The organism is Micromonospora sp. CA-244673, assembly GCF_050948395.1.
Taxonomy (GTDB): Bacteria; Actinomycetota; Actinomycetes; order Mycobacteriales; family Micromonosporaceae; genus Micromonospora.
The window spans coordinates 723,135-1,635,139 of record NZ_CP192019.1 but is presented as its reverse complement, the minus strand read 5'-3'; the positions used below and the strand labels follow the sequence as shown (position 1 = coordinate 1,635,139).

The 912,005-nt window shown below is 73.5% G+C and carries 820 protein-coding genes, 9 tRNA genes, 1 other RNA gene, 8 pseudogenes and 1 riboswitch (2 of these 839 cut by a window edge); of the genes and pseudogenes, 319 read left to right on the top strand and 519 right to left on the bottom strand.

The window, feature by feature from the left end:
- From ACQP12_RS07855 to ACQP12_RS07840, 4 genes are all read right to left on the bottom strand, one after another.
- Positions 1 to 905 carry the 5' portion of a Na+/H+ antiporter subunit D gene (locus ACQP12_RS07855; RefSeq protein WP_433286219.1) on the bottom strand. 589 nt of this gene lie to the left of the window's left edge, so 905 of the gene's 1,494 nt are visible here — the first part of the coding sequence; the start codon lies at positions 903 to 905; its stop codon lies off the left edge, out of view.
- A 37-nt stretch (positions 906 to 942) separates the two neighbouring features.
- Positions 943 to 1,425 (bottom strand): Na(+)/H(+) antiporter subunit C, encoded by a 483-nt coding sequence (locus ACQP12_RS07850; protein ID WP_357942084.1) that lies wholly within the window; start codon positions 1,423 to 1,425, stop codon positions 943 to 945.
- 55 nt (positions 1,426 to 1,480) lie between these two features.
- Complete coding sequence (locus ACQP12_RS07845) at positions 1,481 to 4,315, bottom strand: Na+/H+ antiporter subunit A (protein ID WP_433286217.1); 2,835 nt, start codon at positions 4,313 to 4,315, stop codon at positions 1,481 to 1,483.
- Between the two features lie 120 nt (positions 4,316 to 4,435).
- Positions 4,436 to 4,804 (bottom strand): hypothetical protein, encoded by a 369-nt coding sequence (locus tag ACQP12_RS07840; RefSeq protein WP_357942080.1) that lies wholly within the window; start codon positions 4,802 to 4,804, stop codon positions 4,436 to 4,438.
- 170 nt (positions 4,805 to 4,974) lie between these two features.
- Here ACQP12_RS07840 and ACQP12_RS07835 point away from each other — a divergent pair, with 170 nt between their 5' ends.
- Positions 4,975 to 9,852: an Lhr family helicase gene (locus ACQP12_RS07835; protein ID WP_433286215.1), complete on the top strand. Its 4,878-nt coding sequence runs from the start codon at positions 4,975 to 4,977 to the stop codon at positions 9,850 to 9,852.
- 6 nt (positions 9,853 to 9,858) lie between these two features.
- On the opposite strand, the gene ACQP12_RS07830 is transcribed toward ACQP12_RS07835, so the two are convergent.
- Positions 9,859 to 10,074 (bottom strand): hypothetical protein, encoded by a 216-nt coding sequence (locus tag ACQP12_RS07830; RefSeq protein ID WP_433286213.1) that lies wholly within the window; start codon positions 10,072 to 10,074, stop codon positions 9,859 to 9,861.
- Between the two features lie 488 nt (positions 10,075 to 10,562).
- On the opposite strand from ACQP12_RS07830, the gene ACQP12_RS07825 reads away from it, so the two are divergent.
- The 4 genes from ACQP12_RS07825 to ACQP12_RS07810 all read left to right on the top strand — a co-directional run bounded on the left by ACQP12_RS07825 (position 10,563) and on the right by ACQP12_RS07810 (position 16,575).
- On the top strand, positions 10,563 to 11,069 hold the full coding sequence (locus ACQP12_RS07825) for a GNAT family N-acetyltransferase (protein ID WP_433286210.1): 507 nt from the start codon (positions 10,563 to 10,565) through the stop codon (positions 11,067 to 11,069).
- Positions 11,070 to 11,086: 17 nt separating this feature from the next.
- Positions 11,087 to 11,872, top strand: a complete 786-nt coding sequence (locus ACQP12_RS07820; RefSeq protein ID WP_433289170.1) for an SAM hydrolase/SAM-dependent halogenase family protein — start codon at positions 11,087 to 11,089, stop codon at positions 11,870 to 11,872.
- A 37-nt stretch (positions 11,873 to 11,909) separates the two neighbouring features.
- Entirely contained in the window at positions 11,910 to 12,782 is an 873-nt protein-coding gene (locus ACQP12_RS07815; protein ID WP_433286208.1) for a zinc finger domain-containing protein, read from the top strand.
- Positions 12,783 to 12,963: 181 nt separating this feature from the next.
- Positions 12,964 to 16,575, top strand: a complete 3,612-nt coding sequence (locus ACQP12_RS07810) for a multicopper oxidase domain-containing protein (protein ID WP_433286206.1) — start codon at positions 12,964 to 12,966, stop codon at positions 16,573 to 16,575.
- A gap of 24 nt (positions 16,576 to 16,599) precedes the next feature.
- Here the strand turns inward: ACQP12_RS07810 and pspM are convergent, their stop codons facing one another.
- The 7 genes from pspM to ACQP12_RS07775 form a co-directional block, all read right to left on the bottom strand.
- Positions 16,600 to 17,379, bottom strand: coding sequence for a phage shock envelope stress response protein PspM (gene pspM / locus ACQP12_RS07805; RefSeq protein ID WP_433286204.1), 780 nt, complete (start codon positions 17,377 to 17,379; stop codon positions 16,600 to 16,602).
- Positions 17,380 to 17,395: 16 nt separating this feature from the next.
- A complete protein-coding gene (locus ACQP12_RS07800) occupies positions 17,396 to 18,247 on the bottom strand; it encodes a PspA/IM30 family protein (protein ID WP_433286202.1) in 852 nt (283 codons plus the stop codon).
- Positions 18,248 to 18,412: 165 nt separating this feature from the next.
- Positions 18,413 to 18,850, bottom strand: a complete 438-nt coding sequence (locus tag ACQP12_RS07795) for a helix-turn-helix domain-containing protein (RefSeq protein WP_357942066.1) — start codon at positions 18,848 to 18,850, stop codon at positions 18,413 to 18,415.
- Positions 18,851 to 19,066: 216 nt separating this feature from the next.
- A complete protein-coding gene (locus tag ACQP12_RS07790; protein WP_433286200.1) occupies positions 19,067 to 19,669 on the bottom strand; it encodes a CinA family protein in 603 nt (200 codons plus the stop codon).
- Positions 19,670 to 19,762: 93 nt separating this feature from the next.
- A complete protein-coding gene (pgsA, locus tag ACQP12_RS07785; protein ID WP_433286198.1) occupies positions 19,763 to 20,344 on the bottom strand; it encodes a CDP-diacylglycerol--glycerol-3-phosphate 3-phosphatidyltransferase in 582 nt (193 codons plus the stop codon).
- Between the two features lie 47 nt (positions 20,345 to 20,391).
- Complete coding sequence (gene rimO, locus ACQP12_RS07780) at positions 20,392 to 21,942, bottom strand: 30S ribosomal protein S12 methylthiotransferase RimO (RefSeq protein ID WP_433286196.1); 1,551 nt, start codon at positions 21,940 to 21,942, stop codon at positions 20,392 to 20,394.
- 77 nt (positions 21,943 to 22,019) lie between these two features.
- Positions 22,020 to 22,943: an ornithine cyclodeaminase family protein gene (locus ACQP12_RS07775; protein WP_433286194.1), complete on the bottom strand. Its 924-nt coding sequence runs from the start codon at positions 22,941 to 22,943 to the stop codon at positions 22,020 to 22,022.
- 95 nt (positions 22,944 to 23,038) lie between these two features.
- Positions 23,039 to 23,104: riboswitch (guanidine-III (ykkC-III) riboswitch) on the top strand.
- A gap of 52 nt (positions 23,105 to 23,156) precedes the next feature.
- On the opposite strand from ACQP12_RS07775, the gene ACQP12_RS07770 reads away from it, so the two are divergent.
- Positions 23,157 to 23,471 (top strand): DMT family transporter, encoded by a 315-nt coding sequence (locus ACQP12_RS07770; RefSeq protein ID WP_357942056.1) that lies wholly within the window; start codon positions 23,157 to 23,159, stop codon positions 23,469 to 23,471.
- 89 nt (positions 23,472 to 23,560) lie between these two features.
- Entirely contained in the window at positions 23,561 to 23,800 is a 240-nt protein-coding gene (locus ACQP12_RS07765) for a hypothetical protein (RefSeq protein ID WP_357942054.1), read from the top strand.
- 66 nt (positions 23,801 to 23,866) lie between these two features.
- On the opposite strand, the gene ACQP12_RS07760 is transcribed toward ACQP12_RS07765, so the two are convergent.
- The gene (locus tag ACQP12_RS07760) at positions 23,867 to 26,311 is read right to left on the bottom strand and encodes a DNA translocase FtsK (RefSeq protein WP_433286191.1); all 2,445 of its coding nucleotides are present in this window, start codon (positions 26,309 to 26,311) and stop codon (positions 23,867 to 23,869) included.
- Positions 26,312 to 26,425: 114 nt separating this feature from the next.
- Between ACQP12_RS07760 and ACQP12_RS07755 the strand changes: the two genes are divergently transcribed.
- Both ACQP12_RS07755 and ACQP12_RS07750 read left to right on the top strand, forming a co-directional pair.
- Positions 26,426 to 26,905, top strand: a complete 480-nt coding sequence (locus ACQP12_RS07755) for a YbjN domain-containing protein (RefSeq protein WP_433286189.1) — start codon at positions 26,426 to 26,428, stop codon at positions 26,903 to 26,905.
- Entirely contained in the window at positions 26,902 to 28,476 is a 1,575-nt protein-coding gene (locus ACQP12_RS07750; RefSeq protein WP_433286187.1) for a YbjN domain-containing protein, read from the top strand. The genes ACQP12_RS07755 and ACQP12_RS07750 overlap by 4 nt, the downstream gene beginning before the upstream one ends.
- Positions 28,477 to 28,576: 100 nt before the next feature.
- Here the strand turns inward: ACQP12_RS07750 and ACQP12_RS07745 are convergent, their stop codons facing one another.
- The 6 genes from ACQP12_RS07745 to ACQP12_RS07720 form a co-directional block, all read right to left on the bottom strand.
- On the bottom strand, positions 28,577 to 30,130 hold the full coding sequence (locus ACQP12_RS07745; RefSeq protein ID WP_433286185.1) for a S1 family peptidase: 1,554 nt from the start codon (positions 30,128 to 30,130) through the stop codon (positions 28,577 to 28,579).
- A 184-nt stretch (positions 30,131 to 30,314) separates the two neighbouring features.
- Positions 30,315 to 32,003, bottom strand: coding sequence for a ribonuclease J (locus ACQP12_RS07740; RefSeq protein WP_433286183.1), 1,689 nt, complete (start codon positions 32,001 to 32,003; stop codon positions 30,315 to 30,317).
- A 51-nt stretch (positions 32,004 to 32,054) separates the two neighbouring features.
- On the bottom strand, positions 32,055 to 32,981 hold the full coding sequence (dapA, locus tag ACQP12_RS07735; protein WP_433286181.1) for a 4-hydroxy-tetrahydrodipicolinate synthase: 927 nt from the start codon (positions 32,979 to 32,981) through the stop codon (positions 32,055 to 32,057).
- 52 nt (positions 32,982 to 33,033) lie between these two features.
- Positions 33,034 to 33,771 (bottom strand): FAD-dependent thymidylate synthase, encoded by a 738-nt coding sequence (gene thyX, locus ACQP12_RS07730; RefSeq protein WP_433289168.1) that lies wholly within the window; start codon positions 33,769 to 33,771, stop codon positions 33,034 to 33,036.
- Between the two features lie 164 nt (positions 33,772 to 33,935).
- Positions 33,936 to 34,499 (bottom strand): DUF2752 domain-containing protein, encoded by a 564-nt coding sequence (locus tag ACQP12_RS07725; RefSeq protein WP_433286179.1) that lies wholly within the window; start codon positions 34,497 to 34,499, stop codon positions 33,936 to 33,938.
- On the bottom strand, positions 34,489 to 35,718 hold the full coding sequence (locus ACQP12_RS07720; protein ID WP_433286177.1) for a winged helix-turn-helix domain-containing protein: 1,230 nt from the start codon (positions 35,716 to 35,718) through the stop codon (positions 34,489 to 34,491). The genes ACQP12_RS07725 and ACQP12_RS07720 overlap by 11 nt, the downstream gene beginning before the upstream one ends.
- A 79-nt stretch (positions 35,719 to 35,797) precedes the next feature.
- Here ACQP12_RS07720 and ACQP12_RS07715 point away from each other — a divergent pair, with 79 nt between their 5' ends.
- Positions 35,798 to 36,349 (top strand): N-acetyltransferase family protein, encoded by a 552-nt coding sequence (locus ACQP12_RS07715; protein ID WP_433286175.1) that lies wholly within the window; start codon positions 35,798 to 35,800, stop codon positions 36,347 to 36,349.
- Here ACQP12_RS07715 and ACQP12_RS07710 read toward each other — a convergent pair.
- Entirely contained in the window at positions 36,248 to 37,558 is a 1,311-nt protein-coding gene (locus ACQP12_RS07710) for a glycosyltransferase 87 family protein (protein WP_433286173.1), read from the bottom strand. The two genes, ACQP12_RS07715 and ACQP12_RS07710, sit on opposite strands and share 102 nt — an antisense overlap.
- A gap of 35 nt (positions 37,559 to 37,593) precedes the next feature.
- Here ACQP12_RS07710 and ACQP12_RS07705 point away from each other — a divergent pair, with 35 nt between their 5' ends.
- The 3 genes from ACQP12_RS07705 to ACQP12_RS07695 all read left to right on the top strand — a co-directional run bounded on the left by ACQP12_RS07705 (position 37,594) and on the right by ACQP12_RS07695 (position 39,632).
- The gene (locus tag ACQP12_RS07705; protein WP_357942032.1) at positions 37,594 to 38,172 is read left to right on the top strand and encodes a GNAT family N-acetyltransferase; all 579 of its coding nucleotides are present in this window, start codon (positions 37,594 to 37,596) and stop codon (positions 38,170 to 38,172) included.
- Between the two features lie 37 nt (positions 38,173 to 38,209).
- Positions 38,210 to 39,166 carry a sigma-70 family RNA polymerase sigma factor gene (locus ACQP12_RS07700; protein ID WP_433286171.1) on the top strand — a complete coding sequence of 319 codons (957 nt, stop codon included), beginning with the start codon at positions 38,210 to 38,212 and terminating at the stop codon, positions 39,164 to 39,166.
- A gap of 85 nt (positions 39,167 to 39,251) precedes the next feature.
- Positions 39,252 to 39,632, top strand: a complete 381-nt coding sequence (locus ACQP12_RS07695) for a VOC family protein (protein ID WP_357942027.1) — start codon at positions 39,252 to 39,254, stop codon at positions 39,630 to 39,632.
- 46 nt (positions 39,633 to 39,678) lie between these two features.
- On the opposite strand, the gene ACQP12_RS07690 is transcribed toward ACQP12_RS07695, so the two are convergent.
- The 4 genes from ACQP12_RS07690 to ACQP12_RS07675 all read right to left on the bottom strand — a co-directional run bounded on the left by ACQP12_RS07690 (position 39,679) and on the right by ACQP12_RS07675 (position 44,005).
- Positions 39,679 to 40,566 carry a carbohydrate ABC transporter permease gene (locus tag ACQP12_RS07690; protein WP_357942025.1) on the bottom strand — a complete coding sequence of 296 codons (888 nt, stop codon included), beginning with the start codon at positions 40,564 to 40,566 and terminating at the stop codon, positions 39,679 to 39,681.
- A gap of 1 nt (position 40,567) precedes the next feature.
- The gene (locus tag ACQP12_RS07685) at positions 40,568 to 41,686 is read right to left on the bottom strand and encodes a carbohydrate ABC transporter permease (RefSeq protein WP_433286168.1); all 1,119 of its coding nucleotides are present in this window, start codon (positions 41,684 to 41,686) and stop codon (positions 40,568 to 40,570) included.
- A gap of 68 nt (positions 41,687 to 41,754) precedes the next feature.
- The gene (locus ACQP12_RS07680) at positions 41,755 to 43,002 is read right to left on the bottom strand and encodes a sugar ABC transporter substrate-binding protein (RefSeq protein ID WP_433286166.1); all 1,248 of its coding nucleotides are present in this window, start codon (positions 43,000 to 43,002) and stop codon (positions 41,755 to 41,757) included.
- 25 nt (positions 43,003 to 43,027) lie between these two features.
- Entirely contained in the window at positions 43,028 to 44,005 is a 978-nt protein-coding gene (locus ACQP12_RS07675) for a LacI family DNA-binding transcriptional regulator (protein ID WP_433286164.1), read from the bottom strand.
- A gap of 157 nt (positions 44,006 to 44,162) precedes the next feature.
- Between ACQP12_RS07675 and ACQP12_RS07670 the strand changes: the two genes are divergently transcribed.
- On the top strand, positions 44,163 to 46,256 hold the full coding sequence (locus ACQP12_RS07670) for an amylo-alpha-1,6-glucosidase (RefSeq protein ID WP_433286162.1): 2,094 nt from the start codon (positions 44,163 to 44,165) through the stop codon (positions 46,254 to 46,256).
- Between the two features lie 130 nt (positions 46,257 to 46,386).
- Here ACQP12_RS07670 and ACQP12_RS07665 read toward each other — a convergent pair whose 3' ends face one another.
- From ACQP12_RS07665 to truB, 8 genes are all read right to left on the bottom strand, one after another.
- The gene (locus ACQP12_RS07665; RefSeq protein WP_433286160.1) at positions 46,387 to 46,854 is read right to left on the bottom strand and encodes a GNAT family N-acetyltransferase; all 468 of its coding nucleotides are present in this window, start codon (positions 46,852 to 46,854) and stop codon (positions 46,387 to 46,389) included.
- A gap of 268 nt (positions 46,855 to 47,122) precedes the next feature.
- Positions 47,123 to 48,058, bottom strand: a complete 936-nt coding sequence (locus ACQP12_RS07660; protein WP_433286158.1) for a helix-turn-helix domain-containing protein — start codon at positions 48,056 to 48,058, stop codon at positions 47,123 to 47,125.
- Between the two features lie 257 nt (positions 48,059 to 48,315).
- Positions 48,316 to 49,074 carry a 4-hydroxy-tetrahydrodipicolinate reductase gene (gene dapB / locus ACQP12_RS07655; RefSeq protein WP_357937197.1) on the bottom strand — a complete coding sequence of 253 codons (759 nt, stop codon included), beginning with the start codon at positions 49,072 to 49,074 and terminating at the stop codon, positions 48,316 to 48,318.
- 59 nt (positions 49,075 to 49,133) lie between these two features.
- Positions 49,134 to 50,519 carry a M16 family metallopeptidase gene (locus ACQP12_RS07650; protein ID WP_433289166.1) on the bottom strand — a complete coding sequence of 462 codons (1,386 nt, stop codon included), beginning with the start codon at positions 50,517 to 50,519 and terminating at the stop codon, positions 49,134 to 49,136.
- A 140-nt stretch (positions 50,520 to 50,659) separates the two neighbouring features.
- A complete protein-coding gene (locus ACQP12_RS07645; protein ID WP_357937199.1) occupies positions 50,660 to 53,044 on the bottom strand; it encodes a polyribonucleotide nucleotidyltransferase in 2,385 nt (794 codons plus the stop codon).
- 223 nt (positions 53,045 to 53,267) lie between these two features.
- Positions 53,268 to 53,537 (bottom strand): 30S ribosomal protein S15, encoded by a 270-nt coding sequence (gene rpsO, locus ACQP12_RS07640; protein ID WP_067302624.1) that lies wholly within the window; start codon positions 53,535 to 53,537, stop codon positions 53,268 to 53,270.
- Positions 53,538 to 53,740: 203 nt separating this feature from the next.
- On the bottom strand, positions 53,741 to 54,667 hold the full coding sequence (locus tag ACQP12_RS07635; RefSeq protein WP_433286154.1) for a bifunctional riboflavin kinase/FAD synthetase: 927 nt from the start codon (positions 54,665 to 54,667) through the stop codon (positions 53,741 to 53,743).
- A gap of 30 nt (positions 54,668 to 54,697) precedes the next feature.
- Complete coding sequence (gene truB, locus ACQP12_RS07630; RefSeq protein ID WP_433286152.1) at positions 54,698 to 55,582, bottom strand: tRNA pseudouridine(55) synthase TruB; 885 nt, start codon at positions 55,580 to 55,582, stop codon at positions 54,698 to 54,700.
- Between the two features lie 111 nt (positions 55,583 to 55,693).
- Here truB and ACQP12_RS07625 point away from each other — a divergent pair, with 111 nt between their 5' ends.
- The 5 genes from ACQP12_RS07625 to ACQP12_RS07605 all read left to right on the top strand — a co-directional run bounded on the left by ACQP12_RS07625 (position 55,694) and on the right by ACQP12_RS07605 (position 60,282).
- Positions 55,694 to 56,698, top strand: coding sequence for a hypothetical protein (locus tag ACQP12_RS07625; RefSeq protein ID WP_433286150.1), 1,005 nt, complete (start codon positions 55,694 to 55,696; stop codon positions 56,696 to 56,698).
- A 54-nt stretch (positions 56,699 to 56,752) separates the two neighbouring features.
- Positions 56,753 to 57,760: a hypothetical protein gene (locus ACQP12_RS07620; protein WP_357937207.1), complete on the top strand. Its 1,008-nt coding sequence runs from the start codon at positions 56,753 to 56,755 to the stop codon at positions 57,758 to 57,760.
- A gap of 86 nt (positions 57,761 to 57,846) precedes the next feature.
- Positions 57,847 to 58,146, top strand: a complete 300-nt coding sequence (locus ACQP12_RS07615) for a hypothetical protein (RefSeq protein WP_433286148.1) — start codon at positions 57,847 to 57,849, stop codon at positions 58,144 to 58,146.
- A gap of 59 nt (positions 58,147 to 58,205) precedes the next feature.
- On the top strand, positions 58,206 to 59,147 hold the full coding sequence (locus ACQP12_RS07610) for a hypothetical protein (protein WP_433286146.1): 942 nt from the start codon (positions 58,206 to 58,208) through the stop codon (positions 59,145 to 59,147).
- A gap of 79 nt (positions 59,148 to 59,226) precedes the next feature.
- A complete protein-coding gene (locus ACQP12_RS07605) occupies positions 59,227 to 60,282 on the top strand; it encodes a hypothetical protein (RefSeq protein ID WP_433286144.1) in 1,056 nt (351 codons plus the stop codon).
- 16 nt (positions 60,283 to 60,298) lie between these two features.
- On the opposite strand, the gene ACQP12_RS07600 is transcribed toward ACQP12_RS07605, so the two are convergent.
- The 11 genes from ACQP12_RS07600 to rimP all read right to left on the bottom strand — a co-directional run bounded on the left by ACQP12_RS07600 (position 60,299) and on the right by rimP (position 71,295).
- Positions 60,299 to 61,624 carry an MATE family efflux transporter gene (locus ACQP12_RS07600; RefSeq protein WP_433286142.1) on the bottom strand — a complete coding sequence of 442 codons (1,326 nt, stop codon included), beginning with the start codon at positions 61,622 to 61,624 and terminating at the stop codon, positions 60,299 to 60,301.
- A 600-nt stretch (positions 61,625 to 62,224) separates the two neighbouring features.
- A complete protein-coding gene (locus tag ACQP12_RS07595; RefSeq protein WP_208602894.1) occupies positions 62,225 to 62,434 on the bottom strand; it encodes a DUF6186 family protein in 210 nt (69 codons plus the stop codon).
- The gene (locus tag ACQP12_RS07590; protein WP_357937217.1) at positions 62,434 to 62,844 is read right to left on the bottom strand and encodes a hypothetical protein; all 411 of its coding nucleotides are present in this window, start codon (positions 62,842 to 62,844) and stop codon (positions 62,434 to 62,436) included. Before ACQP12_RS07590 ends, ACQP12_RS07595 begins: the two co-directional genes overlap by 1 nt.
- Before the next feature lie 82 nt (positions 62,845 to 62,926).
- On the bottom strand, positions 62,927 to 63,961 hold the full coding sequence (locus tag ACQP12_RS07585) for a DHH family phosphoesterase (RefSeq protein ID WP_433286139.1): 1,035 nt from the start codon (positions 63,959 to 63,961) through the stop codon (positions 62,927 to 62,929).
- Positions 63,958 to 64,449 carry a 30S ribosome-binding factor RbfA gene (gene rbfA, locus ACQP12_RS07580; protein ID WP_357937221.1) on the bottom strand — a complete coding sequence of 164 codons (492 nt, stop codon included), beginning with the start codon at positions 64,447 to 64,449 and terminating at the stop codon, positions 63,958 to 63,960. Before rbfA ends, ACQP12_RS07585 begins: the two co-directional genes overlap by 4 nt.
- A 193-nt stretch (positions 64,450 to 64,642) precedes the next feature.
- Positions 64,643 to 64,936, bottom strand: a complete 294-nt coding sequence (locus ACQP12_RS07575; protein WP_357937223.1) for a DUF503 domain-containing protein — start codon at positions 64,934 to 64,936, stop codon at positions 64,643 to 64,645.
- A gap of 34 nt (positions 64,937 to 64,970) precedes the next feature.
- Entirely contained in the window at positions 64,971 to 66,068 is a 1,098-nt protein-coding gene (locus ACQP12_RS07570) for a TRM11 family SAM-dependent methyltransferase (protein ID WP_433286137.1), read from the bottom strand.
- Positions 66,069 to 66,147: 79 nt separating this feature from the next.
- Positions 66,148 to 69,153 (bottom strand): translation initiation factor IF-2, encoded by a 3,006-nt coding sequence (infB, locus tag ACQP12_RS07565; protein WP_433286135.1) that lies wholly within the window; start codon positions 69,151 to 69,153, stop codon positions 66,148 to 66,150.
- Between the two features lie 93 nt (positions 69,154 to 69,246).
- Positions 69,247 to 69,582 carry a YlxR family protein gene (locus tag ACQP12_RS07560; protein ID WP_357937230.1) on the bottom strand — a complete coding sequence of 112 codons (336 nt, stop codon included), beginning with the start codon at positions 69,580 to 69,582 and terminating at the stop codon, positions 69,247 to 69,249.
- Positions 69,583 to 69,598: 16 nt separating this feature from the next.
- On the bottom strand, positions 69,599 to 70,642 hold the full coding sequence (gene nusA / locus ACQP12_RS07555) for a transcription termination factor NusA (protein WP_357937232.1): 1,044 nt from the start codon (positions 70,640 to 70,642) through the stop codon (positions 69,599 to 69,601).
- On the bottom strand, positions 70,639 to 71,295 hold the full coding sequence (gene rimP / locus ACQP12_RS07550; protein WP_433286132.1) for a ribosome maturation factor RimP: 657 nt from the start codon (positions 71,293 to 71,295) through the stop codon (positions 70,639 to 70,641). The genes nusA and rimP overlap by 4 nt, the downstream gene beginning before the upstream one ends.
- A 264-nt stretch (positions 71,296 to 71,559) precedes the next feature.
- On the opposite strand from rimP, the gene ACQP12_RS07545 reads away from it, so the two are divergent.
- The 7 genes from ACQP12_RS07545 (at position 71,560) to ACQP12_RS07515 (ending at position 77,967) form a co-directional block, all read left to right on the top strand.
- Positions 71,560 to 72,009, top strand: a complete 450-nt coding sequence (locus ACQP12_RS07545; RefSeq protein ID WP_357938143.1) for a hypothetical protein — start codon at positions 71,560 to 71,562, stop codon at positions 72,007 to 72,009.
- The gene (locus ACQP12_RS07540; RefSeq protein WP_357937236.1) at positions 72,006 to 72,446 is read left to right on the top strand and encodes a ferritin-like domain-containing protein; all 441 of its coding nucleotides are present in this window, start codon (positions 72,006 to 72,008) and stop codon (positions 72,444 to 72,446) included. The genes ACQP12_RS07545 and ACQP12_RS07540 overlap by 4 nt, the downstream gene beginning before the upstream one ends.
- Before the next feature lie 70 nt (positions 72,447 to 72,516).
- A complete protein-coding gene (locus ACQP12_RS07535) occupies positions 72,517 to 73,098 on the top strand; it encodes a PadR family transcriptional regulator (RefSeq protein ID WP_357937238.1) in 582 nt (193 codons plus the stop codon).
- Positions 73,099 to 73,174: 76 nt separating this feature from the next.
- Positions 73,175 to 73,897: an ABC transporter ATP-binding protein gene (locus ACQP12_RS07530; protein ID WP_357937240.1), complete on the top strand. Its 723-nt coding sequence runs from the start codon at positions 73,175 to 73,177 to the stop codon at positions 73,895 to 73,897.
- Positions 73,894 to 76,581, top strand: a complete 2,688-nt coding sequence (locus ACQP12_RS07525) for an FtsX-like permease family protein (RefSeq protein WP_433286128.1) — start codon at positions 73,894 to 73,896, stop codon at positions 76,579 to 76,581. Before ACQP12_RS07530 ends, ACQP12_RS07525 begins: the two co-directional genes overlap by 4 nt.
- Before the next feature lie 59 nt (positions 76,582 to 76,640).
- A complete protein-coding gene (locus tag ACQP12_RS07520; RefSeq protein ID WP_357937243.1) occupies positions 76,641 to 77,120 on the top strand; it encodes a nitroreductase family deazaflavin-dependent oxidoreductase in 480 nt (159 codons plus the stop codon).
- A 109-nt stretch (positions 77,121 to 77,229) separates the two neighbouring features.
- Entirely contained in the window at positions 77,230 to 77,967 is a 738-nt protein-coding gene (locus ACQP12_RS07515) for a nucleotidyltransferase domain-containing protein (RefSeq protein WP_433286125.1), read from the top strand.
- A gap of 16 nt (positions 77,968 to 77,983) precedes the next feature.
- Here the strand turns inward: ACQP12_RS07515 and ACQP12_RS07510 are convergent, their stop codons facing one another.
- Positions 77,984 to 78,700, bottom strand: coding sequence for a VIT1/CCC1 transporter family protein (locus ACQP12_RS07510; RefSeq protein WP_357937247.1), 717 nt, complete (start codon positions 78,698 to 78,700; stop codon positions 77,984 to 77,986).
- Complete coding sequence (map, locus tag ACQP12_RS07505) at positions 78,697 to 79,554, bottom strand: type I methionyl aminopeptidase (RefSeq protein ID WP_357937249.1); 858 nt, start codon at positions 79,552 to 79,554, stop codon at positions 78,697 to 78,699. Before map ends, ACQP12_RS07510 begins: the two co-directional genes overlap by 4 nt.
- A 95-nt stretch (positions 79,555 to 79,649) precedes the next feature.
- Between map and ACQP12_RS07500 the strand changes: the two genes are divergently transcribed.
- Entirely contained in the window at positions 79,650 to 79,964 is a 315-nt protein-coding gene (locus ACQP12_RS07500; protein WP_433286122.1) for an STAS domain-containing protein, read from the top strand.
- 18 nt (positions 79,965 to 79,982) lie between these two features.
- Here the strand turns inward: ACQP12_RS07500 and ACQP12_RS07495 are convergent, their stop codons facing one another.
- From ACQP12_RS07495 to ACQP12_RS07470, 6 genes are all read right to left on the bottom strand, one after another.
- Positions 79,983 to 83,636 carry a SpoIIE family protein phosphatase gene (locus ACQP12_RS07495; protein WP_433286120.1) on the bottom strand — a complete coding sequence of 1,218 codons (3,654 nt, stop codon included), beginning with the start codon at positions 83,634 to 83,636 and terminating at the stop codon, positions 79,983 to 79,985.
- Between the two features lie 124 nt (positions 83,637 to 83,760).
- Positions 83,761 to 84,531 carry a gamma-glutamyl-gamma-aminobutyrate hydrolase family protein gene (locus ACQP12_RS07490; protein WP_433286118.1) on the bottom strand — a complete coding sequence of 257 codons (771 nt, stop codon included), beginning with the start codon at positions 84,529 to 84,531 and terminating at the stop codon, positions 83,761 to 83,763.
- Positions 84,528 to 85,295 carry a 3-oxoacyl-ACP reductase gene (locus ACQP12_RS07485; RefSeq protein WP_433286116.1) on the bottom strand — a complete coding sequence of 256 codons (768 nt, stop codon included), beginning with the start codon at positions 85,293 to 85,295 and terminating at the stop codon, positions 84,528 to 84,530. Before ACQP12_RS07485 ends, ACQP12_RS07490 begins: the two co-directional genes overlap by 4 nt.
- A 1-nt stretch (position 85,296) precedes the next feature.
- Positions 85,297 to 86,652 (bottom strand): aldehyde dehydrogenase family protein, encoded by a 1,356-nt coding sequence (locus ACQP12_RS07480; RefSeq protein WP_433286114.1) that lies wholly within the window; start codon positions 86,650 to 86,652, stop codon positions 85,297 to 85,299.
- 39 nt (positions 86,653 to 86,691) lie between these two features.
- Positions 86,692 to 88,056 (bottom strand): glutamine synthetase family protein, encoded by a 1,365-nt coding sequence (locus ACQP12_RS07475; RefSeq protein ID WP_433286111.1) that lies wholly within the window; start codon positions 88,054 to 88,056, stop codon positions 86,692 to 86,694.
- 135 nt (positions 88,057 to 88,191) lie between these two features.
- Positions 88,192 to 88,812: a TetR/AcrR family transcriptional regulator gene (locus ACQP12_RS07470; protein ID WP_433286109.1), complete on the bottom strand. Its 621-nt coding sequence runs from the start codon at positions 88,810 to 88,812 to the stop codon at positions 88,192 to 88,194.
- A 122-nt stretch (positions 88,813 to 88,934) separates the two neighbouring features.
- Between ACQP12_RS07470 and ACQP12_RS07465 the strand changes: the two genes are divergently transcribed.
- Entirely contained in the window at positions 88,935 to 89,795 is an 861-nt protein-coding gene (locus ACQP12_RS07465) for an SDR family oxidoreductase (RefSeq protein ID WP_433286107.1), read from the top strand.
- 99 nt (positions 89,796 to 89,894) lie between these two features.
- Positions 89,895 to 90,398 (top strand): hypothetical protein, encoded by a 504-nt coding sequence (locus ACQP12_RS07460; RefSeq protein WP_433286105.1) that lies wholly within the window; start codon positions 89,895 to 89,897, stop codon positions 90,396 to 90,398.
- Positions 90,399 to 90,424: 26 nt separating this feature from the next.
- Here ACQP12_RS07460 and ACQP12_RS07455 read toward each other — a convergent pair whose 3' ends face one another.
- Positions 90,425 to 90,643, bottom strand: coding sequence for a flavin reductase (locus tag ACQP12_RS07455; protein WP_357937269.1), 219 nt, complete (start codon positions 90,641 to 90,643; stop codon positions 90,425 to 90,427).
- 29 nt (positions 90,644 to 90,672) lie between these two features.
- Positions 90,673 to 90,939 (bottom strand): hypothetical protein, encoded by a 267-nt coding sequence (locus tag ACQP12_RS07450; protein ID WP_433289163.1) that lies wholly within the window; start codon positions 90,937 to 90,939, stop codon positions 90,673 to 90,675.
- Between the two features lie 351 nt (positions 90,940 to 91,290).
- On the opposite strand from ACQP12_RS07450, the gene ACQP12_RS07445 reads away from it, so the two are divergent.
- Positions 91,291 to 92,091 (top strand): helix-turn-helix domain-containing protein, encoded by an 801-nt coding sequence (locus ACQP12_RS07445; protein ID WP_433286102.1) that lies wholly within the window; start codon positions 91,291 to 91,293, stop codon positions 92,089 to 92,091.
- Positions 92,079 to 92,279, top strand: coding sequence for a DUF397 domain-containing protein (locus ACQP12_RS07440; protein WP_433286100.1), 201 nt, complete (start codon positions 92,079 to 92,081; stop codon positions 92,277 to 92,279). The genes ACQP12_RS07445 and ACQP12_RS07440 overlap by 13 nt, the downstream gene beginning before the upstream one ends.
- Before the next feature lie 141 nt (positions 92,280 to 92,420).
- Here ACQP12_RS07440 and ACQP12_RS07435 read toward each other — a convergent pair whose 3' ends face one another.
- Positions 92,421 to 93,203, bottom strand: a complete 783-nt coding sequence (locus ACQP12_RS07435; RefSeq protein ID WP_433286098.1) for a methyltransferase domain-containing protein — start codon at positions 93,201 to 93,203, stop codon at positions 92,421 to 92,423.
- A 72-nt stretch (positions 93,204 to 93,275) separates the two neighbouring features.
- Between ACQP12_RS07435 and ACQP12_RS07430 the strand changes: the two genes are divergently transcribed.
- Positions 93,276 to 93,548 (top strand): hypothetical protein, encoded by a 273-nt coding sequence (locus ACQP12_RS07430; protein WP_433286096.1) that lies wholly within the window; start codon positions 93,276 to 93,278, stop codon positions 93,546 to 93,548.
- A 69-nt stretch (positions 93,549 to 93,617) separates the two neighbouring features.
- Here ACQP12_RS07430 and ACQP12_RS07425 read toward each other — a convergent pair whose 3' ends face one another.
- Positions 93,618 to 94,208 (bottom strand): DinB family protein, encoded by a 591-nt coding sequence (locus ACQP12_RS07425; protein WP_433286094.1) that lies wholly within the window; start codon positions 94,206 to 94,208, stop codon positions 93,618 to 93,620.
- 125 nt (positions 94,209 to 94,333) lie between these two features.
- Between ACQP12_RS07425 and ACQP12_RS07420 the strand changes: the two genes are divergently transcribed.
- The 4 genes from ACQP12_RS07420 to ACQP12_RS07405 all read left to right on the top strand — a co-directional run bounded on the left by ACQP12_RS07420 (position 94,334) and on the right by ACQP12_RS07405 (position 97,385).
- The gene (locus ACQP12_RS07420) at positions 94,334 to 95,077 is read left to right on the top strand and encodes an SAM-dependent methyltransferase (protein WP_357937274.1); all 744 of its coding nucleotides are present in this window, start codon (positions 94,334 to 94,336) and stop codon (positions 95,075 to 95,077) included.
- A gap of 42 nt (positions 95,078 to 95,119) precedes the next feature.
- Positions 95,120 to 95,584, top strand: a complete 465-nt coding sequence (locus ACQP12_RS07415; protein ID WP_433289161.1) for a DIP1984 family protein — start codon at positions 95,120 to 95,122, stop codon at positions 95,582 to 95,584.
- A 172-nt stretch (positions 95,585 to 95,756) separates the two neighbouring features.
- Positions 95,757 to 96,695, top strand: coding sequence for a class I SAM-dependent methyltransferase (locus tag ACQP12_RS07410; protein WP_433286092.1), 939 nt, complete (start codon positions 95,757 to 95,759; stop codon positions 96,693 to 96,695).
- A gap of 117 nt (positions 96,696 to 96,812) precedes the next feature.
- Positions 96,813 to 97,385, top strand: a complete 573-nt coding sequence (locus ACQP12_RS07405; protein ID WP_433286090.1) for a dihydrofolate reductase family protein — start codon at positions 96,813 to 96,815, stop codon at positions 97,383 to 97,385.
- 11 nt (positions 97,386 to 97,396) lie between these two features.
- Here the strand turns inward: ACQP12_RS07405 and ACQP12_RS07400 are convergent, their stop codons facing one another.
- The 7 genes from ACQP12_RS07400 to pcaF all read right to left on the bottom strand — a co-directional run bounded on the left by ACQP12_RS07400 (position 97,397) and on the right by pcaF (position 105,754).
- Entirely contained in the window at positions 97,397 to 97,846 is a 450-nt protein-coding gene (locus ACQP12_RS07400) for an iron chaperone (RefSeq protein ID WP_433286088.1), read from the bottom strand.
- 338 nt (positions 97,847 to 98,184) lie between these two features.
- Entirely contained in the window at positions 98,185 to 99,774 is a 1,590-nt protein-coding gene (locus ACQP12_RS07395; RefSeq protein ID WP_433286086.1) for an amino acid permease, read from the bottom strand.
- Positions 99,775 to 100,058: 284 nt separating this feature from the next.
- Positions 100,059 to 100,805, bottom strand: coding sequence for an MBL fold metallo-hydrolase (locus ACQP12_RS07390; protein WP_433286084.1), 747 nt, complete (start codon positions 100,803 to 100,805; stop codon positions 100,059 to 100,061).
- 47 nt (positions 100,806 to 100,852) lie between these two features.
- Positions 100,853 to 101,353, bottom strand: coding sequence for a DUF456 domain-containing protein (locus ACQP12_RS07385; RefSeq protein ID WP_433286082.1), 501 nt, complete (start codon positions 101,351 to 101,353; stop codon positions 100,853 to 100,855).
- Positions 101,350 to 103,587 carry a putative bifunctional diguanylate cyclase/phosphodiesterase gene (locus ACQP12_RS07380; RefSeq protein ID WP_433286080.1) on the bottom strand — a complete coding sequence of 746 codons (2,238 nt, stop codon included), beginning with the start codon at positions 103,585 to 103,587 and terminating at the stop codon, positions 101,350 to 101,352. Before ACQP12_RS07380 ends, ACQP12_RS07385 begins: the two co-directional genes overlap by 4 nt.
- A 6-nt stretch (positions 103,588 to 103,593) precedes the next feature.
- A complete protein-coding gene (locus ACQP12_RS07375; RefSeq protein WP_433286078.1) occupies positions 103,594 to 104,412 on the bottom strand; it encodes an SAM-dependent methyltransferase in 819 nt (272 codons plus the stop codon).
- Between the two features lie 136 nt (positions 104,413 to 104,548).
- Positions 104,549 to 105,754 carry a 3-oxoadipyl-CoA thiolase gene (gene pcaF, locus ACQP12_RS07370; RefSeq protein WP_357937289.1) on the bottom strand — a complete coding sequence of 402 codons (1,206 nt, stop codon included), beginning with the start codon at positions 105,752 to 105,754 and terminating at the stop codon, positions 104,549 to 104,551.
- A 108-nt stretch (positions 105,755 to 105,862) separates the two neighbouring features.
- On the opposite strand from pcaF, the pseudogene ACQP12_RS07365 reads away from it, so the two are divergent.
- From ACQP12_RS07365 to ACQP12_RS07350, 4 genes and pseudogenes are all read left to right on the top strand, one after another.
- A pseudogene (locus ACQP12_RS07365) lies at positions 105,863 to 106,899 on the top strand (glutathione S-transferase family protein).
- Positions 106,878 to 107,483, top strand: a complete 606-nt coding sequence (locus ACQP12_RS07360) for a DUF998 domain-containing protein (RefSeq protein ID WP_433286076.1) — start codon at positions 106,878 to 106,880, stop codon at positions 107,481 to 107,483. The pseudogene ACQP12_RS07365 and the gene ACQP12_RS07360 overlap by 22 nt, the downstream one beginning before the upstream one ends.
- A 205-nt stretch (positions 107,484 to 107,688) precedes the next feature.
- Positions 107,689 to 108,969, top strand: coding sequence for a dicarboxylate/amino acid:cation symporter (locus ACQP12_RS07355; protein ID WP_433289159.1), 1,281 nt, complete (start codon positions 107,689 to 107,691; stop codon positions 108,967 to 108,969).
- 62 nt (positions 108,970 to 109,031) lie between these two features.
- Positions 109,032 to 110,099, top strand: a complete 1,068-nt coding sequence (locus tag ACQP12_RS07350) for an NADH:flavin oxidoreductase/NADH oxidase (protein WP_433286074.1) — start codon at positions 109,032 to 109,034, stop codon at positions 110,097 to 110,099.
- 136 nt (positions 110,100 to 110,235) lie between these two features.
- Here ACQP12_RS07350 and ACQP12_RS07345 read toward each other — a convergent pair whose 3' ends face one another.
- The 6 genes from ACQP12_RS07345 to ACQP12_RS07320 form a co-directional block, all read right to left on the bottom strand.
- Positions 110,236 to 113,730 carry an ATP-binding cassette domain-containing protein gene (locus tag ACQP12_RS07345; RefSeq protein ID WP_433286072.1) on the bottom strand — a complete coding sequence of 1,165 codons (3,495 nt, stop codon included), beginning with the start codon at positions 113,728 to 113,730 and terminating at the stop codon, positions 110,236 to 110,238.
- Positions 113,731 to 113,820: 90 nt separating this feature from the next.
- Positions 113,821 to 114,414, bottom strand: a complete 594-nt coding sequence (locus tag ACQP12_RS07340; protein WP_151464701.1) for a TetR/AcrR family transcriptional regulator — start codon at positions 114,412 to 114,414, stop codon at positions 113,821 to 113,823.
- Between the two features lie 10 nt (positions 114,415 to 114,424).
- Positions 114,425 to 116,575, bottom strand: coding sequence for a YhgE/Pip family protein (locus ACQP12_RS07335; protein ID WP_433286070.1), 2,151 nt, complete (start codon positions 116,573 to 116,575; stop codon positions 114,425 to 114,427).
- On the bottom strand, positions 116,572 to 117,264 hold the full coding sequence (locus ACQP12_RS07330; protein ID WP_433286068.1) for an ATP-binding cassette domain-containing protein: 693 nt from the start codon (positions 117,262 to 117,264) through the stop codon (positions 116,572 to 116,574). Before ACQP12_RS07330 ends, ACQP12_RS07335 begins: the two co-directional genes overlap by 4 nt.
- A 119-nt stretch (positions 117,265 to 117,383) precedes the next feature.
- Positions 117,384 to 118,223, bottom strand: coding sequence for a GNAT family N-acetyltransferase (locus ACQP12_RS07325; protein ID WP_357937324.1), 840 nt, complete (start codon positions 118,221 to 118,223; stop codon positions 117,384 to 117,386).
- A gap of 78 nt (positions 118,224 to 118,301) precedes the next feature.
- Positions 118,302 to 119,528, bottom strand: coding sequence for an MFS transporter (locus ACQP12_RS07320; RefSeq protein ID WP_433286065.1), 1,227 nt, complete (start codon positions 119,526 to 119,528; stop codon positions 118,302 to 118,304).
- Between the two features lie 120 nt (positions 119,529 to 119,648).
- On the opposite strand from ACQP12_RS07320, the gene ACQP12_RS07315 reads away from it, so the two are divergent.
- Positions 119,649 to 120,239, top strand: a complete 591-nt coding sequence (locus ACQP12_RS07315) for a PadR family transcriptional regulator (protein WP_212837529.1) — start codon at positions 119,649 to 119,651, stop codon at positions 120,237 to 120,239.
- A gap of 63 nt (positions 120,240 to 120,302) precedes the next feature.
- Here ACQP12_RS07315 and ACQP12_RS07310 read toward each other — a convergent pair whose 3' ends face one another.
- Entirely contained in the window at positions 120,303 to 121,124 is an 822-nt protein-coding gene (locus ACQP12_RS07310) for a class I SAM-dependent methyltransferase (protein WP_433286063.1), read from the bottom strand.
- Between the two features lie 126 nt (positions 121,125 to 121,250).
- Between ACQP12_RS07310 and ACQP12_RS07305 the strand changes: the two genes are divergently transcribed.
- Entirely contained in the window at positions 121,251 to 121,937 is a 687-nt protein-coding gene (locus tag ACQP12_RS07305; protein ID WP_433286061.1) for a winged helix-turn-helix transcriptional regulator, read from the top strand.
- Between the two features lie 60 nt (positions 121,938 to 121,997).
- On the opposite strand, the gene ispG is transcribed toward ACQP12_RS07305, so the two are convergent.
- The 5 genes from ispG to ACQP12_RS07280 all read right to left on the bottom strand — a co-directional run bounded on the left by ispG (position 121,998) and on the right by ACQP12_RS07280 (position 126,865).
- Complete coding sequence (gene ispG, locus ACQP12_RS07300) at positions 121,998 to 123,173, bottom strand: flavodoxin-dependent (E)-4-hydroxy-3-methylbut-2-enyl-diphosphate synthase (RefSeq protein WP_357937333.1); 1,176 nt, start codon at positions 123,171 to 123,173, stop codon at positions 121,998 to 122,000.
- A gap of 9 nt (positions 123,174 to 123,182) precedes the next feature.
- On the bottom strand, positions 123,183 to 124,430 hold the full coding sequence (locus ACQP12_RS07295) for a M50 family metallopeptidase (RefSeq protein WP_433286059.1): 1,248 nt from the start codon (positions 124,428 to 124,430) through the stop codon (positions 123,183 to 123,185).
- A complete protein-coding gene (dxr, locus tag ACQP12_RS07290; RefSeq protein WP_433286057.1) occupies positions 124,430 to 125,641 on the bottom strand; it encodes a 1-deoxy-D-xylulose-5-phosphate reductoisomerase in 1,212 nt (403 codons plus the stop codon). The genes ACQP12_RS07295 and dxr overlap by 1 nt, the downstream gene beginning before the upstream one ends.
- A gap of 133 nt (positions 125,642 to 125,774) precedes the next feature.
- Positions 125,775 to 126,287: a YcxB family protein gene (locus tag ACQP12_RS07285; RefSeq protein ID WP_357937338.1), complete on the bottom strand. Its 513-nt coding sequence runs from the start codon at positions 126,285 to 126,287 to the stop codon at positions 125,775 to 125,777.
- Between the two features lie 35 nt (positions 126,288 to 126,322).
- On the bottom strand, positions 126,323 to 126,865 hold the full coding sequence (locus ACQP12_RS07280) for a GNAT family N-acetyltransferase (RefSeq protein WP_433286054.1): 543 nt from the start codon (positions 126,863 to 126,865) through the stop codon (positions 126,323 to 126,325).
- A 50-nt stretch (positions 126,866 to 126,915) separates the two neighbouring features.
- Here ACQP12_RS07280 and ACQP12_RS07275 point away from each other — a divergent pair, with 50 nt between their 5' ends.
- Both ACQP12_RS07275 and ACQP12_RS07270 read left to right on the top strand, forming a co-directional pair.
- A complete protein-coding gene (locus tag ACQP12_RS07275; protein WP_357937342.1) occupies positions 126,916 to 127,758 on the top strand; it encodes a YhjD/YihY/BrkB family envelope integrity protein in 843 nt (280 codons plus the stop codon).
- Between the two features lie 182 nt (positions 127,759 to 127,940).
- Positions 127,941 to 129,542 carry a phytoene desaturase family protein gene (locus ACQP12_RS07270; RefSeq protein ID WP_433286052.1) on the top strand — a complete coding sequence of 534 codons (1,602 nt, stop codon included), beginning with the start codon at positions 127,941 to 127,943 and terminating at the stop codon, positions 129,540 to 129,542.
- Here ACQP12_RS07270 and ACQP12_RS07265 read toward each other — a convergent pair.
- The 3 genes from ACQP12_RS07265 to ACQP12_RS07255 form a co-directional block, all read right to left on the bottom strand.
- Positions 129,523 to 130,176 (bottom strand): TMEM175 family protein, encoded by a 654-nt coding sequence (locus tag ACQP12_RS07265; RefSeq protein ID WP_433289157.1) that lies wholly within the window; start codon positions 130,174 to 130,176, stop codon positions 129,523 to 129,525. The two genes, ACQP12_RS07270 and ACQP12_RS07265, sit on opposite strands and share 20 nt — an antisense overlap.
- Positions 130,177 to 130,282: 106 nt before the next feature.
- Positions 130,283 to 131,863: a Rieske 2Fe-2S domain-containing protein gene (locus ACQP12_RS07260; RefSeq protein ID WP_357937346.1), complete on the bottom strand. Its 1,581-nt coding sequence runs from the start codon at positions 131,861 to 131,863 to the stop codon at positions 130,283 to 130,285.
- Between the two features lie 125 nt (positions 131,864 to 131,988).
- Positions 131,989 to 132,846, bottom strand: coding sequence for a hypothetical protein (locus ACQP12_RS07255; RefSeq protein ID WP_433286050.1), 858 nt, complete (start codon positions 132,844 to 132,846; stop codon positions 131,989 to 131,991).
- A 92-nt stretch (positions 132,847 to 132,938) separates the two neighbouring features.
- Here ACQP12_RS07255 and ACQP12_RS07250 point away from each other — a divergent pair, with 92 nt between their 5' ends.
- A complete protein-coding gene (locus ACQP12_RS07250) occupies positions 132,939 to 133,163 on the top strand; it encodes a DUF2631 domain-containing protein (RefSeq protein WP_091268655.1) in 225 nt (74 codons plus the stop codon).
- A 75-nt stretch (positions 133,164 to 133,238) separates the two neighbouring features.
- On the opposite strand, the gene ACQP12_RS07245 is transcribed toward ACQP12_RS07250, so the two are convergent.
- The 8 genes from ACQP12_RS07245 to ACQP12_RS07210 form a co-directional block, all read right to left on the bottom strand.
- Positions 133,239 to 134,339, bottom strand: a complete 1,101-nt coding sequence (locus ACQP12_RS07245; protein WP_433286048.1) for a DivIVA domain-containing protein — start codon at positions 134,337 to 134,339, stop codon at positions 133,239 to 133,241.
- Between the two features lie 29 nt (positions 134,340 to 134,368).
- A complete protein-coding gene (gene rlmN / locus ACQP12_RS07240; RefSeq protein ID WP_433286046.1) occupies positions 134,369 to 135,514 on the bottom strand; it encodes a 23S rRNA (adenine(2503)-C(2))-methyltransferase RlmN in 1,146 nt (381 codons plus the stop codon).
- Between the two features lie 104 nt (positions 135,515 to 135,618).
- Positions 135,619 to 137,028 (bottom strand): phosphatidate cytidylyltransferase, encoded by a 1,410-nt coding sequence (locus ACQP12_RS07235; RefSeq protein ID WP_433286044.1) that lies wholly within the window; start codon positions 137,026 to 137,028, stop codon positions 135,619 to 135,621.
- A gap of 254 nt (positions 137,029 to 137,282) precedes the next feature.
- A complete protein-coding gene (gene frr, locus ACQP12_RS07230; protein WP_357937355.1) occupies positions 137,283 to 137,840 on the bottom strand; it encodes a ribosome recycling factor in 558 nt (185 codons plus the stop codon).
- An 85-nt stretch (positions 137,841 to 137,925) separates the two neighbouring features.
- Positions 137,926 to 138,693 (bottom strand): UMP kinase, encoded by a 768-nt coding sequence (pyrH, locus tag ACQP12_RS07225; protein WP_154225180.1) that lies wholly within the window; start codon positions 138,691 to 138,693, stop codon positions 137,926 to 137,928.
- 165 nt (positions 138,694 to 138,858) lie between these two features.
- Entirely contained in the window at positions 138,859 to 139,686 is an 828-nt protein-coding gene (tsf, locus tag ACQP12_RS07220) for a translation elongation factor Ts (protein WP_357937356.1), read from the bottom strand.
- A gap of 205 nt (positions 139,687 to 139,891) precedes the next feature.
- On the bottom strand, positions 139,892 to 140,770 hold the full coding sequence (gene rpsB, locus ACQP12_RS07215; RefSeq protein WP_433286040.1) for a 30S ribosomal protein S2: 879 nt from the start codon (positions 140,768 to 140,770) through the stop codon (positions 139,892 to 139,894).
- Positions 140,771 to 141,145: 375 nt separating this feature from the next.
- Positions 141,146 to 142,174, bottom strand: coding sequence for a hypothetical protein (locus tag ACQP12_RS07210; protein ID WP_433286038.1), 1,029 nt, complete (start codon positions 142,172 to 142,174; stop codon positions 141,146 to 141,148).
- Between the two features lie 270 nt (positions 142,175 to 142,444).
- Here ACQP12_RS07210 and ACQP12_RS07205 point away from each other — a divergent pair, with 270 nt between their 5' ends.
- The 3 genes from ACQP12_RS07205 to ACQP12_RS07195 are packed head-to-tail and all read left to right on the top strand — an operon-like array spanning position 142,445 to position 145,561.
- Entirely contained in the window at positions 142,445 to 142,804 is a 360-nt protein-coding gene (locus ACQP12_RS07205; protein ID WP_357937362.1) for a YraN family protein, read from the top strand.
- 1 nt (position 142,805) lies between these two features.
- On the top strand, positions 142,806 to 144,326 hold the full coding sequence (locus tag ACQP12_RS07200; protein ID WP_433286036.1) for a YifB family Mg chelatase-like AAA ATPase: 1,521 nt from the start codon (positions 142,806 to 142,808) through the stop codon (positions 144,324 to 144,326).
- The gene (locus ACQP12_RS07195; protein ID WP_433286034.1) at positions 144,323 to 145,561 is read left to right on the top strand and encodes a DNA-processing protein DprA; all 1,239 of its coding nucleotides are present in this window, start codon (positions 144,323 to 144,325) and stop codon (positions 145,559 to 145,561) included. The genes ACQP12_RS07200 and ACQP12_RS07195 overlap by 4 nt, the downstream gene beginning before the upstream one ends.
- A gap of 23 nt (positions 145,562 to 145,584) precedes the next feature.
- On the opposite strand, the gene ACQP12_RS07190 is transcribed toward ACQP12_RS07195, so the two are convergent.
- Positions 145,585 to 145,926, bottom strand: a complete 342-nt coding sequence (locus tag ACQP12_RS07190; RefSeq protein ID WP_357937368.1) for a hypothetical protein — start codon at positions 145,924 to 145,926, stop codon at positions 145,585 to 145,587.
- A gap of 395 nt (positions 145,927 to 146,321) precedes the next feature.
- Between ACQP12_RS07190 and ACQP12_RS07185 the strand changes: the two genes are divergently transcribed.
- Both ACQP12_RS07185 and ACQP12_RS07180 read left to right on the top strand, forming a co-directional pair.
- On the top strand, positions 146,322 to 147,569 hold the full coding sequence (locus ACQP12_RS07185; protein WP_433286032.1) for a tyrosine recombinase XerC: 1,248 nt from the start codon (positions 146,322 to 146,324) through the stop codon (positions 147,567 to 147,569).
- A gap of 62 nt (positions 147,570 to 147,631) precedes the next feature.
- Positions 147,632 to 148,813: an aminotransferase class V-fold PLP-dependent enzyme gene (locus tag ACQP12_RS07180; protein WP_433286030.1), complete on the top strand. Its 1,182-nt coding sequence runs from the start codon at positions 147,632 to 147,634 to the stop codon at positions 148,811 to 148,813.
- On the opposite strand, the gene ACQP12_RS07175 is transcribed toward ACQP12_RS07180, so the two are convergent.
- Positions 148,747 to 149,412, bottom strand: a complete 666-nt coding sequence (locus ACQP12_RS07175) for a murein hydrolase activator EnvC family protein (RefSeq protein WP_433289155.1) — start codon at positions 149,410 to 149,412, stop codon at positions 148,747 to 148,749. The genes ACQP12_RS07180 and ACQP12_RS07175 overlap by 67 nt on opposite strands.
- Positions 149,413 to 149,583: 171 nt before the next feature.
- On the opposite strand from ACQP12_RS07175, the gene ACQP12_RS07170 reads away from it, so the two are divergent.
- Positions 149,584 to 150,234, top strand: coding sequence for a methyltransferase domain-containing protein (locus tag ACQP12_RS07170; protein WP_433286028.1), 651 nt, complete (start codon positions 149,584 to 149,586; stop codon positions 150,232 to 150,234).
- A 20-nt stretch (positions 150,235 to 150,254) separates the two neighbouring features.
- Entirely contained in the window at positions 150,255 to 151,361 is a 1,107-nt protein-coding gene (locus ACQP12_RS07165; RefSeq protein WP_433286026.1) for a sulfite oxidase, read from the top strand.
- A 57-nt stretch (positions 151,362 to 151,418) separates the two neighbouring features.
- Here the strand turns inward: ACQP12_RS07165 and ACQP12_RS07160 are convergent, their stop codons facing one another.
- From ACQP12_RS07160 to proS, 12 genes are all read right to left on the bottom strand, one after another.
- Positions 151,419 to 151,742, bottom strand: a complete 324-nt coding sequence (locus ACQP12_RS07160) for a DUF2469 domain-containing protein (protein ID WP_007075222.1) — start codon at positions 151,740 to 151,742, stop codon at positions 151,419 to 151,421.
- Complete coding sequence (locus tag ACQP12_RS07155; RefSeq protein WP_433286024.1) at positions 151,739 to 152,599, bottom strand: ribonuclease HII; 861 nt, start codon at positions 152,597 to 152,599, stop codon at positions 151,739 to 151,741. Before ACQP12_RS07155 ends, ACQP12_RS07160 begins: the two co-directional genes overlap by 4 nt.
- On the bottom strand, positions 152,593 to 153,060 hold the full coding sequence (locus ACQP12_RS07150; protein ID WP_433286022.1) for an NUDIX hydrolase: 468 nt from the start codon (positions 153,058 to 153,060) through the stop codon (positions 152,593 to 152,595). Before ACQP12_RS07150 ends, ACQP12_RS07155 begins: the two co-directional genes overlap by 7 nt.
- Positions 153,061 to 153,147: 87 nt before the next feature.
- Complete coding sequence (gene lepB / locus ACQP12_RS07145) at positions 153,148 to 153,780, bottom strand: signal peptidase I (RefSeq protein WP_357937380.1); 633 nt, start codon at positions 153,778 to 153,780, stop codon at positions 153,148 to 153,150.
- Positions 153,777 to 154,655: a signal peptidase I gene (lepB, locus tag ACQP12_RS07140; RefSeq protein ID WP_433286020.1), complete on the bottom strand. Its 879-nt coding sequence runs from the start codon at positions 154,653 to 154,655 to the stop codon at positions 153,777 to 153,779. The genes lepB (ACQP12_RS07145) and lepB (ACQP12_RS07140) overlap by 4 nt, the downstream gene beginning before the upstream one ends.
- A 193-nt stretch (positions 154,656 to 154,848) precedes the next feature.
- Positions 154,849 to 155,208, bottom strand: a complete 360-nt coding sequence (rplS, locus tag ACQP12_RS07135; protein ID WP_107077631.1) for a 50S ribosomal protein L19 — start codon at positions 155,206 to 155,208, stop codon at positions 154,849 to 154,851.
- 143 nt (positions 155,209 to 155,351) lie between these two features.
- Positions 155,352 to 156,140, bottom strand: a complete 789-nt coding sequence (gene trmD, locus ACQP12_RS07130) for a tRNA (guanosine(37)-N1)-methyltransferase TrmD (protein WP_433286018.1) — start codon at positions 156,138 to 156,140, stop codon at positions 155,352 to 155,354.
- Between the two features lie 16 nt (positions 156,141 to 156,156).
- Positions 156,157 to 156,699, bottom strand: coding sequence for a ribosome maturation factor RimM (gene rimM, locus ACQP12_RS07125; protein WP_357937386.1), 543 nt, complete (start codon positions 156,697 to 156,699; stop codon positions 156,157 to 156,159).
- A complete protein-coding gene (locus ACQP12_RS07120) occupies positions 156,699 to 156,959 on the bottom strand; it encodes an RNA-binding protein (RefSeq protein WP_030500803.1) in 261 nt (86 codons plus the stop codon). The genes rimM and ACQP12_RS07120 overlap by 1 nt, the downstream gene beginning before the upstream one ends.
- A complete protein-coding gene (gene rpsP / locus ACQP12_RS07115) occupies positions 156,934 to 157,419 on the bottom strand; it encodes a 30S ribosomal protein S16 (RefSeq protein WP_433286015.1) in 486 nt (161 codons plus the stop codon). The genes ACQP12_RS07120 and rpsP overlap by 26 nt, the downstream gene beginning before the upstream one ends.
- Before the next feature lie 243 nt (positions 157,420 to 157,662).
- Complete coding sequence (locus ACQP12_RS07110; RefSeq protein WP_433289153.1) at positions 157,663 to 158,283, bottom strand: DUF402 domain-containing protein; 621 nt, start codon at positions 158,281 to 158,283, stop codon at positions 157,663 to 157,665.
- Positions 158,284 to 158,332: 49 nt separating this feature from the next.
- On the bottom strand, positions 158,333 to 159,739 hold the full coding sequence (gene proS, locus ACQP12_RS07105) for a proline--tRNA ligase (protein WP_357937388.1): 1,407 nt from the start codon (positions 159,737 to 159,739) through the stop codon (positions 158,333 to 158,335).
- Between the two features lie 92 nt (positions 159,740 to 159,831).
- Here proS and ACQP12_RS07100 point away from each other — a divergent pair, with 92 nt between their 5' ends.
- A complete protein-coding gene (locus tag ACQP12_RS07100; RefSeq protein ID WP_433286011.1) occupies positions 159,832 to 160,500 on the top strand; it encodes a TetR family transcriptional regulator in 669 nt (222 codons plus the stop codon).
- Positions 160,501 to 160,550: 50 nt separating this feature from the next.
- On the opposite strand, the gene ACQP12_RS07095 is transcribed toward ACQP12_RS07100, so the two are convergent.
- From ACQP12_RS07095 to ftsY, 11 genes are all read right to left on the bottom strand, one after another.
- Positions 160,551 to 161,639, bottom strand: a complete 1,089-nt coding sequence (locus ACQP12_RS07095; protein ID WP_433286009.1) for an amidohydrolase family protein — start codon at positions 161,637 to 161,639, stop codon at positions 160,551 to 160,553.
- A gap of 102 nt (positions 161,640 to 161,741) precedes the next feature.
- A complete protein-coding gene (gene ffh / locus ACQP12_RS07090; protein ID WP_357937392.1) occupies positions 161,742 to 163,295 on the bottom strand; it encodes a signal recognition particle protein in 1,554 nt (517 codons plus the stop codon).
- 1,105 nt (positions 163,296 to 164,400) lie between these two features.
- The gene (locus ACQP12_RS07085) at positions 164,401 to 165,057 is read right to left on the bottom strand and encodes a response regulator transcription factor (RefSeq protein ID WP_433286007.1); all 657 of its coding nucleotides are present in this window, start codon (positions 165,055 to 165,057) and stop codon (positions 164,401 to 164,403) included.
- Positions 165,054 to 166,178, bottom strand: coding sequence for a sensor histidine kinase (locus tag ACQP12_RS07080; RefSeq protein WP_433286005.1), 1,125 nt, complete (start codon positions 166,176 to 166,178; stop codon positions 165,054 to 165,056). The genes ACQP12_RS07085 and ACQP12_RS07080 overlap by 4 nt, the downstream gene beginning before the upstream one ends.
- Before the next feature lie 20 nt (positions 166,179 to 166,198).
- The gene (locus tag ACQP12_RS07075) at positions 166,199 to 167,020 is read right to left on the bottom strand and encodes an ABC transporter permease (protein ID WP_433286002.1); all 822 of its coding nucleotides are present in this window, start codon (positions 167,018 to 167,020) and stop codon (positions 166,199 to 166,201) included.
- Positions 167,010 to 167,912: an ABC transporter ATP-binding protein gene (locus tag ACQP12_RS07070; RefSeq protein ID WP_433286000.1), complete on the bottom strand. Its 903-nt coding sequence runs from the start codon at positions 167,910 to 167,912 to the stop codon at positions 167,010 to 167,012. The genes ACQP12_RS07075 and ACQP12_RS07070 overlap by 11 nt, the downstream gene beginning before the upstream one ends.
- 123 nt (positions 167,913 to 168,035) lie before the next feature.
- A complete protein-coding gene (locus tag ACQP12_RS07065; RefSeq protein ID WP_433285998.1) occupies positions 168,036 to 170,357 on the bottom strand; it encodes a [protein-PII] uridylyltransferase in 2,322 nt (773 codons plus the stop codon).
- A 10-nt stretch (positions 170,358 to 170,367) separates the two neighbouring features.
- Positions 170,368 to 170,706: a P-II family nitrogen regulator gene (locus tag ACQP12_RS07060; RefSeq protein ID WP_433289151.1), complete on the bottom strand. Its 339-nt coding sequence runs from the start codon at positions 170,704 to 170,706 to the stop codon at positions 170,368 to 170,370.
- A 25-nt stretch (positions 170,707 to 170,731) separates the two neighbouring features.
- Positions 170,732 to 172,144, bottom strand: coding sequence for an ammonium transporter (locus tag ACQP12_RS07055; RefSeq protein WP_357937403.1), 1,413 nt, complete (start codon positions 172,142 to 172,144; stop codon positions 170,732 to 170,734).
- Between the two features lie 208 nt (positions 172,145 to 172,352).
- Positions 172,353 to 173,216 carry an aminoglycoside phosphotransferase family protein gene (locus ACQP12_RS07050; RefSeq protein WP_357937405.1) on the bottom strand — a complete coding sequence of 288 codons (864 nt, stop codon included), beginning with the start codon at positions 173,214 to 173,216 and terminating at the stop codon, positions 172,353 to 172,355.
- Between the two features lie 7 nt (positions 173,217 to 173,223).
- Complete coding sequence (gene ftsY, locus ACQP12_RS07045; RefSeq protein ID WP_433285996.1) at positions 173,224 to 174,417, bottom strand: signal recognition particle-docking protein FtsY; 1,194 nt, start codon at positions 174,415 to 174,417, stop codon at positions 173,224 to 173,226.
- A gap of 146 nt (positions 174,418 to 174,563) precedes the next feature.
- Here ftsY and ACQP12_RS07040 point away from each other — a divergent pair, with 146 nt between their 5' ends.
- The 5 genes from ACQP12_RS07040 (at position 174,564) to ACQP12_RS07020 (ending at position 179,521) form a co-directional block, all read left to right on the top strand.
- Positions 174,564 to 176,276, top strand: coding sequence for an alkaline phosphatase D family protein (locus tag ACQP12_RS07040; protein WP_433285994.1), 1,713 nt, complete (start codon positions 174,564 to 174,566; stop codon positions 176,274 to 176,276).
- Between the two features lie 13 nt (positions 176,277 to 176,289).
- The gene (locus tag ACQP12_RS07035) at positions 176,290 to 176,715 is read left to right on the top strand and encodes a MarR family winged helix-turn-helix transcriptional regulator (protein WP_262281429.1); all 426 of its coding nucleotides are present in this window, start codon (positions 176,290 to 176,292) and stop codon (positions 176,713 to 176,715) included.
- Positions 176,716 to 176,829: 114 nt separating this feature from the next.
- Complete coding sequence (locus ACQP12_RS07030; RefSeq protein ID WP_433285991.1) at positions 176,830 to 178,449, top strand: MDR family MFS transporter; 1,620 nt, start codon at positions 176,830 to 176,832, stop codon at positions 178,447 to 178,449.
- A gap of 4 nt (positions 178,450 to 178,453) precedes the next feature.
- Positions 178,454 to 178,942 carry a universal stress protein gene (locus ACQP12_RS07025; protein WP_357937414.1) on the top strand — a complete coding sequence of 163 codons (489 nt, stop codon included), beginning with the start codon at positions 178,454 to 178,456 and terminating at the stop codon, positions 178,940 to 178,942.
- 42 nt (positions 178,943 to 178,984) lie between these two features.
- Positions 178,985 to 179,521, top strand: coding sequence for a DinB family protein (locus ACQP12_RS07020; RefSeq protein WP_433285989.1), 537 nt, complete (start codon positions 178,985 to 178,987; stop codon positions 179,519 to 179,521).
- Positions 179,522 to 179,590: 69 nt separating this feature from the next.
- On the opposite strand, the gene ACQP12_RS07015 is transcribed toward ACQP12_RS07020, so the two are convergent.
- From ACQP12_RS07015 to ACQP12_RS07005, 3 genes are all read right to left on the bottom strand, one after another.
- Positions 179,591 to 180,211 (bottom strand): HAD family hydrolase, encoded by a 621-nt coding sequence (locus ACQP12_RS07015; protein ID WP_433285987.1) that lies wholly within the window; start codon positions 180,209 to 180,211, stop codon positions 179,591 to 179,593.
- Entirely contained in the window at positions 180,208 to 183,807 is a 3,600-nt protein-coding gene (smc, locus tag ACQP12_RS07010; RefSeq protein ID WP_433285985.1) for a chromosome segregation protein SMC, read from the bottom strand. Before smc ends, ACQP12_RS07015 begins: the two co-directional genes overlap by 4 nt.
- Before the next feature lie 302 nt (positions 183,808 to 184,109).
- Complete coding sequence (locus ACQP12_RS07005; RefSeq protein WP_007456482.1) at positions 184,110 to 184,304, bottom strand: hypothetical protein; 195 nt, start codon at positions 184,302 to 184,304, stop codon at positions 184,110 to 184,112.
- Between the two features lie 373 nt (positions 184,305 to 184,677).
- On the opposite strand from ACQP12_RS07005, the gene ACQP12_RS07000 reads away from it, so the two are divergent.
- Entirely contained in the window at positions 184,678 to 186,030 is a 1,353-nt protein-coding gene (locus ACQP12_RS07000) for a CAP domain-containing protein (protein ID WP_433285983.1), read from the top strand.
- A 122-nt stretch (positions 186,031 to 186,152) separates the two neighbouring features.
- On the top strand, positions 186,153 to 187,046 hold the full coding sequence (locus ACQP12_RS06995) for an endo alpha-1,4 polygalactosaminidase (RefSeq protein ID WP_433285981.1): 894 nt from the start codon (positions 186,153 to 186,155) through the stop codon (positions 187,044 to 187,046).
- 177 nt (positions 187,047 to 187,223) lie between these two features.
- Here ACQP12_RS06995 and ACQP12_RS06990 read toward each other — a convergent pair.
- Positions 187,224 to 187,442 (bottom strand): annotated as a pseudogene (locus ACQP12_RS06990) (hypothetical protein).
- Positions 187,443 to 187,549: 107 nt separating this feature from the next.
- Here ACQP12_RS06990 and ACQP12_RS06985 point away from each other — a divergent pair.
- Positions 187,550 to 187,765 (top strand): helix-turn-helix transcriptional regulator, encoded by a 216-nt coding sequence (locus tag ACQP12_RS06985; RefSeq protein ID WP_433285979.1) that lies wholly within the window; start codon positions 187,550 to 187,552, stop codon positions 187,763 to 187,765.
- An 83-nt stretch (positions 187,766 to 187,848) separates the two neighbouring features.
- Positions 187,849 to 188,430 carry a hypothetical protein gene (locus ACQP12_RS06980; protein ID WP_433285977.1) on the top strand — a complete coding sequence of 194 codons (582 nt, stop codon included), beginning with the start codon at positions 187,849 to 187,851 and terminating at the stop codon, positions 188,428 to 188,430.
- A gap of 173 nt (positions 188,431 to 188,603) precedes the next feature.
- Here ACQP12_RS06980 and ACQP12_RS06975 read toward each other — a convergent pair whose 3' ends face one another.
- From ACQP12_RS06975 to rsmD, 10 genes are all read right to left on the bottom strand, one after another.
- On the bottom strand, positions 188,604 to 190,109 hold the full coding sequence (locus ACQP12_RS06975; RefSeq protein ID WP_433285975.1) for an MFS transporter: 1,506 nt from the start codon (positions 190,107 to 190,109) through the stop codon (positions 188,604 to 188,606).
- Positions 190,110 to 190,283: 174 nt separating this feature from the next.
- Positions 190,284 to 192,503, bottom strand: coding sequence for an MMPL family transporter (locus ACQP12_RS06970; protein WP_433285973.1), 2,220 nt, complete (start codon positions 192,501 to 192,503; stop codon positions 190,284 to 190,286).
- A 236-nt stretch (positions 192,504 to 192,739) separates the two neighbouring features.
- Entirely contained in the window at positions 192,740 to 193,597 is an 858-nt protein-coding gene (gene mutM / locus ACQP12_RS06965) for a bifunctional DNA-formamidopyrimidine glycosylase/DNA-(apurinic or apyrimidinic site) lyase (protein WP_357937427.1), read from the bottom strand.
- Positions 193,590 to 194,384, bottom strand: coding sequence for a ribonuclease III (gene rnc / locus ACQP12_RS06960; RefSeq protein WP_357937429.1), 795 nt, complete (start codon positions 194,382 to 194,384; stop codon positions 193,590 to 193,592). Before rnc ends, mutM begins: the two co-directional genes overlap by 8 nt.
- The gene (locus ACQP12_RS06955) at positions 194,381 to 195,340 is read right to left on the bottom strand and encodes a phosphate acyltransferase PlsX (protein ID WP_433289149.1); all 960 of its coding nucleotides are present in this window, start codon (positions 195,338 to 195,340) and stop codon (positions 194,381 to 194,383) included. Before ACQP12_RS06955 ends, rnc begins: the two co-directional genes overlap by 4 nt.
- Before the next feature lie 127 nt (positions 195,341 to 195,467).
- The gene (rpmF, locus tag ACQP12_RS06950) at positions 195,468 to 195,641 is read right to left on the bottom strand and encodes a 50S ribosomal protein L32 (protein WP_357937431.1); all 174 of its coding nucleotides are present in this window, start codon (positions 195,639 to 195,641) and stop codon (positions 195,468 to 195,470) included.
- 5 nt (positions 195,642 to 195,646) lie between these two features.
- Positions 195,647 to 196,210 carry a YceD family protein gene (locus ACQP12_RS06945; RefSeq protein ID WP_357937433.1) on the bottom strand — a complete coding sequence of 188 codons (564 nt, stop codon included), beginning with the start codon at positions 196,208 to 196,210 and terminating at the stop codon, positions 195,647 to 195,649.
- 126 nt (positions 196,211 to 196,336) lie between these two features.
- Positions 196,337 to 196,834 (bottom strand): hypothetical protein, encoded by a 498-nt coding sequence (locus ACQP12_RS06940; RefSeq protein WP_091269033.1) that lies wholly within the window; start codon positions 196,832 to 196,834, stop codon positions 196,337 to 196,339.
- Between the two features lie 145 nt (positions 196,835 to 196,979).
- Positions 196,980 to 197,456, bottom strand: coding sequence for a pantetheine-phosphate adenylyltransferase (gene coaD / locus ACQP12_RS06935; protein ID WP_357937435.1), 477 nt, complete (start codon positions 197,454 to 197,456; stop codon positions 196,980 to 196,982).
- Entirely contained in the window at positions 197,453 to 198,016 is a 564-nt protein-coding gene (rsmD, locus tag ACQP12_RS06930) for a 16S rRNA (guanine(966)-N(2))-methyltransferase RsmD (RefSeq protein ID WP_433285969.1), read from the bottom strand. Before rsmD ends, coaD begins: the two co-directional genes overlap by 4 nt.
- A 247-nt stretch (positions 198,017 to 198,263) precedes the next feature.
- Between rsmD and ACQP12_RS06925 the strand changes: the two genes are divergently transcribed.
- On the top strand, positions 198,264 to 199,400 hold the full coding sequence (locus tag ACQP12_RS06925; protein WP_433285967.1) for a cell wall anchor protein: 1,137 nt from the start codon (positions 198,264 to 198,266) through the stop codon (positions 199,398 to 199,400).
- 54 nt (positions 199,401 to 199,454) lie between these two features.
- On the opposite strand, the gene ACQP12_RS06920 is transcribed toward ACQP12_RS06925, so the two are convergent.
- The 3 genes from ACQP12_RS06920 to ACQP12_RS06910 all read right to left on the bottom strand — a co-directional run bounded on the left by ACQP12_RS06920 (position 199,455) and on the right by ACQP12_RS06910 (position 204,261).
- Positions 199,455 to 200,375, bottom strand: a complete 921-nt coding sequence (locus ACQP12_RS06920; protein WP_433285965.1) for a serine hydrolase domain-containing protein — start codon at positions 200,373 to 200,375, stop codon at positions 199,455 to 199,457.
- Between the two features lie 77 nt (positions 200,376 to 200,452).
- Positions 200,453 to 202,654, bottom strand: coding sequence for an ATP-dependent DNA helicase RecG (recG, locus tag ACQP12_RS06915; RefSeq protein ID WP_433285963.1), 2,202 nt, complete (start codon positions 202,652 to 202,654; stop codon positions 200,453 to 200,455).
- On the bottom strand, positions 202,651 to 204,261 hold the full coding sequence (locus ACQP12_RS06910) for a DAK2 domain-containing protein (RefSeq protein ID WP_433285961.1): 1,611 nt from the start codon (positions 204,259 to 204,261) through the stop codon (positions 202,651 to 202,653). Before ACQP12_RS06910 ends, recG begins: the two co-directional genes overlap by 4 nt.
- Before the next feature lie 224 nt (positions 204,262 to 204,485).
- On the opposite strand from ACQP12_RS06910, the gene rpmB reads away from it, so the two are divergent.
- A complete protein-coding gene (rpmB, locus tag ACQP12_RS06905; RefSeq protein ID WP_073832489.1) occupies positions 204,486 to 204,677 on the top strand; it encodes a 50S ribosomal protein L28 in 192 nt (63 codons plus the stop codon).
- A gap of 187 nt (positions 204,678 to 204,864) precedes the next feature.
- Entirely contained in the window at positions 204,865 to 206,121 is a 1,257-nt protein-coding gene (locus tag ACQP12_RS06900) for an ATP-grasp domain-containing protein (protein ID WP_433285959.1), read from the top strand.
- A 9-nt stretch (positions 206,122 to 206,130) separates the two neighbouring features.
- Here ACQP12_RS06900 and ACQP12_RS06895 read toward each other — a convergent pair whose 3' ends face one another.
- Together ACQP12_RS06895 and ACQP12_RS06890 are read right to left on the bottom strand one after the other, a co-directional pair.
- The gene (locus ACQP12_RS06895) at positions 206,131 to 206,592 is read right to left on the bottom strand and encodes a GNAT family N-acetyltransferase (protein ID WP_433285957.1); all 462 of its coding nucleotides are present in this window, start codon (positions 206,590 to 206,592) and stop codon (positions 206,131 to 206,133) included.
- A 63-nt stretch (positions 206,593 to 206,655) separates the two neighbouring features.
- Positions 206,656 to 207,603: a thiamine-phosphate kinase gene (locus ACQP12_RS06890; protein WP_433285955.1), complete on the bottom strand. Its 948-nt coding sequence runs from the start codon at positions 207,601 to 207,603 to the stop codon at positions 206,656 to 206,658.
- A 163-nt stretch (positions 207,604 to 207,766) separates the two neighbouring features.
- Here ACQP12_RS06890 and ACQP12_RS06885 point away from each other — a divergent pair, with 163 nt between their 5' ends.
- Positions 207,767 to 208,000 carry an Lrp/AsnC ligand binding domain-containing protein gene (locus ACQP12_RS06885; RefSeq protein WP_018786298.1) on the top strand — a complete coding sequence of 78 codons (234 nt, stop codon included), beginning with the start codon at positions 207,767 to 207,769 and terminating at the stop codon, positions 207,998 to 208,000.
- The gene (locus ACQP12_RS06880) at positions 208,001 to 208,615 is read left to right on the top strand and encodes a DUF3515 family protein (protein ID WP_357937453.1); all 615 of its coding nucleotides are present in this window, start codon (positions 208,001 to 208,003) and stop codon (positions 208,613 to 208,615) included. It abuts the gene before it with no gap.
- Positions 208,616 to 208,645: 30 nt separating this feature from the next.
- Here ACQP12_RS06880 and ACQP12_RS06875 read toward each other — a convergent pair whose 3' ends face one another.
- Together ACQP12_RS06875 and ACQP12_RS06870 are read right to left on the bottom strand one after the other, a co-directional pair.
- Entirely contained in the window at positions 208,646 to 209,740 is a 1,095-nt protein-coding gene (locus ACQP12_RS06875) for a D-alanine--D-alanine ligase family protein (protein WP_357937455.1), read from the bottom strand.
- Between the two features lie 289 nt (positions 209,741 to 210,029).
- Positions 210,030 to 210,260, bottom strand: coding sequence for a hypothetical protein (locus tag ACQP12_RS06870; RefSeq protein WP_357937457.1), 231 nt, complete (start codon positions 210,258 to 210,260; stop codon positions 210,030 to 210,032).
- A 274-nt stretch (positions 210,261 to 210,534) separates the two neighbouring features.
- On the opposite strand from ACQP12_RS06870, the gene ACQP12_RS06865 reads away from it, so the two are divergent.
- Both ACQP12_RS06865 and ACQP12_RS06860 read left to right on the top strand, forming a co-directional pair.
- Entirely contained in the window at positions 210,535 to 211,380 is an 846-nt protein-coding gene (locus ACQP12_RS06865) for a helix-turn-helix domain-containing protein (RefSeq protein ID WP_433285951.1), read from the top strand.
- A gap of 5 nt (positions 211,381 to 211,385) precedes the next feature.
- A complete protein-coding gene (locus ACQP12_RS06860; protein WP_357937461.1) occupies positions 211,386 to 211,586 on the top strand; it encodes a DUF397 domain-containing protein in 201 nt (66 codons plus the stop codon).
- A gap of 78 nt (positions 211,587 to 211,664) precedes the next feature.
- Here the strand turns inward: ACQP12_RS06860 and ACQP12_RS06855 are convergent, their stop codons facing one another.
- The 5 genes from ACQP12_RS06855 to ACQP12_RS06835 form a co-directional block, all read right to left on the bottom strand.
- The gene (locus ACQP12_RS06855) at positions 211,665 to 212,717 is read right to left on the bottom strand and encodes an ROK family protein (protein WP_433285948.1); all 1,053 of its coding nucleotides are present in this window, start codon (positions 212,715 to 212,717) and stop codon (positions 211,665 to 211,667) included.
- 112 nt (positions 212,718 to 212,829) lie between these two features.
- Positions 212,830 to 213,621, bottom strand: a complete 792-nt coding sequence (locus ACQP12_RS06850) for a putative protein N(5)-glutamine methyltransferase (protein ID WP_433285946.1) — start codon at positions 213,619 to 213,621, stop codon at positions 212,830 to 212,832.
- A 170-nt stretch (positions 213,622 to 213,791) separates the two neighbouring features.
- Positions 213,792 to 214,904 carry a cystathionine gamma-lyase gene (locus ACQP12_RS06845; protein ID WP_433285944.1) on the bottom strand — a complete coding sequence of 371 codons (1,113 nt, stop codon included), beginning with the start codon at positions 214,902 to 214,904 and terminating at the stop codon, positions 213,792 to 213,794.
- Between the two features lie 7 nt (positions 214,905 to 214,911).
- The gene (locus tag ACQP12_RS06840) at positions 214,912 to 215,928 is read right to left on the bottom strand and encodes an NAD(P)H-dependent glycerol-3-phosphate dehydrogenase (protein WP_433285942.1); all 1,017 of its coding nucleotides are present in this window, start codon (positions 215,926 to 215,928) and stop codon (positions 214,912 to 214,914) included.
- A complete protein-coding gene (locus tag ACQP12_RS06835) occupies positions 215,925 to 216,650 on the bottom strand; it encodes a lysophospholipid acyltransferase family protein (RefSeq protein WP_357937470.1) in 726 nt (241 codons plus the stop codon). The genes ACQP12_RS06840 and ACQP12_RS06835 overlap by 4 nt, the downstream gene beginning before the upstream one ends.
- 109 nt (positions 216,651 to 216,759) lie before the next feature.
- On the opposite strand from ACQP12_RS06835, the pseudogene cofC reads away from it, so the two are divergent.
- The 3 genes and pseudogenes from cofC to ACQP12_RS06820 form a co-directional block, all read left to right on the top strand.
- Positions 216,760 to 217,401, top strand: a pseudogene (gene cofC / locus ACQP12_RS06830) (2-phospho-L-lactate guanylyltransferase); the annotation flags it as partial.
- A gap of 255 nt (positions 217,402 to 217,656) precedes the next feature.
- Complete coding sequence (locus ACQP12_RS06825; RefSeq protein ID WP_433285940.1) at positions 217,657 to 219,945, top strand: RNA degradosome polyphosphate kinase; 2,289 nt, start codon at positions 217,657 to 217,659, stop codon at positions 219,943 to 219,945.
- A gap of 40 nt (positions 219,946 to 219,985) precedes the next feature.
- Positions 219,986 to 220,867, top strand: coding sequence for an NUDIX hydrolase (locus tag ACQP12_RS06820; protein ID WP_433285938.1), 882 nt, complete (start codon positions 219,986 to 219,988; stop codon positions 220,865 to 220,867).
- Between the two features lie 203 nt (positions 220,868 to 221,070).
- Here the strand turns inward: ACQP12_RS06820 and ACQP12_RS06815 are convergent, their stop codons facing one another.
- The 4 genes from ACQP12_RS06815 to leuC all read right to left on the bottom strand — a co-directional run bounded on the left by ACQP12_RS06815 (position 221,071) and on the right by leuC (position 226,124).
- Positions 221,071 to 223,143, bottom strand: a complete 2,073-nt coding sequence (locus tag ACQP12_RS06815; protein WP_433285936.1) for an endonuclease/exonuclease/phosphatase family protein — start codon at positions 223,141 to 223,143, stop codon at positions 221,071 to 221,073.
- Positions 223,144 to 223,276: 133 nt separating this feature from the next.
- Entirely contained in the window at positions 223,277 to 223,918 is a 642-nt protein-coding gene (locus tag ACQP12_RS06810; protein WP_433285934.1) for an HU family DNA-binding protein, read from the bottom strand.
- A 160-nt stretch (positions 223,919 to 224,078) separates the two neighbouring features.
- Entirely contained in the window at positions 224,079 to 224,666 is a 588-nt protein-coding gene (gene leuD / locus ACQP12_RS06805; RefSeq protein WP_357937478.1) for a 3-isopropylmalate dehydratase small subunit, read from the bottom strand.
- 15 nt (positions 224,667 to 224,681) lie between these two features.
- Positions 224,682 to 226,124 (bottom strand): 3-isopropylmalate dehydratase large subunit, encoded by a 1,443-nt coding sequence (leuC, locus tag ACQP12_RS06800; RefSeq protein WP_433285932.1) that lies wholly within the window; start codon positions 226,122 to 226,124, stop codon positions 224,682 to 224,684.
- A 49-nt stretch (positions 226,125 to 226,173) separates the two neighbouring features.
- On the opposite strand from leuC, the gene ACQP12_RS06795 reads away from it, so the two are divergent.
- Positions 226,174 to 226,860, top strand: a complete 687-nt coding sequence (locus ACQP12_RS06795; protein WP_013284529.1) for an IclR family transcriptional regulator — start codon at positions 226,174 to 226,176, stop codon at positions 226,858 to 226,860.
- Positions 226,861 to 226,948: 88 nt separating this feature from the next.
- On the opposite strand, the gene ACQP12_RS06790 is transcribed toward ACQP12_RS06795, so the two are convergent.
- From ACQP12_RS06790 to ACQP12_RS06775, 4 genes are all read right to left on the bottom strand, one after another.
- A tRNA-Glu gene (locus tag ACQP12_RS06790) sits at positions 226,949 to 227,024 on the bottom strand.
- 151 nt (positions 227,025 to 227,175) lie between these two features.
- Positions 227,176 to 227,248, bottom strand: a tRNA-Glu gene (locus tag ACQP12_RS06785).
- Between the two features lie 137 nt (positions 227,249 to 227,385).
- A tRNA-Gln gene (locus ACQP12_RS06780) sits at positions 227,386 to 227,457 on the bottom strand.
- Positions 227,458 to 227,563: 106 nt separating this feature from the next.
- Positions 227,564 to 228,367: a fumarylacetoacetate hydrolase family protein gene (locus tag ACQP12_RS06775; RefSeq protein WP_433285930.1), complete on the bottom strand. Its 804-nt coding sequence runs from the start codon at positions 228,365 to 228,367 to the stop codon at positions 227,564 to 227,566.
- Between the two features lie 169 nt (positions 228,368 to 228,536).
- Between ACQP12_RS06775 and ACQP12_RS06770 the strand changes: the two genes are divergently transcribed.
- Together ACQP12_RS06770 and ACQP12_RS06765 are read left to right on the top strand one after the other, a co-directional pair.
- Complete coding sequence (locus ACQP12_RS06770) at positions 228,537 to 229,901, top strand: hypothetical protein (protein WP_433285928.1); 1,365 nt, start codon at positions 228,537 to 228,539, stop codon at positions 229,899 to 229,901.
- Positions 229,902 to 229,934: 33 nt separating this feature from the next.
- Complete coding sequence (locus ACQP12_RS06765) at positions 229,935 to 230,819, top strand: 3-methyladenine DNA glycosylase (RefSeq protein ID WP_433285926.1); 885 nt, start codon at positions 229,935 to 229,937, stop codon at positions 230,817 to 230,819.
- A gap of 43 nt (positions 230,820 to 230,862) precedes the next feature.
- Here the strand turns inward: ACQP12_RS06765 and ACQP12_RS06760 are convergent, their stop codons facing one another.
- Both ACQP12_RS06760 and ACQP12_RS06755 read right to left on the bottom strand, forming a co-directional pair.
- Positions 230,863 to 231,999, bottom strand: coding sequence for a cellulose binding domain-containing protein (locus tag ACQP12_RS06760; protein ID WP_433285924.1), 1,137 nt, complete (start codon positions 231,997 to 231,999; stop codon positions 230,863 to 230,865).
- A gap of 108 nt (positions 232,000 to 232,107) precedes the next feature.
- Positions 232,108 to 232,683 (bottom strand): GNAT family N-acetyltransferase, encoded by a 576-nt coding sequence (locus tag ACQP12_RS06755; protein ID WP_433285922.1) that lies wholly within the window; start codon positions 232,681 to 232,683, stop codon positions 232,108 to 232,110.
- A gap of 121 nt (positions 232,684 to 232,804) precedes the next feature.
- Here ACQP12_RS06755 and ACQP12_RS06750 point away from each other — a divergent pair, with 121 nt between their 5' ends.
- The gene (locus ACQP12_RS06750; RefSeq protein WP_433285920.1) at positions 232,805 to 235,234 is read left to right on the top strand and encodes a low temperature requirement protein A; all 2,430 of its coding nucleotides are present in this window, start codon (positions 232,805 to 232,807) and stop codon (positions 235,232 to 235,234) included.
- 66 nt (positions 235,235 to 235,300) lie between these two features.
- Here the strand turns inward: ACQP12_RS06750 and arfB are convergent, their stop codons facing one another.
- From arfB to ACQP12_RS06715, 7 genes are all read right to left on the bottom strand, one after another.
- Positions 235,301 to 235,726, bottom strand: a complete 426-nt coding sequence (gene arfB / locus ACQP12_RS06745) for an alternative ribosome rescue aminoacyl-tRNA hydrolase ArfB (RefSeq protein WP_357937494.1) — start codon at positions 235,724 to 235,726, stop codon at positions 235,301 to 235,303.
- 10 nt (positions 235,727 to 235,736) lie between these two features.
- Complete coding sequence (locus ACQP12_RS06740) at positions 235,737 to 236,045, bottom strand: hypothetical protein (protein WP_357937495.1); 309 nt, start codon at positions 236,043 to 236,045, stop codon at positions 235,737 to 235,739.
- Between the two features lie 124 nt (positions 236,046 to 236,169).
- Positions 236,170 to 237,030 (bottom strand): S1C family serine protease, encoded by an 861-nt coding sequence (locus tag ACQP12_RS06735; protein WP_433285917.1) that lies wholly within the window; start codon positions 237,028 to 237,030, stop codon positions 236,170 to 236,172.
- A 41-nt stretch (positions 237,031 to 237,071) separates the two neighbouring features.
- On the bottom strand, positions 237,072 to 238,031 hold the full coding sequence (locus ACQP12_RS06730; RefSeq protein ID WP_357937499.1) for a VWA domain-containing protein: 960 nt from the start codon (positions 238,029 to 238,031) through the stop codon (positions 237,072 to 237,074).
- Positions 238,028 to 239,014 (bottom strand): DUF58 domain-containing protein, encoded by a 987-nt coding sequence (locus ACQP12_RS06725; protein WP_433285915.1) that lies wholly within the window; start codon positions 239,012 to 239,014, stop codon positions 238,028 to 238,030. The genes ACQP12_RS06730 and ACQP12_RS06725 overlap by 4 nt, the downstream gene beginning before the upstream one ends.
- Positions 239,011 to 240,060 (bottom strand): AAA family ATPase, encoded by a 1,050-nt coding sequence (locus ACQP12_RS06720; RefSeq protein ID WP_433285913.1) that lies wholly within the window; start codon positions 240,058 to 240,060, stop codon positions 239,011 to 239,013. Before ACQP12_RS06720 ends, ACQP12_RS06725 begins: the two co-directional genes overlap by 4 nt.
- Before the next feature lie 195 nt (positions 240,061 to 240,255).
- Positions 240,256 to 240,795 (bottom strand): hypothetical protein, encoded by a 540-nt coding sequence (locus ACQP12_RS06715; RefSeq protein ID WP_357937504.1) that lies wholly within the window; start codon positions 240,793 to 240,795, stop codon positions 240,256 to 240,258.
- A 338-nt stretch (positions 240,796 to 241,133) separates the two neighbouring features.
- Here ACQP12_RS06715 and ACQP12_RS06710 point away from each other — a divergent pair, with 338 nt between their 5' ends.
- Complete coding sequence (locus ACQP12_RS06710; RefSeq protein ID WP_433285911.1) at positions 241,134 to 242,096, top strand: endonuclease/exonuclease/phosphatase family protein; 963 nt, start codon at positions 241,134 to 241,136, stop codon at positions 242,094 to 242,096.
- 3 nt (positions 242,097 to 242,099) lie between these two features.
- Here ACQP12_RS06710 and cimA read toward each other — a convergent pair whose 3' ends face one another.
- Complete coding sequence (gene cimA / locus ACQP12_RS06705) at positions 242,100 to 243,680, bottom strand: citramalate synthase (RefSeq protein WP_433285909.1); 1,581 nt, start codon at positions 243,678 to 243,680, stop codon at positions 242,100 to 242,102.
- A gap of 308 nt (positions 243,681 to 243,988) precedes the next feature.
- On the opposite strand from cimA, the gene ACQP12_RS06700 reads away from it, so the two are divergent.
- From ACQP12_RS06700 to ACQP12_RS06685, 4 genes are all read left to right on the top strand, one after another.
- Entirely contained in the window at positions 243,989 to 244,549 is a 561-nt protein-coding gene (locus tag ACQP12_RS06700) for a peroxiredoxin (protein WP_151463499.1), read from the top strand.
- A 2-nt stretch (positions 244,550 to 244,551) separates the two neighbouring features.
- A complete protein-coding gene (locus ACQP12_RS06695; protein WP_433285907.1) occupies positions 244,552 to 245,082 on the top strand; it encodes a carboxymuconolactone decarboxylase family protein in 531 nt (176 codons plus the stop codon).
- A gap of 88 nt (positions 245,083 to 245,170) precedes the next feature.
- Positions 245,171 to 245,629 (top strand): PRC-barrel domain-containing protein, encoded by a 459-nt coding sequence (locus tag ACQP12_RS06690; protein WP_357937511.1) that lies wholly within the window; start codon positions 245,171 to 245,173, stop codon positions 245,627 to 245,629.
- Positions 245,630 to 245,687: 58 nt separating this feature from the next.
- Positions 245,688 to 246,425 carry a tyrosine-protein phosphatase gene (locus tag ACQP12_RS06685; RefSeq protein ID WP_433285905.1) on the top strand — a complete coding sequence of 246 codons (738 nt, stop codon included), beginning with the start codon at positions 245,688 to 245,690 and terminating at the stop codon, positions 246,423 to 246,425.
- A 71-nt stretch (positions 246,426 to 246,496) separates the two neighbouring features.
- On the opposite strand, the gene ACQP12_RS06680 is transcribed toward ACQP12_RS06685, so the two are convergent.
- Positions 246,497 to 247,594, bottom strand: coding sequence for a branched-chain amino acid aminotransferase (locus ACQP12_RS06680; protein WP_357937515.1), 1,098 nt, complete (start codon positions 247,592 to 247,594; stop codon positions 246,497 to 246,499).
- A 206-nt stretch (positions 247,595 to 247,800) separates the two neighbouring features.
- Positions 247,801 to 248,835, bottom strand: coding sequence for a 3-isopropylmalate dehydrogenase (locus ACQP12_RS06675; RefSeq protein ID WP_433285903.1), 1,035 nt, complete (start codon positions 248,833 to 248,835; stop codon positions 247,801 to 247,803).
- A gap of 224 nt (positions 248,836 to 249,059) precedes the next feature.
- Here ACQP12_RS06675 and ACQP12_RS06670 point away from each other — a divergent pair, with 224 nt between their 5' ends.
- Positions 249,060 to 249,935, top strand: a complete 876-nt coding sequence (locus ACQP12_RS06670; protein WP_433285901.1) for an FAD:protein FMN transferase — start codon at positions 249,060 to 249,062, stop codon at positions 249,933 to 249,935.
- A gap of 335 nt (positions 249,936 to 250,270) precedes the next feature.
- Positions 250,271 to 250,627 carry a hypothetical protein gene (locus ACQP12_RS06665; protein ID WP_357937521.1) on the top strand — a complete coding sequence of 119 codons (357 nt, stop codon included), beginning with the start codon at positions 250,271 to 250,273 and terminating at the stop codon, positions 250,625 to 250,627.
- Positions 250,628 to 250,687: 60 nt separating this feature from the next.
- Here ACQP12_RS06665 and serA read toward each other — a convergent pair whose 3' ends face one another.
- The gene (gene serA / locus ACQP12_RS06660; protein WP_357937523.1) at positions 250,688 to 252,286 is read right to left on the bottom strand and encodes a phosphoglycerate dehydrogenase; all 1,599 of its coding nucleotides are present in this window, start codon (positions 252,284 to 252,286) and stop codon (positions 250,688 to 250,690) included.
- A gap of 270 nt (positions 252,287 to 252,556) precedes the next feature.
- Between serA and ACQP12_RS06655 the strand changes: the two genes are divergently transcribed.
- On the top strand, positions 252,557 to 254,344 hold the full coding sequence (locus ACQP12_RS06655) for a tetratricopeptide repeat protein (protein ID WP_433285899.1): 1,788 nt from the start codon (positions 252,557 to 252,559) through the stop codon (positions 254,342 to 254,344).
- A gap of 76 nt (positions 254,345 to 254,420) precedes the next feature.
- Here the strand turns inward: ACQP12_RS06655 and ilvC are convergent, their stop codons facing one another.
- The 4 genes from ilvC to ACQP12_RS06635 form a co-directional block, all read right to left on the bottom strand.
- Positions 254,421 to 255,434 carry a ketol-acid reductoisomerase gene (gene ilvC, locus ACQP12_RS06650; protein WP_433285897.1) on the bottom strand — a complete coding sequence of 338 codons (1,014 nt, stop codon included), beginning with the start codon at positions 255,432 to 255,434 and terminating at the stop codon, positions 254,421 to 254,423.
- 58 nt (positions 255,435 to 255,492) lie between these two features.
- On the bottom strand, positions 255,493 to 256,008 hold the full coding sequence (gene ilvN / locus ACQP12_RS06645; RefSeq protein ID WP_357937530.1) for an acetolactate synthase small subunit: 516 nt from the start codon (positions 256,006 to 256,008) through the stop codon (positions 255,493 to 255,495).
- Positions 256,008 to 257,936 (bottom strand): acetolactate synthase large subunit, encoded by a 1,929-nt coding sequence (locus ACQP12_RS06640; protein ID WP_433285894.1) that lies wholly within the window; start codon positions 257,934 to 257,936, stop codon positions 256,008 to 256,010. The genes ilvN and ACQP12_RS06640 overlap by 1 nt, the downstream gene beginning before the upstream one ends.
- A 179-nt stretch (positions 257,937 to 258,115) precedes the next feature.
- Positions 258,116 to 260,566, bottom strand: a complete 2,451-nt coding sequence (locus ACQP12_RS06635; protein ID WP_357937534.1) for a putative bifunctional diguanylate cyclase/phosphodiesterase — start codon at positions 260,564 to 260,566, stop codon at positions 258,116 to 258,118.
- A gap of 111 nt (positions 260,567 to 260,677) precedes the next feature.
- Here ACQP12_RS06635 and ilvD point away from each other — a divergent pair, with 111 nt between their 5' ends.
- Entirely contained in the window at positions 260,678 to 262,525 is a 1,848-nt protein-coding gene (gene ilvD, locus ACQP12_RS06630; RefSeq protein WP_433285892.1) for a dihydroxy-acid dehydratase, read from the top strand.
- A 27-nt stretch (positions 262,526 to 262,552) separates the two neighbouring features.
- Here the strand turns inward: ilvD and ACQP12_RS06625 are convergent, their stop codons facing one another.
- The 6 genes from ACQP12_RS06625 to ACQP12_RS06600 all read right to left on the bottom strand — a co-directional run bounded on the left by ACQP12_RS06625 (position 262,553) and on the right by ACQP12_RS06600 (position 270,511).
- Positions 262,553 to 264,283: a SulP family inorganic anion transporter gene (locus tag ACQP12_RS06625; protein ID WP_433285890.1), complete on the bottom strand. Its 1,731-nt coding sequence runs from the start codon at positions 264,281 to 264,283 to the stop codon at positions 262,553 to 262,555.
- Complete coding sequence (locus ACQP12_RS06620; RefSeq protein WP_357937537.1) at positions 264,280 to 264,618, bottom strand: ArsR/SmtB family transcription factor; 339 nt, start codon at positions 264,616 to 264,618, stop codon at positions 264,280 to 264,282. Before ACQP12_RS06620 ends, ACQP12_RS06625 begins: the two co-directional genes overlap by 4 nt.
- Positions 264,619 to 264,751: 133 nt before the next feature.
- Complete coding sequence (locus tag ACQP12_RS06615; RefSeq protein WP_433285888.1) at positions 264,752 to 267,199, bottom strand: glycoside hydrolase family 2 protein; 2,448 nt, start codon at positions 267,197 to 267,199, stop codon at positions 264,752 to 264,754.
- The gene (locus ACQP12_RS06610; RefSeq protein ID WP_433285886.1) at positions 267,196 to 268,077 is read right to left on the bottom strand and encodes a carbohydrate ABC transporter permease; all 882 of its coding nucleotides are present in this window, start codon (positions 268,075 to 268,077) and stop codon (positions 267,196 to 267,198) included. Before ACQP12_RS06610 ends, ACQP12_RS06615 begins: the two co-directional genes overlap by 4 nt.
- Positions 268,078 to 268,132: 55 nt before the next feature.
- Entirely contained in the window at positions 268,133 to 269,146 is a 1,014-nt protein-coding gene (locus tag ACQP12_RS06605; RefSeq protein ID WP_433285884.1) for a carbohydrate ABC transporter permease, read from the bottom strand.
- A gap of 81 nt (positions 269,147 to 269,227) precedes the next feature.
- A complete protein-coding gene (locus tag ACQP12_RS06600) occupies positions 269,228 to 270,511 on the bottom strand; it encodes an ABC transporter substrate-binding protein (RefSeq protein WP_433285882.1) in 1,284 nt (427 codons plus the stop codon).
- Positions 270,512 to 270,854: 343 nt separating this feature from the next.
- On the opposite strand from ACQP12_RS06600, the gene ACQP12_RS06595 reads away from it, so the two are divergent.
- On the top strand, positions 270,855 to 271,874 hold the full coding sequence (locus tag ACQP12_RS06595) for a LacI family DNA-binding transcriptional regulator (RefSeq protein WP_433285880.1): 1,020 nt from the start codon (positions 270,855 to 270,857) through the stop codon (positions 271,872 to 271,874).
- Between the two features lie 31 nt (positions 271,875 to 271,905).
- On the opposite strand, the gene ACQP12_RS06590 is transcribed toward ACQP12_RS06595, so the two are convergent.
- Positions 271,906 to 274,302, bottom strand: a complete 2,397-nt coding sequence (locus tag ACQP12_RS06590) for a putative bifunctional diguanylate cyclase/phosphodiesterase (RefSeq protein ID WP_433285878.1) — start codon at positions 274,300 to 274,302, stop codon at positions 271,906 to 271,908.
- Positions 274,303 to 274,538: 236 nt separating this feature from the next.
- Between ACQP12_RS06590 and ACQP12_RS06585 the strand changes: the two genes are divergently transcribed.
- Entirely contained in the window at positions 274,539 to 274,916 is a 378-nt protein-coding gene (locus ACQP12_RS06585) for a PH domain-containing protein (RefSeq protein WP_357937550.1), read from the top strand.
- A 5-nt stretch (positions 274,917 to 274,921) separates the two neighbouring features.
- On the opposite strand, the gene ACQP12_RS06580 is transcribed toward ACQP12_RS06585, so the two are convergent.
- On the bottom strand, positions 274,922 to 275,848 hold the full coding sequence (locus ACQP12_RS06580) for a 2-hydroxyacid dehydrogenase (protein WP_433285875.1): 927 nt from the start codon (positions 275,846 to 275,848) through the stop codon (positions 274,922 to 274,924).
- Between the two features lie 141 nt (positions 275,849 to 275,989).
- Between ACQP12_RS06580 and ACQP12_RS06575 the strand changes: the two genes are divergently transcribed.
- The 3 genes from ACQP12_RS06575 to ACQP12_RS06565 are packed head-to-tail and all read left to right on the top strand — an operon-like array spanning position 275,990 to position 280,691.
- The gene (locus ACQP12_RS06575) at positions 275,990 to 277,795 is read left to right on the top strand and encodes a SpoIIE family protein phosphatase (protein WP_433285873.1); all 1,806 of its coding nucleotides are present in this window, start codon (positions 275,990 to 275,992) and stop codon (positions 277,793 to 277,795) included.
- 57 nt (positions 277,796 to 277,852) lie between these two features.
- Entirely contained in the window at positions 277,853 to 279,028 is a 1,176-nt protein-coding gene (locus tag ACQP12_RS06570; protein ID WP_433285871.1) for a PQQ-dependent sugar dehydrogenase, read from the top strand.
- 55 nt (positions 279,029 to 279,083) lie between these two features.
- Positions 279,084 to 280,691, top strand: a complete 1,608-nt coding sequence (locus ACQP12_RS06565) for a metallophosphoesterase (protein ID WP_433285869.1) — start codon at positions 279,084 to 279,086, stop codon at positions 280,689 to 280,691.
- Positions 280,692 to 280,694: 3 nt separating this feature from the next.
- Here the strand turns inward: ACQP12_RS06565 and ACQP12_RS06560 are convergent, their stop codons facing one another.
- The 6 genes from ACQP12_RS06560 to ligA all read right to left on the bottom strand — a co-directional run bounded on the left by ACQP12_RS06560 (position 280,695) and on the right by ligA (position 291,714).
- A complete protein-coding gene (locus ACQP12_RS06560) occupies positions 280,695 to 283,052 on the bottom strand; it encodes a transketolase-like TK C-terminal-containing protein (RefSeq protein ID WP_433285867.1) in 2,358 nt (785 codons plus the stop codon).
- 117 nt (positions 283,053 to 283,169) lie between these two features.
- Positions 283,170 to 284,669, bottom strand: a complete 1,500-nt coding sequence (gatB, locus tag ACQP12_RS06555; protein ID WP_433285865.1) for an Asp-tRNA(Asn)/Glu-tRNA(Gln) amidotransferase subunit GatB — start codon at positions 284,667 to 284,669, stop codon at positions 283,170 to 283,172.
- A 13-nt stretch (positions 284,670 to 284,682) separates the two neighbouring features.
- Positions 284,683 to 286,158, bottom strand: coding sequence for an Asp-tRNA(Asn)/Glu-tRNA(Gln) amidotransferase subunit GatA (gatA, locus tag ACQP12_RS06550; protein WP_433285863.1), 1,476 nt, complete (start codon positions 286,156 to 286,158; stop codon positions 284,683 to 284,685).
- Positions 286,155 to 286,460 (bottom strand): Asp-tRNA(Asn)/Glu-tRNA(Gln) amidotransferase subunit GatC, encoded by a 306-nt coding sequence (gatC, locus tag ACQP12_RS06545; RefSeq protein ID WP_357937565.1) that lies wholly within the window; start codon positions 286,458 to 286,460, stop codon positions 286,155 to 286,157. The genes gatA and gatC overlap by 4 nt, the downstream gene beginning before the upstream one ends.
- 250 nt (positions 286,461 to 286,710) lie before the next feature.
- Positions 286,711 to 289,437: an EAL domain-containing protein gene (locus ACQP12_RS06540; protein WP_433285861.1), complete on the bottom strand. Its 2,727-nt coding sequence runs from the start codon at positions 289,435 to 289,437 to the stop codon at positions 286,711 to 286,713.
- A gap of 141 nt (positions 289,438 to 289,578) precedes the next feature.
- Positions 289,579 to 291,714 (bottom strand): NAD-dependent DNA ligase LigA, encoded by a 2,136-nt coding sequence (gene ligA / locus ACQP12_RS06535; protein ID WP_433285859.1) that lies wholly within the window; start codon positions 291,712 to 291,714, stop codon positions 289,579 to 289,581.
- A gap of 676 nt (positions 291,715 to 292,390) precedes the next feature.
- Between ligA and ACQP12_RS06530 the strand changes: the two genes are divergently transcribed.
- Positions 292,391 to 292,675 carry a hypothetical protein gene (locus ACQP12_RS06530; protein ID WP_433285856.1) on the top strand — a complete coding sequence of 95 codons (285 nt, stop codon included), beginning with the start codon at positions 292,391 to 292,393 and terminating at the stop codon, positions 292,673 to 292,675.
- A 150-nt stretch (positions 292,676 to 292,825) separates the two neighbouring features.
- Here the strand turns inward: ACQP12_RS06530 and ACQP12_RS06525 are convergent, their stop codons facing one another.
- The 7 genes from ACQP12_RS06525 to ACQP12_RS06495 all read right to left on the bottom strand — a co-directional run bounded on the left by ACQP12_RS06525 (position 292,826) and on the right by ACQP12_RS06495 (position 299,186).
- Entirely contained in the window at positions 292,826 to 293,839 is a 1,014-nt protein-coding gene (locus ACQP12_RS06525; protein WP_433285854.1) for an ADP-ribosylglycohydrolase family protein, read from the bottom strand.
- 27 nt (positions 293,840 to 293,866) lie between these two features.
- Positions 293,867 to 294,235, bottom strand: a complete 369-nt coding sequence (locus tag ACQP12_RS06520; protein ID WP_357937575.1) for a VOC family protein — start codon at positions 294,233 to 294,235, stop codon at positions 293,867 to 293,869.
- A 35-nt stretch (positions 294,236 to 294,270) separates the two neighbouring features.
- Entirely contained in the window at positions 294,271 to 295,245 is a 975-nt protein-coding gene (locus tag ACQP12_RS06515; protein ID WP_433289147.1) for a methionine synthase, read from the bottom strand.
- A gap of 65 nt (positions 295,246 to 295,310) precedes the next feature.
- Positions 295,311 to 296,384, bottom strand: coding sequence for a tRNA 2-thiouridine(34) synthase MnmA (mnmA, locus tag ACQP12_RS06510; protein ID WP_357937579.1), 1,074 nt, complete (start codon positions 296,382 to 296,384; stop codon positions 295,311 to 295,313).
- 37 nt (positions 296,385 to 296,421) lie between these two features.
- Entirely contained in the window at positions 296,422 to 297,597 is a 1,176-nt protein-coding gene (locus tag ACQP12_RS06505) for a cysteine desulfurase family protein (RefSeq protein ID WP_433285852.1), read from the bottom strand.
- Positions 297,598 to 297,693: 96 nt separating this feature from the next.
- Complete coding sequence (locus ACQP12_RS06500; protein WP_433285850.1) at positions 297,694 to 298,359, bottom strand: class F sortase; 666 nt, start codon at positions 298,357 to 298,359, stop codon at positions 297,694 to 297,696.
- Complete coding sequence (locus ACQP12_RS06495; RefSeq protein ID WP_433285848.1) at positions 298,356 to 299,186, bottom strand: DUF4397 domain-containing protein; 831 nt, start codon at positions 299,184 to 299,186, stop codon at positions 298,356 to 298,358. The genes ACQP12_RS06500 and ACQP12_RS06495 overlap by 4 nt, the downstream gene beginning before the upstream one ends.
- A gap of 239 nt (positions 299,187 to 299,425) precedes the next feature.
- Between ACQP12_RS06495 and ACQP12_RS06490 the strand changes: the two genes are divergently transcribed.
- Entirely contained in the window at positions 299,426 to 300,031 is a 606-nt protein-coding gene (locus ACQP12_RS06490) for an RNA polymerase sigma factor (protein WP_357937587.1), read from the top strand.
- Positions 299,985 to 300,752, top strand: a complete 768-nt coding sequence (locus ACQP12_RS06485) for an anti-sigma factor (RefSeq protein ID WP_433285846.1) — start codon at positions 299,985 to 299,987, stop codon at positions 300,750 to 300,752. The genes ACQP12_RS06490 and ACQP12_RS06485 overlap by 47 nt, the downstream gene beginning before the upstream one ends.
- A gap of 120 nt (positions 300,753 to 300,872) precedes the next feature.
- Here ACQP12_RS06485 and ACQP12_RS06480 read toward each other — a convergent pair whose 3' ends face one another.
- The 4 genes from ACQP12_RS06480 to ACQP12_RS06465 form a co-directional block, all read right to left on the bottom strand.
- Complete coding sequence (locus ACQP12_RS06480) at positions 300,873 to 301,832, bottom strand: electron transfer flavoprotein subunit alpha/FixB family protein (RefSeq protein ID WP_433285844.1); 960 nt, start codon at positions 301,830 to 301,832, stop codon at positions 300,873 to 300,875.
- Between the two features lie 11 nt (positions 301,833 to 301,843).
- Positions 301,844 to 302,623: an electron transfer flavoprotein subunit beta/FixA family protein gene (locus ACQP12_RS06475; RefSeq protein WP_433285842.1), complete on the bottom strand. Its 780-nt coding sequence runs from the start codon at positions 302,621 to 302,623 to the stop codon at positions 301,844 to 301,846.
- 390 nt (positions 302,624 to 303,013) lie between these two features.
- Positions 303,014 to 303,418: a hypothetical protein gene (locus ACQP12_RS06470; RefSeq protein WP_357937595.1), complete on the bottom strand. Its 405-nt coding sequence runs from the start codon at positions 303,416 to 303,418 to the stop codon at positions 303,014 to 303,016.
- Positions 303,419 to 303,420: 2 nt separating this feature from the next.
- Positions 303,421 to 304,218 carry a GNAT family N-acetyltransferase gene (locus tag ACQP12_RS06465; protein ID WP_433285840.1) on the bottom strand — a complete coding sequence of 266 codons (798 nt, stop codon included), beginning with the start codon at positions 304,216 to 304,218 and terminating at the stop codon, positions 303,421 to 303,423.
- 41 nt (positions 304,219 to 304,259) lie between these two features.
- On the opposite strand from ACQP12_RS06465, the gene ACQP12_RS06460 reads away from it, so the two are divergent.
- Genes ACQP12_RS06460 through ACQP12_RS06445 form a run of 4 tightly spaced genes read left to right on the top strand, consistent with a single transcriptional unit; the run spans position 304,260 to position 308,686 of the window.
- A complete protein-coding gene (locus tag ACQP12_RS06460; RefSeq protein ID WP_357937599.1) occupies positions 304,260 to 304,646 on the top strand; it encodes a YidH family protein in 387 nt (128 codons plus the stop codon).
- On the top strand, positions 304,643 to 304,942 hold the full coding sequence (locus ACQP12_RS06455) for a DUF202 domain-containing protein (RefSeq protein WP_433285838.1): 300 nt from the start codon (positions 304,643 to 304,645) through the stop codon (positions 304,940 to 304,942). Before ACQP12_RS06460 ends, ACQP12_RS06455 begins: the two co-directional genes overlap by 4 nt.
- A gap of 28 nt (positions 304,943 to 304,970) precedes the next feature.
- A complete protein-coding gene (locus ACQP12_RS06450; RefSeq protein ID WP_357937603.1) occupies positions 304,971 to 305,378 on the top strand; it encodes a PLD nuclease N-terminal domain-containing protein in 408 nt (135 codons plus the stop codon).
- A gap of 38 nt (positions 305,379 to 305,416) precedes the next feature.
- The gene (locus ACQP12_RS06445) at positions 305,417 to 308,686 is read left to right on the top strand and encodes a BTAD domain-containing putative transcriptional regulator (RefSeq protein ID WP_433285836.1); all 3,270 of its coding nucleotides are present in this window, start codon (positions 305,417 to 305,419) and stop codon (positions 308,684 to 308,686) included.
- Here the strand turns inward: ACQP12_RS06445 and ACQP12_RS06440 are convergent.
- The 4 genes from ACQP12_RS06440 to ACQP12_RS06425 form a co-directional block, all read right to left on the bottom strand.
- Positions 308,670 to 309,479 carry an ABC transporter permease gene (locus tag ACQP12_RS06440; protein ID WP_433285834.1) on the bottom strand — a complete coding sequence of 270 codons (810 nt, stop codon included), beginning with the start codon at positions 309,477 to 309,479 and terminating at the stop codon, positions 308,670 to 308,672. The two genes, ACQP12_RS06445 and ACQP12_RS06440, sit on opposite strands and share 17 nt — an antisense overlap.
- A complete protein-coding gene (locus ACQP12_RS06435) occupies positions 309,476 to 310,450 on the bottom strand; it encodes an ATP-binding cassette domain-containing protein (RefSeq protein WP_433285832.1) in 975 nt (324 codons plus the stop codon). The genes ACQP12_RS06440 and ACQP12_RS06435 overlap by 4 nt, the downstream gene beginning before the upstream one ends.
- Positions 310,451 to 310,603: 153 nt before the next feature.
- Positions 310,604 to 312,226, bottom strand: a complete 1,623-nt coding sequence (locus ACQP12_RS06430; protein WP_433285830.1) for an acetolactate synthase — start codon at positions 312,224 to 312,226, stop codon at positions 310,604 to 310,606.
- 107 nt (positions 312,227 to 312,333) lie between these two features.
- Complete coding sequence (locus ACQP12_RS06425) at positions 312,334 to 313,107, bottom strand: enoyl-CoA hydratase-related protein (protein WP_357937613.1); 774 nt, start codon at positions 313,105 to 313,107, stop codon at positions 312,334 to 312,336.
- A gap of 138 nt (positions 313,108 to 313,245) precedes the next feature.
- On the opposite strand from ACQP12_RS06425, the gene ACQP12_RS06420 reads away from it, so the two are divergent.
- Positions 313,246 to 313,761, top strand: coding sequence for a DUF6232 family protein (locus ACQP12_RS06420; protein WP_433285827.1), 516 nt, complete (start codon positions 313,246 to 313,248; stop codon positions 313,759 to 313,761).
- Here ACQP12_RS06420 and ACQP12_RS06415 read toward each other — a convergent pair.
- A complete protein-coding gene (locus ACQP12_RS06415; protein WP_433285825.1) occupies positions 313,707 to 314,138 on the bottom strand; it encodes a nuclear transport factor 2 family protein in 432 nt (143 codons plus the stop codon). The genes ACQP12_RS06420 and ACQP12_RS06415 overlap by 55 nt on opposite strands.
- A gap of 68 nt (positions 314,139 to 314,206) precedes the next feature.
- Between ACQP12_RS06415 and ACQP12_RS06410 the strand changes: the two genes are divergently transcribed.
- Together ACQP12_RS06410 and ACQP12_RS06405 are read left to right on the top strand one after the other, a co-directional pair.
- The gene (locus tag ACQP12_RS06410) at positions 314,207 to 314,689 is read left to right on the top strand and encodes a DUF6232 family protein (RefSeq protein ID WP_433289145.1); all 483 of its coding nucleotides are present in this window, start codon (positions 314,207 to 314,209) and stop codon (positions 314,687 to 314,689) included.
- Between the two features lie 72 nt (positions 314,690 to 314,761).
- Entirely contained in the window at positions 314,762 to 315,490 is a 729-nt protein-coding gene (locus tag ACQP12_RS06405; protein WP_433285823.1) for a hypothetical protein, read from the top strand.
- Positions 315,491 to 315,492: 2 nt separating this feature from the next.
- Here ACQP12_RS06405 and ACQP12_RS06400 read toward each other — a convergent pair whose 3' ends face one another.
- Positions 315,493 to 315,945, bottom strand: a complete 453-nt coding sequence (locus ACQP12_RS06400) for a rhodanese-like domain-containing protein (protein ID WP_433285821.1) — start codon at positions 315,943 to 315,945, stop codon at positions 315,493 to 315,495.
- Between the two features lie 71 nt (positions 315,946 to 316,016).
- Here ACQP12_RS06400 and ACQP12_RS06395 point away from each other — a divergent pair, with 71 nt between their 5' ends.
- Positions 316,017 to 316,985 carry a helix-turn-helix domain-containing protein gene (locus ACQP12_RS06395; protein ID WP_433285819.1) on the top strand — a complete coding sequence of 323 codons (969 nt, stop codon included), beginning with the start codon at positions 316,017 to 316,019 and terminating at the stop codon, positions 316,983 to 316,985.
- A gap of 2 nt (positions 316,986 to 316,987) precedes the next feature.
- Here the strand turns inward: ACQP12_RS06395 and ACQP12_RS06390 are convergent, their stop codons facing one another.
- Positions 316,988 to 317,887 (bottom strand): ribokinase, encoded by a 900-nt coding sequence (locus tag ACQP12_RS06390; RefSeq protein ID WP_433285817.1) that lies wholly within the window; start codon positions 317,885 to 317,887, stop codon positions 316,988 to 316,990.
- A 20-nt stretch (positions 317,888 to 317,907) separates the two neighbouring features.
- Complete coding sequence (locus ACQP12_RS06385) at positions 317,908 to 318,747, bottom strand: ABC transporter ATP-binding protein (protein ID WP_433285815.1); 840 nt, start codon at positions 318,745 to 318,747, stop codon at positions 317,908 to 317,910.
- Between the two features lie 132 nt (positions 318,748 to 318,879).
- On the opposite strand from ACQP12_RS06385, the gene ACQP12_RS06380 reads away from it, so the two are divergent.
- A complete protein-coding gene (locus ACQP12_RS06380) occupies positions 318,880 to 319,884 on the top strand; it encodes an ATP-binding cassette domain-containing protein (RefSeq protein ID WP_357937629.1) in 1,005 nt (334 codons plus the stop codon).
- Complete coding sequence (locus ACQP12_RS06375; RefSeq protein ID WP_357937631.1) at positions 319,881 to 320,891, top strand: ABC transporter permease subunit; 1,011 nt, start codon at positions 319,881 to 319,883, stop codon at positions 320,889 to 320,891. Before ACQP12_RS06380 ends, ACQP12_RS06375 begins: the two co-directional genes overlap by 4 nt.
- A gap of 111 nt (positions 320,892 to 321,002) precedes the next feature.
- Here the strand turns inward: ACQP12_RS06375 and ACQP12_RS06370 are convergent, their stop codons facing one another.
- The gene (locus ACQP12_RS06370) at positions 321,003 to 322,178 is read right to left on the bottom strand and encodes an ROK family transcriptional regulator (protein ID WP_433285813.1); all 1,176 of its coding nucleotides are present in this window, start codon (positions 322,176 to 322,178) and stop codon (positions 321,003 to 321,005) included.
- A gap of 123 nt (positions 322,179 to 322,301) precedes the next feature.
- Between ACQP12_RS06370 and ACQP12_RS06365 the strand changes: the two genes are divergently transcribed.
- Together ACQP12_RS06365 and ACQP12_RS06360 are read left to right on the top strand one after the other, a co-directional pair.
- Positions 322,302 to 323,753: a glycoside hydrolase family 3 N-terminal domain-containing protein gene (locus tag ACQP12_RS06365; RefSeq protein ID WP_433285811.1), complete on the top strand. Its 1,452-nt coding sequence runs from the start codon at positions 322,302 to 322,304 to the stop codon at positions 323,751 to 323,753.
- Positions 323,754 to 323,789: 36 nt separating this feature from the next.
- Positions 323,790 to 324,983 (top strand): PP2C family protein-serine/threonine phosphatase, encoded by a 1,194-nt coding sequence (locus ACQP12_RS06360; protein WP_433285809.1) that lies wholly within the window; start codon positions 323,790 to 323,792, stop codon positions 324,981 to 324,983.
- A 6-nt stretch (positions 324,984 to 324,989) separates the two neighbouring features.
- On the opposite strand, the gene ACQP12_RS06355 is transcribed toward ACQP12_RS06360, so the two are convergent.
- Positions 324,990 to 325,352, bottom strand: a complete 363-nt coding sequence (locus tag ACQP12_RS06355; RefSeq protein WP_433285807.1) for an STAS domain-containing protein — start codon at positions 325,350 to 325,352, stop codon at positions 324,990 to 324,992.
- Between the two features lie 135 nt (positions 325,353 to 325,487).
- Here ACQP12_RS06355 and ACQP12_RS06350 point away from each other — a divergent pair, with 135 nt between their 5' ends.
- The 3 genes from ACQP12_RS06350 to ACQP12_RS06340 are packed head-to-tail and all read left to right on the top strand — an operon-like array spanning position 325,488 to position 327,095.
- Positions 325,488 to 325,958, top strand: a complete 471-nt coding sequence (locus tag ACQP12_RS06350) for a hypothetical protein (RefSeq protein ID WP_433285805.1) — start codon at positions 325,488 to 325,490, stop codon at positions 325,956 to 325,958.
- Complete coding sequence (locus tag ACQP12_RS06345; protein WP_433285803.1) at positions 325,955 to 326,455, top strand: thiol-disulfide oxidoreductase DCC family protein; 501 nt, start codon at positions 325,955 to 325,957, stop codon at positions 326,453 to 326,455. Before ACQP12_RS06350 ends, ACQP12_RS06345 begins: the two co-directional genes overlap by 4 nt.
- Complete coding sequence (locus ACQP12_RS06340) at positions 326,388 to 327,095, top strand: TetR/AcrR family transcriptional regulator (RefSeq protein WP_433285801.1); 708 nt, start codon at positions 326,388 to 326,390, stop codon at positions 327,093 to 327,095. The genes ACQP12_RS06345 and ACQP12_RS06340 overlap by 68 nt, the downstream gene beginning before the upstream one ends.
- A gap of 180 nt (positions 327,096 to 327,275) precedes the next feature.
- Here the strand turns inward: ACQP12_RS06340 and ACQP12_RS06335 are convergent, their stop codons facing one another.
- Positions 327,276 to 327,941: a GNAT family N-acetyltransferase gene (locus ACQP12_RS06335; protein ID WP_433285799.1), complete on the bottom strand. Its 666-nt coding sequence runs from the start codon at positions 327,939 to 327,941 to the stop codon at positions 327,276 to 327,278.
- Positions 327,942 to 328,107: 166 nt separating this feature from the next.
- Here ACQP12_RS06335 and ACQP12_RS06330 point away from each other — a divergent pair, with 166 nt between their 5' ends.
- Positions 328,108 to 328,293 carry a DNA repair protein gene (locus ACQP12_RS06330; RefSeq protein WP_357937647.1) on the top strand — a complete coding sequence of 62 codons (186 nt, stop codon included), beginning with the start codon at positions 328,108 to 328,110 and terminating at the stop codon, positions 328,291 to 328,293.
- Between the two features lie 100 nt (positions 328,294 to 328,393).
- Positions 328,394 to 328,909: a hypothetical protein gene (locus tag ACQP12_RS06325; protein WP_433285797.1), complete on the top strand. Its 516-nt coding sequence runs from the start codon at positions 328,394 to 328,396 to the stop codon at positions 328,907 to 328,909.
- A 184-nt stretch (positions 328,910 to 329,093) separates the two neighbouring features.
- On the opposite strand, the gene ACQP12_RS06320 is transcribed toward ACQP12_RS06325, so the two are convergent.
- The 5 genes from ACQP12_RS06320 to ACQP12_RS06300 all read right to left on the bottom strand — a co-directional run bounded on the left by ACQP12_RS06320 (position 329,094) and on the right by ACQP12_RS06300 (position 332,423).
- Positions 329,094 to 329,834 (bottom strand): Clp protease N-terminal domain-containing protein, encoded by a 741-nt coding sequence (locus tag ACQP12_RS06320; RefSeq protein ID WP_433285795.1) that lies wholly within the window; start codon positions 329,832 to 329,834, stop codon positions 329,094 to 329,096.
- A 119-nt stretch (positions 329,835 to 329,953) separates the two neighbouring features.
- Positions 329,954 to 330,829, bottom strand: coding sequence for an LPXTG cell wall anchor domain-containing protein (locus tag ACQP12_RS06315; RefSeq protein WP_433285792.1), 876 nt, complete (start codon positions 330,827 to 330,829; stop codon positions 329,954 to 329,956).
- 182 nt (positions 330,830 to 331,011) lie between these two features.
- Entirely contained in the window at positions 331,012 to 331,599 is a 588-nt protein-coding gene (locus tag ACQP12_RS06310) for a hypothetical protein (RefSeq protein WP_433285790.1), read from the bottom strand.
- A gap of 502 nt (positions 331,600 to 332,101) precedes the next feature.
- Positions 332,102 to 332,174: transfer RNA gene (locus ACQP12_RS06305), tRNA-Lys, on the bottom strand.
- 176 nt (positions 332,175 to 332,350) lie between these two features.
- Positions 332,351 to 332,423, bottom strand: a tRNA-Lys gene (locus tag ACQP12_RS06300).
- Between the two features lie 187 nt (positions 332,424 to 332,610).
- On the opposite strand from ACQP12_RS06300, the gene ACQP12_RS06295 reads away from it, so the two are divergent.
- The 4 genes from ACQP12_RS06295 (at position 332,611) to ACQP12_RS06280 (ending at position 337,230) form a co-directional block, all read left to right on the top strand.
- Positions 332,611 to 333,876 (top strand): Ig-like domain-containing protein, encoded by a 1,266-nt coding sequence (locus ACQP12_RS06295; RefSeq protein ID WP_433285789.1) that lies wholly within the window; start codon positions 332,611 to 332,613, stop codon positions 333,874 to 333,876.
- A 210-nt stretch (positions 333,877 to 334,086) separates the two neighbouring features.
- A complete protein-coding gene (locus ACQP12_RS06290) occupies positions 334,087 to 335,388 on the top strand; it encodes an Ig-like domain-containing protein (RefSeq protein WP_433285787.1) in 1,302 nt (433 codons plus the stop codon).
- A gap of 170 nt (positions 335,389 to 335,558) precedes the next feature.
- Positions 335,559 to 335,654, top strand: a complete 96-nt coding sequence (locus ACQP12_RS06285) for a hypothetical protein (RefSeq protein ID WP_433285785.1) — start codon at positions 335,559 to 335,561, stop codon at positions 335,652 to 335,654.
- Positions 335,655 to 335,772: 118 nt separating this feature from the next.
- Positions 335,773 to 337,230, top strand: a complete 1,458-nt coding sequence (locus ACQP12_RS06280; RefSeq protein WP_433285783.1) for a D-glucuronyl C5-epimerase family protein — start codon at positions 335,773 to 335,775, stop codon at positions 337,228 to 337,230.
- A 414-nt stretch (positions 337,231 to 337,644) separates the two neighbouring features.
- On the opposite strand, the gene ACQP12_RS06275 is transcribed toward ACQP12_RS06280, so the two are convergent.
- A tRNA-His gene (locus ACQP12_RS06275) sits at positions 337,645 to 337,717 on the bottom strand.
- Between the two features lie 102 nt (positions 337,718 to 337,819).
- Complete coding sequence (orn, locus tag ACQP12_RS06270) at positions 337,820 to 338,416, bottom strand: oligoribonuclease (protein WP_357937713.1); 597 nt, start codon at positions 338,414 to 338,416, stop codon at positions 337,820 to 337,822.
- 68 nt (positions 338,417 to 338,484) lie between these two features.
- Between orn and ACQP12_RS06265 the strand changes: the two genes are divergently transcribed.
- On the top strand, positions 338,485 to 339,756 hold the full coding sequence (locus ACQP12_RS06265) for a glycosyltransferase 87 family protein (protein ID WP_433285781.1): 1,272 nt from the start codon (positions 338,485 to 338,487) through the stop codon (positions 339,754 to 339,756).
- Positions 339,757 to 339,896: 140 nt separating this feature from the next.
- Here ACQP12_RS06265 and ACQP12_RS06260 read toward each other — a convergent pair whose 3' ends face one another.
- From ACQP12_RS06260 to ACQP12_RS06250, 3 genes are all read right to left on the bottom strand, one after another.
- Positions 339,897 to 340,838: a hypothetical protein gene (locus ACQP12_RS06260; RefSeq protein ID WP_433285779.1), complete on the bottom strand. Its 942-nt coding sequence runs from the start codon at positions 340,836 to 340,838 to the stop codon at positions 339,897 to 339,899.
- A gap of 149 nt (positions 340,839 to 340,987) precedes the next feature.
- Positions 340,988 to 341,722 (bottom strand): YcnI family copper-binding membrane protein, encoded by a 735-nt coding sequence (locus ACQP12_RS06255; protein ID WP_433285777.1) that lies wholly within the window; start codon positions 341,720 to 341,722, stop codon positions 340,988 to 340,990.
- Positions 341,723 to 341,739: 17 nt separating this feature from the next.
- A complete protein-coding gene (locus ACQP12_RS06250) occupies positions 341,740 to 343,431 on the bottom strand; it encodes a copper resistance CopC/CopD family protein (protein WP_433285775.1) in 1,692 nt (563 codons plus the stop codon).
- 206 nt (positions 343,432 to 343,637) lie between these two features.
- Between ACQP12_RS06250 and ACQP12_RS06245 the strand changes: the two genes are divergently transcribed.
- Genes ACQP12_RS06245 through ACQP12_RS06230 form a run of 4 tightly spaced genes read left to right on the top strand, consistent with a single transcriptional unit; the run spans position 343,638 to position 346,579 of the window.
- Entirely contained in the window at positions 343,638 to 344,228 is a 591-nt protein-coding gene (locus ACQP12_RS06245; protein WP_433285773.1) for a sigma-70 family RNA polymerase sigma factor, read from the top strand.
- Positions 344,229 to 344,260: 32 nt separating this feature from the next.
- Entirely contained in the window at positions 344,261 to 344,782 is a 522-nt protein-coding gene (locus tag ACQP12_RS06240) for a MauE/DoxX family redox-associated membrane protein (RefSeq protein WP_357937723.1), read from the top strand.
- On the top strand, positions 344,775 to 345,491 hold the full coding sequence (locus tag ACQP12_RS06235; RefSeq protein WP_357937725.1) for a DsbA family protein: 717 nt from the start codon (positions 344,775 to 344,777) through the stop codon (positions 345,489 to 345,491). Before ACQP12_RS06240 ends, ACQP12_RS06235 begins: the two co-directional genes overlap by 8 nt.
- Positions 345,488 to 346,579, top strand: coding sequence for a hypothetical protein (locus tag ACQP12_RS06230; protein WP_433285770.1), 1,092 nt, complete (start codon positions 345,488 to 345,490; stop codon positions 346,577 to 346,579). The genes ACQP12_RS06235 and ACQP12_RS06230 overlap by 4 nt, the downstream gene beginning before the upstream one ends.
- 1 nt (position 346,580) lies before the next feature.
- On the opposite strand, the gene ACQP12_RS06225 is transcribed toward ACQP12_RS06230, so the two are convergent.
- The 4 genes from ACQP12_RS06225 to ACQP12_RS06210 are packed head-to-tail and all read right to left on the bottom strand — an operon-like array spanning position 346,581 to position 349,243.
- Complete coding sequence (locus tag ACQP12_RS06225; RefSeq protein ID WP_357937726.1) at positions 346,581 to 347,342, bottom strand: energy-coupling factor ABC transporter ATP-binding protein; 762 nt, start codon at positions 347,340 to 347,342, stop codon at positions 346,581 to 346,583.
- Positions 347,339 to 348,109, bottom strand: a complete 771-nt coding sequence (gene cbiQ / locus ACQP12_RS06220; RefSeq protein WP_433285768.1) for a cobalt ECF transporter T component CbiQ — start codon at positions 348,107 to 348,109, stop codon at positions 347,339 to 347,341. Before cbiQ ends, ACQP12_RS06225 begins: the two co-directional genes overlap by 4 nt.
- A 7-nt stretch (positions 348,110 to 348,116) precedes the next feature.
- Positions 348,117 to 348,527, bottom strand: coding sequence for a PDGLE domain-containing protein (locus tag ACQP12_RS06215; protein ID WP_433285766.1), 411 nt, complete (start codon positions 348,525 to 348,527; stop codon positions 348,117 to 348,119).
- Positions 348,524 to 349,243 (bottom strand): energy-coupling factor ABC transporter permease, encoded by a 720-nt coding sequence (locus ACQP12_RS06210; protein WP_433285764.1) that lies wholly within the window; start codon positions 349,241 to 349,243, stop codon positions 348,524 to 348,526. Before ACQP12_RS06210 ends, ACQP12_RS06215 begins: the two co-directional genes overlap by 4 nt.
- A gap of 122 nt (positions 349,244 to 349,365) precedes the next feature.
- Between ACQP12_RS06210 and bcp the strand changes: the two genes are divergently transcribed.
- The 4 genes from bcp (at position 349,366) to ACQP12_RS06190 (ending at position 351,435) form a co-directional block, all read left to right on the top strand.
- Positions 349,366 to 349,836 (top strand): thioredoxin-dependent thiol peroxidase, encoded by a 471-nt coding sequence (gene bcp / locus ACQP12_RS06205; protein ID WP_433285762.1) that lies wholly within the window; start codon positions 349,366 to 349,368, stop codon positions 349,834 to 349,836.
- Between the two features lie 100 nt (positions 349,837 to 349,936).
- Entirely contained in the window at positions 349,937 to 350,767 is an 831-nt protein-coding gene (locus tag ACQP12_RS06200) for an HNH endonuclease (RefSeq protein WP_433285760.1), read from the top strand.
- Positions 350,753 to 350,839 (top strand) — tRNA-Leu (locus tag ACQP12_RS06195). Before ACQP12_RS06200 ends, ACQP12_RS06195 begins: the two co-directional genes overlap by 15 nt.
- A 65-nt stretch (positions 350,840 to 350,904) precedes the next feature.
- Positions 350,905 to 351,435 (top strand): N-acetyltransferase family protein, encoded by a 531-nt coding sequence (locus ACQP12_RS06190; protein ID WP_433285758.1) that lies wholly within the window; start codon positions 350,905 to 350,907, stop codon positions 351,433 to 351,435.
- A 73-nt stretch (positions 351,436 to 351,508) separates the two neighbouring features.
- On the opposite strand, the gene ACQP12_RS06185 is transcribed toward ACQP12_RS06190, so the two are convergent.
- From ACQP12_RS06185 to ACQP12_RS06175, 3 genes are all read right to left on the bottom strand, one after another.
- Complete coding sequence (locus ACQP12_RS06185) at positions 351,509 to 352,516, bottom strand: expansin EXLX1 family cellulose-binding protein (protein WP_433285756.1); 1,008 nt, start codon at positions 352,514 to 352,516, stop codon at positions 351,509 to 351,511.
- Between the two features lie 65 nt (positions 352,517 to 352,581).
- Positions 352,582 to 352,890: a hypothetical protein gene (locus ACQP12_RS06180; protein WP_433285754.1), complete on the bottom strand. Its 309-nt coding sequence runs from the start codon at positions 352,888 to 352,890 to the stop codon at positions 352,582 to 352,584.
- A 68-nt stretch (positions 352,891 to 352,958) separates the two neighbouring features.
- Positions 352,959 to 353,792 (bottom strand): class I SAM-dependent methyltransferase, encoded by an 834-nt coding sequence (locus ACQP12_RS06175; protein WP_433285752.1) that lies wholly within the window; start codon positions 353,790 to 353,792, stop codon positions 352,959 to 352,961.
- A gap of 120 nt (positions 353,793 to 353,912) precedes the next feature.
- Here ACQP12_RS06175 and ACQP12_RS06170 point away from each other — a divergent pair, with 120 nt between their 5' ends.
- Positions 353,913 to 354,989 carry an LCP family protein gene (locus ACQP12_RS06170; protein WP_433285750.1) on the top strand — a complete coding sequence of 359 codons (1,077 nt, stop codon included), beginning with the start codon at positions 353,913 to 353,915 and terminating at the stop codon, positions 354,987 to 354,989.
- A gap of 109 nt (positions 354,990 to 355,098) precedes the next feature.
- Positions 355,099 to 356,646, top strand: coding sequence for a sugar transferase (locus ACQP12_RS06165; protein WP_433285748.1), 1,548 nt, complete (start codon positions 355,099 to 355,101; stop codon positions 356,644 to 356,646).
- Between the two features lie 18 nt (positions 356,647 to 356,664).
- On the opposite strand, the gene ACQP12_RS06160 is transcribed toward ACQP12_RS06165, so the two are convergent.
- From ACQP12_RS06160 to ACQP12_RS06125, 8 genes are read right to left on the bottom strand one after another with little or no spacing between them, the layout of a single operon-like run.
- Entirely contained in the window at positions 356,665 to 357,924 is a 1,260-nt protein-coding gene (locus tag ACQP12_RS06160; RefSeq protein WP_433285746.1) for a DUF1501 domain-containing protein, read from the bottom strand.
- The gene (locus ACQP12_RS06155) at positions 357,921 to 359,189 is read right to left on the bottom strand and encodes a DUF1800 domain-containing protein (protein WP_433285744.1); all 1,269 of its coding nucleotides are present in this window, start codon (positions 359,187 to 359,189) and stop codon (positions 357,921 to 357,923) included. Before ACQP12_RS06155 ends, ACQP12_RS06160 begins: the two co-directional genes overlap by 4 nt.
- A gap of 27 nt (positions 359,190 to 359,216) precedes the next feature.
- Positions 359,217 to 360,470: a hypothetical protein gene (locus ACQP12_RS06150; protein WP_433285742.1), complete on the bottom strand. Its 1,254-nt coding sequence runs from the start codon at positions 360,468 to 360,470 to the stop codon at positions 359,217 to 359,219.
- Positions 360,467 to 361,681, bottom strand: a complete 1,215-nt coding sequence (locus ACQP12_RS06145; protein WP_433285740.1) for a glycosyltransferase — start codon at positions 361,679 to 361,681, stop codon at positions 360,467 to 360,469. Before ACQP12_RS06145 ends, ACQP12_RS06150 begins: the two co-directional genes overlap by 4 nt.
- A complete protein-coding gene (locus ACQP12_RS06140) occupies positions 361,674 to 363,164 on the bottom strand; it encodes a hypothetical protein (RefSeq protein WP_433285738.1) in 1,491 nt (496 codons plus the stop codon). Before ACQP12_RS06140 ends, ACQP12_RS06145 begins: the two co-directional genes overlap by 8 nt.
- Positions 363,151 to 364,299, bottom strand: coding sequence for a glycosyltransferase (locus ACQP12_RS06135; protein ID WP_433285736.1), 1,149 nt, complete (start codon positions 364,297 to 364,299; stop codon positions 363,151 to 363,153). The genes ACQP12_RS06140 and ACQP12_RS06135 overlap by 14 nt, the downstream gene beginning before the upstream one ends.
- A 5-nt stretch (positions 364,300 to 364,304) precedes the next feature.
- Positions 364,305 to 367,877, bottom strand: coding sequence for an SGNH hydrolase domain-containing protein (locus ACQP12_RS06130; protein WP_433285734.1), 3,573 nt, complete (start codon positions 367,875 to 367,877; stop codon positions 364,305 to 364,307).
- A 34-nt stretch (positions 367,878 to 367,911) separates the two neighbouring features.
- Entirely contained in the window at positions 367,912 to 369,177 is a 1,266-nt protein-coding gene (locus ACQP12_RS06125) for a hypothetical protein (protein WP_433285732.1), read from the bottom strand.
- Between the two features lie 129 nt (positions 369,178 to 369,306).
- Between ACQP12_RS06125 and ACQP12_RS06120 the strand changes: the two genes are divergently transcribed.
- Genes ACQP12_RS06120 through hutH form a run of 6 tightly spaced genes read left to right on the top strand, consistent with a single transcriptional unit; the run spans position 369,307 to position 377,171 of the window.
- Complete coding sequence (locus ACQP12_RS06120) at positions 369,307 to 370,155, top strand: MurR/RpiR family transcriptional regulator (protein ID WP_357937762.1); 849 nt, start codon at positions 369,307 to 369,309, stop codon at positions 370,153 to 370,155.
- Positions 370,156 to 370,167: 12 nt separating this feature from the next.
- Positions 370,168 to 371,823: a urocanate hydratase gene (hutU, locus tag ACQP12_RS06115; RefSeq protein WP_433285730.1), complete on the top strand. Its 1,656-nt coding sequence runs from the start codon at positions 370,168 to 370,170 to the stop codon at positions 371,821 to 371,823.
- Positions 371,820 to 373,019, top strand: coding sequence for an allantoate amidohydrolase (locus ACQP12_RS06110; RefSeq protein ID WP_433285728.1), 1,200 nt, complete (start codon positions 371,820 to 371,822; stop codon positions 373,017 to 373,019). Before hutU ends, ACQP12_RS06110 begins: the two co-directional genes overlap by 4 nt.
- Positions 373,016 to 374,368 carry a formimidoylglutamate deiminase gene (locus tag ACQP12_RS06105; RefSeq protein WP_433289143.1) on the top strand — a complete coding sequence of 451 codons (1,353 nt, stop codon included), beginning with the start codon at positions 373,016 to 373,018 and terminating at the stop codon, positions 374,366 to 374,368. Before ACQP12_RS06110 ends, ACQP12_RS06105 begins: the two co-directional genes overlap by 4 nt.
- Complete coding sequence (gene hutI, locus ACQP12_RS06100; protein ID WP_433285726.1) at positions 374,365 to 375,645, top strand: imidazolonepropionase; 1,281 nt, start codon at positions 374,365 to 374,367, stop codon at positions 375,643 to 375,645. Before ACQP12_RS06105 ends, hutI begins: the two co-directional genes overlap by 4 nt.
- On the top strand, positions 375,633 to 377,171 hold the full coding sequence (gene hutH, locus ACQP12_RS06095) for a histidine ammonia-lyase (RefSeq protein WP_357937770.1): 1,539 nt from the start codon (positions 375,633 to 375,635) through the stop codon (positions 377,169 to 377,171). Before hutI ends, hutH begins: the two co-directional genes overlap by 13 nt.
- 48 nt (positions 377,172 to 377,219) lie before the next feature.
- On the opposite strand, the gene rdgB is transcribed toward hutH, so the two are convergent.
- From rdgB to ACQP12_RS06050, 9 genes are all read right to left on the bottom strand, one after another.
- Positions 377,220 to 377,837 carry an RdgB/HAM1 family non-canonical purine NTP pyrophosphatase gene (rdgB, locus tag ACQP12_RS06090; protein WP_433285724.1) on the bottom strand — a complete coding sequence of 206 codons (618 nt, stop codon included), beginning with the start codon at positions 377,835 to 377,837 and terminating at the stop codon, positions 377,220 to 377,222.
- A gap of 34 nt (positions 377,838 to 377,871) precedes the next feature.
- A complete protein-coding gene (gene rph / locus ACQP12_RS06085; RefSeq protein ID WP_357937774.1) occupies positions 377,872 to 378,597 on the bottom strand; it encodes a ribonuclease PH in 726 nt (241 codons plus the stop codon).
- 65 nt (positions 378,598 to 378,662) lie between these two features.
- Entirely contained in the window at positions 378,663 to 379,409 is a 747-nt protein-coding gene (locus tag ACQP12_RS06080; protein WP_433285722.1) for an MBL fold metallo-hydrolase, read from the bottom strand.
- A gap of 225 nt (positions 379,410 to 379,634) precedes the next feature.
- Positions 379,635 to 380,600 (bottom strand): PLP-dependent cysteine synthase family protein, encoded by a 966-nt coding sequence (locus tag ACQP12_RS06075; protein ID WP_433285720.1) that lies wholly within the window; start codon positions 380,598 to 380,600, stop codon positions 379,635 to 379,637.
- 11 nt (positions 380,601 to 380,611) lie between these two features.
- Positions 380,612 to 380,947, bottom strand: coding sequence for a MoaD family protein (locus ACQP12_RS06070; protein WP_433285718.1), 336 nt, complete (start codon positions 380,945 to 380,947; stop codon positions 380,612 to 380,614).
- 70 nt (positions 380,948 to 381,017) lie between these two features.
- Complete coding sequence (locus ACQP12_RS06065; RefSeq protein WP_357937782.1) at positions 381,018 to 381,503, bottom strand: M67 family metallopeptidase; 486 nt, start codon at positions 381,501 to 381,503, stop codon at positions 381,018 to 381,020.
- A gap of 55 nt (positions 381,504 to 381,558) precedes the next feature.
- On the bottom strand, positions 381,559 to 382,062 hold the full coding sequence (locus ACQP12_RS06060) for a DUF2017 domain-containing protein (protein ID WP_357078644.1): 504 nt from the start codon (positions 382,060 to 382,062) through the stop codon (positions 381,559 to 381,561).
- On the bottom strand, positions 382,059 to 382,349 hold the full coding sequence (gene clpS, locus ACQP12_RS06055) for an ATP-dependent Clp protease adapter ClpS (protein ID WP_091269570.1): 291 nt from the start codon (positions 382,347 to 382,349) through the stop codon (positions 382,059 to 382,061). The genes ACQP12_RS06060 and clpS overlap by 4 nt, the downstream gene beginning before the upstream one ends.
- Before the next feature lie 115 nt (positions 382,350 to 382,464).
- Complete coding sequence (locus ACQP12_RS06050) at positions 382,465 to 384,030, bottom strand: hypothetical protein (RefSeq protein ID WP_433285715.1); 1,566 nt, start codon at positions 384,028 to 384,030, stop codon at positions 382,465 to 382,467.
- Positions 384,031 to 384,229: 199 nt separating this feature from the next.
- Here ACQP12_RS06050 and ACQP12_RS06045 point away from each other — a divergent pair, with 199 nt between their 5' ends.
- The 4 genes from ACQP12_RS06045 to ACQP12_RS06030 are packed head-to-tail and all read left to right on the top strand — an operon-like array spanning position 384,230 to position 390,085.
- On the top strand, positions 384,230 to 386,908 hold the full coding sequence (locus tag ACQP12_RS06045; protein WP_357937785.1) for a LuxR C-terminal-related transcriptional regulator: 2,679 nt from the start codon (positions 384,230 to 384,232) through the stop codon (positions 386,906 to 386,908).
- A 16-nt stretch (positions 386,909 to 386,924) separates the two neighbouring features.
- Positions 386,925 to 388,211 (top strand): nicotinate phosphoribosyltransferase, encoded by a 1,287-nt coding sequence (locus ACQP12_RS06040; protein ID WP_433285713.1) that lies wholly within the window; start codon positions 386,925 to 386,927, stop codon positions 388,209 to 388,211.
- A gap of 10 nt (positions 388,212 to 388,221) precedes the next feature.
- Complete coding sequence (locus ACQP12_RS06035) at positions 388,222 to 388,803, top strand: isochorismatase family protein (protein WP_357937789.1); 582 nt, start codon at positions 388,222 to 388,224, stop codon at positions 388,801 to 388,803.
- 40 nt (positions 388,804 to 388,843) lie between these two features.
- Entirely contained in the window at positions 388,844 to 390,085 is a 1,242-nt protein-coding gene (locus ACQP12_RS06030; protein WP_433285711.1) for an MFS transporter, read from the top strand.
- Positions 390,086 to 390,445: 360 nt separating this feature from the next.
- Here ACQP12_RS06030 and ctaD read toward each other — a convergent pair whose 3' ends face one another.
- Complete coding sequence (ctaD, locus tag ACQP12_RS06025) at positions 390,446 to 392,203, bottom strand: aa3-type cytochrome oxidase subunit I (RefSeq protein WP_433285709.1); 1,758 nt, start codon at positions 392,201 to 392,203, stop codon at positions 390,446 to 390,448.
- Positions 392,204 to 392,330: 127 nt separating this feature from the next.
- Positions 392,331 to 393,437 carry an FAD-dependent monooxygenase gene (locus tag ACQP12_RS06020; RefSeq protein ID WP_433285707.1) on the bottom strand — a complete coding sequence of 369 codons (1,107 nt, stop codon included), beginning with the start codon at positions 393,435 to 393,437 and terminating at the stop codon, positions 392,331 to 392,333.
- 319 nt (positions 393,438 to 393,756) lie between these two features.
- On the opposite strand from ACQP12_RS06020, the gene ACQP12_RS06015 reads away from it, so the two are divergent.
- The gene (locus ACQP12_RS06015; protein ID WP_433285704.1) at positions 393,757 to 394,896 is read left to right on the top strand and encodes a GH12 family glycosyl hydrolase domain-containing protein; all 1,140 of its coding nucleotides are present in this window, start codon (positions 393,757 to 393,759) and stop codon (positions 394,894 to 394,896) included.
- Between the two features lie 45 nt (positions 394,897 to 394,941).
- On the opposite strand, the gene ACQP12_RS06010 is transcribed toward ACQP12_RS06015, so the two are convergent.
- Entirely contained in the window at positions 394,942 to 395,724 is a 783-nt protein-coding gene (locus ACQP12_RS06010) for an aldo/keto reductase (protein ID WP_357937799.1), read from the bottom strand.
- A 118-nt stretch (positions 395,725 to 395,842) separates the two neighbouring features.
- On the opposite strand from ACQP12_RS06010, the gene ACQP12_RS06005 reads away from it, so the two are divergent.
- Both ACQP12_RS06005 and ACQP12_RS06000 read left to right on the top strand, forming a co-directional pair.
- A complete protein-coding gene (locus tag ACQP12_RS06005) occupies positions 395,843 to 396,877 on the top strand; it encodes a DNA polymerase ligase N-terminal domain-containing protein (protein ID WP_433285701.1) in 1,035 nt (344 codons plus the stop codon).
- A gap of 8 nt (positions 396,878 to 396,885) precedes the next feature.
- Positions 396,886 to 398,073, top strand: a complete 1,188-nt coding sequence (locus ACQP12_RS06000; protein WP_433285699.1) for a threonine synthase — start codon at positions 396,886 to 396,888, stop codon at positions 398,071 to 398,073.
- 37 nt (positions 398,074 to 398,110) lie between these two features.
- Here the strand turns inward: ACQP12_RS06000 and ACQP12_RS05995 are convergent, their stop codons facing one another.
- The 6 genes from ACQP12_RS05995 to ACQP12_RS05970 form a co-directional block, all read right to left on the bottom strand.
- Positions 398,111 to 399,466 carry a pectate lyase gene (locus tag ACQP12_RS05995; protein WP_433285697.1) on the bottom strand — a complete coding sequence of 452 codons (1,356 nt, stop codon included), beginning with the start codon at positions 399,464 to 399,466 and terminating at the stop codon, positions 398,111 to 398,113.
- 215 nt (positions 399,467 to 399,681) lie between these two features.
- A complete protein-coding gene (locus ACQP12_RS05990; RefSeq protein ID WP_154230262.1) occupies positions 399,682 to 400,074 on the bottom strand; it encodes a cupin domain-containing protein in 393 nt (130 codons plus the stop codon).
- Positions 400,075 to 400,275: 201 nt separating this feature from the next.
- On the bottom strand, positions 400,276 to 401,058 hold the full coding sequence (locus tag ACQP12_RS05985) for a hypothetical protein (protein ID WP_433285695.1): 783 nt from the start codon (positions 401,056 to 401,058) through the stop codon (positions 400,276 to 400,278).
- Positions 401,059 to 401,103: 45 nt separating this feature from the next.
- Positions 401,104 to 402,162 (bottom strand): IS110 family transposase, encoded by a 1,059-nt coding sequence (locus tag ACQP12_RS05980; RefSeq protein WP_433285693.1) that lies wholly within the window; start codon positions 402,160 to 402,162, stop codon positions 401,104 to 401,106.
- Positions 402,163 to 402,414: 252 nt separating this feature from the next.
- Positions 402,415 to 402,816, bottom strand: a complete 402-nt coding sequence (locus ACQP12_RS05975; protein ID WP_433285691.1) for a hypothetical protein — start codon at positions 402,814 to 402,816, stop codon at positions 402,415 to 402,417.
- Positions 402,817 to 402,941: 125 nt separating this feature from the next.
- Positions 402,942 to 403,415 carry a septum formation initiator gene (locus tag ACQP12_RS05970; RefSeq protein WP_433285689.1) on the bottom strand — a complete coding sequence of 158 codons (474 nt, stop codon included), beginning with the start codon at positions 403,413 to 403,415 and terminating at the stop codon, positions 402,942 to 402,944.
- A 103-nt stretch (positions 403,416 to 403,518) separates the two neighbouring features.
- On the opposite strand from ACQP12_RS05970, the gene ACQP12_RS05965 reads away from it, so the two are divergent.
- The 4 genes from ACQP12_RS05965 (at position 403,519) to ACQP12_RS05950 (ending at position 407,338) form a co-directional block, all read left to right on the top strand.
- Complete coding sequence (locus ACQP12_RS05965) at positions 403,519 to 404,211, top strand: response regulator transcription factor (RefSeq protein ID WP_433285687.1); 693 nt, start codon at positions 403,519 to 403,521, stop codon at positions 404,209 to 404,211.
- The gene (locus ACQP12_RS05960; RefSeq protein WP_433285685.1) at positions 404,208 to 405,503 is read left to right on the top strand and encodes a HAMP domain-containing sensor histidine kinase; all 1,296 of its coding nucleotides are present in this window, start codon (positions 404,208 to 404,210) and stop codon (positions 405,501 to 405,503) included. Before ACQP12_RS05965 ends, ACQP12_RS05960 begins: the two co-directional genes overlap by 4 nt.
- Positions 405,504 to 405,560: 57 nt before the next feature.
- A complete protein-coding gene (locus ACQP12_RS05955; protein WP_433285683.1) occupies positions 405,561 to 406,100 on the top strand; it encodes a PepSY domain-containing protein in 540 nt (179 codons plus the stop codon).
- 134 nt (positions 406,101 to 406,234) lie between these two features.
- On the top strand, positions 406,235 to 407,338 hold the full coding sequence (locus tag ACQP12_RS05950) for a beta family protein (RefSeq protein WP_433285681.1): 1,104 nt from the start codon (positions 406,235 to 406,237) through the stop codon (positions 407,336 to 407,338).
- A 1-nt stretch (position 407,339) separates the two neighbouring features.
- On the opposite strand, the gene ACQP12_RS05945 is transcribed toward ACQP12_RS05950, so the two are convergent.
- A complete protein-coding gene (locus ACQP12_RS05945; protein WP_357937827.1) occupies positions 407,340 to 407,621 on the bottom strand; it encodes a HesB/IscA family protein in 282 nt (93 codons plus the stop codon).
- Between the two features lie 306 nt (positions 407,622 to 407,927).
- Here ACQP12_RS05945 and dacB point away from each other — a divergent pair, with 306 nt between their 5' ends.
- Positions 407,928 to 409,511 carry a D-alanyl-D-alanine carboxypeptidase/D-alanyl-D-alanine endopeptidase gene (gene dacB, locus ACQP12_RS05940; RefSeq protein WP_433285679.1) on the top strand — a complete coding sequence of 528 codons (1,584 nt, stop codon included), beginning with the start codon at positions 407,928 to 407,930 and terminating at the stop codon, positions 409,509 to 409,511.
- Between the two features lie 6 nt (positions 409,512 to 409,517).
- On the opposite strand, the gene ACQP12_RS05935 is transcribed toward dacB, so the two are convergent.
- From ACQP12_RS05935 to ACQP12_RS05915, 5 genes are all read right to left on the bottom strand, one after another.
- Entirely contained in the window at positions 409,518 to 409,829 is a 312-nt protein-coding gene (locus ACQP12_RS05935) for a hypothetical protein (RefSeq protein ID WP_433285677.1), read from the bottom strand.
- An 83-nt stretch (positions 409,830 to 409,912) separates the two neighbouring features.
- A complete protein-coding gene (locus tag ACQP12_RS05930) occupies positions 409,913 to 410,791 on the bottom strand; it encodes a hypothetical protein (RefSeq protein WP_433285675.1) in 879 nt (292 codons plus the stop codon).
- Between the two features lie 119 nt (positions 410,792 to 410,910).
- Positions 410,911 to 412,050 carry a hypothetical protein gene (locus ACQP12_RS05925; RefSeq protein ID WP_433285673.1) on the bottom strand — a complete coding sequence of 380 codons (1,140 nt, stop codon included), beginning with the start codon at positions 412,048 to 412,050 and terminating at the stop codon, positions 410,911 to 410,913.
- Positions 412,051 to 412,167: 117 nt separating this feature from the next.
- Positions 412,168 to 412,620, bottom strand: coding sequence for a pyridoxamine 5'-phosphate oxidase family protein (locus tag ACQP12_RS05920; protein WP_433285671.1), 453 nt, complete (start codon positions 412,618 to 412,620; stop codon positions 412,168 to 412,170).
- 52 nt (positions 412,621 to 412,672) lie between these two features.
- Complete coding sequence (locus ACQP12_RS05915; RefSeq protein ID WP_433285668.1) at positions 412,673 to 413,266, bottom strand: pentapeptide repeat-containing protein; 594 nt, start codon at positions 413,264 to 413,266, stop codon at positions 412,673 to 412,675.
- 66 nt (positions 413,267 to 413,332) lie between these two features.
- Here ACQP12_RS05915 and ACQP12_RS05910 point away from each other — a divergent pair, with 66 nt between their 5' ends.
- Together ACQP12_RS05910 and ACQP12_RS05905 are read left to right on the top strand one after the other, a co-directional pair.
- A complete protein-coding gene (locus tag ACQP12_RS05910) occupies positions 413,333 to 414,565 on the top strand; it encodes a serine hydrolase domain-containing protein (RefSeq protein ID WP_433285666.1) in 1,233 nt (410 codons plus the stop codon).
- Positions 414,566 to 414,633: 68 nt separating this feature from the next.
- Complete coding sequence (locus ACQP12_RS05905; protein ID WP_357937848.1) at positions 414,634 to 415,275, top strand: NAD(P)-dependent oxidoreductase; 642 nt, start codon at positions 414,634 to 414,636, stop codon at positions 415,273 to 415,275.
- 2 nt (positions 415,276 to 415,277) lie between these two features.
- Here the strand turns inward: ACQP12_RS05905 and ACQP12_RS05900 are convergent, their stop codons facing one another.
- Together ACQP12_RS05900 and ACQP12_RS05895 are read right to left on the bottom strand one after the other, a co-directional pair.
- Positions 415,278 to 415,742, bottom strand: coding sequence for a PPOX class F420-dependent oxidoreductase (locus ACQP12_RS05900; protein WP_357937851.1), 465 nt, complete (start codon positions 415,740 to 415,742; stop codon positions 415,278 to 415,280).
- 31 nt (positions 415,743 to 415,773) lie between these two features.
- Entirely contained in the window at positions 415,774 to 416,415 is a 642-nt protein-coding gene (locus tag ACQP12_RS05895; RefSeq protein ID WP_433285663.1) for a DUF6642 family protein, read from the bottom strand.
- A gap of 223 nt (positions 416,416 to 416,638) precedes the next feature.
- Between ACQP12_RS05895 and ACQP12_RS05890 the strand changes: the two genes are divergently transcribed.
- Complete coding sequence (locus tag ACQP12_RS05890; protein ID WP_433285661.1) at positions 416,639 to 417,415, top strand: D-Ala-D-Ala carboxypeptidase family metallohydrolase; 777 nt, start codon at positions 416,639 to 416,641, stop codon at positions 417,413 to 417,415.
- Between the two features lie 74 nt (positions 417,416 to 417,489).
- On the opposite strand, the gene ACQP12_RS05885 is transcribed toward ACQP12_RS05890, so the two are convergent.
- The 3 genes from ACQP12_RS05885 to ACQP12_RS05875 form a co-directional block, all read right to left on the bottom strand.
- A complete protein-coding gene (locus ACQP12_RS05885; RefSeq protein WP_357937859.1) occupies positions 417,490 to 417,942 on the bottom strand; it encodes a hypothetical protein in 453 nt (150 codons plus the stop codon).
- Positions 417,943 to 418,046: 104 nt separating this feature from the next.
- The gene (locus ACQP12_RS05880) at positions 418,047 to 418,655 is read right to left on the bottom strand and encodes a response regulator (protein WP_433289141.1); all 609 of its coding nucleotides are present in this window, start codon (positions 418,653 to 418,655) and stop codon (positions 418,047 to 418,049) included.
- Between the two features lie 65 nt (positions 418,656 to 418,720).
- Entirely contained in the window at positions 418,721 to 419,959 is a 1,239-nt protein-coding gene (locus ACQP12_RS05875) for a sensor histidine kinase (RefSeq protein WP_433285659.1), read from the bottom strand.
- A 133-nt stretch (positions 419,960 to 420,092) separates the two neighbouring features.
- Between ACQP12_RS05875 and ACQP12_RS05870 the strand changes: the two genes are divergently transcribed.
- The 6 genes from ACQP12_RS05870 to ACQP12_RS05845 all read left to right on the top strand — a co-directional run bounded on the left by ACQP12_RS05870 (position 420,093) and on the right by ACQP12_RS05845 (position 424,943).
- Positions 420,093 to 420,992, top strand: a complete 900-nt coding sequence (locus ACQP12_RS05870; RefSeq protein WP_357937868.1) for an ABC transporter ATP-binding protein — start codon at positions 420,093 to 420,095, stop codon at positions 420,990 to 420,992.
- Positions 420,989 to 421,771 (top strand): ABC transporter permease, encoded by a 783-nt coding sequence (locus ACQP12_RS05865; protein ID WP_433285657.1) that lies wholly within the window; start codon positions 420,989 to 420,991, stop codon positions 421,769 to 421,771. The genes ACQP12_RS05870 and ACQP12_RS05865 overlap by 4 nt, the downstream gene beginning before the upstream one ends.
- 2 nt (positions 421,772 to 421,773) lie before the next feature.
- Complete coding sequence (locus ACQP12_RS05860; protein WP_433285655.1) at positions 421,774 to 422,493, top strand: YqeB family protein; 720 nt, start codon at positions 421,774 to 421,776, stop codon at positions 422,491 to 422,493.
- A 40-nt stretch (positions 422,494 to 422,533) separates the two neighbouring features.
- Entirely contained in the window at positions 422,534 to 423,097 is a 564-nt protein-coding gene (locus ACQP12_RS05855) for an SOUL family heme-binding protein (protein ID WP_357937877.1), read from the top strand.
- A 71-nt stretch (positions 423,098 to 423,168) separates the two neighbouring features.
- Positions 423,169 to 423,663, top strand: coding sequence for a hypothetical protein (locus ACQP12_RS05850; RefSeq protein ID WP_357937880.1), 495 nt, complete (start codon positions 423,169 to 423,171; stop codon positions 423,661 to 423,663).
- A 140-nt stretch (positions 423,664 to 423,803) separates the two neighbouring features.
- On the top strand, positions 423,804 to 424,943 hold the full coding sequence (locus ACQP12_RS05845) for an oxalate decarboxylase family bicupin (protein ID WP_433285652.1): 1,140 nt from the start codon (positions 423,804 to 423,806) through the stop codon (positions 424,941 to 424,943).
- On the opposite strand, the gene ACQP12_RS05840 is transcribed toward ACQP12_RS05845, so the two are convergent.
- Both ACQP12_RS05840 and ACQP12_RS05835 read right to left on the bottom strand, forming a co-directional pair.
- Positions 424,882 to 426,909 carry a LuxR C-terminal-related transcriptional regulator gene (locus ACQP12_RS05840; protein ID WP_433285650.1) on the bottom strand — a complete coding sequence of 676 codons (2,028 nt, stop codon included), beginning with the start codon at positions 426,907 to 426,909 and terminating at the stop codon, positions 424,882 to 424,884. The genes ACQP12_RS05845 and ACQP12_RS05840 overlap by 62 nt on opposite strands.
- A 176-nt stretch (positions 426,910 to 427,085) precedes the next feature.
- The gene (locus tag ACQP12_RS05835) at positions 427,086 to 429,209 is read right to left on the bottom strand and encodes a hypothetical protein (RefSeq protein ID WP_433285648.1); all 2,124 of its coding nucleotides are present in this window, start codon (positions 429,207 to 429,209) and stop codon (positions 427,086 to 427,088) included.
- 258 nt (positions 429,210 to 429,467) lie between these two features.
- On the opposite strand from ACQP12_RS05835, the gene ACQP12_RS05830 reads away from it, so the two are divergent.
- The gene (locus ACQP12_RS05830; protein ID WP_433285646.1) at positions 429,468 to 430,007 is read left to right on the top strand and encodes a DUF1697 domain-containing protein; all 540 of its coding nucleotides are present in this window, start codon (positions 429,468 to 429,470) and stop codon (positions 430,005 to 430,007) included.
- 43 nt (positions 430,008 to 430,050) lie between these two features.
- On the opposite strand, the gene ACQP12_RS05825 is transcribed toward ACQP12_RS05830, so the two are convergent.
- Together ACQP12_RS05825 and ACQP12_RS05820 are read right to left on the bottom strand one after the other, a co-directional pair.
- Positions 430,051 to 431,037: an MBL fold metallo-hydrolase gene (locus ACQP12_RS05825; protein ID WP_433285644.1), complete on the bottom strand. Its 987-nt coding sequence runs from the start codon at positions 431,035 to 431,037 to the stop codon at positions 430,051 to 430,053.
- A gap of 155 nt (positions 431,038 to 431,192) precedes the next feature.
- Positions 431,193 to 432,074 carry a serine hydrolase gene (locus ACQP12_RS05820; protein ID WP_433285642.1) on the bottom strand — a complete coding sequence of 294 codons (882 nt, stop codon included), beginning with the start codon at positions 432,072 to 432,074 and terminating at the stop codon, positions 431,193 to 431,195.
- A gap of 48 nt (positions 432,075 to 432,122) precedes the next feature.
- On the opposite strand from ACQP12_RS05820, the gene ACQP12_RS05815 reads away from it, so the two are divergent.
- Complete coding sequence (locus ACQP12_RS05815) at positions 432,123 to 433,112, top strand: LysR family transcriptional regulator (protein ID WP_433285640.1); 990 nt, start codon at positions 432,123 to 432,125, stop codon at positions 433,110 to 433,112.
- Positions 433,113 to 433,240: 128 nt separating this feature from the next.
- Positions 433,241 to 434,095 carry an aldo/keto reductase gene (locus ACQP12_RS05810; RefSeq protein ID WP_433285638.1) on the top strand — a complete coding sequence of 285 codons (855 nt, stop codon included), beginning with the start codon at positions 433,241 to 433,243 and terminating at the stop codon, positions 434,093 to 434,095.
- Positions 434,096 to 434,144: 49 nt separating this feature from the next.
- On the opposite strand, the gene ACQP12_RS05805 is transcribed toward ACQP12_RS05810, so the two are convergent.
- A complete protein-coding gene (locus ACQP12_RS05805) occupies positions 434,145 to 434,981 on the bottom strand; it encodes a helix-turn-helix transcriptional regulator (protein WP_433285636.1) in 837 nt (278 codons plus the stop codon).
- 102 nt (positions 434,982 to 435,083) lie between these two features.
- On the opposite strand from ACQP12_RS05805, the gene ACQP12_RS05800 reads away from it, so the two are divergent.
- Both ACQP12_RS05800 and ACQP12_RS05795 read left to right on the top strand, forming a co-directional pair.
- Positions 435,084 to 435,833 (top strand): SDR family oxidoreductase, encoded by a 750-nt coding sequence (locus ACQP12_RS05800; RefSeq protein WP_433285634.1) that lies wholly within the window; start codon positions 435,084 to 435,086, stop codon positions 435,831 to 435,833.
- A 65-nt stretch (positions 435,834 to 435,898) separates the two neighbouring features.
- Entirely contained in the window at positions 435,899 to 436,882 is a 984-nt protein-coding gene (locus ACQP12_RS05795; RefSeq protein WP_433285632.1) for an aldo/keto reductase, read from the top strand.
- A gap of 45 nt (positions 436,883 to 436,927) precedes the next feature.
- Here ACQP12_RS05795 and ACQP12_RS05790 read toward each other — a convergent pair whose 3' ends face one another.
- Complete coding sequence (locus ACQP12_RS05790) at positions 436,928 to 437,428, bottom strand: GNAT family N-acetyltransferase (protein WP_433285630.1); 501 nt, start codon at positions 437,426 to 437,428, stop codon at positions 436,928 to 436,930.
- Between the two features lie 131 nt (positions 437,429 to 437,559).
- Between ACQP12_RS05790 and ACQP12_RS05785 the strand changes: the two genes are divergently transcribed.
- The 3 genes from ACQP12_RS05785 to ACQP12_RS05775 are packed head-to-tail and all read left to right on the top strand — an operon-like array spanning position 437,560 to position 440,002.
- Positions 437,560 to 438,114 carry an NADPH-dependent FMN reductase gene (locus tag ACQP12_RS05785; RefSeq protein ID WP_433285628.1) on the top strand — a complete coding sequence of 185 codons (555 nt, stop codon included), beginning with the start codon at positions 437,560 to 437,562 and terminating at the stop codon, positions 438,112 to 438,114.
- 23 nt (positions 438,115 to 438,137) lie between these two features.
- Positions 438,138 to 439,151, top strand: a complete 1,014-nt coding sequence (locus tag ACQP12_RS05780; RefSeq protein WP_433285626.1) for an ATP-binding cassette domain-containing protein — start codon at positions 438,138 to 438,140, stop codon at positions 439,149 to 439,151.
- Positions 439,148 to 440,002: an ABC transporter permease gene (locus ACQP12_RS05775; RefSeq protein WP_357937927.1), complete on the top strand. Its 855-nt coding sequence runs from the start codon at positions 439,148 to 439,150 to the stop codon at positions 440,000 to 440,002. Before ACQP12_RS05780 ends, ACQP12_RS05775 begins: the two co-directional genes overlap by 4 nt.
- A 104-nt stretch (positions 440,003 to 440,106) precedes the next feature.
- Here ACQP12_RS05775 and ACQP12_RS05770 read toward each other — a convergent pair whose 3' ends face one another.
- Both ACQP12_RS05770 and ACQP12_RS05765 read right to left on the bottom strand, forming a co-directional pair.
- Positions 440,107 to 443,511: an AAA family ATPase gene (locus ACQP12_RS05770; protein WP_433285623.1), complete on the bottom strand. Its 3,405-nt coding sequence runs from the start codon at positions 443,509 to 443,511 to the stop codon at positions 440,107 to 440,109.
- 109 nt (positions 443,512 to 443,620) lie between these two features.
- The gene (locus ACQP12_RS05765; RefSeq protein WP_357937932.1) at positions 443,621 to 443,821 is read right to left on the bottom strand and encodes a hypothetical protein; all 201 of its coding nucleotides are present in this window, start codon (positions 443,819 to 443,821) and stop codon (positions 443,621 to 443,623) included.
- A gap of 96 nt (positions 443,822 to 443,917) precedes the next feature.
- Between ACQP12_RS05765 and ACQP12_RS05760 the strand changes: the two genes are divergently transcribed.
- Together ACQP12_RS05760 and ACQP12_RS05755 are read left to right on the top strand one after the other, a co-directional pair.
- A complete protein-coding gene (locus ACQP12_RS05760; RefSeq protein WP_433285621.1) occupies positions 443,918 to 444,139 on the top strand; it encodes a hypothetical protein in 222 nt (73 codons plus the stop codon).
- Position 444,140: 1 nt separating this feature from the next.
- Positions 444,141 to 444,461: a GYD domain-containing protein gene (locus ACQP12_RS05755; protein WP_357937937.1), complete on the top strand. Its 321-nt coding sequence runs from the start codon at positions 444,141 to 444,143 to the stop codon at positions 444,459 to 444,461.
- A 4-nt stretch (positions 444,462 to 444,465) separates the two neighbouring features.
- On the opposite strand, the gene ACQP12_RS05750 is transcribed toward ACQP12_RS05755, so the two are convergent.
- The 4 genes from ACQP12_RS05750 to ACQP12_RS05735 all read right to left on the bottom strand — a co-directional run bounded on the left by ACQP12_RS05750 (position 444,466) and on the right by ACQP12_RS05735 (position 446,863).
- Entirely contained in the window at positions 444,466 to 444,870 is a 405-nt protein-coding gene (locus ACQP12_RS05750; RefSeq protein WP_433285619.1) for a hypothetical protein, read from the bottom strand.
- Entirely contained in the window at positions 444,867 to 445,127 is a 261-nt protein-coding gene (locus ACQP12_RS05745; protein ID WP_313722807.1) for a hypothetical protein, read from the bottom strand. Before ACQP12_RS05745 ends, ACQP12_RS05750 begins: the two co-directional genes overlap by 4 nt.
- A 13-nt stretch (positions 445,128 to 445,140) precedes the next feature.
- Complete coding sequence (locus ACQP12_RS05740) at positions 445,141 to 445,848, bottom strand: hypothetical protein (protein ID WP_433285617.1); 708 nt, start codon at positions 445,846 to 445,848, stop codon at positions 445,141 to 445,143.
- A gap of 160 nt (positions 445,849 to 446,008) precedes the next feature.
- The gene (locus tag ACQP12_RS05735; protein ID WP_433285615.1) at positions 446,009 to 446,863 is read right to left on the bottom strand and encodes a helix-turn-helix transcriptional regulator; all 855 of its coding nucleotides are present in this window, start codon (positions 446,861 to 446,863) and stop codon (positions 446,009 to 446,011) included.
- Positions 446,864 to 446,962: 99 nt separating this feature from the next.
- Between ACQP12_RS05735 and ACQP12_RS05730 the strand changes: the two genes are divergently transcribed.
- Positions 446,963 to 447,727: an SDR family oxidoreductase gene (locus ACQP12_RS05730; protein ID WP_433285613.1), complete on the top strand. Its 765-nt coding sequence runs from the start codon at positions 446,963 to 446,965 to the stop codon at positions 447,725 to 447,727.
- Positions 447,728 to 447,879: 152 nt separating this feature from the next.
- Here ACQP12_RS05730 and ACQP12_RS05725 read toward each other — a convergent pair whose 3' ends face one another.
- From ACQP12_RS05725 to ACQP12_RS05715, 3 genes are all read right to left on the bottom strand, one after another.
- The gene (locus ACQP12_RS05725; RefSeq protein WP_433285610.1) at positions 447,880 to 448,728 is read right to left on the bottom strand and encodes an alpha/beta fold hydrolase; all 849 of its coding nucleotides are present in this window, start codon (positions 448,726 to 448,728) and stop codon (positions 447,880 to 447,882) included.
- Between the two features lie 102 nt (positions 448,729 to 448,830).
- The gene (locus tag ACQP12_RS05720) at positions 448,831 to 451,221 is read right to left on the bottom strand and encodes a pentapeptide repeat-containing protein (RefSeq protein ID WP_433285608.1); all 2,391 of its coding nucleotides are present in this window, start codon (positions 451,219 to 451,221) and stop codon (positions 448,831 to 448,833) included.
- The gene (locus ACQP12_RS05715; RefSeq protein ID WP_433285606.1) at positions 451,218 to 452,819 is read right to left on the bottom strand and encodes an NERD domain-containing protein; all 1,602 of its coding nucleotides are present in this window, start codon (positions 452,817 to 452,819) and stop codon (positions 451,218 to 451,220) included. The genes ACQP12_RS05720 and ACQP12_RS05715 overlap by 4 nt, the downstream gene beginning before the upstream one ends.
- Before the next feature lie 274 nt (positions 452,820 to 453,093).
- Here ACQP12_RS05715 and ACQP12_RS05710 point away from each other — a divergent pair, with 274 nt between their 5' ends.
- Together ACQP12_RS05710 and ACQP12_RS05705 are read left to right on the top strand one after the other, a co-directional pair.
- Positions 453,094 to 454,551: an NYN domain-containing protein gene (locus ACQP12_RS05710; RefSeq protein ID WP_433285604.1), complete on the top strand. Its 1,458-nt coding sequence runs from the start codon at positions 453,094 to 453,096 to the stop codon at positions 454,549 to 454,551.
- 8 nt (positions 454,552 to 454,559) lie between these two features.
- Complete coding sequence (locus tag ACQP12_RS05705; RefSeq protein ID WP_433285602.1) at positions 454,560 to 455,327, top strand: hypothetical protein; 768 nt, start codon at positions 454,560 to 454,562, stop codon at positions 455,325 to 455,327.
- Between the two features lie 258 nt (positions 455,328 to 455,585).
- Here ACQP12_RS05705 and ACQP12_RS05700 read toward each other — a convergent pair whose 3' ends face one another.
- Together ACQP12_RS05700 and ACQP12_RS05695 are read right to left on the bottom strand one after the other, a co-directional pair.
- Positions 455,586 to 456,908, bottom strand: coding sequence for an AAA family ATPase (locus ACQP12_RS05700; RefSeq protein ID WP_433285600.1), 1,323 nt, complete (start codon positions 456,906 to 456,908; stop codon positions 455,586 to 455,588).
- Positions 456,909 to 457,117: 209 nt separating this feature from the next.
- Positions 457,118 to 457,753, bottom strand: a complete 636-nt coding sequence (locus tag ACQP12_RS05695; RefSeq protein ID WP_433285598.1) for a hypothetical protein — start codon at positions 457,751 to 457,753, stop codon at positions 457,118 to 457,120.
- Between the two features lie 339 nt (positions 457,754 to 458,092).
- On the opposite strand from ACQP12_RS05695, the gene ACQP12_RS05690 reads away from it, so the two are divergent.
- The gene (locus ACQP12_RS05690) at positions 458,093 to 458,584 is read left to right on the top strand and encodes a DUF7677 family protein (RefSeq protein ID WP_433285596.1); all 492 of its coding nucleotides are present in this window, start codon (positions 458,093 to 458,095) and stop codon (positions 458,582 to 458,584) included.
- Positions 458,585 to 458,735: 151 nt separating this feature from the next.
- On the opposite strand, the gene ACQP12_RS05685 is transcribed toward ACQP12_RS05690, so the two are convergent.
- Positions 458,736 to 459,164, bottom strand: a complete 429-nt coding sequence (locus ACQP12_RS05685; RefSeq protein WP_433285594.1) for a hypothetical protein — start codon at positions 459,162 to 459,164, stop codon at positions 458,736 to 458,738.
- Positions 459,165 to 459,420: 256 nt separating this feature from the next.
- Between ACQP12_RS05685 and ACQP12_RS05680 the strand changes: the two genes are divergently transcribed.
- From ACQP12_RS05680 to ACQP12_RS05665, 4 genes are all read left to right on the top strand, one after another.
- Positions 459,421 to 460,347, top strand: a complete 927-nt coding sequence (locus tag ACQP12_RS05680) for an NAD-dependent epimerase/dehydratase family protein (protein WP_433285592.1) — start codon at positions 459,421 to 459,423, stop codon at positions 460,345 to 460,347.
- A 134-nt stretch (positions 460,348 to 460,481) separates the two neighbouring features.
- Positions 460,482 to 461,090 (top strand): PadR family transcriptional regulator, encoded by a 609-nt coding sequence (locus ACQP12_RS05675; protein ID WP_433285590.1) that lies wholly within the window; start codon positions 460,482 to 460,484, stop codon positions 461,088 to 461,090.
- Entirely contained in the window at positions 461,087 to 461,812 is a 726-nt protein-coding gene (locus tag ACQP12_RS05670; RefSeq protein WP_433285588.1) for an ABC transporter ATP-binding protein, read from the top strand. The genes ACQP12_RS05675 and ACQP12_RS05670 overlap by 4 nt, the downstream gene beginning before the upstream one ends.
- On the top strand, positions 461,809 to 464,283 hold the full coding sequence (locus tag ACQP12_RS05665) for an ABC transporter permease (protein WP_433285586.1): 2,475 nt from the start codon (positions 461,809 to 461,811) through the stop codon (positions 464,281 to 464,283). Before ACQP12_RS05670 ends, ACQP12_RS05665 begins: the two co-directional genes overlap by 4 nt.
- Positions 464,284 to 464,310: 27 nt before the next feature.
- On the opposite strand, the gene ACQP12_RS05660 is transcribed toward ACQP12_RS05665, so the two are convergent.
- The gene (locus tag ACQP12_RS05660; protein ID WP_433285584.1) at positions 464,311 to 465,174 is read right to left on the bottom strand and encodes an aldo/keto reductase family oxidoreductase; all 864 of its coding nucleotides are present in this window, start codon (positions 465,172 to 465,174) and stop codon (positions 464,311 to 464,313) included.
- Positions 465,175 to 465,314: 140 nt separating this feature from the next.
- Complete coding sequence (locus ACQP12_RS05655; protein ID WP_433285582.1) at positions 465,315 to 465,875, bottom strand: hypothetical protein; 561 nt, start codon at positions 465,873 to 465,875, stop codon at positions 465,315 to 465,317.
- Between the two features lie 195 nt (positions 465,876 to 466,070).
- Between ACQP12_RS05655 and ACQP12_RS05650 the strand changes: the two genes are divergently transcribed.
- Complete coding sequence (locus ACQP12_RS05650) at positions 466,071 to 466,403, top strand: YciI family protein (protein WP_433285580.1); 333 nt, start codon at positions 466,071 to 466,073, stop codon at positions 466,401 to 466,403.
- A gap of 10 nt (positions 466,404 to 466,413) precedes the next feature.
- Here the strand turns inward: ACQP12_RS05650 and ACQP12_RS05645 are convergent, their stop codons facing one another.
- From ACQP12_RS05645 to ACQP12_RS05615, 7 genes are all read right to left on the bottom strand, one after another.
- On the bottom strand, positions 466,414 to 466,962 hold the full coding sequence (locus ACQP12_RS05645) for a hypothetical protein (RefSeq protein WP_433285577.1): 549 nt from the start codon (positions 466,960 to 466,962) through the stop codon (positions 466,414 to 466,416).
- Positions 466,963 to 467,088: 126 nt separating this feature from the next.
- Positions 467,089 to 467,982, bottom strand: a complete 894-nt coding sequence (locus tag ACQP12_RS05640; protein WP_433285575.1) for a DMT family transporter — start codon at positions 467,980 to 467,982, stop codon at positions 467,089 to 467,091.
- A 396-nt stretch (positions 467,983 to 468,378) separates the two neighbouring features.
- Positions 468,379 to 470,712 (bottom strand): acylase, encoded by a 2,334-nt coding sequence (locus ACQP12_RS05635; RefSeq protein WP_433285573.1) that lies wholly within the window; start codon positions 470,710 to 470,712, stop codon positions 468,379 to 468,381.
- Between the two features lie 159 nt (positions 470,713 to 470,871).
- Positions 470,872 to 471,054: a Clp protease N-terminal domain-containing protein gene (locus tag ACQP12_RS05630; RefSeq protein ID WP_433285571.1), complete on the bottom strand. Its 183-nt coding sequence runs from the start codon at positions 471,052 to 471,054 to the stop codon at positions 470,872 to 470,874.
- A gap of 5 nt (positions 471,055 to 471,059) precedes the next feature.
- Positions 471,060 to 472,037 carry an NAD(P)-dependent alcohol dehydrogenase gene (locus tag ACQP12_RS05625; RefSeq protein WP_433285569.1) on the bottom strand — a complete coding sequence of 326 codons (978 nt, stop codon included), beginning with the start codon at positions 472,035 to 472,037 and terminating at the stop codon, positions 471,060 to 471,062.
- A complete protein-coding gene (locus ACQP12_RS05620; RefSeq protein WP_046567934.1) occupies positions 472,034 to 472,261 on the bottom strand; it encodes a helix-turn-helix transcriptional regulator in 228 nt (75 codons plus the stop codon). Before ACQP12_RS05620 ends, ACQP12_RS05625 begins: the two co-directional genes overlap by 4 nt.
- Positions 472,255 to 472,683, bottom strand: a complete 429-nt coding sequence (locus ACQP12_RS05615; protein ID WP_433285567.1) for a hypothetical protein — start codon at positions 472,681 to 472,683, stop codon at positions 472,255 to 472,257. Before ACQP12_RS05615 ends, ACQP12_RS05620 begins: the two co-directional genes overlap by 7 nt.
- 188 nt (positions 472,684 to 472,871) lie before the next feature.
- On the opposite strand from ACQP12_RS05615, the pseudogene ACQP12_RS05610 reads away from it, so the two are divergent.
- From ACQP12_RS05610 to ACQP12_RS05595, 4 genes and pseudogenes are all read left to right on the top strand, one after another.
- Positions 472,872 to 473,153: pseudogene (locus ACQP12_RS05610) on the top strand (VOC family protein); the annotation flags it as partial.
- 154 nt (positions 473,154 to 473,307) lie between these two features.
- Positions 473,308 to 473,577 (top strand): VOC family protein, encoded by a 270-nt coding sequence (locus tag ACQP12_RS05605; RefSeq protein WP_433289139.1) that lies wholly within the window; start codon positions 473,308 to 473,310, stop codon positions 473,575 to 473,577.
- A gap of 924 nt (positions 473,578 to 474,501) precedes the next feature.
- The gene (locus ACQP12_RS05600) at positions 474,502 to 475,365 is read left to right on the top strand and encodes a DUF2637 domain-containing protein (protein WP_433285565.1); all 864 of its coding nucleotides are present in this window, start codon (positions 474,502 to 474,504) and stop codon (positions 475,363 to 475,365) included.
- 453 nt (positions 475,366 to 475,818) lie between these two features.
- Positions 475,819 to 476,757: a replication-relaxation family protein gene (locus ACQP12_RS05595; protein ID WP_433285563.1), complete on the top strand. Its 939-nt coding sequence runs from the start codon at positions 475,819 to 475,821 to the stop codon at positions 476,755 to 476,757.
- A 125-nt stretch (positions 476,758 to 476,882) separates the two neighbouring features.
- On the opposite strand, the gene ACQP12_RS05590 is transcribed toward ACQP12_RS05595, so the two are convergent.
- From ACQP12_RS05590 to ACQP12_RS05580, 3 genes are read right to left on the bottom strand one after another with little or no spacing between them, the layout of a single operon-like run.
- The gene (locus ACQP12_RS05590; RefSeq protein ID WP_433285561.1) at positions 476,883 to 477,143 is read right to left on the bottom strand and encodes a DivIVA domain-containing protein; all 261 of its coding nucleotides are present in this window, start codon (positions 477,141 to 477,143) and stop codon (positions 476,883 to 476,885) included.
- Positions 477,134 to 478,291 (bottom strand): FAD-binding oxidoreductase, encoded by a 1,158-nt coding sequence (locus tag ACQP12_RS05585; RefSeq protein ID WP_433285559.1) that lies wholly within the window; start codon positions 478,289 to 478,291, stop codon positions 477,134 to 477,136. Before ACQP12_RS05585 ends, ACQP12_RS05590 begins: the two co-directional genes overlap by 10 nt.
- Complete coding sequence (locus tag ACQP12_RS05580; RefSeq protein ID WP_433285557.1) at positions 478,288 to 478,509, bottom strand: hypothetical protein; 222 nt, start codon at positions 478,507 to 478,509, stop codon at positions 478,288 to 478,290. The genes ACQP12_RS05585 and ACQP12_RS05580 overlap by 4 nt, the downstream gene beginning before the upstream one ends.
- 239 nt (positions 478,510 to 478,748) lie before the next feature.
- On the opposite strand from ACQP12_RS05580, the gene ACQP12_RS05575 reads away from it, so the two are divergent.
- From ACQP12_RS05575 to ACQP12_RS05565, 3 genes are all read left to right on the top strand, one after another.
- Positions 478,749 to 479,768 (top strand): DUF5919 domain-containing protein, encoded by a 1,020-nt coding sequence (locus ACQP12_RS05575; RefSeq protein ID WP_433285555.1) that lies wholly within the window; start codon positions 478,749 to 478,751, stop codon positions 479,766 to 479,768.
- Positions 479,765 to 480,571, top strand: coding sequence for an inositol monophosphatase family protein (locus tag ACQP12_RS05570; protein WP_433285553.1), 807 nt, complete (start codon positions 479,765 to 479,767; stop codon positions 480,569 to 480,571). The genes ACQP12_RS05575 and ACQP12_RS05570 overlap by 4 nt, the downstream gene beginning before the upstream one ends.
- 566 nt (positions 480,572 to 481,137) lie before the next feature.
- Positions 481,138 to 481,596, top strand: a complete 459-nt coding sequence (locus ACQP12_RS05565) for a MarR family winged helix-turn-helix transcriptional regulator (RefSeq protein ID WP_433285551.1) — start codon at positions 481,138 to 481,140, stop codon at positions 481,594 to 481,596.
- A gap of 240 nt (positions 481,597 to 481,836) precedes the next feature.
- Here the strand turns inward: ACQP12_RS05565 and ACQP12_RS05560 are convergent, their stop codons facing one another.
- Positions 481,837 to 483,192 carry an HNH endonuclease gene (locus ACQP12_RS05560; RefSeq protein ID WP_433285549.1) on the bottom strand — a complete coding sequence of 452 codons (1,356 nt, stop codon included), beginning with the start codon at positions 483,190 to 483,192 and terminating at the stop codon, positions 481,837 to 481,839.
- Positions 483,193 to 483,421: 229 nt separating this feature from the next.
- On the opposite strand from ACQP12_RS05560, the gene ACQP12_RS05555 reads away from it, so the two are divergent.
- The 5 genes and pseudogenes from ACQP12_RS05555 to ACQP12_RS05535 all read left to right on the top strand — a co-directional run bounded on the left by ACQP12_RS05555 (position 483,422) and on the right by ACQP12_RS05535 (position 488,724).
- Positions 483,422 to 484,390 (top strand): DUF4268 domain-containing protein, encoded by a 969-nt coding sequence (locus ACQP12_RS05555; protein ID WP_433285547.1) that lies wholly within the window; start codon positions 483,422 to 483,424, stop codon positions 484,388 to 484,390.
- Positions 484,391 to 484,401: 11 nt separating this feature from the next.
- On the top strand, positions 484,402 to 485,469 hold the full coding sequence (locus ACQP12_RS05550; RefSeq protein ID WP_433285545.1) for a hypothetical protein: 1,068 nt from the start codon (positions 484,402 to 484,404) through the stop codon (positions 485,467 to 485,469).
- Entirely contained in the window at positions 485,466 to 486,143 is a 678-nt protein-coding gene (locus ACQP12_RS05545; protein WP_433285543.1) for a DUF6308 family protein, read from the top strand. The genes ACQP12_RS05550 and ACQP12_RS05545 overlap by 4 nt, the downstream gene beginning before the upstream one ends.
- Positions 486,144 to 486,173: 30 nt before the next feature.
- A complete protein-coding gene (locus ACQP12_RS05540) occupies positions 486,174 to 487,817 on the top strand; it encodes a DEAD/DEAH box helicase (protein ID WP_433285541.1) in 1,644 nt (547 codons plus the stop codon).
- Positions 487,818 to 487,943: 126 nt separating this feature from the next.
- Positions 487,944 to 488,724: pseudogene (locus ACQP12_RS05535) on the top strand (transposase family protein).
- A gap of 49 nt (positions 488,725 to 488,773) precedes the next feature.
- Here ACQP12_RS05535 and ACQP12_RS05530 read toward each other — a convergent pair.
- The 6 genes from ACQP12_RS05530 to ACQP12_RS05505 all read right to left on the bottom strand — a co-directional run bounded on the left by ACQP12_RS05530 (position 488,774) and on the right by ACQP12_RS05505 (position 507,291).
- Positions 488,774 to 489,853, bottom strand: a complete 1,080-nt coding sequence (locus ACQP12_RS05530) for a DNA cytosine methyltransferase (protein WP_433285538.1) — start codon at positions 489,851 to 489,853, stop codon at positions 488,774 to 488,776.
- 217 nt (positions 489,854 to 490,070) lie between these two features.
- The gene (locus tag ACQP12_RS05525; RefSeq protein WP_433285536.1) at positions 490,071 to 491,057 is read right to left on the bottom strand and encodes an HNH endonuclease; all 987 of its coding nucleotides are present in this window, start codon (positions 491,055 to 491,057) and stop codon (positions 490,071 to 490,073) included.
- 121 nt (positions 491,058 to 491,178) lie between these two features.
- Positions 491,179 to 493,314, bottom strand: a complete 2,136-nt coding sequence (locus ACQP12_RS05520; RefSeq protein WP_433285534.1) for a UvrD-helicase domain-containing protein — start codon at positions 493,312 to 493,314, stop codon at positions 491,179 to 491,181.
- Positions 493,314 to 499,667 carry a DEAD/DEAH box helicase gene (locus tag ACQP12_RS05515; protein ID WP_433285532.1) on the bottom strand — a complete coding sequence of 2,118 codons (6,354 nt, stop codon included), beginning with the start codon at positions 499,665 to 499,667 and terminating at the stop codon, positions 493,314 to 493,316. The genes ACQP12_RS05520 and ACQP12_RS05515 overlap by 1 nt, the downstream gene beginning before the upstream one ends.
- Positions 499,664 to 504,397 (bottom strand): class I SAM-dependent DNA methyltransferase, encoded by a 4,734-nt coding sequence (locus tag ACQP12_RS05510; RefSeq protein ID WP_433285530.1) that lies wholly within the window; start codon positions 504,395 to 504,397, stop codon positions 499,664 to 499,666. Before ACQP12_RS05510 ends, ACQP12_RS05515 begins: the two co-directional genes overlap by 4 nt.
- Positions 504,394 to 507,291 (bottom strand): helicase-related protein, encoded by a 2,898-nt coding sequence (locus ACQP12_RS05505; protein ID WP_433285528.1) that lies wholly within the window; start codon positions 507,289 to 507,291, stop codon positions 504,394 to 504,396. Before ACQP12_RS05505 ends, ACQP12_RS05510 begins: the two co-directional genes overlap by 4 nt.
- Positions 507,292 to 507,396: 105 nt before the next feature.
- Between ACQP12_RS05505 and ACQP12_RS05500 the strand changes: the two genes are divergently transcribed.
- Positions 507,397 to 507,831 carry a very short patch repair endonuclease gene (locus ACQP12_RS05500; RefSeq protein WP_433285526.1) on the top strand — a complete coding sequence of 145 codons (435 nt, stop codon included), beginning with the start codon at positions 507,397 to 507,399 and terminating at the stop codon, positions 507,829 to 507,831.
- On the opposite strand, the gene ACQP12_RS05495 is transcribed toward ACQP12_RS05500, so the two are convergent.
- From ACQP12_RS05495 to ACQP12_RS05460, 8 genes are all read right to left on the bottom strand, one after another.
- Entirely contained in the window at positions 507,821 to 509,563 is a 1,743-nt protein-coding gene (locus ACQP12_RS05495; protein ID WP_433285524.1) for a hypothetical protein, read from the bottom strand. The two genes, ACQP12_RS05500 and ACQP12_RS05495, sit on opposite strands and share 11 nt — an antisense overlap.
- A 12-nt stretch (positions 509,564 to 509,575) precedes the next feature.
- Positions 509,576 to 512,638 carry a helicase-related protein gene (locus ACQP12_RS05490; protein ID WP_433285522.1) on the bottom strand — a complete coding sequence of 1,021 codons (3,063 nt, stop codon included), beginning with the start codon at positions 512,636 to 512,638 and terminating at the stop codon, positions 509,576 to 509,578.
- Entirely contained in the window at positions 512,635 to 519,066 is a 6,432-nt protein-coding gene (locus ACQP12_RS05485) for a sigma-70 family RNA polymerase sigma factor (protein WP_433285520.1), read from the bottom strand. The genes ACQP12_RS05490 and ACQP12_RS05485 overlap by 4 nt, the downstream gene beginning before the upstream one ends.
- A 396-nt stretch (positions 519,067 to 519,462) precedes the next feature.
- The gene (locus ACQP12_RS05480; protein ID WP_433285518.1) at positions 519,463 to 521,904 is read right to left on the bottom strand and encodes a M14 family zinc carboxypeptidase; all 2,442 of its coding nucleotides are present in this window, start codon (positions 521,902 to 521,904) and stop codon (positions 519,463 to 519,465) included.
- Positions 521,905 to 522,139: 235 nt separating this feature from the next.
- On the bottom strand, positions 522,140 to 523,030 hold the full coding sequence (locus ACQP12_RS05475) for a hypothetical protein (RefSeq protein WP_433285516.1): 891 nt from the start codon (positions 523,028 to 523,030) through the stop codon (positions 522,140 to 522,142).
- A 120-nt stretch (positions 523,031 to 523,150) separates the two neighbouring features.
- The gene (locus ACQP12_RS05470; protein ID WP_433285514.1) at positions 523,151 to 525,304 is read right to left on the bottom strand and encodes an MMPL family transporter; all 2,154 of its coding nucleotides are present in this window, start codon (positions 525,302 to 525,304) and stop codon (positions 523,151 to 523,153) included.
- Between the two features lie 153 nt (positions 525,305 to 525,457).
- Positions 525,458 to 526,129 carry a hypothetical protein gene (locus ACQP12_RS05465; RefSeq protein ID WP_433285512.1) on the bottom strand — a complete coding sequence of 224 codons (672 nt, stop codon included), beginning with the start codon at positions 526,127 to 526,129 and terminating at the stop codon, positions 525,458 to 525,460.
- A complete protein-coding gene (locus ACQP12_RS05460) occupies positions 526,126 to 527,217 on the bottom strand; it encodes an L-histidine N(alpha)-methyltransferase (RefSeq protein ID WP_433285510.1) in 1,092 nt (363 codons plus the stop codon). The genes ACQP12_RS05465 and ACQP12_RS05460 overlap by 4 nt, the downstream gene beginning before the upstream one ends.
- A gap of 258 nt (positions 527,218 to 527,475) precedes the next feature.
- Between ACQP12_RS05460 and ACQP12_RS05455 the strand changes: the two genes are divergently transcribed.
- A complete protein-coding gene (locus ACQP12_RS05455; RefSeq protein WP_433285508.1) occupies positions 527,476 to 527,829 on the top strand; it encodes a nitroreductase/quinone reductase family protein in 354 nt (117 codons plus the stop codon).
- Here the strand turns inward: ACQP12_RS05455 and ACQP12_RS05450 are convergent.
- Positions 527,750 to 529,075 (bottom strand): RNA-guided endonuclease InsQ/TnpB family protein, encoded by a 1,326-nt coding sequence (locus ACQP12_RS05450; RefSeq protein WP_433285506.1) that lies wholly within the window; start codon positions 529,073 to 529,075, stop codon positions 527,750 to 527,752. The two genes, ACQP12_RS05455 and ACQP12_RS05450, sit on opposite strands and share 80 nt — an antisense overlap.
- A 25-nt stretch (positions 529,076 to 529,100) precedes the next feature.
- Between ACQP12_RS05450 and tnpA (ACQP12_RS05445) the strand changes: the two genes are divergently transcribed.
- The gene (tnpA, locus tag ACQP12_RS05445) at positions 529,101 to 529,535 is read left to right on the top strand and encodes an IS200/IS605 family transposase (RefSeq protein WP_433285504.1); all 435 of its coding nucleotides are present in this window, start codon (positions 529,101 to 529,103) and stop codon (positions 529,533 to 529,535) included.
- Between the two features lie 128 nt (positions 529,536 to 529,663).
- Here tnpA (ACQP12_RS05445) and ACQP12_RS05440 read toward each other — a convergent pair whose 3' ends face one another.
- The 13 genes from ACQP12_RS05440 to ACQP12_RS05380 form a co-directional block, all read right to left on the bottom strand.
- A complete protein-coding gene (locus tag ACQP12_RS05440; RefSeq protein WP_433285502.1) occupies positions 529,664 to 535,852 on the bottom strand; it encodes a S8 family serine peptidase in 6,189 nt (2,062 codons plus the stop codon).
- Positions 535,853 to 535,867: 15 nt separating this feature from the next.
- Complete coding sequence (locus ACQP12_RS05435) at positions 535,868 to 536,020, bottom strand: hypothetical protein (RefSeq protein WP_433285500.1); 153 nt, start codon at positions 536,018 to 536,020, stop codon at positions 535,868 to 535,870.
- An 80-nt stretch (positions 536,021 to 536,100) separates the two neighbouring features.
- Entirely contained in the window at positions 536,101 to 539,055 is a 2,955-nt protein-coding gene (locus ACQP12_RS05430) for a helix-turn-helix transcriptional regulator (protein ID WP_433285498.1), read from the bottom strand.
- A 122-nt stretch (positions 539,056 to 539,177) separates the two neighbouring features.
- On the bottom strand, positions 539,178 to 541,424 hold the full coding sequence (locus tag ACQP12_RS05425) for an FtsX-like permease family protein (protein WP_433285496.1): 2,247 nt from the start codon (positions 541,422 to 541,424) through the stop codon (positions 539,178 to 539,180).
- Positions 541,421 to 542,092: an ABC transporter ATP-binding protein gene (locus ACQP12_RS05420; RefSeq protein WP_148427250.1), complete on the bottom strand. Its 672-nt coding sequence runs from the start codon at positions 542,090 to 542,092 to the stop codon at positions 541,421 to 541,423. Before ACQP12_RS05420 ends, ACQP12_RS05425 begins: the two co-directional genes overlap by 4 nt.
- Complete coding sequence (locus ACQP12_RS05415) at positions 542,089 to 542,613, bottom strand: PadR family transcriptional regulator (RefSeq protein ID WP_091313259.1); 525 nt, start codon at positions 542,611 to 542,613, stop codon at positions 542,089 to 542,091. Before ACQP12_RS05415 ends, ACQP12_RS05420 begins: the two co-directional genes overlap by 4 nt.
- Positions 542,614 to 542,664: 51 nt before the next feature.
- Positions 542,665 to 543,489 carry a PPOX class F420-dependent oxidoreductase gene (locus ACQP12_RS05410; protein ID WP_433285493.1) on the bottom strand — a complete coding sequence of 275 codons (825 nt, stop codon included), beginning with the start codon at positions 543,487 to 543,489 and terminating at the stop codon, positions 542,665 to 542,667.
- Between the two features lie 213 nt (positions 543,490 to 543,702).
- Positions 543,703 to 544,977 (bottom strand): IS110 family transposase, encoded by a 1,275-nt coding sequence (locus ACQP12_RS05405; protein WP_433285491.1) that lies wholly within the window; start codon positions 544,975 to 544,977, stop codon positions 543,703 to 543,705.
- Positions 544,978 to 545,419: 442 nt separating this feature from the next.
- Positions 545,420 to 546,280, bottom strand: a complete 861-nt coding sequence (locus ACQP12_RS05400; protein ID WP_433285489.1) for a replication-relaxation family protein — start codon at positions 546,278 to 546,280, stop codon at positions 545,420 to 545,422.
- Between the two features lie 758 nt (positions 546,281 to 547,038).
- Positions 547,039 to 548,298, bottom strand: coding sequence for an RNA-guided endonuclease InsQ/TnpB family protein (locus ACQP12_RS05395; RefSeq protein WP_433285487.1), 1,260 nt, complete (start codon positions 548,296 to 548,298; stop codon positions 547,039 to 547,041).
- A 143-nt stretch (positions 548,299 to 548,441) separates the two neighbouring features.
- The gene (locus ACQP12_RS05390; protein ID WP_433285485.1) at positions 548,442 to 548,804 is read right to left on the bottom strand and encodes a YciI family protein; all 363 of its coding nucleotides are present in this window, start codon (positions 548,802 to 548,804) and stop codon (positions 548,442 to 548,444) included.
- A gap of 10 nt (positions 548,805 to 548,814) precedes the next feature.
- On the bottom strand, positions 548,815 to 549,465 hold the full coding sequence (locus ACQP12_RS05385; RefSeq protein WP_433285483.1) for a DUF998 domain-containing protein: 651 nt from the start codon (positions 549,463 to 549,465) through the stop codon (positions 548,815 to 548,817).
- A gap of 77 nt (positions 549,466 to 549,542) precedes the next feature.
- Positions 549,543 to 550,790 (bottom strand): RNA polymerase sigma factor, encoded by a 1,248-nt coding sequence (locus ACQP12_RS05380; RefSeq protein ID WP_433285481.1) that lies wholly within the window; start codon positions 550,788 to 550,790, stop codon positions 549,543 to 549,545.
- 171 nt (positions 550,791 to 550,961) lie between these two features.
- Between ACQP12_RS05380 and ACQP12_RS05375 the strand changes: the two genes are divergently transcribed.
- The 3 genes from ACQP12_RS05375 (at position 550,962) to ACQP12_RS05365 (ending at position 553,096) form a co-directional block, all read left to right on the top strand.
- A complete protein-coding gene (locus tag ACQP12_RS05375) occupies positions 550,962 to 551,309 on the top strand; it encodes a VOC family protein (protein ID WP_433289137.1) in 348 nt (115 codons plus the stop codon).
- 155 nt (positions 551,310 to 551,464) lie between these two features.
- Entirely contained in the window at positions 551,465 to 552,337 is an 873-nt protein-coding gene (locus ACQP12_RS05370; RefSeq protein ID WP_433285479.1) for an alpha/beta fold hydrolase, read from the top strand.
- Between the two features lie 24 nt (positions 552,338 to 552,361).
- Positions 552,362 to 553,096, top strand: coding sequence for a YqjF family protein (locus ACQP12_RS05365; protein WP_433285477.1), 735 nt, complete (start codon positions 552,362 to 552,364; stop codon positions 553,094 to 553,096).
- Positions 553,097 to 553,201: 105 nt separating this feature from the next.
- On the opposite strand, the gene ACQP12_RS05360 is transcribed toward ACQP12_RS05365, so the two are convergent.
- Positions 553,202 to 554,434, bottom strand: a complete 1,233-nt coding sequence (locus tag ACQP12_RS05360) for an RNA-guided endonuclease InsQ/TnpB family protein (RefSeq protein ID WP_433285475.1) — start codon at positions 554,432 to 554,434, stop codon at positions 553,202 to 553,204.
- 23 nt (positions 554,435 to 554,457) lie between these two features.
- Here ACQP12_RS05360 and tnpA (ACQP12_RS05355) point away from each other — a divergent pair, with 23 nt between their 5' ends.
- Entirely contained in the window at positions 554,458 to 554,874 is a 417-nt protein-coding gene (gene tnpA, locus ACQP12_RS05355; RefSeq protein WP_433285473.1) for an IS200/IS605 family transposase, read from the top strand.
- Positions 554,875 to 555,102: 228 nt separating this feature from the next.
- Here the strand turns inward: tnpA (ACQP12_RS05355) and ACQP12_RS05350 are convergent, their stop codons facing one another.
- Positions 555,103 to 555,471 (bottom strand): hypothetical protein, encoded by a 369-nt coding sequence (locus tag ACQP12_RS05350; RefSeq protein ID WP_433285471.1) that lies wholly within the window; start codon positions 555,469 to 555,471, stop codon positions 555,103 to 555,105.
- 101 nt (positions 555,472 to 555,572) lie between these two features.
- Between ACQP12_RS05350 and sigJ the strand changes: the two genes are divergently transcribed.
- Positions 555,573 to 556,490 (top strand): RNA polymerase sigma factor SigJ, encoded by a 918-nt coding sequence (sigJ, locus tag ACQP12_RS05345; RefSeq protein ID WP_433285469.1) that lies wholly within the window; start codon positions 555,573 to 555,575, stop codon positions 556,488 to 556,490.
- Between the two features lie 19 nt (positions 556,491 to 556,509).
- Here sigJ and ACQP12_RS05340 read toward each other — a convergent pair whose 3' ends face one another.
- Positions 556,510 to 557,679, bottom strand: coding sequence for an aminoglycoside phosphotransferase family protein (locus tag ACQP12_RS05340; RefSeq protein WP_433285467.1), 1,170 nt, complete (start codon positions 557,677 to 557,679; stop codon positions 556,510 to 556,512).
- A 110-nt stretch (positions 557,680 to 557,789) separates the two neighbouring features.
- Between ACQP12_RS05340 and ACQP12_RS05335 the strand changes: the two genes are divergently transcribed.
- Positions 557,790 to 558,368 (top strand): hypothetical protein, encoded by a 579-nt coding sequence (locus ACQP12_RS05335; RefSeq protein ID WP_433285465.1) that lies wholly within the window; start codon positions 557,790 to 557,792, stop codon positions 558,366 to 558,368.
- Between the two features lie 15 nt (positions 558,369 to 558,383).
- On the opposite strand, the gene ACQP12_RS05330 is transcribed toward ACQP12_RS05335, so the two are convergent.
- Entirely contained in the window at positions 558,384 to 559,547 is a 1,164-nt protein-coding gene (locus ACQP12_RS05330) for a hypothetical protein (protein WP_433285463.1), read from the bottom strand.
- A 255-nt stretch (positions 559,548 to 559,802) separates the two neighbouring features.
- On the opposite strand from ACQP12_RS05330, the gene ACQP12_RS05325 reads away from it, so the two are divergent.
- Positions 559,803 to 561,344 carry a gluconokinase gene (locus ACQP12_RS05325; RefSeq protein ID WP_433285461.1) on the top strand — a complete coding sequence of 514 codons (1,542 nt, stop codon included), beginning with the start codon at positions 559,803 to 559,805 and terminating at the stop codon, positions 561,342 to 561,344.
- A 46-nt stretch (positions 561,345 to 561,390) separates the two neighbouring features.
- Positions 561,391 to 562,908, top strand: coding sequence for a GntP family permease (locus ACQP12_RS05320; RefSeq protein WP_433285459.1), 1,518 nt, complete (start codon positions 561,391 to 561,393; stop codon positions 562,906 to 562,908).
- Between the two features lie 48 nt (positions 562,909 to 562,956).
- On the opposite strand, the gene ACQP12_RS05315 is transcribed toward ACQP12_RS05320, so the two are convergent.
- The 5 genes from ACQP12_RS05315 to ACQP12_RS05295 all read right to left on the bottom strand — a co-directional run bounded on the left by ACQP12_RS05315 (position 562,957) and on the right by ACQP12_RS05295 (position 567,896).
- Complete coding sequence (locus tag ACQP12_RS05315; RefSeq protein WP_433285457.1) at positions 562,957 to 563,241, bottom strand: putative quinol monooxygenase; 285 nt, start codon at positions 563,239 to 563,241, stop codon at positions 562,957 to 562,959.
- Between the two features lie 50 nt (positions 563,242 to 563,291).
- Positions 563,292 to 564,050 carry a MerR family transcriptional regulator gene (locus ACQP12_RS05310; RefSeq protein ID WP_433285455.1) on the bottom strand — a complete coding sequence of 253 codons (759 nt, stop codon included), beginning with the start codon at positions 564,048 to 564,050 and terminating at the stop codon, positions 563,292 to 563,294.
- Positions 564,051 to 564,201: 151 nt separating this feature from the next.
- Positions 564,202 to 564,834: a hypothetical protein gene (locus ACQP12_RS05305; RefSeq protein ID WP_433285453.1), complete on the bottom strand. Its 633-nt coding sequence runs from the start codon at positions 564,832 to 564,834 to the stop codon at positions 564,202 to 564,204.
- 127 nt (positions 564,835 to 564,961) lie between these two features.
- A complete protein-coding gene (locus ACQP12_RS05300) occupies positions 564,962 to 567,241 on the bottom strand; it encodes a putative bifunctional diguanylate cyclase/phosphodiesterase (RefSeq protein WP_433285451.1) in 2,280 nt (759 codons plus the stop codon).
- 136 nt (positions 567,242 to 567,377) lie between these two features.
- Positions 567,378 to 567,896, bottom strand: a complete 519-nt coding sequence (locus tag ACQP12_RS05295; RefSeq protein WP_357938106.1) for an ArsR/SmtB family transcription factor — start codon at positions 567,894 to 567,896, stop codon at positions 567,378 to 567,380.
- 56 nt (positions 567,897 to 567,952) lie between these two features.
- Here ACQP12_RS05295 and ACQP12_RS05290 point away from each other — a divergent pair, with 56 nt between their 5' ends.
- Positions 567,953 to 568,906, top strand: coding sequence for a S41 family peptidase (locus ACQP12_RS05290; RefSeq protein ID WP_433285448.1), 954 nt, complete (start codon positions 567,953 to 567,955; stop codon positions 568,904 to 568,906).
- Positions 568,907 to 568,934: 28 nt separating this feature from the next.
- On the opposite strand, the gene ACQP12_RS05285 is transcribed toward ACQP12_RS05290, so the two are convergent.
- The 3 genes from ACQP12_RS05285 to ACQP12_RS05275 all read right to left on the bottom strand — a co-directional run bounded on the left by ACQP12_RS05285 (position 568,935) and on the right by ACQP12_RS05275 (position 572,093).
- Positions 568,935 to 570,452 carry a hypothetical protein gene (locus tag ACQP12_RS05285; RefSeq protein WP_433285446.1) on the bottom strand — a complete coding sequence of 506 codons (1,518 nt, stop codon included), beginning with the start codon at positions 570,450 to 570,452 and terminating at the stop codon, positions 568,935 to 568,937.
- 103 nt (positions 570,453 to 570,555) lie between these two features.
- Positions 570,556 to 571,635 (bottom strand): hypothetical protein, encoded by a 1,080-nt coding sequence (locus ACQP12_RS05280; protein WP_433285442.1) that lies wholly within the window; start codon positions 571,633 to 571,635, stop codon positions 570,556 to 570,558.
- Between the two features lie 224 nt (positions 571,636 to 571,859).
- Complete coding sequence (locus ACQP12_RS05275; protein ID WP_151465241.1) at positions 571,860 to 572,093, bottom strand: zinc-ribbon domain-containing protein; 234 nt, start codon at positions 572,091 to 572,093, stop codon at positions 571,860 to 571,862.
- 120 nt (positions 572,094 to 572,213) lie between these two features.
- Between ACQP12_RS05275 and ACQP12_RS05270 the strand changes: the two genes are divergently transcribed.
- Together ACQP12_RS05270 and ACQP12_RS05265 are read left to right on the top strand one after the other, a co-directional pair.
- Positions 572,214 to 572,543 (top strand): YciI family protein, encoded by a 330-nt coding sequence (locus ACQP12_RS05270; protein WP_091269466.1) that lies wholly within the window; start codon positions 572,214 to 572,216, stop codon positions 572,541 to 572,543.
- Positions 572,544 to 572,548: 5 nt separating this feature from the next.
- The gene (locus ACQP12_RS05265) at positions 572,549 to 573,751 is read left to right on the top strand and encodes an RNA polymerase sigma factor (protein ID WP_433285439.1); all 1,203 of its coding nucleotides are present in this window, start codon (positions 572,549 to 572,551) and stop codon (positions 573,749 to 573,751) included.
- 65 nt (positions 573,752 to 573,816) lie between these two features.
- Here ACQP12_RS05265 and ACQP12_RS05260 read toward each other — a convergent pair whose 3' ends face one another.
- From ACQP12_RS05260 to ACQP12_RS05235, 6 genes are all read right to left on the bottom strand, one after another.
- Positions 573,817 to 574,668, bottom strand: a complete 852-nt coding sequence (locus ACQP12_RS05260) for an SRPBCC domain-containing protein (RefSeq protein WP_433285437.1) — start codon at positions 574,666 to 574,668, stop codon at positions 573,817 to 573,819.
- Positions 574,661 to 575,221, bottom strand: a complete 561-nt coding sequence (locus ACQP12_RS05255) for a helix-turn-helix domain-containing protein (protein WP_433285435.1) — start codon at positions 575,219 to 575,221, stop codon at positions 574,661 to 574,663. The genes ACQP12_RS05260 and ACQP12_RS05255 overlap by 8 nt, the downstream gene beginning before the upstream one ends.
- A gap of 86 nt (positions 575,222 to 575,307) precedes the next feature.
- Positions 575,308 to 576,252 (bottom strand): hypothetical protein, encoded by a 945-nt coding sequence (locus ACQP12_RS05250; protein WP_433285433.1) that lies wholly within the window; start codon positions 576,250 to 576,252, stop codon positions 575,308 to 575,310.
- Positions 576,249 to 576,770: a SigE family RNA polymerase sigma factor gene (locus ACQP12_RS05245; RefSeq protein WP_357938122.1), complete on the bottom strand. Its 522-nt coding sequence runs from the start codon at positions 576,768 to 576,770 to the stop codon at positions 576,249 to 576,251. Before ACQP12_RS05245 ends, ACQP12_RS05250 begins: the two co-directional genes overlap by 4 nt.
- Positions 576,771 to 576,891: 121 nt before the next feature.
- Positions 576,892 to 578,235, bottom strand: a complete 1,344-nt coding sequence (locus tag ACQP12_RS05240) for a class I SAM-dependent methyltransferase (protein ID WP_433285431.1) — start codon at positions 578,233 to 578,235, stop codon at positions 576,892 to 576,894.
- Positions 578,232 to 579,617 carry an FAD-binding oxidoreductase gene (locus tag ACQP12_RS05235; RefSeq protein WP_433285429.1) on the bottom strand — a complete coding sequence of 462 codons (1,386 nt, stop codon included), beginning with the start codon at positions 579,615 to 579,617 and terminating at the stop codon, positions 578,232 to 578,234. Before ACQP12_RS05235 ends, ACQP12_RS05240 begins: the two co-directional genes overlap by 4 nt.
- A gap of 93 nt (positions 579,618 to 579,710) precedes the next feature.
- On the opposite strand from ACQP12_RS05235, the gene ACQP12_RS05230 reads away from it, so the two are divergent.
- From ACQP12_RS05230 to ACQP12_RS05220, 3 genes are read left to right on the top strand one after another with little or no spacing between them, the layout of a single operon-like run.
- Positions 579,711 to 580,181, top strand: a complete 471-nt coding sequence (locus ACQP12_RS05230) for an aminoacyl-tRNA deacylase (protein WP_433285427.1) — start codon at positions 579,711 to 579,713, stop codon at positions 580,179 to 580,181.
- Positions 580,182 to 580,221: 40 nt separating this feature from the next.
- Positions 580,222 to 580,506 (top strand): DUF427 domain-containing protein, encoded by a 285-nt coding sequence (locus ACQP12_RS05225; RefSeq protein WP_313722905.1) that lies wholly within the window; start codon positions 580,222 to 580,224, stop codon positions 580,504 to 580,506.
- Between the two features lie 58 nt (positions 580,507 to 580,564).
- On the top strand, positions 580,565 to 581,284 hold the full coding sequence (locus tag ACQP12_RS05220) for an RICIN domain-containing protein (RefSeq protein ID WP_433285425.1): 720 nt from the start codon (positions 580,565 to 580,567) through the stop codon (positions 581,282 to 581,284).
- Positions 581,285 to 581,288: 4 nt separating this feature from the next.
- Here ACQP12_RS05220 and ACQP12_RS05215 read toward each other — a convergent pair whose 3' ends face one another.
- Positions 581,289 to 582,584, bottom strand: a complete 1,296-nt coding sequence (locus ACQP12_RS05215) for an MFS transporter (RefSeq protein WP_433285423.1) — start codon at positions 582,582 to 582,584, stop codon at positions 581,289 to 581,291.
- Positions 582,585 to 582,654: 70 nt separating this feature from the next.
- Here ACQP12_RS05215 and ACQP12_RS05210 point away from each other — a divergent pair, with 70 nt between their 5' ends.
- Positions 582,655 to 583,617: a GlxA family transcriptional regulator gene (locus tag ACQP12_RS05210; protein ID WP_433285421.1), complete on the top strand. Its 963-nt coding sequence runs from the start codon at positions 582,655 to 582,657 to the stop codon at positions 583,615 to 583,617.
- A gap of 91 nt (positions 583,618 to 583,708) precedes the next feature.
- Here the strand turns inward: ACQP12_RS05210 and ACQP12_RS05205 are convergent, their stop codons facing one another.
- From ACQP12_RS05205 to ACQP12_RS05165, 9 genes are all read right to left on the bottom strand, one after another.
- Positions 583,709 to 584,185: a hypothetical protein gene (locus ACQP12_RS05205; protein ID WP_357938182.1), complete on the bottom strand. Its 477-nt coding sequence runs from the start codon at positions 584,183 to 584,185 to the stop codon at positions 583,709 to 583,711.
- A gap of 191 nt (positions 584,186 to 584,376) precedes the next feature.
- A complete protein-coding gene (locus tag ACQP12_RS05200; RefSeq protein ID WP_433285418.1) occupies positions 584,377 to 584,952 on the bottom strand; it encodes a hypothetical protein in 576 nt (191 codons plus the stop codon).
- A gap of 533 nt (positions 584,953 to 585,485) precedes the next feature.
- Positions 585,486 to 587,438, bottom strand: coding sequence for a vWA domain-containing protein (locus tag ACQP12_RS05195; protein ID WP_433285416.1), 1,953 nt, complete (start codon positions 587,436 to 587,438; stop codon positions 585,486 to 585,488).
- 2 nt (positions 587,439 to 587,440) lie between these two features.
- On the bottom strand, positions 587,441 to 588,877 hold the full coding sequence (locus ACQP12_RS05190) for a magnesium chelatase (RefSeq protein WP_357947331.1): 1,437 nt from the start codon (positions 588,875 to 588,877) through the stop codon (positions 587,441 to 587,443).
- Between the two features lie 88 nt (positions 588,878 to 588,965).
- Entirely contained in the window at positions 588,966 to 590,000 is a 1,035-nt protein-coding gene (locus ACQP12_RS05185; protein WP_433285413.1) for a hypothetical protein, read from the bottom strand.
- A 76-nt stretch (positions 590,001 to 590,076) separates the two neighbouring features.
- Positions 590,077 to 590,727, bottom strand: coding sequence for a response regulator transcription factor (locus ACQP12_RS05180; protein WP_357947337.1), 651 nt, complete (start codon positions 590,725 to 590,727; stop codon positions 590,077 to 590,079).
- Positions 590,724 to 591,974: a sensor histidine kinase gene (locus ACQP12_RS05175; protein WP_433285411.1), complete on the bottom strand. Its 1,251-nt coding sequence runs from the start codon at positions 591,972 to 591,974 to the stop codon at positions 590,724 to 590,726. Before ACQP12_RS05175 ends, ACQP12_RS05180 begins: the two co-directional genes overlap by 4 nt.
- A gap of 58 nt (positions 591,975 to 592,032) precedes the next feature.
- Complete coding sequence (locus tag ACQP12_RS05170) at positions 592,033 to 592,530, bottom strand: hemerythrin domain-containing protein (protein WP_151464653.1); 498 nt, start codon at positions 592,528 to 592,530, stop codon at positions 592,033 to 592,035.
- Positions 592,531 to 592,535: 5 nt separating this feature from the next.
- Positions 592,536 to 593,504, bottom strand: coding sequence for an aldo/keto reductase (locus ACQP12_RS05165; protein WP_433285409.1), 969 nt, complete (start codon positions 593,502 to 593,504; stop codon positions 592,536 to 592,538).
- Positions 593,505 to 593,601: 97 nt separating this feature from the next.
- Between ACQP12_RS05165 and mgrA the strand changes: the two genes are divergently transcribed.
- Positions 593,602 to 594,591 (top strand): L-glyceraldehyde 3-phosphate reductase, encoded by a 990-nt coding sequence (gene mgrA, locus ACQP12_RS05160; RefSeq protein WP_433285407.1) that lies wholly within the window; start codon positions 593,602 to 593,604, stop codon positions 594,589 to 594,591.
- A gap of 3 nt (positions 594,592 to 594,594) precedes the next feature.
- On the opposite strand, the gene ACQP12_RS05155 is transcribed toward mgrA, so the two are convergent.
- Complete coding sequence (locus tag ACQP12_RS05155; RefSeq protein WP_433285405.1) at positions 594,595 to 595,512, bottom strand: lytic polysaccharide monooxygenase auxiliary activity family 9 protein; 918 nt, start codon at positions 595,510 to 595,512, stop codon at positions 594,595 to 594,597.
- 173 nt (positions 595,513 to 595,685) lie between these two features.
- Between ACQP12_RS05155 and ACQP12_RS05150 the strand changes: the two genes are divergently transcribed.
- Positions 595,686 to 597,983 carry a DUF4153 domain-containing protein gene (locus tag ACQP12_RS05150; protein WP_433285403.1) on the top strand — a complete coding sequence of 766 codons (2,298 nt, stop codon included), beginning with the start codon at positions 595,686 to 595,688 and terminating at the stop codon, positions 597,981 to 597,983.
- 158 nt (positions 597,984 to 598,141) lie between these two features.
- Complete coding sequence (locus ACQP12_RS05145) at positions 598,142 to 599,209, top strand: glycerophosphodiester phosphodiesterase family protein (protein ID WP_433285401.1); 1,068 nt, start codon at positions 598,142 to 598,144, stop codon at positions 599,207 to 599,209.
- A 59-nt stretch (positions 599,210 to 599,268) separates the two neighbouring features.
- On the opposite strand, the gene ACQP12_RS05140 is transcribed toward ACQP12_RS05145, so the two are convergent.
- Both ACQP12_RS05140 and ACQP12_RS05135 read right to left on the bottom strand, forming a co-directional pair.
- Positions 599,269 to 599,610: a VOC family protein gene (locus ACQP12_RS05140; RefSeq protein ID WP_433285399.1), complete on the bottom strand. Its 342-nt coding sequence runs from the start codon at positions 599,608 to 599,610 to the stop codon at positions 599,269 to 599,271.
- A 79-nt stretch (positions 599,611 to 599,689) separates the two neighbouring features.
- Positions 599,690 to 600,334 (bottom strand): dihydrofolate reductase family protein, encoded by a 645-nt coding sequence (locus ACQP12_RS05135; protein ID WP_433285397.1) that lies wholly within the window; start codon positions 600,332 to 600,334, stop codon positions 599,690 to 599,692.
- A 69-nt stretch (positions 600,335 to 600,403) separates the two neighbouring features.
- On the opposite strand from ACQP12_RS05135, the gene ACQP12_RS05130 reads away from it, so the two are divergent.
- Complete coding sequence (locus ACQP12_RS05130; RefSeq protein WP_433285395.1) at positions 600,404 to 600,730, top strand: hypothetical protein; 327 nt, start codon at positions 600,404 to 600,406, stop codon at positions 600,728 to 600,730.
- 106 nt (positions 600,731 to 600,836) lie between these two features.
- Here the strand turns inward: ACQP12_RS05130 and ACQP12_RS05125 are convergent, their stop codons facing one another.
- Positions 600,837 to 601,058 carry a hypothetical protein gene (locus tag ACQP12_RS05125; protein WP_433285393.1) on the bottom strand — a complete coding sequence of 74 codons (222 nt, stop codon included), beginning with the start codon at positions 601,056 to 601,058 and terminating at the stop codon, positions 600,837 to 600,839.
- Between the two features lie 320 nt (positions 601,059 to 601,378).
- Here ACQP12_RS05125 and ACQP12_RS05120 point away from each other — a divergent pair, with 320 nt between their 5' ends.
- Positions 601,379 to 602,050 carry an HAD family hydrolase gene (locus tag ACQP12_RS05120; protein WP_433285391.1) on the top strand — a complete coding sequence of 224 codons (672 nt, stop codon included), beginning with the start codon at positions 601,379 to 601,381 and terminating at the stop codon, positions 602,048 to 602,050.
- Positions 602,051 to 602,223: 173 nt separating this feature from the next.
- Here the strand turns inward: ACQP12_RS05120 and ACQP12_RS05115 are convergent.
- Both ACQP12_RS05115 and ACQP12_RS05110 read right to left on the bottom strand, forming a co-directional pair.
- Positions 602,224 to 602,296, bottom strand: a tRNA-Ala gene (locus tag ACQP12_RS05115).
- Positions 602,297 to 602,387: 91 nt separating this feature from the next.
- Positions 602,388 to 602,978 (bottom strand): YqgE/AlgH family protein, encoded by a 591-nt coding sequence (locus ACQP12_RS05110; RefSeq protein ID WP_091259972.1) that lies wholly within the window; start codon positions 602,976 to 602,978, stop codon positions 602,388 to 602,390.
- A 132-nt stretch (positions 602,979 to 603,110) separates the two neighbouring features.
- Between ACQP12_RS05110 and ACQP12_RS05105 the strand changes: the two genes are divergently transcribed.
- Together ACQP12_RS05105 and mdlC are read left to right on the top strand one after the other, a co-directional pair.
- A complete protein-coding gene (locus tag ACQP12_RS05105) occupies positions 603,111 to 603,914 on the top strand; it encodes an S-methyl-5'-thioadenosine phosphorylase (protein ID WP_433285389.1) in 804 nt (267 codons plus the stop codon).
- A 105-nt stretch (positions 603,915 to 604,019) separates the two neighbouring features.
- Complete coding sequence (gene mdlC / locus ACQP12_RS05100) at positions 604,020 to 605,615, top strand: benzoylformate decarboxylase (protein ID WP_433285387.1); 1,596 nt, start codon at positions 604,020 to 604,022, stop codon at positions 605,613 to 605,615.
- 3 nt (positions 605,616 to 605,618) lie between these two features.
- Here mdlC and ACQP12_RS05095 read toward each other — a convergent pair whose 3' ends face one another.
- The 10 genes from ACQP12_RS05095 to pruA form a co-directional block, all read right to left on the bottom strand.
- A complete protein-coding gene (locus tag ACQP12_RS05095) occupies positions 605,619 to 606,602 on the bottom strand; it encodes a hypothetical protein (protein WP_433285385.1) in 984 nt (327 codons plus the stop codon).
- Between the two features lie 41 nt (positions 606,603 to 606,643).
- Positions 606,644 to 607,096: a hypothetical protein gene (locus ACQP12_RS05090; RefSeq protein WP_433285383.1), complete on the bottom strand. Its 453-nt coding sequence runs from the start codon at positions 607,094 to 607,096 to the stop codon at positions 606,644 to 606,646.
- 117 nt (positions 607,097 to 607,213) lie between these two features.
- Complete coding sequence (locus tag ACQP12_RS05085; RefSeq protein WP_433285381.1) at positions 607,214 to 607,876, bottom strand: hypothetical protein; 663 nt, start codon at positions 607,874 to 607,876, stop codon at positions 607,214 to 607,216.
- A 97-nt stretch (positions 607,877 to 607,973) separates the two neighbouring features.
- Positions 607,974 to 608,349: a transfer-messenger RNA gene (gene ssrA / locus ACQP12_RS05080) on the bottom strand.
- Between the two features lie 104 nt (positions 608,350 to 608,453).
- Positions 608,454 to 608,933 carry an SsrA-binding protein SmpB gene (gene smpB / locus ACQP12_RS05075; RefSeq protein ID WP_357947394.1) on the bottom strand — a complete coding sequence of 160 codons (480 nt, stop codon included), beginning with the start codon at positions 608,931 to 608,933 and terminating at the stop codon, positions 608,454 to 608,456.
- A gap of 112 nt (positions 608,934 to 609,045) precedes the next feature.
- Positions 609,046 to 609,921, bottom strand: coding sequence for a permease-like cell division protein FtsX (gene ftsX / locus ACQP12_RS05070; RefSeq protein WP_433285378.1), 876 nt, complete (start codon positions 609,919 to 609,921; stop codon positions 609,046 to 609,048).
- A 65-nt stretch (positions 609,922 to 609,986) separates the two neighbouring features.
- Entirely contained in the window at positions 609,987 to 610,667 is a 681-nt protein-coding gene (gene ftsE / locus ACQP12_RS05065) for a cell division ATP-binding protein FtsE (protein ID WP_091259988.1), read from the bottom strand.
- A 118-nt stretch (positions 610,668 to 610,785) separates the two neighbouring features.
- A complete protein-coding gene (gene prfB, locus ACQP12_RS05060; protein WP_433285376.1) occupies positions 610,786 to 611,907 on the bottom strand; it encodes a peptide chain release factor 2 in 1,122 nt (373 codons plus the stop codon).
- A gap of 100 nt (positions 611,908 to 612,007) precedes the next feature.
- Positions 612,008 to 612,523 carry a PadR family transcriptional regulator gene (locus tag ACQP12_RS05055; RefSeq protein WP_357947404.1) on the bottom strand — a complete coding sequence of 172 codons (516 nt, stop codon included), beginning with the start codon at positions 612,521 to 612,523 and terminating at the stop codon, positions 612,008 to 612,010.
- Positions 612,524 to 612,699: 176 nt separating this feature from the next.
- Positions 612,700 to 614,328: an L-glutamate gamma-semialdehyde dehydrogenase gene (pruA, locus tag ACQP12_RS05050; RefSeq protein ID WP_357947407.1), complete on the bottom strand. Its 1,629-nt coding sequence runs from the start codon at positions 614,326 to 614,328 to the stop codon at positions 612,700 to 612,702.
- Positions 614,329 to 614,746: 418 nt separating this feature from the next.
- Between pruA and ACQP12_RS05045 the strand changes: the two genes are divergently transcribed.
- A complete protein-coding gene (locus ACQP12_RS05045; protein WP_433285374.1) occupies positions 614,747 to 615,766 on the top strand; it encodes a hypothetical protein in 1,020 nt (339 codons plus the stop codon).
- A gap of 12 nt (positions 615,767 to 615,778) precedes the next feature.
- Here the strand turns inward: ACQP12_RS05045 and ACQP12_RS05040 are convergent, their stop codons facing one another.
- Positions 615,779 to 616,288 (bottom strand): DUF6912 family protein, encoded by a 510-nt coding sequence (locus tag ACQP12_RS05040; RefSeq protein ID WP_357947413.1) that lies wholly within the window; start codon positions 616,286 to 616,288, stop codon positions 615,779 to 615,781.
- A gap of 209 nt (positions 616,289 to 616,497) precedes the next feature.
- On the opposite strand from ACQP12_RS05040, the gene ACQP12_RS05035 reads away from it, so the two are divergent.
- Both ACQP12_RS05035 and ACQP12_RS05030 read left to right on the top strand, forming a co-directional pair.
- The gene (locus tag ACQP12_RS05035; protein ID WP_355053957.1) at positions 616,498 to 616,725 is read left to right on the top strand and encodes a helix-turn-helix transcriptional regulator; all 228 of its coding nucleotides are present in this window, start codon (positions 616,498 to 616,500) and stop codon (positions 616,723 to 616,725) included.
- A gap of 101 nt (positions 616,726 to 616,826) precedes the next feature.
- Positions 616,827 to 617,426, top strand: coding sequence for an Rv3235 family protein (locus ACQP12_RS05030; protein ID WP_433285371.1), 600 nt, complete (start codon positions 616,827 to 616,829; stop codon positions 617,424 to 617,426).
- 80 nt (positions 617,427 to 617,506) lie between these two features.
- Here the strand turns inward: ACQP12_RS05030 and secA are convergent, their stop codons facing one another.
- Complete coding sequence (gene secA, locus ACQP12_RS05025; RefSeq protein WP_433285369.1) at positions 617,507 to 620,413, bottom strand: preprotein translocase subunit SecA; 2,907 nt, start codon at positions 620,411 to 620,413, stop codon at positions 617,507 to 617,509.
- A gap of 160 nt (positions 620,414 to 620,573) precedes the next feature.
- On the opposite strand from secA, the gene ACQP12_RS05020 reads away from it, so the two are divergent.
- The gene (locus ACQP12_RS05020; RefSeq protein WP_433285367.1) at positions 620,574 to 621,740 is read left to right on the top strand and encodes a GNAT family N-acetyltransferase; all 1,167 of its coding nucleotides are present in this window, start codon (positions 620,574 to 620,576) and stop codon (positions 621,738 to 621,740) included.
- Complete coding sequence (locus ACQP12_RS05015) at positions 621,737 to 622,843, top strand: GNAT family N-acetyltransferase (RefSeq protein ID WP_433285365.1); 1,107 nt, start codon at positions 621,737 to 621,739, stop codon at positions 622,841 to 622,843. Before ACQP12_RS05020 ends, ACQP12_RS05015 begins: the two co-directional genes overlap by 4 nt.
- Positions 622,844 to 622,901: 58 nt before the next feature.
- Here the strand turns inward: ACQP12_RS05015 and hpf are convergent, their stop codons facing one another.
- From hpf to mtrA, 5 genes are all read right to left on the bottom strand, one after another.
- Entirely contained in the window at positions 622,902 to 623,549 is a 648-nt protein-coding gene (hpf, locus tag ACQP12_RS05010; RefSeq protein ID WP_357947429.1) for a ribosome hibernation-promoting factor, HPF/YfiA family, read from the bottom strand.
- A 251-nt stretch (positions 623,550 to 623,800) separates the two neighbouring features.
- Complete coding sequence (locus tag ACQP12_RS05005; RefSeq protein WP_433285362.1) at positions 623,801 to 624,496, bottom strand: ComF family protein; 696 nt, start codon at positions 624,494 to 624,496, stop codon at positions 623,801 to 623,803.
- Positions 624,497 to 624,503: 7 nt separating this feature from the next.
- The gene (locus ACQP12_RS05000) at positions 624,504 to 626,303 is read right to left on the bottom strand and encodes an LpqB family beta-propeller domain-containing protein (protein ID WP_433285360.1); all 1,800 of its coding nucleotides are present in this window, start codon (positions 626,301 to 626,303) and stop codon (positions 624,504 to 624,506) included.
- Positions 626,300 to 628,018 (bottom strand): MtrAB system histidine kinase MtrB, encoded by a 1,719-nt coding sequence (gene mtrB, locus ACQP12_RS04995; RefSeq protein WP_433289134.1) that lies wholly within the window; start codon positions 628,016 to 628,018, stop codon positions 626,300 to 626,302. Before mtrB ends, ACQP12_RS05000 begins: the two co-directional genes overlap by 4 nt.
- 46 nt (positions 628,019 to 628,064) lie before the next feature.
- On the bottom strand, positions 628,065 to 628,754 hold the full coding sequence (mtrA, locus tag ACQP12_RS04990) for an MtrAB system response regulator MtrA (protein ID WP_046564340.1): 690 nt from the start codon (positions 628,752 to 628,754) through the stop codon (positions 628,065 to 628,067).
- A 211-nt stretch (positions 628,755 to 628,965) separates the two neighbouring features.
- On the opposite strand from mtrA, the gene ACQP12_RS04985 reads away from it, so the two are divergent.
- The 5 genes from ACQP12_RS04985 to ACQP12_RS04965 are packed head-to-tail and all read left to right on the top strand — an operon-like array spanning position 628,966 to position 634,013.
- Positions 628,966 to 629,799 carry a hypothetical protein gene (locus ACQP12_RS04985; RefSeq protein ID WP_433285358.1) on the top strand — a complete coding sequence of 278 codons (834 nt, stop codon included), beginning with the start codon at positions 628,966 to 628,968 and terminating at the stop codon, positions 629,797 to 629,799.
- The gene (locus tag ACQP12_RS04980) at positions 629,796 to 630,431 is read left to right on the top strand and encodes a DUF4129 domain-containing protein (protein ID WP_433285356.1); all 636 of its coding nucleotides are present in this window, start codon (positions 629,796 to 629,798) and stop codon (positions 630,429 to 630,431) included. Before ACQP12_RS04985 ends, ACQP12_RS04980 begins: the two co-directional genes overlap by 4 nt.
- Positions 630,428 to 631,720 (top strand): DUF4350 domain-containing protein, encoded by a 1,293-nt coding sequence (locus ACQP12_RS04975; protein ID WP_433285354.1) that lies wholly within the window; start codon positions 630,428 to 630,430, stop codon positions 631,718 to 631,720. Before ACQP12_RS04980 ends, ACQP12_RS04975 begins: the two co-directional genes overlap by 4 nt.
- Positions 631,721 to 631,731: 11 nt before the next feature.
- Entirely contained in the window at positions 631,732 to 632,706 is a 975-nt protein-coding gene (locus ACQP12_RS04970) for an AAA family ATPase (RefSeq protein ID WP_433289131.1), read from the top strand.
- Complete coding sequence (locus tag ACQP12_RS04965; protein ID WP_433285352.1) at positions 632,703 to 634,013, top strand: DUF58 domain-containing protein; 1,311 nt, start codon at positions 632,703 to 632,705, stop codon at positions 634,011 to 634,013. The genes ACQP12_RS04970 and ACQP12_RS04965 overlap by 4 nt, the downstream gene beginning before the upstream one ends.
- Here ACQP12_RS04965 and ACQP12_RS04960 read toward each other — a convergent pair.
- Positions 633,991 to 634,944 carry a stage II sporulation protein M gene (locus ACQP12_RS04960; RefSeq protein ID WP_433285350.1) on the bottom strand — a complete coding sequence of 318 codons (954 nt, stop codon included), beginning with the start codon at positions 634,942 to 634,944 and terminating at the stop codon, positions 633,991 to 633,993. The genes ACQP12_RS04965 and ACQP12_RS04960 overlap by 23 nt on opposite strands.
- Before the next feature lie 41 nt (positions 634,945 to 634,985).
- Here ACQP12_RS04960 and ACQP12_RS04955 point away from each other — a divergent pair, with 41 nt between their 5' ends.
- The gene (locus ACQP12_RS04955; protein ID WP_433285348.1) at positions 634,986 to 635,954 is read left to right on the top strand and encodes an RDD family protein; all 969 of its coding nucleotides are present in this window, start codon (positions 634,986 to 634,988) and stop codon (positions 635,952 to 635,954) included.
- A 4-nt stretch (positions 635,955 to 635,958) separates the two neighbouring features.
- Here the strand turns inward: ACQP12_RS04955 and efeB are convergent, their stop codons facing one another.
- The 16 genes from efeB to ACQP12_RS04875 form a co-directional block, all read right to left on the bottom strand.
- Positions 635,959 to 637,260, bottom strand: a complete 1,302-nt coding sequence (gene efeB, locus ACQP12_RS04950) for an iron uptake transporter deferrochelatase/peroxidase subunit (RefSeq protein WP_357947465.1) — start codon at positions 637,258 to 637,260, stop codon at positions 635,959 to 635,961.
- Positions 637,261 to 637,283: 23 nt separating this feature from the next.
- Positions 637,284 to 638,414, bottom strand: coding sequence for an iron uptake system protein EfeO (gene efeO, locus ACQP12_RS04945; RefSeq protein ID WP_357947468.1), 1,131 nt, complete (start codon positions 638,412 to 638,414; stop codon positions 637,284 to 637,286).
- A 28-nt stretch (positions 638,415 to 638,442) separates the two neighbouring features.
- Positions 638,443 to 639,393, bottom strand: a complete 951-nt coding sequence (efeU, locus tag ACQP12_RS04940; protein WP_433285345.1) for an iron uptake transporter permease EfeU — start codon at positions 639,391 to 639,393, stop codon at positions 638,443 to 638,445.
- Between the two features lie 212 nt (positions 639,394 to 639,605).
- Positions 639,606 to 641,105, bottom strand: a complete 1,500-nt coding sequence (gene ahcY / locus ACQP12_RS04935) for an adenosylhomocysteinase (protein ID WP_433285343.1) — start codon at positions 641,103 to 641,105, stop codon at positions 639,606 to 639,608.
- 300 nt (positions 641,106 to 641,405) lie between these two features.
- Positions 641,406 to 642,557: a mannose-6-phosphate isomerase, class I gene (gene manA / locus ACQP12_RS04930; protein ID WP_433285341.1), complete on the bottom strand. Its 1,152-nt coding sequence runs from the start codon at positions 642,555 to 642,557 to the stop codon at positions 641,406 to 641,408.
- A 2-nt stretch (positions 642,558 to 642,559) separates the two neighbouring features.
- Positions 642,560 to 643,573, bottom strand: a complete 1,014-nt coding sequence (locus ACQP12_RS04925) for a cation diffusion facilitator family transporter (protein WP_357947480.1) — start codon at positions 643,571 to 643,573, stop codon at positions 642,560 to 642,562.
- A 28-nt stretch (positions 643,574 to 643,601) separates the two neighbouring features.
- The gene (locus ACQP12_RS04920) at positions 643,602 to 644,798 is read right to left on the bottom strand and encodes an SIS domain-containing protein (RefSeq protein ID WP_433285339.1); all 1,197 of its coding nucleotides are present in this window, start codon (positions 644,796 to 644,798) and stop codon (positions 643,602 to 643,604) included.
- Positions 644,795 to 645,007, bottom strand: a complete 213-nt coding sequence (locus ACQP12_RS04915; RefSeq protein WP_151465048.1) for a Trm112 family protein — start codon at positions 645,005 to 645,007, stop codon at positions 644,795 to 644,797. The genes ACQP12_RS04920 and ACQP12_RS04915 overlap by 4 nt, the downstream gene beginning before the upstream one ends.
- Before the next feature lie 185 nt (positions 645,008 to 645,192).
- Positions 645,193 to 646,170: a hypothetical protein gene (locus ACQP12_RS04910; RefSeq protein WP_357947486.1), complete on the bottom strand. Its 978-nt coding sequence runs from the start codon at positions 646,168 to 646,170 to the stop codon at positions 645,193 to 645,195.
- Between the two features lie 473 nt (positions 646,171 to 646,643).
- Positions 646,644 to 647,372 (bottom strand): deoxyribonuclease V, encoded by a 729-nt coding sequence (nfi, locus tag ACQP12_RS04905; RefSeq protein WP_433285336.1) that lies wholly within the window; start codon positions 647,370 to 647,372, stop codon positions 646,644 to 646,646.
- Positions 647,369 to 647,575: a hypothetical protein gene (locus ACQP12_RS04900; RefSeq protein WP_433285334.1), complete on the bottom strand. Its 207-nt coding sequence runs from the start codon at positions 647,573 to 647,575 to the stop codon at positions 647,369 to 647,371. The genes nfi and ACQP12_RS04900 overlap by 4 nt, the downstream gene beginning before the upstream one ends.
- Positions 647,576 to 647,603: 28 nt before the next feature.
- Positions 647,604 to 648,188 carry a DinB family protein gene (locus ACQP12_RS04895; protein WP_433285332.1) on the bottom strand — a complete coding sequence of 195 codons (585 nt, stop codon included), beginning with the start codon at positions 648,186 to 648,188 and terminating at the stop codon, positions 647,604 to 647,606.
- A gap of 53 nt (positions 648,189 to 648,241) precedes the next feature.
- Positions 648,242 to 648,688 (bottom strand): hypothetical protein, encoded by a 447-nt coding sequence (locus ACQP12_RS04890; protein ID WP_433285330.1) that lies wholly within the window; start codon positions 648,686 to 648,688, stop codon positions 648,242 to 648,244.
- A complete protein-coding gene (locus ACQP12_RS04885) occupies positions 648,688 to 652,965 on the bottom strand; it encodes a toxin glutamine deamidase domain-containing protein (protein ID WP_433289129.1) in 4,278 nt (1,425 codons plus the stop codon). The genes ACQP12_RS04890 and ACQP12_RS04885 overlap by 1 nt, the downstream gene beginning before the upstream one ends.
- A 24-nt stretch (positions 652,966 to 652,989) precedes the next feature.
- A complete protein-coding gene (locus ACQP12_RS04880; RefSeq protein ID WP_357947498.1) occupies positions 652,990 to 653,346 on the bottom strand; it encodes a hypothetical protein in 357 nt (118 codons plus the stop codon).
- Positions 653,347 to 653,350: 4 nt separating this feature from the next.
- Positions 653,351 to 653,764, bottom strand: coding sequence for a YbaB/EbfC family nucleoid-associated protein (locus tag ACQP12_RS04875; protein ID WP_433285327.1), 414 nt, complete (start codon positions 653,762 to 653,764; stop codon positions 653,351 to 653,353).
- A gap of 81 nt (positions 653,765 to 653,845) precedes the next feature.
- Between ACQP12_RS04875 and ACQP12_RS04870 the strand changes: the two genes are divergently transcribed.
- On the top strand, positions 653,846 to 655,078 hold the full coding sequence (locus tag ACQP12_RS04870) for an SUKH-3 domain-containing protein (RefSeq protein ID WP_433285325.1): 1,233 nt from the start codon (positions 653,846 to 653,848) through the stop codon (positions 655,076 to 655,078).
- A 6-nt stretch (positions 655,079 to 655,084) separates the two neighbouring features.
- On the opposite strand, the gene ACQP12_RS04865 is transcribed toward ACQP12_RS04870, so the two are convergent.
- Positions 655,085 to 656,524, bottom strand: coding sequence for an aldehyde dehydrogenase family protein (locus ACQP12_RS04865; RefSeq protein WP_433285323.1), 1,440 nt, complete (start codon positions 656,522 to 656,524; stop codon positions 655,085 to 655,087).
- Positions 656,525 to 656,665: 141 nt separating this feature from the next.
- On the opposite strand from ACQP12_RS04865, the gene ACQP12_RS04860 reads away from it, so the two are divergent.
- Positions 656,666 to 658,102, top strand: a complete 1,437-nt coding sequence (locus tag ACQP12_RS04860; protein ID WP_357947511.1) for a gamma-aminobutyraldehyde dehydrogenase — start codon at positions 656,666 to 656,668, stop codon at positions 658,100 to 658,102.
- A 3-nt stretch (positions 658,103 to 658,105) separates the two neighbouring features.
- Positions 658,106 to 659,374: a 4-aminobutyrate--2-oxoglutarate transaminase gene (gene gabT / locus ACQP12_RS04855; protein ID WP_433285321.1), complete on the top strand. Its 1,269-nt coding sequence runs from the start codon at positions 658,106 to 658,108 to the stop codon at positions 659,372 to 659,374.
- 81 nt (positions 659,375 to 659,455) lie between these two features.
- Here gabT and ACQP12_RS04850 read toward each other — a convergent pair whose 3' ends face one another.
- The gene (locus tag ACQP12_RS04850) at positions 659,456 to 659,893 is read right to left on the bottom strand and encodes a hypothetical protein (RefSeq protein WP_433285319.1); all 438 of its coding nucleotides are present in this window, start codon (positions 659,891 to 659,893) and stop codon (positions 659,456 to 659,458) included.
- A gap of 106 nt (positions 659,894 to 659,999) precedes the next feature.
- Here ACQP12_RS04850 and ACQP12_RS04845 point away from each other — a divergent pair, with 106 nt between their 5' ends.
- The 3 genes from ACQP12_RS04845 to ACQP12_RS04835 are packed head-to-tail and all read left to right on the top strand — an operon-like array spanning position 660,000 to position 662,304.
- Positions 660,000 to 660,416, top strand: coding sequence for a GntR family transcriptional regulator (locus tag ACQP12_RS04845; RefSeq protein WP_433285317.1), 417 nt, complete (start codon positions 660,000 to 660,002; stop codon positions 660,414 to 660,416).
- Between the two features lie 11 nt (positions 660,417 to 660,427).
- On the top strand, positions 660,428 to 661,318 hold the full coding sequence (locus tag ACQP12_RS04840) for an ABC transporter ATP-binding protein (protein ID WP_433285315.1): 891 nt from the start codon (positions 660,428 to 660,430) through the stop codon (positions 661,316 to 661,318).
- Complete coding sequence (locus tag ACQP12_RS04835; RefSeq protein ID WP_357947526.1) at positions 661,315 to 662,304, top strand: ABC transporter permease; 990 nt, start codon at positions 661,315 to 661,317, stop codon at positions 662,302 to 662,304. The genes ACQP12_RS04840 and ACQP12_RS04835 overlap by 4 nt, the downstream gene beginning before the upstream one ends.
- Before the next feature lie 56 nt (positions 662,305 to 662,360).
- Here the strand turns inward: ACQP12_RS04835 and ACQP12_RS04830 are convergent, their stop codons facing one another.
- The 7 genes from ACQP12_RS04830 to ACQP12_RS04800 form a co-directional block, all read right to left on the bottom strand.
- Positions 662,361 to 663,044, bottom strand: a complete 684-nt coding sequence (locus ACQP12_RS04830; protein ID WP_433285312.1) for a hypothetical protein — start codon at positions 663,042 to 663,044, stop codon at positions 662,361 to 662,363.
- Between the two features lie 82 nt (positions 663,045 to 663,126).
- Positions 663,127 to 663,762, bottom strand: a complete 636-nt coding sequence (locus tag ACQP12_RS04825; protein ID WP_357947533.1) for a M15 family metallopeptidase — start codon at positions 663,760 to 663,762, stop codon at positions 663,127 to 663,129.
- Positions 663,759 to 664,880, bottom strand: coding sequence for a D-alanine--D-alanine ligase family protein (locus tag ACQP12_RS04820; RefSeq protein WP_433285310.1), 1,122 nt, complete (start codon positions 664,878 to 664,880; stop codon positions 663,759 to 663,761). The genes ACQP12_RS04825 and ACQP12_RS04820 overlap by 4 nt, the downstream gene beginning before the upstream one ends.
- Entirely contained in the window at positions 664,877 to 667,081 is a 2,205-nt protein-coding gene (locus tag ACQP12_RS04815) for a pyridoxal-phosphate dependent enzyme (RefSeq protein WP_433285308.1), read from the bottom strand. Before ACQP12_RS04815 ends, ACQP12_RS04820 begins: the two co-directional genes overlap by 4 nt.
- A 100-nt stretch (positions 667,082 to 667,181) precedes the next feature.
- Positions 667,182 to 668,234, bottom strand: coding sequence for a sensor histidine kinase (locus tag ACQP12_RS04810; protein ID WP_357947542.1), 1,053 nt, complete (start codon positions 668,232 to 668,234; stop codon positions 667,182 to 667,184).
- The gene (locus ACQP12_RS04805) at positions 668,231 to 668,896 is read right to left on the bottom strand and encodes a response regulator transcription factor (protein WP_091260083.1); all 666 of its coding nucleotides are present in this window, start codon (positions 668,894 to 668,896) and stop codon (positions 668,231 to 668,233) included. Before ACQP12_RS04805 ends, ACQP12_RS04810 begins: the two co-directional genes overlap by 4 nt.
- Positions 668,897 to 669,077: 181 nt before the next feature.
- Positions 669,078 to 669,938, bottom strand: coding sequence for an SCO6745 family protein (locus ACQP12_RS04800; protein ID WP_433285305.1), 861 nt, complete (start codon positions 669,936 to 669,938; stop codon positions 669,078 to 669,080).
- 132 nt (positions 669,939 to 670,070) lie between these two features.
- On the opposite strand from ACQP12_RS04800, the gene ACQP12_RS04795 reads away from it, so the two are divergent.
- The 4 genes from ACQP12_RS04795 to ACQP12_RS04780 all read left to right on the top strand — a co-directional run bounded on the left by ACQP12_RS04795 (position 670,071) and on the right by ACQP12_RS04780 (position 673,795).
- Positions 670,071 to 671,354 carry a GAF domain-containing protein gene (locus ACQP12_RS04795; RefSeq protein ID WP_433285303.1) on the top strand — a complete coding sequence of 428 codons (1,284 nt, stop codon included), beginning with the start codon at positions 670,071 to 670,073 and terminating at the stop codon, positions 671,352 to 671,354.
- Positions 671,355 to 671,395: 41 nt separating this feature from the next.
- Entirely contained in the window at positions 671,396 to 672,901 is a 1,506-nt protein-coding gene (gene adh, locus ACQP12_RS04790; protein ID WP_433285301.1) for an aldehyde dehydrogenase, read from the top strand.
- Positions 672,901 to 673,248, top strand: coding sequence for a DUF779 domain-containing protein (locus tag ACQP12_RS04785; RefSeq protein ID WP_433285299.1), 348 nt, complete (start codon positions 672,901 to 672,903; stop codon positions 673,246 to 673,248). The genes adh and ACQP12_RS04785 overlap by 1 nt, the downstream gene beginning before the upstream one ends.
- A 100-nt stretch (positions 673,249 to 673,348) precedes the next feature.
- Entirely contained in the window at positions 673,349 to 673,795 is a 447-nt protein-coding gene (locus ACQP12_RS04780; RefSeq protein ID WP_433285297.1) for a hypothetical protein, read from the top strand.
- Between the two features lie 61 nt (positions 673,796 to 673,856).
- Here ACQP12_RS04780 and ACQP12_RS04775 read toward each other — a convergent pair whose 3' ends face one another.
- The 10 genes and pseudogenes from ACQP12_RS04775 to ACQP12_RS04730 form a co-directional block, all read right to left on the bottom strand.
- Entirely contained in the window at positions 673,857 to 674,168 is a 312-nt protein-coding gene (locus ACQP12_RS04775) for a helix-turn-helix domain-containing protein (protein ID WP_433285295.1), read from the bottom strand.
- Positions 674,165 to 674,557, bottom strand: a complete 393-nt coding sequence (locus tag ACQP12_RS04770) for a type II toxin-antitoxin system RelE/ParE family toxin (protein ID WP_433285293.1) — start codon at positions 674,555 to 674,557, stop codon at positions 674,165 to 674,167. The genes ACQP12_RS04775 and ACQP12_RS04770 overlap by 4 nt, the downstream gene beginning before the upstream one ends.
- Before the next feature lie 19 nt (positions 674,558 to 674,576).
- The gene (locus tag ACQP12_RS04765; protein WP_433289127.1) at positions 674,577 to 674,633 is read right to left on the bottom strand and encodes a hypothetical protein; all 57 of its coding nucleotides are present in this window, start codon (positions 674,631 to 674,633) and stop codon (positions 674,577 to 674,579) included.
- A gap of 53 nt (positions 674,634 to 674,686) precedes the next feature.
- A pseudogene (gene speB, locus ACQP12_RS04760) lies at positions 674,687 to 675,592 on the bottom strand (agmatinase); the annotation flags it as partial.
- Positions 675,593 to 675,606: 14 nt separating this feature from the next.
- Entirely contained in the window at positions 675,607 to 676,809 is a 1,203-nt protein-coding gene (locus ACQP12_RS04755; protein ID WP_433285291.1) for a saccharopine dehydrogenase family protein, read from the bottom strand.
- Complete coding sequence (locus ACQP12_RS04750) at positions 676,809 to 678,230, bottom strand: NAD(P)/FAD-dependent oxidoreductase (RefSeq protein ID WP_433285289.1); 1,422 nt, start codon at positions 678,228 to 678,230, stop codon at positions 676,809 to 676,811. Before ACQP12_RS04750 ends, ACQP12_RS04755 begins: the two co-directional genes overlap by 1 nt.
- Positions 678,227 to 679,069, bottom strand: coding sequence for an ABC transporter permease (locus ACQP12_RS04745; RefSeq protein WP_433285287.1), 843 nt, complete (start codon positions 679,067 to 679,069; stop codon positions 678,227 to 678,229). Before ACQP12_RS04745 ends, ACQP12_RS04750 begins: the two co-directional genes overlap by 4 nt.
- Positions 679,066 to 679,977: an ABC transporter permease gene (locus ACQP12_RS04740; RefSeq protein WP_433285285.1), complete on the bottom strand. Its 912-nt coding sequence runs from the start codon at positions 679,975 to 679,977 to the stop codon at positions 679,066 to 679,068. The genes ACQP12_RS04745 and ACQP12_RS04740 overlap by 4 nt, the downstream gene beginning before the upstream one ends.
- Positions 679,974 to 681,143 (bottom strand): ABC transporter ATP-binding protein, encoded by a 1,170-nt coding sequence (locus ACQP12_RS04735; protein WP_433285283.1) that lies wholly within the window; start codon positions 681,141 to 681,143, stop codon positions 679,974 to 679,976. The genes ACQP12_RS04740 and ACQP12_RS04735 overlap by 4 nt, the downstream gene beginning before the upstream one ends.
- A 5-nt stretch (positions 681,144 to 681,148) precedes the next feature.
- Positions 681,149 to 682,333: an ABC transporter substrate-binding protein gene (locus tag ACQP12_RS04730; protein ID WP_357947582.1), complete on the bottom strand. Its 1,185-nt coding sequence runs from the start codon at positions 682,331 to 682,333 to the stop codon at positions 681,149 to 681,151.
- A gap of 208 nt (positions 682,334 to 682,541) precedes the next feature.
- On the opposite strand from ACQP12_RS04730, the gene ACQP12_RS04725 reads away from it, so the two are divergent.
- From ACQP12_RS04725 to ACQP12_RS04710, 4 genes are all read left to right on the top strand, one after another.
- Positions 682,542 to 683,054, top strand: a complete 513-nt coding sequence (locus ACQP12_RS04725) for an Lrp/AsnC family transcriptional regulator (RefSeq protein ID WP_355053906.1) — start codon at positions 682,542 to 682,544, stop codon at positions 683,052 to 683,054.
- Positions 683,055 to 683,202: 148 nt separating this feature from the next.
- Positions 683,203 to 684,549: an aspartate aminotransferase family protein gene (locus tag ACQP12_RS04720; RefSeq protein ID WP_357947585.1), complete on the top strand. Its 1,347-nt coding sequence runs from the start codon at positions 683,203 to 683,205 to the stop codon at positions 684,547 to 684,549.
- A complete protein-coding gene (locus ACQP12_RS04715) occupies positions 684,534 to 685,400 on the top strand; it encodes a pyridoxamine 5'-phosphate oxidase family protein (protein ID WP_433285280.1) in 867 nt (288 codons plus the stop codon). Before ACQP12_RS04720 ends, ACQP12_RS04715 begins: the two co-directional genes overlap by 16 nt.
- On the top strand, positions 685,400 to 686,776 hold the full coding sequence (locus tag ACQP12_RS04710) for an NAD(P)/FAD-dependent oxidoreductase (protein ID WP_433285278.1): 1,377 nt from the start codon (positions 685,400 to 685,402) through the stop codon (positions 686,774 to 686,776). Before ACQP12_RS04715 ends, ACQP12_RS04710 begins: the two co-directional genes overlap by 1 nt.
- A gap of 153 nt (positions 686,777 to 686,929) precedes the next feature.
- On the opposite strand, the gene ACQP12_RS04705 is transcribed toward ACQP12_RS04710, so the two are convergent.
- Positions 686,930 to 687,304, bottom strand: coding sequence for a DUF3499 domain-containing protein (locus ACQP12_RS04705; protein ID WP_357947594.1), 375 nt, complete (start codon positions 687,302 to 687,304; stop codon positions 686,930 to 686,932).
- 154 nt (positions 687,305 to 687,458) lie between these two features.
- Between ACQP12_RS04705 and ACQP12_RS04700 the strand changes: the two genes are divergently transcribed.
- On the top strand, positions 687,459 to 687,908 hold the full coding sequence (locus tag ACQP12_RS04700) for a metallopeptidase family protein (RefSeq protein WP_091260118.1): 450 nt from the start codon (positions 687,459 to 687,461) through the stop codon (positions 687,906 to 687,908).
- Positions 687,909 to 688,009: 101 nt separating this feature from the next.
- On the opposite strand, the gene ACQP12_RS04695 is transcribed toward ACQP12_RS04700, so the two are convergent.
- The 6 genes from ACQP12_RS04695 to ACQP12_RS04670 form a co-directional block, all read right to left on the bottom strand.
- Positions 688,010 to 688,270: a WhiB family transcriptional regulator gene (locus ACQP12_RS04695; RefSeq protein WP_013284161.1), complete on the bottom strand. Its 261-nt coding sequence runs from the start codon at positions 688,268 to 688,270 to the stop codon at positions 688,010 to 688,012.
- Positions 688,271 to 688,762: 492 nt separating this feature from the next.
- Entirely contained in the window at positions 688,763 to 689,110 is a 348-nt protein-coding gene (locus ACQP12_RS04690) for a phospholipase (RefSeq protein ID WP_357947597.1), read from the bottom strand.
- Between the two features lie 14 nt (positions 689,111 to 689,124).
- A complete protein-coding gene (locus ACQP12_RS04685; protein ID WP_433285274.1) occupies positions 689,125 to 690,522 on the bottom strand; it encodes a DUF4331 domain-containing protein in 1,398 nt (465 codons plus the stop codon).
- An 89-nt stretch (positions 690,523 to 690,611) separates the two neighbouring features.
- Positions 690,612 to 690,950 (bottom strand): hypothetical protein, encoded by a 339-nt coding sequence (locus ACQP12_RS04680; protein WP_357947603.1) that lies wholly within the window; start codon positions 690,948 to 690,950, stop codon positions 690,612 to 690,614.
- A 153-nt stretch (positions 690,951 to 691,103) separates the two neighbouring features.
- Positions 691,104 to 693,611 carry a bifunctional FO biosynthesis protein CofGH gene (locus ACQP12_RS04675; protein WP_433285271.1) on the bottom strand — a complete coding sequence of 836 codons (2,508 nt, stop codon included), beginning with the start codon at positions 693,609 to 693,611 and terminating at the stop codon, positions 691,104 to 691,106.
- A gap of 81 nt (positions 693,612 to 693,692) precedes the next feature.
- A complete protein-coding gene (locus tag ACQP12_RS04670) occupies positions 693,693 to 694,616 on the bottom strand; it encodes a hypothetical protein (protein ID WP_433285269.1) in 924 nt (307 codons plus the stop codon).
- 99 nt (positions 694,617 to 694,715) lie between these two features.
- Here ACQP12_RS04670 and cofD point away from each other — a divergent pair, with 99 nt between their 5' ends.
- Both cofD and ACQP12_RS04660 read left to right on the top strand, forming a co-directional pair.
- Positions 694,716 to 695,663, top strand: a complete 948-nt coding sequence (gene cofD, locus ACQP12_RS04665; RefSeq protein ID WP_433285267.1) for a 2-phospho-L-lactate transferase — start codon at positions 694,716 to 694,718, stop codon at positions 695,661 to 695,663.
- Positions 695,660 to 696,745, top strand: coding sequence for a coenzyme F420-0:L-glutamate ligase (locus ACQP12_RS04660; protein WP_357947615.1), 1,086 nt, complete (start codon positions 695,660 to 695,662; stop codon positions 696,743 to 696,745). Before cofD ends, ACQP12_RS04660 begins: the two co-directional genes overlap by 4 nt.
- Before the next feature lie 12 nt (positions 696,746 to 696,757).
- Here the strand turns inward: ACQP12_RS04660 and ACQP12_RS04655 are convergent, their stop codons facing one another.
- Positions 696,758 to 697,750 (bottom strand): ArsR/SmtB family transcription factor, encoded by a 993-nt coding sequence (locus ACQP12_RS04655; RefSeq protein ID WP_433285264.1) that lies wholly within the window; start codon positions 697,748 to 697,750, stop codon positions 696,758 to 696,760.
- A 293-nt stretch (positions 697,751 to 698,043) separates the two neighbouring features.
- Between ACQP12_RS04655 and ACQP12_RS04650 the strand changes: the two genes are divergently transcribed.
- Entirely contained in the window at positions 698,044 to 698,616 is a 573-nt protein-coding gene (locus tag ACQP12_RS04650; RefSeq protein WP_433285261.1) for an NUDIX hydrolase, read from the top strand.
- Between the two features lie 12 nt (positions 698,617 to 698,628).
- Here ACQP12_RS04650 and ACQP12_RS04645 read toward each other — a convergent pair whose 3' ends face one another.
- On the bottom strand, positions 698,629 to 699,720 hold the full coding sequence (locus ACQP12_RS04645; protein ID WP_357947624.1) for a mannose-1-phosphate guanylyltransferase: 1,092 nt from the start codon (positions 699,718 to 699,720) through the stop codon (positions 698,629 to 698,631).
- A gap of 63 nt (positions 699,721 to 699,783) precedes the next feature.
- On the bottom strand, positions 699,784 to 700,929 hold the full coding sequence (locus ACQP12_RS04640; RefSeq protein ID WP_357947627.1) for a glycosyltransferase family 4 protein: 1,146 nt from the start codon (positions 700,927 to 700,929) through the stop codon (positions 699,784 to 699,786).
- A 151-nt stretch (positions 700,930 to 701,080) separates the two neighbouring features.
- On the opposite strand from ACQP12_RS04640, the gene ACQP12_RS04635 reads away from it, so the two are divergent.
- Positions 701,081 to 701,770 (top strand): TIGR03089 family protein, encoded by a 690-nt coding sequence (locus tag ACQP12_RS04635; RefSeq protein ID WP_357947630.1) that lies wholly within the window; start codon positions 701,081 to 701,083, stop codon positions 701,768 to 701,770.
- Positions 701,771 to 702,022: 252 nt separating this feature from the next.
- Positions 702,023 to 703,080 (top strand): annotated as a pseudogene (locus ACQP12_RS04630) (IS110 family transposase).
- Positions 703,081 to 703,092: 12 nt separating this feature from the next.
- On the opposite strand, the gene ACQP12_RS04625 reads toward ACQP12_RS04630, so the two are convergent.
- Together ACQP12_RS04625 and ACQP12_RS04620 are read right to left on the bottom strand one after the other, a co-directional pair.
- Positions 703,093 to 705,081, bottom strand: a complete 1,989-nt coding sequence (locus ACQP12_RS04625; RefSeq protein WP_357947633.1) for an acetoacetate--CoA ligase — start codon at positions 705,079 to 705,081, stop codon at positions 703,093 to 703,095.
- 153 nt (positions 705,082 to 705,234) lie between these two features.
- Positions 705,235 to 705,750, bottom strand: coding sequence for an acyl-CoA thioesterase (locus ACQP12_RS04620; RefSeq protein WP_154230056.1), 516 nt, complete (start codon positions 705,748 to 705,750; stop codon positions 705,235 to 705,237).
- Between the two features lie 23 nt (positions 705,751 to 705,773).
- Here ACQP12_RS04620 and ACQP12_RS04615 point away from each other — a divergent pair, with 23 nt between their 5' ends.
- Positions 705,774 to 706,442, top strand: coding sequence for a hypothetical protein (locus ACQP12_RS04615; RefSeq protein WP_433285256.1), 669 nt, complete (start codon positions 705,774 to 705,776; stop codon positions 706,440 to 706,442).
- Between the two features lie 57 nt (positions 706,443 to 706,499).
- Here the strand turns inward: ACQP12_RS04615 and ACQP12_RS04610 are convergent, their stop codons facing one another.
- The gene (locus ACQP12_RS04610; RefSeq protein ID WP_357947640.1) at positions 706,500 to 707,663 is read right to left on the bottom strand and encodes an acyl-CoA dehydrogenase family protein; all 1,164 of its coding nucleotides are present in this window, start codon (positions 707,661 to 707,663) and stop codon (positions 706,500 to 706,502) included.
- A gap of 251 nt (positions 707,664 to 707,914) precedes the next feature.
- On the opposite strand from ACQP12_RS04610, the gene ACQP12_RS04605 reads away from it, so the two are divergent.
- Positions 707,915 to 709,342, top strand: a complete 1,428-nt coding sequence (locus ACQP12_RS04605; protein WP_357947643.1) for a UDP-glucose dehydrogenase family protein — start codon at positions 707,915 to 707,917, stop codon at positions 709,340 to 709,342.
- Positions 709,343 to 709,503: 161 nt separating this feature from the next.
- Positions 709,504 to 714,411, top strand: a complete 4,908-nt coding sequence (locus ACQP12_RS04600) for an SCO7613 C-terminal domain-containing membrane protein (RefSeq protein WP_433285253.1) — start codon at positions 709,504 to 709,506, stop codon at positions 714,409 to 714,411.
- Positions 714,412 to 714,484: 73 nt separating this feature from the next.
- On the opposite strand, the gene purE is transcribed toward ACQP12_RS04600, so the two are convergent.
- Complete coding sequence (gene purE, locus ACQP12_RS04595) at positions 714,485 to 714,976, bottom strand: 5-(carboxyamino)imidazole ribonucleotide mutase (RefSeq protein WP_357947649.1); 492 nt, start codon at positions 714,974 to 714,976, stop codon at positions 714,485 to 714,487.
- A complete protein-coding gene (locus ACQP12_RS04590; protein WP_433285250.1) occupies positions 714,973 to 716,133 on the bottom strand; it encodes a 5-(carboxyamino)imidazole ribonucleotide synthase in 1,161 nt (386 codons plus the stop codon). Before ACQP12_RS04590 ends, purE begins: the two co-directional genes overlap by 4 nt.
- 88 nt (positions 716,134 to 716,221) lie before the next feature.
- On the opposite strand from ACQP12_RS04590, the gene ACQP12_RS04585 reads away from it, so the two are divergent.
- Positions 716,222 to 716,872: a pyridoxine/pyridoxamine 5'-phosphate oxidase gene (locus tag ACQP12_RS04585; protein WP_433285248.1), complete on the top strand. Its 651-nt coding sequence runs from the start codon at positions 716,222 to 716,224 to the stop codon at positions 716,870 to 716,872.
- Between the two features lie 33 nt (positions 716,873 to 716,905).
- On the opposite strand, the gene ACQP12_RS04580 is transcribed toward ACQP12_RS04585, so the two are convergent.
- Positions 716,906 to 717,382, bottom strand: coding sequence for a hypothetical protein (locus ACQP12_RS04580; protein WP_357947659.1), 477 nt, complete (start codon positions 717,380 to 717,382; stop codon positions 716,906 to 716,908).
- Between the two features lie 102 nt (positions 717,383 to 717,484).
- Here ACQP12_RS04580 and ACQP12_RS04575 point away from each other — a divergent pair, with 102 nt between their 5' ends.
- Complete coding sequence (locus tag ACQP12_RS04575) at positions 717,485 to 718,045, top strand: helix-turn-helix transcriptional regulator (protein ID WP_433285246.1); 561 nt, start codon at positions 717,485 to 717,487, stop codon at positions 718,043 to 718,045.
- Here ACQP12_RS04575 and ACQP12_RS04570 read toward each other — a convergent pair.
- Entirely contained in the window at positions 718,038 to 720,131 is a 2,094-nt protein-coding gene (locus ACQP12_RS04570) for a thioredoxin domain-containing protein (RefSeq protein ID WP_433285244.1), read from the bottom strand. The two genes, ACQP12_RS04575 and ACQP12_RS04570, sit on opposite strands and share 8 nt — an antisense overlap.
- Before the next feature lie 258 nt (positions 720,132 to 720,389).
- On the opposite strand from ACQP12_RS04570, the gene ACQP12_RS04565 reads away from it, so the two are divergent.
- Positions 720,390 to 721,415: a phosphatidylinositol-specific phospholipase C domain-containing protein gene (locus ACQP12_RS04565; protein WP_433285242.1), complete on the top strand. Its 1,026-nt coding sequence runs from the start codon at positions 720,390 to 720,392 to the stop codon at positions 721,413 to 721,415.
- A gap of 57 nt (positions 721,416 to 721,472) precedes the next feature.
- Here the strand turns inward: ACQP12_RS04565 and ACQP12_RS04560 are convergent, their stop codons facing one another.
- The 3 genes from ACQP12_RS04560 to mca form a co-directional block, all read right to left on the bottom strand.
- Positions 721,473 to 723,968 carry a putative bifunctional diguanylate cyclase/phosphodiesterase gene (locus tag ACQP12_RS04560; protein WP_433289125.1) on the bottom strand — a complete coding sequence of 832 codons (2,496 nt, stop codon included), beginning with the start codon at positions 723,966 to 723,968 and terminating at the stop codon, positions 721,473 to 721,475.
- Between the two features lie 216 nt (positions 723,969 to 724,184).
- A complete protein-coding gene (locus ACQP12_RS04555) occupies positions 724,185 to 724,478 on the bottom strand; it encodes a hypothetical protein (RefSeq protein ID WP_357947671.1) in 294 nt (97 codons plus the stop codon).
- Positions 724,479 to 724,526: 48 nt separating this feature from the next.
- Entirely contained in the window at positions 724,527 to 725,408 is an 882-nt protein-coding gene (mca, locus tag ACQP12_RS04550) for a mycothiol conjugate amidase Mca (protein ID WP_433285239.1), read from the bottom strand.
- A 212-nt stretch (positions 725,409 to 725,620) separates the two neighbouring features.
- On the opposite strand from mca, the gene ACQP12_RS04545 reads away from it, so the two are divergent.
- Together ACQP12_RS04545 and greA are read left to right on the top strand one after the other, a co-directional pair.
- Complete coding sequence (locus ACQP12_RS04545; protein ID WP_357947677.1) at positions 725,621 to 726,055, top strand: DUF4307 domain-containing protein; 435 nt, start codon at positions 725,621 to 725,623, stop codon at positions 726,053 to 726,055.
- 148 nt (positions 726,056 to 726,203) lie between these two features.
- Complete coding sequence (gene greA, locus ACQP12_RS04540; RefSeq protein ID WP_357947680.1) at positions 726,204 to 726,704, top strand: transcription elongation factor GreA; 501 nt, start codon at positions 726,204 to 726,206, stop codon at positions 726,702 to 726,704.
- 146 nt (positions 726,705 to 726,850) lie between these two features.
- On the opposite strand, the gene ilvA is transcribed toward greA, so the two are convergent.
- Genes ilvA through ACQP12_RS04520 form a run of 4 tightly spaced genes read right to left on the bottom strand, consistent with a single transcriptional unit; the run spans position 726,851 to position 731,552 of the window.
- Entirely contained in the window at positions 726,851 to 728,071 is a 1,221-nt protein-coding gene (gene ilvA / locus ACQP12_RS04535) for a threonine ammonia-lyase (RefSeq protein WP_357947683.1), read from the bottom strand.
- Positions 728,068 to 728,931, bottom strand: coding sequence for a DUF4328 domain-containing protein (locus ACQP12_RS04530; protein ID WP_433285236.1), 864 nt, complete (start codon positions 728,929 to 728,931; stop codon positions 728,068 to 728,070). Before ACQP12_RS04530 ends, ilvA begins: the two co-directional genes overlap by 4 nt.
- Before the next feature lie 49 nt (positions 728,932 to 728,980).
- Positions 728,981 to 730,393, bottom strand: coding sequence for an amidase (locus tag ACQP12_RS04525; protein ID WP_433285233.1), 1,413 nt, complete (start codon positions 730,391 to 730,393; stop codon positions 728,981 to 728,983).
- 16 nt (positions 730,394 to 730,409) lie between these two features.
- The gene (locus ACQP12_RS04520) at positions 730,410 to 731,552 is read right to left on the bottom strand and encodes a cystathionine gamma-synthase (RefSeq protein WP_357947692.1); all 1,143 of its coding nucleotides are present in this window, start codon (positions 731,550 to 731,552) and stop codon (positions 730,410 to 730,412) included.
- 167 nt (positions 731,553 to 731,719) lie between these two features.
- On the opposite strand from ACQP12_RS04520, the gene ACQP12_RS04515 reads away from it, so the two are divergent.
- The 8 genes from ACQP12_RS04515 (at position 731,720) to ACQP12_RS04480 (ending at position 740,623) form a co-directional block, all read left to right on the top strand.
- The gene (locus ACQP12_RS04515) at positions 731,720 to 732,133 is read left to right on the top strand and encodes an HIT family protein (protein ID WP_433285230.1); all 414 of its coding nucleotides are present in this window, start codon (positions 731,720 to 731,722) and stop codon (positions 732,131 to 732,133) included.
- 76 nt (positions 732,134 to 732,209) lie between these two features.
- Positions 732,210 to 732,872 carry a peptide-methionine (S)-S-oxide reductase MsrA gene (gene msrA / locus ACQP12_RS04510; protein WP_433285229.1) on the top strand — a complete coding sequence of 221 codons (663 nt, stop codon included), beginning with the start codon at positions 732,210 to 732,212 and terminating at the stop codon, positions 732,870 to 732,872.
- Positions 732,873 to 733,073: 201 nt separating this feature from the next.
- Positions 733,074 to 734,858, top strand: coding sequence for an N-acetylglutaminylglutamine amidotransferase (locus tag ACQP12_RS04505; RefSeq protein WP_433285227.1), 1,785 nt, complete (start codon positions 733,074 to 733,076; stop codon positions 734,856 to 734,858).
- A gap of 2 nt (positions 734,859 to 734,860) precedes the next feature.
- Positions 734,861 to 736,687 carry an N-acetylglutaminylglutamine synthetase gene (gene ngg / locus ACQP12_RS04500; protein ID WP_433285225.1) on the top strand — a complete coding sequence of 609 codons (1,827 nt, stop codon included), beginning with the start codon at positions 734,861 to 734,863 and terminating at the stop codon, positions 736,685 to 736,687.
- Positions 736,684 to 737,859 (top strand): osmoprotectant NAGGN system M42 family peptidase, encoded by a 1,176-nt coding sequence (locus ACQP12_RS04495; RefSeq protein WP_433285223.1) that lies wholly within the window; start codon positions 736,684 to 736,686, stop codon positions 737,857 to 737,859. The genes ngg and ACQP12_RS04495 overlap by 4 nt, the downstream gene beginning before the upstream one ends.
- 333 nt (positions 737,860 to 738,192) lie before the next feature.
- The gene (locus ACQP12_RS04490) at positions 738,193 to 739,119 is read left to right on the top strand and encodes a ribonuclease Z (RefSeq protein ID WP_433285221.1); all 927 of its coding nucleotides are present in this window, start codon (positions 738,193 to 738,195) and stop codon (positions 739,117 to 739,119) included.
- The gene (locus ACQP12_RS04485; protein WP_433285219.1) at positions 739,119 to 739,628 is read left to right on the top strand and encodes an N-acetyltransferase family protein; all 510 of its coding nucleotides are present in this window, start codon (positions 739,119 to 739,121) and stop codon (positions 739,626 to 739,628) included. Before ACQP12_RS04490 ends, ACQP12_RS04485 begins: the two co-directional genes overlap by 1 nt.
- A gap of 44 nt (positions 739,629 to 739,672) precedes the next feature.
- Entirely contained in the window at positions 739,673 to 740,623 is a 951-nt protein-coding gene (locus tag ACQP12_RS04480) for a S1C family serine protease (protein WP_433285217.1), read from the top strand.
- 52 nt (positions 740,624 to 740,675) lie between these two features.
- Here ACQP12_RS04480 and ACQP12_RS04475 read toward each other — a convergent pair whose 3' ends face one another.
- Entirely contained in the window at positions 740,676 to 742,046 is a 1,371-nt protein-coding gene (locus ACQP12_RS04475) for a cystathionine beta-synthase (RefSeq protein WP_357947719.1), read from the bottom strand.
- Positions 742,047 to 742,122: 76 nt separating this feature from the next.
- The gene (locus ACQP12_RS04470; RefSeq protein WP_357947722.1) at positions 742,123 to 742,479 is read right to left on the bottom strand and encodes a YkvA family protein; all 357 of its coding nucleotides are present in this window, start codon (positions 742,477 to 742,479) and stop codon (positions 742,123 to 742,125) included.
- Between the two features lie 140 nt (positions 742,480 to 742,619).
- On the opposite strand from ACQP12_RS04470, the gene ACQP12_RS04465 reads away from it, so the two are divergent.
- The 4 genes from ACQP12_RS04465 (at position 742,620) to ACQP12_RS04450 (ending at position 747,418) form a co-directional block, all read left to right on the top strand.
- Positions 742,620 to 743,666 carry an SGNH/GDSL hydrolase family protein gene (locus ACQP12_RS04465; RefSeq protein ID WP_433285214.1) on the top strand — a complete coding sequence of 349 codons (1,047 nt, stop codon included), beginning with the start codon at positions 742,620 to 742,622 and terminating at the stop codon, positions 743,664 to 743,666.
- A gap of 111 nt (positions 743,667 to 743,777) precedes the next feature.
- Positions 743,778 to 744,578 (top strand): SGNH/GDSL hydrolase family protein, encoded by an 801-nt coding sequence (locus ACQP12_RS04460; protein ID WP_357947728.1) that lies wholly within the window; start codon positions 743,778 to 743,780, stop codon positions 744,576 to 744,578.
- A gap of 73 nt (positions 744,579 to 744,651) precedes the next feature.
- On the top strand, positions 744,652 to 745,914 hold the full coding sequence (locus tag ACQP12_RS04455; RefSeq protein WP_357947731.1) for an acetyl-CoA C-acetyltransferase: 1,263 nt from the start codon (positions 744,652 to 744,654) through the stop codon (positions 745,912 to 745,914).
- A gap of 40 nt (positions 745,915 to 745,954) precedes the next feature.
- Entirely contained in the window at positions 745,955 to 747,418 is a 1,464-nt protein-coding gene (locus ACQP12_RS04450) for a CHAD domain-containing protein (RefSeq protein WP_433285211.1), read from the top strand.
- Positions 747,419 to 747,425: 7 nt separating this feature from the next.
- On the opposite strand, the gene ACQP12_RS04445 is transcribed toward ACQP12_RS04450, so the two are convergent.
- The 4 genes from ACQP12_RS04445 to ACQP12_RS04430 form a co-directional block, all read right to left on the bottom strand.
- Positions 747,426 to 747,746: a hypothetical protein gene (locus ACQP12_RS04445; RefSeq protein ID WP_357947736.1), complete on the bottom strand. Its 321-nt coding sequence runs from the start codon at positions 747,744 to 747,746 to the stop codon at positions 747,426 to 747,428.
- 128 nt (positions 747,747 to 747,874) lie between these two features.
- Entirely contained in the window at positions 747,875 to 748,633 is a 759-nt protein-coding gene (locus tag ACQP12_RS04440) for a Bax inhibitor-1/YccA family protein (protein WP_433285209.1), read from the bottom strand.
- 127 nt (positions 748,634 to 748,760) lie between these two features.
- Positions 748,761 to 749,603 carry a Bax inhibitor-1/YccA family protein gene (locus tag ACQP12_RS04435; protein WP_357947742.1) on the bottom strand — a complete coding sequence of 281 codons (843 nt, stop codon included), beginning with the start codon at positions 749,601 to 749,603 and terminating at the stop codon, positions 748,761 to 748,763.
- Positions 749,604 to 749,708: 105 nt separating this feature from the next.
- Positions 749,709 to 749,792, bottom strand: a tRNA-Leu gene (locus tag ACQP12_RS04430).
- Between the two features lie 101 nt (positions 749,793 to 749,893).
- Between ACQP12_RS04430 and ACQP12_RS04425 the strand changes: the two genes are divergently transcribed.
- On the top strand, positions 749,894 to 751,723 hold the full coding sequence (locus ACQP12_RS04425) for a hypothetical protein (RefSeq protein ID WP_433285207.1): 1,830 nt from the start codon (positions 749,894 to 749,896) through the stop codon (positions 751,721 to 751,723).
- Positions 751,724 to 751,808: 85 nt separating this feature from the next.
- Here the strand turns inward: ACQP12_RS04425 and ACQP12_RS04420 are convergent, their stop codons facing one another.
- The 10 genes from ACQP12_RS04420 to ACQP12_RS04375 form a co-directional block, all read right to left on the bottom strand.
- On the bottom strand, positions 751,809 to 753,140 hold the full coding sequence (locus ACQP12_RS04420) for an NAD(P)/FAD-dependent oxidoreductase (protein WP_433285205.1): 1,332 nt from the start codon (positions 753,138 to 753,140) through the stop codon (positions 751,809 to 751,811).
- A 102-nt stretch (positions 753,141 to 753,242) separates the two neighbouring features.
- Positions 753,243 to 753,815, bottom strand: coding sequence for a hypothetical protein (locus tag ACQP12_RS04415; protein ID WP_357947751.1), 573 nt, complete (start codon positions 753,813 to 753,815; stop codon positions 753,243 to 753,245).
- 114 nt (positions 753,816 to 753,929) lie between these two features.
- Positions 753,930 to 755,291: a DUF58 domain-containing protein gene (locus ACQP12_RS04410; RefSeq protein WP_357947753.1), complete on the bottom strand. Its 1,362-nt coding sequence runs from the start codon at positions 755,289 to 755,291 to the stop codon at positions 753,930 to 753,932.
- On the bottom strand, positions 755,291 to 756,298 hold the full coding sequence (locus ACQP12_RS04405; RefSeq protein WP_357947756.1) for an AAA family ATPase: 1,008 nt from the start codon (positions 756,296 to 756,298) through the stop codon (positions 755,291 to 755,293). Before ACQP12_RS04405 ends, ACQP12_RS04410 begins: the two co-directional genes overlap by 1 nt.
- On the bottom strand, positions 756,295 to 756,879 hold the full coding sequence (locus ACQP12_RS04400; RefSeq protein WP_433285202.1) for a hypothetical protein: 585 nt from the start codon (positions 756,877 to 756,879) through the stop codon (positions 756,295 to 756,297). The genes ACQP12_RS04405 and ACQP12_RS04400 overlap by 4 nt, the downstream gene beginning before the upstream one ends.
- On the bottom strand, positions 756,876 to 757,616 hold the full coding sequence (locus tag ACQP12_RS04395; protein ID WP_433285199.1) for a DUF4129 domain-containing protein: 741 nt from the start codon (positions 757,614 to 757,616) through the stop codon (positions 756,876 to 756,878). The genes ACQP12_RS04400 and ACQP12_RS04395 overlap by 4 nt, the downstream gene beginning before the upstream one ends.
- Positions 757,617 to 757,636: 20 nt before the next feature.
- A complete protein-coding gene (locus ACQP12_RS04390; RefSeq protein ID WP_433289123.1) occupies positions 757,637 to 758,350 on the bottom strand; it encodes a uracil-DNA glycosylase in 714 nt (237 codons plus the stop codon).
- A gap of 19 nt (positions 758,351 to 758,369) precedes the next feature.
- Entirely contained in the window at positions 758,370 to 759,083 is a 714-nt protein-coding gene (locus ACQP12_RS04385; RefSeq protein WP_433285197.1) for a dienelactone hydrolase family protein, read from the bottom strand.
- A 247-nt stretch (positions 759,084 to 759,330) separates the two neighbouring features.
- Positions 759,331 to 760,338 carry an HAAS signaling domain-containing protein gene (locus ACQP12_RS04380; RefSeq protein ID WP_433285195.1) on the bottom strand — a complete coding sequence of 336 codons (1,008 nt, stop codon included), beginning with the start codon at positions 760,336 to 760,338 and terminating at the stop codon, positions 759,331 to 759,333.
- A complete protein-coding gene (locus ACQP12_RS04375; protein WP_151461256.1) occupies positions 760,335 to 760,667 on the bottom strand; it encodes a PadR family transcriptional regulator in 333 nt (110 codons plus the stop codon). The genes ACQP12_RS04380 and ACQP12_RS04375 overlap by 4 nt, the downstream gene beginning before the upstream one ends.
- Positions 760,668 to 760,732: 65 nt before the next feature.
- On the opposite strand from ACQP12_RS04375, the gene ACQP12_RS04370 reads away from it, so the two are divergent.
- Together ACQP12_RS04370 and ACQP12_RS04365 are read left to right on the top strand one after the other, a co-directional pair.
- Positions 760,733 to 761,362, top strand: a complete 630-nt coding sequence (locus ACQP12_RS04370) for a LysE family translocator (protein WP_357941023.1) — start codon at positions 760,733 to 760,735, stop codon at positions 761,360 to 761,362.
- Positions 761,363 to 761,459: 97 nt separating this feature from the next.
- Positions 761,460 to 762,167, top strand: coding sequence for a hypothetical protein (locus ACQP12_RS04365; protein WP_433285192.1), 708 nt, complete (start codon positions 761,460 to 761,462; stop codon positions 762,165 to 762,167).
- Positions 762,168 to 762,244: 77 nt separating this feature from the next.
- Here ACQP12_RS04365 and ACQP12_RS04360 read toward each other — a convergent pair whose 3' ends face one another.
- Both ACQP12_RS04360 and ACQP12_RS04355 read right to left on the bottom strand, forming a co-directional pair.
- Positions 762,245 to 763,174, bottom strand: coding sequence for an exopolyphosphatase (locus tag ACQP12_RS04360; protein WP_433289121.1), 930 nt, complete (start codon positions 763,172 to 763,174; stop codon positions 762,245 to 762,247).
- Between the two features lie 49 nt (positions 763,175 to 763,223).
- Positions 763,224 to 764,210, bottom strand: a complete 987-nt coding sequence (locus ACQP12_RS04355) for an ArsR/SmtB family transcription factor (RefSeq protein WP_433285190.1) — start codon at positions 764,208 to 764,210, stop codon at positions 763,224 to 763,226.
- A 99-nt stretch (positions 764,211 to 764,309) separates the two neighbouring features.
- On the opposite strand from ACQP12_RS04355, the gene ACQP12_RS04350 reads away from it, so the two are divergent.
- On the top strand, positions 764,310 to 765,218 hold the full coding sequence (locus ACQP12_RS04350) for an alpha/beta hydrolase family esterase (protein WP_433285187.1): 909 nt from the start codon (positions 764,310 to 764,312) through the stop codon (positions 765,216 to 765,218).
- A gap of 6 nt (positions 765,219 to 765,224) precedes the next feature.
- On the opposite strand, the gene ACQP12_RS04345 is transcribed toward ACQP12_RS04350, so the two are convergent.
- Genes ACQP12_RS04345 through eno form a run of 4 tightly spaced genes read right to left on the bottom strand, consistent with a single transcriptional unit; the run spans position 765,225 to position 768,267 of the window.
- Positions 765,225 to 765,737 (bottom strand): amino-acid N-acetyltransferase, encoded by a 513-nt coding sequence (locus ACQP12_RS04345; RefSeq protein ID WP_357941015.1) that lies wholly within the window; start codon positions 765,735 to 765,737, stop codon positions 765,225 to 765,227.
- Position 765,738: 1 nt separating this feature from the next.
- Entirely contained in the window at positions 765,739 to 766,296 is a 558-nt protein-coding gene (locus ACQP12_RS04340; protein WP_091114352.1) for a DUF501 domain-containing protein, read from the bottom strand.
- Between the two features lie 22 nt (positions 766,297 to 766,318).
- Positions 766,319 to 766,954, bottom strand: coding sequence for an FtsB family cell division protein (locus ACQP12_RS04335; RefSeq protein ID WP_357941013.1), 636 nt, complete (start codon positions 766,952 to 766,954; stop codon positions 766,319 to 766,321).
- A gap of 29 nt (positions 766,955 to 766,983) precedes the next feature.
- The gene (eno, locus tag ACQP12_RS04330) at positions 766,984 to 768,267 is read right to left on the bottom strand and encodes a phosphopyruvate hydratase (RefSeq protein WP_433285184.1); all 1,284 of its coding nucleotides are present in this window, start codon (positions 768,265 to 768,267) and stop codon (positions 766,984 to 766,986) included.
- Positions 768,268 to 768,535: 268 nt separating this feature from the next.
- On the opposite strand from eno, the gene ACQP12_RS04325 reads away from it, so the two are divergent.
- Positions 768,536 to 769,228: a hypothetical protein gene (locus ACQP12_RS04325; protein WP_433285182.1), complete on the top strand. Its 693-nt coding sequence runs from the start codon at positions 768,536 to 768,538 to the stop codon at positions 769,226 to 769,228.
- Positions 769,225 to 770,127, top strand: a complete 903-nt coding sequence (locus ACQP12_RS04320; protein WP_433285180.1) for an NAD(+) diphosphatase — start codon at positions 769,225 to 769,227, stop codon at positions 770,125 to 770,127. The genes ACQP12_RS04325 and ACQP12_RS04320 overlap by 4 nt, the downstream gene beginning before the upstream one ends.
- Positions 770,128 to 770,130: 3 nt before the next feature.
- On the opposite strand, the gene ACQP12_RS04315 is transcribed toward ACQP12_RS04320, so the two are convergent.
- The 4 genes from ACQP12_RS04315 to mfd all read right to left on the bottom strand — a co-directional run bounded on the left by ACQP12_RS04315 (position 770,131) and on the right by mfd (position 777,324).
- Positions 770,131 to 771,750, bottom strand: a complete 1,620-nt coding sequence (locus tag ACQP12_RS04315) for a DUF885 domain-containing protein (RefSeq protein WP_433285178.1) — start codon at positions 771,748 to 771,750, stop codon at positions 770,131 to 770,133.
- A 95-nt stretch (positions 771,751 to 771,845) separates the two neighbouring features.
- Positions 771,846 to 772,829 (bottom strand): nucleoside triphosphate pyrophosphohydrolase, encoded by a 984-nt coding sequence (locus tag ACQP12_RS04310; protein ID WP_433285176.1) that lies wholly within the window; start codon positions 772,827 to 772,829, stop codon positions 771,846 to 771,848.
- Between the two features lie 2 nt (positions 772,830 to 772,831).
- A complete protein-coding gene (locus ACQP12_RS04305; RefSeq protein WP_433285174.1) occupies positions 772,832 to 773,632 on the bottom strand; it encodes a hypothetical protein in 801 nt (266 codons plus the stop codon).
- Between the two features lie 47 nt (positions 773,633 to 773,679).
- The gene (gene mfd, locus ACQP12_RS04300) at positions 773,680 to 777,324 is read right to left on the bottom strand and encodes a transcription-repair coupling factor (protein WP_357940999.1); all 3,645 of its coding nucleotides are present in this window, start codon (positions 777,322 to 777,324) and stop codon (positions 773,680 to 773,682) included.
- A gap of 166 nt (positions 777,325 to 777,490) precedes the next feature.
- Here mfd and ACQP12_RS04295 point away from each other — a divergent pair, with 166 nt between their 5' ends.
- Positions 777,491 to 778,399, top strand: coding sequence for a cyclase family protein (locus ACQP12_RS04295; RefSeq protein WP_433285172.1), 909 nt, complete (start codon positions 777,491 to 777,493; stop codon positions 778,397 to 778,399).
- Positions 778,400 to 778,567: 168 nt separating this feature from the next.
- Here the strand turns inward: ACQP12_RS04295 and ACQP12_RS04290 are convergent, their stop codons facing one another.
- Together ACQP12_RS04290 and ACQP12_RS04285 are read right to left on the bottom strand one after the other, a co-directional pair.
- Positions 778,568 to 779,137 (bottom strand): hypothetical protein, encoded by a 570-nt coding sequence (locus tag ACQP12_RS04290; protein WP_433285170.1) that lies wholly within the window; start codon positions 779,135 to 779,137, stop codon positions 778,568 to 778,570.
- Positions 779,137 to 780,177 carry a S66 family peptidase gene (locus ACQP12_RS04285; protein ID WP_433285168.1) on the bottom strand — a complete coding sequence of 347 codons (1,041 nt, stop codon included), beginning with the start codon at positions 780,175 to 780,177 and terminating at the stop codon, positions 779,137 to 779,139. Before ACQP12_RS04285 ends, ACQP12_RS04290 begins: the two co-directional genes overlap by 1 nt.
- An 84-nt stretch (positions 780,178 to 780,261) precedes the next feature.
- Here ACQP12_RS04285 and ACQP12_RS04280 point away from each other — a divergent pair, with 84 nt between their 5' ends.
- Entirely contained in the window at positions 780,262 to 781,317 is a 1,056-nt protein-coding gene (locus ACQP12_RS04280; protein ID WP_433285166.1) for a hypothetical protein, read from the top strand.
- 123 nt (positions 781,318 to 781,440) lie between these two features.
- Positions 781,441 to 784,227: a phosphoenolpyruvate carboxylase gene (ppc, locus tag ACQP12_RS04275; protein ID WP_433285164.1), complete on the top strand. Its 2,787-nt coding sequence runs from the start codon at positions 781,441 to 781,443 to the stop codon at positions 784,225 to 784,227.
- A 60-nt stretch (positions 784,228 to 784,287) separates the two neighbouring features.
- On the opposite strand, the gene ACQP12_RS04270 is transcribed toward ppc, so the two are convergent.
- Positions 784,288 to 785,142 (bottom strand): hypothetical protein, encoded by an 855-nt coding sequence (locus tag ACQP12_RS04270; protein ID WP_433285162.1) that lies wholly within the window; start codon positions 785,140 to 785,142, stop codon positions 784,288 to 784,290.
- A 55-nt stretch (positions 785,143 to 785,197) separates the two neighbouring features.
- Between ACQP12_RS04270 and ACQP12_RS04265 the strand changes: the two genes are divergently transcribed.
- Complete coding sequence (locus tag ACQP12_RS04265) at positions 785,198 to 786,376, top strand: DNA recombination protein RmuC (RefSeq protein ID WP_357940987.1); 1,179 nt, start codon at positions 785,198 to 785,200, stop codon at positions 786,374 to 786,376.
- A 148-nt stretch (positions 786,377 to 786,524) separates the two neighbouring features.
- A complete protein-coding gene (locus tag ACQP12_RS04260; protein WP_433285160.1) occupies positions 786,525 to 789,827 on the top strand; it encodes a S8 family serine peptidase in 3,303 nt (1,100 codons plus the stop codon).
- 79 nt (positions 789,828 to 789,906) lie between these two features.
- Here the strand turns inward: ACQP12_RS04260 and ACQP12_RS04255 are convergent, their stop codons facing one another.
- Together ACQP12_RS04255 and ACQP12_RS04250 are read right to left on the bottom strand one after the other, a co-directional pair.
- Positions 789,907 to 790,380: a hypothetical protein gene (locus ACQP12_RS04255; protein ID WP_433285158.1), complete on the bottom strand. Its 474-nt coding sequence runs from the start codon at positions 790,378 to 790,380 to the stop codon at positions 789,907 to 789,909.
- A 41-nt stretch (positions 790,381 to 790,421) separates the two neighbouring features.
- A complete protein-coding gene (locus ACQP12_RS04250; protein WP_357940981.1) occupies positions 790,422 to 791,408 on the bottom strand; it encodes a 4-hydroxy-3-methylbut-2-enyl diphosphate reductase in 987 nt (328 codons plus the stop codon).
- A gap of 111 nt (positions 791,409 to 791,519) precedes the next feature.
- On the opposite strand from ACQP12_RS04250, the gene xseA reads away from it, so the two are divergent.
- Together xseA and ACQP12_RS04240 are read left to right on the top strand one after the other, a co-directional pair.
- Entirely contained in the window at positions 791,520 to 792,734 is a 1,215-nt protein-coding gene (xseA, locus tag ACQP12_RS04245) for an exodeoxyribonuclease VII large subunit (RefSeq protein WP_357940979.1), read from the top strand.
- A gap of 14 nt (positions 792,735 to 792,748) precedes the next feature.
- Positions 792,749 to 792,961 carry an exodeoxyribonuclease VII small subunit gene (locus tag ACQP12_RS04240; protein ID WP_262287098.1) on the top strand — a complete coding sequence of 71 codons (213 nt, stop codon included), beginning with the start codon at positions 792,749 to 792,751 and terminating at the stop codon, positions 792,959 to 792,961.
- Between the two features lie 35 nt (positions 792,962 to 792,996).
- Here the strand turns inward: ACQP12_RS04240 and ACQP12_RS04235 are convergent, their stop codons facing one another.
- Positions 792,997 to 793,836, bottom strand: a complete 840-nt coding sequence (locus ACQP12_RS04235) for a hypothetical protein (RefSeq protein ID WP_433285155.1) — start codon at positions 793,834 to 793,836, stop codon at positions 792,997 to 792,999.
- Positions 793,837 to 794,041: 205 nt separating this feature from the next.
- Entirely contained in the window at positions 794,042 to 794,731 is a 690-nt protein-coding gene (locus ACQP12_RS04230) for a DUF4245 family protein (protein ID WP_433285153.1), read from the bottom strand.
- 159 nt (positions 794,732 to 794,890) lie between these two features.
- Between ACQP12_RS04230 and glpX the strand changes: the two genes are divergently transcribed.
- Positions 794,891 to 795,922, top strand: a complete 1,032-nt coding sequence (gene glpX, locus ACQP12_RS04225; protein WP_091313972.1) for a class II fructose-bisphosphatase — start codon at positions 794,891 to 794,893, stop codon at positions 795,920 to 795,922.
- The gene (locus ACQP12_RS04220; RefSeq protein ID WP_433285151.1) at positions 795,919 to 796,920 is read left to right on the top strand and encodes a DMT family transporter; all 1,002 of its coding nucleotides are present in this window, start codon (positions 795,919 to 795,921) and stop codon (positions 796,918 to 796,920) included. Before glpX ends, ACQP12_RS04220 begins: the two co-directional genes overlap by 4 nt.
- Here the strand turns inward: ACQP12_RS04220 and ACQP12_RS04215 are convergent.
- Positions 796,874 to 797,806 (bottom strand): annotated as a pseudogene (locus tag ACQP12_RS04215) (NAD-dependent epimerase/dehydratase family protein); the annotation flags it as partial. The gene ACQP12_RS04220 and the pseudogene ACQP12_RS04215 sit on opposite strands and share 47 nt — an antisense overlap.
- A gap of 136 nt (positions 797,807 to 797,942) precedes the next feature.
- Here ACQP12_RS04215 and ACQP12_RS04210 point away from each other — a divergent pair.
- A complete protein-coding gene (locus ACQP12_RS04210; RefSeq protein ID WP_433285149.1) occupies positions 797,943 to 798,635 on the top strand; it encodes a TetR/AcrR family transcriptional regulator in 693 nt (230 codons plus the stop codon).
- Positions 798,636 to 798,653: 18 nt separating this feature from the next.
- Here ACQP12_RS04210 and ACQP12_RS04205 read toward each other — a convergent pair whose 3' ends face one another.
- From ACQP12_RS04205 to ACQP12_RS04180, 6 genes are all read right to left on the bottom strand, one after another.
- On the bottom strand, positions 798,654 to 799,622 hold the full coding sequence (locus ACQP12_RS04205) for an NAD(P)/FAD-dependent oxidoreductase (RefSeq protein WP_433285147.1): 969 nt from the start codon (positions 799,620 to 799,622) through the stop codon (positions 798,654 to 798,656).
- A gap of 103 nt (positions 799,623 to 799,725) precedes the next feature.
- Positions 799,726 to 800,385: a rhomboid family intramembrane serine protease gene (locus ACQP12_RS04200; RefSeq protein ID WP_357940967.1), complete on the bottom strand. Its 660-nt coding sequence runs from the start codon at positions 800,383 to 800,385 to the stop codon at positions 799,726 to 799,728.
- A 100-nt stretch (positions 800,386 to 800,485) separates the two neighbouring features.
- A complete protein-coding gene (locus ACQP12_RS04195; protein ID WP_357940965.1) occupies positions 800,486 to 801,166 on the bottom strand; it encodes a lytic transglycosylase domain-containing protein in 681 nt (226 codons plus the stop codon).
- Positions 801,167 to 801,434: 268 nt separating this feature from the next.
- Positions 801,435 to 802,847 (bottom strand): PhoH family protein, encoded by a 1,413-nt coding sequence (locus tag ACQP12_RS04190; protein WP_357940963.1) that lies wholly within the window; start codon positions 802,845 to 802,847, stop codon positions 801,435 to 801,437.
- Positions 802,848 to 803,189: 342 nt separating this feature from the next.
- Positions 803,190 to 803,618 (bottom strand): hypothetical protein, encoded by a 429-nt coding sequence (locus ACQP12_RS04185; RefSeq protein WP_433285144.1) that lies wholly within the window; start codon positions 803,616 to 803,618, stop codon positions 803,190 to 803,192.
- On the bottom strand, positions 803,615 to 803,956 hold the full coding sequence (locus tag ACQP12_RS04180) for a hypothetical protein (RefSeq protein WP_091260344.1): 342 nt from the start codon (positions 803,954 to 803,956) through the stop codon (positions 803,615 to 803,617). Before ACQP12_RS04180 ends, ACQP12_RS04185 begins: the two co-directional genes overlap by 4 nt.
- A 264-nt stretch (positions 803,957 to 804,220) precedes the next feature.
- On the opposite strand from ACQP12_RS04180, the gene ACQP12_RS04175 reads away from it, so the two are divergent.
- The 3 genes from ACQP12_RS04175 (at position 804,221) to otsB (ending at position 806,073) form a co-directional block, all read left to right on the top strand.
- The gene (locus ACQP12_RS04175; RefSeq protein WP_357940959.1) at positions 804,221 to 804,661 is read left to right on the top strand and encodes a helix-turn-helix domain-containing protein; all 441 of its coding nucleotides are present in this window, start codon (positions 804,221 to 804,223) and stop codon (positions 804,659 to 804,661) included.
- A 163-nt stretch (positions 804,662 to 804,824) separates the two neighbouring features.
- Positions 804,825 to 805,178 (top strand): hypothetical protein, encoded by a 354-nt coding sequence (locus ACQP12_RS04170; RefSeq protein ID WP_091314007.1) that lies wholly within the window; start codon positions 804,825 to 804,827, stop codon positions 805,176 to 805,178.
- A gap of 70 nt (positions 805,179 to 805,248) precedes the next feature.
- On the top strand, positions 805,249 to 806,073 hold the full coding sequence (gene otsB, locus ACQP12_RS04165; protein ID WP_433285141.1) for a trehalose-phosphatase: 825 nt from the start codon (positions 805,249 to 805,251) through the stop codon (positions 806,071 to 806,073).
- A gap of 55 nt (positions 806,074 to 806,128) precedes the next feature.
- Here the strand turns inward: otsB and ACQP12_RS04160 are convergent, their stop codons facing one another.
- The 4 genes from ACQP12_RS04160 to ACQP12_RS04145 all read right to left on the bottom strand — a co-directional run bounded on the left by ACQP12_RS04160 (position 806,129) and on the right by ACQP12_RS04145 (position 810,971).
- Complete coding sequence (locus tag ACQP12_RS04160) at positions 806,129 to 806,899, bottom strand: isoprenyl transferase (protein WP_433285139.1); 771 nt, start codon at positions 806,897 to 806,899, stop codon at positions 806,129 to 806,131.
- Between the two features lie 31 nt (positions 806,900 to 806,930).
- On the bottom strand, positions 806,931 to 808,109 hold the full coding sequence (locus tag ACQP12_RS04155; protein WP_433285137.1) for a geranylgeranyl reductase family protein: 1,179 nt from the start codon (positions 808,107 to 808,109) through the stop codon (positions 806,931 to 806,933).
- A gap of 114 nt (positions 808,110 to 808,223) precedes the next feature.
- Positions 808,224 to 809,090: a hypothetical protein gene (locus tag ACQP12_RS04150; RefSeq protein WP_433285135.1), complete on the bottom strand. Its 867-nt coding sequence runs from the start codon at positions 809,088 to 809,090 to the stop codon at positions 808,224 to 808,226.
- A gap of 39 nt (positions 809,091 to 809,129) precedes the next feature.
- Positions 809,130 to 810,971, bottom strand: a complete 1,842-nt coding sequence (locus ACQP12_RS04145) for a phosphoenolpyruvate carboxykinase (GTP) (RefSeq protein WP_433285133.1) — start codon at positions 810,969 to 810,971, stop codon at positions 809,130 to 809,132.
- Between the two features lie 504 nt (positions 810,972 to 811,475).
- On the opposite strand from ACQP12_RS04145, the gene ACQP12_RS04140 reads away from it, so the two are divergent.
- Together ACQP12_RS04140 and ACQP12_RS04135 are read left to right on the top strand one after the other, a co-directional pair.
- Positions 811,476 to 812,012 carry a GtrA family protein gene (locus ACQP12_RS04140; RefSeq protein WP_357941080.1) on the top strand — a complete coding sequence of 179 codons (537 nt, stop codon included), beginning with the start codon at positions 811,476 to 811,478 and terminating at the stop codon, positions 812,010 to 812,012.
- Positions 812,013 to 812,075: 63 nt separating this feature from the next.
- On the top strand, positions 812,076 to 812,780 hold the full coding sequence (locus ACQP12_RS04135) for a GtrA family protein (RefSeq protein WP_433285131.1): 705 nt from the start codon (positions 812,076 to 812,078) through the stop codon (positions 812,778 to 812,780).
- Positions 812,781 to 812,880: 100 nt separating this feature from the next.
- Here the strand turns inward: ACQP12_RS04135 and ACQP12_RS04130 are convergent, their stop codons facing one another.
- Together ACQP12_RS04130 and ACQP12_RS04125 are read right to left on the bottom strand one after the other, a co-directional pair.
- On the bottom strand, positions 812,881 to 813,453 hold the full coding sequence (locus tag ACQP12_RS04130; protein ID WP_357940945.1) for a PH domain-containing protein: 573 nt from the start codon (positions 813,451 to 813,453) through the stop codon (positions 812,881 to 812,883).
- A 78-nt stretch (positions 813,454 to 813,531) separates the two neighbouring features.
- Positions 813,532 to 814,407 carry a biotin--[acetyl-CoA-carboxylase] ligase gene (locus tag ACQP12_RS04125; protein WP_433285128.1) on the bottom strand — a complete coding sequence of 292 codons (876 nt, stop codon included), beginning with the start codon at positions 814,405 to 814,407 and terminating at the stop codon, positions 813,532 to 813,534.
- Positions 814,408 to 814,503: 96 nt separating this feature from the next.
- On the opposite strand from ACQP12_RS04125, the gene ACQP12_RS04120 reads away from it, so the two are divergent.
- Positions 814,504 to 816,087, top strand: a complete 1,584-nt coding sequence (locus tag ACQP12_RS04120; RefSeq protein ID WP_433285126.1) for an acyl-CoA carboxylase subunit beta — start codon at positions 814,504 to 814,506, stop codon at positions 816,085 to 816,087.
- A 52-nt stretch (positions 816,088 to 816,139) separates the two neighbouring features.
- On the opposite strand, the gene ACQP12_RS04115 is transcribed toward ACQP12_RS04120, so the two are convergent.
- From ACQP12_RS04115 to ACQP12_RS04100, 4 genes are all read right to left on the bottom strand, one after another.
- Positions 816,140 to 817,030 carry a hypothetical protein gene (locus ACQP12_RS04115; RefSeq protein ID WP_433285124.1) on the bottom strand — a complete coding sequence of 297 codons (891 nt, stop codon included), beginning with the start codon at positions 817,028 to 817,030 and terminating at the stop codon, positions 816,140 to 816,142.
- Entirely contained in the window at positions 817,023 to 817,523 is a 501-nt protein-coding gene (locus tag ACQP12_RS04110; RefSeq protein WP_262287334.1) for a SigE family RNA polymerase sigma factor, read from the bottom strand. The genes ACQP12_RS04115 and ACQP12_RS04110 overlap by 8 nt, the downstream gene beginning before the upstream one ends.
- 63 nt (positions 817,524 to 817,586) lie before the next feature.
- On the bottom strand, positions 817,587 to 818,570 hold the full coding sequence (locus ACQP12_RS04105) for a ketopantoate reductase family protein (RefSeq protein ID WP_433285122.1): 984 nt from the start codon (positions 818,568 to 818,570) through the stop codon (positions 817,587 to 817,589).
- A 98-nt stretch (positions 818,571 to 818,668) separates the two neighbouring features.
- A complete protein-coding gene (locus tag ACQP12_RS04100; RefSeq protein WP_357940935.1) occupies positions 818,669 to 819,412 on the bottom strand; it encodes a M50 family metallopeptidase in 744 nt (247 codons plus the stop codon).
- Positions 819,413 to 819,578: 166 nt separating this feature from the next.
- Between ACQP12_RS04100 and ACQP12_RS04095 the strand changes: the two genes are divergently transcribed.
- Positions 819,579 to 820,331, top strand: coding sequence for a GH25 family lysozyme (locus ACQP12_RS04095; protein ID WP_357940933.1), 753 nt, complete (start codon positions 819,579 to 819,581; stop codon positions 820,329 to 820,331).
- 96 nt (positions 820,332 to 820,427) lie between these two features.
- Here ACQP12_RS04095 and ACQP12_RS04090 read toward each other — a convergent pair whose 3' ends face one another.
- Positions 820,428 to 820,658 carry a hypothetical protein gene (locus ACQP12_RS04090; protein ID WP_433285119.1) on the bottom strand — a complete coding sequence of 77 codons (231 nt, stop codon included), beginning with the start codon at positions 820,656 to 820,658 and terminating at the stop codon, positions 820,428 to 820,430.
- Between the two features lie 88 nt (positions 820,659 to 820,746).
- On the bottom strand, positions 820,747 to 822,726 hold the full coding sequence (locus ACQP12_RS04085) for a serine/threonine-protein kinase (protein ID WP_433285117.1): 1,980 nt from the start codon (positions 822,724 to 822,726) through the stop codon (positions 820,747 to 820,749).
- Positions 822,727 to 822,817: 91 nt separating this feature from the next.
- Between ACQP12_RS04085 and ACQP12_RS04080 the strand changes: the two genes are divergently transcribed.
- Positions 822,818 to 823,030 carry an acyl-CoA carboxylase epsilon subunit gene (locus tag ACQP12_RS04080; protein WP_357940927.1) on the top strand — a complete coding sequence of 71 codons (213 nt, stop codon included), beginning with the start codon at positions 822,818 to 822,820 and terminating at the stop codon, positions 823,028 to 823,030.
- 99 nt (positions 823,031 to 823,129) lie between these two features.
- Positions 823,130 to 823,582 carry a hypothetical protein gene (locus ACQP12_RS04075; protein ID WP_433285115.1) on the top strand — a complete coding sequence of 151 codons (453 nt, stop codon included), beginning with the start codon at positions 823,130 to 823,132 and terminating at the stop codon, positions 823,580 to 823,582.
- Positions 823,583 to 823,743: 161 nt separating this feature from the next.
- On the opposite strand, the gene ACQP12_RS04070 is transcribed toward ACQP12_RS04075, so the two are convergent.
- Complete coding sequence (locus ACQP12_RS04070) at positions 823,744 to 824,124, bottom strand: hypothetical protein (RefSeq protein WP_433285112.1); 381 nt, start codon at positions 824,122 to 824,124, stop codon at positions 823,744 to 823,746.
- 866 nt (positions 824,125 to 824,990) lie between these two features.
- Here ACQP12_RS04070 and ACQP12_RS04065 point away from each other — a divergent pair.
- From ACQP12_RS04065 to ACQP12_RS04055, 3 genes are read left to right on the top strand one after another with little or no spacing between them, the layout of a single operon-like run.
- Complete coding sequence (locus ACQP12_RS04065) at positions 824,991 to 826,097, top strand: S8 family serine peptidase (RefSeq protein WP_433289118.1); 1,107 nt, start codon at positions 824,991 to 824,993, stop codon at positions 826,095 to 826,097.
- Between the two features lie 10 nt (positions 826,098 to 826,107).
- Positions 826,108 to 826,764 (top strand): Maf family protein, encoded by a 657-nt coding sequence (locus ACQP12_RS04060; RefSeq protein ID WP_433285110.1) that lies wholly within the window; start codon positions 826,108 to 826,110, stop codon positions 826,762 to 826,764.
- A 9-nt stretch (positions 826,765 to 826,773) separates the two neighbouring features.
- Entirely contained in the window at positions 826,774 to 827,427 is a 654-nt protein-coding gene (locus tag ACQP12_RS04055; protein WP_357940917.1) for an O-methyltransferase, read from the top strand.
- A gap of 81 nt (positions 827,428 to 827,508) precedes the next feature.
- Here ACQP12_RS04055 and ACQP12_RS04050 read toward each other — a convergent pair whose 3' ends face one another.
- The 4 genes from ACQP12_RS04050 to ACQP12_RS04035 form a co-directional block, all read right to left on the bottom strand.
- Positions 827,509 to 828,849: an MFS transporter gene (locus ACQP12_RS04050; protein ID WP_433285107.1), complete on the bottom strand. Its 1,341-nt coding sequence runs from the start codon at positions 828,847 to 828,849 to the stop codon at positions 827,509 to 827,511.
- Between the two features lie 63 nt (positions 828,850 to 828,912).
- On the bottom strand, positions 828,913 to 829,668 hold the full coding sequence (locus tag ACQP12_RS04045; protein ID WP_355338996.1) for an ABC transporter permease: 756 nt from the start codon (positions 829,666 to 829,668) through the stop codon (positions 828,913 to 828,915).
- 17 nt (positions 829,669 to 829,685) lie between these two features.
- Entirely contained in the window at positions 829,686 to 830,645 is a 960-nt protein-coding gene (locus ACQP12_RS04040; RefSeq protein WP_433285105.1) for an ATP-binding cassette domain-containing protein, read from the bottom strand.
- Positions 830,646 to 830,766: 121 nt separating this feature from the next.
- Positions 830,767 to 831,366, bottom strand: coding sequence for a PadR family transcriptional regulator (locus ACQP12_RS04035; RefSeq protein ID WP_433289116.1), 600 nt, complete (start codon positions 831,364 to 831,366; stop codon positions 830,767 to 830,769).
- A gap of 131 nt (positions 831,367 to 831,497) precedes the next feature.
- On the opposite strand from ACQP12_RS04035, the gene ACQP12_RS04030 reads away from it, so the two are divergent.
- Together ACQP12_RS04030 and ACQP12_RS04025 are read left to right on the top strand one after the other, a co-directional pair.
- Entirely contained in the window at positions 831,498 to 833,249 is a 1,752-nt protein-coding gene (locus ACQP12_RS04030) for an acetyl/propionyl/methylcrotonyl-CoA carboxylase subunit alpha (RefSeq protein WP_433285103.1), read from the top strand.
- A gap of 81 nt (positions 833,250 to 833,330) precedes the next feature.
- Positions 833,331 to 834,770 (top strand): GuaB1 family IMP dehydrogenase-related protein, encoded by a 1,440-nt coding sequence (locus tag ACQP12_RS04025; RefSeq protein ID WP_433285101.1) that lies wholly within the window; start codon positions 833,331 to 833,333, stop codon positions 834,768 to 834,770.
- 45 nt (positions 834,771 to 834,815) lie between these two features.
- Here the strand turns inward: ACQP12_RS04025 and ACQP12_RS04020 are convergent, their stop codons facing one another.
- Positions 834,816 to 835,364 carry a TetR/AcrR family transcriptional regulator gene (locus ACQP12_RS04020; RefSeq protein ID WP_433285098.1) on the bottom strand — a complete coding sequence of 183 codons (549 nt, stop codon included), beginning with the start codon at positions 835,362 to 835,364 and terminating at the stop codon, positions 834,816 to 834,818.
- Between the two features lie 88 nt (positions 835,365 to 835,452).
- Here ACQP12_RS04020 and ACQP12_RS04015 point away from each other — a divergent pair, with 88 nt between their 5' ends.
- Genes ACQP12_RS04015 through ACQP12_RS04000 form a run of 4 tightly spaced genes read left to right on the top strand, consistent with a single transcriptional unit; the run spans position 835,453 to position 840,305 of the window.
- Complete coding sequence (locus ACQP12_RS04015) at positions 835,453 to 835,893, top strand: DoxX family membrane protein (protein WP_433285096.1); 441 nt, start codon at positions 835,453 to 835,455, stop codon at positions 835,891 to 835,893.
- A 55-nt stretch (positions 835,894 to 835,948) separates the two neighbouring features.
- Complete coding sequence (locus ACQP12_RS04010) at positions 835,949 to 836,470, top strand: MarR family winged helix-turn-helix transcriptional regulator (RefSeq protein WP_433289114.1); 522 nt, start codon at positions 835,949 to 835,951, stop codon at positions 836,468 to 836,470.
- Positions 836,464 to 838,197 (top strand): ABC transporter ATP-binding protein, encoded by a 1,734-nt coding sequence (locus tag ACQP12_RS04005; protein WP_433285094.1) that lies wholly within the window; start codon positions 836,464 to 836,466, stop codon positions 838,195 to 838,197. The genes ACQP12_RS04010 and ACQP12_RS04005 overlap by 7 nt, the downstream gene beginning before the upstream one ends.
- On the top strand, positions 838,194 to 840,305 hold the full coding sequence (locus tag ACQP12_RS04000; RefSeq protein WP_433285091.1) for an ABC transporter ATP-binding protein: 2,112 nt from the start codon (positions 838,194 to 838,196) through the stop codon (positions 840,303 to 840,305). Before ACQP12_RS04005 ends, ACQP12_RS04000 begins: the two co-directional genes overlap by 4 nt.
- A gap of 46 nt (positions 840,306 to 840,351) precedes the next feature.
- Here the strand turns inward: ACQP12_RS04000 and thrS are convergent, their stop codons facing one another.
- Entirely contained in the window at positions 840,352 to 841,569 is a 1,218-nt protein-coding gene (thrS, locus tag ACQP12_RS03995) for a threonine--tRNA ligase (RefSeq protein WP_433285089.1), read from the bottom strand.
- 523 nt (positions 841,570 to 842,092) lie between these two features.
- Between thrS and ACQP12_RS03990 the strand changes: the two genes are divergently transcribed.
- Both ACQP12_RS03990 and ACQP12_RS03985 read left to right on the top strand, forming a co-directional pair.
- Entirely contained in the window at positions 842,093 to 842,722 is a 630-nt protein-coding gene (locus ACQP12_RS03990; protein ID WP_357940900.1) for a DedA family protein, read from the top strand.
- Between the two features lie 94 nt (positions 842,723 to 842,816).
- Positions 842,817 to 843,494, top strand: coding sequence for a DUF998 domain-containing protein (locus ACQP12_RS03985; protein ID WP_433285086.1), 678 nt, complete (start codon positions 842,817 to 842,819; stop codon positions 843,492 to 843,494).
- Here the strand turns inward: ACQP12_RS03985 and ACQP12_RS03980 are convergent.
- Positions 843,472 to 844,875, bottom strand: coding sequence for an NAD(P)H-quinone dehydrogenase (locus tag ACQP12_RS03980; RefSeq protein WP_357940896.1), 1,404 nt, complete (start codon positions 844,873 to 844,875; stop codon positions 843,472 to 843,474). The genes ACQP12_RS03985 and ACQP12_RS03980 overlap by 23 nt on opposite strands.
- Before the next feature lie 165 nt (positions 844,876 to 845,040).
- Between ACQP12_RS03980 and ACQP12_RS03975 the strand changes: the two genes are divergently transcribed.
- Positions 845,041 to 845,496 (top strand): gamma-glutamylcyclotransferase, encoded by a 456-nt coding sequence (locus tag ACQP12_RS03975; RefSeq protein WP_091260426.1) that lies wholly within the window; start codon positions 845,041 to 845,043, stop codon positions 845,494 to 845,496.
- A gap of 72 nt (positions 845,497 to 845,568) precedes the next feature.
- On the opposite strand, the gene ACQP12_RS03970 is transcribed toward ACQP12_RS03975, so the two are convergent.
- The 4 genes from ACQP12_RS03970 to ACQP12_RS03955 are packed head-to-tail and all read right to left on the bottom strand — an operon-like array spanning position 845,569 to position 848,932.
- On the bottom strand, positions 845,569 to 846,531 hold the full coding sequence (locus ACQP12_RS03970; protein WP_433285084.1) for a GNAT family N-acetyltransferase: 963 nt from the start codon (positions 846,529 to 846,531) through the stop codon (positions 845,569 to 845,571).
- A gap of 42 nt (positions 846,532 to 846,573) precedes the next feature.
- Positions 846,574 to 847,311, bottom strand: a complete 738-nt coding sequence (locus ACQP12_RS03965; protein WP_357940891.1) for an SCO6745 family protein — start codon at positions 847,309 to 847,311, stop codon at positions 846,574 to 846,576.
- A 43-nt stretch (positions 847,312 to 847,354) separates the two neighbouring features.
- Positions 847,355 to 848,296, bottom strand: coding sequence for a hypothetical protein (locus ACQP12_RS03960; protein WP_433285082.1), 942 nt, complete (start codon positions 848,294 to 848,296; stop codon positions 847,355 to 847,357).
- A gap of 6 nt (positions 848,297 to 848,302) precedes the next feature.
- On the bottom strand, positions 848,303 to 848,932 hold the full coding sequence (locus tag ACQP12_RS03955; protein WP_433285081.1) for an MBL fold metallo-hydrolase: 630 nt from the start codon (positions 848,930 to 848,932) through the stop codon (positions 848,303 to 848,305).
- 122 nt (positions 848,933 to 849,054) lie between these two features.
- Between ACQP12_RS03955 and ACQP12_RS03950 the strand changes: the two genes are divergently transcribed.
- A complete protein-coding gene (locus ACQP12_RS03950; protein WP_433285079.1) occupies positions 849,055 to 850,014 on the top strand; it encodes a DUF4349 domain-containing protein in 960 nt (319 codons plus the stop codon).
- On the opposite strand, the gene ACQP12_RS03945 is transcribed toward ACQP12_RS03950, so the two are convergent.
- Both ACQP12_RS03945 and ACQP12_RS03940 read right to left on the bottom strand, forming a co-directional pair.
- On the bottom strand, positions 849,971 to 851,230 hold the full coding sequence (locus ACQP12_RS03945; RefSeq protein ID WP_091260439.1) for an amidohydrolase: 1,260 nt from the start codon (positions 851,228 to 851,230) through the stop codon (positions 849,971 to 849,973). The two genes, ACQP12_RS03950 and ACQP12_RS03945, sit on opposite strands and share 44 nt — an antisense overlap.
- Positions 851,231 to 851,868: 638 nt before the next feature.
- Entirely contained in the window at positions 851,869 to 853,452 is a 1,584-nt protein-coding gene (locus ACQP12_RS03940; protein ID WP_433285076.1) for an acyl-CoA mutase large subunit family protein, read from the bottom strand.
- Between the two features lie 204 nt (positions 853,453 to 853,656).
- On the opposite strand from ACQP12_RS03940, the gene ACQP12_RS03935 reads away from it, so the two are divergent.
- Together ACQP12_RS03935 and ACQP12_RS03930 are read left to right on the top strand one after the other, a co-directional pair.
- Positions 853,657 to 855,693, top strand: a complete 2,037-nt coding sequence (locus tag ACQP12_RS03935; RefSeq protein WP_433285074.1) for a protein kinase domain-containing protein — start codon at positions 853,657 to 853,659, stop codon at positions 855,691 to 855,693.
- A gap of 49 nt (positions 855,694 to 855,742) precedes the next feature.
- Positions 855,743 to 857,407 (top strand): phospho-sugar mutase, encoded by a 1,665-nt coding sequence (locus tag ACQP12_RS03930; protein WP_433285072.1) that lies wholly within the window; start codon positions 855,743 to 855,745, stop codon positions 857,405 to 857,407.
- A gap of 97 nt (positions 857,408 to 857,504) precedes the next feature.
- On the opposite strand, the gene ACQP12_RS03925 is transcribed toward ACQP12_RS03930, so the two are convergent.
- The 4 genes from ACQP12_RS03925 to upp form a co-directional block, all read right to left on the bottom strand.
- The gene (locus tag ACQP12_RS03925) at positions 857,505 to 858,182 is read right to left on the bottom strand and encodes a GOLPH3/VPS74 family protein (RefSeq protein ID WP_357940877.1); all 678 of its coding nucleotides are present in this window, start codon (positions 858,180 to 858,182) and stop codon (positions 857,505 to 857,507) included.
- Positions 858,183 to 858,300: 118 nt separating this feature from the next.
- Positions 858,301 to 859,350 (bottom strand): CU044_5270 family protein, encoded by a 1,050-nt coding sequence (locus ACQP12_RS03920; RefSeq protein ID WP_433285070.1) that lies wholly within the window; start codon positions 859,348 to 859,350, stop codon positions 858,301 to 858,303.
- Positions 859,351 to 859,360: 10 nt separating this feature from the next.
- Entirely contained in the window at positions 859,361 to 859,900 is a 540-nt protein-coding gene (locus ACQP12_RS03915; RefSeq protein WP_357940873.1) for an RNA polymerase sigma factor, read from the bottom strand.
- A gap of 152 nt (positions 859,901 to 860,052) precedes the next feature.
- Positions 860,053 to 860,685, bottom strand: coding sequence for a uracil phosphoribosyltransferase (gene upp / locus ACQP12_RS03910; protein ID WP_357940871.1), 633 nt, complete (start codon positions 860,683 to 860,685; stop codon positions 860,053 to 860,055).
- Between the two features lie 136 nt (positions 860,686 to 860,821).
- Between upp and deoC the strand changes: the two genes are divergently transcribed.
- The 10 genes from deoC (at position 860,822) to ACQP12_RS03860 (ending at position 871,942) form a co-directional block, all read left to right on the top strand.
- Entirely contained in the window at positions 860,822 to 861,781 is a 960-nt protein-coding gene (gene deoC / locus ACQP12_RS03905) for a deoxyribose-phosphate aldolase (RefSeq protein ID WP_433285067.1), read from the top strand.
- 5 nt (positions 861,782 to 861,786) lie between these two features.
- Positions 861,787 to 863,217, top strand: a complete 1,431-nt coding sequence (locus ACQP12_RS03900) for an aldehyde dehydrogenase family protein (RefSeq protein WP_357940867.1) — start codon at positions 861,787 to 861,789, stop codon at positions 863,215 to 863,217.
- Positions 863,210 to 864,034 carry an aldehyde dehydrogenase family protein gene (locus ACQP12_RS03895; protein WP_433285065.1) on the top strand — a complete coding sequence of 275 codons (825 nt, stop codon included), beginning with the start codon at positions 863,210 to 863,212 and terminating at the stop codon, positions 864,032 to 864,034. The genes ACQP12_RS03900 and ACQP12_RS03895 overlap by 8 nt, the downstream gene beginning before the upstream one ends.
- 33 nt (positions 864,035 to 864,067) lie before the next feature.
- Positions 864,068 to 864,496 carry a BlaI/MecI/CopY family transcriptional regulator gene (locus ACQP12_RS03890; RefSeq protein WP_357940863.1) on the top strand — a complete coding sequence of 143 codons (429 nt, stop codon included), beginning with the start codon at positions 864,068 to 864,070 and terminating at the stop codon, positions 864,494 to 864,496.
- Between the two features lie 10 nt (positions 864,497 to 864,506).
- Positions 864,507 to 865,412 carry a M56 family metallopeptidase gene (locus tag ACQP12_RS03885; protein WP_433285063.1) on the top strand — a complete coding sequence of 302 codons (906 nt, stop codon included), beginning with the start codon at positions 864,507 to 864,509 and terminating at the stop codon, positions 865,410 to 865,412.
- A 104-nt stretch (positions 865,413 to 865,516) separates the two neighbouring features.
- On the top strand, positions 865,517 to 866,764 hold the full coding sequence (locus ACQP12_RS03880) for a cytochrome ubiquinol oxidase subunit I (RefSeq protein WP_357940859.1): 1,248 nt from the start codon (positions 865,517 to 865,519) through the stop codon (positions 866,762 to 866,764).
- Positions 866,765 to 866,776: 12 nt separating this feature from the next.
- Complete coding sequence (locus tag ACQP12_RS03875) at positions 866,777 to 867,784, top strand: cytochrome d ubiquinol oxidase subunit II (protein ID WP_357940857.1); 1,008 nt, start codon at positions 866,777 to 866,779, stop codon at positions 867,782 to 867,784.
- Positions 867,781 to 869,457, top strand: coding sequence for a thiol reductant ABC exporter subunit CydD (gene cydD / locus ACQP12_RS03870; protein ID WP_433285060.1), 1,677 nt, complete (start codon positions 867,781 to 867,783; stop codon positions 869,455 to 869,457). The genes ACQP12_RS03875 and cydD overlap by 4 nt, the downstream gene beginning before the upstream one ends.
- Complete coding sequence (gene cydC, locus ACQP12_RS03865) at positions 869,454 to 871,193, top strand: thiol reductant ABC exporter subunit CydC (RefSeq protein WP_433285058.1); 1,740 nt, start codon at positions 869,454 to 869,456, stop codon at positions 871,191 to 871,193. The genes cydD and cydC overlap by 4 nt, the downstream gene beginning before the upstream one ends.
- A gap of 59 nt (positions 871,194 to 871,252) precedes the next feature.
- Positions 871,253 to 871,942, top strand: coding sequence for a permease prefix domain 1-containing protein (locus ACQP12_RS03860; RefSeq protein ID WP_433285056.1), 690 nt, complete (start codon positions 871,253 to 871,255; stop codon positions 871,940 to 871,942).
- A gap of 83 nt (positions 871,943 to 872,025) precedes the next feature.
- On the opposite strand, the gene ACQP12_RS03855 is transcribed toward ACQP12_RS03860, so the two are convergent.
- Positions 872,026 to 872,367: a PadR family transcriptional regulator gene (locus ACQP12_RS03855; RefSeq protein ID WP_433285054.1), complete on the bottom strand. Its 342-nt coding sequence runs from the start codon at positions 872,365 to 872,367 to the stop codon at positions 872,026 to 872,028.
- A 116-nt stretch (positions 872,368 to 872,483) separates the two neighbouring features.
- Here ACQP12_RS03855 and ACQP12_RS03850 point away from each other — a divergent pair, with 116 nt between their 5' ends.
- The 3 genes from ACQP12_RS03850 to ACQP12_RS03840 all read left to right on the top strand — a co-directional run bounded on the left by ACQP12_RS03850 (position 872,484) and on the right by ACQP12_RS03840 (position 877,260).
- On the top strand, positions 872,484 to 873,491 hold the full coding sequence (locus tag ACQP12_RS03850; RefSeq protein WP_433285052.1) for a DNA primase: 1,008 nt from the start codon (positions 872,484 to 872,486) through the stop codon (positions 873,489 to 873,491).
- Between the two features lie 40 nt (positions 873,492 to 873,531).
- Positions 873,532 to 875,907, top strand: coding sequence for a transposase (locus ACQP12_RS03845; RefSeq protein ID WP_433285050.1), 2,376 nt, complete (start codon positions 873,532 to 873,534; stop codon positions 875,905 to 875,907).
- 129 nt (positions 875,908 to 876,036) lie between these two features.
- Positions 876,037 to 877,260 (top strand): ABC transporter substrate-binding protein, encoded by a 1,224-nt coding sequence (locus ACQP12_RS03840; protein ID WP_433285048.1) that lies wholly within the window; start codon positions 876,037 to 876,039, stop codon positions 877,258 to 877,260.
- Between the two features lie 117 nt (positions 877,261 to 877,377).
- Here ACQP12_RS03840 and ACQP12_RS03835 read toward each other — a convergent pair whose 3' ends face one another.
- The 4 genes from ACQP12_RS03835 to ACQP12_RS03820 form a co-directional block, all read right to left on the bottom strand.
- Positions 877,378 to 877,971, bottom strand: coding sequence for a GTP-binding protein (locus ACQP12_RS03835; RefSeq protein WP_433285046.1), 594 nt, complete (start codon positions 877,969 to 877,971; stop codon positions 877,378 to 877,380).
- Position 877,972: 1 nt separating this feature from the next.
- Positions 877,973 to 878,350 (bottom strand): DUF742 domain-containing protein, encoded by a 378-nt coding sequence (locus tag ACQP12_RS03830; protein WP_091261430.1) that lies wholly within the window; start codon positions 878,348 to 878,350, stop codon positions 877,973 to 877,975.
- A gap of 100 nt (positions 878,351 to 878,450) precedes the next feature.
- A complete protein-coding gene (locus tag ACQP12_RS03825; protein WP_111134940.1) occupies positions 878,451 to 878,855 on the bottom strand; it encodes a roadblock/LC7 domain-containing protein in 405 nt (134 codons plus the stop codon).
- Entirely contained in the window at positions 878,852 to 882,508 is a 3,657-nt protein-coding gene (locus ACQP12_RS03820) for a nitrate- and nitrite sensing domain-containing protein (RefSeq protein WP_433285044.1), read from the bottom strand. Before ACQP12_RS03820 ends, ACQP12_RS03825 begins: the two co-directional genes overlap by 4 nt.
- 384 nt (positions 882,509 to 882,892) lie before the next feature.
- Between ACQP12_RS03820 and ACQP12_RS03815 the strand changes: the two genes are divergently transcribed.
- Positions 882,893 to 883,306: a hypothetical protein gene (locus ACQP12_RS03815; RefSeq protein ID WP_357940841.1), complete on the top strand. Its 414-nt coding sequence runs from the start codon at positions 882,893 to 882,895 to the stop codon at positions 883,304 to 883,306.
- Here the strand turns inward: ACQP12_RS03815 and ACQP12_RS03810 are convergent, their stop codons facing one another.
- The 4 genes from ACQP12_RS03810 to ACQP12_RS03795 are packed head-to-tail and all read right to left on the bottom strand — an operon-like array spanning position 883,307 to position 886,028.
- Positions 883,307 to 884,380, bottom strand: coding sequence for an adenosine deaminase (locus ACQP12_RS03810; RefSeq protein WP_393020048.1), 1,074 nt, complete (start codon positions 884,378 to 884,380; stop codon positions 883,307 to 883,309).
- A 51-nt stretch (positions 884,381 to 884,431) separates the two neighbouring features.
- Entirely contained in the window at positions 884,432 to 884,845 is a 414-nt protein-coding gene (locus ACQP12_RS03805; protein WP_357940837.1) for a PPOX class F420-dependent oxidoreductase, read from the bottom strand.
- Positions 884,842 to 885,411, bottom strand: a complete 570-nt coding sequence (locus ACQP12_RS03800; RefSeq protein ID WP_433285041.1) for an NADPH-dependent FMN reductase — start codon at positions 885,409 to 885,411, stop codon at positions 884,842 to 884,844. Before ACQP12_RS03800 ends, ACQP12_RS03805 begins: the two co-directional genes overlap by 4 nt.
- The gene (locus ACQP12_RS03795) at positions 885,399 to 886,028 is read right to left on the bottom strand and encodes a YczE/YyaS/YitT family protein (RefSeq protein WP_433285039.1); all 630 of its coding nucleotides are present in this window, start codon (positions 886,026 to 886,028) and stop codon (positions 885,399 to 885,401) included. Before ACQP12_RS03795 ends, ACQP12_RS03800 begins: the two co-directional genes overlap by 13 nt.
- Positions 886,029 to 886,085: 57 nt before the next feature.
- On the opposite strand from ACQP12_RS03795, the gene ACQP12_RS03790 reads away from it, so the two are divergent.
- On the top strand, positions 886,086 to 886,562 hold the full coding sequence (locus ACQP12_RS03790; protein WP_357940831.1) for a MarR family winged helix-turn-helix transcriptional regulator: 477 nt from the start codon (positions 886,086 to 886,088) through the stop codon (positions 886,560 to 886,562).
- Between the two features lies 1 nt (position 886,563).
- A complete protein-coding gene (locus ACQP12_RS03785) occupies positions 886,564 to 887,487 on the top strand; it encodes a putative RNA methyltransferase (protein WP_433285036.1) in 924 nt (307 codons plus the stop codon).
- Between the two features lie 3 nt (positions 887,488 to 887,490).
- Here the strand turns inward: ACQP12_RS03785 and ACQP12_RS03780 are convergent, their stop codons facing one another.
- The 9 genes from ACQP12_RS03780 to ACQP12_RS03740 all read right to left on the bottom strand — a co-directional run bounded on the left by ACQP12_RS03780 (position 887,491) and on the right by ACQP12_RS03740 (position 897,563).
- Positions 887,491 to 888,171, bottom strand: a complete 681-nt coding sequence (locus tag ACQP12_RS03780) for a DUF4272 domain-containing protein (protein WP_355053754.1) — start codon at positions 888,169 to 888,171, stop codon at positions 887,491 to 887,493.
- 102 nt (positions 888,172 to 888,273) lie between these two features.
- Positions 888,274 to 889,554: a thymidine phosphorylase gene (locus ACQP12_RS03775; protein WP_357940827.1), complete on the bottom strand. Its 1,281-nt coding sequence runs from the start codon at positions 889,552 to 889,554 to the stop codon at positions 888,274 to 888,276.
- A gap of 41 nt (positions 889,555 to 889,595) precedes the next feature.
- Positions 889,596 to 890,303, bottom strand: coding sequence for a cytidine deaminase (locus ACQP12_RS03770; RefSeq protein ID WP_355054178.1), 708 nt, complete (start codon positions 890,301 to 890,303; stop codon positions 889,596 to 889,598).
- A gap of 105 nt (positions 890,304 to 890,408) precedes the next feature.
- Positions 890,409 to 891,689, bottom strand: a complete 1,281-nt coding sequence (locus tag ACQP12_RS03765) for an ABC transporter permease (protein WP_357940825.1) — start codon at positions 891,687 to 891,689, stop codon at positions 890,409 to 890,411.
- Between the two features lie 2 nt (positions 891,690 to 891,691).
- On the bottom strand, positions 891,692 to 893,050 hold the full coding sequence (locus tag ACQP12_RS03760) for an ABC transporter permease (RefSeq protein ID WP_433285033.1): 1,359 nt from the start codon (positions 893,048 to 893,050) through the stop codon (positions 891,692 to 891,694).
- Positions 893,047 to 894,528 (bottom strand): ABC transporter ATP-binding protein, encoded by a 1,482-nt coding sequence (locus tag ACQP12_RS03755; RefSeq protein WP_433285031.1) that lies wholly within the window; start codon positions 894,526 to 894,528, stop codon positions 893,047 to 893,049. The genes ACQP12_RS03760 and ACQP12_RS03755 overlap by 4 nt, the downstream gene beginning before the upstream one ends.
- A gap of 280 nt (positions 894,529 to 894,808) precedes the next feature.
- The gene (locus tag ACQP12_RS03750) at positions 894,809 to 895,879 is read right to left on the bottom strand and encodes a BMP family lipoprotein (RefSeq protein WP_357941067.1); all 1,071 of its coding nucleotides are present in this window, start codon (positions 895,877 to 895,879) and stop codon (positions 894,809 to 894,811) included.
- A gap of 277 nt (positions 895,880 to 896,156) precedes the next feature.
- The gene (locus ACQP12_RS03745; RefSeq protein WP_357940821.1) at positions 896,157 to 896,498 is read right to left on the bottom strand and encodes a hypothetical protein; all 342 of its coding nucleotides are present in this window, start codon (positions 896,496 to 896,498) and stop codon (positions 896,157 to 896,159) included.
- 57 nt (positions 896,499 to 896,555) lie between these two features.
- A complete protein-coding gene (locus ACQP12_RS03740; protein ID WP_433285029.1) occupies positions 896,556 to 897,563 on the bottom strand; it encodes a hypothetical protein in 1,008 nt (335 codons plus the stop codon).
- Positions 897,564 to 897,661: 98 nt separating this feature from the next.
- Here ACQP12_RS03740 and ACQP12_RS03735 point away from each other — a divergent pair, with 98 nt between their 5' ends.
- Complete coding sequence (locus ACQP12_RS03735) at positions 897,662 to 898,261, top strand: TetR/AcrR family transcriptional regulator (RefSeq protein ID WP_433285027.1); 600 nt, start codon at positions 897,662 to 897,664, stop codon at positions 898,259 to 898,261.
- A gap of 38 nt (positions 898,262 to 898,299) precedes the next feature.
- On the opposite strand, the gene ACQP12_RS03730 is transcribed toward ACQP12_RS03735, so the two are convergent.
- The 4 genes from ACQP12_RS03730 to ACQP12_RS03715 all read right to left on the bottom strand — a co-directional run bounded on the left by ACQP12_RS03730 (position 898,300) and on the right by ACQP12_RS03715 (position 904,041).
- On the bottom strand, positions 898,300 to 900,114 hold the full coding sequence (locus tag ACQP12_RS03730; RefSeq protein ID WP_433285025.1) for a glycoside hydrolase family 13 protein: 1,815 nt from the start codon (positions 900,112 to 900,114) through the stop codon (positions 898,300 to 898,302).
- Between the two features lie 140 nt (positions 900,115 to 900,254).
- Positions 900,255 to 901,154, bottom strand: a complete 900-nt coding sequence (locus ACQP12_RS03725; RefSeq protein WP_433285023.1) for a sugar ABC transporter permease — start codon at positions 901,152 to 901,154, stop codon at positions 900,255 to 900,257.
- On the bottom strand, positions 901,151 to 902,791 hold the full coding sequence (locus tag ACQP12_RS03720; RefSeq protein ID WP_357940811.1) for an ABC transporter permease subunit: 1,641 nt from the start codon (positions 902,789 to 902,791) through the stop codon (positions 901,151 to 901,153). The genes ACQP12_RS03725 and ACQP12_RS03720 overlap by 4 nt, the downstream gene beginning before the upstream one ends.
- The gene (locus tag ACQP12_RS03715; protein ID WP_357940809.1) at positions 902,791 to 904,041 is read right to left on the bottom strand and encodes a sugar ABC transporter substrate-binding protein; all 1,251 of its coding nucleotides are present in this window, start codon (positions 904,039 to 904,041) and stop codon (positions 902,791 to 902,793) included. The genes ACQP12_RS03720 and ACQP12_RS03715 overlap by 1 nt, the downstream gene beginning before the upstream one ends.
- A 198-nt stretch (positions 904,042 to 904,239) precedes the next feature.
- On the opposite strand from ACQP12_RS03715, the gene ACQP12_RS03710 reads away from it, so the two are divergent.
- From ACQP12_RS03710 to ACQP12_RS03700, 3 genes are all read left to right on the top strand, one after another.
- The gene (locus ACQP12_RS03710; protein ID WP_433285020.1) at positions 904,240 to 905,316 is read left to right on the top strand and encodes a LacI family DNA-binding transcriptional regulator; all 1,077 of its coding nucleotides are present in this window, start codon (positions 904,240 to 904,242) and stop codon (positions 905,314 to 905,316) included.
- A 109-nt stretch (positions 905,317 to 905,425) separates the two neighbouring features.
- Positions 905,426 to 907,060: a glycoside hydrolase family 13 protein gene (locus tag ACQP12_RS03705; protein WP_433285018.1), complete on the top strand. Its 1,635-nt coding sequence runs from the start codon at positions 905,426 to 905,428 to the stop codon at positions 907,058 to 907,060.
- 161 nt (positions 907,061 to 907,221) lie between these two features.
- Entirely contained in the window at positions 907,222 to 907,584 is a 363-nt protein-coding gene (locus tag ACQP12_RS03700) for a VOC family protein (RefSeq protein ID WP_357940803.1), read from the top strand.
- A 4-nt stretch (positions 907,585 to 907,588) separates the two neighbouring features.
- Here the strand turns inward: ACQP12_RS03700 and ACQP12_RS03695 are convergent, their stop codons facing one another.
- The 6 genes from ACQP12_RS03695 to ACQP12_RS03670 form a co-directional block, all read right to left on the bottom strand.
- Entirely contained in the window at positions 907,589 to 908,026 is a 438-nt protein-coding gene (locus ACQP12_RS03695) for a hypothetical protein (RefSeq protein WP_433285016.1), read from the bottom strand.
- Between the two features lie 74 nt (positions 908,027 to 908,100).
- Entirely contained in the window at positions 908,101 to 908,475 is a 375-nt protein-coding gene (locus ACQP12_RS03690; protein WP_313723154.1) for a GntR family transcriptional regulator, read from the bottom strand.
- A complete protein-coding gene (locus ACQP12_RS03685; RefSeq protein WP_357940797.1) occupies positions 908,472 to 909,404 on the bottom strand; it encodes a YihY/virulence factor BrkB family protein in 933 nt (310 codons plus the stop codon). Before ACQP12_RS03685 ends, ACQP12_RS03690 begins: the two co-directional genes overlap by 4 nt.
- A 57-nt stretch (positions 909,405 to 909,461) precedes the next feature.
- Positions 909,462 to 910,019: a 2'-5' RNA ligase family protein gene (locus ACQP12_RS03680; protein WP_433285013.1), complete on the bottom strand. Its 558-nt coding sequence runs from the start codon at positions 910,017 to 910,019 to the stop codon at positions 909,462 to 909,464.
- A 41-nt stretch (positions 910,020 to 910,060) separates the two neighbouring features.
- Positions 910,061 to 911,086 (bottom strand): tryptophan--tRNA ligase, encoded by a 1,026-nt coding sequence (gene trpS / locus ACQP12_RS03675; protein ID WP_433285011.1) that lies wholly within the window; start codon positions 911,084 to 911,086, stop codon positions 910,061 to 910,063.
- A gap of 33 nt (positions 911,087 to 911,119) precedes the next feature.
- A protein-coding gene (locus ACQP12_RS03670) for a hemolysin family protein (RefSeq protein WP_357940791.1) crosses the window boundary here: on the bottom strand, positions 911,120 to 912,005 show its 3' portion. The gene runs 140 nt beyond the window's last position; the window shows 886 of its 1,026 coding nt (coding positions 141-1,026); the start codon falls outside the window, past its right edge; it ends in the stop codon at positions 911,120 to 911,122.

Below are 912,005 nucleotides of genomic sequence, written 5' to 3'. Positions count from 1 at the left end.
GAGAAGATCCGCTTCATGTCGGACTGTGCCGCCGCGCCGAGGATGCCGACCACCATGGTCAGCCCGGCCACCACCATGAGCAGGGTGGACACCTGGCCGCCGGGGAAGAGCAACGTCTCGGTGCGGATGATCGCGTACACGCCGACCTTGGTGAGCAGGCCGGCGAAGACCGCGGTGACCGGGGCGGGCGCGGTCGGGTAGCTGTCGGGCAGCCAGGCGGAGACCGGGAACACGGCCGCCTTGATGCCGAAGGCGAGCAGCAGGGTGAGCTGCAACGCCAGGCGTACGCCGGAGGGCAGGGCGTCCAGCCGGCCGGCGAGCTGCGCCATGTTGAGGGTGCCGGTGGCCGCGTACACGAGCCCCACGGCGGCCAGGAAGATCATCGACGACAGGACGCTGACCACCACGTACGTTGAGCCGGTGCGGATCCGGACCTCCGTGCCGCCGAGGGTGATCAGCACGAAGCTCGCGGCCAGCAGGATCTCGAAGCCCACGAACAGGTTGAACAGGTCCCCGGCCAGGAAGGCGTTGGTGACGCCGGCGGTCAGCACCAGGTAGGTGGGGTGGTAGATGCTCACCGGCGCGGTCTCGCCGGACTCGCCCCGCCCCTGGCCGATCGAGTAGAGCAGCACGCAGAGGGTGACCGCCGACGAGACCACCAGCATCAGCGCGGCCAACTGGTCGGCGACCAGCACGATGCCGACCGGCGGCGGCCAGCCGCCCACCTGGACCACCACCGGCCCGTGCCGGTACGCCTCGACCAGCAGCACCACCGCCACCAGCAGGGTCGTGGTCAGCCCGATGACGCTGACCGACCGCTGCAACCGCGGCCGGTTGGTGAGGATCAGGGTGAGCGCCGCGCCGAGCAGCGGCACCACCACCGGCAGCGGCACCAGGGCGGTCACGGGCGGGTCCCCGTTCGCGCCCCGCGGGCCCGCCCGCTCACCGCTCGTCCCTCCGCCGGCGCAGGCGGCGCAGCGCCGGCTCCGGGTCCACCTGCTCCGGATCGTTGCCCGGCCCCTCGCCGCCGAGGTCCGCCGTGGACACCTCGTTGCGCTCGGCGAGCCGGACGACCTGCCGGTCCTCCAGGTCGTCCTGCACCTCGTCGTCGCCGGACAGGTACCAGCTCCGGTAGGCGACGGCGAGCAGGAACGCGGTCAGCCCGAACGTGATCACGATGGCGGTGAGCACCATGGCCTGCGGCAGCGCGTCGCTCATCCCGGCGGTCGGCGCGGTGCCGACCAGCGGCGCGGCCCCGGACCGGCCGCCGAGCAGGATGAGCAGGTTCACCCCGTTGCCGAGCAGGATGACGCCGAGCAGGATCCGGGTGAGGCTCCGCTCCAGCAGCAGGGTGACCCCGGCCGCCACGAGCACGCCGACGGCGATCACCAGCACCAGGGTCGGCCCGGCGGCGCCCCGGGTCACGGCGACGCCCCTGTTCGCGACTGCGGGGCTCGCAGAACCGGCTCACTCCTCGCGCTCACGAGCTCTCCCCCTCGCGCTGCACGGCCAGCCCGCGGGCCGGTTCGCCGGCCGCCTCGACGTGCCGGTCCACCTCGGCGCCGAGGCTGCGCAGGATGTCCAGCATCAGCCCGACCACGATGAGATAGACGCCGATGTCGAAGAAGAGCGACGTGACCAGGTAGAAGTGGCCGACCAGCGGCAGCCAGAGGTTGACCTTCACGCTCTCCAGCACCTGGCCGGCGAGGAGCAGCCCGAGCGCGCCGCCACCGACCGAGACGGCCAGGCCCGCGCCCAGCACGGTGCCGGCGCCGACCGGCGCCGCCTCGGCCAGCTCGTACCGGCCGCCGGCCAGGTAGCGGACGGTCAGCGCGAGGCCGGCCACCAGGCCGCCGGAGAAGCCGCCGCCCGGGGAGTTGTGCCCGGAGAAGAGCAGGAACAGCGAGAACAGCAGCACCGTGTGGAAGATCAGCCGGGTGACCACTTCGAAGACGATCGAGCGGCGGCGCTCGTGCAGGGTCGCGCCGCCGCGCAGCCAGACCGTCCGCCGCTCCCGGAGCGACCGGACCGGGCGGAGGCGACGCGGCCGGGGCCCGGTGCGGGAGCGCTCGAAGATCAGGCTGGCCACCCCGGTCGCGGTCACCACGAGCACCGCGATCTCCCCCATGGTGTCCCAGGCCCGGATGTCCACAAGGGTCACGTTGACCACGTTTCGGCCGTAGCCCTGCGCCACCGCCAGGTCGGGGTAGGCCGCCGAGATCGACGGCTCACGCCGGGCGCCGGCCGCGGCCAGCGCCAGCCCGGCCATGACCAGCCCGGCGGCCGCGCCGATGCCCCGGCGTACCCAGCGGCTGCGGCGCAGCGGGCGGGCCGAGAAGCGTTCCGGCAGCCGGCGCAGCACCAGCACGAACACGGCGATGGTGGCGGTCTCCACGAGGAACTGGGTCAGCGCCACGTCGGGCGCGCCGTAGAGGACGAACATCATGGCGGTGCCGTAGCCGGTGACGCCGACCAGCAGCATGGCGGTGAGCCGGCGCCGGGCGCCGACGGCGAGCAGCGCCGCCACCGCGATCACCACGCAGACCACGAGCTGCGTCGGGTTGTCCCAGACGGCGATCCCGGTGCGCCACGGTCGGGTGGCCAGCATGGCGCCGCCCGGCACCAGCACCAGGACGACAAGCACGGTGCCGAGGTACTGCGGCAGGGCGCCGCGCTGGGTCGCGCCGGTGACCTGGATGGCGAACAGGTCGAACCGGTGGGTGATCCACTCGTACCCCTGGTTGCCGCCGACCGGCGCGCGCAGCCGGGTCAGCGCGGGCGCGAGCGGGCCGCGGACCAGGTGCAGCACCACCCCGCCGGCGAGCACCACGGCGGACAGGCCGAGCGCCGCGGTCGGTCCGTGCCAGAGCGCCAGTTTCTCCTCGACCGGGCCGAACAGCTCCGCGTACGGGCGCAGCAGGCCGCCCAGCCAGCCGGCGGCCGGGCCGGCGGCGAACCCGACCACGGCGAGCAGGGCCGGGGGTACGAGCATCGCGGCGGGCGGGCGCTCCACGTCGGTGACCGGCACGCCCGGCCGTGACGCGAACGCTCCCCAGAGGAACCGGATGCTGTACGCGACGGTCAGCGCGCTGCCGACCACCAGCACGGCGAGCACCACCGGCCGCCCGGTGAACGCCCCGAGCACCGCCTCCTTCGCCACGAAGCCGAACAGCGGCGGCACGCCGGCCATCGAGGCGGCGGCCAGCGTGGCGACCGTGGCGAGCACCGGGGCGCTCCGTCCCACGCCGGACAGGTCGCGCAGGTCCCGGCTGCCGGCGCTGTGGTCGAGGATGCCGACGACGAGGAACAGCGCCGCCTTGAACAGCGCGTGCGCCAGCAGCATGGCGACGCCGGCGAGGGCCGCCTTCGGGGTGCCCACGCCGAGCACCACGGTGAGCAGGCCGAGCTGGCTGACTGTCCCGTACGCCAGCAGCAGCTTCAGGTCGGTCTGCCGCAGCGCGGCCCAGCCCCCGGCGACAAGGGTGACGAGCCCGGCGACCACGGTGACCGGCCGCCACGGCCCGGCCGGCGCGAGCGCCGGGCCGAGCAGCCCGATGAGGAACACCCCGGCCTTCACCATGGCCGCCGCGTGCAGGTAGGCGCTGACCGGGGTGGGCGCCGCCATCGCCACGGGCAGCCACGAGGTGAACGGGAAGACCGCGGATTTCGCGAGGGCGCCGGTGAGGACGAGCAGCACCGCGATCACCAGGTAGCCGCCACCGGGCAGCGGCGCGGCCGTCACCACCGACCAGCGGTAGCTGCCGACGTGGTGGCCGAGCAGCAGGAAGCCGACCAGCATGGCGAGCCCGCCGAGGGTGGTGACGGTCAGCGCCTGGGCGGCGGCCCACCGGCTGGACCGGCGCTCGGTGCTGTGGCCGATCAGCAGGTAGGAGAAGACCGTGGTCAGCTCCCAGAAGACGTAGAGCAGCAACAGGTCGTCCGAGACGACCAGGCCGAGCATCGCCCCGGCGAAGGCGACCATGACGGCCGCGAACCGGGCCAGGCCCGCCGAGCCGGCATGAAAGTAGCGGGCGGAATAGACCAGCACCAGCGCGCCGACGCCGCCGACCAGCAGCAGCATGAGCCAGGACAGCGTGGTGACCCGCAGCGCCACGTCGAGCTGGAGCTCCGGGACCCACGGGTACGTCTCCACGACCGCCTCGCCCGCGCGGACCGCCCCGGTGTGCGCCACCGCCCAGCCGAAGGTGGCGGCCGGGGCGAGCGCGAGCAGCAGGCAGGCGCGGGGGCCCCACCGGCGGACCAGCAGCGGGGCGGACAGGGCCGCCACCAGGTGCAGGATCAGCAGGACGAGCACGCGCACTCCCGGTCGAGGTGACAGCGCGCCGAGGCACGCTGCGGCCACGACCGATCAGACGCCACATTCCCGCCCGACCGGGCGGTTTTCGGGAAACCGGCCCGGCGGCCGGCGCCCCGGTCAGCGCAGGGCAGGGTCGGGGGCGGAGCGGTCCCGGCGGGGCGTCTCCACGAGCAGGTCGGGGCGGCCGAGCTGGCGGACCGCCTTGTTGACCACCCGCTGGGCGGCGGCCAGGGAGCGCACCGGCAGCAGCTTGCCGCGGCTCTCCCGACGCAGGACGAAGTAGTGCACGGCGGCGCGGACGAGCCCCCGGTCGGCGGCGCTGGAGTGGGCGGTGGCGACCACCAGCTCACGCAGGCAGCGGGCCAGGTCTTCGGCCAGCTCCAGCTCGGGGCCGTGCAGGCCGGTGCGCAGGGTGGCGAGGTGACTGTCGACCTTGCGGATGAGCACGTCGGTGCCGGACCCGGACCCTCGCCCCTGCACCGTCATCCAAGCCCTCCACCCCACGCTGCGTTGCGAGTGAAGTTACTTTATGTTGCGCGGTGCAAGCAAGCAGTTAAGTAAGACTTAACGCATCCAACGCCGCATCCGTCGCTTAAGACCCCGTCCCGGACAGATCAGCGTACGGCGAGGACCGGTTGTCACACCGTCGAGGCAGGATGGAGGGCGTGGCGGACGAGGTGACCCGGGGCGCGGCGGTCCTGGCGGAGTTCGGCGCGGCGACCCGGGAGTGGTTCGCCGCGGCCTTCGCGGCGCCCACCCCCGCCCAGGAGGGCGCCTGGCGGTCGGTCGCCGCCGACCGCAACGCGCTGGTCGTCGCCCCGACCGGCTCCGGCAAGACCCTCGCGGCGTTCCTCTGGTCGCTCGACCGGCTGGCCAAGGAGCCACCGCCGGCCGACGCGCGGCAACGCTGCCGGGTGCTCTACGTCAGCCCCCTCAAGGCGCTCGCCGTCGACGTCGAGCGCAACCTGCGTGCCCCGCTCATCGGCATCCGCCAGGCCGCCACCCGGCTCGGCCTCGCCCCGCCCGACATCACCGTGGGCATGCGCACCGGCGACACTCCCGCCGACGAGCGGCGCGCCTTCGCCCGGACCCCACCGGACATCCTCATCACCACGCCCGAGTCGCTGTTCCTGCTGCTCACCTCCGCGGCCCGCGACTCGCTGCGCGGGGTCCGCACGGTGATCGTCGACGAGGTGCACGCGGTCGCCGGGACGAAGCGCGGCGCCCACCTGGCGCTCTCCCTGGAGCGCCTCGACGCGCTGCTGGAGACCCCGGCGCAGCGGATCGGGCTGTCCGCCACCGTCCGGCCGATCGACGTCTGCGCCCGCTTCCTCGGCGGGGCCCGCCCCGTCGACGTGGTGCAGCCGCCCACCAGCAAGACCATCGAGGTCAGCGTCCAGGTCCCGGTGGAGGACATGACCCGCCTCGACGAGCAGGAGCCGCCGGAGGACGCGCTGGGTGGCATCGGTCCCCGCCGGGCGTCGATCTGGCCGGCCGTCGAGGAACGGGTCTTCTCGCTGATCCGGTCGCACCGGTCGACCATCGTCTTCACCAACTCGCGGCGCAGCGCCGAGCGGCTCTGCGCCCGGCTCAACGAGCTGGCCGCCGAGGAGCTGGAGGCGGCCGCCGCGCCGGACGGCGGTCGCCTGGCCCGGGGCGGGGAGCCGGTGAGCGTATCTGAGCTGTTGGCCGGGGGCGCCGGCCCGGCGGCCGGCGACGGCGGTCCTGGGGACGGCGACGGTCCGGGGGCCGGAAACGGTCCGGGGGACGGCGACGATCCGAGGGCGGGCGACGGTCCGGGGGGCGGACACGGTCCGGGGGGCGGACACGGTCCGGGGGACGGACACGGTCTTGGGGCCGGACACGGTCCGGGGGGCGGCGCCGGGCCGGCGCGGCGGCGGGGCGCGGACGCGTTCGGCGGGCCGGTCGGGCCGCTGCGCGCGCCCCGGCAGCCGGCCGAGGTGATGGCGCAGTCCGGGGCGGCGGCCGGCGCGCCACCGGTGATCGCCCGCGCCCACCACGGCAGCGTCTCGCGCGAGGAGCGCAAGCACATCGAGGAGGCGCTCAAGTCCGGGCAGCTCCCCGCCGTGGTGGCCACCTCCAGCCTGGAGCTGGGCATCGACATGGGCGCGGTCGACCTGGTCGTGCAGATCGAGGCCCCGCCGAGCGTCGCCGCCGGCCTGCAGCGCGTCGGCCGGGCCGGGCACCAGGTCGGCGCGGTCTCCCGGGGCGTGGTCTTCCCGAAGCACCGCGGCGACCTGCTCTCCTGCACGGTGGTCGCGGAGCGGATGGGCGCGGGCGCGATCGAGGAACTGCACTACCCGCGCAACCCGCTCGACGTGCTGGCCCAGCAGATCGTGGCCATGGTGGCCCTGGAGCCGTGGCGGCTGGGCGACCTGGCCGTGCTGGTCCGCCGGGCCGCGCCCTTCGCCGAGCTGCCCGACTCGGCGCTGCACGCGGTGCTCGACATGCTCTCCGGGCGCTACCCGTCGACCGCCTTCGCCGAGCTGCGGCCCCGGCTGGTCTGGGACCGGGCCGCCGACGTGCTCACCGGGCGGCCCGGCGCGCAGCGGCTCGCCGTCACCAGCGGCGGCACCATCCCCGACCGGGGGCTGTTCGGGGTCTTCCTGGCCGGCGCCGAGCGGGCCGCCCGCGTGGGCGAGCTGGACGAGGAGATGGTCTACGAGTCCCGGGTCGGCGACGTCTTCCTGCTCGGCTCGTCGTCCTGGCGGATCGAGGAGATCACCCCCGACCGGGTGCTGGTCTCCCCCGCGCCCGGGCAGGCCGCCCGGATGCCGTTCTGGAAGGGCGACCAGCTCGGCCGGCCCGTCGAGCTGGGCCGGGCCATCGGCGCGCGGGTCCGGGCGCTGCTGCGGCAGTCCGACACCGACGCCGTGGCCGCGCTGCGCGCCGGCGGGCTGGACGACTGGGCCGCCGGCAACCTGATGACCTACCTGCGCGAGCAGAAGGAGGCCACCCGGTCGCTGCCCGACGACCGCACGGTGGTCGTCGAGCGGTTCCGCGACGAGCTGGGCGACTGGCGGCTCGCCGTACACTCGGTGCTCGGCGCCCGGGTCAACGGCCCGTGGGCCCTCGCGATCGGCCGCCGGCTGGCCGAGCGCTACGGGGTGGACGCCCAGGTGATGCCCTCCGACGACGGCATCGTGGTCCGGCTGCCCGACACCGCCGAGGAGCCGCCCGGCGCCGACGTGGTGGTCTTCGACCCGGACGAGATCGCCCAGCTGGTCGAGGAGTCCGTCGGCACGTCGGCGCTGTTCGCCTCCCGGTTCCGCGAGTGCGCGGCCCGGTCCCTGCTGCTGCCCCGCCGCGACCCGCGCCGCCGCCAGCCGCTGTGGCAGCAGCGCCAGCGCGCCGCCCAGCTCCTCGACGTGGCCCGCGAGTACGCCGACTTCCCGGTCACCCTGGAGGCCGCCCGGGAATGCCTCCAGGACGTCTTCGACCAGCCCGCGCTGGCCGAGCTGATGCGCGACCTGGGCGCCCGCAAGGTCCGCCTCGTCGAGGTGGAGTCCGAGCGGCCGTCGCCGTTCGCCCGCTCGCTGCTCTTCGGCTACGTGGGCGCGTTCCTCTACGAGGGCGACGCGCCGCTGGCCGAGCGCCGGGCCGCCGCCCTGGCCCTCGACTCGGGGCTGCTCGGCGAGCTGCTCGGCCGGGTCGACCTGCGGGAGCTGCTCGACCCCGCGGTGCTGGCCGAGACCGAGCGGCAACTGCGCTGGCGCACCGAGCAGCGCCGCGCCCGCGATGCGGAGGACGTGGTCGAGCTGCTCCGGGTGGTCGGCGACCTGAGCGAGGCCGAGCTGGCCGAGCGGGGCGTACCGGCCGGGTGGCTGGGCGAGCTGGAGGCCGCCCGGCGGGTGCTGCGCGTGCGGATCGCCGGCGAGGAGCGCTGGGTGATCGTCGAGGACGCCGCCCGGCTACGCGACGCGCTCGGCGTGGCGCTGCCCGTCGGGGTGGCCGAGGCCTACCTGGCGCCGGTTGCCGACCCGCTCGGTGACCTGGTCGCCCGCTACGCCCGCACCCACGGCCCGTTCGCGGCGGCCACCTGTGCCGCCCGGTTCGGGCTCGGGGTGTTCGTCGTCGAGCAGGCGCTGCGCCGGCTCGCCGCCACCGGGCGGGTGGTCTCCGGCGAGTTCGCCCCGGACAGCGTCGGCACCCAGTGGTGCGACGCCGAGGTGCTGCGGCTGCTGCGCCGCCGGTCTCTCGCCGCGCTGCGCCGGGAGATCGAGCCGGTGCCGCCCCGGGCACTCGCCGCGTTCCTGCCCCGCTGGCAGCAGGTCGGCTCCTCGGCCCGCGGCGTCGAGGCGGTCGCCGCCACCGTCGAACAGTTGCAGGGCGTGGCCGTGCCGGCGTCCGCGCTGGAACGTCTCGTGCTGCCCGCCCGCATCGCCGACTACTCCCCCGCCCAGCTCGACGAGCTCTGCGCCAGCGGCGAGGTGGTCTGGGCCGGGTCCGGGGCGATCTCCGGCGGCGACGGCTGGGTCACCCTCGCGTACGCGGACGTCGCGCCGCTGCTGCTCCCCCCGCCGGACGAGGCGCTGGCCGTCACCCCGCTGCACGAGGCCGTGCTCGACGCGCTCGCCGACGGGCAGGCCCTGTTCTTCCGCTCCCTGTCCGACCGGGTCGGCTCCACCGACGACACCGCCCTGACGGCCGCGGTGTGGGACCTGGTCTGGGCCGGTCACCTCACCAACGACACCCTGGCCCCGCTCCGGGCGGCGCTCGGCGGCGGCGGGGCGCACCGGAGCCGGCCGACCGCCCCGCGCACCCGCTACCGCCGCCCCGGCCGGGTGGCGCTGCCCAGCCGCGGCGGCCCGCCCACCGTGGCCGGCCGCTGGTCCCGGCTGCCCGAACGCGACCTCGACCCCACCAAGCGGGCCGCCGCCCTCGCCGACCTGCTGCTCGAACGGCACGGCGTGGTCACCCGGGGGGCGGTCATGGCCGAGCAGGTGACCGGCGGCTTCGCGGCGGTCTACCCGGTGCTCTCCGCACTGGAGGAACGCGGGGCAGCCCGGCGCGGCTACTTCGTCGAAGGGCTGGGCGCCGCCCAGTTCGCCGTGCCCGGGGCGGTCGACCGGATCCGCGCCCTGGCCGACCCCGCCGACGAGAACCGGACCCGCGGCGGCGGACCCACCGTGGTGCTCGCCGCCACCGACCCGGCCAACCCCTACGGCGCGGCCCTGCCCTGGCCCGACCGGGTCGTCGACTCCGGCGACGGGGCGGCCCCGGCCACCGGGCACCGGGCCGGGCGCAAAGCCGGGGCGCTGGTCGTGCTGGTCGGCGGCGACCTGGTGCTCTACGTCGAGCGGGGCGGGCGGACCATCCTCTCCTTCACCGACGACACCGACACGCTGGCCGCGGCCGGCAAGGCGCTCGCCGACGCGGTGCACTCCGGCGCGCTCGGCGCGATCTCGGTGGAACGCGCCGACGGCGAAGCCGTGCACTCCTCGCCGCTGCGCGACGCGCTAACGGCGGCCGGCTTCCGCGCCACCCCCCGCGGCCTCCGCCTCCGCGGCTGACCACCCTCACACCCCAGCGGCCACACCGTCGTCGGCGCCTTGTGTCTGCGTCGGGCGTCGGGCGTCGGCCTCCGCGTCCGCCGTCGACTCCGGTAGCCGGTGCAGCGTCAGCGTCAGCGTCAGCGTCAGCGTCAGCGTCAGCGTCAGCGTCAGCGTCAGCGTCAGCGTCAGCGTCAGCGATCTTGGACGGAAATGGCCCCTATAGGGGCCGTTTGGTACCAAGATCTTTCGGCGTTCCGGGATGCGGACGGAAGTTCCCGATGGGCGGGAGGAGGGGCAGGGCGAGAGCAGGGCCGGTCGGGGCAGGAGCAGCGGCGGGAGCAGGTGCCGGGTCGGGAGGCAGAGTGCAGGAGGCAGACTGGCTCAGGAGGCAGGCCAGCTCAGGCCACAGGCCAGCTCAGGCCACAGGCCAGCCCGCAGATGGGCCACCTCGGACGGCAGGCCGGCTCGGAAGGCAGGCCGGCTCGGCGGGCCGGGGCGGGAGGCGGGCCGGGTCGGGAGGCGGGCCGGGTCGGGAGGCGGGCCGGGTCGGGAGGCGGGCCGGGTCGGGAGGCTGCGCCGCAATCGGCTCGATGGGAGTCGATTCCTCTCGCGACTCCCCCGCGCCATGCGCAGTGCGGTCCCGCGACGCCCAGCCGGCGCGGCGCGGCGCGGGGAGAACCGTGCCGACGTGCTCGCTAGGGTGTGCCGCACACGACGAGGAGGGACGGATGGCCTCGATCCACGTACGACCCGCCGGGCCCGGCGACGACGCCGACCTCGCGGCCCTGCACGAGCGTGACTGGGGCGGCCCGTACGTGGTGGTCCACGACACCCGCTACGACCTGCGGGAACTACCCGCGCTGGTGGCCGTGGACGGGGCGGGCGGTTTCGCCGGGGCGCTGGTGTACCGGCTCGCCGACGGCGGGCTGGAGGTGGTCAGCCTCGCCGCGACGACCCCGGGTAACGGCGCCGGCAGCGCGCTCATGGCCGCCGCCGAGTCGGTCGCCACGGGCGCCGGGGCGGACCGGCTCTGGTTGGTCACCACCAACGACAACCTCCGGGCGCTCGGCTTCTATCAGCGCCGGGGGTTGCGGATCGTGGCGGTGGACGCGGGCGCGGTGGACCGGGCGCGGGCCGTCAAGCCGGGCATCCCGTATCTGGGCGAGGACGGCATCCCGCTCCACGACGAGCTGCGGCTGGAGCGGCGGCTCACCCCACCGGCGGCCGATTCGTGACCGGTCTCGATGGAGGGCTGGCCGGCGGTCCCTGGATCTCGCTGACCACGGACTACGGCCTGACCGACGGGTTCGTGGCGGCCTGCCACGGTGTGCTCGCCCGGCTCGCCCCGGCCGCCCGGGTGATCGACGTGACCCACCTGGTGCCGCCGGCCGACGTACGCCGGGGTGCGGCGGTGCTCGCGCAGACCGTGCCGTACCTGCCGGTGGGGGTGCACGTGGCGGTGGTCGACCCGGGTGTCGGCACGGCACGGCGCGGCATCGCCCTGGCGGCCCCGGGAGGGCTGCTGGTGGGCCCGGACAACGGGCTGCTGCTGGACGCCGCCGAGGCCCTCGGCGGGGTCACCGGGGCGGTTGAGTTGACCAATCCGGCCTGGCTGGCCCCGACGGTCTCCCGCACCTTCCACGGGCGGGACGTGTTCGCGCCGGTCGCCGCGCGGCTGGCGCTCGGCGCGCCGTTGACCGAGGCGGGACCGGCCGTGGACCCGGCGACGCTGGTCCGGCTGCCGGCGCCGGTGGTCCGCGCCGACGACGCGGGCTTCACGGCCGAGGTGCTGACCGTCGACCATTTCGGGAACGTCCAGCTCGCCGCCGCGGGCGTGCTGCTGGCCGGGCTGCCGGGGCGGGTACGGGTGGCCGGCCGGGCGGCGGTGCGCGGGCGCACCTTCGGCGACGCCCCGGCCGGTGGGCTGGTCGTGTACGTGGACTCGGCCGGCCTGGTGGCGCTGGCGGTCAACACCGGCCGCGCGGTCGACCTGCTCGGCGTGCGCCCGGGCGACGTGGTGACGGTGACGCGCGACTGAGCCGTGCGAATCCGCCGCGCCGAGGGAGGATGGAGGGGTGCCCGAAGGCGACACCGTCTGGAACACCGCCCGCGTCCTCCAGCGCGCCCTGGCCGGCGCCCGGCTCACCGGCTCCGACTTCCGCGTGCCGCAGCTGGCCGCGACCGACCTGACCGGCTGGACCGTGCGCGAATCGGCCAGCCGTGGCAAGCACCTGCTGCTCCGGCTCACCGCCCCGCCCGCCACGGCCACACCGGCGGACGCCGCCGGACGGACCGGCGCCGCACAAGGTGACGCCGCGTCGGCGGCCGATGCGCAGCAGGGCGGGCGGGACTGGACCCTGCACTCGCACCTGCGGATGGACGGCGCCTGGCGGGCGTACGCGCCGGGTGAGCGGTGGGCGGCCCGGCCGGCGCACCTCATCCGGGTGGTGCTCCGCTCCCCCGGCGCGGTCGCGGTCGGCTATCACCTGCACGAGCTGGCCCTGATCCCGACCGCCGAGGAGGAGTCGCTGGTGGGCCATCTCGGCCCGGACCTGCTCGGCACCGACTGGGATCCGGACGAGGCGGTGCGCCGGCTGTCCGCCCATCCGGACGAGACGATCGGCGAGGCGCTGCTGGACCAGCGCAACCTGGCCGGGGTGGGCAATCTCTACAAGTGTGAGGTGCTGTTCCTGCGCGGGGTCAACCCGTGGACGCCGGTCGGGGCGGTGCCGGACCTGCCGGGCACGGTCGCCCTCGCGCAGCGGCTGCTGGCCGCCAACCGGGGCCGCTGGGCGCAGAGCACCACCGGGTCGCTGCACCGCGGCCAGACCAGCTACGTCTACGGCCGCCGGGCCCAGCCGTGCCGGCGCTGTGGGACGGCCATCCGCAAGGAGGAGCTGGGCGAGCGGGTCACGTACTGGTGCCCGGCCTGCCAACCGGACCGCTGAGCGGGACGGCGCGTGGAACTTCCACGAACCATCCAAGATCGCCCGAGATAGGGACGATTGGGTAGTTCCCTCCCGCACCTTCGGCGTCGCATGCTGCGGTGGAGTGCTCACCGATCGTCAGCAGCGCGTACGCCCGCCACGTCGGGGTGACGGCAGGCGCGCCCCGACCCCGGGGAGAGCCATGGTGCTGTTCCGCAGACTCCGGCCGGGATGGACGGACCGGTTCGCCCGGACCGCCGAGGACCACGCGCCGACGGTGCCCGCCGCCCGCGCCGCCGAGGAGGAGACCGGGCCCGCCCCGGCCAGCCTCGACCCGGCCGCCGTGCCGCGCTGCTTCGGCCCGGTGCCGAACTTCGCCGCCAGCCCGCTGCCCACGCTCGACGTCGACGGCCGGCCGGCGCCCGGCACCGGCATCCGCAAGTTCGTCGACCCGCTGCCGGTGCCCGGCCCCCTGGCCACCGCCGGGCTCGGCGCCCGCCTGCCCGTGGCGGTCCCCGACACGATCACCTGGCCGGGCTGCGACTACTACGAGATCGGCCTCCAGGAGTACGCGCAGCGCCTGCACCGCGACCTGCCGGCCACCCGGCTGCGCGGCTACCGCCAGCTCAACCTCGGCACCGACGCGGCCGGCCACAACACGGTCGCACCGCCCGACCGGCCGTGGCACCTCGGGCCGATGATCGTCGCCCGGCGCGGCCGGCCGGTGCGGATCAAGTTCATCAACCAGCTGCCCACCGGCCGGGCCGGCGAGCTGTTCCTGCCGGTCGACGAGACGGTCGACGGGGCCGGGACCGGCCCGCTGGAGGGGCCCGCGCCGTACCCGCAGAACCGGGCCGTGCCGCATCTGGCCGGGGCGCAGACGGCGTGGATCAGCGCCGGCAACCCGTGGCAGTGGATCACCCCGGCGGGCGAGATCACCCCGTACCCGACGGGGGTGGGGGTGACTGCGGTGCCGGACATGCCGGCGCCCGGCGCCGGGGCCACCACGCTCTACTTTCCCAACGAGCAGAGCGGCCGGCTCATGTGGCTGCACGACAACACCCTCGGCCTGTCGCGGCTCACCGTCTATTCCGGGCAGCTCGCGCTGTACCTGCTCACCGACCCGGCCGAGGAGCGGCTGGTCGACGACGGGGTGCTTCCCGCCGACCAGCTCCCGCTGGTGATCGAGGACAAGACGTTCGTGCCGGACGACGCCCAGCTCGCCGCCCAGGATCCCACCTGGGACCGGGACCGCTGGGGCGCGAAGGGCAGCCTCTGGCACCCGCACGTCTACCAGCCCCGGCAGAACCCCTACCGGAGCACCGGCGGGAATCCGACCGGCCGCTGGGACTACGGCCCGTGGACGCACGACCCGGACGGCGGGGCCAGCCCCTGGGTCGCCCCGGTGCCGAACCCGCACCACGACCCCGTCGCCGAGCCGGAGGAGCCGCCCCTCGCGCCGGGCGTGCCGCACCCGTCGGCCGTGCCCGAGGCGTACGGGGACACCCCGCTGGTCAACGGGGTGGCCTACCCGTACCTGGCGGTGGCGCCGCGGGCGTACCGGTTCCGGATCCTCAACGCCTGCCCCGACCGGACGCTCAACCTCCAGCTTTACCGGGCCGGCTCGGACCAGCCGATGTGGACCGAGAGCGGCGCGCCGGGCGACCCGCGCGCCGGGGAGGTGCCGATGGTCGACGCGGTACGGGCGGCCGGGCGGCCGGCGCACTGGCCGGTCGACGGGCGCGAGGGCGGGGTGCCCGATCCGGCCGCGGCCGGTCCGGAGCTGATCCAGATCGGCAACGAGGGCGGCCTGCTGCCGGCTCCCGTGGTCCTGCCCCAGCGCCCGATCGGCTACCGGTACGACCGCCAGGACCCCACGGCGCTCAACGTCGACGGGCACACCCTGCTGCTCGCTCCCGGCGAGCGGGCCGACGTGGTGGTCGACTTCGCGACGGTCCCGCCGGGCAGCACGTTGATCCTCTACAACGACTGCCCGGCCCCGCTGCCCCGGTTCGACCCGCGCTATGACCACCACACCGGGGCAGCCGACCGCACCGCCACCGGCGGCCTACCCGCCGCCCGCCCCGGCTACGGCCCGAACACCCGGACCCTGCTCCAGATCCGGGTGACCGGCACCGCGGCCGCGCCGTACGACCGGGACCGGCTCGCCGCCCGGCTGCCCGGCGCGTACGCGGAGAGCCAGCGACCGCCGATCGTGCCGCAGCCGGCCTACGACGCGGCGTTCGGCACCCGCACTCCCGGCGTGACGCTGGTGCCGGCGCGTGCCACCTCGGTGACCTTCACCCCGGCCGGCGCGGCCGCGCCGGTCACGCTGCCACTGGCCGTGAAGTCGGTCGGGCAGGTCTTCGAGCCCCGGCACGGCCGGGCGGTGGGGCGGCTCGGCGTCGCCCACCCGAATGCCCCGCAGCGGACCCCGGCCACCCTGCCGCTCGGCCCGGTCGACCCGGCCACCGAGGTGCTGTACGCGACCGACCCGACGGTGCCGGTGGGCGGGCCGGCCGACGGCACCCAGCTGTGGCGGATCGTCGGCGACGCGCCCCGCACCCATCCGGTGCACGTCGAGGGCTGCGACGTGCAACTGGTCAACCGGGTCGGCTGGGACGGCACGGTCCGCCCGCCGGGCGCCAACGAGCTGGGCTGGAAGGACACCGTCCGGGTGAACCCGCGGGAGGACGTGATCGTGGCCCTGCGCCCGGTCCCGCCCAGCCTCCCGTTCAAGATCGGCGACAGCGTACGGCTGCTCGACCCGACCCGGCCGGCCGGCGCCCGGCTGGACGCGAGCCCGGTCAGCCCGGTCGACGGGCGGCCCGCCGCGGTGGTCAACCAACTGGTCAACCTGGGGTGGGAGTACCGCTGGCAGACCCGTTCGGCGGGGCTGCGCGATCAGGGCATGAGCCGGCCGCTGGTGGTGCGGGTGGCGCCCAAGGCGCCGACCGGGCTGACGGCGACCCCGGCGCCCGGTTCGGCCACGGCGCTGCCCGCCATCGCGCTGACCTGGACCGGCAACGGCAGCCGCCCGCCGGCCACGAGCCACCGGCTGCAACGCGCCACCGACGCGGCCTTCTCGGCGGGGCTCACCGAGATCACGGTGGCCGCGACCGCCACCCGGTACACCGACGCGACCGTCACGCCCGGCGTCACCTACCACTATCGGATCCGGGCCGAGAACGCGGTGAGCTGCTCGGCCTGGTCGAACAGCGTCCCCGCCTCGGTGCAGCTCACCGCGCCGGCCCGGCTGGCCGCCGTGGTGCCGCCGGCCGCGCCGCTGCGGATCGCGCTGCGCTGGGCGAACCGCTCCTTCGCGACCGGGGTGGACGTGCAACGGGCCACCAACCCGACGTTCACGAGCGGGCCGGGGACCACCGCCATCGCCGTGGGCGAGGCCCACCTGGACCCGGCGGTCGCCCCGGACACCACCTACTACTACCGGGTACGCACCACGTATCTGGGGGCGGCGTCAGCCTGGTCGACGGTCGCCACGGTGACCACGCCGCCCCGGCCCGGGGTGCCGACCGGGGTGCTCGTCACCGCCACCGCGCCCTCCCCCGACACGGCCACGGTGATCCTGAGCTGGTCGGCCAGCACGCCCACCGGGGCGGGCGCCGGCTTCGTGGTGCAGCGCGCCACCGACGCCGCCTTCGCCCACGACCTGGCCACGTTCAGCGTGACCGGCCGGGGCTTCACCAACACGGGCCTGGCCCGCGGCGCGACGTACCACTACCGGATCCGCTCGACGAACGTCGTCGGCACCAGCCCCTGGACCACCCCCACCCAGGTAACGACCCCCGACTGACGCGGAGGAGGGGCGCGGGGTCGGTCAGGGGGTGCGGAGGGGGGTGTGTGCGGTGCGGAGTTCGGCCAGGGCGGACGCGACGCCGTGCAGCAGGTCGGTGGCCTCGGTGAGACGGGTGGCCGAGGGGTCCTCGGTGCTCGGGTGGGCGTCCTCGGCCACGTAGCCGGCGGCGGCCACCACCAGCCGCTCGTACGCCGCAACCCCGCTCTCCAGTTGGCCGACCAGGGTGGCGTGCGCCTCGGCGAGCGACCCGCGCGCCTCGGCGGGGGCGAGCTTCAGGGCGCGTTCCACGCCGGCCACCCGGTTGGCCAGGTCGCGCAGGGAGCGGTCGGCCTCGGCCGCCTCGCGGACGGCCGGCTCGGCCAGCCCGGTGAGCCGGCCGGCCAGCCCGGCCAGCGTCAGCGCGGCCCGGTCCAGTCGGGCCCACGCCTCGGCGGCGGTGGTGCCGCGCAGCGCGAGGCGGGAGCGGACGCGGCGTACCTCGGCGAGGACGCCGGGGCCCACGGGCAGCCGCTCGACGGCGGCGACCAGCCGGGCGCGGGAGCGGGCGGCGGCGTCGGCCGGGTCGAGGGCCGGCGGGGCCGGCACGGCGGCGAGGACCCTGAGGTCGGCCCAGCGCCAGGCCGCGAGGGCGATCGCGCTGCCGGCGGCGCCGGCCCAGGCCGCGTCGGGCAGGCCCAGCCCGGCGTACGGGGTCAGCACGGCGGCGGCGCCGCCCAGCCCACCGGCCAGGACGCTCCAGCGCCGCGCGGACCGGCGCAACCTGCGCAGCCGGCGGAAGTGCCGTGCCCGCTCGTCGACCATCGGTCTCCCCCGTCCCCTAGCTCGTGGTGCTCTCCCCGGTGCCGCGCTCCCGGCTCATGTTGGCGCGGATCTCCTCGAGCCGGGCGGCGGCCGCCGGGTCGGCGGGCTGCGCCACCCCGGGGCGTTCCTGCCGGCCGCCGAGCTGCTCGCCGGCCATGCTCGACCGGATCTGCTCCAGTCTCGCCGACCCGGCCGAGTCGAGGGTCGCCTTCTGGATCTCCAGCATCCGGCCCTCGACGGAGTTGCCGGCCAGTTCGGCCCGGCCCATGGCGTCGGCGTAGCGGCGCTCGATCCGGTCGCGGACCTCGTTGAGCGACGGGGTGGTGGCGGGGGCGGTGAGCGCCGACATCGACTCCAGCGAGCGGGCCACGGTCTCCTGCATCTTGGCCTGCTCGAGCTGGCTCAGCAGCTTGGTGCGCTCGGCCAGCTTCTGCTGGAGGATCATCGAGTTGTTCTCGACCGCCTTGCGGGCCTGCGCGGCCGCGCCGAGCGCCTGGTCGTGCAGGGTCTTGAGGTCCTCCATCGCCTGCTCGGCGGAGACCAGTTGGCTGGCGAGCAGCTGCGCGGACTGCTCGTAGCGCCCGGCCTCGGTCTCGTCGCCGCGGCCCCGGGCCTGGTCGGCCAGGACCAGGGCCTGCCGGGCGTTGCCCTGGAGCTGCTCGACCTCGGTCATCTGCCGGGACAGCTTCATCTCCAGCTGGCGCTGGTTGCCGATCACGGCGGCCGCCTGCTGGACCAGCGCCTGGTGCTGCCGCTGGGCCTCCTCGATGGCCTGCTGGATCTGCACCTTCGGATCGGCGTGCTCGTCGATCTTCGCGCCGAAGAGCGCCATCAGGTATTTCCAACCCTTGACGAACGGGTTCGCCATCTCCGCCTTGTCCCCTCAGTAGCGTCGCGTCGCCCGACCGGGGTCGACCGGCGGGCCGCGCGGTGTGCCTCCATGGTCCCAGTCGGACGCCAACCCGGCACCCGTACGACCCTGATCAACACTACGACGCGGTCGCCACCGGTGGCCACGGCGCGGCGGGCGGGATCAGGCGGCGCAGACCACGTCCCGGTCCGCGGGGCGGACCCGGGTGGTGCGGAGCGTCGCCTTGAGCGGCGAGTCCTGGCGGACCTGGACGGCCACCGAGCCGTCGGAGGTGACCTGGCGGACCCCCCGGTTGGTGGCCTTGCGCACGGCCGGCGTCGCCTCGATCGTCTCGTCGGCCACCGGGACCAGCACCCCGGGCATCTGCTCGGCCAGCGCGACCGTGTCGCTGACCTCGCGGAGCAGCTCGGAGAGGCGGGCGCCGAGCGCGTCGCAGATCGCGGCCAGCAGCTCGCTGGAGGGCTCCTTGTGGCCGCGCTCGATCTCGGAGAGGTAACCGAGGCTCACGTTGGCGGCGGAGGAGACCTCGCGGAGGGTGCGGTGCTGCCCCTGCCGGCGCGCCCGCAGTGCGTCACCGATCACCCGGCGTAGCAGAACCATCGCACCTCCCCCTGAACGGGAACCACCATCTCCGGCCGGGCGTGCCGCGCCGGGCGCGGCGGACCGCCCCGGCGCCGGCGTCGTCCGCCGGAGCCTTCCCGCAACCGTACCCGTTGGTCGCCACGACGACATCCCACCCCGCCTCTCCAATCCTGCGAACCGCCCTCGCGGGCCGGTCGGGGTCCCCGGCCGCGGTCGGGCCTGTCGCGAACCGGGTCACGGCCGGCCGGCGCCGGTCCGGTCGGCACCGGTCCGGTCGGCGCCGGTCCGGTCGGCACCGTCCGCCTCGTCGGCGGGCCGCGCCTCGTCGGCCTGGGAGGCGGCGTGGATCTGCTCGGCGAGCAGGCGCAGCGCCTCGATCACCGCGGCCGAGCGGACGTGCTCCCGGCCACCGTCGAGGCGCAGCTCGCGGACCTCGGTGCCGCCGGGCCCGGCCGCGGCGACGTAGACCAGGCCGACCGGCTTGCCGTCCTGCGGCTCCGGCCCGGCCACGCCGGTGGTGGCCAGCCCCCAGTCGGCGCCGCAGCGCCGCCGCCCGCCCTCGGCGAGGGCGGCGGCCACGTCCGGATCGACCGGCCCGCGCTCGACCAGCAGGCCCTCCGGTACGCCGGCCAGCTCCGACTTCAACTCGGTGGCGTAGACCACCAGGCCGCCACGGAAGACCCCGCTGACCCCGGCGATCTCCACGATCGCGGCGGAGAGCAGCCCGCCGGTCAGCGACTCGACGGTGGCCAGGGTCTCCTTGCGCTCGTGCAGACTGTGCACCACCGAGGCCGCCGGACTGCCGGCAGGCCGCTCGTAGTTCGCATCCGTCCCCATGCCGGCCCTCTCTTCCCGCCCCGCGGCGACCTACTCATCCTGCGCACGGATTCGCCGATCATGTGGTTGTCGACGGCGACGCGCCGCGCGGGGTCAGCCGGTGGGACGGCGCAGGCGCAGCGCCTGGGCGACGTAGTCGAAGCCGGTCACCACGGTGACCACCACGGCCGCGCCCATGATCCACGGCCCGACCGGGGCCAGCGCGTCGGGCATCGGCCAGAGGTACCAGGTGATCGCCAGGATCTGCAGCGCCGTCTTGACCTTGCCGCCCCGGCTGGCCGCGATGACCCCGCGCCGGATCACCCAGAACCGCAGCGCGGTGATGCCCAGCTCGCGGGCGAGGATCACCGCGGTCACCCACCACGGCAGCCGGTCGTACCAGGAGAGCAGCACGAGGGCGGCGCCGGTGAGCGCCTTGTCGGCGATCGGGTCGGCCACCTTGCCCAGCGAGGTGACCAGCCCGAACCGGCGGGCGATCCAGCCGTCCACCAGGTCGGTCGCCGAAGCGACCACGAAGATCACGCAGGCGGCCATCCGCCAGCCGGTGTGACTCATGGCGGAGGCGACCACGGTGACCGCGAAGACCGGTACCAGCACCAGCCGCACCGCGGTCAGCACGTTCGCCGCGTTGAGCAGGGGCACCGGGGCCGCCACCGTCGACTCCGCTCCGGTCATGTCCGGCACCGCCCCACGTGGCTTCCCCGTTCTGTCCGGACCCGCCGTCACCGTGCCGCGCCGGGCGCCGCCGAGATCATCTCATCCGGTACGGCGATCAGGTCGACTCCCTCGGTCGCGGTGACCGTGGCCCGGACCAGGTCACCGGGACGCAGCGCGGCCAGGTCCACCCCGCCGCCGTCCGGGGCGACCAGGGTGGTCGAGCCGTCGACCTCGGGCGCCTGGTGGGCGGCCCGCCCCTCGACCACGCCGTCGGCGACCGAGTCGACCAGCACCTCCACCGTCGAGCCGAGCCGCTCCTCGGCCCGCTGCGAGCAGAGCTCGTCGGCGAGCGCGGCCAGCTTGTCGTAGCGGCGCTTGATCGTCGCGGCGGAGACCTTGCCGGGCAGGCCGGCGGCCTCGGTGCCGTCCTCGTCGCTGTAGTCGAACACGCCGATGGCGTCGAGCCGCGCCTCGGTCAGGAACCGGACCAGCTCGGCCACGTCCTGCCGGGTCTCGCCGGGGAAGCCGACGATGAAGTTGCTCCGCGCGCCGGCCGCCGGGGCCAGCGCGCGGGCGGAGGCGAGCAGCTCCAGGAACCGGTCGGTGGAGCCGAACCGGCGCATCCGGCGCAGCACCGGCTCGCTGGAGTGCTGGAACGACAGGTCGAAGTACGCGGCCACGCCCGGCGTGGTGGCGATCACCTCGACCAGGCCGGGCCGGGTCTCGGCGGGCTGGAGGTAGCTGGCCCGCACCCGCACGATGCCGTCGATGGCGGCGAGCTGCGGCAGCAGCTTCTCCAGCGCCCGGGGGTCGCCCAGGTCCTTGCCGTACGAGGTGGAGTTCTCGCTGACCAGCACCAGCTCGCGGACGCCGGTCTTGGCCAGCCACTCCGCCTCGGCGAGCAGCTCGTCCGGGGTGCGCGAGACGAACGCCCCGCGGAACGCCGGGATGGCGCAGAACGCGCAGCGCCGGTCGCAGCCGCTGGCCAGCTTGAGCGAGGCCACCGGCCCGGTGTCGAGCCGGTGCCGCAGCACCTGCCGCAGGTGCGCCGGGGTGTGCTCGTCGGTCTCGGCGGCGACCCGGGTCGGTGTGCCGTGCCCGGGCAGCGACACGGCCGCCTCGCGGCGCTTCACCGGGGTGAGGGGCAGCAGCTCCCGCCGGTCACGCGGGGTGTGCGCGCCGAGCGCCTCGCCGGCCACCACGGCGTCCAGCCGGGCGGCGATGTCCGGGTAGTCGTCGAAGCTGAGCACCGCCTGCGCCTCGGGGAGGCTGTCGGCCAGCTCGCGGCCGTAGCGCTCGGCCATGCAGCCGGCGGCGACGACCTTGGCGCCGGTGTCGGCGGCGGCCAGCAGTGTCTGGATCGAGTCCTGCTTGGCCTTCTCCACGAAACCGCAGGTGTTCACCACCACCACGTCGGCGCCCTCGCCGTCGGTGGTCACCTGCCAGCCGTCGGCGTGCAGCCGGGCGGCCAACTCCTCCGAGTCGACCTCGTTACGGGCGCAACCCAGCGTCAGCAGGGCGACGCGACGGCCGTCAGCCGACGGCTCCAGGTCGCGGCGCGGCGCCAGGGGCGCCGAGCTGGAGTCGTCGGAGGAGGGGGAGGTGGCAGACACCATCCGAGGGTACCGGGCCGCGCCGGGAACCCCACCACGGCCGGCCGGGGGCATCGGCCTGCTCACACTCCCGCCGCGGGTCAGCGGGCCGCCGCGCCGACCCGGGCCAGCCGGTCGAGCAGGAAGACCTCCGTGCCCGCCAGGCCGGTGGAGCAGAAGACCGAGATCTGGTCCGCGCCGGTCCGGCCCGGGACCGCACCGGCCAGCACCGCGCCCAGGTCGCGCAGCCGGTCCGCGTACGGGTCGACGGCGGCCAGCATCGGCGGGGCGTACGCGGCCGCCTGCGCGGGCGAGTCGGTGACCAGCAGGTCGGCGGCGTCCAGCAGGTCCGGCCCGAACTCGTGCCGGTCGACCTGCTTGAAGCCGACCGTGTTGACGTGGGTGCCCGGGGCGAGGTCGGCGGCGGCCAGCACGGGACAGGTGCTGGTGGTGGCGAGCACCACGAGGTCCCGGTCGCGCACCGCCGCGGCGGCCGAGTCGACGGCGCGGGCCGGCACGCCCAGCTCGGCCCGGACCCGGGCGGCGAACGCGTCCCGGCGGGCCGCCGAGCGGCTGTGCACGGTCACCTCGCGCAGCGGGCGGACCGCGGCGGCGGCCCAGACCTGGGTCCACGCCTGGCGGCCGGAGCCGACCACGCCGAGGGTGGCCGCGTCGGGGCGGGCCAGCGTGTCCACGGCCACCCCGCCCAGTCCCCCGGTGCGCCGCGAGCCCAGCTCCTCGCCGACCGCGATGGCGCGTACCGCCCCGGTGGTGGCGTCGTGGAGGACCACGAGCTGCCCGCTCTCCGGGTGCCCGAACGTGTCGTACGAGCGGAAGCCGTACCACTCGCCGGTGAGGTGCCCGGCCGTGAGCACCATCCGGCCGCCGCCGAGCGGGGCGGACGCCCGGGGCGGGGCGATCAGCCGTCCCTCGTACGCGGCCAGCAGCGCGTCCCGCATGGCGGCGACGGTGAGCGGGGCGTCCACGGCGGCGGCGACGTCCTCGTCGGAGAAGAGCACGGTCATGCCGACCATCCTGCAACCTGAAGTTCGCGTGAACTCCAGCCATGGTGGGGTTTGTCACCGTGCCGGACCGCCGGCCCCGGCGGTGCTAGCGTCGGATCCGGCGGCCCCGTGCCGCCCCGGACGAGTGGTGGGCGTACCCGGTCAGGCCAAGACGCCCCGTGTGACCGCCCGTCCCGGCCCCGGTGGCCGGGCCCGTCCCGTCAGAGGTGACCTATGGCCTGGCTCGTGCTGGTGCTCTCCGGACTGCTGGAGACCGCCTGGGCGATCGCCCTCGACCGCAGCGCCGGCTTCACCCGCCCGGTCCCCTCCCTGGTCTTCGCCGTCTCGCTGGTGGCGAGCATGGCCGGCCTGGCGTACGCGCTGCGCGACATCCCGGTGGGCACCGGCTACGCGGTGTGGGTCGGCATCGGGGCGGTCGGCACCGCGCTGGTCGGCATGCTGGCGCTGGGCGAGTCGGCCAGCCTGCCGCGGATCGGCTGCCTGCTGCTCGTGGTGGCCGGCGTGGTCGGCCTCAAGCTCTTCCACTGACCGGCACGCCGGCGTCCCGTTTGGACGTGCTGCCGGCCGGGGTATCCCCTCCTCGCCCCACCCAAGGGAACCCAACGACGGAGGACATCATGGCCGACATGCCCGCCAGCACCCGCCCCCGCAGCAACGCCGCCCGGATCTGCACGATCCTCGGTTTCGTCTTCGCCGTGATCGCCATCTTCGTGCCGTTCCTCGGCCTGGTCGGGCTGATCCTCGGCATCGTCGGCGCGGTGCTCGGCGACAAGCCGCTCGGCTGGTACGCCGCCGTCGCGAGCGTCGCCGGCGCCGTCCTCGGCATGGTGCTCGCCGCCGTGATCCTGAACTCCTGACCGAACCGCCGACACGACGAGGGCCCCGCCGGATCCCGGCGGGGCCCTCGTCGTGTGACCGTCGAGCTACTCCTCGCCGCCGCGCAGGCCGACCAGGACCTCCTCCAGCTCGTCCGGCTTGACCAGCACGTCGCGGGCCTTGGACCCCTCGGACGGGCCGACCACGCCCCGGGTCTCCATGAGATCCATGAGCCGGCCCGCCTTGGCGAAGCCGACCCGCAGCTTGCGCTGCAGCATCGAGGTCGAGCCGAACTGCGAGGTGACCACCAGCTCCACCGCCTGCACCAGCAGGTCCAGGTCGTCGCCGATGTCCTCGTCGATCTTCTTCTTGCTGTCCTGCGCCGGGGCGAGCACGTCCGGACGGAAGTCCGGCTCGCGCTGGTCCTTGCAGAACTTCACCACGTCGTGGATCTCGCGCTCGGTCACCCAGGCGCCCTGGATGCGGACCGGCTTCGACGCACCCATCGGCAGGAACAGCCCGTCGCCGCGGCCGAGCAGCTTCTCCGCGCCGGGCTGGTCGAGGATGACCCGGGAGTCGGCCAGCGAGGAGGTGGCGAAGGCGAGCCGGGACGGCACGTTCGCCTTGATCAGGCCGGTGACCACGTCGACCGAGGGGCGCTGGGTGGCCAGCACCAGGTGGATGCCGGCGGCCCGCGCCAGCTGGGTGATCCGGACGACCGAGTCCTCCACGTCGCGCGGCGCGACCATCATGAGATCGGCCAGCTCGTCCACGATCACCAGCAGGTACGGGTAGGGCCGCATCTCCCGCTCGCTGCCCGGCGGCGCCTTGATCTCGCCGTTGCGCACCTTGCGGTTGAAGTCGTCGATGTGCCGGACCCCGTTGGCGGCGAGGTCGTCGTAGCGCATGTCCATCTCGCGGACGACCCACTCCAGCGAGTCGGCCGCCTTCTTCGGGTTGGTCACGATCGGGGTGACCAGGTGCGGGATGCCCTCGTAGCCGGTCATCTCGACCCGCTTCGGGTCGATGAGCAGCAGCCGCACCTCGTCCGGGGTGGCCCGGGTGAGGACCGAGACCAGCAGCGAGTTCAGGCAGGACGACTTGCCGGCGCCGGTGGCGCCCGCGATGAGGATGTGCGGCATCTTCGCGAGGTTGGCCACCACGTAGCCGCCCTCGATGTCCTTGCCGAGCGCGACCACCATCGGGTGGTGGTCGCTCTTCGCGGCCCGCGAGCGCAGCACGTCGCCGAGCGCCACGTTCTCCGGGTCGGTGTTCGGGATCTCCACGCCGACCGCGCTCTTGCCCGGGATGGGGCTGAGGATCCGCACGTCCGGGGACTTCACGGCGTAGGCGATGTTGCGGGAGAGCTGGGTGATCCGTTCGACCTTGACGCCCGGCCCCAGCTCGACCTCGTAGCGGGTGACCGTCGGCCCGCGGGTGAAGCCGGTGACCGCGGCGTCCACGTCGAACTGCTCGAAGACGCCGGTCAGCGCGGCGATCACCTCGTCGTTGGCCTTGCTCCGGGTCTTCGGCGCGGCCCCGCTGCCCAGCATGTTGGCCGGCGGCAGGGTGTAGTCGCCGGCCAGCCCGGTGAGCGCGAGCTGCTCGGCGCGGGTGGGCAGCGGGGAGTGCTCCGGCGGCTCGACCGGCTTGCGGCTGGCCGGCACCTTCTTGCGCGGCAGCACCAGGGTGTCCTGCAGGTCGACGCCGTCGAGGTCGTCGTCCGGGTCGAGCGGGTCCAGCGGCGGCGGGAGGCGCTTGGCCGCCCGCTTGCGGGCCGGCTTGGCCGCCGCCTCGGGCTCGGCCTCCTCGGCCTCCGGCGGCGGGACGGCGCCGCCGCGCAGCCCGAGCCGCTCCGGGATCTTGTTGATCGGGGTCGCGGTGATGACCAGCAGCCCGAAGACCAGCAGCAGGAGCAGCAGCGGCATGGCCACCCAGGCGGTGACCGCGGACTTGAGCAGATCGCCCACGCCGGCGCCCAGCAGGCCGCCCGCGTAGTCACGCTGGACCTCGTCGACCGGGTCCTGCCCGATGTGCAGCATGGCCGCCGTGGCGAGCAGCATCGAGCCCCAGCCGACCAGGCCGCGCCCCCGGTGCTCGGGATCGGCCGGGGTGCGCATGAGCCGCCAGGCGCCCACCATGAGCAGTACCGGTAGCACGATGGCGATCGCACCGACGAAGAGGCGGGCGGTGTCCGCCACGTGCCGGCCCACCGGCCCCGCGCCGCCGGACCAGATGCCCACGGCGCTGAGGATGGCCAGGCCGAACAGGAGCAGCCCGGCGCCGTCGCGGCGGTGCTCCGGGTCCAGCTCGCGGGTGGTGGCGGCCTGCCGGCCGGCGGCCCGGAACGCCCAGCCCACGCTGTGCGCCAGCCCCATCCACAGAGCACCCAGCGCGCGGCCGGCGAACGCCGCCGGGCTCGGCCCGCGCGCCGGACGCCGCCGGGCGGTCGCCCTGGTGGCCTTCTTGGCCGGCTGGCGGGCACGGCTGTTCGTGGTCTTGCGCGGCGACGCGCCGCGCCGCCGGCTCGCCTGAGAGGTACGGCCCGCCATAGAGTCACCGTAACGGCGGGACCCGGCAGATCGCCGCTTTTCCGGGTCGTGTCCGCGCGTCGCCGCACGGATCCGCCGCCGTTTGTGTTATTCGCCTCAGAAGGGATGCCCCTCATGGCGTCGCCGGAGATCGAGGACGGTCCGGACGGCCCCCTGGCCGGACACCCGCAGACGCTGCGACCGCTGACCCGCGAGCTGATCGCCGCCGTGCTGGCCAACCGGGGGTACGCGGTGGCCGAGGACGCCGACGGCGACCTGGTCGGCCGGTGGGGCGACAGTCTCATCTGGTTCTACCGGCGCGGCACCGCCGGGGAGCTGCTTCAGGTGCGCACCGTCGCGGCGCACCGGTTCGGCATCGAGCGGGTGCCGGACCTGCACGCCTTCTGCAACGCGTGGAACCACGACCGGCTCTGGCCCAAGGCGTTCGTGCACGTCGCCGACGACGGGCTGGCTCAGATCTGCGGCGAGGTGACCACCGACCTGGAACGCGGGGTCACCCCGCACCAGCTCGACCAGCTGATCGACTGCGGCGTCACCACCGGCTGCCAGCTCGCCGCCGCCGTGGCGGACCTGCCCGGCGGGACGCTGCGATGACCACCTCCCGGGACCGGGGGCTGGCCGACGCGCTCGCCGACGGCCGGGACCTGCCCGACGGCGAGGCCCGCTGCGCCGAGCTGGAACGGATCGCCGCGCGGGCGGACGCCACCGGCGACCCGCACACCGGGCTGGCGGCGCGGTTCGCGCTGGTCGAGGCGTACCTGCACCTGGGTGAGCGGTGGCGGACGGTCGAGCCGGTGCGCCGCTGTCTGGCCACGGTGGACCGGGAGCCGGGGCTGCTCGACGCCCCCGGCGCGGCCGAGCGGCTGCGCCGGCACCAGCGGCAGGCCGTCGAGGCGCTCTTCGGCACCCCCCGGGTGGCCCTGGACCAGGCCCGCTCCCTGTTGGACGATCTCGCCGACCGGCTGGGCCCGCACGCCGGGCCGGTGGCCGAGCTGCGCTGCCGGCTCGCCGACCACCTCGGCGACGAGCCCACCGCCCGCCGCGAGTACGACCGCTGGTCCGCCGGCGACGCCGCCGACCCGGTGGCGGGGTGCGCCGGCTGCGCCCCGGCCCGCCGGGCCGAGCTGCTGGCCGGCTGGGGCGAGCCGGTGGCCGCGCTGGCCGTGCTGGAGCCGGTGCTCGACGGCGAGCCGGCCTGCACCGACCAGCCGGAACGGGCCCTCGCCGCGGGGCTGCTGCCCTGGCTGCGCACCGGTGACGCGGCGCGCGCCGCCCGCGCGCACGTGCGGGCGTACCGGCGGCACCGTGCGGAGCGGGCGGCCTTCCCGCAGCTCGCCGCGCACCTGCGGTTCTGCGCGCTGGGCGGGCACCTGGCCCACGGGCTGGACGTGCTGGCCGAGCAGCTGCCCCGGCTGGACCACCCGGCCGACGACCTGTCCGCCATGGAGTTCGCCGCGGCCGGCGCGCTGCTCTGCGGGCTGGCCGCCGAGGCCGGTCTCGGCGGGCGGCGCATCCACCGCCCCGGGCACGGGCCCCGGCCCGCCGCCGACGTGGACGTGGCAACGCTCGCCGGCCAGCTCCAGGCCGTCGCCACCACGCTGGCCGGGAGCTTCGACGCCCGCAACGGCACCGGCCATCAGTCCGGCCGGATCGCCTCCTGGCTGGCCGAACGGCCGCTCGCCGAGCCGGTGCCGCTGCCCGCCGAGGACGACATCCCCGGCGATTACGCGGCCGAGCCCGGGCCGCCCGGTGAGGAGGAGCCGGCCCCGCTGAGCCTGCGGATGCTCACCGCCGCCCTCGACGCCCGCGGCGACGCGTACCTGGTGGAGCCCGACGGCACCGTGGTGGGGCGCTGGGGCGAGGCGGTGGTCCAGTTCCGCCGGCTCGGGCCGCAGGGCGAGGTGCTGCACGCCCGTGCCGTGGCGCTGCGCCGGCTGCCGGCCGCCCGCCGCGCCGAGGCGTACGCGTTCTGCAACGCCTGGAACCACGACCGGCTGCTGCCGGCGGCGTACGTGCACGACCCGGGCGACGGGACGCTGCAGCTGGCCGCCGACGTCACCACCGACCTGGCGTACGGGGTGGCCCGCGCGCAGCTCGTCGTGCTGGTCACGGCGGCGGTCAGCACCGGGGCCGCGTTCGCCGAGGCGGTCGCCGCGCTGCCCTGAGCCGGACCCCGGAGGCCGGACGCGGCGCGACCCCCGGCCACCGGGCGGTGGTGGACGGGGGCCGCGGTCCGGTGCCGCCGGGGGTCGACCCGGCGGCGGCTCAGCGGGCGGAGAACGCCAGGGTGTACTCGCCGGCGCCGGCCAGCCCGACGACCCGGTACCGGTAGGCGCCGGCCGGGGTGTCCGCGGTCAGCCGGGCGAGCCCGTCGGCGCTGCCGGCGCGGGCCACGGTGCGGAACGTGGTGCCGGTGAAGCGTTGCAGCTCCAGCACCACGCGGGCGCCCGCCGGTGCGGACACGCACGCCTCCTGGGCGCCGCCGGACACCCGGAAGAAGCGGCCGTCCGGCTGGACCTGCGCCCGGCCGGCGGCGATCCGGCCGGTCCGGCTCACCTGCCCGGTGCAGTCCGTCGCGTCGCCGGCCGGCGGGGTGGCCGGTGCGGTGCTGGCGGGCGGCGCCGTGGCCCCGCCTCCGGCCGGCGACGCGGAGGGCTGGGCGCCCGCGGTGACCAGGGTCAGGTTGTTGCGCTGGAGGATCTCGTTGACCGGCTGGAAGAAGGTCACGCCGCCCCGCGTGCAGTCGCCGGAACCGCCGGAGGTGACGCCCTGCGCCTGGTCGCCGGAGAGCCAGGCCCCGCCCGAGTCGCCCGGCTCGGCGCAGACGTCGGTCCGGGTCAGCCCCGTGACCGTCCCCTCCGGATAGTTCACGGTGGCGTTCTTGGCCTGGATGACCCCGCAGCGGGTGCCGGTGGTCGAGCCGGAGCGGCACACCGAGGCGCCGACCGGGGCCTCGGTGGAGCCGTTCACCGGCACCGTGCCGCCGTTGAAGTCGTTGACCACGCCCTGCGGCGTCCACTGGCCGTTGACCTCGACGACGCCCCAGTCGTCGCCGGGGAACGAGGAGGCCGCGAACGTGCCCTGGGCGACCCGGTTCGCGCCCGCGGTCCGGTCCCCCGGGCGGCCGCAGTGCCCGGCCGTGACGAAGCCGCCGACCACCGAGAAGCCGACCGAGCAGCGGCCGGCGTTGTTGATGAAGTACGCGTCGCCGCCCCGCACGTCGAACAGCGGGCGGGGCGCCTCGTCGGCGGTCTTCACCCGCACGGCGCCGGCGGGCAGCCCGCTGGCCTCGGCGAACCGGCGGCCGGCCGCCTCCGCGCCGGGCTGGGCGACCACCACGACCGAGTTGGTGGCCACGTCGACGTACCAGCCGGCGACGTCCGGGGTGGCCGCGCGGCCGGCCGCGTCGAGACGTGTCTTCACCGCGTCCAGCTCGGCGACCCCGCGCTCGACCCGCTTCGGCACCGCGCCCGCGGCGGTCACCCGGGCCGCCTGCGCCGGATCGGCCACCGCCACGTTCAACGTCGTCCCGTCGGCGCCGAGCCAGCTGCCGCCGTAGTCGGCGCCCAGCTCACCGCGGAGTTTCGTGACCGTGCCGGACGCCCACCGCTCGGTCTTCAGCCGCCGGGCCGCCTGGTCCCGGGTGAGCGACAGGTCGCGGCTCAGCGCGTCCAGCACCTCGGGCGCGACGCCGTCGGACGCCACCGGGGCGGTCCGCCGGGTCGGGTTCTCGCCGGCGAACGACGGCAGGGTCACCGCCGCCGCCGTGCCCGCCGCCGCCACCAGTACGCCGATGGCTGTCATCCGTCTGCGGTCCATCCGCCACGCTCCTCCCGGCCGGCGCGGGTACGCCTGCCGGCACGGAGTACGGAGACGGGCGCCGATCGGTTGAACGCGACGGGTCAGGATCGGCGGAGCGTGGCGGGACGGCTCCGGGGCGTACCCGGAAACGGCGACGCCGGCCCACCGCGGACGGTGGACCGGCGTGCGGCGCTCGCGGCGGTCAGACCTCGACGACCGTCGGCACGATCATCGGCCGGCGGCGGTACGCGTCGTTGACCCAGCGGCCGACGGTGCGCCGGACGATCTGCTGGAGCTGGTGCGGGTCGGTGATGCCGTCCGCGGCGGCCCGGTTCAGCGCCTCGGTGACCAGCGGGATGACCGGGTTGAACGCCCCCGGGTCCTCGGAGAAGCCCTTCGCCGAGAGGGTCGGCCCGCCGACCACCTTGCCGGTGACCGAGTCGACCACCACGGTGGTGGCGATGAAGCCGCCGTCGCCGAGGATCCGCCGCTCGGTGAGCAGCGACTCGCTGACGTCGCCGACGGCGAGACCGTCGACGTAGACGTACCGGCTCTTCACGTGGCCGACCAGGCTGGCCCGCCCGTCGACCAGGTCGACCACGTCGCCGTCCTCGCAGAGCACCACCCGGTCCGCCTCGACGCCGGACTCGATGCCGAGGCGGGCGTGCGCCCGCAGGTGCCGCCACTCGCCGTGCACCGGCATGAGGTTGCTCGGGCGGGTGACGTTGAGCAGGTAGAGCAGCTCGCCGGCCGGGGCGTGACCGGAGACGTGCACCTTGGCCACGTCCTTGTGGATCACGGTGGCGCCGGCCCGGGCCAACCGGTTGATCACCCGGTAGACCGAGGTCTCGTTGCCCGGCACCAGCGAGGAGGCCAGCACCACGGTGTCGCCGGGGGCGATGGTGATGTGCCGGTGGTCGCCGCTGGCCATCCGGCCCAGCGCGCTCATCGGCTCACCCTGCGAGCCGGTGGACATCAGCACGATCTGCTCGGGCGGCAGCGTGGTGGCCTCCTCCAGCCCGACCACCAGGCCCGGCGGGATGTTGAGCAGGCCCAGGTCGCGGGCGATGCCCATGTTGCGCACCATGGACCGGCCGATCAGGGCCACCTTGCGGCCGTGCTCGACGGCGGAGTCGAAGACCTGCTGCACCCGGTGCACGTGCGAGGCGAACGAGGCCACGATGATCCGGCCGCGCGCCTTGGCGAAGATCGAGTCGAGCACCGGCCCGATCTCCCGCTCCGGGGTGACGAAGCCGGGGATCTCCGCGTTGGTGGAGTCGGAGAGCAGCAGGTCCACGCCCTCAGCGCCGAGCCGGGCGAAACCGGCCAGGTCGGTGATGCGGCCGTCCAGCGGGAGCTGGTCCATCTTGAAGTCGCCGGTGTGCAGCACCAGGCCGGCGGGAGTGCGGATGGCCACGGCGAGCGCGTCGGGGATCGAGTGGTTCACCGCGAAGAACTCGCACTCGAACGGGCCGAGCCGCTCGCGCCGCCCCTCCGCGACGGTCAGCGTGTACGGCTGGATCCGCCGCTCGGCCAGCTTCGCCTCGACCAGCGCCAGGGTGAACTGCGAACCGACCAGCGGGATGTCCGGCTTGTGGGCGAGCAGGTACGGCACCGCGCCGATGTGGTCCTCGTGGCCGTGGGTGAGCACGATCGCCTGCACGTCGCCGAGCCGGTCCAGGATCGGGCCGAAGTCGGGCAGGATCAGGTCCACGCCCGGCTGCTCGACGTCGGGGAAGAGCACCCCGCAGTCGACGATCAGCAGCTTGCCGTCGTACTCGAAGACCGTCATGTTCCGGCCGATGGCGCCGAGTCCGCCGAGCGGGATGATCCGCAGGCCGCCCTCCGGCAGCGGCGGGGGCAGCTCACCCTCGATGTGCGCCTCGGTCACGCGTCACCTCATTCTGCGACGCCGTCGCGCGGCGTCCGTCGTGTCGTTCGGTCATTCGGGAAGGGGCAGGCCCGCCGCGGCGCAGTCGGCGCGCAGCTGGGCCAGTTCGTCGCCGGTGGCGTCCACCAGCGGGGGTCGCACCGGGCCGGCCGGCAGGCCCTTGGCCGCCAGGCCCGCCTTCACCAGGATCACGCCCTGGGTCCGGAAGATGCCGGTGAACAGCGGCAGCAGCCGCCGGTGCAGGGCGAGCGCCGAGGCGGTGTCGCCCGCCTCGTACGCCTCGATCATCTGCTTGGTCGGCACGCCGGTGAAGTGCGTGGAGGTGCCGACCACGCCGACCGCGCCGACCGCGAGGGCGGGCAGGGTCAACGCGTCCTCGCCGCTGTAGAACGCCAGGTCGCTGCGGGCCAGCACCCAGGAGGTGGCGGTGAGATCGCCCTTGGCGTCCTTGACCGCGACGATCCGGCCGTGCTCGGCCAGCTTGACCAGGGTCTCGGTGGCGATCTCGGTGCCGGCCCGGTGCGGGATGTCGTACAGCATGATCGGCAGCCCGGTGGCGTCGGCGACCGCCGTGAAGTGGCGCAGCAGCCCGCTCTGCGGCGGCTTGTTGTAGTACGGCGTGACCACCAGCAGGCCGTGCGCGCCGGCCTTCTCCGCCTGCGCGGCCAGCTCGATGGTGTGCCGGGTGTCGTTGGTGCCCACCCCGGCGACGATCCGGGCCCGGTCGCCCACCGCCTCCGCGACGGCGCGGATCAGGGCCTCCTGCTCCGCGTCGGTGGTGGTCGGCGACTCGCCGGTGGTGCCGTTGAGCACCAGCGCGTCGTTGCCCTGCTCGTCGACGAGGTGGCTGGCCAGCCGGACGGCCCCGTCGAGGTCGAGCGACCCGTCGGCGGTGAACGGGGTCACCATGGCCGTGATCAGTCGCCCGAACGGGCGCGAGGCGCCCCGGTTCGCGGCGGCAGGGAGGTCGTGCGTCATGTTCACAACCTAGCGGACGACCACCGGGGCTCCGGCGGCGAAGGGCGACGACTCACTCGGCGTGCGGAGAGGCTGCCACCTCGGTGCCGTCGGGCAGCGTGGAGATCGCGAAGTCGGCGAAGACGTTCGGCGCGACCCCCTGGAGCTGCCGCAGGCACTCGACGGCCAGCTCACGGATCTCCACGTCGGCGTGCTCGGTGGCGCGCATCTTGACGAAGTGCCGCCAGGCCCGGTAGTTGCCGGTGACCACGATCCGGGTCTCGGTGGCGTTGGGCAGCACCGCCCGGGCCGCCTGCCGGGCCTGCTTGCGGCGCAGCGTCGGGTTGGGCTCGTCGGTGAAGCGGGCCTCCAGGCCCTCCAACAGCTCGTTGTACGCCCGGACGGCCGCCTCGCCCGCCTCGACGAACTTCTTGTGCAGCTCCGGGTCCTCGGCGATCACGGCCGGCTCGACCATGGCCGCGTCCCGCTCCGGGACGTAGCGCTGGGAGAGCTGCGAGTAGGAGAAGTGCCGGTGCCGGATCAGCTCGTGGGTGAAGGACCGGGACACCCCGCTGAAGTAGAAGCTCACCGAGCCGTGCTCCAGCACGGACAGGTGCCCCACGTCCAGGATGTGCGCCAGGTAGCCGGCGTTGGTCGCGGTGGCCGGGTTGGGCTTCTTCCAGCTCTGGTAGCAGGCCCGGCCGGCGAACTCGGCGAGCGCCTGACCGCCCTCCGCGTCGGTCGACCACGGCACGTCGTCCGGGGCCTGGAACTGGGTCCACGCGATCAGCTTGACCTGGGGCTGCACCATCTCCGGCATTCCTGCGACTGTAGTGGCCCCCGGGCCTCGGGCGAAACTTGGGCGCGCGGACGTGAAACGCGGCACCGGCTGCGAATCTTGGACACGTCCCGTTCGCTCCGAACGGCAAGTGTCCAAGATCTCGGCGGAACCCGGCGGCGGAGGCGTCCGGCCGGTCAGACGTAGAGCGAGGTGAACGGGGCCCAGGGCAGGTTGCGGGCCACCGAGAAGGCGAACCAGAGGGCCAGGAAGCCGCCGATCACCCTGGGGCTGATCCGCAGCTCCGGCAGCCGCCAGCCGAACGCCCGGTTTCCCGCCCAGCTCACGAAGAGCCAGGCCAGGAAGGGCAGCGAGAAGACGAAGAGGAAGTGGTGCCGGGCGGCGGCGGGCAGGTCGGCGTGCAGCACGTACCAGAGGGCGCGGGTGCCGCCGCAGCCCGGGCAGTCCAGCCCGGTGGTGAGCTTGAGCAGGCAGGTCGGCCGGGCGTCCGGGTCGCTGTGGGTGGGGTCGCTCAGCAGGGCGTAGGCCATGCCCAGGCCGACGCAGCCGAGCGCCGCGAGGGGCACCGCCCAGCGCGGGGCGCGGGCGTGCAGCCGCAGCACCAGGCGGGTGAACCGGTCCGGCTCGACCGCCGGGTATGCCGCCCCGGCAGGCCAGGCCTCCGCCCCGGCGGGCGGGACCGGGTGCGGGTCGGGCGCGGCGGCCGGCCGGTCAACGCTCGTCACGCGCTCACCGTACACCGGCCACACCCACCAGGGCGGCGGCCAGCGGGGCGGCCAGGTCGCCCGCGGCGGGCGGCGCTACCGCGTCGAGGCCGAGCCAGCCGGCGAGCCGGTAGAGCTCGGCGGCGAGCGCCACCGCGGTCTCCCCCGGGTCGGCGCCCGGCTCGACCCAGGCGGCCGGCACGAGCAGGACCCCGGCCTTCCGGTCGGCCTTGAGGTCGACCCGGGCGGTGAACCGCTCGCCCTGGAGGAAGGGGAGCACGTAGTAGCCGTAGACCCGCTGCGGCGCGGGCACGTAGATCTCGATCCGGTAGGTGAAGTCGAACAGCCGCTCGGCGCGCGCCCGTTCCCAGACCAGCGGGTCGAACGGGCTGACCAGCGTGTTGCCGCGCACCCAGCGGGGCAGCCGCGCCTGGGCGTGCAGGTAGGCCGGCTGCCGCCAGCCGGCGACGGTGACCGGGGTCAGTTCGCCGCCCTCGACCAGCTCGGCGATCGCCTGCCGGGCGCCGGCCACCGGCAGCCGGAAGTAGTCGCGCAGCTCCGGCTCGGCGGCCACGCCCAGCGACCGGGCGGCGATCGCCACCAGCGCGCGGTGGGCGTCGGCGGCGCTCGGGGTGGGCGCGTCCAGCACGGCGGCCGGCAGCACCCGCTCGGGCAGGTCGTAGCGGCGGGCGAACGAGGTGGTGCGGTCGGCGGCGGTGACCTCGCCGGCCCAGAACAGGAACTCCAGCGCCCGCTTGACCGTGGACCAGTTCCAGCCCCAGTTGCCGGTCTCCCGGGGTGCGTCGTGCTCGATCTCGGCGGCGGTCAGCGGACCCCGGGCGGCCACCTCGTCGCGCACCCAGGCGACCAGCTCGGGCTGCTCCTGGGCGATCCGGCGCATCCCGCCCCACGCCTCGTCGTGGGCCTTGGCCATCCGCCAGCGCAGCGCCGCGTGCAGCCCCACGGGGACCAGCGACGCCTCGTGCGCCCAGTATTCGAACAGCTCGCGGGGGCGCCGGTAGGCGGCCGAGTCGAGCAGGGTGGTCGGGTAGGGACCGAGCCGGCTGTAGAGCGGCAGGTAGTGCGCGCGTTGCAGCACGTTGACCGAGTCCATCTGGATGAGCCCGACCCGGTCGAGCACCCGGCGCAGGTGCCGGCGGGTGGGCACGCCGGTGGGCGCCGGGTCGGCGAAGCCCTGGGCGGCCAGGGCGATCCGGCGGGCCTGGGCGAGGGAGAGCGATTCCGGTACGGCCATCGTCGGGGACCTTATTCCACCGGTACGACACCCCGTGCGGTGGCTGGACCGATCGCCCGGCGCGGCATAGAACGGACGGGTGCACACCATCCGCCGGGAGGAACCGGACGACGCCGAGGCCATCGCCCGGGTGCACATCCGCGGCTGGCAGGCCGGGTACGCCGGCATCATGCCGGCCGAGGTGCTCGACCGGCTGAACCCGGCCGCCTGGGCCCAGCGCCGCCGGGACCTCGGCACGGCCGACCCGGAGCACCCGTTCACCACGCTGGTCGCCGAGGCGGACGGCACGATCGAGGGGTTCACCACCTTCGGGCCGTACCGGAACAACCAGGACCGCGGCGACCTCGACCCGGCGTACGGGGAGATCCTGGCGGTCTACCTGGACCCGGCCCGGTGGGGCAGCGGGGCGGCTCAGGCGCTGCTCGCGGCGGCCCGGGCCGGCCTCGCGGAGCGGGGCCTGGCGGAATACCGGCTCTGGGTGCTCGCCGAGAACGCCCGGGCCCGCCGCTTCTACGAGCGGGCCGGGCTGTCACCGGACGGGGAGGAGTCCACCTACGCGGTGCCGCTGCACGGCGGGCGGGACCCGGTCCGGCTCCGGGAGCTGCGCTACACCGCCCGGCTCGACGGCTGACCCGGCCGGCCCGCCCGGCTCGGCGGGACCGCCGCCGGTCGGCGTGGCCCAGCGGCGGATCGGCAGGGCGAGCAGCAGCGCGAGGCTGATCCACACGTAGGTGTTGCTGCCCAGGAACCCGTCCACGCCGGTGAAGTCCTTCTCCCACGCCCAGACGATCCGGCTGATGAGGAGGGCGTACCCGACGAGGGCGCCGGCCAGCAGCAGGCGGCGCCGGAGGCTGCGGGCGGGGGCCGCCATGCCGTTGTCGACCAGCAGGATCAGCCCCGGCAGCAGCCAGACCAGGTGGTGCACCCAGGTCACCGGGCTGACCAGGCACATGGTGGCGCCGGTCAGCGCCAGGCCGGTGGCCTCGTCGCCGGCGGCCACCGCGGCCCGGGAGCGCCAGCCCCAGACGATCAGGGTGGCGAGGACCAGCGCGAGCCAGGCGACGGTGCTCGGGTGTTCCGGGTGGAGCCGGGCCACCACGCCGCGCAGCGACTGGTTGGAGACGAAGGCCAGCTCGCCCACCCGGTCGGTGTTCCACAGCGCCTCGGTCCAGAACTCCCGGGAGGCGTCCGGGAAGAGCGCGGCGGCCACCAGGGTCGCCGCGGCCGCCGCGCCGATGGCGGTGAACGCGGCCCGCCAGCGGCGGGTGACCAGCAGGTAGACGATGAAGATGCCGGGGGTCAGCTTGATCGCGGTGGCCAGTCCGATCCCCACCCCGGCCCACCGGCTGCGCGCCGGCAGCAGCCGGAGCAGGTCCACCGCCACGAGGAACAGCAGCAGCATGTTGACCTGGCCGAAGTTGACCGTCTCGCGCATCGGCTCGTACGCGGCGGCCAGGCAGAGCGCCACCGCCAGGACGAACCAGCGCGTCCAGCCGGCGCGGCGGGCCACCGGGTCGAGCAGCCACCAGATCACCACGGTGCTGACCACCACGGTGGCGGCCACGCTCACGGTGATCGCCGCCGGCCACGGCAGGTAGGCCATCGGCAGCATGACCAGCGCCGCGAAGGGCGGGTAGGTGAAGCCGTACTGGGTGCCGCCCTTGAGGAAGTCGTAGATCTCCCCGCCGTCGTGCACCCAGAAGGTCAGCGCGCCGTAGTAGACCTTGAGGTCGAAGAAGCCGTGCCGCACGGCCGCCACCGACAGGAACGCGGTCACCGCGACGGCGAGCGCCACCACGGCGACGACCTGCGCGATCGTCCGCCTGGCACCCTGCGCCACCGTCGCCCTCCTCGCCCTGCGTAGGCTCACGTGCCATGGCTCTCGGGTACGTCCGCCCCGCGCGTCCGTCCGACGCCGGCGAGATCGCACGCCTCCAGCTCGCCACCTGGCGGGCCGCGTACCGCCGGATCCTGCCCCGGCACGTGCTCGACAACCTGGACGAGGCGTACCTCGCCCGGCGGTGGAGCGCCGCGGTGCAGGAGCCGCCCTCGGGCGCGCACCGCGTGCTGGTCGCCGTCGAACAGGCCGAGCAATCGTATCTGGTGGGGTTCGCCGCCTCCGGTCCGGCCGACGCCGAGGCGCTCGCGCCGGGCGAGCCGGCCGAGGCCCTCGCCGACGGCGTGGCGGCGGTGACCGACCTGCTGGTCGAGCCGCGCTGGGGCCGGCGCGGGCACGGCAGCCGGCTGCTCGCCGCCATGGTGGACCACTGGCGGGAGGACGGCTTCACCCGCGCGGTGGCCTGGGCGTTCGACGCCGACGCGGCGACCCGTGCGTTCCTCACCTCGACCGGCTGGGAGCCGGACGGCGCGGCCCGCGCGCTGGACGTGGACGACATGCTGGTCCCCCAGGTGCGCCTGCACGTCGGCGTCCCCACCGAGCCGGCCGCTTCCTGAGTACGCGCTGTCGGGGGCACCGCCTACCGTTGGCGGCATGACGACCGCAGCGGCGCCCGCGACGAGCGACCTCGAGCCGTTCCGGGTCGAGCTGACCGGCTACGCGTACCGGATGCTCGGCTCGGTGTTCGACGCCGAGGACGCGGTGCAGGAGACCCTGCTGCGGGCCTGGCGCGGCCGGGACGGCTTCGACGGCCGGTCCAGCCTGCGCACCTGGCTCTACCGGATCGCCACCAACGTCTGCCTGGACCTGCTGCGCGGGCGCGGCCGGCGGGCCCTGCCGGTCGACCTGGAGGGCCCGGCCGCGCCGGTGGCCGGGTCGCTCGGCACGCCGGCCGGCGACTGGGTCGAGCCGGTGCCGGACGCGGCGGTGCTCCCGGCCGACCCGGCGGAGCTGGCGGTGGCCCGGGAGTCGGTGCGGCTGGCGTTCGTGGCCGCGCTCCAGCACCTGCCGGCCCGGCAGCGCGCCGTGCTGATCCTGCGGGACGTGCTGCGCTGGCGCGCCGACGAGGTGGCCGACCTGCTCGACGCCACCGTGCCGGCGGTCAACAGCGCGCTCCAGCGGGCCCGGGCGACCCTGGCCGGGGTGCGCGCCGAGGGGCGTGTCGGTCCTGATCTCGACCCGGTCGACCGCGACCTGCTCGACCGCTACGTGGACGCCTTCGCCCGCTACGACGTCGACGCCCTGGTGGCGCTGCTGCGGGCCGACGCCGTGCAGTGCATGCCGCCCTACCGCATGTGGCTGCGCGGCCCGGCGGACATCGGCCGCTGGCTGAGCGGCCCGGGGGCCGGCTGCCGGGGCTCCCGGCTGGTCCGGGTGGCCGCGAACGGCGGCCCGGCCGTCGCCCAGTACCGGGTCGACCCCGCCGGCGGTCACCGGGCCTTCTCGATCACCCTGCTGGAGTGCGCCGGGGGGCGGATCGCCCGGCTCAGCCACTTCCTGGACCCCCGGCTGTTCCCGCTTTTCGGTCTGCCGACCCGGCTCGATCCCTGACCGTCCGATGAGTTTCCGTCCCGCGCGCCGTCCACCCCTGGTAGGCACGACGGAGGCGGCGCACCGGCGGAGTGAGGAGCGGGTCATGTTCAGGGACACGAAGGCGTTCAGCGGATTCTCGGTGGACGACCCGGACCGCGCGGAGCGGTTCTACACCGACGTCCTGGGGCTGCGCGTGTCCCGCGACGACGCGATGGGCGGCCTGCTGACCCTGCACCTGGCCGGGGACCGGCCGGTGCTGGTCTACCCGAAGCCCGACCACCGGCCGGCGACCTACACGGTGCTCAACTTCCCGGTCCCGGACATCGACCGGGCGGTGGACGGGCTGGCCTCGCGCGGGGTGCGGTTCGAGCGCTACGAGGGCATGCCGCAGGACGACAAGGGGGTCATGCGGGGCAACGGCCCGTCGATCGCCTGGTTCACCGACCCGGCCGGCAACGTGTTCTCGGTGCTCCAGGAGGGCTGAGCCGGGGGCGGCGGTCCCGGCACGGGGCGGGACCGCCGGCCGCCGGTCAGCCCTTGTCGGCGCCCTCGTTCGCGCCGCGCACGAAGTAGCGCTGGAAGACCACGAAGAGCACCGCCACCGGGATGGTGGCGAGCAGCGCGGCGCCCAGCTTGAGCGGATACTGGGTGCCCTTGCCGAGCGACCCGCTGACCAGGTCGGCCAGCCCCCGGGGCAGGGTGAACAGGTGCGGGTCCTGCACCGAGACCAGGCTGTGCGGGAACTCGTTCCAGGAGCCCTGGAACGACAGGATGGTCAGCGTGATCAGCGCCGGCCGGGCCATCGGCAGCACCACCGACCAGAAGGTGCGGAACACGCCCGCGCCGTCGATCCGGGCGGCCTCCTCGACGCTGACCGGCACCGACTCGAAGAACTGCTTCATGATGAAGACCCCGGCCGCGTCGGCGAGCAGGGGCACCACCAGGCCCGCGTAGCTGTCGTAGAGGCCGAGCTGCTTGAGCACCAGGAACTTCGGGATGAGCAGCACCACGCCGGGCACCGCCATCACCGCGATGATCGCGGCGAACAGCCCGGCCCGGCCCCGGAAGCGCAGCCGCGCCAGCGCGTAGCCGGCGAGCGAGTCGAAGAAGACCCGGCCGAGGGTGACCAGCACGGTGACCAGCAGCGAGTTGCCGAGCCAGAGCGGGAAGTTGGTGCCCGCGAAGATCCGCTCGAAGCCGGCCAGGGTGAGCGCGTCGGGGAAGGGTGAGAGCGGGTTCGCCGCCGCGTCGGGCTCGGTCTTGAGCGAGTTGCCGAGCTGGATGACGAACGGGTAGAGGAAGACCAGCCCGAAGGCGATCAGGACCGCGTACCCGAGGATGCGGTTGACCCGGGCGCGCGGCCCGCGGTCGGTGCGGCGCGCGACGGGCGCCGCCGGCCGGTCGGTGAGCACGGCCATGTCAGGACCCCTCCGGTACGCGTCGCCGCCACCACCGGGCGCGCCGGGGCTCGTCCCGGTCGGCCATCACCCGGCGCTGGAGCAGGGTCAACAGGATGATGATCAGGAACAGCACGAACGAGATGGCCGCCCCGGAGCCGTAGTCGAAGTCCCGGAAGGCGGTCCGGTACGACAGGTACGCCGGGGTGAGCGTGGTCTTGGCCGGGTCGCCCTGGCTCATCACGTACACCTGGTCGAAGACCTGCCAGGAGCCGATCAGGCCGAGGGTGAGCACCAGGAACATGGTGGGCTTGATCAGCGGCAGGGTGACGTGGCGGAAGCGCTGCCAGCGGGTCGCCCCGTCGAGGGTGCTCGCCTCGTCGAGGGCCACCGGGACGTTCTGCAACGCGGCCAGGAACATCAGCATGAAGGTGCCCGAGGTGGTCCAGATGACCAGGCAGATGATCGACACCATGGCCACGCTCGGCCCGGAGAGCCAGTCCCACCAGGTCAGCCCGAACGGGCCGCCGGAGGTGAGCGCGCCGGGCGGGGTGCCCATCCCGACCGCGCCGAACAGCAGGTGCAGCACGCCCCGGGAGTCGGCGAACCACTCCGGCCCGTTGATGCCGAGGAGGCCGAGGAGCTTGTTGACCGCGCCGGAGTTGGCGAACAGGAACAGGAACACCACGCTGATCGCCACGGAGCTGGTGACCGAGGGGAAGTAGAAGGCGCTGCGGAAGAAGCCCTTCCCCTTGAGCATCCGGTTGTTGACCACGAGGGCGAGGCCGAGGGCGAGCGCGGTCTGCACCGGCACGACGATGCCCACGTAGTACATGTTGTTGCGGATGCTGGTCATGAAGTCCCGGCGGTCGAGCCCGTCCTCGGCGAACAGCCGGGTGTAGTTCTTCCCGCCCACGAACGGCACATCGGCGGTGAACGGGCTGCCCTGGCCGTTCCAGTCGGTGAGGCTCACCCACAGCGCCATGAGGATCGGCAGCAGCAGGAAGAGCCCGAGGATCACGATCACCGGCGCGACGAAGAGCCAGCCGGCGACGTTCTCGTTGCCGCGGATACCGCCGCCGCGACGGCGTGGCGGTTTCACCGGCGTGGTCGCCGGGGCGCGGAGCGCTTCGGTTGCCATCCCGTCCCTCCCTCCTTGTCCGTGGGAGCCGGCGCGGAGGGGCCCGGTGCGGGCCCCTCCGCGACCGCTCAGCCGCCGAGCGCCGCCTTGGCATTCTTGTCGAAGTTGGCCAGGACCGTCTTCGGGTCACCGGTGGCCAGCCCCTGGAGGCCGGCCTCCAGGTCGCGCAGGACGCTGTCCATCTTCGGGGCGTTCACCGGGCCCTGGGCGTACGCGACGCCGTCGATGAACGGCTTGTCCGCCGGGAAGGCGCTGGAGTACTGCTCGCGGACGGACTGCCGGGACGGCATCACACCGAACGCCTTGGCGAAGGTCACCTGCTGGTCGCCCGCGGTCATCGCCTCGACGAACTTGATCGCCTGGTCCTTGAACTTGGACTTGGCGGCGATGCCCCAGCACTGGGTGAAGGACAGGGTGCCCTGCCCCTTGGGGCCGGCCGGCAGCGGCACGACCTTGTACTTCACGTTCGGGAAGTCGTTCTGCAGGGCGCCCTTGATCCAGTTGCCCTCGATGGTCATGACGGCCTTGCCCTTGCCGAACGCCTCACCGGACCAGCCGGAGTCGAGCTGCTTCGGGAACTTCGCGTAGCCGTTGGTGAGCAGGCCCTTCACGTACTGGAGGGCCTGGAGGTTCTCGGGGGTGTCGGCGGTGGGCTGCTTGCCGTCCTTGCTCATCAGCCAGCCGCCGTTCTGCACCATGAAGGCGCCGATCCGGTCGCGGGTGTCGCCGAGGGCGAGCGCCACCATCTTCTTCGCCTTGATCTTCTCGCTGACGGCGGTGAGCTGGTCCCACGTGGTCGGCACGTCGGCATCGGTCAGGCCGGCCTTCGCCCACAGGTCGGTGTTGATCTCCAGCGCGAGGGTGGAGAAGTCCTTCGGCGCGCAGTAGAGCTTGCCGTCGTAGGTGAACGTCGTGCGCAGGCTCTCGTAGAAGTCGTCCGTGTTGCTGACCTTGTCGCCGTACGGCTCCAGCGCGCCGACGCTGGCGTAGTCGGCGAACCGGGTCGCGTCGACGTAGAAGACGTCCGGCGGGGTGCCGCCGGCCAGGGCCTGGCCGAGCTGCTGGGTGAGGTCCTGGGCCGGGGTGACGGTGGCCGTGTTGCCGCTGGACGAGGCCCACTTGGCGGCCGCGTCCTGCACCGCCTTGGTCTCGGCGTCGCCGGAGGAGCCGATCAGGATCTGGAGGCTGGCCGGGCCGCTGGACTGCTTGGTGTCGCTCTTGGAGTCGTCGAAGCCGCTGCCGCACGCGGCGGAGCCGAACAGGGCGACGGCGGCGAAGCCGGCCACCGCCGCCCGGGTGAGGGTGCGAGGTGTCATCTGACTCTCCTGATGGGGGATGTGGTCACGCCGTGTGCCGGAGCACCAGCGTGGGAGTGAGCAGCACACGGTGATCGGTGGGCTGGCCGTCGAGCAGGGTGGTGAGCAGGTCGACGCAGCGGGCGGCGGCCGCGGATAGGGGCTGGCTGACGCTGCTCAGCCCGACCGCGGCGGCCACCGGGGTGTCGTCGAAGCCGACGACGGCGACCGGCGCGGCCGAGTCGCGTGCGGCCTGGAGCGCCCCGAGGGCGAGCGAGTCGCTGGCGCAGACCACCGCGGTCGGCGGCACGTCGTGGGCGAGCAGGTCGCGCAACTCCCGCTCGCCCTCGGCGATGCCGTCCTCGCTCTCCCGGCGCAGGCCGGCGACGTCGTGGCCGGCCGCCGTCATGGTGGTACGCCAACCGGCGCACCGGTCGTCGCCGACGCCGGATCCGGCCGGCCAGCCGAGGAAGGCGATCCGGTGGTGGCCGGCGTCGAGCAGGTGCCGGGTGACCTGGGCGGTGCCGGCAGCCCCGTCCACGTCGACCCAGGGGTGCCCGTCGAGGGCGTCCCACGGCCGGCCGAAGGTCACGAACGGCACCTCACGCTCGGCCAGCCACGCCGTGCGCGGGTCGCCGTGCTTCGTGCCGGTGAGCACGAACGCGTCGAGGTCGTACGCGCCGAGCAGGTCGTCGTAGGTGGCGATCTCCTGGTCGTCGTCGCGGGCCGTGTAGAGCATGACCCGGTAGCCGGCGGCGTCGGCGGTCTCGGTGAGGCCGTGCAGGAAGCGGTCGAGCACCGAGCCGTTGATCCCGTCCCGGGTGGGCTCGATGCGGACGGCGATGAGGCGGGAGCGGCCGGTCCGCATCTGCCGGGCGGCCTGGTTGGCGCGGTAGCCGAGCGCGCTGATCGCCTCCTGCACCCGCCGCCGGGTCTCCTCGCGGACGATGTGCGGCGCGTTGAGCACGTTGGAAACCGTCTGCCGGCTCACCTGGGCATGCCGGGCCACCGTCGCGATGGTCACCTTTTCAGCCACTAAAACCCTCTCGCCGCCTTGAACGATCCAACTCCGATGGGGCAGGATTAGATCGTTCAAAGTTTCTGGAATGTTTCGCACTTTGCACCGGCCGGAGCCGTCTGTCAAGACGTCGCCGGCCACCGATCAGCACCGGGAGTCCCCCTTGTCCGAACGCCACCTGCAACCCCTGCTGCACGACCTGGTCGGCGCGGTGCACGCCCCCACCAGCGCGCTGGGCGACGCGGCGGGCCAGATCCGGCCGCACGGCGTCCAGGGCGTCTTCCACGCCGACGCCCGGGTGCTCTCCCGCGCCGAGCTGCGCCTGGACGGGCGGGAGCCGGAAGCGCTGGCCCGCGGGGCGGCCGGGCCGCACGGCGCCCGCTTCGTCGCCCTGGCCCGCTGGCTCGGCGACCCCACCCCCGACCCGACCGTGCGGGTCGAGCGCACCCGGCAGGCCGGCCCGCACGGCGTCACCGAGGAACTCGTCGTCTCGTCCACCGCCGCCGACCCGGTCCACACCACGGTCAGCGTGGACCTCGCCTGCGACCTCGCCCCGATCGAGCTGGTCAAGTCCGGCGGGAGCGGCGCGCCGCTGGAGGCGAAGGCCGGCGAGCCGGGCCGGATCCAGTGGGCCGCCGAGGGGCTCACCGTGACCGTCACCGGCGAGGCGGCCACCGTGGACGCCGCCGGCGAGCGCGCCACCGCACCCCGGCTGAGCTGGCCGGTCACGCTCGCCCCCGGCGAGTCCGTGACGCTGCGCTGGCGGCTCGCCGTCACCGACCCGAAGGCCGTGGTCACCGCCGCCCCACCCGGGCCCGGCTGGTCCGAGCCGGCCGTACGCGCCGACGACCGCCGCCTGGTCCGACTCCTCGACCGCGCCCTGGGCGACCTGCGCGGCTTGCGACTGGCCGAGCCGGCCCACCCGGAGGACGTCTTCCTCGGCGCCGGCGTGCCCTGGTTCCTCACCCTCTTCGGCCGGGACAGCCTCTGGGCTGCCCGGATGATGCTGCCGCTCGGCACCGACCTGGCCGCCGGCACGCTGCGCGTGCTGGCCCGCCGGCAGGGCACCCGGATCGACCCGGCCACCGGCGAGGCGCCCGGCAAGATCATGCACGAGCTGCGCCGGCACGAGTTCACCCTCGACGAGGGGCTCCGGCTGCCGCCCGCCTACTACGGCACCGTCGACGCGACCATGCTCTGGGTCGGGCTGCTGCACGACGCCTGGCGGTGGGGGCTCCCCGCCGGCCAGGTCGAGCCGCTGCTCCCCCACCTGGAGGCGGCGCTCGGCTGGCTCGGCGAGCACGCCGACGCCGACGGCGACGGCTTCATCGAGTACATCGACACCACCGGCCACGGCCTCGCCAACCAGGGCTGGAAGGACTCCGGCGACGCCGTGCGCTTCCGGGACGGCAGCCTCGCCCGGTCGCCCATCGTGCTGGCCGAGGTGCAGGGGTACGCGTACCAGGCCGCGGTGAACGGGGCCGACCTGCTCGACGCCTTCGGCCGCCCCGGCGCCGACCGCTGGCGCTCCTACGCCGACCGGCTCGCCGCCCGCTTCCGCGCCGCGTTCTGGGTCGACGGCCCGTACGGCCCGCAGCCCGCCCTGGCGCTCGACCGGGACAAGCGCCCCGTCGACTCGCTGACCAGCAACATCGGCCACCTGCTCGGCACCGGGCTGCTCACGGACGCCGAATCCGCGCAGGTCGCCGCCCTGCTCTCGACCGAGGCGCTGGCGGGCGGTTTCGGGCTGCGCACCATGTCCACCGACGACGCCGGGTTCAGCCCGCTGTCCTACCACTGCGGGTCGATCTGGGCGCACGACACGGCCATCGTGCTCGGCGGGCTGGCCCGGGCCGGCCACCGCGCGGCGGCGCTCCGGCTCGCCGACGGCCTGCTGGCGGCCGCCGAGGCGTTCGACTACCGCCTCCCCGAGCTGTACGGCGGGGACGACCGGGCGGCGTTCGGCCGGCCGGTGCCGTACCCGGCGGCGTGCCACCCGCAGGCCTGGTCGGCGGCGGCGGCGGTGCTGCTCCTCCAGGCCGGCCTCGGCGTCTACCCCGACGTGCCCGCGGGCCGCGTCGACCTCCGCCCCCTGGCCGGACCCGAACTCGGAGCCCTCACGGCCACCGGCCTCCAGATCGCCGGCACCCCGGTCACGGTGACCGTCGACCACACCGGCCACCCGACGCTGACCGGCCTCCCCGCGCCCCTGAAGATCCCCACCCCCCGCCAGGCCCCCACCCACACCCCCACCTGACCCCCCGGCCGCCCCACGCGGTTGATCATGAAGTTGTTGTCACGACACGCCGCGGCCGGTGACAACAACTTCATGATCGACGGGGTGGGGTGGGCAGGGGTGGGGTGGACAGGGATGGGGTGGTGGTGGGTCAGGTTGGGGGGTGTTCGGCGATCAGTTCGTCGTCCTCCATGGCACCCGTGGGGTGGAAGCCCAGGGAGGTGTAGAGGGTGGCCGCCGGGGTGTTGTCGGGGTGGTAGCTGAGGCGGACCGGGTGGCCGGCCTCGGCCAGCCAGTCGGTGAGGGTCCGCACGGCGGCGCGGCCGACGCCGCGGTCCTGTTCGGCGGCGTCGATCACCATGCCGCCGATCCAGCGTGAGCCGTCGTCGTCCACACCCCACATGACGTGCCCGACCACCGTCTCGTCCGCGCACACGGCGAGCGAGGTCCAGACGTCCGAGCGCATGGTCAGCACCAGGTAGCGGGCCGCCAGCGCCGGCACGAACGAACGCTGGTCGTCGCGGGGAGCGACGTCGGCCACCGCCCGCCAGTTGTCGTCGTCCACCGGCCGCAGGGTCACCCGGCGGCCGGCGCGGTCACGCTGCCCGGAATCGATCATGGCGGTCAGCCTAGGGCCGGCCCGCCCACCGGGCCATCGGTTTCGCCGCAGCCGAACCCGCCTCACCGGCCACCCACACCCCGGACGCCGCCTAACCAGGCGCCGCACGGCCAGCCACCCACTCCCCGACCGCCGCCTCACCGGCCGCCGCCTCACCGGCACGGCGCTCCAGGTCGCCGAGGTGGCGGTGTCGACGGGCGTCGGACACCGCCACCTCGGCGACCTGGAGCCGGCCGACGCGGGGCAGCCCCCGCCAGCGGGCAGCCCGTCAGCCGGCCGGCGTTGTCGCGGCGGCGTCGAGGAACGGGCGCGGGTCGCCGGCGCCGAGGTCGGTGATCCCGGCGGTGTGCAGGGCGCCGATGGCCAGGGTGCGGCGCACGGCGGCGAAGGTGATCACGTGGCCGATGGTGCCGCCCAGGGTGTGGCTGGTCGGCGGCGTGCAGGTGGTGTCGACGAAGGTGTCCGCCAGGGTGCCGGCGGCGAGCGTCCGGGCCACGAAGGCCCGCCAGTCACGCCCGGCGACCGCGTGCCGGGCGGCCAGCCCGGACACGGACCGGTCGCTCTCGTCGGGCCACTCGCCGCCGCGCAGCGCTGAGAGCCAGTGCTCCTCCTGGGTGACCATGGCGTTGATCAGCGAGCGGAGCGTGGGCTGCTCGTCGATGGTCTCCACGGACACGGTGACGGGCCGGTCGAGGACGTCCTCGTCGAGGGCGCCGGCGCGCTCGATGATCGCGGTGAGGGTCTGGACGTGGTGGTCGACCAGGTGCTGGAGAACGTTCATGGGAGTCTCCTGACGTGCCGCCGGCAGCCGCAGGCCACCGGGCGGTTGGAAGTGGACGCCGCTGGGGCAGGGCAGCTCCAGCTCGCGGAAGGTCAGAGGCGGGCGGCGCCGGAGCCCGGTGGGGGCGATGCCGTACAACCGCTGGAAGGCGCGCGTGAACGCCTCGTGCGAGCCGTACCCGGCCTCGACGGCGATGTCGAGGACGGTCCGGTCGCTGGTGGTGAGCCGGTGCGCGGCGCGCTCCAGGAGCAGGCGGCGGCGCATCGCGCCCGGCGGTTCCCCGGTGGCCGCGGCGACCAGCCGGTCGAAATGGAACCGGGACAGGTGGGCCCGGGCGGCCAGGTTCGCCGGCCCGGCCTCCGGGTCGTCCAGTGCTTCCTGGAGCCAGTCGAGGAGGCCGGTGAGTCCGTCCGTCTGGGTCATGTGCACAGCGTGCACCCGCCCGGGGGCACGCCGCTTGATCGCCGTTGCGCCCCTGCGCGCCACCGGCCGCCGTCAGGTACGGCCGCCTGCGGCGGCGCCCGGTCACCGCCGGGTACGGCCGCCCACGGTGGAACCGAACGGGCACGGCCGCCTGCGGCGGCGCCCGGTCACCGCCGGGCACGGCCGCCCACGGTGGAACCGAACGGGCACGGCCGCCCGCGGCGGAACCGAACGGGCACGGGAGCCCGCGGCAGGGATCAGTCGAGCAGGGCGTCCAGGCCCACGGTGAGGCCCGGGCGGCGGCGCACCTCGCGCACCGCCAGCAGCACGCCGGGCATGAACGAGGCCCGGTCGTACGAGTCGTGCCGGATGGTCAGCGTCTCGCCGGTGGTGCCGAAGAGCACCTCCTGGTGGGCGACCAGACCGGTGGCGCGGACGGCGTGGACGCGTACCCCGTCGATGTCGGCGCCGCGGGCGCCGGGGACCTCGTCCCTGGTGGCGTCGGGTGTGGGGCCGAGCCCGGCCTCGGCGCGGGCCTGCGCGACGAGCCGGGCCGTGTGGGTGGCGGTGCCGCTGGGCGCGTCGAGCTTGCGGGGGTGGTGCTGCTCGATGATCTCGACCGACTCGAAGTGCCGGGCGGCGCGGGCGGCGAACTGCATCATCAGCACCGCCCCGATGCCGAAGTTGGGGGCGATCACCACGCCGACGCCGGGCTTGCCGGCCAGCCAGCCGCGCACCTGCTCCAGCCGCTGCTCGGTGAAGCCGGTGGTGCCGACGACCGCGTGAACGCCCTGGTCGATGCACCAGCGCAGGTTGTCCATGACGACGTCGGGGGTGGTGAAGTCGACGACCACGTCGGCGCCGGAGGCGGCGGAGAGGGCGTCGCCCTGGTCGATCGTCGCCACCAGGTCGAGGTCGGCGGCCGCGTCGACGGCCTTGCAGACCTCCATGCCCATGCGGCCGCGGCCGCCCAGCACGCCGACCCGCACCGGGGTCTTCTCCTGCTCGTCAGTCACGGGGCACAACCTATCCCAATCGGGACGCGGCCACCCCCGTGGACCGCGGAGCGGGACGGTCAGCGTGCGGCGAAGGCGGACCTGTCGAACGGGCCCACCACGGCGAGGGACATCGGCCGGGCGAGCAGTTCGGCGGCGAGGCCGTTGACGTCGTCCAGGGTCACCGCGTCGACCCGGGCCAGCAGCTCGTCGACCGGCATGAGGTTGCCGTAGAGCAGCTCGCCCTTGGCCAGCCGGCTCATCCGGGAGCCGGTGTCCTCCAGGCCGAGGACGAAGGAGCCCTTGCTCATCCCCTTGCCCCGGGCCAGCTCGGCCTCGGTGATCCCCGTGGCGGCCACCCGGGACAGCTCGGCCCGGGTCAGGTCCAGCACCTCGTCCACCTTGCCCGGGGCGCAGCCGGCGTAGACGGCGAAGAGGCCGCTGTCGGCGTACTGGCTCGCGTAGGAGTAGACCGAGTAGGCCAGGCCGCGCTGCTCGCGGATCTCCTGGAACAGCCGGCTGGACATGCCGCCGCCGAGCACGTTGTTGAGCACCCCGAGGGCGAAGCGCCGCTCGTCGGTGCGGTCGATGCCGGGGCAGCCGAGGATGACGTGCGCCTGCTCGGTCTCCTTCGGCTCGACCAGGGTGGCGGCCGGCTTGGTGCGTACCGCCGGGGTGGCCGCCCGGTGCGGGGCCGGCGCGGCCGGGTCGGTGTCCAGCGGGGTGCCGCGCAGCGCCTGCCGGACCAGCTTGACCACGGCGGCGTGGTCGAGGTTGCCGGCGGCGGCGATGACGATGTCCGGGGCGGTGTAGCGGCGGCGGTAGAAGCTCTGGATCTGCCGCCGGGTCATCGGGGTGACCGTCTCCTCGGTGCCGGAGATGAGCCGGCCGAGGGGGTGGTCGCCGTAGACGGCGCGGGCGAACAGGTCATGCACCTCGTCGCCGGGCTCGTCGTCGTGCATGGCGATCTCTTCGAGGATGACCCCGCGTTCGGTCTCCACGTCGGGTGCGGCGAGCACCGAGTCGGCGACCAGGTCGCACATGACGTCGATGGCCAGCGGCAGGTCCTCGTCCAGCACCCGGGCGTAGTAGCAGGTGTATTCCTTGGTGGTGAAGGCGTTGGTCTCACCGCCCACCGCCTCGATCTCGGAGGAGATCTCCAGGGCGCTGCGCTTGTTGGTGCCCTTGAAGAGCAGGTGCTCCAGGAAGTGCGCGGCGCCGGCCTGCGGCCCGGTCTCGTCGCGGGAGCCGACCGCCACCCAGATGCCGAACGAGACGCTGCGCATCGCCGGGATCGCCTCGGTGAGCACGCGCAGGCCGCTGGGGAGCACGGTGCGGCGGACGGTGCCGCCCAGCGGGTCGTCGCTGAGGGTGCGGGTGATCGCCCGGGCCGCTCCGCCCGCGGGGCGCGCGACCCCGGACGACGTGACCCCCCGTCGAGCCGCCGGGGAGGACGAACGCCGGATCCGACTCACGAGGAACCTGCTCTCAGTTCGACGAGGGGTGGGTGGTGCGGTGATGACTCCGGCCCAGCGGCTGACGCGCGACGGGCGGGAGCAGTCACCGGCCGGGTGACGCCATGGGCGTCACCCGGCCGGTGGATGGATCAGCTGTGCCGGGTACGGCGCCGCGGACGGCCGTCGCCGCCGCCCTCGCCGCCGCCCTCGCCGCGCTCCGGGCCCCGGCCGCCGCGCTCGCGGTCGCCGCCGCGCTCACGGTCGCCGCGGTCGCGCGGGCCACGGTCGCCGCCGCGGTCCCGGCCGGCCGGACGCTCGCCGCCCTCGGCGGCCTCACCGGCGGCCGGCGCCTCGGCGCCCTCCGGACGGATCTTGTCCAGGTAGATCTTCCCGCGGGCGTCGATGTCCGCGATCTCCACCTCGACCCGGTCGCCGACGTTGAGGAAGTCCTCGACCTTCTCGACCCGCTTGCCGTCGCCCACCTTGGAGATGTGCAGCAGGCCGTCGCGGCCCGGGAGCAGCGAGATGAAGGCGCCGAACGCTGCGGTCTTCACCACCGTGCCGAGGAACCGCTCCCCCACCTTCGGCAGAGTCGGGTTGGCGATGCCGTTGATCCGGTCCACCGCCGCCTGGGCGGACGGGCCGTTGGTGGCGCCGACGTAGATGGTGCCGTCGTCCTCGATGGAGATCTCGGCGCCGGTCTCGTCCTGGATGGCGTTGATGGTCTGGCCCTTCGGGCCGATCACCATGCCGATCTTGTCGACCGGGATCTTCACGGTGGTGACCCGCGGGGCGTACTCCGACATCTCGGCCGGCGCCTCGATGGCCCGCTTCATCACCTCGAGGATGGTCTGCCGGGCCTCGTTCGCCTGCTGGAGCGCGGCGGCCAGCACGTCCGACGGGATGCCGTCGAGCTTGGTGTCGAGCTGGAGCGCGGTGACGAATTCCGGCGTGCCCGCGACCTTGAAGTCCATGTCGCCGAACGCGTCCTCGGCGCCGAGGATGTCGGTCAGCGTCACGTACTGGGTCTTGCCGTCCACCTCGTCGGAGATGAGGCCCATGGCGATGCCGGCGACCGGCGCCTTCAGCGGCACACCGGCCGAGAGCAGGCCCAGCGTCGAGGCACAGACCGAGCCCATCGAGGTGGAGCCGTTGGAGCCGAGCGCCTCGGAGACCTGCCGGATGGCGTACGGGAACTCCTCGCGCGACGGCAGCACCGGGATCAGCGCCCGCTCGGCGAGAGCGCCGTGGCCGATCTCGCGCCGCTTCGGCGAGCCGACCCGGCCGGTCTCACCGGTCGAGTACGGCGGGAAGTTGTAGTTGTGCATGTAGCGCTTGCGGTTCTCCGGGGACAGGGTGTCCACCATCTGCTCCATGCGCAGCATGTTCAGCGTGGTGACGCCCAGGATCTGGGTCTCGCCCCGCTCGAACAGCGCCGAGCCGTGCACCCGCGGCAGCACGCCGACCTCGGCGGTCAGCGGGCGGATGTCGCGCGGGCCGCGGCCGTCGATGCGGACCTGCTCGCGCAGCACCCGGTTGCGGACCTCGGACTTGGTCAGCGACCGGAAGGCGGCGGAGAGCTCCTTCTCGCGGCCCTCGAACCGACCGCCGAGCTCCTCGGCGACCTTGGCCTTGACCCGGTCCAGGGCCTCCTCGCGGTCCGCCTTGCCGGCGATCTTGAGGGCCTCGGCGACCTCGGCGCGGACCAGGTCGGCCACCGCCTGGTAGACGTCGTCCTGGTAGTCCAGGAAGACCGGGAACTCGGCGACCGGCTTGGCGGCCACCTCGGCCAGCTCGCTCTGCGCGCGGCACAGCTCGCGGATCGCCGGCTTGGCGGCCTCCAGGCCACTGGCCACGATCTCCTCGGTCGGGGCGGTGGCGCCGCCCGCGATCAGGGCCACGGCGTTCGGCGTCGCCTCGGCCTCGACCATCATGATCGCGACGTCGCCGTCGGCCAGCGCCCGGCCGGCCACGACCATGTCGAAGGTGGCCCGGGCCAGCTCCTCGAGGGTCGGGAAGGCGACCCACTGGCCGTCGACGTGCGCGACCCGGGTCGCGCCGATCGGGCCGGAGAACGGCAGGCCGGAGAGCTTGGTGGACATCGAGGCGGCGTTGATCGCCACCACGTCGTACGGGTGCTGCGGGTCGAGGGCCAGCACGGTCTCGACGACCTGGACCTCGTTGCGCAGGCCCTTGACGAACGACGGGCGCAGCGGCCGGTCGATCAGCCGGCAGGTGAGGATGGCGTCCTCGCTGGGCCGGCCCTCGCGGCGGAAGAACGAGCCGGGGATCCGGCCCGCGGCGTACATCCGCTCCTCGACGTCGACGGTCAGCGGGAAGAAGTCGAACTGCTCCCGGGGCTGCTTGCCGGCGGTGGTGGCGGAGAGGACGACCGTCTCGCCGAGCTGGGCGATGACGGAGCCGGCGGCCTGACGGGCCAGTCGGCCGGTGGAGAAGGTGATCTCGCGGGTGCCGAAGGACCCGTTGTCGATCACGGCGGTGCGGGATTCGGTGCCGAGGTTGGTCTCGGTCATGTGCTGTGGTGCTCCTTCGCGTCGTCGGCCCACGACACGGGGAACTGCTCAGGCGGCCGGTCTTCGATCGAAGCGCCCGGGTGGCCGGCATGATGCCGGCGTTCCCGGGGGCCACTACCGGAGACCGGTGCGCTGACCGGCTCCCTCTCGGTCGGTCGTGTGGCCGGGTTCTTCTGGTGGTACCGGAACGGGGGAGCGGCCGACCGGCCACTCCCCCGTCACGTCATCGGCGCAGGCCGAGCCGCTCGATGAGCGACCGGTAGCGGTTGATGTCCTTCTTCTGGACATAGTTGAGCAGCCGGCGGCGACGGCCGACCAGCAGCAGCAGCCCGCGGCGGCTGTGGTGGTCGTGCTTGTGCACCTTCAGGTGCTCGGTGAGCTCGGCGATCCGCTTCGTGAGGACCGCGACCTGCACCTCCGGCGAACCGGTGTCGCCCTCGGCGGTCGCGTACTCCGAGCGGATCTTGGCCTTGGCTTCCTGGTCGAGCGCCATGTTCTCCCTGTTTCGTGGAACGTTAGATGAGGTCCGGATCGGTCGGAGTGACCGGGAAACGGACCGGTTCCTCGCACCCGCGGCGTCGTGCAGGCACGCGAGGCCCCACGTCGGTCAGCCGACGTCCCTGCCAGACTACCAGCCCGGCGGGGAACCGCCCGGTGAAGGGCCGCCAAGAGAGCGGCCGACCGGCTCCGGCGCGCTCAGCCGACCGCCCGGCGGGTCCGCTCCACGTCCTCGGCGATCTGGGCCACCAGCGGCTCGATTGCGTCGTACGTCCGTTGTTCCCGCAGGTGCGCCACGAAGTCCAGGGCCAGCCGCTCGCCGTAGAGATCGCCCGTGAAGTCCAGCGCGTACGCCTCCACCCGGCGCTCCCGCCCGGAGAACGTCGGGTTCGTGCCGATGGAGACCGCCGCCGCGAGGGGCTCACCGCCCCGGCGCACCAGCCGGGCCGCGTACACCCCGTCCGCGGGGATCGCCGCGTACCGGTGGGTCAGCAGGTTCGCGGTCGGGTAGCCCAGCTCACGCCCGCGCTGGTCACCGCGCACCACCACGCCCTCGACCCGGTGCGGGCGGCCCAGCGCGGCGGCCGCCGCGGCCACGTCGCCCGCGTCGACGCAGGAGCGGATGTACGTGGAGGAGAAGACCGTGCCGGACTCGGCGACCAGCGGGCCGCCCTCCACCGCGAAGCCGAAGGTGCGGCCCAGCCGCTCCAGCAGCGCCACGTCGCCGGCCGCCCGGTGCCCGAACCGGAAGTTGTCGCCGACCACCACGAGCGCGGCGTGCAGGTGCTCGACCAGGATGTCGTGCACGAACGCCTCGGCCGGCAGCCGGGAGAACTCCGGGGTGAACGGCACGACGCAGAGCACGTCGACGCCGAGCGCCTCGATCAGCTCGGCCTTGCGGGCCGGCTCGGTGAGCACGGCCGGGTGCGAGCCGGGACGCACCACCTCGGCGGGGTGCGGGTCGAAGGTCACCACCACCGACTTGACGCCGAGCTCACGGGCCCGCGCCACGGCGTGGCCGATGGTGGCCTGGTGGCCCTTGTGCACGCCGTCGAAGACGCCGATGGTGACCACCGAACGCCCCCAGCCGCCGGGCGCCGCCTCGTACCCCCGCCACCGCTGCATGCCGCTCCTCCCCTGTCCGCCCACGCGCCGTCAGGCGGGGGCCAGCACGATCTCCGCGCGGGCCCGCCCGTCCCGCTCGCTGACGATAGCGATCAGCCCGCCGTCCGGGCCGAAGACCGCGTACGGCCCGGCGACGCCGGCCGGGTCCAGCGGCCCGCCGTGGGAGAGCACCCTGGCCTCCTCGGGTGTGGCGTCCCGGCGCGGGAAGAACCGGCCGGCGGCCGCGTCCAGCGGCAGGTTCACCACGTCCGGCGCGCGCTGCTCCAGCGCGTCTAGGGTGGCCGCCTCGGCCAGGGTGAACCCGCCCACCGCGGTGCGGCGCAGCGCGGTGAGATGGCCGCCGACCCCGAGCGCCAGGCCCGCGTCCCGGGCGATGGCCCGGATGTACGTCCCGGACGAGCAGGTGACGTCCACGTCCACGTCCACCAGGTCCGGGGTGTCCCGGCGGATCGCCAGCACGTCCAGCCGCGAGATGGTCACCCGGCGGGCCGGCAGCTCGACGCTCTCCCCCTCGCGCACCCGCTTGTACGCCCGCTGCCCGTCGATCTTGATGGCGCTGACCGCGCTGGGCACCTGGTCGACCTCGCCGGTGAGCGCGGCGAGCGCGGCGCGGACCGCGTCGTCGGTGACCGCGCCGGCCGGGGTGCTGGCGATCACGTCGCCCTCGGCGTCGTCGGTGACCGTCGCCTGGCCCAGCCGGATCGTCGCCGTGTAGCTCTTGCCGGCGCCGATGACGTAGGTGAGCAGCCGGGTGGCCCGGCCCACGCCGATCACCAGCACGCCGGTGGCCATCGGGTCCAGCGTGCCGCCGTGCCCCACCCGCCGGGTGCGGGCCAGCCGCCGGATCCGGGCCACCACGTCGTGCGACGTCATGCCGCCGGGCTTGTCGACCACGATCAGACCGTCTGCGCTCACGACGGCCAAGCCTGCCAGACGGCGGTGATCGGCCCTGCGGGGGATACCGCCCTGATCGACCCGGGTGTCAAGATCATGCGCCCCTCGCCCCACTCCTGCCCGGGAAGCACGATGAGCAGCGACGACTTCACCCCCGAGCCACCGCGGCTCGACCGCCCCTCTACGGGCGGCCCGGAGGAGATCCCGGACTGGGTACGCCAGCTGGAGCGGGAGATCCGGGTCGGCCCGGCCACCCGGCTGCGCATCTGGTTCGGCCGGCACGCCCGCGGCCTGCGCCTCGGCGTCGGCGCGGTGCTGGCGCTCGCGTTGCTGGCGTACCTCGGCGCGGCCGGATACCGGCACGTCCGGCGCCCGGCCGACCCGCCCCGGGCGTACCCGACGGTGAGCCCGCCCGCCGGCATCCAGGCGACCACCGCGGCGTCGCCGCCTCCGGCCGCCGGGCCGTTCGACGGCACCCCGGCGGGGGCCTTCCCGGAGGGCGCGGCCGGGATCACGCTGCCCCCGGCGAAGGCGACCGGCGGTTTCACCGCGAAGCAGGTGTCCGCCACGCTCACGAAGGTCCGGACCGCGCTGGTGACCGCCCGGCTCGACCGCGCCTTCATGACGGCGAAGGACCGGGAGCGGTTGGTGCGGCAGTTCGCGCCGGACGCCCGCCGCCACCTCCGCGAGGAGGTCAGCGACGCGAGCTTCATCAGCGTGGCGACCCGGCTCGCGCCCGGCGCCCGGCTGCTGCCGGACCAGCCCCGGGTGAAGGGCCGGGTCACCTACCGGGCGACCCGGGACGAGCAGGGGATCCGGATGCTCCGGGTGACCACCAACTTCGTCTGGGCGTACGCCTTCCTGAGCCCGGGGGCCGCGCCCGGTGACGCGGTGGTGGTCGTGCACGACACCCTGGTCTGGGAGGTGCCCCACCCGGACGACGTCCGCTCCCGGGACAACGGTCTCTGGCTCACGGACATGGGCTCGTACGCCTCGAACGTCGACTGCGCGGCCTTCCACAAGGGACTGCTCGACCTCGGCAAGGGGGGCGACGGGAAGCCGGTCGCCACCCCCACCCCGGACCGCGACTCCCTGTACGACCCGGACCGCTCGCTGGACATTCCCGACACCTGCTGACCCGGCACGTCCGGCCCGACCACCCCCGCCCCCCGTGAACCGCTGGGAACCGAGATGACCGAGCACGCACCCGCCCCCGAACCCGGCCGTCCCGACCAGCCGTACCCGCCCGCCGACGGGCTGGGGACGGTCCCCGACTGGCTGCGCCGGCCGGCCGTGACGGCCGAGCCGGACCGCTCCGACCGGTTCCGCATCTGGCTGGGCGACCACTCGGGCAAGCTGCTCGGCGGCGTCGCCGCCCTGCTGGTGCTCGCCTTCTTCGGGCTGGTCGCCACGGGCGGCTACCTGGGCATCCAGCGCTGGGCGCAGACGCCCACGGCGTACCCGACGATCAGCCAGCCGGTCGGCGAGCAGGCCGTGACGTCGGCGTCGCCGCCCCCGGCGGCCGGCGCCTTCGACGGCACGCCGGCCGCGGGCTTCCCCGAGGGGGCGGCGGGGATCGCCCTGCCCGCCGCGAAGCGGACCGGACCGTTCACGGAGAAGCAGGTGGCCGCCGCGCTGGCGAAGGTCCGCAAGGCACTGGTGACCAGCCGGCTGGACCGGTCGTTCATGACCGCCGGCAGCCCGGAACGGCTCGTCCGGCAGTTCGCGCCGGACACCCGCGCGAGCATCCGCAAGGACTTCGCCGGTGGCACCTTCGGCACCTACGCCACGCGGCTCGGGCCCGCGACCCACCTGACGAAGCACCAGCCCCGGGTGAAGGGACGGGTGACCTACCGGGCGACCCGCACCGACGACGGGATCCGGATGCTCGAGGTCACCACCAACTTCGTCTGGGTGTACGCCCTCCAGCGCGAGGGCGTCGCTCCGGCGGACAGCGTCGTCGTGGTGCACGACACCGTGGTCTGGCAGGTGCCGCACTCGGACGACGTGGCCGACAGCTCCGCCGGCCTGTGGCTGCGCGACGGGGACGCTTACGTCACGAACGTGGAGTGCGCCGGCCTGGACAAGGGCCTGCTGGAGGTGGAGGTCACGCCCACCTACGGCGGTCCGGGCGGCTGGGAGGACCCGGACGCCGCGTTCGACCCGGACCGCTCCCTCGAGGTCCAGGACCCCTGCTGACCCGCGCCGGACTGGGGTCGCGCGGTCGGCCCCGGTCCGGCACACTGCCGCCACCCCCCGTCGCACCAACCCCCTGGAGCCCCCGCATGAGCGCCACCCCGCCGTCGCACGAGCACCGTCCCCGGGTCGACCTGCCCGAGTGGATGCGGAACCCGGAGCCGCCGCGCCGCACCCTCGGCCGCCGCCTCTCCGACCTCGTCGACGGCGTGCCGGTGCTGGCGGCGACGCGGCGGCGGCTCTGGGCGTGGCGGGACCGCACCCGGTTCAGCGAGCGGCACCCGGCGCTCTCCGCGATCGTGTCCTTCGTGGTGGTGGCCGTGGTGGCCACCGTCCTGGTGGTCGGCACGCTCTACCTGCTCTACAAGATCACGCACCACGAGATCTGACCCCCGGTGCGGGTACGAAGATCAGCCGCCAAGCCGCTCCGAACACCTCGGGATGCCACATGACCACCGAAGACGAGACCACCCCACCGGTGGCCCCGGGCCGATACGACGTCGCCACCCGCGGTGAGGCCGTCCGGCTGCCGGACTGGATGACCGGCGAGGACGCGGCGACCCCGTTGACCCGCGGGGAGCGCATCCGGCTCGTGTGGTCCCGGGGGCGCGGCAAGCGCCACGTCGCCGGTGTCGTGCTGCTGGCGCTGGCACTCCTCGGCGCCACGGCCACGCTCGGTCACGTCGCGGTCGACCGGATCCGGGCCGGCACCGCCCAGCCGACGGCCTCGCCCACGCCGTCTCCGGTGCCGCTGAGCCAGGTCGGCGAGCGGCGGGACCTCTTCGCCGGGAGCGCCGCGGCGGACTTCGCGGTCGGCCAGGAGGCGCTCACGCTGCCCCGGGCCACCGCTACCGGACCGTTCACCGCCGCGGAGGTGGCCGCGGCCCTGACCCGGGTCCGCACGGCGCTCACGGCGGCCCGCCTCGATCTGGCCATGCTCCTCGGCGACCCGGAGCCGTTCCTGGCCCTCCTCGCGCCGGACGCCCGCCGGGAGCTGGCGCACGACTTCGACGGCAACACCTTCCTGAACTACGCCACCCGGATCGGCTCCCGTGACGAGGCCGGGGAGGTCAGGGCCCGGGGGACGATCCGCTACCGGGCCACCAGGAACGAGAACGGCGTCCCGGTGCTGGAGATCACCACCGCATACGTCTGGGTGTACGCGTTCGACGTGCCGCGCACCACCCCGGGCCAGGCGGGTCTGGCGGCGATCCGCGACGAGGTCGTCTGGCACGTCCCCCGGTCGGACGGGCTGCCCGCCGCGCAGCGCGGGCTCTGGCTCGTGTCGGCGCGGGCGAGCACCAGCAACGTCGAGTGCTCCCGCCTGGCGGAGGGCTTCCTCACGGTCTACCCGTGGATGGGCGGGCCGGGGTCGTTCAAGCCCTGTTGACGGCCGCCGGGGGCTACCGCGTCGGGCGACAAGGTGGGACACTCGGTGACATCTCGCCCACTCCTGACCGGGGGCCGCGATGACCGACGATCGGCCGGACTCCGCACCACCACGCCAGCCCGCCGGGCCACCGGGCCACCGGCCCGGACCGCCCGGCCACCCGCCCGGACCGCCCGGACCGCCGGCGGGCCCGGAGTGGCAGCGCCGGCCGCCGCCCGGCGCGGGTGATCCGGGCCGCGACGGCGGGCTGCGGGGCTGGCGGAGCCGCCACCCCGGCTCCCTGCTGACCGGCGTGACGGCGCTGCTGCTGCTCGCCTTCGTCGGGGTGGTCGGCGGGGCCATCCTGGTGTCGATGCCGTCCTCGGGCGGGACGCCGGTGGTGTTCCCGACGTTCGGCCCGCCGCCCGGCGCACCGGCGGCCACGTCCGCGGCACCGGCCGCCACGTCCGCCGCGCCACGGACGTCCGGCCCCTTCGACGGCACCCCGGCCGCCGGGTTCCCGCAGGGGCAGGCGGGGATCGTCCTGCCGGCCGCCAAGCGGACCGGCCCGTTCACCGAGAAGCAGGTGGCGGCCACCCTGGCGAAGGTCCGGACGGTCCTGGTGACCGCGCGGCTGGACCGCCGGTTCATGACCGCGGACGACCCGGAGCCGCTCATCCGGCAGTTCGCCCGGGACGCCCGCGCCGACATGCGCAAGAGCTTCGCGTCGGACACCTTCGCCGCGTACGCCACCCGGCTGGCGCCCGGCGCCCGGCTCACCGACGACCAGCCCAGGGTGAAGGGGCGGATCAGCTACCGGGCCACCAAGGACGCCGACGGCGTGCGGATCCTGGCGGTGACCACCAACTTCGTCTGGTCGTACGCCTTCGAGACCGGCAGCACCGCGCCGGGCGACGGGCTGGTCGTCGTGCACGACACGGTGGTCTGGAGCATGCCGCATCCCGACGACGTCGACCGCGGCTCGAACGGGCTGTGGATCGAGGACGCGAACTCGTACGCCGCCAACATCGACTGCGCGGCCTTCGACAAGGGCCTGCTCGACCTGGGCACCAGCAACGCCGGCGGCCCGGACGGCCCGGACCAGGACGCGGTCTTCGACCCGGCCGCGACGCTGGACCTCCCGGACACCTGCTGACGGCCGGCGGCCGTGGTCAGCGGACCGCGCCGACGACCGCCCAGCCGCCGGACCGCAGGCGCAGCAGCAGGGCGACCAGCCGGAGCACCACGAACAGGGTCAGCCCGGCCCAGATCCCGCCCAGCCCGAGGTCGAGCCCGTAGGCCAGCCAGATGGCCGGCAGGAAACCGCCCAGCGCCGCCACGATGGTCAGGTTGCGCAGGTAGCGGACGTCCCCCGCACCGATCAGCACGCCGTCCAGGGCGAACACCACGCCGCCGATCGGCTGGAGCGCCACGAACCAGGGCCAGGCGACCATGGCCTGCTCGCGTACCTGCGGATCGGAGCTGAACCACGCCGGCACCAGGCCGGCGCCGGCGGCGATGAGCACCGCGAACGCCACACCGCAGAGCCCGCCGAGCAGGGCGATCCGCCGGGCGAGGGCGCGCGCCGCGGCGGCGTCGCCGGCGCCGAGCGCCGCGCCGATCAGGGACTGCGCGGCGATCGCCAGGGCGTCCAGCACCAGGGCGGTGAAGAACCAGAGCTGTACGGCGATCTGGTGCGCGCCGACCGCGGCGGCCCCGAACCGGGCGGCCACGGCGGTCGCGGACAGGAAGCTGGCCTGGAAGGCGACACCCCGGATGAGCAGGTCCCGGCTGAGCGTCAACTGCTGGCCGATCAGCCGGGGCCGGGGGCGCAGCGGGATCCGCTCGCGGAACAGGGCCGCCGCGAAGAGGCCACCGGAGATGGTCTGCGCCACCACGTTCGCCACGGCCGAGCCGGCCAGGCCGAGCCCGGCCGGGTAGACCAGCAGTGGGCAGAGCAGCGCGGAGAGCAGGTTGGGACCGAGCACGAAGAGCAGCGGCCGCCGGGTGTCCTGGATGCCGCGCAGCCAGCCGTTGCCGGCCGCCGCCAGCAGCAGCCCGGGCGCGCCGAGCGCCGCGATCCGCAGCCAGGTCGCAGCCGCGTCGGCCACGTCGCCGGGGCCGCCGGCGAGGGTACGCGCCAGCCACCCGCCGCCGACCTGCATGGCGAGCGCCACCAGCACCCCGACGCTCAGGGCCAGCCAGGACGCCTGCACGCCCTCGGCCACCGCCGAGGCCCGGTCGCCCGCGCCGAACCGCCGGGCCGACCGCCCCGTGGTCCCGTACGCCACGACGGTGCCGAGCCAGGCGGTCAGCGTCAGCACGGTGCCGCCGATGGCGAGCGCGGCGAGCGGGACCCGCCCGAGGTGCCCGACGACCGCCGTGTCGACCAGGACGTAGAGCGGCTCGGCCGCGAGGACCACGAGGGCCGGCAGGGCGAGCGCGGCGATCCGCCGGGCCGTCGCGGACTGGACGGCGGGCGCGACTGTCTGACTCATCGCCGCCGATCCTGGCACGCCCCGCGTAAGGGACGCAACCCTGCCCACTACTTACCGGCCGATGCCACCCCCGGGTCGATCACCCAACGGTCGCCGCGGAGCGGGCGGAGATCGAGGCGACCGGAGCGGCGGTGACGTCGCGGAACGGCGTCACCGCCGGGCGGCCACCGTCACTGGCGGGTGTCCATCGAGGTCTGCAGTGCGCGGCGCATCTGCTCGCGCGCCTCGTCGGTGGTGTTCTCGGTCTGCGGCTTGCGCTTGGTCGCCATGGGAGTTCCCTTCCAGGGTGCGGACCACCGACGCACGGCGGCCCTACGGGGCGATCCGACGTTCCAGCCCGGCGCGCCTTCCGCCGCGCCGCGACCTGGAGCCGTCGGCCTGCTGAGCGCCGGCAGTGCGGTCCGGGATCACCGGAGCGGCTCGTCGGCAGCGTGTGCCCGGGTCGGTCTGACCCTGGAGGGAGGCGGCACCGGGTGAGGCACCACCGCCCCGTGACCAGCGCCGAAGCGCCGGCCCTCACCCAAATTAACGTTCACTTTCCACATGCTGCCCACTGTTCCCGCAATGCGGACAGCAGGAAACGACGCCCGGCGGCGCGCCTCAGCGGGCCAGGAAGTGCCAGCCCAGCCACCACCAGAAGCCGAACAGGCCGATCCGCCCGACCGGCACGGGTCCGACCTCGTAGCGCATCACGAAGGCGCAGACGTCGGCCAGGGACGGGATGCGCGAGCCCTCCCGCCGGGCGGCCCACTCGACCGCCGCGAAGAGCAGCAGCGCGGCCAGGAAGCCGCCGATCGCCAGGGTGCGCATCATCGCCGGACCAGCCCCCAGAACGCCGTCAGCCAGGCGAACCAGCCCGCCGAGCGGACCAGCTGATCCTCCAGCAGGGGGTCGGCCAGCCGGGAGAACGTGGGGAACTCGTCCCCCACCGACAGCACGAAGGTCGCGCCCTCCAGGACGCCGAAGACGGTGACCGGCAGCAGCCACCAGAGCGCGCCGGACGGCAGCCGCCGCGGCGCCGGCCGCCGGGGCGGCACCCGGTTGCTCAGGCCGACCCAGATCAACGCCCCGCCGGTGCCCAGGGTGTAGAGGTTGGCCGCGGCGGAGAAGGATGGCATCTGCCCGCCGACCAGGGAGAGGCAGATCAGCACCGGCACGGAGACGACCGGGCGGTCCCAGGCCCGGGGCGCCTCGACGGTGAGCTCACGGGGGTGATCCATCACCCGATTGTCCCCAGCGTCACGAAACGCGGGAAGACCGGCGCGCCCCGGAGTCACCCCCGGTTCCCGCCCTCGGGGTGGCTCAGGCGGGCAGCAGGGCGCCCGGCAGCTCGGCGCGGATGCGCTCCACCACCTCGTCGACCGTGCCCCGCCCGGTGAACCCGGCGGCGAAGCGGTGCCCGCCGCCGCCGAGCGCCATGGCGACCCGGCTCACGTCCACCGCGCCCTTGCTGCGCAGCGAGACCGCCCACTCGGCGTCGCCGGACTGCTTGACCACGCAGCTCACGTCCGCCTCGGCCGTGCAGCGCACCGAGTCGATCAGGGCCTCCAGCACGTACGCCGGCTGGTCGTGCCGGGCCAGGTCGTCCCGGGTGGCGTACGTCCAGACGAACCCGTGCCCGCCGGCGGCCGCCGGCTCCAGCCGCGCCCGGCCCACCACCTCGCCGAAGAGGCGGACCGCGCCGAACGGGCGCGTGTCGAAGATCCTCCGGGAGATCTCCCCCGGCCGGATCCCGGTGGCCAGCAGCCGGGCCGCCATCTCGTGCACGGCCGGCGTGGTGGCCTCGAAGCGGAACGAGCCGGTGTCGGTGCTGAGCGCCACGTAGAGGCCGGCCGCGATCTCCGCGTCCAGCGGCACCCCGAGCCGGTCCAGCAGCCCCAGCGCGACCACCGAGGTGGCGGCCGCCTGCGGGTCGACCAGGTGGATGCCGCCGAACCCGGTGTTCGAGGCGTGGTGGTCCAGCACCAGCGCGGTGCCCGCCTTGTCCAGCCGGTCGACCAGGTCGCCCAGGCGCGACTCGCTCGCCGCGTCGAAGCAGATCACCAGGTCCGGATCCGGGTAGGCGTCGTCCTGCGCCACGAGCAGATCGGAACCGGGCAACCAGCGGAACGGCTCGGGCACCTCCGGCGGCCCGGGGAAGGTCGCCTGGAGCTGCCGTACGCCGAGCCGGCGCAGGCCCAGCCCGAAGCCGAGCATGCTGCCCAGCGCGTCGCCGTCCGGGTTGACGTGGCAGATGAGCAGCACCCGCGCGGTAGCGGTGAGCCCGCGTACCGCCGCCACGGCGGCCGCCCAGTCGCTGTCGGTCGGGCCGGCGCCGCCCGCGGCGGGACCGGTCACGGGCGGTCGCCGCCGCGCGGCTCCTCGTCCCCGGTCGCCTCGACCTCGGCGTCCTCGGTGTCCTCGTCCTCGTCCTCGACCCGGTACGGCTGGGCCTCGCCCGCGTACTCGGCCTTGGCCGCCAGGCGCTGCACCTCGGCGTCGGCGTTGCGCGCCGCCGCGAGCAGGTCGTCGATGTGCTTGACCTGGTCCTGCACGTCGTCGAGGACGAAGGTCAGCGTCGGCGAGTGGCGCAGCCCGAGCGCCTTGCCCACCGTGCTGCGCAGCATGCCCTTGGCGCTCTCCAGCGCGGCGGCGGTGCTGGCCTGGGCCGTCGCGTCGCCGAGCACCGTGTAGAAGACGGTGGCGTCGCGCAGGTCGGCGGTGATCCGGGCGTCGGTGATCGTGATCATGCCGAGCCGGGGGTCCTTGATCTGGCTCCGCACCACCGACGCGACAAGTTCACGGATGCGCTCCGCGTGCCGGCGTACCTTGGCCGGATCCGTCATGTCCCCCACCTCCAGGGCTTCCTGCTTCCTACGACGGCTCCCGCTCGGCGCGCCTGACGGCACTGCCGGGACCTGGAGCCGTCGGCCGGGGACGACGGCGCGGCGCCGCCGGTCCGACCGCTCAACATCCCGAACATTACCCGCGCGATCGCCGCCCCCGCGCGGGGCCGCCGCCAGCCGGCGACTGGCCCGGTCAGTCCTCCTCGCCGTGCAGGCGGCGGTGGACCGACAGCAGCTCGACCTCCGGCCGGGCGGCCACCAGCCGCTCGCAGGCGTCGAGCACCTCGCGGACGTGCGCCGGCTCGGCGGCCACCACGGCCACCCCGATCTGCGTACGGCCGTGCAGGTCGAGGGCACCCACCTCGGCGGCGGACACCTCGAACCGGCGCAGCGCCGCGACGATCGGCCGGACGTACGACCGCTTGGCCTTCAGGGACCGGGAGTCCCCCGGGAGCAACAGGTCGAATTGCGCGGTTCCGGTGTACACGGCGAGCAACGGTACGGCAGGAGCACTCCTGCGGTCACCCGGTTTCCGCCGACGGCTCCGGGTCGCCGGGCCGCGCCGAGCCGGAGTCGTCGTGCGCCACCGCCACCAGCACGTCCCGCTCGATCGCCTGGTCGACCCGGTGCGCCAGGTCCCGCCAGCCGGGCCCGTCGACCACCCGCAGGCCGGCGTCGGCCAGCACCGCCTCGGCGGCGGCGCGCGGGGCCACGCGGGTGTTCCAGGACAGGCCCAGCGCCCCGCCCGGACGCAGCAGTTCCCGCCACACCGGTACGGCGGCGGTGAGCAGGTCCAGCGGGCTGCGGGACAGGCCCGTGTCGGTGCGGCTGCCGTGCGCCACCCCGTACGGGGCGTCGGTCACGATCACGTCGGCGCAGCGGGGGCGGAGCACCTCGCGGGCCCGGGTGGTGTCGGCGTGCAGCACGGTGACCCGCTGGGTCTCCCCGGTCCGGTGCGCGTCCCGGGACGGCGCGAGGACCGCCTCGAAGCGCCGGGCCACGAGCCTGCGGTCCCGCCGCACCGGCACCGTCTCGGCGGTGTGCTTGAGCCGCTTGCGGCGCAGCCAGGTACGCAGGAACGCCGCGTAGGTGTCCACGTCCTTGCCGTCGTGTTCCACGCCGATGCCGTCGTAGCCGTACATGAGCGCCTGGTTGAGGGTGGTGCCCCGCCCGCAGAGCGGGTCGAGCACCACGACCGGCCCGGCCAGCATCCGGGGCGCCGAGGCCGATGCCAGCACGGTGACGTTGAGCAGCAGCCGGGTGAACTGCTCGTTGGTCTTGCCGGCGTACTTGGGGATGGTGACGAGGTCGGAGTCGTACCGGGCCAGGGGGTGCAGCGGCACCGGCCGGAGCAGGTCGTCGCCTACCCGCTCGAAGAGCGCGTACGCCGCCGACAGGTTGGCGAGGTGCGCCAGGTCGCGGGCGCCGAGGCCGGGCGCCGGGACCGAGAAGGTCAGGTACTCCACCCCGCCGATCCGCTCCACCGCGGCGTCGACCGGCGCCGAGTCGAGGACCCCGGACCCGGCGAACACGGTCAGCTCGGCGCGGGCCAGCCGACCGGCGGCGTCGGCGTAGACGCGGTTGGCGGAGAGAGCGAGGAGCAGCGCGTACCTGAGCACGCCGGAGATTGTCGCAGCCTGCGGGAACGGCGACGGCCGGGACCCGCAGGGCCCCGGCCGTCTCCGTCGTTCACACCGCTCAGGCGCGCGGCTTCTCCCGCATCTCGAAGGTCTCGATGATGTCGCCGACCTGGACGTTGTTGAAACCGCCCAGCGTCAGACCACACTCGAAGCCTTCGCGGACCTCGGTCGCGTCGTCCTTGAACCGCTTGAGGGAGCTGATCGTGAGGTTGTCCGCCACGACCGCCCCGTCCCGCAGCAGCCGCGCCTTGGCGTTGCGGCGGATGAGGCCGGACCGGACGATACAGCCGGAGATGTTGCCGATCTTGGACGAGCGGAAGACGTCGCGGATCTCCGCGGTGCCCAGCTCGACCTCCTCGTACTCCGGCTTGAGCAGACCCTTGAGCGCGGCGTCGATCTCCTCGATGGCCTGGTAGATGACCGTGTAGTAACGGATCTCCACGCCCTCGCGGTCGGCGATCTCGCGGACCTTGTTGGCGGCCCGCACGTTGAAGCCGATGATCGTGACCGCCTCGGACGAGGCGCTCGCGAGCATGACGTCGCTCTCGGTGATCGCACCCACGCCCCGGTGGATGATCCGAAGCTGGACCTCCTCCGGGATGTCGAGGTTGAACAGCGCGTCCTCGAGGGCCTCCACGGAACCGGAGACGTCGCCCTTGAGCACCAGGTTGAGCGAGGTCTTCTCGCCCTCCTTGAGCTGCTCCATGAGCGTCTCGAGAGTCGCCCGGCCACGGGAGTTGGCGAAGGACGCCGCCCGCCGCCGTGCCTGCCGCTGCTCGGCGATCTGCCGCACGGTCCGGTCGTCCTCGGCAGCCAGGAAGGTGTCACCCGCACCCGGCACCGTGGTCAGACCGAGCACCATGACCGGACGCGCCGGCCCGGCCTCGTCGACCGGCTTGCCGTTCTCGTCCAGCATGGCCCGGACCCGGCCGTGCGCCCCACCGGCGACGATCGAGTCGCCGGCCCGGAGGGTGCCCTTCTGCACCAGCACGGTCGCCACCGCGCCACGGCCCTTGTCCAGGTGCGCCTCGATGGCGACACCCTGCGCCGGCCCGTCGATCGGAGCGGTCAGCTCCAGCGACGCGTCGGCGGTCAGCAGCACGGCCTCGAGAAGCTCCTCGATGCCGATGCCGGGCTTGGCCGCCACGTTGACGAACATGGTGTCGCCGCCGTACTCCTCGGCGACCAGGCCGTACTCGGTCAGCTGCTGGCGGACCTTGTCCGGGTTCGCCTCGGGCTTGTCGACCTTGTTGACCGCGACCACGATCGGCACGTCCGCAGCCTTGGCGTGGTTGAGCGCCTCGATGGTCTGCGGCATGACGCCGTCGTCGGCCGCCACCACCAGGATCACGATGTCCGTCACCTGGGCACCGCGGGCACGCATGGCGGTGAACGCCTCGTGACCCGGGGTGTCGATGAAGGTCACCGCGCGGTCCTCGCCCTCGTGCGGGACGTGGACCTGGTAGGCGCCGATGTGCTGGGTGATGCCACCCGCCTCGCCGGCCACGACGTTCGCCTTGCGGATCGCGTCGAGCAGCTTGGTCTTACCGTGGTCGACGTGACCCATGACGGTCACGACCGGCGCACGGCTGACCAGGCGCTCCGCCGCGACCTCGGCGTCGAGGTCGATGTTGAACTGCGCGAGCAGCTCACGGTCCTCGTCCTCCGGGCTGACGATCTGCACGTCGAAGCCGAGGTGCTCACCCAGCAGCAGCAGCGTCTCGTCGGAGCAGGACTGGGTCGCCGTCACCATCTCGCCCAGGTTGAACATCTCCTGGACCAGCGAACCCGGGTTGGCGTTGATCTTGTCGGCGAAGTCCGACAGCGAGGCGCCACGGGACAACCGGACGACCTGACCCTGGCCACGGGGGGCACCCGAGGACATGGTCGGGGCCGACAGGTTGTCGAACTCCTGTCTGCGCTGCTTCTTCGACTTGCGACCGCGGGTCGGCCGGCCACCGGGACGCCCGAAGGCACCCGCGGCGCCACCGCCACGGCCACGACCGCCACCACCCGGACGGCCACCGCCGCCGGCCGGGGCACCCGGGCGGAAACCGCCACCGGGAGCACCACCGCCGCCACCGGGACCGCCGCGGTAACCACCGCCGCCACCGGCACCGCCGCCGGGACCGCCGCGGTAGCCACCGCCGCCGCCACCGCCACCGGGACCGCCGCGGAAGCCGCCGCCGCCACCACCGGGACGGCCCGCGCCGCCGCCGGGTCCGCCACGACCGCCACCGGGGCCGCCGGGGCGACCCGTGGTCGGCCGCTGGCTCGGCATGGAGGCCGGGCTGGGCCGGGGCGGCATGGAGGCCGGGCTGGGCCGCGGCGGCATGCCCGCCGGGCTCGGCCGCGGACCGCCGCCACCGGCGGCCGGAGGCCGCTGCTGGCCACCCTGGATGCCGAACGGGTTGTTGCCGGCGCCGCGCGCCGGCGGACGACCGCCCGGCCGGGCACCCGGGCCCGGGGTGGGGCCACCGGGACGGCCGGCGGCCGGGGCACCCGGACGCGGCGGCGCCGCGTTCGGACCCGGACGCGGCCCCGGACGGGGACCACCCTCGGTCGGGGGCTCGCGGCGGACGTTCTCCCGCTGCTGCTGGCGGGCGGCCTGCGCGGCCTTGACCGCGGCCTCCTGCTCAGCCTTGAGGGCGGCGGCGCGCGCCTCGGCGGCCGCCACCTCGATGTCGTGCGCGCTCGCCGGCTTGGCGACCGGAGTCGCCGGCTGCGGCGGGCCGGGGACCGGGCCCTTGGGCTTCGGTCCAGGGGTCGGCGCGGCCGGCCGCCGCGGCGGCATCGGCTTGGCCGAGACCCGGGGGGCGCCCGGGGTCGGGGACGGCGTCGGGGTCGTTGCCGGGCTCGGTGCGGCCGCCGGCGGGGCGGCCGGCGCCGAGGAACCACCGGCGGACGCGACGAATGCGCCACGCAGCCGTCGGGCGACGGGCGCCTCGACGGTGCTGGACGCGGACTTGACGAACTCGCCCATCTCCTTGAGCTTGGCGAGAACGGTCTTACTCTCGACCCCGAGCTCCTTGGCGAGCTCGTGTACGCGGGCCTTTCCTGCCACTGCACTCCTCACTCCGAGGTCGTGCGGGCAGCACCCGCAGCGACCTCACTCGTGCACTTGAAGCCTGGTCATTTCAGGGACTTCATCGTGTGCTCATGTCGGTCGTCCTACCTTGCTAGCGACCCTCGACCGGTCGGGCTGACCGGTCGTCGGGGTTTGCGCGTCAACGTGCTCCGCGAGCGCACCGTGGTCGGGGACCCCGGTGACGCGCAGTGCCCGCCCGAAGGCGCGGCGCCGCACCGCCTGCGCGAAGCAGGCCGGATCCGGGTGCATGTTCGCTCCCCGACCCGGCAGTCTGCGAGCCGGATCGGGCCGGAGGCTGTAATGACCAGCCTCGTCACCGATCGCGACGATCCGCAGCAACTCGCTGGCCGGCGCTCGTTTCCGGCAGCCCACACAGGTGCGCTCCGGCAGCGCGCGTCGTGCCACTGGAGGAAGTCTACCCCTAGCTGCTCGAGATCGCGCCGCCCGCCTCGGGAACGTGATCAGCTCCGCCCCGGCCGGCCGCCCCGCTCTGCTCCGCGTCGGAGCGGATGTCGATCCGCCAACCGGTCAACCGGGCCGCGAGCCGGGCGTTCTGCCCTTCCCGCCCGATGGCCAGCGAGAGCTGGAAGTCCGGGACGGTCACCCGGGCGGTCCGGCTGGCCAGGTCGACGACCTCCACCCGCAGCGCCTTGGCCGGGGAGAGCGCGTTGCCGACGAAGGTGGCGGGGTCGTCCGACCAGTCGATGATGTCGATCTTCTCGCCGTGCAGCTCGCTCATCACCGCGCGGACCCGCTGGCCCATCGGGCCGATGCAGGCGCCCTTGGCGTTGACCCCCTGGGCCGTCGAGCGCACCGCGATCTTCGTGCGGTGACCTGCCTCACGCGCGATGGCGCCGATCTCCACGGTGCCGTCGGCGATCTCCGGCACCTCCAGGGCGAAGAGCTTCTTCACCAGGGCCGGGTGCGACCGGGAGAGGGTGATCTGCGGGCCGCGCATGCCCTTTGCGACGTGCACCACGACGCAGCGGATCCGCTCGCCGTGCGCGTAGCGCTCGCCGGGGACCTGCTCGGACTGGGGCAGGACGCCCTCCAGCTTGCCCAGGTCGACGCTGACGATGCCCTTCTCGGCCCGCGCCTCGTGCGCCTGCACCACGCCGGTGACCAGGTCGCCGTCGCGGCCGACGTACTCGCCGAAGTGCACCTCGTCGGTGGCCTCCCGCAGCCGCTGGAGGATCACCTGCTTGGCGGTCATGGCCGCGATCCGGCCGAAGTCGTGCGGGGTGTCGTCCCACTCCCGGACCACGCTGCCGTCGGCGTCCACCTCCTGGGCGTACACCGAGGCGGCCCCGGTCTTGCGGTCGATCTCCACCCGGGCATGCGGCTCGGCGCCGTCGGTGTGCCGGTAGGCGGTCAGCAGCGCGGTCTCGATCGCCGCGAGGATCGTGTCGAACGGGATTTCCCGCTCGCGCTCCAGTGCGCGCAGCGCCGCGAGGTCGATGTTCACCTCTCCTCGTCCTCCAGATCTTCGTCGTCGTCGATGTCGGTGTCGTCACCGAAGTCCTCGTCGGCCACCTCGTCCAGGCGGGTGAACTCCACCTGGACCCGGCCGGGGCCGAGCTCGGCGTACGGGTGCTCCGCACGGCCGGCGTCGGTCTCCAGCGCCACGCGCTCGTCGTCGGCGGTGGCGATCCGGCCGGTGACCTGCCGGTCCCCCTCGGGGCCGTGGACGGTCACCCTGACCAGCCGGCCGGCGTTGCGCCGCCAGTGCCGGGGCAGGGTGAGCGGGCGGTCCACGCCGGGCGAGCTGACCTCGAGCTGGTACTCGCCGGCCACGATGTCCCCGCCGGCTTCCTCGGCGGCGTCCAGCGCCGCCGAGACCGCCCGCGAGACGTCCGCGACGGCGTCCAGGTTGATCCCGCCGTCGGCGTCCACGATCACCCGGACCACGTGCCGGCGGCCGGCGCGGGACACGGAGAGGTCCTCCAGGTCGTAGCCGGCGGCGGTGACCACCGGCTCGATCACCTCGCGCAGCCGGGCCCGGCGCGCGTTCAGGTCGCCGCGGGGTGCGCCGCCCCGGTCCGCGCCACGGGGGCCGTCGGACCGACGGGGGCGCCCGGAGGGCCCCGTCGGCCGGGTGGCACGGCCACGCTGCGTCATTCGGCGCACCTCTCTGCTGTTGCCACGGGCCCGAGGGTCCGTCGTGTCACTGCTCGGGCGGGCCGGTCGGCCCGCCATGCCGGCACGCCACCGGGGCGTCCGCGCCCGGTGGCTGCGCAGAGCGTAACGCGCGGGCCGGGCGGCGGGCCCGGCGGCGCACCGACGCCACTGGCCCACAGGGCGGCGGAGATGGTGTTGACTTGTCCGGTGGCGACGGTCAGAACGACATCGGATCAGGGCGCACCGGGGCATTCCCGGCGGGCGCTGCTGCGCGCCGGCGCGCTGGTGGCGCTCGGCGGCGCGGCCGTGCCGTTGACGGGCTGTGATCTTTTCGACCGCGACGACAAGTCCCGGCCGCCCGATCCGCTGGAGCCGCTCGCGGCCGAGGCCACCGCGCTGGAGGCCCGCTACCGGGCCGCCGCCACCGCCGTCCCGGCGCTGGCCGAGCGGTGCACCGCGATCGCCGACGCGCACCGGGCGCACGCCGAGGAGTTGCGGAAGGTCATCGGCCGGCCGGCACCGTCCGGCAGCCCCGCCGCCAGCCCGACGGGGGCCGCGGCCGACCCGGACACGGTCCGGACCGAGCTGCGGCAGGCCGAGCAGGAGGGGCGGGACAACGCCGCGAAGGCGTGCGCCGCCGCGCCCGCCGAGCGCGCCGCGCTGCTCGGGTCGATCGCGGCGGCCCGGGCGACCCACCTGGAGGCGTTGAAGTGACCCCGACCAGCGGCCCGACCCAGGCCCTCGGCGACGCGCTCGCCGCCGAGTACGCGGCCATCTGGGCGTACGGCGTGATCGGCGTGCACCTGACCGGGGCGGCCCGCTCCGCCGCCCGCTCCGCCGAGGCGGCCCACCGGTCCCGCCGGGACGCCCTCGTCCTCCAGCTCAGCTCGGGCGGCGGTCAGGTCCCCGCCGACCGGGCCGGCTACGCGCTGCCCTACCCGGTGACCGACCGGGCGAGCGCCCTGAAGCTGGCCGTCGAGATCGAGGAGCGCAGCGCCGGCCACTGGCGGGCGGCGCTGCCGCACACCACCGGAGCGGACCGGAACCGGGCGCTCGCGGCGCTCACCGACTGCGCGCTGCGGGCCACCCGCTGGCGGCGCACCGCCGGGGTGACCCCGGTCACCGTGCCGTTCCCCGGCCGGCCGGCCTGAGCGGAGGCCCCGGTCACCCGGCGGAACCCTGCGGTTGCGGACCGCATACCAGGTATGCATACTCCTGGCCATGTCCATCCGCCACGGCCTGCTCGCCCTCCTGGAGCGCGGCCAGATGTACGGCTACCAGCTCCGCTCCGCGTTCGAGGAGTCGACCGGGTCGACCTGGCCGCTGAACATCGGGCAGGTGTACACCACCCTGGCCCGGCTGGAGCGCGACGGCCTGGTCCGCTCGTTGCCGGAGAGCGAGGCCGGGCAGCGGCCGTACGAGATCACCGACGCCGGGCGGGCGGACCTCACGCTCTGGTTCGCGACCCCGATCAGCCGGGCCGACCGGCCCCGCGACGAGCTGTCGATCAAGCTGGCCCTGGCCCTCACCACCCCCGGCGTGGACGTCCGCGCGGTCGTGCAGACCCAGCGCAGCGCCACCATGCGGGCCCTGCAGGAGTTCACCCGGTTGAAGTACGGCAGTGACAAGCCGGAGGATCTGCCCTGGCGCCTGGTGCTGGACGCGATGATCTTCCAGGCCGAGGCCGAGGTCCGCTGGCTCGACCACTGCGAGACCAGCCTGGTCCGCCACCGTCCGGCGCCGAGCCGGCCGGTCACCCACCCGGAGGCGGTGGACCGGGCCGACGAGGAGGCCCGCCGGTGACGGCAGCAGGTGAGCTCGTGAGCGCGAGGAGTGAGCCGGTCTTGCGTGCCCCGAGGTCGCGAGCGAAGGTGACGCGGTGAACGGGGTGCTGGAACTGCGGACCGTGCACCGGACCCACGGCGCCGGCGAGGCGGCCGTGCACGCGCTGCGCGGGGTGAGCCTCACCGTGGCCGCCGGCGAGCTGGTGGCCGTCATGGGGCCGTCCGGCTCCGGCAAGTCCACCCTGCTGGCGCTGGCCGGCGGCCTGGACCGGCCGACCGGCGGGGAGGTGCTGGTCGAGGGCGAGTCCCTCGGCGGCCTGTCGGCCCGCGACCTGGCCCGGCTGCGCCGCCGCCGGATCGGCTACGTCTTCCAGGATCTGAACCTGCTCGGCAGCCTCACCGCCGTGGAGAACGTGGCGCTCCCCCTCGAACTGGACGGCGCCGGCGTCCGGGCGGCCCGCCGGCAGGCCCTGGCCGCGCTCGCCGAGGTGGACGTGGCCGGGCTGGCGGACCGCTTCCCCGACCAGATGTCCGGCGGCCAGCAGCAGCGGGTGGCGATCGCCCGGGCCCTGGTCGGCGAGCGCCGCCTGGTGCTCGCCGACGAGCCCACCGGCGCGCTCGACTCGCAGGCCGGCGAGGCGGTGTTGCACCTGCTGCGCCGCCGGGTGGACGCCGGCGCGGCCGGGGTGCTCGTCACGCACGAGGCGCGGCACGCCGGCTGGGCGGATCGGGTGGTGTTCCTCCGCGACGGGGTGCTGGTGGACTCGACGGCCCCGCTCGTCGGCGTGGAGCATCTGCTCAGCGGCAGCGGTCGGTGAACCGGGGCCGGCTCGCCGCCACGCTCGGGTCGTGGCGGACCGCGCTGCGGATCGCCCGGCGGGAGGCGCTCCGGGCCCGCCGGCGTACCGCCCTGGTGCTGGTGATGATCGCGCTGCCGGTGCTCGGGCTCAGCTTCGCCGCGGTGAGCTACGACATGGCCGAGCTGAGCCGGGCCGAGCGGATGGACCGGCAGCTCGGCGCCGCCGACGCGGAGCTGCGCTGGGCCGACGTGAACCCGATCACCCAGGACGCCTGGGGGGAGGGTTCCTGGCCGATCCAGGGTGACGCGGTGCCCCGGACCCGTCCGGTGACGGCGGACGAGCTGCGGGCGCTGCTGCCCGCCGGCACCCGGCTCACCCCGCTGCGCCGGTGGGTGCCGTTCGACGTACGGGTGGACCGGAAGACCGTGTCGTTCGACGCCCGCGCCGTCGACCTGACCGACCCGCTCGCCCGCCCGCTGGCCACCCTGCGGGATGGCCGGCGGCCCACCCGCTCCGACGAGATCGCGGTGAGCCCGGCGGCGCTGCGCCGGCTGGGCGCCCGGCTCGGCGAGCCGGTGCGGACCGTCGACGGCACCACCTACCGGGTGGTCGGGGTGGTGGAGTTCCCGGACAACCTCCGGGAGGTGGTCGCGCTCCGGCCGGAGCTGCCGCCCGGGCCGCCCGCCGCGGCGGACGAGAGCTGGCTCGTGGACCTGCCCGGGCCGGTGGACGGGACGCTGGTCGACCGGCTGAACGCCCGGGGAATCCTGGTAACCGCCCGGAACCCGCTGCCCGGACGGGACGAGATGGCCACCGGACCGGACCTGCCCGACGCCGAGGAGGCCGGCAACACGGTGCTGGTCGGCGGGCTCGGCCTGCTGGAGGTCGTGCTGCTGGTCGGCCCGGCCTTCGCGGTCGGCGTACGCCGGCGGCGCCGGGACCTGGCCCTGGTCGCGGTGGCCGGCGGGGACGCCGCGCACCTGCGCCGGATCGTGCTCGCCGACGGGGTGGTGCTCGGCGCGGGCGGGGCGGCCGTCGGGCTGCTGCTCGGCATCGGCGCCGCGTTCGCCGGCCGCCCGCTGGTCGAGCAGTACGTGATCCAGGCGCGCTTCGGGGCGTACCGGGTCTTCCCGGCGGCGCTCGTGGCGATCATCGCGGTGGCGGTGCTGGCGGGTGTGCTGGCCGCGCTCGCCCCGGCCTGGACGGCGGCCCGGCAGGACGTGGTGGCCGGGCTTGCCGGCCGGCGGGAGGCGCCGCGACCGGGGCGCCGCTGGCTGGCCCTCGGGCTGCTGCTCACCGTGGCCGGCGCCGCCGTGGCCGCGGTCGGCGCCACCCGGACCACGCCGACGGGGGTGCTGGCCGGGGTGGTCCTGGGCGAGCTGGGGCTGGTCTTCTGCACCCCGACGCTGATCGGGCTGCTGGCCCGGACCGGCCGGCTGCTGCCGCTGACGCCCCGGCTGGCGCTGCGCGACGCGAGCCGCAACCGCTCGTCGGCCGCGCCCGCCATCTCCGCGGTGATGGCGGCGGTGGCCGGCAGCGTGGCGCTCGGCGTCTACGTGGCCAGCGACGACGCCCGGCAGCGGGCCGCCTGGCAGCCCGGCCTGCCCCCGGGGCACGTGCTGCTCCAGCGCACCGACGGGCCGGCCGACAGCGCGCTGCCCCCGGCCGGCCAGGTGGCGGAGCGGGTCCGGGCGGTGCTGCCGGGAGCCACCGTGGTCCCGCTCGCCACTCCCGATTGCGCCCGGCCGGCGGACAAGGAGGACTACTGCGTCGCCACCGCGGTGCGCCCGCCCGAGCAGCGCTGCCCGTACGACCCGATGGGCTCCGGACCGCCCTCGGCGCGGACCGATCCGCGCTGCGCCCGGCCGTTCCGCGAACCGAGCGACTTCTACCTGCCGGCCATCGTGGACGACGGAACGGCGCTGCCCGCGCTGACCGGCGGCCCGGCCGAGGAGGTGGCGGCGGCCCGCCGCACGCTGGGGGCGGGTGGCGTGGTGGTCACCGATCCCGGGCAGGTGGTGGACGGCCGCGTGCGGGTGGAGGTCAGCCACGGCTCCGACGCCCCGACGGCCGTGGGCACGCTGCCCGGCTACGCGCTGCGCGGCGGCCTGCCGGTGGACCGGGTGGTGCTCTCTCCGGCGGCGGCCACCACGCTCGGCCTCGTGGCCGCGCCGCTGGGCTACCTGGTCGACACCGCCGACGCGCCGACCGCCCGCGATCGGGACCGGCTGGCCGCCGAGCTGACCGAGGTCGCCCCGCTGGCGGTCCAGGTCGCGACGGCCGGGCCGCCGTTCGACCAGCGACCGCTGCTGCTCCTGCTGGCCGGGGCGTCCGGCTTGATCACCCTGGGCGCGGCCGCGGTGGCCACCGGCCTCGCCGCCGCGGAGGGCCGCCGGGACCTGTCGACCCTCGCCGCGGTCGGCGCCGATCCCCGGGTACGCCGGGTGCTGTCGCTCTGCCAGGCCGGGGTGATCGCGGTGCTCGGATCGGTGCTCGGCATCGTCGCCGGCCTCGGCTCGGCGGCCATCATCCTGGTCTCGCTCAACCGCCGCTACGCCCAGTCCTGGCCGGTGGAGCCGCCGTACCCGCTGGTGGTGCCCGGGTCGACGCTGACCGTGCTGGTGGTGGTGCCGCTGGTGGCCATGGTCGGGGCGGCCCTGCTCACCCGGTCCCGCCTGCCGGTCGAGCGCCGGCTGGACTGACACCGCTCGATCCGGTCGGGGGGGTGTCGCCGGCGGGGTGCGGGCGGCACACTGGGCGGGTGTCCGCCCTGGGATCCCTCACCCGTCGTCTCGGTCACCAGAAGTGGTTCGCCGCCACCATGCGCCTGCTCGTCCCCGCCGACCGGCTGGTCGGCCGGCTCACGAAGGGGCGGGTGGTCGCCTTCGGGCTGGTGCCCTCGCTGGTCCTCACCACCACCGGCCGCCGCTCCGGCAAGCCGCGCAGCAACCCCCTGCTCTACGTGCCGGACGGCGACGCCTTCGTGGTGATCGGCTCGAACTGGGGGCAGCAGCACCAGCCCGCCTGGTCGCTGAACCTGCTCGCCCAGCCGGCCGCCGAGGTCGACGTCAAGGGGCGCCGGGTCCCGGTGCGCGCCGAGCCGATCAGCGGCGCGGAGCGGGAGCGGCTGTTCACCCGGCTGGTCGACGAGTGGCCGGCCTACCGCACCTATGTGGAGCGGGCCGGCGGCCGGGAGATCCGGGTGTTCCGGCTGGTCCCGGTGGGCGAGCCGGCCGCCTGACCCTCGGGCGCGGCGAGCCGGCGGGCCCGGTCCGGCTGGCTAGGGTGGTGGTCGGTCGACGCGCGCCGGGCCGCCGCCGGGCGGGCCGCGCGCGGAACGGAGGTGGACCGTGGGAGCCGGCGGCGCCGAGCTGGACACCGACCGCTACCTGGACGATCCCCGCTGGCGGGTCGCCGAGCGGGTGAGCGACGCGGCGCTGCGCCGGTTCCGGGCGGACGTACTCGCCGTGGCGGTGCACGGCCCGCTCGCGCACGGCGACGACGACGGCGGCGGCAACGGCGAGGTCGGGCTGCTGGTGGCCACCTACCGGCCGGGCGGCGGGCCGTCGCCGTCCACCCGCCGGGTGGACGGGGTGCTGGTCGACCTCACGGTGGCCGGGGCCGACGACTACCTGCGGCAGGCCACGGCGATCACGGCGCTCTGGCCGCTCACCGCCGACCGCTACGTCACCACCCGCGCCCTGCACGATCCGACCGGCTGGCTGCGCTCCCTCCGCGACGGGCACCTCGCCCGGCTGGCCCGGGCCCGGCCGGCCGAGTTCACCGCCGCGGCCCGCCAGGCCTGGTACCGGGGCAGCGCGGCACACGCCCGGGCGCTGCGGCTGGCCGAGTGGTACGAGACGGACCCGGCGCTGCTCATGCTCGGCGAGGCCCGGCTGGCCGCGGCCACCGTGCAGGGGCTGCTGAGCCGCACCTACTTCCGGGACCCGGGCGACGCGGTGCGGCGCACCGGCCTGGCCGGCGCGGACATGACCGAGGTGGGCACGGTGCTGGCCCGCCAGGCCGAGGAGCTGGCCGCCCGGGGCCGCCCGGTCGACGGCACGGTGGACGACCTGCTCGGCGGCTAGGGCGTGCCCGGGCCGGTCAACCGATCCCGCCCTGGATGCCGATCAGGGCGCCGACCAGGTAGGTGGCGCCGGCCGCCAGGGCGCCGAGCAGCAACTGCCGCAGCCCGCTCGTCCACCAGGTGCGGTTGGTGAACCGGGCCACGATCGCGCCGGCCACGAAGAGCCCGACCCCGCCGACGGCGAGCGCCAGCGCGAGGCTGGTGAAGCCGAGCAGGTAGGTGATCAGCGGCACCAGCGCGCCGACCGAGAAGCAGAGGAACGAGGAGATCGCCGCCGCCCACGGGCTGGGCTGCTCGTCGGGGTCGACGCCCAACTCCTCCCGGACGTGCACCCGCAGCGCCTCCTCCGGGTTGCGTCGGACCGCCTCGGCGACCTGGGTGGCCAGGTCCCGCGGCAGCCCCCGGGCCACCCACGCGTCGGCCAGCTCGCGGGCCTCCGCCTCCGGGTGCCGCTCCAGCTCGCGCCGCTCCTTGGCCACCTCGGCGGCCACCTGCTCGTTGGCCGAGCGGACGCTGGTGTATTCACCCAGCCCCATCGAGATGGCGCCGGCCACCAGGCCGGCCGCGCCGGTGAGGACGACGCTGCGCGGGGAGACCCCGCCGCCGCCGACCCCGGCGATCAGGGCGATGTTGGTGACCAGCCCGTCCATCGCCCCGAACACGGCCGGCCGGAGCCAGCCGCCGGACACGTCCGCGTGGTGCGCCTCGCGCAGCGCCGCCGGGGTGTCGGTCACGGCAGCGTGAGGATCTCGTGGCCGTCGTCGGTCACGACGATGGTGTGCTCGAACTGCGCCGTCCACCGGCGGTCCTTGGTGACCACGGTCCAGCCGTCGTCCCACATGTCGTACTGGTAGGTGCCGAGGGTGATCATCGGCTCGATGGTGAACGTCATCCCGGGCTCCATCACGTCGGTGGGGCGCGGGCTGTCGTAGTGCGGCACGTAGAGGCCGCTGTGGAAGGACTCGCCGATGCCGTGGCCGGTGAAGTCGCGCACCACGCCGTAGCCGAACCGCTTGGCGTACGACTCGATGACCCGGCCGATCACGTTGATCTGCCGGCCCGGTGCGACCGCCTTGATGCCGCGCATCATCGCCTGGTGGGTCCGCTCGACCAGCAGGCGGGCCTCCTCGCTCACCTCGCCCACGCAGAAGGTGGCGTCGGTGTCGCCGTGCACCCCACCGATGTACGCGGTCACGTCGACGTTGATGATGTCGCCGTCCTCGAGCACCGTCGAATCGGGGATGCCGTGGCAGATGACCTCGTTGATGCTGGTGCAGCAGGACTTCGGGAAGCCCTTGTAGCCCAGCGTCGACGGGTAGGCGCCGTGGTCGCAGAGGAACTCGTGGACGACCTTGTCGATCTCGTCGGTGGTCACGCCCGGCTTGCAGTGCTCCCCGGCGAGCTGGGTGGCCTGGGCGGCGAGCCGGCAGGCCACGCGCATCTTCTCGATGGTCTCCGGCGTCTGCACGTGCGAGCCGCGCCACTCCTGGGGACGCTTCTTGCCCACGTATTCGGGACGCGGGATGTCAGCGGGAACCGCTCGCCACGGGGAGAGCGTGCCTGGGGTCAGCGGCGCACGGACGGTCATGCTGACAAGCCTATCGCCGCACTCCTGGTGACCCCCGCCACGGCCCGCTCGCCCGGGTTGTTGCCGCACCGCAAGGGCTGTGCCATTGTTGCTCCGTGGATCAAGGGGGCGCGCCGCCCGTCTTCTCCGCGACGGCGGAGATCGACGGTGATCAACTGCGCGTCCGGGTGGCCGGCGAGGTCGACATGGCGACCGCCGACACCATGTACCAGACGGTCCTGCGGGAGTCCGCCCGCCACGTCACGCTCGACCTGCGGGCGGTGACCTTCTTCGACTCGGCCGCGATCCACGCCGTGGTCCGGCTGGCCCAGCAGCTCCCCGGCGCGCTCACCGTGCTGCCGTCCCGGCAGGTGCGGCGGGTGCTGGAGATCTCCGGCCTGGGCGAGCAGCGCTGGCTGGAGCAGGCCTAGCCGCCGCCCGCCGCGGCCTCAGCCCGCCAGCCGGCGGCGCAGGACCAACTCGGTGCCGTCGTCCGTGCGGGTCACGGTCATCTCGCCGAGCGCCTGGATCAGCGACAGTCCCCGGCCCCGGAAACTGGACCCGGTGGATTCCTTCCACCGGCCGCTGTCCCGGATCGTGGCGGTCACCGTCCGGTCCTCGATGGTCACCTCGACGCCGATCGTCGGCTCGGCCGGGTCGACCGGGTGCTCGATGGCGTTGGCGGCGGCCTCGGAGATCGCCACCGTGAGGTCGAACAGGTCGGTCTCGCCGACGTGGTGGGCGACGAGGAAGTCCTCCAACCGCTTGCGCAGCACGCTGAGCCGGGTCGGGTCGGCCGGCAGCCGCAGCGCGAAGCGGTTCAGCTCGGTCGCCTCCAGGGCGAGCACCGCCACGTCGTCGTGCCGGGTCCGCCCGGCGACCCGCTCCACCACCGCGTCGACCAGGTCGGCCACGTGCTCGCCCGGGGCGGTCGCGTCCGCCCGGAGCTGGCCGAGCCCGGCGTCGATGCCGGCCTGCCGGTCCTCGATGAGCCCGTCGGTGTAGAGCAGCAGCCGGCCGCCGGGCGCCAGCTCGGCGTCGACGGTCCGGTACGCCGTGCCGGGGATCGCCCCGACCGGCGGCCCGAGCGCCCGGTCGTGAAGGAACACGGCGGCGCCTCCCCGGATCAGCAACGGCGAGGGGTGGCCCGCGCTGGCGTAGCGGAGCCGGCCGGTGCGCGGGGAGAAGCGCAGGCAGACGACGGTGGCGAACGACCCGCCCTCGGTGGAGCCGACCAACCGGTTGAGCCGGGTCAGCGCCTCGCCCGGGTCGTAGCCCTCCAGCACGTACGCCCGCAGCGCGTTGCGGAGCTGCCCCATCGCGGCGGCGGCCCGCACCCCCTTGCCGACCACGTCGCCGATGACCAGCACCAGCTCGTCGTCGGGGGTGCCGATCACGTCGTACCAGTCGCCGCCGATCTCGACGTCGGCGCTGCCCGGCAGGTAGCGGCTGGCCACCACGGCGCCGGGGAGCTGCGGCAGCGTACGCGGCAGCAGGCTGTGCTGGAGGGTGGTGGCGATCCGGTGCTCGGCCTCGTAGAGCCGGGCGTTCTCCAGCCGTACGCCGATCAGCCGGGCCAGCTCGGTGAGTGCCGCCTGCTCGGTGCCGCCGCCCTCCCGGCGCCAGACCCGCAGCTCGCCGAGCTGCTCCTCGGTGGTGCCGGTCAGCGGGAGCACCACCGACGGCTCGGCGGACGCGTCCCCGCCGCCGTCCGCCTCGTACCGCGCGCCGGTGGCCGTGACCACCACCCGGGCGGCCTCGGCCAGACGGAGCGCGTGCCGCGCGGCGACCTGCACCACCTCGGCGGTGGAGCGGGCGGTGTTGATCGCCACGGCGGCGTCGGCGAGCGCCCGCAGCCGGCGGATGATCTGGCCGCGGAGCTGGCCCAGCTCGACGTTGGCCCGGACCCGGGCGATCAGCTCCTGGCTGGAGAAGGGCTTGGTGAGGTAGTCGTCGGCGCCGACCGAGAGCCCGGCGACCTCCTCCGCCGCGCCGGCCCGGGCGGAGAGCAGCACGATCGGCACGTGCCGGGTGACCGGGTTGCCGCGCAGTGCGGTGACCAGCCCGAACCCGTCCAGCCGGGGCATCATCACGTCGGTGAGCACCAGGTCGAACGGGGAGTCGACGGCCAGCCGCAGCGCCTCCACGCCGTCCGGCACGGTGACCACCTCGTACGCCGGGGAGAGCAACCGGCTGACGTGCTCGCGCAGGTCGGCGTTGTCGTCGGCGACCAGGATCCGGCCCGCTCCGCCCGACAGCCCGACCGATTCGGGCAGCCCCCCGGGCCGGGCCACCTCGTCGGTCCAGAGCGCGGTCTCGGCGACGTAGAGCCGGGCCTGCTCCGGCTCGGCCGGCGGCAGCGCGGCGAGGGCCGAGACCCGGTCGGCGGGCAGGTGCGCGTAACCGAACGGCACGGTGACCGTGAAGGTGGTGCCCTGGTCGACGACACTGTGCGCCTCGACCGTGCCGCCGTGCATCTCGACCAGCTCGCGGACCAGGGCGAGGCCGATGCCGGTGCCCTCGTGGGTGCGGGCGCGGGCCCCGGACACCCGGTGGAACCGCTCGAACACCTGCGGCAGCTCCTCCGGCGCGATGCCGACCCCGGTGTCGGTGACCTCCAGCACCGCCGCGTCGGCTCGGGCGGCCACCCGGACCCGGATCTCGCCGTCGAAGGTGAACTTGACGGCGTTCGACACCAGGTTGAGGACGATCTTCTCCCACATGTCCCGGTCGACGTAGACCGGCGAGGGCAGCGGCGGGCAGTCCACCACGAGGCGCAGGCCGGCCCGCTCGGTGGCCGAGCGGAAGGTGCTGGCCAGCCGGGCGGTGTAGTCGGCCAGGTCGGTGGGCTGGTAGCGGGCGGTCAGCCGGCCGGACTCCAGCCGGGAGAAATCCAGCACCGTGTTGACCAGCTTGAGCAACCGCAGCGCGTTGCGGTGCATCACGGTCAGCCGGTCGAGGTACGCGTCGGGCACGTCGCGGTCGGCGAGCAGGTCCTCCAGCGGCCCGAGCACCAGGGTGAGCGGGGTGCGGAACTCGTGACTCACGTTGGCGAAGAAGTTGGTCTTGGCGCGGTCCAGCGCGGCGAGGGCGGCGGCGCGGGCCCGCTCCTGCTCGTACGCCCGCTGCTTGCCGACGGCCCGGGAGATCTGGGCGGCCACCAGGTCGGCGAAGTGGCGGTACTCGTCGGTGAAGGGCAGCCGGCGGGCCACCCCGAGCAGCAGCACGCCGGCCGGCTCGTTCGTCGCCGTGAGCGGCACCAGCAGGGCCCGGTCGGCGGCGTCCGGCGGCACCGCGCCGAGCAGTTCGGCGGTGGAGACCCAGCGGGGCGTCTCCGGGGAGTCACCGGGGCGTGGTGGCCCGCCGGCGATCGTGGCGGGGGCCACCCCGGAGCAGCCGGCCAGCGCCGGGACCCCGTCCTCGTCGTGCAGCCAGACGGCGCTGAACGGCACGTCGGCCCGATGCGTGTCGAGCACCCGGGCGGCGGCCCGGCCCAGCTCCACGGTGCTGCGCACGTCGGCCAGCTCGGTGCCCAGCTCGGCCAGGGCCCGCAGCCGGCGCTCGCCGACCACCCGCCCGGTGGTCTCGTTGACGAAGCAGAACACCCCGCTGACGCTGCCGTCGGCGTCCCGGATCGGGTCGTAGGAGATGTCGAAGTAGACGTCCTCCAGGAAGCCGTGCCGGTTGAGCACGAAGGGGTGATTCTCGCCACGGTAGGGCGCGCCGGTGCCGTGCACGCCGTCGAGCAGCGGCCCGAGCACGTCCCAGGTCTCCGCCCAGTGCTGCCGGGCGGACTGACCGAGGACCGCCGGGTGCTTGTCGCCGATGGTGGGCCGGTAGGCGTCGTTGTAGAAGGCCAGGTGGTCCGCGCCCCAGAACAGCACGATCTGGGCCCGGGAGGAGAGCATCGTGCTGACCGCGTGGCTGAGTGCGGGGGGCCAACCGTGCGGGGCGCCGAGCGGGGAGTGGGACCAGTCGAAGCCGCGCAGTCGCTCGCCCATCTCGCCTCCCGCGGCGAACGCCGCGCTCAGCAGTGGCGGAAGAGCCTCCCCGGTTTCCGAGGACGAACGACCCACGCCCCCGCCCCCCTGGGCCGAACCCATGCAGCCTCCCGCTCCGGCCGAGTCCACGACGACCGGCGCAGCCACGCCGGTCGTGCCCCGCCTACTACCCAGGCGGAGGAGCAACGTAACGCATCGCCGCCCCGGGACGCTGGTTACCTACGCCTCATCCTGACGGAACCTCCGGCCGGCGGCGAGTCGAGCGCTCCCGCGGCTCGGTCCGGGCGGTGTCGTGGGACGTCGCGGCGCCGGCCGCCGCGCGGACCAGAGCGGCGACCGGCCGCGGATCGGGGTCGTTCTCCGGGTGCCACTGCACGCCGAGCAGGAAGCGCCGCGCCGGATCCTCCACGGCCTCCACCACCCCGTCGTCGGCCCAGCCGGTCACGGCCAGGCCGCCCGGGTCGGCCACCCCCTGATGGTGGTACGAGTTGACCCGGTCCACCCCGGCCATCACCGCCCCGGCCAGGCTGCCGGCGGCGAACCGGACCGGATGCGACCCGTACACGCCGGGTGCCGGCCGGTGACCGTCGTGCCCCACCACGTCCGGGAGGTGCTGGTGCAGCGTGCCGCCGTAGGCCACCGCGAGCAGCTGCATGCCCCGGCACACGCCGAGCACCGGCAGGTCGGCGGCGAGCGCGGCGGTCAGCAACGCCAGCTCGCCGGCGTCCCGGTCCGGCCGGCTCTCGGTGCGCGGGTCGGGCGGTGTGGCGTACCGCTCCGGGCCGACGTCGGCGCCGCCGGCCAGCAGCAGGCCGTCCAGCACCCGCAGCACGTCGGCGTCGGCGTCGTCCGGGGGCAGCACCACGGCCCGGCCGCCCGCCGCGGTCACCGCCCGGACGTACGCCTGCGGCACCAGCGCCGCCGGCACGTCCCGCCACACCGCCCAGCCGGCCGGCTCGACGTACGACGTGATGCCGATCAGCGGCCGTCGACTCATAGGGGTGTCACGTACGCGCCGGTGATCCCGCCGTCGACCACGAACTGCGCGGCGGTCATGAACGAGGCGTCGTCGCTGGCCAGGAAGGCCACCGCGGCGGCGATCTCCGCGGGGTTGCCGAACCGGCCCATGGGCACGTGGACGAGGCGGCGGGCGGCCCGCTCCGGGTCCTTGGCGAACAGCTCCAGCAGCAGCGGGGTGGCGACCGGGCCGGGGCAGAGCGCGTTGACCCGGATGCCCTCCCGGGCGAACTGCACGCCCAGCTCCCGCGTCATCGCGAGCACCCCGCCCTTGCTCGCCGTGTACGCGATCTGCGACGTCGCGGCCCCCATCAGCGCCACGAACGAGGCGGTGTTGATGATCGACCCCTTGCCCTGCCGGCGCATGTGCGGGATGGCGTACTTGCAGCAGAGGTAGACGCTCGTGGTGTTGACCCGCAGCACCCGCTCCCAGGCGTCCAGCCCGGTCTCCAGGATCGAGTCGTCGTCCGGCGGCGAGATGCCGGCGTTGTTGAACGCCACATCCACCCGGCCGTGCCGCTCGGCCACCCCGTCGAAGAGGTCCCGGACGGCCGCCTCGTCGGCCACGTCCGCGGCGACGAACTCGCCGGCCACCTCGTCGGCGGCCCGCTTGCCCGCCTCGGCGTCGATGTCCACACAGACCACCCGGGCCCCCTCGGCGGCGAACCGCCGCACGGTGGCCAGGCCGATGCCGCTGCCCGCCCCGGTCACCACGGCGACCCGGTCCTGAAGCCGTCCCTGCATCTCACTCCTCCGTGCTGATGAACACGTTCTTGACGTCGGTGAAGGCGTGCAGCGCGTCCGGACCCAGCTCCCGGCCGAGGCCGGAGCGCTTCATCCCGCCGAACGGGGTCCAGTAGCGCACCGAGGAGTGCGAGTTGACGCTGAGGTTGCCGGACTCGACCGCCCGGGCCACCCGGACCGCGCGGCCCACGTCCCGGGTCCAGATCGAGCCGGAGAGCCCGTACTCCGTGTCGTTGGCCAGGCGGATCGCGTCCGCCTCGTCGTCGAACGGGAGCACCGACACCACCGGGCCGAAGATCTCCTCCCGCCAGTGCCGGTCGGCCGGGGAGTCGGCGAGCAGCACGGTCGGCGCGTACCAGAAACCGCCGCCGTCGGGGCGGTCGCCGGTGAAGGCGACCTTCGCCCCGGCGACGTACCCGGAGACCCGGTCCCGGTGCCCGGCGGAGATCAGCGGGCCCATCTCGGCGGTCTCGGCGGCCGGGTCCTCGACCCGGAACCCGCGCACGGCCGGTTCGAGCAGTTCCAGGAAGCGGTCGTACACCGAGCGCTGGACCAGGATGCGGGAGCGGGCGCAGCAGTCCTGGCCCGCGTTGTCGAAGACCGCGGCCGGCGCGCTGGCCGCGGCCTTCGGCAGGTCGGCGTCGGCGAAGACCAGGTTGGCGGACTTCCCGCCCAGCTCCAGCGTCACCCGCTTCACCTGGGCGGCGCAGCCCGCCATGATCCGGACGCCGACCTCGGTGGAGCCGGTGAAGCAGACCTTGCGGACCGCCGGGTGGGTGACGAACCGCTCGCCCACCACGCTGCCCTGGCCGGGCAGGACGGTGAACACGCCCTCCGGCAGGCCGGCGTCGAGAGCCAGCTCGGCCAGGCGCAGCGCGGTCAGCGGGGTCAGCTCGGCCGGCTTGAGCACCACCGTGTTGCCGGCGGCGAGCGCGGGGGCGAAGCCCCAGCCGGCGATGGGCATGGGGAAGTTCCACGGCACGATCACCCCGACCACGCCGAGCGGTTCGTGGAAGGTGACGTCGAGCCCGCCCGGCACGGGGATCTGGTGCCCGGTCAGCCGCTCCGGCGCTCCCGCGTAGTAGTCGAGCACGTCCCGGACGTTGCCGGCCTCCCAGCGCGCGTTGCCGATGGTGTGGCCGGCGTTGCGCACCTCCAGCAGCGCCAGCTCCTCCCGGTGCGCGTCGACCACGGCGGCGAACCGCCGCAGCAGCCGCGCCCGGTCCCCCGGCGCCACCGCGCGCCACGTCTCGAAGGCCGCCGCCGCCCGCTCGATGGCCGCGTCCGTCTCCGCGAGCGAGGTGGCCGGCACCTCGCGCAGCGGCTCACCGGTCGCCGGGTTGATCACCTGGGTCACGCGCCCCACCCTTCTCCTGGCGACACCCCGAGCGCAAGGTCAGAGGCGCTCGAAGCCACGCACCAGCTCCCAGTCGGTGACGGCCGCGTCGAAGGCGGCCAGCTCCACCCGAGCGGTGTTGGCGTAGTGGTCGACCACCTCGGCGCCGAACGCCTCCCGGGCCGTCGCCGAGGACTCCCACAGGGCGAGGGCGTCGCGGAGCGTGCCGGGCACCCGCTCGGCCTCGGCGTCGTCGTACGCGTTGCCGCCGCACTCCTCGCCCAGCTCCAGCTCCCGCTCGATGCCGTGCACCGCACCGGCGACCAGCGCGGCGATCGCCAGGTACGGGTTGACGTCGGCGCCCGGCACCCGGTTCTCCACCCGCATCCCCTGGCCGTGCCCGACCAGCCGCAGCGCGCAGGTGCGGTTGTCGGTGCCCCAGCGCAGCGCGGTCGGCGCGAAGGAGCCGGGCTGGTAGCGCTTGTAGGAGTTGATGTTGGGGGCGAACAGGATGCTGAACTCGCGCATGGTGGCGAGCAGCCCGGCCAGCACCCGCTGCCCGGTGGCCGACAGGTGCGCCGGCCCGTCCCCGAGCATGGCCGAGCGGCCGTCGGAGTCGCGCAGCGAGAAGTGGATGTGGCAGGAGTTGCCCTCCCGCGCGTTCGGCTTGGCCATGAAGGTGATCGACATGCCCTCCTGGGCGGCGATCTCCTTCGCCCCGTTCTTGTAGATGACGTGGTGGTCGGCGCAGGCCACCGCCTCGTCGTAGCGGAAGGCGATCTCGTGCTGGCCCAGGTTGCACTCGCCCTTGGCGCTCTCCGGGATCAGCCCGGCGCCGGCCATCTCGGTGCGGATCCGGCGCAGCAGCGGCTCCACCCGCGCCGTGCCGAGCAGCGAGTAGTCCACGTTGTACTGGTTGGCCGGGGTCAGCTCGCGGTAGCCGCGCCGCCACGCCTCCTCGTACGAGTCGCGGAACAGCACGAACTCCAGCTCGGTGCCCGCGTACGCGGTCAGCCCGTGAGCGGCGAGCCGGTCGAGCTGCCGGCGCAGGATCTGCCGGGGCGAGGCGACCACCGGCCCGGAACCGTCCAGCCACTCCAGGTCGGCCAGCAGCATCGCGCTGCCGGGCTGCCAGGGCACCCGGCGCAGCGTGTCCAGGTCGGGCCGCATGGCGAAGTCGCCGTAGCCGCGTTCCCAGCTCGACATGGCGTACCCGTCGACGGTGTTCATGTCGACGTCCACGGCGAGCAGGTAGTTGCAACCCTCGCTGCCGTGCGCCACGACCTGGTCCAGGAAGTACGGCGCGTGGAACCGTTTCCCCTGGAGGCGGCCCTGCATGTCGGTCAGCGCGAGCACCACCGTGTCGATCTCGCCCTCGGCGACCGCGACGCGCAGCTGTTCGAGCGTGAGCGGAGCTTTCCTCATCGGCGCGCCTCCATCACCAAGGTCTACTGGCAGAACCGGATCACCGTCAATGCCCCCTGCGGACACCGTCGCAAACGCGATCGGCCGGGGGCCGGCGCCGGGTCGGTAGCGGGCCTGCTCGACAGCGGTGCCGGCTCAACGGCCGGACGGGCGTGGGCGCAAGCCGTTGAGAGCGGTGGTGATGACACGGTCGGTGTACTCGGCGGTGAGTGGTCCACTGCGTTGCAGCCAACGGTTGAGCACCGGACCCCAGATCATCTCCACGGCCACGTCGAGGTCGAGGTCTTCGGCGAGTTGCCCGGCCCGCTGGGCGCTGACCAGCCGTTGCCGCTTGGCCTCCTTCATCGGTCCGTCCAGCCGTTGGCGGTAGGCGGCGGCCAGTTCGGGGTCGTTCGCGATCTCGGTGGCCAGCGCCCGCATCGGACGGTCGTACCGGGGATCGTTCAACTCCGCGACCGTGGCGTGCAGGACCGCGCTCAGGTCGGCTTCCAGGTCACCGCTGTCGGGCAGCGCGACAGGTTCACCCTCGCTGCCCTCACTGAGCATGAGGAAGGCGTCGAAGATGACCGCGCCCTTCGACGGCCACCAGCGGTAGATGGTTTGTTTGCCGACGCCGGCGCGTGCGGCGGTGCCCTCGATGCTGAGTTTGGCGTATCCGACTTCCTGGAGCAGCTCGAACGCGGCGGCGAGGATGGCCCGCCGCGAGGCCTCGTTCCGGCGGGCCACGCTGGGCGTTGCTCGGTGCGGTGTCGTCACGTGGGCCACCCTACCGGTTGAGACGGACCGTCTCGTCTTGTGTTGCGGAGACCAATGACGTACTGTCGCCTCAGCGACGAGACGAACCGTCTCGTCTCAGTACGGGAGAGTGGAGATCCGCTATGCGCACCTCATCCGGCACCGCTACGCGTACCTGGTTCATCACGGGCGCGAGCCGTGGCCTGGGCCGTGCGTTCACCATCGCGGCACTCGAACGCGGCGACCGGGTGGTCGCCGCAGCTCGGAGCATCACGCGGAACGACTTCGATGACCGATACGGCGACCGGCTGCTCGCCCTGCGGCTCGACGTGACCGACCGGGCTGCGGTCTTCGCCGCCGTGACCACCGCGGTCGAGCACTTCGGGCGGCTCGACATCGTCGTCAACAACGCCGGCGCCATGTCCATGGGCATGATCGAAGAGTTCACCGAAGCTGAGGCGCGTGCCCAGTTCGAGGTCAACCTCTTCGGGGCGCTCTGGGTCAGCCAGGCCGTGCTGCCGCACCTACGTGCCCGACGCGCCGGCCACATCGTGCAGGTCTCCAGCATCGCCGCACTCGGCGGCTTCCCGAGCACCGGGATGTACAGCGCGAGCAAGTTCGCGCTGGAAGGCATGAGCGAGGCCCTGGCGATGGAGGCGGCAGCCTTCGGCGTCAAGGTCAGCATCATCCAGCCCGGCGGCTACTGGACGGACCTGTACACCAGCATGGCCACCACGACGCCGATGGAGGCCTACGGTCCACTGCGCGCGGAGCTGGAACGGCAGTGGGCGGACGGCTCGATCGACAGTCATCCCCGACTCGCTGCCGACTCGCTGCTGAAACTGGTCGACAGCGACGACCCGCCGCTGCGGCTCCTGCTCGGCAGCATGGTCTACGACCTGGCGTTCGACATCTCACGCCGGCGCATGGACACCTGGGCGGGCTGGGAGCAGGTCAGCCGAGCGGCCGAGCATGCCGTCCCCGCCCCCAGCGGAACGGACTGACGACCTTCCGCGTGGCCGGCGGCCGACGCGGCGGGTGCCCGGCGGACACCGTGGCAAACGCGATCGACCGACCGCCGCCGGCCGTGCGTCAATACCGGGGTGGACGAGGCGCTGTGGGGCCGGCTGACCGGGGCCGACCAGGACCGGGTCGACCGGCACATCGCCCACGGCTGGCTGATCCCCGCGATCCGCGCCATCTCCGACGCTGTGACTCCCCGGCCGCCGCTGCAGGACTGCCAGGAACTGGTCCTGCACCGGCTGGCCGCGCTCCAGGAGGATCTGCGCCACGACCCGCCACCGGGCGCCGACCTGCCGGCGCTGCTCGCCCGGGTGGCGGCGCTGCCGGCACCACCCACGGCGATCGGGGCGCGGTGGCGCGGTGAGCGACCCACCCCGGACGTGCTGCTGGTCGCCGTCCTGCACGGCCCGCTGGGCGACGTCCCGCTCACCCTGGTCCGGCACCGGGACAACCTGGCCGGCTTCACCGGCCGGGTCCCACCGTGGCCGGCTGCCGCGACGGCGCGTCGCCTCGGCGCGGCGCTCGCCGACCACCTGGGCGTACCGTTCCGCTTCCCCAACTCGGACCGCCCCGAGCGGGTTTAGCGACGGGCGGCGCGCCGTGTGCCGGGTCAGCCGCGCGCCCGCGCCCAGGCGAGGAAGCGGTGGTGCAGGTCCGGCACGCGATCCGGGTTCAGCCTGGTCAACTGCTCCGTGGCCTCGGCCATCAGCGTGCCGAGATACACCAGCAGCGCCGTCCGGTCCCCCCGGTACTCGACAAGCAGCGACAGCCGGGCCGGCTGGCAGGGCCATTGCGCGCCGCAGCTCCGGCAACGCCAGAGCGGACGCATCGGGACGTGCGGGATGGTCCGGCGCCCCATCACCGCAGCCGGCGGGCCACGGCGCGGGCTTCCTCGCCGGTCAGCGGCAGGAACCACAGGAACCGCCGGACGATGTGCGACGGCTCCGGCCCCTCCGGGCATCCACGCAGGTCCCGGATCGCGTCAGGGAGCAGGGACGACAGGACCGGAATGAGCGCCGCCGGTTCGAGCCGGATCGTGCGGAAGGCCGGGCAGGGCCAGGGCGTGCCGCAGCATTCGCAGTGCCAGGTCGGGCGGCGGGCGACGTGCGCGGTGACGCTGAGCATGCCGGTCACCAGTGGCTCCCGTTTGCCCGCCACTGCGGGGCCGGCGCCCACCGGCCGCGACGCCCGGGCCGGCTCCCGCAGTGTCGGCAGCTTGCCGGTGAAACACCGGAACCATCGGGTACGCACATCAGCCTCCTCGTAGCTGGATGGGGCGCCCGGCAATTGGCGGCGGCAGGACGACCCCGAGCGGGACTCCCTCGTGCTCCTGCGCCGACCGGACCCGCCTGCGTGACAGTCTGGTTAGGACACCACTACCGTCGATACGCGCTCGCACCATCCGCGCAGGTCAAGCCGATGGTTGGGCAGTCACGAGCAAGCGCCGGTCGAAACTGAGCAGGAGTTGAGGGATCGATGGGGACCGCGACTAACTACGTACTGGGCGAGCTACGTCTGTTCCGGGCCGCCCTCGGGCTCAGCCAGGACGACTTCGGCCGAACCATCGGCTACTCCGGGTCCCACGTCAGCTCGGTCGAGACCGGCGGCCGCCCGCCGACGGTCGAGTACATGAAGGCGGTCGACGACCAGCACCACACCGGGGGACGGTTCGGCCGGATGCTGCGTGAGCTCGGCAGGCTCGACACGACGCCGGCCTGGCTGCGGGAGTGGATCGAATTCGAGCGCGAAGCGGCCACGTTGCGGTGGTTCGAGCTGTCCTACGTCCCCGGTCTGCTCCAGACCGAGAGGTACGCCCGCGCCACGCTGGCCGGCGGCCGGTTCAGCCCGAAGGACGTCGACCAGGCGATCGCCTCCCGGCTGGACCGACAGGCGATCCTCGATCGCGAGCGTCCCCCACAGCTCATCGCCGTCCTGGACGAAGCAACACTCCGCCGGCCGGTGCTCGATCAGCCGGGCCTGATGGCCGAGCAGCTTGAGCACCTCGTCGAGCAGGCGGGACGCGAACATATCCAGGTGCACGTCGTGCCGGTGGATGCTGGGATGTACCTGGGGCTGGCGGGGCAGTTCATCATCGCCGAACTGCCCGACGGCGCACGGGTGGCTCACGCCGACAATCAGCTCACTGCGCAGATCGTCGATGCCCCAGCCGACATCGCTAAGCTGGCGAAGACATGGGAGATCGTCCGGAACGAAGCGCTCCCCCGCCGGCAGTCAACCGAGCTGATCAAGGAAGTGGCGAAGTCATGGACGTGCTGACCCCGCAGTGGCGGAAGTCGACCAGGTCCGGTGGCAACGGCGGCTCCTGTGTCGAGGTGGCCGACAACCTGCCGGGCGTGGTGCTGGTGCGCGACACCAAGGACCGGGACGGCGGCACCCTCCACATCGACCCCTCATCGTGGCGGTCCTTCATCCACCTCGCGAAGCAGATCGGCCCCGTCGGCTGATCTCCCACCGCACCCAGACTGGCCCACCAGCGCAGTTCGCCGAATGGCGCGAAGCTGCTGCGGGACCGCTGTCATCAAGGGCCGTACGCGCCCCCTGCAGCTCAGCCGGCACCCCTCCCGTAACTGGGACTTGAAAAAGTCTCAGGTGACGGTGGCTGCGGTGAGGAAGAACGTGACCGCGTAGGTGAACCGGTTTGCATCGACAACCTCGTCGAACTGATCTTCGAACGCACGAGCTTCGGCGGGGTCGAGTGCGCCGCGTTGAGCGGCTGTGGCAGCCCAGCTGCGGAGGCCGAGAACGTTGTCGACAGCGGCCGGGTTCCGCACCAGCAGCGTTCGAGGCTCGACGGTGACGTCGACCAGACCCTGTACGGCGAGAAGGCCGGCATGTTGATGTGCCAGAGTGCCGTTGCGGAGGAGGACATCAGCCCGGAACCTCAGCACGCGCCGGGCCAGACTTTGATCGGCGATGTCGAGTACCTGAGTGTCGTAGTCGGGGTCGGCAAGGACGATGCGGCCACCCGGCCGGACAACCCTGATGAGCTCCTTGATCGCGGTGTGGGGATCGGCGAGGTGTTGCAAGGTGCGATCAGCCCATGCCCCGTCGAAGGTGTCGGCGAGAAACGGCAGTTGATGGGCGTCGGCGACGACGCATTGGGCCAGGCCGCGGGCTTTCATGGCAGCAGCCATGGTCCGCGCATGATCCACGGTTGCCACGCTGACGCTGTTTTCATCCCTCAGGTGGGCTGCGCTTGCCCCTGTGCCGGCGCCAACCTCGACGTAGCGACGGCCAGGCGCGGGACGGAGCAACTCACGGACCCGCTGCTGGTAGGCCTGGTAGAAGGGCTCCTCGGCGAGACGGTCGAGCACGCCGACCCACGAGTCCGGGGCTGACTGGCGGTCGACGTCGGTGAACCCATGCATGAGCTGCAGCCTATTGCGGCGGCAGCGCAACCCGGTGGACAGAGGACCGGCGGGGCCCCGACACTCGGGCGTGTGATCGACATGCGAGACGTCGGGGTGCGGGTGCTGGCCGGTGACCTGGCTGGCGAGGAGCTGCCGATGGTTGCGGCCCAGGCGCTTGCCGAGGGGCTGGACAGTCCATCCTTGCGGGAACTCGCTGGGCTCTCGCGAGGCGATTACCGCGAGGCACGCGAGCTGTTGGGCCCGGTGCTCGACGAGTTGGGCCTGCCTGAGCTACCGAGCGACGACCAGGCCGTCTGGGAGGCGTCGGACCCCACTGGACGAGCACCGACGAGCGTTGGCTGAAGCGCAATGCCGTACCCGAGAAGGGTCCTCAGCCAGGCCCTCTCCGGCTGTGCCGGCCGGACCGGGCGGCTATCCGAACCGGTCAGCCAGCTTGGTCAGCCTGGTGACGTACGCCGGCCAGTCATAGTCGTCAGGGATGTTGGTGCTCTCCCGCCGCAGGCCGATCGCGGCGTCGTGCTGCTCCCGCATGATGTCGGCGTGACCGGCGTGACGAGCGAGGTCACAGGTCACGTGAATGATGATCCGTTGCAGCGTCACGTCCTGTCCACCGGGCCGCCACCACGGCACCTGCCCCGGCGCGTCAAGCGGTAGCTGTTCGATCGTCTGATCGGCGAACTCGCCGACGCGGCGGTACAGGTCGATCAGCCCATCCTTCGTCTCCTCCTCCCGCGCGTACCAGTCCGCCTGCGGGTCCTCCTCGAGCACCTGCTCGGGAACCAGTTCCTCAGGGGTCGGGAATTCGCGCCCGAAGGTGGGCCCGAAGTAGCCGGCTTCGACATTGAGGCAGTGCTTGAGAACGCCCAGCAGGTTGTTGCCGGTCGCGGTGCGGGGCATTCTGGCTTCGCGTTCGCTCAGCCCGTCGAGCTTCCAGATCAGGTCTTCGCGGGTCGCCCGGAGGTAGTGGTGCAGCGCAGCCTTCGCATCGCCCAGGTCAGCCATGCCCGCCAGTCTTCCTCATGGTCCGAGCCATCGTGCGCCGGCCAGCACGCCCGCACCTGCCGTCGGTCGCGGCTGGGACGACAACCCGGGTGCGGGTGTGGACCGTACTCGTGTTGACTTTGCCGGTGGATCGTCAACGGCTCAGCAGCATCGCGCACTCGCGGCACCCCATCGCGGCCCCGATCTTCGGTGTCAACGTCAACCGGCTCCTGCGCCGAGCTGGCCGCCAACCGACGGCTCGCATCCTCGACCTCGGCTGCGGAGAGGGATCCTGGGCGCTGCAGGCCCTCGCTCACTACCCTGACGGGCACGCGGACGGCGTGGACGTCAGCCCGTACGCCCTCGAACGCGCCGCCGGCGCCGCCGAGGCGCGCGGCCTCGCCGACCGGCTCACCCTGCACGAGCGCGACGCCCGGACGTACGTGCCGGACGGCGACTACGACCTGGTGCTGTGCGTCGGGTCGACACACGCGTTCGGCGGCTTCGGCGGGACGCTGGAGCTGGCCGGTCGGCATGTGAACGCCGACGGCATCCTCATGGTCGGTGAGGGGTTCTGGCAGGTCCCGCCGACTCCGGAGGCACTCGCGGCACTCGATGCGAAGCCGGAGGAGTTCACCGACCTCGCCGGCCTGGTCGACGCCGCCGAACAGGCCGGCTGGACCCCGGTGTACGCCCATGTCAGCGACGCCGCCGAGTGGGACGACTACGAGTGGTCGTGGATCGGCTCGCTCACCGAGTGGGCGCTGGACAACCCCGGCCACCCGGACGCCGCCGAGGCGGTCACCGTCGCCCGGGAGCACCGCGACCAGTGGTTGCGCGGCTACCGCAACGTTCTGGGCTTCGTGACGCTGGTGCTCCGCCGTAGCTAATTGTGGTGCGGCGATGATCTTCACGTGGCCATACTGGTGACCATGAAGCTTGCTGAGGCTCTTGCGCTGCGCGCGGATGCGGCGCGTCGCGCCGAACAACTCCGTGCCCGCATCGCCGCCAGCGCCCGCTACCAGGAGGGTGAGGCGCCCGCTGAGGACGCCGCCGCTCTCCTGGTGGAGGCGGGCAAGGTGCTCGGTGAGCTGGAGATCCTGATCCGGCGGATCAATCGCACCAACGCCGCCACGGTGGTGGAGGGTGCGACCCTCACCGATGCGCTCGCACGCCGCGACGTGCTCCGCCTGCGGCACAACGTCGTCACTTCTGCCGCCGACGCCGCCGCCGGGGAAGGCCAGCGGGGATATCGGCAGTTGCGGTCGGAGCTGAAGATGGTCCCGGCGCTTCCGGTGGCGGAACTGCGCCGCCAGGCCGACGACCTCGGCCGGCAAATTCGCGAAGTCGACACGCTGATTCAGCGGACGAACTGGGAGGTCGACCTGCTGGACTGAGGTTGCGGAGCAGGTAGCCGACGTGGAGGCGTGCACGAACCCGAGAGCCGGCGGGCAATCCGGCTCCCTCCTGGCGCGCCGCGGGCAGGCGCAGGGGTTCGACTCCCCGGCACACAACGCACGCCCAGCACAGCACACAGGTGACGGCGCACAGGGCACGGCACACTACCGGGTGCAGATCCACGACGGTGAGGGTGGGACAGGGGCCTTCCGCAACCCGTATCACGGCTCATCGGCAGGCGTCCGCCACTCGTTGGTGGTCGCCGGGATCGAGGCGGTCTGCTCCGGCGCCCGATCTCTGCGAAAGAGTGAGCACAGCCGGCGCGGATGGTGTCAGGATCTCGGCATGTCTGGTCGGGCACTGAGCTTCGGGGCGGTGGCGGAGGCGTACGAACGGTTCCGGCCGGGATATCCCGTGGAACTTTTCGACATGGTGATGACGTACGCGGGCCGGCCCGTCCGGACCGCCCTGGAGATCGGCGCCGGGACCGGGAAGGCCACCCGTCTGTTCGCGGGACGAGGGGTCATGGTGACCGCCACCGAGCCGGACGCGGCCATGCTCGCCGAGCTGCGCAGGCACCTGCCGGCCGGCGTCAGGACCGTGCAGGCCGCGTTCGAGGATCTGCAACCCGGTGAGAGCTACGAATTGGTCTATGCGGCGGCGGCGCTGCACTGGACGGACCCGCGGGATCGGTGGTCCCGCATGGCCGCGCTCGTGGAGCCGGGTGGCGTCTTCGCCTCGTTCGGGGGGCCGATCCAGCTTGCCGACCCGGCGGTGGAGGAAGCCGTTCGCGCGGCCCGCGCGCCGTTCCTGGAGAGCGACGAGGTGCCGTCTCCGGACGGGACGCCTGCGGGACACGCCATGCAGTGGCCGGGCACGGAGCTCCTACGGTCCGAGTGGTTCGGCGACGTCCAGCAGTCCGTGGTGGAGCGACGCGTGACGATGACCGCCCGGGACTACGTCGGCCATCTCTCGACCGTCTCGGCCTACCTCCTGTTGCCGATCCCGGTGCAGGAGGAGGTGTACCGCCGGATCCTTCAGGTCCTGCCCCAGACGGTCGAGATCGCCGCCGACCTCACCGTGCATCTCGCGCGGCGCCGCGCGAGATAGTGGCTGGGTGGACGACGGGAGGAGTCTCGCCGAACGTGCCGGGCACCGCTACCGGCCAGCCCTCCACCGATGAGCTTTCCCGGTGCGGACCGTCCAACAACCATGACCTCGTTTCGCATGAGCGACACCGAACCGCAGACCGCAGCCGGAAAGGTCCTGTGGCACTTCACCATGTCCCTGGACGGCTTCGTGGCGGGACCGGACCACGAGATGGACTGGATGACCGGGATCTCGGCCCGGCCCGGCCTGGTCGGCGAGTACGTCGCGACCACGGGCGCCGTGCTGGGCGGCCGGGACGGCTGGGACGCCGCGCCTGGCAGCCGCCCCTACGGCGGCTCCTGGAAGGGCCCGGTCTTCATCCTCACCCACCACCCGGAGGACGCCGAGCCCGCCGAGGGGATCACGTTCCTCGACTGTGACCCGGCCGACGCCGTGCGGATCGGGCTGGAAGCGGCCAACGGCAGGAACCTCGAGGTGTTCTCACCGACCATCGGCCGCCAGCTCCTCGCCTTGAACCTGATCGACGAGATCGACCTGCACATCGCGCCGGTCCTGCTGGGCGACGGCATCCGGCTGTATGACAACCCCGGCGGTGCGCCGATCCGTCTCCACCGCCTCAGCGGAGGCGATCCCACGTCGGTGGTGAACGTGCGATACCGGCCCGCGGCGAAGGCCCCGCCGGGTGATTGAAACCGCAGCGGTCAGGAGACCGCAGCCTTCACCAGCGCGACGACCTTCTTCTCCACCGCGGGGCTCCACTTCTGGAGCGCGTACGCCACCGGCCACAGATCCCCGTCGTCGAGGTTGGCCGTGTCCTGGAAGCCCAGAGTCGAGTACCGGTAGTTGAACTTGCCCGAGTCCTGGAAGAAGACGACGATCTTGCCGTCGGCGTTCGCGTAGGCGGGCATCCCGTACCAGGTCTTCGGCGACAGCTCCGGGGCGGCAGCGGTGACCGTCGCGTGCACGCGCTCGGCGAGCGCGCGATCGTGCGGCGCCATCTGCGCGATCCGGTCGAGAAGCGCCTGCAGGTCGTCGGCCTTCTTGGCGCCCTTCTTACCCTCGGCGCGCAGCTCGGCGGCGCGCTCCTTCATCGCGGCGCGCTCCTCGGCGCTGAAGCCGTCGGACACGGTCGTGGCGTTCTTCGCGGACATTCTCGGACTTCCGTTCCCTGGTCGAGACTCGGCCTCGGGCCGACGGTCAGGAAAAGGCTAGGCCCGGCGGCACAGCGGGCGCTTCTCGATTCCTGATCGGTTCACCGGCCCGGACGCGGGACCCGGTAGGGCGCTGGTCACGTGCGCCACTCGCGTGCCAGGAGGCCGTACACCACGAGATCACGCCGCCCGTCGGGGAAGGCCGCCGCCTCCCGCAGGACGCCCTCCTGCGTGAACCCCAGCCGCTCGGCGAGCGATCGGTGGCGGCGACCCGCAACTCTTCCCGGACCAAGCCGCTCCTCGTCGGCGCCGGGTGACCCGGCGCCGACGAGGGAGGGTCAGGCCGGCTCGTCGGCCGGTGCGGCGTCCGCGGCGGGGCGCTGCGCCGGCACGTCGACGGTACGGCGGGGGCCGGTGAACCACTTCCGGGCCGAGGCGTACCACCAGAGCGCCACGCCGAGCAGCACCCCGCCTATAGCGAGCGGGGCGTAGTTCACGGCCGTCCAGGTGAAGTCCGCGTTGCCGGGCACGCCGGCCGGCACGATCGGCAGCACGAAGTAGACGGAGATGACCGCGATCTCGATCACCGCAACCCAGCCGAGCAGCTTGTACCTCCGGCCCAGCGTCCACGGGCCGGGGACGAACCGGTCCCCCATCCGCAGCCGCAGGAAGATCGGGATGAGGAAGGACAGGTACAGCCCGATCACCGCGACCGAGACCACCGCGTAGAAGGCGACCGGCACGCCGGCCTTCTGGTAGAGCGCAGGCAGGGTGAGCACCAGACCGGCCAGGGTGGCCGCGATGATCGCGTTGACCGGGGTGCCGTTGCGGTTCACCCGCGACCAGAGCCGCCAGCCCGGCACCGCGCGGTCCCGGCTGAACGCGTACGCCATCCGCGACATCGAGGTCACGCAGCTCATCCCGCAGAAGAACTGGCCGATGGTGGAGATGATGATGACGGCCTTGAAGAAGAACGGGGTCAGCGCCGACTCGAAGATGGCCCCGGAGAAGCCGCCCGCGGAGTTGATCGCGTCCACGTCGGTGGCCGCGAAGAGGAAGGCGAGCAGCAGGATCCAGCCGCCGACCGCGGAATAGAAGATCGACCGCCAGAGGCCCTGGGCGGCGGCCTTCGAGGCCCCCCGGGTCTCCTCGGAGACGTGCGCGCAGGCGTCGAAGCCGGTGATCGTGTACTGGGTGAGCAGGAAGCCCAGCGGCAGCACGTAGAACCAGAAGGTGAGCCCGCCGGTGTCGCCGTCGCCGAAGCCGGAGTTGTTGAACCGCTCGGTGAAGACGAACTTGAAGCTCTGGTGGTCGTCGGGGACCAGCAGCAGGATGAGCACCACCGCGGCGGCTCCGGCCACGTGCCACCAGACCGAGACGTTCTGGAGGACGTCGATGATGTGGTGCCCGTAGATGTTGATCAGCCCGTGCAGGGCGAGGATCACCACGAACAGCCCGAAGGTCTGGTGCGCCGTGCCGGCCCAACCGTCGAAGAGCGCCGAGAAGGTGAGGTTGAGGAAGGTGGCGCAGCCGTAGTCGACCGAGGCGGTCACCGCCACCAGGCCGATCAGGTTGAGCCAGCCGGTGAACCAGCCGTGCACCGGCCGGCCCATGGTGGCGGCCCACCAGTAGATCCCACCGGCGGTCGGGTAGGCCGAGACCAGTTCGGCCATGCAGAAGCCGATGATCAGGATGAACATCGAGATCAGCGGCCAGCCCCAGGAGATGGCGACCGGGCCGCCGTTGTTCCACGCCTGGCCGAAGGTGGTGAAACAGCCGGCCAGGATCGAGATGATCGAGAACGAGATGGCGAAGTTGGAGAAGCCGCTCCACTTGCGGTGCAGCTCCTGTTTGTAGCCGAGCTCGGCGAGCCGTCGGGCGTCGTCGTCCATCGGTTGCTCGGCGGTCGGCGCGGGCGTCGTGGCCACTGCACACCTCCTCGAGGTGGTTCCCCGGTGCGAGTGGGCAAAGTGTGATCCCGCCGATCAAGGCGGTCAATACGGCAGCCGTGGGAATCTCACAGCCGGCACGGCTAATTGCGTTGCCGCCCGGGACCGTTCCGGGGCATCCTTGAGCCCGTGACCAGGCCCGATCGCGACGGGCCACCACCGGGCGCTCGGCAACGCCCGGCCCGCGGCGGCGCGCGGCGTCCACCTCTCTCTCACTGAAGTACGGCGGTTCGCCGTACCCCCGGACGCCCGCGCCGCCGCTCCTACCTCCCGAGAGTGCGCACCAGGCCCGGCGCGGCGACGTCGACCGGCCCGGCGTACCCGCGCCGCGCGGCCGCGACCGCCTCCGCCGGGTCGGTCCCGGGCCAGAGGTGGGTGAGCAGGACCCGCCGCGCCCCGGCGGCGTCGGCGTACCGGCCCACCTCGGCGGCGCTGGACAGGTTGCCGAGGTGCCGGTCCGGGATCCCCACCGGATACGTCGCCTCGGCGATCAGCAGGTCGGCGTCCCGGGCCAGCTCGACCAGGTCCGGGCTGGGTCCGGTGTCCCCGGTGTAGGCCAGTACGGCGTCCGGACCGGTGAACCGGGCGCCGAGGTTCGGCACCCAGTGCGGCAGCGACCAGGTGTCCACCCGGAACGGCCCGAGGTCGAAGGCTTCTCCCGGCGCGAGGGCGGACAACCGGTACGCCCCGTCGACCAGGCCCGGCTCGTCGATGCCGAGCAGGCGGTCCAGGGCACCGGCGGGCGCGTACACGGGCAGCGGCGGGCCGGCCCGGTCGGCGAGCACCCGGGCCCGCAGCAGCGGTTGGAGGTCGGCGCAGTGGTCCGGGTGGCCGTGACTGACGTACACCGCGTCCACCCGCGCCGCCGGGACGCGCGCCAGCAGCGGTTGCAAGGTCGCGTACCCGGGGTCGATCAGCAGCCGGAAGCCCGCGTGTTCGACCAGGAAGCCGGAGCAGGACTGCTCGGCGGTGGGCCAGGCGCCGAGCCCACCGAGGACGGTGATCCGCACAGGTGCGACCCTAACCGCCGGAATCGGCGAACGGCGCCCCGATCCGGTCAGGCGAACAGCAGCCCGGCCACCCAGAGCACGGCGATGACCAGCCCGGCCAGGAACTCGACAAGCATGGACAGCCCGGCCGCCTTGAGCGCCTGCACGGTGGCCGGCCAGGCCAGCTGGTTGCTGCCCAGCCGCAGCCGTTCCGCGCCCCAGATCCCGCCGACGAAGCCGATCGGCAGGCCGACCACCGGGATGACGAAGAAGCCGACCAGGCCGAGCAGCCCGCCGGCCAGCAGCGACGAGGTGGGCACGCCGGTCCGTTTCAGGTTCCGCCCCGGCCAGAGGTACTTGACGACGACGCCGCCGACGGCGACCACGGTGGCGGCGGCCAGCACCGCCCAGCGGCCCGGCCCGGCGTCGCCGAAGAGCGCCCACACCAGCACCCCGCCCCAGCACAGCGGCAACGCCGGCAGGCCGGGGACCACCACCCCGGCCAGCCCGGCAAGGATGGCCAGCGCGGCCACCACCGACACCACCGCCTGCGAATCGCCCAGGCTCACCGCGTCTCCTCCCCGGCCACACGGACCTGCGCCTGCCCCGCGCGCTGCTCGGGAAGGCGCGACGTGGACCCGTGGGGTCCCTCCTTACCCTCCAGCCGGCGGCGGATGCCGGCCGCGGGCATCGGGGGACCGAACCAGCGCCCCTGCCCGGTGTCGCAGCGCAGCGACCGCAGCCGCTCGGCCTGCTCCTCGGTCTCCACCGCCTCGGCGGTCACCCACAGCTCCAGGGCGTGTGCCAGCCGGACCAGCGCGTCCACGATCCGCTCGTCGCGGTGGTCGGCGACCACGTCCGCGCCGTCGCCCCGGATCCCCTCGACGAACGGGCCGGCCAGTTTGAGGCAGTGGATCGGCAGCCGCCGCAGGTACGCCAGGTTCGAGTAGCCGGTGCCGAAGTCGTCGATGGCCAGCCGGATCCCGAGGTCGGCGAGCTGGTGCAGGGCGCGCAGCGGCTCCCCGGCGGTGCCCATCACGGCGCTCTCGGTCAGCTCCAGTTGCAGCAGCTCGGCGGGGAGCCCGGCGTGCTGCAGCGCCTCGGCCACGGTCTCCACGATGCCCGGGTCGTCGGCCTGCCGGGCGGCCAGGTTGACGTTGACCATGAGCCGCGCCTCCGGGTACGCCCGCCGCCAGCCCTCGGCGTCGCGGCACGCCTGCCGGAGCACCCAGGCGCCCAGCCGGACGATCAGGCCGGTCTCCTCGGCCAGCCCGATGAACCGGTCCGGCCCGATCAGCCCCAGCTCCGGATGCTGCCAGCGGACCAGCGCCTCCACCGCCACCATGGCGCCGTCGACCAGCGAGACGATCGGCTGGTAGTGCAGCACGAACTCGCCCCGGTCCAGCGCGGCGGGCAGGTTGGCGGCCAGCGCCGACCGGGCGATGTCGGCGGCGCTGCGCTCCGGGTCGTAGACGGCCCAGCGGCCCCGCCCCTCGGCCTTGGCCCAGTAGAGGGTGGTGTCGGCGGCCTTCATCAGCTCGGAGACGCTGGTCTCGGCGGCCGGGCACTCCACGATGCCGATGCTCGCCGACACGGCCAGCTGCTGGTCGCCGACGTGCACCGGGGCGGAGACGGCGGCCAGCGCCAGCTCGGCCACCTCGACGGCGTCGTCGAGGCCGCCGTCGGAGTCGACAAGGATGACGAACTCGTCGCCGCCCATCCGGGCGACCAGGTGGCCGCGGCCCGACACGCAGTCGGCCAGCCGGCGGCCGATCACCTTGAGCAGCCGGTCGCCCAGGTCGTGGCCGAGGCTGTCGTTGATCGCCTTGAAGCCGTCCAGGTCGATGAAGCAGAGCCCGACCCGCTGCTCCGCCTCGGCGGTGTCGAAGACCTGGCCGAGTGTCTCGAAGAAGAGCGTCCGGTTGGGCAGGCCGGTGAGCGGGTCGTGCAGCGCCTGGAAGCGCAGCCGCTGCTGGAGCTGGTAGCGCTCGGTGATGTCCTCGATCATCGCCACGGTGAACCGGGGGCGGCCGTCGTCGTGGCGGATCAGCGAGACGGCGAGGTCGGTCCAGACGACGCTGCCGTCCTTGCGGTAGTAGCGCTTCTCCACCCGGGCGCTGTCCCGCTTGCCCTCGACCAGCTCCTGGTACAGCTCCCACATGCCGGCGGCGTCGTCGGGGTGGAACAGCCCGTCGACGGTCAGCTCCCGCAGCTCGTCGACCGTGTAGCCGAGCATGTCCGCGAAGGACTGGTTGACCTCGATGATCCGCCCGTCCACGCCGGCGATGCCGATGCCGATCGCGGCACCGGTGAAGACCGCCCGGAATCGCGCCTCGCTGTCCCGCAGCGCCTGCTCCACCTCGTCCCGGGCCTGCCAGGCCGAGCGGGCGATGCGCTCCTGCTGGCTGAACACCCGGTCGCGCAGCGCCCGGCCGAAGCCGGCCGCGAACGCGCCCTGCATGGCGGCGATCCGCTCCCGCACCTCCGGCAGCTCCACGTGGGCGGGCAGCACCCACGACAGGAAGCGGTCGCCGAGCGCCCGCACCGACCAGTCGAGCACCCCGGGCTCGGTGAGGTGCGCCTCGACCAGGGCCCGCCCGACGTCCTCCGCCGGCTGGGCGGAGAACGTCGGGGCGAGCAGCGCCCGGCCGAGCCGGACGGTGTGCACGAGCAGCAGCCGCTCGGTCTCGGCTGCGCTCAGCGGCACGAACCCGATGCGCCGCACCGCCCGGGCCCACTCGGCGGCGTACGCCGCGGCGCCCGGTCGGCTGAAGTCGCCCCCGTCGGGGTCCGGGGCGCGCATGTCGGCTCAGCCGGCTGTGCGGTCGTGCCGGGCGACGCCGCCGAACGCCCCGAACCGCTCGGGGTGCTCGTCCACGTCGGACGGCGAGTCGGGCCGCCAGAGCGGCATGTGCACGACGCCCGGGTCGAGCAGGGTCCAGTCGCCGAAGTAGCCGGTGATCTCGGCCCGGGAGCGCAGTGTGATCTCGGTGGCGGTGCGCGCCGACAGCCGCTGCGCGTCGAGCATCTCCTGCGGCTGGTCCTCGAAGGTGGAGTGCGAGATGACCAGGAAGCTGCCGGGGGCCGCGGCGGCCCGCAGGGTCGCCAGGATGTCGCCCGGCCGGTCCTCGTCGGGGATGAAGTGGACCACCCCGGCGAGCAGGATGCCGACGGGGCGGTCGAAGTCGATGAGCCCGCTGGCGCGGGCCTGGTCGAGGATCAGCTTCGGCTCGCGCAGGTCGGCCAGGATCGCGGTGGCCCGGTCGTTGCCGGCGAGCAGCTCCCGGCTGTGCGCCACGGCGACCGGGTCGATGTCGACGTAGACGATCCGGGCCTGCGGGTCGGCCGCCTGGGCCACCTCGTGCACGTTGCCGACCGTGGGAATCCCCGAACCGATGTCGAGGAACTGGTCGATGCCGGCGTCGAGCAGCACCCGGACGGCCCGGCGCAGGAACTCCCGCCCGGAGCGCATGGTGGCCGCCAGGTTCGGCGTCATGGCGGCGATCTGCTCGGCGAGCTGCCGGTCGATCTCGAAGTTGTGCGCGCCGCCGAGGAAGTAGTCGTAGACCCGGGCCGCGCTGGGCCGACTCAGGTCGATCTCGGCGGGAAGTCCGTCCGGCGTCTGCATCGCTCGGTCCCCCAGGTCGTCGCCGCGCGGGCAGCCCGGCGACCGGGCCGACCCGCGGCATGGTGTGGTCCACACCACTCTAGGCGGGCACGCCCAGGAACGGGAGATCCACTCTCGACCGTGGGCCCGCCCGCCGTCAGCCGGCGGACTCCAGCAGCAGCGAGATGCCCTGCCCGACGCCGATGCACATGGTGGCCAGGGCCCGCCGGCCGCCCCGGCGGCGCAGCTCCAGCGCGGCGGTGAGGGCCAGCCGGGCGCCGCTGGCACCGAGCGGGTGGCCCAGGGCGATCGCCCCGCCGTTCGGGTTGACGTGCTCGGCGTCCTCGGGCAGCCCCAGCTCGCGCAGCACCGCCACCGACTGGGCGGCGAACGCCTCGTTCAGCTCGATCACGTCGAGGTCGGCCAGGCCGAGGCCCTGCCGGTCGAGCAGCTTGCGGGTGGCCGGGACCGGCCCGATGCCCATGATCCGCGGCGGCACGCCGGCCGCCGCCGCCCCGCTCACCCGGGCCAGCGGGGTGAGGCCGTAGCGCTCGACGGCCGCCGCGGAGGCGACCAGCAGGGCCACCGCGCCGTCGTTGACGCCGGAGGAGTTGCCGGCGGTCACCGTGCCGCCCTCGCGGAACGGGGTGGGCAGCGCGGCCAGCTTCTCCAGCGAGGTCTCCCGGGGGTGCTCGTCGACCTCGACCAGCTTGGTCTCCCGCTTGCCGGCCGGCACGGTCACCGGCACGATCTCCTCGGCCAGCCGCCCGTCGGCCTGCGCCTTGGCGGCCCGCTGCTGGGAGCGGAACGCGAACTCGTCCTGCGCGGCGCGCTCGACGCCGAAGTCCGCGGCGACGTTCTCCGCCGTCTCCGGCATCGAGTCGATGCCCCACTGCTTCTTCATCAGCGGGTTCACCAGCCGCCAGCCGATGGTGGTGTCGTAGACCTCGGCGGTGCGGGCGAACGGGGTGGCCGCCTTCGGCATCACGAAGGGCGCCCGGCTCATGCTCTCCACGCCGCCGGCGACCATGAGGTCGGCCTCCCCGGCCACGACGGCGCGGGCGGCGGTGGCGAGGGCGTCCAGGCCGGAGCCGCAGAGCCGGTTGACCGTGCTGCCCGGCACCTCCTCCGGCAGCCCGCCGAGCAGCGCCGCCATCCGGGCCACGTTGCGGTTGTCCTCGCCGGCCTGGTTGGCGCAGCCCAGGATCACGTCGTCGGTGCGGGCCCAGTCCACCGAGGGGTGGCGGGCGACCAGCTCGCGGATCACGTGCGCGGCCAGGTCGTCGGGACGGACCCCGGCGAGGGCGCCGGCGTACCGGCCGATCGGGGTGCGGACACCGGCCACGAGGTATGCGACGGTCATCGGCGCTCAGTCCTTCGGGGGTGGACGGGGGTGGTGGCGGGTCGCCCACCGGATCACGGGGACGCCCGGCGCCAGGATATCCAGGGCCGGAACGGATAGGTTGGCCGCATGGCCCGGGCCCAGTTCAGCGCAGAAAACGCCGGCGGCGGCGCGTTCGTCCGCCAGCCCAACCGGTTCACCGGTCGGGTCACCCCGCACTCCACCTCCCCGGAGGGCGGCGGGCCCGACGACCAGGGCCGCTGGCCGCTGGAGGCGGGCCGCTACCGGCTCATCTGGTGCCGGGCCTGCCCGTGGGCGCACCGGGCCCGGATCGTGCGCGGCCTCCTCGGGCTGGACGAGGTGATCTCGCTGGGCACCGTCGACCCGATCCGGGACGAGCGGGGCTGGCGGTTCAGCCTCGACCAGGACGGCTTCGACCCGGTGCTCGGCATCGGGTACCTCAGCGACGCGTACCTGGCCACCGACCCCGACTACACCGGCCGGGTGACCGTGCCGGCGCTGGTCGACACGCTGACCGGCCGGGTGGTCACCAACGACTACCCGCAGCTCACCCTCGACTTCTCCACCGAGTGGCGGCGGTTCCACAAGCCGGGCGCGCCGGACCTCTACCCGGTCGAGCTGCGGCCGGAGCTGGACGCGCTGATGGCGGAGATCCACCGGGACGTCAACAACGGCGTCTACCGGTGCGGCTTCGCCACCTCCCAGGAGGCCTACGACGAGGCGTACACGGCGCTGTTCGCCCGGCTGGACGCGCTGTCGGAGCGGCTGGCCGGGCGCCGCTACCTCATGGGCGAGCAGATCACCGAAGCCGACGTGCGGCTGTTCACCACGCTGGTCCGCTTCGACGTGGCGTACCACGGGCACTTCAAGTGCAACCGGCAGAAGCTCACCGAGATGCCGGTGCTCTGGGCGTACGCCCGGGACCTGTTCCAGACCCCGGGCTTCGGCGAGACGGTCGACTTCGACCACATCAAGCGGCACTACTACGCCACCCACGAGATGATCAATCCGACCCGCATCGTGCCGCTCGGTCCGGATCTGTCCGGCTGGACCACGCCGCACGGGCGTGGCTGACCCCGGCGTCCTCCGGGCCGCCGCCGCGTCCGCCGCCGCCGGCTGCGTCGTGGCCGGGGTGGTCGCCGTGACGGTCGCCGTGGTCGCCGGTCCCGGCCCGGGCCTGACCGGGTACGTCAGCGAGGCCGGCGTCACCGACAGCGGGTACGCCGGGGCGTACCGGATCGGGGTCTTCGCCCTGGCGGCGGCCCTGCTGCTGCTCGCCGCGGCGCTGCCCCCGGCGCTGTGGGCGGCGGCCGGGCTGCTCGTGGCCGGCGCGGCCGGCACGGCGCTGTCCGGGGCGGTGACCTGCTCCACCGGCTGCCCGCTGCCGCCGTTCGAGGCCGCCACGGTGGCCGACCTGGTGCACGGCGGCGCGAGCATCGCGGCCACCGCCGCGGTTGTCTTCGCCATGCTGGCGCTGCTCGCGACCCCGGCGGCGGGCCGGGCGCTGCGCCGGGTCGCGGCGGCCGGCGCGGCCCTCGCGCTGCCGCTGTCCGGGGCGGTCGGGCTGGCCATGCTGCTGGTCGGGCGCGGCGGCGTGGTCGGGGTGCTGGAGCGGCTGCTGCTCGCCGTGGCCGCCGGGTGGGGGCTGGCCACCGCCGCGGTGCTGGGCCTGGCGCACCGGCGGGCGATCGTGACGAACGGATCAGCGGGACGTGAACGCCGCCTGTAAGGATCGTCACCCCTGCCGCTCCTTCCACCTGGGAGCCGGCTGGGAGTAGCGTCGGCAGGCGATGACCAATGTCTGGCACCTCACCGTGCGCCTGTACGTCGACCTCCGACGGCAGGCCAGCGGCATCTGTCCGGCGCAGCCGCTCTCCTGACGCTGCCCCGTTCACCCGCCACCAGACCTTGGACAGATCCCCATGGCTTCCGCCCTGCGCAAGATCCCCTTTTCCGTGCAGATCCTGCTCGGCCTCGTTCTCGGCGTGGCGCTCGGCTTCCTCGCCCGCGCCAACGACCTCGCCTGGCTGACCAGCACCCTCGACACCGTCGGCGGCCTCTTCGTCCAGCTGCTCAAGCTGGCCGTGCCGCCGCTGGTCTTCACCGCCATCGTGGTCAGCGTGGTCAGCCTGCGCGGCGTGGCCAACGCCGCCCGGCTGGCGCTCAAGACGCTGCTCTGGTTCGGCATCACCGCCCTGATCTCGGTGGGCATCGGCATCGGCCTCGGCCTGCTCACCAACCCGGGCAAGGGCGTCACCCTCGACCTGGCCGGCGCCACCGCGCCGAAGCGGACCGGCTCCTGGACCGACTTCCTCACCGGCATCGTGCCCACCAACCCGGTCGGCGCGTTCGTCGAGGGCAACGTCCTCCAGATCGTCTTCCTCGCCCTGGTGATCGGTGCCGCCGCGCTGCTCATCGGCGAGGCCGCCGAGCCGTTCGTGACCCTCAACCGCTCGGTGCTGGCCATCGTGCAGAAGGCGCTCTGGTGGGTCATCCGGCTCGCCCCGATCGGCACCCTCGGCCTCATCGGCAACGCCGTCGCCTCGTACGGCTGGGACCTGCTGGCCCCGCTCGCGAAGTTCACCACCGCGGTCTACGTCGGCTGCGCGCTCGTGCTGTTCGTGGTCTACCCGATGGTGCTGATCGCCGCCGGCCGGCTCAACCCGCTGCGCTTCTTCGCCGGCGCCTGGCCCGCCATCGAGCTGGCCTTCGTGTCCCGCTCCTCGGTGGGCACCATGCCGGTGACCCAGCGCTCGGTCGAGCGCCTCGGCGTCCCCCGCGAGTACGCCTCCTTCGCCGTGCCGTTCGGCGCCACCACGAAGATGGACGGCTGCGCCGCCATCTACCCGGCCCTCGCCGCGATCTTCGTGGCGCAGGTCTTCGGGGTGCACCTTGGCGTCACCGACTACCTGCTGATCGCCTTCGTCTCGGTGGTCGGCTCGGCCGCCACCGCCGGCCTGACCGGCGCGATCGTCATGCTCACCCTGACCCTCAGCACGCTGGGCCTGCCGCTGGCCGGCGCCGGCCTGCTGCTGGCCATCGACCCGATCCTCGACATGATCCGCACGGCCACCAACGTGGCCGGCCAGGCCCTGGTGCCGACCGTCGTGGCCGCCCGCGAGGGCACCCTGGACCGGACCGCGTACGACTCGGCCGGCAAGCGCGACCTGGTCGACGCCCCGGAGAGTGAGCAGCTCACGCCGGTAGCCGCCTGAGCACACCGTTTCCCCGGGGGGAGGGCTTCGGCCCTCCCCCCGCCGCGTTGAAGGATGACCCTATGAGTGCCCTGTTCACCCCGCTCACCCTGCGCGGCGTCACCCTGCCCAACCGGGTGGCGCTCGCCCCCATGTGCCAGTACAGCGCCGGGCCGGACGGCCTGCCCACCGACTGGCACCGCGTCCACCTCGGCTCCCGCGCGGTCGGCGGCGCCGGGCTGATCCTCACCGAGGCGACCGCCGTGGTGCCCGAGGGCCGGATCAGCCCGCAGGACACCGGCCTCTGGTCCGACGCGCACGTCGAGGCGTGGCGGCCGATCACCGCGTTCATCGCCGCCCAGGGTTCGGTGCCGGCCGTGCAGCTCGCGCACGCCGGGTTCAAGGCGTCCACGTACCGGCCGTGGGCCGAGCACAAGGGCGGCGTGCCGGACGCCGAGGGCGGCTGGACCCCGGTCAGCCCCGGCGCCGAGCCGTTCGTGCCCGACTACCGCACCCCGACCGCGCTGGACGCGGCCGGCATCGCCGGGGTGGTCGAGGCGTTCGGCACCGCCGCCCGCCGGGCCCTCGACGCCGGCTTCGCCGCCGTGGAGATCCACGCGGCGCACGGCTACCTGCTGCACGAGTTCCTCTCCCCGCTCACCAACCACCGCACCGACGGCTACGGCGGCGACCGCGCCGGCCGGATGCGCCTGACCCTGGAGGTGGCCCGCGCGGTCCGCGCCGCGGTCGGCGAGGCCGTGCCGGTGCTCACCCGGATCTCCGCCACCGACTGGGTGGACGGCGGCTGGACCGTCGAGGACAGCGTGGTGCTCGCGGGCGAGCTGGCCGCCGCCGGCGTGGACCTCGTGGATGCCTCCTCCGGCGGCGCCGCCGCCCGGGCGAGCATCCCGCTGGGCCCCGGCTACCAGGTGCCCCTCGCCGCGCGGATCCGCCGCGAGGCGGGCGTGCCGACCGGCGCCGTCGGCCTGATCGTCGAGCCCGAGCAGGCCGAGCAGATCGTCGCGAACGGCGAGGCCGACCTGGTCCTGTTGGGCCGCGAACTCCTCCGCGACCCGTACTGGCCCCACCGAGCCGCCGCCAAACTGACCAACACCCCGGCCTGGCCCAACCAGTACACCCGCGCCTTCTAACCCCTCCCGCCGTCCCGCGCCGCCCGCTCCCCGCGTTGATCATGAAGTTAGCGGCAGAATCCGTCCGATTTGTCGCCGCTAACTTCATGATCACCGGGGTGGGGGCCGCGGGCGCCAGGGAAGGGGCAGGCCGCGGTCAGCCGGCCAGGTGGCCCCAGTGGGACTCCAGGTCCTGCCACGGGCCCTGCGCCGCCACCGTGCCGTCGATCAGGACCACCACGTGGTCCGCGCGCACCAGCGCCGCCCGCTTGGCGGTCGAGCCGACCACCGTCACCCCGTGCTCGCGCAGCGCCGCCCAGAGCGCCAGCTCCGTCGTGACGTCCAGCGCGGACGAGACGTCGTCGGCGACCAGCAGTTCGGTACGCGGCGCGAGCGCCCGGGCCAGCGCCAGCCGCTGGAGCTGCCCGCCGGAGAGCCGGGTGCCCTTGTGGCCGATGAGCAGCCCGAGCCCGCCCCCGGCGGCCGCCAGGTCGTGGTCGAGCTGGGCGGTCGACACCGCGCCGGCGGCGTCCACCTGGTGCCCGAGCGCGATGTTGTCCGCCACCGTGCCGGAGAGCACCCGGGGCAGCTGCCCCACGTAGCCGACCTGGTTGGGGCGGAGGAACAGCTCCGGCTCGGTGACCGGCTCGCCGTTCCAGCGCAGCGTGCCGGTGTGGTGCACGATCCCGGCGAGGGCCCGCAGCAGCGACGACTTCCCCGCGCCGACCGGCCCGACCACCAGCACGAGCTGCCCGCGGTCGACGGTCAGGTCGACGTCGCGGACGGCGAGGGTGCCGTCGGAGTGCAGCGCGCCGAAGCCGGTCAGCTCCAGCCGGCGCAGGGGGTGCCGCGGCGGCGGTTCCGGCGCCGGGGCGGTGCCGGCGGCCAGGTCCAGCCCGGGCACCGCCGCCGAGTAGGTGGCCACCCCGCTCATCGCGACGGTCCGCCTGGTCCAGACGCGCGCCGACGGGTAGTGCGAGACCAGCGACGCGGTGGTCCAGGCGAACCAGCGGGCCGCGCCGAGGGTCGAGACGGCGACCAGGGTGGCCCCGGCGGAGAGCCCACCGGTCAGGTAGAGCGCCCAGGCCCCGATCGGCAGCAGGCCGCTGGCGATCGACGGGGTGGACCGGGCCCACACCTGCATGGCGATCTCCCGGCGCTGCCGGTCGCTGCGCACGGTGTCCAGCTTCGCGAGGTGGTGCAGCACCGGGCGGGTGGCGCCGGCGAGCTTCACCGTGCGGGCGGCGGAGAGCGAGGACACCAGGGCGGTGGCGAAGGCGGCGCGGGCCTTGACGGTGCCGCCGGCCGTGCGTTCCAGCCGCGGCCCGAACAGGGTGGCCGCCAGCCCGGAGACCACCATGGTCCCGACGAAGAACAGCGCGGGTACGAAGCTGCCGGTCACCAGCGTCATGGTGATCACGATGGCCAGCGAGATGAACTGGTCCATCAGGTTGTCGGCGAGCTGCACCACCCGGTCGGTGTCGCCGCCCTGGGCCACCACCTCGGCCGGGGTGTGCCCGCTGACCCGGCGGGCCCCGGTCTGCCCGTGCACCAGCCGCGCGCTGATCCGCAGCATCTGCCGGATCCACCACTGCGGGAACCAGAGGTTGGTCAGGTACGGCAGCGGCAGCACCACCAGCAGCGCGGCGACGATGCCCAGCGCCGGCAGCCACGGGTCGCCCCCGCCGACCACCTCGGCCCAGAGCCAGGGCAGCACCGAGCCGTCCAGCCCGAGCAGGGTCATCACGATGAACACGCAGATGGAGACCAGCCCGTACCTCGGGTCGTTGGTGCCGAGCCGCAGGATCTCCCGCAGGGTCCGCGCGCGCGGTGGGGCGGGCAGCGGCGGCGGGTCGGCGCGCGGCACCGCGACCTGGCGCGGCGCGGTGGCCGGGACCGCGCTGTCGGACGGCTCGTCGGGCCACCCGTCGGGGCCGTCCAGCAGTTCCACCCCGCCGCGGCGGGCGCCGGCGCCCGCGTAGACGCTGGCGTGGCTGGTGGCCAGCAGCTCGGCGAAGCGGGCGGACTCGCGCAGCGGGCCGGCCTCCAGCACCGCGCCGTCGGCCATCACCACGACCTCGTCGCAGCGGCGCACCGAGGAGAGCCGGTGCGCGATGACGATGCCGATCCGGTCGGTGAGGAGCCGTTCGGTGGCCTGTCGTACGCGGTTCTCGGTGACCGGGTCGAGCCGGGCGGTGGCCTCGTCGAGGATCACCACGTGCGGGTCCCGGACCAGGATGCGGGCGAACGCGACGAGCTGCTCCTGCCCCGCGGAGAGCACGTGCCCGCCCTCGCCGAGCCGGGTGTGCACCCCGTCGGGCAGTTCGGCGATCCAGCCGGCCAGCCCGAGCTCCCCCAGTGCCCGGGTGGCGTCGTCGAGCAGGTCGGGGTCGAAGAGCGCGACGTTCTCGGCGAGGGTGCCGGCCAGGATCTCGGTGCGCTGGGGCACCACGGCGATCCACCGGCGCAGCGCCTCGATGTCCAGGTCGACCAGGTCGGTGTCGCCCAGGAAGACGGTGCCAGATGGCACGTCCACGGCCCGGGTGAGCACCTTGGCCAGCGTCGACTTGCCGGATCCGGTCCGGCCGACCAGGGCGTAGGACCGGCCCCGGGCGAACGAGAGCGTGACGTCGCGCAGCGCCGGGCCGCGATCCTCGCCGGTGGCGGGATAGCGGAAGGTGAGCCCACGGACGGTCAGGTCCCCGTCGACCGGGGCGGCGCCGCCGGTCGGCTCCTGCCGGGAGTCGGCGAGCAGTTGCACCCGCGCCCACGCGCCGAGCGCCTGTTGCAGGTGCGGCACCCAGCGGGCGATGTGCTCGACCGTCGCGCCGAAGGCCAGGGCCAGCAGCCAGATCGCGGTGAGCCGGGCCGCGTCCACCCGGCCCGTGGCCAGCGCCCAGGCTCCGGCCAGGACCACGGCGGCGATGCCGACCCGGACGCCGCCGGCGGCCAGCGCCGTGACCCGGGCGGACAGCCGGAAGACCCGGCCGCCCCGGGCGATCACCTCGGCGGCGCGCCGGGCGTAGAGGCGCAGCACGTACGGGCGGGCCAGGCTGGTGCGCACGTCGTCCTGGCCGTGCACCGCCTCCTCCATGACGGCGGCCAGGTCGGACCAGGCCTCCTCCTCCACCATCCGGGCCGGGGCGATCCGGGCGGTGGGCCGGCGCAGCACCACGCCGAGCAGCGCGGTGAGCAGGATCATCCCGACGCCGGCCGGCCACCAGACGACCAGCGCGCTGACCGTGGCGAGCAGGCAGACGGCGACGCCCTGCACGAGCCGTACGCCGGTGTTCCGCATCTCGGCGGCGACCTGGTAGACGTCGTTGTCGATGCGGTCGAGCAGCTCGCCGACCGGGGTGGTCTCCAGGGTGGGCAGGTCCTGCCCGAGCGCGACCCGGCAGAGCCGGCGGCGGACGTCGGCGGACCAGTCGGCGGTGAGGCCGGCCATCAGCAGGCCGATGAGCAGGTCGGTGACGACGGCGGCGACCAGCGCCACGGCCAGCACCGTGAACCAGCCGGGCGAGCGGTGCACCAGCACGGGCCCGGCCAGCGCGGAGGCGGCGGCCTGGCCGCCCGCGCCGAGCAGGATGAGCAGCAGGACGACCGCCATCCGACGCGGTGCGGTGGCCCAGAGGTCGCGGAGCAGGCGCATGGACAGTCCTCCGGACTCGGGTCGGTGGGGGCGGTACCCCCAGCCTTCACCCGGCCGGCCCTGCCGCTCAAACGATTTACCGCCGCGGCGTCACGTCTGGGCGACCCGGCGGACGATGCCGAGCAGCGCCTCCTGCACGTCCTCGATGGGCCGCTCGGGCTGGAAGACCAGCCAGTCCACGGCCACCACCAGCCCGACGCCGAACAGCGCCGAGCTGGCCGTGCGCACGTCCAGGTCGGCGGGGAGATCGCCGCTGGCCACCCCGGCGCGCACGGTCTCGGCGATCACCTCGATGGCCTCGCCGCGCAGCAGCCGCAGGGTCTGCTGCCACTCCCGGTTGGTCCGCCACATCTCCGAGAGCAGGAGCTGGGCGAAGGCCCGGTAGCGGCGGATGTAGTCCAGCTCGGCGCGGACCAGCGCGGCGAGCGCCTCGCGTGGCGGCAGCCCGGCGACGGCGGCCCGGAACTCGGCGGTGAGCAGGCCGATGCCGTGCCGCAGCAGCTCCTCGAAGAGGACCGTCTTGGACTCGAAGTTGTAGTAGACGGTCCCCTTCGCCACCCCGGCCCGGGTCGCGATGTCGTCGACCGTGGTGGCCGAGAAGCCCTGCTCGGCGATGAGCTCCACCGCCGCCACGAAGAGGCGCTGGCGCGTGTCCTCCCGCCGGCGGGTCCGTCCGTCCGTCACCCGCCCATCCTCACATGGTCAGCTCGGGGTGCAGTTTGGCCGGGGTGAGCCGGCGGGACCGGCGGGCCGCGCCGACGGTGAGCGCCAGGGCGCCCGCACCGAACGCGAGCAGCACCAGCGCGCCGGTGACCACCGGCCCGGCCGGACCGCCGTTGATCGTGTGCCGCAGGCCGCCCACCACGTACGTCATGGGGAGCCACGGGTGGATGGCCTGGAAGAAGCCGGGCGAGGTCTGCACCGGGTAGGTGCCGCCGGAGGAGGTGAGCTGGAGCATGAGCAGGGCCAGCGCGGCGAGCCGGCCGGCCGGGCCGAGCGCCACGCCGAGCAGCTGCATGATCGCGGTGAACGCCAGCGAGGTGAGCGCGAGCAGCCCGAAGGTCGCCGGCCCGTGCCGCGGGTCGAGGCCCAGCGCCAGGGTGACCACGGTGTAGAGCACCGCGACCTGGGCCAGCCCGATCCCCGCGGCGGGCAGCCAGCCGGCGAGTACGACCCGCCAGCCGGGCGCGCCGGACATCACGTGCCGCCGGTTCACCGGCCGCAGCAGCATGTACGTGATCATCGCGCCGACCCAGAGCGCCAGGGCCAGGAAGTAGGGGGCGAAGCCGACGCCGTACGAGCCGGCCGGGTGGTCGGAGTGGCGGATCAGCCCGACCGGGTCGCCGAGGATGTCGGCGCGGCTGCCCGCGTCGTCGTACCCGGGCAGTTTCTTCTCCCCGGCGGCGAGCCCGTCGGCGAGGTCGCCGGCGCCGCCCTCCAGCTTGGTCAGCCCGTCGGCGAGGCGGTTGCTGCCGGTGCTGAGCTGGGCCAGGCCGCCGTCGAGCTGCCGGGCGCCGGTGGCGAGCCGGTAGAGGCCGCCGCGGAGCTGGTCGGCGCCGTCGGCGGCGCCGCCGACCCCGTCGCGCAGCTTGGCGCTGCCCTGGGCCAGGGTGGTGAGCCCGCCGGCCAGCTGGTCGACCTTGGCCCGGGCCGAGGCCACGTCGTCGGCCAGGTGCGGCGCGGCGGCGGCCACCTCCCGGGCGGTCTTCGCGACCTCGGTCATCTGCTTCTTCAGCGCGGCGAGGTCGGTCTTGTCCAGCGCGGCGACCATGGCCCGGGCCGCGGTGACCGCCTGGTCGGCGGCCTTGCGAGCGGCGACCAGGTTCGGGTCGTCGGCCAGCTCCGGGTGCTCCTTCACCAGCGCGTCGAGCCGGTCGCGCACCTTCTCCGCCTGGCCGACCACCTCGTCGGCCCGGGCCGGCAGCGCGTCGAGGCCGTCGGCGAGCGCCTGCGCGCCCTCGGCGACCAGCGTGGCGGCCCGCTGGATGTCCCCGGCGTTCCTGCGGAGCAGCGGCTCGTATTTGTCCGCGGCGGCGTCGACCTGCTTCGCGGCGGCGCGGGTCTCGGTGGCCGCCCGGTTGGCGCCGTCGGCGATCTGCGCGGCCCCGGTGTAGAGCTGGTCCAGGCCGGTGGCGAGCTTGGTCGCGCCCTGCACGGAGGTGGTGAGCCCGCCGGCGAGCTGCCCGGCGCCGTCCTCGGCGGTGCCCAGCCCGTCGGCGAGCTGGCCGGCGCCCTGCTGCGAGGTGTCGAGCCCGTCGTGGATCTTCCCGGCGCCGTCGGCGGCGCGGCCGGTCTCGGCCTTGGCGTCGGTGAAGCCGATGAGCATCTTGTCGAAGTAGGAGGCGGCGGTGCTCTCGGCGGCCGCGGCCCGGATCTCGCTGAAGGCGGAGCGGGCGAGCAGCCCGGAGAGGTAGTTGGTGGCGTCGTCGTTGACCACCTTCAGCTCGCCCCGGCGGGCCGGCCGGTCGGGTTCGGGGCTGGCGGTCAGGGTGGCGGAGAAGTCCGCCGGGATGGAGAAGACCAGGTGGTAGCGGCCGTCGCGGAGCCCCTCGGTGGCGTCTTCCTGGTCGGTCACGGTCCAGCCGAAGACCTTCCGGTCGAGCAGTTCGTCGGTGAGGTCGCGGCCGGCGTGCACCTCGCTGCCGTCGTTCGCCTTCGCGGCCCGGTCGGCGTTGACCAGGGCCACCGGGATCCGGTCGAGGTTCCCGTACGGGTCCCAGAAGGCGTAGAGGTAGAGGGCGCCGTAGAGGAGCGGGATGACGGTGAGGACGGCGAGCGCGGCGCGCGGCAGCCGGCCCCGGGTCATCCGGCGCAGCTCGAACAGCGCGAGTCGTACGACACTCATGCGGTCACCTCGGGGGTCAGGGCCGGGCTGGGCAGGATCGGGTCGCCGATCCGGTGCGCGACGGCGGTCACGCCGGGCTGGACGGCGCGGGCGCTGGCGACCACGGCGTACCCCTGGTCGGCGAGGCGGGCCAGCGCGGCCCAGATCCAGGCCCGCTCGGGCGCGTCGGCGCCGGCGTCCACGTCGTCGGCGACGATCAGGCTCGGGCCGCTCAGGCTGGCCAGCACCAGCCCGAGCACCTGCCGCTCGACGGGGGTGAGATCGCGGCCGTACCGGTCGGGGTCGAGCGGGGCGTCGGTGAAGCCGGCGCCGTCGATCGCGGCGGCGAAGGCGTCCCGGCGGTAGGCCCGCCGGGCGCGGACGGCGGCGACCGGGACGAGCTGCCGGCGGCGGCGCGGAACCGGCCCGAGCAGCAGCAGCCGTTCCTGGATGTGCTCGGCGACGGTCAGCGTGGGGTCGGGCTCGTGCACACCGGCGACCTGCCCGAGCGCGGCCGGCCCCCGGCGGCGCAGCTCGCCGTGGGTGTGCGGGAAGCGCCCGGCCAGGGCGAGCAGCAGCGAGGTACGCCCGCTGCCCGGCGGGCCGGTGACGGCGTGCAGTTCGCCGGCCTCGGCGGTGAGGTCGACCTCGCGGTAGACCCAGCCGCGGCGGGTCCGCAGCCCGAGTCCCTTGGCCTCGACGATCTTCATCGCACCGTTCCCGACTTCTAAACTGACTGGTCAGTACAAAAACATGCCCAGCATAGCGTCGGGTGTCCGGTTCGAGGCAAGACGACGTCGCGTGATCCCGGCCATGCCGGGGCGGGTGATCAGAACAGCACGGTGGCGAGCGTGCCGACCGGGCGGAAGCCGCAGCGCTCGTAGACCCGGCGGGCGGGCAGGTTGAAGTCGTTCACGTAGAGGCTCACCGAGGGGGCGACGCGCTCCAGCGCGTCCCGCACCACGGCCGCCATGGCCGCGGTCGCGATGCCGCGACCCCGCCACTCCGGTGCGACCCAGACCCCCTGCACCTGCGCGGTGCGCCGGGTGACCACGGCCAGCTCGGCCTTGAAGACCACCCTGCCGTCCACGAACCGGGCGTAGGCCCGGCCCGCGCGGACCAGGTCACCCACCCGCCGCCGGTAGCCGCGCCCGCCGTCCTCGGCCAGCGGCGACACCCCGACCTCCTCGGTGTACATGGCCACCGCCGCCGGGAAGAGCCGGTCGACCTCACCGCCGCGCACCCGGCGCACCTCGGGGTCGGGCGCCACGGCGGGCAGCGCGTCCGTGGCCAGCAGGGGCTGGTTGGGGCGTACGTCCCGGGCCGGCCCCCAGTAGGCGGAGAGGCGGTCCCACAGCCCGAGCACCGCGTCGGCCCGGCCCACGATCGAGGAGCAGAGCCGCTCCTCGGTGCTCAACTGGTCGGCGAAGGCGGCCACCGCCGACTCCGAGGCGAGCACCGGGGTGAGGTTGCCGCCGAGCCAGCAGATGGACTCCAGGTTGCGGCGCGGGCCGTAGCCCAGGATCCGCCCCTCGGCCCGCCACCAGGCCAGCCCGCGCGCCGCCACCCGCTCGGCGACCTGCGCGCCCGCGTAGGGGTCGAGGTCGAGCAGCCGCTCAACGGCACGGCGCTCCGACTCCCCGAGTTGGCGTACCGGCACCGTGAGCACGAATACCAGCCTGCCAGATGCACCCGGGCCCGCGCGGGTCGACCTGAGGACGCCGGACGATCGGTGGTGAGTGGCGGCTCAGCCGACCGGGACAGCCGCCGGCTCCGGCACGGCCGGCCGGGTGCGGGCGGCCCAGCGCACCACCGGCGGCACCAGCGCCCCGAGCACCAGGAACAGCCCGCCGAGGAGCAGCCACCCCGGTACGCCCCAGCCGACCGCCAGGGTGGTCACCACCACCGGGGCGACCATCGAGCCGAGCTGCATGCCCATCCCGTAGGCGCCCTGGTACTGGCCCTGCGCATGGGCGGGGGCCAGCCCGAACGAGATGCCCCAGCCGGCCGCCGCGTGCCACAGCTCCCCCACCACGTGCACCAGCGCGCCGCCGAGCAGCAGCGGCACCGCCACCGCCACCGGTACGCCTCCGCCGGCCGCGAAGAGCGCGCAGGCGACCGCGATCACCGCGCCGGCCCGACGGGCCGCCCGACCGGCGCCGGCGAGGTCCTCGGTGCCCCGCGAGGCGCGGACCTGGAAGAGCACCACCACCACGGTGTTCACCAGAAGGCAGGCGGAGATCAGCCAGCGCGGCGCGGTGGTGTGCCCGGCGATCCAGAGCGGCAGGGCGATGTTGATCAGGCTGAAGTGCATCGACATGAGCCCGTCGAGCACGGTGAAGGCGAGGAACGGCCGGTCCCGCAGGGCGATGAGCCGCGGCCCGTGGGTCGGCGCCGGCACCGGCGGCACGGGTGGCAGCCGGAGCAGCACCGCCGCGGCCACCAGATAGGTGGCGCAGTCGAGCAGGATCAGCGACACGTACGCGGTCCGGGTGTCGGCGGCCAGGCCGAAGCCGGCCAGCACGGTGCCCACCGAGATGCCGACGTTGGTGACCGCGCGCAGGTAGGCCCGGGTGCGCACCCGCTGGTCCGGTGGCACCGCGCCGGCGATCAGCGCGCCCCGGGCGCCCCGGGTCGCCGAGTCGGCGACCGCCATCAGCACCCCGACCACCAGGAACCCCGCGAAGGAGCGGACGGCCACCAGGGCGGCGGTGAACCCGGCGGAGGCGAGCAGCGCGGTGATCTGGAGACCGCGCGGGCCGAGCCGGTCGGCCAGGTAGCCCATCGGCGTGCTGGTCACGAGGCTCACCAGCGCGGTGAGGGTGAGGCCGAGGCCGACCTGGGCCACGGTGAGCCCGACCGAGCGGGTGAGGAAGAGCGCGCTGACGGTGAGCCAGGTGCCCCGGCCGACGGTGTTGACGAGGGTGGACAGGGCGAGGGTCCGGGACGGGCCCGGTTCGGGAAGCAGGCGCACCCCGAGACCATAGCAAGACGTACGTACGGTTTGCAGCCCCGTCCCACATTCGGCTTGTCGCCGATGCATTGCCGATATATCGTTGATGCATCAGTGATAGGACGACAGAAGGAGAGCCCGATGGGTTTCCACCGACGGATGCACGCCGTGCACGACGAGATGCGGATGCGGGGCTTCGGCTTCCCGCCCGTACCCCCGGGACCGCCGCCGTTCCCGCCCGGCCCGTTCGGTCACGGCCACGGCCGGGGCGGACGGGGCCGCGGGCGCGGCCGCCGGCCCAACGTGCGCGGCGCCGTGCTGGCCCTGCTCACCGAGCGGCCCATGCACGGCTACGAGATGATCCAGGAGATCGACTCCCGGACCGGCGGGGCCTGGCGGCCCAGCCCCGGCTCGATCTACCCGACCCTGCAGCTGCTGGAGGACGAGGGCGTCATCGCGGCCGCCGCCGACTCCGACGGCGGGCGGAAGCGGTTCGCCCTCACCGAGCAGGGGCAGGCCGAGGCCGCCGAGGCGGCGCAGACCCCGCCCTGGGGCGAGTTCGCCGAGCAGACCGTGAACAGCTGGCACGACATCCGCGACGCCGGCGCGCAGGCCATGAACGCCCTGCGGCAGGTGATGATGACCGGCACCGACGACCAGCGGGCGCGCGCCGCCCAGGTGCTCGACGAGACCCGGCGCAAGCTGTACGCGATCCTCGCCGAATCCGAGTGAGTCGCCGCACCCGGTGCGCCGGCCGGGGTGGTCACGGGACCGCCACCCCGGCCGGCGCCGCCGTCAGCCGCGCCGGCGGGCGGTGACCAGCAGGTACTCCCAGCGCATCACCCCGGCCTCGGTGTGCCGCCGGGCCAGGTCGGCGAGGTCCCGGTCGAGCGCGGCCACCCGCTCGGGGTCCGCGGCGTTGGCCCGGTACACCGCGATCGTCGGCCCGTAGTGGGCCTTGAAGTAGTCGCGGAAGTCCTCCGGGGCGGCGAACCGGTCCACGGTGACCACCTCGCGGCGCAGCACGAGATCGGTCACCCGGTCACCGAGCAGCGCGCGGACGTGCTCCTCGTCGCCCCACAGCGGCGGCGGCTGCGCGCCGGGCGGCGGCGGGGGCGCGTACGGCTTCATGGTGGCGAACAACTGACCGATGAAGCCCTCCGGAGTCCAGTTGACCAGGCCGATCGTGCCGCCCGGCCGGCAGACCCGGACCAGTTCGTCGGCGGCGGCCCGGTGCCGGGGCGCGAACATCACCCCCACACAGGACAGCACCCGGTCGAACTCGCCGTCGGCGTACGGCAGCGCCTCGGCGTCGGCCTCCTGCCAGTCCAGCTCCGCGCCACGCTCCGCGGCCAACGCCCGCCCGATCTCCAGCAGCTCCGGGGTCAGGTCGCTGGCCACCACCTCGGCCCCCGCCAGGGCCGCCGGAACGGCCGCGTTACCGGTGCCCGCGGCCACGTCCAGCACCCGGTCACCCGGCCCCACCCCGGCCGCCTCGACCAGCGCCGCCCCCAGCTCGGGGATGACCTCGGCGGCGACCGTGGCGTAGCTGCCGAGCGCCCACATCCGCCGGTGCCCGGCCTTCACGGCCCGGTCCTGCTCCATCTCGTCGATCATTTCCGCTCCTCCGACTCGTCCTGATGGGGACGGTAGGCAGCGGCGGAGCGGCCACCCAGTACGAGATGTGTACCGCTCCCGACAGGTTCCTGGTCCCACGGTCGGCCCCGGCGTAGCGTCCCGGCCATGGGGGCCTCCTACCACCAGTTCTGCCCCGTCGCGAAGGCCATGGAGCTGCTCGACGAGCGCTGGACGCTGCTCGTCGTCCGGGAGCTGGTGAGCGGGTCCGAACGCTTCAACGACCTGCGCCGGGGCCTGCCGCGGATGTCGCCCACCCTGCTGTCCCGGCGGCTGCACCAGCTCGTCCGCGCCGGGGTGGTGGAGCGGCGCGTCGACGGCGCCGACGTGCGCTACGTCCCGACCCAGGCCGGGCGTGAGCTGCGGCCGGTGCTCGAGGCGCTCGGCGCGTGGGGGGTGCGCTGGATCGGTGAGCTGGGCGACGCCGACCTGGACCCGAAGCTCCTGCTGTGGGACATGCACCGGCACGTCGACCACGACGCCGTGCCGGCGGGGCGTACCGTCGTGCACTTCCGCTTCCGGGACGTGCCGGCGGCGCTGCGCGACTGGTGGCTGGTCATCGCCACCGGGGAGGCCGACGTCTGCGACGTCGATCCCGGGCACGAGGTGGCCGTGACGGTGACCGCGAGCCTGCGCGCCCTGGTCCAGGTGTGGCTGGGCGACCTGGACTGGCCCGCGGCGCTGCGCGGCGGCGCCGTGGAGGTGGTGGGGCCGGAGGCGCTGCGCCGGGCCCTGCCCCGGTGGTTCACGCTCTCCGAGTTCGCCGCCGTGCCCCGGGCGGTGGCGCGGGCCTGAGACGACGCGTGCGGCCGCCCCCGGGTGGGAACGGCCGCACGTCGTCGGTGGATCGGTGCGTCAGTGCACGGTGACCGTGGCGCCGCCCGGAACGAGGCCGCGCAGCTCCTCGGGGATCTCGGCGCCCATCTCGTCGGCGATCCGCAGCGCCTCCTCGATCAGCGTCTCCACGATCTGGCTCTCGGGCACGGTCTTGACCACCTGGCCCTTGACGAAGATCTGGCCCTTGCCGTTGCCGGAGGCGACACCGAGGTCGGCCTCGCGGGCCTCGCCCGGGCCGTTCACCACGCAGCCCATGACGGCCACGCGCAGCGGCACCGGCAGCCCCTCCAGGCCGGCGGTGACCTCCTCGGCCAGCTTGTAGACGTCGACCTGGGCGCGGCCGCAGGACGGACAGGAGACGATCTCCAGGCCCCGCTCGCGCAGGCCCAGGGACTCCAGGATCGCGGCGCCGACCTTAATCTCCTCGACCGGCGGGGCGGAGAGCGAGACCCGGATGGTGTCGCCGATCCCCTCGGCGAGCAGCGCGCCGAACGCCACGGCGGACTTGATGGTGCCCTGGAACGCCGGGCCGGCCTCGGTGACACCCAGGTGCAGCGGGTAGTCGCACTGCTCGGCGAGCTGCCGGTACGCCCGGATCATCACCACCGGGTCGTTGTGCTTGACCGAGATCTTGATGTCGCGGAAGCCGTGCTCCTCGAACAGCGAGCACTCCCAGAGCGCCGACTCGACCAGCGCCTCGGCGGTGGCCTTGCCGTATTTGGCCAGGAGGCGCTTGTCCAGCGAGCCGGCGTTCACGCCGATCCGGATCGGCACGCCCGCGTCGCCGGCCGCCCGGGCGATCTCCTTGACCTTGTCGTCGAACTGCCGGATGTTGCCCGGGTTCACCCGGACCGCGGCGCAGCCGGCGTCGATCGCCGCGAAGACGTACTTCGGCTGGAAGTGGATGTCGGCGATCACCGGGATCTGCGACTTCCTGGCGATCGCCGGCAGCGCCTCGACGTCGTCCTGGGAGGGCACCGCCACCCGGACGATCTGGCAGCCGGACGCGGTCAGCTCGGCGATCTGCTGGAGGGTGGCGTTCACGTCGGCGGTCAGGGTGGTGGTCATGGACTGCACCGAGACCGGCGCGCCCCCACCGACCGGCACCGAACCGACCATGATCTGGCGGCTGGCCCGGCGCGGGGCGAGCGGCGGCGGCGGCACGGGGGGCATACCGAGACTGACAGCGGTCACTTCAGGCACTCACCTTGAGAAGAGCGTGATCGGGTTGACGACGTCCGCGGTGACGGTCAGCAGCGTGAACACGCCACCGACGAGGATCACCGCGTACGTGAGGGGCATGAGTTTCAGGTAGTCGACGCGGCCCGGGTCGGCCCGGCCGATCCGCGCGTAGAGCCAGGAGCGGACCCGCTCGAACCAGGCGATGGCGATGTGCCCGCCGTCCAGCGGGAGCAGCGGCAGCAGGTTGAACACGCCGATGAAGAAGTTCAGCGAGACGAAGAGCATGAAGAACACCAGCCAGGCGTTGTTCTCCACGGCCTCGCCACCGAGCCGGCTGGCGCCGACCACGCTGATCGGGGTGTCCACGTCCCGCTCGCCGCCGGTGACCGCGGTCCACAGGGCGGGGACCTTCTGCGGGATCCGCTGCATGGCGTGCAGGGTCTGCACCGCCATGTTGCCGGTGAAGTCGGCGGTCGCGCCGAACGCGGCGACCGGACCGTACTCGACCCGGGTGGGGGTGGTCGGCCGGAGCGCGACGCCGAGGGCGGACACCGCCGAGGTGGCGCCCTTCGGGTCGCCCAGCGGCGGGCGCTGCACGGCGGCCAGGTCGACCGTGGCGGTGGCCGGCCGGCCGTCGCGCACGTAGTCGACGGTGGCCGCGCCGGGCTTGGTGGCGCGGACCACGTCCAGCATGTCGCCCCAGGTGGAGACCGGGCGGCCGTTGACGGCGGTGATGCGGTCGCCGTCCTGGAGCTGGGCCTTCGAGGCCGGGCTGGCCGGGTCACCTGCCTGGCAGGCCCGGGCCGCGTTCTCCACCACCACGCACGGGGCCAGGGCGATCACGGCCGGCTCGGCCTTGAAGCCGTCCTCGGTGTTCGGGAACTCCGGGTTGGGCAGGCCGGCGGAGACCGCGAGGATCCAGAGGGTGACGAGGGCCAGGGCGAAGTGGGTGATGGAGCCCGCGGACATCACGATCGTCCGCTTCCACACCGGGTAGCGCCACATGGCGCGCTTCTCGTCCCCCGGTTCGACGTCGTCGTCCTGCGGGGTCATTCCGACGATCTTGCAGAAGCCGCCGAGCGGGATGCCCTTGACGCCGTACTCGGTCTCGCCCCGCTTGAACGACCAGAGCGTCGGCCCGAAACCGACGAAGTAGCGGGTCACCTTCATCCCGAACGCCTTGGCGGTGAGCATGTGCCCCGCCTCGTGCAGGCTCACCGAGATGAGGATCGCCAGGGCAAACAGCGCCACCCCGAGCAGGTAACTCATCAAGCTCCTTCCAGCGACCCGGCGATGATCGCCTGGGCGTGCCCCCGTGCCCACGACTCGGCGGCGAGCACGTCCTCGACGGTACCTGGTTCGTCGAAGTCCGGAGCGTCCTCCAACACCCGTTCCAGGGTGTCGACGATGCCCAGGAAGGGCAGCCGCCCGGCCACGAAGGCCGCAACGCACTCCTCGTTGGCCGCGTTGTAGATCGCCGGCCGGCACCGCCCGGCCTCGCCGGCCGCCTTCGCGAGGGCGACCGCCGGGAACGCGGCGTCGTCGAGCGGGAAGAACTCCCAGCTGTGGGCCTTCGTCCAGTCGACCGCGGCGGCGGCACCGGGCACCCGGTCCGGCCAGCCGAGGCCGAGGGCGATGGGCAGCCGCATGTCGGGCGGGCTGGCCTGGGCGAGGGTGGAGCCGTCGGTGAACTCGACCATCGAGTGGATCACCGACTGCGGGTGGACCATCACTTCGATGTCGGCGTAGGGCACGTCGAACAGCTCGTGCGCCTCGATCACCTCAAGGGCCTTGTTGACCATGGTGGCGGAGTTGATCGTCACCACGGGCCCCATGTTCCAGGTGGGGTGTGCCAGCGCCTGCTCCGGCGTGACCTCGGTCAACTCGTCGCGCCGGCGGCCCCGGAACGGCCCGCCGCTGGCGGTCACCACGAGCCGGCGCACCTCGCCCCGGGCGCCCCCGCGCAGGCACTGCGCCAGCGCCGAGTGCTCGGAGTCGACGGGAACGATCTGCCCCGGCCGCGCCACCGCGGCCCGGACCAGCGGGCCGCCGGCGACGAGGGACTCCTTGTTGGCCAGGGCGAGGGTACGCCCGGCGCGCAGCGCCGCGAGGGTCGGCGCGAGCCCCAGCGAGCCGACCACCCCGTTGAGAACCACGTCGCAGGGCCACCCGGCCAGCTCGGTCATCGCGTCCGGCCCGGCCACGATCTTGGGAAGCTTGAAGTCGCCCGTGGCCCAGCCGCGCCGGCTCGCCTCGGCGTAGAACGCGAGCTGGAGGTCCTGGGCGGCGGACGCCCGGGCCACCCCGACCGCCTCCACCTCCAGCTCCAGGGCCTGCGCGGCGAGCAGCTCCACGTTGCCGCCGCCGGCGCCGAGGGCCACCACCCGGAACCGGTCCGGGTTACGCCGGACGATGTCGATGGCCTGGGTGCCGACCGACCCGGTCGAGCCGAGCAGGACGAGGGCGCGGGGAGACGTCACCCGCCCATTCTTCCCCAGCCCTCCTGAGCGCCCGCTGGGAGCCTCACTCCCCCGCCCCATCTGTCGTCGACGGCGCGGATCTTGGCGACTTTCCGTTCGTGGCGAACGGTAGGTCGCCAAGATTCGGCGTGCTCTAGCGGGCGAGGGCGAGGCGACGGGCGGCCTCCTCCGCCGGCTGGCCGAGCAGGCCCCGGGCGTGCAGGAAGGCGAGCAGGCCGTCGCGCTGCTCCGCGTCCAGCCCGTCGACCCGGGCGGGGAGCACCTGGTGCCGGCCGATCCGGAAGATCAGGTGGTACGGGACAGGCTCGACCCCTTCCACGGCGGGCCAGCGCACCAGGCAGTCCACCAGTTCGCCGTCGTAGCGCACCCCCTCGTCGCCGACAGTCCAGACGATGGGGCGGCCGTAGAGCTTCCAGTTGATGCTGACCGTCCGGCGGCCGGCCCACCAGGCGACCAGCGCGAGCGCGACGGCGGCGGCACTCGCGACCACCACCCCGGCGGTGTCACCCCCGGACCACGCCAGGAGGGCCACCAGCGCCGACACGCCGGGGCAGAGCCACAACACGATCAGGGTGCGGCGGAAGGCTCGGCGCAGCGCGACGCCGAACAGCTTCCGGTCTGGCTGCGCCGTAAAGGTGATCAACACGAGCGGAGACGATACGTCCGTCGGCCGCCGAACGGCTACGCCGGGCTGGCCAGGACGAAGGTTTCCAGTTCGGCGCCGCCGTACCAGTCGGTGCGGGTGCCGACGTGGGTCATGCCCAGTCGCCGGGCCACCGCCATCGACGGCTCGTTGCCGGCCATCACCACGGCGTGGACCTGCCGGGTGCCGGCGGCGAACTCGCGCTCAAGCACGGCCCGGGCCGCCTCGGTGGCGTAGCCGTGCCCCTGCGCGTCGGGGTGCAGGTGCCAACCGACCTCGATGTCGTCGGTGGGCGTGACCCCGTCGCGGCCGGGCAGCGGCTTCAGCAGGACGCTGCCGACCGCCCCGCCGGCCCCACGCGGCTCGATGGCCCAGAGGCCCCAGCGGCCGTCGTACGGCGCGTAGCGCTCGCGCCAGGAGTGCACGCGCTCGAGGGCCTCGGCCGGGTCGGTCATCCGCCCCGCGCCGCCGCCCAGCCAGCGCATCACCTCCTCCCGGGAGTAGATGTCGTAGATCCGGGCCAGGTCGTCCGGCGACGCCGTCCAGTCCCGGACCACCAGCCGCTCGGTCGAGGTGATCACACGCGGGATCGTAATGCGTGCCGAGGCGTCCCACGGGGAACAGGATGGCGATGGGTGCGGGGTGGCAGCGGGCGAAGCGGATCACCGGCGTGGCGTTCCGGCCGGTACGCGGGCGGGACCTCTCGCTGCACGCCGCCGCGATCACGTTCTACGGGGCGATCGCCGTGGTGCCGGTGGCGCTGCTGGCGATCTGGCTCACCGGGCTGGTGGCCGGGGACGGTCGGGTGCGCCGGCTCACGTCGTACGCCATCGACACGCTGCCCACCGACATCGGCGCCAACCGGGCGGTGGCCGCGCTCGTGGAGGCCGGGTTGGGGCTGACCCCGCTGCTGGCGCTGGCCTCGCTGCTGCCGGCGTCGCTCTACGGCGAGGGGCTGCGCCGGGCGTTCGTCTCGGTCGCCACCCCGCCCGGCCAGGCGGGGACCCTGGTCGGCTGGCGCGGGCGGCTGCTGCTGCTCCCCCTGCTCGCCCCGGCCCCGGCACTGCTGCTGTCGGTGCTGCTGGCGCTGCCGCTCACCACCCACCTGGTCAAGCAGGGCGGCTGGCTCGGGGCGCTGGGTGTGGTGCTGTCCTTCCTGGCCACCTGGCTGGTGCTCACCCCGGTCCTGGTGTGGGTGTTCCGGGTGGTCGGGCCGGCCGCCCCGGACTGGCTCGCCACGCTGGGCCTGGGCTCGTTCACCGCGGCGAACCTGTCCGGGTTCCTGCACGGGTTCGTGCTGTTCTGCTCGCTGCCGCTGGACCTGGGAGCCCCGTTCGGCGGGTTCGACGAGATCGGCGGCGGGGTGGCCGTGCTGCTCTGGCTCTACCTGTTCCACGTGATCGTGCTGGCCGGCTACTCGGCCACCCTGGCGCTCTCCCGCTGGCGGGCCACCCGGGCGGCCGCCCGCGCCTGACCGCCGGGGCCAGCCCGCCGGGGCCAGCCTGCCGGGCCAGCCTGCCGGCGCGGGGCCTGCCGGGCCGAGCCTGCCGGGGCCGGTCCGCCGGAGGCCGCGGCGGCCCGACTCGGCGCGCGAGGCGCGGCTCCGCCCGCCGACCTCTCCCCGGACCGGGCCCCGCGCCGCTAGGCTGCCCGGGCATGAGCGAAGCGAGTGAGCTGCCGTCCCGCGCCGACGTCGTCGTGGTCGGCTCCGGGCACAACGGTCTGGTCTCGGCGATCCTGCTGGCCCGCGCCGGCCTCGACGTGCTGGTGTTGGAGGCGGCCGAGGTGATCGGCGGGGCCACCCGCACCGAGAACCCGTTCCCCAAGGTGCCCGGGCTGCGGCACTCCACCGGGTCCTACCTGCTCGGGCTGATGCCACCGGAACTGCTCGCCACCCTCGACGTGACGATCCCGGTGCTGCGCCGCGACCCGCACTACTTCCTGCCCACCCCCGGCGGGCTCGGCTCCCCGTACCTGCTCTTCGGCAGCGACACGGCGAGCACGCGGCGGCAGCTCGCCGAGTTCTTCTCGCCCGCCGACGTGGCCGCCGACGACGCGCTCCAGGCCGAGCTGGCCCAGCTGCGGGAGGACCTGGCGCCGGCCTGGCTGGCCGAGCCGCTGCCGGTGGAGGACACCGCCGAACGGTACGTCCGGCCCGCCCTCCGGAAGGTCTTCGTCGACCTGGTCCGCGGCTCGGTCGCCGACTACCTGGCGCGCTTCGACTTCCGCTCCGAGCTGCTGGTCAGCATGTACGCGGTCACCGACGGCCTCTCCGGGCTCAACGCCGGGCCGGACGACCCGGGCACCGGGCACAACTTCCTGGTGCACAACATGTGCCGGCTGCCCGGCTCGGAGGGCACCTGGATGATCGCCCAGGGCGGGATGGGCACCGTCTCCCGGACCTTCGCCGACGCGGCCCGGGCGGCCGGCGCCCGCATCGTCACCGGCACGCCCGTCACCGCCGTCACCCTCGACGGCGGCGCGGCGGGCGGGGTGGTGCTGGCCGACGGGCGGGAGGTGGCCGCCTCCGTGGTGCTCGGCGCCTGCGACCCGTACCGGTTGATGGAGCTGCTGCCCGACGGCGCGCTCCCGGCGGAGCTGGGCGCGCGGATGGCGGCGGTCCGCCGGCCCGGCACGACGCTCAAGCTCAACCTGGCGCTCACCGGTCTGCCCCGCTTCTCCTGCCTGCCGGCGGACGCGCCGAGCCCGTTCGGGTCCACCATCCACCTGCTCCCCGGGTCGGCCTCGCTGGTCGGCGCCGGCGGCGAGGCGCCCATGGCCGCGCTGCGCGGCATGTGGGCGGACGTGCAGGCCGGCCGGCTGCCCGAGGAGCCCACCATCGAGTGGTACCTGCACACCACCGTCGACCCGTCGCTCTCCGACGGCGCCGGGCACCACTCGTCGGCGCTCTTCGTCCAGTCGGTCCCCTACGAGCTGGCCGGCACCACCTGGGACGCGGCGCTGCCCGGCTACGTCGACCGGCTGCTCGACATCTGCGAGCGGTACGCGCCGGGCACCCGCGACCTGATCGCCGACGCGGTGCCCCTGCCCCCGCCGGGCATCGAGGCACACTTCGGCATCACCGGCGGGCACATCCACCACGTCGACAACACCGTCTCGTTCACCGACCGGATGCCCTACGCCACCGGGGTCGACGGCGTCTACGCGGGCAGCGCCGGCTGCCACCCGGCCGGCAGCGTGATCGGCGCGGCCGGGCACAACGCCGCCCAGCGCATCCTCAGCGACCTCGGTCGCTGACCGCACCGCCGGCCTCGGCGGCGCGGGGCAGGTCGCCGGGGCGGCGGACGAGGGAGAGGCCCACGAGCAGCAGCAGGTAGAGGAGCAGGCTGACGATCGGGTCGACGAAGACGAAGGCGAAGGCGATCGTGTAGAGCAGCGGGCGCACCACCAGCCGCCGGGAGACCGCCCGGGCCAGTTGCGGATCCAGGTCCGGGTGGAGCAGCCGGTGCCGGCGGGCCCACCACCAGCTCAGGTTGAAGAAGAGCGACTCGCCCAGCACGGTGCCGAGGTAGAGGGCGGCGGTCAGCCGCTGCTCGGTGTCGCTGCCGCGCAGGTTGTCCGCCAGCAGGTCGGCGGTGAACGGGATCGCCGCCACGAAGAGCAGCACGAGCAGGTTGAACATGAGCAGCACCTGGTCGACCCGGACCACGTACCGCCACATGTTGTGATGGCCGAGCCAGATCTGGCCGGCGATCAGGAAGGTGATCACGTACGCCAGGTAGGTCGGCCAGGCCTGGACGAGGGCGTCGGGGAGCTCCTTCCCGGGGTCCCGGGCCGGGCCGTTCTGCAGCAGCTCGACGGCCATCACGGTCAGCACGACGGCGAAGACACCGTCGCTGAACGTCTCCACCCGGGAGGCGTCCCGGGTCATCTCCCGGTCGCGCCCGAACCGGTACCCGCTCCCGCCCGCGCCGTCCGCCACGCCGCCCCCTTCCGACCTGATGGTCACCCGGCGGGGGCGGCGGGCGGGCGGAAACTCAGCTGATCGCCTCGCCGGCGGGGGCGGGGGTCTCCGCGTCGGCGCGGTGCGCGCGGATCTTGTGGCCGACGCTGGTCAGGCAGCGGCCGCTCGCCATGTCGAACTTCCACCCGTGCAACTGGCAGGTGAGCTGGTCGCCCTCGACGATGCCGAACCGGCTCAGGTCCGCCTTCAGGTGCGGGCAGCGGCGCTGCACCACCCAGCCGTCGAGGGTGATGTCCTCGGCGTCGACGGCCCGCTCGTGCTCGTCGTACCAGCCCTCGGCGTACTGGAGGCGCTCCTCCGACAAGCACTTGAAGAACGCGTAGACGAACTCGTTGTACTGGCCGATCCGGGCCGCCGAGAACCGGCAGGAGAGGAAGAGCGAGTTGACCCAGTCCACCTCGCCGATGTGCAGCAGGTGCTCGATCAGCGCCCGCTCGGTGCGGAACCGGTAGCGGACCTTCTCGTCCGCGTACGGCCGGACCTCCTTGCCCGGGAAGTCCACCACGATCGACTCGACGCTCTCGCCGTCGTACCCGACCAGGTCGAACCGGACCGGCCCGCCGACACCCTTGGCCAGGTAGATCGACTCGTCCAGCAGCGGCTCGATCCGGCGCTTCATCTCACCGAGCACGTCGACCTCGGGGTGCCGCCAGGACGCCTTCTCCGCCTCGATGATCGGGCGCTTGCGCTCCCGCATCTCCTCCAGGTGGGCCCGCTTGTTCGCGAAGAACTCCTCGACCGGCACCGGGTGGGTGGTGGTCGCGCCGTCGGTGGTCACCTCCGCGACGCTGCCCGGCAGCAGGACGATGCCGTTGGTTCCGCCGACCTTGGCGTACTCGGACAGGAACACCGACTGGTCGGGGAAGATGTTCCCCTCGTCGCCGAACACGTCGTTGAACTGGAACAGCTCGTCGTCGAGGAAGCAGGGCGGGCCGGCGATCGGGAAGACGTGGTCGGCCTTCAGGTCGTCGATGTAGCGCCAGGTGCGGTCGAACTGCCGCTCCCGCTTCTGCTTCCCGAACGCGGTCTTCGCCGCCTGCGGCAGCTCGTAGACCATCGGGTACCAGATCGCGCCGGAGAACTGGAGCAGGTGCGCGTGCACGTGGCCCAGCTCGGCGAAGACGGTCAGGTCGGTGGGGCGGGCGTCGTTCTGGTTGAGCAGCCGGACCCCGTCGTACTCCACCCAGAGCGACGAGTCGCCGATCGGGCCGTCGGTCGGGCTGGTCAGCGCCTGAATCATGATCTTCAGGCCGCCGGGCAGCTCCACGACCTGCTCGTTCGGGGCCTTGAGGAACTTCGTGAAGCCCAGCTCCCGCAGCTCGTCCTCCATCTCCGAGGTGGGGAACTCGGGCAGCAGGACGGTGGCGTCCTTGGAGATGTGGTCGCGCAGGTGCCTGGCGTCGAAGTGGTCCCGGTGCAGGTGCGACACGTAGAGGTAGTCGCACTGGCCCAGGGTCGCCCAGTCGAGCTGGGAGTTGTCCGGGAAGGGGAACCAGGAGGCGAAGTAGGCGGGATTGACCCACGGGTCGCACAGGATGCTGCCCGCGGCCGTGTCGATCCGCATGCTGGCATGGCCCGTACCGGTCACTCGCACCGTAGTCCCCCTCAAAAAGGCATCAGGCGTACGTCAAGACGCTACCGGAGGCAGTGTGGTCGCCGTCCCGCGACGCCGGTAGTGACCTTCCGCCCCCGCCGGCCGGGTCCAACGGGCCGGCGGCGTCAGCCCTCGACCACTCCGGTCCAGGTCCGCCGCTGCGGGGCCGACGCGCACCAGGCGTCCATCAGCCCGGCGATACGGTCCACCGGCGCCCCGAGGTGTACCCGCTGACCGCCGGCGACCTGGTGGTCGCGGTCCTGGTGCACGGTCCCCTCGCTGCAGCAGGCACACAGGGCCCGTACGCCGCTGGCCGGCTCCGCCGCGTACCCGTGCTCGTCGAAGAGCGCGGCCAGCGCGCGGACGTCCTCCGGCGTAGCGGCGGCCACCTCGACGGTGGTGGTCGGCAGCTCCGAGGCCCGGAACAGCAGCAGCTCGTCGAAGACCGGGTACGTCCGCCCGTCGACCGCCCGCTCGCCGTTGGGCGCACCGTCGTGCACCACGACCTCGCCGAACCGGCGCCCGGAACCGGGCGTCGGCACGTTCAGCACGCGGGCCCGGGTGGGGCAGAGCCGCCGGGCCCAGACCACCTCGCCGCCGCTGAGCCGGATCGGCGTGACGCCGAAGTCCGCCTCGATCTCGCCCGCACCGTCCGGGATGTCCAGCCCGTACCCCGACCAGGCCTGCCGCGCCGTCGCCCAGTCCTCCACGATCGTCGCCGCGATGCCCAGGTTCCAGAACGCCGGGTCCTCGCTACCGGGCGTCGAGCGGGCGGCCGCCTCCCGCCCCAGCTCGTACGCCTTGGCCCAGTTCCGCAGGAACTTGTACGCCAGCGCGGCGTTGTACCACCACGACTCGGCCGCGGGGAGGTCCGGGTACCGGCGGGCCAGGCGCTCCCACAGCTCGCCGGCGATCGGCCAGTCCTCGGCGTCCCACGCCTGCTGGGCCCGCTTGTACAGCTCGCGGTCGTCCTCGCGGGTCATGTCTCCCCCACCATCAGGTCGGACCCCGCACCGGCGCCGCCACGGGGCGTGCCAGACTAACCGGAGATCCGATCGCGAGGGAAGGACCGACAGTGGCAGGAAGTGAGCCGGTAACCGCGCCCGACCAGCACCGGCCGGGGCACCGCAAGTCGGGGCGGATCGGCGCGGTGCTCTCGGCGGTGGTGTTGGTGGTCATGGCGCTCTGCGGCAACCACGAGGGCAACGTGGAGAACATCTGGCTGTTCGGGCTCGCGGCGCTGCTGCTGGCCATCGTCATCGGCGACGCGGTGCTGCGCCGCAACGGCCTGCGGTCCTGACCCACACGCGCTCGACCCGTACGCGAAAGGGCCCGCCCCCGATCGGGGGCGGGCCCTTCGTCGTCGTGCGGGGGCTCAGCGGCCGAGCAGGATGTCCTGCACGTCCTTGAGCGCGGCGTCGACCTCGGCCTCGAAGTAGCCGCCGGGCACCAGCCCGAAGCGCAGGGTGTCCAGGTCCTTCGGGTTCACCGGCATCGGGTTGCGGCCCTGCATGCCACCGAGCAGGGTCTCGAAGAACCGGTCGACCTGGTCCGGGTCGTAGCCGCTGCCGAAGCGGCGCACCTGGAAGCTGCGGCGGATCTGGTCCACGCGGTAGAGGTCGCTGCCGGGCGGGCCGGCCATCGGCGGGCCCACCATCGGCGGACCGGCCATGGGCGGGCCGGACATCCCCGGGCCGCCGCCGTAGCCCTGGTCCGGGCCACCGTAGCCCTGGTCGGGGGCACCGTAGCCCTGGTCCGGGCCGTAGCCCTGTTGCGGCAGCTGCGGCGGGCCGGCCGGGCCACGACCGCGCGGGTCGCGCATGTCCCGCTCCGGCATCCGGAACTCGGCGGTCATGTCGGCGTGGCCGTGCCGGCCGGCCTCGAAGCCGTCGAAGCGCTCGTCCTGGCCGTAGCCGCTCGGGCCGGGCGGCAGGCCACGGGAGGGCGGGCCGCCGTGCCCCATCGGGGCGCCCGGACCCATCGGGCCGGGACCGCCCGGGCCCCGGGGCGCGTCGTAGCCGCCGCGCGGGCCGTCGTAACCGCCGGCGAAGGCGCCGGTCGGCTCGTCGTAGCGGTTGCCGTAGCGGTCGGCGGGCGGGCCGGCCTGCGCGGGCATCGGCCGGGGCGGCATCGGGGGCTGCGGCACGGGCGAGAGGCCACGGTCGTCGCGCATCGGCGGGCCGAGCCGGTCGGCCATCCGGGGGTCGCCACCCCGCCCGCCGGGGGCGCCGCCGCGCTCCTCCAGCTCGGCGAGCTGCCGCTCGACCCGGTCGAGGTGCAGGTCGACCTGCCACTCGTCGTAGCCGTTGAAGCGGACCCGGAAGACGACGTCGTGGACCTCCTGGGAGGCCACGGGCGCGCCGACCGGCTGGCCGGCGAGTGTCGCCTCCACCCGATCGAGGAAGGCGTCCACCTCGTCGACCTTGTATCCCCGGCGGAGCGCCTTACGCCGGAAACGCTGACCCTGACTCGCCACTATGTCTCCTGGTCTCTACCGCTACGCCGTCACGCCGTTGCGGCGCGTGGGTCGCTGTCCCTGTCCTCGGCGGCGGCGAGCTGCCCACACGCCCCGTCGATCTCGCGACCCCGGGTGTCCCGCACCGTGGTGGACACCCCGGCGTCGCGCAACCGCCGGACGAACTCCCGCTCGACCGGCTTCGGGCTGGCGTCCCAGCGGCTGCCCGGAGTCGGGTTGAGCGGGATCAGGTTCACGTGGGCCAGCTTGCCGGCCAGCAGCCGCCCGAGCAGATCGGCTCTCCACGGCTGGTCGTTCACGTCCTTGATCATCGCGTATTCGATGGACACGCGACGCCCCGTCGTGTCCGCGTAGTCCCACGCCGCGTCCAGCACCTCGGACACCTTCCAGCGCTGGTTGACCGGCACGAGTTCGTCGCGCAGCTCATCATCGGGGGCGTGCAGCGACAACGCAAGGGTCACTGAGAGGTCTTCGCTGGCCAGTCGGCGGATGGCCGGAACCAGGCCGACCGTGGAAACGGTGATGTGCCGCTGGGACAGGCCGAGGCCCTCCGGCGCCGGGGCGACCAGCCGGCGGATCGCCGCCACCACCCGGGCGTAGTTGGCCAGCGGCTCGCCCATGCCCATGAACACCACGTGCGACAGGCGCGGCGGCGAACCCGCCACCGCCCCCGAGGCGGCCACCCCGGCCAGGTAGACGGCCTGGTCGACGATCTCGGCGGTGGAGAGGTTCCGGGTCAGCCCGGCCTGGCCGGTGGCGCAGAACGGGCAGGCCATGCCGCAGCCCGCCTGGCTGGAGATGCAGACCGTGACCCGGTCCGGGTAGCCCATCAGCACGCTCTCGACCAGCGAGCCGTCGTGCAGCCGCCAGAGCGCCTTGCGCGTGGCGCCGTCGTCGCAGGCCATCTCGCGTACGGGGTTGAGCAGGGTGGGCAGCAGCGTGCCCGCCAGCCGCTCACGGGTCGCCGCCGGTAGGTCGGTCATCCGCGCCGGGTCGCGGACCAGACGGCCGAAGTAGTGGTTCGAGACCTGCTTGGCGCGGAACGCCGGCTCACCCAGCTCGGTGACGAGCGCCTGCCGGCCCGGCAGGTCCAGGTCGGCGAGGTGACGGGGTGGCATCGCGGGCCGGCGGCCGCGGGCGTCGGGGTCTACGGAAATCAGTGGGAGGCTCGTCATGGCGCGTCCAGTCTGACACGCCGAACGGGGGACGCACCTGTCCGTGCGTGCCGAATCGGCACCGGCCGGCCGGCCGAGGCGACGCCACCCGCGTGATTCACGCCTCAGCCCGCCATCGGCACGAAGATCGCCAGCAGCAGGTAGGCGGTCGGCACCGCGAACAGGATCGAGTCGAGACGGTCCATCAGGCCGCCGTGCCCCGGGAGCAGGTTGCTCATGTCCTTCACCCCGAGATCCCGCTTGATCATGGACTCGGCGAGGTCGCCGAGGACCGCCGCGCCGGCGATCGCCACCCCGAACAGCGCACCCCACCACGGGGCCACGTCGAGCAGCAGCCAGAGCAGCAGGGCGCTGCCGGCGGCGGCCGCGGTCACCGAGCCGGCGAAGCCCTCCCAGGACTTCTTCGGGCTGATCGTGGGAGCCATCGGGTGCTTGCCGAAGGCGACGCCGGCCGCGTAGCCGCCGGTGTCGGAGAGCACCACGGCCACCAGCGTGACCAGCACCCGCAGGTGACCGTCGTCGGGGGCGGCCGCCAGCATCGCCGCGAAACCGCCGAGGAACGGCACGTAGACCGCGATCAGGGTGGCCGCGGTGAGATCCCGCTGGTAGTTGCCCGGGCCGTCGCCCAGCCGCCAGATCATCGTGCCCAGCACGGTGACCAGCAGGCCGAGGCAGAGCGCGTCCGGGCCGGCGAACCAGGCCAGCCCCACGGTGATCACGCCACCGGCGACCAGCGGCACCAGCGGCGGGTGGGCGCCGCTGCGGCGGACCGCGCGGGCCATCTCCCAGCAGCCGATCGCCACCGCGGCGGCGACCACCGCGAGGAAGGCCGGCAGGTAGAAGAAGAGCGGCACGACGATCGCCGCGCCGAGGGCCAGCCCGACGCCGATCGCGGCCGGCAGGTTGCGCCCCGCCCTGGACGCCTTCGGCTGGGCGGTCGGCGGACGGTCCGCGCTGGCCCGCCGCCGGCCCCTCGACCGGCGGGCCGCCGGCTCCGGGTCCGGTCCGGGATCGTCGCGCACCGCCGGGAGCTGGGTGGTCGGCTCGTCGCGTACCGGAGCGATCTGGGCCGTCGGGTACTCGTCGTCGGGCCGGTCGTAGCTCCGGCCCCCCGGGGTCGCGTCGTGGCGTTCCCTCGGGTCGGCGCCCCGGCTCCGGTCGCGCGGGCCGTGGTCCCACAGGTCCCGGTCCGCGGTCGGGAAACCACCGGGACCGGCGTCCCGGCGGGCCGCGTCCACGTGGCCCGGGCCGCGGGGGGCCGGCTCGTCGCGCCAGCCCCGCTCCGGGGCCGGCGGTCCGTCGTACGGGCGGCGACCGCGCGACGCGTCGTAGCCGTCAGCCGGCCGGGCGTGCGGGTCCGCGGCGGGACGGCCGGGCGGGCGCGCGTACGCCTCCGGGCCGGCACCCGCCCGGCGCCAGGGGCCGGGCTCCAGGTCGGTCTCCGGCCAGGGCAGCGGGGCCGGGCGGTCCCAGCCGCGCGGCTCGGCGTTGCCGTAGGGGTCGGGGTGGGACATCACGCACCGGCAGGCGGTACGGGAGCCACCACATGACGCAAGACCAAGACCATCCCCTACAGCCGCGAGCAGTTCCGGTTGACCGGCCGGACGGCCGGCCGACCCCCGCCGTTCACCCCGTGGTGGGCGGGAATCCTGCCGAGCCTACTGCACCCGGGAAGCCCGCACGGCGGACGTGGGCCGGCACGACGACGGCACCGGGCCGCCACCCGGGCGGGCGGCGGCACACCGGTGCCGTGACGGTACGCGGGCGCTCAGACCTCGAGCAGCTCGTTCTCCTTGTGCTTGACCAGCTCGTCGACGTTGGCGACGAAGCGCTGGGTCAGGTCGTCCAGCTCCTTCTCCGCGCGCCGGCCCTCGTCCTCGCCGACCTCGCCGTCCTTGACCAGGCGGTCCAGCTCTTCCTTGCCCTTGCGGCGGATGTTGCGGACCGCCACCTTGGCCTCCTCGCCCTTGTGCCGGGCGACCTTGATCATCTCGCGGCGCCGCTCCTCGGTCATCTGCGGGAGCACGATGCGCAGCTGGTTGCCCTCGTTGTTCGGGTTGACCCCGAGGTCCGAGTCGCGGATCGCCTTTTCCATGGCGTTCAGCTGCGAGTTGTCGTACGGCTTGATGATCACCATGCGCGGCTCCGGCACGGCGATGGACGCCATCTGCGGCAGCGGGGTCGGGCTGCCGTAGTAGTCGATGACGATCCGGGAGAACATGGCGGCGTTGGCGCGACCGGTGCGGATCCCGCCGAACTCCTCCTTGGCGTGCTCGATGGCACGCTCCATCTTCTCCTCTGCCTCGAGGAGGGTGTCGTCGATCACCGGTCTCCTCGCCTCCTTCTGTCGCTCGTCGTGGGCTCTGCTGGTGCTGCTGTTGTCGGAGGACCGCTGCCGGCTCCAAAACCGGTCAGGCGGTGATCAGCGTGCCGATCTTCTCACCGCCGACGGCACGGACGATCGTGTCGTCGCCCTGGGCGCCGAAGACCAGCATCGGCAGGCCGTTCTCCATGCAGAGGCTGAACGCCGCGGCGTCGGCCACCCGCAGGTTGCGGCGCAGCACCTCGGAGAAGGTGATCGAGTCGAGCTTGCTCGCCGACGGGTCGATCCGGGGGTCGGCGGTGTAGACCGCGTCCACGCCGTTCTTGCTCATCAGCACCACGTCGGCGCGGATCTCCAGCGCCCGCTGGGCGGCCACCGTGTCGGTGGAGAAGTACGGCATCCCGGCGCCCGCGCCGAAAATGACCACGCGGCCCTTCTCCAGGTGCCGGATCGCGCGCAGCGGGATGTACGGCTCGGCGACCTGGGCCATGGTGATGGCGCTCTGCACCCGGGTCTCGATGCCCTCCTTCTCCAGGAAGTCCTGGAGGGCCAGGCAGTTCATCACCGTGCCCAGCATGCCCATGTAGTCGGCGCGGGCCCGGTCCATGCCGCGCTTCTGCAGCTCGGCGCCGCGGAAGAAGTTGCCGCCGCCGACCACCACGGAGACCTGCACGCCGCGGCGCACCACGGTGGCGATCTGCCGGGCGATGGCCTGCACGACGTCGGGGTCGACGCCGATCGCGCCGCCGCCGAAAACCTCACCGGAGAGCTTCAGCACCACCCGGCGGGCCCGACCGGGAGGCGGGGCGGTCGGGTCATCCGCCGCCAGGCTCCGGTCACTCACAACCTGCGTCATCCGACCCGCCCCTTCCGTCGCGCACCTCGTGGGCGCCGCGTACCGCGTACCTGCCGCTGCCGACCCTATGTGACGAGGAGGCCGCGGTGCCTGTCACGTACACCGGCGGCCTCCTCGTCGAAGATTTCCCTGCGCACGGGCGCGTCAAGCGCCCGGTGCGGCGGCTCAGGCCTGGCCGACCTCGAACCGCACGAAACGGGTGACCTCGATGCCGGCGTCGGCCAGCAGCTGCTTCACCGTCTTCTTGTTGTCGGCGACCGCCGCCTGCTCCAGCAGGACGAAGTCCTTGAAGAAGGCGTTGACCCGGCCCTCGACGATCTTCGGCAGCGCGGCCTCGGGCTTGTTCTCCTCGCGGGCGGTCTGCTCCGCGATGCGCCGCTCGGACTCGACGGTCTCGGCCGGGACCTCGTCGCGGGTCAGGTACTTCGGGCGCATGGCGGCGATCTGCATGGCCACGCCGCGGGCGTCCGCGTCGCCGGCCTCGTCCGCCTTGCCCGAGTACTGCACCAGCACGCCGACCGCCGGGGGCAGGTCCTGGCTCTTGCGGTGCAGGTAGACCGCGGTGGTGCCGTCGAGCTTGGCGAAGCGGTTGAGCACCAGCTTCTCGCCGATCTTGGCGGACTGCTCCTGGATCAGGTCGGCCACGGTCTTGCCGTCGATGGTGCTGGCGAGCAGCTCCTCGGCGTTGGTCGCGCCGCTGGCCACACCGTGCTCGACCAGCTGCTGGGCCAGCGCGATGAAGGCGTCGTTCTTGGCGACGAAGTCGGTCTCGCAGTTGAGCTCGAGCAGCGCCTGGCCGGCGTGGGCGATGAGGCCGTTGGCGGCCGTGCGACCGGCCCGCTTGCCGACGTCCTTGGCGCCCTTGACGCGCAGGATCTCGATGGCCTTGTCGAAGTCGCCCTCGGCCTCGGTCAGCGCCTTCTTGGAGTCCATCATGCCGGCGCCGGTGAGGTCGCGGAGCTTCTTGACGTCCGCGGCGGTGAAGTTGGACATGACTCTCTCTTCGGTGGTTGAGACTGCGTTCGGATGTCTGGCTGCCGGTTACCCGGATTTCTGGCCGCCGGTTACCCGGATTTCTGGCCGCCGGTCTGCCCGGATTTCTGGCCGCCGGTCTGCCCGGCTCCGGGCCGGTTCTGCCCGGCGTACCCGTCGCGCCCCACCGACCGTGAAAACGGACGGTGGGGACGCGACGGCGAGATCACTCCGCGGCGGCGGTCGCCGGCTGCTCAGCGGCCGGCTGCTCGGCGGCGGGCTGCTCGGCGGCGGTCGCCGGCTGCTCGTCGGCCTTCTTCGGCTCCTCGAGCAGCTCACGCTCCCACTCGGCCAGCGGCTCGTCGGCGCCGACCTGGCCCGGCTCCGGCTTCTCGTCGCCGCCACGGCCACGGCCGGAGCGGGCGATCAGACCGTCGGCGACGGCGGCCGCGACGACCTTGGTCAGCAGCTCGGCCGAGCGGATCGCGTCGTCGTTGCCCGGGATCGGGAAGTCGACCTCGTCCGGGTCGCAGTTGGTGTCGAGCACGGCGATCACCGGGATGCCCAGCTTGCGGGCCTCGTCGACGGCGATGTGCTCCTTCTTGGTGTCGACGATCCAGACCGCGGCCGGGAGCTTCTGCATGTCACGCAGGCCACCGAGGGTCTTGGACAGCTTCACCTTCTCGCGGGAGAGCTGGAGGGTCTCCTTCTTGGTGTAACCGGCGGCCGTGCCGCTCAGGTCACCCAGGGCCTCGAGCTCCTTCATGCGCTGGAGCCGCTTGTACACCGTCTGGAAGTTGGTCAGCATGCCGCCGAGCCAGCGGTGGTTCACGTACGGCTGGCCGACCCGGGTCGCCTGCTCGGCGATGGCCTCCTGGGCCTGCTTCTTGGTGCCGACGAAGAGGATGCTGCCGCCCCCGGCCACCGTGGTGCGCACGAAGTCGTACGCCTTCTCGATGTAGTCGAGGGTCTGGCGCAGGTCGATGATGTAGATACCGTTGCGCTCGGTGAAGATGAAGCGCTTCATCTTCGGGTTCCAGCGCCGGGTCTGGTGCCCGAAGTGGACACCGCTCTCCAGCAGCTGACGCATGGTCACGACGGCCATGGTGGGTACTCCCTGTTTGTCCCTGGTTGTCCCGTCCGGCCGGCGGCCGGACGCCTGGCGCCCGGTCGCCGGCCATGATGGGCCCGATCAGGATCGGGACCAGGGAGGCCGCCGCCCCACGAGATCCGTGGAGAGGGCGCGCGAGGTCGACCGCGCAAGGCGGTCGCCAGTCGACCAGTGTACGCCCCTTCTCCGCCCCCAGGTCCCGGGGTTCGGGAACGCCCGTCCGGCCCCTTTCCGGGCGCTCCGTGCGGCGCGGCGAGCCCTGCGGGTGGAGGGCCCGGACCCGGGCTGCGGGGCCGTCAGGCCTCCGGCTGCGGGGCCGTCAGGCCGGGCTGGCTGTCCGGACGGGGATTCGCCGGCCGGGGCGGTGGGTCAGCGGGCCGCGAGGGCGGCGGCGAGGAAGAGCACCAGTCCGACGGTCAGGTAGGCGGTCGGCGGGCGGAGCCAGCCGCGGCTGCCGTCGGCGAGCGCCAGCCCTCCGGTGCGCAGCCCGTACAGGCCGGTGCCGAAGATCGGCAGCCCGACCACCAGGAACGTGCCCACCACGACGTGCGAGGTGGAGACCGGGTCGCCGACCACGCCGCGCAGCAGCACGCGCAGCGCGGGGACCTCCAGGACCAGCACCATCACGGCGAGCAGCACCGCGAGAGCCGGGCGCCGGGTCCGGTAGACCCCGTCGCCGGGCGGCGGGCCGTCGGGCCGGGGCGCGACCGACGGCATGGGGCCGGTCGGCATCTCCAGGGGGTGCGGTGTCGGCCCGGCCGTCATCTCCGGCGCGGGGCCGCCCGGGCGCTCCCCGACGACCAGCGGGGTCGCCGCGCCGGGGCCGGGCCGGTCCGCCATGGTGATCGGCCCCGCTCCGGTGTGGGCCGGACGGCCCGCCTCGACGACCGGGTAGCCGCCCACCGGACCGGACCGCAGCGGGTCCGCGGCGAGCGGATCGGCGGACTCGCGGGTTGGGTAGGGGCCCACCGGAGCGGCACGCAGAGGATCGGCGGGGCGGTCCGCGCCGAGCGGATCGGTGGACTCGCGGGCGGGGTAGCCGCCCACCGGAGCGGCACGCAGGGGATCGCCGGCGCGGTCCGTGCCGAGCGGATCGGCGGACTCGCGGGCCGCCCGCCGGCCGCCGCGCTCCCCCGGCAGCTCGCCGGAGGTCTCCACCGGGTCGTCCAGCCGGTGGGGCCGCCAGCCGTCCGTGTCGTCGCTCACCGGGTTGGCGGTCCCGAACCGGCCCGGGTCGCCGTACCGGTCCTCGCCCGTGCGCTGCTCCGGGGTCCGGAGGTCGTCGTCGCGGTAGCGCGGTTCGCCGGCGGCGCGCCAGTCCGGCTCGTACCCGCGGTCGCCCCAGGGCGACCCCTGCTGATCGTCGGGAAAGCTCCGTCGTCCGTCCACGACCGGCACGGTATGCGACCGGCACCACGCGCGCCATTCGGGCCGCTCGGAGCATCGCCGCTGGTCACGGACGACATAGCCGGTCATCACGGGCACCCGGCTCAGCGGCGGGCCTACCGGGCACAGGGCCGGTGTCACCGTCCTCGGCTCGACCGCGGACGGTGCAAGGCTCTAGCACAGCAGCAGCATGATCGTGTGTCCGTCCACAGGGGCCCCCGTCGTCCACAGGGCACCCCGCTCGGGACCCGTCCCCCACCCGTCCGCCGCAGGCTGGCCGGCATGACGAAGCGGAACCAGGCCGTCGGGGCGTACGGCGAACGGTGCGCGGTCCGGCACCTGATCGAGGCGGGGCTGCGCCCGGTCGCCCGGAACTGGCGGTGCCCCGAGGGCGAGATCGACATCATCGCCTGGGAGGGGCCGGTGCTCGCCTTCTGCGAGGTGAAGACCCGGCGCACGGAGGATTTCGGCAGCCCGGCCGAGGCGGTGGTGCGGGCCAAGGCGCGGCGGTTGCGCGGGCTGGCCGCACGCTGGCTCGCCGCGACGGGCACCACCGCCGAGGAGGTCCGCTTCGACGTCCTGGCGGTCCGGCTCCCGGTCGCCGGGCCGGCCCGGGTCGAGCACGTGAGGGGCGCGTTCTGACATGAGCTACGCCAAGGTGCTCTGCGTCGGCCTGGTCGGGGTGGCCGGTCACGTGGTGGAGGTGGAGGCCGACCTGGCCCCCGGGCTGCCCGGCGTGGTGATCTCCGGCCTGCCGGACACCGCGCTGCACGAGGCCCGGGACCGGGTCCGCGCGGCCATCGTCAACTCGGGCCAGAAATGGCCGAACCGCCGGATCACCCTCAACCTGCTGCCGGCCACCCTGCCGAAATACGGCTCCGCCTTCGACCTGGCCATCGCCGTGGCGGTGCTCGGCGGCTCGGGCGAGCTGCCGCTGGTGCCGCTGGACGCCACGGTGGTCCTCGGCGAGCTGGGCCTCGACGGCACGGTGCGCCCGGTGCGCGGCGCGTTGCCGATGGTGGCCGCCGCGGCCCGGGCCGGGTTCGCCCAGGTCGTGGTGCCGGCCGGCAACGCGGCCGAGGCGGCGGTGATCCCCGGCGTCCGCGTCCGCGCCGTCGACACCCTGCACCGGCTGGTCTCGTTCGTCCGGGACGGCACGCCGCTGCTCGCCCCGCCGGCCGACGCGCCCGCTCCGGTGACCGGTGGGCCGGATCTCGTCGACGTGGCGGGGCAACGGCTCGGCCGGCGGGCGCTGGAGGTGGCGGCGGCCGGCGGGCACCACCTCGCGCTGCTCGGTCCGCCGGGCGCCGGCAAGACCATGCTCGCCGAGCGACTGCCGTCGGTCCTGCCGGAGCTCGATGACGACGCTGCCCTGGAGGTCACCGCCCTGCACTCGATCGCCGGTCTGCTGCCGCCCGGTGGCCGGCTGCTCCGCCGTCCCCCGTTCCAGGCGCCGCACCACACCGCCACGGTTCCGGCGCTGGTGGGCGGCGGGTCCGGGCTGGCCCGGCCCGGGGCGGTGTCGCTCGCGCACCGGGGCGTGCTCTTCCTCGACGAGGCCGCCGAGTTCAGCAAGGGGGCGCTGGAGGCGTTGCGCCAGCCGTTGGAGAACGGCCGGGTCCAGGTCGCCCGGACGCGCGGCTCCACCGAATACCCGGCCCGGACGCAACTGGTGCTGGCCGCCAACCCGTGTCCCTGCGCGAAGCCATCGGGCGACGCCGCCTGCGAGTGCACCCCGCTGGCCCGGCGGCGCTACCTGGGCCGGCTCTCCGGCCCGCTGCTGGACCGGGTCGACGTGCAGGTGCGACTGCCCCCGGTACGCGCGGCGGAGCTGTTGCAGACCGGCACACCCAACGAGTCGTCCGCGACGGTCGCGGCCCGGGTCGCCGAGGCGCGCCGAGCCGCCGCCGAGCGGTGGGCCTCGACCGGCCGGCGGGTCAACGCCGAGATCCCCGGCCCCTACCTGCGCCGGCCCCCGTGGCGCCTGCCCGGGCGGGACACCACGGAGCTACGGAAGCGGCTCGACAGCGGTTCGCTGTCGGCGCGCGGCTTCGACCGGGTCATCCGGCTCGCCTGGACCATCGCCGACCTGGACGGGCGGGACCGCCCCGACGGCGGGGACATCGCGGAGGCCATCCAACTGAGGACGGGAGAGGGCGCGTGAGCGGCACCGAGGAACACCTGCTGGCAAGGGTGGCGCTGACCTGGCTCGCCGAACCGGGCACCTGGTCGGTGCACCGGCTGGTCGAGCAGCTCGGCCCGGTGGCGGCGCTCGACCTGCTCCTGGACGGCGGCGCACCGGACTCGGTGCTCCGGTCGGCCGTGGCGGCCCGCTCCGCCGCCGGTGACGCGCGAGCGGTGGCGGAGCAGGCGCTGCGCCGCACCGAGCGGCTCGGCGCGCGGATGGTCACCCCCGAGGACGAGGAATGGCCCGCCCAGGTGGCGGACCTGCGGGCGCTCCGGCTCTCCGGGACCGGTCGCCGGGTCGACCTGGAGACCGCCCCACCGCTCTGCTTCTGGGTACGCGGGGCGTGGCCGCTGGGCGAGGCGCTGGCGCGATCGGTCGCCGTGGTCGGCGCCCGGGCGGCCACCCCGTACGGCACGCATGTCGCCACCGAGCTGGGCTACGGGCTGGCCGACCGGGACTGGACGGTGGTTTCCGGCGGCGCGTTCGGCATCGACTCCGCCGCGCACCGCGGGGCGTTGACCGCGGGCGGGCTCACGGTCGCCGTGCTGGCCTGCGGGCTGGACCGCCCGTACCCGATGGGCAACGCCGCGCTGTTCGACCGGATCGCCGAGACCGGCCTGCTGGTGAGCGAGTGGATGCCCGGGGCCGAACCGCTGCGGCCCCGCTTCCTCATCCGCAACCGGGTGATCGCGGCGGCGACCGCGGGCACGGTGCTCGTCGAGGCGTCGGCCCGCAGCGGCGCCACCCAGACCCTCAACCGCGCGCTCGGGGTCGGGCGGCCGGCCATGGTGGTGCCGGGGCCGGTCACCTCGGCCATGTCGGTGGGCGCGCACGAGGCGCTCCGCGAGCATGAGAAGGCCCGGCTCGTGACCGGCACCGCCCACGTGCTGGAGGAGGTGGGGCGGATCGGGTACGACCTGGCGCCGCCCGCCCGCGCGCCGGAACGCCCCCGGGACCAGCTCGACGACGAGGCGGCCCTGGTGCTGGAGGCGCTGCCCCGGCGGAAGGCGATCGGCCTGGAGCGCGTCGCGGCGCGCGCCGGGGTGGACCTGCGCACCGCCATGCGCAAGCTCTCCATGTTGGAGGAACTGGCCATGGTGGTGCGCCGCGACGAGGGCTACGCCCTCGCGCCGCCGCCGGAGCGCGGGACCGGGGGCGGCCGGGCGCCGACGGGAGTCAGTCCGGGTCCGCCCGCCGCTCCGCCGAGCTGACCTGCCCGGGCCTGCCCGTGCGCTCAGTCACCCTCGAACCGGATCTCGGCGTCGCGGCTGTTCAGGCAGCGCCGGGCGAGGAGGGCCAGCCGGCGGACCTGGTCGACCTCCGCCGGCGCCCGGGCCACCTCGGCCAGGCAGCGCAGCTCGGCCAGCAGTTGCGGCACCCCCTCGGCGGTCACCACCAGCTCGCCGAGCGGGTCGACCCGGTCCAGCAGGGGCGTACGCCCCCCGCCCCGCACCCGCTTGAGCAGGTCCAGCAGGACATCGTGCGGGTCCCCCACCACGTCGGTCGAGACGTACGACGGCCGGCGGCGAACGGGCCCGGCCCGCACCTGCCGGTAGAGGACGGCATCCACCCCCACGCTCGGTCCCTCCTCCCACCGGCGTCGCCACCCCGGGGACGCCCGTTCCGATCCGTCTCGCGAATCACCCTTCCGCGCCGCCACCACGCCGGGTACGCCCCCCAGCGCCCGGCCGCCCGCCGTGGCGGGGTGTCGGCACCTGTCGGCAACACCGGCCGGTCGCCCGCCGGCGACCCGGGGTTGCCACTGTCCTGTTCGTAGGAACAGTTTCCCCTGTCCAGGGCCAGGTCAGCCACCCCGAACGGCGTGCCGCGCCGCGTCAGGTTCCGGGGCGACGCCGATCCGACCGCGCTCAGGCCGGCCGCCACTCACCAACGCGCTTAGGCTGAGGCCGTGTCCCCGTCCGCCACCGCTCCGGAGCGCCCTCGGCGCCGACGAGTCAGCCGGTATCCGCGATGACTGACCAGCGGCGTGGCACGCGGGCGTCCCACGAGGCACTCCCGGCCCCGATGCGGGAGGCGGTGGACGACTTCGCCGACCACCTGGCCCGGGTGCGCAACCGGTCCGCGCACACCGTGCGGGCATACGTGACGGACCTCGTCGCACTGCTCGACCACGCGGTGCGGATGGGTTGCACCGACCTGTCGGAGCTGGACCTGACCGTGCTGCGCAGCTGGCTGGCGAAGCAGCGCACCATGGGAGCGGCCCGGACGTCGCTCGCCCGGCGGGCCGCCACGGCCCGCACGTTCAGCGCCTGGGCGCACCGGGCCGGCCTGCTGCCCGGCGACGTTGCCGCGCCGCTGGCCAGTCCCAGGGCGCACCGCGAGCTGCCCACCGTCCTGCGGGCCGACCAGGCCGCCGCGCTCATGGACGCCCCGCGCCCGAACCGGGCCCCGACGACGACCGATGTCGCCGACACCGCACCGGTCCGGAGCGAGGACGACACCCGGCCCGGCAGCGGGAACGGGAAGCCGGCCCGGGACGAGCGCAACACGCGGCGCCGAAGGGACGACGCCGAATCGGTCGGAGGCGGGAGCGCCGGGACGGCGCGCCGCGCGCCGGCCGCAAGCGGGAACGGCGAGCCGACCCGGGACGAGCGCGACACGCGGGGCCGAAGGGACGACGCTCAACCGGTCGGAGGCGGGAACGCCGGGACGGCGCGCCGCGCGCCGGCCGCAAGCGGGAACGGCGAGCCCGACGCGGTGTTGCTGCGGGACCGGCTGCTGCTCGAACTGCTCTACGGCACCGGCGTCCGGATCAGCGAGGCCTGCGGCCTCGACGTCACCGACGTCGACCAGGCCCGCCGGGTCGTACGCGTGCTCGGCAAGGGCGGACGCGAACGGGCCGTGCCGTACGGGGTGCCCGCGCAGCGGGCCCTGGACGACTGGCTCGCCCGTGGCCGGCCGGCCCTGGCGGTGCCCCGCTCCGACCGCGCGCTGCTGCTCGGGGCCCGGGGCGGCCGGCTCAACCCCACCACGGCTCGCCGGGTCGTCGCCGGGTACGCCGAGGCCGCCGGCCTGCCGCGGGTGACCCCGCACGGGCTGCGACACTCGGCCGCCACCCACCTGCTGGAGGGCGGCGCGGACCTGCGCGCCGTGCAGGAGTTGCTGGGGCACTCCTCGCTGGCCAGCACCCAGATCTACACCCACGTGTCGGTGGAGCGGCTGCGGGCGGCGTACCGGCAGGCACACCCCCGAGCCTGACCGCGCGGGACCGGCTTGCGGAAGCGGCGGGCTGATGATCCACGGCGGGCTACGATCGCCCGATGACGGTTCCGCAGCCGCCCGAGCCGATCCCCGGGGCTCGGCTGCTCTTCTCCCTCGACCCGTCGGTCAGCCATCTCAACCACGGATCGTTCGGCGCCGTCCCGATCGCCGTGCAGCGCGCCCAGCAGCGCCTGCGCGACGAGATGGAGGCCAACCCGCTCCGCTTCTTCACCCAGGGTCTGGTGGAACGGATCGCCCACGCCCGGCGGCACCTGGCCACCTTCCTCGGCGCGGATCCGGAGGGCACGGCGCTGGTCGGCAACGCCACCACCGGCGCCGCCATCGTGCTCCAGTCGCTCGGGCTGGGTCCCGGCGACGAGGTGGTGACCACCGACCACGGCTACGGGGCGGTCGGCTTCTCGGTGGACCGGGAGTGCGCCCGGACCGGGGCGGTGTCGAGGACTCTGCCCGTGCCGCTGACCGCCACCGACGAGGAGGTGGTGGAGATCGTCCGGGCCGGGCTGCGTCCCGGGCGGACCAAACTGCTGATCGTCGACCAGATCACCTCGCCGACGGCGCGGCTCTTCCCGACGGCGGCGATCGTCGGGGTGGCCCGGGAGCAGGGTGTGCCGGTGCTGGTCGACGCCGCGCACACCCCGGGCATGCTGCCGACCACGGTGGCCTCGGTCGGCGCCGACTTCTGGGTCGGCAACCTGCACAAGTGGGCGTACGCGCCGCGCGGCACCGCGGCGCTGGTGGTGGCGCAGCGGTGGCGGGAGCGGATCCAGCCGCTGGTCGTCTCCTGGGAGCAGGGCAGCGGGTTTCCCACCCGGGTCGAGTGGCAGGCGACCCTCGACTACACCGGCTGGCTGGCTGCCCCAGTCGGCCTGTTCACCCTGCGCAGCCTCGGCCTGGACCGGGTACGGGCGCACAACGCGGCGCTGGCCGCGTACGGGCAACGGGTGGTCGGGGACGCGCTCGGGGTGGCGCCGGCCGACCTGCCGGAGCCCGGCGGACCGACGGTCGCCATGCGGCTGATCCCGCTGCCGCCCGGCCTCGCCACGACGATGGACGCGGCGCGGGACCTCCGGGCCCGGATCGCGGACCGGCTCTCGGTCGAGGTGTCGACGGCCGCCTGGAACGGTCGCGGCTACCTGCGCCTGTGCGGCCAGGTCTACAACACCCCGGACGAGTACGACCGGCTGGCGGTCCGGCTGCCCACGCTGCTCGCCCAGGGCTGAGCGGCGGCTCCGGTGGGTGGCGGATCGAGCGGGAGCAGCCGGACCGGGCCGAGCCCGAGCAGGGCGAGCGGGTCCAGGTACTCCTCGCCCCGGCGCAGCCCCCAGTGCAGGCACGCCGCCGCGACGCAGCCGGGATGCCCGGCGACCAGCAGGCCGATCGGTGTGCCGGCGGCGACGAGGGCGCCGGCCGCCGGGCCGGGGAGGACCGGCTCGTAGGTGGTGCGCAGCCCGTCGGCGTGCCCGACGGTGACCACCGGCCGCCCGGCCACCGTGCCGGCGAAGAGGACCACCCCGGCGCCCGCCGAACGGACCTCGGCGCCCGGGGCGGCGGCCAGGTCCACGCCCCGGTGCCCGGGCAGCCAGGGCTCCGGCGGCGGGTCGAACCGGCGCGTGACGCGCGGCGTGCCGGCCAGCGGCCAGCGGAACCGGGCCGCCGGCGCGCCGGCCACGGACGATCCGGGCGACGGCAGCGCCGTGGTCGTCGGAGACGACGGCGTCCCACCCGACCTGACGGACGGAGCCGCAGCCCATCCCGAGGAAGACGGTCGGGGCAGCGCCGGACGCGCGACCGGCAGGCCCGGGAAGACCAGCAGCATCATCGCGAGGGCCGCGCCGGCCCGGCTCGACAGGATCCACACGCCACCGCACTCTGCCCGCCCCGCACCATCCCCGCACCACCCGAGCGCCGCCACTGTGGACAGGTGCGACCTGTGGACGCACCCCACCCGCGGGAGCGATCTGCTAACCGGCGCGCCGCCTATGCTGGCCGCGTGACGAAGGACTGGTACGCCTGGCACACCGACTACGACCAGCCCGATTCCTCCCTGTCCCGGCGGCTCGCGGAAGTGCGGGACCTCATCGCGGAGGCGCTGGACGGCGCGCCGCCCGGGCCGCTGCGGGCGATCAGCCTCTGCGCGGGGCAGGGGCGGGACCTGATCCCGGTGCTCGCCGGCCATCCGCGCGGCCGGGACGTGACGGCCCGCCTCGTGGAGCTGGACCCGCGCAACGCCGAGGTGGCCCGGCGGGCCGCCGCCGAGGCGGGGCTGACCGGTGTCGAGGTGGTCGTCGGGGACGCCGCGTCGACCGACCGGTACGCCGACCTCGTGCCGGCGGACCTCGTCCTGGTGTGCGGCATCTTCGGCAACATCACCGACGCCGACATCCGGGCCACCGTGCGGCACTGCGCGTCGCTGTGCGCCACCGGCGGCACGGTCTTCTGGACGCGGCACCGCCGCGAACCGGACCTGGTGCCCGCCATCTGCGACTGGTTCGCCGAGGAGGGCTTCGCGCCGGTAGCGGTGAGCAGCCCGGCCGACGGGGTCGGCGTCGGCGCGCACCGCTTCGCCGGGCGGCCCCGCCCGCTGGAGCCGGGCGCGGCGATGTTCGCGTTCATCGGCTACGACCGTCTCACCCACCCCTGAACAGGCCGAGAAGCAGCGAGATGACCACCGTGGACGACGTCAGCCGGCCCTCCCGGGTCGCCGGCCCGGACGAGGCGATCAGCGCCGAGGAACTCCAGTTGGCCGCGCGCAACCACGGCATCCCGCTGGAGGCGCTGCGCTACGACGTGACCCCGGCCGGGCTGCACTACCTGCTCATCCACTACGACATCCCGGACGTCGACCCGGCGGCGCACGCGCTGACCGTGGGCGGCGCGGTCACGCGTCCGCTCCGCCTCGACCTGGCGGCGCTGCGGGAGCGGCCCCGGGTCACCCACCGGGTGACGTTGGAGTGCGCGGGCAACGGCCGGGCGCTGCTGCACCCCCGCCCGGTGAGCCAGCCGTGGCTGGTGGAGGCGGTGAGCAACGCCGAGTGGACCGGCACCCCGCTGGCCCCACTGCTGCGGGAGGCCGGGTTGGCGCCCGACGCGGTGGACGTGGTCTTCACCGGCGCGGACCACGGGGTGGAGCGCGGGGTCGAGCAGGACTACCAGCGGGCGCTTCCGGTGGCGGACGCGCTGCGCGAGGAGGTGCTGCTGGCGTACGAGATGAACGGCGCTCCCCTGCTGCCGCAGCACGGTGCGCCGCTGCGGCTGATCGTGCCCGGCTGGTACGGCATGGCGCACGTCAAGTGGCTGCGCGACATCCGGGTGCTGACCGAGCCGTTCGACGGCTACCAGAACGCGGTGGCGTACCGGCTGCGGCAGGACGCCGGCGACCCCGGTGTGCCGGTGACCCGGATCGAGCCCCGCGCGCTGGTCCGCCCGCCGGGTTTCCCGGACTTCATGTCGCGCACCCGGGTCCTGCGGCCGGGGCCGTGCACGGTGGACGGTCGGGCCTGGTCGGGGCACGCGCCGGTGACGGCCGTCGAGGTGACCTTCGACGGCGGTACGACGTGGGTGCCGGCGACGCTGGACGAGCCGGCCGGGGGCGAGTGGGCGTGGCGGCGGTGGCAGGTGTCGTGGCGGGCGACGCCGGGGCGGCATGTGCTGGGTGCCCGGGCGGTCGACGCCTCCGGGCGAACCCAGCCGGTCGAGCAGCCGTGGAACCGGGGCGGGTTCGCGAACAACCTGGTGCAGCGGGTCGAGGTGGTCGTGCTGGCGGAGTGATCCGCCTCGGGCGGTCGGCCGGGCCTTCGGGCCCGCCGGCCGCCGGGACGGCTGGGGTCAGCCGCCGAATCCGGAATCTGCGGGAAGCGAGATGTCGGGCTTTTCGAGCTCTTCCACATTGACGTCCTTGAACGTCATTACGCGGACATTCTTGACGAAACGGGCGGGGCGGTACATGTCCCACACCCAGGCGTCGTGCATCTCGACCTCGAAGTAGACCTCGCCGTCCGAGTTACGCACGTGCAGGTCGACCTGGTTCGCCAGGTAGAAGCGGCGCTCGGTCTCCACCACGTAGGAGAATTGGCGGACAATGTCGCGGTACTCCCGGTAGAGCTGCAGCTCCATCTCGGTTTCGTACTTCTCGAGATCTTCCGCGCTCATCGCACTCCGCCTTCCATGACCACATCTTCCCCCACCGACGCCGGAGGTCGCGGCTGCTCGCCCAACGCCACGCCGACGGTACCCCCTGCCGCGTCGGAGCGCTCCATCGGCTCGTCCGGGCCGTCGTCGAACGCCCCGTCCGGGGCGCCGAAGAGCACCTCGTCCGGGCTGCCGGCAGCCGGCCGGCGGGAGCGGGGCGGCCGGCCGTCCCGTCCCGAGACGGTGGCGACGTTCACATACGAGAAGCGGTGTTCCCGGCAGGGCCCGCGCTCGCGCAGCGCGGCGCTGTGCTCGGGGGTGATGTAGCCCTTGTGCTCGGCGAAGCCGTAGCCCGGGTGCCGCTCGTCCAGTTCCACCATGATCCGGTCCCGGGTGACCTTGGCGAGCACGCTCGCCGCCGCCACGCAGGCGGCCACCCGGTCCCCCTTCCAGACCGCCAGACCGGGCACGTCCAGCCCGTCCACGCCGAAGCCGTCGGTCAGCACGTATTCCGGGCGGGTGGTCAGCGAGGCGAGCGCCCGGCGCATGGCGGCCAGGTTGCACACGTGCAGCCCGCGCGCGTCGACCTCCTCGGCGGGGATGATCACCACCGCGTACGCCAGGGCCCGCGCCACGACCTCCTCGTAGACCCGCTCCCGGGCCGCCGGGGTGAGCAGCTTGGAGTCGGCCAGCTCGTCGATCTCGCCGCGCCGCCCCTCGGGCAGCACCGCGGCGGCGGCCACCAGCGGCCCGGCGCAGGCGCCGCGGCCCGCCTCGTCGGCGCCGGCGACGTGCCGGAAGCCGCGCCGTTGCAGCGCCCGCTCCAGCGCGTAGAGGCCGCCGTCGCGGCGCACGACGGTGCGCGGCGGGGTCAGCACGGCCCACCCCTGGCGAGCGCCCGGGTGAGCCGGTCCGCCAGGTCCGGCGGGTAGTAGCGCTCGGTCGTGGCGGCCAGCTCGCCGGCCGACCACCAGCGGTGACCGTGCACGCTGGCCTGTTCGACCTCGTCGAAGCCGGCCGTGTCGACCTCCCAGGTCGGCACCCGGACCAGGAAGAACTCCTGCTCCTGCCGGTACCAGACCCCGTCGAACGGGAACTCGACCGTCTCCGCCCAGACCGGGGCGCCCAGGTCGGCCGGGGCGAGCCGCAGACCGGTCTCCTCGGCCAGCTCACGTGCCGCGCCCGCGGCCGGGGCCTCTCCCGGATCGAGGCCGCCGCCGGGGGTGAACCAGTAGCGGTGGCCCGGCCGGGCCGGATCACTGCCCTCGAACAGCAGCACCCGGTCGGACGCGTCGACGAGCAGCACCCGGGCCGCGCGACGAGGGGTGTAGACGGTCACGGCACAAGCCTGCCAGACGCCTCCGACGAACGCCCATGCCCTCCGGCTCCCGGAGTGCGGGCGCCGTCACGGAGCCGGGCCGGCAAGTCAGGGATTGGGGATGGCGTCGAACTGCTCCGGCACGCTGAGCCAGGTCGCCCGGCCGACCGGCCAGAAGATCGTGAAGGCCCGCCCGACCACCTGGTCCTCGGGGATGGTGGCCTCGCCGATGTCCTCGCCGGACTGCTGCCAGTGCTCCAGCGAATCACCGGAGGCCTCCCGGTGGTCGCCCATCACCCAGAGCCGGCCCTTCGGCACGGTGATGTCGAAATCCTGGTCGGCGGGCTTGTTGCCGGGGAAGATGAACGGCTCGTCGATCGGCTTGCCGTTGATGATCAGCCGTTCCTGCGGGCCGGTGCGGTCGCAGCAGACCACGTGGTCGCCGCCGACACCGATCACCCGCTTGATGAAGTCCTCGCCCTGCGGGTTGCCGCTCCACTCGGTGGGCGCCTTGAAGACGATCACCTCGCCGCGGTGCGGCGAGCGGAAGTCGTACACCAGCTTGTTGACCAGCACCCGATCGTCGATCTTGAGGGTGTTCTCCATGGACGGCGAGGGGATGAAGAAGGTCTGCAGCACGAAGGCACGAACCAGCACTGCGACCAGGATCGCCACGCCCAGGAGGATGGGCAGCTCCTTCCAGAAGGAGTTGCGCGGCTTCTCGGTCTGCTCGTCAATCACGGGTGGAGCCTACGTCCCCGGCCGTGGCGCAGTCGCCCCGAACGCGCGAAGACGGAGAGCGCCGCCGTGACCGGGAGGATCAGGACGACCCCGCCCACCGGATCGGGGTCCACCGGTGCCGGCCCGGCCGGCGCGGCGTTCGGTTGTGGCAGGTCGGCGAAGGTTTCCGGGACCGGCAGGGTGGTCCACCGCTGGGACGGCCAGACGATCATGAAGGCCCGGCCGACCACGTTCTCGATCGGCACGGGGCCCTGGCACCGGGCGTCCTGGGAGACCAGCCGGTGGTCACCCATCACGAAGATCTGCCCCGGCGGCACGACGATCTCGGTGAACTGCCGGGAGCGGCACTCCTTCGGGTTCGGCGGCAGGTCGACCGGCGAGTCCTCGGAGACGTACCCCTGCTCGTCCAGCGGCACGCCGTTGACCACCACCCGGCCCTTGTCGCAGCACCAGACCTTGTCGCCGGGCACGCCGATGACCCGCTTGATGAAGTCCTTCTCGCCGGGGCGGCTGATGCCGACCAGGTCACCGAGGGTGCGGCCGACCTTGCCGGCGAAGTTGGTCGGGGGCGCGGGAGCCTCCTGGGCGACCCACCGGTCGGTGCCCCGGAACACGACCACCTCGCCGCGGACCGGGTCGCGGACGTCGTAGACGACCTTGTTGACCAGCACCCGGTCGCCGATGAGCAGGGTGTTCTCCATCGACCCGGACGGGATGAAGAACGCCTGGAGCAGGAAGGTGCGGATCAGCACCGCGAGGCAGAAGGCGACGACGAGGAGCAGGGGCAGTTCCTGCCACAGCGGCATCTGCCGGCGGGTGCGCCGCCTGCGGCGCCACGGGTCGACGGTGCCGTCCTCGTCAAGCATCTGCACCATGCCACTCTCCGGTCCGCGGAAACGACACTACCGCCCGGGAGTCTCCTGAGAAGACCCCACGGGCGGTAGTGGACCGCTGTGACACCGCGTCGAGTGGGCGCGGCGCGCCGTCCCCCGGCGCCCGTACGACCAGGGTAATGCGCTCTGGTCGATACGACATCCGCACAGGTCAGGCGGCGTGGCGAGGCGAAATTCAGCTCGCCGGCTGCTTCTCGCGCAGCTCCTTGATCTTGGCCTTCTTGCCCCGCAGCTCGCGCAGGTAGTAGAGCTTGGCGCGCCGCACGTCACCGCGGGTCACGACCTCGATCCGGTCGAGGGCCGGGCTGTTCAGCGGGTAGGTGCGCTCCACACCCACGCCGAAGCTGACCTTGCGGACCGAGAAGGTCTCGCGCAGACCGTCACCCTGGCGGCGGATGACGACGCCCTGGAAGATCTGGACCCGGGACCGGTTGCCCTCGACGACCCGCGCGTGCACCTTCACGGTGTCACCGGCGCGGAAGTCGGGCAGGTCAACGCGCTTCGACTGGGCGTCAAGGGCGTCCAGGATGTTCATCGCTGTGTCCTCGTGAGGCTCACGGCGCACCGTCAGTCGGTGCGCGGATGGGTGATTCTGACCCCCGGGTGGTGGCCGGCGACGCCGACCCCGGTCGAGGGTCCTCGCAGCCGCCCACGGCGTGGACGGATGCGGCAACCCCTCTACTTTGCCACATCCCCCGCCCGGGGCTGAAATCCACCCCGGTCCAGCGCCGCCCGGTCCCGCTTGTCCAGGCTCTCCGGCGGCAGCGCGGCGATCAGGTCGGGGCGGCGGGCCGCCGTCCGCAGCAGCGCCTCGTCGCGCCGCCAGCGGGCGATCTTCCCGTGGTCGCCGGAGCGGAGCACCTCGGGCACCTCGTGCCCGCGCCACTCCGCCGGCTTGGTGTACATCGGGGCTTCCAGCAGCCCGTGGGCGTGCGACTCCTCGTCCAGCGAGCCGGCGTTGCCGAGCACCCCGGGCAGCAGCCGGGTGACCGCCTCCAGGATGACCAGCACGGCCACCTCACCGCCGAAGAGCACGTAGTCGCCCAGCGAGACCTCGGTCACCCGCATCCGGGCCGCCGCGTGGTCGAGCACCCGCTGGTCGATGCCCTCGTAACGGCCGCAGGCGAAGAGCAGGTGCGACTCGGCGGCCAGTTCGTGGGCCATGGCCTGGGTGAACGGGACGCCGGCCGGCGACGGGACGAGAAGCCGGGGCAGGGTGTGCCCGTCCGGGCTCAGCTCGTCGGGGGCCAGGGCGTCGAGGGCCTCACCCCACGGCTCCGGCCGCATCACCATGCCGGGACCGCCGCCGTAGGGGGTGTCGTCGACCGTGCGGTGCACGTCGTGGGTCCAGGTCCGCAGATCGTGTACGGCCAGCCGCAGCGTGCCGCCCGCCCGGGCCTTGCCGATCAGCGACAGGTCCAGCGGGGCGAAGTATTCGGGGAAGATCGACACGATGTCGACGCGCATGAGGGGGTGGCTCCAGTCAGAGGTCGAGCAGCCCGGCGGGCAGCTCGACCACCACGCGCCCGCCCGCGACGTCGACCTCGGGGACGATCGCCTTGACGAACGGGATGAGCGCGGTGCGCCCCTCGGGGCGCCGCAGCACCAGCAGGTCGGAGGCGGGAGCGTGGTCGATCCGGGCCACCTCGCCCAGCCGCTCGCCGGCCGGGGTCACCACGGCCAGGCCGACCAACTGGTGGTCGAGGAACTCCTCCGGGTCCTCCGGCGGAGCGACGTCGGCGCTGTCCACGCCGAGCAGGGTGCCGCGCAGCGCCTCGGCGACGTCGCGGTCCAGCACGCCCTCGAAGTTGACCAGCAGCCGCCCCTGGTGCCAGCGGGCGGACTCGATGGTCAACTCCGCCGGCACGCGGTAGGCGCCGGGCTCCCGGGGCGCGACCGCCCCCGGCTCGGTGCTGAGCACCGCTCCGGGGGCGAATCGTGCTTCGGGCTCATCGGTCCGCACCTCCACGGTGACCTCACCGCGGATGCCGTGCGGCTTGCCGATCCGGCCGACGATGAGAAGCATCAGTACGAGTCGACGATGTCGACGCGCACCCCGCGCCCACCGATGGAGCCGATCACCTGGCGCAGCGCCTTGGCGGTCCGGCCGGACCGCCCGATCACCGTGCCGAGGTCCTCCGGGTGCACGCGGACCTCGAGCCGCTTGCCCCGACGGGAGTCGACCATGCGCACCCGGACGTCGTCCGGGTGGTCGACGATCCCCTTGACCAGGTGCTCCAGGGCCGGACGCAGCGCCATGTCAGGCCTGCTCGCCGGACTCGGCACCGGTCTGCTCCTCGGCCTTCGGCGCCTCGGCCTCGGCGGCCGGGGCGGCAGCCTTGGCCTCGGCGGCCGGAGCCGCAGCCTTGGCGGCCTTCTTGGCCGGGGGCGGGGTGTCCGCCACGCCGGCGGCGGCCTTCGCCTCGGCCTCGTACGCCGCCTTGCGGTCGGCCCGCTCGGGGGCGACCTTCAGCGGCGGCGGGGCCGGCAGGCCCTTGAACTTCTGCCAGTCACCGGTCAGCTCCAGCAGGCGCTGCACGGCCTCGCTCGGCTGCGCGCCGACCGACAGCCAGTACTGGACCCGCTCCGACTTGACCTCGATCACCGAAGGGTCTTCCTTCGGCTGGTACACACCGACGAACTCGATCGCGCGACCGTCACGCTTGGTGCGCGAGTCGGCGACGACGATGCGGTACTGCGGGTTGCGGATCTTGCCCATCCGCAGGAGCCGGATCTTTACGGCCACAGTTGTTTCGCTCCTGTTGCGATCTCACCGGCCCGGTGCGGGCGGTGTGGCGGGTGAGCGCCGACCGGCACAGTGGGGTTTGGGCCGGAGACTGCTCGGTTAACTGGCGACGCGCCCGGGTTAGAGGGCGCCGGACGCGCGCCGGATACCAGCGACCCATTCTGCCATGTCCGGCCGCGATCTCTCACACCGGACCCGGACAGCTCGCCCGGGTCGCCCGCGCCGGTGACGAACGACACGAACTCAGCGGACCGGCGGCCGGTCCCAACCAGGTGGCAGTTCGTCCGGTACGTCCCAGTCGGCGGGCGGGGTGAAGTCGCACCAGGTGCCGTCGAAGGGGAACTCGCCGGCCTCGGCGATCCGGATCACCCGCTCCCCCTCGGCCCGGACCGCCTTCTCGTCGGTCACCCAGTAGTGCCCGGGGAAGGCGAGGCGCTCGACGAACTCGTCCTCGTCCTTCCACTCCCAGCTCAGGTCCGGGTGGACCAGCACGTCGAGGTCCTGGTCGAGCATGTCGACCCCGGCCACCGCGCCGTCGTCCCAGCGGATGCCGGGCTCCTCCAGGTTGACGTACCAGTTCTTGAACCGGCCCCGGTCGTCCCGGAACCACCAGACCGAGTGGGCGGCGCCCGTGGGCAGGAACTTCAGCACCGGCGGACCGCTCCAGCGCCCCTGCGCGAGCCGGTAGGACGACGTGATCCACTCGGCGAAGGGGACGGCCCGCATGCCCAGCCCCGCCTCGGTCACCTCGTGCGCCACCGGGCTGTTCCGGGCCACCCAGAGCAGCAGGCCCCGGTCGTCGTCGCACACCACGCGGGCCGACCGGACCCAACCGATCCGGCCGTGCCGCACGTTGCGGTGCATGATCAGCCGGCCCGGCGCGAACCGGTCGACCGGGCCGCCCGGCCGCACCTCAGTAGGCGCGGGCCAGGACGGCGACCAGGTCGGGCTCGTCCTCGGAGTCCGGCACCGAGCCGTCGGCCCGCAGCAGGCATCGGACCGTGACGCCCTGACCGTTCGCCTCGGCCTCACCCTCGACGCCGACCGCCGACCACGGCACCTTGGCCCAGCCGGCGCCGGCCGCCTCGATCGCCTCGGCCAGCGTGCCGACCTCGACGGTCCGGGACCGCCGGAACGCCAGCGCCTGGTCGTGCAGCGCCTGCTGGTCCGCCTCCAGCGCGGCGAGCACCGCGCCCACCACGTCGGCGACCGGGACCGGCGCCTTCGAGCCGTCCGTACGCCGGACCACCACGGCGTTGCCGGCGGCCAGGTCGCGGGGGCCGACCTCGACGCGCACCGGGTAGCCGCGCAGCTCGGCGTCGACCGCCCGGCGGCCGAACGCCGTGTCGGTCCGGTCGTCCAGCGCGACCCGGACCCCGGCGTCACGCAGCGCGTCGCACAGCTTGTTCGCCGCCTCCGCGACGCCCTCGCCGTCCTTGACGACCATCACGTACGCCTGGACCGGCGCCAGCTTCGGCGGCACCCGCAGGCCGTTGTCGTCGCCGTGGCACATGATCAGGCCGCCGAGCATGCGGGTCGAGGTGCCCCAGGAGGTGGTCCAGGCGTGCTCTCGACCGCCCTCGGCGGAGGAGTAGCTGATGTCGAACGCCTTGGCGAAGTTCTGGCCGAGCTCGTGGCTGGTGCCCAACTGGAGGGCCTTGCCGTCGCCCATCATGCCTTCGCAGGTGTAGGTGGCGGTCGCGCCGGCGAAGCGCTCGCGGGCGGTCTTCAGGCCGACCACCACCGGGATGCCGAGCACGTTGACCATCAGGTCCTCGTACGCCTCGTGCAGGATCCGGCGGGCGTAGGCCCGGGCATCCTCGCGGGTCGCGTGCGCCGTGTGCCCCTCCTGCCAGAGGAACTCGCTGGTGCGCAGGAAGATCCGGGGGCGCAGCTCCCAGCGGACCACGTTCGCCCACTGGTTGAGCAGCAGCGGCAGGTCCCGGTAGGAGTCGATCCACTTGGCCATGAACTCGCCGATGACCGTCTCGCTGGTGGGGCGGACCACCACCGGCTCGGCGAGCTGCTTGCCACCGCCGTGGGTGACCACGGCCAGCTCCGGCGAGAAGCCCTCGACGTGCTCGGCCTCGCGCTTGAGGTAGCTCTCCGGGATGAAGAGCGGGAAGTACGCGTTCTCCGCGCCGGCCGCCTTGATCCGGGCGTCCATCTCGGCCTGCATCCGCTCCCAGATGGCGTAGCCCGCCGGTCGGATGACCATGGTGCCCCGCACCGGGCCGTTGTCGGCCAGCTTCGCCTTGGCGATCAGGTCCTGGTACCAGCGGGGAAAGTCCTCCGCACGGGGAGTGAGCACGCGTGCCATGACCGCACATCCTATGCGCCGGGCGGGCCACCGCTGCGCCCGGGAGTCGGCGCGCGCCGTGTCGCGCCGCCCGACCGTAGACTTCGACGACGATGGGTGAGCTTCCAGACGACGGCTCCGGGGCGTCGCGCGACGGCTCCGGGTCGCGGCGCGGCACGGGACGCGCCGAGCCGGAGCTGTCGAAACGGCTGCGGGACGAGATCGTGGCCGCCGCCCGCGCGCAGACGATCGCCGCGGGCTGGGACGGCGTGCGGATGGGCGGGGTGGCGCGGGCCGCCGGGGTGAGCCGGCAGACCGTCTACAACGAGTTCGGCAGCAAGGCCGGCCTGGCCGAGGCGCTCGCCCGGCGCGAGGTGGACCGGTTCGTCGGCGAGGTCCGCGCGGCCCTCGACGCGCACGGCGCCGACGTGCGGGCCGCGGCGTACGCGGCCATCCGGCACACCCTCGCCGCCGCCGCGGACAATCCACTGGTCAAGGCGATCCTGACGAGCGCCCGGGGCGGCTCCGACGAGCTGCTGCCCTACCTGACCACCCGGTCCGAGCTGGTCCTCGCCGAATCGTCCGCGGCCCTGCTGGAGTGGGCCGACCGGCACCTGCCGGAGGCCGACCCGACGGCCCGCGCCTTCGCCGCCGACACCATCGTCCGCCTGGTGGTCAGCCACATCGTGCTCCCCCGTTCCCCGGTGGACGAGACGGCCGACGAACTGGCCACCCTGGCCCTCCACCTGTTCCACACCGCCGCCACCCACCCGGCGGGCTGATCAGAAGGTTCGCGTCCGGATCGGCCCGTCCGCCGACGCGTACTTCTTGATCAACGAGGCGGGGACACGACCCGGCCGCGCAGGATGATGCGGGACGGGGTGCGGACCACGCGCAGGTCGCGGCGGGGGTCCTCGGGGTAGACGGTCAGGTCGGCCAGGCCGCCCTCGACCAGGCCGGGGAAGCCGAGCCACTCCCGGGCCCGCCAGGACGCGGCGGCGAGCACGTCCTCGGCGGACATGCCGGCCTGCTCGTGCAGGAGCAGCATCTCCTCGGCGGCCAGCCCGTGGTCGATGCCGCCGCCCGCGTCGGTGCCCACGTAGATCGGCACCCCCGCCTCGTGCGCGGCACGGACCACCTCGGGGAAGCGGTCGCGCAGGGCGAGCATGTGGTCGGCGTACCCGGGGAACTTCGCGCGGGCCTGTTCGGCGATGTGGCCGAAGGTCCGAATGTTGATCATCGTGGGCACCAGCGCCGTGCCCTGCCGGGCCATCAGGTCGATCAGGTCGAGGCTCAGCCCGGTGCCGTGCTCCACCGAGTCCACCCCGGCCCGCACCATGATCTCCACGGCCGACTCGGAGAAGGTGTGCACGGCCGCGCGCGCCCCGGCGGCGTGCGCCGCGGCCACCGCCGCGGTCATCGTGTCGGCGTCCCAGGCCGGCGCCAGGTCGCCCACCCCGCGGTCGATCCAGTCGCCGACCAGCTTCACCCAGCCGTTGCCGGCGGCGGCCTGCGCGGCCACCGTCGCGGCCACCTCGGCCGCGCCGACCTCCACCCCGATGTCGCGCAGGTAGCGCTTCGGCGGTGCGACGTGCCGGCCGGCGCGGGCCAGTCGCGGCAGGTCCGGCTCGTCGTCGAGTTCGGGGTACGGGTACGGCGAGCCGGCGTCGCGGATCGCCAGCACGCCGGCGTCCCGGTCGGTGCGGGCCAGCTCGCGGGCCTGGTCGACGGAGGTGATGGGGGCGCCGCCACGGGCGATGCCGATGTGGCAGTGGGCGTCGGTCAGGCCGGGCAGCACGAAACCGCCGTCGACCACCGTCTCGGCGCCGGGCACCGGTTCGAAGGTGACCCGGTCGCCGACCAACCAGACGTCCCGGACCTCGTCATCGGGCAGGAGCACACCGCGCACATGCAGAGCCATGTGCACAGTCCTACCCGATCACTCAAGCGAGCGTGTTACGAGCCCGCCACGGAACGCGGACGGCCCCGCCCCCGGGTGGGGAACGGGGCCGTCAGCACGCCGTCAGCGCGGGCCCTTGTCGCCGCCCTTGCCGAGCTTGTTGAAGTCGATCTTCGGCAGCTTGAAGCCCGGCGGCAGCCCCTGGCCACCGGCCAGGTCGCCCGGGTCGAGGCCCGGCGGCAGCTGCGGCATGCCGCCGGGGAAGCCGCCCGGCACCCCGGCGCCGGTGCGCGGCCGCCCGCCGCCCTTGGTGCCCTTGCGCTTGTTCTTCGGCGACTTGGTCGCCTTGCGCCGGCCGCCACCGGGCAGGCCCATCATGCCGCCCATCTGCTTCATCATCTTCTGCGCGTCGGCAAAGCGGTTGAGCAGCTGGTTGACGTCCATCACGGTGACGCCGGAGCCGTTGGCGATGCGGGCCCGGCGGGAGCCGTTGATGATCTTCGGGGTGGTGCGCTCGGCCGGGGTCATCGACCGGATGATCGCGGTGACCCGGTCGAAGTGCTTGTCGTCCAGCTCGGCGAGCTGGTCCTTCATCTGCCCCATGCCGGGCATCATGGCCAGCACGTTGGCGATCGGGCCCATCCGCCGGACCGCGATGAGCTGATCGAGGAAGTCCTCCAGGGTGAACTGCTCGCCGCCCATCAGCTTGGCGGTCATCTTCTCCTTCTGATCGGCGTCGAAGGCCTGTTCGGCCTGCTCGATCAGAGTGAGGACGTCGCCCATGCCGAGGATCCGGCTGGCCATCCGGTCGGGGTGGAAGACGTCGAAGTCCTCCAGCTTCTCGCCGGTGGAGGCGAAGAGGATCGGCTGCCCGGTGACCTCCCGGACCGACAGGGCGGCGCCACCGCGGGCGTCACCGTCGAGCTTGGAGAGGACCACACCGGTGATGCCGACGCCGTCGCGGAACGCCTCGGCGGTGCGGACCGCGTCCTGACCGACCATCGCGTCGATGACGAAGATGACCTCGTCGGGCTGGACCACGTCGCGGATGTCGGCGGCCTGCTGCATCATCTCGGCGTCGATGCCGAGCCGGCCGGCGGTGTCGACGATGACGATGTCCCGGGCGGCCCGCTTGGCGTGCTCGATCGAGTCGCGCGCGACCTGCACCGGGTTGCCGACGCCGTTGCCGGGCTCCGGGGCGTACACCTCGACGCCGGCCCGGCCACCGAGCACCTGGAGCTGCCCGACGGCGTTGGGGCGCTGGAGGTCGGCGGCGACCAGCAGCGGCTGGTGGCCCTGGGCCTTGAGCCAGCGGGCCAGCTTGCCGGCCAGGGTGGTCTTGCCGGAACCCTGGAGACCGGCCAGCATGATCACGGTCGGCGGGTGCTTGGCGAACTGGAGCCGCCGCCCCTCGCCGCCGAGGACGTTGATCAGCTCCTCGTTGACGATCTTGATGATCTGCTGGGCCGGGTTGAGGGCCTCGGAGACCTCGGCGCTGCGCGCCCGCTCCTTGACGTTCGCGATGAAGCCCTTGACGACCGGCAGGGCGACGTCGGCCTCCAGCAGCGCCATGCGGATCTCGCGCGCGGTGGCGTCGATGTCGGCGTCGGTGAGCCGACCCTTGCCGCGGAGCTTGGTGAAGATCCCGGACAGGCGGTCACTCAAGGTGTCAAACACGCGAACATCCCGTTTGTCGTATTCGGCGGGCACAGGCGGCCGGGCAGGTGTCCAGCCCACCGCTAGGGTAGCCCGCCACCCGCACCCTCGCTCTGACCCAACCCCACCACCGCCTCGCCGTCCAACCGCCAGCCGGCCCGCCGCCGCACCGCCCACCGCCGCCCCGCCCGCCCACCGCCGCCCCGTCCGCCCACCGCCCGCCGGCCGCCCACCGCCGCGCCGCCGCGCCGCCCAAACAGGCCACCACCCGCCTACCACGGCCACGCCGGCCGCCGGCCGCCGGCCCCAGCCGCACCGCCCGCACACGCCACCACCCGTCCACCACGGCCACGCCGGCCGCCGCCGCGCCGCCCACACAAGCCGCCATCCGCCCACCACCGCCACGACCGCCGCCGGCCGGCCGCCCGCCGCACCCGCCTCACGCCGCCCGCCTCACGCCGCACACCGGCCGCGCGCCGCCCGCCGCCCGCCGCACACCGCCCGCCGCCCGAGATCTTGGACGGAAATGGCCCCCAGGGGGGCCGTTTCGTACCAAGATCTTCTGGTTTCCCACTGTCCGGACGCGTTGTCTCGAGTGTGGTGAGGGCGACGGTGGAGTCGGCACCCGGCCGGCGCTCGGGTGCATCGGTCGGCCGTGGCCGGCTAGCAACTTGATGACGCGGATGACTCACCACGCAGGCGCCCGCCCAGCCCCGCGCCGCCCCGTCCCGCGCCGACCCTCGGTGGCCGGGCCAACCCCGCCGGATCCACCCCGTCGGGTCCACCCAGCCGGATCCATCCCGCCCGGATCCACCCCGCCCGGATCCACCCCGGGCCGGATCCACCCCGCCCGATCCACCCCGCCCGATCCACCCCGCCCGATCCACCCCGCCCGGATCCACCCCGGGCCGGATCCACCCCGGGCCGGATCAACCCCGGGCCGGATCAACCCCGGGCCGGATCAACCCCGGGCCGGATCAACCCCGGGCCGATCCAGCCCGGCCGGATCAACCCCCGCCGGATCAACCCGCTCCGGGCTGAATCGTTCACGCCATCAAGTTCGTAGCGTCGGAAAGGAGGCATCCCCGGCCGCTGTGGTCCTGACGGCGCTGGAGGCGCCGGTGGGTCAGGAGGCCACCAGGCCCGACTGGTAGGCGAAGACCACCAGCTGCGCCCGGTCCCGGGCGCCCAGCTTCACCATGGCCCGGCTCACGTGGGTCCGCGCGGTCGCCGGGCTGACCACCAGCCGCTCGGCGATCTCGACGTTGCTCAGCCCCTCGCCGACCAGGCCCACCACCTCGCGTTCCCGGTCGGTGAGCGCGTCGAGCCGGGGGTGCGGGCGGGGCACCCGGGCCGGCCGGGTGGCGAACTCCCGGACCACCCGCCGGGTCACCGACGGGGAGAGCAGCGCCTCCCCCTCGGCGACCAGCCGGATGGCCCGCAGCAGCTCGGCCGGGCGGGTGTCCTTGGTGAGGAAGCCGCTGGCACCGTGCCGGAGCGCGTCGAAGACGTACTCGTCCAGCTCGAAGGTGGTCAACACGATCACCCGGGTGCCGGCCAGCGCGGGGTCGGCGACGATCCGGCGGGTCGCCTCGATGCCGTCGACGCCGGGCATCCGGACGTCCATGAGCACCACGTCGGGGCGTTCCCGGCGGGCCGCCTCGACGGCGGCGAGCCCGTCGGCGGCCTCCCCCACCACGGTGAGGTCGTCCTCGCTCTCCACGAGGGCACGCAGCCCGATCCGGACCAGGTCCTGGTCGTCGGCGAGCAGCACGCGGATCATGCGACCTCCTCCACGGGCAGTGTGGCGGACACCCGGAAGCCGCCGGTGGAGGCGGGGCCGGCCGTGAACGAGCCGCCCAGCGCGGTGACCCGCTCCCGCATGCCGGCCAGCCCGTAGCCGGGCCGGTCCGCCGGGGCGGCCGCGCCGCGGCCGGTGTCGGTGACCTCCACGCCGACCTCGGCCGGCGCGTACCGGATCCGGACGGTGGCCGTCGCGGGTCCGGCGTGCCGCAGCACGTTGGTCAGCGCCTCCTGCACCACCCGGTAGGCGGCCAGGTCCACCGCGACCGGGACCGGGCGCGGCGCTCCGTCCACCTCGACGGTGACGGGGAGCCCCGCGCCGGCCAGCCGCTCGCGCAACTGCGGGAGCTGGGCCAGCCCGGGCGCGGGGGCGCGCTCGTCGGCGGGCTCGTCGCGGCGGACCACGGTCAGCGTCACCCGCAGCTCGTCGAGCGCCTCCTTGCTGGTGCGGCTGATCGCGGTGAGCGCCGCCTCGGCCTGCTCGGGCTTGCGGGCCAACAGGTGCAGGGCGATCTCGGCCTGGAGGTGGATCGCGGCGAGCCCGTGGCCGACCACGTCGTGCACCTCCCGGGCCACCCGCAGCCGCTCGGCGTCGGCCAGCCGGCGCGCCTCGTCGGTGCGGGTGCGCGCCGCGCTCTCCCGGCCGAGCCGCACGGTGACCCCCACCGCGAACGGCACCACCACCCACGCGGCGGCCGGCATCAGCCCGACCACGCCGGGCGGGCGCACCCCCACGAAGACGTGCGTGAGCAGCGCGAGCAGCGCCACCCCGTTGGCCACCGCCGCGTCCCGCACCGGCCGGTACGCGGCCACCGTGTAGACCGCGACGAAGAACGACAGCAGGATCGGCCCGTACGGGTAGCCGAGCACCAGGTAGGCGGTGCTCACCGCGGTGACCACCGCCAGGGTGGGCAGCGGCCAGCGCCGCCGGACGGCCACCGCGAGCGCGGCCACCACGACCAACGGATAGGCGCCCGGCCCGGCCTCCACGCCCTGGTTGAGGCCGGCCGGCGCGGTGCCGGCCAGCCCGATCACCAGCAGGGCCAGGGCGACGAGGCCGTCCAGGAGCCACGGGCCCCGGTTGCCACGCTCGCGGTCCACGTCGCCTCCCCCGCCCCGCCTCAGCCGATGTCCCGCCGGCGCAGCAGCGCCGCGCCGACCGCCGCGAACCCGACCAGGTACGCGGCCACCACCACGGCCGCCTGCCCACCGCCGACGACGGCCGCCACCCCCGGGGTGTCCCCGGGGGCGCCGAGCGCGGCGGCCAGCGACCCGGCGTTCGGCCCGGGCAGCCCCTGCTGCGCCTTCGCCACCCAGTCGACCAGCGGCGCGGCGATCGCGGCGAGCAGGTTCTGCACGGCGAGCATCCACACCAGGCCCAGCCCGACCGGCAGCGCCACGGCGCGCAGCGCGACGGCCAGCACGGCACCGAGCATGGCCCACATCGTCGCGATGAGCCACCCCGCCCCGATCCCGGTGAGCAGGTCGCCGGCCGACGGCCAGGTCACCGGCTGCGCCTCGGCGGACGCGATGAGCACGCTGGCCGCCGCGCCGACCGCGAACACGGCCAGCACCACGGCCAGCGCGGCGGCGGCGAGGGCGAGCAGCTTGCCCGCGTACACCTCCAGCCGGGTCGGGCCCTGCGTGAGCACGGTCTTCCAGGTGCCCCAGCCATACTCGCCGCCGACGGTGAGCACGCCGAGGATCAGCAGGATCGAGCCGAGGAAGACCGGCAGGCCGCCGAGGGAGTTGCCGACCAGCTGGTCGGGGAGCAGGGCGGGCAGGGCGCGGCCGGTGTTCGGCCCATCGGTGCCGCCCGCGAGGCCCGCGTACGGGAAGACGTAGGTGAAGATCAGTGCGAGCACCAGCGTGATGGCCAGCAGCAGCCAGCTGGCCGGCCGCCGGACGAGCTTGACCGTCTCGGCGCGGAAGCTACGCGACATCGGCCGTTCCCCTCTCCACGAGGTCGAAGAAGACCTGCTCCAGGTCCCGTTCCCGGGGGCGCAGCTCGCGCACGGCGAGCCCGGCCCCGACCAGCTCGGTGTTGAGCCAGGCGGCCCGGTCCGGCTCGACGGCCAGCTCCAGCCCGCCGTCGACCACCCGGACCCGCTCGGCGCCGACCAGTTCCCGCGCCCGGGCGGCCGCCGCGTCCAGCGGGTCGGCGAGCAGCCGCAGCCCGGCCGCGCCGCGCAGCTCGGCGACGCTGCCCTCGGCGACCAGCCGGCCCCGGGCGATCACCCCGACCCGGTCGCACACCTGCTCGACCTCGCCGAGCAGGTGGCTGGAGACGAGCACCGTGCAGCCGGCCGCGCCGAGCCGGCGGATCAGCGTGCGCATGTCCGCCATGCCGGCCGGGTCGAGGCCGTTGGTCGGCTCGTCCAGGATCAGCAGGCGGGGGTCCTTCAGCAGCGCGGCGGCCACGCCGAGCCGCTGCTTCATGCCCAACGAGTAGCCGGCGTAGCGGTCGCCGGCCCGGTCGGTGAGGTCGACCAGGTCGAGCACGAGCGCGACCCGGTCGGCGCCGACCCCGGCGTAGCGGGCCAGCACCCGCAGGTTGTCCCGCCCGGAGAGGTACGGGTAGAAGGCCGGCCCCTCGATCAGCGCCCCGACCCCGGTGAGCCGGCCGGCGGCGGGCGGCCGGCCGAGCAGCCGGACCGTGCCGGCGGTGGGCCGGACCAGCCCGAGCAGCATGCGCAGGGTGGTGGTCTTGCCGGCGCCGTTGGGGCCGAGGAAGCCGTACACCTCGCCCGCCCGGACGGTCAGCTGGAGGTCCTGCACGGCGGTCAGGCCGCCGTACCGTTTGGTGAGCCCTTCGGTCTGCACTGGCAGGTTCATGCCCCCGAGCGTCCCGCCGGGCGGGCCCCGGCACGTCGCCCCGCAGGCGGCTCCGCGCCTACGTCGCCGGACGTAGTGCGGGTGTCGAAAGGGGTACCGGAGGCGTCGAGAAGGGGCCAGTCCTTACACGGCGGCGAGCACGGCGGCTTCGATGCGCTCGCGGTCCGCCGGCGTCGGCCAACCGCCGACCAGGTAGAACACATCCACCACGTCGCCGCCGAGGGTGGAGATCCGGGCGGCCCGCACCTGGGCGCCGGCCTCGTCGAGGGCGCCGGCGACCCGGTAGAGCAGCCCGGCCGCGTCGGCGGCGCGCAGCTCCAGCAGCACCGCGTCGGTGGCGGCCTCGCGGTGCCAGACCACCCGGGGCGCGGCGCCCCGGGCCCGCGCGGCGAGGGCCCGGCCGCGCAGCCGCTGGGTGACCGAGACGTCGCCGGTGACCGCGCGGCGCAGATCGGCGGTGAGCGCGATCGGGTCGGGCGCCAGGCCGTAGCGCGGCTGCACCCGGCACTGCACCAGGGCGCGCCCGTCGACCGTCGCGGCGTCCGCGGAGATCACCTCCAGCCGGTGCAGGGCCAGGCAACCGGCCACCGTGGCGAGCAGGCCCCGCCGGTCGGCCGCGGCCACCGACACCCGGTCCTCGCCGAGGTGTACGACCGGCAGCGGCCCGGCGACCAGCGCCGGGTCGGGGGCCGGCGGGGCGGGCACGACGCCGGTGTCCAGGGCGGTCCGCACCCGGGCGACGAGTTCGGCGACCAGGCGGCCCTTCCACTCCGACCAGGCGGCCGGCCCGGTGGCCGCGGCGTCGGCCCGGACCAGGCCGTGCAGCAGGTCCAGGGTGGTGGTGTCGCCGACCCTCTCGGCGACCCCGGCGATGGTCTTCGGGTCGGAGAGGTCCCGCCGGGTGGCCACGTCGGGTAGCAGCAGGTGCAGCCGGACGAGCTTGGTGATCAGCGCCGCCTCGTCGTCGGGCAGCCCGATCCGGGTGGCCACCGCTTCGGCGAGGGGCGCCCCGACCGTGCTGTGGTCGCCCGGCAGGCCCTTGCCGATGTCGTGCAGGAACGCGCCGAGCAGCAGCAGGTCGGGCCGGTCCACGTCGCGGGTGTGCCGGCTCGCCTCGTACGCGGCCTGCACCAGGTGCCGGTCCAGGGTGAACCGGTGCACGGGGTTGTGCTGGGGCAGGCTGCGCAGCCGGGTCCACTCGGGCAGCCAGCCGTCGATCAGGCCGTACCGGTCGCAGGTTTCCCAGGCGGGCACCAGGCCGGGACCGGCACCGAGCAGGGTGATCAGCGCGGCCCGGGCGGCCGGCGGCCAGGGCGCGGGCAGCGGCGGGCAGTACGCGGCCAGCCACTCGCAGGTGGCCCGTGCGATGGGCAGCCGGGTGGTGGCCGCGGCGGCGGCGACCCGCAGCGACAGGCTCGGGTCGGGGCGCGCGCCGATCGCCGTGCGGGCGAGGACCAGCTCGCCGTCCTGCTCGACCACGTCGCGCGCGACCGGGCGGCGCAGCGGCCGGCCGGCGGCGCTCCGGTGCCGGCCGGCGCGGAGCCGGTCGGCGGCCCGCCAGGCGTCGTCGAGGGCGTGGCTGACGGTGCGGGCGTCCCCGGCCACCCGGCGCAGCAGCACGTCGCCGTCACCGATCGTCACCGCCTCGGCGTCCGCGTCCCCGGTCAGGGACGCGCGCAGCCCGAGCAGGGCGGCGACGCCGTCCCGCTCCTGGGCGACGACCCGGTCGACCCGGCGGCCGACCTGCTGGTGCAGGGCGTCCCGGGTGTCCAGCAGCCGCCGGTGGGCGGCGTGCACGGCGGGGCGGAGGGCGTCGGTGACACCGGCGGTGGCGATGGCCCGGAGGAGGCCGACGTCGCGCAGCCCGCCGGCGGCCTCCTTGAGGTCCCCTTCGAGCAGGAAGGCCAGCTCGCCGTGGGCCTCCCAGCGGGCGTCGGTGATCTCCCGCAGCTTCGGGAGCTGCCGGACGGCGGTGCGCCGCCAGTGGTCGGCGGCGGTGCGGACGAGCTGGTCGGCCAGCACCGGGTCGCCGGCGACGTGGCGGGCGTCGAGCAGGCCGAGGGCGACCTTGACGTCGTCCTGGGCCACGGAGAGCGCCTCGGCGACCGTGCGCACCGAGTGGTCCAGCCGCAGCCCGGCGTCCCAGATGGGATACCAGAGCGAGGCGGCCAGCTCGTCGATGCCCGGCACCCCCGCGTGCAGCAGCACCAGGTCGACGTCGCCGTAGGGCGCACACTGCCGCCGCCCCAGCCCTCCGACCGCGACCAGGGCGATCCCCGCCCGCGCGGGGAAGATCCCGCGCAGCCACCCGTCCAGCGCCTCGGCCCGCGCCCGCCGGGCGTCGGCGCCGATCCCGCCCGGCACGCCGACGACCTCGTTGATCAAGAAGTTCGCGCCGCCGTCGCCGGGGTGTCCGGACGCGTTCTCCTTGATCAACGAGGTCATCGAGGTGTCCTCAGAGGGCGTCGAGCCCGCGCTCGCCGGTGCGGACCCGGACGACCTCCTCGACGCCGGTCACCCAGACCTTGCCGTCGCCGATCTTGCCCGTCCGCGCCGCGCCCACGATGGCGTCGACGATCTTGTCGACGTCCAACTCGTCGGTGAGCACCTCGACCCGGATCTTGGGCAGGAACTCGACCGTGTACTCGGCACCCCGGTAGACCTCGGTGTGCCCCTTCTGCCGGCCGTAGCCCTGGACCTCGCTGACGGTCAGGCCGGCCACGCCGAGGGCGTGCAGGGCCTCCTTCACCGCGTCCAGCTGGTACGGCTTGATGACCGCGGTCACCAGCTTCATGTCCAACCCCTCCATCCCAGGAACGTTAACCGGCGACCTTCTCGCTGACCGGCTCGGCGGGCTCCTCCGCCGGGTCGGTGGGTTCCGGGGCCGGCCTGGCGGCGCCGATCCCGGCCAGGGCGAACGCGCCCCCGGCGCCGCCGCCCGTGGTGGGCGACAGGTCGTACGCGCTCTCCGCGTGCTCGGCGACGTCGATGCCGTCGACCTCGGCCTCGGCGGCCACCCGGAAGCCGATCGTCTTGTCGATGGCGAAGGCGAGCAGCCAGGCGATGCCGGCCGACCACACGGTGACGATCAGGCCGGCGAGGGCCTGCCGGCCGAGCTGGGTCAGGCCGCCGCCGTAGAAGAGGCCGTCGGAGGCGCCCACCACGTCGCTGATCGCGCCGTTGACCGAGTTGGTGGCGAACAGGCCGAGCCACAGCGACCCGATCCAGCCGCCGACGAAGTGCACGCCCACCACGTCGAGGGAGTCGTCGTAGCCGAGCCGGTACTTCAGGCTGATGGCGAGCGCGCAGACCGCGCCGGCGACGAGGCCGAGCAGGACGGCCGCCCACGGGGCGATGAAGCCGCACGCCGGGGTGATGGCGACCAGACCGGCGACGGCGCCCGAGGAGGCGCCGACCATGGTCGGCTTGCCGTCCTTGATCCACTCGATGGCCAGCCAGCCGAGCACCGCGGCGGCGGTGGCGAGCTGGGTGTTGAGGAAGGCCAGGCCGGCCACCGAGTCGACGGTCAGCTCCGAGCCGGCGTTGAAGCCGAACCAGCCGAACCAGAGCAGGCCGGCGCCGAGCGCGACCAGCGGGATGTTGTGCGGCTTCATGCCCTCGCGGGGCCAGCCGACCCGCCGGCCGAGCACGAGGGCCACGCCGAGGGCCGCCGCACCGGCGTTGATGTGCACGGCCGTGCCGCCGGCGAAGTCGAGCGCGTGGAGCTTGGCGCCGATGATGCCGCCGCCCCACACCCAGTGGGCGACCGGGAAGTAGACCAGGGTGGCCCAGCCGAAGGCGAAGAGCAGCCAGCCGGCGAACTTCGCCCGGTCGGAGATGGCGCCGCTGATCAGCGCGACGGTGATCACCGCGAAGACCATCTGGAACGCCATGAACACGTACAGCGGGACGCCGATGCCGCTGGGGTTCTCCGCCGTGGCGCCCCAGAGGTCGGTCTCGGCCAGGAAGGTCTTGGTGCCCAGGTACGCGCCGGGGTCGCCCCACAGACCGTTGACGTCGGCCCCGAAGGCGACGCTGAAACCGTAGAACCACCACAGCACGGAGATGAGCCCGATGGCCGAGAAGCTCATCATCATCATGTTGAGTACGCCCTTGGCCCGGTTCAGGCCGCCGTAGAACAGCGCCAGGCCGGGGGTCATGAGCAGCACGAGAGCGGTCGAAACCAGCAGCCAAACGGTGTTGCCGCCGTCGATCGTCGGTGCTTCAGGCACGCTGGCCTCCTAAAGGTGAAGTCTCCTCCTTCGCGGCTTCCGGGGCAGCGTCGCCCGTACGCCGGTTGCGCGGAAGCTTGCTCGGCGGCTGTTTCCTTCACCGACACCGCTCGATTTCCGACGCGTGACGCGTTGTTTCCGGCGTGTGAAGAACGACGATCATGCCTGGGGAAAACCCCGCGGGGGACCACCTCCGGTGCGCGCGGGGTCAGCGGAGCGCGTACTCCAGGGCGTGCCGCTCGTAGTCGAGCAGCCGCAGGTCGCGCATCGGGCGGCGCAGGTGGCCCTTGTGCACGATCCGGACGAACGCCGGCTCGCCGGCCGCGGCCATCCGCCGGATGCCCTCGACGTGGTCGACGATCCGCTTGCGGAGGGTCCGGATGAGCCGGTGCCGGTCCCGCGGGATCAGCCCGTACGCGTCGGCGAAGAGGCGCAGCCGGCGCGGCCGGTCCGGGTGCTTCCAGCCGAGGGTGATCGAGTCCCGGTCGGAGAAGATCGGCACCCAGGTCCAGGCCGCGTACGCCACGTCGTAGATCCGGGCGCCGGGCGAGGCCAGGTCGAAGTCGATCAGCCCGAGGGTGCCGTCGGGGCGCCAGATCACGTTGTGCGGGGCGGCGTCGTGGTGGCAGATCACCTCGGTGTCCGGCGGGGGCGGGCCGAACGAGCGCCAGACCGCGCCCGGCGGCGGGGTGAACCCGTACTGGGCGTCGTGGAACATCCGCAGCATGGTCGCCACGGTGACCAGGGCCTCGTCGGTGACCCAGTGCGGCGCGAGGGGGTACTCCCCGCACTCCCCCTCCAGGTACGACAGGACCTCCCGGTTGCGCTCGTCCATGCCGAGGGCGCGGGGCGCGCCGGTGAAGCCGACGTACTCCAGATGGCGCAGCAGGGCGTGGACCGAGGGGGTCCACGGGCCGGCGTTGCGCCGGACGGTGTCGCCCACCCGGACCACGGTGCTCACGTTCCCGCCGTGGAGCGGGATCTCCTGCGAAGTCACGTACGGTCTCCCGAGGCGTGGCGACGGGTGGCTGGGGTCGCGCCACCCCGCGTAGGCGCGATCGTCAGTCGTCACGTCGAGGCTACGCGTCCCGGGCGAGCGGCTCGGTCCCGAGCAGCGCGTCGACGAACTGCGCCGGATCGAACGGGGCCAGGTCGTCGGGACCCTCGCCGAGGCCGACCAGCTTGACCGGAATGCCCAGCTTGCGCTGCACGGCGATCACGATGCCCCCCTTGGCGGTCCCGTCGAGCTTGGTCAGCACCACGCCGGTCACGTTGACCACCTCGGTGAAGACGCGGGCCTGCTCCAGGCCGTTCTGGCCGGTGGTGGCGTCGAGCACCAGCAGGGTCTCGTCGATCGGGCCGTGCTTCTCCACGACCCGCTTGACCTTGCCCAGCTCGTCCATGAGGCCGACCTTGTTCTGCAGCCGGCCGGCGGTGTCCACCAGCACCGTGTCGACCTTCGTGTCGATGCCCCGCTTGACCGCGTCGAAGGCCACGCTGGCCGGGTCGGCGGCCTCGGGGCCGCGGACGGTCTCGGCGCCCACCCGGCCGCCCCAGGTCTCCAGCTGGTCGGCGGCGGCGGCCCGGAAGGTGTCGGCCGCGCCGAGCAGCACGGTCCGGCCGTCCGCGATGAGCACCCGGGCGATCTTGCCGCAGGTGGTGGTCTTGCCGGCGCCGTTGACCCCGACCACCAGCAGCACCGCCGGGACGCCCTCCGTGGAGGCGGTCTTCAGCGACCGGTCGAGCGTCGGGTCGAGCGCGTTGACCAGCTCGGCGGCGAGCAGGGTGCGCAGCTCGTCGACCGACCGGGTGCCGAGCACCCGGGTCCGCTCGCGGAGCCGGTCGACGATCTCGCGGGTGGAGTCGATGCCGACGTCGGCGGTGATCAGGCTGTCCTCGATCTCCTCCCAGGTGTCCTCGTCGAGGCGGTCCCGGCTGAGCAGGCCGAGCAGGCCCTTGCCGAAGACGTTCTGCGAGCGGGACAGCCGGGAGCGCAGCCGGACCAGCCGGCCGGCGGTGGGCTCGGGGACCTCGATGGTGGGCAGCGGCGGCGCCTCGACCACGGGCGGCGGTTCGACCAGCACGCCGGTGCGCAGGTCCGACTCCGCCGCTTCGACCGGCGGCCCGGCCAGGTCCTCCTCGGCCCGGGTGTCGACCTCCGTCTCCGGCAGCGGCGGCTCGGGGCGCCGGCGCAGCCGGGGCACCACGAGGCTGAGGCCGCCGAGGATCAGCACGCCGAGCAGGGCGAGTGCGACGAGGAGGTATTCCTTCATGCCCGAAATCCTGTCAGATGCCGGCGACGGCGTCCCACTCACCGCCTCGGCACGTGAACGAGCTGCGGGTACGCTCGCGGCTGGAAGGCGTGCCGCAACCGCCGGCCGGGTAGGAAAGGGCTAATGATCTTCGTCGGAGGTGCGCCGTGACCGGTCCCCGTCTGCTCATCGGCCCGCTGCTGCGTCGGGTCGTCGGCACGCGGGCCACCGTCTGGGTGGAGACCAGCGCCCCCGCGGTGGTCACCGTCCGCACGGCCGGCGGCGCCTCCGGCAGCGCGCCCACCTTCTCGGCGTACGACCACCACTACGCCATCGTGGTGGTGTCGGGGCTGACGCCGGAGAGCAGCACCACCTACGAGGTGCTCATCGACGACGAGGTGGCCTGGCCGGTGCCGGACAGCGGGTTCCCGGCCAGCATGATCCGGACCCGGGCGGCGGACGACCGGGACCAGCCGGTGACCCTGATCTTCGGCTCGTGCCGGGAGACCACCCAGCACGCCACCGCCCGCAAGCTGCCGCCGGACGCGCTGGACGCGTACGCCCGGCGGCTGATCGCCGCCCCCGACCCGGACGCCCTGCCCGACCTGCTGGTGCTCCTCGGCGACCAGGTCTACGCGGACGAGACCTCGCCGACCGTGCGCCGGCTGCTCAAGCGGCGGCGGCGCCGGCCGAAGGGCGCCCCGGCCACCCAGGTGGTCAGCTTCGACGAGTACACGAAGCTCTACCTGGAGTCCTGGCGCGACCCGGAAATCCGCTGGCTGCTCTCCACCGTGCCGAGCGTGATGATCTTCGACGACCACGAGATCATCGACGACTGGAACACCTCGGCGTCCTGGCGGGCGGACATGCGCGCGCAGCCCTGGTGGGCGGAGCGCATCCGCAGCGGCCTGGCCTCCTACTGGGTCTACCAGCACCTGGGCAATCTGTCCCCGGACGAGATCGCCGCCGACCCGGTCTACGCGAAGGTGACCGCCGCCGAGGACGCCACGGGCGTGCTGCACGAGTTCGGCGAGCGGGTCGACCAGGAGGCCGACGTGGCGCACGACACCGAGCGCTGGCGGGCCGTGCAGTACCAGTGGAGCTACGCGCTGGACCTGGGACGGACCCGCCTCGTCATGCTGGACAACCGCTCCAGCCGCGTGCTCGACTCCGGCAACCGGGCCATGCTGCCGCCGGGTGAGTGGTCCTGGTTCCTCGACCGGGCGCACGGCGTCTACGACCACCTGGTGGTCGGCGCCTCCCTGCCCTGGCTGCTTCCGCCCGGCATCCACCACGTCGAGGCGTGGAACGAGGCGCTCGCCGACTCCCGCCGGCCGTGGGCGGCGAAGCTCGGCGAGCAGTTGCGCCGGGCCCTGGACCTGGAGCACTGGGCCTCGTTCCGGCGTTCCTTCGAGGCGCTCGGCGAGCTGTTCGCCCGGTTGGGCAGCGGCACGGCGCCGCGCGAGGGGGCGCGGGTCGGCGCCGGCCCGGCGTACTCGCGGCCGGCCTCGATCAGCGTGCTCTCCGGGGACGTGCACCACTCGTACGTGGCCCGGGCCCGGTTCGCCGACCGGAGCGTGCGCACCCCGGTGCACCAGCTCACCTGCTCGCCCATCCACAACCAGGTGCCCGCCGGGATGCGTCCGCTCATGCGGCTCGGCTGGAATCCGGGGCCGGCCGGCGCGGCCCGCGCCCTGGCCCGCTCGGCCGGGGTGCGGCGCCCGCCGGTGCGCTGGAAGAAGCTGGCCGGACCCTACTTCGGCAACGCGGTGGCCACGCTGACGCACCGGGGCCGGGCGGCCGAGGTGACGATCGAGGGCACCACCAGCGACGGGCACCTGCGCACGGTGGCACGGCAGCGGCTCAGCGACGAGGTGTGAGTACCCTCTCAGCGTGGACGAGAGCCTGCGCGCCGTGGAGCACGAACTGACCGCACTGCTGCGGCGTGGGCGCGCGCTGTCCTGGGAGATCGCCCGCGAGGTCCATCCCAACCTGGAGCCGAACGCCTACGGGCTGCTGCTCTGGTTGCGCCGGTCCGGCTCGATCCGGCTCACCGACCTGGCTGTGAAGCTGGGCATCGGCAAGGGCACGCTGAGCCGGCAGATCGGCGGCCTGGAGGCGCTGGGGCTGGTCCGCCGTGACCCGGACCCGACCGACCGGCGGGCCGCCCAGCTCAGCCTCACCGAGGAGGGCACCCGCCGGTTCGACGCGGCGCGGGCGGCGCGACTCGGACAGATCCGGCGATCGCTGGAATCCTGGCCGATTCAGGACGTCGAGGACTTCGCCCGGCTCATGCACCGGTTCAACGAGACCTTCTGACCGGATCCGCCTGGAATAAGACCTGCGCCACGTGCGGTTGTTGCTTGAGGCAACCAAGCCATACGGTTGCCCGAAGCAACTCTTTCCCCCGTCTTTCTCCGGAGGCAATCCACGATGACGCAGGCGACAGTGCCCACCCGGGCGACCGCCGTCGACATGTCCCACCGGCAGATCCTGGAGGCTCTCTCCGGCCTGCTGCTGGGCATGTTCGTCGCGATCCTCTCCTCCACGGTCGTCTCGAACGCGCTGCCGCGGATCATCACCGAGCTGCACGGCGGCCAGTCCGCGTACACCTGGGTGGTCACCTCGACCCTGCTGGCGACCACGGCGACCACCCCGATCTGGGGCAAGCTCGCCGACCTGACCAGCAAGAAAATCCTGGTGCAGCTCGCCCTCACGATCTTCGTGCTGGGCTCGGTGCTGGCCGGCCTCTCCCAGTCCACCGGCCAGCTCATCGCCTGCCGGGTGCTCCAGGGCGTCGGCGCGGGCGGTCTCACCGCCCTGGCCCAGGTGATCATGGCAACGATGATCACCCCGCGTGAGCGCGGCCGGTACAGCGGCTACCTCGGCGCCGTGATGGCCGTGGGCACCATCGGCGGCCCGCTGATCGGCGGCGTCATCGTCGACACCGACTGGCTCGGCTGGCGCTGGTGCTTCTACGTGGGCGTGCCGTTCGCCGCCCTCGCCCTCGTCGTGCTCCAGAAGACCCTGCACCTGCCGGTGGTCAAGCGGGAGGCGAAGATCGACTGGTGGGGCGCCACCCTGATCACCGCGGCCGTCTCGCTGCTGCTGATCTGGGTCACCCTGGCCGGCGACAAGTACGACTGGATGTCCTGGCAGAGCGCCGTCATGGTGGCCGGCGCCGTGCTGCTCGGCGCGCTCGCCCTCCGGGTGGAGAACCGGGCCGCCGAGCCGATGATCCCGCCGCGCCTGTTCCGCAACCGCACCATCACCCTCGCCGTAATCGCCAGCATCGCGGTCGGCGTGGGCATGTTCGGCGCCTCCGTCTTCCTCGGCCAGTACTTCCAGATCAGCCGCGGCGAGAGCCCGACCATGTCCGGCCTCATGACGCTGCCGATGATCCTCGGCCTGCTCATCGCCTCCACCGTGGTCGGCCGCATCATCACCAACACCGGCCGCTGGAAGCGCTACCTGGTCACCGGCTCGGTGCTGCTCACCGCCGGGTTCGCGCTGATGGGCACCATGCGGGCGGACACCCCGTACTGGCGGCTGGCCGTCTTCATGGCGCTGATCGGCCTCGGCCTGGGCATGACCATGCAGAACCTGGTCCTCGCCGTGCAGAACACCGTCGGCCCGCACGAGCTCGGCGCGGCCAGCTCGGTGGTGGCCTTCTTCCGCAGCCTGGGCGGCGCCGTCGGCGTGAGCGCGCTCGGCGCGATCCTCGGCCACAAGGTCAAGGACTACCTCGCCGAGGGACTCGCGGGGCTCGGCATCCCGGCGTCCAGCTCCGGCAGCGGCGGTACCCTGCCGAATGTGCACACCCTGCCCGCACCGATCCGCGCGGTCGTCGAGGCCGCGTACGGGCACGGCGCCGGGGACATCTTCCTGGCCGCCGCCCCGTTCGGGCTGATCGCGCTGATCGCGGTGGTGTTCATCAAGGAGGTGCCGCTGCGGCGCACCAACAGCGACGCGATCTCCACCGAGGTCGAGCGGGAGTCGACCGTCGCGGCCGGCGCCGGCGCCCCGGTGGTACGCACGGGCGGGCGGAGCTGACCCGATGACCGCCTCCGAGCGTGAGAGGTACGGCCCGGAGGCCCGGCCGCTGCCGTTCGAGCGCGGCACGGACGGGCCCCGGGTGGTGCTGGTCGGCGTCGACGGCAGCCGCACCTCGCTGCGCGCCGCCTCGTACGCGGCCGGGCTGGCCCGCCGGCAGGGCGCCGGGCTGGTGGTGGTCTTCGTCAGCTCGCCGTCCCCGTACACCGCGATCATGTCCGGCGTGGTGGCCGGGGCGGTCCAGCAGACCCAGGACGAGCTGGCCGCCGAGCTGCGCGAGGAGTGCCGGCGCGGCGCGGAGGAACTGGGCCTGCCGGTGACCTTCCTGTGCCGGCGCGGCGACGCGTACGCCGAGCTGTCCAAGGCGGCCGACGAGCACCGCGCCGACCTGGTCGTGGTCGGGTCGTCCGAGCAGGCCGGCCACAAGCTGGTCGGCTCGGTCGCCACCCGGCTGGTCCGCACCGGCCGCTGGCCGGTCGTGGTGGTGCCCTGAAATCCGGTCGCGGCCGTCGTACCCGGGCCGCAGGATGACCGGATGACCTGGAGAGCACCCGAGATCGACCGCAGCCACGAGCCCTACGTCGCTGACGAGCGGACCATGCTGGAAGGCTGGCTCGACTACCACCGCGACACCCTGCTGTACAAGTGCGCCGGCCTGACCGCCGAGCAGCTCCGGACGGCGAGCGTCGAGCCGTCCACCCTGACCCTGCTCGGGCTCGTCCGCCACATGGCCGACGTGGAGCGCTGGTGGTTCCGGATCCGCGCCGCCGGGGAGGACATCCCCGGCCTCTACGACGGCGACGAGGACCCGGACGCGGATTTGAACGCCGTCGCCGACGCCGACCCGGCGGAGACCTTCGCCACCTTCCGCGCGGAGGTCGCGGCGGCCCGGAAGGCCGCCGCCGGCCTGTCGCTGGACCAGACCTTCCAGCGCACCCGGCGTGACGGGAGCGCCGAGACCCGGACGATCAGCGTCCGCTGGGTCTACGTGCACATGATCGAGGAGTACGCCCGGCACAACGGCCACGCCGACCTGATCCGCGAACGCATCGACGGCGTCACGGGCGACTGACCCTCCCCGGCCGGTGCGGTGGCGGTGTCCCGGCCGACCGGAACCCGCCACCCCGGCGAGCCGGCCGGCTCAGTACGCCAGCGCCGCCCGGATGTAGCGCAGGTCGGCGTGGCCGCCCCAGCGGTGCGCGGAGAGCCCGGCGACCCGGGCCCCGGCCACCGCGCGGGCCTCGTCGTCGACGAACAGCACCCGGGCCGGCGGCGTCCCCAGCGCCTCGCAGGCCGCCTGGAAGTATTCCTTCGCCGGCTTGTGCACCCCGACCACCGAGGAGTTGACCACGACGTCCAGCTCGTCGGTGAGGTCCAGCGCGGCCAGGTCGGCGTCGAGCGCGTCGGTGGCGTTGGTGCCCAGCCCGACCCGCACACCGGCCGCCCGGACCTCGCGGATGAGGGCGAGCACCTCGGGGTCGACCTCGCCCCGGTAGCTCTGCCACGCGTCCACCGCGGCACGGGCCCGGCCCGGGTCGCCGACCGCGGGGGTGAGCGCGTCGGCCACGCTGGTCATCCACTCGGCGTGGCTCACCTTGCCGGTGAGCACCGGCTGGAGCAGCCCCCAGGACATGGCGATCTCGCCGAGGACGCCCTCGGTCAGCCCGTACTCCCGCTCGACCCGGGTGGCCACCGCCGGGTCCCAGCGGCGCAGCACGCCGTCGAAATCCACCAGGAGCGCCGTGGCGCGTTCCCGACTCACTCGCTGTTCCCCTGCCCCTCGTCGTCGGCCCGGTTGAGCCGCTGGCTGATCACCTGGGTGACCCCGCTGCGCATGGTCACGCCGTAGAGCGCGTCGGCGATCTCCATGGTGCGCTTCTGGTGGGTGATCACGATGAGCTGGCTCTTCTCGCGGAGCTGGGCCAGCAGCGTGATCAGGCGGCCCAGGTTGACGTCGTCGAGGGCCGCCTCCACCTCGTCCATGATGTAGAACGGACTGGGCCGGGCGCGGAAGATCGCCACAAGCATGGCCACCGCGGTCAGCGAGCGCTCGCCGCCGGACAGCAGCGAGAGCCGCTTGATCTTCTTGCCGGGCGGCCGGGCCTCGACCTCGACGCCGGTGGTGAGCAGGTCCTCCGGGTCGGTGAGCACCAGCCGGCCCTCGCCGCCGGGGAAGAGCACGGTGAACACCTGCTCGAACTCCCGCGCCGTGTCCTCGAACGCGCTGGCGAAGACCTCCAGGATCCGGTCGTCGACGTCCTTGACCACGGTGAGCAGGTCCCGGCGGGTGGCCTTGAGGTCCTCCAGCTGCTCGGAGAGGAACTTGAAGCGCTCCTCCAGCGCCGCGAACTCCTCCAGAGCGAGGGGGTTGACCTTGCCGAGCAGGGCCAGCTCCCGCTCGGCCTTGGCGGCCCGCTTCTCCTGCACCGGCCGCTCGTAGCGGACCGGCTCGGGCACCGGTGTGCCCTCCTTCTCCGCCGCCGCGACGTCCGCGTCGGTGGGCGGGACGAGCTGGTCGGGGCCGTACTCGGCGACCAGGGTGGCCACGTCGAGGCCGAAGTCCTCGGCCGCCTTCGCCTCCAGTTGCTCGATGCGCAGCCGCTGCTCGGCGCGGGCCACCTCGTCCCGGTGCACCTGGCTGGTGAGCCGCTCCAGCTCGGCGCCGAGCCGCTTGGCCGCGCCGCGTACCTCGGACAGCTCGGCCTCGCGGGCGGCGCGCTCGCGGGCGACCTCGTCGCGGTGCTCCTCGGCCCGGGCGATCGAGACGGTGAGCCGGGTGAGCGCCTCCCGGGCGCCGCCGACCACGGCCCGGGCGATCTCCGCGCCGCGGGTGCGGGCCGCGCGCCGGGCGGCCGCGCGCTCCCGCGCGGCCCGTTCGGCGGTCGCCTGCCGGGCGAGCGAGTCGGCCCGGCCGGCGATCGAGGAGACCCGCTCCTCGGCGGTACGCACGGCGAGCCGTACCTCCATCTCGTTCTGCCGGGCCTGCGGCACCATGGCGGCGAGCTGGTCGCGTTCCTCGGTGGACGGTTCGGCGTCGAGCGGGGTGGCCTCGGCCAGCCGGAGCCGTTCCTCCAGCTCGGCGAGGGCCGCCAGGTCGCGTTCGCGGGCAGCCTCGGCCCGGGCCCGGGACTCGCCGAGCCGGTCGGTCTCCGCCTTGGCCGACCGGGCGGCCGCGCCCAGCTCGGCGAGGCGGCGGGCGGCGGCGTTGCGGTGGCTCTCCGCCTCCCGCTTGGCGGCCGCGGCGTGCTGCACGGCCTCCTTGGCGGCGGCCACCTCGGCGCGCGCCTCGACCAGTTGCTCGCGCAGTTCGGCGCTGGTCCGCTCGGCGGCGGCCCGGTTGGTCCGGGCCTCCTCGACGGCCGCCTGCACCTCGATGTAGCTGGGCGCCTTGGCCGACCCGCCGGCCGCCGCGTACGCCCCGACCACGTCGCCGTCGGGGGTGACCGCGCGCAGCTCCGGGTTGCCGGCGACCAGCTCGGCGGCGGCGGCGAGGTCGTCGACCAGCACCACGTCGCGCAGCGCCCGGTGCACCGCCGGACGGATCTCGGCGGCGCACTCCACCAGGTCGGGGGCCCAGCGGGCGCCGTCGGGCAGCTTCGGGCGCAGCGCGTCGGCGGAGCCGGCCATGCCCGGGCCGGCGGGGCTGCCGACCAGCAGGCCGGCCCGGCCGGCGTCGGAGATCTTGAGCAGTCGCATGGCCTCGACGGCCTCGTCCACGCCGCTGACCGCGACCGCGTCGGCGAGCCCGCCGAGCGCCGCGGCGAGCGCCGCCTCGTTGCCCGGGGCGACGGTGAGCAGCCCGGCGAGGCTGCCGAGCAGGCCGGGCACCTGGTCGGCGCGGGCCAGCAGGGCGCCGGCGCCGTCCTTGCGGCGCAGGCCGAGGGCGAGCGCCTCCTCGCGGGCCTTCCAGGTCGCCGCGTCCTTCTCGGCGGCCCGCTCGGCGTCGGCGAGGCTGCGCACGGCGGCCTGGGCCTGCTCCTGCACGGCGACCGCCTCGGCGTGCCGGGCGTCCAGGTCCGCGTTGTCCCGGTCGGCCTCGGTGGACTGCTCGGCGACCGCGTCGAGTTCGCCCTGGGCCTTCTCGGCGCGGGTCAGGGCGTCGGTGTGGGCCGCGGCGAGCCGTTCGATCTCCTCGCCGGCGCTGGTGGTCCGGGCCCGGGCGGAGTTGACCTGGCCGGTCAGCCGGGCCAGACCCTCCCGCCGGTCGGCGATGGCCTTGGCGGCGGCGACCAGTTCCCGCTCGGCGCCGGCGAGTTGCCGCTCTAGCTCCTGCCGGTGCTCGACCGCCTCGGCGAGCCGGATCTGGTCGTCGGTGAGCGCCGCCCGCAGCTCCTCCTCCTGCTCGCGGACCCGCCGGGACTCGGCCTCCAGCTGGTCCGGGTCGCGGCCGGGACGCTCGTCGTCCCCGGTGGCGCTGAGGTGCCGCAGCCGTTCCCGGGCGAGCTGCTCGATGGAGCGGAACCGCTCCTGGAGCGCGGAGAGCTTGTACCAGGTGTCCTGGGCCGCGGCGAGCAGCGGCGCGTCCTCGGCCAGCGCCGCCTCCAGCTCGCCGAGGCGGGCCTGCACCTCACCGTGCTCGCCCTCAATCTGCTCGCGCCGCTCGCGCAGCGCGATCTCGTCGGCGATCTCCCGGTCCAGTGTGGTGCGCAGGGTGTGCAGGTCGTCGGCGAGCAGCCGCAGCCGGGCGTCGCGCAGGTTGGCCTGGATGGCGGCGGCCCGGCGGGCCACCTCGGCCTGCCGGCCCAGCGGCTTGAGCTGGCGGCGCAGCTCGGCGGTGAGGTCGGTGAGCCGGTTGAGGTTGGTCTGCATCGCGTCGAGCTTCCGCAGCGCCTTCTCCTTGCGCTTGCGGTGCTTGAGGACGCCGGCCGCCTCCTCGATGAACGCCCGCCGGTCCTCCGGCTTGGCGTGCAGCATGCCGTCGAGCCGGCCCTGCCCGACGATGATGTGCATCTCCCGGCCGATGCCGGAGTCCGAGAGCAGCTCCTGGATGTCCAGCAGCCGGCAGGAGTCGCCGTTGATCTCGTACTCGCTCTCGCCGGAGCGGAACATCCGGCGGGTGATGGAGACCTCGGTGTACTCGATCGGCAGCGCGCCGTCGGTGTTGTCGATGGTGAGGGTGACCTCGGCCCGGCCCAGCGGCGCCCGCCCGGCGGTGCCGGCGAAGATGACGTCCTCCATCTTGCCGCCGCGCAGCGCCTTGGCGCCCTGCTCGCCGAGGACCCAGGCGATGGCGTCGACGACGTTGGACTTGCCGGAGCCGTTCGGGCCGACCACGCAGGTGATCCCGGGCTCCAGCTTCAGCGTCGTGGCGGAGGCGAAGGACTTGAAGCCCTTCACCGTCAGGCTCTTGAGATGCACCTTCTCGATCCTCGTCCGGTGGCCGCCGTACCGTCGCCGGCTGCGCGGACCTGGCGAACCCGCAGACTAACCCGCCGCCCGGGAGTGCCTGGTACGCGACCCACCCGGTGCCGGAGGTGTCCGGATTCCGGCGGTGTGGCGTACGCCACGGAAAAGTGCAAGATCATAATTGCGGGACGCAATTCCGGGATCGCTCCTCAAGATCGCGGAATGGGGTCCCGGAAACAAAAAGCTGCGCGCCGGCACTGGGTGTCGGCGCGCGTTTTCTGTGTGGTGCGATTCAGTTTTCCGACGACCGGAGATCAGGTCAGCGCGGGCTCGGCCAGTCGGAGGAGGTCGTCTGCCTCCGCCGCAGCCGCCGCAAGCCGATCGTTGTCGGCGCGCAGACGCGTGATCTCGAACTCCAGTGCCTGAACCCTGGCACGCAGTCGGGTGACCTCGTCGAGCAGACGCCGGTCGGGCGCTGCACCTACGTGGCCGTAGAGGGCCTTCGCCATGCTGACTCCTTGATATGCGCTGCCGGAAAGGCCGGCCAACGCGCGCCCATGATGTTCGCGGCTGCCATCCCCGCGAAATCCGGGCATGGCTGGGCGCGACTGGCGACACCTATATATTGAGCCGAACCCCCCTCCTTCGTCAAGTTCCCGCAGGCCGTAGATCATCTCCACGTCCACCGGTCCACTTGTCGGGGGGTTGCCACAAGGCGCGGACACGCTCTGTCCGGACGCCTTTACTGTACGCCCGGGAATGTGTGAACGCCTCACCCTTGCTGTCGGGTTCCCCTTAACTCTTTCTTAGCCACGTTGCCGCAGCTCGCGCCGCGCCCGTAGCGTCACTGCGGCCCGCAACCGACCCGTGAAGGGGACAGGCGTGTACCGCTGGACCGACCCGATCGAACCGGATGGCGTTCCCCGACGCCCCGAGCCACCGACCGACGAAGGGCCGGCCTGGCTCACGGACCGGCCCGAGCCGCGGTCGTCCTACCTCTTCGGTGACGAGCCGGGGCAGCCCGGCCCGGACCGCACCGAGGCGCCCACCGGCGCCTGGCAGGCCGACGCCCCGGCCACGCCGTGGCGGGACGACCCCACGCCCGAGCGCACCGGCCACCTCCCCGCGGCCGGCGCCGGGACGCACGGGTGGGCCGACGCCGGGCGGTACGCCGACGCCGACCGGACCGGGTACGCCCCGGCCGCCGAGTCACCGGCGTACGGCCCGGCGGCCCACCCGGGCGCACCGATGTCCCCGTACGAGCGGGCCGCCGGCTGGCACCCCGACGAGCAGCCCACCGCGTGGCAGCCGACCGTGGACGAGCGGCCCGCCGCCGCGTGGCAGCCGGCCGCCGACGAGCGGTCGACGGGCGCCTGGCAGCCGGCCGCCGACGAGCGGTCGACGGGCGCCTGGCAGCAGGCCGCCGACGAGCGGTCGACGGGCGCCTGGCAGCCGGTCACCGACGCCTCGGACGAGGACACCGGCCGGCACCGGCAGCGGCGCCGCCTGCCGCGCCCCCTCCTGATCGGCGGGGCGGCCGCCGCGGCGACCCTCGTGGTGAGCCTCGGCGTGGGCGCCCTGGTGCTGCCCGGTGGTGACCAGCCGACCGAGCGGACCGCGGCCGACGCCCCGGTGGCCGCCGCCCCGCTCGCGCCCGGGGACACCGACGTGGACCCGGGCGACGCGCTCGCGCCGGAGTCGACGAGCCCGAGCGCCGCGCCGACCAGCGCCCGGCCGACCCCGACGAAGAAGCCGACCCCGAAGCCGAGCCGGACCACCGCCCCGTCCCGGCAGCTGCCGCGGAGCGCCGCGCCGAGCAGCACGGGCGCCACGACGGCCTCGGCCAAGGGGCTCACCGCGGAGCTGCGACAGGTCGTCGACCTAGTCAACCAGGAGCGGGCCAAGGCCGGCTGCAAGGCGCTGACCGTCGACGACAAGCTGACGCTCGCCGCCCAGCGGCACAGCCAGGACCAGGCCGACCACAAGAAGATGTCGCACGACGGCAGCGACGGCAGCGACGTGGGCGACCGGCTCGACCGGGTCGGCTACGCCTGGCGGTCGTACGGCGAGAACGTCGCCTGGAACCAGCAGAGCGCGGCCGCGGTGATGGACGCCTGGATGAACTCCCCGGGACACCGGGCCAACATCCTGAACTGCTCGTTCACGGAGATCGGCGTGGGCGTGGCGCGGAGCAACGGGCCGTACTGGACGCAGGACTTCGGCACCCCGCGCTGAGCGGCGCGTCGTGACCGGGCCCGCGCTCGTTGACCGGGTGAGGTACGCCGGGGACGCCTGAGCCGTGCCGGCCCCGCGGCCGGCGCACCGGGGCCGCCGGAGACGTACCGGCAGGGGGCGGGGTGCCGCCCGCGACCCGGGAGCTGTCGATGCGGATCCGGCCGGCGTGGGCCGTGCCGCCCCGGCCGGTCCGCGTCCGCCGACGCGGGCCGCGCCGGGGCGTCGCGGTCGTGCTGACGCTGCTGCTGCTCGCCCCGGCGGCGGCCTGCCGGGAGCCGATCGTCCCGCCCGGGACGCCCACCCCGTGGCCGTCGGCGCACGCCCGGGACTGGCAGTGGCAGTGGCAGCTCACCGGCCCGGTGGACGTGACCGTCGACGCCGACGTCTTCCTGCTCGACCCGGTGCGGACCACCTCCGACGAGACCGGCGCGCTGCGCGCCCGCCACCGCCGCCTGGTGTGCCAGGTCCGGGTCGGCACGTACGCGACCGGCGACCCGGACGCCAGCCGCTTCCCGGCGGCGGTACGCGGGGCGGCCGTGTCCGGCCGGCCGGGCAGCCGGTGGCTGGACGTACGCCGGTGGGACTCGCTGGAGCCGGTGCTGGCCGACCGCTTCCGGCTCTGCCGGGGCAAGGGCTTCGGCGCGGTGGCGCTCGACGACGCCGACGGCTACCTGCACCGCCCCGGCTTCCCGCTCAGCTTCGACGACCAGTTGCTGTTCAACCGCCGGCTGGCCGAACTGGCCCGGCGGCTGGACCTCTCCCCCGGGCTGGTCGACGACCTGCCGCAGGTGGCGGCGCTCGCCCCCGACTTCGACTTCGCGGTCAACCAGGAGTGCGTCCGCCGCGGCGGGTGCGACAAGCTGCTGCCGTTCACCGACGCGGACAAGCCGGTCTTCCACGTGGAATACACCGGCGACCCGGCCGACTTCTGCGTCACCACGGTCGGCTACGGCTTCTCCTCCATCCTCAAGGACCGCAAACTCGACGCCTGGCGCCAACCCTGCGCGCTGCCGTAGGCATCGGTCAGATCGAACGACGTGCAAGGCGTGGCCGCTGCGGTGGTCGCAGGTGCCTCTCCTTGTGCTGCCGGACCATTTCGTCCCACACCTCCTGAGGAAAGTCGAGATCCGGCGGTATCCACCGATGCGAGTTGTCGGAGTAGTGGAACTTCTCGTCGCCCGGCCTGAGCACGCTCACGGCAACCACCCGAGGAAGCGGCGATGGAGCGGGCCAGCCGGAGCCCAGCTCATGTCCTGCGTGGCGGATACCAGGTGCGCGGCCATGTAGAGGGAAAGGGACACCCGGCTGCCTTCCTACTCGGCAAGCAGTTGTCGACGGCGCGTGGGACAGGGCCAGGGCAGGCTGCACCTCGCGCAAGTCCAGAGTGGCTGAACGGGTCCGTGATCAGTCATGGACCGTGCAGGTCTTTCGCGGCATACGACCACGATGCCGGTCAGCCGACCGGTTAGTCAACTGGCAATATCCAGTAGACTAGCAGCCATCTATCTACGTTCATGCCATGGACCGAGGGCCGGGGCAGCTCATGGGGCCCTACGAGATCGCCCAGCGCCTGGGCGTGTCGCGGCAGCGGTTCCAACAGCTCGCCAGGTATCCCACCTTCCCGAAGCCGTACCAGGAACTGCGCGGCATGAAGGTCTGGCTGGCCGACGACGTCGAGCGCTGGATCAAGGAGTACCGCCAGCCGCGCCCCACCGAGGACGACACACCGGCCTGAGAAGCGCCGCCAGACCTTCGGCGTGCTGCTCCCGCGCGCCGCCATCCGCACGCGTCCGGGAGGCGGGTCGCTACCCTTCGGCAGTGACGAATGACGCCGATGTCGCGCTGGGTATCGAGGCTGCTCGCCGGTTGGCGCACCTGGGCCTGGTGGACATCCAGCCAGGGCTCACCGACGCCGAGTTCGCCACCATCGAACGACGGTTCGGCTTCGAGTTCGCCGACGACCACCGCGCTTTCCTCGCGGCCGGGCTGCCAGTCTGGACGCCCGGCCAGGACGACCACCCGGACAAGGCAAGTTGGGGCTGGCCGAACTGGCGCCAGCTCGACTCCTCCTCCACCCTGCACGAGCAGGTCGACTGGCCGCTCGCCACCGCGCTGGACGAGATCCAGCACGGCGAGTGGCCGCCCGGGTGGAGCCGTCGCCCTCACGACCTCGCCCGGCGCATGGCCAAGGCGAAGCGGCTTCTCGCCGACGTTCCCCGGATGGTTCCCGTGTACGGCCACCGCTACCTGCCGGCCGGCCGCGGCTCCTCCGGGCATCCCGTGCTCTCCATCCACCGACTGACCGACACAATCGTGTACGGCAACGACCTCGCCCACTACATCGATCAGGAGTTCCGAGAGCCCAGGGTGACGGTGCCTCTCTGGCGTGACTACGTGTGAGGTGACGGAGGCCTGTCCTCGGGAGAGTGGTCGCGCTCCGCACCCAGCGGCTGTTCGTCGCGCGGGTACATGACACCGGGAGCCGGTGTACCGCGCGACGTGCGTACCCCTGGGAAGCGGCACCGCCCCCGGCCCTGGACGGGCGGGGGCGGTGCCGGGGGGAGCGGCGGTCGTCAGCCAGGCGCGCCACCGGTGACGGGGGCGGGGGTCCCGGCGCCGCGCTGCGACGGGACGCCGGCGTGCTCGGCGCTGAGCGGGGTGGCCAGTTCCTCCAGGGACTTCCCCTCGGCCTTGACGCCGAGGGTCAGCTCCACCAGGCCACCGATGATCATGACGGCGGCGCCGACGACGAAGGCGACCACCGTGTCGCCGACCTTGCCGGTGCCGACCAGCTTGGCGAAGAGCAGCGGGCCGGTGATGCCGCCGGCGGCGGTGCCGATCGCGTAGAAGAACGCGATGGCCATGGCCCGGGTCTCCATGGGGAAGATCTCGCTGACCGTCAGGTACGCGGCGCTGGCGCCGGCCGAGGCGAAGAAGAGCACCACGCACCAGCAGGCGGTCATGGTGACCGCGTTCAGCACGCCCGAGTGGAACAGCCAGGCGGTGCCGAGCAGCAGCACGCCCGAGCCGATGTACGAGCCGGCGATCATCGGCACCCGGCCGACGGTGTCGAAGAGCCTGCCCAGCAGCAGCGGGCCGAGCAGGTTGCCGACCGCGATCACCGCGAAGTAGTAGCCGCTGTTGCCCGGCGGGACGTCGAAGAAGGTCTGCAGGATCTGGGCGAAGCCGAAGGTGATCGCGTTGTAGAGGAACGCCTGCCCGATGAAGAGCGAGAAGCCGAGGGTGGCGCGCTTCGGGTAGCGGGCGAAAAGGGTCCTGGCGATCTCCAGGAAGTTGGTGCTCTTCCGCTGCTTGACCTCGATCCAGTTGTCCGCCTCGGTGAGGTCCTTGCCGGTCTCCCGCTTCACCTCGGCCTCGACCGAGTCGACGAGATGGTTCGCCTCGTCGGCCCGGCCGTGGATGAACAACCACCGCGGGCTCTCCGGGACGTGCCGCCGGACCAGAAGGATCACCACGCCGAGCACCGCGCCCAGCCCGAACGCCACCCGCCAGCCGAGGTTGGTGGGCAGGCCGTTGAGCAGCGGCACGGTCAGCAGCGCGCCGAGCGCCGCGCCGAGCCAGAAGGTGCCGTTGATGATGATGTCGATCCGGCCGCGGTGCCGCGCCGGGATCAGCTCGTCGATCGCCGAGTTGATGGCCGCGTACTCGCCGCCGATGCCCATGCCGGTGAGGAACCGGAACAGGAAGAACCACCAGGTGTCGAAGGAGAGCGCGGTCAGCGCGGTGGCGACCAGGTAGAGCCCGAGGGTCAGCAGGAACAGCTTCTTGCGCCCGAACCGGTCGGTGAGCCAGCCGAAGAACAGCGCGCCGGTGCAGGCGCCGGCCACGTAGAGCGCGGCGGCCAGGCCGGTGACCTGGCTCTGGGTGATGCTCAGGCCGCTGCCCGGCTCGGCCAGCTTGCCGGACAGGTTGCCGACGATGGTCACCTCGAGGCCGTCGAGGATCCACACCGTGCCGAGGCCGATCACGATCATCCAGTGCCAGCGGGACCACGGCAGCCGGTCCAGGCGGGCCGGGACGTTGGTCCGTACGGTGCCGGTCCGCACGTCGGTGCTCATGACGCGCTCCCGGGGGCTGCGGTGGCCGGGGCGCGACGATGGGCCCCCGGCGTGAGCTGTTCGTCCATGGCGGCCCACATGCCCCGCCGCCGCGGCCGTTAATCCTGCCGTGACACCTCCGTCACAGGGCGAAGGGCGGACCCGATCGGCCCGCCCTCCCCCGTCCCCCCGAGCTCAGCGCGCGCCGACCAGCTCCGGTGCGGGCGCGGGCGGCTCGGCCGGCGGGGTCGCCGCCCGGCCACGCAGGAACCGCGGCGCCCACCAGTTCGCGTCGCCCAGCAGGGTCATCAGCGACGGCAGCACCACCGCCCGGATGATCGTGGCGTCCAGCAGGATCGCCGCGGCCAGCCCGATGCCGAGCTGCTTGAAGTCGATGGTGCTCAGCGTCGCGAAGATCGAGAACACCCCGACCATGACGATCGCCGCGCTGGTCACCACCCCCGCCGACGAGGTGATGCCGTACGCCACGGCGTCCTTGTTCGACATCCCCTGGCGGATGCCCTCCCGGATCCGGCTGACCACGAAGACGTGGTAGTCCATGGAGAGCCCGAACAGCACCACGAACAGGAACATCGGCAGCCAGGTGACGATCGCGTCCATCGAGGTGAAGCCGAGCAGCCCCTCCGCCCAGTCGCCCTGGAAGACCAGCACCAGCAGGCCGTACGCGGCCCCGGCGGAGAGCAGGTTCAGCAGGATCGAGGTGAGCGCCACCACCACCGAGCGGAAGGTCCAGGCCATCACCAGGAAGGTCAGCGCCAGGACGAAGGCGGCCACCAGGGGCAGCTTCGCCCAGATGTGGTCCGCGTAGTCCTCGCTGGCCGCCACGCCGCCACCGACCGCGTACTCGACGCCGGGGATGCCCTTCAGCGCGGCCGGGACGAGGTCCTGGCGCAGCTCGTGCAGGGAGCGGGACGCCTCGTCGGTGCGGCTGGCGTACGGCGTGGCCACCTCCAGCACCGACACCCGCCGGTCAGCCGACACCTTGATCTTCGGGCCGTCCCCCTCGGCCGGCGCGAAGAGCGGGTCGGTGGCGGCCCGGCCGGCCAGCCCGGTGAGCGCGGCCTGCACCCGGTCGGCCTGTTCGGCCGGCGCCCGCACCGCCACGGTGTGGCTGGTGCCGTTGCTCGGGAAGGCCGCGGTGAGCCGGTCGTACGCCTGCATGGCCGCCGTGGTGCGGGGCACGTCCTCCATGCCGGGGAACTTCAGCTTCATGCCCAGCGCCGGGGCAGCCAGGGCGAGGAGCAGCCCGACCGAGACGACCAGGGTGGCCATTGGCGCGCGCAGCGCCGGCTTGAGCACGGCCGGCCAGAACCGGGGCCGGGCCGGCTGGCCGTGCCGCCCGACGCGCGGGGCGGTGAGCCGCCACAGCAGCGGCACCCGGGGCCGGTCGACCCAGCGGCCGAGCCGCGCCAGGAGCGCCGGGAGCACGGTCAGCGAGCCGATCACCGCGACCGCGACCACCAGGATCGAGCCGACGGCGAGCGACGAGAAGATGGCGTCCTGGGCGAGCAGCAGCCCGGCCATCGAGATGATCACGGCGGTGCCGGAGACCACCACGGCGTGCCCGGAGGTCTCCGCCGCGATCTCCACGGCGTCGAGCCCGGAGCGCCCCTTGGCCCGTTCCTCGCGTTCCCGCCGGACGTAGAACAGCGAGTAGTCCACGCCGACCGCCATGCCGATCAGCAGGATGACGCTGGCCGTCGTGTCGGTGGCCGGCACCAGGTGCGAGGCGAGGGTGGAGAGTCCCATGGCCGCGGCCACCGAGGAGAGCGCGAGCAGCACCGGCACGCCGGCCGCGATGAGCGCCCCGAACGCGATGATCAGGATGGCCAGGGTGACCGGCAGGCTGAGCAGCTCGGCCCGCTTGAAGTCCTTGCCGAGGGTGTCGTCGAGCGCCTGGCCGATCGACGGGCCGCCGACCTGCTCGACCCGCAGGTCCGGGTGCGACTCCTGGACCTTCGCGGTGGTGTCGCGCAGCGGCTGCACGCGGTCCGAGGCGGTCTCCGGGTCACCGGACATGGTGATCGGCACGAGCATCGCGTTGCCGTCCCGGGACGGCATGGGCGCGCCCACCGCGGTCACCCCGTCGACCTGCCGGAGCCGGGCCGCGGCGTCCTCGGCGGCGGCCGTCGCGGCGGCCGGGTCGAGCGTGCCCGAGCGGGGCGTGATCAGCACGTTCTCGGTGGCCGGCTCGTGGAAGCCGCCACTGTCGACGATCAGCTGGGCCCGCCCGAACTCGCCGATCGCCTGGTCGTCGTCGGTCGCCTCGTTCAGGCCGGCGGCGTTACCGCCCACGAAGCACACCGCCACGAACACCACCCAGAGCGCGATGGCTCGCCACGGGTGCTCCGCACTCCACCGTGCCAACCGCACGGTCACCGGTCGCCTGCCCATACCTGGGACCCCCTCCAGACGTCGGCCCTGTGCCGACCTCTGCTGACGCTAGGGAGCGGGCCGCGCCCGGGACATCGGGGAACGGCCCCCGCTCGTCCCCCATCCGCCAGGCTCCGGCCGGGCGGCCCGAACCGGGTCGGCCAACCGGACAGAAGGGGACTTTCAGGGTACGACCGGGGGACGCGCCGGGCCGCGACCGGCGAGGCACACGGGCACAACCCCGAGCCGGCTCGGGGTCATCCCCGGAGGGTGCCCCGGGGGCGGGGCTGGCAGCGCGGGCAACTGTAGGAGGACCGGTTCATGAACGCCTCGCGCCGGATCGGCGCCCCGCACCGCGGGCAGGGCTCCCCCTCCCGGCCGTACGCGTTCAGCGACCGGTCGAAGTAGCCGCTCTCGCCGTTGACGTTCACGTACAGCTCGTCGAAGCTCGTGCCGCCCTGCTTGATCGCCTCACCGAGCACGTCCCGGACGTGGCCGAGCAGCCGGGTGGCCGCCGGCCCGGTCAGCGCGTCGGTCGGCCGGGCGCCGTGCAGCTTGGCCCGCCAGAGCGCCTCGTCGGCGTAGATGTTGCCGACACCGGAGATCAGCGTCTGGTCGAGCAGCGCCCGCTTCACCTCGGTGCGCCGCTTCCGCAGCGCGGCCACGAAGCCGGCGTCGGAGAACTCCGGGTCCATGGGGTCCCGGGCGATGTGGGCGATCTCGGCCGGCAGCTCCGCCCCGCCCTCGGAGACGGACAGCCCGCCGAACGTGCGCTGGTCGACGAAGCGCAGCTCCGGGCCGTCGTCGGCGAACCGGAACCGGACCCGCAGGTGCAGCTCGTCGGCCGCGCCCACCGGCTGGAGCAGCAGCTGGCCGGACATGCCGAGGTGCCCGATGAGGGCGTCCCCGCTGTCCAGCGGCAGCCACAGGTACTTGCCCCGGCGCCGCACGTCGGTGATCGTCCGGCCGGTCAGCACGTCGGCGAAGTGCCCGCCGCCGGGCTCGTGCCGGCGGACCGCCCGGGGGTGGCGCACCTCGACGGCGCTGATCCGCCGGCCGACGACCCACTCGGCCAGCCCCTGCCGGACGGTCTCGACCTCGGGCAGCTCAGGCACGGCCGGCGCCCGTCTCGGCGGGGTCGCCCGCCGCCTCGATCCCGTCGGCGGCGGCCTTCGCGGCGGCCTCCGCCTCGGCCTGCTCGGTCAGCATCCGCCAGGCCGACTCGGCGGCCCGCTGCTCGGCCTCCTTCTTGCTGCGCCCCTCCGCGCCGCCGTAGCGGTTGCCGGCCACCACCACCCAGGCCGTGAAGGTCTTGAGGTGGTCCGGGCCGGTGCCCTCGATCCGGTATTCCGGAACGCCCAGCCCCAGCGCGGCGGTCAGCTCCTGGAGGCTGGTCTTCCAGTCCAGCGCCGCGCCCCGGCCGGCCGACTCGGCCATCAGCGGGTCGAACAGGCGGTGGATCACGAGGGCCGCGGTGTCCAGGCCGTACTGGAGGTAGATCGCGCCGAGCAGCGCCTCCAGCGTGTCGGCCAGAATGCTGGCCTTGTCCCGGCCCCCGGTGGCCTCCTCGCCCTTGCCGAGCAGCAGGTACGCGCCCAGCCCGTCCGGGCCGAGGCCGCGCGCCACGTCGGCGAGGGCACGCATGTTGACCACGCTGGCCCGCAGCTTGGCGAGCTGCCCCTCAGGCAGGTCCGGATGGTTGTGGAAGAGCGCCGTGGTGATCACCACGCCGAGGACCGAGTCGCCGAGGAACTCCAGCCGCTCGTTGGTGGGCAGGCCACCGTTCTCGTACGCGTACGAGCGGTGGGTCAGCGCGCGCTCCAGCAGTTCCGGGTCGAGCGACACCCCGAAGGCCGTCTCCAGGTGGCCGACGGGAGCACGCCGCCGCTTGTCGTTGGTCATGGTGCTACCTCGGTGTCGTTGCGGTCAGGTGCGGGATCGTGCGGAATCGCGTCGAGCAGGGTCGAGACGGTGTGGGTGGCGCTCCGGCGCCACAGGTGGGCGGCGAGGGCGATGCCGGAGGCGACGTCGTCGGGCCGGGCCGCGCCGTGGCAGACCACCACGGTGCCGGCCACCCCGAGCAGGGCCGCCGCGCGGGGCGCGCCGCCGCTCGCCGGGGGCCCGCCGGCCATCGCGTACGCGCCCTCGATGGCCTTGAGCAGCACGTTGCCGGTGAAGCCGTCGGTGACCACCACGTCGGCGCGGGCGCCGAGGGAGATGTCGTACCCCTCGACCAGGCCGACGTAGCGGGCGCCGCAGGGCAGCGGCACGGCGGCGAGGGCGGGGTCGGCGGCGCGGCGCAGCCGGTCGCCCTTGCCCGCCTCGGTGCCGACGGAGAGCAGCCCGACCCGGGGCGCGGCGACGGCGTGCGCCACGGCCGCGTAGGCGGCGCCGAGCACGGCGTGGCGGGCCAGGGTGGCGGGGCCGGGTTCCAGGGTGCCGCCGACGTCGAGCAGCACGACCGGCCCGTCGACGGCCGGCAGGGTGGCCACCAGGGCGGGCCGGCGTACCCCGGTCCAGCGACCGAGGCCGAGCGCGGCGGCGGTGACGGTGGCGCCGGTCGAGCCGGCGGAGACGAGCGCGTCGGCGAACCCGTCGCGGACGGCGTGCACGGCCGCGCGGACGGTGCTCTCCCCGCGCGCGGCGGTGGGGTGGTCGGCCATGCCGACGGCGGTCCGCACCGGGCGGACGGTGACCCGGGCACGCTGCTCCGGGTCGAGCGCACCGATCAGCCCGTCGGCGACCTCGGTCGGTCCGACGAGCAGCAGGTGCAGGTCAGGGTCGGTACGCACCGCTCGCAGAGCGCCGTCAACCACGACGGCGGGAGCATCGTCCCCGCCGAGGAGGTCGACGGCGATCCGCGCGGTGCCCGGCTCCGTCGGCGCGCCGGCCGGGGAACGGCCGGCGGCGGAGGGAGCCGGGGCACCGGGCGAGAGCCTTGGTGCGTGCGCCACCCGACCGGCGGTCGGGGACGTCACTCGGCGATCAGACGTCGAGGACCTGACGGCCGTTGTAGGTGCCGCAGACGGAGCAGGCGGCGTGCGGCAGCTTGGCCGACTTGCACTGCGGGCAGGCCACGGTCGCCACAACCGCGGCCTTCCAGTTCGCCCGGCGGGCGCGGGTGTTGCTGCGCGACATCTTGCGCTTGGGGACGGCCACGGTTCCTACTCCTCTGTACGGGTCAGTTGCGACAGGCCCGCCCAACGCGGGTCGACCTGCTGGTGACTGTGGTCGGCCGGCAGATCGTCCCAGTGCACCCCGCAGTCGGGGCACAACCCTGGGCAGTCCTCCCGGCAGAGCGGGTTGGTCGGCAGTGCGAGCACCACCGCATCCCGCAGCGCCGGCTCCAGGTCGATCAGATCGCCCTGCATTCGGCCCACCTCGTCGGTGTCGGTCGTGTCGTCCGTGGTGCTGTTCTCGTACGCGTACAGCTCCTGGATCGTCACGGCCACCGAGTCGTCGATCTCGCGCAGGCAGCGCCCGCACTCGCCCTTGACGGGACCGGTGACGGTCCCGGAGACGAGCACGCCCTCGGACACCGACTCCAACCTCAGGTCGAGGTCGAGGTCCGCGCCCTCCGGCACAGTGATCAACTCCACGCCGAGGTCCGCCGGTGCCGGCACGACCCGCCGATGCGTACGCAACACGCCAGGCCGACGCGGCAGGTCCCTCGTGTCGAGGACCAGCGGCGACCTGGGGTCGAGTTGGCTTGGCGAGTGCTTGGGCATAGTTAGACTCCGGCCGGTGAGAGGCCGACAAAAAAGGTTACCTGGGCGACCCGCGAACCGTCTAACCGGGGGCACGCCGCCCTGGCGCGTCGGCTGCCGGCTGTCGGCCGCCGGCCCGCGTGCCGCTCAGAAGGGTAGCGGGCGATCCGCCTCGTCCCCAGCGAACGTGCCGATCTCCCGCAGCGCGTGCATCTTGTCCCGGCCGCGCTCTATCGAGGCGAGCGCCCGGGTCAGGAACTGCTCGAAGTTGGCCAGGGCGGTGTCGACGTAGTCGTCGACCTCGTCGCGCAGGCGCTGCGCCTCGGCGCGGGCCTCGGCGATGATGCGGGCGCCCTCGTGCTCGGCGGAGACGGTGATCTCGTTCACCGAGACCAGGCGGGCGTGTTCCGCCTCACCCTCGCTGATGATCCGGTCGGCCTCGCGCTTGCCGGCCTCCATGATCTTGTCCCGCTCCTCCAGCAGGGCGGCGGCCCGGCGCAGGTCGGCGGGAAGCTCCACGCGCAGCTCGTCCAGAGCGGCGATCATCTCGCCCCGGTCGACCATGCAGTTGTTGCGCGACATCGGCACGGAGCGGGCCTGCTCCACCATGGCGATCAGTTCGTCGATGCGATCGAGCGGGTCCACCGGTACCTCACTCCTGTCGTTCGTCTGCCGACCTACATGATGCGGCCTGCGCCCGGGTTCGGCGCTGCACACATCATGTAACGCGCCCTCCACCCGCGCCGCTACACCCCCACCCGGCGCGTCCCGCCGGGGACCGGCGGGTCGGTCAGCGGCGCAGCCGGGTCACGAGCTCCTCGCGGACCACGTCCGGGACGTGCGCGGAGATGTCCCCGCCCCACTTGGCGACGTCCTTGACCAGGCTGGAGGAGAGGAACGAGTAGAGCGGGTTGGTCGGCATGAAGAGGGTCTCCACGCCGGCCAGGCCGATGTTCATCTGGGCCATCTGGAGCTCGTAGTCGAAGTCGCTGACCGCGCGCAGGCCCTTGATCAGCACGCTCGCCTGCTGGGCGCGGCAGAAGTCGACCAGCAGCCCGCGGAACGACTCGACCCGCACGTTGTCGTACGAGGAGGTCACCTCGCGGAGCATGTCGATCCGCTCCTCGACCGTGAACAGCCCCTGCTTCGACTGGTTGACCAGCACGCCGACGATCACCTCGTCGAAGAGCCGGCTCGCCCGGCCGATGATGTCGAGGTGTCCGTTGGTGACCGGGTCGAACGAGCCGGGACAGACCGCACGTCTCATGATCGGCGACCGTACCAAAGGGTGGTCTCGCCGTAGCGGCGGCTGCGCTCGCCAGTGACGCCTTCCACCCACCCGACCGGGCCGGTGCGGCTGGACCGCTCGACGACCACCAGGGCGTCCGGGGCCAGCCAGCCGCCGCCGACCAGCGCGGCCAGCATCGCGGTGATCTCGCTGTCGGGTACGGCGTAGGGCGGGTCGGCGAAGACCAGGTCGTACGGCCCGCCGTCCGGGCCGGCGGCGAGCACGGTCGCCACCTTGCCGGTGACCAGGCGGGCGGCCGGGGCGGCCCGGAGCGCGGCGACGTTCTCCCGGATGACCCGGGCGGCCCGGGCGTCGGACTCGACGAGCAGCACGTGCGCGGCGCCCCGGGACAGCGCCTCCAGCCCGACCGCGCCGGAGCCGGCGTAGAGGTCGGCGACGCGGGACCCGTCGAGGTCGAGCTCGGCCTGCACCGCGCTGAACAGGGCCTCCCGGACCCGGTCGGAAGTCGGCCGGGTGCCGGCGCCGGGCGGGGCGGCGATCCGCCGGCCGCCGAGCGTCCCGCCCACGATCCGGGTCACCGTCGCTCCCTCCGCATGCCCCGACGCTACGCGATGTCCGGATTGGGGCGCGCAGACCACCCCGTGGCGACGGTCCGTCACGGCTCGTACATCAATGATCTCAAATTTATAACGGTCCCTTTACGACCCGTCGTTTCCGGTAACGCCCGTGCTGTCGATCTCGCTAGGGTCTGCCCGATTGTCGTGCGGACGTGTGACTCCGGTCCGTCCGCCGCACTCTCCCATCCTCCCCTCATCAGGAGTAGGCGTGAACCGTCTCAACCTCCGGCGTGCCGCCGTCCTCACGGCCGGCGCGCTGATCGGCCTCGCGGGCGCGGCGGTAGCCGCGGCCCCGGCCAGCGCTCACCACAGCGAAGTCAAGGTCACGGCCGAATGTGACACCGCCAAGGGCGAATGGGTCACCACCTGGACCGTTCGCACGTACGCGCCGGGCGGCGTGACCAGCTACCGGCTCACCAAGGCCGAGGCCAGCAGCAGGACGGGCGAGACCACCTCGCCGTTCACCATCGACGGCATCCAGGCCACCGACGGTGACACGTACCCGCACAAGGTCTCGGAGCCGCTGGTCGGCACCGCCCGCCTGGCCGGCGACAGCACGGAGGCGTCGCTGACGGTCCGGACCGAGTGGGACAACAAGTTCCGGGAGAACGACGACAAGAGCGCGTCCATCCGGTTCAGCGAGAGCTGCGACAAGGTCGTCACTCCCCCGCCGGCCACGGCCAACCCGACCGTCACGGTGACCTCCGACTGCACCGGCGACGTCGCGGTGAAGCTGCAGAACGGCGAGGAGGCCACCAAGAAGGCCTCCTTCACCGTCACCGGCAGCGGTGACTTCAGCAGGACCGCGGAGGTCGCGCCGGGCAAGAGCCTCCCGATCCGCGTTCCCGCCAAGAACGCGGCCCACATCACGGTGACCGAGGCCGGTCAGGAGCAGCCCCTCTTCGACGACAAGCCGGCCGAGGCCAAGGACTGCGTCCAGCCGGGCGAGCCGTCGGGCAGCTTCCGGTCCACCTGCGACGAGCTGATCTTCCAGGTCGAGAACCCCGAGGACGGCAAGACCGTCGAGATCACCTTCACCCCGAACAAGGGCGACGCGCAGAAGCTCGTCGTGCGGCCGGGTGCGACCGGGACCGCGAAGTTCAAGGCGTTCGAGGGCCTGAAGGTGACCCCGACGGCCGAGGGCCTGGACGACTCCGGGCCGATCGCCTGGGAGAAGCCGAAGGACTGCGCGCCCGGTGCGGGTGGCGGCAAGCCCGAGGGCCCGACCCTGCCGCTGACCGGCGCGGCGACCGGCGGAATCGTGGCCGGCGCCGCCGTGCTGCTCGCCGCCGGTGCGGTGCTGTTCGTGATGGCCCGCCGTCGCCGGATCCGCTTCACCGCCTGATCCGCCACGGATCGCCCGAGGGCGCGTCGACCACCCGGTCGGCGCGCCCTCGGCTCATTCCAGCTCCGCCCGCAGCAGCGCGGAGTCGATCTCCGCCTGGTTGGTCAGCACCACGAGGCGGCGGTCCGAGTCGGGGAACCAGGCGGCGAACGCCTTGTAGCCGCCGTTGTCCCCGGAGTGGTGCACGGCCCGCTCCCCGCCCAGCGGGCCGACGAAGAAGCCGTAGCCGTACGCCTCGCCGGCGCGGCCGGTCGGCGCGTGCGGGGCGGTCAGCACGGCCGCCGCCGCCGGCCCCAGCAGCCGCCCGCGGCGGGGCACGTCCAGCCAGGTGAGCAGGTCGGCACCCGTGCACCAGACGTCCCCGGCGCCCATGCTCACCGTGTCCAGGTCCCACGACGGCACGGGCCGGCCGCCCTCGTGCCCGGTTGCCACGTCGTCCCGCCCGGCGGCGCCGCCCGCGAAGCTGCCCGTCATGCCGAGCGGCCCGAAGACCTCCTCGGCGAGGAACGCGGCGTACGGCCGGCCGGACGCGCGCTCGACGGCCCGGGCCAGCAGGACGTAGCCGGGGCTGCTGTAGTGCCAGCCGGTGCCGGGAGCGAACAGCGGCGGCACACCGGCGAAGACGGCCAGCAGCTTGTCGGGCTCGGCCGGCCCGGCCAGGTCGATCATCGGGTACTCCTCCCAATGCCCCAGGCCGGAGGTGTGGGTGAGCAGGTGGTGCGGGGTGATCCCGGACCAGGCCGCCGGCGGGTCCGGCAGCCAGCGGCCGATCGGATCGTCCAGGCGCAGCGCGCCCCGCTCGGCGAGGAGCAGCACCGCGACGGCGGCCATCTGCTTGCTGATCGAGGCGATCTGGAACCGGGTCGCGCGGGTGCAGGCCGATTCGGCGTCGGCCTGGCCGGCGACCCGCTCCACCAGGAGGTCGTCGCCACGGGCCAGCAGGAGCACGCCACGGTCGAGAGAAGGGGTCGGCATCGCCCGAGCCTAGGCCCGGGCGGCCGTCCGGTGGGGGCCCCGGCCCGCCGGCGGTCCCCGGTGGACGCCCGGCCGGGTCAGCCCTTCTCCAGGTATTCGGCGCGTTCCTCGTCGACCAGGGCGGCGACCGAGGCGGCCAGCGCCGGGTGGCGGGCCAGCTCCGGATCCTCCTCGACCAGGGTGATCGCCTCGGCCCGGGCGTCCCGGATGAGGTCGGTGTCGCGCAGCAGCGACAGCAGCCGCAGGTGAGACCGGCGGCCGGACTGGGTGGCGCCCAGCACGTCGCCCTCCCGGCGCTGCTCCAGGTCAAGCTCGGCGAGCTTGAACCCGTCGGTGGTGGAGGCGACCGCGTCGAGCCGTTCCCGGGCCGAGGAGCCCTCCATCGCCTCGGTGACCAGCAGGCAGAGGCCGGCGGCCGAGCCCCGGCCCACCCGGCCGCGCAGCTGGTGCAGCTGGGAGACGCCGAACCGGTCGGCGTCCAGCACGATCATCACGGTGGCGTTGGGCACGTTGACGCCCACCTCGACCACCGTGGTGGCCACCAGCACGTCGAGGTCGCCGGCGGCGAAGGAGCGCATCACGGCGTCCTTCTCGTCGGCCGGCAGCCGCCCGTGCAGCACCCCGATCCGCAGCCCGTGCAGCGGCCCTTCGGCGAGCAGCGGGGCCACCTCGGTCACCGCGAGCGGGGGCCGGCGGCCGGAGTCGTCCTCCCGCGGCGCCTCCTCGTCCGAGGCCGGCCCCTCACCGATGCGAGGGCACACCACGTACGCCTGGTGTCCCTTGCCGACCTCCTCGCGCAGCCGGCGCCAGGCCCGGTCGAGGAAGGCCGGCTTCTCGGCGGCCGGCACCACGTGCGAGGCGATCGGCGAGCGGCCCTGCGGCAGCTGCGACAGGGTGGAGGTCTCCAGGTCGCCGTAGACGGTCATGGCGACCGTGCGCGGGATCGGGGTGGCGGTCATGACGAGCACGTGCGGCGGCTGGTCGGCCTTGGCCCGCAGGGCGTCCCGCTGCTCCACGCCGAACCGGTGCTGCTCGTCGACCACCACGAGCCCCAGGTCGGCGAAGTCGACCCCCTCGTAGAGCAGGGCGTGGGTGCCGAGCACGATGCCGGCGCGTCCCTCGGCCACCTCGGTGAGCGCCCGTCGGCGGGCGGCCGCGCCCAGCGAGCCGGTGACCAGCTCCACCCGGGTGGCGTCGTCGGCCGCGCCCAGCTCGCCCGCCTGGGCGAGGGGGCCGAGCAGGTCGAGCATGCCCCGGTGGTGCTGGGCCGCGAGCACCTCGGTCGGTGCGAGCAGCGCGGCCTGCCCACCGGCGTCGACCACCTGGAGCATGGCCCGCAGCGCCACGACCGTCTTGCCGCTGCCCACCTCGCCCTGGAGCAGCCGGTGCATCGGGTGCGCGGTGGCCAGGTCGGCGGCGATCTCCCGGCCCACGGCCTGCTGGCCGGAGGTCAGCTCATACGGCAGGCGGGCGTCGAACGCGTCGAGCAGCCCGCCCGGCTTCGCCGGCCGGGCCTTCGCCGGCCACGCCGCGGCCCGGTGCTTGCGCTGCACCAGGGTGAGCTGCACGGCGAACGCCTCGTCCCACTTGAGCCGGCGGCGGGCTTTGTACAGCTCCTCCTTGCTGGTGGGCCGGTGGATCTCGCGCAGCGCCGCGCCGATGCCGACCAGGTTGCGGCCGGCCCGCACGGTGGCCGGCAGGGGGTCGTCCGGCGGGGTGAAGGTGTCGAGCACCACCCGCACGCAGCGGGCGATCACCCACGTCGGCACGGCCGCCGCGGCCGGGTAGACCGGGATAAGCGCACCGGCGAACTCCTCGACCTCCTCGTTGGCCGCCGCCTCGCCGTCGCCGCCCTCGCCGAGCAGCACGTATTCCGGGCCGTTGAGCTGCCGCTTGCCCCGGAACTCGGTGACCTTGCCGGCGAACAGCCCCCAGCGGCCGGGGCGCAGCTCCCGCTCCCGCCACGCCTGGTTGCCGAAGAAGGTGAGGGTGAGCAACCCGCCGGAGCCGTCGCCGACGGTGACCTCCAGCAGGTTGCCCCGGCGCTGCCGCATCGGCCGGACCGCGGTGCGCTGCACCTGGGCCAGCACGGTGACCTGCTCCCCCACGTCCAGCGAACGGATGTCGGTGTGCTCGCCGCGCTCGTCGTAGCGGCGCGGGAAGTGGTAGATCAGGTCGCCGGCGGTGTGCAGGTCGAGGTGGCTCGCCAGGGCCTTGGCGGTGCGCTCCCCGACCAGCTTCTTGAGCGGTGTGTCCACGGTGGCCGGTTCGCTCGTCATTCGACCCCCAGCAGGAGCGGATAGTGCGGCTGCCCGCCCTCGTACGCCTGCACCTCGACGAACGGCCAGGTCCGCTCGACGTGCTCGCGTACGCGGTCGGCCAGCCCGGACGGGGCGTCCGCCCCGCAGAGCAGGGTGACCAGCTCGCCGCCGCCGCCGAGCATCCGGTCGACCACGGCGGTGCAGGTGTCGAGGAGGTCGGCGCCGATGAGGTGCACCTCACCCTCGACCAGCGCCAGCACGTCGCCCGGCCGGCACGGCCCGGCCACGGTGAGCGCTTCCTTACTCGCGTGGCAGACCTCGGCGTAGCGGCAGGCGCCGGCGGCCTCGGCCATGGCGATGACGTCGTCCTCGAAGCGGCGCTTCGGGTCCCGCACGGCGAGGGCGGCGAGGGCCTGCACCGGGGACCGGGTCGGCACCACGCTCACCTTCACCCCGAGACTGTGCGCCTCCCGGGCGGCGGCGCTCGCCACCGACTGGGTGTTGGGGTCGTTGGGCAGCACCACCACGCGGGCGGCGCGCGTGGCCCGGATCGCGTCGAGCAGCTCGCCGGTGGACGGGTTGGCCGGCACCACGGTGGCGCCCTCCGCGCCGAACAGCTCGGCGATGCCGGCGCCGGTGGCGACCACCACGGCGGCCCGGCCGTCGGGCCGCGCCGCCGCGGGCGAGGGCGCCGGGGCCGCCTGGTCGGCGAACCGGGTCACCGTGATCCGGTGCGGCCGGCCGGCCACCACGCCGGCCTCGACGGCCGCCCCCACGTCGTTGACGTGCACGTGCACGTTCCAGGTGCCGCCGTCGCCGACGATCACCAGGGAGTCGCCGAGGGCGTCCAGCTCGCCGCGCAGCCGGGCCACCGCCTCGTCGGTGGCGTCGAGCAGGTACTGCACCTCGTAGGCGTACGCCGGGGAGCCGGTCTCGCGGACGGCGGTGGCGGGCGCGGGGGCCGCGGGCGGCGCGGGCGCCGGGTGCCGCACGCTCTCCCCGGTGATGACCTCGACCAGCGCGTCGAGCAGCAGGCAGAGGCCGCGCCCGCCGGCGTCGACCACACCGGCGCGGGCGAGCGCGGGCAACTGCTCGGGGGTACGCGCCAGCGCGCGGGTCGCCTCGCCGGCCGCCGCCCAGGCCACCACGCGCAGGTCGTCGGTGTCCGCCCGTTCGGCCGCGCGGGCGGCGGCGGCGACCACGCTGAGCAGCGTGCCCTCGACCGGGTGGGCGACCGCGGCGTAGGCGGCGGTGGTGGCGTCGGCCAGCGCGGCGGCGAGCTGCCGGCCGCGGACCGCTGGTGCGGCGCCGAGCGCGTCGGCGAAGCCGCGCAGGATCTGCGAGAGGATCACCCCGGAGTTGCCCCGCGCCCCGAGCAGCGCGCCCCGGGCCATCAGCCGCAGGGCGTGACCGTGCGGGGTGTGCCCGTCGTCGGGGAGGGTCTCCAGGTCCATGGCGAGGGCCTGCTGGGCCGAGGTGAGGGTGAGGACCAGGTTGGTGCCGGTGTCGCCGTCGGGAACCGGGTAGACGTTGAGCTCGTCGATCTCGCCCTGGTGGCGCTGGAGGGCGGCCAGCCCGCTCGCGCACCAGCGGCGCACCGCGGCGGCGTCGAGGGTGTCCAGCACGTCGGGAAGCCTACTGGCGCGCACCGACACCCGCCGGGGCCCGGCCCGCGTGTCCCGAGCGGTCCCGGGGACGACGCGCCGCCGCCCAGCGGCCCCCCAGGTACGCTGGGCCGGCCCCGACCGGGCCGGTTGGGCGTACGGGCCGGTCATCGGGTAACCTGGCCAGGTTGCCCGGGCTGCGCCTGGCGGCGACCTCATGAACGTTTCAATCCCAGGAGTATCCCGTGGCTAGCGTGTGCGACGTCTGTGGCAAGGGGCCGGGCTTCGGCCACAACGTGTCCCACTCGCACCGGCGGACCAACCGCCGCTGGAACCCGAACATCCAGTCGGTGCGTACCCCGGCCGGTGGCGGCACCACCAAGAAGATGCAGGTCTGCACCTCGTGCATCAAGGCCGGCAAGGTCACCCGCGCCTGACGCGGTAGCACCGCCTTCACAGCTTCGTCGGATGCCGGCGGACCCATCGGGTCCGCCGGCTTCTGTCGTGTCCGCACGCCGGTGCTGACGGGTCGCCGACCGTGCGGCGACCGGCCGCGCCGGCCCGGTTAGGGTGCTGCTGCGCCGGCCGTCCGTTCCGGCGCGGGGCGTGGGGGAGGTACGACCGGTGGAGCTGGACCTGGGGCGGGAGCAGCTGGTGGTGATCGGCGGGTCGTTCGGCTCGCTGCGCTGGTTCGACCAGGAGCTGCCGCCGGGCAGCGTGGTCCTGGTCGAGGAGCCGGACGTGATCCGCCGCCGCGGCCTGGAGGGTTTCGTCGCCGGGTTGTCGATGGTCGCCCGGCTGGTGCCGGCCGAGTACCAGACCGGTTTCGACGCCGACGCCCTGCTCGCCCGGGAGCCCGGCCTCGCCGGTGCCCGGCTGGTCCTGCCCGGCCTGGAGTACGCGGTCGGCGCCGCCGCCCGGCTGGCCGACCGGCTCGGTCTGCCCGGCGCCGGGGTGGCCGCCGCCGACGTCTTCTCCGACAAGCACCGGATGCGGCTGCTCGCCGACGCCACCGGCCTGGCCAACCCGGCGTACGAGCTGGTCGACGACCCGGCGCGGGCGGCCGAGTTCGCCCGGGCGCACGGCGGCCGGTGCGTGCTCAAGCCCACCCGCCGCTCCGGCAGCCTGGGCGTGCAGCTGGTCACCGACCCGGCGGAGATCACCGGGCGCTGGGCGGCCAGCGCCGCCCCGCCGGAGCCGGCCGAGGCCACCGAGCGCGGCCTGCCCACCGGTGTGCTGGTGGAGGAGCTGCTTATCGGCTCGGAGCACAGCGTCGAGCTGCTGGTCGCCGACGGCGAGACGATCTTCGCCAACGTCACGGACAAGCGGATCGCCGGCGGCCGGTACCCGGTGGAGACCGGGCACACCGTGCCGTCCGCGCTGCCGGGGGCGGAGCAGCGGGCACTGCGGGACGCGGCGGTCCGGCTCGCCGAGGCGGCCGGTTTCCGCAGCGGCATGCTGCACAGCGAGTGGATCGTGGTGGACGGCGTGCCCACGCTGGTCGAGTGCGCCGCCCGGATGCCCGGCGACATGATCACCGCGCTGGTCTCGATCGCCTACGAGGTCGACTTCATCGAGGCGTACCTGCGGGTGCTGCGCGGCGAGCGGCCCGCGCTGCCGGCCCGGCCGACCGGCGCGGCCGCCGTCGAGTTCCTGGTCGCCCCGGCCGGCCGGGTCACCGCCGTGGACGGCCGGCGGGCCGCCCTGCGGACGCCGGGGGTGCTCGACGCGCAGATCGAGGCGAAGGTCGGGGACCACGTGCCGGAACTGCTCTCCTCGGCGCACCGCAGCGGGCACCTGCTGGCCTGGGGCGCCACCCCCACCGAGGCGGAGGGCGCCGCCCGCAAGGCGGCCGGCGAGATCCGGATCAGCGTCGGCTGACGGCGGCGGTCAGAGGGTGCGGCCGTAGGAGAGGCAGCCCGGGGCGTCCTGGTAGAAGCCGAAGTTCGGGATCCGCTCGTAGCCGGCCGAGGTGTACATGCCGATCGCCTCGGGCTGCTTGTCGCCGCACTCCAGGATCATCCGCTTGCGGCCGTGGTCGCGGGCGGACCGCTCGACCGCCGCGAGCACCGCGCGGGCCACGCCCCGGCCCCGGGCGGCCGGCACCGTGTACATCCGCTTCAGCTCGGCCGCGTCGTCGCCGTGGCTGCGCCAGCCGCCGCAGCCCACCGGCTGCCCGTCGAGGTAGGCGACCAGGAAGGTGCCGGCCGGCGGCTCGAACTCGGCCGCGTCGACCGGCGTGTCGTCGCCGCTGCCGCCGTACCGCGCGCCGAGGTCGGCCAGGGCCGCCCGGATCAACGCCTGCGACTCGGACGCGTCGAAGCGCCGCGCCCGGATCTCGATCTCGCTCACGAAATGCAAGGGTACGACCGGTCGCCGGCCCGCCCGGGCCGGATCACGCGCATCGGACGCAGATCACTCCGAGCGGCGGAAGTGGTCCCAGCCGGCGGGGCCCGCGTACGGGGAGCCGTCCACGGTCACCCCGCTGCCCTCGGTCACCCGCCCGACCGGCCGCCAGCCCGCCGGCAGCGCCGCGGTCGCCGGGAAGGTCGCGGCCAGCGCGTGGTCGTCGCCCCCGCCGAGGATCCACGAGTACGGGTCGACGCCGAGCGCCTGCGCCGCGTCGCGCATCTGCCGGGGCACCTCGAACGCCTCCCGGGTGAGGTCGACGGCCACCCGGCTGGCCTTCGCCACGTGCCCCAGGTCGGCCAGCAGCCCGTCCGACACGTCGATCATGGCGGTGGCGCCGTGCGCGGCGGCCTCCGGGCCGGCCGCGTACGGCACCTCGGGGCGGCGGAACGCCTCGACCAGCAGCCGGGGTGTCCGGAAGCCCCGGGACAGCACGGTGTAGCCCGCCGCCGCCCAGCCGGTGCGGCCGGCCAGGGCCACCACGTCCCCGGGGCGGGCCCCGGACCGGACCACCGGCGCCCGGCCGGCCAGGTCACCCAGCGCGGTCACCGCGATGGTCAGCGTGGGGCTGGCCGACATGTCCCCGCCGACCACGCTCGCCCCGACCAGGGCCGCCTCGGCGCCGAGCCCCTCGGCCAGCTCCTCCGCCCAGCTGACGTCCAGCTCGGCAGGCATGCAGAGGGCGACCAGCAGGGCCGTGGGGGTGGCCCCCATGGCGGCGATGTCGGCCAGGTTGGCCGCCGCCGCCCGGTGCCCCACGTCGCGGGCCCCCGACCAGTCCCGGCGGAAGTGCCGCCCCTCGACCAGCACGTCGGTGGAGGCGACCACCCGCCGGTCCGGCGCCGCCACCACCGCCCCGTCGTCGCCGGGGCCGAGCAGGCAGCTCTCCCCCTGGGCCAACCGGGCGGTCACCCGGTCGATCAGCCCGAACTCACCGACATTCGCGACCGTCATGCCGTCCCCTCGTCGCGCTCTTCAAGCTCCACAGTCCCGCCACCACCGCTCCGACGTGTGCTCGCTCACCGCGTCCCGCCGCGACCGATACAGATCAGGGCCGCTCCGTAGGGTAGTTTCACCCTTCGGGCCGCCCGAGGCGGCGACGGACGGAGGTCGAGTCGTGGTACAGGCGTACATCCTCATCCAGACGGAGGTCGGTCGCGCGCGTGACGTGGCCGGTCAGATCGCGGACCTTGCCGGCGTGGTACGCGTCGACGCCGTCACCGGGCCCTACGACGTGGTCGTCCTCACCGAGGCGAACACCGTCGACGAGCTCGGCAAACTCATCGTCAGCAAGGTGCAGATGGTGCCCGGCATCACCCGCACCCTCACGTGTTCGGTGGTGCGGCTGTAAGTGGAAGAAGTCACGTCCTCCCCCGCTGTCGACGAGTCCCGCCCGGCGCGTCGCGACCGGTCGACCCGCGGCGCCGCGCTCTGGGCGACGCTCATCGCGGTGCCGGTCACCCTCGCGGTGGCCGGGTTCACCTTCGCGAAGCTGGCCCCGGACTCCCCGGCCGCCGCGCCGAGCCCGTCGGCGTCCGCCGCCCGGCCGCAGTCGAGCGCGCCGGTCGAGCTGCCGGCCCCCGCCCTGGCCGAGCGCCCGGCCACGGTGTGCCGCGCCCTGGTGTCCCAGCTCCCGGCGACCGTCCGCGACCTGGCGCAGCGACCGGTCACCGCCGGCGCCGAGCAGAACGCCGCGTACGGCGACCCGGCGCTCACCGTGGCCTGCGGCGGCACGCCGCCGCTCGTGCAGCCCACCGACGAGGTCTGGTCGGTGAACAAGGTCTGCTGGCACGCCGTGCAGGAGGCGGACGCCACCGTGCTGACCACCGTCGACCGGGAGACCCCCGTCCGGGTGCGCGTCCCGAAGCAGTACGAGCAGCCGCTCCAGTGGGTCACGCCGATCTCCGACGCGGTGGTCGCCTCGGTGCCCGCCGCGAAGACGGCCCCGTCCGGCTGCTCCGCCTGACCGTCGCCGGCCGGTCGCGACGCCGGGGCGTCAGCGGCCGGCGCGGCGCAGGGCCGTGCGGATGAGCCGGTTGACCAGCTTCGGATACTCCAGCCCGCTGGCCGCCCACATCCGCGGGAACATCGAGGTCGGGGTGAAGCCCGGCATCGTGTTGATCTCGTTGAGGTAGACGTCCAGCTCCGGGGTGACGAAGAAGTCGGCCCGGGCCAGGCCGGAGCAGTCCAGCGCGGTGAACGCGCGGGTCGCGTACTCGCGCACCTGCCGGGTCACCGGCTCGGGCAGGTTCGCCGGGATGTCGTACTCGCAGGCGTCGTCGATGTACTTGGCCTCGAAGTCGTACCAGTCGTGGCCGGAGACCACCCGCACCTCGGCCAGCACCGACGCCTCCGGGGCGCCGCCGGCCTCGCCCTCCAGCACGCCGCACTCGATCTCGCGGCCCACGATCGCGCCCTCGACCAGCACCTTCGTGTCGATCTCCCGGGCGGTGGCGACCGCCGCGTCGAGCTGCGCCCAGTCGTCGACCTTCGTGATGCCGAACGAGGAACCGGCGCGGGACGGCTTCACGAAGACCGGCAGCCCGAGGCGCTCCTTGTCCTCCTCGGCCAGCGTCATCCCGGCGCGCAGCACCGCGTACGGGCCGACCGGGATGCCCTCGGCGGCGCAGAGCTTCTTGGTGAACTCCTTGTCCATGGCGGCCGCCGAGGCGAACACGTTCGCGCCGACGTAGGGGATGTCGGCCATCTCCAGCATTCCCTGGATGGTGCCGTCCTCGCCGTAGGCGCCGTGCAGCACCGGGAAGACCACGTCCACGTCGGCCAGCGCCACCGGGCCCTGGGCCGGGTCGAGCACCATGAGGCCGCCCACGGCCGGGTCGGCGCGCAGCACCAGCTCGGCGCCGGAGCCGGCGGTGATCTCCGGGAGCTTGCGGTCGGCGATGGCGAGCTGGCCGGGGTCGCCACTGGCCAGCACCCACTGCCCCTGCCGGGTGATGCCGACCGGCACGACCTCGAACTCGTCCGGGTCGAGGGCGGCCAGCACGCTGCCGGCGCTCACGCAGGAGATGCCGTGCTCCGGGCTGCGGCCGCCGAAGACGATCGCCACACGGGTCTTGCCTGGGGTGGTCACTCCGGGTCACCTCTTCGTCCACGACTGCGGCTGCCGTGCTCGCCGGGGGCGCTCACCCGCTTGACCTTACTGTGCGTGGCGAGCGTCGGTGGTGGATACCCGGGGAGACGACGCGGTGGGCGGCAACCGGTCAGCAGGCCATATACGGGGAGTAACCGGATGCGGGCGGCCGTCGGGGCGTACCGGAAGCGGCGCGGTCCCTGGTGAGCCCGGGCGGCCGGTGGCGGGACCTGCCACCGGCCGCCCGGCTCCCCGCCCCCCGTCACCGCGTCCCGGGGGCGGGCCCGGTTCAGCTCCCGTGGTCCGCGATCAGGGGCCGGCGGCCGACCGCGATGACCTTGACCCGTTGCCGGCCGGCGCGGACCATGCCCAGCGCCATGAAGGCGCCGGCGATCCGGTCCGCCGCCTCGCGGCTGCTCGCGCCGACCACCTGCCGGCGCCGCTCGGGGCTGGTCCGCTCGTTGCGCCAGATCCCGTCGAGGGGGCGCACGTCGGTGAGGACCACGAGGAAGCGGGTCATCGCCGCCCACCCCCGTCGGCGGGGTGGCAGGCCGTCACCGTCATCGCGATTCCTCCCCGTCTGGCGTGCCGGTACGGGCACGCGGCGATCGGGTCGTGGGGGAGTAAAACCCGATCACCGCGCGCCCCATCCCCTCCGGTCGCTCACCACCACCGTCGCCACGACAACCGGCGGTGAGGACGCCGTCACAGATTGACAGGTGGACACGCGTGAATGCAACTCTCATCGGATTTCTCTCATGCCCAAGCTCCCATCGATGTGCGACCATCGATGCATGGCGCCGAAGACCGCCCGGGCCCGACGGCTCGGCATCGCCCTGCGGACCCACCGGGAGGCCGCCGGCCTCACCCTGGAGGCCGCGGCCGACGAGATCAACAGCACCCGCAGCACCCTGTCCCGCTACGAGAACGCGCAGACGCTGGTCAACCCGGCCACCGTGCGGGCGCTGCTCACCCTCTACGGGGTGGGGCCCGACGAGATCGCCGGGGCCGTGCAGCTCGCCAAGGACGCCCGCAAGCCCGGCTGGTGGGTGTCCTACTCGTACCTGCTGGACCGGCGGACCATCGACTTCATCGCCCTGGAGGCGGAGGCGACCGGGATCGCCAACTTCGAACCGTCGGTGGTGCCGGGCCTGCTGCAGACCGCCGACTACATCCGCGGGGTGATGCGCGGCGGCCCGCACACCCTCAGCGACGAGCAGGTGGAGCAGCGGGTCAAGCTGCGGCTCGACCGCCAGCAACGGCTGACAGGTGACGATCCGCCGATCCTCGACGCCATCATCGACGAGGGCGCGTTGCTGCGGCCGGTCGGCGATCGCACCGTGATGGGAGGTCAGCTCCAGCACCTGCTGAAAATGGCCGAGCTGCCCAACATCACCGTGCAGGTGATTCCCCTGTCCGCCGGATACCACCGGGGGACCCGGGGGTCGCTGCACATCCTGGAGTTCGCCGATCCGGAGGACCCGATCATCGCCTCGGTGGAGACCGTCGCCGGGCAGATGGTGCTGGACCGGCCGGGCGACCTGCGCACCTGCACCAAGATCATGGAGCACCTGCGGACCGTGGCGCTGAGCCCGGCGGCCACCCGGGACGAGCTGCTCCGACTGCTGAACGAGAGGTAGAACCCATGAACGGCACGAACAGCCCGCACCCGCCGGCCACCGGCTGGCGCAAGAGCAGCCACAGCGGCGATGAGGGCGCGTGCGTCGAGATGGCGCCGCTGCCGGAGGCGGTCGCGGTCCGCGACTCCAAGGACCCGGCCGGCCCGGTGCTGGTCTTCCCGCCGGCCGCGTGGGCCGCCTTCACCGACGCCCCACCGCGCCCCTGAATCCGCCGGCCGGCGGCACCGCGGCTCAGCCTCTGGCCGCGGCGAGTGGCGTCGCGACTCAGCCGGTGGCGTCGCGGCTCAGCCGGCGACCAGCGGACCGGCGGTGACCCCGCCGCGGACCGCCTCCAGCGCCGCGATGGCCACCCCGCGCGCCCCGGCCATGTCCCGGTCGGGCACCAGCGCGAAGGTGGCCACCGCGCGCTGCTCGGCGCGCAGCACGGTGTGCTCCCGCACGGCGGCCAGGAACCAGTCGCGGAACTCGGGTGCCGCCTCCACGACCCCGCCACCCACGAAGTACGCGTGCGGGTCGGTGAAGTTGGCCGCGATGGTGAACAGCCGGCCCAGCGCCATGGCCTGCTGGGTGAAGACCTCGCGGGCCAACTGGTCGCCCAGCTCGCCGTAGCCGCGAACCAGCTTCGCCGCCCGGGCCGGCTCCTCGGCGGCCAGCGGATGCCCCGGAAACCGGCCCAGCCAGTACGGCAGCAGGTTGTTCACGATGGCGGTGAGCGAGGCGACGCTCTCCACGTCCCCGGCGAAGCCACAGGCGCACACGGGCACCGGCTGGCCCGGCCCGAGCAGCCCGTCGAGCGGGATGTGCACGTGCCCGAACTCGCCCGCCATACCGGCCGCGCCGCCGACCACCCGGCCGCCCTCCACCACGCCGCCACCGAGCCCCGTGCCCACGATCGCGGCGACCGAGGAGCGGGCCATCGCGTCGGCGCCGAAGTGCACGTGGTGCGCGTAGAGGGCCGCCGCGTTGCCGTCGTTGGCGTAGACCACCGGCAGGCCGAGCCGGTGCTCCAGCGCGCCGCGCACGTCGAAGCCGCGCCACGCCGGCTGGGAGAAGTTGGTCGAGCCGCGCGAGGAGATCACCCCGGTGGCGCTGGCCGGGCCGGGGGTGTCCAGCCCGACCGCGCGGACCAGTTCGCGGGGCACCCCGGTCAGCGCCAGCACGCCGTCGAACGCCCGGGCGAGGGCCTCGATCGCCGCGTCCGGGCCCGCCTGGACCTCGCTCGGGATCTCCACCAGCCCGTCCACCAGGAACCGGCCGTCGACCGTCAGCACGGTGGCGTTGTTGCTCGTGCCGCCGTTGTCCAGACCCACCACCACCGGCACACCCGCGCTGCCCACCGCCACCGCCTCCCGCCGAGCCTGACCTGAGGCTAGTTCGAGCCGGGGCGTCCCGCCACGGTCGCGCGACCCCGCCCGCCCGGTCTCGGCACGGGCGGGGTCGGGCGGCGTCTCACCCGGGACGGCGGGCGGTGACGGCGGTCGCCTCCAGGTCGTCGTCGTGCACCACGGACGGGTCCAGGCCGGCGTCGGCCATGATCCCGCAGAGCGTCCCGGCCTGGCCGGCGCTCACCTCCACGGCCAGGTGCCCGCCGGGGGCCAGCCACTCGGCCGCGCCGGCGGCCACCCGGCGCAGCACGGCCAGCCCGTCCGCGCCGCCGTCCAGCGCCACCGGGGCCTCGTGCAGTCGTGCCTCCGGCGGCAGCATCGCCACGGCGTCGCTCGGCACGTACGGGGCGTTGGCCACCACCAGGTCCAGCCGCCCCCGCCACCGCGCCGGCAGCGGTGCGAACAGGTCGCCCTCGTAGACCGGCACGCCCAGCGGGGTCAGGTTGCGCCGGGCGCAGGCCACCGCGGCCGGGTCGACGTCGGCGGCGGCCAGCCAGCGGGGCGACAGGCGGCCGTGCAGCACGAGCGCGGCGGCGCCCGAGCCGCAGCAGAGGTCGAGCACGGCGGGCGCCGGGCCGGCCACCGCCGCGGCGGCGGCGACCAGCAGGGCGGTGCGCCCGCGGGGGACGAACACCCCCGGGTCGACGGAGACCCGCAGGCCGCAGAACTCGGCCCAGCCGAGCAGGTGCTCCAGCGGTAGGCCGGCGACCCGGCGGTCGACCAGGTCGGTCAGCGCCTCGGCCGAGTCGGCGGCGGCGATGAGCAGGTCCGCCTCGTCCTCGGCGAAGACGCAGCCGGCGGCGCGCAGCCGCCGGACGAGAGCGGGACGGTCGGGAGAGAACAGGGTGGCTGGCATGGCAGGCCTTTCGGGAACGCTCGTCGGCGCTCCCGGCGTCGCCTAACCCTGGGGCGACGCGGACTCGGAGGGAGCGCCGGTCCTCTGCTGGTGGATCGGTCTCACCTCCTCCGGTCGGGGCCCGCGCGGGCCGCTGCTGCCCGTCACCCTAGCGGAGCGGGCCGGCCGCGTCAGGCCGCGTCGAGCGCGGCGGTCACGTCGGCCACCAGGTCGGCGGCGTCCTCGATGCCGCAGGAGAGCCGGACGAAGCCGGGCGCGGTGTCGTCCCCCCACTGCGCCCGCCGATCGGCGGTGGTGTGCAGCCCGCCGAACGAGGTGGCGGCGGACACCAGGCGGGAGGCGTCGAGGAACCGGGCCACCCGGTCGGCGTCACCCAGGTCGAAGGAGAGCACGCCCGGCATCCGTCGCATCTGGACCGAGGCCACCGGGTACGCGGGATCGGTCGGCAGCCCGGGCCAGCGTAGGCCGGTGACGTCGCCGCGGCCCGCGAGCAGCCCGGCCAGTGCCTCGGCGTTGGCGGTCTGCCGGCCCAGCCGCAGGTCCACGGTCGCCAGCGAGCGGTGGGCCAGCCAGCAGTCGAACGGCCCGGGCACCCCGCCGGTCGTGGTCCGCCAGGCGGTCACCGCGTCGAGCAGCTCGGCCGAGCGGGTCGCCACGTAGCCGAGCAGCAGGTCGGAGTGGCCGGTGAGGGCCTTGGTGCCGGAGGCGACCACCACGTCGGCGCCGAGCTCCAGCGGGCGCTGCCCGAGCGGGGTGGCGGTGGTGTTGTCGACCGCCACCAGGGCCCCGGCGCCGTGCGCCGCGACGGCCAGCGCCGGCACGTCGGCCACGTCCAGGCCCGGGTTCGCCGGGGTCTCCAGCAGCACCAGCCGGACACCCTCGAACGACGGGTACGGCCCGGCGGTCGGCACGAAGCCGACGCGTACCCCGATGCCCTCCAGGGTGGCGGTGGCGAAAGCGCGCACCGGGAAGTAGCCGTCGGCGGGGAGCAGCACGGTGTCCCCGGGGCGCAGCAGGGCCAGCAGCAGCCCCGTGATGGCCGCCTGGCCGCTGGCGAAGACGCGGCAGTCGCCGCCCTCCAGCTCGCCGATGGCCGCCTCCAGCAGCCGCCGGGTGGGGTTGTCGGGCCGCCCGTACCCGTTGGGGGTCGCCTCCGGCCCCCGCCACGGATCCAGGTGGTACGGCGCCGCGAAGACCGGCCCGGGCAGGAAGGGCTGGCCCGGTTCCGGCGCGGGCAGCCCCGCGTGCACGCTGCGCGTGCCGTCACCCCACTCGTCGGTCATCGCCGCCTCACTCGTACGACTCGGGCTTCGCGGTCCGGCTCATGAGGGCGTCCACGGCGAGCCGCGGGTCCATCCCCTCGTGGCAGATCCGCTCGATCTGCTCGGTGATCGGCATCTCCACCCCGTGCGCCCGGGCCAGGTCCCGGATGGCCAGGCAGCTCTTGACGCCCTCGGCCGTCTGCCGGGTGGCCGCCTGGGCCTGCTCCAGGGTCTCCCCCCGGCCCAGGTGCTCGCCGAAGGTGCGGTTGCGGGCCAGCGGCGACGAGCAGGAGGCGACCAGGTCACCCATGCCGGCCAGGCCGGCGAAGGTGATCGGGTCGGCGCCGAGCGCCACGCCCAGCCGGGCGGTCTCGGCCAGGCCGCGGGTCATGAGCATGGCCCGGGTGTTGTCGCCGAAGCCCATGGCGGTGGCGATGCCGTACGACAGGGCGATCACGTTCTTCACGGCCCCGCCCAGCTCGCAGCCGATCACGTCGTCGTTGGTGTACGGCCGGAAGTACGGCGTGCGGATCGACGACTGCACGAGCGCGGTCCGGCGGCTGTCGGTGCCGGCGACCACCGTCGCGGCCGGCTGCTCGGCGGCGATCTCCGGGGCCAGGTTGGGCCCGGAGACGACCACCACCCGGTCGGCCGGCACCCCGGCGGTCTCCATGATCACCTGGCTCATCCGCTTGGTGGTGCCCAGCTCGATGCCCTTCATGAGGGAGACGAGCGTGGCGTCCGCGTCCAGGTACGGGGTCCAGTCGGCGAGGTTGCCGCGCAGCGTCTGCGACGGCACGGAGAGCACCACCACCTCGGCGCCGGCGATCGCCTCCTCGGCGTCCCCGGTCGCGGTGACCCGCTCGGGCAGCCGCACGTCCGGCAGGTAGTCCGGATTGTGGCGCCCGGTCCGGATCGCCTCGGCCACCGAGGCGCGCCGGGCCAGGATGGTCACGTCCCGGCCGGCGTCGGCGAGGATCTTGGCGAACGCGGTGCCCCACGAGCCCGCCCCCAGCACCGCGACATGCCCGCTGCGCTCGCTCACTCGGTCACCTCGGGCGTGCGCGTCCGGGCCGGCCGCTCCCACAGCGGTGGTGGTGTGCCGCCGCGGATCTCGGCGACCAGGTCCCGGATCCGCAGCATGATCGTGTCCGTCATCTCCTCCAGGATCGCCCGGGTCGGCGTGGCGCCCGCCCACCGGCTCAGGTCCACCGGCGGCCCGGCGACCACCGTCACGGGGGTACGCGGGCGCAGCCCGACCCGGGCGGTCCGCGGGTCGAACATCCGCTCCGGCCCGACCATGGCCACCGGGATCACCGGGGCGCCGGTGGCCAGCGCCAGCCGCGCCGCGCCGGTCTTGCCCTTCATGGGCCACAGGTCCGGCTCGCGGGTGGTGGTCCCCTCCGGGTAGATCACCACCGCGCCGCCCTCGTGCACCGCGGCCACCAGCTTGTCCAGCGACCGGGCCGCCTCGACGCTGCCGCGCTCGACCGGGATCTGCTTGCACCGGTGCAGGATCCAGCCGATCACCGGCACCTTGAACACGCTGGCCTTGCCGAGGAACTGCGGCCAGCGCCCGGCGTCGTGGATGAAGTGCGCGGACACCAGCGGGTCCGCGTGCGAGATGTGGTTCGGCACGATGATGATGCCGCCCTCGCGAGGAAGGTGCTCCATCCCCCGCCACGTGCGGCGGGTCCAGACGGTCAACACCGGCTTCACCAGCACCACGGCGAACCGTGGCCAGAATCCCAGCCTCCGCGGTGCCACCCTGCCTCCTCGTTCCGCCCCACGCGCGCACGCCCCGGGACGAAATCATGCCTGCTCGCTCCGGGTCCGGCCAGTGAGGGTACCGCCGTCCGGCTGGCAGGATTGTCACGTGCCTGAGCCGACCTGGACCGTCGTGGTGCCGGTGAAGCGCCTCGGAGTGGCGAAGAGCCGCCTGCGGGGCGCGCTGTCCGGCGTACCCCACGAGGAGCTGGCGCTGGCCCTGGCGGCCGATACGGTCCGCGCGGTGCGGGCCTGCCCGGCGGTGGCCGGGGTGCTGGTGGTGACCGACGACCCCCGGGTGGCGGCGGAGGCGACGGCGGCCGGCGCGGCGGTCGTGCCGGACCCGGCGGCCGGCCTGAACGGGGCCTTCCGGCACGGCGCGGCGGTGGCCGGCCCGCGCGCCGCGGTGGCCGGCCTCACCGCCGACCTGCCGGCGCTGCGCCCGGCCGACCTGGCCGAGGCGCTGCGGGCCGTCCCCACCGACGGGGTACGCGGGTTCGTGGCCGATGCCCCGGGCAGCGGCACCGTGCTGCTCGCCGCGCCGCCCGGGGTGCCCCTGGCGCCCCGCTTCGGCCCCGGCTCGGCGGCGGCGCACGCGGCGAGCGGGGCCCGGCCGCTGCCCGGCGGCTGGCCCACCCTGCGCCGGGACGTGGACACCCCGGCCGACCTGGCCGCCGCGGCCCGGCTCGGCGCCGGTCCGCGCACCGCCGCGCTGCTGGCCCGGGCCGGCACGGACGTCGGGTACGGTGCTGGCATGCAGGGCACGGTGGCCACCTACGACGCGTCGACCCGCAGCGGCGTGCTGCTCCTCGACGACGGCACCGAGCTGGCCTTCCCGGCCCGGGCGTTCGACGCCTCCGGGCTGCGGCTGCTCCGGCTCGGGCAGCGGGTCCGCATCGAGCGGGACGCCGCCGGCGAGGTCGTCCGGGTGACGTTGCCGACGATGGCGTGACCAACCTGCCCCGAGTTCATTTTCCGTTCACCCTTGTCGGGGAATCATGAGGTGGTGAGCACCCCTCGCGAGCACCCCGACGGTCCCCGTAACCTCGTCGATCCCGGCGCGCCCCGCAACGGCGCGTCGACCCGCGGCGCCGACGGCCGGTTCCGCCGCGTCCGCCCGCCCGAGGAGAGCGTGAGCCCCGAGCCCGCGGCGGCGGCCTCCGCGGGGCTGGAGGAGTCCCTCGACCCGGTCGAGGGGCCGGGCCCGCAGGTGGAGCCGCCGGCGGCCCGGCCGCTGCCGGAGGACCGGTTCTTCAACCGGGAGCTCTCCTGGCTCGACTTCAATGCCCGGGTGCTGGCGCTGGCCGAGGATCCCCGCACGCCGCTGCTGGAACGGGCCAAGTTCCTGGCCATCTTCGGCAGCAACCTGGACGAGTTCTACATGGTGCGGGTGGCCGGGCTGAAGCGGCGGCTCTCCGCCGGCCTGCCGGTGCGCGGCGGCGACCGGCTGCCGCTGCGGACCCAGCTGGAGCTGATCGCCGAGAAGACCGCCGACCTGGTCTCCCGGCACGCCGCGTGCTTCGTCGACGACGTGCTGCCGAAGCTGGCCGCCGAGGACATCCGGATCCTGCGCTGGAGCGATCTCGACGACGCCGAGCGGGAACGGCTGCGCACCTGGTTCCGGGAGCACATCTTCCCGGTGCTCACCCCGCTCGCGGTGGACCCCGCGCACCCGTTCCCCTACATCTCCGGCCGGTCGCTGAACCTGGCCGTCTCGGTACGCGACCCGGACGGCGGCTCGGAGCTGTTCGCCCGGGTGAAGGTGCCGAACAACGTGCCCCGGTTCGTCCGGGTGGTCCGCGACCAGCCGGGGGTGCGCTTCCTGCCGGTCGAGGACCTCATCTCGGTGCACCTCGGGCAGCTCTTCTCCGGCATGCAGGTGGTCGAGTGCCACCTGTTCCGGGTCACCCGCAACGCCGAGGTGGAGGTCGACGAGGACCGCGACGAGGACCTGCTCCAGGCCCTGGAACGGGAGCTGGCGCGACGCCGGTTCGGCCCGCCGGTCCGGCTGGAGGTGGCCGCCTCCATCTCCGACCACATGCTGGAGCTGCTCGTCCGCGAGCTGGACATGGACAGCCAGGACGTGCTCCGGGTCCGCGGCCTGCTCGACCTCTCCGCGCTCTGGCAGGTCTACGGCGAGGCCGATCGCCCGGACCTCAAGGACCCGCCGTTCGTGCCGGCCACCCACCCCCGGCTCGCCGAGGGCGAGGTGCCGCGCAGCGTCTTCGCCACCCTGCGGGACGGGGACGTGCTGGTGCACCACCCGTACCACTCGTTCGCGACCAGCGTGCAGCGCTTCGTCGAGCAGGCCGCCGCCGACCCGAACGTGCTGGCCATCAAGCAGACCCTCTACCGCACCAGCGGCGACTCCCCCATCGTCGACGCGCTGGTCGACGCGGCCGCCGCCGGCAAGCAGGTGGTGGTGCTGGTCGAGCTGAAGGCGCGCTTCGACGAGGTCGCCAACATCGGCTGGGCGCGCACCCTGGAGCGGGCCGGCTGCCACGTGGTCTACGGCCTGGTCGGCCTGAAGACGCACTGCAAGACCGCCCTGGTCGTACGCCAGGAGGGCAACCAGATCCGCCGCTACTGCCACATCGGCACCGGCAACTACCACCCGAAGACCGCCCGGCTCTACGAGGACTTCGGCATGCTCACCGCCGACCCGGAGATCGGCGCCGACCTCACCGACCTGTTCAACGTGCTCACCGGCTACAGCCGGCAGACCGCGTACCGGCGGCTGCTGGTGGCCCCGCAGGGCATCCGCAGCGGCCTCATCGAGCGGATCGAGCGGGAGATCGAGCACGTCCGGCTGGGCATGCCCGGGCTCGTGCAGTTCAAGGTGAACGCGCTGGTCGACGAGGAGATCACCGACGCGCTCTACCGGGCGTCCCGGGCCGGGGTGCACGTCGACCTGCTGATCCGGGGCATGTGCACGCTGCGGCCGGGCGTGCCGGGGCTGTCGGAGAACATCCGGGTCCGCTCGATCCTCGGCCGGTTCCTGGAGCACTCGCGGATCTTCCGGTTCGGCAACAACGGCGACGCGGAGTTCTGGATGGGCTCGGCCGACCTGATGCACCGCAACCTGGACCGCCGGGTGGAGGCGCTGGTGCAGGTGAGCGACCCGGTGGCCCGGGCCGAGCTGGACCACGTGCTCACCGCCGCGTTCAGCCCGGACGTGGACGCCTTCGAGCTCGCGGCGGACGGCACCTGGCAGCGCCGCACCGGCACCGACGACACGCCGCTGACCCACCTGCAGGACCTGCTCCTGCACCGGGTCGGCGGTAGGGCGGGCTGACCGGACCACGACCCGCTCGGAGCGGGCATACGGTGAGCGGATGACGGACGACGAGCCGGCGCGGATCCGGGCGGCGGGCGGGGTCGTCTGGCGCCCGGCCACCGGCGGCGTCGAGATCTGCCTGGTGCACCGCCCCCGGTACGGCGACTGGTCGCTGCCCAAGGGCAAGCTGGACGCCGGCGAGCACCCGCTGCGGGCCGCCGTCCGGGAGGTCGCCGAGGAGAGCGACGTCCGGGCCGTGCCGCAGGTACGCCTGCCCACCGTCCGCTACCGCAGCGAGGGCCGGCCGAAGGCCGTCGACTACTGGTCGATGCGAGCCGCCGCGCAGGGCGGCTTCCAGCCCGACACCGAGGTGGACGAGGTGGCCTGGTTCCCCACCGACGAGGCGGAACGCCGGGTCAGCTACCCACACGACGCCGAGGTGATCGCCGCGTTCGCGGCGCTGCCGCCCGTCACCGCCACCGTCCTGCTGGTCCGGCACGCGCACGCCGGCAAGCGGGGCACCTGGAGCGGCCCGGACGACGGCCGGCCGCTGGACGCCGAGGGCTGGGCCCAGGCGCAGGCGCTCGCCCCGCTGGTCGCCCTGGTCCGCCCGGCCCGCCTGGTCTCCGCCTCGGCCCGGCGCTGCGTGCAGACCCTCGACCCGGCGGCCGCCCTGCTGGACCTGCCCATCGAGGTGGTCGGCGACCTCGACGAGCCACGCCCCGGCCAGCAACCGGACGAGTGCGCGCTGGCCGCCGCGGCCCGGCTCACCGCGCTGGCCGCCGACCGGGAAACGGTCGCCGTGTGCAGCCAGGGCAAGGTGATCCCGGGCGCGCTGGAACGGCTGGCCGGCCGGGCCGACGACTTCACCGCCCCGAAGGGCGGCGGCTGGCTGCTCGCCTTCACCGGCGACCGGCTGCTCGCCGCCGACCGGCTGTAAGGGCCCCTGTTGACGCCTCCGGCAGAGCCGGCCGTCCCCTTCCAACACCCCCCGGTGCGTGCAGGGCGAGTGTCACCGCGACCGGAGGGCGCCTCGGCAGGACCGGTGCCACCGCGACGGGAGGGCGCCTCGGCAGGGCCGGTGCCACGCGCGACCGGAGGGCGCGCCTCGGCAGGGCCGGTGTCACCGTGGCCGGGAGGGCCTTACGGCAGGGTGAGTGTCACCGCGACCGGCAGGTGGTCGCTGGCGGTGCCGCGCGGTGCCGCCGCCCCGGACGGGGTGAGACCCGGCGAGACGAAGACGTGGTCGATCTGGCTGCGCGGGTCGTCGGCCGGGCTGGTCCGCAGCGGGCGGGCCGCGGCCAGCGCGTCGACCAGCCCGGCCCGGGTGAACTCGGCGAACGCGGCATCGCCGGGCTCGGTGTTCAGGTCGCCGCCGAGCACCAGCGGGCGGCCGGCCGCGTACCCGGTGGCGAAGGCGGCCACCTCGCCGGCCTGAGCCACCGGGCCTTGCCCCGGCGGCGGTTGCAGGTGCGTGGCGACCACGGCGAGTTCCCGGCCGCCGAGGTCGAGCGTGACGCCGAGCGCCTGCGCCCCGGTCGGCGCCCCGTGGGCCGCGAGGGGCCGGGTCCGGCCGGCCCGCACGGGGAATCGGCTCAGCACCGCGTCACCCCACACCGGGTCGGCGGCGGGCGCGAAGACGTACGGCATGCGCAGCCGCCCGGCCAGCAGGGCGAGGGTGTCGTGGCCGCCGTTGAGCAGCCAGCCCCGGTCCACCTCGCTGAGCAGCACCACGTCCGGCCGGCTGCCCGCCACGGCCCGGGTCAGCGCGTCCAGGTCGAGCCGCCCGTCCAGCCCGAACCCCATCCGGATGTTGTACGCCACCACCCGTACCGTCGCCGGTGGCGTCACGGGCGGATGCGGCGCCGGGGCCGGGCGGTGGATCCCGCCGCCCACGGCGGTCAGCAGCATCGCCACGAGGACCGTCCACACCGGCACGGGCGGGCGGAACGGGGGTGCGGCGAACGGCGGGGCGACCACGGCCGCGGCCGCGACGGCCAGCGCCGCCAGCACCGGCGCCCAGCCGTTCGGGTACCCGAGGTCGTAGGCGGCGTAGTACGCCACTGCGCCGACGGCGAACCCCAGCATGCCGCCGACGACGGCGAAGGCCCGCCGGCCACCGTCCGTGGCGCTCGGCTCCGGCGCGGCGGGTTCACCGGCGGCGGAACCCTCGCCCGGCCCGGCCGGCGGGGCATCCGCACCGGTGCCCGCGCCGAGGCCGCGGACCGCTGCCGAACCGGTGTTCCCGTCCGGGCTCGTCGTGGCGGGGACGGTCCCGCCGGGCACCCGCTCGGCCGGCACGATCGCCCGCTCGGCGACGGTGTCGACGAGGGCGAGGCAGCCACCGAGACCGGCGGCGGTGAGCAGGACCGCCGGTGCCAGCCAGTTCGCCCGGTCGGTGGCGAACAGCCCGGCCCCGACAACGAGCGCGGCGGGCCAGACGAGCCGGGCCACCGGCCGGGGCGGCCGGAGCAGCACCGCCAGCAGGAAGAGGCCGATCGCCACCTCGGGCACCGCCGCGAGCCGCCCAGGGGGCAGCGCCAGGTCCGACATGTCCGCCGACCCGTGCCAGTACGAGGCGGCCGCGTCCCACACCGCCGGTGCGAGCGCCAACTGACCGGCCAGCAACAGCACCGGGCCCACCAGCAGCCAGGCGGCACGGCCGGCTTCCCGACCCCGCCCCGGCCCGGAAACGGCGCTGCCGGGCGACGACGCGGCCGCCTGGGCGGCGACGAAGGCGCCCACCAGCAGGACGCTCCCCGTCCAGCCCAGCACGCCGCCCCGCCAGACGAGGTCCTCGGTGCCGAGCAGGGCGTGCCCGGCGGCCGCCCCGGCCAGGCCGAACGCCAGCCCCGGCACCGGCCGGGCGACCGTCGCGGCGGTAGCGGCGAGCCAGACCAGGCCGGCGAACAGGCCGGCGCAGGCCAGCCAGAGCTGGATCCGGCCGCCGGGCGCGGCCGTCAGAGCGAGCCGGGTGGCGGCCAGCAACCCGGCCGCGACCACGCCCACCGGACCGGGACCGAGCCGGCGGACCAGGACGGGCGCGGCGAGGGCGAGCACGAACCAGCCGAGGGCGAAGGCGCCGAGGAGTTCGGCCGGCGTCTCGGCCGCCCGGCCGAAGATGGTGATGATCGACGGCAGCCACACGCGCAGCACGTCGAGCAGGACGACGACGCCCAGGGCGAGCACGGCGGTGTGGAGGTGACGGTGGCGCACGGGCGCCCCTCTTCTCGTGACCGACGGGGGTGTTCGGCACGAGGATTCTGCGGGCCGGCCGGACGGCGGGTCAACGCGTACCCACGAAAAAGGGCGCCCACCGCGGACGGTGGGCGCCCCTCGGGCCGTGCGTTCAGCGCCGGCTGGCGGCCTTCTTGGCCGGAGCCTTCTTGGCCGGAGCCTTCTTCGCCGGCGCCTTCTTGGCGGCGGTGCTCTTGGCGGCCGTCGTCTTCTTGGCCGCGGTGGTCTTCTTGGCCGCGGCCGTCTTCGCCGCGGTGGTCTTCTTCGCCGTGGTCGTCCTGGTCGCGGCCTTCTTCGCGGGCGCGGCCTTCTTGGTCGCGGCAGTGGTCTTGGTGGCCTTCGCCGCCGTGGTCTTCTTGGCGGCACCGGCCGCCGTGGTCTTCTTCGCGGCGGTCGCCTTGGCCCCGGTCGCCTTCGCGCCGGTGGCCTTCGCGGCGGCCGTGGTGGTCTTCTTGGCGGCGGCGGTGGACTTCGGCACCTTGCCGCTGGCCACCATCTCCTTGAAGCCCGCGCCCGCACGGAAGGTCGGGACGGAGGTCTTCTTGACCTTCACCGCCTCGCCGGTCCGCGGGTTGCGCGCTGTTCGGGCTCCCCGGATGCGCTTTTCGAACGCTCCGAAACCGGTGATGGCCACCTTTTCGCCCTTGGTGACCGCCGCCTGGACCTCAGTGAGGACCGCCTCGAGCGCGGCCGTCGCCGTCTTCCGGTCCCCCAGGCGAACGGCGAGCGCCTCGATGAGCTCGGCCTTGTTCACGACTTCCTCCCGATTGTGCAACTGACTCGTCGCGAGCCATTCTGCGCGCACGGTATGCCCTGTGCTGCCTGGACACAAACATTCGGTGGAAAAAAGCCCTTGTGTCGTAACGGATTCGCCCCCACCGGCCGGGCCGGTGGGGGCGAAAAGCTATCTGTGGTCAGGCGACCGACGGTAGGAACGGCGGCCGGGACGCCTCGTAGGCGCTGATCTCGGCCTCGTGGCGGAGGGTGAGTCCAATGTCGTCCAAGCCCTCCATGAGCCGCCAACGGCTGTGGTCGTCCAGCGGGAACGCCCAGGTGGCGTCACCGGCGTGGACCTGGCGGGCGGCGAGGTCGACGGTGATCGGGGTGGTCGGCTCCGATTCCACGAGATCCCACAGTTCTTCCACGGCTTTCAATTCCAACTCGACCGGAAGGAGCCCTTCCTTGAGCGCGTTGCCGCGGAAGATGTCGCCGAAGCGAGGCGCGATCACGGCCCGGAAGCCCCAGTCCCGCAGCGCCCAGACGGCGTGCTCCCGGGAAGATCCGGTGCCGAACTCGGGGCCGGCGATCAGAATCGACGCACCCGAATGGACAGGATCGTTGAGAACGAATGACGGGTCCTCCCGCCACGCGTTGAACAGACCGTCCGCGAATCCGGTCCGCGTCACCCGCTTGAGGTACACGGCCGGGATGATCTGATCGGTGTCCACGTTAGACCGCCGCAGGGGCACGGCGGTGCCGGTGTGGGTGGTGAACTTGTCCATCTCTCGGCTGCCCTTCTACAGGTCGGCGGGGGCGGCCAGCCGGCCGACCACGGCGGTGGCGGCGGCGACCGGCGGCGACACCAGGTGCGTACGCCCGCCCCGGCCCTGGCGGCCCTCGAAGTTGCGGTTGGAGGTCGAGGCGGAGCGCTCGCCCGGCTTCAGCGTGTCCGGGTTCATGCCCAGGCACATGGAGCAGCCGGCGAAGCGCCACTCGGCGCCGGCGTCGGCGAAGACCTTGTCCAGCCCCTCCGCCTCGGCCGCCTCGCGCACCGCGGCGGAACCGGGCACCACCAGCATGCGTACGCCGTCGGCGACCTTGTGCCCGCGCAGCACGTCGGCGGCGGCCCGCAGGTCCTCCAGCCGGCCGTTGGTGCAGGAGCCGACGAAGACCACGTCGACGGCCAGGTCACGCAGCGCGGTGCCGGGCGTGAGGTCCATGTACTCCAGGGCCCGGCGCGCGGCTACCCGCTCGGGCTCGGTGACGAACTCCTCCGGGTCCGGCACGGCGGCGCCCAGCGGCAGGCCCTGGCCCGGGTTGGTGCCCCAGGTGACGAACGGGGTGATCCGGCTCGCGTCCAGGGTGACCTCGGTGTCGAAGGTCGCGCCCTCGTCGGTGGGCAGCGTCCGCCAGTGGGCCACCGCGGCGTCCCAGTCGGCCCCCTGCGGCGCGTTCGGCCGCCCCTTGAGGTACGCGAAGGTGGTCTCGTCCGGCGCGATCATGCCGGCCTTGGCGCCCCACTCGATGGACATGTTGGCGATGGTCATCCGCCCCTCCATCGAGAGGTTGCGGATGGCCTCGCCCCGGTACTCCACGATGTGGCCGCGCCCGCCGCCGGTGCCCACCTGGGCGATCAGGGCGAGCACCAGGTCCTTGGCGGTGACGCCCGGCGCGAGCTGGCCGGTGACGTTCACGGCCATGGTCTTCGGGCGGGCCTGCGGGAGCGTCTGGGTGGCCAGCACGTGCTCCACCTCACTGGTGCCGATGCCGAAGGCGAGCGCACCGAACGCGCCGTGGGTGGCGGTGTGCGAGTCGCCGCAGACGATCGTCATGCCGGGCTGGGTGAGGCCGAGCTGGGGGCCGATGACGTGCACGATGCCCTGGTTCTCGTCGCCCAGCGGGTGCAGCCGTACGCCGAACTCGGCGCAGTTGCGGCGCAGCGTCTCGATCTGGGTGCGGGAGGTGGGGTCCGCGATCGTGAGCAGGTCGCCGCGCCGGGAGCGGAACGCCGGGTCGTCGTACCCGGTCGGGGTGTTGTGGTCCTCGGTCGCGATCGTGAGGTCCGTGCGGCGGACCGGGCGGCCGGCCAGGCGCAGCCCGTCGAACGCCTGCGGGCTGGTGACCTCGTGGAGCAGGTGCAGGTCGATGAAGAGCAGGTCCGGCTCGCCGGCGGCGGAGCGGACGACGTGCGTGTCCCAGACCTTCTCGGCCAGGGTCCTCGGTTGAGTGACTCCCACCATCTGGACATCCTAAATTCTGGGAGGTAAATTTCGGCTTGTGGGACACAGTATGAGCGGTGTCGGCGTTCTCGACAAGGCGGTGGTCATCCTGGCCGCCTGCGTCGACGGCGCCAGCCTGGCCGAACTCGTTGAACGCACCAAGCTGCCCCGGGCCACCGCGCACCGGCTGGCACAGGCGCTGGAGATCCACCGGATGCTCGTCCGGGACACCCAGGGCCGCTGGCGCCCGGGCCCCCGGCTCGGCGAGCTGGCGAACGCCGCGCCGGACGTGCTGCTGACCGCGGCCGAACCGCTGCTCGCCGCGCTGCGCGACGCCACCGGGGAGAGCGCCCAGCTCTACCTGCGCCGCGCGGACGAGCGGATCTGCGTGGCCGCGGCGGAGCGGGCCAGCGGCCTGCGGGACACCGTGCCGGTCGGCTCGGTGCTGCCCATGACGGCCGGCTCGGCGGCGCAGATCCTGCTCGCCTGGGAGCCGCCCGAGGCGGTCATGCCGCTGCTGCCCCGGTCGAAGTTCACCGGCCGCACCCTCGCCGAGGTACGCCGCCGCGGCTGGGCGCAGAGCGTCGCCGAGCGGGAGGCCGGTGTGGCGAGCGTCTCGGCCCCGATCCGCGACCGCACCGGCCGGGTCATCGCCGCGATCAGCATCTCCGGGCCGATCGAGCGCCTGGGCCGCCGCCCCGGTGAACGCCACGCCATGGCCGTGGTCCGCGCCGGCCAACGCCTCTCCGGCCTCTGACCCCGAACCCCTCCCCCGGCGGGTGCGGGGGAGGGTGGGGGTGGGACGGCGAACGGCCCGTCTCCGTGGGAGACGGGCCGTTCGCTACTGGTAGCCCCGACCGGATTCGAACCGGCGCTACCGCCTTGAGAGGGCGGCGTCCTGGGCCGCTAGACGACGGGGCCAGGCACTTTTCCTGCTTCACCGCCCTGACGAGCGGTGCCGCAGTAGTCTAGCGGCACCACGTCCGGCCGCGACGCGGGGGTCCGGCCGCTGGACCGGGGGCGAACAACGAAACAGCCCGCCCCACGTGGTGGGACGGGCTGCCAGCGCTTGTAGCCCCGACCGGATTCGAACCGGCGCTACCGCCTTGAGAGGGCGGCGTCCTGGGCCGCTAGACGACGGGGCCAGAACTTCATGCTTCCGCGCCCTGGCGGGCGGGGAAGCTGCACTCTATCAGAGATCATCTGCCGCCCCTCTCGCGAGGAGCGGAGCGGAACTCCGCCAGAATCCAGCGTCCGGGATTCTCGCGAATCCGCGGCTGCGCTGGGGTACCAGGACTCGAACCTAGACTAACTGAACCAGAATCAGTCGGGCTGCCAATTACCCCATACCCCATTGGCCCCTTGCGGCGCCAGGAACGAACTTTACCCTCCCGGTGCCGGCAGGCCAAATCCAACCCCTCGAACCCGCCCTGAACTGCGGAAACGGGGCGTCGGACGCATCAGGCGACCGGCACCACCGGGTTGGTGAGTTCGCCGATCCCCTCGATCCGCACGGTGACCGTATCCCCGTCGGTGAGCGGGCTAACCCCGGCCGGCGTGCCGGTCAGCACCACGTCACCGGGGAGCAACGTCATGACGTGGGAGATGTACGACACGAGGGCCGGCACGTCGAACACCATGTCCTTCGTGCGGCCGAGCTGGCGTACCTCCATCTCCTCCGGGTTGCGGCCCACCTCGCAGCGGACCTCCAGGTCGGAGACGTCCAGCCCGGTGGTGATCCACGGCCCGATGGGGCAGAACGAGTCGAAGCCCTTGGCCCGGGTCCACTGCCCGTCGGAGCGCTGGAGGTCCCGCGCCGTGACGTCGTTGGCGCAGGTGTAGCCGAAGATGGCCCGCTCGGCGGCGGCCCGGTCGGCCCGGCGCGCGCCCGGGGCGCCGATCACGACGGCCAGTTCGGCCTCGTGCTCGACCTGCTTCGAGAAGATCGGCAGCCGGATGGCGTCCCGGGGGCCGATCACCGAGGTGGACGGCTTGAGGAACAGCAGCGGCTCCTTGGGGACCTCGCTGCCGTGTTCGGCGGCGTGTTCGGCGTAGTTGCGGCCGACGCAGACCACCTTGCTCGGCAGGATCGGCGAGAGCAGCCGGACGTCGGAGAGCGCCCAGCGGGCGCCGGAGAACTGGATCTGCCCGAACGGGTGGCCCTCGATCTCGGCGATGGTCAGGCCCTGCGACCCGGCCTCCGACTCGCCCTCGACGACCCCGAACGACATTCCCTTGGCATGAGCGAAACGAGCGATACGCACCCGGCCAATCTATCCCCGCCGGCCGGCCGGGCCACGCCGGACGCGGCCATCGGCCCGGCGGGGCGGCGCGCCAGGGTACGCCGGCCCGCGCCGGGCGGGGCGGGATTGCGGACTTCGTACCCGCCCGGCGGGTCCGGGCCCATAGCTTCGGGGCCGGAGGTTCGTTCGTATGCCTGCATCGAGACGACACCACAGGACCCTGGCAGTGCTCGTGAACTGCCTCGGCGTCATCGCCGCCGTGCCGGCCCTGCCCGGGGCGGCGCCCCGGGCGGCGGCCGCGCCGCCGCAACCGGCGGCTCCGCCGGCCGCGGTGGCCCGGGCCACCCCGATCCCGACCGGGATGCCGGCGGCGCCACCGGCCATGCCGACGACCAAGCCGGCGCCCATCCAGCTGAGCGGGCCACCCGTCACGGTGGCGGTGGCGGCGGCCGGCACCCCGGCGCCGGGCTACCGGATCCAGGTCCGCAACGGCGGTCCGACGCCCGTCGAGACGACCGTCCGGCAGGAGCTGCCGGCCGGGTCCCGGGCGACCGCGGTGACCGGCGGCGGCCGGGCCAACCGCCCGCTCGGGTCGGCCACCGCCAACGAGGTGACCTGGCGGCTGCGGCTGCCGGCACGGAGCACCACCACGCTGAACACCGCCCTGACCGTGGCCGCCCCGGGCCGGTCGATGACCGCGCCGACCTGCGCCTACGGCACCGACGGCACCCGGCCGTACGACTGCGCCACGGCGACCTGGACGGGCGCCGCCGCGGTCCCGGCGGCACAGGTGACCGCGGCGCCGGCCTGGCGCCGCCCGCCGGTGCTGCTGGCCGCGCTCGCCGCGCTCCTGGTCCTGACCATGGGCGTGCTGTGGTGGGCGTGGCGGCGGCGCGGCGGGCCCGACCCGGCCCCGGCTGCCACCGGCGCCCCGCCCGTCGCCGGCGGCGTGGGCGGCCCGGCGGACCGGGGCACGGTCTACCCGCGCCCGTCGATGCCCGCCCCCGCCGGGCGCCGCCGCCGTCCGCCGATCTGGATGGTGGTCGGGGTCGCGGCGGCGGTGCTCGCCGGCGTGGTCGGTGCGGCGGCCTGGACGGCCACCCAGCGGGTGGCCGCCATGGACACCACCAAGCAGCCGACCAGCGGCGCCTGGGTGGGCAACAGCGTGACCGGCGCGCTCGGCGTCCCGCTGCGCGAGACCGCGTTCGAGTTCACCGTCTACCGGCTGGCCTGCGGCGCGGGGACGCTGCCGTCGGCGTCGGCGGGCGGCCGGCAGTGCCTGGCCACGGTCGGGGTGCGCAACCTCACGGGCGGCGAGCAGACCTGGCACGGGCAGTTGCAGCGGGCGTACCTGCCCGGAGGGAACTGGGTCGCCACCGACGAGAGCGCCACCCGCGTGGCGAACCTCGGCCGGGACGTCTTCGCCCAGCCGGTCGCCGCGGGCTCCCGGGTGCTGCTGCCCCTGGTGTTCACGGTGCACGGCGACGACCCGCCGAAGCAGTTGGAGCTGCGCAGCGGCGTCTTCTCCGCCGGGGTGCGGGTCGACGTGCGGTGACCGGGGCCGGGCGGCGGCCGTACCCTGGGGTCCGTGACCGCCGCCCTCGCCCCCGCCACCGCGCTCGACGCGGCCGACTGGCAGGCCCGGCGGCGCGCCCACGAGGAGCGGGTCGACGCCTGGCTGGCGCCGCACCTGGCCCGCCGCCGCGCCGGGGTGCCGCACCCGGTGGAGGACTTCCTCTTCACCTACTACTCGCACCGCCCGGCCCAGCTGCGCCGCTGGCACCCCGGCGCCGGCGTGACGCTGCGCGACGCCGACCCGGCCACGTTCGGCCGGGACTACCGCGCCACCGCCGCCGGGGTCACCCTCGACACCGAGGGGGTACGCGCGCGGCGGGCCGAGTCGATCTCCTGGATCCGTACGCTGCTCGCGGCGACCGCCGGGCGGCCGGCCCACTTCGGCTGCTTCGGGATGCACGAGTGGGCGATGGTCTACCGGCAGACCCAGGACGAGGTGCGGCACAACGCCTGGCCGCTGCGGCTCAGCCCGGCGGCCACCGCGTCGGTGGTCGAGGAGCGCGGCGTGCGGTGCAGCCACTTCGACGCGTTCCGGTTCTTCACGGCGCCGGCCCGGCCGCTCAACGTGCTCACCCCGACCCGGGAGAGCCAGCACGCGCTGGAGCAGCCGGGCTGCCTGCACGCCAACATGGACCTCTACAAGTGGGCGTACAAGCTCTCGCCGCTGGTGCCGTCCGAGCTGGTGGCGGACGCCTTCGCGCTGGCCCGGGAGATCCGCACGCTGGACATGCGGGCCAGCCCCTACGACCTGGCCGACCTCGGTTACCCGCCGGTGCGGGTGGAGACCCCGGAGGGCCGGGCCGAGTACGCCGCCGCCCAGCGGGGGTTCGCGGAGCGGGCCGGCGAGCTGCGGGGCCGCCTGCTGGCCGCCCTCGACGGGGCGGACCGGCCGGGCTGACCGGGGCCCGCCGGCGCCTGGCCGACGGGCCCCACCCGAGAGGTCAGGCGGGCGTGCAGCTCACCACCGGCACCGGGTTCGTGCCGGCGCCGCCGGCCAGGAAGCCGAAGGTGGTCTGCGCGCCGGGAGCGAGGCCGCCGTTCCAGCTCGCGTTCCGGGCGGTCACCGTGGTGCCGCTCTGGCTCACCTCGGCGCTCCACGACTGGGTGACCCGCTGGCCGTCGGCCAGCGTGAACCGGACCGTCCAGCCGGACACCGGCGCGGTGCCGCTGTTACGGACGGTGACCTCGCCCTGGAAGCCGCCCGGCCACTGACCGGCGACCCGGTAGGTCGCCGTACACGCGGTCCCGGACGGGCCGGTCGGCGTCGGCGTCGGGCCGCCGCTCGGGGTCGTGCTGGGCGTCGGCGTCGGGGTGGGGCTCCCGGTCGGCGAGGTGGTGGGCGTCGGGGTGGTCCGGCGCAGGGCCGCGGTGAGCGCCGGATACCAGCGGTCGGCGATCTTCTGGTCGCCGGTGGCGTTGGGATGCACCCCGTCGTAGGTGTCGGTGGCGGTGCTGAAGCCGGTCCACTGGTCGACCACGACCACCGGCGAGGCGGCCGTGGTCTTTCCCGCCGCCCAGCCGTCGACGGCGCCGTTGAGCGCGACCACCCGTTGCCCGCACTCGGCGCAGGTGGGCGGGCTCATCGGGATGATCTTCGCGACCAGCACGGTCGTCGCCGGGTTGGCGGCGCGCATCTGGTCCACCAGCTTCGAGTACGCGGCCAGGATGGTGGCCGGGGCGATGTTGCTCCACACGTCGTTGGTGCCGAAGTGCATGAGCACCACGTCCGGGTGGGTGGCGGCGAGCCAGCCGGGCAGCAGGTTCTGGTTGGCCACGTTGGTGACCAGGTAGCCGCCGTGTCCCTCGTTGTCGCCGTCGTAGGGCTGGCCGCAGCCCTGCGGGCCGAGGGTGCCGACGAAGTCGACGTCGGGGTAGCCGGTGGACTGGAGGCGGTTCCAGAGCACCGAGCGCCAGCAGCCGGGCGACCCGGTGATGGAGTCGCCGAGCGGCATGACGCGGACCGGGGTGGCCGCGGCGGCGACCGGCAGTGCGGTGGAGACGGGAGCGAACCCGACCGCGAGGGCGGGCAGGAGTGCGGCGACCGCGACCAGCGCGGCGCGCAGGGAGGAACGGAGCATGAGGACGGGACTCCTGTCACGTGACGTGGTGGTCGGTGACGGCCCTTGCTCCCGTACGTATTGAAGCGCTCCGACGGGCCCGGCTCAACCCGGTCCCGCGTGGCGGGCTCAGCCGGCCGGGTGGCCCCGGTGCGCCGCCCACTCGTCGGCCAGGATCGACATGACGGTGGCGTCCACCCAGCCGTCGCCGTCGCGGAGGACCTGCCGCAGCGTGCCCTCGACCACGAAACCGACCTTCTCATAGACCCGGCGGGCGCGGGGGTTGAAGGCGAACACCTCCAGCCCGATCCGGTGCAGGCCGAGCTGCTCGAAGCCGTAGCCGACGATGAGCCGGACCGCCTCGGTGCCGAGCCCGCGGTTCCGCCCGGCGGGGCCGATCAGGGTGCGGAAGTTGCAGCTGAGGTTGTGCCGGTCCCACTCGTTGAGGACGACCTCGCCCACGCAGAGCCCGGTCGCCCGGTCCACCACGGCCAGATCGAGCCGGTCGGTCTGGCTGTTGCGGGTGCCGTACCAGGCCCGCAGCCGGGCCGGTTCGAGCCCGTCTCCGGGCGGACTGCCGGTGAGCCGGGCCACCTCCGGGTCGGCCAGGATCGCCTCGAAGGCCGCGAGGTCGTCGTCGACGAACGGGCGCAGCAGGGCGCGGTCGCCGGTGAGGGTGGGCTTGACGGAGAAATCGCTCGGCACCCGGCGGATTCTGGGCGACGCCGGGCGGGTCCTCAAACCGTTTTCCGGGTCGCGGCCGGCCGGAGGGTGTGATTGGGACGGATCTCCGGTCCGGACCTGGCCCGGTTGGCACAGTGAGGTGGTGGGCGGCGTCGGTCGGATCCAGCTGGCCGGCGACGCGGGCGGCGTCAGCCGGCTGGAGCTCTTCCTCGACCTGATCTTCGTCTTCGCGTTCCTCAACGTCACCGGGGTGACCGCCGAGCAACTCAACGCGGCCGGGCTGCCCCGCGGCCTGCTGCTGCTCGTGCTGCTCTGGTGGTGCTGGGCGCCGTTCGCCTGGCTGGGCAGCACCATCCGGTTCGACCGCGGGGTCATGCCGGTGGTGATGTTCGGGCTCAGCGCCACCCTGTTCGTGATGGGCCTCACGGTGCGCGAGGCGTTCCTCGACCGGCCCGGCGGGCTTTCCGGGCCGGTGGTCTTCGCCCTCGGCTACCTGGTCGTGCGCGGTACCGCGCTGACCGTCGCCGCGCGGGCCGGGGCCGGGGAGTCGGGGCCCCGCCGGCTGGCGCTGCGGGCCTGGCCGGCGGCCTTGGCCGGGGCGCTGTTCCTGCTCGCCGCCGCGCTGGTCCCGGGCCACGTGTCGGACGGCGTGGCCAGGGAGTGGGTCCGTTTCACGCTGGTGGGCTGCGCCATCGTGGCCGAGTACGGCGGTGCGGTCCTGGTTCCCGCGGACCGGTGGTGGATCGGTTCGATCCCCTACTGGGCGGAGCGGCACGCCCTGATCATCCTGATCGGGTTCGGCGAGACGATCATCTCGGTGGGGCTGAGCCAGGGGGTGGCGGCGACCCAACCGCTGACCCCGGCGGTGCTCGCCGGGGCGCTGCTCGGGGTGGCGCTGGCCGGCGCGCTGTGGTGGACCTACTTCGACGTGGCCCGGTTCGCGGCCGAGCAGGCGATGGAGCGGGCCGCCGGCACGCGGCGCGCGGTGCTCGGCCGGGACGCGTACAGCTTCCTGCACCTGCCGATGATGACCGGGCTGATCCTGGTGGCGCTCGGCCTGAAGAAGGTGCTCGGCGAGCTGCGGGTGGGCAGCGACGGGGCGACCTCGACGCTCACGGTGCTGGTGCTCCACGGCGGGGTGGTGCTCTACCTGCTGGGACTGGTGCTGTTCGAGGTGCGGACGCTGCGCATCCTGGGCCGGTCGCCGGTGCTCGGCATCCTGCTGGTGGCCGGGCTGGCGCCCCTCGCCCCGCACCTGCCCGTGCTGGCCGAGCTGGCCCTGCTGGCCGCTGCGGTGGGGGCGACCGCGCTGGCCGACGTGACCGTGTTCCGGCGCCGGCACCGCCGGCTGCACGCAATGATCGGCCCGACCCAGGGGCACGCCGGGGTCACGCCGAAGGAGCTCTTCTTCGACCTCGTGTTCGTCTACGCGTTCCTCCAGGTGGCCGCGCTGATGGCCGACGACCCGACGTGGCCCGGCCTGGCGCGCGGGCTGCTGGTGCTCGCCGTGCTCTGGCAGGCCTGGTGCGCGTACGCCTGGCTGGCGGCCGAGGTCCGCTCGGAGAGTCCGGTGGTCCGCCTGGTCATGGTGCTGGTGGTGGCGCTCACGGCGCTGATCACGCTGGCCAGCCCGCAGGCGATCGACGACTCGCGCGGCGGCCTGCCCGGACCGCTGATCTTCATCGCCTGCTACGCGGCCATCCGGTTGCTGCACCTGGCCTCGTTCGGGCTGGTGGCGTGGCAGGACCCGGCGTGGCGGACGCCGCCGCTGCGGGCCGCCGTGCCGACCCTGGTGTCGCTCGGCCTGATGCTGGTCGCCGCGCTGCTGCCGCTGCCGGTCGGCGACGTCCGCCAGTTCTCCCCGCCGCGGGTCGGGTTGTGGCTGCTCGCCATCGCCGTCGACCTGGTCGGGAACGCCCGGGTGGGCCTGCGCCACCTCAGCGTGCGCTCGGCGGAGCACTGGGCCGACCGGCACAGCCTGATCATCATCATCGGCCTCGGGGAGGCGGTGATCTCGATGGGCAGCGCGGTGGTCTACACCCCGATTTCGGCCCGGATCGTCGTGGCGGCCTTCCTCGGCACCGCCCTGCTGGCCGCCCTGTGGTGGGCCTACTTCGGCTGGGACAGCACCGAGGGGGAACGGATGCTGGCCGCCGCCGACCTCCGCACCCGGACCCGGTTGGCCCGCGACGCGTACACGTGGCTGCACCTGCCGATGGTGGCGGGGATCGTGCTGGTCTCGCTCGGCCTGCGCAAGACCATGTCGGTGCTGGGCAGCCGGGGCTTCTTCGAGCTCGGGCCGCCGCCGTACCCGCTGGCGCACGCCGCGCTCTTCGGCGGGGTGCTGCTCTACCTGTTGGGCGTCCAGGCGTTCCGGTGGCGCACGACCGGGCGCCGGCGTCCGGCCCGGCTGGTGCAGGCCCTGGTGGTGGCGGCGCTGCTGCCGCTGACGACCGGGCTGTCGGCGCTGCTCGCGCTGGCCCTGCTCGCCGGGGTCTGCCTGGTCCTCACCGGGTTCGAGGTGCTCCGCGACGACGAGGGGGCCACCAGCGGGCCGGTGCCGTCGCGCTGACCACCGGGAGCCGGACCCGTCCGCTCGCCCGGCCCGGCCAGGGCGAGGCCGGGCGGCCGGCGCAGCTCAGTCCCCGTCGGCCCGGCGGTCGCGCTTGCGCTGGGACTGCCGCTTCTTGTCGGCCAGCCGGCGCTCCTTGGCCGCCCGCGAGGGGCGGGTGGGGCGGCGCGGCTTCGGCGGCGGCGCCACGGCCTCGCGCAGCAGGGCGGCCATCCGCTCGCGGGCCGCCTCCCGGTTTGCCAGCTGCGCCCGGTGCTCACTGGCCGCGACGGTCAGCACCCCGTCGACCAGCCGGCCGGCGAGCCGGTCCAGGGCGCGGGCGCGCAGCGACTCGGGCACGCTCGGCGACCCGGCCAGGTCGAAGCTCAGCTCCACCCGCGAGTCGGTCGTGTTGACGCCCTGACCACCCGGGCCGGACGAGCGGGAGAAACGCTCCCGCAGCTCGGCCTCGGGCACCACGAGCCGGTCCGTCACCCGCAGTCCGTCGTCCACGCCCCCGAGGCTAGCGCCCGGCGCGGTGGCCCGGAGTGGCGGTCACGGTCGGGGTGGGGGTGGGCGCGGGGCCCGCCCGTTCGTGGTCCGACCCGGCCGCCGCGTACGCGGCCGCCCCGACCAGCAGCAGCGCGATCACCCCGATCTTGGTGACCACCCCCCGGATCGCCGTCCAGGCGGTGCGCCGGGCGCCCGGGACGCTGGTCCGGATCGTCTGATAGTCCTTCCAACCCCGCTGCGCGCGGGCGTACGACGCGCCGACACCGGCGCCGATGACCAGGCCCACCAGGAGGAGGGCCGCGATGACAGCTTGCTCCACCCACGCCAGTATCCATACTCAGCGTAATATTTCCATGGCCCGATGGTCCCAGGCCGGATATCCGACAGTTCCCGCTCCGGCGGGCGGCCCTGCACGGCGGCGCAGGTCAGGGCCGCCGGGCCGGTCAGCCGCCGCGGCCGATGATGGTGTCGGCGGTCTGCTGGACCTGGTCGATCGGGATGGCGAACCCGATGCCGATGGAGCCGTTGCCGTCGATGGTGGCGATGGCCGTGTTCACCCCGACCACCTCTCCCCGCGCGTTGACCAGCGGCCCACCGGAGTTGCCCGGGTTGATCGAGGCGTCGGTCTGCACGGCGGTGTGCCGGCCGTTGCCGATGCGGACCTGCCGGTTGAGCGCGCTGACGATACCGGCGGTGACGGTGCCGGCCAGGCCGAGCGGGGAGCCGACCGCGAGCACCGGCTCGCCCACCCGGGCCGAGTTCGGCTTGGCCAGCGGCAGCGCCGACAGCCGGGCCGACGCCGGGACCTTCAGCACCGCCAGGTCGCTGCCCGGTTCCCGCCCCACCACCTCGGCCGTGAACCGGCGCCCGTCGGCGGTCTCCACCGTCACCGGGCCGGAGCCGCCCCGGGACAGGATGTGGTCGTTGGTCACGATGTGCTGCTCGTTGTCGATGGCGAAGCCGGAGCCGCTGGCCGACGCGCCGGACGACCCGCCCACCATCACCGAGACCACCCCGGGGACGGTCTTCTCGGCGGCGGTGACCAGTTCCGCCGGTACCGGCGCGGCCGAGGCCGCCGACGGCCCGGGGGCGTCCCGGTCGGCGGCCCAGGTGCCGGCCGCCGCACCGGAGACGGTGGAGAGGGCCACCACCGCCGCCGCGCTCAGGAGCCGACGACGCCAGCCCCGCCGCGCGGCCTCCCGCTCGGAACCGGGTACGTCCCAGCGCCCGCGCCCGTCCGGGTCCAGCTCCGGCGAGACGAACCACGGGCCGCGCGGCTCGCCGAGTCCGGTCTGCACTGCCATACCTGGGCTCCTCACGTCGTGCGTCGTCCGGTCCTTGCGGTTCAGGGCAGTCGGGAGAACCACCGCAGCGATCCGGCGGCGGCCCCCATGGCGAAGACCAGCCCGAGACCGATGAAGCGGGCCGAGATGTCCTGCCGTTCGTTGCGGTAGCCCACCGACGTGCCGATGTCCTCGTAGACGGCGCGCAGCTCGGCGCTGGTGGACGCCTCGTGGAAGCCGCCCCCGGTCTCCTCGGCGACCGCCTTGAGGGTCTGCCCGTCGACCGGCACCTGGATGGCCCGCCCACCCCGGTCGACCGAGCCGGACGGGGTGCCGAACGAGATGGTGTGCACCGGCACCTTGGCCGCCACGGCCTGGCCGGCCGCCTCCAGCGGGTCCATGCCGGACGTGTTCGCCCCGTCGGAGAGGATGATGATCCGCGCCGGCGGCGGGTCCTTCGCGGCCTTGGCGTCCAGGCTCTTGACCGCGCCCAGCGAGGTGCTGATGGCCTCGCCGATGGCGGTGCCCTGCACCCCGGTGATCCCCTCGGCGAGCCGCTCGACCCCCTCGTCCAGCGCGTCCCGGTCGGTGCTCGGCGGCACCACCACCGCCGCGCTGCCGGCGAACGCCACGAGTCCCACGTTGAACTCGTCCGGCAGCCCGTCGACGAACCGGCGGGCGGCCTCCTTGGCGGCGGTCAACCGGTCCGGATCGACGTCGCCGGCCAGCATCGAGGTGGAGACGTCCACCGCCACCATCACGGTGGCCCGTTCCCGGGGCACCCGCACCTCGGCGTTGGGCCGCGCGAAGCCGACCACCAGCAGCGCGAGCATGGCGAGGAAGAGCCCCGCCGGGACGTGCCGGCGCCAGGCCGGCCGCTGCGGGGCGACCCGGTCCAGCAGCCGCAGGTTCGTGAAGCGCACCGCGTACCGGCTCTGCCGGCGCTGCATGGCCAGGTAGCCGACGACCAGCGCGGCGACACCGAGCAGGAGCCAGAGTCGGGCGGGTGACTGCCAGGTCACGCGGCACCTCCCCGGGCCGCGGCGGGCGCGGCCGCGAGCCGGCGCTGGGCGTGCACGTGCCGGACGATGTCGGCGCTCCAGTCCCGGTCGGTACGCAGCGCCAGGTGCGTCGCACCGGACCGGCGCAGCGCGTCCCGCACCTGGTCGCGCTGGGCGGCGGCGGCCTGGGCGTACCGTTCGCGCAGGCCCGGGTCCCCGGTCCACACCTCGCGGCGGCGGCCGGTCTCCGGGTCGACAAGGGTGACCAGCCCGACGTCGGGCAGCTCCAACTCCCGCGGGTCGGTCACCTCGACCGCCAGCACCTGGTGCCGGACGGCCAGCCGGCGCAGCACGGCCTCCCAGGCCGGGGCGGCGTCCGGCTCGTCGGGCAGCCCGTCGAGGAAGTCGGAGACGACCACCACGAGCCCGCGCCGGGTGGCCATCCGCTGCAGCCCGTCCAGCCCCTCGTGCAGGCCCGGCGTCTGCGGGTGCCCGTCGGTGCGCGGCGCACCCAGCAGGGCGCGGAGCAGCCCGAGCAGGTGGGTACGCCCGCCGCGGGCCGGGAACCGGCGGATCCCGTCCGGGGCGAGCACCTGGCCGCCGAGGCGGTTGCCGACGCCGGCCGTGAGGAAGCCGACCGCCGCCACGGCGGCCACCGCCAGCTCCCGTTTGTCCAGTGTGGCCGTCCCGTACTCCATGCTGGGGCTGGCGTCGACCAGCAGCCAGGTGGTCAGCTCGCGGTCGGCGTCGACCTCGCGTACGTGCGGGACGGTGGTCCGCGCGGTCACCGCCCAGTCCATCCGGCGGACCTCGTCCTCCCCGGGGCGGTACTCCCGGCTGCCGGCCGCCTCGCTGCCGGGACCGGGCAGCAGGCCGCGGTACTGGCCGTGCAACAGCCCGTCGAGGCGCCGGGTGACGGTCAGTTCCAGGCGGCGCAGCCGCTGGTCGGGGGCCAGGTCGGCCAGTCCGGGGTCGGGCCTGGCGGGTGCGTCCCGGCGTCTCATGCCGCCGCCAGGTCGGGCGCCGCCTCCGGGTGCCCGGTGACCACCCGGGGTGGCGGCACCGCCTCGACCAGCCGGCGGACCAGCGTCTCGGCGGAGACCCCGTCGGCCACCGCGTCGAAGGACAGCACGAGCCGGTGGGCCAGCACGTCGACCGCGAGGTCCCGGACGTCCTCCGGGAGCACGTGGTCGCGACCGTGGATCAGCGCCTGCGCCCGCGCCGCCGCCACCAGGCCGAGGGTGGCCCGTGGGCTCGCCCCGTACGCCAGCAGCGGCGCGATCTCGGGTAGCCCGAACCGCCCCGGGTCCCGGGTGGCGAGGATGAGCCGGACTACGTACTCGGCGAGGGCGTGGTGGACGAAGACGTCGGCGGCGCGCCGCTGGAGTTCGCGCAGCCGGACCGGGTCGAGCACCGGGCGGGCGGTCGGCCGCTCGGTGCTCATCCGGTAGAGGATGGCCAGTTCGTCGGCGTCGCTCGGGTAGTCGACGACGACCTTCATGAGGAAGCGGTCGCGCTGCGCCTCGGGGAGCTGGTAGACACCCTCCGACTCGATCGGGTTCTGGGTGGCCAGCACCAGGAACGGGTCGGGGACCGGCCAGCTCCGGCCGCCGATGGAGACCTGCCGCTCGGCCATCGCCTCGAGCAGCGCCGACTGCACCTTGGCCGGGGCCCGGTTGATCTCGTCGGCGAGCACCAGGTTCGCCATGATCGGGCCCAGCTCCACGTCGAACGCCTCGGTGGAGGCCCGGTAGATGCGGGTGCCGACGATGTCCGAGGGGACCAGGTCGGGGGTGAACTGGATCCGGGAGAAGGTGCCGCCGACCACGGTGGCGAGGGTCTGCGCCGCGAGGGTCTTGGCCACCCCCGGCACGCCCTCCAGTAGGCAGTGGCCGTCGGCGATCAGGGCGGTGAGCAGGCGATCGACGAGCCGATCCTGCCCGACGATCACGCGTTTGACCTCGAAGAGGGTCTGATCCAGCTCGACGCCGCTCGCGTCGGCATCGACCGGGCTGGGCACGCTGGCCAGGGTGTCCGAGATGTCCGTCACGGTGCTTGCTTCCCGTGCCGGCGTACGGACAAACGTCGGATTATCGACCCCTCGGGGACCGTTCCGGGGCCGGATCGGGACGACTCCCCCGGCCGGTCCGCAACGGCGCGAGCGGGCCCGGGCCGGGGCAGACGGGGGCAGGCGAGCACGACAGGCGGCCCCCGCACGGGGGCGGGGGCCGGCTGCCGGCGGGGGTCAGTTGGCGATGAGCAGGTGGAACGGCCGGTCCGCGTACCCGCCGGTGGAGTTGCGGGTCTGGACGAAGACCGCGTTCGGGATCAGGTAGCGGGGCGCGACCGCGACCTCGCCCGCGGGCGGGACGTTCGCCGCGTCGTTGGTGCCGATCGTGGCGTGCAGGCCCTTGAGGTTGACCGCGTAGTCGAGCGTCACCTGGTACTGCCCCGCGAACTGCCCCGGTGTCGACGGGGAGAACTTCTTGGCGCTCACCACGTTGGCCGAGTGCTGGAGCAGGGTCCCGTTCGGGCTGACCACCGCCCAGGCGACCAGCCCGGGCGCCGGCGCGGCCAGGGTGGCGTTCAGCGCGGATCTCGCGGCCCGGGTCTCGGCGGCGGTCACCGGCGGCTGCTGGCCGGGCTGGCGCGCGCCGGGCTGCCCGACCTCGGCCGGGGCCTTCGCCGCCGGGTGGGCGGCGGCCGCGATGCCGCCGCCGGCCAGGGTGAGGGACAGCGCGGCGAGGGCCACCACCGTCGCCTTGCGCTTGAGGAATGTGGCCATGACAGATCTCCCTTTTGTGACCGTGGTGATACGGCCGACCCACATGCTGTGCGGGACGGATGGATGCGGCACAAAAGCCAGGCGCAGAACAATTGCGAACCATCGGGGGTCCATGTCGAAGCGCACCGTGAGTGTCGGGCTGCACCTGGCCTTGAACTGGGCTTACTACGGAGAGTCGCGACGTCTCGACCAGGTGGAACCTAGCATCGGAAAATGCGGACGGTCAATAGCTCACATTTACCTCGCGGCGTCCGAGAAATGCTTTCGATAATTGTGAGAAGTGAGCGTGGAACCATTCATGAAAACGGGCCGCCCCGCCGACCGCTAGGGTGACGGCCATGATCACGAGGGGACGGATCGCCACGATCGCCTGCTGGCTGGCTGTCGTGCCCGTGGCCGCCTGGGCGGCGCTCCGGCTGGCCGGGCTGGAACGGGGGCCGCTGGTGCAGGCGGTCGCCTTCACGCCGTACGTCGCCGCCGCCGCGCTCGCCCCGGTGGTGCTGGCGCTCGCCCTGCGGCGCCGCGCACCCGCCGTGGTCGCGGCCCTGGCCACGCTGGCGCTGGTGGCCGCGGTGGCGCCGCGGGCCGTCCGCGACGACCGGCCGGAGGTGGCCGGGCCGGTGCTCCGGCTGCTCACCGCCAACCTGCTCAAGGGCCGGGCCGATCCGGCGCGGCTGGTCGAGCTGGTCCGGGCGCACCGGGTCGACGTGCTGACCGTGCAGGAGTTCACCCCGGAGGCAGCAGCCGAGCTGGACCGGCTCGGGCTGGCCACCCTGCTGCCCTACCGGGCGCTGAACCCCGAGGTCGGCACCACCGGCTCCGGGCTGTACGCGCGCCACCCGCTCAGCGGCACCGGCTGGCGGCGCAACGAGGGCTTCTCCTTCACCCAGGCGTACGCGACGGTGGCCGTGCCCGGTGCGCCGCCGCTGCGGGTCGAGTCGGCGCACCCGGCCGCCCCGTACGCCGTCGACGTGGTGCCGGACTGGTGGACCGACCTGCGGGCCCAGCCGCCGGCCACCCCGCGGGGCGGGTTGAGCATCCTGGCCGGCGACTTCAACGCCACCCTCGACCACGCGCCGCTGCGCGATCTGATCGACACCGGCTACGTCGACGCCGCCGACGCGGCCGGCGCCGGGCTCTCCGGCACCTGGGGCCCCTACGACGGCGATCGGATCCCGCCGGTCACCATCGACCACGTGCTGGTCGACCGGCGGATCGCGGTACGCGCGGTCAGCGTGCACGCGGTGCCGGGCAGCGACCACCGCGCCGTGCTGGCCGAGCTGCGGCTGCCCGCCGGCTGAGCGTCAGACCCGGGCCCGATCCAGGCCGTAGGTGAGGGCGTCGACCAGCGCGTGCCAGCTCGCCTCGACCACGTTCGGATGGACGCCGACCGTGGTCCAGTCGCGGCCTGCCCCGGCGGTCTCCACGAGCACGCGGGTCACCGCCCCGGTGCCGTGGCTGCCCTCCAGGATGCGCACCTTGTAGTCGGCCAGCTCGAACTCGCGCAGCTCCGGATAGTGCCGGGCGAGCGCCACCCGCAGCGCCTCGTCCAGGGCGTTGACCGGGCCGTTCCCCTCGGCGGTGGCGATGACGCGCTCGCCGCGTACCCGGATCTTGACGGTGGCCTCGGAGACCACCGCGCCGTCCTCGCGGTGCTCGACCAGCACGCGGTAGGACTCCAGGGCGAACGGCCGGGCCGGCGCGGCGTCCGGCAGCTCCGAGCGGACCAGCAGCTCAAACGAGGCGTCGGCGGCCTCGAACGACCAGCCGCCGGCCTCCAGCTCCTTGATCCGGCTGGTCACCTTGGACACCGCGTCCGGATGGCCGGCCAGGTCCAGGCCGAGCTCACGGCTCTTGAGCTCGACGCTGGCCCGGCCGGCCATCTCGGTCACCAGGATCCGCATGTCGTTGCCCACCACGGAGGGATCCACGTGGTTGTAGAGCAACGGGTCGACCTTGATCGCGCTCGCGTGCAGCCCCGCCTTGTGGGCGAAGGCGGCGGCCCCGACGTAGGCCTGGTGGGTGTCGGGGGCGATGTTGGCGATCTCGGCGATGGCGTGCGAGACCCGCACCATCTGTTCCAGGCAGCCCTCCGGTAGGACGGGCATGCCGAGCTTGAGCTGGAGGTTGGCCACGATCGCGAAGAGGTCGGCGTTGCCGGGGCGCTCGCCGTAGCCGTTGGCGGTGCCCTGGACGTGCCGGACGCCGGCCTCAACGGCCGCGATCGTGTTGGCCACCGCGCAGGCGGTGTCGTTCTGGGCGTGCATGCCGAGCAGCTCGGGGGCGATCCCGGTGCGCGCGGTGAGGTCGGTGATCGCGGCGGTGACCTGGGAGGGCAGCATGCCGCCGTTGGTGTCGCAGAGGACGAACCGCTCGGCCCCGGCGGCGAGCGCGGTCTGCGCCACCGCGGCCGTGTACGCCGGGTCGTACCGGTAGCCGTCGTAGAAGTGCTCCCCGTCGACGAAGACCCGCCGGCCCTCCGCCACCAGGTACGCGACCGTGTCGCGGATCATCGCCAGGTTCTCGTCGGCGGTGGTGCGCAGCGCCCGCTCGACGTGCCGCAGGTCCGCCTTGGCGACCAGCGCCACGGCCGGGGTCCGCGCGTCGAGCAGCCCGCGCACCTGCGGGTCGTCCTCGACCGCGACACGGGCCTTCCGGGTGGCCCCGAACGCGACCAGGACGGCGTGGCGCAGCTCCAGCTCGGTGCGGGCCCGGCGGAAGAACTCGGTGTCCTTCGGCACCGCGCCCGGCCAGCCGCCCTCGATGAAGCCGACCCCGAGGTCGTCGAGCAGGCGGGCCACCGCCAGCTTGTCGACCACCGAGTAGGTGAGCCCCTCGCGCTGGGCGCCGTCGCGCAGCGTCGTGTCGTACACCTGGAAGGTCATGGGAGTCCTCTTCTCGAACCTGCGGGGAGCAACAAAAAGACCCCCCGCGGATGCGGGAGGTCTGCGCGCTCGGCGAGGGGGAAGGCCGGCGCGCTAGTTGCCAATAATCAGGACGGAGCTGGTCACGGTCCGTACTCTGCCACCCCGCCCCGGGTTTTGGGAGGAGAAACCCACATCCCGGGACAGGCCGGTGATCGACTTAACAGGGCACCTGCCCGGCGTCGGGTGGGAAGCGGGCTGCGGAAGCATCTGGAACAGATCCAGTTACCGGCCCGGCGGCACCGCCGGGCTGCCCTCAAGGAGGACCGTTGCTCACTGTCGGTGACCGCTTCCCCGAGTACGAACTCACCGCCTGCGTGTCGCTCGACGCCGACAAGGCGTTCGAGACGATCAACCACAAGACCTACGAGGGCAAGTGGCGCGTCGTCTTCTTCTGGCCGAAGGACTTCACCTTCATCTGCCCGACGGAGATCGCCGAGTTCGGCCGCCTCAACGGCGAGTTCGCCGACCGGGACGCCCAGGTCCTCGGCGTCTCCGTGGACAACGAGTTCGTCCACTACGCCTGGCGCAAGGACCACCCGGACCTGCGCGACCTGCCCTTCCCGATGCTCAGCGACATCAAGCGCGAGCTGACCGCCGACTGCGGCGTGCTCGGCGAGGACGGCGTCGCCCAGCGGGCCACCTTCATCGTCGACCCGGACAACGAGATCCAGTTCGCCATGGTGACCGCCGGCTCGGTCGGCCGGAACGTCTCCGAGGTGCTGCGGGTGCTCGACGCCCTGCAGACCGACGAGCTCTGCCCGTGCAACTGGAACAAGGGCGGCGCCACCCTGGACGCCAACGCGCTGCTCGCCGGGGCCGGGGCCTGAGCATGGGTCTGGACGCGGTCAAGGCGGCCCTGCCCGAGTACGCCAGGGACATCAAGCTCAACCTCGGCTCCACCATCGCCACCTCGACGCTGAAGCCGGAGCAGGCCTGGGGCACCGCCCTGGCCTGCGCGGTGGCGGCCCGCAACCCGATGGTGCTGCGGGAGATCGCCGCCGAGGCGGCCGGTCACCTCACGCCCGAGGCGGTCGAGGCGGCCAAGGGCGCGGCCACCATCATGGCCATGAACAACGTCTACTACCGGGCCAAGCACCTCATCGGCGACGAGCAGTACGCCTCGCTGCCGGCCCGGCTGCGGATGCAGATCATCGCCCGGCCCGGGGTGGAGAAGGCCGACTTCGAGCTCTGGAGCCTCGCCGTCTCGGCGATCACCGGCTGCGGCGTCTGCCTGGAGTCGCACGAGAAGACCCTGCGCGCCGCCGGGTTCAGCCGCGACCAGGTGCACGAGGGCCTGCGCATCGCGTCCGTGGTCCACGCCGCCGCGGTGGCTCTGGACGCGGAGGCCGCGCTCGCCTGAGCCGGTCGGTGTATCGATCTCCGTATCCGGGTAGGAAGGGATCCGACAGGCACATCCCCCAGAAGTCGAGAAAGGGAGTGTTGACGCCATGGAGCGGCTCGACCCTCGAACGACCCACGGGACGCCGGATCCGCTGACCCAGGGTGGTCAGGGCGCCTTCGCGGGCGGCGCGCCCGCCGGGCGTTTCGATCCGTGGAGCTACCGGGACGACGCCGGGGTGACCGGTGTCGACCTGGTCGGCTACAAGGTGGAGGCGAGTGACGGCGGTATCGGCAAGGTGGACCGGGCCAGCCACGAGGTGAACTCCAGTTTCCTCGTGGTGGACACCGGGCCGTGGATCTTCGGCAAGAAGGTCATGCTGCCGGCCGGCACCGTCAACCACGTCGACCACGACGAGCGGAAGGTCTACGTCGACCGGAGCAAGGACCAGATCAAGGCCGCACCCGAGTACGACGCGACCACCGACACGGACCCGGCGTACCGGGACAAGCTCGGCGGTTACTACGACGACACCTACTCGTCGATTCCGCCGGGTACGGCCCGGTAACGGAGACACCTGCAACCAGCGGCCGGCGGGGCACATCGTGGCCCCGCCGGCCGTTACCGTGTCAGGGGTGGACGCCCTGGAGACCCCCTTCCCCACGTTGTTCAACTTCCGCGACGTCGGCGGCTACCGCGGCCGGGACGGGCGCACCGTCCGGCACGGCCGGCTCTACCGATCCGACTCGCTGCACCGCATCGACGAGACCGACCGGGCGGCGTTCACCGCGCTCGGCATCCGCACCGTCATCGACCTGCGCCGCCCCACCGAGGTGGAGCGGGACGGCCGGGTGCCCGCCTACGACGGGCTGACCTACCGGCACATCCACCCCGAGCACCAGGACTGGGCCGAGCGGATGTACGAGCCCGGCAGCGACCTGGCGCGCTACCTCGCCGACCGCTACGCCGACCTGGCCCGCACCGGCACCGCCGGGCTGGCCGAGGCGGTCGGCCTCATCGCCGACAGCGCCAACGCGCCGGTGGTCGTGCACTGCGTCGCCGGCAAGGACCGCACCGGCATCGTCTGCGGGCTCACCCTGGCCGTGCTCGGCGTGCCCGACGACGAGATCGCCGCCGACTACGCGCTCAGCACCGTCGCGTCCGAGCGGTTCAGCGCCTGGGTCCGGGCCACCCTGCCGGACGCCGTCGAGCCGCCGCCGCCGTTCCTCGCCTCCCCCGCCGAGGCCATGAGGCTCTTCCTCACCGAGCTGCGCGAGGGCTACGGCTCGGCCGAGGGCTACCTGCGCCACGCCGGCGTGACGGACGAGCAACTGGCCGCCCTCCGCACCCACCTGCTCGACTGACCGGGGCGGGATGCGCGCACGGCCGGCGCCGTCGAGGACGGGCCGGCCGTGCGGGACGTGCGTGTGCGGGGTCAGAGGACGCGGGAGACCCACCCGTGCCGGTCCTCGGCGCGACCGCGCTGGATGTCCACCAGCTGCTGGCGCAGCGCCATGGTGGAGCGGCCCGGCTCGCCGCCGCCGATCAGGAACTCCCCGTCCGGGAAGCGCACCCCGCCGATCGGGGTGACCACGGCGGCGGTGCCGCAGGCGAACACCTCGCGCAGCCGCCCGCTGGCCGCGTCGGCCTGCCAGTCGGCGAAGGTGACCGGCCGTTCCTGCACCCGGTGCCCCGACTCGGCGGCCAGGGTGAGGATCGCGTCGCGGGTGATGCCCGGCAGGATGGTGCCGGTCAGCGGCGGGGTGACCAGGGTGTCGTCGTCGTAGACGAAGAAGACGTTCATGCCACCCAGCTCGTCGACGAAGCGCCGCTCCACCGCGTCCAGGAAGACCACCTGGTCGCAGCCGGCCTCGATGGCCTCGGCCTGGGCGGCGAGCGAGGCGGCGTAGTTGCCGCCGCACTTGGCCGCGCCGGTGCCGCCGGGCGCGGCCCGGGTGTAGTCCGGCGAGACCCAGACCGTGACCGGCTTGACCCCACCGGCGAAGTACGCCCCGGCGGGCGAGGCGATCACGCAGTAGAGGTATTCGTTGGCCGGGCGGACGCCGAGGAAGACCTCGCTGGCGAACATGAAGGGGCGCAGGTAGAGGCTGGCGTCCTCGTGCTCCGGGATCCAGTCCTGGTCGATCTCGACCAGGCGGCGCAGCGACTCGACGAACGTCTCCGCCGGCAGCTCCGGCATGGCCAGCCGGTGCGCCGACGCGGCGAAGCGGGCCGCGTTGGCCTCCGGGCGGAACATGGTGACCGACCCGTCCCCGGTCCGGTACGCCTTCAGCCCCTCGAAGATCTCCTGCGCGTAGTGCAGGACCGCGGCGGCGGGGTCCATCGGGATCGGCGCGCGCGCCTCCAGCCGGGCGTCGTACCAGCCCTTGCCCTCGGCGTAGCGAATGGTCACCATGTGGTCGGTGAACACCCGGCCGAAGCCCGGGTTCGCCAGCAGGGCGGCCCGGTCGGCGGCGGATACCGGCGCGGGATTCGGACGGATCTCGAAATCGAGCTTGTCACCACCGCTCATCGCGCTGACCTCCCTGCGGGTTCACGGCATGCGGGATCGCACGCCGACGTCACTGGTGCCAGAAACTTACCCCGAACGGTCGTTCAGCGGATAGCTCCGCCCCGGCACATCGGGCACACCCGACGGGTGGCCCGGCCGCGGCTGGGACGGAAGCGGGCCCGGGTGCGGGTCTGGCGGCCCGGATCCGGGCCGAGGTGACGGCCCGGTCAGGCTACGGCGTGACCGGCGAGGCGGTCGCCGACCTCCTCGGTGCGCACCGGAGCACCGGGCGTACGCCCGGCCAGCTCGGTGGCGACCGCGGCGGTGACCCTCGTGGCGGCGTCGGCGTGGCCGAGCTGGTCGAGCAGGAGCGCGGCGGAGAGCACGGCGGCCACCGGGTCGGCGGTCCCCCGGCCGGCGATGTCCGGGGCGGAGCCGTGCACCGGCTCGAACATCGACGGGTAGCGCCCCTCCGGGTTGATGCAGCCGCTGGCCGCCAGCCCGATGCCGCCGGTCACCGCGGCGGCGATGTCGGTGAGGATGTCGCCGAAGAGGTTGTCGGTGACCACGACGTCGTAGCGCGACGGGTTGGTCACCAGGAACATCGCGGCGGCGTCGACGTGCTGGTACTCGGTGGTCACGTCGGGGTGCTCGGCGGCGACGGCCGCGAAGGCGCGCGCCCAGAGCGAGCCGGCGTGGGTGAGCACGTTGGTCTTGTGCACGAGGGTGACCTTGCGCCGCTCCCGGCGGCGGGCCCGGGCGAACGCGTCGCGGATCACCCGCTCGACGCCGTGCCGGGTGTTCAGGCTCTCCTCGGTGGCCACCTCGGCCGGGGTGTCCCGGTGCAGCGAGCCGCCGGCCCCCGCGTAGAGGCCCTCGGTGCCCTCGCGGACCACCACCAGGTCGACCTCGCCGGGCTTGACGGCGGCCAGCGGGCCGGCGACGCCGGGCCAGAGCCGGGACGGGCGGAGGTTGACGTACTGGTCGAACGCGAAGCGGAGCTTGAGCAGCAGGCCCCGCTCCAGCACGCCCGGCGGCACGCTCGGGTCGCCGACCGCGCCGAGCAGGATGGCGTCGTGCCCGGCCAGCTCGTCGAGGACCGAGTCGGGCAGCACCTCGCCGGTGCGGTGGTAGCGGGCCGCGCCGAGGTCGTATTCCGTGGCCTCGACCACCCCGGGGAGCACCGCGTCGATGACCTTGCGGGCCTGCCCGACCACCTCGGGGCCGATGCCGTCCCCGGCCACCACCGCAATGCGTGCCACCCTGGCGCTCCTCACCTCGTCGTCCTCGGCAACCGTACGTCGCCGTCCCGGCTCCCGGTACGCGGCTTCCAGTATTCGGGAAACCGCGATGCACAGGAGTCTCCCAGGTGGCATTCATGGTCCGGTCATGTCCACTGCCTAGGGTCGGTGGCGACAGGGTCGACGGGGGCCCGGGACCGGCTTTCGCCGCGGCGCTGCGGCGTGGTCAGCGAGGGAGCAGTCTCATGCGGATCGAGGAGCAGCGGCGGGCCCGCTGGACGGACGAGCAGCCCCGCACCCGGTGGATCGACCAGTCCGCCTTCCGAAACCGTCGCCCCGACCTGCGCCTCGGCACCCGCAGCCACCGGCTGGAGCGGGCCGGCGGCACCGCCAACGACCGGATCAGCGTCCGGCACACCGTCCGCACCTCCACCGCGGAATACTCGCTGCTGCTCAACGCGCCCGAGTGGCTGGGCCGCCGGGGCGTCGGTGAGGCGCTCCGGGACGCGGTCGCCGAGCTGCGCGCCATCGACCTCACCTACGGCCCGAACCAGCCGGACAGCCTGGTGTCGAAGCTGCGCCGGGGCGAGATCGGCCCCGAGTCGTACCCGCCGCTGGCCGATCTGGTGGACCGCTGCGCCGCCATGCGGGCGGCGACCGACGGGTGGTTCGACGCCTGGGCGGTGCCGGGCGGCTTCGACCCCGGCGGCCTGCTCGGCGGCTGGGCGGTGGAGCGGGCCGCGGCCCGGCTGCGCGCCGCCGGCGTCCACGACTACGCCGTGCTCGCCGGCGCCGACCTGACCGTCCGGGGACACGCCGCGCACGGCGGCCCGTGGCGGGTCGCCGTGCACCACCCGACCGACGGGCACCGGGCGCCGCTGGTGCTGGAGATGACCGCCGGAGCGGTCGGCACCTCGGGGGTGACCGGGCGGCGTGGCCACGTGGTGGACCCGCACACCGGTGAGCCGGCTGACCAGCTGGTCGCCGCCACGGTGGTCGGCCCGGACCTCGCGGTGGCCGACGCCTACGCCACCGCCCTGTACGCCGCCGGCCCGGCCGGGCTGGCCTGGTTCCGCAACGGCTCGGACTACCGGGCGCTCTTCGCCCACCGCCGGCGCTGACCGCGCGGCACGCCGCCCCGACTTCGCATCCGGGACGCCGGCCGCGATCGGCCCCCACGGTCTCGGCAACGACCGTGGGGGCCGGTCAGCGACGAGTGCGCGTGGCTCGCGCAATCGAGGGGTGCGGGCCGGTGGGCCGGACGGCCGACCACGCCACCCGAAGACGGGCCGGAGTATCGACTCAGCCAGTGACCGCACGGGTACGCTAGCGAATCGACGCAACTCGACGCAAGAGTCTCCACAGCGGACCGTCCGGCGTCCTGTCGGCAATCAGCGAGTTAACCTGCGGCGGGGCAGGGGTGACGGCGCGCACCCGGGATGGCACGCTGTCCGCCGTGAGTTTCGACTTGAGCGTGTGGGCCCTGCCGGCCGGGGCCACACCTGACGACGTGCGGGCGGCGGCGCGGCGGTGCCGCGAGGGACGGCACGACCAGCGGCACCCGGACCCGCGGTTGGTCGCCTTCTACCGGGCCATCACGGCCAGCTATCCCGACCGTCCGGCCGGGCCGGGCACGCCGTGGGAGGTCGCCCCGCTGCACGCGGCCGGCGACCACGTGGAGATGAACCTCTTCCCCACCTGCCCGGACGAGGTGCTGCTGGACATCGAGCGGCTGGCCGGCGAGCACGACCTGATGCTCTTCGACGCCCAGGACGGCTCGGTCTACCCGCCGCCGGCCCGCGTCCAGCCCTGATCCCCGGGTACGACGAGGGGCCCGGCCGAACGGCCGGGCCCCCCATCCGTCGTGGCCGGACTACTCGTCGCGCAGGTCCGCGGCGCTGGCCGCGACCGCGCCGATCGAGTCGGCCGCCGAGGTGAGCAGGTCCGCGCCCAGGGCCTGGTCGACGGTGAGCGTCATGAGCGTCTCGCCGCCGGCCTCGCGGCGGGCCACCTGCATGGCGGCGATGTTCACGCCGGCCTCGCCGAGCAGGGTGCCGACGGTGCCGACCACGCCGGGCCGGTCGACGTAGCGCAGGAAGACCAGGATGCCCTCCGCACCGATCTCCACGTCGAAACCGTCCACCTCGGTCAGCTTGAGGACGTCCCGCGCGCCGGTGTGGGCGACCGTGCCGGAGACGCTGACCGTCCGGCCGTCCGGCAGCGCCCCGCGGACGGTGACCAGGTTGGGGTGGTCGACGGTCTCGGCCTGCGTGGCGAGGGTGACCTCGACGCCCCGCTCGGCGGCCAGGTGCGGCGCGTTGACGTAGGTGACCTGTTCCTCCACCACGGAGCTGAACAGCCCCTTGGTGGCGGCGAGCTTGAGCACCGACACGTCGTTGGCGACGACCTCGCCGCGCACGTCGACGGTGACGCTGGCGGCCACCCCGCCGGCCAGGGCGGTGAACGCCCGGCCCAGCTTCTCGGCCAGCGGCAGCAGCGGCCGGACGTCCTCGGCGACCACGCCGCCGGCCTGCACGTTCACCGCGTCCGGCACGAACTCGCCCTGGAGCGCCAGCTTGACGCTCTTCGCCACGGCCAGGCCGGCCTTGTCCTGCGCCTCGTTCGTGGAGGCGCCCAGGTGCGGGGTGGCCACCACGTTGTCGAAGGCGAACAGCGGCGAGGAGGTGCACGGCTCCTTGGCGTAGACGTCGACGCCGGCGCCGGCGACCCGGCCCTCGGCGATCGCGTTCGCGAGCGCCTGCTCGTCGACCAGGCCGCCGCGGGCGGCGTTGACGATCCGGACGCCCGGCTTGACGATCGCCAGCTCCTTCTCGCCGATGAGGCCCACCGTCTCCGGCGTCTTGGGCAGGTGGATCGAGATGAAGTCGCTCTCCCGGAGCAGCTCCTCCAGGCCGACCAGCCGGACGCCGAGCTGCGCGGCGCGGGCCGGCTGGATGTACGGGTCGTACGCGATCAGGCGGGTGCCGAAGGCGGCGATGCGGGACGCGAAGAGCACGCCGATGCGACCGAGGCCGACCACGCCCACGGTCTTGCCCTGGATCTCCACGCCGGTGTACTTCGACCGCTTCCACTCGCCGGCCTTCAGCGCGGCGCTGGCGCTGGCGGTGTTGCGGGCCACGGCCAGCAGCAGCGCCACCGCCTGCTCGGCGGCGGAGACGATGTTGGAGGTGGGCGCGTTGACGACCATGACGCCCCGCGCGGTCGCGGCCGGGACCTCGACGTTGTCCAGCCCGACGCCGGCCCGCGCGACCACCTTGAGCCGCGGAGCCGCCGCGATCGCCTCGGCGTCGATCTGGGTGGCGCTGCGTACGATCACCGCGTCGGCCTCGGAGAGCGCGGAGAGCAGGGCCGGGCGGTCGGTGCCGTCCACGTGACGCACGTCGAAGTCGTGCGCGAGCACCTCGATGGCAGCGGGAGCGAGTTCTTCGGCGATCAGTACGACAGGATTCATCGGTCCTCGTAGACGCTCGGTTCTGTGGTCGGCCTGGGGCGTCGGGACGCCGCTCTGCGCCCTGCGCCGATCCGTGCCATGGCCGTCGGGTGCCGGCTGGAGCACCTCACCAAGGATGGTAGGGGTCGGTCTGCCCTCCGGGTCGCGGACCGCGGGGTGAGCGCCCTCACACAGGTTCGTCGCGCGCCCGTCATCCCCCGTTCACCCGGTGACGGGCTGGCGAGCCCCCGCTACAACGGGAGCCAGCAGCCGCACGGGAGGGGGCCGTCGATGTCGCTCGTGGCACGGATCGCGATGCTCCGACCGCTGGCCCGGTTCCGCCCCCATCGGTGGGGGCCACGGCTGGCCGAGGTCTTGGTCACCCGGTCCCACCTGGTGAGCGGGCTGCCCGGTTCGACCGTCCGGCGTACGGCGGCGGCGGAGGAGGCGGTGGCTCTCTGCCGGCGACTGGTCGCCGAGCGGCCGGACCAGCACCGGGTCGCCCTGGCCCGGGCCCTGGTGGCCCGGGCCGCCGCTCCCGACGCCGCCCCGGTCACCGAGGCGATCGACCAGCTCCAGGAGGCCATCGGCTACGTCGAGGACGCCGACGACCGGTCCGCGCTGGTGGTGCTCGCCACCGCCCGGGGACTCCTCGCGCTGAACCTCCACCAGTGCGGGGAGGTACGGGAGGCGCTCACGCTGGCGCTGCGGGCGCGGGCGACCTGGGACGCCTGCGGCCAGTTGCGCCGGCTGGAGCGGATGCGGCTGGCCCGGGCCCTGCTGGTGATCGGCGACTGCTCGGAGGCGCTGGGCCGGCAGGAGGAGGCGAACACCGTCCGACGGCGGGCGCTGGAACTGCACCGCGACCTCTCCGCTTACCGGCGGCTCCAGTGGTTGACCGTCGGCATGGCCGCCGCGATGGACCTTGCCCGGGGCCTGACGGTCACCGGTGCGGCGCAGGAAGCCCTCGACCTGATCGAGGAGTCCCGCGTCGACGTGGAGGTCTGGAGCCAGCTCCAGCCCCGGCAGGGGCGACCGCTGCTGGCCCGGGCCATGCTGATCGAGGCGGAGTGCCGGGCGCAGCTGGGCGATCCGGATCTGGCCGTACGGCTCGCGGCGCAGGCCGTCGACCGGCAGCGGGCGGTGGTGGCGGCGGGGACACCGGGCTCGGGCGCCGCACTGGCCCACGGGCTGTTCGTGCTGGGCAACCTGGCGGGCCGGGCCGGCCGGGAGGACGAGGCGGTCGCGCACCTGACGGAAGCGGCAGCGCTCGCCCGGAAGAGCCACGACGAGGTGCTGGCCGGAGCCCTGTTCGAGCTGGTCGACCTGCGGGTCGCGGCCGGGGACCGGGCCGCGGTCGAAGAACTGCTGGCCGAAGCCATCCCGCTCTGCCGGGAGCACACCGGGCGGCTTCCGGAGGTCTGGCGCCCCCGGTTGGCCCGCGCCCTGCTGGTGCGCTGCGCGCTGACCGTGTTCGAGCTGCCGGCCACCGCGGTTCCCAGCGGATCGGCCGCAGCGGCACGGGACGGGACAGCACGGGTGGACGGACCGGACGGGGACACGCCGGCGGGCGACGGCGCGACCGGACACGGGGCGGGCGGGGACGGGCTGGCGGCCGGACGGGAGGCGGTCGAGCTGGCCCGGTTGCTGGCCGGCGCGGTCCCGGCCTACCGGGAGCTGCTCGGGCGGTGCCTCTTCACGCTGGCTCGGGCGGTGCACCTGGCCGGCGACCCGCGCGGGTCGGGCGATCTGCTGCGCGAGTGCGTGGCCGTCCGCCGGGAGCTGTTCTCCCTGGACCCGGTGGCGTTCCGGCTGCGGCTGGCCGAGGCGCTGTGTGACCTGGGCAACCGGATGCACGCCCTCGACCGGCTCGACGAGGCGGTCGGGATCTACCGGGAGTGCCTCGACCTGCTGCGGGCCGACCCGGAACGGATCGACCAGGCGGAACTCCTCACGCCGCTGCGCAACCTCGGACGCACCCTGTGGCGCCTCGACCGGACGGCCGAAGCGGAGCGGATCCGGGACGAGATCGTGGCCGTCGAGGAGTTGGTCGGTACGGCCCGCTCCGATCCGCCGTGAGGGCCACGCGCGGCCCACGACCCGACGCCGGGGAGAGCGTCGGGTCGCGGGCCGCTTCGGAGCTGCCCGACCGGGGTCAGGCGGTCTCGGTGATGGGCCGGTCGACCCAGCTCATCATGGCGCGCAGCTTCTGCCCGGTCTCCTCGATCGGGTGCGCCGCGCCCTCGGCCCGCCACTTGGCGAAGTTCGGCCGGCCGGCCTCGTCCTCGGCCACCCACTCGCGGGCGAACTCGCCGGACTGGATCTCGCCGAGGATCTTGCGCATCTCCTCCTTGACCCGGGAGTCGATGACGCGCGGGCCGCGGGAGAGGTCGCCGTACTCGGCGGTGTCCGAGATGCTGTAGCGCATCCGGGCGATGCCGCCCTCGTACATGAGGTCGACGATGAGCTTCAGCTCGTGCAGGCACTCGAAGTAGGCCACCTCGGGGGCGTATCCGGCCTCGGTGAGCACCTCGAAGCCGGTCTGCACCAGCGCCGCCGCGCCGCCGCAGAGCACCGCCTGCTCGCCGAAGAGGTCGGTCTCGGTCTCCTCGGTGAAGGTGGTCCGGATCGCGCCGGCCCGGGTGCCGCCGATCGCCTTGGCGTAGGCCAGGGCCAGGCCGAAGGCGGTGCCGCTGGCGTCCTGCTCGACGGCGACCAGGCAGGGCACGCCCTTGCCGTCGACGTACTGGCGGCGCACCAGGTGGCCGGGGCCCTTCGGGGCGACCATCGCCACGTCCACGTCGGCCGGAGGCTTGATCAGGCCGTACCGGATGTTGAAGCCGTGGCCGAAGAAGATCGCCTTGCCGGGGGCGAGGTTGGGGGCGATCGACTCGGCGTAGAGGCCGCGCTGGGCGGTGTCCGGCGCCAGGATCATGATCACGTCGGCCTCGGCCGCCGCGTCGGCCGGCGTGAGCACGCGCAGGCCCTGCTCCTCGGCCTTCGGCCGGCTCTTCGAGCCGGCGGGCAGGCCGATCACCACGTCGACGCCGGAGTCGCGCAGCGACAGCGCGTGGGCGTGGCCCTGGCTGCCGTAGCCGATCACGGCGACCGTGCGGCCCTGGATCAGGCCCAGGTCGGCGTCGTCGTCGTAGTACACCTCAACGCTCATTGACTTCCCTTTCCTACGGCGGTGCCCGGCGGCCCGTCGAAAATCTGGTGGGTGCGAATCAGGCGGCGCGCAGCGCCGGGCCGGCGGTGATCGAGCGGGAGCCCCGCCCGATGGCCACCGTGCCGGACTGGACCATCTCCTTGATGCCGAACGGCTCCAGGTCACGCAGCAGCGCGTCGAGCTTGTCGGGGGTGCCGGTGGCCTCGATGGTCAGCGTGTCCGGCGCGACGTCGACCACCCGGGCACGGAAGAGGGCGACCGTCTCCAGCACCTGGGCGCGGGCGTTGCGGTCCGCGCGGACCTTGACGAGCAGCAGCTCCCGGGCCACCGAGACCTGCGGGTCCAGCTCGACGATCTTGAGTACGTTGACCAGCTTGTTGAGCTGCTTGGTCACCTGCTCCAGCGGCGAGGACTCGGCGTTGACCACGATGGTGATCCGGGAGACGTCGGGGTTCTCGGTCTCCCCCACCGCGAGGCTGTCGATGTTGAACCCGCGCCGGGAGAACAGCCCGGAGACCCGCGCCAGGACGCCCGGCTTGTTCTCCACCAGCACGGACAGCGTGTGCATCGTCATTACAGCTCGTCCTCGTCGAAGGCGGGGCGGACGCCCCGGGCGAACATGATCTCGTCGTTGCTGGTGCCGGCGGCGACCATCGGCCACACCATGGCGTCCTTGCCGACCACGAAGTCGATGACCACCGGAGCGTCGGTGATCGCCATGGCCGCCTCGATGGTCTTGTCCACGTCGGCGGCGTTCTCGCAGCGCAGGCCGACGCAGCCGAGCGCCTCGGCGAGCTTCACGAAATCCGGGATGCGGTGCTTGTGGGTGCCCAGCTCGGTGTTGGAGTAGCGCTCCCCGTAGAAGAGGGTCTGCCACTGCCGGACCATGCCCAGGTTGCCGTTGTTGATGACGGCGACCTTGATCGGGATGCCCTCCAGGGCGCAGGTGGCCAGCTCCTGGTTGGTCATCTGGAAGCAGCCGTCGCCGTCGACCGCCCAGACCGTGGTGTCCGGCTTGCCGACCTTGGCGCCCATGGCCGCCGGGACGGCGTAGCCCATGGTGCCGAGGCCACCGGAGTTGAGCCAGGTGTACGGCTTCTCGTACGAGATGAACTGGCTGGCCCACATCTGGTGCTGGCCGACGCCCGCCACGTAGACGGAGTCCGGTCCGGCGATCTCGCCCAGCCGCTTGATCACGTACTGCGGGGAGAGCGTGCCGTCGGCCGGCTCCTCGTAGCCCAGCGGGTAGCGCCCGCGCAGGTCGTCCAGCTGGTTCCACCAGTCGGCGAGGTCGGCGGCCGGGCGGGCCGCCTGCTCGGCGGTGACGGCCGCGATCAGCTCGTCGATGACGTGCCGGGCGTCGCCCACGATCGGGACGTCGGCGTGCCGGTTCTTCCCGATCTCGGCCGGGTCGATGTCGGCGTGCACCACGGTGGCGTCCGGCGCGAACGAGTCCAGCTTGCCGGTGACTCGGTCGTCGAAGCGGGCGCCCAGCGCCACGATCAGGTCGGACTTCTGCAGGCCGTAGACCGCGGCGACGGTGCCGTGCATGCCGGGCATGCCCAGGTGCTGCCGGTGCGAGTCGGGGAACGCGCCGAGGGCCATGAGGGTGGTGACCACCGGGATGCCGGTCAGCTCGGCCAGCCGGCGCAGCCCCTCGGTGGCGCCGGCCTTCAGCACGCCGCCGCCGACGTAGAGCACCGGGCGGCGGGCGCTGGTCATCAGCCGGGCCGCCTCGCGGATCTGCTTGCCGTGCGGGTGCAGGGTGGGCCGGTAACCGGGCAGGTCCAGGGTGGGCGGCCAGGCGAAGGTGGTCGGCGCCTGGAGGACGTCCTTGGGGATGTCGACCAGCACCGGGCCGGGCCGGCCGGTCGAGGCCAGGTGGAACGCCTCGGCCAGCACCTGCGGGATCTCGTCGGCCGTCTGCACCAGGAAGTTGTGCTTGGTGATCGGCAGGGTGATGCCCTGGATGTCCGCCTCCTGGAAGGCGTCCGTGCCGATCGACGGGCGGGCGACCTGGCCCGTGATCGCCACCATCGGCACCGAGTCCATGTAGGCGTCGGCGATCGGCGTGACCAGGTTGGTCGCGCCCGGGCCGGAGGTGGCGATGCAGACGCCCACCTTGCCGGTGGCCTGGGCGTAGCCGGTGGCGGCGTGCCCGGCGCCCTGCTCGTGCCGGACCAGGATGTGCCGGACGGTCGAGTCGTAGAGCGGGTCGTACGCGGGCAGGATCGCGCCGCCCGGGATGCCGAAGACGACGTCGACGCCGAGCGCCTCGAGCGACCGCACCAGCGAGCCGGCGCCGGAGAGCGGCGCGGGTCCCCGCTCGGTCGCGGTGCGTCCGTCCGCGCCGGCCTGCGCCGCGCGTCCCGCTACGGCCGGGGCGGCCGGGGCGGCACCGATGCGGGGGGTGGGGGCGTGGTCGGCGTCACCGGCCGGCTCGGTGGCCGGGCGGGCTCGCCGGACGGAGTGGGCGAGGGTCTCTGGCGTGGGTCTCGTCATGGCGGTTCAGGCCTTCGGCTGGAGTGGGTGATGCGCTTCTCAGGGTGGGACGCGGGCGTCCCGGCGATGCTCCGACGGCAACAAAAACGGCCCACGTGCAGATGCACGGGGCCAGCGCACTCTCGGTGGGAGAGTGCGCTCAGGTAAGTACTCGCAGCGACCGGTTCGACGACATGCGGTCAAGCCTGACGCATCTCACGCGATGAGTCAACTGATCCCACATTTTGGTTCACGGACGTGGGCGTGTCGGCTCCCGGAGCGCTCTCCGCAGCGGGCGCGACCTGCGAAGATCCCTCGTTCGAGGTACGCGGCGCGGGCACCTGGGCGGGCGGGTTGGACCGGAGCCGGGGCAGCAGCGGCGACGGCCCGGGCCGGGCCGGCGGGACCGGTGGGGCGGGCGGCACCGAGGTCGGGCGGTTGCCGGGCGAGGTGGCCGCCTCCAGCATCGCCTCCAGGTGCTCGGCGGGCACGCCCCAGCCGAAGGCCGCGCCCTGCCCGAAGCGGCAGCCGGCGGCCACCACGGCGGCCAGCTCGGCGGGGGTGGTGACGCCCTCCGCGATCACCTCAAGGCCCAGCTGGTGCCCGAGGCGCATGACGATGTCGACCATCGGGGCGAACGCCGGGCCGTCCCGGCCCACCGGCCGGACCGGCTCGTGCTCGGCGACCAGGCTGTGATCGATCTTGAGGATGTCGATCGGGAGCCGGCGGAGCTGCCCGAGCGAGGAGTAGCCCGCGCCGAAGTCGTCCAGCGCGATCCGCACCCCGGTCAGGCGCAGCGCGGTGAGCCGCCGGATCAGCTCGTCCAGGTCGGTGGCGACGGCGTGCTCGGTGACCTCCAGCACCAGCCGCTGCGGCGGCACGTGGTGGGCGCGCAGCGCGTCGGCGACCTGGACCACGTATTCCGGGGCGTGCAGCTCGCGGGGCGACACGTTCACCGACACCCAGACGTCGTGCCCGTCGGCCAGCCACCGGGAGAGCTGGTAGCAGGCCTGGTGCAGCACCCAGGCGCCGAGCTTGGAGATCATCCCGCACTCCTCGGCGAGCGGGATGAACTCGTCCGGCCGGACGTTGCCCAGCTCCGGGTGGTGCCAGCGGAGCAGCGCCTCGGCGCCGACCGGGCGGACCGAGGGCAGCGAGGCCACCGGCTGGAAGGCCAGCCGCAGCTCGTCGCGCTCGATGGCGCCGCGCAGCTCGTGCTCCAGCATCGTGCGCCGGCGCAGCAGCTGGTCGTAGGTGGCGTCGTAGCGCTCGATCCGGTTCTTGCCGCGCTGCTTGGCGTAGCGCAGCGCCAGGTCGGCGTTGCGCAGCAGCAGCTCGACGTCGGTCTCCCCGTAGGCGCCGGCCACGCCGATGCTCACCGAGAGGAAGACCGGCCCGTCCGCCTCCTCGTAGGGGCGGCCGAGCACCCCGAGCAGCCGCTCGGCGACCGGCCCGGGCTCGGTCGTGCCGTGCATGAGCACCGCGAACTCGTCGCCGCCGAGCCGGGCGGCCAGGTCGCCCGGGCGCAGGTTGCCGCGCAGCCGCCGCCCCACCTCGGCCAGCACCGCGTCGCCGACGTCGTGCCCGCGCATGTCGTTGACGTTCTTGAAGCCGTCCAGGTCCAGCCCGAGCAGCACGCACGGGACGCCGGCCTCGGCGCAGCGGTGCAGCGCGCGCAGCAGGCCGCGCCGGTTGGCCAGGCCGGTGAGCGGGTCGGTGTGCGCCAGCTCGCGGAAGTGCGCCTCCCGCTCGGCCAGCCGGCCGGCGTAGCCGCGGACGTCGTTGAGCGCGAGGTACTGGCGGGCCACCAGGGCGAAGCCCTCGACGCTGCCCGCCGCGATGCCGTACACGTCGAACCGGCCGCCCTGCAGCAGGTGGTACATGGCGGAGGCGGCCATCGCGAACATCGGCACGAAGGCGTACTCGCCGTCGCGGCGGATGAGGTCGACGTCAACCTGCGGCAGGTCGACCCGGTGCGCGGCCAGGGCGGTGGCCAGCAGGCCGGCGGCGATCACCACGGCGCCGACGTACGCCAGGCCCGCGCCGGCCTGGCAGAGCCCGGCCGACAGGCCCAGGCCGCCGCAGGTCACCCCGGTCGCGCCGGCGCCGAGCAGGAGCAGCCGCCCGCGCGGCGGCGCCGCCCGCAACACCATGATCAGGGTCAGCCCGGCGGTGAGCGCCGCGCTGACCGTGGCCAGCAGGATGGGTACGCAGGCGACGGGGGTCGCGTCCCCGAGCAGCCGGGTCGGCGGGCTGAACAGCGCCCAGCCGACGAACCAGAGCGCGCCCGCCATGATCACGCCGTCGAGCAGCAGCCGGGCGGTGGCCGCCCGGGCCGCGGCCGTGCCGGGCAGCCGGAGCAGGGCGACGCCGAGGCCGAGCCCGGCGAGCGTGGTGCCGAGCGAGACGACGGTGGCCCAGCCGGTGCGCTGCCCCTGCCGGTGCGCCCAGTGGTCGCCGGCGGCCAGCGTGCCGGCCAGCCCGAGGAGCAGGCTGAGCAGGGCGACCCCGGCGGCGGCCGCGAGCAGCACGTGGGCCCGCCGGTGCGGCCCGCCCCGGCGGCGCGCCGACACGGCGAGCAGGGCGGCGGCGCCGGCCGCGGCGAGCCCGCTCAGCACCGCGACGATGACCATGCCCGGGGACGACTGCACGACCTCAACTGTGCCGGATCGGCGCCCCCCGTGGGGCACCGGGTGTGCAACTGTTGGGACACGGCGCGTGTGCCCGGGGGCCACCGCGCCGGCGGTGTCAGACTGGTATGCATGCCTGAGCTGCGGTCGAGGACCTCCACCCACGGTCGGACGATGGCCGGTGCCCGGGCCCTGTGGCGGGCCACCGGGATGACCGACGACGATTTCGGCAAGCCGATCGTCGCCATCGCGAACAGTTTCACCCAGTTCGTCCCCGGCCACGTACACCTCAAGGACCTCGGCGGCCTGGTCGCCGACGCGGTGGCCGAGGCCGGCGGCGTGGGCCGGGAGTTCAACACCATCGCGGTGGACGACGGCATCGCCATGGGCCACGGCGGCATGCTCTACTCGCTGCCCAGCCGGGAGCTGATCGCCGACGCGGTCGAATACATGGTCAACGCGCACTGCGCGGACGCCCTGGTCTGCATCTCCAACTGCGACAAGATCACCCCGGGCATGCTGCTGGCCGCGCTGCGGCTCAACATCCCGACCGTCTTCGTCTCCGGTGGCCCCATGGAGGCCGGCAAGACGGTGGCCATCGAGGGCGTCGTCCACTCCAAGATCGACCTGATCGACGCCATGATCGCCTCCTCGAACGAGGCGGTCACCGACGACCAGCTCGGCGAGATCGAGCGCTCCGCCTGCCCGACCTGCGGCTCCTGCTCCGGCATGTTCACCGCCAACTCGATGAACTGCCTCACCGAGGCCATCGGGCTGGCGCTGCCCGGCAACGGCTCGACGCTGGCCACCCACGCCGCCCGCCGGTCGCTCTTCGTCGAGGCCGGCCGCACCGCCGTGGAGATCGCCAAGCGCTGGTACGACTCCGACGACGCCTCCGTGCTGCCCCGCTCGATCGCCAACCGGGCCGCCTTCGAGAACGCCGTCGCGCTCGACGTCGCCATGGGCGGCTCGACCAACACGGTGCTGCACCTGCTGGCCGCCGCCCGCGAGGCGGAGCTGGACTTCGGGGTGGCCGACATCGACGCCATCTCCCGGCGGGTGCCCTGCCTGGCCAAGGTCGCGCCGAACTCTCCGCAGTACCACATGGAGGACGTGCACCGGGCCGGCGGCATCCCGGCCATCCTCGGCGAACTGGACCGCGCCGGCCTGCTCCACCGCGACGTGCACGCCGTGCACTCGCCGGACCTGCAGCGGTGGCTCGCCGACTGGGACGTGCGCGGCGGCTCCGCCATCCCCGAGGCGGTCGAGCTGTTCCACGCCGCCCCGGGCGGGGTGCGCACCACCGAGCCGTTCTCCACCACCAACCGCTGGTCCACCCTGGACACCGATGCGGCCGGCGGCTGCATCCGGGACCGCGAGCACGCGTACAGCGCCGACGGCGGGCTGGCCATCCTGCACGGCAACCTGGCGCCGGACGGCTGCGTCGTGAAGACCGCGGGGGTGCCCGAGGAGTGCCTGACCTTCCGCGGACCGGCCAAGGTCTACGAGTCGCAGGACGACGCGGTCACGGCCATCCTGGCCAAGGAGGTCGTGGCCGGTGACGTGGTGGTGATCCGCTACGAGGGCCCGAAGGGCGGCCCCGGCATGCAGGAGATGCTCTACCCCACCTCGTTCCTCAAGGGCCGCGGCCTGGGCCGCTCCTGCGCGCTGCTCACCGACGGCCGGTTCTCCGGCGGCACCTCCGGCCTCTCCATCGGGCACGTCTCCCCCGAGGCGGCCTCGGGCGGGCTGATCGCGCTGGTCCGGGAGGGCGACGAGATCGTCATCGACATCCCGGGCCGGTCGATCCGGCTCGACGTGCCCGACGACGTGCTCCAGGCGCGCCGGGTGGCCGAGGAGAAGCGGGACCGCCCGTACACCCCGGCCGACCGGGTCCGGCCGGTGTCCGCGGCGCTGCGCGCGTACGCCTCGATGGCCACCTCGGCCAGCGACGGCGCCTACCGGCGGGTGCCGGAGTAGTCCGGGCGGCCCGGCCGCCCCGCCGGGTCAGGCGCCCAGCGCGATGGTGCGGGCGTGGCGGATGGCGGCCGGGGTGTCCGGGAAGATCAGCCCCTCCCGGCGCAGCTCCTCCGCCACGCCCAGCGTGCTGAGCACCTGGTCGTGGCCCGGCGTGATGCCGGAGAGCAGCACGGCGATCCCCCGCCCGCGCAGCCGGTCGACGGCGTCGCCGAGCACCTGCGCGCCGGTGGCGTCGACGGTGGACACCCGGGACATCCGCAGGATGACCACCCGGACGTCGGCCACCTCGGCCAACTCCAGCAGGAAGGTGTGCGCGGCGGCGAAGAAGAGCGGCCCGTCCAGCCGGTACGCGACGATGTGCTCGGCCAGCAGCGCGTGCTCCTCGGCGCTGTGCTCGCCGGGGTCGAGGGGCACCTGCTCCAGCCGGGCGCTGCGGGCCACCGCGCGCAGCGCCAGCACCACGGCCACGGCCAGCCCGACCGCCACCGCGGTGACCAGGTCCCAGATCACGGTGACCGTGAAGGTGAGCACCAGCACCACGGCGTCGGCCCGGGTGGCCCGGAGCAGCGCCCGCAGCGACCCGGCCTCCACCATCCGCACGGTGGTGGCGAGCAGCACCCCGGCCAGGGCGGCGAGCGGGATGCGGCCGACGAGCGGGGCGGCGGCCAGCACGATGGCGGCGAGGGCGACGGCGTGGGTGAGCGCGGCGAGCTTCGAGGAGGCGCCGGCCCGCACGTTGACGGCCGTACGGGCGATGGCGGCCGTGGCGGGGATGCCCCCGAAGACCGGCGCGGCCAGGTTGGCCAGGCCCTGCCCGAAGAGTTCCCGGTCCGGGTCGTGCCGTTCGCCGACGGTCATCCCGTCCGCCACGGTCGCCGAGAGCAGGCTCTCCAGCGCGGCGAGCGCGGCCACCGCGAGCGCGCTGGGCAGCAGCACGCCGAGCGCGCCGGGGTCGAGGAAGTCCAGCGACGGGGCGGGCAGCCCCTGCGGCAGGGTGCCGATGCGGACCAGGTCGACCGGTGCGAATTCGGCGAGCAGCGTGGCGGCGGCCACCCCGAGCAGGGAGAACGGCAGGCCGGGCCGCCAGCGGGCGCCGAGCAGCATGAGCGCGGCCACCCCGAGCGCGACGGCGACGGCCACCGGCCGCGGGTGGGCGGCGAACCGGGCGACCGCGTCGGCGGCCACCGCCCAGACCTTCTCGCCGTGCGCGTCGGTGACGCCGAGCGCCGCCGGCACCTGTTGCAGGGCGATGACCACGGCGATGCCGGCGGTGAAGCCCTCGATGACCGGGGTCGGCAGGTAGCGGACGTAGCGGCCGAGGCGGGCCAGGGCGAGGGCGAGCAGGATCAGGCCGGCCAGCGCGCCGACCATCAGCACGCCCCGGGCGCCGAAGCGCTGCACCACCGGCACGAGCACCACGGTCATCGCGCCGGTGGGGCCGGAGACCTGGAGGTTGGAGCCGCCGAAGATCGCGGCGACGGCCCCGGCGACCACGGCGGTGACGAGCCCGGCCTGCGCGCCGAGCCCGGAGGTGACACCGAAGGCGAGGGCGAGCGGCAGCGCCACCACGGCCACGGTGAGCCCGGCGAGCAGGTCGCGGCGGGGCGAGCGGCGTACCGCCGCCCAGTCGGACCGGCCGGGCAGCAGCCCGGACAGCCGGGTCCGGAGCAGCCGGCCGGCGCGACGCGGGCCGCCGCCGGGGACGCCGGGCCGGGACGGGCCGCCGATGGCGGAGGAGGTCGGTGCCGCCGCGTTCACCGCTCCCCTTCCCCGGCGCGCAGTTCGTCGAGGAGGGCGTCCCGGTCGGTGAGGACCGCGCCGAGGATCCGCCGGCCGGCGGCGAGCAGGTCGGCCACGTCGGGGGTGCTGAGGGAGTAGACGACCAGCGGGCCGTCCCGGTGCGAGGTGACCATGCCGGCCCGGCGCAGCACGGCGAGCTGCTGGGAGAGGTTGGACGGCTCGACGTCGATGGCGGTGAGCAGGTCGCGGACGGGCTTCGGCCCGTCCTGGAGCAGTTCGAGCACCCGGATCCGGACCGGATGCCCGAGGGTGCGGAACAGCTCCGCCTTGGCCTGGTACAGCGGCACCGACATGTGAACTCCTCCCCGAGATCCCTGAAGACTTTAGCACTTGCGAAAATCTTCAAGTCGGCCTCAGGGCGGATCGGCGAGATCTTGGAGAGTTGCCGTCCGCCACGAACGGCAACTCTCCAAGATCCAGGATCGGTTACCGGGTGAGGTCGTTGACGCAGCGGAGGACCGGGCGGGTGGTCAGCGCGGCCTGGTCGAGCGGGACGTCCGCCGTCACGCTGAAGGTCACGGAATCCCCCGGCAGCAGGGTGACCAGAGCCTGATCGACCTCCGCCGACGGGTGCAGCCGGTCCGGGTAGAGGGTCAGGTCCCGCAGCACGCTCCGTGCGGTCACCTGGACCAGCTGGCCGCCTTCGAGCGGCTCGACCGTGGCGTCCAGCTCCGGCGCCGGCCACTCGACCTCGCGGTCCTCGGCGAAGAACCAGAGCGCCCGCTCGGAGGAGTCCCAGGGCTCCGCCACCAGCAGCTCCCGCCGGGCCTCCTCCGGCCGCGTCAGCTCCGACGGCAGCGCCACGACCACCGAGGAGTAAGGGGGCACGTCGAGCTTCACCGAGGTCTTCGCCCTCGGCTCCCAGTCGAGGGTGAGCCGGGTAACTGTGACAGGCACCTGCCACGCCCTGCCGGTCTCGTTCACGGCCACCAGCGCCAGCCCGCCGTCCCGCGGCTGCACGGTGAGCAGCCGGTCGGCGTAGGCCCGGCGGAGCGCATACCACAGGGGTTTGCGCCGGCCGTCGCCGTCGACGGCCGCCCAGGAGGTGACCGGCCAGCAGTCGTTGAGCTGCCACACGATGGTGCCCATGCAGACCGGCCGGTGCGAGCGGAAGTGTTCGACGCCGAGCTGGATGGCCCGGGCCTGGTTGAGCTGGGTGAGGTAGTGCCAGTCGTCGAAGTCGGCGGGCGCCGGCAGGTGGGCGTCGAGGCCACGCTGGAGCTTGCGGTCCCCGTCGGCGGCCTTCTGGTGGTGCGCCATCCCGGGCGAGTCGGGGGCGAGCGGCTCGTCGGAGAGCGCCCGGCGCAGCGTCGCGTACGCGGGGGGCGCCTGGTAGCCGAACTCGGCGACGAAGCGGGGCACGTACTCCCGGTACTTCGTGTAGTCGTCGGTGTTCCACACGTCCCAGATGTGCGTCGTGCCGTGCGCCGGGTCGTTGGGGTGCACGTCCTCGCTGCCCGACCAGGGGCTGCCCGGCCAGTACGGCCGGGTCGGGTCCAGCTCGGCGACGACGGCGGGCAGCAGCTCCAGGTAGTAGCCGCGCCCCCAGGTGCGGCCGGCGAGCGCCTCCTGCCAGTCCCAGTCGTGCCAGCCCCAGATGTTCTCGTTGTTGCCGGTCCAGAGCACCAGCGAGGGGTGGCTCGCCAGCCGGGTGACCTGCTCCCGCGCCTCCGCCTCGACCTCGGTGCGGAACGGCTCCTCCTCCGGGTAGGCGGCGCAGGCGAAGAGGAAGTCCTGCTGCACCAGCAGCCCGAGCTCGTCGGCCAGCTCGTAGAAGTCCTCCGACTCGTAGCGGCCGCCGCCCCAGACCCGCAGCAGGTTGACGTTCGCGCCGACCGCCTGGCCGAAGCGCTCGGCGAGGCGGGCCCGGGTGACCCGGTTCGGGAACGCGTCGTCGGGGATCCAGTTGACTCCCTTGACGAAGAGCGGCACCCCGTTGACGTGCAGGGTGAACGCGGAGCCGTGCGCGTCGGGGGCGGTGTCCAGGCGTACCGAGCGGAAGCCGATCCGGCGGGACCAGCCGTCCAGCGGGCGGCCGTCCGCGGCGCTCAGCGTCACGTCGAGGTCGTGGAGGGGCTGGTCGCCGTACCCGACGGGCCACCAGAGCGCGGGGTCGCGGACGGTGAGGGTCGCGACGGCGCGGCGCTCCCCCGCCGGGACGGTGACCTCGACGGCGGCGCCGGCCACGGTGGCGCGCACGGTGAGCGGCTCGTCAGCCGCCCGCTCGACCTCGACGTGCAGCTCGACCCGGCCGACGCCACCTTCGACGGTGACCAGCGGCCGGACGCCGGCCAGCCGGGCGGTGGACCAGCCGTGCAGCCCGATCTCCTGCCAGATGCCGGCCGTGACCACCGTGGGCCCCCAGTCCCAGCCGAAGTTGCAGGCGGTCTTGCGGATGAAGTGGAACGGCTCGGGGTACGCGTTCGGCCGGTCACCGAGCCGGTCCCGCTGCGCCTCGGCGTAGCGGTACGGCGAGTCGAAGCGCACGGTGAGGGTGTTGGCGCCCGGCCGGAGCAGCGGGCGGATCGGGAACCGGTAGGCGCGGTGCTGGTTCTCGGTGCGGCCGACCTCGGCGCCGTTGACGGTGATCGTGGCGACCGTGTCCAGGCCGGCGCAGACCAGGTCGACCCGCTCGTCGTCGCCGGGCCGCCAGTCCACGGTGGTCTCGTAGATCCAGTCGGTGCGGCCGATCCAGCCGAGGCGGTTCTCGTTGTCGTCGAGGTACGGGTCGGGGATGAGGCCGGCCGCCAGCAGGTCGGTGTGCACCTCTCCGGGGACGGTCGCCGGCACCGCCTGCCCGGCGACCTCCGGCGGCACCTGCGGACCGGGCACGGCCCGCAGCACCCAACCCTCGTGCAGCGTCTGACGGCTCACGACTTCACCGCGCCTTCCATAATTCCGCGGACGATCTGACGTCCACCGATGAACAGCATGACCAGCAGGGGCACGGTGGCGATGAACGCCCCGGCCAGCACCCGCCGGTAGATCACGTAGTTGCCGCTGGCCAGGTCGGACACGGCCACCATCGAGGTCGGGAAGTCGGTGCCGCTCAACGTGATGAGCGGCCACTGGAAGTCGTTCCAGGTGGCCACGAACGTGAGCAGCCCGAGCACGGCCAGGGCCGGGCGGATCGCCGGCAGCACGATGCTGGCGTACACGCGCATCGTGGTGGCCCCGTCCATCCGGGCCGACTCGACCAGCTCGTCGGGGACGGTGTTGACGATGAACTGCCGCATGTAGAACACCCCGAACGCGGTGACCAGCCCGGGGGCGATCACCGCGAGCAGGGTGCCGTTCCAGCCGAGCTTGCCCATCACGATGTAGAGCGCCACGATGCCGAGCTGGTTGGGCACGGTCAGGGTGAGCACCACGAAGAGCATCAGGGCACTGCTGCCCTTGAAGCGCAGCTTGGCGAAGGCGAACCCGGCCAGCGAGCAGAAGAACAGCACCGAGGCCGTCACCACGGTCGACACGATGACGCTGTTGACCAGCGAGGCGGCGAAGTAGACGTCCTGGAGGGAGAAGACCTCGTCGAGGTTGGTCAGGAACCGGTCGCCGGGGACGATCGCCGGCGGCAGCTTCGCGAGGGCCTCGTCGTCGCTGGTCGCGATGACGAACATCCAGTAGAGCGGGAACGCGGCGAAGAGCATGGTCAACGCGAGGAACAGGTAGGTCCAGAGCCCGGCGGCGGTCTCCTGCGGCGCCCGGGCCACCAGCCGGGGCCAGCGGCGCGGGGGTGCGGCGGCGGTCATCAAGGCCTCCTTTCGTTCGCGACTGCGGTACTCCGCTTCGCTGCGTTCCTCGCGCTCACCGCTGCCCTCCGGACAGTCGGTTCGTCACCACGTAATTGACGCCGGCGACGATCAGGATGATCAGGAAGAGGGCCCAGGACATGGCCGCGGCGTAGCCGAGGTTGAGGTCCTTCCAGCCGACCTTGTAGATGAGCTGGGCGATGGTCTGCCACTCGCCGTTCGGCCCGCCGGTGGCGGCCTGGGCGTTGGGGTCGAACAGCATGGGCTCGGTGAAGAGCTGGAGGCCGCCGATGGTGGAGAGGATGACGGTGAAGAGCACCACGGGCTGGATCATCGGCACGGTGATCCGCCAGAGCTGCTTCCACGGCCCGGCGCCGTCGATCGCCGCCGCCTCGTAGACGTCGCGCGGGATGGACTGCATGGCGGCCAGGTAGAGCAGCGCGTTGTAGCCGATCCACTTCCAGTTGACCATCGTGGCGATGGCGATCCAGGAGTGCAGTTTGTCGGCCCGCCAGTCAATCGGGTCGTCCGGGCCACCGAGGCCGAACAGCCCGAGGACCCAGTTGGCCATGCCGAAGTCGCGGGAGAAGAAGACGCTGAACACCATGGTCGAGGCGACGATCGGCGTCACGTACGGCAGCAGCACCCCCACCCGCCACCAGGTCTGCGCCCGCAGCTTGCGGTTGAGCAGCGAGGCGACCACGAGCGCGAGCAGCAGTTGGGGCACCGAGGAGAGCAGGAAGATGCCGAAGGTGTTGTAGAGGGCGTTCCAGAAGTCCTCGTCGCCGAGGAGCCGGCTGAAGTTCTCGCCGCCCGCCCAGTAGGGCAGCGTCGGATCGTCGAGCCGGTAGTTGCGCAGCGAGACCACCGCGTTGAAGAGCAGCGGGAAGAGCCCGAACACGATGAAGAGCAGGAAGAACGGCGCGATCATGAGGTACGGCATGTAGCGCATGTCGAAGCGGTACAGCCGGTTGCGCCAGCTCAGCCGCCGGTCGTCGCCCCCGGGGCGGCCGCGCTCCGGCGCGGCTCGGCGGCTCGGCGACGCGGGCGCGGCACGGGTGGTGGGCATCGGATCACTCCAGGGCCGAGGTGGGTGCGGCGGTGAGGCGGTGACGGGGCCGGCCGTGGCCCGCCCCGTCACCGGTGTCGGTCAGGACTTGGCGGCCTTGTCGGCCTCCTTGACCGCCTCGGCCCAGGCGGCGTCCGGCTTGAGGCTCTTGTTCTCGACCCGCCGGATCACGTTCTCCACGGCGACCCGGGTCGGGCCGTTCTTCTTGCCCAGGTACTGCGGGGTGAGGCCCTGCGCCATCTTCGGGAAGATCTGGCCGACCGGGGCGTCGTTGAAGAACGGGTTCTTGAAGTCGGCGATGGCCGGGTCGGCGTAGAGCGCCGGCTGCGAGGGCAGGTTGCCGACCTTCTTGAAGATCTCGATCTGCTGCTCGGGCGCGACCAGCCACTCCAGCAGCTTGTACGCCTCGTCGACGTGCTTGCCCTGCTTGGGGATGGTCAGGAACGAGCCGCCCCAGTTGCCGCCGCCACCGGGCACCGCGGCGATGTCCCACTTGCCCTGGGTGCCGGGGGCGGTGTCCTTGATGTGGCCGAGCATCCACGCCGGGCAGGCGAGCACGGCGAAGGCGCCGCTGGTGAAGCCCTTGTCCCAGTCGGCCTGGAAGCTGACCAGGTTGGCCGACAGCCCGGCCTGAACGGCCTTGACCGTGTAGTCGAAGGCGACCTTGGGGCCGCCGTCCATCTGGAGCTGCTCCTGGTCGGAGTAGAAGCCGACCTGCTGCTGGCCGAGGATCGGGTTGAACAGGTTGGTGCCCGCGTCGATGAACTTCTTGTTGGTCTTGGCGGTGTACTGCTGGCCGACCTCGATGAACTTGTCCCAGTCGGGCCAGAGGGCGGAGACCCGGTCGCGCTCGGTGGGCAGGCCGGCGGCCTTGAACAGGTCGGTGCGGTAGCACATGGCCAGGCCGCCGACGTCGGTGCCGAGGCCGATCTGGGTCTTGCCGTCGGCGGAGAGCGACTGCTTCCACTTCCAGGGCAGGTACTTGCTCTCGTACGATCCGGCGCCCTTGTCCAGCAGGTTGACGAACTTGTCGGACTGGCTGCGGAACTGGACCATGAAGCCCTCGTCGATCGCCGCGATGTCCGGCGCGCCGTTGCCGGCGACGAGCTTCTTCTGCAGGTCCTCGTGCTGCGCGTTGTACTCGCCGGAGTTCAGCTGGATCTTGACGTTCGGGTGCGCGGCCTCGTACCTCGCCTTGAGGTCCTGGAGGCCGAAGTCGCCCCAGAAGTTGATTTTCAGGGTGACCTGGCCGTCGGCGGCGTCGGAACCGCCGGTGGTGCTCTTGCCGCTGCAGGCGGCGACCATGACCAGGCTGACGGCACCCACGGTGGCCGCCCGGGCCCAGTGCGTCCAGGACCGTTTCATGTCATCCTCCGCGCCGAATATGGGAACGCTCCCGAGATCGAGGAACGTTGACTGAACCGGATAAGTGAGGACACCGTACGGGGCACCCCCTGGGCTGTCAACGGGCGGTTACGAGCCGGGCCGTCCGGTAACCTGATCGATGTGATTTGCGCGTGTTCACGCGTCTCCTCGCGCCCGAACGGACCGGGGAGGGTCGGGTGACACGGGCGCTTAACCGGGCAAGTGGCCGCCGGGCGTGCCGCGCTCATTGCGGCGCGACCCGGTGCAGTAGCGTGACAGCCGCCGGTCACCCCGGCGGTGGAAACGGGGCCCGCGAGGGCCGGACCAGTGGAGGAGCGCGCCGGTGAAGCGGCCGACCATCGCCGATGTCGCCCGGCGGGCCGGGGTCTCCAAGGGCGCGGTGTCCTACGCGCTGAACGGCCAGCCCGGCGTGTCCGAGGCGACCCGACAGCGGATCCTGGCCATCGCCGCCGAGATCGGGTTCAGCCCGAGCAGCGCGGCCCGGGCGCTCTCCGGCGCCACCGCCAAGGCGGTCGGCCTGGCCCTGTGCCGGCCCGCCCGGATACTGGGCATCGAGCCCTTCTTCATGGAGCTGATCAGCGGCGTCGAGGCCGAGCTGTCGGCCCGCTCCTACGCGCTGACCCTCCAGGTGGTGGCCGACCAGGAGGCCGAGATCGCGGTCTACCGCCGCTGGTGGGCCGAACGCCGGGTGGACGGCGTGTTCGTCTGCGACCTGCGCACCGACGACCGGCGGGTGCCGGCGCTGGAGGAGCTGCAACTCCCGGCCGTGGTGATCGGCGGCCCCGGCCACACCGGCAGCCTGGCCAGCGTCTGGTCCGACGACGCGGCGGCCCTGGTCGAGACGGTGGAGTACCTGGTCGCGCTGGGGCACCGGCGGATCGCCCGGGTGGGCGGCCTCCCCTCGCTGCTGCACACCGAGATCCGCACCGACGCGTTCACCGAGGTGTGCCGGCGGCTCGGGCTGGACGAGGCCACCACGGTCTGGTCCGACTACACCGGCGAGGAGGGCGCGCGGGCCACCCGCCGCCTGCTCAGCTCCGCCGCCCGGCCCACCGCGGTGATCTACGACAACGACGTGATGGCGATCGCCGGGCTCTCCGTGGCCCAGGAGATGGGGCTGGCCGTGCCCGGCGACCTGTCCATCGTGGCCTGGGACGACTCCCCGCTCTGCCAGCTCGTGCACCCGCCGCTGACCGCGCTGGGCCGGGACATCCCCGCGTACGGCGCGCACGCCGCGCGGCAGCTGCTCGCCGTGATCGCCGGCGAGCCGGTGACCGGGATCCAGGACGAGACCGCCCACCTCACCCCGCGCGGCAGCACCGCGCCGCCGCGAATCCGGTGAACCGGTTCAGTGATCCGGCTGAACGACCAGGTCAGCGGGGCGTCGAGGGAAACTCCTCGAACCACGCCTCCACCCGCTCGGCCGGGGCCGGACGGGCCAGCGCGAAGCCCTGCCCGTAGCGGCAGCCGGCCCGCCGCGCCCCGGCCACCTGGGCATCGGACTCCAGGCCCTCGACCACCAGCTCCAGGCCGAGCCGGTCGCCCAGATTGGCCACCACGTCGATCAGCGGGCGCTGCCCGTCGGCGACCGGCCCGACCAGGTGCGGACCCACCTTGAGCAGGTCGATCGGCAGCCGGCGGAGCTGGGCGAGCGAAGCGTGCTCGGCGCGGAAGTCGTCCAGCGCCGTGCGGACGCCGAGCGAGCGGAGGCCGGCGAGCCGGGCCACCACGGTGGACAGCTCGGGGGCCACCGCGGGCTCGGCCACCTCCACCACGAGGCGTTCCGGTGGCACGTCGTACGCGGCCAGGGCCGTCGCCGTGCGGGCCACGAAGTCGGGCGCGGCCAGCTCCCGGGGCGTGACGTTGACCGCCATCCACAGCTCCCGGCCGCCCCCCGACCAGTCAGCGAGCTGCCGACAGGCCCGGTCCAGCACCCACCGCCCGACCTCCCCGAGCAGGTCGAGGTCGGCCGCCACGGGCAGCAGTTCCTCCGGCAGCACCGTGCCCAGCACGGGACTGCGCCAGCGCAGCAGCGCCTCGGTGCCCACCGGCTGCCGGTCGGCCAGCGCCAGCACCGGCTGGTAGACCAGGTCCAGCTCGCCCCGGGCGACCGCGCCCGGCAGCTCCCGTTCCAGGTCCAGCCGCCGGACCAGCTGCTCCTCCAGGTAGGCGTCGTACCACTCGACCCGGTCGCGGCCGAGCTGCACCGCGCGCCGCCGGGCCAGGTCGGCCTGGCGCAGCACGTCCTCCGGCTCGCCCCCGGTGGTCTCGGCCAGCCCGATGCTGGCCCGGATCCGGCTCGCCCCGCCGGGCCGCGGTACGGGCTCGGCGAGCACGGCGAGCAGCCGGATGCCCAGCGCGTACGCGGGCACCGGCCCGAGGTCGGTGAGCACGGCGAACTCGGTGTCGGTGAGCCGGGCCACCAGGTCGTGCGGGCCGGAGCCGGACCGGAGCCGGTGGACGACCTCGGCGAGCACCGGCCCGTCCAGCACCGCCGTCTCGTCGGCGCCGTGCAGGTCGACCACGAGCAGCGCGCCGCCGGTGCGCCGGGCGAGCACGCGGGCCAGCTCGGCCCGGTCGGCCGGCGGGGCGTCGGCGGGCCACTCCCCGTCGCCGGCCAGGAGCCGCAGCCGCGCCTCGCTCTCGGCCAGCCGCTCGGCCCGGCGCCGGTGGTCGGCGGCGCCGAGCACCTCCCGGACCACCATCGGCGGGATGACGGCCAGCCCCAGGGCGATCTCCGGTGCGGTGAACTGTCCCACCGTCCACAGGTGGTGACCGGCGGCGAGCGCCGCGATGCCGGCCGGCGCGGTCAGCCCGGGCCAGGCGGCCGGTCCCACGCCGGTGCGGGGTCGCTCCCCGGCCGCGGTACGCCGGGCGCCGGCCGCGGTCAGCAGCGCGCCGGCCAGCAGCGGCGGCGCGACGGCCAGCGCGGCCCGGTCCGGGGCGGTGCAGGCGAGCAGGACCACGAGCAGGGCCAGCCCGCCCAGCGTGGCGGCCGCGCCCGCGTGGCAGCGGGCCGCACCCGGTCGCCGGCGCCGCTCGGCGAACGCGGCCACCAGCAGGACGGCCAGGGCCAGGGCGCCGGCGACGCTGGCGGCCCGCGCAGCCGGCGGCACCGGGCCGGCCGGCAGCAGCACCCAGCCGGCGAAGACCAGGCTCACGCCGAGGCCGACCACGTCCACGCCACGGCGCAGCCGTTCCGCGCCGGAGAGCCGGGAGCGGCCGGGCAGTCGGAGCAGGGCGACGGTGTACAGCGGGGCGGTGACGGCCAGGCCGGCCAGGGCTACCGGCAGCCGGTGCGCGGGTTCACTCAACGGCAGCACCGCGACGGTGAGCCCGGCGGCCAGCACCGCGACGTCGAGGATCCCGGCGACCCGGCGGGACAGCGCCACCCGGCGGGCCCGTCGCCCGGTCGGCCGGGCGGCGGCCGGTTCGGACGGGTCCGGCGGCCCGGTCCCGCCCGGCCGCCGTCCAGCCGGCGGGACGGTTGCGCCGGGCCACGGCCCGGCCGGCGGGACGGTCCCGTCGGGCGTCTGCCCGGCCGGCGCGGCGGCGGGCGGATCGGTCGGCGCGGGCGGGGCGCCGGCCAGCCAGGCGAGCCGGACGCAGGCCAGGGCGGAGCCACCGGCCACGGCGAGCGCCACGGCGGCGGGTCCGGGAACCAGGCCGGCGGCGCCGGCGAGGACGAACAGCGCGCCGGCGAGCGACACGGCGAGGTCGGGCAGTGGTGGCCGGCGGCGGGGACCGGCGGCGGGGTGGGTGACGGGCACGGCGGTCGCCTTCGTGAGGGGGCACGGGGCGGTGCGGTTGCGGTACGACGTGCGGGGTCAGCGGGTCGGATCGGGTGCGACCGCCGCCGGACGGGGACCGGTGCGGCCACGCCCATAAACGATCCCGGACGTCCCCGGTTACGCGACACACCACGTGACGCCCGTCACACCCTGGCTCGGGCCGGTGCCGGCCGCCCGCCGGAATCGCCGCCGCCCCGGGGTGGGATCATCGGGGGGTGAGCCGCGCCGACACCGTCCGTTTCCGCTACAACCAGGCGATCCTGGTCGCCGCGCTCGTCGCGCTCCTCGGCGCGCTGCCGCTGGCCACCGCGCGCTGGTGGCTGCTCTGGGTGCTGCTGATCCCGCTGGCGCTCGCCGTCTGGGCGTGGCGGGCCGGCACCGACGCGGACGCCCGGGAGCTGCGGCTGCGGGCCCTCGTCGGCCAGCGGCGGGTGCCCTGGACGCGGGTCGCCGAGCTGGCCGCCGACCAGCGCGGCCGGGCGGTCGCCCGGCTCGACGACGGCGAGACGCTGACGCTCCCCGCCGTCCGCGCCACCGACCTGCCCCGGCTCATCTCCGCCACCGGGCAGGAACTGCCCGAGTCCGCCGGCTGACCCAGTCAGTAGCCGTCGACCACCCGGTTCGTCAGCGGCTCCCCGGCGGCGAACCGGCGCAACTGCTCACCCACCAGCCGGTACGCCCGCGGCAGCAGGCCACGGACCGAGCCAGCCACGTGCGGGGTGAGCAGCACGTTCGGCAGCTCCCACAGAGGATGCCCGGCCGGCAGCGGCTCCGGGTCGGTCACGTCCAGCGCCGCCCGCAGCCGCCCGGATGCCAGCTCGGCGACCAGCGCCGACGTGCGGGCCACCGGGCCGCGGGCGGCATTGACCAGCAGCGCGCCGTCCGCCATCGCGGCGAGGAACTTCTCGTCGACCAGCCCCCGGGTCTGCTCGGTCAACGGCACCAGCAGCACCACCACGTCCGCCTCGGGCAGCAGGGCGGGCAGCTCGTCGACCCCGTGCACCCCCTCGTCCGGGCGTGGCGTCCGGGCGACCAGGGTGAAGCTCACCTCGAACGGTGCCAGCCGGGCCCGGACGGCCGCGCCGATCGAGCCCGCGCCGACGATCAGCACCCGCTTGCCGGCCAGCTCGTCGGTCGGCGCCACCTCGTCGTACGCCCACTCGCGGCGGGCCTGGGCGCGGGCCAGCGGACCGAAGCCGCGCAGCGCGGACAGGATCGCGGCGACCACCCACTCGGCGGTGGCCGAGTCGTGCACGCCCCGCGCGTCGCAGAGCGTCACGCCCTCGGGAACCCGCCCCACCCAGGCGTCCGCTCCGGCGGAGAGGAGCTGCACCACCTTCAGGTCCGGCAGCTCGGTCAGGAGCGCGCCGGCGTCCGGGCCGGCGAGGAAGGGCGGCACCCAGAACCGCACACCGGTCGGGGACGACGGCGGCCGGGACGGGTCCTCCAGCAGCTCCACGGTGACGCCCGCGGGCAGGTCGCCGAGGAGGCCCCGGCCGGCCGGGTGCGGAATCCAAACCTTCACGACCGCCGACGATAGCCGTCCCGGACGGCGCCCGTGGGCGGGGTCGTGACGACCACCGCTGGGACGATTGACGATCGGCCACGCGAGGTATAACCGAGGCGGAGCGTCGGCCGGCGTTCCCGACTCCGGAGACAGGTGGCGATGAGCGAGGACACTCTGGGGCGCCCGGCCGGACCGATTCCGGCGCTGGTCGACCCCGCACGGCTCCGGTCCCTCGCGGAGACCCGGCTCGACGCGACGCCCGACGAGGCGTTCGACCGGTTCGCCCGCCTGGTCAGCGACCTGCTCGACGTGCCGGTCGCGCTGGTCTCCCTGGTCACCGCCGACCGCCAGTTCTTTCCCGGCGCGGCCGGGCTGCCCGAGCCGTGGGCCGCCCGGCGGGAGACCCCGCTGAGCCACTCGTTCTGCCAGCACGTGGTCGACGTCGAGGTGCCGATGGTGCTGCCCGACACCCGCCTCCACCCGCGGATGCGGGAAAACCTGGCCGTCGAGGACCTCGGGGTGGCCGCGTACGCCGGGATGCCGTTGACCGACCAGGACGGGCGGGTGCTCGGCTCGCTCTGTGCCATCGACAGCAAGCCCCGGGCCTGGACCGCCGAGCAGTTGCGCACCCTCGCCGACCTGGCCGCCGCCTGTTCCTCCGAGCTGCGCCTGCGGATCGCCGTGCAGGGCGCCGAGCAGGCCCGTCGCCGCGCCGAGGAGGCGCACGACCGGCTCGCCATGCTGGCCGGGATGAGCGAGACGCTGGGCGGCACGCTCGATGTGGCCACGGCGGTCGAGCGGCTCGGGCACACCATGGTCCCGCTGCTGGCGGACTGGTGCCTGATCACCCTTGTCGACCGGGTGGGCCAGCCGCGTACCGTCGCCGGCACGCACCGGGACCCGGACCGGGCGGCCGATGTGGCCCGGTTCGCCGCGCTGCTGGCCGCCGGCCTCGGCCCGGACTCGATCATCCGGTCGGTGCTGCGGACCGGGCGGCCGGTCATGCGCGAAGCGGCCGCGCTGGCCGACGTCGAGCGGGGCACCACCCACCCGGAGCTGGTGCCGCTCGCCGGCCGGCTGGGCTTCGGCTCCCACCTCACCGTGCCGGTCACCGCCACCGGGGTCCGGGTCATCGGCGCCGTGACGCTGGTGAACGGGCCGTCCCGGCGGGGCTTCGACGAGGCCGACCTGCGGACCGCGCTGGACATCGGGCGCCGCGCCAGCCAGGCCGTGGACAACAGCCGGCTCTACGGCGAGCAGCGGCACGTCGCCGAGGTGCTGCAGCACAGCATGCTGCCCACCCTGCCCGTGGTGCCGGGCGTGGAGTTGGCCGCCCGCTACCAGCCGGCGGCGGACCGGGTCGAGGTGGGCGGCGACTGGTACGACGCCTTCGTCCAGCCCGACGGTGACCTGGTCGCCGCGATCGGCGACGTCGCCGGGCACGACATCGAGGCCGCGGCGACCATGGGGCAGCTGCGGAACCTGGTCCGCGGCGACGCGTACGGGCGGGACGACCCGGTCGACGAGCTGATGACCCATCTCGACCGGGCGATCCAGGGGCTGCCCGTCCCGACCGTCGCCTCCGCCGTGCTGGCCCGGGTCCGTCCGACCGCGGCCGGGCTCTGGGTCTCCTGGTGCAACGCGGGCCACCCACCGCCGCTGCTGGTCCACGCCGACGGGGCGGTGCAGGTGCTGGACGGGGTCCGGGGACCGCTGCTCGGCCTGGCCCACCCGCCCCGGCGCGGCCGGCGGGAGCTGACCCTCGCCCCCGGCGACACCCTGCTGCTGCACACCGACGGGCTGACCGAGCGCCGGGACCGGCCGATCGACGAGGGGGAGGCCGAACTGATCGGGCAGCTCGCCGGCGCCGCCACGCTCCCCCTCGCGACCCTCTGCGACCGGCTGCTCGCCGCCGCACCGCGGCGGGAGGACGACGTCGCCCTGCTCGCCCTGCGCGCCCGTTGAGCCACGGCTCGGTTCGTCGGGCCCGGTTCGCCATCCGGCCCGGCTAGGCTGGGCCGGGTGAGGCCGCGTCCCCCGTACCCCCGCACCGGCCGCCTCCGGGCGGCGCTGGCGGCGTCCTGCGCGACGCTGCTGCTCGGCACCGCCGGTTGCGCCTTCGGCGACCCGGATCCCGACCCGGCCGGTGAACCGCCCAACCTCCCGTCGCCGTCCACCACGGCCAGCCCTGGGGGCGCCGGCCAGCAGGTCGTCGCCACGGTGCTGGCGAAGGGGTTGGCGGTGCCCTGGGGCGTCGCCTTCCTGCCCGACGGCGCCGCGCTGGTCACCGAACGGGACAGCGGGCGGATCCTGCAGGTCGGCCCGGAGTCGGGGCCGGAGGGGATGACCGTCCGGGTGGTGCAGACCGTGCCCGGCGTGGCGGCCGCGGGCGAGGGCGGGCTGCTCGGCATCGCGGTCTCCCCGGCGTACGCCCGGGACCGCACGGTCTTCGTCTACTACACCAGCGCCCAGGACAACCGGATCGCGAAGCTGGAGCTGGGCCGGCCGCCGACCCCGATCGTCACCGGCATCCCCAAGGCCGGCAACCACAACGGCGGCGGGCTGGGCTTCGGCCCCGACGGCTTCCTCTACGCCAGCACCGGCGACGCCGGGCGCACCGCGAACGCGCAGGACCCGAAGAGCCTCGGCGGCAAGATCCTGCGGCTCACCCGGGACGGCAAGCCCGCCCCCGGCAACCCCACCGCCGGCTCCCCGGTCTGGACGACGGGACACCGCAACGTGCAGGGGTTCGCCTGGACGCCGGACAAGCGGATGTACGCCGTGGAGTTCGGCCAGAACACCTGGGACGAGATCAACCAGATCAACAAGGGCGGCAACTACGGCTGGCCGCAGGTCGAGGGGCGCGGCGACGACCGGCGCTACGTCAACCCGGTCGTGCAGTGGCGCACCGGCGACGCCTCCTGCTCCGGCCTGGCCGCCGTCGAACGGCTGCTGATCACCGCCTGCCTGCGCGGGCAGCGACTCTGGCTGGTCGAGCTGGCCGGCAACGGCACGGTCCTCGGCCAGCCGCGCGAGCTGCTCACCGGCAGGTACGGGCGGCTGCGCGCCGCCGCGGTGGCGCCCGACGGTTCGGTCTGGGTGACCACCTCCAACCGGGACGGGCGCGGCAAGCCGGCCGGCGACGACGACCGGATCCTGCGGCTGGTCTTCGCCGACGGCGGCGCCGGCCGCAGCTGACCCCGCTTCCGGCGGGTTTGCCAAGATCCTTCAACGGGCAGGTCAGAATTTCAGCATGGACGGCCAGGAGAACGAGCAGCACAGCACCGGGGACGCGACGACCCCAGAGGACGGGCGCCGCCGCCGGTGGCGCCCCGGCACCGGCCTGCGCCGGCTCGGCGTCGTGCTGGCCCTGCTCGTGGTCACCCTCGCGGGGGTGGTGGCCGGCACGTACGTGGGCGGGCACGTGGGCACCGACATCGGGCCGTTCCGCGCGCAACTCAACCTCAGCCCGTCGCTGAGCGGCGGCACCACCGTCGACATCCCGCCGCTGGGCGCGCTGCTGCTGGACAGCCACGACGGGCCGGCCTACCTGACCGTCGAGCTGGGCGCGCTCGACCAGCGGCGCACCGAGGCGCTGATCGACGACCCGGCGAGCATCAGCCGGGCCAGCCAATCGGCGGTCGAGGACGTCCGGGCCGGCGTGATGCGGCTCGGCCTCAAGACCCTGGCCTCGTCCGTGCTGGCCACCCTGCTGCTGGCCGGGCTGGTCTTCCGCGACACGCGCCGCACCGCGTGGGCCGGCGGGCTGGCGCTGGCGGTCACCGCCGGCAGCCTCGGCCTGGCCGCCGCCACCATCCGGCCGCAGGCCATCGAGGAGCCGCGCTACGAGGGGCTGCTGGTCAACGCGCCGGCGATCGTCGGTGACGCGCGGCGGATCGCCAACGACTACACCAAGTACGCCGAGCAGCTGCAACGGCTGGTCGGCAACGTCAGCAAGCTCTACACCACCGTCTCGGCGCTGCCGGTGGTCCAGCCGTCGCCCGGCACCACCCGGGTGCTGCACGTCTCCGACATGCACCTCAACCCCACCGGCTGGCAGCTCATCCGCACGGTGGTGGAGCAGTTCGGCATCGACGTGGTGATCGACACCGGCGACATCACCGACTGGGGCAGCGAGCCCGAGGCGTCCTTCGTCGGCTCGATCGGCCTGCTCAAGAAGCCGTACGTCTACATCCGCGGCAACCACGACTCGGCGAAGACGGCCGCCGCGGTGGCCGCCCAGCCGAACGCCGTCGTGCTGGACAACTCCACGACCACCGTCGCCGGGCTGACCATCGCCGGCATCGGCGACCCCCGCTTCACCCCGGACAAGGAGACCTCGCCGGCCGGCAGCGGGCTCACCAAGGTCGTCGCCGACCAGGTGATCGGGGCCGGCGAGCAGCTCGCCGCCACGGTGAACAGCTCACCGAAGCCGGTGAACGTCGCACTGGTGCACGACCCGGCCTCGGCCGGCCCGCTCTCCGGCACCTGCCCGCTGGTGCTGGCCGGGCACACCCACGCCCGGCAGGTGTCGAAGCTGCCGCAGGTGCCCGGCAAGCAGCCCACCCAGCTCTTCGTCGAGGGCTCCACCGGGGGCGCCGGCCTGCGCGGCCTGGAGGGCGAGAAGCCCACCCCGCTGTCGATGACGGTGCTCTACTTCGACCAGCAGAAGCTGCTCCAGGCGTACGACGACATCACCGTGGGCGGGACCGGGCAGTCGCAGGTCAACCTGGAACGGCACATCATCCAGGACCCGACGAAGGGCGACCAGGTGCCGGTCACCCCGACCCCGACCCGGGGCGGGCCCGCCACGCCCACCCCGAACGGCAGCCCGACCGCGACGCCCAGCCCCACGGGCTGAGGCTCAGCGCAGCGACAGGGCGGCCAGCGCGGCGTTGACGATGCTGCCGGGCAGCAGGTCGTGCAGCTCGTACAGCTCCGTGACGCTGCCGGACTGGCCGAACTCGTCCACACCGAGCGGGACCGCCGGTGCGCCGAGCGCCGAACCGAGCCAGGCCATCGCGTGCGAGGCGGCGTCGTGCACGGTGACCACCGGCACCCGGTCCGCGAAGGCCGACCGCAGCGCGCCGGGCACGCTCGGCACGGTCGCGGTCCGCACGCCCTGGCGCAGCGTCCGCTGCCAGGCCCGGTAGAGCCGGTCCAGGCTGGTCACGTCGACCACGTGCGCCGCGACGCCCTCCTCCGCCAGCTCCGCGGCGGCCGCCAGGACCTCCGGCAGCACCGCGCCGGAGGCGGCCAGCTGCACGACCGGGGCGTCCGCCAGGTGGGGGTACGCCTCGTGCGCGTCGACGAGCCGGTAGGCGCCCGCCACCACCTGCCGGCGCAGCACCGCGTCGCCGATCCGCGCCCGGGCCGCCTCGAACGGCGCCTGGTCGAGCGGACGGGTGCTGAGGCGGAAGTAGTACGCCCCGTCCTCGGCCGGCGCGGCCGTGGCGGCCGGCGCCGCTCCCCCGGCGATCTGGCCGAGCGCGTCGCAGAGCAGCCAGTCGAGGCTGCCGGCGTACGCGGGTTCGCAGAAGGTGACCCCGGGCAGCTCCAGGCCGACCGAGGCCGTGATGGTCGACTGGTGGGCGCCACCCTCCGGGGCCAGGGTGATGCCCGACGGGGTGCCGGCCACCACGAACCGGGAACCGGAGTAGGTGCCGTAGAGGAACGCGTCCAGGCCGCGCAGCACGAACGGGTCGTAGACCGTGCCGACAGGCAGCAGCGGCTGCCCAGACAGGTCCCACGACAGGCCGAGCTGGCCGAGCAGCAGGAACAGGTTCATCTCGGAGATGCCCAGCTCGATGTGCTGACCCGCCGGGGTCTCCGTCCAGCGCAGCATCCGGTCCTCGGTCCAGGAACGCTGCTCGGTGGGGGCGAACACCCCGGTCTTGTTGATGAACCCGGCCAGGTTGGTGGAGGTGGCCACGTCCGGCGCGGTGGTGACCAGGTAGGGCGCGACCTTCGGGTCCCGGGCCAGGTCGACCAGCACCCGGCCGAAGACCTCCTGCGTGGAGACGGGCTTGTTCACCCGTACCCTCGTGGTCTCCGGGACGGTGACCCCCAGCGCCCGCTCGCGCGGCGCGCGGGCCAGCGCCTCCCGGCGCTCGCCGGTCCGGATGCCGGCCGGGGACGCCGGGTCGAGGCGGTCCCACTCGGTGTCGCGGGTCAGGCCGTGCGCGGCGCGCAGCGCGTCGACCTGCTCGGTGGTGAGCAGCGCCGAGTGGTTGCGCGGGTTGCCGGCGATCGGCAGGCCCCAGCCCTTGACCGTGTACGCGAAGACCACGCTGGGCCGGTCGGTGACCGCGTCGCACTGGGCGTACGCGTCGAGCATCGCCTGAAGGTCGTGCCCGCCCAGGTCGGTGACGAGCGGGCCCAGCTCGTCGTCGGGGATGTCGGCCACGAAGGCCGCCACCTCGGCCGGCGCTCCGTCCAGGAACTGCTTGCGCAGGGCCGGCCCGGCCAGCCCGAACAGCGACTGGTACTGCTCGTTGGGCATCAGGTCGATCCAGTCGCGCAGCGCCGCCCCGCCCGGCCGCTCGTACGCCTCGGCGAGCTTGCGGCCGTACTTGACCTCGACCACGTGCCAGCCGGCGGCCTCGAACTGCCCCCGCCACTGGTTGATCCGCACCCCGGGGACCACCCGGTCCAGCGACTGGCGGTTGAAGTCGACAAGCCACATCACGTTGCCCAGCCCCGTGGTGGCCGGGTCGGCGACGGCCTCCCAGATGTTGCCCTCGTCCAGCTCGGCGTCGCCGATCAGGGCGATGAACCGGGAATGCGGCCGCTCGCCGAAGTGCGCGTCGACATAGCGGCGGGTGACCGCCGCGAACAGCGGCGCGGCCGCGCCCAGGCCGACGGAGCCGGTGGAGAAGTCCACCCCGTCCGGGTCCTTGGTCCGCGACGGGTAGGACTGCAGCCCGCCGCGCGCCCGCAGCTTCGGCAGGTAGGACCGGTCCAGGTTGCCGAGCAGGTACTGCACGGCGTGGAAGACCGGCGAGGCGTGCGGCTTGACCGCCACCCGGTCCTCGGCGTCCAGGTGGGCGAACCAGAGCGCGGTCATCGCCGTGACCAGCGAGGCACTGGACGCCTGGTGGCCGCCGACCTTCACCCCGTCGCCGGTGTCCCGGTCGTGGTTGGCCGCGTCCACGATGCGGGTGGCGAGCCAGAGCACCCGCCGCTGGATCTCGTCGAGGACGTCGAGGTCGTGCTGGTTCACGGTGACTCCATCCGGGCGTCGCCGTTGACGCCCACGCGCGAGGGGTGCGGGGGTGGCCGCGTACTCGGAAGAGGCCGGGGCCGCCGCCGGGTCACGACGGCGGCCTCGGAACGGGACTCAGCCCTGGACGCCGAGGCGCGCCAGGATCAGCTCGCGGACGGTCTTGGCGTCGGCCTGGCCGCGGGTGGTCTTCATGACCGCGCCGACCAGCGCGCCGGCCGCCGCCACCTTGCCGCTGCGGATCTTGTCGGCGACGGCCGGGTTCGCGGCGATCGCCTCGTCCACGGCGGCGGTGAGCGCGCCGGTGTCGGAGACCACCTCAAGGTTGCGGTTGGTCATGATCTCGGTCGGCGAGCCCTCGCCGGCCACGACGCCCTCCAGCACCGTGCGGGCCAGCTTGTCGTTGAGCTTGCCGGCGTCGACCAGGCCCTGCAACTCGGCGACCTGCGCCGGGGTGGCCCCGATGTCGGCCAGCTCCACGCCGCTCTCGTTGGCCCGGCGGGACAGCTCGCCCAGCCACCATTTGCGGGCGGCGGCCGGGGTGGCCCCGGCGGCCACGGTCGCCTCGATCAGCTCGACCGCGCCGGCGTTGACCACCGACTGCATGTCCAGGTCGGACAGGCCCCAGTCCTGCTGGATCCGCTTGCGACGCAGCCGCGGCAGCTCCGGCAGGGCGGCCTTCAGCTCGGCCACCCAGGCGGTGTCCGGCGCGAGCGGAACCAGGTCCGGCTCCGGGAAGTACCGGTAGTCGGTGGCGGTCTCCTTCGACCGGCCCGAGGTGGTGTCCCCGGTGTCCTCGTGGAAGTGCCGGGTCTCCTGGGTGATGCGGCCGCCGGCCTCCAGCACCGATGCCTGGCGCAGCATCTCCGAACGGACCGCCCGCTCGACCGAGCGCAGCGAGTTGACGTTCTTCGTCTCGGTGCGGGTGCCCCACTCCTCGCCCGGCCGGTTCAGCGACGTGTTGACGTCGCAGCGCAGCGAGCCCTCCTCCATCCGGACGTCGGAGACGCCCAGCGAGCGGATCACGTCGCGCAGCTCCGTGACGTACGCCCGGGCCACCTCGGGAGCGAGCGCGCCCGTGCCGGGGATCGGCTTGGTGACGATCTCGACGAGCGGGATGCCGGCCCGGTTGTAGTCGACCAGCGACTCGGTGGCGCCCTGGATCCGGCCGGTCGCGCCGCCCACGTGCAGCGTCTTGCCGGTGTCCTCCTCCAGGTGCACCCGCTCGATGCCGATCCGCACCGTCTCGCCGTTGACGTCGACGTCCAGGTAGCCGTCGACGCAGAGCGGCTCGTCGTACTGGCTGATCTGGAAGTTCTTCGGCATGTCCGGGTAGAAGTAGTTCTTCCGGGCGAACCGGCACCACTCGGCGATCGAGCAGTTCAGCGCCAGGCCGATCCGGATGGTCGCCTCGATGGCCGCCTTGTTGGCCACCGGCAGCGAGCCGGGCAGGCCCAGGCAGACCGGGCAGACCCGGGTGTTCGGCTCGCCGCCGAAATCGGTCGGGCAACCGCACCACATCTTGGTGTTCGTGCCCAGCTCCACGTGGGTCTCCAGGCCGACCACCGGTTCCCAGCGCGCCACGACCTCGTCGTACGCGGGCAGTGTCGTCGTCATCGCTGCTCCTGCCTCACAGTGCCGGTGGGGTGAACGTGCCGACCGTGGACTCCAGCGCGGCGGCGACCCGGTACATCCGGTCGTCGGCCATGGTCGGGGCCATGATCTGGAAACCGACCGGCAGCCCCTCGGAGAGACCGCACGGGACCGAGATGGCCGGTCCGCCGTACAGGTTGGTCGGGATGGTGAACAGGTCGGCCAGGTACATCTGGTAGGGGTCCGCGGTGCGCGCCCCGATCGGGAAGGCCACGAACGGGGTGGTCGGCGAGATGAGCGCGTCCACCCCCTCGAAGGCGGCGGTGAAGTCCCGGGTGATCAGCGTGCGGACCTTCTGCGCCTGCCCGTAGTAGGCGTCGTAGTAGCCCGAGGAGAGCGCGTAGGTGCCGATCATGATGCGCCGCTTGACCTCGGGGCCGAAGCCCGCCTCGCGGGTCAGCGACATGACCTCTTCGAGGGACCGGTTGCCGTCGTCGCCGACCCGCAGGCCGAACCGGACGCCGTCGAACCGGGCCAGGTTGGAGGAGCACTCGCTGGGCGCGATCAGGTAGTAGGCCGGCAGCGCGTACTTGAAGTGCGGGCAGGAGACGTCGACGATCTCGGCGCCCAGCTTCGCGAGGGCCTCCACCGACTCGCGGAACGCGGCCATCACGCCCGGCTCGGCGCCCTCGCCGGTGAACTCGGTGACCACACCGAGCTTCACCCCGGTCAGGTCGCCGGACGCGCCGAGCTTCGCCGCGCCGACCACGTCCGGCACCGGGGCCGGGATCGACGTGGAGTCGCGCGGGTCGTGACCGGCGATCACCTGGTGCAGCAGTGCGGCGTCCAGCACGTTGCGCGCACACGGGCCGGGGGTGTCCAGCGAGGAGGAGAACGCCACCAGGCCGTAGCGGGAGGTGCCGCCGTAGGTGGGCTTCGCCCCGACGGTTCCGGTGACCGCGCCGGGCTGGCGGATCGAACCGCCGGTGTCCGAGCCGATCGACAGCGGCGCCTCGTACGCGGCCAGCGCCGCGGCGCTGCCACCACCGGAGCCGCCCGGGATCCGCTCCAGGTCCCACGGGTTGCGGGTCGGTCCGTACGCCGAGTATTCCGTGGAGGAGCCCATCGCGAACTCGTCCATGTTGGTCTTGCCGAGCATCACCGTGCCGGCGGCGCGCAGCCGCTCGACGATCGTCGAGTCGTACGGCGGGCGCCAGCCCTCCAGGATCTTCGAGCCGACGGTGGTCGGCACGCCCTTCGTGGTGAGCACGTCCTTCACCGCGACCGGCACGCCCGCAAGCGGCCCCAGATCCTCGCCGGCGGCCCGGCGCTCGTCCACGCTCCGGGCGGCGGCCAGCGCGCCCTCGGTGTCGACGTGCAGGAAGGCGTGGACCTGGTCGTCCACGGCGCTGATCCGGTCCAGGTGGGCCCGCGTGACCTCCACGGCGGAGGTCTCGCCCGTCGCCACCAGGCCGGCGATCTCGGCGGCCGTCAGCTTGGTCAGGTCGCTCATGAAGCCACATCCTCGTCCAGGATCCGCGGGACGCGGAACCGCTGCTCCTCGGCGTCGGGCGCACCCGACAGCGCCTCCTGCGGGGTCAGGCACGGCGTCACCACGTCCTCGCGGAGGACGTTGGTCAGCGGCACCGAGTGGGACGTCGGCGGGATGTCCGCCGCGGCGACCTCGCCCACCTGGGCGACCGACTGGAGGATCACGTCCAGCTGGTTGGCGAAGGTGTCCAACTCCTCCTCGGTGACGGCGAGCCGCGACAGTCGCGCGAGATGCGCGACCTCCTCGCGGGAGATGGCGGCCATCGGGTGCCCCCTTCGTGGCTGTCCTGCTGCGTCTGCGGTGTGCCGGCCGCGCGCTCGCCGGGGACGATGACACGCGGTGACCGGAGCGAGTCTATTGCCCTCCGGTCGGGTCGACGCCTCCGACTCCCGGTGCCCGCCCGCCGGGACACCGGTCAGCGGGCCCGGGCTCGCCGGCGGTGCGCCGGTCAGCGCGCGTGGCCCGGTGGCCGGTGCGCCGGTCGGCAAGCGTGGCGGGCGGCCGGTGCGCCGGTCACCGGGCCGGGCGGCGTGGCCCCTCGCCGTCCGTCGCCACGGCCGGGTGGACCGGCCGGTACCGGGACAGCCAGGTGACCAGCTCCTCGGCCGGCATCGGCCGGGCGTAGAACCAGCCCTGCGCCACGTCGCAGCCGGCCGCGTGCAGCAGCCGCCAGGTGCGCTCGTCCTCGACGCCCTCGGCCACCACCCGCAGCCCGAGCGCCCCGGCCAGCTCGATCATCGAGCGGACGATCGCCGCGTCGTCCGCGTCGTCGGCCATCCCGAGCACGAACGACCGGTCCACCTTCACCTCGGACAGCGGCAACCGGCGCAGGTGCTGCAGCGAGGAGTAGCCGGTGCCGAAGTCGTCCAGCGCGATGCCGACCCCGATCCGGTGCAGCTGGGTGATGCTGGCCAGCACCCGCCGCGGGTCGGCCATCAGCGCGCCCTCGGTGATCTCCACCTGGAGCCGGTCCGGTGGTACGCCGTAGCGGGTCAGCCGGTCGGCGATCTGCTCGGCGATCTCGCCGGTGTGCAGGTCCCGGACGCTGACGTTGAGCGCGGCCCGCAGCGTGACGCCGGCCGCGGACCACTTGGCGACCTGCTCCACCACGTCGTCCACCACCCGCCGGGTGAGCAGCCGCATCACCGCGCTCTGCTCGGCGACCTGGATCAGCTCCCCGGGGTCGACCATGCCCCGGCGCGGGTGCCGCCAGCGCAGCAAGGCCTCGACCCCGACCACCTCGCCGGTCGCGATGGCGATCTGCGGCTGGTAGTACATGGTGATCTCGCCCGGGTCCCCGGCCGGGTCGTCGAGGCCGACCGAACCGGTGCCGCCGCGCTGCTCCACCGTCCGGGCCGGGGCGGCCGGGGCGCCGCCGGCAACGCCCGGCCGGGCGCCCGGGACGTCGGGACCGCCCCGCTCCGGGTGGTCGGCGGACACCGTTCCGGCCCGGCCACCGAGGACCGAGCCGGGCTTGTCGTCGGACACCGCCTGGAGCAGGTCGTCGGGCACCGTCCCGGGCCGGCTGTCGGCGACCGCCGCGGGGTCGCCGCCGTAGGCCGGGGTCAGCCGGTCGCCGTCGCCGGGCGTCGGGGTCTCCGCTGGCGTCGTGCGGGTGGACCGGCGGCGGATCGGGTCGGCGCCGGTGACGATCCGGTTGATCAGCTCGTCGTCGTGCCGCGCCTCGACCCGCTCCCGCCGCCGCAACCGCCACCGTGCCGGAGGCTCCGGGTCCCGACGCGGGGTCAGGCGCGCCCCGCCCGAGTTGCCGAGGGACCCGTGGCCGGATCGCGCCCCGCCGGCCCGGCCGCCGTTACGGGGTAGCCCGTCACCGCGGGCCGGCCGCGCCGCCGGGGCGGGCAGGCCGGGCGCCGGGGCGAGCGCCGCGCCGTCACCGCCACGGACGCCGGCCGGCTGGTCGCCCCGGGCCGGCGGCCCGGACTCCAGCACCCGGCGCAGGTCGGCGAGGAGGCTCAACCGCTCGGCGGAGTTGTGGTCGGACTCGGGCGCGTAGACGGCGACGGTGTCGTTGCGGTGCTTCGCGTCGTACATGGCCACGTCGGCGTGGCGCATGAGGGTGGCGAAGTCCTCGCCGTGCTCGGGGAAGAGGGCGATGCCGATGGAGCCGCCCACGTCCAAAGGCAGGCCGTCCAGCGGCACCGGCTCGGCGAGCGCGGCCACCACCCGGCCGGCCCGTTCGCGGGCCTGGTCGGTGCCGGTGAGCCCGGGTACGACGATGGCGAACTCGTCGCCGCCCAGCCGCGCCACCAGGTCCTCCCCCTCGACCACCTCGATGAGCCGGGCGCTCACCTCGACCAGCAGCCGGTCACCGACCGCGTGCCCGAGCGCGTCGTTGACGTGCTTGAACCGGTCGAGGTCCAGCAGCAGCAGGGCCAGGTGGGCGTCCGGCTCGCCGCGGGCGGCCCGCTCGGCGTGCAGGTGCACCTGCTCGGCCACCTCGGTGAGCAGGGCCTTGCGGTTGGGCAGCCCGGTGAGCGGGTCGAGGTCGGCGAGCTGCTCCCGCTCGTCGGAGAGCCGGGCCATCCGGTAGACCGCGAACAGTGGCACCAGCACCAGCGGGATCAGCGCGGCGCTGGCCCGGGCGGCGGCCACCAGCACGGGGGCGAGCAGCAGCAGCGAGCCGGTGGAGAGCAGCTCGTAGGCCAGGCCCTGCCGGACGCTGGGCCACCAGCGGTCGCCGAACCGCAGCCGGATCGCGCAGCTGACCAGGCCGTAGTTGACGACGAACCAGGCCGCTGTGGCGCCACCCACCGCCGCCACGTCGGTCCAGTGCAGCCGGCCGCCGCCGAACAGCTCGCCGGGCCCGAGCCGGGTGACCGCGTACGCGGCGGCGAGCGCGCACGCGTACTGGGCCCCGTTGAAGGCGGTGCGCCAGCCGGCGTAGCCGAGCCGCCAGCCGGAGACGGCCACGGCCACGGCCTGCACCGCGACGGCCGGGCCGAGACCCCAGCCGAGCAGGATGGCGAACGTGAAGCAGGTCGACGGGAAGACCGCCGAGGTCTGGCGCCGGCCGGGCGGCACGAACGGCCGGGCGTCGCAGGCGACGGCGAGCGCCGCCATGGTCCAGAAGGCGGCCGGCAGGTGGGGCAGTTCGTCGGGGAGCGCGGCCAGCGGCCCGACCGAGACGAGCAGGGCCAGGACGCCGACCACGGTGACGAAGCCGAAGAACGGCCCGGTCCGCCCGGGCGGGACGGAGTTTCGCGGGTCGCCGGTCTCCATCGCACCTCCCGGGGTCGGCCCCGGCGCGCACCGTCACGCGCCGTACGCCAATGAAACGCCCTCGGTGCCGGTTTCCCCGACACGACAGTCACGAATCGGTCGTAGTCGTAATTAAGTTGGAATGCGCGGCAGAGGGCGGGGTCAGCCCTCGATGCGGGCCACCTCGCGGGCCGCGTCCGGGCCGGACTCCAGCAGCACCCGGAAGCCCTCCTCGTCGAGGATCGGCAGCTTGAGGTCGGCGGCCTTGTCGGCCTTGGACCCGGGGTTGTCGCCGACCACCACGAAGCCGGTCTTCTTGGAGACCGAGCCGGTGACCTTGCCGCCCCGGCTCTGGATCGCCTCGGACGCCTGGTCGCGGCTGAATCCGGCCAGCGTGCCGGTGACCACGACGGTCACCCCTTCGAGCGGGCGCGGGCCCTCCTCGCCGGCCTCCTCGGCCATCCGGACGCCGGCCTCGGCCCACTTGCGCACCACCTCGCGGTGCCAGTCGACGGCGAACCACTCCTTGATGCTGGCCGCGATGGTCGGGCCGACCCCGTCCACCGAGGACAGCTCCTCCTCGCTCGCCGCGTCGATCGCCTCGACCGAGCGGAAGTGCCGGGCGAGCGCCTGCGCGGCGGTCGGACCGACGTGGCGGACGGAGAGCGCGACCAGCACCCGCCACAGCTCGCGTTCCTTGGCCACGGCCAGGTTGTCGAGCAGCTTGGTGGCGTTGCTGCCGAGGGTGCCGTCCTTGTTGACGAAGAACGGCGAGCGGGACAGCTGCTCGGCATCGAGGGCGAACAGGTCGCCCTCGTCGTGGATGATCCCGGCGTCGAGCAGCGCGGCGGCGCCCTTGTAGCCGAGCACCTCGATGTCGAAGGCGCCCCGGCCGGCCAGGTGGAAGACCCGCTCCCGCAGCTGCGCGGGGCAGCTGCGCGAGTTGGGGCAGCGGATGTCGACGTCGCCCTCCTTGGCCGGCGCGAGCGGGGTGCCGCAGGCCGGGCAGGTGGTGGGCATGACGAACGGGCGCGCGTCGGCGGGACGCAGGTCGACCACCGGGCCGAGCACCTCGGGGATGACGTCGCCCGCCTTGCGCAACACGACCGTGTCGCCGATGAGGACGCCCTTGCGCTCGACCTCGCGGGCGTTGTGCAGGGTGGCCAGGGCGACCGTGGACCCGGCCACCCGGACCGGTTCGAGGACGGCGAACGGGGTGACCCGGCCGGTGCGCCCCACGTTGACGTCGATGTCGAGCAGTTTGGTGGTGACCTCCTCCGGCGGGTATTTGAAGGCGATGGCCCAGCGTGGCGCGCGGCTGGTCGAGCCGAGCCGCCCCTGGATGGAGACCGGGTCGACCTTGACCACCACGCCGTCGATCTCGTGCTCGACGTCGTGCCGGTGCTCGGCGTAGTAGGCGATGTATTCCGCCACCCCGGCCAGGTCGGGCACCACCCGCACCCGGTCGCTGGTCGGCAGCCCCCACGCCCGCAGCGCCGCGTAGGACTCCGACTGCGCCGCTGGCTGGAAGCCCCGGCGGGCGCCGATGCCGTGCACCACCAGGCGCAGCGGCCGGGAGGCGGTGATCCGCGGGTCCTTCTGACGGAGGCTGCCGGCGGCCGCGTTGCGCGGGTTGGCGAACGGCGCCTTGCCCTGCTCGACCAGGCCGGCGTTGAGGTCGGCGAAGCCGGCCACCGGGAAGTAGATCTCGCCGCGCACCTCGAGGAGCTCGGGCACGTCGGGGAACTCGTCGGAGGGGGTCAGCCGGGCCGGCACGTCCCGGATGCTGCGGACGTTGGCGGTGACGTCCTCGCCGGTGCGCCCGTCGCCCCGGGTGGCGGCCCGGACCAGCCGCCCCTTCTCGTAGGTCAGGTTGATGGCCAGGCCGTCGACCTTCAGCTCGCACAGGTAGGGCACCGGCCCACCCGCGTCCCGCTCGACCCGCTCGGCCCAGGCGGCCAGCTCCTCGTCGGCGAAGGCGTTGTCGAGCGAGAGCATCCGCTCGGCGTGGGTGACGGGGGTGAAGTCGGTGGAGAAGGTGCCGCCGACGCGCTGGGTCGGCGAGTCGGGCGTGCGCAGCGCCGGGTATTCCTCCTCCAGCGCCTCCAGCTCGCGGAGCTGCTTGTCGAAGTCGGCGTCGGAGATCGTCGGCGCGTCCAGCACGTAGTAGCGGTACTGGTGTTCGGTGAGCTCCTGGCTCAGCGTGTTGTGCCGCTCCCGCGCCTCCGGGGTCGGCTCGGCGCCGGCCGCCGCCTCCTGTGCGGGGCTGACCGCCTGGGGAATCGCTTCTTCGGACACCCTGCCGCCTTCGGACACCGCGTCGACCTCCCGTGATCGTGCTACTCCCGCACGGTATCGGTCGGGCCTGACAACCGTCCCCGGCAGACCGCCACGTTCCCCGAGGATCATGAAGTTGGCGGCGCCGAAGCGGACATTCCACCCCGGAAACCTCATGATCGACCGGCGCGGCCCGAGGGGTGTGGGTGGACGCCGTGGGACGATCGCCGCCGGTGGTCGGCCGGCACGGGCGAGAGGCGGGGTACGGATGCGGGACGGGCTGCTCTGGGCGGCGGTGATCGTGGCGTGTGTCGCGGCCGGCTGGCTGTGGGGCGAGTGGCGGCGCCGGGCCGCGGACCGCTCCGCGGAGGCGGGTCGGAGCGCGGGGCGCCAGGACGGGCGGACCGGCGCGGCGGACGGCCGTCCTGGGACGGCGGCCGGCCCCGGCAGCGGCGCACCGGCGGGGCGCCGCGGTTCCGGGCGCGGCGGTCGGCCGGACAGCGGCCGCCCCGGCGGCGAGCCGGCCCGCGGACGAACCGGCGGTGAATCGACCCGTGGACGAACCGGCGGTGAACCGGCCCGCGGACGAACCGGCGGTGAGCCGGCGCGCGGGCGGGCCGGCTCACCGCCGCGGCCTCGCGATGCCGGGCGGGGGCCGGCGAACGCGCCCCGGCCCGGGGAGATCTGGTGGGCCGACGTGCCCTACGCCGACGGGACCGGCTCAAAGGTGCGCCCCTGCCTCGTGCTGCGGGTCGACGGGCGGGACGCCGACGTCCTGAAGATCACCAGCCAGGACAAGTCGGACCGCGACGACCACCTGCCGATCCCCACCCGGAGCTGGGACCCGGACGCCGACCACGACAGCTACCTGGACATCAGCGAGCCCATCCCGGTGCCCCTGGCCGCCTTCGAGGACCGCGCGGGCGCCTGCGACCCCGACCTCTGGAGAGGCATCCGCCGCCTCCCCCACCTGACCGCCTGACCCCGGCCCCCAACCCCTCTGGCCCCGGCCCCGGCCCCGGCCCCGGCCCGGCCCGCGTCGATCATGAAGTTGTCGTGCCGCGCCACGGCGTGTCGCGGCAATAACTTCATGATCAACCAGGTGGGGGCCGGGAGGCGAGGGTGGGGCGGGTCAGTCCAGGGGGGTGGCCAGGGCGGTGAGCTGGTCTCCGTACTCGATGCGGGTGGACCACTCCGCCGGCCAGGCGGCCATGCCGTGTGCGGCGCCCACGAAGGCGCCGGCCAGGGCGGCGATGGAGTCCGAGTCGCCGGCCGTCGTGGCGCCTCGGGCCAGCGCGCCGACCGGGTCGTCGGGGTGCCGCAGCGCGCACAGCAGCGCGGTGGCCAGCGCCTCCTCGGCGATCCAGCCCTCGCCGGTGAGCCGGCACGGGTCGCCGCCGTCGTCGGGGCGGGCCAGGGCCGCGTCGAGCCGGCCGAGCACCCGCAGGCACTCGTCCCAGCCCCGGGCGATGAACTCCTCCGGCGTCCGCTCGCCCGGACGCTGCCACAGGTCGCCGAGCCAGTCGCCCCGGTAGACCGTGCGCTGCGCGTGGGCCCGGTCGGTGAGCAGGCCGGGCAGTTCGGGCAGCGCGGCGCCGTCGCGCAGCAGCCGGACCGCGTACGCGGTCAGCTCGCTCGCCGCCAGGCCGGTCGGGTGGCCGTGGGTCAGGCCGGCCTGGAGCTGGGCCAGCCCGGCCAGCGTGTCGAGGTCGACGTCGAGCAGCCCGACCGGGGTGACCCGCATGTTCGCCCCGCAGCCCTTCGAGCCGGCGACCGTCGCCTCCTGCCAGCGGGTGCCCCGGTCCAGCTCGGCGCAGGCGCGCAGGCAGGTCATGCCGGGCGCGCGGTTGTTGTCGGGACTGACCGCCCAGTCGAGGAACCGCCGCCGCAGCAACGGCTCCACCGCCTCCGCCGTCCAGGCCGGGGCGTCGTGCAGCGCCCACGCCACCGCGAGCGCCATCTGGGTGTCGTCGGTGACCAGCGCCGGGTCACCGGTGAGCTCCCGCGGGCCGGTCGGGCCGTAGCGGCGGACGATCTCGGCGACGGTGAGGAACTCGGTGGGCTTGCCCAGGGCGTCGCCGTAGGCGAGGCCGAAGAGGGAGCCGGACGCGCGGCGCGTGGCGGAGTCGATCACGCTGGCGATCATGCCCCGCCCACGCAAGCCCCGGCGCGATCAGTCCCAGCAGAGGCAGAACGGGTGGCCGGCCGGGTCGGCGTAGACCCGGAAGCCCTCGCCCTCGCCGGGCAGCCGGCGGGCGCCGAGGGCCAGCGCCGCCTTCTCCGCCGCTTCGATGTCGTCCACCGTGACGTCGAGGTGGAACTGCTGCGGCCGCTCGGGGTCGGGCCAGGCCGGGGCACGCAGGTCGAGCGCCTTCTGGAAGGCGACGCGCGGCTGGTGGCCCGGCCGGCCGCCGAGCACCACCCAGTCGTCGCCGTCGGAGTTCTCCTCGATCAGCGGGAGGCCGAGCAGCTCCGCGTAGAAGCCGGCCAGCGCGCGCGGATCGGGGCAGTCGATCACCACGGAACGCAGCTGTCCAATCATGCTGGTCATCCTGCCCCCGGCGTGCGACAGGAAACCTATTCCTCGGCGAGCCGGCGGCCGGCGTCCCGGCAGGCGGCGAGGACCGTCCGCGCGTACGCCGGGGTGGCGCCGGCCAGGCCGCAGGCGGGGGTGACCACCACCTGCTCGGCGAGCCGGCGGCGGGGGAAGCCGAGCTGGTCCCAGACCCGGCGTACCCGGTCGGCGACCTGGGCCGACGTGAGCGCGCGGCCGGCCGGCGGCAGCGCGGGCGCGGCGCCGGCCAGCAGCCCGAACCCGGCGTCGATCGCCTCGCCGAGCGGGTCCAGGTCGGTGACCAGGGCCAGGTCGAGGGCCACGCCGACGGCGCCGGCGGTGCGGATCAGCTCCAGGGGCACGTCCGGCGCGCAGCAGTGCACCACGGTGGGCGCGGCGGCCGCCTCGATGACGCCGCGCAGCAGCGCGCGGGCCACCTCGGGCTCGACGGGCCGGTGGGTGCCGAAGCCGCTCTCGGTGGGCACCCGGCCGGCCAGCACCGCGGGCAGCGACGGCTCGTCGAGCTGGAGCAGCACCGTGGCGTGGGGCAGCCGCCGGGCCACCGCCGCCACGTGCCCGCGCAGCCCCTCGCCGAGCGAGCCGGCGAGATCCCGCACCGCGCCGGGGTCGCGCAGCAACCGGCCGCCGATCGGCAGCTCCAGCGAGGCGGCAAGGGTGAACGGGCCGGCGGCCTGGATCTTGACCGGGCCGGTGTACTCCTCGGCCTGCTCGGCGAGCTGGTCGAGGTCGCGTTCCATGAGGTCGCGGGCGCGGCGCAAATCCTTGCCGGGGCGTGGGGCGATCCGCCAGCGGGCCGCGTACAGCTCGACCGGCAGCTCGACGAGGAGCCCGCCGGTGCGGCCGATCAGGTCCGCGCCGGGGCCTCGGGCGGGCAGCTCCGGCAGGTGCGGCAGGTCGGGCAGCTCACCGAGCACGATGCGCTGCGCCTCGGCGACGTCGGTGCCGGGCAACGACCCGATCCCCGTCGCCGTCCCCATTCCCCACGGCCAGGTCGTCTCAGTCACCGCCGCAGCCTATCCAGCGCCCCGCGGGCGCCGAGGGCTCAGGCGGTGATCGTCGCCGAGCCGAGCACGACGTCCCCGGCCGGGTCCGGGCGGTACGCCACGATCGCCTGGCCGGCGGCCACGCCCCGGACCGGGCGGCGCAGGTCGGCGTGCAGCCCGTCGGCGTCCAGCGACACGGTCGCCGGCACCACGTCGCCGTGCGCCCGGAGCTGCACCTCGCACTCGATCGGCCCGTCGGGGCGCGCGCCGCCGGTCCAGACCGGGCGGGCGGCGCGGACCTCGGCGACTTCGAGGGCCTCGGCCGGGCCGACGGTGACCGTGTTGGTCTTCGGGGTGATGGAGAGCACGTAGCGCGGGCGGCCGTCCGGCGCGGGCCGGTCCAGGTGCAGGCCGCGCCGCTGCCCGACGGTGTACTGGTAGGCGCCGGTGTGGCTGCCCACCACCGCGCCGGTGAGCGCGTCCACCACCTCGCCGGGGGCCTCGCCGAGCCGCTGGGACAGGAAGCCCCGGGTGTCGCCGTCGGCGATGAAGCAGATGTCGTGCGAGTCGGGCTTGTCGGCCACCGCGAGGCCGCGCCGGGCGGCCTCCGCGCGCACCTCGGCCTTGGTCGAGTCGCCGAGCGGGAAGATCGACCGGTCGAGCTGCGCCCGGGTCAGCACCGCGAGGACGTACGACTGGTCCTTGGCCGCGTCGACGCTGCGGCGCAGCAGGCCGTCCGCGCCGAGCCGGGCGTGGTGGCCGGTGACCACCGCGTCGAAGCCCAGGGCCACGGCCCGGTCCAGCACCGCGGCGAACTTGATCTTCTCGTTGCAGCGCAGGCACGGGTTCGGGGTACGGCCCGCCGCGTACTCGGCCACGAAGTCGTCGACCACGTCCTCGTGGAACCGGTCGGCCATGTCCCACACGTAGAACGGGATGCCGAGCACGTCGGCGGCGCGGCGGGCGTCCCGGGAGTCCTCCAGGGTGCAGCACCCCCGGGCGCCGGTGCGGTAGGTCTGCGGGTTGCGGGCCAGCGCCAGGTGCACACCGGTCACGTCGTGCCCGGCCTCCACCGCCCGCGCCGCCGCCACGGCGGAGTCCACTCCGCCCGACATCGCCGCCAGAACCCTCACCAGCCCACTCCCCTCGTCATCACCGAGGGTATCCGGGTCAGCGGGGCGTGCGGAGGGCGGCCGCGCGGCGGGCCCGCTCCACGGCGCCGGGCAGCGCGGCGATCAGCGCGTCGACGTCCGCCCTGGTGCTCGTGTGGCCAAGGGTGAAGCGCAGCGACGAGCGCGCCCGGTCGTCGTCGGCGCCCATGGCCAGCAGCACGTGCGAGGGCTGGGCCACCCCGGCCGAGCAGGCCGAACCGGTCGAGCAGGCGATGCCCTGGGCGTCGAGGAGCAGCAGCAGCGCGTCCCCCTCGGAGCCCGGGAACGAGAAGTGCGCGTTGCCGGGAAGCCGGTCGGTCGGGTCGCCGTTGAAGACCACCTCGGGGACCGCCTGCCGGACCCGCTCGACCAGGTCGTCGCGGAGCGCGGCGACGCGGGCCGCGTATTCCTGCTGGCCCTTCACGGCGGCCTCCACGGCGACCGCGAAGGCCACGATGCCGGCGGTGTCGAGGGTGCCGGAGCGGACGTCGCGCTCCTGGCCGCCGCCGTGCAGCAGCGGGGTGGCGGCGAGATCGCGGGCCAGCAGCAGCGCGCCGACGCCGGTCGGGCCGCCGAGCTTGTGGCCGGTGACGGTGAGCGCGGCGGCGCCGCTGGCGGCGAAGTCGACGGGCACCTGACCGACCGCCTGGATGGCGTCGGTGTGGAACGGCACCCCGTGCTCGGCGGCGACCGCGGCCAGCTCGGCCACCGGCTGCACGGTGCCCACCTCGTTGTTGGCCCACATGGCCGTGACGAGGGCCACCCGGTCGCCGTGCGCGGCCAGTTCGGCGCGGAGCCGCTCCGGTTCGAGCCGGCCGGCGGCGTCGACGGGCAGCCAGCCGACCTCGGCGCCCTCGTGCCCGGCCAGCCAGTCCACCGCGTCCAGCACGGCGTGGTGCTCGACGGCGCTGGAGACCACCCGGATCCTTTCGGCCCGGGCGGCGCGGCGGGCCCAGAAGATGCCCTTCACGGCCAGGTTGTCGCTCTCCGTGCCACCCCCGGTGAAGATCACCTCAGACGGGCGGGCGCCGAGCACGGCCGCCACCCGCTCCCGGGACTCCTCCACCCGCCGCCGGGCGCGCCGGCCCGCCGCGTGCAGCGACGACGCGTTGCCCACCTCGCGGGCCGTGGCGACGTACGCCTCGAGTGCCTCGTCGAGCATCGGGGTCGTCGCCGCGTGATCCAGGTATGCCATCACCGTTCAGCCTAACGGCCGACCGGGGTGCCGCCGGATGCCGGACCGCCCGTCCCGTACGGGGGGCAGGGACGGGCGGTCCGGACCCTCACGCGCTCACGCGGGCACCGCCGTGATCACGACGTTGTCGCGGTAGTGCCGGGTCTTCGCGTCGAACGGGCCCCCGCACGTGATCAGGGTGAGCCGGGGGCTGCCGTCCCGGGCGAAGTACCGGTCGAGCGGGATGCGCGTCTTCGCGTACTCCTCCCGGGCCACCACCCGGAAGCGGCGCTCCCGGCCGTCGGAGCCGGCGGCGGTCAGCAGGTCCCCCCGGTCCAGCTCGCGCAGCCGGAAGAACGCCCCCTTGCCCTGGTCGGCGCTGTCGACGTGGCCGGCGATCACCACCGAGCCGGTCCCGGCCTCCAGGCCCGGGCCGTAGCGGTACCAGCCGACCCGGTCGACGCTGGGCGGGACCTCGAACTCGTCCGTCCGCGGGTTGATGCCGACCGGGTCGACCGTGGCCGTGACCCCGATCGGCGGGATGCGCAGCCGCACCGGCGGGACGATCGTCCCGGCCGCGGGCAGGGCGCCCGCGTTCACCGGCACCCGCGGGGCACCGGTGGCCGTGGGCGTCGGGGTGGGGGTGGCGCCGGCCAGGGCCGCCGCCTCACCCGCGCCGACGTCCTCGGCGGGCCGCGACCCGCAGGCCACCACGGTCGCCACGGTGAGCGCGGCGGCGCCGGCGGCCATCGCCGCCAGCGCCCCGCGGTGGCGCACGGTCACCGGCGACCGGTCCGGGCGGTGGCCACCCGCGCCCCGCCGCCGAGCAGGAGCAGCACGCCGGCGCCGGCCAGCATGTACCACCAGGTGTCCACGCCGGTGCCGGCCTGGCCACCGGTGCCGCTGGGCACGCCGCCGGGGGCCGAGTGCAGCCCGCTGACGGTCTGTGCGACAAGTTCGAGGTTCTTGTCCTGGGCGGAGCCGATCGCGTACACGATCGTCGCGTTGCCCTCCCGGAGGTTCAGGTCGGCCGGGCCGATGGCGACCGTGTCGGTGCCGGCGAGCACCACGTCCGCCTTGACCGTGCCGGCCGCCACGTCGGCCTTGGCCTCCTTCGGGTTGGTGAGGTCCTCGAAGACCGGCTTCCCACCGGCCCGTACGTCGACGGCCGGTGCGGCGGCGGTGTGCCGGACGATCAGCCGCGCCTCACCGGCGTCCACCTTCGACACGTCGTTGACGAACGGTGTGATCCGCGGCTTGCCGTCGGCGCTCAGGTGGGCGGCGAGGCTGATGTTCGCCCCGCCCGGCACCGCGGCGTCGTCGACCGTGAGGATCGCCTTGTCGACCGCCTCGCCCGGCTTGGTCAGGGCGATGTCGTACGTCCCCTCGGGCAGGGTGAGCGGGCCGGCCACGTCACCCGGCTGGAAGTTGTCCAGCGTCTTCTTCCCGTTGACGTACACGTCCACCGGGGTGCCCGGGATGCCGTGCACGACCGACACCTTGGACGAGGCCGCCCAGGCCGGGCCCGTGGTGGCGGCGCCGATGCCGGCGAACGTCAGGGCGGACACCGCGCCGATCGCGGCGACCCGACGGAACATGGCGAACTGCATTGTCTGCCTCCTGGTGATTGGTGCTGATTCGTCAGGACTGGCGTGCAGAACGGGTTACGCCGGCTCCGTGGCCCCCGGATGCGGCCGGATCCGATTTCTTTTTCTCGGGCCGGACCGCATCCGGACCGGCCCCGCCCGACGAAGAGGAGGTGGACGAGGGAGCGCAGATTGACTGGGAGAGTGGGGCGAAGGCTGTGGCGGCTACAGTCGGGCATGCCCCAGCGAAGGCGGACCGTCCCGTGACGACGGTCCGGCAGGGCCCCGAGCCGCCGGGCGACGACGACCTCGCCGCACGGTTCCGCGCCGGGGACGAGACCGCCCTGCGGGCGGCGTACGACCGGTACGGCCGGGCCGTGCTGCACCTGGCCACCACGACCCTGGCCAACCGCAGCGACGCCGAGGACGTGACCCAGGCGACGTTCGTCGCCGCCTGGCTCGGCCGGGAGACGTTCGACCCGGAGAAGGGGTCGCTGGTCGGGTGGCTGCTCGGGATCGGGCGGCGCAAGGTCGTCGACCGGCTCCGGGCCGCCGCCCGGGAGACCCGGGTGGTGGAGACGGTCCGCCGGCTGCCCGAGCCGGCGACCACCGGGCCGGACCCGGACACCGTGGTCGACCGGCTGGTCGTCGCCGACGAGCTGGCCCAGCTCCCGGACGAGCAGCGGCGGATGCTGGAGCTGGCGTTCTACGACGACCTGACCCACCAGCAGATCGCGACCGTGACCGGAGTGCCGCTGGGCACGGTCAAGAGCCACATCCGGCGCGGCATGCAGAGCCTGAGACGCAGATGGGAGGTGGACGGTGCCGCACGTGGACCACGACCGGCTGGTCTTTCTGGCGCTCGGTGAGAGCGAGGCCGAGGGCGGTGAGGCCACCCACCTCGACAGCTGCGCGCACTGCCGGGACGAGTTGGCGTCGCTCCGGCACGTCGCCGGGCTGGGCGCCGGCACCCAGGGCCTGAGCGACCTGCCCGAGCCGCCGGAGCACGTCTGGCAGGGCATCGTCGCGGAGATCCGGGAGGCCGAGGAGTTGCCCGCGCTGACCCGGCGGCGTCCGCCGCGCACCGGTGACCCGGTCGAGCCGGCCGGCCGGCCGGCGACGGCGCCCCGCTCGCGCCGTGGCCGCCGCTGGCCACGCTGGGCGACCACGGCGGTCACCGCCACGGCCGCCGCGCTGATCGGCGTGGTGGGCACCGCCGTCGTACTGGGCGGCGGTGACGAGCCGCCGCCCCAGCCCACGGTGCTGGCCAGCGCGCCGCTGGCCGCGTTCGGGTCGACGCCGAAGGACGCCTCGGGCGACGCCCGGGTGCTCGACGGCAGCCGGCTGCACCTGCATGTGGCGAATCTCCCGAGCGTTCCCGGGTACTACGAGGTCTGGCTGATTGATCCCCGGACGATGAAGATGTTTTCCTTGGGTACCCTGAGCAAGGCGTCGGGAGACGAGTTGCTTCCGGTGCCCCCGAACGTCGACCTCCGGACCTACTCGGTGGTCGACGTCTCCGCCGAACAGTTCGACAACAAGCCCGCCCACTCCGGCGACAGTTTGCTGAGGGGCACCCTGACGGGCTGATCGGCGGGCCGGCTCAGCTCCCCGGCCCGCCGATCAGCTCCCTTCCACCGCACGGAAGGGGCCGCGACACACGCGAGCCGCCGCCCGGATCACCGGACGGCGGCTCGTGTCGTGACGGGGTCACTTGCGCTTGCGGATCTCCTCGGCGGCCTGCGGGACGACCTTGAACAGGTCGCCGACCACGCCGAAGTCGGCCAGCTCGAAGATCGGCGCCTCGGCGTCCTTGTTCACCGCGACGATGGTCTTCGAGGTCTGCATGCCGGCCCGGTGCTGGATCGCGCCGGAGATGCCCAGCGCGACGTAGAGCTGCGGGGAGACGGTCTTGCCGGTCTGGCCCACCTGGAACTGGTGGGGGTAGAAGCCGGAGTCGACGGCCGCGCGGGACGCGCCGACCGCGCCGCCGAGCAGGTCGGCCAGCTCCTCGACCAGCTTGAAGTTGTCGGCGTTGCCGACGCCGCGACCGCCGGAGACGACGACCGACGCCTCGGTGAGCTCCGGACGGGAGCCCTTCTGCTCGGCGACCCGCTCGACGACCTTGGCCAGCTTGTCCGCGTCGGAGACCGACACGGTGAGCTGCTCGACGGCCGGGGTGGCCGCGGCCGGGGCCGGGTTGAGCGAGTTGGGCCGGACGGTGACCAGCGGCAGGCCCTTGGTGACCTTGGACTTGACGATGGTGGAGCCGGCGAAGGCGACCTGGGTGGCGGTGCCGTCGGCGGCGAGGGCCACCACGTCGGTCAGGATGCCGTTCTCCAGCTTGACGGCCAGGCGGGCGGCGATCTCCTTGCCCTCCTGGGAGGAGGCGAGCAGCACGGCGGCCGGCTGCACCCGCCCGACGAGCTCGGCCAGCACGGTGGCCTTCGGGGCCACCAGGTAGCCGTCGATCTCCTCGCCCTCGGCGGCGTAGATCTTCTCCGCGCCGTACTCGCCCAGCTTGGCGCTCAGCGCCTCGGCGGCGTCGGCGCCACCGAGCACGACCGCGCTCGGGGTGCCCAGCTCGCGGGCGAGGGTGAGCATCTCCAGGGTGACCTTCTTGACGCCGAATTCCTTGGTGGCTTCGACGACGACGAGAACCTCAGACATGTCCAGACCTCTCACACGAACTTCTCGGTGGCGAGGAACTCGACCAGCTTCGCGCCGCCCTCGCCCTCGTCGGTGATCTTCTCGCCGCCGGAGCGCGGCGGGCGCTTGGTGTGCTCGAGCACGGCGCTGGTGGCGCCGTCGAAGCCCACCTCGGCGGGTGCGACGCCGAGGTCACCCAGGGAGAGCGTCTGCACCGGCTTCTTCTTGGCGGCCATGATGCCCTTGAAGGAGGGGTAGCGCGGCTCGTTGATGGTGTCCCAGACGGAGACGACGGCCGGGGTCGAGGCGGTGACCACCTCGTAGCCCTCCTCGGTCTGCCGCTCGACGGTCAGCGTGGCGCCGTCGACGGTGAGCTTGCGCGCGCCGGTCAGGGCGGCCACGCCCAGCCGCTCGGCGATCATGTGCGGCATGACCTGCACGCGGCCGTCGGTCGACTCGGCGCCGCAGATGACCAGGTCGGCGTTGAGCTGCCCCAGGGCGGCGGCGAGCACCTTCGAGGTGGTCACGGCGCAGGACCCGTGCAGGGCGTCGTCCACCACGTGCACGGCCTTGTCCGGCCCCATGGAGAGCGCCTTGCGGATCGACTCGGTCGCCCGGTCCGGACCCATGGTCAGGATGGTGACCTCGCCGCCGTGCGCCTCCTTGATCTTCAACGCCTCCTCGATGGCGTACTCGTCCATCTCGTTGATGACGTTGTTCGCCGAACCGCGGTCGACGGTGTTGTCGTCAGGACGCAGGTTGCGGTCCGCGCCCGAATCGGGCACCTGCTTGACGAGTACGACGATGTTCATCGCGCTTCGACGACCCTCCTGTTTGGTGTAGCGATCACTCGCCCGGTCACGGGCGCAGCCTTGCGCGTGACTTAACGTTCGGTCAACCGCGCGGAGCTGTGCAGTTGCCCACGGGGCTTATGTTACCCGCAAGTAGCATCCGCTCCCCGGCGCCTCAGAGTGACACAGCTCACCGGGCTCCGTCGCGGCGGGTAAGCTCCCAAAATAGGGAGGTGACGGATATGCCGGAAAAGAGCCTTTCGACGGGGGAGCGGGACGCGGCGGACGGCCCCGGGACCGTCCGCCGCGCCTGCCGCCGGATGCTCCCGGAGACCTACCGCTGCGCCTGCGGCCGCGTCCGCGACCGCTGCGTCCGGGCCAGCGTGCGCACGCTCTGGTCGGCCGAGCCGGTCAGGCGGGCTCGGCCAGCGCATGCCTGATCTTGTCGATCACCGCCGCCTCGGCGGGCGCGATGCCCCGGTGGGCCTGCGCCACCCGGTCGGCCGCGGCCAGCACCACCGACCGGTACGCCTCGACGTCCCCCGGTGACTTGGTCCGGAGGATCTCCACGGCCCGGCCCAGCGCCGGCAGCACGGTCGCCTCGATCTCCAGCGCCGAGTCCCGGGGCAGCTGCGGCAGCGGGCCGGTGGTGAGGGCCTCCTTGACCACCCCGCTGGCGCCGCCCAGCGCCCCGGACGCGGCGATGCTCTCGCGCACCATGGCCAGCATCCCGGGCACCGCGTTGGAGACCAGGAACACGGCCCCGAAGGCTCCGGTCTTGAGGGTGAGCTGCTCGTCCGCCGTCAACCGCTCCATGATCACGGAGTGTAGACGTACGGGGTGGTCGTGGTGACCGCAACGAGACCGAGCCGCTCCAGGATGGGCCGGCTGTCCGGCGAGCAGTCCACCTGCACGAGGGTCTTGCCGCGCTGCTCGGCCAGCCGCGCCCGGTACGCCACCAGGGCCCGGTACACGCCCTTGCGCCGCCACTCCGGCAGCGTCGAGCCGCCCCAGAGGGTGGCGAAGCCGGTGTTGCGCAGGTAGCGCACCCAGCCGGCGCTGACCACGGTGTCGCCCGCCTCGGCCACCACGATCGTGATCGACTGCGGGTCCGCCTCGATCTCCCGGGCCAGCCCGGTCACCAGGTGGCTCCGGTCCTCCTGCCAGACCGCCTGTTCCATGGCGGCGATCCGTTGCAGGTCCTCGTGGCTGGTGACCTCGCGCAGGCGTACCCCCTCGGGCGGCGTCGGGACGGCGGCGGACAGGGCCGCGACCGGGCCGATCACGACCGTCTCCAGGTCCTCCGGCACGAAGCCGGCGGCCCGCAGCCGGTCGCCCAGGTCGGCTGGCTCGTCGTGCCCGTTGAGCTTCCACTCGGCCCCCTCGCCCCGGGCCCGGAAGAACTCGACCTGCCGGGCGATCAGCGCGTCCAGCTCGGCACCGGCCAGCCCGTCCAGCGTCCGGTACGTGATGAAGCCGCGGTGGTCCAGGCCGAGGATGCGGATCAGCGGGCCGTCCCGGTCGATGGTCACCCCGGCCGGCACCGGGTCGGGCAGCTCCGGGCGGATCTGGGTGTCGTAGGCGTCGCGCAGGCTCCGCGCGTCAAGATCGGTCATCCCTTCAGGCTAGGCACCGGGCAAAGCGGATAATGGAGGCCGTGTGGGAGGCGATCAGGCGCTGGTTCGACCCGCGCGAGCTGCGGTCGGTCGGCAACAGGCCGGACTACCGCTTCTCGCTGGCCAACGAGCGGACCTTCCTGGCCTGGCTGCGCACCGGGCTGGCGTTGATCGCCGGCGGGCTGGCCGCCGCGCAGTTCCTCCCCCGGCTGCCCCTGGAGCACCTGCGCGAGGTGATCGCCGTCGCGCTGCTGCTGCTCGGCGCCACGGTCGCCGTCCGGGCGGTCGACCACTGGGCCCGCACCGAGCGGGCCATCCGGCTGGACGAGGAGCTGCCCGCGTCCCGCTTCCCGGCCGTCCTGGCTCTGGTGGTCGCGCTCGGCGCGCTGCTGCTGGCGGCCGTCGTGCTGGCCCGGGGCCTCGGGTGAGGCGGGACCCGGGGCTGCAACCGGAACGCACCCGGCTGGCCTGGCGACGGACGCTGCTCGCGGTCACCGTGATCCTCGTGCTGGAACTCCGGCTGGCGTTCACCGGGCGCACCGCCGACGCGCTGCTGGCCGGGCTGGCCGTGGTCACCTGGCTGGGCGTCCTGCTGACCGGCTGGCGCCGGGCCACCGGCGCCGGGCCGCGCGGGCCGGCGCGCTGGTCGATCCCGCTGACCGCGCTGGCCGCCGCCGGCCTGGCGCTGCTGGGCGTGGTGCACGTGCTGCGCGGGCTGCGCTGACCGTCCCCGGTGGGCCATGATGTCCGGCATGGTTCGCCTTTACGGGCTGCTCTTCCTGGCCCAGCTCGTGCTCGCCGTCTGCGCCCTGATCAGCTGCCTCTCCGCCGAGGAGGGCGAGATCCGCGCGCTGCCCCGGATCGCCTGGGTGCTGATCATCCTGTTCTTCCCGCTGGTCGGCTCGATCGCCTGGTTCGTCGCCGGCCGGGAGGCCGGCGCCCGGCGGACGCGGACCGCCTGGCCGATGGGGAACGGCTTCTCCGAGCAGCACCGCCCCCGGCAGGTCGCGCCGGACGACGACCCCGAGTTCCTCTCCTCGCTCGCCGAGCGCAAGCGGGCCGACGACCAGGAACGCCTCCGCCGCTGGGAGGAGGACCTGCGCCGGCGTGAGGAGGAGCTGCGCCGCGGGCAGGACGACCGGGACCGGCCGGAGGTCTGAGCGCCGCCACCGGGCGCCGGGCGGGCACAATCGACGCCGTGCGGATCAGCCTGCTCGGCCCCCTGGAGCTGCGCGCCGACACCGGTACGCCGGTGGAGGTGGGCGGCGCCCGGCTGCGCCGGTTGCTGATCCTGCTGGCCCTGGAGCCGGGCCGCACGGTCACCGCCGGCCGGCTCACCGACGCGCTCTGGGCGGGCGAGCCGCCGGCCGGGGCCGCGAACGCGCTCCAGGCCCTCGTCTCGCGGCTCCGCCGGGCCGGGCTGCCCGTCGAGGCGCAGCCCGGCGGCTACCGGCTCGCCGTGGCACCCGACGACGTGGACGCGCACCGGTTCGAGGCCGCGGTCCGGGCCGCCCGGGCCCGGCTCGTCGACGACCCGACCGAGGGCTGCCGCCGGCTGGCCGAGGCGCTGGCGCTCTGGCGCGGCCCGGCCCTGGCCGACGTGGCCGACGCGGACTTCGCCCGGGCGCCGGTGGCCCGGCTCACCGAGCTGCGGCTCGCCGCCACGGAGGACCTGGTCGAGGCGCGGCTGGACCGGGCGGCGCCGGACGCCCTGCTGCCGCAGCTGCGCGAGCTGGTCGCCGCCCACCCGCTGCGGGAGCGGCTGACCGGGCTGCTGATCCGGGCGCTGCACCGGGCCGGCCACCCGGCCGAGGCCCTCGCCGAGTACGAACGGCTGCGCGCCATCCTCACCGACACCCTCGGCACCGACCCCGGCCCCGAGCTGGCCGCCCTGCACCTGGAGGTCCTGCGCGGCGAGCCGGCGGCCGCCCCCGTCCGCGCCGACCGACCCGCCCCGGCCGACCCGGGTGGTCCGTCCCGCCCGGCCCGGGGGAACCTGCCCGCCACGCTGACCAGTTTCGTCGGGCGCGAGGAGGAGGTGGCCCGGGTCGCCGGGCTGCTCGACCGGTCCCGCCTGGCCACCCTCACCGGCCCCGGCGGGGCCGGCAAGACCCGGCTGGCGGTGGAGTCGGGCCGCGCCGTGGCCGGCCGCTTCCCGGACGGGGTGTGGCTGGTGCCGCTCGCCCCGGTCACCGACCCGGCCGAGGTGCCGGGGGCCGCCCTCGCCGCGCTCGGCCTGCGCGAGCAGGCGCTGCTGGCCCGGGCCGGCCGCGGCGCCCCCGAGCCGGCCGACCCGGTCGGGCGGCTGGTCGACGCGCTCGCCGGGCGTACGGCCCTGCTGCTGCTGGACAACTGCGAGCACCTGATCGACGCGGCGGCTGGCCTCACCGAACGTCTGCTCACCGCCTGTCCCGGGTTGCGGGTGCTGGCCACCAGCCGGGAGCCGCTGGGCATCACCGGGGAGGCGCTGCGGCCGGTGGAGTCGCTGGCCCTGCCCCCGGCCGGCGCGGACCCGGCGACCGCGCTGGCGTACCCGGCCGTGCGGCTCTTCGCCGACCGGGCCGGCGCGGTCCGCCCGGACTTCGCGGTGGACGCGGCCACGGTCGGCCCGGTGGTGCGCATCTGCCGCGCGCTGGACGGCATGCCGCTCGCCATCGAGCTGGCCGCCGCCCGGCTGCGCGCCATGACGGCGGCGCAGGTGGACACCCGGCTGGACGACCGGTTCCGGCTGCTGACCGGCGGCAGCCGGACGGCCCTGCCCCGGCACCAGACGTTGCGCGCCGTGGTCGACTGGAGCTGGGACCTGCTCGGCGACGGGGAGCGGGCGCTCTGGCGGCGGCTGGCCGTCTTCGCCGGCGGCGCGACCCTGGACGCGGTCGAGCGGGTCTGCGCCGTCGAACGACCACTCCAGCTCGGCGCGTCTGCCGCCGCGCCGCGACCTGGAGCGGTCGCGGACGTCCTCGACGCCATCTCCGCGCTCGTGGACAAGTCGCTGGTGGTGGCGGGCGGCACGGGCGAGCCGCGCTACCGGATGCTGGAGACCATCCGCGAGTACGGCCTGGACCGGCTCGCCGAGGCGGGCGAGACGGACGAGGTCCGGCGGGCACACGCCGCCGAATACCTGGCCCTGGCCGAGGCGGCCGAGCCCGAGCTGCGCGGCGCGGCGCAGCTGGACTGGCTGCGCCGGCTCGCGGCCGACCACGACAACGTGCACGCCGGGCTGCGCCACGCGATCGCCGTCGGCGACGCCCCCACCGCCGTCCGGTACGCCGCCGCGCTGGGCTGGTACTGGTGGCTGACCGGCCAGCGCGCCGAGGGCGCCGACCTGGCCGGCCAGGTGCTGGAGCTGCCCGGGGTGGCCGACACGCCGCCCACCGCCACCGCCCTCGCCCTGGCCACCGCCGCGCTGAACCTGATCGACACCCGCAGCGACGAGGTCACGGTCAGCCGGGAACGGCTGGCCCGGGCCGCGGAGCTGTCCCTCGGGCGCGAGCACGAACACCCGCTGCTGCGCCTCGCCGCGCCGATCGCGGCGGCTTTCGACACGAACTTCCAGTCGCCCGCCATGGCCGCCATGGTGGCCCTGTTCGACGACCCGGATCCGTGGGTGGCCGGCATCGCCCGGCTGATCCGGGCGCACTCCCTGCTCAACGGGGGCCTGTCGGATGCCGACGCGGAGGCCGACCTGCGGGCCGGGCTGGCGCACTACCGCCAGGTCGGCGACCGGTGGGGCATGTCGTTCAGCCTCACCTCGCTGGCCGACCTGCTCGACCGGCGCGGCGAGGCCGCCGAGGCGACTCCGTACCACGAGGAGGCCATGACCTACTTCGAGGCGCTCGGCGTCCGCGAGGACGTGCCGGAGATGCGGCTGCGGCTGGCGCACAACCTGTGGCGGCGGGGCGAGCGGGACCGGGCGTGGGCGGAACTGGGCCGGGCGGTGCACGAGGCCGAGCTGTCCGCATCGGACGAGACGAGGGCGGCGCTCGCGTACGGCAGGGCGGAGCTGCTGCGCGCGGAGGGCGACCGGGCCGGGGCGCGGGCCTGCCTCACGGAGGGCGCCCGGCTGGTGGGCGACCGCGCGATCGCTCCGCAGTGGCGCGCGCTCAACGCGTCCACCCTGGCCGTGCTGGACGCCGCCGACGGCGATCTGGTCTCCGCCCGGACCCGGCACGACCAGGCCCTGAAGTTGGCGCTCAGCTCGCAGGACGCCCCGGTGGTCGCGGCCGTGCTGGTCGGCTACGCCGATCTGGCGCTGCGGCTCGGCCGGCCGGCGGCCGCCGCCCGGCTGCTCGGTGCGGCGACCGGGATCCGGGGCGGCCCCGACCACGCCGTGCTGGACCGCGCCCGGGTGGAGGCGGCCGCCCGCGACGCGCTCGGCGAGACGGGCTTCGCCGAGGCGTACGCGGGCGGGCTGGGTTACCGCTGGGCGACCGCCGCGGAGGCGGTGGCCGTCACACTCGACGCCTGAGCGCCCGCACCGCGAGCGGGGCGAAGACGGCGAGCAGCACGGCGGCCCAGATCAGCGACTTGGCGACCGGGCCGGCCACCGGGCCGGAGACCAGCAGGCCGCGCAGCGCGTCGGCCAGGATGGTGGCCGGGTTGACCTCCACCCAGTGCTGGAGCCAGGACGGCATCTTGTCGGTCGGCACGAACGCGTTGCTCGTGAAGGTCAGCGGGAAGATCACCATGAAGCCGAAGATCTGCACCTTGTCCGGCTCGCTGACCAGCACTCCGACCAGCACCGAGATCCACGAGGCGGCCAGCGAGAAGACCAGCAGCAGGGCGAACGCGGCCAGCAGCCCGGCGAACCCGTGGCCCACCCGGAAGCCGAGGATCATGCCGACGCCGATCAGCAGGGCCACCGACCACGCCTGCTTGACCGTGTCGGCGAGGATCCGGCCGGCCAGCGGCGACCAGCGGGCCACGGGCAGCGACCGGAGCCGGTCGAAGACGCCCTTGGTGAGGTCGGTGTTGAGCCCGAAGCCGGTGGTCATGGTGGCGAAGAACGCGTTCTGCACGATGATCCCGGGCAGCGCGAACTTCAGGTAGTCACTCGGCGAGCCGGCGATCGCGGTGCCGAAGACATAGGTGAACAGCAGCACGAACATCACCGGCTGGATGCTCAGGTCGAGCAGCTCCATGGGGTTGTGCTTGATCTGCACGAGGCTGCGCCAGGCCAGGGTGAAGGTGTTCCGCAGCCCGGCGACGAGGCCCGGGCGGCGGGCCGGGGCGAGCGGGGCGGCGAGGGTGGCGGCGGTCATGCCGGGATCCTTTCCAGGTCGGTGCGGGCCGGGGCGTCCTGCTCGGCGCGGTGACCGGTCAGGGAGAGGAAGACCTCGTCCAGGCTGGCGCCGCGCAGCGCCAGCTCGGCCACCGCCACCTCGGCGGCGTCGAGCCGCCGGACCACGGCCGGCAGCACGTCTGGGTCGTTCACCGGCACGGTGACGGTGGCCTGGGCGACCTCCGGGGCGGCCCCGGTGACCTCGGCGGCGACGGCCACCACGGTCGGCAGGTCGGCGGGATCGGTCGGGCGGACGGTGAGCACCTGGCCGCCGGTGCGCGCCTTCAGCTCCTCCGGGGCGCCCTGGGCGATCACCCGGCCGTGGTCGACCACCGCGATCTCGCCGGCGAGCTGGTCGGCCTCCTCCAGGTACTGCGTGGTGAGCAGCACGGTCACCCCGTCGGCCACCAGGGTGCGGACGATGTCCCACAGCTCGTTGCGGCTGCGCGGGTCGAGCCCGGTGGTCGGCTCGTCGAGGAAGAGCACCTGCGGGCGGCCGACCAGGCTGGCGGCCAGGTCGAGCCGGCGGCGCATGCCGCCGGAGTAGGTCTTGGCGGCCCGCTCGGCGGCGTCGGTGAGCTGGAAGTCGGCCAGCAGCGCCCGGGCGCGGGCCCGGGCGTCGGCCCGGGACAGCCCGAGCAGGCGGCCGATGAGCAGCAGGTTCTCGGTGCCGGTGAGGTTCTCGTCGACCGAGGCGTACTGGCCGGTGAGGCCGATCAGCTGGCGCACCCGGTGGGCGTCGCGGCGGACGTCGTAGCCGCCCACCGTGGCGTGCCCCTCGTCGGCGGCGAGCAGGGTGGCCAGCACCCGGACCGCCGTGGTCTTGCCCGCCCCGTTCGGCCCGAGCAGCCCGAACACCGTCCCGGTGGGGACGGCCAGGTCCACCCCGGCCAGCGCGGTGGTGGCGCCGAAGCGGCGCACCAGACCTTCCGCGCGGATCGCGTAAGTCATCGTTGCTCCCGTCGTTCTCGCTGGTCACCCCACCTTGAGCGACGGCGCTGACGTTACGGCGACAGGCGCTGACAGACCGCTGATTTACCTCCGGGCAGAACGACGCGACCGCCGTCGCCGGTCACCCGGGCGACGGCGGCCGCGGCGTCGAGGTCAGGCCAGGTTCGACGAGCGCGGGTACGCGTCGCCCGGATCGGTCAGCACGTTGACCAGGTACGGCACGCCGGCGTCGAACGCGCGGGTCAGGGCGGGGCCGAGGTCGGCGGCCTTCTCCACCGTCTCGCCCGCGCCGCCGAGCGCCTCGACCACCTTGTCGTAGCGCAGCCCGGGCTGCAGGTCGGCGGCCACGTCGTAGCCGTACATGGCGCGCATCGGGTGCTTCTCCAGGCCCCAGATGCCGTTGTTGCCGACCACGATCACCACCGGGAGCCGCTGGCGGGCCAGGGATTCGACCTCCATCAGCGAGAAGCCGGCCGCGCCGTCGCCCATCAGCACGCAGATCTGCCGGTCGGGGTGGCTGACCCGGGCCCCCATGGCGTAGCCCATCCCGGTGCCCAGGCAGCCGTACGGGCCGGGGTCGAGCCAGGTGCCGGGCTGGGCGGGCTCCAGGTACTTCCCGGCGTACGAGACGAAGTCCCCGCCGTCGCCGATGGTGATCGCGTCGCGGGCGAGCACCTTGCGCAGCTCGCCGTAGACCCGGGCCGGGCGGATCGGGTCGGTCTCGGCGGCCATCTCCTCCGCGTCGCGCGCCTTCGCGGCGTCCTCGGCGGTGCGCAACTGGGCGATCCAGTCGGCGTGGTCGGCCCGGTTGCCCGGGTGTTCGGCGAACCCGGTGAGGATCAGCCGCAGGTCACCGGCGGGAGCGGCGGCGGGCTGGACGTGCCCGGCGCGCTGGCTGGGCGCGTCCACGACGTGCACCACCTGCGCGTCGCCGAAGTCGCCGAAGCCCAGCCGGAAGTCGAGCGGGGTGCCGACCACCACGACCACGTCGGCGTTCTTGAGGGCGACCCGCCGGGCCTTGGCGAAGGTGAGCGGGTGCTCCGGCGGCAGCGCGCCGCGGCCCATGCCGTTGGTGAAGACCGGCACCTGGAGGGACTCGGCGGCGGCCCGCAGCGCCTCGACGGCGTCGCCCGCGTACACGTCGGAGCCGGCGATGATCACCGGCCGGGACGCGGCGGCGATCAGGGCGGCGGCCTTCGCGACCTCGTCCGGGTCGGCCTCGATCGCCGCCGGCGGGGTGACCGCGGGCAGGTCGGCCTCGCCGACCGAGAAGACCGCCTCCAGGGGGAAGTCGAGGAAGGCCGGGCCGCGGTGCGGGGTGAGCGCGGCGGTGAGGGCCGCGGTCACCGCGCGCGGGATGTCGTCGGCGCTGAACACCGTCTCGGCGTGCTTGGTGACCGGGGCGACCAGCGGCAGGTGGTCCATCTCCTGGAGGCTGCCGGAGCCCCAGCGGAACTGCGGGGCCCGCCCGCCGAGCACCAGCACCGGCGAGGCGTTGAAGAAGGCGCTGGTCAGGCCGGAGACGCCGTTGGTGACGCCGGGGCCGGCGGTGAGCACGGCCAGGCCGGGGCGGCGCTGGAGCTTCGCCACCGCCTCGGCGGCGAAGACGGCGGACTGCTCGTGCCGGACGTCGTAGATTCCGAAGCCGGTCCGGTGCGCCGCGTCGTAGAGCGGGAAGACGTGCCCGCCGGAGAGGGTGAACATCTCCCGTACGCCGTGCGCGCGCAGCGCCGCGAGGGCCAGCTCGCCGCCGTGCCCCTCGACCCGTTCCGTCATCGCCACTTCCCTTCGTCATGACCGGAGTCACACGCTACTGGCCGGTAAGCGGGATGTGAACCGTTCTCGGGTCGGCGGCGGGACGGCCGCCGACCCGGGACGGCGGATCAGCGGCCGGTGAAGCCCGGCTTGCGCTTCTCGACGAACGCGGCCATGCCCTCGCGCCGGTCGTCGGTGGCGAACAGCGCCGCGAAGAGCTGGCTCTCCCAGGCCAGGCCGGAGTTGAGGTCCATGTCCAGGCCGCCGTCGACGGCCAGCTTGGCCGCCCGCAGCGCCTGCACCGGGCCGGTCAGGTACGGCTTCACGTAGGCGACCGCGGCCTCGTAGACCTCGGCGGCCGGGACCACCCGGTCGGCCAGGCCGATCCGCAGCGCCTCCTCGGCGTCGACCATCCGGCCCGTCATGATCAGGTCCTTGGCGCGGGCCGGGCCGACGAGGCGGGCCAGCCGCTGGGTGCCGCCGGCGCCCGGGATGATGCCGAGCCTGATCTCCGGCTGGCCGAGCTTGGCGTCGTCGGCCACGATCCGCCAGTCACAGGCCAGGGCCAGCTCGCAGCCGCCGCCCAGCGCGTAGCCGGTGATCGCGGCGACCACCGGCTTGGGGATCCGGGCGATGGCGCCCAGGGCGCTGGACAGGTCGGCTGCCCGGCCGGCCATGTCCACGTAGGACATGTCCGCCATCTCCTTGATGTCCGCGCCGGCCGCGAAGACCTTCTCGCCGCCGTACACGATGACCGCGCGGACCTCGGCGTCGGCGGTGGCCGCCGCGGCGGCGGCGCGCAACTCCTCCTGCACCTGGGTGTTGAGCGCGTTCATCGGCGGCCGCTCCAGCCGGATGGTGCCGATGCCGTCCTTCACTTCCAGCCTGACGAACTCGCCCACGCTGCCCTCACTTCCTCGTCGAAGTCGCGTGCCAACCTTACGACCAGGGTCGTTGGGGTAGACAGTGTGGTGTCGACGGCTCCAGGTCGCTGCGCGGCGAGCTGGAGTTGTCGCCGCCCCTGCACCGGGAGTGAGGCCATGATCACCTATTACGACGACAAGTCGGTCCAGGTCACCTCCACCGCCGTCCGGGTGGACGGGCGCAGCTATCCCCTCGCCGAACTGACCGTGGTGTGGCACCGGCGGGGCGACCGCTCCTGGCGGGTGCTCGCCGGCCGGGGCGCGATCGGCGCCGCCCTCGCCGGCCCGCTGGTGGCCGCCGTGCTCGGCATCGGCCTGGCGGTCTGGCTGCACCGCTCCGCCGTGGTCACCATCGCCATCGTCGGAGCGTCCGTGCTGGTCGGCCTCGGCATCGGGCCGCTCGCCGACGTGCTCTTCGAACACCTCGACCGCTCGTACGCCCGGGGCAGCCGGGAGCTGGAGATGTGGGCGCGCTGGCGGGGCCGGCCGGTGCGGCTGCTGCACATGGGCGACGCGCTGCGCTTCGGCCAGATCTACCGGGCGGTGCAGCGGGCCATGGAGAGCAACCCGCCGCGGCGTCAGAACGTGATCGGCACGTCGGGCAGCAGCCCGAGACCGCGCAGCAGGCCGTAGGTGTCCTGCTCGCCCCAGAACTGGACGATCCGCCCGCCGGCCAGCCGGTACATCTTGCACGCGCTCTGCACCGTGGTGGCCCCGGTCGCGTCCCGCCGGTAGGTCTGCGCCATCGAGACGACCACCCGGTCCCCAGCCGCGAAGATCTCCAGGATCCGCTGGTCGAGCACGGTCAGCCCGGGCGAGGAGACGGCCGCCTCGGGGTAGCGCCGGCCGCGCACCGCCGTGCCCGAGCCGTAGATCTCCACATCCTCGGCGACCACCTCGGCCAGCTCGGCCAGATCCTTGGTGACGAAGGTCCGCAGATAGCGCCGGACCGCCTCGATGTTGCGCTGCTGCTCGGTGCCGGCCGCCTCGGCCGCGTCCCGGTCCGCCATGCCGGGACGCTACCCCGCCGGCCGTCGCCGCACCGTCCCCTCTGGACGTGGGGTGGTTAGGCTGAATGATGACCCTCTATTACCGGGACGACGCGGTACAGGTCACCTCCAAGGCCATCCACGCCGGCGGGCACGTCGTCGCGCTCGCCGACGTCACGTACGTCTGGCACGCCCGCGGTGCGACCACCCTGGCGGTCCGGGGCCGGGTCCTGGGGCGCGGGGTGCTGGTCCTGCTGCTGTCGCTGCCGCCGCTCGTGGCGCTGGTCTGCGCGCTCTCGCTGGCCTGGGCCGCGCAGGACCGGGGCGACTGGAAGCTGGCGCTGGTCATCCTGGCCGCGTTCGTGGTGGTCGGGCTGGCCCTGACCCCGTTCCTGGAGGTGCCGCTCGGCTGGCTGGACCGCTCCTACGAGCGGGGCAACCGGGTGCACGAGCTGTGGGTGCAGCACCACGGCCGGGAGGTGCTGCTGCTGCGCACGCCCGACGCGCTCCGGTTCGGCCAGATCTACCGCGCCGTGCAGCGGGCAGTGGAGCAGCAGGGCGACCGTCGCTGACCGTCCGGGTGTGACGCTGGCCGCCCCGCTGCCACCCGGCGGTCCTGGCCGGCGGGACGCACACTGGGTGGCATGGCGATTCCCCTCCCCCGTCCCGGCGCCGTCGTCGGGCTCACCCGTTCCGCCCTGGACCAGGCGCTCGGCTCGGCCGCCGCGTTCGCCGCCGTGCCGGCCCGCGCCTTCGCGGTGCTCGACGAGGTGGAGGCGCTCGTACGGCGGATCAACGGGGTGGTCGACCGGATCGAGGGCACCCTCGACCGCACCGACCGGGTGCTCGACGACGCGGACGCGGCGGTCCGGGAGGTCGCCGTGATCAGCGCCGCCGCCACCGAGGCGATCGAGACCGCGACGGGAGTCGCCACGGCCGCCGCCTCTGTGGTGGGCGAGGCGGACCGGGTGGCCCGGGCTGCGGCTGCCCTGGTCGCCGAGGCCGACGCGGTGGCCGTCCGGGCCGCCGGGACGGTGGTCACCGCCGAGGAGGCGGCCGGCACGGCGGCCGAGCTGCTGGGCGCGTACGAGCCGGCGCTGCGCCGGGCCGCGCCGATGGCGGCCCGGTTCGTCGAGCAGCTGAGCCCGGAGGAGGTGACCGCGGCCATCCGGCTCGTCGACGAGCTGCCGAAGCTGAAGGAGCACCTGACCTCGGACGTGCTGCCGATCCTGGCCACCCTGGACCGGGTCGGCCCGGACCTGCACGACCTGCTGGCCGTCACCCGCGACCTCAAGCTGGCCGTGGCCGGCATCCCCGGGCTCGGCATGCTGCGCCGGCGGGGCGAACGCCTCACCGACGAGCCCGTCGACTGACGTCAGCAGTCGCAGGCGACCGCGGACCGGGGCGCGGTCAGGTCGTCCACCCGGCGGCGCACCGTGCCGGCCGACGTGACGACCGGCAGGCCCTCCCGCGCCCAGTACTCGAAGCCGCCGAGCATCTCCTTCACGGGATGGCCGAGCCGGGCGAACTCCAGCGCGGCCCGGGTGGCCCCGTTGCAGCCCGGTCCCCAGCAGTACGTCACCACGGTCGACCCGGCGGGCACCAGGTCGGCGGCCCGGGCGGCGATCTCGGCGGTGGGCAGGTGCAGGGCGCCGGGCAGGTGGGCCTGCCGCCACGCGGCGTCGCCCCGGGAGTCGACCACCACGAGTCCGGGCGTGCCCGCCTCCAGGGCGGCGTGCACGTCGCTGACGTCGGTCTCGAAGCTGAGTCGGGCGCGGAAGTGGGCGGCGGCGGTCGCCGGGTCGGCCGGCGGCACGGAGAAGGTCATGCCCCGATCCTGCGGGCGGGCGGCCTGCCGGCGGGAGTGGCGTGATCGCCGTCCTTCGCTAACATCCCGCCATGACCTCCGTGGATCGGACCGTGGCGGTGCTCGCGTACCCGGGAATGTCGGTCTTCGAGACCGGCATCGTGACCGAGGTGTTCGGGCTGCCCCGGCCCGAGCTGGAGGTCGACTGGTACCGGCTCACCGTCTGCGCCGAGCGTCCCGGGCCGGTGCCGGTCGTCGGCGGGGCCGCCCTGCACACCCCGTACGGCCTGGAGACCCTCGCCGGGGCCGGCACGGTGATCCTGCCCGGGGTGCCGGACGTGACCGTCGACCCGTCGCCCGAGCTGGTCGCCGCGCTGCGCCGGGCGCACCACCGGGGCGCCCGGCTCATGTCGATCTGCTCCGGCGCCTTCGCCCTGGCCGGCGCCGGCCTGCTCGACGGCCGGCGGGCCACCACCCACTGGCGGTACGCCGACCTGCTGGCCCGCCGCCACCCGGCGGTCACGGTCGACCCCGACGTGCTCTACCTGGACGATGGCGACATCCTCACGAGCGCGGGCAGCGCCGCCGGGCTGGACCTCTGCGTGCACGTGGTCCGGCGCGACTTCGGCGCGGCGGTGGCGAACGCGGTGGCCCGCCGGCTGGTCATCCCACCGCACCGCGACGGCGGGCAGGCCCAGTTCATCGAGGCGCCGGTGAGCGTCGACCCGGACGACGACCGGATCGCCGCGAGCCTGGCCTGGGCGGTCCGCCACCTGGCCGAGCCGCTGACCGTGGCGGCGCTGGCCCGGCAGGCGCACCTGTCGACCCGCAGCTACCTGCGGCACTTCGCCCGGGCCACCGGGACCAGCCCGATCCGCTGGCTGATCGACCAGCGGGTGCGGGCAAGCCTGGCACTGCTGGAGACGACCGACGCGCCGGTGGCCGGGATCGCGGCGGCGGTGGGCTTCGACAGCCCGGTCACCTACCGGCACCACTTCGGCCGGGCCATGCGGACGTCGCCGTCGGCGTACCGGCGGGCGTTCCGGGCGGGCGCCGCCTGAGGTCAGGCCGGCCGGCTGAACAGCTCGTCGATCTCCACCCGGCGGGGCAGCGCCACCGAGGCGCCGAGCTTGCGGACGCAGGCCGCCCCGGCCGCCGCCGCCCAGTGCACCGCCTCGACCAGCTCGCGCCCCTCGCCCCAGGCCACCGCCAGGGCGGCCGTGAAGGCGTCACCGGCGGCGGTGGAGTCGACCACGTCGACCTTCACGGCCGGGACGTGCACGGCCGGCCGGTCGCGCTCGACGTACCAGGCGCCGTCGCCGCCGAGGGTGAGCACCGCCCGGGGCACCAGTTCCAGCAGCGCCCCCGGCTCGTCGGCGCCCCGCCCGGTGAGCGCCCGCGCCTCGGTCTCGTTGACCACCAGCAGGTCGGTCGCGGCCAGCAGCTCCGCCGGCACCGGCCGGGCCGGCGCCGCGTTGAGCACCACCCGGGTGCCGGCCGACCGGGCCGCCAGCGCCGCCGCGGTCACCGTCTCCACCGGCACCTCCAGCTGCGCGACCAGCACGTCCGCCTCGCGTACGGCGGCCAGCTCGCCCTCGGTGAGGTTGGTGAACGCGCCGTTGGCGCCGGGGGTGACCAGGATGGCGTGCTCCCCCGCGCCGCCGACCATGACCAGGGCGACACCGGAGGGGCCGTACACCACCCGGAGGTGGCCGGTGTCGACGCCGGCCGCGGTGATCCGCGCCTTGAGGGTGACCCCGAAGGCGTCCGAGCCGATCGCGCCGAGGAAGACGCAGGAGGCGCCGGCGCGCACGGCGGCGACGGCCTGGTTGGCGCCCTTGCCGCCGGGCAGCATGACGAAGTCGTCGCCGAGCACGGTCTCCCACGGCCGGGGCAGCACCGCGGCCGTGCCGATCAGGTCCATGTTGGCGCTGCCCACCACGGCGACCCGGGTCTGCGGCACGGCGTACCCTCCCGTCGGGCTCAGGCGGCGCGCGCGGTCCAGCGCTCGCCGGCCCTCGCGACGACCAGCGGCAGGCCGAACGTCTTCGACAGGTTGTCGGCGGTGAGCGTCTCGGCGAGCAGGCCCTGCGCCACGACGCCACCCTCACGCAGCAGCAGCGCGTGGGTGAAGCCCGGCGGGATCTCCTCGACGTGGTGGGTGACCAGCACCATGGCCGGGGCGTCCGGGTCGTACGCCAGCTCGGCGAGGCGGGCCACCAGGTCCTCGCGGCCGCCCAGGTCGAGCCCGGCAGCGGGCTCGTCGAGCAGCAGCAGCTCCGGGTCGGTCATCAGGGCCCGGGCGATCTGCACCCGCTTGCGCTCGCCCTCGGAGAGCGTGCCGTACGTCCGCTCGGCGAGGTGGGCGACGCCGAGCTGGCCGAGCAGCGCGCGGGCGCGGGCCTCGTCGGTGCGGTCGTAGCTCTCCCGCCAGCGCCCCACCACCGACCAGGCCGCGGTCACCACGACGTCGGTGACCCGCTCGTCGCCAGGGATCCGCTCGGCGAGCGTGGCGGTGGAGAGGCCGATGCGGGTCCGCAGCTCGTTGACGTCGGTGCGGCCGATGCGCTCGCCGAGCACGTGCGCCGTGCCCGTGGTCGGGTGCAGCCGGCCGGCGGCGAGGTTGAGCAGGGTGGTCTTGCCGGCGCCGTTCGGGCCGAGCAGCACCCAGCGTTCGTCGAGCTCGACCCGCCAGTCGACGTCCTGCACCAGCATGCTGCCGGAGCGCCTGACGCCGACCCCGTCGAGGCTGACCACCAGATCCGCGTCCACGGGTGCGGGGGCGGGGGCGCCGGCGGCGCCGGGGATCAGGTCACCAGTCACCGGTCCATCCAACCACGCAGCCGGCCCGGTGCCCCCCACGGGCGGCGTCGCGGCAATAGGGTGGGGCGCCGTGTCGTTGGTCACCACTCCGGGAGGACGTCCCATGCCCGACCGCTGCCGGGAGGCTTGCGGATGAGCGCGGTCATCGAGATCGCCGGTCTCCGCAAGACGTTCCACACCCTGCGCCAGGGGCGCCGGATCGCCGTCGACGGGTTCGACCTGCTGGTCGAGGCCGGGCAGGTGCACGGCTTCCTCGGGCCGAACGGCTCGGGGAAGACCACCACGCTGCGCGCCCTGCTCGGGCTGGTCCGGCCCGACGCGGGCCGGATGAGCGTGCTCGGGGCGGCGTCCCCGGAGCGGCTGGCCGAGGTCGCCGGGCGGGTCGGCGCGATCGTGGAGAGCCCGCAGTTCTTCGGCAACTTCACCGCGCACAAGACGCTGCGGCTGCTGGCGCTGGCCGGCGGGGTGCCGACCTCCCGGGTCGACGAGGTGCTGGAGCAGGTCGGCCTTCGTGAGCGGGGCGACGAGCGGGTCAAGGGCTACTCGCTGGGCATGAAGCAGCGGCTGGCGGTGGCCTCGGCGCTGCTCAAGGACCCGCAGCTGCTGATCCTGGACGAGCCGGCGAACGGCCTGGACCCGGCCGGCATCCGGGAGATGCGGGACCTCACCCGGTCGCTCGCCGCGGCCGGCGTGACCGTGCTGCTCTCCAGCCACATCCTCGCCGAGATCCAGCTCATCTGTGACCACGTGACGATCATCAGCCGGGGCCGGCGGGTCGCGTACGGGCCGGTGGAGGCCGTGCTGGCCGGCTTCGACCAGCACCAGTGGCAGGTCCGGGTGGCCGAGCCCGAGCGGGCCGTGGAGCTGCTCGGCCGCGCCGGCATGGCGGTGACCGCGCGCACCGACCACCTGGTGGTGACCGGGGTCGTCGAGCCGGAGCTGATCAGCCGCACGCTGGGCGAGCAGGGCCTCTGGGTACGCGAGCTGATCCCGCTCCGGCCCGACCTGGAGAGCGTCTTCCTGGAGCTGACCGGCGACCACCCGCACCCGGCGCTGCCCCGCCAGGTGGACGGGGCCCCGCCGAACGACGGAGTGATCGACCTGGACGTCCGCGAGAGTCGGGAGGTGGGCGCGTGAACCTGGTCCGTGCCGAGCTGGAGCGGCTGGCCGCCCGCCGCTTCGTCCAGCTCATGGTGCTGCTGCTGGTGGCGGCCTTCGCGGTGACCGTGGCGACCACGCTGGCCGGCTCGCACCGGCCCACGCCGGTGGAGCTGGGCCGGGCCCAGGCGCAGGCCGCCGAGGAGGTGCGCAACATGGAGCTGGCGCACGACCGCTGCCTGCGGATCAAGGCGGGCACGGTGACGCCGGACGAGAACGACTACCTGCCGCGGGACTGCGCGCAGATCGACCCGGCCCTCATGGAGAAGCTGCCGGGCGCCTCCGACTATCTCAGCGGGGTGTTCGTCTTCGCCAACGAGGCCGAACCGCTGCTCTACTTCCTGATCGCGTTCCTGGCGATGTTCGGGTTCCTGGTGGGCGCCTCCTACATCGGCGCCGACCTGAACTCGGGCGGCGTGGTCAACCTGCTGCTCTGGCGTCCACGCCGGCTCGTGGTGCTCGGCGCCAAGCTGGGCACGCTGCTCGGCGGGCTGCTGGGGCTCTCCGCGGTGGCGTCGGTGGCGTACCTGGGGATGTTCTGGCTGATCGGCGAGGCCTCCGGGCTCGCCGGGCGGCTGGGCGGCGACTTCTGGTCGTCGCTGGCGGCGGTCTGGGTGCGCGGCCTGGTGCTGGTGCTGCTCGCCGCGGCGCTGGGCTTCGCCCTGGCGACGCTGGGCCGGCACACCTCGGCGGCGCTCGGCACGGTGGCCGCCTACCTGGTGGTGTGGGAGCTGGGCGCCCGGCTGGTGTTCCAGATCCTGTCGGTGGCCCGCCCGGACCGGTTCATGCTCTCCAGCTACCTGGGGGCCTGGCTCACCGGCGAGGCCCGGTTCTGGGACAACGACGCGTGCGTCGGTGACATCGCGGGCTTCTGCGACGGCTACTACACGCTGGGCTGGGCGCCGGGGCTGGTGGTCCTGTTCGGCCTGGCCGCCGCCCTGGTCGTGGGCGCCTTCACGGTGTTCCGCCGCCGCGACCTGATCTGAGGGGCGCCGGTGCGGCCCCGGACCGGGGCCGCACCGGCAACTCCTTGCAGAGATTCGCTGCCTCGTGAAGACTTCCTTCACATGGCGGCAGCGGTGACGACGGGCCGGCGGTCAGCCGACCGTCGAGCCGAACACCTCGTCGCGCACCTCGTCCAGAGCGGTGCGCAGGGCGCCGCGCAGGATCGGCTCCTCGGTCAGCCCGGTGCTCACCACCCGGGGCCGGACCAGGGTGATCGCGGCGACCTCGTGCTGCACCCGCTCGGCCAGCGCCGCCCCGCCGGCCCGCCCCACCTCGCCGGCCAGCACCACCAGCGGCGGGTCGAGCACCACGCAGGTGCTCGCCACCCCGAGCGCCAGCCGGCGCGCCAACTCGTCCAGCAGCGGGCCGCCCGCCGGCCCGGCGGCGATCGCGGCGCGCACCGCGCCGGCCGCGCCGGCCGCCGCGAACCCGTGCTCCGCGGCCACCGCGCGGACCGCGTCGGCCCCCGCGAGCTGCTGGAACGCCGGCTTGGCCCGCTTCGACACGTCGCGCGGGATGGGTACGCCGGGCACCGGCAGGTAGCCGATCTCGCCGGCCGCGCCGCTACTGCCGTGGTGCAGCCGCCCGCCCAGCATGATCGCCAGACCGACACCGGCGTCCAGCCAGACGAGCACGAAGTCCGCCGTGCCCTGCGCCGCGCCGGACTGCGCCTCGGCCACGGCGGCCAGGTTCACGTCGTTCTCGAAGACCACCGGGGTGTGCAGGTCCTCGCGCAGCGCGGCGAGCAGGCCGCTGTGCCAGCGGGGCAGGTTGAACGCGAACGTGATGTCGCCGGTGCCCGGGTCCACCAGGCCGGGGGTGCCGAGCACGATCCGCCGCACGCTGGACAGTTCGGCGCCGGCGCTGCTGGCCGCCTGGACCACCGCGTTGTGCACCACGCCGACCGGGTCGTCGGTGTCCTTCGTGGACTGCTCGACCCGGCCGACCACCGCCCCGGTGATGTCGGCGCAGGCGGCCACCACCCGCTCGGCGCCGACGTCCACGCCGACCACGTACGCGCTGCCCGGCCGGACCGCGTAGAGCTGGGCGTTCGGGCCCCGCCCGCCGGCCTGCTCGCCGACCCGGGCGACCAGGCCGCGCTCCTCCAGCCGTTCGACCAGCTGGGACGCGGTGACCTTGGAGAGCCCGGTCAGCTCGCCGATCCGCGCCCGGGTCAGCGGACCCTGCTCGAGCAGCAGTTCCAGCGCCGCGCGGTCGTTGAGTGCCCGCAACAGTCGGGGGGTGCCGGGCAGCCGGGTCGCACTCATGCCACGTCCTCAATTTTCAGTAAAGTTTGCTAACCACAAAACGCCTGCCGAGGGGTGTCCGTTAGCGTATCGGCCACCCCGATCCGGGGTCGTCGGACGACCCGGCAGGGAAAGGGGATACTCGTGGGGTTGGATCCAGGACTCCGCCGGCTCGCGCTGGGCACGCTGCTGGCGGCGTACGTCGGCCCGGTCCCGCCCGACTGGGCGGTCGACCTGCTCGCCGAGGGGCTCGCCGGGCACACCCTGTTCGGCACCAACATCCACGACCCGGCCCAGGTGGCGGCGACCACCGCGGCGCTGCGCGCCGGCCGCCCGGACGTGCTCATCGCCATCGACGAGGAGGGCGGGGACGTCACCCGGCTGGCCCACGCCACCGGCAGCCCCTACCCGGGCAACGCGGCCCTCGGCGCGGTCGACGACCCGACCCTGACCCGCCAGGTGTACGCGGCGATCGGCGCGGAGCTGGCCGCCCTCGGCATCAACCTCGACCTCGCCCCGACCGTCGACGTGAACACCGCCGACGAGAACCCGGTGATCGGCACCCGCTCGTTCGGCGCCGACCCGGTCCGGGTGGCCGTCCACTCGGCCGCCGCGGTCGTCGGCCTCCAGTCCGCCGGGGTGGCCGCCTGCGCCAAGCACTTCCCCGGGCACGGCGCGACGGTCGCCGACTCCCACTACGAGCTGCCCACCGTCGACGTACCGCCGGCCGTGCTGCGCGAGCGCGACCTGCCGCCGTTCGCCGCGGTGATCGACGCCGGGGTACGCGCCGTCATGACCGCCCACATCCGCGTGCCCGCGCTGACCGGTGACGGTCCGGCCACCTTCAGCCGGGCGGTCCTGGTCGACCTGCTGCGCGCCGAGTACGGCTTCACCGGCGCGGTGATCACCGACGCGCTGGAGATGAAGGGCGCCGCGCTGGCCGCCGGCGGGGTGGGGCCGGCGGCGGTCCGCGCCCTGGCCGCCGGGGCGGACCTGCTCTGCATCGGCGCGAAGGTCGACGCCGGCCTGGTGGAGCATGTCGTCGACGCGATCGTTGCCGGGCTCGGCGACGGCCGGCTGGACCGGACCCGGGTCGAGGAGGCCGCCGGCCGGGCCGCCGAGCTGGCCGCCTGGACCGGCGCGGGTGGCTCCGCGGCCGAGACCCCGGACGGCCTCGGCTACGCCGCCGCACTGCGCGCGGTACGCGTCGAGGGCGACGTCACCGGCCTGGCCGCACCGCTGGTGGTGCAGGTGCACGCCACCTCCACCATCGCCGAGGGGCGGGTGCCGTGGGGGCTGGGCCCGCACCTGGCCGGGGCGGAGGTGGTCCGCGCGCTGGCCGGCGAGACCGACCCGGACGAGCTGCGCGCCCGCGCCGGGGACCGCCCCGTCGTGCTGGTCGGCCGCCACCTGCACCGGCTGCCCGGGGCACGGGAACTTGTCGAGGCGCTGGCCGCCACGCACCCGGTGACGGTGGTGGAGATGGGCTGGCCGGGCGACTGGCGGCCGGCCGGCGCGCGGGCCTTCGTCACCACGTACGGCGCCAGTCACGCCAACGGCCGCGCGGCGGCACAGGTGCTCGGCCTGGCCGGCTGAGGTCTGCGCGGCCCGTTTCCGGGGTACACCGTCCCGATGAGCACCGTCGAGCCCTGGCACCGGGCGGTGGCCGACCTGGTGGCCCGATCCCATCGGATGCCCCCGGACGCGCTGCCCACGGCGGTGACCGAGGCGGTGCGCGAGCTCGGCGTGACCGTGACCACGTACCTGGTGGACGTGGAGCAGGAGCTGCTGCGCCCGCTGCCCGAGCCGGGTCAGCCGATGCCGGATCCACTGCCGATCGACACGAGCCTGCCCGGCCGCGCCTACACCGAGGTGCGGGTGCGGGCCGCGCAGGACGGCCGGCTGTGGGTGCCGGTGGTCGACGGCACCGAGCGGCTGGGCCTGCTGGACGTCCGGTTGCCGGCCGGGACCGACCCGGACGACCCCGCCGTCCAGGACGGCTGCCGGACGGTCGCCGGCCTGATCGGGCACCTGGTGGCCAGCAAGTCCTTGTACGGCGACAGCCTGGTCCGCGCCCGGCGGAGCGAGCCGATGGCCGTCTCCGCCGAGCTGCTCTGGCAACTGCTGCCCCCGCTCACCTTCGCCACCGACACGGTCGCCGTCAGCGCGATCCTGGAACCCTGCTACGAGGTGGGCGGGGACGCGTTCGACTACGCGCTGGACGGCGGCCGGCTCGCGCTCGCGGTGCTGGACGGGGTCGGGCACGGGCTGCCGGCGACACTGACCACCTCGGTCGCGCTCGCGGCGCTGCGGGCCGCCCGGCGCACCGGTGGCGGCCTGGCCGAGCAGGTCGCCGCCGTCGACGCGGCCCTGTTCAGCCAGTGGCGGGACGGGCGGTTCGTGACGGCCGTCCTGGTCGAGGTCGAGGTCGACACCGGCCGGGTCCGGTACGTCAACGCCGGGCACCCCGCCCCGGTGCTGCTGCGCCGGGGGCGCGCCGTGCGGGCCCTGACCGGGGGCCGGCGCCCGCCGCTCGGCTTGAACCTGCCCGGCGGCGAGCCGGGTGAGGCCCGGCTGGAGCCGGACGACCGGCTGCTGCTCTACACCGACGGGGTGACCGAGGCCCGCGACGCGGCCGGGGAGATGTTCGGGCTGCCCCGGCTCGCCGACCTCGCCGAACGGTTCATCGGCTCGGACCTGCCCGCGCCGGAGACGCTGCGCCGGCTGAGCCACGCCGTGGCCGCGCACGGCACCGCTTCCCGCGACGACGCCAGCATGGTGCTGATGGAGTGGTCCGGTGCGGCGGCGGCCCGGACGGAGCCCTGAGGCGGTTCAGCGCAGGCGGCGCCAGCCGGGCTCGACGGCGGAGCCGTCGTCGTCGTGCCCGCCCGACCAGCCGAGCAGGACGTCGACCGCGGTGATCCGCAGCACCCGGGCCACCAGGGGCTGCGGATCGGTCACCCGGAGGGTGGCGCCGCGGCCGACCGCCTCCGCGGCGGCGCGCAGCAGGGCGGCGACCCCGGTCGAGTCGAGGAACGTGACCGCGCCGAGCTCGACCACGATCTCCACCAGGTCGGGCCGGTCCAGCACGGCGTCGAGCGCCCGGTCGAACGCCGGCGCCTCGGCCATGTCGAGGTCGCCGACCGGGCTGACGACCAGCCGCCCCGCCCCCGTGTCCCGCGTACCGATCGCCATGACCCGCCCGTCCGCTCCGACAACGCCGTCGCGACCATACCGGCCGCACGCCCACCGACGAACTTGAACATGTTCAAGAGCTGTCGTACGCTGAGCCCGACTTCGATTTGAACGCGTTCAAGAGAGGCGACGGGGATGGACGTGAAGGTCTGGATGTACCTGGCCTACCTCGCGGTCAGCATCGGGCTGACCGTGTGGGTGGCCCGGGCGCTCGCCCGGAACGGGCTGGTGTTCCTGGAGGACGTCTTCGCCGACAAGCGGCTGGCCGACGCGGTCAACAGCCTGCTGGTGGTCGGCTTCTACCTGCTCAACCTCGGCTACGTCACGGTGGCCATGAAGGAGTCCGGCCCGGTCGGCACCACCAGCCAGGCGCTGGAACAGCTCTCCATGAAGGTCGGCTGGGTGCTGCTGGTCCTCGGCGCGCTGCACTTCTTCAACGTCTTCGCGCTCGGCCGCTACCGGCGCGGGCGACTGCGCCAGCAGGCGGCCGCCCACCCGCCGCTCGCCCCGGTCGGCTACCTCCCGCCGCAGGGCGGCGCGCGACCGGCCCACCCGGCGCCGGCCGGCCCCACGCCGGGTCAGACACCGCCCGCCCCGCCACGGTGACGCTCGCCCCGGGCGGGCGCCCGACGGATCCCACCGGGCACGGGGCCGGTGGGATCCGCGGGTTCACCGTCCTCTACGACGCGCACTGCCCGCTGTGCCGGGCCGCCCGGCAGTGGCTCGCGTCGCGCGCCCAGCTCGTACCCCTGGAGTTCGTGCCGGCCGGGTCGGCGGAGGCCCGGCGGCGCTTCCCCGGGCTCGACCACGACGCCACGCTGCGGGACCTGACCGTGGTGGCCGACACCGGCGCCGTCTACGCGGGCGACGGCGCCTGGTTCGCCTGCCTCTGGGCCCTGGCCGACCACCGGCAGACGGCCGAGCGGCTGGCCCGCCCGCACCTGCTTCCGCTGGCCCGGCGGATGGTGACGGCCGCCTCCGCGGCACGTGAGCTGGTCCGGGAACCCCGGCCGGACCCGGGATACGGTGACGACGATGACCGAGCAGACTGCGCCGACGACCGCTGCGGGTGGCCCGAGCACCGGGGCGACGGCCCGGGGTGAGCAGACCCGCCAGCTGATCCTGGACACCGCCATGCGGCTGTTCCGCGAGCGGGGGTACGCGCGCACCACCATGCGCGCCATCGCCCAGGAGGCCGGCGTGGCGGTGGGCAACGCCTACTACTACTTCGGCTCGAAGGAACACCTGATCCAGGAGTTCTACGCGGACACCCAGCGGGAACACCGGGTGGTGGCCGCGCCCGCGCTGGCCCGGGAGCGGGACTTCGCCGCCCGGCTGGCCGCGGTGCTGCACGCCGGGGTGGACGTGCTCACGCCGTACCACTCGTTCGCCGCCAGCTTCTTCAAGACGGCGGCCGAGCCCACCTCGCCGCTCAGCCCGTTCTCCGCCGAGTCGTCCGGCCCGCGGGACGCCTCCGTGGCGCTCTTCCGCGAGGTGCTGGAGGGCTCGGCCGCCACGGTGGACGCCGAACTGCGCGAGCCCCTGCCGGAGCTGCTCTGGCTCGGCTACATGGGCGTGGTGCTCTACTGGGTGCACGACCGCTCCCCCGGCCAGGCCAAGACCCGCCAGCTCATCGACGGCGCGGTCCCGCTGGTCGACCGGCTGGTGAAGCTGTCCCGGCTCCGGGTGCTGCGCCCCGTGACCCGCCAGGTGGTCGGATTGATCCACACACTGCGTCACTGATCGCTGCGGCCACCCCATCGGCTGAACCGCAGGTCAAGTCCGCAACCGGACAGGGGTCGGCGCCCCTTCACCCCTTGCCCGACACGCGGCAGACACTTAGCGTTACCAGGGTCGGGACCTGGGGGGACAGGCCGCGGACCGTGGATCCGGCCCGGGATCCACGGTCCGCGCCGGCCCCGCTCAGCGGGGGAACACCCCGTACGACGTCCAGCCCCGGTCCGGGAAGCCCGCCGCCTCGGCCACGCGCGCGGAGGCGCGGTTGTCGTGGTTGTGCAGGTAGGTGGGCACGGCTCCCTCGTCCAGCACCCGCCGCGCCGCCTGGGCGACCAGCCGCCGGGCCAGCCCCCGCCCCCGCGCCGCCGGCGCCGTCCCCACGGCCAGTTCGTGCCCGTACGCGTCGTGCCGCTTGATCCCCGCGCCGGCCAGGTACGCCCCGTCGGCGTCCCGGACCACCAGCACCTCCCGGTCGAACAGCCGCAGCCAGGGCGGCAGCCCGGGGGTGGTCGGCGCGACCCACTCGCCGGCGTCCGGCAGCGGCGCCGGTGCCGTGCTCCACCGGAACAGCCCGGCGTGGGTGGTGAACTCGGGCGCGCCGACCGCTGACGGGAGGGCCGGCAGCAGCCGTTCGCCGGACCGCTCCAGGACCAGGTCCCGCACGAGGCCGGCCCGGTCCGGCGGCACCGAGAGGATCGCGCACTCCGGGGACGCGACCGCGACGGCCGGGCGCAGCCGCCCGTCCCAGGCCGGCCGGGCCCGCCGGTGCGAGCGGACCACGTGCAGCCCGGGACCCGCCGGCCACTGCCCCAACCAGGTCGCCAGGTGCAGGAACAGCCGTCGGTCGAGCACGTGATCACGGTACGCCCAACCGCATCCGGCGCGTGAGTCGATTGAAGCGCCCGGCGGACGGGTAGACCGTTCAGAACATCACCGGCGGCTGCGGGAACCGGAGCCATCGATCCCGCGTCATATTCATTTCCATACATGTACAAGTTTCTCTGGGACGGTAATGGTCATGCCGAATCAGCCGAATGACCGGTACCAGCAGGACGCCGAGCAGCGCTGGCAGGCCGTCGAGGCCGCCGGGCGGTTCCCGGCGCAGGCCGACTACCGGGGGGCTCGCCGCGGGAGGCTCTCGTGGGCCGAGCTGAACGCGCTGCCGGCGGGCGCCTCCCCCCGGCGCGGCCTCACCGCCCGTTGACGCCCCGACACACCGGGGCGCTCCGCACCGAGCTTTCGCACACCTGTCCTGTAGCGTCTTGTGGTCCGAATCCCGGCCTACCACAGGAGAAACTTCGCGCATGGGCAAGAAGACGATCCACGTCTCCGACTTCAGCGGCCAGGTGCTGCGCGCCGACGACGAGGTGGTCACAGTCGTCGTGCTGGAGCACCCGGACCTCGTCGCCGGGCCCGTGCAACTCGACGCCACCCCGGTCGAGGTGGAGAGCATCGACGACGCGGCGCTGGACGTGGCCGTCGTGGAGATCCACGACCGGCACGGCGGGGGCGAGCCGCGCCGGGTGGTGCTGACCGCCAGCGAGTTCGACGCCATGGCCACCGACGTGCCCATGGCACAGCTGCTCCGCACCGCCGAGCGGGTCAAGCCGCCCAAGGCCCGGCGCTCCGCCGAGAAGGTCGACTACGGCACCATCGAGCACGCCGGCAAGCCGCACCGCGGCCGGGTCACCGACGAGGAGGCCCGGCTGGTCCGCGAACAGCTCGACGAGGTGAACAAGCGCCTCGCCGACGCGGGGATCCGCCAGGTCGACCCGGCCGACCCGGAGCACGCCGCCCGCTACGGCTTCCCCGCCGCCTGACGCCCACCGGCCGGGCACGCGCCCCCGTGGCGCGTGCCCGGCCGGGGCCGAGGTTCGCCCTGGTGCCGTTCGATGCGGTTCGGGTCGGTGAGGTTCGGCCCTGGTGCCGCTCGCTGCGGTCCGGGTCCGTGGGGTTCGGCCCTGCTGCGGTTCGGACCTGGCGCGGCTGCGGCCCGGTCGCGGGTCAGGCCCGCTTGCGGGTGATCTCGGCGAGGGCGCCCTCGACCGCCGACTCCAGGGCCGCCTTCTCCAGCCCGAGCCCGGTGAGCACGCCGTCGCCGGCCTCCTCCTCCAGCAGGGCGAGCAGGATGTGCTCGGTGCCCACGTAGTTGTGGCCCAGCCGCAGCGCCTCCCGGAAGGTCAGCTCCAGGACCTTCTTGGCCCGCGCGTCGTAGGGAATCAGGTCCGGAACCGTGTCGGCCTTCGCCGGCAGGGTCGCGGTGACCGCCTCCCGCAGCCGCTCCAGGGGTACGCCCCGAGCCACGATCAGCGCGGCCGCCAGCCCGTCCGGTTCGGCCAGCAGGCCCAGGGCGACGTGCCCCGGCGTGATCTCGGCGTTGCCCGCGGCCCGCGCCTCCTCCTGCGAGGACACGACCACGTTGCGGGCCCGCGGGGTGAACCGGCCGAAGCCGGCGTTCGGGTCGAGGGCCGCCGCCGTCTCGGCCTTCGCGGCGGACCGCTTCTGGGCGGCCTGCTTGCTCACCCCCATGCTGCGGCCGATCTCCGTCCACGAGGCCCCCGAGCGGCGGGCCTGGTCGACGAAGTGCCCGACCAGGTGGTCGGCGAGGTCGCCCAGGTGGTCGGCGACCAGGACGGCGCCGGCGAGCTGGTCCAGCGCGTCGCCGTGCACCTTCTTGATGCCCTCGATCAGCTCGTCGAGGCGTACCGGTTGGGTCATCTTCAGCGGCTCTGTCTCCTCCGTCATGCGTCAACCATAGGTTGACGATAGCCTCGCGTCAACCGCCGGTTGACGATCTCCGGCCCCGGGGACGACGAAGCGCCCCGGCCCGCAGGAGCGGACCGGGGCGCCTGGTGGAACCGCGGTCAGGCGACGAAGCGGGTACGGCGACGCCGGGCGATCAGGTAACCACCGCCGCCGAGCACCAGCAGCGCCCCGCCGACCCCGGCCAGGAGGCCGATGTTCGCGCCGGTCACCGGCAATCCGCCACCGCCCGTGCCACCGTCACCCGGCGCGCCCGCCGTGCCGGTGGGCGCCGCCGTCGGCTCGGTGCCGCCCGTCGGAGTGGCGGTCGGGGTCCCTCCGGGCGACGGGGTCGCCGTGGGCTGGGTGGTCGGCGGCGTGACGAGCTGGGCGTACGCGAAGTTGATGGGCCGCGGCGTCTCGGGCAGCGGCAGGTCCCGCTCGGTCAGCGTCAGGGCCGTCCCGGTGCCCCGGACCGCCTTGGTGCCCTGGCCGGCGTCGCCGTCGGCGAGCTGCTGCACGCCACCCTGCGCGTCGACCCACTGCTTGCTGAACCAGCGGAAGATGATCGAGGTGACCTTGTCGGGGCGCGCGTCCGCCTTGGCGGTGACCACGTCACCGACGACCGCCAGGGTCTGCCTGGCCGCCAGTTCGTTGTCGAACTCGCACCAGGCGGCCTCCAGGTTGCTGTCCACCGCGTACCAGCAGTTGTCGTGCTTGACGGCGAGATCCAGGTCGTCCACCACGCGGATCTGGACCACGAGGCCCGACACCGGAGCGTCGCCGGGGTTGGTGACACCGAGCGCGGCTGGCACCACCTCACCGGGCTTGACCGGGTACTTGACGTTGAGCCCGGTGGCCGGGTCCCGCTCGGTGACGGCGACCAGCGTGGCGCTGTCCGGGGCCGGGGCGGCGTGCCCGGCGGCCGGCAGGGCGGTGACGCCGGCGGCGAGGACCCCGGCGCCCAGGGCGAGGCGGGCAGCGAAATGTACGGTCATGCGAGAACCCCCGTATTCAGGACGACCGCAAAGACCTTACGCAGCTCGGGCCGGCCGCGCGGCCCGGCAAATACCGCATACCCGGCCGCCCTGTCCACTGTGGGCCACGCCGTACCTCGCGCGGATACGCCGCTGGCCGGCACCCCGGTTTCGGGGTGCCGGCCAGCGGTCGGTTGTTCGGGTCAGCTGTTCCAGTACTGGCCGACGATGTCGGCGGCCTGCTGCTCCCACTGCGCGTACGCGTCCGGGTAGGCCGACACCTGCACGGTCTGCGCGGCCTCGGTCAGCGGCATGTCCTGCCAGCCGTCGACCTGCTTCAGACCCTTCAGGAACGCCAGGGTCGAGTACTCGGGGTCGGTGATCTGCTCCGGCGTACCCCAACCCGAGGACGGGCGCTGCTGGAACAGACCCAGCGAGTCATGGTCGTTGGCGTCGCCGAGGTGGCCCAGGTTCTCCAGCTTCGACTCCTGCAGCGACGTGGCGATCGAGATCACCGCTGCCCGCTCCGGCAGACCGGCCTTCTTCGTGGCCGCGATGATCGCCTTCGCGTTCGCGATCTGCTCGTCGTTGAGGTCGATCTTGGACTGGGCGCCCTGCACACCGTGCGGGATCAGCTTGCCCGCGTCCGGCTTGTCGACCTGCACCATCGCCGCCTCCGACAGCCCCGCCGTCGGCGCCGCCTCGTGATGATTCAGCGGACCGGCCGCCAGACCACCGGCAACCGCCAGACCAGCAATACCCAGCACACTCTTCCGCAGCATCGTGTTCATGGGGATAGCTCCATTCGGGGGTCGGCGCACACCCCGGCCGACGGGGGTCGACACGGTTGCTGGTGCGCGCAAGCACCGTCAGGCGCTCGATAGTCATTCGGGGGGATCATCGGCGCGCGGGGCGGGGTGCCACTTCGCCGCGCCGGACCATGTACAACGACCGCCGGCCCACCAACATTCCAGGCCACGGGCACCCGCCTCGACGGGCCGCCTCCTCGGGTCGTGCACCCCGATACAACGACCCCCGCCCACCCGCCATTCCGCCACCGGCCACCGTCGAACCGGACATTCACGGCAGACATCGCACGCGTCGTCACACGTCCTCCGCGATCTTGGACAGTTGCCGTTCGTGACGAACGGAAACTGTCCAAGATCTCAACGGGTCGCCCGCGCCATGCCCGATCTGTCCGATTCAAGCGGCGCAGGCCAGCTGCCCTGGCGGGCGGCGGGCCGGACAGACGTCAGGCCCGGTCCGCGAAGGACCGGGCCTGATGTGAAAGTGTGCGCCGCCAGGGACTCGAACCCCGAACCCGCGGATTAAGAGTCCGCTGCTCTGCCAGTTGAGCTAGCGGCGCTCGTCGGCAACGGCAGGAACGTTAACACGCCGCCGATCACGCCCCAGCCGGGGGCGGCCACCGTTTCGCCGCCGGTCGCGGCCGGCGTGCGCCGGGCTACGCTCCCCGGCCCGATGCGGCAGTGGCGGACGAAAAAGATCAGGCCCGGTGCACTGCCCCGGGCCTGATCTGAAGTGTGCGCCGCCAGGGACTCGAACCCCGAACCCGCGGATTAAGAGTCCGCTGCTCTGCCAGTTGAGCTAGCGGCGCTCGCTGACAACGGGAAGAACCTTAGCACGCACGCCGACCCGGGTTCCAATCCGATACCGGGCTCCACCCTTCGGTCGAGCTTAACCGGCGAAAGCCCGCAAAATTCGCGTCTGTCCGGTCGAGGGGCGCAGGACGCGGGTGCTCATGGGGCACGATGTCCGCCAGGCACGCGAGAACAGAGGTGGGAATGGGCAGGTTCGCGCGGGCCGGGGCGGTGGTGGGCGTCCTGGTCCTCACGGCGTCGCTGGCACTGACCGGGTGCGGTGACGACCAGAAGAAGCCGGCGTTCGTGGCCGGCGCGCAGCAGGGCGCCCCGGGGGCGACCACGTCGCCGGACGCGACCGGCGAGCCGAGCGGGCCCGCCCTGGCGGCGCTGACGGTGAGCCCGGCCGACGGGTCCGCCAAGCGCCCGGTCAGCACCGAGATCAGCGCGAAGGTCCCGGGCGGCGGAAAGGTGTCGAAGGTCGTCCTCACCGCCGCCAACGGCGCGACCGTCGCCGGCCGGCTGCGGCGGGACGGTTCGTCCTGGGTGCCGTCGGCTCCGCTGAAGTACGGAACCCGGTACACCGCCACGGTCACGGGCGCCGGCACGGACGGGCAGACCCGGCAGGGCACCAGCAGCTTCACCACGATGGCCAAGCCGAAGTCGATGATCGGCTCCGGGCTCTACCTGTTCAGCGGCAAGACGTACGGGGTGGGCATGCCCGTGGTCGCCGAGTTCTCGCCGGGCATCCCGAAGAAGGACCGCGCCGCGGTGCAGAAGCGGATGTTCGTGCAGACCGACCCGCCGCAGCCCGGCGCCTGGCACTGGGTCTACAACGGCACGCAGGCGTACTACCGGGCGCCGCAGTACTGGAAGCCGGGCACCACGATCACGGTCCGGCTGGGGCTGGCCGGGATCCCGCTGAGCAACGGCCGCTACGGCAACATGGACCGGGCCGCCACCGCCAAGATCGGCCGCGCGTTCGAGATGAAGGTCGACAACGCGACCAAGCAGATGACCGTCTACGAGAACGGGTCGGTGGTTCGCACCATCCCGGTGAGCCTGGGCAAGAAGAGCACCCCCTCGTCCAGCGGCACCATGGTGGTGATGGAGAAGAAGGAGTCCACGGTCTTCGACACCCGCGACGAGCCGGACCCGCGCAACCAGTACGTCACGAAGATCGACTTCGCTCAGCGACTGACCTGGGGCGGCGAGTACATCCACGCAGCGCCGTGGTCGGAGGGCAAGCAGGGCAGGGTGAACGTCTCGCACGGCTGCGTCAACGTCTCCATGGCGAACGGCCGGTGGCTCTTCGGCAAGACGCTGGTCGGCGACCCGATCACGGTGAAGGGCACCGAGCGGCGGCTGGAGCCGGGCAACGGCTGGACGGCCTGGAGCATGAGCTGGTCGCAGTTCGTCGCGGGCAGCGCCGTGCCGGTGCCCGAGGGTGGGCAGGGATCGCCCTTCTGAGCAGGCGTAACGTGGGCGGACGCGCCACCCTCGGTGGCCGTTCGTCCGCGTAACGCCTGGCGGAGAGACCACTCCACCCGACAAAGCGCCGCACGGTATCAGAATCGTTACATCGCGGGCAGGGTGTTTCGGTTCACTTCCGGCAACGGGTAACCGTTCCGGTGCGTCTATAGGGACGATGGGGCCCGGGACCACGACTGTGAGGGAAACATGCCAGCTAGCCAGGACGAGCTGATCCGGGGCGGCAGTGCCCGGCGCGGCGGGCGACGCCGCGTGTTCGCGGCCGCGGTGCTCGCCGCCGCCATGGCCCTGACCGGGTGCACCAGCGACAAGGGCGGGGACGACAAGGGGTCGAGCTGGCAGGGCGGTGGCGAGAGCGGCCCCAAGGCGGCGGCCACGATCACCGAGCCCGCGGCCGACGCCAAGGACGTGCCGGCCTCCACCGCCGTCACCTTCACGACGAAGGAGGCGCAGGACACCACCGTCGAGCTGAAGGACTCCGCCGGCAAGGTCGTCGAGGGCCAGCTCGCGAAGGACGGGAAGAGCTGGCTGCCGGACGGCGCCCTGGCCTACGGCGAGACCTACACGGCCACGGTGACCGCGACCGGCGACGACGGCAAGCCCGCCACCGCGACCAGCACCTTCACCACCATGGCGAAGCCGGGCAAGCAGGTCCGGGTGACCAGCTTCCTCGGCGACAACCAGGTGGTCGGGGTGGCCATGCCGCTGATCGTGAAGTTCGGCCGGGCCATCCCCGAGGACTACCGCGACGACCTGCAGCGCCGGATGACGGTCACCTCGAAGCCGGCCCAGGAGGGCATCTGGCACTGGGTGAGCCCGACCGAGGTGCGCTACCGGCCGAAGGAGTTCTGGAAGGCCAACAGCACCGTGACCTACAAGGTGCAGGCGGGTGGCCTGCCACTCGGCGGAGGCTGGTACGGCCGCTCCGACCTCACCGTCGACATCAAGATCGGCTCGTCGTTCGTGATGACCGTGGACAACCGCACCAAGAAGATGACGGTCACCAAGGACGGCAAGGCGATCAAGACGATCCTCGTGAGCCTCGGCAAGAAGAGCACCCCGTCGTCCAGCGGCACCATGGTGGTGATCGAGAAGCTGCGCCACACGGTCTTCGACACCATGGAGGAGCTGGGCCCGGAGGAGGGCTACCGCACCGAGATCGACTACGCCCAGCGGCTCACCTGGGGCGGCGAGTTCATCCACGCCGCGCCCTGGTCGGAGGGTGTGCAGGGCAGGACGAACGTGTCGCACGGCTGCGTGAACGTCTCGATGAAGGACGGCAACTGGCTCTTCGCCAACACCCGGATCGGCGACCCGATCACGGTGAAGGGCACCGAGCGCAAGCTCCAGAACGGCAACGGCTGGACCGACTGGAACATGAGCTGGGACGAGTACGTCAAGGGCAGCGCCCTGCCGTACGAGCCGCCGGCCGAGCCGGGCGACGACACCAGCCCGGCCGCCGACGCGCCGAGCGTCGAGCCGACCCCCTGACCGACGGGCAACTCAACGGCCTCCTCCCACCGGGAGGGGGCCGTTTCCCGCTTCGTGGACCGGAAATGACGCAAGCTCCCTCCCGGAGGAGGAGGCACGGCGGCCCATAAGGACTCAGGTGGTTTCCCCTACCTCTCCCCTACGCCCCCGACGTCTCCAGCTCGCCCGCCGTGTCGGCCCGCGTCGCCGGTGCGTCGTTCCTGATCACGCCGACGAGCGCGTCGGACGCCACCACGGTGGCGTACGAGATTTTCGGGCCCGGGTGAGCTGCCGCATCCGGTGACGCAGCGGAGCGCTGCTACTACCCGGTGCGGTGGCCGGCTGGGAGGATGCCCCACAGTTCCCCATTTTGGAGGCTCTGTGAAGGCACTCATCCTGATCATGGTGGCGGTCCTCGTCGCCGCCGGTCCCGCTCCCGCCCGCGCCGACACGCTGCGGCAGGAGACGGTCGCTGGTTACGCCCGCGACGGCTACCAGCTGCACCCGCTGCCCGGCGGTGTGTCGCCGACGTGGCGGTCGGCTACCGCGCCGCGTGTCGACCCGCAGCCGCATGACGAGCAGGGGGTGCGGCTGTTCAACTGGCAGGGCAACCTGGTGGATCACCCGGTTGTGCAGGTCACGTGGGGTTTCGAGAACATCAACGCCTACGAGCTGACCCACGACCAGTTCTTCCTGGATCGGGCTGCGGCTCAGGCGCAACGCAACCTGGACCGCCGGGTCGAGTCGCGTGGGGCGTGGTGGTATCCGTACGGGTTCGACCTGCCCCGCTGCGGGACCGGCCGGGTGCTCACCGCCCCGTGGTTCAGTGGCATGGCGCAGGGGCTGCTGCTGAGCCTGTTCGTGCGGCTGTACGGGGTCACCGACGACCCGAAGTGGCGGGAAGCCGCGGACCGGACGCTGGACAGCCTGACGCTTGGCCCGGACCCTGACGGGCCGTGGGTGACGTGGGTCGACCCTGACGGCTACCTGTGGTTGGACGAGTACCCGGACAGCCCGCCCGGTGTGCGGGGCGAGCAGGTGTTCAACGGCATGATCTACGCCTCGTACGGGGTGTACGACTACTGGCGGTTGACCGGCGACCCGCGGGCGGTGGCCCTGTTCGACGGCACCGCCACCACGGTGCGCCGGTACGTGCCGACGGGGATGCGGGTGCCTGGGTGGGCCAGCCGCTACGGGATCGGCTGCCCGGTGTCGTACGCGAACTACCACCAGGACCACACGGTGCAGATGACCATGTTGCACCGGTTGACGCACGCCGGGTTGTTCGCCGCATACGCGGATGTGCTGCGCGCGGACTACCCGTATCCGGTGGTGAGCGGTCGGGTGGTGTTCGAGGCCGGTGTGCACGTCGGGTACCGGTTTGACAGCGCCGGGCAGGTGGTGGCGTCGAAGACGATGACGTTGGGGCGGGCGTCGATGGCGCACACCGACCAGCGGGTTCGGGTTCGCGGCCGGGACGTGCACTACCGGATCGTTGACGGGGCGCTCGCCGGCTACCTGGTGGCCGAGGAGCCAGGCCGGCGGTGGCTGGCCGCGAAGGTGGTTGAGCACCTGTATACGCCGACGCGGCTGCTTGCCGTCGAGCCCGGCACCTACACGGGGCACACGTTCGACGCGTTCTGGAATGTGACGGGGTCGAAGACGGTCACGTTTCCACGGCAGTCGAGCGCCCCGCTGGGTGCCAGCGCGGTGATCAACGGTGAGTTGCACTACCGGGTTACCGCCGGCACCTATGTGGGGTTCTGGCTGCCGGCGCGGGCGGGACTGTGGCTGCCGGATGTGCCCGCTTCTGTGAGTGGCGTGCGGTCGGTTGATGCCTCGAAGGCAGCGATGAGGGGCTAGCCCGATGCCGATTCCTGCGGGCCCGGCTCCGGCGCATTCAGGCCGAGCTTGAGCAGTTGACCGAACCGGTGATCGACCTGGCCGACGCGCGGGTCGGCCCCGCGCTCCTCAGCCTCGCGCTCAGCCGCAGCGCAGCACCTACGCCAGCCGCGCGGCGCAGGACGACACCGTCGTCCTGCGCCGCCACGCCGAGCCCCGGGAATCCGCCAGTCAGGTCCAGTTGGCCAAGCCCAAGCCGGCCGACCCCGAGGCCGAAGCCGTGCCGAGGGGTACGCCGCGGGCTACGTGAACGGGATCGCTCGCCGCCGCGACGCGGAGGGCGCGGCGGACTGAATCCCCTACCTCTCCCCCACAACGCGTCAGGCCCCGCCCGAGGACGGGGCCTGAGCTGCGGATACGGAGATCCACTGGCGGGGTGACTGATGGGAATTGAACCCACGACAACCGGGACCACAACCCGGTGCTCTGCCAACTGAGCTACAGCCACCATGCTCTCCGCGCCGGTCGACCCGGGCGGGGCGCGGACTAATAATAGCCACACCCCTGCCGGCCCCGTCCAGCGGGTTCGGGGCGGCCCGCCCGGCGGGGCTCAGAGCTGGGCGGCGATGGCCTTGGCGCTCTCCACGTCCGGGCCGGGCAGCGGCACGAAGACGGTCCGCCGGTAGTACTCCAACTCCCGGATGCTCTCCCGGATGTCGGCCAGCGCCCGGTGGGCCAGACCCTTCTGCGGCTGACCGAAGTACACCCGCGGGTACCAGCGCCGGCAGAGCTCCTTGATCGAGGAGACGTCGATCATCCGGTAGTGCAGGTGGGCGTCGAGCCGGAGCATGTCCCGGGCGATGAAGCCCCGGTCGGTGGCGATCGAGTTGCCGCACAGCGGGGCGGTACGCGGGTCCTTCACGTGGCTCGCGACGTAGTCGAGCACCATGTCCTCGGCCTCGGCCAGGGTGACCGTGGAGCGGCGCACCTCCTCGGTGAGGCCGGACTTGGCGTGCATGGTGCGCACGATCTCCGGCATCGCCTCCAGCGCCGCCTCGTCGGCGTGGATGACCACGTCGACGCCCTCCCCGAGCACGTTGAGGTCGGGATCGGTGACGAGAGCGGCGACCTCGATCAGCTTGTCCTTGCCGAGGTCCAACCCGGTCATCTCACAGTCGATCCAGACGAGAAGATCAGCCACCGCCACAGACTACGCGCCGCCGACCCGCCCGCGCCTGAAGCACCCTCGCAGAGGTGGACCGCTAGGGTTTCCCCGTGCCAGCCGAACCCGTCGCGCCACCAGCCGTCACCGAGGACGACCCGGGCGGGCGTACGGCCCGTCGGCTGGTCACGGTGGTGGCACTCGCGGCGCTGCTGCCGGCGCTCTACCGTCCGGGCCTCAACCACAAGTTCCTCGACCTCAAGATCTACATGAGCGCGATGGACTGGTGGCGGGCCGGCCATCCGCTCTACGACTACGTGCAGCCGGACCGGGTGCAGGGCCTGCTGTACTTCACCTATCCCCCGCTCGCCGGACTGGTGCTGTGGCCGTTCGCGCTTCCGCGCCTCGGCGTCACCATCGCGATCTTCACGGTGCTCACCGTGGTCGGGGTGGTGGTGACCACCCGCTGGCTCGTGCTGCCCCTGGTGCGGCGGCACGACCTGCCGAAGCTGTTCAGCGTCACGGTCGCCGTGCTGCTGGTCCTCGCCGTGGAGAGCACCCGGGAAACGCTCACCTTCGGGCAGATCAACATGCTGCTGGTGGTGCTGATCCTGGGGGACCTGCTGTTCGCCGTACCCCAGGGGCGGCGCTGGGCCGGCGTGGGCGTGGGGCTGGCGGCGGCGCTCAAGCTCTTCCCCGGCATCTTCGTGCTCTACCTGCTGGCCACCCGGCGCTGGCGGGCGGCCGTGGTGGCGGCGGTGACCGCGACGCTGGCCACGCTGCTCGCGGCGGCGGTGGCGCCCCGCGACTCGTGGCGGTTCTGGACCCACGAGCTGTGGGCGACCGACCGGGTGGGGCGGACCGACTACACCGGAAACCAGTCGCTGTTCGGCCTGCTCAGCCGGATCACCGCGCCGGACAAGCCGAGCCAGCTGCCCTGGCTGCTGCTGGTGCTGCTGGTCGCCGGGTACGGCCTGTGGCGGGCCGCGCGGGCGGCGTGGGCCGGGGACGCGCTGGCCGGCCTCACCCTGACCGGCCTGGTCGGTGGGCTGGTCAGCCCGATCACCTGGACGCATCACCTGTACTGGTTCATCCCGGCGGTGGTGGTGCTGCTCGACGCGGCGCTGGACGCCGACCGGACCACGGTGGAGGGTGCCCGCCGGCGGCGGTGGCTGCTCGTCCTGGCCGTCGGCACCAGCTTCGTGATCGTCTACGGGGTGGTGACGTTCCAGGACTGGGGCGTCGCCCCGGCACGCACCGACGACCCCGTCGAGTTCGTCGTCCGCAACGCGTACGTGCTGCTCAGCCTGCTGCTGCTCGCCGTGCTGCCGACCCGCCGGCCGGCGCCGGAGCGTGCCGCCGCGCCCGCCGGAAACAGGCACTAACTGGACAGACCTCGCGAGAAGCGCCGTTCAGCGCTAATCTGGTCTCAACTACCTCAGGTTTCTCCCAGGTAGCACCGATCCCCCGGTGACGGTGGCCCTCCGCGTCGGCAGCGCGGAGGGCCACCGCCGTCAGGGCCGGGTCACTCGTCGACGGGCGGGGCCGGCCGGACCGGCCGGGGCGTCCCGGTGGTGGTCACCGGCGGCCACGACCAGTCCGGGTCGGCCGGCAGGTCGGCCAGGCTCTCGGGCCGCCGGCTCGGCACCGGGCCGATCGCCGCGCGGGACCGCTCGGCGGGCGCCGACCCGACCGAGACCAGTTGCCGGTCGGGCAGGGTGGCCGGCTCCGCCCGCTGGCCCAGCCCGCTGAGCGAGCTGACGCCCAGCCGGCCGGCCAGCACGGGAACCTGGTCCGGCTCGACCACGAAGACCACCTCGCGCGGGCGGACCGGGCGCAGCAGCAGCACCACGGCGAGCACCACCAGCAGCGTCCCGCCGGCCAGCAGCGCCCAGGCCACGCCGGGGAACCAGCCGGCGCGCAGCTCGGCGCGCAGGTCCAGAGCCAGGTCGGCCCGCCCGTCCGGTCGCATCACCACCAGGCTCAGCGAGCGGTCGGCCAGCTCGCCCGGGCTCCACTCCAGAACGCCGACGCCCTGGCGTACCCAGAGGTCCTGGCCGAGCGGGACGGCGGCCGCGGCGCCGGCGGTGGGCGGGTCGAGGCGGACCGGCAGCGGCCCCCGGGACAGCGCGACCCGGCGCACGGTGGTGTGCGGGACGTCGGCCAGCCACCGTCGCACCTGGTCGGTCGGGGCGAGGCCGAGGAAGGCGGGGCCGTCGGCGGTCCGCGCGGTGAGCCGCAGCCGGGTCTGCCCGGCCCGGGCGACCGGCGCGTCGGCGCGGAGCAGGGCGTCCACGTCGGTCACCACGACCGCCCGGGCGGGGGTGCGGATCGTCTCGAAGCGGGCGCCGAAGCCGCCGTCCGGGTCGGCGTGCCGGGCGGCGAGCCAGAGCCCCGCGCCCGCCAGCAGGGCCGGAATCCCCACGGTCAACAGCAGCATGCCGGCGATGGTGCGCACGAAACGCATTCGCGTCGTCCCCCTCGGTAGCGAAGTACCCGGCCGACCTTACCGACGCCGACCGACGATTCGCCGGATATCCACGGCAAGCGCCCGAAGGACCGCGGAAAGACCGCCGGCCCGCCGGAAGAACCGACGGGCCGGAGCGACAACGCAGGTCAGGACTTCGCGGCGGGCTCCCGGCGGGTACGCAGGAAGGCCAGCCCGCCGAGGATCAGGCCGGCCAGGCCGGCGACCAGACCGGCCACGCCGAACGCGGTGGCGGCCCCGGTGTCGGCGTCGTCGTCATCGTCGTCGGCGGGAGCGGCGGCGGCCGGGGCGCTCGCAGCCGGCGAGGCGGACGCCGAGGCGGCGGCCAGGGTGAGCACCGGCGCGGGGTTCTCCGGCTCCTCACCGCCCGGCGTGGGCTCCTCGATCCAGCGCGAGACGTTGCCGTCCGAGTAGGTCTGGAGCACCTTGAACACCATCCGGTCGACCTGCGGCAGCGGGCCCATCGACACCGGGAACTCCTGGAACTCGCCCGGCTTCACCCCGCCGTTCGGGGCGGCCGTCCAGGTGAGCTTGGAGACCGCCTCGGTGAGCTGGCTGCCGTGCACCTCGATCGGCGGGTCGACCTTGCGCTTCTCCACCGCGACCGTCCACCCCGGCACCGGCATCGTGGAGACCGAGCCGACCGGGGCGTTCTCCGGCAGGTTCACCTCCACCTTGGTGGTCGACGCCGTGTCGCTCTCGTTCGGCACCCGGAAGGCGAAGCGGCCGTAGCTGCCCTGCGTGGCCTCCTTCGGGTTGACGGTGACGTGCGCCGAGGCCGGCCCGGCCAGGCCGAGCACGGCCGTGGCCACGGCGGCGATGGTGAGCGCGGCGGCGGTTGCGGGACGCCGGAGACGGGTCATGTGGGCGAGCCTTCCGTTTACTTGACGGGCACGGTGGCGGTCACCGTGGCCTGGTCGATGTCGGACGTGCGGACGGTGAAGCGGAGCTGCCACTGCCCCGCCGCCGGCAGGTTGATCTCGCCGAAGGCGTGGTTGTCGGTCAGCGGCAGCAGCGGGATCGTGATCGGCTCGATGCCCGCCGACGGCAGCGCGGCGGTGGCCTTCCACTCCTGCACCGGCTGGGGCCGGTTGTCCTTGGTGTACGCGTAGAGGTGCATCGAATTGCTCCCGGTCTCCGCCGGGTCCAGCTCCACCTGCAACGAGTAGAGCGGGCTGCTCAGCGTGGTGGAGAAGAAGTTGTCCGGGGCGCCGGCCACGGTGCCGGAGGCGGTGCGGGCCGGGGTCGTCTGCACCAGCGTCGCCGACAAGCCGAGCACCACCGCGGTGATCGCCAGCTCGGCCACCACCGCCCGCCGCATGGACCCCGGACGGCCCGCGGCGGCACGCCGCCGCACCAGCGCCCGGGAGTACGCGGCCACCCCGATCACCAGCGCGAACAGCACGATCTTGGCGAGCAGCAGCCGCCCGTACGTGGTGTCGACGAGCGCCTTCGGGGTGGCCACCTCGATCAGCCCCTGCACGGTGCCGGCGAGCAGCAGCGCGGCCACCGCCAGCGCGGCCCAGCGGGACCAGATCGGCAGGATCGCGTCCAGCTCCCGCTCATCGGCCCGGCGCAGCAGGAACACCGCGAGCATCACGAGGCCGCCCAGCCAGACGGCCATGCTGCCCAGGTGCACGGCGTCCACCACCACCGACACGGCGGGCGCCGGCGACGCGGCCGGGTGACCGGCGAGGGGCCAGGTGAACAGCGCCGCCCCGCCGAGGATGGCCAGAATGAGCCCGTCGGTGCGGCCGACCGGCCCGGCGAAGAGCGGGCGGAGCAGGAACGCCGCCGCGGCCAGCAGGCCGAGCCGGACCAGGTGCGTGGCGCCGTAGGTGCTGCCCAGCACGTCGCCGAGGCCGGACCCGGTGACGTCGAACAGGCCGCCGCCGTTGGTGTAGGGGACCTGGAGCCACAGCTCGGCGACCGTGGCCACGGCCAGCAGGCCCAGCCCCGACCAGGCCAGCCGGGCCGGGCCACGCCGGGACAGCCGGCGGGGCCAGAGGGCGGCCAGCACCAGCGCCGGGCCGACGAGCAGCAGCAGCCCGACGTAGCCGAGGTACTTGGCCACCTTGACCGCGTTGCCCACCACCGGGTTCGCCCGCGTGTCCGCGCCGGTGTCCGTGGGCGGCGTGGACGGCGCGCCGACCGAATAGGTGAACGCGCCGGAGACCGGGTGGCTGTCGGCCGAGATCACCCGGTAGCTGACCAGGTAGGTGCCGCGCGCGCCGGACGGGTCCACCGGGATGGTGACCACCGCGCCCTTGAAGGTCGGCTCGCCCCGGTCGGCCCGGGAGCCGTCCGGCGCGATCACCCGCACCTTGTCGGGGACCTTGCGGACCCCCTCACTGAAGGTGATCACCACTTCGGTGGGCGCGTCGGACACCACGGCCGAGGCGGCGGGGCTGCTGCTCACCAGCACCGCGTGGGCGCTGGCCGGGGTGGCCGGGGCCAGCAGCAGGGCGACGAGGGTGACCAGCAGTCCGGCGGCGGTCGCCAGCCGGGCGGCCCAGGGACGGTCGGCGACGGCCACGGGGCGGCGGCGTACGGCAGCAGTCATGACCGTCATGGTTCCCGAACCGCCCGGCCTCCGGCGAGCCGGCCTCATCCGCGCACCGGCGCCGTCGCCGCGGGCAGCCCGACGGCACGCGCGTCGTCGCATGTCACGTTCGGGTAGTCGGCGGGCGTGCGGAAAAAGTTCCCGGCGTGGGCGGGACCACGTAATGGGCCGAAGGACCCTGTCCGGCACAGGTACGCCGCGTAACCTCGTCTGTCGTGATCCCCGCTCCGCGCGACACCTCCGCCGGCCGCCCCGCGGCGCCGGCGCACGACGCTGCGCGGGACGCCGCGACCGACTGGGCGCTGGCCGCCCGGGCGGGGGACCGGATGGCCCAGGCCGCCTTCGTCCGGGCCACCCAGGCCGAGGTGTGGCGCTTCGCCGCCGCCCTGGTCGACCCGGACAGCGCGGACGACCTGACCCAGGAGACGTACCTGCGGGCGTTCCGGGCGCTGCCCGCCTTCGAGGGGCGGTCCACCGCGCGGACCTGGCTGCTCGGCATCGCCCGGCGGGCCTGCGCCGACCACCTCCGCACCGTGGTCCGCCGCCGGCGCCTGGACGCGCGGCTCGCCGCGAACGCGGCCACCGACCGGCCCCACCCCGACCCGGCCGGGCAGCTCGGCGCCACCGACCTGGTCCGCCGGCTGCCCGCCGAACGGCGCTCCGCGTTCGTGCTCACCCAGTTGCTCGGCCTGTCGTACGCCGAGGCCGCCGCCGTGGAGGGGGTGCCGGTGGGCACCATCCGCTCCCGCGTCGCCCGCGCCCGCGACGAGCTGGTCGAGGCCGCCGGCGACGCGTTGACCGGCTGATCGTGGAACTTTCCTCGGGTCCGCAGCGACCAATGACCGTGACCGCACACCCCACCCGGGCCGGCCGATGGCCCGCCGTCCGGCCCTGGCTCGGCATCGCGGCCCGCCTCGGCCTGGCCGCCGTCTGGTTGATCGCCGGCGCCGCCAAGGTCGGCGACCTGGCCGCCTCCGGCCGGGCGGTCAACGCCTACCAGGTGATGCCGTACGACCTGGCCACCGTGATCGGCGCCGCGCTGCCCTTCGTCGAGCTGGCGCTCGGCGTGCTCCTGTTCGTCGGGCTGGCCACCCGGCTCGCCGCCGGCGTCTCCGCGGCGCTGCTGGTCGTCTTCATCGCCGGCATCACCTCGGCCTGGTCCCGTGGCCTGGCCATCGACTGCGGGTGCTTCGGCAGCGGCGGGCAGCTCGCCGCCGGCCAGGCACCGAGCTACCTCCCGGAGATCCTCCGGGACCTGGGATTCCTGGTACTGGCCGGGTTCCTGCTGACCTGGCCCCGCACTCCGTTCTCGCTGGACGGCTGGCTGGCGGGCGACACCGTGGAGGTCGACGATGAGTAGTCGCAAGGGGCGGAAGAACGCGGCCCAGGTGGTCCGCGCCCAGATCGCCCGGGAGAAGCGGCGCACCCGCACGATCTGGACCTCCGTCGCCGCCGTGGTGGTGCTGGTGATCGCCGGGCTGATCGGCTGGACGGTCTTCTCCAGCCAGAAGTCGGACACCTTCACCACCCCGCCCGGCGCCAACCCGCCCGGCAGCGCCATCGTCCTCGGCCAGGGCGCGGTCACCGTCGACCTCTACGAGGACTACCTCTGCCCGGCGTGCAAGCGGTTCCAGGACACCAGCGGCGCGACGATCAACCAGTTGCTCAACGAGGACAAGATCCGGGTGAACTTCCACCCGGTGGCCTTCCTCAACCGCTTCTCCACCACGGAATACTCCACCCGCTCCTCGGCCGCCGCCGGCTGCGCCGCACAGGGCGGCAAGTTCAAGGAGTTCACCGACCAGCTCTTCGCCCGGCAGCCGGCCGAGGGCAGCGCCGGGCTCAGCGACGACGAGCTGATCGACATCGGCGCGGGCGTCGGGCTCAACCGGGACGACTTCGGCTCCTGCGTGAAGGACGGAAAGTACAAGACGTGGACCGAGCACGTCACCGACGACGCCAGCAAGGCCGGCGTGAGCAGCACGCCGACCATCCGGATCAACGGCAAGGACCTCGAGGACCGCAGCCCGGAGGGGCTCCGGGCGGCCGTGGAGGCGGCCGGCAGGTGATCCCCGCACCGCTGCGGCGGGCCGCGCTGGTGGTCACCGCCGCGCTCGCCACCCTCCTCGCCCTCGCCACCCCGGCCGCCGCGCACGGCGCGGACGCCCCCGACGGCACCGACTACCGGGCCGAGGTCACCGGGATCACTCCGGCCCGGCCCGGGCTCACCGCCCGGATGGTCGAGGCCGGCGCCCGCCTCGAACTGACCAACCGCACCGGCGCCGACGTCGAGGTGCCCGGCTACTCCGGCGAGCCGTACCTGCGGATCGGGCCCGGCGGGGTGTACGAGAACACCCGCTCCCCCGCCACCTACCTCAACCGCACCCTCGCCGGGGACACCCAGCTCCCGCCGGAAGCCGACCCGGCCGCCGCGCCGGTCTGGCGGCGGATCGCCGACGGGCCGACCGCCCGCTGGCACGACCAGCGGACGCTCTGGCTGGAGTCCGAGCCGCCGGCCCAGGTGACCGCCGCCCCGGACCGGGAGCAGCGGGTGCGCGACTGGGTGGTGCCGCTGCGCGCCGGCACCGGCACCATCGAGCTGCGCGGCACCCTGGACTGGGTGCCGCCGCCGGACGCGTACCCGTGGTGGGTGGCCGCCACCCTCGGCCTCCTGGTGATCGGCGCGGCCGGCCTGGTCCCGGCCGGCACCGCCACCGGCGTCCGCGCGCTGCGCGGCGTGGGGGCGCTGCTCGCCCTGGGCGGGGCGGCGGCGGTGGCGCTCACCGTCGGCAAGGCAGTGGACGCCGGCGCCGCCGGGGCCGGCGGGGTGCTGCTCAACCTGCTCACCGGGCAGATGTGGACGCTGCTCACCGGGCTCGGCGCGCTCGCCGCCGGCGGCTACGCGCTGGCCCGCCGCCCGGCCGCCGACTTCGCGCTGGCACTGGCGGGCGCCTGCCTGACCCTGTTCGCCGGCGTCACGAACCTGGCCGTCCTGTCCCGCTCGGTGGCACCGGTCGCCGGCCCGCCCACCCTCGCCCGCGTCCTGGTCACCGTGGCGCTCGCCACCGGCCTCGGCGCGGTCGCCGCCGGCCTCCTGCGCCTGCGCACCGCCTCCCGGGCCGCCCGCCGCACCCCGGCGACGCCCGCCGCCCGCTGACTCAGGACGGGCGGGGCACGAAGCCGTAGGGCAGCTCCAGGCGGTGCTCGGCGAGCAGGCGCTCGTCGGAGAGCAGCTCCAGGGTGGGTGCGTCGGCGACGACCCGGCCGGCGTCCAGGATCACCGAGCGGTCACAGAGCTCCGCCGCGTACGGCAGGTCGTGGGTGACCATCAGCAGGGTCACCGGGAGACCGCGCAGGATCTCCGCCAGCTCCCGGCGGGCCGCCGGATCGAGGTTGGACGACGGCTCGTCCAGCACCAGGATCTCCGGGCGCATGGCCAGCACGGTGGCCACCGCCACCCGCCGGCGCTGCCCGAACGAGAGGTGGTGCGGCGCCCGGTCCCGGTGCTCGGCCATCCCCACCGCCGCGAGCGCCTCGTCCACCCGGGCCGCCAGCTCCGCCCCGCGCAGCCCCAGGTTGGCCGGCCCGAACGCGACGTCCTCGGCGACGGTGGGCAGGAAGAGCTGGTCGTCCGGGTCCTGGAAGACGATGCCCACCCGGCGGCGGATCTCGGCCAGGGTGTCCCGGTCCCGGCTCACCGTCAGGCCACCCACGCTGACCGTCCCCGCGGTCGGGGTGAGGATGCCGTTGAGGTGCAGCACCAGGGTGGTCTTGCCGGCGCCGTTCGGCCCGAGCAGCGCCACCCGCTCGCCGCGCGGCACGGCCAGGTCCACCCCGTGCAGGGCGACGTGACCGTCCGGGTACGCGTACCGGACGCCACGGACGTCCAGGGAGGGCGGCTGCTGCACGTACCCGATCATGTCAGCACGAGCGCGACGGCGGCGATGGTGGCCGCGATCGCCGGCACCGTCGCGGCGGCCGCCCACTGGCCGGCGGTGGCCGCGCCCGCACCCTGCCACACCGCCGGCATCCGGCCCGTGTAACCACGGGAGACCATGGCCAGGTAGACCCGCTCGCCCCGCTCGAAGGCCCGCAGGAAGAGCGCACCGACCCCGGCGGCGAACCCGCGGAGCTGCCAGAGGAAACGCGGGTCGTCGCCCCGGGACATCCGGGCCACCCGCATCCGCCGGGCCTCCCCCACCAGCACATCCAGGTAGCGCAGCATGAACGTGGCGATCTGGGTGAGGATCTGCGGGCAGCGCAGCCGGTCCAGGCCGACGATCAGGTCCCGCGTCGTCGTGGTCGCCGCCAGCAGGAGCGACGCGAGTACGCCGAGCGTGCCCTTGGCCAGGATGTTCCACGCGCCGTGCAGCCCGTCGACGGAGAGGCTCAACCCGGCCACCTCGACCCGCTCCCCGGTGCCGAAGAACGGCAACGCAAACGCGAACAGCACGAACGGCAGCTCGATGAGCGCCCGGCCGAGCAGCCAGCGCGGCCCCACCCGGGCCAGCGCCGCCACGGCGACGACCAGCAGGGCGTAACCGCCGAAGGCCCAGTACGCCGCCCGGGGCGTGGCGACCACCGCGACGGTGAACAGCACCATCGCGGCGATCTTCACCTCGGGCGGGAGGCGGTGCACCGGCGAGGACGACTCGCGGTAGAGCACGTGGGCGTGGCCGGCACCCATCCGGGACTCAGCGGGTGCCGGCGGCGCGCGCCGGACGCTCGTCGGCGGCCGGCTCGCTCGTGGGACCCGCCGGGCCGGTCGCCGGGCCGCGGCGGCGGGCCAGCCAGAACAGGCCGCCGCCGATGGCGAAGGTGAGCAGCACGCCGAGCACCCCGGACAGGCCGGTGGAGAGGAAGTCGTTGCTCACCCCGCGCACGCCGTAGTCGGCCAGCGGGCTGTCCGCCAACTCGTGGTCCTTGGCCTGCTGGGCCGGGCAGCTGCCGCCGGTGATCTCGTCGTCGGCGTTGACCGTGCAGCCCTTGAGCAGCGACGAGTCGAGCCCGTCCGGATGCGACGAGGCGTAGTTGCTGACCACGCCGGCCAGCAGCAGGGCGACCAGCAGGCCGCCGAGGAGGAACGGCCAGGAACGCTTGCTCATCGGGCACCTCCGGCGACCGGGACGGCGGGAGCCGGCACGGCCGGCTTGAGGGCGCGCAGGGCGTACACCAGGTCGGGGCGGACCTTGGCGACGGTGACCACGGTGGTCGCGGTGATCAGGCCCTCGCCGATGCCGATCAGCAGGTGGACGCCGGCCATCGTGCCGGACAGCCCGGCCAGGTTGCCGCCCAGGTCCGTGGTGCCGCCCAGCCAGTACTCGACCACGAACCCCTGGGACGCCACCACGACGCTGACCAGCGCGGAGACGAAGGCGGTGATGGCGAGCCCGGTCGGGGTGCGCGGCAGGACCCGCAGCAGCAGCGCGATCAGCAGGTAGGCGGCGGCGGTGCCGAGCAGCGCCATGTTGGTGATGTTGAGGCCGAGCATCGCCACCCCGCCGTCGCCGAACACCAGCGCCTGCACGACCAGCACCACGGCGACGCAGAGCGCGCCCACCCACGGGCCGACCAGCAGCGCGGCGAGGGCGCCACCGAGCAGGTGGCCGCTGACCCCGGCCGTGAAGATCGGGAAGTTGAGCATCTGCACGGCGAAGATGAACGCGGCCACCAGGCCGGCCATCGGAGCCAGCCGGTCGTCGAGGTCACGGCGCCCGCGCAGCACGCAGAAGGTGAGCACGGCCAGCGCGAGAGCCGCGAACACCGCGGCGACGGGACCGTCGATGATCCCGTTCGAGATGTGCATCGCCAGGGTTTCCACGCGCTGAGCTTATTTGTGCGGGACCGCTGTTGCCAATCCCTTGCAACAAGCCATGGTGATCATCACCCGGACGGCGCGTCGCCACCCGCCCCGGACCCGACGGCGGCGGTATCGTCTCCGCCATGACCGACCGCCTGAGCCCCGGCGACCCCGCCCCCGACTTCACCCTCCCCACCGACAGCGGCGGGACCCTGTCCCTGGCCGACCTGCGCGGCCGCAAGGTCATCCTGTACGCGTACCCGGCCGCCATGACACCCGGCTGCACCAAGCAGGCCTGCGACTTCCGCGACTCACTCGCCTCGCTCCAGGCCGCCGGCTACGAGGTCGTCGGCATCTCCCCCGACAAGCCGGAGAAGCTGGCCAAGTTCCGCGACCGGGACGCCATCACCTTCCCGCTGGTCGCCGACACCGACAAGGCGGTGCTGACCGCGTACGGGGCGTTCGGCGAGAAGCAGATGTACGGCCGCACCGTCACCGGGGTGATCCGCTCGACCTTCGTCGTCGACGAGGACGGGAAGATCGAACGGGCGCTCTACAACGTGAAGGCCACCGGGCACGTCGCCAAGCTGCGCCGCGACCTCGGCCTCGACTGAGCCTGTCGGAGGCCGCCGTTACCGTCGGCGCATGCCTCGCTACAAATATTCACCCGAGACTCTGGCGGCAGCGGCGGCTCGGGCCCGCAGCATCGCGGAGGTGCTTCGGCTGCTGGGCATACGGATGAGCGGCGGCTCACACGCTCACATCAGCCGGCAGCTGAAGCGCTTCGGCGTCGACACCTCACATTTCACCGGGCAGGGGCACAACCGCGGATTGCAGGGTCAGCGGCAGGCGCCGTCGGACACTCTGGTCCAGCTGCCGCCGGACGCAGCCAGAACGCCCGGCTTTCGGCTCCGGCGCGCTCTGGCTGCCATCGGCGTCTCCGAACGATGTGAGATCTGCGGCCTCGGCCCGTGGTGGCAGGACGCTCCATTGATCCTCCATGTCGACCACATCAACGGCGACCGCCTCGACAACAGGCCACCCAATCTGCGGCTGTTGTGTCCCAACTGCCACAGCCAGACGGCGAACTTCGCAGGCCGGGGCCGGACGCAGCCCGACCCGGCCGCCTCCCCGGACGTCTCGGCGCGCTTCCAACCGGACGATGGGCCGCCGCCAAACGCCGACACTCTGGTCAGGGAGGTCAGTGCCGGGCGCATGACGACCGTGGAGGCCGCCCACCTACTCGACTGCACAAGAGACCACGTGAACAGGTTGCGGCGACGTCTTGAAGCGACTGGAACCATCGCGCCGCCGTCGCGGGTCCGTGACCGGCCGGTCCAGCGCCAGTTCCGGGATCTCGTCATACGCTTCGCGCTCGCGCACCCTCAGGCCGGCTCCCGGAAGATCGCCGAGGCGCTGACCGACGCCTGCGGCGGCGGCACGGCGATCAGTCATCGCACCGTCCAGGCGATCCTCCGGGAGGCTGGGCTCACCACGCTGGACGCCCGACGCACTAGACTCAGCGGGTCTGCGGGAGTGGCGTAACAGGCAGCCGCGATAGGTTTAGGTCCTATTGTCCGAAAGGACGTGGGGGTTCGACTCCCCTCTCCCGCACCAGCAGTGATGTCGTGAAGCTCACGAACGCGGGTCGGTGTCGCGTCGGCTCGCGCAGGATGGCGGGCGTGACCCTGCGCTTCGTCCTCGACCCCGACCTCACCCCTGAGCTGCGCGAGCAGATCATCGCGCTCTGGGTGGACGTGACCAACGCCGGCGGGGCGGTCGGCTTCGTCGCCCCGGTGACCGAGGCCGACGTGCGGCCCATGGCCGCGGCGACCTTCGCCGCGATCGCGGACGGGCCGGACCGGCTGCTGGTCGGCTACGAGGGCGATCGCCTCGTCGGCGTGCTGATCATCGCGGACAACCGGTTCCACCTGAAGACGCACTGGCGGGTGCTGAAGCGGGTCATGGTGCACCCCGGCACGCAGGGGCGCGGCTACGGCGCGGCGCTGATGCGCGAGGCCGAGCGGATCGGCCGGGAGCTGGGCCTGGCGGCGCTGCACGTGACCGTCCGCGACGGGCTGGGCCTGGGCGGGTTCTACGAGCGTCTCGGGTACCGCGAGGTCGGTCGGCTGCCCGGCGCGCTGCGGCTCGCCCCGGGCGACGACCGGGACGAGGTCTTCATGTGGCTCGACCTGGGCACCCCCGCGGCCTGACCGTCGCCTCGGCGGCGCGCCTGGTCTTGCGTTTCGGCCCACGAGCCGCGCGGGCCGGCCGCGCGAGATTCGGTCAGCCGCAGGCGGCGACGACCGGGGCCGGGGTGGCCGGTGGGGCGGCGGCCGCGTCCAGAACCGCCGGACTGCCGGGTGACGTGCTGGAAGACGGGGTGGCGGAGGCGCTGGGCCGGGGGCTGGGTCGGGCCGAGGGCGAGCGGCTGGGCTTCGCCGACCGGGCCGGGGTGCCGGCGCCGTACATCCGGACCGTGCTGCGCTGGACCTGGCCGGGGGCCATCCGGATGCCGGTGGCGGTGGCGCGGTGGCCGTACACGTCGGTGACCCGGATGGTGTACGGCCCGGGGCCGGCGCCTGCGGGGATGAGCCAGTAGTTGTAGTCCTCGCGGGTGGCGGCGCGCCAGGACCCGCCCTGCCGCACCTCGACGGCGCGCAGCGGGTTGCCGTGGTCGCCGACGAGGACGGCGAACCACCACTGCGAGGCGCCCTCCTTGATGCGGAAGGTGAGCGGGCCGGGCAGCGGCGGGTCGACCACGGCGCGGTAGCTGACCTTGACGACGCCCTGCACCGGGTCGGCGATCCGGGCGAACGCCTCGGCGGAGAGGTCGAGGTGGCCGGGTTCGCACTCCGGGCACTGGTCCATGACGAGGACGCGGACGGTGCCCCTGGGGCCGGTGACGTCGAGGTGGCCGCCGCAGGACGCGCCGGCCGCGTACTCGGCGGGGCCGAGGGCGACGTAGAGCCGGTTGGCGGGTGCGGCGGGCCGGGAGCAGTTGCCGCCGGCGCCCTTCGAGTCGTAGAAGGTCGCCTTTCCGGTGTGGACGGTGCCGCCGAGCGGTGGGGCGGCGAGCACCCCGGCGGGCAGGGCGCGGGGCGGTGGGGCGGCGCAGGCGGGGGCGGCGCCGCCGCGTACCGCGAGGGTCACGCCGAGCACGGCGGCGAGCGCGGCGAGGCCGCCGGCGGCGAGCCAGCGGCGCGGGCCGGCCGGGGCGCGGCGGCGGCCGGCCGAAGTGGGTGAATGTTCCGCGGTGGGCACGGGGCCGCCGGGAGCGCTGCCGTCGGTCACGCCGGTCGATGCTGCCGGACCGGTGGGGCGCCGGACAAGCGGGCTAAGCGAAAGCTAAGACGGGCTCACGGCCGCCGGGCGGCCAGCAGGCCGACGGCCACCGCGGTGAGGGCGGCGAGTTCGCCACCGAGTTCGGGCCGCTGTCGCAGGGCGTCCTCGATCCGGACCCGCCACAGTCCGGTCTCGACCGGGAGCCGGGCGTCGCCGATGCGCTGGACGCGTTCCCGGCTCTCGGTGAGCGCCTGCTCGGCGGGCTTGCCGAGCAGGGTGCCGAGTTCGTGCCGGAGCCAGGCGAACAGCTCCTCGTCGAGGACCGCCGCGCCGACCACCCGGGCCATGTCCCAGGCCACCCGGGGCTGGTGGATCACCTGCATCTCGGCTCCTTCGTCGACCTGCCCGTTCCGACCATCATCGATCCCGGGGACGAGCCGCGACAAGACCCTCACCAGGCGATGCCGATGCCGTCGCCCGGGTACCAGTGCCGGGCGGGGGTCTCCCGGTAGGCGAGGAACCGCCGGCCGGTGCGTTCGGCGTGCTCGGCGAGGACGTTGGTGGCGGTGACGTTGTCGGTGAGGAGCAAGGCGTCGGTGGCTAGCTTCGGTTCGACGGCCTCGAACTCGCTGCGCTCGTGCACCCGGCTGTGGTCGCTGTCGTGCAGGAAGAGGTCGACGGGCCGGTCCAGCGCGCCGATCGAGGCGACCGAGTCGCCGATGACGAGGTCGACCACGTCGGCCCAGGGGGTGGCGCGGGCCAGGTAGCCGGCCTCGGGGTTGATGTCGAGCGAGGTGAGCCGGCCGGGGTGGCCCTCCGCGGCGTTGCGGAGCAGGGCGGCGGCCAGGACGCAGCTGCCGAGGCCCTTGTCCACCCCGGTCTCCACGACATGGGCGGGCTTGCGGGCGCGGACGATGGCGTACCAGCCGATGCGGCGGGCGTAGCGGACCTGCCGGTCGGCCAGGCCGCGTCGGGAGGCGGCGGCGGTGGCGGCCTCGATGTGGGCGCGCAGCTTGTCGTCGCCCTCGATCTCGGCGAACCAGCCGCGTACCTGCCGGACGGGGACGTCGCAGACCACGCTGACGAACCAGGCCAGGTGGTGCCGGCTGAGCTTGGTCAGCTCGTACGTGTAGTTGTGGTGCTCCCGGGAGGTCAGCAGCCACCGGGCGGAGGTGCGCAGCACCCGGGCGTCGTGCCGGGCGACCCGGGCCAGGCGCTTCGGGAAGGCGGCGACCGGCGCGAGCCGGGTCCGGGCGATGGCCCGGCGGAGCTTCGTTGCATCCACCCCCGACGTTGTACCAGGTTCGCGGCAACCGTCGAGGAGGAAAGCGCCGAACGGATGGGCGGGGCTGGCCGGTCGGACGAGGGTCCCCGTGACGGAGCGTGAGTCAGTAGCATCGCGGCCATGTCAGATCGCCAGCCGCTCGCCCACCCGGACACCCGCTTCCCGACGTCGGGAGTGGAGCACGGCGCGGCGGAGGAGACCCCGACACCGGCGCCACGTCGCCGCCGCGGCCGGCGGATCGCCCTCATCGTGCTGCTGGTGCTGGTGTTGCTGGCCGGCGGCGGCGCGCTCGCGGGGGGCCTCTACTACCGGTCGGTGAACTCCTCGATCGACCGGGTGGACGCGTTCACCGGGGTGCCGGAGGAGGCCCGACCGCCGGTCGTGGCCAAGGGCGCCATGAACATCATGATCCTGGGCAGCGACTCCCGCGACCCGGAGAACACCGGGGGTTCCCGGAGCGACACGATCATCCTGGCCCACCTGCCGAAGGACCGGTCGAGCGCGCAGCTCATCTCGATCCCGCGGGACACCTGGACCGCGATCCCCCGGTCCAAGGAGGGCCGGGGCGGGCGGGACGCGAAGATCAATGCGGCGTACGCGTGGGGTGGCGTGCCGCTGATGGTGCAGACCGTGGAGAAGTTCACGGGCGTGCGCGTCGACCACGTGAGCATGGTGGACTTCGCCGGTTTCAAGGAGATCGTCGACGCGCTGGGCGGCATCGACATCGACGTCGAGCAGAACTTCACCTCGACCCACTCGCTCGACCCCAGCGGCAAGCGGGAGTTCGTCAAGGGCCGGCAGACCATGGACGGGGCCACGGCGCTGGACTACGCCCGCGAGCGGTACGCCTTCGCCAACGGCGACTTCACCCGGATCAAGCATCAGCAGCAGGTCATCAAGGCGATCCTCGACAAGGCGGCCTCCGGCGGCACGTTGAGCAGCCCCACCAAGCTGAACTCGTTCGTCAGGGCCACCGCGAACTCGGTGGCCGTCGACAAGTCGATGTCCCTCGTGGACCTGGCGATGGAGATGCGGCACCTGCGCAGCGGCAACCTCGGGTTCTACACCTGCCCGGTGAAGGGCACCGGCCGGGTGGGCAGCGAGAGCGTGGTGTTCGCCGACTCCGGGAAGGCCCGGACGCTCTTCGACGCGGTGCGCCGCGACTCGGTCCCGGAGATTCTCTCGGCCGGAAAGTAGGACGACGGATTGCCGTCCCGGCTCTGGCGATAAGGGCTGCTCACTCATATCCTTCGATCGCCCTCGCTGTGCTCGCGCCGGGGAGGGCTGTCACGGGGGAGGATCGACCATGTCAGGCCAACCGGCCACGACAGAGCCGGCGGCGACCGGTCGCCGGCACGAGTCACCGCAGATGACGATGCGGCGGCCGGAGACGGACAAGGGCAGGGGTGTGCCTGCGGCCGTCCCCGGCGCCCGGCCGAGGAATGGACCGCCGCCGGCCGCGGAGCCGCGCGCCGGTCTCGACACGACCGCGGTGCTGCCGTACGCCAGTTCCCGGGCCTCGAGCCGGACGCGCTGGCTCCGGGCCTGGATGATGACGGCACCGGTCGACGTCGTCGCGCTGCTCGCGCCGCTGCTGGTGACCCAGAACTACTGGCGCGGCACGCTGGCCAACGCCGTCCTCACGGTGTCCGTCTTCGCGGCCGGCGGGCTCTACCGGGCGCGCCGGCACCTGAGCATCCTGGACGAGCTGCCGAGCCTCTCCGGGCGGCTGCTGGCCTCCGGCGCGGTGGTCGCCATCGTGGCGGCCTACCGGCACGACTCGGTGCCGTACGTCAGTGGTTTCATGCACGGCGTGGCGCTCTCCGCCGCCCTCGTGGTCCTGGGGCGGGCGTGCAGCCGCAAGGTGACCCTCCTGGCGCGCCGGCGCCGGTGGGTGGAGCACAACGCGATCGTCGTCGGCGCCGGCCCGATCGGGGTGGAGCTGGCCCGCCTGCTGCGCCGCTACCCCGAGTACGGTCTGCGCTTCGTGGGCTCGGTCGACACCGTCCCGCCGCAGCACCCGGTGGCGCTCCCGCTGATCGGCAACCTGGACGACCTCGAACATCTGGTCCGGTTGCTGGAGTGCGAGGTGCTGGTCATCGCGGACCCGGACTGCCCGGAGACGGTCCTCATGGAGACGCTGCTCCGGCAGGCCGATTCCGCCCGTGACCTGTGGGCGGTGCCGCGGCTGTGGGGTTCCCGGTCGCACGGCGGCTACCCCGACCACATCGGCGCCATCCCGATCGTGAAGATCGGCGACACCACCTTCTCCGGCCCGCGGTGGGCCGTGAAGCGGGCCTCCGATGTGGTCCTCGCCACGGCGGCGCTGCTGCTGTTGAGTCCGGTGCTGCTGCTGTGCGCGATCGCCACGTTCCTCGACGGCGGTCGCGGCATCTTCTTCCACCAGGAGCGGATCGGCCGCTACGGCAAGCCGTTCCAGGTGGTCAAGTTCCGGTCGATGCGACCGGTGGACGAGCACGAGTCGCAGACGAACTGGTCCATCGCGCACGACCGGCGGGTCGGGCCGATCGGGCGGTTCATGCGCCGTACGTCGCTGGACGAACTGCCGCAGCTGTGGAACATCCTGCGCGGGGAGATGAGCGTGGTCGGGCCGCGGCCGGAGCGGCCGTACTTTGTGGCGAAGTTCTCCGCCGAGTACCCGAACTATGCGATGCGCCATCGGGTGCCGGTCGGGCTGACCGGGCTGGCCCAGGTCAGTGGCCTGCGGGGGGACACCCCGATCTCCGACCGGGCGAGGTTCGACAACTACTACATCGAGAACTGGTCGCTCTGGCTGGACGTCAAGGTGATCCTGCGGACCGTCGCGGAGGTGTTCCGGGCGGGCGGACGTTGAGCGCCCGTCCGGCCGTCCTCAGTCGACGGTGAGCAGCGGCAGCGGCCTGGCCCGGTAGCCGCTGCCCAGGTAGCGGTCGGGATCGGCGTCGAGCACCGAGGCCAGGACCGTGCCGAAGACGTCCCGGAAGTCCACCGTGGCCTTCAGGTCACCGTCGTCCAGGTCGGTGAGGCTCGGCTGCTCGCCGTGGAACCCGCCGGCCACGGTCGGCCCCAGGACGAACACCGGCCCGGCCGTCCCGTGGTCGGTGCCCTGCGAGGCGTTGGCGCGTACGCGCCGGCCGAACTCGCTGTAGACGACGACGGTCACCTGGCGTCCCGCCTCCGTGCGCGCCATCCGTGCCACGAACGCGGACAGCGCCCGGTCGAGCCGGGTGAGCAGGCTCTCGTGCCCGGCCCGTTCCATCGCGTGGGTGTCGAACCCGTCGAGGCTCACCGAGTAGACCCGGGTGGGCACCCCGGCCTCGACGCAGCGGGCCACGAGCGCCAGCTGGGTTTCCAGGACGCTGCGGCTGCCCGGGCCGGTGGTGAGGATCTGCTCCTCGACGCCGCCCGGGGTGGGGCTCTGGTGCTGTTCGGCGTCGCGGACCAGCTGCTCCACCCGGAGCAGGTCGCCGTAGGCGCGGGCCGCGCGGGCCTGCAGCTCCGGCTCGCCGGGCTCCCCGCGGCCGAGGGCGGCGACGGCGTCGGCGCTGATCCCCGGGGGCAGTTCGAGGCCGCCGACGTTGACGCAGGAACCGGCCCGGGTCTCCCCCGCGAGCACCGGGGGCAGCACCGGTTCGAAGCTGACGGCGGCCTCCGGCGCGGCCTTCGTGCCGTCGAGCCAGCGGCCCACCCAGCCGGTCGTCACCGGTTCGGCCGGGGACGCGGTCTGCCAGATGTCCATGGACCTGAAGTGGCTGCGGTCCGGCCGCGGGTAGCCCACCCCGAGGACGACCGCCAGCCGCTTCTCGTCCCACAGCCGCTTCATCCCCCGCAGGACCGGGTTCAGGCCCAGGGCGTCGTCCAGGTGCAGCACCTTCCCGGGGTCGTACGCCAGCTCCGGCCGGGCCGAGTGGTAGGCGGGATCGGTGTAGGGGACGACGGTGTTCAACCCGTCGTTGCCGCCGTAGAGGGTCACGAGGACGAGCTTCTTCGACGGCGCGGCGGCCGGGTCCTGCCCCGCGGACCGCAGCAGCTGGGCGAGCCCCATCCCGCCGGCGCCGGCCGCGAGCGCGGCGCCCGCGGTGACGCCCGAGGCGAGCAGGAAGCGACGTCGGGTCAGTGGATCCATCGTCATGTCACCAGGTATTCCGGACTGGCCAGCCCCAGGGTCAACAACTGTCGCCGGTCCTGCGTGCCGCGCAGCACGGCGTAGGTGCGGTTCGTCCACCGGTCGACGCCGAGCAGGTACGCCAGGCTCTCCGGGGTCAGATCGTCGACCGGCGCCTGCTCGGCGATCCGACCGGCCAGCCGCAGGCGGACCTGCGCCGCGGCGGAGGTCAGCCAGGAGCCGCCGGAGGGCCAGCCGCCCACGTTGGGAGGCGCGAACGGCAACTGCCCCAGGCTCTCCAGGTCGTGCAGGACGGCCGTGCGGGTCTCCGCGGGCAGGCCGGCCGGCCGCACCCCCAGTTGCCGCAGCGCCCCGACGAGCCACTCGACCGGCTGCTTCACCATCGTGCCGGCCGTCGCCTGGAACGCCTCGTCGGCGAGCAGCACCCGGAGCATGGCCATCGGCGCCGGGAAGGCGCGTGCCATCTTCTCCTGGAGCCCCTCGGGGATGGGCCTGGTGGACGAGCCGTAGCGGAACCAGAGGCGGGCGGCGATGAACCGGGGACAGGCCGGCTGGGCCAGCAGCAGGTCGACGAGGCTCTGCGCGGTGAAGCTCCCGGTCCGGCCCAGGATGGTCTTGCGGCCCGGGTCGTGGGCCTGCGGGTCGAACACCGAGCGGCCCATGGTGAGGCTGAACCGCCAGCCGGTCAGCGCCCGCCCCGCCTCCTTGACGTCCTTCTCGGTGTAGTTGCCGATGCCCAGCAGGAACAGCTCGCACAGCTCGCGGGCGAGGTTCTCGTTGGGCGCCCGCCGGGTGTTGAGGTGCCCGTCCAGGTAGTGGTTCAACGCCGCGTCGACGACCATCCGCCGGGCCATCACCGTGAAGTCGGGGGTGCCCCGGAGGGTGCGGTGCTGGCTGAGCATCAGCTGGGGGCTGCGCACCTTCTTGACCGAGGTGGCCCAGTGCCCGTGCCAGAAGAAGACCAGCTTCTCGACGGCCTGGTGGCTGGCCACCGCCATCCGGTTCAGCCACCACCCGGTGATCTGCGCGGTCTGCTCGTCGCGGAGGTCCTCCAGCCGGACCTTCTCCTCGTAGGTCAGGTCGCGCTTACCCGCGTACGCGTCGGGCCCGAGGTCCGGGACGGGCGCGCCCGTCGCGCCGACGTCCGGGCCGGGCGGGGCGGTCAGGCCGGTCAGCGCGGCGGCGTAGCCGGCCTGGCGAGCGGCGGCGAGCTCGACCGCGGTCGGGCCGAATCCGGCACGCCGCAGCAGCAGGCCGACACTGTCGCTCATGCCGACAACCTTAGCGAGGGCCGCCGGTCAGGACAGACCGGTGCCCGACGCGACTGCTGTCGGCCGTGGACGGTCATGGGCCGGCAGCGCGACGAGAACCAGCGAGTAGACGACCATCCCGACGGCCGACGCGACGAGGTAGCCGGACGGTCCGAACTGGATGGTCAGCAGCGGCGCGGCGAGCACCGTCAGGCCGAGCATCACGTAACGGGCGCGCAGGAGCAGGGCGAACTCGCCCCGGATGAACCGGCTCAACGAGCAGCCGTAGGAGAACCCGAGCGCCGTCTTCTCCAGCCCGGCGGCGACCAGGACCCAACCCACCGGGAGGAACGACAGCGCGGGGACCAGTCCCTGCCCGACGAGCACCGCCAGCCCGAGGGCGACCGAACCGGCGGCCATGAACGCCCACGCCTGCGCCCCGTCGCGCAGGTCCTGCCGCCGGGTCGTGCCGGCGTCGGCCTTGCGCTGGTAGACCAGCACCCGCCGGACGGTGATCGACACGAACGCCAACGGCCCGAACAGCTGCTGGGTGATGCGGATGACGCCGAGCGTGGCGGCCTCGGCGACGAACGCGGTGACCTGCAGGGCGAGCACCGGGGTGAGACCGACGAGCAGGGCGTCCAGGGAGGCCGCGCCCATCACGCCTCGCCGGGACCGTACCCAGCCGGGCAGCCCGGTGACGCGCGGCCGCCGCTCGGGGCGGCCGGCCGCGACCAGGAGGAACACCACGTTCACCACGGTCCAGGACAGGCAGACGGCCAGCGGTGAACGGGTGGCGGCGAGGACCAGCACGGCAAGCTGCGCGGCCAGCCACGCGGCCGTCTCCAGGAAGACCGCCCGGGCGGCGCCGGCCGCCACCCCGGCGGCCCGGCCGATGTCCAGCGCGATCGCGAACGGTATGCCGGCCGCGTAGGCGACGGCCAGCTCGATCGACCCGCCGGACACGGCGAGCGCCGACGCCACCGCCAGCACCGCGCCGGCGAGCCCGCCGGTGAACGCGGCGGCCACCGACCGCTGGCAGTCCGTCCGCGCGGCGGTCCGCTCGGCGTGTGCCTCGGCGAGCAGCGTCGCCTCGGCGAGGGACCGCTGCAGGACGCCGCAGGTCAGTTGGAACACCAGCATCGCGGGCGCGGTGGCGCCGACCGCGGACAGGTCGCCGGCGTAGCCGAGGGCGAGGCTGAAGACGAGGCTCGTGCCCATGAGGGCCAGTTGCCCGAGGGTCAGGGCGAGCCGGGCCCAGTTCCGCCCGGCGGCTCGCGGCGGGGCGACCGTCCCGGTCACGGCCGCCGCCCCACCGTCACGTCGTCCGCGCCGGACCACGCCCGCCGGGTGGCGGCCACGACGGCCTGCGGCAGCGTGCTCGCCGGGCCGCCGCCGGGGCGGGCGACCGGGGGCGCCGTGCCCGCCAGCAGCTCACCGAGCGCGACCGCCGCCGCGGCCGGGTCCTGGAAGTCGGCGTAAGCGTAGGCGCCGCCGGAGACGGCGGCCGCCTCCGGCAGGCCGCCGAGCGGAGCGACCAGCATCGGTTTCCCGGTGCGCCCGACCTCGACGGCGACCCGGCCGAACGGCTCCATCCAGCGGGACGGGATGAGGACGACGTCCACCGCGGCGCAGAACGCGTCGACCGCCATGCGGCCGGGCAGGTCCAGGGCGACCTCCTCCGACCGGGCCAGCTCGGCCAGCGTCCGCGTGTAGTCGGGCTGCCCCTCGCCGGCGACCAGCATCCGCACCGCGGTGCCCGTGCTCCGCCGGTAGGCGCCCGCCGTGCGGATGGCCGACTCGATGCCCTTCACCGGGTCGAGGCGGCCGAGGTACCCGACGACGAGCCGGGTCTCGTCGGTGCGCCGCGCCGGGCGTACCGCTTCCGGCGGGCCGATCAGCGGGTAGCCGACGAGGCTCGCCGCCGGGGTGGTCAGGCCCGCCTCGACGAGTTCGTCGCGGACGAAGCCGGAGACGCAGACGCTCACCGCGCCGCGCGGGGTGGCGCCCCGCATGATCCCGGCCTTGACCCGGCACTCCCCGCACACCGTCTCGCAGGTGCGCGAGTCCTTCAGCCGCGACCGGCGCCAGCACGTGTCGCTCAGGTCGTGGAAGACCCGGACGTACCGCAGGCCGCGCGCCCGCACCCAGCGCGGCAACCAGGGACCGGTGCGGGAGATGTTGGTGGCCACCACGACGTCGGGCCGGAACGTCCGGATCCGGCGGGTCAGGCGGAACGCGACCGGCGGCAGCAGCCAGGCGGTCAGGAACTCCAGCCCGCGCCGGATCCGGGTGTCCGCGTGCTGCCGCCGGGCGAAGGGCCGCCGGACGGCGTGCACGGTGAGCGGGCCGTCGGCGTACCTCGCGTCGGTGGTGGACGGCACGAAGACCGACACGTCGGCGAAGCCGGCCAGTTCCCGCGCGGCCGCCCGGGCGGACCGCTCCGCGCCACCGACCTCGTCCGGCCACCACCAGTCGGCGAGGACGGCGACCCTGGGCCGGGGTTCAGTCATGGGGCGCCATCTCCTCTGCTCTGGCGGGTGCCGCGGCCGGCGAGCCGTGGTCCACCGGTGGGGGCGGTCGGGTCAGCCGCCAGCCCCGGTCGGGCAGTGCGAGCACGGCCACGACGAGCACCGCGAACGCGGCGCCGACGAACGGGATCTGCGCGCCGAGGGGACCGCGCAGCAGGCCGATCTGGAAGGCGGCGAAGGTGACCGTGAGGGCCGTCCCCAGCCCGGCCGGCGTGGCCGTCAACGCCCGGTCGAGCCGCCGGGCGAGCCGCCCGTAGAAGAAGAACAGCACCACCACGCCGACGAAGGCGAACTCCAGGTACGTCTCGGCCCAGAACGGCAGGGCCAGGTTCTGGAAGGAGTAGCCCCGGCTGGCCGCCACGGCGTTGCCGGCCGGGATCGCCTTCCCCTCCCACCAGGACCGCGGCACCCAGAACAGCAGCGCGGAGACGAGATGATGACCCCAGCTGTGGCCGTGCACGCGGGCGTAGTAGACGGCGTTGACGGTCTGCTGGAACCCGTCGAAGTCCCAGGTGTAGTAGGCGTCCAGACCCAACCGGAGGTCGCCGCGCGAGCGCTCGTTGCGGAACAGGTTCGCCAGCGGGTATAGCACGGCGAGGCCGGTGAGCATGCCGAGCGAGAACAGGGTCCGCCAGCGCTGCCGCTCGAACCGCACGATCGCCAGTCCGGCGGCGAGCAGCACGCCGAAGGCGGTGAACCGGTTCGCGGAGAGCGGGTTGTTGTAGACGACGTTGAGGAGCACCGCGGTGGCGGTGGTGCCCAGCAGCACCCACCGCGCCCTCGGGCCGGCGGCGTTCCGGCTCCGCCAGCAGAGCAGGCACAGCACCAGCGCGATCGCGGCGACGGCGGCCGGGAAGGTGCTGAGCAGGCCGAGCAGCGCCAGGTCCTGCCGGCTCTTCAGGCCCGCCTCGGCGATGGCGCGCTGGAGGTCGTCGCGGCTGCCGAACCGGACGGCCAGCCCGCCGGTCATCGGCAGGCAGACGACGGCCAGCACCGCGGCCGTGGCGGTGACCGCCAGCGCCTTCTCGACGGTGATCCGGGTCCGCGGCGGGGTGCTCGGCCGCGGCGCGGGCAGGCGGCGGGTGTTGCCGGCCCAGTACGCGAGCACCGCGAACAGGAGGATGACCTGCGCGCTGACGTAGTACTGGTCCAGCGGCAGGTCGGGCCAGGGCAGCCGCCGGTCCCGGATCTGCAGCAGCGGCGCGAAGCCGACCCAGACCGTGACGAAGGCCCAGAACGTCACGGAGACCGGGTTGAACGACGGCGACCGGGTGGTCTGGTAGAGGGCCGTGAGGCACACCGCCACCACGACGAGGCCGAGCGCACCGGCGACGGTCGGGCGGGGCAGCACGGTCGTCACCCCGAGGATCGTGACGACGGCCAGCACCGCGACGGTCACGACCAGGGTGCGGGCGGCCGGCCGGCGGAGGCGCGGGGCGGGCGGGGCGGCCTCAGGCGGTCTCATCGGCCACCCACGAGGCGACGTTGGCGCGGAAGACCGCGGCGGAGAACCGGGCGGCGTGCGCCTGGACCCGGTCCCGGTCCAGACCGTCGACTTGCCGCAGCATGGCGGCGTACGCCCGGGGGTCGTCCGAGTCGACGAGGAAGCCGGTCTCGCCGTCGACGACCGTCTCCAGCACCCCGCCCCGGCGCAGCCCCAGCACCGGGGTGCCGCAGGCCATCGCCTCCACCGGGATGATGCCGAAGTCCTCGTGGGTGGGGAAGAGCAGGCACCGCGCACCCCAGTACAGCTCGCGGAGCCGGTCCCGGGACGGCTGCCGCTCGAAGGTGACGGGGACGCCGACCCGGACCGCCTGCCGGCGCAGGGCGTCCTCGTCCGGCCCCGACCCGGCGATCACCAGCGGCAGCCCGGCGGCGTCGGCGATCTCGATCATCAGGTCGAACTTCTTGTACGGGATCCAGCGTCCGACCCCGAGCAGGTAGCCGCGGTCCTGCCGGCGCTGCGCGGCCGGGGCGTCGGCGAAGTGGTCCACGTCGACCGGCGGGTGGATGATGCGCGCGTCGCGATGCCAGAACCGCTGGATGCGGGCCTGCACCTCGCGGGAGTTGGCCGCGTAGCTGTGGACGTGCCGGCTCAGTCGGACGTCGGCCCCCTGGAGCACGCGCCGGGGCACGGTCAGCAGCCCGTTCGAGCCCCGGCCGTCGAAGTCCGGGCTCCACAGGTAGCGGGCCGGCGAGTGGATGTAGCTCAGGTAGCGGGCGTCCGGGGAGGCCCGGAACTTCACGGTGTGCGCGAAGGCGTGGCTCGACGAGATGACCACGTCGAACCGCTCGCTGCTCAGCGTGCGCCAGGTCAGCGGCATGAGCGGCAACGCGAGGGCCTTGGACCGCCGCAACGGGGTCCGGCCCAGCCACGACTCCTGGAGGTCGAGGCCGCGTCGCGCGTCGCGGTCGCGCCACAGCACGAACCCCGTCGCGTCCGGCAGCACCTCCTGGATGGCCAGGAAGACGTTCTCCGAGCCGCCGGTGGCGCCGAACCACTCGTGCACCAGGGCGACCGAGCGGCCGGCCAGCAGCGAGCCGCCCGCGCCACCGCCAGCAGGATCGGCCCCGGCGACGTCGCCGTCCCTGCTGATCATTCCGCTCACCCCATCACCATCTGCAACTGCTCGTCGAGCCGGGCCGCCAGCGTCCGCGCGTACGTCGCCGTGAGGTGATTCGTGTCGCGGTACACGAGCACCCCGCCGATCACCGCCGCACAGCGGTCGGCGGGACAGATGGCGTCGTTCAGGTCGACGAGCCGTACCCCGGTCAGGCCCTGCGCCGCGTCCACCTGGAGCGGGCCGATGCCCGCCAGGGCCTCGTCGCGCGGCACCGCGCACCTGGTCAGCTCCTCCCGGTGGGCCGACACGCACTCGGCGACGTCCAGGCGCGGCGCCGGGGTGTCCCGCAGCACCACCACGGGGGCGATCCGGGCCAGCGACCGCCAGGTCCGGCGCATCCCGTCGACCAGCGCGGCGCGGCCCTCCGGCCCCTTGAGCGCCCGGCCGTCCCGGTAGGCGGAGTAGTTGTAGCTGCTCGTCACGACCAGGTTCGGGCGGTCGGCGGCGAGCCGGCCGGGCAGGTCCCGGTTCCACGCCGCGCAGGTGTCGATGGGCCGCTGGCCGTCCGCGACCACCTCGACGTCGACGGCCGGGCAGCTCGACTTGGTGTACGTCAGCAGCCGCCAGTTCCGTCGCTCCGCGATCGCCCGCAGCGTCGGCACCCACTGCGCGGCGTGCGAGTCGCCGACCACGGCGATGGTGACCGTGGCCTCCGGCGGGCCGTACACGCAGCGCAGCACCGCGCGTTCGGTGGGGCCGGCGTGGCACCGGTCGGCGTAGACGGACGGCAGGTCGTTCCGGGCCGCCGACGGGTCGGGCACCACCGACGGGGCGTGGTCGACGGGCACCCCCGCGCCGGCCGCGCCCCCCGCGGTCAGCACGGCGGCGCCCGGCGCGTCGCGCCCGCCCGCGCCGACCGGGGGCGCGGCCGGTGCGGTGGCGGCGGTCTGGAAGGCCAGCCCCGCGCAGACCGACAGGACGGTGCAGGCCGCGCCGACCGAGAGCGCCACCCGCGGCCGCACCGCGAGCCGCCGCGAGTGCCAGACCGGCCGTTCCACCAGCCGACTGGTCAGGTAGGCGAGCACCACGGCGAGGGCGACGGTGGCCACCACGGCCGGCGGCTCCGCGTCGGGCATCCGCGCCGTGAGGACCACCAGCAGCGGCCAGTGCCAGAGGTAGAGCGTGTACGAGATCCCCCCGAGGAACTGCATCGGCGGCAGCCGCAGGAGCGCGACCGGGCCCCACCGCCGGGCGGCCCCGGCGGCGATGACGAGGGCCGCGCCGACGGTGGCGGGCAGCGCCATCGTGCCCGGGAAGGGGGTCGAGGTGCTCAGGACCACCGCGGAGGCGGCGATGGCCGCGACGCCGAGCCAGCCCGCCGCCGCGGCGACGGCGCCGGTCAGTCGCCGGGTCGGCGCCAGCGCGAGCAGCGCGCCGACGGCGAGTTCCCACATCCGGGTGGTGGTGACGAAGTAGGCCCGGCCAGGATCGGACTCGACCAGCAGCACCGACCAGGCGAAGGAGGCGGCCCCGACGACGGCCACCGCGCCGAACGCGAGGGCGCGGAACCGGGAGTCCGGGGTGCGTCCACGCCGGGCCAGCCAGGCGACGCCCACCAGCAGCACCGGCCACACCAGGTAGAACTGCTCCTCGACGGCGAGCGACCAGTAGTGCTGCACGATGCTCGGGGCCTGGCCGGCGGCGAGGTAGTCGACGGCCTGGTCGGCGAGCCGCCAGTTGATCAGGTAGACGGCGCTGCTCACGACGTCCCCCGCGGTGTCACGCCAGCGGATGTCCGGCAGCAGGAGGTAGGTCAGGAGCAGGGCCGCGAGCAGGACGAGTGCGGAGCTGGGCAGCAGGCGCTTGGCCCGCCTGGCCCAGAACCGGCCGAGCGACAGCCGGCCCCGGGCGGCCACCTCGGCCGCCATGCCGGTGGTGATCAGATAGCCGGAGATGACGAAGAAGACGTCCACCCCGACGAAGCCGCCGGAGATGAACGGGACGCCCGCGTGCCAGAGCACCACCAGCAGCACGGCGAGCGCGCGGAGACCCTCGATGTCCGGGCGGAACGCGCTCCGCGGCCGCTCGCGGGGCGTCCCCGGTCCGGCGTCGGTGGGCGTGGCCGGCGTGCCGCCGTCGGCCCGCTCCGCCGTCGGCGTGCCGGGTCCCGCCTCGGGCAGGTTCAGCACCAGCGTGTCGTCGGTGGCGGACGGCACGTCCGCCGAGGCCGGGGCGGCGGTGTCCTCCGGCGACGACGGCGCGGGCGCGTACTTCCGGCCGGCCGCGGGCACGGTCAGCACGAGGGTGTCCTCGGGGGACGGCGGCGCCGGCGCGGCGGTCGTGGCCAGCGGGGCCGGCCCGGGCGGGCCGACCTCCGCCGGTCCCGCGTCGGGGTCGGGCCGGCCCACCGGGGCCGGCCGCAGCCGGCGGCGGAGCGCGCGCTGTCCGAGGGTCACCGCGCCGATGACCAGCGCGCCGCCCGCGGCGGACAGGAGGTACGACCACCAGTCCGCGGCGTTCTCCGTGAGGTCCCCGTCCAGCCGCAGCCGTTCCTGCGCCCGCTGCCGGTACGCCCGGGCCGCGGCGTGTCCGGGGTCCTGGGTCAGGACGTCGTCGAAGCGCGTGATCGCCTGCGAGTAGTGCCCGGCGAAGTAGACGGCCAGGGCCGACCGGAAGGCGCGGTCGGTCCCGCTCAGCCGGTTGTCGACACCGCTCTGGGTGAGGAGCCGGTTGAGGTTGGCGGTGACGATCAGGTCGCGGATCGGTTCGCCCTCGGCGGCGGTGTCGGTGTCCAGGAGCGCGACGAGCCGGCCCTCCGCGTCCACCACCGGGCCGCCCCGCGAGTCGGGGCCGATCTGCCCGCTGACTCCGGTGCGGTTGGTCCCGGTACGCCCGATGACCTCGACGGTGCGGTTGCGGACGGTCCAGGTGCCGGAGTCGCCGGTGCCCTCGCCGAGCGCGTAGCCGAGGATGTCGAGGGAGGAGCCGGCGCGCAGGTCGGGGGCGGGGGCGAGCTCGACGGCCGGCAGGTCGCCGCGGCGCAGCTTCACCAGCGCCACGTTGCCGTCCACGGCGGGCAGGGCCTTCGTGACGGCGCCGGCGACAGCCGGGACGGCGGCGTCCCCCGATGTCGCCACGCCGAACTGGCCGGTGAGCCGCAGGGTCGGCGCGGAGCCGCGCCTGGCCCCGGTGAACGCGGACGAGCCCTGGAGACCGGCGACGTAACCGTCCAGCCGCTCCGCCGGCAGCTCGCTGCGCTGCACGAGGCTGCGGCCGAGCCGGTAGAGGGCGTTGACGAGCAGCACCTCCCGGCTCGGCTGCACGCACACCGTGGTGGTCACCACGTAGCCGTCGGGGTTCACCACCGCCCCGCTGCACCGGCGCACCACGACCACCGGTTCGGGATGGACCAGGGCGCCGGTGGCGGTGTTCCGCAGGTAGCCGACGTACCGCGCCTCGAGGAAGACGGTCGCCGGGGTCGCCACGGCGACCGCCGGCTCGTTGCGGGCGTACGTCGGCACGGCCGCCGCCCCCGGGACGGCGGCGGCGCAGCCGATCGCGATGGCGCCGAGCAGGACGGCGAACCGACGCGCCAGGGCCTTACCAGAGGGCATGTCGGAACTCCGCGCAGCGAGGAAGGGTGGGCGGTCAGAAGATCAGGGTGTCGCGCAGGTGGTTGGCCACCCGGCGCAGCCGGCCCGCGCCGTCGATGGGGGAGGTCATCCGGAAGACGACCTGACGGTCGATCTGCCCGCTGTCCCCGCCGCGCCAGTACGCCACGAGCACCAGGCCGTACCGGCGCTCACCGTCGAGCTGGAGCTTGCTGGAGTCGGCGTAGGAGACGAACTGGCCGCCCCGCATCCACTGCAGGCCCCAGGCCTCCTCCTCCTGGCGCATGGCGGTCTGCTGCTGCGCGTCGCACGGCACGGCGCACTCCCGCACGATCAGCTCGCCGCCGATCTGCTGCTTGTCGTTCGAGACGCCGCAGTTGTACTTGACGAACCCCTGCGCGCGGCCGGCCGGCGTGCAGTCCCACTCACCCGGCACCTTCAGGGCAAAGCCCAGGCCGTCCAGGTCGGAGAGGGTGCGTACCGAGTCGCCCGGGGTGAACTTGGGCCATTCCTTCGGCCAGTCGCCGGCGCTCGGCGGTTCGAGGCCGGGCGACTGGGGCGGGGTCTTCTGCTCCGGCTGCAGCGCCGGGCTGGTGGAGGCCTCGGTCTTCGGCTTGCCGGGGTCGTCCGGGCCGAACCAGGCGACGGCGCCGCCGGCACCGGCGATCACCACCAGGACCAGCGCGGCGATTCCGATCCAGAGCCCGGTGCGGCGGGGGCGGGGCTCGGACGGCGTGATCCGGCGGGCCGGCGCGGCGAACGGGTCGTGCGGCGGGACGCTGACCGGCTGCGGCGCGGGGGACACCTGCTGCGGCGCCGGGGACACCTGCTGGGGCGGGGAGGACACCTGGTGCGGCACGGCGGCGTGCATCGCCCAGGGCAGCGGCGCTCCGGAGGTGGGGCTCGGGGTGCCGGAGATCGGCACCCCGGAGACCGGCTGGGGCGGCCCGTCGACGGCGCCGGTCTCGGGGATCAGGACCTGGGTCTCGGACTCCGCCGGGTGCAGGTCCATGCCGAGGGTCTGGAACAGCCGCTGCGCCCCCATCCCCTCCTCCGAGGGGTACGCCACCCAGGGCTTGGCGGCGGCGAAGTCGGCGTTCACGTAGCGCTGCCCACCAGAGGTCAGCGCCATGGCGTTGGCCGCGTTGGCGAAGGCCTCCCGCCACGGCGGGTCGGCGGCCGCCGCGCCCTCGAGCACGGCCACCGTCACGAGCCGGTCCTGCCCGTCGATGGCCCACCACGCCGTGCCGACCTGGCAGACGCCGAGCGCCTCGGTGAACCTGTACGGGCCGACCGGCTGCATGTGACAACTCCTCTGCTCATCCGCCGTGCGGATAGTACAGAGGGGACGCCTCCTCCCTCGTCCTCCGGTCGCCGCACCACCACCGACCGAAGGTTGCGCCCTGAAAGTTTTCATGCATAGAGTCAGGACGTGAATGAAAGCGGTGCGGCACCCACCGACCGCCTGCTCGACCTCTTCCACGGCGTCCGGCTCACCCCGACCCAGCGCCGCATCGCGCATTGCCTGGTCCAGCAGGCGGGCGCGGCGGCGTACCTGTCCGCGGCGGAGGTGGCCGAGCTGGCCGGGGTCAGCCAGCCGTCGGTGACCCGGTTCGCCATGGCGCTCGGGCACGACGGCTACCCCGCCCTGCGCCGCCGGCTGCGCGAGCTGACCGCCACGGGCGCCACCGACCCGGCCGACGCCGGCAACGCGCTGCAGCGGGCGGTCCACGCCGAGATGGGCAACCTCGACCGGCTCGCCGGGCAGCTCGCCGACGCGCGGCGCATCGCCGAGGTGGGCAAACTGCTCGCGGCCAGCCGCCCGCTGCCGGTGCTCGGTCTCCGCGCCGCCGCACCCCTCGCGGCGTACTTCGCGTACTTCGCCGCGAAGGTGCACCCGGACGTGCGGGTCGTCGACGACGGGGGCAGCCTCCTCGCCGACCGGCTCGAACAGGCCGCCGCGGCCGGGGCGCGCGCGCTGCTCGCGTTCGTGCTGCCCCGCTACCCCCGGGAAACCCTGGACGCGCTGCGCGAGGCCCGCGACGCCGGGCTGACCGTCGTGGCCATCACCGACTCCCCGGTGAGCCCGGCCACCGACCACGCCGACGTGGTGCTGCCCGCCGCCGTCGGCACCGACCTGGTCTTCGACCTGCACACCGCCCCCATGACCCTGGCCATGGTGGTGCTCCAGGCGATCTGCGACGCCACCCCCGCCGAAACCCAGGCCCGGCTCGAGGCGTTCGAGTCGTCCGCCACCCGTCGCCAGTTGTTCCTCGGCTGAGAGGAGTAGGACATGCACCAGCCCGTCCGCGCCGCCCGCGGCACCGCACGCACCGCGAAGGGGTGGCCCCAGGAGGCCGCGCTGCGGATGCTGATGAACAACCTCGACCCGGAGGTGGCCGAGCGCCCCGAGGACCTGGTGGTCTACGGGGGCACCGGCAAGGCGGCCCGGGACTGGCCGTCGTACCACGCGCTGGTCCGGACCCTGACCGACCTGCGCGACGACGAGACCATGCTGGTGCAGTCGGGCCGCCCGGTCGGCGTCATGCGCACCCACGAGTGGGCGCCCCGGGTGCTGCTGGCCAACTCGAACCTGGTCGGCGACTGGGCCACCTGGCCGGAGTTCCGCCGGCTCGAGGCGCTCGGCCTGACCATGTACGGGCAGATGACCGCCGGTTCCTGGATCTACATCGGCACCCAGGGCATCCTGCAGGGCACCTACGAGACGTTCTCGGCGGTCGCCGAGAAGCGGTTCGGTGGCAGTCTGGCCGGGACGCTGACGCTGACCGCGGGCTGCGGCGGGATGGGCGGGGCCCAGCCCCTGGCGGTCACCATGAACGGCGGCGCCTGCCTGATCGTCGACGTGGACCGCGGCCGGCTGGAGCGCCGGGCGCACGACCGCTACCTGGACGAGATCGCCGACTCGCTGGACGACGCGGTCGAGCGGGCGCTCGCCGCCAAGCGGGACCGCCGGGCGCTCAGCGTCGGTGTGGTCGGCAACGCCGCCGCCGTCTTCCCGGAGCTGCTGCGCCGGGGCGTCGCCATCGACATCGTCACCGACCAGACCAGCGCGCACGACCCGCTGTCGTACCTGCCGGAGGGGGTGGAGCTGGCCGACGCCCGGGACTACGCGGCGACGAAGCCGGCCGAGTTCACCGACCGGGCGCGGGCTTCGATGGCGAAGCACGTCGAGGCGATGGTCGGCTTCCTCGACGCCGGCGCCGAGGTCTTCGACTACGGCAACTCCATCCGCGGCGAGGCGAAGCTCGGCGGGTACGAGCGGGCCTTCGACTTCCCCGGCTTCGTGCCGGCCTACATCAGGCCGCTGTTCTGCGAGGGCAAGGGCCCGTTCCGCTGGGCGGCGCTCTCCGGCGACCCAAAGGACATCGCGGCCACCGACCGGGCCATCCTCGACCTGTTCCCCGAGAACGAGTCCCTCGCCCGGTGGATCCGGATGGCCGGTGAGCGGGTCGCCTTCCAGGGCCTGCCGGCCCGGATCTGCTGGCTCGGCTACGGCGAGCGGGACAAGGCCGGGGTGCGGTTCAACGAGATGGTCGCGTCCGGCGAGCTGAGCGCGCCCGTGGTGATCGGCCGGGACCACCTGGACTGCGGCAGCGTGGCCAGCCCCTACCGGGAGACCGAGGCGATGGCCGACGGCTCCGACGCGATCGCCGACTGGCCGCTGCTCAACGCGCTGGTCAACACCGCCAGCGGGGCGTCCTGGGTGTCGATCCACCACGGCGGCGGGGTGGGCATCGGCCGGTCCATCCACGCGGGGCAGGTCTGCGTGGCCGACGGGACCGCCCTCGCCGGGCAGAAGATCGAGCGGGTGCTCACCAACGACCCCGCCATGGGCGTCATCCGGCACGTCGACGCCGGCTACGACGACGCCCGCGAGGTCGCCGCGCGCACCGGCGTCCGGGTGCCCATGGCGGAGGGCACGGCGTGAGCGATCTCGCCGTCCGGTTCCGCAAGCTCTGGGACGAGATCGCGCCGGTCGGGCGGGACGCCGGCAGCGGCGGTTACCTGCGCTACGCGCTCACCGAGCCGGAGCGCAGACTGCGGGCCTGGTTCCGGGAGCAGGCCGGGCAGCGCGGCATGCCGGTCACCGAGGACGGCAACGGCAACCTGTTCGCCTGGTGGGGCGACCCGGTGGCCGGGGACGCGGTGCTCACCGGCAGCCACTTCGACTCGGTGCCGCACGGCGGGGCCTACGACGGGCCGCTCGGCATCGTGAGCGCGTTCCTGGCCGTGGACGAGCTGCGGGCCGCCGGGGTCACCCCGGTCCGGCCGGTGGCGGTGGCCGCGTTCGTCGAGGAGGAGGGCGGCCGGTTCGGCGTGCCCTGCCTGGGGTCGCGGCTGCTCACCGGGGAGATCGCGGTGGAGCGCGCGGCCGGGCTGCGCGACGCGGCGGGGGTGAGCTTCGCCGAGGCGCTGGGCGACCGGCCGGCGGGCGCCGACCCCGGCCTGCTCGGCCGCTTCGCCGCCTTCGTGGAGCTGCACGTCGAGCAGGGCCGCGCGCTGGTCGATCTCGACACGCCGGTCGCGGTGGCCAGCGCCATCTGGCCGCACGGCCGCTGGCGCTTCGACTTCCACGGCGAGGGCAACCACGCGGGTACGACCCGGATGGCCGACCGCCGCGACCCGATGCTCACCTACGCGTTCACGGTGCTCGCGGCGAACAAGGAGGCCCGGCTGCGCGACGCGCACGCCACCGTGGGCCGGGTGGCCGTCGAGCCGAACGCCACCAACGCCATTCCGTCGAGGGTGACCGGCTGGCTGGACGCCCGGGCGGCCGAACCGGAGACGCTGGACGGCCTCGTCGAGGCGGTCCGGGCCAAGGCCGCCGAGCGGGCGAAGCGGGACGGCACCGAGCTGACCTGCACCGAGGAGTCGGCCACCCCGCTGGTGGCCTTCGACGGCGGGCTGGCCGGCCGGCTGGCCGCCCTGCTCGACGCGCCGGTGCTGCCCACCGGCGCCGGGCACGACGCCGGGGTCCTCGCCGCGCACCTGCCGACCGCGATGCTCTTCGTCCGCAACCCGACCGGGGTGTCGCACTCCCCCGCCGAGTCCGCCACCGACGCCGACTGCGCGGCCGGGGTGACCGCCCTGGCCCGGGTGCTGGAGGAGCTGGCATGCCGCTGACCCGCTGGCTGGCCGAGTACGCCTGGCTGCCCGACCACGCCGAGCCCACCCCCGACGTGCTCATCGAGGCCGAGGCCGGGCGGATCACCGCGGTCACCCCGCTGGTCGGCGGCGGCGCGCCGCCCGCCGGGGTCGAGGTGCTCGGCGACGCGGCACGCCTGCCCGGGCTCACCCTTCCCGGCCTGGCCAACGCCCACTCGCACGCCTTCCACCGGGCGCTGCGTGGGCGCACCCACGGCGGGCGCGGCGACTTCTGGAGCTGGCGGGACGTCATGTACGACGTGGCGGCCCGGCTCGACCCGGACTCCTACCTGGCCCTGGCCCGCGCCGCGTACGCCGAGATGGCCCTCGCGGGGATCACCTGCGTCGGCGAGTTCCACTACCTGCACCACGGCCCGGAGGGCAAGCCGTACGCCGACCCGAACGCCATGTCGGCAGCGCTGGTCGAGGCGGCCGCGCACGCCGGGATCCGGCTCACCCTGCTGGACACCGCGTACCTGACCGCGAGCGTCGACGGCGCGGAACTGGTCGGGACGCAGCGCCGGTTCGGCGACGGCGACGCGCTGCGCTGGGCGGAGCGGGTCGACGCGTTCCGCCCCGAGAACGACCACGCCCGGGTGGGCGCGGCCATCCACTCGGTTCGCGCGGTGCCCGCCGAGCAGCTCGCCACCGTGGCCGGCTGGGCCGACCGCAACGGGGTACCGCTGCACGTGCACCTCTCCGAGCAGCCGGCCGAGAACGACGCCTGCCGGGCCCTGCACGGCTGCACCCCGACCCGCCTGCTGGCCGACCACGGGGTGCTCGGCCCGCACACCACGGCGGTGCACGCCACCCACCCGACCAGCGGCGACGTCGCGTTGCTCGGGGAGAGCCGGACCGGCGTGTGCCTGTGCCCCACCACCGAGCGGGACCTGGCCGACGGGATCGGGCCGGCCCGGCGGATGGCCGAGGCGGGCACCCCGCTCAGCCTGGGCAGCGACAGCCACGCCGTGGTGGACCTCTTCGAGGAGGCCCGCGCCGTGGAGCTGGACGAGCGCCTGCGCACCCGGAAGCGGGGGCACTTCAGCGCCGCCGAGCTGGTCACCGCGGCCACCGTCGCGGGGCACGCCGCGCTCGGCTGGGGCGACGCGGGCCGGCTGTCGGTCGGCGACCGGGCCGACCTCGTGACGGTACGGCTGGACAGCGCCCGGACCGCCGGGGTGCCGCCGGTCGGCGCGTTCTTCGCGGCCACCGCCGCCGACGTGACGCACGTGGTGGTCGACGGGCGGACGGTCGTGGCCGACGGCCGGCACCAGAGCGTGGACGTACCCACCGAGCTGCGGCACGCCATCCGGGAGGTGACGTCATGAGCCAGGGCGAGTGGCAGCACCGCCCGGTGCGACCGGGCGACCCGGTGCGGCCGGCGCCGCGCCACACCGGCAGCCTGCTGGTCGACAACATCGGGGAACTGGTCACCAACGACACGGGCGGCGAGGGCGGGCCGCTGGGCATCCGGCGGGACGCCGCCGTGCTGGTCGAGGACGGGCAGGTGGCCTGGATCGGGCCGGCCCGGTACGCGCCGGCCGCCGACCGGCGGATCGACGCCGAGGGCGCGGCCGTGCTTCCCGGCTTCGTGGACAGCCACGCCCACCTGGTCTTCGCGGGCGACCGGGCCGCCGAGTTCGCCGCCCGGATGGCCGGCGAGCCCTACACCGGGGGCGGCATCCGGACCACCGTCGGCGCCACCCGGGCCGCCTCGGACGACCAGCTGCGGGACACCGTCCGGCGGCTGCGCGACGAGGCCATGCGGCAGGGCACCACCACCGTCGAGATCAAGAGCGGGTACGGGCTGACCGTCGCCGACGAGGCCCGCTCGCTGCGGATCGCCGCCGAGTTCACCGAGGACACCACCTTCCTCGGCGCGCACGTGGTCCCCGCCGAGTACGCCGACCGCCCCGACGACTACGTGGGCATGGTGTGCGGGCCGATGCTGGCCGCCGCCGCGCCCCACGCGCGCTGGATCGACGTGTTCTGCGAGCGGGGCGCCTTCGACGTGGACCACGCCCGGGCGATCCTCGCCTGCGGGCAGGCCGTCGGGCTCGGCGTGCGGGTGCACGCCAACCAGCTCGGTCCCGGGCCGGGCGTGCAGCTCGGCGTGGAGCTGGGCGCGGCCAGCGTGGACCACTGCACCCACCTGACCGACGCCGACATCGACGCGCTCGCGTCGCACCGGGTCGGCTGCATGTGCCCGGACGGCCGGCACACCACCACCGTGGCCACCCTGCTGCCCGGCGCCGAGTTCTCCACCCGTTCGCCGTACCCGGACGCGCGCCGGCTGCTCGACGCGGGCGTCACCGTGGCGCTCGCCACCGACTGCAACCCCGGGTCGTCGTACACGTCGTCCATGCCGTTCTGCATCGCCCTCGCCGTACGCGAGATGCGGATGACCCCGGCGGAGGCCGTGTGGGCCGCGACGGCCGGCGGGGCGGCGGCGCTGCGCCGCGACGACGTGGGGCGGCTCGCGCGGGGCGCGCGGGCCGACCTGATGATCCTCGACGCCCCGTCCCATCTGCACCTGGCCTACCGGCCGGGTGTTCCGCTGATCCGCCAGGTTCTGCACAACGGAGTGCCGCAATGTCGACCGTAGTCATCCAGCCCACCGGGATCTCCCCCGCCGACGTGCTCGCCGTGGCCCGCGGCACCGCCAAGGTCGTCCTCGACCCCGCCACGGTGGAGGCGATGGCGACCAGCCGGTCCATCGTGGACGGCATCGAGGCCGCCGGCCGGCCCGTGTACGGCGTCTCCACCGGGTTCGGGGCGCTCGCCAACACGTTCGTCGCGCCGGAGCGGCGGGCCGAGCTCCAGCACGCGCTGATCCGCTCGCACGCCGCCGGGGTGGGCGCGCCGATGCCCCGCGAGGTGGTGCGAGCCATGATGCTGCTGCGGGTACGCTCGCTCGCCCTCGGCCGCTCCGGGGTCCGCCCGCTGGTCGCCGAGGCCCTCGTGGACCTGCTCAACCACGAGGTCACCCCGTGGGTGCCCGAGCACGGCTCGCTCGGCGCCTCCGGCGACCTGGCGCCGCTGGCGCACTGCGCGCTGGTGCTGCTCGGTGAGGGCTGGGTGCTCGGCCCGGCCGGCGACCGGATCCCGGCCGGCGACGCGCTGCGCCGGGTCGGGCTGGAGCCGGTGGAGCTGGCCGCCAAGGAGGGGCTGGCGCTGATCAACGGCACCGACGGCATGCTCGGCATGCTGCTGCTGGCCGTCCACGACGCCCGGCACCTGTTCGCCATGGCCGACGTGACCGCGGCGCTGGCCATCGAAGCCATGCTCGGCTCGGAACGGCCGTTCCTGCCCGAGCTGCACGCCATCCGGCCGCACCCGGGCCAGGCCGCCTCGGCCGCGAACATCCACAAGCTGCTGCAGAACTCGGCCGTCATGGACTCGCACCGCGACGACCTGGCGCACGCGGTGCAGGACGCCTACTCGATGCGCTGCGCGCCGCAGGTGGCCGGTGCCGCCCGGGACACCCTCGACTTCGTCGAGGTGGTGGCCGGGCGGGAGCTGCTGTCGGTCGTGGACAACCCGGTGGTGCTGCCGGACGGGCGGGTCGAGTCGACGGGCAACTTCCACGGCGCGCCGCTCGGCTTCGCCGCCGACTACCTGGCCATCGCCGCGTCCGAGGTGGGCGCGATCGCCGAGCGCCGGGTGGACCGGCTGCTCGACGTCACCCGCTCCCGGGAGCTGCCGGCGTTCCTCTCCCCCGACGCCGGGGTCAACTCCGGCCTGATGATCGCCCAGTACACGGCCGCCGGGATCGTCGCGGAGAACCGCCGGCTCGCCGCACCCGCCTCGGTCGACTCGCTGCCCACCAGCGGCATGCAGGAGGACCACGTCTCGATGGGCTGGGCGGCGACCAAGAAGCTGCGCACCGTCCTGGACAACCTGACGAGCCTGCTCGCCGTCGAGCTGCTGGCCGCCGTGCGCGGGCTCCAGCTCCGCGCCCCGCTGACCCCGTCGCCGGCCGGCCGGGCCGCCCTGGCCGCGCTCGGCGAGGCGGTTGGCGAGCCGGGGCCGGACGTGTTCCTCGCCCCGCTCATGGAGGCGGCGCGTGAGGTCGTGGGCGGGCCCGGGCTGCGCGCCGCCATCGAGCGCGAGGTCGGCCCGCTGGGCTGACCGGAGGTGGCGGTGTCCGGCCGGTCCGGGCACCGCCACGACGTGCCGTCAGGCAGCCGGCGGGAGCACCTTGGCGACCAGCTTGGCCAGCTCGCGCAGCGCCTTGCCCCGGTGGCTGACCGCGTCCTTCTCCTCGGGGGTCAGCTCCGCGTTGGTCCGCTCCTGCCCGTCGCCCAGGAAGATCGGGTCGTAGCCGAAGCCGCCGTCGCCGCGCGGGGCGCGCAGCAGGCGGCCCGGCTGCCGGCCGTCGACCAGGTGCTCCTTGCCGCTGGGCAGCACCAGCGCCACCGTGCAGACGAAGGCGGCACCCCGGTGCTCGTCCGGCAGGTCGGCGATCTGGTCCAGCACGAGCTGGAAGTTGGCCCGATCGTCGCCGTGCCCGCCGGCCCAGCGGGCGCTGAACACGCCCGGCATGCCGTTGAGCGCGTCCACCGCCAGGCCCGAGTCGTCGGCGATGGTCGGCAGGCCCGTCCGCCGGCAGCCCTCCCGGGCCTTGATGAGCGCGTTCTCGCCGAAGGTGAGGCCGGACTCGGGCAGCTCCGGGTATTCCTCGACGTCGTCCAGGCCGAGCAGGGCGATCCGGTGGGCGCCGAGGGCGCCGTCGAGGATCCGCTGGAGCTCGACGAGCTTCTTCCGGTTGCGGGTGGCCAGGAGCACGCTGTTCATGTTCAACGCCTTCCGCTGCGCGTCAGCCAGTTCATCAGTTCAGTGCCTTCCGCTGCGCGTCGGCCAGGTCCAGGCAGCCTGCCACGCCCAGGTCGAGCAGGGCGTCCAGCTGCTCCCGGGCGAAGATGCCGGCCTCGCCCGTCCCCTGCACCTCGACGAAGTCACCCGTCCCGGTGCAGACCACGTTCATGTCGACCTCGGCGGCCACGTCCTCCTCGTAGCAGAGGTCGAGTCGGGGCTCGCCGGCGATGATGCCGACGCTGACCGCCGCCACCGACCGGTGCATCACCTTGTCCACCTTGCCGGCCAGGGCCTTGCGCTCGGCGAGCCAGGTCACCGCGTCGTGCAGCGCCACGTACGCGCCGGTGATGGCGGCCGTCCGGGTGCCGCCGTCGGCCTGGAGCACGTCGCAGTCGAGCACCACCGAGTTCTCGCCGAGCGCCTTGAGGTCGACGCACGCCCGCAGGCTGCGGCCGATGAGCCGGGAGATCTCGTGGGTCCGGCCACCGACCCTCCCCTTGACGCTCTCCCGGTCGGAACGGGTGTTCGTGGCCCGGGGCAGCATCGCGTACTCGGCGGTCACCCAGCCGAGCCCGGAGCCCTTGCGCCAGCGGGGCACGCCCTCCGTCACGCTGGCCGTGCACAGCACCCGGGTCGCCCCGAACTCGACGAGCACCGAGCCCTCCGGGTGGGTGCTCCAGCCCCGGGTCAGGGTCACCGGTCGGAGTTGGTCGGGCCGCCGCCCGTCAGGTCGCGCCATGCCTGCACCCTATGCGGTGGCGTGATCGAACCGCCCCCGGGTGCCTGGGAAGCGGGTCGGCGTGGTCAGACCTCGTAGGAGGCGCCGGCGCGGACCACCTCGAGCGGCCCCGTGTACGCCCCGGCCGCCGACTCCACCGTGTGCGACTCGCTGCCCCAGGCGGGGACGAGGTGGGTGAGCAGCAGCCGGCTCACACCCGCCTTGGTGGCCGCCTCGCCGGCCTCCCGGCCGGTCAGGTGCAGGTCCGGTGGGTTGTCCACGCCGTCCATGTAGCTGGCCTCGCACAGGAACACGTCGGCGCCCTGGGCGAGGCGCAGCAGCGCGTCGCAGGGGGCGGTGTCCGCCGAGTAGCAGAACACCCGGCCGCCGTGCTCCAGCCGCACCCCGTACGTCTCGACCGGGTGGTTCATCCGGTCGACGGTGACGGTGAACGGACCGATCGGGAAGGTGCCCGGCTGCAGGCCGTAGAACTGGTAGACGTCCTCCACCGTGCCTTCTTCCTGCCCGTACGCGCTCGCCAGCCGGTCGGGAGCGCCGGAGGGGGCGTACATCGGCAGGGGCGGGTACGGGCCGTCCGGCGCGTACCGGCGCACCACCACGTAGGACACCGCGTCGAACATGTGGTCGCAGTGCAGGTGGGTGAGGAGGATGGCGTCGGGGGCGTGCAGCCCGGCGTAGCGCTGGAGCGTGGAGAGCGAACCCACCCCGAAGTCGATCAGAAGCCGGAACCCGTCGGCCTCCATGAGGTAGGCGGAGCAGGGAGACTCGGGCCCGGGGAAGCTGCCCGCGCACCCCAGGACGGTCAGTCGCATCCGGTCGCCTCGATCTCACGCTCGGTAGTCGACACGCCGGCGGTCGCTCCGCCGATGATCTCTACCGACGCGTTCGCCACGCTGCGCAGCCTACGCGTCGGCCCGGTCGGGCAAGAATCATCTGCCGGAAGTTGTCATCAACGTGACACCCGCACACGTCCGGTCCCGGGTGGTGACGGTCGGTACGGTCAGCGGCGTGCGCGGACCGGACCGACCGTCCAGCCGTCAGGCCCAGAGCTGCCCCTCCAGGGCGTCCTCGGCGTCCGGCAGGGTGCCGCCGTACGCGCCGGTCGACAGGTACTTCCAGCCGCCGTCGGCGACCACGAAGGCCACGTCGGCGCGGCGGCCGTCGCGGACCGCCTCGTGCGCCACCGCGAGGGCGGCGTGCAGGATCGCCCCGGTGGAGAAGCCGGCGAAGATCCCCTCCACCTCGACGAGCTGCCGGGTCCGCAGCACCGCGTCCCGGGTGCCCACCGAGAAGCGCCGGGAGAGCACCGTGGCGTCGTACAGCTCGGGCACGTAGCCCTCGTCGATGTTGCGCAGCCCGTAGACCAGCTCGCCGTAGCGGGGCTCGGCGGCGACGACCTGGATGCCGTCGACCTTCTCCCGCAGGTAGCGCCCGGTGCCCATCAGGGTGCCGGTGGTGCCCAGGCCGGCCACGAAGTGGGTGATGGTCGGCAGGTCGTGCAGCAGCTCCGGCCCGGTGGTCTCGTAGTGCGCCCGGGCGTTCGCCTCGTTGCCGTACTGGAAGAGCATCACCCAGTCCGGATGGTCGGCGGCGATCTGCTTGGCGGTGGCGACGGCCTGGTTCGAGCCGCCCGCCGCCGGTGAAAAGATGATCTCGGCGCCGTACATCCGGAGCAGCTGCACCCGTTCGGTGGAGACGTTCTCCGGCATCACACAGACCAGCCGGTAGCCGCGCAGCTTGGCCACCATGGCAAGCGAGATGCCGGTGTTGCCGCTGGTCGGCTCCAGGATCGTGTCACCCGGGCGGAGCCGGCCCGCCTCCTCGGCCGCGCGGACCATGAACAGGGCAGCGCGGTCCTTGATGCTGCCGGTCGGATTCCGGTCCTCCAGCTTCGCCCACAGCCGCACCGGCGGCGCCCCGTCAGGGACCGTCGGCGAGAGCCGCGGCAGCCCGACCAGGGGCGTACCGCCGCTGGCGTCGAGCAGGCTGTCGTACCGTGCCATGCCGCCCGCCCTCAGCGGGTGGCGACGGCCGCGCGGTGCCCGGCGATCGCCGCCGCGGCAGCGAACCCGAACGCGCCACCGGCCACGGCCGGCAGGATGGTGACGCTGTCGCCGTCGTTGAGCTTGGCGTCGAGCGCGCCGAGGAAGCGGACGTCCTCGTCGTTGACGTAGACGTTGACGAACCGGTGCAGCGCGCCGGCGTCGGTCACCAGCCGGGCCCGCAGGCCGGCGTGCCGGGAGTCCAGGTCGGCGAGCAGGTCGCCCAGGGTGTCGCCGCCGCCCTCGACGACCTTCGCGCCGCCGGTGTAGCTGCGCAGGATGGTGGGGATGCGAACCTCGATGGCCATGATGTCTCGTGCTCCTTGTTCGGGTCGTGCCAGGTGACGGGAAGAGAAAAGGTGTGCCGGCGCTGGAAGATCAGCGGTCGGAACACTCGTAGTCGACCGTCGCCGGGCTCTGCCCGAACATGTAGGACTGGACGGCGTGCGGGTCCACGGCAGCCACGATCTCGACCGGCTCCTCGGTGACCACGCCGTCGACGATCCGGAAGGAGCGGATCTCCTCGGTGTCGGGCTCGCGGGTCGAGACGAGCAGATAGTGCGCGCCCGGCTCCCCGGCGAAGGAGACGTCCGTGCGGGACGGGTAGGCCTCCGTCGCGGTGTGCGAGTGGTAGATGACGACCGGCTCCTCGTCGCGGTCGTCCATCTCCCGCCACACCCGCAACTGCTCCATCGAGTCGAACTCGTAGAAGGTCATGGAGCGGGCGGCGTTGTCCATGGGGATGTGCCGGGTCGGGATGTCGCTGCCGGCGGGACCGGCGACCACGCCGCACGCCTCGTCCGGGTGGTCCCGACGCGCGTGGGCCACGATCGCGTCGATGATCGACCGGTCGATGCTCAGCACGCCGCCAAGCCTAGCCCCTGGCCGTCCCGGGTTGCGAGGTGGCGGCCGTCACCACTCAGTCGATGAGGGCGTTGAGCAGGGATTCCTGGAGATAACCCAGGTACGCGTAGACCGACAGTTGGAACACCCGCGACGAGGTGGGGTCCTCGGCGACCGCGTCGTCCAGCTCCTCACCCAGGTCGGTGCCGTCCTTGATCTCCAGCCGCACGCCCATGGCCAGCCGGGCGTCGTTGAGCGCGCGCAGCCACGCCTCGGCCGCCTCCGCGTCGAGCCGCACCTCGCCGCCGGCCTCGCCGTCGGGCAGCGCGGCCAGGATCGCGCCGGCCTGGTCGATCTTGGCGGTCTTGAGGTCGCCCTCGGTGTAGCGGCGGAACTCGGCGCTGCCCGCCACGTCGTCCGGATAGACCTCGGGGAAGAGCCGGCCGACCACCGGGTCGCCGTGGTCGAAGCCGTCGGTGAGCAGCCCGACCACCTCGGAGGCGACCTTGCGCAGCACCCGGACCTCGTCCACCGCGAAGGTGGCCACGTAGCGGTCGCCCTGCCGGCGGAACATGCTCATGACCGGTCCACCGTCGCCCAGAGGCCGTACGCGTGCAGTTGCGACGCGTCGTGCTCCATCCGCTCCCGGGCGCCGCTGGAGACGACCGCCTTGCCCTTGTGGTGCACGTCCAGCATGAGCTGCTCGGCCTTCTCCCGGCTGTATCCGAAGAGCTTCTGGAACACCCAGGTCACGTACGTCATGAGGTTGACCGGATCGTCCCAGACGATGGTCACCCATGGCCGGTCGGAGACCGGCACCTCTTCGGTGTCCGGCGTCTCGACCGGCGCAACCTGTGGAGCCGCCATGCCCCCCATCGTGCCACCGGATCCGGGGAACCGATGAACCGGAACGGCGCGGCGGTCGGGATCACCCGCCCGGGCCGCGTGCGACGACCGCGGCTGCCGTGCGGCGGCCCCGGCCTCAGGCGAGCAGGATGCCGTGGTCGACAGCATCGGTAAGGACCGCGCCGAGCGAGAGGCGGATCACCTCGAAGCGACGGGAGACCTGGCGGGACAGCTCCAGCTCGACCTCGCGCAGCGCCCGCTGCGCCCAGGACCGGGCCGCGTTCGGGTCGGCGTTGCCGGGCGCCCGCCAGTGCTGCCAGCACCCGCCGTTGAGGGCCACCCCGACGGGCGGGAGCGCCTCGTCGCGCGCGCCGCCGGGATAGCCGGCCAGCGCGTCGAGAGCCCCGGCGCCGGCCAGCCCGGCCACCCCGGCGGTGCTCGTGACGAGGAGCACGCGGTCCAGGTCACGGCCGTCCGGGTGGTCGGCCAGGCCCCAGCGGACGGCGTGCACGATCCGCCGGCGTACGCCCTCGGCCAGCGGCGCGCCGAAGACCCGGGCGGCCGCGTCGTCGACGATGCCGCGGACCGCCTCGTCGCACTGCGCGGTGGCGAGCAGCGACAGCGCCTCCATCTCGCGGTCGAGCAGCTGCGGCAGGCCCGCACAGCCGACCCCGAAGACGATCTCCTGCACGACGCGGAGGTGGATGTTGGCCAGCTCCAGGGCGAGGTGCTGGCGGATCCGCTGGGCGCAGGAGCGGGCCTGGCGGTCGATCCGCTGGGTCAGGTCGGCCGGCTCGGAGCCGGCCACCACGGGCACCCGGCCGTGCGCGCCGGGCGGCTCCGGCGGGCGGGAACTCGCCCGGCGCAGCCCCTCGTCGGCGGCCCAGCCGACCAGCGCGCGGCGCAGCACCGAGTGCTCGCCCTGCCGGACCGGGAACCAGCGGGCCTGGGCGAGCGCGGGCACCGCGGCCAGCAGCGCGGCCCGGTGCGCCGCGACGGAGACCTCCACGGCGTCGTAGCGGCGGGCGGCGGGGCCGGACGGGCCGGACGGGCCGGCCGACGACCCGGACGCCCCCGTGTCCTCCGTCGTCGCGCCGTCCGCCGGCGCCGCCCAGCCGGCCACGCCGGGGGTGACGGCGAAGAACACCTCGACCCGGGTGCGCGCCACCTCGGCCAGCAGGTGCAGCTCGGCCGCGCTGAACGCCTGGTCGGCGGAGATCACGAAGAGCAGGCCCCCGGCCCGGCCCGCCGCGTCGAGCAGCACCCGGCCGCCGGCCACCCCGAGGGTGCCGGTGTCCGGCGTGTCGAGCACGGCGAAGTGGCGCAGCAGCGGGTCCGGCAGGCTCAGCTCCACCCGGCGCGGCGGGCGGGCGAGGGCCGGGCCGGCGGCGAGCGGGTCGGCGCGGTAGGAGTGCGGCTGGCGGTAGCCGGGCACGTACGCGGCCCGGGTGGGCACCTTGGCGTGGTGGACCAGGAGGTGGCTGCCGGCGGGCACGGCGAGCATCCCGGGATCCAGGTCGAGCACGCCGGCGAGCAGCTCGCGGCGGCCGGCGCCGGCCGGACCGGTGACCACGACGCCCAGCGGCTCGTCGGGCCCGGGCTCGGTCACCCCGAGCCGGGTCGGCAGCGGGGCACAGCGGGGCGGCCCGGGGTGGCCGCCGGGTTCGGGCACGTCGACCGAGGGGAGTGGACCTGGCTTCATCAGGCGGCCTCCCGTTCAGGCGACCGGGTTGCGGTCCGGTCGCGTGGAAACTCCCTGGTCACAGGGGGATGCCGGAAGACTACGGCTGTCGCGGATCCGACAGCGAACACATCCGGTACTCACGAGTAATCGACAGATTACTCAACTTCGCTGCGTGACGGTGTACACGCGGACGGAACACCATCGATATGCTGCACCGATGAGTCGGTGGGACTTCGTCGGCCGAACGGATGAGCTCAACCGTCTGTTGTCGGCGGTCGGCGGTCCGGAGGGACGCGGGCTGCTCTTCAGCGGCAACGCCGGGGTGGGCAAGAGCCGGCTGCTGCGGGAGGGGGTGGCCGCACTCTCACCCGACCGCTACGCGATCTGGTCCGTGGCGGCCAGCGCCACGACCGCCGCGCTGCCGTTCGGCGGGCTGGTCCAGGTGCTGCCGGCCACGCAGCCGCAGGGACTCTCCCCCGCCGGCATCCTGCGCTGGGCGGTCGACGTGCTCCAGGAGCAGGCCGCCGGCCGGCCGATCGTGCTGGCGATCGACGACGCGCACCTGCTCGACCCGCCGTCGGCGGCCCTCGTGCACCTCGTCGCCCGCTCCGAGAACGCCACGGTGCTCGGCACCCTGCGCAACGGCGAGCAGATCCCGCTGCCGATCCGCGCCCTGTGGACCGACGACCTGGTCGACCTGGTCGAGCTGGCGCCCCTCGGCCCGGACGAGACCACCGGGCTGCTCGCCGCGATCCTCGGCGGGCCGGTCGACGCCGGTTCCTCGGAGCGGCTGCACCGGCTCTCCGCCGGCAACCCGCTGCTGCTGCGCGAGCTGGTGCTGGCCGCCTCCGGCGGCGACGAGCTGAGCAAGACGTACGGGATCTGGAAGTGGACCGGCCGGCTGGAGCTGGCGCCCAGCCTCACCGACCTGATCGACACCCGCATCGGCCAGCTCACCCCCGGCGTGCGCGCGGTCGTCGAGCTGGTCGCGTTCGGCGAGCCGCTCGGCCTGCAACTGCTGGAGCAGGCGGTCGACCCGGCCGACGTGGAGGTCGCCGAGGAGCGCGGCCTCATCTCCATGGTGCGCGACGACCGGCGGCTCAACGTGCGCCTCGCCCACCCGCTCTACGGCGAGGTGATGCGCCGGCACTGCCCGGTCAGCCGCACCCGGCGCCTCCAGGCCACCCTTGCCGGGCTGCTCGAACGTGTCGGCAAGCGGCGCCGCGACGACCTGCTGCGGGTCGCCGTCTGGCGGCTCGACTCGGGCACGGCGCAGGACCCGGCCCTGCTGCTCGACGCGGCCGCCCAGGCCTTCGGCCGGTACGACGTGCCGCTGGCCACCCGGCTGGCCCGTGCGGCGCTGGACGGCGAGGGCGGCTCGGACGCGGCGGAGCTGCTCGCCACGATCCTCATGTTCGCCGACCGGCCGGACGAGGCCATCGAGGTCCTCGACCAGGTGGCCGGGGCCATCCAGGACGACCGGCGACGCGGCCGGTGGCTGACCGCCCGCGGCATGGTCAGCTACTGGGGGCTGAGCCGGGAATCCACGGTGGAGGAGATCGCCGCGCGCGGCGCCGAGCTGACCGACCCCGCCGACCAGGCCCGCGTCCGCGCCTTCGAGGCGATCATGCGGCTGCACCGGCTGGACACCGACACGGCGGTCCGGCTGGCCCAGGCGGTGCTGGACCGGCCGGCGGCCCCGATGGCGGCACGCGAGCTGGCCCGGTGCACCCTCGCGCACCTCCAGGCCGCGCAGGGGCAGTACCGGCGCAGCGCCACCGCGATCGCCCGGGTACAGGCCGAGGCGGCGTGCTGGCGGGGCGACATGCCCTACCTCCAACTCGCCATGGAGCTGGCCCGGGGCACCCGGCTCGCGCTCTCCGGCGACCTGGCCGGCATCGACGCGATCGTCGCCGACGAGTTCGCCGACCTGGCCGGCGCCGGGGACTTCCGGCTCGGCACCGGCTACCTGGCCATCCTCCAGGCGTACGCGGCGCGGCTGCGCGGGCGCGGCGACGAGGCGCTGAAGACGAGCCTCGGCGCCTGCGCCGTGCTCGCCACCAGCCGGGTCTACGCCGGCCTGGCGCACGCCGAGCGCGCCCAGGCGGCCGCGCTGCGCGGCGACGCCACGCACGCGGCGGAGGCGATGGCCGAGGCGGACCGGACCCACGCGCCCGGGATGGCGGTGCTCTACCCGTGGCTGGAGCAGGCCCGGGGCGCGGTGCACGCGGCGGTCGGCGACCTGCCGGCGGCCACCAAGCACCTCACGGCGCTCGCCGACCGGCTGCGGGAGGACGGCCTGGCCGGGCACGAGCTGCTGGTCCTGCTCGACCTGGTCCGCTTCGACCAGGCCACCGCGTCGATCGGGCCGACCTGCACCGACGGCGGGCGGCGGACCGTGGCGCAGCGCCTGACCGAGCTCTCCGAGCAGGTCGACGGGCTGCTGCCGCCGCTGGTGGCCCGGTACGCCCGCGCCGCCGTCGACGGCTGCCCCGACGACCTGCTGGCGGTGGCCGACGGCTTCGCCGCCCGGGAGCTGACCGTCTACGCGGCCGAGGCGACCGCCATGGCGCTGCACCGGATGCGCGGCGGCCGGCCCGGTGCGACCGGCCCGGCCCGCGAGCGCCTCGCCGAGCTGCTCCGCCGCTGCGACGACGTGTCCACGCCGGCGCTGCGGCTGCTCCGTCCGACACTGAGCGAGCGGGAGTGGGAGATCGCCCGGCTCGCCGCCGACGGCGTGACCAGCCGCGTGATCGCCGAGCGTCTCTTCCTCTCCACCCGCACGGTGGAGAACCACCTCCAGCGGGTCTACAGCAAGCTCGGCGTGGCCGGCCGCGCCGAGCTGCGGGCCGCGTTGCGGTCGATGCCGGGCCACGACGGCGCGGATCCGGCCTGAACTCTAGGCTGAGGCGGTGAGCACCCTTCGCCCCGCGCTGCTGACCGACCACTACGAGCTGACCATGGTCAGCGCCGCACTGCGGGACGGCACGGCCGACCGTCGGTGCGTCTTCGAGGTGTTCAGCCGGCGGCTGCCGGCCGGCCGCCGCTACGGCGTGGTCGCCGGGACGGGCCGGCTGATCGACCTGATCCGCGACTTCCGGTTCGACCTCGACGAGGTCGACTTCCTGCGCCGCACCGGCGTGGTGGACGACCGGGCCGCCCAATGGCTGGCCGACTACCGCTTCACGGGCGACGTCGACGGGTACGCCGAGGGCGAGCTGTTCTTCCCCGGCTCCCCGATCCTCACCGTCTCCGGCACCTTCGCCGAGTGCGTGGTGCTGGAGACGCTGGCGCTGTCGGTGCTCAATCACGACTGCGCGGTGGCCGCCGCGGCGGCCCGGATGGTCACCGCCGCCCGCGGCCGGGCGCTGATCGAGATGGGCTCCCGCCGGGCCCACGAGGAGGCCGCGGTGGCCGCCGCCCGGGCCGCGTACCTGGCCGGGTTCCGGTTCACCTCCAACCTGGCCGCCGGCCAGCGCTACGGCATCCCTACGGCCGGCACCGCCGCGCACGCGTTCACCCTGCTGCACGACGACGAGCGGACCGCGTTCGCCTCCCAGGTCGCCACGCTGGGCAAGGACACCACGCTGCTGGTCGACACCTACGACATCAGCCAGGGCATCCGCAACGCCATCGCGGTGGCCGGGCCGGACCTGCGCGCGGTGCGCATCGACTCGGGCGACCTCGCCGTGATCGCCCAGCAGTCCCGCGAACTGCTCGACTCGCTCGGCGCCACCGAGACGAAGATCATCGTCTCGGGCGACCTCGACGAGTACGCCATCGCCTCGCTCGCCGCCGAGCCCGTCGACATGTACGGCGCGGGCACCGCCGTGGTGACCGGCTCGGGCGCCCCCACCGCCGGCCTGGTCTACAAGCTGGTCGAGGTGGAGGGGCGCCCGGTGGTCAAGCGCTCCGAGCACAAGGCCACCATCGGCGGCCGCAAGGTGGCCGTCCGCCGGCACAAGCCGACCGGCACCGCCACCGAGGAGGTCATCGTGCCGCAGGGCGTGCCGGACCGGCAGCCCAACGACCGGTTGCTCCAGCGCTCGTTCGTCGTCGAGGGCGAGCCGGTGGCGCTGCCCACGCTCGACGAGTCCCGGGAGCACCTGCGGGAGTGCCTGATCTCCATCCCGTGGGAGGGGCTCAAGCTCTCCGGCGGCGACCCGGCCGTCCCGGTGACCGTCGTACCCGCGAGCTGAGAGGACCGACATGGCCAACGCCTTGATCATCGTGGACGTGCAGAACGACTTCTGCGAGGGCGGCTCCCTGGCCGTGACCGGCGGGGCAGGGGTCGCCGCCGGCATCACCCGGCTGCTCGCCGCCGAGCCCGAGCGCTGGGACCACGTGGTCGCGACGAAGGACTTCCACATCGACCCCGGCGCGCACTTCGGTGACCCGCCGGACTACGTCGACTCCTGGCCCCGGCACTGCGTGGTGGGCACCACCGGCTCCGAGTTCCACCCCGACCTGGCGACCGACCGGGTGGAGGCGATCTTCCACAAGGGCGAGCACGCGGCCGCGTACTCGGGTTTCGAGGGGCACGCCGGCGACGGCGAGTGCCTGGCCGACTGGCTGCGCCGGCACGACGTCGACCGGGTCGACGTGGTCGGCATCGCGACCGACCACTGCGTGCGGGCCACCGCGCTGGACGCCGCCCGGGAGGGCTTCGCGACCACCGTGCTGCTGGACCTGACCGCCGCCGTCGCGCCCGACACGCTGGACGTGGCGCTGCGGGCCTTCGACGGCGCCGGGGTCACCATGGTCGGCGAGCCTGTGATCAGGGCCGCTTGAGCGGGTAATCGGTTGCGGGTGTCGTACCCCCGGCCCAGGATTGCGGCCGGAGGTACGGACCGTCGTGAACTTGAAACCTTACCGGGAGGCGCTCGCCCTGCCCGGTCTCCGGTCGTTGCTGCTGATCTCGGTGCTGGCGCGCATCCCGCTCACCGCGACCGGCGTGACGCTCACCTTCCACGTCGTGCTCGACCTCGGTCGCGGCTACGGCGCGGCCGGGCTGGTCGGCGCCGCCTCCACCGTCGGGGCCGCGCTCGGCTCCCCGCTGCTCGGCCGGCTGGTCGACCGGCGCGGCCTGCGGCCGGTGCTGCTGCTCACCACCGTCGCCGAGGGCGTCTTCTGGGCCAGCGCGCCGACCCTGTCGTACGCCGTGCTGCTGCCCACCGCGTTCCTGGCCGGGCTGTTCGCGCTGCCGGTCTTCTCGGTGGTCCGCCAGTCGGTCGCCGCGCTGGTGCCCGCCGAGCGGCGCCGGCCCGCGTACGCGCTCGACTCGATGTCGGTGGAGCTCTCGTTCATGGTCGGTCCCGCGCTGGCCGTGGCCATGGCCGCCGCCGTGTCGCCCCGGCTCACCATGTGGGCGGTCGGTGCCGGGATCGTCGCCTCCGGCATCTGCTTCTGGTTGCTCGACCCGCCGACGCGCGCCGCCGACGAGCCGGCCGGCCCGGCCCCCAAGGTGCCCCGCCGGGAATGGGTCACCCCCCGGCTGCTCGCCGTGCTGGCGGTCAGCCTGGCCGCCACCCTGGTGCTCGGTGGCACCGACGTCGCGGTGGTCGCCGTGCTGCGCGAGGGCGGCGAGGTCGGCTGGACCGGCGCCGTCCTGGCCATGTGGGCGGTCGCCTCGCTGGTGGGCGGCTTCGCGTACGGGGCGGTCACCCGCTCGCTCTCCCCGCTGGCCCTGGTGGCGGCGCTGAGCCTGACCACCATCCCGGTCGGGCTGGGCGGGTCGCACTGGTGGCTGCTCTGCCTGGCGCTCGTCCCGGCCGGGGCGCTCTGCGCGCCCTCCATCGCCTCCACCTCGGACGCGGTGAGCCGGCTCGCGCCGGCCGGTGTCCGCGGCGAGGCCATGGGCCTGCACGGCTCGGCCGTCACCGTCGGCATCGCGCTCGGCGCGCCGCTGGCCGGCGCGGTGATCGACGCCTCGGCGCCGGCCTGGGGATTCGCGGTCACCGGCGCGATCGGCGTGCTCGTCGCCCTCGCCGTCCTCCCGATCGAACTCCGCCACCGCCGCGCCGCGGCTGCCACCATGGACCCCGAGCCCGAACTCGCTCCCGCCGTCCCCTGAGCCGCCTCGCCCTCGTGTGAGGGACGACGAAAGCCCCCGCAGCCGGGCGCGGTCCGGCGACGGGGGCTCCGTTCGTCGATCAGGCGGGCCGGTCAGGGCGGCGACGCCGGCTGGTCGGCAGAGGGCGACAGGCCGGGTGGCGCACGGGCGCGGGCTCGCCGAGTTCGGCGGCGATCCAGGCGCACACGGCGTCGATCAGACCGGGGGGCCAGCTGGGCGGCGGGGTCGGTCAGCTCCCTTGTCGTTGTCCACGAGGCCGGAGGATACGCCGACGGGAGGCACGCCGGTGATCACCGGGCCGGACACGGCGACGGGCGCCGCCCCCGGTAGGTGCGGCGCCCGTCGTTTGTTCTGGCGGGGTCAGCTCTTGTCGAGCCGGCCCTCGGTGTCCTCCTGGTAGCTGGCGCCACCGTCGGACTCGCTGGTCAGCGGCTTGGCGCCGCCCTCCGGCGGGCCGGCCAGGGAGTGGCCGGCGGCCAGCTCGGGGAACTTGTGGTCGAACGCCGGCCGCTCGGAGCGGATCCGCGGCATCCGGTCGAAGTTCCGCAGCGGCGGCGGCGAGCTGGTGGCCCACTCGAGCGAGTTGCCGTGGCCCCACGGGTCGTCGACCTCGACCACCGGACCGGTCTTGTACGACTTCCAGCAGTTCCAGATGAACGGCAGGGTCGAGATGCCGGTGATGAACGCGCCGACGGTGGAGAGCGTGTTCAGGAACGTGAAGCCGTCACCGGGCAGGTAGTCGGCGTACCGGCGGGGCATGCCCTCGGCGCCGAGCCAGTGCTGCACCAGGAAGGTGGTGTGGAAGCCGATCATGGTCAGCCAGAAGTGAATCTTGCCGAGCCGCTCGTCGAGCATCCGGCCGAACATCTTCGGGAACCAGAAGTAGATGCCGCCGAACACGGCGAACACGATGGTGCCGAAGAGCACGTAGTGGAAGTGCGCCACCACGAAGTACGAGTCGTGCAGGTGGAAGTCGAGCGGCGGGCTGGCCAGCAGCACACCGGTGAGGCCACCGAAGAGGAAGGTCACCAGGAAGCCGATGGCGAACAGCATCGGCGTCTCGAAGGTGATCTGGCCCCGCCACATGGTGCCGATCCAGTTGAAGAACTTCATGCCGGTCGGCACGGCGATCAGGTAGCTGAGGAAGCTGAAGAACGGCAGCAGCACCTGGCCGGTCGCGAACATGTGGTGTGCCCACACGCTCATCGACAGGGCGGCGATGGCGATGGTCGCGGCGACCAGGCCCTTGTAACCGAAGATCGGCTTCCGGGAGAAGACCGGGATGATCTCGGTGATGATGCCGAAGAACGGCAGCGCGATGATGTAGACCTCGGGGTGCCCGAAGAACCAGAACAGGTGCTGCCAGAGCATCGGGCCGCCGGTGGCGGGGTCGTACACGTGGGCGCCGATCAGGCGGTCCGCGGCGAGCGCGAAGAGCGCGGCGGCCAGCAGCGGGAAGACCAGGATCGCCAGCAGGCTGGTGACCAGCATGTTCCAGGTGAAGATCGGCATCCGGAACATGGTCATGCCGGGGGCGCGCAGGGTCAGGATCGTGGTGATCAGGTTGACCGCGCCGAGGATGGTGCCCAGACCGGAGATGGCCAGGCCGACCACCCACATGTTCGCGCCGACGCCCGGCGAGTGCTCGGCGGTGCTCAGCGGCGTGTAGGCCGTCCAGCCGAAGTCGGCCGCGCCGCCCGGGGCGATGAAGCCCGCGGTGGCCATGGTGCCGCCGAACAGGTACAGCCAGTAGGCGAAGGCGTTCAGGCGGGGGAACGACACGTCGGGCGCGCCGATCTGCAGCGGCACCACGTAGTTCGCGAAGGCGAACACGATCGGCGTCGCGAAGAACAGCAGCATGATCGTGCCGTGCATGGTGAAGAGCTGGTTGTACTGCTCGGGCGACAGGAACTGCAGCCCCGGTCGCGCCAGCTCGGCGCGCATGATCAGGGCCATCAGGCCACCGATCATGAAGAACGCGAACGCGGTGACCATGTACATGATCCCGATCTGCTTCGCGTCCGTGGTGCGCAGCAGCCGCGCGAGGGCCGACCCCTTGACCGGCTCGCGGACCGGCCAGGGCCGGGTCACGACCGGCTTGGGTGCGACGGTGGTCACGAGTGGCCTCCGGTTCTGGGTTGTCCCGCTCGGCGCGCTGTTCATCTGCGCGGCCGTCATCCGCAAGGAGGATAGTCCCCGGTAGCGGGCCCCGCCGCGTGGGGTGGGCGGCTACGATCTTCGGCCCTCAGAGCGGGCCGGTGAGGAGCCGGTAGTGCTCCTGGAAGATCCGCCCGCCGCGTCCGCGCAGCAGCGGGTCGCGCAGCGCCGGCGGCACGTCGCGGGTGCGGTTGCGGTCCCGGGTCCGGTCGCGCACCCAGCGGGTACGCGGGCGGCGGCGACTCTCGTACGCGATCAGGGCGGCGTCGACGCTGCCGGCCGCCTTCAGCGACTCGGCGAGCACCACGGCGTCCTCCAGTGCCATGGCGGCCCCCTGGGAGAGCGTCGGCGCGGTGGCGTGAGCCGCGTCACCGACGAGCAGCACCCGGCCGTGGAACCAGCGCCCCAGCTCGACCTCCGTGGTGAGCTCGGCGTCCACCGTCTCCAGCGCGGCGAGCACCTCGGGCACCGGGCCGCCGTAGGCGTCGAACAGCTCGTGCATCCGGGCGAGCGGGTCGGCCGGCAGGCTGGTGCCGGCCTCGTCGGCGTAGCAGTGCAGCCGGCCGGCGCCGAGCGGCACCACCAGGAAGCCGGCGCGCTGGCCGAGCAGGGCGGTCCAGTCGGCGACCCGGGGGCCGCCGCGCACCACGCTGCGGTAGACCACCTGGCCGGCGGGGCGGGGCGGGCCGCCGAGCGCGGCCAGGGTGCGCACCGCCGAGCGCGGCCCGTCGGCGCCGATGACCAGGTCGTACTCGCCGCTGGTGCCGTCGGTGAAGCGCACCGCGACGCCGCCGGGCAGCGGTTCGACGGTGCTGACCTCGGCGCCGTGCCGGACGGCGCCGCCGGCGCCGGTGAGCAGCACCCGGTGCAGCTCGGCGCGGGGCAGGGCGCGGCACTCCCCCACCCCGGCCCAGAGCGCGTCGAGGTCGACCTCGCAGAGCGGCGCGCCGGTGGCGTCCAGGAAGCGCTGGCGGTGGATGACCTCGCCCAGGGGGCGTACGGGGCCGTCCAGGTCGAGCCGGCGCAGCGCCCGGGCCGCGTTGCCCGGGAGGTAGAGGCCGATGTCGGCGCGCTCGGTCGGGGGCAGCTTCTCGGTCACGTCGGGGCGGAATCCCGCGAGGCGCAGCGCACGGGCCACGGCGAGACCGGCGATGCCCGCGCCGACGACGAGGATGCGCAGGGGGGAACCACCCATCGTGGGGTACGCCTCCGGAGGGGTTCGGAACGCGTTGGAGGCAAGACATTACTCGCCGCAACCAAGCGGCGGAAGTGCCCCGTCGGCCCTGGCGTGGACGCCCGGTCAGCGACCGGGAGCCCTCCCACCGGCGGGAATCCCGCCCCGACCGGAGGACCCGGTCGCTGGCCGCGCGGCAGGCAGCCACGGCACGTTCACACAGCGTGGCCAGTGCGATCGATCGGTCGGAACGGTTGCGCCGGAGTTTCAGACATGTAAATGTGTTTGCCTAAGCGTGGGAGCGCTCCCGGCACTGCCCATCGACACGAATCGGAGCATCATGAAGCGTCCACTGAGGGCCCTCGCCGCGGCCGGCCTGCTGGCCGCCGGCTCGATCGTCGCCGTCGCGCTCGGCGGCACCGCCTCCGCCGACACCCAGATCTGCGAGCAGTACGGGTCCACCACCATCGGCGGAAAGTACGTCGTGCAGAACAACCGCTGGGGCACCAGCGCGCAGCAGTGCATCAACGTGACCTCCACCGGCTTCTCCATCACCCGCCAGGACGGCGTGGGATCGACCAGCGGCGCGCCGGTCTCGTACCCGTCGGTCTTCGTGGGTTGCCACTACACGAACTGCTCGCCCGGCACCAACCTGCCCGTGCAGGTGAAGAGCATCAGCAGCGCGCCGGCCAGCATCAGCTACAACTACGTCAGCGGCGCGATCTACGACGCCGCGTACGACATCTGGCTCGACCCGTCGCCCAAGCGGGACGGGGTGAACCAGATGGAGATCATGATCTGGCTCAACCGGCAGGGCCCGATCCAGCCCATCGGCTCCGTGGTCGGCAACGCCAGCATCGCCGGCCGGACCTGGGAGGTCTGGCGGGGCAGCAACGGCTCGAACAACGTCATCTCGTACGTTGCGCCGTCGCCGATCGCGAGCATGAGCTTCGACGCCATGGCGTTCATCAACGACACCCGCAGCCGGGGCGCGATCACCGCCGACTGGTACCTGACCAGCATCCAGGCCGGCTTCGAGCCGTGGCAGGGCGGCGTCGGCCTGGCGGTCAACTCGTTCTCCCAGAGCGTCAACACCGGCGGCACCACGCCGACCACCCCGCCGGCCACCACGCCGCCGCCGAGCACCCCGCCGCCGGGCAACGCGGCCTGCTCGGTGAAGTACGCCACCAACGTCTGGAACAACGGCTTCACCGCCGACGTGACGATCACCAACACCGGCTCCAGCGCCGTCAACGGCTGGACCCTGAACTACAACCTGCCCTCGGGGCAGAACATCACCGGCTCGTGGAACGCCACCGTGACGCAGAGCGGGTCCGCCGTGACCGCGCGGAACCTGAGCTACAACGGCACGCTGGCACCGGGAGCCTCGACCAGCTTCGGCTACCAGGCGACGCTGAGCGGCGGATTCTCCACGCCCAGCAGCTTCACCCTCAACGGCGCCACCTGCACCAGGGTGTGACACCACCTGATCCCGGGGCGCGGTCCGCACGGGCCGCGCCCCACCTCAGTGGCCGAGTGCGTCGATGTCGCGCATCTCCTCGGCGGTGAGCGAGAAGCGGAACACGTCGGCGTTGGCCCGGATCCGCTCCGGGGTGACCGACTTCGGGATGACCACGATCTCGTGGTCGATGTGCCAGCGCAGCACCACCTGGGCCGGCGAGACGTCGTGCGCCTGGGCGATCCGGACCAGTACCGGATCGGAAAGATCACTGGTCTTGAACGGGCTGTAGCCCTCCAGCACCACCCCGCGGTCCCGGTGTGCGGCGTGCACCTGCCGGTCGTACAGGGACGGGCTCCAGCGGATCTGGTTGACCGCCGGGGTCTCCTCGGTCGCCTGGATGAGCTCGTCGATCTGGCTGATGCTGTAGTTGCTCACCCCGACGGTCCGGGCCAGGTTCTCGTCCCGGGCGGCGAGCATCTCCCGCCAGACGGGGATGCTGTCGGCGGGCGAGGACGGCGGCCAGTGGATCAGCCACAGGTCGACGTGGTCGATGTCGAGCGCGGCCAGGCTCGCCTCGATGGTCTCCCGTTCCCGGCCCACCCGGTCGGGCGGCAGCTTCGTGGTGATGAAGAGGTCCTCGCGGCGCAGCCCGCTCTCCGTGATCGCCCGGCCGACCTCCTTCTCGTTGCCGTACATCGTGGCCGTGTCGATGTGCCGGTAACCGGCGTCGAGGGCGGCGAGCACGGCGTCGTACCCGGCGTTGCCGGTGGCCTGCCAGGTGCCGAAGCCGAGCAGCGGCATCCGGACGTCGCCGGTCAGCGGGACGGTGGGCTGGTCGAGGTCCATACCGACGCTTCTACCCGTGATCGCCGCCGCCATGCCGGCGACCCGCCGAGCGGCGGCCGAACGGTGCAGAAGAGGCAGGAACCGGGCGAGCGGGCCGGACCTGCCGGAGAATGCGGGGGTGGCTGACCGGCTGGAGGAGTACCGGCGGAAACGGGACGCGGCGCGTACCCCGGAGCCGGTGCCGGTGCAGACCCCGGAGCGGAAGCGGGCCGCGCGGCGCAAGCCCCGGTTCGTCATCCAGCAGCACCACGCCCGGAGCCTGCACTGGGACCTGCGGCTGGAGCACGACGGCGTGCTGGCCTCCTGGGCGGTGCCGCGCGGGCTGCCCCGTGACCCGGGCCGCAACCACCTGGCCGTGCACACCGAGGACCACCCGATGGAGTACCTCACCTTCCACGGCGAGATCCCGGCCGGCGAGTACGGCGGCGGGCGGATGACCGTCCACGACACCGGCACCTACCGCCTGGAGAAGTGGCGCGACGACGAGGTGATCGTGGTCCTGGACGGCCGGCGGACGAGCGGGCGCTACGTCCTCTTCGCCACCGGTGGCCGGGGCCGGGACTGGATGGTCCGCCGCACCGACCCGGCGCCGGAGGGCTGGACGCCGATGCCGGATCTGGTCCGGCCCATGCACACCACCCCCGGCAAGGGGCTGCCGAAGGACGAGGCCGCCTGGGGGTACGAGCTGCGCTGGGACGGGGTGCGGGCGATGGCGTACGTCTCCGGCGGCCGCCTGCGGCTGCTCGACGCCGCGGACGAGGACGTCGGCGGGGCGTACCCGTGGCTGCGGGCGATGGCCGAGGAACTGGCGCCGGTCGAGGCGGTGCTCGACGGCGTGCTGGTGCGGATCGACCCGGGCGGGCGGGTGAAGCCGCCGACGAAGCGCGACGGCCAGTTCCTCGCCGTCGACCTGCTCTGGCTGGAGGGCGTGACCAGCCTCGACGTGCCGTACGCGCAGCGCCGGGAACTGCTCGACGGTCTGGCGCTGACCGGCCCGCACTGGCAGACTCCGCCGTGGTTCCCGGGGGTCGGCGCGGACGCCCTGCGGACCGCCCGCGAACAGGGGCTCCCGGGGGTGGTGGCCAAGCGCCTCGACTCCCCCTACGAGCCGGGTCGGCGCAGCCGGCACTGGCTGAGCCTCGACCCGAGCTGAGGAGCCTTGTGCACCTGACGCACCTGGAGTGCCCGCGCTGCGGCGAGCGGCATCCGGCCGACGAGTTGCGGAACCTGTGCGGGTGCGGTTCCCCGCTGCTGGCCCGCTACGACCTGGCGGCGGTGGCCGCGGCGGTCACCCCCGAGCAGTTCGGGCTCCGCCCGGCCGACCTGTGGCGCTACCGGGAGTTGCTGCCGGTGGCCGATCCCCGCTTCGTCACCACGCTGGGCGAGGGCTGGACGCCGCTGCTGCGCGCGCCGGCGTACGGGCAGGAGATCGGGATCCCGGACCTGATCGTGAAGGACGAGGGGTTGACCCCGACCGGGTCGTTCAAGGCCCGGGGTGCGGCGGTCGGGGTGAGCCGGGCCCGTGAGCTGGGCGTCGAGCGGATCGCCATGCCGACCAACGGCAACGCCGGGTCGGCCTGGGCGACGTACGCGGCCCGGGCGGGGATGGGCGCGACGATCGCCATGCCGCTCGACGCGCCGACCATCTGCCGCCGGGAGTGCGTCGCCGCCGGGGCGGACCTGCGGCTGGTGGACGGCCTGATCAGCGACGCCGGACGGTGGGTGGCCAAGCTGGTCGCCGAGTCGGGCGGGCGGATCTTCGACGCCGGCACGCTGCGCGAGCCGTATCGCCTCGAAGGCAAGAAGACCATGGGGTACGAGATCGTCGAGCAGCTCGGCTGGCAGGTGCCCGATGTGATCATCTATCCGACCGGGGGCGGGGTCGGGCTCATCGGCATCCACAAGGCGCTGCACGAGCTGCGCGAGCTGGGCTGGGTGGAGGACCGGCTGCCCCGCCTGGTCGCCGTGCAGTCCACCGGCTGCGCGCCGATCGTCCGGGCGTTCGCGGCCGGCGAGCCGCGGGCCACCCCGTGGGAGGACGCGCACACGGTGGCCTTCGGCATCACCGTGCCCGCCCCGCTCGGCGACGAGCTGATCCTGACCGCGCTACGCGAGAGCAGCGGCACCGCGATCGCCGTGGACGACGCGGAGATCCTCGCCGACCTGCGCGACTTCGCCGCCCGGGAGGGGCTGCTGCTCTGCCCCGAGGGGGCGGCCTGCCTGACCGCCGCCCGCCAGCTGCGGGGCGGCGGCTGGATCCGCTCCGGCGAGCGGGTGGTGGTGTTGAACACCGGCGCGGGCATCAAGTACCCGGAGACGGTGGACGTCTCGGGCCTGCCGACGGTCTGACGCGGGCCCCCGGGACCAGGGCCCGCGCCGGACCGCTCTACCGGTAGGTGATGTCCGAGGCGGAGTAGAGGCAGTTCACCCCGTCGGCGCCCTCGCCGATCTCCTTCGGTTCGCTGCCCTTCGGCACGCCCTGGTACTTGACGCAGATCCGGGTGGACCGGTTCGGGTCGTTGAGGATGGTGATCCGGCTGAACCGGGCCGTGTCACCCCAGTTGGTGTTGATGCCGGCCAGCACCTTGGTGCCGGTGGCGGTGACGTTGTCCATCACCACGTGGCGCTGGTAGGAGGTGGAGCAGTTGCCGCAGGCCCGGTAGAGCTTGCCGGAGCTCTCCACCCGGAAGTTGCGGATCTGGACGGTGCCTCCGCCGTTGTGCTGGAACACCTTGTCGCTGGCCGACCGGGCACCGCCGCCGTCGACCGTGTACGTGGTGCCGCCGCGGAAGGTGGCGGCGTCCTCGCCGACGTCCTCCCACCAGACGTTGAGCAGCGTGCAGTTGCCCTCGCAGTGCACACCGTCGCCGGCCGGCGCACCGATGATCACATTGCGCAGGGTGGCCCCCGCGGCCAGTTCGAACATCGGGTCCTGGCTCTCCGACTGCCCGCCGTCGCCGATGCCGTAGTAGCGCCTCATGCCGCCGTCGAAGGTGCCGGAGACTCCGATGGTGGCGTCCACCTTGATGCTGGCGGTGGGCGTCGGCCACGAGGCCGGCGGCGGTGTGGTGCCGGTGGGGGTCGGGGTGGGCGAGCCGGGCGGGGTGCTGGTCGGCGGCGTGGTCGGGGTGCTGACCGACGAGTCCACGGCCACGTCGTCGAAGCTGCCGGCGGCGTACGCGGTGACCAGGCCGATCCGGCCGGCGCCCACGAGGCTGTTGCTCCCGCCACCGACCTGGGTGCCGTTGACGTAGCCACGGATGGTGCTGCCGCTGGCCTCGATCTTCAGCGTGTACCAGGTGCCGGTGGCCGCGCCGACGGCCGCCGAGCCGAGCGAGGTGATCTGGCTGCCGTTGACCGCCTGGAGTTCGGCCCGGCCGGAGCCGAGCAGGGCCAGCCGGTACATCTTGGTGCTGCTGCTGGCCCGGGCCGCGATCCCGACCAGGGCGGCGGAGGAGCCGAACCCGGTCGGCCGCACCCGGGCCTGCAGCTGGTAGTCGGTCCAGGCGGTCTGGCCGGCGAACTGGCGGGCCAGCTCGCTGGACGTGCTGGACTGGGTGAGCGCGCCGTCGGCGACCGCCCAGGTCCCGCCGGACTTGGACCAGCCGGCGGCGTCGCCGTCGGAGAAGACGGTGGCGGCGAAGGCCGACGTCATCGTCCCGGCGGCGAGTGCCGCCACGGTGACTCCGGCGCCCGCCGCGAGCAGCAGCGGGCGTCGGAGTCTGGCACGTGAGGTCTGCACGGTGGTCCTCCTTGAGGCACGTGGTGGTGAACCGCCACGGCTGGAGGGCCGACGCCTGGCCACGGTCGCGACGGTCGGTGCGCCCCGCCGGAGGCCCGGTCTCCGGTAGCGGGGTGGCGAGGGAGCGGAGCCCAGGAAAGGGCTTTCCCGCGCCACCAGGCTAGGCCCGTGCAGAGATCGACGTCAATGCTTGGAACGTGCAGGAATGTTGCAGGTCAAGAGGTGGGCGGCTCGTCCTCGCCGGCCTCCTCGGCCGCGTCGGCCTCCTCCTTGGTCCGGTGCACCGCCCCGTCGGCGTGCTCCGGCGGGCCGTACACCGTGTACAGCACGAGCGGGTTGGGGCCCGTGTTGACGAAGTTGTGCTTCGTGCCGGCCGGTACGACCACCAGGTCGCCCGCCACGACCTCCTTCTTCTCCCCGGCCACCCGCGCCTCGCCCGTGCCGCTCACGAAGGTCAGGATCTGGTCGATGTCCTCGTGGACCTCCTCGCCGATCTCCCCGCCCGGCGGGATCGTCATGATCACCAGCTGGGTGTGCTGCCCGGTCCACAGCACGCGGCGGAAGTCGGGGCTCTTCTCGGCGACGGTCGCGATCGTGAAATGCTCCATGGCCCGCTCATACCCGGTCCCCGCGCCGCTCACGCCGGGACTCGCAAATGGTGGAATTCCCCACCCGAGCGGGGTTTGGATCCCCTCTGGACGGGCATCTGCGCTCACAAGACCGGTGCACGTCGGGCCGGTCGAGCCAGGTCCCCGCTTTCGTACCGCCGTACGGCTGCGGTGGCGGGAGACGGCCAGAGCGCGGCGACGTTACGACCCAGGTCGGACGGCGCCGTGCGCTCGTGTGCGCGCCCGTTCTGCCCACCGGCACCCGGCCAGCACCAGCGCCGCCGCGAGGAACCCCAGCAGGTCGGCCCAGATCCCGCCGGCGGTCGTCCGGACCTGGTATTCCTCCACGCTGTAGAAGACCAGACCCGGGCCCGGTGCGCCGCCCGCCGGCCAGGCCGGCGGGGTCACGCCGAGCGCGGCCACCGCCGCGAGACCCAGGCCCAGGGTGACGGACACCGACCCCGACCGGACCAGGGCCACCAGAGCCAAGGTCACGAGCACGAGGTACGGCGGCAGCACGTCGGCCGCGTCGGGCGGCAGCACGTACGGGGGCAGGAGGGCGACGGAGTCACGGAACACGGCGAGCAGCCCGGCCAGCCCGGCCAGCGCGACGGCGACCGCGGTGCGACGCCGATCCGGCGCCCGCCTCGGCAGGGCGGACACGGCCACCGCGAGCCCGACCCCGGCGACGCCCCACAGGAGTCGGTCCCCGGTCCACCCTGGCTCGACCGGCGGCTCCCCAACCCAGAGGAACTGCCGCTCGCCGCTACCTGGACGGAGCGCCACGGCGACGGCGAGACCGGCCACCGCCAGCCCGTACCGGGCGCGCCGGGGCAGGTCGGGTGCGGCCAGGGCGGCTCCGGCCAGGGCGCACCAGGCGAGGGCCTGCGCGGCCGGGAGCAGCGGCTGGGCGAACCAGCGCCCGACCAGATGGGCGAGGGCCAACAGGATCGCGGCCGCGACGAACAGGCGGTGGGGACGCACCGCGCGATGCTGCCACAGGGACCCGACCCGCGGGGGGGGACGCTCCTATGCCGGGTCAAGTGGTTGGGGTGGGGTTTCCAGGCGTCGGTAGAGCTCTCGGGCGACGTAGCGCTTGAGGCAGCGTTTGATCTCTCGGTCGGTTTTGCCTTGGGTGCGGCGGCGGTCGGCGTAGGCGCGGGTGCGTTCGTCGCGTTGTAGGCGGGTCAGGACGATGGTGTGCAGGGCGCGGTTGAGCTGGCGATCTCCTGAGCGGTTGAGCCGGTAGCGGATGGTTTTGCCGGATGAGGCGGGGATGGGGGCGGCGCCGGCGAGCATGGCGAATGCGGCGTCGTTGCGGCAGCGGCCTGGGTGGGACCAGGCGGTGAGGACGGTGGCGGCGACGATCGGTCCGACGCCGGTGAGGTGGAGCAGGTCCGGTCGCCAGGAGCGGACGATCGCGCGGATGGCCTTTTCGTGTTCGGTGGCTTCGGCCTCGAGGAAGCGGACGCGGCGGGCGAGGTCTCGCAACACCGTCAGGCAGGTGAACACCTCAACGTCCGCGCTGGTGCTGGGGCGCAGTCGGGTGGCGGTGGTGAGCATGATCCGGGTGCTCTGGCCGCGGAACCGGGCCCGGACCACCTCCGGGGCGGTGATCACCATGGCGTGCAGCTGCCGCTGGGCGTCCGCGCCAGCTTCCACGGCTGCCCGTCGGGCGGTCAGGCGCATCTGCAACGCGGCCCGCTCAGAGCCGGTCTTGGGCTGCGCCAGCCGGGTGCGGGCCAAGGCGTCGCGGGCGGCGCGTTCGGCGTCGATCGGATCAGACTTCGCTCCGGCGCGGCGGGTCGGGCGCAGCGGCCGGTCCAGCTCGACGACCAGCTCAGCAGCGTCAGCCAAATAGCGGGCCAGTCCGGCGCCGTAGCCGCCGGAGCCCTCCAACGCCCAAGCCCGCAGCCCTGAGTGCCGCTCAGCCAGGGCCACCAACTCGGCATAGCCGTCCGGGTCGGTGCTCACCACCACCCTGGCCAGGACCCCACCGGTGCGGGTGTCGAGCACGGCGGCGGTGTGGGTGTCTTTGTGCGTGTCGACGCCGATGACGACCTCGACCAGATCTGCCAGCATGGACATGCGTTCTCTCCTCACCGTGGGGACGCACGGGTCCGGTCCGGTGCGGAGATGGCAGGACTGTGATGAGACACGCCAGCCGCTAACTGGCGGTCAAGCTCCTGATCAGGCCAAACGCTTCCCGCCGGGCCGGTCACCGGCAGCAGCAGACGGACAAGTCCCCTAGAAGGCACGAAGCCAGTCAGGCGAAGGGTCACGCCTGCCACTGCCGGCTATCAGCTCACCACTGCTGAACCGACCCCGCCATGCTCACAGTCAGGCGAGCACGGCCAGGTGGAACGGGCGGTCGGTGTGGCCGCTCGCGGCGTACGTCTCGACGAAGACCGCGTTGGGGATGCCGGTTCGCGGCGCCACCGTGATTGCCCCCTGCGGGGCCAGCCCGCCGGCCGCGGGGCCCACGGTGCCGATGTAGGCGGCGCCCGCGACGTCCTGGTCGAAGTCGACCTGGTACATCCCGGTGGCCAACCGGGTGGCCGACGTGGCGCCGAGCCCGCGGACCAGGGTTCCGTTCGCGTCGACCACGGCGAACAGCACGCGGGCGGTGACCGGCAGGCCGGCCGGCGTGCAGGAGTTGATTTCGCTGTCGGCGCGGGCGACCTCCGCCACGTCGGGGGCGGGCTGGCCGGCCGAGCCCCGCCTCGATCTGGAGCTGGACATGGGGGTCCTTCCTGCCGCCGGTGCGGGCGGCGGCATGCTCCCGAAGCTATTCCGGCCCACCGTCCATCAACCAGCGACAGCACTGTCCGATCAAGGACAGTCGACCCTTCTGAGCTGGGCAAACGTCAGTCGTGCGGGGTGGCGACCGGCTCGGAGCCACGGCAGCGCAGGCGCAGTTCGTGCTCCCCCTCGGGGCCGACGAAGCGGACCTCGACGTGGTCGTCCGGCCCCCGGTCGACCTCCTTCACCCGGTAGCCCTGTGCCGGGGACCAGGACACCAGGCGCACCCCGGTCGGCCCGCACTCGGCGAGCGCCGTCCCTCCGGCGGTGCGGAAGGTGCGCTCGGATCCGCTCGCTGCCGGCGGGCTGCTCGCCGCCGTGGCCGTCGGCGTCGCGCCCGCCGTGGGGACCGCGCCCGGCGTCGTGGTCACCGGCGCGGGCGAGGCGAGCGCGCGGGCCACCTCCCGCTGGTCGCGTACGCCTCCGGGGGTGCCGGTGATGCCCGTGCCGACGAGCTGAACCGCGGCCAGCCCGACGAGGGTGGCGGCGGCGGTGGTGGCCAGCCACCCGGCGGCGGCGAGGATCGGACGACGGCCCATGCCCCGAGTCTCCCCGACCCAGGGTTGGGCCGGGCTCCGGGGAACGCTAAGGCTGGGTTAACGAGGGCGGGGCCGGGCGGCGGGAGGGGCTAGCCTGCCATCCGTGGCCCGGCTGCTGCTCATCGAGGACGACCTGACCATCCGCGCCCCGCTGCTCCGGGCCCTGCGGGAGCGCGGGCACGCGGTCGCCGCGGCCTCGACCGCGCTGGACGGGCTGCGCGACGCGCTGGACGACCGGCCCGACCTCGTCGTGCTCGACCTGGGACTGCCCGACCTGGACGGCGGCGAGCTGCTGCGGATGCTGCGCGCGGTCAGCTCGGTGCCGGTCATCGTGGCGACCGCCCGCGACGACGAGGCCGAGATCGTCCGGATGCTCGACGCGGGCGCCGACGACTACCTGGTGAAGCCCTTCACGGCGGCCCAGCTCGACGCCCGGGCGCGGGCGGTGCTGCGCCGCTCGATGGCCGACCCGGCGACGGACCCGGTGCTCGTGGTCGCTGGACTGCGGATCGACCCGCGGGCCCGCCAGGTCACGCTGGACGGGGCGACGGTCGAGCTGACACCCCGCGAGTTCGACCTGCTGCACCACCTCGCCGGCCGGCCCGGACAGGTGGTCACCAAGCGCGAGCTGCTCACCGAGGTCTGGCGGATTCCGTACGGCGGGGCCGACAAGACCGTCGACGTGCACCTGTCCTGGCTGCGCCGCAAGCTCGGCGAGAGCGCCCAGGAACCCCGCTACCTGCACACCGTCCGAGGCGTCGGGGTGCGGCTGGACGCACCGGGGAGCAGCCGGTGAGGGGCCGACTGGCGCTGCTGGTCGCCGCCGTCGGGGTGCTCGTCATGGTCGCGTTCCTGGTGCCGCTGGCCGTGCTGGTGCGCACCGTCGCCGCGGACCGGGCGACGGTCCGGGCCGCCGCCGACGCGCAGAGCCTGGTGGCGGTGGTCGGCACGGCCGACCCGGACACTGTCCGGCTGACCGTCGACCACCTCGCCGCCGACTCGGGCCGCGAGGTGAGCGTGTTCCTGCCGGACGGCACCGTGCTCGGCGTGCGGGTGCCGCGTACCCCGGCGGTGGCCCTCGCCGCGCGGGGGCAGAGCCTGACCGTCGAGTCCGCCGCCGGGCGGGAGGTGGTCATCGCGGTCCAGGGCCGACCGGACGGCACCGCGGTGATCCGCACCGTCGTGCCCCGCGCGGAGCTGACCGCCGGGGTGACGCGGGCCTGGCTCGTGCTGGCGCTGCTCGGCCTGCTCCTGGTGCTGGTGGGGCTGGCCGTCGCCGACCGGCTGGCCCGCACCTTGGTCCGGCCGATCGCCGACCTCGGCGCGGTCTCCCACCGGCTCGCCAACGCCGAACTGGACGCCCGGGTCGACCCGGCCGGCCCGGCCGAGCTGCGCGAGGTCGCGGGCGCGCTGAACCACCTGGCCGAGCGCATCCAGGTGCTGCTGCGCGAGGAGCGCGAGCAGGTGGCCGACCTCTCGCACCGGCTGCGGACCCCGCTGACCGTGCTGCGGCTGGAGGCCGAGTCGCTGCGCGACCCGGACGACGCGGCCCGCCTGACCACCGCCGTGGACGGCCTGGAACGGGCGGTGACCGGCGTGATCCGGCAGGCCCGCTGGCGCAGCACGGCGGCCGAGGGCGGCGGTTGCGACGCCGCCGCGGTGGTCGCCGAGCGGGTCGCGTTCTGGTCGGTGCTCGCCGAGGACACCGGGCGGAGCGTGACGCTCGACCTGGCGCCCGGGCCGCTGCCGGTACGGGTGGCCGGCGACGAGTTAGCGGCCGCCGTGGACGCGCTGCTGGGCAACGTGTTCGCGCACACGCCGGACGGCACGCCGTTCACCGTCCGGCTCGGCCAGGACGCCGGGCAGGTGGCGCTGACCGTGGCGGACGCCGGCCCGGGCCTTCCGGCCGGATCGGCCCGGCGGGGCGCCAGCCGGGCCGGGTCGACCGGCCTGGGCCTGGACATCGCCGACCGGGCCGCCCGGACCAGCGGCGGCCGGCTGGAGCTGGGCGGCGGACCCGACGGCGGGGCGGTGGTGACGCTCCGGCTCGGGCCGGCGCGGCTTAACCGGGCCTTAGACCTCGGGTAGCGCGCCGCTAGCCGTCCCGGACCGATCCTCGGGACACAACGAGGAGAGGTGGAGACGATGCGACGAACTTCCCTGGTCCTGGCGGCGGTCGGCGGGGCCGCGGTGCTGGCCGTCACCGGCGCGGCGATCGGCGTGACCACTGCCGGCGGGTCGGGTCCGGCCACCGCGCCGGCCGCCCTGACCGCCGACGTCACCGACCCCGCCGGCGGCAGCGCCGACGACAACCCGGGAACCGCCGACGACAACCCCGGCACCGCCGACGACAACCCGGGAGCGGACGATTCCGCGACCGCCGGCACGGCCCCGACGCGTGGCGCCCCGACCACGGCCCCGCGTGGTGCGGTGGACCGGCAGGAGGCGGGCAGGGTCGCGCTGGCCCTGCTGGGCGGGGGCCGGATCGTCGAGATCGAGGCGGAGACCGAGCACGCGAGTCCGGTGTGGAGTGTGAAGGTCGCCCGCGCCGGGAGCACCTATGAGATCAAGGTCCACCGCGGTGACGGCACGGTGGTCGAGGTCGAGCGGCGGACGGCCGGCGGAAGCCGGACGCACGACCGCAACGACGACCACGGCGGGGACCGGTCCGGCGACGACGACTGAGCGCCGGTCCGCGGGCCTGGGCGGACGAGGTTCCGCCCGGACCCGCGGTGCTCCGCCCGCCACCAGGACGGATGGATTGTCGACGAGGTCCGGAAAGCCTGTGGCGGAACGCGATCGGGTCGCTACATTGAAGTATGGTGCCCGCCCACGGCGGTCGGGCGGCGGAACCGGTCTACCGCCCGGTGCTGGCCGGTCGCCGGGGTGAGCTGGAGGCGCTGGCCCACCTCGACGACACCACCGCTCCGCTGCTCGCCCCGGTCATCGACGTCCACGCGGTGGATCCGTGCACTGTGGACACGCTCGGCCGGCTGCCGGCCGGGCTCCTTCCGGCCGTCGACGTGTCGGTGCTGCCCGAGTCGGCGGGCGGCGAGCTGGTCCGCTGGGGCGTACCGCTGGTGCCGGTGATCGGGCTCGCGGACGGCGACCGCCGGTTGGTGGCGCACGGCGTGGCCGCCCGGGAGTACGCGCGGCGGGCCGTGGTCCGGCTGCGGACCGCGCAGGACCGGGCCGGCCCGGACGCGACCACCGCCGCACTGGAACGGGTGTGGCGGCTGGCCCGGCTGGTGCCGGAGCAGTGCGACCTGCTCGTCGACGCGGGGGACGTGTGCTGCCCGGCCGACGTCCGGTTGGCCGAGCCCCGGATCGGGCGGCTCGTGGAGTGGGCGCGGCGGCACGCCTGGCGCTCGGTGACGGTGGCGGCGGGCGGGATGCCGCCGACGCTGGCCCGGCTCCCGACCGACGAGCCGGTACGCCTGGACCGCTTCGACTGGCAGCTCTGGCAGCGCCTGGCCGACCTCGGCGTCGGTTACGGCGACTATGGCGTGGGCTGCGCGGTGCCCGGGGCGGACGGGCCGGGCGACCGGCTGCCGACGCTGCGCTACACCGCGGCCGGCGCGTGGTGGGTCTACCGGTGGTCGCGCCGGGGCGGCCGGGGTGACGACCGCTTCGCCGACCTGTGCCGCACGCTCGTCGCGGCCCCGCACTGGCCGGCCGCGGGCGCGAGCTTCTCCTGGGGCGACCACGAGATCGTGCGCCGGGCGCGGCGCGGCGCGGGTGCCGGCTCGCCGGCGAACTGGATCGCCTGGAGCACCTCGCACCACCTGGCGCACGTGCTGGCCACGCTGGTCCCGCCCGAGCGGGAGCAGCGCGGCGGGCCGTGGCGGGCCGACCACGACGTCCCCGAACGGGGGCGTGCCGGCCGGCCGCAGCGCGGTGGTGAGACCCGCCGCGCCGGGTGAGTCACTCCTTGTCGGTGAAGCCGAACTGCACGACGCCCTCGTCGTCGACGGTGGCGTCCACGGAGGTGCCGTCGAGCAGTTCGGCGGCGTCGGCGTCGAGGAAGATGCGGGCTCCCTGGTCGTCGATCACCTGGTCGCCCTGAGCCGGCTGCTCGACCAGCTCGATGGAGAGCGAGCCGGCATCGGTGTCGGCGGCGATGCGCAGGCCGCCCTCCTCGGCGACGTCCTGCTGGTTGGCGAGGTCGCGGATCACCAGTACGGCGTTGTCGGTCATGGTCAGCATGGCGGAACTCCTCGTGTCTGCTTCGGGAATCGCGGGCGGGTCGATGCGGCCACGCGGCCGGTCGGGACCCCGGGAAGGCGAATCAGGCTTCGCCGTGCAAACCAGGGCAGGTCGAGCGCCCCTCACGGCCTACGGTGCCCCCTGCCCGGGCATCCGTCAAATAGAGCCGGGTCAGTCGACACCGGGCGGGCGAAGCGGCGGCCGGGAATGTTTCTTCCGCCGCCAGGCGGGTATTCCACCAGCTTTCGTCAATAAGTTTCGCTGTGGAGTCTTCTCTGGAGGAAAGCTCCATGGCAGCATCGGAACATGCATCGTCGTCTCTTCCCCCGGGCGCTCGCGGTGCTGGCGCTGGCCGCCACCGCGGCCACCGCCGGCGCTCCCACCGCCACGGCCGAAGCGCCCACCCCCGCGCAGACCCGGCTGCACGCGACCATCGACGCGATCCTCGCCGACTCCCGGCTGGCCGGGGCACAGGCGGGCGTGGTCGTCGTCGACACCACCACCGGGGAGACCCTCTACGACCGCAACGGGGAACGGCGACTGATACCCGCCTCGAACACCAAGCTGCTCACCTCGACGGCCGCCATGGAACTGCTCGGGCCGGGGCACCGCTTCACCACCGACGTGACCGGCGACGGCGTGCGCCGGGCCGGGCTGCTCTCCGGCAACCTCTACCTGCGCGGCGGGGGCGACCCCACGATGCTGGCCGAGGACTACGACCGGCTGGCCGCCGACGTGGCCGCCGCGGGCGTACGGGTGGTGACGGGCAACCTGGTCGCCGACGACACCCGCTACGACCGGACCCGGCTCGGCCCGGACTGGACCTGGGACGACGAGTCCTACTACTACGCGGCGCAGGTCTCCGCGCTGACCGTCGCCCCGGACACCGACTACGACGCCGGCACGGTGATCGTGCACGCCGCACCGGGCGGCCAGGTTGGCGCGCGGCCGAAGGTCACCATGACGCCGGCCAACGGCTGGCTGCGCATCGACAACCGGGCCCAGACGGTCGCCACCGGCGAGACGACGATCTCCTTCGAGCGCGAGCACGGTGGGAACACCATCGTGGTCACCGGCCAGATCGCGGTCGGCCAGGCCGAGGAGAGCGACTGGATGACGGTCTGGGAGCCCACCGGGTACGCCGCCGACGTCTTCCGGTCGGCGCTGCGCCGACACGGGGTGCGGGTCCTCGGCCGGACCGTGCTCGGCCAGGCCACCCCGGACGACGCCAAGCCGGTCGCCCGCCACGACTCGATGCCGCTGGCCGACCTGATGGTGCCGTTCCTCAAGCTCTCCAACAACGGCCACGCCGAGGTGCTCACCAAGGAGCTGGGCCGGGTGCTCTCCGGCTCCGGCACCTGGTCCGCCGGGCTGTCGGCGATCGGCGAGTACGTCGGTGACTCCGGAATGGACACCGGCACCCTGCGCCAGCGCGACGGCTCCGGGCTGTCCCGGCGCAACATGATCCCACCCGCCCAGTTCGTCGCGCTGCTCTCGGCGGTCCGCGCCGAACCCTGGTTCGACACCTGGTACGCGGCCCTGCCCGTGGCCGGCAACCCGGAGCGGTTCGTCGGCGGCACGCTGCGCAGCCGGATGACCGGCACGGCGGCCGCCAACAACGTCCACGCCAAGACCGGCAGCCTGACCGGGGCGTCCAGCCTCTCCGGCTACGCCACCGACGCCGACGGGCACGTGCTGGCCTTCTCCGTGGTGCTCAACAACTACCTGACCTCGTCGGTCAAGGGGCTGGAGGACCAGATCGCGATCGCGCTGGCCTCGTACAGCGGAAAGGCGACGACCACGGCCCGGCTGTCGGTGCCGGCGGCGCCACAGTCGCCGCGGGTGCCCGAGGGCCTGGAGTGCTCCTGGGTGAAGCCGGCGGTCTGCTGAGCCCGCTCAGGCGCCGGGCCGGGGCGGACCCGGCTCGGCGGCGGGGTCGCCGCGCTCGATGAGCGCGTCGATCTCGGCCGGCGGCAGGCCCCGCAACGCCAGCACCCGCCGGCCCCAGCGGTGCAGCCGGCACGGGTGCGGGCTGGCGTCGTTGCGGCAGATCGTCCCCCCGGACCAGCGTCGCGGCGCGTGCACCACCACGGCCCGCACCGCGAACTGGGCGTCCTCACCGGTCACGTACGGCGGCAGCGGGATCTCCCGCAGCACGTCGCAGTCGGACGGCGGGAGGGAACGGACGACGCGGACACTGCTGCTCATCGGTCGAGCCTCCACAGCGGATGGTCGGACGGGAACATCGGCACCGTATGACGTCCCGCGCCGGCCGCGACGGACAAACTGTCTCAGCGCAGCGCGACCGCCTGGAGGCTGACGTTGCCGCAGTCGCCCAGGGACTCCTCCACCGTCCAGTTCATCAGCAGCTTCGCGCCGGCCGGCGCGCGGAACCGGATGGTGAAGTCGGCGGTCCGCACGGTGTGCGGATCCTCCAGGCGGACCGTGCTGGTCGGCCCGCCGCCGGAGATCCGCAGGTCGAGGCGGGCACGCGCCATCCACAGCCCGGCGTAGAGGTGCACGGTGCGGGGCTGGCCGTCGGCGGCCACGGCCAGGGTGAAGCCGCTGCCCCGGTCGCAGGTGTACACCCCGGACATAGTGCCGTCGGCCGATCGGGCCGGGGCGCCGTCGCGCCACGCGTACGCCTCGGGGTTGTTGCTGTAGCTCTGCCGCTGGCCCCGGCCGCCCTCGTCGCGGATGTCGCCGGAGCCGTGCCGCTTGCGCACCGCCGTCCGGGCGCCGAGGTGCCCCCACTGGACCCAGTCGACCGTGCCCACCGCACTCAGGTCGACCCGCGCCGGCACGTCGGACCGGCTCACGGTCAGCGTCGACGGGACCGCGGGTGTGGACGGCGACGGGCTGGGTGAGGGTGGGCGCTGGCGGGGGTGCAGCCCGGGCGTCACGGCACCGGCCTGCGCGCCGCCCGGGGGCGGCAGCACGGGGCGGCCGGTCGGCGCGGCGGGCAGCACGGCGCTCTCCTCGCGGGGCGTGTCGTGCCGCTCGCTGCCGAGATAGGCCACCAGCGCGGCCAGGCAGGCGAGCGCGGCCAGCGCCTCCAGCAGCCAGCGCCGCCGTTGCCGGGACCGCGCGAGCCGGCGGAGCGCCGACCGCGTCTGCCCGTGCGGGTACGGCGTCCGGTCACCGACCGGACCGTTGTCTCGCTGCCCCACCGAACCTCCGCTCACCGCCGCGCTCCGGCCGCCGGTTCACGTTTCCATCATGGGCGTCGGTGCGCCATATGTCGGCGGGGGCAGTTTCCACTTCGTTGCCGATCGGTGGCGGCGGCGGCTCAACTCACCGTGACCGCCTCCAGCGTCACCCCGTCGTTCTCCGCCCCCACCACCGTCAGCGCCCGCCAGGTCACCAGCAGCCGCTGGCCGCGCGGCGCGCGGAAGTGGACGACGTACTGGAAGAAGCGGTCCCCGGCGGCGAGGGCGACCTCACGGACGGCCGGCTCGCCGCCGCCGGAGAGCCGCACCTCGAGCCGGGCGCCGGCCGAGAACGCGCCGACGAAGAGCCGGACGGTCCGCAGGTCACCGCTGCCCGCCACGCTCAGCGCGAAGCTCTTCCCCGCGCCGCGCTGGAAGACGCCGGACCGGGTCCCGTCCTGCCGGGCCGTCGGCGTGCCGTCCGTCCAGGTGAGAGCGGAGACGCCGGCGTTGTGCTCCAGGCGGTCGCCGGCGAGGTCGCCGATCTCGCCGGTGCCCCGCTGCTTGCGCTGGGCGCTCGCCGCGCCGGCGCCACCCCAGTGCAGCCAGTCCCGGGTGCCGAGCGCCGTCAGCGGCACCGCCGGCGGCACCGGCTCCTGGTCCAGGTTCAGCAGCGGCCCGCCGGGAAGGGCCGGGCTCCCGGTCACCGGCACCACGGTGGGCGGCGCGGCGGTCGGCGCCGGGGCCGCAGCCGTGGGCGCGGCCGCCGGCAGCGCCGGGGCGCCGTCCGGCTCCGCGCCCCGACCGGCGTACGCCAGCACCAGCACCAACGCGGTCAGCGCCGCCCCCGCGAGGATCATCCGCCGCCGGCGACGTCGGGCGCGGGCCACGCCGACCCGGGTGGGCCGGTCGGGCGGGGCGCCGACGGCGGTGCGGACCCTCGCCGCGGCCGGACCGATCAGCCCGGCGAGCCGGGCCGCGACGCCCTCCGGAGCGGAGTGCCGCACGGGCGTGACGGGCCTGGGCGCCGCGAGTGGCGCGTCCGGACCGGCGCGGGCCGGCACGTTCGGGGCCGCGGGCTCGGCGGGCGGGGCGTCCGGGACCGGCGGCGCGGAGGGCCCGGCCGGCGGGGTGGCGGCGTCGGCCGGCGGGGCGGCGGGGTCGCCGGGGAACCGGCGGGGCCCGGGCGGCGGCTCCGGGGCGCGGGCCGGCTCGGCCGGTACGGCGGGCAGCCACCCCCCGACCCGGATACCGGTCTGCGTGAGTTCGTCCTCAGCCACCGACCCTCCCTCGGCCACCGGCGCCGGCGGCCGTCCCGTGGCCCGCCGCAGGGAGGATGACACACACCTCGATCTTCGAGAAGCCGTCGACCGGAGGCAACTTCCCGACAGCGGCGGTCAGCGCCGCTCGCGCCGCCGCAGGCCGTGGTCAGGGTGCCAGCTCTCGATCACCAGATGGTCCGGCGGGTCGCCGACCCGGGTGAGCACCACCTCGGTCACCTCGATGCGGAACCCGTGCGAGCCGTCCTCGCCCGCCGGCTCCTCGTGGGCCCGGCCGGCGATCTTCGCGTCCCCACCCCAGGCGGTCGGGTCGTCCTCCGGGGTGTCCTCGGTCGGGCTGTGCAGCGCCACCCGCGGGTCGCGGCGCAGGTCGAGCGCCTTCAGTGCGCCGGCCATGCTGCCCAGGCGGAGCTCCCCGTCGTCGGCGAAGTCGAACTCCGTGCCGCTGATCCGCGGCGAGCCGTCCCGCCGCAGGGTCGCCATCGTGCCGTGCTTGCGGACGGCGAAGCGGGCGCGCACGCGCGCCGCGAAGTCGGGTTCGGACGCCACCACGTCGGACCACCATGTCATGCGGCCAGCCTGGCAGGAAAACCTGACAACCCGCGGCGCCTTTCCGCGCCGGTCAGCGGATCTCGAAGCCCAGCGCCTGTGCCAGCACGACGGCCTGCTCCGCGTCGACGACCGCGCCGGCCCGCTCGACCGCCGTCGGGTCGAGCGCGGTCAGGTCGCTGCCGCGCAGGTCGGCCCGGATCAGCTTGGCCGCGTGCAGCTGGGCGCCGGAGAGGTCGAGGCCGGTGAGCACCGCGCCGGTCAGGTCGGCGCCGGTCAGGTCGGCCTCGCGCAGGCGCGCGTCGGTGATGCGTACGCCGCGCAGATCGGCGCCGGGCAGGGCGACGAAGGACCAGTCGCCGCCCTCGACGCGCAGCGGGCGCAGGTCGCACTGCTCGAAGCTGCTGCCGACCAGCTTGCAGCCGGTGAACTCGGCCTCGAAGAGGTTGCACCGCTTGAAGGTGCAGCGGGTGAAGGCCGAGTCGGTGTGCCGGGAGGCGTTGAGGGCCACGTTACCGAAGACGCACTCGGTGAAGGTGGCGCCCTGGCTGACCGCCTCGGTGAGGTCGACGTGGAAGAACTCGCACCGGACGAAGTGCCGGTCGACCAGTTCCTCGGCGTACCAGTCCTCGTGGCGGTAGGTGACGTCCTCGACGGCTTCCGGCATGCGGCCGAGACTAGTGTGGCCGGCCGACACTTCCCGCTCGCCGTACCGGCCGGTAGGTTCGGCGTCGTGAGCGTCGCAGTGAGCACCGACCCGGATCGCATCGGCTTCGACCCCGCCCGGCTGGCGCGGATCGACGAGCACTTCGGCAGGTACGTGGACGACGGCCGGCTCGCCGGCTGGCAGATCGTGGTGACCCGCCGGGGCGAGATCGCCCACTCCGCCACCTACGGGCTGCGGGACCGGGAGGCCGGTGCGGCGGTCGAGCCGGACACCCTCTGGCGCATCTACTCGATGACCAAGCCGATCACCTCGGTCGCCGCCATGATGCTCTGGGAGGAGGGCCGCCTCGAGCTGAACGACCCGGTCAGCCGCTGGCTGCCGGAGTTCGCCGACGTGCGCGTCTACGACCGGGGTTCGGTGCTCAAGCCCTTCACGGTGCCGGCCGTCGAGCCGGTCCGGGTGTGGCACCTGCTCACCCACACCGCCGGCCTGACCTACGGTTTCGCCCAGGTCAGCGTGGTCGACGGCCTCTACCGGGCGGCGGGTTTCGACCTGGGCGTGCCGGCCGGCGCCGACCTGGCCGAGGCGACCCGCGGGATGGCCCGGCTGCCGCTGCTCTTCCAGCCGGGGACGAGCTGGAACTACGGGGTCTCCACCGACGTGCTGGGCCGGCTGGTCGAGGTGGTCTCCGGGCAGTCGCTGGACGCGTTCTTCGCCGAGCGGATCTTCCGGCCGCTCGGCATGACCGACACCCGCTGGTGGGTGGACGAGCCGGACGCCAAGCGCCTCGCCGCGCTCTACACGCCGCACCCGGCCACCGGCCAGGCGGTCCGCGCCGAGGCGATCGGCCGCTTCGCGCTCCGCGCGCCGGAGTGCCTCTCCGGCGGCGGCGGGCTGGTCTCCACGGCCGCCGACTACCACCGGTTCACCCAGTTCCTGCTGCGCGGCGGCGAGTTGGACGGGGTCCGCCTGCTCGGCCCCCGCACGGTGCGCTTCATGACGCGCAACCACCTGCCCGGCAACCGGGACCTGGCCTCGTTCTCCCCGGAGGGCTTCGCCGAGACGATCCTCGACGGGGTCGGCTTCGGGTTGGGCTTCGCCGTGGTGCTCGACCCGGTGCCGTCACGGGTGCCGAGCAGCGTGGGCGAGTACTACTGGGGCGGCCTGGCCAGCACCGCCTTCTGGGTGGACCCGGTGGAGGAGGTCACGGCGCTGCTCTTCACCCAGCTCATGCCGTCGAGCACGTACCCGCTCCGCCCCCAGCTGCGCCAGCTCGTCTACTCGGCCCTGGTCGACTGAGCGCGCGACGCCCGACCGGTTCGTCGGAACGGCACCGGTCGGGCGGCCCGCTCCCTAGCCTGGGGAGCATGAGCGACATCGTGGTGTTCGGCGCCGGCGGCACCGCGGGCTCGCGGATCGCCGCCGAGGCCGTAGAGCGGGGGCACCGGGTCACCGCGGCGGTGCGCCGCCCGGAGGCGACCAGTTACCTGCCGCCCGGCGTCCGCACGGTGACCGGTGACGCGACCTCGGCCCGGAGCGTACGGGAGCTGGCCGGGGACGCCGACGTGTTCGTGGTGGCCATCGGCGGCGGGGACCGCGAGCTGTGGCGCGACGCGGCCCGCACGCTGGTCGACACGCTGCGCGAGTTGCCCGACCCACCCCGGGTGATCCACGTGGGGGGCGGGGCGACGTTGCTGACCTCGAAGGGCACCCGGTACCTGGACGAGCCGGACTTCCCGGAGGAGTACCGGGACTCGGCGCAGGGCCAGGCCGACGCCCTGGACTTCTACCGCTCCTCGGCCGACGGCGTGACCTGGACGTACGTCTCGCCGCCGCCGCTGGAGTTCCACCCGGGCGAGCGGACCGGCCACTACCGGACCGGCACCGACCAGCCGGTCACCGACGCACAGGGCCGGTCGGTGCTCACCTACGAGGACCTGGCGGTGGCGATCGTCGACGAGATCGAGAACCCGCGGTTCGGCAACGCCCGCTTCACCGCCGCGTACTGAGGTCAGTCGGCCAGTCGGGCGGGGAAGCCGCCGGTGGCGATCGGCCCCCAACTGTCGATGGTCACCCGGATCAGCGACTTGCCCTGCTTGACCATCGCCGCGCGGTACTCGTCCCAGTCCGGGTGCTCGCCGGAGATGCTGCGGAAGTAGTCGACCAGCGGGTCGAGCGCCTCGGGCAGGTCGAGCACCTCGGCGGTGCCGTCGACCTGCACCCACGGGCCGTTCCAGTCGTCGGAGAGCACGCACGCGGAGACCCGGGGGTCGCGACGGATGTTGGTCACCTTGGCCCGCTCGGGGTAGGTGGAGATCACCAGCCGCCCGTCGGCGTCGACTCCGCAGGAGACCGGGGAGGACTGCGGGCGGCCGTCGGCGCGGGTCGTCATGAGCACGACCCGGTGCCGGGGGCGGAGGAACTCGATCAGGGCGTCCCGGTCGACCCGGGTGTTGCTCGCGATGCTGCGTGCCATGCCTCGGTTCTACCAGGCGGGCCGGACCGCCTCAGCGGGGACGGCCGGCGGTGCGGCGCGGGGAGGCCTGCGCCGGCACGCGCGGCCGCGCGCTGGGCCGCCAGGCGCGGCCGTTGGCGTAGATCACCCGGAAGCCCAGGTACGAGGCGAGCGGCGCCCAGTGGGCGGAGCCCATCCGCAGCTCGGCGGCGTTGTGCCGCTGCCCGTTGGCGAGCACGTCGAGCAGCACGGTCTCGAACGCGGCCGACTCGACCCAGTCCACCTCGCGGGTGAAGCCGCAGACCAGCGCGGCCCCGGTGACGTCGAGGAAGTCACGCAGCGCGGCGTCCGAGGCGCGCAGCACGGAGCAGCTGCCGAAGTAGAGGCGGCGCCCCTCGCAGCGGCCGGCCATCCGCTCGGCGACGTCGGTCAGCTCGACGGAGTCCCAGTCGGTGAGGCAGAGCCGGCTCGGCTCGCCGTGCATGGCGAAGAATCCGACCCGGAAGTCGGCGTACTGCTTGAGCAGCCAGCGGTCGAGGAAGTAGAAGAGCTCGTCGCGGGTCGCGGCGTCCTTGTGGATGAAGCGGATCCGGCCGAGCCGTTCGAGCAGTTCGAGGGTGGGCAGGACGGAGCCACGCTCGTTGAGGTCCCGGTGCCACTGCCCCTCGACGCAGAAGACCCCACCACGCGCCACGGCCCACCTCCCCCGCTTCGGGGGCAGACGTTACCGGGCGGCGGGGGCGAGGCGACATGACCCGGGCTGTGGCTGGTTGACGGATTCCCAGCGGCGGCCGAATGCGAGAGCAATTCCGGTTATTCGCCACGAATAACCAGGAGGGCTGCCACGGTGGAAGTACGGGACTTCCCGGTCGATGTCCCGTCACAACCCCACATCGCTCGCTAATCGGAGGAATTCAGTGCGCATCAACATGCTCAAGCGGGTGGCGGTCGCGTTCGCGCTGGCCCTGCCCGGGGCCGCGATCGCCACGGTCGTCGCCGCACCGGCGGCCCACGCCGACGGGTGCTACACCTGGCCCCGCAACCTCTACCAGGGGCGCTCCGGCGAGGACGTCAAGCAACTCCAGATCCGGGTGGCCGGCTGGGCCGCCTACCGGGACATCGTCCGGGTCGACGGCATCTACGGGCCCGAAACGGCGGCCGCGGTCCGCCGCTTCCAGTCCGCGTACGGTCTGCGCGCCGACGGCGTCGCCGGCCCGCAGACCTTCGCCAAGATCTACGACCTCCAGGACAACGACTGCACGCCGAAGCACTTCAGCTACGCCGAACTGGACAACGGCTGCGGCAAGGGCGGGTGGAGCGGGGGCCCGCTCTCGTCGACCGCGACCCGCGAGAACGCGGTGCGCGCCATGTGGAAGCTGGAGGCGCTGCGGCGCAGCCTCGGCGACAAGCCGCTCTACGTCATCAGCGGCTTCCGCGACATCGCCTGCAACCAGCAGGTCGACGGCGTCTCGGACAGCCAGCACCTCTACGGCACCGCGGCCGACGTGCTCTCCCGCACCAGCACGCTCTGCCAGGTGGCCCAGTCGGCCCGCAGCCACGGCTTCAGCGGCATGTTCGGCCCCGGCTACCCCGGCCACAGCGACCACGTCCACGTGGACTCGCGCCGGGAGAACAACCAGGACCGGCAGGCGAACACCACCACCTGGTCCGTACCGAACTGCGGGGTGAGCTGAGCCGACGCCGACGGCGGCCCGACGCGGGAGTGGGGGCTCCCCGCGCCGAGGCCGCCGTCGGCGGCCCCGGGGCGCTAGCTCGCCCGGGGCCAGCGCGGCCGGGTGGCGGGGGGTGCCACCGGCCGACCGGTACCGCCGGGCCGGAGAGCGGGCCGCACCGGAGGTGCGGCGACCCGGCCGGCCGGGCCGCGCGGGGACTGGGGCGCCGTCGGCCGGCCGGCCGACGGCCCGGACAGCACGAACGGGAAGGGCACGTGCACGAACGGGTTCCCGTGCCGTACCAGGGCGTCGATCTGACGCTCGTTGAGGCCGTGGGCCTCCAGCACGCGCCGTCCCCACCGGTGCAGCCGGCAGGGGTACGCGGAGCCGTCGTTGCGGCACTTCGGTCCGGCGGGCCACTCCTCGGCGGCGTGCACCACCACCGCCCGGACCGCGAGCCGGACGTCCTCGGGGGTCAGCGGCGCCGGCACCGGCACCTCACCCAGGATCTGGTCGATGGGATCCGTCGACTGCTCACCAACTCGCACGGCAGGCCTCCCGCAGCTCGGCAGCGATGCGGCGGACCGGCCGCACCACATCCTCGACCACTGGTACGGCCGCACGCCGGCAGCAGTTCAATCCCGCCCGGCGGTCAGACCAACCCGGCGTCCTGCACGAGCAGCGCCACCTGCACCCGGTTGTTCAGATCGAGTTTCGTGAGCAGACGCGAGACGTACGCCTTCACGGTCGCCACGCTCACGAACAGCTCCGCGGAGATCTCCGCGTTGCTCCGGCCCTGCCCGAGCGCCACGGCGACCTCCCGTTCCCGCTCGGTCAGGCCGTCGAGCAGCCGCAGCGCCCGCTCCCGCCGGGTGTCCGGCGACCGGGCCGGCGCCGGTGCGGTCACATGCGCGATGAGCTTGCGGGTCACCGCCGGGGACAGGGTCGCCTCGCCGGCCGCGACCCGGCGCACCGCCGCCACGATCTCGGCGGGCGGGGTGTCCTTGAGCAGGAAGCCGCTCGCCCCGGCGCGCAGCGCCCGCAGCACCTGCTCGTCGGCGTCGAACGTGGTCAGCACCAGCACCTCGGGCGGTTCGGGCGCGGCCCGCAGCGCCTCCGTGGCGGCCAGCCCGTCGACCCGGGGCATCCGGATGTCCATGAGCACCACGTCCGGGGCGTACGCGGCGACCGCGGCGGGCACCTCCGCGCCGTCGGTGGCCTCGCCGACCACCCGGACGTCCGGCGCCCCGCCGAGGATCATCGACAGGGCGGCCCGGACCAGCGCGTCGTCGTCGACGATCAGCACCCGCACGGGCGGCTCGGCGGTCACGCGGGAGCCCAGGGCAGCCAGGCGGTGAGCCGGAAGTCGCCGTCGGCGTCCCGCCCGTGGTCGAGCCGGCCACCGGCCAGGGTGACGCGTTCCGCCACCCCCACCAGCCCGGTCCCGGCGCCGGGGATCGGCGAGCCGGCCTCGCTGATCGGCCACGGGTTGCGGATCTCCACGGCCAGGCCGTCGCCGGGGCCGCCGGCCAGCCGGACGGTCACCACCGCACCGGGCGCGTGCTTGCGGGCGTTGGTGAGCCCCTCCTGCACGATCCGGTACGCGCTGCGCCCGACCGCCGCCGGCACCGCCGCCGGGTCGGCGACCTCGTCGACCACGCTCACCCGTACGCCGGCGGCCCGGGACTCGCCGACCAGGGCGGGCACGTCGCCCAGGGTGGGCTGCGGCCGCTCCGGGGTGGCCTCGGCGGCCGGCTCGGCGCGGAGCACCCCGATCACCTCGCGCAGGTCCTGCAACGCGGCGTGCGCGCTGGCCCGGATCACCCCGGCCGCCCGGGCGACCTCCGCCGGCGGCGCGTCCGGGCGGAACTCCAGGGCGCCGGCGTGCAGGCTGAGCAGGGAGATCCGGTGGGCGAGCACGTCGTGCATCTCCCGCGCGATCCGGGTGCGTTCGAGCTGGCGGGCCTGGTCCATGCGGAGCTGCTGCTCGGCCTCGGCCCGCTCGGCCCGGTCGCGCAGCGACAGCACGAGCTGGCGGCGGGCCCGGACGAACAGCGCCCAGGCGACGGTCCCGCCGATGAAGAGCAGGGTCCAGGCCATGGCCGCCCAGAACGGCAGCACCGGGTCGGGGCGGATCGCCAGGTAGAGCGGCGTCGTGACGAGGTGCCAGCCGACCAGCGCCAGCGCCACCGCGAGCCGCTGGTGCACCACGATCGTGAACAGGATGATCAACAGGGCGATCCCGGAGGTGACCGAGAAGAGGGCCAGCGGCGCGGCGGCCACGGCCAGCCCGACCGGCCAGCGCCGGCGCAGCCACAGGGCGGCGCTCACCAGCAACCCGATGGCCAGGTCGAGGTGGTTCAGCCAGGCCGGCCCGAGGTTCATCGCGAACTCCGGCTCCGGCTGCAGCGAGTCGCCGTAGGCGAGCAGCGCCCAGGCCAGCGAGAACAGCAAGGCCAGGCTGTCGACGAGCCAGTCCCGGGGCGTGCGCCGCAGGACCCGGGCGGCGGGCACCAGGGACCCCGGCAGCAGCCAGGGGTGATCGGGTACGACGGCGCTGCTCATCCCCCCATGCTAGGAAGCCCGTTCCGGGCCCGACCAGCTACCAAAGTCGACGCCTGGCGGTAGACCGAGGTATCGGCGGCTCCCGACCGCCGGCCGCAGCGGGTGACCGGGTGGCCCCGGCAGGCTCGACGGCATGATCGAAGTCGACCACCTCACGAAGCGGTACGGCCCGCACACCGCCGTCGAGGATGTCTCGTTCCGCTGCGAACCGGGCACGGTGACCGGTTTCCTCGGCCCGAACGGCGCGGGCAAGTCCACCACCATGCGGATGATCTGCGGGATGACGGCGCCCAGCGCGGGCGGGGCCACGGTCGCCGGACGCCCCTACCGGGAGCTGCCCAACCCGGGCCGGGAGATCGGGGTCCTGCTCGACGCCTCCGCGCAGCACGCCGGGCGGACCGGTCGGGAGGCGCTGGCCCTGGCCGCCCGCACCATGGGCGTGGAGCGCGGGCGGGTCGCCGCGAAGCTGGACCTGGTCGGGCTGAACGAGACGGCGGCGCGGCGGCGGGTCGGCGCGTACTCCCTGGGCATGCGGCAGCGGCTCGGCCTGGCGCTGGCGTTGCTGGGTGACCCCCGGGTGCTGATCCTCGACGAGCCGGCCAACGGCCTCGACCCGGAGGGCATCTTCTGGATGCGCGGCCTGCTGCGCGACTTCGCCGACCGGGGCGGCACCGTGCTGCTCTCCTCGCACCTGCTGCGCGAGGTGGAGGCCGTGGCCGACCGGCTCGTGGTGATCGGCGGCGGCCGGGTGGTCGCCCAGGGCGGCAAGGACGAGCTGCTGGCCGGGGCCGGCACCCTGGTCCGCGCCCGGGACCAGCACGCCCTGCGGCTCACCCTGGACCGGGCCGGCCTGCCGGCGAGCGCCGGCACCGACGGCGGCTACGTGGTCCGGGCCGAACCGGAGGCGGTCGGCCAGGCCGCGGCGGACGCCGGGCTGGTCCTCACCGAGCTGCGCCCGGCCGGCAGCGGCGGCCTCGAACAGCTCTTCCTCACCCTCACCGCCGGCGCGTCCACGAAGGAGGCCGTCCGATGACCGCCGTCACCGCCCCCGCCCCCACGCTGAGCCGCCCGGCGGCGACCGGTCCCTCGCTGGCCCGGCTGACCGGGGTGGAGCTGCGCAAGCTCACCGACACCCGGGCCGGACGCTGGCTCCTGATCACCATCGGGCTGGTCGCGGCCGTGATCGTGACGGTGCAGATCTTCGTGCTGAAGGACGCGGAGCAGACCTTCACCGCCTTCTTCACCCCGTCGCTGTTCCCGGTGGGGCTGCTCCTGCCGGTGCTCGGCATCCTCTCCATCACCGGGGAGTGGTCGCAGCGCACCGCGCTGACCACCTTCGCCCTGGTGCCCCGGCGGGAACGCGTGGTCACCGCGAAGCTCGCCGCGGTGGTGCTGGCCGCGCTGGCCTCGGTGCTGGTCAGCCTCGCCGTCGCGGCCGCCGGCACGCTGGCCGCCCGGGCCACCGGCGGCGCGGGCGCCTGGACCTTCGACTGGCACCTGCTGCCGTACGCGGCGGTGTTCCAGGTGGCGAACGTGCTGATGGGCGCGGGCTTCGGCCTGCTGCTGCTGAACACCCCGCTGGCGATCGTCACCTACCTGCTGCTGCCGACCGTCTGGAGCGTCCTCGCCGCGATGATCCGGGCGCTGCGCGAACCGGCCCGGTGGCTGGACACCTCGGTCACCATGGAGCCCCTGCTCGGCCCCGACATGACCGCCGGGCAGTGGGGCCGGCTCGGGGTGTCGCTGGCCGTCTGGCTGCTCGTCCCGCTGGTCGCCGGGCTGGTCCGTACGCTCCGGCGGGAGGTGTCCTGACCGTGGCGGCGCGGGGATCCGGCGAGGCCGTCGTGGTCAGCGGCGGCGCCGGCGAGCTGGTGCTGATGTGGGCCGGGTTCCCGCTGCTCGGTGCGGGGCTGGGCGCGGCGCTGACCGCCGCGTCCGGCTGGGTGGCCGACCTGCCCTGGTTCCCCTTTCAGGGCTGGTTCGCGCTGCTGGACCGGTGGCCGGCGGAACGGTCGTACCCGGTGGGGGCGGGGGTGGTCGCGCTGGCCGGCCTGGTGCTCGCGCTCCTGGGCACCCGGGAACGGCTGACCGTGACGGTGGGGCGCACCTCGGTCCGGCTGCACCGCGACGGTCACGGCCGGGACGTCGCCCGGGCCGGGGTCATCGGGGTGTTCCGCGACGGGAAGGCGCTGGTGCTGCTGGACGCCGCCGGCGGGGAACTGGCCCGGGAGCCGTCCGACCTCAGCGTGGAGCGGCTGCGCGCGGCGTTCACCGGGCAGGGCTGGCCCTGGGTCGAGCAGGACCCGTACGAGTCGGCGTACCGGCGGTGGGTCGAGGGCCTGCCGGGGCTGCCGGCCGGGGCGGACGCGCTGCTGCGGGCCCGGCAGCGGGCGGTCGACGCCGACCGGGGCGGCGAGGCGGTCGAGCTGCGCGGTGAGCTGGCCCTACTCGGGGTGGTGGTCCGGGACGAGGGGAAGCGGCAGTACTGGCGGCTGGTCCCCGGTCCGCCGGACCGGGACGGCGCGCGGCGGTAGCGTCGGCGGTGGGACCGACCGGCGAGGGCGGGAGGGCGCGATGACCGAGCGGCAGCCGTACCGCGTGGTGGCCCGTCACCCGGGCTTCGAGCTGCGCCGCTACCCGGCCCACCTGGTCGCCGAGGTCCACGTCGCCGGGTCGTTCGAGGCCGCGGGCAACGCGGCGTTCCGGCCGCTGGCCCGGTACCTCTCCGGGGCGAACCGGTCGCGCCGGGCGGTCCCGGTGGCGGCGCGGGCGGCGCCGGAGCCGGCCGGCCCGGAGCGGATCGCGATGACGGTTCCCGTGCTGCAGGAGGAGGGCGACCGGCCGGGAAGCTGGCTGGTGCGGTTCGTGATGCCGGCGGGCTTCACCCTGGCCACGCTGCCCGAGCCGGCGGACCCGCTGGTCACCACCCGGGAGATCCCGGGGCAGCTCGCGGCGGCGATGCGGTTCTCCGGGCGGTGGACCGCGCGGACGTTCGAGCGACGGGCCACCGCGCTCGGCCGCGCGGTCACCGCCGCCGGCCTGAGCCCGACCGGCGCCGTCCGCTACGCCCGCTTCGACCCGCCGTGGAAGCCGTGGTTCCTGCGCCGTAACGAGGTCGTCCTCCCGGTCGCCGAATAGTCGGCGGCCGGCACGGCCGCCGGGTCACCCCTAGACTCGGTGACCCCTGTGCCCACCGGATGGGAGACCCCGTGCGCCGCTGGTCCGCCGCCCTGGCCCTGGTGCTGCTGCTCGCCGGTTGTGGCGGCGGCAGCGAGACGACCGTCCTGCCGGCCTGGGAGCGCCCGTCGCCGAGCGCGCCCGCCCCGCTGACCGTGAAGGAGGCGAAGGGCCGCTACCTGGCCATCGTGGCGCCGTACAACACCGCGCTGGACCAGCTGGAGGAGGCGCTGAAGGCCCGCCGGCCGTGGCGGACGGTGCGCGGCCTGGCCCGCACGGTCGCCACCACCAACGCCGCCCACGCCGAGCAGTTGCGCACCACCGTCTGGCCGGCCCCGGCACAGGCCCCGGTCGCCGCGCTGCTCAAGGAGAACGACGTGGCCCTGCGGCACTGGCAGCTCGCCGCCGAGGCCGGCACCGCCGAGGCGCTGATGCGGGAGATCCGGGCCGCCGCCGCCCACGACGGCGGCACGCAGGCCGACAAGGTACGCCGCACCCTCGGCCTGCCGATCTACCGCGACTCCTGACCGGCGGCCGCCGCCCCGCGGGGCGATGGGACACCCCGCGATCGCGCCATGTGCCGGCGGCGCGCCCCGCCGGAGGATCGGGTTCCGGTTGCCGCGACCCCGCGGTCGCCGCACGGGACCCGAGCGCGAAGGAGCCGACCATGAGCGACCAACCCCTGCCGCAGCCGGTACGCGGGGGCGCGGGCGGACCGGACGTCGGGCCGCGCAACGTGGCCGTCGACCGGCAGAACCCGGACCTGCTCACGCCGCCGGCCACCGACTCGGGCACCGTGCCCAACCTCAGGTTCTCCTTCTCCAACTCCCACACCCGCATCGAGCGGGGCGGCTGGACCCGCGAGGTGACCCAGCGCGAGCTGCCGATCGCCACCGAGCTGGCCGGCGTCGACATGGCGCTGGAACCCGGGGCGTACCGGGAACTGCACTGGCACAAGGAGGCCGAGTGGGCGTACGTGCTCAACGGCAGCTGCCGCATCGGCGCCGTGGACCAGGAGGGCCGCAACTTCCTCGACGACGTGCGGCAGGGCGACCTGTGGTTCTTCCCCAAGGGCATCCCGCACCACATCCAGGCGCTCGGCGAGGGGGTCGAGTTCCTGCTGGTCTTCGACGACGGCGGCTTCTCCGAGAACAGCACCTTCCTGATGAGCGACTTCTTCGTGCGCACCCCGAAGAGCGTGCTGGCCAAGAACTTCGGCTGGAGCGTCGACCAGCTCAGCGGCCTGCCGGAGAAGGAGAAGTACATCTTCCCGGGCGAGGTGCCGCCGCCCCTGGAGCAGGACCGGGTGGTCAGCCCCACGGGCGACGTGCCCCGCACCTTCAAGCACCGGCTGCACGCCCAGGCCCCGCAGCGCTTCCCCGGCGGCACCGTACGCATCGTCGACTCCACCAACTTCGCGGCATCGACGGCGATCTGCGCGGCGATGGTGGAGATCGAACCGGGCGGCCTGCGCGAGCTGCACTGGCACCCGACCGACGACGAGTGGCAGTACTGGATCTCCGGGCGCGGCCGGATGGGGGTGTTCGCCAGCTCCGGTGTCGCCCGCACCTTCGACTTCCAGGCCGGCGACGTCGGCTACGTGCCGTTCGCCTACGGGCACTACATCGAGAACCTGGGCGACGAGCCGCTGGTCTTCCTGGAAATGTTCCGCAAGCCCCGGTTCGAGGACATCTCGCTGGCCCAGTGGATGGCGAACATGCCGGCCGAGGTGATCGCCGACACCATCAACCTGCCCCGCGAGATGATCGAGGCGCTGCCGAGGGAGAAGCGCCCGGTGGTGCGCTGACCAGCCGGGCGTCCCACAGCCGGGCGAGCTGCACCCGGTTGCGGATGCCGAGCTTGGCGTAGATGGCGCGCAGGTGCGTGTCGACGGTGTGGAAGGACAGGTACAACCGGCCCGCCACCTGCTGCTTCGTGGCGCCGGCCGCGAGCAGTTCGGCAATGCCGGCCTCCCGGGCGGTCAGCGCCGCCAGGCCGTGCCCGGGCGGGCCGGGCGCCGGGCGGCGGCGGGTCGCGGCGAGCCGGCGGTCCCACCGCTCGGCCCGCTCCTGGTCGCCGACCGCGCCGAGGCGCCCGTACCGCGCCGCGGCCTCCTGGGCGGCGGGCCGGGCCTCGGCCAGCCGCACCCGGGGCGAGCGGGCGAGGTCCAGCAGCGCGTCGGCCAGCGCCGGGCCGGCGCCGGTGGCGCGCAGCGCCCGCACGGCCGCCCGCAGCGCCGACGGGTCACGGCGGACCAGCGCGTCGGCGTGCCCGGCCAGCCCCTGCCAGAGGGGTACGGGGGTCCGCTCGGCCACCGCCGCGAGGCGGTCGGCGACGGCCCGGGCCAGGTTCGCGTCGCCGAGCAGCAGCAGGGCCCGGACCAGCCGGGGGCCGTGCTGGGCGACCAGCAGCAGTGGGCGTACCGACCGGGCCGCGTCGGCGGCGGCGCACCGGATCAGCCCGGGGTGGCGCAGCGGCTCGGGATCGGCCGCCGCGGCACAGCGCAGCAGCGTCCACGGCATCCGGTCGGGCCAGGGGTGGTCGGGGTGTTCCCGGTCGAGCACGGCCCGGGCCACCGCCGGACGCCCGAGGCGGTACGCGACCTCGACGACGACCGAGAGCAGCGCGGCGCGTACCTCGTCGGCGAGCGGGCCGGGTGGGCGGTCCAGCGCCAGCCGGGCCTGCGCCCCGGCCTCGGGCAACTCCCCCACCGCCAGCATCCGCAGGCAGGACAGCGCGAGCACGGCCGGGGTGCCGGCGGCGGGCAGGTCGTCGTGCGCCGCCCGGACCGCGGTCGCCGCGTCCGGGTACTCGCCGAGCGCGAGCCGCACGGCGATCCGCTCGGCGCGGACGGCGGCGGCCTCGGCACGCAGGGCGGGCCGGCCCGGGTCCACGGTGGCCAGCACGTCCCGGGCGCCGGGCACCGCGCCGAGGGCGAGCGCCCGGGCGGCCCGGGCGAGCGCCAGCCGTACGCCGGCCCGGGCGGACGGGTGCGCGGCCTGCGCCCGGCCGGCCTCGCGGAGCAGGGCGTCGGCGCGCGGGTGACCGGCGCGGGCGGCCACGGTCGCCGCGGTGGCGGCGAGCCAGGCCTGGTGTTCGGGCCCGGCCAGGCGGCGGGCCCGGTCGAGGTGGTCGAGCGCGACCGAGGGCCGGCGGCCGGCCTGCCAGGATCCGAGCCGGCCGAGCAGCAGCCCGCGATCGGGCGCGCCGGCGCGGTCGGCGGCAAGTTCGGCGGTGAGCAGGTCGGCGGCCTCGTCGCCGCGCCCGGCCAGGACGAGCAGGTCGCCCGCCGAGAGCAGCCAGCGGGTGCGCGTTGCGGCAGCGGCGCCGGGGAGCACGGCGAGCAGCAGGTCCGCCCCGGCCGACGGGTCGACCGCGCCGTCGGCGACGAGCCGGTCGACCAGGCCGGGATCGGCCTCGCCGGTGGCCCGGACCGCCGCCAGCAGGTGTGCGGCGGCGCGATCCGGGTCGGCGTCCGCGAGCGCCTCGGCCGCGCGGCGGTGCAGGTGCCCCAGGAGGGACGGCGGCAGGGCGTCGACCTGCTCGCGGAGCGCCCGGCCGGCGGTCAGGCCGCCGGCGGTGTCGGCGAGCAGCCCGCGGGCGGTGAGCGCGGCCACCGCGTCGGCGACCTCCGGTTCGGGCCGGCCGGCCACACGCGCGAGCTGCGGCAGCCGGCACGGGCCGGGCGCGAGCGCGACGGCCCGGGCCACCGCCCGCTCGACGGCGGTCGGTGGTGGGGCGTGGCGCGGCGTCACCGGCGTCGGTTCGGTCATCCGGCACCCCTTCGGCGGGGCCCGCGGGGCGCGGGCGGGTCGGGTCCCGCCGAATCAACCACGAGCCGGACGCGGGTGAAGGGTGTTCATGTGAAAGCCGCTCGGGATGGTGACCCGGCCCGGGACGGCGTCGGGCCCGCGCCGAGGTGCGGCGCGGGCCCGACGGGGTGGGAGAGCTACTTGCCGTTGCCCGTGTTCGTCACCCGGAAGGTGTAGTCCGCGTCCAGGTAGGTGAGGTCACCGGTCGGCAGGTTGGAGATCAGGACGGCGAAGTCGTCCTGGTTGCCGTTGGCGCACTTGGTCCGCAGGCCGCCGGCGGTGAACTGGTCGCCGGTGGACCGGTAGACCCAGTTGCCGGCGCCGTCGCTGGTCTCACCCGGCGAGGTGACGCCCGGCGTGAGGTCGCAGTGGCTGACCACCTGGACCGTCCAGTTGTTGTCCTGCACGCCGCTGGTGGCGAACCAGTTGCCCGCCGCCGAGGTGAGGCTCGCGTCGGCGCCGTTGACCTTCACGTCGTCCACGAACCAGCCGGTGTCCATGTACGCGGCGTCGGTCGAGTAGCGGAACCGCACGTCCGTCGTGCCGGCCGGCAGGTCGGCGGTCAGGTGCTGGTACACCGGGTCGTCGACGAAGTACCGGCCGCCGGAGGTGCCGGTCAGGCCGTTGCCCTCCTCGTTGTTGCCGTGCGGGTCGTCGTTGGTGGTGACGACCTGACCGGCGTCGTTACGCACCGGCACGGTCACCCAGTCGCCGTTGACGAGGGCCTCGACGAAGCCGTAGTCCCAGCCCTCCTCGATGAAGTACCAGCTCCAGAAGTCCAGCGAGGTGACCGCGCCGGAGGTGCTGACGGCGAGGATGTTGTCGTCCTGGCTCTCGTACCCGGCGTACCAGTGGGTGGCGCCGGTGTGCGGCGCGATCACCGTCTCGTCGTCGCCGTCGAAGGCCAGCGCCACGGTCGGGCCGGGGTTGCGGAACCGCTCGACCGACATGCCGAACGGCACGGCGGTGGTGTCCTGGCGGTTCTTCAGCCGCGCCCACTTGGCCTCGGGGGTGGCGCCCTGGTAGCGGCCCCGGCCGCTCCAGAACACGTCGTCGGCGATGTCGATGGTCCAGCTGGTGTCCGCCGGGTCGCCGAAGTCGAACGCCTTGATGTCGTAGACCGGCGAGTCCTCGTCGTCCAGGTAGACCGCCACCGACCAGTCGCGGAACAGGTCGGCCGCGCTGCGCAGGTGCGCGCCGGTCGCCGCGTTGAACGAGTCGATGGCGTTCTGCACGCCGGCCATGCCGTCGGCCTGCTCCTCGAAGATCTTCTTGATGAGCAGGTCACCGGCCCGGCCGTCGTACTGCTTGTCGGGCGTGAAGGTGCCGTCGCCGTTGCCGCCGGCCTGCTCCCACAGGTACTGGAAGTAGGTGAACGAGGCGCCGTAGTTGGCCAGGGTGCTGCCCCACCGGGTCAGCGAGGTCTCCTCGTAGAAGACCTGGTGGTTGGTCAGGTGCGAGCCGCCGGCGTCCAGGCCGTTGAGGAAGATGGCGAAGTCGGCCAGCCCCTCGTCGACCCAGGACAGCTCACCGGGGTCGCTGTAGTTGTGCAGCAGGTGCTGCAGCTCGTGGGCGACCGTGCCCTCGTACAGCTCGGGGCGGTCGTTGGCCGGGTTGGCGTCCCGCCACGGCGAGTCGTTCGGCCCGACCCGGTTCGCCCAGTCGAGGGCGTCGACCACGATGACGTTCATGCCGTTGCTGTCGATGAAGTCCGGCGCGAAGTAGCCGGCCGTGTACGACGTCTGCGCGCAGTCGTAGTAGGCGTCGTCCTGGATGTTGTAGAGCACCATGACCAGCGAGTCGCTGGCCGGCTCGGCCGGGTCGGCCGCGTCCATCGGGCCGAAGTGCTCCTCGTCCACGGCGACGATCTGGTCGGCGAGCTTGTCGCCGACGTAGTTGATCTGCGCCTGGGTGAGGGCGAACTGCGCCGCGGTGGCGGTGGCGCAGGGGACGAACCCGTCGCCCGGGTTGTGGTCGAACTGGGGGTCGAGGCTGGCCACGCCGACCGGCGCGGTGCCGTCGAGCGGGGTCCCCTTCGGTACGTAGATGTAGACCGGCGTGCCGTCCGGTGTGGTGTTGGCGTAGACCCGGGTGAAGTCCTGGTTGTAGGTGCCGCCCGCCGCGCTGTCGTTGATCGGCAGCGTGATGGTCGGCTCGCCGGGAAGGTTCTCGTGGTCGTTCGCCTGGGCCGGGGCCGAGACCGTGAAGGCGAGCGCCGTCACGCCCGCCACCGCGGCCGCGATCCGGCTCGGTCGTCTCATTCGCACGTGGTGCCTCCTGCCGTGAGGCGGTGATCAGCTCCGGCCACCGCCGTCGGGTGAGCAGTTGCCCCTGCGGCGCCGCCCGAGGCAGCACCTGACCAGGGGAATGTTGTCTTCAGGCAACCACTTGCGACGGTGCGGCGGGAGAGAGCGTCGGGTAACAAATGTGTCACGAACGCGAGTCACTCTTTTTACGCGGGTGACGGGCCGGGGCGGTTCTAGGCTGGGGCCCAGCGACGCCGATGCGAGGAGGCCCGGATGACCCGTTACGCCGCCCTGCTGCGGGGCGTCAACGTCGGCAGCACCCGGCTGGCCATGGCCGACCTGCGCCGCATCGTCACCGACCTCGGGCACTCCGACGTCAAGACCTACCTGCAGAGCGGCAACGTCGTCTTCAGCGGTCCGCCCACGAAGGACGACCTCCTGGCCGAGGGCATCGCGGGCAAGCTCGCCGACGAGCTGGACCTGCGCGTGCCGGTGCTGGTGCGCAGCGGTGACGAACTGGCGGCGGTCGCCGCGGCCAGCCCGTACGCCGGGAAGCAGGACGACCCGACCCGGGTGCTGGTGGCCTTCCTCTCGGCCGCGCCGAGCCCGGCCCGGGTCAAGGATCTGGCCGCGCCGGCCGGGGAGAACCTGGAGTTCGCGGTCGACGGCCGCGAGGTGCACCTGCACTTCCCCGACGGCGGCTACGGGCGGACCAAGTTCACCAACGCCCACCTGGAGAAGAAGCTCGGCGTGGTGGCGACCACCCGGAACTGGAAGTCCGTGCTCGCCCTGCGCGACCTGACCGCCGGCTGAGCGGAGGGGCCGGCCCCGTGACCCGGCCCCTCCGCGACCGACCTCAGAAGTGGTACGCCGTGTGGTACTCCGGCACCAGCACGCGGCTGCGCGGCGACGCCTTCCGTACGGCGGCGATCAGGTCGTCGAGGCGCTCGCGGTCCTTCGGCGCCACCGTCGGCGGGTTGGTCAGCGGCGTCTCGAAGTTGTCCCAGTGCACCGGCACCACGACCTTCGGATGGTCGAGGGCGGCCATCAGCCGAGGCACGTAGTCGGCCGTCGAGGTGCTCGCGGCGGAGGCCACCATCGCCACGTCGGGGGCCAGCCCGGCCAGGTTGCGCTCGGCGAAGTCGCTCGCGCCCATGAAGAACACCGACGGGCCGCCGTCGACGCGGATCTGGTAGGCCAGGGTGTCCCCCTCGGGCAGGTCGGCGATCGTCTCCGGCTTCGGCGGCCGGCTGAGCCGCACCCCGGGGAAGGCCATCGACCAGGCCGCGTTGCGGCTGTGCAGGGAGCTGACCACCTCGACCGTGTACGCGCCGAAGTCGAGCACCTCGCCGCCCCGGACCGGCGCGAGCTGCGTGCTCGGCAGCCCGTACGCCAGCCCGAGGTGGTAGGCGGTCAGCGTGCCGACGACCCGCGCGCCGGTGCGCTCGGCGATGTGCGGGACGTCGTTGAAGTGGTCCCAGTGGGTGTGCGTGACCAGGATGTTCTCGGCCCGGTCCACCAGCGGGTCGACGACGGTGGTGTCCACCTTCAGCCGGGTGTTCTCGTTGAACGCGCCCTTGAACAGGCCGGTGTCGTAGCGGCTCAGGTACGGGTCGACCAGAAGGGTCCGGTCGCCGATGTCGATCCGCCAGCCGGACGTACCCCACCAGCGGAAGCTGACCGCGCCGGAGCGCCAGGGGCCGGCGGCGGCCGGGGCGGCCGTGGCGGCCTGGGCCGGCGCGGCGGATGCGCCGGCCACCAGGCCGGCGGTCGACACGGCGGCGGTGCCGACGGCGGCATCGCGCAGGAAGCGGCGGCGGTCGTAGGGCCGTTTGTCGAGCATGAAGCGTCCTCCCGGTGCGGGACAGGTTGATCGGTTCGCCCACCCCACCACCGGCCGCCCGCCGACGTCCAAGATCGACGGGCGGAAAGCTCGATAGCCGTTCCGATATCACCGCAGGTCACAGGCACCGGCGCGGGCCGCACCCGGCGCGGAAATCAGCCGGCGCGCAGCGCCTCGACGGCGGTCCGGGCGGCCTCGCCCATGGCCAGGTCCACGTCGATCCGGCGGGTGCTGAGCCGCTCGGTGCGGGCGAAGACCGCGACCGCGTACCGGCCGCCGTCGGGATACTCGACGACCCCGGCCTCCAGGTGCAGGCCGGGCAGCGTGCCGGTCTTCCCGGCGACCCGGACGCCGGGTGGGAAGCCGGCGGCCAGCCGGGTCCAGAAGAGCTGCCGGGCCATCAGCTCGCGGACCATCGCGCAGGCGGCCGGCGGCCCCGCCTCGTCCCGCCAGATCAGGCCGAGCAGCCGGGTCATCTCGCGGGCCGTGCTGGAGGTGGTGTGCTCCGGGTCGAAGACCCGCATGGCCCGGACCCGCTCCGGCGGCAGGGTGGGGAAGATCCGGGCGAAGTCGGCCTCGGTGCGGGCCCCCACGTCGGCGAGCATCGTCTCGACCAGCTGGCGGGGGCCGCCGACGATCCGGGTACGCGGCAGGTCCAGCTCGGCGGCGAGCATCGGCAGCACGTCCGGGCCGACCCGGCGCAGCAGCAGGTCGGCGGCCGTGTTGTCGCTGACCGACATGGCGAAGTAGGCCAGGTCGCGCAGGGACACCTCGACGTCGTCGGCGCAGCCGGCGACACCCCAGCCCCCGAGCCGGTCGGCGGCGCCGACCAGCACCCGCTCGGCCGGGTCGAGCTGACCGGCGACGGCCTGCCGGGCGAACTCCAGCACCAGCAGGATCTTGAACACGGAGGCGATCACCACCTGCTCGTCGGCCCGCAGCGCCACCTCCCGACCGGGCGCGTCGACGTCCTCGACGTGCAGGCAGCCGCTGATCCCGGCCCGCTCGAAGATCTCCCCGATCCGCTCCCCGCTCACCCCGACACGGTAGCCAGCGGCGACCGGGGCGGGCGTAGGGTGCCCGTCGTGGACCTGCTGCGACACCTGCGGCACTTCGTGGCGGTGGCCCGGGAGCTGCACTTCGGGCGGGCGGCCGAGGAGCTGGGCATGGCGCAGCCGCCGCTGAGCCAGTCGATCCAGCGCCTCGAACGGGAGCTGGGCGCGACCCTCTTCGACCGCTCGCAGCGCCAGGTCCGGCTCACCACGGCCGGCCAGCTCCTGCTCGGCGAGGCCGACGAGCTGCTCGCCGGGGAGCGCCGCCTGCGCAACCTCGTCGACCAGGTCCGGCGGGGCGCGCTCGGCGTGCTGCGCGCCGGCGTACCGCCGGAGACCCCGGCCGTGACGCTGCGCGCGCTGCTCGACGGGCTCGCCGCGCGGGCGCCCGGACTCGACCTCGACCTGCACGAGCTGACCAGCGCCGAGCAGCGGCGGATGCTGGCCGAGGGGCGGCTGGATGTGGGCCTGCTGCACCACCCGGTGGAGGAGGCCGGGCTGCGCTTCGGGCCGGCCGTGGACGCTCCGGTCGGTGTGCTGCTGCCCCGGGCCGCCCCGGCGGCCCGCGCCCGCGAGGTGGAGCTGGCCGACCTGGCCGGCCTGGACCTGATCACCGCGCCGCCGGCCACCGCGCCCGGCTGGCACGGGCACCTGCTGGCGGTCTGCCGCCGGCACGGCTTCGCGCCGGCCCGGGTCCGGCCCGCCCGCAACCCGGAGTTCCTGTTCGGCCTGCTGCTGGCCGGTGGCGCGGTCGCCCTGGAACCGGAGCCGGTGGCCCGCCGCGAGCCGCGGATCACCTGGCGACCGCTGGTCGACGTGCCCCTGGTCAAGCGGACCTCGGCGGCCTGGCCGGCGCGGGCCGGGCACCCGGCCGCCCCGATGTTCGGGCAGCTCGCGGCCGAGGTGCTGGCCGCCGCGGAGCCGCCACCGGCGACCGCGGCGCTCGCGTCGGCCGCCCGGCCCTGGCCGGTGCTCTTCGAGGCCGGCCAGGGCGGGGCGGGTCAGCAGCCGCGGGTGCGGTAGGCGGCGCAGATCACCCCACCGGCGGCCGTGACGAGCCGGGACGAGCGGGTAGAGAACCCGGGTGGCAAGGCCCGGCACCACGCGTGGAAGCGTTCCCGGGCACCCCGGACGATCGGAGATGAGGCTTCATGGCCCCGAACAGCGTTCCCAACATCTCGCTCAACGACGGCAACACCATCCCGCAGCTCGGCTTCGGGGTCTTCCAGATCGAGCCGAAGGACACCGCGCAGGCCGTCAGCAGGGCGCTGGAGATCGGCTACCGGCACATCGACACGGCCGAGATGTACGGCAACGAGGCCGAGGTCGGGCAGGCCGTGCGCACCTCCGGGTTGGACCGGAGCGAGGTCTTCGTCACCAGCAAGCTGAGCAACGCCTTCCACCGCCCGGACGACGCCCGCAAGGCGTTCGAGTCGACCCTCGCCGAGCTGAAGTTCGACTACCTCGACCTGTTCCTCATCCACTGGCCGCTGCCCACCCGCTACGACAGCGACTTCGTCTCCACCTGGCGGGTGCTGGAGGAGTTGCAGCGCGACGGCCGGGTCCGGTCGATCGGCGTCTCCAACTTCCAGGTCCCCCACCTGGAGCGGCTGGCCGCCGAGGCGGACATCACACCGGCGGTGAACCAGATCGAGGTGCACCCCTACTTCGCCAACGAGGAGGTGCGCGCCTACGGCAAGTCGCACAACATCCTCACCGAGGCGTGGTCGCCGATCGCCCAGGGCAAGGTGCTGGACGACCCGACCGTCGTCGACATCGCCGAGGAGGTCGGGCGGACCCCGGCCCAGGTGGTGCTGCGCTGGCACGTGCAGCGCGGCGACATCGTCTTCCCGAAGTCGACCACGCCGAGCCGGATCGAGGAGAACTTCCGGATCTTCGACTTCGAGCTGGACGACGCGTCCGTGGACCGGCTCAACGGCCTGGACAAGGGCGAGGCGGGCCGGCAGGGGCCGAACCCGGACACCTTCGACTACGTGCCGGACTGAGCCGCCACCGCGACCGAGGGGGCCGGGCTGCCGGCCCCCGGTCGCGGGCTCACGAGCCGACCCGCTCGGCGAGACCGCGGAACGCGGCCTGCGTCGGCGACCCCGGCTCGGGCACGTAGACGATCAGCCGCTGGTCGGTCTCCGGTACGTGCAGCACCCGGCACTCGAACTCCAGCGGGCCCAGCTCCGGGTGGGCGACCCGCTTGACCGTGGGGCGCCGCTCCCCCACCTCGTGCTCGGCCCACAGCGCGGCGAACCGCGGGGAGAGCCCGAGCAGCTCGGTGACCAGCGCGGCCAGCGCCGGGTCGGCCGGGTAACGCCCGTACGCGGCCCGCAGGTCAGCCACGGTGGTCCGGGCGAAACGCAGCACCTCCGGGTCGGCCCAGTGCGACTCGGGCACCGTCGCGCCGAACATCCAGCGCACCATGCTGCGCTCGCCGGCCGGCACTGCCGACAGGTCGCCGACGAACCAGGCGGCCAGCCGGTTCCAGGCCAGGATCTCGTACGCGGCGTCGACCAGGTACGCGGGTGTCTCCGACATGGCGTCGAGCAGGTGCCGCGTCCCCGGCGACACCTCCCGGCCGGGCCCGGTCGCGTCCGGCGGGCAGTCCCCGGCGACCTGGAACAGGTACACCCGCTCGTCCCGGCTGAGCAGCAGCGCCCGGGCCAGCGCGGCGAGCACCTGCCGGGACGGGTGCGGGCCGCGCCCCTGCTCCAGCCGGATGTAGTAGTCGATGGACATCCCGGCGAGCTGGGCGACCTCCTGGCGGCGCAGGCCCGGCGTGCGGCGGCGTACCCCGTCGGGGAGGCCGACCTCGGCGGGGCGCAACCGGGCGCGGCGGGTGCGCAGGAAGTTCGCCAGCTCGTCGCGGCGAAGCGTGCTCATGTCCCCAGCCTGCCGCATCGCCGGCCGCCGGAGGTGGTACCGGCGGTACCAGGCTCGGCGGGCCTCTCCCGCCGGTCCGCACCCGGCGGCAGCCTGGACCGCATGACGACGACGATCGCCCTGATCACCGGGGCCAACAAGGGAATCGGCCTGGCCACCGCCCGGCAGCTCGGCGCGCGCGGGATGACCGTGCTGGTCGGCGCGCGCGACACCACGCGGGGCCGGGAGGCGGCGGACAAGCTGCGCGCCGAGGGGGTGGACACCCGCGTCGTGCCGCTGGAGGTCACCGACGCGGCGTCGGTCGCCGCCGCGGCCGAGCTGGTCCAGCGGGAGTACGGCCACCTGGACGTGCTGGTCAACAACGCCGGCATCATCCGCGCCGACGGCGCCGGGCTGCCCAGCGAGACCACCCTCGACTCGCTGCGCGAGGTGTACGAGACGAACGTGTTCGGCGTGGTCGCGGTGACCAACGCGCTGCTGCCGCTGCTGCGCCGGGCGCCGGCCGCGCGGATCGTGAACGTCTCCAGCGAGGTCGGCTCGATCGCGGTGATGACCGACCCGAAGGGAGCCCTGTTCCCGCTGACCTCGATCCCCTACCCGACCTCGAAGACCGCGCTGAACATGGTCACGGCCATGTACGCCAAGGAGCTGCGGGACACCCCGATCAAGGTGAACGCGGCCAATCCCGGCTACTGCGCCACCGACCTGAACCACCACAGCGGCTTCCGCACCCCGGAGGAGGGCGCCGAGGTGAGCGTGCACCTGGCCACCCTGCCGGCGGACGGGCCGAGCGGCCTGCTCTGGGGCTACCAGATGGACGCCGGCGGCGGCTACGGGGTGCTGCCCTGGTGAGGGTTTGACTTCGCGCGCACTCGAAGGTGGAGGGTGGCGGCAACGTTCTCCACGGGGAGGAACCCATGCGTTACCGCACCATCGGCACCGACCCGGCCACCCGGCGCGAGGTCAGCGTGCTCAGCCTCGGCGCGATGCTCTTCGGCACCGCCACCGACGAGGCCACCTCGTACGCGATCCTCGACCGGTACGTCGAGGCCGGCGGCACGTTCATCGACACCTCGGACAACTACGCGTTCTGGCAGAACGGCGGCCAGGGCGGGGAGAGCGAGGAGCTGCTCGGCCGCTGGCGGCGCAGCCGCGGCGTCGGCGGCGAGGTGGCCATCGCCACGAAGCTCGGCGCCCGTCCCCTCGCGCCGGGCACCAGCTACGTGGACAATGCCGAGGGCCTGTCCGCCAAGGTGATCCGCGAGTCGGCCGAGCGCAGCCGCGAACGGCTCGGCGTGGACCGGCTCGACCTGCTCTACGCGCACATCGAGGACCGGAACGTCCCGCTGGAGGAGACGGTCCAGGGCTTCGCAGACCTGGTCGCCGAGGGCACCGTCGGGCTGCTGGGCGCGAGCAACCACCGCGCCTGGCGGGTCGAGCGGGCCCGGGCACTGGCCGCCGCGGCCGGCCTGCCCGGGTACGAGGTGCTCCAGTACCACCGCAGCTACCTGCCCCGGCGGCCGGACCTGCCGAGCGACCTGGACCCGGACGGCGACGTCGGCTGGGTCGGCCCCGACCTGGCCAGCTATCTGCGGGCCGAGCCGCAACTGACCCTGGTGGCGTACTCGCCGCTGCTCAAGGGCGCCTACGCCAAGCCGGAACGGCTCGGCGAGGAGTACGCCCTGCCGAGCACCCCGGTCCGGCTGGCCGCGCTGCGCGCCGTCGCCGACGAGATCGGGGCGACGGTCAACCAGGTGGTGCTCGCCTGGCTGCTCGGCGGGGACGTGCCGGCGATCCCGCTGGTCGGCTTCTCCTCGGTGGCGCAGCTGGAGGAGAGCCTCGCGGCGGTCGAGCTGGAGCTGACCCCGGAGCAGCGGACCCGGCTGGACACGGCCCGCTGACGCGCGTGCGACGGGGCGGGCCGGCCGGCCCGCCCCGTTCGCGTGTCACCCGGTCAGCTCGACGCGCCAGTCGTTGGAGCGCATCAGGTGCCCCGGCGGGTACTCGAACTCCGTCTCACCGAGCAGCGTGAACCCGGCCTTGCGGCACACCGCGTTCGACGCCGGATGGTCCACCGACGGGTAGGCGTGGGCGAAACGCCGGTCACCGTGCGCCGCGGCCTCCGCGATCAGCGCCCGCACCGCCGCGCTCGCCAGCCCCCGCCCCTGGTACGCCGGCAGCACCGCCCAGCCCATCTCGTAGACCGGCTCGCCGCGCCACTCGCGTGCCCAGTAGCCGACGCTGCCGACCTTCGTCCCGTCGGGCAGCCCGACGGTGAACATGTGCCCGCTGCGCGGGCCGGGGCCGCGCAGGTAGCGCTCGTGCCGGGCGAGCACCTGCTCGTCGGTTTCCGGGCCGCCCGTGTGCGCCCGCACCTCCGGCGCGTTGAGCTGCCGCAGCAGCGCCAGGTCGTCGGCCCTCCACGGCGCAAGGCGTACCTCGGTCATGCCGTCCCCCTACTCTCCGGCGCCGATTGAAGCAGCCACCCCCGACAGCGGCCCGCCAGATCCGATCTGGCGGGCCGCCGGTCCGCGTCTGGCGCCTGGGGGGTGAGGCCCGACACCAGCGGGAGGGGAGCATGACGCCGTTGCGGCTCGCCGTGATCATCGGCAGCACCCGGGAGGGACGGATCGGCGACCGGATCGGTCGCTGGTTCGTCGCGCAGGCACGCCGCCGCGAAGGGCTGGCGGTGACCGTGCTCGACCTCGCCGGGTACGACTTCCCGGCCAGCCTGCCGGCCGAGCCCACGGCGGCCATGCGGTCGTTCGCCGGGGAGGTGAACCGGGCGGACGCGTTCGTGGTGGTCACGCCCGAGTACAACCACAGCTTCCCGGCGTCGTTGAAACAGGCGATCGACTACGCCTACGACGAGTGGCAGGCCAAGCCGGTCGGCTTCGTGTCGTACGGCTGCCGGTCGGTCGGCCTGCACGCGGTCGACCAGCTGCGCACCGTGTTCACCGCCCTGCACGCGACGACCGTGCGCGACACCGTCGGCGTCGACCTGCTCGACGGCGAGCCGACGGGGCGGGTCGAGGAGCAGCTCCGGCAGGACGCCCGGGTGCTCCTCGACGAGCTCTGCTGGTGGGGCCTGGCGCTGCGCGAGGGTCGCGCGGCGCGCCCGTACGTCTCCTGAGGACACGAAGAAAGGTAGTGATCATGAGTAACCGGAACACCGGCCTGGCCGTCGAGGCCGACGGCCTGGTCCGGTCGTTCGGCTCGACGCGCGCGCTCGACGGCCTGGACCTCCAGGTCCCCGCCGGCACCGTCTACGGGCTGCTCGGGCCGAACGGCGCCGGCAAGACCACCGCGGTGCGGGTGCTGGCCACGCTGCTGCGACCGGACGGCGGGCGGGCCCGCGTCTTCGGCCGCGACGTGGTCGCCGAGGCGGACGCGGTCCGCGCCCGGGTCAGCCTGACCGGCCAGTACGCCTCACTCGACGAGGACCTGACCGGCGCGGAGAACCTGGTCCTGCTGGGCCGGCTGCTCGGCCTGGACCGGCCGGCGGCCCGGCAGCGGGCCGACCGCCTGCTCGCCGCGTTCGGGCTGACCGAGGCGGCCGGGCGGCAGGTGAAGAAGTACTCGGGCGGCATGCGGCGGCGCATCGACATCGCGGCGAGCATCCTCAACACCCCGGACCTGCTCTTCCTGGACGAGCCGACGACGGGGCTGGACCCGCGCAGCCGCAACCAGGTGTGGGAGATCATTCGGGCGGTGGTCGCCCACGGCACCACGGTGCTGCTGACCACGCAGTACCTGGACGAGGCCGACCAGCTCGCCGGCCGGATCGCGGTGGTCGACCACGGCCGGGTGATCGCGGAGGGCACCCCGGGCGAGTTGAAGTCGTCCGTCGGCTCCGGCACCGTCCACGTGCGACTGCGCGACGCCGGGGAGCGGTCCCGCGCCGAGCAGGTGCTGCGGGTGGCGCTGGGCGTGCCGGTGCAGCTGGAGCCCGACCCGGTGGCGCTCACCGCCCGGGTCGGCGAGGACGGCACCGACCTGGAGGCCGGCGAGCAGGCCGCGCGCGCCCTGGGCGAGCTGGCCCGGGCCGGCATCGTCGTGGACGACTTCTCCCTCGGCCAGCCGAGCCTGGACGAGGTGTTCCTGGCCCTGACCGACCACCCCGCCGTCGGGACCGACGAGCGGGACGACGAACTGGAGGCGGCCCGATGAGCGACACCGCGACCACGACCGGGCGGCCGCCGTCCGTCTACGTGCCGTCCGCCGAGGCGCTGGCGACGGTCCTCGCCCCGGGCGAGCGGCCGCCGAGGCCGGGCGCGCTGTCCGCGTCGCTGACCTTCGGCTGGCGGGCCATGCTCAAGATCAAGCACGTGCCGGAGCAGCTCTTCGACGTGACCGCGTTCCCGATCATCATGGTGCTGATGTTCACGTACCTGTTCGGCGGCGCGCTCGCCGACAGCCCGCGTGACTATCTGCAGTTCTTCCTGCCGGGGATCATGGTGACCAGCGTCGTGATGATCACCATGTACACCGGTGTCGGGCTGAACAACGACATCGAGAAGGGCGTCTTCGACCGCATCCGCACCCTGCCGGTCTGGCGGCCCGCCGCGCTGGTCGGCATGATCTTCGGCGACGTGCTGCGCTACGTGCTCGCCGCGGTGGTCATCCTCGGCGTGGGGCTGGCGCTCGGGTTCCGGCCCGCCGGCGGGCCGGTCGGCGTGCTGGCCGGCATCGGCCTGCTGGTGATCTTCTCGTTCGCGTTCTCCTGGGTGTGGACGTTCTTCGGCCTGGTGCTGCGCAGCGAGAAATCGGTCATGGGGGTCAGCATGATGGTGCTGTTCCCGCTGACCTTCCTGAGCAACGTCTTCGTCGACCCGGCCACCATGCCGGGCTGGCTCCAGGCGTTCGTCAAGGCCAACCCGGTCACCCACCTGGTCGCGGCCGTGCGCGCCGCCATGGCCGGATCGACGGATGCGACGAACACGATGTGGCTGCTGCTGTGGAGCGCCGGCTTCGTGGCCGTCTTCGGCACGCTGACCATGTACCGCTACAACCGCCGCTGACGGCTGGCCGTCAGAGCCGAGCCGGGGGTGCCGTCGTCGGTGCCCCCGGCCCGGCTTGTCCGGGACGCCTGGGCACGGGCACCGGCCCCGGCTGGTGCGGGCGGTCAGAGCTGCCAGGGCACCGGCTCGGGCGGCAGGTAGCGGCAGGTGCTGCCGGTGGCGACGGACTCCCTCAGGTGCGCCCCGAGCGTCGGGTGGCGCTCGTCGATCCGGCGCAGCGTGTCCCGGATCCGGGCGGTCACGGCCTTGCGGGCCCGCTCGGCCTGATCACCGAGGCGGCGGCTGCGCCCGGCCAGACCGGCGGCGGCCCGCAACTGGTCGAGCAGCGCGGCACGCTCGGCGTCGAGGGCCGCCAGCCTCGGTGCGTCTTCGCGTACGGCGGCCCGGTCGATCTCGTCGTCGAGCCGCCGCAGGTGCTGCCGGTAGCGGGCCTTCGCCTCGTCGTCCAGCACGGGATCCCCGCCGAGCCGGCGGGCGGCGACGAGTTCCGGGCCGGCCGCCGGGTCGAGCAGTTCGACCGCGGGCACGTCGGCGCCGGGCCGGCCCAGCAGCAGCCGCAGGTCGTGCAGCCCCTTGGCATCGGGCAGGTGCACGACCGTCCCCCCGTACGCGAGCCGCCACACGGCCCCGTCCCGCCGGAACTCCGGCTGGACGGGCCGGCTCTCACCCACGCGGTCACCGCTCCCGATGCCGGAATCGGCCGCGTGGCCCGCTCCGTCCGGTGCCAGCAACGCGCCGGCCTGGCCAGCTCCGGCGGTCGCCCGCACCGCACCGGCGGTCGCCGACACCTCGAGGGCATGACCGGCGGCCGGAGCCCCGACGGTGTGGCCGGCTCCCGCGGGTGCCGGCACCGCGCCGGTGAGGCCCGCACCCGCTGGTCGAGCCACAGATCCACTGGGGACGGCAGCCGCAATCTCCCCCTCGCCCAGCCGGTGCAGCACCTGGGTCATGCCGAGTGCACGCGCCTCGGCCGCCGTGTCGGCGCGCAGCCCGGCCGCCGTGGCCGCGTCGCCGGCCCGCCCGCGTGCGCTCAGGGCGGCCACCAGCCCGGCCCGGCTCAGCAGCGACCACGGCCGGGCGCCCATCCGATCGGCGGCGTCGCGAGCGGCCTCGTAGCCGGCGACCGCCTGGTCCCAGCGCCGCTCGGCGGCGTCGACGGCGGCCAGCCAGAGGTCGACCGGGCCGCTGATGTCGCAGCCGAAGAACGCCGCCATCCACCGGCCCCGGTGCGGCTCCAGCGCCGCCCGCGCCTCGGCGCAACGGCGGGGATCGGCGCTCGCGGCTGCCGCCTGTGCCCGCAGCCGCAGCCACAGCGGCGACACCGGTCGCGGGTGCGTGGTGCCGGCCGCCTCGATCCCGGCGGTGAGCCGCACGGCGGTCTCCGCGTCGCCGCGCTCGGCGGCGGTGATCGCCCGGAGCAGGTCCCGCTGCGGGTGGCCGGCCGCCTCCGGCCCGTCGAGCAGGGCCTCGGCCTCGGCGAGGCGACCCCGGAGCAGCAGCAGGCACCAGCGCAGGTGCTGGCCCATGAAGGCGTGGTCGGAGTGCTCCCACTCGCCGTAGCCGTCCATCTCGGCGAAGTGCGCGTCGGCGGCGGCGAAGTCGCCGCGGAAGCCGGCGATGATGCCGCTGTCGATGGCCGCGGCCATCCGCTGGCGGGCGACCTCGCCCTGCCGGCAGCCGGTGACGAACGCGGTGAGCTCGTCGTGGTAGCGCGGGTCGCCGAGTTCCAGCAGGGCGACCCAGCGCAGGGAGGTCGCCCACAGCTCGGTCTCCCGGTCGCCGGTGCGGCGGGCCACCTCCCGGATCTCGGCGGTGACCACGGCCCGGTCCTCGGCAGTGCCGAGCCCCCAGGTGGTGTCGTGCCGGGCCCACAGGCTGAAGGTGAGCGCCTCGTCGTCGCGACCGCGCCGGGCGAGGGTCTCGGTGGCGGTGATCAGGTCGGTGACCAGTGCGCTCGTCTCCCGGCCGGGCTCGGGCGCACCGATCAACCGCCCGTACGCCTCGCGCACCAGCTCGCCGGCGCCGGTGCGGCGGCGGGCCGCCGCCTCCTGCCGGTGGGCGGTGAGCGCGACGCGGACCAGCACGGCCGGCTCGTCGAGCGGGCGGGCCAGCGCCGCGGCGTCCACGAGCAGCCGCTCGGCTTCGGCCTGCGTGCCGACATGCTGCAGGAGCTGGGCCAGCTCCAGCATCACCCGGACCCGGCGGGCCGGCTCGTCGGCGACCTCCAGCGCGCGGCGGAAGTGCTGCACGGACTCCTCCACGGCCAGCCGCCCGCCGGCGTCCCGGGCGGCGGCGACCAGCAGCTCGACGGTGCGCGCCGCGTCGAGGTCACCGCCGGCGATCCAGGCGTGGCGGGCCAGGTCGGCCGGGATGAGCCGCTCGGCGAGCGCCGCCGACCCGTCGACGGCGCGGACCACGGCGGCGTGCCGGGTGCGCCGCTCGGCGCCGGTCAACCCGTCGTAGAGGGTCTCCCGCACCAGGTCGTGAGCGAAGGCGAACCGGCCGCCGCCCCGGGCCAGCACGAGCCGGGCGGTGGCCGCGCGGTCGAGCAGCCGGTCCACCTGCGCGACCGGACCGGGTAGGCAGGCCGCGAGGACCTGCCGGTGGAAGTCCCGGCCGAGCACGGCGGCCACGATGAGCGCCTCGACCACCGGTCCGGGCAGCTGGTCGAGCCGGCGGCGCACCGCCTCCCGCACGCCGGGCGCGATGGTGGTGGCCAGGCCGTCGGTGTGCCAGAGCCGGGCGGTCTGCTCGACGAAGAACGGGTTGCCGCCGGTGCGCCGGTGCACCTCGTCGACGAGGTCGCCGCCCGGTTCGCGGCCGGCGGTGCGGCGGATCAGCGCGGCCACCTCGTCGCGGGCCAGGCCGGTGAGGGTGATGGTGGTGGCCTTGGCGGTCAGCGGCAGCAGCAGCGGCCGGAGCCGGTGGTCGCCGGACTCGACCTCGGCGTCCCGGTAGGTGCCGACCAGCAGCAGCCGTTCGAACCAGGTGTGCTGGGTGGCGAACTGGAGCAGCCGCAGCGAGGCCGCGTCGGCCCAGTGCAGGTCGTCGAGGACGACCACGACCGGCCGGTGCTGGGCGACGGCCACCAGCGCGGTGGTCACCGCGTCGTGCAGGGCGAACTCCGCCCGGCCGCCGTCGTCGCCCGGCTCCTCCCCGGCCGGGTCGGCGCCGGTGCCCTCGCCGAGCAGCGCCGCCAGCCCGGGCCCGGCGGCCTCCTGCGCCCGCGCCCAGTCGTCGGGGTGGCGGCCCAGGCGGCGCAGCACCTGCACCCAGGGCCAGTAGCCGGGGGCGCTGTCGGAGTCCCAGCAGGCCGCGCCGAGCACCAGCGCCCCGCGCCGGCGGGCGTCGTCGGCGGCCGCGCTCACCAGCGTGGTCTTGCCGATGCCCGGCTCGCCGGCGACCAGGACCAGACCGCCGTGGCTGGTGGTCACCCGGTCCACTTCGGCGCGCAGCAGCGCCGCGGGGTGTTCCCGCCCGATGATCGCCTCGCCGAACCGCGGCTCCATGACTTCCCGACGGTAGTCGACCGGTCCGACAACGGGGAAAACCGCGCGCATCGGGGCTTCGGCGGCTCGTGGTGGTCGGAACCGCACGACGCCCGCGCCGCCGACTGGGTCAGAGACTGCCGCCGCTGCTGCGGAGGTTGCTGCCGTCGGTCGGATTCCGGTGGTCGTCCAGCCGGCGGCGAGCCTCTGCCGACGCCGCCAGGTCACGGACCTGGCGGTCCGCGTCGGCCGCCGTCCGGCGGTTGCGGCGCCAGAATGCCAGGGCAGCGATGACCAGCAGTACGACGATGAGGATGACGAACCAGCGCATGTCGGCCTCCTCGGAGGTGAGTTGCCTGCCTCCCAGTGTGCGCAGCCCAGGTCAAGGGCCAGGACTAGCGGCGGAGGCAGCGGGTAAGCGCGGCCCATGGGTAGCCACAAGCAGAACAAGCACGATCCGGGCGGCGAGTCGGCGCGGGCGGGGCGGAATTCCGGCAGCGGCGCTCCGGGCCGCCAGGGCGGGGAGATGGAACGCCCCGGTAAGCGCCATCAGCTGCACACCGCCACCGGGGCCGCCGGCAGCGAGCGGGATCAGGGCCGGGCCAAGGTCGAGGGCGCGGAGCGGGTGCAGCGGCAGGGCGGCAGCTGAGTTGCCCGCGTTCCTGCTGCGATCCGTCTACACCGTCGACGGGATCGACGGGCTGACGCGCGACGGCGGCACCAAGCGCGCCGAGGTGGTCCGCAAGCTGGTCGAGGAGGCCGGCGGGCAGCTCATCTCGATGCACTTCGCCTTCGCCGACGACGATACGTACGTGCTCTGCGACCTGCCCGACCACCGCACCGCCGCCGCGCTGGCGATCCGCATCGGCGCGGCCCGCGGGCTGCGGACCCGGGTCACCCCGCTGCTGACCCCGGCCGAGGTAGACGAGGCGACCCGGACGCCGACCGACTACACGGCCCCGGGCGACTGAACCGTCAGCGCGCGTCGGTGACCACGTGTGAGCAGGCCGGGCAGGCCGCCGGGCCCTGCTCGGCGAACCACCGGCAGGTACGCCGGATCGCACACTTCGGCAACTGCTCCTCGCCCGGTTCGGCCGTCTCCGCGTAGGAGGCGGCCATCCGGGCGCCCAGGCCGCAGTGCTCGCCGGTCCAGAAGCCGCAGGACGACGTGACGCAGGGGCCGGCCAGCCGGAAGCGGGACTCCACCGGGGCGTCGGAGTCGCCGGCCGCGGCGAGCGCCACCTCGGCCGGCACGGCCGGCGTGACGTAGGCGACCCGCCCCGCCGGAGTGATCATGCCGAGGAACACCGTGGCGTTCGCCGTCGGCGTGCTCGGACACATCCGCTCCGGCGGGCCGGTACGTCCGGCGACGTCGGTCACCGCTGCATCCAGAAGCCGATGTCGTTGATCTTCTGGCCGAGGTCCTGGGCGAACGGGCCGTCGAGCACCCAGAGGCCGTACCACTCGGGGCGCAGCTTGAGGTTGCCGTGGCCGACGGTGAGCGGGTTGGTGAGCCGGGCGTTGGCGGTCCCGAGGGCGGCCAGCCCGGCCTTCTGGATCTCGCCGGCGATGAGGGTCTGCTGCTCGGGGGTCAGGTCGACGCCGTCGACCACGAACCGGAACTCGTTGCGGGACATGTGTTACCTCCGGTCACTCGTACGATTCGGTGCCCAGCCCGCGGCGCAGGCTGATCCGGGTGAAGGCCGCCCAGCCGGCGTGCGAGGCGGCGTCGGCCGGCTGCCCGGCCCGGGCGAGCGCCCGGCCGGCGTGCTCCGCCCAGCGGGCGGCGGTGGCCCCGGCGTCTCCCCACAGCTCCCGGCAGGCGGCGACCGCGAAGGCGACCTGCCCGGGCGCGCCGGTGAACCCGGCGGGCCCGTCGCCGACCCGGACCGCCCCGTCCGGCAGGACGCGCACGCTCGGGAAGTGGTGGTGCAGGCTGGCGAGCGTCGCCACGTGACTGCCGTCCCGCCGCCCAGCGGCGAAGCCGGCGTGCAGCTCGTCGTCGCGCCGGTACCGGATGGCGTGCAGGGTGAGGGCGTCGCCGGCCGGGGCGACCCGGCCGACCACGTGGACCGGGGCGCTCCAGGCGCGGGGTGAGTTCGCCGACCAGAAGGCCAGCCAGGCGGACAGCCGGGCGTGGAAGTCCGCCTGGAGGGCGACCGCCGCGGCGGTGCCGTCGGGTGCCCGCAGCGCCGCGGTGGCGATCCGGTCCCGGGTGACCAGCGGCGTGGAGGCGCGGGCGGGGCTCGCCGTGGCGGCGGTCGGGGCGGCGGCCACGCCGGTCACGGTGACCGCCGAGGCCGCCGCCGCGCCGGCGAGCAGGCGCCGGCGCGAGAACGGGTACGGGTTGTCGTTCATCGTCGGCCTTTCGTCGACGGCCAGTGCACCGACGCTATCGACGGAAACGGATCAGATGAACACTCCCCGTGACGGGAGGCCGACAGGAAAGCCGGGAATCCCCGGCGGCGTGAATGGCCGTTCCTGTGCCGGATTCACGCGCGGCGGGCGCCGGCGGCCGTCAGCGGGGCGTCGTGTCGGCGGGGAAGCGCTCGGTGCCCAGCACGGCGAGCAACTGGAGCTTCTCGTAACCCTCGCTGCGCGGCGGCGCGGTGAGCACGAGCAGGGCCTGCGACTGGTCCTCGGTGAACAGCACCTGGCAGTCCAGCTCGATGGGGCCGAGCTCGGGGTGGATCAGCGTCTTGTGGTCGGCGAAACGCTGGGCCACCTCGTGCCGCTCCCACAGCTCGGTGAACTCCGGGCTGGCCTTCTGCAGCGCTCGCACCAGCTCACCGGCCCGCGACTGCGGCCCCATCGACCCGTACGCGGCGCGCAAATTGGCGACCTGGGCACGGCTCTGCCGCTCGCGGTCCTCCTCGGGGTAGCGGATTCGCTCCGCCGGGTCGGTGAACCACCGGTAGATCTCGCTGCGGGCCAGCCCCGTATGGCCGGACCGTTCCCCGAACAGGGCCTCGGCCATCCGGTTCTGCACGAGGGTCTCGCCGAGGTTGGACAGGATGAGCGCGGGGGTGTCCGCCAGCCGGTCGAGCACCCGCAGCAGCGCCGGGGAGACGTGCGTCGCCGCGGAGACCGACGCCGGGGCGTTGTGCCCCGCCACCCGGAACAGGTAGTCGCGTTCGTCGCGGCTCAGCCGCAGTGCCCGGGCGAGGGACGCCAGCAACTGCGGGCTCGGCTGCGGGCCGCGCTGCTGTTCCAGCCGGGTGTAGTAGTCGGTCGACATGGTGGCCAGGGCGGCCACCTCCTCGCGCCGCAGTCCCGGGGCGCGGCGGCGGACGCCGGCGGCCAGCCCGACGTCCCCGGGCTGCAGCGCCTCGCGGCGGCGGCGGAGGAAGTCGGCCAGGGCTGCGCGGTCCATGATCCCAGTATCCGCGCGCGGCACGGGCCAACCAGGGATTGCCGATCCCCCGACAACCGCTCTCTTCATCGGCAGGTCAGGACCGGCCACGCTCGGAGCATGAACATCTCCGGAAACACCGTCTTCATCCCCGGCGCCACGAGCGGGATCGGCCTCGCCCTCGCCCTCGAACTGCGGGCCAGGGGGAACACGGTCATCGTGGGCGGCCGGCGCACCGACCTGCTCGACACGATCGCCGCCGAGCACCCCGGCATCGACACCGTGAAGATCGACACCGCGGACCCCGCGAGCATCGCCTCGGCGTCCGAGAAGGTGCTGGCGCGGCACCCCGACCTCAACGTCCTGGTCACGATGGCCGGCATTATGCGCGTCGAGGACTGGCGCCGGCCCGAATCGTTCCTCGCCTCCGCCGAGGCGACCGTGACGACGAACCTGCTCGGCCCGATCCGGCTCATCGCCGCGTTCATCGAACACCTGCAGGCGCAGCCGGACGCCACGATCATGACGGTCTCCTCGGGCCTGGCGTTCGCGCCACTCAAGGTCACCCCGAGCTACAACGCGTCGAAGGCCGCGATCCACATGCTCAGCGAGTCGCTCCGGCTGCAGCTCGCCGGCACGAGCGTGAGGGTCGTGGAGCTGGAACCGCCGTCGGTGCGTACCGCGCTGATGCCCGGGCAGGAGACCAGCGAGTTCGCCATGCCGCTCGACGAGTTCGTGGCGGAGGTCGTGGCGCTGATCGAGGCGCAGCCCGATGCCAAGGAGATCCAGGTCGAGCGGGTGAAGTTCCTCCGCTACGGCGAGGCGCGTGGCGACTACGACCAGGTGGTCGCGACGCTCAACGCGCACGACCCACACGGCAAGTAGCACTCCGGCCGGAGGTCGTGATCTTGTTGGTGGGGGTCGCGCGGTCGGGAGTGCTCGGGCGGGAATCGTGCGGATCGCGGGCGCGCGGCCGGGCCGAGCCTCCGGCGTCCACGGCTGCCTGGAGGCCGGACCCGCGCGACACCCGCCGTCCGCTAGCCGAGCGTGAGCATCGCCTCGGTGACCTCGCCGACCGCCGCATCGGGGATAGCGGTGGCGGCCTCCTCGAGGACGAGCAGCCGGGCCCCGGGGATCTCGCGCGCGATCGCCTCGCCGTTGCCGACGGGGAAAAACCGGTTGCGGCGGCCGTGGACGACGAGCGTGGGGATCTCGATCTCGGGCAGGCGCTCACGCCAGCGTGGTGTGCAGTCGAGCCTGGAGAACACCATGCCCAGCTGGTTGGCCATCTGGACCGGTGGCGCCGTGCCGGGCGTGCGGTCCCAGATACGTGCGGCGATCGCCCGCGCGGCGACGGGGTCGTCGCCGAGGATCTCCGCGCTGGCGGCGGCGAACTCCGCGACCGCCTCGCGGTCGGTCCAATCGGGCAGAGGACGCGCGAACAGCCGGCTCATCGTGGCCTGGTCATGGTCGGGAAGGTCATCGTCGGGCGGGCCGGGGGCGACCGCGCGGGTGCCGACCAGGGTGAGCGCCGAGAACGCACCCGGATGGTCGAGCACGGCCACCTGGGCGACCATCCCGCCGACGCCGATCCCCGCGAGGTGCGCGGGCCCCCCGCCGAGCGCGTCAGCGAGGGCCACCGCGTCGGCGGCGAGGTCACGCAGGGTGTACGCGGGCGCCTCCGGATCCGTCGTTGTCGACTCCCCGCTGTCGCGCAGGTCGTAGCGCACCACACGGCGCCCCCCGGAGGCGAGGCGCTCGCACAGCGCGTCGGGCCAGGAAAGCATCGTCGTCCCGCCCGCGAGCAGGACGAGTGGCGCGCCGTCGGCACCGAACGACTCGATGCCCAGGGCGGTCCCATTGGCGTTGACAGTGGTCATGGTCATGCCAGGGCAGACCCGATCCGGCGCCCAAACTCATCGCTCACGCACCGGTGGCGGCCGGCCGGTGCCGGCTCGCCGGGCCGCTCCGCGGGGACCGTTGGACACTCAGTCGAAGGTCGTGGCGGTCGGGTTCTCCTGAACGACGTGGGCGCACCCCTCCACCCGGCAGGTGTCCTCCAGCAGTGACCGGATGGCCGGGGTCACCCGGAGGTTCTGGGCAAAGCCCACCATGTCCGCGTAGAGCTGGCTGTGCGTGCGTTCGTACCGGCGGCGCTTGGGGATGGCGGTGAGGAAGCCGGCACGCACCGCACCGTTGAGCACGGACGCCGGATCGACGATGCGCCGCCCCGACAGCAGGCCCTTCTCGTCCAGCGAGTCACGGCGGTAGTGGCCGTCGGGCCGGACGAACTTCAGGAACAGGAACCGCAGTTGGAGGGCGGTGGGGCAGGGGCCGACGAAGGGGTGCTCCCGGCGCCCGTCCGCGCCCAGCAGCTTGACGAAGTCCGCGACGTCCTCGATGGCGGTGCGTGAGTCGATCTCCACGGAGACGAAGCCGGTGAGGTGCCCGAAGTCGGCCTCGGCGAGGGTGGGCAGGCAGGCGTCGAATCGCGTGCCGTGCAGCGTCGCGTCGGACAGGTCGCAGCCGGTCATGACGCAGTTGGTGAAGCGTGTCGACTCCAGATTCGCCCCGCGGAAGCTGACGCCGGCCAGCGACAGACCCGAGAAGGTGAGCCCGGACAGGTCCTGGCGTTCCAGCGGAGCGTGGATGAGCAGCCGGGCGCAGTCGGGGAGCCCGAGGAGCACCTGGAGGATGTTGCGGAAGGCCGTGGGGGTCGCGGTGGCGCTGGACAGCCGGGTGAGCAGCTCCTCGCCGGCGGCGAGTTCCCTGATCCGGGCGCACAGCACCCGGAGCGCGAAGGAGTCGGGCGGGAACGGACGGCAGTCCAGCAGCTGCGCGAACCGCACCGGGTTGACGGCGAAGTACTGGGCGGCCCGCATCCCGATCTGGTGCTCGAAGATCACGTCTTGGGCGAAGCGCACCCGCTGCCGCTCGGAGGCGGCACGGAAGACCGGCAGGCGGCAGATGGCCGCGGTGCAGCGTTCGCGCTCGGGATCCGACAGGTCCGAGGGAATCACGAACTCGGCGAGCTGGCCGATCTCGTCGATCGGCACACCCCGGTTGTCGTTCTCCAGCTCGGCGACCGCCACGTGACTGATGACGTCCAGGAGGTCGTGCCGGGAGACGAGGTTCTCCTGCAACTGCTCCTTCTTGTACTCGCGATCCATGATCGCGTCGACGGCGTCGTGGACCAGGTCCATCTCGGAGTAGTCGTCCGGTATCCCGTCGGTCTTGCCCTCGTCGACGCGCTCGGCGAGCAGCTCGGCGTAGTACGGGGTGCCGCAGAGGTCCATGAGCTGCGGCTTCGCGTCGAGGATCGAGAGGAGCTCGCGGTCCTTCTCCTGCAGCCGGATGCGCGCGAAGGTGGTGATCGACTCGGGCTGCCACGGCAGCAGGCGGAACTCCTCGACGTACTCGTGGGCCACCGTGAGGAAGTCCCGCAGTGCCTGGTTGGAGCTCAGCAGCGAATCCCGGACGCAGAGCAGGATGCGCGGTGTCGTCGGGTTGTCCGGCCGGGCGACGATCTCGTGGATGTACTCGAAGAAGCCCGGGTCCTGGGCGATGACCTCGTCCAGCCCGTCCAGCAGCCAGCTCGCGAACCCCCGCGTGAGCATCCACTGGAACGTCGGCTGCTTCACCGGCCGCGCGACCTCGGTCTGCAGGAGCGCGTCGACCATGGGGCCCAGGGCGGGCGCACTGGCCAGCGCGGCGTAGTCCGGCAGGAGCGGCAGTGGCCGGTAGGCCCTCCGTAGCTGCTTCTTCGCCTTCTGAAAGTTGGTGTACAGCGTCGCGAACAGCGACTCGAACAGGACGCTCTTGCCGTATCCCGCCGGCGCGGTCACCAGCACGATCGGGCGGTCCCAGCCGGCCGGGCTGTCGAACCGGCGAGCCAGCTCGGTGAGCAGGTCGCTGCCCACCACGCCGGTGCCCACCGCCTCGAACGGCTGCGGGGTACGCCGCCGCTCGGCCAACTCCCCGTCGCGGCGGAGCTGCTGTGCGGCCGTTCCCGCCAACGTCGACACCGACGTGTCGTCCCACTTGAACCGGGCGTCGAAGAACTGGATCGGGACCCGGATGTCGACGTTGTACTCGTGCTTGGCGACTCTCCGGAAATCCGTCGACAACCCCTGGGTGGACTCCACCAGCAGGAACTTCGCCCCCGGGGTACGCGCCTCCTCCGCGAAGCGTTGCAGGAGGGTCGCCTCCCGGCGGTGCAGTTCCTCGGCGTCCGGTGCGGCCGGGCACCACACCGTCATGTGCTCGCTGTTGTCCGCGTACGCCGCCCGCCTCGCCCGGACGACCTCGCCCCGCGATTCCCCGGGGACCGACCAGCCTTCCGACTCCAGGAAAGTGACAGCCTCGTCGTACAGCGTCATGAACCATCCTCCATCAGGAATCGAAAGGGCTCCCACCGGTCCGGGCGGCCGACGACGTGCAGGTAGGCGCAGGCCCGGCTGACCGCGATGTAGCTGGTCGTCCAGTCCTCCTCGCCGTCGTCGGCGTAGACCACGGCCGGCGCCTCGCAGCCGTGGAACTGCCGCACCGTGCAGACCGCCAGCTCGTCGCCGCGCAGCCCACTCATCGTCCGCACGCCCCGGTCCGCCAGGGTCCGGCGGATCGCGGCCTGGTTCGCCGTCGTCGACGTCAGCAGCACGAGCTGGGAGGGCGGCAGGTCCTTCAGGATCTCCAGCACGGCGTCCGCGCACGCCGACGCGAGGTCGGCGGAGCCGCCGCTGAGGCGCGGAGGCCGCCCGGACGGACCGGTGACGGGCGTGTGCGCTCCCGAGATCCGGGCGACGAGCTTCGCGATCGGCAGGACGTTGCGGCAGTTCTCGGTCAGCCAGAACTCGTTGAACGTCCCATCGGGCCGTGGGCGCCACGTCCCGGAGGAGTCCCGCTGGTACGGGTCGGCGAACAGCACCACCGAACCGTCGGGGCGGACGAGTTCCCGCAGCGCGTCCAGGAGGTCCTCGTCGTGACTCTGCGCCTCGTCGACGATGAGGCAGTCCAACGGCTTGCCGTACGCCTCGGCGAGGGCCAGCACGGTGACCCACAGCTGCTCACCCTCGTACTCGCGCAGGCGGTCGGCGCCGTACAGGTCGCACAGCACGTCCTCCGGGTCGCCGGAGCTGACGCCCTCCACCCGCAGCCTGCGCCGGATTTCCAGGCGCAGGTTGCGCTGCTGTCCGATCACCGCGACCCGCAGCCCCCGGGCCGCCAGCTCGCGCGCCCGCTCTTGGGCGAGGACGGTCTTGCCCGTGCCGGCCGCGCCGAGGACCAGTGAGGCCCGCTTCTTGGAGGTGCCCTCCAGCACCTCCAGCTGGCGACCCGTCAGGCGGATCTGGCGCTGGGTCAGGCGGGCCAGGTCGTCGGACGCCAGGTCGACGTCGTAGCGGAGGGTGCGGGCCACGACGGCGGTCGGCGCGATCGCCGCCAGAGCCTTCTCGAAGTCCGACTGGCTGGCCCAGCCGTGCTGGTCCCAGTGGGCCATGACGCGTTCCACGAGCACCGGCGCGTGCTCCAACGCCGCGGCGGTCAGCACGATCGCGTCCGGCGCGTGCGGGCCGAGGTTGCCCGAGGGTCGGCCGTCGGCGAACACGACGCAGTGCCCGGCCGGGACGTGCCGGATGCCGGCGGCGGCGCGCAGCCACCCGGCCAGGGCGTACTTGTTCCGGACGGCCTGGTCGAACGGGTCGGCGTTCAGCGGCACGTCGCCGCCGCGGCGCTGGGCGAACCACTGCCGGCCCTCGACCCGGTAGGAGCCGTCCTTGACCTCCATGATCAGCAGGCCGCGCCCGGGGTGGAGCAGGACGAAGTCCGCCTCGCCCATCCGCCACTTCGGCCGGCCCGCGTCGAAGAACGTGAGGCTGTGCAGCACGAACCACGAGTCGTTGAGGGACCGAAGCTTGTCGAAGACCGCCCGTTCCCCACGGGTCGCGTTCGGTCGCAGGTGCTTGGGATAGAACCGCGCCACAGTCCGCCTCCCCGACGCGGGCCGTGCGACGACTGTGGTGACGACCCAGGAATCCACATTGTCCGCTCGTGCGCCGGCTGTCGCGCTCCACCGGACTTGCGGTCTTCTGTGGACGATCGGTCATCTTGACGTCACGTACAGCGAACCGAACGCCCCCGGCGGCGTCGCACAAGTGATGAACATCGTGGCCGAACGGATGAAGAAGCAGTGTGGGGACACGGAGGCAGAATTCGGAAATCAATCGCGCCTCGATGAGCTCACGGAGGAGCCGCAGATGGCCGTCGGAAACAAAGGTGTCCTGCTGGTCGACTGGGACAACCTGGCCGGCGCGATCATCGGCCGCGGCCACGTCGTGGAGCGAGGCATCGTCGACGCCCTCTGGAAGGACGCGACCGCGCGGTGCGGTGGCCACCTGCACCACAAGCACATGGCGGCGACGAAGTTCGACGGCACCATCTCCACCGCGATGGCGGAGCACCTCATCGACGACGACGTGGTGGGCAGCGCCAAGGAGCAGGCCGACATCCATCTGACCGTGCTGGCGATGGACTACCTCCACCAGGACTGCGGCCAGTTCGTGCTGGTGACCGGTGACCAGGACTTCATCCCGCTGATCCGCCGCCTGCTGCGCGACGGCTGCCGGGTCACCGTCGTCTACGGCGACGAGGGCCGGCTCTCCCCCCAGTTCCGTGGCATCCTCACGCTGCCCGGCCTGGACTCCCTCTGCATCGACGACATCTACACCCTGCAGAAGCCTCCCCCGGCCACCTGCCGGGCCCTGCTCGGCCTGCTCGAACTGCAGCGGCGCGGCATCATCCTGGGCGGCAAGGAACAGGCCGACCGCACCGCTACCCTGGCCCGCTGGGGCATCCTGGAGAACGAGGACGAGAGCCGCTACTGGGCGCTCATCGAGTCCCTCGGGCACAAGGTCGTCCGCACCGACGCGGCGGTGCGCGCCAAGGAGCAGTTCCTGCCCCGCAACGCCACCCGCACCTACGTCGACGTCGGCTCCGGCCGGTTCGCCGACGTGCTGGCCATCGACTACGTGGTCCGCCGGCTCGCCGCCCGACCCAAGGGACTGACGGTCACGGAACTGCGCGCCGGCCCCCTCCAAGCGGACAACGGCTCCCGCCTGCTGCGCGCGCTCGACGCGCTGACCGCCGTGCAGATGGTCCGCAAGGGCGCGGACGACACGTACGCCGTGACCGTGGACGACCTCGCCCTGGGATACCTCGAACCGCTGTGGCGGGTGCACGCCGGCCTGACCATGGAGTGCTTCCGCACCCAGAGCCGGACCATCCCGTTCCGCCGCCTGCCCGGCCTGCTCAGCGCGAGCGGCGTCGGGCAGGGCCCGGAGAAGTTCAACGCGGGCCTGGTCAACCGCGTCCTGAAGTACGCGAGCGCGGCCGGCGTCGTGGACGCGGTCGCGGTCGGCGGTGCCCGCCACGCGCTGGCCACGAACTCGCCGTTCGCCCGTCCCATCGAGGACGCCTATCACGAGCTCTACCGTGCCTTCGTCGGCCGGGCTCCGAGCCCGATACCGGAGAGCGAGATCCTCGAGTTCATGGCGGTCAAGGACCGGACGCGGGCCGAGCCGGTCTTCGGCTACGACCAGCGCGACCGGCACCGCATCCTGCGCGTCCTGGCCCAGTCCCGGGCCATCACCTGGCGGAGCGAGAAGGTCACCATCGCCCGGACGCGCTGGGGCGACGCCGGCTCGTCCTTCGCCTAGGAACGCCCGTGCTGCGCCGGACCTGGACCTGGCTGCGCGGATCCGCCGGGCACGGGCTGGCGCTCGCCCGCGGATACGGCCTGGCGCTGGCCGGCACGCTGGCGATCTGCGCCGCCGGAACCGCCGTCGTGGTGGCCTTCAACTGGCCGACCCAGCGGGCCGCCGCGGTCGCCGGCTCGTTCGCCGCCGTCGCGTCCACCATCGGCGTGCTGGCCGCGATCTACCTCTCCCGGCAGGCGCTGTCCCGGACCGACCGGCAGCTCACCGAAACGCGCCGGTCGCTGGTGCTGAGCCGGTACCCGCTCCTGCTGCCGATCCACCAGTCGGTCGCGTTCCCGGACTCGGGCGGCATGCTGGCCCAGCATCCACCCGCCCAGGAGCGCTTCGCGCTGACCTCCGCGCCCGCCCCGGCGTACGCGTTCCTCGCGGTCACCAAGGACCGGTTCATCGTCCCGGTGGAGAACGTGGGCGAGGGGCCGGCGCTGCGCGTCCGCGGGACGCTGTGGTGCTCGGACGGGCGCAACGGCCCAGTCGACGGCGTGCCGGCCCTGGGCGCGGGCCGGACCGGTGTGATGGCGGCCGTGATCCGCGCCGACGGGCGGCCGCTGCCGGAGGAGTTCCGCGCCGCTCTGGACGACGGAATGAGCACTGCCTACTGGCTTGATCTCGACTATGCCGACGTCTTCGCGAACCCGCGCCGGACGGCGGCGCTGTTCGACCCCCGCGGGATCGGCGCCTGGCACTACGTGCGGGGACACGAGCCGGGCACGCTCTGACCGCGCTTCTGGCGGAACCCCGCGTCACGGAACCCGGAAAAGTGAAAGCCCCAGCACGGAGGCTGGGGCCGGGTATTGAGACGGATCGAACGATGACTACGTTTCAGCTCATCATCGCCAGCCACCATCTCCCCTACGGGTAAAGGCTACGGACACGCTCCGCGAGCGTCAACTCGGCCACCCGTTCGTGTCTGCACTCCGATCAGCCATCGAAGACCGCGATTCGACGGACGATGAGTAGCCCTCCGGTGCACGTGATCAGCGGGGGCGGTGCGCGGCCAGGTGGGCGAGCATCGTGTGGTTGGCCTCCCAGCCGTCCGGGAACTTCACCGGCACGTCCAGGTGCACGCGCTCGGTCGACGGGTGCGCGTCCAGCAGCTCGGTGATGCCCGCCCGGGCCACCACCACGCAGGCGTGCCGGTGCCGGGATGCCAGTACGCAGAGCCGCCCCGACTCCAGGTGGAACACGGTCGCGTCCCGCCGCCCCGAGAGCGGGTGCAGGACGATCGTCACGTCGTACTCCCGGCCCTGCAGCCGGTTGGCCGTGTCGACGGTGATGCCCGCGCCGGCCGCGCCCAGGTGCGCCCGGATGGCCGCCACCTGGTCGCGGTGCGCGGCCCCGACGGCGATCCGGTCCGCCGTCACCGACGCGCCGCCGGGCGCCTGCTCGGAGAACCCGACCGGCTTGCGGTGCAGGAATCGCAGGGCGAGGGCGGCGCAGGCCGCAGCGGCCTCGGAATCGGTACGCGGCGTGTGCCGGGCGGGCAGCTCGTGCAGCGCCCAACCGGCCGTGGCCGCCACCTCGACCGTCGCGTCGAAGGGGTCGCCCGGCCCCGCCTCGGTGAGGGTCAGCGCGCGGTCGGCCGGCCCGGTGCCGGCGCGGAACCCGGTGAACGGGTAGAACGCGGCGGCCACCACCGGCGCGGCCGTGGCCGGCAGCCGCCACGACACCGGCAGCCGGTGCACCGGCAGCTCCGGGTTGTGCCGCAGCAGGGTCGCCACCGCCGACTGCATGGGGTCCCAGGTCAACCCGGTCCACCGCGCGGTCTCGACGGTGGAGAACGGGTCGAGCTGCCCCGGGTCGCCCACGAACAGCGCCCGCTCGAACCTGCCGGCGACGCGCAGCAGGGCGTCCGACCGCATCTGGTACGCCTCGTCGACGATCGCCCACGGCCAGACGCCCTCGGCGACCGTGGCCCACTTGGCGGCCGTACCGATGATGACGGTCGCACCGCCGAGTTCGGCGACCTTGGCGGCGACCCGGACCGTCTCGTGGCCCTTCACCCGGTCGGTGGGCTGGTAGTCGGTGGCGGAGAGCCGGCCGATGGGCAGCTCGGGGGCCTTGCGGGCGAGCCGGTCGATGAGGTCGTCGACCTGCTCGTTGGTCTGCGCCACGACGATCAGCGGCTCGCCGGCGGCGGCCAGCTCGACGGCGGCGCGGACCACGAGGGTGGACTTGCCGGCGCCGGGCGGGGAGTCGACCACCACGCCCCGGTGGTCGCCGGAACGCAGGTCGGCCAGCACGGCCGTGATGACCCGCTCGGCCTCGACGGCCGGAGGAGCTGCCAGTTCCGCGAGCATGAACCACCCTCCCTGAGCCGACTGCCGCCCGCCACCATACGAGCCGGGTCCGTCAGCGGCGGCGCTCCCCCACCCGACGGCCGGCCGCCAAGCCGGGCGGCGGCGTTGTCCCGCCCGTCGGCCAGGCATCAAGCCGGGCGGGCTGTCCCACCTGGCGGCCGGGCATCAAGCCGGGCAGCGCTGTCCCACCCGGTGGTCGGCCGTCAAGCTCACCGGTCGTGGAACAGCGCCATCTCCACCTCGTCGGGCTCGATGCCCCGGCGCTGCGCCTGGTCCGCCGCCCAGGCCAGGTAAGCGAGCCACTCCTCCGGCACCCACCCGGACGGGCGCTTGACCCCGGCCTCGGCGGGCAGCCGGCGCGAGACGACGCTGTCAAGGATGAGTGGTTGCCGACCTCCCGCATCGCGGCGGTAGCCGGCGAAGTAGAGCAGCTTGGTGAAGACCGCGGGGCCGAGCCGGGGCAGCCGCGACTCCTTCGGGTCCCGCAGGCGCTGGTAGGCGGTGCGCAGGCCGTCCTCGTCCGGCGCCGGAGCGCGCAGGCCTTCGAGCGCGTACGCCAGCCGCTTGCCGTCCGGATCGCCCTCCAGCGACCGTGCGGTGCGCCACGGGCCGTAGCCGATCGGGCCGTAACCCCACATCAGCGCCGCGCTGAGCAACTGCCGTGGGCTGGCCTGGCCGGCACGCCAGGACTCGGCAACGGCGAAGACGTCGCGCCGCCACACCTCGCCGGTCTCGGGGAACCCGTCGGGCCAGGCGTCCGGCGGAAGCGCCGCACGCCACCTGTCCGGGTGAATGGTGGCGGGCGTCAGCTCGCCGGGCAGGGCGGGGCTGGGCGACTGACTCACGGCGTCCTCCTCGCTGTGCTGGGATGCCCCGACGCTATTGGCGTTGCCAGAGCTGGGGCCGCCCCGGCCCGGCAGGTGGCGGTATCACATCGGTCCCGTTGTTCGGCGCTCCCGACTCGTGCACCGGTTGCAGGCGTTTCGGGAATCACGGCCGGTTGAGCACCTCTTCCGGAACTGGCGGTAGACCACGGAAGTCGGTCGCCGCGAAGCCGTGTGCGACGACAAGATGCAGTGATGGACTGCAGGTCGGTGACGTTATCCGGGTGGACAGGCCGCACGGAACGCTGCGAGTCCGGCCGATCGTCGTGCAACACCGGGTGCACGGCATGAAGTTCGTCGGTGTCAACGAGCAAGGCCAGCAGTGCTCGTTCGTGCCATCAGCTTGCCATTGGGCGAGGACTACAGGGGCAGCCGAAGCCACGGCAAACCGCCGAGACCAAGTCCGCCGAGCCGGTGGCCTGCCGGAGATCGACAATTCGCGAACTGACAGTGATGGCGGCGACGGTTTCAGTGCAGCAAGATCAGCGTGTGGGCCAGCTGCCGGAAGATGTCAGATCGTGTTACCGGTTCTTCGCGTTCTACCTCGCCAACGGCACGCTGTGCCTGGACCTCCTGGACGGGATCGACTACCGGCCTGCCTTGATGCAGTTCGGCTCGACGCTCGAACAGGTCATGGCGATCTTCTCCAATGTACTCGACGTCGATGAGCACGGCCGGGTCACAAACGCAGGCGATGCCGAGTGGCGCGCCGCGCAGTACATCCGCCGCTACTGCGATCGCGGGTACACCGTCGAGCCGCCATTCGAGGATTGGGAGCTGGAACTGCCGTGACGGCGCGACGCAACCGGTGATGACAGCAGCGGATGACAGCAGCGGCGCTGGACGGACCGACGCCGCAGCGGACGGGTAGAGCCGCTGCGACGCCCACCGCGTTCTGTTGCGCCGCCGGGTGGCCTGCGGTACCCCGTGTTGGGCCGCCCGCCTAAGGGTGATCCAAGGGGAGATTCACCTGCTCGCCGAACGGCTCGATGGATCCGTCCCAACCGTTCCAGCCCTGTTGCGTGACCTGCCCGTCCGCGTAGGTGTATGACCAGTGGGCACCGTCCTCGCCCTCGATATGGACGGTTCCCGAGCGAACGAACGGCGCAATCGCGACGTAGAAGGCCGTGGCCTGGTCCGACCATTTGGGGTCGCCCTCGTCGTCGTAGCCGAACTCGATCCAGTCCCCGGCGCGCATGACCGATGCTCCGGCCGCCTCCGCCATGTCGGCCAACGTGTCGTTTGTTGGAAGCACATCCGGCTTGAACCAGCCGTCTCGTACAGCCATGGCGGCTTGGACAGCGACGACCGCAGCGACGTCGTCCGACTGCGGGAGGTTCAACCGGCCCGAAGGCCTCACCAGGTATCCCACGGCGCGCACCCTACAGCGGTTCGCCGCCGCGGGGTGCCCGTCAGTTGCCACAGAGGCGTCGGATGTGGCGTGCCGACCTCGCCGCCTGGACGGCCCGCTGAGGGGTACGCCCAACCGCGCGCGGCCGCCATCGGTCCCGGCCAGGCCCCGGTCTCGATCGTCAGGGCGGCGAGGCGGACGACACACCGACGGGTCATCACATGCGTGGCTCGTCGCTCGTCTACCCGGGTGACACCTCCAGAAGGGAAGCCCAGCCATGAGAGTTCTGCTCGCGGGCGCCTCGGGCGCCGTCGGTCGGCCCCTCACCCGCCAACTCATCGCCGCCGGCCACGAGGTGGTCGGGATCAGCCGCAGCCCTGGCAACGCCGAGCGGCTGCGCAACGCCGGCGCCGAGGCCGTGGTCGCCGACGTGATGAATCGAGAGAACCTGCTCGCCGCCGTACGAGACGTGCGGGCAGACGCGGTCGTCCACGAGCTGACGGCGCTGGGCACCACGAAGATGGGCGAGGCGCTTCAGGGTACGAACGCCCTGCGTACCACGGGAACGGCCAACCTGCTCGCGGCGGCCCGGGCGGTCGGCGCCCACCGCTTCCTCACCCAGTCGATCGTGCTCGGCTACGGCTACCGCGACCACGGCCCGCGGGTGATCAGCGAGGACGACCCGTTCGCCGAGCCGGTCAGCGGCAAGCTCGGCGAGGCGGTGGCAGCGATCCGCGCCACCGAGGAGCAGGTGTTCTCGACCGACGGGATGGAGGGCGTCGCGCTGCGCTACGGGTTCTTCTACGGCCAGGACCGCATGACCAGCATGATCGTCAACCTGGTGCGCAAGCGCCGGCTGCCGGTGCCCTCCGGGGGCGGCTTCGCCAACTTCATCTACCTGGAGGACGCCGCCGCGGCGACCGTGGCCGCGCTGGAGAAGGGGCGGGCCGGGCAGGCGTACAACATCGTCGACGACGAGCCGGTGCGCTGGGGCGACTACCTGGACACCCTCGCGGCCGCGTTCGGGGCGCGCCGGCCGTGGCGGGTCCCGAGCTGGATGCTGCGGCCCATCCCGTACGCGCACGCGATGATGACCACCTCGATGCGCGTCTCCAACGCCAAGGCGAAGCGCGAGCTGGGCTGGGCTCCGGCGGTGCCGACCTACCGCGAGGGCATCCCGCTGATCGCGAGAGCGAGCCGCTGAACGCCCGCCGCCAGGGGCCATCGGCGCATGTGGACCGCCAACTCGTCGTGACCTGACAGCTCCTGCCCGAAGTGGCTGGACGGCACGATAATACTGAGTATCATACCCGGTATACTCACGCTGGGTGGTGGACCATGAGCATTCGACATGCGTTGCTGGCGCTGCTGACCGAGGGATCGAAGTACGGCCTGCAACTCCGGCAGGAGTTCGAGGCCCGCACGGGTGAGGTCTGGCCGCTCAACGTCGGCCAGGTCTACACGACGCTGCAACGCCTCGAACGCGAAGGGCTCGTCGAGTCGGACGAGCGCGACGGCGCGCAGCGACGGTTCCGGATCACCGCCGGCGGCGAACGGGAACTGGACACGTGGTTGCGGACCCCACCCGACGCCACGGCCCCACCACGCGACGAACTCGTCATCAAGGTGCAGGTGGCGGTACGCATGCCCGGCGTCGACGTACGGGAGATCCTCCAGGTCCACCGCCGGCGCCTGGTCGAGGAGATGCAGCGGTACACCCACCTCAAGGCCGACGCGGACCCCGACGACATCGCGCTCGGCCTCGTCGTCGACGCGGAGCTGTTCCGGCTCGAGTCGGTCGTCCGCTGGCTCGACGCCGCCGACGCCCGCCTGCGCCGCCTGCCGGCCGCCCCCACCGCCGGCGGGACGCCGAACGACCGAGGCAAGCCGGCCACCACCGGCGAACCGGCGAAGTCCGCGCCGGCCCGCGAGGAGGCCCGACGATGAGCGCCGTGCTGAGCATGCGCCAGGTGTCCAAGGTGTACGGCACGGGCCACGCCGCCGTACCCGCGTTGCGGCAGGTGGACCTCACCGTCGACGCGGGTGAGCTGGTGGCGATCATGGGGCCGAGCGGCTCCGGCAAGAGCACCCTGCTGACGATCGCCGGCAGCCTCGAGGAGCCGACCGACGGTGCGGTGCTGGTCTGCGGTGACGACGTGTCGACCATGTCCGCCGACGCGCGGGCGAGGCTGCGCCGCCGGTCCATCGGCTTCGTCTTCCAGGACCTGAATCTGCTCGCCGGGCTCTCCGCCGTCGAGAACGTGGCGCTGCCGCTCGAACTCGACGGCGTCGGCGCGCGGGCCGCCCGCGCCGCCGGCCTGCGCGTACTCGAGGAGCTGGGGCTGGCCGAGCGCGCCGCCCACTTCCCCGACGACCTGTCCGGCGGCGAACGCCAGCGGGTCGCGATCGCCCGCGCGGTGGTCGGCCACCGGCGCCTGCTGCTCGCCGACGAGCCCACCGGCGCGCTGGACTCGACCAACGGCGAGGCGGTCATGCGGATGCTGCGGGCCGCCTGCAAGCGCGGGATCGCCGGGGTCATGGTGACCCACGACGCCCAGCTCGCGTCCTGGGCCGACCGGGTGGTGTTTCTCCGGGACGGCCGGGTGGTCGACCAGACCGCGCCGGCGGTCGGCCCGGACACCCTGCTCGCCGGGGACGTGGCCCCGTGACGGCGACCACCGCCACCCCACCGGCCACCGACCGGCCGGCACCCCGCCGCGCCCCGGGCGGCGGACTGCCGGCCCGCCGGGCCGTGATCCGGTGGGCGGTACGGCTGTTCCGCCGCGAGTGGCGCCAACAGGTACTCACCCTCGCGCTGCTCACGGTCGCCGTCATCGGGGCCACGTTCGCCGTCTCGGCGACCTACAACATGGCCTCGTCGAGCGACGGGAGATTCGGGCGCGCCGACCACCTCCTGCAGCTCGACGGCGGCGACCCGGCCGCCCTGGACTCCCGGCTCGCCGCCGCACGGCAATGGTTCGGCACGATCGAGGCGATCGGTCACCGCTACGTGGAGGTGCCGGGCCTGTTCGACCCGATCGACGTCCGGGCTCAGGACCCCGCCGGCGCGTACGGCGCACCGATGCTGGCGGTGCGGCAGGGCCGGTACCCGGCCGGCACCGGCGAGGTCGCGCTCACCGACGCGGTGGCGCGCACCCTGCGGACCGGGCTCGGCCGGCGGGTAAGCCTCGACGGCCACGACCGCCTGGTCGTCGGGACGGTGGAGAACCCCCGAGACCTGACCGACGAGTTCGCCCTGGTGGACGCGGCGCACGCCGACCCGCCGAAGACCGTCACCGTCCTCGTAACCGGGAACCGGGCCGACCTGGAGACGTTCCGCGCGACCCTCGACGGTCCCCTCGTACGCGAGTCGCGGCCCGACACGACCCGTACCGCGATCGCCGCCACCACCCTGGCCCTGGCCACCGTCGGTCTGCTGCTGGTGTCGCTCGTCGCCGCGGCCGGGTTCATCGTGGTGGCGCAACGCCGGCTGCGGCAGCTCGGAATGCTCGCCGCGATGGGCGCGACCCGGCGCCACCTGCGGCTGGTGATGCTGACCAACGGCACCGTCGTCGGCACGGTCGCGGCGGTGCTCGGCACCGCCGTCGGGGTCGCCGCCTGGCTGCTCGTCGCCGGGCGGGTGGAGACCGCCGCCGGGCACCGCATCGACCGGTTCGACCTGCCCTGGGCCACGATCGGCGCGGGGATGGTGCTGGCCGTGGCCACCGCCACCGCCGCCGCGTGGTGGCCGGCGCGGGCCATCGCGCGTACCCCGATCATGAGCGCGTTGTCGGCGCGGCCGCCGCGGCCCCGACCGGCCCGGCGCACCGCGGTGGTCGCCGTGGTCCTGCTTGCCGCCGGTGTCACCTGCCTGCTGCTCTCCGGCGGCACCAGACCGGCGCTGATCTCCGCCGGCACCATCGCCACGGCTGTCGGTGTGCTCTTCGTCGGGCCGACGGCGATCCGGTTGCTGGCGGCGGCGCGCGGCGGGATGCCGGTGGCCGTCCGGCTGGCGTTGACCGACCTGGTCCGCTACCAGGCCCGGGCCGGCGCGGCGCTCGCCGCGATCAGCCTGGCCCTGGGGATCTCGGTGGCGGTCGTCGCCGGCTCCGCCGCCGCCGAATACCAGGCCAAGCAGGCCGCCGGTCTGGGCAATCTGGCCGAGGGCCAGCTCCTGGTCCGCATCGGCCGGCCCAGCCCGGTGATCCCGATACGCACCCCGGAGCAGCTGGCCAGCCTGCAGGCCCAGGCCGACACGATGGCCGGCAACCTCGGCACGCCGACGGTGACCCCGCTCGACATGGCGGTGGTCGCCTCCTACACCGATCCGGGCGAGCCCGGCGGCCAGCCCGGCCATCCCGCCGTCGAGATCGGCACACCGGTTGCCGACCGCCAGCAGATGACGACGTACCCCCTCTACGTCGCCACCCCGGAACTGCTCCGGCTCTACCGGCTGGACAGTGCGGCGGTCGCGGCCGACACCGAGGTGCTCACCGCCCGCACCGGCGCACTCGAACTGGTGAACATCCCCGAACGGCGCGTGTACCCGAAGACCCAGAAGCTTTCGGGCCCCCGGTACTCCTCGATGCCGAACTCGATGGTCACCGCGAGCATGATGGCCCGCCACGGCTGGCAGCCGGCGCGGGTCGGCTGGCTCGTCGAGGCCGACCACCCGCTCACCAAGCAGGAGTTGGACACGGCACAGAACCTGGCCGTGAGCGCCGGCTTCACCATCGAGTCCCGCCACGAACGGGCCTCGCTCGGGTCACTGCGGACCGGGGCGGTCGCCGCCGGCGCGCTGCTCGCCCTCGGCATCCTGGCCATGACCGTCGGCCTCATCCGCGGCGAGGCGGCCGGCGACCTGCGCACCCTGACCGCGACCGGCGCCCCGAGGCGGGTACGGCGCACGCTGACCGCCACGACGGCCGGGGCGCTCGCGCTGCTCGGCGCCCTCCTCGGCGCCGTGGGCGCGTATGCCGGGTTGGCCAGCGTGCTGCACCGAGACCTCGACGCGCTCACCGACGTACCGGTCGCGCACCTGGCGGCGACGACTCTCGGGCTGCCGGTGCTCGCCGCGGTCGCCGGCTGGGTGCTCGCCGGCCGCGAACCACAATGGCTGGGCCGCCGCCGGCTGGACTAGCTGCCCGAATCCTCATGGTGGGCCCCGTCAAGCGATGTTGTTCAGCTCGGCCAGCGCGTCGTCGGGAAGGGTCAGCGCAGCGGCGGAGACGTTCTCGCGCAGGTGCGCGACGGACGAGGTGCCCGGGATGAGCAGGAGGTTCGGGGAGCGCTGCAGCAGCCAGGCCAGCGCCACGGCCATCGGGGTGACGCCGAGGCGGGTGGCGACCCCGTTCAGCTCCTCCGACTGCAGCGGGGAGAAGCCGCCGAGCGGGAAGTAGGGCACGTAGGCGATGCCCTGCGCGGCGAGGGAGTCGATGAGGTCGTCGTCGTTCCGGTTGGCGATGTTGTAGAGGTTCTGCACGCACACGACCGGCGCGATGGACTGCGCCTCGGCCACCTGCTCGGCGTTGACGGTACTGACCCCCAGATGCCTGATCAGCCCCTGCTGCTGCAGCTCCGCGAGGACCGTGAACGGCTCTTCGACCGAGCCGGGGGTCGGCCGGTCGAACCCGCCGACGCCTAGGTTGACCACGTCGAGCACGTCAAGGCCGAGGCGGTCCAGGTTGTCGTGCACGGCCTGGCGCAGCTGCTCCGGAGCGAGGGCCTGCGGCCAGTTGCCCTCGGCGTCGCGCAGCGCCCCGACCTTGGTGACGATGTGCAGGTCATCGGGGTACGGGTGCAGGGCCTCCCGGATGATCTCGTTGGTGACGTACGGACCGTAGTAGTCGGACGTGTCGATGTGGTTGATGCCCAGCTCGACGGCCTCCCGCAGCACGGCGATGGCGGCGTCACGGTCCGCCGGCGGGCCGAAGACGTGCGGGCCGGCCAACTGCATCGCGCCGTATCCGATCCGGGCAACCGGCAGATCCCCCAGGCTGAAGGTCCCGCCGGGAAGGCTGGTCACTGTCATGGGAATTCCTCTCCCTGTTCTCGCAAACCCGCAAGCTTCCCGCCGACGCGGTTAGCAAACCCTCGCACCGGCCCGGGAGCGCCTCGTTCCTCGACCGACCGACACAGCTCACGGGAGCAGGCGGCGCGGTGGACTCGCCGTCACCGGCACGAAGGGTCCTCGAAGTCGGCCTCGTCGGCCCGGGTCATGTCGAACGAGACCGTCGATGAACCGGATCCGGCGGCGACCCTGCCATCGGCGGCGAGCGTGGTGAACGACGTCCGGATCCGGAGCAGGTCGCCGTCCCAGTCGCCGTCGAGTTCCTTCAGGCGCACTCCCGGTCCCTCGTCGTGCGAGCGGGTGTGCAGCGAGAAGCGGGTGCCGCGGTAGTTGAGCGGGTCCCCCCAGATCTCGTAAATCTCGGCCCGCCCCGCCTCGCAGACCTTGATGCCGCCCCGGAGATCCGGGCAGTCGCCGCAACGGTCGGTCGCACTGGGCTCGTCGTCGGTCAGGTGCAGCACGGCCCGCCGGTCGTCGCCGGGACCGTACGGCACCACGCCCTGCCAGTAGCCGGTCAGCGCCGGCCTGCCGGGTAGCGCCAGGGCCCACGGATTCGCCACGAAATGCAGCCCGTAGACCAGGCCGACGCCGACGACGATCAGCCCGGCGAACATGGCGAAGAAGCGCACCTTGTTGGGCTTGCGCCGGGGTCGGACGGCCATCCGAATCTCCTTCGAGTCGGCCCACACCGTACGCGCCACGATCGTTCGCCCGCCGTCCCATCACCTTCGCTGCGGAGGGCGGCGGGTCATGGTGGTGGGGGCGTGTCCTCGTCGACCACGTTGTCCTGGTTCGCCGTGGCCACGATGGGCACTGAAGATGTGACGATTTCCGTGCCAACCCGAAGGGAGCCTGTGGTGGCGAGATTCGTGACGATCGGATACGGGGACCAGGAAGGCTACGACAGTACCGACGCTGCGGTGCTCGACGAGGCGCACGCCCATGACATGCGAATGGCCGAGGCCGGGACCGTGATGGGTATTGCCGACTCCCCCGTACAGGTACGGAACCTCAACGGCGCCGGCATGACCGTGCAGAGCGGTTCGTTCCTGTCCTCGGCCCTGCCGGTGGCCGGGTTCGCGATCATCGAGGCGGAGACGCTGGAGGAAGCCACCGAGATCGCGTCGAGGACGCCATGCGCCGTAGCGCAGGGAGTCGTCGAGGTCTGGCCGTTGCGGGAGGCACCGTAAGGCCCGGTCGTCAGCGGGGACGCTGGTCGGTCGACGGCTGCGCCGTCAGCCTGGGTTCCACATCCTCCGGCAGCTCGGCACCGCAGAGCGCGCAGACGTAGTCGTCGTCCCGGATCAGGTTGCGCTCGCCGCAGTCGAGGCAGCGCCGGAAGACGACGGCCACGGTGAAGCCGTCCGGGCGGTCGATGCCCGCGCGGTCGAGGGCGCCCGCCACCGCCGTCCATGAAGTGGGATCGGGGCAGTACCCGGTGGAGTGGTTGCTCACCTCGGTGACGACCCAGCCGCCCCGCTCACCGGCGAAGCCGATCTCGCCGGCACCGAGGACCTCCCCGCCGCCGGCGCAGGCGACGTGCTCGCTGCGTCTCGGCGCGAGCCGTAACGTGCCGCCAAGGTCGATGACGTAGGTGAACGGCTCGTCACGGTCGCGCGGATCCGCGGCCGCCAGGTAGGTGTCGAGCTCGGCTGGTGATCGGACGGGCCAGCCCTCGGGCGCGCCGGCGACGGACGCCTGCACGTCCGCCGGGCCGACGTAGCGGTATCGACGTTCCGCCCCTACCACGCTGCCGACCCTACGCCGGTGCGGCCGCCGTGATGGACGAGCACGGCGGAACGCGGGTCCAGCGGGTGAGCGTCGCTAGGAAGGGCGCCGGGCAGGACCTGGTGGTCCTGCCCGGGCGCCCGGTTGTCAATGGCGCGTACCGCGGGTGGCAAGCACGATGGCGGCGGTGATCAGCCCGGCGCCGACCAGCCCGGTCGAGCTGAGACGGTCGCCGAAAAGCAGCACCGCCAGGAGCGTGGCGACGAGTGGTTCCAGCAGCGCGATCAGTGCCGCCGTACCGGCCGCGGTGGTGCGCAGGCCCCGGAAGTACAGGGCGTAGGCCACTGCGGTGGGTGCTGTGCCCAGCAGCAACAGCAACCCCACGGACGCCGGGGTCGGGACGAAGTCCATCCCGGACGTCACGATGGCCGCAGGGGCGAGCACGGCGCCGCCGATCGCGAAGCTCACGCCGGTGGCGGTGAAATCGTTGAGGCCGGCGACGGGCCGGGTTCCGATGAATGTCATGGTGGCGAAGCCGGCTGCCGACACCAGCGCGAATCCGGCTCCGGTGAGCGCGTTCGTGGTCGCGATGTCGCCGGCTGGCGTGCCGACGAGCAGGACCAGACCGCTGATGGCCAGCGCCACGGTGGCGAGCATCACCGCGCTGACCCGCCGCCGTCCGGCGATCCCTTCAGCCGTCAGGACGAGGGCTGGTGACGCGCCGATGGTGACCAGGGTGGCGAGGCTGACGTTGGTCCGGGCCACCGCGGCGAAGAAGCAGGCCTGGAAGACCGCGGCGAGCAGCGCGTTCACGACCATCCGGCGCCAGGCGCGCCGGCCGCGTGGCAGTGGTTGCCGGGTCAGGCAAAGGCAGACGATGACGAGCGTGCCGCCGGCGGCGAGCCGGTAGGCGGCCACGGCCAGCGGTGCCAGCCCCGTTTCGTGGGCGAGGAGGCTGCCGGTGGGGCCACCGGTGCCCCACAGCACGCCGGCGAGGACAAGCGACCACAGGCCGGTGGTGGAGCGCCGGGCGGCGGCCACCGGGTGTTGGGAAACAAGCATGAAGGAATCGCTCCTGCGACGAGGGAATTGAGGGTCGCGGAAGCGGGGCGTGCCGGACTCAGCGCTGGGTGAACCGCGTGTCCCGCCGAGGCAGGCTGGACACGATGAGCGGAGGCGCCCCGCTCAGGAGCGCGGCGGGGAGATGATGTCGAAGGTCCGGTGCATGAGCCGATCCTATTCGCGGGTGCGGGACGACACGAACCCCATTTCGCGGGAGCCGTGTGCCACGCACAGCTACCGCGAGGGTGTCCGGCTGGTGGCGACGGCCAGCCGCTGCGCGACAACCTCGTCCTCGCCCTGCACAGGAGGTCCGGAATCGGCCCGGCGGCCGGCCGGTTGGCCGGCCGCCGAGGCTCGGAGTCTCCGCCGGGGCGGTCAGTGACGCCGCTCCCCCACCCGGTAGGTGACCAGGTTGGGGTCGGCGCGCAGCTGCTTCTCGGTGAACTTGATGGTGTCCCAGCCCTTGCCCGAGTACAGCCGGGTCTGGTCGGCGTACCAGGGTGAGTTCGGGTTGGCCGACTGCGAGTAGGTGAGGATCTGCCGACCCGACGGCCCGTTGCGGCCCAGCTCGACGGCCATCACGAACGACGAGCCGTGCTGCACCTTCGTGTAGCCGACGCCAGGCTGCAGCACCCCGATGATCATGTTGAAGACGCCGGCTTCCGCGCGCCCGCCGTGGATCGGGATGCGCTCGGCGCCGCGCGGCTCGGTCTGGACGTCGCCGAGGCGGGCGTCGAGCGGGATGCCGTCCAGCTTGCGGACGGCATTGGCGAGGGCGGTGCGTACCCTCGGGTCGTCGACGGCGAGCCGGCTCGGCGTGGTGAGCGGGGCGGCCGGGTCGAACGCGTCGGCGAAGCGCAGGCCGCCGGCCAGGGCGAACTCGGTGAACAGCTGCGCGCCCCGGCTGTCGAGGTTGACCTTCAGGTCCCAGCGGCGCAGGGCGGCGCAGGCGGCGGACAGGTCGACGGTGGTGCCGTCGGAGGCGGTGGCCGTCGGCTGCGCCTCGCAGACCCGGACCAGGTCGTCGCGGACCAGCTCACCCCCGTACGCACGGTCGCCGAACGTCACATCCCACAGCTTGCCGGTGGTGAAGCCCTTGCCGGGGAGCCCGTCGGTGCCGGCAATCCGCTGCTGCACCTGGTGCACCCCTAGGCGGGTGCGCAGGCTGCGCGGGGTGCGCTCGTCGCCGATGATGCGCGGGTAGCCCTCCAGCGGGCGGGCCGGGTTGGCCAGCCAGTAGCTGTCGTTGGAGTTGGTCACGTAGTCACCGCGGACTAGCGCGGGCAGGTTGCCCGGGCCGAGGATGCCGGGCACCGCGGCGTCCGGGTCCCGGCCCAGCTCGCAGGCGGAGCGGGAGCCGTCGAGGACGGCCTGGCCGCTGCTGGCGTACAGGGGCTGGAAGGGCGCCGCGATACAGGCGGCCGCGAGGGAGCCGGTGACCCGGGGCACGACGGAGTGGTCGGCGTAGAGGGCGTTGCCGTCGCGGTCGGCGGCGATGACGTTGACCCAGGGCAGGAACTGCCGCCGGTCCAGCACCGCCCGCAGCTCACCCACCGACTTCGCCCGTCCCATGGCGAGCCAGCCGTCGAGCGCGCGGTTGTTGGCGGCATTGACGTCGGTGATCGCGTACGCGGCCTGCGCCGTCCAGTCGAAGGTGCCCGGTACCACGACGATCGGGCCGAAGTGGGTGTCGTAGAAGGTACGGGTGACCGGGCCGCCCGGCGTCTGCACCGTGACCGTGCGGGAGGTCATCTTCCGTGGCTGGCCGTCGTAGAGGTAGCTGGTCGGGTCGCCGGGCACCAGAGCCAGCCGGTGCCAGACAAAGCGGCGGGCGGTGGAAACGGTGTGCGACCAGGCGATCCGGCCGTTGTGGCCGATCTCGACGATCGGGTCGCCGACCAGGGCCGCGCCTTCGACGTCGTACCTGCCGGGCACCTTGAGGTGCATCCGGTAGAAGCGCTCGCCGCCGTCCCACGGGAAGTGCGGATTGGCGAGCAGCATGCCGGCGCCGCTGGCGGTGGCGTCGCGGCCCAGGCCGTAGGCGTTGCTGCCCACCCCGGCCGGTGCGCCGTCGCGTGCGGTGACGACCGCTTCGGCCAGTGGTGTGCTTGGGGTTCCGCCGGCACCGGGTGGCGCGGCGGCGACGATGCCGTCGGCGAGCGCGCCGGAGCTGGCCCGGATCATCCGCGTCCAGTTCGCCCGCCACATGTCCAGCTCGGTGATCGGGCGTACCCAGTCCTTCCCCTTGCAGGCCGGGTCGGTGATCTTGTTCTTGGCACCGCGGAGGTAGGCGTTGTAGCCGGCGACGAAGCCGCGGATCTGGTCGCGTACCTCGTTGGAGGGTGCGTGGATGCCGTCGCGCGGGCCGGTCAGCCAGCGCTCGGCCGCGCGGGCGTCGATGGCCTTCTGCTGGAACAGGTCGCTGGTGACGTTGCTGGTGGTCGCGCCGAACCAGCGGGATCGCTCGGCGCGGACGGTGACCATCTGCTCCGCGATCAGGCAGATGTTGTCCTCGGCCTGGGCGTAGCCGACGCCGTAGCCGAGGCTCGCGAAGTCGTGGGCGGTGATGTGCGGTACGCCGTACGAGGCGCGCTGGATCAGGGCGGAGTAGCCGTTGCCGTGGGCGGCGGCGGTGCCGCCGTTGATGGTGAGGCCGGCGGCGACCAGGACGGTGGCCGTCGCCGCGGCGGCAAGTGGGCGCGGCCTCATCGGGCGCTCTGGTGGTGGTGTGGACGGAACATTGGACGTCCTCCCCGAGTAGTGACTGTCCAGGTCCGACCGACGCTAGCTGTGAAAGTTGTTCAGGTCACGCGTTGATCGTCGCCGATTGCCCTCATCCCGTGCGTGGTCGAGCTGGAGCTCAAGGCTCTACCGCGCGGGCAGGCAGCGCTGGGCGTCGGCATGCACCCTCGCGGGGTCGATGTCGAGGAGACGCAGCAGCCGGGCTGCCGGGCCGGCGGCGTCGGCCAGTAGCTCGACGAGCAGGTGGGTGGTGCCGGCGTACGGGTCCCGGCGCCGGAAGGCGGCGAGGCTGGCGCGACGCGATGACAAGCAGCTCAGATGGTGAGGACCACCTTTCCTGCCGGGTGCCCGTCCCGGAGGTGCCGGATCGCGTCCGATGCCTCGGCAAGGGGGTAGGTGCGGTCGACCACCGGGGTCAGCGCGCCGGACTCAATGAGATTCCGTAGCTCGTCCAGGTCCCCGGCCTGCTCCACGGCGCTCACGCTGCGGAGCCGTTGGCCGATGAACAGGGACAGCAGCGGCGCGCGGAACATCTGCCGGTCGTAGCCGCTGAGCACCGGGCCCTTGGCGTACGCGCCGCCGACCAGCGCCAGCGTCCCGTGCGGGGTGAGCGCACGCCGCAGCAATGACAACGGCCGGTCACCGCCGGTGTCGATGACCACGTCGTACACCGGACCGTCGCGGTCGACCTCCTCGCTCGTGTAGTCGAGGACGTCCTCGGCGCCGAGGGAGCGGACGAGATCGGCCTTGGCCGGGTCGCAGACTGCGGTCACCGTCGCGCCGTACGCCTTGGCGATCTGCACGGCCAGGGACCCGACACCGCCCGATGCGCCGATCACCAGCACCCGGTGACCCGGGCGGACCTCGCCGCTGTCGCGTACGGCGCGTAGCGCCGTCATCCCGGAGACCGGCAGCGCGGCGGCCTGCGTGAACGACACGTTGGCCGGCTTGCGGGCCAGCCGCCGCTGCGGTGCGCTCGTGAACTCGGCGTACGAGCCGCGCAGGCAGGTGCCGTACACCTCGTCGCCCGGCTGGAACCGGGTCACCCGGGCGCCGACCGCGGCCACCCTCCCGGCCAGGTCCCGGCCGCGCACCGGTGCCCGGGGCCGGCGCAACCCGCTCGCGAGCCGCGCCAGGTAGGGGCGGCCGGCCATGAAGATCCAGACTCCGGGGTCGACCCCGGCCGCGCGGACCTGGACGAGGACATCCTCGTCGCCGATGGCCGGCCGTCCGATGTCGCGGAGCTGGAGCACGTCCGCCGGGCCGTAGGTGTCCTGGACGATGGCCTTCATGGTGCCGCCTCCTCGGGATACTGGAACACGTCGTCGAGCCGTACGCCGAACACGCGGGCGATCCGGAACGCCATTTCCAGCGAGGGCGAGTAGCGGCCCTGCTCGATGGCGATGACGGTCTGCCGGGTCACGCCGATCCGCTCGGCGAGTTCGGCCTGGGTCATCTCGTCATGCGCGAAGCGCAGTGCGCGGATGTTGTTCGTGACCTGGGTCGGCTTCACCACCGCGGGACACCCGTGCGGTAGACGATCACCTTCGCCAGGGAGCCGACCACCGCCGACAGGACGAAGGACAGGTAGATGACGTTGGCGATCCAGAACCAGTCCCACTCGGCCAACGCCATGAGCATCGCCGACACCGCGCCGATGACCAGGAACGCCTGGCCAACATGGTCCCCGAGCCGTCCGATCTCCCGGTCGCGATCGTCCTTGACGCGGGACGCCCGCGGGTTCACCACGCCCATCGCGATCTCGGCCACGATGTTCGCGACGATGGCGCCGCCGACCGTCCACAGGAGAACGCCGGCGTAGGGGGTCGCGGGGAGCGGCCCACCGTCGACCCGGCCCAGGACGACCGCCGCGTAGACCGCGTACCCGACGACGCTGACCACCAGCATGGTCCAGGCGCGTTTCTCCTCATGCGTCACGATCGACTCCCCATGTAAAAAATCCTTGACACGCCTAGAGTAAGGTGTCTTTGACACCGTGTCTAGAAACTTTTACATCACGTGGGCGGCGGGAGCCGGTGACAGGCCCGGCGCGGTCGCGCCGGCCGAGGTTTGGTGCCGGTCAAAATGGCATTGTCGCCCTGCCGGCCCGCGCCCAGCGTGGGGCGATGAGCTCGCGACTTCTCTCGGTGACGTTCGATGCGCGCGATCCGGACCGCGTGGCGCAGTTCTGGGCCGGCATACTCGGCCGGGAGATCCTCGAGGACGCCGGTGGTGTGCTCCTGCCGGGACACGAAACCCAGCTCAGTCTCCGGTTCGCCGGTAGCGGCGCGGAGATGGTGCGGCCGAACCGCATGCACCTCCACCTGACCAGCGCCAGCCTTGACGACCAGCAGCAGACGGTGGCGACGGCGCTGAGGCTCGGCGGAAGTCACCTCGATGTCGGGCAGCGCCCCGAGGAGGGGCATGTCGTCCTGGCCGACCCCGAGGGCTACGAGTTCGACGTGATCGAGCCGGACAACAACTACCTCGCCGGGGTACGGCTTCCTCGGGGAGCTCACCTGCGAAGGCACCCGGGACGTCGGCCTCTTCTGGAGCGAGGCGCTGGGCTGGCCGCTGGCGTGGGACCAGAACGAGGAGACCGCGATCCAGTCACCGCACACCGGCACGAAGGTCGCGTGGGGCGGCCCGCCCGTGGCCCCAAAGCAGGGGCGGAACCGGCAGCGTTTCGACCTCGCCCCGGCCGGTGGCTACCAGCAGGCGGAGGTCGAACGGCTGCTGTCTCTCGGGGCCACTCGGCTCGAGGTCGGTGACGACGGCACCGTCGTGCTGGCCGATCCGGACGGCAACGAGTTCTGCGTGCGAAGGAACTGACCAGAGCTCCCCCGTCGCCGGTCCCGCTGGAACACGCCAGCGCGCCGCTGAACCCGACACCCGCCTCGATCATGGTGCCCTCCTCCCCGGCATGATCGCTGACCAGGGCAAGCCCTTCCATCGTGCGGACGTCGCTGATCCGCCGCTCCGGTGGGACGGCGAGGCTTCGGCAGCTGCCGGCTCGAGCGGGGCTTGAGGGCCAGGACCAGGACACCTGTCGCCGGCCAGGCGGCACCCGCCCTGACGGATTGCACCGCACTGGACTGGCGTCATGGCTTGGTGATGAGCCGCACGGAAATCGGGGTTGACTCGTCAGGCGTTCCGGGGCGTACTCGATGTACGTTCCCGCACCGCCGGCTGGCGCGTTCGGCCAGAAAGACAAGCGCGGGTGCTCTCAGCACGGGGCGCCTGCTGTTGTTCGCGCTGGTGTTGCAGAGGACATGGAGAGATGGGAGGTCCCGCATGAAGGATCACTCGTCGGCGAGTTGAGCCACACCACTGTGGCGCTCGTCGAGCGCTGCCGGTGACGTAAGCCGTGACCCTGGTGACGCAATCTGGCCGTCGCCCTCCTGCCCTGCCCGTTGATCCTGGCCTGCAGTACGGGTTGTAGCGGCACCCGCCGCCCGGGTGCCTGCCCGGTTTGCTGGCTCGATGACAGAGAAGTGTTGGTTGGCGCCCGCACGCCCAAAAGGTTCCGCCGCGCCGGGCATTCCCCGGCAAGCGTCCGCCCGCACGAGAACCGACCCGGTTCACGCAAGCGCAACCGGCGGCCCTGCCTCATCGTCCCTACGTGAAGCTGGAGCACGAACTTGATCTCGATCCTCGTCAATCCGAATGGGCTGGCGGTTGCCTCACCGGTCCACCGGACCAGGTTGACGCCATTCGAGGCTCTACCCGGACGGCGTGTGGACAGGTGGTGGGCCGTTGGCACCACGTAAGCAGCGACCGCCGGACCCACCCAAGGAGGCGCGGTCGAGGCGGGAGCGGCTGGAGAACCGGATCCAGGTGCTGATCATGCTGTTGATCGGCGGCGCGGCCGGCGCAGCCTCGTTCCGTCACGTCCACGACGTCGCTGCGGCGCACGGCCAGCCGGGCTGGCTCGCCTGGGCCGACGCTGTCGTCCTGGAGCTGACCTCCATCGCCGCCGGCTTGGAGCTGCGCCGCAATCGACGCTGGGGCAAGAGCGTCGCCTTCCCGGCGACCGTGCTGACCGTGGCGGTGTTCCTGTCCCTCGCGGCCCAGGTGGTGGAGGCCGAAGCGTCGGTGATCGGCTGGGTCGCCGCCGCGCTGCCGGCGCTCGGCTTCCTGACGATGGTGAAGATCGCCCTCGGCCGCGCCGACCCGGCCCCACCCGACCGCACCGTCCGACCCATGCCAGGCAATCAAGGACCGCTGCGGGTCGTGGACTCGGCGGTCCCGGCCCCCCGCGAGCCGGTCCCCGGACCGCCGCCGGTCCCTACGAGCACTGCCACGGTCCGGAACCGCACCGCCGCGGTCCCGGCTGCAGCGGACCAGGACCGGGCGGTCCCGGACCGCCGCCGCGGCGGCTCGCCGGTCCGGGACCGGAGCCCGGACATCAGCTTGCTGGTCCCGGCCGCCCGGACCGCCGCCCACACGCTCGCCACCCACGGGACACCGCTGTCCCGCAAGGAACTCGCCCGGCAACTACGCGCGGACGGGCACCACCTGTCCAACGCCACCGCCTCCGCACTCGTGCGGGTCCTGCGCGCCGAGGCGACCCCTTCGGCCCCGGCCTCGCCGAACCTGTCCCACCCGGAGGCCGCGTGACAGACCGACAACCCGTGACTCCTGTCGGACCGAGCCGCACCGGTCAGACCAGCACCTGTCAGGAAGCCGGCCGCCTGACAGAACCTGACCCGACCTGTCAGAGCGAAACAGCGTCCCGCCCGCCGCGGCGCAGCAGCCAGTGCACCAGCTGCCCCTTCAGCCGAGTCCGACCCGCAAAAGGAGCAACGAGCATGCTGAACCAGGCCAACGACCCCCACCCGCGCCACCAGCGCTGCCTCCGATCCGCATCACCCGCCCTCGCACCCCTGGGTCCAGGCGGTGTGACCGGCAGTGCCGCTGTCGGTGTCGATCGCCGTCTCACCGTCCGCCTTGATACTGACCCCCAAGCCGACCCCGCTTCCTCGCTGACAGCCCAGGTCAGGCCCACTGTCAGCGGCGCCGACCGGTTCCAGACACACCCTCATGTGTGGGGTGTCCCCCCAGGGGCCGCCCATGCGTAAACCGCTACCAGCAGCGGATCCGCTGCTGCGCCTGCAGGCCAGCATCACCGCCCGCGACGACCGACTCCTCGGCTGGCTCTACGACCACGGACTGCTGACCACCGACCAGATCGCAGCCGCCCTGTTCTCGTCTCTGGATTTCGCTCAACGCCGGCTGCGCCGCCTCACCGTCCTTCGCGCGGTGGACCGGTTCCGACCCAACAAACCCGACGGCGGCTCCTACCCGTACCACTACGTCCTGGACCAGCTCGGCTACAGCCACGTCCGCGCCCAACGCGGCCTCGGCCCGCCACGCCGGGACCAGGCACGCCGCCGCAAACAATCCCTCACGTCCCGCCCGGACCTACCCCACCTGCTTGGCGGCAATCAGGTCTTCATCGACCTGGCCGCCCACGCCCGCACCCACCCCGACAGCCATCTGGACCGCTGGCAGCCCGCGTCCGCCTTCCACGAACCGGGCGTGTTCTACCGCAGAGGCGGGGACCCGCAGCTCATGGTCCACGGCCCGAGCGGCCTGCCCCGCCCGGACGGCGCCGGGGTGTGGACCGAGCAGGATCGCTCGGTGCCGTTCTTCCTCGAATACGACACCGGCCGTGAACGCCTCGACATCCTCACCGAGAAGATCGCCAAGTACGAACGCTTGTACGCGATGAGCACCTGGGCATGGCCGGTCCTGTTCCACCTACCGTCGGCACGACGGGAGGCGAACCTGCACCACCGCCTCACCGGCACCACGCCACGAGCATTCATCGCCACCACCACCGCCGACCTACGCGCCGCCACCGGCGCGAGCCCCGCCGAGCAGGTGTGGCACGTGATTGGTGTCGGTGCCGGCCGTCGCCGCCTCATCGACCTGCCCTACACCGACATCCACCACGACCAAGAGTTCCCCACCCGCACCGCGCCCGGCCCGCACGAGCGAGCATCCTGATGGCCTTGACGGTGTGAGCAGCCCGGTTGCCCGGGCTGCTCACACCGTCTACTCCGCGCCGGCGGGTGCGGGAGGACCGGAAACCCGGCGGGCACCCGCGACCAAGCGGCGAGCCAGCCGTGAGATCACGGAGCTTGGTACGTCCGCTGCTCCGACTGCCACGCCCGTAGCGCACCCTTGATCCGCTGGTTCTCCGCCCGCACGTCGTCCCGCTCGCGAGTACGCCGCTGCAGCTCGAAGGCAAGGCGGTGCAGCAGGGCATCGACTTCGTCGACCCGATAGCCGCGCCGCCCTCGTCGGGTCAACGGCAACGGCAGCACGGCGATCCGATCCGGGGTGAGCGGACCGCGCAGGGCGTACCGGCTGCGGTAGACGGTCACCGCCACGGGATCCGATCCGGCAGGTGGATCCGCTCGCCCGGCACCCCGGCGGCGAGCAGCCGCAACCTCGAGCCCGCCAGCATCGCCGGCGGCCCGCACACGTAGACCTGCTGGCCGGGACGATGGTGGTCGAGGGCGACGGTCAGCGCGTCGCCCCGCTCCCCCGGCTCGGCGAGCGGGTCATGGGAGAACGCCGGCACGACGGTCAGCCAGTCGTGGGCCCGCTGGAGCTTGTCGAGAGTGATCGCGTCGTACAGGCCCGCCACGTCGCGGCTGCCCGCGATCAGCGTCACGTGCCGACCGTCCGCGGCGGCCGCGACCTGCTCGACGATCGCGCGCAGCGGCGCCAGCCCGGTGCCGCCGGCGATCAGCAGCAGGTCCCCGCTGTGCAGGCTCAGCCCGGTGTGCGCCGGCGGGCCGAGGTGGAGCAGCTCTCCGGGGCGTACGTGGTGGACCAGGCTGGTGGAGACCGCGCCGCCGCGGACCGCGCGGACGTGGAGCTCGAGGGTGCCGTCCGGGCGCGGCGCGTTCGCCGGGCACAGCCACCGCCACCGGCCGGGCCGGTGCGGCGTGCAGACCGGCACCGCCTGGCCGGGCCGGTAGGGAAGCCGCCGCCACGGCCGTACCGTGATGACGGCGACCCCCTCGCAGGCCAGGTCATGGTCGAGCACCTCGACCGGCCACCAGGCCGGGCCGTCCCCCGCTATTGCGGCTGCCCGCTCGACTTCCTGCCAGGGCACGGTGGCCGGTAGTGCGTCGTCGATGACCGGGTGGTGCTCTGGTCGCAGGCCGAAGCGGTGGTACGCGCGGCCCAGGACGTTCAGCAGCGCCAGCTTCTCGGGGCGGTCCGCGCGGTCGGTGATCCGGCGTAGGGCGGCCTCGATCAGCGGGGCGTCCCGCTCCGGCAGCAGGCCCGGGCAGCGGTCCTCGACCTCCTCCCAGAACGAGCGCCGCCGCAGGTAGCTCTCCGCGCGGCGGTGCTCGGCCTCCGACCAGCCGAGGTACGGCAGGTCGGTGCTGGTGGCCAACGCTCTGGCCACCAGCTCCGTCAGGCGGTCCCGGTCCAATCCGATCAGGTACGGGGACAGCTCCGCGTCCGCCGCGACCAGACTGAGCCAGCGGGCGACTGCTTCGGGTGTCTCCTGTTCCGTCACGCCGGCTCCCCGAGATGCTCCTCGGTGAGGTTGGCGGCGTGGATCGTGGCGTGGGCCCAGCGGGCCAGGCGGCACTGGTACTGGACGCGTTCGCTGCGGCACACCTGGCCCTGCGGCCAAGGCTCGAGGGCGTGGACGCGGACCGCGTGGGCGGCGAAGGCCAGGTCCTCGTCGGTGATCGGGGTAAGCACGGGAAAGTCGGCGAGTACGGCGGACATCGGTGGGCGCCTCCGGCGGTGGGATGCGTGGAGTGGCGCCGGGGCGGGCGGGGACGGCCGCTGCCGTACGGGGGAACGACGCGGCCGGAGCCCAGCACCCGCCCCGGGCCATGCGTTCACCCTGGTCAGCCACTCGAACTCACAACATGACTACGCGCTGCACCTCAGCAGTAACTGTGCTGCACGTGATGGAGCTAGGCTGCCCGAGAACTGATCTCAACGTGACCTGAGGCGGCACGATGACGACCGTGCACCGGTGGACCGGCCTGGAAACGCGAGCTCTGCGCCAAGCCTTACGAATGAGCATCCGGGACTTCTCGGCGCACCTCGGCGTTGCTGAACGGACAGTGTCAAAATGGGAAGCCGGGCAGGAGGCCGTGTGCCCGCGACTTGAGATGCAAGCCGCCCTCGATACAGCGCTGAGCAAGGCGGGTGAGGACGTCCACGACCGGTTCACGGTCGTGCTCCGCGCAAACGAGTCAGGTCCCGTCACTGGTGCCGCCCAGCCGGACCTCAGCACGCTTGCGCGCCGGCGGGTGGCCGGCGCCCGTGCCGCCACCGCCCTGACTCCCGACGAATTCGCCCAACTACTCGCTCCAGCCCTCAGCTGGCGCCCGAGCGGCGAGGCGGTACTGCGCTGGGAGAGCAGCGAAACCCCGCCCGGCGACGTCATGCTCGCGCTCAACATGCTGGAGCAGCGAGCCGCTCCGCAGCCGTCCGATGCGCTTGCCGGTTTGACAGCCGTCTACCCGAGCCGATCGCAGCTCTCTGCGCACCTACCGCCGGATCAGCTTCTCGACAGCGCCCAGGACATCAGGGCGGTCGGCCTGTCGCTCAACATGCTGTGCCAGGGCTACGCCGACCGCCACTGGCAGGTACTACTCGCGAACGGGGCCCGAGTCCGATGTCTCTTCCTCGATCCGGCCGGCTCGGCGATCCAGGCACGCGAGGTGGAGGAAGGGTTCCCGCCTGGTCAACTCTCAGCGCTGACGAAGCTCAACATGGAAACGTTGCTACGAGTGCGCGACCGGCTGCCTGCCGACCTGCAGGACAGCATGGACCTCGCGACTTACGACGAGACCCTTCGCTTCAACATCGTTTTGGTGGACGATCTGTGTGTGGCGCAGCCCTACCTTGCGGACAGCCGCGGTATCGACTCTCCCGCCTTCGTCATTGGCCGAGATCAGTCGGGGACAGGGTTGTACCCGGTGTTTGAGCAGGTCTTCGAGTCGCAGTGGCAACGGCGGCGGGCGCTGTGAGCGAATACCGTGACCTGCTGCCGATCGCAGAGGAAGCCGTGATGCGTGCGTCCGAGGCGATGCGACGGCGGCCAGCAGGCGCTCTCACCGTGAAGGGTGACCGCGATGTGGCCTCGGAACTGGACTACGCGATCGAACGTGAGGTCCGGGCGTTCCTGGTCACGGAGACGCCTGAGATCGGGTTCCTCGGCGAGGAAGAAGGACGGGTCGGCTCGGCCGAGATGCAGTGGGTCCTTGATCCGATCGACGGCACGGCAAACTTCGTACGCGGCCTACCCATGTGTGGCGTCTCGCTCGCAATCGTGAACGGGAGCGAGGCCATCCTCGGCGTGATCGATTTGCCCTTTCTCGGATCTCGATTCACCGCCGCCAAGGGCGACGGCGCCTACGCGAACGGTCAAGCGATCAGCGCAAGCAGCACCAGCCACCTGAGCGACGCCATCGTCGCCGTTGGCGACTACGCGGTAGGTCCGGACGCCGAGGCCAGGAACCGCTTACGACTCGCCCTGGCAGCTCAGCTCGCCGCTGAGGTACAGCGGGTACGCATGACCGGCAGCGCCGCACTCGACCTGGCCTGGCTCGCCGAGGGCAGGCTGGACGCCGCGTTGACCCTGTCGAACCATGCCTGGGACATGGCGGCAGGAGTTGTCATCGCGCGGGAAGCAGGAGCTGTTGTCATCGACCAGCACGGCGCGATTCATGACGTCGACTCGACTGTCACTCTCGCGGTCGCACCTTTGCTTGCGGAGGCTGTCCTCGCCACTTACCACAAGGCCGCCTCGATGGCCACGGGCAATCAATGACCCTCGGACTGCGGCCCGGCCGTTGGACGCCCCCGGGGCGCAGCGTCGCGCATTCTTAGCGTTGACCCCAAATAGCTGCTCTGCGTCGGCCTGGACTACCGCAACCACATCTAAATGGGCCGCGAGATGCCCAAATGCCCTCGGGCCGCAGACCGTGGTCCTTGCCCAGACTGTCACCGCTATTCGTTATCGGGCTCTTCGGACATTTGTTGGGGGTGAGGCTCGCCGGGTGATGGTCGACGGGTAGGGGTCGAGGTCCCCGAGGATCAGTAGCGCCAACCGCTGACCCGGCCCGAGGGCCTGGACGAGGGGTGCAGGTCGGACACGTGGAGCGTTACGAGCGTGTCATGGTCCTGACAGTGTCGACACTGTCGCAGCCGGCGGGGTGACGGGCCTGCGATGTTCTCGTGGTGGCCCCGGCCGACGCCACCGGGGCCTTCACGACCTGCCGGAAACCACGCGGGACCTGCCGGAAACCACGCGGGTTCGCGTGGAGGCAGCAGGTCTGGCGGTGAGCCCATCACGGTTGAATTGTGGTGGAAGGGCTTACCCGGGAGGGGGCAGTTGTGAGCGACGCGGACAAGCCGATCGGCTACTGGCTCAAGCACCTGCACAACCTGATCGAGGAGCAGTTCGACGCGACGCTGGGCGACCTCGGCCTCGACCGCCGACAGTGGCAGATCCTGAACCTGCTCTCCGGCGCGACGCGCAGCCGTGGGGAGATAGAGCAGGCGCTCGCACCGTTCTGGCCGGATGGCGTACCTCGACTCGAAGCGGCCTTGGGCGGCGCTGACGCCCTGGTCGCGCGGGGGTGGGCGCGGTACGACGGCGACACGTTCAGCCTGACCGAGGAGGGGCGCGCGGCACACGGCACGGCGGCGGAGCGCGTCGGCGATACGCGGCGGCTGCTGCTGCGCGGCTTCACCCCCGAGCAGTACGCCGAGACCGTCCGGATCCTGTCGGTCATGGCCGGCAACCTCGAGGCGGCGTTAGCGGGCCGTGCATCGGCCGACAAACAGGACTGATGGGTCTGCGGTCCGTACCTCCGCCAGCAGAACTCACAGCATTTTCAGTAGCTTCGGCATCTGCCCTGAAAAGGAACATCAGGGCCAGGACCGAGGTTTCCTTCCTCGGCCTCCTACCCGCGTTGAGTGGGCTGCCAAGGGCTGATTGACGCGTTGGTGCTGAGCGGGCCCGCCGCCGTGTCCTCGCGATGGCTTGTCACAGGGTATCGACACCTAAGCCGACCTCCCATCGTGTCTGCATCAGCTGTCGACGCGCTTGACCGCTTCGCTGCGGTGGCGGGCCAACGCCTCCTTGTCCGGCCGCGCCTCGACCGCCACTCGCCGCAACGGCTGGCCATCCAGGTCAGCGTAGTGGTCAAGCCCCTCCGCGACCCGCACCCGGTACGTCCCGTCGATCCAGAGGTAGCCCCGGTCGAAGAGGTTGTGCAGGTCGGCGCGGAGCAGCAGGCCGTTGGTGACCCGGTTGGTGGCGGGCCCGTTGTAGGGGTCGATGTGCGCAGCCTGGAGCACGGCTTCCACGTCGCAGCCCGTGATCGCGCACCGCCCGCCGTACGCCGCAATGAGTCGACGCCGGAAGTCGGCCTGGCCCTGTCGAGCCGTGACCTGGGCAAGCCGTCGCCGACGCCCCTCGGGCAGGCCAGCCGGTTCAGGTGCCTGGTGGCTGTCGAGGAACTTCGACAGCCTCACTGACTCGGCCGGATGCATCGCCCGTACCCTCTGCACCGTTGCATCGAGCACTTCCGACCCGGCCGCCTCGGTCGCCAGCAGGAAGCGGATGAGCGGGATGTCCCACCGAATGTCGAGCCGCCAGTACACCGCTTCCTCGTCCGCGACCTCGTACGGGTCCGACCAGGCGACGCCTGCGGCGACGATCCGCCGGTGCGGAGCGGTGGCGTAGATCCAGATCCGGTCGCCGGCCTTGATCTGGTGGAAGCACGAGGAGAGGTGCCACTCGGCCACGTCGCCCTCGCGAACGGAGCGGAACGTTTCCAGGATCCCTGGATCGTCGCCCCAGCTCTCGCTCTCCTCGTTGACAGGGTAGACCCACTCCGCCGGTCGGGAGGCGCGACCGAGCACGTGATCCACGAGGGTATAGCTGTGACCGGCGCCCTGCATCGTCCGGACCGCCAGCAACGGTGCCACGAGGCCGCGTACGGCGGCGGCGAAGCGCTCGTCGGCGAGAGCGGCGATCAGCTGGTCGTACCGGCCGCTGACCCTTGCCTGGTTGTCGCCCGCGTCCTGGTAGTCCGACGGTTCCTCGGTGAGCCCGGGGAACGCGCGGCCGAGCACCCGCCGGCTCGGCCAGTGCCGCTTGAGGATCGACCGCGAGACGACGACGAAGCCCTCGGGCACCTGGTCCCCCTCACGGGTCGGTTCGTGCAGGACGAATGTCTCCATCGTCTTCATGGACACGGCGGAGAGCCGGCGCGGCCAGGTGTCCGTATTCGGCAGGCAGGAGAGCGTCCAGTACTCGCGCTCGGTGGCCGCAGCATCGGGAACGGCCACCCTCAGATACGCCCGGTTTGCCGCCACCACCGCGTCGTAGTACGGGCCAGCCAGCAACCGGTCGAACTGACTCTTGCCGTCGCGCTGCATCTCATGCACTCCTCATCCGACCAAGTGCTGAACACGGATCACCCGCCGAGAAACGCTGATGCTAGTGAATCTTGGGGAATTTCGGTTGCCCCGCGGGCTGGAGCGGGTCGGGTTCGGTCCATTCGGCCGACCGGCGACGGCCATCTCGGCCATGATCATTAACCGGCCGCAGCAAGGCCAGCCATCACGTGGGAATCTCGGCTGGGCGACAGCCGATACGGTCGATGGTATGACCACAGTCGACGCCGCGGCTCTGCCCCCACTCGGCAAGCTCGACATCGTGGAGATCCGCACGGTGTGGAAGCACGAGGCACAGACGTTCACACCGTGGCTACTCGCCAACCCCGAGGTGCTCGGAGATGTCCTCGGGATGCAGCTGTCGCTGTCGGCCGCGGAGCATCCGGTCGGGGGCTTCTCCCTTGATCTCATCGGCGTCGACGAGGCGACGAATGAGACCGTCATCATCGAAAACCAACTGGAAAGGACAGACCACAGCCACCTGGGCCAGCTGCTCACCTACGCTGGCGGCACCGACCCGGTCAACGTGGTGTGGATCGCGACGAGCTTCCGCGAGGAGCACCGCGCGGCCCTGGACTGGTTGAACAACCGAACCGACGAGAACACCCGGTTCTTCGGAATCGAGATCAGTGCGGTACGAATCGGCGACTCGCTGCCCGCGCCGCTGATGCGCCTGGTCGTCCAGCCCAACGACTGGGGAAAGAAGGTGAAGTCCCTGGCTCAGGCCGATGCGACGATGAGCAGCAGAAGCCTTGCCTATCAGGAGTTCTGGAGCAGGCTTCTGGAAGCCATCCGTGACCGGGGGCTCCAGTGGACGACCTCACTCAAGGGGCTGCCGCAGAACTGGCAGTCGCTGCCGAGCGGCATGAGTGGGGTGTCGTTCACGTGCACTTTCGGCAAGTCGGGCCTGGGGAGTGAGATCTTCTTCCAAGACCCCGACCCCGCCGTCAACGACCAACGCTTCGCGGCCGCCCGAGCCAAGCTCGAACCGGCGTACCCGACCCTGTCGTTCGAGCCGCTCACAGGCCGCAAGGGGTGTCGCATCGCGGAGTATCGGACCGGCGAGATCACCAGCACGAGCGACTGGGGCGAGTACGTCGAGTGGTTCATCGCCGCCCAGTTGCGACTTCGACAGGCGGTGTCCGAGGCCGGCGGCCTCTCCGCCCTGATTTCTGCCTAAAAAGGACTTCTGTGCCGCTCTACGAGATCGACGGTGACCGGCTGCGCCGGCACGACAACGCTCGCTTCGCTGCTCTCGGCATCTACGAGCGCAACGACCTGCAACGGCTTCTGCGCGACGACATCGCGGTACTGAGCCCGGACCTGCTCGTCGTTGCTGAGGAGTTCGGCAACTGGGAGGACTCCCGCCGGCGGATCGACCTTCTGGCCGTGGACAAGACCGGGCACCTGGTGGTCATCGAGCTGAAGCGCACCGACGACGGTGGGCACATGGAGCTGCAGGCTCTCCGCTACGCCGCGATGGTGTCCGCGATGAGCTTCGACGAGGTCGTCGCGGCCTACGAGGACCACCTGTCCCGGCTACGCCCGGACGACGACGTCGATGCTCGCGCGGAGCTGCTCGCCTGGCTCGATCTCGGCTCCGACGAGGCTCCCATCATCTCCTCGGACGTGCGGATCGTGCTCGTCTCGGCGGACTTCGGGCGCGAGTTGACCACCGCGGTGCTCTGGCTCAACCGGTTCGACGGCATGGACGTACGCTGCGTCCGGCTCATCCCGTACCTGATCGACGGCCGGATCCTGTTGGACATCCAGCAGGTCATCCCGCTGCCCGAGACGGCCGACTACCAGATCCGGGTCGGCCGCAAGGTTGCCGAGCAGGAGCGACGCGGCAGCGACAATCGCGATTGGACTCGCTATCACATCGTCGTCGACGGTCAGGTGCTGCCGGACGAGAACAAGCGACGCGCAGTGCGACTCATGATCCAAAAGCTGATCGAGCGAGGGGTGGCGGCCGCCGCGATCGGCCGCGTTCTGCCGCCGGGGCGGTTCCGGCCGCTCGAGGGTGAGCACCAGAGCGAGGAGGCGGTACAGGCTGCTCTCATGCAGCAGTACCCGGGAGTGGAGGTCAGCCGCTGGTTCACCGAGCATGCCGTCGTGGAGGACGGCCGAACGTGGGTGATCCGGAGGATCTGGGGTCGCAATACCGAACCCACTCTGACAACCCTGCAGGACAGGTTCCCGGAGGCGAAGGTCAGCTTCCAGCGAGCGACGCCCGAGTCTGCGGGTGAGCAGCCATGACCGCCGTCGTGCCGCCAATTTCGGTCGCCGGCCGCGTCATTCGCGACCCGCTCGCCACTTTCGTCGGCTACTGCCAGAACCACGGCGGAACCCTCCAGCGTTACGACGGGCTCGCCGGCTCGAGTCCCAGCCTGACCCCGCAGCTGATCAAGGCAACGAGATGGCCGTGGATGAACAGCAGGATCAGTCGGAAGCAGGAGGAGCATCTGCTTCGGCACAGCGACAGCGCACCCTGGCAGGACGTACCCGTCGACGCCCGACTCCACGACGCCGATCCGCTCGAGCCCGACGGCGGTTACGCCCGCATGCTGCGGCTCTACGAACACTTCTTCCAGGAGCGGCCAACTGGGCTCGGCCACGCGAAGGTCAGTAAGTGCCTATACCTGATGCGACCGGCTCTCTTCGTCATCCTCGATAGCAAGCTGCTGAAGCTCTACCGCACCTCAGCTGTGGAGGCGGCGGACGAGCTACGGTCGACCGGCTACCCGCACGCGCCAAAGAGGCGTGCCTTCTGGGCGGCGTACCGGGACGACGTGCTGCGAGCCAGCGACGCTCTGGCCGCACTGCGGGCAGCCGCCCGCCAGCACCCTAATCCCGTTGTCGTCGCCGCCGCGGACCGCCTGACCGACGTGCGGATCATCGACATCCTGGCCTGGTCCCACGTGGGTCGCTGACCAACGTCTGTGCGTTCAGTAGGGACGATCGTGGAGCAGGAAGCCGCGGAAGTTACAACTGAAGATTTGGACCAAATGAGGAAAGGCAACGACGTGCAGCGCGAGCCAATGTCAGTGTTGCTTCGGCATTTGCTGGCGGAACAGCCTGGCCAAAACAAGCGGCAGCTAGTGGCCAGGTTGCAGCGAATGGGTCTGTCGGGGTTAACCACAACAGACGTCAACCGAGCGCTGTACGCAAACGCTGCATCGTTTGCTCATGACGGCGCCACGCCACCGCGCTGGCGCCTGGCTACCGGAGCGGGACACGACTTTGCCGCGGTCCTCGCTGCGGCTGCGACAGCGCTGCCGAAGTGCTATCGCGGCAAGGAGCCGCGTGCCTGGCAAATCGAGGCCCTGGCCGCGTGGCGCGCCCAGGGCCGACGAGGCGTCGTGGAAGCCGTCACCGGCACCGGCAAGACGACCGTCGGAGTGCTGGCAGCCGCGGCGGCCGTGGATGCCGGTGAGCGCGTACTTGTGCTCGTACCTGGGCGTGAACTACTGGACCAGTGGCACGACGTGCTACGACATGCTCTTCCCGGTGTCCGGGTGGGTCGCTTCGGAGACGGTCATGGGGACTCGCTCTACGACCACTCCATCCTCGTGGCCATCGTCCACTCGGCGGCCAGATACCCGATGCTCCCGTTGGGAACCGCGGGACTGCTCGTCGCAGACGAGGTGCACCGCTACGGGGCGCCGACCTTCGCTTATGCCCTCGAGCCGGGCTTCGGTGCACGGCTAGGGCTGACCGCGACCTACGCGCGCGGGGACAACGGCTTGGTCGAGCACCTGGAGCCATACTTCGGCCGCGTGGTGGCGGGATGCAGCTACGAGCGTGGCTTGACCGACGAGATCCTGGCTCCGTTTCGCGTCGGCTTCTTAGGAGTGCACTTCACCCCAGACGAACAAGAGAGGCACGACGAGTACGACGAGCGGGCCAGGGCTCTCCGACGCCGGCTGACCTTCGACCACGGCTGCCCGGAGGAACCGTTCGGCGAGTTCATAGGTGCTGTCAACCGCCTCAGCGAGGGCAGCGCCGCAGACCCTCGGACCAGAGACGCCCGGAATTACCTGACCGCGTTTAGCAAGCGTCGTCAGGTGTTGGCTGAATGCCGCAGCAAGCAGGAAGCCCTTGCCTCACTGGCGCTGGTCTTCGCCACGGCAGACCGTGGGCTCGTTTTCAGCGAGACCAAAGTTAGCGCCGAACAGGCGGCGGATGTGCTGCGGTGGAACGGCGTGCTTGCGGAAGCGTTCACCAGCGACCTGCAGCCGGATGATCGCAAGGACTGCTTGACAAGGTTCAAGAAGGGACATGTGAAGGTGCTGGCCGGCCCACGGCTCCTGGACGAGGGGATCGACGTCCCTCAGGCGGAGGTCGGCGTGGTCATGGCGGGAAGCCGAAGCAAGCGCCAGATGATTCAGCGGATGGGCCGTGTCATCCGTCCAAAGGAGGATGGGCGGCCGGCGACGTTCATCGTCCTCTACGTCAGCGGGACCGGCGAGGACCCGGACAACGGAGCACACGAGGACTTCCGCGAACAACTCCTCGATGTCGCTCAGGACATCGTCGACTTCGGCCCTGACACGTCCGGCGCGGACCTGCTTGAGTGGTATCGCAAGGGCAGGCTATCGATTTGACGCTTACCCGGTCGCCCGTCGGCGATGACCGGCGCCACCACCACAGACTCCAGCCCACTGACCGATTCGGCGCTCCCCCAGGCGGGAGCGCTCCTGGAAGCAGCCCGATGGGGCAGGATGCCCTGGGTGCAGGTGATCACGGCAGCCCGCCCGGAGTGGATCTTCCCGTTCGCGGGGTTGCAGCCCGCCCAGTTCCGCAGGCTGGTCCGGCTGGTCGCCGAGCGCGGCGGTGACGGCATTGCCGACGGCCGGCCCGGCCGGCAGTGGGCCCTGGACCTGCCGGATCGGGTGTTGCTGGTCGCCGCGTACTGGCGTACGAACCTGACGATGCGGCAGATCGGCCCGCTGTTCGGGGTGTCGCACTCCGCGGCGCACCGGGTCATCGACACCCTCGCGCCGCTGCTGGCCCTGGCGCCGGTGCGGAAGCGACCGGTCGAGCAGATCGCGATCGTCGACGGGACTCTGATCCCCACCCGCGATCACCGCCTGGCCGCCCGGAGCAAGAACTACCGGTACTCGACGAACCTTCAGGTCGCCATCGACGCCAGCACCCGCCTGGTCATCGCCGTCGGCGACCCGCAGCCCGGCAACCGCAACGACACCACCCGTCTACCGCACCTCGGGCATCGCCGAGAAGCTGGACGGGCTACCGGTGATGGCCGACGGCGGCTACCGCGGCAAGCCCGAGGTGATCATGCCGTACCGCAAGCCCGCCGATGGCAGTGACCTTGCGGACTGGAAGGAAGCCCACAACGTCCAGCACCGCACCGTTCGAGCGGGAGTCGAACACGCCCTGGCCAGGATGAAGTGCTTCAAGATCCTGCGCGACTACCGCCGCGCCGCCCACACATTGACCGACGCCGCTTCCGGCATCGCCAACCTCCACAACATCATCCTCGCCGGCTGACCACCGGCCCCGCCCCAAGCAACGCCTTCACCCAGTTACGAGACGTCCCTTAGGAAGTGCCTCCCGGCGACAGCACGCCCTTCATCGCTGCGACATGCTCGACGATCGCCGCGCCTACAGCCTTTGCGAGCCGCGGCGGAACCGCATTGCCGATGAGGCGCCCGAGCGGCGCAAACTGGGCGGGCTCGCCCGGTGGCACGAATTCGTAGTCCTGCGGAAAGCTCTGGAGCATCGCAGCTTCGCGGAGAGTCATCGCCCTGTCTTGCTCTGGATGGCCGAACCGACCGGCGCCGAAGTTGTGGGACAAAGTAGTGATGGTGGGCGACGGTTCGTCCCACGACATCCGGGCGTACACGTTGCGAAAGGTTGAACCCGAGGCCTTGCGGTGGCAGGGCGCGCGCAATTCCTCGGGCCAATCCTCCCATGTGCCGCCTGGTGTGGAATTCTTGATCCGCTCGAGGTTGAGGGGCGTCAGAGTTCGGCTCTTGTGCAGGGGATCCGCGGGGTGGGTCTCGCCATGGCCGATAGGAGGCAGGCCACCAATAGTCTGACGAACGGTGGCGTACGCCGCCGGGTCGACAACACCCTTGGGTACGGCGATCTCACCAAGTAGCGACGCAACCAGGACCAAGCGACGACGGTGCTGCGGTACCCCATAGGCCGGGCAGTGACAAGACGCAAAGTCCACCCTGTAGCCATACTCCCGCAACTGCTCGACGAAGTTTCTGAAAATACGCGTGCCGCCGATGCGCGGAACGTTCTCCATGGTGACGATCTCGGGCATCGCGCCTTGGACAAGTCGGCGGACCTCGTCAACGAGGGGCCACTGGGCCTCTTTTGAGGTGTCGATGCCGCGCCGATACGACGAGAATGGCTGACAAGGCGCGCAGCCAGCGAGAACGCGAATTACACCGGCGGGCCACATTGCCGCCAGTTCCTCGACGGCGAGATCTCGAACGTCGCGCTTGTGGAAGGGTGCTCCGATGTTGCGCCGGTACGGATAGTCGCAGGTGCGGTCCAGGTCCACTCCGGCAGCCACGTGGATTCCTGCATCTTGCAGGCCGCGAGAAAGACCGCCAACGCCGCAGAAGAGATCGACGGCAGAGATCGTGACAGGTTGGGCGGCCATGCTGGGACTCTAGTAGATCAAGGGGTGGTGGCGCCCTCGGGCAGGGGCATGACGTGGCATCCGTCGCACGGGCTGAGCTCCGGAGCCGTGCCGGCTTCGTGGCGCCCACCCCGCCAGCGTTCCGGTCACCGATAAGCGGCGGGGACCCTGCGGGCCACCGCAACCTTGGCCTGCGCGTCTCTGATGGGTCGCCAGCTTGGCGCGCTGGAGTCCAGCGTCACACCTGTCGGTAGACGTTGACGAAGTGCCAGTCCAGGTAGTGCGTTCCTGGCGTCTGGGCCCCCTCGGGCAGCAGCAGCCGTTCCGAAAGCGGAGGTCTCCCGAAGGATGAGCGCGCTGCCGGATCCGCTTTGATCGCCTCCTGCAGGTCGGCGCGCACGTGGATCCCGAGTTCCTGGTCGACCGCCAGAAGCCCGGTGTCGAAGGCGACGTCGTGCGTGGGACACGCAGCAACCCCATTCTGCGGGTCCAGTCGCTCAGCGGAGGTACTCACCCGCCAGGGCTTGATGTGGCTGGCAACGAGCATGCGCTGCGCCGCACGGCCCCTCGTCTTCACCCCTAGACCGCAGAACGCACAGCGATGTCCGTGGTTGCCGAGGACGTCGCGCGCGAATCGATGTTGCCCGACTCGCACCGAAGCCATGAGAAGCCGTTCGGTCACTCGCTCAGGAAGGTCCGGTGCCTTGCGCGACCAGGTAGCGACCTTCTCCTGAACCGCTACTTCGAGATCTGACTGGGTCAGCTCTTCCTGCCCGAGGAGGTGCAGTTCGTCCCCGCCCTCCAAGCCCAGGAAGTCGGGCAGCTCATCCGGTTCGATCCCTGCCTCACGGCCCGCTTGCAGGATTAGCCGGTAGCTCGCATCGAGTCGCCCCGGATCGGAGAGGAGGGTTGATGCGACGTAGACCTCGTAACGAGCCCCGTGGGTCAGGCCGCCGTCGAGATTCCCCATCTTGGCGATCAAACTTCCGTTTGGGCGCCTAAACAGCCGGGCGAGCGTTGGGATGGGCTCTTCGGCGAGGTGGGCGGTCGATCCGCGGTACCGGCGATGGTTGAAGACGAGACTGGCCGCAAGGCATAGGAGGGTCTCGACGGGGGTGAAGTCCTCTTGCCTGGCGCCAGGTCTGGGAGTCCGTCGGAGGATCGCCCTCCACTGGTTCACGGCTTGCCCGGCGTTCAGTTCGAGATAGTCGCCGATGGTCGGCATCGAGGGGCTCCTTGCATGCGCTTTTGACGGCGTGCGCGCAGCTATGACTTGGCGTAGCTGTCGCCGCCACCGTCTCGATCGTTTGGCTCGCCTGCTAGTGGAGGCGACGGCCTCTCCAACCTCAGGCTCGGCTCACCACCACCAGTTGGTCTCGGGCGCGGGTGGCTGCCACATACCTCAGGGATCGGGCCCGCAGTTGGGCGTCCGCCCGTTCGGACGAGTCCAAAGACTCCAGGCGTGCCAGTTCGGCGGGCGACGGATTGCCGGTCACGAGGACAACCTTGGAGAACTCCGTACCCTTTGCGCGATGCATGGTCATGACCGGCACTCTCTCGGCTTGGGGTCGGTCGCGATCGACGGCGCGGGCAGGGACCCCCTCCTCGGTGAGTGCGGTAACCACGCGGTCCCGGTGGAACCGGTCCGGTACCAGGACCGCTACGGTCTCGGGGGCGTCTCCGTCCTCGAGCCAGGCGCGGACGTGGCGGACGATGGCCCGCAGCTCGCCGCTGAGCGAGTCGACCGGCTCGATGGCCGGGGCAGGCCCCCTGCGAGCGGAACGGTAGCCCGTCGTCTCGTCTTCTTCCTCGAGGTCGACGTACTGCCCGCCGTCGAGGATGCTCATCGCGTAGTGCAGGTTCTGTGCGGTGGTGCGGTAGTTGAGGGTTAGCCGCTGGGAACGACCGACTATGGCTACGCCGTACCGACCGAGGACGACGCGTGTGCCGTAGATGCGCTGGTGGGAATCCTCGGCGATGAACAGGTCGTCGGCGTGTTCGCCGACGAGGGCACGCAGTAACAGCCAGTGGGCGGGAGAAAGGTCTTGGCCCTCGTCAACGAGCACGTGATCGGCGGGCTTGTCGCTCTGCTTCCCTATGAACGTGGCGGCGACGGCGGCGGCCTCGATGAAGTCGAGGCTGCCGTCGATGCGGCTCTGGGCCCGGTAAGCGGAGATCAACGCCCAGACCGCCGAGCGCTTGGCGCGGTCGAGGGCGACGCTACGGCCAGCGCGGCGGACCCGGAGGTAGCCGGCCTCGTCGTGGATCTTGTTGGGCAGCACGATGTGGGCGTACTCCGTGGATAGGAACGTCTCGTTGGCGAGCTCGTGCGACAAGGTGGTGCCGGTCGACTCGACGATCTCGCGCCACCGGGTGCCCACCGTGCGAGCCAGGGGGGCGGAACGCTCCTCGCCGAGCACCTCGCGCATCGCCTCGGTGAGGCTGCTGCCGGCACCGCGCAGCACCGCCGCGGCAAGGGCGTCCACGCCGGCCACGTGGACACCGGACTGGCCGAGCGCCTTGGCTTGGCGCACGCGCGGGTCGAGCTGGATGAGACCGTCGCCGAGAGCCTCGGCGAGGTTCGTGGTGAAGGTCGTCAGGACGATGCGCGAATCTGGGTTACGGCGCGCGAAAGCGCGGGCGCGGTGGATGAGCACCACCGTCTTACCGGTGCCGGCCCCGCCGGATAGACGGAAGGGACCGTTGTAGCTGCGGTCGACATAGCGACGCTGCTCGGGGTGTAGGAAGATACGCCACGCGCCGAAGTCGCCCTCTTCGATGACCCTGCGAAGCTCGTCCTGGTCGTCGATGAACGCGTACTGCAGTGCGGCGGCGGGCCGTTTGAGCGACTGCAGGACGTCGGCGTCGGCGTCGCCCGACGGGGCGATCTTCTCAAGCTGCATGCGCGCGACGACCGCTTCAACGGTGTCGCCAGCGGCGAGGTCGACGAGGATCGTGCCGATCCACCCTTCGTGACGTTGGGCGAGATCAAGCACGGCATCCTCGTCGGCAGCGGCCATCGCCTGATCGACGATGCCTTCGGGCAGGCCGAGGGTGTCGACGAGGTCAACGGGGTTGTGCCCGAGGCGAACGAACAGCGGTTTCGCGGGCTGCTCCATCGCCGGCGTGGCGACGGGCACGATCACGGTCGACGGAGTGATCTCCTCGATCTGCGGTAGGCCGTTGATCGGGTTGACCTTCAGCCGTACGCGTCGGGCGACGGCGATCGCGTCGTCGTGTGGCCAGATGCCGTGGATGACGTAGTGGGTCTCGCCGTCACCGTCGAGCCGGAACATGACCGCTCGCCAGAACTCGTCGACGCGGCCGGTGCGCACGCGGGGGTCGGCGCAGTCGTTGATCGGTTCGACGTGCAGGCCCGGCGTCGTGTCGTCGGCGCCGAGCTTCTGCAGGAACGTCATCGCCTTGCCGCGGATCGAGCCGTCGATCTTACTGGCGAGTTTGCCCATGATGATCGTCGGCATCAACGCTCTCCGTGCTTCTCAGGGGCGACGTCGGCCAAGGTAGCGGCGACGAGGTCGGGCAACGGGTCGAGGACGCGCCAACCCGCGGCGGCAAGATCCACTCGATCCTGGCGAGGCATGTGTGGGAACGCAACCACGACCTGCAGGTCGGGCCAAGACAAATCCAGCGGGATGCCGTCGGGGCCTTCGGCACCGACCACGGGTGGAGCGAGGCCGTCCTGGGCGGCGAGGGCGGCAACGAGATTGCGTTCGTCGCCAGGCGCGGCTGCGTCGTAGACGTCCGCCCAGGCGCCCATCGGACGGCCAGGTCCGGAGGCGTCATCGGCAGAGGGACTGTCAGACGGCCCGCCGACCAGACTCGTCGTCGTCACCACGGTCGGCCAATCGCGCAGTGCGAGCGCGTTGGAGAAGCGAAGCCACGCCCGCCACGCCTTCGCGTGGGCATCGTCGAGGACCTCGTCACGGTCGTCGAGGACTGCAGCAACCTGCACGACCATGGTCGTCGAGGACATCTCGACGACGACAGCGAACGCGCCCGCGCGATGGACGAACACACGCCGTTCACCGGCCGGCAGGTGCTCGTCGACCAGGACCGCGCGGCCGATCTCCTCCAGAGCCACCGTCTCGGGAACCTGGACGGGTTGCGACTTACCCGACACGAACATGGGTACGGCTCGGGCGACGGCGCCGACCGCCGACGGGTTCGGATCGATGATCCAGTCGATGAGCCAGTCGACAGGGCCCCTGCCAAGCGCCTTGTATGCCTCGGGCGGCGCCTGGAACTGTGGAATGTTCATCAGGTTGCCGGCCAAACCAGGGTTGTACCAGTCCGGGGCCGACCCGCTGCCATCCTCCGCGGCGACGTCTTGGATGGTCACGCCCAGGACGATTAGTCCCGCGTCCCGCAGGTTCGCTCGTTTCCGGGCGTCGTCTGCGAGCCGGTTGACCGCCGCACTTGCGTGGTAGGCCCGGCCATCGGTGAAGATCGCGACCGCTGGCACGTTCATGTCGTTCGTTTCGAGCAGGAAGTCGGGCCGGGAGTCCGCGACGTTGACCTGCGGGGTGAGCGTCCACTGCCGGTGCGCGCCCGGCAGGGTGAAGCGCACGATGTTGCCGCTCGCGCCGGGTACCTCCGTGAGCGCGGCACCGTTCCTGCGCAACCGCCCGACGATCAGCCGGTGGAACGCGCGCTCCAGGTGCGACTCGGGCTCCTCGTGAGGTGCCACCTCGGTCACCGTCCAGGTCGTTCCTTCGGCGGTCTCCGCGTCGGGGGCCAAGCCGAGGAGGGTACGCAGATGCCGCTCTGCCGACGCCCGCGAAACCCGCCGGATGGCGCCCGGAGCAGTGAAGGGTAGCAGGCATCGATGGCAGGCGAGCCGCTCCTCATGGCGGCACTCGCAGTCACGAACCCGGTTCCACGCGAGGACCAGCAGATCGCGCAGGCGTTCCGGGTCGGCAGTCTCGGCGAGGTAGCCGGTGCCGCCGGGAACCGCATCGTGCAGCAGCAGCGCCTCGTGGTTGTCGGTGCCGTCGGAGAGCGTCGGATCGACGACGTGCTCGACGCGGATGTGGTCGGGGTGGCCGCCCATCTGTTCCCGTAGGCCGAGCAGCAGTGCAGCGGAGAGGCTGGGCAGGGCGAAATCGTCGCCGAGGCTGGCCGCGTGGGGCAGCCGGATCAGCAGACCCTGGGTACGCAGCGTCCGAGACAGGGCGACGATCTTGGTCGTCTCCTTCGGGGACTTGCGGTAGGGACACCAGGGCCGATGTTCGTGGGGCCGGTTGCGCCCGGACTCGGTGTCCTTCTTGCCGCAGCCGGCGCAGACCCGGAAGAGCGTGCCCTGACGTTCGCCGCCGGCGATGGTGCGTGTCGCTCCGTGGCCGGACGGGCCCATGTTGAGCCAACGCAGGTCGACCGTACGTAGGTAGGTGCAGCCGAGGCCGGTGCTCTCGGCGAACCAGCGGCGGGTGATGTGGGCCGGATCAATGTCGGCGGTCGGGACGATCTGGAAGGCAACCCTTCCCCGTTCGTCCTTGCGGTCGGAGATCGCCACCTCGTCGCGCCGTACTTCGGCGGAGACGCGGGTCAACTCGACCACATCAAGGCGTTGACCGGTGTCGCCGATTCCGGTGCTGCCGCAGCGCGGGCAGGACGAGACTGGCACCTCCCGACCGGACTCCGCGACGTCGACCGCGTAGCCGCAGTCAGGGCAAAAGGCCCAGGTGCGGATGGAAGCGCCGTCGAGGCCGAGGTCAACGGCGTCGATCTCGATCTCCCAGCCGCGGGCGTAGAAGGTCGCACCAGGGGCGAACTCGCTGAGCGCCTGCGCGGAGCCACGCTCGAACCGCGCGCTGCCGTACTCGTACGTGCCGCTGTCCGGGTCGGTCCAGGACAGCCCGACGTCGAGGGTGACGGTGTCGTCCAGGAGGGTGTAGTTGGGCAGCAGCCCGTACTCCTCCAGGACACTGATCCAGTAGATGCTGCGCAGGTGGGCGAGTTGGCTTCCGGTGAGCTTGCGGGTGGCCTTGGCCGACCGCAGCGCCTGCACGTCGTCGTCGGTCTTCGCCGGCGATTGAACTCGTGCCTCAAGTTCGGGCAGAAGCACGTCGATGTCACTCTGCCGGCGCTTCAGCGTCTCGACGGTGGCCTGCCAAAGTCGGCTGGCCGCCTGAACATGGTCAGCAAAACCGCTGGTCCTCGAACCTTTGACGGGACGCAGCCAGTCGCGCAGTTCGGACACGACCTCCTCCGACAGCTCGCCGAAGGTGGCGAGGAACCGGGGCAGATTCTCGTCTGCGCTCTGCTCGGCGTGCAGCACGAGGTCGCCGAGGAACGTGCCCGGTGCGCTCGATCCGATGGCTCCGACCGCCGTTCTCGGATGCCGCCGTTTGGTGTCCCGAGCGAAGCCGTCCACCAGGTATGCCGTGTACTGCCGCCGCAGGATCTCCTCTGCCGCGAGGTAGGTGGCGGGTGGCCGCACCTCGCCGTCGATGACGGAGAGTGGGTCTCCGAGCTTGGGCAGGTGTTCGCCGCGGCCGGTGACGAAGGCGAGGTTGAGCGCGTTGCCGGTGAGGCGCCCGGCGCGTCCGACGCGCTGAAGGTACGAGGCGACTGTGCGGGGCAGCGAGGCGAGGAAGACCGCCGACAGGTCGCCGATGTCGATGCCCATCTCCAGGGTGGGCGTGGCGACGAGCACGTTGGGTGCTTGCGGACTGGTGGCGGCGTCGCGGAAGCCGTCCTCGTACTGCAGCCGGGTCTCGTCGTCGAGGAGGCTGGTGTGCTCGCGGGCGACGATGCGGCGCATGTCCGGGGAGGCGTAGAGGCGCCGGTAGAAGTTGTCGGCCAGTTCGCTGGCGCGGAGGTGACCGCCGCAGCGTACGTTCAGGCAGAGCGCGGCGGTGAGCTGTTCGACGGTGGCGGCGGTACCGGGCGTGGCGGCACGGCAGGTGTCGCAGGTGAGCAGGTGACGTCCCTCGGCGAGATCGGTCTCCGTCGTGGGAGCGATGACGATCCCGGACGAGGGGATCGCGTAGACCGTCGCGCCGGATTCGCTGGTCGTGGTGGTGAGCAGGCCGTCGCGGGCGAGCCGGTCGAACAGGCCGCGGGCGACGCGTCCGGCGTCGAGCGGCGAGACGTCGAGCACCCGGGAGGTCCAGCGGGCGTACCAGGACTTCGGCGAGGTGACCGGGTCGAGTCCGCCGTCGCGCGCCGGTTCGTTCGAACCGCCGACCTTCGGGTACGCCGGCGCGGGACGGCCACGGGGGAACGCTGGCATACCCTCGCTGCGGGGCCGCCCGGCCCAGATCGACCAGCGGCGCCCGTCTTCCATCCGGTACCGGGCGAACCACGGGTGGTCGATCGCACCCTGGGCGCGCATCCGTTCCAACACACCGCGGACCCACTGCACGAGCGTGGCGTCGTCGGGGCCTTGGGAGCCGAGCTTGTCCTGCCAGGAGATAGCCTGTAGAGCGGCGTGGGCGATACCGGCCATCCGCGCAGGTTTCCCGGCTTCGACCTCGACCGCCACGGAACCGGTGAGTTCGAGGGTGCGACCGAGATGCGAGTTGAGGCCGAACTCCAGTGCGGCGTCGAGGGCGAGGCGCTTGCGGACCCGCGCTCGCACCGCGGCGGGCACGGATCGCAGGGTCTTCGCCTGCCAGAAGGGCGTGAACGAGTCCCGGTCGGCACAGTCGGGGGCGATGACGCGGTACCGACCGAACCGGTCGTCGCCCGCCTGTTGGATCACCTCGTCAACGAGCGCATCGAGCGTGAGGGCGCCCGCTGCGACCGCTTCGCGAAGTGCGGAGCGCAGGGTGAGGGTGTGCGAGCGGGCCTGCACGAAGCCGGCCCGGTGGGCGGCGTCCTGCACGGAGTCGGTGAAGACCAGGGTCTTCTTCTCGCGGGCGTCGAGGGCCGGTGAGCCGAAGAGGGTCGAGAGCGACACCGACAGCAGGGTGGCGACGGCACTGCCGAGGAACCGGATGCCGTCTTCCTGCCCGCAGGATGGGCAGGTGTCCTTGCGGCTCTGCTCGTCGGCGTCGTTCCCGACGTTGGTGAGCGCCGGCAGCACCCACCCGTCGCGCAGGTCCCGGTCGTCGTCGGCTACGTCGCTGACGAGTTCCCGGTTGCGCACCGAGAACCAGACCAGCCCTTCGACCTTCTTGTCCTCTTCGATGTGGATGGCGGCTTCGGCGGGGGCGTACAGCAGCGGCCGGAAGCGGCCTTCCCTGACCGCATGGTTGCGGCGGATGCCGTCGTCCTCAGCGGCGAGGCTGTGGCCGACGGGGGCCAGGCCGATGCCCCAGCCGGAGCGGCCGCAGTGCCTGCAGTAGATCGCCGGGAACGAGGGCCGCACCTCTTCGCCGTCGGTACCGGCGACCGGCGGACCGTCGTCGCTCCACCGGAAGCGGGTGGTCGCGGCGGCGGCGCGGTCGATGCGGGTGAGTTCGCGCACCCAGAGGTGGACGTCCACCGAGAGGGCGTCGCGGCCGACGACGGCGCGGACGTGGCCAAGCATGGCGAGCAGGTACGACAGCAGGGTTTCGGCTCGGGTGCTGTTGCCGTCAACGTAGCCGAGCACGCGGCCCATCAGGGTGTCGAGCGCGACGGCGTGCTCCGCCGTGCGGGCGAGGTCCTGGACCAGGGGATGCGCACGGCAGAGCGCCAAGAGCAGCTCGGGCCCCGCGTCGGCGAACCGATCGGCTTTGACTCCGTAGAGAAGACCGAGAACGGTGCGAGTGACCTCTTCCCCCGTCGGGTTGTGGCCGAGCGTACCGATCGCACCGACTGCTGCGGCAACGTCGAGCGCGCCGATGTCTGCAGGGGCGAAGCCGGCGGCGGCGGCGACCTCGGCGGCGTCGCCGATCCACTCGTCGAGGCTGAGCCGCGTCTCCGTGACGACCGCGTCGACGTCGAACCGCTCGCCGAAGACCGTGTGGGCGAAGTCGAGCATCACCGTCGGGTCGCCCTTGTCGCCGAGCGTCGCCGACGTTGCTACCGGGGCGATCAGACCGAGCGGCCGGTTGCGCGCTGCCTCGTCGATCTGCGGATCGCCGTCGCTCCAGTGGCTCTTGAGTGCCAGGCCGAGGCGGCGCAGCAGCATCGCCACGTCGGTGCCTTGCGCGCCGTCGTAGGTGTGGAATTCGTCGAGTACGAGGTAACGCAGGCTCGTCGCCGACTGCCGCCACAGATCCTGATCGTCCGCGCGAAGCAGCAGCTGGTCGAGCATCTTGTAGTTGGTGAGCAGGATGTCCGGCGCTGTGTCCCGGATGATACCCCGGTCGGTGATCAAGCCGTCGGGCGTCACGGCGGTGCGCGTCGGACCGGATTGGCCGGTGTAGAGGGCAGAGGTGACGTCGGCCAGTTCGGCGTGGGTCGTGAGCAGCTTCGTCAGTCGCGCCGCCTGGTCGTTGGCGAGCGCGTTCATCGGATAGAGGATGACCGCCTTCGTTCCCGTCACGCCCTGGCGACGGGCGCGCAGCACGTGGTCGAGGATCGGGTACAGGAAGGCTTCGGTCTTACCCGAGCCGGTGCCGGTGGTGACGAGGGTCGGCAGCGGCCGGCGCGGCTCACCGCCGGCCGAGGACGCTAGACGGGCGAACGCCGCGGCCTGGTGGCCGTAGGGCGGGAAGCCCTCGTACCACTCCAGCGTGTTCCGCCAGCCTTCGTCAGCCGGGCGGAACGGCAGCCGGAGCCTCACGTACGGGCCCTTGAACATGCCTGACTCGGGATCCGACAGGAACCGGTCCAGGCTGTCGCGTGCATCCCCGTCGGTCAGCCCGAACGTCGTCGTCAGGTAGTCGACGAGGCTATGCCGGATGCTGCTCGCCTGAAGCGTGGGGAGCAGCGCACTCACGAACGCTCCTTCAGCAGCCGTTCGAAGTGGGCGTACGCCTGCCGCATGTCCGCCTCCCGATCCAGCGTCACGAACGGCAACTCGTAGGTGTACCTGTTGCCCGCCTGGTTGGTCGCGGTGCGCTCGTCCGGGGTAACTCGGTCACCCTTCTTTCGCCAGAGGCTCAACACCGAGTTGGGTACGAGCCGCCCATTGGCGTCGTAGTGGTTTACATTGCGGTCGTAACCGTATAAGACGGCGAACTGCGTGCGGTAGATTGTACACAATTCGTCGGCGGTCACCCCGAGCATTAGCGCGACGAGCGCGTCGATCTCTACCAGAGCCTGGCGACGGTCGGCGGCGATACGGAGCGGTGTTTCGAAGGCCCATTCCTTGCTTACGCGGCCGAGGGGCGTACGGCGGGCGTGGTCGAAGCCGCCGGCCCAGGTGTCGTCTTGGAAGAAGGCGTCGTAACAGTTGCTCCAGAGGTCGGAGTAGGCGGCTGTTACGCAGTTGAGGCGCAATGCCCGCAGAACCAGCATTCCCTCGAGGGGATGGGAGACCGACACCGCAAGTCTATTGGCGGTGCCGGCCGAAATTGTCGACTTCGGTGCAGCTCGGACGGAGAAGTCGCTCAGTATCGAACTCATTTGGGCGACCAGCGAGGCGAGTAGAACTGGATTGCTGTCAGGTTTGCCCATGGAGAAAACGCCGTGAACATGGCTGGCGCCCGGTGGAATAATTGCGGGCGTGAGCGTCCTTTCAATCGTGTTGGACGCCATGTTGCGCCAGGCAATGCGGTAGAAGTCGCTCGCTGGACGGGGGTTGTCGCCCCAATGCGTGTAGGCGCGGTCGAACCGGTGCCGGTCACCTCTAGGTTTGTAGGCAGTGACTGGGATGGCTTGGGGGGCAAGTCTCTCAAAATCCGTCGCAGACCAGTCAAGCTTGTGCAGCATGGATTCGTTGGGTGCCTTGTACATCGGCGTCGCCACGAACAAATGTGGCCCTTGGAGGATTACGTCCTTCCACGAGGCAGGTGCCCCCCAGCCCGACTCAAAGTAGCCTTTGGTCCGGTCGTTCTTTTCATGCCAGCCCGGCGAGAAGCTGAAGCCCAGATCACCGATCCGATTGGCGTGCGAGAGCTTGCTGAGTACCGCTGCGGTGGAGCGGTTAACGGTATACACCATCCGCGTTTGTTGGATGGGTGAGGCGGGGGATTCTAGGATGTCGCGCCAGGTTGCCAACGTTTCATCGGTGACAGTAGTGATCCGGCTACGGTGTGGGCGAAGATCCCAGTTGTCGTCGTGATCCTTGAGGCCCGGTTCTGGTCCCGATCCATCGTGCGATTGTGATCGGACAGCGGTATCGGGATGATACATCGACACAGCATTGAGGAAACTCGCTACGTTACTCGCTGGTCCATAGATATTGATCCCATAGTGCTTTTGATGGCCTATCTCGAAAAGCTCGAGCTCGTTAATGAACTCCCAGTGCCGTCGAAGACGCTGATAGGTGGCAGAGCGAAGTATCCCCGCTCGCTCGTCCGTGAAGTGAGTCTCTGGGTGGATGAGGCCCACCATGCCCCGCTCCGAAGCGTTTCGCCAGGTCTGCTCCATGAAACAGCGGTACAGGTCGGGTTGAAGCCCCTGCAGGTGTGGGTACTGCGCGAGCGACCCGACGAATTCGGCGAGGCAGACGACGTCAGTCGTCCCGTCAGCGACGAGGTTTCGGATGCCAGGAAGGGCGAGGGTCCCGCCGCGTCGGGCCGCCACCTCCTCCTCCGGCGGTTTGACCGCGAGCTGCCACCATGGGTCACCCTCCGCGAGCAGCGCATCCACGTCGGTGATCGGCCGGACCCACGGCGGGTTACCCGCCTGCAGGTCGAACCCACCCCGTGTGAACACCGTCGCGAAGTCTAGGTTCCAGTGGAAGAACCCCTGCTGCTCCGCGACCCGCTCGCACACCACGAGCCACGGGTGCGCCCGCAGCACCTCGTCCACCGGCAACGCGTGCGCGAAGGCGAGTTCGAGTTTCTCGGCTTCGTTGAGCTGGTCCCAGCTCGTCCCGGCGGCCAGCGTCTCGCGCGGCAGGGACCTCTTGCGCAACTCGGGGCTGCGGCCGAGTAGCGCCTGCAACCCGGCGAGCCACTGCGCCATGGTCGGCGGTGCAACCCGTACCCCGTCAACCGTGCAGACCTCGTCGGTGAGCGGCCAAAACCACAACGTCGTCCACGCGTCCATCACCCGGCGCAGCCGCTGGTAGGCGCCATCTGCGTCGGCGAGCGCCGCCTCGATCTGCTCCCGCTGCACGGCGCCGCCAGAGGTGAGGCCATCGGCTCCCCATACCGGGATCGCGCGGCGGATCTCCTGCTCGGCGATTTGGAGTCGGCGGTAGGCGATCTGCCACAGCACCTCGACCCGGTGCGCCAGCTCGACCAGGGCGTCGACCTGCTGTTTGGTCGGCTTGCCCTTAACCGCGCGCCGCCAGTCCTTGAGGCGCTTGGCTGCCTCGGGGGCCAACGCGGCAGCCTCCTTCGCGTCGGCGGCGGCACCCCACCCCTCGGCCGGCAGCAGGAAGTGGTGGATGCCGTCCGAGGCGACGCGTCTGGCCTCGATGTCCTCGACCAGGGACGTCAGCGGCACGTCCGCCGGTACCGCACCCAGCCAGGACTTGTCGCTGACCTGGCTGCGCCGGTATACAGCGCGGCGGGCGCCGACCAGGGAGTTGCCGCGACGCAGGTGCAGGCCGAACCATGGCGCCGCCAGGCCCTCGACCATGGTGTCGAGCCAGAGCGAGATCTCGGCCAGCTCGACCGCCGTGGCGTTCAGGTCTACGCCGTACACGTTGTGCAGCGCCAGGTAGGCCTTGACCTTCTGCAGCTCGCGCGGGTACTCGTCGGGGTCGATCCGCTCGCCCAGCTCGGCCTGGCGGCGCTTGAGGTACTGCTCGGCGAGCTGCCGCACCGCCTCGATAGCGAACGCCCCCGAGCCGAGCGCCGGCTCGCAGACCGTCATCTCCAGGATTTCAGCTGCTGTCGTGGTCCGCCCGTCCTGGTCGAGGAGCTCCTCCAGGGCCTGCCCGACGGTGAACCGGGTGAGCACCTCCGGGGTGTAGTACGACGCCGACTGCTGCCGCTCCCGCCCCGCCAGGCGGAACACGAACGACCCCTGCCGGTGCAGCACCGGCTTCGGCTCGCCCGTCACCGGGTCGATGGTCTTAACGAAGTCGCCAGGATCGATGCCGTCCGCCCGCTCCACTGGGACCACCCATGAGCCCTTGGACGGGTCACCGTTCTTGGCGACCTCGTAGAGGTCGGTCTCCGCGAAGAAACCGGTGTAGGACATCAGGCCCTCGTAGACCGCTCCGAGCTGGTTGATGCCCAGCTCCGCGTATGAGATGAAGCCCCGGTCCTTGCCCCGTGCCTCCTTGCTGAGCAGCAGGTGGGTGAGGACCTTCTGCATCGCCTGGTTGCCGAGGCCAACAGCGTCGATGTGCGCGGTTGCCTCCGGCCGGAACAGGTCGGCGCGCAGCGCATTGAACGTCAAGCCCTGAGCGGTCGCAGGCCCCTCGCTATCTTCGTCCTCTGCGACAGTCGTGGCCGGGGAGTGGCCGGAGTCGACCAGCCGGAACAGCACACTGAGCGAGTCGTAGAGGTGGGTGCCGTTCTGGGCGCGCGGCGTGGCCAGCTCCGCCTGCACCAGCTCCCGCAGTCGGTCCAGGCTGTAGCCCTGGTCGTACTCTGGCGCGCCTACCGGCAGCACGCCCAACTCGGGTGATGCCTCGGCGTACAGGAGGAACAGGATGCGGTAAAGGAAACGCAGTGACTGCTTTGCTAGCGGTTGGGCCTCACTTGCCGGCAGTGGGTCGAGCCCCTGGTCGCGACGGCGCTTGACGACCTCGTTGGCGATGATTTCGATGGAGAAGCGGACCCCGTCGCGCAGATCCTTGGAGACGCCGACGGTGTGCTTGACCGAGGCTTCGAGGACGCCGTGCCACCACAGCTTGCCGTCTGCGTCCGGCGCAATCGACTGCGCGCAGAGGCAGGTTAGAACGCGGTCGATCTCACCGCCTTTCTTGGCGTCGTTGCGCTCGCAGACGAGCTGCACATCGACGGCGAGGTATCTACCCTCGGCCCAGCGCTCCCGCTCCGCGAGCAGCGCCCATCGACCGGCCAACACGAGGACCAGGTCCGGGGCCTCGTCAGCGACGAACAGCGCCGACACCAGCCGGGCGGCCGACTTCAGCGCCTCGCCTTCCTCGGTCAGCTGCACCGGTTCGCGCAGCGTCACCGCATCGCGAGCCATCAGCTCCTCGACGGCGATCACCGGTCGGGCGGAGACCACGACCAGCGGCGCCCGATCGGTCATGCCAGGCGGCGACACTCGCCACAGCGGCCCCTGCTGGTAAAGAACGAGACCATGCCCCCTCAGCTCAAGCACATCGAGAAGCTGATCGTGCATCCCACTGGCGACGTCGTCGGGGTTGCGGCCGTCGATGCCGCGGCCCTCGCGCACCTGGGAGCGCTCGGCCGGGTCGAGCAGTTCGGCCAGCGTCGCCAGCTCAGCCTCGAGCTTCTGCCGGAGGTCGATGAACCGCGACCGCGGCGTTTCCCGGCCTGCCTTCGCCTCGGTGTCCCATTCGTCCCGGCGCTTCTTGACCTCCGCGCCGAACGACTCGCCCTTCGCCTCGGTGGTGAAGTAGTGCTCCGAGATCCAGCCCTCACCGACGATGATCGCGTCAGACCCGCTCACCACTTGCCACCTTCCGTGTCCGGAACGACCATCAGCAGCGGCCGTACGAGCTGCCGGTCGGGTGCCATCGCCTTCACCAGCGCCCGCTCCTGCTCCACACTCGTCCTGCGCTGCTTGAGATCGCTGCGCTGGATAAGCACATCGGCGTCGGCGTCCCAGAGGTCCAGCCGCCGCGTCCAATCCTCGACCCGCTGCGCCGCGTCTCGCTCCGCCGCCTTGAAGACATTGAGCAGGTGGCTCTCCGCCTCGTGCACGGCAGGAGCCACCAGCTGGCTCAGTGCCTCCAGGTCGGCGACCGGCGTCGGGTTGTTTCGTGCGGCGTCCCAGCCGAGCGCGCGTAGCGCCGCCCGAGCCGACCCGTGTGGGGAGATCAGCCTGAAGGACGGATTCTCGGGTGTCGGAAACTCCGCCGTCAGCCAGGCAGTGGAGACGACCTGGCCACGCCGGTTGGTCAGCGTCCCCAGTAGCAGCACCGTCGGAGCGTCGACGGTTCCGCGTACGGCGAAGACCTCGTTGCGGCCCAGCGCCGCCAGTGCCCGGTCTGCCGCCCAATCCAGCACTGGGTGGAGCGGGCTGAGGTAGTGGGCGTCGGGCCAGGAAATCTTGTCTTCGCGCCGTGCGGCGGCCAGCCGTTCCTTGCCGCGTGCCTGGGTCGTGGCGAGCACCAGCCGCTCGGTGACCTTGCGCTCGGCGAGGTAGGTCTGCGGCAGCACCTCCAGCCGCTGCACCAGGTCAGGGGGCGGACTCAGCTCGACCGTGCCGAATGCTTTATCTCGACGCCAGCCCACACCACCACGGCTCGGCGGCGCCGTTGGGTCGATGAACGCCTCCTGCAACGCGTCCTCGAGGTACGAGACGTCGTCGTCGTAGAGGCCCGAGTCGAGGTCGAGGCCACCTTCCGGCTGATCGTCGGCCGGCTCGGCGGCGGGCTGCTCGCTCGGCGCGTCGAAGAGCTGGGCAAACATCGATGCCACGTCGTTGCCTGCCGCTACCGCCGCGACTGGGCGTACCACGTCATCGAGTTGCTTCTTGCCGGCGAGGACGTCGCGGATCTCGTCCTCCTCGCCCTTGACGTCGTAGCGCCCCATCAGCGAGGCGACATCGCCGAGCGCGCTGTGCGCCTCGTCCTCCTTCTCCACCAGCTTCGCCAGGATCCGCACGTCCCCGGCGAAGCGCTGGCTCGTCGGGTCCAGCAGCAGCGCCGTCACGCGCGGCGGGTGCTTCTGCCCGTACCGGTCGATACGGCCGTTGCGCTGCTCGATGCGGATGAGGCTCCATGGGATGTCGTAGTGCACCAGCTCGTGGCACTGCGCGTGCAGGTTGACGCCCTCCGAGGCAACGTCACCGGTGACGAGCACGCGCACCGGCGCCTGCTCCTGTTTAAAGGCCTCTACGATGCGCTGTTGCTCGTCGTCCGGCAGCGCGCCGTGCATGATCTGCACTGCCTCGGCGGGCAGGCCGAGGTCGTTCGGCAGGTTGCGGTGCAGCCAGCGCAGGGTCTCCAGGCGCTCGGCGAACACGACCACTCGGTCGGGAGAGCCGCGGCCGACGCCACAGTCCTGCAGATGCGCCACGAGTCGGGTGTACTTGGCCGAGGGCTGCTGCAGCGTCTTCTCATTGAGCGCGCCGAGTCGTTCCAGCGCCTCGCGTTCGCGTGCCTGCCGCTCCGGATCGGCCTTCTCGTCCTTGCCGAGCCGGCTCAGCCTTCCGTCGATCGTCTCCTTCAGGGCGGCGGGGGAGGAGAGGAACGCCTTGGCGAGGGTCCACGGGAAGAGTAAGGCGTTCTGCCCGGAATAAGGGCTGCCGCCCCTGCCGGGCCACAGCCACGTTTGCTCCAGCTCCTCGGCGACGGCGTTCTCGGCATGCGTTGCCGGCACGAGTACGTTGTTCGGTTCCTGCCGCTCCGCCCAGTCGGCGCCGACGACCTGCGCGACCTCCGGACTGTGTCGATGCCGGCGCACCACAAGTCGCCGCACCTCGTCCGGCACAAGCGCGCCGTCCGGCTTGACGGCTGATGGGTCTAGCAGCCGGATCAGCTCGGCGAACGACTCCGCCCGGCCGTTGTGCGGAGTCGCCGAGGCGAGGACCAGCGCCTCAGTGTTACGTGCCAGCAGCCGCGCCAACCGGTTGTTCATCGTCGTGGCGTTCGCCAAGTTGTGCGACTCGTCGATGACGACGGCATCCCAGCGCTGTTTGCGGAGGCTCGCGACGTACCGGTCGGACTTGAGTGTGTCGATCGAGATGATCGCGCGCTTGTAGTAGGTGAACGGGTTGCGGGTGGCTGGCAGCTTCTGGCGTACCCGCTGGATGCCCGCCGAGTCGAGCCGAACGAACGGCAGCGCGAAACGCGTCCAGAGCTCGTGCTGCATTTGCTCCAGCACGTGCCGTGGCGTCACGATCAGGATCCGGTCGCCGCGGCCACGCCGGACCAGCTCCGCGAGGATCATGCCGATTTCAAGGGTCTTGCCGAGGCCGACGGCGTCGGCGAGCAGGATCCGCGGTCGCAGATTCTCGGGATCCAGCGCCTTGCGTGCCGCCGACTGCTGGTAGCTGAGGGCGTCAGCCAGGCCACGGGTAGCAACGGAGAGTGAGCGTTCGCCAACGGGAACAGCGGTCTTGCGGATCGTCGATTCCAGCCACAGCCGTGCCGTGCGGTATCGCGGACTGCTGTCGGCAACCACCTTGGCCTGCGCCGGGTCCAGCGGCTTCACCTGGTCGAGACGCGTGTAGAACGACGCGCTCGTGTCTCGGACCAGTTCGCCGAGGCCCTGGACGTGCACAACGGTGCCGTCGGCGGTTTCCTCGGTCGCGAGGACGAGCCACTCCTCGTCGCGGATCACGACCACCGACCCTGGCGCGAGGACCTCACGGGCGTCGGGCTTGGTTGCCGTCACAGGTGCATTCTCCGTCTTCGAAAGGTCACTGCAAGTTAGTTGCGGCCGGGAAGGTAGCCTAGCTGCGCGTAATCGCTCATGCCGTCCCCGGGATAGGTCGCAGACATGGACCGAAAGTCCACCCCGCCACCGCCACTCGATGCTGCTACGTCGGCCCGGTTCCAGCGAATGCCGCGTTCCTCCACCAAGCCGGAGTTGGCGCTACGGCGTAAGCTGCACGGCCGGGGCCTACGGTTTCGGGTCAACCATCCGGGGCTGCCCGGTCGCCCCGACCTCGCGTTCACTCGGGCGAAGCTCGCGGTCTTCGTCGACGGTTGCTTTTGGCACCGCTGCCCCGAGCACGGCACCCTGCCCCGCAACAACCGGGACTGGTGGCAGCAGAAGCTCGACCGCAACGTGGCCCGCGACCGCGTCAAGGACATTGCCCTAGCCGAGCTGAGCTGGATGGTGCTGCACGTCTGGGAGCACGAGGCCACCGACGCCGCCGCCGACCGAGTGGAGGCCGAATGGCGGCGCCGGGTGCCTCCTGCTACGCCCTGACCGGCGTACGCAGGTATCCGTTGGTACCGAAGAGCACCTTTCGATCCAGGAAACGGTTGAAGAACCGGCACGACGGCTCCCCCAGATGGACGCAAGCGCTGCACGCGCCACTGCCACGGTCACATCCGGGATCCAGCGGGCAGCGGTGCTCTGCATCGACGAACGCGTCGAGCAACTCATCGAGGTTCGACTCGAACACCGCCTGCATGCCGCCGAGGACGAAGTCACCGCGAGCGGCGGCGTAGACGAAGAAGCCGAGGTGACCGGGTACCAGGTACTCGCTCAACGCGTCCCGTTCGATGCCAGAGAAGACCGCGGCCTGCCGAATGAACCTGTGGGCGTAGGTGTGCACCAGCTTGAGCAGGTCGGTGCCGGCGGACTCGACCGACGGGTCGTCACGCTTGGACGGCACCTGCACCTCCTGCAGGATCGCGACTCGCGCCGCGACCGCCCCGTCTCCGGAGGTCCATCCCGGCAACCGGTGCCCTCTCCCGACCAGCCAGGTGGCGACCCGTACCGGGTCCAGGCGGACCAGGAAGGCTTCCGTCTCGGCGAGGTTGCCGTAGAGCCGATAGCCGCCCTTCTTCCGGCGGAAGGGCACCAGCCGACACTTCGACGGGTCGTCCTCGCCCCGCGTGTAGCCGTACATCGCGTTCAGCACCGGGAACCGGTCGACGAGGTCCAGGCCGTCGATCCCGGCCCGGTCGAGCGCCGCCGGGTAGCGGTCTTGGTAACGCCCATCTAGGGCATCACCTGGCGTCGCACTGCGCAGTGCCGTCGTTGGCGTGCGGCTCTCCGCCAGCGCCATTGCTATGTCGACCGCTTCCCGCTCCGCTTCATCGCGCCGTTCGCCCGAGAGCCCGTCGATCGGGTGGTCGCCGGCCTTCGCCAGTCCCCCCTGATCAGCGGCGCTCTTTGCGGCAACCTCAGCGATCTCCCGAGGAAGACCGGTGCGCATGAGCTGCTCGATCAGTTCGTCGAGGGTCGGCGGGGAAACCACGTCGGCGGGCCGGGGCACGGTCAGGCCATCGACCACCCAGACCAAAGCCTTGCGAGCGCCACCGGCGAGCTTGAGGCCCTCCCGGTGCTCGGGCCGGGGCGGATTTATCAGCACCATGCCCCGCGGCGTGTACACCATGCGGGCCTTGTGTACGTTCCAGCGGAAATGGCCCTTGCCGCACCCGCAGGGCTTGTTGAAGCCGAGCCCTTGCATCGTCTGGTGGTTACAGACAGGGCAGACGAACGTGATATCCCCCGCCTTGGCGCTCTTGGGGATCACGACCTTGACGTCGTCGTGCGTCGGGCACCGTCGGATGTACGGTTCGGTGATCGCGCCGCAGTCGTGGATACCGACGAAATGTAGTTGGCCCCACTTGTTGCGCTGGCCGCACTTGCACGGCCGATCGATCGACCTCCCAATCCGCTTGCACGCCTGGCAGAGCCATACCTGCGGATACCGTTCGACCGTGACGCCGCGTCGCTCGTCGAGCTCGACCACTTCAACGGATGCGTTACGCATCAGGTCGTCACCGACCCCACCGTCAGTACCGTGGAAGGCCCAAGCACCCACCTCGCGAAGCAGGTGGCGTCGTACGAGGTCGGTGTCGACCTGGATGGGACTAGGCGCGGACCACTCTGCGACCCGGTAGATGTCGCCGCGGAGGTCGACCGTCTGGTCGGGGAGGAAGGTACGCAGGATCTGGCTGCCGCTGCGGGATCCGAGGACCGTCATTTCGTCCGCCTGTCAATCGTGGATGGGAGCGCTGGCCTCGACGTCTCGGAGGCTCGTCATCGGTGATCGGGGGCCCAGTTCGCTTACGAACGTGGCCTTGGTGGCAGGGTCTTCGAGATCGGCGAACCAAGCCTGCAGCCAATCGGCGATCTGTTCGCGATGCAGGGAGTCCTCCGCCCCGTCGAGGCCCAGGACCTTGGCCACTGCGGCTGCCTCGGCCGCGGGCGTCATCCCGGAATCGCGCGCGTACTGACGCAGCTTCGCTGGCGTGCTGAGCCGCTGCTTGCTGGCCGGCTCACGGATCATCAACGTCCGCGCGCCCACGACGCCGGCCACGGTGAGGTCCAGGACCCGGCGACTGCGGCGTGTGATCGGGATGGCGTCAACGAAGCGGTCGCCCTGCCGCACGTACTGCGTGAACTGCCGGAACGTCTGCGCATCGCGTTCCCGGCCGATCTTGTGCAGAACGTAGACCAGGCCAGGGTGCCTACGACCGACCCGCGCCGTGGTCTGGATGAACTCGGCGGTCGTCAGCGGCAGGCCCAGCATCACCATGGTGTTCAGCCGGTCTACGTCGACACCGTGCGAGAGCATCGAACTGGCGGCCACCACGTGGATCCGCTCGGCGAAGTCCTCCTCCGGCTTCTCCAACCGGTCCAGGATGGCCCGGACGTCGTCGAACTCGGTCTGCCCGGTGAGCTGCTCGACGTTGATGCCCTCGACCGTGTTGTTGCTGCCAAGACTCCGTCCGGCAGCTTCCACGTCGTAGAGCGTCGAGCCGTAGACCACGTCGGTGCCGTAGAGGCTGACGAGCGTGTCCACGTACTTCCGGTCGATGCCGGCTTCGGCACACACGGTCGCAGGGTCGTCCTTGAGCTGGCGGACGCAGCGCTGCAAGGCGTCGAGCGTCCGGTCGCTGACGTGCTCCAACGTGACGCCACGGGGCGCGACGGCGACGAACCGCCGCAACGGCTTCTCCGTCGGGGTCGTCCAGAACGATTCACCCGCTCGCGGGCCCGGCTGCGGAAAGACCCGCCCCTCTCGCTGGTAGAGGACCTTGGTCTGGTGTTCGTATCCGGTTAGCGTCGCGCTGCTCGCCACGATCTTCGCCCGAGTGCCACACAGCTCGAACTGGAGATGGTCGAGCAGGCTCTCGTAGTGGGAGTCGACCGCGCCGAGGCTGTCCCGTAGGAGGTGCAGCTCGTCCTGCAGCCGCAGTGACGGGCCGAACCGCTTGGCGTCCATGGGCAGCGGCCTGAGGGCCTTGCCGCCCTGGCAGTCCGGCACCAGACAGCCGTTGGGGTTCTTGGACCGCTCCGCGTACGTGAAGCCGTGCCATTCCACTGGGCAGAGCTTCTGTGGCGGCCCCACGAGGCCGCGCATCGCCTGCTGCAGACCGATCGATGCGGCCTTGTCGAGGGTGCCGACCACCACCGTCGGCAGGAACCTGAACACTTCCTGGTCGACGACGTACATAGGCAGGGCCTGCCCCTTCCAGGGGCAGCTCCGGTTCGTACAGCGATGGTCGAGCTTCCACCGCTGGCGGTCGAAGCGCATCTGGAGGTTCTCGTCCCGACAGAAGGGGCAGTGCAACAGCACGCGGTACTTGTCCGGCATGCCTGGGCTGTCCGGGGTGATCTCGTCGGTCTCGGTCTTCGGCACGATCTTGTTGGGCGTTCCCGCCCGACCGACGAGGAACCCGAGACTGAAGGGTGCGCCCTTGACGCCCTCCTCCTGGCGCACCATCTCCGCGCCGGCCAGAGCGTCGGCGAACCGCTGGGTCTGCTGGAGGCTCAGTAGCCGCAGCGGGAAGCGCGACCAGGCCGTCACTCCCAGGGCTTTGCCGGTGAGGCGGTCGAAGAATGCCGCCGTCAGGAGCAACCCCAGGTAGGTCTCCGTCTTGCCGCCACCGGTCGCGAACCAGACCGTGTCGACGTACCTCGCCTCGTCCTCCGGCTCGGCGAGGAAACGGATGGCCGAGAGCAGGAAGCCGACCTGGAATGGCCGCCAGGTGGTGTACCCGCGCCCCTCGGCGCTACGGGCGATCGCCTTGTTCATCAGCTTGAAGGCGCGGAGGACCTCAGGACGGTCTCGTAACAGCGCGAGACCGGCCCGGAGCCTATTCAGTTCCTCGAACACGTACTCGGCAGACTCGTCGGCCTTCGCTCGCATGGTCGACGTCCAGCCCTCGGCGGTCTGCCGAGCGTCGAGAGCTTCCCGAAACCAATGGGCGTGGTCGTACGCGTCGAGCGCATCGACCAGGGCTTGGAGCTGAGGGAGCGGGTCGGATGCGAGCCTCATGAACGACAGGTCCGGCTGCGGAGCTACGCCACTCCAGTAGTCGGGACGGTAGGTCTGCACGCTCACGGCGTCCGACGTGCGGAACACGCCGGGCGCCAGGACCTCAACGCCGACGTTCACACCGTAGGCCGGCACCTTCCGGTCGTACCGGAAGCTGTCCGGTAGCGCCTCCAACTCGAACGGCACGGTCGGAAGGCCAGAGACTTCGAGCTGCGTCTCGTACAGGTGGGAGTCGGTCAGGCCGGTTGCCTTCTCCGGGCTCGTGTTGACCAGCTGCACCACGACTTCGGTCTGCCTATGCCAGTCCTCCACGTCCACCCGCACCTCGGCGGCCAGACCGGGGGCACCCACCGCGGCAAATGCATCCCGGAGCTGCTTGCCGCCGAACGTTCCGCCCTCGCCGTAGGCGAGGACCGACACGACCTCCTCGACGAGGTCCGTCCGCCACCAGCGCCGGTCCGGGTCCGGCCCGTCCTTCGGGTCCTTCACCCACGCCCGTGCCCGGACGGTCACCGTCATCGACCACGGTGGTGCCGTCGCGGGACGGAGCCGGATGGCGATCGCACAGGGGTCCAGACGTTCCGACCGATCGTCGGAGGCATCCTTGCGCACCTCGTCCTCGCAGGCGAGACGGCCCAACCAGAACGTTCCGGAGGGTGCCACCTCGAGACGGCTCAAGCCGTCGCCGCGGCCCGCCGCTACCACCCGTCGGTCGAGCCAGTCGACGAACGCCTCGCAGGCCTGCTCCAGAGACTGGTCCCCCACGCCGCTCATGACGCCTTCCTCCTCACGGGAACGCCGAACTCGCCGGCCTTCGAATCGTCGACCAGGTACGACCGCAACGCGACGACCTCCTCGCTCTCCCGCAGCGTCGCCAACGACTTGCCTTGGATCTGCCTGATGCGTTCACGGGTGACGTTGAAGTGGGCACCGATGGCGTCCAGCGTCTCCTCATCGCCAGTTCCGAAACCAAACCTGCGTTCGAGGATGCGGACAGCCCGGTCCGGCAGAAGCGCGGCCAAGGTGCGGGCGACATCGGTACGGAACATCGCGTGGATGACGACCTCGGCGGGATCGGTCCGCCCATCGCGGTTGTCGTCATCGAGCAGGATGTCCGACAGGCGTAGGTCGCCCTCCTCTCCGAGCAGCATGTCGATGCTGACCAGCGGGCGATCGAGATCGAGGATCGCCTGCACAGATCCGGGCTCAACGCCCGTCTCTTCGGAGATCTCCGCCAAGGTGGGCTCACGGTCGAGCTTCCACGTCAGTCTCGAGACCGCCCTGCGAACCTTTCGCACCTTTTCGTGCAGGTGAACCGGGATGCGGATCGTTCTTCCTCGGTCTGCGACGCCCCGATCGATGCTCTGCCTGATCCACCAGGTCGCGTACGTCGAAAACTTGGTGCCCATCGATCCGTCGAACTTGTCGGCGGCCCGCATCAGGCCGATGTTGCCGTCCTGGACCCGGTCAGCGAACTCGACGCCGCTGCGGTCGTAGTGACGCTGCCTGGCGATCGAGACCACCAATCGCAGGTTGGCGCAAACCAGCTCTGCATGTGCGCGCCTTCCGTCCGCTACGCGGCGTTCGAGACTCAAGCGGGCGCTCGGCGCCAGCTCTTTACCTCCTGCCTCCAACTCCTTCTGAGCAGCGACGCCTTGAGATATCAGCGACCACAGTTCGACCTCACGTGACGCGCCGATGAGGGGGTAACGGCTAATAGCCCGCAGGTACTGGCCGACGGAGTCACCGTCATGTTCGTACCCCTTGGGCGCAGCCTGCTTCGGTCGAACGTCCGTCGACCGTGGAAGCTCGACGCCCGCGTCCTCCAGCAGGCTCAGCAATTCGCCGTGCTGCGCCGACGACAACTTCCGCTTCGTGGCCAGCAATGCGACGTCGGCACGGCTCAGCTGACCGCTACGTACCCAGTCACCTAGGAGGTCGTCGAACGTCTGACCTACGACGTCATCGACCGCTCTCGCTGCTGAGCCCTGCGAGTCACCTCCGAACATCCATGCGAGGTCGTCGTCCGCGGGGGCATCGCTCTCGGCCTGTGCCGCCTCGACGTCCGATGCGTCGGCCTGGGCCTCCGAGAGTTCCGCCGGCTCGGCACTGCCCCCTGCACCATCCGTCGGTGGACCGTCGATGGACGGGCCCGTCGTAGCAGGCGGATCCTCCTGCGGTGCCGCGTGCGAGGGCTTTCGGGTCAGCGCGACCACCAGCGCATCGACCTGCCGGTGGGTCAACCGGTGCCGGTCAACGAAGTCGGCTACGACCGACTGCGCCGCTCGTGCACCACGGCGGTCGAGCATCGTGCGCAGCTCGTCCACCAACGCGTCCGTGACGAGTGGCGCGGCCTTCGTTGCGGTGACCCGCTGCGGCGAGGGCGTGACCACCATCGGTCCCATGCTCAGCGGCGGAGGCTCCGCCACCACGTCATTGGCCGGCGTCTCCGCCTCCACCACGCGAGAGCAGGGCAGTTCGAGGACGGCGGCCTCGACCGGAGGATTGGCGGATGCTTCGGCGGTCAGGAGCGCCTCCGAGTCGGATGACGAGTCAGGTGCAGCCACTGCTTGCGGGGTAGGTCCTCCGCCCACCGTCTCCGTCTCGGACGGCGCATGGACCAACGTGGGCGACGGCGTGGACGGTAGCTGGTCGCGGAGGATCCCCACCGCTGCCGGGCGTGCATAGAATTCGGCCGGCTCTGCCACGAGCGGAACGTCCCCCACCGGCGAGATCCTGCCTGCCACGGCTACGGCAGTGCTGCCCTGAGCGGCCGTCAAGGTCGCTTCGGGCGGCACCGGTGCGGACGACCACGAGGGTGCTGCCGGGCCGATGCGCGGACCGGGCAGTGCGGACCGCGCTCGGACGACCGTGCCACCCCCCGGCGCAGGCCGATGCGGTGGAGTCGGCGGCGACGGCGGATCAGGCGGAACGACGATGCCCAGCTCGTCGATCCGCTGCCACAGCGGCTCCAGTGCCGCCTCCGGGTCCCGGCTGAAGACACTCCCCCGGATCCGGACGAAGACGCAGTTGCCGACCCGCTCCAGCACCGCCTGTCGACGCATGTCGCTCTCCCACTGGTCGGGCCCGTGGTACGCGTCGCCGTCGCACTCGATGGCCAGCCGCCGGCCGTCGGGCGCCGGCAGAACGAAGTCGATCCGGTACCCGCCGATGCGGAACTGCGGCAGCGGCCGGTACCCGCGACGCAGGATGCGGCGCAGCACCTCGCGTTCGAAGTCGCTGTCGCAGCGCTTCTCCAGGTCGTCGTACGCCTCGTCAACGGCGCTGACGTTCTGGCAGTAGGTGAGCAGCAGCCCGCGGGCGTCGTCCTCGCGCAGGTCGGCGGGCTGCACGGAGTGGAAGACCCAGAGCTGGTCCCGGGCGCGGGAGGCGGCGACGTTGACCCGCCGGTGGTGGTCCCGCTTGGTGAAGGCGGAGACCGGCCCGTGGTGCGGCTCGACCACCATCGACACCAGGACGATGTCCCGCTCGTCGCCCTGGAAGGTGTACGAGTCGCCGACGCGCAGCCGGCGCCGTTCCATCTCCTCCTCACCGATCTCCTCGCGTAACCGGGTGAGCAGGTACAGGGCTTGACCACTGGTGCTGAGCAGGCTGACCACCCCGATACTGCGTCCCTCGTACGCGGGATCGGCGACGATCGCCGCAACCCGCGCGACGAGGGCTTCGGCCTCGGGGACGTTGACGTCGCCGTAGCCGACGAGGCCCTGGCGGATGCCCTCCGGCACATGCACTGCGATGACGGGGTCGCCGATACCGGCGGGCCGGTCGGTGCGCAGCGGCTCGATCTCCCCGCCGTAGTACGCCTCGCTGGAGAAGCCGATGATCGCCGGCACGGAGCGGAAGTGCTCGGTCAGCAGGATCCGCTCAGGGGAGCGTCGGACGGCGTGGTCGTAGAGGCTGCTCTCCGGGTCGAAATGCTCCGCGGAGGGAACGTCGACCAGGTGCGAGTTGATCAGGCCGGTGACCGTGCCGACGAACGACAGCTGCGGGCCGATCTGCTGGTCGTCACCGACGACGACGGCCCGTTCGGCGAGGCTGAGAACGGGCAGAGAGAACATGTCGGCCTGCGACGCCTCATCGACGATCACGACGTCGAAGTGCGCCCCGCCGGCGAACTGCTCGATGGCCCGGTCGACGGACATGACCCAGACCGGCACGGCGTCGACGGCGGCGCTCATGGCCCGCTGGGCGTGCGCCTGCCACTGGGCGGCGTTCTTTCCCGTGCCCTTGCCGATCTTTCGGAGGGCAGTGGTCCAGTCGGCGAGCGCCGCCCGCCGACGGTCGTCGAGCGCAAGGGAAACCTCGAGCCAGGAGGAGGCGACGACGAGTTCCTGGGTGAGCCGCCGGATGCGATCCCGCGTCTGCTCGACCCGCCGCCCGAGCGCAACCGGGTCAACGCTGCCCACGACGGCGTCGAACCAGGTCTGGGCGCGGCGCCACTGCCACCGGTGCAAACATTCGCCGCCGGAGCCGGCGAGGGCGGACGCCTCGCCAGCGTCGATCTCAGCGGTCCACGCGGGGGCCGCTTGGCGGAGCCGTTCAGCGAGGTCGACGAACCGTTGCGCATCCGGGCGTAGACCGGCCAGGCGGCGTACTTCGTCCAGGAGACCGTCCCAGCCTTCGACGTCCGCCCGCTGGCGGCTCTGGTCCAGCAGCCGCCACAGCTCGCTCGCCTCGGCGTTCGACATGCCGTGCTGCAGCAGCGCACCGAGGTTCAGCTCGTCGGTGACCAGCCGGTCGTACTCGAAGACCGCGCTGCACCGAGCGATCGTGTCGGTGAGCGCCTTCAGCCGGCGTACGTCGACCGCCGGCTCGACCCGCGGTACCAAGCGGCGAGTCGTCGCGTGCAGGGTGGGCCAGCGCCGCCGGTCCCAGTCCAGTGCGGTCGCCGCGTCGGAAAGCAGCCGGCCGGCCCAGAGTTCGGGTTCGCTGGTCTCCCGCGGCAGGGCGAGCCGGCTCCCCCACTCGGTCCACCGCGTGGCCAGTTCCTGCCGAATCCGCAGGCGGTTGACGTACGCGAGGACGACATCGACATCCTGGGTGGTACGCAGGATCTCACCGTCGACACGGCAGTCGGCCGCGAGCTTGGCCAGGGTCCCCTGGAAGAGTTTGCTGACGCCCTTGCCGGCGGCGAAGCGCTGACGCAGTTCGCCGAGCTGCGCCAGCAGCCGGCGCGGCTCGGCGAGGTGCGGATCGGAGACGGCCACCCGGTGCCCGGCAACCACCCGGGTCGACGCAGCGATTTCGGCGAGCGCGCGCTGGCAGGCCGCGACGTGATCCTCCCACATCGCCCGCCAGTTGGGATCGGCCTGCAGCAGCCTGGCAAGCCTGTCCGTCCAGGCGCCCTCACGGGCGGCCACGACCGCGAGCGCCTCGCGCAAGTGTCCGACCAGTTCGTCGAGCGCGGGCCGCCCGAACGCCCGCACCTCCGCGAGCGTCACCCCGTCCGCGATGAGCCGGTCGAGCTCGGCGCGTGTGGCGGCGAGATCCCGCCGCGCGGCGAGGAGCGCCGAGGCGGTCGGCAGCGCGGCCGCCGTCGGCAGGTGCCGCAACGACTGCGTGCGGTCCTGACGGACGGTACGGCGGGCGATGTCGAGCAGGTCGGTAAACTCCTCGACGGTGAGCGGGGCGTCGAGGTGCGGCGGGATCTCGTCGGGAATGTCGCCGTACCGGGCGGCGCGGTCTCGTAGCCAGCTGCCGACGTCGCTCGGCGACAGCCGGATCCCGTCGATCTCGTACTGTGCCGACTCGTTCTCGGCGAGGGTGCGCAGCGCTCCGAGCGCCTGGCCGAGGTCCCGTTCGGCTTCCTCGAGCTGCCGTCGCAGCCGGTCCACCCGCTGCTGCTCGCTGCGCCGGTCCAGGGTGGCGCCCCGGTCGGAGAGTTCCCGCGCGGCGAGCTGGAGCTGGACGAGCTGGTCGGTGGAGCGGCCGAGTACGGCCAGGCAGAGCGACTGGATTTCCTGAGGCAGACCGTCGCGCAGAACGCGCAGCGGGTCCTCCTTCTGGGCGACCACGAGCACCCGCTTACCGTGGGCCATCAGGTGGCAGATCAGATTGCGGATGGTGTGGGTCTTGCCGGTGCCGGGCGGGCCCTGGACGGCCACGTTGCGGTGCTGGGCGAGCCGGCGGGCGATGGACTCCTGCGCCTCGTTGGTGGGCAGCGGCATGAGCAGCCGCTCGCCCAGCGGCGTCCACCGGGCCGGCTGGTCGTGCGGCATCTCTAGGCGGCTCGGCTCATGCGCGAGGATGGCGGCAAGCGCACCGATGCTCGCCGTGTCACCACTTATCAGTCGAGCACGCAGTTCCTCGAGGAAGCGGCGCAACATCCGCTGCCTGGGCCGAACGAAGAGCACGCCGGTGTCGTGGACGTACGAGCCGGTCGGGCCGGGCGCGTCAGCGGGCCGGACGGTCGGATCGAGCCCCAAGCGGCGCAGGGCCCGCTCGAAGAACTCCAAGCGGGTGAAATCGTCCCAGACGTCGAGGTCCAGCTGCCCACCCGAGCCGGCGAGGTCAAGCAGCTGGCTGAGGTACCGCTCGTCGAGACCGGTCAGCGGGTCGGTCTGGAGCCGTCCGGCGCCCTGCGGCACCACCGTGATCATCGACCGGTCGGCGTCGAACTCGATGGCCATCGGGGTCACGATCAGCGGGTACTGCACGCGGTTTGAGCCCACGTCCGTGCGCAGGACGCCATGCCCCCACACCAGCTCGTGGGTGGCCGCGTTCATGTCGACGCGGTGCTTCAGGTCGAACAGGCTCCGGTGCAGCCGACGTACTGCCTCCGTACGCCGAGCCTGCTCGGACCACGGGCGCCAGTCCCGCTCCCGCCATTGCTCGAACCGCTCACGCAGACGCTCAACCGTCTCCTCGTCGCCAGCCAGCCGCGGTTCGGTCTCGTACGACAGCGGCCCGGCAACGTACGGGCTGTATTCCGCGGGTGCCCGTAGCTGCTTCGGCGCGCCCGGGAGACCGACCCGCAGCCAGGTGCTGCCGTCGGGCGAAACGCCCACCTGGCAGTCCGCGTGGGCAGGCAGTTCGTGCTGCCAGAACGCGTCGGCCTGGGGCACCGTCCGAGCCGGCTTCTCCATCTGGGCACGCACGGCCATCAGATAGTCGACCAGGGAGGTGGCACGGTCCAGGATCAGCGCCGGCGATTCCGTGGTGGACGGGGAGCGGGAGAGCATACGGCACCTTTGGTTCTGGCGGGTCGGACTGGCCCCGGTGACGAGATCTGGTCCGATGTCAGCACACGTTGATGCGGCACTCCCACCTCCCCACCGGCGGTGCCCGAAACACTACCTGCGGCACGCCAGCCAGCGGGACCCCCAGCGCTCACCCGATCGGTCGGCTCCGTCGGCCCGCTCAATACTTGTCAAGAACCTGCACAGACAATAGTACCCGCGGCAACAATTGTCATCCGGAGCTCGAATGCAGCGAGAGCCGGACGACCGCGGCCAGACGCGATCGGGCAGGGTCGCTTGCGCCCGGATCCGTCAGCAGCCAGTACGGGACCGGCTTTCCAAAGGCGGGTGGCCGCCGACCGGCAGTCGGCGGCCACCACTGTTCAACCGGTGAATCGCCTACTGGACGCCCACCCTCTGCTTGTTGTAGTTGCTGCCCTCGCCGTCCGGCTTGTAGTTGCTCTCCACGTTCCCGGCGATGTCGATCGAGAACCAGTTCACGGTCGTGTCGCTGTTCACCGTGATGTTCTGGACCCCCTCACGCATCCCCGCCAACGCCAGCTTCGCCGACCCGTACGTCGGCCGACTCCCGTCAAGCGTGTAGTACACGTTCGCTGGCTCACTGGTGCTGAAGGTAAAGGCCGTAGCCCCCGCTTCCTGCTTGACGATCTTCAGCGAAGTCTTCGGCTGGATCTTGTCCGTCGCGTACGCCCGGGCCACCTCAAGAATCGCGATGTTCCCATTGGCGAACTCCATCGCCTCCTCATGCCCCTCAGCAAAAGGTGGCTGGAACCCGACCGCGCTGAACCGCCCGGTCTCCGGGTTGTAGACGTCCGCGCCGACCTCGAAGTCCCAGCCGATGATGCCCCGGTTGTACCAGTGCTCGTCGGCGCTGTTGCCGGCCGCCGAGTACAGCACGTCGGTCACGGGTCCGGTGCGGCCCGGCCAGATCGCGGTGCCCCGGTATTCCTGGACGCGGGAGAGGATGTAGTCGGAGGAGGTCCAGAAGTACGCCTCGGTGCCCTGGTCGACCCGCGGCAGCACCTCGCGCCCCTCGGCCTTGTACGCCCCCGGCGGCCACATGAAGTACCCGCCGTAGGAGTGGGTGTTCATCGAGAGCTTGATGTTCGGGAAGGTGTCGACCAGCCAGACCTCGTTGCGGGCCTCCGGCTCGGACAGCTCGTTCGGCCCGGCGAACGTGTCGCTGGTGCAGCTGGTCGCCGACGCGCCGACGTAGCCGTCGAAGACGGAGCCGACCGAGAAGTTCCGGTTGATGTCGACGCCCCAGGCGTTGCGGCGGCCCGGGTCGGCGTTGGCCGCCGGGCAGTAGTTGGTCATGTTCCGCCGCTGCATGTTGAAGTCGTACATGCTGTAGTGCGCGCCGTCGGGGTTGACGACCGGCAGGATGAAGATGTCCAGGCCGTCGACGATCTTGCGGGTGTTGGGGTCGTTGGCGTAGTTGCGCAGCAGTCGCTCGGCGGACTCCACGCAGACCAGCGGGGTCACCCATTCCCGGGCGTGCTCCTGGCAGTAGAGGAAGACCCCGACCTTCGAGCCGTCGCGGTGCTTGCCGATGCGCAGCACCTTCATCTGGAACGGCTCGCGGGACACGCTCGCCGGCGCCTTCAGGTTGTCGGTCAGCTGGGTCGCCGCAGCGGCGGCCACCACGCCCGTGCCGGCGTTGCCCCGGTACGTGCTGGCGGTGAGCATCTTGGCCGCGCCGGCGTTGCCGTTGACCGCGGCGACGACCTGCGCCGCCGTGCTGCTGGTCGCGCCGGAGCCGTCGGTGGCCAGGCGCACCGTGACGGCCTTGCCGGACACGCTCACGCTCAGGGGAGCGTTCGCCGTGCCCGGGTTGACCAGCGACATGGTGATGTCGTCGTTGCCGCCCTCGGAGCCGTACGCCGTCGAGGTGACGTAGAGGGTGCTGGCCGCTGCGGTGCCGAACTGTGCCTGTGCCTGGCGCCGGTAGCCGTTCGTCTTGTACGGCAGGTCGATCAGCTCGGTCAGCTGCGGGAACTCCGCCGCCAGGCCGGTGAACCGCGCGGTGACCTCGGTCGGGTCCATGTAGTGGTCGACGAAGTCCGACACGTACGGGTGCTTGCCGGGGTTCTTGCGCGGGCTGCCCAGCCACTTCGCGACGTCGACCGTGGCCGAGCCGCCCTTGTTGCTGGTGATGGTGGCCCTGGCCGGTGCGGCGGTGATGGGCACCGGGTTGCTGAAGCGGTGGTACATGTACTGGCCGGCGTCGGTGAACCGGGACATGGTGGCGGTGCCGCCGGAGCCGATCTCCGTGCCGGGTCCGCCGTCCCAGCTCGCCGTGAGCACCGTCGTCGAGTCGGTGCCGGCGCTCGACTTCACCTCGATGTTGAGGAAGAGCTGGTTGTCGAGGCTGGAGAACCATTCGGCCCGCAGCACGGTCAGGGTGTCGGTGCCGGCGGTCGTAGCCGTCGCGGCGCGGATGGCGGCGGCCCGCTCGGCCATGTTCTGCGCGTAGTCGCTCTGGTCGGAGATGGCGTCCTGGACGTCGAAGCCCTTGTCGCGCAGTGCCTGGCTCTCCTCGGGGCTGAGGATGGCGTGCACCTCGATGCCGTTGTCGACGGGCTTGGTGTACTCGGCGAGGTCGACGCCGAGTTGGTTGAGGCGGTCGATGCCCGACTTGTTGGCGACGACGATGCGCATGAGGCCGACGCCGTTCTGTTCGCCGGTCGACGACCGGTCGGGGGCCACGGCGTTGTCAGTCGTCGGACTGGCGAGGCCGGGTGTGCTGACGGCGAGCGCCAGCGGTAGGGCGATCAGGGCGAGGAATCGGCGCGGTCCGTGGGATCTTCCTGTACTCATCAGAGTCCTTCCGGCGCAGTGATCCAGAAGGCCGCGTAGTCGAGGCGTCGGGGTAGGTCACCCCCGGCTGCCGCAGCTACACACAGCGTCGTCGCCGTCTCACCATCAGTCAAGATCTATGGCGGCCCGTACCCACCCGGATTTCGTCCACGCGGGAGCGGTAGCTGCTCACGCCGACGGCCAGCACATGAACGCTGGGCGGGAAGTCCGGCACCGAGCCGGGACAGCGTGAAGGTCAGCCAGTGCTGGTCACCTCCACCGGCAGGCCCTGCGTCACCTCCAGGACTGCCCGCTCCCCCAGTGGTCGCGACAGCTCGACGGTGGCGCTGCGCTGCGCTCCGATGGCCAGGCACACCTCGTCCTTGGCGTGCCGGTACTCGATGACGATCACGGCCACCGCCAGGTCCGACTCGACCGCGATGGCGCTGTAGTCGGCCCCGCACGCCTTGCTGCTGGGGCCGGGCGCGCCGGTGAAGGTGATGGTCAATTCGCTGCTCGCGATGCTGGTGGTCGCTGACTCGATCGCCAGCCCCTCGTGGGGGTGGTCGGCGTCCCAGGGCGGTGGGGTCACCCGGACGATGGCCGAGGGATCCACCGCCACTCGCGCCAGCCGCACGGTCGTTCCATCGAGGGTGTATTTCCACGCCGGGGCGGTCGCCGGGCCGCGGGTGGTCGGGACCGTCATCGTGGTCAGTCGGGCCCCGGTGATTTTGAGCGGCGCGCAGCCGGAACAGTCGCCCGTTCCCGCGGCGCGCAGCTGCGCCAACGCCCCGTCTGCCGAGATCATCGGCGCGTCCTGACGGGTGCCGTTGGCCCAGAGGATGGTGCCGGCCGTGTTCGGGGCCCCGGGCAGCGTCGAGGCTGCCTCGACGCGGCCGGCCGACAGGGCCTCCTTGTAGGAGCCGTTCGCCGGCTCCCAGTCGCCGAGTTGGTGGGTCAGCTCCCCCACCGGAACGAAGGGGGCACCTCCCGCAGCGCGAACCGCCTGGTCGTACCGGGTCAGGGCGCCGCCTGCCTGCTGGCGCAGCCCGTCGAGCGGGTCGACGGCTGGGCTGTTCCCGGCGGACCCACAACCGCCGAGCAGGGCCGCGACCGTGATCCACGGCAGTACCCGGCGCCGACGCATCCTCGCTGTCTCCACCTCCGTGAGACGCCTGCCCGCCGGACCGGGTTGCCCCTTACCGGCGTACCGGCGTCGGCCCGATCGGAACCCGTACGGCCGGTCCTGCGCCGCCCGAGCCGCCCGTTACGCGCTGGCCACGCTCGCCGGCTCCGGCGGTGCCTGCGGCCCGTCAACGCGCCGCTCGTCCCCATGCCCCGGCCACCACGCCTTGTGCCCGATCAAGGCGGTAAGCGCCGGAACGAAGAACATCGACATGACGAACGCCGACAGCACGATCCCGATCGCCACCGCGAAGCCCATCTGCTGCAGGAACGAGATCGGCGCCAGCATGAGCACCCCGAAGGTCCCGGCCAGGATCAGCCCGGCCGCGGCAACGGTCGGACCCGCATGCTCCACCCCGATGGCGGCGGCCTCGTGCGGCTCGTTGCCCTCCCGGGCCTCCTCCCGCAGCCGCGCGATCATCAGGATGTTGTAGTCCGTCCCGATCGCCACCACGAACAGATACAGGATGATCGGCAGCTGGAAGGTCACGCCGGGCTTGCCCTGGAGCCCCTGGAAGAGATAGACCGTCGCCCCCAGCGTCGCGGCGAAGTTGAGCAGCACCGCGATCACCAGGTAGATCGGCGCGACCAGGCTGCGCAGCAGCAGCGCGAGGATGAGCGCGATCAGCGCCGCCGCCACCGGCAGGATCACCGACAGGTCGCGGTTGTTGGCCGAGTTGATGTCCGCGAAGATCGCGGTCGTTCCGCCGACCAGCGCCTTGGTGCCGGACGGGGCTGCCTCGTGCAGGGCGGACCGCAGGTCGTCGCGGACGAGCGTGATCGCCTCGTTGGATACCGGGTTCTCGTTCAGCAGCAGGTTGACCCGCGCCACGCTCGGGTCGCTGCTGCGCTCCGGCGGCTGCACCTGCCCCACGCCCGGCGCCTTCGCAGCGGCCGCCGCGAAGTCGGTGACCTGCTGCTCGGTCAGCGGCGTCCCGTTGCCGGTGGTCAGGTAGACCTCGGTGGGGGCCAGGGCGCCGGCGGCAAAGCCGCGCTGCAGGTCGGCGGCGGCCTTCGCCGACTCGGTGTCCTGCGGGAAGCCGGAGCTGAAGTCGTAGTCGGCCTTGTAACCGAGCACCCCCGCGGCGAGCGCGACCAGCAGGGCGCCGGACGCCGCCGCGACGAGCGCGGGCTTGCGACCGACGGCGGTGCCGAGGCGCCGGGACAAGGTGGCCTTGGGGGTACGTTGCCACGCCTTGGACGGCCAGAAGACGTACCGGCCGAGCAGCGAGACGACCGCCGGGATGAGGGTGAGCGAGGTGATCAGCATGACGGCGACGGCGATGGCGAGCGCCGGGCCGAGCGAGCCGAAGAAGCCGAGCGAGGCGAGGAGCAGCACGAGGAACGCGACGATGACGGCTCCGGCGGCCGAGGTGATGACCTCGCCGACCCGCTGGACGGAGACGATCATCGCGGTGCGCTTGTCGTCGCCGGCGCGCAGCCGTTCGCGATAGCGGAAGAGCAGGAAGAGGATGTAGTCGGTGCCGATGCCGAACAGCACGATCAGCAGGATCGTCTGCAGGTCCTGGCTCACGTTCAGGTCGAACGCCTTGCCCGCCGCAGCGACGAGCCCGGTCGTGATGGTCAGCACCAGGCTGACGACCACGACGGGCAGCAGCGCCGCGATGGGGCTGCGGAAGATGATCAAGATCAGTCCGATGATCAAGATGATCGTCGCGACGCCGACCACGGCGAAGGCGCTGTTGAAGGTGTCCTCGTTGTCGACGAAGCTGGCCACGTCGCCGGCCACGCCGGCGGTCAGCCCGCTGCCGGCCAGCTCCGGGCCGAGAGCGGCCCGCAGGTCGCGTACGGCTGTGAGCAGCGCCGGATCGTCGGGGGCGGTGGCCTCGAGCCCGACGTTGACCACCTGCACCGACTTGTCCGGCGCCACGGCCGGCGGGCCGGTCAGGTAGCCGGACGTCTTCGGGATGTTCCGGGCCTTGAGCGACTGGGCGACCTGACCCACCTTCGCCTCGTCGGCGGCTGTGAGTTTCTGCCCGTCGGCGCGCTTGACGACGATCGTCGCCGTGGCGGCGGCCTGCTGCGGGAACGCCTTCTGCCCGAGCTCCGTGGCCTGCACGGACTCATACGAGCGGGGCAGGAAGCTCTCCTGGTCGGCGGAGGTGATGTCGCTCAGCGACGGCGTGGTGAGGATGATGGCGGCGGCCGCGATCACCCAGCCCGCGATCACCCACCACGCCTTGCCCACGACGAATCTGCCCAGCCGCTCGAACATGGTTTCCCCCGCGTGTCCGGCTCTCCTGATGTCCGGGCCCGGCACATTGGTGCCCGCCCGATCGTCACGTTGGCGGCAGCCTTGGCTACCCCCGGTGCATGCTACCGCCGCCCCGCAATCCTTTTCGGACGCCGCACGGATCGGCAGCGATGGCTACCGAGGGCCGGCGGCATCCCCGGGGTCGCGCGCCCGGAGCGTGGCCGCGGCGATCGGAGGGCTGGCCAGCAGGCCGGCGAGGTGTTCCTGCATCCGCTCCAGTGGACCGTCCGCGCTGTGCAGCCCCTGATAGAGGTCACGGAGCACATCGTCGGATCCGTTGGTGAAGGCCAGGATCTCCGCCAGGGAGAGCTGGTGGTTGAAGATCTCCGCCTCGTTGCGCCAGTCGTGAAGCAGGCCGGCCAGTGCCTCGTCGCGGCGTGGGGACAGCACCGCCGAGGAGAGGGCGGCGTTCACCGCCGACAGGCTCATCCGGGGGTAGACCTGCCGGCGTGCCGGCTGCGCGGTTCCGATGGCGAAGGGCGGGGAGGCAAGGACCTTCCGGTTGTCGTGCAGTTCCTCGCCGATGGCCTGGAGGGCCTCCGCGCGCCGCTCCCGGCCCGCCGCCCACCGTTCGGCGACGATGCCGGTGATGCCGCCGAGCAGGCCCAGGATCTGCACCGCCGGCTCGAAGCGCGACGTGCCGGCCGACCGGCTCCACCAGACGGCGCTGACCACGAAGGCCACCGTCAGGCTGCCAGCGGTGACCGCCATGATCCAGGTGCGGGGCGCCGTCACCCACGACGGCAGGTACGCCGGGCGCGTGCGCCGCCCCGGTCCGCTCGTCATGTGCCGGGGCGGCGGAAGACGTCCCGGGCGGCGGTGTCGTGGCCGTTACCGGCGTCGCTGCTCGACAGAAGCATGAGGTCCATGCCGAACCGGCGGACCCGCTCGTACGCCTGGAACTGCGTGAACGCCTCGCTCTCGACGAACAGGCCGGCCTTGCCCAGCGCGGCCGCGAGCGCCTTGAGCTGGTATTTCCGGGTGATGAGGAGGCGGATGGTGTCGCCGCTCGGAAAGTGGACCTCGCTGCGGTTCGGCAGCACGATCTTCAGGTCCTCGGACGACTGGTTGCAGTAGATGACCTTGATGACCAGGGACCGCCCCTCCTCGACCACCCCCTCGAAGCGGACATAGTTCATGTTCACCGAGAGGTCGGTGTTCTGGCGCAGGGCGCTGATGACGAACTCGCGGAACACCCAACTGGTCTCGTATTCCCGGGCGGCCTGCTGCGCCATGCGCTCGTCGAGGTGGGACGCGGTGGCGACCTCCACCATGAGCCGGTCCTGCGGGCGGAGGAGTTGCTTGCTCAGCCGCTCGACCAGCTCGACGTCCTCGTCGAAGTTGGCCATCGTGTTGCCGAGCAGGGAGAACAGCACCGGCTCGTCCCCGATGAGCCGGTCACGCAGTTCGTTCAGCTCTGTCACGTTCTCCTCGACCGAGAAGTCGAGTTGCACCGGCAGCAGCTGATTGCGGAACTGCCGGAAGAAGGGCAGGGCCTTTATCGGCTTCAGGCCCAGGCGCAGCATCTCCGCGCTCATGTCGACGGGCACGTAATACATTTCCGGGTTCGCCCGCTGGAGGTCGGCCAGCACCACGGCGTCCTTCTCCCCGGTGCCGGGGCCGAGGCTGATGTAGTGGTAGGGCCGGCCGTTGTGCCGGGAGTGCAGGCTCCGCCAGCGCCGGCTGAACGTCTCGATCCCGTCCCGCATGACCGGATAGTTGGGATCCGTGCAGGCCCGCTGCCAGTTGACCGCCGGCTCGATTCCCCAGTACGAATAGCCGGACACGATCCGCTTCTCGTCACCCGTGGGCGAGAACGGCCGCTGCAGCTCGGCGGCCAGTTCGTTGAGCTTTCGGGACTGGTCCTCGCCCACCAGGCACAGGGACCAGGAGAACTCGGTTTCGGAAATGACTTTCTCGAGTCTGCGCAGAAGCTTCAACTGTTCCCTGGCCGGCTGATCCATGTTGTGCCATTCCCGAGCGAGGTCGGTCGCCATGCTCCGCCCGCCAACTCTAACAGCGTCACAGCCTCCTCAGTGGACCCAAGATCAACGCCTGGGCAAGGTCCCGGAAACCACTACGGCCGGGCGCGCGAGCGCCTAGCCTGACGCTGAGGCGCAAAGGGGGCAATCGTGGCGAACGCGGTCTGGGACGCCCTTGACGGGGTCCGCGAGGTCGAGATCACCGTGACCGGCCGGCGGACCGGCCGGCAGATCACCCACCCGGTGTGGTTCGTGCTGGACGAGGACAGCGTGTTCCTCGTTCCGGTGACCGGCTCGGACAGCCAGTGGTACAAGAACGTCCGGCAGACCCCGATGATCGAGGTGTCGGCGAACGGGACGGCACTGAGTTCGAGCGCCACCCCGATCGTCGAGGCCGACCGAGTCGATCACGTGGTCGAGCTGTTCAAAGCCAAGTACGGCGCCGACACGGTGGAGAGCTATTACCCCAAACACGACGTGGCGGTCCAGGTCCCGCTCGGTTGACATCCTCTCCGCCCTTAAGGGCGGAGATTCCCTCCATGCTGCGCGTGGGCCGCGCGGCATCCGGGTGGGTTACCGCTTCGCCACGCGGTGCCGGGATGAGACCCGGTCTTACCTGCGCTCCACGGTCGTTTCGACTCTCCGCCTGTCCGGCGGCGAGCACGTTGATGGCGGCGTTGGCGTCCCTGTCGTGGGCTGCTCCGCAGGGGCAGTCCCACGCTCGGACGTTGAGTGCCATCTTGTCGTTGATTCGGCCACACTGCGAGCACATGCGGGTCGACGGGAAAAGTCGGTTCACCCGCCCGAAGGTGCGCCCGTGCCGGGTCGCTTTGTACTCCAGCATGGCGGTGAAGCTGGCCCACCCGGCGTCGTGGACGCTCTTGGCAAGCCGGGTCCGGGCGAGACCGGCGACGCACAGATCCTCGACGTACACCGCTTGGTTCTCGCGGATGATCGCCGTGGACAGTTTGTGCTGCCAGTCGCGCCGGGTGTCGGCCACGCGGACGTGTGCCCTGGCGACCTTCACGACGGCCTTCTTGCGGTTGCTGCTGCCCCGCTGCTTGCGGGACAAGTCCTGTTGCCGCCGCTTGAGTTTGCGGGCCGCGCGGCGCAGGAACTTCGGTGCGGCCACCTTCGTGCCATCCGAGAAGACCGCGAAGTGCGTCAAGCCCAGGTCGATCCCGACCTCCGAGTCCAGCTCGGGCAGCAGCTCGTCCCCGGTCTGGACGACGAACGAGGCGAAGTGTCGCCCGGCCGCGTCCCGGATGATCGTCACGCTGGACGGGTCCGAGGGCAGCGACCGGGACCAGCGCACCGTCACGTCGCCGATCTTCGGCAGCCGCAGGCGGCCGTTGTCGAGCACCTTGAACCGGGAGTTTTTCGTGAACCGGATGGCCTGCCGGTTGTCCTTGCGGGACCGGAACCGGGGCGGGGCCACCTTGCGGCCCTTGCGCTTGCCAGTGATCGAGGCGAAGAAGTTGCGGTACGCGGTGTTCAGGTCCGCGAGAGCCTGCTGCAACACCACGGCCGACACCTCGCCCAGCCACGCCCGTTCCGGGGTCGCCTTGGCCTGCGTGATGACCCGCTTGGACAGCTCGGCGTCCGAGACGTACGGCAAGCCTTGCTCGCGGGCTTCCTGCCGTGCACGCAGCCCGTCGTTGAACACCACCCGCGCGCACCCGAACGCCCGAGCCAGCTCGATCTGCTGGCCGGGCGTGGGATACACGCGGAACTGGTAACGGAGCTGCACAAGGCACACAGTACCATGTTGGTCTATGGCCGAATCTCAAGGCATTCGCACTGGCAGGCACTGCGTTTTCGCAATGCACGTCCACTTGGTTTTCGTGACGAAGTTCCGGCACAAGGTGTTCGCCGACCGGCATCTGACCCGGATAGAGGCGATCATGCGGGACGTGTGCACCGACTTCGAGGCGGAGCTGGTCGAGTTCAACGGCGAGAACAATCACGTGCACCTGCTGGTCAACTTCCCACCCAAAGTCGCGGTGGCCCGGCTGGTCAACAGCCTCAAGGGCGTCTCCTCACGGCGGCTGCGGCAGGAGTTCCCCGACCTCGAGCATCATTACTACCGGGCCAACAAGCTGTGGTCGGGCTCGTACTTCGCCGGGTCCGTCGGCGGGGCACCGCTGAGCGTCGTGAAGCAGTACATCGAGCAGCAGAACCGTCCCGGTCAAGGCACTGCTCCGGCCTAGCGGCCCTCCCAGCGCGGGCCTTTTCCCCGGCCTGAAGGCCGGAGCAACCCGCATTCCGGTAGCCGGCACAGCCGCGGTCGGAGCCTCCCCGGCGGCCCTGCCCGGGGAGGCTCCGACCACCGGCTATCTCACAGGCGCGGGTCCTCCTGGATCTTCAGGGCGTTGAGGACCGGGTCGCGCTCGCCGATCTCGCTGCGGAGCTCGACCTTCAGATCGCCACCGGCGTGCTCGACGGTGACCGTGTTCAGGTCCGCGGTCAGCGCACCCACCTTCGCCTGCACGTCGTGGTCGTAGAGCGCGATCTTGCCGTCGACCAGGACGTCGAAGGTGCGCTTGCCGACCTTGACGTTCTCAATCTCCGCGAAGTCGAGGCCGATCCGGTACGTCCCGGCGGGTGCGTTCTTGAACACGTAGGTGAACGTCTTGCCGGTCCGCTGGGTGCGGAACAGCGCGTCGTCCTCCGTGCCGGCAATGTCGGCCTTGGTGCTACGCGCCGTGCCGCCGACGTAGCCCCACGGCCGCGAGCCGAGCTGCTGGTCGGGCGACCAGACGAAGCCGTCGGTGCCGACGTATCCGGATCCGCCCGCGTCGACGCCCTGCCAGTAGGCCGAGGTCGCCAGGCGGACCGCCTTGAGCTGGGTGTCGCCCTTGGCGGCGTTCGACGCCACGAGCACGTCCCCGACCAGCACGCCGGGCGCGACGCCGGCGTTGTCGGCCGTCGCCGTGACCGTGGTGGACTCCCCGGCCGCCAGCGTGACCGTGCCGGTCGCGGCCGCGCCCGTGAGGGTCAGCCACGGAAGGTCGGCGGCCTCGTGCCCGCCGTCGCTGGTGCGCTTCTGCTCGCTGAGCCGCACCTCGAGCGGGGCGGAGCCGGTGTTGGTCACGGTCACGTCGGCGGTCGCCTTCTGGCCCTTGTCGAGGAGCCAGTCGAGGTCACCTCCGGTGACGGTGGCGATGCCCGTGGTCAACGCCGTGTCGACCACCTCGGCCTGATCCTTCCTGGCGATGGTCACGGGGTGGCTGGCGGTGACGTAGTTCGGCGCCGACACCTCCACGGTGTTCTCGCCGACCAGCGCCTGGGCCTTCCACCGGCCCTTGGCGTCGGCCGTGATGACCCGCTCACCGTTCGGCCCCTTGAGCGTGATGATCGCGCCCTCGATCGGCTTGCCATCGTTCTTGTCGGTGACCGTGCCCTCGATCGTGCCCGCGGCCGGGAGGGTGTACTCCAGCCCCAGGCCGGCCTTCAGGACGGGCTGGTTGAAGGAGTACTGGCCCGCGGGGTTGTGCGTCAGGCTCTCCACACCGACCGTCGCCGACGACCCCTTGGTGAGGGGGTTGTCGCCGCCGACGCCGTCGCCGTACCCGATCTGGATGCGTCCGTCGGCGATCAGGGTGACCGAGAAGCTCACGCGAGCCGTCTGGTCGCTGTAGAAGGTGGCGTTGCGCCATTCGATGACCTCAGCGGCGAGGCCGTCCACCTCGGTCCTGCCGAAGTAGATGCCCGCCTCGTCGTCGACGACCAGGTCGTCCCAGAGCGGATAGATCGCGTCGAACGCGTACGGCGACGGCAGCTCCGTGTTGCCCCCCACGGCGCTGGCCTGGTCGAAGATCAGCTGGCCGTTCGTCGTCACGCACACGCCGTCCCAGGCCGTGTCGTAGAACGGGAACAGGAAGCTGGAGTCGAACCACAGCACGCCGCAGACGTCATCGCCGTGCCACCCGGATTCCTGCGCGCCCTGGCGGTAGAGCCCGTCGGTCACCTTCATCGGGTACGAGCGACCGGCGGGGGCCACCGGCACGGGGCCCGGAGCCGGCTGCTCGGGCTGGGGCTCCGGCTCCGCCGTGTCCGCGCGCGGGTCGAGCGTCACCCGCAGCGCGGCGATGGTCGGGGCCTTGAGGCCCTTCGAGCCCCGCAGCTCCACGGTCAGCGGACCGCCCTCGTGCTTCACGACGGCGGTGCGCCAGTCGGCGGTGTTCGGCCCCACGACCGCGGCCGCGTCGTACGCGTAGTCCGTCAGCGTTCCGTCCACGAGGACGTCGAACACCCGCTTGCCCTTGGCCACCTTCTCGATCTCGGCGAACCCGAGGTCGATGGCGTAGGTGCCCTTGGGCGCGTCCGGGAAGCGGTAGAACAGCTGCTTGTCCGGCGTGGTGCGCTGCGACTGGAACAGGGCGTCGTCCGTCGTACGGTCGATCCCGGCCGGCGTGGAGGTGACCTTCGTCTTCCCCTCGTAGCCCCACGCTTCCGTGCCGGCGGCCTGGTCGGCGGACCAGGTGTAGCCGGAGCCGTCGGTGAACTTGGAGCCGCCGGCGTTGACGCCGACCTGGTACTTCGTGGTCGTGAGCGTCACCGGGACGTAGGTCTTGGACTGGCGTCCGGAGTCGGACCTGACCACGATGTTCGCGCCGATGACTCCTGGCTTGGCGTCCTTGGAGGAGATGGAGACCTTGACGGTCGTCGACTCGCCCGGGGCGAGCGTGCCGCCGGTCGAGGACAGCGACAGCCACGGCAGGTCGGTGAGCAGGTCGTCCTCGACGTCGACGAGCACGACGTCGTCGGCGACCTGGTCCGCCGCCCACAGCGCCCCGGTCGAGTCGGTTTCGAGGCCGCCGCCCTGGGTGGCCTTCTGGCCCGGGAACCACCACGCGTTGACCAGCGAGCAGTCGTCGGGGTCGACCTGCAGCAGTCGGGTGGGCCGGTTCGTGGTGAGGTCGGTGTACCAGATGGTGTCGGACGCCTGGTTGTAGGCCAGGCCCATCACCTCGGGCAGCGGCGGGGCGCAGAAGGACAGCAGCGCACCGGCGTTGTCGTGCGACGTGCCGGCGACGGTGCCGATCATGCCGTTGGCCCGGCCGCCGACGTAGAACACGTCCTCCGCCGGGTTGTAGGCGAGTCCGGTCAGCTGCAGCGTGGACCAGTCACCCTTGATCTGGCGGGTCTCCTTGCCGGTCTCCCGGTTGAAGCAGTGGATGTAGCTGGCCGGGCTGTCCTCCATCTGGCACATGTCGCCGGTCTTGGTGTCGAGCGCCATGTCGAACGCCCGGTACGCGGGGTTCCACGACGCGTCGAAGACCTTCCCGGTCCGCTTGCCCGTCACCGTGTAGGCGGTGTTGGTCCGCGCGATGTAGTCGTGGACCCAGACGTCGCCGTCGTACCCGATGCCGGTGGGCTCCTTCTCCGCGATGGTGCCGGGGATGGGGATCCGGGTGATGACGTCGCCGCCGGAGGTGGGGCCGACCTTGGCGGCCGCCTGTGCTTCGGCCTTGGCCGCTGTCGCGGCCTTGCCGTCGGCGTTCGACGGCTTCATGCCGCTGGCGCCGGCCTTCCAGGCGGTGAGGTCGATCGTGCTGGCCGCGCCCGTCCCGGTGCGCGCGGTGGCGCCGGCGGCGTCGAGCTCGGGGTGGCGCGCGGCCTCGCCCAGGTCGTACGTGAGCGGGGCGGAACCGGTGTTGGTCAGCGTCAGCGAGCCCACACCGTTCTGGTCGGTGCCCAGCAGCGCGTCGAGGCCGTCGGTCTTCAGGCCGGCGACACCCGTGGTCAGCCGCGCGTCGACCTTGGCGTTCGCGTAGAGCTTGTCGAGGGAGAAGGGGTACGCCGCGGTCGTGTAGTTCGGCGCGTCGACCGTCATGGTGTAGTCGCCGACCGGGAGCTGGCGGTGCACGATGCCCGTCCCGTTGGTCGTGACCGCCTCGACGAGCCCCGACTTGTTCGTGAAGGAGACCTTGGCCCCGGACACCGGCAGCCCGTCGTTCTTGTCGACGACGGTCGCGTCGAGGTAGCCCCAGTCGGGAAGGTCGTAGGTGACGATCATCCCGTCGTGCAGCACCGGGGCGCTGTCGGAGAACCGGATGCCGTCGACGCCGGCCCAGCCCTGGATGCCGGTGATGGTCTTGGCGCCGGCGGTCACCGGGTCGTCGGTGCCGATGCCGTCGCCGTACCCGAGGATGATCTTGCCCGAGCGGGTGAGCGTGGCCGAGAAGTTGACCGGCTCCGTGTACTCCGACCGGATCGGGTAGGCCCAGATCTTGGCGTTACGGAACTCGACGACGTACGCGTCCTCGCCGTCGACCTTGGTGGCCGCCGTGAAGACGCCGCCGCCGGGGGCGAACTCGACGGGGGTCTGGACGTAGAAGGGGAAGACGCCCGCACCGCCGCTGCCGGGTCCGGTGCCCTCGTCCGGGGTGATCACGCCGCGGAGGCTGATGCCGAGGGTGTCGTGGCTGCCGTTGTAGAGGGCGATCGGGAACGGCAGCTTCACCGTCGCCCACACGCCGCTGGTGAACGCGACCTGGTCGGTGCCGCGCAGGTACTCGCCGTCGGAGACGGCGCAGCTGTAGCCGCCCTTGTCGACGACGAGCCCGACCGGGATGTCGCGCGACTCGTTCTGCGCGCCGACGGTCAGCGGGACCGTCGTGGGCGAGAAGCAGGCGTTGGGCTTGACGGTCAGCGTGTACCCGCCCTCGGGGACACCGCTGATCGTGAACGAGCCGTTGGCGTCCGTGCGTACCGGCTTCAGCGGCGTGCCGTTGACGGAGACGTCGGCGTTCGGGACGGGCCGCTTCTTGTCGTCGACGACCCTGCCGCTGATGTCGTGCTTCGCGGCGGCCGTGAGCGGCAGCTTGACGGAGACGTCCTGGCCGAGGGAGATCGTGACGTTGGCGGTCGCCGTCAGGTAGCCGAAGACCTTGGTGCTGAGCTGGTAGTCGCCGACCGGGAGGTTCGTGGTGAACCGGCCGTCCTTGTCGGTTGCGATCGACCGGCTGAACGGCCCGCTGATCGTCACCTCGGCGGCGGGGACCGGAGCGCCGTCGGCGGTGACGACACCGGTGAGGGTGCCGCCCTGCCGCGGCGCGAGCTCGAGCAGGCGGACGAGGTCGAGCCGGCCTTCGCCGTACTTGTTGTTGACGTCGGCGGTGCCACCGCACTCGGTGTCGTCGACGTCGACGGCCGACTCGCCGAGCAGGCGGCGGGTCTGGTCGACCTGCCCGATGAGGGTCGGGTCGTAGCTCCACAGGTCGGCGACGGCGCCGGCGACGTGGGGTGCCGCCATCGACGTGCCGGACATCTCGGTGTAGCTGTTGTTCGGGTAGGACGAACGGACGGCGACGCCCGGAGCGGAGATCTCGGGCTTGATCCGGCCGCCCTCACCCTCGCCCTTGCGGGAGAACGACGCGAGCGTGCCGTCCGACGAGTAGGCGCCGACGGAGTAGGCGCTCTCGGCGGAGCCGGGCGAGGAGACGGTGTCGCAGGCCGCGTACGGCGAGGTGTTGCCCGATGACCAGACGCTGAAGATGCCCGCGGCGCTCCAGGCCTCGTCGATGGCCAGGAAGAAGTCGTCGAAGGCGTGCTCGACGGTCTGGCCCCACGAGTTGTTGATGACGTGCGGGCGCTTGGACGGGTCAGGGTTGTTGCCCTGGACGTCGGTCGGGGCGAGCAGCCACCAGCCCGACCGGAGCAGCGACTCGACGCCGCTGTTGTCGCAGCAGCCGTTCGTCGCGATCCACTGCGCGTCCGGGGCGACGCCGACGTGGTTGGTGCCGTCGTCGCCGACCATGGTGCCCATGGTGTGCGTGCCGTGTCCGTTGTCGTCGCACGGTGCGGCCGCACACGCGCCCCGGGTGGCCATCCAGTTGTAGTTGTGGTCGATGGTGCCGTCGGGCTTCGCACCGCGGTACTGGTGCATCAGGGCGGGGTGGTCGAACTGGACGCCCGAGTCGAGGTTGGACACGGTGATGCCCGCACCGGTGGCGCCCATGGCCCACGCCTCGGGGGCGTGGATGGCGTCCAGACCCCACGTGGTGGTGCCGTCCTCGGCCGCGGCCTTCGGGGCGGCGGGGCGGGCAGCCTGGTCGGCCGGCGTCTTCTCGTCCACGGGCTCGACCAGCGCGACCTGCGGCGCCGCGTGGATCTCGGCGACCTGCCCGACCGAGGCGACGTCGAGCGCGAGCTTCTGCGTGCCGCCCTTGACGAGCACGGCGTTGACGAGCGGGTAGGAGGTGTACTTCACGCCCGCCGCGTCGAGCTCGGCGGCGACGGACGCCGCGGAGCTCTTCGCTGCCGCGCTCAGCGCGTCGTAGACGAACTGACCGCGGGTGGTCCAGTTGGCGATCTTCTTGGCGGGGGCGAGATCGGCCTTGGTGTCGAAGGTGATCCAGAAGTCGGAAGCCGGCTGCGTGCGGAAGCGGTCCTTCAGGTTCGAGGCGATCTTGTTGGCGGCCGCGCCGGGATCGGGCTCAGCGGCGGACGCCGGTGGTGGCTGGATCATGCTCAGGCCGACCGCTATGGCCAGCGAAGCCGCGAGGGCTTTGAGTCTCATGGGGGGTCCTCCGACCTACAGGGGTTGGTAGGGGTCGTGGCTCTCGTGCACGTCGGCACCGTCGGCGTCGCGGGCGTCGGAGGCGCCGGCGCGCGGCTCGCGCGACAGCTCGAGAGGTGGCTGGTGCTCGCTCGCGGAGTCGTCACGCGCGACAGGGCGCTCAGCCATGCATTGGCCTACGGCGATGGATCATGCAGTCATGCTCGGCGGACGAGTGACCGCTCGCTATCCAGCGGATACGTCAATTTTCACGGCGCGTCGCCGAGGGTTTCCTCTTCTGCGAACACTCCGGCCTCCACTGCCTTGACCGCGAGCGCGGTCCGGGAGGTCACTTTCAACTTGCGCATCGCCGCACGCAGCTGCTGATCCACCGTGGCCGGCGACTTGGTCAGGATCCGGCTGATCTCCCGGTTCGTCTTGCCGGCGACAACCAGTTGGACCACGTCGAGTTCGCGAGGTGAGAGCTGGTCGCCGTACCCTCGTCGGCCGCCGCGCCACAGTCGCGGGACCTCGGCGCCGTGTTCGCGAAGCCGCTGTGCGACACGGTCCGCATCGCCGCGGGCTCCGAGCCGGAACAGTTGCTCGTACTGCGCGGCCAGCAGCTCTCGGCCCTGCTCGAGCTGGCCTTGCGCGATGAGCGCCTCGGCTTGACGCTCGCGGGCGAGCATGGCGTCGTAGGGACGCGGCAGCGCGCTCCAGGCGTGCGCCGCCCGACCGTGGGCGGTCGCCGCGCGGGCGTGGTCTCCGGCTGCCGCGAGCAGCAGGGCACGGCAGACGGCGAGCGCGGCGCGAGGCGCGGGCGCCGTACGGCCACGTAGTCCTCTGGCGAACTGGTCGCCCAGGCGTGTCGCGGCCTTCAGGTCGCCCGCGGCGAGGTGCGCCTCGATCCGGGCGGGGACGAGGTCCGTCGCCCAGACCCAGATGTCCTTTCTCCGGACCGTGTCGATCGGCTCGTTCGTGATCTGCAGCGCCCGGCCGCTGTTTCCGTCCGTCAGCCACAGTCTGGCCAGCGCGGCGGCGGCCTCCATCGTGTCGTCGGCCGCGCCGAGACGAGCCGACTCCTCGAGGACCAGCCGGAACTGCTCCTCCGCGGCACGCCGCCGTCCGGCCGCGGCTGCCAACCGGGCCGCGAGGCGAATGCTGCCGAGGTAGTGCGCCGGCCGGTCCCGGTCGGCGTCGGCGAGTGCCGCGCTTCGCTCCGCGAGACCCTCCCACCGGCCGGTCAGCCACGCCAGGTTGGCCTGTTCGAGTCGGACGTTGTGCTGCAACCGGGACGCCTGCTCGGCCTCGGCAAGGCCCATGGCCACGGCGAGGTGTTCCTCCGCGTCGGCGTACCGACCCCAGATCAGCGCGCCGGTGCCGACATTCGCGTGGATGCGGGCCACGTCGAGGCGCTCCGCCGAGCTCGCGCCGTCGACGGGCAGGCCGGCGACGACGTCCCAGGCCTCCTCCTCGCCGAGCATGAGCAGCGCCGCGGCTCGGTTGCCGGCCAGGTTCAGCCGCTCCGCGGGGGAATCGAATTCGGCGGCGAGCTCGGCGGCGCGATCCAGCCAGCGCCGATGGGTCGACGCCGGCCACGGTCCCGCATAGGCCCAGCCGAGGTAGGTCATCGCCCGAGCCGCCTCGACCGGATCGTGGTCGAGGTTGGCCACCGCCTGCTCCAGCTCGCTGAGTGCGGCCTGCGCCTCGCCTCCGGTGATCAGGAGCCGACCCAGGGGGTTGCGGATCTCGGCCTGCTGGCGGGCGGAGAGTCCGGGGGTCTCCAGGACCGAGCGCAAGGTACGGATCACGCGGTGGTGCACCTCGTCGACCGGTTCACGACGGCCCAGTGCGGCAACTCCGGCGATGCGCGCGACTCGTGCCCGGTCCGCCGGCGGCAACACCGCCCACGACAACAGATCGACCAGCAGGTCGACGGCCTTGGTGTGGTCACCCGAGGCCATGGCCAGCTCGGCGCCCTGCTCGGCGTACCGCGCCCAGGACTGCGTCTCGCCCGCCTCGCGGAAGTGGCGGGCAAGGCGTGCGACAGGCGGCGGATGGATGTCCTCCAAGGCCCGGCCGGCCAGCAGGTGGAAGTGTCTGCGGTCGGTCAACGGGATCGCCTCGTAGACAGCCGTGGCGGCCAGCACATGCCGGAACCGCCACTGGCCGCGGTCGTTTCCGTCGAGGATGCCGGCATTGGCCGCCTCCGCGACCGCGCCTCGACACGCATCCGGTGACAGCGCTGCGGTCATCGCGATCGTGGTCACCGACGACCGCTCAGCCAACGTCGCCGCGGCTCGCAGCACCTGCTGCGCCGTCGGTGACAGCCTGCTCACGCGCTCCCGGGTGGAGTCGCGCACCGTCGGCGGCACCTGTAGCTCGCGCAGCTTCAGCCGGACCCACTGCCCGTCGCGGAAGACGAGGTCGGCACGGTCGCACATGAGGCGAACCGACTCCTCCAGCGCCAGCGGAACGCCACCGGTCCGCTCGTGCATGAACGTCGTGAACTCCTGCGAGATGGGGTTGCCGTCCAGCATCGAGGACACCAGCGCTGCCGTGTCGTCGGGTCGCATCGGCGCCAGGGCGATCCTCAGCTGGGTCACGCCGGCGGGCAACCGGGACGTCAGCCGCAGCAACAGCGACCCGGCGTCCACCTCCTCCGGCCGATAGGAGATCACGAGGCTCGGCCCGTCCGACTGCTGCCGGGAGGTGACGAACAGCAGGAACTCCAGGGTCACCTCGTCGGCCCAGTGCGCGTCCTCGAGCACGAGAACGTCGACACGCAGAGCCCGCAGCAGCTCGTCCAGGGCGCGGAACAGGCGATGCCGCGCCGCCTTCGCATCGTCCAGGGGCGGCAGTGCGGGCGGCAGGTCCGCCGACCATTCAGGGAACAGTGGCCGTAACGCACCCGCGAGCTCGGTGAGCCGCAATCGGGACACCGGGCGGTCGATCCCACCGAACGCGTCGACGATCGGCCCCAACGTCAGCGACTCGCGAAGCGGTGGGCACACCGAGACCAGGGCGGTGTGCTGGTCCGGCGCCGCCAACCACTCCCGCAGCAGTCGGCTCTTCCCGATCCCCGCCTCGCCCTCCACCAGCACGATCGCCGGTGGCCGGGCCAAGGCGCCCCGAAGCGCCGTCATCTCCCGATCACGACCAACGAAATGCGGCGTGGAGACCGTCGGTGACGTCCGGTCGTCCTCGGGCGAGGGGTCGAGCATGCGTGATGATCTCTCTTTTCGCTGCTCGGGCACAAGTACCATCCCGGCGACTGCCGTCCCGGGATCCTCTGCGGGAGGAAGCGGAGGGCCGGGCTGCCTCGCCCGGCCCTCCCCGACCGAACTCACTCGTTACGGGCGGTCTCCGGTCCGGTGATCCGGCGCAGCAGCGGCAACGTCGAGGCGACGATCCCCAGCGACACCGCCAGCCCGCCGGCGACCATCACGTAGAACGACCCGTCGGGCGCCAGCAGCGTGTAGCCCAACTGCGCCCGCAGGAACAGGTGCGCCGCCAGGAAGCCCATCCCGGTCGCCACGGCCGCGACGGCCAGCAGCGGCACCACCGTCTCCAGCGCCACCACCCGCCGCAGTGTCCGCAGCTGCACGCCGGTGAGCCGCAGCATGCTGAACGGCCGCTTCCGGTCGGTCAGCCCGCCGGCCACGCTCACCGCGAGGCTGCACCCGGCGATCGGCAGACTGGCCAGCATGACCACGTTGGCCAGCTGCTGGAACTGCACCATCAGCCGGGCGGAGTCCGCCTCCCACTCGGCGGTGCTGGACGGGAAGCGCACCGCCGGGAAGGCGTTGATCAGCATGGTCCGCGCCTGTTCGAATGCGGCGCGGTTGGCGGTGTTGACGACCACCGACCGGATCGGTTGCCGGTCGACCTGCGCCGGGTCCATGTGGGCGTCGGCCCAGACGTAGTGGTCGTTGGTCAGGTCCCACGCGCGCTCGCCGATGAGGTCGTCGGCCACGGCCGCGACCTGCGCGCCGGCCGGGCAGGTGCCGAACTCCGCCAGGCGGTCCAGCTCGGCGCAGGTGATGACGCCCGGCCACCACCACCGATAGGTGGGATTCACCGTCCCGTTCACCTCGAGCGGGGGTGGTGTGTCGACGGGATTGGCGTGGACCAGGGTCACGCTGCGTACCCCCGGGATGCTCGCGAGCCCGGCCGGGATCTGGTCGGCGGTAGGTGCGCGGCCCTCCTCGGGGTCGAACCACGTCGACAGGGAGGTGGCGGCCACCGAGTCGATGCGCGGCTCGCCCCGGTTCGCCACGTAGGTGGTGATGATGCCGGTGGCGACGCTGGTCACGAAGAGCGCCACGATCAGCCCGCTGACCGACCGGAAGGCCGCCCGGGGATTGTCCGCGAGGCGCCGCCCGGCGATGAGGGTGGCCGGCCGGCTGGCCCGTCCGGCCAGCAGACGGGCGCCGAGCATGGTCAGCCATGGCCCGGCCAGCAGCAGCCCGGTCAGGATCAGGAGAAAACCCGAGAGGTACGCGGTGAGCTGGCCGTTGGTGGTGGGCGGACGCCGGCCGATGAAGTACGTCAGCTCGACGAGCCCGGCGACCAGCGGGATCAGCCGCCAGGCGCGCGGCGGTTTCGGGGTGACCCGGCGCGCCACGCCCAGCGGGGAGATCTGCACCCGGCGCAGCGCCAGCCAGGCGGCCACGACGGCGCCGAGCGGGATGCCGAGCGCGACCGCCAGCACGTCGACGAGGGTCAGTGACAGGTCGGCGGTGAAGAAGCGCTCGCCGGTGAACGGTATGGCGGCGAGCCCCGGGCGGAGCGCGAGGAACAGGCCGAACCCGACAGCCGTGCCCACCGCGGCCGCGAGCACCGATTCGACGGCGGAGATGATGGAGATCTGCCGCGGTGTGGCGCCGATCAGCCGCATCGCGGCGAAGCGCTGCTCCCGGCGGGTCGCGGCCAGCCGGGTGGCGGTGCCGATGAAGATGAGCACCGGGAAGAGCAGCGCGACCGCGACGATGGAGAGCACGAGGGCCATGCCGTCGTGGTTGATGCCGACGTAGCAGCCCCTGGAGCACACGCTCGGCGAGGTGGTCATGATCTGCGTGGCCTTGCGCGCCCCGAGGTGCTCCATGTCGCTCGGGGTCCGGCCGAGCACGATCAGCAGCGACTCGGGGGACGGCAGCGCCACCTCTCCGATGGTGCCGACCTGGTGGCCGGGGAACCGGTCGCCGAGCTGCGCGGCCGGGGTGGTGGCCAGCAACTCGCCGAGGGCGGGCGAGACGTAGTACTCGCCGGGCCCGGGCAGGCGCGGGATGCCCGGCGGGACGGGCGAGTCCGGGCCGGTCGCCGCGACCTCGACCCGGCCGATCGAATCGCCGTGGAAGTAGTCCTCCCGGATCAGCCACCACAGCGGGTCGACCGACGGGTCGGCGGCGGCCGGCGCGACGGCGGTGTTCAGCCAGGCGTACCGCTGGTTCTGCGCGTTGACCGCGTTCATGCCGGCGAGCGTGGCGAGCAGCATGCCGACGCCGAGCGCCACGGCGGTGGCGATGACGGCGAGCCGGATGGCGGCCTCGCGCCCGCCGGCCAGGGACAGTCGGACCGCGAACCGGATCATGCGGACACCAGCGCGTTCACCTTGCCGTCGCGCACGATGACCTGCCGGTCGGCGTACGCGGCGACCCGGGCCTCGTGGGTGACCAGCACAACGGTGGTGCCCTGCTCGCGGGCCGAGGAGACCAGCAGGTCCATGACCTGCTCGCCGGTCAGCGAGTCAAGGGCCCCGGTCGGCTCGTCGGCGAACAGCGCCCCGGGCCGGGCGACCAGGCCGCGGGCCAGCGCGACGCGCTGCGCCTGCCCGCCGGAGAGCTCACCGGACCGGCGCCGCTCCAGCCCGCCCAGGCCGAGCCGCTCGAACCAGGGCCGTGCCTCCTTGAGCGCGGCGGCCCGCTTGACGCCGCGCAGCAGCAGCGGCAGCGCGACGTTCTCCTCGGCGGTCAGCTCCGGCACGAGCTGCCCGAACTGGAACACGAACCCGAACTCGTCGCGGCGCAGGACGCTGCGCCGGGTCTCGCTGAGGGTGTCGATCCGGCGGCCGTCGTAGTGGATCTCTCCCTTGTCGGGCACCAGGATCCCCGCCAGGCAGTGCAGCAGGGTGGTCTTACCGGAGCCGCTCGGGCCCATGATGGCGACGATCTCGCCCGGCTCCACCAGGACGCTGGCGCCGCGCAGCGCCGGGGTCTCGCCGAAGGACAGCGAGATGTCGCGCGCCTCGACGGCCTTCACTTCCGCACCGCCTTCGCGAGGGCGTCGAGCCGGGCGACCGTGGTGTCGATCCAGTGCAGGTCGGCCTCCAGGTGGAACAGGCCGTGGTCGGCGAGCATGGCGTCGACCAGGGTGCCGGAGCGCTTGATGTCGGTGAGTTCCTTCATCCGCACCAGGTGGGCGGCGCGCTGGCGGTCGAGGTAGTCCTCCGCGGGGCGGCCGAGCATCAGCGCCAGCACGACCTTGGTGAACAGGACCGTCTGGAGGTTGGGCTCGGCCGCGACCGGCTCGGTCAGCCACGACTCGACCTCCGTGGCCCCGCGTTCGGTGATGACGTAGCGCTTGCGCTCGGGGCCCTCGCCCGGCTCGACCTCGCCGATCACGATCTTGCCGTCGCGGGCGAGCCGGCTCAGCGTCGCGTAGACCTGCCCGAACGGCAGGGGCTTGCCTCGGCTGAAGAAGGCGTCGTAGTCGCGCTTGAGGTCGTAGCCGTGGCTGGGCTCCCGTTCGAGCAGGCCAAGGAGGGTCATGGGAACGCTCATGCCGTGACTATAACCCGAGGGTATACCTCGCGTATATATCTTCGGCGTATGTCAGTGTGCGGTCGCGCTGTCGGCGTCGGCGGCCACCGGTTGGCCGGCGGCCGGCGACGCCACCAGTGCGAAGTGGACGGTGCGGCCGGTCCGGGCCCTGCCCAGCCGGTGGGTCAGCGGCACCAGCACCCCGTGCAGCAGCGGATGCTTGCGGACCAGCGCCCGGCTGGCCGCCCGGTACTCCGCCCCGCTCAACCGCCGCGCCACCGCCGCCACGGCCTCCCCGGTCGGCTTGCCGAGGGCCGTCGACGGGGCCAGCGTCACGTGCGGGTTGTTGCGGATCCGCCGGGTCTTCCACGCCTTCTCGAAGCTGCGCACGTACGCCCGCTCCCCCGCCACGGCGACGCTCACCGCCGTCGGCACCGGAGTGCCGTCCCGCTTGAAGGTCGTCAGCACCACGGTCTTCTGCCGCACCAGCGGCGCCCACCCGGCGGCGGGGGCGGTGTCGACGTACCCGACCACCCAGCCGAGCTGCCGCAGCCGGGCCACCAGCGCGGCCAGGGCCAGGAGCGCCGACAGCCCGACCAGCCAGGTCTGGGCCGCGCTGCCGCCCAGGTCGGCGTCGACCACGTGCGACACGGTGTGCGCCGCGCCGCCGACGACGTAGCCGGCAAGGGCGACCGCCAGGGCGTCGGCCCAGATGAGCGCCAGCAGCAGGGTGGCCCCGATGCCGAGCTGGAACGCCCCGACGTCGTGCACGAAGTGCTCGTGCGGTGGGAACCCCACCGCCGAGCTGAACGATTCCGCCCGGGCCAGCGCCCAGACCCCGACGACCAGCGAGGCCACGCTGAGCAGTGCGACCGTCCCACGTACGAGTGCTCTCATCAGCGTAAGTCGTTTTGTGTCAAGCTTCTGGTCGGTGCCTCGGCCGTCGTCTGTCCCTGCATAGCGGTGATGGGGTTGGTCCCCAGCAACGTGTAATCGGGTTGATGAGACGACGGGCCGGGGCTGCCCATGATGACAGGCGAGATCACAGTGCGTGTCTCAATGCCGCGTAGGGCTCGCCCCGGCCGTCAGCTTGAACGCCGCGACGAAGAATCAGGCGGCTAAAGCCACCTGCCTGCGGTGGTGGCTGCCGTAGGTGGCGATGTCGGCGTTCCACTCTCGTCCGGTGGTGATGACGGCGTGCAACTGGCGCAGGATCGCCGCGGCGATGACGGTCTGGGCTTGGGTCGCCGTGAGCTTGTTGGTCTCCCGGGTGGTCAGATGCTGGTAGCGGGCGGCATAAACGGCGTTGCTGCGCTGGGCACCCCAGACCGCCCGCCACGCGGCCAGACGCAGCGCGGGCCGGCCCTGGCCGGTGAGTTTGGTGCGGCCGACGAACGTCCCGGACAGTTTCTCCCGCGGTGCGAGGCCGGCGTGCTTGACCAGGGCGCGGGCGGTCGCGAACCGGTTCGGGTCACCGGTCTCGGCGAGGATCGCCGCCGCGCCAACCGCGGATAGGCCGGGGATGGAGGTGGCCAGATCGGTCAGCTTGAGCTCGTCGAGGACGTCGGTCATCCGGGTCTCGGTGTCGGTGAGCTTGTCGGCGGCGGCCTGCCAGTCCTGCAACAGGAACGCGACCCGCTCCAGCGCACCGGGCCGGTGGGCGGCCACCCCGGTGGGGTCGGTCAACGCGGTGAACAGGTGCCGCAGGATGCGCAGCGAGGGTTTGCACCCGCCGCGGCGGGTGATCTCACGGCGCACGGCCTGCTCGAATCGGGCCGCACCGAGGCGTCGGGTGCGGGTGAGGTCACCGCCGTCACGATCGCAGATAACCGTCATCGCTGCAGCCCAGGTGCGGGAGCGAAACGGCTGCTTGGCGGTGTCGAGCGCGGCGGGCCAGACACACTCGAGCAGGGCGCGTATCTGCTGGACCTGGCTGACCATCTCGATGATGAGCTGGTCGCGCCGGGCGCCCAGATGCCGCAGCCGTCCCCAGGTCTCATCGATCGACTCCGGCACGTAGCAGCGCAGCTGCGCGGTCAGCCGAGCGATCAGCACAGCGTCCTTCTCATCGGTTTTGTCCGAAGTCAGGTCCTCGCTGCGCCGCGCCCACGAGGTCAGCATCGGCTGCACGCACACGAACGGCATCGCCCGATCCGCAGCGAGCTGGCCGAGGACCCGCCAGCGGTGCCCGGTCGGCTCGCACGCCACCGTCACCCCCGCCCACCCTTTCGCCGCGGCCCGCTCGGCGGCCCAGTCCAACGCTGCCCCGAGATTCCAGGCCCGGCAGCGGAACGTCTTACGGGCCAACACTTTCGAGTCGTGATCAGTGACGACGACCATCTGCTTCGCGTCGGCCAAGTCGATGCCCACGATCGCGTTGGTCACCGGCACCAACGCCCGCAGCCGAACAATCCGGGCGTTGCGGTTGCGATCACCCCGGGACACACCGCTACCGTTACCCATGAACGTCCTCCTCCTGCGATGGGACACCAAGCCCGACAAGCGCATCAGGGGGACGTTCCCACGTCCTGCATCGACACGCAGAACGTCTTTCTATGCTGCCCGGACGGGCCTACGGCCTGGGATGTGACCGCCGCCGGAACGGCGCCCGGTGAGCTGGCCGTTGCTCGTCCCGGGGCGCCGACGAATGAGCCAGGTCAGCTCGGCGAGCCGGCGATCCGCGGGATCGGCGGTCATGCCCGCGGAGTTTCCGGCAAGAGCGTCCAATCACTCGCCCTCAAAGACCTGCACCCGGCCCAGGGCCCATCCGGACACCGCGCTCACGCCGATCGGGATGCGGGAGGCCGGGCCGTCCTCTGTCTTCGTGTTACGAGGGGCTGGTGGTGGCGAGGTCGGCGAGGGTGAGCAGGCCAGGGCGGCCGTGGAGATGCCACAGCGGACCCGCAGGGCCAATGCCCACAGCCTGGTCACGGCTGGCGGTCGCGACGGGCACGGGCACCGGCGCGGCGGCGAGGTGCTGGTGGAGGTGGCGGGCACGGGCGGCGGAGTGGAGCCAGAACAGCACCGGCCAGCGGGGTCCGCCAGCGGCGGTGAGGCGCGCGTAGCCGATGAGTTTGCGCATGAGTTCGGTCAGCGGTTCGGTGCCGGTGTCGTATTCGAGGAAGAACGGCACCTGCCCGGTGGGGGTGGACCAGATGCCATGCCCGTCTGGGCGGATCGACGTGGCCAGAGCGAGGACATCCACCGGATCTCCAGGACTCCCCGGACGAGTGAAGGTGCCAGGTTGGGCGCAGCGGGTTTCGGGCCACCAGCGGGTGAGGGCATGGCCGGGGTGGGTGCGGGCGTGGCCCGCGAGGTCGGTGAAGAAGCCGTTGACGCCGAGCCGGTGCCCGAGCGTGCGGGCGGCGGTCCAGCGCCGGCGGTTGGCCTTGCCCTGGCCGGGACGGGGTGGGTGCTGTCCTCGTTGGGCGGCGACGACTTCGACGCCGAGCTGGTCGATGACGTAGTGGAAGGGATAGGAGCCCCCGTCAGGACGGAAGGGCCGGAATCGGTCGACGACCCGCAGCGTGGTGAGACGAGTGAGACGGTGTTGCGCGAAGTCCAGGGACGGGAACAGGGCGTAGGCGAGCTGCGGTGTGGTGAATACACCGTGGTCGACGAGCCATTGCAGGAGGAGGTGGTCGCGGGCGGTGAGGATGGACTGCAAGCGCAGGACCTGGTCGGGCACGACTGGCATTACTTCCCGTTGATGAAGATGCGCGGCTGGGCAGGGGTGACACGTCTGTGTCTCTGAGCGGTGGGCGGGAGCTGGCACACCGGCCGGGAGCTGCGCTGACGGGCCGCAGTGGGGGTCCGTGTGGGCGTCCACCTGAAGGCGGACGGCACGACGGATAGCAGCGGGGACCGCAGCAGGGACGGCAAGCCGACCTCCGTGGAAAGGCATGTTCCTGCTGCCGCCGTCGCCGACGAACTGATTGCCGGCGCCATCGCGCGGGTCGCCCATGTCACCGTCGTTGCTGCGCGCCCGGCGGGTGTCTGTCCACGCGCCGCCGACCCGGATTACCCTTCACCCTCAAACCGGGGTCTGTCAGCTCTGACGGACACCCTTGTCTCTGACACCGGTCTGACAACCTCTGCCCGGTGTCGGACACCGGTCTGACAGGCTCGCGCGGTGTCTGACACTGGCCCGACAGGCTCTGACAGCCCAACCCGCCGGCACTCTGTCAGGGCAAACCGCGCTGCCGCTGACAGATCCGGTCATGTCCGCCAGGTTCTGACAAACAACTGCTGGCCTGTCAGCGCAGCGTTGTCAGACACCGACAAGCACCAGCCCCTGCACGGTTGACACCCGCAGCCCTGCGGACAGGAACCGCCGTGAGCTGTGCGGGGAAAGACCGCCCCGCTCCGATGACAGGGCCGGTGTCATCAGGAGGGCGGGGACTGAGCAGCTCCACCCTGACCGCCACTCGCGTGGCAGCTTGTGCATCAGCATTTGACGTTCTCGCCACCTGGGGAGGCGGCGATTCCCTCCGCGCAACGCGTGACAGCGCTCGCGGCTAGGTGGATTCCTGCTTCTCGGCACTGTGCCGGCACGTAAGGTGCTGGTCTTACCTGCGCTCCACAGGCGTTTAGCCTCTCGGCGCGTCCCGCCGCGAGAACGTTGATCGCTGCGTTGACGTCTCGATCGTGGGCTGCGCCGCAGGCACAGGTCCAGGCTCGGACGTTCAACGGTTTCCGTCCATCGATCCGGCCGCATCTAGAGCACGTCTGCGACGTCGGCGTGAACCGGTTGATCTTTGTGAAAGCGCGCCCGTGCCGAGCAGCCTTGTACTCCAGCATATGCACGAACTGCGACCAGCCGGCATCGTGCACGGACTTGGCCATTCGGGTGCGGGCGAGCCCAGTCACGCACAAGTCCTCCACGTACACCGCTTGGCTGTCGCGGATGATCTGGGTGGATACCTTGTGCTGCCAGTCCCGCCGTGCGTCGACGACCTGTGCGTGGGCGCGCGCGACCTTGACCACGGCTTTCTTGCGGTTGCTGCTACCCCGTTGCTTGCGGCACAACGCCTGTTGCAGCCTGCGGAGTTTGCGCGCGGCGCGGCGCAAGAACCTCGGCGAGGCGACCTTCGTGCCATCGGAGAGGACCGCGAAATGGGTCAGCCCCAGGTCGATCCCTACCTCGGTGCCGGTCGGTGGCAGCGGCTGGCCGGGGGCTTCAACGACGAACGAGGCAAAATACCGACCCGACGCGTCCCGGATGACCGTCACGCTTGACGGCGTCGCCGGCAGCGGCCGGGACCAGCGGACCTCGACGTCACCGATCTTCGGCAAACGCAGCCTGCCGTTGTCCTGCACTCGGAAGCGAGCATTCGCGGTAAAGCGGATGGCTTGCCTTTTGTCCTTACGTGACCGGAACCTCGGCGACGCAATCTTGCGGCCCTTGCGCTTGCCGGACAGAGAGGCGAAGAAGGTCCGGCAGGCGGCATTGAGGTCGGCAAGAGCCTGCTGCAACACCACCGCCGACACCTCACCCAGCCACACCCGCTCAGGCGTGCGCTTGGCCTCGGTGATGACTCGCTTCGAGAGGTCTCCGTCGGTCACGTACGGCAGACCCTGCTGCCGGGCCTCCTGTCTCGCACGCAGCCCGTCGTTGAATACCACCCGCGCACAGCCAAACGCCCGCGCCAGCGCCTGCTGCTGAACGGGCGTCGGATAGATGCGGTACCGGTAGCGAAGCAGCACGGTCGATAAACTAGCTCTGATCTAGGACAGATCAAGTCGTTCCCATAGCTCGGGTGCCCGTTGCGCAACGGGTGGCATCGGAGAATCCTCTCCGACGCCACCCGGTCCGCTTCCCGATAGCGGCTCAGCCCCAGTGCGTCATTTCAGCCTTCGTGCGGGCCTTCGCTGACCCTTCGGACATCGACCTCGACGTCGAGCCCGCTCTCGGTGAAGACGTCGACGAACCGCTTCGCCCACTCGACCGCCTCATCCTTCGACCGGACCTCGATCAGCCCGAACCCGGCGATCAGCTCCTTGGTTTCGGTGAACGGCCCGTCGGTGACGGTCTTCTTCCCCTTGGTCGCGGTGATCCGCGCCGACTCCTCACTGCTCTTGCAGAGCCCCTCGGCGGCCAGCAGGATCCCCGCCCGGGAGACCTCCTCCATGTAGGCGCCCATCCGCTTCAGGAACTCCGGCGACGGCTCGAAGTTGCCCGGGACCGCCTCGTCCAGCTTGTGCATCAACATGAATCGCATCTCAGTGCTTCCTCTCGGTGATCGTGTGCAGGGAAACCGCGGTGAGCCAGCCGAAGACCAGGGCCGAGCCGAGCACCATCCGGACGCTGACGCTGTCCTGGTCGGGCCAGGCCATGACGGCGACCGTCACCAGGGCGACGAGGACCGACGCCAGCGCGCCCACCCGCCCGAAGCGGCGGGCGAAGACCAGGCAGGCGACGGTGAGCGCGCCGAAGGAGAGCATCGCCCCGACCCCGTGGCCGTAGGAGTGCCAGCTCATCGTCTCGGGGTTGCCCTCCGGCGCGCCGGCCGGCCAGCCCATGCTCGGGTCGGCGCGGAGCACCCCGGCGACGACGAGCCCGACGCCGAGCACCGCGACCAGCGCCGGTCCCCACGTCGCGGCGGGCCCGCCGCGCAGGGCCCGGCGGAAGCCGGCGGCCCCGGCGAGGGCCAGCAGCCCGGAGACGACGAAGTTGGCGATCTGGATCCAGCCGTGCTCGCCGAGGGCCAGCAGGCTGAGCGGTTGCCGGCTCAGGTCGAAGCCGTCGCGGGTGAACGCCTGGGCGAGGCCCAGGCCGAGGAACAGCGGCCCGGCCGCGGCGCCCGCGGCCAGCAGGGTGACGGTCGGGACACCCCGTGCGGTCCCGGCCCGGGTGAGCGTCGTGCTGGTCATCTCGATCTCCTCGTCATCGGTTCTCGCTGACGCGTCGATCGAGGTGGCCGGGATCCGACATGACTTCTCAAGATTTTTTACGCGCCGCACGCGGCGGCGCGGTCGAGCAGGAGCGCGCGCTCCCGGGCGTTGCCGGTCAGCGACGCCGCCCGCTCGAACTCCGCCCTGGCCTCCGGCAGCCTGCCGAGCTTGAACAGCAGGTCACCGATCACGCTCGGCAGCAGGTGGTAGCCGGCCAGCGCCGGCTCGGACTCCAGCTCCCGGGCCAGTTCCAGGCCGGCGGCGGGCCCGTCGGCCTGGGCGACGGCGACGGCCCGGTTCAGCTCCACCACGGGCGAGGGCACGAGCCGGGCCAGCTCCGCGTAGAGGGTCGCGATCCGCGCCCAGTCGGTCTCTTCGGGGGTACGCGCCCGCGCGTGGCAGGCGGCGATCTCGGCCTGGAGGGCGTACGGGCCGGGGTGGCCGGTGCGGGCCCTGTCGAGGGCGGCGAGGCCGCGCCGGATGAGCCACTGGTCCCAGCGGCCGCGGTCCTGGTCGTTCAGGAGGATCGGCGTGCCGTCGGGGCCGGTGCGGGCGCGGGTGCGCGACGCCTGGATCTCCAGCAGCGCGGCGAGGCCGTGCACCTCGGGTTCGTCGGGCATGAGCCCCTGGAGCAGCCGGACCAGGCGCAGCGCCTCCTGGGCGAGGGTGGGGCGCATCCAGTCGTCGCCGGCGGTGGCCGAGTAGCCCTCGTTGAAGATGAGGTAGACGACTTCGAGGACCGAGTCGAGGCGTTCGGCGCGCTCGGCCGGGCCGGGCACCTCGAACGGGATCCGGGCGGTGGCGAGGGTCTGCTTGGCGCGGGTGATGCGCTGGCCGACGGTGGGTTCGGTGGTGAGGAACGCGCGGGCGATCTCGCCGGTGGTGAGGCCGCCGACCAGCCGCAGGGTGAGCGCGGCGCGGGCGATCGGCGAGAGGATCGGATGGCAGGCCACGAAGATCAGCCGCAGCAGATCGTCCTCGATGTGCTCGTCCAGGCCGGCGTCGAAGTCCGGGGTGACCTGCTCGTCGAGGTCGCGGCCGAGCTCGGCGAGCGTACGCTGCTGGGTCTGCCTGCGGCGCAGCGTGTCGACGGCCCGGCGCTTGCCGACGGTGGTCAACCACGCCCCCGGGTTGGTCGGGACGCCGTCGCGCGGCCACTGTTCGAGGGCGGCCACCAGGGCATCCTGGGCGAGCTCCTCGGCCAGGCCGACGTCACGGACCAGGGCCGCGATGCCGGCGACCACCCGGGCCGCCTCCATACGCCACACCGCCTCGACGGTGCGCCGCGCGTCGGACTCTCCCACGGGCACATCACAGCAGGCCAGACCGACGTTCGCCAGCACCTGTGAGAGCGGGCACGACGGCGGATCGCCACGACCCGCGCCCAGCGGCCGGGAAACGTCGTAGGCGGTTCGTAGCCTGGCACGGCCACCGTCGATCGCTGGGAGGCCGCTGTGCTCGACCACTTCTCCGTCATGGTGCGCGACCTGCCGGCCGCCGCCGCCTTCTACGACGCGGTGCTCGCCCCGCTGGGCGGCCGCCGGATCATGGAGCCCGGCCCGATCGGCTACGGCGTCGACAGCCCCGACTTCTGGCTGGTGCCCGCACCCGCCGGCGCCGGCGCGCCGCTGGAGGCGCACATCGCCTTCACGGCCCCGGACCGGGCCGCGGTGCGGGCGTTCCACGACGCCGCGGTGGCCGCCGGCGCCGAGATGCTGCACGCCCCGCGGGTGTGGCCGGAATACCACCCGACCTACTTCGGGGCGTTCGTCCGCGACCCGGACGGCAACAACGTCGAGGCGGTCTGCCACCGGCCGGAGTGAGGCGCCCACGCTTCCCGGCCGGCCTCGGGACCCGGTGCGGCAACACCGGTCCGGCGGCGGCCCGGCGCGTTGAGCGCCGGGCCGCCGCTCTGCCGCCGGCTCCCGGTCGTTGAACCGGGCGGGCCCACGAGGGCCCGGCGAGGGGGCGGCATTCGGTGTTCGACGGCTTCGAGGTGCTGGACGTCGCCACCTCTGGCACGACCATCCACGGGCGCCGGGGTGGTGACGGGCCGCCGGTGCTGCTGCTGCACGGCATGCCCGAGACGCACCTCATGTGGCACCGGGTGGCGCCGCGGCTCGCGGAGCGGTTCACGGTGGTCGCCACCGACCTGAGGGGCTTCGGTGACAGCGGGGCGCCGCCGAGCGCGCCGGATCACGCCCCGTACAGCATGCGCCGGGTGGCCGCCGAGCAGGTGGAGGTCATGCGGCTGCTGGGCCACGAGCGGTTCGCCGTGGTGGGGCACGATCGTGGCGGGCGGTGCGCGTACCGGATGGCGTTGGACCATCCGGATGCGGTGACCCGCCTCGCGGTGCTCGACATCGTGCCCACCGGCGACGCGTTCGACCGAGCCGACATGGCCTTCAGCCTCGGGTTCTGGCTCTGGTCGTTCCTGGCCGCGCCGGAGCCGGTGCCGGAACGGCTGGTCGCCGGGGCACCGGACGTCATCGTCGAGCACATGCTGGACGACCTGTCCGAGGTGCCGGACGCCTTTCCCGCGGCGGTGCGCGCCGAGTACGTGGCGCAGCTCCGCAGGCCGGATGCCGTCCATGCGATCTGCGAGCAGTATCGGGCGGCGGCGACCCTGGACTACGAGCACGACCGGGCCGACCGGGGCCGGCGGCGGATCGGCTGTCCGGTGCTGGCGCTGTGGGGTCACGCCGGCCCGGTGGCGACCTGGTACCGGCCCCTTGAGGTCTGGCGGGCCTGGGCCGATCAGGTCGAGGGCGCTCCGGTGGCGGCCGGGCACTTCCTGCCCGAGGAGGCGCCCGACGAGACGCTCCGGCACCTGCTGGCGTTCCTTTCCTGACCGGGGGACGGGCACGATGGGTGGGTGGACATCGAGCCGGTCGACTGCGCGCCCGTGCGGTCGTTCCCGCGGGCGTGGCTGGGGCAGCGCTGGCGGGATCTCACCTTCCTGCACTGGGCGGTCACGCCGGAAATGGTGGCGCCGCTGCTGCCGGCCGGCACCCGGCCCGACACCCTCGACGGGCTCAGCTACGTCGGGCTGATCGGCTTCCGGATGGTCGGGCTGGGTTTCGGCCGGGGACCGGGCGTGCCGTACTTCGGGACGTTCTGGGAGACCAACGTCCGGCTCTACTCGGTCGACGGCACGGGGCGGCGGGCCGTGGTGTTCCGCTCGCTCGACGCGTCCCGGCTGGTGCCGGTGCTGGTGGCGCAGCTGAGCCTGCGGCTGCCGTACAAGTGGTCGGCCATGCGGCTGGAGCGGGACGGGGACCGCCTCACCTACCGCTGCCGGCGCCGCTGGCCCGGCCCGGCCGGCGCGTCGAGCCGGATGGAGGTCCGGGTCGGTGCGCCGATCGCCGACCCGACGCCGCTGGAGCACTTCCTCACCGCCCGCTGGGGCCTGCACACCCGGGCGTACGGGCGCACCCTGCACCTGCCGAACTGGCATCCCCGGTGGCCGTTGCACCGGGCCGAGCTGCTGCACCTGGACGACGAGCTGGTCACCGCCGCCGGGTTGCCGACGCCGGCCGGGCCGCCGGTGAGCGTCCTGCACTCCCCCGGCATCCCGGTCGTGTTCGGCGGCCCCGCGCGGCTGGGCTGAGGTCTCAGCGCAGCGGGTCGCGGGTGCCGCGCGGACGTCGGGCCGACAGCGGCGTACCCGGCCGAGGTCGGGTGCGACAGCCAGCGCGTTGACGATCTCCCCGCCCTAAAGGGCGGAGATTCCCTCCACGCTGCGCGTTGCACACGCGGCGTGCGGGCGGATTCCTGCTTCACGGCGCTGCGCCGGCACGGGTGCCGGTCTTACCTGCGCTCCACAAGCGTTTAGGCTCTCGGCGCGTCCCGCCGCGAGGATGTTCTTAGCCGCGTTGACATCCCGATCATGGGCTGCGCCGCAGGGGCAGATCCATGACCGGACGTTCAGGGGCTTGGGTCCGTCGAGCCGGCCGCAGGCCGAGCAGGTCTGCGACGTCGGCGCGAACCGGTCGATTCTGCCGAAGGTGCGCCCGTACCGGGCGGCCTTGTACTCCAGCATTGCCGTGAACGACGCCCACCCGGCATCGTTCACCGATTTCGCCAGCCGAGTGCGGCCGAGACCAACCACACACAGGTCCTCGACATACACCGCTTGATTGTCACGGATGATCCGTGTCGAGAGTTTGTGCTGCCAGTCCCGCCGCGTGTCGGCCACCCGGACGTGTGCCCTCGCAACCTTGACGGCGGCCTTGGTTCGGTTCGCGCTGCCCCGCTGCTTGCGGGACAGGTCCTGCTGCAACCGGCGCAGCTTGCGCGCGGCGCGACGCAGGAACTTCGGCGCCGCGATCTTCGTGCCGTCCGACAGGACCGCGAAGTGGGTCAGGCCCAGGTCGATGCCCACCTCGGCGCCGGCCGGGGGCAGCGGCTGGTCGGAGACGGCCACCACGAACGAGGCGAAGTACCGTCCGCCGGCGTCCTGGATGACCGTCACCGACGTGGGCTCCGCCGGCAGCGCCCGCGACCACCGCACCGCCAGGTCCCCGATCTTCGGCAGCCGCAGCCGACCGTTGTCCAGCACCTTGAACCGGGCATTGGCGGTGAACCGGATCGCCTGCCGATTGTCCTTGCGCGAACGAAACCGGGGCGGACCGACCTTTCGACCCTTGCGCTTGCCGGTGATCGAGGAGAAAAAGTTCCGGTAGGCGGTGTTCAGATCCGCGAGGGCCTGCTGGAGCACCACCGCCGAAACCTCGCCCAGCCATGCCCGTTCGGGCGTCTTCTTCGCGTCGGTAATCACCCGCTTGGACAGCTCACCGTCCGGCACGTACGGCAGCCCGTCCTCGCGCGCCGACTGGCGAATGCGCAGCCCATCGTTGAACACGACCCGCGCGCACCCGAACGCCCGGGCCAAAGCTTCCTGCTGGTCAGGCGTCGGGTAGACGCGGTAGTTGTAGCGAAGCTGCACAGTGGACAGTTTAGCATTGGTCTATGGCCGAGATCGACGATGTTCGTAGCGGCAGGTACTGCGTGTCGGTCCTGCACGCCCACTTGGTCTTCGTGACCAAGTTCCGACATAGAGTGTTCGGCGACCGGCACCTGACCCGCTTGGAGGAGATCATGCGGGCGGTGTGCGCGGACTTCGAGTGCGAACTGGTGGAGTTCAACGGCGAAGGCGAGCACGTGCACCTGCTGGTCAACTTCCCGCCCAAGGTCGCCCTGTCAAAGCTGGTCAACAGCCTCAAAGGCGTGTCCTCCCGCCGGATGCGGCAGGAATTCCCCGAACTCGTGCCCCACTACTACCAGGCCAACAAGCTCTGGTCGGCCTCATACTTTGCCGGCTCACTCGACGGCCCACCGCGGGCCGTCCTGCGCCAATACATCGCACAGCAGAACCAGCCAGGCTAGAGCACATTCAGGCCGAACCACTCCTTCCGCGCGGCTTTTACCCCCGCCCTGAAGAACGGAGCACTGGCCCGCACCCTCGTAGCCGAGGATCGCGCCGGGCCGGGGCGGTCCATGGCAGGCCGCGCACCACGCCGTCGGCCGCCCGCCCGAGCTGGGTCTGTCTGACGAGCTCGAACACCAGCCGGAGCGCCGCGTACGCCTCGGTCCCGACAAGCCCCGTATCGGACCTCAGCGCCGGGCCAGCGCCAGCACGCTCAGACCGAACATCAGGACGCCCAAAGGAAGGTGGACGGACGGGACGTGCGCGATGCCCAGCACGACCTGGGCCGAGGCGAGTACGAGGAATCCGGACGCGTGCCAGATCGGCCGGGGCGAGCCGCCGCCCGGCTTCCACGCCAGCACGGCCGCGAGCACGTACAGCATCGACGCCCCGTACATGACACGGGCGCCGACACTGTGCAGCGTCTCCCCGTAGGACGAGGTCAGCAGCAGTCCGGCGGAGATCGCCTGGATGAAGATGGTCAGGGTCTGCAGGGCGATCGCGAGCTGCACGAACGAGGAGCCGCGTGCTGGGTTCGCCGTCACCTGGGTGGCCATGTCACAGTCCCCTTTTCCGCCCTCGGGCAGTAGGTCGATAGGGTCTCACCAGCCCGACGACGTGGGGCGGCGAAAGGTAAGGCGAGGGAGCGGCCGGAAGCGTGGGGACTGTCGCGACCAGCGAAGTTGAGGTGGCCGGCGAGCGCGGCCAACTGATCAATGTGGCGTACCGGTTGCTCGGTTCGGTGACCGAGGCCGAGGACGCCGTGCAGGATGCCTACGCGCGCTGGTACGGGCTGCCGCGAAGCCGGCAGGAGGAGATCCGGTCCCCCGGCGCCTGGCTGACGACGGTGACCAGCCGCATCTGTCTGGATCTGCTCGGGTCGGCGCGCGCCCGCCGTGAACGCTATGTCGGCGCGTGGCTGCCCGAGCCGCTGCCCGACCGCACCGAGTGGGGCCAGCCGGGTGGGTCCGGCCCCACCGGCCGTGCGGACCCCGCCGACCAGATCGTTCTGGACGAGTCGGTGGACATGGCCTTCCTCGTCGTCCTGGAGACGATGACGCCCGCCGAGCGGGTGGCGTTCGTCCTGCACGAGGTCTTCCGGTATCCGTTCGCAGAGATCGCCGAGGTCCTCGGCCGGACACCGGGTGCCTGCAAGCAACTGGCGGCCTCCGCCCGGCGGCGGGTGAGCGTCGCGCGCGCTCCCGCGGCGGCGACCGACCAGGCCGACGTGGTGCGGCACGTCAAGAAGGCATGGGAGACAAAGGACATCGCCGCCCTCGTCGGCCTGCTCAACCCGGCTGCCGTCATGACCGCCGACGGCGGCGGCCTGGTCGGCACCGTCCCGCACCCGGTCGAGGGCGGCGCGCGCATCGCCCAGTACATGGTCGCCATCGCCGACCTGGCCCCGGGGCTCGAACTCCTGGAGCGGTCGGTCAACGGTGTGCCGGGCCTGGTGGCCCAGCGTGCCGGCGTCGTCGTGACCGTGGCCTCGTTCGACGTCGCCGACGGGCGCGTCACCCGGATCTGGGCGGTCCGCAACCCGGAGAAGCTGCGGCCGTGGGCGCGGGAGGCCTAGCAGCTGTGGATGCGGCGCGTCAGGCGGCCGCGGCGGCCCGGGCCAGGCAGGCCGGCACGTCGTCGCGGTGGTAGGGGTGCTCGCTCGGCTCGATGCCGGCGAGGAACATCGCGTACACGGCGGCCAGCCGCAGCTCGGCGACCGGGCGGAGCAGCTCGACGGCGCGCTGCGGGTCGCTGCCCGGCACGTCGGCCCGCCAGCCCGCCGCCCACGCGTCACGCAGCCGGCCGGCGACGGGCGGGTCGAGCGTCTCGGTGAGGCGCAGGATGTCGAAGGCGGGATGGCCGACGAACGCGTCGCCCCAGTCGATGACGGTCCGCCGGGTGCCGTCGCCGCGCACGTTGCCGGGGTGCAGGTCGCCGTGGACGAGGGTGTCGGGCAGGCCGCAGTCGCGGACCTGGTCGAGCCGGTCGTCGAGGCCGGAGATCAGGTCGGCGGCCACGGTCTGGTCGTGCGGGGCCAGCCGGTCGCGGATCCAGCCGGCCAGCGCCGGCCCGCGCAGATCGGGTACGCCGGCCGCCACCAGCGCGGCGGCGTCGCCGGCGGCGCTGAGCTGGACGGCGTGGTGCGCGGCGGCGACGGCGGCCCGCTCGGCCTCGCCGGCGTCGTAGCGGTCCTCGCCGGGCACGTGGTCGAGCAGCATCCGGCCGGTGTCGTCGGCGGCGAGCAGGGTGGGGCCGGTCGTGGGGGCGGCGGTGCCGAGCCAGCGCAGCACCGCCGCTTCGTGCCGGAAGAACGCGGGCACCTGCTTGAGCCAGGCGCTGCCGGCCGGGCCGTCGAGCCGCCAGATCGCCGACAGGTTCCAGGTGCGTTGCTGCGCCACGGCGGTCACCGGCCGGCCGAGCCGGCACAGCTCCCCGGTGGCCCAGGCGATGCTGCGGGCCGGGCCGCCGGGCTCGGCGTACGGGGCGCGCAGCGGGTGCGGCGCGAGGTCCACCGGCGCCGGGGTCAGGGGTACGGCGGGCGGCTCGGTGACCTGGCCCAGGTAGGTGACGTGGCCGCCGGGCGGTGCGGGGCGGTCACCGGTGAGCAGCCGCAGCACGGCCACGTCGACGCCGTACCGGCGTCGGGCCTCGTCGACGATCGAGGCGACCTGCTGCCACCAGGGCTCCGGCACGTCGTACGGGGGCAGGGCGCCGAGCGGCCGGCCGTCGGCGTCGACCAGGACCAGGGTCACGGTGCGGGACACGGGCCGGACGCTAGCCGCGCACCCCTGCGGGGCGCGAGCGGTTAATCCGGGGGCCCGGTGGGGGGTCGGCCCGGATGTTCCCGGCCGAACCTGAGACGAGGCTGAGAGTCATGACCCTCACCGATTCCCGGACGCGTCCCGCGTATCCCTGGTTGCGGCCGGTGGCCGTGACCGCGTCGCTGCTGCTCCTCGGCTACGGCCTGCTGCGCCTGATCGACCGCCTGGACGGTCACAGCGACAAGGGCGCGTGGGCGTGGAACACCGGGCACACCCTGTTCCTGCTCGGCATCCTCGGGTTCGCCGTGCTGGCCGTCGGTCTGCACGGCGTGCTGCGTACCCGCTCGACCCGGCTCCGGGCGGTGGACGACGTGGCGGCGCTGGCCGCCCTGGTCGGCTCGGCCGCGTTCATCTGGGTGATCCTCGGCGACCTGTTCCCGCGCTTCGCCGACGCGGTGCGGACGCCGGACCTGGTTCTGCTCGGCGGGCCGGCGCTGTTCGAGGTGGGCCTGCTGGTGCTGCTGTACCGGGCCGCCGCGGCGCGGCTGCTGCCGGTGTGGGCGCCGGTGCTGGTGCTGGTCGGGTTCGTGGCGATCGCCGTGAACCTGGACCTGCTGCCGGTCGGCGCGGCCCTGGTCCTCGCCGGCCTGCTCCCGCTGCGTCCGTCGGCCCCCGCGCCGCGCCTCGGATAGGTCCGGCCTGGACGGTCAGGTCCAGAAGGTCCGGCGGAAGCCCTGGTTGCCGGCGCACGCGTCGCGCCGCCCGCCGGTCAGGCTGACGGTGCCGTCGCGGCACTGCACCAGCCAGCCGCGGCCGGACCAGAAGCCGGGCACGCAGTCGAACCAGTCGCAGACCGCCCGGGCCGGCTTGCGGATGCGGGAGCCGCCGCAGAAGTCGTACCCGTAGGGGTTGGCCGGGGCACCGCAGCGGCGTTCGGCGGCCGGCCGCGGCGTGGCGCTCCGGGCCGGCGGCGCGGCCGGCGCGGGCCGGGTGCGCTGCGGCCCGGGGCCGGGCTTGACCTGGACGGCGGGGGCGACCGGCGGGGGCGCCGGGGTGGCGGTGGCCTCCGGGGTGGCCGCGGCGGCCATGTCCGACCCGGGGCGCACCGGCGGGTCGGACTCGAAGAGCATCGCCGGCACGATCAGGGCGAGGGCCACGCCGACCGCGACGGTCCGCCGGCCACCGGGGAGCAGCGCGGAGACCCGGGCCTGGGCCGGCGTGAGCACGGCCGGCCGGGTGGGCCGCACCGCCTCGTGTTCCGCGATCAGCTCGTCGAGCTGGGCGACGACCGCGGCGCGCTGCTCGATGGCGTCGGCGAAGGCCAGGGTGAGCTTGAACCGGAAGTCGGCCACCGCGCCGGTGGGCAGCAGCAGACCGGAGGTGCGCCGCCGGTCGAGCACCTGGATCAGCGTGACCGGCGCCCCCGGGTCGTGGGACAGCCCGGTCATCCGCCCGTACGTCCAGTCGCGCCGGCCCCGCCCGCCGAGCAGGACGAGGCGCCGGTTGGTGAGCACGGCGAGGCCGGCGTCGGCGACCTTGACCCCTTCGGGGCGGCGCGGGCGCAGCATCGGCGGTTCCGGGTCGACGGTCAGCTCGGGGGCCGGCAGAACGGCGGTGTGCCGCACCTCGACGAGCTGGGCGGCCGGCAGCGTCCAGAAGACCACCTCGCCGGGGCCCAGCTCCATGGGCAGGCCGTCGCCGGCCTCGGTGGAGCCGTGGAAGGACCCGGCGAGGGCACGCAGCCGCCGCAGCTCGTCGTCACGGCGCCGCCACGCCTCGTCGGCCGCGCGGAAGACCCGCTGCCGCCGGTCGTTCTGCCGGTGCGCCCACCGGTAGCGCCATGTGGAACCCGTCGAATCAGTCATCGCCACGCCGACTCCTCCGCCGCGCGAGCCCACCAATCGGGGTGTCATTCATGTCAACTGCGGCGCGGGGGTGCCAAGACACGCACAAGTCGCCGAATTGACCGAAAGGGTGATTGCGCGACACGGAAGGCGGAATGTTCCGCGTCCCGTGGCCGCGCCCCGGGCGGCGCCGCTTCGCCGTGCGAGGGGGTCGGTGCGTGGGTAACGTCAGCCGCAGGGCGGGACGCGCCGCGACCCCCGGCACGCGAGGGAGGTGCACCGGTGGGCGACCCGGCCGTCGTGGTGGGGGTGGACATCGGCACCACCAGCACCAAGGCGGTCGCGTACGACACCGGTGGCCGGCAGCTCGCCACCCACTCGATCGGCTATCCCCTGGAGGAGCCGCAACCGGGGTACGCCGAGCAGGACCCGGCACGGATCTTCGATGCGGTGGTCGGGTCGATCCGGGCGGTGGTCGAGGAGCTGCGCGTGCCGGTCGCCGGGCTGTCGTTCAGCACCGCCATGCACAGCCTCATCGGGCTGGACGCCGACGGCACCCCGCTCACCCCTTCGGTGACCTGGGCCGACTCGCGGGCCAGCGCGCAGGCCGAGCGGCTGCGCGCCGTACCCTCCGGGCTGGCCATCCACCGCCGCACCGGCACGCCGGTGCACCCGATGGCGCCGTTGCCCAAGCTGGTCTGGTTCGCCGAGCAGCAACCGAAGCTGCACGAACGGGTTGCGCACTGGGTGAGCATCAAGGACTACGTGCTGCTGCGGCTGGCCGAGGCGCTGGTCACCGACCACTCGGTCGCCTCCGCCACCGGGCTCATGGACATCCACCGGCTGGCCTGGGACGCCGAGGCGCTGCGCATCGCCGGGATCACCGAGGAGCAGCTTCCCCAGCTCGTCCCCACCACCCACGTGCTGCCCGGCCTGACCGCCGCGGCGGCCCGGGCCACCGGACTGCCCGCGAACACCCCGCTCGTGGTGGGCGCCGGCGACGGGCCGCTGGCGAACCTGGGGATCGGCGCGGTGCATCCCGGCGAGGTGGCCTGCTCGATCGGCACCAGCGGGGCCATGCGGGTGATGGTGGAACGGCCCGGCGTCGACCCGCTCGGCGGCGTCTTCTGCTACGCCCTGACCGAGCACCGCTGGGTGGTCGGCGGGGCGATCAACAACGGCGGGATCGTCCTCCAGTGGGCCAACGAGGCGCTCGCCCCCGAGCTGGGTGAGCGCGCCGAGGAGGAGCTGCTCGACCTGGCCGCCCGGGCGCCGGTCGGCTCCGGCGGGCTGATCATGCTGCCGTACCTGCTCAGCGAGCGCGCGCCGCACTGGAGCGCGCTGCCCCGCGGCGCGTACGTCGGGCTGACCCACGGGCACGGCCGGGCGCACCTGGTACGGGCCGCGCTGGAGGGGGTCTGCCAGCAGCTCGCCCTGGTCCTCGCCTCGGTGCGGGCGGCCGGCAACGAGGTGCGCGAGATCCGCGCCAGCGGCGGCTTCGCCCGCAGCCCACTGTGGCGGCAGATCCTCGCCGACGCGCTCGGCATGCCGGTGCGCTTCCCGGCCGGGCACGAGGGTTCGAGCTTCGGCGCGGCCCTGCTCGGCATGCAGGCGCTCGGCCTGATCGAGTCGATCGAGGTGGCCGCCGACCTGGTCCGGATCGAGGAGACGGTCCGCCCGGACCCCGCCTCCGCCGCCACGTACGCGGCCCTGCTGCCGCTCTTCTCCGAGCTGTACGACGCGCTCGTGCCGACGTTCGCGTCGCTGCGGCGGTTGGCCCCGAGCCTGCCGCCGGAGCCACCACCCACCGCTCCTCCCCAGTGATCGCCCGTCCCGGAGGCACGGACGACTACCGAAGGTCGTGATTGCCGTGGTCACACTGCTCGCCGCACCGGCGGAACCCCTCACGAACGCCGGTGACACCCAGCTCGTCATCGCCGCCCTGCTCGGCATCGCCGCCGTGGTGGTGCTCATCGCCTGGGGCAAGGTGCACCCGTTCCTGGCGCTGATCCTCGGCGCGGCCGTGCTCGGGGTGGTCGCCGGGGTCAGCGCCGACAAGATCGTCACCTCGTTCAGCGGCGGGGTGGGCTCCACCGTCGGCGGCGTCGGCCTGCTCATCGCCCTCGGCGCGATGATCGGCGGCCTCCTCGCCGAGTCCGGCGGCGCGGACAGCATCGTGGAGCGGGTGGTCGGCCGGGTCTCCGGCGGCGCGCTGCCGTGGGCCATGGCCGGGGTGGCCGCGCTGATCGGGCTCCCGCTCTTCTTCGAGGTCGGCGTCGTGCTGCTGGTGCCGATCGTGCTGCTGGTCTCCCGCCGGGTCGACGTGCCGCTGATCAAGATCGGCATCCCGGCGCTGGCCGGCCTGTCGGTGCTGCACGGCCTCGTGCCGCCGCACCCCGGCCCGCTGGTCGCGATCGACGCGCTCGGCGCCAACCTCGGCCAGACCCTGGCCCTGGGCCTGCTGGTGGCGATCCCCACGGTGATCATCGCCGGGCCGGTCTTCGGCAACTTCATCGCCCGCTACGTGCCGGCCACCGCCCCGGAGGCGCTGCTGCCGACCCGGCAGCCGCTCGCCGCCGGCGGGGACCGGCGGCCGACCCGCCCCGGCGAGGGCCGCCTCGACGCCGACGGCGACCTGGTCACCGAGGACGACCTGGTCAACCCGGGCACCGGCCGCCCCGGCGCGCCGATCGACGAGCCGGCGGGCCGGCGCTCCCGCCGCGAACCGGCGCTCTGGGCCGCCGTGGTCACCGTGCTGCTGCCCGTCGTGCTGATGCTGCTGCGCGCGATCGGCGAGCTGACCCTGGCCGAGGACACCGGCGGCCGGAAGGCGCTCGACATCGTGGGTACCCCGATCGTCGCGCTGCTGGCCGGGGTCATCTTCGCGATGATCTTCCTGGGCTACCGGACGGGATTCAGCCGCAGCCAGGTCTCCGGCTTCCTGGGCGGCTCGCTGCCGCCGATCGCCGGCATCCTGCTGATCGTCGCGGCAGGCGGCGGTTTCAAGCAGGTGCTGGTCGACGCGGGCGTCGGCAACCTGGTCGCGAACGCCGCCGAGGGCGCGAACCTGTCGCCGCTGCTGCTGGGCTGGCTGGTCGCGGTCGGGATCCGGGTGGCCACCGGCTCGGCCACCGTCGCCACCATCACGGCCGCCGGCATCGTCTCGCCGCTCGCGGCCACCCTGCAGGGCCCCGAGGTGGCACTGCTGGCGCTGGCGATCGGCTGCGGGTCGCTGTTCTTCTCGCACGTCAACGACGCCGGCTTCTGGCTGGTGAAGGAGTACTTCGGATTGACCGTCGGGCAGACCATCAAGACCTGGTCGGTGATGGAGACGATCATCTCGGTGGTCGGCTTCGCCGGCGTCCTCCTGCTCGACCTGGTGTTGTAGCGGCCGCGTGCCGCGCGGGCGCCCGACCCGGCCGGTCGGGCGCCCGCGTCACGGCGCCTCGACGCCGGAGATGCGGAACCGGTGCACCTCGGCGCCGAGGATCATCGCGGCCTGTTCCCCGTCCGGCCCGGAGCCGCGGAAGTCGAGCAGTTGTTCGTCGGACTCCCACCGCTCGTAGACGTTGATCCGGCCCGGCTCGACCAGGTCCGCGCTCACCGCGAAGTCGACGCAACCCGGCGCCGAGCGTGCCGCCCGGACGACGTCGGCGCAGGAGGCCAGGTAGGCGTCCCGCTGGACCGGGTCGACGTAGAGGGTGCCGGCGACGATGAACACATGACCTCCCGAGGCTGAGCCGTCCGGCCCATCCTGGCACCCGGGGCGGATCAGGCCCGGCTGATCGCGTTGGCGTGGATCGCCTCGTTCAGGTACGCGGCCAGCCCCGGCCGGATCCTCTCGAAGTACGCGGTGAACCGCGGGTCGGCCAGGTACATGTCCGCGAGGCCGGTGTGGATCTCGTACGAGCAGTCGTAGAACCACCGGCTGATGAGCTGCCGGTGCTCCTCGGCCAGCGCCATGGCCTCCGGCGAGTCGGCCGGCGCGCCCGACGCCATCAGCTCGGTGATCCGCCGCCCCCACTCCTCGTTCTCGGCCTTGTTGCGCAGCCAGTCGTCCTTGGAGTAGCGGGCCGCCCGCTCGGTCGACTGCCGGTACGCGTCGGTGCCGCCCCAGCGCCGCTCGGCCTCCTCGGCGTGCTCGTCCGGGTCGAAGTCCCCGAACACTTCGAAGCGTTCCTCCGGGGTGAGCTGGATGTCCAATTTCCTCGCCTCCATCGCGAGTTCGATCGCCGCGACCATGTCCCGCAGCTTCCCGATCCGCCCGCTCAGCAGCTCGTGCTGCCGGCGCAGGTGCGGCAGCGGGTCGCCGCCCGGGTCGTCGAGGATCTCGGCGATCTCCTCCAACGGGAACCCCAGCTCCCGGTAGGCCCGGATCAGCTGCAGCCGTTCCAGGTCCGCGTCGTCGTAGCGGCGGTAGCCCGCCGCGGTGCGGCCGCCCGGCGAGAGCAGCCCGATCTCGTCGTAGTGGTGCAGCGTCCGGACCGTCACCCGGGCCGCCCGCGCCACCTGACCCACCGTGTACGCCATGGTTCCTCCCTTCCGCGACCAAGGCTGCCGCCTCCCGTTGCGTGAGGGTCAAGCCCGATTCTGCGGCCCGCACGGTCGGCCCGGCGCGAAACGGCGATCGCCCCCGGCCTCCCCCGAGGGGACGGGAGGCCGGGGGCGATCGGGGACCGGGTCAGGTGGTGACCCGCTCCTTCTCGGGGGCGGCGAACGTCTCGCTGGACGGGGTCCGGAAGGCGTGCACCAGGCCGGCGACCGAGAGCAGCAGGAGCAGCGCCGCGCCGAGGTACATGGCCAGGGCGCCCTGCCCGGCCTTGCGGCCGAACTCGCTGAACCCGTACGAGGTGAGCAGCAGGCCGCGCAGGGTCTCGCCCTTGAACACGGTCTCCCGCTGGGCGGTGACGTCGGCGAGCTGCTTCTGCAGGTCGGCCAGGTTGGCGGCGTTGGCCTGCTCGGCCTGGGCCACCTGCTCGCGCAGGGCGGTCTGCGGCGCGCCCAGGTCGGCGTACGTCTTCCCGCCGCCGATGGACTTCAGGTGCAGGCCGATGTACTCGTTGGCGTAGCACTCGGCCTGCTTGCCGGTGGTGAGCTGCTTGCCGGCGTGCTCGCGCAGGCAGTCCGACTTCTTCTCCTCGTCGCTCAGCTTGTCGGCCGGGGTGAAGCTGATGTGCTGGGCGGCGAGCTGGTCGTGCACGTAGCGGTTGGCGAAGTTCGCGTTGCTCGTCAGGACGACGCCGACGACGAGCAGCAGGACCGCGAGGCCCAGCCCACCGATGCTGAACAACAGGTCGAGTGTCCGTCGCTTCATGTCTGAACTCCTGTATGGATGGTGTTCGTCGGTTGCTGACACCATCGTGGCGGTGGACCGGGCACCATCAGCAGGGCCGAATCCCCTGTCCTGCCCGGGACCTTCGACCCGCCACCGGCCGGGCCGGTCAGCGGGCCGCGTCGACCGGGGTGAGCGCGTGGAGCAGCTCGGGCAGGGCGACCGGGCGGCCGTAGCGCCAGCCCTGGCCGTGCATGCAGCCGATCGCGGTCACCGCGGCGTGCTGGCCGCCGGTCTCCACGCCCTCGGCCACGACGGCCAGGTCGAACGCGCCGGCCAGCCGGTTGACCATCTCCACCGTGGCGTACGCCCGCGCGTCGTCGGCGTCGAGGCGGGCCACGAAGGACCGGTCGATCTTCAGCTCGGTGGCCGGGATCCGGTGCAGGTAGCTCAGCGACGAGTAGCCGGTGCCGAAGTCGTCGATGGCGATGCCGATCCCGAGGTCGCGGAGCTGGGTCAGCCGGTCGAGCACCGCCTCGCTCCCCTCGATGAGCGCCGACTCGGTGAGTTCCAGGGTGAGGGCGCGGGGTGGCAGGCCGGCCACGCCGACCGCCTCGGTGACCGTGGCGATCAGGTCGGGCCGGCGCAGGTGGGCGGCGGCGATGTTGACCGCCACGGTGACCTCGGGAGAGTGCTCGCGCCAGGTGGCCGCCGCCCGGCACGCCTCGTGGATGACCCACCGGTCGATCGCGATGATCAGCCCGGTCTCCTCGGCCAGCGGCAGGAACCGCGCCGGGGTGAGCACCCCGAGCCGGGGGTGCCGCCAGCGGACCAGCGCCTCGGCGCTGCGTACCGCGCCGGTGGACAGGTCGACGATGGGCTGGAACTCCATGAACAGCTGCCCCTCGTCGACCGCGCGGCGCAGGTCGGCGATCAGCTCGGCCCGGGTCACCGCCGACTCCCGCAGCTGCGGGGTGCAGGTCCGGTACGCGGACTTGCCGGCCGCCTTCGCCGCGTACATGGCGATGTCGGCGTCGCGGAGCAGGTCGGTGTGGGAGGTGTGCTGCGGGCCGTACTCGGCGATGCCGATGCTGGCCGAGGGGTGCACGCCCAGGTCCTCCTCGCCGGGCAGGGGTTCGAGGGCGGCGAGGAGCCGGACGGCGAGCCGCTCGGGCGGCACCGGCCGGTCCCCGGCGACCAGCACGGCGAACTCGTCGCCGCCGAGCCGCGCGATCATCCCGTCGGAGCCGGTCGCGTCCCCCATCCGCTCGGCGATGGTGCTCAGCAGCCGGTCACCGGCGGCGTGCCCGAAGCGGTCGTTGACCTGTTTGAACCCGTCCAGGTCGAGGAGCAGCACGGCGACCGGGCCGCCGTCGCGCAGGGCGCGGCGCAGCCGCCGGGTGAAGGTGAGCCGGTTGGGCAGGCCGGTGAGCTGGTCGGAGTACGCGAGCCGGCGCAGCCGGGCCACCAGCCGCAGGTTCTCGTTGGCGGCCAGCCCCTGGCGCAGTGCGAGCACCCCGAGCAGCGTCATCATGCCGAGGAAGATCAGGTGCGGGGTCTGGCCGGTGGGCCGGCGGGAGAGCACCACGGCGACGATCGCGCCGCCCACGGGCAGGTAGGGCAGGGCGACCCGCCACCACGGCGGCAGCGGCGAGTCGCCGGTGTCCTCCTCCTCGGGGCAGGAGGGCGGGTGCGGGTACCGGGTGGCGAGGCCCATGAGCAGGTAGCTCAGCGGCCAGCAGACGTCGATCGGGTGGCCGGGGGCGTAGCTGCCGTGCGCGACGAGGGAGACGTAGACGGTGTCGGCGACGGCCCGGGTGGCCAGGCCGACCCCGATCACGGTGAGCGCCCGCCACATCGGGCGGGGTGGCCCGGCGACCGCCACCAGGATGGTGAGCTGCATCAGGTCGAGCATCGGGTAGAGCAGCCCGAAGGTGCGCAGCGGATCGGCCAGGTCGGCGGCGGCGAGGTCGCGGAACACGACCACCCAGCCGATCGGGATGAGGGCCAGCCCGACGATCACCCCGTCGAGCAGGGTGCGGGCCTGCCCGACCAGGTTGCGCGGGGCCGCCACGGAGCAGAGTAGCGCGGCGGTGCCGGTGACGATGCCGGCGGTGAACAGCCCGCCGACCAGCGGGGTGTGCGGCAGGTCGTGCCCGCCCAGCCGTTCGACCGTCCACACGGTCCGGCCGAGCGCCGCGAGGACCATGGTGGCCGCGAGCAGCGTCCAGAACCGGCGCAGCGGGGCCGGGTGCCGCCGGGCGACGCCGACGCAGGCCACCGCCGCCCAGCTCGCCAGCGTCACCGCGCCGAGGTCGCTGACCAGGGCCCCGCCCGGCAGGCCGGCGACCAGCCACACCGCTTCCCCGAGTACGACGAGGGCGGCCGCGACGAGCCCGACACGGCCGGAGAGCGGGCGACGGGCCGGCGCCACGGCGGCGAGGCTCACGTGCTGCTGCGGTACAACGATTCGCTCCGGCTCTCTCTCGGGGCGTGCACCCTCGTCGATGACGACCGGTTGCGGACGGCGAACGGCGCAAGCCTAGTCAGCCCCCGGTGCCGCCGCCAGAGCCGATCGGCGTCGGTCACCGCCCCGGCGGGCCAGGGTGCACGGGGTCGGCGCGACGGTAGAGGGAGACCAGGACGCCGTAGCGGGGCTGGTCCGGTCCGGCCTCCTCGGCCTCGCCGACGAGCACGTCCAGGGTGGACCGGAGCCGCTCGGCCTGAGCCGGGGTGAGCCGCAGGTGGCGCAGGTGCAGCAGCGGGTCGGGGTCGTGGGCCAGTTCCTCGGCGACCGCGCCGAACAGGGCGCCGGTGGCGCCGGCGTCGCCGGTCTCGCCGACCAGTCGGCGGAAGGCCCGTTCGTGGTACTGCTCGGTGCCGCCGCGGACCTGGCGGGTGTGCGCGACCCGGACCATGCCGGCGTCGGTGAGCACCTTGAGGTGGTGGGCGACCGTGCCCTTGGCCGCGCCGAGGCCGGTGGCGAGCTGGCTGATGGTGGCCGGCCCGGATCCGAGTGCGAAGAGCAGCCGGTGCCGGAACGGGTGGGCCAGCGCCTTGAAGTGGGCCGCGGTGCGGACCTCCAGTTCGGTCTCGTGGTTCACCGCTAAAGCGTCTAATTCTCTTGACGCTTTGTCAACCGGCCTGCTCTACTCGGGACATGCGCCAGGACGAGATCACCGACATTGTCGAGCGGGCCGCCAAACTTGTGGCCGAGCAGTACGTCTTCCCCGAGGTGGCCGGCCGGATCGCCGCGCACCTCGGCGACCGGCTCCGGGAGGGGGCGTACGCGGGGGCGGCCGACGCGGCGGCCCTCGGCGCGCTGGTCACCACCGACCTTCAGGCCGCCAACGGGGACCTGCACCTGCGGCTCAAGCACCACGAGACGCCGCTGGCCGACGTCGCCGACGACCCGGCCGAAGCGCAGTTCGTCCAGCTCGCCGCGCTGACCATGGGTGGCGTGGCCCGGGTGGAGCGGCTGCCCGGCAACGTCGGGCTGCTGGAGATCGCGCCCTACCTCTTCCCGCCGCACCTCGCCGGCGACCTCGTGACCGCCGCGCTGCGGCTGCTCGCCGGCACCGACGCGCTCCTGCTCGACCTGCGCGGCAACCGGGGCGGCAGCCCCGACATGGTGGCCCTGGTCTGCGGCTGGTTCTTCGCCGAGCCGACCCACCTGCACACCATGCACGAGCGGGCCGGGACCACCCACCAGTACTGGAGCGCCGCCTGGCTGCCGGTGCCCCGCTACGCGCCCGACAAGCCGGTGCTCGTGCTGACCGGCCCGGAGACGTTCTCCGGCGGCGAGGAGCTGGCGTACGACCTCCAGCAGCTCGGCCGGGCCACCGTGGTCGGCGAGCGGACCCGGGGCGGGGCGCACCCGCGGGTCGGGCACGGCCTGCACCCGCACCTGGAGCTGACCGTGCCGGTGGCCCGGCCGGTCAACGCGGCGAGCGGCACCAACTGGGAGGGCTGCGGGGTCGCCCCCGACGTCGAGACGCCGGCCGGGGCGGCGCGCGACGTCGCGTACCGGACGGCGCTGGAGGCCCTGCTGGCGGCGGACCCGCGGCGGCCGACGGCGGCCGAGGCGCGCGAGACCCTGGCCGCCCTCGCCTGATGTCGCGGGCGGGCCGCCCGGGCTCGCGTCAGGACCAGTCCTCCGCGGCGTCGGCGGCCGGGACCGGGTCCGCGGGGGCGGGCGCCGTGGTGGGAGGGCCGCCGTGGGTCCACGGCGTCTCCTCCGGGGCCGGGAAGGCGCCGGCCGGCAGGAAGCCGTCCGACAGGGTGGTGAGGCAGAGCCGCTCCCCCACCTCCGGCACGCTGCCCGGCGCGGCGGTCAGCCCCCGACCCATCCCGCCGGAGAGCTCCAGCACCACCTCGGTCTTGCCGTCCGCGGCCGGGGTCACGAAGACCACCTTCGCCTTCTGGCCCGGCCGGGCCGGGGAGTAGAGCGTCGCGCCGACCGGGACGAACACCGGCTCGGTGGTGACCACCTGGATCCGCGGGCGCAGCACCGGGCGCTTGCCGGTGTCGTCGACCCGCTTCGGGTCGGCCAGGGTCACGTCACCGACGAACGCCTCCCCGGCCAACCGGTGCTCGGCCATGACCAGCGGATCGTCGTAGGCGCGCTGCACGGCGTAGGAGGCGAGCGCCCGCTCCAGCCGGTGCAGGCGCGTCGCCGCGGCCACCGCGCCGTCCCGGCGCGGCTGCGGGCCGCCACCGGCGTCGACGTGCTCGGCTTGCGCCGTGAAGGCGTCCCGGTCGCCGTCCCAGCGGCCGGCCACCCGCGCCCCGGCGGGCAGCGCGCGGAGCAACCCGACACCGCGCCACATCAGCTCCCAGGTGGGCGTCAGCTGGTCACGCAGCAAACGCTCCAGCTCCGCGTACGCGACCGCGCGGGCCACCGGGTCGTCCTCGGCGCGGGTGTACGCCTCGATGGCCGGCGCGAGCCGGTGGTTGTCGAAGTCCGGGTCGGTGGCCGGACCGGCCGGCGGGCAACGCGTCGGGTCCTCGGCGCGGGCGGCCGCCTCGGCGCCGGTCAGCCCGGGCGGCGGGTCGAGCCAGCCCAGCAGCGCCGGCAGGTGCAGGTCCTCCACGGCGCTCTGCCCGGTCGCCCAGTGCAGGGTCAGCGCGTCGGTCAGCGCCACGAGCGCCGCCGAGCCGGGATGCTCGGCGCGCTCGGCAAAGAAGGTCAGCCAGCGGCCGAGCAGCGGCACCGACGGGTGCACCGGGTACTCGCCGTCGGGCCGGCGGAACCGGGTGGAGCGGCCGAACAGCCGCAGGAACGTGATCCCGGCCGGGTTCGGCACCAGCACCTGCGGGGCGTCGACGTAGCGGTGCCGGACGTCCCGGCCCCGGTCGATTGGCACCGCCTCGGTGCGGTCCCGGAACTCGTCCAGGTAGGGCAGCACGATCCCGGCCAGCTCGGCCGCGAACGCGAAGCGCTGGTCCCGGTTGCGGGGCTGCGGCACCACGAGCAGCCGGGCCTCGTCGGGCGCCGCGCCGACCAGGGCGGCGAGCGGGGCGTTCGCCTCGCCGGCCAGGGCGAGCGGCACGAGCACGAGCGGGCGGTCGGACAGGTGCAGGTGCCGGACGGTCGCCACCGGCTGGGCCACCCCGGCGGCGACCGCCTGCGCCTGCGCGAGGGCGCGCAGGGTGCTCACCGGGCGCTCCGGCCGGGGCATCGGGACGTAGCGATCCGGGGCGCCCGGGCGGGTTGCCGGGGCGTAGCGATCCGGGGTGTCCGGCCGAGGGGTCGGGGCGTACTCATGCGGGGTTCCCGGCCAGTGCGTCGGCGCGCAGGCGCGCGGCGGCGTGCAGCAGGGCGGCGGCCTCCGCCTGCTCCGGTTCGGGGGCACGTTCCCCGGCGGCGAGCGCCAGCACGTCGGCCACCTCGGCGACGCCGCCCAGCGCCTCCCGGACCGGCCGGCCCAGTGCGCCGGTGTGGCCGCGCGCCTCCTGCCGGCAGAAATAGGCCAGCTCGCAGGCGGCCAGGCAGTCCGGCGCGTAGTTGGCGGGGACGCCGGCGAGCGCGCCGGCCAGCGTGGCCGGGTCGGCGGTCAGGTCGGCCGTGAACCCGGCCGGCACGGCGGCGAGCAGGTCGTCGATCCGCGCCATCCGGTCGAGCTGGCGGCGCAGCACCAGCAACTGCTTGCGCACATCGAGCAGGCTCGCCACCGGCCGGTTGGCGAAGTCGCGCGGGCAGACCAGCACCACCTCGTGCGAGACGAGGTCCGGGTCCCACCCCTCGGCGGCGAGCAGGTCGCGCAGCGCCAGCACGTAGACGGCGGACTGGATGGCGGCGGCGGCGACCTTGGCCGGGTCGGCCTGGCCGTCGATGATCGGGAACGACTTGATCTCCACGACGTGGAAGCGGCCGGCGAGCCGGGCGGCCACCAGGTCCGGCTCCAGGTTCACCCGGCGGCCGGCGACGTCCAGGCCGAGCAGCGGATGGTCGAAGAGCGCCGGCCCGTCCCCGGACGCCGTGAGCGCGGCGCGGGACCGTTCCGGCCGGTCCTCGTCGCCGCCCAGGTCGGTCCAGGTGGCGCCGTCCGGCACGGGCACGCCCAGCCGCTCCGCGACCAGGCGCAGCAGCTCCGCACCCCCATCGGCCTTCACCTGCGCCTCGAACGCGTTGCCCCGCGTGATGGCGAAGCGGGACTGGCCGAACCGGGCCGGGAAGCCGACCCGCTCGGCCAGCTTCGGCTTGTCGACCCCGGCGCCGTCTAGCACCGCGCGCCGGGTGCAGCCCGGGTTGCCGGTCAGCGCGGCGATGGTGCGGGCGTTGTGCCGCCGCGGCGGCACGCCACCCCGGATCTCGGCAAGGCGCTGCGCGGTGTCCGTCATGATCGCCCAGGATAGGCGCTGCGCGCCCCCGCGGCCCGCCGCCGCTCAGCGGCCGGCCGACCGGTTCCAGGGTGAGCGGGGTGACTGGGCGCCCGCCGTGGGCCGGCTGCGGCGGCGGCGCCGGCGACCCGGGGTGCAGGGCGGCCGGGAGACGGTGTGCACCGGCGCGGCCGGCGGGGTGACCGGCTGGCGGCCGATCAGCCAGCAGAGGAAACGCGCCACGGTCAGCCGACCGGGAGGCGCTCGGCCTCGGCCCGGGAGACGTCGTACTGCGCGCCGCAGAACGTGCACTGCTGCGTGTAGCGGGTGCGCACCGGGATCAGCGGGATGAAAAAGAGGGTGAACTTCGTGGCCCGCCGGGTGATGACCTGGGCGGCCCGGTTGCCACAGTTGCGGCAGACCTGGGTGACCACGCCGGACCGGTCGACCTTGGTCCGGAGCCCGAAGATGAAGAACATCGCCCGGCATTACCCCGCCGGGCCCCGGAAATCACCACCAGAATTTTTCCCCGCGGCTGTCCGGATGCGCGCCCGGTGTTCGTCAGGGTGGACAGAGGCACGACCGACAGGAGTGAAGCGATGAAGTACATGATGCTCGTCTGCACCGACACCCAGCCCGACCGGAACCCGGACGCGGCGCCCGACATCGAGAAGTGGGTGGCCGAGCGGGACGCCAACGGCCAGCGGCTGACCGGCAGCCGGTTCGCGCCCCCGTCGGCCGCGACCACCGTCCGGGTCCGCGACGGCGAGCTGCTGCTGAGCGACGGCCCGTTCGCCGAGACCAAGGAGGTGATCGTGGGCTTCGACCTGCTGGAGTGCGCCGACCTGGACGAGGCCGTCGAGGTGGCCCGCGCCCACCCCATGGCGTACGCCGGGCGCATCGAGCTGCGCCCGCTGGTGGAGGACTGATCCGGGTGGCCGACGCGGCCGGGGCGGTCGCCGACGCGGGCGCCGAGGCGTACCCGCGGATCGTGGCCGCCCTGATCCGCGTCACCGGCGACTGGACCCTCGCCGAGGACTGCGCCCAGGAGGCCCTCGCCGCGGCGCTGGAACGCTGGCCCCGCAACGGCGTGCCCGACAACCCGGGCGGGTGGCTGATGACCGTCGCCCGCAACCGGGCCGTGGACGTGCTGCGCCGGGCCAGCGTGGAACGCCGCAAGCTGCGCGATCTGGCGCTGCTCACCGACCCCGAGCCCGCGCGACCGGAGGGAGATGTGGTGGACGACCGGCTCCGGCTCATCTTCACCTGCTGCCACCCGGCGCTGGCGCTGGAGGCCCGGGTGGCGCTCACCCTGCGCACGGTGGCCGGGGTGCCGACCGCCGACATCGCCCGCGCCTTCCTGGTCACCGAGTCGACCATGACCCGCCGGCTCACCCGGGCCAAGGCCCGGATCGCCGCGGCGGGCGTCCCGTACCGGGTGCCGACGGGGCCCGCGCTGGTCGAGCGCCTGCCGGGCGTGCTGGCCGTGCTCTACCTGCTCTTCACCCGGGGGTACGACGCCGACGGCGAACCGGCGTTCGCCGCCGAGGCGATCCGGCTGGCCCGGCTGCTGCACACGCTCATGCCGGACCAGCCCGAGGCGGCCGGGCTGCTCGCCCTGTTCCTGCTGCACCACTCCCGCCGGGCGGCCCGCCGCGACCCGTCCGGCGACCTGCTCACCCTCGACCAGCAGGACCGCGCCCGGTGGGACCGGGCCGCCATCGCCGAGGGCGTCGCGCTGCTGGACCGGGCCGGCGACGGCCCGTACGCCCTCCAGGCCCGGATCGCCGCCGCGCACGCCACCGCGCCGACCGCCGCCGAGACCGACTGGCCGGCCATCGCCGGCTGCTACGACGCGCTGGTCAGGCTGCACCCGACCCCGGTGGTACGGCTCAACCGGGCGGTGGCCCACGGGTACGCGTACGGCCCCGCCGCGGGGCTGGGCCTGCTCGCCGAGGCCCGCGAGGGTGGTGCGCTGGACGGCTACCCGCCGGCGACGGCGGCCGAGGCCGAGTTGACCGCCCGCGGCGGCGACCCGGTACGCGCCGCCGCGCTGTTCCGGGCCGCCGCCGACGCGGTCCGCTCCGACCCGGAACGGCGGGCGCTGCTCCGCCGGGCCGCCGAGCTGTCGCCCTGAGGCATCAGGAAGGGCCCCTCCGCTGCCTGAGGCGTCGGGAAGGGCCCTTCCTTGCGCGGCACGGCTCAGGCGTTGCTCGGCATCTCCTCGGCCAGCCAGATCGGCTGCCAGTCGGCCATCTCGTGGAAGCGGCGCAGCTCGGCCAGCCCGGCCACGCTCCCGCTCCAGGCCGCGTACGGCGGGTTGCCCTCGTCGAAGCCGGACTGCACGAAGGTCAGCTTCGTCCGGCCGCCGGACTCGGCCAGCTCCCAGGTGCTGACGCCGGTCGGCCCCCAGTCGACGGACAGCGCCTTGCCCGGCGTCAGGTCGACCACCTTGGCCGCGTAGCCGGCGTCGAAGCCGCCCATGGCGTAGCGGCCGCCCACCCAGGGCTCGATGCCGATCGGGAAGCCGAACCAGGCGCTGGCCTGGTCGGAGTCGGTGAGCGAGGTCCACACCTTGTCCATGGGCGCGTCGATGAGCAGCTCACCGCGCAGGTCGGCGGAGGTGAAGTCGGTGCGCGGCAGCAGCGGGCGCCCCTCCAGGTGGGCGTTGAGGTTGGCGATCGCGAGCGCCCAGAACGTCTGCAGGACGCCGCGGATGCTGCTGCCGCTCATCGCCTCCTCGAAGCTGAAGTGGCTCTGCCGCAGGGTCAGAAGGGTGCCCCCGTCCTCCGGCGCCAGCTCGAACTCGGTGGTGGTCTCGACCCCGTCGAGCGTCCAGGCGAAGCGCAGCGTCCGCTCGTCGGCGTGCAGCAGGCGCTGGTGCGGCTCGGCGCCCTCGGGCGTGTGGCGGCCCCAGAACGCGTAGCGCTCGGGCAGGTCGACCTCGGCGTGCTCGGCGAGCCAGACGCGCAGCTCGGCCGGGTCGGTCAGCGCGCGGCGCACGGTCTCGACGGGCGCGGCGAGGCGGGCCCGGACGGTCAGCAGGTCACTCATGGTTGTCGCCCTTCGGGTAGCAGGCCACGGCGAGTTTGAAGGCGTCCCCCTCGACGCCGCCGTAGCGGGTGAAAAGGTCCTGCAGCGTCGACTGCAGGTCGTGCAGGAACTCCTGCCGCCGCTCGGCGGGCACCCGGATCTCGCCGGAGACACCGATCGACGGCAACTCGGGGGCGGTGCGGTCCAGCGCGGCGACATCCGCCTGGACCTCCTCCATGAGATCGAGCAGGTAGCCCAGGCTCAGCTCGTCCTGCGCCCGGCGCGCCCCGCCGATCCGGCCGACGAGCCGGGGGGACAGCCAGTAGGACCGGGCGACGGCCTGGTAGATGCCCTCGCTGATGCCGCGCACCCGCCGTTCGGCGACCTGCTCGGCCAGCCCGGCCGCGACCAGCTGTTTGACGTGGTAGTAGACGCGCTGCGGCGTCTGCCCCAGCCGTGCGGCGATCTCGGTGCAGGTGCGGGGCTCGGCGAGTTGCCGCAGCACCTCGATGCGCTGCGGCTTGAGCAGGGCTTCGGCCTGCTCGCGCTCTTCCAGGTACAGGACGTCTCTCATGGCAAAATCAGTTTGTACGTACAAAACTTCTTTGTCAATAGGTTCGACGAAAGGCCGCGCGGGTCCGCGCGGCCTTTCGTGACGGCCTACTTGCCCATGACGTAGGCGTGGGCCGGCGCCTTGACCGCCACCGGCAGGCCGTAGCCGGACAGCTCGATGACGACCTTGAGGTGGGAGGTGTAGTCCTTGGTCCGGACCATCCGGGACGCCCGGTCGTAGGACACCTTCGCGATCCGGCCGTCCGCGCCGACCGTCACCTCGCCGACGAGACGGTCGGCGATGATCTCGGCGGCAGGATCCGACATCGAGACGTCGAAGTGGTAGACGCCGGACGACGGCTCGGTGACCGTGGCGCCCGCCTCGTTCAGCACCCGGAGCAACGCCTCCGGGCTTGCCGAGGCACCGAGACGGCCACCCATCGCCATGTCGTAGTCGAGGCTGTCCTGCCGGTCCGGGGACCGGCTCCACACGATCTTCCCGTTGTCCGGATCCCGGCCGTCCCGGCCGCCGAAGTACAGGACGCCGCCGATCAGCCGCAGGTGCTCCGGGCCCGCCGCGACGGCCGGCCGCAGACCGGTGTACGGCGAATCGAGGTAGCCGGTGGCCGTGGCCGGATCGAAGGCGCCCTTGGTGACCCACCGCCGGCTCACCGGCTCCGGCAGCTCGCCCTCCGGCGGGGGCGCGTCCAGCGAGGTGGTGGTGACCTTCACCCGGTAACTGATGTTCTCGCTGGCCGCCGCGGCCGCGGCCAGGCGCAGCTGCGGTGACTGCGGGCTCGCGGCGGGCGCCGGACGGCCCGCGACCGGTCCGGACGGGCCGGTCCGGCCACCGGGGTTGCCGGCGCCGACGGTCAGCGCCGCGGTCAGCGCCCCGGCCACCCCGACCACCCCCGCGGCGTACGCGGTGCGGTGCAGGGCGGTGCGCCGCCGGTGGCGGCGGGTGGCCGCGCCGAGCACGTCACGGGTGAGCGTCAGGCCGGCGGCCTGGTCCCGCATCCCGGCGACGAGCTGGTCCTCAAGGTGGGTCGTCATCTGCGTGCTCCGTTCATGCCGGCGCCTTCGAGCGCCCAGTCCGCGGTGAGTTCACGTAGCCGGGCGAGTCCACGGGAGGTGGTCGACTTGACCGTGCCGACCGAGCAGCCGAGCAGCTCGGCGGCCTCCGCCTCGCTGCACTGCTCCCAGAAGCGGAGCACCAGCACGGCCCGCTGCCGGGGCGGCAGCAGGCCCAGCGCCTGGACGAGCGCCTGCCGCAGGTGCAGCGCGTCGGTGCCGTCCGGCTGGCCGGGCGGTTCCACCTCGGCCAGCACCTCCGGCCGGCGGCGGCGCAGCCGCCAGCGATCCACCGCCAGGTGGTACAGCGTGCGGCGCAGGTAGCCCTCCCGGTCGCCGTGCACCCGGTGCCAGTTGCGCATCAGCCGTTCCAGCGCCGCCTGCACCAGGTCCTCCCCGGCTACCCGGCTACCGGTCAGCAGCACCGCCGTCGCGAGCAGGGCACCGCCGCGCTCGGCGACGAGGGTGTCCAGCCCGTCAAAGCGCTTCTTCCGCCACACCGGCTCTCCTTTCGTCGTCACCAAGGACGACGCGACACCCGCGAAGGTTGACCGACCGGACCGGCCGGTTTCACGACGAAAGGCCGCGCGGATCGCGCGGCCTTTCGTGGGACGGGAACCGTCAGGGCGTCCAGTCGGGACGCAGCGGGTAGCCGTTCTCCCCCTGCGGGCCGTTGTGCGTGGCGAGCACCTGGTGCAGCTGGATGCCGTTGCGCTCGAAGGCCATCCGGGAGCCCGCCATGTAGAGCCCCCAGACCCGGGCCGTGCCCGCACCCACCTCACCCACGCAGAAGTCCCAGTGCTCGACGAGGTTGCGGCACCAGCCGGCCAGCGTCATCGCGTAGTGCTGGCGCAGGTTCTCCTCGTGGTGCACCTCCAGCCCGGCGTCGTGGATCTCGCTGACCAGCCGGCCCGGGCCGGCCAGCTCGCCGTCCGGGAAGACGTACCGGTCGATGAACGCGCCGGAGCGGTGCGGGGCCCGGTTGTCGGCCCGGGTGATGCAGTGGTTGAGCAGCCGGCCGCCCGGCTTGAGCCGGCTGCGCAGCGCCCCGAAGTAGGCCGGGTAGTTGCGCACCCCGATGTGCTCGGTCAGCCCGATCGAGGAGATCGCGTCGAACTGCTCGCGCGGGGCGTCCCGGTAGTCCAGGTGGCGCACCTCGGCCAGGTCGCCCAGCCCCTCCCGCTCGATCGCGGCCTGCGCCCACTCGGCCTGCGCCCGCGACAGGGTGACGCCGAGCGCCTTGACGCCGTACTCGCGCGCCGCGTGCCGGACCATGCCGCCCCAGCCGCAGCCGACGTCGAGCAGCCGCATCCCCGGCTTCAGCGCCAGCTTGCCGGCGACCAGGTCGTACTTGGCCCGCTGCGCCTCCTCCAGCGTGTCGGTGGGGCTGTGGAAGACCGCGCAGGTGTACGTCATCGACGGGCCGAGCACCTTCTCGTAGAAGGCGTTCGAGACGTCGTAGTGGTGCGAGATGGCGTTGCTGTCCCGGGTCCGGGAGTGGCGCAGCCCGTTCACCACCCGCTTCCAGCGCGGCGCGGCCTCCTGCGGCGGGGGCGGCGGGGGCAACAGCCGCTCCCAGCCGAGCCCCTTCACCAGGGTGAGCGCCTCGCCCACCGGCGGCATCCGCAGCGGCAGCTCGTCCTTCAGCACCCGCAACGCCTCGTACGGGTCGCCCGGGTGGACGCCCTCCAGCCCGAGGTCGCCGCTCACATAGGCCCGGGCCATACCCAGGTCGCCGGGGGCGGTGAGCAGGTAGGACAGCCCGCGTTCGGAGCGGATCGCCAGGGTGATCCCGGCGTCGGCCGGGCCGACCGCGCTGCCGTCGTATCCGGTGATGCGCACGGGCAGGTCGCCCGTGGTGACCGCGCGGATCACGTCCGCCACGGTCGGTCCGCCATGCCGGCCCCCCGCCGGCGGGCCGGCCGGGGCACTCGCCGCCCCGGGTGTTCGGTCGGTCAGACTCATGCTCGCGCTACCGCCTTTTCGTACAGTCCGGTCAGCCGGTGGTCCGGGTCGTAGCGTTCCTTCACGGCGCGCCAGGTCTCCCCGCCGTAGAGCCGGTCGAACGCCGCCCGGTCGTAGTACGCGTCGGAGTAGAGCGACTTGTGGCCGCCCGCCTCCGACACCGCGCGTTCGATCTCCCGGTTGACGTCGCCGTCGGCGGCGCCCTCGGCGATCGGCACGCTCCCCCAGAAACCGATGTTCACATAGGTTTCGCCCGGTTGGAGGGGATACAGCGGCCACGCCCGGGAGGATCCCGGGCCGGCCGGCTCCCGCAGCCGCAGCGGGCAGAGCCACACCGGGGTCATCCCCACGGCCCCGGCGAACCAGCGCAGGAACTCGGGGGTGCCGGCGAGCGGGATCTCCACGTCCTGCACCACCCGCTCCCGGGCCGGCCGGCCCCGCCAGCGGTCGACCCGGGCGGCCACCTGGTGCCGGTGCTCCAGGCGCACCAGCCGGTGGTAGAAGTCGCTGCGCCGGTAGCGCTGGGGCCAGAGCCGGCGGACCACCGGGTTCTGCACACCGAACGCCGCCGAGCACCAGAACCAGTCGGTGTCCCAGCGCCACAGGTAGTCGTAGGTGGTGAGCACGTCCCGGGTGCGCCGGCGCAGCGAACGGTAGTAGATGTCCTGGCCGGTGTAGTCGCTCGGCGGGCCGTCGGCCTCGTCGGTGAACGTGGCGAGCACCAGGTAGGCCTCGCCCGGGCTGAACATCACCCCGTCCATCCCGTCGACCGGCTCACCCTCCCAGGAGCCCTTGGCGACCACCTCGGCGATCGCGTCGGTCAGCTCCTCCAGCCGGCTGAACCGGATGTTGCGCAGGGCCACGTAGCGGCCGACCGGTTGCAGCTCGATGCGCAGCCGGGTCGAGTAGCCGAGGCTGCCCAGCGAGTTGGGGAAGGCCCGGAACAGGTCGGCGTGCTCGCCCACCGGCCGGGCGGTGAGCAGCTCACCGGCCCCGGTGAGGATGTCCAGCTCGGTCACCGACTCGTGCGGAAGGCCGTTGCGGAACGAGGTGGACTCGATGCCCAGCCCGGTCACCGCGCCGCCGAGGGTGATCGTGCGCAGTTGCGGCACCACCAGCGGCATGAGGTTGTGCGGCAGGGTCGCGTCGACCAGGTCCTCGTAGGTGCACATGCCCTGCACGTCGGCGGTCCGGGCGTCCGGGTCGACCGACAGCACCCCGGTGAGCCCACTGACGTCCAGGCCGGGGGTGCGCGGCGCGGATCGGGGTCGGAAGAGGTTGGAGGTCTGCTTGGCCAGCCGTACGGGTTCTCCGGCGGGCACCGCGGCGTATGACCGCCGCAGCGCGTCCACCGCCCGCTCATGATCACGGACAGCGTGCATGAGATGACCTTACGCCTGGGTACGACAATTCGTGGGATGTCCACGGTGGCCTTTTCGGGGCCGCCCGGAGATCAGCGGGTTACCGTGGCGGACATGCCCTCCCCCGCGCTCACCGCCCTGGACGCCACCGGCCTGCCCTACCGGGTGATCCGGCACGGCCCGGTGCGCAGCCTCGCCGAGGCGGCGCAGGCGCGCGGCGTCGAGGTTCCCGACGTGGTCAAGACGATCGTGGTCCGGCGCGGCGAGGACGACCACCTGTTCGTGCTCACCCCCGGCGACCGGGTCGTCTCCTGGCCGAAGCTGCGCCAACTGCTCGGGGTGAGCCGCATGTCCATGCCGGACGCGGCGGCCGCCCGGGCGGTCACCGGCTACGAGCGGGGCACCATCACCCCGTTCGGCGCCAGCACCGCCTGGCCCGTGGTCGCCGACGAGCGGCTGCGCGGCCGGGAGATCACCCTCGGCGCGGGCGAGCACGGGGTCGCCGTCGCCGTCGATGCGGACGCCGCCCTCGCCGCGCTCGACGCGACCGTGGCCGACGTCACCGACCCGGAACCGGCGCGCTGAACGGTGGCCGCCGCCCGGCCGCCGGCATAGCGTGGAGGGCATGCCGAAAGCCGTCTGGAACGACCTGGTCGTCGCGGAGAGCGACGACACCGTGCTGGTCGAGGGCAACCACTACTTTCCCCGTTCGGCCCTGCGCGACGACCTGATCCGCGACTCCGACACCCACACGGTCTGCCCGTGGAAGGGCACCGCCTCCTACTACACGCTCGAACACGCGGGCGCGACCAGCCCGGACGCCGTCTGGTACTACCCGGACCCGAAGCCCGACGCGGAGATGGTGCGCGACCGGGTGGCGTTCTGGAAGGACGTACGGGTCGTCGACTGAGTCACCCCGCCGCCGGGGCGACTGGCTCCCGACCGTCCCCGTGGGTCAGGATGCCCCCATGGCAGACCCACGCACCGATCCGTCCGGCACCGTCTACGGCGGCCGCCGGCCGGCCCGCCGTGGGCTGCCGCAGGACCCGCTGATGCGGATCGCGCTGGGCGTCGCCGTGGTCGGCGTACTCCTGGGGGTGTTCTTCGCCACGGGCGTGCTCGGCGGCGGCGGCGACGAGCCGGTGGTGCCGGCGGCGGCCGTGCCCACCCCGGCGGCGAGCGAGTCGAGCGCGGCGCCGGCCACGACGGCGGCCGCCCCCACCACGGAGGCGCCCTCGCCGAGCGCCGCGCCCACCACCCCGGCGGCCCCCGCGGCCACCCCCAAGGTGATCCGCGGGGTCCCCTCGAACCTCTGCCTCGGGGTGACCGGCGACGACCCCGAGGGCGCCCACGCCGCGCTGGCCGACTGCACCGGCGGGCCGGAACAGCAGTGGGTGGTCACCCCGGTGGCCGCCGACACCTACGTCCTGGTCAACGCGGCCAGCGGCAAGTGCCTGGACGTGTTCGGGCAGGGCACCGACGACGGCACGGACCTGGTGCAGTGGTCCTGCAACGGCCAGGCCAACCAGCAGTGGAAGCTCAACCCGACCGGGTCCGGCCCGGTGCTGCTGGTCGCCGTGCACAGCGGCAAGTGCGCCCAGGTCGACGACGCCGGCACCGCGGCCGGGAGCCAGCTCGAACAGGCACCCTGCAACGGCGCCCCCGAGCAGCAGTGGGCGGCCGGCTGACCGGTCAGCCCCGGTAGCTCCAGGCCCGGCGGCCGACCGCCACGGGGAGGGCGAACGCCGGCTCGTCGCCCCGGCGGCGCAGCAGCAGGGAGAGCCCGGCCGCACCGATCGACAGAGCGCCGGCCACGTACCAGGCCGCGGCGTAGTCGCCGAGCCGGTCGCGGACCAGCCCGGCGCCGGTCGCGGCAAGCGCCGCGCCGACCTGGTGGGCGGCGAACACCCAGCCGAAGACCACCGCCCCCGACGCGCCGAACCACTCCCGGCACAGCGCCACGGTGGGCGGCACGGTGGCCACCCAGTCGAGGCCGTAGAAGACGATGAAGACCAGCATGCTCGGCCGCGCGGAGCCGGCGAAGAGGCTCGGCAGCACCAGCAGCGAGGCGCCGCGCAGCGCGTAGTAGGCGCCGAGCAGCAGCCGGCTGTCCACCCGGTCGGTGAGCCAGCCGGAGGCGACCGTGCCGGCGATGTCGAAGAGCCCGACCAGGGCGAGCAGGCCCGCCGCGGTGGTCTCCGGCATGCCGTGGTCATGCGCGGCCGGCACGAAGTGGGTGCCGACCAGGCCGTTGGTGGTCGCGCCGCAGATCGCGAAGCCGCCGGCCAGCAGCCAGAACGGCCGGGTCCGCGCGGCGGCGGCCAGCGCGCCGACCGCCCGGGCCGCCGCCCCGCCGGCCGGCGGCGCCGGGGGCACGACCTCGGTCGCGCCGTAGGCGGGCAGGTCGAGATCCGCCGGGTGCTCGCGGAGCAGCCACACCACCAGGGGTACGACCGCCAGCGCGGCCCCGGCCACGACGAGCGCCGCCACCCGCCAGCCGTGATCGCGCACCAGCACGGCGACCAGCGGGAGGAAGACGAGCTGGCCGGCGGCCCCACCCGCGGTGAGCACGCCGGTGACCAGACCCCGGCGCTTGACGAACCAGCGCCCGGTGACCGTCGCCACGAAAGCCAGCGCCATCGAGCCGGTGCCCAGCCCCACCAGCACGCCCCAGCAGAGGATCAGCTGCCAGCTCGCGGTCATCCCCACGGTCAGCGCGCTGCCCAGCGCGACCAGCAGCAGCGCGCCGGTCACCACCCGGCGGATGCCGAACCGGTCCATCAGCGCGGCGGCGAACGGGGCGGTGAGGCCGTAGAGCATGAGGTTGACCGAGACGGCGGCGGAGATGGTGGCCAGGGGCCAGCCGAACTCGGCGTGCAGCGGGTGCAGCAGCACCCCGGGGGTGGCGCGGAAGCCGGCCGCGCCGACCAACGCGACGAACGAGACGCCGGCCACGAGCCAGGCCGGATGCAGACGGTGTCGTGTCACCCTCCGAGTCTCGGCGGGACGGGCCGGCTCGGCGAGTGGCCGGAAAGCCATCGTGCGCAATAATCGGGCCATGCACCGTATCGCCGTCCTTGCCCTCGACGACGTGGTCGGCCTCGACCTCGGCACCCCGGCCCAGGTCTTCGGCACCGCCCGCACCGGGGACCTGACACCCCTCTACCGCGTCGAGGTCTGCACCCCCGGCGGCCGGCCCATCCGCAGCACGGCCGGCTTCCAGGTGGTTCCCGACCACGGCCTGGAGCTGCTGGACTCCGCCGACACGGTGATCGTCCCCGGCATCCACGACGGCCCCCCGCTGACGGACGGGACGCTGGACGCTTCGGTGGCGGCCGCGCTGTGCGCCGCCCACGACCGGGGCGCCCGGATCATGTCGATCTGCACGGGCGCGTTCGTGCTGGCCGCCGCCGGCCTGCTCGACGGCCGCCCGGCCACCACCCACTGGGCGTACGCGGACCGGTTCCGCCGGTTCCACCCGCAGGTGGACCTCGACCCGGACGTGCTCTTCCTCGACGGCGGCGGGGTGCTCACCTCGGCCGGGGTGGCCGCCGGCATCGACCTCTGCCTGCACGTCATCCGCACCGACCACGGCAGCGCGGTCGCCAACCGGTCGGCCCGGCGCTGCGTCGTGCCGCCGTGGCGCGACGGCGGCCAGGCCCAGTACATCGAACGCCCGGTCCCCCGGACCGCGGACACCGGCACCGCCGCCACCCGGGAGTGGGCCCGGCAGCGGCTGCACGAACCGGTCGCCCTGCGCGAGCTGGCCGCGCACGCCCGGATGAGCGTCCGCACCTTCACCCGGCACTTCCGCTCGGAGACCGGGCTCAGCCCGGCGCAGTGGCTGCTCCAGCAGCGCACCGAACACGCCCGGGAGCTGCTGGAGACCACGGACCTGACCGTCGACCAGATCGCCCGGCACGCCGGGTTCGGCACGACCGCCGCCCTGCGCCAGCACTTCCACTCCCGGGTCGGGGTCGCGCCGACGGCCTACCGCCGCACCTTCCGCCCGACCCCCTGACCCGGCACCTCCTCGGCTCGGTCCGGTGGCCGGCCCGGCTCGGTGCCTGCACGGCCCGGTGGTGGCTCGGTCCGGTGGCGGCTTCGTGCGGTCAGGCCAGGTGGGGCTGGCGGCGGAGGGCGCGGAGCTGGGCCAGGTGCATGGGGAGATGGACGCGGGTGTGCAGGTCGAGCGCCCGGCCCCAGGGCAGGGACTCGTCCACGTCAAGGTCGAAGCCCTCCCGCAGCACCGTGTCGACCGGGGTCTCGGCGGCCGGGCCGAGCCGGTCGGCGAGGGCGCAGAGCTTCTGGCTGGTGGCCCGGAGCAGGGCGGCCAGCCCGTCCAGGCCCCCGCACTCGGAGACCAGCGCGTCGAGCTGCGGCCGGTGGATGGTCTCCAGGTCGTAGTAGGCGAACGGCGAGCCGACCAGCACCGCCTCGGTCGCCTCACTCATCAGCTCGTCGTTGGCGGCGAGGTGCGCCACGATCTGCTCGGCGCTCAACTCCCCATCCGGGGGTGGCCCGAAGCCGCCCGTGTCCACCTCCGCGAGCACCGACTCGTACGCCCGCCGCAACGCCGCGGCGTCCACCTCGTCCATGCCCGCATCCAACCCCCGCCCGCGACGCCCCCACCGCAGGTACCCCGCCGTGTTCACCCGGATGGGGGCTTCCGACGTGTCGCGATCTTGGCAAGTTGCCGTTCGCCTCGAACGGAAACTGCCCAAGATCCTGAGACGCCGCTGGCCGGCACCCCGTTTGGGGTGCCGGCCAGCGGATCGGCTCAGCTGTTCCAGTTGTGGGCGACGATGTCGGCGGCCTGCTGCTCCCACTGCGCGTACGCGTCCGGGTAGGCCGACACCTGCACGGTCTGCGCGGCCTCGGTCAGCGGCATGTCCTGCCAGCCGTCGACCTGCTTCAGACCCTTCTCGAACGCCAGGGTCGAGTACTCGGGGTCGGTGATCTGCTCCGGCGTACCCCAACCCGAGCTCGGGCGCTGCTGGAACAGACCCAGCGAGTCGTGGTCATTGGCGTCGCCGAGGTGGCCCAGGTTCTCCAGCTTCGACTCCTGCAGGCTCGTGGCGATCGAGATGACCGCGGCCCGCTCCGGCAGGCCGGCCTTCTTCGTCGCGGCGATGATCGCCTTGGCGTTGGCCAGCTGCTCACCGTTGAGGTCGATCTTCGACTGGGCGCCCTGCACGCCGTGCGGGATCAGCTTGTCACCCTGCACCGCCACGGCGGCCGGCTTGCCCTCGACCGCACGGGCATCGGCGTGCGCGGCGACCGGACCGGCGAAGATGCCACCGGTGAAGGCCAGACCAGCAATACCGAGCACGCTCTTACGGAAGATCGTGTTCATGGGGGTAGCTCCATTCGGGGGTTGGCGCACACGCCAACGGGGGGGTCGGCTCAGCTGTGCGCAAGCACCGTCAGGCGCTCAAGAAAGTCTTAGGGGGATCATCCAGCGGACGGGGCGAAGCCTCTTCGTCGCGCCGGGACCATGTACAACGACCGCCGGGCCACCGTCATTCCCGGCCGGGCAGTCCCGCCTCGGCGGGCTGTCACGCGGGCCGGTCACCCCGGCTGGCGGGGCGTGGTCCTCGGTCGTTCACCCGGATACAACGACCCCGGCCCGCCCGCCATTCCACCGCCGCGATGCCGCCCGTCACCCCGGGAAACGGACACCCGCCCACGCCGGGACGGTCGGTGGAACGGTATGGAGGTATCCGGGCACCGGAGACATACATGAGGTTCCACTCAGCGGCCGAGGCCGCCGCCGAACCGGACATCCACTCCCGGATGACGCTGCCTGTGTCGGCGACTACGAACGTGATGACGTGGACGGATCGGCGCCGGCGGCCGTCAAGGGCGGCTGGGGGCGGAACAGCGGGGTCAGTGGCGACCGTGGCGGGCGCGGAGGTAGTCGGAGACGACGTACTCGCCGAGGTCGTCGAGGTCGGGGGTGAACATCCGGCCCTTGGAGCGCCGGGCCACCGCGTCCACGAACCGCCGCAGCCCCGGGTCGTCACCGAGCATGAACAGGTTCAGCGTGGCGCCGTACCGGGTCAGCTTGTCCACCTCGCGGATGGTCGCCTGGATGGTTTCCGGCAGCGGCGGCCAGTGGAAGTACGCCTCGCCGTCGGACGGGTCGAGGTGGGCGGTGGGCTCACCGTCGGTGACCACGAGCACGACCGGCTCGGCGCCCGGGTGCCGGCGCAGGTGCCGTCCGGCCAGCCGCAGCGCGTGCTGGAGGTTGGTGCCCTGCTCCATGTCCGGTTCCACCGCGGCCAACTCCTGCTGGGTCAGCGGCATGGCCTCCCGGCCGAACCCGATGATCTGCAGGGCGTCCTGCGGGAAGCGGGTCGCCATGAGGTGCGACAGGGCCAGGGCGGTCTGCTTCATCGGCCCCCAGCGCCCCTGGGAGATCATCGAGTACGACAGGTCGACGCAGAGCGCCACGGCCGCCGACGCCCGCCGTTCGGTCTCCATCACCTCGAAGTCCTCGACCGCGAGCTGCACGGGCACCCCGGGGCCGACCCGGCGGACCGCGCGGGTGAGGGTGCGCACCACGTCGAGGGGCTGCTCGTCGCCGTACTCCCACTGCCGGGAGGCGCCGCTCACCTCGCCGGCCGCGCCCGCGGAGCGCAGGTCGTGCTGGCCGCGCGGGCCGGCGGTCAGGTCGGCGAAGACCCGCCGCAGGGCGGTGCCGGCGAGCCGGCGCAGCGCCTTCGGGCTGAGCGTCAGCCCCTCGGCGTCGCGCGTCACCCAGCCCTGCCGGCGCAGCTCACGCTCCAGCTCCCGCAGCCGGCGTACGTCGTCGGCGGCGTCCCGGCCCAGCGTCCGGGCGACCGCCTCGACGTCGACGTCGTCCAGGGTGGCGCCGGGGTGGTCCTGGTCGAGGGAGTCGAGCAGTTCGTCCAGCTCGGCGATCTCGCCGAGCGCGCCGGTGGCCTCGCCGTAGCCGAGCGGCTGGTCGCCCCGGACCCGCTCGGAGCGCCGCCAGTTGAGGTCGGGGCGCAGCGACCGCAGGTGGTCGTCGAGCTGGGACAGCTCCCCGGCCAGCTGCTCGCCGAGGGACTGGCGCATGAGCCCGGCCAGTTCCTCGCGTTGCCGGTCCGACAGCGACCGCATGAGCCGCTCCCCGGCCGCCGAGCGGCGGGCCAGCACGTCGATCAGCTCGTCGACGTCCTTCGGCTGTTCCGGGAAGAACTCGCCGTGCCGCCGCATGAACTCGGCGAACGCGTCGGTGGTGTCCTCCGACCGGGCGTGCCGGGCGAGCAGGTCGTTGAGGTCGCGCATCATCTCGGCGAGCTGCCGCTGGGCGGCCGGGTCGGCGGCGGCCCGCGCCGCGTCGCGCAGCCCGGCGAAGCGCTGCTCCAGCACCTCGCCGCGCAGCCCGTCGAGGATCCGCTGGTAGCTGGCGCGTGCCTCGTCGCTGGCCCAGTCGTACCCGGACAGCTCCTCGACGGCGCGGGCGGTCGAGCGGGGCAGGTTGTCCAGCACCGCCTCGGCGAAGCGGGCGTCGTCGCCGTCCCGCCCGCGCAGTTCCTCCCGCTCGGCGGCGAGGGCCTGGTCGAGCAGCGCCTGAGCGCGGGTCACCGCGCCGTCCAGGTCGCCCCGGCGCAGCGCCTCCCGGCGCAGCCGGCGGGCCCGGGCGGCCAGGTCGTCCAGGCCGCCGCGCCCCTGCGGGCCGCGCCGCAGCAGGTCGCGCAGCGCCTCCCGCAGGCTGCCGCCGCCGAGGACCTCCGAGCCGACCGCGTCCACGGCGGCGCGTACGTCGTAGGGCGGGGCGAGCGGGTCGGGCCCGCCGCGCCACTGCCCGTACCGGAACCGGTTGCCGGCCACCGTCAGCCCCGGCCGCCGTAGACGGTGCGCCCGGACTCGGTGACGTCCTTGCCAAGCCGGCGGGTGAGGTGCAGCCCTTCCAGGACGAACTCGATCCCGGCGGCGGCCTCCTCGGGGGTGGGCGCGTCGCCGAGGCCGAGCCGGTCGAGGACCTTGGCCAACCCGGGCACGGTGCCGACCTGGCGGAGCAGCTCGGCCGAGGAGACCAGTTCGCCGGTCTCGATCTCGGTGCCCTCGGCGACCAGCGCGGTGAACCCGGAGAGGTCCAGCCCGGCGAGCCGGGCCCGGAACGTCTCGGCGGTGGCGGTGCGCAGCAGGTGGCCGAGGACCTCGATCTCCCGGCCCTCCTCACCGCTCTCGAACTCGACCTTGCCGCGCAGCGTGGAGGTCACCGATACGGCGTCGCCGACCCGGGCGACCGGGGCCTCGTGGACGGAGGCGCCGAGCAGGCCGGCGCGGCGCAGCGCGGCGGCGGCGACGGTTTCGGCGGCGGCGATGGCGAACCGGGCGGAGACGCCGGAGCGCGGGTCGACCGACGGCGACTCCCGGACGGCGCGGGCGAACCGGGCGAGCACCTCCAGCACGTGCTCGGGGACTGTGGCGACCAGGTCGGCCTCCTGCTGGATCAGGGCCAGCTCCAGCTCCAGGTCGAGCGGGTAGTGGGTGCGGATCTCCGCGCCGAAGCGGTCCTTGAGCGGGGTGATGATCCGGCCCCGGTTGGTGTAGTCCTCCGGGTTGGCGCTGGCGACCAGGAGCAGGTCCAGCGGGAGCCGGAGCTGGTAGCCGCGGACCTGGATGTCCCGTTCCTCCAGCACGTTGAGCAGCGCCACCTGGATGCGTTCGGCCAGGTCGGGCAGCTCGTTGACGGCGAAGACGCCGCGGTTGGTGCGCGGCACCAGTCCGAAGTGGATGGTTTCCGGGTCACCGAGGGTACGCCCCTGGGCGAGCCGGATCGGGTCGACGTCGCCGATCAGGTCGCCGACGCTGGTGTCCGGGGTGGCGAGCTTCTCGCCGTAGCGCATCGAGCGGTGCAGCCAGCCGATCGGCAGGTCGTCGCCGCGCTCGGCGACGAGGGCGCGGGATGCCGGGGTGAGCGGGTGCATCGGGTGTTCGTTGAGCACCGAGCCGGGGATCACCGGGGTCCACTCGTCGAGCAGCGCGCCGAGCGAGCGGATGAGCCGGGTCTTGCCCTGGCCGCGCTCGCCCAGCAGCACCATGTCGTGGCCGGCGAGCAGGGCCCGCTCGACCTCGGGCAGCACCGTGTCCTCGTAGCCGACGATGCCGGGGAAGCGCTCCTCGCCGGCGCGCATCCGGGCGAGGAGGTTGTCGCGGAGTTCCTGCTTGACCGTGCGGTGGTGGTGGCCGGAGGCCCGCAGCTCGCCGAGCGTGCCGGGCAGGTCGGCGGGCGGGGCCGGGGGAACCTGGTTGGGCGCAGTCACCCGACCAACGCTAGCTCAGAAATCGGGCGCCGCCCGGAGAGCGCCGGAGGCCGGCCCCGCCCCGTGCCGGGACCGGCCTCCGGGCCGCTCAGCCCCGGCGGCGGAGCTGGTAGGCGTACGTCGCCGCGGCCAGCGTGACCGACCAGACGGGCCAGAGGGCCATGGGCAGGGCAGCGGAGTTGCCCTCGCGGATCAGGTCGGCGAACTCCGGGGCGGCGAGCAGGTCGAGGCTGGCCGCCAGCACGGCGAGAGAGACCAGGCCGGCCGGGATCACGGCGAGGAGCACCGGCACCCGGCGGCCGGCCAGTCCGGGCAGCCAGCGCGGGAACCGCTCGCCCCAGCGGGCCACCAGCCCGAGCGTGAGCACCGCGCCGACCACGGCGAACGCGCCCAGCCCGGCGCCGGCCCAGATCGCACCGTCGGCCCGCATCTCGGCGAGCGTCTCCCGGGACATGCCCAGCGGGATGCCGGCCAGCCAGGCGAACCGGGTGAGCGCGTAGAGCACCGGGATGACGGCCGCCGTCCAGGCCGCCCACCGGCCCCAGCGGGCGGCCGAGGCGGGCGCGGTCCAGCCGGGGCGCGCCCCCTCGGCGGTCCGGCGCCGCCAGCTGAGCAGCGCGGCGGCCAGCAGCATCCCACCGGCGAGGGCGGCCAGGCGGGCGAACAGCGGCCAGTCGAAGACCTCGGCGTAGTCCACGGGAGGCCAGCCGAACGGGGCCCCGATGATCAGCATCGGGGCGTAGCCGAGCAGGGCCAGCACCCGCATCCCGGGAATCACCACCGCCAGCGCTAGGGCGACGGCTGCGGCGTATCCGGTGAGCAGGACGCGCAGCGGCCGGGACGGCCGGCCGGCGGCACCGGTCATGGCGAGGGCGGCGACAGCCGCGGTCAGCAGCACCGCCGCGAACAGGGGCGGGCCGACGGAGACCGGCACGTGCCGGAGCAGACCGGCGGCGTCGCCGCCGTGGGGGTCGTTGGCGCCGAACGGGTAGCCCGCGCCGGTCAGCGTCGAGAGCAGGGCGAGCACGCCCCAGCCGCCGAGCCAGGCGGCGGCGAGCGGGGCGGCCAGGTCGAGCCGCGTCCGGGCGGCCCGACGGGGTGGGGAATCGGTCGTTGTCGTCATGCCCTCAGCCTCGGCCGGACAGGCCCCGGATCCCTCCCGCGCCGGGGTGGACCGCCTCCCCCACGGGAGGGACCGGTCAGCCGGTCGGCACCACGAATCCCGACTCGTACGCGGCGATCACCGCCTGGGTCCGGTCGCGCACCCCGAGCTTGGCCAGCACGTTGCCGACGTGCGTCTTGACCGTCTCCACGCCGACCACCAGCCGGTCGGCGATCTCCGGATTGGACAGGCCGGCGGCCATCAGCCGCAGCACCTCGCCCTCCCGCTCGGTGAGCCGGGCCGCGCGCAGCCCGTCGCCGCCCCGGCCGCCGTACGCGCCGACGAGCCGGCGGATCGCCGCCGGGAAGAGCAGCGACTCGCCGGCCGCCACCACCCGGATCGCCTCCACCACCTCGGCCGGGCGGGCCCGTTTGAGCAGGAAACCGCTGGCTCCGGCGCGTAGCGCCTCGTAGACGTACTCGTCGTTGGCGAACGTGGTGACGACCAGGACCCGGGGCGGGTCGGCGGAGGCGGCCAGCAGCCGCCGGGTGGCCTGGATGCCGTCGATGGCCGGCATCCGGACGTCCATGAGCACCACCCGGGGGCGCAGCCGGGCCACCAGCGACGGCACCTCGGCGCCGTCCGCGGCCTCGCCGACCACCCGCAGGTCCGGCTGGGCGTCCACGATCGCCCGCAGGCCGACCCGGATCAGCTCGTCGTCGTCGACGATCAGCACGTCGATGGTCACCCGGTCTCCCCCCTCGGCGCCGGCAGGGTGACCCGGACCCGCCAGCGGTCGCCCTCCGGGCCGGCGGTGAGCTGCCCGCCGAGCAGCAGCACCCGCTCCCGCATGCCGTCCAGCCCGCGCCCGCCGCCACCCGGCCCGGTGGTGCCGCGCAGCCCGTTGACCAGCTCGATCTCCAGGCGACCATCGGGTACGGCCACCCGCAGGCGCACCGGCCCCCGGCCGTGCCGGGCCGCGTTGGTGAGCCCCTCCTGGACGATCCGGTAGCCCTCCCGGGACACCACGGCGGGCAGCTCACCGAGCGCCCCGCTGACCCGGGACTCCACCACCAGGCCGGCGGCGCGGGTGTCGGCGACCAGCCGGTCCAGCCCGTCGAGGGTGTTCTGCGGCGCGGTGGGCGCGGGCACCCGCCGGTCGTCGTTCTCGCGGAGCAGCCCGAGCACGTGGTCCAGGTCGTCCATGGCGCGGCGGCTGGTCTCCTCGATGGCGCGCAGCGCCCGCCGGGTGAACTCCGGGTCGGTGTCGAGCAGCTCACGGGCGGCCCCGGCCTGGAGGGTCGCCACGGTCAGCGCGTGCCCCACCGAGTCGTGCAGCTCGCGGGCCAGCCGGTTGCGCTCGGCCAGCCGGGCGGACCGGGCCTCCAGGGCGGCGATCCGCTCGGCCTGCGCCGGGCCGAGCAGCACCGGCGCCATCGAGGCGGCGACCGCGCCCAGCCCGGCGACCGCGTACGCGAGCGCGACCAGCAGGGCCAGCCCGGCCAGTCCCGCCACGACCGGGCGGCCCGGGTCGAACGGGCCGAAGCCGTCGCCGGGCTGGGCGCCGGTGTCGACGCCGACCAGCCCGGCGAGGAAGATCAGCGCCACGGGGAACGCGCTGATCGCCGCGAACAGCACCAGCGCGCCGGTGAGCAGGTGCAGGGCGATCCAGAGCGCGGCGCGCAGCCGGGTCTCCCGGTCGATCCGGTGGTCCGGGGCGGGCTCGGGCAGGTCGACCGCGAGCAGCGCCCGGGCGGCGGCGATCTCCAGCGCCCGGCTGCCGGCGAGGAACACCGGCACGGCGGCGAGCACCGCGCCGACGAGCAGCAGCCCGGCGCCGATCGGGCGGGGCACGTCGGCGCTGCCGAGCAGTTGCGCGAACGCCGCCACGAGCAGCGCGTACGGCAGGGCGAGCACGCCGCCGAGGAGCAGGAACACGGCGCGCCGCCAGGTGCTCCCGCGCACCAGCGGCGCCAGCACGACCGGGACCGTCACCCGGTCATTCTGCCGCCTGACAGCGGCCCGCCGACTCCCCCGCGACGGGGAGATCGGGTCAGCGGTGGTCCTGGACGTACTTCTCCGGGTCCTTGTCGCGGAAGGGCAGGTTGCGACCGTTCTTGTGCTCGCCGTAGAAGGTCAGCCAGCGCTGCCCCAGCTCGGCCCGCAGCTCGACGCTGGCGTGCCGGCGGAAGTCCGGCAGCGCCTCGTCCTCCTCCTCGGCCAGGTGCTCGCTGTTCTCCCGGCGGGCCCGCCACACCGCCGCCCACCAGGCGTCCGAACCCACCTCGTGGAGCTTGGACTCGGCGACGGCGTCGCGGATCTTGTTGTGGTCGCCGATGGCGTCCTCGGTCTCCTCCGCGCCGTCGTCGCCGTGCTTGACGAGGTGCGGGTAGAGGATGGCCTCCTCGGCCTCGGCGTGGATGTCCAGGTGCAGGGCGAGCGCCTCCCAGACGGCCAGCAGCTCGGCCGGGTCCCGGGCGTCGTCGAGCCGGGCGAAGCCGCGGCGGAAGGCGGCGTGGTCGTCGAGGATCAGTGCGGTGATGTCGTCCATGGTGGTCACTTCCGGGTGCGGGCGCGGATCAGCTTGGGTACGGCGGCCAGCCCGGTGACCGGGCGGAACGCGTGGGCGGCGGTGGCCAGTGCGGCGTGCTCGTCGTCGGCCAGGTCGATCTCGGCGGCGGCCGCGTTGCGCTCGACCTGTTCCACGCTCGACGCGCCGGGGATGGCCACCACGCTCGGGTGGCGGAGCACGTAGGCCAGGGCGATCTGGCTGGGCGTGGCGTCGTGCGCGTCGGCCACCTCCCGCAGGGTGGCGATCAGTTCGGTGCCCCGGTCCAGGTTCTCCGGCAGGAAGTACGGGTTGGCCCGCCGGACCGCCCCGGCGGGCGGGTTCCGCGCGTCGTACCGGCCGGAGAGGAAGCCCTGCCCCAGCGGGCTGTACGCGATGACGATCCGGCCGGCCTGCTCGGCGTACGGGATCAGGTCCTCCTCGGGGCCGCGGTCGATCATGCTGTAGCGGACCTGGTTGCTCAGCACCCGGCGGCCCAGCGCGGCCTCGGCGAACCGCCAGCGGCGCAGGCCGTAGTTGCTGACCCCGACCTCGCCGACCAGCCCGACGTCCTGGAGCGCGCGCATGCCCCGCATGGTGGTGGTGTCGGCGACCACCGGGTTGGGCTGGTGCACCTGGTAGAGGTCGATGCCGGTGACGCCGAGCCGGGCGGCGGAGGCGACCGCCCGCTGCTGCACGACCGGGGCGAGCGGCAGCACCGGGAACACCTTGCTGGCCACCACGACCTTGGCCCGGTCGTCGGCAAGCGCCGCGCCGAGGATGCGCTCGCTGCGGCCGAAGCCGTAGATCTCGGCGGTGTCGAAGAGGGTGACGCCCAGGTCGAGCGCCCGGCGGACGATCTGCGCCGCCCGGCGTTCGTAGTCGGGGCCGTAGCCCCACTCGCGGGAGCCGAACTGCCACGTGCCGAGGCCGATCTTCGAGATGGGCTTGGGGGTGTCGAGCGGGACGTAGCGCATGGACTCGAAGCTACCCAAGCGGGCGGGGCCGCACGCCGGTTCCGCCGGCCCACCTCCGCCCCGACCTGCGCGTCGGGCCCGGACTAGGGTCGGAGGGGTGACCTACCTCGCCAGCGAAGACCGTTACGACTCGATGATCTACCGGCGCAGTGGCCGGAGCGGGCTGCGCCTGCCCGCCATCTCGCTCGGGCTGTGGCACAACTTCGGGCCGGACCGCCCGTACGAGCGGCAGCGGGACATCGTCCGGCGCGCCTTCGACCTCGGGATCACCCACTTCGACCTGGCCAACAACTACGGCCCGCCGCCCGGCGCCGCCGAGGAGAACTTCGGCCGGCTGCTCGCCACCGACCTGAAGCCGTACCGCGACGAGCTGGTCATCTCCAGCAAGGCCGGCTATCTGATGTGGCCCGGCCCGTACGGCGAGTGGGGCTCGCGCAAGTACCTGATCTCCTCGCTGGACCAGTCGCTGCGCCGGATGGGCCTCGACTACGTCGACATCTTCTACTCCCACCGGTTCGACCCGGACACCCCGCTGGAGGAGACGATGGGCGCGCTGGACGCGATCGTCCGCTCCGGCAAGGCGCTCTACGTCGGCATCTCCAACTACAACTCCGAGCAGACCGCCCGGGCCGCCGAGATCCTCCGCGAGCTGGGCACGCCGCTGCTGATCAACCAGCCGTCGTACTCGATGCTCAACCGCTGGACCGAGACCGACGGGCTGCTCGACACGCTGGAGCAGGCCGGCGCGGGGTGCATCGCCTACAGCCCGCTGGCGCAGGGCCTGCTCACCGACCGCTACCTGGGCGGCATCCCCGCCGACTCCCGGGTGCGGACCAGCGTCTTCCTGAACGAGAGCGACCTCAGCGAGGAGCGGATGGCCACCATCCGCGGGCTCGCCGCGGTCGCCGAGCGGCGCGGCCAGAGCCTGGCCCAGCTCGCGCTGGCCTGGGCGCTGCGCGACCCCCGGATGACCAGCCTGATCATCGGGGCGAGCAGCGTGGCCCAGCTGGAGGGCAACGTGGCCGCCCTGGACAACCTCGACCTCGGCGTCGAGGAACTCGCCGAGATCGACCGGCACCTGGGCTGAGGACTACCAGATCCGGCGGCGGCCGGCGCGGTGGCTGCGGACCCCGCACGGCCGGCCGGCGGGCACGGTGCCGGCCCGCCGCAACCGCAGCGCCACCAGGGCCGCGAGCAGCACGGTGACCCCGGCCGCCGCGCCGACCACGAGCGGCCGGGGGAACGTGCCGGTGTCGGTCACCGCCGCCACCGGCACGCCCGCCGCCGGTTCGCCGGCCCCGTCGCCGGTCGCGGCCCTCGGCACGGTACGCGGGGCCGCCGCACTCGCCGAGGGCTTGGTACGCGGCGTGGACGCCGCCCCGCCGGACGGTGACCGGAACACCACGTCGGAGCACGAGTAGTAGGTGTCCTGGGTGTTGGAGTTCTGCCAGATCGTGTAGATGATGTGCCGGCCGGTGCGCCCCGCCGGCAGCCGCCCCGGCATCTGGTAGGCGCCGTCCCGGATCGGCGGGTCGGTGACCGTGAGGAACGGCTTCTCCTCCAGGTCCGCCCAGGTCAGCCGCCGGCTCGGCGCGTACGAGACGGTGGTGGCGTAGAACCGGAACGTCCCCTTGTGCGGGATCGTGGTGCGGTAGCGGAAGGTGTGCCGGGCCCCGGCCGTGAGCGTGGTGGCCGGCCAGTCGGTCCGGGGCAGGTCCAGCCCCCGGTACGCCGACAGCCCGCCGCTGCACAGCTCCCCGTCGGGGATGCGCTCCCGGTCCCGCCCGTCGATCCGGGCCACCCGGATGTTGTCCCACTCCCGCACCGCGGCGCCCTCGGCGATCGCGGCCCGGCAGGCCGGCGTGTCCGCCCGGCCACCCTCCGGACCGCAGGCCGCGGCCCGGCTCAACGGGCTGGTGGGGGCGCCGTGCGCGCTCGCCGGCACGCCGGTGAGCAGCACGGTCGCGGCGACGGCGGCGAGCGCGGCGAGCGTGCGGCGTACGGCCATGTCATCGACCTCCCGCGCACTGGTACGGGCCCGGGGCGGCAAAGGTTCGATCGGCGTGCGGGTGTGCGGGACCCACGGCCGGCTCGGGTGTGCTGACCGAACGGCCGGACGGGGCGGCGGCGGAACGGGGTGGGGCCCTACAGTGACGGCACCCCGCGATCAAGGAGCGAGCCGTGTCCGAGCCGCCACAGACGCCAGATGCGCCCCGACCCGCTCCGGCGGACGGGTCCGACATCACGCCGCACCTGCTCGTCGTTCCCGACGTGGCGGGTGCGCCGCCCGCGGTGCCGTGGCCCGGCCCGGAGGGGCAGCCGGCCTGGGCGATCCCCGTGGTCGTGCCGCCCGGCACCCGCGGCTATGCGCTGTTCGTGCCGCTGGTGCCGGTGGCCGAGGGGCAGCCGGCGGCGGTCCCCGGCCAGCCGGCCGCGCCGCGGGTGATGGTCCCCGCGCCGGGCGTGCCCACCCAGGCCACTCCGCCGGCCGTCGAGAGCCCGGCCCAGAGCGGCGCGGCGGCCGTCCCGGCCGACCCCACGGCCGGCGCGGCCGGCTCCGCTCCGGCGGCCCCGACGACCGGCACGGCTGGGTCGACGCCGGCAGCCGGCGCGCTGTCGGGCAGCAGGGCGTCCGGCGGGCAACCGTCAGCCGGTGAGGTCCCGCCGGCGGAGTCCGCTGACGGCGGTGCCGGCACCGAGACCGACGGCGCCGCCACGCCGGCCCCCGCTCCGGCCGGACCGTCCACCGCCGAAATTGAGCCGGCGCCGGCCTCGAAGGCCGGGCAGGAAGCCGAGGCGCCCACCCCGGCGACAGCCGCGACCCCGGCAACCGGCACGACGGCACCGCCGCCCGCCGCGACCGCCTCCGGCGCTCAGCCGGCCGCCGCGCCGCAGTATCCGGGGGCCGGTTACGGGCCGCAGCCCTGGGGCGGCTACCCGCCCCAGCCCGGCTGGACGCCCCGGCCGCGCACCCCCCGCACCTCGTTCCTCGGCGCACGCTGGCCGGGCCCCAAGCAGGCCACCGGCCGGGCCGTCCCCCTCGCCGTGCTGGCCGGGGCGCTCGGCGCCGCGTTCTTCGTGCCGCTGAGCCGGGTCGGCATCGGCTGGTTCCTGGGCTGGCTCACGCTGACCCTCGGCGTGCTGGTCGCGGTGCGCCGGCGTACCGCCGAACTGCCCCGCGCGGAGCGGCTGATCCGCGGCGGGTGGGCGGCGGCCGCGCTGGTCCTGCTCGCCGTGCTGGCGTTCCGCAACGCCTGGTGGCTGGTGACGTTCTGTGTGCTCGGCGCGCTGGGGTGCGCCACCCTGGCGATCGTCGGCGGCCGGCTGGTCCGTTCGATCCTGTTCGGCCTGGCCGCCGCGCCGTTCGCGGCGTTCCGCGGCCTGCCCTGGGTACGGCGGCACGTCACCGCCTCGGCGGAGGCCGGGACGGTCCGCAAGGTCACCGGCTCGGTGGTCGCCACCGTGCTGGTGCTGCTGGTCTTCGGCAGCCTGCTCGCCTCGGCCGACGCCGCCTTCTCCGAGGTGCTCAACGCGATCGTCCCCGAGATCAACATCAGTACGGTGTTCCGCTGGATCTTCCTGGCCGCGCTCGGCGGCCTGATCGCGGTCGCGGCGGTCTACACCCTGGCCGCCCCGCCCGACCTGTCCACGGTGGACCGGCCTGGCGCCCGCCGGCTCGGGGTGCTGGAGTGGGCGCCGGCCATCGGCGCGCTGACGCTGCTCTTCGCGGGCTTCGTGATCGTGCAGTTCACGGTGCTCTTCGGCGGCCAGCGGCACGTGCAGAAGGTCGCCGGGCTGAGCTACTCCGAATACGCCCGCAGCGGCTTCTGGCAGCTCCTCTTCGTCACCCTGCTGACCCTGGCCGTGCTGGGCGGGGTGAGCCGCTGGGCCAGCCGCGAGCGGCCGCTCGAACGCATGCTGCTGCGCGTCCTGCTGGGCCTGCTCAGCGCGCTCAGCGTGGTGATCGTGGTGTCGGCGCTGTCCCGGATGTGGACGTACCAGAAGGTCTACAGCTTCACCGGCGAGCGGATCTTCGTGATGGCGTTCGAGCTGCTGCTCGGCGCGGTCTTCCTCATGATCCTGGCGGCCGGCGTGCGGTGGCAGGGCCGGTGGATCCCCGGCACCACGGTCGCGCTGGCCGTGGCGATGCTGCTCGGCCTGGCCGTGCTCAACCCGGAGGACTACGCGGCGAAGCGCAACATCCTCCGCTACGAGCAGACCGGCAAGATCGACGCGTGGTACCTGCGGGCGCTCTCCGCCGACGCGACGCCCGCGCTGACCCGACTCCCCGACCCGGTGCGCCGCTGCACGCTGAGCTGGATCGCCGACGACCTAAAGGAGTCCGACCCCTGGTACGCCTGGAACCTGGGCCGGCACCGGGCCCGCCAGGCCCTCGACCGGGTTGGGCCGGGCGCGATCGGCGGCCCGAAGGACTGCCGCCGGGCCGACCAGTTCGACCTGCCCAAGTCCCGCCGGTGACGCCGCCGGCCGGGTCGCGGCGTGCCGCGGCCCGGCCGGCGCACCCCGCGCGTCCGCGAACGTTCACCGCCCCCTCACGTCAGGGCCACGGCGGGCACCGACCCCGCACCTAGCTTCGGCTGCGCAAAACGTCAACCGAAGGTAGCGGAGGTTTTTCCATGTCCATCCGTCAGCTCATGACGGTGCTGGCCGCCGGGGCAGTGCTGGCCGTGCCGACGGCCGCCCACGCGGCCCCCGTCGCCGGTCCCGGCGTATTGCCGCAGAAGACCCACTTCGACCTGCAGGCACACCGGGGCGGGATCGGGCTGACCACCGAGGAGACCCTGGCCGGATTCGCCAAGGCCATGCGCCTCGGCGTCACCACGCTGGAGCTGGACACCCAGGTCACCCGGGACGAGAAGGTGGTCGTCACACACGACCGGCAGGTCAGCGCGCAGAAGTGTCGCGACACCGGCCCGGTGACCCCGGGCGACCCGCTCTACCCGTACGTCGGGAAGTACATCAAGGACCTGACCCTGGCCCAGATCAAGACCATGGACTGCGGCTACCAGCAGCTGCCCGGCTTCCCGGAGCAGGAGCAGATCGCCGGGGTCCGGATGGCCGAGCTGCGGGACGTGCTGGGCCTCGTGAAGAGCTGGCGCGCCCACCAGCTCACGCTGAACATCGAAACAAAGGTGGAGGCCGGCGCGCCCGACCAGACGGCACCCCGCGAGCTGTTCGTCCGCCGCGTCTTCGAGGAGATCCGCGCCTCGGGCATCGAGGACCAGGTCACCATCCAGTCCTTCGACTGGGGGGCGCTGCGGGTGATGCACCGGCTCGCGCCACGGTGGCCGCTTGTGGCGCTGACCAACTACGACTTCCTCCAGGTCGGCAAGCCCGGCGCCTCACCCTGGCTGGGCGGCCTGGACGCGGACGACTTCGGCGGCGACTTCGTCCGCGCGGCGGCCGCGATCCCCGGCGTGACCGCCCTCTCCCCCAACTACGGCTTCCCGCAGAACGGCACGGTGGCCGACCCGGCCTTCCGCATGTACCCGGACGCGAAGATGATCGCCGACGCGCACGCCCGTGGCCTGAAGGTCGTGCCGTGGACCTGCGACGACCCGGCCACCGTGGCGGCGCTGATGGACCTGGGCGTCGACGGGATCATCACCAACTATCCGGACCGGGTCCGGCAGCTCATGGCCGAGCGGGGCATGCGCCTGCCGAAGGCGTACCAGCCGCGCTGAGTCCACCGGCGGCGTCCGTCCCCTCCGGCGGGGCGGGCGCCGCCACCGCGCGGCCCCGGTCAGGCCGGGCCGCCGCCGAAGCCGATCTCGTTGCCGTCCGGGTCGCGGAAGATGGCCTTGCGGACCCCGTTGTCGTAGGTCTCGCTCTCGGCCGGCGTCAGGCCGCGCTCGGCGATCCGCGCGAGCCGGGCGTCGAGGTCGTCGACGAAGACGGTGTGCATGCCGTGGCCGGCGTGCTCGGGCCGCACCTCGATGTACAGGTACCGGTGCTCGGCGAGTTCCCACACCGCCTCGGTGTCGTTCGGCAGGAACGAGGGCGGGCCGCCGAGGAGCCGCTCGTACCAGGCCGCCGCCGCCCGGTAGTCGCGGACGGGCAGGCCCGCGAACAGATCTACGGTCATGTGGCCATGCTAGGGATCAGCGGGCTTCTCCCGTAGCACGCGGGCTTACCAGTGTGCGCGCAGCCGGCACGGGCGGTGGTCATCGTCGCCAGAACAGCAGGTGGGTGACCCCGCTCGGGCTCGGCACCGACTCCAGGTGGAAGCGGTCGAGAAGCTCGGTGTGGCTCTCCCACAGCCGCTCGCCCCGACCGAGGTCGACGGGCGCGACGGCGACGTGCATCTCGTCGACCAGGTCGGCCTCGAGGAATTCGCGGATCGTGGCGACTCCACCACCCAGGCGCACGTCCCGACCATCGGCGGCCTGCCTGGCGCGTGCCAGCGCCTCGGCCGGGCTCGCGTCGAGGAAGTGGAATGTGGTGTCGGCCAGGGTGAACGACGGGCGCTCGTGGTGGGTGAGCACGAAGACCGGCACGTGGAACGGCGGGTTGTCCCCCCACCACCCCTGCCACTCGTGGTTCTCCCAGGGGCCGCGCTGCGGGCCGAACTTGTTACGACCCATGATCTCCGCGCCGATGTTGCGGTCGTAGTCGCGAACGATGTAGTCGTCCAGGCCGCGGGTGCCCCCAGGCTCGGTGCGGTACACGAAGCTGGCGGTGGCGGCACGCCAGGAGAACAGGGCGGTGGGATCGGCGTGGCCGAAGGGGCGCTCCAGGCTCTGCCCCTCGCCCGTGCCGAACCCGTCGCGCGACACGTTGAAGCTCTGCACCCTCAACAGCTGTGGCACGAATCCTCCTCGATGCGATGGGCACCATCTGCCTGCAACTTACAACCGGTAGAACGGTGGAGCTTGATCGTGTTGCGGGACGTCATGGTCGGCGGTCACCGGCACTTCCGCGAACTGCTCACCAACTCGAGCCACCGCCAGAAGATCGACTACCGCCTCACCGAGGCGGAGATCGAACTCGTCCCGCTCATGGCGCACCTCGGCGCCTGGGGCTCCCGATGGCTCCCCACCTCGCCCGCGCTGTCGATCCGCGCCCACCTCCCCGCCGAGGGAGGCCCCGAGATGTGGGTTGAGCGCGCCTCCGCAGGGATCATCGCGGCGCGGAGGCGCGCCCAGGGACGGGCCGGCTGGCAGAGGAGCCCTCACGAACGCCGTCTAGTTGCCATGTTTCCGTAGTTGCACGTCCGCCCCGACTACGTCGACCGCCTCTGGAACCTCGTCAACTGGTCCGACGTCATGCGGCGGTTCGACGCCGCACGCGCGACTGGCAACCCCATCCTCGTCACGTCATGACGAGCGCCGACCCGACGTCGGCCTTCACCGCTGCGCAACGCGCCGCCGGGTCATCGCCGCCAAGCACCGCGGTGACCTCGGCGGCGCCGAACAACTGCTCGCAGCCTTTCCCGACGAAGCTGCCCGCACGCGCGGCTTCATGCTCCTGGCCGAACTCGCCCTCACCCTCATCCGCACCCAGACCGGCCAGAGCATGGACGACCTCGTCCACGAGCTGGCGCTGCACATCGCAGCCGCCAACGCGGCGCCGCCCACCGGGTAGACGCCGGCGGCCAGCCAAGCGTCCGACGTCCGCCGAGGCAATTCAACCCCGCTACCGGCTACTTGTGCTCCTGGCCGCGTTTGCGCAATTGAGGTTCGGCGAGTTGGTGGCGCTGCACCGACGTGACATCGACGTACGGACGATGGAACTGCGAGTACGCAGGGCAACGGCGGAAATGGAAGACGGCACCCGCCCCAATGTCTGTTACCATGCATCAGCTTGCTCGACAATCGGATAGCGCGAACTCCGAAAAGTGGGAAGGGGCTATCGTGAGTGAGATCGGCAGTTCGAGGTTTGACGCAATATTGTTCGACCTCGGCGGCGTGCTGATGAACAACCGCGGCCTACAACGGCTGGCCGAACTGACCGGCGAGGAAAACGGCCCGGCGCTAGACTCGAAATGGGTTACATCGAAGTGGGTACAGGCCTTCGAGCGTGGCAAGTGTGATGGCGACACCTTCGGTGAAGGTGTTGTGACGGACTGGGGGCTGGATCTCACGCCTGCCGAGTTCGTGGATGATTTTGCTCGATGGCCGGCCGGACCGTTTGCGGGAACGATCGAATTGGTTCGAAGCCTTCACGGGACTATCCAGATGGCATGCCTTAGCAACACAAACCCGGCTCACTGGCAACAGCATCTCGACCGTTGGGGTGTGGTCGACTACTTTGACTGGACCTTTGTTTCGCACGAGTTAGGTTTGATGAAACCTGATCTGGCGATGTTCCGCCACGCGATCCGCACGATTGGTACGACTGCCGACCGGCTTCTGTTTCTTGATGACCACAACGAGCATGTCATGGCCGCCAGAGAGTTGGGCATACATGCAGTACAAACGCGAGGCGTGGGCGAGGTGTACGAGGCGCTGGTCTCCCTTCTTCCTGCGGACTCGAGTGCGGGCCGCGCCCTCCGGTCCATACCGTCGCCTACTCAAGGCAGTTGAGTTCGGTGCACGCTCGACATCGCGTTTGGCTGGCGTCGTCTTGTCGAGTCCTGTATGCCTTCGCGCCTCAAGGTCGCGGACGCGCTGCACCAACTCCGGAACCGTCACGCCCGGCAGAAACGACAAGCGCCCTGGCGGGGGAAATGGTCCCTCACCAGGGCGCTTCGCTTGGGTGGAGCCGAGGGGACTCGAACCCCTGACCCCCACACTGCCAGTGTGGTGCGCTACCAGCTGCGCCACGGCCCCTTGCGGTTGTCCCCGGTCGCCCGGGCACGCAGAGAACTATACACACGCCGGTCGGCATGGTCATCTCGCGGGGGTCCCCCGGCCAGGCCACTCAGTTCAGGGCCACATCCGGGGGGAAGTGGGCGACCGCCGCCATCATGCCGCCCTGCCGGCGCAGCACCATCGGCCAGAGATCGTCCGGGCGGTCGACGAAGGCGTCACCGGGGAGGGCGTCGAGCACGAACCAGGACCCGTCCTCGATCTCCCGCTCCAGCTGGCCGGCGCCCCAGCCCGAGTAACCCGCGAAGACCCGGATCCCGCCGACGGCGTCGCGCAGCTTCTCCGGGTCGACCGAGAGGTCGATGGTGCCCACCGCGCCGGACACCCGGTGGAAGCCCTTCACCGGCTTGATCGGGTGGCGCATCCGGGCCAGGCAGATGGCCGAGTCGGGCTGGACCGGGCCGCCCTCGAAGAGCACCGCGGGGTGCCGGGCCAGGTCGCTCCAGTCGCCCAGGACGTCGGCCACCGGCACCTCGGTGGCCCGGTTCAGCACCACGCCGAGGGCGCCGCCGGGCTCGTGGGCGACCAGCAGCACGACGGTACGATCGAAGTTCGGGTCCTTCAGCGCAGGCGTCGCGACCAGCAGCCGCCCGGTCATGGAATCCATGGCTCGGCCACCGATCGCCTGTCCCTCACCCTGCATGTCCGACACCCGTCAGCCGTACGCCGCGACCAGCCGCGCTGTCAACGCCATGCAAGGCACCATAGCCTGCGGTCCGCCCCCTGGCTAAGGTCTGACCGGCGGGTGATCGTGGCGGGATCGAGGGAGGGTCGGATGGCGGCTACGGCCGAACTGGCGGTGATCGGCGGGTCGGGCCTCTACGCCCTGCTCGACGGCGCCACCGAGCACGTGGTGGAGACCCCGTACGGCGCGCCGTCGGATCCGGTCACGATCGCCGAGGTGGCCGGCCGGCGGGTGGCGTTCCTGCCCCGGCACGGGCGCGACCACCGCTACCCGCCGCACCTGATCCCCTACCGGGCCAACCTCTGGGCGCTGCGGTCCCTGGGCGTACGCCAGGTGCTGGCGCCCTGCGCCGTCGGCGGGCTCCGGCCGGAGCTGGGCCCTGGCACGTTCGTGGTGCCGGACCAGCTCGTCGATCGCACCAGCGGGCGCGTCCAGACGTACTACGACCGGGGCGCCGTGCACGTGTCGTTCGCCGACCCGTACTGCCCGGCTGGGCGGCGGACGCTGCTCGACGCGGCGGCCGGGCGCGGCGTGCCCACCGTGGACGGCGGGACGGTGGTGGTGGTCGAGGGGCCCCGCTTCTCGACCCGGGCGGAGTCGCGCTGGTACGCCTCGATCGGCGGCACGGTGGTCAACATGACCGGCCACCCGGAGGCGGTGCTCGCCCGCGAGCTGGCCCTCTGCTACACCTCGATCGCCCTGGTCACCGACCTGGACGCGGGCGTCGAGGCGGGCGAGTCGGTCACCCAGGAGGAGGTCTTCCGGGTCTTCGCGGAGAATACCGACCGGCTGCGCGGGGTGCTGCTGGACGCGGTCGCCGCCCTGCCCGCCGAGCGGGACTGCCCCTGCGGGCGGGCGCTGGACGGAATCAAGCTCCCGTTCCCGCTGCCCTGAGCCGGGAAGCGCCCGAAAAGTCAACCTCGGCCCGATAGATTCGGCTGGTCGGGGAGCTGATCACCGGGCCGTCCCCGGCACGCGGGGGACGGGAGGCAGCCGGCGATGGCAACGGTCCGCGACACTACCTACGACCTGCTCCGCGCGCTGGGCCTGACCACCGTCTTCGGCAATCCCGGCTCCACCGAGGAACCGTTCCTGAAGGACTTCCCGGCCGACTTCCGCTACGTGCACGCGCTGCAGGAGGCGTCGGCCATGGCCATGGCCGACGGCTACGCGCAGGCCACCGGCCGCCCGGCGCACGTCAACCTGCACACCGCCCCGGGCACCGGCAACGCCATGGGCAACCTGGTCACCGCCTGGCACAACCGGACGCCGCTGATCGTCACCGCCGGCCAGCAGACCCGGGAGATGCTGCTGATCGAGCCCCGCCTGGCCAGCCCCCGGGCGGTCGAGCTGGTCCACCCGTACGTCAAGTGGGCCCACGAGCCGGCGCGGGCGCAGGACATCCCGGCGGCCTTCATGCGGGCGTACGCCTCGGCGGTGCAGCCACCGACCGGGCCGGTCTTCCTCTCCCTGCCGATGGACGACTGGGACCGGCCCGCCGACCCGCCGCCGCAGGTGCGGACGGTGGCCACCCGGATCGCCCCGGACCCGGACCGGCTGCGCGGCTTCGCGGCCACGCTGGCCGCCTCCCGCGCTCCGGTGCTGGTGCTCGGCGCGGCGGTGGACCGGGCCGACGCCTGGCCGGCCGCGGTGGCGCTGGCCGAGCGGCTGGCCGCGCCGGTGTGGGCCGCGCCGGCCCCGGAGCGGGCCGTCTTCCCGGAGGACCACCCGCAGTTCCGGGGCGTCCTGCCGTACGCGATCAGCCCGCTGGCCGAGGCGCTGCGCGGCCACGACACGGTGCTGGTGGTCGGCGCCCCGGTGTTCCGCTACTACCCGCACGTGCCGGGCGACTACCTGCCCGGCGACGCCCGGCTGCTGCACATCACCGACGACCCGGACGAGGCGGCCCGCGCCCCGGTCGGGGAGAGCCTGCTCGGCGACGCCGGGCTGGCCATGGCCGGGCTGGTGGAGCTGCTGCCCCCGACGGACCGGCCCCCGCCGCCGGCCCGGGACGCCCCGGCGCCTCCCGACGCGGCCGACCCGCCGAGCGCCGACGGCCTCTTCGAGGCGCTGGCCGGGCAGTGGCCGGCCGACGGGGTGCTCGTGCAGGAGTCACCGTCCAACCTGGCCGCGCTGCGCCGCCGGCTGCGGACCGCCCGGCCCCGGTCGTACTTCACCATGGCCAGCGGCGGCCTCGGGTTCGGCCTGCCGGCCGCGGTGGGCATCGCGCTGGCCGAGCGGGACACCGGGCGCGGCCGGCCGGTGGTCGCGGTGATCGGCGACGGCTCGTTCCACTACTCGGTGCAGGCGTTGTGGACCGCCGCGCGGCTCGGCCTGCCGCTCGCCGTCGTGGTCCCGGTCAACCGGCAGTACGCGATCCTCAAGGCATTCGCCGAGCTGAAGCACACACCCGGCGTGCCGGGGCTGGACCTGCCGGGGCTGGACGTCGCCGCGGTGGCGCGCGGCTACGGGTGCGCCGCGGAGGTGGTGGAGTCGCCGGACGGGCTCGGCCCGGCGCTGGCCGCCGCACTCGCGGCCGACCGGCCGACCGTGCTGCCGGTGCCGATCAGCACCGACGTGCCCCGGATCCTGTAGCGGTCAGCGGCGCACGACGAGCGGGGTGCCACTGGCCACGTCGAGCACCGCCCGGTCGCCGAGGGGCGCCTTCAGCGTGACGGTCACCGGCTTCAGCACCAGCTGCATGGTGCACATCCCGGTCGAGCGGACCACCCCGGCCCCGAGCACCACGACGTCGTCCCGCTCCAGCACCAGCGGGGTCGGTTGCCCGTCACAGGCGCCCGTGCCGACCCGGTAGTCGATCCGGTTACCGTCCACCACCCGCAGGTCCGCCGCCCCCACGACACCGTCGTCCGCCGGGCGGCTCGGCGCGATCCCCTCGGGCGCGGTCCCGATCGCACTCGGTGCCACGGCGAGCCGGGCCACCGGCACCCGGAGGCCCTCCACGGCGAACAGCCAGGCCGGCACGGTGGCCTCGCCCCGGCTGGTGCGCACCGACGCGCTGCCCAGCGTCACGCCGGTGACCGTCAGCGGCACGCACGGGCTGGGCGCCTGGGTGGCGACCATGCCGTCCGGGCCGGGCTCGATGGTCGGGCCGCCCTTGGGCCGTCCCGGCCCCGGCGTGCTGGGCCGGCCCTCGCAGGGCGGCGGGTCACCCTGGTCCAGCTGGGCGTACGCCTCGGCGGCGCTGACCAGCGGGACGCGCAGGGTGCCGTCCGGGAAGCGGATCGTCCCCTCGGCGGGCCGGGCGGTCGGGAGGGCGATCTGCTCCCGGTACCAGCCGTTGAGGAAGGCCTGCTTCGTCTCGCCGTCGAAGCCCGGGTCGCCGGCCAGCACGGTGGCCTCGTCGAGCGGGACGTACCCGCTGCGCCACGCGGGCCCGGGGCGCCACGCGTCGGCCACCTCGGTGGCCCGCTGGTCGAACGCCTCCCAGCGGTGGTCGGGGCCGGAGACCGGGGAACCGCTCGGGCCGGCGGCCGGCGGGCCGGCCGGGTCGGCACCGGGTGCGGCGCAGCCGGCCAGGACCAGGAGCGGTAGCCCGAGCAGGGCGAGAGAGCGACGCATGCCGGTTGGACGCGGCGCTCCCCCGGCCGGTTCCCGCCGGGTCAGTCCTCCCCGCCCAGGTCGGCCTGGTACGCCTCCCAGAGCAGGTCCGCGCCGCGCTGCCGGTGCCGGTCGAGCGCCCGCAGCAGGTTCCGGGCCTGCTCCCGCAGGTCCTCGGCCGGCACCGAGGGGAGCCGCACCGCGTGCTGGAGCGCGGCGATGGCCGCCGCGATGGCGGCGTGCTCGCCCGCCAGCAGGCGTACGCCCCGGTCCAGCCGGGGGGCCTGGTGGAGCAGTTCGGCGTAGAGGCCGGCCGGACCCTCGGTGAGCCGGACGTGCTCGGCGAAGCCGGACCGGACCGGGCCGAGCCGGCCGACCAGGTGTTCCCGCCAGCGCGGCTCCGCGGGCGCCGTGGCGAGCGCCCGGGTGAGGCCACGCAGGTCGCCGGGAAGGGCGGGCCGGGTGCGGGGTACGGCGGTCGCCGTGGACGGCTGCTGGATCGGATTGGTGACCATGGCACCTCCCGCGCTGCTGCGCTACCGCGTACAGCGATGGTGAACCCGGGTTCCCGAGCTGTCCAGGAGGGGTGGGCGTCTCATCTGCCCCATCCGTCCCAGCCGTCACAGTGGCCTCTACAGCCCCAGCGGATCAGCCGCCATGGCACGGAGCCGGCCGGCGAGGGCGTGCGCGTCGGCGTCCCGGCCCTGGTCCGGCCGGCCCGCGGTCATCGCCTCGGCGAGCGCCCGCAGCTCGTACGGGGGCAGGTTGCCCAGCCCCGGGCCCTGCAACGGGATGGTGACCCGCCGGCCGGTGTCCCGGTCCCGGGCGATCAGGCTGGGCACCCGCACCACGCCGTCGTCGCCGACCCGGTGGGCGATCGTGCCGCCGCGCACCTCGGCGGCGGCCAGGTCGACGGTACGGGTGCCGAGCGCGCCGCGGACCGAGGCCCGGGTCCCGTCCAGCCAGGCGGCCGTGCGCAGCACCCGCAGCACCAGGTAGAGCCCCAGCAGCACGAACGGGACCCCGCAGAGGCCGGCGTAGCGCAGCGGCGTGGGCGCGGCGGTGGCGCCCTCGTGCAGGTCGGGCGGGAGCAGCTCGGGCGGCAGGTCCCGGACGTCGTCGTACGAGGGGACCGGGTCTCCGAGGCCGGCGACCCGGCGCAGCAGGCCCCCGGCGACCAGCGGCAGCAGCACGAAGGCCGCGCCGAAGGCGGTGAACAGCGCACCCACCACGACGGCCATCGCCCGTTGGCCGGAGGCCGCGCCGACGGAGAGTCGGATCCGCTCGTTCGTCACAGCCGGAGCCTAGAGCGCCGGCACCACCGGCCCGGCAACACGGGTCCGGAGACGACTGTGCGCCCCGGTCCGGGTGGACCGGGGCGCACAGGTCAGGTGGTGGAGGTGCCGGGAATCGAACCCGGGTCCTTCGCCGCCTTGTCAGGGCTTCTCCGAGCGCAGCTCGCTGTGCCTCTACTCGGCCCCTCCGATCACGCGAGCGAGTCGGTGTGACGGGCCCAGTCGCTGATTGATCTCGCCGCACGGACCCCGCGACCGGGTCCGGTTGGCCAGCCTTCTAGCTGATGCCGGCTAACTGGGTCGAAGGCGCTCCCAGGCCGACAGACTTGCTACTCGCCTCAGGCGGCGAGAGCGAAGTCAGCGCGATTGTTCTTGGCGCTTATTGGTTTCCGACGAACGATTCTCGAGACGACGTCGGCTTCCTCGGCTCGCTTCCCCTGCCGCAACGTACGAAGTCGAAACCAGTCACCCCCTCGACGGGCTGCCCCTGTCGGCAGCAACACCAAGCCTAACGCCTGGCGCAACCGGATTCATTCCGAGGCCGGCCGGAAGCCGGCACCCGGACAAACCGGAAGTTTCACTCAGTCATGCCCTTGCCGCGCCGGCCCACCACCCGGGCGATCTCCCGGTCGGCGTCCCGCTTGGCCAGGTCCTGGCGCTTGTCGTAGGACTTCTTACCCCGGGCCAGGCCGATCTCCACCTTCGCCCAGCCGTCGGAGAAGTAGACCTGCAGCGGCACCATGGTGAGACCGCTCTCCCTGGTCTTGCCGACCAGCCGGTCGATCTCCAGCCGTTTGAGCAGCAGCTTCCGGGTCCGCCGGGGCTCGTGGTTGGTCCAGGTGCCCTGGGTGTACTCCGGGATGTGCATGCCGTGCAGGTAGAGCTCGCCGTCGCGTTCCTGGGCGAACGCGTCGACCAGCGACGCCCGCCCGGCCCGCAGCGACTTGACCTCGGTGCCGGTCAGCGACATGCCCGCCTCGTACGTGTCGAGGATGGCGTAGTCGTGCCGCGCCTTCTTGTTGGAGGCGACCACCTTGCGACCCTTTTCCCGTGGCATCGGCGCCACCTCCCTTCCGATCGCGGAGCGCGGATCATGCTACCGGAAACACAAGGACCCTCCCGCGCGGTTTATTCCGCGCGGGAGGGTCCTTGGAGAGCCGTACCGGTAACTAGACCCGCAGGTAGAAGCGGAGCGTGACCCAGGCGGTGACCGCGCTGACCACGCCACCGACGGCGGCCATCAGCGGGAACGTCAGGAAGATGTCGGACCAGGAGATCGGGGTGATGAGGCCCTCCAGGGCCGCCATCGAACTCCCCGCCGCCAGTGTCTTCAAGGCGATCAACGCGATGAGGCCGAGGATCGAGCCGATCAGACCGGCGACCACCGCCTCCAGCACGAACGGCGCCTGGATGAACCAGTTGGAGGCGCCGACCAGCTTCATGACCGCGACCTCACGCCGCTTGCTGTACGCGGCCACCTGGATGGTGTTCGCGACCAGCAGGAGGGCGGCGACCGCCATGACGATCGCGATGGCCAACGCGCCGTTCTGGAAGCCGGTGAGCACGCCGAAGACCTTGTCGAGGAGTTTGCTCTGGTCGACGATCGTGTCGATGCCCTCGGAGGTCTTGTACTCGTCGTAGATCTTCTTGTACTGCTCCGGGTTGACCAGCGTGAGCCGGAACGACTCGGGGAGCTGGTCGGGCTTGACCGCGTTGACCAGGTCGGGCGCGTCCGCGTACATCTGCTGGAAGCGCTTGTACGCCTCGTCCTTGTTGACGTACGTGACGTCCTTGATCATCGGGTCGGCCTTGAGCTTGGTCTCCAGGTCGGTCCGCTGCTGCTCGTTGGCGTCGGACTTCAGGAAGATCGAGACCTGGACGTTCTCGTAGTAGAGGTCCTTCATGTCGCCGACCTTCTGGTACAGAAGGCCGCTGCCGCCCAACATGAACAGCGACACCGCCATGGTGATGATCATGGCGAGAGTCATGGTGACGTTGCGCCACAGTCCGACCAGTACCTCGGACAGGACGTATTTCATCCGCATCGGGAAATTCCTCCGGCTCTCCGGCGTGAGGTGTTCGTCGTCAGGGGCTGCGGGTCGTCAGCGGCTCAGCCGTAGACGCCGCGGGCCTGGTCGCGCACGATGCGGCCGCTCTCGATCTCGATGACGCGGCGGCGCATCTGGTTCACGATGTTGGAGTCGTGCGTGACCATCACGACGGTCGTGCCGGTGCGGTTGATCCGGTCCAGCAGGCGCATGATCTCGATCGAGGTGTCCGGGTCCAGGTTTCCGGTGGGCTCGTCCGCCAGCAGGATCAGCGGCCGGTTCACGAACGCCCGGGCCACCGCGACACGCTGCTGCTCACCACCGGAGAGCTCGTGGGGGTAGCGGTGCTCCTTCCCACCGAGACCGACCAGCTCCAGCACCTCCGGAACGACCCGGCGGGCAACCGCCTTGGTCTTGCCGATCACCTCCAACGCGAACGCCACGTTCTCGTAGGCGGTGCGGTTCGGCAGGAGCCGGAAGTCCTGGAAGACACAGCCGATGGAACGCCGGAAGTGGGGTCGCTTCCAGGAACGCATCGACGTGACGTCCTTGCCGTTGACGATGACCCGCCCCTTGTTGGGGGTGACCTCGTGCAGCAGCATCTTGATGATCGTGGACTTGCCGGAGCCGGATGGACCGATGAAGAAGACGAACTCGCCCTTCTCGATCGAGACGGACACGTTGTCGAGCGAAGGCCGGGACGCCTTCGGGTACGTCTTCGTCACTTGCTCAAGCTGAATCACGGGTCGAGAGTCTACGCGGTGTAACCAGAGAGCCAAGCCCCCCGCCCCTCCGAAGCGGGTCGCGTCGTCGATTCAGCCGGTCAGAAAGAGATCGATGACGCGCTGCGTTCGAGATCGATCACGCACCGTCAGCGGAGAGCTGCTGCTGCTTCCGCCAGCGGATACCCGCCTCGATGAAGCTGTCCAGCTCGCCGTCGAAGACCGCGGACGGATTGCCCGTCTCCTGCTCGGTCCGCAGATCCTTCACCATCTGATAAGGGTGCAGAACGTACGAGCGCATCTGGTCGCCCCAGGAGCCGGCGGCGTCGGTCTTCAGGCCCTGCATCTTGGCCTGCTCCTCCTGCCGCTTGCGCTCCAGCAGCCGGGCCTGGAGCACCCGCAGCGCGGACGCCTTGTTCTGCAGCTGGGACTTCTCGTTCTGACAGGTGACCACGATGCCGGTCGGGATGTGGGTGATCCGGACCGCCGAGTCGGTGGTGTTGACGCTCTGCCCGCCCGGGCCGGAGGAGCGGTAGACGTCGATCCGCATCTCGTTCTCGGGGATGTCGATGTGGTCGGTCTGCTCCACCACCGGCAGCACCTCGACCCCGGCGAAGCTGGTCTGCCGGCGGCCCTGGTTGTCGAACGGGCTGATCCGGACCAGCCGGTGGGTGCCGGACTCCACGCTCAGCGTGCCGAACGCGTAGGGCACCTTGACCGTGAAGGTGGCGGACTTGAGGCCCGCCTCCTCGGCGTACGAGGTCTCGTAGACCTCCGTCGGGTAGCCGTGCCGCTCGGCCCAGCGCAGGTACATGCGGAGCAGCATCTCGGCGAAGTCCGCCGCGTCCACGCCGCCGGCGCCGGCCCGGATGGCGACCAGCGCCTCCCGGGAGTCGTACTCGCCGGAGAGCAGGGTGCGGACCTCCATCTCCTGGATGGCCTTGGTCAGCCCGGTGATCTCCGCCTCGACCTCGGCGAGGGCGCCGGGGTCGGACTCGTCCTGGGCCAGCTCCAGCAGCACCCCGGCGTCGTCGAGCCCGGAGCGGAGACTGCCGAGCTTGGAGATCTCGCCGTTGACGTACGACAGCTGCGACGTCACCTGCTGCGCCTTGGCCTGGTCGTCCCACAGGTCCGGCGCGGAGGCCTCCTGCTCCAGGCGGGCCTTCTGCTCGCGCAGCTTGTCGAGGTCGAGCACGGCCTCGATGTTGCGCAGGGTGGCGTCGAGTTCCTTGAGCTGTTCGGCGTAATCGGCAGCGGTCACGACAGACAAGCCTACTGCGCGTGCGAGGAGTGAGCTTGCGAGCCCCGCAGTGACGCGCGAAAAGTCGCGCTGCCTACGTCGCCCGAGCTGCGGCAGGTGGTCAGCCGACCGGGGCGCTCTTGAGCCAGGACAGCGCCGCCCGGTGGTAGGCGACGGCGAACTCCAGCGCGCTGGCGTCGTAGTCGTCGCCTTCCTTCTTGGCGTTCTTGACCTGCTCGCGCACCGCCGCCAGGGCCTCGGTGTGGTATTCGTTCGCCGACGCGTAGAGGTTCTTGAGCTGGCTCGCCGAGTGCAGGTTGCCGAAGGCGATCCGTAGCGCTATCGGGTTACGGATGGTGTCCCGGCCCGGGTTCTCCGTGAGCCAGCGGGAGAATGTCCGTTTTCCGGCCGCCGTGATCGCATACGGCTGGCTCAACCGCGGCCCGGGCTTGCCGAGCCGCACCAGACCCTTCTCGGCCAGGACCGGAAGCTCGCGGTAGACCTGGCTACGGGTCATCGACCAGTACGGCGCCAGCCGGCGCTCGGCGGCGGCCATCAGTTGGCCGCCTGTCATCGGGCCGTCGTGCAGCAGGCCCAGCAGGGCCGCCGCCGTCGGGTTGACTCCGGATTCCGCCATGCCCTCTAAGCTGCCACTTTGTCGGACCTGGCGTCCAGGATTTGCCGTTTTCGCCACCCGTTGGGTCGTCCGATGTGCACTGTCGGCCGACGACAGTCCGCCGGGGACGTCCGGACCCTCCCCCGCCCGGCCGGTCGCCGGTGACGCTGGGTGCGCCACCGGCGACCGCGCGCAGGTCAGCCCATGTGCGGGTAGCCGTGCTCGGTCGGCGGCACGAAGGTCTCCTTGATCGTCCGCGGCGACGTCCAGCGGACCAGGTTGTGCCAGGAGCCGGCCTTGTCGTTGGTGCCGCTGGCCCGGGCGCCGCCGAACGGCTGCTGCCCGACCACCGCGCCGGTCGGCTTGTCGTTGATGTAGAAGTTGCCGGCCGCGTACCGCATCTTCTCGGCCACCTGGTCGACCACCCGGCGGTCGGTCGCGAAGATCGACCCGGTCAGCGCGTACGGCGCGATCGACTCGGCCTGGTGGACCACCTCGTCGAAGCGGGCGTCGTCGAAGACGTGCACGCCGAGGATCGGGCCGAAGTACTCGGTGGTGAACGTCTCGTGCGCGGCGTCCGAGCACTCGAAGAGCGTCGGCCGGACGAAGTAGCCGACCGAGTCGTCGGCGGTCCCGCCGGCCAGGATCTTGCAGCTGTCGTCGCCCTTGATCAGCTCCAGCGCGGCGGCGTGCCGGCCGAACGCCTTGTCGTCGATCACCGCCCCACCGAAGTTGCTGAAGTCGGTGACGTCGCCGTAGGTGAGCGAGTCGGCGGTGGCGGCCAGCCGGTCGCGCAGCCCGCCCTCCCACATGGACCGGGGGATGTACGCCCGGGAGGCGGCCGAGCACTTCTGGCCCTGGTACTCGTATGCGCCCCGGATCAGCGCGGTGTGCAGGGCGTCCACGTCGGCGCTGGTGTGCGCGACCACGAAGTCCTTGCCGCCGGTCTCGCCGACCAGCCGCGGGTAGCCCCGGTAGCGGGCGATGTTGTCGCCGACCGTCTTCCACAGGTGCTGGAAGACCTTGGTGGAGCCGGTGAAGTGGATGCCGGCCAGGTCGGGGTCGGCGAGCACGACGTCGGAGACCTCCTCGCCGCGCCCCGTGACCATGTTGATCACGCCGGGCGGCAGGCCGGCCGCCTCGAACAGCCGCATGGTGAAGTGGGCGGCGAACTGCTGGGTCGGGCCCGGCTTCCAGACCACGGTGTTGCCGAGCAGCGCCGGGGCCGAGGGCAGGTTGCCGGCGATCGCGGTGAAGTTGAACGGGGTGACCGCGTAGACGAAGCCCTCCAGGGGCCGGTGGTCGAAGCGGTTCCACACGCCCGGCGAGGACATCGGCTGCTCGGCGAGGAGCTTGCGGGCGAAGTAGACGTTGAACCGGAGGAAGTCGATCAGCTCGCACGCCGCGTCGATCTCGGCCTGGACCACCGTCTTCGACTGGCCCAGCATGGTGGCCGCGTTGAGCGTGTCGCGCCAGGGGCCGGAGAGCAGGTCGGCGGCGCGCAGGAAGATCGCGGCGCGCTCCTCGAACGGCAGCGCCCGCCACATCGGCGCGGCGTCCTTGGCGGCCTTGACCGCGGCACGGGCGTCGTCGTGGGTGGCGTGGCCGGTCACGCCGAGCACGTGGGCGTGCCGGTGCGGCTGGACCACGTCGATCGGGTCGCCGGCGGCCATCCGCTGCTCGCCGGCGATGGTCATCGGCAGGTCGATCCGCTCGGCGGCCAGGTCGGTGAGCCGCCGCTGGAGCCGCTCCCGCTCGGCGCTGCCGGGCTCGTAGGTGTGGACCGGCTCGTTGCGCGGCTCGGGTACGGAGAACACGGCGTCCATCACAGGCTCCTGTGCGATCTCGACGGCGGTGGCGAAACCGGACCCGCGGGCGGCCGGCCGGGTGGCCGGGCTGCCGGGCGCCGCGCGCGGGGTACCGGTCGCGGCGGCGGGACCTCGGCCAATTCTTCCATGCGGAGGGGCCGGCCCCGCCTCCACCGCCCCGGTTCCGGGCCGCCTCGGCCGGCGCACCCGGACGCAACCCCGCACACCGGACCGTAGGCGACAAGCCGCCCGCCCCGACGAATCCTCGGCCCTATCCGACGGTCGCCTGCGATCCGTCACCCTGCGCTCGGCGCGCCCAGGATCGACAGCGCCGGCCCGCCGGGCCGGGAGGGGTACCCGGCGGGCCGCGTACCCTGGATGACCGGTGACCTGCCCGGCCGTCGCGGCCGATCCGGCGTCCGTCGAGAGGGAGACGATGAGCAAGCAGCCCGGCAGCTCCACGGCCGCGGAGCCGGACCAGCCCGCCACCGAGCGGACGGTCACGCCGGCCGGATCCCCCTCGGACGGCACCGCCGGGGCCACGCCCGCGGGCGGCCGCCTCGCACCCGCGCCCGGCGCCCTGGTGCTGGCCGTGCTGTCGCTCGGCTGGCTGGCCGCCATGCTCTGGTCCACTCGGGCGGCGATCACCTCGGCCGCGGCCGGGGTGACCGCACTCAGCCTCTCCGCGTACGCCCTGCCCGGCGTGATCACGGCCGCGCTGGTCGCCGGCGCCGCGGTCGCCCTGGCGGCGACCAACCGGCTGGACCGGGCCACCCTGCGCTTCCTCGTCGCCGTCGGCGCCGGCCTGCTGGTCGGGCTCGCCGCCGCGGTCGCCGTCAACCTGACGTACGCCGACAACGCGACCACCAACACCATCGCCGGCACCACCGCCGCCGCCGCGATCATCGGTGGGGCGGCGGCCGGGGCGCGCAACGCCCGGGTGGTCGGCGCGGTCGGCGCCGCCACGCTGGGCGCGCAGGTCTTCGTGGTGCTGTTCAGCCGTGCCCGGGACCCGCTCTCCGACCTGTTCGGCGCCGGGGACACCCAGCAGTCGATGCTCGACGCCGCGAAGTGGGTCTCCCGGACCGAGTCCCTGCTCGCCGGGCTGATCGCCGGCCTGGTGGCGTACCTCTACCTGGCCTGGGCCCGCCGCCGCGCCGAGCGCCGGGACGGCGCCGTCGCGGAGCTGCGCTGGCCCGCGTACCTCGTGGCCGGGGCGGGCGCGGGCCTGCTCCTGCTGCTCACCGAGGTGATCATCCGGGTCGGCGGGCGCGGGCTGCTCGACCTGGCCGCCGCGCTCAGCGAGGCGGACCAGGTGGCGCAGACGGCGCTCGGCACCTCGCGGGTGGACAACGGCATCTGGGTGCTGTTCGTGGGGGCCCTCACCGCGCTCGTCCTGTTCGGCCGCACCCTCGGCCCGCGCGCCGTGGACGACGAGGACGAGTCCGGCTCCTGAGGCCCGGGGGCGTCAGGAGGCCTGGCGCAGCAGCAGGTCCAGCTCGGTCACGTCGTACCACTCCAGCTCGTGGTCCTCGGCCCCGTCGACGGTGAACTGGGCGTCCGGGTCACCGGCCTGCGCCTCGGCCACCACCTCGGCGGCGGCGGCCACGTCGTCGACCGCGTCGCCGCCGTCCACGTGGATGGCGGCGACGGACTTCACCGGCACCGGCCCGGCGAGCCGGACCACGCTGGAGCCCAGCTCGCCGCCGACCCGGCCGACCGCTCGGGCCGGCAGGTCCACCGAGACGACGACCCGCCGGCGGGGCGCGGCCGGATCGGCCCGGAGCAGCAGCAGGGCTTCCTGGGCGGCCCGAGTGAAGGCCACGTACTCCAGCTCCTCCTCGTCGCCCTCGGCGTACCACTCCCGCAGCTCCGGGGTGACCGCGTGCGCCTCCTCGCCGGCGAGGCCCTCCTCGCGCAGCCGGGCCAGCATGGGGACGGTCGCCGGCACGTACACCCGGACAAGCTCGTCGGTCACCGGTCTCTCCCCGCCCTCAGGCCGCCGGCCGGCGGACGCCGGCTCCGGGCGCCGATCATGCCGTACGCCGTGACCGTCATACACCCGGCACCCGCCGCGGAGAAGTTCCACGCCGGTGTGTCCCCCGGTCGGATTCGCCGCGCCGCGCCTGGGGCGATCCGGCCCGTGATGGCAAACTGAAGCAAACGTAGCCAACCCCGGGAGTCACCGTGGAGCCGAGGTTCCTGCTGCTGTCCGACGTGGCCGCCGAGCTGAACGTCTCGGACTCGCAGGTCTACCACATGGTGCGCAGCGGAGAGCTGCCCGCCATCAAGATCGGCGGCCGGGGGCAGTGGCGCGTGGAGCGCGCCCAACTGGAGGAGTACATCCAGCGGAAGTACGCCGAGACCGCCGAGTGGGTACGCGGCAACCCGCTGACCGATCGCGACGTGGAGTAACCGCCGGATGGCACACCGGCATTGACGGCGGGCGTTGCCTGCCCGAGAATGAGAAACCATCGGAGGCAAACGAAAGCAAACGCAACGAACAGGGGTTGAGGATGGTCGACACCCGCCGCCCGTCGGCACCGCGTCCCCCCGTCCGGCTCCGCCCCGCGCCGCCGCTCGACCCGCCCTGCACCGACCAGGACCCGTCCTGGGGCGACACCTGGGGCCACGTGGACCAGCTCGCCCTCGACCTCTTCGACCCGCGCCGCCGGGATCCCGACCGCCCCGCCGGCCGGGGCGCCGACGTCCGGCCGGTGCCGGCCGGGCCGGGGCGCCCGGCGGGTCCTCCGCCGGCCGCCCTGGTGACCGCGACCCCCGAGGCGGCCCGGGCTGCGCACCGGTTCGTCCGCACCTTCCTGGAGATCGTCAACGGCTACCGCCCGCCCGGGCAGCTCCGCCCGCTGTGCCTACCCGAGGCCGCCGCCCGGGTGACCGCCGAGCTGACCCGCGCCGCCCGCCGGGTCGGCCCCGCACGCCGCCGCACCGGCCGGCCGGTCCTCCACCTCCGCCGGCTGCGGGTCTGCGAACCCCGGACCGGCGCGGTCGAGGCCGCCGCCGTCCTCGCCGGCGCCGGTGGCGCGAGCTGGGCCGTCGCCCTGCGCCTGGAGCACCGCCGCGGCACCTGGCTCTGCACCGTCCTCGACGCCCTCTGATCCCTGCCCGCCCCGGTGGGTGCAGACGGCGACGGGCCCCGGCCGGTGGCCGGGGCCCGTCGGGGCTGCTGCGGAGCGGGTCAGTTGCCGCCGTTGGGGGCGCCGTGGCAGCGCTTGTACTTGCGGCCGGAGCCGCACGGGCAGGGCGCGTTGCGGGACGGGCCCTCGCCGGCGCCGTCGACCTGGCCGGGCGCGGCCCGCCGGGCCGTGCTCGCCGCGACCGCCTGGCCGCTCATCCCGGCCGTCGACCGGCGCGGGGTGGAGGCGGCGGGACGCTCCGACGTCTCGGGGCGGCCGATGCCGAGCGCCGGCGCCTGCTCCTCGGCGCGCTCGAGCACCGGCGCGCCACGGCCGGCCTCGCCGTCGACCGAGGGCGCCGAATACTGCAGGCCCTGCTGCTGCGGGGTGCGGTTGAGACCCTTGGCCCGGATCTCCACCGGCTTCTCCAGCAGCTCCACCTCCTCGGCCTCCGGCGCGGGCTCCTCGACCTGCACCTCGAGGTTGTAGAGGAAGCCGACCGTCTCCTCCTTGATGCCGTCCATCATGGTGGCGAACATGTCGAAGCCCTCGCGCTGGTACTCGATGACCGGGTCGCGCTGGGCGTACGCCCGCAGGCTGATGCCCTCCTGGAGGTAGTCCATCTCGTAGAGGTGCTCGCGCCACTTGCGGTCGATCACCTGGAGCAGGACCATCCGCTCGAGTTGGCGGACGGCTTCCTCGCCGAGCTGCTCCTCGCGCCGGTCGTACGCGGCGTTCGCGTCCTCCTTGAGGCGGGCGAGCAGGAAGTCCTGGTCGAGGCCGGCCCGGGAGCCCACCTCCTCCTCCAGCTCGTCGACGGTGATGCCCACCGGGTAGAGCTGCTTGAGGTTGGACCAGAGCTGCTCGAGGTCCCAGTCCTCGGCGTAGCCGTCGCTCGTGGCACCCACCACGTACGCACCGACCACATCGTCGATCATGTTGCGGACCTGCTCGGAGAGGTCCTCGCCGTTGAGCACCCGGAGGCGCTCGGCGTAGATCACCTGGCGCTGCTTGTTGAGCACCTCGTCGTACTTGAGGACGTTCTTCCGGATCTCGGCGTTCTGGCCCTCGATCTGGGCCTGCGCGCTCTTGATCTGGCGGGTGACCATCTTCGACTCGATGGGCACGTCCTCCGGAATGTTGAAGCGGTCCATCACCGCCTCGACGGCACCGGCCCGGAAGCGCTTCATCAGGTCGTCCTGCAGCGAGAGGTAGAACCGGGACTCGCCCGGGTCACCCTGCCGGCCGGCGCGACCACGCAGCTGGTTGTCGATCCGGCGCGACTCGTGCCGCTCGGTGCCCAGCACGTAGAGGCCACCGGCGGCGGCCACCTCCTCCGCCTCGGCGTCGCAGGCCTGCTTCCACGTGGGCAGGACCTCCTCCATGGCCTTGGCGTACTCCTCGGGCTGCTCGACCGGGTCGAGGCCGCGCTGGCGCAGCTCGTTGGCCGCGAGGAACTCGGCGTTGCCGCCGAGCAGGATGTCGGTGCCGCGGCCGGCCATGTTGGTGGCCACGGTGACCGCGCCCTTGCGCCCGGCCTGGGCGACGATCTCCGCCTCCTTGGCGTGGAACTTGGCGTTCAGCACCGAGTGCGGGATGCCCCGGCGGCGCAGCATGTGGGAGAGGATCTCGGAGTTCTCCACCGAGACCGTGCCGACCAGCACCGGCTGGCCCTGCTCGTGCCGCTCGGCGATGTCCTCGACCACGGCGTTGAACTTGGCCTTCTCGGTCTTGTAGATGACGTCCGCCCGGTCGAGGCGGACCATCGGCCGGTGCGTCGGGATGGTCACGACGCCGACCTTGTAGACCTTGTTGAACTCGCTCGCCTCGGTCTGGGCCGTGCCGGTCATGCCGGACAGCTTCTCGTAGAGGCGGAAGTAGTTCTGGAGGGTGATGGTGGCCAGGGTCTGGTTCTCCTGCTTGATCTCCACCCCCTCCTTGGCCTCGATCGCCTGGTGCATGCCCTCGTTGTAGCGGCGGCCGTGCAGGATGCGGCCGGTGAACTCGTCGACGATGAGGACCTCGCCGTCGCTGACGATGTAGTCCTTGTCGCGCTTGTAGAGCTCCTTGGCCTTGATCGCGTTGTTCATGTAGCCGACGAGCGGGGTGTTGACCGACTCGTAGAGGTTGTCGATGCCGAGCCGGTCCTCGATCTTGGCGACACCGCGCTCGGTGATGGCGATCGTGCGCTTGGCGTGGTCGACCTCGTAGTCGCCCTCGCCGTCGGTGCCCGGCTGGAGGCGGGCCACCACGGAGGCGAACTCCTGGTACCAGCGGGCGGAGTGCTCGGCCGGGCCGGAGATGATCAACGGGGTCCGCGCCTCGTCGATGAGGATCGAGTCGACCTCGTCGACCACCGCGAAGAAGTGGCCGCGCTGGACCAGCTCCTCCCGCGACCACGCCATGTTGTCGCGCAGGTAGTCGAAGCCGAACTCGTTGTTCGTGCCGTAGGTGATGTCGCACTCGTAGGCCGCGCGGTGCTCGGTGGCCGGGCGGTTGGGCAGCACCACGCCCACGGTGAGGCCGAGGAACTCGTGCACCCGGCCCATCCAGGCGGCGTCGCGCTCGGCCAGGTAGTCGTTCACGGTGATCACGTGCACGCCCTTGCCGGCGAGCGCGTTCAGGTAGACCGGCATGACCGAGGTGAGGGTCTTGCCCTCACCGGTCTTCATCTCGGCGATGTTGCCGAAGTGCAGCGCCGCGCCACCCATCACCTGGACGTCGTACGGCCGCTGGCCGAGCACGCGGGCGGCGGCCTCCCGGCACACCGCGAACGCCTCGGGCAGCAGGTCGTCGAGGGTTTCACCGTCGGCGAGCCGCTCCCTGAACTGGTCGGTCATGTCCCGCAGCTCGTCGTCGCTGAGGTTGACGTAGTCGTCCTCGATCGAGTTGACGGCGGCGGCGATGGCCTTGAGCCGGCGCACCATACGGCCCGCGCCCGCGCTAAGGACCTTTTCCAGAATCGACACGGATCAACGCTCCCCTAGACAGTCTCGAACCATCGTAGGCGCTCCGGCGCGGCGATGGTCACTGGTGGCGGTGGTCCGGAGCCGCGAACCCGACATAACGCCGAGCGCGGGCGCTGAGCGGCGGTAATCGGGTTACGCCGTCCGCGAACGATCCGGCACGATGGCTCGGGTGGAGCCTGTGGAGATCATCGAGGACGGCCTGCTGCTGCGACCCTGGCGGGCGGAGGACGCCGACGCGGTGTACCGCGCCTGCCAGGATCCGGACATCCAGCGCTGGACCACCGTACCTCGCCCGTACCTGCCCGAACACGCCCTGGGATACGTGACCACGATCAGCGGGACGGCCTGGGCGGACGGCACCGAGGCGCTGTTCGCGGTCTGCGACGCGGACACCGGCGAGCTGCTCGCCTCCTGCGGCCTCGTGTCGATCGATCGCGGCCTGGACTCCGCCGAGGTGGGCTACTGGACCGCGCCCTGGGCTCGCGGCCGGGGCGTCGCGGCGCGGGCCACCCGGGCGGTCGCCCGCTGGGCGTTCGACGCGCTCAAGCTGCGCCGGGTGATCTGGCAGGCGGAGATCGGCAACCACGCCTCCCGGCTGGTCGCGCTCCGGGCCGGCTTCCGGGTCGAGGGCGAGCTACGGCTGGCCCACCCCTCGGTCGGCGGCCGGCCGGAGGCCTGGATCGGCTCCCTGCTGCCGCACGAGCTGGGGGCACCGGGCGAGCCCTTCCGCTACGGCCCGGACACCCTGGAGGCCCGCCGCGCGGCGGTCTTCGGCCGGCCCCAGCCGGTCCTGTTCGCCACGGCCGGCGCCACCGAGCTGCGACTGCGCCCGCTCGAGGAGGGCGACATCGACGCGCTCGTCACCACCTGCCGGGACGAGGACACCATCCGCTGGACCACGGTGCCGCACCCGTACCAGCGGGAGCACGCCGAGAGCTTCCTTCGGGACATCGCCGAGGCGGCCTGGGCCCGGGGCACCGGCGCCTCCTACGCGGTCGCCGATGCCGACGACCGCTACCTCGCCTCGATCGACCTGCGCATCTCCCCCGGCGGCCCGCTCGTCGCCGACGTCGGCTTCATGACCGCGCCGTACGCCCGGGGCCGGGGCTACCTGCCGGCCGCGCTGACCGCACTCTGCGCCTGGGGCTTCACCACGCTCGGGCTGGCCCGGATCGAATGGCGGGCCAACGTCGGCAACACCGCGTCCCGCCGGGCCGCCGAGAAGGCCGGGTTCACGGTCGAGGGCACCCTCCGCGGCGGCGTCCAGCACCGCGGGGAACGGCAGGACGTCTGGATCGGCGGGCTGCTCCCGCAGGACCTGCGGTGACCCCGGAGATCATCGAGGCGTACGGGGTGCGGCTGCGGCGGGACCGGCTCACCGACCTGGCGGACACGGCCACCGCCTGCGCCGACCCGCTCACCCAGCGGTTCCTGCCCGGCCTGCCCGACCCGTACACCGAGGAGAGCGCCCGGTGGTGGATCACCGAGGGCGCACCGGCGGCCTGGGCTGCCGGCGGCGCGGCGTACGCGATCGCCGACCCGGCCACCGACCGGCTGATCGGCGCGGCCGGCCTCAGCCACCCGGTGGCGGAGCGCGGGCAGGCGGAGATCGGCTTCTGGGTCGCGCCGTGGGCGCGCGGCCGGGGCGTCGCCACGGCCGCCACCCGCGCGCTGGCCGAGGCGGCCTTCGCCGCCGGCACCGTCCGGCTCGAACTGCTCGCCCAGGAGGAGAACGCGGCGAGCCAGCGGGTGGCGCTGGCCGCCGGGTTCCGGCACGAGGGGGTACGCCGGTCGGCCGGCCAGGGTCGGGACGGTCGGCACGACCTTGCCGTCTGGGTACGCCTCGCCGACGACCCGCCCGGGCCGACCGCCCGGCTGCTGCCGGACCTGCCCGAGGGCCGGCTCACCGACGGCGTGGTGACGCTGCGCCGGCTCGGGCCGGCGGACGCCGAGGCGCTGTACCGGCTGCACACGCTGCCGGAGGTGGTGGCGAACCGGGTGCCGCCGGCCCCGCCGACGCGGGAGTCGGTCGAGCGGCGGTGCCGCCGCGCGGAGAGCCACTGGCTGGCCGGCCGCTCGGCCGACCTCGCCGTCCTGGACGCGTCCAGCGGCGCCGTGGTGGGCGGCTGCGCGCTCGTGTACGACGAACCGAGCACCGGCCAGGCCATGCTCGGCTACAGCCTGCTGCCCGAGGCGCGCGGTCGGGGGTTGGCCACCCGGGCGGTGGGCCTCGTGGCCGGCTGGGCCTTCGACGCCGGGCTGGCCCGGCTCTGGGCCGGCACCCGGCCGGAGAACATCGCCTCGCAGCGGGTCCTGGAAAAGGCCGGCTTCGGTCGGGAGGGGCTGCTGCGCGGCCGGCTCCCCGGCCCGGACGGGACCCGGGTCGACTCGCTGATCTTCGGCCGGCTGCCCGGCGACCGCACCGGCTGACGGCGGAAGCCGCGGTGGTCGCCCACCACGGCTTCCGGCCGGTGTTCCCGCGGGGTGGTCAGGGTCCGGTGTCGAGCGAGATGATCCCGTAGTCGTAGGCGTGCCGGCGGTAGACAACGCTCGGGCGGCCCGACTCCTTGTCCTGGAACAGGTAGAAGTCGTGGCCGACCAACTCCATCTGGAACAGCGCGTCGTCGACCGTCATCGGCTCGGCGGGGTGCACCTTCGCCCGCGCGATGTGCCACGGCTGGTCGTCGTGTTCCTCGAAGCTCTCGTCGGGTCGTTCCGCGACGGCGGTGGCCGTCGCGTGCCCGTTCAAGGCCGCCAGGCCGGGCCCCTCCAGGTCGGCGACCGGCAGGTCGGCGGTGGCGGCGGCGACGGAGAGCGGCGCGTGCCGGCCGCGGTGCACGCGGCGGCGGTCGGCCGCCCGGCGGAAGCGGGTGTCCAGCTTGGCTATGGCGGCGTCCAGCGCGCTGTAGAAATCATTCGTGCAGGCCTCGGCCCGGATCACCGGGCCGCGCGTCACGCAGGTGATTTCCACCCGCTGGCAATGATCGGCCTGGCGCGGATTGCGCTCGTGGAACAACTCGACGTCCACGCGAATGAGCTTGTGGTCGTAGCGTTCGATCTTCGCGAGCTTCTCGGCTACGTGCACCCGGTAATGGTCCGGCACTTCGACGTTACGGCCCTTGACCACGATGTCCACGTGACCTCCCTTGTTCGGACGGTCGTTCGGTCCGGATCTTCCGGTCGACGCACCCAGGGAGAACCCCGTTCGGCGTCGACCGATGGTGTACGGCTACGCCTCCTTCCAATGCCGGGGGAAGGTTGGCAACCCTCCTACCCCCGACACGAAAACGCTAACTCCTGTTCGGCCACCAGTCACCCCCAGTTGCCGGGAGAGGCCGCGAAATTTAACAGCTCATACACCATGGGGTGAAACGGAAACACGAAGCGTCACTGATGGTGGCGCTTTTGCGTTGCGGCGAGCACGGCCGCGGCCTTTGGCGTCATTCCCGCGTCGCGCAGGACCCGACTCACGGCGGCCAGCGTGGCCCCCGTCGTGACGATGTCGTCGAGCAGCACCACCGGACCGGCCACCCCGCCGGAGCGGCGCAGCCGGAACGCCGCCTCGGCCGCGGCGGCCCGGCCGGCGCTGTCCAGCGCCACCGAGTCCGGCCGGGGCAGCGCGCGCAGCGGCCGGAGCACGCGTACCGGCCAGCCGGCCGCGCCCAGCCGGGCCGCCGCGTGGCGGGCCAGCCGGTCCAGATGGTCGCCGTACCGGGCGCGGGCCGCCCGCGCGGTGTCCGGCACCGCCACCAGGGTCACCGGGCCTCGCGCGCCGACCGCCACGGCGATCGCCTCGGCCAGCAGCGCGCCCAGCGGCCGGGCCAGCCCGTGCCGGCCCCGCTCCTTGTACGCCAGCAGCCCGTTCCGCAGCGCGCCCGCGTACGGGCCGAGGGCGACGCAGGGCGGCAGGCCGGCCGGGGCCGGATCGGGCCGGGCCGGCGCGGGGGTGAGCGCCTCCAGGTCGCGCACGCAGCCCGGGCAGAAGCCCTGTCGCAGGCCCGGCACGCGCTCCCCGCAGCCGGCGCACCCGGCCGGCAGCACCAGGTCGGTCAGATCCGACCAGAGTCCCCCCAGGCCCGGCACCGGCGCCTCAGTAGAGGAAGAAGGGTGCGGTCGGGTTGGTCGCCCGGCTGCCCGCCGGCACGTCCAGCACCTGTTCCCGCTTGATGTTGTCGAACGGGTTGTTCCGGTAGGCCGCCTTGTTCGCCTCGTACATGTACGACAGCGACGGCAGCCCGCCGACCGCGCCGCCCGGGTAGGCCGCCAACTGGGTCACCTCGGCGCCGATGTCCCGCTTCAGTGCGGTCTCCTGGGCGCCGTCGACCGTGATCTGGTGGATCGCCGGCCGCCGGTCCGCCTCGTTGCCGGCAAGGACCAGCTCGTTCTCCGCCAGCCAGTCCACCGCCGTGACGCCGCTGAGCAGGATGGCCAGCCGCTGCGGCGGGCCCACGCCGACCACGCCCCCGTCGACGCTCACCGCGGCCACGTAGAGCTTGCCCCCGCTGACGAGGGCGATCCGGTGCCCGTCGAGGGACCCGGCGACCGCCACGACGGGGCCGGGGACGGCCAGCGGGACCAGGCTCATCTGGGCCGACCCGTCGAATCGGTAGAGCTTGCCGTCCGCGGCCACCAGGCCGGCGGGGTGCCGCCCGTCCAGGGAGCGGAGCCAGGTGGGTCGGCCCAGCGCGGCGTACGAATGCTCGCTGGTGTTGAACACCGTCACCGGGTCCGGGCCGGAGCCGACCTTGAGCCGCTGCCGGCGGTCCGTCCCGGTCACCACCAGCGCGGCCAGCACCTGGTCGTCGGCGCGGGCCAGCGCCGCGGCGACCACGTTCTTGTTGTCCTCGGCGTCCACCGGGACGGCGACTCTCGGTTCGTTGGCGATGGCGAGCGGGCGGATGGCGCCGTCGTAGACGCTGAACCGCGCCGGGCGGTCCCCGGCCGGGTACGCGGCGTGCGCCCTCCGCTCCTCCTGGAGGTCGACGGTCAGCCGCTTCTGGTTCTGGATCTTCAGGTCGAGCTGGCCGTTCAGCTCGGGCAGCGACCAGGCGAGCTGGGTGGCGAGCAGGCCGAGCTTCTTGTCGTCGGCCCCCGGCATGGTGAGGTTGACCTCCCAGTGCCCGTCCGCGCCGGTGGCGTTGTTGATCGGCCGGGTGCCGTCGGGCAGCCCGGTCACCCCCTGGGCCAGCCACTTCGACGGGCCCCCGGCCAGCCACTTCACCACGTCGGTGACCCGCCGCTCGGCCGGCACCGACGAGGGCAGGTAACGCAGGTCGGGCACCAGGCGTGACTGGTCGGAGTTCCAGAAGTAGATGGTGCGGGACCGGTAGTACTCCCGCAGTGCGGTGTCGCTGACCAGCAGCACGTTGGGCACGTTGGTGAGGAGCAGCCCCGGGCCGCCCGCATCCGCTCGGCGCAGCTGGAACTTGTACTCGGTCTCGCTGGCCTCCGGCGGGTCCAGGGCACCGTCGGCGCGCAGCACCCCGACCTGCTGCACCTTGACCGTCACGTCGGTGGTGCCCTGGTTGACGGGCGGCGTGATCACCGGCTTCTCCCGCAGCCGCACCACGGTCAGCTCGATCTCGCTGCTCTGCGGCTTCTCCCGCAGCTGGCCCTTCGCCTCCTGGGCGACGAACTCCTTGGCCCGGGCGTACCCCTGCTCGCGCTCGCCGGCCGCGGCCGCCCGCAGGTAGTTGTCGATGAACGGGCCGGGCTCGCTGCTGTCGCCGGGGGTGGGCGGCCGCGCGGGGCTGCCGTTGAGCGCGCCCGCCTCGGCCGCCGGGCCCGAGCCGTCGACCTGCACCTCGGTCTCGTGCGGGAGCCCGCAGCCGACCAGCCCGGCGGGAAGCAGCACGCCGCCCAGCAACGCGGTCAACAGGCGCCGCCTCATGACGTCACCTCGGCCCGGTCCGCACCCTCCGCCGGCCCGATGGCCAGCGCACCAGCGCCGCTGCCCGGACCGATGGCGAGCGGGCCGCCGTCGCGCGGACCGCCGAAGGGCAGGGTGGCGTCGGCCGGCACCAGCCGCAGCGGCGACGTGGTCAGCCGGTCGCCGGCGCGGGCCGGCAGGGTCAGCCGGAACTGGGCGCCCTGCCCGGGCGCGCCCCACGCCTCCAGCCAACCGCCGTGCAGCCGGGCGTCCTCCAGGCTGATCGAGAGGCCCAGCCCGGTGCCGCCGGTCTGCCGGGCCCGGGACGGGTCGGCCCGCCAGAACCGGTTGAAGACCAGCTTCTCCTCGCCCGGCTTGAGCCCGACGCCGTGGTCCCGCACGGTGATGGCCACGGCGCTCTGGTCGACGCCGAGGGTGATCCGCACGGGCTTGGCCTCGCCGTGCTCGACGGCGTTGCCGACCAGGTTGCGCAGCACCCGCTCGACCCGACGCGGGTCGACCTCGGCGATCACCGGGCTGTCCGGCAGGTCCAGCTCGATGGCCACCCCGACCCGCTCGGCCAGCCCGGCCAGCCGCTCGGTCACCCGGTGCACCACCGGCACCAGGTCGGTCGGCTCGCTGTCGAGCATGGCGAAGCCGGCGTCGAAGCGGCTGATCTCCAGCAGGTCGGTGAGCAGCTCCTCGAACCGGTCCAGCTCGGCCTGGAGCAGCTCGGCGCTGCGCGCCACCGCCGGGTCGAACTCGTCCCGCTCGGCGAAGATCAGGTCGGCGGCCATCCGGACCGTGGTGAGCGGCGTCCGCAGCTCGTGGGAGACGTCGGAGGTGAACCGCCGTTGCAGCCGGGACATCTCCTCCAGCCGGAGGATCTGCCGCTGCAGGTTGGTCGCCATCTGGTTGAACGAGGCGGCGAGCAGGGCCAGGTCGTCCTCGCCGTTGACCACCATCCGCTGGTCGAGCAGGCCGGCGGAGAGCCGCTGGGCGGTCCGGGCGGCCACCCGCACGGGCGTCACCACCAGGCGGGTGACCAGGGCGGCCAGCAGGCCGAGCAGCAGCACCAGGGCCGCGCCGGTGGCGACCACGGTGGCCCGGGCGTCGGCCGCCGTGGCGTCCTGCCGGGACAGGGGTACGAGGTAGTAGAGCTCCAGTTGACCGAACCGGGTGGGCACCGGCGAGCCGTAGACCAGGTATTTGGTGCGCTGGCCGCCGAGCGTGCCGGTGCGGATCTGGTGGGCGACGTTGCCGGCCGCCACCGAGGCGCGCAACTCCCGGCTGATCATCGGGCGCACCTGCACGTCCGGGGAGGTGCGCGGCTCGATGTTGGTGAAGTTGTCGGCGGTGATCGCCACCACCACGCCGCTCGTCTGCGCCGGGTCACCGCCGGCCAGGTAGTTGACCGTGCCGTCGATGGTGTCCTGGAACTGGGCCTCCTGCGGCTGGCTGTAGAGGCTGAACTGCTTCGAGGCGTAGTCGCTGCCGTTCTGCAGCCGCAGCAGGACGTCGGTCTCGGCGTTCTCCAGCAGGATGTTGGTGAGCTTGTCGGCGATCAGGTACGCGAAACCGCCCACCAGCAGGCTGGACGCCACCAGCGTGATGGTCACCACACGGAGCTGGAGCGACCTCCGCCAGGTCTGGTGCACGCCGGCGGCGAACCGGGCCGTGCGGCCCGCCAGGACACGCCACAGCGCCCGCGCGGCGCGGAGCCGGCGGGGCGCGATGGTCGGCGAGGCGGGGGGCGGGGAGGTCACCACAGTGCTGACCAGGCTATCCGGTGCCCGCCTTGTAGCCCACGCCTCGCACGGTGAGGATGATTTCGGGTCGCTCCGGATCCGGCTCGATCTTGGCGCGGAGCCGCTGCACGTGCACGTTGACCAGGCGGGTGTCGGCGGCGTGCCGGTAGCCCCAGACCTGCTCCAGCAGCACCTCCCGGGTGAAGACCTGGCGCGGCTTGCGGGCGAGCGCGACCAGCAGGTCGAACTCCAGCGGGGTCAGCTTCACCTCCTCGCCGTCCCGGCTGACCGTGTGCGCCGGCACGTCGATGGTGATCTGGTTGCCGGGCGGGCCGATGGTGAGCAGCTCCGGCGCCACGTCCTCGCCCCGGCGCAGCCGGGCCCGCATCCGGGCCACCAGCTCCTTGGGCTTGAACGGCTTGACCACGTAGTCGTCGGCGCCGGACTCCAGCCCGAGCACCACGTCGACCGTGTCGCTCTTGGCGGTCAGCATCACGATGGGCACGCCGGACTCGCCGCGGATGGCCCGGGCCACGTCGATGCCGCTCATGCCGGGGAGCATCAGGTCGAGCAGGACGATGTCGGGCCGGCTGTCACGGAACGCGGCCAGTGCCCGTTCTCCGTCCGCGACGAAGGACGGCACGAAGCCCTCGCTGCGCAGGACGATGCCGAGCATCTCGGCGAGTGCGGGGTCGTCGTCGACCACCAGTACCCGGGCTCTCATGGGGTTTATCGTTCCATCCCCGTTCGTTCGGAGGATTCGGCGTCTTCACGGCACGGTAGCGCCGAGGGCGGTCCCGCACCACAGCTGACGGCGTGGCCGCCCGCGTGGCGCGCTCCGGCGGACGGGTCCACCGGACGCGGACGCGCCGTGCAACCATGATCCCTCGGGCGTGTCGCCGCCCGCCACCTCGACCCGCCCGGCAGGAGTCCCCGTGTCCGACGTCGGCCCGACCGCGGTGCTCCCGCGCCGCCCGCTGACCGTCGGCGAACTGCTCGACTCGGCCGTCCTGCTGCTGCGCGACCAGGCCCGCGTGCTCGTCCCGCTCGCCGTCCTGCTGGCCCTCGGCGAGCAGGCCCTGCTGCACCCGCTGCGGGTGCTGGCCGGCGCCCGGCCGCCCGAGTGGTGGCCCGACCCGGACCGGCTCGGGTGGTACTGGCTGCTGCTCGCCCTGGGCGCCGGCACCGAGGCCATGATCATCGCGCTGCTCGGCAACCCCGCCGCCCGGGCCGCCGGGGCCGCGCTGCTGGGCCGCCGCACCGGGCCACGCGAGCTGCTGCACGGCGCCCGCTGGGGGCCCACCCTGCTGGCCGGAGCCGCGGTCGGGTGCACGGTCCTGCTCGCCGGGCTGGCCGGGCCGGCCTGGTTCGTCGCGTACGGGCTGCTCGGCGCCCTGGTGTCGGCGCTCGTGGTGGACCGGGTGCCGGCGTACCGGGCGCCGGGGCGGGCGCTGCGGCTGGCCGTCCGGGTCGGTGGGCGGGCCGCCGCCATCCGGCTGCTCGGCTACCTGGGCTGGTGGCTCATCCGGCTCGGCATCGGGCTGGGTGTCTACCACGGCCTCGGGCTGCTGGGCCTCTTCGACGTCTCCGCCTGGGCGCTGCCGGTCGCCACGGTCGCCTGGGTGGCGGTGAACGCGGTCGCGTACCCGGCGCTGGCCTGCCTGGACGCGGTGCTGCACCTGGAGACCCGGATGCGCACCGAGGGGCTGGACATCCGGCTCTCCCGGGCCCCGGCCGCGGAACCCGTCCTGCTGGCGGTGCCCCGGTGAGCCGGTGGTGGACCGAGACGGCCGCCGCGCTGGGGGACGCCGTACCGCTGCCGCTGGCCGCTCTGCTCCTGCTGGCCGGGGCGCTCCTGGTCGCGCTGGCCTGGTACTTCTTCCCGGCCTGGGTGCCCCGCCGGCTGCCCCGGATGGCCCGGCCCCGGCTGCCCCGACTCCGGCTCCCCCGGCTCCGGCTCCGGCTCCGCCTGCCGAAGCTGCGGCTGCCCAGGCTGCGCCTGCCCCGGCGGCGGCGCCGCGCCCGGCCGGACGCGCCAGCCGTGCCGGTGCCCGCGCCCCGGTCACCCGAGCCGACCTCGGCCGCCCACCCGGGCCTCGCCGACCGGCTCGCCGCCGAGGGCCGGTACGCCGAGGCGGTCCGGGAACGGCTGCGCGAGATGGTCCGCCTCCTGGTGGCGCGGCAGCTGGTGGAGCCCCGCCCCGGGCTGACCGTCACCGAGCTGACCACGGCCGTGGCCCGGGTCCGGCCCGAGGTGCGACCCACCCTGCACACGGCCGGGGCGATCTTCTCCGACCTCTGGTACGCCCAGCGCCCGGCCACCGCCGCGCACGACCACCGCATGCGGGACCTCGCCGCCGACCTGCGCCGCGAGCTGGCCGCCGAGGGGGACCCCCGGTGACCGCGACCCTCGACCCGGCCCGGCCGGCGGCCCCGCCCGCGCCCCGCCGCCGGTGGCACCGGGCGGTGGTCCCGATCGGCCTGGCGGTGCTGCTGATCGTGACCACGCTGGTCCTGCACGCCGTGGACCAGCCCGACCCGGACGACCCGGGTTTCCTGTCCCCGGCCGCCGCCGGCGACGACGGGGGCAGCCGGCTGGCCGAGGCGCTGCGCGCGCAGGGGGTGCCCATCCGCCGGGAGACCGACACGCTGCACGCCCTGCGGGCCGCCGGAACAGGTCCCACGACCCTCTTCGTGCCCGCTCCGGACCTCGTGCACCCGGACACCCTGGCCGCCCTGACCGTGTTGCCGCCCGGCAGCCGGCTGGTGCTGGTCGAGCCGTCCCGCCGGGTGCTGACCGGCCTGGCCCTGCCGCTCGAACCGACCGATCGCCGGTGGGCCACCCGGGCCGTGCCGCCGGACGCCGACGGCGCGCCCTGCCGGCTGCCCGAGGCGCTCCGGGCAGGCACCGCCGCCGTGGACCACCAGCGCTACGCCGGGCCGGCCGGCACCGACCGGTGCTACGCGGGCGCGCTACGCCGGATCCTCTGGGGCACCGAGGTGGTGGTGGTCGGTGCCAGCGACCCGTTCCGCAACGACCGGATCGACGAGTGGGGCAACCGCGCCGTCGCCACCGGCCTGCTCGGCGGCGACCGCCCGCTGGTCTGGCTCGACCTGCCCGGCCCCGCGCCCGCCCCGACCGGGCCGAGCTGGTCGCCGACCCCGGACGACGACGGCACACCGCTGCCCCGGCGCACCGGCGACCGCGCCGCCGACCGAGCGGACCCGCCGCCGAACTGGCACAACCCGCTCTGGGACGCCTTCCCGCCCTGGTTCTGGGCGGTGCTGGCGCAGCTCGCCGTGGCCGGGCTGCTGCTGGTGCTGTGGCGGGCCCGCCGGCTCGGCCCGCCCGTGCCGGAGCCGCTGCCCGTGACGGTCCGCGCCGCCGAGACGGTGCTCGGCCGGGCCCGCCTCTACCGCCGGGCCGGCGCCCGGGACACCACCGCCGCGACGCTGCGCGCCGCCGCGCTGGACCGGCTGCTGCCCCGGCTCAACCTGCCACCGGACACGCCGCCCGACGAGGTGGCCGCCCGGGTCGCCGCGCACACCGGGGCCGACCCGGAGCGGGTGGCCGAGCTGCTGCACGGCGCCGCGCCGGAGGACGACCGGGAGCTGCTGGAGCTGGCCCGCGAACTGGACGCCCTGACCCGTACCCTGGCCCCCCACCCGACCGAAGGAGACCCCCGGTGACCGGACCCGTCATCGCCGCCGCGTCGCCCACCGCGCAGCCCGACGCCCGCGCCGCCCTGCACCGGCTGCGGGCCGAGGTGGCCAAGGCCGTCGTCGGCCAGGACGCCGTGGTCACCGGCCTGGTCATCGCGCTGCTCTGCCGGGGGCACGTGCTGCTGGAGGGCGTGCCCGGGGTGGCCAAGACCCTGCTGGTGCGCACCGTGGCCACCGCGCTGGACCTCGATTCCAAGCGGGTGCAGTTCACCCCCGACCTGATGCCCGGCGACGTCACCGGGTCGCTGATCTTCGACCCGCGCACCGCCGCCTTCACCTTTCGGGAGGGGCCGGTCTTCACCAACCTGCTCCTCGCCGACGAGATCAACCGCACCCCGCCGAAGACCCAGTCGGCGCTGCTGGAGGTCATGGAGGAGCGGCAGGTCTCCGTCGAGGGCGAGCGCCGCCCGCTGCCCGACCCGTTCATCGTGGCGGCCACCCAGAACCCCGTCGAGTACGAGGGCACCTACCCGCTGCCCGAGGCGCAGCTCGACCGGTTCCTGCTCAAGCTGACCGTGCCGCTGCCCGGCCGGGACGAGGAACTGGGCGTGCTCCGCGCGCACCACGCCGGCTTCGACCCGCGCGACCTGCGCGCCGCCGGCGTACGCCCGGTGGCCACCGCCGCCGACCTGGCCGCCGCCCGGGCGGCGGTGCACGCGGTGCACGTGGCCGAGCCCGTGCTCGGCTACATCGTGGACCTGTGCCGGGCCACCCGGATCGCTCCGGCGCTGGAGCTGGGCGCCTCGCCCCGGGGCGCCACCGCCCTGCTCGCCACCGCCAAGGCGTGGTCCTGGCTGGCCGGTCGGGACCACGTCACCCCCGACGACGTGAAGGCGGTCGCCCGGCCCACCCTGCGGCACCGCCTCCGGCTGCGCCCGGAGGTCGAGCTGGAGGGCGTCACCGTGGACAGCGTGCTGGACGCGGTGCTGGCCACCGTGCCGACACCGCGATGACCTGGCGGGCGGGCCTGCTGCTCGCGGTGAGCGCGGCGACCCTGCCGGCCTGGCCGGCGCCGTTCCTCGGTGTCGCCGTGCTGACCGCGGCCGTGCTGCTGCTGGTGGCCCTCGACTGGGCTCTCGCGGCGCCGCTGCACGGGCTCACCGCCACCCGCGCCGGTGACCGGGCGGTCCGGCTCGGCGGCACCGCCACGGTCACCCTGCACCTGGCCAACACCTCCGACCGCACCCTGCGCGCCCAGGTGCGCGACGCCTGGCTGCCCTCGGCCGGGGCGCGGCCGGACGTCCCCGCTGGGCAGGTGCTCACCGTCGCGCCGGGCGGCACGGCCACCCTGCCGGTCCGGCTCACCCCGGCCCGGCGCGGCGACCGGCCCGCAGTGGCGCTGACCGTACGCTCGCTCGGACCGTTGCGGCTGGCCTTCCGGCAGCGCGCGGGCCACCCCGCCACCCCGCCGTGGACGCTGCGCGTGCTGCCCCGCTTCGACTCGCGGCGGCACCTGCCCGAGAAGCTGGCCCGGCTGCGGGTCATCGACGGCGTCCAGGTGACCCGGGGGCGCGGGCACGGCACCGAGTTCGACACCCTCCGCGAGTACGTGGTCGGCGACGACGTGCGGTCCATCGACTGGCGGGCCAGCGCCCGCCGCTCCGACGTGCTGGTCCGCACCTGGCGCCCCGAGCGGGACCGGCGGCTCGTCTGCGTGCTGGACACCGGGCGCACCTCGGCGGTCCGGCTCGGCGACGAGCCCCGGCTGGACACCGCCATCGACGCGGCACTGCTGCTCACCGCGCTGGCCGCCCGGGCCGGCGACCGGGTCGACCTGCTCGCCGCCGACACCGCGATCCGCGCGCGGGTGACCGGCAGCGGCCGGCCCGCTCTGCTCGCCCGGCTGGTGGACGCCGTCGCGCCGCTGCAGCCGGCGCTCGTGGAGACCGACTTCGAGCTGATCGCCGGGGAGGTGCTGCGCCGGGAACGGCAGCGCAGCCTCGTGGTGCTCTTCACCGCTCTGGAGGCCGGCGCGCTGGGCGAGGGCCTGCTGCCGGTGCTGCCCCGGCTGGCCGCCCGGCACCGGGTGGTGCTCGCCGCCACCCACGATCCGGTGCTGGCCGGGCTCACCACCACCCCGCCCGCGAGCCCCGACGACGCGTACGCCGCCGCGGCGGCCTGGCGGGCCATCGCCGAGCGGGACCGGGTCCGGGCCGCCCTGTCCCGGCACGGGGTGACCGTGGTGGACGTCCCCGCCGACCGACTCGCCCCGGCGGTCGCCGACACCTACCTGCGGCTCAAGTCCCTCGGCCAGCTCTGACGGCCCGCCGGCCGAGCAGCAGCGCGTACGCCAGGAAGGCCAGCCAGACCGTGGCGCCGATCGCCACCCGGGCGGCGACCGGCAGCGGCGCCGGGGTCACGAACGCCTCCAGCAGCGCGGAGACCGCGAAAAGCCCGACCAGGCCGGCGGCGACCACGATGGACGAGCGACCCGCCTGGGCGACGGCCCGGCCCCGGCTCAGCTGGGCCGGTGGTGAGATCCAGGCCCAGGCGGTCCGCAGCCCGACCCCGGCCGCCACGTGGATGCCGGTGAGTTCGAGCAGCCCGTGTGGGGTGATCATGCCGAAGAACACGTCGGCCCGGCCGTAGGAGACCATTACCCCGCCGACCACGCCGATGTTCAGCGCGTTCTGCCAGAGCAGCCAGAACACCGGCACCACCAGCACTCCGGCGGCCAGGCACTGCGCGGCCAGCCAGGCGTTGTGCGTCCACAGGTGGAAGGCGAACGTCGGCGCGGTGAACTCGGTGTAGTAGCCGGCGAAGCCGGAGTCGACGAGCTGCCGGGCCGCCTCGGCGCCGATGAACGCGGCGGCGGTGTCCGGGTGGCCGGCGACGAACCAGATGAGGAAGGCGGTGAGCGCGCTGAACCCGGTGGCCACCGCGCACCACCAGGGCCAGGCCCGGTAGAGGGCGGCCGGCAGGTCGGCGACGAGGAACCGGCCCACCGCCGCCCAGGAGGCCCGGGGGCGGCCGGTGATCCGGGCCCGCGCCGCGAGCACCAGCTGGGAGAGGCGGCCAACCAGCGCCGGTTCCGGGGCCCGGCTGCGCAGCGCGGAGAGGTGGGTGGCGGTCCGCTGGTAGAGCGCCACCAGCTCGTCCACCTCGGCGGCGTCCAGCCGGCGCCGGCCGGTCAGCTGCTCCAGCCGCCGCCACTCGGCGCCGTGCTCGGCCACGTACGCGTCGACATCCACTCGTCCCTCCCCGTCCGGCGCACATAGTGTTCACTGTTCGGGTGCGTGCGCAACCTCCCCCACCGGCGGCATGGGCCGACGCCGGTCTGGTCAGCGGCGAGGCGGTGGAGCTGGACGTCCGGGCCGCCCGGCTCGGCTCCCGGGTGCTCGCCCTGCTGATCGACCTGGTGGCCCAGCTCGCGGTGGGTCTGCTGCTCGGCACGGCACTGTCGGTGCTGGTGCTCAGCCTGCCGGGGGACATCATGGACGCCGCGCTGGCTGGCGGGATGCAGCTCGTGCTGCTGGTGCTGGTGCTGGTCGGCTACCCGGTGTTGATGGAGCGCTTCGTCGGCGGCCGGACGCTGGGCAAGCTGGCCGTGGGGCTGCGGGTGGTCCGCGCCGACGGCGGCCCGGTCGGGGTGGGCCAGTCGCTGACCCGCGCGCTGGTGGGCGTGGCGGTGGAGTGGCCGGGCCTGGTGCTGCCGCTGCTGAGCTGGGCGGCGAGCGTGACCGTGATGCTGACCGACCCGCGCGGGCGGCGGCTCGGTGATCTGGTGGCCGGGACGCTGGTGGTGCACACCCGGGGCGCCGGGGGCTGGCGGCCGGCGCCGCCGCCCGTGCCGCCGCTGCTCGGCTGGGCGGGCACCCTCGACCTGACCCGGGTGGACGACGGGCTGGCGCTGGCCGTGCGGCAGTACCTGGGCCGGTTGCACCAGCTCGCTTCGGCGGACCGGGTCCGGCTGGGCCGGGAGCTGTGGGCGGAGGTCGCGGCCGTCACCTCGCCGCCCCCGCCGTGGGTCGCGCCCGAGCCCGCGTACCTGGCCGCGGTGCTGGCCGAGCGGGGTCGCCGGGCCGCGTACCGGCTGGGTCGGGCCCGGGCGGTCACCGCCACGCTGTGGCCCGAGCTGGCGCCCGCGCCGGCCACCGCGCCGGCACCGGCCCTCCTGCGGCCCGCCGCGCCGTCGCGCGCCGTCCCCGACCGGCCCGATCCGGTACGCGGGCAGTCCACCTCGGTCGACGCCCGGCGCTGACCGGTCAGGCGAAGAGCGCCCGGCCCCACCAGTCGGCGGCGTCGCGGACGCCGGGCGGGCAGGCGAACAGGCCGCTGGAGACGTGCCGCAGGTATTCGTTCATCGCGTCGTTGCGGGCGAGCCGGGTCTGGATCGGCACGAACTGCTTGCGCGGGTCCCGCTGGTAGGCGATGAAGAAGAGCCCGGCGTCGAGCCGGCCCAGCCCGTCCGAGCCGTCGACGAAGTTGTAGCCGCGGCGCAGCAGGCGGGCGCCGTCGTTCTGGTCGGGGTGGGCGAGCCGGACGTGCGCCGTCTCGGCGATCACCGGCTCGCCGTCGTCACCCTTGGCGGCGAAGTCCGGCTCGTCGAACTCGGCGCGCTTGCCGAGCGGCGCGCCGCTGCCCTTGGTCCGCCCGACGATCATCTCCTGCTCGGCGAGGGGGCTGCGGTCCCAGGTCTCGACCAGCATCCGGATCTTGCGGGTGACCAGGTAGGACCCGCCGGTCATCCAGTCGGCGCCGTCGCCGGGCTGGGCCCAGAGCTGCTCGCGGAGCAGGTCGGTCTCCTCGGCCTTGAGGTTGGCGGTGCCGTCCTTGAAGCCGAACAGGTTGCGCGCGGTCGCCTGCCCCCGCGACGTCGACGAGGTGCGCCCGAAGCCGAGCTGGGACCAGCGGACGCTGACCACACCCATGCCGATCCGGGCCAGGTTGCGGATGGCGTGCACCGCTACCTGCGGGTCGTTGGCGCAGGCCTGGACGCAGATGTCGCCGCCGGAGAGCTCCGGCTTGAGCGCGTCACCGGCGAAGTGCGGCAGGTCGGCCAGGGCGGCGGGCCGCTTGTCGGCGATGCCGAACCGGTCCCGGCCCTGGGCGTCGCGGAACAGCGTCGGGCCGAAGCCCACGGTGATGGTGAGCTGCGACGGGGGCAGCCCGAGCGCCTCGCCGGTGTCGTCCGGCGGGGCCTCCGGCACGCCGTCGACCGCGCCGATCAGCCCGGCGTCCTTGCCGGCGGTCATCCGGGCCGCGGCGGCGGTCCACTCCTGGAGCAGCGCGACCAGCCGGGCCCGGTCCTTGGTGATGACGTCGAACGCCACGAAGTGCAGCCGGTCCTGGGCCGGGGTGGTGATGCCGGCCTGGTGCTCGCCGTGGAACGGGACCGCGCCGGCCGCCGTCTCGGTGGCGGACGCCTGGTCGCCGCCGCCGAACAGGGCGCCCGCGCCGACCGCCACCCCGGCGACGCCGGCCACGCCGGCTCCGGCCAGGGTGATGGCCCGGCGCCGGGACACCCCGGTCCCGCGGGTCGGCTCCTCGGTGCTCGGTTCGCTCATCACGTCACCTCCGGACCCGGTCGTCATCGCGCGACGACCGCGGCCACCTTGCTGATCGGCTCGGCCAGGGCGTTGATGCTGTCCGACAGTTCCTTGAGCTCGGCCTTGCTGAGCTGGGTGTGCAGCTTCCAGCCGTCGCCGGCCCGGTGCTTGCCGAGGGCGGCCTCGACGGCCGCGAACTCGGTGTCGAGCTGCTTGACCAGGTCGGGCGAGCGCTGCTCCAGGGCGGGGCGCAGCGCGGCGATGGCCGCCTTCGAGCCCTCCAGGTTGGCGTTGAAGTCCCAGAGGTCGGTGTGCGAGTACCGCTCCTCCTCGCCGGTGATCTTGCCGCTGGCGACCTCGTCGAGCAGCGCCTTGGCGCCGTTGGCGAGCTGGAGCGGGGTGAGCTTCTCGGCGTTGGCCTTGGCCACGATCGCCTTGACGTCAACGAGGAGCTGGTCGGCGATGGCGCCGTCCTTGCTGACGTCGCCGGTGGTCCAGAGGTCCTTCTCGATCCGGTGGAAGCCGGTGAACTGCATGCCCTCCTCGACGACCTCCTCGCGGCCGTCGATCTTCGGATCGAGGTCGCCGAAGCTCTCGGCGACCGGCTCGATCCGCTCCCAGTAGGTGCGGGCCACCGGGTACAGCTCCTTGGCCTTGGTCACGTCGTTGGCCTTGACCGCGGCCACGAACTCCTCGGTCTTGGTGAGCAGGGCGGCCGTCTGGCTCTGCACGTAGCGCTGGTAGCTGGCGGTGGCCTGGCCGAGGGCCGCGTCGGGGGCGACGGTCGCGACGGTGCCGCTGACCTTCAGCGCGCCCCGGATGCCGCGGCCGCTCATGCCGGGCTTGCAGGCGGTCTCGTACGTGCCGGCGGGCAGTTCGACGCGCAGCTCGCGGCTCAGCCCGGGGGCGATGTTCTCCACCTCGCCCATCACCCGGTCACCGGCGGCGTAGACGTAGAACTCGTTGACCTTGGACCCGGAGTTGGTCACCTTGAAGGTCACCTGCCCGGCCTCGATCTCGGTGCTGCCGACCTCGCAGGCGCTGTCGGTGGCCTTGACGGTGATCGGGCCGCCCGCCTTGGCGTCGGAGTCGTCACCGCCCCCGCACCCGGCCAGTCCGGCGACGGCGAGCATCCCGGCGGCGGCGGGCACGACGAATCGAGTGGTACGCATCGGTGGTGTCTCCTCGGAAACGGGCGGGTCAGGCGCGCTGGGGCGCGGTGTCGGTGGATGCCTCGGTGGCAGCCGGTTCGGCCGGCGTGGTCGCGCCGTCGCCGGCCGGGGCCGGCTCGGGCGCGGCGGCGGGGGCCGGCGGGGCGGCGGGTGCGGCGGGCCGGGCCGGGGCGGCCGGCTTGCGCAGGAAGAGGACGAGCACCGGGACCGCGAACGCCACCCAGGCGATCGTCTCCAGCACCGTCGGAGCGGCGGTGATGTTGAACATGCCCGCGAGCAGCGCGCCGTACCAGGCGTTCGGGTCGAGCGTCGAGGAGATGTCGAACGCCTGGTTGTTCAGGCCGGGCAGCACGCCGGCCTCCTGGAAGTCGTGCACGCCGTACTTGAGGATGCCGGCGGCGACCAGGATGAGCAGCGCGCCCGTCCAGGTGAAGAACTTGCTCAGGTTGATCTTCAGGGCGCTGCGGTAGAGCAGGAAGCCGATCACCACGGCGGTGGCGACGCCACCGGCCAGGGAGAGCAGCGCACCGGCGCCGGTGCCGCCGGCCGCGCTCTGTGCGGCGGAGTAGAAGATGAGGGCGGTCTCCAGGCCCTCCCGGATCACCGCGAGGAAGGCCATGCCGGCGACCGCGAGGGAGCCGACGGCGAGCGCCTCGGTGAGTTTGCCGCGCAGCTCGCCGGCGATCGTCCGGGCGGCCTTGCGCATCCAGAAGATCATCCAGGTCACGAAGACCACGGCGGCCACCGAGGTGACGGCCTCGAACAGCTCGCGGTCCTCGGAGCGGGCCAGCAGCGAGGTCGAGGTGTACTCGATGAGCCAGCCGAAGACGACGGAGAGCACCACGGCCAGGCCGACACCGGCCCAGACCTGCGGCAGCCGGTCACGCCGTTGCGACTTCACGAGGAAGGCGACCAGGATGCTGACCACCAGGGTCGCTTCCAGACCCTCCCGCAGGCCGATCAGGTACGTGGCGAACATCGGTACTCCGTAGTCGGTAAGGCACGCCTCAGTTAACTTAGGGCAGCCATACCTTCCTCCTGATCGGGCCGGCCGTCAAGTCGTTCATGGCCATGTCACCCGGACCGTCCGCAGCCCGACACGCGCAGATCACCGGGGCTTTCCCCCGCGTACGCGAAGGGGACCGGAACGGCCGCGCGGCGGCCGGCTCCGGTCCCCTCCGGGTGCGGAACTCAGTAGCGGTAGTGCTCCGGCTTGAACGGGCCCTCCTGGGACACGCCCAGGTAGGCGGCCTGCTCCTTGGTGAGGGTGCTCAGCTTGGCGCCGAGCGCGCCCAGGTGCAGCCGGGCGACCTTCTCGTCCAGGTGCTTGGGGAGCACGTAGACCCCGACCGGGTATTCGACGGTCTTGGTGAAGAGCTCGATCTGGGCGATCGTCTGGTTGGCGAACGAGTTCGACATCACGAAGCTCGGGTGGCCGGTGGCGTTGCCCAGGTTCAGCAGGCGGCCCTCGGAGAGCACGATGATGGCGTGGCCGTCCTCGAAGCGCCACACGTCGACCTGCGGCTTGATGTTCTCCCGCGTCACGTCGGAGCGCTTCGACAGGCCGGCCATGTCGATCTCGTTGTCGAAGTGGCCGATGTTGCCGACGATGGCCTGGTGCTTCATCCGGGCCATGTGCTCGTGGGTGATGACGTTGAAGCAGCCGGTCGCCGTGATGAAGATGTCGGCCTGCTCGACCACGTCGTCCAGGGTGGCCACCTGGTAGCCGTCCATCGCCGCCTGGAGCGCGCAGATCGGGTCGACCTCGGTCACCACGACCCGGGCGCCCTGGCCGCGCAGCGACTCGGCGCAGCCCTTGCCCACGTCGCCGTAGCCCATGACGACGGCCATCTTGCCGCCGATCAGCACGTCGGTGGCGCGGTTGATGCCGTCGATGAGCGAGTGGCGGCAGCCGTACTTGTTGTCGAACTTGCTCTTGGTCACCGAGTCGTTGACGTTGATGGCCGGGAAGAGCAGCGTGCCGGCCCGGTGCATCTCGTAGAGCCGGTGCACACCGGTGGTGGTCTCCTCGGTCACGCCCTTGATGCCGGCGGAGATCCGGGTCCAGCGCTGGCCGTCCTCGGCGAGCGAGCGGTGCAACAGCTGGAGGATGACCGCGTATTCCTCGGAGTCGGCCGACTCGACCGGCGGCACGACGCCGGCCTTCTCGAACTCGGCGCCCTTGTGCACGAGCAGGGTGGCGTCGCCGCCGTCGTCGAGGATCATGTTCGGGCCCTGCCCGTCGGGCCAGGTGAGCACCTGCTCGGTGCACCACCAGTACTCCTCCAGGCTCTCGCCCTTCCAGGCGTAGACCGGGACGCCGGCCGGGGCCTCGGGGGTGCCCTCCGGGCCGACGACGATCGCGGCCGCGGCGTGGTCCTGGGTGGAGAAGATGTTGCAGGACGCCCAGCGGACCTGCGCGCCGAGCGCGACCAGGGTCTCGATGAGGACGGCCGTCTGGATGGTCATGTGCAGCGAGCCGGTGATGCGGGCGCCGGCGAGCGGCTGGGCCTCGGCGAACTCGCGACGGATCGCCATCAGCCCGGGCATCTCGTGCTCGGCGAGCCGGATCTCCTTACGCCCGAACGCGGCGAGCGACAGATCCGCCACCTTGTAGTCGCCCTCGGCGAGGGTGCTCGGCCGGGCTCCGGACGACGCGCCACGGGGGGCCGCCGGGAGGGTGCTGGTCATGGAAGCTCCTGTCGAACGATGACTGCGCAGCCTTCCACCTTACGCGCGTGGACTTCCTCTCCCGTGCCCGGTTGACCGACGAGGCGGTGGTCCGGTCGGCGGACAGCACACGGGGCGGTCGGTCGTGAACGCACTTTCCGCTCACGGCCCGGCCGCCCCGTGCATCCCCCCGGTTTGGTTCCCCCGCGCGTTACCGAGACCTTCGTCGCGACAACGCTGCGTACCCATAGAGTCACACCACGTCACGAGCGCGTCAAGCCATTTCGGGAAAGTCGGATTTGCTCGCGTCACCGGGATTGGTCAGCGCACGCCGGCGGTGGCGACGAACGCCTCGCCGTCGCCACCGAGCACCAGCGGGCCGCCCGCCGCGGCGCCGATCGCCGCCCGGCCGGCCGTCAGGGTGACACGACCCACCCCGTCGTCCACGACGAGCTCGCCGGCGCGGCAGAGCACCACCCGCGGGCCGGGCAGCGCCAGCCGCGCCTCCGGGCCGCCGGGCGTCACCTCGACCCGGTGCAGCGCGAAGTCCTCCACCGGCACCGGCCAGGTCACCACCCCGGGCGCCACCGCCTCCGGCCGCACCACCGGCTCGTCGAGCACCTCGAAGCGCAGCACCCGCAGCAGCTCGTCCACGTCCACCCGCTTCGGCGTGAGCCCGCCGCGCAGCACGTTGTCGCTGGCCGCCATGATCTCCACGCCCGTACCCCGCAGGTAGGCGTGCAGGTTGCCGGCCGGCATCCAGATCGCCTCGCCCGGCGCCAGCCGGACGTGGTGCAGCAGCAGCGCCACCACCACGCCCGGGTCGGCCGGGTAGTCGACCGCCAAGGCCCGGGCCAGCTCGGCGTCCGGCCCGGCGACCTGCGCCGCCAGCACGTCCGCCACCAGCCCGGCCCGCTCCGCCGCCGGCCAGCTCAGCAGCAGGCGTACGGCCTCCCGCAGCCCCGCCGGCCCGGTGCGCAACGCCGCCACGACCGGCTCCAGCGCGGGTACGCCGAACGCCGCGATCGCCGCCGCCGACTCGGCCGGGTCGCGGAACCCGCAGAGCGCCTCGAACTCCGACAGCGCGACCAGCAGCTCCGGCTTGTGGTACGGGTCGACGTAGTTGACCCGGTCCGCGTCCGCGGCGTAGCCCGCCCGGGCCTGCTCGGCGTCCGGGTGGGCCTGGAGGCTCAGCGGGGCGTCCGCCGCCAGCACCTTCAACAGGAACGGCAGCCGGGTGCCGAACCGGCCGACGAGGCCCTCGCCCAGCCAGTGCGCCGGCTCGGCGACCAGCAGGTCGGTGAGGTCGACCGGGCTGCCGGCCCGGTCCACCGTGGCCGGGGCGCCCGGGTGGGCGCCCAGCCACAGCTCGGCCTCCGGCCCGGCGCTCGGCACCGGACGCCCCTGCAACTCGGCGATCCCGGTGCGGGAGCCCCAGGCGTAGTCCCGGATCCGGCCCTGCAACAGCTCCACGGTCAGCTCCCGGGCCGTCCGGCGGTCTCGTCGCCGTCGGTGTCGGCGTCCGGCTGCGGGACGGCGGTGTGCGCGGCCTGCCCGGTGCCCGCCCGGTCCGCCGCCACGCTGTAGATGTCCGGCTCCAGGTAGATGACCCGGGCGATCGGCACCGCGGCGCGGATCCGCGCCTCGACGGCGTTGATGCCCCGGGCCAGCTCCTCGGCGGTCTCGCAGGCCGCCACCCCGATCTTCGCGGCCACCATCAGCTCCTCCGGGCCCAGGTAGAGCGTCTTCATGTGGATGATGCGCTCGACCTCCGGCCCCTCGGTGACGGCCCGCTCGATTTTCGCCAGATCGTGGCGTTCCGCGCCCTCGCCGAGCAGCAGGCTCTTGGTCTCGATGGCCAGCGTGATCGCGATGACCACCAGCAGCACGCCGATCATCGCCGTGCCGGCCGCGTCCCACATGCCGTTGCCGGTGATCAGCGTCAGGCCCACGCCGAACAGCGCGAAGACCAGACCGATCAGCGCGCCGAAGTCCTCCAGCAGCACCACCGGCAGCTCCGGGGCCTTGGCCCGGCGGATGAAGCGCACCCAGGACTGGTCACCCCGGATGTGGTTGGACTCCTTGATGGCGGTGCGGAACGAGAAGCTCTCCATGACGATCGCGATCACCAGGACCGCCACCGGGACCCACTGCCACTCGGTGATCGGCTCCGGATGCTGCGCCTTGTGGTACGCCTCGTAGAGCGCGAAGAGGCCACCGACGCTGAACAGCACGATCGCCACGATGAACGCGTAGATGTAGCGCTCCCGGCCGTAGCCGAACGGGTGTTCCGGCGTGGCTTCCCGCTTGGCCCGCCGGCCGCCGAGCAGCAGCAGGCCCTGGTTGCCCGAGTCGGCGACCGAGTGGATCGACTCGGCCAGCATCGACGAGGAGCCGGTCAGCAGGAACGCGATGAACTTGGTGACGGCGATGCCGACGTTGGCCGCCAGGGCGGCGACGATCGCCCGGGTCCCCCCGTTTGCGCTCACGCTTCTCCCCACCCGATGCCGCACGTGCTCACTGGTTCGCCAGCTCCTTCATCTCGGTGATGGCCGGCACGGCCATCGGGTCCAGTCCGTGTGCCAGGGCGAGGTAGACCGAGGCGAAATCCGGGACCGCCATCAGCGAGGCGAGCCGCTCCAGCGCGGACCCGCCCTCCGCGGTGACCATGTCGCAGCGCACCCCGCGCCGCTCGGCGAGGGTCTGCACCGCGTCCGCGCGGCGCTCCTCGACGGCCAGCGGCTCGTCGGTGTCGTCCTCGGCATTGAGGCCGCCGTCGCGCAGCAGCACCAGCCGCAGCCGGGTGGCGTCGGTCTCGGTCTCGCCGGGGTCGGCGAAGATGTCCCGCTCCCCCTCGACCAGGCCGCCGAAGACGCCGTCGAGCAGACCGACCCGGCCCCGGCCCGCCTCGCCCAACGCCCCGGTGACCACCGGGTAGCGGGCGTTGGCGGAGAGCGTGTCACCGAAGCGGCGGGCCGCCACGGTGGCCAGCGGCGACGAGCCCCAGACGATCGGGATCGACCCGGACAGGCCCAGGGCCAGCGACTTCGCCGGGTTGACGAAGGACTCGGCGGTGGGCCGGCACCGGTCGGCGTCGGCGTCCAGCCGGGCCGCGGTCTCGGCCAGGTCCGCCTCGTTGACCTTCACGAGCCCGAGCGTACGGGCGGCGAGCAGGACCGGCACGGTGAGCGCCCAGAGGCTGGCCCGGGCCGGGGCGCGCCGGGGCACCGGGATGAACGGCGCGCGGGCCCGCTCGGCCACCGACTGGAGCTGCGAGTCCGGCGCGCCGACGGCGACCAGGCGGGCACCCCGCCGGTGGGCGGCCTCGGCCGCGCCCAGCGCCTCGGGGCTGCGGCCGGAGGCGCTCACCGCGATGACCACGTCCGCCGCGCCCACCCAGCCCGGCACGCCGGCGCTGCGGTGCGGGATCACCGGCACCGGGCAGCGCGGCCCGGCCACCGTGGCGAGCACGTCGCCGGTGCGCCCGGCGGTGCCGATGCCCGCGATGACCACCGCCCGCGGGCGGCCCTCGTCGGCGAGGACGGTCAGGTTCGCCTCGGCGGCCAGCGCCGCCGACTCACGGACCTGGGCGCCGGCGGAGGCGGTGAACCGGAGCATCCCGCCCGGATCCTGCTCGGCCAGCCGGTCCGGATTGTCCAGCAGTGACTCGTCCGCGTGCCGGTGCCCGCTGACCCCGGCCGTGCCCTCCATCATCGCGGCGACGCGGAGCCGCCGCGCGCGTCGTCCGCCGCGGGGCCCCCGCGCGCCTCGTCGAGGAGCAGCACCGGGACGTCGTCCCGGACCTCGAAGATCCGACCGCACTCGGTGCAGGTCAGCGTCTGGGCCTGCGGGTCGTAGTCGAGCGGTGCGTGGTGCGTGTCCGGGCAGGCGAGGATCTCGAGCAACTGCGGGTCCAGGGCCACAGCGCGGCTCCTTCCACGTATGCGGTCTCACCGGTCGACGGTGCCGTCCGGCGCACGCGATCTTATCGGCGAACCGGCACGGGCACCGCGCCACATCGCGGCACCCGGCGGCCGGTGCGCGGCGACCCGGTCAGGTCGCCGTCACCCACCGTCACCGTAACCCCGGCGACCGGCCGGGTTCCGGTTCAGCGGGGCACGCGGGGCAGCACGGTCGTGGCGTCGCCGCCCGCGGCGGCCGGCGGCTCGCCGTCCGGCCGGTCGGTCGTGACCGTGGGGGCGCCGTAGACGCTCCCGGTCGGGCGGGGCGTCGGGGCGGGCGGCTGCTGCCCGTACACCTGACCGGCGGGCGCGCCGGAGCGGTAGGTCGTGCTGCCGCGCGGGAGCGGGACCGGCGGGTGACCGGCGCCCGGCTGCCCGTCCGTCTTCTCCGCGCGGCTGCGGCGGACCAGCAGCACGATCAGCGCGACGCCGACGAGCACCAGCGCGATGCCGAACCACATGATCGGGGAACCTCCGGAGGACGAGTCGTCGGCCGCGGTGCCGGCGGCCGGGTCGAGCCCGGCAGCCACCGCCGAGGTGGTGCCGGTCTCGGCCTGCGTGGTCACGACGGCGCTCGGGGTCGGCGAGGGCTTGCGGGACGGCGTCGGGCTGGGGCTGGCGGTGGGCTTCGCACCCACCACCCGTGCCGAGGCGGCGGACCGGCCCAGCACCCGGCCGTTCGCGGCGCTCGCCTCGCCGACCACGTCCAGCTGGCCGCCGGTCGCGCCCGCCAGGAAGGTCACCCGGTAGCGGACCGTGATCCCCTTGCCCTTGCAGAGCGTCGGCTTGGCGGGTGAGGTCTGCGTCGTGGCGACCGCGCCGCCACCGCCGGACAGCGGCACCGGCCACCACCGGCCGCCGCTGGCCACCTGCACCTGGACCTGGTCCGCCCGCAGCCCGTCGAGCCGCAGCCCCAGCGCGGTGCGGAGCAGCACACAGCCGTCGGTGCGCTTGCGCACCTCGACCGCCACCGTGCCCGCCGAGCCACCGGCTGTGAAACGGCTCGCCGAGCGCACCTCCACCCGGTCGTCGGCGGCCAGCGCCGGGGACGCCGCGCCGGCCACCAGGCCGCCCAGCATCACGCCGACCGTGGCCCACCGCGCCGCGTGTCGCCTCACCGACATCTCCACCTCACCGTTTCCGCCCCGGACGGGATCCGCCGGTCAGGTTACTACCGGCCTGGAGGGGCACCGGCTCATCGAGCGCCCCGCATGTGTGCCGCGACACCCCGCGACACCCGCTCCATCCTCGACGCGACCCGGCCCACCCGCATGATCACTTCGGGCCCTTCGTGGCCCGGATCGCCGTTGCCGACGGACGCGAAAGCTGCCGTCAGGAGCGGCGGTTCCCGACAAGCGCGGCGGTTCTGGACGGGCGCGGCGGTTCCCGGGGGCGGCAGTTCCTGCGGCGGCTGCCGTCGGGCCCGGCAGTGCTCGACGGACGCGGCGGCTGCCGTCAGGCGCGGGCAGTTCCCGACGAGTGCGGCGGTCGCCGTCAGGCGCGGCGGGAATCTTGGACACTTACCGTTCGCTCCGAACGGCAACTGTCCAAGATTCACATCGACGCGCGCAAGATCGGGCTCGGGTCCGGCTGGCCGTCAGGCGCTCGCGGCCGGATCGCCATGGCCGGCTGGTGCGACGGCTGGGCGGTCGGCCGGAAGTGACTGGCGGCAGAGGCGGTCGGCCGTGCGGGTCGTCTCCGGCAGCCGGTATCGGGGCGTCAACGCCAGCACCCGGTCCACCGCGTTGTCCAGACTCATCCGGTGTCCGACGCTGACGAAGACCGGCTTCACCCCGTCGCGGGTCCGCAGCACCCGACCCACCACCTCACCGCCGTCACGCAGGGGCGTCCAGGCGCCGCGCTCCGGCGCCGGCTCGTCCCAGACTCCGACCAGCGGCGTCTTCCCCACCCCGATGGCGGGCAGCCCGGTCACCAGCCCGAGATGGCAGGCCAGCCCGAACCGACGCGGATGCGCCAGCCCGTGCCCGTCGCAGACCAGCAGGTCGGGCCGGACGGTCAACCGCTCCAGGGCCGCCAGCAACGCCGGCAGCTCACGGAAGGCGAACAGCCCCGGCACGTAGTCGAACGCCGGCCGGCCCACACTCACCGCCTCGTCCACCACCGCGAGGGTGGCCGCGTCCAGCACCGTGACGGCGGCCGCGAGCCGGTCACCGCTCTCCGCGTAGGCGACGTCCAGCCCGGCGACCGTCGCGGGCGCGGTCGGCCCCGGCCCGACCAGGTCGACCCGGGACCGCAACTCCTCCTGTACGCGCAGCGCCTCCGCCACGTCGGACGGCGGGCGGTACGGCACTCCGCCCGTTGTCACGGCCGGCCGTCCTCCGGATCGGCGTCGCGGTTCGGGCCGGGGTTGCGGGTGGGGATGTTGGCGAGGGCGATCCCGAAGGCCAGGCCGATGCCGATTCCGAAGGCCGCCCCGGCGGCACCGCCGATGGTGAGCAGGCCGATCATTAGCCCGATCAGCAGGCCCGCGACCCAGGAGGCTGCCTGACGTCGTGGCGAACCGGTCATCGGATCACCGTAGCCGCCCCGGTACGGATCACTGGCCGACGCGGCCGTCGATCAGCTCGCGCAGCAGGTCGGCATGGCCGTTGTGCCGGGCGTACTCCTCGATCATGTGCACGAGCAGCTCCCGCAGCGAGATTTCCCCGTCGCCGTGCCGCCCCTTGACGTCCAGGTTCGGGGCCTCGGCGACGAACCGCTCCGCGTACGCGACCTCCTCCCGCCAGGCCGCCCAGGCCTCCTCGATCACGGGCGGGTCGCCCACGGCGCCGTTGAAGTCGGCGTCCGGGTTCGCCTGGTCCCGCCAGATCCGCGGTGCGTCCTCGCCCGCCATCGTGCGGCGGAACCAGCCCCGCTCCACCTCCGCCAGGTGCCGGACCAACCCCAGCAGCGACATGGGCGACGGTGGGACGGACCGCCGGGCCAACTGCTCGGCGTCGAGGCCGGCGCACTTGAGTTCGAGGGTGAGGCGCTGATCCCTCAGGTAGTTGACCAGGACGCTCAGCTCGTCGTCGAACCCGCCCTCCGAACGGGGGTCGTCCTCCGGCGTGACGAACATGTTCGACCAGGCGAACTGGGGAGTGGGTCGATCGGTCCCGGTGCTGGTAGCCGCATCAGACATGCCGGGGCCTTCTCTCCTGAGACGGCGGCCGGCAAGTCAATTCGACGGCGGGATCAGGATGCGGCGGCGGCGATGGTGGGGTCGGCGCCGGGATCGCCAGCCTGCTGAAGCTGCTCCTCGAACATCACAAACGTCCGCCGACGAATGCCGGCGATCAGCGTTGCCTCCTCGGGCGTGTACGCACGGCCTTCGGCGATGGCCACGTCCTCGATGGCGTTGACCGTCTCGTAGAGAGCGAAGATTGGCCCCTCACCCTTGGTGTAGCGCCCACGCTCCTCTTCAACGCGCTGCACGAACCGTTCAGCCGAACGAACAAAGATGTCTCCACCCATCGCGAACAGAATCTCGTCGACGATGTCATTGGCGGGTCGCCAACCGCCCGTCCCTCGGTCCAACCTCCAAGCGGTGAATCCCCCCTCCCGGGTCGGCACAATCTTCACGGGAGTGTCGTAATAGTCGTAGTAGCCCGAGAGGCTCAAGCCGTCCATCGGTTCCGTCATTACCGCCCACCGCTCAAGGTTGTTTGGAGCGCAGCCCAGAAGTGCTCACGCTGGCGCCGAATGATGCCGTTGCGAATCGCCGACTCCGTGTCCGAGAGACTACGTCCCTGTTCCCCCGGCACCGCTTCGAGGTCGCGCCACACCTCGAACAGCGAGTGTTCCCACTCCGCCACCTGATCGAGAGCAGCAAGTTGAAGCCGGAACTCCGCAATATGCCCGGTCGAGGTTCGCAACAGGAACTGGACGTCTCGGTAGCCGCTGTCCTGTGGCTCGCGGAACCGATCCTCGAACCTCACCACCTGTATCAGTGGATTAGCCGCAAGTTGCGCAAGTCCGAGGTAGAGGCCATCCAGCGTCTGATAGGAAACCCGGCCGGCTGCGAGATCTCGGAGGCGAGAGGCGTTCCCGCCATACTTAGTCACCTTGTCCTCTGCCCGCCTACGCTCCTTCGGCCCGGGTCGTGGTTGATACTCAGCCTCGTTCGATGACATCTCAGCCAACTCGCGGCCTAGCGAGTCAATCTCGTGCTGCGCCATCGCTGCGGCCTGATATAAGTGGTCCAGGTATTGATCGCGATACCTCATGTCGCCCGACCGCGCTTCATCGAATCCTGGCTGCAAGGCCGTGGGCCGCTCGCCGTCGAAACGCGCACTCGCCTCCGCCTGCTCCTGACTGAGTGGCGTGGGTTCCACCGGCGGTATCAGCCCTGTGGCCACGGCTGCTGGGCCCCGCTCGTGAATCTCCTCCAAGACCTCGCTGAGGACGTCGATTGCCTTCTGGTGGCTGGCTAGGTGGTGGAGGGTGACGGGGCGGGCGGTCAGCGAGTTGGCGAGTTCCGGCGTCGAGAGGATCATCCGGACCAGGTCGGGCCGCTGCGCGAGCTGCCGTACCAGGGTTTCGGCCAGCAGCTCCTCGCCTCGGGGCGGCGCCTCCCACGTGTGGTCGAGCATCTGCCGGACGCGCGGGTCGGCGAGCAGTCGCGTCAGGTCGCCGGCCGTCGCCGAGTCCAGTTCCGGCACCAGCCGTTGCAGCGTCGGCCCGTCGACGTGTTGGGCCAGCTCGACCGGGGTCACCCCGGCGGCGAAGACCTCGTCCAGGCTCGCGCTCGCGGCCAGGGCATCCCGCACGTACAGCCCGGCGGCGATCCGGTCGGTGTGCGCGTCCCGGTGCGCGTTCCGCAGCTGGACCGCCTCCGGCTCCGCGTCCGGAGCGCCGCCGGGTAACGAGGTGCCGTCCGGCCGGTGGTGGAAGGTGGTGGATTCGCCGAGCAGGTGCACGTGGTTGAAGTCCGGTGCATCACCGTCGACGGGCGGTGGTGGTGCTGGGTCGAGCGGTCGGGGCGGCGCCGGTGGTTCCACCGGCTCGGGCAGAACGTTGTAGTCGCCCGGCGGCAGGCCCGCGAGCGGCATCGGCCGGCCGTCGGGACCGAGCACCAGGGCGTCGACGCCCACCAGGTTGCGGGGACTGGGGACACCGCTGTGGGTGTAGAGCGGATGCCCTCCCATCCGACCCGTCTGCGGGTCGAGGTAGAGGACCGTGCCGTTCTGGTTCAGCGCCACCCAGGCGTGTGAGCCACCGCCCTCGTACGTGGTGATGAGGAACGCGTAGCTGCCGTGGCCGCCCGCCAGGAGTTGCCCGCGCAGGTCGCGGTAACCGTCCTCGATCACCGCACGCGTGTCGTGGTCGGAGGCCCCGGGCAGGGCGGCCGGGCAGAGGTTCTGGAACCGCCCGCCCGTAATCTCCTCGACCCGAAGAGGCCCGTCCACCTCGCCGCCCACCGGCTGACGGACGTCTCCGAGCAGGTAGCCGTCGAAGGTACGCGGCGCGGAGACCCGCGGCCGGCCGTGCATCCAGGTCTCGAAGAGCGACAACGTGCAGTCCAGGCAGTTGATGCCCCGGGTGGCGTCCGCCGCGGGTCCACCGTCGTTCGCCAGCTGGAACCACCCGTCTCGGCGGGGATCGGGGGTCCGCACCACACTGCCGTCGGGATTGCGCGGCACCTGTCGTTCCAGGTCGGTCTGGTGCAGTGCGAGCGGTGGCCGGAGGCCGCCCCGCATCCCGTAGCGGCGGGAGCGGTCGATCGGTGGTGGATGGCCGTGGCCGGTGAGCGCCGAGTGGTCCGGCGTCTCGACGGCACCGAGTGCGAGGTCGGCGACATCGTCATTGATCCGGTAGAAGTCGCGGTCGTCCTCGACCGTCACCTCGGCGGGCGCTACTGAACCTGTGAGGACCTGCTGGGCCATCTCACGCAGGTCATTGGCCTCTGCGCTGGCCTCGCGCGCGGCCTGCTGCCAACGCTCCGCGCGTAAGTGGCGGCCTGTGTGCTGCAGCTGGAACGCCCGTTCACCGTATTCGCCCGCTGCACGGTGGAAGTGGTCGGCTCGGACCCGGAGCCATTCCGCCTCCTGTTGCCGCCGGCTTTCCTCATACCACTGCCGTTGTTCCTGGAGATTGCGTTCGTAGTGGCGTCTTTCCAGGGTTTCCCGGCCGGCTGCCAACCGAGCGGCCTGATCCTCCCGCCTCCTCCGAGACTCGGGAGGCCCAACGAACGGACCGGGCGGCGACGGCGGCGGGCCGGAGGCGGGCCGCTTCGGGGCAAGCGCGTCCAGCAGCGGAAATCGAGGATTCGGCGTGGATCGAACGTCCGGGCCGGTGCTGGACGGCCCGGTCATCGAACTGACGGCCGGCGCGGCGCGGGACGCGGCCGGTGGTCCGGACAGCGGGACGGGCCGATCTGCCCCGCCGACGGCGGAGCGGTCCGGCAGCATTGATACCGGGTCGTGCGCAGGGGTGGCGGGTGCTCCGACCACCGTCGGGGCCGCTCCCGCCTGCGCCGGTGCCGCCTGGCTCGGTGTACCTATGTCGGGCACAGTCGGCGTGTTGAGCGGGCCGGGCCTCAACTCGGTGTAGCCGGGAATCGGCGATCCGGTCTTAGTCGCGTCAAGGGTGACGGACGAGAGCGTGGGGCTCGTTGTCATTTCCACCGACGCAGGGTTCGCTGTGACATCTACCTGCGCCGAGCGGAGTATCGCGTCGGAGCCGCCCGTCGCCGGAGAATCCGGGTCGACGGAAGCGTGATGCATCGGGGCCGGCCGGTCCGTCAGCGAAGGGGCGGCATCCGACGCCAGGCGAGACTCAACGGCACTGGTGGGCGAGGCGGACTCTTGAGGGGACCGCCCGAGGAACGGGCCTGACTCTGTCTGGGTGGGGGTCAGGTTGGCTGGGTCGGCAGCGGGCGGGAGCCCCAGGGACACCGGCTGTGCGGGAAGACCGCCCAGCTTCTGGTCGAGCCGGTGGTGCAGGGCGCTGTCGGCCTGCTCGCTGGCGGAGCCGCTGGCGCCGGAGGCCGCTGCCCGGGCGATGTCCTCCAGCGACAGGTCCTGACCGGTGGCGAGCCCCGCCGCACTCTCGGCCAGGGTCTCGCCGGCCATCTCCCGCCCGAAGCGCTCCCCGACCTGGGCGAACCGCCCGTGCGCGTGCCGCCCGAGGCCGGCCAGTGGCGCCGCCGCGCCGCCGGCGAAGCCGCCGAGCCCCGACATGCCCAGGTCGGTCAGGTCCAGGCCGCCCCGGCGGCCCGTGGAGTTCTGGTAGGCCTGGGTCGCCAGGCTGGTGCCGGCCTCCTGCCCCGCCTCGACCAGGCCGCCCAGCGCGGCCCGGCGGGCGAGCCCACGGGCGCCGCTCTTGACGACCTCCTTGGCGGCCCGTTCGCCGGCCTCCTTCAGCCCCTCCTTGACGGCCTTGCGGGCCAACTGGGCCACCAGCCGCTTGAAGATCTGCTGCACGGCGACCCGGCTGGCCGCGATCGCGGCACCGGCGGCCGGCGAGGCGGCGCCCAGGGTCAGCACGGTGGCGACCGCGAGCGAGAGCAACTCGACGACCAGGATGCCCAGCTCGATCCAGGCTTCGAGCTTGGCGCCCTCGATGTCGCAGCCGCACGAGTCGACCAGCTTGCCCAGCTCGCCGGTCGCCGCCACGAGGATGTGCAGCGGCGCGTCCTCGCCCTCGGCGACCTTGCCCCAGGCGATGTCGAACGCCTGCGCCACCAGGCCGACGCCGCCATATCCGCTGCGAACCTCGCCGGCAGCGCTGGTGGCGTCGTTCCGCGGGCCGGCCAGGACGTCGGCGACGCCGTACCACTGGTCGGCCAGGTCCCAGACGGCGCGTTCGTTGCCCTCCGGCCACTCGACGCCGACGACCCAGTCGAGCGCCTCGTAGATCCAGCCGGGCACGTCCCAGGGGCAGTGGTCGAGCGGGTGTGGGATCGGGCTGGGCAGCATGCTCACGCGCGGATCCTCCGGTGGTCAGCGCCAGGGCCGGTGCGGGTTGTGCTGCTGGTGTGGGATCTCGCCGATCTGGCGGGCGTTGGTCAGGTCGGTCTCGACCGTGGCGGCGACGGAACGCACCACGTCGGTGCCCAGCCCTTCGAGGGAGCGGCCGAGAATCTCCCAGGCGCGCAGCAGGGTCCCCGCGTAGCCCTGGTAGTGCTTGTCGAAGGCGGCCCCGATGTCGTCCCGGCCCCACGGGCGCTGCGCGCCGGCGGCCGCGATCGGGTCGCCCGCCTCCCGCCGGGAGGTGCTGACCGCCTCTCCGGCCAGGGCCAGGTCGGCTCCGCCGCGCCGGGCCCGGTCCGGATCCAGCCAGATCTCCCCGTCGGCCATGCCGTCACTCGCCGCGTGACAGGACGGCGTCGGCCCGGCCCAGCAACGCCCCGAAGTCATGGGTACGCAGGAACTCCACCGACGGCGAGCCGGGCGGCAGGTAGCCGGCGACCAGCTCACGGGTCGCCGTGACCGCGGCGCGGGACGCCCGCAGCACGGTGTCGGTGATCTTCCGGCTCAGCGCGCCGGCGTCCCGCTCGCGGAACACCGACGGAGCGACCTCGACGCTGATGAGCTCGCCGCGGGCGCCCACGACCGCCGTCACCTGGCCGTCGTCGGAGCGTTCGGTCACCCGCAGCTCGGCGAGCCTGATCTGCAGTTCGTCCAAACCGGACCGAAGTCGCTGGTACTGGCCGTACACCTCGTCGAACCGCGCACGCAGCGCACGGTTCGCATCCCGGTCCGCGCTCTCGGCCACCGCCGCTCCCCTTCCGTCACCGTCAGTAGGGCCGACCATACCGGGCGCCACGGAGTCCGTGGGGTCCGGTAACTTCAGGCTGTGATCGAACGACAGCAGGCCGAGCAACTCGCCGCCGTCTGGGCTCGACGGGATTCCGAGCGCCTGGGATTTCCGTGCACTCCGGTCGTCGAGGAGTTCGACCTCGGCTACCTGGTCACGTCCACTGTGTCCGCCGAGGCCCGGGCTCTTCCCGGTGACCTGCCGACCACGGTCATCGACAAGGAGACCGGCGAGCTGTCGACCTGGCCCCGGGTGCCGGCCGACGTCGTCGAGCAGATGTTCCGGCAGCGCCGGCCGGGCGCGTCACCCGCACCGCGCACCGTCGACCCGTCCGGCCAACTGCTCCGGGAGATCACCCGGTTGCCCACGCCCGGCGCCGCGGCCCATCTCACCGTCGACGGTCGCACGCACGTCGCGCAGGGCGCCAAAGGCGACGTCGAGCTGCACCACCATCCGCTGGTGCGGTCCTATCTGGACGACTTGCCCACCGGCCACCTGGTCCGGGGTGGTGACCGGCACGCCGAGATGATCGTCGTCTCCGACGTCCTGCATGAGCATGATCACCTCCGCGCCGCCGATGGCCTGCCGCCAATGGACGCGGAGGAGGCAAAGGCACTTCTCGGCCGCAGCCGGATGGAGTTCTTCCGAATCCGTGAGGCGGGCGACGGAGCGGCCGGCCCTGCGAAGGTGCCGTGCGACTCGTGCGTGCAATTCCTGGTGGCCTTCACCGCCCTACCGTGGCCAGTTCTTGCCTATGCAGAGGAATGGCGATCCCGGCCCGAGGTCGACCCCGACCCTGGGCGGTTCCCGGCTGAGGTCACGCATGCCCTCGTGGAAGCGGGTTGGCGCCCTCACTTCGGAGACGAGGTGCTGGCGGAAGCGGCGGTCAGGGACGTCCGGGCAGTAAGCGGCAGGCGGCATGACCACGCCGTCTTCCCCGCCGTGATGCCGACTCTTACTGCCTTTCCCGGCCTGGATAGTCGTCGCCGAGGTCCCGGCGAGCAGGTATGGATTTCCCGGTTCGGCATCCGTCCCCGAGACATGGCCCATACCGCGGACACTCTCGCGGATTTCGCCATGGTGCTGGGCGTCGGACTGTTTCCGTTGGGAACCGAGCGTGGTGACAGCATCATCGCCGTCGACGAGCACGGCCGGATCTTCGCGCTCGATCAGGCGGGTGAGTGGTTCCTCGGCCCCGACATCGACGCCGCGCTCACCACCCTGCTGCTCGGTCGCGCTCCCGCCCGGGTCCGCGACGACGGCACCTGGTAAGCCCCGCTACAGCTGCACCCCGGTCAGCACCATGACCCGCGGCTCGGTGTAGTCGTCCATGGCGCTGCGCAGCCCTTCCCGCCCCACGCCCGAGCCCTTGACCCCGCCGTAGGGCATCTGGTCGGCCCGGTACGACGGCACGTCCCCGATGATCACACCGCCGACCTCCAGCGTCCGGGCCGCGAGGAACGCGGTCTGCAGGTTGTGCGTGAACACGCCGGCCTGCAACCCGTACGCCGAGTCGTTGACCGCGGCGAACGCGGCCTGGGCGTCGGTGACCGGGGCGACCACGAGCACCGGCCCGAACACCTCCTCGGTGTGGACCTTGGCCGACGACGGCACCCCGCTGAGCACGGTGGGCGGGTAGGCGGCGCCGTCCCGGCGTCCGCCGACCTCGATGGTGGCCCCGGCGGCGACCGCCTCGTCGACCCATGCCTCGACGCGTTGGGCCGCTTCGACGGAGACGAGCGGGCCCACGTCGGTCAGCTCGGAGGTCGGGTCGCCGGTGCGCAGCTCCTCCACGGCCGCGACGAGCCGGGGCAGGAAGCCGTCGTAGAGCCATTCGTGCACGTACACGCGCTGGACCGCGATGCAGGACTGCCCGGCCTGGTAGTTGGAGAAGGTGGCGATCCGGTGCGCGGCGAAGGTCAGGTCCCCGTCGGACGCCCAGTCCTCGCAGATCACCGCCGCGGCGTTGCCGCCGAGTTCGAGGGTGACGTGCTTGTCGGGGGCGGCCCGGCGGATGGCCGCGCCGACCGGCCCGGAGCCGGTGAACGACACGACGGGCAGCCGGGGGTCGGCGACGAGTTCGGCGGCACGCTCGTTGGGCAGCGGCAGCACCGAGAACATCCCCTCGGGCAGGTCGGTCTCGGCCAGGATCTCGCCGAGCAGCAGCGCGGAGAGCGGGGTGGCCGGGGCCGGCTTGACCACGATGGGGGCGCCGACGGCGAGGGCCGGGGCGACCTTGTGCGCGACGAGGTTCAGCGGGAAGTTGAACGGGGTGATCCCCAGGACGGGGCCGCGGGGCACCCGCCGGACCAGCGCGATCCGGCCGGTGGCGGCCGGGTCGGTGTCGAGGCGTTGCAGCTCGCCGGAGAAGCGCCGGGCCTCCTCGGCCGCCCAGCGGAAGGTGGAGACCGCGCGGCCCACCTCGGCCTTCGCCCATTTCACCGGCTTGCCGTTCTCGGCGGTGATCAGCGCGGCGATCTCGCCGGCCCGGTCGGCCAGCCGGCGGGAGACGTGGTCGAGGGCCGCCGCGCGGACGTGCGCGGGCAGGGCCGCGGCCGCCGCGGCCACCTCGGCGGCTGCCGCGACGGCGGCTTCGACCTGGTCGGGCGTGGCGAGGGTGGTACGCCCCACCGTCCGGCCGTCGTACGGGTGGGTGACGGTCAGCTCACCCTCGCCGTGGGCGGGGCGGCCGGCGACATAGAAGGCTCTCGGCTCCACGCTCGGCAGCGTAGACCACGCAGGGCCGCGCGGAAACAGTTGCTCAAACCCTTGTCTGCCTCGGATTTAGTAGCCAAGATGGCAGTCAGATTGCGATAACCTCCGCAGACCTTCCCCCCGGCCACCCCTCGGAGACTTCTGATGAGCGATCAGCAGCAGCTGCGCAACTTCGTCAACGGCGAGTACGTCGACCCGGTGGACGGCGGCTTCGCCGACCTGATCGACCCGTGCACCGGCGAGGTCTTCGCCCAGGCGCCGGTCTCCGGTGCGGCGGACGTGGACGCGGCCATGAAGGCGGCCGCCGCCGCGTTCGAGACCTGGCGGGACGCCACCCCGGGCGAGCGGCAGAAGGCGCTGCTGAAGCTCGCCGACGCCGTGGAGTCCCGGGCGGCCGAGCTGGTCGACGCCGAGGTCCGCAACACGGGCAAGCCCCGCCAGCTCACCGCCGACGAGGAACTGCCGCCGGCGGTGGACCAGTTCCGCTTCTTCGCGGGCGCCGCCCGCCTGCTGGAGGGGCGCTCGGCCGGCGAGTACATGGCCGGGCACACCTCGTACGTGCGGCGGGAGCCGATCGGCGTCTGCGCCCAGGTCACGCCCTGGAACTATCCGCTCATGATGGCGGTCTGGAAGATCGCCCCGGCCCTGGCGGCCGGCAACACGGTGGTGTTGAAGCCCTCCGACACCACCCCGGTGTCGACGCTGCTGCTGGCCGAGATGGCGTCCGAGTTCCTGCCGCCGGGCGTGTTCAACGTGGTCTGCGGCAACCGGGACACCGGCCGGGCGCTGGTGTCGCACCCGACCCCGCAGTTCGTCTCGATCACGGGTTCGACCCGGGCCGGCATGGAGGTCGCCGCGGCGGCGGCGCCGGACCTCAAGCGGACCCACCTGGAGCTGGGCGGCAAGGCCCCGGTGGTGATCTTCGACGACGCGGACGTGGCGGCGGCGGCCGAGGCCATCGCGGTGGGCGGCTACTTCAACGCCGGTCAGGACTGCACGGCCGCAACCCGGGTGCTCGCGGGGCCGGGCATCCACGACGACTTCGTGGCCGCCCTCGCCGAGCAGGCCCGCAACACGAAGACCGGCGCCCCGGACGACGAGGACGTGCTCTACGGCCCGCTGAACAACGCCAACCAGCTCGCCCGGGTACGCGGCTTCGTGGACCGGCTGCCGGATCACGCGAAGGTCGACACCGGCGGCTCCCAGGTCGGCGAGCGCGGCTACTTCTACGCCCCGACGGTGGTCTCCGGGGTCCGCCAGGCCGACGAGATCATCCAGGACGAGGTGTTCGGGCCCGTCATCACCGTGCAGCGCTTCTCCGACGAGGACGAGGCGGTGCGCTGGGCGAACGGCGTGGACTACGGCCTCTCCGCCTCGGTGTGGACGAAGGACCACGGCCGGGCCATGCGGATGACCCGCCGGCTGGACTTCGGCTGCGTCTGGGTGAACACCCACATCCCGTTCGTCTCCGAGATGCCGCACGGCGGCTTCAAGCACTCCGGGCACGGCAAGGACCTCTCGGTCTACAGCCTGGAGGACTACACGCGGATCAAGCACGTCATGCACAACATCGAGGGCTGACCCATGTCGAGCGAGGAACTGCACAAGCGGCGCGGGGCCGCCGTCGCCCGGGGCGTCGGCAGCACGATCACCTCCTACGTCGACCACGCGGGCGGCGGGACGATCACCGACGTCGACGGGCGGGAGTGGATCGACTTCGCGGCCGGCATCGCGGTCGCCAACGTGGGCAACTCGGCGCCGAGGGTGGTCGAGGCGGTCCGGGCGCAGGTCGAGCGCTTCACCCACACCTGTTTCATGGTCGCGCCCTACGAGTCGTACGTGGCGGTCTGCGAGCAGCTCAACGCGCTGACCCCGGGCGACTTCGAAAAGCGCTCGGCGTTGTTCAACTCGGGCGCCGAGGCGGTGGAGAACGCCGTGAAGATCGCCCGGCACGCCACCGGGCGGCCGGCGGTGGTGGTCTTCGACCATGCGTACCACGGCCGGACCAACCTGACCATGGCGTTGACCGCGAAGAACATGCCGTACAAGCACCGGTTCGGGCCGTTCGCCGGCGAGGTCTACCGGGTGCCGGTGTCGTACCCGCTGCGTGACGGCGGCCTCGACGGGGCGACCGCGGCGGCGCGGGCCGTCGAGATGGTGGAGAAGCAGGTGGGCGCCGAGAACGTGGCGGCGCTGCTGATCGAGCCGATCCAGGGCGAGGGCGGTTTCGTGGTGCCGGCCGAGGGCTTCCTGCCGGGGCTGCGCGAGTGGGCGACCGCCGCCGGGGTGGTGTTCGTCGCCGACGAGATTCAGACCGGGTTCTGCCGGACCGGCGACTGGTTCGCCTGCCAGCACGAGGGCGTCGAGCCGGACCTGGTCACCCTGGCCAAGGGCATCGCCGGTGGGCTGCCCCTCGCCGCGGTCACCGGGCGGGCCGAGCTGATGGACGCGGTGCACGTCGGCGGCCTGGGTGGGACGTACGGGGGCAACCCGATCGCCTGCGCGGCCGCGCTCGCGGCCATCGAGACCATGCACGAGCTGGACCTGGCCGCCGCCGCCCGGCGGATCGGCGCGGTCATGGTCGACCGGCTGCGCGCCATCGCCGCCCGTGACCCGCGCGTGGCCGAGGTGCGTGGTCGTGGCGCGATGCTCGCCGTGGAGATCGTCCAGCCGGGCACGCTGACCCCGGACCCGGCCGCCACGGCGGCGATCTCGGCGGCCTGCCACGCGGCCGGGCTGCTCACCCTCACCTGCGGCACGTACGGCAACGTGCTGCGGTTCCTGCCGCCGCTCGTCATCTCCGACGACGAACTGGGCCGCGGCCTGGACATCCTGGAGGCCGCGTTCGGCTGACCGAGGTCAGCCCACGATCGTGGAACACCACGGGCGTCGATCCCCCCAGGTGCCGCCCGTGGTGTTCCACCCGTCTCCCGCCTACAGGCACATCCAGCAGTAGGCGTCGAGCCCCTCCGCGCCCGCCGCCCGCGCCACCCGCCGCAGCTCGGCCACCAGCTCGGCCAGCAGTTCCACCTCCGGCTCCCCCATCCACTCCTCGGCGGTGCGCCACTCGGCCGCGACCGGCCGCAGGCGCTCGTCGGGCAGGGCCGCCAGCTCCGCGACGAAGTCCGGCACCAGCCGGATGAGGTACGGCCCCTCGTCGTCGTGGCCGTCGATCCGCTCCCCGCCGGCGTGCAGCCCGGCGCTCGGCGACCCGAGCCGGCCCGCGCGGACCGCCTCCCACAGCGCGCCGCCCAGCACGAACGGCTCGACGTTCTTGCACCGCAGCGGCTCCAGGTCGTCGCCCGGCCCGGTCTCGGCGGCGGCCCGCGCCTGGTCCAGAGTGGCCGCGAAGTACTCGGTCAGAATGCCCACTCCCGGCACGCTAGGTGCCACCCCCGACACTCCCGTAGAAGGGGCCCCACGGCGGGCACATCCTGTTCTATAGTCCTACTGTCGTAGGACAATAGAAGGGCGTCTCGTGATCGAGTTCGTACTGGACGGCCGGTCCAAGGTGAACACCTATGTGCAGCTGATCCAGCAGGTCAAACAGGCCCTGCGGGTGGGGCTGCTGACGCCCGGCGACCAGTTGCCGAAGGTCCGCGACGTCGCACAGTCGCTGGCCATCAACCCGAACACGGTGCTGAAGGCGTACCGCGAGCTGGAGATCGAAGGTCTGGTCGAGGGACGCCCCGGCGTCGGCACCTTCGTCCGCCGGACCATCGCCGGCTCGTCGCTGGCCGATCAGGCCGAGCTTCGCGAGGAGCTGGTGGCCTGGCTGCACCGCGCCCGCGCCGCAGGGCTCACCCCGGAAGACGTCACCGCCCTGGTCGAGACCACCATGCGGGCCGCGCTCGTCGCGGGCACGACGCGTGCCGAACCCGCCTCAGCAGGATGAGAGGACAGCTGATGGAGATCGCGCTGGAGGCCGAGCAGCTCGGCAAACGGTACGGAAGAACCTGGGCGCTGCGGGACTGCTCGCTGCGCCTGCCCGCCGGGCGGATCGCCGCCCTCGTCGGCCCCAACGGCGCCGGCAAGAGCACCCTGCTGCACCTCGCGGTCGGCCTGCTGCGGCCGGACGCCGGCGCGGTGCGGATCTTCGGCGAAACGCCGTACGCCAACCCGTCGGTGCTGCCCGAGATCGGCTTCGTCGCCCAGGACACCCCGCTCTACCGGGACTTCACCGCGGCCGACCTGGTGGAGGTGGGCCGCCGGATGAACAAGCGCTGGGACGGGGCACTGGCCCGCAACCGGCTGGCCCAGCTCGGCATCCCGCCGAAGCTGCCCGTCGGCAAGCTGTCCGGCGGCCAGCGGGCGCAGGTCGCGCTGGCGCTCGCGCTCGCGAAGCGGCCCCGGCTGCTGCTCCTCGACGAACCGGTCGCCAGCCTCGATCCGCTGGCGCGCCGGGAGTTCCTGCAGTCGCTGATGGGCAGCGTCGCCGAGTCCGAGACGACCGTCCTGCTCTCCTCGCACCTGCTGGCCGACCTGGAACGGGTCTGCGACTACCTGGTCGTGCTGCAGGCCGCCCGGGTGCACCTGGCGGGCGCGGTCGACGACCTGGTCGCCGCTCACCGGCAGCTGGTCGGGCCGCGGCACGGCGGCGAACCGATCGAGGGGGTCGACACCGTGGTCCGGGCGAGCCACACCGCCCGGCAGTCGACGCTGCTGGTCCGTACGACCGGCGAGGTCCTCGCCCCGGAATGGACGGTGCACGACGTGACGCTGGAGGACCTCGTGCTGGCCTACCTCGCCGAGGGCGAGACCACCACGAGCCACGCGGCCTGGGAGGTGCCGGCATGATCTGGCTGGCCTGGCGGCAGCACCGCAAGCAGCTGCTCTTCACCCTCCTCGGCTTCGCCGCGCTCGCGGCCCTGATGATCCCGATCGGCCTGTCGATGCGGCACAGCTTCACCGAGCTCGGGCTGCCGGACTGCGTCAGTCAGCTGGCGCGTTCGCAGCTCGACCCGGTCACCGCGAACGGCTGCGAGTCGGCGTTCCGCCAGTTCACCAACCGGTACCAGAGCTTGAACCTGGTGGCGGTCCTGCTTGTCGTCCTGCCGGTGCTCGTCGGTCTGTTCTGGGGCGCCCCGCTGGTCGCCCGGGAGGTGGAGCACGGCACGCACCGGTTCGCCTGGACGCAGGGCGTCGGCCGCACGCGGTGGGCCCTGGTGAAGTTCGGCCTGGTCGTCGTCGTCACGCTGACCCTGGCGATCGGCTACGGACTGGGCATGGCCTGGTGGGTGAGCCCGCTGACCCAGGCCGCGCACGAGGGCCGCCTCGGCTTCATCGTCTTCGACCTGCAGGGCATCGCCCCGATCGGCTACACGCTCTTCGCGGTGGCGCTCGGCATCTTCGCCGGCACACTCTGGCGCCGGATGCTGCCCGCCATGGGCGTCACCCTGGCCGCGTTCATCGGGGTCCGGGCGGCGGTGGCGATCCTGGCCCGACCGCACTACCAGCCCGCCCGCACCCTCACCTTCCCGATCGAGGGGGCCGATCTGCTGCGGGAGGACCGGGGCAACTGGGTCCTCGCCAGCGGTGTGCGCAGCGCCGACGGGAAGATGCTGGCGGCCGACACCCGGATCATGTGCCCGCCGGGCGGCCAGGCACCGGACGGCGGCCGCTGCGGGGCGGACATCGGCGCCGGACCGGGCGCCTACAACTGGGAGCTCTACCAGCCGGCGGACCGGTTCTGGCCGTTCCAGTGGATCGAGACCGGCATCTTCGTCGCGCTCGCCGCCCTCCTGCTCTACCTCGCCGTACGCCGGCTCCGCCGGATCGCCTGAGCGGCCCGGCCGGGTGGAACGCCCTGGCGTTCCACCCGGCGCCGGACCGGGCGCGGTCAGCGCAGAAGTTCCACCACGTTGCGGCGGACCAGGTTCTTGCCCGGCTCCCGGATCAGGTCCATGGCCGCCGCGTTGAGCAGCACGCAACTCCCGGACGGCCCGGTGACCGTCACGGTCGCCGCCTTGCCGTTGTCCAGGTTCGTCACCCGCAGCCGGGTGCCCACCGGGAACTGCCCGCTGGTGGCGGCCGGCGCCCCGCCCTCGGCGGAGAAGGTGATCGCCCCGCTGCAGACGCTGGCGGGCGCGCCGCCGGGCTGGGCGTTGCCCGGCCGGGCCTCGCCGATCGGGGCGCCGCCACCCGGCCCGGCCGCGCCGGTCGCCGGGGCGCCGCCGTCGAGGCGTTCGACAAGGTTGCGGCGGATCACGTTCTTGCCCGGCTCGCGGACCAGGTCCATGGCCGCCGCGTTCAGCAGCACGCAACTGCCCGACGGGCCGGTCACCGTGACCGTCGCGACCTTGCGGTTGTCCAGGTTGGTCACCCGCAGCCGGGTGCCCACCGGGAAGCGGTCGCTGGTGGCCGCCGGCGCCCCGCCCTCCGCCGAGAAGGTCACCGACCCCGCACAGGCCGACTGCCCGGCCGGGGTGGTCTCCGCGAACCCCATCCCCGTGCCCACCGCGACGACCGCCGAGGCGGCCAGTGCCACGGTCGCCGCCAGCACGTGCTTGCGCTGCACCTTCACGTTGTCTCTCCCGTCGTCCGGTGGTCTCCGTTCGACGCCTGGTACGGACGGGAGGGCCAGACCGTTCAGTCGGGACGGCGGGTCACAACGGACCGTAACGGGTGTGCGGCGCTCCGGTGAGCAGCGCCCAGTACCGGTCGCCGTAGGACCAGTGCCACCACTCCGTCGGGTAGTTCACCAGCCCCGCCCCGCTCAGCGCGGCCACCAGGACCTGCCGGTTGCGCCACGCGCTCACCGGGATGTGCCGGGCCGCCGTGAAGCAGGCGTCGGCGCTCTCCTCCGGGGTGGCGTCGAGGGCCGTGCCCATGTCCAACTCGATCCCGTCGGCGTCACACAGGGTGAGGTCGACCGCCCCGCCGGTGCTGTGCGGCGCCACCTCGACCGGCGAGACGAACTTCGTGGTCTCCCGGTGCAGCCGGTCCGCCGGCCAGTCCGGGTAGCGCCGGCGCAGCTCGTCCCGGTAGCCGGTGAAGATGTCGAGCTGCGCCCGGTACGGCCGGTACCCCTCGACGACCAGGAGGCGCAGGCCCGCCGGCAGCGCGCGCTGCGCGGCCAGCAACCGGTCCGCGACCCCGCGCCGCACCCGGGCGTACGCCCCGGCGGGGTCGGCGGCCCGGGTGTCCAGCCGCAGCTCCGGCAGGTCCCGCAGGTCGACCAGCGGGTCGCCGTCGTCCCGGCTGGACACGGCGGCGACCCGGGGATCGGAGAGCAGGATCATGCCGCACCGCCCCGGGGCCGCGCCTCGTGCCGGGTGAAGGCGAGCGCGACCAGCCGGTCCACCACCTCGGGGTAGGCCACGCCGGACTCGGCCCACACCTTCGGGTACATCGAGTGCGCCGTGAAACCGGGCAGGGTGTTCAGCTCGTTGACGAACAGGTCGCCGGTCGTCTCGTCGTAGAGGAAGTCGACCCGGGCCAGGCCCCAGCCGCCGATCGCCGTGAACGCCCGCACGGACAGCTCCCGGATCCGCTCGGTGACCTCGTCGGGCAGCGGCGCCGGGACGATCATCGGGTCGGCGTCGCCGAAGTACTTCTGCCGGTAGTCGAACCAGCCGCCCGCGACCCGGACCTCGCCGACCGCCGACGCCTCCGGGCGCCAGCCGCCGAGCACGCCGCACTCCAGCTCACGGCCCGTCACGCCCTGCTCGACCAGCACCACGTGGTCGTGCCGGAGCGCCTCCTCGACCGCCGCCGCCAGGTCGTCGCCCTCGGCAACGCGGGAGATCCCGATGGAGGAGCCCATCCGGGCCGGCTTGACGAACAGCGGCCGGCGCAGCCCGACGACCAGCTTCTCCGGGTCCTCCGCCGCCCGCCAGGTGGGCGCGTCGAACCAGACGTGCGGGGTGGTCGGCACCCCCTCGGCCCGCAGGGCCCGCTTCATCGCCACCTTGTCCATCCCGACGGCGGAGGCGAGGATCCCGCACCCGACGTACGGCACGCCGAGCGATTCGAGCAGGCCCTGCACCACGCCGTCCTCGCCGTACGGGCCGTGCAGCACCGGGAAGACCACGTCGAGCTCGGCGTGCACCGTGCCGGGCGCCTCGGCCGCGGTGACCGCCACCGTTCCGGCCCGCGCCCCGGCCCGCAGTTCCACGGCCGGGCCGGTCACCGGCAGCCGGTCGTCGATGGCCCGCCCGGCGCCGACGCTGGCGCGGCGCTCGGCCAGCACCGGCTCCGGGACCAGCCGCAGCCCGCCGGTGCGGGTGATCCCGAGCGCGACCACCTGGTGGCCGCGCTCGGCCAGGGCCCGGGCCACGCCGAGCGCCGAGGCGCAGGAGACCTCGTGCTCCGCCGACGGGCCACCGAACAGGACGCCGATCCGAACCGCAGCGCTCACGCCGCCACCCCTTCCATCCGAGCCGGGTCGGCGACGGGTCCGCCCGCCAGCCGGGCCACCAGCTCCGCCTCGACATTGCCGCCGGTCAGCACCACGCCGACCGTCCGGTACCGCCCCGGCCGCCCACCGTCGGCGCCACCCGCCGACCCGAGCCCGCCCCCGGCCTCACCCGCGGGCTGAAGCACGCCGTCCGCGCCACTCGCCGGCCACAGCGCGCCGTCCAGGTCGCCCGCCAGCCGCAGCGCGCCGGCCAGCCCGGCCGCACCGGACGGCTCGACGAGCACCTTCAGCTCCAGCAGGAGCAGCCGGAACGCGTCGGCGATCGCGTCGTCGTCGACCCGGACGACGCCCCGGACGGCGTCCCGCGCCACCGCGAACGGCAGGTCGCCGACGCAGCTCGGGCGGAGCCCGTCGGCGATGGTGGGGGCCGGCACGACCGGGGTGGGCCGGCCGGCGGCGAGGCTGCGGGCCAGCGAGTCGCAGCCGACCGGCTCGACGCCGTACACCTCGATCGCGGTGCCGGCGGCGGCCAGGCAGGCCCCCGCGACGCCGCCGCCACCGCCCACCGGCACGACCAGCGCGTCCAGCGGGGTGCCGGCGCGTTCCGCCTCCTCGATCAGCTCCAGGCTGGCGCTGCCCTGCCCCGCCACCACGTCCGGGTGGTCGTACGCGTCCACCAGCGGGTGACCGTCGGCGTCGGCGATCTGCCGGGCCACGGCGAGCCGCTCCTCGACGGTGGTGCCGGCGAGGACCACCCGCGCCCCGGCCGCCCGGGCCCGGGCCACCTTGACCGGCGCCGCGTCGACCGGCAGCACCACGGTCGCGGCCAGCCCGTGCCGGCGGGCGGCGAGCGCCACGGCCACCGCGTGGTTGCCGGTGCTCTGCGCGACCACCCCGGTGTGGCCGTCCGCGGCGAGCCGGCCCACGGCCAGCATCGCGCCGCGCATCTTGTACGAACCCCCGGTCTGGAGGTTCTCCGCCTTGAGCAGGATCCGGGCGCCGGCCAGCCGGTCGATCGCCGGGCTGTTCAGCACGGGTGTACGCACCACCCGGCCGGACAGCCACCAGGCGGCCTCCTCGACGCGGGCCCGGTCCGGCAGGGCCGGAGCGTGGCTGGTGGACATGGTCTCTCCTTCTCGGTTGTGGTCGGTGCCGGCGCGGCGCGGCAGGTCGAACAGCCAGCGCGCGCCGGCCGCCGTGAGTCCGCGGTGGACGGCCAGGCTGAGGGCCAGGACCACGGCGGTGAGCAGGACCGGGTAGCCGGCCACCAGCAGCGCCCGCCCCGGTCGGTTCAGGTCGGCGACCGGGCCGGCGAGGAACCGGTGCAGCAGGGCCAGCACCGGCATGTGGATCACGTAGATGGGCAGCGTCCGGCGGCCGAGGCGGGCGAGCGCCCCGCCGGCCACCCGGAGCCGGGCCACCCGGGCCGCGGCCGTGAGGCCGAACGCCACCGCGACGACGGACACCAGGAGCCGGACGCCGGGCCAGCCCTCGGCACCGGCCAGCGCCATGGCGGCCAGCGCCACGGCATACGCCGTTCCGGTCCAGGCCAGGCGACGGGTGCTCGCGCCGGCCGCCCAGCGCTGGAGGTACGGCCGCAGGTGCACGCCGGCCAGGAAGAACACCAGGTTCTGGTAGACCTGCCCCCGGTTGCCCGGGCTGTCCAGCAGGCCCGTGGCCGCCACGGCGGAGAGCGCGCCCGAGGCGGCGAGCAGCACCGCCGGGTGGACCCGGCGCAGCGCCTTGGCCAGCGCGAAGTAGAGCGCCAGCGCGTACAGGTACCAGAGGTTGGAGGGCGTGACGGTGAGCTGGGCCAGCAGGCCGCCGAGGCTGGTGGCCCGGTCGGTCGGGAAATCCGGCACGAGGGCCAGCAGGGCGGTGTGGACGAGCAGCCAGGTGGCGTAGAGGTGGAGGTTGCGGGCGATCCGGGGGCGCCCGGCCACCCGCCACGGGCGGGCGACGGCATTCGCCGCGAAGATCCCGGAGAGGGTGAAGAAGAGCGGCATCCGCAGCGGGAGCAGTTGCTCGCCGAGCAGCCCCCAGGCCCCCGGCACGGGCAGGTCGATCCGCCAGTCGATCCGCAGGTAGTGCTTGACGATGACGTGCCAGAGCACCACGAGGATGATGCAGGCGCCCTTGGCCACGTCGGCCCAGACCACCCGGCCGGCCGGTGTCGCGGCCTGATCGGTACGGGTCGGCACGGCGGTCTCCTCTCCCGGCGTCGCACGCCGTCGGTCGTTTTCGGGCAGGTGACATCGCGGGACGCCGCATGGGCGGCTCCCGAGGTCTGCGAGGGGTGGGTCAGCGCACGGCGGGTAGCTGGACGTCGACCCGCAGGCCGCCGTCCTCGCCCGGGCGGGCGGCGATGATGCCGTCGTGCGCCTGGGTGATCGAGCGGGCGATGGCCAGGCCGAGCCCGGCCCCGCCGCCCTGGTTGGTCCGGTCCCGGGCCAGGCGCCGGAAGGGTTCGAAGAGGCCGGCGACCGCCTCGCCCGGCACGGCCTGGCCGGTGTTGGTGACGGTCAGCGCCGGGTCGCCGCCGACGGTGACGGTGAGCCGGCCGCCCGGCCGGTTGTACTTGATCCCGTTCTCCACGAGGTTGCCGACCAGGCGCTCCAGCAGCACCCGTTCGCCCGGCACGACCCGGGGCTCCAGCCGGCTCTCCACCGTCACCCCGGCCTCGGCCGCCCGGTCCGCGTACGCGGCCAGCACGCCGGTGACGATCTCGTCGAGGCGCTGCGGGGTGGAGGAGCGCAGCCCCTGGTCGCTCTCGCTGAGCGCGAGCAGGCCCTCGATGAGCCGCTCGTTGCGCTCGTTGGTGGCCAGCAGCTGGGCGGTGAGCAGGTCGAGCTGCTCGCCGGTGAGCGACTGGGACATGCCGACCTCGATCAGCGTGCGCTGCACCGCCAGCGGCGTACGCAGTTCGTGCGAGGCGTTCGCGGCGAACCGCCGCTGCCCCTCGTAGCCGGCCGTGACCCGGTCCATCATGTCGTCGATGGCGCGGGCCAGCCGGGCCAGCTCGTCCCGGCCGCCGCGGCGGATCCGGTGGCCGAGGTTCTGCGGCCCGAGGTCGGCGATCGGGTCGGCGAGGTCGCGCACCGGGCGCAGGCACCAGCGGGCCGCGCCCCAGATGGCGACCGCACCGGCCAGCAGCACCACGAGTTCGGTGAGCGTGGGAAACAGCGGGACGAACGGGCGGGCCGGCTCGCACACCGCGCCGACCGTCTGCAGGTCGCAGAACTCCTGGGCCCGCCACCACACCTGGCCGAGCAACCACTTGCCCAGCCCGGACAGCCAGTACCCGCCGAGCAGGGCGAGCACCCCGACCAGCAGGACGCGGCGGCGGGGGCTCACGCCGGCTCGCCGATCCGGTAGCCGGCCTTCGGCACGGTGTGGATGACGGACGGCTGACCGAGCTTCTTGCGCAGGGTCATCACGGTGACCCGGACCGCGTTGGTGAACGGGTCGGCGAACTCGTCCCAGGCCTGTTCGAGCAGTTCCTCGGCGCTGACCACGCCGCCGCCCGCGCGCATGAGCACGTGCAGGACGGCGAACTCCTTGGGGCTCAGGCCGAGCGGCCGCCCGTCCCGGGTGACCGTGTGCCGGGCCACGTCGAGCACCACCCCGTGCCGTTCCAGCACCGGCGGCACCGCCGGGGCGGACCGGCGGCCCAGCGCCTGCACCCGGGCCACCAGCTCGGCGAAGGCGAACGGTTTGGTCAGGTAGTCGTCGGCGCCCAGCCCGAGGCCCGCCACCCGGTCGCGGATGCCGGCGGCGGCGGTGAGCAGCAGCACCCGGGTGCCCGCGTCGGAGCCGGCCAGGCTGCGGCACACCTCGTCGCCGGTCGCGCCGGGCATGTCCCGGTCCAGCACGGCCACGTCGTACCGGTTGACGCCGATCCGCTCCAGCGCGCCGTCGCCGTCGTAGCAGACGTCGACCGCCATCGAGAAGCGACGCAGCCCCTCGGCGACCGTGTCCGCCAGCAACCGCTCGTCGTCCGCCACCAACACCCGCACCGCTGTCCGCTCCCCCGTGGTCCTCGTCCGTCCCGCATACGGTCCCAGGCAGGAGATAAGGGTTCCGTAAGCGCCGCCGGAGCAATCCTCCACGCCGGCGGGCACGCACAGGTCCCCGTCGCGCCGTCTGGGGCGTTCGTCCCGGCCGGAGGGGCGACCGGCGGCTGCGGAGTGAGCCGGATCACTGCGGGCGCGTGATCCCCAGGGTGCTCTGCGCGGGGAGCAGGCCGGTGGCCACGACGGCCCGGGTGACCGGGGCGACGAGCTGGGCGAACAGGCCGACCGCCGGTCCGAGCGCCCGCCACGGCGCGGCGGCCAGCTCGTCGGTCCGCCGCTCCACCTCGTCGCGGAGCCGGCGGCCGGCCTCGGTGGCCACTCCGTCGCCGTCGACCAGGCCCCGGGCGGCCAGCCGGTCGCGGGCGGCGGCCCACTCGTCGGCGGTCCACCGGCGGCTGCCGAAGACCTCCGCCGGGGCGGCGCCGACGGCGGCGAAGGAGACCAGCGACTCGGCCGGGTCCAGCCCGACGGTGCGCAGCGCGGCGATGTGGCCGTCGCCCCGGTGCTCGCGCAGGATCGTGGTGGCCTGCCACAGCGCCAGGTGCGGCGCGTCGGGCCAGGGCAGGTCGGCGTTGGCGGCAGCGAGGGGGCGGCCGCCCAGGTCGGCGGCGCGCACCGCCCGGCGGGCCAGGGCGGCGGCCTCGGCCAGCTCGGCCGACTGGACGCGGTCGCCGAGCAGGGCGCGCAGCGCGCGGTCCACGCCGGACAGCCGGGCGGCGAGCACCTTGGCGGGGTCGGCGGTGGCCCAGACGGCCGGCACGTACTCGGCGACCATCCGGGGGCTGAAGCTGTAGTAGGTGGCGGCGACCAGGTTCGGGCCGGCCGCCCCGAGCGGGGCGCTGCGCAGCGCGAAATAGCCGGGCCAGCGCTCGCCCGTGGCCAGGCCGAGCCCGGCGGCCTCCTCGGTCAGCTCGGGCGCGTAGTAGACCAGCGCGTGCACGGGCTCGATGAGCTGCCACATCTTCCGGACCATCGCCGGTTCCATTCCGAACCTCCCCGATCGTATCTTGTCGCTGTCAAGTTTGGTGTCGGCGCTCAGAACTTGTCAATGGCAAGTTCTGCGGCGGCTTGGCGATCGGCGGTGAGCTGGGTCACCATGGGCGCGAGGAGGTCGCCGATGGCTGACCCGTGGCTCGCCCTGGAATTCGGCGCCGATCCGGCCGAGCGGATCGCGCAGGTCGGCGCCGCTCACGAAGCGTTCCTCACCGCCGGCACCACCACGGGCCGGGTCCGCGACGTGGTCCGCCGGTCGTGGGAGCGGTCCGCGCTGCTCGACCCGGAGGCCACCGCCCCGGTCGACCTCACCGACGACGCGCTGGCCAGCTATCGCGCCGCCCATCCCCTGAACCGCGTGCTGCCCCTCTTCCGCGACCTGCTCGGCGGCATCGCGCTGGACGGCGCGCACCTCATGGCCGTCTGCGACGGGGACGGACGGCTGCTCTGGGTGGAGGGGCATCCGGGGGTGCTCCGGCACGCCGAGCGGATGAACTTCGTGCCCGGCGCCCGCTGGGACGAGGCCCACGCCGGCACCAACGCGCCCGGCACCGCGCTGGCCGTCGACCACAGCGTGCAGATCTTCGCCACCGAGCACTTCGTCCGGCCGGTGCAGCGCTGGACCTGCGCCGCCGCCCCGATCCACGACCCGATCACCGGCCGGCTGCTCGGCGCCGTCGACATCACCGGCGGGGATCACCTGGCCACCCCGCAGAGCCTGGCCCTGGTCCGGGCCACCGCCCGGGCCGCCGAGGCGTTCCTGGCCGGCGCCGCCCCCGCCGAACCCGACGTGGCGCACGTCGCCGCCCTCGGCCGGGACGAGGCCGAGCTGCGCGTCGGCGGCCGGCGAATCCGGCTCGGCCGGCGGCACAGCGAGCTGCTGGTGCTGCTCCTCGATCACCCCGAGGGGCGCACCGGGGAACAGCTCGGCCTCGACCTGTACGGCGACGACCGCCTGCACCCGGTCACCCTGCGCGCCGAGCTGTCCCGGCTGCGCCGGGCGCTCGGCGACGAGCTGCTCGGCTCCCGCCCGTACCGGCTGCGCACGGCCGTGCGCGCCGACTTCCGTACCGTCACCGAACTGCTCGAACGCGGCGACGCGGCGGGGGCGCTGCGGGCGTACACCGGGCCCCTGCTGCCCGGGTCGGACGCGCCGGGAGTGGCGCGCCTGCGTCGGCTCGTCGACGGTCAGCTCCGCGCGGCCGTGCTGGCCGCCGCGGACCCGGCGCTGCTCACGGCCTGGACCGCGACGCCCACCGGCGCCGACGACCTCACCGCCTGGCAGGCCCTGGCGCGGGCGTTGCCGCCGGGCGCGCCGCGCCGGCCGCTCGCCCTGGCGCGGGCCCGTCAGCTCGCCGAGGAGTACGACCTACCGCGCGCAACGTTGCTGCAACGTCGCGGAAACTAACGTCCCCCGCCATCCACTCCTGACGGACGGCGGAGGTACCCGTGACGCGCTACGACGCCCCCTCACACTGGCAGTCCCGCTACGACCACTTCATCGGCGGCGAGTACGTGAAGCCGCACGGCGGCCGGTACTTCGAGAACCCCACCCCGGTGACCGGGCAGACCTTCTGCGAGGTGGCCCGGGGCACCGCCGAGGACGTGGAGAAGGCGCTCGACGCCGCCCACGGCGCCGCCGACGCCTGGGGCCGCACCTCGGTCGCCGAACGGTCGCTGATCCTCAACCGGATCGCCGACCGGATGCAGGAGAACCTGGAATCCCTCGCCATCGCCGAGACCTGGGAGAACGGCAAGCCGGTACGCGAGAGCCTGGCCGCCGACATCCCCCTCGCCATCGACCACTTCCGCTACTTCGCCGGGGCCATCCGGGCGCAGGAGGGCTCGCTCGGCGAGCTCGACGACGACACGGTGGCATACCACTTCCACGAGCCGCTGGGCGTGGTCGGCCAGATCATCCCGTGGAACTTCCCGATCCTCATGGCGGTCTGGAAGCTCGCCCCGGCGCTCGCCGCCGGCAACGCCGTGGTGCTCAAGCCGGCCGAGCAGACCCCCGCCTCGATCCACTACCTGCTCTCGCTGGTCGCCGACCTGCTCCCGCCCGGCGTGGTCAACGTGGTCAACGGCTTCGGCGTCGAGGCGGGCAAGCCGCTCGCCTCCTCGCCGAGGGTGGCGAAGGTGGCGTTCACCGGCGAGACCACCACCGGGCGGCTGATCATGCAGTACGCCAGCGAGAACATCAGACCCGTAACCCTCGAACTGGGCGGCAAGAGCCCGAACATCTTCTTCGACGACGTCAGCGCCGCCTCTGACGACTTCCGGGACAAGGCGCTCGAAGGCTTCACCATGTTCGCCCTCAACCAGGGCGAGGTGTGCACCTGCCCGTCGCGGGCGTTGATCCAGCAGGGCCACTACTCCGACTTCCTGGCGGCGGCGGTCGAGCGCACCGGGGCCGTCACGCAGGGGCACCCGCTGGACACGGACACGATGATCGGGGCGCAGGCGTCCAACGACCAGTTGGAGAAGATCCTGTCCTACCTGGACATCGGTCGGCAGGAGGGCGCGAAGGTGCTGACCGGCGGCGAGCGCGCCGACCTGGGCGGCGAACTGTCCGGCGGGTACTACGTGCAGCCCACGATCTTCGAGGGCGACAACTCGATGCGGATCTTCCAGGAGGAGATCTTCGGCCCGGTGGTCTCGGTGACCTCCTTCGCCGACCTGGACGACGCCGTGAAGATCGCCAACGACACCCTCTACGGCCTCGGCGCCGGCGTCTGGACCCGGGACATCAACACCGCGTACCGGGCCGGGCGGGCCATCCAGGCCGGGCGGGTCTGGACCAACTGCTACCACGCCTACCCGGCGCACGCCGCGTTCGGCGGCTACAAGCAGTCCGGCATCGGCCGGGAGAACCACAAGATGATGCTGGAGCACTACCAGCAGACCAAGAACCTGCTGGTCAGCTACTCCCCCAAGAAGCTGGGCTTCTTCTGATGGGTGACCCCGTCACCCTGACGCCCGCGGCGGCCGGCCTGATCCGGTCGCTGCGGGCGGCCCACGGGCCGATCATGTTCCACCAGTCCGGCGGCTGCTGCGACGGCAGCGCACCGATGTGCTACCCGGCCGGGGAGTTCCGCACCGGCGGCTCCGACGTGCTGCTCGCCTCGCTGGAGGTCGACGGGGTGCCCGAGCCGGTCGAGTTCTGGATGTCCACCGCCCAGTGGGAGCTGTGGAAGCACACCCGGCTCACGGTCGACGTGGTGCCCGGCCGGGGCAGCGGCTTCTCCCTGGAGGCCCCGGAGGGCGTCCGCTTCCTCATCCGCTCCCACCTGGTCCGCTGACTGTCCGAGATCTTCCAGCTCGCCGGCGCCGCGCCGGTGGGATGCTGACGCCGGTCCACATCGGAGCAGCAGCCCACCACCGCCAGACAGGAGTCCGCGCATGCGCCCGGTCCGACAGTCCCTGCTCGCCTGTGGCCTCGCCACGCTCGCCACCGCCGCCACGCTCGGCCTCGCGCCCGGCGCCGCCGTCGCCGCCGCCCCGGCCCCGAAGATCTCCGTCAACTGGTTCGGCACCGCCGACGTCCCCGCGCACACCGCCACCATCGGCGGCCGGTACGCCTGCGGCGCCGAGCGGGGCCTCGCCTACATCGAGGTCCACCTCGGCCAGCGGGTCCGCCGCGCCTCGATCACGGGCTTCGGGTTCGGGGTGATCGGGGCGTGCACGGACGACCGCACCGCCGGGACGTGGACGGCCACCATCCCCGCCGACAGCGGCGCCTTCCGTGGCGGGCCCGCCACGGCCACGGCCCGCCTCGTCGTGGAGCCCAACTCGCTCACCGAGACCACCGAACCGCTCCGCCTCGTCCCGCACTGCCCCCGCCGCTGACGCCTCAGCGGGCGTCGGTCTGCGATGGGGAGCCTCCCGGAGTCGCGGGAGGCTCCCCCGGTCAGGCGATCTGACGTAGATCGTCCCCGTAGTCGAAGATGATGCGCAGCTTCGCGCCGAGTGCGGTCGCGTAGCGGCTCAAGGTCGCCACCTCGTTCACGTCGAGGTCGCCGTTCTCGATCTGACTGACCCGGCCCGGCGTGACCCCCATGAGCTCGGCGACCTGCCGCTGGGTGAGCCCCAGCCGCTTGCGTTCCTCGGCCAGGTGGAAGGCGCTCACCCAGGCCTCGGTCCGGGCCCGCTCCGCCTCGTAGGCCCCGTCGTCGCCGCCGAGTTCGGCGCGGACCTCATCCCAGTCGTAGAACTCCGTCACGACTCCCCCCTTCGCTCGCGCTCATTGTCGAGCCAAGCTTTGTACGCAACCTCCGCCATTGGGATGTTCTGCTGATACCACCGGCTCCAGTTGCCCGCCTTGTTGCCCGCGACGAGGAGCACCGCCTGCGACCACGGATCGAAGACGAACAACACGCGGATCGCCACGTCGCGGCCTGATCGGGGGCGAAGTTCCTTGAGGTTGCGGAGGTTGCTGCCGCGAAGCGTGTCCACGAGGGGCCGGCCCAGGCCGGGGCCGACCTCGGCCAGCTTGTCCACGGCGACGCGAACGCTCTCGTACGACGCGGGATCATTCCGCCGCAGGTCACGCAGCCATTGGCGGACCTCGCCCGTGACCCGGACCGACCAGCGTCCCCCGTCAGCATCCACGCCCTAACTATAGCCCGAACTAAACACGGCGGAAGAGGGTCAGCGGGCGTCGAGGAGGGGTTGGGTCGGGTTCCAGGGGTCGCCTCCCGCGGCGTCGCGGCGGCGGCGGGCGATCGCCGACAGGGCCTCCAGCACCACCCGGTTGCCCAGGTACGCGGTGATGTCGGCGTGGTCGTAGGGCGGGGCGACCTCGACCACGTCCACGCCCACCACCGGCAGCTCGTAGCAGACCCGGCGGACGGCGTCGAGGAGCTGCCGGGAGGTGAACCCGCCCGGCTCGGGCGTCCCGGTGCCCGGGGCCATGCCCGGGTCGACCACGTCCACGTCGACGGAGAGGAAGACGCCCTCGCAATCGTCGGTGGCGATCGCGAACGCCTCCGAGAGACAGGAGTCCAGCCCGCGGGCCACCACCTCGGTCATCTCGTACGAGCGCATCCGCTGCTCGGCCATCCAGGACAGCGTCTCCGGGCCCGGCCAGTAGCCGCGCAGGCCGATCTGGAGGAAGCGGTCGCCGCGTACCGCGCCGGACTCGATGAGCCGGCGCATCGGCTGGCCGTGCCCGTGCAGGGAGCCGAACTCGATGTCCCCGGTGTCGGCGTGCGCGTCGAAGTGCACGAGGGACACCCGGCCGAGCCCGTGGTGCCGGGCCACGCCGGTCGCGTCCGGCAGGGCGATCGAATGGTCGCCGCCGAGCACGATCGGGATCGCCCCGGCGGCGGCGACCGCGTGCACGGCGGTCTCCAGCGCGGCCAGCGAGCGCTCGATGTCGCCGGAGAACATCTCGACGTCGCCCGCGTCGTAGACGCACAGGTCCCGCAGCGCGTCCACGCGCAGGGCCAGGGACGGGCGGGAGCCGTCGTGCGGCAGGTAGCAGGCCTGGCGGATGGCGGACGGGCCGAACCGGGTGCCCGGCCGGTGCGAGGTGCCGCCGTCGAAGGGCGCGCCGACGATCACCACGTCGGCGTCGGCGTACGTCACCGGCTCCTCGAGGGTGCACGGCGGCACGCCGAGGAACGTCACGTCGGGGCCGAACATCGGGCCGTAGCGGGTCACCGCTCCTCCATTCCCCACGGGGAACCGTAGCCGGTGAGCAGGTCGAGGAAGGGCACCGGGGGCAGCGCCTCGGGACCGAGCACGCCGGTGCCGGACCAGGCCCCGGTGGCCAGCAGCTCCAGGGCCACGACCGGGTTCACGGCGGTCTGCCAGACCACCGCCTGGTGGCCGTACTCGGCCATCGACCACTCGTTGTCGACCACGTGGTAGAGGTAGACCCGCCGCGGCCGGCCGTCGACGCCGGTGCCCGTCACGTAGGTGCCGGCGCAGGTCTTGCCGCGCATCCGGTCGCCCAGGGTGGCCGGGTCGGGCAGGCAGGCGGCCACGACGTCGCGCGGGGAGACCTCGACACCGCGGACGCGCACCGGGGACACCGCGTCCAGGCCCAGCTTGTGCAGGGTCTTCAGCACCTCGATGAACTCGTCGCCGAGGCCGTACTTGAAGGTGACCCGCTTCGCCTTCACCCAGCGCGGGATGAGCAGCACCTCCTCGTGCTCCACGTTGACGCACTCGACCGGGCCGATCCCCTCGGGGAACTCGAACACCTCGGGCTCGGAGAACGGCGGGGTGGTGAACCAGCCCCGGTCGGCCTCCCAGACGACCGGCGGGTTCAGGCACTCCTCGATGGTGGTCCAGATGGAGAACGAGGGGGCGAAGTCGTAGCCGTCGACGGTGAGGTTCGCGCCGTCGCGTACCCCGATCTCGTCGATCTCGGTGAACAGCTTGTCGGCGGCGTAGCGGGCGAAGACGTCGGAGAGGCCGGGTTCGACGCCGATGCCGCAGAGCGCCAGCCGGCCGGCCCGCGCCCAGGCGGCGGCCGCCGCGAACTGCTCGTCGCCGAGCTTCACCCCGGTCTGCGCGTGCGGCGCGTCCGGGTGCGGCCGGGACAGCGACATCGCCATGTCGAGGTAGTCGGCCCCGGCGGCGAACGCGCCTTCGAAGATCGGCATGACGAAGCGCGGGTCGACCGCGTTCAGCACGTGGGTGATCCGGTGTTCCCGGCAGAGCGCGGCCACCTCCTCGGCCGAGGAGGCGTCGACGGTCGCGGCGACGAACCGGTCGCCGTGGCCGGCGACGGCCCGCGCGGCGCGGGCGGGGTCGTGGTCGGCGACCACCATGGTCTCGAAGAAGGAACGGCGGGCGGCGATGGATACGGCGGCGGAGCCGACGCCACCGGCGCCGACGAGAAGGATACGCATCAGGAGTCGAACCCCAGTCCAAGACGATCGAGAGTACGGAGCCAGAGGTTGCGCCGCCCCTCCCGCGCGTCGGCGCGGGCGAGCGACCAGCGGGTGAGGTGGATGCCGGTGGCCCGGATCGGCTCCGGCGGGAACGGCAGCGGCTTGCGGCGGACCAGATCGAGCCGGGTCAGCGGGGTCTCCTCCCCGCCCAGCAGGTCGAGCATGACCCGGGCGCCGAACCGGGTCGCCCCGACGCCGAGCCCGGTGAACCCGGCCGCGTACGCCACGCGCCCCTCGTAGGCGGTGCCGAAGAACGCGCAGAACCGGGTGCAGGTGTCGATGACGCCGCCCCAGCGGTGGCTGAACCGCAGCCCGTCCAACTGGGGGAAGGTCGTGAAGAAGTGCGACGCCAGGGCCGTGAAGGTGGCCTCCCGCTGCTCCAGCTCCGGGGCCATCCGGTTGCCGTAGTGGTAGACCGCGTCGTAGCCGCCGAACAGGATCCGGCCGTCGGCGGTCATCCGGTAGTAGTGGAACTGGTTGCCGGTGTCGGCCAGCCCCTGCCGGTTGCGCCAGCCGATGGCGTCGCGCTGTGCGGGCGTCAGCGGCTCGGTCATCAGCGCGTAGTCGTAGACCGGCACCAGCCAGGCGCGCAGCCGGCGCAGCAGCGGCGGGAACGCGTTGGTGGCCAGCACCACCTGCCGGGCCCGCACGGCGCCGGGCGCGGCGTCCGGGCCGCCGACCGTGGCCGCGCGCAGCGCGCCGCCGTCGCGGCCCAGCCCGGTCACCCGGGTGTGCTCGTGGATGCGGACGCCCAGGTCGAGGGCGGCGCGGCGCAACCCCCAGGCCAGCTTCGCCGGGTCGAGCAGGGCCACCCGGTCCCGGTCCCACATCCCGCCCAGGTACGTCGGCGAGGTCACCTCGGCGCGCACCTCGTCCCGGTCGAGCAGCGCGACGTCGTGGCCGTACCGGCGGGCCAGCTCGGCGTCCTCCGCCAGCCCGGCGAGCTGGTACGGCTCGACGGCCACCGCCAGCTCCCCGGTGCGCTCGAAGTCGCAGTCGATGCCGTGCCTGGTCACCGCGGCGGCGATCGCGTCCAGGTTCTCCCGGCCGAGCCGTTCCAGCTCGTCGATCTCGCCGGGCCACCGCTCGGCGCCGTTGGCGAGGCCGTGGGTGAGCGAGGCGGCGCAGAAGCCACCGTTGCGCCCGGACGCCGCCCAGCCGCAGGTGCCGGCGTCGACCAGGAGCACGTCCCGGTCGGGGTCGGCCTCCTTGGCCAGCAGCGCGGTCCAGAGCCCGGAGTACCCGCCGCCGACCACCAGCAGGTCGGCGTCGTGGACGCCGGTCAGCGGCGGCAGCGGGTCCGGTCGTTCCGGCCGGTCGAGCCAGTACGGTACGGGCGCGGCGTCGGCCAGCGCCCGGCCGGTATGCGGGAGGTTCATGAGGCGCTCTTGGGGGCCCCGACGGCGGCGACGGGGGCCGCGAGGGCGGCCCGCCGGGCCCGGCGGCCGCGCAGCGAGGTGGCCCCGACGAGCAGCAGCGCGATCGCGAACATGGCCGTGCCGATGACGTTGACCTGCGGCGGGATGCCGCGCTGGGCGGCGCCCCAGACGTACATCGGGAAGGTGACGGTGGTGCCGGCGTTGAAGTTCGTGATGATGAAGTCGTCGAAGCTGAGCGAGAAGGCCAGCAGCGCGGCGGCCACGATGCCGGGCAGCACCAGGGGCAGGGTGATCCGGCGGAAGGTCTGCCACTCGCTGGCGTAGAGGTCCATGGCGGCCTCCTCCAGCCGCCGGTCCATGCCGGCGAGGCGGGCCTTCACGGTGACCACCACGAACGACACGCAGAACATCACGTGTGCGATGACGATGGTCCAGAAGCCCTGCGGCACCCCGGCGGCCACGAAGAGGGCGAGCAGCGAGGTGCCCATCACCAGCTCCGGGGTGGCCATCGGCAGGAAGATCAGGCCGTTGATCCCGGACCGACCGCGGAAGCCGTGTCGGACCAGGGCGAACGCCATGAGGGTGCCGAGGAGGGTGGAGACCACCGTGGCGATCAGGCCGATCTCCATGCTGCGCACCACGGCGTCGCACATGTCGGAGGTGGCGCAGGGGTGGGTCCAGTTGTCCAGCGTGAACTCGTTGAAGTCGTAGGACAGCCGGCTGGACGGCCGGTTGAAGGAGAGCCCGGCGACCACGAGGATCGGCAGCGAGAGGTAGCCGAGGACGAGCAGCGCCACCCCCATCACCCACCGGTCGGCGAGCCAACGCTTCAGCTTCACAGCACCTCCTCCGTGCCGGCCTTGCGCAGGTAGACGAAGACGATCGCGAGGATCGCGGCCATGAGCAGAAACGAGAGTGCCGCGCCCTGCGGGTAGTCCAGCCGGACCAGGAACGCCGAGTCGATGACGTTGCCGATCATGTATTCGTTCGGCGTGCCGAGCAGTTCGGCGTTGATGTAGTCGCCGGTGGCCGGGATGAAGAAGAGCAGCGTGCCGGCGATCAGTCCGGGCATGGACAGCGGCAGGGTGACCTTCCGGAAGGCGCGCAGCGGGCTCGCGTACAGGTCGCTCGCCGCCTCCAGCAGCCGCGGGTCGAGCCGTTCCAGGCTCGCGTACAGCGGCAGCACCAGGAACGGCAGGAAGTTGTACGTCAGGCCGAGCACCACCGCGAACGGGGTGGCCAGCAGCCGGCCGTCGGCGCCGAGCAGGTGCACGTCGCGCAGCAGGCCGACCAGGGCGCCGTTGTCGGACAGGATGGTCTTCCAGGCCAGGGTGCGGACCAGGAAGCTGGTGAACATCGGCGCGACCACGGCGACCAGCAGCAGGTTCTTCCACCGGCCGGCCTTCTGCGCGATGGCGTACGCCAGCGGGTAGCCCAGAAGCAGGGCCAGCACCAGCGCGATCGCCGAGTAGACGAAGGACCGGGCGAAGTGCGGCCAGTACGCCTGCAACGCGACCCAGTAGTTGCCGACCTCCCCGGTCATCGCGTAGCCGGTGGCGAGCGATCCGCTCGGGTCGTAGAGGCTGGCCGCGGCGAGCTGGATCAGCGGCAGCACGAAGAAGACCAGCAGCCAGGCGGCGCCCGGCAGCAGCAGCAGGTACGGCAGCAGCCTGCTCCGCCCCCGCCGGGGCCCCGGCGGCGCGGCCGGTTGCCCCGCCGAGGTCGGTACGTGGGCCAGGGCGCTCATGACAGCGCACCCACCGGCGGCTCGTCGAGCACCGGGCTGGTCTGGTCGTCCTCGCCGGGCGCCCGGGGCAGCAGGAAGGCGTGCCGCGGGTCCCAGTGCGCGGTCACCGGGGTGCCGACGGGCAACCGCCCGCCGACCCCGCTGTTCGCGGCGAACGCGGACAGCTCGCTACCCCACGCCGTGCGCACCAGGTACTGGGTGCTCACCCCCACGTACGAGGCGTCGGTGACCACCCCGCCGACGTACTGGTGGCCGGTGGGCACCTCGTCCGGGCTGCTGACCAGGTGCAGCTTCTCGGGACGTACCCCGAGGAAGACCGTCCCCTGGTCGGTCCGGGCCCGTTCGGCGGGCACCGAAAAGCGCGCGCCGTGCGCGGTGACCGCCACGTCGTCGCCGCTGCGGCCGGCGGCCTCGCCGGCCAGCAGGTTGGACTGGCCGAGGAAGTTCGCCACGAACGCGGTGGCCGGGTACTCGTAGATGTCGGCGGGGGCGCCGAGCTGCTCGATCCGGCCGGCGTTCATCACCGCGACCGTGTCGGCCATGGTCATGGCCTCCTCCTGGTCGTGGGTGACGTGCACGAAGGTGATGCCGACCTCGGTCTGGATCCGCTTCAGCTCGATCTGCATCTGCCGGCGCAGCTTCAGGTCGAGCGCGCCGAGCGGCTCGTCCAGCAGCAGCACCTGCGGGTGATTGATGAGCGCCCGGGCCAGCGCCACGCGCTGCTGCTGGCCGCCGGAGAGCTGGGCCGGCTTGCGCCGGCCGTACCCTTCGAGCTGCACCAGGGCGAGCATCCGCTCGACCTGGTCGGTCACCTTGCGGATGCCGCGCCGCCGCAGCCCGAAGGCCACGTTCTCGTGGATGTCGAGGTGCGGGAAGAGCGCGTAGCTCTGGAACACGGTGTTCACCGGCCGCTTGTACGGCCGCAGCCCGGCGATGTCCCGGTCACCGAGCAGCACCTGCCCGCTGGTCGGCTCCTCCAGCCCGGCGATCATCCGCAGGGTGGTGGTCTTGCCGCAGCCGGACGCCCCGAGCAGCGCGAAGAACGAGCCCTGCGGGATGGTGAGGCTGAGGTCGTCCACGGCGGTGAAGACGCCGAACCGTTTGGTCAGGTTGGCCAGCCGCACGTCGCCGGCCGGTGTCTCGCGCTCCTGCGCCTTCGAGCTCATGTCCCTCACGCCCCGATGACCTGCTGGAACTTGGTCTCGTACTCCTTCTCCTGCTTCTCGTCCAGGGCCATGAAGACCTTGGACTTCGACAGCATGGCGTCGTCCGGGAAGATGAGCGGGTTGGCGGCCAGGTCGGGGTCGATCTTCTCCATCTCGGCCTGCGCGCCCTTGACCGGGCAGATGTAGTTGACATAGGCGGCGAGCTGTGCCGCCACCGCCGGGTCGTAGTAGTAGTTGATCAGCTCTTCGGCGTTGGCCTTGTGGCCGGCCTTGTTCGGCACCAGCATGTTGTCCGACCAGAGCATCACCCCGGACTCGGGCACCACGAACTTGATCTTCTCGTCCTCGAAGCCGAGCTGGACCACGTCGCCGGACCAGCCGATGCAGGCGGCGATGTCGCCCTTGGCCAGGTCGGGGGCGTAGTCGTTGCCGGTGAACTTGCGGATCTGCTTGGAGTCGACGGCCTTCTTCAGCTTGTTCAGCGCGTCGTCGAACTGCGCCGGGGTGAAGTTCGACGGGTCGTGACCGCCGGCCTGGAGCAGCAGGCCCATGGTGTCCCGCATCTCCGAGAGCGCGGTCACCTTGCCCTTCAGGTCGGGGCGGGTGAGCAACTCGTCGACCGTGCGGATCTCCTTGGCCACCTTGGCGTTGTAGGCGAGCCCGGCCAGGCCGGACTGCCAGGGGACGGCGAGCTGGGTGTCCTTGTCGAAGGAACGGCCGCGCAGTGAGGGCAGCAGGTTCGCCTCGACGTTGGGCAGCTTCGCCTTGTCCAGCTTCTGGATCCAGCCGAGCCGGATCATCCGGGCCGCCATCCAGTCGGTGAGGACCATGATGTCGCGGCCGGTCGTCTGGCAACCGGCGAGCTGGTTCTGCACCTTGCCGAAGAACTCGTTGTTGTCGTTGACGTCCTCGGTGTACGTCACCTGGATCCCGGACTTCGCGATGAACGCGTCCAGGGTGGGGCGCTTGGACTCGTCCTTCTCGTCCACGTCCATGTACTGCGGCCAGTTCGAGAAGGCCAGCTTCTTCTCCGTGGCGGAAAGGTCGTCGCTCTTGCAACCGGCCTCGGTCTGCTGGGCGCCCTTGGTGCCGCAGCCGGCCAGCGTGCCCGCCGTGGCGAGCAGGGCGGCCGAGCCCAGGGTCCCGGTGAGCAGACCGCGCCGGGTGAGGTGCCGGAGGGGACTACGCATGTGACGACTCCTCGGGGGGTCATCGTCGGCGGCGGGACGGGGGTGGCGCGCCGGCGGGAGGGTCAGTGGCGATGGACGACTGATCCTGACATGAGGTGACCTCCCTTACAAGGGATTCCGTTGCGGGAATAGCTATGCACCACGAAATACGCCAGACTGCGCCGGGGCACTACGCTCAGCACGAGGATTCGGACATGGGGAGGGGACGATGGCCAACCGGCAACTGGAGAACGGCAACGGCAGCCGTCGTGTGACCGTGCGTGAGGGCGCCAGTCACGCTCTGCTCGACGACGTGGCCAAGCAGATCATCGAGCAGCTCCAGGAGGACGGGCGGCGCCCGTACGCGACCATCGGCAAGGCGGTCGGCCTCTCCGAGGCGGCGGTGCGGCAGCGGGTGCAGCGCCTGCTCGACGCCGGGGTCATGCAGATCGTGGCGGTGACCGATCCGCTCCAGCTCGGCTTCCCCCGCCAGGCCATGATCGGCCTACGGACCGACGGCGACCTGGAGAGCGTCGCCGACCGGCTGGCCGAGTTCGAGGAGATCGACTACGTGGTGATCACCGCCGGGTCGTTCGACCTGCTGGCCGAGGTGGTCTGCCGCAACGACGAGCACCTGCTGGAGATCCTCCAGAGGCTGCGCGGGGTGCCGGGCGTGGTCTCCACCGAGGCGTTCGTCTACCTCAAGCTCCGCAAGCAGACCTACAGCTGGGGAACAGCCTGATACGGATTCCGTTGTCGTGACAAACACCGCACGCTGAATCCGTTGTCGTTTGCCCTCGACGCTTGCGTGATCGGCATTGCCTGTGGGATAACCGTGGGCAGAGCGGCCGGTGTCACCCCTGACCGGCCCGAGACCCGATGGGGCTGACATGGCCAACGCCACCGACCACCTCTGGATGCACTTCACCCGGATGGCCAGCTACTCCGCCGGCGAGGTCCCGACCATCGTGCGCGGCGAGGGCGCGTACGTCTGGGACTCGCGGGGCCGCCGCTACCTGGACGGACTCGCCGGGCTCTTCGTCGTCAACGCCGGCCACGGCCGGACCGAGCTCGCCGAGGCGGCCGCCAAGCAGGCCGGCGAACTCGCCTACTTCCCCCTGTGGTCGTACGCCCACCCCAAGGCCGTCGAGCTGGCCGAGAAGGTCGCCGCGCTGGCCCCCGGCGACCTGAACCGGGTCTTCTTCACCACCGGCGGCTCCGAGGCCGTCGAGGCCGCGTGGAAGCTGGCCCGCGCCTACTTCAAGCGCACCGGCCAGCCGAACAAGTACAAGGTGGTCAGCCGCTACATCGCCTACCACGGCACCTCGATGGGCGCGCTGTCCATCACCGGCCTCCCCGGCATCAAGAGCGACTTCGAGCCGCTCGTGCCCGGCGGCATCAAGGTGCCGAACACCAACTTCTACCGGGCCCCCGAGCACGGCGACGACCCCGAGGCGTTCGGCCGCTGGGCCGCCGAGGAGATCGGCCGGGCCATCGAGCGGGAGGGGCCGGACACCGTCGCCGCGGTCTTCCTGGAGCCGGTGCAGAACTCCGGCGGCTGCTTCCCGCCTCCGCCCGGCTACTTCGAGCGGGTCCGCGAGATCTGCGACGCGTACGACGTGCTGCTGGTCAGCGACGAGGTGATCTGCTCCTGGGGCCGGCTCGGCGAGTACTTCGGCGCCGTCCGGTACGGCTACCAGCCGGACATCATCACTACCGCCAAGGGCATCACCTCCGGCTACGCCCCGCTCGGCGCGATGATCGCCAGCGAGCGGCTCATGGAGCCGTTCCTCACCGAGACCGGCATGTTCGCGCACGGGGTGACCTTCGGCGGGCACCCGGTCTCCTGCGCGGTGGCCCTGGCCAACCTGGAGGTCTTCGCCCGCGAGGACCTGATCGGCCACGTCCGGGCCAACGAGGGCGCCTTCCGGTCCACACTGGAGAAGCTCAACGACCTGCCGATCGTCGGCGACGTCCGGGGCGACGGCTACTTCTACGGCATCGAGCTGGTCAAGGACAAGGCCACCCGGGAGACCTTCGACGAGGCCGAGTCGGAGCGGCTGCTGCGCGGCTTCCTCTCCACCGCGCTCTTCCAGGCCGGGCTCTACTGCCGCGCCGACGACCGGGGCGACCCCGTCATCCAGCTCGCGCCGCCGCTGATCGCCCAGCAGCAGCAGTTCGACGAGATCGAGCAGATCCTGCGCGCCGTGCTGACCGAGGCATGGTCGCGCCTCTGACCGGCGGCCCGGACGGGGCCGGTTCCCGGAACACCGGGGACCGGCCCCGCGCCGTCGGCGCCGCCGAACCCGACCCCGGGGACCGGACCACCACGACGAGCACCGTCGGCGCCGCCGAACCCGACCTCAACCCCGACCCCGGGGACCGGACCACCACGACGAGCACCGTCGGCGCCGCCGAACCCGACCTCAACCCCGACCCCGGGGACCGGACCACCACGACGAGCGCCGTCGGGGGCAGCGAGCGGACCCGGGTACGCCGGCTGCCCGACCTCGCCGTCCACGACCGGGCGACGCTGCACGCCGTGCTCGACGCCGGCCGGGTCGCGCACCTGGCCGTCGCCGACGGCGGCCAGCCGTACGCGCTGCCGGTGGCGTACGCCCGCGACGGGGAGCGGGTGCTGGTGCACGGCTCCACCGGCAGCCGGCTGTTCCGGCACCTCGCCACCGGCGCGCCGGCCTGCCTCACGGTCACCCTGCTCGACGGGCTGGTGCTGGCCCGCAGCGCCTTCGAGTCCTCGATGAACTACCGCTGCGCCATGGTCCTCGGCACCCTCACCGCGCTCACCGGCGAGGCGAAAGCCGCCGCGCTGCACCGCCTCTCCGAGCACCTGCTCCCCGGCCGCTGGGCGGAGATCCGGCCGCCCTCGGCGAAGGAACTGGCCGCCACGCTGGTGCTCGCCCTGCCCCTGGACGAGTGCTCGGTGAAGATCAGCGACGGCCCGCCCGACGACCCCGAGGACGACCTCGACCGGCCGGTCTGGGCCGGGGTGGTGCCCGTCGTCGAGACGTACGGGACCCCGCAGCCCGACCCGCGGCTGCGCCACGACCTGCCCCCACCGGAGTGGTGATGCGCTACCAGAACCTGTCGTACTGGCTGTCGAGCGTGGACGAATCGCTGACCCCCCGCCCCGGCCTGCCCGGCGACACCGACGCCGACGTGGTGATCGTGGGCGCCGGCTACACCGGGCTCTGGACGGCGTACTACCTGGCCGAGGCCGACCCGGCACTGCGGATCGTGGTGCTGGAGAAGGAGATCGCCGGGTACGGCGCCTCCGGCCGCAACGGCGGCTGGTGCTCGGCCCTCTTCCCCACCTCGCTGCCGGCGCTGGCCCGCCGGCACGGCCGGGACCGGGCGCTCGCCATGCAGCGGACCATGCAGGAGACCGTCCGCGAGGTCGGCCGGGTGGTCGCCGCCGAGGGCATCGACTGCGACTGGCGGGCCGGCGGCACGGTGGTGCTGGCCCGCACCGACGTGCAGCTCGGCCGCGCCCGGGCCGCCGTAGCGGAGGCGCGCGAGCACGGTCTCGCCGACGCCGACCTGGTGCTGCTCGACGCCGCCGAGGCCGCCGCCCGCTGCCACGCCGAGGGGGTACGCGGCGGCACGTACACCCCGCACTGCGCCGCCGTGCACCCGGCGAAGCTGGTCCGCGGCCTGGCCGCGGCGGTGGAGCGCCGGGGGGTACGCCTTTTCGAGCGGACCCCGGTCACGGCACTGCGGCCCGGGGCGGCGGTGACCCCGGCCGGCGTGGTCCGCGCGCCGGTGGTGGTCCGGGCGACCGAGGGCTTCACCCCAGCCCTGCCCGGCCAGCGGCGGGCCGTGGCGCCGGTCTACTCGCTGATGGTGGCCACCGCGCCGCTGCCCGAGGCGACCTGGGCGGAGATCGGGCTGGCCGAACGGGAGACCTTCTCCGACTACCGGCACGTCATCATCTACGGCCAGCGCACCGCCGACGGACGGCTCGCCTTCGGCGGGCGGGGCGCCCCCTACCACTACGGTTCCCGGGTCCGCCCCGACTTCGACCGGGAGCCCCGGGTCTTCGCGGCGCTGCGCCGGGTGCTCGGCGAACTCTTCCCGGTGCTGGGGCCGGACGTGCCGGTGACGCACACCTGGGGCGGGCCGCTCGGCGTGGCCCGGGACTGGGCCGCCTCGGTGGGCCTGGACCGGTCGACCGGGCTGGCCTGGGCGGGCGGCTACGTCGGCGACGGCGTCGGCACCAGCAATCTGGCCGGCCGTACCCTGGCCGACCTGATCCGGGGCGAGCAGTCCGACCTGACCACCCTCCCCTGGGTCAACCACCGCTCCCCGCGATGGGAACCGGAGCCCCTGCGCTGGCTGGCGGTCAACGCCGGCCTGAAGGTGATGTTCTCAGCCGACGAGGCGGAGAGCCGGACCAACCGCCCCTCCCGCCGCGCCGCCGCCTTCTCCCACCTCCTGGGCCACTGACCCCACCCGGTGCCCCGGCCCGGCCTGCCGGCCGGCCGCGTTGATCATGAAGTTATTGCCAGGACACGCCGCGGCGGAGGGCAATAACTTCATGATCAACGCGGCCGGGCGCGGGGCGCGGGGGCCCTGGGGCTGGGGGCCGGGGGCCGGGGTTTAGTGGTTGGGGGGGATTACGCGGAGGTGGCCGCGGCGGCCCTGTTGGTGGGGGGCCTGGGGGCTCGGCTGGTCGTTGTCCGACGGCGGGCGTGGGGGTGCCGGGCGGGCGGCCTCGCGGACGGCCTCGGCCAGGGCGACCAGGTCGTCGGTGGTGGGCGGCGGGGGTTCGAACTCGCCCTCGTGGCGCACCACGTCCCAGCCGCGCGGGGCGGTCAGGCTGCGGGCGTGCGGCTCGCACAGGTCATAGGTGTGCGGCTCGGCGAACGCGGCGAGGGGGCCCACCACGGCCGTGGACTCGTTGTAGACATAGGTCAATGTGGCGACCGCTTGCCGGGGGCAGCCGTTACGGGAGCAGCGCCGTGGTGACCTCACGGCGGCAGGGTATCCCCATTACCGGGTGCGGCGCACCGCTTCGCGTTGCGACACGCCCGTCATGGTGATCACAATTCGTCCGATCGGCGCGTCGGCGCGCCGGGCCGGCGGCGCGACGGCGGGCGGCCCGGGTCCGGGGGCTACCCTGTGCGTCATGACGAGCCCGGAAAACCGCCGCCCCGGCTCCGGCCGGCGCACCCACCGCGACCGCCACGGGCGGGGGCTGCGGGGGCGGCTGGTGCCGGCCACCGTGCCGCTGGCCCGGACCAAGGCCGAGGTCTTCGACGACCTGGTGCTGGACACGGTGGAGACGCTCGAACGCCGCTTCGCCAAGGAACTGGCCGGGGTCGAGTTCGCCGTCGAGGACGTCCCGCCGGATTTGAACGTCTACGACTCGGACGTGCTGGAGGACGGCGAGGTGCCGCTCGCCCGCCTGCTGCCCGGGCGCCCCGGCCGGCAGGAGGTGCCGCCGCGGATCGTGCTCTACCGGCGGCCGCTGGAGTTCCGGGCCATGGACCGCGAGGACCTCGCGGACCTCGTGCACGACGTGATCATCGAGCAGGTGGCGAACCTGCTCGGCGTCGACCCCGACGAACTGGCCTAGCCGGCAGCGGCAGACCGCCGCCGCGTCCCGGCCGGCCCCCGCCGGCCGGGTCGTCGGCCCCGGACCCCGGGCGGCCCCCACCACCCGGTCCGGTACGCGTGTCAGGCGGCGACCCGCCGCTTGAGCTTGCGCCGCTCCCGCTCGGAGAGCCCACCCCAGATCCCGAACCGCTCGTCGTGGCCGAGCGCGTATTCGAGACACTCCGTCTTCACTTCACACCGCGAGCAGATGCGCTTCGCCTCGCGGGTCGAGCCGCCCTTCTCGGGAAAGAACGCCTCCGGGTCGGTCTGCGAGCACAGTGCCCGCTCCTGCCACTCCGGCGCGTTTCCGAGCAGGTCGGCCACCTCGAGCTGGCCGTCCATCCGTTGCCTCCTTGTCGCGCACCGGCGTCATCGCCGCTGCAACCCCCCACGCGAAAGGCGTGCTTGTTCGTCCGGTCACAATTTGTTGCGTTCCGTGCGAACAACCCCATTCAAATTACACGCGTGTAATGCGTGCGCCGTCAAGCCAAACTTGATAATGGAGTCGCCCTCCCGACACCTTCCGGGCGGCCGTGGTGGCCGCCCGACCCTCGCAACCTGCCCTATCGATTCAGACCCCGGACGAGTAACGCCTTCCCCGGCGAGTTGCCCCAAGTTTTCTGCCGTGGCGCACCGGTGTGGACACCGCCGGCGACCCCCGGTGGAGGCTTCCGGCGGGCCGCGCCCGGGCGGTCGTCGTGACGCCGTCCAAGATCAGCATTGGTGGGGGCAAGGTTAACCCGACGCGAGCGGTACCGCCCGTCGAGCCCGCGAACGCCGACGGCGCCCCGTCCATCATGTGGACGGGGCGCGACGGTGCGGCGGCCTGATCGGTCAGTCAGTCCCCGGAGGTGAGCTGGCCGGCCAGACGAATTCGGCGATCGCGCCACCGGTGACGGAAATCGCGCCGGCTGGCGTGGCGCTGTCCCACCAGACGGTATAGAGACCGGCTGCCAGGTCCGGATAGACGGCGCTGTGGAACACGCCGTCGCGGACGTGCCGCTCGCGGACTGCGGAGTGGGTGCGGGGCTCGTCCCGGTCGGCCCGGCTGATCTCGATCTCGCGGCCGTGCAGCTCCCGTCCGGTGTGGATGATCAGCGCGCCGGAGTCGCCGCCCAGGTCGAGCACGACGCTGCCGCTCTCCGAGGGACCCAGGGTGTGGTGCTGGTGCTGGCCGTGCATGTGACCTCCCCCGTTCAGGGCTTCTTCGCCGGCGGGTTGTTGAACCCGTCGTACGGCGTGCCGAGGAACGGGAAGTCGCCCAGGAAGGGCGCGGTCACGTCGGCGGCGCTCAGGCCCGGGGTCACCGCGGTCGCCGCCGCGTCCGGCTTGAACGTCTTGTCGACCAGCGGCACGGTCAGCCCGGCGATTGCCCGCAGCGCGATGGTCACCACGTCGTCGTCGACCCGCCGGCCGTTCGGGAAGCCCGCCAGATCGCCGCCGAGCACCCCGAAGCGGTCCGGCTTGCGGCTGGGCCGGATCGCCGTGTTCAGCCGCAGCATGTCGGCCTGCAGGTCGCCGGTGGTGTTGGCGAAACCGTCGATCAGCCCGGCGGGCACGCCGGTGAGCAGGATCGCCACGAGGTCGGCCCGCGGCTTCTTCGACTTGTTCAGGGCATCCAGGTTGGGGAACACGCCCGGGTAGAGCGCGGGCAGCAACGCGGCCAGCTCGGGTTGCTCGACGAACTGGGCGAACCGCTTGTCCTCCGTGGGCGGCAACGTGTTCCACAGGTCCTTCTTGGACATCGGCACGACGACCTCGTTGAACAGCGGATTGCCCAGCCGGGAGACCTGGGTGAAGGGCCCCGCGGCCGTGTCCGCGGCCGCCCGGTCGCCGAGGACCCGGACCTGCTGGCGGGAGGCCGTCGTCCAGACGCCGATGGTCGAGGCGCGGTCGGCGTAGCCGTAGCGGCTGGCCTTGCGCCGGACCTTGGCGAGCGGGACCTGCACGGCGATGCTGTGCACGTTCAACCGGTCCAGCGCGTTGACCGGCTCGCCCTCGGTCTTGAACAGCTTCTTGCCGGCCACGTGCAGCTGCTGGAAGGGGCGCAGCGTGCCGAGGTCGAAGATGGCGCCCAGGTCGACGAAGAAGCCGTCGGCCCGCTGGCCGGCGAAGACCTTCTCCCCGGTCGACAGCCGGAACGTCGCCTGCCGCACCAGGTCCTGGTATCTGGGCGTCGAGAGCGGTCCCACGTTGCACGGCGGGCAGGGCAGCTTGTGCGCCAGCACGTGCTCCCGGCCGTCGGCGATCCGGGTCAACCGGTAGAACTGGCGCCGGTTCCAGTTCTTGCTGTCCAGCGACTCGATCGGCCCGGTGTTGTAAAGAAAGCTGTTCGGATTCGTGATCTCCGTGGTGAATTCGAAACGATAGGTGACATCCGGATTACCGTCGCCGTCGTTGTCGACGTGAATCTCGTACCGGACGTCGTCGCCGAACTCGAAGAAGTTGGGGCCGCCGGAGGGGAGCTGCACCGGCACGTAGTTGGCGATCAACGTGACCGTGTCGGGCTGGCTCGGGCTGACGAACGCGTACAGGTCGGAGCTGTCGGCGACCGGATCCTTGGCTATCTCCGGAGCCTCGCGGTGAGAGGACATGGCGGACCACACCTTCGTCGGGGGTAGCGGAAGTCGGGACCGGCGCCGGGAGCCCGCGCCGGGGGGCCGCGCCGGGGGCGCGGGGGCGGTCAGCGCCGGGCGGCGCGGACCAGGCGGTCGGCCAGGCCGCGGTCGCGTACCTGAATCCGGGTCGTGCCGACGAAGACGTCCAGCGTGCCGGAGGACGCGTCGCGGAGGTGGACCACGATCGGCTCGTCGCGCCGGCCCGCGGAGGGGGCGTTCTGCGCGGCGGACAGGCCCGGCACGGTGAGGGCGGCGGCGCCCAGGGTGGCGCTCGCGGCCGCGGTCAACGTCTGCCGGCGGGTCAGTCGCGGCCAGGGCCGCCGCTTCGGCTCAGCGGCCGGCTGCGGCTCGTCAATGGCCCACTGTGGCTCATCGATGTCCCGCTTCGGCTCATCAGTGGTCATGGGCAACCTTTCCGGGCCGGCGCCGCAGCGCCCACGATGGACCGGGGCCCGGACGCCGCCGGGTGCCCCGCGCTTGGGGATGCCGGCGGCGGTCCTCGCCGCAACCGCCGCCGGCATCCACTGGTACGGCCGGCGGCGGGGAAAGGTTCGACGCTACGCGCCGACGTGACCGTACGCGGTCGTCCGCTTGCGGACCGGCCGGCCCGCCGCCGCCGCGAGCCCCCGGAGCTGCTCCTCGGTCCGGGCCGAGCCGTTGCCCGAGCCGGCCATCCGGGAGATGGTCTCCTCCATGAGAGTGCCGCCCAGGTCGTTGCAGCCGCCCTGGAGCATCGCCACCGTGCCGGCGTCGCCGAGCTTCACCCAGGAGCACTGGATGTTGGCGATCCGGCCGTGCAGCAGCAGCCGCGCCATGGCGTGCACGGCCCGGTTCTCCCGCCAGGTCGGGCCGGGCCGGGCGATGCCGGCCAGGTAGATCGGCGCGTTGGTGTGCACGAACGGCAGCGCCACGAACTCGGTGAAGCCGCCCGTGCGGTCCTGCACGCCGGCCAGCACCCGGAAGTGAGCCAGCCACTGGCCGGGGTGGTCGACGTGGCCGTACATCATGGTGGAGCTGGACCGGATGCCCAGCTCGTGGGCCGTGCTCACCACGTCGACCCAGGCGGCGGCCGGCAGTTTGCCCTTGGTGAGCACCCAGCGCACCTCGTCGTCGAGGATCTCCGCGGCGGTGCCCGGGATGGTGTCCAGGCCGGCCTCGCGGAGCTGGAGCAGCCACTCCTTCACCGGCACGCCCGCCTTCGCGGCGGCGGTGACGATCTCCATGGGCGAGAAGGCGTGCACGTGCATCCCGGGCACCCGCGCCTTGATCGCCCGGACGATGTCGGCGTAGCCGGTGACCGGCAGCTTCGGGTCGATGCCGCCCTGGAGGCAGACCTCGGTGGCGCCGGCCGCCCACGCCTCCTCGGCCCGGTCGGCGACCTGGCCCAGGGAGAGCCGGAACGCGTCGGCGTCGCTCTCCCGCTGGGCGAAGGCGCAGAACCGGCAGCCCACGTAGCAGACGTTGGTGAAGTTGATGTTGCGGTTGACCACGTAGGTGACGTCGTCGCCGACCGCGTCCCGCCGCACGTCGTCGGCGATCCGGCACAGCTCGTCCAGCGCCGGCCCGTCCGCGCCGAACAGCGCCAGCGCCTTCGCCTCGTGCGCCGGTTCCAGCAGCGCGGCCGGGTCGTCGGCGGCCAGCCGCAGGCCGGCCCGCAGGTCGGGGTCGCTCGCCACGGCGACCGGGACGGCGACCTTCGCGGCCACCTCCGACCAGTCGCCGTAGACGTCGTCGAAGTCGCCCCGCCGGTCCCCGGTCCGCCCGGTGGTGTCGATGGTGACGTGCAGGTCGGTACGCCCGCCGAACACCTCCTCCGGCTCCTGCCACGGCCGGCCCACCGGGCGGGCCGCCTCGACGGCGAGCCCGGTCTCCGGGTCGGCCAGGGCGGTGACGTGCGGCAGCAGGCGCGGATCGAGCCACGGGTCGCCGGCCCGGACGTACTCCGGGTAGATCGTCAGCCGCTCGCGCAGGGTGAAGCCGGCCTGTGCGGTACGCCGGGCCAGCTCGTCCAGCTGTGGCCAGGGGCGCTCCGGGTTGACGTGGTCCGGGGTGACCGGCGAGACGCCGCCCCAGTCGTCGATGCCGGCGCGCAGCAGCAGGTCGTACTCGCCCTCGATGAGGTTCGGCGGCGCCTGGATCCGGGCCTTCGGGCCGAGCAGCACCCGGGCCACCGCCACCGTGGCCGCCAGGTCGTGCAGCTCCGCGTCGGGCATCCCCCGCATCGCGGTGTCCGGCTTGGCGCGGAAGTTCTGCACGATCACCTCCTGGAGGTGGCCGTACTCCCGGTGCGCACGGCGGATCGCGAAGAGCGCGTCGACCCGCTCGGCCAGGGTCTCCCCGATGCCGATGAGCAGCCCGGTGGTGAACGGCACCCCGACCCGGCCGGCGTCGTCGAGCACCCGCAGCCGCACCGCCGGCTCCTTGTCGGGCGAGCCGTGGTGCGGGCCGCCCGGCTCGGACCAGAGCCGGGTGGCGGTGGTTTCCAGCATCATGCCCATACTCGGCGCGACCGGCTTGAGCCGTTGCAGCTCCGACCAGGACAGCACCCCGGGGTTGAGGTGCGGCAGCAGGCCGGTCTCCTCCAGCACCGCCACGGCGCAGGCGCGCAGGTAGTCGAGGGTGGAGTCGTAGCCCCGCTCGTCCAGCCACCGCCGGGCCGCCGGCCAGCGCTCCTCGGGGCGGTCACCGAGGGTGAACAGCGCCTCCTTGCAGCCCTGCGCGGCGCCCTCCCGGGCGATGGCGAGGACCTCGTCCTTCTCCAGGTACGCGGCGGGCAGCCGGTGCGGCACCGTGGCGAACGTGCAGTAGTGGCAGCGGTCCCGGCAGAGCCGGGTCAGCGGGATGAACACCTTCTTGGAGAAGGTGACGACGCCCGGCCGGCCCGCCTCCCGCAGCCCGGCGTCGCGGATCTCCCCCGCGACCCGGAGCAGCTCGTCCAGCGCCGCGCCGCGCGCCGCGAGCAGCGCACTCGCCTCCGCCACGTCCAGCGCCCGGCCGGAGGCGGCCCGGCCCAGGGCCCGCCGGACGCTCGCCTCGGTCGGGACGGGCTCGCTGCGATCAACCATCCGCCCAGCCTATGCGCTGGCCGATGCGCGGCCGCCCGCCCCCGACAAGGCGAGGGCGGGCGGCCGGTGGAAAGCGGCGGCTCAGCGCGGGAAGTTCGGGTCCTCCCGGTCGAAGCGCTGCGTACGGTCGCCGTCCGGCGGGGACGGCTGGCCGGGATCGGCCGGCTGGCGCGGGATCGCCTGGGTCGGGTCGGCCGACGGCGGCTGGCCGAACGGCGGCGCCGCGTGCGGTGCGGCGCCGTACGGGGGCGCGGACTGCGGGCCGGCGAGGGGCGGACCCGACTGCGGGGCGCCGAACGGCGGGCTCGACTGTGGCGCGTGCGGCGGCGCGGTGTTGAACGGCGGCGCGGGCTGCGCCGGGCCGTACGGGCCGGGCTGCGGGTAGCCGCCCTGCTGCTGCGGCATGCCGGGGTATCCGCCCGGGGCGGGGTAGCCCCCGGGCTGGCCGGGCACCGGGCCGGGCTGCTGCGGCCAGCCGGGCTGCGCCTGGCCGTAGACGCCGGGCTGCGGCTTCGGCTTCGGGACGTAGTAGAGGGTGCGCCAGATCTTGAAGACCACGAACGCGGCGACCGCGAAGACGGCCAGCCAGGCCACCCGGGTGAGCAGGCCGAGGAAGGCGTCCAGCACCTCGCCGTCGGCGAGCCGGCCGACCAGCCAGATCAGGAAGGTCAGCGCGCCGAACACCGCGGCGACGCCGTACTCGACCAGCGCCACCTGGGTGATCAGTTTCGCCTTCGGCAGCACGGGGCGGACGTGGGTGGCGAGCAGCACGGCCAGCACCGGCAGGACGGCCGACTCCAGGCCGACGAAGGTGAAGAACGTGCTCCCGGCCCGGCCGCTGAACGTGCTGTAGTCGTCGACCGGCACCAGCAGGCGCAGCAGGCCGACGAAGAGCAGCACGGCGTTCGCGCCGAGCAGAACGAGCGCGGCCAGTTCGCGCAGCGGTTTGGTCAACTGGCTGGCCTGCGTGGTGTCGCCGGACGCGGGCTCGGCGGGGCTGGTCACGGACTCCCCCTGGGGACGAAAACGGACAGTTGCCGGAGTGAGCGTAGTCTCTCCGGCCACCGGGCGATCGACGGCGGCGCGTGCGCAAGGATGGACGTCATGCGCATCGTGGTTCTGACCGGCGGCATCGGGGGCGCCCGGTTCCTGCTCGGCGTCCGGGCGTACGCCCGGGAGGTGGGGGCCGAGGTCACCGCCGTGGTCAACGTCGGCGACGATCTGCTGCTGCACGGGCTGAAGGTCTGCCCCGACCTGGACAGCGTCATGTACACGCTGGGCGGGGGCGCCGACCCGGAGCGGGGCTGGGGCCGGGTCGGCGAGACGTGGACGGTCAAGTCCGAGCTGGCCGCGTACGGGGCCGAGCCGGCCTGGTTCGGGCTGGGCGACAAGGATCTCGCCACCCACCTGGTGCGCACCACCATGCTCAACGCCGGCTACCCGCTGTCCCAGGTCACCGAGGCGCTGACCACCCGCTGGCAGCCCGGCGTACGCCTGCTGCCGGCCACGGACGACCGGCTGGAGACGCACGTCGTGGTCGACCTGGACGGCGGCCAGCGGGCCATCCACTTCCAGGAGTGGTGGGTGCGCCACCGGGCGGACGTTCCGACGCACCGGTTCGTCTTCGTCGGCGCGGAGGCGGCGAAGCCGGCGCCCGGCGTGCTGGAGGCGATCCGGGCCGCCGACGTGGTGCTCGTCGCGCCCAGCAACCCGGTGGTGAGCATCGCGCCGATCCTGGCCGTGCCGGGCCTGCGCGACGCGATCGCCGACGGGCCGGCCCCGGTCGTCGGGGTGTCCCCGATCATCGGCGGCGCGCCGGTCCGCGGCATGGCCGACCGCTGCCTGTCCGTGCTCGGCGTCGAGTGCAGCGCGGCCGGGGTGGGCGGCCTCTACGGCGCCCGCTCGGCCGGCGGCCTGCTCGACGGCTGGCTGGTCGCGCCCGAGGACGAGGGCACCCTGGTGCCCGAGGTGACCGTGCGCTCCGCGCCGCTGCGGATGACCGACGAGGCGGCGACGGTGGCGATGGTCCGAGCCGCGTTGGAGCTGATGTGAGGCTGGAGATCCTGCCGGTGCTCGGCATCGGCGACGTGACCGAGGGCGACGACCTGGCGGCGCTGATCGCCACCGCGGCGCCCTGGCTGCGCGACGGCGACGTGCTGGTGGTGACCAGCAAGGTCGTGTCGAAGGCGGAGGGCCGGCTGGTCGACGTGCCGGCCGACGGGCCCGAGCGGCTCGCCGCCCGGGACGAGGTGCTGGCCGGGGAGACCGCCCGGGTGGTGGCCACCCGTGGCACCACCCGCATCGTGCAGACCCACCACGGGTTCGTGATGGCCTCCGCCGGCATCGACGCGTCCAACGTGGGCAAGACCCGGCTGGTGCTGCTGCCCGAGGACCCGGACGCCTCCGCCCGCGCGCTGCGCGCCACCCTGCGCGAGCGGTACGACCTCGACGTGGCGGTCATCGTCAGCGACACCATGGGCCGGCCGTGGCGCAACGGGCTCACCGACGTGGCGCTCGGGGTGGCCGGCATGCCGGCGATCCGCGACCACCGGGGCGAGATCGACCCCTACGGCAACGAACTCCAGCTCACCCAGATGGCCGTCGTGGACGAGCTGGCCGCGGCCGGCGAGCTGATCAAGGGCAAGTGCGACCAGGTGCCGGTCGCGGTGATCCGCGGCTACCTGGGCGAGACCCGGGACGACGACGAGGGCGCCCGGACGCTGGTCCGGGACGCGTCGCTGGACCTCTTCTCCCTCGGCACCGCCGAGGCGCGGGCCGCCGGCCTGCGGGAGGCGGCCACCCTGGCCGACGGCCCCGGCCCGACCCCGGCCGACCCGGCCGCCGTCGACCGGGCGATCGCCGCCGTCGCCGAGGTGGTCGCGCCCGGCACCGTCCTCACCCACGTCACCGACCACGAGGTACGCGCCGGACTGGTCGCCACCGTGCCCGGCTGGCCGGGGCGCGCCACCGGCCTGGTCCTCGGCGCGCCACCGGCCCCGGTCGACGCGGCGGACCTGGTCCGTTTCGGCGCCGACCTGCAACGGCTGCGCACGGCGCTGGCCGCGGAGGGCGTCCCGTCGGCGCTGCTCCCCCCACCGCCGGGCAGCGCCGCCAGCGCCGCCCTGGCCGTCTGACCTCGCGCGACCTCAGGCGTCGAGGACGGCCCGGCCCAGCGGGGTCAGGGTGTGCAGGACGGTGTTGCGGTCGCGGTGGCTGACCAGCAGGCCGGCGTTGCGCAGCACGGTGGTGTGCTGGCTGGCCGCGGCGGCGGAGATGCGCAGCCGGCGGGCCACCTCGCCGGTGGTGCAGCCCTCGTCGGCCGCCTCCAGCACGGCCGCCCGGGTCCGGCCGAGCAGGGCGGCCAGCGCCTCCCGCTGCGCGGCGTCGGCGTCGCTGCCCGGCTCGGGCATGAGGCCGCCGAGCCGGTCGACGGGATAGACCAGCACCGGCGGCAGGCTCGGGTCGAGGAGCGCGACCGGGGTGCGCGCGCAGAAGAACGAGGGGACGAGCAGCAGCCCCCGGCCGTCGAGGTGCAGCTCCCGGCTGTCCGGGTAGTCGAGGACCTCCAGCACGCCGTCGGCCCAGCGCATGTTCGGCCGCAGGCTGGCCAGCAGCCCCTCGGTGCCGCCGTCGAGCATGGCCCGGGCGCGGCGGGCCCGGTCCGCCTCCACGGCCGCCTGGATCCGCGACCAGTACGGGGTGACGGCCAGCGACTGGTACCGGACCATCGCATCGGTCAGGTGGCTCAGCACCTCGGGCTCGCCGCGGGCCAGGGCGCTCGCCGACGCCGGCAGCGCGTTCTCCTCGGCCAGCCGGGTGAGGTCACGGCGGAGCAGGTCGGCCGGGGTGCCCCGGATCGCCTCCAGCCCCGCGTCCAGGCCCTCCTTGCTGGCGTACGGGGTGAGGAAGTCGGGGAAGTAGCCGCGGGGCGGGTTGAGCGCGAGCAGCAGGCGGTAACGCTCCGCGGTGGTGTCCGTCCGCAGCCCGGAAGCCACGGTGCGTCGCCACTCGGTCAGGAGCGGGTCACGCCCGCGGCCCTGGAGCAGGTGCAGGCTGAGGACCAGTTCCCAGACGGGATCCGCGGCAGGAGCCACCCTGGTCCGCAGGATGTCCTCGCGGGAGAAAATGACCTTCAGCATGGAGCTCTCCCGGGCGGACAGAGGGAGTGCCCGCCACGTTGAGCACTGTACCCGCCGGTACTTATCTCCATCTTTAAGCGTGGGATGAAAAACCTCGACGGTGCCCGGCCGGGTTGGGCAGACTTCCTCTTGCCCGCCATGCCGGGGCACGGCATCGCCGAACCGGCTGTCGGTCAGCGGGCGCGCCGGTCGGCCGGACGGCACCACGAGGGTCTGCGGCTCTTTCTCCGTAGAGGTGTCGTCCGGCGACCGCTCCCGCCGAGCCAGAGCGCCACCGCCCGTACAGTGGCGGGGTGCCGGACATCGAGTCGTACACCGACCTGCACGCCGACGCCACCGCGGTGCTGGGCCGCTGGACGGCGACCAGCCCGGAGGCCGCCGCGAACCGGGACCGGACGCTGGCGCTGCTGGCCGCCGGGCCGGTGGCGATGAGCCGGGCCCACCGGCCCGGGCACGTCACGGCCAGCGCGCTGGTGCTGGACCCGACGGGCGCCCGGGTGCTGCTCTGCCTGCACGGCAAATTCCGCAAGTGGGTGCAGCTCGGCGGGCACTGCGAGCCCGGCGACCGGACCCTGGCGGCGGCCGCGCTGCGCGAGGCCACCGAGGAGTCCGGGATCGCCGGCCTGGTGGTCGACCCGGAGCCGATCGACGTGGACATCCACCCGGTGACCTGCCAGGGCGGCTCGCTGCACTACGACGTCCGGTTCGCCGTGCTGGCCCCCGCCGGGGCGACCGAGCGGGTCAGCGCCGAGTCCGAGGCGCTGGGCTGGTTCCCGCCGGACCGGCTGCCCGAGCCACTGGCCGACGGGACGACCCAGCTGGTGGCGCCGGGGTTGGCCGCGCTGGCCCGCCGGGCCGCCGGCTGACCCGGCGCCCGGTCAGACCAGCCCCTCCTCGCCGCGCTCCTTGAGCTCGTCGACCACCTTCTTCACGTCCTGCGCCCGGTCGCGCGGGCAGACCAGCAGGGCGTCCGGGGTGTCCACCACGATCAGGTCGTGGACGCCGATCGCGGCCACCAGACGGCCGGACTGCGGCACCACCACCATGCCGCTGCTGTCCCGCAGCAGCACGCCGGGCTTGGCGTCGCCGCCCAGCACCACGTTGCCGGCGGCGTCCGCGGGGAGCACCTCGCCGAGGGTGTGGAAGTCGCCCACGTCGTTCCAGCCGAAGTCGCCCGGGACGGTCGCCACCCGGCCGGCGGTCGCCGCGCCCTCCATCACCGCGTAGTCGACGGAGATCTTCGGCAGGGTCGGCCAGACCGTCCCGAGGACGTCGTCCTGCTCCGGGGTGCCCCACGCCGCCGCGATCGCGGTGATCCCCGCGTGCAGGGCCGGCTGCTGCCGGGCCAGCTCGGCCAGGAAGACGTCCACCCGCCAGACGAACATGCTGGCGTTCCAGAGGTGCCGGCCGGAACGCACGTAGCCCTCGGCCACGTCGGCGGCGGGCTTCTCCTTGAACTCGATCACCGGGCGCAGCGGGCCGTCGCCCACCGGCTCGCCGGTCTCCAGGTAGCCGTAGCCCGTCTCGGGCCGGGTCGGGGTGATGCCCACCGTCATGAGCGAACCCTGCTCGGCGCCGCGGATCGCCTGCCGGACCACCTCGGCCCAGCGCGCCGGGTCACCGATCAGGTGGTCGGCGGCGAACGAGCCCATCACCGCCTCCGGCTCACGCTCGGCGATCACCGCGGCGGCCAGCGCGATCGCCGCGCAGGAGTCCCGCGGCGAGGGCTCGACCAGGATGTTCTCCTCCGGCACGCCCGCCAGCTGCCGGGCCACCGCCGCGACGTGCGCGGCCCCCGTGACCACCAGCGTGCGGTCCGGTGTGGTCAGCGGCGACAGCCGGTCGACCGTCGCCTGGAGCAGCGAGGCCGGGGTGCCGGTCAGCGGGTGGAGGAACTTGGGGTGGCCGGCACGGGACAGCGGCCACAACCTCGTGCCACTGCCACCCGCCGGGATGACGGCGTAGAACATCAGCACATCATGCCCGAACCGCCGTGCTACGGGCCCCCGGTCGGGCGTACCCGCAGGTGACACTCAGGAACGCGCCCGGCTCCACGCGGCGATGTGCACCTCGGCGCTGGACTCCCAGGTGAACTCCTTGGCGCGGTCGAAACCGGCCTTGGCCAGGGAGAGCCGGCGCTGCTCGTCGTCGAGCAGGGCGGTCAGGTCGGTGGCGATCTGGTCCGGGTCCTCGCTGGTGTACGCCACGGCGTCGCCGCCCACCTCGGGCAGGGAGAGCCGCGGCGTGGTCAGCACCGGCGCGGCGCACGCCATCGCCTCCAGGATCGGCAGGCCGAAGCCCTCCCCGTAGGACGGGTAGGCGGCGACCAGCGCGCCGCCGAGGAAGCCGGGCAGGTCGCCGTAGCGCAGGTAGCCCGGGCGCAGCAGCCGCAGGTGCGACGGCACCTCGGCCACCGCGCGGTCGATGTCGTCGTCGTGCCCCTGGCCGCCGGCGATGACCAGCGCGGGCGGGTTCTCCCGGTCGGCGACCGCGCGGGCCCAGCCGCGGATCAGGTTGGGCACGTTCTTGCGCGGCTCCTTGGCCCCGAGGAACGCCACGTAGCTGCTGCTGCCCAGCCCGAGGCGGGCCCGGACCCGGGCCTTCTCCTCCTCGCTCGGCGCGTGGAAGGCGGCCTGGTCGACACCGTGGTAGGCCACGTCGATCCGGGTCGGGTCGGCGTCCAGCAGGCGGATCAGCTCGTCCCGGGTGGCCTTGCTCGGCACGATCACCCGGTCGGCCCGGCGCAGCGAGGTCTTGATGGCGCTGCGGAAGAAGGTGCGGCGCGACTTGTCGTAGTGCTCCGGCTCGGTGAAGAAGGTCGCGTCGTGCACGGTGACCGTGACCGGGCAGCCGGCCCGCAGCGGGCAGGTGTAGAAGGGCGAGTGCAGCACCTCCGCGCCCACCTGCTGGGCCAGCAGCGGCAGGCCGGTCTGCTCCCACGCGAGCCGGGCCGGGCGGTGGGCGACGGCCGCCGGAGCGGGGATCACCTCGGCGCCGGGCAGCATGCGGGTGTAGCGCTCCAGGTCGGTGCGGAGGCTCACCACGGCGAGGTCGACGCCGGAGCCGCAGACCCGGCCGAGGGCACCGAGCAGGCCGTCGACGTATCTACCGACGCCGCCGCGGTCGGCGGGGACACTCGTGGCGTCGATGAGCACGCGGGGCGGGCGACCGGCGGTCACGGGGCGACTCCTCAGGCTGGCGCGTCTGTGGGGAACAACACTGTCGGCAAGCCTACGCCGGGCCGGGTGCCCGACGCTGACTGCGACCCGACGGTACGCCGACTTGTCGTTGTCATCGAGTACGCGTACCGGGCGCGTATCGTTCGCGCCGATGGCCGACAACATTGCCCGGGTGTTCGCCGACGCGATCGCGCCCGACCCCGCCCGCCCGCTGCTGACCTGGTACGACGACGCCACCGGCGAGCGCACCGAACTGTCCGGCGCGACGCTCGCGAACTGGGTGGCCAAGACGGCCAACCTGCTCGTCGACGAGGTCGCCCTCGCCCCCGGCGACACGGCCGCGGTGCTGCTGCCGCCACACTGGCAGACCGCCGCCGTGCTGCTCGGCTGCTGGTCGGCGAAGCTGACCGTGGCCGAGGCCCCGGGCCATGTGGACGTGCTCTTCGCCGCCGCCGGCCGGGTCGACGAGGCGGGCGACTGGCCGGCCGGCGAGCGCTACGCGCTGGCCCTGGACCCGTTCGCGCTGCCCATGCGGCAGGTGCCGGCCGGCTTCGCCGACTTCATCCCGGCGGTACGCGCGCACGGCGACCACTTCACCCCGTACCCCGGTGGTGGTGAGGGCGACGCGGCGCTGCTGGCCCGCGCGGAGGCCCGGGCCGCGGAGCTCTGCCTCACCCCCGGCGACCGGCTCCTGGTCGACGTGACGCGGCACCCCGACCCGGTCGACTGGCTGCTGGCCCCGCTCACCGCCGGCGCCACCCTGGTGGCGTGCGCCAACCTGGACCCGGCCCGCCTGGACTCCCGCACCGCGACGGAGAAGGTCACCCGGGCCCTCGCCTGACTGTGAGCATGGCGGGGTCGGTTCAGCAGTGGTGAGCTGATAGCCGGCAGTGGCAGGCGTGACCCTTCGCCTGACTGGCTTCGTGCCTTCTAGGGGACTTGTCCGTCTGCTGCTGCCGGTGACCGGCCCGGCGGGAAGCGTTTGGCCTGATCAGGAGCTTGACCGCCAGTTAGCGGCTGGCGTGTCTCATCACAGTCCTGCCATCTCCGCACCGGACCGGACCCGTGCGTCCCCACGGTGAGGAGAGAACGCATGTCCATGCTGGCAGATCTGGTCGAGGTCGTCATCGGCGTCGACACGCACAAAGACACCCACACCGCCGCCGTGCTCGACACCCGCACCGGTGGGGTCCTGGCCAGGGTGGTGGTGAGCACCGACCCGGACGGCTATGCCGAGTTGGTGGCCCTGGCTGAGCGGCACTCAGGGCTGCGGGCTTGGGCGTTGGAGGGCTCCGGCGGCTACGGCGCCGGACTGGCCCGCTATTTGGCTGACGCTGCTGAGCTGGTCGTCGAGCTGGACCGGCCGCTGCGCCCGACCCGCCGCGCCGGAGCGAAGTCTGATCCGATCGGCGCCGAACGCGCCGCCCGCGACGCCTTGGCCCGCACCCGGCTGGCGCAGCCCAAGACCGGCTCTGAGCGCGCCGCGTTGCAGATGCGCCTGACCGCCCGACGGGCAGCCGTGGAAGCTGGCGCGGACGCCCAGCGGCAGCTGCACGCCATGGTGATCACCGCCCCGGAGGTGGTCCGGGCCCGGTTCCGCGGCCAGAGCACCCGGATCATGCTCACCACCGCCACCCGACTGCGCCCCAGCACCAGCGCGGACGTTGAGGTGTTCACCTGCCTGACGGTGTTGCGAGACCTCGCCCGCCGCGTCCGCTTCCTCGAGGCCGAAGCCACCGAACACGAAAAGGCCATCCGCGCGATCGTCCGCTCCTGGCGACCGGACCTGCTCCACCTCACCGGCGTCGGACCGATCGTCGCCGCCACCGTCCTCACCGCCTGGTCCCACCCAGGCCGCTGCCGCAACGACGCCGCGTTCGCCATGCTCGCCGGCGCCGCCCCATCCCCGCCTCATCCGGCAAAACCATCCGCTACCGGCTCAACCGCTCAGGAGATCGCCAGCTCAACCGCGCCCTGCACACCATCGTCCTGACCCGCCTACAACGCGACGAACGCACCCGCGCCTACGCCGACCGCCGCCGCACCCAAGGCAAAACCGACCGAGAGATCAAACGCTGCCTCAAGCGCTACGTCGCCCGAGAGCTCTACCGACGCCTGGAAACCCCACCCCAACCACTTGACCCGGCATAGGAGCGTCCCGGGTCAGGCCGGGGTCGGGTGGTCCGAGTCCGCGCGGCGCTGGGCGAAGGCGGCGAAGGCGGTCAGCGACTCCGGGTTGGCCAGGGCGCCCTTGGCCGCGGCGTGGTCCACCGGGGTGCCGGTGAGGATCTTCTTGACCGGCACCTCCAGCTTCTTCGCCGACAGGGTGCGCGGCACCGCCCGGACCTGGTGGATCTCGTCGGGGACGTGCCGCGGCGACAGCGCGGTCCGCAGCTCCCGGCAGACCTTCTTCCGCAGCGCGTCGTCCAGCTCCAGGCCCTCGGCGAGCACCACGAAGAGCAGCAGCTCGCCGGCACCGCCCTCGTCGTCCTCCAGGTGCACCACGACCGAGTCGACCACCTCGTCGAGCCCCTCGACCACCGAGTAGAACTCGGCCGTGCCGAGCCGGACGCCGCCCCGGTTGAGGGTGGCGTCGGAGCGGCCGGTGATCACGCAGCCGCCGCGCTCGTTGACGGTGATCCAGTCGCCGTGCCGCCAGACGCCCGGGTAGACCTCGAAGTACGCCTCCCGGTAGCGCGAGCCGTCGGTGTCGTTCCAGAAGCCGACCGGCATGCTCGGCATCGGCTCGGTGATCACCAGCTCGCCGAGCTGGCCGATCACCGGCGTGCCGTCGGCCGAGCGGGCCTCCACCTTCGCGCCGAGCGCCCGGCAGGTGATCTCCCCGGCGTGCACCGGCAGCAGCGGCACGCCGCCGACGAAGCCGGTGCAGACGTCCGTGCCGCCGGAGAGCGACTGGAGCTGGAGGCGGTCGCCGACGGTCTCGTAGACCCAGGTGAAGCCCTCGGCGGGCAGCGGTGCGCCGGTCGAGCCGACCCCGCGCAGCGCGGACAGGTCGGCGATCTCCTTCGGGACCAGCCCGGCCTTGCGGCAGGCCAGCAGGAACGGCGCCGAGGTGCCGAAGTAGGTGGTGCCGGTCTCCGCCGCCAGCCGCCAGAGCGCGCCCAGGTCGGGGTGGCCCGGGTTGCCGTCGAACAGCACGATCGTGGCGCCCACCGCCGGCCCGGAGACCAGGAAGTTCCACATCATCCAGCCGGTGGTGGTGAACCAGAAGAACCGGTCGGCCGGGCCCAGGTCGTGGTGCAGGGCCAGCATCTTCAGGTGTTCCAGCAGGATGCCGCCGTGGCCGTGCACGATCGGCTTGGGCAGGCCGGTGGTGCCGGAGGAGTAGAGCACGTAGAGCGGGTGGTCGAACTCCACCGGGGTGAAGGCCAGCGGCTCGTCGGTCTCCGCCGCCAGGTCCGCCCAGGAGAGCGCGCCCTCGGGGGGCGGCCCGGCCGGGTCGAGGTACGCGATGCCGACGGTGTGCCGCAGCGACGGCAGGGCGGCCCGGATGGCGGCCACCTCGGCGCGCCGGTCGACCGGCTTGTCGCCGTAGCGGTAGCCGTCGACCGCCACGAGCACCGTGGGCTCGATCTGCTGCCAGCGGTCGGTGACGCTGCGGGTGCCGAACTCGGGCGCGCAGGAGGAGAAGATCGCACCGAGGCTGGCGGTGGCGAGCAGCAGGACGTAGGTCTCGGGGATGTTCGGCGCGTACGCCGCCACCCGGTCGCCCCGGCCCACGCCGAGCCGGCGCAGGCCGGCCGCCACCCGGCGGACCTGCTCCCGCAGTTGCGCGGCGGTCAGCGTCTCCGGGGCGCGGGTCTGCCCGTGCGCGATCACCACCGGGTCGTCGTCGGCCCGGCCGGGCATCCGCAGCACGTTCTCGGCGTAGTTGAGGGTGGCGCCGGGGAACCACCGGGTGCCCGGCATGGTCCGGTCGGTGAGCGTGGCGGTCGGCGGGGTGTGCGAGACCACCTCGAACCAGTCCCAGATCGACCGCCAGAAGGCGTCCAGGTCGGTCACCGACCACTGCCACAGCGCGTCGTAGTCGGCGAACTCCAGCCCCCGGTGCTCGGCCAGCCAGCGCAGGTAGTCACCGATCCGGGACCGCTCACGCACGTCGGCCGGCGGCGTCCACAGCACGTCACCCACTGTTCCACCCTCCCTGAGGCCCGTCACCACACTGTGCATGGGCCGTGGCGCCATCTTGCCCTACCTCGCGAGGCCATTCTCCGCACCCGGCGTCGGTGACGGGGCGTGGCCGGCCCACACGCCCGGGCCCCGGGGTGTGTGGGCCGGCATCCCTCAGCCGGCCCGGTGGGCCTGGATCGCCCGGCGGCGGGCCAGCCGGTGGGCGCGGCGGATCTCCGCCTCCCGGTAGCGCCGCTCGTCCTCCGGCGTCTCCGGCAGCACCGGCCGCACCGGCCGCGGCGCGCCGCCCACGTCGACCCCCACGAAGACGAGGTACGCCGTGGCGACCCGGACGGGTTCGTCCTCGGCCGAGTCCCAGCGCTCGGCAACCACCTTCACGCCGACCTCCATGGAGGTGTTGCCGGTCCAGTTCACCTGGGCGTGCGCGTGCACCAGGTCACCCACCCGGACCGGTTCGGAGAAGACGATCTCGTCGATCGAGGCGGTCACCGCGGTGCCGCCGCTGTGCCGGGCCGCCGCCGCGCCGGCCACGTCGTCGACGAACTTCATCAGTACCCCACCGTGCACGGTCCCGTACAGATTGACATCGACAGCGGTCATGATGCGACTCAGCGTGACGCGCGAGTACGAGGTCGGCTTGCCCGCGGGGGCGGAGGGGTGATCTGTCATGCTGGAAACGGTACGGTGCGCGGATGCGACATCTCTGGAGCTTCCTCGCCGGGTTGGTGGTGGCGCCCGTCACCTGGGTGCTCGTCACGCTCGGTCAGGACGGATCTGGGCGCACCGTGCACCGGTGGGTGGAGATCGGTACGTACAGCACGCCCAACCTGATCGAGCCGGCCGTGTACCTGGGCGTCGCCGGCATCCTGCTCGGCCTGCTCGGCACGTTGCGCTTCTCGCCGATCGGCCCGGCCGTGGCCGGGCTGCTGCTCGTGGTCCCCTACCTCGGGCTGTTCGTCGCGCCCTTCGCCGTCCGGGACCGGGTCCCCGAGAGCTGGAAGATGCTCGGGGACCCGCTGCCGCTGCGCCAGCCGCTGGAGAACGGCACGCTGTTCCTCATCGGTGTGCTGCTGCTGATGGCCGTGTTCAGCGGCCAGCGCTGGCGACAGCGGCCGGCCGGGCCGGCCGAGGCGGAGCTGACCCCGGCCGGCAAGCCGGTCGAGCACGGCCCCTCGCTCGGCGACTGGCCTCCGGCGGACCCGACGAAGGACCCGACGAAGGACGGCGACACGGCCCCGCTCACGCTGGCCTACCCCGACACCCCCACCGAACCCCTGCCCCGCCGCACCGGCGGCGAGTCACCGTGGTCCGCGCCCCCGCGCGCGACCACCCGACCGGAGGGCACCACCGAGATCCGTTGACGACCGCGGGCGGGCCGGTCACCCGGCCCGCCCGCCCGATCGTCGTCGCCCGTGTGGTCAGCCCTTGAGCAGCTGGCGCGCCATGACGATGCGCTGCACCTGGTTGGTGCCCTCGTAGATCTGGGTGATCTTGGCGTCCCGCATCATCCGCTCGACCGGGTAGTCCCGGGTGTAGCCGTAGCCGCCGAGCAGCTGCACCGCGTCGGTGGTGATCTCCATGGCGGCGTCCGAGGCGAAGCACTTGGCCGCCGCGCCGAAGTAGGTCAGGTCGGCGTCGCCCCGCTCCGACTTGCCGGCCGCCGTGTAGGTGAGCTGCCGGGCCGCCTCCAGCTTCATGCCCATGTCGGCGACCATGAACTGGATGCCCTGGAAGTCGGCGACCGCCTTGCCGAACTGCTTGCGCTCCTGGATGTAGCCCTTGGCGTAGTCCAGGGCGCCCTGCGCGATGCCGACCGCCTGCGCGGCGATGGTGACCCGGGTGTGGTCCAGGGTCCGCATCGCGGTGGCGAAGCCGGTGCCCTCGGCGCCGATCATGCGGTCGGCCGGGATGCGGACGTTGTCGAAGTAGACCTCACGGGTCGGCGAGCCCTTGATGCCGAGCTTCTTCTCCGGCGCGCCGAAGCTCACCCCGGCGTCGGACTTCTCCACGACGAAGGCCGAGATGCCCTTCGAGCGGGCTGTGGGATCCGTCACAGCGAAGACCGTGTAGTACTCCGAGACGCCCGCGTTGGTGATCCACCGCTTCACGCCGTTGAGCACCCAGTGGTCGCCGTCCCGGACCGCCTTGGTGGTCATCGAGGCGGCGTCGCTGCCCGCCTCCGGCTCGGAGAGGCAGTAGGAGAACATCGCGTCGCCGGCCGCCACGGGGGTCAGGTACTTCCGCTTCAGCTCCTCGGAGCCGGCCAGGATCAGCGGCATGGTGCCCAGCTTGTTCACCGCCGGGATCAGCGAGGACGAGGCGCAGGCGCGGGCCACCTCCTCGATCACGATGGCCGTGGCCAGGGCGTCCGCGCCGGCGCCGCCGTACTCGACCGGGATGTGCGGCGCGTGGAAGTCGGCGGCCCGCAGCGCGTCGTAGGACGCCTTCGGGAACTCACCCGTCTCATCCGCCTCAGCGGCGTGCGGAGCGACCTTCGCGGCACAGACCTCCCGGACCGCCTCCCGGATCGCCTCGTGCTCCTCCGGCAACCGGTAGACGTCGAACGACTGCTCTGCGGGCATGTCGGCCCTCCCCTTTCACGGCTATCATGCGCAGTCTGTGGCGCCCGGAAGGCTGCCGACTGCCGCAGACTGAAGGATAGCCACCAGGGTTCAGCCGGACCTTACCGGCGGGTAGGCTCGCGCACGAGCGACGGCGACAGGCCACAACTACCCTCACAGGCAAGACGAGAGAGTTCCCTCGGTGCCGGCCCTGGCGCCCCAGCCGAACGCGACGCAAGGAAGCGCCGCCAGTGCGAGCGGAGAAAACAGGCGTGACGATCCCGTACCCGAACACCCAGCCGATGCCCGCCATCGCCGCGGTGACGCCGCCCTCCGGCGCGGCCCGACCCCGGGTGACCTTCCTGGGCACCGGCTACCTCGGCGCGACGTACGCCATCTGCTACGCCGAGCTGGGCTACGAGGTGCTCGGCTTCGACGTCGACGCGGACAAGATCGCGAAGCTGAACGCCGGCGAGGTGCCGATCCACGAGCCCGGCCTGGACGAGCTGCTCCGCCGCAACCTGGCCGCCGGCCGGCTCCGCTTCAGCACCGACATCCAGGAGACCGCCGACTTCGGCGACGTGCACTTCATCTGCGTCGGCACCCCGCAGCGGGCCGACGGGATGGGCGCCGACCTGTCGTACGTCGAGGCGTCGGTGACCAGCCTCGCCCAGCACCTGAGCCGCAAGGCGCTGATCGTCGGCAAGTCCACCGTGCCGGTGGGCACCGCCGAGTGGGTGGAGCAGCTCGTCGGTAAGCACACCCCGGCCGATCTGGGCGTCGAGGTGGCCTGGAGCCCCGAGTTCCTCCAGGAGGGCTTCGCCGTCGACGACGTGCTGCGGCCCAACCGGATCGTCGTCGGCGTCAAGAGCGAGTGGGCCAACGGCATGCTCTACGCCGCGCACAAGGGCGTCTTCGACCTGGCCGCCACCGAGGACCGCGAGGTGCCGCTGGTGGTCACCGACTTCGCCACCGCGGAGCTGGTCAAGGTCGCCGCGAACGCCTTCCTGGCCACCAAGATCTCCTTCATCAACGCGATGGCCGAGGTCTGCGAGGCCGCCGGCGGCGACGTCACCCAGCTCGCCCGCTCGATCGGCTACGACCCCCGCATCGGCAACCGCTTCCTCCAGGCCGGCCTCGGCTTCGGCGGCGCCTGCCTGCCCAAGGACATCCGGGCCTTCCAGGCCCGCGCCCAGGAGCTCGGCGCCGGCGAGGCGCTGCGCTTCCTGCACGAGGTGGACCTGATCAACCTGCGCCGGCGGACCCGGGTGATCCAGCTCGCCGCCGACCTGCTCGGCCGCCGCTCCGGCCCGGCCGGCCCGGACCTCTCCGGCACCCGGATCGCCGTGCTCGGCGCCACCTTCAAGCCGAACACCGACGACGTCCGGGACGCCCCCGCCCTCGCCGTCGCCGCGCTGCTCGGCAAGGCCGGCGCCGACGTGCACGTGTTCGACCCGCAGGGCGTGGAGAACGCCCGCCGGGCGGTGCCCGAGCTGACCTACGAGGCGACCATGAACGACGCCGTCCAGGGCGCCGACCTGGTCTGCGTCCTCACCGAGTGGGCGGAGTTCCGCAACGCCGACCCGGTCGCCCTCGGCGAGCTGGCCAACGGCCGCAAGGTGGTCGACGGCCGCAACTGCCTGGACTCCACACTGTGGACGCAGGCCGGCTGGGAGTACCGCGGCATGGGCCGCCCCTGACGCCGTGAACCGTCGGCCGGCCGGCCGGGGACCCGTTCCCCGGCCGGCCGGCTCTTTTTGTTGTCCGGAACGCGCCGGCAACGGTCGAAATCCGGGCCCGCTCAAGGCATGCTGCGACTGGGAGGTTCACCGCGCGGGGGCCGCCCGGACGGGAGAGTGTCGTGCAGACCTTCAGGTGCGCCTCGTGCGGGCGGGAGATCAAGCCCGCCGTCGCCTGCCCGCACTGTGGGGCCGACCAGCCACAGTGGGCCGAGCACCTGGCCGACATCGAGCGCTCGATCGCCGAGATGAAGGCCCGCGACGCGGAGATCGCCCGCGAGCAGCGGCAGATCGCCGCCAAGATGCAGGCCGCCCTCTTCCAGCGGGACATCCTGGCGCACGCCGGTGAGGAGCGGATCAAGCAGGCCACCCGGCCCCGCCGCGTGCTGCGCCGCCGGCCCGGCCGCCGCCCGCCGACCGCCACCACCGGCGCGCCACCCCGGGTGCCCCGCCAGGGCACCCCGACCGGCCCGGACGACCTCCCCCCGTCGCCGCCGCGGGGCCGCCCACAGTGGCTCGACGCGGACGACCCGGAGCACCCGCCGGAGGCGTCCTCGCGGGAGGTGCAGAACATCCCGCTCGGGCTCGGCGCGCTGCTGCTCGGCATCGCGGCGGTGGTCTTCGCCGCCGTCGCCACCAGCTCGATGGACGCGCTGGCCCGGCTCGGCGTGCTGCTCGTCGCCACGGTGCTCATGCTGCTGGCCCCGCCGGTGGTGGCCCGGCGCGGGCTCACCTCCACCGCCGAGACGATCGCCGCGGTGGGCCTGCTGCTGCTGCCGCTGGCCGGGTACGCGCTCTGGGCCGTCGACCGGGTCGGCGGCGGCACCTCCGGCCCCGCCTTCTCCGGGTCGATCTTCCTGGTCACCACCGTGGTCGCGTTCGGGTACGCGTACTGGACCGGGCTGCGGGCACCCCGCTTCGCCACCGTGCTGGCCGCCCAGCCGGTGCTGCCGCTGCTGGCGTACGAGCGGATCACCGGGCCGGCCGGCTGGGCGCTGGTGCTCACCGTGGTGGCGGTGGCCGACCTCGCGCTGGCCCGCTCGGCGGTGGTGGTCGAACGCCCCGTGCGGCGTGACCTGCCGATCCCGGCGCCGGAGCCCGCTCCGCCCCGGCAGCGCGCCGCCGACGGCCGGCCCGAGTCGGACCCGGAGGAGTCCGGCGAGGTGCTCGGCGCCGAGCCGCCTGCCGGCGCGGAGCCGGTCCCGCCGGCCCGTCCGGTGCCGTGGCTCCGCGAGCTGACCTGGCTGCTGCACGGTGCCGCCGTCGCCGTCGCCCTGGCGTACGCGGTCACCGCCCTGCTGCGCGCCACCACCGTGCCGGCCGCCGCCGGGGCCGGGGTCGTCCTGCTGCTCGCCGCGCTGGTGGGGCTCGCCGGGACGCTGGTGCTGCGCCGGCCGCCGCTGCCGGATGTGGGCGCCGGCATCGTCACCCTCGCGGTGATCGGCGCGCTGGGCCGGGTCGCCTCGGTCGCCTTCCCCGGCCGGTCGCTGCTGCTCATCGCCGCGGTCATCGCGCTCACCGGGTTCGCCGTCCGGGCCGTACCGGAGGCGGCCCGGCGGGGTCCGCAGCTCGCCTCGGCGGTGGCGCTCACGGTCAGCGGCCTGGTGGTGGCCGGCGGCGCGCTGCGCGCCGGGCTGGCCCCGGTCCGCGCCGCGCTGCCCGCCTGGTCGGCGGAGTTGAGCGATTGGCACGCCGAGCTGGCCGCGGCGGTCGGCCCGACCGGCTGGCAGCTCGCCGCCAGCGCGCTGCTGCTCACCGTCGCCGCGGTGGTGGCCCTGCCGGCGGAGATCCGGCGCGAGTTCGCGGTGGTCGGCGCGGCGCTGACCGCGCTCGCCGTGCCGGCCTCGCTCGGGCTGGGCTGGGCGACCGCCTGCTGGCCCATGCTGCTGACGGCGGTGGCCATCGGCGTGCTGGGGCTCACGGCCGGCACCGAGCGCGCCGCGGTGGCCCACTCGGCGACCGCCGCGGGGCTCGGGCTGATCGGGGCCGGGGCCGCTCTCGCCCGGCCCGCGCTGACCGCCGCCGCGCTGACCCTCCTGTTCCTGGCCGGCGCGCTGGTCTCGCTGGCGCCCCGGGTCCGGATCGCCGCCGCCGCCGCGGACACCGTCTGCGCCTGGGCGGCGGGCGGGGCGGCGTTCGCGCTGCCCGGCGCCGTGGCCGCGTTCGTGGCCGCCACGGTGCCGGCCGTGCCGATCCCCACCCCGGCGAACCTGCGGGAGGTCACCGTCCCGATCCTCGCGGCGAGCTTCCTCGGCGTGTGCGTCACGCTCGGCTACGCCGCGCTCGTCCAGGTCGCGCAGCGGCACCTCACCATGCCGCACGCACTCGGCACCGCGCTGGGCGCGGTGGCGGTCGCGGCGGCCGCGTTCGGCGCGCCCGGCGCCACCACCGCCGACGCCTGGTTGGGCGGGCTGCTGCTGGTCGCCGCCGCGCTGCTGGCGCTGGCCCCCCGGATCGACGCCGGCCGCCGCGCCGACCTGTCGCTCGACGGGTCGGACCTGGCGCTCGCCGCCACCACGGTGGCGCTCATCGCCACCCTGGTCCGGATCACCGCCGTGCTGGCCCCCGGCGGCCAGCTCGTGGTGGCCGCCGCGCTGGTCACGGTGGTCGCCGTCGCCGCACGGGCGCTGCCCGAGGAGTGGCGGCGCGGCCCGGTCCTCGGCATCGCCGCCGGCGGCGCGCTCATCGGCCTGATCGCGGCGTGGAGCGCGCTGCGCGGCGGGGCCGGCGTGCTGGCCACGCCGGGGCCGATCTGGGCCGGCGACCTGAGCGGCTGGCCGGCCGCGCCGACCGGCGGGTCCACCTGGCAGGCGCCGGTCGCGCTGGCGCTGCTGGCCGTGGCCGCCGGCATCCTGCTGCCGCCGCCCTGGAAGTACGACGTCTCCGGCGCGGCCGCCGTGCTCGCCACCATCGGCGCGCCGGCCGCGTTCGACCTGCCCTGGTGGTCGCCGGTGCTGGTGGGCGCCATGGTCGCCACGGTCTTCGGGATGGCGGCGGTGGCCGCGGCCGATCCACGCGCGGCGCTGTCCCGGGCCACGGTGGCCGGGATCGTCGCCCTGCACGCCGCCGGCGCCGGGCTGGTCCGCCCGTGGACCACCGCGCTGGCGCTCGGCAGCATCGCGCTGATCGGGGTGACGGTGGCCGCCCTGGCCCGGGCCCTCGCGCCGGCACTGGTGGAGGACGTCCGCACCGAGGGGATGCCGGTGCACCTGGTGCAGGTCGGCGGCGCGGCGGCCGGCGCCGCACTGCTCGCGCTCCCCGGGGCGGTGGCCGCCCTGGCCGTCGAGTACGGCCGGCCCCCGCAGGTGGTGCTCACCGCCGCGCTCGCCGCGTCCAGCATCGGCCTGGCCGCGGTGGCGGCGGTCCGCCGGCAGGTCCCGCAGTACCTCCCGTTCGCGAGCGTGGCCGTGGTGGGCGGCGCGACGGTCAGCGCGGCCGCCGCCGTGGTCACCCACCTCCCCGCCGGGGTGTACGCCGCCGCGGCGGCGCTGCTCGGCGTGCTCGCCGAACTGATCCGGGCCGCCACCGTGCCGCCGGTCGGCTCGGCCCAGCCGGTCCGCCGCTGGTCGGTGCTGCTGAACGGGGCGCTGCGCCGCGAGCCCGACGACCCGGCCGAGCGCCGCTGGCGGGTGAGCCCGGCGGCCGGTGCGCTCGCCGCGGCGGCGCTGCCCACCGCCCTGGCCCTCGCCACACTGGCGCCGGCGCTGGTGGTGGCGCTGGTCGAGCCGCTCCAGGTGGTGTCCCGGATCTGGCAGGGACCCCCGCCGGGGCTGCTCACCCCGCCACCCGAGGCGGTGGACCCGACGCACGTGCTCACCGCGCTCCTGCTCACCGCGACGGCGGCGCTCGCCGCCGTCGGGTTCAGTGGCGGCCGCCGGTCCCGGGCCGTACCGGTGATCCTGCCCGGGGCGGCGCTCACGTTGCTGATCACCCCGGTGGCGCTCGGCCGCGGCTGGCCGGTGACCGCGACGGCCGGGCTGGCCGTCTTCACCGTCTCGATGCTGGGGCTGGCGCTCACCCCGCCGCCCGCGCTGGCCGAACCGGCCCGCTCCATCCGGGTCGCCCGGGTGCTGGTGTTCGCCATCGGGCTGGCCGCCGGGAACGCCGGGCTCTCCGGCAGCCTCGCCACCCGGGAGCTGACCCTGTTCACGCTGGGCGGTGCGGTCGGCGTGGGCACGGTCGCCGCCCTCTTCGGCACCACCCAGCGGGCCCGCATCCTGGGCTGGCTGTTCGCCTCGCTCATGGCCCAGCTCTTCGTGCTCACGCTCGGTCTGGTGGCCGGGCTCGCCGCGGTCTGGTCCGCGTTCGGGGTGCTGGCCGTCGGGGCGGCGCTCCAGGTCTTCGCCGCCGCCCTGCCCCGGCTGCGCCGGCCGGAGGCGTACCGGGAGGCGGCCACCGTGGAGTGGAGCGGCCACGCCGCGGCGCTCATCGCGCTGGCCCTGGCCTACGACTCACCCCGGCACATCGCCGCGCTGCTGGCCGCCTGGGGCGCCGTCCTCGGGATGGCGGCCGGCCGCCCGGGCCGGCGGGCCGGGGAACGGAACCTGCTGATCTGGGGCGTGGTGATCTGCGAGATCAGCGCCTGGTGGATCCTCATGCGGACGGCCGACGTGGCGCTGCCCGAGGCCTACACCCTGCCGTTCGCGCTGCTCGCCCTGCTGGTCGGGGTGGTGCAGCTACGGCACCGGCCCGACCTGTCGAGCTGGGTGGCGTACGGGCCGGCGCTGGTCGCCGCGTTCCTGCCGACGCTGGCGATCGTGCTGGCCACCGAGTCCAGCATGCTGCGCCAGGTGCTGCTGCTGCTCGGCGCCGTGGCGGTGCTGATCTTCGGTTCGACGAGCCAGCAGCAGGCGCCGGTGATCGTGGGCGCCGCGGTCACCGCCATCGCCGCGGTGCACGCGCTGGTCAGCCTCGGCCCGTGGCTCGTGCTCATCCCGGTCGGCTTCCTCCTGCTGGTGCTCGGCGCGAGCAACGAGCGGCGCCGGCGCGCCCAGGAACGCCTCCAGACGGCGCTGCGCGGCATGAGGTGAAACCGGAGGGGTGGGCGCTCGCCGTCGGGGGCGGGCCGAGAGTGCCGGATCCGCCCGGAGGTGCCCGGGGAGCTCAGGCGAGCGAGGCGCGGAGGTTGGCTTCCTTCTCGGCGACCAGGTCCTCCAGGCTCGCCTGGTAGGCGGCCATCCGGTCGCGCAGCGCCGGGTCGGACACGCCCAGGATGCGTACGGCGAGCAGGCCGGCGTTGCGGGCGTTGCCGATCGACACCGTGGCCACCGGCACGCCGGCCGGCATCTGCACGATGGAGAGCAGCGAGTCCATGCCGTCGAGGTACTTCAGCGGCACCGGCACGCCGATCACCGGCAGCGGGGTGACCGAGGCGACCATGCCGGGCAGGTGTGCCGCGCCGCCCGCCCCGGCGATGATCACCTTGACGCCCCGGTCCGCGGCGGCCCGACCGTACTCGATCATCTTGACCGGGGTGCGGTGCGCCGACACCACGCCGACCTCGTAGGGCACGCCGAACTCGTCCAGCGCCTCGGCGGCGGCCCGCATGGTCGGCCAGTCCGAGTCACTGCCCATGATCAGCCCGACGGTGCTCATGAGCGCTCCTCCCGCAGCCAGCGGGCCGCACGCGCGGCCCGAACCCGTACGTCGTCCAGGTCGGTGCCGAGCACGGTGACGTGCCCGATCTTGCGGCCGGGCCGCACCTGCTTGCCGTACAGGTGGACCTTGGCGCCGGGTTCGGCGGCGAAGAGGTGGTGCAGCCGCTCGTCGATGGACATGCCGCCCGGCTCGCCGCCGAGCACGTTCGCCATCACCACGACCGGCGCGGTGAGCGAGGTGTCCCCCATCGGGTAGTCGAGCACGGCCCGGAGGTGCTGCTCGAACTGGGAGGTCCGGGCCCCCTCGATGGTCCAGTGCCCGGAGTTGTGCGGCCGCATGGCCAGCTCGTTCACCACCAGCCCGGTGGGTGTCTCGAACAGCTCCACGGCGAGCAGGCCGACCACACCGAGCGCGGTGGCCAGGTCGATGGCGAGCTGCTGCGCGGCGACGGCCCGCTCCTCGGGCAGGTCGGGCGCCGGGGCGAGCACCTCGACGCAGATGCCGTCCCGCTGCACCGTCTCCACCACCGGGTAGGCGGCGACCTGCCCGAACGGCGAGCGGGCCACCTGCACGGCCAGCTCCCGGCGCAGCGCCACCCGCTCCTCGACGATCAGCGGGGTGCCCCCGGCCAGCAGGGTGGTGGCCAGCTCGGCGGCCCCGGTGGCGTCGTCCACCATCCAGACGCCCCGGCCGTCATAGCCGCCGCGGGCGGCCTTGAGCACCACCGGCCAGCCGATCTCCGCGCCGAACGCGAGCAGGTCGGCCGGGGTCTCGACGGGGCGCCAGGCCGGGTTCGGCGCGCCCAGCTCACCGAGCCGCTCACGCATCACCCGCTTGTCCTGCGCGTGCACCAGCGCCTCGGCCGGCGGGAAGAGCTTCACGCCCTCCTCGGTCAGGGTGCGGATGTGCGCGTTGGGCACGTGCTCGTGGTCGAAGGTGACCACGTCGCACCCCTTGGCGAAGGTGCGCAGGGCGGCGAGGTCGGTGTGATCGCCGTACTGGACGTCGGCGGCGACCAGGGCGGCGCCGTCGTCCGGGGCGAGCGCGAGCACGCGCAGCGACTGGCCGAGGGCGATGGCGGCCTGGTGGGTCATCCGGGCGAGCTGGCCACCGCCCACCATGCCGACGACAGGCAGTCCGGTACGGGAATCCATAGCGCCGCCAGCCTATCGGGGCGGCGGCGGGCGACGGCCCGGAGGGCCGGACCTGGGAGGACCGGCGTCCGGTTGACAGGATCACCCCATGACGACCCGCGATCTGCTCCGCGGCCTGCCGGTGCTGGCCCATGACATGCCGTCCTTCGACCCGACCGACGTACCGGCGGAGCCCACCGCCCTCTTCGCCGACTGGCTCGCCGAAGCGGTCGCCGCCGGCGTGGACGAGCCGCATGCCATGACGGTCGCGACGGTCGACGCCGACGGCGCGCCCGACGCGCGGGTACTGATCCTGAAAGACCTGGACGCCACCGGCTGGCACTTCGCCACCACCTCCACCAGCGCCAAGGGGAGGCAGATCGCCGGCAACCCCCGCGTCGCGCTCGGCTTCCACTGGCGGGAGCAGGGCCGGCAGGTCCGGGTACGGGGCACCGCCCGGCCCGCCGACCCCGCCGTCTCCCGCCGGGACTTCCTGGCCCGGCCGGAGGGCTCCCGGATCGCGACCCTGGCCGGCCGGCAGAGCGCCGTCCTCGCCGACCGCGCCGAGCTGGATCGCGAGCTGGCCGAGGTGCGCGCCCGGCTGGCCGCCGATCCCGGGCTGGTCGCCGAGGGGCACACGGTCTACTCGGTGACCCCGGCGAGCGTCGAGTTCTGGCAGGCCGACCGGGAGCGCCGGCACGTCCGGCTGCGGTACCGGCGGACCACCGACGCGTGGAGCCGCGACCTGCTCTGGCCGTGATCGTCAGCCGAGGCGGCGGCACGGCGGCCCGGGTCAGCTCGTCGTGGCGACGGCGATGCGGCGGGGTGCTCGGGCAAGCTCGCGGGCCGTGGTCCGGGCGATCAGCAGCGAACCGAGCACGGTCGGGGCGAGCCAGGCGACCAGGTGGCCGCCGGTCATCTGCACGGCGAACCCGGTGACGAAGGCGATGACCGTGCTGCCCATCAGGTTGAGGTGCCAGATCCGCCAGCCCCGGCCGCCCAGCCCGCGCGGCCGGCGCCGGGCGAACCAGAGGCCGCCGACCAGCCAGCCGAGGGTGAGCGCGCCGAGCACGGCCAGCCCCCACAGGCGGCCCGGGTCGTAGGCGAAGAGCCCGAAGGCGCTGAGGCTGAGGCCGACAGCGGCCCCGGCGTAGACCCGGCCGAGCAGGGTGTGCCGGCCGCGCCGCTTCGGCGCGAGCAGCACGGGCAGCGCCAGCAGCAGCCCGGTGATGCCGCTGGCGGCGTGGAGCACGACGAGAACGGTGTGCACGGGTCCCCCTCCCGCGACATCCCAATGTGGGAGGTCGATGGGTCCAGCATCGGACCTGACACAATGGGATGTCAAGGAGATTCGCCGAAGGAGAACCGACCCATGCCGGACCGGCCGCTGAACGCCACCGCCGCCTCGCTGCTGGGCTTCCTGCACGACGGCCCGATGACCGGCTGGGACCTGGTCACCGTCGCCCAGCAGCGGATCGGGGCGTTCTGGTCGCTGACCCAGAGCCAGGTCTACCGGGAACTGACCGCGATGGCGGCCACCGGGCTGGTCCGGGCCGGTGAGCGGGGTCGACGCGACCGGCAGCCGTACGAGATCACCGAGGCGGGGCGCCGGGCGTTCGCCGAGTGGGCGGCCCGACCCCCGGCGGACGAGACGATCCGGTTCCCGCTGCTGCTGACCGTGCTCTTCGGCCGGCACCTGCCGCCGGAACGGCTCGCCGGCTACCTCGGCGCGCACCGGGCCGCCCACGCCGCACGGCTGGCCGACTACCAGGCCGCGGCCGCGCTGCTCCCCCCGGAGGCGGACGAGGTCGAACCGTACGCGGTGGCCACGCTGCGCTTCGGGCTGGCGTACGAGCGGGCGGTGCTGGAGTGGTTCGACGCGCTCCCCGAGCCGCTGCGCCCGGCGGCCGGGGGCGAGGAGCCGGTCAGCTGAGCTGGGCGACCAGATCCTCGACCGTGGTCACCGGCCGGTCACAGACGAACCCCCGGCAGACGTACGCGGTGGGCCGCCCGCCCAGCGGCGGCCGGTCGGCCAGCAGCGGCACACCGGGCTGGTCGGCCCGGCCCGCCACCATCACGGCCCCGGGCGGGGCGTGCCGGAGCGCGGCGGACACCAGCGGGTCGCCCACCGGGTCGTCCGTCACCACCGCGATCTCGTACGGCCCGGAGAGCACCGCCTCGCCGACCGTGGCCGCGTAGCCGGTGAACCGGGCGTGCCGGGCGACGATCGGCGCGACCGTCGACAGGGCCGCGTCGGCCGCCTCCCGGTACCGGGTCTCCCCCGTCAACGCCGCGTACGCGACCAGCGCCGCGGCGATCGCCGAGCGGCCGGCCGGGGTGGCGTTGTCGGTCGGGTCCGCCGGCCGGGTGACCAGGCGCTCGGCGTCGTCGGCGGTGTCGTAGAAGCCGCCGTCCGGTGCGGCGAACCGGGCCAGCGCCACGTCGAGCAGCTGCCCGGCCAGGACGAGCCAGCGGCCCTCGCCGGTCAGCTGGTGCATCGCGCAGAACGCCTCGGCCACGCAGCCGTAGTCCTCCAGCACGCCGGCCGGCTCGCCGACCACCTTGTCGCGGGAGACCCGGCGCAGCCGGCCGTCCACCACGTGCACGGCCGCCAGGTGCTCGGCGGCGTCCCGCATCGCGCCGTCGGCCACGATGGTGACGCCCTCCATGAGGTTGGCGTCCTCGTCGTCGGGGGCCGCACAGAGCGCCGCGACCTGCTGGAACTCGGCGATCGCCGTGATCGCCAGCCCGTTCCAGGCGGCCACCACCTTGTCGTCCCGGGCCGGCTGGGGGCGGGTGTCCCGCGCCGCGAGCAGCCGGCCCACCACCTCCTGCCAGCGCCGGCGCACCGAAGGGTCGGCGTCGTCGATGTCCCGGGCCAGCCTCAGCACGCTGGTGCCGTGCTCGACGCCGCTCTCTCCGTCCGGAGCGCCGCCCTGCGGCGCGGAGTCGGAGTGAGGAGCGAAGGTGCCCTGCTCGGTCACCTCGAACAGGTCGGCCGCGAAGCGGCCGTCCTCCTCACCCAGCACCTCGACCAGCTGGGCCGGGGTCCAGACGTAGGTGAGGCCCTCGACCCCCTCGGTGTCGGCGTCCAGCGCCGAGGCGAACCCCTCGCCGGCCCGGTGCAGCTCGTCGGCGAGGAACCGGGCCGTGTCGCGGGCCACCCGCCGGGCCAGCCGGTCGCCGGTGAGCCGCCAGAGCTGCGTGTAGACCCGCAGCAGCAGGGCGTTGTCGTAGAGCATCTTCTCGAAGTGCGGCACCGTCCAGTGCCCGTCCACCGAATAGCGGGCGAAGCCGCCGGCGAGCTGGTCGTGCAGGCCACCGCGGGCCATCGCCTCGCAGGTGTGCCGGACGATCTCCAGGCTCCGGGGCGAACCGGTGCGCTGGTGGTGCCGGAGCAGGAAGAGCAGGTTCATGTGCGGCGGGAACTTCGGCGCGCCACCGAAACCGCCGTTCGTCTCGTCGTACTCGGAGGCGAGCTGGTCGGCGGCGGCGTCCAGCAGCTCGGCGGTGAGCGGCGCGGTCAGGCCACCCACCGCCTGCGCGCCGCCGATCGCCTCGACCACGGCGGCGCCCTGCCGCAGCACCGCCTCCCGCTGGTCGCGCCAGGCGGTGGCCACCGAGCCGAGCAGCCGGACGAAGTTCGCCCGGGGGAAGTAGGTGCCGCAGAAGAACGGGGTGCCGTCCGGGGTGGCGAAGACCGTCATGGGCCAGCCGCCCTGGCCGGTCATCGCCTGGGTGGCCGTCATGTAGACGGCGTCGACGTCGGGCCGCTCCTCCCGGTCCACCTTGACGCAGACGAAGTCGTCGTTCATGAGCTGGGCGACGCCCTCGTTCTCGAACGACTCGTGCGCCATGACGTGGCACCAGTGGCAGGCCGCGTAACCGACCGAGATGAGCACCGGGACGTCGCGCCGCTTCGCCTCGGCGAACGCCTCGTCGCACCAGGGCCACCAGTCGACCGGGTTGTCGGCGTGCTGGAGCAGGTAGGGCGAGGTGGCGTCGGCGAGTCGGTTCACCCGACGACCATATCGGCCGCACCCTGGCCACGCCGCCGGAGTGGACCGGCCGGGCCGGGGAGCCACCTCCCCGGCCCTCCGGATGCCGCCATCGCCCGGCCGGAATCGCACGGCGGGAAGGCCACCGATCGGGCTGTCCCGTCCGGGCCGGCGTCGGTGCCGAGGCCAAGGGACATCATCCGTCCTTCCGATATTCATCTTTGTTGATTTGAATCAGCGCATGCCCGGCGCCGCCGGGCCGTCCGAAGGAGACGGTTCATGCGCAGACTCCCCGCCCTGCTCGCCCTCGCCGCCCTCGCCGGACCGGTGCTGGCCCCCGGCACCGCGACCGCCGCGGTCCCGGCGGACACCCGGTTCTCCGCCACCACCGGTGTCGGGATCCACAACACGTACGAGCGCGGCACCCACCCCTACCTGGCGCAGGCGCTCGACGCCCGGCCCGGGCTGATCGAGCTGGACGTCTGGCCGGACGTGCTGACCCGGCAGTGGCGGGTCAGCCACTCCAACCCGCTCGGCAACGACAACAACTGCGTGGCCGCCACGAGCGCCGCCCAGCTCTACACGGGCACCCGGAACCGGAACCTGGAGCACTGCCTCGACGACATCCGGCTGTGGCTGGGCGCCCACCCCGACGCCGGCCCGCTGGTCCTCAAGCTGGAGCTGAAGACCGGCTTCAGCGGGCGTACCGGGCAGGGGCCGGCCCAGCTCGACGCGGTGCTCGCCGCGCGGCTCGGCGACCGGGTGTTCCGCCCGGCCGACCTGCTCGGCGGGCACGCCAACCTGGACGCCGCCGCGCGCACCGACGCCTGGCCCAGCCGGGCGCAGCTCGCCGGCCGGGTGATCGTCGAGCTCATCCCCGGCACCGTCGAGGAGGGCAACCCGACCGACACCCTCTGGACCGACGTCGAGTACGCCCGCCACCTGGCCGGCCTCGCGGCGGCCGGCACGCTGGGCACGGCCCGCGCCTTCCCGGCCGTGCACCGGGCGCAGGCCGGCGACCCCCGGACCCGGTACGCCGACGCGAGCCTGCGGCCCTGGTTCGTGCTCTTCGACGGCGACGCCACGGCGTACGTCACCGGGGGCATCGACACCGCCTGGTACGACGCCAACCACTACCTGCTGGTGATGACCGACGCGCAGAACGTCCCGCCGGCCGTGGGCGCGGGCGACGCCGACGCGGCGGCGGCCCGGGTGGCCGAGCTGGCCGGGGCGCACGCCAGCATCGCCTCCGCGGACTGGGCGGCCCTGCCCACCGTCTTCGACGACGTGCTGCCCCGCGGCTGAGCACGCGACCGGCCGGCCCGCGCCGCCGGGGCGAGCGGCTCCGGCGGGGCGGGACGGTCAGGAGGCGCCGTCGGCGCGCAACGGGAAGACGTTGCCGCGGGCGGTGTCCACCAGCGACCCGAGCACCGCGCCGATCTTGTCCGCCGGCATCGGCTTGAAGAAGTGGTAGCCCTGGGCGGCGGTGCAGCCCAACTCGGCCAGGGCGGTCCGCTGCTCGGCGGTCTCGACGCCCTCCGCCACCACCCGCAACCCCAGCTCGTGGGCCAGCCCGACGGTCGTCCGCACGATCGCGGCCGCCTCCGGGGAGTCGGCCATCCGGATCACGAAGGAACGGTCCACCTTCAACTCGTCGACCGCGATCCGGGTCAGGAACGTCAGCGAGGAGAACCCCGTGCCGAAGTCGTCCACGGCGAGCTGCACGCCCATCGAGCGGAGGGTGGCGAGCACCTCGTCGATGACCTCCAGCTCGCTCATCACCACCGTCTCGGTGATCTCCAGGACCAGCCGGTGCGGCGGGACCTGGTGCCGGCGCAGCGCCTCGCCGATCTCGGCCGGCAGCCGCGGGTCGAGCAGGCTGCGCGCCGACAGGTTCACCGAGATCGGGATGTCCAGCCCCTCGCGCGCCCATTCGGCCGCCACCGCGAGGGCCTTGTCCAGCACGTAGCGGGTGAAGCTGCCGAGCTGCTCGCTGTTCTCCACCGGACGGATGAAGTCCGCCGGGCCGAGCCAGCCCCGGCGCGGGTGCCGCCAGCGGATCAGCGCCTCCACCCCGGTCGGCGCGCCGGTGGCCAGGTCCACCGCCGGCTGCAACGCCAGCACCAGCTGGTCGTCGGCCTCCAGGGCCTCCCGCAGCTCCGCGAGCAGCGCCAGGTGGTCGGTGCTCGCCGCGTCGCGGGAGCTGTCGTACGCGGCGACGCTGCCGCCGCCCTCCTTCGCCTGGTACATGGCGATGTCGGCCCGGCGCAACAGCTCGGTCAGGTCGGCGGTGCCCGCGTCGGCGACCACCACGCCGACCGCCACCTCGACCGACATGCGCACCCCGGCCACCTCGGTCGGCGCGGCGAGCCGCTCGGCGATCTCCCGGGCCTGCCGCAGCGCGTACGCCAGCGGGGCGGCCCGGTCGTCGACCACCGGAACCGTGGTGAGCAGCAGGGCGAACTCGTCGCCGCCGAGCCGCCCGAGCAGGTCGCCGGGACGGGCGATGGTGGTCAGCCGGCTCGCGGCCAGCCGCAGCAGCTGGTCGCCGGCCGCGTGCCCGAGCGTGTCGTTGACCTCTTTGAACTGGTTGATGTCGAGCAGCAGCAGCGCCACCGGATGGTCGTGGGCGCGCTGCCGCAACGCCTGGTCGCCCTTGGCCAGCAGGGCGGCCCGGTTGAGCAGCCCGGTGAGCTGGTCGTGCACCGCCTCGTACGACGAGCGGGCGGTGACCAGCCGCAGCTCGCGGTGGGTCGCGGCGTCGTGCAGGGCGGCGGCCAGCGCGTCGCCGAACGCCGCGACGCCGTCGCGTTCCCGGGCGCTGGGCGGGGCGGACCGGGGGAACCTGACGCGCAGCTGGCCGACCTCGGCGCTGCCCACGGTGAGCCGCCGGACCAGCTCGTGCTCGCCCGACGCGGTGGCCGACGGCGGCTCCACCTCGCGGTCGCGCACCTGCGCGCCGGTGTCCGCGCGGTAGCGGCGCCAGCGGGCGTCGCCGCGGGCCACGTCCACCTCGACCAGCTCGGCGCCGAACAGGGTGAGCGCTCCGGTCACCGCGGCGGTCGCCACGCCCCGCTCGTCGAGCTGGTTGAGGGCGGCGGTGGCCTCGGCGAAGGCCCGCCAGGTGCGCCGCTCCTGGTCGGCCCGGAGCCGGTGCCGGTAGGTCTGCTGGAGCAGCCAGAGTGGCGGTGGCAGGAGCAGCAGCCAGCGCGGGTCGAGCTCCAGCAGGGTGACCACCACCAGGCCGACCGCCACGTTGCCGACGAACATGAGCAGCTTGCCGCGGAGCGCGGCGAGCAGCGGCGGCCCGATCGGGATGCCGTGCTGCAGGGCGAGACCGGCGCCGCCCAGCCAGGCGGTGGTGAGCAGGTAGACCACCGCGCCGGCGGTCAGGGCGAGGGCCAGCTCGGGGGTGGGCGCGGCGAGCAGCGGCCGGCCGAGCGCGCTGGCGACGGCGGCGGCGAGCGCGGTGGCGGCGCAGAGCGAGCCGGCGATCCGGACCAGCTCCAGCGCGGACCGGCGGTCGGCGGCCAGGGACATGGTCGTCCACGCGGCGCCGGCGCCGAGCAGGGCGGCGGCCGGCAGCCAGCCGGCCGGCACCAGGTAGAGGCAGACGACGAGCGCCGCCTCGCCCCAGGTGATGCTGACCATGCCCGAGGCGGTGCGGAAGCGCAGCCGGGCGAGCTGGGCCACGGCGAACGCCGCGACGGCGACGCCGAACCGGACGAACCCGGGCAGCGGGTCGTCCGGCGGCAGGTGGGCGGGGACGGTGAGGCCGACCACGGCCGCCACCACGGCGGTGACCGCGACGGCCGAGGTCAGCAGGATCACTCCGACCGGTGTGCCGCGCAGACCCAGCCGATCGGGGGGATCGCCGGCCCGGCCGGAGGTCACCGGCCCACCCCGTCAGGCGGCGGCCCCGGGGCACGGTCGGGGGCGGTTGCTGCCATCGACATCGGCGCCCCCCTTCCGCGCACGGCTCAGGGCCTTTCGGTCCCCCCGGCGGAAGGCTAAGCCAAACCCGGTGGTCGCAACAGGGGTTGACGACCGGCTTCGGCGTGATTCACGCGCTGTTCAGCCGTTCCGGCGCTGCTGGGAGCCGTTGGGGGCGTTCGTCGGTGAATCCTGCTCGGCGGTCCCGTCTGTCGGATCCGCGACTGACGCGTCGGTCCGGCCCGGCTCGACCGGGCCGGCCTGCTGGGGGAACCGGTCGGGCAGCCGGCGCAGCCGGGCGTTCATGTTGCGGATCAGCAGGACGGTGGCGGTGGCCAGCAGCACGATGAGGAAGAGGCCCATCGGGCCGGCCAGACCACCCGTGCGGGTGTCACCGAAGTTGTTCTCCGCGAGCACCTGGGCGGTGGTCAGCATGGTGTTCCTCCGATGTGCGGCTGAGGACCAGCGTAGCCCGCCGGGGAATCAGCGGGCATGGCACGTCTCGCGCACTCCGGCGAAGAGGTCGGACTCGGGCAGCGGGCTGTCCACCATCGAGCGGGCGAGCTGGAAGTCCTCGGTCGGCCAGGCGCGCTGCTGCAGGTCCATGGGCACCTGGAACCAGAAGCCGTCGGGGTCGATCTGGGTGGCGTGGGCGCGCAGCGCGTCGTCGCGGACCGGGAAGTATTCGGCGCAGTCGACCCGGGTGGTGATCCGCTCGCCCTTGTCGGGACGATCCTCCCAGCGCTTCATCCACTCCCCGTACGGCGACTCCAGGCCGGCGGCGAGCATCGCCTCGTGCAGGGCCAGGATCTTCGCCCGCGAGAAGCCCACGTCGTAGTAGAGCTTGAGCGGCTGCCACGGCTCGCCCAGCTCGGGGTGGCGGTCCGGGTCGCCGGCGGCCTCGAAGGCCGCCACCGTCACCTTGTGGGTCATGATGTGGTCGGGGTGCGGGTAGCCGCCCTCCTCGTCGTACGTGGTGACGACGTGCGGACGGAACTGACGCATGAGCCGCACCAGCGGTGCGGCCGCGACCTCGACCTCCTCCAGGGCGAAGCAGCCCTCCGGCAGCGGCGGCAGCGGGTCGCCCTCGGGCAGCCCGGAGTCGACGAAGCCGAGCCACGCCTGCTCGATGCCGAGGATGGCCCGGGCCGCGTCCATCTCGGCGCGGCGGATGTCACCGATGTTGGCCCACACGTCGGGCCGGTCCATCTTGGGATTGAGCACGCTGCCCCGCTCGCCACCCGTGCAGGTGACGACCAGGACATCCACCCCCTCGGCGACGTATTTCGCCATGGTGGCCGCGCCCTTGCTCGACTCGTCGTCGGGATGGGCGTGCACCGCCATGAGCCGCAGTCGTTCTGCCACCTTCGGCGCTCCTCGTCTGTGCCCACCGGGCCCGGCCCGCCCGGGCCCGCCCGGCTGACCTGCCGGAATCTCCCCCCGCGCCCGCGAAAGCCCCCGTGTGGCCGATCGGCGGCGGGGCCGACCTGCCATTCTTGACTCAGCGCCGGGCTGGGAAGATGGACTTTGCCATTCTTGCCGATGCCGCCGACAACAACGCCAGGAGATACCCGCCGGTGAGCGAGACGCACGCCACACTCCCATCGGACGCACCGGTCTTCCCGCCCGGCCGCTACGGCCGCCGCCGGGAGCCGGGGCGCCGCCGTCCGCTCCTGCTCGTACTGGTGGCGGCCGTCCTGCTGGCGCTCCTCGGGCTGGTCGCCGCCCGGCTCTACAGCCAGTACGGCGACCCCGACTACCGTGCCGAGATGATCACCTACACGGACATCACCGACTCCGGGGTGGTGGTCGACTTCCGGGTGACGGTGCCGGAGGGCGGCTCCGCGACGTGCCTGCTGCGGGCCCGCTCCCACGACGGCGCCGAGGTGGGCCACATCGAGGCCACGGTGACCGCCCCGCCCGGTGAACGCCACGTCCGGTCCCGGCAGGAGGTCCCCACCACCGCCCGGCCCTTCATCGGCGAGGTGCTGCGCTGCCGGCCGGCCGGCTGAGCCGGCAGCCCGGCCCGGCGCCGGGACGACACGCACCCCGGGTCCCACGGCCGGCACCCGGGGTGATCGGCAACACCCCGAGGTGGCCCGCACTGGTAAATTGGTTGTTCACCTGTCAGCCAGTCCGCACCAACCGAGGAGATCGCCTGTGTCCACCAATGACAACGAGGCGCCCGCGACCTGGCTGTCCCAGGACGCGTACGACCGCCTGCAGGGCGAGCTCGACGAGCTGATCGCCAACCGGCCGGTCATCGCCGCCGAGATCAACGCCCGGCGCGAGGAGGGCGACCTGCGGGAGAATGGCGGCTACCACGCCGCGCGCGAGGAGCAGGGCAAGGCGGAGGGCCGCATCCTCTACCTGAAGGAGCTGCTCCGCACGGCCAAGGTCGGCGAGGCACCGAGCGCCGACGCCGTGTCGCCCGGCATGGTCGTGACGATCTACTTCGACGACGACGCCGACGACACGGAGACCTTCCTGCTCGGCTCCCGCGAGATCGCCTCCACGACCGACCTCACCGTCTACAGCCCCGAGTCGGCGCTCGGCAAGGCGATCCTGGGCGGCAAGGCGGGCCAGACCTGCACCTACACGGCGCCCAGCGGCGCCGACATCAAGGTGACGGTGGTCAAGTTCGAGCCGTTCTCCGGCTAGCCGCTCCGGACCCGCGCCGGACGGCTCGGGTCCGACCCGACCGAGGCTGACAGGCTCCTCGGCCCCGAGCCACATCCGACCGCACCGACCGCCCCGACCGCCCCGACCGGCACCGTCCGGCCGGGGCGGTCGTGTCCGCGGCGCCCTCAGCCCTCCCCGGCGAAGACCACCTGGTAGCCGCTTGCCCGCAGGGCGCTGATCAGGGTGTCCGAGTGCTCCACGCCGCGGGTCTCCACCGAGAGCGCCACCTCCACCTCGCCGAGCCGCAGGTGGGGGTTGGCCCGCTGGTGCACCACGTCGACCACGTTGGCCCGGTGCTCGGCGATCTCCCCGAGCAGCGAGGCGAGCTGGCCCGGCCGGTCCGTGCAGCGGACGGTCACCCGCAGGTAGCGACCCGCCGCCGCCAGGCCGTGCTCGATCACCCGCAGCATCAGCAGCGGGTCGATGTTGCCGCCGGACAGCACCGCCACCACCGGCGCCTGGACCTCCACCACACCGGCCAGCAGGGCCGCCACACCGACCGCGCCGGCCGGCTCCACCACCTGCTTGCCGCGCTCCAGCAGCATCAGCAACGCTCGGGAGATGTCCTCCTCCGAGACCGTGACGATCTCGTCGACCAGCTTGCGGACATGGGTGAAGGTCAGCTCACCGGGGCGGCCGACCGCGATCCCGTCGGCGATCGTCGAGAAGAAGGGCAGCCGGACCGGCTCGCCGGCCTTCAGCGAGGGCGGGAAGGCCGCGGCGCTCGCCGCCTGCACCCCGATCACGCGTACGTCGGGGCGCAGCGCCTTGGCGACCACCGCCAGACCGGAGATCAGCCCGCCGCCGCCCACCCCCGTCACGATGGTCTTCACGTCCGGGCACTGTTCGAGGATCTCCAGGGCCACCGTGCCCTGACCGGCGATGACGTCCCGGTGGTCGAACGGGTGGATGAACACCGCGCCGGTCCGCTCGGCGAAGGTCTGCGCCGCCACCAGCGACTCGTCCACCGTGTTGCCGACCAGTTCGACCTGGGCCCCGTACCCCTTCGTGGCGGCGACCTTCGGCAGCGGCGCGTTGACCGGCATGAAGACCGTGGCGTGCGCGCCGACCAGGCCGGCGGCGAGCGCGACCCCCTGGGCGTGGTTGCCGGCGCTCGCCGCGACCACCCCGCGTTGCCGCTCCTCGGCGGAGAGCCGGGAGATCCGCACGTACGCGCCCCGCACCTTGTACGACCCGGCGCGCTGCACGTTCTCGCACTTGAGCCAGGTCGGCCCGCCGAGCGCGGCGCTGAGCGGCCGCGACGGCTCCAGCGGGGTGGTGCGGGTGACGCCGGCGAGCAGTTCCCGCGCGGCCTGTACGTCGGCGAGACCGACCAGTTCCGTCATGCCCCGATCGTGCCACCCGGCCCCGGCGGAACCTGCGGCGACGCCACGGTCGGGTCACCCGGCACCTGCGGCGACGGTCCGGTGACCGGCTGCGGCGGGATCGCGGGGGACAGCAGGGCCGCCCGCCACGCGGCCCCGTCGATGCGGGCCTGCTGTGCGGCGGAGACGCGCAGCACGACAGCGACGAGCGCGGCCGCGGCGACGAGAACCGCCAGCGCCGGGAGGGTGTTGCGCAGCGCGGCGTCCCGATACTGGTCGAGACCCGGTGCCAGCCCCTGCTCGGCGCGGCGTAGCCGGTCATCCACGTCGGCGATGCTGGTCACCAGATCGGCGATGCCGAACGCCAGCCAGGCCAGCCACCAGACGCCGACCAGGACACGCAGCCACACCCGGTCGAGGCTGTCCCGGACGATGCCGGCCATGACCACGCACGGCACAGCGAGGCTGGCCACCGGCACCCACCAGCCCGTGATGGCCCAGTGGGCGGCCAGGACCTTCCGGCCGCCGGGGAAGGCATCCGTGTTCTTCCGGGCCCGGAACATCCAGACCATCACCAGGGCGGCGGTGGTCAGGAAGACCAGGAGGTACGCCACGGAGAGCAGCCCCTCGGCGGCGAGCGGCACCGGCTGCCGGCCCGGGTCCCCGCCGGGCGGGGTGAGCAGGACGTGCAGGGCCGGCGCCAGCGCCACCAGGGTGTACAGCAGCGCGGTCAGGCCCACCCCGATCGCCGCGGCCACACCGATGCCGTGGACCGCGAAGGTCCGCATCCCCGGCGAGAGCGCGGGCCGGTCCGGCGAGACGCCGCAGCGCGGGCAGGCGCCGGCGGTGGGGCTGTCGGCCCCGCAGGTCTGGCAGTGCATCGGCGTCGTCCCCGTGGTCGCGTGCGGAAGTCGCGCACACGCTAGACGATCATGCGTGGGCCGGCGAACCCGTCCCGACCCGGGGGTAGCCGGGGGCGTGCCGCTGCCACGGCGCCTGCATCTCGAACTGGCCGGCGACGCCGAGCAGCAGCAGTTCCGAGCCGGGCGGGCCGACGAACTGCACGGCGACCGGCAGGCCGTCCGGGCGGCGGCCGACCGGCACCACGATCGCCGGCAGCCCGGCGATGTTCCAGGGCGCGGCGTACGGGGCGTACCGGATGTTGGCCTTCATGTTCGCCAGCCAGGAGCGGCCGGACCAGCCGGCGGCCTCCGGCGGCGGACCGGCCAGCGCCGGGGTGAGCAGCAGGTCGACCGAGTGGTCGGCGAAGAAGTTCACCGACCGCTCGCGCCAGGCGGCCCGGTCGGCCTCGCGCACGTACCCCCGGCGCTGCGCCCACTCGCCGAGCGCGACGTGCCGGCGGCTGCGCCGCTGCAGCCCGCGCCGCTCCACGCCCGCGGCCTGCACCTCGGTGGCGGCCGCGGCGAACCAGGTGGCGATGCCCTGCAGCCCGAGCCGCGTCGGGTAGACCGGGTCGGCCGGGACGGTGTCGTGCCCGGCGGCGGCGAGCAGCCGGCCGGCGGCGGCGACCGCGTCCCGGTTCGGCGCGTCCGGCGAGACGCCGCGCACCGGGGAGCGCAGCGAGACGCCCACCCGCAGCCGCGGCGGCGGGACCAGCTTGTCCGGGCGGCGCCCGGCCAGCACCGAGAAACCGACCACCGCGTCGGCCACCGTGCCGGTCAGCATGCCGTGCTCGGTGAGGCCGAACCAGTCGTCCGCGCCGAGCTGGCAGGGCACCACGCCCCGGCCGGGCTTGAGCCCGACCAGCCCGCAGCAGGCGGCCGGAATGCGGATCGAGCCGAGGCCGTCGTTGCCGTGCGCGATCGGCACCAGCCCGGCCGCCACCGCGGCGGCCGCACCACCCGAGGAGCCGCCCGGGGTCCGCGCCGGGTCCCAGGGGTTGCGGGTCACCCCGGTATCGTCGTCGGTGAGGGCCCACAGGCCCAGCTCCGGCATCCGGGTCACCCCGAGGATCACCGCGCCCGCGCCGCGCAGCCGGCGGACCACCTCGTGGTCGGCCTCCGCCACGGGGGTACGCACGGCGGCCGACCCGTTCCACGTCGGCAGGCCGGCCACCGGGGTGTTCTCCTTGACCGCCACCGGCACGCCGGCCAGCGGGAGGTTGGCCAGGTCCTCCTGCTCGTCGACCTTCTCCGCCTCGACGATCGCCTCGCCGCCGCGTACCGAGCGGAACGCGGCCAGCTCGGCGTCGGCCCGGGCGATGTGGTCGAGGTGGTCGGCCACGACCTGGGTGGCGGACACGTCACCCCGGCGTACGCCCCGGGCGATCTGCTTGGCGGTCGCCCCCACCCAGGTCGTCGGCATGATGTCCTGCACGGCCATCCTCCCCAGCCAGCGGTCAGCCCAGCGCCTGCTCCAGATCGGCGAGCAGGTCGTCGACCGTCTCGATGCCGACAGACAGTCGCACGAGATCGCCGGGAACTTCAAGCGGCGAGCCGGCAGCGCTCGCGTGTGTCATGCGTCCCGGGTGCTCGATCAGGGATTCGACCCCGCCGAGCGACTCGGCGAGCACGAAGAGCTTCGCCCGGTTGCAGATCTCCACGGCGTGCTCCTCGCCGCCCGCCGCCCGGAAGGAGATCATCCCGCCGAACCGGCGCATCTGCTTGGCGGCCACCTCGTGACCCGGGTGCGCGGGCAGGCCCGGGTAGATGACCTGCGCGACCTTGGCGTGACCGTCCAGGTAGGCGGCGATCCGCTCGGCGTTGTCGCAGTGCCGGTCCATCCGTACCCCGAGGGTCTTGATGCCGCGCAGGGTGAGCCACGCGTCGAACGGGCCGTTCACGGCGCCCATCGCGTTCTGGTGGTAGCGCAGTTCCTCGCCGAGCGCCCGGTCGGCCGCGATCAGGGCGCCACCGACCACGTCGGAGTGTCCGCCGATGTACTTGGTGGTGGAGTGCACCACCACGTCCGCGCCGAACGCGATCGGCTGCTGGAGGTACGGCGAGGCGAAGGTGTTGTCGACCACCAGCAGCGCGTCGGCCTCGTGCGCGACGGCGGCCAGCGCGGCGATGTCCGCGATGCCGAGCAGCGGGTTGGTCGGCGTCTCCACCCAGATGATCCGGGTGGCGCCGGGACGGATCGCGGCGCGGACGGCGTCCGGGTCGGAGACCTTCGCCGGGGTGTACGCCAGCCCCCAGCGCTCGGCCACCTTGGCGAACAGCCGGTAGGTGCCGCCGTACGCGTCGTCCGGGATCACCACGTGGTCGCCCGGCTTGCAGACGGTCCGCAGCAGGGCGTCCTCGGCGGCCAGGCCACTGGCGAAGGCGAGCCCCACGGGCCCGCCCTCCAGCGCCGCCAGGCACTCCTGGAGCGCGTCCCGGGTCGGGTTGCCCGAGCGGCTGTACTCGTAGCCCTCCCGGGGCGCGCCGACGGCGTCCTGGGCGTAGGTGCTGGTCTGATAGATCGGCGGGATCACCGCGCCGGTGCGGGCCTCCGGGTCCTGACCGGCGTGGATGGCGAGCGTCTCGAAGCCGTGACTCATTCCCGAGACGTTAGTCCGCCCGCCGCGTCCCACCGCGTGTAACCCGCCCGGCGCCCGCACCATCCCTTGATGTGGATCTTGGAGAGTTGCCGTTCCGCGCGAACGGCAACTCGCCAAGATCGGCGCGGGGAACCGGCAAGACGCGGGGCAGCGCCTAGCCTGGCGGGGTGAGCGGGTGCGTGTTCTGCGGGATCGTGGCGGGCGAGGTGCCGGCGTTCCGGGTCGCCGACGAGGCGGACGGGGTGGCCTTCCTGGACACCCGGCCGGTGTTCAAGGGGCACGTGCTCGTGGTGCCGCGCACCCACCTGGTCAGCCTGGCCGACCTGCCGGCCGCCGCGCTGCCCGGCTACTTCCGGCTGGTGCAGCGGCTCGCCGTGGCCGTGGAGGCCGGTCTGGGGTCCGGTGGGACGTTCGTGGCCATGAACAACAAGGTGTCGCAGTCGGTTCCCCACCTGCACACCCATGTCGTGCCCCGGACGAAGGGCGACGGGCTGCGCGGCTTCTTCTGGCCGCGGACCCGCTACGCCGACGACGCGGAGGCCGAGGACTTCGCGGGCCGGGTCGCCGCCGCGCTCGCCTGAGGCCGGAACCTCCGGGTAAGGAACCGGGGTCCGGCGCTGTTGCACACGCTGGGAAAGCCACGAGAGGAGTCCCACCGTGTTCCTTCGCCGCATCAAGGCCGAGATGATCTCTCCCGACCGGGCCCTGCCGGGCCGTCCGATCGCGATGCCGATCGCCGACCGGCACGAGGTGCTGCCGTCCTCGCTGAAGGGCCCCTTCCCCGAGGGCGCGCAGGTCGCCGTCTTCGGGATGGGCTGTTTCTGGGGCGCCGAGCGGCTGTTCTGGACCCTCCCCGGCGTCATCACCACGTCGGCCGGCTACGCGGGTGGATACACCACCAACCCGACGTACGAGGAGGTCTGCTCGGGGATGACCGGGCACGCCGAGGTGGTCCAGGTGGTCTACGACCCGTCGAGGATCAGCTACGAGGACCTGCTCAAGGTCTTCTGGGAGAACCACGACCCGACCCAGGGCATGCGCCAGGGCAACGACGTCGGCACGCAGTACCGGTCGGCGATCTACGCCACCACCGACGAGCAGTTGGCCACCGCGCGGGCCTCGCGGGACGCCTTCGCGCCGATCGTGGCGCGGGCCGGCAAGGGTGAGATCACCACGGAGATCGCCCGCCTCGGCGACTACTACTTCGCCGAGGACTACCACCAGCAGTACCTCGCGCCGACCAAGAACCCGAACGGGTACTGCAACCACGGCCCCAACGGGCTGAGCTGCCCGGTCGGCGTGGCCCGTACCGCCGGCTGAGCGACCCAGCTACGTTTCCGGGCCTGCGGTGTTTTTCACACCGCGGGCCCGGGACATTTCCGGCATCGGTCGCCCGTGGGACAGGAACCGCCGGTCCGAGACGGTGGCTACCATCCGTAGCGGCGCATGATAGCGAGCCGTCACCCGACTGTCATCGTCTCAACAGGCAAACTGCACCAACCTCTGGCAGCATGGGCCCGCATGTGCGGACTAGCGGGAGAGTTCCGCCGTGACGGTTCACGGGCCGACGTGTCGGCCGTGGAGCGGATGGCGGCCACGATGAGTGACCGAGGGCCCGACGACAGTGGTGTCTGGTCCCAGGGACCGACAGCGCTCGGACACCGACGCTTGAAGATCATCGACCTGTCCGCGGCCAGCGGCCAACCGATCGTGGACGCCCCCGCCGGCCTGACGGGCGTCTTCAACGGCTGCATCTACAACTACCGCGAGCTGCGCGAGGAGTTGCAGGCCCGGGGGCACCGCTTCTTCTCGGCCGGCGACAGCGAGGTCGTCGTCAAGGCGTACGCCGAGTGGGGGCTCGACTTCGTCGACCACCTGGTCGGCATGTTCGCGGTGGCGATCAGCGAGCGGGACACCGGGCGCCTGGTGTTGGCCCGGGACCGGCTCGGCATCAAGCCGCTCTACCTGGCCGAGAGCCCCGGCGTGGTGCGCTTCGCCTCGACCCTGCCGGCGCTGCTCGCCGGCGGCGGCGTCGACACCGGCATCGACCCGGTGGCGCTCGCCCACTACCTGAGCTTCCACAGCATCGTGCCGCCGCCGCGGACCATCCTGCGCGGCGTCGCCAAGCTCCCCCCGGCCACGGTCCGGGTGTACGAGCCGGACGGCACCACCCGCGACCGGGTCTACTGGGACCCGGCCTTCACCCGCGCCGCCGAGCGGGCCGGCTGGTCCGAGCGGGACTGGCAGGACGCCCTGCTGGAGTCGCTGACCACCGCCGTCCGCCGCCGCATGGTGGCCGACGTGCCGGTGGGCGTACTGCTCTCCGGCGGGCTCGACTCCAGCCTGGTGGTCGCGCTGCTGGCCGGCGAGGGGCAGTCGGGGCTGTCCACCTTCTCCATCGGCTTCGACGCGGTGGGCGGCCGGGAGGGCGACGAGTTCGTCTACTCCGACCTGGTCGCGAAGACCTTCGGCACCGACCACCACCAGATCCGGGTGCCCACCGGCGACCTGCTGCCGCCGCTGGAGGCCGCCGTCGCCGCCATGAGCGAACCCATGGTCAGCCACGACTGCGTGGCGTTCTGGCTGCTCAGCCAGGAGGTCGCCCGGCACGTCAAGGTGGTCCAGTCCGGTCAGGGCGCGGACGAGATCCTGGGCGGCTACCACTGGTACCCGCCGCTGGCCGGTGTCGACCGGGAGCGGGCCCTCGACACGTACGCGTCCGCGTTCTTCGACCGCGACGCGGCCGGCCTGGCCCGGGTGCTCAACCCGGCGTGGCTGGCCGACGGCGACCCGGCGCGGGAGTTCGTGGCCGCGCACCTCGGCCGGCCCGGGGCGCAGACCGCCGTGGACGCCGGCCTGCGCATCGACACGCAGGTCATGCTCACGGACGACCCGGTGAAGCGGGTCGACAACATGACCATGGCCCACGGGCTGGAGGCCCGGGTGCCGTTCCTCGACCACGAGTTCGTCGAGCTGGCCGCGAGCTGCCCGCCGGAGCTGAAGCTGGCCCAGGGCGGCAAGGGCGTGCTCAAGGAGATCGGCCGGCGGGTCCTGCCGCACGAGGTCATCGACCGGCCGAAGGGCTACTTCCCGGTCCCGGGCCTCACGCACCTGGAGGACAAGCTCCTCGACCGGGTACGCGACGCGCTCACCGCGCCCGAGGCCCGCCGCCGCGACCTGTTCCGCGCCGACTACGTCGACGCGCTGCTCGCCGACCCGAATGCCGAACTGACCCCGTTGAACGGAAACAAGCTGTGGCAGCTGGGACTCCTGGAAATGTGGCTCCAGAGCCACGGAATCGACTGACCGTGACCGACACCCTCGCGACGGGAGCCGCGCGTACCGATCGGGAACGGGTGCTGGGCCGGCGCCGGGAGCGGGTCGGCCCGGGCGGCGACCCGGTGGCGCCCGGCACGCCGGAGCCGCATCAGGAGCCCGGCGACGGGTCCGGCGTGGTGCTGGACTGCGGCTGGGGCCGGCTGGTCTTCGGGCAGACCTTCGCCGAGCAGGTCGAGGTCGCCGACGTGCTGCGCTCCGAGGCGGTCGGCGCCCGGGACATCTGCATCTACCTGCGCGACCCGCACGTGCTGGTCTCCCGCCTCCCCGACGAGCTGTTCATCGACCCGTCGCTGACCTACCGGCTGCCGCTGGGCGAGCGGCGGCCGGCCGCCACCGAGAGCGTCGAGATCCCCGGCCTGGCCGTCCGGCCGCTGCGCGACGCCGACGACGCGGATGCGGTGAACCGGATCTACGCCCGCAACGGCATGGTCACCGCGCCGGTGGAGGTGCTGGTCGACAACGCCGCCACCGACCGGTTCCTGCACCTGGTCGCCGAGGACGCCACCGGCGAGGTGGTCGGCACCATCACCGGGGTGGACCACGTCGCGGTCTTCGGCGACCCGGACAACGGCGCGAGCCTCTGGTGCCTGACCGTGGACTTCAACACCGCCCCGCCCGGCACCGGCCAGGCGCTGCTCACCGCGCTGGCCGACCGGCTCGACACGCGGGGCCGGGCGTACGTGGACCTGTCGGTGCTGGCCGAGAACTCGGGGGCGATCCGGCTCTACGAGCGGCTCGGCTTCCACCGCACCGGGACGCTCTGCGTGAAGCGGAAGAACCCGATCAACGAGCGGCTGTTCCTGCCCGCCATGCCGGCGGGGTACGACGAGCTGAACCCGTACGCGAAGATCGTCGCGGATGAGGCCATGCGGCGCGGCATCCGGGTGGAGGTGACCGATCCGCGCTGGGGTGAGCTGCGGCTGAGCAGCGGCGGCCGGACCGTGCACACGCGCGAGTCGCTCTCCGAGCTGACCTCGGCGGTGGCGATGAGCCGCTGCGACGACAAGCGGGTCACCCGGCGCATCCTCACCGAGGCGGGCCTGTCGGTGCCGCGCGGCCGGACCGCCACGGGCGACGCCGACGACCTGGCCTTCCTGGCCGACGTCGGCCCGGTGGTGGTCAAGCCGGCCCGGGGCGAGCAGGGCAACGGCATCACGGTCGGGGTCCGCACGCCGGAGGCGCTGACCGCCGCCGTCGAGCTGGCCCGCCGGTTCTGCCCGGACGTGCTGATCGAGGAGCTGCGGGAGGGCGAGGACCTGCGGGTGATCGTCATCGACCACGAGGTGGTGGCCGCGGCGGTCCGCCGGCCCGCGCAAATCACCGGCGACGGGGTGCACGACGTCACCGAGCTGATCGAGCGGCAGAGCCGCCGCCGCGCGGCGGCCACCGGCGGCGAGTCCCGGATCCCGATCGACGACATGACCCGCGAGGTGGTGGCCGAGGCCGGCCACCGGATGCACGACGTGCTCCCCGAGGGGCAGGTGCTGGCCGTCCGGCGGACCGCGAACCTGCACACCGGGGGCACGATCCACGACGTGACCGCCGAGCTGCACCCGGCCATCGCCGAGGCGTGCGTGACGGCCAGCCAGGCGCTGGACATCCCGGTCACCGGGCTGGACCTGCTGGTCCCCGCCGCCGACCGGCCGGAGCACGTGTTCATCGAGGCGAACGAGCGACCGGGCCTGGCCAACCACGAGCCGCAGCCGACCGCCGAGCGCTTCGTCGACCTGCTCTTCCCCGGCACCCGGGCGCCGCAGCGGCTCTGGTCGCCGGCCGGCGCGGGAGGGGCCGCGTGAGCCCGAAGCCGCTGGAGCTCGACCTCGACTACCTGCGCCAGGTGCTGGTGGAGCTGCTGGAGATCCCCAGCCCGTCGGGGCGTACCGACCACGTGCAGCAGTACGTGGGCGAGCGTCTCTCGGCGCTCGGCATCGGCTCGACGCTGACCCGGCGCGGGGCGCTCAGCGCGTCCCTGCCGGGGCCGCGGTCGACCGGCGCCGACCGGGCCATCGTGGTGCACACCGACACCATCGGCGGCATGGTGAAGCGGCTGAAGGAGAACGGCCGGCTGGAGGTGAAGCCGATCGGCACGCACAGCGCCCGCTTCGCCGAGGGCGCCCACGTGCGGATCTTCACCGACGACCTGGACCGGGTGGTCACCGGCCAGGTGCTGCCGCTGAAGGCCAGCGGGCACCGCTACAACGAGGGCGTCGACCTCCAGGGCGTCGGCTGGGAGCTGATCGAGGTCCGGGTCGACGAGCCGGTCACCGACGAGGCCGGGCTCCGGGCGCTCGGCGTCGACGCCGGAGATTTCGTCGCGCTGCTCGCCAACCCGACGATCACCCCGAGCGGGTACGTCAAGTCCCGGCACCTGGACGACAAGGCCGGGGTGGCCGCGGTGCTGACCGCGTTCAAGGCGATGGTCGACGCGGGCGTCACCCCGGCGGTCACCGCGCACCTGCTGGTCACGGTCACCGAGGAGATCGGGCACGGGGCCAGCCACGGCCTCGACCCCGACGTCGCGGAGATCGTCTCGGTGGACGCCGCGGTGGTCGCGCCCGGCCAGCAGTCCCGGGAGGACGCGGCCACCCTGGCCATGGGCGACGGGGTGGGCCCGTTCGACTACCACCTCACCCGGCACCTCGCCGCGATCGCCCGGGAGCACGGCGTCCACCTGGTCCGGGACGTCTTCGACTACTACCGCTCGGACGTGGCGGCGGCGGTCGAGGCGGGCGCCCACGCCCGGGTGGCGCTGCTCGGCTTCGGCGTGGACGCCACCCATGGCCACGAGCGCACCCACCTGGACGGGCTGCGGCACCTCGCCCAACTGCTCTGCCTCTACCTGCAGAAGCCGCTGGTGTTCCCCGAGTGGGACGCCGAGCCCGAGGGCGACCTGGCCGACTTCCCGTCGCTGGCCGTCCAGCCCGCCTCCGAGGAGGGTCCGCGAGAGGGCCCCATCGGCGTGGAGTGATCGGCCGGCGCTCGGGATTCCCCGTCGGGCTGTGATCCAAATCCGTTGCCGAGCGCGACGGGAAGTCGATAGCGTGGCGGTACACGGGAAAGGAGGTGGTCCAGACTTGTATAGCAATCGGACTCGTGAGGTGGCTGTCCGCTAGCCGCTGTCCTCGACAGTGAAATCCCGTCCGCCGCGAGGCGGGCAGCAAGGCACCATCGTCGAGACCGTGTGGCAGCGGTGCGGCGAAACCACGACAGCCACCCGACCCCCGGGGTGCCGGCCCAGTCCAGCCGGCCCGCGCGCGAGCGCGGAAGCCCCGGGGGTCGCTTCATGTCTGGGAGGCCCCGCGTGTCGATGCGCGAGCTGGTGATCCTCGGTACGGCCAGCCAGGCGCCCACCCGGCAGCGCAACCACAACGGCTACCTGCTGCGCTGGGACGACGAGGTGCTCCTCTTCGACCCCGGCGAGGGCAGCCAGCGGCAGATGCTGCACACCGGGATCTCCGCCACCGACCTGACCCGGATCTGCGTCACCCACTTCCACGGCGACCACTGCCTGGGCCTGCCCGGCATGATCCAGCGGCTCTCCCTGGACCGGGTCCCCCGCCCGGTGGCCGTGCACTTCCCCGCCGGGGGCGCCGAATACTTCGCCCGGCTGCGCCACGCGTCGAGCTTCTACGAGACCGCCGAGCTGGCCGTCGAGCCGATCGAGGCGGACGGGCAGCGGATCACGCTGGGCATCGGCACGCTGGAGGCCCGCCGGCTGCGGCATCCCATCGAGACGTACGGCTACCGGCTCGTCGAGCCGGACGGCTGCCGGATGCTTCCGGAGAAGCTGTCCGCGTACGGCATCGCCGGCCCCGCGGTCGGGCAACTCCTCCGCGACGGCCACCTGGACCTGGACGGGCGCCGCGTCACCCGGGAGGAGGTGAGCGTGACCCGGCCGGGGCAGCGGTTCGCCTTCGTCATGGACACCGGCCTCTGTGACGGGGTGTGGGCCCTGGCCGAGCACGCCGACCTGCTGGTCATCGAGTCGACCTTCCTGGAGTCCGAGGCCGCCCTCGCCGCCGAGGCCGGGCACCTCACCGCCGGCCAGGCCGCGCGGGTGGCGGCCGAGTCGGGGGTACGCACGCTCGTGCTCACCCACTTCTCCCAGCGGTACGCGGACCCGCGCCGCTTCGCCGACGAGGCCCGCGAGCACTTCGCCGGTGAGCTGGTGATCGCCGAGGACCTGATGACGGTGCAGGTGCCGCCCCGGCGGGTAGCCTCGGCCTGATGACGATCTCCCTGCGCCCGGCCACCGAGGCCGATCTCATGGCGGTCGGCGCCCTGCACCAGCGGTCCCGGGTCGCGGCGTACTCGTCGTTCCTGCCCGCGCAGGCGCTGGCCGATCCGACCCCGGAGGCGATGGGCCGGTACTGGACCGAGCGGGTGACCTGGGAACGCGCGGACCACCGGATGACCGTGGTCGAGCGGGACGGCCGGCTCGTCGGCTTCAGCTACCTGGGGCCCGACGACGAGGGCGATCCGGCCACCGGCCTGCTCAACGCCATCCACCTGGAGCCGGCGGAGCGGGGGCGGGGCACCGGGCGGGCGCTCATGGCGGACGCCCTCGACGCCATGCGGGCCCGCGGGTGGTCCCGTGCGGTGCTCTGGGTGCTCCGGGAGAACGCGACCGCCCGCCGGTTCTACGAGCGCGGCGGCTGGACCGCCACGGGCGAGCAGCGCGACGACGTCATCGGCACCGCCCTCGTCCCCCAGCTCCGCTATTGCCGTTCGCTCTGAGCGGATCGGGGCATGGGCGTCGATGTGGGCGCGTTGGGATCGGCATGGACACCGAGCACACCGAGCGGGCCGAGGACGCCGCGCTCGACGCGTACTCCCGGGTGGTGAGCGGCGTGGCCGCCCGGGTGCTGCCCAGCGTGGCCGCCCTGTCGGTGCGGACCGCGCGGGGCGCCGGCGCCGGTTCGGCCGTGGTGATCGGCCCGGACGGGCTGCTGCTCACCAGCGCCCACGTGGTGCAGGGCGCCCGGGACGGGTCGGCCGCCTTCGGCGACGGCACCGAGACCGGGTTCCGGGTGGTGGGCGCCGACCCGCTCTCCGACCTGGCCGTGCTGCGGGCGGAACGGGCGACCGTCGAGCCCGTGGAGCTGGGCGACGCGGACCGGCTGCGGATCGGCCAGTTGGTGGTCGCCGTCGGCAACCCGATGGGGCTGGCCGGGTCGGTCACCGCCGGGGTGGTCTCCGGGCTGGGCCGGTCGCTGCCGGCCCGGGACGGGCGGGTCACCCGGCTCATCGAGGACGTCATCCAGACCGACGCGGCGCTGAACCCGGGCAACTCGGGCGGCGCGCTGGCCGACTCGGCCGGCCGGGTGGTCGGGGTCAACACCGCGGTCGCCGGGTACGGCCTCGGGCTGGCCGTGCCGGTCAACGCCACCACCCGGCAGATCATCGCGGACCTCACCGCCGACGGCCGGGTCCGCCGGGCCTGGCTGGGTGTGGCCGGCGTGCCGGTGCCGCTGCCACCGGAGATCACCGCGCGGACCGGGCAGCGGCGCGGGCTGCGCGTGGTCGAGGTGGTGCCGGGCAGTCCGGCCGGGACGGCCGGGCTCTACCTCGGCGACATCATCGTGGCGGCCGGCGGCCGGCCCGTGCAGGACGGCCAGGGCCTGCAACGGTTGATGCTCGGCCCGGCGATCGGCGCCCGCCTGCCGGTCACCGTGCTGCGCAAGGGCGCGTACGTGGACGTGGTGGCCGTCCCGACCGAGCTGAGCCGCTGACGCGAACGAGGGCCGCACCCCGGACGGGGTGCGGCCCTCGTGTCGACGTGGGTCAGCGGGCGCCGAGGTGGGCCAGCAGGTCCTGGCGGGTCAGCACGCCCTTGGGCTTGCCGTCGACCAGCACCAGCGCGGCGTCGGCCTTCTCCAGCAGCCCGACCGCCTCGCTCACCGGCTGGCCGCCACCGATCATGGGCAGCGGGTCGGTCATGTGCCGCTCGATGGTGTCGTGCAGGTGGGCCTGGCCGGTGAAGAGCGCGTCGAGCAGGTCCTTCTCGGCGATCGAGCCGGCCACCTCGCCGGTCACCACGGGCGGCTCGGCCTTGAGCACCGGGAGCTGGGAGACGCCGTATTCCCGCATGTAGTCGATCGCGTCGCGGACCGTCTCGGTCGGGTGGACGTGCACCAGCTCGGGCAGGCCGCCCGGCTTGTTGGCGAGCGCCTCGGCCACGGTCGGCTCGGTGCCCGAGTTGTCGAGGAAGCCGTAGCGGGCCATCCAGCTGTCGTTGAAGATCTTCGACAGGTAGCCCTTGCCGCTGTCCGGCAGCAGCACCACGACCACGTCGTCCGGGCCGGCCTTGCGGGCCACCTCCAGGGCGGCCACCACGGCCATGCCGCAGGAGCCCCCGACCAGCAGCCCCTCCTCGCGGGCCAGCCGCCGGGTCATCTCGAAGGACTGCTTGTCGGACACCTCGACGATCTCGTCGGCCACGGACCGGTCGTAGGTCTCCGGCCAGAAGTCCTCGCCGACGCCCTCCACCAGGTAGGGCCGGCCGGTGCCGCCGGAGTAGACCGAACCCTCCGGGTCCGCGCCGACCACCCGGACCCGCCCCTCGGACGCCTCCTTCAGGTAGCGGCCGATGCCGGAGATGGTGCCGCCTGTGCCGACACCCGCCACGAAGTGGGTGAGCCGCCCCTCGGTCTGCTGCCAGATCTCCGGCCCGGTGGTCTCGTAGTGCGAGCGCGGGTTGGCCGGGTTGCTGTACTGGTTGGGCTTCCAGGCGCCGGGGATCTCCCGGGTCAGCCGGTCGGAGACGTTGTAGTAGGAGCGCGGGTCCTCCGGCGCCACGGCGGTCGGGCAGACCACGACCTCGGCGCCGTACGCCCGCAGCACGTCCTGCTTGTCCTGGCTGACCTTGTCGGGGCAGACGAAGACGCACTTGTAGCCCTTGAGCTGGGCGACGAGGGCCAGCCCGACGCCGGTGTTGCCGCTGGTCGGCTCGACGATCGTGCCGCCCGGCTGGAGCAGGCCGGCCTTCTCGGCGTCCTCGACCATCCGCAGCGCGATCCGGTCCTTGACCGAGCCGCCCGGGTTGACGTATTCCACCTTCGCCAGCACGGTCGCCTGGATGCCCTCGGTGACGTTGCGCAGGCGTACCAGCGGGGTGTTGCCGATCAGCTCGACCACGTTGTCGTAGTACTGCACCTCGTTGTGCCCTTCGTTGCGCCGCCGTCGTGGGGCGGCCGGAAAGTCGTCAGTTCGTCGCCCAGGGTACGTGCCGTCAGGGCGCCACATGCCCCGGGATGACGGACCTGCGACGTGCCTCCCACTCCAGGAAGCGCTCGGTCTCAGCGAGCACGCTGCCGGCCAGCCAGGTGACCATGACGGCGTCGTCGGCCAGGCCGAAGATCGCCAGCGGGATCTCCGGCAGCAGGTCGATCGGCGAGACGATGTACGCCGTGGCGCCGGCCATCAGGGCCAGCCGCAGGCCGCCGTCGTACTCGCCCCGGGCGGTGGCCCGGATCATCCGCGGCAGCGCCGCCAGCCGGGCGCCCAGCGACGGGCCACCCCGCGCTCCGGCGGCCAGCGCCCGGGCCAGCGCCGTGAAGGCCGCGCTCCGTTTCAACGTCTTCCCCATCTCCTCGCCCCTCTCCGCTCGACCAGGGTGCGGTCCCGGTGCAAGCCCGCCCCTGCCCTACCGGTACCCGGAACGGTCCCGTCCCAGCCATGACGATCACGCGGAGAGCGGGTGTCGTGGTGGCGCGATAATGTCGGTGCATGGGGGACGCTGGTTCCGTCGCGCACGGCGGCTGGCAGCGCGCCCGGCGGATCGCCCGCGTGACGGCGATCGGCACGGGCGCCACGGTGGCGGCCACCGTCGTCACGGGCGGGGTGCTGCTCGGGCAGGCCCGCCAGGCCCGGCGCACCATCCCCATGGCCGAGGCGCCCCCGCCGCGCTGCGACGGCGTCTACGGCGCGAAGCTTCCCGGCCCGCCGGTCACCATGGTGATCCTCGGTGACTCCTCGGCCGCCGGCTACGGCGTGCACCGCCGCCGCGAGACCCCCGGCGCGCTGCTCGCCACCGGGCTGTCCCGCCGGCTGCACCGGCCGGTCCGGCTGCACCGGTTCGCCGTGGTGGGCGCCCTGTCGGCCGGGCTCAGGCCGCAGGTCGAGTCGGCCCTGGAGGTCGAACCGGACATCGCGGTCGTCCTGGTCGGCGGCAACGACGTCACCAACCGCACCCCGCTCTCGGTGGCCGTGCGCTACCTGGTCGACGCGGTCCGGACGCTGCGGGCCGCCGGCTGCGAGGTGGTCGTCGGCACCTGCCCCGACCTGGGCGCGATCCGGCCGATCCAGCCGCCGCTGCGCTGGCTGGCCCGGCGCTGGAGCCGCCAGCTCGCCGCCGCCCAGACGATGGCCGTGGTGGAGGCGGGCGGCTGGACGGTCTCGCTGGGCGACCTGCTGGGCCCACGGTTCGCCGCCGAGCCGACCCGCATGTTCGCCTGGGACCGGTTCCACCCGTCCGCCGAGGGGTACGCGGTGGCCGCGGCGGCGCTGCTACCGACCGTGCTCTCCGCGTTGGGCGCCGGCCAGGAACGCCGGCCTTCGCTCGCCCACGCGGAAGGCGTACGGTCGCTCCCCGAGGCGGCCCAGGAGGCCGCCCGGCACGCCGGCACCGAGGTCAGCGCCGCCCAGGTTCGCGGCCGCGAGCGCGGGCCCGGTGGACGATGGGCGCAGCTTCGGCGGCGGGCCTTCTTCGGCGTCGGCGCGGCGCCGCAGCCCGGTGCCGCCGCCGATCCGGCCCAGGTGGAGGGGCTGGCGTGAGCGGGGCGGCGGAGGCATCATCAGCAGGCACAACGTGTGCCATGCTCATGTCGACGCCGTTCGCCAGGAGCAGACCCGCCCGCGGGTCAGGGGAGCTGGGGAGGTGTCGTGGTGACCGAGCGTAACGAGCTCGCGGTCCGGCTTGGTCGGGCCGCCGCGCTCTCCCTGCTCGCCGGCACGGTGGGCGGGGCGGTGGTCCTCGCCGGCCAGGCCATCGCCGCCCGGAGCCGGGAATACGCCCAGCCCGAGCTGGGCCTCGCGCTGCGCGCCACGGTCGGCCGGGCGGACGCCCCGCCGCTGCGGCTGGTGCTGCTCGGCGACTCGTCGGCGCTCGGCGTCGGCGTCGACCGCTTCGAGGAGACCATCGGCGGCCAGCTCGCCCAACTGCTGAGCGAGGCGCCCGCCGGCCGGCGGGTGCACCTGTCCAGCGTCGGGGTCTCCGGCTCCCGCTCCACCGATCTGGCCACCCAGGTGGCCCGGGCGCTGCTCGGCGAACGGCCCGACGTGGCGGTGATCCTGATCGGGGCGAACGACGCCACCGGGCTGGCCCGCCCGGCCGACGCGGCGGCCTACCTCGGCTCGGCGGTGCGCCGGCTGCGCGAGGCGCACGTCGAGGTGGTCGTGGGCACCTGCCCCGACCTCGGCGCGGTCCGCGCGGTCGCGTCCCCGCTGCGGCAGGTGCTCGGCTGGGCCGGGCGGCGGATGGCCCGCGCCCAGACGGGCGCCGTGCTCGACGCCGGGGGCAGCGTCGTCGACCTGGCCACCGAGACCGGCCCGGTGTTCCGGGCGGACGCCGGCACCCTCTGCCACGACGGCTTCCACCCCTCCGCCGACGGCTACCGGGTCTGGGCGCACGCCCTGCTGCCGGCGGTCGAGGCGGCCGCCGCGGTCGCCTACCGGCACCACCACTGAGCCCCGGCGGGGTGACATTTCCCGCCCGCCGCGCGGCTTCCGCCACAAGTTACCGGCGGGTTAACGTTGGTTCATGCCGATTGAGTCGCCCCGCGACGCCGTCATCGTCGCCACCGCCCGGTCCCCCATCGGCCGCGCGTTCAAGGGTTCCCTGCGGGAGGTCCGCCCGGACGACCTCGCCGCCACGATCGTCCAGGCCGCCCTCGACAAGGTTCCGGCGCTCGATCCCACCACCATCGACGACCTCTACCTGGGCTGCGGCCTGCCCGGTGGCGAGCAGGGCTTCAACATGGCCCGGGTGGTCGCCACCCTGCTGGGCCTGGACGGCCTGCCCGGCGCCACGCTGACCCGCTACTGCGCCTCCTCGCTGCAGACCACCCGCATGGCCATGCACGCGATCCGGGCGGGCGAGGGCGACGTCTTCATCTCCGCCGGCGTCGAGACCGTCTCCAGGTACGCGCGGGGCAACTCGGACACCCTCCCGCCGGAGGCGCAGGCGCTGGTCGGCGGCGGCTGGGAGAACCCGCGATTCGCCGAGGCGCGCGAGCGCTCGAAGGCCCGGGCCCAGGGCGGCGCCGAGGTGTGGACCGACCCGCGCGAGGCCGGCCAGCTCCCCGACATCTACCTGACCATGGGGCAGACCGCGGAGAACCTCGCCCAGGTCCACGACGTCACCCGCGAGGACATGGACGCGTTCGGCGTCCGCAGCCAGAACCTGGCCGAGAAGGCGATCGCGGACGGCTTCTGGGCCCGCGAGATCACCCCGGTCACCACGCCGGACGGCACCGTGGTGAGCACCGACGACGGCCCGCGCCCCGGCGTGACGCTGGAGGCCGTGGCCGGCCTGAAGCCGGTCTTCCGCCCGGACGGCCGGATCACCGCCGGCAACTGCTGCCCGCTCAACGACGGGGCGGCCGCCGTGGTGATCATGAGTGCGCAGCGGGCCCAGGAGCTGGGGCTCACCCCGCTGGCCCGGATCGTCTCCACCGGCGTCACCGCGCTGTCGCCCGAGATCATGGGCCTGGGCCCGGTCGAGGCGTCCAGGCAGGCGCTGAAGCGGGCCGGCATGACCATCGACGACGTCGACCTGGTCGAGATCAACGAGGCGTTCGCCGCCCAGGTGATCCCGTCGTACCGGCAGCTCGGCATCCCCGAGGAGAAGCTGAACGTGATGGGCGGCGCGATCGCGGTCGGCCACCCGTTCGGCATGACCGGCGCCCGGATCACCGGCACCCTGCTCAACGCGCTGGAGTGGCACGACGGGACCATCGGTCTGGAGACCATGTGCGTCGGCGGCGGCCAGGGCATGGCCATGGTGCTCGAACGCCTGAACTGAGGCCGGTTCCCCGCAACAGAAGCCGGGTACGGGAGGCGCCATGGCGACCGTCGTGGAACGCGAACGCAAGTACTCCGGCGACGAGGGATTCCGGCTGCCCGACCTGACGGGGTGCGGTGGCGTCGCGACGACGTCCGACGCCACCGCCCTCGACCTGGACGCGGTCTACTGGGACACCGCCGACCTCCGGCTGGCGCGCAGCGGCTACGCGCTGCGGCGGCGGACCGGCGGGCACGACGCGGGCTGGCACCTCAAGGTGGGCGCGGTCGGCGGCGCGCGCACCGAGCACCAGTTCCCGGCCGGGCCGGAGGACGCCGACCCGCCGCCCGAACTGGTGGCGCTCTTCCGCGGCGCGTCCCGTGGCCGCCCGGTCGCCCCGGCCGCGCGGGTCGTCACCCGCCGCCGGGAACGCCGCCTGCTCGACGCGGCCGGCCGCCCGCTGGCCGAGGTGGCCGAGGACGACGTCCACGCCGAGGACCTGGTGAGCGGCGAGCGGCAGGCCTGGCACGAGCTGGAGGTCGAGCTTGTCGAGGGCGACGAGGCGCTGCTCGACGCGGTGGACGACCGGCTGCGCGGGGCCGGCGCCCGGGCCGTCCCGGTCTCGAAGTCCCACCGCGCGCTGGGCGGCCGGCTCGCCGCCACCCGTTCGGCGCCCGCCGACCCGGCGGCCGCGCCGGTGGTCGACTACCTCACCGCCCAACGCGACACGCTGGTCGGGCACCACGCCGGCGCGCTCGGCGGCGACGAGGACGCCGTGCACGACATGCGGGTGGCCGTCCGCCGGCTCCGCTCCACGCTGCGGACCTTCCGGGGCCTCTGGGACCGCGCGGAGAGCGAGCAGGTGCGGGCGGAGCTGCGCTGGCTGGGCGCGCAGCTCGGGCCGGTCCGCGACGTCCAGGTGATGGCCGCCCGGCTGGCCGACGCGGTACACGCGGAACCCGCGGAGCTGGTGCTCGGCCCGGTGCCGGCGCGGTTCGCCGAACGGTTCGCCGCCGATCTGGCCGCCGCCCTCGACGGGCTGCGCGCCACGCTCGGCTCCGACCGCTACACCGACCTGCTGCGCCGCCTGGACGCGCTGGTGGAGGGGCCGACCACGCGCGGCGTACGGCCCCGCTGGGTGACCCGGCGGGTGCGCCGGGCGGTGACCCGCTTCGACGACCGGCTGGACGAGGCGCTCGCGGGCGGGGACGACGCCGCCCTGCACGAGGCGCGCAAGGCGGGCAAGCGGGCCCGGTACGCCGTCGAGGTGCGCCGGCCCGCCGCGAAGCTGGTGGACCGGTTCAAGGACCTCCAGGACGCGCTCGGCGCGCACCAGGACTCGGTGGTGACCCGTGCGGTGCTGCGCGAGCAGGCGCTGCGGGGGTACGCCGACGGCGAGAACACCTTCACCTACGGCCTGCTGCACGCCCGGCAGGCCGCGCTGGCCGACCGGGCCGGGCCGGCGCTGGCGAAGGCCCGTGACCGGGCCCGCCGGCGGAAGGTGCGGCGCTGGCTGACGGGCTGATCGCCGGTCAGAGCGTGGAACGGGTCCGGGCGACCGCGGCGGCCGCCCCGGCCAGCACGGGTTCCGGCGCGCCGGCCGCCAGCAGGTCGGCGGCGACCACCCGGAGCTGGTCGGGCAGGGCCAGGTCGCTGGGAAGCCGGGGCACCTCGCGGCGCGGCTCCCCCTCGGCGTCGGCCGCCAGGTTGGCGATCTCCTGGACCAGCTTGTGCACGAGGTCGGCGCGGGACACGTTGCCGCCCTCGGCCGCCGCCGACCAGCGCGGCTGCTCCCAGTGCCCGACCTGTCGGACCAGCAGCGTCACCGCCCGGTCCAGTTCTCCTGCGCTCATCGCGGCCGAGTCTACGACCGCTCCAGGTCGCGGCGCGGCGGCAGACCGGCCTTCATTCGGACGGACGCGCCGCCGGGCGGCGCGGAGGCCGAATCATGGCCGCCAGCCGAGCTGGAGTCGTCGTACGGTCAGCGGCGGACGTAGCTGAGCAGGCGCAGGATCTGCCAGTACAGGAAGATCAGCCCGACCAGCAGGCCGAAGGCGCAGAACCAGGCGTACCGGCGGGGCAGGCCGTTGCGGGCGGACCGTTCGACAAGATCGAAGTCGAGGACGAAGCTGAGCGCCCCGGCGATGATCGCGACCACCGAGAAGAGGTACGGCAGCCAGCCCACCCGCGCGGAGAGGCTGTAGACCTCGACGCCCTGCTTCCCGGTGAACAGGTAGGTGACCAGGTTGACCAGGCCGATCGCCACGATGCCGATGAGGGTGCCGACGACCAGGCGGGCCAGCCGCGGGGTGGCCCGGATCAGCCGGGCCCGGTAGAGCAGCGCCATGCCGAGGAAGACCCCGAAGGTGCCGACCACCGCCTGCGCCACGATGCCCGGATAGACCAGCTCGAAGGCGCGGCTGGCCACGCCGAGCAGCAGACCCTGGAGCACCGCGTACCCGGCGATCAGTGGCGGGTTGGTGATCTGCTTCAGCGTGATGACCAGCACGAGCGCCAGGCTGGCCAGGGCGCTGCCGGCCAGCGCCGCGGAGATCCACCCGGCCTGCGGCACGAGCACCCAGGCCACGGCGGCGGTGACGCCGGTGAGCAGCAGCAGCCCGACCGTCCGGCTGACCACGTCGGCCACCGTCATGGTGTCGACGGCCCCCGCCCCGAGCACCTGCCGCTCGGTCCGGCCGACGTCGTCCAGCCGGTCCAGCACCGGGTTGGCACTGCGCACCGCGACCTCCTCGCGCCGACGTACCCCGGCTCCCACTCTGCCCCGGGCGACCCGGCGGCGGCGGGCAAACGACGACGCCCGCCGCCGCGGGGGCGGCAGGCGGGCGTCGCAGGTCGGGCGGGGTCGGTCAGTCGTCGCCCTGGAAGTAGCTGAGCAGCCGGAGGATCTCCAGGTAGAGCCAGACCAGGCCGACCACGATGCCGAACGCGGCGGTCCAGGAGTAGCGCTGCGGGAGCCCCATCCGGACGCCCTCCTCGATCTCCGCGAAGTTGAGCACGAAGCTCAGCGAAGCGACCACGATGCAGACCAGGCTGAAGCCGATGGCCAGCGGGCTGCCGTCGCGGAGGTGGGTGTTGACGCCGAAGAGGGCGAGCACCAGGTTGATCAGCATGACGCCGAAGAGACCCGCGATGATCGCCACCATGATCCGGGCGAACTTCGGGGTGGCCCGGATGATCCGTGCCTTGTAGATCATCGCCATGAGGAAGAAGACGCCGAACGTGGCGACCACGGCCTGGAGCACGATGCCGTCGTAGAGCGTGTCGAACGTCTTGCTGACCATGCCGACGAAGACGCCCTCGACGATCGAGTACGCCACCACGAGCGCCGGGTTGGCCATCCGCGAGAACGAGATGATCAGGCCGAGGACCAGGCCGACCACGGCGGCGCCGATCCAGGCCACGCCGGTCAGGGCGTCCGGCACGAGCACCCAGGCCGCTGCGGCCGAGGCGCCGAGGATGCCGAGCATCAGGACCGTCTTGACGACCACGTCGTCGAGGGTCATCGGGGTCACGGTGGGCGGGGCCGCCGGGTAGCCGTGGCCGGTCGGGTACGGCTGCTGCTGCGGGTACTGCTGGTACTGCTGCGGATATCCGGGCTGACCGTACGGCCCGGGCTGGGCGTACCCGGCCGCCCGCTCCCGCTCAGCCGCCTGGCCGAGCCGGGCGAGCACCGGGTTCGAGGTCTTCACTTCTCAGGCCTCCCTCAGGGGGTCGATGCACGTGAACGTGCCTCTCCAGGGTAAACGCGGGGGCAACGCCGCGCGCCGCGCGAAGCTGTGGGAAACCTGAGAGTGTGGTGCCCGGGGCGGGGGTCGAACCCGCACGCCTTTCGGCAGCCGCTTTTAAGGCGGCCGTGTCTGCCATTCCACCACCCGGGCGGGTGACACCGGCGCGTCGACACGCGCGGTGCAGATCTCACCGTAGCGGCTGCGTCGCGGCCCGGCGTACCCCGAGGGGTCCGGCCGATATGGTCGAGGCCGTGACCAGCGCCGCCCGCACCGCCCCCGGGCCCGACCGCGACCAGGCGGTCCGCCGCGACCCGGCGATCCGCCCGGGCCGGGCGGCCCGGCTGCTGGCCGCCGGCCGCCGGCACCGCGCGGACCTGCTGGTCGGCCTGCTCTTCGCCGCGTTCGCCGGCTGGCTCACCCACGGGCTCTGGCCGGCGCCCGGGCAGCGGATGCTCGCCCTCAACCCGGCCGACCAGACCCTCTACGAGTGGTTCCTGGCCGTCGACTCGCGTGCCCTGCTCGGCGACTTCGGCCTGATCACCGACCGGCTGAACGCGCCGGACGGGGTCAACCTGATGACCAACACCACGGTCATCGCGCTCGGCGTGCTGCTCGCCCCGGTGACCCTCGTCCTCGGGGCGCCGGTCACCTTCGCCCTGCTGGCCGGGGCCAACCTGGCCGGTACGGCGCTGGCCTGGTACCTGCTCCTGCACCGGACGCTGCGGGCCCGCCGGCTCGCCGCCGGGCTCGGCGCCGCGCTCTGCGGCTTCGGCCCGGGCATGGTCTCGCAGAGCAACGGGCACCTGCACATGACCGCCCAGTGGCTGGTCCCGGTGATCGTCTGGCTGGTCGTCCGGCTGCTCCGGGCCGCCGACCCGGCCGGCCGCCCGGACGGCCCGGACCGCCGCCGGCTGGCCACCTCGGCGCTCGGGCTGGCCGCCGCCGTCACCGTCCAGGTCTTCGTCGGCGAGGAGGTGCTCTTCCTCACCGCGCTCACCCTGCTTGTCATGGCCGTCGCGTACGGGCTGGTCGACCGGGCGCTGCTGCGCCGGGCGCTGCCCGGCTTCGCCGGTGGGCTGATGTGCGCCGCCGGGCTGGCCCTGCTCGTGCTGGCGTACCCGCTGTGGCTCCAGTTCGCCGGGCCGCAGGGCGTCTCGGACGGGATGTTCAGCCCGCACTACTTCTCCGCCGACCTCACCAGCTGGACCCGGCTCTCCGCGCTGTCCGTGCTGGGCGGCGCCGACGCGGCCCGGCTGACCACCGGCCCGGCCGAGTTCAACGGCTTCCTGGGCTGGCCGCTGCTGCTGGTGGCCGCCGGTTGCGCGGTCTGGCTGGGCCGGCGCGCCCTGGTCGTCGCGTGCCTCGCCGGGGCGCTCGTGATGGCGGCGCTCTCGCTCGGCCCCGAGGTCATGGTCGGCGGGGAGCGGACCGGGGTGCCCGGCCCGTACGCCCTGCTGACCGGCCTGCCGGTGGTCGACGGTGCGCTGCCGACGCGGTTCGGCCTGGCGGTGCTGCCGCTGGTGGGGACGGTGCTCACGCTGGCGGTGCACCGGGCGCTGGGCGAGCGGGGGCGCGCCCGCCGGCTGGTCCCCGTCGCGGTCGGCGCGGCCCTGCTCAGCGTCTTCCCCGCGCCGCTGCCCACCACCGACCGACCGCCGCTGCCGGAGTTCGTCACCGGCGGGCACTGGCGGCAGTGCGTACGCCCCGGCGGGGTGCTCGTCCCGGTGCCCACGGCCACCCCGAAGGACCCGTGGCCGATGCGCTGGGGCACCGCCGCCGGCGCCGCCTTCGGCATGCCGGAGGGCTTCTTCATCGGCCCGTACGGGCGCAACGGCTCGGCCACCATGGGCACGTACCAGCGCCCCACCTCGGCCCTGCTGGCCGACGTCGCGAAGCGGGGGGTGGCGCCGGCGGTGGGCGACCGGCAGCGCCGGCAGGCCGCCCGGGACATCGAGTTCTGGGGCGCGTCGTGCGTGGCGCTGACCGACGACGCGCCGCACGCGGAGACCCTGCGCCGGACCCTGGAGGAACTCTTCGGACCGGGCACCCGCATCGCCGACGCCTGGACCTGGCGGTTCTGACCCGGACACGGCGAAGGGCCCCTCCCGTGCGGGAAGGGCCCTTACCGGTTGCTCTGACACGAGGTGGTTCAGCCGCGCGCTTGGTTCAGCCGCGCGCGCCGACCGGCGGGGCGGACGCCTCGGCGAACTCCTCGCGCGGGTCGTGCAGCTGGCCCAGGGCGACCACCTCACGCTTGAGGACGAACGCCAGCGTCCAGTCGACCACGACCCGGACCTTGCGGTTGAACGAGGGGATCCGCGACATGTGGTACGTGCGGTGCATGAACCAGGCCGGCCAGCCGGTCATCTTCACGCCGTAGACCTGCGCCACGCCCTTGTGCAGGCCGAGGCTGGCCACGCTGCCCGCGTGCTTGTGCTTGTAGTCGACCGGCTCGCGCCCGCGGATCACGTTCACGATGTTGTCGGCCATCCGGGCGGCCTGCCGGACGGCGTGCTGCGCGCTGGGCGAGCAGAAGTTGCCCGGCTCCTTCGTCAGGTCCGGCACCGCGGCGCAGTCGCCGGCGCTCCACGCGCCCTCGACCACCCGGTCGCCGTCCACGATCTGGAGGGTGGGCAGGCAGGTGACACGGCGCCGCTCGTCGCGCGGGAAGTCCGTCGCGTCCAGCATCGGCGACGGCTTCACGCCGGCCGTCCAGACGATCGTGTCGGACGGGAAGCTGGCCCCGTCGGAGAGCTTCGCGACCCCGTCGACGCAGGACTCCAGCCGGGTGTCCAGGCGGATGTCCATGTTCCGCTTGAGCAGCTCCTGCACCGTGTAGGCGCCCATGTCCCGATCGACCTCGGGCAGCACCCGCTGGGTGGCCTCGACCAGCACCCAGCGCATGTCCTCCGGCTTCAGCTCCGGGTAGTAGCGCAGCGCGTCCCGGGCCATGTCCTCCATCTCGGCGAGCGCCTCGATGCCGGCGTAACCACCGCCCACGAAGACGAAGGTCAGGGCGCGGCTGCGGACCTCGGGGTCGGTGGTGGCGGCCGCGACGTCGAGCCGGTCCAGCACGTGGTTGCGCAGGAAGATGGCCTCACCGATGGTCTTGAACCCGATGCCGTGTTCGTGCAGGCCGGGGATCGGCAGGGTGCGGGACACCGAGCCGGGCGCCACCACCACGTGGTCGTACTGGATTTCCCGGGTCGGCCCGCTGATCGGCTGCACGACGGCGGTCTTGCGGTCGTGGTCGATCCGGGTGACCGTGCCGGCCACGACCTTGCACTTGCGCAACTCCCGCCGCAGCGGCACCACAGCGTGCCGCGGGGAGATGTTGCCCGCCGAAGCCTCCGGGAGGAACGGCTGGTAGGTCATGTGCGGCTGCGGGTCGACGACGATGACCTCGGCCTCACGGGAGCTCAGCTTCTTGGACAGGCGCAGAGCGGCGTACAGGCCCACATGCCCGGCACCCACGACAAGGATCCGCTTCGGATTCACGCCATCTATCTTTCCCCGGGCGGCTCGGCTAATCCCGATCGAGACCCTCTTCTGTGACGGAGCACAACCCCTGTGACCTGCGCAACTTCTCGGGACATCCCGCTATCTGCGACGCAGGAGCCACGCCAGGAGGCCGCTGAGACCCACCGCCACCAGCAGTCCCGCCACCGTCGCCGCCTGGGAACCCGAGTCCCCGCCGACCCCGCCGAGCCACGCCAGCACGATGCCGAGCACGGCGGCGGCCAGCACCACCCCACCGGCCCGCGCCAGCCAGCGCAGCACCAGATCCGGGTCGACCACCGCGTCGTAGGGCAGCAGCGCGGCCAGCGCGCACAGCGTGTGCGCCAGATAGAGCAGCGTGGCCACGGCGAGCAGCCGCCACAGCGCCGGCGGCCGGTCGAAGCCGAGCGTGGCGAGCAGCCAGCCGCCGACGGTGACCAGCGCCGCGAAGGTCGGCCAGACCCGCCGCGGACCGGCCGCCGGCAGCACCGCCACCACCGTGAAGGCCAGCAGCGACCGCGGGGTGAAGGCCTGTGCGGGGTACGCGACCAGGACGCCGACCAGCACCGTGAGGAAGATGCCGGCCCGCACCAGCAGCGGGGTCGGGCTGACCCGGCGAGCCGCGTGCTGCAGCGCCCGCACCCGCTCGGTCAGCCCCTCGACGAGATCGTTCATCTGCGCCACTCTTCGTTCGCGACTGCGGGGCTCCGCTGCGCCGCACTCCTCGCGCTCACCGAACCGACCTTCCGTTCGCGACTGCGGGGCTCCGCTGCGCTGCACTCCTCGCGCTCACCGCATCCCTGCCTTCGGTGCCGTGGCCAGGCGGGCCACGTCGCGCAGCACCTGGTCGAGGCTGCCGGCGCCGGCCCAGCGCACCACCGGCACGCCGTGCTCGCGGAGCTGGCCGATCATCGTGTCCCGGTCCAGCCGCCACAGCCGGTACGCCACCTCGGTCCAGCCCCGGTCCTTCGGCATCGGCAGCTCGGCCGGCAGGGTGTCCACCGCCACGACGAACCGCCCACCCCGGGCCATCCGCGCCAGCATCTGCGCCGACCGCTCGTCGAGCAGCGGGGTGAGCACCACCACGAGCGCGTCCGAGGAGAGCAGCTGCGGGCCGAAGACCTGGTCGTACGGCTCGTGCGGGGAGGCCTCGGCCTGGACGTCGAGCAGCCACTCCAGCACGGTCAGGTACTGCCGGCGTCCGGTGGCCGGGCGCAGCCGGCGGGCGGCCGGGCCGTACTCCAGCAGCGCCACCCGGTCACCCCGGTGCAGGTAGTGCTCGGCGATCGCGGCGGCCGCCCGCACGGTGGTGTCCAGCACGGACGCCGGCCCGCCTACGCCGCCGGAGCGGCCCGCCTCGGCCAGCACGTCGAGCAGCACCACCACCTCGGCGTCCCGGTCGGAGAGGGTGGCCGCCACGTGCAGCTGGCGAGCCCGCAGCGAGACCCGCCAGTCGATCCGGCGCAGCCGGTCCCCGGGCGCGAAGACGCGGACCCCGGCCAGCTCGCCGCCCTCGCCCGGCCGGCGCGAGTGGTGCGCGCCGACCAGCCCGGCGGCCCGGGGCATCGCCTCGACCGCCTCGAACGGCTCGGTCACCGGATAGACCCGCATCCGGACCGCCTCGGTGACCACGGCCCGCGACACGAGCAGCCCGTCGGCGGCGGCGACCCGGGCGCCGGCCGGCCCGATCGGGTGCCGCCCCCAGCGCAGCGCCGTCCCGGTCAGCTCCAGGTCGACGGCGGAGCCGGACGGCACCGAGGTGACGAAGGGCCGGTCGGCGCCGGAGCGGCTCACGTCCACCCCGGCCCCGCCGAAGCCGACCTTCTCCACCCGCAGCCAGCGCGACATCCGCGTCCGCACCACGGCCAGGTCGTAGGAGACGGTGTCCGGGTTGGCGACGGCCACCGTGGCGGCCATCGGGGTGCCCTCGACCAGGTGCGCGTCCGCGGTGCCGATCTCCAGGTCGGGCAGGGCGGTGGGCCGGCGGCGCAGCGCGTACGCGGTGCCCAGCGCGAACGGGGTGGCCAGCACGACCAGGTCGATGCGGCCGAGCAGCACCGCCGCGACCAGCAGCAGGCCGGTGAGCAGCACGGCCCGGCCGAGCGCCCGGGTGGGCGCCCAGCCGCTCGCCGGTTCCTGACGGTCCGCCATCAGCGCCCGGACGGTCCGGCCGCGTAGCTGGGCAGCGCGCCGCTGGCCGGAGCGGGCGTCGACTCCAGCACCTCACCGACGACGAAGGACGGATCCACCCGGCGCAGCCACATCTCCGGCCGCAGGGTGATCCGGTGTGCCAGCGCGGGCGCGGCCACCGCCTTGACGTCCTCCGGCACCACGTAGTCCCGGTTGGCGAGCACCGCGCGGACCCGGGACAGCAGCAGCAGCGCCAGCGAGCCGCGTGGCGAGGCGCCGACCAGCACGGACGGGTGCTCCCGGGTGGCCGCGGTCAGCGCCACGATGTACCGGCCGATGGAGTCCTCGACGACGACGTCCTCCAGCGCGGCCTGCATGGCGCGCAGCGTGCCGGAGTCCACCACCGGTTTGATCTCGGCCTCCTCGCGGCGGCGGGCGATCCGCCGGCGCAGCACCTCCCACTCCTCGTCGTGGTTCGGGTAGCCGAACGAGACCCGGAGCAGGAACCGGTCGAGCTGCGCCTCGGGCAGCGGGTAGGTGCCCTCGTACTCGATCGGGTTCGCGGTGGCGAGCACGTGGAACGGCTCGTCCAGCCGGTAGGTGACGCCCTCCACCGAGACCTGCTTCTCCTGCATCGCCTCCAGCAGCGCCGACTGGGTCTTCGGCGGGGTCCGGTTGATCTCGTCGGCGAGTAGCAGGTTGGTGAAAACCGGCCCGGCACGGAACGAGAAGTCGCCGCTGCGCTGGTCGTAGAGGAAGGAGCCGGTGACGTCGGCGGGCAGCAGGTCCGGGGTGAACTGGAGGCGGCGGAAGTCCAGCCCGAGGGCCTGCGCGAACGACCGCGCCGTGAGCGTCTTGCCCAGGCCGGGCAGATCCTCCAGCAGCACGTGGCCGCCGGCCAGGATGCCGGCGAGGACCAGCTCCAGCGCCTCCCGCTTGCCGACCACGACCGTGCCGACCGCGTCCAGCACGGCGCGGGCCAGCTGGCCGACCTCGGCGGGGGGCATGCTGCGGTCCACGTCGTTCATGACAGCTTCTCCAGTTCGGCGACGATCGCCGCGAGGTCGCGCGGCGACGGGGGGCGGCGGGCGGGGGTGGCGAGGAACGTCCACAGCGGCTCACCCAGCAGGGTGCGGGCGCGGGCCGGGTCGGACTCGCGGGTGACGCCGTGCTTCTGGCGCAGCCGCTCGTCGGCCAGCTCGCCCAGGCGGGGAAGCACCCGCTCGGTGAACCGCTCGCGGTTGCCGGAGCACCAGTCCAGCGGGCGCTCCCACTTGTTGACCGCGGCGCGCAGCGCGTCCCGGGAGGACCAGTTCCAGGTGCCGGGCTCCTCGCCGGCCGGGGCGCGGGCGCCGGCCCGGGGCGGCGGCGGGGGCGACAGCTCGGCGGTGACCCGGCGCACGGCGAGCACGGCCAGCACGCCCGCGACGATGACCCAGAGCGAGACCTGGAGGCCGACCGCGCGCAGCCCGACGACGACCACCACCACGATCGCGGCGGTGACCCCGAGGGTGCGCAGCACCCAGCGCGCCCGGCCGCCGCCCGACCGCCGCGTCTCCTCGACGGGCTCCTCGGCGGACGAGAGCAGGTCGTCGATGCTGGTGCTCACGCCGTCGCCTCGGGAACCTCGGTCATGGCGGTCAGCTCGCTGCGCAGCCGGCGCAGGGCGGCCCGGGCCTGGTCGCGCATCCGCTCGTCGACGGTGTGGGTGGCGTACCGGGCCTCGCGGTAGACGTGCGCGAAGCCGTCGAGCACGTCGGCGCTGGCGATGGCCGGGACGCCGGCCGCGGAATCGCCGCGCAGCAACCGGCTGACCAGGTCGGTGGGCGTGTCCCCGGCGTGCCGGGGCACCCCGGCCTCGTGCGCGGCCTCCTCCAGCCGGACCCAGCAGGCGATCACCGCCGTGCGCGGGTCGGTTGACCGGTCGTCCAGGTCCACCAGGCCGGCGTCCAGCGCGGCCACCACCTCGCGGGCGGTGCCCTCGGCGGTGCGCCGGCCCCGCTGCGCTGGCAGCGCGCGGGTCGCCCGGCGCAGCGCCCCGCCGACCACGGTCCAGAGCACGTAGCCGACCGCGGCCAGCACGGCCGCCGCGAGCACCACGATGGCGGCGGTGACGAGCCAGCCGGGGATGCCACCCGAGGTGGGCGGGCCGGCATCCCGGGGCTCGACCGTGATCGAGGGTGCGGCCTCGGCCGACGGGTAGTCGGGCACGTACGGGATGGTGTCCGCGGCGGGCGGGATGCGGCTCGCCCCGATGGCCGAGTGCCCGGCGGCGAGCGCGCCGACGGCGAGCAGCAGGGTCACCGCAGCGACCGGCCACCACCTGCGCAGCACGCCGAGGTCCATCCCACCGCCCCACGCATTCCTCAGTCCACCCCGGCCAGGTCCTTCGCCCGGGCGAACACGTCGTCCAACATCGCTGGCGTCAGCCGCCCGGTGAAGGTGTTCTGCTGGCTGACGTGATAGCAGCCGAGCAGCGCCGGTGCGGATGTGCCGGACCAGTGTGCCCCATGGCCGAACGCCGGGCGCGGAGTGGGCGGGCGCTGTCCGTACACGTGGCGCAGCACCGGCCACCACGCGGCCCAGGCGAACGCGCCCAGCGAGACCACGACGCGCAGGGTGGGCCGGATCAGCGCGACCTCCCGGTGCAGCCACGGCGCGCAGGTGTCCCGCTCGGCCGGGGTGGGCTTGTTGTCCGGCGGCGCGCAGCGCACGGCGGCGAAGATGCGGGTGTCGCGCAGGGCGAGACCGTCGTCGGTGGACACGCTGGTCGCCTGGTTCGCCAGCCCGGCCCGGTGCAGCGCCGCGAAGAGCACGTCGCCGGAGCGGTCCCCGGTGAAGATCCGGCCGGTGCGGTTGCCGCCGTGCGCGGCGGGCGCCAGGCCGAGGATGCCGATCCGCGCGTCGGCCGGGCCGAAGCCGGGCACCGGCCGCCCCCAGTAGTCCTGGTCGCGGAAGGCCGCCCGCTTGACCCGGGCCACCTCCTCCCGCCAGACCACCAGCCGGGGGCAGGCGAAGCAGTTGCTCACCGCGCCGTCGAGGTCGGCCAGGTCGGTCGCCCGCGCGGCGCGGGCGACCACCTCATCGGGGGTACGTGACTCAGCCAAGCTTGGCCCGGAAGAGTTCCAGGGTGCGGGCCCAGGCGGTCGCGGCGGCCCGCTGGTCGAAGTGCTCCGGCCGGTCCTCGTTGAAGAACGCGTGAGCGGTGCCGGGGTAGTCGTAGGTCTGGCAGGTGCCGCCGGCCGCCTCGATGGCCCGGCGGACGCTCTGCACCCCGTCGGCGGCCGACAGGCCGTCCGCCTCCGAGCAGTGCACGAGCGCGGCCTTGCCGGCGTAGCCGGCCCAGCCGGTGCGGCCCGCGTTGTCCGCCGCGCCGGCGCGCATGCCCTCCCAGGGCAGCCGCGGGTAGAAGCCGGCGGTGGCGACGATCCGCTCGGAGAACGTGCCGGACCAGAGCGCCAGGCTGGCGCCGGCGCAGAACCCCGCGCAGCCCACCTTGCCGGCGACCTCGGGACGGTTGGCGAGGTATTCCGCGGCCGCCGCGATGTCGCTCGCCGCCTCGTCCATCTGGGTGCTGTTCAACATCTGCCGCGGCTCACTCGGCTTGCTGGCCGGGCCGCCGTGCCGGAAGTCGGGCGCGAGCGCGACGAAGCCGGCCTCGGCGAAGCGGTCCACCACCGCCCGGACGTGGGGCACCAGGCCCCACCAGTCCTGGATGACGATGACCGCCGGGCTGGCCGCACCGCCGGAGGGTATCGCGAGATACCCCTCGCTCGTCCCCCCGTTACCGGTGAAGCTCACCATCTCGCCCATGGGCCCGTCCTCCTAGCGGTCAGTCATCGTTGGCTGGTCGCACAGTGGGTGTTACGTGCCGGTAGCGTGCCACGCGCTCACCGGCGCGGGGAAGACGAAAGAACAGTGGCATTCACCTCCCGTTCGCCTGCCGGACGGGATGGCGCGCACCGCCGCCGGCGACGGTCGTACGCTCCCGTACGGCCCTCCCTCGTGGACGCGCCGAGGGGGCGCCCGCCGGTCGGCGGACGCCCCCTCGGGGTCGGCTTCAGCGGGTCGGCGCCGGCGTCGGCGTGCTCTCGGTGGGCGCGGTCGACGGAGTCAGGGCCGGCGCGGGGGTGGCGCTCCCGCTCGGCGCGGGGGTGGCCGCGCTCGCGCTCGGTGCGGGCGGGGCGCTCAGGGTCGGCGCGGCCGGGGCCGCCGGGGCCGGTGGCCCGAAGGGCGCCCGGTCGGGGCAGTAGGGGTAGGCGTTGCGCGGCGGGGGCATGTTGCCGTCCACACTCATGCAGGTCGGCCAGCCGAGCCGGATGGGCACACCGTTCTGGTCGAAGAGCTGGGCGTTGCGGATCAGCCGCCCCTCCTGGTCGTAGACGAAGACGTCCTCGATCGAGTCGTACCGGTCGCCGACCGAGACCTCCTGGTAGCTGCCGAACTGGTCGGAACTGGCGTGCTGGTCGACGTTGACCAGCACGGCGAAGGAGAAGATCAGCAGCGCCGCGGTGCCGAGCCGCGTCAGCCGCCGCGGCCAGCCGTGCAGGCCGGGCGAGCGCCGGCCCAGCCAGACCGAGGCGAGCACGGTGCCGGCGAGCAGGAACAGGCCGGCGAGCACGCTGCCGTCGAGCCGGGGCAGCAACCCGGAGGGCTCCTGGAGCACGACGGAGATCATCAGCGCCACGAGCCAGCCGCGCAGCAGCCACCAGGCGGGGCGCAGCGGGCGGAGGAACTCGCTCACCGAGGACTGCCCGAGCAGCGGGCCGAGCTGGGTGTCGAGGGCGCGCAGCTGGGTCCCGGCGCGCGCCTGCGCGGCGGCCAGTCGCCGGCGCCGGCGCCCCGGCCCGGCTCCCGGCTCGGCGCCGGCCGCGGCCCGCAGCTCCGCCGCGTACGCCTCGGGCGTGCCGAGCCGGTCGACGAGGGTGCCCTCGGCCTCGGCGGCGACCTCGGTGAGGTGCTCCGGCAGGTCCTCGGTCAGCTCGTCGCGGACGGTGGGCGGCAGATCGGCCAGGGCGGCCCGCACCCGGTCGACGTAGTCCGCGATCTCCTGCCCAGTGACGGTCATGCCGCCATCCCCCGATCGTCGAGCAGTGCGTCCATGGTGGTGGCGAAGGAGCGCCAGGTCTTGCCGGAGCGGGTGAGTTGGTCCCGGCCGGCGACGTTGAGTGAGTAGTACTTGCGGTGCGGCCCGGACTCGCTCGGCACCACGTAGGTGGTCAGCAGCCCGGCGGCGAAGAGCCGGCGCAGGGTGCCGTAGACCGAGGCGTCGCCGACCTCCTCCAGGCCGGCCTCGCGCAGCCGGCGGAGGATGTCGTAACCGTAGCCGTCCTCCTCCTTGAGCACGGCGAGAACGGCCAGGTCGAGCACGCCCTTGAGGAGCTGCGTCGTATCCACGCTCCGCACACTAGTGCGGATTACGTAGTACCGTCAAGAACGTCGTAGCTGGGTAGGCTCGTGGCGTGTCGTGGAGCAGCTACGCGTCCTTCCTGATCTTCGCCACCGTGCTGATCCTCATCCCGGGGCCGGACTTCGCCGTGGTCACCCGGAACACGCTGGCCGCCGGCCGGCGCCGGGGCCGGTGGAGCGCGATCGGCGTGACCGCCTCGAACGCGGTGCAGGGAGTGACCGCCGCCGCCGGGCTCGGCGCGCTCATCGTCCGCTCCCAACCGCTCTTCGAGGCGATCCGCTGGGCCGGCGTGGCGTACCTGGCGTACCTCGGGGTGCAGGCGTGGCGGTCGGCCTGGCGCGGCGACTACCCGCCGCTGGCCGGCGACGCCGCCGCCACCCCCGGGCAGGCCCTGGCCGGGTTCCGGCAGGGCTTCCTGTCCAACGTCACCAACCCGAAGGTGCTGGCGTTCTACCTGGCCGTGCTGCCGCAGTTCGTCGGCGGGGGCGCACCGATCGGGGTGCTGCTCGCCTTCGCGCTCAGCCACGCCGTGCTCAGCCTCGCGTACCTGCTGGTCCTGGTCTCGGCGCTGAACCGGGCCCGGGACCTGCTGTCCCGGCGCCGGGTCCGCCGCTGGCTGGACGGGCTGACCGGGGTCGCCCTGCTCGGCTTCGGCGCCCGCCTCGCCACCGAACGAACCTGACCGCCGCCGGGCGCGTCACCGCCCGCGACCCGGGATTGACTTTAATTTTCGCTTATGAGGCCTGCTCATCCTCGTGGAACGTCGGTACGTTGCCCGGATGCGACACCTCGGAACCGTGCTCGCCGCTGCCATCGTCGGTCCGCTGGCCTGGATTCTCTTCGCCCTCGGCCAGGACCGGTCGGAGCAGGCGTTCGCCGCCGCACAGAACGGCGGCGCGCTGGACAGCGGTGATTTCGTTCGCCCCGCGCTGGTGCTGGCCGCCGCCGGGCTCGTGCTCGGGCTCATCGCCACGCTCCGCTTCTCCCCGCTGGGCGCGGCGCTGACCGGCCTGGTCTACGCGGCCAGCTACCTGGGCCTGCTCGTCAGTCCGACCGGAGTGCTGAAACTGCTCGACCACAAACTGACCCTGGGCGGCCACCAGGTCGACCTGGCGGCCCCGCTCCGGACCGGGACGACGCTGCTGGTCGGCTCGCTGCTCCTCGTCGGGGTCGTGAGCATCCGCCGCTGGCAGCGGTGGCCGCAGCCCGCGGACGACACCCCCACGGCGCTGCAGGCGGACGAGATTCTCCCGCCCGCGACCCGACGGGACCGCCCGCTGGGTGTGGACGGTCTCGGGCTCAGCACGCCGCCCACCACGCCCGAGCCGGAACTGGTGCGGGCCGGCGGTCCATCCACGGCGGGCGGCTCGTCCGGGGCGGGCGGCGCAAGCTGGGCCGGTCGTTCCGACTGGGCCGGGCTGGTGTCGGGCGGCTCCGGGGACGGGTCCGGGCGGTCGTCGGACTGGCCGCGCCAGCGTTCGAGGTGAACGGCTGACCGACGCCGGTCGGGTGGCGGCCGAGTGGCCGGACATCCGACCCGGGCACGTCACGCGTGCCGACTGCCTCAGGCCAGGGACCAGGCGATGCCGTCGAGGATGTCGTGTTCGGAGGCGACGACCGAGGGCATCCCGGCGCGCTCCATGATGACCCGGAGCACCAGCGCGCCCGCGCCGATCACGTCGGCCCGGCCCGGGTGCATCACCGGGATGGCCAGCCGCTGCTCACGGGTCTTCCCCAGCAGGTCGGCGGTGACCTCGGCGACCTGGTCGTACGACACCCGGGCGTGGTGGATGCGGGCCGGGTCGTACTCCTGGAGCCCCTGGGCGATGGCGACCACGGTGGTGACCGACCCGGCGAGCCCGACCAGGGTGGCGGCCTCCCGGCCCGGGACGGCCGTCAGCGCCCGGTCCACGGCGACCGCGATGTCGGCCTGCGCGGCGGCGACCTCGTCCAGGCCGGGCGGGTCGCCGTGCAGGTGGCGCTCGGTCATCCGGACGCAGCCGATGTCCATCGAGATGGCCGCCTGGACGCCGCCCTCGCGGGTGCCGACCACGAACTCGGTGGAGCCGCCGCCGATGTCGACCACCAGGTAGGGCGGTTCGGCGTCGGCGGGCAGGCCGCGGACGGCCCCGGTGAAGGAGAGCCGGGCCTCCTCGTCGCCGGTGACCACCTCGGGCGCGACGCCGAGGGTCTCCTCGACCATGGCCCGGAAGTCGGCGGCGTTCGAGGCGTCGCGGGAGGCGGAGGTGGCGCACATCCGGACGCGCTCGGCGCCCAGCTTCTCGATCTCCGACGCGTAGTCGGCGAGCGCCACGCGGGTCCGTTCGATCGCCTCGGGCGCGAGCCGGCCGGTGCGGTCGACCCCCTGGCCCAGCCGGACGATCTCCATCCGCCGACTCAGGTCGACCAGCGGCGCCTGCGGCCCGGCGGACGGGTCGGGCAGGTCGGCGACCAGGAGTCGGATGGAGTTGGTCCCGCAGTCGATGGCGGCCACGCGCGTCGTCACGGCTGCCACCCTACGGCAGCCGCCCCGACGGACCGGGTCAGTCGTCGACCGCGGGGCGGCCGAGCAGGTGGGCGCCGAGCGGGGTCAGGCGGTGCCGGACCGCGCCGCCGTCGCGCTCGGTGGCGACCAGGCCGGCGGCGCGCAGCGCGGTGGCGTGCTCGGAGGCCGTGGACAGGCCGACCCCGACGCCCCGGGCGAGCGCCGTGGTGGTGTGCGGGCCCGGCACGGCGAGGCGGCGCAGCATCGCCGCCCGGGTGGCGCCCAGCACCCCGGCGAGCGGGTCGACCGCCGGATCGGTGGCGCGCGCCGGCATGGCGGCGGGGTACACGAGCAGGACCGGCCGGCCCGGTTCGACCAGGACGCGGGGCAGCGGGCCGGCCACCGGCGACGGGAGCAGCACCATCCCCTCGCCGGTGCCGGTCACCTCCCCGCTCCACCAGGTGCGCACCTCCAGCACGGGTGGCCGCCACCGGATCGCCGGGTGCAGCCCGTCGAACAGACCCGCCAGCCCGCGCCGGGCCAGCCGGTGCGCGGCGTCGGCCAGTTGTCGCTGGTGGACGGTGGTCAGGGTGGACCAGTGCGGGGCCAGCACCGCACCGAACCAGGTGTCGAGCGCCCGGCCGAACAGGTCGAGCACCGTCGGGTCGGCGGCGGCGAATGCGCGCCGCAGCGGCGTCGCGGTGACCTCGGAGTAGGCGTCGGCGACCTCCTCCCGGACCCGGCGGGCGGGGGTGGACCGGATCGCCGCGAGGCCCGCGGCCACCGAGTCCAGCCCGTCGAACGGGGTGAGGAAATCGGGCAGGCGCCCACGGGCCGGCAGCAGGTGCCGCAGCGAGGTGGCGGCGGCGCGCACCCCGCGTACGGAGGTCGCCGAGCCGGCCGCCGCCACGAGGTCCGGCGCCATGGCGGCGGTGGCCGGATCGTGCAGCGCCTGGCAGGCCAGCATCGCGGTGCCGACCGGGTGCAGCCGGTCGACGAACCGTACCCGGCTCAGGTCCGCCGGTCCGAGGTGCAGCCGCAGCATGAGAGCAGCGTGCCCGGCTTCGGCGAGGACCGAAAGGGTTGACCGGCTCGGGTCCCGGAACCGACGGTGGAGCCCGGTTACCCACGGGGAGGGCGGGACGTGCGGCGGACGATCGCGGTGCTGGCGGGGCTGGTTCTGTCGTTCACCGGTGGAGCGTGCGGCGGGCAGGCCGAGCCGGCCGCCGCACCGACGCCGAGCGGGCGGGCGGCCGCGTCGACGCCCGCCGAACGACCGGCCGCCGGGGACCACGAGCTGACCCTGCGCCACGGCGGGGTGGAGCGCAGCTACCTGCTGCACGCCCCGCCCGGGTACGACCCGACGCGCCCGGCGGCGCTGGTCATCGCGCTGCACTTCTTCCCCGGCACCGGGGCCGACATGCGGGAGCTGAGCGGCCTGGACGCCCGCGCGGACCGGGAGAACTTCCTGGTCGCCTACCCGGACGGCCGGCACGGCGGCTTCAACGCGCTGATCTGCTGCGGGTCGGCGGACGACGTGGGGTTCCTCACCGCGCTCACCGCCCACCTGGTCGACACCTGGCGGGCCGACCCGGACCGGGTCTACCTGACGGGCATCTCCAACGGCGGTGACCTGAGCTTCCGCGTCGCCGTGGAGGCCACCGGAGTGTTCGCGGCGATCGGTGTGGTCAGCGGCGGCTACAGCGGCCCGCTGACCGAGCCGGACAGCTACGTCCCGAAGCGGCCGGTCTCGGTGATCACCTTCGTCGGCGGGCAGGACCAGTACGCCGGCATCTTCCACGACGGGCTGCGCACCTGGCAGCGACGGCTCGGCTGCCGCCCGGTGGCGGGGAGGAAGCCCGCGGCGCCGGCGGGCCTGAGCCGGGCCGACGCGCGGTGCGCCGACGGCAGCGACGTGACCGTGTGGAGCCTCCCCGAGATGAGCCACTCGTGGCCGGGCGCCACCGCGGGGACGCTCGCCGACCCGGACGCCGGCGTCACGGCCACCGACCTGATCTGGGAGTTCTTCGCGGCCCACCCGCGTCGCACGTGAGCCGGGTCAGAGGCGCAGCAGCATCCGGCTGTTGCCGAGGGTGTTCGGCTTGACCCGCTCCAGGTCGAGGAACTCGGCGACACCCTCGTCGTAGGAGCGCAGGAGCTGCTCGTAGACCGGCTGCGGCACCGGCGCGCCGTCGATCTCGCGGAAGCCGAACGAGCCGAAGAAGCCGGTCTCGAAGGTGAGCACGAAGATCCGGGCGACGCCCACCTCGCGGGCCGCGTCGATCAGCTCGCCGACGATCCGGTGCCCGATCTTGTGCCCCCGGCAGGACGGGTCGACCGCCACGGTGCGGATCTCGGCCAGGTCCTCCCACATGACGTGCAGGGCGCCGCAGCCGACCACCGTGCCGTCGGGCGTCACCGCCACCCGGAACTCCTGCACGTCCTCGTAGAGGGTGACGGTGGCCTTGCTGAGCAGCCGCCGGTCGTCGGTGTAGGTGTCCACCAACCGCCGGATGCCGCGTACGTCGCCGGTGCGGGCGCGGCGGACCAGGATCTCGTCGGCGGCCGTCATCTCACTCCGCCGCGGGCACGTCCACGCAGGGGCCGGCCGCCCACCACTTCTCCACCAGGGCGAGGGTCTCGTCGCCGAACGGGTTGACCCCCGGCCCGGCGGCGAGCGCGTGCCCGAGGTGCACGTGCAGGCATTTGACCCGCCCCGGCATGCCGCCGGCCGAGATCCCGGCGATCTCCGGCACCTGCCCGATCGCCTCCCGGCGGGCCAGGTAGTCCTCGTGCGCGGCCCGGTAGCGGGCGGCCAGCTCCGGGTCCTCGGCGAGCCGCTCGGCCATCTCCTTCATGAGCCCGGCCGACTCCAGCCGGCTGCACGCCGCGGTGGCCCGCGGGCAGGTCAGGTAGAACAGCGTCGGGAAGGGCGTGCCGTCGGCCAGCCGGGGCGTCGTCTCCACCACGTCGGGCAGGCCGCACGGGCACCGGTGGGCCACCGCCCGGGTGCCGCGGGGCGGGCGTCCGAGCTGCGCGGCCACCGCGGCCAGGTCGGCCTCGGTGGCCGGCTGGCGCTCCGGCGGGGGTACGGAATCCGCCGCCGGATCCTGCGGTGGTACGACGCTCACGGTTTCTGGCTCTCCTCGGTGGTCACTTGTCGGGGCGCTCGGCGTTGGCCGCCTGCACGCTCGACCACAGGGTGTCGTACCAGGGGTCGGGCGGCTTCGGCGGCCCCGGCTTCGCGCCCTTGCCGGCGTCCTTGGCCGCCCCCTCCGGGTCGGAGAGCACCACCAGCAGGGTCTCGCCGGGCCGGCCCATGAAGAACCGCTCCCGGGCCTGCGTCTCGATGTACGCCGGGTCCTGCCACTTTTCCGCCTCGGCGGAGAGCTCCTGGATCAGCTCGCGCTGCCGCTGCTGGGACGCTTCCATCCGCTCGATGTCGGCCTGCTGGTCCAGGTAGACCCGGACCGGATAGGTGTAGGCCAGGGCGAGCGCGATCAGCACCGCGAAGAGCACGGTGGCGCGCCCGGTGAAGCGCCGGGGTTGGGGTGCGGTGAGCCGCTTGACCGTGCCACCGGCCGCGGTACGCCGGGCCGCCGCGGGGCGGCTCGCGGAGCGTACCCCCTCGGTGGCGCGGGCGGCGCCGGGTGACCGCCCGGCGGCGCGCGGCTCGGCGCGGACGCCGGCGTCGCGGACCGACGACCGGACCCGGGCACCGCCCGGCCGGCCGGCCTGACCCGGCCGGCGGGCGGGCCGCTGGCCACCCGGTGTGCGGCGCTGCTGCATCGTCACACCCCTCCCCCGGAGCTCTCGGCTCAGGCCGAACGGTAGCGCGGGAACGCGCCGGCACCGGCGTACCGCGCCGCGTCGGCCAGCTCCTCCTCGATCCGCAGGAGCTGGTTGTACTTCGCGACCCGGTCGGACCGGGCCGGGGCGCCGGTCTTGATCTGGCCGCAGCCGGTGGCGACCGCCAGGTCGGCGATGGTGGTGTCCTCGGTCTCGCCGGAACGGTGGCTCATCATGCACATGAAGCCGGCCCGGTGGGCCAGGTCGACCGCGTCCAGGGTCTCGGTGAGCGAGCCGATCTGGTTGACCTTCACGAGCACCGCGTTGGCGGCCCGCTCGCTGATGCCCCGGGCGATGCGCTGCGGGTTGGTGACGAACAGGTCGTCGCCGACGATCTGGATCCGGTCGCCGAGCGCGGCCGTGAGGGTGGCCCAGCCGCTCCAGTCGTCCTCGGACAGCGGGTCCTCGATGGACACGATCGGGTAGTCGCCGACGAGCTTGGTGTAGTAGTTGCTCATCTCCTCGGCGCTCTTCGCGGTGCCCTCGAACGTGTAGCTGCCGTTGTCGAAGAACTCGGTGGCGGCCACGTCGAGAGCGAAGACGATGTCGGTGCCGAGCCGGTAGCCGGCCTTCTCCACGGCCTCGGCGATCAGGTCGAGCGCGGCGGCGTTGGTCGGCAGGTTCGGGGCGAACCCGCCCTCGTCGCCGAGGCCGGTCGACAGGTCCTTCTTCTTGAGCACCGACTTCAGCGCGTGGTAGACCTCGGCGCCGGAGCGGAGCCCGTCCCGGAAGGTGGGCGCGCCGATCGGCGCGATCATGAACTCCTGGATGTCGACGTTCGAGTCCGCGTGCGCGCCGCCGTTGAGGATGTTCATCATCGGCACCGGGAGCAGGTGCGCGTTCGGCCCGCCCAGGTAGCGGAAGAGGCTCAGCTCGGCGCTGCCGGCGGCGGCCTTCGCCACGGCCAGCGAGACGCCGAGGATGGCGTTGGCGCCCAGCTCGGCCTTGTTGTCCGTGCCGTCGATGTCGAGCATCTTCTGGTCGATCAGCCGCTGCTCGCTGGCCTCGTACCCGATGAGCTGGTCGACGATCTTGTCCTCGATGTTGGCGACGGCCTTCTCGACACCCTTGCCCAGGTAGCGGTCCTTGTCACCGTCGCGCAGCTCGATCGCCTCGAAGGCGCCGGTGGAGGCGCCGGACGGCACCGCGGCGCGGGCGATCGTGCCGTCGTCGAGCCCGACCTCGACCTCGACCGTCGGGTTGCCCCGCGAGTCCAGGATCTCCCGGGCGACAATTCCCTCGATGGTTGCCACTGAGTCGCTCCTCGTTTGTGTGTTCCGGTCCGGTATGGGCCGCGACGGTGCGGCTGAGGCAGGTGTTGAACGCAGCGTATCGGTCCCCGCCCGTGCGTACCTGCGTCGGGGCGGCACTTCGGTGACTGAACGCGAGGGCGTCGGCCCCACGCGGACCGTCACCTGAATGCCGCCCACGACGAAGGGCGACACGGACATTCCCGGATTCTCCGGCCTCAACCGACAACGGGTTTGCGAGAGGTTGCGTCGATCGACAAGGCTGGGCGGCATGCCCGCCGCCTCGACGACTCTCCGCGTGCTCGCCGCCTCGGCCATCGCGTCGCTCTCGGTCACCGGCTGCCAGGCCCTCGACGACACCGGGGTCGCCCTCGGGCGGGCCGACCTGGTCAACGACCTGACCGCGCGGATGGACCGGGCGCTGGAGCAGACCTGGGCCGCCGACTACCAGCTCAGCGACGGGCGCACCGCGTCGATCGCGCAGACCAAGGAGCCGCTGCGCTCCTCGTACACCTGGCCGGACGGCAAGATCACCGTCACCCAGGAGGCGGTGACCCGGTGCGCGAACGCGGCCGGGCGCACCTCGTGCACGGTGTCGCCGCCGGTGCTGACCGCCGGCCGGCCCTCCGTGGTCGTCTACGGCGAGGCGCGCAAGCTCGGGCTGGTCACCCCGCCGTCGGTGATCCGGCTGCTCACCGACGCGGCGCTCGACCCCGAGGCGACCATCGAGCAGAGCGACACCACGCTGGCCGGGCACCACGCCACCTGCGTCGACGTCACCCGGGCCGGCAACCGCTTCGGCGCCTGCGTGACCAGCGAGGGAGTGCTGGGCAGCTTCACCGGCACCCTCGACGGCAAGGCCGCGGAGGTCACCCTGAGCCGCTACACCGACACGGTCGAGTCGGCCGCCTTCGACGTGCCGGCCGGGGCGGGCGTGGTCGACCGCCGCACCACCACCTCGTGAGCACCGGCGGCACCGGAACCCGCACGCCGCACGACGCCGGCGCGACCGGCGACCCGGCCGGGACGGGTGGGGTGGCCCCCTTCCGTCCCGCCGCCGATCACGGCCGGCCGCCGCACCCGGACGACCTGGCCCTGCCGGTGGCCGGGCGCAGGCTGCTCACCGGCCCCGACGGGCGGTTCCCCCGGATCGGCGAGCTGCCCGCCCGGCTCGACTGGGTGCCGGTCGGCACGCTCGACGGGGCGCCCGCCTGGGCCGCCGAGGCCGCCGACCCCGAGGCGCTGCCCGGCCGCTGGCGTGGCTGGCGGGGTCTCGCCGCCGAGCTGCCCGGACCGCGGGCCGACCTGGCCGGGCGGGCGCTCGCCGTGGTCACCTGGCGGCGTACCCACCGGTGGTGCGGGGCGTGCCGCACCGAGCTGGCCGACGTGCCGGGCGAGACCGCCCGGCGCTGCCCCGCCTGCGGGCTGACCACGTTCCTGCCGCTCTCCGTCGCGGTGCTGGTGGCGATCACCCGCCCCGGCCCGGCCGGCGCCCCCGACGAGCTGCTGCTGGTCCGGCACGCGTACGGGCCCACGGAGCTGTGGGCGCTGGTCGCCGGGTTCGTCGAGGCGGGCGAGTCGCTGGAGGCGGCCGCCCACCGCGAGGTCGCCGAGGAGGTCGGCCTGACGATCGGACGGCCCACCTATGTGGACAGCCAGCCCTGGGCGATGTCCGGCCCGGGCACCCTGCTCGCCGGCTTCACCGCCACCGTGACCGACCCGGCCGCCGAGCCGGTGGCCGACCCGAGGGAGCTGACCGAGGCGCGCTGGTTCCCGGTGGACGCGCTGCCGGCGGAGCTGCCCCCCGCGTACTCCCTGTCGCGCTGGCTGGTCGACGCGGTCGCCGCCCGTGGGTCGCGCTGACGGTCAGATCCCCAGCAGCGTCCGCAGGTGCCGCGGCGGCGGGCAGTCGTGCGCCAGCATGGCGTCGTGCCAGTCGCGGGGCGACACCCCGGCCGGCCGGGCGCGGGCGATGTCGGCCATCTCGCTGTAGCCCACGAAGTAGGTGGAGAGCTGGGTGGAGGTGAGCAGCGCCCGCCGCCACTTGCCGGCCGCCTCGCCCTCCTCCTGGAAGCCACGCCCGGTCATCAACGCCATGGCCTCGGACTCGGGCAGGTCCTCGCAGTGCACGAGCTGGTCGAGCAGCGCGTTGATGGTCATCCGGAGCTGCATCTTGAGCTGCTGGAGCCGGACCGGCAGCCCGCCGAAGCCCAGCCCGGCCATCAGCTCCTCGGTGTAGACCGCCCAGCCCTCGATGAACACCCCGGACTCGGTGAGCGCGCGGACCCGGGTCGGGCCGGCGTAGCGGCGGGCGTGGGCGAGCTGCAGGAAGTGGCCGGGCATCGCCTCGTGCACGGTCAGGTTGCGGATCATGTGGTCGTTGTATTCGCGGTAGAACGACTCGACCCGCTGCGCGGGCCAGTCCGCCGGGGTGGGCGCGATGCAGTAGAAGGTCGGCACGTCCGCCGTTTCCAGCGGGCCGGGCGAGTCGCAGTAGGCCACCGCCACGCCCCGGGCGAACTCCGGCATCTCCTGGATCACGCACGGGTCGTCGACCAGGCTGACCAGGTCGTGGGCCCGGACGAAGTCGCTCGCCTCGTCGAGCGTGACCGAGGCGAGGTCGACGATGGTGGCGTCGTCCGGGTGCTCGGCGGCGAGCAGGTCCAGCGCCCGGCGGACCGTCTCGTCGTCGGCCGGGCCGCCGACCAGCTCGACGGCCGCCGCGCGGATCTCGGCGGTGACCCGGTCCAGGTTGTCCCAGGCGCGGCGCTGGACCTCGGCGGCGCCCAGCTCGGTGTCGAGGGTGTGCCAGAGCCGCGCCTCCCAGCGGCGCCGGCCGAGCCGGGGGTCGCGCCCCGGGCCGGCGTCGGCGGCCAGGCCGCCGCGCAGCCACGCCACGAACTCCTCCAGGGCGGCGATCGCCGCGGTGGCGGCCGGCTCGACCCGGTCGAGCAGCGCCGGCGCCTCGGCGAGCAGCCCGGGCACCTCGTCGCGGATCAGCGCCGCCGTGCCGGTGAACTGCCCGACCGCCGTCTCGGCATGGATCCGCGGCATGTCGCGCAGCGTCGCGCGCGCGGTCGCCAGGGCGTCGGGTACGGCCGCCAGCCGCCCGGCCAGGTGGGTCAGGCGCTCCTCGACCGGCGCGTACGGGCGGGCCATGAGGGCGTGCAGCAGCGGGCCGGGATTGTGCCGCAGCGGGTCCCACTCGTGGCCCCGGATCTCGGTCGCCTCGAACAGCCCCCGGTCGACCAGGCTGCTGAGCAGCGCGTGGTCGACCCGCTCCTCGACGTCGAGCGAGTCGGGGTCGATCTCGGAGAGCGCGTCGGCCGCGTCCTTGAGCATCGCCTGGTCGGCGGCGAGGGCGTCGGCGGACAGGTCGGGCAGCCGGTCGTCGTAACGGTGGTCCCCGGCCGAGGTGGCCAGCCCGGGCCGGCTCTCCAGCAACGCCTCGACGATCCGCTCGGCGAGCGGCACAAACGGCTCCATGCGGAAACCCTACCGACCACGACCGACGGCCGCCGCCTGCGTTGATCAAGAAGTTCGCGTCGCGATCGCCGCTCCGGCCGGCGCGAACCCCTTGGTCAACCCGATCGGGCGTCCCGTTCGGCGGCGCGGACGGCGTCCGCGTACGCCAGGGTGGCCCGGCGCAGGGCCGCCTCGGGGTCGATGCCGGCCTGCCGGGCGGCGGCCACCGTGGCGAGCAGGCCCGCGCCGAGTCGCGCCTCGGCGTCGACCTGCGACTCCGCCAGCGGCGGCGGGACGGCCAGGCCCACGCGGCCGGCGCGGTCCAGGACCTTCGCGGCCAGGGCGAGCGCGGGCTGGCTCAGGGCGATGCCGTCCAGCACCGACTCGCGGGTCTTCTCGGCCCGCTTGATCCGCTCCCAGTTCGCCTCGATCTCCTCGATCGAGCCGGCCTGCTCACCCGAGAAGACGTGCGGGTTGCGGCGGACCATCTTGTCGACCAGGCCGCCGGCCACGTCGTCGACCGTCCAGCGCTTCCCCTCCGGCAGGTCCTCCGCCAGCCGGGCGTGCAGCAGCACCTGGAGCAGCACGTCGCCCAGCTCCTCGCGGAGCGCGTCGGTGTCGTCGGCGCTGATCGCGTCGTACGCCTCGTAGCACTCCTCCAGAAGGAACCCGGCCAGGCTGCGGTGGGTCTGCGCCCGCTTCCACGGGTCACCGCCCGGCGAGGCGAGCCGGTCCATCACCTCGACCGCGTCGAGCAGCCGGGCGCCCGGCGGGTCCCACGAGCCGTACATCAGCTCCAGCTCGGCGAGGCCGGGCTGGCGGGCCAGCCGCAACCCCAGCTCGCGGGCGAGCGCCTCGTCGCCGGCCGGGCCGGACAGCCACACCGCGCTGCCGTGGGCGGCCGCCGCGTCGAGCAACGCCTCCGTGGCGCCCTCGGTCACCACCGTGACCTCGGCGCCCGTCGACCGGACCGCCGTGGCCAGTTCGCTCTCGGCGCCGGCCAGCACCGGCGCGGAGCGGACGACGTCCCAGGCGGGCGCGGTCAGCAGGCCGGCCGGCAGCCGGGGCGAGGTGACGAGCAGGACGATGCGCGCGGTCATGCTCAGGGCGCCACCGACGCGCTCGGCTCGGCCGATTCCGGCTCGGTCGACTCCGGCTCCGGGGTGGAGATGTCGGTCACCTGGTCGGCGCCCTCCACGTACGGCAGGTTGTAGAGGTTGACGTTCTGCGACTGGATCTGGAGCAGGGCGGGCACGGCCAGGGTCGGGTAGCGGGGGTTGACGCGGACGTCATCCCGGTCGACCTGCGCCTTCAGCGCCTCGCTCAGGCCCACCACGGCCGAGACCTGAGGTGCGATGGAGGGGTCGGAGAACGCCTGGCGCTGCTGCTCGGTCGACCAGCCGGCACGCGCCACGTTCGCCTTCACCAGCGCGGCGTAGACGGCCGCGGTGTCGGCGTCGGAGAGCTCCGCCTTCGGCAGCCCCTGGCCCAGCGCGTTGAAGACGTCGTACCACTCGGCGGCGAGCTTCGCGTACTCCGTGTTCGGGACGCGCAGCGCCTGGCCGATGTCGGCCGCGCTGATCTGGTCGGGCACCTGGAGCTGCTTGTCGGCGACGATCCGCTTGCCCAGGTCGAGGCCGACCAGCAGGTTGACCACGTCCTGCCCGTCCAGGTCGATCTCGCGCAGCTCGGCCGGGACGGTCTGGCCCTGCTCCTCGGCGGCCTTGACGACCCCGGCGTACGCCTGCGCGGCCTCGTCCCGGATGGCGTTGACCCGGTCGATCGAGTAGCTCGTGTCGCCCACGTAGGCGGCGACGCCCGGGGCGGACCGGCCGCAGGCGGCGAGGGAGAGAACAGCGAGGGCCGCGACGCTGGCGGCGGCGATGAGACGGCGAGCACGCATGACGGCCACTCTCTCACGGCCGGCAGGCGGTTGTGACGCCGCCCACCTCACCGAGCCCCCGCCCCCGCCGGCTGCGCCGCGACCGGCTCACCCAGCACATCCTTGAGGAGCTGGGCGCACCACTCCAGCAGCGCCTGGTCGCGCAACGGCTCGCCGCCGACCCGGCGGGTGCTCGGCCGGGGCACGCTGACCTGATCGAGGGCCTGCTTGTAGACCGAGTCCGGGTGGTAGCGCTTGAGCCGGAGCTGCTTCGAGTCCGGCAGCGGCAGCGGGCCGAACCGGATGTGCTTGCCCTGCATCGACACGTCGGTGAGGCCGTACCGCCGGGCCAGCAGCCGGAACCGGGCCACCGCGACCAGGTTCTGCACCGGCGCGGGCGGCTCGCCGTAGCGGTCGGTCATCTCGGCGACCACCTCGCGCAGCCGCTCGTCGTCGCGGGCCTCGGCCAGCTTGCGGTACATCTCCAGGCGAAGCCGCTCCACACCCACGTAGTCGTGCGGCAGGTGCGCGTCGATCGGCAGGTCGACCTTGACCTCGGTCTCCTCCTCCGCGTGCTCGCCCTTGAACGCGGAGACCGCCTCGCCGACCATCCGGACGTAGAGGTCGAAGCCCACGCCCTCGATGTGCCCGGACTGCTCGCCGCCGAGCAGGTTGCCGGCGCCCCGGATCTCCAGGTCCTTCATGGCGACGTACATGCCGGCGCCCAGCTCGGTGTGCTGGGCGATGGTGGCCAGCCGCTCGTGCGCGTTCTCGGTGAGCGGCTTGTCCGACGGGTAGAGGAAGTACGCGTACGCCCGCTCCCGGCCCCGGCCCACCCGGCCGCGGATCTGGTGCAGCTGGGCCAGGCCGAGCAGGTCGGCCCGCTCGACGATGAGGGTGTTGGCGTTCGGGATGTCGATGCCGGACTCGACGATCGTGGTGCAGACCAGGACGTCGAACTCCTTCTCCCAGAAGCCGACCATCACCTTCTCGAGGGCTTCCTCACCCATCTGGCCGTGCGCCACCGCGACCCGGGCCTCGGGCACCAGCTCACGGATCCGGCGGGCCGCCTTGTCGATCGACTCGACCCGGTTGTGCAGGTAGAAGACCTGCCCGTCGCGGAGCAGCTCGCGGTGGATCGAGGCGGCCACCTGCCGGTCGTCGTACGCCCCCACGAAGGTCAGCACCGGGTGCCGCTCCTCGGGCGGGGTGGCGATGGTGGACATCTCCCGGATGCCGGTGATCGCCATCTCCAGGGTGCGCGGGATCGGGGTGGCCGACATGGCCAGCACGTCGACCGAGGCACGCAGCGTCTTCAGGTGCTCCTTGTGCTCGACGCCGAAGCGCTGCTCCTCGTCGATGATGACCAGCCCGAGCTGCTTGAACCGGGTGGCCGACTGGAGCAGCCGGTGGGTGCCGATGACGATGTCGACGGTGCCGTCGCCGACCATCTCCAGCGTCCGCTCGGTTTCCTTGGGCGTCTGGAACCGGGAGAGCTGCCGGATGGTGATCGGGAACTGGCTCATCCGCTCGGCGAACGTGTTGTAGTGCTGCTGCACCAGCAGGGTGGTGGGCACCAGCACGGCCACCTGCTTGCCGTCCTGCACGGCCTTGAACGCCGCCCGGACCGCGATCTCGGTCTTGCCGTAGCCGACGTCGCCGCAGATCAGCCGGTCCATCGGGACGGTCTGCTCCATGTCCCGCTTGACCTCCTCGATGGCGGCGAGCTGGTCGGGCGTCTCCTGCCAGGGGAAGGCGTCCTCCAGCTCCCGCTGCCAGGGGGTGTCCGGGCCGAACGGGTGCCCCTTGGACGCCTTGCGGGCGGCGTAGAGCTGGATCAGCTGCGCGGCGATCTCGCGGACCGCCTTGCGGGCCCGGGCCTTGGACTTCTGCCAGTCCGAGCCGCCCATCTTGTGCAGGGTGGGCTGCTCGCCGCCGACGTAGCGGGAGAGCTGGTCGAGCTGGTCGGTGGGGACGAAGAGGCGGTCGCCGGGCTGGCCGCGCTTGCTCGGCGCGTACTCGATGACCAGGTATTCCCGGCTCGCGCCGTTGACCGTGCGCTGGACCAGCTCGACGTAGCGGCCGATGCCGTGCTGCTCGTGCACCACGTGGTCGCCGGCCTTGAGCTCCAGCGGGTCGATGGTGTTGCGCCGCCGGCTCGGCATCTTGCGCATGTCACGGGTGGAGGTGCCCCGACCGCCGGTGACGTCGTTGCCGGTGAGCAGCACGAACCGGGACGCCTCGTCGACGAAGCCGGCGGTCAGGCAGCCGCAGGAGACCAGCAGGTCACCGGGCGTGGGCGCGGCCGGCACCTCCTCGGTGAGCCGGGCGCCCAGGCCCGCGTCGCGCAGCACCTCGACGGCCCGCTGGGCGGGGCCGTGGCCCTCGAAGACCAGCGCGATCGACCAGCCCTCGCCGGCCCAGCGCTTCAGGTCGTCGACCACCCGGGCGGTCTCGCCGTGGTAGAGCGGGGCCGGCTGGGCGGCCAGGGTCACCGCGATGGCGTCGTCGGGGGTGACGTCGACCTCGGTCGGCTCGTCCTCCCAGGGCTGCCGCGCGGGCGCGGACTCCGCTTCGACCAGGCCGAACGGGGCGAGGGTCCACCAGGGCTGGCGCAGGGCGCGGGCCGCCGTGCGCACGTCGGCCAGGGTCCGGAAGGCGGCGGCGCCGAGGTCGACCGGGGCCTGGCCGCCGACCGCGGCCGCGGCCCAGCTGGCCTGGAGGAACTCCTCGGAGGTACGCACCAGGTCGTGCGCGCGGGTGCGGATCCGCTCCGGGTCGCAGAGCAGCACGTGGGTGCCGGCCGGCATGCAGTCGACCAGCAGCTCCATCGAGTCGGCGCCGATCAGGGCCGGGGCGAGGGACTCCATGCCCTCGACCGGGATGCCCTCGGCCAGCTTGTCGAGGATCTCGGCCAGCTCGGGGTGCTCCTGGGCGAGCGCGGCGGCCCGCTTGCGGACCTCGGGGGTGAGCAGCAGCTCGCGGCAGGGCGGCGCCCAGAGCTGCGGGACGCCCTCGATGGTGCGCTGGTCGGCGACGGCGAAGGTTCGGATCTCCTCGACCTCGTCGCCCCAGAACTCGACCCGGGACGGGTGCTCGTCGGTGGGCGGGAAGACGTCCAGGATGCCGCCGCGCACGGCGAACTCACCGCGCTTGGTGACCAGGTCGACCCGGGCGTACGCCATGTCGATGAGCCGGCGGGCGACCTCCTCCAGGTCCGCCTCGTCACCGGCGGCGAGCTGCACCGGCTCCAGGTCGCCGAGCCCCTTGAGCTGCGGCTGGAGCAGCGAGCGGACGGGCGCCACGACGACCCGCAGGGGGCCGGTGCGCCCGTGCGCGTCGGCCGAGCCGGGGTGGGCCAGCCGGCGCAGGACGGCCAGCCGGCGCCCGACGGTGTCGGAGCGGGGCGAGAGCCGTTCGTGCGGCAGCGTCTCCCAGGACGGGAAGACCGCCACCTGCTCCGGCGGCAGCAGGCTGCCCAGCGCGGAGGCCAGGTCGTCGGCCTCGCGGGTGGTGGCCGTCACGGCCAGCACGGGACGGCCCGCGCCGCCGGCCGGCTCGTCGGCCGCGACGGCGGCGACGGCGAACGGCCGCAGTGCGGCGGGGGCGGTCAGATCGAGGCCGTCGACCTGGGCGGCACCGGAGCGCGCCAGGTCACGCGCCCGGGCCAGCCCGGGGTCGGCCAGGGCGGCGGAGAAGAGTCCGGTGAGCATCAGTGATCACTTCCAGGAGGTCGACGCACGGCGACGACCCCGCGTCCGTTGCGGACGGGGGGTGGCACCATTCGAGACTATCCCGCTCCCCGGACATTCCGGGCCGCAGCCGGCGCGCCGGAATCGATCTTGACGGGGTCCGGGCCGGCGTGGTGCGGTGAGGCACATGACTGGTGAGTACCGGGCGGTGTTCGACGCCGAGGTGATCTTCGCGAACGGCGGCGGGCTGCGGACCGACGGGTTCCGGCTGGACATCCCCGGCCCGGAGATCACCGACGACGAGCTGGCGGCGCTCCTCGTCCGCCACCTCGGGTTGCTCATGGTCGGCGAGGTGCGGATCACCAACCGGACGGTCGTGGCGGAGCCGCACAAGGGCGGTCGCGGGGTGGCCGCCCCGGCGGCCGCCGGGCGACGGCTGATCGAGCTGAGCCACGTGATCACCGACGGCATGGTCACCCTGCCCGGCTGGCAGCCGCCCCGGATCACCGACTGGCTGACCCGCGAGGCGTCCCGGGAGCGGTACGCGCCGGGCGTCGAGTTCCACGTGGCCCAGATCGACATGATCGCCAACACCGGCACCTACGTGGACGCGCCGGCGCACCGCTGGGCGGACGGCGCGGACCTGACCGGCGTCCCCCTGGACCGCCTCGCCGACCTGCCCGGCGTGGTGGTCCGGGTGCCGGCCGGCACCCGGGCGGTGGACCGGCTGCTGCTCGCCCCGTACGAGGTGGCCGGCCGGGCGGTGCTGCTGCACACCGGCTGGGACACGCACTTCGGCACCGAGCGGTACGCCGGCCCCGACGCGCCCCACCTCACCGCCGACGGCGCGGACTGGCTGGTCGAGGCGGGAGCGGCGCTGGTCGGCATCGACTCGATCAACATCGACGACATGACCCCGGCCGCGGCCGGCGAGCGCCCGGCCCACAGCGCCCTGCTCGCCGCCGGCATCCCGATCGTCGAGCACCTGACCAACCTGGCCGCCCTGCCCCCGGAGGGGTTCCGGTTCACGGCCGCCCCGCCGCGCGTGACCGGCATGGGCACCTTCCCGGTCCGCGCCTTCGCAGTCGCCGCCTGAAGTACGGTCACCGCTTGGAGATCTCGGAACGAAATGGCCCCTATGGGGGCCGGTTCCTACCAAGATCTCCAAGCCCGGGCGAACCCTCACGCCGTTCCCACCGACTCAGTCCCTCGGTCCTCGCAGCGGCTTGGGCGCGACGTCGGCACCGCGAACGGTGAGGGACGGTCAGAAGCCCATCTCACCGGGGCCGACGACGGTGAGGCCGACGCGCCCGGCGAGCCACTCGGCCCGCTGCGGCTCGTGCCTGCGGGTGTGCAGGAACACGGTGTGCACGTCCGCTGGCTGATCACCCCACAGGTCCATGGCATTGAGTGTCAGCCCGACGTACCCGTGCTTGACGTCCGGCCCGAGGCCGAGTTCGGGCACCTCCGGCCAGCCCCAGATGTTCCAGGTCAGGCACGCGGGATCAGGTCCGGCGACGCGTACCAACTCCGCGACCGGGCCGAGGCCGCTGACGTGGAGGTCCACGTCGACCAGCGGGTCGGCCGGATCGTGAGGCGCAACCTCGGCGAGCGGGGAGAGATCGTGGACCGCCATCTCCCCCGGGCCACCGGCGCCGGTCCAGTGACCGAATGCGTCGAGATAGCGCGGCAGCCCGGAGACGCGACCGACCCGCGCACACGCCCGCAGGAAGACGTCCCGCAGGTCGGCGATCTCCAGCAGCCGGTCCAACGCACCCAGCGCCCGGTCGACATCGACGGTGTGCAGGACCGGGTACGCCCAGGAGTTGCTCATCAGTAGCGCACGGCGATCCGGCGTTCGACGGCGTCGACGCGGATCTCCCCGCCGTACGGGATGATCAGCTGCGGGTCGGTGTGGCCGAGGTCGACGTCGAAGACCACCACCGGGTCGTCGGTGTACGGCGCGAGGGCCGCCAGGATCGCCTCGCGCTGGGCCTCGCCCCAGGCCCGCCGCTCGTCCGGGGTGTGCGGCTTCTCGAAGTCCCAGGCCTTGGGCCGGCCGACCACGATGGCCGGGAAACCGGCGAGCAGCCCGCGCTCGCCCAGGTTGCGCATGATCCGGAAGACCTCCTGCGCGCCGGGCAGCTCGTTGGACGTTTCGAACACGAGCACCGATCCGGCCAGCTCGGCCGCCGAGGGCACCCGGTCCGCCGCCATCAGCCATCCGATGATCTCCAGGCAGCCGCCCCAGGTGCGCCCCTGGACCACCCGGGCCGGCCCGTGCCAGCGCCAGCCCTCGCCGGGGAACATCACCGGCTCGTGGGCGAGCGTCGCCGGGTCCCGCCAGTCGCGCGGCTCGTCGCCCCACTCGGGCGCCGGGGTCAGCTCGTACCAGCCGGAGGTGAAGAGCGCCGCCCGCAGCGAGTCGAAGGTCAGCGGGTGCGGCGCCCCGGACCGGCCGAGGTGCACCAGCACCGATCCGCCGTGGTAGGCGACGATCCCCAGCCGGTAGAGGTGATTGAGGACGTTGGTGTTGTCGGAGTAGCCGTAGTAGGGCTTCGGGTTGGCCCGCAGCACCGCGTCGTCCAGGAACGGCGTGACCGTGATCAGGTCGTCCCCGCCGACCGTGGCGAGCACCGCGGTGACGCTCGGGTCGGCGAAGGCCGCCGTCAGGTCGCGCGCCCGGTCCCGCGGGTCGGCCCCGACCTGCCGGGTGGTCGGATACTCCACCGGCTCCAGCCCGAGGTCCTCGCGGAGCCGGCGCAGGCCCAACTCGTACACGTGCGGGAAGAGACCCGGCAGGCCGGCGGAGGGCGACACGACCGCGACGCGGTCGCCGGGCTTCGGCTTCGGGGGGTAGCTGGGCAGCACCATGATCCGAAGCTATCGGGCCGGGCCAGCGAATTCTGCCGGAGGAAAGCACCCGAGACGGGCATATGCGGGCAATAGGCTGGGCGCGTGGACGAGCCGCAGCGGGACCCTCCGGTACGAGACTGGCTGCCCCGCACGGCGGCGCTGCTGCTCGGCACGCTCGCTCTGGCCACCGCGTTCATCGCCGCCTACGTCGGCGCGCTGCACCAGCCCCGGCCCCGCGACGTGCCCGTCGGGGTGGTCCTCGGCGACCAGCGCGCCCAGGCCGTGCTGTCCGCCGTCCGCCAGCGCACCGACAAGATCAAACCCGTCGAGTACGACGACCCGGGCGCCGCCGACGACGGCCTGACGGCCCGCGAGGTGTACGGCGTGCTCACCTCCGGACCGGACAACGGCCTGCGCCTGGTCACCGCCAGCGCCTCCGCCCCGGCCGCCGCCGAACTGGTGACCCAGGTGTTCGGCCAGGCCGCCCAGCAGGCGAACGTGCCGATCCAGGTCACTGACGAGGTGCCGGTGGAACGGACCGACCCGCGGGGGCTGGTCCCGTTCTACCTGGCGGTCGGCCTCGTGCTGGGCGGCTACCTGGCCTCCACCGCGCTCGGCCTGAGCACCGGCACCGCCCCGGTGAGCCTGCCCCGGGCCGGGCTGCGGATCGCCGCCCTGGCGGTCTACTCCGTCGTGCTGGGCATCGTGGGGGCAGCCGTCGTCGGACCGGTGCTCGACATCTGGCACCACGACATCCCGGCGGTCGCCGCGGTCGGCGCGCTGGCCGTCTTCGCCGCCGCCATGGTGGCCAGCGCCGTGCAGGCGTGGCTCGGGCTGCTCGGCACCGGCCTCGTGATCCTGCTGCTGGTGGTGCTCGGCAACCCCGGCTCGGGCGGCATCTACGCCCCCGAGTTCCTGCCGGACTGGATGCGCGGGATGCACCGGTGGAACCTGCCCGGCCTGACCACCGACCTGATCAAGTCGGCCGTCTACTTCGACCGCCGCTCGATGGGCTGGACGCTGTCCGGGCTCACCCTCTGGGCCCTGCTCGGGATCGTCGGGCTGCTCGCCGCCACGATCTTCCGGGCCCACCGGCGCGCGGCCCAGGCCGCCCGCGCCCGCCCCGACACCGCCGCCGGGTCGTCCGCCCATGGCTGAGCCGGTCGGCCGGTCCCAGAGTGCAGATGGTCACGCGATCCCCCTCCTTGCGCCGGGGCCCGCGCGGATACCATCCAGGGAGTCGGACAGCGCTGTCCTTCGTACTCGCGTAAGGAGCGCACCGTGACCGACCAGCACGACCACGACGGCCCCGACGCCGCTCTCCGGGCCGACATCCGCCGCCTCGGCACGCTGCTCGGGCAGACCCTCGCCCGCCAGGAGGGCCGGCCCCTGCTCGACCTGGTCGAGGAGATCCGCGCCCAGGTCCGCTCCGACCCGCCGGCCGCCGCCCAGCGCCTCGGCGGGCTCGACGTCACCACCGGCACGAAGCTGGCCCGGGCCTTCTCCACCTACTTCCACCTGGCCAACATCACCGAGCAGGTGCACCGGGCCCGCGACCTGCGCCGGCGGCGGGCCATCCACGGCGGCTGGCTGGACCAGGCGGCCAAGATGATCTCCGAGCGCGGGGTGCCGGCCGAGGAGATCGCCGCCGCGGCCCGCCGGCTCGCGGTACGGCCGGTCTTCACCGCCCACCCCACCGAGGCGGCCCGCCGGTCCATCCTGTCCAAGCTGCGCGCGATCGCCGACGAACTGGACGCCGAGACCGCCAACGCGATCCTCTACGGCGCCAGCGACGAGGGGCCGGCCAACCGGCGCCTCGCCGAGCTGCTCGACCTCATGTGGCAGACCGACGAGCTGCGGCTGGACCGGCCGGACCCGACCGACGAGGCCCGCAACGCCATCTACTACCTGCGGGACCTGCACGCCGAGGCCGCCCCGCAGGTCCTCGACGACCTCGCCGACACGCTGCGCACCCTCGGCGTGGAGACCTCGCCGACCGCCCGCCCGCTGACCTTCGGCACCTGGATCGGCGGCGACCGGGACGGCAACCCGTTCGTCACCCCGACGGTCACCCGCGAGGTGCTGCGCATCCAGCACGAGCACGGCATCGCGGCCACCGAGAAGGCCATGGACGAGCTGATCAACGAGGTCAGCGTCTCCCGGCGCCTGCGCGCGGTCTCCCTCGACCTCTCCGCCAGCCTCGCCGCCGACCTGGACGCGCTGCCCGAGGTGGCGCCCCGGTTCCGCCGGGTCAACGCCGAGGAGCCCTACCGGCTCAAGGCGCGGTGCGTGAAGGCGAAGCTGGCCAACACCCGGGAGCGGCTGCGCACCGGCACCCCGCACGTGCCGGGGCGGGACTACCGCGGCTCGGCCGAGCTGATCGCCGACCTGGAGCTGCTGCGCGCCTCGCTGGCCCGCAACTCCGGGCAGCTCACCGCCGTGGGCCGGCTGGCCTCGACCATCCGTACGGTGTCCGCGTTCGGGCTGCACCTGGCGACCATGGACGTCCGGGAGCACGCCGAGAAGCACCACGAGGTGCTCGCCCAGCTCTACGCGGCGGTCGGCGAGGTCTCCGACTACCCGTCGCTCACCCGGCTGGAGCGCACCAAGCTGCTCGCCGACGAGCTGGCCGGCCGGCGTCCCCTCTCCACCCAGGACAGCCCGCTCACCGAGAGCGCGCAGAAGACCTTCGACGTGTTCGGGACGATCCGCGACGCGCAGGACCGGTTCGGCGCCGAGGTGATCGAGTCGTACATCATCTCGATGACCCTGGGCGTGGACGACGTGCTCGCCGCGGTGGTGCTGGCCCGCGAGGCCGGCCTGGTCGACGTACACAGCGGCCGGGCCCGGATCGGGATCGTGCCGCTGCTGGAGACGCCGTCCGAGTTGAACGCCGGTGGCGAACTGCTGGACGAGTTGCTGTCCCTGCCGGCCTACCGCGCCCTCGTGGCGGCCCGCGGTGACGTGCAGGAGGTGATGCTGGGCTACTCCGACTCCAACAAGGAGGCCGGCATCACCACCAGCCAGTGGTCCATCCACCGGGCCCAGCGCGCGCTGCGGGACGTGGCCGCGCGGCACGGCGTACACCTGCGGCTCTTCCACGGTCGGGGCGGCACCGTCGGCCGGGGCGGCGGCCCCACCCACGAGGCCATCCTGGCCCAGCCGTACGGCACGCTCGACGGCGCGATCAAGGTGACCGAGCAGGGCGAGGTCATCTCCGACAAGTACACGCTGCCCGCGCTGGCCCGGGAGAACCTGGAGCTGACCGTGGCGGCGGTGCTCCAGGCGACGCTGCTGCACACCGCGCCCCGGCAGCCGGCCGAGATGCTGGAGCGCTGGGACGCGACCATGGACGTGGTCTCCGAGTCGGCCTTCCGGTCCTACCGGTCGTTGGTCGAGGACCCGGACCTGCCCGCCTACTTCTGGGCGTCCACCCCGACCGAGCTGCTGGGGGCGCTCAACATCGGTAGCCGGCCGGCGAAGCGGCCGAACACCGGCGCCGGGCTCTCCGGCCTGCGCGCCATCCCCTGGGTGTTCGGCTGGACGCAGACCCGGCAGATCGTGCCCGGCTGGTTCGGTGTGGGCTCCGGGCTGGCCGCCGCGCGGGCGGCCGGGCTGGAGGACGTGCTGGCCGAGATGAACCGGAACTGGCACTTCTTCCGCACGTTCCTGTCGAACGTCGAGATGATGCTGACCAAGACCGACCTGACCATCGCCCGGCGCTACGTGGAGACCCTGGTCCCGAAGAAGCTGCACCCGATCTTCTCCAAGATCGAGCAGGAGTACGAGCTGACCAAGCAGGAGGTGCTGGCGATCACCGCCTCGCCGGCGCTGCTGGACAACTCGCCCGTGCTCCAGCGCACGCTCGCCGTGCGGGACACCTACCTGGAGCCGCTGCACCACCTCCAGGTGGCGCTGCTGCGGCAGTACCGGGACTCCGGCGCCGCGGGCCGCGCGGTGGCCACCGCGCCGGGCGGGCGCCGCGCCCCGAACGACGGTACGGCGCTGGAGCGGGCGCTGCTCACCACGGTGAACGGCATCGCCGCCGGCATGCGCAACACCGGCTGACCCCGGTCGACGAGGACGGCCCCGGTCCCGCCGACCGGGGCCGTCGTCCTCCTGGGCGCGCTACCAGTCGCCGCCGCCGAAGTCCCCGCCGCCGAAGTCGCCCCCACCGAAGTCGCCCCCGCCGAAGTCCCCGCCGTAGCCGCCGGAGTAGTCACCCTGGCCGGCGAAGTCCTGGCCCTGGTCACCGAAGTCCTGGCCCTGGTCACCGCCGTCGCCGCCCTGGTCACCGGCGTCGCCGCCCTGGTCCTGGCCGTCGCCGAAGCCGTCGTTGAAGCCCTCCTGGTACCCGGCCTCGTAGCCGTAACCCGGGTCGGCGAAGGCGGGCGAGAAGAGCGCGTCGGCGATCAGGATGCCGCCGAGGACGCCGGCCCCGGTGCCCAGCGCGGTCTTCCACCACGGCGTCGAGTACCAGCCGGCCGGCACCGGGCGACCCTGCCAGTTTCCGCCCGGATAGTAGTAGGGAGTCTGGTTTCCCGGCTGGGGACCGGCCCGGTAGGTCTGCCCCTGCACGTTGACCTCGCGCTCCTTGGTGAGCATGCCCGCGCCGCGCGCGGCGGCCAGCGGCGGCAGCTCCGGTCCCGGGTCGATGCCCATGGCGGTGCGCGCCGCCCGGATGTACGCCAGCCCCTCCAGCGCGGTCTCCCGGGCCAGCGCGAACTGGTGCGGGGTACCCGCCTGCTCGAGCTGGGAACCGGCCGCGTTGTAGCGCTCGCCCGCGTCGGCCAGCGCCTGGCGGACCGCCGGGGCGTCCCCGTGCAGATTCATGAGCTGCCCGCCGAGCCGCTCGTACCAGCGCTGCGCCTCAGCGCGGGCGTCGGCCAGCTCGGTGGCCCGCCGGGACCTGCTCCCCCACCGCCAGAACACCAGGGCACCTCCGAGCATCAGGATCAGGACCACCCACAGGGCAATCTCCATGACCTCGAACGTACCCAGCGGGCGCACGTCGTACCCGTTTGGCAAGCTCTTCGGCATGAGCTTCTCGACGCTGGCCGTGGTGGTGCTCTGCCTCGCCGCGGGCGGCGCGGTGGGCTGGCTGGCCGCCCGGTCCCGCTCGGCGACCGAGATCGCCCGGCTGGAGGCGACCCTGGCCGCCACGCGGGAGGGCGAGGGGCGGCTGGAGCAGTCCATGCGGGCGCTCAGCTACGAGGCGACCGCACAGTCCCAGGAGGCGGTGGCCCGGGCGGTGGCTCCGCTGCACGACACCCTCCGCCGCTACGAGCAGCGGGTCGCCGAGCTGGAGCGCGACCGTGTCGACGCCTACGCCGAGCTGCGCGAACAGGTGCGGTCGATGAGCGCCGTCTCCGGCGAGCTGCGCACCGAGACCAAGCAGCTCGTCGCGGCGCTGCGCGCGCCGCAGGTGCGCGGCCGCTGGGGTGAGCACCAGCTCCGCCGGATCGTCGAGGCGGCCGGCATGCTGGAGCACTGCGACTTCAACGAGCAGGTCACCGCGGCGACCGATCACCAGGGGGTCCGCCCCGACCTGGTGGTCCGGCTGCACGGCGGGCGCACGGTGGTGGTCGACGCCAAGGCGCCCTTCGACGCCTACCTGACCGCCATGGAGGCGCGCGACGAGCGGGGGCGGGACACCCACCTCGACGCGCACGCGCGGCACCTGCGGGCGCACGTCGACGGGCTGGCCGCCAAAACCTACTGGGCGGCGTTCGACCAGACCCCGGATTTCGTGGTGCTGTTCGTGCCGGCCGACCCGTTCCTCGACGTGGCGTTGCAGCGTGACCCGTCGCTGCTGGAGCACGCCTTCGCCCGCAACGTGGTGCTGGCCACACCGGCCACCCTGGTGGCGCTGCTGCGCACGGTGGCCTACTCGTGGCGGCAGGAGGCGCTGGCCCGCAACGCGGCCACCGTGCACTCTCTGGCCCGCGAGCTCTACGGGCGGCTGTCCACCCTGGGCGACCACGTCGGCAAGCTCGGCGGCGCGCTGAGTGGTGCGGTGACCGCCTACAACCGGGCGGTCGGCTCGCTGGAGGCGCGGGTGCTGGTCAGCGCCCGCAAGCTTGCCGAGCTTGGCGTCTCCGACCAGGAGCTGGCCGCTCCCGCGCAGGTGGAGCTGGCACCCCGCCAGCCGCAGGCCCCGGAGCTGGTGGAGGGCGCGTCCACATCGGTCGATCGGGTGGCAGGCATCGACGGTTGACACACCGCACGTGACGATGACGGCCGATCCTCGTCACGGAGTGGTCACAACCTACTTCGGAGTAGTGACACCGACAGGGCCAGGCCGAAGGATCGCTGTCACGTGCGCCCTGTCTCCTGAAGGGCCCTGTTCTCTGGAGGAAGAGAACGTGAGTCAACCCCGCAACCGGAGCCGGCGTACCTCCGCCGCGCTCTTCGCCTCGGTCCTGGCGGCCGGCGCCATGACCGTCGGAGGTGGCGCCGCGACCGCGAGCGCAGCCCCCGCCGCCGCCCCCGACGCCTCGCAGCCGACCGCCGCCGAGACGCTGGGCGCCCACGACGCCAAGCTCCTCGACGAGGCGGAGGCGAAGCACGCCCCGACCGTCACGCTGATCATCGCCGCCAAGAAGGGCTCGGCCAAGAAGGTCGCCGACGGGCTGGCCGGCCTGGGCGCCTCGGTGAGCCAGCGCTACGACCAGGTCGGCTACGTGCTGGCCAAGGTCCCGACCGCGAAGGTCCTCAAGGCCGCGACGCTCCCGGGCGTCTCCGCCGTCGACCTCGACGAGACCATCAAGCTTCCCGACCCGGCCCCCGAGGCCGCCCCGGCGGGCGCGAAGACCGCCGAGCAGGGCGAGACGCTGGCGGGCCCGGGCACCGACACCGGCGCCGTCAACCCGTACATGCCGACCAACGAGACCGGTGCGGAGGCCTTCAAGGCCGCGCACCCGGAGTGGGACGGCCGCGGCGTCACCATCGGCATCATGGACTCCGGGGTCGACCTGGACCAGCCGGCGCTGCAGAAGACCACCACGGGCGAGCGCAAGATCGTCGACTGGGTGACCGCGACGGACCCGCTGGAGGACGCCTCCTGGCGCGCGATGGCCACCGACGTGGCGGGCCCCTCGTTCACCAACACGCTGGGCACCTGGACCGCGCCGGCCGGCGCCTACAAGTTCAACGTCTTCCGGGAGAACATCACCGCGCTGGACGACGCGCGGGGCGACGTCAACCGCGACGGTGACACCACCGACTTCTGGGGCATCCTCTACAACCCGGTGAACGGCGACATCCGGGTCGACGCCAACCAGAACAACGACTTCACCGACGACGAGCTCATGCGGCCGTACAAGGAGAAGTTCCAGGTAGGCCACTTCGGCACGGACAACCCGGCCACCGCGGTGCGCGAGCAGATCCCGTTCGTGGTCGAGTACCGCCGGAACGTGGACATCGCGCCGGCCGACGGCCAGCCCGGCCCGTACTACGACTACGTCAACATCGGCATCATCGAGGCCACCCACGGCACCCACGTCGCCGGCATCACCGCCGCCAACGACATGCTGGGCAACAGCGCCTTCGACGGCGCCGCCCCGGGCGCCAAGCTCGTCTCGGCCCGCGCCTGCTCGTGGGGCGGCGGCTGCACCGCCGCGGCGCTCACCACCGGCATGGTGGACCTCGTGGTCAACCGCAAGGTCGACGTGGTCAACATGTCGATCGGCGGCCTGCCGGCGCTCAACGACGGCTCCAACGCGCGCGCCAACCTGTACGACGAGCTCATCAGCACCTACGGCGTGCAGATGTTCATCTCGGCCGGCAACTCCGGCCCGGGCCTGAACACCGTCGGCGACCCCTCGGTCGCCAGCAACGTGGTCAGCGTGGCCGCGAACGTCAGCAAGGACACCTGGCTGGCCAACTACGGCTCGGTGGTCCGCAAGGACAACGGCCTGTTCAACTTCTCCTCCCGCGGCCCGCGCGAGGACGGCGGCTTCAAGCCCAACGTGACCGCCCCCGGCTCGGCCATCTCCACCGCGCCGACCTGGCAGCCCGGCAACCCGGTCCCCGAGGCCGGCTACCCGCTGCCCCCGGGCTACCAGATGCTCAACGGCACCTCGATGGCCTCGCCGCAGGCCACCGGCGCCGCCGCGCTGCTGCTCTCGGCCGCCAAGGCGACCGACAAGGGCGTCACCCCGGCCGCGCTGCGCCGGGCCATCTACACCTCCGCCAAGCCGATCGCGGGCGTCCCGACCTACGCGCAGGGCTACGGCATGTTCAACGTGGCGGGCGCGTGGAACCTGCTGGCCGCCGGCGTGCAGACCCGGACCTACACCTCCGCGGCCCCGGTCTGCACCGAGCTGTCGGGGAACCTGACGAAGTACAACAAGGACTCCGGCCTGTTCGAGCCGAGCCCGAACGTGGGCACTGGCATCTACAACCGCTGCGCGGCCGGTAAGGGCGGGCAGAAGGTCAAGGAGAGCCGCTACTACGAGGTCAAGCTGACCCGCACGAGCGGCCCGAACAAGGGTCTCAAGCACACCGTCGCGTTCCGCGGCAACGACGGCACCTTCTCGGCCCCGGCGGTCGTGTGGCTGCCGCTGAACAAGACCGTCACCGTCAAGGTGAAGGCCAAGCCGATGACCGCGGGCGCGCACGGCGCCATCATGACCGTCGACGACCCGGCCACCTCGGTGGTCGACTTCGAGGTCGCCACGGTCGTGGTCGCCGCGACCGCGGTCTCCGCACCGTCCTACTCGTTCTCCACGGGTGGCTCGGTCGAGCGGAACGGCTTCACCTCGTACTTCGTGACGGTTCCGGAGGGCGCGGGCGCGCTGCAGGTCAACCTGTCCGGCATCGCCACCGGTTCGCAGACCCGGTTCCTCGCCTTCAACCCGTACGGCGTGCCGGTCGAGAGCACCGCGAGCACCGCCTGCTACACCAACTTCTCCGACGCCGCCGCCTGCAAGCCGCAGGAGCGGGACTACCAGAACCCGATCCCGGGCGTCTGGGAGATCGAGGTCGAGGCCCGGCGTACGTCGCCGGCGCTGGACAACCCGTTCCAGCTGCAGGCGCGGGTGCAGGGCATCACGGTCGAGCCGGCCGTGGTCGAGCTGCCCTCGGTGACCGCCGGCGCACCGACCGAGGTGAGCTGGGGCCTGACCAACACCTTCGGCCCGGTCCAGGTGACCGGCGTCGGCGGGCCGCTGGCCAGCGTGCACGCCGAGCGGCCGAGCATCGCCCAGGGCGGTCGCCAGGAATACACGGTGGACGTCCCGGCGGGTGCCACCTCGTTCACCGCCCGGATCGGCAACCCGTCCGACCTGAGCGCCGACCTGGACCTGTCGGTCTTCCTCGGCGCGACCCGGGTGGGCCAGTCGGCCGACGGCGACTCGGAGGAGGCGGTCACCCTGTCCAACCCGGCCGCCGGCACCTACCGGGTGGTCGTGGACGGCTACGCGATGAGCGACCCGACCACCGCGTACGACTACCGCGACTCGTTCGCCGCCCCGGCGCTGGGTTCGCTCTCCGCCCCCAGCACCCCGCTGTCCCTGGCCAACGGCGCCACCGCCACCCTGACCGGCACGGTGACCGCCAAGTCCACCCCGGCCGCCGGCCGGGAGCTCTACGGTGACCTGGCCGTCACCACCGTCGAGGGCGCGGTCGTCGGCCGCGGCTCGGTGGAGGTCGGTGCGGTCAACTGACCCGCTGAACCCAGGAGCCCCGCCCCTCATCCGAGGGGCGGGGCTCCGCCGTTTCCGGACCGGTTCCCCGAGATGCGGGTCAGGCGCGGCGCGCGGATTCGACGACGAAGGGGGTGCCCTGCTGGCAGGTGGTCATCATGCCGGGCTCCGCATGGCCGGTGACCTCCACCCGGGCGCCGGGCTTGAGCAGGTCACGCGGGCCGCCGATCAGCAGGTTGTCGTCGAGCAGCAGGCAGTTGGGCTCGACACCGGCGCGGATCGTCCCGCTGAGCGTGGTGGCGCCGGGGCCGGGCGGCTTCGACGGGCCGCCCTTCCAGGTGGGATCCGGGCGGCTCGGGCCGGGAACGGGCTGGCTGGTCACCGGGGCGGCTCCTGTCGGGCTGGTGCCGGGGTCGGGCTGGCAGGCGGGCCATGTTGCGCACGGCCCGGCGCTGCTGGTCACCGGGGTGGCCCCCGACGGGCTGGGGCCGCCGGGCTCGCCGCCGTTGCCGGCGCAGGCGGTCAGCGCCGCGCCGGCGAGCAGGGCGACGAGCACCGTCCGAGGAGTCTTCATGACCGGTTGGACGTGGTCGGTGGCGGTTTCGTTCCGGCCGGTCAGCCGCGGGCCGCCGCGGCCTTCAGGTCGCGCTTGAGCTCCTGCGGCAGCGAGAAGGTCAGCCGCTCGTTGGCGGTCGTGATCTCCTCGACGTCGGCGAAGCCGCGCTCGGCCAGGTGTGCGAGCACCTGCTGGACCAGCTCGTCGGGCACGCTGGCGCCCGAGGTCAGCCCCACGGTGCGGGCTCCCTCCAGCCAGGCGTCGTCGATCTCGTGCGCGAAGTCGACCAGGTGCCCCGCGCGGGCGCCGGCGTCCAGCGCCACCTCGACGAGGCGTACCGAGTTGGAGGAGTTCCGCGAGCCGACGACGATCACCACGTCGCAGTCCGGGGCGATCTCCTTCACCACGTGCTGGCGGTTGGAGGTGGCGTAGCAGATGTCGTCGCTGGGCGGCGACTGGAGCAGCGGCAGCCGCTGCTTGAGCCGGGCCACGGTCTCCAGGGTCTCGTCGACCGAGAGGGTGGTCTGGGAGAGCCAGACGACCTTCTCGGGGTCGCGCACGGTGATCTTGTCGGCGCCGTCCGGGCCGTCCACGAGCTGGATGTGCGCGGGCGCCTCGCCGGCCGTGCCGACGACCTCCTCGTGCCCCTCGTGGCCGATCAGCAGGATGTCGTAGTCCTCGGCGGCGAACCGCCGGGCCTCCTGGTGCACCTTGGTGACCAGCGGGCAGGTCGCGTCGATCGCCTTGAGCGAGCGCGCCCTGGCCTGCTCGTAGACCTCGGGGGCCACGCCGTGCGCGGAGAAGATGACGGTGGCGCCCTCGGGCACCTCCTCGTTCTCCTCCACGAAGATCGCGCCCTTGGCCTCCAGCGTCTGCACCACGTGCTTGTTGTGGACGATCTGCTTGCGCACGTAGATCGGCGCGCCGTAGAGCTTCAGCGCCTCCTCGACGGTCTGCACCGCCCGGTCCACGCCCGCGCAGTAGCCGCGGGGCTTGGCCAGGAGCACGCGCTTGCCGGTCCGGGGAGTCGTCTCAGCGTCAGTCACCCGACCATCGTACGTGCCTCGTTTCCCCCGGCCGGACTGCGAGCTGTGCCACGTCCGGGGCACGCCCCCGCCTGGCGGGGCACCGTCGGGGGTGGGCCTTAGGGTGGGCGGGTGAGCGAAGCGGAGCGGAGCACGTCCGAGGAGCCGTGGCCGGTCCGGGTGGTCAGCCAGAAGATCGGGGCCTGGATCGCCCGGCTGGGGTGGGTGTGGGTCGACGGGCAGATCGCGCAGATCAGCCGGCGGCCGGGGGCGAGCACGGTCTTCCTGACGTTGCGTGACCCGTCGGCAGATCTCAGCCTGACCGTCACCACCAACCGCGACGTGCTCGACGCGGGCGCACCGGAGCTGAGCGAGGGCGCCCGGGTGGTGCTGCACGCCAAGCCCGAGTTCTACGCCGCCCGGGGCACGCTGAGCCTGCGCGCCGACGAGATCCGCCAGGTCGGGTTGGGCGAGCTGCTGGCCCGGCTGGAGAAGCTCAAGAAGCTGCTGGCCGCCGAGGGGCTCTTCGACCGGGCCCGCAAGCGCCGGCCGCCGTTCCTGCCCGGCCGGATCGGGCTGATCACCGGCCGCGCCTCGGCCGCCGAGCGGGACGTGCTGACGAACGCCCGCCGCCGCTGGCCGGCGGTGGAGTTCCGGACGGTCAACGTGGCGGTGCAGGGGCCGAGCGCGGTGCCCGACATCGTGGGCGCGCTCAAGGTGCTCGACGCCGACCCGACCGTCGACGTGATCATCATCGCCCGGGGCGGCGGCGGCATCGAGGACCTGCTGCCCTTCTCCGACGAGGCGCTCTGCCGGGCGGTCTTCGCGTGCCGCACGCCGGTGGTCAGCGCGATCGGCCACGAGACCGACACGCCCCTGCTCGACTACGTCGCCGACGTGCGCGCCTCCACGCCGACCGACGCGGCGAAGCGCATCGTGCCCGACCTGGCCGAGGAGGTACGCCTCATCGGCCAGGCCCGGTCCCGGCTGGAGCGGGCGGTCCGCAACCTGGTCGACCGGGAGCAGCACCGGCTCGACCTGCTGCGCTCCCGGCCGGTGCTGGCCCGCCCGCAGGTGATGGTCGACCAGCGGGCCACCGATGTCACCGCGCTGCGTGACCGGGCCGGCCGCTGCCTGGACCACCGGCTCGGCGCAGCCGGCGACGACCTGCGGCACACCCTGGCGCGGCTGCGCGCCCTCTCCCCCGCGGCCACCCTCGACCGGGGCTACGCCATCGTCCAGCGCGGCGACGGGCATGTGGTGCGCGCCGCGTCCGAGGTGGCCAAGGGCGACCCGCTGCGGGTACGCCTCGCCGAGGGCGAGCTGACCGCGACCGTGGACGGCTGATGGAATGGGACCCGATGACTGACACGACGAAGGACGAGCGGCTCAGCTACGAGCAGGCCCGGGCCGAGCTGGCCTCGGTGGTCGAGCGGCTGGAGGCGGGGGGCACCTCGCTGGAGGAGTCGCTGGCGCTCTGGGAGCGCGGCGAGCAGCTCGCCGGGATCTGCCAGCGCTGGCTGGACGGCGCCCGGGCCCGCATCGACGCCGCCCGGCAGCGCGCCGAGGACTGAGCGGCGGGACGGCCGGAGCCGTCCCGCCGGCACGCTCAGTTGAACAGGTTGTAGAACTCGGCCGGCGCCTCGACGACCTGGTCGGCCGGGGGCTTCTGCGCGGCGGCGGCGTTGCCGTAGTCCGTGTAGCTGATCTTCACGTCCTGCGCGGCGCTCTGCCCGGCGGCCGGGATCTGGAGCACCAGCTCGCTGAGCCGGCCCTGCGGGTCGACCTTGGCGCTGAACGGCACCGACTGCGCCTGCGCGCCGAGCGCGGTGATCACGGCCGGGTCGAGCGAGCCCGCCTCGGCCGCCTTCGACACGTCGACGGTGCCGGCGTACGCGCCGTCGCCGGTCTTCCGGACCTCGGTGATGCCCTGGGTCAGCACCGCGCTGCCGGCCGGGTCGACCTTGTCGAAGTCGAAGCCGAGGGCGCGGTTGCCCTTGATCCGGGTCTGGTCGAGGTGCTGGTACTTGCCCAGGTTGAGGTTCTTGATGCCGGGCACGCTGGCGGCGGCCTTGCCGCCCAGCTCCAGCTTCACCCAGCTGTCCGGCTTGTAGTGGACCAGGTCCAGCTTCATCATCAGGTCCGACGACGGGTCGCCGATCGTCATCCGCATCTCGGCGCTCTGGGTGGGCTCGTGCACCTGCCCCTCGGCGGTGGAGCCGGCGCCGGACATGGTGAACCGGAAGTTCCCGTCGCGGATCGCGTTGGTGGAGTCGAGCAGGGCCTGCTTGGCGTCGCCGGCGGGGGTGCCGCTCGGGGCGATGCTGCCGGAGGCGGCCGGGGTCGCGGAGGCACCCGCGCCGGCGGTCCCGGTGTTGTTGCACGCGGCCAGGCCGGGGATGAGCAGCGCCGCGGCGAACGCGGTGGCGCTGAAGCGTCGAATCGTCACGTCAACCTCTCCAGGTGGGTCGTCCGGCCCACGGAGGTGCCGGAGTCGGGGCGCCGCAGCCCGGACGCCGGCTCCGGCGCACGAGCCCGCTCCGGCCGGTGTGATCGGCTCCGGTGGGCTCGTGCCCCCTTCTGTTCCCTGAAGCGGTGTTCCGCAATCCCTGTCCGGTGCGGGAGAACGACCTCGCCCCGGCGGCGGGCTCAAGTCAGCGCAGCGCGGTGGCCAGCTCGCGCAGTTCCGCCTCCCCGGCGTCGCCGACCACGAGCACGGTGCGGTTCGGCTCCAGCAGGACGAGGGCCTGCTCGTTGCCCCGGGCGGTGTACCGCTGCCAGCTCGTGCCGCCGGGCAGGTCGGCCGGGCCCTGCGGCTGGCCGCCGCTCAGCTCGGCCGGCAGCAGCTTCTCCGCCGGCACGTTGCTCTCCACCAGCTGCGCGCCCCGGCCCTCCGGGGTCACGTACCCGATGCGGAGCGTCCCGGCGCCGGTTTCGGTCTGGTAGCGGGCGCTGACCGTACGCCAGTCGGAGCCCAGCCCGCGCGGCTCGGCGACTGGGAAGGCGTTGGCGGCGCGGGCCTGCTCGAAGGCGGGCGCGGGGTCGACGGTGACCGGCTCGTCCCCGCCGAGGAAGCCCCGGTAGAAGGCGACCAGCAGGGCGATCGGGACCAGCAGCACCAGCAGCGACAGCGCCATGTCCTTCGGCGACCGCTCGGACCGGGCCTTCTCCTTCCGCGCGGGCGGCGCGGGCTTCTCCCCGGCGTCGGCGGCGGGCGCGGTCGGCTCGACCAGGGCGGGTTCGCCGGCCGGCGGGGTCGCCCCGGCGGTCGGCCGCATCGGCGGCTGGCCGTCGGGCGGGGTGGCGTCGGTCGGTACGCGGTCGGCAGGCTGTGCGGCTTCCACCCGGCCATTCTCGCAGCCGCCCGGAGGACGTGATCCTGGCCTCCTCCGCCCCGCTCCGGCGTCGAACCTGAGATCGTGTGAGGATCAGCGACAAAACCGGCGGCGGCGACGGCCGCATCCCGCCGGTCCACCCCGCAACGTCGCGAGGAGGAAGCCGTGATGACAACCACCAGGACGCGGACGCCCCAGGATCTCGACCGCAACCTCGCCCTCGACCTGGTCCGGGTGACCGAGGCGGCGGCCATGGCCGCCGGCCGCTGGGTCGGCCGGGGCGACAAGGAGGGCGGCGACGGAGCCGCCGTCGACGCCATGCGCAAGCTCATCAACTCGATCCCGATGCGCGGGGTCGTGGTGATCGGCGAGGGCGAGAAGGACAACGCCCCGATGCTCTTCAACGGTGAGGAGGTCGGCGACGGGACCGGTCCCGAGGTGGACGTGGCGGTCGACCCGATCGACGGCACCACACTGATGAGCAAGGGCATGCCGAACGCGCTGGCCGTGCTCGCGGTGGCCGAGCGGGGCGCGATGTTCGACCCGAGCGCCGTCTTCTACATGGAGAAGCTCGCCGTCGGCCCGATGTACGCCGACGTGGTCGACATCAACGCCGGGGTGGCCGAGAACATCCGTCGGATCGCCAAGGTCAAGGGCACCGACCCCGCCGAGGTGACGGTCTGCGTGCTGGACCGGTCGCGCCACGACGACCTGGTGAAGCAGATCCGGCGGACCGGGGCGGGCATCCGGTTCATCTCCGACGGCGACATCGCCGGCGCCATCGCGGCGGCCCGGGGCGAGTCCGACGTCGACGTGCTGATGGGCATCGGCGGCACCCCGGAGGGCATCACCGCGGCCTGTGCGTTGAAGTGCATGGGCGGCATGATGCAGGCCAAGCTCTGGCCCAAGGACGCGGAGGAGCGGGAGAAGGCGCTGGCCGCCGGGCACGACCTGGACCGGGTGCTCTTCACCGACGACCTGGTCACCGGCGACAACTGCTTCTTCGTGGCCACCGGCGTCACGTCCGGGGACCTGCTGCGCGGCGTGCGCTACCGGGCGGGTGGGGCGTACACCCAGTCGATCGTGATGCGCTCGAAGAGCGGCACGATCCGGGTGATCGACTCCTACCACCGCCTGGAGAAGCTCGCCCTCTACTCGGCGGTCGACTTCGACGGGCGTCCCCTGGCCGAACAGGAGTGACCGCGACCGGGACTGCGGCGCCCCCGACGCTGTCGCCCGCGCGGCGGATCGCCGGCACCGGGCTGGCCACCGCCTCGGGGGTCGCGGTGGCCGTCCAGTCCCGGATCAACGGCGAGCTCGGTGTACGGCTGGCCGACGGGATCGCCGCCGCGGTGGTCTCGTTCGGCCTGGGCCTGCTGGTGCTGCTGGTGCTGGTTCCCGCCACCCCAGGTGGCCGGCGGGGACTGGCCGCCCTGCGGGCCGCGCTCCGGGACGGCTCGCTGCGGCCGTGGCAGTGCCTGGGCGGGGTCTGCGGCGCCTTCCTGGTCGCCACCCAGGGGCTGACCATCGGCACCCTCGGCGTGGCGGTGTTCACCGTCGCCGTGGTGGCCGGGCAGACCGGCAGCAGCCTGCTTGTCGACCGGGCCGGCATCGGCCCGACCGGGCGGCAGCCGGTCACCCCGAACCGGCTGGTCGGCGCGGTGCTCACCGTGTTGGCCGTGCTGCTGGCGGTGGGCGACCGGCTCGGCGATCCGGGTGCCCTGGCGTTGGCCCTGCTGCCGCTGGCCGCCGGGGTGGGCATCGCCTGGCAGCAGGCGGTGAACGGCCGGGTCCGGGGGGCCGCCGGCAGCGCCGTGACCGCCACGCTTGTCAATTTCACCGTCGGCACGGTGGCGCTGCTCGTCACCTTCGCGGTGGAGGTGGCGGTCCGGGGCCGCCCGGCCGGCGGTTTCCCGACCGAGCCGTGGCTCTACCTGGGTGGCCCCATCGGCATCGTGTTCATCGCGCTGGCCGCCGCCATCGTCCGGTTCACCGGTGTGCTGCTGCTCGGCCTGGCCACCATCGCCGGGCAGGTCGTCGGCGCCGTGCTGCTGGACCTGCTGCTGCCCACCGCCGCCTCGCATCCCACGCCGACCACCCTGCTGGGGGCGGGGCTGACCCTGGTCGCGGTGCTGGTAGCCGCGGTCGGGCCGCCCCCGCGGCCGGTCGGGCGCGCAGCGCCGCCACCGTCTCCTTGACCGCCCGGTCCAGCGGCGTCGCGTCGACGCCGAGGGTGGCGGTGGCGGCGGTCGAGTCCAGCACGTACGGCCGGCGGAACTGGTAGGCGGTCTCCCGCAGCTCCCGTGCCATCGGGTTGGCCAGCCCGCCGAGCCACAGCACCGGGTACGGCATCCGGGTCAGTCGCGGCGCGGGCGCGCCGACCAGGGCGGCGGCGCGGGCGGCCAGGTCCCGCATCGACACGGCGGGGGCGCTGGGCACGTGCCAGGCCCGGCCCCAGGCCCGCTCGTCGGTCGCGGCGGCGACGAGGGTGCGGGCGACGTCGGGAATGTACGTCCAGGTGTGCGGGGCGTCCCAGTCGACCGGCAGGAACACCCGCTGCCCGGCGAGCACCCGGGGCAGCACCATCATGGCCAGCGAGGTGCCTCCGGCGCCGAGGTAGTCGGAGCCGCGCACCTCGGTGATCCGGGCGCGGCCGGCCCGGTGCGCGGCCAGCGCGTCGGCCCACATCCGGTTCCGGACCTGCCCCTTGGTGCCCGTGGAGGCGAGGGGGGTCGCCTCGGTCATCGGGGCGTCGACCGGGCCGTACCCGTAGAGGTTCCCCACGGTGGCGAGCACCGCGCCGGTCCGCTCGGCGGCGGTGAGCAGCGCGGCGGCCAGCGGCGGCCAGTCCAGCGGCCAGCGGTGGTACGCCGGGTTGGCGCAGTTGTGCAGCGCCACCGCGCCCTCGGTCAGGGCGGCCAGCCGGTCCGCGTCGGCGGCGTCGGCGGCGATCCGTTCGATCGCGGGGTGCGCCGGTCCGCTGCCACGGCGGGTCACCACCCGCACCCGGTCGCCGCGCTCAGCGAGGAGCCGGGCGGTGGCGGTGCCGACGGGTCCGGCGCCGACGATCACGTGCAGGGCCATGAGGGCCACCCTTCGAAGCAGGAATCCGATGCGAGAGCACCGCTCTCGCAACAGAGCATGACCGACGCCCACCCCGCTCGTCAAGAGCAGTGCTCTCGGTTTTGATTGGCGCTCTCATCCGTGGCAGAGTGGAGACATGGTCGCTCACTCGCTCCGCGCCCGGGTCCGCGCCGGGATGATCGACGAGATCAAGGCGGTCGCCCGCCGCCACCTGGCCACCGACGGCGCGAACCTGTCGCTCCGCGCGGTCGCCCGGGACATGGGCATGGTCTCCTCGGCGATCTACCGCTACTTCCCCAGCCGCGACGACCTGCTCACCGCGCTGATCCTGGAGGCGTACGAGGCGCTCGGCGACGCCGTGGAGGCGGCCGACGCCGGCGTCGACCAGGCCGACCTGCGCGGGCGCTGGCACGCCGTGTGCCGGGCCGCCCGCGCCTGGGCGCTGGCCCACCCGGCCGAGTACGCCCTGCTCTACGGCAGCCCCGTCCCCGGCTACGCGGCGCCGGAGGACACCGTGGCGCCGGCCCAGCGGCCCCCGGTGACCCTGGTCGGCATCCTCCGCGACGGGGTGGCCGGCGGCCGGATCGACGCCTCCGGCGAGGAGCTCCCTGAGCCGCTGCGGTCCGACGTGGCCGAGCTGGCCGCCCTGCTCGCCGTGGACCTGCCGCCCGCGCTGCTGGCCCGCGGCATGGCCGGCTGGACCCAGCTCTTCGGGTTGATCAGCTTCGAGCTGTTCGGCCGGATCAACAAGACGCTGCCCCACCGCGACGAGTACTTCGACCACCAGACCGCTCTGATGGCCGACCTCATCGGCCTGCCCGCCGTCTGAGAGCGGCGGGGCCACCGGTCAGGTGCCGTCGGAGGAGTGGCCCGGGAAGAGGTGGGCGCTCGGGTCGATGACGACCGCCGCGTTGTTGATCGCGGTGGCCGCCTCGCCGAAGCCGGTCGCGATCAGCCGGACCTTGCCCGGGTAGTCGGTGATGTCCCCGGCCGCGAAGACCCGGGGCAGGTTGGTGGCCATCGCGCTGTCGACAACGATGTGCCGCCGGTCAAGGTTCAACCCCCACTCGGCGAGCGGGCCCAGGTCGGCGGTGAACCCGAGCGCGGCCACCACGGTATCCACCGGCAGGGTCTCCACCGCGCCGCCGCGTACGGTCAGCTCGGCGCCGGTGACCCGGTCCTCCCCGTACAGCCGGCTCACCTCGGCGTTGACCACGACCCGCACCGGCAGCGCGCGCACCCGGTCGACGGTCGAGGCGTGCGCGCGGAACCGGTCCCGCCGGTGCACCAGCGTCACCGAGCGGGCGATCGGGGCCAGCGTCACCGCCCAGTCGAACGCCGAGTCCCCGCCGCCCACGATGAGCACGTCCCGGCCGGTCAGCTCGGTCGGCTGCGGTACGAAGTAGACGATCCCGCCGCCCACGAAGCTGTCCGCCACCGGCAGCGGCCGGGGCGTGAAGCTGCCCAGCCCGCCGGTGATCAGCACCGCCCCGCAGTGCAGCTGGTCACCGCCGGCCAGCCCGAGCACCGGCCGCCCGTCCAGGTACGACAGCTTCTCGGCGCGCACCCCGAGCAGGTATTCCGGGCGGAAGGGCGCGGCCTGGGCGACCAGGTTGGCGACCAGCTCCCGCCCCTTGATGGCGGGGAACCCGGCGACGTCGAGGATGAGCTTCTCCGGGTACATGGCGGTGACCTGGCCACCCGGCTCGGGCAGCGCGTCGATCACGGCCACGGACAGCCCGCGGAACCCGGCGTAGTAGGCGGCGAACAGCCCGGCGGGGCCCGCCCCGATCACGGCGACATCGACCTCGCGCATGGCGTACCGTCACTTTCGCCAAGGGATCAACGCGTGCTGATCCCGACGGTAGGCGGGGCGGTGGCCGCGGGCAAGCACGTCCCGCCGGCGGGTGGACGTGCCGTCAGGGCAACGTGACCGGGGGTGACCCGAGGGAGTCGCGCGTCCCGCCCTCCACCCGGCGGCGGAACAGCACCGCCGCGACGACACCGCCGAGCAGCCCGAACAGGTGCCCCTGCCAGGAGATGCGCTCGTCGGTGGGCAGGATGCCGAGCAGCTGCCAGCCGTAGAGCAGGCCGACGAGGAGCACCACGGCGAAGTTCCACCAGCTCCGCTCGACGATGCCGCGGGTGAGCAGGATGCCGAGGTAGCCGAAGATGACGCCGCTCGCGCCGACCACCACGGAGTTGGGCGAGCCGGTGAACCAGACCCCCAGGCCGCTGACCAGGATGATCACCAACGTGGACCAGAGGAACCGGCGGGTGCCGGCGGCCAGCACGAAGGTGCCGAGCAGGATCAGCGGGATGCTGTTGCTGTAGAGGTGGTTCCAGCCGGCGTGCAGGAACGGCGAGAAGAAGACGCCGTCGAGCCCCTGGATGCGGTGCGGGATGATGCCGGCGCTGACGTCGAGGTCGGCGCGCAGGCCGACGTCGACCGCCTCGATGAGGAACAGGACCGGCACGACCGCGCACATGGCGACGAACGCCCGGCCGAGCGAGGCGTAGAACGCCTCGGTGCCGAACCGGTGGGGGTCGCCGCCCGTGGGGCCGTCATGCCAGGTCACCCGTCAAGTGCTATCAGTAATCGGGGCGCATCGCCAGTCGAGAGCGGCACGACGACGGCGGGGCGTGCGAATCTCCGCACGCCCCGCCGTCGATGTCCGATCAGTACCAGCCCTGGCTCTGCGAGTGCTGCCAGGCGCCGCACGGGTCGTCGTAGCGGCCCTCGATGTAGCCGAGGCCCCACTTGATCTGGGTGGCCGGGTTGGTCTCCCAGTCGTCGGCCACCGAGCTCATCTTGCTACCGGGCACGGCCTGCGGGATGCCGTGCGCGCCGGAGGAGTCGTTGTGGGCCTTGGGGTTCCAGCCGCTCTCCTTGGTCCAGAGCTTGTCCAGACACGGGAACTGGTCGATGCCGAAGCCCTCGTCGAGCATGATCGCGCAACCGATCTTGCGGTTGCCGCTGTACTCCTCGCAGGAGGCCGGGATCGGCCCGTCGTAGGGCTTGGTCGCCGCCTTCTTCGCGGCCTCCCGCTCCTTCTTGCGGGACGCGGCCGCCGCCTCGGCCTCCTTGGCGCGCTCGGCGGCCTCCTTGGCCGCCGCCGCGGCCCGCAGCTTCGCCTGGTACTCGGCGGCCCGCTGCTTGGCCGACGACAGGCGGTGGTCGGCCTGGCGGTCGCGCTGGTACGCGTACTCCGTCCGGTCGACTTCCAGGCCGACCTGCGCGGTCAGGCCCTGTTGCTGGGTCTGTCGGTCTTCGCCCAGATAAAAGCCGCCGGCAACGCCCACGGAGAGCAGTGCGACAGCGGCCGTACGGGCGCCGAACCGGCTCCACAGCCGACTCACGAAGTGTCCCTTCGTCGGGGGCAAGGACACGGCGCGACGCGTGCCCCTGGAGCGGGCGCGCCGGCGCCGTGAGCGCCCCGACCCTCGCGGTCGCAGCCGACGCACCGGTGTTCGTGGCTCCTTCGCCGTGGCGCGGCGAACGATGCTTCCTGATGCGTGGGCGCTCGAAGGACACCATTGCGCACAGTGAGGCCGATGGGAAACCAAGGACGCCGATTGTGATCTGCGCCACAGGATAAATGGCATCAAAGGCGGACAAAGGTAAGCCTCAGAGCGGAATGTCCTCCAGCAGATCGGTGACCATCGCGGCGATGGGAGAACGCTCCGAACGGCTGAGAGTGACGTGCGCGAAGAGGTGATGGCCCTTCAGCGCCTCGATCACCGCGGTCACCCCGTCGTGCCGGCCGACCCGGAGATTGTCCCGCTGGGCCACGTCGTGGGTCAGCACCACCCGCGACCCCTGGCCGATGCGCGACAGCACGGTGAGCAGGACACCGCGCTCCAGCGACTGCGCCTCGTCGACGATGACGAAGGCGTCGTGCAGGCTCCGGCCGCGGATGTGGGTCAGCGGCAGGACCTCCAGCAGGCCCCGCGAGGTGACCTCCTCCAGCACGTTCTCGTGCACCACCGAGCCGAGCGTGTCGAAGACGGCCTGCGCCCACGGCGACATCTTCTCCGACTCCGAGCCGGGCAGGTAGCCCAGCTCCTGGCCGCCGACCGCGTACAACGGGCGGAACACGACGACCTTCTTGTGCCGCCGGCGCTCCATCACCGCCTCCAGGCCGGCGCAGAGGGCCAGCGCGGACTTGCCGGTGCCGGCCCGCCCGCCGAGCGAGACGATGCCGATCGACTCGTCCAGCAGCAGGTCGAGCGCCACCCGCTGTTCCGCCGAGCGGCCGTGCACGCCGAACGCCTCACGGTCGCCCCGCACCAGCCGGACGGTCTTGTCCGGCAGCACCCGGCCGAGCGCCGAGCCCCGCGCCGAGTGCAGCACGAGGCCGGTGTGGCAGGGCAGGCCGGAGGCGGCGTCGAGGTCGAGCGTCTCGCCCGCGTACAGCCGGCCGATCTCCTCCTCGGCCAGCTCCAGCTCGGCCATGCCGGTCCAGGTCGGGTCGCTGGCCTGGCCGTGCCGGTACTCGTCGGCCCGCAGGCCGACCGAGGCCGCCTTCACCCGCAGCGGCATGTCCTTGCTGACGAGCGTGACCTCGCGGCCCTCGGCGGCCAGGTTGAGCGCCACGGAGAGGATCCGGGCGTCGTTCGACTCGTTCCGGAACCCGGGCGGCAGCACCCCGTCGTCGGTGTGGTTCAGCTCCACCCGGAGGGTGCCGCCCTGGTCGTTGGCGGGCACCGGCCGGTCCAGCCGGCCGTGCCGCACCCGCAACTCGTCCAGCATGCGCAGCGACTGCCGGGCGAACCAGCCCAGCTCGGGGTGGTGACGCTTGCCCTCCAGCTCCGAGATCACCACCAGCGGCAGCACCACCTCGTGCTCGGCGAAGCGGTGGAACGCCGCGGGGTCGGAGAGGAGGACCGAGGTGTCGAGGACGAAGGCCGGGCCGGCTGGTCGGGGCTCCTCGGCGCCGGCGGGCGCGGCGGCCGTGCGGCGGCTGCGGGTGGTCCGGCGGGTCGTGGCGGTCGCGGCCGGGGTCTGGTCGGCACCGGCGGGGGTACGGCGAGTGGTCACAGGCCTGCTCCGCGGATGGGCACCCGGCCACCCGAGTTCCGCCTCTTCCGGTGCCCGGTGGACACGGGGTCGGATGCGGGCCCCGTGCGCGAGGTCGCAGGTCCGGGCTGTCCGGCTGGCCCGGGAAAACCCCGTGCCATGCCTAGACGCTAATGGCCGCGGGCCCGGTCGGCTAGTGGTGCGAGTGGATCACCCGTACGGGGCATGAACGGCGCGGCGGAACCGGCCGGGATGCATGCCCCCTGCGCGCATCCCGGCCGGCGGAGCCGCCGTCACCGGTCTGACTGCGGCTCCGACGGTGCGCGTCCGCCGCGGACGCCACACCGTGCCCCTGGGCGGGCCTCAGCCCTGCCGGCGGACCAGGGTCCCGGTCCGCGGCCCACCGCCGGCCGAGCCGAACGAGGAGCCGGTGTATGTGGTGCCCTGCCGGGTGGCCAACCCGCCGATCTGGGCGGTGGCGGTGGCCCGCAGGGCCGGGCCGGTGGTGGTGCGGGCGGTGACCGCGGCGGGGACGGCGGTGCCGGCGAACGGGGCGGTCCGCCCGGCCGGGGCGGTCACCGCGGCCGGGGCCGGTCCGGCCAGCGCCGAGGCGATCGCGGCCTGCGCGTCGCGGCGGCGCCGGTTCCAGGCGCCCCGGTCGCCGTCGAAGTAGCCCTGGCGGTAGCCGAACCGGTAGCCGATCCGGTAGCTGAGCTGGCCGTGCAGCCGGCCCGCCGCATAGCTGGTGGAGCCGAGCACGAGGACCAGCACGACGGCGAGAAAGGGGCTCATCGCTCGTCCGCCCCGGGCAGGGGGTCGACGACCAGCAGCCGCTCCAGATCCGCGGTGCTGACCTCCTCGACCAGCTCGACGCTGATCCGGCAGCCGTCGACGATCACCTCGGCCACCGAGGCCCGGCGGATCTCGCCGCCGGCCTCGTAGACCCGGACGCTCAGCTCGGGACAGCCGAGGTGCGTCCGCCAGGCGTCCCACTCGTCACGGTCGCCCACGCTGAGGGAGAGGTAGCGGCAGCCCCGGGCCAGGTAGAGGCGCCAGGGGGCGCTCAGGCCGGCGGTCACCCCCTCCGCGATCAGGCCGAAGGCCTGCGCACGGGTCGCGAGCTCGGTCACGAGACCCCCTCGACACCCGCGGAGTGACGCATGTGAGCACTCGTCGTCTCATGCACGTGACACACCGTAAGTTGTCTCATGAGCGTGACAGTATCAGCTTTTCGTTTGTTTGCCGCCGTACTGGCGTCCATCTATTCTGCCCGGGTGACACCCCTCAGGAACAGCTCTGGATCGTTTACCGGGAACCGTGGATCATCGTCACGTCGGCGTGACAGCAGCGTGCCGGGCGGTGCCCCGGAGACCGACTGGTCGTACCGTCACGAGGTGACCGAGACCGCGAACGCACGGAAGATCGCCTTCGCCACCTTCGTCCGCCGCGCACTGGAGGACGCGCGCGCCATGCGGGCCTGGAGCGGCACGGAGGTCTCCCGGCGCACCGGCGTCTCCCGCCAGACCATCAACCGCTGGGTGCGCGGCGACTGGGCCAGTGACCCCGAGGCCGAACGTGTCGTCGCCTTCTGCGAAGGGCTGGGGCTCAACCCGGCGGCGGCGTTCGCCGCCCTCGGCTGGGACCGGGCGGCGGCCCCCCGCGCCGCGCCGACCCCGCCGCCCATGGACCCCGACGTCGAGGCGCTGCTGCGCCGGCTGGTGGACCCGAACGTCTCCGACGCGGAGAAGTTCCACATCCGAGAAACCATTCGTTATCTCGCTTATCGCCCAACCCTTCCGGTCGATGTCCGAAATAGAGGTAAACAAGCCGGGTAGTTCCTCAGATGGCGAAAGAACGGAAGGCCAGACCCGATCGTTTCGCCTCGGGGCCGGATCGGACACGCTAGCGTCCACGTTTGTACTGCTAAGGGCTCGTCATCGGCGGGGGGACGGGACACAGCCGAACCCAGCCCTGCGGGACAGAAGGAGGGGTCTGTCCATGACCCTGAAATGGTTGGCAGTCGTGGTCGCGGTGGTGTCGGTGACATCGTGCGTGACCGGCAACGTGGTGGTCGGCGTACTGGACGGCGGGCAGCTTCCCCTGGTCGTCAATCTCTTCGCGCTCATCACGGCCGGCACCGCGGTGGTCCTCGCCGTCGTCGCCGAACTGCACGACCGGCTGAACGACCGGGTCAGCGCGCTCACCGAGTTCCTGGTGGCGCGGCTCAACGAGATAGAGGCGCACACCGGCGACCGGAACACCGGCTTCGTGGAGGGCTACCTGCTGAGCCACGGGCAGGAAGCGGCCGTGGTGCCGTTCGGGCGCCGGGGACGGGGAGCCGCCGAACGCTGATCATCCGCGTCGTCCGGACGTCACATCTCGGCCACGAATACGCCGCCGTGACCGGGGTACGCTGTCGCGCGTGCCGCCGTTGAATCTGGGCAACCAGCAGCCGAAAACCCCGTTGGACGCCGCGCACGCGTGGCGCGCCACCGCCGCCCGCGCGGGCGATGTGGTGCTCTTCTTCGACTTCGACGGCACCCTCGCCCCGGTCGACGACGACCCGACCGCGGTCCAGCCCGCGCCGAAGGTGCTCGCCGCGCTGGAAGCGCTCGCCTCGCGGGTCCGCCGGATCGCCATCGTCTCCGCGCGCCCGGTGGAATTCCTCCGCGACCGCCTCGGCGGCCTCGCCGGCATCGACCTCTACGGCCTCTACGGCCTGGAACACAGCCACTCCGGCGGCGAGACCGTCACCGAGCCGGCCGCCCTGCCCTGGGTGCCCACCATGGCCGACCTGGCCGAGCAGGCCCGCGCCGAGCTGCCGCCCGGCGCGCTGGTGGAGTTCAAGCGGCTCTCCGTCGCGCTGCACTGGCGCACCGCGCCGCAGCTCGGCGATCTCGTGCAGGAGTGGGGCCGGACCCAGGCCGAGCGGCTGGGCCTGCGCTGCCAGGCCGGGCGCATGGTGCTGGAGCTGAAGCCCCCGGTCGACCGGGACAAGGGCATGGTCATCGGCGAGGCGGTCCGCGACGCCGGCGGCGCCTGGTACTTCGGCGACGACGTCTCGGACATCAAGGCCTTCTCGGCGCTGCGCGCCCGGGCCGCCGCCGACCCGCAGTTCCTCGGCGTCTGTGTCGCGGTGGCGAACCCGGAGACCGGTCACGAGGTCGCCGACGCCGCCGACCTCACCCTGGACTCCCCCGCCGCCCTCGGCGACTTCCTCACCGAGGCACTACCCCACCTGCGCTGAGGCGGCGCCAGTTGAGGGCCGCGCTGCTCACGGGCACGCCTGCCGGCGGCGCCCGTCAGACGCCGTAGCGGCGCTGCCGGGTGGCGTAGTCGCGGAGGGCGCGGAGGAAGTCGACCCGGCGGAAGTCGGGCCAGTTGAGCTCGCAGAAGTAGAACTCCGAGTGGGCGCTCTGCCAGAGCATGAAGCCGGAGAGCCGCTGCTCACCGCTGGTCCGGATGATCAGATCCGGGTCGGGCAGGCCCTTGGTGTAGAGGTGCTCGGAGATGTGGTCGACATCGATCGAGCTGGCCAGCTCCTCCACCGTGCCGCCGGTCGCGGCGTGCTCCAGCAGCAGTGAGCGCACCGCGTCGGCGATCTCCCGGCGCCCGCCGTAGCCGACCGCGATGTTGACCTGCGCGCCGCCGCTGCGATGCCGGGTGCGCTCCTCGGCCGCCTTCAGCGCGGCGGCGTGCTGCGCGGGCAGCACGTCGAGGGCGCCGACCATGCGCAGCCGCCAGGGGTTGCCCTCCTCGGCCAGCTCGGTGGTCAGGTCCTCGATGATCTGGAGCAGCGGGTCCAGCTCGGCGGCCGGCCGGGAGAGATTGTCCGTGGAGAGCAGCCAGAGCGTGACGTGCCCGACACCGGCGGCGTCGCACCAGCGCAGCAGCTCCTTGATCCGTTCGGCGCCCATCCGGTGGCCGTCGTTCGGGTCGACGAAGCCCATCTCCCGGGCCCATCTGCGGTTGCCGTCACACATCACGCCGACGTGCCGGGGCACCGGCTTGCCCGCGAGCTTCGCGGTGAGCCGGCGCTCGTACACGGAGTAGAGGAGTTTCCGCAGAGTCATCACCTTGCAGGGTAGCGACCCGCGCGGAGGATCAGTGTCGCGGTGGCGCATCGTCGACGGCTCCGGGTCGCGGCGCGGCGTCGGACCGGCCGAGCTGGGCGGCGCCGATCCTGGCCAGGGTGCGGGCGTCGAGACGTCCGTCACCCAACCCCAGCTCGACCACGGTCCGGTAGACCCGCTCGTCGCGGCGGGCCGCGCGCACCGCCGCGTCCACCACCCACCGCCGCCGGGCCAGCCAGGCCGCCACCGAGCTGTGCCGCAGGTGGGTGCCGAGCCCTCGGCGCAGCGCGTCGGCGTACCGGCGGGCCGCGAAGGCCGGGGCGCCGGCCGCGGCGGCGCCGGCCAGGGCCCCGGAGCGCAGCGCGTAGAAGATGCCCTCGCCCGTGAACGGGTTGATCAGCGAGAGCGCGTCGCCGGCCAGCACGACCCGGCCCCGCCCGGGCGCCGGCCGGTGGGTGGAGAGCGGCAGGTGGTGCGCGCGCAGGTCGGTCACGGCCGCCGGGTCGGTGCCGGGGAGCAGGGCGGCCAGCCGGTCCAGCAGGTGGGCGCGGGTCAGTGGTTCGCCCCGCAGCACCTCCCCGTACCCGACGTTCGCCCGGCCGTCACCGATCGGGAAGGACCAGGCGTACGCCGGCCAGCGCGGCGACGAGGTGACGATGAGCTGCTCGGGCGGGCCGGGGCGGGCCGGGGCGTAACCCCGGATGGCGAGCGCGAGGTGCCGGTCCGGGTTCACCGGGTGGCCGAGCGTGCGGCGCAGCACCGAGCCGGCCCCGTCCGCGCCGACCACCGCCCGGGCGGCCAGTTGGCCGTCGAGCACCACCCGGTCCTCGCGCACCTCCACGGCGCGTACGGTGTGCCGGCGCAGCTCCGCCCCGGCCGCGGTCGCCGCCGCCACCAGCCGGGCGTCGAACACCTGCCGGGGCACCGTGTACGCGGGCCGGGGCAGCGCCCGGGCCACCGTCGCGCCGCCGGGGCCGACCAGGCGCAGCGCGGGCAGCGGCGCGTACCCGTCGACCGCCCCGGTCACGCCCAGCTCGGCGAGGACGTCCAGCGCGTGCGCGGCGATGCCGTCCCCGCACGCCTTGTCCCGCGGAAAGTCGTACCGGTCGAGCAGCAGCACCCGCTGGGCGCCCGCCCGCCGCGCCCCGAGCGCGGCGGCCGCCCCGGCGGGCCCGGCCCCGACGACGATCACGTCGTACTCGTCCCCCACCCCGCCATCCTCCCCCGCCCCAACCCCCACCCGGGGCCGCCGCGCCCCGTCCCACCGTGTTGATCATGGCGTTGGCGGCAGTAAAGGAGATCGACATCGCCGTCAACCTCATGATCACCGCGACGGGGACGCGGGGGTGGGGGTACGGGTGGCGCGGTGGAGGGAATAGAGGGTCAGCAGGGCTGCGGTCAGGAGGGGGGCGCCGTCGCGGATCAGGCCGTCCACATCCAGGAGCCACCAGCAGAGGGGGAGGTCCACCGCGAGAGTTGCCAGGGTGATGGCGACCAGGAGCTTGCGGGCCCAGGGGCGGTCGCGCAGCAGGAAGGCGGTGCAGAAGAGCACCGCGTAGCTGACCGCGATGCCGGCGGCGAACCAGAACAGCACGGCCGGCACGGCGCTGATCCGCCCGTCCAGGATGGAGCCGGTCGCGACAAGGGCCGGGACCAGCATGAGCGGGCTGTAGGTGAACGCGGCGACCCGGGCGGTGAGCAGCCACCCGGCGACCGGCGGGCGCTTCGGGACGACCTCCCGCCAGGAGATCACCCCGCCCTCGACGACCAGGCCCTTGCGGTGCCGGACCAGGTGCCCGCCGACCGCCTCGGAGCGATAGAGCAGCACCACGACCGCGACGCAGAGCGCCGTGAGCACCCCGAAGCCGAGCAGGCCGGGCAGCGGCGGCACCCCCGCCCGGGGTACGACCAGCCGCCCCACCGCGAACACGGTGGTCACCGACAGGATCAGGCCGAACGGCTTCGCCACCGCCCGGCCGCGCTTGACGTGCCCGATCAGCACCAGGAAGCCCAGCGACCGCAGCATGGCCCAGCCGGTGCGGACGGCGAGCCCGAACTCCTGCTCCGGGGCGTACCAGTAGTTGAGCAGCTCGACCACGATGGTGCCCGCCGCCGTGACGGCCAGCAGGGTGGTCAGCGCCCGGACGGCGGACGGCCGCCGGACCTCGACAGGTTCGGCGGCCGTCCTCATGGCATCCGGTGTTGCCCGGTGCGGGCTTCCGTCACACCTCTACTTCTGCGGCTCCGCGTCGAGCCGGGCACGCAGCGCGTCCAGCTCGGCCCAGAGGACACCGGGGAGCTTGTCGCCGAACTTCTCGAACCACTCGGTGACCAGCGGCAGCTCGTTGCGCCACTCCTCCGGGTCGACCTTGAGGGCGATCCGGACGTCCTCCGGGGTCATGTCCAGGCCCTCGACGTCGAGCGCGTCCTGGGCCGGGACCATGCCGATCGGGGTCTCGACCGCCTCGGCCCGACCCTCCAGGCGCTCGATGACCCACTTGAGCACCCGGGAGTTCTCGCCGAAGCCCGGCCAGAGGAAGTTGCCCTCGGCGTCCTTGCGGAACCAGTTCACGTAGTAGATCTTCGGCAGCTTGGCCTCGTCGCCGTCGGTGCCCTTGCCCATCTCGATCCAGTGCCGGAAGTAGTCGCCGGCGTTGTAGCCGATGAACGGCAGCATGGCCATCGGGTCGCGGCGGACCACGCCGACCGCGCCGGAGGCGGCGGCGGTGGTCTCCGAGGAGAGCGTCGCGCCCATGTAGACGCCGTGCACCCAGTCGCGGGCCTCGGTGACCAGCGGGATGGTGTCCCGGCGCCGGCCGCCGAACAGGATCGCGTCGATCGGCACACCGTTGGGGTCGTAGTAGTCGTCGGCGAGGATGGGGCACTGCGTGATCGGGGTGCAGAACCGGCTGTTCGCGTGCGAGGAGAGGCTGTCGCTCTCCGGCGTCCAGTCGTTGCCCTTCCAGTCGATCAGGTGCGCCGGCGGCTCACCCATGCCCTCCCACCAGATGTCGCCGTCGTCGGTGAGGGCCACATTGGTGAAGACGGAGTTGCCGCGGTCCAGCGTCCGCATGGCGTTGGCGTTGGTCTTCCAGTCGGTGCCCGGCGCGACGCCGAAGAGGCCGTACTCCGGGTTGACCGCGTAGAGGCGGCCGTCCGGGCCGAACCGCATCCAGGCGATGTCGTCGCCGATGGTCTCGACCTTCCAGCCCGGGATGGTCGGCTCCAGCATGGCGAGGTTGGTCTTGCCGCAGGCGGACGGGAAGGCGCCCGCGATGTGGTAGACCTTGCCCTCGGGCGAGGTGATCTTGAGGATCAGCATGTGCTCGGCGAGCCAGCCCTCGTCGCGGCCCATGACGCTGGCGATCCGCAGCGAGTAGCACTTCTTGCCGAGCAGCGAGTTGCCGCCGTAGCCCGAACCGAAGGACCAGATCTCGCGGGTCTCCGGGAAGTGCGAGATGTACTTGGTGTCGTTGCACGGCCAGGCCACGTCCTGCTGGCCGGGCTCGAGCGGGGCGCCGATCGAGTGCAGCGCGTGCACGAAGTCGGCGTCGTCGCCCATCGCCTCGAGGACCTTCTGCCCCATCCGGGTCATGATGCGCATCGAGGCGACCACGTACGGGCTGTCGGTGATCTCGACGCCGAACATCGGGCTCTCCGCCTCGACCGGCCCCATGCAGAACGGGATGACGTACATGGTGCGCCCGCGCATGCACCCGCGGTACAGCTCCGTCATCGTCCGCTTCATCTCGGCCGGCGCCATCCAGTTGTTGGTGGGGCCGGCGTCCGCCTCGTCGACGGAGCAGATGAAGGTGCGCTCCTCGACCCGCGCGACGTCCGTCGGGTCCGTCCGCGCGTAGAACGAGTTGGGCTTCTTCTCGGGGTTCAGCCGGATCAGGGTGCCCTTGTCGACGAGCTCGTCGGTGAGGCGGCGCCACTCCTCATCGGACCCGTCCACCCAGACCACCCGGTCGGGGGTGGTCAGTTCCGCGACCTCACGTACCCAGGCGAGCAGTTTGGGGTGGGACGTCGGGGCCTGATCGATACCCCGAACAGTAGCCGGAGCAACCATGTCACATCTCCTTGTGGTCGACGCTGACCGATGTATGGGATGCACGAGTTCTGGCGAGCCGGTGCGTCGCCTTCGTGGAAACCTGGGATTGGGCTCAGCGTAAACCGGGCTGCCTCCCCAGTCAGTGGGACTGGTTGTGAAGAACTGCACAAGGTACGGCCACGCTGCGGCATCGCGATCTCTTACCCGCTTTCGCGCGCAGTTTCACGCAAATCTTGCGGAGAACCTTCGACGGCCCGGTACGTGACCAACCCCGCGCGGACGCCGGACGGGCGGAAGGCGACCGCCATGACACGAACGACGATTCCGTGATCCGCTCCACAATTGCGCCACTCGTGGTTACGCTGCGCTCACGGATACCGGAAACGGACGGCGGTCAGCCGAAGGGGCGCGGGACGCGCCGGGCCGCCCGGGGGCGGGGCGCCGGACCGGCGGACCGCCGACTCGCCGTTGCGGCCCGTCCCCGCTGCGCGCACCCGGTACTCTCGGCGGGTGGCCGCGACGATGACCGGGGACCAACCGGGGGCTCCGCAGACCCGTCGAGGTCTGATCGGGGCCCTGATCGACCGTTTCGGTCATCTGGTCCGCGAGATGAGCAAGTTCGCCACCGTGGGTGGCTTCGCCTTCCTCGTCGACCTCGCCCTCTTCAACTACCTGGCGAGCGTGCGGCACATGCCGCCGGTGGCGGCCAAGACCGTCTCCACCGTGATCGCGGCCAGCCTGGCGTTCCTCGGCAACCGGTTCTGGACCTGGCGGCACCGCCAGCGCTCCCACCCCGCCCGGGAGTACGCGCTGTTCTTCTTCTTCAACGGGGTGGGCCTCGGCATCGCGGTGGGCTGCCTCGCCATCAGTCGCTACGGCCTCGGCGCGGTGTGGCCCGAGGTGTTCCAGACCCCGCTGGCCGACAACATCGCCAGCTTCATCGTCGGCACCGGCCTGGGGACGCTGTTCCGGTTCTGGTCGTACCGACGGTTCGTTTTCGTCGAGGCGGGAACTCCGTCCGTTCCGGCGACGAGCCGCGACCGAGAGTCCGGGGCGTGACCCACCGCCCATCCCGTCCTGCCGGGCCCAGCCGGCCCTGCCCACTGCCCTAAGGTGTTCCGCATGCCTCTTGTCCGTCTGCTGCCCGAGCGCTGGCAGAAGTTCATCCACGAGGCGCTCAAATTCGGCATCGTCGGCGGCATCAACACCGTCATCAATTACGCGGTGTTCAATGCGCTGGCACTCACGGTTTTCCGCAACGGCCAGCTCAAGGCGACCGTCATCGCGACCATCGTCGCGACGATCACGTCATATCTGATGAACCGGCACTGGACGTACCGGGATCGGCCGAGTTCGGCGCTTCGCCGCGAATACGTCCTGTTCTTCCTCTTCAACGGCGCCGGCCTGGTCATCGAACTCGGCATCCTGGCGCTGGCCAAGTACGGCCTCGGCGTGCACAGCCTGCTCGCGTTGAACGTGGCGAAGACCGGCGGCGTGCTGCTGGCCACCCTGTTCCGCTTCTGGTCCTACCGGACGTTCGTCTTCCAGCCGGTGCCGAAACACGCCGAGGAGACCTGGCACGCCATCCCGCGCGACGAGTGGGACACCATGGCCGAGATGGACCCGGTGGCCGAGCTGGCCGAGTCGGTCAGCGAGCTGGAGGAGGCCGAGCGCCCGCTCGGCGAGCGCCGCGCGGGCGACCACCCACCGCACCAGGTCCGCCCCGCACCGGCCGACGCCGGCCTGGGCCGCGCCCTCGGCGCCGACCTGGACGCCGAGCTGGCCGCCGAACTCCAGCCCACCCCACGCCGCGCCCCGCGCCGCTGACGCGGCCCTCCCGGCCCGTTCCCCGGCGTCGATCAAGAGGTTTGCGTCTGTCGGGTGCCCGATCCCGACGCAAACCTCTTGATCAACAGGGCCGGGAAGGTCAGGCGGAGGGGTCGCGCAGCGGCTTGCCCTCGCTCATGTCGGCCAGGATCTCGCGCATCTCGCCGTCGCCCAGGCTGTGCCGGTCGTGGTGGGCCTCGACCAGCTCGTAGAGCTTCGTCTGGACCTTGTCGACGTGCGGCACGTCGTTGAGCACCGACTGGCCGCGCTCACCGGCGGACTCGATGGTCAGCGTGCCGCAGCCGAGCATCCGCTCCAGGAACTTCTGGTGCATGGCGTGGTCGTTGATCCGGGTCAGCGGCAGGTCCCGCCGGTTGCGGGAGAACACCCCCTCCTGGAGCAGCACCCGCTCGTTGGTGAAGAGGTAGTGGGTGGTGCGCCAGACCAGGAACGGCCACAGCCCCAGCCAGAACACCAGCACCAGGCCGAGCGCGGCGATCACGTAGAGCGCGATGGTGCCGCCGTCGCCCTCGGGCAGCAGGAGCCAACCCGCGACCACCGCCGCGACGGCGAGCACCAGCACCAGGATCGGCCGGATCAGGGCCTTCCAGTGCGGGTGGAGATGTAGCACGACGTGCTCGTCCTCGGTGAGCACGTCTTCGGGGAACGCCACGGGAACCTCCTCGCAGAACAGGACGCGCTGACCGTAACCGGTCGGCGCATCCTCCGGGATCGGCCGCGCGGAGGGTGCTCAGCGCAGATGCAGCACGTCGCCCGCGGCGAGACGCAGCTCGCCCTCCGGGCCGGCGACCAGCAGTTGCCCGTCCGGATCCACCCCGGTGGCGGTGCCGCGCACCTCCCGGCCGTCCGGCAGCAGCACCCGCACCTCCCGGCCGACCGTGGCGCACCCCGCCAGGTAGGCGTCCCGCAGGCCGCTGGCGACCGCGTCGCCCCCGGCGTTCCGCCAGCGCTCGTACCAGTCGGCGAGCGAGCGGAGCAGGGCGCGCAGCAGCGGGTCCCGGTCGGTGGCGGCGGCCCCGGCGAGCTGGAGCGAGGTGGCCGGCAGCCCGGTGGGGTTCTCCGGCAGCTCGTCGGCCCGCAGGGTGACGTTCAGGCCGATGCCGACCACGATCGCGGGCGGCTGGTCCGGCCCCGCACCGGGCACCGCCTCGGCCAGCACGCCGGCGCACTTCGCGCTGTCCACCAGCAGGTCGTTCGGCCACTTGAGCCGGGCGTCCAGCTCGGCCAGCAGGGCCACCGCCTCGACCAGCGCGACGCCGGCCAGCAGCGGCAGCCACCCGTACCCCTGCGGTGGCACGGGCGACCAGCCGCGCTCCGCGTCGGCCTCACCGGGCCGGAGCAGGACGCTGGTCGCGATGCCGGCCCGCGGCGGCGACTGCCACACCCGGCCGCGCCGGCCGCGGCCGGCGGTCTGCCGCTCGGCGACCACCACGAGGCCCTCCGGTTCGCCGGCCCGCGCGGCCTCGACCACGTCGGCGTTCGTCGAGCCGGTCTCGGCGCGCAGCTCCAGCCGGCGCCACGGCCCGTTCGGGGCGACCAGCGCGCGCCGCAGCCGGGCCGCGGACAGTGGCGGGCGGTCCAGATCGGTGTACGGCGAGCCGGGCATCCCGCCAGCCTACGGCCCGCGCGCCGGCCGGTCGCCCGGAAGCGGTGAGGCGCACTGCACAGCGTCACCCACCTGAACCATCGTTATATTCCCTGGGTGACTACCGAGACCGGGATCAACATCCACACGACCGCCGGCAAGCTGGCGGACCTGGAGCGACGGCTCGACGAGGCGGTGCACGCCGGGTCGGCGCGCGCGGTCGAGAAGCAGCACGCGCGGGGCAAGAAGACCGCTCGCGAGCGGATCGAGATGCTCCTCGACGAGGGCTCCTTCGTCGAGATGGACGAATTCGCCCGGCACCGCTCGACCAACTTCGGGCTGGAGAAGACCCGCCCGTACGGGGACGGCGTGGTGACCGGATACGGCACGGTGGACGGCCGGCAGGTCTGCGTCTTCGCGCAGGACTTCACCGTCTTCGGCGGCTCCCTCGGCGAGGTCTTCGGCGAGAAGATCGTCAAGCTGATGGACCTCGCCATGAAGATCGGCTGCCCGGTCGTCGGCATCAACGACTCGGGCGGCGCGCGGATCCAGGAGGGTGTCGCCTCCCTCGGCCTCTACGGCGAGATCTTCTTCCGCAACGTGCGGGCCAGCGGGGTCATCCCGCAGATCTCGCTGATCATGGGCCCGTGCGCGGGTGGCGCGGTCTACTCCCCGGCGGTCACCGACTTCACCGTGATGGTCGACCAGACCTCGCACATGTTCATCACCGGCCCCGACGTCATCAAGACGGTCACCGGCGAGGACGTGGGCATGGAGGAGCTGGGCGGCGCCCGCACCCACAACGCCCGCAGCGGCAACGCGCACTACCTCGGCACCGACGAGGAGGACGCGATCGAGTACGTCAAGGCGCTGCTGTCGTACCTGCCGTCGAACAACCTGGACGAGCCGGTGGTCTTCTCCGCTGATGTGGATCTCGCCATCACCGATGAGGACCGGGAACTGGACACGCTGATCCCGGACTCGGCCAACCAGCCGTACGACATGCACCGGGTCATCGAGCACGTCCTCGACGACGGCGAGTTCCTGGAGGTCCAGCCCCTCTACGCGCAGAACCTCGTGGTCGGCTTCGGCCGGGTCGAGGGGCGCCCGGTCGGCGTGGTCGCCAACCAGCCGATGCACTTCGCCGGCACCCTGGACATCGCCGCCTCGGAGAAGGCAGCCCGGTTCGTGCGCACCTGCGACGCGTTCAACATCCCGGTGCTGACCTTCGTGGACGTCCCCGGTTTCCTCCCCGGCACCGGGCAGGAGTGGGACGGCATCATCCGGCGCGGCGCGAAGCTCATCTACGCGTACGCCGAGGCCACCGTCCCGAAGGTCACCGTCATCACCCGCAAGGCGTACGGCGGGGCGTACGACGTCATGGGCTCCAAGCACCTGGGCGCGGACCTGAACTTCGCCTGGCCGACCGCCCAGATCGCGGTGATGGGCGCGCAGGGCGCCGTGAACATCCTCTACCGCTCGGAGTTGGCGAACGCCGAGGACCCGGCCGCCGTCCGGGCCGAGAAGATCGCCGAGTACGAGGACACCCTGGCCAACCCGTACATCGCCGCCGAGCGCGGGTACGTCGACGGGGTCATCCCGCCGCACGAGACGCGCACCCAGATCGTGCGGGCGCTGCGGGTGCTGCGCACCAAGCGCGAGACCCTGCCCCCGAAGAAGCACGGCAACATCCCGCTCTGACGCGGACGCCCCAGCGGCCCCCCACCCCGTGCGGAGGTGGGGGGCCGTGGCGTCAGCAGGGCGGGTTGGCGGCGGCGCACATCCGCTCGGCTGCGGTACGGGCCAGCCCGCGCAGCTCGTCGTCGGTGAACAGCGGTAGCTCCCCGGACGTCTGCGAGACCGGCCCGTACAGCGGCCCGAACACCGTGATCAGGTCGCCGACCTGCACCACCATCCGCACGGTCTCCCCGGACTCCGGCTGGATGAGCGGCTCATCGGGCTCAGCGGCCTTCTCCGTGTGGCGAAGCAGGACCGCCCGGTCGCCGGCGAAGTCCCGCGCCGTGACCTGCCAGCCGTACACGATCGACACCTGCCCGGCCCGCCCGTCCCGCAGCACCGGTGTCGTCTGCCGCCAGCTCGAGCAGCTCGTCACGAAGCGGTCCAGGTCGGTGAACACCCGGTCCGCCGCTCCGGGCTCCACCCGGTACAGATCCTGTGTGAGCAGCGGCATCGGCGCCGTGTTGCTCTGCCCCGCCGCCAGGTTGCGGAGGAGGCTCCGGGACCGTGAGTGCCGGGAGACCACCGGGGCCACGGACTCGCCCTGCTCCCTGGCGCAGGTCACCAGCAGCTTGTCGATCTCCACCGGCTCCCGAGCACCCGACTCACCGAGTTCCATGTCAGCCAGCACCGGCAGGTCAGCCTCGGCCAGCAGAGCCTCCTGCGGCACCCCGGCGCGCTCAGCGGACGCGCCCACCACGGCCGCGACCGTGGGCGCCGTCGGGGTATGAGCGGCCACCGCGACGGCGGAACCGGCAGCCACCGCCAGCACGGACACCGCCGCCGCCACCACCGTGAGCCGGCTGCGGCGTCGGGCCCGGGACCGCAGCTCGGCCGGCTCCGGCCAGCGGACGGTGTGCAGCTCCCGCTGCACCAGCTCGACGAAGGTCAGGTCATCGTCACGCATCGGCGGCCTCCTCCAGATCCACGACCGCGAGCAGCCCGGCCAGCGCGGCGCGCCCCCGGGAGAGCCGCGCCTTGACCGTGCCGACCGGCGCCTCGGTCTCCCGGGCCACTTCGGCCACGGGCATGCCGCACAGGTAGTAGAGCGCGATGGCGGTGCGCTGTTCCTCGGGCAGCCGGCGCAGCGCGGCCACCACCTCGACGGTGTCGGTGCTCGGCCCCGGGATGCTCTCCTCCGCGCCGTGCCGCAGGTACGCCCGCGCCCGGCTCCGCAGGCTGCGCCACCGGCTCACCGCGATCCGGCTGGCCACCACCCGCACCCACGCCTCCGGGTCGTCGTATCCGCGCACGGTCGACCAGCGCTGCCAGGCCCGGATGTACGCCTCCTGCACGGCGTCCTGGGCCTCGGCGAGGTTGCCGGTGAGCACGTAGACGAAGCCGAGCAGCCGTTGCCGGCTGCCCCGGTAGAACTCGTCGAACCCGTCGACGTCCGGCACCCTGCTACCTCCCCCGTGGCGGTCGCAGGGGAGACGCCTGGCACCCGGGCTGCGGTTGCCCGGTCAGCCGACCATTTTCTCCAGCTCGGCCAGGGGGAACCCACCGGCCGGGAGGCGCTCCCGCACCGCCCGGCGTACGGCGGCCTGGACCGCCGCGTTGGCCGGCGTGGGCACCCCGTGCAGCCGGCCGAGCAGCACGATCTCGCCGTTGAGGTGGTCCGCCTCCGCGGAGCCGGCGCCCCGGGCCAGGCTCTGCCAGGTGGAGCCGCCGGCCCGCTCCTCGCCGTCGACCGGCCGGTGCCCCACCCGGTCGCCCCGCTCGGCGGCTTCCTCGGCGCGGGTGGTGTGCGGGATGCCGGCGGCGGCCAGCGCCGCCTCCCCCTCAGCGCGTACCCGGGCGGCCAGCGGCTCGGGCGCCTCCGGGCCGAGCAGCGCCTGGAGGCCGTTGCCGAGGTTGCCGAGGAGCTTGCCGTACTTCCAGCGCATCACGTCGTCGCGGACCGGCGCCACGAACCCGGCAGCCGTCAGGTCGGCGGCGACCGCGCGGCTCGTGTCGTCCGCGCCGGACGGGTAGCGGCCGAGGTGCAGCATCCCCGGGTGCGGGTACCCGTTCGCCACCACCACACCGGGTTCCAGGTGGGTGGCGGGCAGCCAGACGCAGACCGGGTGCACCCGGGCGAACAGCCGCAGCGCGGCCGGCTCGTTGGCGACGCCGTTCTGGGCCAGCACGATCGGCAGCCGCTCGCCCGCCGTGCCGCCGCCCTCGACCGGGATGTCCACCCAGGTCGCCAGGGCGGCCGCGGTGTCCTGGGACTTGACCGTGAGCACCAGCACGGTGTCCGCCGGCAGCGGGCGGTCGTCCGGCCCGGCGACCGCGGGCAGCCGGCTGGTCACGGTGTCGTCGGGCGTCCGCAGGGTCAGACCCCGCTCCCGGAGCGCGTCCAGATGCGCGCCGCGGGCCACCAGCGTCACGTCGCGGCCGGCCTCTCCGAGCCGTACGCCGATGGTGCCGCCGACCGCGCCCGCCCCGATGATCACGTATCGCACCCGTCCGATTCTGCCCCGCCCGGGCCCGGCCCGCCCGGTGATCCACTCCACATCAGGCGGCCGACGGTGCCCGTGGGCCTCCTCGGGCGAGGTGCAGCTCAGCTGGTCAGTCCGGCGTCGGTGAGGATCGGGCCGGCGAGCAGCAGCGCTCCGGCGCCCAGCGCGGCCAGGCTGACCAGCAGGAACACGGTCACCCAGAACAGCGGCGGGAACGGGGTGAGCCGGGCGAGCTGGTCCGCGTCGGACTCGGGCATCCGCCCCCGGCTGCGCATGCGTTGCAGCTCGATCACCGGGCGCACGCCGCCGAAGAGCAGGAACCAGACCGACGTCCAGGCGAACGCCGCCTGCACCTGCGGCGAGGTGTACCAGGAGACGGCCAGCACCACGCCGCCGGTGACCAGCAGCGACAGCACGCCGAAGACGTTGCGGATCATCACGAGCATGGCCAGCAGCAGCACCACCGCGATCCAGAGCAGCAGGGTGATCCGGTTGCCGGCGAGCAGCCACGCCCCGGCGAGGCCGATCAGGGATGGTGCCACGTACCCGGCGAGCAGGGTGAGGATCATTCCCGGACCGGAGGGGCGGCCGGCGGAGAGGGTGAGCCCGGAGGTGTCCGAGTGCAGCCGGATGCCGCGCAGTTTCCGGCCGGTCAGCAGTGCCACGAGCGCGTGGCCGCCCTCGTGCGCGATGGTGACCGCGTTGCGGGCGATCCGCCAGGGCAGCCGGGTGGCGACCGCCACCACCGCGACGACGGCGGTGAGCAGCACCAGCAGCGGCGGCGGGTCCGGCTGGGCGCCGAGCAGCTTGTCCCAGAGGGTGGTGAGGCCGTCGATCAGGGGCATGGGCGGGGAGCCTACCGGGCTGAGCTGTGTCGTTCGAGGCACCGATCCGTGAAGGCCGTCCAGGCGACGACAACCGTCAATGAAAAATTCTTTAAGCCCTCTTGCGATCTAGGGCACATACCTCCAAAGATGGGCGTCAATCAGTTGACATCCCTGGGAGGCATCGATGGCTCGTACCAGACTCTCCGTGCGCCGGTTGCTCGCCGCCGGCCTGACCGTCGCCGCCACCGCCGCGGCGGCCCTCTTCGCGACCGCCGGACCGGCCGCCGCGGCCACCACCCCGGGCATCGACGTGTCGCGCTACCAGGGCAGCATCAACTGGACCAGCGTGCGGAACGCCGGCATCCAGTTCGCCTTCATCAAGGCCACCGAGGGCACGAGCTACAAGGACCCGAACTTCAACGCGAACTACGTCAACGCGTACAACGCCGGAGTGATCCGCGGCGCATACCACTTCGCCCGGCCGAACATCTCCTCCGGTGCGACCCAGGCCAACTACCTGGCCAGCAACGGCGGCGCCTGGTCCGCCGACAGCCGCACGCTGCCCGCCGCCCTGGACATCGAGGGCAACCCGTACGCCGGCGGCTACTGCTACGGCCTGAGCACCACGGGCATGCGCAACTGGGTCCAGGACTTCCTGAACACCTACCGCTCCCGCACCGGCCGGTACGCGGTCATCTACACCACCACCAGCTGGTGGAACCAGTGCACCGGCAGCTGGACCGGCCCGTGGGCCAACCACCCGCTCTGGCTCGCCCGCTGGGCGAGCGCGCCCGGCACCCTGCCGGCCGGCGCCCCCTTCTGGAGCTTCTGGCAGTACACCAGCACCGGCAGCGTCTCCGGCATCAGCGGCAACGTCGACCGCAACTACTGGAACGGTGACCGGACCCGGCTGATCGCCCTGGCCAACAACACCTGACCAACCCCCGGTGCCAGTCGGCGGCAGCGGGATCGGCTACGACCGAGAGGTCGATAGCTGGTCCGGCTGCCGCCACTGCCGTCCTGACCGCGCGGGTCACGCCCTGCGTCGCGAGCCGACCGGCACGGGGACCGCGCCCCGCCCGGCCAGGGTGGTCCGGCGGGCCAGCCGCCACACCGCCACCCCCGCGACGGTGAGGGCGACGACACCGAGCACCGCGACCGGCGCGGAGAGGCCGGCGCTCACCAGCAGCAGGACCACGTCCCCGAGCGCGACGAGCATCCACAGTGCCAGCCGGGGGCCGGTGTCCTTGTGTCGGTAACCCATGTCGTTCCTCCTTCCGTCGTCGCGGGTCTCAATACCCCCGAGGGCGGAAGGCCATGCGAGTCAGTTTCGCAACGGCGGGATTACCGGGTCAGTTCTTGCGGTCGGGCTTGAAGCCCCTGGTGATGATCTCCCAGTTGGGGAGGTTGGCCTGCCAGGCGTCCGCCGGGACCTCCCAGCGCAGGGCGAAGCCGCGGTTGCTGGCGGTGGCCACGCCCCGGTTGCGCACGTGGAAGCGGGTGCCGCCATTGCGCGTCTCCAACCAGTCCCAGTCGGCACACGTGCGGTAGTAGCCGTCGCAGCGGGTGATCCCGACCAGCTTGTAGTTGTCGACGTAGTTCCGGCGGCTCGACTCCTGCGCCTGCCAGTCGGCGTACGCGTCCTTCTTCGGCGTGGAGGTCCACTGGATGAACAGCACCCGCCGCGCCCCGCCGGTCTCATAGAGGACGACGTTGTCGGAGCGGACCCGGGCCTGCCAGCCGTCGGGGATCGGCACCTGGAAGCCGTTCGGGCCCTTGTAGTAGTGCCAGCCGGCGGGCAGGGTGCCGGCGGACGCCGAGGGCGTCACCGACGGGGTCGGGCTGGGCGACGCACTGGTCGGCGCGGCCGAGGAGGGCGCGCCGCTGGTGGCCGGCGCGGGCGGGACCGGTGCCGCCGAGGTGGCGGCGGCCTTCTGCCCACCCTTCCCGCCGTCGTCACCGCTGTTGAGCAGTGGCACAGCCACCGCGAGGCCGACCAGCAGCACCAGCACCAGCGCGCCGATCAGCAGGTTGCGCCGGCTGCGCTCCGGCTTCGTGCCCGGGATCACCGCGGCCCGGCCCGTCGACGGCGCCGGGCTGACCGGCTCGGCCAGCACGGAGGTCGGATTCTTCGGCGGCGCCGGCGGTTCCACCACGGGTTCGCCGTCCAGCCGCGTCTCGTCGAGCGCCGGATCGGGACCGTCCACCCGGGTCTCGTCCACGGCCGGCGCGGCGTCGAGCCTGGTGGTCGGCTCGGCGACCGGCGGGGCGACCTTGGCGGTGGGCGCGGCGTCCGAGCCGGCCGGCACCTTCGCGGTGGCGGCGGCCGCCGCCGCACCGGCGACGGCGGCCGCGGACGTACCGCCATCGGGATTGCGCGGCGCCGGGCTCACCGGCCGCTCGGCCTGGCCGTCGGCCGGGCGCGGGGCCGGAACCAGCGGCGGGCGCGGCCCGCGCGGACCGTTCGGCCCCGGCCGGCGTACGCCGTCCAGCAGCGAGATGCCCTTGGCCCGCCGCCCCACCGCCTTGCGCAGCATGCGCTCCGCGATCTCGGCGGTGATCCGCTCCTCCGGGTCCTTGCGCAGCAGGCCCTGGAGCACGGGCTTCAACGGCCCGGCGTTCTTCGGCGGCGGCAGCGGCTCGGTGGCGAGCGCGGCCAGGGTGGCGATCGCCGACGGCCGCGCGTACGGCGACTTGCCCTCCACGGCCGCGTAGAGCGTGGCGCCCAGCGACCAGAGGTCGGCCTCCGGCCCCGCCGTGCCGTCCTTGGCCCGCTCCGGCGCGATGTACGCGGGCGACCCGAGCACCATGCCGGTGCGGGTGACGTTGGGGTCACCCGGGATGGTGGCCAGGCCGAAGTCGGTGAGCACCACGCGCCCGTCGTTGCCGAGCAGCACGTTGCCGGGCTTCACGTCGCGGTGCATGATGCCGGCCTTGTGCGCGGCCTTCAACGCGCCCAGCACGCCCAGACCGATCTCCACGGCCTTCGCGGACGTGACCGGGCCGTCCTCGGCGATCGTGTCCTGCAGGGACTTCGACGGCACGTATTCCATGACGATCCACGGATCGCCGTCGGTGCGCAGCACGTCGAAGATGCGGACCACGTTGACGTTGTTGAGCCGGGCGATGGCCCGGGCCTCCCGCAACGAGCGTTCCCGCATCTCGCGGCGCTCCTCCGGGGTGAGGCTGGGCGGCGGAACGAGTTCCTTGATCGCCACGTCGCGGTGCAGCACCTCGTCGCGCGCCTTCCACACCCGACCCATGCCGCCCTGGCCGAGCGGCGAGATGAGCCGGTACCGGTCGGCAACGAGTTGGGGAAGCGCGTCAGACATCCCGGAAACCGTACCCGGCAGCACCGGCGGCTACACCGGCGGCACGCCACTGTGCGGTGAAGGTCAAGTTCTGGACGCGTACCCTGTCGTCATGTCTGCCGAAGAGCCGCTGTTCCGGATCGTCCGCGGCGTGCCCACCGCCGAGGAACTGGCCGCCCTGGTCGGCGCGATCGTGGTGCGGACCCGGCCGGCCGCGGCCACCGCGCCGGCCGCCGTGTCGCAGTGGGCGCGCAGCGCCCGTCCGGCCGGCGCGGCGCCCGCCGCCGGCCCCGGCGCGTGGCGCGCCTCCGGTCTCCCCCGCTGACCCATCCCCGGTACGCACCCCGCATCAGGACTGCCGGGATCCGCGCCGAGCCATTAACCTCACTCAGGGAAACCGTGCGGTGACGGGCAGGGAGGGTCGATGATCCCGGAGGACAACCAGCCGGCCGGCTGGCTGCGTGACTACGGCGGCATCGAGGCCGACATCCGACGGATGCGGGAGTTCGCCGACCGGCTCCAGGACGAGGTCACCCGCAACTACGCCCCCCACCTGTCGTACATCGCCGACGACATGAAGGCCCCGGTCCCCAACCCGGCCGACGCGTTCATCGAGCTGGTCCAGTTCCTCCAGGCCCACCACGAGACCCAGAAGGCCACCGTCACCACGGTCTGGGACCTGGCCCCCGCCACCGGCCGGCTGGCCGGGGCCGCCGGCCACATCGCGACCGCCTACGGCGACTCCGACGCCTTCTCCTCGGCCCGGGTCACCGACGTGGAACGGGCGCTGGCCACGCCGTCCGCGGCGACCGCCCGCCCGGTGCCGCCGCTGGCCGATCCCACGGCACCCGAGCAGGGGCGGGTGGTCCTGCCGTGATCGAACGGGGCAGCGGCCGCACCTCCGGGCTCACCGACTGGCACCTCATGGACGTGTCCAGCATGTGGGCCTGCCTGCAGGACCAGGACACCACCGGCCAGTGGAAGCAGGTCGCCGGCTGGCGCAAGGTCTGCGACCTCGCGCTGGCCCACGTGAGCCGGCTACGCGAATACCGGCGCGGGCTCGCCGAGGCGTGGCCGCCCGAGACCAACGCCGCCGCCCGCGCGTACCTCGGCGAACTCGACCAGCTCATCGACCAGGTCCAGCGCACCCACGACGCCGCCGCCGCGAACTACGACGCACTCGCCGCCGCCACCCGCGCCATCGGCAGCACCCGCGCCGACCTCAAGCCCCTCTTCGACGAGTACGCGGAGAAGGTGCGGCAGAAGCAGGCGTACGAGACGGTGCTCGCCGACCCGAAGGCGGTGGCGGGAAGCCGGCTGCCGGAGAAGCCGCCGGTGACGGACGCGGAACTTGAAGAGTTGAACGTGCGGGCGCGCGGGCTGATGACGGGGCTGAGCGGCGAACTCCAACAAGCCCAAGTCATGCTCCAACGCCCACCAGCAGTCCCCGCGAGGCCGGGCCCGCGAGTAGATCAGCAACCAACAGACCCCTACTCTGGTGCCAGCTCAGTCCCGATAATTCCGCCGGTGGTTGCAGTACCAATCGCATCGCCGAAGCAGGCACGCCGCCCTCGCCCGGGCTCCCCGGCTCGGCCCGCGCCCACGACTGCGGCGCCCCGGGCGGGATCAGTTATCGGCCACGGGCCAGTGCTGGGCGGAGCAGGGCCAAGCCTCGCCCCCTCACCGAGTGCTCCTACTGCGACGCCCCCGGGCTTCCCCACTCCCCATGCTGGCAGTACTGGTGTGAACCTCCCGCCGACCTCGACGTCACCAATCCGTGGACTCCCTCTTGACCGCCTGCCCAACAGTCCAGGCAGTCCGCCGGAGGGTGCTAGCAGGTCGGCATCTTCTACACCCCCGCGCTCGATTCCTCCCGGCGGCCTAATTGGCGGTTCTCCCGTTAGCGGCCAACCGAGCGCAACACCTTCGTCTCGTCGAGTAAATCCGGTCGGAGGGGTTATAGGAGGGGGCGGCGCTGGTACGGCTCCGAGCGGAGCGGCTGGTTCTCGGCCAGGCGCTGGGAAAGGACCACAGTTCGCGGCGAACGGCTCCACCCCGCTCGGCGGTGGCCCTAGAATCGGAGGCTCCGCCAGGCAAGGGCCTCAGCGTCCCAACGACGGCGACCAGAGCGGCCGGAAGTGGGATCCGGACAACCCATGGGAGATGGACCGGGGAGTAGATCCGATTGTTCGGCCACCGGAGGAGAGCGGTCCGAGTGATCCCGGGCCGGCAATCGGCTTCGATCGGTGAAGTCCCGCCATCCCCACCGGCCGCGATTTCTCCCAATAATTGCTGGCGCTACCTTGCTTGTCGTCACAATTACAGGCACGGCTGCCGCAAGTGGCAACGACGGCTTGGAGAAGATACGAACTGACCAGTGGCATCTCCAGTACCTGAAGGTAGATAGGGCCCAGAGGATAAGCCAAGGCGAAGGGATAGTCGTAGCTCTGCCAGACACTGGCGTGGACGTCCATCCGGACCTAGAGCGAAATCTGCTAGTAGGTGCGGACATCATTCCGGGCGGCATCGGCAACGGACGGTTGGATCGTAACAGCCACGGCACTGGAATGGCTGGCCTCATAGCCGCACACGGGCGGGACGCCAAGAAGGGAGCCCTCGGCATAGCCCCGAAAGCCAAAGTTCTTCCCCTCTACGACACACCTGAAAGCGGTCTCGGGAACCCCGACGACCTGGCCAAGAGCATCGAATACGCAATCACACACCATGCGAGAATAATCAGCATTTCGGCAGCCAGCACTCCAACTATTCGCCTCCGAGCCGCAGTAAATGCCGCCTTGGATGCCAATATCGTTATTGTGGCCGCCGCGGGTAACGCGCCCCGTGAGACGGGAGTTAGCTACCCCGCCTCTGAGCCGGGTGTAATAGCTGTGGGTGGAGTGGACCGACTCGGCAACCACACAGCCTTGTCGGTCTCCGGTGCGGAGCTAGATGTCGTCGCACCGGCAGTGGATATCTATAGCACCAGCACCGGCGGCCGATATCGCAAAAGCAGCGGCACCTCCGATGCCACCGCGATCGTGGCTGGTGCCGCTGCGCTGATCCGATCCAAATACCCCAACCTCCCCGCGCAGGAGGTCGCTCACCGCCTCACTGCCACCGCGATCGACAAGGGCCCACCCGGCCGTGACGACGAGTACGGCTACGGCGTCATCGACCTGGTCGCCGCCCTCACCGCCGACGTCCCGCCACTCGGGTTCGAAACGCCGTCCGTCACCGCGCCCCCCGCGACCGCGGCCGGAAGAGGGAACGATGACAACTCCACCGCACGCGGCCTGGTGACGCTGGGCGTGCTGCTGGCAGCGGGCGGCGGTTATCTGGCCTGGCGCCGGCGTCGACGTGGCGACGACCCGCCGCCGCGGATCAGCCGGTAGCGTCGGTGGGATGTCGACCTCCGTGCCGCTGCGCCTCGTGCTCGCCTCGCAGAGTCCCGCCCGCCGCAAGCTGCTCCAGGCCGCCGGGATCGAACCCGACGTGCTGGTCAGCGGTGTCGACGAGTCGCAGGTGGTCAGCGACCGCGCCGAGGAGCTGAGCTTGGAGTTGGCCCGGCTGAAGGCGCAGGCGGTGCTGGGCCGGCTGCGTCCCAACCCGGACGAGCGGACGCTGGTGCTCGGCTGCGACTCGGTGCTGGCGTTCGACGGGGAGATTCTCGGCAAGCCGGCGGACGCGGCGGACGCCACCCGGCGCTGGGAGCGGATGCGCGGGCGCAGCGGTGTGCTGCACACCGGTCACTGCCTGCTCGACGTGGTGCACGAGTCGCGCGCCGAGGCGGTCGCCTCGACCACTGTGCACTTCGCCGACATCAGCGACGCGGAGATCGCCGCGTACGTGGCGACGGGTGAGCCGCTGGCGGTGGCTGGGGCGTTCACCATCGACGGGCTGGGCGGGGCGTTCCTGACCGGCATCGAGGGCGACCCGGGCACGGTGGTGGGACTCTCCCTGCCTCTGCTGCGTGGTCTCCTCGCCGAATTGGAGCTGAACATCACCGACCTGTGGACGAAGGTCGCGCCGGGGGGCCAGGAAGTCGAACATCTCGGCTAACGTCCGATCATGAGCACGAAGCCGTTGCCGCTGACCCCGGAACTGCACGCGTACCTCGTGGCGCACGGATCCGCCCCCGACGAGATCGTCCGGGAGCTGGCCGAGGAGACCCGCGCCGCCCTTCCCGCCCAGGCGGACATGCAGGTCGCGCCGGAGCAGGCGGCGTTCCTGACCTTCCTGACCCGGCTGCTCGGTGTCCGGCAGGCGGTGGAGGTGGGCACGTTCACCGGGCTCTCCTCGCTGGCCATTGCCCGGGGCCTCGCCGAGGGTGGCCGCCTGACCTGCTTCGACATCTCGGAGGAGTACACCGGCGTGGCCCGGCGGTACTGGACCCGCGCGGGCGTGCAGGACCGGATCGAGCTGCGCATCGGCCCGGCCCGGGACACGCTCCGGGAGTTGCCGCAGGAGCGCTACCTGGACTTCGCGTTCATCGACGCCGACAAGGTCGGCTACCCGGTCTACTGGGACGAGCTGGTGCCCCGGATGCGTCCGGGCGCGGTGATCGCCGTGGACAACACGCTTCGCGGCGGGCGGGTGCTCGCCCCGCAGAACGCCGACGACCGGGCGATCGCCGCCTTCAACGACGAGATCCTCGCCGACGTCCGCGTCGAGGTTGTCATGCTGCCCATCGCCGACGGCGTCACGCTGGCCCGCGTGCTTTGAACCACTACGCCGAGGTGGCGGTATCCGCACCCACCGGACACCGCCACTTCGCCGAGCCGGAGTCGGGCGAGCGGGCGTCGGTTACGCGGCGGCGGAGACCGGGGTGCGGTCGTCGGTGGATGAGGGCAGGCGCAGGGCGCGGCCGAGGCGCACGGTGAGCAGCATGGCCGCGGCGATGAAACCGGGCAGGAGCAGGAAGGCCAGGTGCGGACCGACGCCGTCGGCCACCCAGCCGAGCGCGACCGGCGCGATCCCGAAGCCCACCCCCATCGAGTACGACGCCCAGCCGGCCGCCTTGTCCGCGGCCGGTCCGGCGACGGCGAGGGCGATGGAGATCGCCAGGGGGTAGTGCAGGGCGTTGCCCAGCCCGAGCACGACCAGGCCGGTGACGGCCAGCCAGCCCACCGGGGCGGACCAGAACAGCGCGAACCCGGTCAGGGAGACGGTCAGCGCGGCGAGGAGCAGCGGCACGGGCGGCCAGCGCAGCGCGAGCCGGCCGCCGGCCAGCCGGCCGGCGAACATGCCGCAGACGATCGCCGCGACGGCGGCCGACGCCCCGCCGGCGGTGAGGCCGGCGTGGGTACGGAGCACGTCCGCGGTCCAGAGCGACAGGCAGACCTCGATCGACCCGGTGACCGACATCAGCACCCAGGCGATCCAGTAAGCCCGCGGCAGCCGCCCCGGAACCGCGCGGCCGACAGGGTCGACGCCTGCCCTCGCCGCCGCCTCCATCGCGGCCGGACGAGGGGGATCTTGGACAGTTTCCGTTCGAGGCGAACGGTAAGTGTCCAAGATCGGAGACGAAGCAGGGGGCGGGGAGGTGGGCGGGTTGGCGGCAGCCGCGACAGCGGGGGCAGCCTTCGGGATGCGTACCCGGAGGGTCACGGCGGCGAGGGCGACCAGGGTGATCAGCCCGACCTCGGCGGCCATCGCCGGCCGCCAGCCGAGGCCGGCGTCCACGGTCGCGCCGATGACCAACGGCGCGAGGATCCCCATGCCGGCGCAGGCGGCGTTGGCCTCGGTGAGCGCGGCGGGTGCGGCAGGCCCGTGGTGGGCGGTGAGCACCACGCTGACCCCGCTGATCACCACCATGCCGAAGGTGGCGATCACCGCGACGGCCGCGATGGTGGCGGGCAGCGGGTGGAGCAGGCTCAGCGCGATGACGCCGGCGGCCACGCCGGCGAGCCCGAGCCAGATGGCCGGGCCGCGGCCGAGGCGGCGGGCGGCGGGCGCGAAGAGCGCGCCACCGGCCAGCGCGCCGACCGCGATGCCGGTGCTGTGCAGGCCGGCGACGGCGGCGCTGGTGCCCTGTTCGTCGCGGAGCAGCGGGACGACGGGACCGAACCCGTAGAGGAAGAAGCCCCAGAGTCCCAGCTGGGCGTAGGTCAGCCAGGTCGTCCGGTCACGGGTGAGGCGGGGCACCGGCCTTACGCTACTTGCGCACGGCCGGCACCCCGCCCTGGATGAGAGGCAGCTCTCGTCGGGTCAGCGGACGCTGCGCGCGAACTGCCGGGCGGCCCAGACCACCCCGGCGACGGCGAGCACCGCGACGATCGTCAGGCCCTGCCAGACCTTGTCGTTGCTCAGGTCACCGGCGAAGAGCGCGCGGACGCCGTCGACCGACCAGGAGAACGGGTTCCACTTGGCGACGCCCTGGAGCCAGCCGGGGGCGAAGGTCAGCGGCAGCAGGATGCCGGAGAGCAGCAGCACCGGCTGGGCCACGGTGTTCATGAGCGGGGCCAGCGCGTCCTCGCTCTTGACCTTGAGCGCGACGCCGTAGGAGACGGCCGAGGTCATGAGCGCGATGAGGGCCAGCATCAGGTACGCGAGCAGCAGGTACCCGATGAAGACGCGCAGGTCGAACAGGAGCGCCAGCAGGGTGATGATGACGGCCTGCGCGATCAGCGAGACCACGTCCCGCAGCGAGCGGCCGAGGAGCAGGGCGAGCCGGCTGACCGGGGTGACCCGGGACCGCTCGATGACCCCGGCGCGCAGCTCGGCGATGAGGCCGAAGCCCTGGAACAGGCCGCCGAAGATGGCCAGCAGCACGAGCAGGCCGGGCACGAAGATCTTGTACGCGGCGGCCTGGGTCGGCGCGTTGAGCGCGGGCTTGAGCAGCGGGGCGAACAGCAGCAGGTACATCACCGGCTGGAAGACGCCGACGAAGACCCACACGGGGTTGCGCAGCAGCAGTTGGATCTGGCGCTGGAAGATCAGCCAGGTGTCGCGGGCGAGTTTCATGACAGTGCTCCCGATGCTCAGGACTCGCGCAGCGAGCGGCCGGTCTTGGTGAGGAAGACGTCGTCGAGGCTGGGGCGGTGCAGCTCGATCGAGCGCAGCTCCAGCCCGGCGTGGTCGAGGCGGCGCAGCACCTGCGGGATGGCGGTGGCGCCCTCGTCGACGTAGAGGCGCAGGCCGCCCTCGTCGGCGGTCTCCAGCTTGCTGACGTACGCCTCGGTGTCGAGCAGTTCGGCGGCCTGCGGGGTGGTGGCGGCGTCGAGGCCGACCAGCACCACCTCGCCGGAGATCTCGCGCTTCAACTCGGCCGGGGTGCCCTCCGCGACCACCTCGCCGTGATCCATGATCGCGATCCGGTCGCAGAGCGCGTCGGCCTCGTCGAGGTAGTGCGTGGTGATGAAGACCGTCATGCCCTCGGCGCGCAGCCGGCGGATCTCGTCCCACATGTGCGCCCGGCTCTGCGGGTCGAGGCCGGTGGTGGGCTCGTCCAGGAAGACGATCTTCGGCTCGTGGATGATGCCGAGCGCGATCTCGACCCGCCGGCGCTGCCCGCCGGAGTAGGTCTTGCACTTGCGGTCGGCGTACTCGCTGAGCTGGAAGGCGTCCAGGGCCCGGGTGGCGCGGCGGTGCGCGTCGGCCTTGCCGATGCCGTAGAGCCGGGCGTGCAGCACCAGCTCCTCGCGGGCGGTGGACTCGTCCCAGGTGCTGCCGCCCTGGGCCACGTAGCCGATGCGCCGGCGCACCTCGGCCGGGTCCTTGCGCAGGTCGGCGCCGGCGATGGTGGCCTCGCCGCCGTCGGGTTCGATGAGGGTGGCGAGCATCCGCAGGGTGGTGGTCTTGCCGGCGCCGTTGGGGCCGAGGAAGCCGAAGATCTCCCCCTCGGCCACTTCGAGGTTGACGCCACGGACCGCGTCCACGGTCTTCGTCTCGCGACCCGCGCGGGAGCGGAACGACTTCCGCAGCCCCCTGGTCTCGATCATGTCTGCTCCTGGTCCTCCGGGCCGGACGCGACCGGCCGCCGATGGTCCGCGAGGAGGACGCACGGCTCCCCCACGGCTCGCGCAGAGACTAACGCGATATAACTCTTGTGGTCAACGTTGATTATTCCGCGTTGGGAGCGCCGGCCGTCCAGCCCGACCATCCCTCGGCCTGCTCCAGCCCAGCAGGCAGGTACGACACTCCGGACTCGATCCGCTCGGCGATCCGCTCGCACCAGGCCATCTCCGCCTCGGCCCGGGCCAGCCACAGCTCGAACATCCAGCCGACGTGCACCGGCTTGCGGTTGCGCACCCAGTCCGAGTCAAGTGAGGCGCGCATCGACTCGACGCCCGCGCGGATGAGGTTCGCCCGGTTCCGCAGCGCCGCCGCCGCCTCGTCGCGCGGCATCGCCGGCAGGAACGAGAAGGCCGCCACGAACGGGTCCGGCGGCTCGTTGAGCTGCCACCACTGGGCCCGCAGCAGGGTCTCGAACTCCTCGTCCCCCTTCGGCGTCACCTCGTAGGTGGTGCGGGCGGGGCGGGCGCCGACCTGCTCGACGGAGACCGTCCGGAGCAGGCCCTCGTCGGTGAGCTTGCGCAGGGCGTGGTAGATCGAACCGGGCTGCACGTTGGCCCACTTGTCCGCGCTCCAGCTCAGCAGCTCACGGCGTACGTCGTAGCCGTGCACCGGCTGCATCCACCGCACCAGGCCCAGAATCATCATCCGCGTTGCCGACACCGGACAAGCGTAATAGCCAAATTTGACTACAGTGCGGCATCCCACACTGAGCGATCGTTAGGGCCGAATCCCCGGCCGATACACTCCCGGCAACGACCTCGGGAGGAGCCACCAAGGTGCGCAAGGTACTCATCGCCAACCGCGGCGAGATCGCCGTCCGCGTCATCCGCGCCTGCCGCGACGCCGGCCTGGCGAGCGTCGCCGTCTACGCGGACTCCGACCGGGACGCCCTGCACGCCACCCTCGCCGACGAGGCGTACGCCCTGGGCGGCGACACCGCGGCCGACAGCTACCTGCGGATCGACAAGCTGATCGACGTGGCCGGCAAGGCCGGCGCCGACGCGGTGCACCCCGGCTACGGCTTCCTCTCCGAGAACGCCGACTTCGCCCAGGCCGTCCTCGACGCCGGGCTGACCTGGATCGGCCCCACCCCGCAGGCGATCCGCGACCTCGGTGACAAGGTGACCGCCCGGCACATCGCCCAGCGGGCCGGCGCGCCGCTGGTCCCCGGCACCCCGGACCCGGTCGGCAACGCCGACGAGGTGATGGCCTTCGCCGTCGACCACGGCCTGCCGGTCGCCATCAAGGCGGCCTTCGGCGGCGGCGGGCGCGGCCTCAAGGTGGCCCGCACCATGGAGGAGATCCCGCACCTGTTCGAGTCGGCCACCCGCGAGGCGGTCGCCGCGTTCGGCCGGGGCGAGTGCTTCGTCGAGCGCTACCTGGACCAGCCCCGCCACGTCGAGGCACAGGTCCTGGCCGACCAGCACGGCAACGTGATCGTGGTGGGCACCCGGGACTGCTCGCTCCAGCGCCGGCACCAGAAGCTGGTCGAGGAGGCCCCCGCGCCGTTCCTCACCGAGGCCCAGCGCCGGCAGATCCACGACAGCGCCAAGGCGATCTGCCGGGAGGCCGGCTACCACGGCGCCGGCACCGTCGAATACCTGGTCGGCGTGGACGGCACCATCTCCTTCCTAGAGGTCAACACCCGGCTGCAGGTCGAGCACCCGGTGACCGAGGAGACCGCCGGCATCGACCTGGTCCGCGAGCAGTTCCGCATCGCCGACGGCGAGAAGCTGCGGTTCACCGAGGACCCGACGCCGCGCGGGCACGCGATCGAGTTCCGGATCAACGGCGAGGACCCGGGCCGCAACTTCCTGCCCGCCCCGGGCAGCATCACGGCGCTGCGGCTGCCCACCGGCCCGGGCGTCCGGGTGGACACCGGCATCTCGGCCGGCGACGTGATCGGCGGGAACTTCGACTCGCTGCTCGCCAAGGTGATCATCGTCGGCGAGACCCGCACCGAGGCGCTGGAGCGGGCCCGCCGCGCGCTGGACGAGATGGTCATCGAGGGCATGGCCACGGCGCTGCCCTTCCACCGCCTGGTGGTCCGCGACGAGGCGTTCACGGCCGAGCCGTTCACCGTGCACACCCGGTGGATCGAGACGGAGTGGAACAACACGGTCCCGGCCTTCACCGCCCCCGCCGGCGCCGTCGAGGGTCCGGCCGAGCGCGAGACCGTCGTGGTCGAGGTGGGCGGCAAGCGGCTGGAGGTCACCCTCCCGGGCGGCCTCGGCGCGGGTACGGCGACCGCCGCGCCCGCCGCGAAGAAGCCGGCCCGCCGGGGCGGCGGCGCCAAGGCCGGCGCGGCGGCCAGCGGAGACGCGCTCGCCTCGCCCATGCAGGGCACCATCGTCAAGATCGCCGTGGCGGACGGGGACACCGTCGCCGAGGGCGACCTCGTGGTGGTCCTGGAGGCCATGAAGATGGAGCAGCCCCTGCACGCCCACAAGGCCGGCACGGTCAGCGGCCTGTCCGCCGAGGTCGGCGCGGTGATCACGGCGGGCGCGGCCATCTGCACCATCTCCTGACGTCCGTGGCGGTCCCGCCGGCCGGGGTGGTTTGGGCCACCAGCGGCGGCGGGACCGACCGCGAGCAGGAATGATGGCCGGGTGCGGTTCCTTCATGGCGCGGTTCCCGCGCACGACCTGACCTACAACGACGTCTTCATGGCGCCCAACCGTTCGGAGGTGGGCTCCCGGCTCGACGTCGACCTGGCCGCGGCCGACGGCACCGGCACCACCATCCCGCTGGTGGTGTCGAACATGACCGCGGTGGCCGGCCGGCGGATGGCCGAGACGGTGGCCCGACGCGGGGCCATCGCGGTGATCCCGCAGGACATCCCCATCGAGGTGGTGGCGAACGTCGTCGCCTGGGTCAAGCGGCGGCACCTGGTGCACGACACCGCGATCACGCTCGGCCCGAGGGACACCGTCGGCGACGCCATCCACCTGCTGCCGAAGCGGTCGCACGGCGCGGTGATCGTGGTCGACGAGGCCGGGCGCCCGCTCGGCGTGGTCACCGAGGCGGACACGGTCGGGGTGGACCGCTTCGCCCAGCTCCGGCACGTGATGTCGACCGAGCTGCACACCGTGCCGGCGGACGCGGACCCGCGTACCGGCTTCGACCGGCTCTCGGCGGGCCGGCGGCGGCTCGCCCCCGTGGTGGACGCCGAGGGGCGCCTGGTCGGGGTGCTGACCCGGTCGGGCGCGCTGCGGGCCACGCTCTACAAGCCGGCCGTCGACGACCGGGGCCGGCTGCGTGTGGCCGCCGCCGTGGGCATCAACGGCGACGTGACCGGCAAGGCGGCGGCGCTGCTGGAGGCCGGGGTGGACACCCTCGTGGTGGACACCGCGCACGGGCACCAGGAGCGCATGATCCAGGCGCTGCGGGCGGTCCGCAAGCTCGACCCCGGTGTGCCGGTGGCGGCGGGCAACGTGGTCACCGCGGACGGCGTACGCGACCTGGTCGAGGCGGGCGCCGACATCATCAAGGTCGGCGTCGGGCCGGGCGCCATGTGCACCACCCGGATGATGACCGGCGTGGGCCGCCCGCAGTTCTCCGCGGTGCTCGACTGCGCCGCGGCGGCCCGCTCGCTGGGCCGGCACGTGTGGGCCGACGGCGGCGTACGCCACCCGCGGGACGTGGCGCTGGCGCTCGCGGCGGGCGCCTCGAACGTGATGATCGGCTCCTGGTTCGCCGGCACCTACGAGTCCCCCGGCGATCTCTACACCGACGCCGACGGCCGGCGTTACAAGGAGAGCTTCGGCATGGCCTCGGCCCGCGCGGTGAGCGCGCGGACCGCCGAGGACAGCGCGTTCGACCGGGCCCGGAAGGCGATCTTCGAGGAGGGCATCTCGTCCGCCCGGATGTACCTGGACCCGACCCGGCCGGGCGTCGAGGACCTGATCGACGAGATCATCTCGGGGGTGCGCAGCGCGTTCACCTACGCGGGCGCGCGCAACCTGGAGGAGTTCCACGAGCGGGCGCTGGTCGGCGTGCAGAGCACCGCCGGCTACACCGAGGGCATGCCGCTGCCGACGAGCTGGTGACCCGGCGGCCGGGGCTCTCCGCACAGCGGGCGGGGGCCCCGGCCGTCAGGGGAAGAGCCGGCTGATGACGGTACGCGCGGCGGCCTCCGGGTCGGGGCCGACCCGCGGCGGCAGGGCGCCGGAGAGCCAGAGCGTGGCGAAGCCGTGCACGATCGACCAGGCCGCCAGGGCGTCGACGTCCGGGCCCCGCCCGGTGCGCCGGGCCACGCCGGTGCGCAGCAGCTCGCCGGCCCTGGTCCGGGCGGCCACCACCTCGGGGTCGTCGGCCCGGTAGAGGTCGGGTCGGAACATCACCTCGAAGTGCGCCCGGTGCCGGACCGCGAACCCCACGTACGCCACCCCGGTGTCGACCAGGTCGTCGCCGGCGTCGCGCAGCGCCTCGGCCAGCAGCTCGAAGCCCTGGGCGGCGAGCGCGGTGAGCAGCCCGGCCTTCTCGCCGAAGTGGTGGGCGGGTGCGGCGTGCGAGACGCCGGCCCGGCGGGCCAGGTCGCGGAGGCTCAGCGCGGCCGGGCCGGACTCGGCCATCACCTCCACCGCCGCGTCGAGCAGGGCGCGGCGCAGGTCGCCGTGGTGGTACGCGCGGGACTGGCTCATGCGCACCACTCTAACTTGCCATTGACAAGATGGCCTCCCGCGACCCAATCTTGTCGTCGACAAGTTCCTCCCCCGGGAAGGCGTACCCATGGCACCCCTGATCGCCCTGCTCGCCGGCACCGCGGCGGCCCGGCTCGCCGGCCTGTCCGGCGTCGCCGCCCTCGACTGCTGGCACCCCGCCCTGCGGGTCGGCCTGGCCCTGATGTTCGTGCTGACCGGCTCCGCCCACTTCCTGTCCCGCCGCGCCGACCTGATCGCCATGGTGCCGCCCCGGCTGCCCCGGCCCGACCTGCTGGTCACCCTCACCGGCGTGCTCGAACTGCTCGGGGCGCTCGGGCTGCTCCTCCCGGCGACCGCGCGTCCGGCCGCCGCCGGCCTGGCGCTGCTGATGCTGGCCATGTTCCCGGCCAACGTCTCGGCCGCGCGCCGCGGACTCACCCTGGCCGGCCGCCCGGTGACCCCGGTCGGCACCCGGACGGCGCTCCAGGTGCTGTTCGTCGCCGCCGCCCTGGCCGTGGCTTTCGGCTGACCGCGTAAATAGTTTGGGGCCTGATGGTTCGGGGGCTAACCTGACGCCCGTGAACATGGGACCGCTCGTCCGCTTCCCCGACGCGCTCCAGCACGCGCCGCTCGGCCGGCTCATCTCGATCGCCGGGCACATCGTCGAGCAGCACTGGGGCCGCTACCTCGCCGAACACCACGGGCTCACCTCCGCCGGCATGCGGGTGCTGCTCGTCCTGCTGCGGGCCGGCGACAGCACCCACCGGGAGATGGCGGAGCGGTGCTTCGTCCGGCCGGCAACCCTCACCGGCATCGTCGACACCCTGGAGCGCGACGGCTTCGTGGCCCGGCGGCGGGACCCCGACGACCGGCGCAGCGTGCAGCTCAGCCTGACCGACAAGGGCCGGGAACACGCCCTCGCCATCATCGACCTGATCCACAGCAACCGGCCGCTCACCTCGGTCGACGCCGACCCCGCGAAGCAGGCGGTGATCCGGGAGTTCCTCACGGAAATCATCACGAGCATGTCCGACGGGGACCTTCGCCGGTTGAACCGGAACAGCGAGTCCGACACCGAAGACCCATCGGGGAGCCGTCCGTGCTGATCCGCCTGCTCCGTACCCACCTGCGCCCGTACCGGCGGTTGCTGGCCGCGGTGGTGGCCTTCCAGTTCGTCGGCACGATGGCATCGCTCTACCTGCCGAGCCTCAACGCCGACATCATCGACCGGGGCGTGGCCCTCGGCGACACCGACCAGATCATGCGTACGGGCGGCTGGATGCTGCTCGTCAGCCTGCTCCAGATCGCCTGCTCGATCGTCGCCGTCTACCTCGGCGCGAAGACCGCCATGGGCTTCGGCCGGGACGTCCGGGCCGGCATCTTCGCGCACGTCAACAGCTTCTCGGCCCGCGAGGTGGCCCGGTTCGGGGCGCCCTCGCTGATCACCCGGAACACCAACGACGTCCAGCAGGTGCAGATGCTGGTGTTGATGAGCTGCACCATGCTCGTCGCGGCACCGATCATGAGCGTCGGCGGCGTGGTGATGGCGCTCCAGGAGGACGTGGGCCTCTCCTGGCTCATGCTGGTCTGCGTGCCGGTCCTGGCGATCACGCTCGGCCTGATCACCCGGCGGATGGTCCCGGGCTTCCGGCTCATGCAGACCCGGATCGACACGGTCAACCGGGTGCTGCGCGAGCAGATCACCGGCATCCGGGTGGTCCGGGCCTTCGTCCGCGAGCCGTACGAGACCGAGCGCTTCCGGGTGGCGAACACCGACCTCACCGAGACCGCCCTGCGGATCGGCCGGCTCCAGGCGCTGATCTTTCCGGTGGTCATGCTGGTGCTCAACGTCTCCAGCGTCGCCGTGCTCTGGTTCGGCGCGGAACGGGTCGACTCCGGCCAGATCCAGGTCGGCGCGCTCACCGCCTTCCTGCAGTACCTCATGCAGATCCTGATGGCCGTCATGATGGCCACCTTCATGCTGATGATGGTGCCCCGCGCGGCGGTCTGCGCCGAGCGGATCGTCGAGGTGCTGGACACCGAGTCGTCGGTGGTGCCGCCGGTCGAACCGATGATCGCGATGACCCGCCGCGCCGAGCTGGAGTTCCGCCGGGTCTCCTTCCAGTACCCGGGTGCGAGCGCGCCGGTGCTGCACGACATCTCGTTCCAGGCGCGCCCCGGCCGGACCACGGCCATCATCGGCTCCACCGGAGCCGGCAAGACGACCCTGCTCACCCTGATCCCCCGGCTGGTCGACCCGACCGCCGGCGCCGTGCTGGTCGACGGGGTGGACGTGCGGCTGCTGGAGCCCGACGAGGTGTGGCGCCGGATCGGGCTGGTGCCGCAGCGGCCGTACCTGTTCAGCGGCACCGTCGCCAGCAACCTCCGCTACGGCAACCCGGACGCGACCGACGCCGAGCTGTGGTCGGCGCTGGAGATCGCCCAGGCCCGGGACTTCGTCGCGGAGATGCCGGGCGGCCTGGAGGCGCCGATCGCGCAGGGCGGCACGAACGTCTCCGGCGGCCAGCGGCAACGGCTCGCGATCGCCCGCGCGCTGGTCCGCAAGCCGGAGATCTACCTTTTCGACGACTCCTTCTCCGCGCTCGACCTCGGCACCGACGCCCGGCTGCGGGCCGCGCTGAAGCCGGTCACCGCGGACGCGGTGGTGGTGATCGTGGCGCAGCGGGTCTCCACGATCATCGACGCCGACCAGATCATCGTGCTCGAGGACGGGGGCGTCGTCGGGATGGGACGACATGACGACCTGCTGGTGACCTGCCCGACGTACGCCGAGATCGTGGCGTCCCAGCAGACGGCGGAGGTGACGGCATGACCGCCGTCCCCGGGCAGAAGCCGGCGCCGGAGACGAAGGCCGACGGGGGGTCGCCGCAGCGGTTGCCGGCGGCGGCCGCACGGCGCGGCGGCGGCGGGCCGCCGTGGATGGGCGCCGCCATGCCGGCGGAGAAGTCGATGAACTTCGGGCCGTCCGCCCGCCGGCTGCTGGGCCGCCTCCGGCCGCACCGGTTCTCGCTCACCGCGATCATCACCCTGGCGGTGGCCAGCGTCGGCGCGAGCGTGATCGGCCCGAAGATCCTCGGGCACGCCACCGACCTCATCTTCGCCGGGGTGGTCGGCCGGCAGATCCCCGCCGGCACCACCCAGGAGCAGGCGGTGGCGGCGGCCCGGGCCGCCGGCAACGAGAACTTCGCCGACATGCTGGCCCGGATGGACGTGGTGCCCGGTACGGGCATCGACTTCACGGCGCTGGGTCGCACGATCACCCTGGCGCTCGCCCTCTACCTGGGCGCCAGCCTGCTGATGTGGTGGCAGGGCTGGCTGCTCAACGGGGTGGTGCAGCGCACCGTGCTGCGGCTGCGCGCCGAGGTGGAGGAGAAGCTCAACCGGCTGCCGCTGCCCTACTTCGACAAGCAGCCCCGTGGCGAGCTGCTGAGCCGGGTCACCAACGACATCGACAACATCTCGCAGACCCTGTCGCAGACGCTCAGCCAGCTGCTCAGCGCGCTGCTCACCGTGGTCGGCGTGCTGGCCATGATGGTCTGGATCTCGCCGCTGCTGGCCCTCGTCGCCCTCGTGGCGGTGCCGCTGTCGGTGGTCGTCACCCAGCAGATCGCCAAGCGGTCGCAACGCCGGTTCATCGCGCAGTGGCGGCACACCGGTGAGCTGAACGGCCTGATCGAGGAGACGTACACCGGTCACGAGCTGGTCAAGGTCTTCGGCCGGCAGCGCGAGGCGCAGGCCGCCTTCGCGGCCAAGAACGAGGAGCTGTTCCGGGCCAGCTTCGGTGCCCAGTTCATCTCCGGGATCATCATGCCGGCCATGATGTTCGTGGGGAACCTCAGCTACGTCGCGATCGCCGTGGTCGGCGGGCTGCGGGTGGCCTCCGGGTCGATGAGCCTGGGCGACGTGCAGGCGTTCATCCAGTACTCGCGGCAGTTCACCCAGCCGCTCACCCAGATCGCCTCGATGGCCAACCTGCTCCAGTCCGGGGTGGCCTCGGCCGAGCGGGTCTTCGAGGTGCTCGACGCCGAGGAGCAGGCCCCGGACCGGCCCGCGCCGCCCCGGGTCACCGGCCGGGTCGAGTTCGAGCACGTCTCGTTCCGCTATGACCCGGACAAGCCGCTCATCGACGACCTCTCGCTGGTGGCCGAGCCCGGGCACACGGTGGCCATCGTCGGCCCGACCGGCGCCGGCAAGACCACCCTGGTCAACCTGGTCATGCGGTTCTACGAGCTGGACGCCGGCCGGATCACCCTGGACGGGGTGGACATCGGTTCGATGAAGCGAGCCGAGCTGCGCGGCAAGATCGGCATGGTGCTCCAGGACACCTGGCTCTTCGGCGGCACCATCCGGGACAACATCGCGTACGGGCGGCCGACCGCCACCGAGGAGGAGATCCTGGCCGCGGCCCGGGCCACCTTCGTGGACCGGTTCGTGCGCAGCCTCCCCGACGGCTACGACACCGTGATCGACGAGGAGGGCAGCAACGTCAGCGCCGGCGAGAAGCAGCTCATCACGATCGCCCGGGCGTTCCTCGCCGAGCCGTCGCTGCTCATCCTCGACGAGGCGACCAGCTCGGTCGACACCCGCACCGAGGTGCTGCTCCAGCGGGCCATGGCGGCGCTGCGCACCGAGCGGACCAGCTTCGTCATCGCGCACCGGCTCTCCACCATCCGCGACGCCGACCTGATCCTCATGATGGACCAGGGCCGGATCGTCGAGCAGGGCACGCACGACGAGCTGGTCGCCGCGAACGGCGCCTACGCCGAGCTCTACCGGTCGCAGTTCGCCGGCGCGGTGGTCGACGAGGAGGCCGCCGCGCCGCTGCCGGCCGGCGGGCCGCCCGGGCGGCCCGGCGGTGGACCGCCCGGACGGCCCGGCGGACCGCCCGGGAAGCCGGCGGCCGCGCCGGCCGGGCGCTGACGTGAACACCACGAGCGGCGGCCCGGCCGGGGCGGCCCGCCGGCGGTCAGCCGGGCGGGAGCAGGTCGGCCGAGCGGGCGGCCACCACGGCGCCGATCAGCGCGAGCGCGTCGGCCGCCGGCAGCGGGTCGAGGCCGCGCCCGTCCCGCAGGCGCAGGGCGACCGATCCGTCGGCAGCCTCCCGGCGGCCGACCACCCCGACGTACGGCACTTTGCGCCGGGCCGCGTCGCGGATCCGGGCGCCCAGCGAGCCCGCCAGGTCGACCTCGGCCCGCAGCCCGGCCGCCTCGGCCCTCCGGCACAGGTCGACGGCCGCCTCGGCCTGCCCGTCGTCCACCGGCAGCAACACCAGCTGCACCGGGGCGTACCAGGCCGGGAAGGCGCCCGCGTGCACCTCGATGAGGTACGCGAAGAGCCGTTCCATGCTGCCGACCAGGCTCCGGTGCACCATGACCGGCCGCTTCCGGCGCCCGTCCGCGTCGGTGTACGACAGGTCGAACCGCTCCGGCTTGTCGAAGTCGAGCTGGATGGTGGAGAGGGTCGACTCCCGGCCGGCCGCGTCCACGATCTGGATGTCGATCTTCGGGCCGTAGAAGGCGGCCTCGCCGGGGCCCTCGTGGTGGTCCACCCCGTCGAGCGCGGCGCGGAGCAGCTCCTCGGCCCGCGCCCAGTCGGCGTCGTCGCCCACGTACTTCTCCCCCGGCCCGCGCAGCGACAGCCGGAACCCGGCCGGCCTGACGCCGAGCGCGGCGTGCGCCTCGCGGATCAGCCCCAGGATCTCCCGTACCTCGTCGCCCACCTGCTCCAGGGCGCAGAAGTTGTGCGCGTCGTTGAGCGAGATGGCGCGCACCCGGGACAGCCCGCCCAGCACCCCCGAGCGTTCCGGCCGGTACATCCCGCCGATCTCGGCGACCCGCAGCGGCAGCTCCCGGTAGGAGCGGCCCCGGGCGCGGAAGACCAGCGCGTGGTGCGGGCAGAGCGCGGGGCGCAGCACGAACTCGTCGTCGGCGCTCAGCCGCAGGGGCGGGAACATGTCGTCGGCGAAGTAGCCGAGGTGGCCGGAGAGCTCGAACAGCTCCCGTTTGCCCAGCGGCGGCGAGTAGACGTGCCGGTAGCCGGCCCGGCGCTCCAGCTCCCGCACGTGCTCCTCGACGGCGTGCCGGGCGGCGGCCCCGGCCGGCAGCCAGATCGGGAACCCGGCGCCCGCGAGGGGGTCCGAGACGAACAGCTCCAGGTCCCGGCCGAGCCTGCGGTGGTCGATCATGTCGCTCTCCTTGATCGGGTACGACCCGGAGGCGAGCTGACCCGGAACGCCGCGAGGCCCCGGGGCGGATCGCCCCGGGGCCTCGTCGACGGAAACGTCAGTGCGGCGCGCCGGGGATACCCGGCGTCGTGGTCACCACCGCGCTACGCATGCGGCGACGGTACGCGCGGCGACGCGGCGGACGCACCTGGATTTCGCGACGCACCCGGACCCGGTGCGGTGGGGGCGGGTCGCCGGCACGGGACCTGCCGGCGACCCGCGGCGGCCCGGCCGTCGGGAACGGGGGACCCGACGTCTCCGGAGCCGCGCCCCGACAACGGTACGCCGCGGATCGACGATCCGCCGCCCGCCCCGGCGCGGCGCGACGCCCCGACGGATCGTCACATTCGGCGGCGCCGCATCGTTGAACACCAGTGGCCTGCTGGTGTCGGCCGTCACCGCGGGGCAGGGCTGGTCGCGGTGACGCGGGACACGCCGTCAGGCTCGGTGCGGTACAACGGGGAACTCCGGCGAGGTGGCGGTCGTGGCCGAACTCATCTCTGACGTCGCGTCGCCCACCTGGGCGTACGCGGTGCTGCTCACCCTGCTCGTCGCCGACGCCTTCGTGCCGGTGGTGCCGACCCAGGTCGTCATGATCACCAGCGGTGCGCTGACCGTCTACGGCGGACTCAGCCTGCCGCTGACCATCGCGGTCGGCGCGCTCGGTGTCTTCGCCGGCGACCTGGCCTGCTACCTGCTCGGGCGCACCGCCCCGACCCGCCGCGAGCCGCGACACGCGACCCCGGGACGGGCCCGGCGGGCCGCCGCCCGGGTCACCCGTGGGCTGCGCGAACCGGGGCCTCTGGTGATCCTGCTCTGCCGGTTCGTGCCCGGGGGCCGGATGGCGGCCTGCTTCTCGGCCGGGCGCAGCCGCTACCCGTACCGCCTCTTCGTCCTCTATGAGGCGGCAGCGGCCATCTGCTGGGCCGCGTACGGGACGCTGGTCGGGCACCTCGGCGGCGCCGCGCTGACCGAGTCGGTGTGGCGGCTGCTGCTGATCGGCGGGGCGGCGGCGGCCGGGTTCGCGGCGGCGGGCTGGGCCATGACGGTGATCAGCGCCCGCCACCGCCCCGAGGCCGAGGTGACGGTCGAGGAACCGACGGCGGCTTCCTGACCACCGCGCCCGCTGCCTCTAGGGGGCGACCCTCGGATCGAAGTGGGTGGCGGTCCCGGATCCGTTTCGGGCGGTTCCGGCGACAGGCTGAGGCATGCCTGGAACCCGGAGCAGTGGTCTGCTGGCCCTCGGCGGGATCGCCCTGGCGGCGGTGCTCGCCGTCCTCGGTCACCTCGAGGTGAACGACAACCTGAGTCCCTGGTCGCTGACCGTCAGCGACTTCGCCGTATCCGACCGGGGCGGCGTCATCGACACGGCCATGGCCGTGCTCGCGGCGGCCACGCTCGTCCTCCTGCCGGCGCTGCTCCGGGCCGGCGCGGGCCGGCTCGCGGGGGCGCTGCTGGTGGCCTGGTCGGCCGGCCTGATGGCCGCCGCGGTGGTGCCCACCAACGAGCCGGGGCTGCCCATGGACGTCGCCGCCTACGTGCACCGGTACGCCTCGGTGGTGGCCTTCCTGGCCCTGCCCGTCGGCGGCTGGCTGCTCGCCCGGCGGCTCGGTGGGCGGGCCGCCGGGTGGGTGCGCGGGCTCGTCCTGACGAGCCTCGTGCTGGCCGCCACGATGATCTGGTCCGCCTACCCCGGCGACCGGCTGCTGATCGGCCTGGTCGAGCGCCTGCTCATCCTCGCCGAGGTCGCTCTGCTCGCGGTGGTCGCGGCCACGCTGGCCGGGCGCCGGACCGGCGCGGCGGCGGCGCCCCGGGGCGGGGAACACCGCCACCTCGCCGAGGTGATGCTGCGGGAGCGGGAGCTCACTCCAGCTCGTGGAGCATGAGCTGGCGGGCGGCCTCGGTGATCGAACCGGACAGGCTCGGGTAAATGGTGATGGTCTGGGCCAGCTCGTTGACGGTGAGGTTGTTCTCCACCGCCATGGTGATCGGCAGGATCAGCTCGCTGGCCTTCGGCGCGACCACCACGCCGCCGATCACCTGGCCGCTGGCCGGCCGGCAGAAGAGCTTCACGAAGCCGTCGGCCAGGTCGTCCATCTTCGCCCGGGCGTTGCCGGAGAGCGGCAGCATCACCTGGCGGGCCGGGACCTTGCCGGCGTCGACCTCGTCCTGCGAGACGCCGACGGTGGCCAGCTCCGGGTCGGTGAAGACGTTCGCCGCGACGGTACGCAGCCGCAGCGGCCGGACCGCCTCGCCGAGCGCGTGCCACATGGCGATCCGGCCCTGCATGGCGGCGACGCTGGCCAGCGGCAGCACGCCCGTGCAGTCGCCGGCCGCGTAGATGCCGGGCACGTTGGTCCGGGAGACCCGGTCGACCGTGACGTAGCCGCCCCGGGCCAGCTCGACGCCGTACTCGGCGAGGCCCAGGTCGGCGGTGTTGGGGATCGAGCCGACCGCGATCAGCGCGTGCGAGCCGGCGACCACCCGGCCGTCGGCGAGCACCACCTCGACGCCGTCGCCGATCCGGCGGACCGCCTCGGCGCGGGAGTTGTTGAGGATGGTCATGCCCCGGTTGCGGAACACCCGCTCGATCGCGGAGGCGGCGTCGGCGTCCTCGTGCGGCATGACCCGGTCCCGGCTGGAGACCAGCGTGACGTCGACCCCCATGGCCAGGTAGGCGCTGGCGAACTCGGCGCCGGTCACGCCGGACCCGACCACGATCAGGTGCTCGGGCAGCTCGGGCAAGTCGTACACCTGGCGCCAGGTCAGGATGCGTTCGCCGTCGGGCACGGCGGTGGGGAGCTGGCGCGGGGTGGCGCCGGTCGCGATCAGCACGGTGGTGGCGGCCATCGAGTACTCCTCGCCACCGCCGGCCGGGGTGACGATCACCCGGTGGGTGTGACCGAGGGTGTCCTCGCCGAGCCGGGCGGAGCCGGCGACGAACTCGACGCCGGCCTTGACCAGCTTGGTGTGGATGTCGACGGACTGGGCCAGGGCGAGCCGCTTGACCCGCTCGTGCACGGCCCGGGCGTCGACCGTGACGGCCTCCAGCCCGTCCGAGTGCACCCCGAACTCCTCGGTGTCCCGGTAGCCGGTGACCACCCCCGAGCTGGCGATGAACGTCTTGGACGGCACGCAGTCGGAGAGCACGCAGGCGCCGCCGGCCCCCTCCGCCTCGACCACGGTGACATCGGCGTCGAGCTGGGCGGCGACCAGCGCCGCCTCGTAGCCGGCCGGCCCGCCGCCGATGATCACGATCTGGCTCACTGAGCCATCCTTTCGTTCGCGACTGCGGGGCTTTGCTCCGCTGCGCTCCTCGCGCTCACCGCGCTCGCCCCCGATCAATGCTCACAGTGACTTTCTTCTCCCCGTCGCGCTCGACACGCACCGTCGTATTCTCCCCCACCCGTCGGCCGGGCTATCGTCATCGCCGTGCGTCTTTACGCCGCCTACGGCTCAAACCTGGACCCCGCCCGCATGCGTGCCTACTGTCCGCATTCGCCGATGGTGGGCACCGGCTGGCTGGAGGGGTGGCGGCTCACCTTCGCGGGCGAGGACGTCATCGGCTGGGAGGGCTCGGTCAGCACCGTGGTCGAGTCGCCGGGCGACCGGGTCTTCGTGGCGCTCTACGACATCCACCCCTACGACGCGGCCCAGCTCGACGAGATCGAGGGTGTGACCTCCGGGACGTACCGGAAGCTGACCGTGCGTGTCTCGACGCTCGACGGGGACGTGACCGCCTGGGTCTACGTCTTCGACGGCTACGAGGGCGGCCTGCCGACGTCGTGGTACCTGTCGGAGATCGCGAACGCGGCGGAGAAGGCGGGCGCGCCGGACGACTACGTCACCGAGCTGCGGTCCCGCCCCACCGGCACCGCGTCCGCGTAGCGCGTCTCCCACCTCTCCAGTCTGCTCCGGCCGGATCCCCGATCGGGCGGCGGCCCCGCGGCGGGTCGCGTATCACACACCTGCGGCTGGGACGTTCCGCTCGTACATGTCGGTCCAGCGCGCCTCGGCCAGCCCGACCGAGCGGTAGAGGGTGACCGGGGCGGTCGGGTTGGCCAGGTCGACGCCGAGACCGGCCCCGGACCGGCCCTTGGCGGCGTAGACGGCGAAGGCCCGGCGCAGCACCGCCGCCCCGACCCCGCGCCGCCGGTACGCGGGCAGCACGGACAGCGTCCGCACCCAGCCCATGTCCTGATCGAGCGCCTGATCGGAGGACTGGAGGGCTCCGGCCGGCTCCCCGTCGACCTCGGCCAGGAACCACTCGTCCCAGACCTTGCCGTACGACGGAAGCTGCTCGCGCCACTGGTCGAAGCCGACCGGCTCGTAGTCCGGCGTGTCCCGGAAGGCGGTGTCGAAGATCCGGTGGAACAGCCGCAGGTCGGCCTCGTCGTCGACGCGCAGCGGCCGGACGGTCACCCCGGCCGGGGGCGCCGGCTCGGCGGGGAGGTCGGCCAGCGACCGGGTCATCCGGATGTACCGCTTGAGCCGGGTGAAGCCGGCCTCGACCAGCTCCTCCGCCCACCGGGTCTCCGGCGCGAAGACGGCGGTCCGGGCGGCGAGCGCGGGCAGGCCCCGCTCGGTGGCCCGCTCGGCGACCCGGTCGAGCAGCCGGGCCAGCAGCGGGGCGCGCAGGTCCACGCCGAGGTCCGGGTCGACGTAGACCTCGACGAACTCCCGGCCCACGCCGGTGGGGTTGCTCAGGATCGCCCAGGCCACCGCGGTGCCGTCCGGGTCGGTGACCAGCCACGAGTCGCGGGCCATGTCGACGAAGGGCGCGGTCAGGGCGTCCTGGACGTCCTCGGCGTCGAAGTCGGGGTAGCCGACGGCGAAGGTGTCGGCGGCGTGCACGACGGCCAGGATCGCGGGCACGTCGTCGAGGGTGGGGCGGCGGGCGGTCCAGCCGGCGGGGATCGTCACGCGGCCGATCCTGACAGCCGCCCCGGCGACCGCGCTCCCCATTTATCCGCGGACGTGCAGTCGCGCGGCGGTGAGCAGGTTGAGCAGTTCCGCGCCCTCGCCGGGGCCGAGCGCCCGGAACGCCGGGGACACCAGCCGGTCGGTCACCGCCTCGGCCCACAGCCGCCGCCGCACCAGCGGCCCCACCGGCGGGTACGGCGGCGACCAGCCGCACGCCGCGGCCCCGGCGTCCCCCTCCGGGCCGGCCAGCACCGCCTCCAGCGGTGTCATCCCGGCGGCCCGCACCGCCAGCAGGTACGCCCCGGCGAAGTGCTCGCGGAGCAGCAGCAGGGCGACGGCCGCCCGGGCGCCCGGTGTGGGGTCGTCGACCGGCATGGCCCGCCAGGCGGCGAAGAGCGGCATGCCGCTGCCGTCCGCCGCGTCGACCACCTGCCGCAGCAGCCCGGCGAGGCGGGACGTCTCCGGAGCGTCCCCCAGGTTGGTGGCGCCCCACCGGCAGCACTCGGCCAGGTTCGCGCCCGCCACCTCCAGGGGCGGGACGGTGCGCACGGCGGCGTCCCAGCCGTCGGCGACGGCCTCGGGTGCGATGAAGCCGAGCGCGGCGGCGACCGTCTCGGCGCGTACGTCGCCGAGCGCGCCGGCCCGGCCGGTGATGTAGAAGGCCCAGCCGGAGATGCCGAGCAGCCGGGCCCGGCGCAGCGTCGACGGGCAGCGGGAGAACGCCTCCCCGAGCTCCAGCACCAGCGGCTTGCTGGCGGCGGCGACCTGCTCCGGGGTCATCGGCGGCACCCCACCGTCCGTCCACCGTGGTCATCCATCACGATCAGTCTGCCTCGTGACCACCCTCCGCGGCATCCTCCTCTTCGGCGTCCAGCGCCTCCAAGGCGGCCTCCACCTCACCGGTGCGCCGGCGGGCGGCGGTGAGCGACCGTTCCGCGCCGCGACGGGCCAGCTTGGCCCGGCTCAGCTCCTGCTCGGCGACGGCCCGGCGGCGCTCCAGCTCGGCCAGTTCGGTCTCGATCCGGTCCAGCGTCGCCGCACCGTCCCGTTCCGCGTCGGTGGCCCCGGTCAGCTCCGCCTCGGCCTGGTCCTGGTCGTCGCGGGCCTTGGCCAGCTCGCGTTCCACGGCCCGGCGGCGCTTCGCCCGCTCGGCCCGGGCCGCCCGCTCGGCGGCCCGCTGGTCGCGCGTGCGCCGGCTCTCGGCGCGCTCGGCCGCCCGGTCGGGTACGGCGGGTTCCTCCTCGCCGCCCCCGGTGACCAGCCGCAACTGCGGCCGGGGCACCTCGCCGAACCCGGCGTAGTGGGTGGATCGCAGCAGCCGGCCGGCGCGTACCTGCTCGGCCACCTCGGTGTCGGAGAGCGCGGCGTTCAACGTCGCCTCGACCTCGCCGAGCGGCAGCTTCCCGACCGGCGGGGCGGCCGGCTCGGCGGCGGCCAGCTTGCGTACCTCGGCGACGAGCGCGCCCACGACGGCCCGGCGCTGCGCGGAGAGCTCGCGGAGCTTGCCGCCGCGCAGGTCCCGCTGCGCCGAGCGGAGCGACTCGGCGAGCTGCGCCAGGTCGGCGACCAGCTCGGGGCGGCGGATCGCGAGCAGGTTGACCAGCCAGGCGGCGACGGTAGGCCGGCGCAGCTTGCCGATCTCCCGGGCGCCCTTCGGGTCACCGGCCCGGCGCGCCTCGGCGACCGCGGCGTCCCGGGCCGCGACGAACCGGTCCGGCGGCGTCGCGTAGAGCCGCTGGACCAGGTCGGGGGGTGGACCGGCCATGCGCGCTCAGGCGTCGATCCGGGTGCCCGGTTCCAGGCGCCGGTACTCGGTCTTCGACAGCGCGGTGTACTGGCGGTCGAGCACGCCGAAGCCGTTGGCGTTGAGCAGCGCGTCGTGCAGGGCGAACGCCCGCCGTGGGGCGACCGCCCGGATGAAGTCGACCACCTCGGAGAACTTCGACCAGGGCGCGTGGATCGGGGCGAAGAGCGTGTCGACCTGGACGTCGTCGGGGACGACGAGCGCGTCGCCCGGGTGGTAGACGACGTCGTTGAACAGGTAGCCGATGTTCTGGACGACGGGGATGTCGGGGTGGATGACCGCGTGCTGTCCGCCGTACGCGCGGACCGCCACCCCGGCCGCGGTGAACGACTCGCCGGGCGTGACCACGGTCAGCGCCTCGGCGGCGTCGCCGAGCACCCCGGTGAGGGAGGCCGGGCCGTAGATCCGGGCGGGCCGCCGGTCCAGCGCCCGGGTCAGCGTCTCGACGTCCACATGGTCCGGGTGCTCGTGGGTGATCAGCACCGCGTCCGCCCCGTCCAGCGCCGCCGGATCGCTGAAGACTCCGGGGTCCACGGCCAGCACTCCCCCGTCGTGCTCCAGCCGGAGGCAGGAGTGGGCGTACTTGGTGAGCTGCATCGTGACTCCTCGATTATCGAATCGTGACGTCCTCAGCGCAGTCTGCCGGAACCGGCGCGGTGTCGCGTCGCGTCCGACGTATCGGTCCCGCAGCGGGGCCGTCGAAGGATCGGAGCGGGGACATGAGGATACGGGACAGCCGCCGCCGGGGCCGGGCGCTCGCGGCGGCCGGGCTGCTGGTGGTGTTGGGCGTCGGGGCCTGCAGCGCGGGCGGCGACTCGGGTGACACCGCCGGTTCGGCCGCCCAGCCGCAGTCGGTGGCGGGTGGGGCGGCGGACCGGGACCAGGCCGCGCCGGAGAAGGCGCAGTCCGGCGCGGGTGGCGCGGACCTGCGGGTCGACCAGCGGGCGATCATCTACACCGGAACGCTCCAGGTGCGGGTGGACGACGTGGAGCGGGCGGCCCGCGAGGCGAGCACGGCGGCGACGGCGGCGGGCGGCTTCGTCGGCGGCGACCAGCGCAACAGCGACTCGGCGGACGCGCGGGCCGAGCTGACCCTGCGGGTGCCGGCGGAGCGCTTCACGACCGTGCTGGAGGCGCTGGTCAAGCTCGGCGACCAGGAGCGGCGCGAGGTCCGCACCGAGGACGTCACCGAGGAGACCGTGGACCTGGACGCCCGGATCGCCACCCAGCGGGCCCGGGTGGACAGCGCCCGGCGGCTGCTGGCCCGGGCCACCTCGATCACCGACCTGGTCACGCTGGAGAACGAGGTGGGCCGCCGGGAGGCGGACCTGGCCTCGCTGGAGGCGAAGAAGCGGCGGCTCGCCGACCTGACCGCGCTCTCCACCATCACGGTGACCTTCGTCGGTCCGGAGGCCGCGGCCGTCGAGGACGAGGAGGACCTCGGCTTCCTGGCCGGGCTGCGGGGCGGCTGGTCGGCGTTCCTGGGCTCGCTGCGGGTGGCGCTCACCGTGCTGGGCGCGGTGCTGCCGTTCGCGGTGGCGATCGGCGTCCCGGTCGCGCTCGTGCTGGCCCTGGCCCGCCGGCGCCGGCGGCGTACGCCGCCGGGAGGCCCGGCGCTGCCGGAGGGTCCGGTGCCTAGCGGGCCGCCGCCAGTGCCCGCAGCGCGGTCTGGACCATGAGGCGTACGCCAACCGGGATGGCGCGCTCGTCCACGTCGAACGAGGCCCGGTGCAGGTCCACGTTGGGCCCGTTCCGGCCGACGCCGAGGCGGGCGAGCGCGCCGGGCACGTGCTCCAGGTACCAGGAGAAGTCCTCGCCGCCCATGCTCTGCGGGGTCTCGGCGATGCCCTCGGGCCCGAGCGCGGCGGCGGTGGCGGCGGTGAGCACGCCGATGGCCCGGGCGTCGTTGGTGACCGGGGGCCGGCCGCGCAGGTATTCGAGGTCGACGGTGGCGCCGGTGGGGGCGAGGACGTCCCGCACCACCTGAGCCACGATCTTCGGGGCCTGGTCCCAGGTGTCGCGGTCCATCACCCGCAGGGTGCCGGCGGCGCAGGCCTCGGAGGGGATGACGTTGTAGCGGGTGCCGGCCGAGGCGTGGCCGAACACCAGCAGCAGCCCGCTGTTGGCCGGCACCCGGCGGCTGACCAGGGTCGGCACCTCGGTGACCAGCCGGCCCAGCGCGTCGACCAGGTCGACGGTCAGGTGGGGGCGGGCGGTGTGCCCGCCGGGGCCGGTCAGCCGGACGGTGACGTTGTCGGCGGCGGCGGTGATCGGGCCGACCCGCAGGCCGACCTTGCCGACCGGCAGGTTCGGGTCGCAGTGGACCGCGAAGATCTGCACCACGTCGTCCAGGCCGCCGGCCTCGATGACCTCCAGCGAGCCGCAGGGCAGGATCTCCTCGGCCGGCTGGAAGATGAGCCGCACGCGGCCGTCGAGTTGGCCGAGGTCGGCGAGCTGGGCGAGCAGCATGCCCACGCCGAGCATCACGGTGGTGTGCACGTCGTGCCCGCAGGCGTGGCAGACGCCGTCCACGGTGGACCGGTACGGCACGTCCTTCGGGTCGCTGAGCGGCAGCGCGTCGATGTCGGCGCGGAGCGCGATCACCGGGCCGTCCGGGCGCCCGTCGATGTCGCAGATGACGCCGTTGCCCTTCGGCAGCAGGCGCGGCTTCAGCCCGGCGAGGGAGAGCTCCCGGTGCACCAGGGCGGCCGTCTCGAACTCCTCGCCCGACAGCTCCGGGTGGGAGTGGATGTGACGGCGGGTGGCGATGAGGCCCGGTACGCGCAGCGCAAGCAGATGGTCGAGTTCCAGGGGCAGGGGCTGGGACCCGGTCGGCGCCTCCGGCCAGGACGACGCCAGCTGGCTGCCGGACGGCAGCGTCAACGCACTCGTCACGTCGAATTCTCGATCACTAGAGATGGATGGATCATCGGGGAGAACAGCAGACAGCCTAGACCTCCGGCGGTGACGCTGCGCAACATCTTTCGCGTAGCGGTCGGACCGCGCAGCGTCACGAATGCCCTGGTGAGAGGGCCCGAATATCTGCGGGACAGCAGGTAGATCGCGGTCGAACGCCGTCATCTGCCCCACACCTCCTACAACGCGTAACCGATTCAACGGTCACCAAAACCCGGGCCGTCGTTCCGAATTGTCGCATTAGTCGCGACAATTAACTGCCGCTCGGACAATTGCGCGACAACGGTCGGCTGTCGGACGACTCCTCACGGTGACATGGCGGCCCCGCGTGCGACCGCACAGGCTGTCCGTCCGGTTCACCCGACCGGGTTACCCGCAATCCCGATCCGCACACGCGCGCCGGCTCCGGCCACGCTGCCCGACGGCTCCGGGAGCGGCGCCCGGGCGGCGTCGCCCGGGGAGGATCCGCACCGAGCCGTCACCGCCCCCGCCGCGTGCGGGGAGACCATCGACTGTACGCCGTAGCACGGCGTACGCCCAGGTCAGAGCGGTCGGGAACGCGACGGCGGCCCGCACCGGACACCGCACGGGGTGCCGGGCGGGCCGCCCTCGTCGACTTAGAACCGGTCGCTCGGCCGGTGGATCCCCCACACGTCGCGCAGCGTTCCGCACACCTCACCGACGGTGGCCCGGGCGCGCAGCGCCTCCCGCATCGGGTAGAGCACGTTGGCGTCACCCTCGGCCGCCGCCCGCAGCTCGGCCAGCGCGCGCTCGACCGCACCGGAGTCCCGCTGGGCGCGCAGCTTGGCCAGCCGCTCCGCCTGGCCGACCTCGATCGTCGGGTCGACCCGCAGCGGCTCGTACGGCTCCTCCTCGTCGATCCGGAAGCGGTTGAGCCCGACCACCACCCGCTCGCCCGAGTCGATCTCCTGGGCGATCCGGTACGCGGACTGCTCGATCTCCCGCTTCTGGAAGCCCGCCTCGATGGCGTCCACCGCCGAACCGTGGTCGAAGACCCGCTGCATCAGCTCGTCGGCGGCCGTCTCCAGCTCGGCGGTCATCGCCTCCACCACGTACGACCCGGCGAACGGGTCCACGGTGGCCGTCAGGTCCGTCTCGTACGCCAGCACCTGCTGGGTGCGCAGCGCCAGCCGGGCCGCCTTCTCGGTGGGCAGGGCGATCGCCTCGTCGAAGCTGTTGGTGTGCAGCGACTGGGTGCCGCCGAGCACCGCGCCGAGGCCCTGGACCGCCACCCGCACCAGGTTCACCTCCGGCTGCTGGGCGGTGAGCTGCACGCCGGCGGTCTGGGTGTGGAACCGCAGCATCATGGACTTCGGGTTCTTCGCCCCGAACTCGTCGCGCATGAGCCGGGCCCAGATGCGCCGGGCCGCCCGGAACTTGGCGACCTCCTCCAGTAGCGTGGTGCGCGCCACGAAGAAGAACGACAGCCGGGGCGCGAAGTCGTCCACGGCCAGGCCGGCGGCGAGCGCCGCCCGGACGTACTCCACGCCGTTGGCCAGGGTGAACGCGATCTCCTGCGCGGGCGACGCGCCGGCCTCGGCCATGTGGTAGCCGGAGATGGAGATGGTGTTCCACTTCGGCACCTCGGCCCGGCAGTAGGCGAAGGTGTCGGCGACCAGCCGCAGCGACGGCTTCGGCGGGAAGATGTACGTCCCCCGGGCGATGTACTCCTTGAGGATGTCGTTCTGGATGGTGCCGTTGAGCGCCGAGCCCGGCACCCCGGACTCCTCCGCCACGAGCTGGTAGAGCAGGAGCAGCACCGAGCCGGGCGCGTTGATGGTCATCGAGGTGGAGACCTTGTCCAGCGGGATGCCGTCGAAGAGCGTCCGCATGTCCTCGATGGAGTCGATGGCCACACCCACCTTGCCGACCTCGCCGTGCGCGATCGGGTCGTCCGAGTCGTACCCCATCTGGGTGGGCAGGTCGAAGGCGACGGAGAGGCCCATGGTGCCGGCGCGCAGCAGCTGGTGGTAGCGGGCGTTGCTCTCGGTGGCGGTGCCGAAGCCGGCGTACTGCCGCATGGTCCACGGCCGGGAGGTGTACATCGTCGGGTAGACCCCGCGGGTGTACGGATATTCACCCGGGCCGCCCAGCCGGGAGTCCAGGTCCTCCGGAAGGTCGGCCGCCGTGTAGACGCCCTTGATCGGGAAACCCGACTCGCTTGACCGCGCTTCGCTCATTACCGGATGGTAGGACGCGGTCGCCGTTCGTTGGGTGAGGGATACCGCACACCGCGACGGCGCGCATCGACCGGAGGTGAGTAGCTGGCCACATACCGTCGAGTAGGTAAACGTCCGCCGCGTCGGGTTTCGCATCGGGCGTCGGAACCAGCAAGATAGTGGGGTTGTGTCCCAGCCCCCTCGATATCCCCCGGTGGCTTTTCTGTGACTCAGATCCCGACGTGGAGCGGCGGACCCGCCAGTCCCCCCACTGGACGCGCAGCATCCGGCACCACCATCGGTGGCCGCTACTCGCTGCGCTCCCCGGTGGGCAACGGCGGCATGGGCACGGTCTGGCGCGCGACAGACACCCTGCTGCGCCGCGACGTAGCGGTGAAGGAGGTCGTCCTCCCGCCGGGGCTCGCCCCCAGCGACCGCGACGCACTGTACGAACGGACCCTCCGCGAGGCCCGCGCGGCCGCCGCGATCCAGCACCCCGCCGTGGTCCAGGTCTACGACGTGGTCACCGAGGGTGGCCGGCCCTGGATCGTGATGGAGCTGCTGGACGCCCGCAGCCTCGCCGACATGGTGATCGAGGACGGGCCGGTGGCGCCCCGCGCGGTCGCCAAGATCGGCATCGCCCTGCTCGGCGCGCTGGAGGTGGCGCACGCGATCGGCGTGCTGCACCGCGACGTCAAGCCGGCCAACGTGCTGATCTGCACCGACGGCCGGTGTGTGCTGACCGACTTCGGCGTGGCCCGGATGCCCACCGACGTGCAGCTCACGACGCCCGGCATGGTGCTCGGCTCGCCGCACTTCATCTCCCCCGAGCGGGCCATGGGCCAGGAGTTCGGCCCGCCCAGCGACCTCTTCTCGCTCGGCGTGACGCTCTACACCGCCGTCGAGGGGCGTCCCCCGTTCGACAAGGGCGACCCGATCGAGACCATGCACGCCGTGGTCGAGGACCCGCCGGCCACCCCGCAGCGCAGCGGCCCGCTGACCCGCGTGCTGATGGGCCTGCTGGAGAAGGACCCGGCCCGCCGGCTGGACGTGCACACCGCCCGAGGCATGCTGCGCGAGCTGCTCGCCGGCCCGCTGACCAGCACCGCCACGGCGGTCAACTCGGTCACCGACCCGTACGCCGTGGTGCCGGTGCAGCGGCCGTCGACCCCGCCGGCGATCATCACGCCCGAGCCGAAGCCGGGCGGCCAGATCGGCGGCCGGGCGATGATCGGCCCCGGCGAGTCGCTGACCGACCGGCTCGCCGCCCTGCGCCACGGCGAGCGGCCGGACTCCGCGGCTGCCGGTGGCGCCGCGCTCGACGAGACCAGCGCCGACGCCCTGGCCGGCCCGCTGCACACCCCGACCGGCGCGATGTCCTCGGCCGGCGCGGCCCCGGAGGCCACGCAGCGCATCTCGCCCGACGCCACCCAGCGGCTCGGCCACACCGCCGGGCCGGACGCCACCCAGCGCGTGCCCGGCCACCCGGACGCCACCCAGCCGGTCTACGGCCGGGGCGCCGACGCCACCCAGCCGGTCTACGGCGGCAACCAGTGGTCGGTGCCCGGCACCGGCCAGCCGTGGACGACGACCCCGGGCGCCGCGCCGGCCGACGGCGGCGCGCTCGGCCGCGCCAAGGGTGTCGGCAGCCAGCTCGTCGGCCGGGTGAAGGCCTGGCCGCGCAAGGTCCAGCTCGCCGCCGCCGCGGGCGTGGCCGTGCTGCTCCTGGTCGGCGTGATCGCGCTGACCAGCGGCGGCGACGACGCACCGCCGCCGATCGTGGGCGCGCTGCCCTCGGCGACGGTCGAGGCTCCGCCCGTGGACATGCAGGCGCAGTCGGTCAAGGGCGTCAACGTGCAGGTGCCGAAGGGCTGGGACCGCAAGACCGGTGGCGTCTTCGTCGACTTCGTCGACCCGGAGACCGCGGGCCGCAAGGTACGCGTCCTCGCCGAGGAGTGGAACGGCACCTCGGTCAGCTGGGCCGAGTTCGCCTCCCGCAACCTGCGGGACAAGAGCAAGTCGTGCGCCAAGCCCTACGAGCAGCTGGAGATGAGCGAGTCGACGCTGGCCGGCAAGCCCGCCGCCGGGTTCGAATACACCTGCGGTGACGGCGACGCGAAGCGACACGGCATGTGGCGCGGCGTGGTGCAGGACGGCAAGGTCTACTCGTTCTACCTGACCGCGAACGAGGCCGACTTCGCGGCGAGCAAGCCGATCTTCGAGGCGATGGCGCGGTCGTTCCAGCTCACCGGAGCCAACTGAGTCGAGGCCGACGGCCGATGGTGATCCGCCGCCATGCTTTCATGAGGCAATGGCGGCGGACACCACTGACCTTGACGACCTTCGCGCCCGGGCCGAGCGCTGGCTCGACGACGACCCCGACCCGGCCGACCAGGACGAGCTGCGTGCCGTCCTCGCCGGGCTGCCCGGCAGCGCACCCGAGCTGGCCGACCGGTTCGCCGGCCCGCTGACCTTCGGCACCGCCGGGCTGCGCGGCCCGCTGCGCGCCGGCCCGAACGGGATGAACCTCGCGGTGGTCACCCAGGCCGCCGCCGGGCTGATCGGCTGGCTCGCCGCCCAGGGCGGCGAGGGCCCGCTGGTGATCGGGTACGACGCCCGGCACGGCTCCCGGGCCTTCGCCGAGCGCACCGCCCAGGTGGCCACCGGCGCGGGCCGCCCGGCGCTGCTGCTGCCCCGCCCGCTGCCCACCCCGGTGCTGGCCTTCGCGGTGCGGCACCTCGGCGCGGTGGCCGGCGTGATGGTCACGGCCAGCCACAACCCGCCCCAGGACAACGGCTACAAGGTCTACCTGGGCGCGCAGCTCGGCGGGGAGCTGGGCGCGGGCGCGCAGATCGTGCCGCCGGCCGACGCCGGCATCGAGGCGGCCATCCGGGCGGTCGGCCCGCTGGCCGGGGTGCCGCTCGGCCCGGCCGGCCAGGTGCTGGGCGACGACCTGGTCACCGCGTACGTCGAGCGGGCCGCCGCGGTGGTCGACCCGGCCGGTCCGCGGGACCTCAAGGTGGCGTACACGCCGCTGCACGGGGTGGGCGCCGCGGTGCTGACCGCCGCGTTCGCGCGCGCCGGTTTCGCGACGCCCGGCGTGGTGCCCGAGCAGGCCGAGCCCGACCCGGCCTTCCCGACGGTCAACTTCCCCAACCCGGAGGAGCCGGGCGCGGTGGACAAGCTGGTCGCGCTGGCCGGCAGCACCGGCGCGGACATCGCCATCGCCAACGACCCGGACGCGGACCGGTGCGCGGCGGCCGTGCCGGCAGACGGGAGCTGGCGGATGCTGCGCGGCGACGAGGTGGGCGCGCTGCTCGCCGACCACCTGATGCGGCGCGGCGTGACCGGCCTGTACGCCACGACGATCGTCTCCTCCACCCTGCTCCGGGCCATGGCCGCGGCGCGGGGCCTGCCCTACGACGAGACGCTGACCGGGTTCAAGTGGATCGTCCGGGCCGGGGGCGGCCGGGAGCCGCTGGTCTTCGGCTACGAGGAGGCGCTCGGCTACTGCGTCGCGCCGGAACACGTCCGGGACAAGGACGGCATCACGGCCGCGCTGACCGTCGCCGAGCTGGCCGCCGGCCTCAAGGCCGAGGGCCGGACGCTGACCGACCGGCTTGACGAGCTGGCCGCCGAGTTCGGCGTGCACCACACCGACCAGCTCTCCGCCCGGGTGGAGGACCTGCGGCTGATCGCCGAGATGATGACCCGCATCCGGGCGGCCACCCCGGCATCGCTGCTCGGGCACCCGGTCACCGAGGCGTCCGACCTGCTCCCGGAGGCGGACGTGGTGATCCTGCGCACCGACGCGGCCCGGGTGGTGATCCGCCCCTCCGGCACCGAGCCGAAGCTCAAGGCGTACCTGGAGGTGGTGGAGCCGGTGACGGACGGCGACGTTCCCGCGGCCCGCCACCGCGCCCGGCTGGCGGTGGCCGACCTCCGCACCGAGATCGCGGCCGCCCTCGGCCTCTGAGCGCGCCTACTCAGCGGTGATCATGAAGTTAGCGGTGGAGAAAGCGGTTGCCAGCGCCGCTAACTTCATGATCAACGGGCGATAGTGGCGGTCAGGGTCAGGGGCGCTTGCCCAGGGCGGCGTCGACCGCCTGGGCCAGGGCGGCGATCACCAGGCTGACGCTGGGGCGGACGACGCTGTCGTCGAGGCTCACCGTGCCGGAGAAGCCGGCGCCCGTGGCGATCTCCGCCAGGCGCGTGCCGGCGTCGTCGGCCGCCGCGCCGGTCAGGCCCAACGCCGGCTCCATCCGCAGCACCGCCACCAGGGTGGCGAGCGCGGCGGTCCGCTCGTCGGGGAGCTGCCCGACGGTCAGCGCCTCGGCCAGCCGCTGCCGGATGTCGGCCTCCACCGAGGCGTCCGCGACCGGGTAGCGGTGCACGTGGATGAAGCCCAGCTCGGTCTCGTCGATGTCCCGGACCACGCCCCGGCCGCAGAGGTCGCCGAGGATCCGGTCGCGCAGGCCGTGCCGCAGCCGCTGCACCCACGAGGACGGGGTGTGCGGGGTGTCGGCGGCGATCCGGGCGAGGACCTCGTCGGCGATCGGCTCCCCGGTCGGCGCGGGGTCGAGCACCGCCAGGTTCCCGTCGGCGTACGCGATCCGGCCGGCCAGGGCCAGCTCCACCAGCACCGCGGCGGCCATGCCGAGGTCCAGGCTGATCCGCGGCATGGTGGCCTTGCCGGTTTCGTCGTCATAGGCGAGGAGCAGCAGCTCTTCCGCGAGCGCAACACCAGTCATGGCCGCAGACGCTAGCGGGTACGCGCACCCCGCGCACGAACTCCCCGTCGATGGCGTGCCGCCGCCGGCGTGGGCGGGATTCACGCCCGTCCACGCCGGTCCGCATCCTCAGTGCCGGTCAGCCGAGCGTGTCGGTGCGGCTGGCCTGGAGCAGCAGCCCGTAGTGCAGCACGCGGTGTCGGGGAGCCAGCTCAAGGTACTCGTGGGCGAGCAGCTCGCCGGTGGTGGGATTGAAGATCAGCAACATCTGCGCCCGCTGCGGATTCTGCGGCCGGTCCGCCGGTGGGGTGAGGTCGGCGGTGACGGCCAGGCCCCAGCGCCCCGCCCGATCGACGACCCGCCCGCGCCATGCGAAACCGGGCTTGGCGGCCAGGATGGTCAGGACATCGATGCGGCCCCGCCGTGGGACCAGGTGCCGGACGTACAGGTCGTACACGGCCTTGGCTACGTCGCCCGCCGGCTGGTCGGTCCGCAGCAGGTCGGCGAGCGACGCCCGCTCGGTGGGCAACCCCCGGGCCCCGTTCGGATCCCGCGGTTCCTCGACGGGCCCTCCGGGCGGCGGGGTCGACCCACCGATGGCGGGCCCGGACAGCTGCTTCGTCCAGTAGTCCCGGGACGCCGTGTCCGGAAACTCCATGTCCAACACCGTCGTGTCCGACCACCGGCGACCGTCGGGCGTCGCCCAGCTTCGGCTTTCCTCCACGAAACTGGCCAGGTATCCCTCCGGCGACTCCTGGATCACGCCGCCCCAGGACTTGACGCGGTGGTAGGCGTACCGGCCGCCCTCCCGGTCGGAGGGGGCGTCCGCGACCCGTCGGGCGAGCGCCCGCAGGTGCGGCCCGGCCGGTTCGGCGTCGGTGGCGATCTCGTAAGCCACCGGTTGGAGCACCACCCCGTCCACCGGCTTCGGCGGCCTCGATCCGGTGGGCGCCGTGCCACGCCTGAGGACCGGCACCAGGCCGGCAGAGGCAACTGCGCCCGCCGCGACGACGGCGCCGGCCAGGACGAGACGACGGCTGGTGAGCGGGCGGGCCGACGCCGCAGGAGGAAGTGTGCTGGTCGCCGCCCGGACGATCAGGTCGTGGGCGGAAACCGGCGCCGGCGGCACGACGACGTCACGCGCCGGGTCGGCCGGGCCCAGGAGGTTTCGGACCTGCTGCGTGTGCATGGTGCTCCTCTCAGACATGGGCGGACGCCGACCGGGGGTCACGCAGCGGTGGGCGGGAGGCCAGGGCGGAACGCAGTCGACGCCGGGCTCGGAACAGCCGGACCGCGGCGGCGGACCGGGTACAGCCGAGGGCGATGGCCGCGTCCGCGACGCTGAGGTCCTCCCAACCGATCAGCCGGAGGATCTCCTGGTCCGCCTCGGGCAACTCGGCCAGCGCACGGCGCAGGTCGAGCACCGGCGCCACGGCGTCGGGCTCGACGAGCCCTGCCGGTACGTGGTCCGCCGCGGCGAGCGGGAGCAGGGTGGGAGCTGCGCGCCCGTGCCGCCACCGGTTCGCCACCGTGTGGCGCGCCACGGAGTAGAGCCACGGGAGGGGGTTTTCGGGGACCTCGCTCCGCCGCCGCCACGCGACGACGAACACGTCCTGGGCGAGTTCGGCGGCCGCGTCGGCGTCCGGAAGTCGCCGCAGCCCGTACCTGACGATGGCCGGGTAGTGCCGGGCGTAGAGGCTGGTGAACCAGGCCTCAGCCCGCTCACCCACGGGTGTCATCTGATCGCTCTCCCGACCGGAGTTCCTGACAGGGACACCAGGTATGTGTCAGCGGCGGGGCGGATCGTTACCGGTGGGCGGCGGCGCGCCGGAGAACGTCGTACGGGCACCGCCCCGGTTCGGGCCGGGGCGGTGCGCCCGTCAGGAAGGAATCAGAAGCGGGGCATGCCGCCGAACTGGCGGTCCCCGGCGTCGCCGAGGCCCGGGACGATGAACATCCGGTCGTTGAGGCCCTCGTCGATCGAGGCGGTGACCAGGCGCAACGGCAGCCCGGACCGCTCCAGTCGCTCGATGCCGACCGGCGCGGCCAGCACGCAGAGCACGGTGATGTCGGTGCAGCCGCGGTCGGCGAGCAGCCGGCAGCAGTGCTCCAGCGAGCCGCCGGTGGCCAGCATCGGGTCGAGCACCAGCACCGGCAAGCCGGCGAGGTCCCGGGGCAGCGACTCCATGTACGCGCGCGGCTCGTACGTCTTCTCGTCGCGGGCCAGGCCGACGAAGCCCATCGACGACTCGGGCAGGAGGCCGAGCGCGGCGTCGGCCATGCCGAGACCGGCCCGCAGCACCGGCACCAGCAACGGCGGGTTCGCCAGCCGGGTGCCCTCGGTGGCGGTGACCGGGGTCTGGATCGAGTACTTCTCGACGGGGAACGAGCGCGCGGCCTCGTACACCAGCATGGTGGTGAGTTCGTGCAGCGCGGCCCGGAACGACGCGGAGTCGGTCCGGGCGTCCCGCATGGCGGTCAGCCGCGCCTGGGCGAGCGGGTGGTCAATGACGTGTACGTCCACGATCGCTCAACCTACCGGTCGGGAGGCGAGCGCATCGCGGGTGCGGGCGGACCAGCGACGCCGCTCACGTGCGAGCGCCGCCACCGGCCCGCCGTGACCAAGATCACTCGGCCCGCGGGTGCGTAGTATTCGGGGCATGACGGCGACAGCGACGTCGGCCCGGTCGGACCTCTCCGAGCTGGGACGATCCGAGACCGCTCTGCGGACCTTCCTGCACGGCCTGCCCGGCGTGGACCAGGTCGGCGCGGAGCAGCGGGCGGCACAGCTCGGCACCCGCTCCATCAAGACCACCGCGAAGGCCCAGGCCATCGACCTGGCGATCCGGATGGTCGACCTGACCACCCTCGAAGGGGCCGACACCCCCGGCAAGGTGCGGGCGCTCGCCGCCAAGGCGCTGCGCCCCGACCCGGCCGACCCGTCCTGCCCGCACGTCGGCGCCGTCTGCGTCTACCCCGCGATGGTCCCGTACGTGGCGGAGGTGCTGGCCGGTAGCGGCGTGCACCTGGCCAGCGTGGCGACCGCCTTCCCGTCCGGCCAGGCGCCCCTGGAGGTCAAGCTCGCCGACACCCGGGCGGCCGTCGCGGCCGGCGCGGACGAGATCGACATGGTGATCAACCGGGGCGCCTTCCTGTCCGGCCGCTACAAGGAGGTCTACGACGAGATCGTGGCCACCAAGGAGGCCTGCGGGGACGCGCACCTCAAGGTGATCCTGGAGACCGGCGAGCTGGCCACCTACGACAACGTGCGCCGCGCCTCCTGGCTGGCCATGCTGGCGGGCGGTGACTTCATCAAGACCTCCACCGGCAAGGTCCCGGTCGCGGCCACCCCGCCGGTGACCCTGGTGATGCTGGAGGCCGTCCGTGACTTCCGCGCCGCCACGGGGCGGCAGGTCGGCGTGAAGCCGGCCGGCGGCATCAAGACCACCAAGGACGCGATCAAGTACCTGGTCATGGTCAACGAGACCGTCGGCCCGGACTGGCTGCACCCGGACTGGTTCCGGTTCGGCGCGTCCAGCCTCCTGAACGACCTGCTCATGCAGCGCACCAAGCTGACGACCGGCGTCTACGCCGGCCCCGACTACTTCACCCTGGACTGAGCGCGATGTTCGAATACGCACCCGCCCCCGAGTCGCGCTCGGTGGTGGACATCAAGCCCTCGTACGGGCTCTTCGTCGACGGCAAGTTCGTCGACCCGACCGACGGCGGCAGCTTCAAGTCGATCAACCCGGCCTCCGAGGAGGTGCTGGCCGAGATCGCCGAGGCCGGCAGCCAGGACGTGGACCGCGCGGTCCGCGCGGCCCGCGAGGCGTACGAGAGGGTCTGGGGTCCGATGCCGGGCCGGGACCGGGCGAAGTACCTGTTCCGGATCGCCCGGATCATCCAGGAGCGCTCCCGCGAGCTGGCCGTGCTGGAGTCGCTGGACAACGGCAAGCCGATCAAGGAGTCCCGCGACGTCGACGTGCCCCTGGTCGCCGCCCACTTCTTCTACTACGCGGGCTGGGCCGACAAGCTGGAGCACGCCGGCTTCGGTGCGAACCCCCGGCCGCTCGGCGTCGCCGCCCAGGTCATCCCGTGGAACTTCCCGCTGCTCATGCTGGCCTGGAAGATCGCTCCGGCGCTCGCGGCCGGCAACACGGTGGTGCTCAAGCCGGCCGAGACGACCCCGCTGACCGCGCTGCTCTTCGCCGAGATCTGCCAGCAGGCCGACCTGCCGGCCGGCGTGGTCAACATCGTCACCGGCGCCGGCGAGACCGGCCGCGCCCTGGTCGAGCACCCCGGCGTGGACAAGGTCGCCTTCACCGGCTCCACCGAGGTCGGCAAGGCCATCGCCCGGGCGGTCGCCGGCACCCGCAAGAAGCTCACCCTGGAGCTGGGCGGCAAGGCCGCGAACATCGTCTTCGACGACGCCCCGGTCGACCAGGCCGTCGAGGGCATCGTCAACGGCATCTTCTTCAACCAGGGGCACGTCTGCTGCGCCGGCTCCCGGCTGCTGGTCCAGGAGTCGGTCGCCGACCGGGTGCTGGAGTCGCTGAAGCGGCGGATGGCCCAGCTCCGCGTCGGCGACCCGCTGGACAAGAACACCGACATCGGCGCGATCAACTCGGCCGCGCAGCTGGCCCGCATCCGGGAGCTGTCGGAGGCCGGCGCCGCCGAGGGCGCCGAGCGCTGGTCGCCGCCGTGCGAGCTGCCGGACCGCGGCTTCTGGTTCGCGCCGACCATCTTCACCGGCGTCACCCAGGCGCACCGGATCGCCCGCGAGGAGATCTTCGGCCCGGTGCTGTCCGTGCTGACCTTCCGCACCCCGGCCGAGGCCGTGGAGAAGGCCAACAACACGCCGTACGGGCTGTCGGCCGGGATCTGGACCGACAAGGGCTCGCGGATCCTGTGGATGGCCGACCGGCTGCGCGCCGGCGTGGTCTGGGCCAACACGTTCAACAAGTTCGACCCCACCTCGCCGTTCGGCGGCTACAAGGAGTCGGGCTACGGTCGCGAGGGCGGCCGGCACGGGCTGGAGGCGTACCTCAATGTCTGAGCGGGTCGCGGTACGCAAGACGTACAAGCTCTTCATCGGCGGGAAGTTCCCGCGCAGCGAGTCGGGACGGTCGTATCTCGTGCAGGACTCCAACGTGTCGCTGGCCTCCCGCAAGGACGCGCGGGACGCGGTCCTGGCCGCCCGGGCCGCCGTGAAGGGCTGGGCCGGGGCGACCGCGTACAACCGCGGTCAGATCCTCTACCGGGTCGCCGAGATGCTGGAGGGCCGGCGGGACCAGTTCGTCGCCCTCGGCGCGTCCGCCGGTGAGGTCGACGCGGCCATCGACCGCTGGGTCTGGTACGCCGGCTGGTCCGACAAGCTTCCCCAGGTCTACGGCGGGGCGAACCCGGTGGCCGGGCCGTACTTCAACCTGTCCGCGCCCGAGCCGACCGGCGTGGTGGCCGTGGTGGCCCCCGAGTCCCCGGCGCTGCTCGGCCTGGTGAGCGTGATCGCCCCGGCGATCGTCACCGGCAACACCGTGGTGGTGGCCGCCTCCCCGGCGGCGCCGCTGGCGGCCGTGACCCTGGCCGAGGTGCTGGCGACCTCCGACCTGCCGGGCGGGGTGGTGAACATCCTCACCGGCCGGCTGTCGGAGACCGTGCCGACGCTGGCCTCGCACATGGACGTCAACGCCATCGACCTGACCGGGGTCGCCGACGCCGACCTGGCCGCCGAGCTGGAGGTCAAGGCCGCGGAGAACCTCAAGCGGGTGCTCCGGCCGGCCGCGGCCGACAACGACTGGTACGCCGACCCGGGCATCGCCCGGATGACCACGCTCCTGGAGACCAAGACCGTCTGGCATCCCAAGGGCGTGTGAGTTCCCCTCTACTACGCGAGGTAGGATTACGGGGTGACTCGGCTCGGTGATCTGGAACGTGCGGTGATGGACGTGCTGTGGGACTCGGTCCCCGCCACGTCGGACGGCGTGACCGTACGCGAGGTCGCCGACGCCCTCGACGGGCGTGAGCTGGCGTACACGACGGTGATGACCGTGCTCGACCGGCTCGCCGGCAAGGGCATGGTGCAGCGCGAGCGGGAGGGGCGGGCCTGGCGTTACCGGCCCGCCGCCACCCGCGAGGCGCACATCGCCCAGCTCATGCTCGACGCCCTCGACCTCGGCGGCAGCCGGGACGCCGCGCTGGTGCGCTTCGCCCGCTCGGTGACCGGCACCGAGGCGGACGTGCTGCGCGCGGCGCTCAGCGCCGAGGCCGGGCTGACCGACCGGGTCGACGACCCGCGGGCCGGCGGCCCGGCGCTCGACGAGGCGACGGACCGGTAGGGCGGCCGCCGTGGCGTACGCCCTGCACTTCGCCGCGACCATCCTGGCCTGCTGGCTGACGGCGCAGGTCCTGGCCGCCGCGCGGTGGACCTGGCAGGCCCCGCGGGTGGCGATCGTCTGCTGGCAGGCGGTCGGGCTGGCGCTCGGCCTCTCCGCCATGGGGCTGCCCATGGCGCTGGGCCTGAGCGCGTACGAGCTGCCGACCGGGAGCGCGCTGCTGACGCTCGTCGACGATCTGGCCCACGGCACGCTGCCGGCCGGGCTGGGCGCGCTGCACCTGGGCCTGGTCGGGGTCGGTTTCGGCATCGGCGCGGTGTTGCTCACCACGACCGTGCGCAGCATCCACGGCACCGTACGCGCCCAGCGCCGGCACCGGGAGCTGCTCAGCCTTGTGGCCCGGCGCGATCCCACCGTGCCCGGCGCGCTGGTGCTCGACCACCCGAGCGCGGCGGCGTACTGCCTGCCCGGGGTGAAGCCGCGGGTGGTGGTCAGCGCCGGCACGCTCAGCCTGCTCGACCGCAGCGAGCTGGCGGCGGTGCTCACCCACGAGCGGGCGCACGCCCAGGAGCGGCACGATCTGGTGCTGCTGCCGTTCACCGCGCTCTGCCGGGCGCTGCCCTGGTTCCGCTGGGTGCGGGACGCCCACGAGCGGGTTGCGCTGCTGGTCGAGATGCGCGCCGACGACAAGGCCCGGGAGCTGCACGCCGGAGCGCCGCTGGCGGGGGCCCTGCGCCGGTTCGCCGCCGCCGGGCACCGGGTCACCCCGGCCGGCACGCTGGGCCTGGGCGACCGCGACCTCGACGTGCGCGTGCAGCGGCTCATGGTCGCCGACCGGCCGCCGCGGGTGCTCGGCGCCACCGCGTTGTCCGTCGCGACCCTGCTGGTCGCCCTGCCGATCTCCCTTTTCCTGAGCTGACCGACGGGAAGCCGTCGCCCGGCCCGCACCGGGCCGCATAGGTAGGCACGCTACGTGTAGGCTCGCTATGACAAGCGAGTCAACTAGTGGGAGGACGGACGGCCATGGATCCCCTGCTCCTCGCCCGCCTGCAGTTCGCCACGACCACCTCGATCCACTTCCTCTTCGTGGTGGTCACCCTCGGCCTGGTCACCCTGCTGGTCGGCCTGCAGACGGCCGGCTTCGTCACCGGCAAGCCGGTCTACGAGCGGCTCACCCGCTTCTGGGGCCAGCTCTACGTGATCAACTACGTGCTCGGGATCGCCACCGGGATCGTCATGGAGTTCCAGTTCGGGCTGAACTGGAGCGGCCTCTCGCGCTACGTCGGCAACGTGTTCGGGGCGCCGCTGGCCATCGAGACGCTGGTCGCCTTCTTCCTGGAGTCCACGTTCCTCGGCATGTGGATCTTCGGCTGGCACCGGCTGCGGCGCGGCGTCCACCTGGCGCTGCTCTGGGGGGTCGCGCTCACGGCGTACGCCTCGGCGTTCTGGATCATGGTGGCCAACGCGTGGCTCCAGCACCCGGTCGGCTACGAGGTGCGCGACGGCGTCGCCCACCTCACCGACTTCGGCGCGCTGCTCACCAACCCCACCCTCGGCTTCGCCTTCGGCCACGTGGTCTCGGCCGGTCTGGTCACCGGCGGGATGCTGATGGCCGCGGTCAGCGCCTGGCACCTGCTCCGGCGTACCCCGGACTTCCTGCTGTTCCGGAAGTCGCTGCGGATCGGTCTCATCACCGCGGCGCTCGCGGTGACCACGCTCCAGGGGTTCGGTTTCGCGCAGTTCGGCCCGGTCGGGGAACTCCAGCCGACCAAGTTCGGCGGCGGGGCCGACCGCGACGCGATGGTCGCCGAGTGGACGGCGAGGTTCGGGCCCGGCGACTACACCCCGCCGGCGCTGTCCAACGTCGGCCTGGGCTTCATGATCCTCATCGGCCTCACGCTGGGCTGCGCCTGGTTGCTGCTGCCGCTGCTCTGGCGGGACTGGATCATCCGGCTCAAGTTCCCGCTCTGGCTCGTGCTGCTCGCCGTGCCGCTGCCCTTCGTCGCGGTGATCCTCGGCTGGATCGCCCGCGAGGTGGGGCGCCAGCCCTGGGTCGCGTACGGGCTGCTGCCCACCGGGCAGGCCGTCTCACCGGTGAGCCCCGGGCTCATGCTCACCTCGCTGATCGGCTTCACCCTGCTGCTCGGCACCCTCGCCGTCACCAACTGGGTGCTGCTGGTCCGGCACGCCGCCCGGGGCGCGCACGACCCCGCGCTCGGCCGGCCGCCCGCGCCGGACACCGACCACCACCCCCACCCCGTGTTCGCCTGAGGGAGCCCCGCCGTGGAACTCGCCTGGTACGCCCTGCTCGGCCTCTTCTTCGCCACCTACCTCGTGCTCGGCGGCTACGACTACGGCGTCGGGCTGCTGCTGGCCCGGGGCGCCACACCCCAGGCGCGCCGGGCCGCGCTGAACGCGGTGGGGCCGTTCTTCCTCGGCAACGAGGTTTGGCTGGTGGCCGCCGTCGGCATCCTGTTCGGCGCCTTCCCCACCCTGGAGGGCGAGCTGCTCTCCGGTCTCTACCCGGCCGTGCTCGGCGCGCTCGCCGGGGTGGTGCTGGTGACCGCCGGCGTGCAGCTCCGCAGCCGGCCGCGCTCCGGGGCGGCCCGCGCCTTCTGGGACCGGGTGGTGGTCGCCGGCAGCGTGCTCGCCGCGCTCGGCTGGGGCGCGCTGCTCGGCGGGCTGCTCCAGGGCGTGCCGCCGGCCGACCACGGGCACCCCGCCGGGGTCGGCCACCTGTTCACCCCGTTCGTGGCCGCCGCCGCGCTGGCGCTGCTCGCGCTGGTCGCCGTGCAGGGTGCGACCTTCCTCACGCTGCGGCTGCCGGCCGCCGACCTGCCGTCGGTCGCCCGGCTGGCCCGTGGCCTGGTGCCGGCGGCGCTCACCGCGGTCGCCACCGCCACCGTCCTGGGCCTGCTCTCCGATCGGGTACGCGCCGCGGTGGCCCGCCCGGCGGTCGCCGTACTCCTGCCGTTGGCGCTGGTGGCGGCTCTGCTGGTGGCCCGCGCGGCGCTGCGCCGGGGCCGGGCCGGGCTGGCCTTCGCGGCGACCAGCGCGGCGCTGGCACTGCCGGCGCCGCTGGTCGGCGCGGCGCTCTGGCCCCGGGTGCTGGTCTCCACCGTCGACCCGGCAACCTCGCTGACCGTGGCCGACGCCGCCGCGAGCCGGCCGACGTTGGCGCTGCTGGGCTGGCTGGTGCTGCCGCTCGTGCCGGCCCTACTAGGCTTTCAGGCAATGTGCTGGTGGGTGTTCCGGGGACGGACCGACGGCAGGGCACCGGTGTACTGGTGAACCGCCGCCCGTTCGACCCGCGGCTGCTGCGCCGGGTCCCCGCGGCCCGGCGCGACCTCGCCGTGCTCGCGGTGCTCGGCGGGCTGACCGCGCTGCTGGTGGTCGCGCAGGCCACCGCGCTGGCCACCCTGCTGGCCACCGCGATCGACGGGCGGCTGCACCGTCCGGCGCTGGCCGGCTTCGTGGCGGCGGTCGCGGCCCGGGCACTGGTCAGCTGGGCGCAGGGCACCGTGGCGGCCCGGGCGGCGGCGACGGTCAAGGCGGCGCTCCGGGCCGACCTGCTGCGCGCGGTCGGCCGGCACGGCCCCACCTGGGTTGCCGGCCGGCGTGCCGGGCAGCTCGCCACCCTGGCCGGGCGTGGCCTGGACGCGCTCGACCCCTACTTCACCGGCTACCTGCCGCAACTCGTGCTGAGCGTGACCGTGCCGCTGGCCGTGCTGGCCCGGATCGTGCTCGCCGACTGGAGCTCGGCGCTGATCATCGCGCTGACCATCCCGCTCATCCCGGTCTTCGGTGCGCTGCTCGGCTGGCAGGCGCAGGCCGCCACCGAGCGGCAGTGGCGGCGCCTGTCGCTGCTCGGCGGGCACTTCCTCGACATGGTGGCCGGGCTGCCCACGCTGCGCGCGTTCGGCCGGGCCCGGGCGCAGGTCGACGTCGTACGCCGGATGGCCGACGGGCACCGCCAGGCCACCATGAAGACCCTGCGGATCGCCTTCCTGTCCGCGCTGGTCCTCGAACTGGTCGCCACCCTCTCGGTGGCGCTGGTCGCCGTGCCGGTCGGCATCCGGCTGCTCGGCGGCGGGATCACGCTCTCCACCGCGCTGCTGGTGCTGCTGCTCACCCCGGAGGCGTACCTGCCGCTGCGCGCGGCGGGCAGCCGGTTCCACGCCAGCATGGAAGGGCTGACCGCCCTGGACGAGGCGCTAACCCTCTCCGCGACGCCCGAGGCGGCCGCACCGGGAGCCGCCCGCCCGGCCCCGGACGGCCGCGGCGAGATCCGCTTCGAGGGCGTGACCGTCGCGTACGAGCGGACCACGGCGCTGCGGGACGTCACGCTCACCATCCGTCCCGGCGAGCGGATCGCCGTCATCGGGCCCAGCGGGGCGGGCAAGACCACGCTGCTCAACCTGCTGCTCGGCTTCGTCACGCCGACCGCCGGCCGGGTCACCGTCGACGGGGTGGACCTCGCCGAGGTCGACCTCGACGCCTGGCGGCGGCAGCTGGCCTGGGTGCCGCAGCGGGCCCACCTCTTCGCCGGCTCGCTGGCCGACAACATCCGCCTGGGCGCCCCCGACACCCCCGGCGCCGCGCTGGCCGGCGCGGTCACCGACGCCGCGCTGGACGAGGTGGTCGCCGCCCTGCCCGACGGGCTCGGCACCACGCTCGGCGAGCGCGGGCACGGCCTGTCCAGCGGGCAGCGACAGCGGGTCGCGCTGGCCCGGGCGTTCCTCCGGGACGCCCCGCTCGTGCTCCTCGACGAACCGACCGCCCGGCTGGACAGCGCCAGCGAGGCGGTCGTCCTCGCGGCCACCCGGCGGCTCGTCGCCGGGCGTACCGCGCTGCTGGTCGCGCACCGGCCGGCGCTGCTGGAGGACGCCGACCGGATCCTCCGCGTCGAGGACGGCCGCGTCACCGAGCTGAGCCGCGTACCGGCCGGGAAGGTGACGCCGTGACCGACGGACCCGAGCGGGCGGTGCTGCGGCTGGCCCGGCCCTACCTGGGCCGCCTGCTGGGCGCCGGGCTGCTCGCCGCGGCCACCGAGTTCGCCGGGCTGGCCCTGATGGCCACCGCCACCTGGCTGCTGATGAGCGCCGCCGGCCGGCCGCCGCTGGACCGGCTGACCGTGGCGATCGTCGCGGTGCGCGCGCTCGCGGTCAGCCGGGGCGTGTTCCGCTACACCGAGCGGCTGGCCGGGCACGACGCCGTGCTGCGCATGATCACCGACGTCCGGGCCCGGGTCTTCGCCACCCTGGTCGCCCGGCGCGACGCCGCCCAGCGCACCGGCGACGCGCTGAGCCGGCTGGTCTCCGACGTCGAGGCGGTGCAGGACCTGCTGCTGCGGGTGCTGGTGCCGGGCGCGGCGGCCGCGCTGGTGAGCGTGCTGGCCGTCGGGAGCGCCGCGCTGATCTCGCTGCCGGCCGCCGGCGTGCTCGCCGTCGGGCTGCTGGTGGCCGGGGTGACGCTGCCCGCGCTGGCCGCCGGGCTGACCCGGCGGGCCGCCGACGAGGTGGCCCCGCTGCGCGGCGCGCTCGCGGTGGACGCGGTCGACCTGACGCACGGCGCCGCCGACCTGGCCGCCTTCGGCGCGACCGGCACGGCGCTGGCCGCGGCCGAGACCCGGGCCGGTCGCCTGGCCCGGCTGGAACGCCGGCTCGCCGCGACCGGCTTCGCGGTGGACGCGGCCGGGGTGCTGGTCGGCGGGCTCACCGCCGCCGCCGCGGTGGTCGTGGCGCTGCGCGCGGGCGTCGGCGGGGTGCTCGTCGGCGTCCTGGCCGTGGGCACGCTGGCCGCCGTCGAGGTGGCCCTCGCGCTGGTCGGGGCGGCCCGGCAGCGCACCCAGCTCCGCGCCGGCCTGGCCCGGGTGGCCGACCTGCTCACCGAGGCCGGGGAGCCGGCGCCCACCGCACCTGCCGGACCGGCGGCCGGCGGGCACGACGTCCGGTTCGCGGGCGTGACCGTCCGCTACCGGGAGGGGGCGGCGCCCGCCCTGGCCGGGGTCGACCTGGACCTGCCCGCCGGCCGGCGGGTGGCCGTGGTCGGGCCGAGCGGCGCCGGCAAGAGCACCCTGGCCGCCGCGCTCACCGGCGCGGTACGCCCCGACGCCGGCCGGGTCACCGTGGGCGGCGTGGACGTGGCCGACCAGCCGGCCGAGGAACTGCCGCGGGTGGTCGGCGGCCTGCTCGCCGAGGCGTACGTCTTCCACGCCACGGTCCGCGAGAACCTGCTGCTCGGGCGGCCCCGCGCCGACGAGGCGGAGCTGACCGCCGCCACCCGGGCCGCCGGCCTGCTGGATTGGGTACGCGCCCAGCCGGAGGGCTGGGAGACCGTTGTCGGCGAGCAGGGCGGGCAGCTCTCCGGCGGGCAGCGGCAGCGGCTCGCGCTGGCCCGCGCACTGCTGGCCGCCCCACCGGTGCTGGTGCTCGACGAGCCGACCGAAGGGCTCGACCCGGTGGCCGCGGACGCCGTGCTCGCCTCGGCGCTGGCCGCCACCCCGGCCGGGCACTCCGTGCTGCTGATCAGCCACCGGCTCAGCGGCCTGGCGGGGCTGGACGAGATCGTGGTGCTCGACGCCGGCCGGGTGGTGCAGCGCGGCCGGCACGAGGAGCTGGTGGCCCGGCCGGGCTGGTACCGGGAGCAGTGGCTGCTCCAGGAGACGGCCGAGCGCGGCTACCTGGCCCTGGCCCCCTGAGCGGCTTTCCGGGGTTTTCCCCGACGCGGCCGGCCGGGCACGGGTGGCAGGGTGGTGCCATGCGGGGGCACACGGAGATCCGCGTCGAGGAGCGGCTGCGCGAGCTGGCCGGGCAGCTGCACGGGCCGGCCCGGCTCAAGGCGGACCTGCTGACCGAGGCACGGCACGCGCTGGAGGACGCCGTCGAGGCGTACCGGGAGGGCGGCCTGCCGGCCGCGGAGGCCGAGCGGCGGGCGGTGGCCGAGTTCGGCACTCCGGTCCAGCTCGCTCCCGGCTACCAGGCCGAGCTGGCGGCCGGAGCGCTGCGGGGGCTGGCGCTGCGGGCGCTGGCGGTGGCGGTGGTGCTGATGGCCGGCGGCGACCTGACCTGGCAGGGGTCGAGCTGGAGCGACGGGCCCCGCCCGCCGGAGGGCTACCTGCTGCTCTCCGCCTCGCTGCACGGGATCTGGGGCCTGGTCGCCGCGCTGGCGCTGGCCGGGCTGGTGCTCGGGCTGCTCGCCGCCCGGAGCGGGTCGCCCCGGTTGCCCCGGCTGGCCCACGCCGTGGGCTACGGGCTGACCGGTGGGCTGGCGCTCGGCGCGCTCGCCGGCAGCGCCCTGTTCGGCTGGTCGGTCCAGCTGTGGGACGCGGCGCTGACCTGGCCCCCGATGATCATCGGGGCGGTGCTGGTCAGCGCGGGCTGGTTCGCCCTGGCCCGGGCCGCCCGCTGCTGGCTGCGGACCACCCTCGGGCCGCGCGTCGCCGGCTGACGTGCCGGCGGCCCACTGACGGCCGGCGCCCGCTGACGGCCGGCGGCCTGAGGGCGGCCGGCGCCTGCGGACGGCCGGCGGTGTCAGGCCGGGGTGGCGGGCGGCTCTCCGGCGCCGAGGAAACGACCCACGGTGGCGCTGAACTCCTGCCACCCGGCACGTTCCCCGGCGAGCGCCCGGCCGCCGGCCTCGGTGAGCTCGTAGGTGCGCCGCTCCCGGCCGTTGACGGTGCTCCAGGCGCTGGCCACGTAGCCGGACCGCTCCAGGCGGCGCAGCGCCGGATAGATGGTGCCGGTGGGCAGGTCCAGGGTGCCGCCGCTGCGGGCCCGGAGCGCCTCGATGATCGCGTAGCCGTGCAGCGCGCCCTGCTCCAGCACCGCGAGCAGCAGCGCATCCAGGTGTCCGTGCAGCGCCTGGGCCTTCATGTGTAGCAAGACTACTTGTCCGCGGGTCGGGACGCCACCGGGGTGCGGCTCCCGGCGACGGTGGGACGCCCACTAGGGTATGTGCGCAGAGTCACTCGGCGGCCGATCGCCGCCGGGTGGGCAACCCGAAGCACACGGAGGTCAGCGTGGCCCGCCAGTCGCCCCAACGGCCCGACGCCGACGAGCCCGAGCTCGACGACACCACCGCGTCGGCCGCAGCAGACGAGGTCGAGGTCGACCGCCCGGCGGCCGACCGCGCGCTCTGGGACGAGCTGCGGATCGACCCGGTGGAGATCGCCCTGCCCGCCGGCACGGGCTTCACGCTGCGGGCCTACCGGCCGGCGCGGGAGCTGACCCCGACCGACGTCGCCGAGCGCGACCAGGACGACCCCTTCCTGGCCCGTCGCCAGGTCGTCGAGGCCGAGGACGACGAGGAGGTGGTGATCCTCGACGAGGAGTTCGCCGCCCTCGCCGCCGAGGAGGACGAGGACGCCGACGACGAGAAGCGGGCCGGGCGCGGCCGGCGCGGCAAGGCCGAGGCGGCCGCCGACGAGACCACGGACGAGGCGGACACCGCCGAGGCGGACGAGGACGCGGCGGACGAGGACGAGGACGAGGCGGACGCCGCCGCGGGCGACGAGGAGGTGCCGGCCTTCCTCACCCACCGCGGCAAGCTGCTGCTGTTCAAGACCCCGGAGTCGCTGGTCAGTTTCATCCGTTCCGGTGCGCCCAACGACCTGTCTCAACTGGACAGCTGGAATGAACTGTCTGAACGGGTTGAACCGGCCGACATCGCCCCGCTCAACGAGGACACCTACGAGCTCGACCTGGTAGTGGAGAATCTCCGCGGCGGCCACGACGCGTGGGACCCGACGCTGCTGATCGAGGCCGGCGAGGTCGCCCGTGACCTGGCGTACGCCCTGCGGCTACCGGCGGTGCTCGACATGCTCTCCGCCGGGTCCAGCCTGGACGACCTGGACGAGGCGCTGCGCGCTTCTGTCAACGGCGGAATCGGTGGATTCCTGGGCCGGCGCCGGCTGAAGAAAATCGGGGCACAAACCGCAAGTTTGGGTTGGCGCACCATTGTCGGCAAGATCTCTGCTGTTGTGGACTGGCGCGACTGACCCGGAGCGGGGAGCATCAGTCTCTGGCAGAGCAAGACCTGTGTCCCGGGAGGAGGACGACGCCGTGGCGCTCGTGCGCGTGTACTGCGGTCTGGCCTCGGCGGATTCCGCCGACCGGTCGGCTTCGGTCGGATCGACGCTGACGTCCGCTGTGGTCGACGACGCAGGCCGTCTGCTGCATGTCTGCGAGATCGGTGACGACCCGGCTGGCTACGCCCAGCTGGTCGCGCTGCTCGTGGAGCGGTCGGGCGGGCCGAGCGGTGCGGCCATCGCGGCCGACAGCGACGACCACACCGTCACCTCGCTGCTCAGCGCGGCGGGCCGGCCGCTGGCGATCGCCGACGACGACTCGGTCGACGACTTCGCCGAGCGCTTCGCCGACGACGACTCGCTGGAGGAGATGCAGTCCCCGCCGGCCGAGCGCCGCGCGGTCGGGCTGGCCCGCGCGCTCCAGGCCGGCGCGCTCTCCGCGGTGACCCTCCCGGCGCCGCGCGACCTCGCCAACTACAAGCAGGTCCTCGCCGCGCACGCGGCACTTGCCAGCGGCCGGCACTCCGCCGCGGTGGCGCTGCGCGAGGTGCTCCGCGAGCTCTACCCGGCCGCGCTGCGCGCGTACCCCGACCCGGCCGAGCCGGTCTCCCTGGCCATCCTCGACGCGCTGCCCGAGCCGGGCATGCTCACCGGCACGGTGACCCGGGGCCGCGAGGTCGCGGTGGCGGCGGACGCCGTCGCCGCCCACCTGGCCGCCGAGGGTGTGGCGGACGCGGACACCATCAACGACGCGGTGACCGCGCTGCGGGTCGCCATCTCCGAGACGCCCCGGCGGGCCACCGTCAACCGGGCGCTCACCGCCGCCGTCGCCGAGACCGTGCGGCAGGCGGTCGCCTCCGTCCGGGCGTGCGACGCCGGCTGCGACGCGCTTGTGGGCGCGCTCAGTGCCCGGGTCACCACGCCCGCTCCGGCACCCGGCCGCCGGGCCGCCGCTCGCCGCGGCGAGCAGGTCGACGAGCTGGTCCCGTCCGCCGCCGGGCTGCGCCCGTTGCGCCCGGCCGAGCCCGAGCCCGTCGCGGAGCAGGCCGCGCGACGCAGCCGTCCCGAGCCGGTCTCCGGGCTGGTGGGTCGGCGCAGCCGTCCCGAGCCGGCCGGTCCGGCCGCCCCGCCCGCACCGCGCCCCCTCGGCCCGCCCCCGGTGGCCCCGGCGCCGGTCGCGCCGCCGCCCGTCGCCCCTTCGCCGGTCGCACCGGCCGCCTCCCTGGGCCGGCCGGCCTCCGCGCCGCACGCCCGCCCCGAGCCGACCGGCGCCCCACTGCCGTCGCGGGTGGACGGGCCGACCAACCGCCCCATCTCGGCTCCGCCACCGCCGCCGCCCGGGATCACCCCGATCGCCCCGGCGCAGCGCGGCGCCGTGCCGCCGGCCGAGGCCGGGGAGCCGTTCCGCCCGACACTGACCACCGCGGCGATCAACAAGGCCCGGGCCGAGCGGCAGCGCACGGTCATCCCGCCCCGGCCCAAGACCAACCAGGAGCCGCCGACCGGCGGCTTCAGCGCCACCGACCTGACCATCCCGGTGCCGACGCCCCGCCCCGGCCAGGAGGCCGCTCCCCCGGGCTCCCGGGCCAACTGGCCGCTGGTCAACACCGGCGAGGACCAGGACGACCGGGCCAAGGAAGCGCCGGCCTACCCGTACGGGCGGGGGGTGGACGCGCCGAGCGACCCGGGCCGGGTCACCCCGCCGTGGCTCGCCGACGACCTGCCGCAGGAGCCGCCGATGCTGCGGCTCGTGGAGCCGCCGCCGCTGGCCGACCGCGCGCTGCGCGACCAGCTGAACCCGCCGACCGACCCCGGTCTGGACGCGCCGCCGCTGCGGCTGGTCGACCGGCCGGAGGCCAACCGGCCGAGCCGCCCGGCGCCCCGCGTCGAGGCGCCCGCCCCGCTGGAGCGGCGTCCCGCGCCAAAGGAGCACCGGCCGCCGCCGGTCTCCGACGAGGGCGACGGCGACCTGCTGATCTTCGCGCAGGCGAAGTCCGCCTGGTTCGTCGGGCACGGCGACGAGGCCGACCTCGACTGGGCGACCACCGCGGACACCGGCTGGCAGGCGGCCGAGCAGGCGGCCCGCCCGTCGGTGGGCGACGAGACCAAGGCCGGCCTGCCCAAGCGGGTCCCGCAGGCCAACCTGGTGCCGGGCTCGCCGCTGCGGGAGGAGCGTCCACTCCGGATCGTCCGCAACGCGGCCAGCCTCGCCGAGAACACCACCGGCTACTTCCGGGGCTGGCGGCGCGGGCAGGAGATCGGCGGCTTCGCCGTCGGCGGTCGCCCCGGCCGGGAGGCCGCCGGCGGTTGGGACTTCAGCCGGGACACCGGCGACCGCGACGACGACCGGGAGTACGAGTACCGGTCCGCGGGCTACCGGTCCTGATCGGAGTCGCGCCCCACCTGCGTGTTCCTGCCCACACCCGGATAATTTGACGCCGGACGCGGCCGGCCGGGAGCATACCGGCGGACCAGCCGGCGGCGGATGTTCGCCGGGGGTGGGAAGGCGGCTCCAATGGCGACACCGGCAATCGGCTCCTCCGTGTTCACCCGTCGGGGTGTCCTCGCCGCGGCGGCCGGCAGCCTGCTGCTCGCCGGCTGCGGGCAGCAGGGCGAGCGGCCGGACGACGAGTCCTCGGCCAGCAGCGCCTCTGCCAGCCAGGACCTGATCATCGGTGCCAGCCTGGAACTCACCGGCCGGGGCGCCGCGCTCGGCATTCCCCAGCAGCGGGCCATCGAAATCACCGCGAACGCGCTGAACAAGACCGGCATCCCGGTGGGCAACCTGCGGCGGTCGGTCCGTCTCGACATCCGTGACAACCGCGGCAACCCCCGGGAGGCGGCCCGGCAGGCGGCCGAGCTGACCCGTGCCGGCGCGCAGGCCCTGGTCGGCGGCACCCTGGCGGAGACCTCGGTGGCCCTCGCCGAGGCGGCGGAGAAGGTCAAGACCCCCTTCCTCTCGCTGGGCCTCGGGGACGGCGTCGTGCTGCCGCTCGACGAACGGACCTTCAGCTTCCAGCTCACCCCGGACGCCGTCGACGTGGCCCGCCGGCTGGCCGACCTCGTCGGGACGCAGCGCGTACGGCGGGTGGCCCTGCTGGCCGCCGACGGGCTGCACGGAGACTCCGGCGTGCAGGCGGTGCGCGCCGCGCTGGCCGGCGGCGACGCCGACCTGGTCCGCACGATCCGGCTGCCCGCCACCGGGCGGAGCTTCGCCGCCGCCGCCCGGCGGATCGCCGCCGCCAAGCCGGACGGGGTGATCGTCTGGGGCGCCGCACCGGATTCCGGCGTGGCCGCCCGGGAGCTGCGCCGGGCCCGTTACCGCGGGCCGCTCTTCTTCGACGCCGGCGCGGTCGCCGAGGACACGCTCAGCGCCGCCAACGCCGCCGCGGTCGAGGGTGCGTACGCCGTGCACCCGGCCTGCCTGTCCGGCTCCACGCTGACCGCGACCAGCACGGCCGACCTGGAGCGGCGGGACTTCACCTACCGCTACACCCAGCGGTACGGCACCTCCAACACCTTCGCCCCGTACGCCTCGGACGCGCTCCAGCTCGTCGCCGCGTCGGCCCGGCTGGCCGCGAGCCTCGACCGTGGACGGTTGCGGGCGTTCCTGCAAACCCAGGTGGCCGAGGGCATCGCCGGCGGATACGCCTTCACGGCGGCCCGGCACGGCGGCATGGAGCCCGATTCGCTCGCCGTCCACGTGCTCACACAGGGCGCCTGGCGCCCGTACGCCTGACCGTCCGGGCGGTGACCGTCCCGGCGGGACGGTCACCGCCCGGCTGCGCTGCGTACCGAACGGCAGACAGCGAGAAGCGCCCGGTGGCCGATGGCCGCCGGGCGCTTCGTCACCGGGTCAGGCGGGGGCGACGGCCCGCGAGCGCCGCATGGTGAGCACGTACTCGACCAGCGAGATCAGCACGTGCTTCGTCGACTCCCGGTTACGGGCGTCGCAGGCCACCACCGGAACGTCCGACGAGATCGCGAGCGCGTCCCGGACGTCCTGCGGGTCGTGGTACTGCATCCCGTCGAAGCAGTTGATGGCCACCAGGTACGGCAGCCGCCGGTGCTCGAAGAAGTCGATGGCGGCGAAGCAGTCGGCCAGCCGGCGGGTGTCGACCAGCACGACGGCGCCGATAGCGCCCCGCACCAGTTCGTCCCACATGAACCAGAACCGGGTCTGACCCGGCGTACCGAACAGGTACAGGATCAGATCGCGGTCGATCGAGATACGACCGAAGTCCATGGCCACCGTGGTCGTCGTCTTGCCCGGCACCTGCCGGGTGTCGTTGACGCCCACGCCGGCGGAGGTCATGATCGCCTCGGTGGTCAGCGGCGTGATCTCCGAGACCGAGCCGACCAGCGTCGTCTTGCCGACGCCGAATCCACCGGCGATAACGATCTTCGCCGACGTCACGCGCCCGCTCGGGGCAGGCGGCCGGTGCGACATGTCAGAGCCTGCGAAGTCCACTCAGCACCCTCTCCAGCAGTTCAGTGCCCACCGCGTCGTCAGAGTCGTCCAAAATGGTCGGCTCGTGGACCGCGACCAGGCCGTCCGTCGCCATGTCGGCGATGAGCACCCGGGCCACGCCGAGCGGAAGCTGCATCCGCGCCGCAATTTCGGCGAGCGACTGCACACGTCCGTCACACAGCGCGGCGATGTACTGGTGCTCCCGGCCCTGGCCACCGTTGCCAGTGGCAACGGACCGGCCGCGCACCGTCGTCTCGACGAGCGCCTCCAGGGCGATCTCGAGCCGGGGGCGGGTACGACCGCGGGTCACGGCGTATGGACGGACCAACGCTCCGGTCGGTTCGTCACGATCAACCATGTCGCCGCTCACCTCCTTCGTACCCGGCACCGGCTCGCCCCGGTGGTGTTCGTCCTTGTCGTAGTTGTTGCCGCTTCTGACCCACCGGTCAGCGCGTCGTTCAGCCCATCATCCCGACAGCCGTACGCGGCTGCGGGGTCAGAGCGTCGCCCACCCGGTCGACGAGCAGGGCCATCTCGTAACCGACCTGCCCGACGTCGCAGCTGCGCGCGGCGAGCACGGCGAAGGACGAGCCGTCCGAGATGGACATCAGGAACAGGAAGCCGTTGTCCATCTCGACGACGGTCTGGAGCACCGCGCCGCCCTCGAAGCAGCGGGCCGCGCCCTGGGTGAGGCTGACCAGACCGGACGAGATCGCCGCCAACTGGTCCGCGCGGTCCCGCGGAAGATCACGGGACGCCGCGAGAAGCAGGCCGTCGGCGGAGACGGCGACCGCGTGCGCCACACCGGGCACCCGGTCGGCGAAGTTGGCCAGCAGCCATCCGAGATCCTGCGTAGTAGTCATCCTTGTTGCTCCTTCTGCCCGCTCCCGGCCACTGGGCCTGAGCCAGACTGCGAGGACTGCTGCCCGCCCGGAGTTCCCTCCGGGCCGGTGGAGTTGCTGTCGGTCGGGTTGTTGCGCCCCCGCTGCACGCCCCGATGGTAGGCCGAGAGCAGACCCCGTACGCCTTCCGGCGTGCGGCGCTGCACCGACGTGGACGGCTTCTCGACGCCACCGGGCACGAGCTGCGCCATCGGCGTCCGCTTCGGCAGGCCCTTCTGGGTGGTCTCCTCGACCGGGACCTCGGTGGCCGCCGAGGCGGCCCGCCAACCGTCGTCGGCCGCGGTCTGCCAACCGGGCTGCGGCGGGACGGAGGGCTGCCGGGTCGGCAGCGCACCGGCGTAACCGGGACGGGCACCCCCGTTCGTCGCGCCGTTGCCCTGCGGCGCTCCGCCGGCCGTCGGAGTCTGTGCCATCGGTGTGTTACCTGTCGTCCCGGGTGGTGTCTGCTGCACGGCCCGACCGGCGGCGTCGACCTTGGCGAACTGCTGGGTCGCGGCGCCGTTGGACGCGGCCGGCTGCGCTGCGGCTGGCTGCGCTGCGGCCGGCTGCGCTGCCGCCGCCTCCTCCTTGGGCCCCGGCCGGCTGGTGCGGAACCAGGCCGACTCGAGCTCCCGGAAGATCGGCAGCTCCATCGTCTCGTCCGCGTACCGCTGGCGGTTGCCCGGCTGCTGCGGGGTTGCCGGGCGCGGCGCGGGGGCCGGCGCCGGCCGGTTGGCGGCCGGTGCCGTCTCCGGGCGGGTGACCCGGGGCAGCTCGGTGGTCATGTCCAGACCGGCGGCGAGCCGCTCCGGCACGGCCGGAGCCGCGGCCTGGTCGGGCGTGGCGACCGGCGGCCAGACCGGCGGGGCGCCGACGTGCGGCGCCGGAGCCGGCGGGGCGGGGCGCTGCGGCAGCTGGTTCGCCGGAGGCACCGAGACCGGGTAGCCGGCGGCCGGGGCGGCCGACACGGGCTGACCGGAGGCGGGCACGCCCGACACGGGGTAGCCGGAGGCCGGCGCGCCCGACACGGGGTAACCCGGCGCACCCGACACGGGGTAGCCCGGCGCACCCGACACGGGGTAACCGGAGGCCGGCGCACCCGAGACCGGGTAGCCCTGAGCCGGCGAGCCGGACACGGGGTAGCCCGAGACCGGGACACCGGAGACCGGCGGGACCGGCGGGGCGGAGACCGGCGGCGGGTTGTACGGCCGGGCCTCCGGGCTGCTCGGCAGCTGCCGCGGGATGGCCGGCTGCTGACCGGTGGTGGCCGGGTCGCCCTCGGCCGGGTTGCGCCGCTGGGGCAGCGGGTCGATCGGCTGGCCGTTCGAGTTCCGCGGGCTGAAGCCGTCACCGCCGGCCAGGGGGCCGGCGCCGGTCAGGTCGGACCAGGCCGGCATCGACCGGGCCCCGCCCGCGTTGGCCGGGGTGCCGGAGCCGTTGCGCGACGCCGGGTCGAAGGACCGCCCGCCCAGGGTGACCTGGTTGCCGGACGCACCGGGGTGCGGGACCGGCGGCGTGTGCGGGCCGTTGCCCAGGGCGGCCAGGGCGCCGAAGGCCGGGGCGGGACCGCCCTGGCCGAACGCCGGTGCGGGACCGCCGTGCTGCGGGCCGGCGGCCGGGAGGGCCGGCGCGCCCTGGCCGCGGCCGGCCAGGGCACGCGGCACCAGGACCGAGGTGGGCAGCGTGACGTCGGCGACGGTGCCCCGGTCGGCGCCGGGCCGCAGCTCGACCTTGACGCCGTGCCGGGAGGCCAGCCGGGCGACCACCACGAGGCCCATCATCCGGGAGACCGCCACATCGACCTGCGGCGGCGTGGCCAGCCGCTCGTTCAGCTCGCGGAGCTGGTCGTGGCTGATGCCGATGCCCCGGTCCTCGACGTAGAGGGAGGCACGGTCACCCACGCGCCGGGCCTCCACCATGACCTGGGAGTCCGGCGGGGAGAAGGCGGTGGCGTTGTCGAACAGCTCGGCGACCAGGTGCACGAGGTCGTTGACCGCGTGCGCGGCGACCTCGATGTCCCGGTCGATCACGCCGAACTCGATCCGGGTGTAGTGCTCGACCTCGGACTGCGCGGCGCGGAGCACGTCGATCAGGGCGGCCGGCTCGCGCTGCACGCGGGTGGAGTCCGCGCCGGCGAGGACCAGCAGGTTCTCGTCGTTGCGGCGCATCCGCGTGGCCAGGTGGTCGAGCTGGAACAGCTCGGCCAGCCGGTCCGGGTCCTCCTCGCCGCGCTCCAGCCGGTCGAGGTGGCCGATCAGCCGGTCGACCAGGATCTGCGACCGGCGGGCCAGGTTGACGAACATGGTCGCGACGGAGGCCCGCAGGGCGGCCTGCTCGGCCGCGGTGCGGACGGCCTCCAGGTGGACGGCGTTGAACGCCTCGGTCACCTGGCCGAACTCGTCCTTGCTGCGTACCGGCAGCGGCTCGGCGATCTGGTTGGCCAGCTGCACCGGGGAGAGCTGCCCGGTGACCTGCGGGTCGCGCAGCCGGGCCACCGCCTGCGGCAGGCCGTACTGGGCCACCGAGAGGGCGCCCTGACGCAGCTCACGCAGCGAGCGGGCCATGGAGCGGGCGACCAGGTACGCGAAGAGGATGGCCAGCAGCAGCATGCTCAGCAGCAGGCCGGTCTCCAGGAACACCTGGCGCTGGGTGTCCGACCGCAGCTCGTCGGCCTGGCGGACCACGTTGCCGTCCAGCCGGTTCTCGACCGTGAGGATCAGCTTGGCGTACGCCACCATCGTGGCGTCCCAGTCGTCCGTCGAGAACGGCGGTTTCGACAGGTCGCCGTCGTTGGTCGCAGCGATCTGGCTGGTGTAGCGCTCCGCCTTGCGCAGGTCGGAGCCGCTGACGGTCTGGTCGAAGAACTCCGAGTCGGTCTGGTTGGCGACCGCCTTGAAGTTCTGGAACGCCTGCGTCTGGCCGGTGCGGCTCTCGATGAACTGCTCGCGCAGGTTCGGGGTGAGGCGCTTTCCGTTCAGCACCTCGTGCACGATCACGCGGCGCTGGGCCAGGTATTCCTTCTGCCGGGCGACCGCGGCCGCGGCGCGCATCCGGTCGCTCAGGTCGTTGTCGCCGGCGAGCTGGATGGCCGAGTCGCGGACCGAGAGCAGGTTGGTGATCAGACCCTCGTACGACGTCTGCGCTTCGTCACCGGTGAGCTTGCCGTTGAGGACCTGGCTGCGGGTGCCCGGGAGATCGGAGAGCCCGTCGTCGACGGCCTTCAGCCGGGCCTCGAACGTGCGCGGCAGATCGTTGATCTCGAGCCGCTGGCGGGAGTAGGGCGACTTCGCCTGGTCGACCCGCTGGTTCGCCCGGTTGTAGGCCTCCTGGTACTGCGCCCGCGTCTGCACTTCCGTCGAGCTGAGGAAGAGCACCGAGGTGACCCGCTCGTCCTGGAGCGTGTCGGCCAGGTCACCCGAGTAGGAGATCAGGTTCGCCAGGTCACCGGCTCGGTTGGCATTGTTCAGTGTCTCCAGGTGGTCGACCAGACCGCTGGTGCCGACCACGACTGTCGCGATGGTCGGCACGATCATGATCAGGCCGAGCTTGGACCAGATCGGCATGTCGCGGAGCCGGCTGGCCGGCCGGCTCAGACGCGACAGGAAGGAGCCCGCCGTCGTTGGCCGTTTGCTCACGTCACCGCCCTCGCATTACCGCGTCCGGCGTCGCCTGTGGGCAACGCCGAGCGACCGACCCGGCGGGTCGGACCTCCGAGATTCCATCACGCCGCCCCGCAAAGAGAAAGCCCAGGTTGTCCCTCGCCGGAGGTGTGATGAGATGTTGATGCAATTTGATAGCAATCCGTCTGGCCGGAGTCACTTAAAGTAATGGAACACCCGCACCGCGTCGTCCTGCTCGCTGGCCCTTCCGGCTCCGGAAAGTCGTATATAGCCCAGCGAACCGGACTTCCTGTCCTCTGTCTCGACGACTTCTACAAGGACGGCGATGACCCTACGTTGCCGCGTCGAAACGGAGAGGTGGACTGGGAGTCCCCGCTGGCCTGGGATGCGGACACAGCGGTGGACACAATCGCCCGACTGGCCCGGGACGGCAAGGCCGAAGTGCCGGTTTATGCGATCGGCGCGGACCGCCGGGTGGCCACCCGGCCATTCGACGTCGACGGATCGCCACTTTTCGTCGCCGAAGGGATCTTCGCCGCCGAGATCGTCGCGGAGTGCCGCCGCCGGGGCCTGCTCGCCGGGGCGTACGCGCTGCGCCGCCCCCGCGGGGCCACCTTCGTCCGCCGGCTCGCCCGCGATCTGGCCGAACAGCGCAAGGCGCCCCGCGTGCTGATCCGGCGCGGGGTGGCGTTGCTGCGGGCGGAGCCGGCGGTGCTGCGCCGGCAGACCGGGCTGGGCGCCGAGGCGGCCCGGGCCGGGCAGGTGCTGCGGCGGGTGGCCGCCCTGCTCGCCGGCCACCCGCGGCAGCCGTGATCAGCCGATCAGCTTGGCGTACGCCGGCTTGATCACCTCGTCGATGATCTTCAGCCGCTCGTCGAACGGGATGAAGGCGCTCTTCATCGCGTTGATGGTGAACCACTGGAGTTCCTTCCAGCCGTAGCCGAAGGCGTCCACCAGCAGGGCCATCTCGCGGGACATCGAGGTGCCGCTCATCAGCCGGTTGTCGGTGTTGACCGTCACCCGGAAGCGCAGGTCGCGCAGCAGCCCGATCGGGTGGTCGGCGATCGACGCGGCGGCCCCGGTCTGCACGTTGGAGGAGGGGCACAGCTCCAGCGGGATCCGCTTGTCCCGCACGTACGCGGCGAGCCGGCCCAGCACCGGCGGGTTCCCGGGCGTGATGTCGTCGACGATCCGGACGCCGTGCCCGAGCCGGTCCGCGCCGCACCACTGGATCGCCTGCCAGATCGACGGCAGCCCGAACGCCTCTCCGGCGTGGATGGTGAAGTGGAAGTTCTCCCGCTGGAGGTACTCGAAGGCGTCCAGGTGCCGGGTGGGCGGGAATCCGGCCTCCGCCCCGGCGATGTCGAAGCCGACCACCCCGGTGTCCCGGTGCCGCACGGCCAGCTCGGCGATCTCCTGCGAGCGGGCCGCGTGCCGCATCGCGGTGAGCAGCGTCCCGACCCGGATCGGGGTGCCCGCCTCGGCGGCCAGGGCGCTGCCCTCCCGGAAACCGGTGACCACCGCGTCGACCACCTCGTCCAGGGTCAGGTTCTGCTCCAGGTGCTGCTCGGGGGCGAACCGGACCTCGGCGTAGACCACCCCGTCGGCGGCCAGGTCGAGCGCGCACTCGCGGGCCACCCGGCGCAGCGCGGGCCCGGTCTGCATGACCGCCACGGTGTGCGCGAAGGTCTCCAGGTAGCGCTCCAGCGAACCGGAGTTCGCCGCCTCGGCGAACCAGCGGCCCAGCGCCTCCGGGTCGCTGGTGGGCAGCTCGTGGCCGGCCTCGGCGGCCAGCTCGACGATCGTCGCGGGCCGCAGACCGCCGTCGAGGTGGTCGTGCAGCAGCGCCTTCGGGACCTTGACGATGTCCTCGTACGAGATTGCCATGCACCGACCCTAGTCACCGACCGTCGGAAAGCGGCACCGGACCGGGCCGGCTCAGGGCCGCCAGCCGTACACCCGCTCGACCGTGAGCCGGAGCACCAGCCGGCCGTCGGCCACCATGGCCGCCCGGTAGTCCGCCCAGTCCGGGTGCTCGCCCCGGATCCGCCGGTAGACCTCGACCAGTTCCTCGACCGTGGCGTCGTCGGCCGCCGCGGCCGGCGGGGTGATGTCCACCCGCCCCTCGGCCACCGCGTACGCCCCGCCGTCGGCGGTGCTGACGTGGAAGCTGGCCCGCGGATCGCGCCGCAGGTTGCGCACCTTCGCCCGATCGCCGGTCGTGGAGCAGCGGATCAGCCCCGGCTCGGCCAGGTAGTCGACGTTGGAGAGCTGCGGCCGGCCGTCCCGGCGCAGGGTCACCAGCGTCCCGCGTCCCCGCTCGCCGAACAGCTCCCAGAGCCGGGCGGTCACGCCGGCACCCGCAGCGGCGCGAGCGCGACGGCCAGCCGGGCCAGCTGGTCGAGCATCTGGTCCGCGGCCGCCTCCCGGCCCGGATCCGGTCGCAGCCCGCCGGCCTCGTCCAGCGACTGCCGCAGGAAGATCGCCACCGCCTCGTTGACCGGCACCATGTTCAACGTCGTCACCACCTGCTTGATCATCTGGACCGCCCGCAGGCCGCCGGAGGTCATGCCGTAGCTGACGAAGCCCACCGGCTTGTGCCGCCACTCGTGGTAGAGGTAGTCGATCGCGTTCTTCAGCGGCGCGCTGAAGCCGTAGTTGTACTCCGGCATCACCAGCACGAAGGCATCGGCGGCGGCGGTGGTCTCGCTCCACGACCGGGTGTGCTCGTGCAGGTAGACGCCCTCCGACGGGTGGTGCGGCTCGTCGTGGAACGGCAGCCCGACCTCGGCGAGGTCCACGAGGCGCACCTCGTCGAAGGCGCCGTGGCGGACGGCCGTCTCGGCGAACCAGTCGCCGAGGCGGCGGCCCACCCGGCCGGGTCGGGTGCTGGCGACGATCACGTTCAGGCGGGGCATGGCGAGGTCACTCCTGTCGGGGCGGGCCGGCCGGGGGCCGGCACGGCGAGTCGGGGGATGAGGAACTGGGCGAGCGGCCCGATGGCCAGGGCGTACAGCAGGGTGCCGGGACCGGCCGTGCCGCCGAGCAGCCAGCCGAGGGCCAGCACCACCAGCTCGATCAGGGTGCGGACGCGGCCGACGGGCAGGCCGCGCGCGGCGAGGCCGGTCATCAGGCCGTCACGGGGCCCGGGCCCGAGGCGGGCGCCGAGGTAGAGGCCGGTGGCCACCCCGTTGAGCAGCACGCCGAGGACCAGCAGGCCGATCCGGGCGGGAAGCGCGGACAGCGGCGGCAGCACCGCCAGGACCGCGTCGAGCGCCAGGCCGACCAGCGCCACGTTGGCGACTGTTCCCACGCCCGGCCGCTGGCGCAGCGGAAACCAGAGCAGCAGGACCAGCAGCGCCACGCCGTTGACGACCCACCCGAGCGGCAGGCCGGTCCGGTCGGCGAGGCCCTGGTGCAGCACGTCCCAGGAGGACAGGCCGAGATCCGCCCGGACCATCAGCGCCACGCTGGCGCCGAAGAGGAACAGGCCGGCCAGGAGCCGCACCAGCCGCGTGGGCAATGTGGTTGACATGTCATCCACCTTAGGGCGAGCTTGGTGACATGTCAACAAGTCGGTTAGGCTCGGCGCATGGACGCACCACGGTGGTTGGACGAGCGGGAAAACCGGGCCTGGCGCGGCTATCGCCGAATGCGCCGCCTGCTCGATCTGGAACTGGCCCGGGATCTGATGCAGGACGCCGGCCTCTCCGAGCCGGACTACGACGTCCTCTCCGACCTCTCCGAGACGCCCGACCAGCGGCTGCGGCTCAGCGAGTTGGCCGACCGGATGCTCTGGTCGCGCAGCCGGCTCTCCCACCACCTGGCCCGGATGCAGCAGCGCGGCCTGGTCACCCGGGAGGAGCACCCCTCGGACGGCCGCGGCTCCATCGTGGTGTTGACCCCGGCCGGCCGGGCCGCCATCGGGGCCGCCGCCCCGGGCCACGTCGCCGCGGTCCGCCGGCACCTCATCGACCTGCTGACCCCCGAGGAGATCGACGCGCTGGGTGCCCTGACCCAGCGGGTGGTCGACCGCCTGTCCGGCCGCCCGACCGCGGCGGAGGGCTGACGTGGACCAGCGCATCCTGGCCCGACTGCGCTGCCCGGTCTGCGGCGAGCCGCTGGCCGAGACCGCCGCCGGCACCGCCCGGGCGCTGCGCTGCCCGCGCCGGCACAGCTTCGACATCGCCCGGCAGGGGTACGTGAACCTGCTCGCCGGCCGCGCCCCGCACACCGGGGACAGCGCCGAGATGGTCGCCGCCCGCGCCGACTTCCTGGCCGCCGGCCACTACGCCACCGTGGCCGCCGCGCTCGCCGACACGGCCAAGCGGATCGTGTACGGCGCGGCGCGGGTCGTGGAGGGCGCGGAGGATGCCCCGCCCGCCGCGGACCCGGCCGGCAGCGACGGCGCCGACGAGGCGTACCCCCTGGTGGTGGACGCCGGAGCCGGCACCGGCTGGTACCTCGCGGCGGTGCTGGCGGCGCTGCCGGACGCGGTCGGCCTGGCCCTCGACGTCGCCAAGCCGGCGCTGCGCCGGGCGGCCCGGGCCCATCCGCGCGCGGCCGCGGCGCTGGCCGACACCTGGCAGCGGCTGCCCCTGGCCGACCGCTCCGCGACGGTGCTGCTGAACGTCTTCGCGCCGCGCAACGGCGCCGAGTTCCACCGGGTGCTCGACCCGGCGGGCGCGCTGCTGGTGGTCACCCCGACCGCGGACCACCTCGCCGAACTGGTCGACGCGCTCGACCTGCTCCGGGTGGACCCGGCCAAGGCCGACCGGGTCGCCGGCAGCCTGAGCGCCCACTTCGCCGAGGAGTCGGCCACCGAGCACCGGGCCCGGCTGGAGCTGAGCCGCGGCGAGGTGGCCACGCTGGTCGGGATGGGTCCGAGCGCCTGGCACGCCGACCCGGCCCGGCTCGCCGAGCGGATCGCCGCGCTGCCCGAGCCGGTGCCGGTCACCCTCGCCGTGCGGCTCGGCGTGCACCGGCCGCGCTGACGCTCAGGTGGACAGGTCGACCTCTTCCCAGCCCGGCGGCTCGTCGTGGTACGGCCCGCGCAGCACCACCGCCCACTCCAGCGCCCACCGGCGCTGGCCGATGGCGTTGGCGTCCACGAGCCCGGGCAGGGCCCGGCCGGCCTCCTCCACCTCCAGGTACGCCCAGTCCAGGCAGTAGTGCAGGTCGAGCAGGGCGGCCGCGTCGGCCGGGTGCTGCGGGGCGGCCAGGATCCGGGCCCGCCACTGGCCGAAGTTCTCCCCGGTGACCAGGTTCGGCATCCGCTCGACCAGCCGCTCGTCCACCGGCACCGTCGGGTCCAGCTCCTTGGCCAGCCCGAGCACCCAGGCCAGCGAGAAGAGCGCGTCGTGGTGCAGCACGAACGACCGGTGGTCGCCCTTGCCCCCCATCACGAACTGCCACTCCGGCGGGGTCACCATCTCGACCAGGTGCGACTCCAGCAGCCAGCTCATCGCCGCCTGCGCCGGCATCCCGAAGCAGCGGGCCAGGATCACGTGGAGCACCGCGATCCGCGCCTCGATCTCCGGAGTGGGGCGCAGCTCGATCTCGTCCCCCGGCTCCCACACCAACGGGAACTGTGGGGGCGGCAGCGGAAGGCCCAGCCGGGACAGCTCGTCGAGGCTCGCCTCACGAACGGCCCGGGGATCGGGGGCGGGTACGCGCACGGCTCAGGTCCCTGTCTGCTCGCAACGGCTCATCGCCGGTCGGTCCCCCCTTGGCCTGCGACAATAGCGGCTCGGTCGGCGCCGCACCATGACCGGGAAGGATCAGCCGATCCGCTCGATCACCAGCGGCGTCGCGGCGGGCGCGTCCGGTGCGATCCGGACCGCCCGCTCCGCCTCGGCCAGCGCCGCCGGGATCCGCTCGGCGTGCTCGGCGCGCAGCTCGTACAGGGGCTCGCCGACGCGCACCCGGTCGCCGGGGCGCTTGTGCAGCACCACGCCCGCCGGGATGCTCACCGGGTCCTCCTTGCGGGCCCGGCCGGCGCCGAGCCGCCAGGCGGCCACACCCATGGCGTACGCGTCGATCCCGGCGACGTAGCCGTCGTCGGTCGCGGTGACGACCTCGACCTCGCGGGCCGTGGGCATCGGGGCGTCCGGGTCGCCGCCCTGCGCCCGGATCATCGTGCGCCAGGAGTCCATGGCCCGGCCGTCGCGCAGCGCCGCCTCGGGGTCGGCGTCCGGCAGGCCGGCCGCGGCCAGCATCTCCCGGGCCAGCGCCAGGGTCAGCTCCACCACGTCGGCCGGGCCGCCGCCGGCCAGCACCTCGACCGACTCGGTCACCTCGACCGCGTTGCCGATGGCCAGGCCCAGCGGGGTGGACATGTCGGTGAGCAGGGCGACCGTGCGCACCCCGTGCGCCCCGCCCAGCTCCACCATGGTCCGGGCCAGCTCCCGGGCGTCGTCGACGTTCTTCATGAAGGCGCCGGAGCCCACCTTCACGTCGAGCACCAGGGCCCCGGTCCCCTCGGCGATCTTCTTGCTCATGATGGAGCTGGCGATCAGCGGGATGGCCTCGACGGTGCCGGTGACGTCGCGCAGCGCGTACAGCTTGCGGTCCGCCGGGGCCAGCCCGTCGCCGGCCGCGCAGATCACCGCGCCGACGTCGCGCAGCTGGGCGATGAACTCGTCGTTGCTCAGCGCGGCCCGCCAGCCGGGGATCGACTCCAGCTTGTCCAGGGTGCCGCCGGTGTGGCCGAGGCCCCGGCCGCTGAGCTGCGGCACAGCCGCGCCGCAGGCCGCGACCAGCGGGGTGAGCGGCAGGGTGATCTTGTCGCCGACGCCGCCGGTCGAGTGCTTGTCCACGGTCGGTCGGGCCACCGGCGACAGGTCCAGCCGCTCGCCGCTGGCGATCATCGCGGCGGTCCACCGGGCGATCTCCGGCGCGGTCATGCCGCGCAGCAGGATCGCCATGGCCAGCGCCGACATCTGCTCGTCGGCCACCAACCCCCGGGTGTACGCGTCGACCACCCAGTCGATCTGGCCGTCGCTCAGCACGCCCCCGTCCCGCTTGGCCCGGATGACGTCAACCGCCGTGAATGCACTCATCAGATGATCTTTCCTCGTCGTTCCAGAAGCGGTGCCGCGGCTCAGGCCGGGGACCAGCGGATCGGGATCTCCAGGGGCGGCTCGCCCTCGCCGGCCCAGAAGATGGTGCCCGACGCGTCCACCACGACGACGCGCGGCGTCCGGGCCAGCCCCCAGGTGATCGCCTCCGCCGGGTCGTCCCAGGTCGGGCCCTCCTCCAGCACGCCGGTCTCGGCGCCCTCGGTGTCCCCGGCCGACCGCTCCCAGTACGCCGTCCAGACCTGCTGCCCGGCGGAGAGGTCCGGGTGCACGAAGACCGTGCCCCGCCCCCGCCAGGCGGCCAGCCGCTCCGGGACCACCGGCACCGGCGTCTCGCCGGTCACCGCCTCCAGGTCCTCCACGCCGAACGCGTGCGGCAGCAGCTCGGCCATCCGCAGCGTGCCGCCCTTCGCCTCGATGAGGCACTCCGGGCCGCCGTTCTCCCACAGCAGCTGCCGGCACCGCCCGCACGGCATGAGCGGCTCGCCGGTGGCGTCGACGCAGGACAGCGCCACGATCCGGCCGCCGCCGGTGGCGTGCAGCGAGGAGACCACGCCGCACTCGGCGCAGAGGACCACGCCGTACGCGGCGTTCTCCACGTTGCAGCCGACCACCACCCGGCCGTCGTCGACCAGGGCGGCCGCCCCGACGGGAAACTTCGAGTAGGGCACGTACGCGTGCCGCATGACCTCGGTGGCGGCGGCCCGCAGCCGCTCCCAGTCGATCTCCATCACGACTCCCATTCTGCCCAATTCACGCTGATCGGTCGCGGTGGCGGCCGGAGACGACCGTGCCCGGCGGGTCCAACCCCGCCGGGCACGCTGCGTCGCGGGCGGTCAGCCCTTGATGTACGGCTTGCCGTCGGCGGCCGGCGCCCGGACCTTGCCGACCAGCCCGGCCACCGCCAGGATCGTCGCCAGGTAGGGCAGCATCGCGAGGAACTGGCTCGGGATGCTGCTGCCGATCGCGCCCAGGTAGGTGGCGAGCTGGTCGGCGAACCCGAAGAAGAGCGCGGCGAGCAGCGCGCCGGTCGGGCTCCACCGGCCGAAGATCAGCGCGGCCAGGGCGATGAAGCCCTTACCGCCGATCATGTTCTTGGTGAACGAGTAGAGCGCCAGCGTGTACGAGGCGCCACCGACACCGGCCACCAGCCCGGCCATGATCACGTTGCGGTAGCGCAGTCGCAGCACCTTCACGCCGACCGTGTCGGCGGCCGTCGGGTGCTCACCCACCGACCGGGTCCGCAGGCCCCACCGGGTACGGAACAGCGCGATGTGGATGACCAGCACCAGCAGCAGGCCGACGTAGAGGAAGATGTTGCCCCGGAACAGCGCCGGACCGATCAGCGGGATGTCCTTGAGCAGCGGGATCTCCCAGTTGCTGAACCGCGGCGCGCTGTTGTACTTCGTCGCGTCGGTCTGCATGAGCCGCTCGTAGAGGAAGCCGGTGACGCCGACCGCCAGCAGGTTGAGCACGATGCCCATGACCACCTGGTCGACCAGGTAGCGGATGGCGAAGACGGCCAGCAGCAGCGAGATCAGCGCGCCGCCGATCGCGGCGGCGACCAGGCCCACCCAGACGCTGCCGGAGATGCTGCCGAACAGCGCGCCGGAGAAGGCGCCCATCAGCAACTGGCCCTCGATCGCCACGTTCACCACGCCGGAGCGCTCGCAGAGCACGCCGGCCAGGGCGCCGAAGATCAGCGGCAGGGCCAGGATGAACGTGCCCCGTACGACGTTGACCAGCGGCATGAAGTTGCGGCCCTCGGGGGCGGCGGAGACCTGCCAGCACAGGAAGCTCAGCACGAAGGCGACCAGCCCGACGCCGAGCACCAGGGTGAACCAGCGCTTCGGCACCCCGGCGAGCAGGGCGGCCCCGGCCGCGGCGGCGATGATGCCGAAGAGGATCGCGCCGACCGTGCCGTTGATCTCCAGGGCGGCGCCGCCCTCGGTCTCGCTGAGCGTGAAGCGGGCCTGCTGGCCGGTGGCGAGCGCGCCGAACAGCACGGTGGCGAGCACGCCCAGCCCCAGCAGGACGGCTCCGGCCTTGCGGGCGCGCGTCCAGAAGCCCTCGTCGACCGCGGTCACGGCGACCTCGGGGACAGCGGTGGTGGACATGCTCACCAGCCCTTCGCGAGGCTCGTCTGCAGGCGGGCCGCGCGGGCCGCCCGGAGCTGGAAGATCGCCTTCACCATGGCCGGCGCGGCGATGAAGATGACGATGAGCGCCTGGAGCACGGTGACCAGCTCCAGCGAGATCCCGGAGTAGGACTGCATCCGGTTGCCGCCGGCCTGGAGCGCGCCGAACAGCAGCGCGGCCAGCAGTACGCCCCACGGCTTCACCCGGCCGAGCAGGGCGACCAGGATGCCGTCGAAGCCGATCTGCGCGATCACCAGCGGGGTCAGCGCGTTCGCGGTCGAGCCGAGCACCATGTTCGACCCGCCGAGCCCGGCCAGCAGACCCGAGATCACCATGACCAGCACGTACGTCTTGGTCACGCTGATGCCGGCGGTCCGGGCGGCGTCCGGGTTCTCGCCGACCGCGCGCAGCTCGAAGCCGAGCGTCGAGCGGTTCAGCAGCCAGGCGATGAACCAGGTGGCGAGCACCGCGACCAGGATGCCGGCGTGAACCCGCAGGTCGGCGCCGAGCAGCCGGGGCAGTTGGGCGGAGGACTCGACCGGCTTGCTGATCGCGTCCGACCGGTTCGGGTTCTGCACCCCGCTCTGGATGATGATCCAGGACAGGAAGTAGACCGCTACGTAGTTGAGCATGATCGTGTTGATCACCTCGTGGGCGCCGGTGCGCGCCTTGAGGATGCCCGGGATGAAGCCCCAGAGCGCGCCGCCGAGCGCGCCGGCGATCAGCGCGACGAGCAGGTGCACCCCGGGCGGCAGCGGCAGCGCGAAGCCGGCGAGGGCGGCCAGGATGACACCGACGGTGGCCTGGCCCTGGGCGCCGATGTTGAACAGGCCGCCGCGGAAGGCGAGCGCGACCGCCAAGCCGGTGAAGACCAGCGGCGCCGTGTAGGTGAGCGTCTCCGAGATCGGGCCCATCGCGGCGGTGAAGCCGACCGCGTCCGGGTCGAAGATCGCGCCCTTGAACAGGTTCGCGTACGCCTCGCTGACCACGGTCCAGCTGGCGTTGAACGCGTCCGCCGGCCGGGCCGTGATGTAGCCGTAGGTGGCCAGCACCTCCGGGTCGGAGACGATGATCAGCACCGCGCCGACCAGCATGGCGAGCAGCACCGCGAGCACGGTCACGGTGACCGTGTTGGCCGCCCAGAGGTTGTCCAGGAAGAGCCGGCCCAGCGTGGGGCGGGGCTCACCGGCCGAGGGCTGCTTCGTCGCGGTGGCGGGCACCGCCCGCTCGGTGTCGCCGGCGGGCGCGGGCGGCGTGGCCCGGGCCTCCTGCCGAGCCTCCTGCGCCTCGGTCGCCGGCTCCTTGTCGGGGGAGCCCGACACCGGGTCTGGGTTGGTCATGCCTCGTCCTCGTTGCCAGGGCCGTCAGCGGTCGGGGTGGCGGTGTCCGGCGTGATGCCGGCCATCAGCAGGCCGATCTCCTCGCGGGGGGTGTCCGGGCCGACCACGCCGATGATCCGGCCGCGGTACATCACCGCGATCCGGTCGGCCAGGCCGATCACCTCGTCCAGTTCGCTGGAGACCACCATGACGGCGGTGCCGATGTCCCGCTCGCGGATGACCCGGCTGTGGATGAACTCGATCGAGCCGACATCCACGCCCCGGGTGGGCTGGGCGGCGATGAAGAGCTTCAGCGGCCGGGACAGCTCCCGGGCCACGATCACCTTCTGCTGGTTGCCGCCGGAGAGGGTGCCGACCGCCGCGTCGGCCGAGGAGGTGCGGACGTCGAACTGCTCGATCCGCTCCTTCGCCGACCTGGCGATGGCGTCCGGCTTGAGCGAGAGGCCCTTGCCGAAGGGCGGCTGGTCGTAGATGTCCAGCACCAGGTTCTCCGCGACGGAGAACTCCTTGACCAGGCCGTCGACGCTGCGGTCCTCCGGGACGTAGCCGACGCCGGCGCGGAGCACCTTCTTGGTGGTCCAGCCGTGCACGGCCTGGCCGTCCAGGGTGATCGAGCCGGCGAGCACCGGGCGCAGCCCCATGATCGCCTCGATCAGTTCGGTCTGCCCGTTGCCCTGCACGCCCGCGATGCCGAGCACCTCACCGGCGTGCACGGTCAGGTCCACGCCGTCGACCGCGCGTACCTGCCGGTCGTCGTCGACGACAAGGCCGGCGACCTGGAGCATCGGCTTGCCCGGCTGGGCCGGCTTCTTGTCCACGGTCAGCCGGACGCTGCGGCCCACCATGAGCGCGGCCAGCTCGTCGCGGCTGGCGCTCGGCTCGGCGGTGCCGACCGTCTTCCCGCGCCGGATCACCGTGATCCGGTCGGCGATCGCCTTGACCTCGCCCAGCTTGTGGGTGATGAACACGATCGACTTGCCGGCCTCCTTGAGCGACCGCATGACCGTGAGCAGTTCCTCGGTCTCCTGCGGGGTCAGCACGGCGGTCGGCTCGTCGAGGATGAGCAGGTCGACGTCGCGGGTGAGGGCCTTGACGATCTCCACCCGCTGCTGGATGCCGACCGGCAGGTCCTCGATCACCGCGTCCGGGTCGACCCGGAGGTTGTACCGCTCGGAGACCTCGGCGACCTCGCGCCGGGCCCGCCGCCGGTCGAGGAAGCCGGTGAAGCTCCCCTTGGTCTGTTCCGCGCCGAGCATCACGTTCTCGGCCACGGTGAAGACCGGCACCAGCATGAAGTGCTGGTGCACCATGCCGATCCCGGCGGCGATCGCGTCGGACGGGCCCTTCAGCTTCAGCGGCTTGCCGTCGACCAGGATCTCGCCCTCGTCGGGCTGGTACAGCCCGTACAGCACGTTCATCAGGGTCGACTTGCCGGCGCCGTTCTCGCCGAGCAGGGCGTGGATCTCTCCAGGCTCCACCGTCAGGTCGATGTGGTCGTTGGCGACCAGATCACCGAACCGCTTGGTGATGCCGCGCAGTTCGAGTCTCAGCGCAACCTCCTGGAGTGCGAGCGATGGTGCAGCGTAGCGGCTGCCGCGCCGCCACCGCGCCGGGTGGGGTCAGAGGGGGATCAAGGTGACCGGCCGCCCCGGCGTCGCGCGGGCTGTTTCCCGCGTGCGCCGAGGCGGCCGGATCGTCAAACCTGGTGCCCGCCGGCCCCCGCTGCCGATGATCTCACCGCGGCGGCCGGCGGAGCGGTCACTTGGTCGGCTGGGCCTTCGAGGTGACCTTGATGGTGCCGGCGGCGATGTCCGCCTTGATCTTGTCGACCTCGGCCTTCAGGTCAGCGGGGACCTTGCTGTCGAAGTCGTGGTACGGGGCGATCGAGACGCCGTTGTTGGCCAGGGTGCCGACGAAGCCCGGCTGAGCCTGGAGCTTCTCGCCGGTGGCGGCCTTCAGCACGGCGTCCTTGACGGCGTCCGGGATGTTCTTGACGACCGTGGTGACGAGCGCCGGGCAGTTCGGGGTGCTCTCGCAGCCGTCGACGTCCACCCAGACGACCGAGTACTTGCCGCCCGAGGCCTGCGCCGCGGCGGTGGTGCCGAGGCCGGCGCCGCCGGCGACCGGCATGATGATGTCCGCGCCCTGGGCGACCAGCGCGTCGGAGACCTTCTTGCCCTCGTCCTGCTTGACGAAGTCGTTGGTGAAGGAGCCCTTCTGGGTGGCCTTGTCCCAGCCGATGACCTGGACGTTCTTGCTCTTGGCCTTGTTGTAGTACGCCACACCGTCGGCGAAGCCGTCCATGAAGATGGTGACCGGCGGGATCGGGAGGCCACCGTAGGTGCCGACCTTGCCGGACTTGCTCATCCCGGCGGCGAGGTAACCGGCCTGGAAGGCGGCCTGCGCGGTGTCGAACTGCATCGGGTAGACGTTGCCGACGCCCGGGTTCGCGTCCACGATGCCGAACTGCTGGTTCGGGTTCGCCGTGGCGGCCTTCTTGGTGGCGTCCTGCATCAGGCCACCGACGGCCAGGATGAAGTCGCACTTCTGGTTGACGAACCCGGTCAGGTTGACCTCGTAGTCCGCCTCGGCCTTCGACTGGACGTTCTTGATGTCGATGTTGTCGTTCTCCTTCTTCGCCTCCTGCAGGCCCTTCCAGGCCGAGGTGTTGAAGGACTTGTCATCGATGCCGCCCACGTCGGTCACCATGCAGGCGCTGAACTTCTTGCCGCCGTTGCCGCCGGCGTTCTTGTCGTCCTTGGGAGCCTCACCACATGCGGCGGCGCCCAGTACGAGGCCACCCGCCACGATGGCGGAGGCGATCCGCATCCCACGCACAGAGCGCAAGACGTCTCCTTCCCATTGCACACCGCGTCGTGCGCGGTGGCAGCCCTTGCGCCGGCCTGCGGTGTGCCGCCGGCGTCCCACGTTACGGACGGGAGCGTACGCCCGCGCCCACCCACCGGCCGACAATCGTGCACGACTGTTGAACGGTCGTTACCCCTACGTAACCGATGCGTGGGGCACATCACCTTTCGTGCCGACGGCCCTCCGGAGAGGTGTCGCGAACGTCCGTTTTCCGTGGTCTTCCCGCTGTGCCGGAGGGCTAACGCCAGAAGACCGCCACCGCCGCGTTGACCAGCGTCAACCCGACGATCGCAAGGAAGTGCCCGCGGTTCACGGACTCCCGCTTACGGGAGAAGAAGACCATGACAAAGATCAGCAGCGCGAGCACCAACTTGGTAACAAGTTTGGCGGGCGCCGGCTCGTCACCGTCACGCAGCGGGGCGGCGAGACCGATTCCGGTCAGCAGCCCGATCACCGAGCCCCAGAGCATGGCCGCGTTGATGCGCAACCGGCCGCTGACGTACTGGGCGATCGAGCCGCCCAGCAGCAACGCGAACCCGATCAGATGGACGTAGAGAAGGATCAGTCGGAGAGCTTCCACGCCAGACATCCTCCCCCATCAACGACGACTTGTAGTAGCCGGCCCGCCGAGGTGCCGTCATACCGTGACCTCGGCGGGCCGCCGCTCCGGTGCCGGGCCGCCCGCGCCGACCCGCGCGGGACGGCGGCCGACGAGGACCAGGGCGAGGCCGACCAGGGCGTAGCCGGCCAGCACGGCCACCGGCCGGCCGGCGCCCGCCCCGTCAAAGAACGCGGCCGAGCGCAGCAACGTGGCGCCCGCTCCGACCGGCAGGTACTGCCCGATCGCGCCCCAGGGCTGCGGCAGCAGCTCGGGCGCGGCGCCCACCGCGGAGAGCGGGTTGCCGACCAGGAAGACGAGCAGCGCGCCGAGCCCGATCCCGGGAGCGCCGAGCAGCGCGCCGAGGCCCGCCACGGTGCCCGCCGCGGCCAGGGCGAACAGTCCGATGGCGCCCGCCTCCCGCCACAGGTCGCCGTCGAGGACGCCGAGCCAGCCGTGCAGCACCGCGGCGCCCACGAGGCCGGCCAGGACCGCGAAGCCGAGCAGGCCGGCCAGCCGCGCCGCCCGCCGGGCGACCAGCACGGTGAGCAGCGCCCCGGCCAGCATGCCGGTCAGCGCCAGCGGCAGGAACCCGGCGGCGAAGCCGGCCCCGCGGGGGTCGTCCGGGTCGGCCGGCACGACCTGCACCACCGGCACGGGGCGGCCGGCGGAGAGCTGCGCGGCGGCCTCGGTGAGCAGTGCGGCCACGGTCGGGCTCGCGGCTGGGGCGGTGTGCAGGGCGACGCCGTCCGGGCCGACCACGAAGGCGGCGTACGCCTCCCGGTCGCGCAGGGCCCGGTCGGCGGCCGCCGCGTCCGGCAGCGTGGCGACGGCGAAGCCACCCGGGCGGGCCGCGGCGAGCCGGGCGGCCAGTTCGGCGGCCGCGGGCGCCGGCCCGGCGACCGCGATCGGCAGGTCACGCGGCGCCAGGTGGGCGGCCGGCGCCGCGAAGAGGGGTACGAGCAGCGCCTGCACCACCACCGCCAGGCTGGCGAGCAGCGCGGCGAGCAGCCACGGCGAGCGAATCCGGGTCGGGTGAGCGGACATTCCCGCCTCCTTAAAACGAACGTTCGTTCTCTTGACCTGAGAGTGCGCCGCCGGACGGCCCGCCGTCAAGAACGAACGTTCGCTTTACACTGTGGGTCGTGCCACGCGTATCGGACGAACACCTCGCGGCCCGCCGCCAGCAGATCCTCGACGCGGCCCGGCGCTGCTTCCGGCGCGACGGCTTCCACAACACCTCGATGCAGGACGTGATCAGGGAGGCCGGGCTCTCGGTCGGCGCGGTCTACCGCTACTTCCCGAGCAAGAACGACCTGATCACCGCGATCGCCCAGTCGGTGATCGGCGGCGCCGAGGGGCTCTTCGCCGAACTGGCCGAGGCCGACCCGCCGCTGCCGCTGGTCGACGCGCTGCACCGGGCCCTCACCTACGTCGACGGGCAGTCCGAGCCCGACGGCGTGCTGCCGCTGGCCATCCAGGTGTGGGGCGAGGCGCAGCGGGACCCGGCGCTCGCCGAGTTCGTCGGCCGGACGTACGCGAGTTTCCGCACCCACTTCACCACCCTGGCCCGGCGCGCCCAGGCGGCCGGCGAGCTGCCCGCGGACGCCGACCCCGAGGCGGTCGGCGCGGCCCTGTTCGGCCTGGTCCCCGGCTACATCCTGCAGCGCATCCTGACCGGCTCCCCGGACCGGCACACCTATCTGGCCGGAGTCCGCGCCCTCCTCGCCGCCAACCGCGGTTAGGAGGGGCCCCCTTCGCCAGGAAGGCCCCTCCTCCGGCTTCAGGCGAGGCGCCAGACCTGGAAGGTGGGGCCGTCGGCGGGGAGGGTGACCGCGCCGTCAGCGTCCGGGCGCAGCGCCGGGGCGCCGCCGTACACGTTCTCGCCGGGCGGCAGGCCGGTCAGCCGGACCGGGGTGCCGGCCGCCCGGCGGGCCAGCACGAGCACCGTGCCGGCCGGCGCCTCGCGGAGGAAGACCAGCATGTCCGCGTCGGCGTGCACCCAGCGCAGGCCGCCGTGCCGCAGCGCCGGCTCGTCGCGGCGCAGCGCCAGCAGCGACCGGTACGCGTCGAAGGTCCGCCGGTCCCAGCTCTCCGGCCGGTGCCACGGCATCGGGGTACGCGACCCCTCCCCGTTGGCGCCGGTCAGGCCCAGCTCGTCGCCCGCGAAGACCACCGGGGTGCCGGGCATGGTGGCGAGCAGGCCGGCGGCCACCTCCTGCCGGGCCGCGTCGCCGACCACGGTGCGGATCCGGGCCGAGTCGTGCGAGCCGAGCAGCTGCCACGAGTGCGTGTACGACCGCCACGAGATCAGCGACCGGTAGGCGTTCATGGTGGCCAGCACCGCTCCCGCGTCCCGCCGCCGCACCCCGCCCGGGGTGCCGAGGAAGTTCGGCAGCGTGCCGTCGCCCCGCCGCAGCCAGGACCAGACCGGGTCGGTGAAGCCGACGTAGTTCATGGTGCCGTGCCAGCCGTCCCGGTCCAGGTCACCGGTGTGGTCGTGGCCGTGCTCGGCGAGCAGCAGAGCGTCGGCCCGGGTGTCGGCCACCACCTCGCGCAGCAGCCGGGCCACCTCGTGGGTGTACGCGTCCGCGCCCCGCCGGCCGGTCATGTTCGCCACGTCCACCCGCCAGCCGTCCAGCGCGTACGGCGGGCGCAGCCAGCGGCGCAGCAGGGAGTCCTCGGCGGTGGCGAAGCGGCGGCGCAGCTCGGCGCTGCCCCAGTTGAGCTTCGGCAGCGACTTGACCCCGTTCCACGACTCGTAGTCCGACCCCGCCAGGTCGAAGTAGTACAGCTCCCGCTCGGGCGCGTGCACGTCGGAGACGGCGGCCGTGAACCAGTGGTGGGCGTCGCCGGTGTGGTTGCTGGTGATGTCGCCGAGCAGCCGCCAGCCCCGGGCGTGCACCGCGTCGGCCAGCCGGGCCAGGGCGGCGTCCCCGCCGAGCAGCGGGTCGACGGTGTCGAAGCTGGCCGCGTCGTACCGGTGGTTGGAGCGGGCAGGGAAGATCGGCGTGAGGTAGACGGTGTTCACCCCGAGCCGGTCCAGGTGGTCGAGGCGCTCGGTGATCCCGTCGAGGTCGCCGCCGTAGAACTGGCGGGGCGTCTCGGGACCGCGCCCGATCACCGGGGTGTCCCAGTCGCACGGGATCGCCCAGTCCGGCGCCGTGCGGCCGGCCGCGGCGGCCGAGCGGGCGAACCGGTCCGGGAAGATCTGGTAGATCACCGCGTCCCGGGCCCAGGCCGGCGGCGGCGCGTAGCTGACCAGCTTGAAGTCGCCGCTGTCCGGCACGTCGTGGTCGACGGAACCGGCCGCGTTCAGCCAGCGGGCGCCCGCCGGGCCGTCGAGCAGGAACCGGTAGTTGCTGACCGGGTTGCGCACCTCGACGTCGGCCCGCCACCACACGTCACCACCCTCGGTGCGGTCGACCACCGCCTCGGCGAAGCGCGGCTCGCCGTCGCCGGTGGTCCGGACGTGCACCTGGCGGACGTCGGCGCCGGCCGGCACCCGGACGAAGACCGGGACGGTCTGCCCGAGGGCGGGCTCCTGCTCGGGGACGTAGGTGGCGGATCCGTCGTGGTGCGGCTGGAGAGAAGACATGGGCATGCCCTTCGCGTCGGTGCGGACGGGGAGTGGGCGGGCACCCGCCGCGGCCGGTCACCCGACCGCGGCGGTCCGCCCGGAAACCGCTCCGGTGTACGTCGACACGACGCCCTTGCCGCAGCGTGAGCCGAGGAGGCTCAGCCTTTGACGGCTCCGGCGGTCAGGCCGGAGACGATGTAGCGCTGGAGCAGTTGGAACACCAGCACCGTGGGGATGGCGGTGAGCAGGGTGCCCGCCGCGAACATCCCGAAGTTGTTGTTGCGCTCGCCGGCCACCATGCCGAACATCCCGACCGCCAGGGTCTTCGAGTTCGGCTCGGTGAGGAACACGTTGGCGATGATGAACTCGTTGATCGAGCCGATGAAGGCGAGCAGCCCGGTCACCGCCAGGATCGGCGCCACCAGCGGCAGCATGATCCGGAAGAAGACCTGGGCGTGCGAGGCGCCGTCCATGGTCGCCGACTCGTCCAGCTCCTTCGGCAGGGTGTCGAAGAAGCCCTTCATGAGCCAGGTGTTCGCACCGAGCGCGGTGCCCATGTAGAGCAGGAACAGGCCCCACGGGGTGTTGAAGCCGATCGCCGGCCACAGGCCGGTGACCGTCGTGAAGATCAGGAAGATCGCCACGATGGCCAGGAACTGCGGGAACATCTGGATCAGCAGCAGCGCGAGCAGCCCGACCCGGCGACCGGCGAACCGCATCCGGGAGAACGCGTACGCCGCCAGCGCCGACAGGAAGATCGACGCGAAGCTGGCCACGCCGGCGAGCAGCAGCGAGTTGAGGAACCAGTGGGCGAACGGCGTCTTCTGGAACAGGTTCGTGAAGTTCTCCAGGGACGCCCCGGTCGGCAGCAGCTCCGTCGACGAGAGCGTGCCGAGCGGGTTGAGCGCCGCGGAGATCACGAACAGGATCGGGAAGAGGCTGAACGCCACGGCCAGCACCCCGACCACGTGCCGCCAGCCCACCTGGGCGAACCAGCGTCCCTTCGACCTCCCCGTCCCGGCCCGGTTGGCGACGGCGGCGTCCGACAAGGTGGTCACGAGTAGACCTCCTCCTGCTTGCGGGTCCGCGAGAAGCTGATCGCCGCCACGATCGCCACGATCGCGAAGATGAAGATCGAGACCGTGGTGGCCAGCCCGTACTCGGCGCCCTGCGCGCCGAAGGCCAGCCGGTAGGTGTAGGTGATGAGCAGGTCGGTGGCGCCGTTGGTCGGGTTGTCCGGCGCGAACGGCCCGCCCTCCGTGGTGAACAGGATCGCGTTGACGTTGTTGAAGTTGTACGCGAACGAGGCGATGAGCAGCGGCGAGAGCGCGACCAGCAGCAGCGGCAGGGTGACCGCGCGGAACGACTGCCACGGGCTGGCGCCGTCGACCGAGGTGGCCTCGGTCAGCTCGCGCGGGATCGCCTGGAGCGCGCCGGTGGCGACCAGGAACATGTACGGATAGCCGAGCCAGAGCTGCACGAGCAGCACCGCGATCCGCGCCGACCAGGTGCCGCCGAACCAGTCGATGTCCAGCCCGAACAGGTTGTTGATCAGGCCGAAGTCAGTGTTGAACATGTCCCGCCAGACCAGCAGCATGGCGAACGACGGCATGGCGTACGGCAGGATCAGCAGGACCCGGTAGAGGTTGGTGCCGCGCATCCGGGGCGAGTGCAGGGCGAGCGCGATGGCCATGCCGAGCAGGAAGGTGAGCCCGGTCGAGCCGATCGCGAAGGCGAAGTTCCACAGCAGCGTGCCGAAGAACGGCCTGGAGATGTCCGGGTCGGTGAGCACCCGGGTGAAGTTCTTCAGCCCGACGTTGACCTTCCAGCCCTGGGCGAGCCGCTCCCCGTCGGAGGCGACGAAGGAGCCGTTCGCCGGGTCGGCGGTCCAGGTCCTGCCGGTCTCGCTGTCCTTGACGCAGTCGCAGCCCGCGTCGTACGCCCGCACGGCCTTGCCCTCGTAGGCGCGGGACAGGCCGTTGGAGCGGACCGCGCCACCGGCGGTCGGCACCACCAGGTCGGTGATGTCCTTGCTGCGGCCGCTGGCCTGACCGAAGTTGAGCACGGTGTAGCCGGCGGCCTCGGTGATCTTGCCGGTCGGGCTGACCGTGACGTCACCGGCGTCGAGCTTGCGCAGCCCGCCCGCGTCGCCCGCGAAGACCTCCCTGGTCTTCGGGTCGCTGAGCAGGAACACCAGCGCGCCGGTGGCCGGGTCGCCCTTCGTGGCGATGGAGAGCGAGTACTCGGTGGAGCCGGGGACCTGCTGCACCGAGGAGGTCTGGATGGCGACGATCGCGTCGTCCTTGCTGCCGCGGTGGCCGTCGCCGAAGTTCGTGAACGCGGTGCTCGCCGTGTAGAGCACCGGGAAGACCTGGAAGGCGATGAGGAAGAGCGTGCCGGGGACCAGGTACTTGGCCGGGATGTGGCGGCGACCGAGGTAGAGGTAGAACAGGCCCGCGGTGGTGGCGGCGAGGATGCCCAGCCCGACCCAGTGCTCGGCCTCGACGAGCGGGAACGCCGCCCAGATCGCGATCCCGGCCACCAGGCCGAGCAGGACCACCTTGACGACGAGGCCGGTCGCGGTGATCGGCGCGTGGTTCCGCGCGGTACGGGACGTGCGCGGGAGCCCGCGGCGAACGGGCTCCCGGCCCGGGGCCTGCTCAGCAGACCCCGGGCCGGACAGCGACGTGCTCATTACTTGATCTGACCCGCGATGGTCTTGCCCGCGGCGGTGATCGTCTTGGCCGGGTCGGCGCCACCGATGATGGCGGCCTCCGCCTTGCCGAACGGGTCCCAGATCGCGGCCATGGCCGGGATCGCCGGGAGCACCTGGCCGTTCTTGCCGGCCTCGGAGAACTTGGCCAGGTCCGGGTCCTCGCCCTTGACCTGGTCGAAGGCGGCGGTCAGCGCCGGCGGGCGCGGCTCGGCCTTGTACAGCGCGACGGCCAGCTCGGGCTTCGTCACGTAGTTGGTGACGAACTCCTGGGCCAGGGCCTTGTTCTTGCCCTTGGCGGCGACGTAGAACGCCTGGACGCCCACGAACGGCTGGGCCTCCTTGCCACCGGCGAAGCCGGGGACCGGGGAGATGTCGTACTTGATGTTGGCCTTCTTGGCGTCCGCGATGGCCCACGGGCCGGAGACCAGGAAGGCGCACTTCTTGCCGGTGAAGGTGGCGATGGAGTTCTCGCCGGTGATGGAGCGCTTCAGCGCGCCGTCGCCCTTCTCACCGAGCTTCGCGATCTTCTGGAAGGCCGCGATCGACTCCGGCTTGCCCACGCCCAGGTCCTTCGGGTCGTAGTCGCCGTTGGCCGCGGTGCCGAACAGGTAGCCGCCGCCCGAGGTGTACAGCGGGTAGATGTGGTACGCGTCGCCGTTCTGGCCGGACTGGAGGCAGAGGATCTCGCTGGCCTTCTTCTCGGCCTTGAGCTTCTTGCCGGCGGCGACCAGGTCCTCTATCGTCTTCGGCGCCTCGGGGGCCAGCTCGGTGTTGCGGATCAGCGCGACGTTCTCGGTGGCGTAGGGGACGCCGTAGAGCTGGCCGTTGAAGGTGACGGCCTTGACGGCGGTCTCGTTGAACGCGCTCTTCTGCTCGGCGGCGAGCTGCACCGGGTCGATGGCGCCGTTCTGGACCAGGTTGCCGATCCAGTCGTGCGCGCCGACCACGACGTCCGGACCGCTGCCCTGCTGCGAGGCGGTGACGAAGTTGGTCTGCAGGTCCTTGGAGACGGCCTGGACCTCGACGGTCACGCCGTTCTCCTTGCCGAACTCCTCGGCGAACGGCTTCAAAGCCGCGGTCCGCTTGTCGTCGGCCCAGATGACCAGCTTGCCACCGGTGGCCTTGGCGGACTCCTTGGCGGCCGGCTTGTCGCTGTCGCTGCCGCCGCAGCCGGACGCGGCGAGCGCCAGGCCGAGGACAGCGACCACACCCGCGGTACGGATGCGCATCGGTACTCCTGTCGTCATGGCGGCCTGCCGGGGGAAGGGCGGCCCGCCAGTGGGAACCTCGGAAATTTCTTGCTGACCGGCGCGGGGATGCTGCGCCGCTGCTCTCGCATGTTGCGGGGACGTTAGCAAGAGGTTGCAGAGAATGGAAGGGCTTGCAGGAGCGTACGCAAGAACTTGCTCGTGAGCTAAAGTGCCGCCATGCGCGCTCGACTGTCCGACATCGCCCAACAGGCCGAAGTCAGCGAGGCCACGGTGTCGCGGGTGCTCAACGACCGCCCCGGAGTGGCCCCCGAGACCCGGCAGGCCGTCCTCACCGCCCTCGACGTGCTCGGCTACGAGCGCCCCGCCCGGCTGCGCAAGCGCAGCGCCGGGCTGGTCGGCCTCGTCGTGCCCGAGCTGGACAACCCGATCTTCCCGGCCTTCGCCCAGGTCATCGAGTCGACGCTGGCGCAGAGCGGGTTCACCCCGGTGCTCTGCACGCAGACCCCCGGCGGGGTCACCGAGGACGAGTACGTCGAGATGCTGCTCGACCGGCAGGTCTCCGGGATCGTCTTCGTCTCCGGCCTGCACGCCGACACCGCCGCCAACCACGACCGGTACCGCGCGCTGATCGCCCGCCCGCTGCCGATCGTCATGATCAACGGGTACGCGCCCGGCATCGCGGCGCCCTTCGTCTCGTGCGACGACGGCGAGGCCACCGAGCTGGCCGTCGCGCACCTCGTGGCGCTCGGCCACCGGCGGATCGGCCTGATCACCGGCCCGGACCGCTTCGTGCCGGTGCAGCGCCGGGTGGCCGGCTTCCGCGCCGCGATGACCCGGCTGGTCGGCACGACCGAGGCGGAGGTCGGCGAGCTGGCCGAGCTCTCCCTGTTCGGTGTCGAGGGCGGCGAGGCCGCCGCGGGCCGGCTCATCGAGCGCGGCGTGACCGGTCTGGTCTGCGGCTCGGATCTCATGGCGCTGGGTGCGATCCGGGCCGCCCGGCAGCGCGGTCTCAGCGTCCCCGCCGACGTGTCGGTGGTCGGCTACGACGACTCCCCGCTGATGGCCTTCACCGACCCGCCGCTGACCACCATGCGCCAGCCGGTCGCCGCCATGGCGGTGGCCGCCGTCCGCGCCCTGGTCGACGAGATCAACGGGCACGCCGCTCCGAACTCCGAGTACCTGTTCCGCCCGGAGCTGGTGGTGCGGGGCTCGACCGCGGTGGCCCGTCCGGCCGGCGGCCCGAACCGCCAGCGCCCCTCCTCGGTCGATCCCACCCTGGCCGTCCCCGCCTGACCGCTTGCCGTCAGTTCTTGCGCAAGGAATGCTTGACTCTTGCAGCGCTCGGGCGGCATTCTGCTCAGACGCCCTGCCGTCCCGCGCCACAGAACGGGGATCCACACCGATGACCTCCGCCCCCCGCCCCACGCCGCTGACCGCCGACGACGACTGGTGGCGGTCCGCGGTCGTCTACCAGGTGTACGTCCGCAGCTTCGCGGACGCGAACGGGGACGGCGTCGGGGACCTCCAGGGCATCCGGCGGCACCTGCCGTACCTGCGCGAGCTCGGGGTGGACGCCCTCTGGCTGACCCCCTTCTACACCTCGCCCCAGGTCGACGCCGGCTACGACGTGGCCGACTACCGCGACGTGGACCCGCTCTTCGGCAACCTGACCGACTTCGACGCGATGATCACCGACGCGCACGACCTGGGCCTGCGGATCATCGTGGACCTGGTGCCCAACCACACCTCCAGCGCGCACCCGTGGTTCATCGCGGCCCTCGCCGCCGGACCCGGTTCCGCCGAGCGCGAGCGCTACCTCTTCGCCGAGGGCAGAGGCGAGCAGGGCGAGCTGCCGCCGAACGACTGGGAGAGCATCTTCGGCGGCCCCGCCTGGACCCGGGTAGCCGACGGCCAGTGGTACCTGCACCTGTTCGACCCCGCCCAGCCCGACCTCAACTGGCGCCACCCCGAGGTGCGCGCCGAGTTCGAGGACATCCTGCGGTTCTGGCTCGACCGGGGCGTGGACGGCTTCCGGATCGACGTGGCGCACGGGATGATCAAGGCCGAAGGGCTGCCGGACGTCGGCTTCAACTCGATGACAACGGGCCAGCGCCAGTCCGAGCTGCTGGGCAAGGGCCGGCTGCCCTACTTCGACCAGGACGAGGTGCACGACATCTACCGCGCCTGGCGGCCGATCCTGGACAGCTACCCGGGCGGGCGGATGGCGGTCGCCGAGGCGTGGGCGGAGACCCCGCAGCGGCTGGCCCGCTACATCGGCCCGGACGAGCTGCACCAGGCGTTCAGCTTCGACTTCCTCGACGCCACCTGGTCGGCCGACTCGTTCCGCAAGGTGATCGACACGGCGCTCGCCGAGTCGACCATCGTGGGCGCGCCGACCACCTGGGTGCTCTCCAACCACGACCGGCAGCGGCACGTCACCCGGTACGGCGACGGCGAGATCGGCCTGCGCCGAGCCCGGGCCGCCGCCCTGCTGATGTTCTCCCTGCCCGGCTGCGCCTACGTCTACCAGGGCGAGGAGCTGGGCCTGCCCGAGGTGCTGGACCTCCCCGACGAGCTGCGGCAGGACCCGGCGTTCCTGCGCACCGGCGAGAGCCGGGACGGCTGCCGGGTGCCGATCCCGTGGAGCGGCGAGCTGGCCCCGTACGGCTTCGGTCCGGAGGGCAGCGAGCTGAGCTGGCTGCCGGCCCCGGCGACCTGGCAGGCCCTCTCGGTGGCGGCCCAGGCCGGGGTGACCGGCTCGACGCTGGAGCTCTACCGGGCCGCGCTGCGGATCCGGCACGAGCACCCGGCCCTGGCCGGCACCGGCGGCATCACCTGGCTGGAGACCGAACCGGGGGTGCTGGCGTTCCGCCGCGCCGCCGGGGACGCCGAGCTGACCTGCGTGGTCAACCTCAGCGGCGCGGAGGTGATGGTCGCCGGCCACGGCCGGCCGGTCGTCGCCAGCGCGGAGGTCACCGAGCGGGGCGACGGGCACGTTCTGCCGGTGGACGCGGCTGCGTGGTTCGAACGGCGCTGAGCCGGGTAACCCGCCATTGACCTGGTCGTCCGTTGTGCCCCGCGCCGACGGGCGGCTGGGCTACCGACCCCTTGTGGTGGGGGGTGAGGTGGCACCGGCCCCTCGGGGACTCGTTCCCGGGGGGTCGGTGTCCATCTGGGACCGTGGGGTACCACGTGGTGATGACCGCACACATGGCGCAGTACACGCTCGATGTCAGCGACGTCGACCGGATGGCCGGGTTCTGGTCAGCCACCCTCGGCTACACGGTCCGGCAGGGCCGTGACGGCAGCGCGAAGCTCTATCCACCGCCCGGCGGCTCCGGCCCGACCGTCTGGTTGCAGGGCAGCGGCACCCCGAAGCGCGGCAAGAACCGGCTCCACCTGGATCTGGTCTCCGACGGGGACCCGGTGGCCGAGGTCGACCGGCTGATCGGGCTCGGCGCCCGGCGCGTCGACGTCGGGCAGACCGGCACCGAGGGCTTCGTGGTGCTCGCCGACCCGGAGGACAACGAGTTCTGCGTGCTCAACGGGCCGCCGAGCTGACCCCTCAGGCTCCCCTGCCGGTCAGCAGCTCGGCGATCCGGGCGAGACCGGCCCGGACCTCGTCCCGGCTGGGCGGGGCCGCCGGCTCCGGCTCCCGCTCGGCGGCCAGCTCCAGCTCGTCGTCGATGACGTCCTCGAAGTCGCCGTAGAGGTCCGCCTGGTCGACCTGGGCGGCCTCGTCCTCGGCGGCGATCTGCGCGGCGGCGATCTCGCCGCGGATCTCCTCGGGCGTCAGCGCCGGCAGCAGCGGTTCCACCACCGCCATGAGCTGCTCCTCGGCCACCACCGCCTCGGCCAGGGCGAGCGCGTGCGGCCGCTCGTACGGGCCGCAGACCACCGGCTCCCACTCGTCGTCGTCGCCGAGCGGGCCGAAGGTGATGATCCACGGCAGGCCCAGCATCGGCGAGTCGTCCGGCAGGTCGAGTGTCACGAGTGCGCCCACCGGCCCATCATGGTCGGTCGCGGCACGGACGTGCGCCTCATTCACGCCAACTCCCCCCTCTCCGGCGGTCGCTCTCACCCGTGCGTACCGGCGTCCAGAGCCGCACGGACCAGGGCGACGGCGCGGTCCGGCGGGACGCCCAGGCGGAGCGCCTCGGCGGCGTACGCCGTGGCGGCGCGGTGCAGGCGGTCGGTGGCGTCGTCGCGCCCGGGGGCCACCACGGTGCCGTGCCGGCCGCGGGTCTGCACCAGCCCGGCGGACTCCAGCTCCCGGTACGCCCGCGCCACCGTGTTCACGGCCAGGCCCAGGTCGGCGGCGAGCTGCCGGACCGCGGGCAGGCGGGTGCCCACCGGCAGCCGACCGTCGCCGATCATCGCGGCGAACTGCCCGCGCACCTGCTCGTACGGCGGCACCGCCGAGTCCTGCTCGATCCGGATCCGCGTGCTCATCCCGCCCCTCCCGGCGTTCCCGGGTCGGTCGCCTCGTCGACCTCCACGTCCACGTCCCGCCCGCCGCCCTCGGCCAGGTCCACCACCCGGCCGTAGCGGCTGGTGGCGGCCAGCGCCGCACCGAAGAGCACCATCTGGTTGAGCAGGTAGAGGTAGAGCAGCAGCCCCACCGCCGTGGCCACCACGGTGTAGGCGGGGTTGCGCTCGGTGCGCACCACGTAGTAGCGCCCCACGGTGTTGAGCAGCGTGATGCCGATGGCGACCGCCAACACGGCGGGGCGCAGCCGGCGGCGGCTCATCCGCAGCCGGGGCACCGCCACCAGCAGCGCGGTGGCCAGCACCGCGTTGACCACCACGCTGAGGACCGCGCTGACCGTGGTCAGGCCCACCGACCCGGTGCTGCGCAGCAGGAAGCGCAGCAGCGACTCCAGCGCGTCCACGGCGGCCACCGAGACGCCGAGCAGCACGAAGACCGCGACCAGCACGCCCAGGTCGACCAGGCGGCGGACCACCAGGTTGCCGGGCTGCTGGTTGAAGCCGTACATGAGCCGCTGCGAGGAGCGGATCGCCTCGACCCAGCCGATCCCGGTGAAGACCAGGATGACCAGGCCGACCACGCCGACCGTGTTGCTGCTCTCGGCGATCTGCGTGGTGTCGAGGAACGGCAGGTTCCCCTCCAGGAAGTCGCCGGCCGCGTTGCTGACCTCGTGGTTGCCCTGGAGGACCGCGCCGAAGATCCAGTAGCCGACCAGGGCCAGCGCGAACACGGCGAAGAAGCCGTAGTAGGCGATGGCGGCGGCCAGCCGCCCGGCGAGCAGGTCGGCGTAGAGCGTGCCGGCCCGCCACACGTGGTCGAAGACCGACGACCGGGCCCGGGCCGCGTCGACGCGGCGACCGAGCGCCGCCTCGATCCGGCCGATGACGTTCACCCCGCCATCCTCACCGATCCGCCCGCTCCCGGGAGGCAGGCCGGCCGCGTGCTCAGCTCAGCCGCCGAGGCGGAAGTCGCGGCGGGGCTGCCACCGGGCGGCCCCGCTGTGCGAGAACAGCGTGAACGCCTCCACCTCGAAGAGGGCGGAGAAGTCGGCCAGGTCCTCGTACGCCTTGTCGAGCACCTCCGCCGGCACGTCCTGGGCCACCGTGACGTGCGGGTGGTACGGGAAGCGCGCCTCGCGGTGCAGCTCGGGGGCCGCGTTGATGGCCGCGGCGAGCACTTCGCACTCGCTGATCCCGGCGGCCACCGCCACGAAGACCACCTGGGTGACCGGCCGGAACGTGCCGGTGCCCCGCAGGTGCAGGGTGAACGGCAGGTGGGTGGCGGCCACCCGGGTCAGGTGCTCCTCGACGGCCGGCAGCGCGCGCACCGGGATCTCGGTGGGACCGAGCAGGGTGACGTGCGCCGGGACGGCCTGGGGGTCGCCCGCCTCGATCCGCCGGCGGGTGAGCATCCCGCCCCACGGCTCCGGGATGTCGACCGCAATCCCGATCTGGATGGTGTCACCGGCGTCCGGTGCCCCGTCCCTGCCATCCACGCTGTGCGCCATCCCTCCGGCCACCGATTGCGACACCCGTTCCCGCCGGGCCGCTACTCGAACCGGACCGGGGGGAAGAAGCCGATCCGCTCGTACGCGGTGTGCAGCGTCGCGGCGGCGACCGCGCGGGCCTTCTCGGCGCCCTGCGCGAGCAGCTTGTCGAGCTGCGCCGGGTCGTCGAGGTAGGCGCGGGTGCGCTCCTGGATCGGGGTGACGAACTCCCGGACCACCTCGGCGAGGTCCTTCTTCAGGTCGCCGTAGCCCTTGCCGTCGTACGCGGCGACGAGGTCGTCGATGCCGCGCCCGGAGAGCGCCGAGTAGATGGTGAGCAGGTTGGTGATGCCCGGCTTGCCCTCGGCGTCGAAGACGATCTCACGCCCGGTGTCGGTGACGGCCGAGCGGATCTTCTTGGCCGAGCGGGCCGGATCCTCCAGCAGGTCGATGATGCCGGCCGGGGAGGAGGACGACTTCGACATCTTGGCCGTCGGGTCCTGCAGGTCGGTGATCTTCGCGGTGTCCTTGACGATGTGCGGGGCGGGCACCGTGAAGGTGGGGCCGAACAGCGAGTTGAACCGCTGGGCCAGGTCGCGGGAAAGCTCCAGGTGCTGCCGCTGGTCCTCGCCGACCGGAACCGCGTGGGCCTGGTAGAGCAGGATGTCGGCGGCCTGGAGGATCGGGTAGGTGAACAGGCCGACGCTGGCCCGCTCGCTGCCCTGCTTCTGCGACTTGTCCTTGAACTGGGTCATCCGGCTCGCCTCGCCGAAGCCGGTGACGCAGCCGAGCACCCAGGCCAGCTGCGGGTGCTCGGGCACCTGCGACTGAACGAAGAGGGTGCTGCGCTCGGGGTCGAGACCGACCGCGAAGAGCTGCGCGGCGGCGACCCGGGTGCGTTGCTTGAGCACCTTCGGGTCGTGCCCCGCGGTGATCGCGTGCAGGTCCACCACGCAGTAGAACGCGTCGTGGCTCTCCTGCAGGGCCACCCAGTGCCGTACCGCGCCCAGGTAGTTGCCGAGGTGGAACGAGTCGGCCGTCGGCTGGATGCCGGAGAAGACGCGTGGGCGGGCGGGTACGTCGGACATGCCGGCAATTCTGTCAGCAAGCCCCGGCGTCCGTCATGACGGGCCGGTGGGTCGGGTGGACACGGGCGGGAGCGGGGCCGTGACCTCGCGCCGGGGCTCGGGCAGGCGGACCGTGGAGACCGCGAGGCGGGACACCCGCCGCCCGTCGAGGGCCACCACCCGCAGCAGCCAGCCGCCGGGCGGGTCGTCCGGGTCGGGTCCGCCGGCGTCGTCCGGGTCGACGGCCACCGGCACCTCGTCGCCCGTGACCGGCAGCCGGCCGAGGGCGGCCATCACGAAGCCGCCGACCGTCTCGTACGGCCCGGCGGGCAGCGGCACCCCGGTGCGTTCGGCGAAGTCGGCCAGGTTGAGCCGGCCGTCGACCACGGCGGGCAGGCCGGCGTGGGCCGGGTCCGGCGGGACGTCGTCCTCGTCGTGGATCTCCCCGACCAGCTCCTCCACCAGGTCCTCGCAGGTGACGATGCCGGCGGTGCCGCCGTACTCGTCGACCACCACGGCCAGGTGGTGGCCCTCCCGGCGCATCTCGGTGAGCGCGGCCAGCACCCGTTTGCTGCCCGGGAGCCGCTTCACCTCGCGGGTCAGCTCGCCGACCGTGGCGCGCGGGTCCCGCTCGGGGCGCAGCAGCACGTCGCGCAGGTGGACGAACCCGACCACGTCGTCGTGGGTGCCGTCGACCACCGGGTAGCGGGTGTGCGGCTCGGCGCGGACCAGCCGCTCGGCCTCGGCCACGGTGAGCCCGGTGGCGAGGAAGACCACCTCGGTGCGCGGCACCATCACCTCGCGGACCAGCCGCGCGCCGGCCACCAGCACCTCGTCGATGATCCGCCGCTCGTCCGGGTCGAGCACCGTGTTGGCCGCGACGAGGTCACGCAGCTCGGCCTCGCTGATCCGCTCCCGGCCGGCGGTCGGGCTGGCCCCG

Coding starts and splice junctions, on each gene's coding strand:
- ACQP12_RS07840 (WP_357942080.1), bottom strand. CDS start 4,804: ATGACGGTGCAGGGGCGAGGGTCCGGGTCCGGCACCGACGTGCTCATC.
- ACQP12_RS07835 (WP_433286215.1), top strand. CDS start 4,975: ATGGAGGGCGTGGCGGACGAGGTGACCCGGGGCGCGGCGGTCCTGGCG.
- ACQP12_RS07825 (WP_433286210.1), top strand. CDS start 10,563: ATGGCCTCGATCCACGTACGACCCGCCGGGCCCGGCGACGACGCCGAC.
- ACQP12_RS07810 (WP_433286206.1), top strand. CDS start 12,964: ATGGTGCTGTTCCGCAGACTCCGGCCGGGATGGACGGACCGGTTCGCC.
- pspM (WP_433286204.1), bottom strand. CDS start 17,379: ATGGTCGACGAGCGGGCACGGCACTTCCGCCGGCTGCGCAGGTTGCGC.
- ACQP12_RS07800 (WP_433286202.1), bottom strand. CDS start 18,247: ATGGCGAACCCGTTCGTCAAGGGTTGGAAATACCTGATGGCGCTCTTC.
- ACQP12_RS07795 (WP_357942066.1), bottom strand. CDS start 18,850: ATGGTTCTGCTACGCCGGGTGATCGGTGACGCACTGCGGGCGCGCCGG.
- ACQP12_RS07790 (WP_433286200.1), bottom strand. CDS start 19,669: ATGGGGACGGATGCGAACTACGAGCGGCCTGCCGGCAGTCCGGCGGCC.
- pgsA (WP_433286198.1), bottom strand. CDS start 20,344: ATGACCGGAGCGGAGTCGACGGTGGCGGCCCCGGTGCCCCTGCTCAAC.
- rimO (WP_433286196.1), bottom strand. CDS start 21,942: ATGGTGTCTGCCACCTCCCCCTCCTCCGACGACTCCAGCTCGGCGCCC.
- ACQP12_RS07775 (WP_433286194.1), bottom strand. CDS start 22,943: ATGACCGTGCTCTTCTCCGACGAGGACGTCGCCGCCGCCGTGGACGCC.
- ACQP12_RS07770 (WP_357942056.1), top strand. CDS start 23,157: ATGGCCTGGCTCGTGCTGGTGCTCTCCGGACTGCTGGAGACCGCCTGG.
- ACQP12_RS07765 (WP_357942054.1), top strand. CDS start 23,561: ATGGCCGACATGCCCGCCAGCACCCGCCCCCGCAGCAACGCCGCCCGG.
- ACQP12_RS07760 (WP_433286191.1), bottom strand. CDS start 26,311: ATGGCGGGCCGTACCTCTCAGGCGAGCCGGCGGCGCGGCGCGTCGCCG.
- ACQP12_RS07755 (WP_433286189.1), top strand. CDS start 26,426: ATGGCGTCGCCGGAGATCGAGGACGGTCCGGACGGCCCCCTGGCCGGA.
- ACQP12_RS07750 (WP_433286187.1), top strand. CDS start 26,902: ATGACCACCTCCCGGGACCGGGGGCTGGCCGACGCGCTCGCCGACGGC.
- ACQP12_RS07745 (WP_433286185.1), bottom strand. CDS start 30,130: ATGGACCGCAGACGGATGACAGCCATCGGCGTACTGGTGGCGGCGGCG.
- dapA (WP_433286181.1), bottom strand. CDS start 32,981: ATGACGCACGACCTCCCTGCCGCCGCGAACCGGGGCGCCTCGCGCCCG.
- thyX (WP_433289168.1), bottom strand. CDS start 33,771: ATGGTGCAGCCCCAGGTCAAGCTGATCGCGTGGACCCAGTTCCAGGCC.
- ACQP12_RS07720 (WP_433286177.1), bottom strand. CDS start 35,718: ATGGCCGTACCGGAATCGCTCTCCCTCGCCCAGGCCCGCCGGATCGCC.
- ACQP12_RS07705 (WP_357942032.1), top strand. CDS start 37,594: ATGGCTCTCGGGTACGTCCGCCCCGCGCGTCCGTCCGACGCCGGCGAG.
- ACQP12_RS07700 (WP_433286171.1), top strand. CDS start 38,210: ATGACGACCGCAGCGGCGCCCGCGACGAGCGACCTCGAGCCGTTCCGG.
- ACQP12_RS07695 (WP_357942027.1), top strand. CDS start 39,252: ATGTTCAGGGACACGAAGGCGTTCAGCGGATTCTCGGTGGACGACCCG.
- ACQP12_RS07690 (WP_357942025.1), bottom strand. CDS start 40,566: ATGGCCGTGCTCACCGACCGGCCGGCGGCGCCCGTCGCGCGCCGCACC.
- ACQP12_RS07685 (WP_433286168.1), bottom strand. CDS start 41,686: ATGGCAACCGAAGCGCTCCGCGCCCCGGCGACCACGCCGGTGAAACCG.
- ACQP12_RS07680 (WP_433286166.1), bottom strand. CDS start 43,002: ATGACACCTCGCACCCTCACCCGGGCGGCGGTGGCCGGCTTCGCCGCC.
- ACQP12_RS07665 (WP_433286160.1), bottom strand. CDS start 46,854: ATGATCGATTCCGGGCAGCGTGACCGCGCCGGCCGCCGGGTGACCCTG.
- ACQP12_RS07660 (WP_433286158.1), bottom strand. CDS start 48,058: ATGACCCAGACGGACGGACTCACCGGCCTCCTCGACTGGCTCCAGGAA.
- ACQP12_RS07645 (WP_357937199.1), bottom strand. CDS start 53,044: ATGACCGAGACCAACCTCGGCACCGAATCCCGCACCGCCGTGATCGAC.
- rpsO (WP_067302624.1), bottom strand. CDS start 53,537: ATGGCGCTCGACCAGGAAGCCAAGGCCAAGATCCGCTCGGAGTACGCG.
- ACQP12_RS07635 (WP_433286154.1), bottom strand. CDS start 54,667: ATGCAGCGGTGGCGGGGGTACGAGGCGGCGCCCGGCGGCTGGGGGCGT.
- ACQP12_RS07625 (WP_433286150.1), top strand. CDS start 55,694: ATGAGCAGCGACGACTTCACCCCCGAGCCACCGCGGCTCGACCGCCCC.
- ACQP12_RS07620 (WP_357937207.1), top strand. CDS start 56,753: ATGACCGAGCACGCACCCGCCCCCGAACCCGGCCGTCCCGACCAGCCG.
- ACQP12_RS07615 (WP_433286148.1), top strand. CDS start 57,847: ATGAGCGCCACCCCGCCGTCGCACGAGCACCGTCCCCGGGTCGACCTG.
- ACQP12_RS07610 (WP_433286146.1), top strand. CDS start 58,206: ATGACCACCGAAGACGAGACCACCCCACCGGTGGCCCCGGGCCGATAC.
- ACQP12_RS07605 (WP_433286144.1), top strand. CDS start 59,227: ATGACCGACGATCGGCCGGACTCCGCACCACCACGCCAGCCCGCCGGG.
- ACQP12_RS07600 (WP_433286142.1), bottom strand. CDS start 61,624: ATGAGTCAGACAGTCGCGCCCGCCGTCCAGTCCGCGACGGCCCGGCGG.
- ACQP12_RS07595 (WP_208602894.1), bottom strand. CDS start 62,434: ATGCGCACCCTGGCGATCGGCGGCTTCCTGGCCGCGCTGCTGCTCTTC.
- ACQP12_RS07590 (WP_357937217.1), bottom strand. CDS start 62,844: ATGGATCACCCCCGTGAGCTCACCGTCGAGGCGCCCCGGGCCTGGGAC.
- rbfA (WP_357937221.1), bottom strand. CDS start 64,449: ATGACGGATCCGGCCAAGGTACGCCGGCACGCGGAGCGCATCCGTGAA.
- rimP (WP_433286132.1), bottom strand. CDS start 71,295: ATGACGCAGCGTGGCCGTGCCACCCGGCCGACGGGGCCCTCCGGGCGC.
- ACQP12_RS07535 (WP_357937238.1), top strand. CDS start 72,517: ATGTCCATCCGCCACGGCCTGCTCGCCCTCCTGGAGCGCGGCCAGATG.
- map (WP_357937249.1), bottom strand. CDS start 79,554: ATGACCGTCCGTGCGCCGCTGACCCCAGGCACGCTCTCCCCGTGGCGA.
- ACQP12_RS07495 (WP_433286120.1), bottom strand. CDS start 83,636: ATGGGTTCGGCCCAGGGGGGCGGGGGCGTGGGTCGTTCGTCCTCGGAA.
- ACQP12_RS07490 (WP_433286118.1), bottom strand. CDS start 84,531: ATGAGTCGACGGCCGCTGATCGGCATCACGTCGTACGTCGAGCCGGCC.
- ACQP12_RS07485 (WP_433286116.1), bottom strand. CDS start 85,295: ATGCAGGGACGGCTTCAGGACCGGGTCGCCGTGGTGACCGGGGCGGGC.
- ACQP12_RS07475 (WP_433286111.1), bottom strand. CDS start 88,056: ATGAGGAAAGCTCCGCTCACGCTCGAACAGCTGCGCGTCGCGGTCGCC.
- ACQP12_RS07465 (WP_433286107.1), top strand. CDS start 88,935: ATGCGCACCTCATCCGGCACCGCTACGCGTACCTGGTTCATCACGGGC.
- ACQP12_RS07455 (WP_357937269.1), bottom strand. CDS start 90,643: ATGCGTCCGCTCTGGCGTTGCCGGAGCTGCGGCGCGCAATGGCCCTGC.
- ACQP12_RS07450 (WP_433289163.1), bottom strand. CDS start 90,939: ATGCTCAGCGTCACCGCGCACGTCGCCCGCCGCCCGACCTGGCACTGC.
- ACQP12_RS07445 (WP_433286102.1), top strand. CDS start 91,291: ATGGGGACCGCGACTAACTACGTACTGGGCGAGCTACGTCTGTTCCGG.
- ACQP12_RS07440 (WP_433286100.1), top strand. CDS start 92,079: ATGGACGTGCTGACCCCGCAGTGGCGGAAGTCGACCAGGTCCGGTGGC.
- ACQP12_RS07435 (WP_433286098.1), bottom strand. CDS start 93,203: ATGCATGGGTTCACCGACGTCGACCGCCAGTCAGCCCCGGACTCGTGG.
- ACQP12_RS07425 (WP_433286094.1), bottom strand. CDS start 94,208: ATGGCTGACCTGGGCGATGCGAAGGCTGCGCTGCACCACTACCTCCGG.
- ACQP12_RS07415 (WP_433289161.1), top strand. CDS start 95,120: ATGAAGCTTGCTGAGGCTCTTGCGCTGCGCGCGGATGCGGCGCGTCGC.
- ACQP12_RS07405 (WP_433286090.1), top strand. CDS start 96,813: ATGAGCGACACCGAACCGCAGACCGCAGCCGGAAAGGTCCTGTGGCAC.
- ACQP12_RS07400 (WP_433286088.1), bottom strand. CDS start 97,846: ATGTCCGCGAAGAACGCCACGACCGTGTCCGACGGCTTCAGCGCCGAG.
- ACQP12_RS07380 (WP_433286080.1), bottom strand. CDS start 103,587: ATGCGCGCCCCGGACCCCGACGGGGGCGACTTCAGCCGACCGGGCGCC.
- ACQP12_RS07375 (WP_433286078.1), bottom strand. CDS start 104,412: ATGCAGACGCCGGACGGACTTCCCGCCGAGATCGACCTGAGTCGGCCC.
- pcaF (WP_357937289.1), bottom strand. CDS start 105,754: ATGACCGTCGCATACCTCGTGGCCGGTGTCCGCACCCCGATCGGCCGG.
- ACQP12_RS07350 (WP_433286074.1), top strand. CDS start 109,032: ATGAGTGCCCTGTTCACCCCGCTCACCCTGCGCGGCGTCACCCTGCCC.
- ACQP12_RS07345 (WP_433286072.1), bottom strand. CDS start 113,730: ATGCGCCTGCTCCGCGACCTCTGGGCCACCGCACCGCGTCGGATGGCG.
- ACQP12_RS07335 (WP_433286070.1), bottom strand. CDS start 116,575: ATGAGTGTCGTACGACTCGCGCTGTTCGAGCTGCGCCGGATGACCCGG.
- ACQP12_RS07330 (WP_433286068.1), bottom strand. CDS start 117,264: ATGAAGATCGTCGAGGCCAAGGGACTCGGGCTGCGGACCCGCCGCGGC.
- ACQP12_RS07315 (WP_212837529.1), top strand. CDS start 119,649: ATGGGTTTCCACCGACGGATGCACGCCGTGCACGACGAGATGCGGATG.
- ACQP12_RS07310 (WP_433286063.1), bottom strand. CDS start 121,124: ATGATCGACGAGATGGAGCAGGACCGGGCCGTGAAGGCCGGGCACCGG.
- ACQP12_RS07305 (WP_433286061.1), top strand. CDS start 121,251: ATGGGGGCCTCCTACCACCAGTTCTGCCCCGTCGCGAAGGCCATGGAG.
- ACQP12_RS07295 (WP_433286059.1), bottom strand. CDS start 124,430: ATGAGTTACCTGCTCGGGGTGGCGCTGTTTGCCCTGGCGATCCTCATC.
- ACQP12_RS07275 (WP_357937342.1), top strand. CDS start 126,916: ATGGGTGCGGGGTGGCAGCGGGCGAAGCGGATCACCGGCGTGGCGTTC.
- ACQP12_RS07270 (WP_433286052.1), top strand. CDS start 127,941: ATGAGCGAAGCGAGTGAGCTGCCGTCCCGCGCCGACGTCGTCGTGGTC.
- ACQP12_RS07265 (WP_433289157.1), bottom strand. CDS start 130,176: ATGACCCGGGACGCCTCCCGGGTGGAGACGTTCAGCGACGGTGTCTTC.
- ACQP12_RS07255 (WP_433286050.1), bottom strand. CDS start 132,846: ATGACCCGCGAGGACGACCGCGAGCTGTACAAGCGGGCCCAGCAGGCG.
- rlmN (WP_433286046.1), bottom strand. CDS start 135,514: ATGACGAGCCTCCCACTGATTTCCGTAGACCCCGACGCCCGCGGCCGC.
- ACQP12_RS07235 (WP_433286044.1), bottom strand. CDS start 137,028: ATGTCCCACCCCGACCCCTACGGCAACGCCGAGCCGCGCGGCTGGGAC.
- pyrH (WP_154225180.1), bottom strand. CDS start 138,693: ATGACGCAGGTTGTGAGTGACCGGAGCCTGGCGGCGGATGACCCGACC.
- tsf (WP_357937356.1), bottom strand. CDS start 139,686: ATGTCCAACTTCACCGCCGCGGACGTCAAGAAGCTCCGCGACCTCACC.
- rpsB (WP_433286040.1), bottom strand. CDS start 140,770: ATGGCCGTCGTGACCATGCGTCAGCTGCTGGAGAGCGGTGTCCACTTC.
- ACQP12_RS07205 (WP_357937362.1), top strand. CDS start 142,445: ATGACGAAGCGGAACCAGGCCGTCGGGGCGTACGGCGAACGGTGCGCG.
- ACQP12_RS07200 (WP_433286036.1), top strand. CDS start 142,806: ATGAGCTACGCCAAGGTGCTCTGCGTCGGCCTGGTCGGGGTGGCCGGT.
- ACQP12_RS07185 (WP_433286032.1), top strand. CDS start 146,322: ATGACTGACCAGCGGCGTGGCACGCGGGCGTCCCACGAGGCACTCCCG.
- ACQP12_RS07180 (WP_433286030.1), top strand. CDS start 147,632: ATGACGGTTCCGCAGCCGCCCGAGCCGATCCCCGGGGCTCGGCTGCTC.
- ACQP12_RS07175 (WP_433289155.1), bottom strand. CDS start 149,412: ATGATGCTGCTGGTCTTCCCGGGCCTGCCGGTCGCGCGTCCGGCGCTG.
- ACQP12_RS07165 (WP_433286026.1), top strand. CDS start 150,255: ATGACCACCGTGGACGACGTCAGCCGGCCCTCCCGGGTCGCCGGCCCG.
- ACQP12_RS07160 (WP_007075222.1), bottom strand. CDS start 151,742: ATGAGCGCGGAAGATCTCGAGAAGTACGAAACCGAGATGGAGCTGCAG.
- lepB (WP_433286020.1), bottom strand. CDS start 154,655: ATGGTGCAGATGCTTGACGAGGACGGCACCGTCGACCCGTGGCGCCGC.
- rplS (WP_107077631.1), bottom strand. CDS start 155,208: ATGAACATCCTGGACGCCCTTGACGCCCAGTCGAAGCGCGTTGACCTG.
- trmD (WP_433286018.1), bottom strand. CDS start 156,140: ATGCGCGTCGACATCGTGTCGATCTTCCCCGAATACTTCGCCCCGCTG.
- rimM (WP_357937386.1), bottom strand. CDS start 156,699: ATGCTTCTCATCGTCGGCCGGATCGGCAAGCCGCACGGCATCCGCGGT.
- ACQP12_RS07110 (WP_433289153.1), bottom strand. CDS start 158,283: ATGCACCGCAACGTGCGGCACGGCCGGATCGGTTGGGTCCGGTCGGCC.
- proS (WP_357937388.1), bottom strand. CDS start 159,739: ATGGCACGCGTGCTCACTCCCCGTGCGGAGGACTTTCCCCGCTGGTAC.
- ACQP12_RS07100 (WP_433286011.1), top strand. CDS start 159,832: ATGGGTGAGCTTCCAGACGACGGCTCCGGGGCGTCGCGCGACGGCTCC.
- ACQP12_RS07095 (WP_433286009.1), bottom strand. CDS start 161,639: ATGGCTCTGCATGTGCGCGGTGTGCTCCTGCCCGATGACGAGGTCCGG.
- ACQP12_RS07085 (WP_433286007.1), bottom strand. CDS start 165,057: ATGATCCGCGTGCTGCTCGCCGACGACCAGGACCTGGTCCGGATCGGG.
- ACQP12_RS07075 (WP_433286002.1), bottom strand. CDS start 167,020: ATGTCGCGTAGCTTCCGCGCCGAGACGGTCAAGCTCGTCCGGCGGCCG.
- ACQP12_RS07070 (WP_433286000.1), bottom strand. CDS start 167,912: ATGAACCTGCCAGTGCAGACCGAAGGGCTCACCAAACGGTACGGCGGC.
- ACQP12_RS07065 (WP_433285998.1), bottom strand. CDS start 170,357: ATGACCTCGTTGATCAAGGAGAACGCGTCCGGACACCCCGGCGACGGC.
- ACQP12_RS07060 (WP_433289151.1), bottom strand. CDS start 170,706: ATGAAGCTGGTGACCGCGGTCATCAAGCCGTACCAGCTGGACGCGGTG.
- ftsY (WP_433285996.1), bottom strand. CDS start 174,417: ATGAAGGAATACCTCCTCGTCGCACTCGCCCTGCTCGGCGTGCTGATC.
- ACQP12_RS07030 (WP_433285991.1), top strand. CDS start 176,830: ATGACGCAGGCGACAGTGCCCACCCGGGCGACCGCCGTCGACATGTCC.
- ACQP12_RS07025 (WP_357937414.1), top strand. CDS start 178,454: ATGACCGCCTCCGAGCGTGAGAGGTACGGCCCGGAGGCCCGGCCGCTG.
- ACQP12_RS07020 (WP_433285989.1), top strand. CDS start 178,985: ATGACCTGGAGAGCACCCGAGATCGACCGCAGCCACGAGCCCTACGTC.
- ACQP12_RS07005 (WP_007456482.1), bottom strand. CDS start 184,304: ATGGCGAAGGCCCTCTACGGCCACGTAGGTGCAGCGCCCGACCGGCGT.
- ACQP12_RS06985 (WP_433285979.1), top strand. CDS start 187,550: ATGGACCGAGGGCCGGGGCAGCTCATGGGGCCCTACGAGATCGCCCAG.
- ACQP12_RS06975 (WP_433285975.1), bottom strand. CDS start 190,109: ATGAGCACCGACGTGCGGACCGGCACCGTACGGACCAACGTCCCGGCC.
- ACQP12_RS06970 (WP_433285973.1), bottom strand. CDS start 192,503: ATGGGCAGGCGACCGGTGACCGTGCGGTTGGCACGGTGGAGTGCGGAG.
- rnc (WP_357937429.1), bottom strand. CDS start 194,384: ATGACCAACGACAAGCGGCGGCGTGCTCCCGTCGGCCACCTGGAGACG.
- ACQP12_RS06945 (WP_357937433.1), bottom strand. CDS start 196,210: ATGCCCAAGCACTCGCCAAGCCAACTCGACCCCAGGTCGCCGCTGGTC.
- coaD (WP_357937435.1), bottom strand. CDS start 197,456: ATGAGACGTGCGGTCTGTCCCGGCTCGTTCGACCCGGTCACCAACGGA.
- ACQP12_RS06920 (WP_433285965.1), bottom strand. CDS start 200,375: ATGCCGACCCCTTCTCTCGACCGTGGCGTGCTCCTGCTGGCCCGTGGC.
- recG (WP_433285963.1), bottom strand. CDS start 202,654: ATGACGAGCGAACCGGCCACCGTGGACACACCGCTCAAGAAGCTGGTC.
- ACQP12_RS06890 (WP_433285955.1), bottom strand. CDS start 207,603: ATGACGGTCGCGAATGTCGGTGAGTTCGGGCTGATCGACCGGGTGACC.
- ACQP12_RS06870 (WP_357937457.1), bottom strand. CDS start 210,260: ATGACCCGCTTCCTCGTGGTCCTCACCGACGTGCGCCCCCTCGACGGG.
- ACQP12_RS06865 (WP_433285951.1), top strand. CDS start 210,535: ATGGCGCCGAAGACCGCCCGGGCCCGACGGCTCGGCATCGCCCTGCGG.
- ACQP12_RS06860 (WP_357937461.1), top strand. CDS start 211,386: ATGAACGGCACGAACAGCCCGCACCCGCCGGCCACCGGCTGGCGCAAG.
- ACQP12_RS06850 (WP_433285946.1), bottom strand. CDS start 213,621: ATGCCAGCCACCCTGTTCTCTCCCGACCGTCCCGCTCTCGTCCGGCGG.
- ACQP12_RS06845 (WP_433285944.1), bottom strand. CDS start 214,904: ATGACCGACGAGTGGGGTGACGGCACGCGCAGCGTGCACGCGGGGCTG.
- ACQP12_RS06820 (WP_433285938.1), top strand. CDS start 219,986: ATGACGGACGACGAGCCGGCGCGGATCCGGGCGGCGGGCGGGGTCGTC.
- leuD (WP_357937478.1), bottom strand. CDS start 224,666: ATGGACAAGTTCACCACCCACACCGGCACCGCCGTGCCCCTGCGGCGG.
- leuC (WP_433285932.1), bottom strand. CDS start 226,124: ATGGTGGGAGTCACTCAACCGAGGACCCTGGCCGAGAAGGTCTGGGAC.
- ACQP12_RS06795 (WP_013284529.1), top strand. CDS start 226,174: ATGAGCGGTGTCGGCGTTCTCGACAAGGCGGTGGTCATCCTGGCCGCC.
- ACQP12_RS06770 (WP_433285928.1), top strand. CDS start 228,537: ATGCCTGCATCGAGACGACACCACAGGACCCTGGCAGTGCTCGTGAAC.
- ACQP12_RS06760 (WP_433285924.1), bottom strand. CDS start 231,999: ATGCTCCGTTCCTCCCTGCGCGCCGCGCTGGTCGCGGTCGCCGCACTC.
- ACQP12_RS06735 (WP_433285917.1), bottom strand. CDS start 237,030: ATGGCAGTGCAGACCGGACTCGGCGAGCCGCGCGGCCCGTGGTTCGTC.
- ACQP12_RS06725 (WP_433285915.1), bottom strand. CDS start 239,014: ATGAGACGCCGGGACGCACCCGCCAGGCCCGACCCCGGACTGGCCGAC.
- ACQP12_RS06715 (WP_357937504.1), bottom strand. CDS start 240,795: ATGGCCACATTCCTCAAGCGCAAGGCGACGGTGGTGGCCCTCGCCGCG.
- ACQP12_RS06710 (WP_433285911.1), top strand. CDS start 241,134: ATGATCACGAGGGGACGGATCGCCACGATCGCCTGCTGGCTGGCTGTC.
- cimA (WP_433285909.1), bottom strand. CDS start 243,680: ATGACCTTCCAGGTGTACGACACGACGCTGCGCGACGGCGCCCAGCGC.
- ACQP12_RS06695 (WP_433285907.1), top strand. CDS start 244,552: ATGGGTCTGGACGCGGTCAAGGCGGCCCTGCCCGAGTACGCCAGGGAC.
- ACQP12_RS06690 (WP_357937511.1), top strand. CDS start 245,171: ATGGAGCGGCTCGACCCTCGAACGACCCACGGGACGCCGGATCCGCTG.
- ACQP12_RS06680 (WP_357937515.1), bottom strand. CDS start 247,594: ATGAGCGGTGGTGACAAGCTCGATTTCGAGATCCGTCCGAATCCCGCG.
- ACQP12_RS06670 (WP_433285901.1), top strand. CDS start 249,060: ATGCGGATCGAGGAGCAGCGGCGGGCCCGCTGGACGGACGAGCAGCCC.
- serA (WP_357937523.1), bottom strand. CDS start 252,286: ATGAATCCTGTCGTACTGATCGCCGAAGAACTCGCTCCCGCTGCCATC.
- ACQP12_RS06655 (WP_433285899.1), top strand. CDS start 252,557: ATGTCGCTCGTGGCACGGATCGCGATGCTCCGACCGCTGGCCCGGTTC.
- ilvC (WP_433285897.1), bottom strand. CDS start 255,434: ATGAGCGTTGAGGTGTACTACGACGACGACGCCGACCTGGGCCTGATC.
- ilvN (WP_357937530.1), bottom strand. CDS start 256,008: ATGACGATGCACACGCTGTCCGTGCTGGTGGAGAACAAGCCGGGCGTC.
- ACQP12_RS06640 (WP_433285894.1), bottom strand. CDS start 257,936: ATGACGAGACCCACGCCAGAGACCCTCGCCCACTCCGTCCGGCGAGCC.
- ilvD (WP_433285892.1), top strand. CDS start 260,678: ATGCCTGAGCTGCGGTCGAGGACCTCCACCCACGGTCGGACGATGGCC.
- ACQP12_RS06620 (WP_357937537.1), bottom strand. CDS start 264,618: ATGTCGGTGCCGCTGTACCAGGCCAAGGCGGAGCTGTTCCGCACCCTC.
- ACQP12_RS06610 (WP_433285886.1), bottom strand. CDS start 268,077: ATGACCGCCGCCGCACCCCCGCGCCGCTGGCCCCGGCTGGTGGCCCGG.
- ACQP12_RS06605 (WP_433285884.1), bottom strand. CDS start 269,146: ATGCCCACCACCCGTGCCGCGCCCGCGTCGCCGAGCCGCCGAGCCGCG.
- ACQP12_RS06600 (WP_433285882.1), bottom strand. CDS start 270,511: ATGAAACGGTCCTGGACGCACTGGGCCCGGGCGGCCACCGTGGGTGCC.
- ACQP12_RS06575 (WP_433285873.1), top strand. CDS start 275,990: ATGAGCGAGGACACTCTGGGGCGCCCGGCCGGACCGATTCCGGCGCTG.
- ACQP12_RS06565 (WP_433285869.1), top strand. CDS start 279,084: ATGGACGGCCAGGAGAACGAGCAGCACAGCACCGGGGACGCGACGACC.
- gatB (WP_433285865.1), bottom strand. CDS start 284,669: ATGACGACGACACTGCCCGCGTACGACGAGGTCGTGGCGCGCTGGGAA.
- gatA (WP_433285863.1), bottom strand. CDS start 286,158: ATGAGCGACCTGACCAAGCTGACGGCCGCCGAGATCGCCGGCCTGGTG.
- gatC (WP_357937565.1), bottom strand. CDS start 286,460: ATGGCCGCCATCTCCCGCGAGGAGGTCGCGCATCTCGCGCGACTGTCG.
- ACQP12_RS06540 (WP_433285861.1), bottom strand. CDS start 289,437: ATGGAGACCGGCGACCCGCGAAACTCCGTCCCGCCCGGGCGGACCGGG.
- ACQP12_RS06525 (WP_433285854.1), bottom strand. CDS start 293,839: ATGATCGCCAGCGTGATCGACTCCGCCACGCGCCGCGCGTCCGGCTCC.
- ACQP12_RS06520 (WP_357937575.1), bottom strand. CDS start 294,235: ATGATTGGACAGCTGCGTTCCGTGGTGATCGACTGCCCCGATCCGCGC.
- ACQP12_RS06515 (WP_433289147.1), bottom strand. CDS start 295,245: ATGGGGACGGCGACGGGGATCGGGTCGTTGCCCGGCACCGACGTCGCC.
- ACQP12_RS06505 (WP_433285852.1), bottom strand. CDS start 297,597: ATGGCATACCTGGATCACGCGGCGACGACCCCGATGCTCGACGAGGCA.
- ACQP12_RS06495 (WP_433285848.1), bottom strand. CDS start 299,186: ATGCAGTTCGCCATGTTCCGTCGGGTCGCCGCGATCGGCGCGGTGTCC.
- ACQP12_RS06480 (WP_433285844.1), bottom strand. CDS start 301,832: ATGTCTGAGGTTCTCGTCGTCGTCGAAGCCACCAAGGAATTCGGCGTC.
- ACQP12_RS06475 (WP_433285842.1), bottom strand. CDS start 302,623: ATGAACATCGTCGTACTCGTCAAGCAGGTGCCCGATTCGGGCGCGGAC.
- ACQP12_RS06470 (WP_357937595.1), bottom strand. CDS start 303,418: ATGGAGCGGTTGACGGCGGACGAGCAGCTCACCCTCAAGACCGGAGCC.
- ACQP12_RS06465 (WP_433285840.1), bottom strand. CDS start 304,218: ATGACCGATCTTGACGCGCGGAGCCTGCGCGACGCCTACGACACCCAG.
- ACQP12_RS06450 (WP_357937603.1), top strand. CDS start 304,971: ATGGTTCGCCTTTACGGGCTGCTCTTCCTGGCCCAGCTCGTGCTCGCC.
- ACQP12_RS06440 (WP_433285834.1), bottom strand. CDS start 309,479: ATGACCGCCGCCACCCTCGCCGCCCCGCTCGCCCCGGCCCGCCGCCCG.
- ACQP12_RS06435 (WP_433285832.1), bottom strand. CDS start 310,450: ATGACTTACGCGATCCGCGCGGAAGGTCTGGTGCGCCGCTTCGGCGCC.
- ACQP12_RS06430 (WP_433285830.1), bottom strand. CDS start 312,226: ATGACGGAACGGGTCGAGGGGCACGGCGGCGAGCTGGCCCTCGCGGCG.
- ACQP12_RS06420 (WP_433285827.1), top strand. CDS start 313,246: ATGATCACCTATTACGACGACAAGTCGGTCCAGGTCACCTCCACCGCC.
- ACQP12_RS06415 (WP_433285825.1), bottom strand. CDS start 314,138: ATGGCGGACCGGGACGCGGCCGAGGCGGCCGGCACCGAGCAGCAGCGC.
- ACQP12_RS06410 (WP_433289145.1), top strand. CDS start 314,207: ATGACCCTCTATTACCGGGACGACGCGGTACAGGTCACCTCCAAGGCC.
- ACQP12_RS06405 (WP_433285823.1), top strand. CDS start 314,762: ATGGCGATTCCCCTCCCCCGTCCCGGCGCCGTCGTCGGGCTCACCCGT.
- ACQP12_RS06400 (WP_433285821.1), bottom strand. CDS start 315,945: ATGACCTTCTCCGTGCCGCCGGCCGACCCGGCGACCGCCGCCGCCCAC.
- ACQP12_RS06395 (WP_433285819.1), top strand. CDS start 316,017: ATGACCTCCGTGGATCGGACCGTGGCGGTGCTCGCGTACCCGGGAATG.
- ACQP12_RS06380 (WP_357937629.1), top strand. CDS start 318,880: ATGAGCGCGGTCATCGAGATCGCCGGTCTCCGCAAGACGTTCCACACC.
- ACQP12_RS06370 (WP_433285813.1), bottom strand. CDS start 322,178: ATGAGTGCGACCCGGCTGCCCGGCACCCCCCGACTGTTGCGGGCACTC.
- ACQP12_RS06360 (WP_433285809.1), top strand. CDS start 323,790: ATGAGCACCGTCGAGCCCTGGCACCGGGCGGTGGCCGACCTGGTGGCC.
- ACQP12_RS06355 (WP_433285807.1), bottom strand. CDS start 325,352: ATGGCGATCGGTACGCGGGACACGGGGGCGGGGCGGCTGGTCGTCAGC.
- ACQP12_RS06350 (WP_433285805.1), top strand. CDS start 325,488: ATGGACGTGAAGGTCTGGATGTACCTGGCCTACCTCGCGGTCAGCATC.
- ACQP12_RS06340 (WP_433285801.1), top strand. CDS start 326,388: ATGACCGAGCAGACTGCGCCGACGACCGCTGCGGGTGGCCCGAGCACC.
- ACQP12_RS06330 (WP_357937647.1), top strand. CDS start 328,108: ATGCCGAATCAGCCGAATGACCGGTACCAGCAGGACGCCGAGCAGCGC.
- ACQP12_RS06325 (WP_433285797.1), top strand. CDS start 328,394: ATGGGCAAGAAGACGATCCACGTCTCCGACTTCAGCGGCCAGGTGCTG.
- ACQP12_RS06320 (WP_433285795.1), bottom strand. CDS start 329,834: ATGACGGAGGAGACAGAGCCGCTGAAGATGACCCAACCGGTACGCCTC.
- ACQP12_RS06315 (WP_433285792.1), bottom strand. CDS start 330,829: ATGACCGTACATTTCGCTGCCCGCCTCGCCCTGGGCGCCGGGGTCCTC.
- ACQP12_RS06310 (WP_433285790.1), bottom strand. CDS start 331,599: ATGAACACGATGCTGCGGAAGAGTGTGCTGGGTATTGCTGGTCTGGCG.
- ACQP12_RS06295 (WP_433285789.1), top strand. CDS start 332,611: ATGGGCAGGTTCGCGCGGGCCGGGGCGGTGGTGGGCGTCCTGGTCCTC.
- ACQP12_RS06290 (WP_433285787.1), top strand. CDS start 334,087: ATGCCAGCTAGCCAGGACGAGCTGATCCGGGGCGGCAGTGCCCGGCGC.
- ACQP12_RS06260 (WP_433285779.1), bottom strand. CDS start 340,838: ATGCGTTTCGTGCGCACCATCGCCGGCATGCTGCTGTTGACCGTGGGG.
- ACQP12_RS06255 (WP_433285777.1), bottom strand. CDS start 341,722: ATGACCCGTCTCCGGCGTCCCGCAACCGCCGCCGCGCTCACCATCGCC.
- ACQP12_RS06250 (WP_433285775.1), bottom strand. CDS start 343,431: ATGACGGTCATGACTGCTGCCGTACGCCGCCGCCCCGTGGCCGTCGCC.
- ACQP12_RS06240 (WP_357937723.1), top strand. CDS start 344,261: ATGACCGTGACCGCACACCCCACCCGGGCCGGCCGATGGCCCGCCGTC.
- ACQP12_RS06235 (WP_357937725.1), top strand. CDS start 344,775: ATGAGTAGTCGCAAGGGGCGGAAGAACGCGGCCCAGGTGGTCCGCGCC.
- ACQP12_RS06225 (WP_357937726.1), bottom strand. CDS start 347,342: ATGATCGGGTACGTGCAGCAGCCGCCCTCCCTGGACGTCCGTGGCGTC.
- cbiQ (WP_433285768.1), bottom strand. CDS start 348,109: ATGGGTGCCGGCCACGCCCACGTGCTCTACCGCGAGTCGTCCTCGCCG.
- ACQP12_RS06215 (WP_433285766.1), bottom strand. CDS start 348,527: ATGAGCAAGCGTTCCTGGCCGTTCCTCCTCGGCGGCCTGCTGGTCGCC.
- bcp (WP_433285762.1), top strand. CDS start 349,366: ATGACCGACCGCCTGAGCCCCGGCGACCCCGCCCCCGACTTCACCCTC.
- ACQP12_RS06180 (WP_433285754.1), bottom strand. CDS start 352,890: ATGCAGGTGATCCACCAGCCCCGGGTGGCCTGGGACATGGCCCGGGTG.
- ACQP12_RS06170 (WP_433285750.1), top strand. CDS start 353,913: ATGTCAGATCGCCAGCCGCTCGCCCACCCGGACACCCGCTTCCCGACG.
- ACQP12_RS06165 (WP_433285748.1), top strand. CDS start 355,099: ATGTCAGGCCAACCGGCCACGACAGAGCCGGCGGCGACCGGTCGCCGG.
- ACQP12_RS06160 (WP_433285746.1), bottom strand. CDS start 357,924: ATGACGATGGATCCACTGACCCGACGTCGCTTCCTGCTCGCCTCGGGC.
- ACQP12_RS06155 (WP_433285744.1), bottom strand. CDS start 359,189: ATGAGCGACAGTGTCGGCCTGCTGCTGCGGCGTGCCGGATTCGGCCCG.
- ACQP12_RS06145 (WP_433285740.1), bottom strand. CDS start 361,681: ATGACTGAACCCCGGCCCAGGGTCGCCGTCCTCGCCGACTGGTGGTGG.
- ACQP12_RS06140 (WP_433285738.1), bottom strand. CDS start 363,164: ATGAGACCGCCTGAGGCCGCCCCGCCCGCCCCGCGCCTCCGCCGGCCG.
- ACQP12_RS06135 (WP_433285736.1), bottom strand. CDS start 364,299: ATGATCAGCAGGGACGGCGACGTCGCCGGGGCCGATCCTGCTGGCGGT.
- ACQP12_RS06130 (WP_433285734.1), bottom strand. CDS start 367,877: ATGCCCTCTGGTAAGGCCCTGGCGCGTCGGTTCGCCGTCCTGCTCGGC.
- ACQP12_RS06125 (WP_433285732.1), bottom strand. CDS start 369,177: ATGCAGCCGGTCGGCCCGTACAGGTTCACCGAGGCGCTCGGCGTCTGC.
- hutU (WP_433285730.1), top strand. CDS start 370,168: ATGCACCAGCCCGTCCGCGCCGCCCGCGGCACCGCACGCACCGCGAAG.
- hutI (WP_433285726.1), top strand. CDS start 374,365: ATGAGCCAGGGCGAGTGGCAGCACCGCCCGGTGCGACCGGGCGACCCG.
- hutH (WP_357937770.1), top strand. CDS start 375,633: ATGTCGACCGTAGTCATCCAGCCCACCGGGATCTCCCCCGCCGACGTG.
- rdgB (WP_433285724.1), bottom strand. CDS start 377,837: ATGAACAGCGTGCTCCTGGCCACCCGCAACCGGAAGAAGCTCGTCGAG.
- rph (WP_357937774.1), bottom strand. CDS start 378,597: ATGGCGCGACCTGACGGGCGGCGGCCCGACCAACTCCGACCGGTGACC.
- ACQP12_RS06080 (WP_433285722.1), bottom strand. CDS start 379,409: ATGCGACTGACCGTCCTGGGGTGCGCGGGCAGCTTCCCCGGGCCCGAG.
- ACQP12_RS06075 (WP_433285720.1), bottom strand. CDS start 380,600: ATGGCACGGTACGACAGCCTGCTCGACGCCAGCGGCGGTACGCCCCTG.
- ACQP12_RS06070 (WP_433285718.1), bottom strand. CDS start 380,947: ATGGCCATCGAGGTTCGCATCCCCACCATCCTGCGCAGCTACACCGGC.
- ACQP12_RS06060 (WP_357078644.1), bottom strand. CDS start 382,062: ATGAGCATGTTCCGCCGGCAGGGCGACCGCTACGTGGCCACCTTCGCG.
- clpS (WP_091269570.1), bottom strand. CDS start 382,349: ATGGCGGCTCCACAGGTTGCGCCGGTCGAGACGCCGGACACCGAAGAG.
- ACQP12_RS06050 (WP_433285715.1), bottom strand. CDS start 384,030: ATGAAGCCAGGTCCACTCCCCTCGGTCGACGTGCCCGAACCCGGCGGC.
- ACQP12_RS06045 (WP_357937785.1), top strand. CDS start 384,230: ATGAGTCGGTGGGACTTCGTCGGCCGAACGGATGAGCTCAACCGTCTG.
- ACQP12_RS06035 (WP_357937789.1), top strand. CDS start 388,222: ATGGCCAACGCCTTGATCATCGTGGACGTGCAGAACGACTTCTGCGAG.
- ACQP12_RS06020 (WP_433285707.1), bottom strand. CDS start 393,437: ATGGGTGGTTCCCCCCTGCGCATCCTCGTCGTCGGCGCGGGCATCGCC.
- ACQP12_RS06015 (WP_433285704.1), top strand. CDS start 393,757: ATGAAGCGTCCACTGAGGGCCCTCGCCGCGGCCGGCCTGCTGGCCGCC.
- ACQP12_RS06010 (WP_357937799.1), bottom strand. CDS start 395,724: ATGGACCTCGACCAGCCCACCGTCCCGCTGACCGGCGACGTCCGGATG.
- ACQP12_RS05990 (WP_154230262.1), bottom strand. CDS start 400,074: ATGGAGCATTTCACGATCGCGACCGTCGCCGAGAAGAGCCCCGACTTC.
- ACQP12_RS05980 (WP_433285693.1), bottom strand. CDS start 402,162: ATGTCCATGCTGGCAGATCTGGTCGAGGTCGTCATCGGCGTCGACACG.
- ACQP12_RS05975 (WP_433285691.1), bottom strand. CDS start 402,816: ATGTCCAGCTCCAGATCGAGGCGGGGCTCGGCCGGCCAGCCCGCCCCC.
- ACQP12_RS05970 (WP_433285689.1), bottom strand. CDS start 403,415: ATGGGCCGTCGTCCGATCCTCGCCGCCGCCGGGTGGCTGGCCACCACC.
- ACQP12_RS05955 (WP_433285683.1), top strand. CDS start 405,561: ATGCGACGAACTTCCCTGGTCCTGGCGGCGGTCGGCGGGGCCGCGGTG.
- ACQP12_RS05950 (WP_433285681.1), top strand. CDS start 406,235: ATGGTGCCCGCCCACGGCGGTCGGGCGGCGGAACCGGTCTACCGCCCG.
- ACQP12_RS05945 (WP_357937827.1), bottom strand. CDS start 407,621: ATGCTGACCATGACCGACAACGCCGTACTGGTGATCCGCGACCTCGCC.
- dacB (WP_433285679.1), top strand. CDS start 407,928: ATGCATCGTCGTCTCTTCCCCCGGGCGCTCGCGGTGCTGGCGCTGGCC.
- ACQP12_RS05935 (WP_433285677.1), bottom strand. CDS start 409,829: ATGAGCAGCAGTGTCCGCGTCGTCCGTTCCCTCCCGCCGTCCGACTGC.
- ACQP12_RS05920 (WP_433285671.1), bottom strand. CDS start 412,620: ATGACATGGTGGTCCGACGTGGTGGCGTCCGAACCCGACTTCGCGGCG.
- ACQP12_RS05915 (WP_433285668.1), bottom strand. CDS start 413,266: ATGCCGGAAGCCGTCGAGGACGTCACCTACCGCCACGAGGACTGGTAC.
- ACQP12_RS05905 (WP_357937848.1), top strand. CDS start 414,634: ATGAGCGACATCGTGGTGTTCGGCGCCGGCGGCACCGCGGGCTCGCGG.
- ACQP12_RS05900 (WP_357937851.1), bottom strand. CDS start 415,742: ATGGCACGCAGCATCGCGAGCAACACCCGGGTCGACCGGGACGCCCTG.
- ACQP12_RS05880 (WP_433289141.1), bottom strand. CDS start 418,655: ATGATCCTCGGCGGGGCGCCGGACGTCCGGGTGGTCGGCGAGGCCACC.
- ACQP12_RS05875 (WP_433285659.1), bottom strand. CDS start 419,959: ATGAGCAGCGCCGTCGTACCCGATCACCCCTGGCTGCTGCCGGGGTCC.
- ACQP12_RS05870 (WP_357937868.1), top strand. CDS start 420,093: ATGATCGAAGTCGACCACCTCACGAAGCGGTACGGCCCGCACACCGCC.
- ACQP12_RS05865 (WP_433285657.1), top strand. CDS start 420,989: ATGACCGCCGTCACCGCCCCCGCCCCCACGCTGAGCCGCCCGGCGGCG.
- ACQP12_RS05855 (WP_357937877.1), top strand. CDS start 422,534: ATGACCGAGCGGCAGCCGTACCGCGTGGTGGCCCGTCACCCGGGCTTC.
- ACQP12_RS05845 (WP_433285652.1), top strand. CDS start 423,804: ATGAGCGACCAACCCCTGCCGCAGCCGGTACGCGGGGGCGCGGGCGGA.
- ACQP12_RS05840 (WP_433285650.1), bottom strand. CDS start 426,909: ATGACCGAACCGACGCCGGTGACGCCGCGCCACGCCCCACCACCGACC.
- ACQP12_RS05835 (WP_433285648.1), bottom strand. CDS start 429,209: ATGAGACGACCGAGCCGGATCGCGGCCGCGGTGGCGGGCGTGACGGCG.
- ACQP12_RS05830 (WP_433285646.1), top strand. CDS start 429,468: ATGACCCGTTACGCCGCCCTGCTGCGGGGCGTCAACGTCGGCAGCACC.
- ACQP12_RS05825 (WP_433285644.1), bottom strand. CDS start 431,037: ATGCTCGACAAACGGCCCTACGACCGCCGCCGCTTCCTGCGCGATGCC.
- ACQP12_RS05810 (WP_433285638.1), top strand. CDS start 433,241: ATGGCCCCGAACAGCGTTCCCAACATCTCGCTCAACGACGGCAACACC.
- ACQP12_RS05805 (WP_433285636.1), bottom strand. CDS start 434,981: ATGAGCACGCTTCGCCGCGACGAGCTGGCGAACTTCCTGCGCACCCGC.
- ACQP12_RS05800 (WP_433285634.1), top strand. CDS start 435,084: ATGACGACGACGATCGCCCTGATCACCGGGGCCAACAAGGGAATCGGC.
- ACQP12_RS05795 (WP_433285632.1), top strand. CDS start 435,899: ATGCGTTACCGCACCATCGGCACCGACCCGGCCACCCGGCGCGAGGTC.
- ACQP12_RS05790 (WP_433285630.1), bottom strand. CDS start 437,428: ATGACCGAGGTACGCCTTGCGCCGTGGAGGGCCGACGACCTGGCGCTG.
- ACQP12_RS05785 (WP_433285628.1), top strand. CDS start 437,560: ATGACGCCGTTGCGGCTCGCCGTGATCATCGGCAGCACCCGGGAGGGA.
- ACQP12_RS05780 (WP_433285626.1), top strand. CDS start 438,138: ATGAGTAACCGGAACACCGGCCTGGCCGTCGAGGCCGACGGCCTGGTC.
- ACQP12_RS05775 (WP_357937927.1), top strand. CDS start 439,148: ATGAGCGACACCGCGACCACGACCGGGCGGCCGCCGTCCGTCTACGTG.
- ACQP12_RS05770 (WP_433285623.1), bottom strand. CDS start 443,511: ATGGAGCCGCGGTTCGGCGAGGCGATCATCGGGCGGGAACACCCCGCG.
- ACQP12_RS05765 (WP_357937932.1), bottom strand. CDS start 443,821: ATGCGCTGGTTCGTCATCCTCATCGTCGTACTGCTGGTCATCGCTGCC.
- ACQP12_RS05760 (WP_433285621.1), top strand. CDS start 443,918: ATGGGTAGCCACAAGCAGAACAAGCACGATCCGGGCGGCGAGTCGGCG.
- ACQP12_RS05745 (WP_313722807.1), bottom strand. CDS start 445,127: ATGTCCCGCAACGAGTTCCGGTTCGTGGTCGACGGCGTCGACCTGACC.
- ACQP12_RS05740 (WP_433285617.1), bottom strand. CDS start 445,848: ATGAACGACAACCCGTACCCGTTCTCGCGCCGGCGCCTGCTCGCCGGC.
- ACQP12_RS05735 (WP_433285615.1), bottom strand. CDS start 446,863: ATGGACCGCGCAGCCCTGGCCGACTTCCTCCGCCGCCGCCGCGAGGCG.
- ACQP12_RS05730 (WP_433285613.1), top strand. CDS start 446,963: ATGAACATCTCCGGAAACACCGTCTTCATCCCCGGCGCCACGAGCGGG.
- ACQP12_RS05725 (WP_433285610.1), bottom strand. CDS start 448,728: ATGACCATGACCACTGTCAACGCCAATGGGACCGCCCTGGGCATCGAG.
- ACQP12_RS05720 (WP_433285608.1), bottom strand. CDS start 451,221: ATGACGCTGTACGACGAGGCTGTCACTTTCCTGGAGTCGGAAGGCTGG.
- ACQP12_RS05710 (WP_433285604.1), top strand. CDS start 453,094: ATGGCCGTCGGAAACAAAGGTGTCCTGCTGGTCGACTGGGACAACCTG.
- ACQP12_RS05700 (WP_433285600.1), bottom strand. CDS start 456,908: ATGCTCGCGGAACTGGCAGCTCCTCCGGCCGTCGAGGCCGAGCGGGTC.
- ACQP12_RS05680 (WP_433285592.1), top strand. CDS start 459,421: ATGAGAGTTCTGCTCGCGGGCGCCTCGGGCGCCGTCGGTCGGCCCCTC.
- ACQP12_RS05675 (WP_433285590.1), top strand. CDS start 460,482: ATGAGCATTCGACATGCGTTGCTGGCGCTGCTGACCGAGGGATCGAAG.
- ACQP12_RS05670 (WP_433285588.1), top strand. CDS start 461,087: ATGAGCGCCGTGCTGAGCATGCGCCAGGTGTCCAAGGTGTACGGCACG.
- ACQP12_RS05660 (WP_433285584.1), bottom strand. CDS start 465,174: ATGACAGTGACCAGCCTTCCCGGCGGGACCTTCAGCCTGGGGGATCTG.
- ACQP12_RS05655 (WP_433285582.1), bottom strand. CDS start 465,875: ATGGCCGTCCGACCCCGGCGCAAGCCCAACAAGGTGCGCTTCTTCGCC.
- ACQP12_RS05635 (WP_433285573.1), bottom strand. CDS start 470,712: ATGAGGCCGCGCCCACTTGCCGCCGCGGCGACGGCCACCGTCCTGGTC.
- ACQP12_RS05625 (WP_433285569.1), bottom strand. CDS start 472,037: ATGAAGGCCATCGTCCAGGACACCTACGGCCCGGCGGACGTGCTCCAG.
- ACQP12_RS05595 (WP_433285563.1), top strand. CDS start 475,819: ATGCGTAAACCGCTACCAGCAGCGGATCCGCTGCTGCGCCTGCAGGCC.
- ACQP12_RS05580 (WP_433285557.1), bottom strand. CDS start 478,509: ATGTCCGCCGTACTCGCCGACTTTCCCGTGCTTACCCCGATCACCGAC.
- ACQP12_RS05575 (WP_433285555.1), top strand. CDS start 478,749: ATGACGACCGTGCACCGGTGGACCGGCCTGGAAACGCGAGCTCTGCGC.
- ACQP12_RS05560 (WP_433285549.1), bottom strand. CDS start 483,192: ATGCAGCGCGACGGCAAGAGTCAGTTCGACCGGTTGCTGGCTGGCCCG.
- ACQP12_RS05555 (WP_433285547.1), top strand. CDS start 483,422: ATGACCACAGTCGACGCCGCGGCTCTGCCCCCACTCGGCAAGCTCGAC.
- ACQP12_RS05545 (WP_433285543.1), top strand. CDS start 485,466: ATGACCGCCGTCGTGCCGCCAATTTCGGTCGCCGGCCGCGTCATTCGC.
- ACQP12_RS05530 (WP_433285538.1), bottom strand. CDS start 489,853: ATGGCCGCCCAACCTGTCACGATCTCTGCCGTCGATCTCTTCTGCGGC.
- ACQP12_RS05525 (WP_433285536.1), bottom strand. CDS start 491,057: ATGCCGACCATCGGCGACTATCTCGAACTGAACGCCGGGCAAGCCGTG.
- ACQP12_RS05520 (WP_433285534.1), bottom strand. CDS start 493,314: ATGCCGACGATCATCATGGGCAAACTCGCCAGTAAGATCGACGGCTCG.
- ACQP12_RS05500 (WP_433285526.1), top strand. CDS start 507,397: ATGGACCGAAAGTCCACCCCGCCACCGCCACTCGATGCTGCTACGTCG.
- ACQP12_RS05495 (WP_433285524.1), bottom strand. CDS start 509,563: ATGACGGTCCTCGGATCCCGCAGCGGCAGCCAGATCCTGCGTACCTTC.
- ACQP12_RS05490 (WP_433285522.1), bottom strand. CDS start 512,638: ATGAGCGGCGTGGGGGACCAGTCTCTGGAGCAGGCCTGCGAGGCGTTC.
- ACQP12_RS05485 (WP_433285520.1), bottom strand. CDS start 519,066: ATGCTCTCCCGCTCCCCGTCCACCACGGAATCGCCGGCGCTGATCCTG.
- ACQP12_RS05480 (WP_433285518.1), bottom strand. CDS start 521,904: ATGAGTACAGGAAGATCCCACGGACCGCGCCGATTCCTCGCCCTGATC.
- ACQP12_RS05475 (WP_433285516.1), bottom strand. CDS start 523,030: ATGCGTCGGCGCCGGGTACTGCCGTGGATCACGGTCGCGGCCCTGCTC.
- ACQP12_RS05470 (WP_433285514.1), bottom strand. CDS start 525,304: ATGTTCGAGCGGCTGGGCAGATTCGTCGTGGGCAAGGCGTGGTGGGTG.
- ACQP12_RS05465 (WP_433285512.1), bottom strand. CDS start 526,129: ATGACGAGCGGACCGGGGCGGCGCACGCGCCCGGCGTACCTGCCGTCG.
- tnpA (WP_433285504.1), top strand. CDS start 529,101: ATGGCCGAATCTCAAGGCATTCGCACTGGCAGGCACTGCGTTTTCGCA.
- ACQP12_RS05440 (WP_433285502.1), bottom strand. CDS start 535,852: ATGAGACTCAAAGCCCTCGCGGCTTCGCTGGCCATAGCGGTCGGCCTG.
- ACQP12_RS05435 (WP_433285500.1), bottom strand. CDS start 536,020: ATGGCTGAGCGCCCTGTCGCGCGTGACGACTCCGCGAGCGAGCACCAG.
- ACQP12_RS05430 (WP_433285498.1), bottom strand. CDS start 539,055: ATGCTCGACCCCTCGCCCGAGGACGACCGGACGTCACCGACGGTCTCC.
- ACQP12_RS05425 (WP_433285496.1), bottom strand. CDS start 541,424: ATGATCCGGTTCGCGGTCCGACTGTCCCTGGCCGGCGGGCGCGAGGCC.
- ACQP12_RS05415 (WP_091313259.1), bottom strand. CDS start 542,613: ATGAGCGTTCCCATGACCCTCCTTGGCCTGCTCGAACGGGAGCCCAGC.
- ACQP12_RS05410 (WP_433285493.1), bottom strand. CDS start 543,489: ATGAGAGCACTCGTACGTGGGACGGTCGCACTGCTCAGCGTGGCCTCG.
- ACQP12_RS05390 (WP_433285485.1), bottom strand. CDS start 548,804: ATGTTGATGCACAAGCTGGACGAGGCGGTCCCGGGCAACTTCGAGCCG.
- ACQP12_RS05385 (WP_433285483.1), bottom strand. CDS start 549,465: ATGACCAGCACGACGCTCACCCGGGCCGGGACCGCACGGGGTGTCCCG.
- ACQP12_RS05375 (WP_433289137.1), top strand. CDS start 550,962: ATGGTGCGCGACCTGCCGGCCGCCGCCGCCTTCTACGACGCGGTGCTC.
- tnpA (WP_433285473.1), top strand. CDS start 554,458: ATGGCCGAGATCGACGATGTTCGTAGCGGCAGGTACTGCGTGTCGGTC.
- ACQP12_RS05350 (WP_433285471.1), bottom strand. CDS start 555,471: ATGGCCACCCAGGTGACGGCGAACCCAGCACGCGGCTCCTCGTTCGTG.
- ACQP12_RS05335 (WP_433285465.1), top strand. CDS start 557,790: ATGACCCTCACCGATTCCCGGACGCGTCCCGCGTATCCCTGGTTGCGG.
- ACQP12_RS05310 (WP_433285455.1), bottom strand. CDS start 564,050: ATGGCGTACACGGTGGGTCAGGTGGCGCGGGCGGCCCGGGTGACGGTC.
- ACQP12_RS05305 (WP_433285453.1), bottom strand. CDS start 564,834: ATGAAGCGACGGACACTCGACCTGTTGTTCAGCATCGGTGGGCTGGGC.
- ACQP12_RS05290 (WP_433285448.1), top strand. CDS start 567,953: ATGCGCCAGGACGAGATCACCGACATTGTCGAGCGGGCCGCCAAACTT.
- ACQP12_RS05280 (WP_433285442.1), bottom strand. CDS start 571,635: ATGACGGACACCGCGCAGCGCCTTGCCGAGATCCGGGGTGGCGTGCCG.
- ACQP12_RS05275 (WP_151465241.1), bottom strand. CDS start 572,093: ATGTTCTTCATCTTCGGGCTCCGGACCAAGGTCGACCGGTCCGGCGTG.
- ACQP12_RS05270 (WP_091269466.1), top strand. CDS start 572,214: ATGAAGTACATGATGCTCGTCTGCACCGACACCCAGCCCGACCGGAAC.
- ACQP12_RS05260 (WP_433285437.1), bottom strand. CDS start 574,668: ATGAGTGACCTGCTGACCGTCCGGGCCCGCCTCGCCGCGCCCGTCGAG.
- ACQP12_RS05255 (WP_433285435.1), bottom strand. CDS start 575,221: ATGAGAGACGTCCTGTACCTGGAAGAGCGCGAGCAGGCCGAAGCCCTG.
- ACQP12_RS05250 (WP_433285433.1), bottom strand. CDS start 576,252: ATGACGACCCACCTTGAGGACCAGCTCGTCGCCGGGATGCGGGACCAG.
- ACQP12_RS05240 (WP_433285431.1), bottom strand. CDS start 578,235: ATGAGTCTGACCGACCGAACACCCGGGGCGGCGAGTGCCCCGGCCGGC.
- ACQP12_RS05235 (WP_433285429.1), bottom strand. CDS start 579,617: ATGCACGCTGTCCGTGATCATGAGCGGGCGGTGGACGCGCTGCGGCGG.
- ACQP12_RS05230 (WP_433285427.1), top strand. CDS start 579,711: ATGCCCTCCCCCGCGCTCACCGCCCTGGACGCCACCGGCCTGCCCTAC.
- ACQP12_RS05225 (WP_313722905.1), top strand. CDS start 580,222: ATGCCGAAAGCCGTCTGGAACGACCTGGTCGTCGCGGAGAGCGACGAC.
- ACQP12_RS05220 (WP_433285425.1), top strand. CDS start 580,565: ATGGCAGACCCACGCACCGATCCGTCCGGCACCGTCTACGGCGGCCGC.
- ACQP12_RS05210 (WP_433285421.1), top strand. CDS start 582,655: ATGCACCGTATCGCCGTCCTTGCCCTCGACGACGTGGTCGGCCTCGAC.
- ACQP12_RS05200 (WP_433285418.1), bottom strand. CDS start 584,952: ATGAACACGATCTTCCGTAAGAGCGTGCTCGGTATTGCTGGTCTGGCC.
- ACQP12_RS05185 (WP_433285413.1), bottom strand. CDS start 590,000: ATGACGACAACGACCGATTCCCCACCCCGTCGGGCCGCCCGGACGCGG.
- ACQP12_RS05170 (WP_151464653.1), bottom strand. CDS start 592,530: ATGGACGACATCACCGCACTGATCCTCGACGACCACGCCGCCTTCCGC.
- ACQP12_RS05165 (WP_433285409.1), bottom strand. CDS start 593,504: ATGCGCTACGTCCCGCTCGACACCCCCAAGCCCATCTCGAAGATCGGC.
- ACQP12_RS05155 (WP_433285405.1), bottom strand. CDS start 595,512: ATGGCCGTACGCCGCACGCTCGCCGCGCTCGCCGCCGTCGCCGCGACC.
- ACQP12_RS05145 (WP_433285401.1), top strand. CDS start 598,142: ATGTCCATCCGTCAGCTCATGACGGTGCTGGCCGCCGGGGCAGTGCTG.
- ACQP12_RS05140 (WP_433285399.1), bottom strand. CDS start 599,610: ATGACCGTAGATCTGTTCGCGGGCCTGCCCGTCCGCGACTACCGGGCG.
- ACQP12_RS05110 (WP_091259972.1), bottom strand. CDS start 602,978: ATGCAGGGTGAGGGACAGGCGATCGGTGGCCGAGCCATGGATTCCATG.
- ACQP12_RS05105 (WP_433285389.1), top strand. CDS start 603,111: ATGGCGGCTACGGCCGAACTGGCGGTGATCGGCGGGTCGGGCCTCTAC.
- mdlC (WP_433285387.1), top strand. CDS start 604,020: ATGGCAACGGTCCGCGACACTACCTACGACCTGCTCCGCGCGCTGGGC.
- ACQP12_RS05095 (WP_433285385.1), bottom strand. CDS start 606,602: ATGCGTCGCTCTCTCGCCCTGCTCGGGCTACCGCTCCTGGTCCTGGCC.
- ACQP12_RS05090 (WP_433285383.1), bottom strand. CDS start 607,096: ATGGTCACCAATCCGATCCAGCAGCCGTCCACGGCGACCGCCGTACCC.
- smpB (WP_357947394.1), bottom strand. CDS start 608,933: ATGCCACGGGAAAAGGGTCGCAAGGTGGTCGCCTCCAACAAGAAGGCG.
- ftsX (WP_433285378.1), bottom strand. CDS start 609,921: ATGCGGATGAAATACGTCCTGTCCGAGGTACTGGTCGGACTGTGGCGC.
- ACQP12_RS05055 (WP_357947404.1), bottom strand. CDS start 612,523: ATGGCGGAATCCGGAGTCAACCCGACGGCGGCGGCCCTGCTGGGCCTG.
- pruA (WP_357947407.1), bottom strand. CDS start 614,328: ATGGACGCCGTGTTCTCCGTACCCGAGCCGCGCAACGAGCCGGTCCAC.
- ACQP12_RS05045 (WP_433285374.1), top strand. CDS start 614,747: ATGAGCAAGCAGCCCGGCAGCTCCACGGCCGCGGAGCCGGACCAGCCC.
- ACQP12_RS05030 (WP_433285371.1), top strand. CDS start 616,827: ATGGTCGACACCCGCCGCCCGTCGGCACCGCGTCCCCCCGTCCGGCTC.
- ACQP12_RS05020 (WP_433285367.1), top strand. CDS start 620,574: ATGGCTCGGGTGGAGCCTGTGGAGATCATCGAGGACGGCCTGCTGCTG.
- ACQP12_RS05000 (WP_433285360.1), bottom strand. CDS start 626,303: ATGAGGCGGCGCCTGTTGACCGCGTTGCTGGGCGGCGTGCTGCTTCCC.
- mtrA (WP_046564340.1), bottom strand. CDS start 628,754: ATGAGAGCCCGGGTACTGGTGGTCGACGACGACCCCGCACTCGCCGAG.
- ACQP12_RS04965 (WP_433285352.1), top strand. CDS start 632,703: ATGACCTGGCGGGCGGGCCTGCTGCTCGCGGTGAGCGCGGCGACCCTG.
- efeB (WP_357947465.1), bottom strand. CDS start 637,260: ATGAGCGAACCGAGCACCGAGGAGCCGACCCGCGGGACCGGGGTGTCC.
- efeO (WP_357947468.1), bottom strand. CDS start 638,414: ATGCGTACCACTCGATTCGTCGTGCCCGCCGCCGCCGGGATGCTCGCC.
- efeU (WP_433285345.1), bottom strand. CDS start 639,393: ATGTTCGCCACGTACCTGATCGGCCTGCGGGAGGGTCTGGAAGCGACC.
- ahcY (WP_433285343.1), bottom strand. CDS start 641,105: ATGACCAGCACCCTCCCGGCGGCCCCCCGTGGCGCGTCGTCCGGAGCC.
- ACQP12_RS04920 (WP_433285339.1), bottom strand. CDS start 644,798: ATGATGGAGGGCACGGCCGGGGTCAGCGGGCACCGGCACGCGGACGAG.
- ACQP12_RS04910 (WP_357947486.1), bottom strand. CDS start 646,170: ATGTCGGTGAGGCGACACGCGGCGCGGTGGGCCACGGTCGGCGTGATG.
- ACQP12_RS04900 (WP_433285334.1), bottom strand. CDS start 647,575: ATGACCGGTTCGCCACGACGTCAGGCAGCCTCCTGGGTCGCGGGCCTG.
- ACQP12_RS04895 (WP_433285332.1), bottom strand. CDS start 648,188: ATGTCTGATGCGGCTACCAGCACCGGGACCGATCGACCCACTCCCCAG.
- ACQP12_RS04890 (WP_433285330.1), bottom strand. CDS start 648,688: ATGACGGAACCGATGGACGGCTTGAGCCTCTCGGGCTACTACGACTAT.
- ACQP12_RS04885 (WP_433289129.1), bottom strand. CDS start 652,965: ATGCTGCCCAGCCCGATCCCACACCCGCTCGACCACTGCCCCTGGGAC.
- ACQP12_RS04880 (WP_357947498.1), bottom strand. CDS start 653,346: ATGGCCGACGGGGAGATCTGGCTGGATCCGGACCGGGCCCGGCGCGGC.
- ACQP12_RS04860 (WP_357947511.1), top strand. CDS start 656,666: ATGAGCGATCAGCAGCAGCTGCGCAACTTCGTCAACGGCGAGTACGTC.
- gabT (WP_433285321.1), top strand. CDS start 658,106: ATGTCGAGCGAGGAACTGCACAAGCGGCGCGGGGCCGCCGTCGCCCGG.
- ACQP12_RS04840 (WP_433285315.1), top strand. CDS start 660,428: ATGGAGATCGCGCTGGAGGCCGAGCAGCTCGGCAAACGGTACGGAAGA.
- ACQP12_RS04835 (WP_357947526.1), top strand. CDS start 661,315: ATGATCTGGCTGGCCTGGCGGCAGCACCGCAAGCAGCTGCTCTTCACC.
- ACQP12_RS04825 (WP_357947533.1), bottom strand. CDS start 663,762: ATGATCCTGCTCTCCGATCCCCGGGTCGCCGCCGTGTCCAGCCGGGAC.
- ACQP12_RS04800 (WP_433285305.1), bottom strand. CDS start 669,938: ATGGAACCGGCGATGGTCCGGAAGATGTGGCAGCTCATCGAGCCCGTG.
- ACQP12_RS04795 (WP_433285303.1), top strand. CDS start 670,071: ATGGCTGACCCGTGGCTCGCCCTGGAATTCGGCGCCGATCCGGCCGAG.
- ACQP12_RS04785 (WP_433285299.1), top strand. CDS start 672,901: ATGGGTGACCCCGTCACCCTGACGCCCGCGGCGGCCGGCCTGATCCGG.
- ACQP12_RS04780 (WP_433285297.1), top strand. CDS start 673,349: ATGCGCCCGGTCCGACAGTCCCTGCTCGCCTGTGGCCTCGCCACGCTC.
- ACQP12_RS04755 (WP_433285291.1), bottom strand. CDS start 676,809: ATGCGTATCCTTCTCGTCGGCGCCGGTGGCGTCGGCTCCGCCGCCGTA.
- ACQP12_RS04750 (WP_433285289.1), bottom strand. CDS start 678,230: ATGAACCTCCCGCATACCGGCCGGGCGCTGGCCGACGCCGCGCCCGTA.
- ACQP12_RS04740 (WP_433285285.1), bottom strand. CDS start 679,977: ATGAGCGCCCTGGCCCACGTACCGACCTCGGCGGGGCAACCGGCCGCG.
- ACQP12_RS04735 (WP_433285283.1), bottom strand. CDS start 681,143: ATGAGCTCGAAGGCGCAGGAGCGCGAGACACCGGCCGGCGACGTGCGG.
- ACQP12_RS04730 (WP_357947582.1), bottom strand. CDS start 682,333: ATGCGTAGTCCCCTCCGGCACCTCACCCGGCGCGGTCTGCTCACCGGG.
- ACQP12_RS04725 (WP_355053906.1), top strand. CDS start 682,542: ATGGCCAACCGGCAACTGGAGAACGGCAACGGCAGCCGTCGTGTGACC.
- ACQP12_RS04720 (WP_357947585.1), top strand. CDS start 683,203: ATGGCCAACGCCACCGACCACCTCTGGATGCACTTCACCCGGATGGCC.
- ACQP12_RS04715 (WP_433285280.1), top strand. CDS start 684,534: ATGGTCGCGCCTCTGACCGGCGGCCCGGACGGGGCCGGTTCCCGGAAC.
- ACQP12_RS04710 (WP_433285278.1), top strand. CDS start 685,400: ATGCGCTACCAGAACCTGTCGTACTGGCTGTCGAGCGTGGACGAATCG.
- ACQP12_RS04700 (WP_091260118.1), top strand. CDS start 687,459: ATGACGAGCCCGGAAAACCGCCGCCCCGGCTCCGGCCGGCGCACCCAC.
- ACQP12_RS04695 (WP_013284161.1), bottom strand. CDS start 688,270: ATGGACGGCCAGCTCGAGGTGGCCGACCTGCTCGGAAACGCGCCGGAG.
- ACQP12_RS04690 (WP_357947597.1), bottom strand. CDS start 689,110: ATGCACGGCCAGCACCAGCACCACACCCTGGGTCCCTCGGAGAGCGGC.
- ACQP12_RS04685 (WP_433285274.1), bottom strand. CDS start 690,522: ATGTCCTCTCACCGCGAGGCTCCGGAGATAGCCAAGGATCCGGTCGCC.
- ACQP12_RS04680 (WP_357947603.1), bottom strand. CDS start 690,950: ATGACCACTGATGAGCCGAAGCGGGACATCGATGAGCCACAGTGGGCC.
- ACQP12_RS04675 (WP_433285271.1), bottom strand. CDS start 693,611: ATGGTTGATCGCAGCGAGCCCGTCCCGACCGAGGCGAGCGTCCGGCGG.
- cofD (WP_433285267.1), top strand. CDS start 694,716: ATGCGCATCGTGGTTCTGACCGGCGGCATCGGGGGCGCCCGGTTCCTG.
- ACQP12_RS04655 (WP_433285264.1), bottom strand. CDS start 697,750: ATGCTGAAGGTCATTTTCTCCCGCGAGGACATCCTGCGGACCAGGGTG.
- ACQP12_RS04645 (WP_357947624.1), bottom strand. CDS start 699,720: ATGTTCTACGCCGTCATCCCGGCGGGTGGCAGTGGCACGAGGTTGTGG.
- ACQP12_RS04635 (WP_357947630.1), top strand. CDS start 701,081: ATGGCCGACAACATTGCCCGGGTGTTCGCCGACGCGATCGCGCCCGAC.
- ACQP12_RS04620 (WP_154230056.1), bottom strand. CDS start 705,750: ATGACAGATCACCCCTCCGCCCCCGCGGGCAAGCCGACCTCGTACTCG.
- ACQP12_RS04615 (WP_433285256.1), top strand. CDS start 705,774: ATGCGACATCTCTGGAGCTTCCTCGCCGGGTTGGTGGTGGCGCCCGTC.
- ACQP12_RS04610 (WP_357947640.1), bottom strand. CDS start 707,663: ATGCCCGCAGAGCAGTCGTTCGACGTCTACCGGTTGCCGGAGGAGCAC.
- purE (WP_357947649.1), bottom strand. CDS start 714,976: ATGAGCACCGTCGGGCTGATCATGGGCAGTGACTCGGACTGGCCGACC.
- ACQP12_RS04590 (WP_433285250.1), bottom strand. CDS start 716,133: ATGGATTCCCGTACCGGACTGCCTGTCGTCGGCATGGTGGGCGGTGGC.
- ACQP12_RS04585 (WP_433285248.1), top strand. CDS start 716,222: ATGACGACCCGCGATCTGCTCCGCGGCCTGCCGGTGCTGGCCCATGAC.
- ACQP12_RS04575 (WP_433285246.1), top strand. CDS start 717,485: ATGCCGGACCGGCCGCTGAACGCCACCGCCGCCTCGCTGCTGGGCTTC.
- ACQP12_RS04565 (WP_433285242.1), top strand. CDS start 720,390: ATGCGCAGACTCCCCGCCCTGCTCGCCCTCGCCGCCCTCGCCGGACCG.
- ACQP12_RS04555 (WP_357947671.1), bottom strand. CDS start 724,478: ATGCTGACCACCGCCCAGGTGCTCGCGGAGAACAACTTCGGTGACACC.
- ilvA (WP_357947683.1), bottom strand. CDS start 728,071: ATGACGGAACTGGTCGGTCTCGCCGACGTACAGGCCGCGCGGGAACTG.
- ACQP12_RS04530 (WP_433285236.1), bottom strand. CDS start 728,931: ATGCACTGCCAGACCTGCGGGGCCGACAGCCCCACCGCCGGCGCCTGC.
- ACQP12_RS04525 (WP_433285233.1), bottom strand. CDS start 730,393: ATGGCCGTGCAGGACATCATGCCGACGACCTGGGTGGGGGCGACCGCC.
- ACQP12_RS04520 (WP_357947692.1), bottom strand. CDS start 731,552: ATGAGTCACGGCTTCGAGACGCTCGCCATCCACGCCGGTCAGGACCCG.
- ACQP12_RS04505 (WP_433285227.1), top strand. CDS start 733,074: ATGTGCGGACTAGCGGGAGAGTTCCGCCGTGACGGTTCACGGGCCGAC.
- ACQP12_RS04485 (WP_433285219.1), top strand. CDS start 739,119: ATGACGATCTCCCTGCGCCCGGCCACCGAGGCCGATCTCATGGCGGTC.
- ACQP12_RS04480 (WP_433285217.1), top strand. CDS start 739,673: ATGGACACCGAGCACACCGAGCGGGCCGAGGACGCCGCGCTCGACGCG.
- ACQP12_RS04470 (WP_357947722.1), bottom strand. CDS start 742,479: ATGGGGAAGACGTTGAAACGGAGCGCGGCCTTCACGGCGCTGGCCCGG.
- ACQP12_RS04465 (WP_433285214.1), top strand. CDS start 742,620: ATGGGGGACGCTGGTTCCGTCGCGCACGGCGGCTGGCAGCGCGCCCGG.
- ACQP12_RS04455 (WP_357947731.1), top strand. CDS start 744,652: ATGCCGATTGAGTCGCCCCGCGACGCCGTCATCGTCGCCACCGCCCGG.
- ACQP12_RS04450 (WP_433285211.1), top strand. CDS start 745,955: ATGGCGACCGTCGTGGAACGCGAACGCAAGTACTCCGGCGACGAGGGA.
- ACQP12_RS04445 (WP_357947736.1), bottom strand. CDS start 747,746: ATGAGCGCAGGAGAACTGGACCGGGCGGTGACGCTGCTGGTCCGACAG.
- ACQP12_RS04415 (WP_357947751.1), bottom strand. CDS start 753,815: ATGAACGATCTCGTCGAGGGGCTGACCGAGCGGGTGCGGGCGCTGCAG.
- ACQP12_RS04410 (WP_357947753.1), bottom strand. CDS start 755,291: ATGGCGGACCGTCAGGAACCGGCGAGCGGCTGGGCGCCCACCCGGGCG.
- ACQP12_RS04405 (WP_357947756.1), bottom strand. CDS start 756,298: ATGAACGACGTGGACCGCAGCATGCCCCCCGCCGAGGTCGGCCAGCTG.
- ACQP12_RS04395 (WP_433285199.1), bottom strand. CDS start 757,616: ATGGACCTCGGCGTGCTGCGCAGGTGGTGGCCGGTCGCTGCGGTGACC.
- ACQP12_RS04385 (WP_433285197.1), bottom strand. CDS start 759,083: ATGGGCGAGATGGTGAGCTTCACCGGTAACGGGGGGACGAGCGAGGGG.
- ACQP12_RS04380 (WP_433285195.1), bottom strand. CDS start 760,338: ATGACCGTCACTGGGCAGGAGATCGCGGACTACGTCGACCGGGTGCGG.
- ACQP12_RS04365 (WP_433285192.1), top strand. CDS start 761,460: ATGCGACACCTCGGAACCGTGCTCGCCGCTGCCATCGTCGGTCCGCTG.
- ACQP12_RS04355 (WP_433285190.1), bottom strand. CDS start 764,210: ATGCTGCGGCTGCACCTCGGACCGGCGGACCTGAGCCGGGTACGGTTC.
- ACQP12_RS04345 (WP_357941015.1), bottom strand. CDS start 765,737: ATGACGGCCGCCGACGAGATCCTGGTCCGCCGCGCCCGCACCGGCGAC.
- ACQP12_RS04335 (WP_357941013.1), bottom strand. CDS start 766,954: ATGCAGCAGCGCCGCACACCGGGTGGCCAGCGGCCCGCCCGCCGGCCG.
- ACQP12_RS04325 (WP_433285182.1), top strand. CDS start 768,536: ATGCCCGCCGCCTCGACGACTCTCCGCGTGCTCGCCGCCTCGGCCATC.
- ACQP12_RS04315 (WP_433285178.1), bottom strand. CDS start 771,750: ATGGAGCCGTTTGTGCCGCTCGCCGAGCGGATCGTCGAGGCGTTGCTG.
- ACQP12_RS04310 (WP_433285176.1), bottom strand. CDS start 772,829: ATGACCGCGCGCATCGTCCTGCTCGTCACCTCGCCCCGGCTGCCGGCC.
- ACQP12_RS04305 (WP_433285174.1), bottom strand. CDS start 773,632: ATGCGTGCTCGCCGTCTCATCGCCGCCGCCAGCGTCGCGGCCCTCGCT.
- mfd (WP_357940999.1), bottom strand. CDS start 777,324: ATGCTCACCGGACTCTTCTCCGCCGCCCTGGCCGACCCCGGGCTGGCC.
- ACQP12_RS04295 (WP_433285172.1), top strand. CDS start 777,491: ATGACTGGTGAGTACCGGGCGGTGTTCGACGCCGAGGTGATCTTCGCG.
- ACQP12_RS04290 (WP_433285170.1), bottom strand. CDS start 779,137: ATGAGCAACTCCTGGGCGTACCCGGTCCTGCACACCGTCGATGTCGAC.
- ACQP12_RS04285 (WP_433285168.1), bottom strand. CDS start 780,177: ATGGTGCTGCCCAGCTACCCCCCGAAGCCGAAGCCCGGCGACCGCGTC.
- ACQP12_RS04270 (WP_433285162.1), bottom strand. CDS start 785,142: ATGGAGATTGCCCTGTGGGTGGTCCTGATCCTGATGCTCGGAGGTGCC.
- ACQP12_RS04265 (WP_357940987.1), top strand. CDS start 785,198: ATGAGCTTCTCGACGCTGGCCGTGGTGGTGCTCTGCCTCGCCGCGGGC.
- ACQP12_RS04255 (WP_433285158.1), bottom strand. CDS start 790,380: ATGAAGACTCCTCGGACGGTGCTCGTCGCCCTGCTCGCCGGCGCGGCG.
- ACQP12_RS04240 (WP_262287098.1), top strand. CDS start 792,749: ATGACTGACACGACGAAGGACGAGCGGCTCAGCTACGAGCAGGCCCGG.
- glpX (WP_091313972.1), top strand. CDS start 794,891: ATGACAACCACCAGGACGCGGACGCCCCAGGATCTCGACCGCAACCTC.
- ACQP12_RS04210 (WP_433285149.1), top strand. CDS start 797,943: ATGGTCGCTCACTCGCTCCGCGCCCGGGTCCGCGCCGGGATGATCGAC.
- ACQP12_RS04205 (WP_433285147.1), bottom strand. CDS start 799,622: ATGCGCGAGGTCGATGTCGCCGTGATCGGGGCGGGCCCCGCCGGGCTG.
- ACQP12_RS04185 (WP_433285144.1), bottom strand. CDS start 803,618: ATGAGCCCCTTTCTCGCCGTCGTGCTGGTCCTCGTGCTCGGCTCCACC.
- ACQP12_RS04170 (WP_091314007.1), top strand. CDS start 804,825: ATGACCCTGAAATGGTTGGCAGTCGTGGTCGCGGTGGTGTCGGTGACA.
- ACQP12_RS04160 (WP_433285139.1), bottom strand. CDS start 806,899: ATGACTCTGCGGAAACTCCTCTACTCCGTGTACGAGCGCCGGCTCACC.
- ACQP12_RS04150 (WP_433285135.1), bottom strand. CDS start 809,090: ATGAGGACGGCCGCCGAACCTGTCGAGGTCCGGCGGCCGTCCGCCGTC.
- ACQP12_RS04145 (WP_433285133.1), bottom strand. CDS start 810,971: ATGGTTGCTCCGGCTACTGTTCGGGGTATCGATCAGGCCCCGACGTCC.
- ACQP12_RS04140 (WP_357941080.1), top strand. CDS start 811,476: ATGACCGGGGACCAACCGGGGGCTCCGCAGACCCGTCGAGGTCTGATC.
- ACQP12_RS04135 (WP_433285131.1), top strand. CDS start 812,076: ATGCCTCTTGTCCGTCTGCTGCCCGAGCGCTGGCAGAAGTTCATCCAC.
- ACQP12_RS04125 (WP_433285128.1), bottom strand. CDS start 814,407: ATGCCCGGCTCGCCGTACACCGATCTGGACCGCCCGCCACTGTCCGCG.
- ACQP12_RS04115 (WP_433285124.1), bottom strand. CDS start 817,030: ATGCGTGACGATGACCTGACCTTCGTCGAGCTGGTGCAGCGGGAGCTG.
- ACQP12_RS04100 (WP_357940935.1), bottom strand. CDS start 819,412: ATGCCCCTGATCGACGGCCTCACCACCCTCTGGGACAAGCTGCTCGGC.
- ACQP12_RS04095 (WP_357940933.1), top strand. CDS start 819,579: ATGGCTCGTACCAGACTCTCCGTGCGCCGGTTGCTCGCCGCCGGCCTG.
- ACQP12_RS04090 (WP_433285119.1), bottom strand. CDS start 820,658: ATGGGTTACCGACACAAGGACACCGGCCCCCGGCTGGCACTGTGGATG.
- ACQP12_RS04085 (WP_433285117.1), bottom strand. CDS start 822,726: ATGTCTGACGCGCTTCCCCAACTCGTTGCCGACCGGTACCGGCTCATC.
- ACQP12_RS04080 (WP_357940927.1), top strand. CDS start 822,818: ATGTCTGCCGAAGAGCCGCTGTTCCGGATCGTCCGCGGCGTGCCCACC.
- ACQP12_RS04075 (WP_433285115.1), top strand. CDS start 823,130: ATGATCCCGGAGGACAACCAGCCGGCCGGCTGGCTGCGTGACTACGGC.
- ACQP12_RS04060 (WP_433285110.1), top strand. CDS start 826,108: ATGTCGACCTCCGTGCCGCTGCGCCTCGTGCTCGCCTCGCAGAGTCCC.
- ACQP12_RS04055 (WP_357940917.1), top strand. CDS start 826,774: ATGAGCACGAAGCCGTTGCCGCTGACCCCGGAACTGCACGCGTACCTC.
- ACQP12_RS04045 (WP_355338996.1), bottom strand. CDS start 829,668: ATGAAACTCGCCCGCGACACCTGGCTGATCTTCCAGCGCCAGATCCAA.
- ACQP12_RS04040 (WP_433285105.1), bottom strand. CDS start 830,645: ATGATCGAGACCAGGGGGCTGCGGAAGTCGTTCCGCTCCCGCGCGGGT.
- ACQP12_RS04035 (WP_433289116.1), bottom strand. CDS start 831,366: ATGATGATTCTGGGCCTGGTGCGGTGGATGCAGCCGGTGCACGGCTAC.
- ACQP12_RS04020 (WP_433285098.1), bottom strand. CDS start 835,364: ATGAGCCAGTCCCGCGCGTACCACCACGGCGACCTGCGCCGCGCCCTG.
- ACQP12_RS04015 (WP_433285096.1), top strand. CDS start 835,453: ATGGCACCCCTGATCGCCCTGCTCGCCGGCACCGCGGCGGCCCGGCTC.
- ACQP12_RS04010 (WP_433289114.1), top strand. CDS start 835,949: ATGGGACCGCTCGTCCGCTTCCCCGACGCGCTCCAGCACGCGCCGCTC.
- ACQP12_RS04000 (WP_433285091.1), top strand. CDS start 838,194: ATGACCGCCGTCCCCGGGCAGAAGCCGGCGCCGGAGACGAAGGCCGAC.
- thrS (WP_433285089.1), bottom strand. CDS start 841,569: ATGATCGACCACCGCAGGCTCGGCCGGGACCTGGAGCTGTTCGTCTCG.
- ACQP12_RS03985 (WP_433285086.1), top strand. CDS start 842,817: ATGCCTGGAACCCGGAGCAGTGGTCTGCTGGCCCTCGGCGGGATCGCC.
- ACQP12_RS03965 (WP_357940891.1), bottom strand. CDS start 847,311: ATGACCCCGGAGCAGGTCGCCGCCGCCAGCAAGCCGCTGGTGCTGGAG.
- ACQP12_RS03960 (WP_433285082.1), bottom strand. CDS start 848,296: ATGGCCGGTCCACCCCCCGACCTGGTCCAGCGGCTCTACGCGACGCCG.
- ACQP12_RS03955 (WP_433285081.1), bottom strand. CDS start 848,932: ATGCAGCTCACCAAGTACGCCCACTCCTGCCTCCGGCTGGAGCACGAC.
- ACQP12_RS03950 (WP_433285079.1), top strand. CDS start 849,055: ATGAGGATACGGGACAGCCGCCGCCGGGGCCGGGCGCTCGCGGCGGCC.
- ACQP12_RS03940 (WP_433285076.1), bottom strand. CDS start 853,452: ATGAGCGAAGCGCGGTCAAGCGAGTCGGGTTTCCCGATCAAGGGCGTC.
- ACQP12_RS03930 (WP_433285072.1), top strand. CDS start 855,743: ATGGCGGCGGACACCACTGACCTTGACGACCTTCGCGCCCGGGCCGAG.
- ACQP12_RS03925 (WP_357940877.1), bottom strand. CDS start 858,182: ATGACTGGTGTTGCGCTCGCGGAAGAGCTGCTGCTCCTCGCCTATGAC.
- ACQP12_RS03920 (WP_433285070.1), bottom strand. CDS start 859,350: ATGCACACGCAGCAGGTCCGAAACCTCCTGGGCCCGGCCGACCCGGCG.
- ACQP12_RS03915 (WP_357940873.1), bottom strand. CDS start 859,900: ATGACACCCGTGGGTGAGCGGGCTGAGGCCTGGTTCACCAGCCTCTAC.
- deoC (WP_433285067.1), top strand. CDS start 860,822: ATGACGGCGACAGCGACGTCGGCCCGGTCGGACCTCTCCGAGCTGGGA.
- ACQP12_RS03900 (WP_357940867.1), top strand. CDS start 861,787: ATGTTCGAATACGCACCCGCCCCCGAGTCGCGCTCGGTGGTGGACATC.
- ACQP12_RS03895 (WP_433285065.1), top strand. CDS start 863,210: ATGTCTGAGCGGGTCGCGGTACGCAAGACGTACAAGCTCTTCATCGGC.
- ACQP12_RS03880 (WP_357940859.1), top strand. CDS start 865,517: ATGGATCCCCTGCTCCTCGCCCGCCTGCAGTTCGCCACGACCACCTCG.
- ACQP12_RS03860 (WP_433285056.1), top strand. CDS start 871,253: ATGCGGGGGCACACGGAGATCCGCGTCGAGGAGCGGCTGCGCGAGCTG.
- ACQP12_RS03855 (WP_433285054.1), bottom strand. CDS start 872,367: ATGAAGGCCCAGGCGCTGCACGGACACCTGGATGCGCTGCTGCTCGCG.
- ACQP12_RS03840 (WP_433285048.1), top strand. CDS start 876,037: ATGGCGACACCGGCAATCGGCTCCTCCGTGTTCACCCGTCGGGGTGTC.
- ACQP12_RS03835 (WP_433285046.1), bottom strand. CDS start 877,971: ATGTCGCACCGGCCGCCTGCCCCGAGCGGGCGCGTGACGTCGGCGAAG.
- ACQP12_RS03830 (WP_091261430.1), bottom strand. CDS start 878,350: ATGGTTGATCGTGACGAACCGACCGGAGCGTTGGTCCGTCCATACGCC.
- ACQP12_RS03825 (WP_111134940.1), bottom strand. CDS start 878,855: ATGACTACTACGCAGGATCTCGGATGGCTGCTGGCCAACTTCGCCGAC.
- ACQP12_RS03810 (WP_393020048.1), bottom strand. CDS start 884,380: ATGGCAATCTCGTACGAGGACATCGTCAAGGTCCCGAAGGCGCTGCTG.
- ACQP12_RS03800 (WP_433285041.1), bottom strand. CDS start 885,411: ATGCCCCGCCTGAACGTGATCGTCGCCAGCACCCGACCCGGCCGGGTG.
- ACQP12_RS03795 (WP_433285039.1), bottom strand. CDS start 886,028: ATGTCAACCACATTGCCCACGCGGCTGGTGCGGCTCCTGGCCGGCCTG.
- ACQP12_RS03790 (WP_357940831.1), top strand. CDS start 886,086: ATGGACGCACCACGGTGGTTGGACGAGCGGGAAAACCGGGCCTGGCGC.
- ACQP12_RS03775 (WP_357940827.1), bottom strand. CDS start 889,554: ATGAGTGCATTCACGGCGGTTGACGTCATCCGGGCCAAGCGGGACGGG.
- ACQP12_RS03770 (WP_355054178.1), bottom strand. CDS start 890,303: ATGGAGATCGACTGGGAGCGGCTGCGGGCCGCCGCCACCGAGGTCATG.
- ACQP12_RS03765 (WP_357940825.1), bottom strand. CDS start 891,689: ATGTCCACCACCGCTGTCCCCGAGGTCGCCGTGACCGCGGTCGACGAG.
- ACQP12_RS03760 (WP_433285033.1), bottom strand. CDS start 893,050: ATGACCAACCCAGACCCGGTGTCGGGCTCCCCCGACAAGGAGCCGGCG.
- ACQP12_RS03750 (WP_357941067.1), bottom strand. CDS start 895,879: ATGCGGATCGCCTCCGCCATCGTGGCGGGTGGCCTCGTACTGGGCGCC.
- ACQP12_RS03740 (WP_433285029.1), bottom strand. CDS start 897,563: ATGTCCGCTCACCCGACCCGGATTCGCTCGCCGTGGCTGCTCGCCGCG.
- ACQP12_RS03730 (WP_433285025.1), bottom strand. CDS start 900,114: ATGTCTTCTCTCCAGCCGCACCACGACGGATCCGCCACCTACGTCCCC.
- ACQP12_RS03720 (WP_357940811.1), bottom strand. CDS start 902,791: ATGAGCACGTCGCTGTCCGGCCCGGGGTCTGCTGAGCAGGCCCCGGGC.
- ACQP12_RS03715 (WP_357940809.1), bottom strand. CDS start 904,041: ATGCGCATCCGTACCGCGGGTGTGGTCGCTGTCCTCGGCCTGGCGCTC.
- ACQP12_RS03710 (WP_433285020.1), top strand. CDS start 904,240: ATGCGCGCTCGACTGTCCGACATCGCCCAACAGGCCGAAGTCAGCGAG.
- ACQP12_RS03705 (WP_433285018.1), top strand. CDS start 905,426: ATGACCTCCGCCCCCCGCCCCACGCCGCTGACCGCCGACGACGACTGG.
- ACQP12_RS03700 (WP_357940803.1), top strand. CDS start 907,222: ATGACCGCACACATGGCGCAGTACACGCTCGATGTCAGCGACGTCGAC.
- ACQP12_RS03690 (WP_313723154.1), bottom strand. CDS start 908,475: ATGAGCACGCGGATCCGGATCGAGCAGGACTCGGCGGTGCCGCCGTAC.
- ACQP12_RS03680 (WP_433285013.1), bottom strand. CDS start 910,019: ATGGCGCACAGCGTGGATGGCAGGGACGGGGCACCGGACGCCGGTGAC.
- trpS (WP_433285011.1), bottom strand. CDS start 911,086: ATGTCCGACGTACCCGCCCGCCCACGCGTCTTCTCCGGCATCCAGCCG.